General features: G+C 30.5%; 852 protein-coding genes, 8 tRNA genes, 1 other RNA gene and 2 pseudogenes (1 of these 863 only partly in view). 532 read left to right on the top strand and 331 right to left on the bottom strand.

The window, feature by feature from the left end; all coding sequences use genetic code 11:
• Together V7R38_RS04310 and V7R38_RS04305 are read left to right on the top strand one after the other, a co-directional pair.
• Window positions 1-587 carry the 3' portion of a SulP family inorganic anion transporter gene (locus V7R38_RS04310; RefSeq protein WP_334056190.1) on the top strand. Its footprint begins 991 nt before the window's first position, so 587 of the gene's 1,578 nt are visible here — the last part of the coding sequence; its start codon lies off the left edge, out of view; its stop codon occupies window positions 585-587.
• A 7-nt stretch (window positions 588-594) separates the two neighbouring features.
• Window positions 595-1,224 (top strand): carbonic anhydrase family protein, encoded by a 630-nt coding sequence (locus V7R38_RS04305; RefSeq protein ID WP_015481555.1) that lies wholly within the window; start codon window positions 595-597, stop codon window positions 1,222-1,224.
• Window positions 1,225-1,284: 60 nt separating this feature from the next.
• On the opposite strand, the gene V7R38_RS04300 is transcribed toward V7R38_RS04305, so the two are convergent.
• Window positions 1,285-1,803 carry a CvpA family protein gene (locus V7R38_RS04300; protein WP_334056189.1) on the bottom strand — a complete coding sequence of 173 codons (519 nt, stop codon included), beginning with the start codon at window positions 1,801-1,803 and terminating at the stop codon, window positions 1,285-1,287.
• A gap of 80 nt (window positions 1,804-1,883) precedes the next feature.
• Between V7R38_RS04300 and V7R38_RS04295 the strand changes: the two genes are divergently transcribed.
• Window positions 1,884-2,237: a hypothetical protein gene (locus V7R38_RS04295; protein WP_334056188.1), complete on the top strand. Its 354-nt coding sequence runs from the start codon at window positions 1,884-1,886 to the stop codon at window positions 2,235-2,237.
• 3 nt (window positions 2,238-2,240) lie between these two features.
• Here the strand turns inward: V7R38_RS04295 and V7R38_RS04290 are convergent, their stop codons facing one another.
• Window positions 2,241-3,035, bottom strand: coding sequence for an SDR family oxidoreductase (locus tag V7R38_RS04290; RefSeq protein WP_334056187.1), 795 nt, complete (start codon window positions 3,033-3,035; stop codon window positions 2,241-2,243).
• A gap of 98 nt (window positions 3,036-3,133) precedes the next feature.
• Between V7R38_RS04290 and V7R38_RS04285 the strand changes: the two genes are divergently transcribed.
• Window positions 3,134-4,504 carry a TlpA family protein disulfide reductase gene (locus V7R38_RS04285; protein WP_334056186.1) on the top strand — a complete coding sequence of 457 codons (1,371 nt, stop codon included), beginning with the start codon at window positions 3,134-3,136 and terminating at the stop codon, window positions 4,502-4,504.
• Here V7R38_RS04285 and V7R38_RS04280 read toward each other — a convergent pair.
• A complete protein-coding gene (locus V7R38_RS04280; protein WP_334056185.1) occupies window positions 4,501-4,860 on the bottom strand; it encodes a YraN family protein in 360 nt (119 codons plus the stop codon). The genes V7R38_RS04285 and V7R38_RS04280 overlap by 4 nt on opposite strands.
• Window positions 4,861-4,898: 38 nt before the next feature.
• Here V7R38_RS04280 and V7R38_RS04275 point away from each other — a divergent pair, with 38 nt between their 5' ends.
• Together V7R38_RS04275 and V7R38_RS04270 are read left to right on the top strand one after the other, a co-directional pair.
• The gene (locus V7R38_RS04275; protein ID WP_334056184.1) at window positions 4,899-6,074 is read left to right on the top strand and encodes a helix-turn-helix domain-containing protein; all 1,176 of its coding nucleotides are present in this window, start codon (window positions 4,899-4,901) and stop codon (window positions 6,072-6,074) included.
• A 77-nt stretch (window positions 6,075-6,151) separates the two neighbouring features.
• Window positions 6,152-8,266, top strand: coding sequence for a serine hydrolase domain-containing protein (locus tag V7R38_RS04270; RefSeq protein ID WP_334056183.1), 2,115 nt, complete (start codon window positions 6,152-6,154; stop codon window positions 8,264-8,266).
• Here V7R38_RS04270 and V7R38_RS04265 read toward each other — a convergent pair.
• Complete coding sequence (locus tag V7R38_RS04265; protein ID WP_334056182.1) at window positions 8,263-9,249, bottom strand: S66 peptidase family protein; 987 nt, start codon at window positions 9,247-9,249, stop codon at window positions 8,263-8,265. The two genes, V7R38_RS04270 and V7R38_RS04265, sit on opposite strands and share 4 nt — an antisense overlap.
• On the bottom strand, window positions 9,236-9,853 hold the full coding sequence (locus V7R38_RS04260; protein WP_334056181.1) for a hypothetical protein: 618 nt from the start codon (window positions 9,851-9,853) through the stop codon (window positions 9,236-9,238). Before V7R38_RS04260 ends, V7R38_RS04265 begins: the two co-directional genes overlap by 14 nt.
• A 125-nt stretch (window positions 9,854-9,978) precedes the next feature.
• Here V7R38_RS04260 and metG point away from each other — a divergent pair, with 125 nt between their 5' ends.
• From metG to V7R38_RS04225, 7 genes are all read left to right on the top strand, one after another.
• Window positions 9,979-12,048: a methionine--tRNA ligase gene (metG, locus tag V7R38_RS04255; RefSeq protein WP_334057107.1), complete on the top strand. Its 2,070-nt coding sequence runs from the start codon at window positions 9,979-9,981 to the stop codon at window positions 12,046-12,048.
• A 12-nt stretch (window positions 12,049-12,060) separates the two neighbouring features.
• A complete protein-coding gene (locus V7R38_RS04250) occupies window positions 12,061-13,596 on the top strand; it encodes a sugar porter family MFS transporter (protein WP_334056180.1) in 1,536 nt (511 codons plus the stop codon).
• Window positions 13,597-13,666: 70 nt separating this feature from the next.
• Window positions 13,667-16,024, top strand: a complete 2,358-nt coding sequence (locus tag V7R38_RS04245) for a hypothetical protein (protein ID WP_334056179.1) — start codon at window positions 13,667-13,669, stop codon at window positions 16,022-16,024.
• Window positions 16,025-16,076: 52 nt separating this feature from the next.
• Window positions 16,077-16,979, top strand: a complete 903-nt coding sequence (locus tag V7R38_RS04240) for a histone deacetylase family protein (protein WP_334056178.1) — start codon at window positions 16,077-16,079, stop codon at window positions 16,977-16,979.
• Between the two features lie 63 nt (window positions 16,980-17,042).
• On the top strand, window positions 17,043-19,418 hold the full coding sequence (locus tag V7R38_RS04235; protein ID WP_334056177.1) for a hypothetical protein: 2,376 nt from the start codon (window positions 17,043-17,045) through the stop codon (window positions 19,416-19,418).
• A gap of 214 nt (window positions 19,419-19,632) precedes the next feature.
• Window positions 19,633-20,091: a lipocalin family protein gene (locus V7R38_RS04230; RefSeq protein ID WP_334056176.1), complete on the top strand. Its 459-nt coding sequence runs from the start codon at window positions 19,633-19,635 to the stop codon at window positions 20,089-20,091.
• A gap of 3 nt (window positions 20,092-20,094) precedes the next feature.
• Window positions 20,095-20,799 (top strand): OmpA family protein, encoded by a 705-nt coding sequence (locus V7R38_RS04225; protein ID WP_015481571.1) that lies wholly within the window; start codon window positions 20,095-20,097, stop codon window positions 20,797-20,799.
• Between the two features lie 51 nt (window positions 20,800-20,850).
• Here the strand turns inward: V7R38_RS04225 and V7R38_RS04220 are convergent, their stop codons facing one another.
• The 8 genes from V7R38_RS04220 to V7R38_RS04185 all read right to left on the bottom strand — a co-directional run bounded on the left by V7R38_RS04220 (window position 20,851) and on the right by V7R38_RS04185 (window position 28,261).
• Window positions 20,851-21,732, bottom strand: coding sequence for a head GIN domain-containing protein (locus tag V7R38_RS04220; RefSeq protein WP_334056175.1), 882 nt, complete (start codon window positions 21,730-21,732; stop codon window positions 20,851-20,853).
• Window positions 21,733-21,736: 4 nt separating this feature from the next.
• Window positions 21,737-22,120, bottom strand: coding sequence for a hypothetical protein (locus tag V7R38_RS04215; protein WP_334056174.1), 384 nt, complete (start codon window positions 22,118-22,120; stop codon window positions 21,737-21,739).
• A gap of 9 nt (window positions 22,121-22,129) precedes the next feature.
• Entirely contained in the window at window positions 22,130-22,627 is a 498-nt protein-coding gene (locus tag V7R38_RS04210; RefSeq protein ID WP_334056173.1) for a DoxX family protein, read from the bottom strand.
• Window positions 22,628-22,774: 147 nt separating this feature from the next.
• A complete protein-coding gene (locus V7R38_RS04205; protein WP_334056172.1) occupies window positions 22,775-23,959 on the bottom strand; it encodes a helix-turn-helix domain-containing protein in 1,185 nt (394 codons plus the stop codon).
• Between the two features lie 4 nt (window positions 23,960-23,963).
• Window positions 23,964-26,114 (bottom strand): xanthine dehydrogenase family protein molybdopterin-binding subunit, encoded by a 2,151-nt coding sequence (locus V7R38_RS04200; RefSeq protein WP_334056171.1) that lies wholly within the window; start codon window positions 26,112-26,114, stop codon window positions 23,964-23,966.
• Window positions 26,115-26,133: 19 nt separating this feature from the next.
• The gene (locus V7R38_RS04195) at window positions 26,134-26,592 is read right to left on the bottom strand and encodes a (2Fe-2S)-binding protein (RefSeq protein ID WP_334056170.1); all 459 of its coding nucleotides are present in this window, start codon (window positions 26,590-26,592) and stop codon (window positions 26,134-26,136) included.
• Between the two features lie 88 nt (window positions 26,593-26,680).
• Window positions 26,681-27,835 (bottom strand): glycoside hydrolase family 53 protein, encoded by a 1,155-nt coding sequence (locus V7R38_RS04190; protein ID WP_334056169.1) that lies wholly within the window; start codon window positions 27,833-27,835, stop codon window positions 26,681-26,683.
• 90 nt (window positions 27,836-27,925) lie between these two features.
• Window positions 27,926-28,261, bottom strand: a complete 336-nt coding sequence (locus V7R38_RS04185) for a single-stranded DNA-binding protein (protein WP_015481579.1) — start codon at window positions 28,259-28,261, stop codon at window positions 27,926-27,928.
• A gap of 158 nt (window positions 28,262-28,419) precedes the next feature.
• Between V7R38_RS04185 and V7R38_RS04180 the strand changes: the two genes are divergently transcribed.
• The gene (locus V7R38_RS04180) at window positions 28,420-28,773 is read left to right on the top strand and encodes a hypothetical protein (RefSeq protein WP_015481580.1); all 354 of its coding nucleotides are present in this window, start codon (window positions 28,420-28,422) and stop codon (window positions 28,771-28,773) included.
• Between the two features lie 3 nt (window positions 28,774-28,776).
• On the opposite strand, the gene V7R38_RS04175 is transcribed toward V7R38_RS04180, so the two are convergent.
• Window positions 28,777-29,244, bottom strand: a complete 468-nt coding sequence (locus V7R38_RS04175; RefSeq protein WP_015481581.1) for a CBS domain-containing protein — start codon at window positions 29,242-29,244, stop codon at window positions 28,777-28,779.
• Between the two features lie 106 nt (window positions 29,245-29,350).
• Here V7R38_RS04175 and V7R38_RS04170 point away from each other — a divergent pair, with 106 nt between their 5' ends.
• A complete protein-coding gene (locus V7R38_RS04170) occupies window positions 29,351-31,648 on the top strand; it encodes a M20/M25/M40 family metallo-hydrolase (protein ID WP_334056168.1) in 2,298 nt (765 codons plus the stop codon).
• Window positions 31,649-31,689: 41 nt separating this feature from the next.
• On the opposite strand, the gene V7R38_RS04165 is transcribed toward V7R38_RS04170, so the two are convergent.
• Window positions 31,690-32,877 carry a phosphoglycerate kinase gene (locus V7R38_RS04165; RefSeq protein WP_334056167.1) on the bottom strand — a complete coding sequence of 396 codons (1,188 nt, stop codon included), beginning with the start codon at window positions 32,875-32,877 and terminating at the stop codon, window positions 31,690-31,692.
• Between the two features lie 103 nt (window positions 32,878-32,980).
• Window positions 32,981-33,760 (bottom strand): tryptophan-rich sensory protein, encoded by a 780-nt coding sequence (locus tag V7R38_RS04160; RefSeq protein ID WP_334056166.1) that lies wholly within the window; start codon window positions 33,758-33,760, stop codon window positions 32,981-32,983.
• A 77-nt stretch (window positions 33,761-33,837) separates the two neighbouring features.
• Between V7R38_RS04160 and V7R38_RS04155 the strand changes: the two genes are divergently transcribed.
• Window positions 33,838-34,980 (top strand): DNA polymerase III subunit, encoded by a 1,143-nt coding sequence (locus V7R38_RS04155; protein WP_334056165.1) that lies wholly within the window; start codon window positions 33,838-33,840, stop codon window positions 34,978-34,980.
• Between the two features lie 186 nt (window positions 34,981-35,166).
• Here V7R38_RS04155 and V7R38_RS04150 read toward each other — a convergent pair whose 3' ends face one another.
• A complete protein-coding gene (locus tag V7R38_RS04150) occupies window positions 35,167-35,754 on the bottom strand; it encodes a riboflavin synthase (RefSeq protein ID WP_334056164.1) in 588 nt (195 codons plus the stop codon).
• Between the two features lie 58 nt (window positions 35,755-35,812).
• Here V7R38_RS04150 and pdxA point away from each other — a divergent pair, with 58 nt between their 5' ends.
• The 11 genes from pdxA (at window position 35,813) to V7R38_RS04095 (ending at window position 43,946) form a co-directional block, all read left to right on the top strand.
• On the top strand, window positions 35,813-36,847 hold the full coding sequence (gene pdxA, locus V7R38_RS04145; RefSeq protein ID WP_334056163.1) for a 4-hydroxythreonine-4-phosphate dehydrogenase PdxA: 1,035 nt from the start codon (window positions 35,813-35,815) through the stop codon (window positions 36,845-36,847).
• An 83-nt stretch (window positions 36,848-36,930) separates the two neighbouring features.
• Window positions 36,931-37,467, top strand: coding sequence for a YceD family protein (locus tag V7R38_RS04140; RefSeq protein ID WP_015481589.1), 537 nt, complete (start codon window positions 36,931-36,933; stop codon window positions 37,465-37,467).
• 1 nt (window position 37,468) lies between these two features.
• The gene (rpmF, locus tag V7R38_RS04135; RefSeq protein WP_015481590.1) at window positions 37,469-37,663 is read left to right on the top strand and encodes a 50S ribosomal protein L32; all 195 of its coding nucleotides are present in this window, start codon (window positions 37,469-37,471) and stop codon (window positions 37,661-37,663) included.
• Between the two features lie 155 nt (window positions 37,664-37,818).
• A complete protein-coding gene (locus V7R38_RS04130; protein WP_334056162.1) occupies window positions 37,819-38,814 on the top strand; it encodes a beta-ketoacyl-ACP synthase III in 996 nt (331 codons plus the stop codon).
• A 25-nt stretch (window positions 38,815-38,839) separates the two neighbouring features.
• Entirely contained in the window at window positions 38,840-39,322 is a 483-nt protein-coding gene (accB, locus tag V7R38_RS04125) for an acetyl-CoA carboxylase biotin carboxyl carrier protein (RefSeq protein ID WP_015481592.1), read from the top strand.
• Window positions 39,323-39,396: 74 nt separating this feature from the next.
• A complete protein-coding gene (gene accC, locus V7R38_RS04120; RefSeq protein ID WP_015481593.1) occupies window positions 39,397-40,737 on the top strand; it encodes an acetyl-CoA carboxylase biotin carboxylase subunit in 1,341 nt (446 codons plus the stop codon).
• A gap of 79 nt (window positions 40,738-40,816) precedes the next feature.
• Window positions 40,817-41,266, top strand: a complete 450-nt coding sequence (locus V7R38_RS04115; protein ID WP_015481594.1) for an Lrp/AsnC ligand binding domain-containing protein — start codon at window positions 40,817-40,819, stop codon at window positions 41,264-41,266.
• Window positions 41,267-41,385: 119 nt separating this feature from the next.
• The gene (locus V7R38_RS04110; RefSeq protein ID WP_334056161.1) at window positions 41,386-41,787 is read left to right on the top strand and encodes a response regulator; all 402 of its coding nucleotides are present in this window, start codon (window positions 41,386-41,388) and stop codon (window positions 41,785-41,787) included.
• 45 nt (window positions 41,788-41,832) lie between these two features.
• A complete protein-coding gene (locus tag V7R38_RS04105; protein ID WP_015481596.1) occupies window positions 41,833-42,147 on the top strand; it encodes a hypothetical protein in 315 nt (104 codons plus the stop codon).
• Between the two features lie 22 nt (window positions 42,148-42,169).
• Window positions 42,170-42,868 carry a LytR/AlgR family response regulator transcription factor gene (locus V7R38_RS04100; RefSeq protein ID WP_041383554.1) on the top strand — a complete coding sequence of 233 codons (699 nt, stop codon included), beginning with the start codon at window positions 42,170-42,172 and terminating at the stop codon, window positions 42,866-42,868.
• Window positions 42,869-43,127: 259 nt separating this feature from the next.
• A complete protein-coding gene (locus tag V7R38_RS04095; protein ID WP_438825586.1) occupies window positions 43,128-43,946 on the top strand; it encodes a DMT family transporter in 819 nt (272 codons plus the stop codon).
• 37 nt (window positions 43,947-43,983) lie between these two features.
• On the opposite strand, the gene V7R38_RS04090 is transcribed toward V7R38_RS04095, so the two are convergent.
• Window positions 43,984-44,065: transfer RNA gene (locus V7R38_RS04090), tRNA-Leu, on the bottom strand.
• A gap of 124 nt (window positions 44,066-44,189) precedes the next feature.
• Here V7R38_RS04090 and V7R38_RS04085 point away from each other — a divergent pair.
• The 3 genes from V7R38_RS04085 (at window position 44,190) to pth (ending at window position 46,497) form a co-directional block, all read left to right on the top strand.
• Entirely contained in the window at window positions 44,190-45,131 is a 942-nt protein-coding gene (locus tag V7R38_RS04085) for a ribose-phosphate pyrophosphokinase (protein WP_015481599.1), read from the top strand.
• 19 nt (window positions 45,132-45,150) lie between these two features.
• Window positions 45,151-45,771, top strand: coding sequence for a 50S ribosomal protein L25/general stress protein Ctc (locus V7R38_RS04080; protein ID WP_015481600.1), 621 nt, complete (start codon window positions 45,151-45,153; stop codon window positions 45,769-45,771).
• Window positions 45,772-45,930: 159 nt separating this feature from the next.
• Window positions 45,931-46,497, top strand: a complete 567-nt coding sequence (gene pth / locus V7R38_RS04075; RefSeq protein WP_334056159.1) for an aminoacyl-tRNA hydrolase — start codon at window positions 45,931-45,933, stop codon at window positions 46,495-46,497.
• A gap of 69 nt (window positions 46,498-46,566) precedes the next feature.
• On the opposite strand, the gene V7R38_RS04070 is transcribed toward pth, so the two are convergent.
• The 8 genes from V7R38_RS04070 to V7R38_RS04035 all read right to left on the bottom strand — a co-directional run bounded on the left by V7R38_RS04070 (window position 46,567) and on the right by V7R38_RS04035 (window position 53,186).
• Window positions 46,567-47,100 (bottom strand): hypothetical protein, encoded by a 534-nt coding sequence (locus V7R38_RS04070; protein ID WP_334056158.1) that lies wholly within the window; start codon window positions 47,098-47,100, stop codon window positions 46,567-46,569.
• Between the two features lie 76 nt (window positions 47,101-47,176).
• Window positions 47,177-47,626: a 6-pyruvoyl trahydropterin synthase family protein gene (locus V7R38_RS04065; RefSeq protein WP_015481603.1), complete on the bottom strand. Its 450-nt coding sequence runs from the start codon at window positions 47,624-47,626 to the stop codon at window positions 47,177-47,179.
• A gap of 75 nt (window positions 47,627-47,701) precedes the next feature.
• On the bottom strand, window positions 47,702-49,198 hold the full coding sequence (locus V7R38_RS04060) for a GH3 auxin-responsive promoter family protein (protein WP_334056157.1): 1,497 nt from the start codon (window positions 49,196-49,198) through the stop codon (window positions 47,702-47,704).
• Complete coding sequence (locus tag V7R38_RS04055) at window positions 49,198-50,064, bottom strand: M23 family metallopeptidase (RefSeq protein ID WP_015481605.1); 867 nt, start codon at window positions 50,062-50,064, stop codon at window positions 49,198-49,200. Before V7R38_RS04055 ends, V7R38_RS04060 begins: the two co-directional genes overlap by 1 nt.
• Before the next feature lie 46 nt (window positions 50,065-50,110).
• On the bottom strand, window positions 50,111-50,695 hold the full coding sequence (nadD, locus tag V7R38_RS04050) for a nicotinate (nicotinamide) nucleotide adenylyltransferase (protein WP_334056156.1): 585 nt from the start codon (window positions 50,693-50,695) through the stop codon (window positions 50,111-50,113).
• A 45-nt stretch (window positions 50,696-50,740) separates the two neighbouring features.
• Window positions 50,741-51,328, bottom strand: a complete 588-nt coding sequence (gmk, locus tag V7R38_RS04045) for a guanylate kinase (RefSeq protein WP_334056155.1) — start codon at window positions 51,326-51,328, stop codon at window positions 50,741-50,743.
• 57 nt (window positions 51,329-51,385) lie between these two features.
• Entirely contained in the window at window positions 51,386-52,252 is an 867-nt protein-coding gene (locus tag V7R38_RS04040) for a YicC/YloC family endoribonuclease (RefSeq protein WP_334056154.1), read from the bottom strand.
• A gap of 37 nt (window positions 52,253-52,289) precedes the next feature.
• The gene (locus V7R38_RS04035) at window positions 52,290-53,186 is read right to left on the bottom strand and encodes a DMT family transporter (protein WP_334056153.1); all 897 of its coding nucleotides are present in this window, start codon (window positions 53,184-53,186) and stop codon (window positions 52,290-52,292) included.
• A gap of 87 nt (window positions 53,187-53,273) precedes the next feature.
• On the opposite strand from V7R38_RS04035, the gene upp reads away from it, so the two are divergent.
• On the top strand, window positions 53,274-53,927 hold the full coding sequence (gene upp / locus V7R38_RS04030; protein ID WP_334056152.1) for a uracil phosphoribosyltransferase: 654 nt from the start codon (window positions 53,274-53,276) through the stop codon (window positions 53,925-53,927).
• Here upp and V7R38_RS04025 read toward each other — a convergent pair.
• Window positions 53,922-54,851 carry a DUF6427 family protein gene (locus tag V7R38_RS04025; protein ID WP_334056151.1) on the bottom strand — a complete coding sequence of 310 codons (930 nt, stop codon included), beginning with the start codon at window positions 54,849-54,851 and terminating at the stop codon, window positions 53,922-53,924. The two genes, upp and V7R38_RS04025, sit on opposite strands and share 6 nt — an antisense overlap.
• A gap of 41 nt (window positions 54,852-54,892) precedes the next feature.
• Here V7R38_RS04025 and V7R38_RS04020 point away from each other — a divergent pair, with 41 nt between their 5' ends.
• The 16 genes from V7R38_RS04020 to V7R38_RS03945 all read left to right on the top strand — a co-directional run bounded on the left by V7R38_RS04020 (window position 54,893) and on the right by V7R38_RS03945 (window position 71,419).
• Window positions 54,893-55,114, top strand: a complete 222-nt coding sequence (locus V7R38_RS04020) for a DUF6341 family protein (protein WP_015481612.1) — start codon at window positions 54,893-54,895, stop codon at window positions 55,112-55,114.
• Between the two features lie 9 nt (window positions 55,115-55,123).
• Window positions 55,124-55,795 (top strand): tRNA (guanosine(46)-N7)-methyltransferase TrmB, encoded by a 672-nt coding sequence (trmB, locus tag V7R38_RS04015; protein WP_334056150.1) that lies wholly within the window; start codon window positions 55,124-55,126, stop codon window positions 55,793-55,795.
• A gap of 42 nt (window positions 55,796-55,837) precedes the next feature.
• Window positions 55,838-56,173 carry an MGMT family protein gene (locus V7R38_RS04010; protein ID WP_334056149.1) on the top strand — a complete coding sequence of 112 codons (336 nt, stop codon included), beginning with the start codon at window positions 55,838-55,840 and terminating at the stop codon, window positions 56,171-56,173.
• A gap of 136 nt (window positions 56,174-56,309) precedes the next feature.
• A complete protein-coding gene (locus tag V7R38_RS04005) occupies window positions 56,310-57,449 on the top strand; it encodes an Mrp/NBP35 family ATP-binding protein (protein WP_015481615.1) in 1,140 nt (379 codons plus the stop codon).
• Window positions 57,450-57,453: 4 nt separating this feature from the next.
• The gene (locus tag V7R38_RS04000) at window positions 57,454-57,690 is read left to right on the top strand and encodes a NifU family protein (protein ID WP_015481616.1); all 237 of its coding nucleotides are present in this window, start codon (window positions 57,454-57,456) and stop codon (window positions 57,688-57,690) included.
• A gap of 124 nt (window positions 57,691-57,814) precedes the next feature.
• Window positions 57,815-58,870: an NAD(P)/FAD-dependent oxidoreductase gene (locus tag V7R38_RS03995; protein ID WP_334056148.1), complete on the top strand. Its 1,056-nt coding sequence runs from the start codon at window positions 57,815-57,817 to the stop codon at window positions 58,868-58,870.
• A 244-nt stretch (window positions 58,871-59,114) separates the two neighbouring features.
• Window positions 59,115-60,272, top strand: a complete 1,158-nt coding sequence (locus V7R38_RS03990; RefSeq protein ID WP_334056147.1) for a homogentisate 1,2-dioxygenase — start codon at window positions 59,115-59,117, stop codon at window positions 60,270-60,272.
• Between the two features lie 19 nt (window positions 60,273-60,291).
• Window positions 60,292-61,452: a 4-hydroxyphenylpyruvate dioxygenase gene (hppD, locus tag V7R38_RS03985; RefSeq protein WP_015481619.1), complete on the top strand. Its 1,161-nt coding sequence runs from the start codon at window positions 60,292-60,294 to the stop codon at window positions 61,450-61,452.
• 178 nt (window positions 61,453-61,630) lie between these two features.
• Window positions 61,631-62,548: a tryptophan 2,3-dioxygenase family protein gene (locus V7R38_RS03980; RefSeq protein ID WP_334056146.1), complete on the top strand. Its 918-nt coding sequence runs from the start codon at window positions 61,631-61,633 to the stop codon at window positions 62,546-62,548.
• A 102-nt stretch (window positions 62,549-62,650) separates the two neighbouring features.
• Complete coding sequence (locus V7R38_RS03975) at window positions 62,651-63,421, top strand: DUF3108 domain-containing protein (RefSeq protein ID WP_334056145.1); 771 nt, start codon at window positions 62,651-62,653, stop codon at window positions 63,419-63,421.
• Between the two features lie 96 nt (window positions 63,422-63,517).
• On the top strand, window positions 63,518-64,786 hold the full coding sequence (locus V7R38_RS03970; RefSeq protein WP_334056144.1) for a peptidoglycan DD-metalloendopeptidase family protein: 1,269 nt from the start codon (window positions 63,518-63,520) through the stop codon (window positions 64,784-64,786).
• A gap of 3 nt (window positions 64,787-64,789) precedes the next feature.
• A complete protein-coding gene (gene pgi / locus V7R38_RS03965; RefSeq protein ID WP_334056143.1) occupies window positions 64,790-66,358 on the top strand; it encodes a glucose-6-phosphate isomerase in 1,569 nt (522 codons plus the stop codon).
• 214 nt (window positions 66,359-66,572) lie between these two features.
• Window positions 66,573-69,176 carry a TonB-dependent receptor gene (locus tag V7R38_RS03960; RefSeq protein ID WP_334056142.1) on the top strand — a complete coding sequence of 868 codons (2,604 nt, stop codon included), beginning with the start codon at window positions 66,573-66,575 and terminating at the stop codon, window positions 69,174-69,176.
• Between the two features lie 100 nt (window positions 69,177-69,276).
• Window positions 69,277-69,699, top strand: a complete 423-nt coding sequence (locus tag V7R38_RS03955) for a hypothetical protein (RefSeq protein ID WP_334056141.1) — start codon at window positions 69,277-69,279, stop codon at window positions 69,697-69,699.
• Window positions 69,700-69,702: 3 nt separating this feature from the next.
• A complete protein-coding gene (locus V7R38_RS03950; protein ID WP_334056140.1) occupies window positions 69,703-70,431 on the top strand; it encodes a lysophospholipid acyltransferase family protein in 729 nt (242 codons plus the stop codon).
• 4 nt (window positions 70,432-70,435) lie between these two features.
• Complete coding sequence (locus V7R38_RS03945; protein ID WP_334056139.1) at window positions 70,436-71,419, top strand: acyl-ACP desaturase; 984 nt, start codon at window positions 70,436-70,438, stop codon at window positions 71,417-71,419.
• 97 nt (window positions 71,420-71,516) lie between these two features.
• Here the strand turns inward: V7R38_RS03945 and V7R38_RS03940 are convergent, their stop codons facing one another.
• Entirely contained in the window at window positions 71,517-72,299 is a 783-nt protein-coding gene (locus V7R38_RS03940) for an amidohydrolase (protein WP_334056138.1), read from the bottom strand.
• A 69-nt stretch (window positions 72,300-72,368) separates the two neighbouring features.
• Here V7R38_RS03940 and V7R38_RS03935 point away from each other — a divergent pair, with 69 nt between their 5' ends.
• Window positions 72,369-75,107: a PD-(D/E)XK nuclease family protein gene (locus V7R38_RS03935; protein ID WP_334056137.1), complete on the top strand. Its 2,739-nt coding sequence runs from the start codon at window positions 72,369-72,371 to the stop codon at window positions 75,105-75,107.
• A gap of 2 nt (window positions 75,108-75,109) precedes the next feature.
• Here V7R38_RS03935 and V7R38_RS03930 read toward each other — a convergent pair whose 3' ends face one another.
• On the bottom strand, window positions 75,110-75,901 hold the full coding sequence (locus V7R38_RS03930; RefSeq protein WP_015481630.1) for a universal stress protein: 792 nt from the start codon (window positions 75,899-75,901) through the stop codon (window positions 75,110-75,112).
• A gap of 93 nt (window positions 75,902-75,994) precedes the next feature.
• Between V7R38_RS03930 and V7R38_RS03925 the strand changes: the two genes are divergently transcribed.
• From V7R38_RS03925 to V7R38_RS03910, 4 genes are read left to right on the top strand one after another with little or no spacing between them, the layout of a single operon-like run.
• Window positions 75,995-77,326: an MATE family efflux transporter gene (locus V7R38_RS03925; RefSeq protein WP_334056136.1), complete on the top strand. Its 1,332-nt coding sequence runs from the start codon at window positions 75,995-75,997 to the stop codon at window positions 77,324-77,326.
• 40 nt (window positions 77,327-77,366) lie between these two features.
• On the top strand, window positions 77,367-77,831 hold the full coding sequence (locus V7R38_RS03920) for a hypothetical protein (protein WP_334056135.1): 465 nt from the start codon (window positions 77,367-77,369) through the stop codon (window positions 77,829-77,831).
• Between the two features lie 50 nt (window positions 77,832-77,881).
• Window positions 77,882-79,294, top strand: coding sequence for a sensor histidine kinase (locus V7R38_RS03915; RefSeq protein ID WP_334057105.1), 1,413 nt, complete (start codon window positions 77,882-77,884; stop codon window positions 79,292-79,294).
• 33 nt (window positions 79,295-79,327) lie between these two features.
• A complete protein-coding gene (locus V7R38_RS03910) occupies window positions 79,328-80,110 on the top strand; it encodes an enoyl-CoA hydratase/isomerase family protein (RefSeq protein ID WP_334056134.1) in 783 nt (260 codons plus the stop codon).
• 55 nt (window positions 80,111-80,165) lie between these two features.
• Here V7R38_RS03910 and V7R38_RS03905 read toward each other — a convergent pair whose 3' ends face one another.
• On the bottom strand, window positions 80,166-80,747 hold the full coding sequence (locus tag V7R38_RS03905; protein WP_334056133.1) for a hypothetical protein: 582 nt from the start codon (window positions 80,745-80,747) through the stop codon (window positions 80,166-80,168).
• Window positions 80,748-81,044: 297 nt separating this feature from the next.
• Between V7R38_RS03905 and V7R38_RS03900 the strand changes: the two genes are divergently transcribed.
• Window positions 81,045-81,917 (top strand): AraC family transcriptional regulator, encoded by an 873-nt coding sequence (locus V7R38_RS03900; RefSeq protein WP_015481636.1) that lies wholly within the window; start codon window positions 81,045-81,047, stop codon window positions 81,915-81,917.
• A gap of 3 nt (window positions 81,918-81,920) precedes the next feature.
• Window positions 81,921-82,106 carry a hypothetical protein gene (locus V7R38_RS03895; protein WP_334056132.1) on the top strand — a complete coding sequence of 62 codons (186 nt, stop codon included), beginning with the start codon at window positions 81,921-81,923 and terminating at the stop codon, window positions 82,104-82,106.
• Here V7R38_RS03895 and V7R38_RS03890 read toward each other — a convergent pair.
• From V7R38_RS03890 to V7R38_RS03880, 3 genes are all read right to left on the bottom strand, one after another.
• Entirely contained in the window at window positions 82,103-82,768 is a 666-nt protein-coding gene (locus tag V7R38_RS03890) for an HD domain-containing protein (protein WP_015481638.1), read from the bottom strand. The two genes, V7R38_RS03895 and V7R38_RS03890, sit on opposite strands and share 4 nt — an antisense overlap.
• A gap of 2 nt (window positions 82,769-82,770) precedes the next feature.
• Window positions 82,771-83,010: a hypothetical protein gene (locus tag V7R38_RS03885; RefSeq protein ID WP_334056131.1), complete on the bottom strand. Its 240-nt coding sequence runs from the start codon at window positions 83,008-83,010 to the stop codon at window positions 82,771-82,773.
• 72 nt (window positions 83,011-83,082) lie between these two features.
• Window positions 83,083-83,493 (bottom strand): BrxA/BrxB family bacilliredoxin, encoded by a 411-nt coding sequence (locus V7R38_RS03880; RefSeq protein ID WP_015481640.1) that lies wholly within the window; start codon window positions 83,491-83,493, stop codon window positions 83,083-83,085.
• A gap of 158 nt (window positions 83,494-83,651) precedes the next feature.
• Between V7R38_RS03880 and V7R38_RS03875 the strand changes: the two genes are divergently transcribed.
• The 7 genes from V7R38_RS03875 to V7R38_RS03845 all read left to right on the top strand — a co-directional run bounded on the left by V7R38_RS03875 (window position 83,652) and on the right by V7R38_RS03845 (window position 93,939).
• Window positions 83,652-84,416, top strand: a complete 765-nt coding sequence (locus V7R38_RS03875) for a TerB family tellurite resistance protein (RefSeq protein ID WP_334056130.1) — start codon at window positions 83,652-83,654, stop codon at window positions 84,414-84,416.
• Window positions 84,417-84,648: 232 nt separating this feature from the next.
• A complete protein-coding gene (gene ileS, locus V7R38_RS03870) occupies window positions 84,649-88,116 on the top strand; it encodes an isoleucine--tRNA ligase (RefSeq protein ID WP_438825585.1) in 3,468 nt (1,155 codons plus the stop codon).
• Between the two features lie 4 nt (window positions 88,117-88,120).
• Window positions 88,121-88,498, top strand: coding sequence for a TraR/DksA family transcriptional regulator (locus tag V7R38_RS03865; protein WP_015481643.1), 378 nt, complete (start codon window positions 88,121-88,123; stop codon window positions 88,496-88,498).
• A gap of 46 nt (window positions 88,499-88,544) precedes the next feature.
• Window positions 88,545-89,189 carry a hypothetical protein gene (locus V7R38_RS03860; protein ID WP_334056129.1) on the top strand — a complete coding sequence of 215 codons (645 nt, stop codon included), beginning with the start codon at window positions 88,545-88,547 and terminating at the stop codon, window positions 89,187-89,189.
• Window positions 89,190-89,231: 42 nt separating this feature from the next.
• A complete protein-coding gene (locus V7R38_RS03855; protein WP_334056128.1) occupies window positions 89,232-89,861 on the top strand; it encodes a lipoprotein signal peptidase in 630 nt (209 codons plus the stop codon).
• 87 nt (window positions 89,862-89,948) lie between these two features.
• Window positions 89,949-91,754, top strand: a complete 1,806-nt coding sequence (gene uvrC / locus V7R38_RS03850; protein ID WP_334056127.1) for an excinuclease ABC subunit UvrC — start codon at window positions 89,949-89,951, stop codon at window positions 91,752-91,754.
• A complete protein-coding gene (locus V7R38_RS03845) occupies window positions 91,744-93,939 on the top strand; it encodes a patatin-like phospholipase family protein (protein ID WP_334056126.1) in 2,196 nt (731 codons plus the stop codon). Before uvrC ends, V7R38_RS03845 begins: the two co-directional genes overlap by 11 nt.
• A 3-nt stretch (window positions 93,940-93,942) precedes the next feature.
• Here V7R38_RS03845 and V7R38_RS03840 read toward each other — a convergent pair whose 3' ends face one another.
• Window positions 93,943-96,189 carry an inorganic phosphate transporter gene (locus tag V7R38_RS03840; RefSeq protein WP_334056125.1) on the bottom strand — a complete coding sequence of 749 codons (2,247 nt, stop codon included), beginning with the start codon at window positions 96,187-96,189 and terminating at the stop codon, window positions 93,943-93,945.
• Window positions 96,190-96,459: 270 nt separating this feature from the next.
• On the opposite strand from V7R38_RS03840, the gene V7R38_RS03835 reads away from it, so the two are divergent.
• Window positions 96,460-99,264: a TonB-dependent receptor gene (locus V7R38_RS03835; RefSeq protein WP_334056124.1), complete on the top strand. Its 2,805-nt coding sequence runs from the start codon at window positions 96,460-96,462 to the stop codon at window positions 99,262-99,264.
• A gap of 56 nt (window positions 99,265-99,320) precedes the next feature.
• Window positions 99,321-100,529 carry a multidrug transporter gene (locus tag V7R38_RS03830; RefSeq protein ID WP_334056123.1) on the top strand — a complete coding sequence of 403 codons (1,209 nt, stop codon included), beginning with the start codon at window positions 99,321-99,323 and terminating at the stop codon, window positions 100,527-100,529.
• Window positions 100,530-100,594: 65 nt separating this feature from the next.
• Here the strand turns inward: V7R38_RS03830 and V7R38_RS03825 are convergent, their stop codons facing one another.
• Complete coding sequence (locus V7R38_RS03825) at window positions 100,595-101,032, bottom strand: heavy metal-associated domain-containing protein (protein ID WP_334056122.1); 438 nt, start codon at window positions 101,030-101,032, stop codon at window positions 100,595-100,597.
• 94 nt (window positions 101,033-101,126) lie between these two features.
• On the opposite strand from V7R38_RS03825, the gene V7R38_RS03820 reads away from it, so the two are divergent.
• On the top strand, window positions 101,127-101,999 hold the full coding sequence (locus V7R38_RS03820; RefSeq protein ID WP_334056121.1) for a DMT family transporter: 873 nt from the start codon (window positions 101,127-101,129) through the stop codon (window positions 101,997-101,999).
• 53 nt (window positions 102,000-102,052) lie between these two features.
• Here V7R38_RS03820 and V7R38_RS03815 read toward each other — a convergent pair whose 3' ends face one another.
• A complete protein-coding gene (locus tag V7R38_RS03815; protein WP_334056120.1) occupies window positions 102,053-104,101 on the bottom strand; it encodes a M16 family metallopeptidase in 2,049 nt (682 codons plus the stop codon).
• A 36-nt stretch (window positions 104,102-104,137) separates the two neighbouring features.
• Window positions 104,138-105,451, bottom strand: coding sequence for a M16 family metallopeptidase (locus V7R38_RS03810; RefSeq protein WP_015481654.1), 1,314 nt, complete (start codon window positions 105,449-105,451; stop codon window positions 104,138-104,140).
• 255 nt (window positions 105,452-105,706) lie between these two features.
• Between V7R38_RS03810 and rplU the strand changes: the two genes are divergently transcribed.
• From rplU to V7R38_RS03730, 16 genes are all read left to right on the top strand, one after another.
• Window positions 105,707-106,372 (top strand): 50S ribosomal protein L21, encoded by a 666-nt coding sequence (rplU, locus tag V7R38_RS03805; protein ID WP_334056119.1) that lies wholly within the window; start codon window positions 105,707-105,709, stop codon window positions 106,370-106,372.
• A gap of 38 nt (window positions 106,373-106,410) precedes the next feature.
• Window positions 106,411-106,671 (top strand): 50S ribosomal protein L27, encoded by a 261-nt coding sequence (gene rpmA, locus V7R38_RS03800; protein WP_015481656.1) that lies wholly within the window; start codon window positions 106,411-106,413, stop codon window positions 106,669-106,671.
• 115 nt (window positions 106,672-106,786) lie between these two features.
• On the top strand, window positions 106,787-108,694 hold the full coding sequence (locus V7R38_RS03795) for a sensor histidine kinase (RefSeq protein WP_334056118.1): 1,908 nt from the start codon (window positions 106,787-106,789) through the stop codon (window positions 108,692-108,694).
• Window positions 108,695-108,699: 5 nt separating this feature from the next.
• On the top strand, window positions 108,700-109,404 hold the full coding sequence (locus V7R38_RS03790) for a LytR/AlgR family response regulator transcription factor (RefSeq protein ID WP_334056117.1): 705 nt from the start codon (window positions 108,700-108,702) through the stop codon (window positions 109,402-109,404).
• Between the two features lie 220 nt (window positions 109,405-109,624).
• Complete coding sequence (locus V7R38_RS03785) at window positions 109,625-110,857, top strand: 3-deoxy-D-manno-octulosonic acid transferase (RefSeq protein WP_334056116.1); 1,233 nt, start codon at window positions 109,625-109,627, stop codon at window positions 110,855-110,857.
• Entirely contained in the window at window positions 110,858-111,415 is a 558-nt protein-coding gene (locus tag V7R38_RS03780; protein WP_334056115.1) for a YeeE/YedE family protein, read from the top strand. It begins immediately after the preceding gene.
• Between the two features lie 17 nt (window positions 111,416-111,432).
• Window positions 111,433-111,846 (top strand): YeeE/YedE thiosulfate transporter family protein, encoded by a 414-nt coding sequence (locus V7R38_RS03775; RefSeq protein WP_334056114.1) that lies wholly within the window; start codon window positions 111,433-111,435, stop codon window positions 111,844-111,846.
• On the top strand, window positions 111,847-112,839 hold the full coding sequence (moaA, locus tag V7R38_RS03770; RefSeq protein WP_334056113.1) for a GTP 3',8-cyclase MoaA: 993 nt from the start codon (window positions 111,847-111,849) through the stop codon (window positions 112,837-112,839).
• 4 nt (window positions 112,840-112,843) lie between these two features.
• Window positions 112,844-113,140 carry a hypothetical protein gene (locus V7R38_RS03765; protein WP_334056112.1) on the top strand — a complete coding sequence of 99 codons (297 nt, stop codon included), beginning with the start codon at window positions 112,844-112,846 and terminating at the stop codon, window positions 113,138-113,140.
• On the top strand, window positions 113,137-114,324 hold the full coding sequence (locus tag V7R38_RS03760; RefSeq protein WP_334056111.1) for a molybdopterin molybdotransferase MoeA: 1,188 nt from the start codon (window positions 113,137-113,139) through the stop codon (window positions 114,322-114,324). Before V7R38_RS03765 ends, V7R38_RS03760 begins: the two co-directional genes overlap by 4 nt.
• Entirely contained in the window at window positions 114,324-114,800 is a 477-nt protein-coding gene (moaC, locus tag V7R38_RS03755) for a cyclic pyranopterin monophosphate synthase MoaC (protein ID WP_334056110.1), read from the top strand. The genes V7R38_RS03760 and moaC overlap by 1 nt, the downstream gene beginning before the upstream one ends.
• Window positions 114,793-115,899: a molybdenum cofactor guanylyltransferase gene (locus V7R38_RS03750; RefSeq protein WP_334056109.1), complete on the top strand. Its 1,107-nt coding sequence runs from the start codon at window positions 114,793-114,795 to the stop codon at window positions 115,897-115,899. Before moaC ends, V7R38_RS03750 begins: the two co-directional genes overlap by 8 nt.
• Complete coding sequence (locus tag V7R38_RS03745; protein ID WP_334056108.1) at window positions 115,889-116,320, top strand: c-type cytochrome; 432 nt, start codon at window positions 115,889-115,891, stop codon at window positions 116,318-116,320. Before V7R38_RS03750 ends, V7R38_RS03745 begins: the two co-directional genes overlap by 11 nt.
• 1 nt (window position 116,321) lies before the next feature.
• On the top strand, window positions 116,322-117,398 hold the full coding sequence (locus V7R38_RS03740) for a HesA/MoeB/ThiF family protein (protein ID WP_334056107.1): 1,077 nt from the start codon (window positions 116,322-116,324) through the stop codon (window positions 117,396-117,398).
• A 1-nt stretch (window position 117,399) separates the two neighbouring features.
• The gene (locus tag V7R38_RS03735) at window positions 117,400-117,885 is read left to right on the top strand and encodes a hypothetical protein (RefSeq protein ID WP_015481669.1); all 486 of its coding nucleotides are present in this window, start codon (window positions 117,400-117,402) and stop codon (window positions 117,883-117,885) included.
• Between the two features lie 3 nt (window positions 117,886-117,888).
• Window positions 117,889-119,658, top strand: a complete 1,770-nt coding sequence (locus V7R38_RS03730) for a MutS-related protein (RefSeq protein WP_334056106.1) — start codon at window positions 117,889-117,891, stop codon at window positions 119,656-119,658.
• A gap of 5 nt (window positions 119,659-119,663) precedes the next feature.
• Here V7R38_RS03730 and gldD read toward each other — a convergent pair whose 3' ends face one another.
• From gldD to mutY, 4 genes are read right to left on the bottom strand one after another with little or no spacing between them, the layout of a single operon-like run.
• Window positions 119,664-120,230, bottom strand: coding sequence for a gliding motility lipoprotein GldD (gene gldD, locus V7R38_RS03725; protein ID WP_334056105.1), 567 nt, complete (start codon window positions 120,228-120,230; stop codon window positions 119,664-119,666).
• Window positions 120,223-121,551, bottom strand: coding sequence for a gliding motility-associated protein GldE (gldE, locus tag V7R38_RS03720; RefSeq protein WP_334056104.1), 1,329 nt, complete (start codon window positions 121,549-121,551; stop codon window positions 120,223-120,225). The genes gldD and gldE overlap by 8 nt, the downstream gene beginning before the upstream one ends.
• A 19-nt stretch (window positions 121,552-121,570) precedes the next feature.
• On the bottom strand, window positions 121,571-122,005 hold the full coding sequence (locus V7R38_RS03715; RefSeq protein ID WP_334056103.1) for a single-stranded DNA-binding protein: 435 nt from the start codon (window positions 122,003-122,005) through the stop codon (window positions 121,571-121,573).
• A gap of 40 nt (window positions 122,006-122,045) precedes the next feature.
• A complete protein-coding gene (gene mutY, locus V7R38_RS03710; RefSeq protein WP_334056102.1) occupies window positions 122,046-123,089 on the bottom strand; it encodes an A/G-specific adenine glycosylase in 1,044 nt (347 codons plus the stop codon).
• Between the two features lie 141 nt (window positions 123,090-123,230).
• On the opposite strand from mutY, the gene V7R38_RS03705 reads away from it, so the two are divergent.
• Both V7R38_RS03705 and V7R38_RS03700 read left to right on the top strand, forming a co-directional pair.
• Complete coding sequence (locus tag V7R38_RS03705; RefSeq protein ID WP_015481675.1) at window positions 123,231-123,521, top strand: HU family DNA-binding protein; 291 nt, start codon at window positions 123,231-123,233, stop codon at window positions 123,519-123,521.
• 288 nt (window positions 123,522-123,809) lie between these two features.
• Window positions 123,810-125,360: an Rne/Rng family ribonuclease gene (locus V7R38_RS03700; protein ID WP_015481676.1), complete on the top strand. Its 1,551-nt coding sequence runs from the start codon at window positions 123,810-123,812 to the stop codon at window positions 125,358-125,360.
• Between the two features lie 84 nt (window positions 125,361-125,444).
• On the opposite strand, the gene V7R38_RS03695 is transcribed toward V7R38_RS03700, so the two are convergent.
• Window positions 125,445-126,500 carry an endonuclease/exonuclease/phosphatase family protein gene (locus tag V7R38_RS03695; RefSeq protein ID WP_334056101.1) on the bottom strand — a complete coding sequence of 352 codons (1,056 nt, stop codon included), beginning with the start codon at window positions 126,498-126,500 and terminating at the stop codon, window positions 125,445-125,447.
• A 139-nt stretch (window positions 126,501-126,639) separates the two neighbouring features.
• Here V7R38_RS03695 and V7R38_RS03690 point away from each other — a divergent pair, with 139 nt between their 5' ends.
• From V7R38_RS03690 to truB, 7 genes are all read left to right on the top strand, one after another.
• The gene (locus tag V7R38_RS03690; RefSeq protein ID WP_334056100.1) at window positions 126,640-129,393 is read left to right on the top strand and encodes a carboxypeptidase-like regulatory domain-containing protein; all 2,754 of its coding nucleotides are present in this window, start codon (window positions 126,640-126,642) and stop codon (window positions 129,391-129,393) included.
• A 20-nt stretch (window positions 129,394-129,413) separates the two neighbouring features.
• Window positions 129,414-130,835 (top strand): DUF5689 domain-containing protein, encoded by a 1,422-nt coding sequence (locus V7R38_RS03685; RefSeq protein WP_334056099.1) that lies wholly within the window; start codon window positions 129,414-129,416, stop codon window positions 130,833-130,835.
• 66 nt (window positions 130,836-130,901) lie between these two features.
• Window positions 130,902-131,303 (top strand): methylmalonyl-CoA epimerase, encoded by a 402-nt coding sequence (gene mce, locus V7R38_RS03680; RefSeq protein ID WP_334056098.1) that lies wholly within the window; start codon window positions 130,902-130,904, stop codon window positions 131,301-131,303.
• A 73-nt stretch (window positions 131,304-131,376) separates the two neighbouring features.
• Entirely contained in the window at window positions 131,377-132,255 is an 879-nt protein-coding gene (locus V7R38_RS03675; protein WP_015481681.1) for a cell division protein FtsX, read from the top strand.
• A 3-nt stretch (window positions 132,256-132,258) separates the two neighbouring features.
• Entirely contained in the window at window positions 132,259-132,501 is a 243-nt protein-coding gene (locus V7R38_RS03670) for a DUF3098 domain-containing protein (protein WP_015481682.1), read from the top strand.
• A 3-nt stretch (window positions 132,502-132,504) separates the two neighbouring features.
• A complete protein-coding gene (locus V7R38_RS03665) occupies window positions 132,505-133,302 on the top strand; it encodes an undecaprenyl-diphosphate phosphatase (RefSeq protein WP_015481683.1) in 798 nt (265 codons plus the stop codon).
• Window positions 133,303-133,314: 12 nt separating this feature from the next.
• Window positions 133,315-134,010, top strand: a complete 696-nt coding sequence (gene truB, locus V7R38_RS03660) for a tRNA pseudouridine(55) synthase TruB (protein ID WP_334056097.1) — start codon at window positions 133,315-133,317, stop codon at window positions 134,008-134,010.
• Between the two features lie 5 nt (window positions 134,011-134,015).
• Here the strand turns inward: truB and V7R38_RS03655 are convergent, their stop codons facing one another.
• The 4 genes from V7R38_RS03655 to V7R38_RS03640 form a co-directional block, all read right to left on the bottom strand.
• Complete coding sequence (locus V7R38_RS03655; RefSeq protein WP_334056096.1) at window positions 134,016-134,381, bottom strand: hypothetical protein; 366 nt, start codon at window positions 134,379-134,381, stop codon at window positions 134,016-134,018.
• Between the two features lie 89 nt (window positions 134,382-134,470).
• Window positions 134,471-135,757 carry an APC family permease gene (locus V7R38_RS03650; protein WP_334056095.1) on the bottom strand — a complete coding sequence of 429 codons (1,287 nt, stop codon included), beginning with the start codon at window positions 135,755-135,757 and terminating at the stop codon, window positions 134,471-134,473.
• Window positions 135,758-135,957: 200 nt separating this feature from the next.
• Window positions 135,958-136,821: a sigma-70 family RNA polymerase sigma factor gene (locus V7R38_RS03645; protein WP_015481687.1), complete on the bottom strand. Its 864-nt coding sequence runs from the start codon at window positions 136,819-136,821 to the stop codon at window positions 135,958-135,960.
• 24 nt (window positions 136,822-136,845) lie between these two features.
• The gene (locus V7R38_RS03640) at window positions 136,846-137,037 is read right to left on the bottom strand and encodes a hypothetical protein (RefSeq protein WP_015481688.1); all 192 of its coding nucleotides are present in this window, start codon (window positions 137,035-137,037) and stop codon (window positions 136,846-136,848) included.
• A 367-nt stretch (window positions 137,038-137,404) separates the two neighbouring features.
• Between V7R38_RS03640 and V7R38_RS03635 the strand changes: the two genes are divergently transcribed.
• Window positions 137,405-137,872, top strand: coding sequence for a hypothetical protein (locus V7R38_RS03635; RefSeq protein ID WP_015481689.1), 468 nt, complete (start codon window positions 137,405-137,407; stop codon window positions 137,870-137,872).
• 55 nt (window positions 137,873-137,927) lie between these two features.
• Here V7R38_RS03635 and V7R38_RS03630 read toward each other — a convergent pair whose 3' ends face one another.
• A complete protein-coding gene (locus V7R38_RS03630) occupies window positions 137,928-140,279 on the bottom strand; it encodes a TonB-dependent receptor (protein WP_334056094.1) in 2,352 nt (783 codons plus the stop codon).
• A gap of 360 nt (window positions 140,280-140,639) precedes the next feature.
• On the opposite strand from V7R38_RS03630, the gene V7R38_RS03625 reads away from it, so the two are divergent.
• On the top strand, window positions 140,640-141,815 hold the full coding sequence (locus V7R38_RS03625) for a BamA/TamA family outer membrane protein (RefSeq protein ID WP_334056093.1): 1,176 nt from the start codon (window positions 140,640-140,642) through the stop codon (window positions 141,813-141,815).
• On the opposite strand, the gene arfB is transcribed toward V7R38_RS03625, so the two are convergent.
• The 5 genes from arfB to V7R38_RS03600 all read right to left on the bottom strand — a co-directional run bounded on the left by arfB (window position 141,812) and on the right by V7R38_RS03600 (window position 144,477).
• On the bottom strand, window positions 141,812-142,216 hold the full coding sequence (gene arfB / locus V7R38_RS03620; protein WP_334056092.1) for an alternative ribosome rescue aminoacyl-tRNA hydrolase ArfB: 405 nt from the start codon (window positions 142,214-142,216) through the stop codon (window positions 141,812-141,814). The two genes, V7R38_RS03625 and arfB, sit on opposite strands and share 4 nt — an antisense overlap.
• Window positions 142,209-142,805, bottom strand: coding sequence for an ATP-binding protein (locus V7R38_RS03615; RefSeq protein ID WP_334056091.1), 597 nt, complete (start codon window positions 142,803-142,805; stop codon window positions 142,209-142,211). Before V7R38_RS03615 ends, arfB begins: the two co-directional genes overlap by 8 nt.
• Entirely contained in the window at window positions 142,769-143,398 is a 630-nt protein-coding gene (gene pnuC, locus V7R38_RS03610) for a nicotinamide riboside transporter PnuC (RefSeq protein ID WP_334056090.1), read from the bottom strand. The genes V7R38_RS03615 and pnuC overlap by 37 nt, the downstream gene beginning before the upstream one ends.
• Entirely contained in the window at window positions 143,398-143,628 is a 231-nt protein-coding gene (locus tag V7R38_RS03605; RefSeq protein ID WP_334056089.1) for a hypothetical protein, read from the bottom strand. The genes pnuC and V7R38_RS03605 overlap by 1 nt, the downstream gene beginning before the upstream one ends.
• A 222-nt stretch (window positions 143,629-143,850) precedes the next feature.
• Entirely contained in the window at window positions 143,851-144,477 is a 627-nt protein-coding gene (locus V7R38_RS03600) for a 4'-phosphopantetheinyl transferase family protein (RefSeq protein ID WP_334056088.1), read from the bottom strand.
• Between the two features lie 63 nt (window positions 144,478-144,540).
• On the opposite strand from V7R38_RS03600, the gene ahcY reads away from it, so the two are divergent.
• From ahcY to V7R38_RS03490, 22 genes are all read left to right on the top strand, one after another.
• Window positions 144,541-145,848 carry an adenosylhomocysteinase gene (gene ahcY / locus V7R38_RS03595; RefSeq protein ID WP_334056087.1) on the top strand — a complete coding sequence of 436 codons (1,308 nt, stop codon included), beginning with the start codon at window positions 144,541-144,543 and terminating at the stop codon, window positions 145,846-145,848.
• 241 nt (window positions 145,849-146,089) lie between these two features.
• Window positions 146,090-147,229: a PepSY-associated TM helix domain-containing protein gene (locus V7R38_RS03590; protein ID WP_334056086.1), complete on the top strand. Its 1,140-nt coding sequence runs from the start codon at window positions 146,090-146,092 to the stop codon at window positions 147,227-147,229.
• An 81-nt stretch (window positions 147,230-147,310) separates the two neighbouring features.
• Entirely contained in the window at window positions 147,311-148,741 is a 1,431-nt protein-coding gene (locus V7R38_RS03585; protein WP_334056085.1) for an SLC13 family permease, read from the top strand.
• A gap of 204 nt (window positions 148,742-148,945) precedes the next feature.
• The gene (locus tag V7R38_RS03580) at window positions 148,946-151,246 is read left to right on the top strand and encodes a chondroitinase-B domain-containing protein (RefSeq protein WP_334056084.1); all 2,301 of its coding nucleotides are present in this window, start codon (window positions 148,946-148,948) and stop codon (window positions 151,244-151,246) included.
• Between the two features lie 17 nt (window positions 151,247-151,263).
• Window positions 151,264-152,289, top strand: coding sequence for a polysaccharide lyase family 7 protein (locus V7R38_RS03575; protein WP_334056083.1), 1,026 nt, complete (start codon window positions 151,264-151,266; stop codon window positions 152,287-152,289).
• Window position 152,290: 1 nt separating this feature from the next.
• On the top strand, window positions 152,291-152,782 hold the full coding sequence (locus V7R38_RS03570) for a gluconokinase (protein WP_334056082.1): 492 nt from the start codon (window positions 152,291-152,293) through the stop codon (window positions 152,780-152,782).
• Window positions 152,775-154,178 carry an NADP-dependent phosphogluconate dehydrogenase gene (gene gndA, locus V7R38_RS03565; RefSeq protein WP_334056081.1) on the top strand — a complete coding sequence of 468 codons (1,404 nt, stop codon included), beginning with the start codon at window positions 152,775-152,777 and terminating at the stop codon, window positions 154,176-154,178. Before V7R38_RS03570 ends, gndA begins: the two co-directional genes overlap by 8 nt.
• Before the next feature lie 19 nt (window positions 154,179-154,197).
• A complete protein-coding gene (locus V7R38_RS03560) occupies window positions 154,198-155,472 on the top strand; it encodes an Nramp family divalent metal transporter (RefSeq protein ID WP_334056080.1) in 1,275 nt (424 codons plus the stop codon).
• 16 nt (window positions 155,473-155,488) lie between these two features.
• Window positions 155,489-156,589, top strand: coding sequence for a polysaccharide lyase family 7 protein (locus V7R38_RS03555; protein ID WP_334056079.1), 1,101 nt, complete (start codon window positions 155,489-155,491; stop codon window positions 156,587-156,589).
• A gap of 13 nt (window positions 156,590-156,602) precedes the next feature.
• A complete protein-coding gene (locus V7R38_RS03550; protein ID WP_334056078.1) occupies window positions 156,603-157,367 on the top strand; it encodes an SDR family NAD(P)-dependent oxidoreductase in 765 nt (254 codons plus the stop codon).
• Between the two features lie 150 nt (window positions 157,368-157,517).
• Window positions 157,518-159,020 (top strand): T9SS type A sorting domain-containing protein, encoded by a 1,503-nt coding sequence (locus V7R38_RS03545; protein ID WP_334056077.1) that lies wholly within the window; start codon window positions 157,518-157,520, stop codon window positions 159,018-159,020.
• An 86-nt stretch (window positions 159,021-159,106) separates the two neighbouring features.
• Window positions 159,107-161,368 carry an alginate lyase family protein gene (locus V7R38_RS03540; protein ID WP_334056076.1) on the top strand — a complete coding sequence of 754 codons (2,262 nt, stop codon included), beginning with the start codon at window positions 159,107-159,109 and terminating at the stop codon, window positions 161,366-161,368.
• A gap of 15 nt (window positions 161,369-161,383) precedes the next feature.
• On the top strand, window positions 161,384-161,758 hold the full coding sequence (locus V7R38_RS03535; protein ID WP_015481709.1) for a cupin domain-containing protein: 375 nt from the start codon (window positions 161,384-161,386) through the stop codon (window positions 161,756-161,758).
• Between the two features lie 276 nt (window positions 161,759-162,034).
• Window positions 162,035-165,265 (top strand): SusC/RagA family TonB-linked outer membrane protein, encoded by a 3,231-nt coding sequence (locus tag V7R38_RS03530; RefSeq protein ID WP_015481710.1) that lies wholly within the window; start codon window positions 162,035-162,037, stop codon window positions 165,263-165,265.
• A 6-nt stretch (window positions 165,266-165,271) separates the two neighbouring features.
• The gene (locus tag V7R38_RS03525; RefSeq protein ID WP_334056075.1) at window positions 165,272-166,867 is read left to right on the top strand and encodes a RagB/SusD family nutrient uptake outer membrane protein; all 1,596 of its coding nucleotides are present in this window, start codon (window positions 165,272-165,274) and stop codon (window positions 166,865-166,867) included.
• A 13-nt stretch (window positions 166,868-166,880) separates the two neighbouring features.
• Window positions 166,881-168,065 (top strand): hypothetical protein, encoded by a 1,185-nt coding sequence (locus V7R38_RS03520; RefSeq protein ID WP_334056074.1) that lies wholly within the window; start codon window positions 166,881-166,883, stop codon window positions 168,063-168,065.
• A 25-nt stretch (window positions 168,066-168,090) separates the two neighbouring features.
• A complete protein-coding gene (locus V7R38_RS03515; RefSeq protein WP_334056073.1) occupies window positions 168,091-169,569 on the top strand; it encodes a PKD domain-containing protein in 1,479 nt (492 codons plus the stop codon).
• 163 nt (window positions 169,570-169,732) lie between these two features.
• Window positions 169,733-170,434: a FadR/GntR family transcriptional regulator gene (locus V7R38_RS03510; protein ID WP_015481714.1), complete on the top strand. Its 702-nt coding sequence runs from the start codon at window positions 169,733-169,735 to the stop codon at window positions 170,432-170,434.
• A gap of 14 nt (window positions 170,435-170,448) precedes the next feature.
• A complete protein-coding gene (locus V7R38_RS03505) occupies window positions 170,449-171,750 on the top strand; it encodes an MFS transporter (RefSeq protein WP_334056072.1) in 1,302 nt (433 codons plus the stop codon).
• A 39-nt stretch (window positions 171,751-171,789) separates the two neighbouring features.
• A complete protein-coding gene (locus V7R38_RS03500) occupies window positions 171,790-172,554 on the top strand; it encodes an SDR family NAD(P)-dependent oxidoreductase (protein ID WP_334056071.1) in 765 nt (254 codons plus the stop codon).
• 471 nt (window positions 172,555-173,025) lie between these two features.
• Window positions 173,026-176,193: a SusC/RagA family TonB-linked outer membrane protein gene (locus V7R38_RS03495; RefSeq protein ID WP_041383979.1), complete on the top strand. Its 3,168-nt coding sequence runs from the start codon at window positions 173,026-173,028 to the stop codon at window positions 176,191-176,193.
• Window positions 176,194-176,204: 11 nt separating this feature from the next.
• Window positions 176,205-177,527: a RagB/SusD family nutrient uptake outer membrane protein gene (locus tag V7R38_RS03490; RefSeq protein ID WP_334056070.1), complete on the top strand. Its 1,323-nt coding sequence runs from the start codon at window positions 176,205-176,207 to the stop codon at window positions 177,525-177,527.
• A gap of 389 nt (window positions 177,528-177,916) precedes the next feature.
• On the opposite strand, the gene V7R38_RS03485 is transcribed toward V7R38_RS03490, so the two are convergent.
• From V7R38_RS03485 to lpdA, 12 genes are all read right to left on the bottom strand, one after another.
• Complete coding sequence (locus V7R38_RS03485; protein WP_334056069.1) at window positions 177,917-180,310, bottom strand: polysaccharide lyase 6 family protein; 2,394 nt, start codon at window positions 180,308-180,310, stop codon at window positions 177,917-177,919.
• A 49-nt stretch (window positions 180,311-180,359) separates the two neighbouring features.
• Window positions 180,360-183,707, bottom strand: coding sequence for a T9SS type B sorting domain-containing protein (locus V7R38_RS03480; RefSeq protein WP_334056068.1), 3,348 nt, complete (start codon window positions 183,705-183,707; stop codon window positions 180,360-180,362).
• A gap of 20 nt (window positions 183,708-183,727) precedes the next feature.
• Window positions 183,728-185,263 carry a YifB family Mg chelatase-like AAA ATPase gene (locus V7R38_RS03475; RefSeq protein ID WP_334056067.1) on the bottom strand — a complete coding sequence of 512 codons (1,536 nt, stop codon included), beginning with the start codon at window positions 185,261-185,263 and terminating at the stop codon, window positions 183,728-183,730.
• A 91-nt stretch (window positions 185,264-185,354) separates the two neighbouring features.
• Window positions 185,355-187,934 (bottom strand): phosphoenolpyruvate carboxylase, encoded by a 2,580-nt coding sequence (locus tag V7R38_RS03470; protein WP_334056066.1) that lies wholly within the window; start codon window positions 187,932-187,934, stop codon window positions 185,355-185,357.
• A gap of 148 nt (window positions 187,935-188,082) precedes the next feature.
• The gene (locus V7R38_RS03465) at window positions 188,083-188,490 is read right to left on the bottom strand and encodes a hypothetical protein (RefSeq protein ID WP_334056065.1); all 408 of its coding nucleotides are present in this window, start codon (window positions 188,488-188,490) and stop codon (window positions 188,083-188,085) included.
• A gap of 14 nt (window positions 188,491-188,504) precedes the next feature.
• On the bottom strand, window positions 188,505-190,475 hold the full coding sequence (locus V7R38_RS03460) for a protein-disulfide reductase DsbD family protein (RefSeq protein ID WP_334056064.1): 1,971 nt from the start codon (window positions 190,473-190,475) through the stop codon (window positions 188,505-188,507).
• Window positions 190,475-191,785, bottom strand: coding sequence for a tRNA lysidine(34) synthetase TilS (tilS, locus tag V7R38_RS03455; RefSeq protein ID WP_334056063.1), 1,311 nt, complete (start codon window positions 191,783-191,785; stop codon window positions 190,475-190,477). Before tilS ends, V7R38_RS03460 begins: the two co-directional genes overlap by 1 nt.
• Window positions 191,786-191,807: 22 nt before the next feature.
• Window positions 191,808-192,629: an alpha/beta hydrolase gene (locus V7R38_RS03450; RefSeq protein ID WP_334056062.1), complete on the bottom strand. Its 822-nt coding sequence runs from the start codon at window positions 192,627-192,629 to the stop codon at window positions 191,808-191,810.
• 9 nt (window positions 192,630-192,638) lie between these two features.
• Window positions 192,639-193,097: a type II secretion system protein GspG gene (locus V7R38_RS03445; RefSeq protein WP_334056061.1), complete on the bottom strand. Its 459-nt coding sequence runs from the start codon at window positions 193,095-193,097 to the stop codon at window positions 192,639-192,641.
• A 1-nt stretch (window position 193,098) separates the two neighbouring features.
• Window positions 193,099-193,332 (bottom strand): hypothetical protein, encoded by a 234-nt coding sequence (locus V7R38_RS03440; RefSeq protein WP_015481737.1) that lies wholly within the window; start codon window positions 193,330-193,332, stop codon window positions 193,099-193,101.
• A gap of 2 nt (window positions 193,333-193,334) precedes the next feature.
• Entirely contained in the window at window positions 193,335-194,636 is a 1,302-nt protein-coding gene (gene pabB / locus V7R38_RS03435) for an aminodeoxychorismate synthase component I (protein ID WP_334056060.1), read from the bottom strand.
• 80 nt (window positions 194,637-194,716) lie between these two features.
• Window positions 194,717-196,117, bottom strand: a complete 1,401-nt coding sequence (lpdA, locus tag V7R38_RS03430; protein ID WP_334056059.1) for a dihydrolipoyl dehydrogenase — start codon at window positions 196,115-196,117, stop codon at window positions 194,717-194,719.
• A gap of 103 nt (window positions 196,118-196,220) precedes the next feature.
• Here lpdA and V7R38_RS03425 point away from each other — a divergent pair, with 103 nt between their 5' ends.
• Complete coding sequence (locus V7R38_RS03425) at window positions 196,221-196,694, top strand: heme-binding domain-containing protein (RefSeq protein ID WP_015481740.1); 474 nt, start codon at window positions 196,221-196,223, stop codon at window positions 196,692-196,694.
• Entirely contained in the window at window positions 196,695-197,933 is a 1,239-nt protein-coding gene (locus tag V7R38_RS03420) for a glycosyltransferase (RefSeq protein WP_334056058.1), read from the top strand.
• Between the two features lie 4 nt (window positions 197,934-197,937).
• Here V7R38_RS03420 and V7R38_RS03415 read toward each other — a convergent pair whose 3' ends face one another.
• From V7R38_RS03415 to V7R38_RS03390, 6 genes are all read right to left on the bottom strand, one after another.
• Window positions 197,938-199,200: a carboxypeptidase-like regulatory domain-containing protein gene (locus V7R38_RS03415; protein ID WP_334056057.1), complete on the bottom strand. Its 1,263-nt coding sequence runs from the start codon at window positions 199,198-199,200 to the stop codon at window positions 197,938-197,940.
• Between the two features lie 61 nt (window positions 199,201-199,261).
• Window positions 199,262-200,485 (bottom strand): carboxypeptidase-like regulatory domain-containing protein, encoded by a 1,224-nt coding sequence (locus tag V7R38_RS03410; protein WP_334056056.1) that lies wholly within the window; start codon window positions 200,483-200,485, stop codon window positions 199,262-199,264.
• 60 nt (window positions 200,486-200,545) lie between these two features.
• Window positions 200,546-202,561 (bottom strand): M3 family metallopeptidase, encoded by a 2,016-nt coding sequence (locus V7R38_RS03405; protein WP_334056055.1) that lies wholly within the window; start codon window positions 202,559-202,561, stop codon window positions 200,546-200,548.
• A gap of 65 nt (window positions 202,562-202,626) precedes the next feature.
• On the bottom strand, window positions 202,627-203,106 hold the full coding sequence (gene purE / locus V7R38_RS03400; RefSeq protein ID WP_334056054.1) for a 5-(carboxyamino)imidazole ribonucleotide mutase: 480 nt from the start codon (window positions 203,104-203,106) through the stop codon (window positions 202,627-202,629).
• A gap of 2 nt (window positions 203,107-203,108) precedes the next feature.
• On the bottom strand, window positions 203,109-204,266 hold the full coding sequence (locus V7R38_RS03395; RefSeq protein WP_334056053.1) for a 5-(carboxyamino)imidazole ribonucleotide synthase: 1,158 nt from the start codon (window positions 204,264-204,266) through the stop codon (window positions 203,109-203,111).
• A 53-nt stretch (window positions 204,267-204,319) separates the two neighbouring features.
• Entirely contained in the window at window positions 204,320-204,736 is a 417-nt protein-coding gene (locus V7R38_RS03390; protein WP_015481747.1) for a hypothetical protein, read from the bottom strand.
• Between the two features lie 186 nt (window positions 204,737-204,922).
• Here V7R38_RS03390 and greA point away from each other — a divergent pair, with 186 nt between their 5' ends.
• Together greA and V7R38_RS03380 are read left to right on the top strand one after the other, a co-directional pair.
• On the top strand, window positions 204,923-205,396 hold the full coding sequence (gene greA, locus V7R38_RS03385; RefSeq protein WP_015481748.1) for a transcription elongation factor GreA: 474 nt from the start codon (window positions 204,923-204,925) through the stop codon (window positions 205,394-205,396).
• Window positions 205,397-205,501: 105 nt separating this feature from the next.
• Window positions 205,502-205,891: an HIT family protein gene (locus tag V7R38_RS03380; RefSeq protein ID WP_334056052.1), complete on the top strand. Its 390-nt coding sequence runs from the start codon at window positions 205,502-205,504 to the stop codon at window positions 205,889-205,891.
• 29 nt (window positions 205,892-205,920) lie between these two features.
• Here the strand turns inward: V7R38_RS03380 and V7R38_RS03375 are convergent, their stop codons facing one another.
• Window positions 205,921-207,078 (bottom strand): sensor histidine kinase, encoded by a 1,158-nt coding sequence (locus V7R38_RS03375; RefSeq protein WP_334056051.1) that lies wholly within the window; start codon window positions 207,076-207,078, stop codon window positions 205,921-205,923.
• A 78-nt stretch (window positions 207,079-207,156) separates the two neighbouring features.
• On the opposite strand from V7R38_RS03375, the gene V7R38_RS03370 reads away from it, so the two are divergent.
• Together V7R38_RS03370 and V7R38_RS03365 are read left to right on the top strand one after the other, a co-directional pair.
• Window positions 207,157-208,017 carry a flavin reductase family protein gene (locus tag V7R38_RS03370; RefSeq protein WP_334056050.1) on the top strand — a complete coding sequence of 287 codons (861 nt, stop codon included), beginning with the start codon at window positions 207,157-207,159 and terminating at the stop codon, window positions 208,015-208,017.
• 5 nt (window positions 208,018-208,022) lie between these two features.
• Window positions 208,023-208,391, top strand: a complete 369-nt coding sequence (locus V7R38_RS03365; protein WP_015481752.1) for a DUF3127 domain-containing protein — start codon at window positions 208,023-208,025, stop codon at window positions 208,389-208,391.
• A 116-nt stretch (window positions 208,392-208,507) separates the two neighbouring features.
• On the opposite strand, the gene V7R38_RS03360 is transcribed toward V7R38_RS03365, so the two are convergent.
• Window positions 208,508-208,762: a DUF1456 family protein gene (locus V7R38_RS03360; RefSeq protein ID WP_334056049.1), complete on the bottom strand. Its 255-nt coding sequence runs from the start codon at window positions 208,760-208,762 to the stop codon at window positions 208,508-208,510.
• Window positions 208,763-208,779: 17 nt separating this feature from the next.
• Window positions 208,780-209,358, bottom strand: coding sequence for a YqaA family protein (locus tag V7R38_RS03355; RefSeq protein WP_438825584.1), 579 nt, complete (start codon window positions 209,356-209,358; stop codon window positions 208,780-208,782).
• A gap of 172 nt (window positions 209,359-209,530) precedes the next feature.
• On the opposite strand from V7R38_RS03355, the gene aat reads away from it, so the two are divergent.
• Entirely contained in the window at window positions 209,531-210,163 is a 633-nt protein-coding gene (aat, locus tag V7R38_RS03350; protein WP_334056047.1) for a leucyl/phenylalanyl-tRNA--protein transferase, read from the top strand.
• A 59-nt stretch (window positions 210,164-210,222) separates the two neighbouring features.
• The gene (locus tag V7R38_RS03345) at window positions 210,223-210,567 is read left to right on the top strand and encodes a phage holin family protein (RefSeq protein WP_015481756.1); all 345 of its coding nucleotides are present in this window, start codon (window positions 210,223-210,225) and stop codon (window positions 210,565-210,567) included.
• A 2-nt stretch (window positions 210,568-210,569) separates the two neighbouring features.
• Here V7R38_RS03345 and V7R38_RS03340 read toward each other — a convergent pair whose 3' ends face one another.
• Genes V7R38_RS03340 through V7R38_RS03330 form a run of 3 tightly spaced genes read right to left on the bottom strand, consistent with a single transcriptional unit; the run spans window position 210,570 to window position 214,903 of the window.
• The gene (locus tag V7R38_RS03340) at window positions 210,570-212,198 is read right to left on the bottom strand and encodes an FAD-dependent oxidoreductase (RefSeq protein WP_334056046.1); all 1,629 of its coding nucleotides are present in this window, start codon (window positions 212,196-212,198) and stop codon (window positions 210,570-210,572) included.
• Between the two features lie 35 nt (window positions 212,199-212,233).
• On the bottom strand, window positions 212,234-213,190 hold the full coding sequence (locus V7R38_RS03335) for an L-threonylcarbamoyladenylate synthase (protein ID WP_334056045.1): 957 nt from the start codon (window positions 213,188-213,190) through the stop codon (window positions 212,234-212,236).
• Window positions 213,191-213,226: 36 nt separating this feature from the next.
• Window positions 213,227-214,903, bottom strand: coding sequence for an RluA family pseudouridine synthase (locus V7R38_RS03330; RefSeq protein WP_334056044.1), 1,677 nt, complete (start codon window positions 214,901-214,903; stop codon window positions 213,227-213,229).
• Window positions 214,904-215,080: 177 nt separating this feature from the next.
• Between V7R38_RS03330 and V7R38_RS03325 the strand changes: the two genes are divergently transcribed.
• Window positions 215,081-215,764, top strand: coding sequence for a hypothetical protein (locus V7R38_RS03325; RefSeq protein WP_334056043.1), 684 nt, complete (start codon window positions 215,081-215,083; stop codon window positions 215,762-215,764).
• Between the two features lie 71 nt (window positions 215,765-215,835).
• Here the strand turns inward: V7R38_RS03325 and V7R38_RS03320 are convergent, their stop codons facing one another.
• The 3 genes from V7R38_RS03320 to V7R38_RS03310 form a co-directional block, all read right to left on the bottom strand.
• On the bottom strand, window positions 215,836-216,465 hold the full coding sequence (locus V7R38_RS03320; protein ID WP_334056042.1) for a hypothetical protein: 630 nt from the start codon (window positions 216,463-216,465) through the stop codon (window positions 215,836-215,838).
• Window positions 216,466-216,658: 193 nt separating this feature from the next.
• Window positions 216,659-219,496 (bottom strand): DNA polymerase I, encoded by a 2,838-nt coding sequence (gene polA / locus V7R38_RS03315; protein ID WP_334056041.1) that lies wholly within the window; start codon window positions 219,494-219,496, stop codon window positions 216,659-216,661.
• 46 nt (window positions 219,497-219,542) lie between these two features.
• Window positions 219,543-220,370, bottom strand: a complete 828-nt coding sequence (locus V7R38_RS03310; protein ID WP_334056040.1) for a sterol desaturase family protein — start codon at window positions 220,368-220,370, stop codon at window positions 219,543-219,545.
• A gap of 105 nt (window positions 220,371-220,475) precedes the next feature.
• Here V7R38_RS03310 and V7R38_RS03305 point away from each other — a divergent pair, with 105 nt between their 5' ends.
• The gene (locus V7R38_RS03305; RefSeq protein WP_334056039.1) at window positions 220,476-221,699 is read left to right on the top strand and encodes a metallophosphoesterase; all 1,224 of its coding nucleotides are present in this window, start codon (window positions 220,476-220,478) and stop codon (window positions 221,697-221,699) included.
• Window positions 221,700-221,785: 86 nt separating this feature from the next.
• Window positions 221,786-222,079, top strand: a complete 294-nt coding sequence (locus V7R38_RS03300; RefSeq protein ID WP_015481765.1) for a thioredoxin family protein — start codon at window positions 221,786-221,788, stop codon at window positions 222,077-222,079.
• 51 nt (window positions 222,080-222,130) lie between these two features.
• Here the strand turns inward: V7R38_RS03300 and V7R38_RS03295 are convergent, their stop codons facing one another.
• Window positions 222,131-225,250 carry a glycosyltransferase family 117 protein gene (locus V7R38_RS03295; RefSeq protein WP_334056038.1) on the bottom strand — a complete coding sequence of 1,040 codons (3,120 nt, stop codon included), beginning with the start codon at window positions 225,248-225,250 and terminating at the stop codon, window positions 222,131-222,133.
• A 171-nt stretch (window positions 225,251-225,421) separates the two neighbouring features.
• On the opposite strand from V7R38_RS03295, the gene V7R38_RS03290 reads away from it, so the two are divergent.
• Window positions 225,422-225,493, top strand: a tRNA-Gln gene (locus V7R38_RS03290).
• A gap of 49 nt (window positions 225,494-225,542) precedes the next feature.
• Here V7R38_RS03290 and V7R38_RS03285 read toward each other — a convergent pair.
• Window positions 225,543-226,568: a LacI family DNA-binding transcriptional regulator gene (locus V7R38_RS03285; RefSeq protein ID WP_334056037.1), complete on the bottom strand. Its 1,026-nt coding sequence runs from the start codon at window positions 226,566-226,568 to the stop codon at window positions 225,543-225,545.
• Between the two features lie 141 nt (window positions 226,569-226,709).
• On the opposite strand from V7R38_RS03285, the gene V7R38_RS03280 reads away from it, so the two are divergent.
• The 8 genes from V7R38_RS03280 (at window position 226,710) to pdeM (ending at window position 235,344) form a co-directional block, all read left to right on the top strand.
• Window positions 226,710-227,756, top strand: a complete 1,047-nt coding sequence (locus V7R38_RS03280) for a sugar kinase (protein ID WP_015481768.1) — start codon at window positions 226,710-226,712, stop codon at window positions 227,754-227,756.
• A gap of 12 nt (window positions 227,757-227,768) precedes the next feature.
• Window positions 227,769-228,437: a bifunctional 4-hydroxy-2-oxoglutarate aldolase/2-dehydro-3-deoxy-phosphogluconate aldolase gene (locus V7R38_RS03275; protein ID WP_334056036.1), complete on the top strand. Its 669-nt coding sequence runs from the start codon at window positions 227,769-227,771 to the stop codon at window positions 228,435-228,437.
• Window positions 228,438-228,518: 81 nt separating this feature from the next.
• Window positions 228,519-229,040 (top strand): DUF421 domain-containing protein, encoded by a 522-nt coding sequence (locus tag V7R38_RS03270; RefSeq protein ID WP_334056035.1) that lies wholly within the window; start codon window positions 228,519-228,521, stop codon window positions 229,038-229,040.
• Between the two features lie 98 nt (window positions 229,041-229,138).
• Window positions 229,139-229,537, top strand: coding sequence for a VOC family protein (locus V7R38_RS03265; RefSeq protein ID WP_015481771.1), 399 nt, complete (start codon window positions 229,139-229,141; stop codon window positions 229,535-229,537).
• A gap of 70 nt (window positions 229,538-229,607) precedes the next feature.
• Window positions 229,608-230,627: a ligase-associated DNA damage response exonuclease gene (locus V7R38_RS03260; RefSeq protein WP_334056034.1), complete on the top strand. Its 1,020-nt coding sequence runs from the start codon at window positions 229,608-229,610 to the stop codon at window positions 230,625-230,627.
• A 2-nt stretch (window positions 230,628-230,629) separates the two neighbouring features.
• Window positions 230,630-232,216 (top strand): ATP-dependent DNA ligase, encoded by a 1,587-nt coding sequence (locus V7R38_RS03255; protein WP_334056033.1) that lies wholly within the window; start codon window positions 230,630-230,632, stop codon window positions 232,214-232,216.
• Window positions 232,217-232,240: 24 nt separating this feature from the next.
• A complete protein-coding gene (locus tag V7R38_RS03250) occupies window positions 232,241-234,685 on the top strand; it encodes a ligase-associated DNA damage response DEXH box helicase (RefSeq protein ID WP_334056032.1) in 2,445 nt (814 codons plus the stop codon).
• Complete coding sequence (gene pdeM / locus V7R38_RS03245) at window positions 234,682-235,344, top strand: ligase-associated DNA damage response endonuclease PdeM (protein ID WP_334056031.1); 663 nt, start codon at window positions 234,682-234,684, stop codon at window positions 235,342-235,344. Before V7R38_RS03250 ends, pdeM begins: the two co-directional genes overlap by 4 nt.
• 214 nt (window positions 235,345-235,558) lie before the next feature.
• On the opposite strand, the gene thrC is transcribed toward pdeM, so the two are convergent.
• From thrC to V7R38_RS03225, 4 genes are all read right to left on the bottom strand, one after another.
• The gene (gene thrC / locus V7R38_RS03240) at window positions 235,559-236,842 is read right to left on the bottom strand and encodes a threonine synthase (protein ID WP_334056030.1); all 1,284 of its coding nucleotides are present in this window, start codon (window positions 236,840-236,842) and stop codon (window positions 235,559-235,561) included.
• 1 nt (window position 236,843) lies between these two features.
• Window positions 236,844-237,773: a homoserine kinase gene (locus tag V7R38_RS03235; protein ID WP_334056029.1), complete on the bottom strand. Its 930-nt coding sequence runs from the start codon at window positions 237,771-237,773 to the stop codon at window positions 236,844-236,846.
• A gap of 3 nt (window positions 237,774-237,776) precedes the next feature.
• Window positions 237,777-240,215: a bifunctional aspartate kinase/homoserine dehydrogenase I gene (gene thrA, locus V7R38_RS03230; protein ID WP_334056028.1), complete on the bottom strand. Its 2,439-nt coding sequence runs from the start codon at window positions 240,213-240,215 to the stop codon at window positions 237,777-237,779.
• 315 nt (window positions 240,216-240,530) lie between these two features.
• Entirely contained in the window at window positions 240,531-242,093 is a 1,563-nt protein-coding gene (locus V7R38_RS03225; RefSeq protein ID WP_015481780.1) for a hypothetical protein, read from the bottom strand.
• 129 nt (window positions 242,094-242,222) lie between these two features.
• Between V7R38_RS03225 and V7R38_RS03220 the strand changes: the two genes are divergently transcribed.
• The 7 genes from V7R38_RS03220 to V7R38_RS03190 all read left to right on the top strand — a co-directional run bounded on the left by V7R38_RS03220 (window position 242,223) and on the right by V7R38_RS03190 (window position 252,233).
• Entirely contained in the window at window positions 242,223-243,398 is a 1,176-nt protein-coding gene (locus V7R38_RS03220; protein ID WP_334056027.1) for a 2-isopropylmalate synthase, read from the top strand.
• Window positions 243,399-243,410: 12 nt separating this feature from the next.
• The gene (leuB, locus tag V7R38_RS03215; RefSeq protein ID WP_334056026.1) at window positions 243,411-244,532 is read left to right on the top strand and encodes a 3-isopropylmalate dehydrogenase; all 1,122 of its coding nucleotides are present in this window, start codon (window positions 243,411-243,413) and stop codon (window positions 244,530-244,532) included.
• 324 nt (window positions 244,533-244,856) lie between these two features.
• Window positions 244,857-246,533 (top strand): dihydroxy-acid dehydratase, encoded by a 1,677-nt coding sequence (ilvD, locus tag V7R38_RS03210; RefSeq protein ID WP_015481783.1) that lies wholly within the window; start codon window positions 244,857-244,859, stop codon window positions 246,531-246,533.
• A gap of 94 nt (window positions 246,534-246,627) precedes the next feature.
• Window positions 246,628-248,361 (top strand): biosynthetic-type acetolactate synthase large subunit, encoded by a 1,734-nt coding sequence (ilvB, locus tag V7R38_RS03205; RefSeq protein ID WP_334056025.1) that lies wholly within the window; start codon window positions 246,628-246,630, stop codon window positions 248,359-248,361.
• A gap of 1 nt (window position 248,362) precedes the next feature.
• Complete coding sequence (gene ilvN / locus V7R38_RS03200; RefSeq protein ID WP_334056024.1) at window positions 248,363-248,896, top strand: acetolactate synthase small subunit; 534 nt, start codon at window positions 248,363-248,365, stop codon at window positions 248,894-248,896.
• Between the two features lie 88 nt (window positions 248,897-248,984).
• The gene (gene ilvC / locus V7R38_RS03195; protein WP_334056023.1) at window positions 248,985-250,457 is read left to right on the top strand and encodes a ketol-acid reductoisomerase; all 1,473 of its coding nucleotides are present in this window, start codon (window positions 248,985-248,987) and stop codon (window positions 250,455-250,457) included.
• Between the two features lie 183 nt (window positions 250,458-250,640).
• A complete protein-coding gene (locus V7R38_RS03190; protein WP_334056022.1) occupies window positions 250,641-252,233 on the top strand; it encodes an NADP-dependent glyceraldehyde-3-phosphate dehydrogenase in 1,593 nt (530 codons plus the stop codon).
• A gap of 60 nt (window positions 252,234-252,293) precedes the next feature.
• Here V7R38_RS03190 and V7R38_RS03185 read toward each other — a convergent pair whose 3' ends face one another.
• Window positions 252,294-252,662: an SPOR domain-containing protein gene (locus V7R38_RS03185; RefSeq protein WP_334056021.1), complete on the bottom strand. Its 369-nt coding sequence runs from the start codon at window positions 252,660-252,662 to the stop codon at window positions 252,294-252,296.
• Window positions 252,663-252,853: 191 nt separating this feature from the next.
• Here V7R38_RS03185 and V7R38_RS03180 point away from each other — a divergent pair, with 191 nt between their 5' ends.
• The 15 genes from V7R38_RS03180 to V7R38_RS03110 all read left to right on the top strand — a co-directional run bounded on the left by V7R38_RS03180 (window position 252,854) and on the right by V7R38_RS03110 (window position 276,236).
• Complete coding sequence (locus tag V7R38_RS03180; RefSeq protein ID WP_334056020.1) at window positions 252,854-254,161, top strand: c-type cytochrome; 1,308 nt, start codon at window positions 252,854-252,856, stop codon at window positions 254,159-254,161.
• A 72-nt stretch (window positions 254,162-254,233) separates the two neighbouring features.
• On the top strand, window positions 254,234-257,296 hold the full coding sequence (locus tag V7R38_RS03175; RefSeq protein ID WP_334056019.1) for a TAT-variant-translocated molybdopterin oxidoreductase: 3,063 nt from the start codon (window positions 254,234-254,236) through the stop codon (window positions 257,294-257,296).
• A 20-nt stretch (window positions 257,297-257,316) separates the two neighbouring features.
• Window positions 257,317-258,780, top strand: a complete 1,464-nt coding sequence (gene nrfD, locus V7R38_RS03170) for an NrfD/PsrC family molybdoenzyme membrane anchor subunit (RefSeq protein ID WP_334056018.1) — start codon at window positions 257,317-257,319, stop codon at window positions 258,778-258,780.
• Window positions 258,781-258,782: 2 nt separating this feature from the next.
• The gene (locus tag V7R38_RS03165; RefSeq protein WP_334056017.1) at window positions 258,783-259,310 is read left to right on the top strand and encodes a DUF3341 domain-containing protein; all 528 of its coding nucleotides are present in this window, start codon (window positions 258,783-258,785) and stop codon (window positions 259,308-259,310) included.
• 10 nt (window positions 259,311-259,320) lie between these two features.
• The gene (locus V7R38_RS03160) at window positions 259,321-259,869 is read left to right on the top strand and encodes a c-type cytochrome (RefSeq protein ID WP_015481793.1); all 549 of its coding nucleotides are present in this window, start codon (window positions 259,321-259,323) and stop codon (window positions 259,867-259,869) included.
• A gap of 26 nt (window positions 259,870-259,895) precedes the next feature.
• Window positions 259,896-261,386 carry a quinol:cytochrome C oxidoreductase gene (locus V7R38_RS03155; RefSeq protein ID WP_334056016.1) on the top strand — a complete coding sequence of 497 codons (1,491 nt, stop codon included), beginning with the start codon at window positions 259,896-259,898 and terminating at the stop codon, window positions 261,384-261,386.
• 34 nt (window positions 261,387-261,420) lie between these two features.
• Window positions 261,421-262,425 (top strand): cytochrome c oxidase subunit II, encoded by a 1,005-nt coding sequence (locus tag V7R38_RS03150; protein WP_334056015.1) that lies wholly within the window; start codon window positions 261,421-261,423, stop codon window positions 262,423-262,425.
• A gap of 32 nt (window positions 262,426-262,457) precedes the next feature.
• Window positions 262,458-264,239 (top strand): cytochrome c oxidase subunit I, encoded by a 1,782-nt coding sequence (locus V7R38_RS03145; protein WP_334056014.1) that lies wholly within the window; start codon window positions 262,458-262,460, stop codon window positions 264,237-264,239.
• 103 nt (window positions 264,240-264,342) lie between these two features.
• The gene (gene ruvB / locus V7R38_RS03140) at window positions 264,343-265,365 is read left to right on the top strand and encodes a Holliday junction branch migration DNA helicase RuvB (protein ID WP_015481797.1); all 1,023 of its coding nucleotides are present in this window, start codon (window positions 264,343-264,345) and stop codon (window positions 265,363-265,365) included.
• A 26-nt stretch (window positions 265,366-265,391) separates the two neighbouring features.
• A complete protein-coding gene (locus V7R38_RS03135; protein WP_334056013.1) occupies window positions 265,392-267,119 on the top strand; it encodes a SulP family inorganic anion transporter in 1,728 nt (575 codons plus the stop codon).
• A gap of 57 nt (window positions 267,120-267,176) precedes the next feature.
• Window positions 267,177-268,583 (top strand): MBL fold metallo-hydrolase, encoded by a 1,407-nt coding sequence (locus V7R38_RS03130; protein WP_334056012.1) that lies wholly within the window; start codon window positions 267,177-267,179, stop codon window positions 268,581-268,583.
• 1 nt (window position 268,584) lies between these two features.
• Complete coding sequence (locus V7R38_RS03125) at window positions 268,585-268,953, top strand: rhodanese-like domain-containing protein (RefSeq protein WP_334056011.1); 369 nt, start codon at window positions 268,585-268,587, stop codon at window positions 268,951-268,953.
• 119 nt (window positions 268,954-269,072) lie between these two features.
• Window positions 269,073-272,363, top strand: a complete 3,291-nt coding sequence (locus V7R38_RS03120; protein WP_334056010.1) for a tetratricopeptide repeat protein — start codon at window positions 269,073-269,075, stop codon at window positions 272,361-272,363.
• Entirely contained in the window at window positions 272,332-274,269 is a 1,938-nt protein-coding gene (locus V7R38_RS03115; RefSeq protein WP_334056009.1) for a DUF3857 domain-containing protein, read from the top strand. Before V7R38_RS03120 ends, V7R38_RS03115 begins: the two co-directional genes overlap by 32 nt.
• A gap of 5 nt (window positions 274,270-274,274) precedes the next feature.
• Window positions 274,275-276,236, top strand: a complete 1,962-nt coding sequence (locus tag V7R38_RS03110) for a DUF3857 domain-containing protein (RefSeq protein ID WP_334056008.1) — start codon at window positions 274,275-274,277, stop codon at window positions 276,234-276,236.
• 67 nt (window positions 276,237-276,303) lie between these two features.
• On the opposite strand, the gene tsf is transcribed toward V7R38_RS03110, so the two are convergent.
• The 4 genes from tsf to rplM form a co-directional block, all read right to left on the bottom strand.
• Window positions 276,304-277,275, bottom strand: coding sequence for a translation elongation factor Ts (tsf, locus tag V7R38_RS03105; RefSeq protein WP_015481804.1), 972 nt, complete (start codon window positions 277,273-277,275; stop codon window positions 276,304-276,306).
• 26 nt (window positions 277,276-277,301) lie between these two features.
• The gene (gene rpsB, locus V7R38_RS03100) at window positions 277,302-278,162 is read right to left on the bottom strand and encodes a 30S ribosomal protein S2 (protein ID WP_334056007.1); all 861 of its coding nucleotides are present in this window, start codon (window positions 278,160-278,162) and stop codon (window positions 277,302-277,304) included.
• Window positions 278,163-278,315: 153 nt separating this feature from the next.
• The gene (rpsI, locus tag V7R38_RS03095) at window positions 278,316-278,702 is read right to left on the bottom strand and encodes a 30S ribosomal protein S9 (protein ID WP_015481806.1); all 387 of its coding nucleotides are present in this window, start codon (window positions 278,700-278,702) and stop codon (window positions 278,316-278,318) included.
• Window positions 278,702-279,157 carry a 50S ribosomal protein L13 gene (rplM, locus tag V7R38_RS03090; RefSeq protein WP_015481807.1) on the bottom strand — a complete coding sequence of 152 codons (456 nt, stop codon included), beginning with the start codon at window positions 279,155-279,157 and terminating at the stop codon, window positions 278,702-278,704. Before rplM ends, rpsI begins: the two co-directional genes overlap by 1 nt.
• Window positions 279,158-279,394: 237 nt before the next feature.
• Between rplM and V7R38_RS03085 the strand changes: the two genes are divergently transcribed.
• A complete protein-coding gene (locus tag V7R38_RS03085; RefSeq protein ID WP_334056006.1) occupies window positions 279,395-282,019 on the top strand; it encodes a DUF5916 domain-containing protein in 2,625 nt (874 codons plus the stop codon).
• 3 nt (window positions 282,020-282,022) lie between these two features.
• Here V7R38_RS03085 and V7R38_RS03080 read toward each other — a convergent pair whose 3' ends face one another.
• Both V7R38_RS03080 and V7R38_RS03075 read right to left on the bottom strand, forming a co-directional pair.
• Window positions 282,023-282,328 carry a DUF6370 family protein gene (locus tag V7R38_RS03080; protein WP_334056005.1) on the bottom strand — a complete coding sequence of 102 codons (306 nt, stop codon included), beginning with the start codon at window positions 282,326-282,328 and terminating at the stop codon, window positions 282,023-282,025.
• Window positions 282,329-282,351: 23 nt separating this feature from the next.
• A complete protein-coding gene (locus V7R38_RS03075) occupies window positions 282,352-284,037 on the bottom strand; it encodes a glutamine--tRNA ligase/YqeY domain fusion protein (RefSeq protein WP_334056004.1) in 1,686 nt (561 codons plus the stop codon).
• A 113-nt stretch (window positions 284,038-284,150) separates the two neighbouring features.
• Between V7R38_RS03075 and V7R38_RS03070 the strand changes: the two genes are divergently transcribed.
• From V7R38_RS03070 to V7R38_RS03025, 10 genes are all read left to right on the top strand, one after another.
• Complete coding sequence (locus tag V7R38_RS03070) at window positions 284,151-284,366, top strand: zinc ribbon domain-containing protein (RefSeq protein ID WP_015481811.1); 216 nt, start codon at window positions 284,151-284,153, stop codon at window positions 284,364-284,366.
• Between the two features lie 58 nt (window positions 284,367-284,424).
• On the top strand, window positions 284,425-284,808 hold the full coding sequence (locus tag V7R38_RS03065) for a VOC family protein (RefSeq protein WP_334056003.1): 384 nt from the start codon (window positions 284,425-284,427) through the stop codon (window positions 284,806-284,808).
• A 19-nt stretch (window positions 284,809-284,827) separates the two neighbouring features.
• The gene (locus V7R38_RS03060) at window positions 284,828-285,253 is read left to right on the top strand and encodes a DUF2452 domain-containing protein (protein WP_015481813.1); all 426 of its coding nucleotides are present in this window, start codon (window positions 284,828-284,830) and stop codon (window positions 285,251-285,253) included.
• Window positions 285,254-285,610 carry a dihydroneopterin aldolase gene (folB, locus tag V7R38_RS03055; RefSeq protein ID WP_015481814.1) on the top strand — a complete coding sequence of 119 codons (357 nt, stop codon included), beginning with the start codon at window positions 285,254-285,256 and terminating at the stop codon, window positions 285,608-285,610.
• A gap of 5 nt (window positions 285,611-285,615) precedes the next feature.
• A complete protein-coding gene (locus V7R38_RS03050) occupies window positions 285,616-285,996 on the top strand; it encodes a VOC family protein (RefSeq protein ID WP_334056002.1) in 381 nt (126 codons plus the stop codon).
• Between the two features lie 54 nt (window positions 285,997-286,050).
• A tRNA-Cys gene (locus tag V7R38_RS03045) sits at window positions 286,051-286,121 on the top strand.
• A 185-nt stretch (window positions 286,122-286,306) separates the two neighbouring features.
• Window positions 286,307-287,713 (top strand): CotH kinase family protein, encoded by a 1,407-nt coding sequence (locus tag V7R38_RS03040; protein ID WP_334056001.1) that lies wholly within the window; start codon window positions 286,307-286,309, stop codon window positions 287,711-287,713.
• A gap of 99 nt (window positions 287,714-287,812) precedes the next feature.
• Window positions 287,813-288,655 carry an MBL fold metallo-hydrolase gene (locus V7R38_RS03035; RefSeq protein ID WP_334056000.1) on the top strand — a complete coding sequence of 281 codons (843 nt, stop codon included), beginning with the start codon at window positions 287,813-287,815 and terminating at the stop codon, window positions 288,653-288,655.
• Window positions 288,656-288,668: 13 nt separating this feature from the next.
• A complete protein-coding gene (locus V7R38_RS03030; protein ID WP_334055999.1) occupies window positions 288,669-290,381 on the top strand; it encodes a S8 family serine peptidase in 1,713 nt (570 codons plus the stop codon).
• A 67-nt stretch (window positions 290,382-290,448) separates the two neighbouring features.
• Window positions 290,449-292,302: a M1 family metallopeptidase gene (locus tag V7R38_RS03025; protein WP_334055998.1), complete on the top strand. Its 1,854-nt coding sequence runs from the start codon at window positions 290,449-290,451 to the stop codon at window positions 292,300-292,302.
• A gap of 75 nt (window positions 292,303-292,377) precedes the next feature.
• Here V7R38_RS03025 and V7R38_RS03020 read toward each other — a convergent pair whose 3' ends face one another.
• From V7R38_RS03020 to V7R38_RS03010, 3 genes are read right to left on the bottom strand one after another with little or no spacing between them, the layout of a single operon-like run.
• Complete coding sequence (locus V7R38_RS03020) at window positions 292,378-293,046, bottom strand: LysE family translocator (RefSeq protein WP_015481820.1); 669 nt, start codon at window positions 293,044-293,046, stop codon at window positions 292,378-292,380.
• 20 nt (window positions 293,047-293,066) lie between these two features.
• Window positions 293,067-294,113: a ferredoxin--NADP reductase gene (locus tag V7R38_RS03015; protein ID WP_334055997.1), complete on the bottom strand. Its 1,047-nt coding sequence runs from the start codon at window positions 294,111-294,113 to the stop codon at window positions 293,067-293,069.
• 8 nt (window positions 294,114-294,121) lie between these two features.
• Entirely contained in the window at window positions 294,122-295,111 is a 990-nt protein-coding gene (locus V7R38_RS03010; protein WP_334055996.1) for an aspartate-semialdehyde dehydrogenase, read from the bottom strand.
• Window positions 295,112-295,462: 351 nt separating this feature from the next.
• Here V7R38_RS03010 and trhO point away from each other — a divergent pair, with 351 nt between their 5' ends.
• From trhO to V7R38_RS02955, 11 genes are all read left to right on the top strand, one after another.
• On the top strand, window positions 295,463-296,494 hold the full coding sequence (gene trhO / locus V7R38_RS03005; protein ID WP_334055995.1) for an oxygen-dependent tRNA uridine(34) hydroxylase TrhO: 1,032 nt from the start codon (window positions 295,463-295,465) through the stop codon (window positions 296,492-296,494).
• Window positions 296,495-296,851: 357 nt separating this feature from the next.
• Window positions 296,852-298,195 (top strand): PSP1 domain-containing protein, encoded by a 1,344-nt coding sequence (locus V7R38_RS03000; protein WP_334055994.1) that lies wholly within the window; start codon window positions 296,852-296,854, stop codon window positions 298,193-298,195.
• A complete protein-coding gene (locus tag V7R38_RS02995) occupies window positions 298,167-298,667 on the top strand; it encodes a gliding motility lipoprotein GldH (protein ID WP_334055993.1) in 501 nt (166 codons plus the stop codon). The genes V7R38_RS03000 and V7R38_RS02995 overlap by 29 nt, the downstream gene beginning before the upstream one ends.
• A 1-nt stretch (window position 298,668) precedes the next feature.
• Entirely contained in the window at window positions 298,669-300,936 is a 2,268-nt protein-coding gene (locus tag V7R38_RS02990) for a transglycosylase domain-containing protein (RefSeq protein WP_334055992.1), read from the top strand.
• A 36-nt stretch (window positions 300,937-300,972) separates the two neighbouring features.
• Window positions 300,973-301,674, top strand: a complete 702-nt coding sequence (locus V7R38_RS02985) for a CoA transferase subunit A (RefSeq protein ID WP_015481827.1) — start codon at window positions 300,973-300,975, stop codon at window positions 301,672-301,674.
• A gap of 2 nt (window positions 301,675-301,676) precedes the next feature.
• Window positions 301,677-302,333, top strand: a complete 657-nt coding sequence (locus V7R38_RS02980) for a CoA transferase subunit B (protein WP_334055991.1) — start codon at window positions 301,677-301,679, stop codon at window positions 302,331-302,333.
• Window positions 302,334-302,564 carry a hypothetical protein gene (locus tag V7R38_RS02975; protein WP_334055990.1) on the top strand — a complete coding sequence of 77 codons (231 nt, stop codon included), beginning with the start codon at window positions 302,334-302,336 and terminating at the stop codon, window positions 302,562-302,564. It begins immediately after the preceding gene.
• A gap of 34 nt (window positions 302,565-302,598) precedes the next feature.
• Window positions 302,599-303,360, top strand: coding sequence for an exodeoxyribonuclease III (locus V7R38_RS02970; protein ID WP_334055989.1), 762 nt, complete (start codon window positions 302,599-302,601; stop codon window positions 303,358-303,360).
• A 4-nt stretch (window positions 303,361-303,364) separates the two neighbouring features.
• Window positions 303,365-304,675, top strand: coding sequence for a lytic transglycosylase domain-containing protein (locus V7R38_RS02965; protein ID WP_334055988.1), 1,311 nt, complete (start codon window positions 303,365-303,367; stop codon window positions 304,673-304,675).
• A gap of 71 nt (window positions 304,676-304,746) precedes the next feature.
• Window positions 304,747-305,727 carry a DUF4837 family protein gene (locus tag V7R38_RS02960; protein ID WP_015481832.1) on the top strand — a complete coding sequence of 327 codons (981 nt, stop codon included), beginning with the start codon at window positions 304,747-304,749 and terminating at the stop codon, window positions 305,725-305,727.
• Between the two features lie 119 nt (window positions 305,728-305,846).
• On the top strand, window positions 305,847-306,344 hold the full coding sequence (locus V7R38_RS02955; protein ID WP_015481833.1) for a DUF1761 domain-containing protein: 498 nt from the start codon (window positions 305,847-305,849) through the stop codon (window positions 306,342-306,344).
• Window positions 306,345-306,414: 70 nt separating this feature from the next.
• Here V7R38_RS02955 and trpS read toward each other — a convergent pair whose 3' ends face one another.
• Window positions 306,415-307,383, bottom strand: coding sequence for a tryptophan--tRNA ligase (trpS, locus tag V7R38_RS02950; protein ID WP_334055987.1), 969 nt, complete (start codon window positions 307,381-307,383; stop codon window positions 306,415-306,417).
• Between the two features lie 225 nt (window positions 307,384-307,608).
• Here trpS and V7R38_RS02945 point away from each other — a divergent pair, with 225 nt between their 5' ends.
• Window positions 307,609-308,310: a lysophospholipid acyltransferase family protein gene (locus V7R38_RS02945; protein WP_334055986.1), complete on the top strand. Its 702-nt coding sequence runs from the start codon at window positions 307,609-307,611 to the stop codon at window positions 308,308-308,310.
• Window positions 308,282-308,920, top strand: a complete 639-nt coding sequence (trhA, locus tag V7R38_RS02940) for a PAQR family membrane homeostasis protein TrhA (protein ID WP_334055985.1) — start codon at window positions 308,282-308,284, stop codon at window positions 308,918-308,920. The genes V7R38_RS02945 and trhA overlap by 29 nt, the downstream gene beginning before the upstream one ends.
• Here the strand turns inward: trhA and V7R38_RS02935 are convergent.
• Together V7R38_RS02935 and V7R38_RS02930 are read right to left on the bottom strand one after the other, a co-directional pair.
• Window positions 308,915-309,391, bottom strand: coding sequence for a CYTH domain-containing protein (locus V7R38_RS02935; protein ID WP_334055984.1), 477 nt, complete (start codon window positions 309,389-309,391; stop codon window positions 308,915-308,917). The two genes, trhA and V7R38_RS02935, sit on opposite strands and share 6 nt — an antisense overlap.
• Window positions 309,392-309,399: 8 nt before the next feature.
• On the bottom strand, window positions 309,400-310,377 hold the full coding sequence (locus V7R38_RS02930; RefSeq protein ID WP_334055983.1) for a methyltransferase domain-containing protein: 978 nt from the start codon (window positions 310,375-310,377) through the stop codon (window positions 309,400-309,402).
• 102 nt (window positions 310,378-310,479) lie between these two features.
• Here V7R38_RS02930 and porZ point away from each other — a divergent pair, with 102 nt between their 5' ends.
• From porZ to V7R38_RS02915, 3 genes are read left to right on the top strand one after another with little or no spacing between them, the layout of a single operon-like run.
• Window positions 310,480-312,810, top strand: coding sequence for a type IX secretion system anionic LPS delivery protein PorZ (gene porZ / locus V7R38_RS02925; RefSeq protein ID WP_334055982.1), 2,331 nt, complete (start codon window positions 310,480-310,482; stop codon window positions 312,808-312,810).
• Entirely contained in the window at window positions 312,810-313,532 is a 723-nt protein-coding gene (recO, locus tag V7R38_RS02920) for a DNA repair protein RecO (RefSeq protein WP_334055981.1), read from the top strand. Before porZ ends, recO begins: the two co-directional genes overlap by 1 nt.
• Window positions 313,532-316,021 (top strand): TonB-dependent receptor, encoded by a 2,490-nt coding sequence (locus V7R38_RS02915; RefSeq protein WP_334055980.1) that lies wholly within the window; start codon window positions 313,532-313,534, stop codon window positions 316,019-316,021. Before recO ends, V7R38_RS02915 begins: the two co-directional genes overlap by 1 nt.
• Window positions 316,022-316,026: 5 nt before the next feature.
• Here the strand turns inward: V7R38_RS02915 and V7R38_RS02910 are convergent, their stop codons facing one another.
• Genes V7R38_RS02910 through V7R38_RS02900 form a run of 3 tightly spaced genes read right to left on the bottom strand, consistent with a single transcriptional unit; the run spans window position 316,027 to window position 318,442 of the window.
• Window positions 316,027-316,374: an SdpI family protein gene (locus V7R38_RS02910; protein WP_334055979.1), complete on the bottom strand. Its 348-nt coding sequence runs from the start codon at window positions 316,372-316,374 to the stop codon at window positions 316,027-316,029.
• A gap of 23 nt (window positions 316,375-316,397) precedes the next feature.
• Window positions 316,398-317,264: an acyl-CoA thioesterase gene (locus V7R38_RS02905; RefSeq protein WP_334055978.1), complete on the bottom strand. Its 867-nt coding sequence runs from the start codon at window positions 317,262-317,264 to the stop codon at window positions 316,398-316,400.
• A complete protein-coding gene (locus V7R38_RS02900) occupies window positions 317,261-318,442 on the bottom strand; it encodes a peptidogalycan biosysnthesis protein (RefSeq protein ID WP_334055977.1) in 1,182 nt (393 codons plus the stop codon). Before V7R38_RS02900 ends, V7R38_RS02905 begins: the two co-directional genes overlap by 4 nt.
• A gap of 197 nt (window positions 318,443-318,639) precedes the next feature.
• Between V7R38_RS02900 and V7R38_RS02895 the strand changes: the two genes are divergently transcribed.
• From V7R38_RS02895 to V7R38_RS02865, 7 genes are all read left to right on the top strand, one after another.
• On the top strand, window positions 318,640-319,755 hold the full coding sequence (locus V7R38_RS02895; protein WP_334055976.1) for an efflux RND transporter periplasmic adaptor subunit: 1,116 nt from the start codon (window positions 318,640-318,642) through the stop codon (window positions 319,753-319,755).
• A gap of 4 nt (window positions 319,756-319,759) precedes the next feature.
• Window positions 319,760-323,092 carry an efflux RND transporter permease subunit gene (locus V7R38_RS02890; RefSeq protein WP_334055975.1) on the top strand — a complete coding sequence of 1,111 codons (3,333 nt, stop codon included), beginning with the start codon at window positions 319,760-319,762 and terminating at the stop codon, window positions 323,090-323,092.
• Window positions 323,079-324,422, top strand: coding sequence for a TolC family protein (locus tag V7R38_RS02885; protein ID WP_334055974.1), 1,344 nt, complete (start codon window positions 323,079-323,081; stop codon window positions 324,420-324,422). Before V7R38_RS02890 ends, V7R38_RS02885 begins: the two co-directional genes overlap by 14 nt.
• A 66-nt stretch (window positions 324,423-324,488) precedes the next feature.
• On the top strand, window positions 324,489-324,620 hold the full coding sequence (locus V7R38_RS02880; protein WP_334055973.1) for a hypothetical protein: 132 nt from the start codon (window positions 324,489-324,491) through the stop codon (window positions 324,618-324,620).
• 85 nt (window positions 324,621-324,705) lie between these two features.
• Complete coding sequence (locus tag V7R38_RS02875) at window positions 324,706-325,347, top strand: Crp/Fnr family transcriptional regulator (RefSeq protein WP_334055972.1); 642 nt, start codon at window positions 324,706-324,708, stop codon at window positions 325,345-325,347.
• A 56-nt stretch (window positions 325,348-325,403) separates the two neighbouring features.
• Complete coding sequence (gene trxA, locus V7R38_RS02870) at window positions 325,404-325,700, top strand: thioredoxin (RefSeq protein ID WP_334055971.1); 297 nt, start codon at window positions 325,404-325,406, stop codon at window positions 325,698-325,700.
• Between the two features lie 44 nt (window positions 325,701-325,744).
• A complete protein-coding gene (locus V7R38_RS02865; RefSeq protein WP_334055970.1) occupies window positions 325,745-326,332 on the top strand; it encodes a methyltransferase in 588 nt (195 codons plus the stop codon).
• 42 nt (window positions 326,333-326,374) lie between these two features.
• Here the strand turns inward: V7R38_RS02865 and V7R38_RS02860 are convergent, their stop codons facing one another.
• The 3 genes from V7R38_RS02860 to V7R38_RS02850 form a co-directional block, all read right to left on the bottom strand.
• Complete coding sequence (locus V7R38_RS02860; protein WP_334055969.1) at window positions 326,375-327,409, bottom strand: transporter; 1,035 nt, start codon at window positions 327,407-327,409, stop codon at window positions 326,375-326,377.
• A 74-nt stretch (window positions 327,410-327,483) separates the two neighbouring features.
• Window positions 327,484-327,801 carry a hypothetical protein gene (locus V7R38_RS02855; RefSeq protein ID WP_334055968.1) on the bottom strand — a complete coding sequence of 106 codons (318 nt, stop codon included), beginning with the start codon at window positions 327,799-327,801 and terminating at the stop codon, window positions 327,484-327,486.
• 165 nt (window positions 327,802-327,966) lie between these two features.
• Window positions 327,967-329,145 carry an acyl-CoA dehydrogenase family protein gene (locus V7R38_RS02850; RefSeq protein ID WP_334055967.1) on the bottom strand — a complete coding sequence of 393 codons (1,179 nt, stop codon included), beginning with the start codon at window positions 329,143-329,145 and terminating at the stop codon, window positions 327,967-327,969.
• A 177-nt stretch (window positions 329,146-329,322) separates the two neighbouring features.
• Between V7R38_RS02850 and rnpA the strand changes: the two genes are divergently transcribed.
• The 20 genes from rnpA (at window position 329,323) to purD (ending at window position 351,166) form a co-directional block, all read left to right on the top strand.
• Window positions 329,323-329,721, top strand: coding sequence for a ribonuclease P protein component (rnpA, locus tag V7R38_RS02845; protein WP_334055966.1), 399 nt, complete (start codon window positions 329,323-329,325; stop codon window positions 329,719-329,721).
• Window positions 329,705-331,336, top strand: a complete 1,632-nt coding sequence (locus V7R38_RS02840; protein ID WP_334055965.1) for a S41 family peptidase — start codon at window positions 329,705-329,707, stop codon at window positions 331,334-331,336. The genes rnpA and V7R38_RS02840 overlap by 17 nt, the downstream gene beginning before the upstream one ends.
• Window positions 331,337-331,363: 27 nt before the next feature.
• Complete coding sequence (locus V7R38_RS02835; protein ID WP_015481854.1) at window positions 331,364-333,043, top strand: DUF6909 family protein; 1,680 nt, start codon at window positions 331,364-331,366, stop codon at window positions 333,041-333,043.
• 27 nt (window positions 333,044-333,070) lie between these two features.
• Window positions 333,071-334,117, top strand: coding sequence for a hypothetical protein (locus V7R38_RS02830; RefSeq protein WP_334055964.1), 1,047 nt, complete (start codon window positions 333,071-333,073; stop codon window positions 334,115-334,117).
• A 2-nt stretch (window positions 334,118-334,119) separates the two neighbouring features.
• A complete protein-coding gene (gene rfbB, locus V7R38_RS02825) occupies window positions 334,120-335,127 on the top strand; it encodes a dTDP-glucose 4,6-dehydratase (protein WP_334055963.1) in 1,008 nt (335 codons plus the stop codon).
• Between the two features lie 4 nt (window positions 335,128-335,131).
• The gene (gene rfbA / locus V7R38_RS02820) at window positions 335,132-335,986 is read left to right on the top strand and encodes a glucose-1-phosphate thymidylyltransferase RfbA (protein WP_334055962.1); all 855 of its coding nucleotides are present in this window, start codon (window positions 335,132-335,134) and stop codon (window positions 335,984-335,986) included.
• On the top strand, window positions 335,986-336,525 hold the full coding sequence (gene rfbC / locus V7R38_RS02815; protein ID WP_334055961.1) for a dTDP-4-dehydrorhamnose 3,5-epimerase: 540 nt from the start codon (window positions 335,986-335,988) through the stop codon (window positions 336,523-336,525). The genes rfbA and rfbC overlap by 1 nt, the downstream gene beginning before the upstream one ends.
• 15 nt (window positions 336,526-336,540) lie before the next feature.
• Entirely contained in the window at window positions 336,541-338,361 is a 1,821-nt protein-coding gene (asnB, locus tag V7R38_RS02810) for an asparagine synthase (glutamine-hydrolyzing) (protein ID WP_334055960.1), read from the top strand.
• Window positions 338,352-338,789 carry an adenylyltransferase/cytidyltransferase family protein gene (locus tag V7R38_RS02805; protein ID WP_334055959.1) on the top strand — a complete coding sequence of 146 codons (438 nt, stop codon included), beginning with the start codon at window positions 338,352-338,354 and terminating at the stop codon, window positions 338,787-338,789. The genes asnB and V7R38_RS02805 overlap by 10 nt, the downstream gene beginning before the upstream one ends.
• 14 nt (window positions 338,790-338,803) lie before the next feature.
• A complete protein-coding gene (locus V7R38_RS02800) occupies window positions 338,804-339,976 on the top strand; it encodes a CDP-glycerol glycerophosphotransferase family protein (protein ID WP_334055958.1) in 1,173 nt (390 codons plus the stop codon).
• Window positions 339,976-341,220, top strand: a complete 1,245-nt coding sequence (locus tag V7R38_RS02795) for an oligosaccharide flippase family protein (RefSeq protein WP_334055957.1) — start codon at window positions 339,976-339,978, stop codon at window positions 341,218-341,220. Before V7R38_RS02800 ends, V7R38_RS02795 begins: the two co-directional genes overlap by 1 nt.
• A gap of 6 nt (window positions 341,221-341,226) precedes the next feature.
• A complete protein-coding gene (locus V7R38_RS02790; protein ID WP_334055956.1) occupies window positions 341,227-342,642 on the top strand; it encodes an O-antigen polymerase in 1,416 nt (471 codons plus the stop codon).
• Window positions 342,626-343,834, top strand: coding sequence for an O-antigen ligase family protein (locus tag V7R38_RS02785; RefSeq protein WP_334055955.1), 1,209 nt, complete (start codon window positions 342,626-342,628; stop codon window positions 343,832-343,834). The genes V7R38_RS02790 and V7R38_RS02785 overlap by 17 nt, the downstream gene beginning before the upstream one ends.
• Window positions 343,824-344,921, top strand: coding sequence for a glycosyltransferase (locus V7R38_RS02780; protein ID WP_334055954.1), 1,098 nt, complete (start codon window positions 343,824-343,826; stop codon window positions 344,919-344,921). The genes V7R38_RS02785 and V7R38_RS02780 overlap by 11 nt, the downstream gene beginning before the upstream one ends.
• A 64-nt stretch (window positions 344,922-344,985) precedes the next feature.
• Window positions 344,986-345,966, top strand: coding sequence for an NAD-dependent epimerase/dehydratase family protein (locus V7R38_RS02775; protein ID WP_334055953.1), 981 nt, complete (start codon window positions 344,986-344,988; stop codon window positions 345,964-345,966).
• Window positions 345,933-346,520, top strand: a complete 588-nt coding sequence (locus V7R38_RS02770; RefSeq protein WP_334055952.1) for a WcaF family extracellular polysaccharide biosynthesis acetyltransferase — start codon at window positions 345,933-345,935, stop codon at window positions 346,518-346,520. The genes V7R38_RS02775 and V7R38_RS02770 overlap by 34 nt, the downstream gene beginning before the upstream one ends.
• Entirely contained in the window at window positions 346,489-347,709 is a 1,221-nt protein-coding gene (locus V7R38_RS02765) for a WcaI family glycosyltransferase (RefSeq protein WP_334055951.1), read from the top strand. The genes V7R38_RS02770 and V7R38_RS02765 overlap by 32 nt, the downstream gene beginning before the upstream one ends.
• Before the next feature lies 1 nt (window position 347,710).
• Window positions 347,711-349,072 carry an exopolysaccharide biosynthesis polyprenyl glycosylphosphotransferase gene (locus tag V7R38_RS02760; protein WP_334055950.1) on the top strand — a complete coding sequence of 454 codons (1,362 nt, stop codon included), beginning with the start codon at window positions 347,711-347,713 and terminating at the stop codon, window positions 349,070-349,072.
• Window positions 349,073-349,076: 4 nt separating this feature from the next.
• Entirely contained in the window at window positions 349,077-349,847 is a 771-nt protein-coding gene (locus V7R38_RS02755; protein ID WP_334055949.1) for a galactosyltransferase-related protein, read from the top strand.
• 44 nt (window positions 349,848-349,891) lie between these two features.
• A complete protein-coding gene (purD, locus tag V7R38_RS02750) occupies window positions 349,892-351,166 on the top strand; it encodes a phosphoribosylamine--glycine ligase (RefSeq protein WP_334055948.1) in 1,275 nt (424 codons plus the stop codon).
• 3 nt (window positions 351,167-351,169) lie between these two features.
• Here purD and V7R38_RS02745 read toward each other — a convergent pair whose 3' ends face one another.
• On the bottom strand, window positions 351,170-352,210 hold the full coding sequence (locus V7R38_RS02745; RefSeq protein WP_015481869.1) for a sensor histidine kinase: 1,041 nt from the start codon (window positions 352,208-352,210) through the stop codon (window positions 351,170-351,172).
• Window positions 352,211-352,220: 10 nt separating this feature from the next.
• Window positions 352,221-352,910 carry a response regulator transcription factor gene (locus V7R38_RS02740; RefSeq protein ID WP_015481870.1) on the bottom strand — a complete coding sequence of 230 codons (690 nt, stop codon included), beginning with the start codon at window positions 352,908-352,910 and terminating at the stop codon, window positions 352,221-352,223.
• Between the two features lie 188 nt (window positions 352,911-353,098).
• Here V7R38_RS02740 and V7R38_RS02735 point away from each other — a divergent pair, with 188 nt between their 5' ends.
• Window positions 353,099-355,198, top strand: coding sequence for a T9SS type A sorting domain-containing protein (locus tag V7R38_RS02735; protein ID WP_334055947.1), 2,100 nt, complete (start codon window positions 353,099-353,101; stop codon window positions 355,196-355,198).
• An 86-nt stretch (window positions 355,199-355,284) separates the two neighbouring features.
• Window positions 355,285-356,004, top strand: coding sequence for a 3'-5' exonuclease (locus V7R38_RS02730; protein ID WP_334055946.1), 720 nt, complete (start codon window positions 355,285-355,287; stop codon window positions 356,002-356,004).
• On the opposite strand, the gene V7R38_RS02725 is transcribed toward V7R38_RS02730, so the two are convergent.
• Complete coding sequence (locus V7R38_RS02725; RefSeq protein WP_334055945.1) at window positions 356,001-357,869, bottom strand: ABC-F family ATP-binding cassette domain-containing protein; 1,869 nt, start codon at window positions 357,867-357,869, stop codon at window positions 356,001-356,003. The two genes, V7R38_RS02730 and V7R38_RS02725, sit on opposite strands and share 4 nt — an antisense overlap.
• Window positions 357,870-358,177: 308 nt before the next feature.
• On the opposite strand from V7R38_RS02725, the gene V7R38_RS02720 reads away from it, so the two are divergent.
• From V7R38_RS02720 to V7R38_RS02700, 5 genes are all read left to right on the top strand, one after another.
• Entirely contained in the window at window positions 358,178-359,194 is a 1,017-nt protein-coding gene (locus V7R38_RS02720; RefSeq protein WP_334055944.1) for a sugar nucleotidyltransferase, read from the top strand.
• 96 nt (window positions 359,195-359,290) lie between these two features.
• The gene (locus V7R38_RS02715; protein WP_334055943.1) at window positions 359,291-360,175 is read left to right on the top strand and encodes a tetratricopeptide repeat protein; all 885 of its coding nucleotides are present in this window, start codon (window positions 359,291-359,293) and stop codon (window positions 360,173-360,175) included.
• 1 nt (window position 360,176) lies between these two features.
• A complete protein-coding gene (locus tag V7R38_RS02710; protein WP_334055942.1) occupies window positions 360,177-360,947 on the top strand; it encodes a DUF4292 domain-containing protein in 771 nt (256 codons plus the stop codon).
• Entirely contained in the window at window positions 360,947-362,182 is a 1,236-nt protein-coding gene (locus tag V7R38_RS02705) for a murein hydrolase activator EnvC family protein (protein WP_334055941.1), read from the top strand. The genes V7R38_RS02710 and V7R38_RS02705 overlap by 1 nt, the downstream gene beginning before the upstream one ends.
• A gap of 129 nt (window positions 362,183-362,311) precedes the next feature.
• The gene (locus V7R38_RS02700) at window positions 362,312-362,872 is read left to right on the top strand and encodes a type 1 glutamine amidotransferase domain-containing protein (RefSeq protein ID WP_334055940.1); all 561 of its coding nucleotides are present in this window, start codon (window positions 362,312-362,314) and stop codon (window positions 362,870-362,872) included.
• 49 nt (window positions 362,873-362,921) lie between these two features.
• On the opposite strand, the gene V7R38_RS02695 is transcribed toward V7R38_RS02700, so the two are convergent.
• Genes V7R38_RS02695 through V7R38_RS02685 form a run of 3 tightly spaced genes read right to left on the bottom strand, consistent with a single transcriptional unit; the run spans window position 362,922 to window position 364,890 of the window.
• Entirely contained in the window at window positions 362,922-363,425 is a 504-nt protein-coding gene (locus V7R38_RS02695; protein WP_334055939.1) for a mechanosensitive ion channel domain-containing protein, read from the bottom strand.
• Between the two features lie 3 nt (window positions 363,426-363,428).
• Complete coding sequence (locus V7R38_RS02690; RefSeq protein ID WP_334055937.1) at window positions 363,429-363,941, bottom strand: acyl-CoA thioesterase; 513 nt, start codon at window positions 363,939-363,941, stop codon at window positions 363,429-363,431.
• Between the two features lie 43 nt (window positions 363,942-363,984).
• Window positions 363,985-364,890: an SPOR domain-containing protein gene (locus V7R38_RS02685; protein ID WP_334055936.1), complete on the bottom strand. Its 906-nt coding sequence runs from the start codon at window positions 364,888-364,890 to the stop codon at window positions 363,985-363,987.
• Window positions 364,891-364,984: 94 nt separating this feature from the next.
• Between V7R38_RS02685 and dprA the strand changes: the two genes are divergently transcribed.
• Window positions 364,985-366,091 carry a DNA-processing protein DprA gene (gene dprA / locus V7R38_RS02680; protein ID WP_334055935.1) on the top strand — a complete coding sequence of 369 codons (1,107 nt, stop codon included), beginning with the start codon at window positions 364,985-364,987 and terminating at the stop codon, window positions 366,089-366,091.
• A gap of 38 nt (window positions 366,092-366,129) precedes the next feature.
• On the top strand, window positions 366,130-367,188 hold the full coding sequence (locus V7R38_RS02675) for a hypothetical protein (RefSeq protein WP_334055933.1): 1,059 nt from the start codon (window positions 366,130-366,132) through the stop codon (window positions 367,186-367,188).
• 52 nt (window positions 367,189-367,240) lie between these two features.
• Here the strand turns inward: V7R38_RS02675 and V7R38_RS02670 are convergent, their stop codons facing one another.
• The 4 genes from V7R38_RS02670 to mfd all read right to left on the bottom strand — a co-directional run bounded on the left by V7R38_RS02670 (window position 367,241) and on the right by mfd (window position 375,456).
• Complete coding sequence (locus tag V7R38_RS02670) at window positions 367,241-368,608, bottom strand: hypothetical protein (protein WP_334055932.1); 1,368 nt, start codon at window positions 368,606-368,608, stop codon at window positions 367,241-367,243.
• Between the two features lie 12 nt (window positions 368,609-368,620).
• The gene (locus V7R38_RS02665) at window positions 368,621-371,032 is read right to left on the bottom strand and encodes a TonB-dependent receptor (RefSeq protein WP_334055931.1); all 2,412 of its coding nucleotides are present in this window, start codon (window positions 371,030-371,032) and stop codon (window positions 368,621-368,623) included.
• A gap of 234 nt (window positions 371,033-371,266) precedes the next feature.
• Complete coding sequence (locus V7R38_RS02660; RefSeq protein ID WP_015481886.1) at window positions 371,267-372,124, bottom strand: DMT family transporter; 858 nt, start codon at window positions 372,122-372,124, stop codon at window positions 371,267-371,269.
• Complete coding sequence (gene mfd / locus V7R38_RS02655; protein ID WP_334055930.1) at window positions 372,124-375,456, bottom strand: transcription-repair coupling factor; 3,333 nt, start codon at window positions 375,454-375,456, stop codon at window positions 372,124-372,126. Before mfd ends, V7R38_RS02660 begins: the two co-directional genes overlap by 1 nt.
• 118 nt (window positions 375,457-375,574) lie before the next feature.
• Here mfd and V7R38_RS02650 point away from each other — a divergent pair, with 118 nt between their 5' ends.
• Entirely contained in the window at window positions 375,575-376,129 is a 555-nt protein-coding gene (locus V7R38_RS02650) for a hypothetical protein (protein WP_334055929.1), read from the top strand.
• A gap of 1 nt (window position 376,130) precedes the next feature.
• Here the strand turns inward: V7R38_RS02650 and V7R38_RS02645 are convergent, their stop codons facing one another.
• The gene (locus tag V7R38_RS02645; protein ID WP_334055928.1) at window positions 376,131-376,607 is read right to left on the bottom strand and encodes a thioredoxin family protein; all 477 of its coding nucleotides are present in this window, start codon (window positions 376,605-376,607) and stop codon (window positions 376,131-376,133) included.
• 5 nt (window positions 376,608-376,612) lie between these two features.
• Window positions 376,613-378,844, bottom strand: a complete 2,232-nt coding sequence (locus V7R38_RS02640) for a TonB-dependent receptor (protein ID WP_334055927.1) — start codon at window positions 378,842-378,844, stop codon at window positions 376,613-376,615.
• A 96-nt stretch (window positions 378,845-378,940) separates the two neighbouring features.
• Here V7R38_RS02640 and V7R38_RS02635 point away from each other — a divergent pair, with 96 nt between their 5' ends.
• From V7R38_RS02635 to V7R38_RS02565, 15 genes are all read left to right on the top strand, one after another.
• Window positions 378,941-379,597, top strand: a complete 657-nt coding sequence (locus V7R38_RS02635; RefSeq protein ID WP_015481891.1) for a metal-dependent transcriptional regulator — start codon at window positions 378,941-378,943, stop codon at window positions 379,595-379,597.
• Window positions 379,594-380,430, top strand: a complete 837-nt coding sequence (locus V7R38_RS02630) for a ZIP family metal transporter (protein WP_015481892.1) — start codon at window positions 379,594-379,596, stop codon at window positions 380,428-380,430. Before V7R38_RS02635 ends, V7R38_RS02630 begins: the two co-directional genes overlap by 4 nt.
• Before the next feature lie 117 nt (window positions 380,431-380,547).
• Window positions 380,548-383,673, top strand: a complete 3,126-nt coding sequence (locus V7R38_RS02625; protein WP_334055926.1) for a UvrD-helicase domain-containing protein — start codon at window positions 380,548-380,550, stop codon at window positions 383,671-383,673.
• 46 nt (window positions 383,674-383,719) lie between these two features.
• On the top strand, window positions 383,720-384,913 hold the full coding sequence (gene kbl, locus V7R38_RS02620) for a glycine C-acetyltransferase (protein WP_334055925.1): 1,194 nt from the start codon (window positions 383,720-383,722) through the stop codon (window positions 384,911-384,913).
• 115 nt (window positions 384,914-385,028) lie between these two features.
• Window positions 385,029-386,387 carry an OmpA family protein gene (locus V7R38_RS02615; RefSeq protein ID WP_334055924.1) on the top strand — a complete coding sequence of 453 codons (1,359 nt, stop codon included), beginning with the start codon at window positions 385,029-385,031 and terminating at the stop codon, window positions 386,385-386,387.
• 152 nt (window positions 386,388-386,539) lie between these two features.
• A complete protein-coding gene (gene atpD, locus V7R38_RS02610) occupies window positions 386,540-388,051 on the top strand; it encodes a F0F1 ATP synthase subunit beta (RefSeq protein ID WP_015481896.1) in 1,512 nt (503 codons plus the stop codon).
• 100 nt (window positions 388,052-388,151) lie between these two features.
• The gene (locus V7R38_RS02605) at window positions 388,152-388,445 is read left to right on the top strand and encodes a FoF1 ATP synthase subunit delta/epsilon (protein ID WP_334055923.1); all 294 of its coding nucleotides are present in this window, start codon (window positions 388,152-388,154) and stop codon (window positions 388,443-388,445) included.
• A 240-nt stretch (window positions 388,446-388,685) separates the two neighbouring features.
• Window positions 388,686-389,321, top strand: a complete 636-nt coding sequence (locus V7R38_RS02600; protein WP_334055922.1) for a hypothetical protein — start codon at window positions 388,686-388,688, stop codon at window positions 389,319-389,321.
• A 787-nt stretch (window positions 389,322-390,108) separates the two neighbouring features.
• Window positions 390,109-390,747, top strand: coding sequence for a hypothetical protein (locus tag V7R38_RS02595; protein WP_334055921.1), 639 nt, complete (start codon window positions 390,109-390,111; stop codon window positions 390,745-390,747).
• Window positions 390,720-391,469, top strand: coding sequence for a sensor histidine kinase (locus V7R38_RS02590; RefSeq protein WP_334055920.1), 750 nt, complete (start codon window positions 390,720-390,722; stop codon window positions 391,467-391,469). Before V7R38_RS02595 ends, V7R38_RS02590 begins: the two co-directional genes overlap by 28 nt.
• A complete protein-coding gene (locus V7R38_RS02585; protein ID WP_334055919.1) occupies window positions 391,462-392,103 on the top strand; it encodes a response regulator transcription factor in 642 nt (213 codons plus the stop codon). Before V7R38_RS02590 ends, V7R38_RS02585 begins: the two co-directional genes overlap by 8 nt.
• Before the next feature lie 20 nt (window positions 392,104-392,123).
• On the top strand, window positions 392,124-392,519 hold the full coding sequence (gene rbfA / locus V7R38_RS02580) for a 30S ribosome-binding factor RbfA (RefSeq protein ID WP_015481902.1): 396 nt from the start codon (window positions 392,124-392,126) through the stop codon (window positions 392,517-392,519).
• A gap of 15 nt (window positions 392,520-392,534) precedes the next feature.
• A complete protein-coding gene (locus V7R38_RS02575) occupies window positions 392,535-393,737 on the top strand; it encodes an ABC transporter permease (RefSeq protein WP_334055918.1) in 1,203 nt (400 codons plus the stop codon).
• Window positions 393,738-393,789: 52 nt separating this feature from the next.
• Window positions 393,790-394,302: a hypothetical protein gene (locus tag V7R38_RS02570; protein WP_334055917.1), complete on the top strand. Its 513-nt coding sequence runs from the start codon at window positions 393,790-393,792 to the stop codon at window positions 394,300-394,302.
• Window positions 394,302-394,889 carry a hypothetical protein gene (locus tag V7R38_RS02565; protein ID WP_334055916.1) on the top strand — a complete coding sequence of 196 codons (588 nt, stop codon included), beginning with the start codon at window positions 394,302-394,304 and terminating at the stop codon, window positions 394,887-394,889. The genes V7R38_RS02570 and V7R38_RS02565 overlap by 1 nt, the downstream gene beginning before the upstream one ends.
• A gap of 246 nt (window positions 394,890-395,135) precedes the next feature.
• Here V7R38_RS02565 and dusB read toward each other — a convergent pair whose 3' ends face one another.
• From dusB to V7R38_RS02540, 5 genes are all read right to left on the bottom strand, one after another.
• A complete protein-coding gene (gene dusB, locus V7R38_RS02560) occupies window positions 395,136-396,137 on the bottom strand; it encodes a tRNA dihydrouridine synthase DusB (RefSeq protein ID WP_015481906.1) in 1,002 nt (333 codons plus the stop codon).
• A 6-nt stretch (window positions 396,138-396,143) separates the two neighbouring features.
• A complete protein-coding gene (locus V7R38_RS02555) occupies window positions 396,144-396,545 on the bottom strand; it encodes a DUF4345 domain-containing protein (protein ID WP_015481907.1) in 402 nt (133 codons plus the stop codon).
• Between the two features lie 36 nt (window positions 396,546-396,581).
• The gene (locus tag V7R38_RS02550; RefSeq protein ID WP_334055915.1) at window positions 396,582-400,043 is read right to left on the bottom strand and encodes an Ig-like domain-containing protein; all 3,462 of its coding nucleotides are present in this window, start codon (window positions 400,041-400,043) and stop codon (window positions 396,582-396,584) included.
• A gap of 419 nt (window positions 400,044-400,462) precedes the next feature.
• Window positions 400,463-400,846, bottom strand: coding sequence for a hypothetical protein (locus tag V7R38_RS02545; protein WP_334055914.1), 384 nt, complete (start codon window positions 400,844-400,846; stop codon window positions 400,463-400,465).
• Window positions 400,847-400,869: 23 nt separating this feature from the next.
• Window positions 400,870-402,093, bottom strand: coding sequence for a M28 family peptidase (locus V7R38_RS02540; protein WP_334055913.1), 1,224 nt, complete (start codon window positions 402,091-402,093; stop codon window positions 400,870-400,872).
• A gap of 43 nt (window positions 402,094-402,136) precedes the next feature.
• Here V7R38_RS02540 and V7R38_RS02535 point away from each other — a divergent pair, with 43 nt between their 5' ends.
• The 5 genes from V7R38_RS02535 (at window position 402,137) to V7R38_RS02515 (ending at window position 405,888) form a co-directional block, all read left to right on the top strand.
• Complete coding sequence (locus tag V7R38_RS02535; protein ID WP_334055912.1) at window positions 402,137-403,234, top strand: TolB family protein; 1,098 nt, start codon at window positions 402,137-402,139, stop codon at window positions 403,232-403,234.
• Window positions 403,235-403,237: 3 nt separating this feature from the next.
• Window positions 403,238-403,516 carry an EF-hand domain-containing protein gene (locus V7R38_RS02530; protein WP_334055911.1) on the top strand — a complete coding sequence of 93 codons (279 nt, stop codon included), beginning with the start codon at window positions 403,238-403,240 and terminating at the stop codon, window positions 403,514-403,516.
• Between the two features lie 6 nt (window positions 403,517-403,522).
• A complete protein-coding gene (locus V7R38_RS02525; protein ID WP_334055910.1) occupies window positions 403,523-403,798 on the top strand; it encodes an EF-hand domain-containing protein in 276 nt (91 codons plus the stop codon).
• 112 nt (window positions 403,799-403,910) lie between these two features.
• Window positions 403,911-405,707 (top strand): translation elongation factor 4, encoded by a 1,797-nt coding sequence (gene lepA, locus V7R38_RS02520; protein WP_015481914.1) that lies wholly within the window; start codon window positions 403,911-403,913, stop codon window positions 405,705-405,707.
• Window positions 405,708-405,717: 10 nt separating this feature from the next.
• Window positions 405,718-405,888 (top strand): hypothetical protein, encoded by a 171-nt coding sequence (locus V7R38_RS02515; RefSeq protein ID WP_334055909.1) that lies wholly within the window; start codon window positions 405,718-405,720, stop codon window positions 405,886-405,888.
• 84 nt (window positions 405,889-405,972) lie between these two features.
• On the opposite strand, the gene V7R38_RS02510 is transcribed toward V7R38_RS02515, so the two are convergent.
• Window positions 405,973-408,345 carry a TonB-dependent receptor domain-containing protein gene (locus V7R38_RS02510; protein WP_334055908.1) on the bottom strand — a complete coding sequence of 791 codons (2,373 nt, stop codon included), beginning with the start codon at window positions 408,343-408,345 and terminating at the stop codon, window positions 405,973-405,975.
• A 207-nt stretch (window positions 408,346-408,552) separates the two neighbouring features.
• Complete coding sequence (locus V7R38_RS02505) at window positions 408,553-409,251, bottom strand: zinc metallopeptidase (RefSeq protein ID WP_334055907.1); 699 nt, start codon at window positions 409,249-409,251, stop codon at window positions 408,553-408,555.
• A gap of 145 nt (window positions 409,252-409,396) precedes the next feature.
• Between V7R38_RS02505 and V7R38_RS02500 the strand changes: the two genes are divergently transcribed.
• From V7R38_RS02500 to V7R38_RS02475, 6 genes are all read left to right on the top strand, one after another.
• Window positions 409,397-410,428: an asparaginase gene (locus V7R38_RS02500; RefSeq protein ID WP_334055906.1), complete on the top strand. Its 1,032-nt coding sequence runs from the start codon at window positions 409,397-409,399 to the stop codon at window positions 410,426-410,428.
• A gap of 237 nt (window positions 410,429-410,665) precedes the next feature.
• Window positions 410,666-411,388: a MotA/TolQ/ExbB proton channel family protein gene (locus V7R38_RS02495; RefSeq protein WP_015481919.1), complete on the top strand. Its 723-nt coding sequence runs from the start codon at window positions 410,666-410,668 to the stop codon at window positions 411,386-411,388.
• 8 nt (window positions 411,389-411,396) lie between these two features.
• Window positions 411,397-411,858: a hypothetical protein gene (locus tag V7R38_RS02490; RefSeq protein ID WP_334055905.1), complete on the top strand. Its 462-nt coding sequence runs from the start codon at window positions 411,397-411,399 to the stop codon at window positions 411,856-411,858.
• Window positions 411,859-411,861: 3 nt separating this feature from the next.
• Window positions 411,862-412,506, top strand: coding sequence for an ExbD/TolR family protein (locus tag V7R38_RS02485; protein ID WP_015481921.1), 645 nt, complete (start codon window positions 411,862-411,864; stop codon window positions 412,504-412,506).
• 24 nt (window positions 412,507-412,530) lie between these two features.
• Window positions 412,531-413,001: an ExbD/TolR family protein gene (locus V7R38_RS02480; protein WP_015481922.1), complete on the top strand. Its 471-nt coding sequence runs from the start codon at window positions 412,531-412,533 to the stop codon at window positions 412,999-413,001.
• Window positions 413,002-413,114: 113 nt separating this feature from the next.
• On the top strand, window positions 413,115-413,789 hold the full coding sequence (locus V7R38_RS02475) for a porin family protein (protein WP_334055904.1): 675 nt from the start codon (window positions 413,115-413,117) through the stop codon (window positions 413,787-413,789).
• On the opposite strand, the gene V7R38_RS02470 is transcribed toward V7R38_RS02475, so the two are convergent.
• From V7R38_RS02470 to asnS, 3 genes are all read right to left on the bottom strand, one after another.
• Complete coding sequence (locus V7R38_RS02470) at window positions 413,784-414,383, bottom strand: hypothetical protein (protein ID WP_334055903.1); 600 nt, start codon at window positions 414,381-414,383, stop codon at window positions 413,784-413,786. The two genes, V7R38_RS02475 and V7R38_RS02470, sit on opposite strands and share 6 nt — an antisense overlap.
• On the bottom strand, window positions 414,383-415,837 hold the full coding sequence (gene rpoN / locus V7R38_RS02465; RefSeq protein WP_334055902.1) for an RNA polymerase factor sigma-54: 1,455 nt from the start codon (window positions 415,835-415,837) through the stop codon (window positions 414,383-414,385). Before rpoN ends, V7R38_RS02470 begins: the two co-directional genes overlap by 1 nt.
• A gap of 83 nt (window positions 415,838-415,920) precedes the next feature.
• The gene (gene asnS / locus V7R38_RS02460) at window positions 415,921-417,354 is read right to left on the bottom strand and encodes an asparagine--tRNA ligase (protein ID WP_334055901.1); all 1,434 of its coding nucleotides are present in this window, start codon (window positions 417,352-417,354) and stop codon (window positions 415,921-415,923) included.
• A gap of 146 nt (window positions 417,355-417,500) precedes the next feature.
• On the opposite strand from asnS, the gene V7R38_RS02455 reads away from it, so the two are divergent.
• From V7R38_RS02455 to V7R38_RS02435, 5 genes are all read left to right on the top strand, one after another.
• Window positions 417,501-418,478: a hypothetical protein gene (locus tag V7R38_RS02455; protein ID WP_334055900.1), complete on the top strand. Its 978-nt coding sequence runs from the start codon at window positions 417,501-417,503 to the stop codon at window positions 418,476-418,478.
• 10 nt (window positions 418,479-418,488) lie between these two features.
• A complete protein-coding gene (locus V7R38_RS02450) occupies window positions 418,489-419,886 on the top strand; it encodes a LytTR family transcriptional regulator DNA-binding domain-containing protein (RefSeq protein WP_334055899.1) in 1,398 nt (465 codons plus the stop codon).
• Window positions 419,887-420,015: 129 nt separating this feature from the next.
• Complete coding sequence (locus V7R38_RS02445; RefSeq protein ID WP_334055898.1) at window positions 420,016-420,765, top strand: response regulator transcription factor; 750 nt, start codon at window positions 420,016-420,018, stop codon at window positions 420,763-420,765.
• A 79-nt stretch (window positions 420,766-420,844) separates the two neighbouring features.
• Window positions 420,845-428,446: a leucine-rich repeat domain-containing protein gene (locus V7R38_RS02440; protein WP_334055897.1), complete on the top strand. Its 7,602-nt coding sequence runs from the start codon at window positions 420,845-420,847 to the stop codon at window positions 428,444-428,446.
• A gap of 79 nt (window positions 428,447-428,525) precedes the next feature.
• Entirely contained in the window at window positions 428,526-429,557 is a 1,032-nt protein-coding gene (locus V7R38_RS02435) for a hypothetical protein (protein ID WP_334055896.1), read from the top strand.
• Between the two features lie 2 nt (window positions 429,558-429,559).
• Here V7R38_RS02435 and V7R38_RS02430 read toward each other — a convergent pair whose 3' ends face one another.
• The 4 genes from V7R38_RS02430 to pyrH form a co-directional block, all read right to left on the bottom strand.
• Complete coding sequence (locus V7R38_RS02430; RefSeq protein WP_334055895.1) at window positions 429,560-430,288, bottom strand: LuxR C-terminal-related transcriptional regulator; 729 nt, start codon at window positions 430,286-430,288, stop codon at window positions 429,560-429,562.
• A 177-nt stretch (window positions 430,289-430,465) separates the two neighbouring features.
• Window positions 430,466-432,844: an efflux RND transporter permease subunit gene (locus V7R38_RS02425; protein WP_334055894.1), complete on the bottom strand. Its 2,379-nt coding sequence runs from the start codon at window positions 432,842-432,844 to the stop codon at window positions 430,466-430,468.
• Window positions 432,845-432,924: 80 nt separating this feature from the next.
• On the bottom strand, window positions 432,925-433,479 hold the full coding sequence (frr, locus tag V7R38_RS02420) for a ribosome recycling factor (RefSeq protein WP_015481935.1): 555 nt from the start codon (window positions 433,477-433,479) through the stop codon (window positions 432,925-432,927).
• Window positions 433,480-433,505: 26 nt separating this feature from the next.
• Window positions 433,506-434,213: a UMP kinase gene (gene pyrH / locus V7R38_RS02415; RefSeq protein ID WP_015481936.1), complete on the bottom strand. Its 708-nt coding sequence runs from the start codon at window positions 434,211-434,213 to the stop codon at window positions 433,506-433,508.
• 221 nt (window positions 434,214-434,434) lie between these two features.
• Here pyrH and tig point away from each other — a divergent pair, with 221 nt between their 5' ends.
• The 5 genes from tig (at window position 434,435) to V7R38_RS02390 (ending at window position 440,536) form a co-directional block, all read left to right on the top strand.
• Complete coding sequence (tig, locus tag V7R38_RS02410) at window positions 434,435-435,757, top strand: trigger factor (protein ID WP_334055893.1); 1,323 nt, start codon at window positions 434,435-434,437, stop codon at window positions 435,755-435,757.
• Window positions 435,758-435,907: 150 nt separating this feature from the next.
• Entirely contained in the window at window positions 435,908-436,567 is a 660-nt protein-coding gene (clpP, locus tag V7R38_RS02405; RefSeq protein ID WP_015481938.1) for an ATP-dependent Clp endopeptidase proteolytic subunit ClpP, read from the top strand.
• Between the two features lie 42 nt (window positions 436,568-436,609).
• Window positions 436,610-437,848 carry an ATP-dependent Clp protease ATP-binding subunit ClpX gene (gene clpX, locus V7R38_RS02400; protein WP_015481939.1) on the top strand — a complete coding sequence of 413 codons (1,239 nt, stop codon included), beginning with the start codon at window positions 436,610-436,612 and terminating at the stop codon, window positions 437,846-437,848.
• Window positions 437,849-437,966: 118 nt separating this feature from the next.
• Window positions 437,967-439,979 (top strand): DNA primase, encoded by a 2,013-nt coding sequence (dnaG, locus tag V7R38_RS02395; protein ID WP_334055892.1) that lies wholly within the window; start codon window positions 437,967-437,969, stop codon window positions 439,977-439,979.
• A gap of 425 nt (window positions 439,980-440,404) precedes the next feature.
• Complete coding sequence (locus V7R38_RS02390) at window positions 440,405-440,536, top strand: hypothetical protein (protein ID WP_015481941.1); 132 nt, start codon at window positions 440,405-440,407, stop codon at window positions 440,534-440,536.
• A 61-nt stretch (window positions 440,537-440,597) separates the two neighbouring features.
• On the opposite strand, the gene nadE is transcribed toward V7R38_RS02390, so the two are convergent.
• Window positions 440,598-441,386 carry an NAD(+) synthase gene (gene nadE, locus V7R38_RS02385; RefSeq protein WP_334055891.1) on the bottom strand — a complete coding sequence of 263 codons (789 nt, stop codon included), beginning with the start codon at window positions 441,384-441,386 and terminating at the stop codon, window positions 440,598-440,600.
• Window positions 441,387-441,445: 59 nt separating this feature from the next.
• Here nadE and gldB point away from each other — a divergent pair, with 59 nt between their 5' ends.
• Both gldB and gldC read left to right on the top strand, forming a co-directional pair.
• Complete coding sequence (gene gldB / locus V7R38_RS02380; protein WP_334055890.1) at window positions 441,446-442,405, top strand: gliding motility lipoprotein GldB; 960 nt, start codon at window positions 441,446-441,448, stop codon at window positions 442,403-442,405.
• Window positions 442,405-442,740 carry a gliding motility protein GldC gene (gldC, locus tag V7R38_RS02375; protein WP_015481944.1) on the top strand — a complete coding sequence of 112 codons (336 nt, stop codon included), beginning with the start codon at window positions 442,405-442,407 and terminating at the stop codon, window positions 442,738-442,740. Before gldB ends, gldC begins: the two co-directional genes overlap by 1 nt.
• A 3-nt stretch (window positions 442,741-442,743) precedes the next feature.
• Here the strand turns inward: gldC and folK are convergent, their stop codons facing one another.
• The 6 genes from folK to tamL form a co-directional block, all read right to left on the bottom strand.
• Window positions 442,744-443,868: a 2-amino-4-hydroxy-6-hydroxymethyldihydropteridine diphosphokinase gene (gene folK / locus V7R38_RS02370; protein WP_334055889.1), complete on the bottom strand. Its 1,125-nt coding sequence runs from the start codon at window positions 443,866-443,868 to the stop codon at window positions 442,744-442,746.
• A 79-nt stretch (window positions 443,869-443,947) separates the two neighbouring features.
• Window positions 443,948-446,188, bottom strand: a complete 2,241-nt coding sequence (locus V7R38_RS02365; protein ID WP_334055888.1) for a polyribonucleotide nucleotidyltransferase — start codon at window positions 446,186-446,188, stop codon at window positions 443,948-443,950.
• 192 nt (window positions 446,189-446,380) lie between these two features.
• A complete protein-coding gene (gene rpsO / locus V7R38_RS02360) occupies window positions 446,381-446,650 on the bottom strand; it encodes a 30S ribosomal protein S15 (protein WP_015481947.1) in 270 nt (89 codons plus the stop codon).
• 106 nt (window positions 446,651-446,756) lie between these two features.
• A complete protein-coding gene (gene accD, locus V7R38_RS02355) occupies window positions 446,757-447,614 on the bottom strand; it encodes an acetyl-CoA carboxylase, carboxyltransferase subunit beta (RefSeq protein ID WP_015481948.1) in 858 nt (285 codons plus the stop codon).
• Window positions 447,615-447,800: 186 nt separating this feature from the next.
• Entirely contained in the window at window positions 447,801-448,868 is a 1,068-nt protein-coding gene (gene fbaA / locus V7R38_RS02350) for a class II fructose-bisphosphate aldolase (RefSeq protein WP_334055887.1), read from the bottom strand.
• A gap of 92 nt (window positions 448,869-448,960) precedes the next feature.
• Window positions 448,961-451,432, bottom strand: coding sequence for a translocation and assembly module lipoprotein TamL (gene tamL, locus V7R38_RS02345; RefSeq protein ID WP_334055886.1), 2,472 nt, complete (start codon window positions 451,430-451,432; stop codon window positions 448,961-448,963).
• A 69-nt stretch (window positions 451,433-451,501) separates the two neighbouring features.
• Here tamL and V7R38_RS02340 point away from each other — a divergent pair, with 69 nt between their 5' ends.
• Entirely contained in the window at window positions 451,502-452,230 is a 729-nt protein-coding gene (locus V7R38_RS02340; RefSeq protein ID WP_334055885.1) for a TrmH family RNA methyltransferase, read from the top strand.
• A gap of 1 nt (window position 452,231) precedes the next feature.
• On the opposite strand, the gene porT is transcribed toward V7R38_RS02340, so the two are convergent.
• The 5 genes from porT to V7R38_RS02315 all read right to left on the bottom strand — a co-directional run bounded on the left by porT (window position 452,232) and on the right by V7R38_RS02315 (window position 457,203).
• Window positions 452,232-452,930: a type IX secretion/gliding motility protein PorT/SprT gene (porT, locus tag V7R38_RS02335; protein WP_015481952.1), complete on the bottom strand. Its 699-nt coding sequence runs from the start codon at window positions 452,928-452,930 to the stop codon at window positions 452,232-452,234.
• A gap of 2 nt (window positions 452,931-452,932) precedes the next feature.
• Complete coding sequence (gene ubiE / locus V7R38_RS02330; RefSeq protein WP_334055884.1) at window positions 452,933-453,664, bottom strand: bifunctional demethylmenaquinone methyltransferase/2-methoxy-6-polyprenyl-1,4-benzoquinol methylase UbiE; 732 nt, start codon at window positions 453,662-453,664, stop codon at window positions 452,933-452,935.
• A 4-nt stretch (window positions 453,665-453,668) separates the two neighbouring features.
• Window positions 453,669-454,574 carry a NifU family protein gene (locus tag V7R38_RS02325; RefSeq protein WP_334055883.1) on the bottom strand — a complete coding sequence of 302 codons (906 nt, stop codon included), beginning with the start codon at window positions 454,572-454,574 and terminating at the stop codon, window positions 453,669-453,671.
• Window positions 454,575-454,676: 102 nt separating this feature from the next.
• A complete protein-coding gene (locus V7R38_RS02320; RefSeq protein WP_334055882.1) occupies window positions 454,677-456,059 on the bottom strand; it encodes an OmpP1/FadL family transporter in 1,383 nt (460 codons plus the stop codon).
• A 19-nt stretch (window positions 456,060-456,078) separates the two neighbouring features.
• Entirely contained in the window at window positions 456,079-457,203 is a 1,125-nt protein-coding gene (locus V7R38_RS02315; protein WP_334055881.1) for a hypothetical protein, read from the bottom strand.
• A 152-nt stretch (window positions 457,204-457,355) separates the two neighbouring features.
• On the opposite strand from V7R38_RS02315, the gene proS reads away from it, so the two are divergent.
• The 3 genes from proS (at window position 457,356) to rpsT (ending at window position 459,281) form a co-directional block, all read left to right on the top strand.
• The gene (gene proS, locus V7R38_RS02310) at window positions 457,356-458,834 is read left to right on the top strand and encodes a proline--tRNA ligase (RefSeq protein ID WP_334055880.1); all 1,479 of its coding nucleotides are present in this window, start codon (window positions 457,356-457,358) and stop codon (window positions 458,832-458,834) included.
• A gap of 88 nt (window positions 458,835-458,922) precedes the next feature.
• Window positions 458,923-458,994: transfer RNA gene (locus V7R38_RS02305), tRNA-Glu, on the top strand.
• 35 nt (window positions 458,995-459,029) lie between these two features.
• Window positions 459,030-459,281 carry a 30S ribosomal protein S20 gene (gene rpsT / locus V7R38_RS02300; protein WP_015481958.1) on the top strand — a complete coding sequence of 84 codons (252 nt, stop codon included), beginning with the start codon at window positions 459,030-459,032 and terminating at the stop codon, window positions 459,279-459,281.
• 79 nt (window positions 459,282-459,360) lie between these two features.
• Here rpsT and rodA read toward each other — a convergent pair whose 3' ends face one another.
• The 8 genes from rodA to V7R38_RS02260 all read right to left on the bottom strand — a co-directional run bounded on the left by rodA (window position 459,361) and on the right by V7R38_RS02260 (window position 467,250).
• A complete protein-coding gene (gene rodA, locus V7R38_RS02295) occupies window positions 459,361-460,641 on the bottom strand; it encodes a rod shape-determining protein RodA (RefSeq protein WP_334055879.1) in 1,281 nt (426 codons plus the stop codon).
• Window positions 460,622-462,511 carry a penicillin-binding protein 2 gene (gene mrdA / locus V7R38_RS02290; RefSeq protein WP_334055878.1) on the bottom strand — a complete coding sequence of 630 codons (1,890 nt, stop codon included), beginning with the start codon at window positions 462,509-462,511 and terminating at the stop codon, window positions 460,622-460,624. Before mrdA ends, rodA begins: the two co-directional genes overlap by 20 nt.
• Window positions 462,511-463,014 carry a hypothetical protein gene (locus tag V7R38_RS02285; RefSeq protein WP_334055877.1) on the bottom strand — a complete coding sequence of 168 codons (504 nt, stop codon included), beginning with the start codon at window positions 463,012-463,014 and terminating at the stop codon, window positions 462,511-462,513. The genes mrdA and V7R38_RS02285 overlap by 1 nt, the downstream gene beginning before the upstream one ends.
• The gene (gene mreC, locus V7R38_RS02280) at window positions 463,007-463,831 is read right to left on the bottom strand and encodes a rod shape-determining protein MreC (RefSeq protein WP_334055876.1); all 825 of its coding nucleotides are present in this window, start codon (window positions 463,829-463,831) and stop codon (window positions 463,007-463,009) included. The genes V7R38_RS02285 and mreC overlap by 8 nt, the downstream gene beginning before the upstream one ends.
• A gap of 18 nt (window positions 463,832-463,849) precedes the next feature.
• Entirely contained in the window at window positions 463,850-464,878 is a 1,029-nt protein-coding gene (locus V7R38_RS02275; RefSeq protein ID WP_015481963.1) for a rod shape-determining protein, read from the bottom strand.
• A gap of 75 nt (window positions 464,879-464,953) precedes the next feature.
• Window positions 464,954-466,480, bottom strand: coding sequence for a bifunctional phosphoribosylaminoimidazolecarboxamide formyltransferase/IMP cyclohydrolase (purH, locus tag V7R38_RS02270; protein ID WP_334055875.1), 1,527 nt, complete (start codon window positions 466,478-466,480; stop codon window positions 464,954-464,956).
• A 116-nt stretch (window positions 466,481-466,596) separates the two neighbouring features.
• Complete coding sequence (locus V7R38_RS02265) at window positions 466,597-466,725, bottom strand: hypothetical protein (protein WP_302846643.1); 129 nt, start codon at window positions 466,723-466,725, stop codon at window positions 466,597-466,599.
• Window positions 466,726-466,797: 72 nt separating this feature from the next.
• On the bottom strand, window positions 466,798-467,250 hold the full coding sequence (locus tag V7R38_RS02260; RefSeq protein WP_334055874.1) for a GAF domain-containing protein: 453 nt from the start codon (window positions 467,248-467,250) through the stop codon (window positions 466,798-466,800).
• A gap of 110 nt (window positions 467,251-467,360) precedes the next feature.
• Between V7R38_RS02260 and V7R38_RS02255 the strand changes: the two genes are divergently transcribed.
• The 4 genes from V7R38_RS02255 to V7R38_RS02240 all read left to right on the top strand — a co-directional run bounded on the left by V7R38_RS02255 (window position 467,361) and on the right by V7R38_RS02240 (window position 471,235).
• A complete protein-coding gene (locus tag V7R38_RS02255; RefSeq protein WP_334055873.1) occupies window positions 467,361-467,765 on the top strand; it encodes an HYC_CC_PP family protein in 405 nt (134 codons plus the stop codon).
• A gap of 75 nt (window positions 467,766-467,840) precedes the next feature.
• Window positions 467,841-470,084 (top strand): TonB-dependent receptor, encoded by a 2,244-nt coding sequence (locus V7R38_RS02250; protein ID WP_334055872.1) that lies wholly within the window; start codon window positions 467,841-467,843, stop codon window positions 470,082-470,084.
• 15 nt (window positions 470,085-470,099) lie between these two features.
• On the top strand, window positions 470,100-470,513 hold the full coding sequence (locus tag V7R38_RS02245; RefSeq protein WP_334055871.1) for a heavy-metal-associated domain-containing protein: 414 nt from the start codon (window positions 470,100-470,102) through the stop codon (window positions 470,511-470,513).
• Between the two features lie 5 nt (window positions 470,514-470,518).
• On the top strand, window positions 470,519-471,235 hold the full coding sequence (locus tag V7R38_RS02240; RefSeq protein ID WP_334055870.1) for a heavy-metal-associated domain-containing protein: 717 nt from the start codon (window positions 470,519-470,521) through the stop codon (window positions 471,233-471,235).
• A 115-nt stretch (window positions 471,236-471,350) separates the two neighbouring features.
• On the opposite strand, the gene V7R38_RS02235 is transcribed toward V7R38_RS02240, so the two are convergent.
• From V7R38_RS02235 to miaB, 10 genes are all read right to left on the bottom strand, one after another.
• Window positions 471,351-473,723: a hypothetical protein gene (locus V7R38_RS02235; RefSeq protein WP_334055869.1), complete on the bottom strand. Its 2,373-nt coding sequence runs from the start codon at window positions 473,721-473,723 to the stop codon at window positions 471,351-471,353.
• 154 nt (window positions 473,724-473,877) lie between these two features.
• Window positions 473,878-474,321 (bottom strand): hypothetical protein, encoded by a 444-nt coding sequence (locus V7R38_RS02230; RefSeq protein WP_334055868.1) that lies wholly within the window; start codon window positions 474,319-474,321, stop codon window positions 473,878-473,880.
• A gap of 116 nt (window positions 474,322-474,437) precedes the next feature.
• Window positions 474,438-476,723 carry a hypothetical protein gene (locus V7R38_RS02225; RefSeq protein WP_334055867.1) on the bottom strand — a complete coding sequence of 762 codons (2,286 nt, stop codon included), beginning with the start codon at window positions 476,721-476,723 and terminating at the stop codon, window positions 474,438-474,440.
• Between the two features lie 185 nt (window positions 476,724-476,908).
• Window positions 476,909-478,546: a chaperonin GroEL gene (gene groL, locus V7R38_RS02220; RefSeq protein ID WP_015481974.1), complete on the bottom strand. Its 1,638-nt coding sequence runs from the start codon at window positions 478,544-478,546 to the stop codon at window positions 476,909-476,911.
• 113 nt (window positions 478,547-478,659) lie between these two features.
• Window positions 478,660-478,935 (bottom strand): co-chaperone GroES, encoded by a 276-nt coding sequence (locus V7R38_RS02215; protein WP_015481975.1) that lies wholly within the window; start codon window positions 478,933-478,935, stop codon window positions 478,660-478,662.
• A gap of 176 nt (window positions 478,936-479,111) precedes the next feature.
• Window positions 479,112-479,444 carry a preprotein translocase subunit SecG gene (secG, locus tag V7R38_RS02210; protein WP_015481976.1) on the bottom strand — a complete coding sequence of 111 codons (333 nt, stop codon included), beginning with the start codon at window positions 479,442-479,444 and terminating at the stop codon, window positions 479,112-479,114.
• Window positions 479,444-480,199 (bottom strand): hypothetical protein, encoded by a 756-nt coding sequence (locus tag V7R38_RS02205; RefSeq protein WP_334055866.1) that lies wholly within the window; start codon window positions 480,197-480,199, stop codon window positions 479,444-479,446. The genes secG and V7R38_RS02205 overlap by 1 nt, the downstream gene beginning before the upstream one ends.
• Window positions 480,199-480,696: an LptE family protein gene (locus V7R38_RS02200; RefSeq protein WP_015481978.1), complete on the bottom strand. Its 498-nt coding sequence runs from the start codon at window positions 480,694-480,696 to the stop codon at window positions 480,199-480,201. The genes V7R38_RS02205 and V7R38_RS02200 overlap by 1 nt, the downstream gene beginning before the upstream one ends.
• A 9-nt stretch (window positions 480,697-480,705) precedes the next feature.
• Window positions 480,706-481,929: a sigma-54 interaction domain-containing protein gene (locus V7R38_RS02195; RefSeq protein ID WP_015481979.1), complete on the bottom strand. Its 1,224-nt coding sequence runs from the start codon at window positions 481,927-481,929 to the stop codon at window positions 480,706-480,708.
• Window positions 481,930-482,007: 78 nt separating this feature from the next.
• Complete coding sequence (gene miaB, locus V7R38_RS02190) at window positions 482,008-483,462, bottom strand: tRNA (N6-isopentenyl adenosine(37)-C2)-methylthiotransferase MiaB (RefSeq protein WP_015481980.1); 1,455 nt, start codon at window positions 483,460-483,462, stop codon at window positions 482,008-482,010.
• Between the two features lie 201 nt (window positions 483,463-483,663).
• Here miaB and topA point away from each other — a divergent pair, with 201 nt between their 5' ends.
• From topA to V7R38_RS02155, 7 genes are all read left to right on the top strand, one after another.
• Window positions 483,664-486,162, top strand: a complete 2,499-nt coding sequence (topA, locus tag V7R38_RS02185; RefSeq protein WP_334055865.1) for a type I DNA topoisomerase — start codon at window positions 483,664-483,666, stop codon at window positions 486,160-486,162.
• Between the two features lie 34 nt (window positions 486,163-486,196).
• Complete coding sequence (locus tag V7R38_RS02180; protein WP_334055864.1) at window positions 486,197-487,357, top strand: formimidoylglutamase; 1,161 nt, start codon at window positions 486,197-486,199, stop codon at window positions 487,355-487,357.
• 106 nt (window positions 487,358-487,463) lie between these two features.
• Complete coding sequence (gene porK / locus V7R38_RS02175) at window positions 487,464-488,825, top strand: type IX secretion system lipoprotein PorK/GldK (RefSeq protein WP_334055863.1); 1,362 nt, start codon at window positions 487,464-487,466, stop codon at window positions 488,823-488,825.
• A gap of 25 nt (window positions 488,826-488,850) precedes the next feature.
• On the top strand, window positions 488,851-489,486 hold the full coding sequence (porL, locus tag V7R38_RS02170) for a type IX secretion system motor protein PorL/GldL (RefSeq protein ID WP_015481984.1): 636 nt from the start codon (window positions 488,851-488,853) through the stop codon (window positions 489,484-489,486).
• 41 nt (window positions 489,487-489,527) lie between these two features.
• The gene (gene porM, locus V7R38_RS02165; RefSeq protein WP_334055862.1) at window positions 489,528-491,060 is read left to right on the top strand and encodes a type IX secretion system motor protein PorM/GldM; all 1,533 of its coding nucleotides are present in this window, start codon (window positions 489,528-489,530) and stop codon (window positions 491,058-491,060) included.
• Window positions 491,061-491,073: 13 nt separating this feature from the next.
• Window positions 491,074-491,928: a type IX secretion system ring protein PorN/GldN gene (gene porN / locus V7R38_RS02160; RefSeq protein WP_015481986.1), complete on the top strand. Its 855-nt coding sequence runs from the start codon at window positions 491,074-491,076 to the stop codon at window positions 491,926-491,928.
• A gap of 192 nt (window positions 491,929-492,120) precedes the next feature.
• On the top strand, window positions 492,121-493,161 hold the full coding sequence (locus V7R38_RS02155; RefSeq protein WP_334055861.1) for an NAD(P)/FAD-dependent oxidoreductase: 1,041 nt from the start codon (window positions 492,121-492,123) through the stop codon (window positions 493,159-493,161).
• A 3-nt stretch (window positions 493,162-493,164) separates the two neighbouring features.
• On the opposite strand, the gene V7R38_RS02150 is transcribed toward V7R38_RS02155, so the two are convergent.
• Window positions 493,165-493,569 carry a DUF983 domain-containing protein gene (locus V7R38_RS02150; RefSeq protein ID WP_334055860.1) on the bottom strand — a complete coding sequence of 135 codons (405 nt, stop codon included), beginning with the start codon at window positions 493,567-493,569 and terminating at the stop codon, window positions 493,165-493,167.
• A 74-nt stretch (window positions 493,570-493,643) separates the two neighbouring features.
• Here V7R38_RS02150 and V7R38_RS02145 point away from each other — a divergent pair, with 74 nt between their 5' ends.
• The 4 genes from V7R38_RS02145 to V7R38_RS02130 are packed head-to-tail and all read left to right on the top strand — an operon-like array spanning window position 493,644 to window position 497,923.
• The gene (locus V7R38_RS02145) at window positions 493,644-495,563 is read left to right on the top strand and encodes an ABC-F family ATP-binding cassette domain-containing protein (protein WP_334055859.1); all 1,920 of its coding nucleotides are present in this window, start codon (window positions 493,644-493,646) and stop codon (window positions 495,561-495,563) included.
• 36 nt (window positions 495,564-495,599) lie between these two features.
• Window positions 495,600-496,538: a 1-aminocyclopropane-1-carboxylate deaminase/D-cysteine desulfhydrase gene (locus V7R38_RS02140; protein WP_334055858.1), complete on the top strand. Its 939-nt coding sequence runs from the start codon at window positions 495,600-495,602 to the stop codon at window positions 496,536-496,538.
• Window positions 496,538-497,389 (top strand): glucosaminidase domain-containing protein, encoded by an 852-nt coding sequence (locus V7R38_RS02135; protein ID WP_334055857.1) that lies wholly within the window; start codon window positions 496,538-496,540, stop codon window positions 497,387-497,389. Before V7R38_RS02140 ends, V7R38_RS02135 begins: the two co-directional genes overlap by 1 nt.
• Window positions 497,390-497,407: 18 nt before the next feature.
• Window positions 497,408-497,923, top strand: a complete 516-nt coding sequence (locus V7R38_RS02130; RefSeq protein WP_334055856.1) for a gamma carbonic anhydrase family protein — start codon at window positions 497,408-497,410, stop codon at window positions 497,921-497,923.
• Between the two features lie 61 nt (window positions 497,924-497,984).
• On the opposite strand, the gene V7R38_RS02125 is transcribed toward V7R38_RS02130, so the two are convergent.
• Entirely contained in the window at window positions 497,985-498,440 is a 456-nt protein-coding gene (locus V7R38_RS02125; protein ID WP_334055855.1) for a hypothetical protein, read from the bottom strand.
• A gap of 102 nt (window positions 498,441-498,542) precedes the next feature.
• On the opposite strand from V7R38_RS02125, the gene V7R38_RS02120 reads away from it, so the two are divergent.
• Both V7R38_RS02120 and V7R38_RS02115 read left to right on the top strand, forming a co-directional pair.
• Window positions 498,543-500,195: a mechanosensitive ion channel family protein gene (locus tag V7R38_RS02120; RefSeq protein ID WP_334055854.1), complete on the top strand. Its 1,653-nt coding sequence runs from the start codon at window positions 498,543-498,545 to the stop codon at window positions 500,193-500,195.
• Entirely contained in the window at window positions 500,195-501,172 is a 978-nt protein-coding gene (locus tag V7R38_RS02115; protein ID WP_334055853.1) for an endonuclease/exonuclease/phosphatase family protein, read from the top strand. The genes V7R38_RS02120 and V7R38_RS02115 overlap by 1 nt, the downstream gene beginning before the upstream one ends.
• A gap of 7 nt (window positions 501,173-501,179) precedes the next feature.
• On the opposite strand, the gene V7R38_RS02110 is transcribed toward V7R38_RS02115, so the two are convergent.
• The 5 genes from V7R38_RS02110 to V7R38_RS02090 form a co-directional block, all read right to left on the bottom strand.
• The gene (locus V7R38_RS02110; RefSeq protein WP_334055852.1) at window positions 501,180-502,199 is read right to left on the bottom strand and encodes an FUSC family protein; all 1,020 of its coding nucleotides are present in this window, start codon (window positions 502,197-502,199) and stop codon (window positions 501,180-501,182) included.
• A 61-nt stretch (window positions 502,200-502,260) separates the two neighbouring features.
• Complete coding sequence (locus V7R38_RS02105) at window positions 502,261-503,847, bottom strand: glycoside hydrolase family 30 protein (RefSeq protein ID WP_334055851.1); 1,587 nt, start codon at window positions 503,845-503,847, stop codon at window positions 502,261-502,263.
• Window positions 503,848-503,859: 12 nt separating this feature from the next.
• Window positions 503,860-504,093: a hypothetical protein gene (locus V7R38_RS02100; protein WP_334055850.1), complete on the bottom strand. Its 234-nt coding sequence runs from the start codon at window positions 504,091-504,093 to the stop codon at window positions 503,860-503,862.
• Between the two features lie 5 nt (window positions 504,094-504,098).
• Complete coding sequence (locus V7R38_RS02095; RefSeq protein WP_334055849.1) at window positions 504,099-504,704, bottom strand: thiamine diphosphokinase; 606 nt, start codon at window positions 504,702-504,704, stop codon at window positions 504,099-504,101.
• Window positions 504,705-504,781: 77 nt separating this feature from the next.
• A complete protein-coding gene (locus V7R38_RS02090) occupies window positions 504,782-505,117 on the bottom strand; it encodes a MotA/TolQ/ExbB proton channel family protein (protein WP_334055848.1) in 336 nt (111 codons plus the stop codon).
• Window positions 505,118-505,322: 205 nt separating this feature from the next.
• Between V7R38_RS02090 and V7R38_RS02085 the strand changes: the two genes are divergently transcribed.
• Genes V7R38_RS02085 through V7R38_RS02055 form a run of 7 tightly spaced genes read left to right on the top strand, consistent with a single transcriptional unit; the run spans window position 505,323 to window position 511,392 of the window.
• Window positions 505,323-506,378 carry a sensor histidine kinase gene (locus V7R38_RS02085; protein WP_334055847.1) on the top strand — a complete coding sequence of 352 codons (1,056 nt, stop codon included), beginning with the start codon at window positions 505,323-505,325 and terminating at the stop codon, window positions 506,376-506,378.
• Complete coding sequence (locus tag V7R38_RS02080) at window positions 506,371-507,057, top strand: LytR/AlgR family response regulator transcription factor (protein ID WP_334055846.1); 687 nt, start codon at window positions 506,371-506,373, stop codon at window positions 507,055-507,057. Before V7R38_RS02085 ends, V7R38_RS02080 begins: the two co-directional genes overlap by 8 nt.
• Window positions 507,058-507,091: 34 nt before the next feature.
• Window positions 507,092-508,171: a diphosphomevalonate/mevalonate 3,5-bisphosphate decarboxylase family protein gene (locus tag V7R38_RS02075; protein WP_334055845.1), complete on the top strand. Its 1,080-nt coding sequence runs from the start codon at window positions 507,092-507,094 to the stop codon at window positions 508,169-508,171.
• Window positions 508,172-508,196: 25 nt separating this feature from the next.
• Window positions 508,197-508,601, top strand: a complete 405-nt coding sequence (locus V7R38_RS02070; protein WP_334055844.1) for a toxin-antitoxin system YwqK family antitoxin — start codon at window positions 508,197-508,199, stop codon at window positions 508,599-508,601.
• A gap of 51 nt (window positions 508,602-508,652) precedes the next feature.
• Entirely contained in the window at window positions 508,653-509,579 is a 927-nt protein-coding gene (locus V7R38_RS02065) for a mevalonate kinase family protein (RefSeq protein WP_015482005.1), read from the top strand.
• Between the two features lie 10 nt (window positions 509,580-509,589).
• On the top strand, window positions 509,590-510,507 hold the full coding sequence (locus V7R38_RS02060; protein WP_334055843.1) for a geranylgeranylglycerol-phosphate geranylgeranyltransferase: 918 nt from the start codon (window positions 509,590-509,592) through the stop codon (window positions 510,505-510,507).
• Between the two features lie 36 nt (window positions 510,508-510,543).
• Entirely contained in the window at window positions 510,544-511,392 is an 849-nt protein-coding gene (locus tag V7R38_RS02055; protein ID WP_334055842.1) for a pseudouridine synthase, read from the top strand.
• 55 nt (window positions 511,393-511,447) lie between these two features.
• Here the strand turns inward: V7R38_RS02055 and hutG are convergent, their stop codons facing one another.
• The 4 genes from hutG to hutH are packed head-to-tail and all read right to left on the bottom strand — an operon-like array spanning window position 511,448 to window position 517,149.
• A complete protein-coding gene (gene hutG / locus V7R38_RS02050) occupies window positions 511,448-512,413 on the bottom strand; it encodes a formimidoylglutamase (RefSeq protein WP_334055841.1) in 966 nt (321 codons plus the stop codon).
• A gap of 2 nt (window positions 512,414-512,415) precedes the next feature.
• Window positions 512,416-513,654, bottom strand: a complete 1,239-nt coding sequence (gene hutI, locus V7R38_RS02045; RefSeq protein WP_334055840.1) for an imidazolonepropionase — start codon at window positions 513,652-513,654, stop codon at window positions 512,416-512,418.
• The gene (locus tag V7R38_RS02040; protein ID WP_334055839.1) at window positions 513,654-515,651 is read right to left on the bottom strand and encodes a urocanate hydratase; all 1,998 of its coding nucleotides are present in this window, start codon (window positions 515,649-515,651) and stop codon (window positions 513,654-513,656) included. Before V7R38_RS02040 ends, hutI begins: the two co-directional genes overlap by 1 nt.
• 7 nt (window positions 515,652-515,658) lie before the next feature.
• Window positions 515,659-517,149, bottom strand: coding sequence for a histidine ammonia-lyase (hutH, locus tag V7R38_RS02035; RefSeq protein ID WP_334055838.1), 1,491 nt, complete (start codon window positions 517,147-517,149; stop codon window positions 515,659-515,661).
• Window positions 517,150-517,226: 77 nt separating this feature from the next.
• Here hutH and V7R38_RS02030 point away from each other — a divergent pair, with 77 nt between their 5' ends.
• Window positions 517,227-518,111: a LysR substrate-binding domain-containing protein gene (locus V7R38_RS02030; RefSeq protein WP_334055837.1), complete on the top strand. Its 885-nt coding sequence runs from the start codon at window positions 517,227-517,229 to the stop codon at window positions 518,109-518,111.
• Between the two features lie 92 nt (window positions 518,112-518,203).
• On the opposite strand, the gene V7R38_RS02025 is transcribed toward V7R38_RS02030, so the two are convergent.
• Window positions 518,204-518,276, bottom strand: a tRNA-Phe gene (locus V7R38_RS02025).
• A 99-nt stretch (window positions 518,277-518,375) separates the two neighbouring features.
• Between V7R38_RS02025 and V7R38_RS02020 the strand changes: the two genes are divergently transcribed.
• The 6 genes from V7R38_RS02020 (at window position 518,376) to V7R38_RS01995 (ending at window position 525,992) form a co-directional block, all read left to right on the top strand.
• Window positions 518,376-519,104, top strand: coding sequence for a type III pantothenate kinase (locus V7R38_RS02020; protein ID WP_334055836.1), 729 nt, complete (start codon window positions 518,376-518,378; stop codon window positions 519,102-519,104).
• Window positions 519,101-520,387, top strand: a complete 1,287-nt coding sequence (locus V7R38_RS02015) for a TonB-dependent receptor (RefSeq protein ID WP_334055835.1) — start codon at window positions 519,101-519,103, stop codon at window positions 520,385-520,387. The genes V7R38_RS02020 and V7R38_RS02015 overlap by 4 nt, the downstream gene beginning before the upstream one ends.
• Before the next feature lie 15 nt (window positions 520,388-520,402).
• Window positions 520,403-521,728 carry a tetratricopeptide repeat protein gene (locus V7R38_RS02010; protein WP_334055834.1) on the top strand — a complete coding sequence of 442 codons (1,326 nt, stop codon included), beginning with the start codon at window positions 520,403-520,405 and terminating at the stop codon, window positions 521,726-521,728.
• Window positions 521,729-521,730: 2 nt separating this feature from the next.
• Window positions 521,731-522,297 (top strand): LPS export ABC transporter periplasmic protein LptC, encoded by a 567-nt coding sequence (lptC, locus tag V7R38_RS02005; protein WP_015482016.1) that lies wholly within the window; start codon window positions 521,731-521,733, stop codon window positions 522,295-522,297.
• 219 nt (window positions 522,298-522,516) lie between these two features.
• Window positions 522,517-523,782 (top strand): hemolysin family protein, encoded by a 1,266-nt coding sequence (locus V7R38_RS02000; protein ID WP_334055833.1) that lies wholly within the window; start codon window positions 522,517-522,519, stop codon window positions 523,780-523,782.
• A gap of 122 nt (window positions 523,783-523,904) precedes the next feature.
• The gene (locus V7R38_RS01995) at window positions 523,905-525,992 is read left to right on the top strand and encodes a peptidylprolyl isomerase (protein WP_334055832.1); all 2,088 of its coding nucleotides are present in this window, start codon (window positions 523,905-523,907) and stop codon (window positions 525,990-525,992) included.
• 153 nt (window positions 525,993-526,145) lie between these two features.
• Here V7R38_RS01995 and rho read toward each other — a convergent pair whose 3' ends face one another.
• Complete coding sequence (rho, locus tag V7R38_RS01990; RefSeq protein WP_334055831.1) at window positions 526,146-527,819, bottom strand: transcription termination factor Rho; 1,674 nt, start codon at window positions 527,817-527,819, stop codon at window positions 526,146-526,148.
• Between the two features lie 198 nt (window positions 527,820-528,017).
• Here rho and V7R38_RS01985 point away from each other — a divergent pair, with 198 nt between their 5' ends.
• The 4 genes from V7R38_RS01985 (at window position 528,018) to V7R38_RS01970 (ending at window position 532,057) form a co-directional block, all read left to right on the top strand.
• Window positions 528,018-528,449, top strand: coding sequence for a DUF4293 domain-containing protein (locus V7R38_RS01985; RefSeq protein ID WP_334055830.1), 432 nt, complete (start codon window positions 528,018-528,020; stop codon window positions 528,447-528,449).
• Window positions 528,450-528,718: 269 nt separating this feature from the next.
• Window positions 528,719-529,384 (top strand): response regulator, encoded by a 666-nt coding sequence (locus tag V7R38_RS01980; protein WP_015482022.1) that lies wholly within the window; start codon window positions 528,719-528,721, stop codon window positions 529,382-529,384.
• Window positions 529,385-529,534: 150 nt separating this feature from the next.
• Window positions 529,535-530,209 (top strand): hypothetical protein, encoded by a 675-nt coding sequence (locus V7R38_RS01975; RefSeq protein WP_334055829.1) that lies wholly within the window; start codon window positions 529,535-529,537, stop codon window positions 530,207-530,209.
• Window positions 530,210-530,347: 138 nt separating this feature from the next.
• Window positions 530,348-532,057 carry an ATP-binding protein gene (locus V7R38_RS01970; protein WP_334055828.1) on the top strand — a complete coding sequence of 570 codons (1,710 nt, stop codon included), beginning with the start codon at window positions 530,348-530,350 and terminating at the stop codon, window positions 532,055-532,057.
• Here V7R38_RS01970 and V7R38_RS01965 read toward each other — a convergent pair.
• Window positions 532,041-532,541 carry a metallophosphoesterase family protein gene (locus V7R38_RS01965; RefSeq protein WP_334055827.1) on the bottom strand — a complete coding sequence of 167 codons (501 nt, stop codon included), beginning with the start codon at window positions 532,539-532,541 and terminating at the stop codon, window positions 532,041-532,043. The genes V7R38_RS01970 and V7R38_RS01965 overlap by 17 nt on opposite strands.
• Window positions 532,542-532,642: 101 nt before the next feature.
• On the opposite strand from V7R38_RS01965, the gene truA reads away from it, so the two are divergent.
• Window positions 532,643-533,368, top strand: coding sequence for a tRNA pseudouridine(38-40) synthase TruA (gene truA, locus V7R38_RS01960; RefSeq protein WP_334055826.1), 726 nt, complete (start codon window positions 532,643-532,645; stop codon window positions 533,366-533,368).
• 3 nt (window positions 533,369-533,371) lie between these two features.
• The gene (locus V7R38_RS01955) at window positions 533,372-535,138 is read left to right on the top strand and encodes an ABC transporter ATP-binding protein (protein WP_334055825.1); all 1,767 of its coding nucleotides are present in this window, start codon (window positions 533,372-533,374) and stop codon (window positions 535,136-535,138) included.
• Window position 535,139: 1 nt separating this feature from the next.
• On the opposite strand, the gene cdaA is transcribed toward V7R38_RS01955, so the two are convergent.
• The 3 genes from cdaA to V7R38_RS01940 all read right to left on the bottom strand — a co-directional run bounded on the left by cdaA (window position 535,140) and on the right by V7R38_RS01940 (window position 537,152).
• Entirely contained in the window at window positions 535,140-535,916 is a 777-nt protein-coding gene (gene cdaA / locus V7R38_RS01950; protein WP_015482028.1) for a diadenylate cyclase CdaA, read from the bottom strand.
• 57 nt (window positions 535,917-535,973) lie between these two features.
• The gene (locus V7R38_RS01945) at window positions 535,974-536,717 is read right to left on the bottom strand and encodes a DJ-1/PfpI family protein (RefSeq protein ID WP_334055824.1); all 744 of its coding nucleotides are present in this window, start codon (window positions 536,715-536,717) and stop codon (window positions 535,974-535,976) included.
• Between the two features lie 81 nt (window positions 536,718-536,798).
• Entirely contained in the window at window positions 536,799-537,152 is a 354-nt protein-coding gene (locus tag V7R38_RS01940; protein ID WP_334055823.1) for a dihydroorotase, read from the bottom strand.
• Between the two features lie 182 nt (window positions 537,153-537,334).
• Between V7R38_RS01940 and V7R38_RS01935 the strand changes: the two genes are divergently transcribed.
• From V7R38_RS01935 to V7R38_RS01900, 8 genes are all read left to right on the top strand, one after another.
• Window positions 537,335-539,248 carry a CocE/NonD family hydrolase gene (locus V7R38_RS01935; RefSeq protein WP_334055822.1) on the top strand — a complete coding sequence of 638 codons (1,914 nt, stop codon included), beginning with the start codon at window positions 537,335-537,337 and terminating at the stop codon, window positions 539,246-539,248.
• Between the two features lie 3 nt (window positions 539,249-539,251).
• The gene (locus V7R38_RS01930) at window positions 539,252-539,671 is read left to right on the top strand and encodes a DUF4174 domain-containing protein (RefSeq protein ID WP_334055821.1); all 420 of its coding nucleotides are present in this window, start codon (window positions 539,252-539,254) and stop codon (window positions 539,669-539,671) included.
• A 9-nt stretch (window positions 539,672-539,680) separates the two neighbouring features.
• Complete coding sequence (locus tag V7R38_RS01925; protein ID WP_334055820.1) at window positions 539,681-540,748, top strand: VOC family protein; 1,068 nt, start codon at window positions 539,681-539,683, stop codon at window positions 540,746-540,748.
• Window positions 540,749-540,781: 33 nt separating this feature from the next.
• Window positions 540,782-542,221 (top strand): flavin-containing monooxygenase, encoded by a 1,440-nt coding sequence (locus V7R38_RS01920; protein WP_334055819.1) that lies wholly within the window; start codon window positions 540,782-540,784, stop codon window positions 542,219-542,221.
• A gap of 23 nt (window positions 542,222-542,244) precedes the next feature.
• Window positions 542,245-542,409, top strand: coding sequence for a DUF5522 domain-containing protein (locus V7R38_RS01915; RefSeq protein ID WP_334055818.1), 165 nt, complete (start codon window positions 542,245-542,247; stop codon window positions 542,407-542,409).
• Between the two features lie 15 nt (window positions 542,410-542,424).
• Window positions 542,425-543,135: a DUF4197 domain-containing protein gene (locus V7R38_RS01910; protein WP_334055817.1), complete on the top strand. Its 711-nt coding sequence runs from the start codon at window positions 542,425-542,427 to the stop codon at window positions 543,133-543,135.
• 106 nt (window positions 543,136-543,241) lie between these two features.
• Window positions 543,242-544,873 carry a family 16 glycosylhydrolase gene (locus V7R38_RS01905; RefSeq protein WP_334055816.1) on the top strand — a complete coding sequence of 544 codons (1,632 nt, stop codon included), beginning with the start codon at window positions 543,242-543,244 and terminating at the stop codon, window positions 544,871-544,873.
• A 92-nt stretch (window positions 544,874-544,965) separates the two neighbouring features.
• Window positions 544,966-545,154: a hypothetical protein gene (locus tag V7R38_RS01900; RefSeq protein ID WP_015482038.1), complete on the top strand. Its 189-nt coding sequence runs from the start codon at window positions 544,966-544,968 to the stop codon at window positions 545,152-545,154.
• Here the strand turns inward: V7R38_RS01900 and V7R38_RS01895 are convergent.
• Window positions 545,151-545,939, bottom strand: a complete 789-nt coding sequence (locus V7R38_RS01895) for an ABC transporter substrate-binding protein (protein WP_334055815.1) — start codon at window positions 545,937-545,939, stop codon at window positions 545,151-545,153. The genes V7R38_RS01900 and V7R38_RS01895 overlap by 4 nt on opposite strands.
• Before the next feature lie 6 nt (window positions 545,940-545,945).
• Window positions 545,946-546,758, bottom strand: a complete 813-nt coding sequence (gene pyrF, locus V7R38_RS01890; protein ID WP_334055814.1) for an orotidine-5'-phosphate decarboxylase — start codon at window positions 546,756-546,758, stop codon at window positions 545,946-545,948.
• Window positions 546,759-546,842: 84 nt separating this feature from the next.
• Here pyrF and V7R38_RS01885 point away from each other — a divergent pair, with 84 nt between their 5' ends.
• The 5 genes from V7R38_RS01885 to V7R38_RS01865 all read left to right on the top strand — a co-directional run bounded on the left by V7R38_RS01885 (window position 546,843) and on the right by V7R38_RS01865 (window position 549,649).
• Complete coding sequence (locus V7R38_RS01885; RefSeq protein ID WP_334055813.1) at window positions 546,843-547,334, top strand: TlpA family protein disulfide reductase; 492 nt, start codon at window positions 546,843-546,845, stop codon at window positions 547,332-547,334.
• 84 nt (window positions 547,335-547,418) lie between these two features.
• On the top strand, window positions 547,419-548,177 hold the full coding sequence (tpiA, locus tag V7R38_RS01880) for a triose-phosphate isomerase (RefSeq protein ID WP_334055812.1): 759 nt from the start codon (window positions 547,419-547,421) through the stop codon (window positions 548,175-548,177).
• 74 nt (window positions 548,178-548,251) lie between these two features.
• Window positions 548,252-549,088, top strand: coding sequence for a 50S ribosomal protein L11 methyltransferase (gene prmA, locus V7R38_RS01875; RefSeq protein ID WP_334055811.1), 837 nt, complete (start codon window positions 548,252-548,254; stop codon window positions 549,086-549,088).
• 10 nt (window positions 549,089-549,098) lie between these two features.
• The gene (locus tag V7R38_RS01870) at window positions 549,099-549,374 is read left to right on the top strand and encodes an ATP-dependent Clp protease adaptor ClpS (protein ID WP_015482044.1); all 276 of its coding nucleotides are present in this window, start codon (window positions 549,099-549,101) and stop codon (window positions 549,372-549,374) included.
• Between the two features lie 2 nt (window positions 549,375-549,376).
• Window positions 549,377-549,649, top strand: coding sequence for a hypothetical protein (locus V7R38_RS01865; RefSeq protein ID WP_334055810.1), 273 nt, complete (start codon window positions 549,377-549,379; stop codon window positions 549,647-549,649).
• A gap of 50 nt (window positions 549,650-549,699) precedes the next feature.
• On the opposite strand, the gene V7R38_RS01860 is transcribed toward V7R38_RS01865, so the two are convergent.
• From V7R38_RS01860 to V7R38_RS01835, 6 genes are all read right to left on the bottom strand, one after another.
• Window positions 549,700-550,266 carry a hypothetical protein gene (locus tag V7R38_RS01860; protein WP_334055809.1) on the bottom strand — a complete coding sequence of 189 codons (567 nt, stop codon included), beginning with the start codon at window positions 550,264-550,266 and terminating at the stop codon, window positions 549,700-549,702.
• 257 nt (window positions 550,267-550,523) lie between these two features.
• Window positions 550,524-551,090: a hypothetical protein gene (locus V7R38_RS01855; RefSeq protein ID WP_334055808.1), complete on the bottom strand. Its 567-nt coding sequence runs from the start codon at window positions 551,088-551,090 to the stop codon at window positions 550,524-550,526.
• Entirely contained in the window at window positions 551,087-551,260 is a 174-nt protein-coding gene (locus tag V7R38_RS01850) for a hypothetical protein (protein WP_015482048.1), read from the bottom strand. Before V7R38_RS01850 ends, V7R38_RS01855 begins: the two co-directional genes overlap by 4 nt.
• 189 nt (window positions 551,261-551,449) lie before the next feature.
• A tRNA-Arg gene (locus V7R38_RS01845) sits at window positions 551,450-551,523 on the bottom strand.
• A 57-nt stretch (window positions 551,524-551,580) separates the two neighbouring features.
• The gene (locus V7R38_RS01840) at window positions 551,581-551,811 is read right to left on the bottom strand and encodes a putative signal transducing protein (RefSeq protein ID WP_334055807.1); all 231 of its coding nucleotides are present in this window, start codon (window positions 551,809-551,811) and stop codon (window positions 551,581-551,583) included.
• 10 nt (window positions 551,812-551,821) lie between these two features.
• Window positions 551,822-551,974 carry a hypothetical protein gene (locus V7R38_RS01835; protein ID WP_015482050.1) on the bottom strand — a complete coding sequence of 51 codons (153 nt, stop codon included), beginning with the start codon at window positions 551,972-551,974 and terminating at the stop codon, window positions 551,822-551,824.
• A 486-nt stretch (window positions 551,975-552,460) separates the two neighbouring features.
• Here V7R38_RS01835 and V7R38_RS01830 point away from each other — a divergent pair, with 486 nt between their 5' ends.
• A complete protein-coding gene (locus tag V7R38_RS01830; RefSeq protein WP_334055806.1) occupies window positions 552,461-553,393 on the top strand; it encodes a calcium/sodium antiporter in 933 nt (310 codons plus the stop codon).
• Here V7R38_RS01830 and V7R38_RS01825 read toward each other — a convergent pair.
• On the bottom strand, window positions 553,386-554,600 hold the full coding sequence (locus V7R38_RS01825; RefSeq protein ID WP_334055805.1) for an MFS transporter: 1,215 nt from the start codon (window positions 554,598-554,600) through the stop codon (window positions 553,386-553,388). The two genes, V7R38_RS01830 and V7R38_RS01825, sit on opposite strands and share 8 nt — an antisense overlap.
• Before the next feature lie 210 nt (window positions 554,601-554,810).
• Here V7R38_RS01825 and V7R38_RS01820 point away from each other — a divergent pair, with 210 nt between their 5' ends.
• Window positions 554,811-555,431, top strand: a complete 621-nt coding sequence (locus V7R38_RS01820; RefSeq protein ID WP_334055804.1) for a DUF1684 domain-containing protein — start codon at window positions 554,811-554,813, stop codon at window positions 555,429-555,431.
• On the opposite strand, the gene V7R38_RS01815 is transcribed toward V7R38_RS01820, so the two are convergent.
• The 4 genes from V7R38_RS01815 to V7R38_RS01800 are packed head-to-tail and all read right to left on the bottom strand — an operon-like array spanning window position 555,428 to window position 558,043.
• On the bottom strand, window positions 555,428-556,129 hold the full coding sequence (locus V7R38_RS01815) for a crotonase/enoyl-CoA hydratase family protein (RefSeq protein ID WP_334055803.1): 702 nt from the start codon (window positions 556,127-556,129) through the stop codon (window positions 555,428-555,430). The genes V7R38_RS01820 and V7R38_RS01815 overlap by 4 nt on opposite strands.
• Before the next feature lie 8 nt (window positions 556,130-556,137).
• Window positions 556,138-556,509, bottom strand: coding sequence for a fluoride efflux transporter CrcB (gene crcB, locus V7R38_RS01810; RefSeq protein ID WP_015482055.1), 372 nt, complete (start codon window positions 556,507-556,509; stop codon window positions 556,138-556,140).
• Window positions 556,509-557,495: a DoxX family protein gene (locus V7R38_RS01805; protein WP_334055802.1), complete on the bottom strand. Its 987-nt coding sequence runs from the start codon at window positions 557,493-557,495 to the stop codon at window positions 556,509-556,511. Before V7R38_RS01805 ends, crcB begins: the two co-directional genes overlap by 1 nt.
• 11 nt (window positions 557,496-557,506) lie before the next feature.
• Entirely contained in the window at window positions 557,507-558,043 is a 537-nt protein-coding gene (locus V7R38_RS01800; protein WP_015482057.1) for a DUF1599 domain-containing protein, read from the bottom strand.
• Between the two features lie 82 nt (window positions 558,044-558,125).
• Between V7R38_RS01800 and V7R38_RS01795 the strand changes: the two genes are divergently transcribed.
• From V7R38_RS01795 to V7R38_RS01785, 3 genes are all read left to right on the top strand, one after another.
• Complete coding sequence (locus V7R38_RS01795) at window positions 558,126-558,707, top strand: LOG family protein (protein WP_334055801.1); 582 nt, start codon at window positions 558,126-558,128, stop codon at window positions 558,705-558,707.
• A 1-nt stretch (window position 558,708) separates the two neighbouring features.
• A complete protein-coding gene (gene folP, locus V7R38_RS01790; protein ID WP_334055800.1) occupies window positions 558,709-559,530 on the top strand; it encodes a dihydropteroate synthase in 822 nt (273 codons plus the stop codon).
• A 172-nt stretch (window positions 559,531-559,702) separates the two neighbouring features.
• A complete protein-coding gene (locus tag V7R38_RS01785) occupies window positions 559,703-561,667 on the top strand; it encodes a YgiQ family radical SAM protein (protein WP_334055799.1) in 1,965 nt (654 codons plus the stop codon).
• Between the two features lie 2 nt (window positions 561,668-561,669).
• Here the strand turns inward: V7R38_RS01785 and V7R38_RS01780 are convergent, their stop codons facing one another.
• The 5 genes and pseudogenes from V7R38_RS01780 to V7R38_RS01765 all read right to left on the bottom strand — a co-directional run bounded on the left by V7R38_RS01780 (window position 561,670) and on the right by V7R38_RS01765 (window position 565,333).
• Entirely contained in the window at window positions 561,670-562,410 is a 741-nt protein-coding gene (locus tag V7R38_RS01780) for a hypothetical protein (RefSeq protein WP_334055798.1), read from the bottom strand.
• Between the two features lie 100 nt (window positions 562,411-562,510).
• A complete protein-coding gene (locus V7R38_RS01775) occupies window positions 562,511-563,371 on the bottom strand; it encodes a hypothetical protein (protein WP_334055797.1) in 861 nt (286 codons plus the stop codon).
• A 15-nt stretch (window positions 563,372-563,386) separates the two neighbouring features.
• A pseudogene (locus V7R38_RS13140) lies at window positions 563,387-563,542 on the bottom strand (DUF3667 domain-containing protein); the annotation flags it as partial.
• 137 nt (window positions 563,543-563,679) lie between these two features.
• Window positions 563,680-564,066, bottom strand: coding sequence for a Co2+/Mg2+ efflux protein ApaG (gene apaG / locus V7R38_RS01770; protein WP_015482063.1), 387 nt, complete (start codon window positions 564,064-564,066; stop codon window positions 563,680-563,682).
• A 49-nt stretch (window positions 564,067-564,115) separates the two neighbouring features.
• The gene (locus V7R38_RS01765; protein WP_334055796.1) at window positions 564,116-565,333 is read right to left on the bottom strand and encodes a type IX secretion system plug protein; all 1,218 of its coding nucleotides are present in this window, start codon (window positions 565,331-565,333) and stop codon (window positions 564,116-564,118) included.
• Window positions 565,334-565,515: 182 nt separating this feature from the next.
• On the opposite strand from V7R38_RS01765, the gene V7R38_RS01760 reads away from it, so the two are divergent.
• The 6 genes from V7R38_RS01760 to nqrF are packed head-to-tail and all read left to right on the top strand — an operon-like array spanning window position 565,516 to window position 571,619.
• Window positions 565,516-566,859, top strand: a complete 1,344-nt coding sequence (locus tag V7R38_RS01760; RefSeq protein WP_334055795.1) for a Na(+)-translocating NADH-quinone reductase subunit A — start codon at window positions 565,516-565,518, stop codon at window positions 566,857-566,859.
• 4 nt (window positions 566,860-566,863) lie between these two features.
• Entirely contained in the window at window positions 566,864-568,075 is a 1,212-nt protein-coding gene (locus tag V7R38_RS01755) for an NADH:ubiquinone reductase (Na(+)-transporting) subunit B (RefSeq protein WP_334055794.1), read from the top strand.
• A 2-nt stretch (window positions 568,076-568,077) separates the two neighbouring features.
• Window positions 568,078-568,866 (top strand): Na(+)-translocating NADH-quinone reductase subunit C, encoded by a 789-nt coding sequence (locus V7R38_RS01750; RefSeq protein WP_015482067.1) that lies wholly within the window; start codon window positions 568,078-568,080, stop codon window positions 568,864-568,866.
• 3 nt (window positions 568,867-568,869) lie between these two features.
• Entirely contained in the window at window positions 568,870-569,517 is a 648-nt protein-coding gene (locus V7R38_RS01745) for an NADH:ubiquinone reductase (Na(+)-transporting) subunit D (RefSeq protein ID WP_015482068.1), read from the top strand.
• Window positions 569,518-569,575: 58 nt separating this feature from the next.
• The gene (nqrE, locus tag V7R38_RS01740) at window positions 569,576-570,310 is read left to right on the top strand and encodes an NADH:ubiquinone reductase (Na(+)-transporting) subunit E (RefSeq protein ID WP_015482069.1); all 735 of its coding nucleotides are present in this window, start codon (window positions 569,576-569,578) and stop codon (window positions 570,308-570,310) included.
• Between the two features lies 1 nt (window position 570,311).
• Window positions 570,312-571,619 carry an NADH:ubiquinone reductase (Na(+)-transporting) subunit F gene (gene nqrF, locus V7R38_RS01735; RefSeq protein WP_334055793.1) on the top strand — a complete coding sequence of 436 codons (1,308 nt, stop codon included), beginning with the start codon at window positions 570,312-570,314 and terminating at the stop codon, window positions 571,617-571,619.
• Between the two features lie 81 nt (window positions 571,620-571,700).
• On the opposite strand, the gene V7R38_RS01730 is transcribed toward nqrF, so the two are convergent.
• Entirely contained in the window at window positions 571,701-572,177 is a 477-nt protein-coding gene (locus tag V7R38_RS01730) for a Na(+)-translocating NADH-quinone reductase subunit F (RefSeq protein WP_334057101.1), read from the bottom strand.
• 143 nt (window positions 572,178-572,320) lie between these two features.
• On the opposite strand from V7R38_RS01730, the gene V7R38_RS01725 reads away from it, so the two are divergent.
• From V7R38_RS01725 to V7R38_RS01715, 3 genes are all read left to right on the top strand, one after another.
• On the top strand, window positions 572,321-572,767 hold the full coding sequence (locus V7R38_RS01725) for a retropepsin-like aspartic protease (RefSeq protein ID WP_334055792.1): 447 nt from the start codon (window positions 572,321-572,323) through the stop codon (window positions 572,765-572,767).
• 17 nt (window positions 572,768-572,784) lie between these two features.
• Window positions 572,785-573,234 (top strand): GatB/YqeY domain-containing protein, encoded by a 450-nt coding sequence (locus V7R38_RS01720; RefSeq protein WP_334055791.1) that lies wholly within the window; start codon window positions 572,785-572,787, stop codon window positions 573,232-573,234.
• An 11-nt stretch (window positions 573,235-573,245) separates the two neighbouring features.
• Window positions 573,246-573,319 (top strand) — tRNA-Arg (locus V7R38_RS01715).
• A gap of 38 nt (window positions 573,320-573,357) precedes the next feature.
• Here the strand turns inward: V7R38_RS01715 and V7R38_RS01710 are convergent.
• The 7 genes from V7R38_RS01710 to V7R38_RS01680 all read right to left on the bottom strand — a co-directional run bounded on the left by V7R38_RS01710 (window position 573,358) and on the right by V7R38_RS01680 (window position 581,149).
• Entirely contained in the window at window positions 573,358-574,638 is a 1,281-nt protein-coding gene (locus V7R38_RS01710) for an FAD-dependent oxidoreductase (RefSeq protein WP_334055790.1), read from the bottom strand.
• On the bottom strand, window positions 574,619-576,004 hold the full coding sequence (locus tag V7R38_RS01705; RefSeq protein WP_334055789.1) for an exonuclease domain-containing protein: 1,386 nt from the start codon (window positions 576,002-576,004) through the stop codon (window positions 574,619-574,621). The genes V7R38_RS01710 and V7R38_RS01705 overlap by 20 nt, the downstream gene beginning before the upstream one ends.
• The gene (rpe, locus tag V7R38_RS01700; protein ID WP_334055788.1) at window positions 576,005-576,661 is read right to left on the bottom strand and encodes a ribulose-phosphate 3-epimerase; all 657 of its coding nucleotides are present in this window, start codon (window positions 576,659-576,661) and stop codon (window positions 576,005-576,007) included.
• Window positions 576,662-576,890: 229 nt separating this feature from the next.
• The gene (locus V7R38_RS01695) at window positions 576,891-577,754 is read right to left on the bottom strand and encodes a sigma-70 family RNA polymerase sigma factor (RefSeq protein WP_015482077.1); all 864 of its coding nucleotides are present in this window, start codon (window positions 577,752-577,754) and stop codon (window positions 576,891-576,893) included.
• Between the two features lie 442 nt (window positions 577,755-578,196).
• On the bottom strand, window positions 578,197-578,811 hold the full coding sequence (locus V7R38_RS01690) for a deoxynucleoside kinase (RefSeq protein WP_015482078.1): 615 nt from the start codon (window positions 578,809-578,811) through the stop codon (window positions 578,197-578,199).
• A 63-nt stretch (window positions 578,812-578,874) separates the two neighbouring features.
• Window positions 578,875-579,552 carry a response regulator transcription factor gene (locus V7R38_RS01685; protein ID WP_334055787.1) on the bottom strand — a complete coding sequence of 226 codons (678 nt, stop codon included), beginning with the start codon at window positions 579,550-579,552 and terminating at the stop codon, window positions 578,875-578,877.
• Window positions 579,545-581,149, bottom strand: a complete 1,605-nt coding sequence (locus V7R38_RS01680) for a sensor histidine kinase (RefSeq protein WP_334055786.1) — start codon at window positions 581,147-581,149, stop codon at window positions 579,545-579,547. Before V7R38_RS01680 ends, V7R38_RS01685 begins: the two co-directional genes overlap by 8 nt.
• Window positions 581,150-581,270: 121 nt before the next feature.
• Between V7R38_RS01680 and V7R38_RS01675 the strand changes: the two genes are divergently transcribed.
• The 6 genes from V7R38_RS01675 to gldA all read left to right on the top strand — a co-directional run bounded on the left by V7R38_RS01675 (window position 581,271) and on the right by gldA (window position 587,979).
• Entirely contained in the window at window positions 581,271-581,651 is a 381-nt protein-coding gene (locus tag V7R38_RS01675) for a hypothetical protein (protein WP_334055785.1), read from the top strand.
• A 2-nt stretch (window positions 581,652-581,653) separates the two neighbouring features.
• Complete coding sequence (locus V7R38_RS01670) at window positions 581,654-582,496, top strand: GLPGLI family protein (RefSeq protein WP_334055784.1); 843 nt, start codon at window positions 581,654-581,656, stop codon at window positions 582,494-582,496.
• A 98-nt stretch (window positions 582,497-582,594) separates the two neighbouring features.
• A complete protein-coding gene (locus tag V7R38_RS01665; protein ID WP_334055783.1) occupies window positions 582,595-583,425 on the top strand; it encodes a GLPGLI family protein in 831 nt (276 codons plus the stop codon).
• 39 nt (window positions 583,426-583,464) lie between these two features.
• Window positions 583,465-586,215 carry a carboxypeptidase-like regulatory domain-containing protein gene (locus V7R38_RS01660; RefSeq protein WP_334055782.1) on the top strand — a complete coding sequence of 917 codons (2,751 nt, stop codon included), beginning with the start codon at window positions 583,465-583,467 and terminating at the stop codon, window positions 586,213-586,215.
• Between the two features lie 61 nt (window positions 586,216-586,276).
• Window positions 586,277-587,038 carry a hypothetical protein gene (locus tag V7R38_RS01655; RefSeq protein ID WP_334055781.1) on the top strand — a complete coding sequence of 254 codons (762 nt, stop codon included), beginning with the start codon at window positions 586,277-586,279 and terminating at the stop codon, window positions 587,036-587,038.
• 47 nt (window positions 587,039-587,085) lie between these two features.
• A complete protein-coding gene (gene gldA, locus V7R38_RS01650; RefSeq protein ID WP_334055780.1) occupies window positions 587,086-587,979 on the top strand; it encodes a gliding motility-associated ABC transporter ATP-binding subunit GldA in 894 nt (297 codons plus the stop codon).
• On the opposite strand, the gene dnaE is transcribed toward gldA, so the two are convergent.
• Window positions 587,976-592,313 (bottom strand): DNA polymerase III subunit alpha, encoded by a 4,338-nt coding sequence (dnaE, locus tag V7R38_RS01645; protein ID WP_334055779.1) that lies wholly within the window; start codon window positions 592,311-592,313, stop codon window positions 587,976-587,978. The two genes, gldA and dnaE, sit on opposite strands and share 4 nt — an antisense overlap.
• Before the next feature lie 144 nt (window positions 592,314-592,457).
• Window positions 592,458-592,904 carry a ferritin-like domain-containing protein gene (locus V7R38_RS01640; RefSeq protein ID WP_334055778.1) on the bottom strand — a complete coding sequence of 149 codons (447 nt, stop codon included), beginning with the start codon at window positions 592,902-592,904 and terminating at the stop codon, window positions 592,458-592,460.
• Window positions 592,905-593,186: 282 nt separating this feature from the next.
• Between V7R38_RS01640 and V7R38_RS01635 the strand changes: the two genes are divergently transcribed.
• Complete coding sequence (locus V7R38_RS01635; RefSeq protein ID WP_334055777.1) at window positions 593,187-593,750, top strand: 30S ribosomal protein S16; 564 nt, start codon at window positions 593,187-593,189, stop codon at window positions 593,748-593,750.
• A 14-nt stretch (window positions 593,751-593,764) separates the two neighbouring features.
• Complete coding sequence (gene rimM / locus V7R38_RS01630) at window positions 593,765-594,295, top strand: ribosome maturation factor RimM (protein ID WP_334055776.1); 531 nt, start codon at window positions 593,765-593,767, stop codon at window positions 594,293-594,295.
• Between the two features lie 14 nt (window positions 594,296-594,309).
• Here rimM and V7R38_RS01625 read toward each other — a convergent pair whose 3' ends face one another.
• Window positions 594,310-594,738 carry a hypothetical protein gene (locus V7R38_RS01625; RefSeq protein WP_015482091.1) on the bottom strand — a complete coding sequence of 143 codons (429 nt, stop codon included), beginning with the start codon at window positions 594,736-594,738 and terminating at the stop codon, window positions 594,310-594,312.
• Between the two features lie 133 nt (window positions 594,739-594,871).
• On the opposite strand from V7R38_RS01625, the gene V7R38_RS01620 reads away from it, so the two are divergent.
• Entirely contained in the window at window positions 594,872-595,540 is a 669-nt protein-coding gene (locus V7R38_RS01620) for a tRNA1(Val) (adenine(37)-N6)-methyltransferase (protein ID WP_334055775.1), read from the top strand.
• On the opposite strand, the gene V7R38_RS01615 is transcribed toward V7R38_RS01620, so the two are convergent.
• Window positions 595,541-596,908, bottom strand: a complete 1,368-nt coding sequence (locus V7R38_RS01615) for a saccharopine dehydrogenase family protein (RefSeq protein WP_334055774.1) — start codon at window positions 596,906-596,908, stop codon at window positions 595,541-595,543.
• A 72-nt stretch (window positions 596,909-596,980) separates the two neighbouring features.
• Here V7R38_RS01615 and V7R38_RS01610 point away from each other — a divergent pair, with 72 nt between their 5' ends.
• The 10 genes from V7R38_RS01610 (at window position 596,981) to V7R38_RS01565 (ending at window position 604,368) form a co-directional block, all read left to right on the top strand.
• Complete coding sequence (locus V7R38_RS01610; protein WP_334055773.1) at window positions 596,981-597,361, top strand: DUF423 domain-containing protein; 381 nt, start codon at window positions 596,981-596,983, stop codon at window positions 597,359-597,361.
• Between the two features lie 84 nt (window positions 597,362-597,445).
• Window positions 597,446-599,056, top strand: coding sequence for a phosphoenolpyruvate carboxykinase (ATP) (gene pckA / locus V7R38_RS01605; protein WP_334055772.1), 1,611 nt, complete (start codon window positions 597,446-597,448; stop codon window positions 599,054-599,056).
• A 96-nt stretch (window positions 599,057-599,152) separates the two neighbouring features.
• Window positions 599,153-600,379 carry an Nramp family divalent metal transporter gene (locus V7R38_RS01600; protein ID WP_334055771.1) on the top strand — a complete coding sequence of 409 codons (1,227 nt, stop codon included), beginning with the start codon at window positions 599,153-599,155 and terminating at the stop codon, window positions 600,377-600,379.
• The gene (gene pxpA, locus V7R38_RS01595) at window positions 600,380-601,111 is read left to right on the top strand and encodes a 5-oxoprolinase subunit PxpA (RefSeq protein WP_334055770.1); all 732 of its coding nucleotides are present in this window, start codon (window positions 600,380-600,382) and stop codon (window positions 601,109-601,111) included.
• Entirely contained in the window at window positions 601,098-601,835 is a 738-nt protein-coding gene (gene pxpB / locus V7R38_RS01590) for a 5-oxoprolinase subunit PxpB (protein WP_334055769.1), read from the top strand. The genes pxpA and pxpB overlap by 14 nt, the downstream gene beginning before the upstream one ends.
• Window positions 601,828-602,679, top strand: a complete 852-nt coding sequence (locus V7R38_RS01585) for a biotin-dependent carboxyltransferase family protein (protein ID WP_334055768.1) — start codon at window positions 601,828-601,830, stop codon at window positions 602,677-602,679. Before pxpB ends, V7R38_RS01585 begins: the two co-directional genes overlap by 8 nt.
• A gap of 111 nt (window positions 602,680-602,790) precedes the next feature.
• On the top strand, window positions 602,791-603,147 hold the full coding sequence (locus V7R38_RS01580; protein WP_334055767.1) for a YtxH domain-containing protein: 357 nt from the start codon (window positions 602,791-602,793) through the stop codon (window positions 603,145-603,147).
• A 5-nt stretch (window positions 603,148-603,152) separates the two neighbouring features.
• Window positions 603,153-603,548, top strand: a complete 396-nt coding sequence (locus V7R38_RS01575; RefSeq protein ID WP_334055766.1) for a hypothetical protein — start codon at window positions 603,153-603,155, stop codon at window positions 603,546-603,548.
• 10 nt (window positions 603,549-603,558) lie between these two features.
• Entirely contained in the window at window positions 603,559-603,759 is a 201-nt protein-coding gene (locus tag V7R38_RS01570) for a DUF6327 family protein (protein WP_334055765.1), read from the top strand.
• A 24-nt stretch (window positions 603,760-603,783) separates the two neighbouring features.
• Window positions 603,784-604,368 (top strand): hypothetical protein, encoded by a 585-nt coding sequence (locus V7R38_RS01565; RefSeq protein WP_334055764.1) that lies wholly within the window; start codon window positions 603,784-603,786, stop codon window positions 604,366-604,368.
• A gap of 60 nt (window positions 604,369-604,428) precedes the next feature.
• Here V7R38_RS01565 and V7R38_RS01560 read toward each other — a convergent pair whose 3' ends face one another.
• On the bottom strand, window positions 604,429-605,454 hold the full coding sequence (locus tag V7R38_RS01560) for a helix-turn-helix domain-containing protein (RefSeq protein ID WP_334055763.1): 1,026 nt from the start codon (window positions 605,452-605,454) through the stop codon (window positions 604,429-604,431).
• 167 nt (window positions 605,455-605,621) lie between these two features.
• Here V7R38_RS01560 and V7R38_RS01555 point away from each other — a divergent pair, with 167 nt between their 5' ends.
• The 4 genes from V7R38_RS01555 (at window position 605,622) to V7R38_RS01540 (ending at window position 608,101) form a co-directional block, all read left to right on the top strand.
• Window positions 605,622-606,056: a hemerythrin domain-containing protein gene (locus V7R38_RS01555; protein ID WP_334055762.1), complete on the top strand. Its 435-nt coding sequence runs from the start codon at window positions 605,622-605,624 to the stop codon at window positions 606,054-606,056.
• Window positions 606,057-606,059: 3 nt separating this feature from the next.
• The gene (locus V7R38_RS01550) at window positions 606,060-607,145 is read left to right on the top strand and encodes a DNA topoisomerase IB (RefSeq protein WP_334055761.1); all 1,086 of its coding nucleotides are present in this window, start codon (window positions 606,060-606,062) and stop codon (window positions 607,143-607,145) included.
• A 158-nt stretch (window positions 607,146-607,303) separates the two neighbouring features.
• Window positions 607,304-607,753: a ferritin-like domain-containing protein gene (locus V7R38_RS01545; protein WP_015482107.1), complete on the top strand. Its 450-nt coding sequence runs from the start codon at window positions 607,304-607,306 to the stop codon at window positions 607,751-607,753.
• A 186-nt stretch (window positions 607,754-607,939) separates the two neighbouring features.
• Window positions 607,940-608,101 (top strand): DUF1328 family protein, encoded by a 162-nt coding sequence (locus V7R38_RS01540; RefSeq protein WP_015482108.1) that lies wholly within the window; start codon window positions 607,940-607,942, stop codon window positions 608,099-608,101.
• Between the two features lie 61 nt (window positions 608,102-608,162).
• On the opposite strand, the gene V7R38_RS01535 is transcribed toward V7R38_RS01540, so the two are convergent.
• From V7R38_RS01535 to V7R38_RS01520, 4 genes are all read right to left on the bottom strand, one after another.
• Complete coding sequence (locus V7R38_RS01535; RefSeq protein WP_334055760.1) at window positions 608,163-609,164, bottom strand: App1 family protein; 1,002 nt, start codon at window positions 609,162-609,164, stop codon at window positions 608,163-608,165.
• A gap of 79 nt (window positions 609,165-609,243) precedes the next feature.
• Window positions 609,244-611,676, bottom strand: coding sequence for a sodium-translocating pyrophosphatase (locus tag V7R38_RS01530; protein ID WP_334055759.1), 2,433 nt, complete (start codon window positions 611,674-611,676; stop codon window positions 609,244-609,246).
• A 122-nt stretch (window positions 611,677-611,798) separates the two neighbouring features.
• On the bottom strand, window positions 611,799-612,326 hold the full coding sequence (locus V7R38_RS01525) for an inorganic diphosphatase (protein WP_015482111.1): 528 nt from the start codon (window positions 612,324-612,326) through the stop codon (window positions 611,799-611,801).
• Between the two features lie 164 nt (window positions 612,327-612,490).
• On the bottom strand, window positions 612,491-613,468 hold the full coding sequence (locus V7R38_RS01520; protein WP_334055758.1) for a pyruvate dehydrogenase complex E1 component subunit beta: 978 nt from the start codon (window positions 613,466-613,468) through the stop codon (window positions 612,491-612,493).
• A 207-nt stretch (window positions 613,469-613,675) separates the two neighbouring features.
• Here V7R38_RS01520 and V7R38_RS01515 point away from each other — a divergent pair, with 207 nt between their 5' ends.
• From V7R38_RS01515 to V7R38_RS01490, 6 genes are all read left to right on the top strand, one after another.
• Complete coding sequence (locus V7R38_RS01515) at window positions 613,676-614,458, top strand: polysaccharide lyase family 7 protein (protein WP_334055757.1); 783 nt, start codon at window positions 613,676-613,678, stop codon at window positions 614,456-614,458.
• 148 nt (window positions 614,459-614,606) lie between these two features.
• Window positions 614,607-615,353, top strand: a complete 747-nt coding sequence (locus V7R38_RS01510; protein WP_334055756.1) for an electron transfer flavoprotein subunit beta/FixA family protein — start codon at window positions 614,607-614,609, stop codon at window positions 615,351-615,353.
• Window positions 615,354-615,456: 103 nt separating this feature from the next.
• Window positions 615,457-616,416 carry an electron transfer flavoprotein subunit alpha/FixB family protein gene (locus V7R38_RS01505; protein WP_334055755.1) on the top strand — a complete coding sequence of 320 codons (960 nt, stop codon included), beginning with the start codon at window positions 615,457-615,459 and terminating at the stop codon, window positions 616,414-616,416.
• A 162-nt stretch (window positions 616,417-616,578) separates the two neighbouring features.
• Window positions 616,579-617,190: a bifunctional nuclease family protein gene (locus V7R38_RS01500; protein WP_015482116.1), complete on the top strand. Its 612-nt coding sequence runs from the start codon at window positions 616,579-616,581 to the stop codon at window positions 617,188-617,190.
• A gap of 56 nt (window positions 617,191-617,246) precedes the next feature.
• A complete protein-coding gene (locus tag V7R38_RS01495; RefSeq protein WP_438825590.1) occupies window positions 617,247-618,611 on the top strand; it encodes a NupC/NupG family nucleoside CNT transporter in 1,365 nt (454 codons plus the stop codon).
• A 133-nt stretch (window positions 618,612-618,744) separates the two neighbouring features.
• Complete coding sequence (locus tag V7R38_RS01490) at window positions 618,745-619,569, top strand: thymidylate synthase (RefSeq protein WP_334055753.1); 825 nt, start codon at window positions 618,745-618,747, stop codon at window positions 619,567-619,569.
• Window positions 619,570-619,639: 70 nt separating this feature from the next.
• On the opposite strand, the gene V7R38_RS01485 is transcribed toward V7R38_RS01490, so the two are convergent.
• Window positions 619,640-619,936, bottom strand: a complete 297-nt coding sequence (locus tag V7R38_RS01485; RefSeq protein ID WP_334055752.1) for an isoamylase early set domain-containing protein — start codon at window positions 619,934-619,936, stop codon at window positions 619,640-619,642.
• 301 nt (window positions 619,937-620,237) lie between these two features.
• On the opposite strand from V7R38_RS01485, the gene V7R38_RS01480 reads away from it, so the two are divergent.
• On the top strand, window positions 620,238-620,732 hold the full coding sequence (locus V7R38_RS01480; protein ID WP_334055751.1) for a dihydrofolate reductase: 495 nt from the start codon (window positions 620,238-620,240) through the stop codon (window positions 620,730-620,732).
• Here the strand turns inward: V7R38_RS01480 and V7R38_RS01475 are convergent.
• Window positions 620,725-621,156, bottom strand: coding sequence for a DUF6146 family protein (locus V7R38_RS01475; protein ID WP_334055750.1), 432 nt, complete (start codon window positions 621,154-621,156; stop codon window positions 620,725-620,727). The genes V7R38_RS01480 and V7R38_RS01475 overlap by 8 nt on opposite strands.
• Before the next feature lie 102 nt (window positions 621,157-621,258).
• Here V7R38_RS01475 and V7R38_RS01470 point away from each other — a divergent pair, with 102 nt between their 5' ends.
• The 4 genes from V7R38_RS01470 to V7R38_RS01455 all read left to right on the top strand — a co-directional run bounded on the left by V7R38_RS01470 (window position 621,259) and on the right by V7R38_RS01455 (window position 624,663).
• Entirely contained in the window at window positions 621,259-622,608 is a 1,350-nt protein-coding gene (locus tag V7R38_RS01470) for a M24 family metallopeptidase (protein ID WP_334055749.1), read from the top strand.
• Window positions 622,609-623,166: a DNA-3-methyladenine glycosylase I gene (locus tag V7R38_RS01465; RefSeq protein WP_334055748.1), complete on the top strand. Its 558-nt coding sequence runs from the start codon at window positions 622,609-622,611 to the stop codon at window positions 623,164-623,166.
• Entirely contained in the window at window positions 623,166-623,924 is a 759-nt protein-coding gene (locus V7R38_RS01460; RefSeq protein WP_334055747.1) for a hypothetical protein, read from the top strand. Before V7R38_RS01465 ends, V7R38_RS01460 begins: the two co-directional genes overlap by 1 nt.
• Before the next feature lie 352 nt (window positions 623,925-624,276).
• On the top strand, window positions 624,277-624,663 hold the full coding sequence (locus tag V7R38_RS01455) for a nucleoside triphosphate pyrophosphohydrolase family protein (RefSeq protein ID WP_334055746.1): 387 nt from the start codon (window positions 624,277-624,279) through the stop codon (window positions 624,661-624,663).
• Window positions 624,664-624,742: 79 nt separating this feature from the next.
• On the opposite strand, the gene V7R38_RS01450 is transcribed toward V7R38_RS01455, so the two are convergent.
• Window positions 624,743-625,798: a branched-chain amino acid aminotransferase gene (locus V7R38_RS01450; protein WP_015482127.1), complete on the bottom strand. Its 1,056-nt coding sequence runs from the start codon at window positions 625,796-625,798 to the stop codon at window positions 624,743-624,745.
• A 118-nt stretch (window positions 625,799-625,916) separates the two neighbouring features.
• Between V7R38_RS01450 and V7R38_RS01445 the strand changes: the two genes are divergently transcribed.
• The 7 genes from V7R38_RS01445 to V7R38_RS01415 all read left to right on the top strand — a co-directional run bounded on the left by V7R38_RS01445 (window position 625,917) and on the right by V7R38_RS01415 (window position 630,895).
• A complete protein-coding gene (locus V7R38_RS01445; RefSeq protein ID WP_334055745.1) occupies window positions 625,917-626,417 on the top strand; it encodes a DUF4920 domain-containing protein in 501 nt (166 codons plus the stop codon).
• Between the two features lie 6 nt (window positions 626,418-626,423).
• Window positions 626,424-627,095 carry a tRNA (5-methylaminomethyl-2-thiouridine)(34)-methyltransferase MnmD gene (gene mnmD, locus V7R38_RS01440; protein WP_334055744.1) on the top strand — a complete coding sequence of 224 codons (672 nt, stop codon included), beginning with the start codon at window positions 626,424-626,426 and terminating at the stop codon, window positions 627,093-627,095.
• A 146-nt stretch (window positions 627,096-627,241) separates the two neighbouring features.
• A complete protein-coding gene (gene ruvC / locus V7R38_RS01435) occupies window positions 627,242-627,796 on the top strand; it encodes a crossover junction endodeoxyribonuclease RuvC (RefSeq protein WP_334055743.1) in 555 nt (184 codons plus the stop codon).
• Entirely contained in the window at window positions 627,793-628,926 is a 1,134-nt protein-coding gene (hemW, locus tag V7R38_RS01430; RefSeq protein WP_334055742.1) for a radical SAM family heme chaperone HemW, read from the top strand. The genes ruvC and hemW overlap by 4 nt, the downstream gene beginning before the upstream one ends.
• A 36-nt stretch (window positions 628,927-628,962) precedes the next feature.
• Complete coding sequence (locus V7R38_RS01425) at window positions 628,963-629,712, top strand: cyclase family protein (RefSeq protein ID WP_334055741.1); 750 nt, start codon at window positions 628,963-628,965, stop codon at window positions 629,710-629,712.
• The gene (locus V7R38_RS01420) at window positions 629,713-630,657 is read left to right on the top strand and encodes an alpha/beta fold hydrolase (RefSeq protein ID WP_334055740.1); all 945 of its coding nucleotides are present in this window, start codon (window positions 629,713-629,715) and stop codon (window positions 630,655-630,657) included. It begins immediately after the preceding gene.
• On the top strand, window positions 630,650-630,895 hold the full coding sequence (locus V7R38_RS01415; protein ID WP_334055739.1) for a hypothetical protein: 246 nt from the start codon (window positions 630,650-630,652) through the stop codon (window positions 630,893-630,895). Before V7R38_RS01420 ends, V7R38_RS01415 begins: the two co-directional genes overlap by 8 nt.
• A gap of 66 nt (window positions 630,896-630,961) precedes the next feature.
• Here the strand turns inward: V7R38_RS01415 and V7R38_RS01410 are convergent, their stop codons facing one another.
• Window positions 630,962-631,945, bottom strand: a complete 984-nt coding sequence (locus V7R38_RS01410; RefSeq protein ID WP_334055738.1) for a magnesium and cobalt transport protein CorA — start codon at window positions 631,943-631,945, stop codon at window positions 630,962-630,964.
• A gap of 66 nt (window positions 631,946-632,011) precedes the next feature.
• Here V7R38_RS01410 and V7R38_RS01405 point away from each other — a divergent pair, with 66 nt between their 5' ends.
• Together V7R38_RS01405 and V7R38_RS01400 are read left to right on the top strand one after the other, a co-directional pair.
• A complete protein-coding gene (locus V7R38_RS01405; RefSeq protein ID WP_334055737.1) occupies window positions 632,012-632,380 on the top strand; it encodes an MmcQ/YjbR family DNA-binding protein in 369 nt (122 codons plus the stop codon).
• A 1-nt stretch (window position 632,381) separates the two neighbouring features.
• Window positions 632,382-632,933, top strand: coding sequence for a 5-formyltetrahydrofolate cyclo-ligase (locus V7R38_RS01400; RefSeq protein WP_334055736.1), 552 nt, complete (start codon window positions 632,382-632,384; stop codon window positions 632,931-632,933).
• A 2-nt stretch (window positions 632,934-632,935) separates the two neighbouring features.
• On the opposite strand, the gene V7R38_RS01395 is transcribed toward V7R38_RS01400, so the two are convergent.
• The gene (locus V7R38_RS01395; RefSeq protein ID WP_334055735.1) at window positions 632,936-633,652 is read right to left on the bottom strand and encodes a peptidoglycan DD-metalloendopeptidase family protein; all 717 of its coding nucleotides are present in this window, start codon (window positions 633,650-633,652) and stop codon (window positions 632,936-632,938) included.
• Window positions 633,653-633,732: 80 nt separating this feature from the next.
• Between V7R38_RS01395 and ade the strand changes: the two genes are divergently transcribed.
• On the top strand, window positions 633,733-635,355 hold the full coding sequence (gene ade, locus V7R38_RS01390; protein ID WP_334055734.1) for an adenine deaminase: 1,623 nt from the start codon (window positions 633,733-633,735) through the stop codon (window positions 635,353-635,355).
• 3 nt (window positions 635,356-635,358) lie between these two features.
• On the opposite strand, the gene V7R38_RS01385 is transcribed toward ade, so the two are convergent.
• The gene (locus V7R38_RS01385) at window positions 635,359-637,572 is read right to left on the bottom strand and encodes an FUSC family protein (RefSeq protein ID WP_334055733.1); all 2,214 of its coding nucleotides are present in this window, start codon (window positions 637,570-637,572) and stop codon (window positions 635,359-635,361) included.
• Window positions 637,573-637,713: 141 nt separating this feature from the next.
• Between V7R38_RS01385 and V7R38_RS01380 the strand changes: the two genes are divergently transcribed.
• The 5 genes from V7R38_RS01380 to V7R38_RS01360 all read left to right on the top strand — a co-directional run bounded on the left by V7R38_RS01380 (window position 637,714) and on the right by V7R38_RS01360 (window position 642,033).
• A complete protein-coding gene (locus V7R38_RS01380) occupies window positions 637,714-638,304 on the top strand; it encodes a PhnA domain-containing protein (protein WP_334055732.1) in 591 nt (196 codons plus the stop codon).
• A gap of 157 nt (window positions 638,305-638,461) precedes the next feature.
• On the top strand, window positions 638,462-638,821 hold the full coding sequence (locus tag V7R38_RS01375) for a BlaI/MecI/CopY family transcriptional regulator (RefSeq protein WP_334055731.1): 360 nt from the start codon (window positions 638,462-638,464) through the stop codon (window positions 638,819-638,821).
• Between the two features lie 3 nt (window positions 638,822-638,824).
• Entirely contained in the window at window positions 638,825-640,255 is a 1,431-nt protein-coding gene (locus tag V7R38_RS01370; protein ID WP_334055730.1) for a M56 family metallopeptidase, read from the top strand.
• A 9-nt stretch (window positions 640,256-640,264) separates the two neighbouring features.
• The gene (locus tag V7R38_RS01365; protein WP_334055729.1) at window positions 640,265-641,515 is read left to right on the top strand and encodes a tetratricopeptide repeat protein; all 1,251 of its coding nucleotides are present in this window, start codon (window positions 640,265-640,267) and stop codon (window positions 641,513-641,515) included.
• Between the two features lie 65 nt (window positions 641,516-641,580).
• A complete protein-coding gene (locus V7R38_RS01360; protein ID WP_334055728.1) occupies window positions 641,581-642,033 on the top strand; it encodes a hypothetical protein in 453 nt (150 codons plus the stop codon).
• A 1-nt stretch (window position 642,034) separates the two neighbouring features.
• Here V7R38_RS01360 and obgE read toward each other — a convergent pair whose 3' ends face one another.
• From obgE to V7R38_RS01310, 10 genes are all read right to left on the bottom strand, one after another.
• Entirely contained in the window at window positions 642,035-643,024 is a 990-nt protein-coding gene (gene obgE / locus V7R38_RS01355) for a GTPase ObgE (RefSeq protein WP_334055727.1), read from the bottom strand.
• Window positions 643,025-643,089: 65 nt separating this feature from the next.
• A complete protein-coding gene (locus tag V7R38_RS01350; protein ID WP_334055726.1) occupies window positions 643,090-644,208 on the bottom strand; it encodes an adenylate kinase in 1,119 nt (372 codons plus the stop codon).
• A gap of 87 nt (window positions 644,209-644,295) precedes the next feature.
• Window positions 644,296-647,268, bottom strand: a complete 2,973-nt coding sequence (gene secDF / locus V7R38_RS01345) for a protein translocase subunit SecDF (protein ID WP_334055725.1) — start codon at window positions 647,266-647,268, stop codon at window positions 644,296-644,298.
• 158 nt (window positions 647,269-647,426) lie between these two features.
• On the bottom strand, window positions 647,427-648,041 hold the full coding sequence (locus tag V7R38_RS01340) for a hypothetical protein (protein WP_334055724.1): 615 nt from the start codon (window positions 648,039-648,041) through the stop codon (window positions 647,427-647,429).
• A gap of 75 nt (window positions 648,042-648,116) precedes the next feature.
• Window positions 648,117-649,043, bottom strand: coding sequence for a malate dehydrogenase (gene mdh / locus V7R38_RS01335; protein ID WP_334055723.1), 927 nt, complete (start codon window positions 649,041-649,043; stop codon window positions 648,117-648,119).
• A 127-nt stretch (window positions 649,044-649,170) separates the two neighbouring features.
• Window positions 649,171-650,169, bottom strand: coding sequence for a DUF6588 family protein (locus V7R38_RS01330; RefSeq protein WP_334055722.1), 999 nt, complete (start codon window positions 650,167-650,169; stop codon window positions 649,171-649,173).
• Between the two features lie 100 nt (window positions 650,170-650,269).
• A complete protein-coding gene (gene gyrB / locus V7R38_RS01325) occupies window positions 650,270-652,207 on the bottom strand; it encodes a DNA topoisomerase (ATP-hydrolyzing) subunit B (RefSeq protein ID WP_334055721.1) in 1,938 nt (645 codons plus the stop codon).
• A 282-nt stretch (window positions 652,208-652,489) separates the two neighbouring features.
• Window positions 652,490-655,828, bottom strand: a complete 3,339-nt coding sequence (gene gatB/aspS / locus V7R38_RS01320; protein WP_334055720.1) for a bifunctional amidotransferase subunit GatB/aspartate--tRNA ligase AspS — start codon at window positions 655,826-655,828, stop codon at window positions 652,490-652,492.
• On the bottom strand, window positions 655,828-657,228 hold the full coding sequence (locus tag V7R38_RS01315; protein ID WP_334055719.1) for an amidase family protein: 1,401 nt from the start codon (window positions 657,226-657,228) through the stop codon (window positions 655,828-655,830). Before V7R38_RS01315 ends, gatB/aspS begins: the two co-directional genes overlap by 1 nt.
• Before the next feature lie 2 nt (window positions 657,229-657,230).
• Window positions 657,231-657,497 carry a hypothetical protein gene (locus tag V7R38_RS01310; protein WP_334055718.1) on the bottom strand — a complete coding sequence of 89 codons (267 nt, stop codon included), beginning with the start codon at window positions 657,495-657,497 and terminating at the stop codon, window positions 657,231-657,233.
• A 668-nt stretch (window positions 657,498-658,165) separates the two neighbouring features.
• Between V7R38_RS01310 and V7R38_RS01305 the strand changes: the two genes are divergently transcribed.
• The 9 genes from V7R38_RS01305 to trpA all read left to right on the top strand — a co-directional run bounded on the left by V7R38_RS01305 (window position 658,166) and on the right by trpA (window position 665,333).
• On the top strand, window positions 658,166-659,557 hold the full coding sequence (locus tag V7R38_RS01305) for an anthranilate synthase component I family protein (protein ID WP_334055717.1): 1,392 nt from the start codon (window positions 658,166-658,168) through the stop codon (window positions 659,555-659,557).
• Between the two features lie 69 nt (window positions 659,558-659,626).
• Window positions 659,627-660,205: an anthranilate synthase component II gene (locus tag V7R38_RS01300; RefSeq protein ID WP_334055716.1), complete on the top strand. Its 579-nt coding sequence runs from the start codon at window positions 659,627-659,629 to the stop codon at window positions 660,203-660,205.
• A complete protein-coding gene (gene trpD, locus V7R38_RS01295; RefSeq protein ID WP_334055715.1) occupies window positions 660,202-661,191 on the top strand; it encodes an anthranilate phosphoribosyltransferase in 990 nt (329 codons plus the stop codon). Before V7R38_RS01300 ends, trpD begins: the two co-directional genes overlap by 4 nt.
• A complete protein-coding gene (locus V7R38_RS01290; protein ID WP_334055714.1) occupies window positions 661,192-661,362 on the top strand; it encodes a hypothetical protein in 171 nt (56 codons plus the stop codon). It begins immediately after the preceding gene.
• 10 nt (window positions 661,363-661,372) lie between these two features.
• A complete protein-coding gene (trpC, locus tag V7R38_RS01285; protein WP_334055713.1) occupies window positions 661,373-662,161 on the top strand; it encodes an indole-3-glycerol phosphate synthase TrpC in 789 nt (262 codons plus the stop codon).
• On the top strand, window positions 662,161-662,640 hold the full coding sequence (locus tag V7R38_RS01280; RefSeq protein ID WP_334055712.1) for a DNA-deoxyinosine glycosylase: 480 nt from the start codon (window positions 662,161-662,163) through the stop codon (window positions 662,638-662,640). Before trpC ends, V7R38_RS01280 begins: the two co-directional genes overlap by 1 nt.
• 17 nt (window positions 662,641-662,657) lie before the next feature.
• On the top strand, window positions 662,658-663,338 hold the full coding sequence (locus V7R38_RS01275) for a phosphoribosylanthranilate isomerase (protein WP_334055711.1): 681 nt from the start codon (window positions 662,658-662,660) through the stop codon (window positions 663,336-663,338).
• 43 nt (window positions 663,339-663,381) lie between these two features.
• Window positions 663,382-664,566 carry a tryptophan synthase subunit beta gene (gene trpB / locus V7R38_RS01270; protein WP_334055710.1) on the top strand — a complete coding sequence of 395 codons (1,185 nt, stop codon included), beginning with the start codon at window positions 663,382-663,384 and terminating at the stop codon, window positions 664,564-664,566.
• 2 nt (window positions 664,567-664,568) lie between these two features.
• Window positions 664,569-665,333 (top strand): tryptophan synthase subunit alpha, encoded by a 765-nt coding sequence (gene trpA / locus V7R38_RS01265; protein ID WP_334055709.1) that lies wholly within the window; start codon window positions 664,569-664,571, stop codon window positions 665,331-665,333.
• 68 nt (window positions 665,334-665,401) lie between these two features.
• Here the strand turns inward: trpA and V7R38_RS01260 are convergent, their stop codons facing one another.
• The 7 genes from V7R38_RS01260 to V7R38_RS01230 all read right to left on the bottom strand — a co-directional run bounded on the left by V7R38_RS01260 (window position 665,402) and on the right by V7R38_RS01230 (window position 675,254).
• The gene (locus V7R38_RS01260) at window positions 665,402-666,043 is read right to left on the bottom strand and encodes a TonB-dependent receptor plug domain-containing protein (RefSeq protein WP_015482165.1); all 642 of its coding nucleotides are present in this window, start codon (window positions 666,041-666,043) and stop codon (window positions 665,402-665,404) included.
• 110 nt (window positions 666,044-666,153) lie between these two features.
• Window positions 666,154-667,776 (bottom strand): amidohydrolase, encoded by a 1,623-nt coding sequence (locus V7R38_RS01255; RefSeq protein ID WP_334055708.1) that lies wholly within the window; start codon window positions 667,774-667,776, stop codon window positions 666,154-666,156.
• A 9-nt stretch (window positions 667,777-667,785) separates the two neighbouring features.
• Entirely contained in the window at window positions 667,786-668,148 is a 363-nt protein-coding gene (locus V7R38_RS01250; RefSeq protein ID WP_015482167.1) for a DoxX family protein, read from the bottom strand.
• Between the two features lie 4 nt (window positions 668,149-668,152).
• Complete coding sequence (locus V7R38_RS01245; RefSeq protein WP_334055707.1) at window positions 668,153-669,586, bottom strand: M20/M25/M40 family metallo-hydrolase; 1,434 nt, start codon at window positions 669,584-669,586, stop codon at window positions 668,153-668,155.
• Window positions 669,587-669,656: 70 nt separating this feature from the next.
• Window positions 669,657-670,373 (bottom strand): hypothetical protein, encoded by a 717-nt coding sequence (locus V7R38_RS01240; protein WP_334055706.1) that lies wholly within the window; start codon window positions 670,371-670,373, stop codon window positions 669,657-669,659.
• Between the two features lie 85 nt (window positions 670,374-670,458).
• Entirely contained in the window at window positions 670,459-672,234 is a 1,776-nt protein-coding gene (locus V7R38_RS01235; protein WP_334055705.1) for a hypothetical protein, read from the bottom strand.
• The gene (locus V7R38_RS01230; protein WP_334055704.1) at window positions 672,234-675,254 is read right to left on the bottom strand and encodes a tetratricopeptide repeat protein; all 3,021 of its coding nucleotides are present in this window, start codon (window positions 675,252-675,254) and stop codon (window positions 672,234-672,236) included. Before V7R38_RS01230 ends, V7R38_RS01235 begins: the two co-directional genes overlap by 1 nt.
• A gap of 173 nt (window positions 675,255-675,427) precedes the next feature.
• Between V7R38_RS01230 and V7R38_RS01225 the strand changes: the two genes are divergently transcribed.
• From V7R38_RS01225 to V7R38_RS01210, 4 genes are read left to right on the top strand one after another with little or no spacing between them, the layout of a single operon-like run.
• The gene (locus V7R38_RS01225; protein ID WP_334055703.1) at window positions 675,428-676,117 is read left to right on the top strand and encodes a cell division ATP-binding protein FtsE; all 690 of its coding nucleotides are present in this window, start codon (window positions 675,428-675,430) and stop codon (window positions 676,115-676,117) included.
• 10 nt (window positions 676,118-676,127) lie between these two features.
• Entirely contained in the window at window positions 676,128-677,222 is a 1,095-nt protein-coding gene (locus tag V7R38_RS01220; RefSeq protein WP_334055702.1) for a glycosyltransferase, read from the top strand.
• Window positions 677,209-677,979, top strand: coding sequence for a glycosyltransferase family 2 protein (locus V7R38_RS01215; RefSeq protein ID WP_334057099.1), 771 nt, complete (start codon window positions 677,209-677,211; stop codon window positions 677,977-677,979). Before V7R38_RS01220 ends, V7R38_RS01215 begins: the two co-directional genes overlap by 14 nt.
• Complete coding sequence (locus tag V7R38_RS01210; protein ID WP_334055701.1) at window positions 677,972-678,787, top strand: 2OG-Fe(II) oxygenase; 816 nt, start codon at window positions 677,972-677,974, stop codon at window positions 678,785-678,787. Before V7R38_RS01215 ends, V7R38_RS01210 begins: the two co-directional genes overlap by 8 nt.
• Here V7R38_RS01210 and V7R38_RS01205 read toward each other — a convergent pair whose 3' ends face one another.
• Together V7R38_RS01205 and ssrA are read right to left on the bottom strand one after the other, a co-directional pair.
• Window positions 678,788-679,420, bottom strand: a complete 633-nt coding sequence (locus tag V7R38_RS01205) for a metallophosphatase domain-containing protein (RefSeq protein WP_334055700.1) — start codon at window positions 679,418-679,420, stop codon at window positions 678,788-678,790. It lies immediately after the preceding gene.
• 49 nt (window positions 679,421-679,469) lie between these two features.
• Window positions 679,470-679,863, bottom strand: a transfer-messenger RNA (tmRNA) gene (gene ssrA / locus V7R38_RS01200).
• 227 nt (window positions 679,864-680,090) lie between these two features.
• Here ssrA and V7R38_RS01195 point away from each other — a divergent pair.
• The 4 genes from V7R38_RS01195 to V7R38_RS01180 all read left to right on the top strand — a co-directional run bounded on the left by V7R38_RS01195 (window position 680,091) and on the right by V7R38_RS01180 (window position 683,135).
• On the top strand, window positions 680,091-680,300 hold the full coding sequence (locus V7R38_RS01195; RefSeq protein WP_334055699.1) for a DUF2945 domain-containing protein: 210 nt from the start codon (window positions 680,091-680,093) through the stop codon (window positions 680,298-680,300).
• Between the two features lie 77 nt (window positions 680,301-680,377).
• Window positions 680,378-681,583 carry an NAD(P)-dependent oxidoreductase gene (locus V7R38_RS01190; RefSeq protein WP_334055698.1) on the top strand — a complete coding sequence of 402 codons (1,206 nt, stop codon included), beginning with the start codon at window positions 680,378-680,380 and terminating at the stop codon, window positions 681,581-681,583.
• Window positions 681,584-681,611: 28 nt separating this feature from the next.
• Window positions 681,612-681,839: a DUF3820 family protein gene (locus V7R38_RS01185; RefSeq protein ID WP_334055697.1), complete on the top strand. Its 228-nt coding sequence runs from the start codon at window positions 681,612-681,614 to the stop codon at window positions 681,837-681,839.
• A gap of 69 nt (window positions 681,840-681,908) precedes the next feature.
• Window positions 681,909-683,135 carry a mechanosensitive ion channel family protein gene (locus V7R38_RS01180; protein WP_015482180.1) on the top strand — a complete coding sequence of 409 codons (1,227 nt, stop codon included), beginning with the start codon at window positions 681,909-681,911 and terminating at the stop codon, window positions 683,133-683,135.
• Between the two features lie 4 nt (window positions 683,136-683,139).
• Here the strand turns inward: V7R38_RS01180 and V7R38_RS01175 are convergent, their stop codons facing one another.
• Window positions 683,140-683,703, bottom strand: a complete 564-nt coding sequence (locus V7R38_RS01175; protein ID WP_334055696.1) for a hypothetical protein — start codon at window positions 683,701-683,703, stop codon at window positions 683,140-683,142.
• Between the two features lie 29 nt (window positions 683,704-683,732).
• Between V7R38_RS01175 and V7R38_RS01170 the strand changes: the two genes are divergently transcribed.
• Complete coding sequence (locus V7R38_RS01170; protein WP_334055695.1) at window positions 683,733-684,104, top strand: DUF1801 domain-containing protein; 372 nt, start codon at window positions 683,733-683,735, stop codon at window positions 684,102-684,104.
• On the opposite strand, the gene V7R38_RS01165 is transcribed toward V7R38_RS01170, so the two are convergent.
• The gene (locus V7R38_RS01165) at window positions 684,101-685,060 is read right to left on the bottom strand and encodes a transglutaminase domain-containing protein (protein WP_334055694.1); all 960 of its coding nucleotides are present in this window, start codon (window positions 685,058-685,060) and stop codon (window positions 684,101-684,103) included. The genes V7R38_RS01170 and V7R38_RS01165 overlap by 4 nt on opposite strands.
• A 38-nt stretch (window positions 685,061-685,098) precedes the next feature.
• Window positions 685,099-685,917 (bottom strand): 3-deoxy-8-phosphooctulonate synthase, encoded by an 819-nt coding sequence (kdsA, locus tag V7R38_RS01160; RefSeq protein ID WP_334055693.1) that lies wholly within the window; start codon window positions 685,915-685,917, stop codon window positions 685,099-685,101.
• A gap of 146 nt (window positions 685,918-686,063) precedes the next feature.
• Here kdsA and V7R38_RS01155 point away from each other — a divergent pair, with 146 nt between their 5' ends.
• Both V7R38_RS01155 and V7R38_RS01150 read left to right on the top strand, forming a co-directional pair.
• Complete coding sequence (locus V7R38_RS01155; protein WP_334055692.1) at window positions 686,064-687,113, top strand: M28 family peptidase; 1,050 nt, start codon at window positions 686,064-686,066, stop codon at window positions 687,111-687,113.
• Window positions 687,114-687,117: 4 nt separating this feature from the next.
• A complete protein-coding gene (locus V7R38_RS01150) occupies window positions 687,118-687,636 on the top strand; it encodes a DUF4136 domain-containing protein (protein WP_334055691.1) in 519 nt (172 codons plus the stop codon).
• 62 nt (window positions 687,637-687,698) lie between these two features.
• On the opposite strand, the gene V7R38_RS01145 is transcribed toward V7R38_RS01150, so the two are convergent.
• A complete protein-coding gene (locus V7R38_RS01145) occupies window positions 687,699-688,172 on the bottom strand; it encodes a hypothetical protein (RefSeq protein ID WP_334055690.1) in 474 nt (157 codons plus the stop codon).
• 99 nt (window positions 688,173-688,271) lie between these two features.
• Complete coding sequence (locus tag V7R38_RS01140; protein ID WP_334055689.1) at window positions 688,272-694,874, bottom strand: alpha-2-macroglobulin family protein; 6,603 nt, start codon at window positions 694,872-694,874, stop codon at window positions 688,272-688,274.
• 168 nt (window positions 694,875-695,042) lie between these two features.
• On the opposite strand from V7R38_RS01140, the gene V7R38_RS01135 reads away from it, so the two are divergent.
• On the top strand, window positions 695,043-696,395 hold the full coding sequence (locus V7R38_RS01135) for a UDP-N-acetylmuramate--L-alanine ligase (protein WP_334055688.1): 1,353 nt from the start codon (window positions 695,043-695,045) through the stop codon (window positions 696,393-696,395).
• Here V7R38_RS01135 and V7R38_RS01130 read toward each other — a convergent pair.
• The 10 genes from V7R38_RS01130 to trkA form a co-directional block, all read right to left on the bottom strand.
• Window positions 696,392-697,492, bottom strand: coding sequence for a nucleotidyltransferase domain-containing protein (locus V7R38_RS01130; RefSeq protein WP_334055687.1), 1,101 nt, complete (start codon window positions 697,490-697,492; stop codon window positions 696,392-696,394). The two genes, V7R38_RS01135 and V7R38_RS01130, sit on opposite strands and share 4 nt — an antisense overlap.
• On the bottom strand, window positions 697,482-698,618 hold the full coding sequence (locus tag V7R38_RS01125; RefSeq protein ID WP_334055686.1) for a hypothetical protein: 1,137 nt from the start codon (window positions 698,616-698,618) through the stop codon (window positions 697,482-697,484). The genes V7R38_RS01130 and V7R38_RS01125 overlap by 11 nt, the downstream gene beginning before the upstream one ends.
• A gap of 85 nt (window positions 698,619-698,703) precedes the next feature.
• Complete coding sequence (locus tag V7R38_RS01120; protein WP_015482192.1) at window positions 698,704-698,871, bottom strand: hypothetical protein; 168 nt, start codon at window positions 698,869-698,871, stop codon at window positions 698,704-698,706.
• Between the two features lie 24 nt (window positions 698,872-698,895).
• On the bottom strand, window positions 698,896-701,829 hold the full coding sequence (locus V7R38_RS01115) for a lamin tail domain-containing protein (RefSeq protein ID WP_334055685.1): 2,934 nt from the start codon (window positions 701,827-701,829) through the stop codon (window positions 698,896-698,898).
• A gap of 142 nt (window positions 701,830-701,971) precedes the next feature.
• Window positions 701,972-703,114: an acyltransferase family protein gene (locus tag V7R38_RS01110; protein WP_334055684.1), complete on the bottom strand. Its 1,143-nt coding sequence runs from the start codon at window positions 703,112-703,114 to the stop codon at window positions 701,972-701,974.
• Window positions 703,115-703,233: 119 nt separating this feature from the next.
• Window positions 703,234-703,758 (bottom strand): hypothetical protein, encoded by a 525-nt coding sequence (locus tag V7R38_RS01105; protein WP_334055683.1) that lies wholly within the window; start codon window positions 703,756-703,758, stop codon window positions 703,234-703,236.
• Window positions 703,759-703,877: 119 nt separating this feature from the next.
• Window positions 703,878-704,255: a PH domain-containing protein gene (locus tag V7R38_RS01100; protein WP_334055682.1), complete on the bottom strand. Its 378-nt coding sequence runs from the start codon at window positions 704,253-704,255 to the stop codon at window positions 703,878-703,880.
• Between the two features lie 83 nt (window positions 704,256-704,338).
• Complete coding sequence (locus V7R38_RS01095) at window positions 704,339-705,070, bottom strand: carboxypeptidase regulatory-like domain-containing protein (protein WP_334055681.1); 732 nt, start codon at window positions 705,068-705,070, stop codon at window positions 704,339-704,341.
• 389 nt (window positions 705,071-705,459) lie between these two features.
• Window positions 705,460-706,959 carry a TrkH family potassium uptake protein gene (locus tag V7R38_RS01090; protein ID WP_334055680.1) on the bottom strand — a complete coding sequence of 500 codons (1,500 nt, stop codon included), beginning with the start codon at window positions 706,957-706,959 and terminating at the stop codon, window positions 705,460-705,462.
• Window position 706,960: 1 nt separating this feature from the next.
• Window positions 706,961-708,307, bottom strand: coding sequence for a Trk system potassium transporter TrkA (trkA, locus tag V7R38_RS01085; RefSeq protein WP_015482199.1), 1,347 nt, complete (start codon window positions 708,305-708,307; stop codon window positions 706,961-706,963).
• Between the two features lie 111 nt (window positions 708,308-708,418).
• Between trkA and radC the strand changes: the two genes are divergently transcribed.
• From radC to V7R38_RS01070, 3 genes are read left to right on the top strand one after another with little or no spacing between them, the layout of a single operon-like run.
• Window positions 708,419-709,105 carry a RadC family protein gene (gene radC / locus V7R38_RS01080; RefSeq protein WP_334055679.1) on the top strand — a complete coding sequence of 229 codons (687 nt, stop codon included), beginning with the start codon at window positions 708,419-708,421 and terminating at the stop codon, window positions 709,103-709,105.
• A gap of 29 nt (window positions 709,106-709,134) precedes the next feature.
• Window positions 709,135-710,439 carry a polysaccharide deacetylase family protein gene (locus V7R38_RS01075; RefSeq protein WP_334055678.1) on the top strand — a complete coding sequence of 435 codons (1,305 nt, stop codon included), beginning with the start codon at window positions 709,135-709,137 and terminating at the stop codon, window positions 710,437-710,439.
• A complete protein-coding gene (locus tag V7R38_RS01070) occupies window positions 710,440-711,348 on the top strand; it encodes a hypothetical protein (RefSeq protein ID WP_334055677.1) in 909 nt (302 codons plus the stop codon).
• On the opposite strand, the gene V7R38_RS01065 is transcribed toward V7R38_RS01070, so the two are convergent.
• Both V7R38_RS01065 and V7R38_RS01060 read right to left on the bottom strand, forming a co-directional pair.
• On the bottom strand, window positions 711,345-712,949 hold the full coding sequence (locus V7R38_RS01065) for an asparagine synthase-related protein (protein WP_334055676.1): 1,605 nt from the start codon (window positions 712,947-712,949) through the stop codon (window positions 711,345-711,347). The two genes, V7R38_RS01070 and V7R38_RS01065, sit on opposite strands and share 4 nt — an antisense overlap.
• Window positions 712,936-714,168: a lipopolysaccharide biosynthesis protein gene (locus tag V7R38_RS01060; protein WP_334055675.1), complete on the bottom strand. Its 1,233-nt coding sequence runs from the start codon at window positions 714,166-714,168 to the stop codon at window positions 712,936-712,938. The genes V7R38_RS01065 and V7R38_RS01060 overlap by 14 nt, the downstream gene beginning before the upstream one ends.
• 83 nt (window positions 714,169-714,251) lie before the next feature.
• On the opposite strand from V7R38_RS01060, the gene V7R38_RS01055 reads away from it, so the two are divergent.
• The 4 genes from V7R38_RS01055 to V7R38_RS01040 are packed head-to-tail and all read left to right on the top strand — an operon-like array spanning window position 714,252 to window position 717,680.
• Window positions 714,252-714,938, top strand: a complete 687-nt coding sequence (locus V7R38_RS01055; RefSeq protein ID WP_015482205.1) for a YjjG family noncanonical pyrimidine nucleotidase — start codon at window positions 714,252-714,254, stop codon at window positions 714,936-714,938.
• A gap of 31 nt (window positions 714,939-714,969) precedes the next feature.
• Window positions 714,970-715,515 (top strand): hypothetical protein, encoded by a 546-nt coding sequence (locus V7R38_RS01050; RefSeq protein WP_334055674.1) that lies wholly within the window; start codon window positions 714,970-714,972, stop codon window positions 715,513-715,515.
• A 1-nt stretch (window position 715,516) separates the two neighbouring features.
• Entirely contained in the window at window positions 715,517-716,887 is a 1,371-nt protein-coding gene (locus V7R38_RS01045) for a DUF5723 family protein (protein WP_334055673.1), read from the top strand.
• 1 nt (window position 716,888) lies between these two features.
• Entirely contained in the window at window positions 716,889-717,680 is a 792-nt protein-coding gene (locus V7R38_RS01040) for a hypothetical protein (RefSeq protein WP_334055672.1), read from the top strand.
• Here V7R38_RS01040 and V7R38_RS01035 read toward each other — a convergent pair.
• Window positions 717,677-718,948 (bottom strand): replication-associated recombination protein A, encoded by a 1,272-nt coding sequence (locus V7R38_RS01035; protein ID WP_334055671.1) that lies wholly within the window; start codon window positions 718,946-718,948, stop codon window positions 717,677-717,679. The genes V7R38_RS01040 and V7R38_RS01035 overlap by 4 nt on opposite strands.
• Before the next feature lie 74 nt (window positions 718,949-719,022).
• Here V7R38_RS01035 and V7R38_RS01030 point away from each other — a divergent pair, with 74 nt between their 5' ends.
• Window positions 719,023-719,697 (top strand): rhomboid family intramembrane serine protease, encoded by a 675-nt coding sequence (locus V7R38_RS01030; protein WP_334055670.1) that lies wholly within the window; start codon window positions 719,023-719,025, stop codon window positions 719,695-719,697.
• Here V7R38_RS01030 and rlmB read toward each other — a convergent pair.
• The 5 genes from rlmB to V7R38_RS01005 all read right to left on the bottom strand — a co-directional run bounded on the left by rlmB (window position 719,684) and on the right by V7R38_RS01005 (window position 728,092).
• On the bottom strand, window positions 719,684-720,430 hold the full coding sequence (gene rlmB, locus V7R38_RS01025) for a 23S rRNA (guanosine(2251)-2'-O)-methyltransferase RlmB (RefSeq protein WP_334055669.1): 747 nt from the start codon (window positions 720,428-720,430) through the stop codon (window positions 719,684-719,686). The genes V7R38_RS01030 and rlmB overlap by 14 nt on opposite strands.
• 69 nt (window positions 720,431-720,499) lie before the next feature.
• Window positions 720,500-721,234 (bottom strand): hypothetical protein, encoded by a 735-nt coding sequence (locus V7R38_RS01020; RefSeq protein ID WP_334055668.1) that lies wholly within the window; start codon window positions 721,232-721,234, stop codon window positions 720,500-720,502.
• 65 nt (window positions 721,235-721,299) lie between these two features.
• A complete protein-coding gene (locus V7R38_RS01015) occupies window positions 721,300-722,790 on the bottom strand; it encodes a RagB/SusD family nutrient uptake outer membrane protein (protein WP_334055667.1) in 1,491 nt (496 codons plus the stop codon).
• A gap of 25 nt (window positions 722,791-722,815) precedes the next feature.
• Entirely contained in the window at window positions 722,816-726,085 is a 3,270-nt protein-coding gene (locus V7R38_RS01010) for a SusC/RagA family TonB-linked outer membrane protein (RefSeq protein WP_334055666.1), read from the bottom strand.
• Between the two features lie 342 nt (window positions 726,086-726,427).
• On the bottom strand, window positions 726,428-728,092 hold the full coding sequence (locus V7R38_RS01005) for a POTRA domain-containing protein (RefSeq protein ID WP_334055665.1): 1,665 nt from the start codon (window positions 728,090-728,092) through the stop codon (window positions 726,428-726,430).
• A 171-nt stretch (window positions 728,093-728,263) separates the two neighbouring features.
• Here V7R38_RS01005 and rpsL point away from each other — a divergent pair, with 171 nt between their 5' ends.
• The 36 genes from rpsL to V7R38_RS00825 all read left to right on the top strand — a co-directional run bounded on the left by rpsL (window position 728,264) and on the right by V7R38_RS00825 (window position 750,918).
• Window positions 728,264-728,638, top strand: coding sequence for a 30S ribosomal protein S12 (rpsL, locus tag V7R38_RS01000; RefSeq protein WP_015482216.1), 375 nt, complete (start codon window positions 728,264-728,266; stop codon window positions 728,636-728,638).
• Between the two features lie 26 nt (window positions 728,639-728,664).
• Window positions 728,665-729,144, top strand: a complete 480-nt coding sequence (gene rpsG / locus V7R38_RS00995) for a 30S ribosomal protein S7 (protein ID WP_015482217.1) — start codon at window positions 728,665-728,667, stop codon at window positions 729,142-729,144.
• A gap of 5 nt (window positions 729,145-729,149) precedes the next feature.
• Window positions 729,150-731,267: an elongation factor G gene (fusA, locus tag V7R38_RS00990; RefSeq protein ID WP_334055664.1), complete on the top strand. Its 2,118-nt coding sequence runs from the start codon at window positions 729,150-729,152 to the stop codon at window positions 731,265-731,267.
• 18 nt (window positions 731,268-731,285) lie between these two features.
• On the top strand, window positions 731,286-731,591 hold the full coding sequence (gene rpsJ / locus V7R38_RS00985) for a 30S ribosomal protein S10 (RefSeq protein WP_015482219.1): 306 nt from the start codon (window positions 731,286-731,288) through the stop codon (window positions 731,589-731,591).
• 293 nt (window positions 731,592-731,884) lie between these two features.
• Entirely contained in the window at window positions 731,885-732,502 is a 618-nt protein-coding gene (rplC, locus tag V7R38_RS00980) for a 50S ribosomal protein L3 (RefSeq protein WP_015482220.1), read from the top strand.
• Window positions 732,502-733,131 carry a 50S ribosomal protein L4 gene (gene rplD, locus V7R38_RS00975; RefSeq protein WP_015482221.1) on the top strand — a complete coding sequence of 210 codons (630 nt, stop codon included), beginning with the start codon at window positions 732,502-732,504 and terminating at the stop codon, window positions 733,129-733,131. Before rplC ends, rplD begins: the two co-directional genes overlap by 1 nt.
• A gap of 4 nt (window positions 733,132-733,135) precedes the next feature.
• Window positions 733,136-733,426 carry a 50S ribosomal protein L23 gene (gene rplW, locus V7R38_RS00970; protein ID WP_015482222.1) on the top strand — a complete coding sequence of 97 codons (291 nt, stop codon included), beginning with the start codon at window positions 733,136-733,138 and terminating at the stop codon, window positions 733,424-733,426.
• An 11-nt stretch (window positions 733,427-733,437) separates the two neighbouring features.
• Entirely contained in the window at window positions 733,438-734,262 is an 825-nt protein-coding gene (gene rplB / locus V7R38_RS00965; protein ID WP_015482223.1) for a 50S ribosomal protein L2, read from the top strand.
• A 7-nt stretch (window positions 734,263-734,269) separates the two neighbouring features.
• The gene (gene rpsS / locus V7R38_RS00960; protein WP_334055663.1) at window positions 734,270-734,548 is read left to right on the top strand and encodes a 30S ribosomal protein S19; all 279 of its coding nucleotides are present in this window, start codon (window positions 734,270-734,272) and stop codon (window positions 734,546-734,548) included.
• Window positions 734,549-734,554: 6 nt separating this feature from the next.
• Complete coding sequence (rplV, locus tag V7R38_RS00955; protein WP_334055662.1) at window positions 734,555-734,959, top strand: 50S ribosomal protein L22; 405 nt, start codon at window positions 734,555-734,557, stop codon at window positions 734,957-734,959.
• 11 nt (window positions 734,960-734,970) lie between these two features.
• Entirely contained in the window at window positions 734,971-735,687 is a 717-nt protein-coding gene (gene rpsC, locus V7R38_RS00950; protein WP_015482226.1) for a 30S ribosomal protein S3, read from the top strand.
• A gap of 21 nt (window positions 735,688-735,708) precedes the next feature.
• A complete protein-coding gene (rplP, locus tag V7R38_RS00945; RefSeq protein WP_053973147.1) occupies window positions 735,709-736,140 on the top strand; it encodes a 50S ribosomal protein L16 in 432 nt (143 codons plus the stop codon).
• An 11-nt stretch (window positions 736,141-736,151) separates the two neighbouring features.
• A complete protein-coding gene (rpmC, locus tag V7R38_RS00940) occupies window positions 736,152-736,343 on the top strand; it encodes a 50S ribosomal protein L29 (protein WP_015482228.1) in 192 nt (63 codons plus the stop codon).
• Window positions 736,344-736,363: 20 nt separating this feature from the next.
• Window positions 736,364-736,621, top strand: coding sequence for a 30S ribosomal protein S17 (gene rpsQ, locus V7R38_RS00935; RefSeq protein WP_015482229.1), 258 nt, complete (start codon window positions 736,364-736,366; stop codon window positions 736,619-736,621).
• Between the two features lies 1 nt (window position 736,622).
• Entirely contained in the window at window positions 736,623-736,991 is a 369-nt protein-coding gene (gene rplN / locus V7R38_RS00930; RefSeq protein ID WP_015482230.1) for a 50S ribosomal protein L14, read from the top strand.
• Between the two features lie 12 nt (window positions 736,992-737,003).
• The gene (gene rplX, locus V7R38_RS00925; protein WP_334055661.1) at window positions 737,004-737,306 is read left to right on the top strand and encodes a 50S ribosomal protein L24; all 303 of its coding nucleotides are present in this window, start codon (window positions 737,004-737,006) and stop codon (window positions 737,304-737,306) included.
• An 8-nt stretch (window positions 737,307-737,314) separates the two neighbouring features.
• Window positions 737,315-737,866 carry a 50S ribosomal protein L5 gene (rplE, locus tag V7R38_RS00920; protein ID WP_334055660.1) on the top strand — a complete coding sequence of 184 codons (552 nt, stop codon included), beginning with the start codon at window positions 737,315-737,317 and terminating at the stop codon, window positions 737,864-737,866.
• Window positions 737,867-737,869: 3 nt separating this feature from the next.
• Entirely contained in the window at window positions 737,870-738,139 is a 270-nt protein-coding gene (gene rpsN, locus V7R38_RS00915) for a 30S ribosomal protein S14 (protein ID WP_015482233.1), read from the top strand.
• 162 nt (window positions 738,140-738,301) lie between these two features.
• The gene (gene rpsH / locus V7R38_RS00910; RefSeq protein WP_015482234.1) at window positions 738,302-738,700 is read left to right on the top strand and encodes a 30S ribosomal protein S8; all 399 of its coding nucleotides are present in this window, start codon (window positions 738,302-738,304) and stop codon (window positions 738,698-738,700) included.
• A gap of 9 nt (window positions 738,701-738,709) precedes the next feature.
• The gene (gene rplF, locus V7R38_RS00905) at window positions 738,710-739,255 is read left to right on the top strand and encodes a 50S ribosomal protein L6 (protein ID WP_334055659.1); all 546 of its coding nucleotides are present in this window, start codon (window positions 738,710-738,712) and stop codon (window positions 739,253-739,255) included.
• A gap of 11 nt (window positions 739,256-739,266) precedes the next feature.
• A complete protein-coding gene (gene rplR / locus V7R38_RS00900) occupies window positions 739,267-739,617 on the top strand; it encodes a 50S ribosomal protein L18 (protein WP_015482236.1) in 351 nt (116 codons plus the stop codon).
• A gap of 3 nt (window positions 739,618-739,620) precedes the next feature.
• Window positions 739,621-740,145 carry a 30S ribosomal protein S5 gene (rpsE, locus tag V7R38_RS00895; protein WP_041383683.1) on the top strand — a complete coding sequence of 175 codons (525 nt, stop codon included), beginning with the start codon at window positions 739,621-739,623 and terminating at the stop codon, window positions 740,143-740,145.
• 11 nt (window positions 740,146-740,156) lie between these two features.
• Window positions 740,157-740,339 (top strand): 50S ribosomal protein L30, encoded by a 183-nt coding sequence (rpmD, locus tag V7R38_RS00890; protein WP_015482238.1) that lies wholly within the window; start codon window positions 740,157-740,159, stop codon window positions 740,337-740,339.
• Between the two features lie 10 nt (window positions 740,340-740,349).
• On the top strand, window positions 740,350-740,802 hold the full coding sequence (gene rplO, locus V7R38_RS00885; protein WP_015482239.1) for a 50S ribosomal protein L15: 453 nt from the start codon (window positions 740,350-740,352) through the stop codon (window positions 740,800-740,802).
• A gap of 13 nt (window positions 740,803-740,815) precedes the next feature.
• Window positions 740,816-742,138, top strand: coding sequence for a preprotein translocase subunit SecY (gene secY, locus V7R38_RS00880; RefSeq protein ID WP_041383685.1), 1,323 nt, complete (start codon window positions 740,816-740,818; stop codon window positions 742,136-742,138).
• Between the two features lies 1 nt (window position 742,139).
• Window positions 742,140-742,355, top strand: coding sequence for a translation initiation factor IF-1 (gene infA / locus V7R38_RS00875; protein WP_015482241.1), 216 nt, complete (start codon window positions 742,140-742,142; stop codon window positions 742,353-742,355).
• Window positions 742,356-742,366: 11 nt separating this feature from the next.
• Window positions 742,367-742,483 (top strand): type B 50S ribosomal protein L36, encoded by a 117-nt coding sequence (ykgO, locus tag V7R38_RS00870; protein WP_004568720.1) that lies wholly within the window; start codon window positions 742,367-742,369, stop codon window positions 742,481-742,483.
• Complete coding sequence (gene rpsM / locus V7R38_RS00865; protein WP_015482242.1) at window positions 742,483-742,848, top strand: 30S ribosomal protein S13; 366 nt, start codon at window positions 742,483-742,485, stop codon at window positions 742,846-742,848. Before ykgO ends, rpsM begins: the two co-directional genes overlap by 1 nt.
• Window positions 742,849-742,933: 85 nt before the next feature.
• Window positions 742,934-743,317, top strand: coding sequence for a 30S ribosomal protein S11 (rpsK, locus tag V7R38_RS00860; protein ID WP_015482243.1), 384 nt, complete (start codon window positions 742,934-742,936; stop codon window positions 743,315-743,317).
• A 78-nt stretch (window positions 743,318-743,395) separates the two neighbouring features.
• Window positions 743,396-744,001, top strand: coding sequence for a 30S ribosomal protein S4 (gene rpsD, locus V7R38_RS00855; RefSeq protein WP_334055658.1), 606 nt, complete (start codon window positions 743,396-743,398; stop codon window positions 743,999-744,001).
• A gap of 94 nt (window positions 744,002-744,095) precedes the next feature.
• Window positions 744,096-745,088 carry a DNA-directed RNA polymerase subunit alpha gene (locus V7R38_RS00850; RefSeq protein WP_053973135.1) on the top strand — a complete coding sequence of 331 codons (993 nt, stop codon included), beginning with the start codon at window positions 744,096-744,098 and terminating at the stop codon, window positions 745,086-745,088.
• Window positions 745,089-745,147: 59 nt separating this feature from the next.
• On the top strand, window positions 745,148-745,630 hold the full coding sequence (rplQ, locus tag V7R38_RS00845; RefSeq protein WP_015482246.1) for a 50S ribosomal protein L17: 483 nt from the start codon (window positions 745,148-745,150) through the stop codon (window positions 745,628-745,630).
• Between the two features lie 155 nt (window positions 745,631-745,785).
• On the top strand, window positions 745,786-746,910 hold the full coding sequence (carA, locus tag V7R38_RS00840; RefSeq protein ID WP_334055657.1) for a glutamine-hydrolyzing carbamoyl-phosphate synthase small subunit: 1,125 nt from the start codon (window positions 745,786-745,788) through the stop codon (window positions 746,908-746,910).
• A gap of 268 nt (window positions 746,911-747,178) precedes the next feature.
• The gene (eno, locus tag V7R38_RS00835; RefSeq protein WP_334055656.1) at window positions 747,179-748,465 is read left to right on the top strand and encodes a phosphopyruvate hydratase; all 1,287 of its coding nucleotides are present in this window, start codon (window positions 747,179-747,181) and stop codon (window positions 748,463-748,465) included.
• 183 nt (window positions 748,466-748,648) lie between these two features.
• Window positions 748,649-749,935: a citrate synthase gene (locus V7R38_RS00830; RefSeq protein ID WP_334055655.1), complete on the top strand. Its 1,287-nt coding sequence runs from the start codon at window positions 748,649-748,651 to the stop codon at window positions 749,933-749,935.
• Between the two features lie 68 nt (window positions 749,936-750,003).
• On the top strand, window positions 750,004-750,918 hold the full coding sequence (locus V7R38_RS00825; RefSeq protein WP_334055654.1) for a dimethylarginine dimethylaminohydrolase family protein: 915 nt from the start codon (window positions 750,004-750,006) through the stop codon (window positions 750,916-750,918).
• Between the two features lie 51 nt (window positions 750,919-750,969).
• Here the strand turns inward: V7R38_RS00825 and V7R38_RS00820 are convergent, their stop codons facing one another.
• Window positions 750,970-751,923 carry a fasciclin domain-containing protein gene (locus tag V7R38_RS00820; protein WP_334055653.1) on the bottom strand — a complete coding sequence of 318 codons (954 nt, stop codon included), beginning with the start codon at window positions 751,921-751,923 and terminating at the stop codon, window positions 750,970-750,972.
• A 163-nt stretch (window positions 751,924-752,086) separates the two neighbouring features.
• Here V7R38_RS00820 and ctlX point away from each other — a divergent pair, with 163 nt between their 5' ends.
• A complete protein-coding gene (ctlX, locus tag V7R38_RS00815) occupies window positions 752,087-753,019 on the top strand; it encodes a citrulline utilization hydrolase CtlX (RefSeq protein ID WP_334055652.1) in 933 nt (310 codons plus the stop codon).
• A gap of 3 nt (window positions 753,020-753,022) precedes the next feature.
• Window positions 753,023-753,697, top strand: a complete 675-nt coding sequence (locus V7R38_RS00810) for a PrsW family intramembrane metalloprotease (protein WP_334055651.1) — start codon at window positions 753,023-753,025, stop codon at window positions 753,695-753,697.
• On the opposite strand, the gene V7R38_RS00805 is transcribed toward V7R38_RS00810, so the two are convergent.
• Both V7R38_RS00805 and pafA read right to left on the bottom strand, forming a co-directional pair.
• Window positions 753,687-754,820, bottom strand: coding sequence for a T9SS type A sorting domain-containing protein (locus V7R38_RS00805; RefSeq protein ID WP_334055650.1), 1,134 nt, complete (start codon window positions 754,818-754,820; stop codon window positions 753,687-753,689). The genes V7R38_RS00810 and V7R38_RS00805 overlap by 11 nt on opposite strands.
• 3 nt (window positions 754,821-754,823) lie before the next feature.
• Complete coding sequence (gene pafA / locus V7R38_RS00800; RefSeq protein WP_334055649.1) at window positions 754,824-756,461, bottom strand: alkaline phosphatase PafA; 1,638 nt, start codon at window positions 756,459-756,461, stop codon at window positions 754,824-754,826.
• A gap of 106 nt (window positions 756,462-756,567) precedes the next feature.
• Here pafA and V7R38_RS00795 point away from each other — a divergent pair, with 106 nt between their 5' ends.
• The 5 genes from V7R38_RS00795 to V7R38_RS00775 all read left to right on the top strand — a co-directional run bounded on the left by V7R38_RS00795 (window position 756,568) and on the right by V7R38_RS00775 (window position 760,356).
• Entirely contained in the window at window positions 756,568-757,308 is a 741-nt protein-coding gene (locus V7R38_RS00795) for an MlaE family ABC transporter permease (RefSeq protein WP_334055648.1), read from the top strand.
• Window positions 757,309-758,076, top strand: coding sequence for an ABC transporter ATP-binding protein (locus V7R38_RS00790; protein ID WP_015482257.1), 768 nt, complete (start codon window positions 757,309-757,311; stop codon window positions 758,074-758,076).
• Between the two features lie 61 nt (window positions 758,077-758,137).
• Window positions 758,138-758,210, top strand: a tRNA-Lys gene (locus V7R38_RS00785).
• 115 nt (window positions 758,211-758,325) lie between these two features.
• Entirely contained in the window at window positions 758,326-758,823 is a 498-nt protein-coding gene (locus tag V7R38_RS00780; RefSeq protein ID WP_334055647.1) for a CIA30 family protein, read from the top strand.
• A gap of 57 nt (window positions 758,824-758,880) precedes the next feature.
• Window positions 758,881-760,356: a DUF389 domain-containing protein gene (locus V7R38_RS00775; RefSeq protein ID WP_015482259.1), complete on the top strand. Its 1,476-nt coding sequence runs from the start codon at window positions 758,881-758,883 to the stop codon at window positions 760,354-760,356.
• Between the two features lie 5 nt (window positions 760,357-760,361).
• Here the strand turns inward: V7R38_RS00775 and V7R38_RS00770 are convergent, their stop codons facing one another.
• Together V7R38_RS00770 and V7R38_RS00765 are read right to left on the bottom strand one after the other, a co-directional pair.
• Window positions 760,362-760,910, bottom strand: coding sequence for a SprT-like domain-containing protein (locus V7R38_RS00770; protein WP_334055646.1), 549 nt, complete (start codon window positions 760,908-760,910; stop codon window positions 760,362-760,364).
• A 55-nt stretch (window positions 760,911-760,965) separates the two neighbouring features.
• On the bottom strand, window positions 760,966-761,646 hold the full coding sequence (locus tag V7R38_RS00765) for an SDR family NAD(P)-dependent oxidoreductase (protein ID WP_334055645.1): 681 nt from the start codon (window positions 761,644-761,646) through the stop codon (window positions 760,966-760,968).
• A 71-nt stretch (window positions 761,647-761,717) separates the two neighbouring features.
• Between V7R38_RS00765 and V7R38_RS00760 the strand changes: the two genes are divergently transcribed.
• Window positions 761,718-762,992: a metal-dependent hydrolase family protein gene (locus V7R38_RS00760; RefSeq protein ID WP_334055644.1), complete on the top strand. Its 1,275-nt coding sequence runs from the start codon at window positions 761,718-761,720 to the stop codon at window positions 762,990-762,992.
• Window positions 762,993-763,324: 332 nt separating this feature from the next.
• Here V7R38_RS00760 and V7R38_RS00755 read toward each other — a convergent pair whose 3' ends face one another.
• Complete coding sequence (locus tag V7R38_RS00755; RefSeq protein ID WP_334055643.1) at window positions 763,325-764,827, bottom strand: hypothetical protein; 1,503 nt, start codon at window positions 764,825-764,827, stop codon at window positions 763,325-763,327.
• Between the two features lie 44 nt (window positions 764,828-764,871).
• Window positions 764,872-765,906 (bottom strand): glutaminyl-peptide cyclotransferase, encoded by a 1,035-nt coding sequence (locus V7R38_RS00750; protein ID WP_334055642.1) that lies wholly within the window; start codon window positions 765,904-765,906, stop codon window positions 764,872-764,874.
• Between the two features lie 228 nt (window positions 765,907-766,134).
• Here V7R38_RS00750 and V7R38_RS00745 point away from each other — a divergent pair, with 228 nt between their 5' ends.
• The 4 genes from V7R38_RS00745 to V7R38_RS00730 all read left to right on the top strand — a co-directional run bounded on the left by V7R38_RS00745 (window position 766,135) and on the right by V7R38_RS00730 (window position 769,689).
• Window positions 766,135-766,386: a type B 50S ribosomal protein L31 gene (locus V7R38_RS00745; RefSeq protein ID WP_015482265.1), complete on the top strand. Its 252-nt coding sequence runs from the start codon at window positions 766,135-766,137 to the stop codon at window positions 766,384-766,386.
• Between the two features lie 149 nt (window positions 766,387-766,535).
• Complete coding sequence (locus V7R38_RS00740) at window positions 766,536-768,056, top strand: FMN-binding glutamate synthase family protein (protein ID WP_334055641.1); 1,521 nt, start codon at window positions 766,536-766,538, stop codon at window positions 768,054-768,056.
• Entirely contained in the window at window positions 768,037-769,017 is a 981-nt protein-coding gene (locus V7R38_RS00735) for a YpdA family putative bacillithiol disulfide reductase (RefSeq protein WP_334055640.1), read from the top strand. The genes V7R38_RS00740 and V7R38_RS00735 overlap by 20 nt, the downstream gene beginning before the upstream one ends.
• A complete protein-coding gene (locus V7R38_RS00730) occupies window positions 769,018-769,689 on the top strand; it encodes a class I SAM-dependent methyltransferase (RefSeq protein WP_334055639.1) in 672 nt (223 codons plus the stop codon).
• Window positions 769,690-769,763: 74 nt separating this feature from the next.
• On the opposite strand, the gene gcvP is transcribed toward V7R38_RS00730, so the two are convergent.
• Window positions 769,764-772,649, bottom strand: coding sequence for an aminomethyl-transferring glycine dehydrogenase (gene gcvP, locus V7R38_RS00725; protein WP_334055638.1), 2,886 nt, complete (start codon window positions 772,647-772,649; stop codon window positions 769,764-769,766).
• 186 nt (window positions 772,650-772,835) lie between these two features.
• Here gcvP and V7R38_RS00720 point away from each other — a divergent pair, with 186 nt between their 5' ends.
• Both V7R38_RS00720 and serA read left to right on the top strand, forming a co-directional pair.
• Entirely contained in the window at window positions 772,836-773,657 is an 822-nt protein-coding gene (locus tag V7R38_RS00720; protein ID WP_334055637.1) for a hypothetical protein, read from the top strand.
• 140 nt (window positions 773,658-773,797) lie between these two features.
• Window positions 773,798-775,690, top strand: a complete 1,893-nt coding sequence (gene serA, locus V7R38_RS00715) for a phosphoglycerate dehydrogenase (protein ID WP_334055636.1) — start codon at window positions 773,798-773,800, stop codon at window positions 775,688-775,690.
• Between the two features lie 41 nt (window positions 775,691-775,731).
• On the opposite strand, the gene V7R38_RS00710 is transcribed toward serA, so the two are convergent.
• On the bottom strand, window positions 775,732-776,916 hold the full coding sequence (locus V7R38_RS00710; protein ID WP_334055635.1) for a C40 family peptidase: 1,185 nt from the start codon (window positions 776,914-776,916) through the stop codon (window positions 775,732-775,734).
• Between the two features lie 106 nt (window positions 776,917-777,022).
• Between V7R38_RS00710 and kynU the strand changes: the two genes are divergently transcribed.
• The 8 genes from kynU (at window position 777,023) to V7R38_RS00670 (ending at window position 785,151) form a co-directional block, all read left to right on the top strand.
• Window positions 777,023-778,291, top strand: coding sequence for a kynureninase (gene kynU, locus V7R38_RS00705; RefSeq protein WP_334055634.1), 1,269 nt, complete (start codon window positions 777,023-777,025; stop codon window positions 778,289-778,291).
• Between the two features lie 18 nt (window positions 778,292-778,309).
• Window positions 778,310-779,719 (top strand): FAD-dependent oxidoreductase, encoded by a 1,410-nt coding sequence (locus V7R38_RS00700; protein WP_334055633.1) that lies wholly within the window; start codon window positions 778,310-778,312, stop codon window positions 779,717-779,719.
• 2 nt (window positions 779,720-779,721) lie between these two features.
• Complete coding sequence (locus tag V7R38_RS00695) at window positions 779,722-780,126, top strand: RidA family protein (RefSeq protein WP_334055632.1); 405 nt, start codon at window positions 779,722-779,724, stop codon at window positions 780,124-780,126.
• Between the two features lie 10 nt (window positions 780,127-780,136).
• Window positions 780,137-781,579: an aldehyde dehydrogenase gene (locus tag V7R38_RS00690; protein ID WP_334055631.1), complete on the top strand. Its 1,443-nt coding sequence runs from the start codon at window positions 780,137-780,139 to the stop codon at window positions 781,577-781,579.
• Between the two features lie 92 nt (window positions 781,580-781,671).
• Window positions 781,672-782,448, top strand: a complete 777-nt coding sequence (locus tag V7R38_RS00685; RefSeq protein ID WP_334055630.1) for an SDR family oxidoreductase — start codon at window positions 781,672-781,674, stop codon at window positions 782,446-782,448.
• A 203-nt stretch (window positions 782,449-782,651) separates the two neighbouring features.
• Window positions 782,652-783,179, top strand: a complete 528-nt coding sequence (locus V7R38_RS00680; RefSeq protein WP_334055629.1) for a 3-hydroxyanthranilate 3,4-dioxygenase — start codon at window positions 782,652-782,654, stop codon at window positions 783,177-783,179.
• Window positions 783,180-784,022 (top strand): metallophosphoesterase, encoded by an 843-nt coding sequence (locus tag V7R38_RS00675; RefSeq protein WP_334055628.1) that lies wholly within the window; start codon window positions 783,180-783,182, stop codon window positions 784,020-784,022.
• Between the two features lie 43 nt (window positions 784,023-784,065).
• Window positions 784,066-785,151, top strand: coding sequence for an amidohydrolase family protein (locus V7R38_RS00670; RefSeq protein WP_015482280.1), 1,086 nt, complete (start codon window positions 784,066-784,068; stop codon window positions 785,149-785,151).
• 42 nt (window positions 785,152-785,193) lie between these two features.
• Here V7R38_RS00670 and V7R38_RS00665 read toward each other — a convergent pair whose 3' ends face one another.
• From V7R38_RS00665 to dnaK, 8 genes are all read right to left on the bottom strand, one after another.
• The gene (locus tag V7R38_RS00665; protein ID WP_334055627.1) at window positions 785,194-785,817 is read right to left on the bottom strand and encodes a hypothetical protein; all 624 of its coding nucleotides are present in this window, start codon (window positions 785,815-785,817) and stop codon (window positions 785,194-785,196) included.
• Between the two features lie 41 nt (window positions 785,818-785,858).
• Window positions 785,859-786,287 (bottom strand): DUF2141 domain-containing protein, encoded by a 429-nt coding sequence (locus V7R38_RS00660; RefSeq protein WP_015482282.1) that lies wholly within the window; start codon window positions 786,285-786,287, stop codon window positions 785,859-785,861.
• A gap of 96 nt (window positions 786,288-786,383) precedes the next feature.
• Window positions 786,384-788,540, bottom strand: coding sequence for a TonB-dependent receptor (locus V7R38_RS00655; protein ID WP_334055626.1), 2,157 nt, complete (start codon window positions 788,538-788,540; stop codon window positions 786,384-786,386).
• Window positions 788,541-788,994: 454 nt separating this feature from the next.
• Window positions 788,995-789,300, bottom strand: coding sequence for a hypothetical protein (locus V7R38_RS00650; protein WP_334055625.1), 306 nt, complete (start codon window positions 789,298-789,300; stop codon window positions 788,995-788,997).
• Window positions 789,301-789,302: 2 nt separating this feature from the next.
• Entirely contained in the window at window positions 789,303-790,586 is a 1,284-nt protein-coding gene (locus V7R38_RS00645) for an NAD(P)/FAD-dependent oxidoreductase (protein WP_334055624.1), read from the bottom strand.
• Between the two features lie 101 nt (window positions 790,587-790,687).
• Entirely contained in the window at window positions 790,688-791,221 is a 534-nt protein-coding gene (locus tag V7R38_RS00640; RefSeq protein WP_334055623.1) for a hypothetical protein, read from the bottom strand.
• Window positions 791,222-792,109: a metallophosphoesterase gene (locus V7R38_RS00635; protein WP_334055622.1), complete on the bottom strand. Its 888-nt coding sequence runs from the start codon at window positions 792,107-792,109 to the stop codon at window positions 791,222-791,224. It lies immediately after the preceding gene.
• A gap of 110 nt (window positions 792,110-792,219) precedes the next feature.
• Window positions 792,220-794,124 (bottom strand): molecular chaperone DnaK, encoded by a 1,905-nt coding sequence (gene dnaK / locus V7R38_RS00630; RefSeq protein ID WP_334055621.1) that lies wholly within the window; start codon window positions 794,122-794,124, stop codon window positions 792,220-792,222.
• A 247-nt stretch (window positions 794,125-794,371) separates the two neighbouring features.
• Between dnaK and V7R38_RS00625 the strand changes: the two genes are divergently transcribed.
• Window positions 794,372-794,713 carry a DUF2853 family protein gene (locus tag V7R38_RS00625; RefSeq protein ID WP_015482289.1) on the top strand — a complete coding sequence of 114 codons (342 nt, stop codon included), beginning with the start codon at window positions 794,372-794,374 and terminating at the stop codon, window positions 794,711-794,713.
• An 89-nt stretch (window positions 794,714-794,802) separates the two neighbouring features.
• The gene (locus V7R38_RS00620) at window positions 794,803-796,227 is read left to right on the top strand and encodes an L-serine ammonia-lyase (protein ID WP_334055620.1); all 1,425 of its coding nucleotides are present in this window, start codon (window positions 794,803-794,805) and stop codon (window positions 796,225-796,227) included.
• Window positions 796,228-796,332: 105 nt separating this feature from the next.
• On the opposite strand, the gene V7R38_RS00615 is transcribed toward V7R38_RS00620, so the two are convergent.
• On the bottom strand, window positions 796,333-797,064 hold the full coding sequence (locus V7R38_RS00615) for a bacteriorhodopsin-like (RefSeq protein ID WP_015482291.1): 732 nt from the start codon (window positions 797,062-797,064) through the stop codon (window positions 796,333-796,335).
• 88 nt (window positions 797,065-797,152) lie between these two features.
• On the opposite strand from V7R38_RS00615, the gene V7R38_RS00610 reads away from it, so the two are divergent.
• Window positions 797,153-798,037: a Brp/Blh family beta-carotene 15,15'-dioxygenase gene (locus tag V7R38_RS00610; RefSeq protein ID WP_334055619.1), complete on the top strand. Its 885-nt coding sequence runs from the start codon at window positions 797,153-797,155 to the stop codon at window positions 798,035-798,037.
• Here V7R38_RS00610 and yaaA read toward each other — a convergent pair.
• Window positions 798,034-798,792, bottom strand: a complete 759-nt coding sequence (gene yaaA / locus V7R38_RS00605) for a peroxide stress protein YaaA (RefSeq protein ID WP_334055618.1) — start codon at window positions 798,790-798,792, stop codon at window positions 798,034-798,036. The two genes, V7R38_RS00610 and yaaA, sit on opposite strands and share 4 nt — an antisense overlap.
• Before the next feature lie 146 nt (window positions 798,793-798,938).
• Here yaaA and V7R38_RS00600 point away from each other — a divergent pair, with 146 nt between their 5' ends.
• The 4 genes from V7R38_RS00600 (at window position 798,939) to V7R38_RS00585 (ending at window position 801,548) form a co-directional block, all read left to right on the top strand.
• A complete protein-coding gene (locus tag V7R38_RS00600) occupies window positions 798,939-800,054 on the top strand; it encodes a DUF2914 domain-containing protein (protein ID WP_334055617.1) in 1,116 nt (371 codons plus the stop codon).
• A gap of 64 nt (window positions 800,055-800,118) precedes the next feature.
• The gene (locus V7R38_RS00595; protein ID WP_015482295.1) at window positions 800,119-800,445 is read left to right on the top strand and encodes an ArsR/SmtB family transcription factor; all 327 of its coding nucleotides are present in this window, start codon (window positions 800,119-800,121) and stop codon (window positions 800,443-800,445) included.
• An 18-nt stretch (window positions 800,446-800,463) separates the two neighbouring features.
• Window positions 800,464-801,069, top strand: coding sequence for an arsenate-mycothiol transferase ArsC (locus tag V7R38_RS00590; protein ID WP_015482296.1), 606 nt, complete (start codon window positions 800,464-800,466; stop codon window positions 801,067-801,069).
• An 11-nt stretch (window positions 801,070-801,080) separates the two neighbouring features.
• Window positions 801,081-801,548 (top strand): DUF6428 family protein, encoded by a 468-nt coding sequence (locus tag V7R38_RS00585; protein ID WP_334055616.1) that lies wholly within the window; start codon window positions 801,081-801,083, stop codon window positions 801,546-801,548.
• 71 nt (window positions 801,549-801,619) lie between these two features.
• Here the strand turns inward: V7R38_RS00585 and V7R38_RS00580 are convergent, their stop codons facing one another.
• Both V7R38_RS00580 and V7R38_RS00575 read right to left on the bottom strand, forming a co-directional pair.
• Window positions 801,620-802,657 (bottom strand): RluA family pseudouridine synthase, encoded by a 1,038-nt coding sequence (locus V7R38_RS00580; protein ID WP_334055615.1) that lies wholly within the window; start codon window positions 802,655-802,657, stop codon window positions 801,620-801,622.
• 28 nt (window positions 802,658-802,685) lie between these two features.
• On the bottom strand, window positions 802,686-803,240 hold the full coding sequence (locus V7R38_RS00575) for a PASTA domain-containing protein (RefSeq protein WP_015482299.1): 555 nt from the start codon (window positions 803,238-803,240) through the stop codon (window positions 802,686-802,688).
• 93 nt (window positions 803,241-803,333) lie between these two features.
• Here V7R38_RS00575 and V7R38_RS00570 point away from each other — a divergent pair, with 93 nt between their 5' ends.
• The 4 genes from V7R38_RS00570 to V7R38_RS00555 are packed head-to-tail and all read left to right on the top strand — an operon-like array spanning window position 803,334 to window position 807,638.
• Window positions 803,334-804,308 (top strand): D-alanine--D-alanine ligase, encoded by a 975-nt coding sequence (locus V7R38_RS00570; protein ID WP_334055614.1) that lies wholly within the window; start codon window positions 803,334-803,336, stop codon window positions 804,306-804,308.
• 4 nt (window positions 804,309-804,312) lie between these two features.
• Complete coding sequence (gene coaD / locus V7R38_RS00565) at window positions 804,313-804,771, top strand: pantetheine-phosphate adenylyltransferase (protein WP_015482301.1); 459 nt, start codon at window positions 804,313-804,315, stop codon at window positions 804,769-804,771.
• Window positions 804,772-804,774: 3 nt separating this feature from the next.
• Entirely contained in the window at window positions 804,775-806,532 is a 1,758-nt protein-coding gene (locus V7R38_RS00560) for a M14 family metallopeptidase (RefSeq protein WP_334055613.1), read from the top strand.
• Window positions 806,533-806,534: 2 nt separating this feature from the next.
• Complete coding sequence (locus tag V7R38_RS00555) at window positions 806,535-807,638, top strand: lactonase family protein (protein ID WP_334055612.1); 1,104 nt, start codon at window positions 806,535-806,537, stop codon at window positions 807,636-807,638.
• Here the strand turns inward: V7R38_RS00555 and V7R38_RS00550 are convergent, their stop codons facing one another.
• From V7R38_RS00550 to V7R38_RS00540, 3 genes are all read right to left on the bottom strand, one after another.
• A complete protein-coding gene (locus V7R38_RS00550) occupies window positions 807,639-808,703 on the bottom strand; it encodes a T9SS type A sorting domain-containing protein (protein ID WP_334055611.1) in 1,065 nt (354 codons plus the stop codon).
• A 372-nt stretch (window positions 808,704-809,075) separates the two neighbouring features.
• Window positions 809,076-810,737 (bottom strand): SulP family inorganic anion transporter, encoded by a 1,662-nt coding sequence (locus V7R38_RS00545; RefSeq protein ID WP_334055610.1) that lies wholly within the window; start codon window positions 810,735-810,737, stop codon window positions 809,076-809,078.
• A 47-nt stretch (window positions 810,738-810,784) separates the two neighbouring features.
• Window positions 810,785-811,381: an NUDIX hydrolase gene (locus V7R38_RS00540; RefSeq protein ID WP_334055609.1), complete on the bottom strand. Its 597-nt coding sequence runs from the start codon at window positions 811,379-811,381 to the stop codon at window positions 810,785-810,787.
• A 7-nt stretch (window positions 811,382-811,388) separates the two neighbouring features.
• On the opposite strand from V7R38_RS00540, the gene pyrE reads away from it, so the two are divergent.
• Together pyrE and V7R38_RS00530 are read left to right on the top strand one after the other, a co-directional pair.
• Window positions 811,389-812,030: an orotate phosphoribosyltransferase gene (pyrE, locus tag V7R38_RS00535; protein WP_334055608.1), complete on the top strand. Its 642-nt coding sequence runs from the start codon at window positions 811,389-811,391 to the stop codon at window positions 812,028-812,030.
• An 11-nt stretch (window positions 812,031-812,041) separates the two neighbouring features.
• Complete coding sequence (locus V7R38_RS00530; RefSeq protein WP_334055607.1) at window positions 812,042-812,431, top strand: SRPBCC family protein; 390 nt, start codon at window positions 812,042-812,044, stop codon at window positions 812,429-812,431.
• Here V7R38_RS00530 and V7R38_RS00525 read toward each other — a convergent pair.
• Entirely contained in the window at window positions 812,428-813,159 is a 732-nt protein-coding gene (locus tag V7R38_RS00525) for a biotin--[acetyl-CoA-carboxylase] ligase (RefSeq protein WP_334055606.1), read from the bottom strand. The genes V7R38_RS00530 and V7R38_RS00525 overlap by 4 nt on opposite strands.
• Window positions 813,160-813,246: 87 nt before the next feature.
• Between V7R38_RS00525 and rsfS the strand changes: the two genes are divergently transcribed.
• The 7 genes from rsfS to V7R38_RS00490 are packed head-to-tail and all read left to right on the top strand — an operon-like array spanning window position 813,247 to window position 818,567.
• Entirely contained in the window at window positions 813,247-813,615 is a 369-nt protein-coding gene (gene rsfS / locus V7R38_RS00520) for a ribosome silencing factor (RefSeq protein ID WP_015482310.1), read from the top strand.
• A 20-nt stretch (window positions 813,616-813,635) separates the two neighbouring features.
• Complete coding sequence (gene ftsH, locus V7R38_RS00515; protein WP_334055605.1) at window positions 813,636-815,609, top strand: ATP-dependent zinc metalloprotease FtsH; 1,974 nt, start codon at window positions 813,636-813,638, stop codon at window positions 815,607-815,609.
• A gap of 6 nt (window positions 815,610-815,615) precedes the next feature.
• Entirely contained in the window at window positions 815,616-816,200 is a 585-nt protein-coding gene (locus V7R38_RS00510; RefSeq protein ID WP_334055604.1) for a hypothetical protein, read from the top strand.
• Between the two features lies 1 nt (window position 816,201).
• On the top strand, window positions 816,202-816,996 hold the full coding sequence (locus tag V7R38_RS00505; protein ID WP_015482313.1) for a phosphatidate cytidylyltransferase: 795 nt from the start codon (window positions 816,202-816,204) through the stop codon (window positions 816,994-816,996).
• A 3-nt stretch (window positions 816,997-816,999) separates the two neighbouring features.
• On the top strand, window positions 817,000-817,656 hold the full coding sequence (locus V7R38_RS00500) for a phosphatidylserine decarboxylase family protein (RefSeq protein ID WP_015482314.1): 657 nt from the start codon (window positions 817,000-817,002) through the stop codon (window positions 817,654-817,656).
• Complete coding sequence (locus V7R38_RS00495) at window positions 817,653-817,931, top strand: acyl-CoA-binding protein (RefSeq protein WP_148284818.1); 279 nt, start codon at window positions 817,653-817,655, stop codon at window positions 817,929-817,931. The genes V7R38_RS00500 and V7R38_RS00495 overlap by 4 nt, the downstream gene beginning before the upstream one ends.
• Before the next feature lie 3 nt (window positions 817,932-817,934).
• On the top strand, window positions 817,935-818,567 hold the full coding sequence (locus V7R38_RS00490) for a YceI family protein (protein ID WP_334055603.1): 633 nt from the start codon (window positions 817,935-817,937) through the stop codon (window positions 818,565-818,567).
• Here the strand turns inward: V7R38_RS00490 and V7R38_RS00485 are convergent.
• Window positions 818,557-819,441, bottom strand: coding sequence for a TIGR01777 family oxidoreductase (locus V7R38_RS00485; RefSeq protein WP_334055602.1), 885 nt, complete (start codon window positions 819,439-819,441; stop codon window positions 818,557-818,559). The two genes, V7R38_RS00490 and V7R38_RS00485, sit on opposite strands and share 11 nt — an antisense overlap.
• 63 nt (window positions 819,442-819,504) lie before the next feature.
• The gene (locus V7R38_RS00480) at window positions 819,505-822,129 is read right to left on the bottom strand and encodes a zinc-dependent metalloprotease (RefSeq protein WP_334055601.1); all 2,625 of its coding nucleotides are present in this window, start codon (window positions 822,127-822,129) and stop codon (window positions 819,505-819,507) included.
• Between the two features lie 209 nt (window positions 822,130-822,338).
• Here V7R38_RS00480 and V7R38_RS00475 point away from each other — a divergent pair, with 209 nt between their 5' ends.
• Together V7R38_RS00475 and V7R38_RS00470 are read left to right on the top strand one after the other, a co-directional pair.
• Window positions 822,339-823,463: a vWA domain-containing protein gene (locus V7R38_RS00475; RefSeq protein ID WP_334055600.1), complete on the top strand. Its 1,125-nt coding sequence runs from the start codon at window positions 822,339-822,341 to the stop codon at window positions 823,461-823,463.
• The gene (locus V7R38_RS00470; protein WP_334055599.1) at window positions 823,464-824,930 is read left to right on the top strand and encodes a magnesium chelatase; all 1,467 of its coding nucleotides are present in this window, start codon (window positions 823,464-823,466) and stop codon (window positions 824,928-824,930) included. It begins immediately after the preceding gene.
• Between the two features lie 136 nt (window positions 824,931-825,066).
• Here the strand turns inward: V7R38_RS00470 and V7R38_RS00465 are convergent, their stop codons facing one another.
• Window positions 825,067-825,564 carry a YdeI/OmpD-associated family protein gene (locus V7R38_RS00465; RefSeq protein ID WP_334055598.1) on the bottom strand — a complete coding sequence of 166 codons (498 nt, stop codon included), beginning with the start codon at window positions 825,562-825,564 and terminating at the stop codon, window positions 825,067-825,069.
• A gap of 77 nt (window positions 825,565-825,641) precedes the next feature.
• Window positions 825,642-826,250, bottom strand: coding sequence for a hypothetical protein (locus V7R38_RS00460; RefSeq protein WP_334055597.1), 609 nt, complete (start codon window positions 826,248-826,250; stop codon window positions 825,642-825,644).
• Between the two features lie 224 nt (window positions 826,251-826,474).
• On the opposite strand from V7R38_RS00460, the gene V7R38_RS00455 reads away from it, so the two are divergent.
• Window positions 826,475-827,356 (top strand): carbohydrate kinase family protein, encoded by an 882-nt coding sequence (locus V7R38_RS00455; RefSeq protein ID WP_334055596.1) that lies wholly within the window; start codon window positions 826,475-826,477, stop codon window positions 827,354-827,356.
• On the opposite strand, the gene V7R38_RS00450 is transcribed toward V7R38_RS00455, so the two are convergent.
• The 9 genes from V7R38_RS00450 to htpG all read right to left on the bottom strand — a co-directional run bounded on the left by V7R38_RS00450 (window position 827,331) and on the right by htpG (window position 836,207).
• The gene (locus V7R38_RS00450; protein WP_334055595.1) at window positions 827,331-828,098 is read right to left on the bottom strand and encodes a M23 family metallopeptidase; all 768 of its coding nucleotides are present in this window, start codon (window positions 828,096-828,098) and stop codon (window positions 827,331-827,333) included. The two genes, V7R38_RS00455 and V7R38_RS00450, sit on opposite strands and share 26 nt — an antisense overlap.
• Before the next feature lie 59 nt (window positions 828,099-828,157).
• Window positions 828,158-829,483 (bottom strand): M28 family metallopeptidase, encoded by a 1,326-nt coding sequence (locus tag V7R38_RS00445; RefSeq protein ID WP_334055594.1) that lies wholly within the window; start codon window positions 829,481-829,483, stop codon window positions 828,158-828,160.
• A gap of 190 nt (window positions 829,484-829,673) precedes the next feature.
• The gene (locus V7R38_RS00440) at window positions 829,674-830,453 is read right to left on the bottom strand and encodes an SDR family NAD(P)-dependent oxidoreductase (RefSeq protein WP_334055593.1); all 780 of its coding nucleotides are present in this window, start codon (window positions 830,451-830,453) and stop codon (window positions 829,674-829,676) included.
• A 99-nt stretch (window positions 830,454-830,552) separates the two neighbouring features.
• On the bottom strand, window positions 830,553-831,071 hold the full coding sequence (locus V7R38_RS00435; protein WP_334055592.1) for a GNAT family N-acetyltransferase: 519 nt from the start codon (window positions 831,069-831,071) through the stop codon (window positions 830,553-830,555).
• Window positions 831,072-831,079: 8 nt separating this feature from the next.
• The gene (gene ypfJ / locus V7R38_RS00430) at window positions 831,080-831,970 is read right to left on the bottom strand and encodes a KPN_02809 family neutral zinc metallopeptidase (protein WP_334055591.1); all 891 of its coding nucleotides are present in this window, start codon (window positions 831,968-831,970) and stop codon (window positions 831,080-831,082) included.
• Window positions 831,971-832,074: 104 nt separating this feature from the next.
• Complete coding sequence (locus V7R38_RS00425; RefSeq protein WP_334055590.1) at window positions 832,075-832,527, bottom strand: hypothetical protein; 453 nt, start codon at window positions 832,525-832,527, stop codon at window positions 832,075-832,077.
• Window positions 832,528-832,585: 58 nt separating this feature from the next.
• On the bottom strand, window positions 832,586-833,821 hold the full coding sequence (locus V7R38_RS00420; protein ID WP_334055589.1) for a DEAD/DEAH box helicase: 1,236 nt from the start codon (window positions 833,819-833,821) through the stop codon (window positions 832,586-832,588).
• A 37-nt stretch (window positions 833,822-833,858) separates the two neighbouring features.
• Window positions 833,859-834,197: a cupin domain-containing protein gene (locus V7R38_RS00415; RefSeq protein WP_334055588.1), complete on the bottom strand. Its 339-nt coding sequence runs from the start codon at window positions 834,195-834,197 to the stop codon at window positions 833,859-833,861.
• 102 nt (window positions 834,198-834,299) lie between these two features.
• Window positions 834,300-836,207, bottom strand: a complete 1,908-nt coding sequence (gene htpG / locus V7R38_RS00410) for a molecular chaperone HtpG (RefSeq protein WP_334055587.1) — start codon at window positions 836,205-836,207, stop codon at window positions 834,300-834,302.
• Window positions 836,208-836,383: 176 nt separating this feature from the next.
• Here htpG and V7R38_RS00405 point away from each other — a divergent pair, with 176 nt between their 5' ends.
• From V7R38_RS00405 to V7R38_RS00395, 3 genes are all read left to right on the top strand, one after another.
• Window positions 836,384-837,391: a 3-oxoacyl-ACP synthase III family protein gene (locus V7R38_RS00405; RefSeq protein ID WP_015482333.1), complete on the top strand. Its 1,008-nt coding sequence runs from the start codon at window positions 836,384-836,386 to the stop codon at window positions 837,389-837,391.
• A gap of 182 nt (window positions 837,392-837,573) precedes the next feature.
• Window positions 837,574-838,389, top strand: coding sequence for a GLPGLI family protein (locus V7R38_RS00400; RefSeq protein WP_334055586.1), 816 nt, complete (start codon window positions 837,574-837,576; stop codon window positions 838,387-838,389).
• Between the two features lie 47 nt (window positions 838,390-838,436).
• Entirely contained in the window at window positions 838,437-838,802 is a 366-nt protein-coding gene (locus V7R38_RS00395; RefSeq protein ID WP_334055585.1) for a CoA-binding protein, read from the top strand.
• A 136-nt stretch (window positions 838,803-838,938) separates the two neighbouring features.
• Here V7R38_RS00395 and V7R38_RS00390 read toward each other — a convergent pair whose 3' ends face one another.
• Genes V7R38_RS00390 through pyrR form a run of 6 tightly spaced genes read right to left on the bottom strand, consistent with a single transcriptional unit; the run spans window position 838,939 to window position 842,760 of the window.
• A complete protein-coding gene (locus V7R38_RS00390; RefSeq protein WP_334055584.1) occupies window positions 838,939-839,709 on the bottom strand; it encodes a LuxR C-terminal-related transcriptional regulator in 771 nt (256 codons plus the stop codon).
• On the bottom strand, window positions 839,699-840,622 hold the full coding sequence (locus tag V7R38_RS00385; RefSeq protein ID WP_334055583.1) for a ribonuclease Z: 924 nt from the start codon (window positions 840,620-840,622) through the stop codon (window positions 839,699-839,701). The genes V7R38_RS00390 and V7R38_RS00385 overlap by 11 nt, the downstream gene beginning before the upstream one ends.
• A complete protein-coding gene (locus V7R38_RS00380; protein WP_334055582.1) occupies window positions 840,619-840,939 on the bottom strand; it encodes a T9SS type A sorting domain-containing protein in 321 nt (106 codons plus the stop codon). The genes V7R38_RS00385 and V7R38_RS00380 overlap by 4 nt, the downstream gene beginning before the upstream one ends.
• Window positions 840,940-840,952: 13 nt before the next feature.
• Window positions 840,953-841,285, bottom strand: a complete 333-nt coding sequence (locus V7R38_RS00375) for a hypothetical protein (RefSeq protein ID WP_334055581.1) — start codon at window positions 841,283-841,285, stop codon at window positions 840,953-840,955.
• A gap of 4 nt (window positions 841,286-841,289) precedes the next feature.
• Complete coding sequence (locus V7R38_RS00370; RefSeq protein WP_334055580.1) at window positions 841,290-842,219, bottom strand: aspartate carbamoyltransferase catalytic subunit; 930 nt, start codon at window positions 842,217-842,219, stop codon at window positions 841,290-841,292.
• 1 nt (window position 842,220) lies between these two features.
• Complete coding sequence (gene pyrR, locus V7R38_RS00365) at window positions 842,221-842,760, bottom strand: bifunctional pyr operon transcriptional regulator/uracil phosphoribosyltransferase PyrR (RefSeq protein WP_015482341.1); 540 nt, start codon at window positions 842,758-842,760, stop codon at window positions 842,221-842,223.
• A gap of 191 nt (window positions 842,761-842,951) precedes the next feature.
• Between pyrR and V7R38_RS00360 the strand changes: the two genes are divergently transcribed.
• Window positions 842,952-844,322: a tetratricopeptide repeat protein gene (locus V7R38_RS00360; RefSeq protein ID WP_334055579.1), complete on the top strand. Its 1,371-nt coding sequence runs from the start codon at window positions 842,952-842,954 to the stop codon at window positions 844,320-844,322.
• A 54-nt stretch (window positions 844,323-844,376) separates the two neighbouring features.
• Here V7R38_RS00360 and V7R38_RS00355 read toward each other — a convergent pair whose 3' ends face one another.
• Window positions 844,377-845,225 (bottom strand): DUF2911 domain-containing protein, encoded by an 849-nt coding sequence (locus V7R38_RS00355; protein ID WP_334055578.1) that lies wholly within the window; start codon window positions 845,223-845,225, stop codon window positions 844,377-844,379.
• 109 nt (window positions 845,226-845,334) lie between these two features.
• Here V7R38_RS00355 and V7R38_RS00350 point away from each other — a divergent pair, with 109 nt between their 5' ends.
• Window positions 845,335-846,099 (top strand): NAD(P)-binding domain-containing protein, encoded by a 765-nt coding sequence (locus V7R38_RS00350; protein ID WP_334055577.1) that lies wholly within the window; start codon window positions 845,335-845,337, stop codon window positions 846,097-846,099.
• Here V7R38_RS00350 and gldG read toward each other — a convergent pair.
• Genes gldG through V7R38_RS00325 form a run of 5 tightly spaced genes read right to left on the bottom strand, consistent with a single transcriptional unit; the run spans window position 846,096 to window position 850,147 of the window.
• Window positions 846,096-847,736 carry a gliding motility-associated ABC transporter substrate-binding protein GldG gene (gene gldG / locus V7R38_RS00345; protein ID WP_334055576.1) on the bottom strand — a complete coding sequence of 547 codons (1,641 nt, stop codon included), beginning with the start codon at window positions 847,734-847,736 and terminating at the stop codon, window positions 846,096-846,098. The genes V7R38_RS00350 and gldG overlap by 4 nt on opposite strands.
• The gene (gldF, locus tag V7R38_RS00340) at window positions 847,729-848,448 is read right to left on the bottom strand and encodes a gliding motility-associated ABC transporter permease subunit GldF (protein ID WP_334055575.1); all 720 of its coding nucleotides are present in this window, start codon (window positions 848,446-848,448) and stop codon (window positions 847,729-847,731) included. The genes gldG and gldF overlap by 8 nt, the downstream gene beginning before the upstream one ends.
• Window positions 848,448-848,972 carry a GNAT family N-acetyltransferase gene (locus V7R38_RS00335; RefSeq protein WP_334055574.1) on the bottom strand — a complete coding sequence of 175 codons (525 nt, stop codon included), beginning with the start codon at window positions 848,970-848,972 and terminating at the stop codon, window positions 848,448-848,450. Before V7R38_RS00335 ends, gldF begins: the two co-directional genes overlap by 1 nt.
• Before the next feature lie 15 nt (window positions 848,973-848,987).
• Window positions 848,988-849,284, bottom strand: coding sequence for a putative quinol monooxygenase (locus V7R38_RS00330; RefSeq protein WP_334055573.1), 297 nt, complete (start codon window positions 849,282-849,284; stop codon window positions 848,988-848,990).
• 2 nt (window positions 849,285-849,286) lie between these two features.
• Window positions 849,287-850,147: an SAM hydrolase/SAM-dependent halogenase family protein gene (locus V7R38_RS00325; RefSeq protein ID WP_334055572.1), complete on the bottom strand. Its 861-nt coding sequence runs from the start codon at window positions 850,145-850,147 to the stop codon at window positions 849,287-849,289.
• A 127-nt stretch (window positions 850,148-850,274) separates the two neighbouring features.
• Between V7R38_RS00325 and V7R38_RS00320 the strand changes: the two genes are divergently transcribed.
• The 5 genes from V7R38_RS00320 (at window position 850,275) to V7R38_RS00300 (ending at window position 855,802) form a co-directional block, all read left to right on the top strand.
• Window positions 850,275-851,228, top strand: a complete 954-nt coding sequence (locus V7R38_RS00320) for a PhoH family protein (protein WP_015482350.1) — start codon at window positions 850,275-850,277, stop codon at window positions 851,226-851,228.
• 141 nt (window positions 851,229-851,369) lie between these two features.
• Window positions 851,370-853,973 (top strand): T9SS type B sorting domain-containing protein, encoded by a 2,604-nt coding sequence (locus V7R38_RS00315; RefSeq protein WP_334055571.1) that lies wholly within the window; start codon window positions 851,370-851,372, stop codon window positions 853,971-853,973.
• 44 nt (window positions 853,974-854,017) lie between these two features.
• A complete protein-coding gene (locus tag V7R38_RS00310) occupies window positions 854,018-854,962 on the top strand; it encodes a phosphoribosylaminoimidazolesuccinocarboxamide synthase (protein WP_334055570.1) in 945 nt (314 codons plus the stop codon).
• On the top strand, window positions 854,962-855,444 hold the full coding sequence (locus V7R38_RS00305) for a hypothetical protein (RefSeq protein WP_334055569.1): 483 nt from the start codon (window positions 854,962-854,964) through the stop codon (window positions 855,442-855,444). The genes V7R38_RS00310 and V7R38_RS00305 overlap by 1 nt, the downstream gene beginning before the upstream one ends.
• Entirely contained in the window at window positions 855,437-855,802 is a 366-nt protein-coding gene (locus V7R38_RS00300; RefSeq protein ID WP_334055568.1) for a glyoxalase, read from the top strand. The genes V7R38_RS00305 and V7R38_RS00300 overlap by 8 nt, the downstream gene beginning before the upstream one ends.
• 213 nt (window positions 855,803-856,015) lie before the next feature.
• Here the strand turns inward: V7R38_RS00300 and V7R38_RS00295 are convergent, their stop codons facing one another.
• From V7R38_RS00295 to V7R38_RS00285, 3 genes are all read right to left on the bottom strand, one after another.
• Window positions 856,016-856,594, bottom strand: coding sequence for a fasciclin domain-containing protein (locus tag V7R38_RS00295; protein ID WP_334055567.1), 579 nt, complete (start codon window positions 856,592-856,594; stop codon window positions 856,016-856,018).
• Window positions 856,595-856,729: 135 nt separating this feature from the next.
• Complete coding sequence (locus V7R38_RS00290) at window positions 856,730-857,527, bottom strand: TerC family protein (RefSeq protein WP_334055566.1); 798 nt, start codon at window positions 857,525-857,527, stop codon at window positions 856,730-856,732.
• A gap of 88 nt (window positions 857,528-857,615) precedes the next feature.
• On the bottom strand, window positions 857,616-858,395 hold the full coding sequence (locus V7R38_RS00285; protein ID WP_334055565.1) for a sulfite exporter TauE/SafE family protein: 780 nt from the start codon (window positions 858,393-858,395) through the stop codon (window positions 857,616-857,618).
• Between the two features lie 210 nt (window positions 858,396-858,605).
• On the opposite strand from V7R38_RS00285, the pseudogene acs reads away from it, so the two are divergent.
• The 3 genes and pseudogenes from acs to V7R38_RS00270 all read left to right on the top strand — a co-directional run.
• Window positions 858,606-860,522, top strand: a pseudogene (acs, locus tag V7R38_RS00280) (acetate--CoA ligase); the annotation flags it as partial.
• A gap of 381 nt (window positions 860,523-860,903) precedes the next feature.
• Window positions 860,904-862,670 (top strand): ABC transporter ATP-binding protein, encoded by a 1,767-nt coding sequence (locus V7R38_RS00275; RefSeq protein ID WP_334055564.1) that lies wholly within the window; start codon window positions 860,904-860,906, stop codon window positions 862,668-862,670.
• Window positions 862,671-862,733: 63 nt separating this feature from the next.
• Entirely contained in the window at window positions 862,734-863,510 is a 777-nt protein-coding gene (locus V7R38_RS00270; protein WP_334055563.1) for a hypothetical protein, read from the top strand.
• A gap of 2 nt (window positions 863,511-863,512) precedes the next feature.
• Here the strand turns inward: V7R38_RS00270 and V7R38_RS00265 are convergent, their stop codons facing one another.
• Genes V7R38_RS00265 through V7R38_RS00255 form a run of 3 tightly spaced genes read right to left on the bottom strand, consistent with a single transcriptional unit; the run spans window position 863,513 to window position 866,366 of the window.
• Window positions 863,513-864,067 (bottom strand): NUDIX hydrolase, encoded by a 555-nt coding sequence (locus tag V7R38_RS00265; protein ID WP_334055562.1) that lies wholly within the window; start codon window positions 864,065-864,067, stop codon window positions 863,513-863,515.
• Complete coding sequence (locus V7R38_RS00260; RefSeq protein WP_334055561.1) at window positions 864,068-865,225, bottom strand: aminotransferase class V-fold PLP-dependent enzyme; 1,158 nt, start codon at window positions 865,223-865,225, stop codon at window positions 864,068-864,070.
• Between the two features lie 52 nt (window positions 865,226-865,277).
• On the bottom strand, window positions 865,278-866,366 hold the full coding sequence (locus tag V7R38_RS00255) for a M42 family metallopeptidase (RefSeq protein WP_041384042.1): 1,089 nt from the start codon (window positions 866,364-866,366) through the stop codon (window positions 865,278-865,280).
• A 129-nt stretch (window positions 866,367-866,495) separates the two neighbouring features.
• Between V7R38_RS00255 and V7R38_RS00250 the strand changes: the two genes are divergently transcribed.
• From V7R38_RS00250 to V7R38_RS00240, 3 genes are all read left to right on the top strand, one after another.
• On the top strand, window positions 866,496-866,909 hold the full coding sequence (locus V7R38_RS00250) for a hypothetical protein (RefSeq protein ID WP_334055560.1): 414 nt from the start codon (window positions 866,496-866,498) through the stop codon (window positions 866,907-866,909).
• A 14-nt stretch (window positions 866,910-866,923) separates the two neighbouring features.
• Window positions 866,924-867,814 (top strand): ABC transporter ATP-binding protein, encoded by an 891-nt coding sequence (locus tag V7R38_RS00245; RefSeq protein ID WP_334055559.1) that lies wholly within the window; start codon window positions 866,924-866,926, stop codon window positions 867,812-867,814.
• A gap of 95 nt (window positions 867,815-867,909) precedes the next feature.
• The gene (locus tag V7R38_RS00240; RefSeq protein WP_334055558.1) at window positions 867,910-871,560 is read left to right on the top strand and encodes an ABC transporter permease/M1 family aminopeptidase; all 3,651 of its coding nucleotides are present in this window, start codon (window positions 867,910-867,912) and stop codon (window positions 871,558-871,560) included.
• 44 nt (window positions 871,561-871,604) lie between these two features.
• On the opposite strand, the gene V7R38_RS00235 is transcribed toward V7R38_RS00240, so the two are convergent.
• On the bottom strand, window positions 871,605-871,997 hold the full coding sequence (locus V7R38_RS00235) for a DoxX family membrane protein (RefSeq protein WP_334055557.1): 393 nt from the start codon (window positions 871,995-871,997) through the stop codon (window positions 871,605-871,607).
• A 112-nt stretch (window positions 871,998-872,109) separates the two neighbouring features.
• On the opposite strand from V7R38_RS00235, the gene V7R38_RS00230 reads away from it, so the two are divergent.
• The 13 genes from V7R38_RS00230 to V7R38_RS00170 all read left to right on the top strand — a co-directional run bounded on the left by V7R38_RS00230 (window position 872,110) and on the right by V7R38_RS00170 (window position 890,223).
• Complete coding sequence (locus V7R38_RS00230) at window positions 872,110-872,616, top strand: DUF6913 domain-containing protein (RefSeq protein WP_334055556.1); 507 nt, start codon at window positions 872,110-872,112, stop codon at window positions 872,614-872,616.
• A 99-nt stretch (window positions 872,617-872,715) separates the two neighbouring features.
• On the top strand, window positions 872,716-873,591 hold the full coding sequence (gene dapA / locus V7R38_RS00225; protein WP_334055555.1) for a 4-hydroxy-tetrahydrodipicolinate synthase: 876 nt from the start codon (window positions 872,716-872,718) through the stop codon (window positions 873,589-873,591).
• Between the two features lie 193 nt (window positions 873,592-873,784).
• Complete coding sequence (locus V7R38_RS00220) at window positions 873,785-874,654, top strand: outer membrane protein assembly factor BamD (protein ID WP_015482370.1); 870 nt, start codon at window positions 873,785-873,787, stop codon at window positions 874,652-874,654.
• 4 nt (window positions 874,655-874,658) lie between these two features.
• Entirely contained in the window at window positions 874,659-874,979 is a 321-nt protein-coding gene (locus tag V7R38_RS00215; protein WP_015482371.1) for a DNA-directed RNA polymerase subunit omega, read from the top strand.
• Window positions 874,980-874,982: 3 nt separating this feature from the next.
• Window positions 874,983-876,194, top strand: coding sequence for a bifunctional phosphopantothenoylcysteine decarboxylase/phosphopantothenate--cysteine ligase CoaBC (coaBC, locus tag V7R38_RS00210; RefSeq protein WP_334055554.1), 1,212 nt, complete (start codon window positions 874,983-874,985; stop codon window positions 876,192-876,194).
• Window positions 876,187-877,077: a type IX secretion system protein PorD gene (gene porD, locus V7R38_RS00205; protein WP_334055553.1), complete on the top strand. Its 891-nt coding sequence runs from the start codon at window positions 876,187-876,189 to the stop codon at window positions 877,075-877,077. Before coaBC ends, porD begins: the two co-directional genes overlap by 8 nt.
• A gap of 60 nt (window positions 877,078-877,137) precedes the next feature.
• Complete coding sequence (recN, locus tag V7R38_RS00200; protein WP_334055552.1) at window positions 877,138-878,790, top strand: DNA repair protein RecN; 1,653 nt, start codon at window positions 877,138-877,140, stop codon at window positions 878,788-878,790.
• A 53-nt stretch (window positions 878,791-878,843) separates the two neighbouring features.
• A complete protein-coding gene (locus V7R38_RS00195) occupies window positions 878,844-879,659 on the top strand; it encodes an enoyl-ACP reductase FabI (RefSeq protein ID WP_015482375.1) in 816 nt (271 codons plus the stop codon).
• A gap of 188 nt (window positions 879,660-879,847) precedes the next feature.
• Window positions 879,848-880,810 carry a glycosyltransferase gene (locus tag V7R38_RS00190; RefSeq protein ID WP_334055551.1) on the top strand — a complete coding sequence of 321 codons (963 nt, stop codon included), beginning with the start codon at window positions 879,848-879,850 and terminating at the stop codon, window positions 880,808-880,810.
• 25 nt (window positions 880,811-880,835) lie between these two features.
• Window positions 880,836-884,879: an FG-GAP-like repeat-containing protein gene (locus V7R38_RS00185; protein WP_334055550.1), complete on the top strand. Its 4,044-nt coding sequence runs from the start codon at window positions 880,836-880,838 to the stop codon at window positions 884,877-884,879.
• Window positions 884,880-884,973: 94 nt separating this feature from the next.
• On the top strand, window positions 884,974-887,895 hold the full coding sequence (locus tag V7R38_RS00180; RefSeq protein WP_334055549.1) for a GH92 family glycosyl hydrolase: 2,922 nt from the start codon (window positions 884,974-884,976) through the stop codon (window positions 887,893-887,895).
• Window positions 887,896-887,898: 3 nt separating this feature from the next.
• Window positions 887,899-888,888 carry a N(4)-(beta-N-acetylglucosaminyl)-L-asparaginase gene (locus V7R38_RS00175; protein WP_334055548.1) on the top strand — a complete coding sequence of 330 codons (990 nt, stop codon included), beginning with the start codon at window positions 887,899-887,901 and terminating at the stop codon, window positions 888,886-888,888.
• Window positions 888,889-888,897: 9 nt separating this feature from the next.
• On the top strand, window positions 888,898-890,223 hold the full coding sequence (locus V7R38_RS00170) for a sugar MFS transporter (protein ID WP_334055547.1): 1,326 nt from the start codon (window positions 888,898-888,900) through the stop codon (window positions 890,221-890,223).
• A 298-nt stretch (window positions 890,224-890,521) separates the two neighbouring features.
• On the opposite strand, the gene yidC is transcribed toward V7R38_RS00170, so the two are convergent.
• A complete protein-coding gene (gene yidC / locus V7R38_RS00165; RefSeq protein WP_334055546.1) occupies window positions 890,522-892,399 on the bottom strand; it encodes a membrane protein insertase YidC in 1,878 nt (625 codons plus the stop codon).
• 165 nt (window positions 892,400-892,564) lie between these two features.
• Window positions 892,565-894,178, bottom strand: coding sequence for a CTP synthase (locus tag V7R38_RS00160; RefSeq protein ID WP_015482382.1), 1,614 nt, complete (start codon window positions 894,176-894,178; stop codon window positions 892,565-892,567).
• A gap of 106 nt (window positions 894,179-894,284) precedes the next feature.
• On the opposite strand from V7R38_RS00160, the gene V7R38_RS00155 reads away from it, so the two are divergent.
• From V7R38_RS00155 to carB, 3 genes are all read left to right on the top strand, one after another.
• A complete protein-coding gene (locus tag V7R38_RS00155; protein WP_334055545.1) occupies window positions 894,285-894,947 on the top strand; it encodes a hypothetical protein in 663 nt (220 codons plus the stop codon).
• Window positions 894,948-895,075: 128 nt separating this feature from the next.
• Window positions 895,076-895,237 (top strand): 50S ribosomal protein L34, encoded by a 162-nt coding sequence (gene rpmH / locus V7R38_RS00150; protein ID WP_015482384.1) that lies wholly within the window; start codon window positions 895,076-895,078, stop codon window positions 895,235-895,237.
• A gap of 107 nt (window positions 895,238-895,344) precedes the next feature.
• Window positions 895,345-898,200, top strand: coding sequence for a carbamoyl-phosphate synthase large subunit (gene carB, locus V7R38_RS00145; protein WP_334055544.1), 2,856 nt, complete (start codon window positions 895,345-895,347; stop codon window positions 898,198-898,200).
• A 50-nt stretch (window positions 898,201-898,250) separates the two neighbouring features.
• On the opposite strand, the gene V7R38_RS00140 is transcribed toward carB, so the two are convergent.
• Genes V7R38_RS00140 through V7R38_RS00130 form a run of 3 tightly spaced genes read right to left on the bottom strand, consistent with a single transcriptional unit; the run spans window position 898,251 to window position 900,124 of the window.
• On the bottom strand, window positions 898,251-899,156 hold the full coding sequence (locus V7R38_RS00140) for a DUF5777 family beta-barrel protein (RefSeq protein ID WP_334055543.1): 906 nt from the start codon (window positions 899,154-899,156) through the stop codon (window positions 898,251-898,253).
• Window positions 899,146-899,694, bottom strand: a complete 549-nt coding sequence (locus V7R38_RS00135; protein ID WP_334055542.1) for a YceI family protein — start codon at window positions 899,692-899,694, stop codon at window positions 899,146-899,148. The genes V7R38_RS00140 and V7R38_RS00135 overlap by 11 nt, the downstream gene beginning before the upstream one ends.
• Entirely contained in the window at window positions 899,687-900,124 is a 438-nt protein-coding gene (locus V7R38_RS00130; RefSeq protein ID WP_334055541.1) for an OB-fold putative lipoprotein, read from the bottom strand. The genes V7R38_RS00135 and V7R38_RS00130 overlap by 8 nt, the downstream gene beginning before the upstream one ends.
• Before the next feature lie 134 nt (window positions 900,125-900,258).
• Between V7R38_RS00130 and V7R38_RS00125 the strand changes: the two genes are divergently transcribed.
• The 5 genes from V7R38_RS00125 to V7R38_RS00105 all read left to right on the top strand — a co-directional run bounded on the left by V7R38_RS00125 (window position 900,259) and on the right by V7R38_RS00105 (window position 903,679).
• Complete coding sequence (locus tag V7R38_RS00125; RefSeq protein WP_334055540.1) at window positions 900,259-901,341, top strand: LytR/AlgR family response regulator transcription factor; 1,083 nt, start codon at window positions 900,259-900,261, stop codon at window positions 901,339-901,341.
• A 192-nt stretch (window positions 901,342-901,533) separates the two neighbouring features.
• Window positions 901,534-901,830 carry a c-type cytochrome gene (locus tag V7R38_RS00120; protein ID WP_334055539.1) on the top strand — a complete coding sequence of 99 codons (297 nt, stop codon included), beginning with the start codon at window positions 901,534-901,536 and terminating at the stop codon, window positions 901,828-901,830.
• A gap of 8 nt (window positions 901,831-901,838) precedes the next feature.
• A complete protein-coding gene (locus V7R38_RS00115; RefSeq protein ID WP_334055538.1) occupies window positions 901,839-902,258 on the top strand; it encodes an OB-fold putative lipoprotein in 420 nt (139 codons plus the stop codon).
• Between the two features lie 3 nt (window positions 902,259-902,261).
• On the top strand, window positions 902,262-902,807 hold the full coding sequence (locus V7R38_RS00110; RefSeq protein WP_334055537.1) for a YceI family protein: 546 nt from the start codon (window positions 902,262-902,264) through the stop codon (window positions 902,805-902,807).
• Window positions 902,808-902,812: 5 nt separating this feature from the next.
• A complete protein-coding gene (locus V7R38_RS00105) occupies window positions 902,813-903,679 on the top strand; it encodes a DUF5777 family beta-barrel protein (RefSeq protein WP_334055536.1) in 867 nt (288 codons plus the stop codon).
• On the opposite strand, the gene prmC is transcribed toward V7R38_RS00105, so the two are convergent.
• Genes prmC through V7R38_RS00090 form a run of 3 tightly spaced genes read right to left on the bottom strand, consistent with a single transcriptional unit; the run spans window position 903,680 to window position 906,462 of the window.
• Entirely contained in the window at window positions 903,680-904,540 is an 861-nt protein-coding gene (prmC, locus tag V7R38_RS00100) for a peptide chain release factor N(5)-glutamine methyltransferase (RefSeq protein ID WP_334055535.1), read from the bottom strand.
• A 2-nt stretch (window positions 904,541-904,542) separates the two neighbouring features.
• Entirely contained in the window at window positions 904,543-905,967 is a 1,425-nt protein-coding gene (gene cls / locus V7R38_RS00095) for a cardiolipin synthase (RefSeq protein WP_334055534.1), read from the bottom strand.
• A gap of 3 nt (window positions 905,968-905,970) precedes the next feature.
• On the bottom strand, window positions 905,971-906,462 hold the full coding sequence (locus tag V7R38_RS00090; RefSeq protein WP_334055533.1) for a GNAT family N-acetyltransferase: 492 nt from the start codon (window positions 906,460-906,462) through the stop codon (window positions 905,971-905,973).
• A 124-nt stretch (window positions 906,463-906,586) separates the two neighbouring features.
• Here V7R38_RS00090 and ribD point away from each other — a divergent pair, with 124 nt between their 5' ends.
• Genes ribD through V7R38_RS00070 form a run of 4 tightly spaced genes read left to right on the top strand, consistent with a single transcriptional unit; the run spans window position 906,587 to window position 909,702 of the window.
• Window positions 906,587-907,630 carry a bifunctional diaminohydroxyphosphoribosylaminopyrimidine deaminase/5-amino-6-(5-phosphoribosylamino)uracil reductase RibD gene (gene ribD / locus V7R38_RS00085; RefSeq protein WP_334057093.1) on the top strand — a complete coding sequence of 348 codons (1,044 nt, stop codon included), beginning with the start codon at window positions 906,587-906,589 and terminating at the stop codon, window positions 907,628-907,630.
• A complete protein-coding gene (locus V7R38_RS00080) occupies window positions 907,623-908,231 on the top strand; it encodes an HAD-IA family hydrolase (protein WP_334055532.1) in 609 nt (202 codons plus the stop codon). The genes ribD and V7R38_RS00080 overlap by 8 nt, the downstream gene beginning before the upstream one ends.
• Window positions 908,228-909,091, top strand: a complete 864-nt coding sequence (locus V7R38_RS00075) for an EamA family transporter (RefSeq protein WP_334055531.1) — start codon at window positions 908,228-908,230, stop codon at window positions 909,089-909,091. Before V7R38_RS00080 ends, V7R38_RS00075 begins: the two co-directional genes overlap by 4 nt.
• Window positions 909,091-909,702, top strand: a complete 612-nt coding sequence (locus tag V7R38_RS00070; protein WP_334055530.1) for an IMPACT family protein — start codon at window positions 909,091-909,093, stop codon at window positions 909,700-909,702. Before V7R38_RS00075 ends, V7R38_RS00070 begins: the two co-directional genes overlap by 1 nt.
• On the opposite strand, the gene V7R38_RS00065 is transcribed toward V7R38_RS00070, so the two are convergent.
• Window positions 909,691-910,089 (bottom strand): acyl-CoA thioesterase, encoded by a 399-nt coding sequence (locus V7R38_RS00065; RefSeq protein WP_015482401.1) that lies wholly within the window; start codon window positions 910,087-910,089, stop codon window positions 909,691-909,693. The two genes, V7R38_RS00070 and V7R38_RS00065, sit on opposite strands and share 12 nt — an antisense overlap.
• A 156-nt stretch (window positions 910,090-910,245) precedes the next feature.
• Here V7R38_RS00065 and dnaA point away from each other — a divergent pair, with 156 nt between their 5' ends.
• The 3 genes from dnaA to V7R38_RS00050 are packed head-to-tail and all read left to right on the top strand — an operon-like array spanning window position 910,246 to window position 912,857.
• A complete protein-coding gene (dnaA, locus tag V7R38_RS00060; protein WP_334055529.1) occupies window positions 910,246-911,673 on the top strand; it encodes a chromosomal replication initiator protein DnaA in 1,428 nt (475 codons plus the stop codon).
• A 9-nt stretch (window positions 911,674-911,682) separates the two neighbouring features.
• Window positions 911,683-912,132: a low molecular weight protein-tyrosine-phosphatase gene (locus tag V7R38_RS00055; RefSeq protein WP_334055528.1), complete on the top strand. Its 450-nt coding sequence runs from the start codon at window positions 911,683-911,685 to the stop codon at window positions 912,130-912,132.
• Between the two features lie 20 nt (window positions 912,133-912,152).
• Complete coding sequence (locus tag V7R38_RS00050; RefSeq protein ID WP_334055527.1) at window positions 912,153-912,857, top strand: SAM-dependent methyltransferase; 705 nt, start codon at window positions 912,153-912,155, stop codon at window positions 912,855-912,857.
• Here the strand turns inward: V7R38_RS00050 and V7R38_RS00045 are convergent, their stop codons facing one another.
• The 4 genes from V7R38_RS00045 to dapF all read right to left on the bottom strand — a co-directional run bounded on the left by V7R38_RS00045 (window position 912,858) and on the right by dapF (window position 915,979).
• Window positions 912,858-913,439, bottom strand: coding sequence for a hypothetical protein (locus V7R38_RS00045; RefSeq protein WP_015482405.1), 582 nt, complete (start codon window positions 913,437-913,439; stop codon window positions 912,858-912,860).
• A gap of 191 nt (window positions 913,440-913,630) precedes the next feature.
• Window positions 913,631-914,656, bottom strand: coding sequence for an endolytic transglycosylase MltG (gene mltG / locus V7R38_RS00040; RefSeq protein WP_334055526.1), 1,026 nt, complete (start codon window positions 914,654-914,656; stop codon window positions 913,631-913,633).
• A gap of 28 nt (window positions 914,657-914,684) precedes the next feature.
• Window positions 914,685-915,209 (bottom strand): GNAT family N-acetyltransferase, encoded by a 525-nt coding sequence (locus tag V7R38_RS00035; RefSeq protein WP_334055525.1) that lies wholly within the window; start codon window positions 915,207-915,209, stop codon window positions 914,685-914,687.
• The gene (gene dapF / locus V7R38_RS00030; protein ID WP_334055524.1) at window positions 915,209-915,979 is read right to left on the bottom strand and encodes a diaminopimelate epimerase; all 771 of its coding nucleotides are present in this window, start codon (window positions 915,977-915,979) and stop codon (window positions 915,209-915,211) included. The genes V7R38_RS00035 and dapF overlap by 1 nt, the downstream gene beginning before the upstream one ends.
• Before the next feature lie 130 nt (window positions 915,980-916,109).
• Here dapF and V7R38_RS00025 point away from each other — a divergent pair, with 130 nt between their 5' ends.
• Together V7R38_RS00025 and V7R38_RS00020 are read left to right on the top strand one after the other, a co-directional pair.
• Entirely contained in the window at window positions 916,110-917,504 is a 1,395-nt protein-coding gene (locus tag V7R38_RS00025) for a trypsin-like peptidase domain-containing protein (protein WP_334055523.1), read from the top strand.
• A gap of 131 nt (window positions 917,505-917,635) precedes the next feature.
• Window positions 917,636-919,078 (top strand): glyceraldehyde-3-phosphate dehydrogenase, encoded by a 1,443-nt coding sequence (locus tag V7R38_RS00020; RefSeq protein WP_334055522.1) that lies wholly within the window; start codon window positions 917,636-917,638, stop codon window positions 919,076-919,078.
• Window positions 919,079-919,142: 64 nt separating this feature from the next.
• Here V7R38_RS00020 and V7R38_RS00015 read toward each other — a convergent pair whose 3' ends face one another.
• On the bottom strand, window positions 919,143-919,805 hold the full coding sequence (locus tag V7R38_RS00015; RefSeq protein WP_334055521.1) for a hypothetical protein: 663 nt from the start codon (window positions 919,803-919,805) through the stop codon (window positions 919,143-919,145).
• A 65-nt stretch (window positions 919,806-919,870) separates the two neighbouring features.
• On the opposite strand from V7R38_RS00015, the gene ligA reads away from it, so the two are divergent.
• Both ligA and V7R38_RS00005 read left to right on the top strand, forming a co-directional pair.
• Window positions 919,871-921,868: an NAD-dependent DNA ligase LigA gene (gene ligA, locus V7R38_RS00010; RefSeq protein ID WP_334055520.1), complete on the top strand. Its 1,998-nt coding sequence runs from the start codon at window positions 919,871-919,873 to the stop codon at window positions 921,866-921,868.
• Window positions 921,869-921,931: 63 nt separating this feature from the next.
• A complete protein-coding gene (locus V7R38_RS00005; RefSeq protein WP_334057091.1) occupies window positions 921,932-922,627 on the top strand; it encodes a DUF4294 domain-containing protein in 696 nt (231 codons plus the stop codon).
• Window positions 922,628-922,746: the final 119 nt, after the last annotated feature.

The raw sequence follows: 922,746 nt of genomic DNA, 5'->3' as shown, positions 1-922,746 counted from the left end.
CTGCAATATTCCACGGTTTTTTATTATTGATTTCAGTAATATTAATCCCTACTTTATTAAATAAAATTCCACTTTCTGTATTAGCAGCAATTTTATTAGTTGTTGGTTATAAGTTAGCTAAACCAGCATTATTTAAAAAAATGTGGGATTTAGGATGGAAACAATTCATTCCATTTACAGTAACAGTTGTAGGTATTGTGTTTACAGATTTACTGGTAGGTATTGCTTTAGGTTTAGCAGTAGGTATTGTTATCATCTTAATTAAGAGCTTCCAAAACTCACACTTTTTACATATTGAAGATAAAAGTGATGGTAAAAACAGAATTAAAATGACGCTTGCAGAGCAAGTAACTTTCTTTAATAAAGGTGCTATTTTAAACGAGTTAGATAGTTTGCCAGAAAACACCTATTTAGAATTAGATGTTAGAAAAACGATCTACCTAGACAATGATATCGTAGAAATTTTAGAAGATTTTGCAGTAAAAGCAAAAGAAAGACACATAGACATTAAAATCATTTCAGAGAGAGGAATTGTAGAAAACCCAGACAGTTTTATAGAGTTCTTTAAATTGGAAAAAAAATCATAAAAATAGAATGAGAAATACAGCCATTAATAAACAAGTACAAGACAATTTAACGCCTGATGATGTTTTATCTGATTTATTAGCAGGTAATGAACGTTTTATAAATAACGAATTAGATGAGGTTTCTCATTTAGATTTGGTGCAACAAACAACAACGGGTCAATACCCTAAAGCAGTAGTACTTTCGTGTATAGACTCTAGAGTTCCTGTAGAGCAGGTTTTTGATCAAGCAATTGGCGATGTTTTTGTGGCTAGAGTTGCTGGTAATTTCGAAAATGAAGATATTTTAGGTAGTTTAGAATATTCTTGTGCAGTTGCTGGTAGTAAATTGGTGATGGTATTAGGTCATGAAAGTTGTGGTGCTGTAAAGGCTGCATGTGATGATGTTAAATTGGGTAACATAACTCATTTGCTTTCTAATATTATGCCAGCTGTTAAAAAATCGGCAAAAGAAATAGATGGTGATACTACCTCTGCAAACCCAAAGTTTGTAGCCAAAACAGTAGAGAACAATGTACTTTTAACTATTGATAGAATAAGAGAAAGAAGCGAAATTTTAGCGGATTTAGAAAGTTCTGACTCAATTAAAATTGTTGGTGGTGTATACTCGTTGCAAACAGGTAAAGTAACAATGTTGTAGTAAAGAAAAACAACAAAATAATAGAGAAGCTGAGAATAATCTCAGCTTTTTTTATACCTATTATTTACCTTTAATAAACTTTAAGGAAGGATTATCTTCATCCATTATAGATGGTATAAGTGTTGGTATAATTGATTTTATAGGATAAAACATAACAGACTCATCTAACATTTCCTCTTCTACAAAAGGTATGGTTTTGTTAAATTTATCAAACAGTAAAAAGATTACACTTAAAATGAAAGACCATTTTAAGGCACCAAAAATAGCACCAAGTATTTTATTTAATAAACCTAAAGCAGTAATATCTGCTAGCTTTGTAAGCAATTTACCCACAAAAATTACAGCAAGAACTACAGCTAAAAAGGTAACAGCAAAAGCTACAATTTTATTGGTTTGATGAGACCATTCCAAAACAGAATCATTCAAAGCATATTCTATGTAATACGAATAATGTATCGCACAAAAAACACCTGCAATTATAGCCACTAAAGATGCAATTGCAGCAAACAGCCCAGTCATAAAACCTCTTACAGCTGCAAAAAGTAATATTACAATGATTATAATATCAATTATATTCATGGTTTATAATTTATGTAAATCTACAGTATATTTTATCAAATTAAAAATGCGCATTGTATCTTTACATTTTAATTCTATAAATGACAAAAGAGAATACTTTAAAAGAAAAATGGAGTCTTTTAGTAAGCAAATTATCGGCTGATTTTGCAGATGGAGATGAGCTAAATGTAGATGGTATTATCTATTTAATAGGTGTTCAAGAATTAGGGCAAGGACATAGGGCGTTTAAAAAAGACGAGAAAATGAACCTAATGCACATTGCCATTTGTAAATTACTAGAACCTTATGGTTATTATGAATTTGATTATTTTGATGATGATGGCTGGCCTCATTACAAAATACTTACAGATTTACCTAACCTAAAACCAGGTGAGCAAACTGTTTTAATGAAAGAAGCCATTGTAACTTATTTTGAAACTTTAGAATATTTTTAAGTTCTAGGTTACACTCATTTTACGAATCATTACAGAAAATACTTTAGGCATCCAGCGTTTTACGTAAACCCCTAATTTTTCTTTGGCACCAGAAATATAAACTTCTTCTTTTTTCCTTAGTACAGCTTTCGCCATTAATTTTGCAAAACGATCTGGCTGAATACCATTTGCAGTGGCATTATCCATTTTATTTTGTGGAGATCCATCTCCTGTTAGCGCATTTTTAGAAATATTGGTGTTTACAAAACCAGGGCAAACTAAAGTTACAGCAATATTATCGTTAAAATGTTCCGCTCTTAAACTATCGTAAAAACCATGCAAAGCGTGCTTACTTGCTGCATAGCTAGATCTTAATGGTGTACCTATTTTACCAACAATACTCGTTGTAATTACAAATTGCCCACTCTTATTGGCAATAAAATGTGGTAATAAAGCTTTTGCCAATGCTACATTGCCCAGATAATTAATATCCATTATTCTTTTATCTACCTCTATTTCTGAGTCTTTCACTAAAGAACGCTGACTAATACCACCATTATTTACCAAAATATCAATTTTACCAAAAGCTGAAATTGCTGTATTAGTAACCTCTTGTAAATTGGTATAATCTTCCAAATCTAAGGGTATCACTTTTACCTTATTTGGATCTTTACAGGCCATTTTTACCTTCTCTAAATCCTGTTTATTTCTAGAAGATAAAATTAATTGTGCATTCTGTTTTGCTAGTTCAATTGCTAACGCTTTTCCTATTCCAGAAGAGGCTCCAGTTACCCAAATTGTTTTATCAGAAAAACTCATTCTTATATATTTAACGTTACAATATACCTATTTAAAAAGAGAAATGGTATTTTTGGTATGCTTCTTGAAAAAAATTATACAAACGTAAATTAATTAAAATGGTAAAGAGAATTCTTCTATTGCTGCTATTTGTTAGTACTTATATGCATGCTCAACATTCTGTAACAGGAGTTATGAGCCCTAAATTAGAATCAGATTGGCTAATTTTATACAAGTTAGAAGGTACTAAACAAGTGTTTGTAAATAATACAAAAATAAATGCTGATAGTGCTTTAATAGGGGGAAAGCAAGAAGCTATTGGTAGATTTCAAATTCAGTTGCCAGCAAATGCAAAACCAGGAGTTTACAGAGCTACTTACAGATTAGAAGGTGCAGGCTTTGTAGATTTTTATTACAATAATGAAGACGTTACTTTTATTTTTAATCCAGAATATCCTCAAGAATCGATTGCATTTTCTGATAGTGAAGAAAACAAATTGTATCAAGAATATTTAGTTGATATTTCAAAGGCGCAACAAAAATTAGATAGCATTCAAGTTGCTGTTTTGCAAGATTCAACATTAAAAATGGCAGAAGCCTACAAAGCTGCTTTTCAAAATTTAAATAGCATACAAAACAAGTATGAAAACCTTTCAAAAAACAAATACGTAGCCCCAGTAATTAAAGCTAGTTTAAGAGTTAATTCGCCAACAATTTTAAATTCGGTTAATGGATATTTATCAAGTATTAAAAGTACCTTTTTTGATCGTTTAGATTTTTCGAACCAAACCTTAAGAAACTCATCATTTTTAACCAATAGAATTTTAGATTACATTTTTTACATCAATTATTCAGATGATTTGCAAGAGCAAAAAAATCTGTATAAAAAGTCTATAACAACTGTACTTTCTAAAATATCAGATCAAAAATATAAAAGGGATATTATAGTATTTTTAATAGATCAATTTGAATCTTCTAAAAACATAGCTATTATAGATTATCTATTTAAAGAACATTATTATAAGTTGCCAACTGCATTGCAAGATGCTAAGTTTAAAAAAGAAAAAGAAGCTTTATTTGCTACAGAAATAGGTAGAATAGCACCCGATTTTTCATGGACAGAAAATGGAAGATCAACAAAACTTTCTAATTTAAACGATGCAGAGAATTATGTATTGGTATTTTGGAGTACAAGCTGTTCTCATTGTTTAAGAGAAATTCCTCAACTGCATATGTATATGAAAAGTAAACCTGCTGCTAAAGTGGTAGCTTTTGCTTTAGAGAATGATGCTTTTGTTTGGGAGACCTACAAGAAAGCAAATTTACGTGGTTGGCATAATGTGTTAGGCTTAAAAAAGTGGGAAAATAAAGTAGCCAGAACTTACCAAATAAATGCAACCCCTACTTATTTTGTATTAGATAAAAACAAAAAAATTATTGCCAAACCTAATGATATAGATGATGTTAAATCTTTCTTAGAAAAGCTCTAGAAGTGTAAAAATGCATCTTCTATATGCTCTATTTTAGTTTCGTTTTTATTGCAAATTATTGCTATTATATCAAAACGAACCTCAACATCTAAATCAGCATTAGTTACATAGAAATCTATTGCAGAAAGTAATAGTTTTATTTTCTTCGGATTTACAAAATCTTGAGGATTGCCAAAGTAAGCAGAAGTTCTGGTTTTTACTTCAACAGCAATAAGGATGTCATTTTTTTGGGCAATAATATCTACTTCTGCTTTTAAATATCTATAATTTTTTTCAAGAATGGTATACCCATTTTCCCGCAAAAAAGAAGTAGCAAGTTGCTCACCTTTTTTACCCAATTCATTATGTTGTGCCATTGTGTGAATTTACAATTATTTACTTATTTTTAAGCCCTATGGATTTTTCCTTTGCTTTTGGCCAAAAAAGTTCGCTGCTTTTAATTTTCTTTTTTCACGGAATTGTATTTTCTTTTTTATTAGCAAGAAAAGGAATTCTCTATAAAAACAAAGCAAGCAAATGGTTAAGCTTTTTTTTGTTTTTGTGTGCACTTTATATTTCTCCTTACATGTTGGGCTATGCCAATTGGTATTCTAATAAAATAACGAGAGAAATTTTGTTTTTTGTACCTTTTATGCAGGTATTATTAATTGGCCCAGTAATTTATTTTTACACAAAAACGCTATTAAACAATCAATTTAAAATGGCCAAAAAAGATTGGCTTCATTTTATTCCTGCAATTTTGTATTTGCTTTATAGCTTGATTGTTTTTATTACTGATAAACTCATTTTAGACGAATTCTATTTTTATGCAGATGGTAGAGATAAAGATTTGGCAAATTGGTATCAAATAGTAGGCGTAATTTCTATGAGTTTTTACCTGATTTTTAGTTTAAAACACTATGCAAATTACAAAAAACTAATATTTGAAAAGGTAAGTTTTGCTGATTCTATTTTGTTTCAATGGATACAAAACTTCCTCATTGCTTTTTTAAGCATTTTAATTTTACGCGTTCTCTTATTTATATTAAATCCAGAATGGGGCGAATTTGGAAGCCAGTTTTGGCATTATATTGTGTTTTCAATCGTTGTTTTTTACATTTCCATTAATGGATATGCAAATGCAGTTAAAATGTCTTTTTTGGGTGATATAAATTCAGAAAGCGTTGCAATTTTTTCTGAATCAATAATTGAAGAAAAACCAAGACAAGAAACCATTAATCAAAAAGAAATTGAGTTTTGGAAACAGAAAATTTTACAGCTAATTGAAAAAGAAAAGATATACACAAACGCCAAATTAACACTTTCTGATGTATCTAAATTGTTAGAAACAACACCTAAAACTATTTCTAAAAGTATCAATTCAGGATTTGAGATGAATTTTAATGATTTTATCAATAAGTTTAGAATTGAAGCTGTAAAAGAAAAATTAGAAAAAGGAGAACATAAAAAATCAACTTTATTAGGCATCGCTTTTGATTGTGGCTTCAATAGCAAAGCGACTTTTAACAGAGCTTTTAAAAAAAGCACAGGTTTAACACCCAAAGATTATTTACAAAACATAAGCTCGTAAATTGGTCTCAAATCAAGATTTGAAGCGATTCAGCTTGGTATTCATCTCATCTTTGCATCAAAATAAATACCATATCAATGAAAACTAAAATTCTATTTGTTGCACTTTTAATTTCAACATTTTTAAACGCTCAAGAAAATAAAATTACTAAAATTGATTCGATAGTAAATGCTAAAGTGAAACCAAATCATCCTGGAATTGCAGTCGGAATTGTTAAAGATGGAACTATCACCTATGAGAAATATTTGGGTTTAGCCAATTTGCAACATCAAGTAAAATTTGACGAAAAAACAAGATCGAACATTGCATCAACCGCAAAACAATTTACGGCTTTAATGATTTTAGATTTATCTATAAAAGAAAAATTGAGTTTAGAAGATGATATCAGAAAATACCTAACGAAACTATATCCAACAGTAAAAGAGAAAATAAAAATTAGAAACTTATTGAATCATACCAGTGGAATTCGAGATTATGTAGAATTGTTAGATTTAGATGGTGCTGTTTGGTGGCAAAGGTTTGGATATGATAATGATGATGTCTTGGAATTATTGGAAAAACAGGAAGATTTAGGTTTTAAACCAGGAACTATTTATTATTACAGCAATTCCAATTACAATCTATTAACCAAAATAATTGAAAAAATAACTGGGAAAACATTTAATGAATACTCTAAAACTTTCTTTGAAAATTTAGGAATGAATGAAACTTCTTTTGTAGAAAGATATATGAAAGTTATTCCTAACAGAGCGAACCCATATTCTGATTGGGGAAGAGGTGAATGGTGGGAAGTGCCAACTGTTACCAAAACTAATGGCGAAGGTTTTTTATTTACTACATTAAAAGATCAACTGACTTATGAGATTGCTGTTCAAAATGCAAATTATAACAATAATATTTTGCTAATTGAAAGTCAAAAATCAATACCTAATAGTGAAATTAAAACTTATGGTTTTGGATTAGAATTGAAAGATAAAATAGGCAGAAAAGCAGTACATCATTCAGGAGGAACTTATGGGTTTCACTCACAAACATATCGATTTCCAGAAGAAAAACTAACCATTTTTGCAATGAGTAATAATGGTAACATTAGCACCAATTTAATTGCACAAAGTATCGCAAAGTTGTTACTTCCAAAATCAACTCAAAAATCGAAATATGATTCAAAATTTTATGAAGCAAAGAATATAAAAGGTGAGGTTACCATTTTAGGAAAATATATCTATCCAAATGAAAATAAAATCGTTCAAATTTTAGAAAAAGAAAGTAAAATCTATTGGAAAGAGAAAAATTTTACTGTAGAAATGGTTTCTGAAAGTAAAAACACATTTTCTTTCACAAATAATCCAGAACTAAAAGTTGTTTTTTATCAAGATAAAATGACAGAATATTATGCTTCAGGAAAAACGATGCATTATAAAAGAATCAATACTTTACCAGTTTTACTTTATGATTTAGAAGGATTAACAGGTAATTATTATAATAAAGAATTAGCTATAAATTTTGATTTAAAATTGACAAAAGAGAATAAATTAAAATTTAAACTTTCTACCAATAAAGATTCTAATGATGTTGAAATTTACAATAGAAAATATATGCAATCAGATAACTTTTTTCTGAAAATAGTTAAAGATCAATTTGAAAGAGTTGTAGAAGTAAAGCTTACTTATGATAGAGCTAAAAATATAAGATTCAGAAAGAAAACAAATCTAAAATTTCAACCAAAAATTAAAACCGAAAATGGTTCTATAAACGTTACTACAATTGGTTCAAGAAAAGGAAATTCATCCCAAATTTTATTGACAAAAAATTATGAAAATGGAAATGAAATTTGGTTTAAAAAATTTGGTGGAAAAAGTTATGATAAAGCCAATTCAATTTTAGCAACAAACGATGGTTATTTAATTATTGGCTCCACAAGTTCTTATGGAAATGGTAATTATGATATGTATGTAATTAAAACTAATAAAAAAGGGAAGAAAATTTGGCAAAATACATATGGTGATTTTTATAACGAATATGGCTATTCTGCAGAAAAAACTTCAACTGGCTTCTTGATTAAAGGAACCAAACAAAATTGCACATCAAATTCAGATATTAATAGAAAATGCACCACCAATGTTTGGTTTGTTAATATTGATAAAAATGGGAAAGAGGTTTCTAATAAAATTTTAGAGCAAATAAAAGACTAGTTAAAAACTAGGTTTACATCTTCCATATCTTCTTCAACTTTTACTTTTCTCCCAAAAATCAAAGCTCTATTATCTGCTTCATGACCTGCAGGAAAATTGAAAAATACAGGAATATCTTTTGGAATGGCATCTAAAATAAGTTGCTCTATAGAACTTCCCCATTTTGTGGAATTCTTTTTAATCAAACTCATATCACCCACAATAACAGCTTTAACTTTGGTAAAATAATTGGCACGTTTTAAACTTTGTAACATTCTATCAATAGCGTATTTATATTCACCAATTTCTTCTATAAATAGTATTTTATTATCTGTATTCATTTGACTCTTAGAACCCAACATAGAAGCTTGTATAGCCAAATTACCTCCTACCATTTTGCCTTCAATTTTAGATAAACCTAAAGTTCTGTTGTAGCTAGAATTAGGTATGGTGTAAGACAATTTATCACCAAAAAGAGCATTTTTAAAACTAGCAATGGTTTGTTTGATTTCAGTTGGTTTTTCTTCGAGACTGGTAGCCATCATCGCATGTAAGGTTTCTACACCTAGTGCATTTATGTGGTTATGAAAGGCAGTAATATCAGAATACCCAATAATCCATTTAGGATGTTGTTTAAATTTAGTAAAGTCTAATAAATCTAATATTCGAACAGAACCATAACCACCTCTTGCAGCCCAAATTGCTTTTATAGAAGCATTATCTAGGGCATCTTGAAAATCTTGACACCTTTCAATATCCGTGCCAGCAAAATGATTGTTATTATTATAAATATTCTTACCAATAAGCACATGTAAACCCCAACTCTCAGCAAGTTTTTTAGCTTTTAAAATAGTTGCTTGCCTATTTTTTAAAATACCTGCAGGTGCAACAATTGCAATAGTGTCTCCTTTCTGTAAATAAGGTGGACTTACTAATTTTTCTTGAGCTTGAAAAACTGTACAAGCTATTAGAATTAAAAAGGTAATTATTTTATTCTTCATCATTATAAATTTTATGCCAACCTAATCCAAAAGTTAGCCCTAATCCAACATAAGATCTTTTAGCAATATTTGCATGTAGTTTAAAGCCAATGGACCTGCCAAAACTAGTGGGTTTACCAACAGGAATTAAACCATATAAAACTCTAAAACGTCGCTTTTTGTTTTTAAACCAACTTACTCCAACTTCAACTGGAAACCCAAAATAATTTAAAGCTAAATTATCATTTTCAAAGTTTTTATCATAGGTAGCAAAAGAAATTCCTCCAGAAAAATGATATGAAAATCCCTCTTCAATATATCTCTTACCATATAATAAAGAATATTCTGTCATTGTTTCACTTTCTATATTATAAGGGAATATTAGAAAAAAATCTATTTTTTTAATATTAACAATTTGTAATGTTCGAAATGTAAATAGATTGTTTTTTTTCTGATAATTTACAGAACCACCAACAGTAAAACCTTTAACAAAGCCATTTGAATAACCTAAACTGAAATCACCAAAAATAATAGGGTTAGGTTTCGTATTTAAGCTATCTATATTTTCTTGCGCTTTTATTGATGAAATAATTAATAAGAAAATTACGAGAGGTAATTGTTTCATCATTTAAAAGGGTATTCGTTAATTAGATAACTATTTTAAAAAAGTAGACCATTGTAAATGTATTACTTTTCGATGGTTTTTAAAACCATGTTTTCGTACTTTTGTCTCTTCAAAAATGATTCCAAAAAATTAAGAGAAACACTATGAGTGCTCCAAAAAGATATACAATTACAGCAGCTTTACCTTATACAAATGGGCCTATTCACATTGGTCATTTAGCTGGGGTTTATGTACCTGCAGATATTTATGCGCGTTATTTACGTTTAAAAGGTAAAGATGTGGCCTATATTTCTGGTTCAGATGAACATGGAGTAGCTATACCAATGAGAGCTAAAAAAGAAGGTGTTACTCCACAAAATATTATAGATAAGTATCACACAATTATTAAAAAATCTTTTGAAGATTTTGGAATTTCTTTTGATAATTACTCAAGAACATCTGCAGAAATTCACCACAAAACAGCTTCAGACTTTTTTATAAAAATGTATAATGAAGGTGATTTTATAGAAGAAGTTACAGCACAATTGTATGATGCTGAAGCAGATCAATTCTTAGCAGATAGATTTGTGGTAGGTACTTGCCCTAAATGTGGTTTTGAAGAAAGTTATGGAGATCAATGTGAAAATTGTGGTACTAGCCATAATGCAACAGACTTAATCAATCCAAAATCTGCAATTACTGGTAATATACCAACTGTAAAAGAAACAAAACACTGGTTTTTACCTTTAGATAAGCATGAAGATTTTTTAAGAAAATGGATTTTAGAAGGGCATAAAAAAGATTGGAAACCTAACGTATATGGTCAAGTAAAATCTTGGGTAGATGATGGTTTAAGACCAAGAGCAGTAACCAGAGATTTAGATTGGGGTATTCCTGTGCCTGTTGAAGGTGCAGAAGGCAAAGTGCTGTATGTTTGGTTTGATGCACCTATTGGTTACATTTCATCAACCAAAGAATGGGCAGAAAGAGAAGGTAAAAACTGGGAAGATTATTGGAAAAAAGACGATACTAAATTGGTGCACTTTATAGGGAAAGACAATATAGTTTTTCACTGTATTATTTTTCCTAGTATGTTAAAAGCACATGGAGATTATATTTTACCAGATAATGTGCCAGCAAACGAATTTTTAAATTTAGAAGGCAACAAATTATCCACGTCTAAAAATTGGGCAGTTTGGTTGCACGAATATTTAGAAGACTTTCCAAATCAGCAAGATGTTTTGCGTTATACGTTAACAGCAAATGCCCCAGAAAGTAAAGACAACGATTTTACATGGAAAGACTTTCAGGCAAAAAACAATAATGAGTTAGTTGCCATTTTTGGTAACTTTATCAATAGAGTAGTAGTATTAACTAATAAATATTACACAGGTGTTGTACCAACTCCAAATGATTTTACTGAAGTAGATGAAGATGTTTTAGCAGCTGTAAAAGAGTTTCCTAACGTAATTGGTAAATCTGTAGAAAGATATAGATTTAGAGAAGCAAGTCAAGAATTAATGAATTTGGCGAGATTAGGAAATAAATATTTGGCAGATGAAGAACCTTGGAAAGTTATAAAGGTAGATGAAGAGCGTGTAAAAACAATCATGTATGTTGCTTTACAAATTTCAGCGGCGTTAGCTGTGGTTGCAGAGCCATTTTTACCATTTACTGCAACAAAATTAAAAGGTATCTTAAATTTAGAAACTTCTATTTCTTGGGATGATATTTCTGATAAAAACGTATTAATTCCTGCAGAACATCAAATAAATAAAGGTGAACTTTTGTTCTCTAAAATTGAGGATAAAACAATCGATGCGCAATTAGAAAAACTACAAGCTACAAAGTTGGCAAATGAACAAGAAAATAAAGTTGTTGAGCCACAAAAAGAAACAATTGAGTTTGATGATTTTACCAAATTAGACATAAGAATTGGTACAATTCTAGAAGCAGAAAAAGTAGCAAAAACTAAAAAACTACTAAAACTTAAAGTTGATGTTGGTATAGATACAAGAACAATAGTTTCTGGTATTGCAGAAAGCTTTTCTCCTGAAAATATTATTGGCCAACAGGTATCTGTCTTAGTGAATTTAGCTCCAAGAAAAATTAGAGGTGTAGAAAGTCAAGGTATGATTTTAATGACAGATACTCCAGATGGTAAATTGGCTTTTGTAGAACCAGAAAAAACGGTAAAAAACGGGCAACAAATAAGTTAGTATATTTACTTTATGTCAAGAAAGTTAATATTTATTTCATTTGTTGTTTCTATTGGAGGCTTTTTGTTTGGCTTCGATGCTGGTATTATTTCTGGAGTTATGTCTTATGCAGGTCCAGAATTTAATTTAAACGATATACAATCTGGTTGGGTTGTAAGTTCGCCTTCTTTTGCAGCCATGATTGCTATGCTTTTTTCAGGTAGATTAAGCGATATTTTTGGACGAAAAAAAATCCTAATTCTTGTAGCCCTTCTTTATGCTGTTTCAGCACTTTTTTCTGCCATAGCTAATTCTTACGAAATGCTTTACATAGCTAGAATGATTGGTGGCTTAGCCTTTGGTGCAGCTCTAGTTTTAGCGCCTATGTATATTGCAGAAGTTTCTACAGCTAAGAATAGAGGAAAACTTGTGGCAATTCAACAATTGAATATTGTACTTGGGTTTTTTGCTGCTTTTTTAAGTAATTATTTATTTAACAAATACAATCAAGAAGTTTCTTTTTTAAATGATGCTACAGTTTGGAGGTACATGTTAGGGGTAGAATTTTTGCCTGCTATCGTATATTTTTTAATTTTGTTTTTTGTACCAAAAAGTCCAAGGTGGTTATTTTTAAAGAATAAAGCAAAAGAAGCTAAAGATGTTTTAGTAAGTATTCATGGTAAGGTTGTTGGTGAAATAGAGATAAAGGCTATTCAAGAGAGTACGAATACATCAGAAAATGACCAAAAAATTAGTTTAAAAGAACTACTCAAACCATCCCTTCGTTTTCTATTTCTAGTTGGTTTAACTGTTGGTATTTTACAACAAATTACGGGTATTAATGCAGTTTATTTTTATGCAACATCAATATTTAAACAAACAGGTATAGGTACAGATGCTGCTTTTTCATCAGGAATTTTACTTAGTTCTGTAACTGTTGTTTTTACCATTATTGCTATGTATTTAATCGATAAAATGGGTAGAAGGCCTTTATTATTGGTTGGTACATTAGGTATTGCCATTAGTTTATTGGTATGTGCATATGGTTTTAAACAAGTTACATATCAACTCTCTAAAGAAAAAATTGAAGCCTTAAGTTTTAGTGGTTCAGAAAAACTACAAACAATAGCTAATAAACAATATGCTTTTGATGTTGAATTTAAGAATGATTTAAAGTCAATTTTAGGCAATCAAACCTATGCTAAAAATGATGGCGAAATTTTAGAGGCTGCAATTACCATAAATGCAAACTTGGTTTTATTTGGTATACTTGGTTTTATAGCATGTTTTGCCTTTTCTTTAGGGCCTGTAATGTGGGTTTTATTATCAGAATTGTATCCATTAAAATATAGAGGATTAGCTATTGGCGTAATCGCATTTGTAAATTCTTTAATAAGCTCTTTGGTACAACTTGTTTTTCCTTGGGAGCTATCTAATTTGGGTAATGCCATGTCTTTTTTCTTGTTTGGTAGCATTGCTTTAATAGGCTTTTTTATCATGCTAAAAATTGTGCCAGAAACCAAAGGAAAATCTTTAGAAGAAATTGAAAAGGAGTTTGTAAAAGGGTAATTTTTTAGCTCAAGCAATTTTTTTTGGCATTGTTGTTGGTGTTTTTTCAATTCAAAAAAACCAACAAACTATGAAAAAAACTACTATTCTATTTCTTATTTTATGCTGCAGTTATACTTTTTCTCAAAATAAACTCAATGGAAAAGATCTTAAAAATGCTTACGATAAGTATACTAATTCTTACCAAGAAGTTGTATTTGCACATTTAAATAAGGATAAATTAATTCAAGGTGAAGCTTTAGGTTTTACAGCTTACGTTTTGCATAAACAATCTAAAAAGCCTTCTGAGTTAACCAAAAACTTATACTGTGTAATTGAAGATGAAAACAAAAATATTGTTAGGAAGAAGCTCTATAAAGTAGAAAACGGAATAGCTAATGGCATTTTTAACATAGATAGTAAATTTAAGGGAGGGAATTACACCTTTAAGACGTACACCAACTATATGTTAAACTTTACTGATCAACAAAATTATTATTCTTCTAATTTTCAAGTTCTAGATGTAACCTTGGATATAAATATTGCAAAAATTAATAGAAGTAAAAGTTTAGATGTACAGTTGCTTCCAGAAAGTGGGCATTATTTATACAATACAAACAATACAGTAGGTGTAGTGGTTAAAGATAGCTTGGGTTATGGAGTTGCTAATTTAAAAGGACAAATAATAACTAATGAGAATAAAACCGTAAGTAGCTTTGCACTGAACCATTTAGGAATAAGTAGATTTTCATTTACACCAGACATTACAGAAAGCTATACAATAGTTTTAAAGGAGAAAAATAAAATTATTTTAGAAAAGAGCTATAGGCCTAATGTAAAAATTAATGGTATAATTTTAAAAGTGGGTTACAATGGCGAAAATTGTATAGTTTCAGTAAAGACCAATGCAGAAACACTACCTAAAATTACAAATAAGAAATTTGTACTTAGCATACATGATGGAAAACAATTAAACCATTTAGATATTGTTTTTAATGATAAGACAGAGGTGACTAAAAAAATACCTTTTTCTTATATGGCAAAGGGTATAAATGTAATTACACTTTTATCGGATAACAATATACCCATAGCAGAAAGACTTTTTTTTAATTATCACAATCTAAACATTTTAAAAAGTAAGGTTACCCTTGAGCAAAAACGAGATACTGCTAGTTCTATAAGCTTGAATTATAGCAAGTTTAGAGAAAGTCAATTTAATAATGTAAGCATATCAATTTTACCTTCACAAACTAAATCTTACAATAAAAACACAAATATTATATCTCAGACCCTTTTATTACCCTATATAAAAGGGACTATTGAAAAAAGTGGTTATTATTTTAAAGAAATAAATAAAAAAACGAAATACGATTTAGATAATTTGTTAATTACACAAGGATGGAGTAGCTACAATTGGAGCAATATCTTTAATAACAACAATATAAAACGTTTTAATTTTGAAAGAGGAATTTCTTTAAAAATCAATATTCCTAAAAAAGAAAAAGCTACGCGTTTTTACCTACACAATACATCACAAACAAGACCAGAAAGTTTTGAATTAAATAAAGGTGTTAAAACTTTTATTTATGATAATTTTTATCCAAAAGATAAAGAACCCATCTATTTTTCTAAAATAAATAAAAAGGGAGAAGCAAGCACAATTGGTTTATATGTACAATACTTTCCTAGTACTATCCCAACTTTAAATAAAGATGCAAATAGATTAAGACTAAAAAAGGAATACTTTACAATAGAAGAAGACACAGAAAATTTCTCTTACCTTAATCTAAACAGAACACAAATACTAGACGAGATTGAAATAAAAACAAGTTTAGAGGATATGAGAAGAAACTCTATTAAAAACGCAACCAGAGGCGAAGTATTTTTTATAGAAGAAAGAGATAGAGAAACTACATTAGCAGACTATTTGAATGATATTCCTTATGTTTTTGCTGAAGAAGATTTTATAAAAAAAACATTTAGGTCTTTTAATAGAAATAATGGGGAGCCTTATACTATGGTTGTAGATGGAGTGGAAAAAAGACAGAGAGAATTGCATAATTTTTTATTAGATTATATAGACTTTATAGATATAGACCCATATAATCGTTCTTATGGTGATATTATGAGCATGGGTGCAATAAAAATTACAACGCATCCAGAAAGATATAAAGCAACCATAAAACAAACCAAAAGCAAATTTAATGTGCCTTTAGGTTTTACTGCATCTAAAACATTTTATAAACCTTTATACCCTACTTATAAAGATAGTTTTTTTAAAGAATTTGGAGTTATAGATTGGTTGCCCATTAATGAAATTGATTCAAATGGAAATTTGTCTTTTTCTTTCTGGAACAATCAACCCAATTCATATAAACTTTTTATTGAGGGTGTAACAGCAGATGGCGATTTTATCTTCGAAGAAAAAATTATTTCAATGATTAAATAAATATTTAGTTTTTCTAAAATAGAATTTAGATGCAAAATTTCTAAATTTGTTTATGCTAAAAATTGCACACCATCCTATTTATCATCATCCTTTAAAAGAAGGGCATCGTTTTCCGATGATAAAATACGATTTGCTGCCTGAGCAATTAATTTATGAAGGTACTTGTTCTTTAGATAATTTTTTTGAACCAGAAATTCCTGATAATAAGCACTTTTTCACGGTTCATGAACCAGACTATTTTTTCGATTTACTAAATATTACTTTAGATCAAAAAGCAGCTAGAAAAATTGGTTTTCCTCTCTCTGAAGTTCTAATAGAAAGAGAAATGGTTATTGCAGATGGTACAATGAAAGCATCTGAATTTGCACTAAAAAATGGTATTGCAATGAATATTGCAGGGGGCACACATCATGCATTTTCAAATAGAGGAGAAGCGTTTTGCATGTTAAATGATCAAGCAGTTGCAGCAAAATATCTTCAGTATAAAAATTTAGCTAAAAAAGTTTTAATTGTAGATTTAGATGTTCATCAAGGTAATGGAACTGCAGAAATATTTGCAAATGATAATTCTGTTTTTACCTTTTCTATGCATGGTAAAAGCAATTATCCTTTTATTAAAGAATCTTCAGATTTAGATATTGCTTTAGAAAACGATACTAAAGATGATGAGTTTTTATCAATCTTAAAGAAAACTCTTCCAAATTTAATTGAGTCAGAACAACCAGATTTTATTTATTATTTATGTGGTGTAGATGTTTTGGCTGCAGATAAATTAGGAAAATTGGGTATGAGTTTAGAAGGCTGTAAAGAAAGAGATCGATTTGTTTTACAAACGTGTTTTGATACTAAAATTCCAGTAATGTGTTCTATGGGAGGTGGGTATTCAAAAGATGTAAATATAGTTGTAGAGGCACACGCAAACACATTTCGTCTAGCACAAGAGATTTTTTATTAAAAAGTTCAATTTTATGTTAATTTGGCACGATTTATGTTAATTTATTAAAAAATCCTTCAAATTATGAAAAGAACTACAAACCAACCACACATCACATTAGCATTTTTAATTTTTTTCTTTACTACATTTTCAATATTTAGTCAACAATCTTTTCAAGATTTAAATATTGAAGATGAATTTAAAAATTATACCCAACCTTATGAAGAGGTAATGTATGCACATTTAAACAAAACTAAATTTATTGTAGGAGAAAATATCGGGTATACAGTATATGCTTTTAACAAGAAAAATAAAATACTGTCTTCAGTAACCACGAATATTTACTGTGTAATTACAGATAAAAATAACAAGGTTGTGAAAGAACAAATGATAAAGGCTGAAGATGGCATTGCAAGTGGTTCTTTTTTTATAGATGATAAGCTATTTAAAGAAGGGAGTTATAATTTTAGGGCCTACACAAATTGGATGATGAACTTCTCTTACCAAAACATATTTTCGGAAAACTTTGAAGTTTTAGGTACAAATTCAAATCAAAATAAATCAAAATTAAATAGTTTTAAAAATATAGATTTACAGGTTTTACCAGAAAGTGGTCACCTTTTAGGGGGTTTAATTAATACAGTAGGTATAATTGCAAAAGACTCTTTAGGCTTTGGCTTATCTAATGTAGAAGGTAAAATTTTAAATAGTGAAAATAAAGAAATCACCAATTTTAAATTAAATGATTTAGGTATTGGTCGTGCTTCATTTATCCCTAAAAATCTAGAAGCTTATAAAGCTGTTATTAAATATAATGGAACAGAACAAACCATTTTATTAAAAAATAAAGTGGAACCTAAAGGAGTTATTTTAAAGGTTACTTCGAATAATGATTATGCACTATTATCTATAGTTGCCAATGAAAATACAAGAGAATTTATTAAAAACAACAATTACAAACTTGTGTTACATGATGGAAAAAATATAGAAACAATACCTGTAAATTTTAATGATAAACTTACGCATACATTAAAAATACCATTAGAAGAAATATCAAAAGGGGTTAATATTTTTACCCTGTTTAATGAAGAAAACATTCCAGTATCAGAAAGGCTATTTTTTAATTTTAAAGGATTAAACCTTAAAGAGAGCAAATTGGTTTCTTCTAATACAAAAAATGGAAAAACAACTGTAAATTTTCAATTTAACAATTCAAAAATCATTAATAACAATAATGTTAGTGTTTCTGTTTTACCAAAAGGTACAAAATCATACAGAAAGAATACGAATATGATTTCTCAAATTCTTTTAGAACCATATGTAAATGGTTTTATAGAAAATGCCAATTATTATTTTTCGGATATGAACCTAAAAAAACAATTAGAGTTAGATAATTTATTACTTACCCAAGGATGGAGCAGTTACGATTGGCTAAATATCTATAACAATAAACAAAAAATCAATTATACTTTTGATGAGGGAATTGCCATAAAATTTAATGTACCAGCAGAAAAGAAAGAAAGTAAATTTTTAATTCATCCGTTAAAAGAAAACGAACCTCAATTAATTTCCTTTAATGACAAAGTATCCTCTTTTACAGCTAGCAAATATTTTCCAGAAGAGGATGAAAAACTTTATTTATCTAAAATAAATAGAAATGGTAAGGCTATTAAAACACCTGTTTATGCGCAGTTTTCACCTAATCAAATACCAGATTTAAAAGATAAACTTACCTTTTTAAAAGCTAAACCTAACTATTATAGTTATGAGAACTTAGTAGATATTAATAGTTTTATTAAATTAAACAATACAGAAGTTTTAAGTGAAATAGAAATAAAGGCGAAAACAGAAAGAGATAGAATAGAAAGAATAAAAAATACAGCTTTTGGTAAGGTAAAATTTTTAAATGATAATGACAGAGTAAGTACTTTGGCTACATATTTAAATGCACAAGCAGGAATTGCTGCCATAGACGATCATAGAAATTCAACATTCCGAGTTTACTCCAGATCTGCAGATGGTGTACCTTCAATATTTATAAATGATTTTTTTACTAACGATTATTCTATATATTATAATTATTTTCTAGATAATGTAGAGTATGTAGAAATAAACCCACTTGGAATTGGGCCTATGCAATTGGGAACTGGAGGTACAATCAAAGTTTATGAAAATTATAAAAAGTTTAAGAATTATAGACCTGCTTTGTCTAAAATAGATTTTCCTGTAACATTCTCAAAATCAAAACAGTTTTACATACCAAAATATGCTAACTCTAATAATAATTTCTTTAAAAGTTATGGGGTTTTAGATTGGTTGCCAAAAAATAAAATCAATGAATCTGGTAATTTAAATTTATCTTTTAATAGTAATAATGTTAAAGAAATAGTTTTATATATAGAAGGTATCACAGAAAGCGGAGATTTTATTTTAGAAGAGAAATTAATAAAAACAGAGTAACAAATAATTAACCTATTTTTTACAACAGCACCTTTATTTAACCATTGTAAATGGCTAAATTTAAAGGTGCTTTTGCTTTTATAATATTTTAAAGGTTGTTTTTTAAGTTTGTGTTGGTTTTTCATCATAATCTAAATGAAGTAACTTTTATTCTATTTGAGTTAACAAAACACTAGCAATTAGCGTTACTTTGTTTCAAATTAAAAAATCAATTATGAAAAAACTTTTAACATTGATGTTAACCATACTATTATTTTCTTGTGGTGCATCTAAAAATGTAAGAACTCAGCAGAAGGTTATAAAAGGAAATTGGGTATTAACAGATATAGTTTATAGTAAAACTGGAGACTATAAAGTTGTTCTTTTTAATGATGCAAATAAAGAATGTTTAGAGGGCAGTACTTGGAAATTTGTACCAAACAACAATACTGGTACATACACTATTTCTGACCCAAACTGTATTGAAGGAGAAAGAGAGTTTGTTTTTGTAATTCAAGAAACAGATTTAAACACGGGTTATTATGATTTTCTCTTAAAACCTAAAAACAATGAAAACAATATAGGTTTTCGTTTAGACTTAATGCAATTAACCGAAAACACCATGGTTTGGCAACAAAATATTATGGTAAACGGATCTCCGTTTTTAATTAAAATGAACTTTACAAAACAATAAAACATGAAAAATCTTACAAAAAAAATATATACAGTAGCATTAGCATTATCAGTAGCTTTTACTTTTTCTAGTTGTGAAGCAACTAAAAATGCAAATAATAAACAAAAAGGTGCAGCAATAGGTGCAGCTGGTGGTGCCATTCTTGGAGCCATTATTGGTAACAATGTAGGTAGTGGAAAAAACAGTGAGCTAGGAGCTGTTATTGGTGGTGTTATTGGTGGTGGAGCAGGTGTGCTTATTGGTAAGCGAATGGATGAACAGGCTAAGAAAATTGAAACTGAGGTTCCTGGGGCAAAAGTAGAAAGGGTAGACGATGGTATTGTTGTAACTTTTGATGAGAATAGTGGTGTTTATTTTGATACAAATAAATCTAACATCAATACAAAATCTCAGCAAACCTTAGATAGATTGGCAAAAGTATTTTTAGAATTTCCAGATACTAAGATTTTAGTTGTTGGTCATACAGATAACACAGGTAATGCAGATTATAATTTAACGCTATCAGAAAAAAGAGCGAAATCTGTAACAAATTATTTAATTAGTGATGGTATTGCTAGCCCAAGATTTCAAACACTTTGGTATGGTGAAGCACAGCCAAAATATGATAATTCAACTGCAGAAGGTAGAGCAAAAAATAGACGTGTAAACGTTGCTATTGTACCTAATGAAAAAATGAAAAATGAAGCAATTAAAGATGCTCAAAATTAGTAATAAGATGTTATTTGAATAAAAAAAAAGCCGCATTTAGCGGCTTTTTTTTTATTCAAATAATTTAACAGTTTTGTCTTTATCATCTTCTTTAATTTCTACTAATAATTTTCGAAGTCCAAGTCTATTTACTTTGTAAACTTTAGTACCAACACTCCAATTTTCTTTTCTTGTTGTGCCTGGCATCATAGGAAAACCATAACTAAAACTACTACCATCTTTTTTAGGGCCTACAACCACAAAATTGTTTCTATTCCATGAGTTGTTCTTAATCTTAAATGGTATCCAAGTAACCTTTTTATTTCTATATTTCTTTGTTTTTGCTATAGCTTTTGTAGTATCTCCTTTTAATGATTTTGGGATATTTGCCAATACCAATTTTCCATCATTTTTAACAATAGAGTAAATTTCATTGTTAGCAAAAATTGTAGCTTTTCCTCTTCCCCAAATATTTACTCTAGCGTTTTCTGCAATTAATTCAGAAGCTTGAACTTCACCTAATTCTACACCAATATTTAGTTGGTTTACCTTACCATTAACTACTATTTTACCTACAAGAGCCATCAGATTTAGATACTCACTATTCACATTATTTAAGTATAAGGTTTCATGTGTACCAGTTTCAATTCTCTGCAAAAGAGGTGCCCCAATTTTAATGATGATATTTTTTGAAGGTTGTATCCATTCTAATTGATTTAGGTTTAATTTACCATCAACAATTTCTGTATCAATTTTTTCAAAAAGGTTGCTGTCTGCAGTAATTTGCATGCCATTTTTTAGAGATTGATCTACAGTTATTTTTGCATATAAATTCACTTTTAATTCCTTTAAATTAGGAACGTCAAAAGTTCTAGTTTCAATGTTTTTGTTTCCTTTGATCTGCCCAATTAAAGTTGAGCTGGTAAAAACGAGTAGTATTAGTAATTTTTTCATGATATTATTTTTTAATGATTGTAGCTGTTGTATCGTTAAATTTTGTTTGATAGATTAAAGTTTCGGGTTTGTACTCGAATGTTATTTTTCTGTTGTTTTCATTTTTTAATTCGTAGTCAAATCCGTTTTTGACAAATTTAAAGGTGATACTATTTACAGCTGTTTCTTCTTGAAAATTTACTTCATAAATACCATCATTATTTTCATCGGTTAAAGGATAGCTTTCTCGCCATTGATTTGGTAAAAAACTACCTCTAATCCCTAAGGTTTCTATGCCATCTATTCCATTTGTGTCTACAATAAAAGTTACATTTTTTTGATGTTCTTTTTGAACGCAGCTTGTAAATACACTTAAAAGTAGTAGACTTATTGTTATAATTTTTTTCATAATTTTAATTTATTTATTTAATTTTTTTGCGATTATATAGTCAATTCCAAATCTTCCAGATCCTAAATAAAGGTGATACAATGAGACCCATAAAAAGCCCATTGCTGGCAACATAGACCACATTCCTTGGTTCCATTTTTGCAAGAAAATTGCGACTAACATTGTACATAGGATTAAGAAAGATGCAACTCTAGTTTTATAACCAAGAGCCAGCATTAAACCACCAACTGCTTCAGAGAAAGCACCCATCCAAGCAAAAAATACTGGAGCTAAGGCAAAGATTCCACCATATTCTGCAACATCTTTTGGAAACCATGCTACCACTTCAAAAAAGCCTAAATTTTCTGTATTAGACCAAGGCAAGCCAAATTTGTCTGAGCCAAAGCTTAAGGTTAGTAATAAACCACAAATAATTCTTGGTATGCTAAAAAGTAAATCTGCAAGCCAACTTTTTTGAATAATTGGAGTAATAATAAATTTTGATAAACGAATGAATTGTGCTTTCATAATAGAGTTATTGTTCTGTTTGTATTTGGTTACAAAGTTGAACTTAATCTATCTTTTAAAAGACTTAGAAGGTAAAAGCTGGGCTCATTTACAATTTGAGACGTCTTATTTTGGGCTAGAGCCCTATCAAACTCAATTTAAATTTAATTAAGATTTTAAGGTATTTAAAAATTCGGTAGGCGATCTTTGTGTAATTTTTTTAAACACTCTATTAAAGGTTGCTTTGCTGTTAAAACCACAATCGTAAGCAATACCTAAAAGAGAAAGTTGTTGGTGTTCTCCTGATTTTAATTTTGCTTTAAAGGTATTTACTCTGTATTCGTTAATAAAGTCATTAAAGTTTTTGCCAAAACCAGTATTGATGATTTTACTTAATTCAGCCCTTGTAAGATGTAAGGATTTAGACAAGTCAGAAAGATTTAAATCTGGATTTAAATAAGGCTTTTCTGTATTCATAAAAGTGCTAACCCTTTCTAAATCGGATTCTAAAAACTCACTAGAATTGTTTTTTTGTTGAGGTATGCTTTCTGGATTTGGTGAGAAACTAAAGGATAATTTATTCAGTTTTGTGGTATCTGTAAAATAGCCTTTAACACCCACAAATAGCACAACAAGTGCCATAAAAATGTTTAACCACCATCGTTGTTTATAATTTAATTCAATAATAAGGCTACCTACAATATCTTGTAAAGAACTGTAAAGAAAAAGCAGTGTAAACGCAATTAAAAAACTAAGTATCCAATTTAGTTCTAGTTTATAAGTATTAGAAAAATACTCTCTAATTCTTTTTCTGTAATTGTAAAATAGCTGAAAAGTAAATGCCAAATACAATAGCATTTGTGCAAAACTCACAAAAACCCAAAGAGGAGAAATTATGGGTTCATCTACTGAGAGTTTTAAAATTCCATTTTGAGTATCATCAAAACCTGGTTGTAAGCTATCATAAAAATAAATGGTTAAACGAAAGAGAATTAAAGAGAAAGCTAATACAAAGTGAAGCCAATCCTTTTTACGAAATGTAAAATTAGACGTTGTTATTGCTTTCACATAAAAATAAATTAAAGGCGCAATTGCAACTCCCATTGGTATTAAGAAATAGTTGATTTTTGTATTTCTAAAAACGTTATACCAACCCATAAAACCAACTGTATAGCAGGTTTGCTCGTAACAAATGATAAGTAAAATTAAACCCAGAAATAAATCGGATATATTTTTCTTTTTAAAATATCTCGCCAACAATAATGCAACAAAGACTAATCCTTGAAAAACAAGAATTAACAATGGTGTGCTGTACAGATTAAAATCTGGAAAGGATAAGAAAAATGATGGCATTATATTATCCTAAAACAGTGCTCTTTTTTAATTCTTTTACAAAAGGCTGGCTATACAATCTTTGACCTAATGCTGCATGAATAGCATTTGAAACTGCGCCACCTGCAGGTGGTAAACCAGGTTCTCCTAAACCAGTTGGTTTTTGGTCATTTTCTACAAAATAAACATCTACTTTAGGTGTTTCTTGCATTCTAATAAGTCTGTAAGTATCAAAGTTTTTATGCTCTGGTTTACCGTCTTTAAAAGAGAAATCAGAATACATGGCATGACCAATTCCGTCTAAAACTCCACCTTCAACTTGATTTTTTGCTCCTGTAGGATTTACCAATATTCCACAATCTACAGCAACTGTAACCTTTTCAATAATAGGATAACCATCTTTTAAAGTGATGTCTGCAATTTCTGCAACATGAGTATTATGGCTGTAATAAGCTGCAAAACCTTGGTAAACTCCTTCTTTCGTTTTACCCCAATTTGCTTTTTCTCTTACCAATTTTATAGTGTCTTCCATTCTTTGACCAGAATATTCTATATTTTCATCGGTAGTATTTTTTACATTCTGTAACAAGTCTAAGCGTAATTGAATTGTGTCTACACCAAGTTCATTAGCCAATTCATCAAAAAACGATTGTTCTGCAAAGGCTAAAAAATTAGTGTAAGGTGCTCTCCAAGCACCTGTAGTAATATTGCTTTTGTAACTTTCTGTATCTACTTTATAGTTTGGTATACATCCTGCAGGAAAAAAGTTAGGAATTAAACCATACATATTACCATTTATAGCTGCTTCTTTTAAATGATAACCTGATACTGTACCATCTTTTAAAGAGGCTTTTATTCTGTATTTAATTGCTGGTCTGTATGTACCTGCAGTCATATCATCTTCTCTAGAGAACACAACTTTTATAGGTTGTTTTGCGATGTTGGAAATTTCTGCTGCTTCTAAAGCAAAATCCCCATACAAACGTCTTCCAAAACCACCACCCATTCTTGTCATTTCACAATGAATAGTTTCTACTTTTCTATCTAATAATTGAGCAACTCTATTTACTGTCCATTGTGGAGTTTGAATTGGCCCTACTAAATGTACTTTGTCTGCTGTTACATTTGCATAAAAGTTCATTGGTTCTAAACAATTATGAGGTAAAAAAGGTGAATGATACGTTCTCTCAATAACCTTATCTGCATTTTTGAAAGCCTTATTAATATTACCATCTTCTCTTCTGGTATTAAATTTTTTACCATCTAAAATTTTGGTCAAAATCTCATCGTGATTTTTTGTGCTTTCTGGTTTTTCAGATTTCCAATTCGCAGATAATGCTTTTTTACCTTTCATTGCAGCCCAGGTAGAATTGGCTAAAACAGCCACTTTATTACCAAATTTTATAACATCAACTACACCATTCACGGCTTTAGCTTTTGAATCGTCAAAATCTACTAATTGTTGTCCAAAAGCAGGTGGTCTTAAAACAGAAGCAATCATCATATTGTCTGCTTTATAATCTAAACCAAATAATGGTTTACCTGTAATAATTTTATCTATATCTACGTTTACAGCATCTTTACCTATAATAGTAAAATCTTTTTGGTCTTTAAGTTTTACATCTTCAGGTACTTCTAATAAAGCAGCTTCTTTTACTACATCTCCATAATTAAATTCATCGCCATTTGCATTGGTAATAATTCCTTTTGAGGTTGATAATGTAGTTACATCTACATTCCATTTTGTTGCTGCAGCATTTAATAACATTTGTCTAGCAGTTGCTCCTGTTTGTCTAAGAGCATCCCAACCTTGACGAATTGACTGACTTCCTCCTGCAACTTGTCTTGTAAAATTTTTGGTATCTAGAGCACCTTGTGCTACAGTAACTTTGCTCCAATCTGCATCTAATTCTTCTGCAATTATCATTGGCATTGCAGTTTTTACACCTTGACCAATTTCTGGGTTAGGAGAAAAAATGGTTACATAACCTTCATCAGAAATTCTTATAAAGGCGTTAAAATCATTAAAATTAAGGCTAGCAACATCAACAGGCATGGTAGCTTCTGGCTTGCAGGCTGTTAAAAAATTGAATCCTATTAGTAAACCACCACTAGCCAAAGCAGAGGTTTTTAAAAAATTTCTTCGACTAAAATTATTTTTGTTTTGTAGTTTCATGTTGTTCTAATTTTAGTGATTACATTTTACCTGCAGCTACCTTTACTGCTTTTTCAATTCTATTGTAAGAAGCACATCTACAGATATTACCATGCATTGCTTCTCTTATTTCTTCTTCTGATGGATTACTGTTTTCGTTTAAAAAGGCAGATGCTGTCATGATTTGTCCTGCTTGACAGTACCCACATTGTGGTACATCAATTTCTTTCCAAGCTTCTTGCACAGGGTGTTTACCATCTTCAGACAAGCCTTCTATAGTAGTAATTTTTACATCATCTAAAAGCGAAACTTGCATTTGACAACTTCTTACGGCTGTTCCATCTAAATGAACAGTACAAGCACCACATTGTGCAATTCCACAACCAAATTTTGTACCCACTAAATTAAGTTCGTCTCTTAAAATCCATAAAAGAGGAGTGTCTTCATCTGCAGTAACAGATCTATTTTTTCCATTAATATTTAATGTATAGTTTGGCATAGGAAGTATTTTTAGAATTTGATTTGTAAGTTACAAAAAATTCTAATTGAAAATAATGAGCAGAATAATTTAACAATTCTATAATTTATTACTCTGATTTATAGAAATCAAAACCTAAGGTTGGTTTGGCATTGTTATCAAAAAGAGTGGCATTATCCCAATGAGAACCTTGGCCCCATCTTGTAGCACAGTTATTAGAAAGCCAAGCAGGCTCCCAATAAACAAGGCCTGAGCCACCTGCAGTTTTTATGGCTTGTTTTAAATCTAAAAGATATTTTAACTGACCAGCTTGAGTAGCTTCATAACCCGTAATTAGGGCATCTGTACCTAAGATATTATTTGCACTATCTGCATTTAGAAGGCTAAATGGATAAGCGGTTTCTACAATCATTAATTTTTTACTGTAAGTATCTATTAAGTTTTTTAAAACTGGAGCTACATTTTGAATGGTATACTGAGACCAATTTGGGTAATAAGAAAGCCCAATCCAATCAAAATCTGTAACACCATTTTCTTTAGCTTCTTTAAACCACCAAAGACCATTTTCTGGTTGAGCGATGTGAAGCATTACTTCTATGTTTTTATTCTTCTCTTTAGATAAATCCCTAACTGCTTTAATGCCTTTATTTAGTAAAAATGAATTCCTAGGCCAATCCATAGGATTTGCATTGTTGTCTTTTTGTAAAATCATTAAATTGATTTCATTACCAACTTGTACCATTTCTGGTAGCAAATTTTTATCAGATAGTTTTTCTAAAACATTATAGGTGTAATTGTAAATAGAATCTCCTAACACTGGTAAATTATCTATTACTGGTAACCAAGCTTTAGGTATTTTTTGTTTTTCTGGATCTACCCAATCATCAGAATAATGAAAATCTAAGAGTACTTTGGTATTTGTGTTTTTTGCTCTTTGAATGGTTTTTTCTACGTCTTCATAGTTAGAATAATTGGTCCAAGTTGGATTGTGCCATAAACGAACCCGAACTAAATCGCTTCCACCCTCTGCAAAAATTTTAAAAACATCTTCAGTTTTACCTTCCTTGTTTTTGTAGAATACTCCACAATTTTCCATCTCATTTACATAAGACAAATCTGCACCTAGATAAAACTCCTCTGAATTTACATCAACTATAGAACTGCTTGAGTCAGTTTCTTCTTTTTCTGATGAGCATGAGAAAAGTGCAAATATTGATAGGATGAAAAATGAAAATTTTAGTTTTTTTAGTACAACCACTAGCATTAATTTCTTTTATAATTTCTAAGTGAAGTTAGTAAAAGTTTACAGCTCTAAAAAATTAAAGCCTGAGTTTTATACTCAGGCTTTCTAAAACTATTTGTTTCCAAGCATTAGCAACTCATTACAGACTATTTCTGTAATGTATCTTTTTTCTCCTTCTTTAGTTTCATAATTTCTGCTTGTAAGTTTACCTTCAATGGCAACTTCGCTGCCTTTTTGCAGGTATCTTTCTATAATATCTGCTGTTTTATTCCAAGCCACAATATTGTGCCATTGCGTGTCTGTAACTTTATCGCCATTATTATTTTTATAACTCTCGTTTGTAGCAATAGAGAATTTTGCTAATTTTTTACCACTATCTAAAGTGATGATTTCTGGGTTGTTTCCTAAATTTCCAATTAGTTGTACTTTGTTTCTTAACGTACTCATAAGATAAGTTTTTAAATTAATTTATTTGTTTTGCCATTATTGTTAGACACTGCAAAGATGCAATTCAAGGAAAGTTATAATCGGTTATAAAGCGCTTACTTTCGGTTGTAAATATTTGTAGTCGTTTGTAAACGAATAAATAGTTGTACTTTTGTAGCATGGAAAATAGAACTTGTTTGGAGTGTGGAGAACCTGTTAAAGGCAGAGTAGATAAGAAATTTTGCTCTGATTACTGTAGAAATTCTTACAATAATAAAGTAAATAAAGACAGTAAAAACCTTATTAGAAATATTAATAATAGACTCAGAAAAAATTATAAAATTTTATCTGATTTAAACGTTTCAGGTAAAACCAAAGTAACTCGAACCAAATTATATGACAAGGGTTTCGATTTTCAATTTTTTACATCAATCTATAAAACAAAAACAGGTAATACCTATTTTTATGTGTATGATGAAGGTTATTTAGCGCTAGAAAACGAAGTGTTTTTATTAATTAAAAGAGAAGCGTAAAACTTATTTCCAAGTATTGCCTTTTACTTTTATAGCCGCTTTTAAAACATCTTTTTGACTTAATTGCCCTATTAACTTTCCATTATCACATACAGGAAATCTTCTTCTGTGAGAACTTATAAATTTAAAAGCCGCATCAAAAATATTCATGTCTTTATCTATGGTATCTACATCTGTAACCATGTATTTACCAACTGTGTTATTAGTATCAGAAGGCATGTTGTAGTATTTGCTTTCAGAAATATGTTTGATACAGTCCGTTTCAGAAATAATGCCTATTAGTTGATTGTTATCGTTTACAACTGGACCTCCAGAAATTTTGTTTTTTATCAATAATGCAATAACATGATCTAAAGAATCTTCTGCTTTAAATGTTATTAATTTTGTAGTCATGTAATCTGAAACTAAAATTTGTTCTTCACTCTTTGAGTGAGACTCGTCTCTTTTACCTTGAAAGCTCTTAATTCCCATTTTAGTTAGTTTTTAGTTTCTTCTAAAATTACAGATTTTTCTGTTTTATCCAACATTTAACAAAAGTTTTTTTTATTTCATACATTTATAAAAACTTAACAATCAAATGAAAAAGACTTCATCCCTAATATCTTTCTTACTAATTCTTGGTATAGTTTATTGGGGTTTTTACGATTTAAAACCTACTTCATCTACAGAAAAAGCCTTGGAGAAAAAAGGTTTTTACATGAGTAAAGCTTTAAATCATTTACGGAAAATTAGCACAAAAACGCATTTTGTAGGCTCTAAAAATCATAAGGAAGTACAGAATTATATTGTTGATGAATTAACTAAGTTAGGTTTAGAAGTCAGTATTCAAACACAAACTGCAATAAACAAAAAATGGGTTGCTGGCACAACTACAGAGAATATTTTAGCGCGAATTAAAGGTTCTAAAAAAGGCAAGGCATTGCTACTTTTAACTCATTACGATTCTAACCCACATTCAGCTTTAGGAGCAAGTGATGCAGGTTCTGGAGTTGTTACAATTTTAGAAGGAGTTAGAGCTTTTTTGGCCAATGGAGAAACACCCAAAAATGATATTATAATTTTAATTTCTGATGCTGAAGAAATAGGTTTGTTAGGTGCACAAGCTTTTGTAGATGCTCATGACTGGGCTAAAGACGTAGGCTTGGTATTAAATTTTGAGGCTAGAGGTAGTGGAGGTCCAAGCTACATGTTAATGGAAACCAATAGAAAAAACAGTAAGCTTTTAAATGCTTTTTTAGAAGCAGAACCTAACTTTCCTTCTGCAAATTCTTTAATGTATAGCATTTATAAAAAATTACCTAACGATACAGATTTAACCGTTTTTAGAGAAGATGGCGATATTAATGGTTTCAATTTTGCTTTTATAGATGATCATTTTGATTATCATACAGCACAAGATTCTTACGAACGTTTAGACAGAGAAACGTTAATGCATCAAGCAGATTATTTAATGACCTTGTTAAATTATTTTGCTTTTTCAGACATCGAAAATTTAGACTCGGAGGAAGATTCAGTATATGTAAATTTTCCATTTATAAAAATGCTAACCTTTCCTTTTGCTTGGGTAACTGCTTTGCTAGTTGGTGCTATTTTAGTATTTCTAGTTTTACTGTTTTTTGGCTTCTCTTTAAACAGGATAAAAGGAAAAGAAGTGTTGCTGGGCTTTGTTCCGTTTTTGGCTTCTTTACTTTTATGTGGTTTACTTTCTTATTTTGGTTGGGAGTTGTTGAAAGTAATTCATCCACAGTATAATGATATGTTGCATGGTTTTACCTATAATGGTCATGCTTATATTGCAGCATTTACATGCCTAAACTTATTTATTACATTTAAAATTTATAGTTATTTTTCAAAACTTGAAAAGCCAACAAGTTTAATAATTGCACCTATTTTTATATGGTTAATTATTTGTACAATTATCACCTTTACTTTAAAAGGAGCAGGGTTTTTTATTATTCCTGTTTTTATAGGTTTAGTGATATTGGCTTTGGCAATATTTACAAATTTGAATTCTAATTTTAGGTATGTTCTATTTACCATTTTATCTATACCAACAATTTATATTTTTGCGCCTTTTGTAAAAATGTTCCCTGTTGGTTTAGGGTTAAAAATGTTAGTAATTAGTGCCGTTTTTGTTGTACTAATTTTTGGTTTACTTGTGTTGTCATTCAACCATAAAAGAACAGGAATTATCATAAAATTAAGTGGTTTATTTTGTGTGCTATTTTTTGCGTATGCTACTTATAATAGTGGCTTTTCAGTAGACAATAAAAAGCCAAATAGTATTGTGTACATTCAAAATTCTAATGATTCTACAGCATATTATGGTACTTATAATAAAACTTTAGATGCCTACACTTCTCAAATTTTTGATGAAAATTCTGTTAAAGGTAGTATTGAAAGTGCAGAAACAAAAAGTAAATACAATTCACGTTTTACGTATCATAAAAAAACCGACTTTAAAAATATAGCTTCTGCAAATATTACGATTACTACAGATACAATAATGGGTAAAAAGCGTTTTTTAGAAGTAATTGTTTCACCTGAAAGAAATGTAAATAAATTAGAATTTATTACTAAAGATAAAGTAACCTTACACCAGTTTAAAGTAAATGACGCTTTGGTTTTAAAAGGCAAAAATTATACTGTTAATTACGGTACATTTTTAATTTATCATATGGCAAATTCTGATGAAGGTGTTACTTTAACTTTTACTGTAGATAAAAATGAAAAGCTAGATTTTATTCTAAATGAAATTTCTTATGATTTATTAACTAATGATAATTTTAAGATTATACCTAGAACAGATGAAATGATGCCTATGCCATTTGTTACAAATGATGCAATTATTATAACAAAAAAGCTGAAAATATAATTCTATATTTTCAGCCTTTTTCAATAATTTATATTTAAATACTATTTTAAAATAGCTTCTATACCTGGTAAAGATTTACCTTCTAACATTTCTAACATTGCTCCACCACCTGTAGAAACATAGCTTACTTTATCTGCAAAGCCAAATTGTTTTACTGCAGCAACAGAATCACCTCCACCAACTAAAGAAAATGCGCCGTTTTTTGTAGCATTATCAATTGAGTTTCCAAGAGCAATGGTTCCTTTTGCAAAAGATTCCATTTCAAAAACACCTAAAGGCCCATTCCATAAAATGGTTTTACACTTGTTTACAACTGCATCAAAATTTTCTAATGATTTAGGTCCAGCATCTAAACCTTGCCAACCATCAGGAATAACAGTTACATCTATAACTTGTGTATTTGCATCGTTGCTAAAAGCATCTGCAGCAATTACATCTACAGGTATATGCACTTCAACACCTTTTTCTTTAGCTTGTTTTAAAATATCTAAAGCCAACTCCATTTTATCATCTTCACAAATAGAATCTCCAACAGAACCACCTTGCGCTTTTATAAAAGTAAAAGTCATTCCACCACCAATAATTAAATGATCTACTTTGTCTAGAATATTTTCAATCACAGTAATTTTAGAAGATACTTTTGCACCACCTAAAATGGCTAAAACTGGTTTTTCTGAATTGTTTAAAACCTTATCTATACTTTCAATTTCTCTAGCTAATAAGTTTCCAAAACACTTATTTTCTTCAAAAAACTGTGCAATTATTGTAGTAGATGCATGCGCTCTATGAGCTGTACCAAAGGCATCATTTACATAAATGTCTCCAAATTTAGATAACTTTTCTGCAAAGGCTACATCACCATTTTTTTCTTCTTCATAAAAACGTAAATTTTCTAAAAGTAAAATCTCACCAGCATCTAAATTAGCAACAGCTTCTTCTACTTTAGGTCCTATACAATCATCTACAAATTTTACATTACACCCAATTACATCTACAACAGATTTTACTACATGCTTTAGTGAAAACTCTTCTTGCTTACCTTTTGGACGCCCTAAATGCGACATTAAAACACAACTACCTCCATCTTCTAACACCTTAATAATTGTAGATTTTGCAGCCTGAATTCTAGTATTGTCAGTTACTTCAAAATTATCATTTAAAGGCACATTAAAGTCTACTCTAATAATGGCTCTTTTTTTATCGAAATTAAAATCGTTTAAGGTTTTCATGTTTTTTGTGTATCGCTTTTCAACAAAAATACTTTATTATTTAGGTTTACCGAAATTGAAATCTTAAAAATTAAGATATCGTTTTCGCACTTAAACCATTCTTTTAAAACTTAATAAAAGGATTGCTTTTTCTGTTTTTAAATCCATGGTAAGCAGCTAAAACAAACAGTATACCTGCAGCTATAAAGGCATTATTAGCAACAGTTGTGTAATTATCATAATTTGCTACACCAATGGCAATTAAGGCCCAAGTGCCTACAAAAGCAAACTCTCTCATATTTCTTTTAAATATAATAATGATGTTAATAATTGTTGCAATTGCAATCATTATTATAGTCCAAACTTCTGCAGATAATCCAAAGCCATTCCAGTTTATTTTTACCAAATAAGAAGAAACATTGGCAATACTTGCAACTGTTACCCAGCCACTATAGATTACAAATGGCCACCATAAAAATACAATGGTAGATTTTGAGGCATCAAAAAGCTCCATATTATTATTTACTACTATTTTTAAAAGTGATATCAGCAAAACAAAAATGCAAATGCATGATAGACCTGTGTAACCGTAAATCCAGCAGAAAACCCAGGCACTATTTGCAATGCAAGAAATGATAAACCAAAAACCTATTTTTAGTATAAAATCATCGTTTTTAACTTTAACAAACAAACTTCTGCCTTGATAAATAGCAAACCCAAGCAATAATAAATAAATGATACCCCAAATTGAAAATGCATAGCCTGCAGGTGTAAATAAAGATTTTATATTATCTGAAACTCCACCAATTGTTTTGCCATCCATAGCACCTGTATTTGATAAGTAGTTGATAAAAATCACAGATGCAAAGGCAATACCATTTAAAATTTGTAATAATTTCTTCATTATTTATGTTTGATAAGTTCAGTGATTAAAATTACAAAATCTAAATTTAAAATTTTCTAAAGTTCTATATTTGCTATATGCTTTTCAACCAAATTATAGGTCAAGAACATATTAAAAATCACCTTAAAAAGTCTGCAGAAAATGGCAGAATACCTCATGCTCAATTATTTGTTGGTAAAGAAGGTTCAGGTACTTTGCCAATGGCAATTGCTTATGCTCAGTATTTGTTGTGTAATTTTTCTAGTGATGCAGATGCTTGTAATTTAAAGTGTAATAAACTACAACATCCAGATTTACATTTTGCTTTTCCTGTAACTACTAACGATGTTGTAAAAAAGCACCCAGTTAGTAATCTGTTTTTAGAAGATTGGAGAGATTTTGTCGAAAATCAACCTTATGGAAGTTTATTCAATTGGTTGCAACACATAGGTGTAGAAAATAAGCAAGGCCTAATTAATGTTGATGAGGCAGAAGATGTTGTAAAGAAATTAAAACTTAAAAGTTTTGAAGGTGGTTTTAAAGTGATGATAATTTGGATGGCAGAAAAAATGAATATTGCAGCTGCTAATAAATTATTAAAGTTGATAGAGGAACCACCAGAAAAAACGGTGTTTATTTTAATTACAGAAAACGAAGAGCAAATTATAAACACGATTAAATCGCGTTGTCAAGCGCTACATTTTCCTGTTTTGGCAGAACAAGACATTACAAATGCTTTAATTGTAAATCATCAGGTAGAAGACAAAAAAGCTGCAAATATCGCGCATCAAGCAGAAGGTAACTTTAATAAAGCTTTACATTTATTACATAATGATTCTTCTGATTTAGTTTTTGAAGAGTGGTTTATTGCTTGGATAAGAACTGCCTTTAAAGCCAAAGGAAACGCTACAGTTGTTCAGCAATTAATTGCATGGTCTGATACGATTGCAAAAACAGGTAGAGAAACACAAAAGCGATTTTTAGAATATTGCTTACAGTTTTTTAGACAAGCATTGTTAATGAACTATAAGTCTGATCAGTTGGTTTTTATGGAAACAAAAACCAATTTTCAGTTGTCTAAATTTGCACCTTTTGTGCATTCAGGAAACATCTTAGAAATTGAGAAAGAAATTAGCGAAGCTATTTATCATATAGAAAGAAATGGTAATGCAAAAATTATCTTGTTAGATCTTTCTATGAAATTAACACGATTCTTACACAAGAAAGAAGAGAAGGTTTAAAAATTATTTTTTCCAAGTACCTCCATAAACGTAAAGAGGATTATCTTTTTTTACATTTAACAAACACTGTTCACAGGTAAAAACCCATTTTTTAGGCTGCTTATATTGTATTCTATACATGGTAGAAAAATCTTTTTTACAGATTTCGCAATATTTAATTCTAGATTTAGCCACTAGAAATAAAGGTTAAGACAAGTTTGTTAAACGAGCTACATATTTACCAATTACATCAAATTCTAAGTTTACAGTATCACCAATTTGCAACGTTTTAAAGGTTGTATTTTCCCAAGTATAAGGAATTATGGCTACAGAAAAACTAGAATTGGTTGAGTTAACTACAGTTAAACTAACACCATTTATAGTTATAGAACCTTTTTCAATGGTAACATTATTTTTATTAGAGTTGTATTCAAAAGTATACACTGTACTTCCATTTTCATCTTTAATGTTTTTACAAACGCCAGTTTCATCTACATGACCTTGTACTATATGTCCATCTAACCTATCACCCAATTTCATAGCGCGTTCAAGATTTACAATGTCTGTAGGTTTAAGGTTGCCAATATTGGTTTTATCTAAGGTTTCTTTAATGGCTGTTACAGTATACTCGTCATTTTTAATACCAACCACAGTTAAGCAAACACCATTATGAGCTACACTTTGGTCTATTTTTAATTCATTAGTTATAGAACTTTCTATGGTTAAATGAACATTTTCTTGTTCTTTAACTACATTTTTTACGGTACCAAGTGTTTCAATTATTCCTGTAAACATATCATTAAAAATTAGTTACTTTTGTAGTAACAAAAATAAGCATATTACAAGGTTTACTATGGATAAAACTGATAAAATAATTGTTGGTATTTCAATTGGAGATTTAAATGGAATTGGTGTTGAGGTAATTTTGAAAACTTTCGAAGACAAACGAATGCTAGATTTTTGTACCCCTGTACTTTTTGGAGCTACAAAGGCCCTTTCTTATCATAAGAAAGCATTAGGTTTAGAAACTCCTGTTCATGGAATTACATCAATAAACCAAATAAACAACAACAAGATAAATGTTTTAAATATTTGGAAAGAGGAGGTTAAACTAGAATTAGGGAATGCTACTAAAGAATCTGGTAATTATGCCTTTAAATCTTTAGAAGCTGCAGTAGATCATCTCAAAGAAAATAAGATAGATGTTCTTGTAACTGCACCAATTAATAAAGAGAATATTCAGTCAGAATTTTTTAAGACACCTGGTCATACAGAATATTTAGAAGAAAAATTAGATGGGAATAGCCTAATGATTTTAATGACGGATGAATTAAGAATTGGTTTAATTACGGGTCATATTCCTATATCTAAAGTTGCAGAAACAATTACTCCAGAATTAATTAAGAGTAAAGTATCAACCATGCATAACTCCTTACGCAAAGATTTTGGCATCAATAAACCTAAAATTGCGGTTTTATCTTTAAATCCACATTGTGGTGATAATGGAATTATAGGTGAAGAAGATGATGCAATAATAAAACCAACTGTAGCAGAAATTGCAGCATCTGGTATGCTAGTGTTTGGACCCTATGCAGCAGATGGTTTCTTTGGTTCAGAAACCTATAAGCAGTTTGATGGTGTCTTGGCTACTTATCACGATCAAGGTTTAGCACCATTCAAAGCGTTGTCTTTTGGTAAGGGTGTAAACTTTACAGCAGGCTTAAGTCATGTAAGAACTTCTCCAGACCATGGCACAGGTTATGACATTGCAGGTAAAAACCAAGCCAACCCATCTTCTTTTAAAGAAGCATTATTTACTGCAATTCAAGTATATAGATCTAGAGAGGAGTATAAAGAATTAACGCAAAACCCTTTAAAAGTAAGGTAATTTTAAAGTATTTTAATTTTTTAATAAAAATATGGCAGAAATACATTTTTTTGTATCTTTGCACGCTCAATTGATGTTTGACAATGAAAGACTTAAAACAATTCAACATACAGTTTGTAGGATTAAAAGAAGGAAAACATGAGTTCAATTATTCTATTGATAATAAGTTCTTTGAAGCTTTTAATTTTGATGATTTTGAAAGTGCATCTATAAAAGTTTCATTATATTTTGTAAAAAAAAGCACGTTATTCGAGCTTACATTTATAGCAGAAGGTACAGTAGAAGTGCCTTGTGATGTTACAAATGAGTTGTATGACCAAGAAATTGATTCAGAATTACCTTTAGTTGTAAAGTTTGGTCCTGAATATAATGATGATAATGAGGAGATTTTAATTTTACCTCATGAAGCATATGAGTTTAATGTTGCACAATTTATTTATGAAATGATTGTTTTAGCGGTTCCTAATAAAAGAGTACATCCAAAAGTATTAGATGGCACAATGGAATCTGAAGCGTTAAACAAATTAAAAGAACTAGAAATAAAAGAAGAAAAAACTGTAGAAACTACAGACCCAAGATGGGATAAATTAAAGAATTTAATAACAGAAAAAAAGACATAAAATGGCACATCCTAAAAGAAAAATATCTAAAACTAGAAGAGATAAGAGGAGAACACATTATAAAGCATCTGCTCAACAAATAGCTACAGATCCAACAACTGGAGAAGCACATTTATATCATAGAGCTCATTGGCATGAAGGTAAATTATATTACAGAGGCCAAGTTGTTTTAGAATCTGCATCTGCAGAGGCTTAAGAACAAGCTTATCAAAATATCAAAAAACCCTCAATTTTGAGGGTTTTTTTTCGTTATTTATCTAAAAACTGTCTATTTTGATGTTTTTTAGGTAAAACAGTGTTATAATTTTCATTACTTTTGACTATTCTAAATTTTAGAAATAAACCTTAATTATGACAAAAATAACTGCAGCAATTACAGCAGTAGGAAAATATGTTCCTGATTACATTCTAACCAATAAAGAGTTGGAAACCTATGTAGATACGAATGACGAATGGATTACGTCTAGAACAGGAATTAAAGAAAGAAGAATTCTTAAAGGTGAAGGTTTAGGTACATCATATATGGCCATAAAAGCGGCTGAAGATTTACTTCAAAAATCAAATACCAAAGCAGAAGATATAGATTTATTAATTGTAGCAACAGCAACACCAGATTTACCAGTTGCAGCTACAGCAGCATACGTTGCTACTAAAATAGGTGCAAAAAATGCATTTTCTTACGATTTGCAAGCAGCCTGTTCAAGCTTCCTATTTGGTATGTCTACAGCTTCAAGTTACGTTGAATCAGGTAGATACAAAAAAGTACTTTTAATTGGGGCAGATAAAATGTCTTCTATTATAGATTATAAAGATAGAGCTACATGCATCATTTTTGGAGATGGAGCAGGTGCAGCTTTATTTGAGCCAAATGAAGAGGGTTATGGTTTACAAGATGAGTTTTTGAGAAGTGATGGAATTGGAAGAGATTTCTTAAGAATCGAAGCTGGAGGATCAATTTTACCACCTTCTGAAGAAACTGTAAAAAACAAACAACACTTTGTACATCAAGAAGGTAAAACTGTGTTTAAATATGCAGTTTCTAATATGGCAGATGTATCAGAAAAAATGCTTACCAGAAATAATCTTAAAGAAGAAGATATTCAATGGTTAGTGCCACATCAAGCTAATAAAAGAATCATAGAGGCTACAGCCAATAGAGTAGGTGTAGGTTCAGATAAGGTTATGATGAATATCCATAAATATGGAAACACCACATCAGCAACTTTACCTTTATTATTAGCAGATTACGAAAATCAATTAAAAAAAGGAGATAACTTAATTTTTGCCGCTTTTGGTGGTGGTTTCACATGGGGAGCCATTTACTTAAAATGGGCGTATAATTCTTAATAACAAAAACTAAACAGTAAGAAGTATGGACATTAAAGAGATTCAAAATCTTATAAAATTTGTAGCAAAATCTGGCGCAAGCGAGGTAAAGTTAGAAATGGAAGATGTAAAAATTACAATTAAAACTGGTACAGGTAAAACAGAAACTACTATTGTGCAAGCAGCACCAATGGCTGCAATGCCTCAAGCAGCAGCACCTGCTCCTGCAGCAGCACCAGTAGCTGAGCCAGCAGCACCAGCAAAAGCAGCTAGCAATGATGAAGATAAATACATCGTTGTAAAATCTCCAATTATTGGAACATTTTATAGAAAGCCAGCTCCAGACAAACCAAATTTTGTAGAGGTTGGTTCAGACATTAATTCAGGAGATACAGTTTGTGTTATTGAAGCAATGAAATTATTTAATGAAATTGAATCTGAAGTATCAGGAAAAATCGTTAAAGTTTTAGTAGATGATTCATCACCTGTAGAATTCGATCAGCCATTATTTTTAGTTGATCCTTCTTAAGTAATGAGTTTATTTTAGAGTTATAGATTATTTACTAACTCCCCTTAAAACTCATAATTCAAAATTATTATACGATGTTTAAAAAAATATTAATTGCAAACAGAGGAGAAATAGCCTTACGTGTTATTAGAACCTGTAAAGAAATGGGTATTAAAACTGTTGCAGTATACTCTAAGGCAGATTCTGAAAGTTTGCATGTTAGATTTGCAGATGAAGCAGTTTGTATTGGACCAGCTCCAAGTAGCGAATCTTATTTAAAAATGTCTAATATCATAGCAGCTGCAGAAATTACAAATGCAGATGCCATACATCCAGGTTATGGATTCTTATCTGAAAATGCTAAATTCTCTAATTTATGCGAAGAGCATAATATTAAGTTTATTGGAGCCACAGGTAAAATGATAGATCAAATGGGAGATAAGGCAAATGCCAAATCTACCATGATTGCTGCTGGTGTACCTTGTGTGCCAGGATCTGAAGGAGTAATAAAAGACTTTGAAGATTGTGAAAAATTAGCAGTTGAAACAGGTTACCCAGTTATGCTTAAAGCTTCTGCAGGTGGTGGAGGTAAAGGTATGCGTGCTGTATGGAAACCAGAAGACTTAAAAGATGCTTGGGATTCTGCAAGACAAGAAAGTAAAGCAGCTTTTGGTAACGATGATATGTATATGGAAAAGCTTATTGAAGAGCCAAGACATATAGAAATACAAATTGTTGGAGATTCTTTTGGTAAGGCTTGTCATTTATCAGAAAGAGATTGTTCTGTACAAAGACGTCATCAAAAATTAACAGAAGAAACACCTTCTCCATTCATGACAGATGAATTAAGAGATAAAATGGGTGAAGCTGCTGTAAAAGCTGCAGAATACATTGGTTATGAAGGTGCAGGAACCGTAGAATTCTTGGTAGATAAACACAGAAATTTCTACTTTATGGAAATGAATACCAGAATTCAAGTAGAGCACCCAATTACTGAAGAAGTAGTGAATTACGATTTAATTCGTGAGCAAATTTTAGTAGCTGCAGGTGTGCCAATTTCTGGTAAAAATTATTATCCACAATTACACTCTATTGAATGTAGAATAAATGCAGAGGATCCTCATAATAACTTTAGACCTGCTCCAGGTAAAATTACGGTTTTACATACTCCTGGAGGTCATGGAGTAAGAATGGATACTCATGTATATGCTGGTTATATGATACCACCAAATTACGATTCTATGATTGCTAAATTAATTGTAACTGCTCAAACCAGAGAAGAAGCAATTAATAAAATGAAAAGGGCTTTAGATGAGTTCGTAATTGAGGGTGTAAAAACTACAATACCTTTCCATAGACAATTAATGGATCATCCAGATTATGTTTCTGGGAACTATACCACTAAATTTATGGAAGATTTTGAAATGAAAGCTTAATATTCATTTTAGATATATAATAAGAGCATACTTAAAGGTATGCTCTTTTTTTTTATCTTTAAACCAAATAAATTAGAGCATGAAGATTGATGGGATTGACAAAATAATCATCAAAAGATTAGTGAAAGATGCAAGAACACCTATTTTAAGCATTGCAAGAGAAGTAGGTATTTCTGGTGCAGCCATTCATCAACGACTAAAAAAGTTAGAAAAATCTAAACTTATAGATGGTTATAAAATGGTTATAAACCCTAGGTCTTTAGGTTATACAACAACCGCTTTTGTAGGTATATTTCTAGACTCATCTAGTCTTTATTCATCAGCAATAAAAAGGTTAAAAGATATACCAGAAATTGTAGAAAGCCATTACACCACTGGTAATTATGCAGTGTTTATTAAAATTTTGTGTAAGAATAATGAAGATCTTATGCATCTATTAAATAAAGACATACAAAATATAAAAGGTGTCTCTAGAACAGAAACCTTTATTTCATTAGATCAGCAAATTAGCAGGCAAATAAGTATCTAAAGTTATAAGATTAACCTTCAAATTGTACCATTTAAAGGTTTTAGAACACATTTTATCAAATAATAATTGATTATCTAAATATTTTAGTTGATTTTTACATACCCATAAATACGCCTAACATGAAATCTTTATCGATACTTTTTATAGATGATGACGAAATTGAAAGATTGAAGTTTAAAAAGGTATGTAATGAGTTTAATGCCAAAAATACCATTTTAGAAGCAGAAAATGGTAAGAAAGCATTGGCATTGGTAAATGAAAAAAACGCAACTTTTGATTTAATCATTTCCGATTTAAACATGCCTGTAATGGATGGTTTCCAGTTTTTAGCTGAACTTAAAAAGAATTCTAGTCTTAAAAGAATACCAATCGTTATCATTTCTTCTTTAGATGATAAAGAAACCATAGAACAATGTTACGATTTAGGTATCTCTAGTTACTTCAATAAATCAGAAGAATTTTCTAAGCACAAAAGCAATTTACTATCAATTTTAGATTACTGGCAAAAAGTAGTTTTATAATTTCTATAATTTTATTAAATTAGAGGTAGAAATCAAAACACTAAAATGGAGCAACCAAACCTATCCTTAATCAAAGAAATTGCTGGCAATGATGAGGATTTTCAAAACAGTATTTTTAGTATTTTAAAAAAAGAGTTCCCTATAGAAAGAGATTTGTATATGGAAAATTTTGGTGCCCAAGATTTAGAAAAAGCCGCTGATGATGTGCATAAGCTTAAGCACAAAATTAGTTTATTAGGCCTACCTAAAGGATTTGAAATTGCCACAAAATACGAGAAAGAACTAAGAGCAAGCAATACAGAATTGCATGATAATTTTGTTGAGATATTAAACAAAATTCATGTATATTTAAACAATTAACCTTTTTTTTGAGATGAAAAATATGAACTGTATAATAATTGATGATGATGAAACTGCAAGATTAATTATAAAGCAACATTGTATAAACTCAGAAAAGATTAATGTTTTAGATGAATTTTCATCAGCAATAGAAGCTATTAAATATTTAAATACAGCAAAAGTAGATTTGGTGTATTTAGATATTCATATGCCTTCGTTTTCAGGGTTTGATTTTATACAAACACTTAAAAACCCACCAAAAATAGTACTAACTACAAGCGATAAAAATCTTGCAATTGAAGCTTTTGAATTTAAAAGCGTAGTAGATTACTTACTAAAACCAATTACCAAAGAGAGGTTTACTAAATCTTTAGAAAAAATAGAATCATTATCTGTAACTGAAGATCCTCAAAGTGAAATTAAAACAAACGCTGAGTCACTTTTTGTAAGTGTTGATAGACGTTTGGTAAAAATAAATATTGCAGATATTTACTTAATTGAAGCCAAAGGAGATTATATTAATATTAAAACTGATGGTAAAAATTATATTGTTCATTCAACTTTAAAGAAAATAGAAGATAAATTACCTGCAGAAAACTTTTTTAAAGTACATAGATCATTTATTATCAATACTACAGAAATTGTTGATATTGAGGATAATACAGTATTAGTTCGTAAGGATGTTGTACCTGTAAGTAGGTCTAACAAAAGCGAATTAATGAACAAACTTAATCTATTATAATTTACATTTTGTCGACACTTATCTGCCATTCATCGAATGAAAAAGTTCAATAAACGAACGTAAATGAGCATGGCCTTAAATAGCATTAAATTTAAAGGATAGAACAATTATAAGTTGGGGGATTTATAAATTGTATTCAATGGAGCTGATTTTTTAAATCAGCTCTTTTTTTATGTCATTCATTTAAACCTAATTCCACTACATTTGTTTCAAGAAGGTAATTTATAAAGTTGTGAAGTCTAATAAACCCATTTTTTACATGATATTTAGCGTAGTTGCTTTTGCGCTAATGAGTTCTTTTGTAAAGTATTTAAGTGATTTTAATGTATATCAAATTGTGTTTTTTAGATCAATTGGTACCTTATTCTTTACACTTCCATTAATTATAAAAAACCGAATTCCATTTTTTGGTAATAAGAAAAAGTGGTTGTTTTTAAGAGGCCTATTGGGAGTAGTTTCTTTAACTTGTTTTTTTCAATCGTTAAATTATTTACCTATAGGTACTGCAGTATCATTAAGATATGTAGCACCAATCTTTGCTGCTATTTTTGCATACATTTTCTTAAAAGAGAAAATTAAACCCATTCAGTGGTTTTTATTTTTCATTGCTTTTGTTGGTGTTCTAATTATTAAAGGTTTTGGTACAGATGTAAATTATATTGGGTTATTCTTTGTACTCTTATCAGCTATTTTCTTAGGTTTAATTTTCGTCGTAATTCGTAAAATAGGTACTAGTGAAAATCCATTAATTATCATTAATTATTTCATGGTTATGGCTTTTGTTTTTGGAGGGTTAATGAGTATTCCTTATTGGAGAAATCCTACTACCATTGAGTTGTTATTGTTTCTAAGCACAGGAGTTCTAGGTTATATTGGTCAGTTATATATGACCAAAGCTTTTCAAGCTCAAGAAACTAATTTAATTGCACCTATTAAATATTTAGAAGTAGTAATTACAATTATTATAGGAGCATTTTGGTTTGGTGAAGTTTATAATTTATGGACTATATTAGGTATACTATTAATTGTTTCAGGCCTTATCTATAATATTTATGTTAAGCAAAATGATACCAAATAAAAAACCTTTAAAATCGATGGGATTTTAAAGGTTTTTGTACTCAAGGTGGGAATCGAACCCACACTCCCGAAAGAACTGGATTTTGAATCCAGCGCGTCTACCAATTCCGCCACTTGAGCTTTTAATAGAGAATGCAAATCTACTAATAATATTTAGTATTTAAAGTGAAAATTTTAATTTCAAACTCAATAAATAATTTCTACTTTTGTACGCTTACAACAACACAACAAAAATCCTTATTAGATGATTAATAATCAACTTGCTCCAAAACTTTTTGCTTGCAGACAGAGTACTGTTTTAGCTGAAAAAATTGCCAAAGAATACAACACTGAGTTAGGTAACGTACACACAACTTATTTTAGTGATGGTGAATTTCAACCAGCTTTTGAAGAATCTGTTCGTGGAAGAAGAGTGTTTATTATTGGCTCTACATTTCCTAATGCAGATAACTTAATGGAAATGTTACTAATGTGTGATGCTGCAAAAAGAGCGTCTGCAAGACACATTACAGCTGTAATGCCATATTTTGGTTGGGCAAGACAAGATAGAAAAGATAAACCTAGAGTTGCAATTGGTGCAAAATTAGTAGCGAAATTATTAGAATCTGCAGGGGCTACAAGAATTATGACAATGGATCTTCATGCAGATCAAATTCAAGGATTTTTCGAAAAACCAGTAGATCACCTATTTGCTTCTACTATTTTTATGCCTTACATAGAAAGCTTAAAGTTAGATAATCTAACAATAGCTTCACCAGATATGGGAGGATCTAAAAGAGCATATGCATATTCTAAGCACTTATTATCAGATGTAGTTATTTGTTACAAACAAAGAAAAAAAGCCAATGTTATTGGGCATATGGAGTTAATTGGTGATGTTAAAGGTAAGAATGTAATTCTTGTAGATGATATGATAGATACAGGAGGAACACTTGCACATGCTGCTAATTTAATGAAAGAAAGAGGAGCATTAAGTGTAAGAGCTATTTGTACACACCCAATCCTTTCTGGAGGGGCATATGAAAAAATAGAAAACTCAGCCTTAACAGAATTAATAGTTTCAGATACAATTCCTTTAAAAAAGGAGACTTCCAAAATAAAAGTTGTATCTTGCGCGCCCTTATTCGCTGATGTTATGCATAAAGTACAGGATAACACCTCAATAAGTGGACAATTTTTAATGTAAATAATTAACAAAAAAAGTAATGAAATCAATTACAATTAAAGGATCAAAAAGAGAAAGCGTGGGCAAAGCAGCAACCAAAGCCTTACGTAATGCTGGTATGGTTCCTTGCGTTATATACGGAGGAGAAACACCAATACACTTTTCAGCAGAAGAAAAAGCGTTTAAAAATTTGGTATATACTCCAAATGTATATACTGCAAGTCTTGAAGTTGATGGAGAAAAAATTCCTGCTATTTTACAAGACATTCAGTTTCATCCTGTTTCTGATAAAATCTTACATGTAGATTTTTATCAATTATTCGATGATAAAGAAGTTACAATGAACATTCCAGTTCAATTAACAGGTACTTCTCCAGGGGTATTAAATGGTGGTTCATTACGTTTTACAAACCGTAAATTAAAAGTAAAAGCAATACCTGCTAATTTACCAGATTTTATTACTGCAGATATTTCTAAATTAAAAATCGGTCATAAATTAGTGATTACTTCATTATTTAATGATGATTATACTTTTATGCACCCAGATAACACTGTTGTTGTTCAAGTTAGAACTTCACGTAATGCAGCAGCTGGTTCTGATGATGAAGATTTAGAAGATGCAGCAGAAGTTGAAGCAACTGCAGAAGGAGAAACTACATAGTAGTTATCGACAATAAATTTTAAAGAAGCGTTACAATTTTGTAGCGCTTTTTTTTTGTAAAACTTTCAAAGACAATTATCTAATTTCTTTATACTTTTGAAAGCTAATAACGATGTTAAATTTAATTTTAAAGCAATTAAAGTTAGAATAGAGAAGAACATGAAGAAAAAATTAATTGTTGGTTTAGGCAATATTGGCGATAAATACACTTACACGCGTCATAACATTGGGTTTAAGATTTTAGATGAAGTTGCTGAAGAACACAATGTAAGCTTTGAAACAGAAAAGTTAGGTGATATTGCTAGTTTTAGATTTAAGGGCAGAACTTTTATCCTTTTAAAACCTAGTACTTTTATGAATCTAAGTGGTAAAGCTGTAAAGTATTGGATGGATAAAGAAAAAATTTCTATTGAAAATATACTTGTTGTAACTGATGATTTAAATATCGATTTTGGAACTATAAGACTTAAAGCTAAGGGAAGTGATGGTGGTCATAATGGATTAAAAGACATTCAAGAGAAATTAGGTACTAACAAGTATCCAAGATTTAGATTTGGTGTTGGCGCTAACTATTCTAAAGGTCGCCAAGTAGATTATGTTTTAGGAGAATGGAATAAAGAAGAAACAAGCTTACTAATAGAAAGACTCCCTTTATCAGCTAAGGTAGTTACATCTTTTGGTACAGATGGTTTAGCAAATACTATGAATAATTATAATAATAAATAGTTATCTAATAGAACTTAAATAAAAAAGAGCTTGAATTCATCAAGCTCTTTTTTATTTAAATTTATGGATTTAATCTCTTACAAAATCTATGGTAACTGAACTGGTTATAGTATTAGATCCTGAAGTTTCAATATCTTCTTGATTAATACTAAAAATGGTATTATTAAAGTTGATTACATTATAAGTATCCACTAAAAAATCACCATTTATTGCAGTAAATGTAATAGTATTATTTATTCCATTTAATTGATAAGTACCATTAGTATCTGTAGTTAAAATACTCGTAGTTTCTGTTGTAGAACCTCCATTTGGAGTAGTATTTTTAACTTCTCTGTACAACCCAGAAATGGAATATGTACCATTTGCGTTAATTAATAAATCTACTTGAAAAGTATCTCCTACAATAGTTGAAGTTGCTAAATCTACTACAGCACCTGTGCTTGAAGTAGCTGTTTCTTTTTCTTCGCCAGTTAAGTTTCCAATGGTATAAGTACCTGCTAAGTTCGCATTAGAAAGTAGTAAAGGGGTATCGTTATTATCATCTCCACAACTTACCAAAAAGGTTGAAAGAAATAATAGTAGAACGAATTTATAATTTTTCATATCGATGATTTTTTTATCAAATATAACTTCAAAAGAAACAGAAAAGTATATTTTGATGTTACTTTTATGCTAATTTCTAGTTTTCACTAGCAAACCATTCTGCAAAGCTAGAATCTGTTTCTTGTAATTTTATAGAATGTAGTTTAATATTATCTGGCAATCGTTTTTTTATTTTATCAGCAAAATCAATAACCATCATTTCACTGGTGGGTTGATAATCAACTAAGATAACATGATGATCTCTATCCATCAATTCTTTAGCCAATTCTACGTGAGGCGTATTTTTATTAAACACAGTAGCATGATCGAAGACATCTACAATCTCCTCGTTTACAATCTTTTTTAAATCACCAAAATCGATAACCATACCAAACTTTACATGAGAATTGTCTGTAATAGGTTGCCCAGAAACAGTAACAGAAAGTTTGTAAGAATGTCCATGAACATTTTTACATTTACCATCATAACCATATAATGCATGGCCAGTTTCGAATTTAAATTGTTTGGTAATTCTAATAGTACTCATGAAGATTGATTTCTAAATTTGAGGCAAAAATAAGCAATAACAAAGAGTATAGCTAAATCTGTAAAATTTATTTAATTATTGATGTAAAAAATTCTCAAGAACATCTGCAATTTTACGGTTGTCTGACAATTGCGGAATCTTATTTTGACCTCCAAATTTACCTATTGATTTCATGTACTCATGAAAGCCACCTTTTTTAACCTTTCTAATAACAAGTGGTCTTAAAATTTTACCTTCAATCAAATCTAGATAATATATGTTCTGAGCTTGCATAGAAGCATCTATTTTAGATGCAAATTCCTCTAAATTAATTGGTTCGTTTTCAAATTCTATGAACCATTCGTGATAAGGTAAACCCTCTGTAGGATTCACTTGAGGTGCAACAGTAAACTCGCTAATATTTATTTCTGTTCCAAGAATGGCATCATTTAGTGCTTTTTCTACTTCTTTACCAATAACATGTTCTCCAAAAGCAGAAATGAAATGTTTAATTCTACCTGTAACTTTAATTCTATAAGGTTTTGTAGATGTAAATTCTACAGTATCTCCAATATTATAACCCCATAAACCAGCTGTTGTGTTTAAAATGATTACATAATTAACTCCTAATTGTACCTCTTTTAAAGAAATTCTAGTAGGATTTTCATCAAAAAATTCTGTTGCAGGTATAAATTCATAAAAAATACCAGAATCTAATTGCAATAACATCCCTTTTGCTGTCTGTGAATCTTGATAAGCAATAAAACCTTCTGAAGCAGGATATAGCTCTATATAATCTATTTTTTTACCAATAATACTCTCAAATTTATTTTTATAGGGTTCAAAATTGACACCTCCATAAATAAAGAAGTTAAAATTTGGGAAGATCTCAGAGATAGATTTACCCGTTTTTTCAATTAGTTTTTCAAAGTACATTTGCACCCAAGAAGGGATACCACTAATAACAGACATGTCTTCATTAACGGTTTCTTCTACAATGGCATTTACTTTTGTATCCCAATCTTCGATACAATTAGTTTCCCAACTTGGTAGTCTGTTTTTTAACAAATATTGAGGTACATAGTGAGCTACAATACCACTTAATCTTCCAAGTTTAATTCCGTTTTTATCTTGTAGAACAGGGCTACCTTGTAAAAAAATCATTTTACCATTTACAAAACTGGCATCGTTTTTTTCTGCGATATAAAACAACAATGCATTTCTTGCTGCTTTAATATGAGTTGGCATAGAATCTTTGGTAATTGGTATGTATTTTGCACCAGAAGTTGTACCTGAAGTTTTTGCAAAATAAAGAGGTTTACCTGTCCAAAGCACATCAGATTCACCTTTAACAATTCTATCTACGTAAGGCCTTAAACCTTCGTAATCTGTTACTTTTACGCGCTTTTTAAAATCTGCATAGGTAGATATGTTTTTAAAATCATGATCTTTACCAAAAGCAGTTTGATGCCCTTTAGCAATTAAGTTTTTAAAAACTTTATCTTGAGTTTTAAAAGGTTTGTTTGCCCATTTCCAAACTTGCTTAGTAGCAAATTTTGCAAACGGAATTGCGAAAAATGATTTTATACTCATTATTTAAAGTCGATCAAATTTGTTGGATTCACTGCATAACCATCACTCCAAAGTTCAAAATGTAAATGTGGCCCAGTGGTTAGCTCTCCTGTAGAACCTACACTTGCTATAACCTCTCCAGACTTTACAAAATCACCTTGTTGTTTAAGTAAATTACCATTGTGTTTATATACAGAAATATAATTGTAAGCATGTTTTAGAATAATTACATAACCAGTTTCTGTTGTCCAACCAGAGAAAATTACAGTACCATCTGCAGTTGCTTTTACTGGGGCATTTTTACTAGCAGTAATATCTACAGCCAAATGTTTTGTTTTAGCATCAAAAGGTTGAGAAATACTACCAGTTACTGGAGCAAAGAATACAATTTTTACGTTAGAAGAAGTGCTATTTTGTATTGGAAAACGATCTCTACTTTCTATTTTTTCTCTAAACAAAGAATCTTCTCTACTTGCATTTAATAAACTGTCTTTAATTACAACTTTACTAGATTCTATTTTAGTTGTATCTAAAACATCTGCCTTAATTTGTCCTGTTAATATAGGTTGTAAGGCTTTAGTATAATTATTTAAAACATCTAATTTGCGTTTTAAAGAATCTGTTTGAAAAGCCAACTTTGTAGCTTTAATTTTTAAATCGGTTGATGAATAACCAGGAATAAATTCTTTGATTGGCGTAAAAGTGATAAAAAAAGTTGTTATTAAAATTAGTAAGAACGATAAAACGCCCCCCAAAACAAATACATTTAAACGAGATAGTTTTAAAGAAAAACGTTCTTCAAACGTATCTTCATTTAAAACCACTAATCTGTATTTATCAGTTAGTTTTTGTTTTAATTTGCCTTTACTTTTCGGTTTTTTACTCACTATTTTTTTGTGCTTTTACCTTTAGATTAACGTAAAAATAACGAAACTATTTTTTATAAAAATTCATTTCATCTATATATTGCCAAACTTCGTTGGTTAATAGTGGCTTAATGTTTTTTTTATTTTTAATTCCGTTTCTAATCATGGTAGAAGAAAGCTCAATAATTGGAGCATCAACCTTATGGATTTTAGGATGATTTTTAAATTGATGTTCTACAGTTCCATCAGAAATTCTTGGATAGACATAAATGTGATTGTGCTCTAAAATAGTCTCATAATTCTTCCATTTATGAAAACTCTTCAAATTATCTTCGCCCATTATCAAACAAAATTCTTTATTTGGGTAAGTATCTGCAATGTGTGCTAGAGTATGTACAGTATAATTTGGCTGAGGTAATTTAAATTCGATATCTGAAGGTTTAATTTTTTCATAATCTTCAGTTGCTCTATAGACCAACTCAAATCTATGATGATTTTCTAAGAGTGAACTCTTTTTCTTAAAAGGATTATGAGGTGTAACTACCATCCAGATTTCATCTAACTCAGAGTTTTCAACCATATGGTTTGCAATGATTAAATGACCTACATGAATAGGGTTAAAAGTGCCAAAGTATAAACCAACTTTACTCATAATTTTATTATAACTTCTAAAATAGAACTAAACTTGCAGTACGTTTTACTTTTTGTCTAAATTTAAAAAATCACCTACTAAATCTTCAGCTTCTTTTAAAGCCACTTCTAGGTCGTAATTTTTTATAATTCTGTCAAATTGAGGTGCAGTAGCCAATTCTACTGAAGCCTTTGCAATTCTCATATTAATTTTTTCTTCGCTTTCGGTTTTACGCTTTTTCAAGCGAATTTTAAGTTCATCAACACTTGGTGGTTTTACAAAAACCGATAAAGTTCTTTCAGGATATTTCTTTTTAATGCGCAAACCACCAGCAACATCAATATCAAAAATAACGTGTTTTTTCTGAGCCCAAATTCGTTCTACTTCTGTTTTTAAAGTTCCGTAGAAATTATCTCTATACACTTCTTCCCACTCTAAAAAATCATCAGCCTTAATATGTTCTTTAAACTTATCTAAAGAAATAAAATAATAATCTGCACCGTTTTTTTCGAATCCTCTAGGAGCTCTAGATGTAGCCGAAATTGAGAATTCTAAATTAAATTTTTCTTGGGCTAATAAATGACGAACTATGGTAGTTTTACCAGAACCTGAAGGTGCTGAAAAAACAAATAGTTTACCCTTAAAATCAGACATAGTATGTGGTTTTTACTTTTATAAATGTACAGTAACCTTTACTGAAAAAATATCAATTTAAAGTACGTTTAATATTTGTTCTTTTATTTGTTCTAATTCGTTTTTCATTTGAATTACTGCCTTTTGCATTGGTGCAAAATTTGCTTTAGAACCAGTAGTGTTTATTTCTCTACCCATTTCTTGAACAATAAAACCAAGTTTTTTTCCATTAGAATCTGCAGTAGCTAAAGTTTCTAAAAAGTAGTTTAAATGATTTTCTAAACGCACCTTTTCTTCATTAATATCTAATTTTTCTAGATAGTAAATTAGTTCTTGCTCAAAACGATTTTCATCTGCATCTACCTGTAAATCATTAATGGCTTTTTGTAAACGCGTTTTTACGTTTTCTATTCTATCTGCATCTAAAGCTTTTACTTCTTCTAAATACATTCTAATATTGGCAACTCTTTCTTTAAAATCTATTTCTAAAGAAGCAGCTTCATCAATTCTATATTGAGTTATTTTTTCTATGGCTTCATCTATATTTTGATTGATGATTGCCCACTCATTTTCATCTAACTCTTCACGTTCTGTTTTAAGAGCATCAGGCATAGAAATTGCCATTTTTAAAAGCTCCACATCAGAAGCTCTGCCAGTTTCAACAACATTTTTTAGTTGATTAATATAGTCTTTAACCACACCTTTATTAACAGTTGTAGAAGTTTCATCTGCAGTCATCTCAACAAAAATTGAAAAGTCTACTTTACCTCTGACTAAAGCACTTGCTAATTTTTTACGAACAGCTAGTTCTTTTTCTTTGTAATAAGAAGGTATTCTAACGTTTAAATCTAAGTTTTTACTATTTAAAGATTTAATTTCGATAGTTACTTTTTTTGTTGGCAATTGCAATACAGATTTTCCAAAACCTGTCATAGATTGAATCATACAATCAATTTTTTAAATGAGGAGCAAAGATAAGTTTTTATTTTATTGATTTCTTGGTTTGCTTGGTAACTAAGTAAACACCTAAAAAGATAATTAAAGTAGCCGAAATTTTAATGATGTTTAAAGAATCACTGCCTACTAATAATGCATAAGTAGATGCTATAACTGGCTGCAAATAAATAAAGACACTTACAGTGGTTGGTTTTAATTTAGATAGGCCATACAAATTGAATAAATAAGTAATACAAGTTGTAAAAAGAATAACAAAGCCTATTTTTAAGTAGATTGTGGTTGGCATAGCTATCCAATTAATATCGCCCATTTCAGATAACCCAAATGGTATAATAAAAATTAACCCAAATAAGTATAACCATTTTATAAAAATTAAAGGGTTGTATTTAGATATTAAATTTTTAACCAAAACCAAGTATAAACCATAAGAGGTTGCATTTACAAAAACTAAAAAATTACCAAGAGCAACATTACTGGCGTTTTCGTTAGAAGTATTGCCATAAACTATTAAAAGTATGGCACCAATTAAACCAATACCAATTCCTAAAATTTGTCTTGGAATAATTTTACTTTTTAAAAGTAAAAATGAGAATAACAAAACCATTATTGGCGATGTTACCATCATTACAGAGGCGCTTATTGGAGTTGTTAAACTTAGCCCTTTAAAAAAAGATAGCATGTTTAATGCAATACCAAAAAACGATGCCAATGCAATTTTTTTATAATCTTGTTTTTCTATTTTTTGTGATTTTATAAATAAACTTAAAAACCAAAAAATAAGAGTAGCACCAGAAACTCTCAGCAAAATAAAAGCATAAGGTTTAACGTAAGTAGGCATAACATCTTTTGCAATAGTGTAATTAACACCATATATAATAGTAGCAATAGAAACCGCAATTAAGGCTAAAGTTCTTGTTTTCATTGTTAAAATTAGAATTGCAAAGTTGATGATTATTTTTAATTTAATTCAAACAAATTAGTTACTTTAGAACGTATAATAAATAGCATTATGAAAGTACATTACATAGGAGAAAACAATTCTGTTCTTAACTCATTTATTGCCGAAATTAGAGATAAAAACATTCAAAAAGATTCCTTAAGATTTAGAAGAAATATTGAAAGAATTGGAGAGATTTTAAGTTACGAATTAAGCAAAGAATTGTCTTATTCTAGTGTTTATGTAGAAACACCCTTAGGAAAAAAGAAAATGCAACTTTCTTATAACGATTTGGTTTTATGCTCTATCTTAAGAGCAGGCTTACCTTTGCATCAAGGTTTACTTAATTATTTTGATAAAGCAGAAAACGCATTTATTTCGGCTTATAGAAGTCATACTAAAAATAAAGAAAAATTTGATATTGTTGTAGAATATTTTGCATCACCAGAAATTGAGAATAAGACATTGTTATTGGCAGATCCAATGTTGGCTACAGGTAAATCTTTGGTAGCAGTTTATGAAGCAATCAAGAAAAAAAGTACACCCAAAGAAATTCATATAATTGCTGTAATTGGTTCTAAAGAAGGAGTTGATTTCATTGCTGATAATTTTCCAGAAAACACTCATTTATGGATAGCAGCCATAGATTCTGAACTAAATAATAAAGGATATATTATTCCTGGGCTTGGAGATGCAGGCGATTTAGCTTTTGGAAATAAATTATAACATGATATAAAACCCAATTGCACAAAAAATCATGAAGTACAAAGCAATATTTTTAAATAACTTTTTGGTAATCATTTCAATTCCGTTTGCAAGAATTATAGCAATTGTAAACAAAATATAAATGGTTTCAGATCCATTTTTATCAGCAACAAAAAACAAATAAATTATAGCAATTAAGGTGTGTATAATCAATAATACCCAATTTCTTCTAAAGGTATTGTTTATAGTTAACGTTTTTAGAGATTTAAAAATTAAGGAAACAAAACTAAGTACCAATAAAATAGTAATAAGTAATAAGTACTTTGAATTTGTGTAGAAATCAAAATTTAAACTAAAATTAGGTTCAAATAAATTGGTAAACTCCTCTGTTTTATCATACCAAAAATTGTATGTAAAATAGATAAACAATGGAGTTGCAAAACCAACCACAGGCACAAGAGTTGTATGTATGGTTATTTTATGATGAATATAAATAGCAGCATAAATTAGAGGAACAAATATTAAAGTTCTTGAGTCTAAAATAAACAAAATTCCTAACCACAGACCTGCATCAAAAAGCTTTTCTAACACCTTGTTTACAGATCTTAAACTGTATATTTTTCTTACAAACAAAAGGTAAATAACAAATAGTATCAACACCTTATAGTTTGCAATTACAGGTAGCATGCAGAATGTTAAAAGTATAAAAAAGAAAAAAGCATAAGAATTGTCAAATGTTAATCTATTTTTAACCATAATAAAGTTAAAAATAAAGAAGATAACTATGAAGAGCGCCAAAAGTAAGATGCTTTCTAATAAGGTGTTAAAGCTAAATTCTTTAGAAGAAAATAAACGAAACAAATACGATAAGTAACCCAAAAAGAAAAAAACAGTTAAACCAATAAAATTGATTGGTTTAGATTTGTTTAAAAAATTGGCTAGCATTGATTCTTTTGTTATTTTTGCAGTGTAAAGATAAATAAGTTATGATAGCAAGCAATATTTTTAAATGGATTGGTAGTTTATTCACAGATATTTTATTCATCCCTTTTAGATGGTTAAGATTAGAGGTTGCAACTGCAGATTTAGGATGGTGGATATCAAATGCTGTTAACTGGGCATTTTTAGTAGTGCTTTTAGTTTTATTCGCTTATTGGATGAAGCAGTCTAAAAGATTTTTAGACGAAGGAACAGAAGATAGAGCATAATTTAGCAATTTGGGAAGTAAAAATAAACTGAAACGTTTTCAGGAAAATGAAACGTTTAAAAATGTCATTCAGCCAACTAGAGAAGAGGCTATAAACAACTTTTCTCACAAAGGTAAATGGCATTCTTTTTTTGGTAACAATAATCCTATTATTGTAGAATTAGGTTGTGGTAAAGGTGAGTATACAATTGCTTTAGCTCGTAAGAATCCGAATAAAAATTATATTGGTATAGATATTAAAGGAGCTCGTTTTTGGAGAGGAGCAAAAACGGCCCTCGAAGAAAATTTAGAAAACGTAGCTTTTGTAAGAACTCAAATTGAGTTGGTAGATTTTATCTTTGCAGAAAATGAAGTTTCAGAAATCTGGATTACTTTTCCAGATCCACAAATCAAGTACCAAAGAACAAAACATAGAATGACAAATGCTTCTTTCTTAAAGAAGTATAATAAGGTTTTAAAAGACGATGGTATCATTAATCTTAAAACCGATTCTGAGTTTATGCATGGCTATACTTTAGGCTTATTGCAAGGTGAAGGTCATGAAATTTTATATGCAAATCATAATGTATATAACAATGAAGGTGCACCAAAAGAGGTAACAGAAACCCAAACTTTTTACGAAAATCAATACTTAGAAGTAGGTAAATGGATTACCTACATTCAATTTCGTTTAAAGTACTAATCAAATTCTTTATTCTTTTTAGTTATTTCATATCTTCACAACATGAAGAAATCTGATAATTTTTTCGAAAAAGTATATGATGTTGCACGTAAAATTCCTTCAGGAAGAGTTACAAGTTATGGCGCAATTGCAATTTATTTAGGAGCTGCAAGATCTGCAAGAATGGTAGGTTGGGCTATGAATAACTCTCACAATCAAGAGCAAGAAGTACCTGCACATAGAGTTGTAAATAAAAAAGGTTTGCTTACAGGCAAACACCATTTTAATGGTACAAATCTTATGCAACAATTGTTAGAAAACGAAGGTATTGTTGTAGTAGATAATCAAATTCAAAACTTAGAAACTATATTCTGGAATCCATCAGAAGAATTAAAATAAACTCCTCTTATAAAAGCATAAATTTTCACAATTTATTCACTTTATTATCTTGTTGTTAAGACGTATCTTTGTAATCAAGATTAAATAAAAATAAGTCTTTAGAATTTTAATCTATTCTAAGAACTAAATATAAATTATGAGTTTTAAAAAGCAAGATATTTATTCAGCATTAGAAACTATTACAGCACCTGGAGAAGGCAAAAGCCTAATAGAAAACAACAATGTTACAAATGTGGTTATTTTTGGTGATGAGGTTAATGTTGATGTTACTATAAGCAACCCAACATTACAAGCAAAAAAGAAAATTGAATCTGAAATAACCAAAGCAATTAAAACCAATGTTTCAGAAAAAATTGAGGTAAAAATCAATTTAAAGGTAGAAAAACCAGTAGAAAAGAAAGACCCTAATTTAATTAGAGGTAAAGAAATACCAAATATTAAAAATATTATTGCAGTAGCTTCTGGTAAAGGTGGTGTAGGTAAATCTACCATAACTGCAAATACTGCTATTTCTTTAGCAAAAATGGGTTTTAGTGTTGGTGTTTTAGATGCAGATGTATATGGGCCATCACAACATATAATGTTCGATGTAGAAAAAGAAAGACCACTTTCTGTAAACGTAGATGGGCGTTCTAAAATGAAACCTGTAGAAAATTACGGAGTAAAATTATTGTCTTTAGGCTTTTTTACAAATCCAGACCAAGCTGTAATTTGGAGAGGGCCAATGGCATCTAAGGCATTAAATCAATTAATTTTTGATGCAGCTTGGGGTGAATTAGATTTTTTATTGATTGATTTACCTCCAGGAACAGGAGACGTGCATTTATCAATAGTACAAGCCTTGCCAATTAATGGGGCAGTTGTAGTTTCAACGCCACAAAATATTGCTTTAGCAGATGCTAAAAAAGGAGTTGCAATGTTTCAACAAGATAGCATTAAAGTACCAGTTTTAGGTATTATAGAAAATATGGCCTACTTTACACCAGAAGAATTACCAGATAATAAATACTATATCTTTGGTAAAGATGGTGCTAAAAACCTGGCAGAAGATATTAATACTAAGTTCTTAGGAGAAGTTCCTTTAGTACAAAGTATAAGAGAATCTGGAGATGTTGGGCACCCTGTAGCATTGCAAGAAGGTACAGTTTTAGAAACTGCATTTAGCGATATTACCAAAGAAATGGTTGCACAATTATTAGAAAGAAATAAAAATTTACCACCTACAGAAGTTGTAAGAATTACTACAATGAGTGGCTGTAGTTCAGTTAAAAAATAAGATTATGACAGCACAAGAAATACATAATAACGTAGAAAAAGCGTTAGATGAAATTCGTCCTTTTTTAATGAGTGATGGAGGAAACATTAAGTTGCTTTCAATAGAAGATGCCATTGTAAAAGTACAATTGCAAGGTGCATGTACAGGTTGTTCTGTAAACCAAATGACCTTAAAAAATGGTGTAGAAGCTACGATTAAAAAGTATGCTCCACAAATAGAGCAAGTAATAAACGTTGCTTAATTAAATTTTTATTTGAGCGTTACCTAAAGGTCAGGCTTTACGTTATATCTTTTTTGTGAAAAACAAAAAAGGATGTCACTACAATCCTTAACGCGCTCAGCAAACTCAAAATATTTTTATCAAAATGATAAAAACAGATATATTAATAATAGGTGCAGGACCAACAGGTTTATTTACAGTTTTCGAAGCAGGTTTATTAAAACTACGTTGTCATTTAATAGATGCTTTACCACAAGCAGGTGGTCAGTGTTCAGAAATTTATCCTAAAAAACCTATTTATGATATTCCTGCCTATCCAGAAATTTTAGCAGGCGATTTAACAGATAAATTGTTAGAACAATCTAAACAATTTGAGCCAGGTTTTACATTAGGAGAAAGAGCAGAAACTATAGATAAGCAGGAGGATGGTTCCTTTATAATTACTACAAATAAAGGCACAAAACACCATGCACCAGTAGTTGCAATTGCTGGTGGTTTGGGTTCTTTTGAGCCTAGAAAACCTCCTATACCAAACATTGCAGATTTTGAAGACAAAGGTGTAGAGTATATTATTAGAGACCCAGAAGTGTATCGTAACAAAAATGTAGTTATTTCTGGTGGTGGAGATTCTGCTTTAGATTGGTCTATATTTTTAACAGATGTTGCAGCATCTGTAACTTTAATCCATAGAAGAAACGAGTTTAGAGGTGCTTTAGATTCTGTAGATAAAGTGCAAGAATTAAAAGATGCAGGTAAAATTCGTTTGATTACACCTGCAGAAGTTATTGGTATTTCTGGGAAAGAAAAAGTAACAGCTGTTGAGGTGAAACAAAAAGATAAAGAGAATTTTATCATTGAAACAGATCATTTCATTCCATTATTTGGGTTATCACCTAAATTAGGGCCAATAGGCAGTTGGGGCTTGGAGATAGAAAAAAATGCTATTAAAGTAAATAACGCATTAGACTATCAAACCAACATTCCTGGTATTTATGCAATTGGAGATGTAAATACTTATCCAGGTAAATTAAAGTTAATTTTATGTGGTTTTCATGAGGCAACTTTAATGTGTCAAAGTGCATACAAGCGTATTTTTCCAGATAAAAAATATGTTATGAAATACACAACAGTAGGAGGTGTAGATGGTTTTGATGGTACAAGAAAAGAAGCGCCAAAGGCCGTAATTAAAAAAATTGAGTAATTTAATACTTACTTAACAGCCTCAATTTGTATTATATTTAATAAACTTCTTTAGTTTTCATACCTTTGTTAAAACTACGAAATCGATTAAGATGTTTTCAGATTTACTTTCTTATCTAAAATTCTTAATAAAGCGCAATCCAGAATGAGCGTTTAATGTATCAGTTTTGCAAACTAAAGATATAGCAGTTAGTGTTTAACGCTACTTTGTTGTATTATTTATTAACATATAAATACATTAGAAAATGCCTTTTTATCATAAATTAGGAGAAATTCCACCTAAAAGACACACACAATTTCGTAAAAAAGACGGTAGTTTATATTACGAACAATTATTTGGTACTATTGGTTTTGACGGTATGTCTACCAACAGTTATCATGAGCACAGACCAACAATGGTTAAAAAAATAGGGAAACAGTACTCTGTTAAACCTAAAATTGCAAAAGCTAATAACATTCAATCTTACAGATTTAGAGGTTTCCAAGTAAAACCAGAAAATGATTATTTAGATAGTAGAAAAGTGGTGCTTACAAACTCTGATTGTAACATTATATTATCAGCACCAAAAAAATCGACAGATGACTATTTTTATAAAAATACAGATGCTGATGAGGTTATTTTTATTCACAAAGGTTCTGGTAAATTAAGAACACATCTTGGAAATATTGATTTTAAGTATGGAGATTATTTAGTAATTCCTAGAGGAATTATTTACAAGTTAGATTTTGATGACGAAAATAATCGTCTTTTTATAGTTGAATCATATAGTCCTGTTTATACTCCAAAACGTTATAGAAATTGGTTTGGGCAATTGTTAGAGCATTCACCATTTTGCGAGCGTGATTTAAGAAGGCCTTATGAGCTGGAAACCTACAATGAATTAGGAGATTTTTTAATTAAAGTGAAAAAACAAGGCGAAATTATAGAAATGACTTACGCTTCTCATCCTTTTGATGTAGTAGGTTATGATGGTTATAACTTCCCTTATGCTTTTTCTATTCACGATTTTGAACCAATAACAGGTAGAATACATCAACCACCTCCAGTTCATCAAACTTTTGAAACAAATGCTTTTGTAATTTGTAGTTTTGTGCCACGTTTGTATGATTATCATCCAAATTCAATTCCTGCACCTTACAATCATAGTAATATAGATTCAGATGAGGTTTTATATTATGTAGATGGAGATTTTATGAGTAGAAATGATATCGATCAAGGTCATATTTCATTGCATCCAGCAGGAATTCCTCATGGTCCACATCCAGGTGCCACAGAAAGAAGTATTGGTCATACAGAAACTGAAGAATTAGCAGTTATGGTAGATACTTTTAAACCATTACAAGTAACAGAAGAAGCTATGAAAATTGCTGACGAAGATTATTATAAATCTTGGTTAGAATAATCAATCAAAAAATATAAAAATGTCAAAAAAGATAGAATCAGTAAACTACGGTTTAGAAAAAATATTTGAAGGAGCTCAAGACTTCCTTCCATTGTTAGGTACAGATTATGTAGAGTTTTATGTAGGTAATGCAAAACAAGCTGCACACTTCTATAAAACAGCATTTGGTTTTCAATCTTATGCGTATAGAGGTTTAGAAACTGGTGCAACAGACTCTGTTAGTTATGTGCTTACTCAAGATAAAATAAAACTAATTTTAACAACACCATTAAATAGTAAATCACCAATAAACGATCATATTGTAAAACATGGTGATGGAGTTAAAGTTGTTGCACTTTGGGTAGAAGATGCTAGAAAAGCTTATGAAGAAACAACTTCTAGAGGTGCTAAATCTTATATGGAACCAACTGTAGAATCAGATGAATTTGGTGAAGTTGTAAGAGCAGGAATTTATACCTATGGAGAAACTGTGCACATGTTTGTAGAACGTAAAAATTATAATGGTGTATTCTTACCAGGTTTTCAAAAATGGGAATCAGATTATAATCCGCCAACTGCAGGCTTAAAATATATAGATCATATGGTTGGTAATGTAGGCTGGAACCAAATGGATGTTTGGGTAAAATTCTACGAAGACGTAATGGGCTTTGTTAACTTTTTATCTTTTGATGATAAGCAAATTCACACAGAATATTCTGCCTTAATGAGTAAAGTAATGTCTAATGGGAATGGACGAATTAAATTCCCAATAAACGAACCTGCAGAAGGTAAAAAACGCTCGCAAATAGAAGAATATTTAGACTTTTATGAAGGTGCAGGCGTGCAACATATTGCAGTTGCTACTGACGATATTATAAAAACCGTATCTCAACTGCGTGCGAATGGAGTGGAATTTTTATCAATTCCACCTGAAGATTATTATCATCAAGTGCCTGTTAGATTATCTGCTTTTAGTCATGAATTAGCAGAAGATATAGAAAAGTTGAAATCTTTAGGAATTATGATAGATGCAGATGAAGAAGGGTATCTACTTCAAATTTTTACCAAACCTGTAGAAGATAGGCCAACATTATTCTTTGAAATTATTCAAAGAATGGGAGCCAAAGGTTTTGGCGCTGGTAACTTTAAAGCGCTTTTTGAATCAATAGAAAGAGAACAACAAAAAAGAGGAACTCTTTAAAAAAGTAAAAAGAGAGAAAATAAAACCAAGAATCAAGAGTAAGTACTTTTGGTTCTTGGTTTTTTTGTTTTTAAAAATTTCACTCAATTTATAAACCTAACATTTGTATTTCCGCAAATAAATTAGATTTTCAAAAAAAAGTCTTGTTTCTTTGTTCTTATATCTTGATTCTAAAAAAATGAATAGAGAAGAAATTTTAAAAGCCATAGAAGAAAAGTACGATAAATTAGGTGTGCCTGTAGATGCTATGCTAGAGGGTTTATTGCACAGTACTCCAATTACTTATTGGGATTATATTCAAACAGACGCTTTGTTAGGCTTGCAAACACCAAGAACCAATCAGCCAGATGAAATGGTATTTATCATGTACCATCAAATAAATGAGCTTTTGTTTAAAATGATTTTGTGGGAAATTGAGCAAGTTGCCAAAACCAACGAGGTTTCTGCAGACAAGTTTTCGATGCATTTAGATAGAATTAGTAGGTATTTTGATATGCTTTGTAGCTCTTTTGTGGTAATGACAGAAGGAATGGAAAGAGAGCAATATTTAAAATTTAGAAATACATTAACACCTGCAAGTGGTTTTCAATCTGCACAATATAGAAAAGTAGAGTTTGCATCAACAGAATTGATTAATTTAATCGATGCTAGATATAGAGATACCATAGATCAAAATTCATCATTTAAAAATGCCTACAATCATCTGTATTGGCAAGCTGCAGGAAAAAATTATACTACTGGTCAAAAATCAACCTTATTAAATCTTTTTGAGAAAAAGTATAAAGGAGATTTTATTGATTTTATGGAAGATTACAATGACATTAACTTGTCTTTAAAGTTCAAGCAGTTGCCAAAACAGGTTCAGCAAAATAAAGATTTGATAAAAGCAATGCGTCATTATGACTATACTGTTAATGTAAAATGGGTAATGGCTCATTACAATGCAGCTGCAAAATATATTGGAGGAGATGATTCTGAACTTAAAGCAACTGGTGGTAGTAATTGGCGTAAATACATGCATCCAAAATACCAGCGAAGAATCTTTTATCCTTATTTATGGTCTGAAGAAGAACTTAAAAATTGGGGAACGTTTTAAACCAAGATTACAATAATATAAACTCATTTTAACTTTTGTTTTAAATGAGTTTTTTTGTTTTGGAACAGTAATTGTCATTACTTTTTTATAAGTTTGAGAGTTATGAAGAAAAAGACCCTTTTATTAATAGCCATATTTACAACTACGCTTTTTTTAGCGCAAGAAAAAAAACCTGCATTCCAATCTGGTGAATGGTTGCGTTATAAGATGAGTTATAGTGGGTTTTTAAGAGCAGGTTCTGCAATTTTAGAAGTAGACGAATCTGAAATTAATGGTAAAAAAGTGTACCATACTAAAGGTAAAGGCTGGACTTCTGGAATGATAAAATGGTTCTTTCAAGTAGAAGATTTGTATGAATCTTACTTTGATCAGGTAGAAACTAAACCTTATCTATTTAAAAGAAAAATTAACGAAGGTGGCTATAAAAAACATAGAATAACCTCTTTTAATTACCATTCTAATCAAGCCTATATTCAAGATTTTATAGCTCAAAAAGATACCACTGTTGCTTTTAGTAATGTACAAGATGTGTTATCATCATTTTACTTTTTAAGAAATCAAGATGTTAGTAACCTTACAAAAGGTGAAGAAATTAAGTTAGATATGTTTTTAGATTCGCAAGTGTATCCCTTCAAACTTAAATTTTTAGGAGAAGAAGTCATAAAAACAAAATTCGGAAAAGTAAATACGCTTATTTTTAGACCTTTAGTGCAATCAGGTAGAGTGTTTAAAGAGCAAGAAAGTGTTACTATTTGGATTACTGATGATGCCAATAAAATACCAATTAAAATGAAAGCCTCTTTAACAGTAGGGTCTTTAAGAGCAGAATTAGAAGAATACAAAGGATTGGCAAATCCGTTTAAAAAGTTGTAAAACTACAGTTAATTCTTTTTTAGAAGTTCTATTTTTAGATTAAGAATAAATCATTTTTATTTGTATTTTTGAGGTTGATATTAAACTACTCGCTTCTTGAAAAATATAGTAATTCTCTTCGTTTTTATTCTTGCATTTACATCTTGTAAAGAAGAAGATAAAGCACCTGAAAGCCAGAAAATTGTTGAACCAGAGCCAGAAATAAGATTTGGTTACAAAATAGACGATTATAAGGTTATTCAAGATACTATAAAAAGTGGTGAAAGTTTTGGAATCATCTTAGACAGGCATCATGTTTTTTATCCTAAAATAAATCAAATTGCAGCAACTGTAAAAGAAACTTTCGATGTTAGAAAAGTAAGAGCAGGTAAGCCCTACACCATCTTAGCAAGTAAAGATTCTACAGAAAAAGCACAAGTTTTTATTTATAAGCACGATAAAATAAATGCCACAATTGTGGATTTTAAAGACTCTGTAATAACGGCCAAAGTATATAAAAAGCCAATTCGTTTGGTAGAAAAAGTGGCAAGTGGCGTTGTAAATAGCAATTTTACAATCTCTATGGACAGTTTAGGTTTAAGACCAAACCTTACCTATAAAGTTGCAGATATTTATGCTTGGACCTTAGATTTCTTAAGACTTCAAAAAGGGGATTCTTTTAAAATTGTTTATGAAGAAAAATTTATAGACGATTCTACATTTGCAGGCTATGGAAATGTAAAATCTGCAGTATTTAGGCACAAAGGAAAAGATTTATATGCATTTCGTTTTTTAGCAGATTCTACTTTAAACATTCATGAATATTATGATGATGAAGCAAATATGCTTAGAAGTCAATTTTTGAAAGCACCAATAAAATTTCAGTATAGAATATCATCTAGATATAACTTAAGAAGAAGAATAGCTTATTATGGCAATAAAATAAGACCTCATAGAGGTACAGATTTTGCTGCTAAAATAGGTACACCAATTATTGCTACAGCAAGCGGAACTGTTGTAGAATCTACAAGAAGAGGTGGTAATGGTAAATATGTAAAAATTAAACACAACAGTACCTATTCTACCCAATATTTACATATGAGTAGAAGAAAAGTGAATAAAGGTCAATTTGTGAAACAAGGTGATGTGATTGGATATGTTGGCATGACAGGAAATACTGGAGGACCTCATGTGTGTTATCGTTTTTGGAAATATGGAAAACAAGTAGATCCTTTAAAAGAGAAGTTACCTGCAGCAGAACCAATGAAAAATAATGTAAAACCTGCATTTTTCGAGTATATCAAACCTTTAAAGTATCAGCTAGATTACGAAAGAATAGAGGTTCCTGAACCACAAGAAGTTAAAGAAATTATTGCACAAAACTAAACAATGGCTTTACCAAACAACAACCCAACCAAAACAAATGCTTGGCAGCAATTAACAAATCATTTTAATGAAATTAAAGACATTAAAATTCAAGATTTGTATAAAGATGAAAACAGAAAAGAAGATTTTTCTCTTACTTTAAATGATTTATCAGTAGATTTTTCTAAAAATAGAATAACATCAGAAACCATAAAGTTATTGGTAGATTTGGCTGAAGAAGTTGGTTTAAAACAAGCTATAGAAAGTCAGTTTAATGGAGAGGTAATTAATGTAACAGAAGGCAGAGCTGTTTTGCATACTGCTTTAAGAAGTAACTCAGAAGATCCTGTTTTAGTTGATGGTAAAAACATTAAGCCACAAATACAAACCGCTTTACGTAAAATTAGAAGTTTTAGTAATAAAGTGATTTCTGGAAAATGGAAAGGTTATACAGGTAAACCTATTGCAGATATTGTAAATATTGGTATTGGTGGTTCTGACCTTGGGCCAGATATGATTGTAGAATCTTTACAATATTATAAGAATCATTTAAATACACATTTTGTTTCTAATGTAGATGGTGATCATGTTTCTGAAATTATAAAACGTTTAAACCCAGAAACTACTTTATTTGTAATTGTATCAAAAACATTTACAACGCAAGAAACCATTACTAATGCAGAAACCATTAAAAATTGGTTCTTAAAATCTGCTACAATTTTTGATATTCCAAAACACTTTGTTGCAGTTTCTACAAATTTGGAAGCCGTGGATAATTTTGGAATCGATAAAAAGAATGTTTTTCCTATGTGGAATTGGGTTGGTGGTCGTTTTTCTTTATGGTCTGCTGTAGGTTTATCAATTAGTTTATCTGTTGGTTTTGATAATTACAGAGCATTGTTAGATGGTGCAGAAGAAATGGATATCCATTTTAGAAATCAAGATTTTGAAAGTAATATTCCTGTAGTTTTAGCCCTTTTAAGTATTTGGTATAACAACTTTTATATGGCAGAAACAGAAGCTGTTTTACCATACTCACAATATTTAAAGAAGCTTCCAGATTATTTACAACAAGCTATTATGGAAAGTAATGGTAAAGGTGTAGATAGAAATGGAGATATTATAAATTATCAAACAGGAACAATTGTATGGGGTAGTACAGGTACTAATATGCAACATGCATTTATGCAATTGGTACATCAAGGTACAAAGTTAATTCCTGCAGATTTTATTGGCTACAAAGAGTCTTTGTATGGTTTAACAGATCATCATAAAAAATTAATGGCTAATTATTATGGACAAATGGATGCTTTAGCTTTTGGTAAAACAAAAGAAGAAGTTCATTTAGAATTACAATTTTCGGGTAATACAGAGCAAATTAATACTTTACTACCATTTAAAGTTTTTGAAGGTAACAGACCAAGTAACTCAATTTTGTTTGATAAACTTACACCTAAATCATTAGGTAAATTAGTAGCTTTATATGAACATAAGATATTTACACAAGGAATTTTATGGAATATCTATAGCTATGATCAATTTGGAGTTGAGTTAGGAAAAGAATTGGCAAAAAAATTACTGAATAAGCAGTAATTTGCACTTATTTCGAAGCTAATTTTAGTTAATTAACAACTACTTAAAATATATTTTTATTTAAAAACAACCTAAATCACTAGTTATTAGTAGTTTAGGTTATTTTTTTTAATTTGTTGAATCATAATTATATGTTAAACCTTAACATTCAATTAACAATACACTTGTAAAAATTAGAGAGTTTTGCAAAACATTTAATAAACTAAATTCAACAATGAAAAATTTTAAAAACTTATTATTTGTAGCGTTATTCTTTATATCGGCTACAGTTTTAGGACAAACCAAAATTACTGGTGTGATTGTGGATGACACAAATCAACCAATGCCAAGTGCTAGTATTCTTGAAAAAGGTACTACTAATGGTACTCAAACAGATTTTGATGGTAACTTTACGTTAACTACTAAAAGCAACTCAGGTGTTTTAGTAATTTCTTACATTGGTTACAAGTCTAAAGAAGTTAGTTTCAGCAGTTCAAAAACGAACTTAGGAACAATTAAATTATTTATGGATGAAAACTCTTTAGAAGAAGTAGTTATCGTTGGTAAAGGTGTAATTGATTTAGCAGGTGGTAGAAAAACTCCTGTTGCTGTTTCTACAATTAAAGCAGCTGAAATTCAGAAAAAAGTAGGTACACAAGATGTTACTATGACATTAGTAAATACGCCTTCTATCTACGTTGCTGGTCAAGCAGGTGGTTTTGGAGATTCTAGAATTTCTGTTCGTGGTTTTGATCAAACAAACACTGCATTCTTATTAAATGGTCAGCCAATTAACGGAATGGAAGATGGTAGAATGTATTGGTCTAACTGGTCTGGAGTTAATGACATTGCTAGTGCAATTCAAATTCAGAGAGGTTTAGGTGCTTCTAAATTAGCTATTTCTTCAGTTGGTGGTACAATGAACTTTGTAACAAAAACTACAGACAAACAAGAAGGTGGTTATTTCTATGCAGGTACTGCAAACGATAGTTACTTAAAAACTACTGTATCTTACAATACAGGAATGAATGATAATGGATGGGGAACAAGTGTTATGTTATCTCATTGGCAAGGTGAAGGTTACAACAACGGAACAAAAGGTCAAGGTCAAACTTACTTTATTTCTTTTGGTTACAAGCCTAATGACAACCATAACTTTAACTTCTTAATTACAGGAGCTCCACAATGGCATGATCAAAACTTTACAAAAAGTATTTCTACATACTTAGATAATGGTTTTAAATACAACAACAACTTTGGTTTTTACCAAGGACAATACTTAACTGAAAGAAGAAACTTCTATCATAAACCAGTATTAAACTTAAACTGGGATTATACAATCTCTGATGATACTAGTTTATCTACAGTATTATATGCTTCTTTTGGTAGAGGTGGAGGAACTGGAAACAGAGGTAGAAGAGTTAGAACTGCAGATGGTTTAATTGACTATGATGCAATTTATGCGAACAATGCTGCTACAGGTGGTGATGGTAACTTTGGAAACGACGCTTACATTACAAGAGCTTCTATGAACTTACATAGCTGGTATGGTGTTGTATCTAACTTAGAAACTAAAATTTCTGAAAATGTAACTTGGAATGTTGGTACAGACTTAAGAACATACTATGGTACTCACTTTAGACAAGTTGAAAACTTTCACGGTTTAACTTCTTGGACAGAAGACAGAAGCTTAAGAGATGATACAGACAATAGAGTTGGGCCAAGTGTATCTGTTACTGCAACAGAAAGCATGAACGCTAACCCATGGGAAGCAACTTTTAGTACAATGTCTGAAGATCAAAGAATTGATTACGATAACAGCGAAAGAATTTCTTACGGAGGTTTATTTACTCAATTAGAGTATGCTGATGAAACTGTATCTGCATTTTTCCAAGGATCTGTATCTAATCAATCTCACCAAAGATTTGACAGATATGATTATCAAGAAGAATTTGAAGAGTCAGAAAAAATCAACAACTTTGGTTATAACATTAAAGCAGGTTTAGGTTTTAAATTAAGCGATAACAGTAACTACTATTTCAATACTGGTTACTATTCACGTCAGCCTTACCATGATAATATCTTTAACCAATTTACAAATGCAGTTAACCCATCATCTCAAAACGAAAAAATCTTCGGTTTAGAAATGGGATATAACTACAGAAGCGAAAAGTTTAGTGCAAACGTAAACTTATACAGTACTTCTTGGAGAGATAGAGTAGATGGTTTTTCAGATGTAGATCCAACTACAGGTGTAGTTACAATTACTCAAACTACAGGTCAAAACCAATACCATATGGGTGTTGAGGTAGATTTCATTGCTAACATTACAGATAACTTCAGATTAAAAGGATTTACTTCTATTGGAGACTGGAAATATAAAGGTGAATTAACTACTTTAGTTTTTGACGAAGACAGAAACCAAATTGGTGCTGCTTCTACTGTTGATGTAGATGGTATTAATGTTGGAGATGCTGCTCAGTTTACTGCAGGTTTAGGATTTGATTATTCAATCTTAGATAACTTAAGTATTGATGCAGATTACAGATTTTACGATAACTTATTTGCTAACGTAAGTCCAACTCAAGGTCAATTACAGTTACCTTCTTATAACATTACAGATGCAGGGGTATCTTACACTTTCAACTTAAAGAATGATAAGTCATTAGACTTTAGAGCTAACGTAAACAACGTATTCGATGCTAGATATATTTCTGAATTATCTTCAGCAAATCAAGCAACTTCTAACTCAACACTGTATAAAGGAATCGATGTTTCTAACAGAGGTTACTTTGGTTTAGGTAGAACTTGGAATGCAAGTGTTAGATATAACTTCTAATATTTAAGAGTTTATTTATTATATAGAAAACCACCTCATTTGAGGTGGTTTTTTTATACTTAAAATTGTAACTTTACACTATTAAACATCACTATCTATTATGAAAGAAGTACACTCTTATTGGGCCTATTTAGTTTTAGCTATTTTAATTTTTGCAGTAGTAAATGCAATCATTGGTTTAACGCAGAAAAAACAATTTACAGACAAAGATTTAAGAATAGGTTTATTTACTTTAATTGTAACTCATATTCAATTATTAATTGGTTTGGCTTGGTATTTTATGTCTCCTTGGTTTGAGGCATTAACTAATGATGCCAGCACAGTTATGAAAACTAAAGAGGTTAGATTATTAGCAGTAGAACACCCAAGTATGATGATTATTGCAATAATCTTAATTACAATAGGATGGTCTAAGCACAAGAAAAAAACAACAAGTGAAGGTAAATTTAAAACCTTTGCAATCTTTTATGGTTTAGGTTTATTAGTGATACTTTCAAGAATACCTTGGAGCAACTGGATCTAGTGAATGAAGATAATTAGTTATATACTATCACCAATATTTGCAGTTACATTTATATTGCTATTGGTAATATTTCATCCATTACAATGGATTGCCTTTAACGTTTTTGGCAGAAAAGCACACGAAGCTGTTGTTGCAGCACTTAACTTTTTTCTGGTTAAATCTTTGCTGATTTTAGGAGTACCTATGTTCTTAAAAAACGAACACGAACTCCCTAAAAACACTTCGTTAATATTTGTAGCAAATCATCAAAGTACTTTCGATATTCCTCCTATAGGTTGGTATTTTAGAGAGTTTAAACCAAAATTTGTAGCCAAATATGAATTAGGAAAAGGTATACCAAGTGTTTCTTACAACTTAAGACATGGAGGTGCAGCTTTAATCAATAGAAAAGATCCTAAGCAAGCAATTTCTGCATTGGTAGACTTTTCAAAACGAATTAATAAAAATAAATGGGGAGCCATTATTTTTCCTGAAGGAACAAGAAGTAAAACTGGCGAACCTAAAAAATTTGCTTCAAACGGTTTAAAGGTAATTACGAAATACAACAAAGACGGTTATGTTGTACCTTTAACCATTAACAATTCTTGGAAAGTGTTTAAATACGGTAAATTCCCTTTAGGTATTGGAAGCCCAATTACCATTACTACACACAAACCTATTAAAATAGATTCTATGCCTTTTGATGAACTATTGGCACAAACAGAATCAGTAATTAAAGAACATATAAATTAAAAAAATGTCGATAAAAAACATAAGAATTGAAGTTATGCAAACTTTAGAAAAAAAGATGCAGAGCTTCATGGATACTTATTTAATACCTGCTGAAAAAATTTGGCAGCCAACAGATTTTTTACCTAATTCTCAAGAAGATTCATTTATTAGTGAAGTAGAAGAAATTAGAGAAATATCTAAAGAATTACATGATGACTTTTGGGTTGTTTTAGTTGGTGATACCATCACTGAAGAAGCATTACCAACTTACGAATCTTGGTTGTTAGATTTAGATGGGGTAACTCAAGATCCAGATAATAGCTGGGCAAAATGGGTAAGAACATGGACAGCCGAAGAAAACAGACATGGAGATGTTTTAAACAAATATCTTTATTTATCTGGTAGAGTTAATATGCGTGAAGTAGAAATTTCTACCCAGCATTTAATTGCAGATGGTTTTGATATTGGTACTTCCACAGATCCCTACAAGAATTTTGTGTATACAACTTTTCAAGAATTGGCAACGTACATTTCTCATAATAACGTAGCTAAAATTGCACGTAAGAAAGGGCATAAAGCATTGGCAAAAATGTCTAAAATTATTGCTGGAGATGAGATGCGTCATCATCAAGCATATTCACACTTCGTCAAAGAGATATTTAAGATAGATCCTTCAGAAATGATGTTAGCTTTTCAACATATGATGAAACATAAAATTGTAATGCCAGCCATGCATTTAAGAGAATCTTTTGGAGAAAAAGGAAGTCTTTTCGACGACTTTTCTACAGTAGCTCAAAGAATAGGGGTATATACAGGTTTTGATTATGTAGATATCTTAAAGAAATTAAACACAGCTTGGGAAATAGATAAGATTACAAACCTTACACCTGAAGCAGAAAAGGCAAGAGATTTCTTAATGAATTTGCCTAATAGAATGTACAGAATTACAGAGCGTATAAAAGTACCAGATACTGAATTTAAGTTTAAATGGATGTTACAACCAAGTTAGACTTTCTTATTCTTAGAAATGATACAGAAGTATACTTGAGATAGTATAGCCAAAAAAAATCCCATTAGTTTCTAATGGGATTTTTTTGCCATTCCATTTATTTATTGATAGTAAATGAGTCTTTATCCTTTAAAAAACCAAGTTTATTTCTAACCTTATTTTGATGATCTTTCTTTAAAATAGCAGAAATAATTCCAACTTCATTTTCAGCTAAATTAGAAAGTGTTTCACCTAAACAATCTACAATTAAAGAACTTCCAGAATATTGATAGTTATTAGCATCTAGCCCAGTTCTATTTACGCCAATTGTATAACTCATGTTTTCTATTGCACGTGCTTTTAAAAGCGTTCTCCAAGCTTTAATTCTTGTATCAGGCCAATTAGCCATATAAATTAGGATGTCATAATTTTCAGTATTTCTTGCCCAAACAGGAAACCTTAAATCATAACAAATTAGTGGGCATATTTTCCATCCTTTAAAATCTATAATTATCCTTTCAGTTCCTGATGAATACACCTTATGTTCACCTGCCAAAGTAAATGAATGCCTTTTGTCATAAACATCAATTTTACCTGAGGGTTGTATAAAAACTAACCTATTATAAAACTGATTACCATCTTCAATAACCAAACTTCCTGTAATAGCAATATCATATTCATTTGCCATTTTCTTCATCCAAGTAATGCTTAAACCGTTCATAGATTCAGCAACATTTTTTGGTTGCATTGTAAACCCTGTAGTAAACATTTCAGGTAAAACTACTAAATCTGTATTAGTAGATAAGTTTTTAATTTTATCCTCAAAACATTTTAAATTTTCAGCTGGATTTTCCCAAATTAAATCTGCTTGTATTCCAGCTACATGTAATTCGTTTTTCATTAAAATAAAATTAAGGTTTACAGAACTATAAATGTAAGTTTTTGTAATTTAGAAAACCAAAAAAAGGCTATGCAATCTTTTATTTCAGAAACTTTAGACGATATTTTACAAACTACACAAACGTTTGAAGATGTGGTTTTTATTTTGCCATCACAAAGAGCAAAAGTATTTGTAAAACAAGAATTTAAAAATAAAATTTCTGTTGGTTTTTTACCAGAAATTTTAAATATAGAGCAGTTTATTCAGCAAGTTTCTGGGGTGCAAAAAGCAGATAATATTCAGTTATTATTTCATTTTTATAGTATTTATAAAAGTGTAGAGAAAAATGCAGATGCTTTTGATGTTTTTTCTTCTTGGGCACTAACTGTATTGCAAGATTTTAATGAATTAGATCAGCATTTAGTAAATACAAAAGACATCTTTATCTATTTAAGAGATATTGAACGCCTTAGAAAATGGTCTGTAAAAGGTACTTTTAAAGAAACAGATTTAATTAAAGACCATTATTCTTTCTTAGAAAAACTGAATGTTTATTATGATGCGTTTTATGCTTTTTTAGTTGATAAAAATATTGGCTATCAGGGTTTAATGTATAGAGAGGCTGTAAAAAAAATAGACCATTTTTTATCTCAAAACAGGAATAAAAAATTCTTTTTCATTGGCTTTAATGCTCTAAATAAATCAGAAGAAAAACTTTTTCAAAAAGTATTAGAATTAGGTAATTCAGAAATTTATTGGGACATAGATGAGGCTTTTTTTAACAGCAACCATCAAGCAGGAAAGTTTATAAGAAAATATAAAAGTGAATGGAAATATTTTGAGAAAAATCAGTTAAAAACTATAGGTAATTCCTTTTCAAACACAAAAAACATTAAGGTAATAGGCGCAGCTAAAAATACTACTCAAATAAAATATGTAGGAGAAATTTTAGAAGAAATGCCAAGTTTCGCGAATACAGCATTAGTATTGGCAGATGAAACCTTGTTACCAATTACCTTAAATTCCTTACCAAAAGCTATCAATGCAATTAATATAACAATGGGTTATCCTTTAAAAGATGTACCAACTACGAGTTTATTATTTGCAATTTTTCAATTGTACACCTCTCAAGAAAAGTTACAAAAAACAACTTTAAATCAGTTTTACTATAAAGATGTTATACGCTTTTTAAAACATCAATCTATTTATAAATTACTGAGCTCTGTTGACGTTTTTACAACGCAAATAGCCAAGAATAATCAAACTTTTATAACGGAGAGTGATATTGAGCTATTGCTCAAAAATGAAGATGGTTCTATTAAAAATGTAATTCATAATTTATTTAAACCATTTATTTCGGTTGCCGATTTTATAAATCAAATATTAGCATTAATCGATGTTTTAAAAGTAGAGGTAAATACCTTAGAAAAAGAATATTTATTTCGTTTTTATACTGCTTTTACACAACTTAAAACATTACAAACTGAGTTTGAATACTTCACAGATTTAAAAACTTTATCGCAATTTTTTAAACAACTTATAGATTCAGATAGTTTGTCTTTTCAAGGAGAACCTTTAAAAGGCTTACAATTAATGGGGATGTTAGAAACACGTGTTTTAGATTTTGAAAATGTAATTTTAACATCAGCAAACGAAGGTGTTTTACCTGCTAGCAGTCAGCAAAACTCTTTTATTCCTTTTGATGTAAAAATTGAATTTGGTTTGCCAACTTATAGAGAAAAAGATGCCATATTTTCGTATCATTTTTTTAGGTTGATGCAAAGAGCAAAAAACGTCTACATATTATACAATACAGAACATGATGTATTTGGAAGTGGAGAAAAAAGTAGGTTTGTAACCCAATTAGAAATGCTAAGAACAGATATTGTTCATAAAATAGTATCACCAAAAGTAGTTGCACAACACACAGCATTAAAGCAAGTAGCTAAAAATAATGATGTCCTAGAAAGGTTAAAAGAGATTGCAAAATCTGGTTTTTCGCCTTCATCATTAACTAATTACCTATACAATCCAATTGCTTTTTACAAACAGAAAATATTAAAAATTAAAGAGTTTGATGATGTTGAAGAAACTGTTGCTTACAATACATTAGGTACTATTGTGCACGAAACTTTAGACGAGCTTTACAAACCTTTTGTAGGTAAATTTTTGCAAGAAGAAAATGTTGAGGAAATGCAAAAAATAGCCAAAGATTTGATAATAAAGTATTTTAAAATTGAATTTAAAAATGGTGATATTTCTACAGGTAAAAATCGGTTAATTTTTGAGGTTGCAAATCGATTTGTGGCTAATTTTCTAACAAAAGAAAGATTACTATTAAAGGATAAAAATAATCAACTTAAAATTGTGGCAACAGAAGAAAATTTATCTGCACAAATTACAGTAGATGGTTTAGATTTTCTTATAAAATTGCATGGTAATGTAGATAGAGTTGATGAGTTGAATGGAGAATTACGTATCATAGATTACAAATCTGGTATGGTAAAATCGCCTGAATTAAAGGTTTTAGATTTTAATGCCCTTAGAGAAAAAGAACAGTATAAAGCAATTCAGGTTTTATTGTACGCTTTTCTATATACAAAAAGCAAAAATTTCGATTTCACTAAAAATTTAAAAGGCGGAATTTATTCGTTTAAGAATTTAAACGAAGGTTTTTTAAGTATCAATTTTTCATCAAGCTATAAAAATCCAGAAACAAATATCACCCAAGAAAGGTTAGAGGAATTTATTGCCCAATTAAAAGAGTACCTGCTAGAAATTTATAATATGGAGCAAGAGTTTTTAGAACCTGCAGATTTAAAGTACTAAACCTATTTACCTTTAAGAACGAGTAAAGGCACGTTTGTAAAAAACTCTTCTTTTAAAATGGTGCTTTTTTCCCAAAGCTTTTTAAAGAATCCTCTTTTACGTCTAAATACGCAAAGCATATCTGGGTTGTGAGTATTTATGTGTTCTAAAACACCTTGAAAAGTAGTAGCGTTTTCTGTTGTAGTTAACGTACTTTGAAGTTTTGCTAATTCGTCATTTATAACCAAATCTTCTTCTGTATAGTTAGGTGTTTTTACCAATAGTAAATTCACTTTTGCCGAAAATTTATCAGCTATAAACTGTAAAGGTTTTAGTGCGGTTTTACTATTAATATTTCCTGATTTAAAAGCAGTTAATATGTTTTTTACAGGTTTGTATTTGTATCCTTCAGGTACTGTTAATAATGGTAATTCTGTTTGTTTTACCAAGCTACCAGCAGTTTTACCTAAGAATAATTCTTCTTTAATAGAATTACTTTTGGCGCCAACTATTATTAGGTCTATACCTAATTCTTCATTAATACTTTCTACGCTATCTATCAAAGATCCTTTAGCAGAAATTAATTGAATTTTTACATCTTTAGTATCTGAAGCATTAACCATAGTTCTTAAATATAGATTGGTTTCACGCTCTATGATTTTATCAAGATTAATCATAGTACCAGCTTTAGATTGTGAGCTGTAAGCCCTAAAAACAAAAACTTTTGCGTTAATTTCTGAAGCGAAATCTATTGCATATTGTAAAGTGTTTAAAGCATTCTCTGTAAAACCTATGGGTACTAGAATATTTTGCATAATCAATTTAATTTTAAAACAAAGTTACTCATTTTTTAAAAAGTAAAAGCAGTTCTCGTTTTTAGATATGTACCTTTGTGAAAAAGCAACGTTTTGAAGGCAGATATTAGTTTTAAAAACATTAATAGATTGGCAATTCCTGCCTTAATTGCTGGTATTGCCGAACCACTTTTATCGATTACAGATACTGCAATTATTGGTAATATAGATGAAAATGCTACAGAAAGCTTGGCAGCTGTAGGTATTGTTGGTGCTTTTATTTCTATGCTAATTTGGGTTTTTGGACAAATTAGAAGTGCAATATCTTCTATTATTTCACAATATGTAGGTGCTAATAAAATAGATCAAATTCAGAAATTACCCATACAAGCTATTGCTATAATAATAACTGGTAGCTTATGTATTTTGGCTATTAGTTATCCTTTTGCAAAACAAATTTTTCAGTTTTATAATGCATCTGGACAAGTTTTAGAATACTGTATAACTTACTTTAAAATCAGAATTTTTGGATTTCCATTTTCATTATTTGTATTCGCAATTTTCGGAGTTTTTAGAGGTTTACAGAACACTTTTTATCCTATGATTATTGCTATAATTGGTGCTCTTTTAAACATTGTCTTAGATTTAATTTTTGTTTATGGTATAGAAGGTTATGTACCTGCAATGCAAATTCAAGGAGCAGCTTATGCAAGTGTAATAGCTCAAATTACTATGGCTGTAATTGCAGTAGTTTTATTGATAAAAAAGACAACAATTTCGTTAAAATTCTCCTTGCCTTTTCATACAGAAATCCCCAATTTATTAGGGATGATTGGCAATCTTTTTATTAGAACACTTGCCTTAAATACAGCTTTATATTTTGCAACTTCTTATGCTACAGATTATGGCCCAGCTTATATTGCAGCTTATACTATTGGTATAAATATTTGGCTTTTGGGTGCTTTTATGATAGATGGTTATTCGAGTGCAGGTAATATATTATCAGGAAAATTACTTGGTGCAAAAAACTACAAAACTTTAGTAGAATTAAGTACTAAATTGTTCAAATACGGAATTTCAACAGGATCAATAATTGCCTTAGTTGGGTTTGTTTTTTACAATTTTATAGGTGAAATTTTCACAAAAGAACCAGAAGTACTCACTCAGTTTTATAATGTTTTTTGGATAGTTCTATTAACCCAACCCATAAGTGCAATTACATTTATTTTTGATGGAATGTTTAAAGGAATGGGTAAAATGAAATATTTAAGAAATGTATTATTATTCTCTACAGGGCTTGTATTTATACCAACATTACTATTTTTTGATTATCTCGATTTAAAACTTACAGCCATTTGGATTGCTTTTACATTATGGATTATGGCTAGAGGAATACCATTAATTATAAAGTTTAGGCAACTATTTTTACCTTTAGCAAAAGACTAGTTTATTATTTATAATATCTTGTAGCTTAAAACTATTAAACATGAAATTTAAATCTTTATTCTACTTTTTATTTTTTGGAACACTTATTGTTGCTTGTAAAAAAGAAATAACAACAGAAGATTATATGGTTAACTCTTGGCAAACAACGTATATGAAAATAGAAATGCCAACTTATGAGAAATCAGATTCTTTGTATGTTTATGAAGATAAATTTGAAAATAACCCAGAATTAATAGCACAATCTACCTATAATGCAGATGGTACCTTTAAAGCTTGGTTTGTAAATTTAAAAGGAGAAAAAATCTCTGAGTCTTCAGGGAATTGGAGTGTAGAAAACGATTCTCTATTTGTAGATTTTTTTTACAATAATAGAGATATAAAAGTAGGGTATCACATAGAAAAAACAGAAGAAGGTTTTACTGCTAAAAGTAAATTTGATTGGGATAATGATGGCGAATTTGATGATGCTCTTTTAATGAAAACAAAACAAATTAAAATACAATAAGGTTGTTTAAACTAAAAAATATTTCTTTAAAAATACGTATTTTTCTAAGTATGATACTTTTGGTGCTTTTAGCATCAATCTTAATATTAGTAGTTACAGTAATTCAGTATGATGAGCAAACAAAAGACTACAATATAAAGCGTTTTGAGCGTAAAGAGGCTACTACATTAGAAACCATAAATTTAGAACTTACCAACAAAACTACTTACCCAGTTAATACAGAGAACTTAGCAAAGATTTTTCAAGATCGTATTTACGAAATATCTTCTATCAACAAATTAAATGTTTCCATTTTTGATTTGCATGGTAATTTGTTGGTTTCATCAAAAAAGAATGCTTTTGAAACCATCAAAACAAAACCTTTAACTTATGATGTATTAAACAAACTTTCTCAAAATTCTAGTAATAGAATTCTGTTGCCATTAGTAATGGAAGATGGTATGGGTTATGAAACTTCGTATACATACATAAACGACCCAAAATTTAAAAGAATAGGAATTGTAGAACTACAATTTACACAAGACAATACAGAAATAGAAGAAGAATTAGAGGAGTTTATTCAAAGACTGAGTCTAGTTTATATTTTAATGTTTTTTATAGCAATTGCACTGGCTTATTTTTTATCAAGTTACATTACAAGATCTATACAAACCATTTCTGATAAAATGCAGCAGACTCGTTTAAATGAGAGAAACGAAAAAATTATGTTGGGGTCAGCTAGTTCAGAAATTGAGGTTTTGGTAGATGCTTATAATAGTATGATAGATCAGCTAGAGGAAAGTGCAGCTAAATTAGCTAGGAGTGAACGTGAGCAAGCATGGAGAGAAATGGCAAAGCAGGTAGCTCATGAAATAAAAAATCCGTTAACTCCAATGAGACTTTCTGTACAGAGTTTTGAACGTAAGTTTAATCCTGATGATGAAAATATTAAAGAAAAGTTGGCAGAATATAGTCAAACACTTATTCAGCAAATAGATGTTATGAGTTCTATTGCCTCTGCATTTTCGGATTTTGCGAAAATGCCAAGTCAGAAAAGAGAACGAATAAATGTGGTAAGTGTTGTAAAGTTGGCTTTAGATATTTTTAATGAGGATTCTATTAGGTATTTGCCAAGTGAAGATGAAATTTATGCAAACCTAGATAAAACACAGTTAATTAGAATTGTAAATAATCTGGTTAAAAATGCAACACAGGCAACAGATAAAGAAGAAAATCCGTTAATAGAAGTTAAAGTTATTTCTGATAATAAAAATGTAACTATTTTAGTATCTGATAATGGTAAAGGAATTTCTGAAGAGGTAAAAGACCTAATTTTTGAACCAAAATTTACAACAAAAACAAGTGGTATGGGTCTTGGTTTAGGTATGATAAAAAATATCATAGAAGCCTATGATGGTTCAATTTCATTTACTTCGAGAGTTGGGGAAGGTACTGTGTTTACAGTAATTTTGCCTAAAGAATAAAAATAATCAAAAGAATAATTTAAAATATATAAAATGAGTTTCAACAACATTTTAGTAGATAAAAATGATGCTTTAGCACAAGTTACTATCAATAGGCCAAAAAAGTTAAATGCGCTTAATAAAGAAACTATTACAGAATTAAGTAATGCTTTTACAGAATTAGAAAACGACGAAGCTATTAAAGTTATAATTTTAACAGGTTCTGGAGAGAAAGCATTTGTAGCAGGTGCAGATATTTCTGAGTTTGCTAATTTTTCTGTAGAAGAAGGTGGAGTATTAGCAAGAAAGGGTCAAGAAATATTATTCAATTTAGTAGAAAACTTATCAAAACCAGTAATTGCGGCTGTTAATGGTTTTGCTTTAGGAGGTGGTTTAGAATTGGCCATGTCTTGTCATTTTAGAGTAGCTTCAGACAATGCTAAAATGGGTTTACCTGAAGTATCTTTAGGAGTAATTCCTGGTTATGGAGGCACACAACGTTTATCTCAATTAGTGGGTAAAGGTAAAGCTATGGAAATGGTTATGACTGCAGGAATGATTTCTGCTGATGAAGCATTAAGTTTAGGTTTGGTAAACCATGTAACCACTCAAGAAGAATTGTTGCCTTTAGCCAACAAATTAGCCAGCAAAATTTTAAGAAACTCTTCAGTAGCTATTTCAGGAGCTATCAAAGCTATTAACGCCAATTACATAGAAGGTGTAAATGGTTATGATGTAGAAATAGAAGAGTTTGGTAATTGCTTTGGTACCGAAGATTTTAAGGAAGGTACAACTGCATTTTTAGAAAAAAGAAAGCCTAATTTTCCAAACAAATAGATAAAAAAAAACGAGCCTTTTTAGGCTCGTTCTTCTTTTGGCGAAAAGTAGAAAATTAGATTTTAAACTGGTTTGTATAACTTCTATTATTATTTCTAATAATTACTTTATACTCTCCTTTTTGTTCGTTGTCTAATTTGTAAACTCGGTTTAAAATTGTTTCAGAAACAACAGTTTCAGAAAGAATTATTTCATCATTAAAGAACAAAGTAACTTGTAAAGGCTTTTTATCAAAAGCTATTTTGCTAATCATTAAAGTGTTTGCTTCGTTTCTTACAACTGGCTTAAAGATTTTTCTTTCTGATGCTTCATCAAAAATAATTTCAGTTTCTTTTACCTTAACAGACTTAATAATAATTTCAAAATCTTTTTCTAACTCTAAAGTATAATTTCCATTTTCTAATTTAGAAAAATCAAATACTTTTACTAAATCACCTTTCTTTTCAACTTCTTCAGTATGTAAAATTACACCTGCACTGTTTTTAATAATTAATTGATGACCTTTCTTAGCATCTTTAAATGCAACCTTAATTTTCTTTGCATCTAAGTTAGTTTCTAAATTCGTGTTGTTTGCGTAGTTTACCAATGTTCCCAACATAAAAACTACTACTAGTACTCTTGTTTTAATTGACTTCATAACTTATTGTATTTAGTTAAATTGTTTTAATTCTATTTTGTAAACATTTAATTATTAGAGTATTAATATCTAATTTTTGAAATGCTTTTTAATTTTTATAAATACAGTTTTAATTTTTGTTGTATTTATTTTTGTGCAAAGTTACAGGTGAAATACAGTCTGAAAAACAACAGAATTGGCTATTTTATATGCTAAATTAACAAAATTAACTATGTTAATTAGATGTTAAGTTAATTTAGCATAGAATATTGATAATTTTATATAGATAGTCTTATTTATGTGTTGTATTTTTGCATCATGATACAGAAGAAACCAACATTAGAAAAAATTACGCCCAATTTTGGTAGTTCATTGTTGGTAAAAAAACATGAGGAGTTCTTAAAGACCAATGTTCCTTTTTGGCATTTTCATCCAGAGATTGAGCTGGTATATGTTAATAAGGGAAAAGGGAAAAGACATATTGGTAATCACTTAAGTTACTTTAATAATAGTCAGTTAGTATTAATAGGTTCTAATTTGCCACATATTGGGTATATAGATCGTTTAACTACAAATGGTTCAGAAACATTAATTCAGTTTTTACCAGATTTTTTAGGAAAAGATTTTTTTAAAATTCCAGAGATGGCTGCTATTGATGCTCTTTTTGAGCGCGCAAAAAAAGGAATTCGTTTTAACATCGAAATAAAGCAAAGAATTGGTGCTAAAATTGAAAAGCTGGTTGAGTTAGAAGGTGCAACAAGAATTACCTCTTTTATAGAAATCTTAAATGATTTAGCAACCACAGACGATTATACATTGTTAAATGCCAATGGTTATGCTTTTGAAAGCACACATCAAGACAGTGATAAAATAGAAATGGTGTACAAACACATCAACAAAAATTTTAAAGAACACATTAGTTTAGATGAAATTGCAGAACTTGTAAGTATGACAGTACCTGCTTTTTGCAGATATTTTAAAAAGACAACAGGTAAAACTTTTACAAAATTGGTTAACGAGTATAGAGTAGTACATGCAACAAAATTATTAGCAGAAAGTAATATGAGTATTACAGATGTAAGTTTTGAATGTGGTTTTAATAATTTTTCTCATTTCAATAAACTATTTAAAGAGTTTACAGGTAAAAGTGCCTCTATTTATAGAAGTGAAATGAAAGACTTAATACAATAAACAATGGCCTTATCTTCAGAAAAAAATATTAAAAAAGCCTTAGAGTACTATACTTTTAAAAGTAAAGAGCTTAAAGCATTTATTAATGATAACAACAATTTAAGTGTAGAGCAAATTATAGAATCTGGTAAAGAACTAGAAATCTTAGAATATAAAATTACAGCTTTAGAGGTAGTAGAAGAAAATTAAAGTTCTAATTTACCATTCCACTCATTATAGAATTGTTTTAAAAACCCTTCCATATATTGATGTCTGTTTTCTGCAATTTTTTTGCCAGTTTCAGTGTTCATTTCGTCTTTTAAAAGCAATAACTTTTCGTAAAAATGATTGATTGTTGGGGCTTTAGAATTTTTATACTCTTCTTTAGTCATATTTAAATTTGGCTGTATTTGAGGATCATACAATGCTCTATTTTTAAAGCCACCGTAATTAAAACAACGTGCAATACCAATAGCACCAATAGCATCTAGCCTGTCTGCATCTTGCACAACCTGTAATTCTTTAGAATTAAACTGGTTTTTATTGTGCTCTAAAGAATTTTTAAAAGAGATGTTTTTAATAATATTAACTACATGTATACCAATTTCTTTAGGTACTTTTTGTTCAATTAAAAATTTAGTAGCTTTCTTAGGGCCTAGTTTTTCATTTCCATTATGAAACTTAGGATCTGCAATATCATGTAATAAAGCAGCTAAAGAAACTACAAGCACATTTACTTTTTCATCTTGTGCAATTAACAAAGTATTTCTAAAAACGCGCTCTATATGAAACCAATCATGGCCACCTTCTGCATCTTTTAGTTCTTCTTTTACAAATTCGATGGTATTTTGTATAACTTCTTCTTGATTCATTTTTAATTTCTTAAGCGTAGTTCTTTTTTAATTTTTGTAAACTCAAAGTACATTACAAAAAACATTGGAGCAAAAAATAAGGGTAAAAAGGTATGAAAGGTAACGCCTTTTTCTGCAGTAGAAAAAACAGCAAAAATGATCATTAGAAAAACTAAAAAGCCCTGAATAAATAAGATTGCTCTTTGTTTTTTTAATTTCTTTTCTAGTTCAGGTTTTGTGTAAGTAGAATATTGAGAAGCCATAATTTATTTGATAAAAATACAAAATCCACTTTATAGAAAGTGGATTTTGATTTGTTTCTTAATACGTAAAGATTAACAGTGCTCTTCGTAAGCAGCAGCTAAATTTTGTGCAATCATTTGTGCAGAACGTCCTTCAATATGATGTCTTTCTAACATGTGCACCAAATTACCATCTTTAAATAAGGCAATTGCAGGTGATGAAGGTGGAAAAGGAATCATAAATTCTCTTGCTTTTTGAGTAGATTCTTTTTCTACACCAGCAAAAACTGTTGTTAAATTGGTTGGTGTTTTGTCTGCACCTAAAGAAGCAATTGCTCCTGGTCTAGCAGTACCAGCAGCACAACCACAAACAGAGTTTACCATTACTAAAGTAGTACCTTCTTTAGACATTGCGTTTTCAACATCTTCACTTGTATATAATGCTTCAAAACCAGCGTTAATTAACTCATCACGCATTGGTTTTACTAATTCTTCTGGATACATAATTAATTATTTAGGTTGCAAATATAATCAATATTAAAGCAAAATTCAACTTCAAAATAATTCTTCTGACTATGTGTTTATCAATTAAATTGATGCCTAAAATTACCAACAATAATCCTAACGTTTGTTTATATTTGAAGCTAAATTTTAAAAAGAAGATGAGTAATTTTTCTAAGTGGTTAGGAGCAGGTTTAGGTTTTACTTTAGGAGGCCCAATAGGTGCAGCAATAGGTTTTGCAATTGGTAGCTTTGTAGATGGTTTTACATTAGACGAATTTAAGCAAGAACAAATAGATTACAAAAGAGATCGTAAACCAAAAGGTAATTTTAGAAGGGCCAATACACAATCTGGAGATTTTGAAATGAGTCTTTTAGTATTAGCTTCTATTGTTATAAAATCTGATGGAAAAATAGATAAACGCGAATTAGATTTTGTTCGTAGTCAATTTTTAAAAATGTATGGTAAACAAAGAGCAAATAATGCTTTTAAATTGTTCAAAGGAATTGTAAAAAAGCAAATTTCTGCACGTCAGGTTTGTATACAGATTAGAGAACACATGTCTCATTCTGCACGTTTGCAATTGTTACACTTTTTATTTGGTATTGCTAAAGCAGATGAATTTGTAACCGAAAAAGAGGTAGAAGAAATACGTAAAATTGCTGGCTATTTATACATTAATCAAAGTGATTATGAATCTATTAAAGCCATGTTTTATAACGAATCTGATAATGCTTATAAAATTTTAGAAATTACTAAAAGTGCCACAAATGATGAGGTTAAATCTGCCTACAGAAAGATGGTAAAAAAATACCATCCAGATAAAGTACAAGATTTGGGTGAAGAACATATAAAAGGTGCAAAAGAAAAATTTCAAAGCATACAAACAGCCTACGAAAACATTAAAAGTGAACGTGGAATGTAACCTATAATTTATTACGAAAAAGTTAAAGATTTCTCTTAAAACAAGTAAACTTTAATTTTAAGTAACCACACTTAAAAATTACTAGAAAATCCTTAATTTCGCAGTCTCATTAAAAATGAGCCTAAATGAAAGCGAAAACTTTAATTTTTAGAGCTTTATGATGATCACATTGTAAGTTTCTAAAATGATAAAAGTTGAAAGCGCATCATGAATTAAAATAAAAAAAATCCAGATGAAATTTCCTGAATACAAAGGACTAGATTTACCAAAAGTAGCAGAAGAAATCTTAAATTCTTGGCAAGAGAATAATATATTCGAAAAAAGCATTACATCTAGAGAAGGTGCAGAACCTTTTATATTTTTTGAAGGTCCACCATCAGCAAATGGTTTACCAGGAGTTCACCATGTTTTGGCAAGAGCTATTAAAGATATTTTTCCTAGATATAAAACCATGAAAGGTTTTCAGGTAAAAAGAAAAGCTGGTTGGGATACTCATGGTTTACCTATAGAACTTGGTGTAGAAAAAGAATTAGGAATTACTAAAGAAGATATTGGTAAAAAAATATCTGTAGAAGATTATAATGCAGCTTGTAGAAAAGCGGTTATGAGATATACAGATATCTGGAACGATTTAACTCAGAAAATGGGGTATTGGGTAGATATGGAAGACCCATACATTACCTATGAACCAAAATATATGGAATCTGTTTGGTGGTTGTTAAAACAGATTTATAACAAAGAATTAATCTACAAAGGCTATACAATTCAGCCTTATTCACCAAAAGCAGGTACAGGATTAAGTTCTCACGAATTAAATCAGCCAGGTACTTACCAAGATGTTACAGATACAACTGTTGTTGCACAGTTTAAAGCTATAAATGATACTCTACCAGATTTTTTACAAAACGAAGGTGATATCAATTTTATAGCTTGGACAACCACACCTTGGACATTGCCAAGTAACACAGCATTAACTGTTGGCCCAAAAATAGACTATGTTCTTGTAGATACGTTTAATCAATATACATTTGAACCTGTAAAAGTAGTGTTGGCTAAAAATTTAATTAGCAAGCAATTTGGAGGTAAAAATGCATTTGAAGTAGAAAACAGAGAAGCATTACAAGACTACAATAAAGGCGATAAAAAAATACCATATTTTGTTGTAAAAGAATTTATTGGTAAAGATTTAGTAGGCATAAAATACGAGCAATTGCTAGATTATGCTTTGCCAAACGATAATCCTCAAGATGCGTTTAGAGTAATTTCTGGAGATTTTGTTACCACAGAAGATGGTACAGGAATTGTACACACAGCACCAACTTTTGGAGCAGATGATGCTTTAGTTTCTAAGCAAGCATCACCAGAAATTCCACCATTATTGGTGAAAGACGAGAATGATAATTTAGTTCCGTTAGTAGATTTACAAGGTAAATTTAGACCAGAAGTAAAAGATGATGTTTATGGTTTTGCAAATGAATATGTAAAATCTGAATATTTAACAGAAGATGATCTTGCAGAAGAATTAAAAGTACAGCAAGAAAAGTTAAAAGACGTACTAAAAAATCAGAAGCAGTATTTATCTGTAGATGAACGTTTAGGTCTTAAATTAAAGAACGAAAACAAAGCGTTTAAAGTAGAAAAATACAAGCACAGTTACCCAAATTGTTGGAGAACAGACAAGCCAATTTTATATTATCCATTAGATTCTTGGTTCATCAAAATTACTGATGTAAAAGATAGAATGCACGAACTAAATAAAACCATAAACTGGAAACCAGAATCTACAGGAACTGGTCGTTTTGGAAATTGGTTGGCAAACGCAAACGATTGGAATCTATCTAGATCTCGTTATTGGGGAATTCCATTGCCAATTTGGAGAACAGAAGATGGTAAAGAAGAAATCTGTATTGGTTCTGTAGAAGAACTAAAATCAGAAATGGCAAAAGCTATAAAAGCTGGAGTTTTAGATAAAGATATTTTTGAAGATTTCGAGGTAGGTAACATGTCTGATGAAAATTATGCGAAAATAGATTTGCATAAAAATATTGTAGATGATATTACACTAGTTTCATCAACAGGTAAACCAATGAAACGTGAATCTGACTTAATAGATGTTTGGTTCGATTCTGGTTCTATGCCTTATGCTCAATGGCATTATCCTTTTCAGAATAAAGAATTGGTAGATACTACTTGGAGAAAGGCAGATTTTATTGCAGAAGGTGTAGATCAAACACGTGGTTGGTTCTATACTTTACATGCAATAGCCACTATGATTTTTGATGATGTTGCTTATAAAAATGTGGTATCTAATGGTTTAGTGTTAGACAAAAACGGTCATAAAATGTCTAAACGTTTAGGCAATGCAGCAGATCCATTTACAACTCTATCCACTTATGGTGCAGATGCCACAAGATGGTATATGATCTCTAATGCCAATCCTTGGGATAATTTAAAATTCGATTTAGAAGGTATAGAAGAAGTAAAACGTAAGTTTTTTGGAACATTATACAACACCTATTCTTTCTTTAGTTTATATACCAATATTGATGGTTTTGCATATAAAGAAGCAGATATTGCTTTAAATGAAAGACCAGAATTAGACAGATGGATTTTATCTGAATTACATACTTTAATTAATAAAGTAGATAAATTTTATTCAGATTATGAGCCAACAAGAGCTGCAAGAGCAATATCAGATTTTACTCAAGAATACTTAAGTAACTGGTATGTACGTTTAAGTAGAAGACGTTTTTGGAAAGGTACTTACGAAACAGATAAAATTTCTGCTTACCAAACTTTGTATACGTGTATGACGACTGTTGCAAAATTAGCAGCACCAATTGCACCGTTTTTTATGGATCGCTTGTATCAAGATTTAAATTCGGTAACACAAAAAGAGCAATCAGAAAGCATCCATTTATCAGATTTCCCTAAGTTCGATGAAAGCTTTGTCGATAAAAGTTTAGAGCGTAAAATGGAAAACGCACAAACAATATCATCTTTAGTATTATCACTTAGAGCAAAAGAAAAGATAAAAGTTCGTCAGCCATTGCAAAAAATTATGATTCCTGTTGATAGTGCTCAGCAGAAAGAAGAAATTTTAGCAGTAGAAAACTTAATAAAACACGAGGTAAATATTAAAGAAATTCAGTTAATGGAAGACGCTTCAGATATTTTAATCAAACAAATCAAACCTAATTTTAAAGCATTGGGTCCTAAGTTTGGTAAAGACATGCGTTTTATAGCAGCTGAAGTTCAGAAGTTTACTCAAGAAGATATTAACAAAATAGAAAAAGATAAAAACATTACTATAGAACTTAATGGTAAAAATATTATTTTAGATGCCTCAGATGTAGAAATTTCATCTAAGGATATAGAAGGTTGGTTGGTAGCGAATGAAGGTTCATTAACAGTTGCATTAGATGTTACCATAACTGAAGATTTGCGTAAAGAAGGTGTAGCAAGAGAACTGGTAAACAGAATTCAAAATGCACGTAAAGATGCAGGTCTAGAAGTAACAGATAAAATTAAACTAACAGTTTTAAATTTCGATAATTTACAACAATCTATAACTGATAATAAAGACTACATTATGAGTGAAACATTAACCCAAGAATTGGTTTTTGTAGATGAGTTAGAAGAAGGTACAAACATTGAGTTTGATGCCATTGAAAGTAAAATATTAATCGAAAAAATTTAGAAACATGCCAGATGTTAAAGTAAAATATTCTGAAGAAGATCTTAAAGAATTTAAAGCAATCATCGAAAAGAAAATTGCAAGAGCAAATGAAGATTTGGAGTTGTTGAGAGCAGCTTATAAAAATGATGCAAATAATGGTACAGATGATACTTTATCATCATTCAAATCTTTTGATGAAGGTTCTGATGTAATGAATAAAGAAGCAAATGTACAATTGGCAATAAGACAAGAAAAATTTATTAGGGATTTAAAAAACGCGTTGTTAAGAATCGAAAACGGAACCTATGGTGTTTGTAGAGTTACTGGTAAATTAATTCAGAAAGAGCGTTTAAAATTAGTACCACATGCTACTTTAAGTATTGAGGCTAAAAGAGCTCAGTAATAATTACTAAAAAATTTATAAAGCTTCTTTTCAAGAAGCTTTTTTTATGAAAAATACTTTTCTACTCCTTTTAATAAGTTTAACTACTGTGATGTTTTCGCAGAAAAAAGTGATGAAAAAACTGCAAACAAATGCAGCAGAAATTACTGTTTACACAAAAGGATTGGACAATATTATTCTCGAAAATTCATCTACAGAATTTATAGAAGTAATTTTAGAAGCAAAAAGTTACGATGAACAGCTTATTAAAATTACTGCAGATGATAAAAGGGTAGCCGTTAATTTTGATTTTGAAGGCACAGAAACTAGAGAAGTAATCTTTAGAAAGTTTATAACAAAACGCTTGCAAAGAGCTACAGCAATAGTAAAAATACCAAAAGGTAAAAAAGTATACATTTTTGGTGAAAATGTAGATGTAGAAAGCAAAAGTTTACAAAATGATTTAGCAGTTTATTTAGACAATGGTATTGTAAAGCTCAATACTGTAAAAGCTAACTTAATTTTAAAACTGTATTCAGGCAATGTTTATGCCAATTTAAAATACACAAATTATAAGGTATTTTCTAAGTCTGGAAAAATTATGGTTAATGGTGTACAAAAAGAAAAAGAGTATGAAAAGGTTGTAAATACATCTAAAGAAGAAACTACAATAAACTCTTTAAAAGCTAATATTTTCTTAACCACACAATAAACATAATAATATTACTATTTTTGTGACTTTAAAAATAATAAAATGTCTAAAAAAGCACTAGCTATTCTTACTATTCTAATTGCGATTATATTAGATCAAGTTATTAAAATCTACGTAAAAACTAATTTTATTTTAGGAGAAGAGGTTTTAGTTTTCGATTGGTTTCGAATTCATTTTGTAGAGAATAATGGTATGGCAATGGGTTTTGAATTTGGTGGTAAAACAGGTAAGCTGTTTTTAACCTTATTTAGAATTTTTGCTGTAGGTTTAATTATTTATTGGCTATCTAATAATATTAAAAGAAAAGTACACAATGCCGTAATTATTGGTATTGCTTTAATATTTTCAGGTGCTGTAGGTAATATTATAGACTCTATTTTTTACGGTGTTATTTTCGATCATCCAAAGCATAGTGTAGCTACATTATTTCCAGAAACTACAGATGGTGAGTTTTTTTACGGAAAAGTGGTAGATATGTTCTACTTTCCAATTTGGGAGGGTGTTTTACCAGATTGGATTCCTTTTGTTGGTGGAGAAATGTACACCTTCTTTCAATACATTTTTAACCCAGCAGATTCTTACATAACTATTGGAGTTGCTTTATTATTTATTTTTAGCAAACAAGCGTTTCCTAAAGAAGATAAACAAGAAAAGCAAGCTGCAGAAGCATAATATATTTCCTGTTTTTTTATTATTTAGTAGCAATAAATAAAAGCGCAAATTTGCCTGTTTAATTCTACATAAAAGTTATTTTTGTGTATGAATACTTCTTTAAAGCTTCAAATAAAAACACTGCCTTCTTCACCAGGAGTTTATCAATATTTTGATAAAGAAGAAAAACTGATTTACGTTGGTAAAGCAAAAAATTTAAAGAAACGAGTATCTTCTTATTTTACAAAAACACACGATAGTGGAAAAACTAGAGTGCTTGTAAAAAACATTAATACAATAAAACATATTGTAGTTAATACAGAAACAGACGCACTTTTATTAGAAAATAATCTAATTAAAAAATACAAGCCAAAGTACAATGTACTTTTAAAAGATGATAAAACTTACCCTTGGATTTGTATTAAAAAAGAACGTTTTCCTAGAGTTTTTATGACGAGAAGAGTTATTAAAGATGGCTCAGAATATTATGGTCCATATACTTCTGTTAGAACAATTAAAGCACTATTAGAATTAATAAAAGAACTCTACACACTTAGAACATGTAAATACGATTTAAGTAGAGAAAAAATAAATACAGGCAAATACAAAGTTTGTTTAGAATATCATTTAGGCAATTGTTTGGGGCCTTGTGAAGCTTTAGAAACTGAAGCCCATTATAATAATTCCATTAAAGAAATTCGAAATATTATTAAAGGTAATTTTAAAGAAAGTTTAGAAAGACTAAATACTTTGATGATGGGTTTTGCAGAAAAAATGGAGTTCGAAAAAGCCCAAAGAATTAAAGAAAAGTTAGATAGATTAAGCAATTATCAAGCAAAAAGTACCATAGTAAATCCTACTATAAATAACGTAGATGTTTTTTCGATTATTTCAGATAAAACACATGGTTATGCCAATTTTATTAAAATCTCTAATGGTTCTATCATACAATCTCACACTACAGAAATTAAGAAAAAACTAGAAGAGTCAGACAAGGAATTGTTAGAACTGTTTATTTTCGAAATTAGGCAAAGGTACAATTCAACATCACCAGAAATTTATGTTCCATTTCAAGTAAATATTGGTGAGAATGTAAAGGTTACTATACCAAAGGTAGGAGATAAAAAACGCATTGTAGAACTTTCAGAAAGAAATGCCAAATACTATAAATTAGAGCAATTAAAGCAAATTAAAATTGTAGATCCTGATAGGCATGTAAAAAGAATTATGGCTCAAATGAAGGCAGATTTGCGCTTAAAAGAAGAGCCAAGACATATAGAGTGTTTTGATAACTCTAACATACAAGGTACAAACCCTGTTGCAGCTTGTGTTGTTTTTAGAGATGGTAAACCTAGCAAAAAAGAGTATAGACATTATAATATAAAAACAGTAGTTGGCCCAGATGATTTTGCATCTATGGAAGAGGTTGTTTTTAGAAGATACAAAAGGTTGCTTTCTGAAGGTGAATCTTTGCCTCAACTAATTATAATTGATGGTGGTAAAGGTCAATTATCATCTGCAGTTAAAAGTTTAGAAATTTTAGGATTAAGAGGTAAAATAGCCATTATTGGTATTGCAAAACGTTTGGAGGAAATCTATTATCCAGATGACCCAATACCTTTGTATTTAGATAAAAAATCAGAAACCTTAAAAATCACACAGTTTTTAAGAAATGAAGCACATAGATTTGGTATTACCTTTCATAGAAACAAACGTAGTAAAAGCGCTATACAAAGTGAGTTAGAAAGTATACCAGATGTTGGTAAACAGACTATTACAACTTTATTACGTAAATTTAAGTCCGCAAAACGTGTAAAAGAAGCCAGTTTAGATGAGTTAAAAGCGGTTATTGGTAATGCAAGAGCATTAAAAGTGTACAATTTTTATCATTCAAAAAAAGAAAATGAAAAATAAACTGTTTCTAATTTTTTTACTTCCTTGGTTTGTTTTTGCACAACAAAATCAGCCTAAAGTAGGTTTGGTTTTAAGTGGTGGTGGGGCAAAAGGATTTTCACATATTGGCGTTTTAAAAGAAATAGACAAAGCTGGCATTCATTTAGATTATATTGCTGGTACAAGTATGGGTGCTATTATTGGTGGCTTGTATGCTGCTGGGTATTCTGCTGCTCAAATAGAAGATATTGTTATAAACACAGATTTTATGACATTATTGAGAGATAAAATTCCTAGAAGCTCAGAAACCTTTTTCGAAAAAGAATATGGAGAAAAAACCGTAATTACATTACCTGTAAATAAAGGTAAAATCGGTTTTCCAAGAGGAATTTCTAAAGGTCAAAACGTTTTAAATTTACTCTTAGAATTGTTCGATTCTTTAGATGGCAATCAAGATTTTTCAAAATTACCTACGCCTTTCTTTTGTATTGCTACAGATGTAGAAAATGGGAATCCTGTTATTCTAGAAAGCGGTTCGTTACCAATTGCATTAAGAGCAAGTGGTTCTTTTCCTTCTTTATTAAATCCTGTAGAAGTTGGAGATAAACTTTTGGTTGATGGTGGTATTGCCAATAATTTTCCTGTAAGTATTATGAAAGACAAGGGAATAGATATTGTAATTGGTGTAGATGTAGAAGGGAAGCTGTTTGAAAAAGATAAAATAAATTCGGTTGTTGCGCTTTTAAATCAAATTGTTAGCTATCAAATGTATAACAAGTCTGATGAAGAAATTAAAAAGCTAGATGTTTACATTCATCCAGAAATTTATGAATACTCTGTTGTAGATTTTGAAAGAAAAGAAGAAATCTTAGAAAAAGGAGAAATTGCAGCAAAGAAATACATAAAAGTATTTAAAGAAATTGCAGCAAAACAAACTGTAAAAAAGAAAAGACCCGAAATTAAAATGCATACAGAAAAAATGTTAATTTCAGACATTGCATTAAAGGGTAACAACAATTATACAAGATCTTTCGTACTTGGTAAATTGAATATTTTAGAAGGCGATAGCTTGTCTAGACAAGATATTACCAAAAGAATTTACTTGCTTTCAGCTACTAGAAATTATAATAAAATTGAGTATAATTTCATTAAAAAAGTGGATGGTTCTTACCTATTAAATTTCAATTTAACAGAATCTAATGAACGTGCAAACTTGAAATTGGGTGTTCATTACGATTTTTTATACAAATCTGGAGTTTTAGCAAATTACAATCATAAACGCCTTTTTGGAAAGAATGACATGCTTGCTGTTAACCTTATTTTAGGAGATAATTTAAGGTATGATTTAAACTATTTTGTAGATAATGGTTTTTACATTAGTTACGGACTTAGATCTAGGTATGACCATTTTAGAGCGAACTCAAAATTCAATTTGGCTATAGCAAATGATAATGATGTAAATAGTTTAAATATTAAATATACAGATATTACTAATCAGCTCTATTTACAAACTACTTTTGATAGAAAATTTGCAATTGGTATTGGTTTAGAGCACAAATATATTAAGGCAAGTACAGAAACGATTACTTCAAATGCTGGGGAAACCATTATAGATAACAGCGAGTATTTAAATTCTTATGGTTATATTAAACTAGATACATATGATCAGCAATACTTTGTTACAAAAGGATTTTTTGCAGATTTAGGAGCAAGATGGTTTATGAATTCTACAAATCATAACAAAGATTTTAAACCTTTTTTGCAAACACAAGGTACCTTGGGCTTTGCAACTACTTTTTTCGATAAATTAACTTTTCAATTAACCAATGAAGCTGGTTTTACATTTAATAATCCAGAATCTGATATTTTCGATTTTTATTTAGGGGGTTATAATCAAAACTATATTAATAATTTTTCGCGCTTTTATGGTTATGATTTTGCAAACCTTACAGATGATTCTTATGTAAAATCAGAATTAAACTTAAGGTATCGTTTTGCAGATAGGCATTATGCAACTTTTATTGCAAACTATGCAAGGCTAGACTCTAATGTGTTTAAAGACATAGATTTGTTTAGAGACATAAAATCTGGTTATGCAGCAGGTTATAGCTACAATAGCGTTATTGGGCCAATAGAACTCAAGTACGCTTGGTCTCCAGACACAAAACAAAATTTCTGGTTATTTAACTTAGGATTTTGGTTCTAAGAATTACACTTTAGTGCTTAAATAAAACTCTTCGTAAGTTTCAAGTAAGTTCATAAGCGCTTTCATTAAATCTTTTGTTTCTAAAAGTATACTAAAGTAAAGTGTTGTGTTTTTAGGACTCGTTTCGTCTGTTCTAATTCTGGCAACTTGCTTTTCTATAGATAAAGAAACATTGCTTAATAACTCTCTTTTTTGAATTAATAACGGATTTAAATCATCGAAATTACGCTCGTTAAAAATAGTAGAAATGATACCTAAAATGGTACTCAATTCATTATTTATAAGCTTTAAATCTTTAATTTGACCTTTCTTTAAATTCTTGTGGTTGTTATTAACATGCTTAAAACTTGCTCTAGAAATATAACTTATAGATTGTGCTGAATCTTGTAAATATCCTAAGACTGAAATATAGAATTTACTTGCTTGCACAGAAGTTTCATCTAACGATTTAATGAAATAGAAAACATTGTCTTTTAAATCATCAATTTCATCGTTTAACTTTTCTACGTGCTTATCTGTTTTTCTAAGTTTGTTTAAATCGTGATTTGCCAAATCATTTACAACATGTGTATACAATTTTTCAATTCTGGTTGCAACTTCAGAAACGTGTCCAGAACTTTCATCAATAACACCATTAATAGTAATTAATTCAGATCTTTCTATATATGTTTTTCTCTTTATTTCTTGTGCTTTTTTTCTATGTGCTATAGAATTCTTAGTAATTAAAGCAGCTACAACTACCAATAAAATTGGAATGAAAATAATATGTAAATGAATTAAATAAGCAACAATACCTGCAGCTACAAATGCCACTAAAGCAGTTAAAAACCAACCACCAATTACATTTAAAACCCCAGCAACTCTATATACTGCACTTTCACGACCCCAAGCTCTATCTGCTAGAGAAGTACCCATGGCTACCATAAAGGTTACATAAGTGGTAGATAAAGGTAGTTTCATAGAAGTTGCTATAGAAATTAAAACACTAGCCATAACTAAGTTTACAGATGCTCTTACTAAATCAAAAGCAGGCATTTCTATAGTTTTGTCATTTGGCAATTTTACGCTTGGTTTTTCAAATTTTGAGTTGATAAATGTTCTTGTTTTTTCAGGAAGCACATAATTAATACCCACATTTACAAACATAGCAAAACGTACAACTACTCTAGAGACGTTATTAGGTTGAAATTTTTCATGACCTTCACCTTGTCTCGATAAGTTAATGCCTGTTTCAATTACTGATTTTGCTTTAGAAGATGTCCATAAAGTAATAACCATAATTAAACCAGCAAGTAGTAATAACCACACATTAGATTTTACTTTAGCTGCTAAACTTGCCATAGAAAAGGTTTCTGCACTTACGCCAGAAACACTCCAGGTTTCATAAGAATTTAAAGCTGCAATTGGCACTCCAATAAAGTTTACTAAATCATTCCCTGCAAAAGCCATAGCTAGAGAAAATGTACCTATACCTATTATTAAAACAAGAATATTTAATTTAAAAATTTTGGTTAATAAGTAGGATAAAGCTGTCCAAAGTACAAAGCTAATGGCAATAATGCTTATGGTATTACCCTCCATTACATGAGCAATGTTTTCGTAAAAATCTGTACCCTTTAAACCTTTAATTATAATAAAATAGGTAATTGCAGTAATTGCAAAACCACCAAATAAAGAATTAATATAGGTAGGTCTGCTAGCAAAGTTAAAAGAGTATATAAGTCTAGAGAAATATTGTACAATAGCACCAACACTAAACGCAACTACAACAGATAGTAGAATACCTAATATTATATCAGTAGCTGTTTCATAATTAATGTATTTCCAAATAGCGGTTATTCCTTCAGCATCATTTTGAGATATTTTAATAAAGGCAATAACTACAGCAGAACCAAGCAATTCAAATACAATAGAAACTGTAGTAGAAGTTGGCATACCTAAAGAGTTAAAAAGGTCTAAAAGTAGAATGTCTGTAATCATAACTGCCATAAAAATGAACATCACATCTTGAAAAACAAACATACTTGGGTTAAAGATTCCTTTTCTAGCAACCTCCATCATTCCACTAGAAGATACAGCACCAAAGAAAACACCAACACTGGCAATAATCATAATATTTCTTACAGAAATTGCTTTAGAACCAATAGCAGAATTTAAAAAGTTTACAGCATCATTACTAACACCTACAACTAAATCTACAATAGCTAAAGCTGCTAGAGCAACTAGCATTAACACATAAGGATCTCCCATTTTTGGCGATTATTTTTATTCGGCAACAAAGTTAAATACACAGCAAGTTGATAATGTTATCTTAATGTTATGAAATTTATGCCCTATTTGCATAGGTAAATTTATAATTTTTATTTCTAATGCTAAGGTTTTAAGGTGTTTAAAAATTATTTTAAATCAATTTCTTCATTAACGTTTGCTTAACAGGTTTTTAACCCAAGCATAATTTATAGCTAACAATCAATTTACAGATGTGGAGCTACTTTTGCAACGAAAATTTATTTACAAGAAATGAAGAAAATACTATTTATAACTTTATTATGCTTAAGTCAATTTATTAATGCTCAAGAAAAGGGTACATTAAAAGGTTTACTTTCAGATAAAGAATCAAACAATGAGCCTTTGCCATTTGCAAATGTGGTAATTAAAGGTACAACTATAGGTACAACTACAGATTTTGATGGTAATTATACATTATCTGTTCCTGCAGGTAGTCACATTGTAGTGTTTAGTTTTTTAGGGTATAAAGCAGTTGAAAAACCATTTACAATTAAAGCAGGAGAAACTGTAACTATAAATCAAATAATGTCTGCTGAAGAGGGTGTTGCTTTAGATGATGTAGTAATTAAAACAACAACTACTAAAGATAATGCAAACGCACTTTTATTAGAGCAGAAAAAAGCCACTGTAATTAAAGAGAGTATAGGTTCTCAAGAATTAGCGAAGCAAGGTGTAAGTGATGCAGCAGGTGCAGTATCAAAAATATCTGGTGTATCTAAGCAAGAAGGTTCTAGTAATGTTTACGTGCGTGGTTTAGGAGATAGATATTTAAATACAACAATGAACGGTTTATCATTACCTTCTAATGATGTAAACAAAAAGAATATCGATTTAAATTTATTTCAATCAGAAGTAATACAAAGTGTTTCTATTAGTAAAGCATATTCACCAGAATTTTATGGAGACTTTGCTGCAGGTAATGTAAACATTGTTTCTAAAGAATATAAAGGTGATGGTTTCTTTGATGTTGCTGTAGGTACAGGAGTAAATACTAGGGCTGCAGGTAAAGACTTTAAGAAAACTAAAGGTACAGGTCATGTAGGTTTCTTTAGAAGATATGAGCACAACCCATTTGCACAGGTTTTATCTCATGGAATTGATCCAGAAAATGGTGGTGAGCCAATTAACTTAAATATTGGTTTAAGTGGTGGTAAATCTTTTGATTTTGGAGATGATTCACGTTTAAGCTTATATGCTACAGCATCTTTTCAAAACGGATATGAATATAGAGAAGGGCCAGCAGTAGATTTTACAAATGTATTTAAGGTAAGATACCCAACAGCTCAAGAATACGAGTACACTACAGCTACAACTGTAATGGGTAATGCACTATATAAAATTAATGATGATCATAAAGTAAAATACACTTCAATGTTCTTAAACAGTTCATCAGACCAAGTAGGGTATTTTGGTGTGAATGGTTTAGGTGAAAATAGAGATGCTATTTTAAACACAGACGAAGGCTTTTTTCAATTAAATGTACAGTTTAATCAAGATTTAATCTTTGTAAATCAATTAACAGGTGAGCATGACTTTTACAATGTTACAGACGAAGATCCAGAGTTTAAATTAACTTGGGGAATTGGTTTTAACAACGTTTTCTCTCATGAGCCAGACAGAAGAAGAATTAGTTTAGAGAATTATCAATTTTCGTTAGATAATGACCCTACAACAAATGCATCTTTCTACAATAACATTGTATTTGATAACCAAAGATACTTTCAGAAAATTATTGATTCTGAATTGAACAGTAGAATTAATTTAGAGCAAGTAGTTTCTGATAATTTTAGCTTAAACTATGGTTTTAATGGAAGAAGAAAAACGCGTAATTTTGAAAACATACGTTATGGCTACGATTTTTTAACTCCAAATGTTGAAATCGCAGATCCAAATAACATAGATTCTGTTATAAATATTGAAAACTTTCGTAATGTTTATAACACGGAGGTATTTAATTCTGTAGATCCTTCAAGATATCCTACTGCTAATTTTCCTGGAAGAAATGAAAATACATATTTTGGTAAATTAAGTGTATTTGGTGCTTCTTTAGGAGGTGTATTACAAGTAGGAGAAAAATTAACTGTTGTTCCTGGTATTCGTTTAGAGTCTTTTGAGCAGTTTATATCATATGATGTAATTAACATCAATCCAAATGATCCTAAATTTAGAAACGCTAAAGAAACATTTTGGTTACCATCTTTAAATTTAAAATATGCTTTAAATGATGATCAAAACTTACGTTTCACATTTAGTAAAACAGTTTCTGTACCAGAATTTAAAGAAGTAGCGCCATTTGTTTATGAAGGTGTAACACAAAGAATTGGCGGTAACCCAGATTTATTAGATAACCCGTCTTTTTCAGATGTATTTAATATTGATTTAAAATACGAATGGTTTATCAATAGAGGAGAAGTATTGTCTTTAAGTGCTTTTGGTAAACAAATTAACGATCCAGTAAACTTAGTTATTGCAAGTGATGCAACAGGTGTACAACGTTATTTTAGAACAGGAGATAAAGCAACTATTTTAGGAGTAGAAATAGAAGCCAGAAAAAACCTAATCACTGACGAAGATGATAATGCTCAACTTACTGCTGGTTTCAACTTTACATATATGCATACTGAGCAAGACTTATATGCCAATGTATCTGGAAGTGCTTTTACTACATCATTCAACAGAGCTACAGATCAGTTACAAGGTGCGTCACCAATCTTGGTAAATGCAAACATAAACTATAGCCCAACAAAATGGGAAAACTACAAACCAACTGCAACATTAGTATTCTCTTATTTTGCTGATAGAATTGATGCATTAGGATCAGGACAGATTGGTAATATCGTAGAAAAATCTGTACCAACTTTAGATTTTGTTTGGAAAAACAATATTGGAGAAAATATAGAAATCAACTTTAGTGCAAGCAATATTTTAGATCCAAGAATAGAAAGAGTAAGAGAAGGTACGCCTTTAGGAGACATCGTTTTATCTGGATATAATAGAGGTAGTAATATCAGCTTAGGATTCAATTATAAATTTTAATAAAATAAAAACTAATCACGAATTAATTAAAAATGAATAAATTAAACTTTAGAACAATGAGAAATAAATTTTTATTTGCAATGACAATTGCAGCAGCCTTATTCACGTCATGTGGAGAAGATGGTACAGCTGATATCGTAATTAACGATAATAGTGTTACAAACAACACAACAAACAATACGAATGGTGGTGGAAACACAGGAAACCAAGGACAAACAATTGAGTTAAATGGTACTTACACTACTAACTTAACTTTAGATGCTGCAAACACGTATACTATTACTGGACCTACAGTTATCGAAGATGGTGCTACTTTAACAATACCTGCAGGTATGGTTATTACAGCAGCAGCTACTGGTGCAGATGTATATTTAGCAGTAGCTCAAGGAGGTAAAATTATTGCAGAAGGTACTTCTTCTCAGCCAATTATTTTTACTTCTGGTGCAAATACACCTAATTCTGGAGATTGGGGTGGTTTAATCTTATTAGGTAAAGCACCTGTAAATTCAGTAACAGGTAGTGCAACTGCAACATCAGAAATAGGAAACTTACCTTATGGTGGTTCCGAAGCTGATGACAATTCAGGAACTTTACGTTACGTAAGAGTTGAATATTCAGGAGGTAAAGCATCAGGTCAGTCAGAAAACAACGGTTTTTCTTTCTATGGTGTAGGAAATGGAACTATTGTAGAGTACATTCAAATGTTTGAAGGTGCAGATGATGGTATTGAATTTTTCGGAGGTACTGTAAACGTATCTAACTTATCTGTAGTAAACTCTCAAGATGATTCAATTGACTGGACAGAAGGTTACACAGGTACTATTACAGATGCTTATGTAAAGCATGGTGTAAGTCATGATAAAGGTATTGAGGCAGATGGTTATAATACAGATGTAGGTAACAACTCTAACCCAATATACTTCTCTAAGCCAACTGTAACTAACTTAACTATTGTAGGTTTAGGTTCAGGTACTGGTAATGAAGCTATTCGTTTAAGAGCTGGTACTCAAGGTATCTTTTCTAACGTAAAATTAGAAGGTTTTGCTGAAGGATTTGATTTAGATGGAGATTCTGGAGATAACCCAACTGGAGCTGGTGTTTTAAGTGGAGATTTAAATGTAAACTCTGTTATTTTTGTAGACGTTACTGTTAACATGAAAAACGATACAGGAGAAACTTTTACAGAAGCAGATTTCTTAACTGTAGATCCAAATGCTACAGGTACAGATTATGCAACTTGGGGTGCAGGATGGACAAGATCTTAATCACAAATTGATAGATAAAAAAAAGCAGGCTTAAAGCCTGCTTTTTTTATTTTAAGAAATAGGAATTAAGCTTTTTTATCTTTACAACAAGCCATTTTACAATCTTCTTTACATTCCATTTTATTTTCGCTCATTTCGCATTTTTCTTTACAGTCTGCAGTACATTCATGCTTTTTAGCAGAAGGTTCAGATTTGATTGCAGAAGATTCTGAAGCTTTGTATAATTCCCCTCCAGCAATACCATCTACAAAAGCAATAAGCTCATCTTTAGAAGTAGTATTTGCATCAAATTCTATATTTGCAATACTATCTTTAAAAACTACTTTTGCCTCTAAAACACCTTCTTTTTTAGACAATTTAGATTGTATTGTTTTTGCACAACCAATTTCGCATGTCATACCAGAAATGGCTAAGGACACATTTTCTTTTTGTACTTCTTTGGCACATCCTACTAAAATAAAACAAGCAAGTACTATCGTATAAACTATTTTTTGCATTCTCATTAGAAACTATTATTTAATTATTGTACAAATTTATCAATATTTAAAGAGGTTTTTAAATAATTGTTCCACTTTTGCAAAAACTTTAACCAAGCTTATGAATAATCAACAACAGAAATGGTTGTATCTTCTTTTATTATCATTTGTTTGGGGAAGCTCCTTTATATTAATGAAGAAGGCTTTAATAGATTTAACACCTGTTCAAGTAGGGGCTTTACGCATGTTAATTGCTGGAGTTGTTTTATTGGCTTTTGGCTTTAAAAGTTTAAAACAAATAAAGAGAAAACACTACAAGTACATTTTTTATACAGCCTTGTTGGGTACATTTTTTCCTGTGTTTTTGTTTGCTTTTGCAGTAAATGGTATAGACAGTTCTATAGCTTCTATTCTTAATTCATTAACTCCTTTTAATACATTTATTTTTGGAGTTTTAGCTTTCGGATTAAAGTTTAAAAAAGAACAATTAGTAGGTATAGTTATAGGTTTAGTAGGTACAATTGTACTTATTGTTAAAGGTGCAGATCTAAATCCGAATCAAAATTATTGGTTTACATTACTAGTGGTAATAGCCTCTATAGGTTACGCTTTAAATGTAAATTTGGTTAAGAAATACCTAAGTGATGTAAGTGCTCTAAGTATTGTTACAGGTAATTTTTTATTATTAGTGATTCCTGCTTTAATTGTGCTTTATTTTTCTGATTTTTTTCAAACCATGGAGTTTACAGAATCTAAAACTAGTGCTTTAGGTTATGTGGCTGTTTTGGCTATTTTTGGAACAGGAATTGCCAAGGTTTTTTACAATAAAATGGTGCATTTGGCTTCGCCTATTTTTGCATCATCAGTTACTTATTTAATACCTATAGTTGCTGTGTTTTGGGGCATTTTAGATGGGGAAGAATTGAGCTTAATTCAATTATTAGCAGGTTTAATAATTTTGCTTGGAGTGTATTTATTAAATAGGTCAAAATAAAAAAGAGCCAAAGCGTAACACTTTGACTCTTTTAAATAATATTTTAAAAAGATTTATTCAAAATCAGCGTCTGTAACACCTTCATTTACTTTAATCTCTTTAACTTCAAAGTTTAAATCCATTGGTCCTGTTTTAATACCAACTGAATATGGAAATAAAACTCCGTTTACGGCTTTGTAGTTTCCAAACGTAGTTGGCACTTTTACCTCTTTACCATCTGGAGTTTTAGCTGTTTTTACTTCTTTGGCTTTTAATCCAGTTTTCATGTCGTAAAAAACCTCAGTATTATTAAACTTAACTACATAGTAATTTACGCCATCTATTGGCTCAATTCTGTCTAAAGTACCTTTTTTGTAAGCCATATCAGAAAATGGTACTAAAGTAGCTTTAGCTTCATCTATTTGCGCTTGTGGCATATCCATTTTTTGACCTCTTGCTGATTGGTAACCAGTTTCACCATTAAAAACAGATTTCTGCATTACATTACCCATAACAGCAATTTCTTGCAATGTTTTATTTGGTGCAGAAGATTTCATGGTCATAACTAATGGAGTACCTTGTATAGTTGCATTAGATACAATCATAGTAGTTTTAATAGCTTCTACTTTTTCTTTTCCTCCAATGGCTTCAATATACTTGTCAACTACTGTTTCTGCAGTCATACCAGCAGGAATTGGTAATGTCATTGGTGGTTTAACAGTTGGGTTACCTTCTTTGTCGAAATATTTAATTACGTAATCGGTTTTTTCTAAATTCTTAAGAACATCAATACCTTTACCTGTAATTACAATTCTTGCTTTGTTACCTGTAAAATATTTAATTGCAGCATTCTGTACATCATCTAAAGTTACTGCTTTAATATTTTTAATATAGTTTTCATAAAAATCTTCTGGCAAGTTGTAACGCTCAATATTTAATGCAAAGTTAGCTACTGTTCTTGGTTTTTGAACATCCATTACAAAACCTCCAATATATTCTTCTTTAGAGTTTTCTAATTCTTCAGCAGATACTTTTTTGTATCGCATTTTATTAATTTCTTTTTGTAACTCAACAACAGAACTATCTGTTACCATGTTTCTAACACTTGCTGTAGCTCTAAATGTACCTGCATATCTATTTTGTCTTAAACTAGAGTAAGAACCATAGGTATACCCTTTATCTTCTCTTAAGTTCATGAATAAACGAGCAGTACCACCACCACCTAAAATATTATTTGCTAAAAGTGCTGCATAATAATCATCATCACCTAAAGTTAAATCTACATTATTAATAATTGCAATTTCTGACTGAACTGCATTATCCATATTAATAAAATCAATTTCAGTAGTTTCTACGTTTTTAGCTTCTGGAATTTCGTAAGCAGGGATTTCTCCTTTTTCCCAACCAGAAAATAAATCTTTAACTAATTCTTTAGTAGCTTTTGGGTCAATATCACCTTCAATTACTAAATATGCATTGTTAGGCTTGTAGTAAGTGTTGTAGTTATTAATTACATCTTGTAACGTAATTTTTTCTACACTTTCTTTTGATGTAAATTCTCCAAAAGGATGATTTCTTCCGTAAGTTAAAACGTTTTCTACTCTTCTTGCAGCAGCAGTAACGCTTTTTTCGTTAGATTTAATTCCATCTAAAGTAATTTGAACTTCTTTGTCAAATTCTTCTTGAGAAAACACAGGATTCTGCATACCATCTGCCATTAAACCTAAAATTTCTGGAAAGTATTTTGTTAAAGATGAACCAAAAGCACCTGAGCTAAAAAAGCTAATATTTGCTCCGTAAAAATCTACTTTTTCGTTAAACTCATCTTTAGAGATAGATTTTGTTCCTCTACCTAATAAGCTTCCCATCATTCCAGAAACACCAGCAATTTCACCCTCTAAATAAGGTTTGTTATCTATAGTTAAGTTTGCAGAAATTCTTGGTAATTTATGGTTTTCTACCATAATTACTTTTAAACCATTGTCTAGTGTAAACTTAATTGGCTTACCTAATTTTACTACAGGATCTGGTCCTGGTTTAGGCATTGTACTTCTATCTATTTGTGCATTAATAGCCACTGTTGTAAGAAATAGCGCTACTAATGATAATATTTTTGTCTTCATAATTTATATCTTATTTTTAAACGAACTTCGATGTTATTATTTTGCTTCTGGTAAATATTCTAAAAGTAATCTTTGATTCGGATTTAGATATTTTTTAGCAACATCTCTAATTTCTTCTCTAGTAATTGATCTGTAAATATCAATCTCTGTATTGATTAAATTAGTGTCTCCATATAAAACATTGTAACGTGCTAAAGAGTTAGCAATACCTTCTACACTTGAGTTAGAATTTACAAAGTTGTTTTCGAACTGATTTTGTAATTTTTGAAAATCTTTCTCAGAAATTAATTCAGTTTGCATTTTTACAATTTCTGCATCTACTTCTGCTATAATATCTTTTAATTCTGTATCACCTTGTGGTAAACCATATAAGATATAAGTACCATAATCTTCTTGACTTAAGTTAATTGCACCAGCTTGTAAAGCCATTTTCTTATCATCTACTAACTTTTTGTAAAGAACAGAACTTCTACCAGTACTTAAATAAGAAGAAATCATATCTAAAACTCTAGAGTCTCTAGTTTTCATAGATGGTGTTCTATAAGCAGCCATAATTGCAGGTATTTGAATATTTGCATCATAGCCTTTAGCAGTCATTTGCTCAGTAATTGGGTCTTCTTTTGGGAAATTTCTAGTAATTTCTTCACCTCTTGGTATAGGTCCAAAATAATCTTCAATCATTTTCTTTGCAGCATCTTTATCAATATCACCAGCAACCACTAAAGTTGCATTGTTTGGTACATAGAACTTTTTGTTAAATGCTAAAAACTCTTCTAAAGTAGCAGCATCTAAATCTTCCATTTTACCAATAGTTGTTCCTTTATAAGGATGCTTTTTAAAGATGTTTTCTTTTACATATTCTAAGAATTTAGAATAAGGTTGGTTGTCTACACGTAATCTTTTTTCTTCCTTTACAACTTCATTCTGAGTATCTACACCATCTTGACCAATAATTGGATGTAATAAACGCTCAGACTCCATCCATAAACCTAACTCTAATTTATTAGAAGGAAAGATTTCGTAATAATAAGTTCTGTCATCTGTAGTATTGGCATTATTTCTACCACCATTAGAAGAAACCATTTTAAACCACTCACCTTTTTTAATGTTTTCTGTTCCTTCAAATAATAGGTGTTCAAAGAAGTGGGCCATACCTGTTCTTCCTGGTTGCTCATCTTTAGCACCTACATGATACATTACAGAAGTTACAACAACAGGTGCTGAAGAGTCTTGATGTAATATTACATGCATTCCATTACTTAAATCATACTCTTCAAATTCTACCTGTTGAGCATTCATAGAAAACGCAACTAATACAGCAGAAGCAAGAGATAAAATACTTTTCTTCATTGATTTTTTTATTTAATTAATAATTTACATTTGTGTTTGACGCTTCATTTTACAGAATGTTACAGAAAATAAAGTTTTTTGTCAGTTACCAAAAATAACAAAGGTTTGCTAGAAAACATAATGAAATTAAAGGATAAATATTTTTTATTTTTAATATTTAGCTTTATTGCTGATTTCTAAAAATTATGTATATTTGCATCCGCATTTTCAGTAAGTTAAGTGCAATAATAAGTATAAATACGCAAAACAAATAGTATGTACGCAATCGTAGAGATAGCAGGGCAGCAGTTTAAAGTAGCAAAAGACCAAAAAGTATACGTTCATCGTTTACAAGGAGAGGAAGGATCAAAAGTAACTTTTGATAACGTTCTTTTACTTGATGATGCTGGAAACGTAACTTTAGGCGCCCCAGCTATAGAAGGAGCATCAGTAACAGCTCAAATTTTAAGTCACTTAAAAGGTGATAAAGTTATCGTTTTCAAAAAGAAAAGAAGAAAAGGATACAGAAAGAAAAATGGACACAGACAGTCTTTTAGCGAGATTCAAATTGAATCTATTGCAGCTTCTGGTACTAAGAAAACTGCTAAGAAAGCAGCTTCTAAGAAAACAGAAACTACTGCAGGCGCTCCTAAGAAAGCTGCTCCTAAAAAAGCAACTAAGGCTAAAGCTGACGATTTAAAGAAAATTGAAGGTGCAGGTCCTAAGGCTGCAGAAGCATTAGTAAATGCTGGCTTAGATACATTTGCTAAAGTAGCTAAAACAGATGCTGCTAAATTAAGTGAAATTTTATCTGAAGCTAGTTCAAGATTATCTCATATTGTAACAGATACTTGGCCAAAGCAAGCTGGTTTAGCTGCAGAAGGTAAATGGGATGAATTAAAAGAATTACAAGATAGATTAGATGGTGGTATTGAAAAATAACTAACTAATTTAGCTTTAACCTATAAAAACTCAAGAAAATGGCACATAAAAAAGGTGTAGGTAGTTCGAAGAATGGTAGAGAATCAGAATCGAAACGTCTAGGTGTAAAAATTTTTGGAGGACAAGCTGCAATTGCAGGTAACATTATTGTTCGTCAGAGAGGTACAACTCACAATCCAGGAGAAAACGTTTACATGGGTAAAGATCATACTTTACATGCAAAGGTTGACGGAATTGTTGAATTTCAAAAGAAAAGAGATAACAGATCTTATGTATCTGTAACTCCATTTGAAGCTTAAGAAATTAAGTTTAAAACTAAAAAAGCTCAAACATTAATTTGTTTGAGCTTTTTTTATTGCTTACTTTTCACTCATAAAGGTTTCTCATTCAACTTTATAGAAAAATATTTTAGCTATGAAACAGCTTCTTTTTAGCTTCTTTTTGCTTTTTACAGTTACTTTAAAAGCGCAATTGGCAACAGATTTTCAAAAGATTGAAAATTTTATCATCGAAGAAAAATTAGATTCAGCCGTTTTTTACCTAAACAAATTAAAAGATGGTAAAGACAAGGTATTTTTAAAGAAAATGATTCTTAAAGATGAAATTTCTTATAAAGATTATTATCAATTTATTTCAAACCTAGCAAAAAGAGAAAATTTAGATTTTATTGCTGTTGCTAATTATATCAACAAAGAAGTTAAAACGCCTAAAATTAGTAAGGGTTTAAATAGAGATTTTTTTAATATTAAGTGGGTTTTAATAAGCAAACTTAGAAATGAAATCCATTTAGAAGAAGCAAATCAAGAGCAACTTAAATTAGAAAGCTATATATCAAAATTTAAGGATGCAAGTGATAATTACTTATGGGCAAGTACTAAAATACAAACACACCCTCTTGTAATTCATCTTATAGAAAAGAATATAACAGAAGGTAAAGAGTTAATTAAGAAAGGTGTAGCAATTGCAAAAGAGTTAGAAGATGTAGAATTAGAAATTACCTTCTTGAGCCATTCAAAAGGATTTTTAATTTATGAAAATAAACTAGAGGAATATATTGCTACTTGTGAATATATTCTAGAGTTAGAAAAACAGTTAGAGGAAAAGACTAGTTATTATTATGGTACCATTACAGATTTAGTAAATGCCTATATTTATAAAGGTGAAGACGATGAAAAGGTTTTAAAACTGATAGATGAATTGTACAATTCGTATTCTAAACTCTATTCTTATATGCTTTATGCACAACTTATGTCTACAGCAAAAGAAAAGCCAGAAATTAAAAATCTAATTCTAACAAAATTTAACACTTCTAATGTTTTAGAACTTGTAAAAAAGTTTGATGAGTTGGGTAAAGACCTAAATTTAAACGAATATTATCATCTTATAAATAAAAGTTCTGATGCTTTAGCAGAACACGATTATTTTGAGGAAGCTTTACAATACAAACACAAGGCACTTCAAATTACTAGAGATATTTATTCTGAAGATCTTACAAGATCGCTTACTAAATATAAAAACCAAGAAGCTTTAAAAATTAAAGAGGAAGAAATTGGTTTAGAAAAAGAACAAAGGCAATTGTATTTTATTATTGCATTGCTTTGTTTCGCATTGCTTATCATCACTTTTGTAGTGCTTAGAAAAATTAAAGATCAATCAAATGAATTGGCACGTAAGAATAAGTTAATTGAAATATCATTAGAGGAAAAAGAGACGCTAATTAAGGAGATGCATCATAGAGTTAAAAATAATTTTCAAATTATAAATAGCTTGTTAGATCTTCAAACAGATGAAATAAAAGATGTAAAAGCGCTGCAAATATTAGAGAAAGGACGCAATAGAATTAAATCTATGTCTTTAATTCATCAAAAATTATTTAGAAGTAAATCTGGTTTAATCAACTTTAATGAATTTGTAGATTTGTTGGTAAAGGAACTTTCTTACCTGTATAAGTTGGAAGATAATTTAGAGGTAACTGCAAATATTAAAGACATCTTTTTTGATATTGATACAGCCATACCTTTAGCATTGGTGTTGAATGAAATTATAACCAATTCTTTTAAATATGCATTTGAAACAGAGAAAAATAATAAATTAGAAATTACTTTAGATAAGCAAGACAGTCAAAATTACTTATTAACGATCAAAGACAATGGTTCTGGTTTTACAAAAGATTTTGAAATTGAACAAACAACAAGTTCTGGTCTAAAATTGGTAAAAAGATTAGTTAGGCAATTGCATGGTAAATTGACTATTATAAATAACGAAGGTGTTACTTTTGAAATTCAATTTCAAGATACAGAAACTAGAAAAGAGATAAACTAAATTTTATGGGCAAAATTAAAATTTTGGTGGTAGAAGATGAGATTATCATAGCAGATAATATTTGTAAAACGCTAGAGAGCTTAAATTATAAAGTTTTTGAACCTGTAATTAATTTTTCTGAAGCAGTAGCTAGTATAGAAAACCATAAGCCAGATATTTGCATTTTAGATATTCAATTATCAGGTAAAAAAACAGGGATAGACTTAGCTAAAAAAATAAATGCAGAATATAAGTTTCCTATTATTTTTTTAACCGCAAATGCAGATTCTGAGACACTAAATAAAGCTAAAGAAGTATCTCCAAATGCGTATTTGGTAAAGCCTTTTAGTAAAAATGAATTGTACACATCTATAGAATTGGCCATTTCAAATTATGCAAAAAAGGCCTTAAAGTTTGACCAAAAAGCAGTTTTTGTCAAAGAAAAAGGAGGCTTTAGTAAAATAAAATTCGAAGACATTCTTTTTATAAAAAGCGATCATGTGTACGTAGAAATTATACTTACCAATCACAAAAAAATAATATCTAGAATTAGTCTAAATGAAATTTCAGAAAAATTAAATGCAAGTTTTCAAAGAATTCATAGAGGTTATATTATCAATCTCAACTACTTAGAAAAGGTAAATCAAGATGCCGTTTTTGTTGCAGATTTTGATATTCCAATTGGAAAAAAATATAGAGAAGATTTAATGCAAAAGATGAATTTATCTTAGTTTTTTAACTTTCAGAACATTATTAAAGCGTTTAAGAACATTTTTTATTAGATATACTTAAATTAACCTAACTTTAACCAAAGTATAATTTCTATTTAATAATGTTGGGGGATATTATAACTAATTAAAATTATACCTATAAGCCACTCTTTAAGAGTGGCTTTTTTTATGTAATAAATGTTACGTTACTACTTACTACTATTTTGTATTTTTACACCTTATGAGTTTCCTATATAATTTAGTAGTTTACCTAGCTAAATTTTTCTTAGTACTATTCTCAAACTTCAATAAAAAAATAAAGCTTTTTGTTGATGGTAGAAAAGAAACTTTTTCTAAAATAAGCGAGTTAAAAAACCAAAAAACAATTTGGTTTCATGTAGCTTCTTTGGGCGAATTTGAACAAGCTAGACCTATAATAGAAGAATTAAAATACACTCACTCAAACTATAAAATTTTAGTTACTTTTTTTTCTCCTTCAGGATATGAGGTTCGAAAAAACTACAAACTAGCAGATGTAATTTGCTATTTACCTCTAGATTCTAAAAAGAATGCAAAGCAATTTATACAAACTCTAAATCCTGAATTAGCCATTTTTGTAAAGTATGAGTTTTGGCCAAATTTTTTAAATGAATTAAAAAACAAGGAAATACCTACAATTTTAGTATCAGGAATTTTAAGAGAAAAACAACTGTTCTTTAAAAGTTATGGAGGGTTTATGAGAAACTCTTTACACGCGTTTCATCATTTCTTTGTTCAGAATGAAACTTCTAAAGAGTTATTAGCTTCTATTAACTTTAATAATGTAACAGTTTCAGGAGACACTAGGTTTGATCGTGTTTCTAAAATTTTGGAACAAGACAATTCACTCGATTTTATCACTCAATTTAAAGACAATAAATACACTGTTGTAGCAGGTAGCACTTGGCCCGAAGATGAAGCGTTATTAATTAATTATATCAATAACAATGCATCAGAAAATGAGAAATTTATAATTGCACCACATAATATAAATAACGAGGCTATTGTGCAACTTAAAAAAGCTATTGCCAAGAAAACAGTCTTGTATTCGGATAAAGAACATAAAAAATTGAGTAATTATCAAGTGTTCATTATAGATACCATTGGTATTCTAACCAAAGTATATGCATCCGCAAATTTGGCATATGTTGGTGGTGGTTTAAAAACAGGATTGCATAATATTTTAGAACCTGCAACTTTTGGTATTCCAGTATTTATTGGCGATAAATTTAGTAAGTTTAAAGAGGCTGTAGATTTGGTTAAAATTGGTGGATGTATATCTATTCAAAACCAAAAAGAATTTACAGAAAACTTGCTACAATTAAGAGATGATAAAAATTATAGAACCTTAACAGGAACTATCAACAAAAAATATATTGAAGACAATTTAGGAGCAACAAAACAAATTATGAATTATTTAAAAACGCAATTATAAATGGATTTTCTTTTAGAACCTTGGCCTTGGTTTATTGGTGGGCCATTAATAGCTTTATCATTATTCCTTTATTTTTATTTCGGACAAAATTTTGGTGCATCTACCAATTTCGAAACCCTTTGTACAATGGCTGGTGCAGGCAAAGTATCTGACTATTTTAAGAAGGATTGGAAACAAAGAGATTTTGCTTTGTTATTTGTAGTGGGCTTAATTATTGGGGGTTTTATATCTGCTTATTTTTTAGTTCCAAATCCTGCTATTGATTTAAACCCAACAACAGTGCAAGAATTAACAGATATTGGTTTTTCTAATGTTGGAGAAACTTATTTTCCTGCAGAAATTTTTAGTGATGATGTTGTGTTTTCCTTGAAAGGATTTTTAATATTAATACTTTCTGGTGTGTTAATTGGTTTTGGAACACGTTACGCTGGTGGTTGTACTTCTGGTCATGCAATTACAGGTTTAAGTAGTTTACAATTACCATCATTATTAGCTGTAATTGGCTTTTTTATAGGTGGTATTATAGCAACATGGTTTATAATTCCAATATTATTTTAATACAAATTAAATAACAGATGAAAAATATAAAATTTTTAATATTAGGTATCTTTTTTGCAATTGTATTAAGTAAATCTCAAGCAATTTCTTGGTATCGTTTTTACGAAATGTTTAAATTTCAATCATTCCATATGTATGGAATCATTGGTGGGGCAGTAGTGATTTCTGCTATAATTATGCAGCTATTTAAAAGCGGAAAAATAAAAGACATTAATGGTAATAAAATTGTGCCTAAACCTAAAAAGAAAGGTGTTATAAGTACTATTTTTGGCGGAACCTTATTTGGTTTAGGTTGGGGAATTTCTGGTGCCTGTGCAGCTCCTGTATTTGTAATTTTAGGTTTCAAATTTTTACCAGCCTTAATCATTTTAATTGGTGCTTTAATTGGTGCCTTTTTATATGGTTTATTAGCAAAAAAATTACCCAACTAAATGAGTAAATTGGTAGATAATTTTGGTAGACAAATAGAATATGTTCGATTAGCGGTTACTGATCGTTGTAACTTACGTTGCCAATATTGTATGCCTGCTCATGGTATAGATATTGTATCAAGACAAGAACTACTTACTTTTAAAGAAATGTATCGTTTAATTCGTGTACTCACAGAATTAGGTGTAAACAAGGTGCGTTTAACAGGTGGAGAACCTTTTGTTCGTAAAGATTTTGTAGGCTTTTTAGAAATGCTTTCTTATAATGATTTATTAGATGCCATTAATATTACTACAAATGGTGCTTTAATTTCGCATCATATAGGTAAAATTGAGAAGTTAGATAAAGTTAAAAACATCAACTTAAGTATAGATAGTTTGCAAAGAGAAAAATTTGCAAAAATTACAAGAAGAGATGTTTTTGCTGAAGTGTATAAAACGTTTGAATTGCTAGAGAAAAGCAGTTTAAATTTAAAGCTAAATGTAGTAGTACAATCTGGTTTTAATACGGATGAAATTGTAGAATTTGTAAAACTTACAAAAGATAAGAATGTTGCAGTTCGTTTTATAGAAGAAATGCCTTTTAATGGAAAAGGTCAGCGTGAAATGCAAGAGAATTGGACGTTCAAAAAAATTTTAAATGAAGTGAAAACTGAGTTTGAGGTACAAGAAATTCAATCAGAAAAATCATCTACATCACGTAATTACAAAATAGAAAACCACTTAGGAACTTTCGGAATAATTCCTGCATTTACAAGAACTATTTGTAATGATTGTAATAGAATACGAATAACAAGTACAGGTACTTTTAAAAATTGCTTGTTTGATGATGGTGTTTTTAATCTAAGAGATTTTATAAGAAAAGGAGCAAGTAACGATGATTTAAAAGAACTCTTTTTATCTTTAGTAAAAGAAAAACCCGAAAATGGCTTTATTGCAGAAGCAAACCGTAAAAAAGGAAATGTTTCTGAAAGTATGAGTACTATTGGTGGGTAATTATATGATAGAAAATTTTTTAGAAAATATAAATAAAACGAAATTCAATGTTATTTTTACTGTTATTGTAATGGTAATTAGCTTTATAATTGGGCAACTACCTAACTTGCCTGATAGCATAGGTTTTGGTGGGTTTATACCTATAATTATGCCACCAATTTATGCTTTAATAACTTTAGCAATCTACTTTGTCTTTAAAAGTTTGTTAGTAAAAATTAGTTGGCTTATTACATTAATAGGTTCTTTATTTAATTTATATGAAGCCTTTGATTGGTATTTATATTATAAAAACTACAAATGATTTCAGTAAAAGAAGCAAAAGACATAGTTATAAACTCAGTTCAAGAATTTGGAGTTGAAGAAGTTCCGTTTCTAAAATCTGTTGGAAGAATTTTAAAGGAGGATATTGTTGCAGATAGAGATTTTCCGCCATTTAATAGAGTTTCTATGGATGGAATTTGTATAAACTTTAATCAATTCAAAGAGGAGCAAAGAGCATTCAAAATAGAAGGTATTCAAGCAGCAGGTAGTGAACAAATCACACTACAAAATCCTAATAATTGTATTGAAGTGATGACAGGTGCAGTACTACCTAAAAATGCAAATACTGTAATTCGCTATGAAGATGTAAGTATCAAAGAAGGCATTGCAACTATTAATGTAGATGAGATTAAGGAACAACAAAACATTCATAAAAAAGGAAAAGATGGAAAAGCTGGTGCTGTTTTAATTCAGAAAAATAAAATCATTTCTGCTGCAGAAATTGGAGTTTTAGCTACTGTCGGTAAATCAAAAGTGAAAGTGGCAAAGCAACCAAAAGTAATGATCGTTTCTACAGGTGATGAATTGGTTGGTGTAGAAGAAATCCCTTTAGAACATCAAATAAGAAGAAGCAATGTGTTTACGTTAGTTTCGTTGTTAGAAAGAATTCAGATTTCATCAGAAACTGCGCATATTACAGATGATAAACCAATTTTAAAATCAAAAATAGAAAGTTATTTGCAAGAATATGATGTATTGCTTTTTAGTGGTGCAGTAAGTAAAGGAAAGTTTGATTATTTACCAGCAGTTTTTGAGGAATTAGGAGTAGAAAAATTGTTTCATAAAGTAGCTCAGAGACCAGGAAAACCTTTTTTCTACGGAAAAACGAGTGTTTGTAATATCTTCGGTTTTCCAGGAAACCCGATTTCTACATTTGTAAATTGTTTGGCTTATTTTTATCCTTGGTATTACAAATCTGTAGGATTAGAAACCAAAGAAGAAACAGCTATTTTAACCAAAGATGTGGTATTTAAACCAGGTTTAGAATATTTTTTACAAGTTAAGTTAAGCGATAAATATGGTCATTTGTCAGCTACACCAATCACAGGTAATGGCTCAGGAGATTTAGCAAGTTTGGTTCATGCAGATGCTTTTATTCATTTACCAAATGATAAAACTGTTTTTAAAACAGGTGAGAATTACCCAATAATAAGATATAGATAATGAGTGATTTTAGTCATTTAAATTCAAAAGGAAATCCTAAAATGGTAAATGTTTCTGATAAGAAAATTACCAAAAGAACAGCCATTGCAAAGGCAACAATGTTTTTAGGAAAAGAAGTAATTGCTCATTTTTCAAATGACGAGTTAATTACCAAAAAAGGGCCTGTTTTTCAAACGGCTATTATTGCAGGGATTCAGGGTGTTAAAAAGACCTCAGATTTAATTCCTATGTGTCATCCATTATTAATTAATGGGGTAGACGTAGACATAAATATTACAGATGATGAACATGTAGATGTTATTTGTAAAGTTACAATTACAGGCAAAACAGGAGTAGAAATGGAGGCCTTAACAGGTGCAAATATTGCGTGTTTAACTATTTATGATATGTGCAAAAGCATCAGTCAGAAAATGATAATTAAAGAAGTGAAATTGTTAGAAAAAACAGGAGGAAAATCGGATATTAAAAATGGCTAAACATCAAAAACATACCAACTTAGTAAGAAGAAATAATGATAATTTTGCGCCTAATGAAATTGCTATTTTAGGTGCAAAATGTGATATCATTTCAGATTTAGTTTCTAAAGTTTCTCAAAATTTAAACAACTATAAATTAGCGTATTTTGATGCTTCTCACGCAAAAGATGTTATAAAAAACAAGCTTTCTGAATTTGTATTTCATCATGAAGGAAATTTACAAATTACCACAACTGGAGCTATAAATAAATACCAACAACGCATAGATTTTGCTCAGTTTGATTATGTTTTTATTAACGGAAATCATTATCAAGGAGCAAAACAAATTTTAATTCTAGACAAAGCCAAAGAGGCTTCTGTGTTAAAAAGATTAGATCAATTAGATAATATTCAATTTATAATCAAATTAGATTCAGAGACTGAGTTTTTTGACTTTTTAGTGGAAAAATATCCAAATATTAAAAACAAACATTGCTATACAATTGGTGAGATTGATAAAATTACCAATCATGTTCATAATTTAATTCAAGAAAAAATTGCTTCTATAAAAGGTTTGGTTTTAGTTGGCGGAAAAAGTACAAGAATGGGTACAGATAAAGCTGAACTCAATTATTTTGGAAAGCCACAAAAACAAAGAACAAAAGAATTATTAGAACTCAATAATTTAGAAACATTTTATTCGGTTCAAGAAAGTAGTAATGAAAATGAAATTTCAGATAAATTTGTAAATCTTGGTCCTTTTGGTGGTATATGTTCTGCGTTTCAAAAAGATCCAAATTTAGCTTGGTTTGTATTGGCTACAGATTTACCATTTGTGAATGAAGAAATTATTCAATTGCTTTTAAAACATAGAAACCCGTCTAAAGTAGCTACAGCAATAAAAGGTAAAAACAAGGAATTTGTAGAACCCTTAATTACCATTTACGAGCCTAAAGCATATCCTATTTTATTACAATATTTAGCTCAAGGTTATTCTTGTCCACGTAAAATGTTAATCAATTCTGATGTAGAAATTGTAGAAATAGATGATGATTTTATTAGAAACATAAACACTCCAGAAGAATTTAAAGCAGCAAAAGAAGAGATAAATGACAAATAAAAGCAAAATTAAAACCTCTTATTTAATTGTTGTTTTATTAATCACAGTTGTCTTATACTACAATTATTCTTTTGAGAAAAAAACAGCTTACTGTGCAACACCAGTTGCTATAGATTATACAGGAAAAAGTCTTACAGATAAATATAAAGAAGGAAGAAAACTATATAAAATGTTGTGTGCATCTTGTCATAAATTAGATAAAAAGTTAATTGGCCCAGCTTTGGCAAATGAAGATTTAACATTTGATTACTTTTATCAATATTCAATTAACGAAAAGAATCTTTTAGATTCCTTGAATATTCAAGCTTTAGAAATTAACAAAAGTCATATTGATTTTTCTTACGAACATTCATTTAATCAACTTAAAAAAGAAAATGTAAAAATGATTTATGATTATGTAAATATGGCTTATTTAGATTAAAATGAAACCAACAAAAAATCAACTTTTTAAACGTCAAATTACTTTGTCAGAAATTGGTGAAGCTGGGCAAGAAAAGCTTCAGAATGCTTCAGTTTTAGTGGTTGGTTGTGGAGGTTTAGGTAGCCCAATTGCTGTGTATTTGGCTTCAAGTGGCGTTGGTAGAATTCATTTAGTAGATTTTGATACGGTTGATATTAGCAATTTGCACAGACAAGTTTTTTATGCTTTAGATGATGTAGGCAAACCAAAAGCCGAAGTTTTACGTAAGTTTATACAACAAAGAGCACCTTTTACAAAAATAGAAGTTACCAACAAAGCTGTTTCTAAAGACAATATTTTTGAGTTGCTAGAAAACATAGATGTGGTGGTTGATGGCACAGATTCTTTGCCAACAAAATATTTGTTGAATGATGCCTGTGTTCTAAAACAAAAACCTTTAGTGTATGGTTCTTTATATAAATTTGATGGTTATGTTGCCTCGTTTAATATGCTTCAGCAAGATGGAAGTTATTCAGGGAATTTAAGAGATGCGTTTCCTGAAATGGCAACAGATATTCCTAATTGCGAAGAAGCAGGAACTCTAAATGCCATTGTTGGTTTTATTGCAACAGCTCAAGTTAATGAGGTTTTAAAAATAATAACAGGAGTTGGAAAACCGCTAAATAGTGAATTGTTAATTTATAATTCGTTACAAAACACACAATTAAAAATGAAGTTAAAATCTATTTTTACCATAGATAAAATTAGCAAAATCTTCAAAGTACAAACTTATGTAGATGCAGCTTGTGCAAACCAAAATCCTGATTGGCAAATAACACCTGAAGAACTAAAAGAGAAATTAACTGATGATAATATTGAAATTATAGCAGTATTAAATAATTTGAAATTACCTTTTAAGGTGCATCAAACCATACATATTAATCAGTTTGATGCAGAAAAAATAGAGGTAGATCACAACAAAACCTATGTTATGGTTTGTCAACGAGGTTTAAACAGTTACAGAGCTACAGAAAGATTAAAGAAAAAATATCCCAATTTAAAGGTGTTGAATTTAACTGGGGGAATTTCTAGTTATTAAAATGACGAGTAACAAAACTGGTATTGTAAAAATAGTTTCAGGTAAAAGACCTTGGTACGAAAGAATTTTGGCGTCGGTTTTTTATGGTTCAGGATTTTACCTAATTTTTTTGTTCTACAAAAATGTTGAATATACTTTTACAGAAGAGTATTATATAAGTAATTTAGAGGTTCTGTCTGCATTAGTAGTGATTTTTAGTTTTGCAGTGAGATATTCTTATACAGTTAATCATCATTTTGATTTTGATCGAAAAAGATATAGAAAGTATTTTTCAGTAGGTCCAATTGGAATAGGAAAATGGGAAAAGTTAAAAACTCTTATAAGAGTTTCTACTTTTTTAAACGGACAAGGAAATTGTGAAGTTAACATTTGGGATGTTCATAATAAGAAATACAGAATAGCTTATTTTTTTGAAGTAGAAGATGCTGTAACTTATGGTAGAACTTTGGCTGATAAATTAGAAATTAAATTTTTGGAAAGAAGTTAAAGAATGCAAAACCCAACAGAATTTTATAATCAACAAAAGAGTAAGTTAGAAGTTAAATCTACAAACCTTAGAAAAAAATTAATCAATTTAGGAATAATAAGGTTTGCTGTGTTTCTAGTGACAATTATCTCTGTTTATCTTACTTTTAGTGATATTCCTTTAGCGCTAACCCTTGGTTTTCTAGGATTTTCTTTATTTACTTTTTTGGTGGTAAAATTCATTAATGTAAAAAGAGAAAAAGCAATTATTGATCTAAAAATTCAAATTAATTCTTTAGAAATTGAGGTTTTACAAGGTAATTTTCACGATTTAGATACTGGTAAAGAATTTGTAGACGCTACTCACTTTTATAGTAATGATATCGATTTGTTTGGTAAAGGTTCTTTCTTTCAATACACGAACAGAACAACTACTTTAGAAGGTAAGAAAACCTTGGCTAACATTTTAACTTCTAATAATATTGAGGCCATACAAGCAAAGCAAGAGGCTATTGAGGAATTGTCGAACAAAGTAAGTTGGAGACAGCATTTTTCTGCTTTAGCGAGTCTAGTTACAGTTAAAGATACTTCGAATACAATTTTAAGTTGGATTGTAAATTATAAATCTGTTTTCCCTAAATATTTAGCTAAAATTCAAGTAGTTTTTTCTATTATTTCTGTTCTATTGATTGGTTTAATTTCATTCGGAATTTTATCTTTTTCTTTTCTAACTGTTTGGTTTTTTACAGGTCTAATTATAACAAGTAGGTATTTAAAGAAAACAAATAATTTATATGCTGAAGCAGGCAAAGCAAAAGAGACTTTTAAGCAATATCATCAGCTATTAAATGAGATAGAAAAAGAGCAATTTGTAGCCGAAAATTTAATAACTAAACAAACTGTAATTCAATCAGAAAACAAAAAAGCATCAACCATATTTAAAGAGTTTTCTAAAATATTAGATGCTTTTGATAATCGAAACAATATTGTAATTGCAGTTTTAGGAAATGGTCTTTTTCTTTGGGATATTTTAAATGCTTGCAAAGTAGAAAAGTGGATTTCTAGCTACAAACACACAGTAGAAAATTGGTTTCAGGTGGTTGCTTATTTTGATGCACAAAACTCATTGGCCAATTTTAAATTTAATCATCCAGCATTTGTGTTTCCAGAAATTTTGGTAGATAAAGAAATTATAAAGTCTACGAATTTAGGGCACCCTTTATTAAAAGCTCATAAAAGAGTGAATAATGATTTTATAATTAATGATGCCCAATTTTTTATAATAACTGGTGCAAATATGGCTGGTAAAAGTACTTTTTTAAGAACTGTTTCTTTAGCCATAGTAAAGGCAAATTGTGGTTTACCTGTTTGTGCAGAAAGCTTTAAATATCATCCTATAAAATTAATTACTAGTATGCGAACTTCAGATTCTTTAACTGAAGATGAATCGTATTTTTATTCTGAATTAAAGCGCTTAAAATTTATTGTAGATCAAATCCAAAAGGAGAAATACTTTATTATTCTAGACGAGATTTTAAAAGGAACCAATAGTAAAGATAAAGCTACAGGCTCTAAAAAGTTTGTCGAAAAATTATCTAATTCTAAATCAACAGGAATTATAGCTACTCATGATGTGAGCTTGTGTGCTTTAGAATATGAATTTACAGCAATCAAAAATTATTATTTTGATGCAGAAATTAGCAATAATGAATTGCATTTTGATTACACTCTAAAAAACGGAGTTTGTAAAAATATGAATGCCTCTTTCCTTTTAGAAAAAATGGATATTGTGTAGTTGCATTATTCTTTCCACTCCAAGCTTTCCATTAATTTTAGAATATCATTTTTAATATAAGCAACTGCAGGTAAAATAGAATCGTAATTTGGTTTTGCGTAAAAATATAAAGAGCCTTTTATGAAATTTTTTGTACTATCTGTTGCATGAAATTGTAAGTGAGATGCTGCATTTCCTGTAATTTCATATAAACTACCAAATACTTTGTTTTCTTCGTTTACAAAATCTCTAGGTATAATTTGTTCAGCCTTAACAGCATGTTTAAAAACTAATTTTTCTGCTTCTGTTAAGAGTTCTGTTAGATTATTTTCTACAGGTCTGTAGGTAATGTCTATAGATGCTTTTAGGTTAGGATATTTAATTTTTAGCCAATTATTCTTTTCATCTACAGTAATGATTTGTGAAGGTATTTTAAATGAATAAGGGCGTTCTAACTCTAATGCCTTGTATTTATTTTCTGGGTATTCTAAACTCAAATATCCTTTAGGTTTTGGCAATACTTCATCTTTACAAGAAGTAGTAATTACCAATATAAATACAGCTAATAAATACCTTAAAATTCTATTATACATTTCTTGTAGCTTTAACTTGTTTTATGCGTTTTTTATCTAACGCTTCAATAGTAAACGTATAATTCTTAAAGTTTATTTTCTCTCCTTTTTTAGGAAATTTACCTGAGATTTCTAAGATAAAACCAGCTAAAGTTTCACTCTCTCCTTTTTCTTCCTCAAAGATTTCTTCATCTTCATCATCTAAGACTTTACAGAAATCTTTAATAGTAGTTTTGCCTTCAAAAATGTAATTGTTGGCGTCAATCTTAGAATATTGCAAATCATCATCATCAAATTCGTCATTTATATCACCTACAATTTCTTCAATAACATCTTCTAAAGTTACTAAACCACTTGTGCCTCCATATTCATCTACAACAATTGCTAAATGATTTTTACGATCTCTAAAATCGTCTAATAAATCATCTAACTTTTTATTTTCTGGTACAAAAAAGGCTTCTCTTACTAAAGATTGCCATTTAAAATTCTTTTTATTTAAATGTGCCAATAAATCTTTGGCATATAAAACACCTATAATATTGTCTATATTTTCTTTATAAACAGGATTTCGAGAATATCCGTTCTCTAAAATTTTATTAAGAACAACTTCATAATTTTCTTCATCAGAAAGCGCAAAAATGTCTATTCTTGGTTTCATGATTTGCACAGTTTCTGTGTTACCAAAATTTACGATTCCTTCTAAAATCTTTTGCTCGTCTTTGGTTGTTGCGCCTTCAGAAGTAAGTTCTAATGCCTGTGACAAAGTCTCTACAGAAAAGTTAGAGTTTTTATTGCCTAATTTCTTTTCAATAAACTTTGTTAAAGCGATTAATGGTAGTGTAAAAGGAGTTAAAATTACATTTACAACATGTATAAATTTAGACATGTTTTTAGAAAAACGAAGCGCATTTCTAGATGCATATACTTTAGGTAAAACTTCACCAAAAAGTAAAATTAAAAAGGTAACTAATACAATTTCTATTAAAAATCGAATAGGTACTACAAAAAGATATAGGTTAAGTTGATAATCAAAACCACTAAATAAAGTTTCTGCTAAAGAAGCAAATAACAGTACAATAAGAATATTGATAAAATTATTGGTGATAAGAATAGTTGCCAATAACTTTCTGGGTCTTTCTAATAGAGTAACGATTACATTGGTTTCTTTACTTTCATTTGATAGTTCGTTTAAATCTGTTTGAGAAAGAGAGAAAAAAGCAACTTCGGTACCCGAAATTAATGCAGAGCTAATTAAAAGAATAATAAGAGCAATTGCATTTATGCCAGTTATAAAATCAATTGATGAAAGTAGTAAGAATAAAGGTTCAGGATCTGGATCCAATTTTATCGTTTTTGGTTAATTAAAATGGTAAATCGTCATTTTCTTCTTCAACAATAGTGTTTTTTGCTGGTGCTGCAGGTGGTTCTGTTTGTTGAATTGTATTTGAAGGCTCTGCATTTCTTTTTGTAGATAGCATCGTCATTTCATTTACTTGAACTTCTGTAGAGTAACGTTTCACTCCATCTTGTTCCCATTGTCTGTTTTTTAATTTGCCTTCTACGTAAACTTTATCGCCTTTGGTTAAATATTTTTCACAAACCTTAGCTAGCCCATTTCTAACAACAATATTATGCCAATCTGTATTTGTTATTTTTTCTCCAGTTTGTTTATTGGTATAGCTTTCTGAAGTTGCTATAGGAAAACGACCCACACAATTTTGATCATCAAAATAATGCATTTTTACTTCGTCTCCTAAATTTCCTATTAAAATAACTTTGTTAATTGTACCTGCCATAGCTTGTTTGTTTCTTACTCAAATGTACTAAAAAAAATGATTAATTTTTGAGTTTAAAATCTTCTAGGAAATTTGCAATTAGAACTGGTACAGGATAATCTTCTATGCTTTTCCAAGAAATGTTTGCAGAATAAAGCTGTTCTGTTTCTATTACCCAAAACTGTGTGTATAAATGCTGATGGGAGAGTTTGTGTACTATATCTTTTTTGTTAAATAACGATATTGAAACATCATTTGGAAAAAGTTCGTTAAATATATCTGATGCTAGCAGTTCCTCTTTAGTGATCATATGAGTGTCTTCCACTAAAGGAAATTGATACAGTCCTTGCCAAATACCCTTACCTTTTCTTTCGGTAAGAATTGTTTTATCATCTTTAGTTTTTACCACTAAATAGTTAAAGTATCGTTTTTTTACTTTTACTTTTTTCTCTTTTACAGGTAAAACTTCAATTAAATTCTTTTGTAAGGCCACACAACTTTCAGAAAAAGGACAAAACATACACAATGGTTTTTTAGGTTTACATTGTATGGCACCAAAATCCATAATTGCTTGGTTAAAAGTACCTGGTTGTGATTTATCGATTAAACTTTGTGCCAGTTCTTTAAACTCTTTTATTCCTTTAGATGAATTAATAGGTGTGTTAATGCCAAAATACCTAGAGAGTACTCTATATACATTGCCATCTACAACTGCTGTTGGCTCATTAAAGGCAATTGAGGCAATTGCAGATGCTGTGTAATCACCAACACCTTTTAATTTTATGATGTCTTTAAACGTACTTGGAAACTCGCCATTAAAATCTGAAACAATTTGTTTGGCAGAAAAGTGTAAATTTCTAGCCCTAGAGTAATAACCTAAACCTTGCCACATTTTTAAAACCGTGCTTTCATCTGCATTTGCAAGGTCGAAAACTGTTGGAAAATTGGTCGTAAATTTCTGGTAATAGTCTAAACCTTGCGCAACTCTTGTTTGCTGCAACATAATTTCTGACAACCAAATAAAATATGGATTTTTAGTTTTACGCCAAGGTAATTCTCTTTTGTTTTGTAAGTACCAGAAAATTAAAGTGTTAGAAAATTTCATTTTTAAAAAATAGATTTGCAATATTACATTTTAAAATTCACATAATTTTAAGTCTTTAAGTTTTCGGAATTGATTAATTATCATATATTTGCATCCGCATTTTTGAAACAAAATAATTAAGAATATAGTAAAAATAGAAACATGACGAAAGCAGATATCGTATCAAAAATTTCAGATAAATCAGGAATCGAAAAAACAGATGTTTTAGCAACAGTTGAAGCATTTATGACTGAAGTTAAAGATGCATTAGAAAATGGTGATAATGTTTATTTAAGAGGTTTTGGTAGTTTTATTATCAAAACAAGAGCAGAAAAAACTGGTAGAAATATTTCAAAGAATACAACTATTAAGATTCCAGCTCATAATATTCCAGCTTTTAAACCAGCTAAAACTTTTACAGAAGGTGTAAAAAATAAAGTAGCTGTTAAATAACAAAATATTAATCTAAACCGTTAAAGGTTTGCAAAACACTAGAATTTATGCCAAGTGGTAAAAAAAGAAAGAGAGCAAAAATCTCTACGCACAAAAGAAAGAAAAGAGCTAGAGCTAATAGACACAAGAAAAAGTAAGCATTTGCTTACTTTTTCGTTTATTGTTTAGCGAAAAAATTACAAGTTCATTGACATCGAGGTTATTTAAACAAACCTCAAATGGTATTATAAATACCTGACAATATTAATCCATCTGCACAAGTATGTGCAGTGTTAAAACCAGTTCAGTATGAAAACAGAATTAATAATTCGTAGTAATTCATCTGATATTGATTTTGCCTTATTAAGAGATGGAAAACTTATTGAATTAAATAATGAAACAACTGATAACAAATTCTCTGTTGGCGATATTTTTTTGGCCAAAATAGGAAAAGTGTTAACAGGTTTAAACGCTTCGTTTGTAAATGTAGGCTATCCAAAAGATGGTTTTTTACATTATCATGATTTAGGAGCGCAAGTAAACTCATTAAACTCGTTCATTAAGAAAGTAAGCACAGGTAGGTATAAAGAATTCACTTTAAAGAACTTTCGAAAGGAAGCAGACATCAACAAAGACGGTAGTATTAAAGATGTACTAAAAACAGGGCAAAACCTATTAGTACAAATAGTAAAAGAACCAATTTCTACAAAAGGCCCAAGATTAAGTTCTGAGTTGTCTATAGCAGGTAGATTTTTGGTCTTAGTTCCTTTTTCTAACAGAGTATCTGTATCTCAAAAAATTGCAGATCCTAAAGAAAAAGAACGTTTAAAAAGATTAGCGAAAAGCATTAAACCTAAAGGGTTTGGTGTTATTTTAAGAACTGTTGCAGAAGGTAAAAAAGTAGCAGAATTAGATAAAGATTTGCAAAACTCTTTAGAACGCTGGAAAACAATGTGTAAGAGAATACCTAACACAAACACTCCAACTAAAATTTTAAGCGAGCTAAACAGAGCATCTTCTATTCTAAGAGATGTTATGAATGAATCCTTCACAAATATTGTAACAAATGATGAAACTTTGAAAGTAGAAATAAAAGAGTATTTACAGGAAATATATCCTGAAAAGGAAAAGATTGTAAAACTTCATAAATCTACAGTTCCAATTTTTGAAAAATATGGAATAGAAAGACAAATTAAAACATCGTTTGGAAAAACAGTTTCTATGAGCAAAGGTGCCTATTTAGTTATAGAGCATACAGAAGCTTTACACGTTATTGATGTTAATAGCGGAAACAGATCTAACAAAGCAGGTTCTCAAGAAGATACAGCATTAGAAGTAAACTTAATTTCTGCCACAGAAATTGCACGTCAATTACAATTGCGTGATATGGGTGGTATTATTGTAGTTGATTTTATTGATATGCATAAAGCTGAAAACAGAAATAAATTGTTTCAGCATCTTAAAGAGCAAATGGCTTTAGACAGAACAAAACACAAAATTTTACCACCAACTAAATTTGGATTAGTGCAAATTACAAGGCAAAGGGTTAGACCTGAGTTGAGTATAAAAACTACCGAGCCAAATCCGAATAAAGATGGTCAAGTAGAAGCTCCTATTGTTTTATTAGATAAAATAGAAGCTGATTTAGAGAAATTCATTTCTAAATTAGAGAGCAGCAAATCAACCAATAAAAAGATTCAATTACATATTCATCCTTTTATTGCTGCCTATTTAACTAAAGGAGTTAACTCAGTACGTTTTAAGTGGTACTTAAAACACAAAAAGTGGATTACAATTATACCTAGAGACGCTTACACATATTTATATTATAAATTTACTTCTGTTAAAGAAGAAGTTTAAAATGTAATAAGGCAATAATTTATTATCATAAAAAAACCCGAAACTTTTACAGTTTCGGGTTTTTTGTTTTTAGAATATTCGGTTTTATTTCTTTTCTTTAATCAAATACATATATACAGGGTAATGATCTGAATAACCACCTGTATAACCACCATATGAAAAACTTCTAAAAGGGTAGCCTTTAAACTGGCCTTTTCTATTGGTTAAAAAACGCTTGTTAAAAATCATTGCTTTAAACATTTTATAGTCAGAGAAGTCTTTTTCACCTTTATCTAATAAGGGTGATGAGATTAAAATCATATCAAATAAATTGATGTTATCTCTATAGCCTAATGTATTAAAACCTCTTCTATGCAAATCTTCATATGGGTTGTAAATGTCTAAATCACCCACTTCACTTTTATCACTTTTAGTTTTTAGAACTTCTTTAAAACTAGTGTTTGTTGGGTCATCATTAAAATCGCCCATTGTTATAATCTTAGCATTTGGGTCTTTCTCTCTAATTTGTGCTATAATTTTTGTGTTTTGGTAAGCAGCTTTTTCACGTAAAGGCCTGCTTTTTGCTTCACCACCACTTCTAGAAGGCCAGTGGTTTACAATTATATGTATTAATTCATCATCTAAATATCCAGATACTAAAAGCTGATCTCTGGTATAAACCTTATATCCATTTCTGTAAATATTAGGATTAAAAACTTCATGATGCACAGGTTTAAAATATCTTTTTTGATATAAAAGTGCTACATCAATTCCACGTTTGTCTGGAGAATCATAATGTATAATTCCATACCCTTTTTTAGCTAAATTTTTAGACTTCACCAAATCTTCTAAAACACTAAGATTTTCAACTTCGGACACACCTAAAAGAGTAGGAGAAGTGTTTGCTTTATCTGCCCCAATTTGCATAATAACACTACTTAACTTATCAATCTTATCCCAATAAACCTCAGACCTGTTAGACTTAAGCTCCATCATTGGGCTAGCTTCATCGTTTATAGAAGTATCGTTAATAGTATCGAATAAGTTTTCTAAATTATAAAATGCTATAGTTCTAATATTGTATTGCTTACCTTTTTTTTGAGCTTGTACTGAAAAGGCTACTATAAAAAGTAGCACTAAAAAAGATAGTGTTTTTTTCATTTCTTTAAGTTTTTGCAATAATATAAAACATATTGTATGCTAGAAATTATATAATGTTATATTAACATTAGGGTTTCTTAAAATATGTTAATTTTGCGCGAAATTGGTATTGAATATTTAATTAATTTAAAAAATTTTTATGAAACAAACTGTTTTAACAGTATTATTGTTTTGCTTCTTTATAACAGGGCTGCAGGCACAAAATATTGTAAAAGGAATTGTTGTTGATGGCGATTCTGAAAAACCTTTAAACGATGTTTCTGTTACTTTAAGCAAAAATAGTTCTTACATGGTAAAAACAGACCAAAATGGTGTTTTTACATTGCAAAAGTTAAGTAATGGCAGTTACATTTTACAAATTAAATTAAAGGGTTACGAAGTTCAAAATTTTCCTGTAGAGCTTACTGGTAATTCAATTGATTTAGGAACTATTTTATTATATAAAGATTTTTCTATAGATCAAGATTTAAGCTTAATTACAATTACAGATGATGAATTAAATGATGATGCAAGTGCTGCAGATAATATTGCTGGTTTATTACAAGCTACAAGAGATATTTATTTAAGAACAGCCGCTTTTGAATTTAGTTCTTCTTTCTTTAGAATAAAAGGTTTAGATTCTGGTAATGGTAAAGTACTTATTAACGGAATTGAAATGAATAAGTTATATGATGGAAGAGCTCAATGGAGTAACTGGGGTGGTTTGAATGACGTTTTAAGAAATCAGGAATTTAGTAATGGTTTAGCACCATCTAACTATACTTTTGGTGGTATTTTAGGTTCTACAAATATAGATACTAGAGCTTCAGAACAAAGAGCAGGTACTCGTATTTCATATTCTTCATCTAACAGAAGTTATGTACACAGAGTTATGGCTACACATTCTACAGGTACTTTAGAAGGGGGTTGGTCTATGACTTTTTCTGGAAGTAGAAGAACTGGTATAGAGGGTTTTAATGAAGGTACTTCTTACAATGCCTACTCTTTATTTGCGTCTATAGAAAAGAAGATAAATGACAATCACAGCATAAACTTCACCTCTATTTTTACACCTAATAGAAGAGGTAAATCATCTCCAAACACTCAAGAAGTTTTTGACTTAAAAGGTATAGCTTATAATGATTATTGGGGATATTTAAATGACAGAAAAGTAAACTCTAGAATTAAAGAAGTAGAAGAACCAATTCTAATGTTAAATCATTATTGGGATTTGAATGATAAAACTTCTTTACAAACAAATATTGCCTATCAATTTGGTAAAATTGGTAACAGTCGTTTAGATTTTAATGGAGGTGCCAATCCAAGTCCAACTTACTACCAATACTTGCCAAGCTTCTTTGAAAGAAATGATGATTTAGAAGGTGCGTATGAGGCTAGAGACCGTTTTGAGAATGATGGTCAATTAGATTGGAACAGAATTTTTGATGCAAACATTACAAACAGAGCAGCTGGCTTAAACAATGCTTATGTTTTGTATGAAGACAGAAATGATGATAAACAGCTTACTGTAAATTCAATTTTAAATTCAGAATTAACAGAGAATATTACTTTAAATGCAAAATTAGAATACAAAAGATTACGTTCTCATAGTTTTGCAGAAGTAATCGATTTATTAGGTGGTACAGGTTATTTAGATATAAATCCGTTTGCAGATACAATGGATGCTATGCAAAACAACTTGTTAGACCCAAATAGAGTGGTTGGAGTTGGAGAAACATTCAGGTACAACTACAAATTAAATTCAGATGTTGTTGGTGCATTTACTCAAGCACAATTTAAATACAATAAAGTAGATTTTTATGGTGCTGTAAATGTTTCAAGAACCACACATCAAAGAGAAGGGTTATATCAAAATGGACGTTTTGTAAATAATTCCTTAGGCCTATCTGAAAAGTTAGATTTTACAAACTACGGTTTAAAAGCGGGTGCAACTTATAAAATTACTGGGCGTCATTTAATAGATGCAAATGTTGCTTATATGACTCAAGCACCTACAATTAGAAACTCTTTTTCTAACTCAAGAGAAAATAATACAGTTGTAGAAGATTTACAAAGCGAAAAAGTATTTTCTACAGACTTAAGTTACATTGTTAGAAGCCCTATTATTACTTCTAGATTAACAGCTTACTACACAAATGTACAAGATGCAACAGAAATATCTTTCTATTTTGCAGATGGTGTTGGAGGAGATAACACTGCATTTGTACAAGAAGTTTTATCAGGAATAGAAAGAAATCACATTGGTTTAGAATTAGGTATAGAAGCACAAGTAACTTCTACAATTAAATTAAAAGGTGCAGCATCAATTGGGCAATTTACCTATGCTAATAATCCAGATTTATACCTAACATCTGATGTTGCAGATAATGGTGGTTTTGATAGCAACTTTAGATCTAAAAACTACGTAGCTTTATTAGAAAACTACAAATTGGCTTCTGGTCCTCAAAATGCTTATTCAGTAGGTTTTGAATACAGAGATCCAGATTATTGGTGGGTTGGTGCAACAACCAACTTCTTTACTAATACTTATGTAGATGTAGCGCCTTTAACAAGGTCTTCTAATTTCTATGAAGATGCAGATGGTTTACCATTTAGCGATTACGATCCAGAATTAGCCAAAGAATTATTACAACAAGAAAAGTTTGACGATTATATGGTTGTAAACTTAATTGGTGGTAAATCTTGGAAAATAGGAGATAAGTTTATCAGTGTTTTTGCAACTGTGAATAACTTATTTAACAAAGAATACAAATCTGGTGGATTTGAACAAGGAAGAAACGCAAATTTCAGACAATTAAGAGATGATAAAGCGTTAGATACTCCAGTTTTTGGTAACAAATATTGGTATGGTAGAGGTACAACGTACTTTTTAAATGTGAACTTAAGATTTTAATGATATTAAATAAATTAATTATGAAAACAAATAAAACAATCATCTTATTATTAGCTTTTGTTGCTAGTATATCTTTTACATCGTGTGTAGAGGATGGAGATTTTACTGTACCTCAAAGTATAGGCGCAGAAGAAAATGCAGCAGTTGAAACAATAGAGGCAGAACTAGCAGATCCAAATAGCGGTTTAACAGAAATTTCTATTTCAAATTTAGCTGGCTTGGTTGTAAATGGTCAAGCAACAGAAATTACATCAAACATTGTTGTTAAGGGCTATGTAACATCATCAGACGAAACAGGTAATTTTTACAAAGAATTTTTTATTCAAGATAAGCCAGAAAATCCAACAGCTGCAATAAAAGTAGCTTTAGAATTGGTAGATTCTTACAACAAATTTAACATTGGTAGAGAGGTTTATGTAAGGTTAAATGGTTTATATGTTGGTGAAGTTCGTTCAGGAGATGGTGTAGCAACAATTGGTGGTGATAAAAACGATGATGGAGATGAAGTAGAAAACTTATCTCTAAATCAATTAGAAACACAATTATTTAGATCTTCAAACACAGAAACTATTGTACCATTAAACGTAAAATTTTCAGAAATTAATGCCAGTCATATTGGTATGTTTGTTCAAGTAGATAATGCTCAGTTTCCAACAACTTTAGCTGGTAAAACTTACGTTGATGCTAATGATCAGTTCGATACTCAAAGAACGTTACAAAGTTGTGATGGTTTTGGTTTTACCACCTTTATCTTAGAAACTTCTGCATTTGCAAGCTTTAAGTTTGCTACACTTCCTGAAGGTGGTGGTTCTATTTCAGGTGTTGTATCTAAAACTTTTAATGGTAGTGATTTAGTTTTAGCATTAAATAATAATTCTGATGTGGATATGTCTGGAGCTAGATGTACACCTTTAGATATTAATGATTTTAATGTAATTGTAGAAGAAGATTTTGATTCTGGTGTGGATAACACAACATTTAATTTTCCTGGCTGGACAAACTTTGCTGAAGAAGGAAGCGAATTATGGACAGAGCAGGTTTTTAGTGGTAATGGTTATGGAGAATTCAGTACGTTTAGATCTGGAGATGACGTAAATGTTGGTTGGTTAATTTCACCAAGTATAGATATGGATGCTCAAACAAACGAGTTCCTAAACTTTCAAGTAGCTCAGCACCATTTAGATTCTGTAGACAATACTTTAGAGGTATTTGTATCTACAGACTATGATGGTTCTAATGTCACTGCTGCAACTTGGCAACCAGTTTCTGCAAACTTACCTGTACCAAGTGATTCTTGGTATGCATTTAAAGATTCTGGTTTGGTAGATTTATCTACTTACACAGGTACGCTTTACGTAGGTTTTAAAGTTACAGGTTCAGGTAATGACACTACCTTAGATGGTGCTTATATGATAGACGATTTTAAAGTATTAGCTCAATAAGCTTACTTTTTTAAATAAATCTAAAACCAGTAAAGTTTTCTTTACTGGTTTTTTTATTTTTACACTATGAATAAGATAGAACATATAGGTATTGCAGTTAAAGATTTAGAAAAATCAAATAAGGTTTTTGCATCACTTTTTGGTAAAGAACACTACAAAATAGAAGAGGTTTTATCAGAAGGCGTAAAAACATCATTTTTTAAAACAGGCCCCAATAAAATTGAGCTTTTAGAGGCTACTAATGAAGAGAGTCCTATTGCTAAATTCATAGCCAAGAAAGGCGAAGGTATACATCACATTGCCTTTGCTGTAGATGATATTCTTAGCGAAATAAAAAGATTAAAAGAAGAAGGTTTTGTTGTTTTAAACGAAACCCCAAAAAAAGGAGCAGACAATAAATTGGTAGCCTTTGTTCATCCTAAATCTACAAATGGTGTGCTTGTAGAATTGTGCCAAGAAATCAATTAGTTAAAATACTGCAAACTCTTCTTATCAACTGATTTCTAATTATTATCTTGCAATCGATTAAACCTTAAAATCAATGTCCAAAAAATTTGATTCTTATCAAAAAAGACGCTTACAATCTTCTTACATATCTGTTGTAATTAGTATTGCTTTGGTGTTATTTATGGTGGGTGTTTTAAGTTTAATAGTTTTAAAAAGCACAAAAGTTGCTAACTACGTTAAAGAAAAAGTGGCTATTACACTTTTTATAAAAGATAATGTTACTCAGAAGCAAATTAAAACATTTAGAGAATCTTTGTTAGAAGAAGAGTTTACTAAAAAAGCAATTTATACAAGTAAAGCTCAAGCAGCAAAAAGGTTTAGTGAGCAAATAGGTGAAGATTTTTTAGAGTTTTTAGGAGAAAATCCTTTAAAAAACGGAGTTGACATTTACCTAAAAGCAGACTATGTTACTCCAGAAAAAGTAGCTGAGTTAGAACAAAGGTTTCAAAAAAATGCTTTTGTAGCTGATGTTTCTTATGATAAACCATTAATAAATCTACTAACTAAAAATATAAAGCGTATTAGCTTTTGGCTTTTGGTTTTAAGTAGTTTTTTTGGCTTAGTAGCCATGATTTTAATAAACAGTTCTATACGATTATCTATCTACTCTAAACGTTTTAATATTAAAACAATGCAAATGGTTGGAGCTACAAAGAGTTTTATTAGAAGACCATTTATTTTTAGAAGCTTAAAATTAGGTTTGTTAGGTGCATTGATTGCATTAATGGGTATAGCAGTTATTATTTACTATTTAGACAAATACATACCAAGTTTAAACTTTTTAGAAGATTATGTTACCTTAACTTACATATCAGGTATTGTAATTTTATCTTCATTAATCATTACTTGGATTAGCACATTTTTTGCAACACAACGTTTTTTAAACTTGCAAACAGACGAATTATATTATTAAAATATGAAAAATAAGGTACAGCAAAAACCAGAGTTTTTATTTGGTAAAAGAAATTATATCATAATGCTTATAGGCATTGTGTTTATTACTGTTGGATTTATATTTATGTCTGGAGGAGGTAGTGATGACCCAAATGTTTTTAATGAAGAAATCTATAATTGGCAAAGAATTCGTTTGGCACCAACTTTAGTGATTATTGGTTTAGCTATCGAGATTTATGCAATTTTAGCAGATCCTAAAAAATAATATATGGACATTATAGAAGCTATTGTTCTTGGCGTAATTCAAGGTCTAACAGAGTTTTTACCAGTTTCTTCTAGTGGTCATTTAGAATTGGCTAAAGCTATTTTGGGTGATACATCTGTACCTGAAGAAAGTTTAACTTTTACTGTGGTTTTACATTTTGCAACAGCCCTTAGTACATTAGTAATTTTTAGAAAAGAAGTAGCAGAAATCTTAAAAGGTTTATTTCAGTTTAAATGGAATGATCAAACTAAATTTTCTATCAAAATTATTATTTCAATGATACCAGCTGTCATTGTAGGTTTATTGTTTGAAGAACAATTAGAAGCCTTTTTTGGAGGTAAAATACTTTTGGTAGGTATTATGCTTTTAGTTACAGCTGTTTTATTATTATTAGCAGATAAAGCCAAAAACACGAATAAAGAAGTCTCTTTTTCAAACTCAGTAATTATTGGTATTTCACAAGCTATTGCTATGTTACCAGGTATTTCTAGATCTGGAGCAACTATATCTACATCCGTTTTATTGGGTATAGACAGAACCAAAGCTGCTCGTTTTTCCTTTTTAATGGTGGTACCATTAATCTTTGGTAAAATAGGTAAAGATGTTTTAAGTGGAGATTTAAATTTTCAATCTTCAGAGATGTTACCAATAAGTGCAGGTTTTATAGCTGCATTTTTAGCTGGTATTTTGGCTTGCAAATGGATGATTGCTTTAGTGAAAAAAAGCAAACTGTCTTACTTTTCATTATACTGTGCAATTGTAGGATTTATAGCTATTGCTTACAGCTTATTCTCGGCATAAATTCAGTTGTTGATGACAGAAGAAGATTATAAAAACGGACAAGTTTTACTGATTGATAAACCACTTACATGGACCTCTTTTCAAGTGGTAAATAAATTGCGTTGGCATATTAAGCAACGATTTAACATCAAAAAAATTAAAGTGGGTCATGCAGGTACTCTAGATCCGTTAGCTACTGGTTTGTTAATTATTTGTACAGGTAAACAGACTAAAGAAATAAATACTTATCAAGGTCAAATAAAAGAATATACAGGTACTTTTACAATTGGATCTACTACACCTAGTTATGACCTAGAAACTGAAGTAGATGAAACGTTTTCTACAGAACATATTACTTCAGATTTATTAAAAGAAACTACCTTACAGTTTATTGGAGATATTCAACAAAAGCCACCTATTTTCTCTGCAATTAAGAAAGATGGTAAACGCTTGTATGAATTGGCTAGAAAAGGAGAAACAACAGAAATTAAATCGAGAACAGTTACTATATCTGAATTTGAAATTACAAAAGTAGCGCTACCAAATGTTGAATTTAGAGTTGTTTGTTCTAAAGGAACTTACATTAGATCTCTTGCTTACGATTTTGGAAAAGCACTTAACTCTGGTGCTCATTTATCTGTTTTAAGAAGAACAAAAATTGGAGAATTTTCTGTAGAAAATGCAGAATCTATAGAAGGTTTTATAGAAAAGCTAAAATCTGAAGATTAATTTTTTTATTCGTTTTTAATTTCTTCAAAGTCTAGAGTGGCTTTTATTTTATGTTTAGCATTTGTATCTAAATACAATTCTTGGTCTTTTAAAAGCTTAATTTTTTTCTCTTTTCCTTTTAGAATAGTGTACGTCTTTAAGATTTCACCATTTTTTTGAATACGAATACTAAATTTTTTCTTTCCTGTATTTTTTACAATCGCGTAACAATCTTGTCCATAATAAGGGTTTATTGCACCATCTTGACCTTTTCCTTTACCAGTCATGAGCATGTTTACATTTGCATCAAGTTCAAATTTATTTTCTTGAGAGTAAATTTCTAGGTTAGTAAATAATAGACAAACAAATAGCAGAGCAAAAACATTTTTCATAATAAATGAGTTAAGACTGGTAACGATTAAAACTCTAAATTACTGAAAATGAATGTTTAAAATTGTTAATGATTAGCCAAAATAATGGTTTACTTTTTTTGACTAGAAGTTCTTTTATAGAATAGTTCTACCAAAAAACTGAGGAAAATTATACCTAAAGCATTAAAAACGCCAATTTTGTTTTCTTCAAATTGCTGATATAGAAGAGTAAGAAAAGCAATAAAACAGATTATTGTTGCTATTAAGTGTATCAACTTATTTGAATTTAAAGTTTCATGTTTTTTAAAACCAATGAAATTTACAATGGTAAAAATTAGTAAAAAACCAGAACTACCAGCTGTAGATATACTTTTTAAATCAATTGTATTTACCAGAGCAACCGCTAAAATTGCAGTAATTAAAAACCCAATTGGTTTACCCCAAAACTTATGACTGAAATATTTAGGCAGTTCATCATCTTTAGCAATATCAAAATTTACTCTTCCACTTCCTAAAACTGTTGCATTTATTGCAGAAAATGTAGAAATCATAGCTGTTATTGTAATTATGGTAAAGCCTATTTTACCTAAGGTTGGCTCTGCTGCTTTAGCCAAAACATATTCTTCTGCACTTGCAATAGCATCAAAAGGTAGGGCTCCAATAGTTACAATGGCAATTAAAATATAGAGAATAACAACAAATCCAACAGCTCCAAAATAAGCTTTCTCTGTATTTTTTTCTTTGTTTTTTAAGTCTCCAATTGAGTTTGCAATCAATTCAAAACCCTCATAAGCTACAAAAATAACCATACCACCAGAAAGTAAAAGTAGTGGAGCTTCCCAATTTTCGGGAGAAAGTTGATCTAAATTCGATTTGTTTTGAGATATTCCATAAAAACCTACAGCAATAAAAGCAATAAGAATTATTAATTTAACAACTACAGAAACAGATTCTATAGAACTTACAAGTTTTATACTTAAATAGTTAATAAAAAGTGCGAGTAGAATAATGGCTGTTTGAAAAATCTTAACATCAACCTCATTATTATCAGTAATTGAAATAAGTTCTGCACTGTAAGAGCCAAAAGCAGAGGCGTATAAGGCTAACATTACAATGTAACTAATCCATAGCAAATTATTAATACCACCAGCAAATATTCCATTTCCAAATTGATGATGTACAAAGCGAACTGTACCTCCGTTTTCTGGATATTTTTTAGAGAGTTTGGCATAAGAATATGCAGTAAGTAACGCAATAATTCCTGCAAACAAAAAAGCGATTGGTGTACCACCTTTCGCTAGGGAAACTGCCAAACCAAGAACAGCGAAAATACCTCCACCAACCATACCACCAATACCAATAAATATGGCATCTTTAAGCCCTATTTTAGCACTCATATTTTTTTATAAATTAAGTATTTAAAGGTTTATTCGTAAAAATAAGGGAAACTAAAAATACTAACAACTAAAGTTTAATAGAAGTTTTATTTTTAAATATTTTATTTCTGGATTAATGAAAATAAAAAAATGCTAAAATATATAAGTGATATACATTTTAGCATTTTTAATTTTTATTGAAATAAACTAGATCGTTGTTTCTATCCTAAATAATAACGTAAAACTTCGGTTCTAGATTTGTTTTGCAATCGTCTAATAGCTCTTTGTTTTACTTGTCTTACTCGTTCTCGAGTTAAATCGAAAGTTTCACCTATTTCAGACAGGCTTGATGCTGTATGATTGCCTAAACCAAAAAACATTTTTATTACTTTAGCTTCTTTATGAGACAAGGTTTCTAAAGCTCTATCAATTTCTATATCTAATGATTGTTTCATTAAATTTTTATCTGGTCTTGGAGATTCATCAGACTTTAACACATTGTATAAATTAGAATCTTCACCTTCTCTAAAAGGGGCATCCATAGAAACATGTCTACCTGAGTTTTTCATAGATTGAGCTACATTTCTAACTGTAGTATCTAATTCATTTGCAATTTCTACATAAGTTGGTATTCTTTCATTTCTTTGCTCTAACTTAGAATATACTTTGTTGATTTTGCTAATACTACCAATTTTATTTAAAGGTAAACGAACAATTCTTGATTGTTCTGCTAACGATTGCATGATAGATTGTCTAATCCACCAAACTGCATAAGAAATAAACTTGAAACCTCTAGTTTCGTCAAAACGTTTAGCAGCTTTTACCAAACCTAAATTACCTTCATTAATTAAATCAGATAATTTTAAACCTTGATTTTGGTATTGTTTTGCCACAGAAACAACAAATCGTAAGTTAGCTTTTACCAATTTATCTAGAGCTCTTTGATCACCAGCTTTAATTTTAAGTGCCAATTCTACTTCTTCATCAGCAGTAATAAGGTCTATTTTACCTATTTCTTGAAAATATTTTTCTAATGATTTGGTGTCTCTGTTGGTTACTTGCTTTACAATTTTTAATTGTCTCATAAATCGATTTTAATTTTTAAGTTCTTAAATAAATAGGTTACAATCTCCACAGTCTTTTACCTCTCCATAGTAAGTTTCTCTATACTTATGTATGGTTTTCACAGGGAAACCTAATACGTGTTTTTTAATATAAACTACTTTAGAGTTTAAAATACCCATTGCAGATGAGTAGTATTTTTCTTGTTTTGTACTTCGTTTAATTTGAATTAATTTCATAATAGTAATGGTTAGAACGCAAACAATTTGCGTTCATTTATTAATAAGTAATAAATAATAATTTACCAGTTAGCAGAAAAGCTAGAAGGCAGAGGAATAAAATGGTACAGCAGCTTTATAAATAGAAGAATTAATAATCTGTTTGTACGCTTTAATTTTCATAGATGGCAAAATTACAAAAAATAAGCCGTTTTTGCTAAAAATTGACGTTTTTTATTCGTTTTTAATCAAAAATGGACTAAAAATGACCAAAAACGACAAATTTTGATGTTTTATTGAATGAGTCAAACACACTATGTTTTGGGTCAATAGAAACTGTAATGAGGTAGTACATTTGTACCATAATTAAATAGTAAACGAAAAGATTATGAAAACGATAAAAAGATTTACAGCAATTTTAGCCATGGCTTCTATAGTATTTGTGGCTTGTGATGCTAAGAAAGAAAAAGAATATAATTTAGATTTAAATGATGGTACATCAGTATTTTATAATTCTAATGATGAAGATGCTTTAAGAATTAATGGATGGACCTCTTTTAACGCAACTAACGAAACTTTAATTGGTTTAGAAGAAACAGATTATGATTTGCCAATGACTAGTTTAGAAAACTTAAACGATCCTATTGCAAACCTATCTAACTCTATACCAACTTCATTAAAAACAGAAGAGGTTTTAGAAGATATTGAGGATGTGCAAGAAGAGTACACAAAATTGATTAACGAAAAGAACGAACCTTTAGATAACGTTAAACAAAACATGGAAGAACTTGTAGAAAAGTTCGATGATTTAAGAGAAGAATTGAATGAAACAGTAGAAGACTATATTACTGAGTAATATAGCACATAAAGTGAAAGTAAAAAGGGAAGTTATTAACTTCCCTTTTTTTTGTTTAAAATCTTAAGGTTGCCCCAATTAAAAAGTTTCTAGTTGCTTGTGGGTAGTACCCTGCACCATCAACTGTGGTTACTGTACCAGGTACAGAAAAATCATCATCATAAGTATAATAATAACCTCTATCTACATATTCAGTATCAAAAATATTATTAATTAATGCTGTTAATGTAATTGAATCGAAGATTTTATTTGGTGTAATTGTGTACACAATATTGATATCGCTTGTAAAGTAGCTTTCTAAAACATCGTTTGTAGAAATTGCGCTACTTAAGTTGCTTAAAAACTGTTCACCAACATATTTTGATAATAAGGTTAACTGTAAATTATCTGTTGGGTTATAGATAAACATGTTACCCACTATTACATTTGGTGAAAACGAAATATCTGTATTCCCTAATAATTCAGGAGTTGTACTCCCATCTCTTGTAATAAAAAAGTCTCTGTTTTTGTTGGTGCTAAAAGCGGCATTTGGTTTCCAAGAAAATTTATCAGAAAAACGAATATCAGCATCTATTTCTAAACCTAATCTATAACTGCTACCAGATGTTTCTCTTACAGGAGCTCCAACATCATCTAACGCGCCTGTTAAAACTAACTGGTTCTTATAATCCATATAATAAACGTTAGTATTTAATTTAACTTTACCATTATTTAAACGCCAACCTACTTCTAAATCGTTTAAAGTTTCTGGTGTAGAAACTCCATTCTCAAAATCGTTTCTATTAGGTTCTCTATTTGCAACAGCAAACGACGTATATAAATTGTTGTTTGCATTTACATTATAAGTTAAACCAAATTTTGGATTAAAGAAATCGAAATTAGCATCTACATCTATAGGTGCTCTGTCTGAAGTTAAACCTTGTGTTTGATAAGAAACAAAACGCCCTTGTAAATCTGCATAACCAGATAATTTTTCTGAGATGTAAAAATTAGCTTTTGCAAAAAGTGAAAAGTCATTTTTTGTAGCATCAGAAAAATAGTAACGATCTCTAATTTCTGTATTTGGCGCTAAATCAGACCCCCAAATAACTTCACCAAAATGATCTCCAGTATAATTTGAGTAAGAGATTCCTGTAATTAAATTTAATTTTTCGGTTTTGTAATTTGTATTAAAGTTAGCTACATAAAAATCATTATCTAACCAACGTCTTACAATAACATCACTGCCATCTACAATTAAATTATTAAAATCTGCAGCAGATTCTCCTGGTTTGTACTGCTCAAAAAATCCAGATCCTTTAGTATAGTTTAAACCTAAAGTAGTACTCCATTTTTCATTTAACTGCTCATTCCAATGCAATTGATAATGGTTTTGCCCATAATCATCTACTTCATTTTCATAGGTATATGGGTTTTGTCTTCTATCTTGTGCTAACTGAGTAGCATCTAAACCAAACCAAGATTGGTAAGTTCTTTCTTCACCACCAAAAGTTATGGCCTTTATAAGAGTATTATCATCTGAATAACTACCTTGTAAATAGTACGATTTTAAATCTGTAAAAGCTCTATCTACATAACCATCAGAATAAATGTCAGACAAACGTCCTGCAAATTCTATATGGTCGTTAATTTTACCTGTACTAAATTTTACAGTGTGTTTACGTGTGCCAAAAGAACCAAAAGAATTCGAAATTTCTCCATAAGCTTCTTCAGAAACAGCATCTGTTAAAATATTTAAACTTGCACCAAAAGCACCTGAACCATTGGTTGATGTACCTACACCTCTTTGCAGTTGTAAGTTTTCTGTAGACGATGCAAAATCACCTAAATTAACCCAAAAAGTTCCATGACTTTCTGCATCATTATAAGGTATACCATTTACGGTTACGTTAATTCTTTCTCCATTAGAACCACGCACATTCATGTAAGTGTAACCAACACCTGCACCTGCATCTGAAGATGAAATAACAGAAGGTAAATAGTTTAATAAAATAGGAATGTCTTGTCCTAAATTACGCTTTGCGATTTCCTTTTTAGATAAATTAGAAAATGTTACAGGAATATCTGCATTTACCCTTACAGCATTTACAAGAACTTCATCTAATACAGTATTTTCATATTGCAGGGTAAAGTTGACAGTTACATTTTCATTGGTAATTACAATGCCTTGTAAATAGCTTTTGTAACCTAGATAAGTTACTTGAATAAAATGTTCACCTTTTGGCAAATTTAGTAGGTAAGAACCATCTGCTTTAGTAGTGGTACCTCTCTGTAAATTTTTTGCATAAACAGTTGCATTGGCTAAAGGTTCGTTGTTTTGGTCTACTACTTTTCCTGAAAGTTGGTAGGACTGTGCGTTTACAAGTATACTTGCAAACAAGAATAAAAAAATGATAGTTTTTTTCATTTTAAAAAATTTAAAACGAATAAAAAGAGGTAATTATTCTTGTAATTAATAGTGAATAATTAGTGTGTCATTCAAAGATGACTTTGTTAAACATCCCTAAACAGCATTATCTGTTCTAGGTTCATTGGGTATGATCTCAGCTTTTTACAGCACCCCTTTTGAGAACGCTGCAAAATTAAGTGCTAAATATGTATTATGAAATAGAAATATGCTTTTTTTTACTTTTAGTATATGGTGTAGAAAATTACGGAATAGAGCACATCATTGCTATCTGTATTCAATAAATTTGTTACTCACTTAAAAGCGATGTATTTAAATTACTTATTTGAATTCATTTTCTTTTATTTTACACACCAACCCATGAAATTATATAAAAAAGCAGTGCTATTTGTTTTTGTTTTGGCACTAAGTATAACAACTCAATCACAAGAAAAAGAAAACGAAAGTGGCTTAGATAAATTTGTTGAATACTTTACCTTTTATCCTAATAAAAATAAAGTAGCTAAAGACTCAAGTTTATATTTAGCTAAAATTATTACAGCACCAATTGTAAGTTATTCACCAGAAACCAGCCTTGGTTTTGGTGTAGGAGCAAAATATTTATTCAAATTTAAAGGAAGTGGAGAAGAGACAAGAACGTCTAACATGCCAGTTTCTTTATTATATACATTAAACAGTCAGTTTTTTATTTTCTCAGGATTTGAAATCTTTACCAATCAAGAAAAATGGGTAATTTCAGGTAATATTTTATTTCAGAACTATCCAAGATTGTATTATGGAATAGGCCAAAATACACCTGAGGAAAATGAAGAAATTTACGATACATATCAATTTTTATTTGAACCAATTTTATTAAAACAAGCCTTTACACGTTATTTATTTTTAGGTGGTGGAGTTAGGTATAACAAAATTTACGATACCAAAATTGAACCAAATGGATTGTTAGAAAGCACTCAACCTTCTGGTTTTAATGGCTCAACTTCTGTCGGTTTTGAGTTGGCTGCTTTGTATGATAGTAGAGATAATATTTTAAATGCTTCTAAAGGATGGTATTTAGAACTAACCAAAGGTTATTATGGTACAGCTTTAGGAGGTACACATCAATTTGAATTAACACGTTTTGATTTGCGCCATTACTTAAAAATATCACAGAAAAATAATGATGTTTTGGCATTTCAAGCCATTGGTCATTTTGCAAATGGAGACGCACCTTTGTCTGAATTGGCTCTTTTCGGAAACGAAGAAACAATGCGTGGTTATATAGAAGGTAGATATATTGAAGAAAATTTACTAGCAGCTCAAGTAGAATACAGAAAAACGTTTAAAGATAGCAGATTAGGGATGGTGGCTTTTTTAGGAGCTGGAGATGTTTTTAATAAATCTAAAGACTTAAGTTTACGTGATTTAAAATTAAATTACGGAGTTGGTTTACGTTTTATGTTAGACAAGAAAGAAAAATTAAATATTAGATTCGATTTTGGATCTGGAAGTAATACAGATGGTAATTTTTATGTAAATATTGCTGAAGCTTATTAATCTATTCTAGGTTTTTTTCGCAACGCTTTTTTTAAAGAATTACGTTTGTTCTTCTCAACATTTTTTAAAATAGAAGATCTGCTAGGTTTAGTAGGTCTTCTTTTTTTGGGTTTAATTAAATTGGTTTTAAGCAATCGTACAAAACGCTTTATTGCTAATTCTTTGTTCTTGTGTTGCGATCTTGTTTCTTCACAAAATAAAATTAATTGATTTTCCTTGGTTAATTTAGACGCTAATTTCTCTTTCAACAATTCTTTTTCTTTATCAGATAAAGCGAAAGAATTTTCCAAATCGAATGTCAATTCAATTTTTGACGAGGTTTTATTTACATGCTGACCTCCAGCACCAGAGCTTCTAATGGCCTTAAAGTTTAGCTCTTTTACAATTTGCTCTTTATTCATTATTAGCTTTACATTGTAAATTATTAACGCCAACAAGCAGCTCATCTATAGCTTTTGTAGCTGTGTGCAAGCGTGTTTGTTTATCTCCCTTTAATAAAATATAATTACAATTATGAGATTTTAGTGCATCTTCAAAGGCAGAGAACATTTCTTTCCTTAAATCTGGTTTGTCTCTAATTTCATCTGCTTCCCAAGGAATATCAATATAGGTCAGCAAGTATAAATCGTATGAATTATTTTTGGCAGCTTTGTCTAGTTGTTCATCAACAAAACCTCCATAGTAAGCTTCAGAATAAACTTTGGTTTCTAGTAAATCTGTATCGCAAATAAGAATTTTATTGGCTTTTTGGGCTAAGGTATTTTCTAGTTTCATTTGACCTATAGCAATAGGAAGTAAGTCTTTAGCTTCGCAAGTTTTTTGCTCTTTGTTCCATTTTTTTTGTAAATATTCACGTGCAAATTCAGGAGCCCAAACAGTATTGTAGTGCTCTGCTAATTGTTTAGAAAGTGTAGTTTTTCCAGTAGATTCTGGTCCAAATAATACTACTTTAATTAGGTTGTTGGGTTCTTGTGTAAGCTTTTCTTCCATGCTAAATAGCCAAAAATGGCAATAAATGTAAATCCTAAATATTGAAAGCTGGTAAAGGTAAATCCTTTATAGAAATATAAAGGTATAGAAATTAAATCTCCAACAATCCAAAAAATCCAATTTTCTATTTTACGTTTTGCCATTAACCACATACCCACAAAGAAAATTGCAGTTGTAAATGTATCTACATAAGCTACCCAAGAGGTCCATTTATCAAATTTTGTATATACCAAATACACAAAACCAAGTGTAGCAATAAATATAAAAACAGAGGTTGTTTTCTCTTTTTTTGTAGTTCTAGAAATTGGGGTAACATGGGTTTCATCAACTTTGCTTGTCCAAATATACCAACCATAAATGCTCATTATAAAATAGTAGGCATTTATCATCATATCACCTAAAAGTTCCCATTTATAAAGCAAGTAAACAAATATTACTGTACTTACCATACCTGTTGGGAAAACCCAAATTTTGTTTTGCTTAGAATACCAAACAGATAAAAACCCAAAAATTACTGCTATTATTTCTAGTAATGTATCTAGGGTAGAATAGTCTTTGTATTGACCAAAAAGAAAATCGAAAGCTTCCATCATTATTTACTGAACTTAAAAAAAAGTTTTGACACCCAATAGGTGATTAAAATTAAAATCGGGATTATTATAGTACCATAAGTATTTATCCAAAATAGTTTCATAGCTAACTGACCTCCTTGAAAATTATTCGTTTCTGAAAAAGTAAATGAGATATTACCAGCTAAAATATATGAAATAACAATCCAAAGAATAGCCAAAGTTATTGAAGCCTTTGTTAGATTGGCTAACATTTTAGTCATTTTTGTAGATGGATTCTCGAATTCATTTATCCCAAAATATAAAGTTAGGGGTAGTGCGATTATTCCAAACCATGTTATAAAGGTGCCTAATGGTATAGTATTACTATTATTCAAAGACAAAGTTAATAGTGATGAACCTGTGATTAGTAATAGGCTTGTTGTACAAAAGAGAAAGAAAGCACAGAGAAAATAGAGTTTTCTTTTTTTCATAAATTAAAGAGCATAAACACAAGTAAACCCTTCAAACTCGGTAAAAGCAACGTCGTAAGTAGCAGTTTCTCCATTAAAACGAATTTCTCCAGTTGTTTTAGCAGATTCAAATTTGAAGTCTGCTACATAAATATGATGTAAAAAAAGCAACTTTTTCTTCCCATAAATTTTATACAAACTTTCTTTAGCACCCCAAACAATAGTTAATTTTCGAATTAAAGCATCATGGTTTGCAATGGTTTTGTATTCTTCAAAAGGAGTAAATTTATGTGCGATTTTTAAAATTTTATCTCTTTGCTTTTCAATGTCTATACCTACTTCTTTTTCTGTAGAATATATGATTGCTGTAAAATTAAACGAGTGTGTTATAGAAATAAACCTTTCATTCGTTAAATGAGGTTTACCAAATTCATCGTAAATTAAATCAGCATCAGTTAAACCCACTTCTTTTAGTAAATGTCTAATAGATAAAAAACCTTTTTGATGCAATTCAGACTTCATAGATTTCAATCTTGCCTCATTTTTATCGGTTAATGAAATTGTTTCTTTAAGCGTTTCTAAGCTTTCTTCAATCTTCCAAATGAAGACTTTAGTAGTTTGTGAAACTGTTATAGTTTTGTAAAGAGGCATAGGTTTTAGAAAATGATGTTGTATCTTTGCAATCGATAAAATTAGACAATAAATATACATAATATGAGCATAAATACAGCGTATGTACCATTTAAAGTTAAAGATATTTCTTTAGCAGATTGGGGTAGAAAAGAAATTGAATTGGCAGAAGCAGAGATGCCAGGTTTAATGAGTTTAAGAGAAGAGTATGGAGATTCTCAACCTTTAAAAGGTGCAAGAATTGCAGGTTGTTTACATATGACAATTCAGACTGCTGTTTTAATTGAAACTTTACAAGCTTTAGGTGCAGAGGTAACTTGGAGTTCTTGTAATATTTTTTCTACACAGGATCAAGCTGCTGCTGCAATTGCTGCAACAGGCACTCCAGTTTATGCTTGGAAAGGTATGAATGAAGAAGAATTTGACTGGTGTATAGAACAAACTTTATTTTTTGGTGAAGACAAAAAGCCATTAAATATGATTTTAGATGATGGTGGAGATTTAACCAACATGGTTTTAGATAAATATCCAGAATTAGCTGCAGGTATTAATGGTTTATCAGAAGAAACAACTACAGGAGTTCATAGACTTTATGAAAGAGTAAAAAACGGAACATTACCAATGCCAGCTATTAATATTAACGATTCTGTTACAAAATCTAAATTTGATAACAAATACGGTTGTAAAGAATCTGCAGTAGATGCAATTCGTAGAGCAACAGATATTATGTTAGCAGGTAAAAGAGTAGTAGTTTGTGGTTATGGAGATGTTGGTAAAGGTACAGCAGCTTCTTTTAAAGGTGCAGGTTCTATTGTTACTGTTACAGAAATAGACCCTATTTGTGCTTTACAAGCAGCTATGGACGGTTTTGAAGTAAAAAAATTAGAAACAGTTGTGGCTAATGCAGATATTGTAATTACCACTACTGGAAATAAAGGAATAGTAAGAGGTGAGCACTTTGAAGCAATGAAAGACAAAGTTATAGTTTGTAACATTGGGCACTTTGATAATGAAATTGATGTTCCTTATTTAAATAACAATAGCGAAAAAGTAGAAATTAAGCCACAGGTTGATAAATACAACATTAATGGTAAAGATATTATTCTTTTAGCTGAAGGACGTTTAGTAAACTTAGGTTGTGCAACTGGGCACCCAAGTTTTGTAATGTCTAACTCATTTACAAATCAAACTTTAGCGCAAATCGAACTTTGGAATAATGCTGATGCATATGAAAACAAAGTTTATATGTTACCTAAGCATTTAGATGAAAAAGTAGCAAAATTACACTTAGCTAAAATTGGTGTTGAGTTAACAGAGTTAAGCAATGATCAAGCAGATTATATTGGCGTAACTGTAGAAGGGCCATACAAGCCAGAACACTACAGATACTAAAATAGATTTAAAAATAATTTTAGTAAAAGGTTCTTTCTCTCAGAGAAAGAACCTTTTTTTATTGCTAATAAGTAAGAAGATTATATATCTCATTAATATTATTTAAATTTAATCTAAATAAACTTTGTAATTTCAAATCCACGTATTATTTTCGCACTTTATTTAAAATCATTCTAAATGATTAGGCTGTTGCCTTCATTAGAATTGGTAAAAATGGTTCTAAAAATAGCGTTTTATTAAAATGAGTAAGAAAAAATATAGTGCTAAAAAATTTATTAATGATGTTCATCTATGGTTAGGTTTAGCAAGTGGAATTATACTGTTTTTAGTTTGTTTAAGTGGAACAGTTTTAGCTTTTGAACATGAAATAAAAGATGCTTTTTCAGAGGAATTTTATATTGAAAAAAAATCAGAAAAATTGACTGTTGATGAATTGGTTTTAGCTTTAGAAACCAACAATGAAGGCATTGTTTCAAGTGTTAAAATTCCTGAAGATGAAAGCAAACCTTATAGTTTTAGGGTAAAAAAAGATCCGAAGCAAAGAAGAGGTGCTACAGTTTTGGTAAATCCGTTTACAGCAGAAATTAAAAAGGTAGAAAAATCTAGTGCAGATGCATTTTTGTCTACGATGTTTAGACTACATAGATGGTTGTTACTAGACACCAAAATAGGTAGACCAATTGTAGGTACAGCAACAATTATATTTTTATTATTGGCCATTTCTGGTCTGGTTTTATGGTTTCCTAAAAAGCTAAAGTGGAAATATTTAAAACAAGGATTAAAAATTAAAACCAAGGCCAAATGGAAAAGAATTAACTATGATTTACACAATACCTTAGGTTTTTATGCCTGTATTTTCTTAATTATTATGAGTATTACAGGTTTATGTTGGTCTTTTGCAAGCTATAGATCAGGTTTAAGTACTTTAATTGGTGCAAAAGTTTTTAATAGAACTTCACCCAAATTTAACTTAGCTCAAAATAGGTACGGAAAAACCATCTCACTTAACGAAGCTTTAGCAATTACAAACTCAACCTTAAGTTACAAAGGAGATGTTTCTCTGAGTTTTCCTACTAAGAAAAATAATTATTTTAGTATTAGTAAAACCAACAAAGAAAACTGGTCTCCTGTTACTTCAGACAGATTATATTTAAGCAATTCTGGTAACGTATTAGAAGTGCAATATTTTAAAGATAAACCTTTAAACGTTCAATTTGCATCGTTAATAAAACCAATTCATACAGGAGAAATTTTTGGCAATTTTTCTAAAATAATATATTTTTTAGCGTGTTTAATAGCTACAAGTTTGCCTGTAACAGGTACTATTATTTGGCTAAATAAATTAAAGAAAAAGAAGAAGAAAAAAGCCAAAATAGCCTAAGATTTATTTTAATAGGTAGTTTTAAGCTTTCAGGTAGTTTGTAAAAACTTTTACTATTTTGCAAATGCTTAATGCATTAACATGAAAACTATTAAAAAAATAGGATTATTTCTAGGGCCACTTCTATTTTTCCTAATTAAATTTTTACCAATAACTTTGGTTTCCGAAAAAGCAGATGCAGTAATTGCAGTTGCTATTTGGATGGTTATTTGGTGGATAACCGAAAGTGTTCATATTGCTGTTACTGCTTTATTACCACTTATTTTATTTCCGCTTTTAAAAGTGATGCCAATTGCAGACGTTGGCGCCAATTATGGGAGTCCAATTATCTTTCTGTTTTTTGGTGGTTTTGTGTTGGCCCTAGCTTTAGAAAAAGTAAATCTTCATAAAAGAATTGCACTAAATATTGTAAAATTTACGGGTACAACATCAGAAAAAGTTGTTTTAGGCTTTATGCTGGCTACTGCTTTTATGAGCATGTGGATCAGTAATACAGCATCTACAGTGGTTATGCTACCTATTGCAATATCTGTAATTCGTTTATTAATAAATGATGAAGATGGTTTTACAAAGGGCGATAAGAATTTTGCACTAAGCATTATGTTAGGTATTGCATTTGCTGCCAATGCAGGTGGAATTGCTACAGTTATTGGTACGCCTCCAAATTCGGTTTTAATTGGTTTGTTAGAAAATCAATACAATATCCAAATTTCGTTTTTAACATGGATGAGTTTTGGATTACCATTTTCTTTAATAATGATAGCAGTTGTATATTTTGTATTAGTAAAATGGATGTTTCCTTGTAGAGAAATTCAATTTACAGCATCAGCTAATGTTATAGATGATGAGATTAAAAAATTAGGCAAAATTTCGTCCGAAGAAAAAAGAGTGTTAACCATATTTGGTATTACCGTTTTTCTTTGGATTACAAGAACCCTTATTAATGCTATTTTTCCAGAACTAAAACTTTCAGATACAATTATAAGTTTAATAGCGGCTGTTGCATTATTTGCAATACCCATGAGTTTTAAAAGAGGAAACTTTGTTTTGCACTGGGATGATACTAGCAAATTGGCTTGGGGTATTTTACTGCTATTTGGTGGTGGTTTAGCATTAGCAAAAGGCATGGCTTCAAGTGGACTAGTTGCTGTTATTACAGACGCAATTGCTGCAGGTAATTTTAATATTTTACTAACAGCCTCATTACTTATTCTATTAATGTTATTTATGACAGAACTAATGAGCAATGTTGCTTTAGTTGCTGTTTTAGCACCTGTAGTTGCAGGTATTGCAATAGGTTTAAATATACCAATGCTTAATTTACTAATACCAGTAACCATGGCAAGTAGTTGTGCTTTTATGCTACCTATGGCTACACCTCCAAATGCAATTGTTTTTGCCAGTGGTTATGTAAAAGTGAAACAAATGGTAAAAGCAGGTGTTGTTTTAAATATAATTGCTGTAGGTTTATTAATTCTTTATTATCAATTTATAATTCCTTTATTTTTCTAATTGATTTCAATTAGTTTTTGAATTTGTTTAGTATAATTTAATAGCTAACTACAAACGAAATCCACTATAGAATCACTAGGAATAGCTTTATTTTTTTGGTGAGGAACAAAAGCAATACTTTCATTTACATATCTCATTACTTGCATAGTATAAAATAAATATTATATTTGGTAAACCAAACTGGTCAACCAATTTATTTTATTTATGAAACAGTTCTTTAAAATTTTTATTTTATTTCTAGTAATTTCTTCTTGCGAAGAGAAAAAATCGAGCATAATTGTAAGTTCTAATTCAGAATTAGAAGAAGCTTTAAGCAATGTTAAAAAAGGCGATAATATTGTGCTTAAAAATGGAACTTATAAAGATGTAAATATAAAATTTATAGGTGAAGGTACCGAAAATGAACCTATAACTTTAAGTGCAGAAACTGCAGGAGAAGTATTTATAGAAGGTGAATCTAGCTTAGAATTAAGTGGTAATTATTTACAAGTTAGTGGTTTGTTTTTTAGAAAAGGGCACTCACCTAAGAAGAATGTAATCGCTTTTAGAACCAGTCCTAAAGATGTGGCAAATCATAGTTCGGTTACCAATTGTGTAATTTTAGATTTTAATAATTTAGAAAGAGATCAAGACAATCTTTGGGTACAGTTTTATGGTAAACACAATGAATTAAGTAATTGTTATTTGGCAGGTAAAACGAATGGAGGCCCAACTGTTAGAGTAGATTTAAAAGGTAATCAAAGCATTAGAAATTATCATAAAATTGTAAATAATCATTTTGGCCCAAGACCTAGAAAAGGTGGTGCTAGAGGAGAAACTATTCAATTAGGAAGTAGTTTTACATCTATGTCTCCTAGTAATACAACCATAGCAAATAACTTATTTGAAGAATGTAATGGAGAAGTAGAAATTATATCGAGTAAAACCAACTTTAACATCATTAAAAATAATGTGTTCTACAAAAGTGAAGGATCTGTAGTTACAAGACATGGAAACTATGTTTCTGTAGATGGTAATTATTTTATTGGTGATGGTGTAAACGAAAATTATGGAGGAATTCGAATCATAAACACAGGTCACTGGGTAACCAACAACCTTTTTTATAAAATTAAAGGGAAGAACTTTAGAAGTCCGATTGCAATTATGAACGGAATTCCAAAGTCTCCATTAAACAGATACAATCAAGTAACAGATGTAGTTGTTGCTTACAACACTTTTGTAAATTCAGATTCGCCTTTTCAGTTTGGTGTAGGTACAAATATTGCACAGGCAGATGTGTTACCAAAATCTGAAATTAGATCTGCAAGACCTTTAAGAACAGAGGTTGTAAATAACGTCATTTACAATGCAGAAGGTGATACTACACCTATTGTAGAGCATGATAAAGCAGATGGTGTTACTTTTAAAAGTAACGTAATTGATAATAATGGAGTAGCCATTGCAAATGACAAAGGTTTAATTGTTAAAGACTTAACATTAACAGATATTGGTAGCAATTTAGCTGTACCTGTAACTGGTTTTAATGATGTGGAGCCTTATAATGGTTTCGATTTTGAGGTAATTACACATGATTTGTTAGGAAAATCTAGAAAAAACAACAATCAAATTGGTGCTATTTTAAGCGATGAAAACATCAAATTAAATTTATTAGACAAATCTAAATATGGAGCTTCTTGGTTCTCGAATGAAGTTGAAGAAAAAGAACCAACTACGCATGCAGTATCAAATGCATCTGAGTTGGCAGAGAAATTAAAAGCAGCTGCAAGTGGGGATGTTATCAATTTAAATTCTGGTGAATATGTAATTTCATCATCTTTAACTATTGATAAAACAATTACTGTTCAATCTTCAGGAGATGCTAAAATAATGTATAATGGTGCTGCAAATACACCATTATTTCAATTACTGCCTTATGGAAAATTGATCGTTAAAAACATCAATTTAAAAGGCTCAAACACCCAACAAGCTTTTGCTACATTAAAGGAGAACATGTCTAATCATTTTGGCTTAGAAGTTCACAATGCTGAAATCAGTAATTTCAATTATGCTTTAAAAGTGTATAAACAAGCATTTGCAGAAGAAATTACATTTAAAAATACTTCAATTCTTAACTGTGAAAACGGATTAGAATTATCTGAAGAAACCAATGATAGAGGAGATTATAATACAGAATATTTAACAGTTGATGGTTGTACATTTAACAATGTAAAACAAAACGTAATCGATTATTATAGAGGTGGTTATGATGAATCTACAATTGGTGGTAATCTTTTGGTGACCAATAGCACGTTTGTAAATTGTGCTGCTAAAGAAAAAAACAACAGACTTTTAAATCACAATGGAATTCATAACGTAAACATCAACAAGAATACCTTTAAAAATAATCCAGTAAAATTCGTGTCTATTTTATGGGGAGCAAAAAACAATAAAGCATCTGACAATAAATTTATCAATTCTGGAACAATAATTACAGAACAAAATTTAAAGCAAACTTTAATGTACTAATCTATCAACTTAAAAACATGAAAAGATTAATCATACTCTCACTTAGTGTTATTGTATTTGTGGCTTGTAAGCAAAATTTAGCAAAAGAAGAAGCGCAAGATTCTGTTAAAGCAGCTACTATTAAATACCCAAGTGATGTAATACCATTTATGGACAAATGGAAAATTCTTTTGGGTGATGGCACTCGTTCAGATAGTTTAGTGAATTTTCAAAAAGACAATTTCTTTTATGTACAAACAGATTCTGTTGCAGATTGGGTGGTATACAAAACTCCAAATTCAGGGGTTACTTCTAGAACATCAAGCAATACTAGAACAGAGTTAGGAGAGAAAAAACATTGGATTCCAGAAGAAGGAGGTAAATTAACAGGAACGCTAAAAGTTCAACATGTTTCAACAACTGGTCATGCCAATGCAGCCTCATCATTTTCTGTAGTTGTTGGTCAAATTCATAGTGATGAAGGTCATGAAAACGAGCCTTTAAAAATTTACTACAAAAAGTTTCCAAATCATGAAAAAGGTTCTGTTTTTTGGAATTACGAAATAAATACAGAAGGAGATAATATTGGCAGATTTGATTACTCAACTGCAGTTTGGGGACATGATTTTGCCGTAGTTGGTAAAACTCCTACAGACTTTCCTGCTGAACCAGAAGATGGTATTAAGTTGGGTGAGGAATTTAGTTACGAGGTAAATGTTCATGAAGGCATTATGTATTTAACCTTTAAAAGTGAAAACCATAAAACTGTAACTTTTACAAAAAGTTTAATAAAATCAGAATTTTCAACTAGAGCAGCTGTTCCTGATCAAGTAAAAAGGGTTTATGCAAATAGAGAAAAAGGTGGTGGAGTTGAGCGTGAAATAGCGTATGCAGGTGAAATTAATTACTTTAAGCAAGGTGCATACAACCAAGCAAATGCCAAAAGCACCAAATCTGAAGTTTATGGTGGAGATATTGATAAGCAATATGCAAATGGCAGCTATGCAGAAGTTTGGTTTAGAAAAGCAACTGTAGGCCCAAGCACCAAGCCTTTAAACAAGTAAGGTGAATAAGGTATATTATATCATGGGTGTTTCTGGTTCAGGAAAAAGCACCATTGGTAAACTGCTTTCAAAAGAATTAAAAATTCCTTTTTTTGATGGTGATGATTTTCATTCAGCAAACAACATTCAAAAAATGTCTGAAGGAATACCTTTAACTGATGATGATAGGCAAAGTTGGTTACAAACACTTAATGATTTGGCTGTTGAGCAATCAACAAAAAATAGTTGTGTTATTGTATGTTCTGCCTTAAAACAAAAGTATAGAGATATCTTAAATACAAACCTTACAAGTAAAACAATTTGGATTCATTTGGTGGGTTCTTTTGATTTAATTCAAAAAAGAGTGCAAAGAAGAGCAGACCATTTTATGCCAACTGCTTTGTTGCAATCTCAGTTTGATATTTTAGAAAAAGATGCCAATGCAATTGAGATTTCAGTGGATTTATCACCCCAAAAAATTATAGACATTATAAAAAATCAACATCATGATTAAGTCTGATTTTGGACTTTTTGGTCTAGGAGTTATGGGCAAAAGCCTAAGCAGAAATTTAGCTCAAAAAGGATTTAAAATTTCTTTATTTAACAGGCATGTATCAGATGTAGAAGTAGATGTTGCCAAACATTTTAAAGAAGCACATCCTGAACTTAAAACAGCAGAGGCTTTTGATGATATTGAAGCATTTGTAGCTTCTTTAGCATCACCAAAAAAAATTATGCTAATGGTAAATGCTGGTAAAACTATAGATATTGTAATAGATAGTTTACTGCCTTTTTTATCAGAAAATGATATTATAATTGATGGAGGAAACTCTAACTACAAAAGAACAAAAGAACGTTTTACCTATTTACAAGCTAAAGGAATTGAGTTTATAGGTACTGGAGTTTCAGGTGGTGAAGAAGGCGCATTAAAAGGACCTTCAATAATGCCAAGTGGAACCAAAGACGCATATAATAATGTAGCTAAGTATTTAGAAACCATAGCTGCTAAAGACAAAAACAATTTACCTTGTTGTACTTACATAGGACCAGAAGGAAGTGGCCAGTTTATAAAAATGGTACATAATGGAATTGAATATGTAGAAATGCAATTATTGGCAGAAGTTGCTACAATTTTAAAACATAAAGGTAAAAATCCAGAAGAAATTGCAAATACTTTAGATAGTTTTAAAATTACTGCAGATAGTTATTTGTTAGAAATTACATCGAATATTTTAAGAAAAAAGGAAGGCGATTCTTGGTTGGTAGAAAAAATACTAGACAAGGCAGGTAACAAAGGTACAGGTAATTGGGCTACAATAGCATCAGCAGAATTAGGTGTACCAAATACTTTAATTGCATCAGCTTTATTCGCTAGATATATTTCATTTTATAAAGATGAAAGAGTTCAACTTTACAATCAATTCACTAAAAAATCGGTTTCTAGATTAAATGTAGATGATAAAGATTTGCTTAACGCCTATCAATTTGCAAGGACTATAAATCATTATCAAGGTTTTAAATTGATACATGAGGCATCAAAAGAATTAAATTGGAACCTTAATTTAAGTGAAATAGCAAGAATTTGGACCAATGGCTGCATTATTAGATCATCTCTTATGGAAGATTTAGTTGCTGTTTTTAAAGAAACAAATGATGTTTTAACGAGTGCTACTATCGCCAACAATATTATTGGGTGCAAACCAGCTATAAAAAGAGTGGTTTCAGATTGTGTTTTGAGCGATGTTCCAACTCCTGCCTTAAGTGAGGCTCTTCAGTTTTTTAATGGGATAACTACACAAAATTCATCAGCAAATATTATACAAGCACAAAGAGATTACTTTGGTGCACATACTTACCAAAGGATAGATGATGCTTCAGGGAAGTTTCATCACACTAACTGGATTTCATAAATTTTAAATAACCAAACCAATGAGTACAACCAAACCAAAAAAGTCACTATTAAAAAGAATTATTGCAATAGTCTTGGGTTTTGGTCCTGGTATTTTTGCTATTGGTTATACTATTGGTACAGGTAGTGTAACTTCTATGATTGTTGCTGGTAGTAAATTCAACATGCAATTATTATGGGTACTATTTTTAAGTTGTTTATTTTCTGGAGTTTTAATGTTTGCTTATGGTAATTTTGCTTTAATTACTGGAGAAACTGCTCTTTATGGGTTTAAAAAACATTTAAAATTTGGTAAACCTTTAGCCATTGCTATAATTATTGGAATAACCTTTGGACAATGGAATTCACTAATGGGTATTTTAGGAATTTCAGCCAATATTATTTTTGAAATTATATCACTTAATTTTCCAGATATTGTTCCTTATAAATACGAAACAGTTTTAGCAACTGCCATTGTTGTTATTGTTATTTTCTATTTGCTAATGCTTGTTGGTAAATATACTTTCTTCGAAAAAATATTAGTGATTTTTGTAAGCTTAATGGGCTTATCATTCATCTTGTCTTTATTTATGGTACAACCTTTAACAGCAGATGTTATTAAGGGTTTTATACCTACAATTCCTGATGTGCCAGGAGGTAAAATGTTAGTAGCTGCGTTTGTGGGTACAACAATGGCTGCAGCCACTTTTTTATCTAGGCCTTTATTTGTGAAAGGTAAAGGTTGGACTATTAAGAACCTAAATCAACAAAAGAAAGATTCTATTACTGCAGCCGTTTTAATTTTTATAATTAGTGGTACAATAATGGCAGTTGCTGCAGGTGCTTTATTTTATGAAGGTAAAGAAGTTACACACGTTTTAGATATGGCAAATACTTTAGAGCCTGTTGCAGGTAAATGGGCTGTAACTATTTTCTTTTTTGGAGGGTTAAGTGCAGGTTTATCTTCTATTTTTCCTTGCTTGTTAATTGCGCCCTTGTTAATTGCAGATTATCAATCTGGTATTTTAGATACCAATTCAAAACAATTTAGAATCGTTACAGCTATTGCATGTTTGGTAGCTTTAATTGGGCCAGCCTTTGGTGCAAATCCTATAGAAGTTCAAATATTATCGCAAGTATTTAATGTGTTTGTTCTGCCTTTGGTAATTTTAGGAATCATCATTTTGTTAAGTAATAAAAAAGTGATGAAAACCTACAAAACCAATATTGGTGTATACATTGGCATGTTTGCAGCTTTATTCTTCTCGTTAGTAATTTCTTACAATGGTATTCTAGCTTTACTCGATTACTTTTAATGATAAAACTCAAATTATGAATGTACACAAAAAACCTTCTTTAAAACTGATTGCAATAATTTTAGTCACTTTTTCTGTAGCTACAGGTTGCAAAAAATCAGAGGAAAAAAAACAGGAAATAAAAAAACAGGAAACAGTTTATGCAAGTGATGTAATTCCGTTTTTTGAGCATTGGAAACTTATTTTAGGCGATGGTACTAATGTAGGAGTACCATTAAATTTTGAAAACAAAGACTATTTCTACACAGAGAATGATGGCGAAAATAATTGGGTAGTTTTTAAAGCGCCAAATGGTGGTAATACGCATGGAACATCTAACAATACCAGAACAGAATTAGCACAATTAAAAAAATGGTATCCAAAAACGGCGAACGAAAAAATGACAGCCACTTTAAAGGTAATGAATGTTTCTGCTACTGGCGATGAAACAGTTGCAGCAACTCATTCTGTGGTGGTAGGTCAAATTCATAGTGCAGATAAACATGAAAATGAACCTTTAAAAATTTTCTATAAAATTTATCCAGGGCATAAAAAAGGTTCGGTTTTTTGGCATTATGAAATTAATACCAAAGGTGATGATAATTCTGGTAGATGGGATTTTTCTACAGCAGTTTGGGGTCATGATTTTTCAATTGTTGGCCCATCAGCAGATGAAGTTCCAGATGAACCAAAAGACGGAATTGCACTGGGAGAAGAATTCACCTATGAAGTAGAAGTGAAAAACGGAATAATGTCTTTAACTTTTAAAAGTAAAGGGCATGAAACCAAAACTTTTACAAAAAACTTAATTGAATCAGAATACCTTACAAAAGCAGATATTCCAAAACAAACGCAAGAGCTATTTTTTCCTATAGGTCAAGATGGTGTAGAGCGCAAAAATGCTTACGAAGGTGAAGGATGTTTCTTCAAACTAGGTGCTTATAATCAAACAAATGGTAAATCACCAGAAGTAAATAGAAATTGGTGTTCAGGAGCAGAGACCTTTAATGGTGATGTTGCAAAACAATATAAAACTGGAAATTATGTAGAGGTTTGGTTTAAATCTGGCAGTTTAAAAATAAGTGATAAGGTAGTATCTAATGAAGGCTATTTTTCTAAAAATGATAAAGTAAAATAAACTTAAAAAACACATGAATACAAAATTAACAGGTAAAAATGTATTGATTACAGCAGGTGCACAGGGTATTGGAGCAGCAATTACAAAACATTTTATAGCGCAAGGAGCTAATGTTGCTATCCACTATTTCTCTAGTGCAGATACAGCCAATGAATTGGTACAATTAGCAAAAAACAAAAAGGTAAAAGCTGTTGCTATTAAAGGTGATTTAACAAAAGATGAGGATGCAAATAACACCATAAAAGAAACCATTACTGCTTTTGGTGGCTTAGATATTTTAATAAACAATGCAGGTTCATTGGTGGCAAGAAATTTATTAGAAGATATGCAAACCGATTTTTGGCATAAAGTAATGGATATTAATCTAACATCAATGATGTTGGTTACAAGAGCAGCAGAGCCCTATTTATCTAAAAATGAAAATAGTAGTATTGTAAATTTGGCTTCTTTAGCAGGAAGAAAAGGTGGGCATCCAGGTTCATTAGCTTATGCAACTAGTAAAGGTGCTATTTTAACTTTTACAAGAGCTTTGGCAACTGAATATGGTGCAAAAGGCATTCGAGTAAATGCTGTTGCACCAGGATTAATCTTAGGTACACAATTTCATGATACACACACTACTAAGGAATCTGCAGCAAAAACTATAGCTGGTATTCCTATTGAAAGAGCAGGAAATCCAGATGATGTTGCAAGAGCTGTTTTGTATTTAGCTTCAGAATTTGATGGTTTTATTACAGGCGCTACTTTAGATATCAATGGTGGTGTTTATAATATGTAGAAAATGTAATGTTTTAATCGATTATTAATCAAGTTTTTAATTTAACTCAAATAAATTTTTATAATTCATATTTATTTGTATTTTTGAAAGCTAAGTTGGTAAACCAATTTGGTAAACCAATGATCACACTAATTAATTAATACTTATCTTATGAAAAAAACATTACTTTTATTTTGCTTAATTTTAATAAGCGCTTTATCCTATGGGCAAACCAACTTGGTTTTGAACGGGACTTGTGATATTCACACAAATCCTGATAATAAGGATAATGCAGATTCTTGGGATATGACTCCGAATTCAAAAATTATAGATGAATCAGGAGCAGAGATTGATAGTCCATACAGAGCACTTTGGTATAATACAGATCTAGCTGATTGGCTTGAAACAGCAACTGGGGATGGTAATGAACAGCCAGGTTCTTCTAGTGATGGAAATTGGGATTATTCAGCAGGTGCAGATCAAGGTGTAAAAACGGGTGGAGTTAAAATAAGTTCAGTTGGTCGTAGACTATACCAATTGGTAGCAGTTGAGGCAGGAAAGGAGTATACCTTTTCAATAGAATCTCGTTCAGAAGCTGAAAATGTTCCTTCAGAAGTGTTTATGCTAAATACGGAAATTACTTCAGAAGACGGTCTAAGTAGTACTGCTTCAACTGTTGATGGATATATGAATATTACAAATGATTTTAATTCAAGTAAATCTAATGCAACAACTAATAACTTTACAGTTACTACATTCGATTTTACTGCATCAACTAATCAAGTTGTTATTTATGTAAGAGCTTCTGGTGCAGTTGATAGTTCAACTGAGGTTTTTTATGATAACATTAGCTTGGTGGAAAAAGCTGCTTCATCTGCTGGTACAGTAGTAACACCAAGCACAACTACTTTTGATGCTGGTTATATGAATGCATTCAATCTAGATGATACTTTTGCTTTCGGATTTGGTTATCCAGTAGCTAATATGAAAACAACACAAACTGCTACATCTGTAACATTGCAACCAAATTTTGCAATTTGGGATGGAGAGGATGGAAATGCAGCATGGTTTGATGCAGATCCTAAAACACCTAATAAATATGTAGAAGCTAGTTCATATACAGAAAGTAATGCATTTAATGGCGAAGACTTAACTTTTGAAGGTGTAGTTAATGTAGCTAATTTAGATAATGCATATACAGTTACAGCTTTTATAAAGGCATTAGACCCTAGCAATAGTTACGCAACTGTAGTTCTTAAATCAGTTGAATTAACTGCTGCTGGACAGGAATTTTCTGTTTCAGCTACAGCTGCAGAATTAGCTGCTGGCTTAGTTGTGCAATATGGTTTTAGTGTAGTAGGTCCTCCGGCAGACCCAGCTAATGAAAGCTCATTAGGTAGTGTTGTAGTTGGAGAGCCAGGAACTGCTTCTGTAGATGATGTATTTGCATCTAACCTTACAGTTTATCCAAACCCAGCTAATTCTTTTGTTAATATTTCTTCTTCAGAAAACATTTCTGGTGTAGAGGTTTACAACGTAATTGGTAAAAGAGTTTTACAGGTTACTAATGTTGTAAACAATAGCATAGATGTATCTAGCTTATCTAAAGGAATGTATATCCTTAAAATTGCAAGCGGAGATTCTATTGCAACTAAAAAGATTATAAAGAACTAAATTCTTTAAAATATTATAATTACAAGAGCTTCATTATGTAAAAATTTTGAAGTTCTTGTTTTATACAATAACACTAAAATTTTATAATGCTAAAAATTGCCAGACTTTTTCTACTTTCAATTCTAATATATTCATGTTCTAATGATAACAAAGTATTAGTAGACGATTCAGAAGGAAATCATCCAAATTTAATATTAACAAAATTAGCGGTTTCAGAAATCAAATCACAATTGGGTGCTATTCCTATTTTTGATGAAACACTGGCTTTGGCAAAAGAAGAAGTTGATGCAGCAATAGAAAAAGGAATAGATGTGCCAATGCCTAAAGATATGGCTGGTGGATACACACATACACAACATAAATTAAACTATGCTCACATGCAAAAGGCTGGTGTTTTATTTCAACTTTTAGGAGATGAAAAATACGCTGTTTTTATTAGAGATATGCTCTTAGAATACGCAAAAATTTTTCCAACTTTTGATACGCATCCAGAACCTAGAAGTTATGCAACAGGTAAATTTTTCTGGCAATGTTTAAACGATTCTAACTGGTTGGTATATACAAGTCAGGCTTACGATTGTATTTACGATTGGTTACCAAAAGATCAAACTGCGTATTTAAACAAAAACCTGTTTAGACCTTATGCAGATTTTCTATCCGTTAAAAATCCAAAGTATTTTAACAGAGTGCATAACCATTCAACTTGGGGTAATGTAGCTGTTGGTATGATTGGTTTAGTAATGGATGATGAAGAGCTAATCAATAGATCTTTATATGGTTTAGAAAAAGGAAATGTAGACTTGAACGAAAAAGATAATGATGGTGGCTTTATTTATGATAAAGAAGGCAAAGCAGGCTTTTTAGCCAATGTAGATTCGCCATTTTCACCTGATGGATTTTATACAGAAGGTCCTTATTATCAAAGATATGCTATGTATCCTTTTTTAATTTTTGCAGAAGCACTACAAAACAAAAAACCAGATTTAAAAATATTCGATTATAAAGAAGGTGTTTTAATAAAAGCAGTAGATGCTTTATTAAATCTTACAGATTCAGATGGCGAATTTTTCCCTTTAAATGATGGGCAAAAAGGAATGTCTTATTACACATCATCTTTAGTATCTGCAGTAGACATTGCCTACTATTATGGTAATCAAGACCCAAGATTATTGTCTGTTGCTAAAAAGCAAGGTACTGTACAATTAGATGCTACAGGTTTAAAAGTGGCACAAGATTTAAAAGCGGGTAAAGAAGAGCCTTTTGTAAAACAATCAATGATGTTATCAGATGGTTCTAAAGGAGATGAAGGAGGTATAGGTATTTTACGTTATAACAATCAAGATGATACAATGGCTTTGGTATATAAATATGCTGCCCAAGGTTTAAGTCATGGTCATTATGATAAATTGTCTTTCTCTTTGTATGAAAATGGAGATGAGGTTTTACAAGACTATGGTTTATCACGCTTTGTAAATGTTGAGCAGAAAAATGGTGGAGGTTATTTAAAAGAAAATAAAACCTATGCCAAACACACAATTGCACATAATACAGTTGTTCAAAATGGTGTATCTCATTACAAATATGATTTTGAAACTGGGAGTAAAAACCATCCAGAGCAATTTGTTTTTGACGCCTCTGATGCTAACTTTCAAATTGTAAGTGCAAAAGAAAGTAATGCATATCCAGGTACAGAAATGCATAGAACTTTAATTATGATTAAAGATGATACATTAGAGAAACCTTTTATAGTTGATGTTTTTAATCTGCAATCAAATTCAAAAAATCAATACGATTTACCATTTCATTATTTTGGACAAATTATAGCCACAAGCTTTGATTATTCTGTGCCAAAATCGTTAAGCACGTTAGGAGATAAATATGGTTACAATCATATTTGGAATGAAGGTAGTGGAACTGCAAATGCAGAAAGTATTCAATTTACTTGGTTAGATAATAGAAGGTTTTACACCCTAACTTCTGCCACAAGTAAAAATGATGAAATTCTTTTTGCAAGAGTGGGCGCTAATGATCCTAAATTTAATTTAAGAAAAGACCCTTCTATTATTATCAGAAAAAATAATACACAAAACACAACATTTGCTTCTATTATAGAATCTCATGGAACGTACAATCCAGTAAAAGAAGTGGCTGCAAATGCATATAGTAGTTTTTCAAAAATAGAAGTAATTTCTAGTGATGAAGATTACACAGCCATAAAATTAGTATTTAAAAATGAAAAGGAGAAACTGCTAATTTTAGCCAATAAAAATAGCAACCCAAATACAGAACATAATTTTAAACTAAAAGATAAAACCGTAAACTGGAAAGGAGTTTACTATTATAAATAATTAAACAATAATAAAATGAAAAGATTTAGTGACAAGTATATCATAGCCAATAAATTAGAGTGGGAAGAACTTGGTGGAGGTGTATCAAGAAAATTTTTAGGCTATGACAATCAAATAATGATGGTTAGTGTAAAGTTCGAAAAAGGGGCTTTAGGTTCTCCTCATCAACATTTTCATACTCAAGCAACCTACTGTGTATCAGGTAAGTTTGAATTTGAAATTGATGGTGTTAAGCAAATTGTAGAAGCAGGTGATGGTGTTTACATAGAACCAAATTTATTGCACAGTGCAATATGTTTAGAAGAGGGGCAATTAATAGACACATTTAGTCCAGTGAGAGAAGACTTTCTAACAGGAGATGGCCCATCTTATTTTGGAGATAAAGATTAAGTATTAACAAATCAATAAATTATAAAAAATATCGTACTGAATTGTTACTAGTTCAGATACGATATTTTTTTGACTCAAAAATTGCCAAATTAGAATTTTATTAACCTTTTTTTAAGAAATTACTTGGTAAGTAGCAAAAAAAGATATATGTTTGGTAAACCAGTTTGGTAAACCAGTTGTTTAGGTGTGCAAAACTGGGATTCAAAATAAGTTTAGATATTCTGTGAGTCAAATCATTAGAATATATTTTTAATCCAATAATTCAATACATTGACTATGAATTTAAAAATTAAATCAGTCTTATTTACGTTGCTTTTATGTTGTTCTTTCTTGTATGCGCAAGAAGAAGTAACAGTAAAAGGTACAGTAACTTCAGAAGCTGATGGTGAACCAATTTTTGGAGCTAATATTCTAGTTCTAAACACAAAAAAAGGTACAGGTACCGATTTTGATGGAAAATTTCAAATTAAAGTAAAAACTGGTGAGATTATTCAAATTTCTTACCTAGGTTTTAAAACTGTTACTATTCCTTATGTGAATCAAAAACAGTTAAACATTTCTTTAGCAGAAGATGCTAGTACTTTAGATGAAATTGTGATTGTAGGTTATGGAGATCAAAGAAAGAAAACTATAACTAGTGCTTTAACAAAGGTAGATGGAGATGATTTACAAAAACAATCTGTAGCCAGAGTAGAAGACGCCCTTAGAGGTAGAGTTGCTGGTTTAAGAATTCAAACTGTTGCTTCAGAGGCTGGTGGAGATCCTAAAATTACATTAAGGGGTCCAGGTTCTGTTACAGGATCATCATCGCCATTAATTGTGGTAGATGGTATTGTTTTAGGTACAGATCCAGATATCTTAGCTACAATAGATAATAATAACATAGAATCTTTAAGTGTTCTAAAAGATGCTTCTTCTGTAGCAATTTATGGTTCACGTGGAGCAAATGGAGTTATTTTGGTTACGTTAAAAAAGGGAGTTGTTGGTAAAACTTCTTTCTCTTACAATACGTTTACAGGGTATAAATTTTCTACAAACAACGACAACTTTAACACAACAATTGCTCAAGAAAGAGCAAGATTAAATGGTTTACAAAGTGAAGTAGCTGCTATTTTGCCTTCAAGCCCAAATTTTGATAGAATTAATAGCGATTATAACAATGCATTTGCAGAGTTAGAAGCTATGGATTTTATTGCTTCTTTAGGTGGTGGTGAAACAAATTGGCAAGATGCTATTTTTACAGGTGGTTTTATTAAAAACCATTCTTTTGCTGCTAGAGGTGGTACAGATTTAACTACGTATACTGCTTCTTTAGGAGTTTTAGAAGATCAAGGTATTGCTTTAAAAGATAACTTTAATAAATATAATATTCGAGTTAAGATTGATAGCAAATCAAAAAACAAAAAAATTAAATACGGTGCTAACGTTCGTGTTAACTATAATGATCAAGAAAGATTACCTTCTAGATTTACAGATCCATTAAGACAATTAGGGCACTTACCTTTATATTTAAATGAAGATCATTTAGATTATGTTACACAATTCTCTACAGATGTTGGTGTATCTACAGATGCTGGTAAATTATTCGAAAATTTAGGTGTTGGTAGCTATGGTTTCTCAAGAGCTTTTGATCATGTTTTTACAGTAGATCCTAACAATCCAAGATCAATTTTAAGAGATCCTGTAACAGGTTTGCCAATTGCAAGTCCGTTAACATCTGGTGGGTTAACATTATCAACTACTAAGAATGTACATCCTTTAGTTCACTTCTTAGAAAGATCTAGAACTAAGAAAAAATTAGCTTTAAATGCATCGTCTTATATCGATTTTAAATTAGCAAAAGGTTTAAACTTTAGACAAACAGTTTCTGGTGTATTCAGACACAATAAATCCACAGCAGATGACTTTTTCTTTGGTCAAGAAAATAGAGATCAAGAATCTTTTAGATTTGAAAGAAGAGATGAGCTAAATCAATATGCATTTGAGTCTACATTAAAGTATAAGAGAGAAATTAAGAAACATAATTTTAACGGAATTCTTGGTTTTGAATATACACAGAGAGATTTTTACAGACAAGAATCTGAAGCAGTTGGTTACACTAATGATTTTAACAACAATATAGCATTAGCAGATGGTGGAACAACATATACAGATAATGGTACAGATAAATTAGTATCTTATTTTGGTAGAATCGATTATAGCTATGATGATAAATACTTATTCCAAGTTTCAGCACGTGCAGATGGTAGTACAAGATTTGGATCTGATAACAGATTCGGATTTTTCCCTGCAGCTTCTGTGGGTTGGGTAGCTTCTAATGAAAAGTTTTTAGAAAATAACGACTTTATTTCGTTCTTAAAATTCAGAGCAAGTTATGGTGTATCTGGTTCTAACCAAATATCAAATAACGTGTATGAATCTTTATACAGATTCGAAGAATCTTTTAGTACAATTAGTTACGATCAAAATACGGGTGTTAAGGGTATTACTTTAGCAAATCAATCTTTAGGTTGGGAAAAACTAATAGAATTTAACCCAGGTATAGATGTAACTTTTGCAGGTGGTTTATTTAGCTTAACAGCAGATTACTACATTAGAACAAGTGAAGATTTATTATTATTTGCGCCTGTTTCTGCAACTTATGGTACAGACAACTGGTTACAGAATTTAGGTGAAGTAGAAAATAAAGGGGTAGAGTTAGAATTAAGCTCTAGAGTTATTACTAGAGAAAACTTTAGATGGACAGCCTCTGGACAATTTTCTCTAAACAGAAATGAAGTAAAAAGTTTAGGAAGTAATGAGCAAATTATTTCTAGAATTGATCAAGATACAAGACCAACAGAATTTATAGCAAGAGTTGGGCAGCCAATTACTTCTTTTTATGGTTGGGTTTACGATAGAGAAATTCCTTTAGAATGGGTAGATAATCCTTTTAACAGATTTAATAATGATTTTGCAGATGTTTACGTAAAAGATTTAAATGGTGATGGTATTATTGACGGAGATGATAGAACAGAATTAGGTAGCCCTTATCCAGATTTTGAATGGGGTTTCAACTCAGATTTCGCATTCTATGACTTTGATCTTTCATTACAATTACAAGGTTCTCATGGAGCAGAGGTTAGAGTGGCAGATTTAGATCAGCTTTATTATGCAAGTGAATCTGCAGTAAACGAAGTTTCTAACTTTCCAGATAGAGATTTAACAGTGCACAGAAGGTTTACAGATGATCATATTCAAGATGCTTCTTTCATTGCATTAAGAAATGTAACTTTGGGTTATACTTTTCCAACAGATGTTACTGATAAGCTGAATATTAACAGATTAAGATTATATTTAACTGGTGAAAATTTATTATTCTTCACTGCTAAAGGTTATGAAGGTTTTAATCCAGAGGCACAAGGTCAAACATCAAATAATGCAAATACACCTTTAACTGCAGGTTACCAAAGAGGAGATGGTCCTATAGTAAGAACAGTATCAGCAGGTATTAACTTTCAATTTTAATTAATTATGAAAAATATATATAAAAATATAATCGTAGGTTTTTCTTTCTTAGCTTTATTGACAAGTTGTGAAACTGAACTAGATTTAAGCAATCCAACTGCTTTATCTTTAGAAGAGTTACTGCAGACAGATGATGGTTTTGTTGCCCTTTCAAATGGTATTTTAGATGCATACCAAAAAGTGCCTGCAAATGAATTTTACTTAACAGAATTAAGATCAGATAATGTAAGAGCAAATTCAGAGAATGGAAACTTTCCGTTAATTAGTTCTTATAATGTAGATCCTAATAATGGTGATGTTGCAACCTACTACTCAAATAATATGCATACAATTAAGCATGCAAATACTATTATAGATAACAGGTTTTTAGCACCAGAAAGTCAACAATATACAGTTGGTGAAGCTTATTTTATGCGTGCACTATGTCACTTTAATTTAGTAAGAGCTTACCAAAATGTGCCTTACATAGATAAAGTTTTAGATGTAACAAAGAACGAGGCATTAGATTATCCTCAATTACCAGAAGCAGAAGTTTATGAAAAAATTATTGAAGATTTTAAAACTTCTATTGCTTATTTAGATGGTGCAACTGTAGATAGATATCGCCCTTCAAAAGGTGCTGCTATTTGTTTAGCTGCTAAAGCTTATTTAAGTCAGCCAAGTCCTAATTATGGAGAAGCTGAATTATTATTAGCTTCTGTAGTAGAAAACAGTGCTTCTTACAATTACAATCTATTATTTACAGAAAGAAGCAATGCCAGACAGTTTGAGTTTAATGCAGATCCTGCAGATCCTACAAACGATTTACTAACGGATGATGAGTATAATGCAAACTTGGTAATTGACTATGGTAACATTTTTGGAAACGAAATTTCAGATGGTTATACAGATGGTGTTTTAGACGGTTCATGGTCTAACAACCCTGGTTTAGAAATTAACAATGAGGTTATTTTCTCTATTGCTTATGATTTAGTAAGTAGTGATAACTATGTAACTAGTGATAGTGGTTTAGATGATCAAGTAGAAACAGATTCTGAATCTCATAGTTTTGCAATGACTTTACAAGGGCCTTCAAATGGTGTTAATATTGCAACTTTAGAGTTTTTAGAAGTAATTAAACCAGAAGAGCAGCCAGTAAGATTTTATGCGAGTATAGATGCTTTATCTTATAACCCTGCAGATATTACGAACGATACTTTTAATGCTAAATTTCCTACAGATGGTGAAATTGGTGACAATGATTGGATTGTTTTAAGATATGCAGATGTTCTTTTATTATATGCAGAAGCAATTTTAGCTGGTGGAGATTCTACTACAGATACTAGAGCTTTAGCTGCTTTTAACCAAGTTAGAAGTAGAGCAGGTTTAGATGAAGAAGCAATTTTAACAAAACAAGCTTTATTAGACGAAAGACAAGTAGAATTCGTTTATGAAAATCAACGTTTATACGACTTAATAAGATTTAATGAAGCAGATAATGTGTTAGGTACATTCTCAACAAATAATAGTTTGAACTATACAAGTGGTAAGAAATATTTACCATTTCCTCAGAGAGAGATAGATAACTTACCTAACTTTTACAAACAAAATAATGGATACTAAAATTTATATACTTATGAAAAAGCAGATATCTAGATTTACATACATTACATTAACATCACTATTGTTGTTTGTATCTTGTGTAGATGACGATTTACCAGGAGTTGGAGATCTACCAGATTTCACAAATCCTACTCCATTTTACAATTTTTCAGATGTATCATCATCAGAATTTGATTGTAATGATGTAGAAATTTCAGCAAATTATGATTTTCAATTTCAAGCTGGTTCTAACTTAGCAGTAAATGGTACTCAATATGAGTGGTCTGTTACTCCAGATGCAGGTGTAGTTTTAATAAATAAAGACTTACCAGTTTTAGAACAACAAATAGATGCACAATTAGCTACAGTTGTTGCCATTGAAAATGAAATTGCAAAAATTGAGTTTAAATTACCTTGTGAAACAAATCAGGCAAAAATTGATGTTTTAGAAGCGCAGTTGGCAGATTTTAAAGTGCAATTACAAATAGAGCAAGATGCTTTATCAGATGAAACATTAGCAGCAGTTGCAGATTTACAAGCTCAAATAGCAGCTTTACCTGCAGCAACTTTACAAGATCAAGAATTAATTTTCTCTTTTCCTGGACCAGATACTTACACTGTTGGTTTAACAGTTACAGATGATTTAGGAAAATCAGAATATACAGAAAAGTTAATTACAGTAAATCAAGCAGTACCACAAATTCCAGTTCCAGAAATTGGTGAGCCAAGTTTTGAAGACAATAGCTTGTTTGATGGTACAGGAGATGGTAGAGATTCTTGGAGAGCACCTAGTAGTTCAAGATGGGGTAGTGTATTTCAAATCAATACAGACACAAACCCAGTAGATGCTCCAAATTTACCAGATGGTAGGCAAGCAGCTAAGTTTCCTGCAGATGGTACAAGAACAGGTTATCAAGAAATTGAGGTAACTCCAGGTGCAACTTATGTATTAACTTACTTTAGTGCATTTGAAGAAAATTCTTTTGGAGATTTAACAGTTTCTATCATTAACACAAATGCAGATAGTTTAGCAGATGCACAGTTAGATGCTAATATTATCGCACAAAGAACAGACAATAACATTGGTAGAGTAGATAATGTTTTTAAGAAACATGCACTTACTTTTGAGGCAGGTACAAATGAATCAGTAATAATTTTATTAAGAGGTTCTGGTGTAGAAAGTAGATTAGATGCTTTTGATATTTCAGTAAAACAATAAAAAATATTTAAAAAAATTAATAATTATGATAAATAGAAATCACAAAACATTTAAGGCTAGCACTTTAATGCTGTTCTTTATGTTTTTAGGTATTGTCTCATGTTATGATAGTGGTTATGAAGAGTTTACACCTCCTACAGGAAATGTAAACAATATTCAACCAAGCACATTATTTACTACAAGTCCAAAACCAGATGATAACTTATCTGTAATCTTTAGAAGTTATTCTACAGATGCAGTTTCTTACGCTTGGGATTTTGGAGATGGAGGTAGCTCTGCAGAAGCAAACCCAGATTATACATATGCAGAAGGTGGTTTATTCAATGTAAAATTAACAACTACAAGTTCAGATGGTTTACAAGCAGTAGATTCTGCTTTTGTAGATCCTATTTCTGTAGATTTTTCTTTTACTTCTGTAGATTCTCAAGTAACTTTTACAAACACAACTTCAGGTGCACAAAGTTTAACGTGGGATTTTGGAGATGGTGATATAGTAGAATGGAATGCAGATGACACACAAAGCGATCCAGATTTTAGTCCAATACATACGTATGCTACAGCAGAAACATTTGAAGTTACATTAACTGCAACAACATTTTTAGGTAAACAAGTTTCTGTTACAAAAAAAGTAGAAGGTTTAGTATTAGCTGCAATTCCAGATTTTACATTTACTACAAGTTCACTTACAGCAACGTTTACAGATGCTTCTTTATTAGCAGTTTCTCATAGTTGGGATTTTGGTGACGGATCAACATCAACAGAACAAAACCCATCACATACGTATGCACAATTAGGTACTTACGATGTAACTTTAACTATTACAAATAGCGCAGGTGTACCAAGAACAATTACAAAACCAGTACCTGTAGGTGGTGTAAAAGCTACTTTCAAGGCTATTGTGTTAAATGGTACTGCAAATGATTGGACAGCTTCTACAGGTGATAATGCTGATGCTTGGGATATGACTCCAAACTCAACAATTAAAGATAATTCAGGTGCAACTGTAGATAGCCCTTATAGAGCTATTTGGTATAATAAAGATTTAAATGATTATATCGATGCTACTTACTGTACAAGTGAGCAGCCAGGTTCTACTAGTGATGGTAATAAATTCGGACCAAATGCAGGTGGAGGAAGAGGAGTTAAACTAAGTAATAGCTGTAGAAGATTGTATCAAGTTGTAGCAGTAGAGCCAGGAGTAGAATACACGTTTACTATTGATACAAGATCAGAAGCAGCAGGTGTAAACACAGAAGTATTTATTTTAAATAAAGAAATTACAACAGAAGTAAATATTGAAGATCATGCAGATGGTTATTTCGATATTACTAATGATTTTAACTCTAGCAAGAGTTCATCAAGCAATGATACTTTTACAACTACAAGTTTTGTTTTCAAAGCAACATCTAATACAGCCGTAATTTATGTTAGAGCTTTAAAAGCAGTAGATAGCAGTAACGAAGTGTTTATTGATAATATTGATATTATTACCCCAGGTTTTTAATAATATTGGTTTTTGCTGTATGAAATTTTTAAAAAAAGTATAAATTTCATACATTTTAATAAAATGGTACCATATAATGGTAGTTTTCAGTACGTTTGTGCTCTTAAATTAAACTATAATTAGATACCATTTAATAAGCTATTAACCTTAAAAAATTTAGGAAATGAAGTTAGAAACACTCGCAAAATTAGACCAATCTAAGATTCAGAAGAGTATTATTTCACAAATTCGTGATTTAATAAACTTTAAGAATTTAGAACCTGGAGACAAATTACCATCTGAAAGAATGCTTTCAGAAAAGTTTGGAGTTTCTAGAAGTAATATTAGAGAGGCTATAGAAAAGCTTGAGTTTTATGGGCTGTTAAAATCTATTCCACAAAGTGGAACCTTCGTTGCAAATATTGGGGTAATTGCTATGAATGGTATGATAGAAGATATTCTACGTTTAGAAGATCCTGATTTCAAATCATTAGTAGAAACAAGAATTTTATTAGAATTAAAAACAGTTAGGTTAGCAGCTACTAGAAGAACAGAAGAAGATTTAGAAAATATTGAGGAGGCATTATATGCTTATAAAGAAAAAGCAATAAATGGTCAAGATGCTGTACAAGAAGATTTATTATTTCATTTAGCTATTGCAAAAGCAAGTGGAAACAGCACAATGAATACATTTATGTTAATTATAATTCCAGAAATCATAACAAATTTTCAAAAATATCATGTTTGTGATGCTGGCTTAACCAAAAGAGGTATAGATGATCATCAAGCAATTTTTGATGCCATTAAGAATCAAGAACCTCAATTAGCAAAACAAAAAATGAAAGAGCACTTTAGAGAGCTTTATCAATACTGTTATAGCAGTTAAAATAAACAAATAGAATGAAGATAAAAGGATTACGTTGGTGGGTTGTTGGGCTAGTAGCTTTAGCTGCAGTTATAAACTACATAGATAGACAGGCTTTTGGAGCTTTATGGCCAGACATTGCTAAAGAATTATTTCCTGATATGACTTCAGATGAAACTAAGCTTATCTATGGTACTATTTCTGCTGTTTTTATCTTGTCTTATGCTGCAGGTCAAACAATCTTTGGAAAAATATTTGATTGGATTGGTACTAGAATAGGATTTGCACTATCAATAGGAATTTGGTCTCTAGCAACAATGGTTCATGCATTTGCTAAAGGAATGATAAGTTTTTCGATTTTTAGATCTATTTTAGGAATAGCAGAAGCTGGTAACTGGCCAGGTGCTGCAAAAGCGAATGCAGAATGGTTTCCTACTAAAGAACGAGCTTTTGCTCAAGGAATATTTAATTCTGGAGCAGCTATAGGTGGTATCGTAGCTTATCCAATAATAGGTTTACTTTCTGTTTATTTATCATGGCAAGCTATATTTGTTTGTGTAGGTTTGGTTGGTCTTTTATGGTTAGTACCTTGGTTGTTTATCGTTAAATCATCACCAGACAAACATCCTTGGTTATCAGAAGACGAAAAAAAATACATTCTATCTGGTCAAAGAAATGAAGATGCTGATAAAGATGGTAATTTTGAAGAAGGTTATAATCCAAGTACAGGAAAATTATTAAAACATAAAGAAAGTTGGGGCGTAATTATAGCTTCAGCTGCAATAGATCCTATTTGGTGGTTATTCATTGTGTGGATTCCTATCTACCTTAACGAAGTATTTGGTTTAAATGTAAAAGAAATAGCATTTTCTGCATGGGTACCTTATGTTGGTGCTATGCTTGGTGCTTGGTTTGGAGGTCTTTTGGCTCAGAATAGATTAAGTAAAGGATGGTCTGTAGACAAAACACGAAAAATGGTAATTACATTAGGTTGTTTAGTTATGATTCCTTGTTTCTTTTTATTGAAAGCTCCTGGATCTGCTATAAATGCAGTTATTATTATGGCCGTACTTTTATTTGGTTTCCAAATAGCAATTGGTAACGTTCAAACTTTACCAAGTGATATGTTTAGCGGAAAAGTAGTAGGAACATTATCTGGATTTGCTGGAACAGCAGCTAAATTAGGAGCCTTTGGACTTACAATATTAGTACCTATGTTAACTACAGGAGGTAATTATACTTCAGCTTTTTTAATAGGAGGAGCTTTAGCAATAGTGGCGTTATTGGCAGTTTGGGTATTATGTCCTAAAATTGAACCAATCAAAGAATCAAAATAAATTAAAATCAGTTCATAAAATTATATAAATATTAAAAAAATGAGTAAAGCGCAAGGACAATTAGCAATAGTAACTGGAGCCACAGGTGGTATAGGTTTTGCAGTTGCAAAAAGATTAGGAAACGAAGGGTATACAGTTATTTTAAATGGGATAGATGACGATGCTGGTGCTGAAAGATTAAAAGAACTCAAAGCTGATGGTATTGAGGCTGATTATTATGGGTTTGATGTAACTGATGAAAATGCAGTAACTTCTAACATTACTAAAATTGGTGAAAAATACGGTAAAATCGATGTATTAGTTAACAATGCAGGTGGTTTAGGAGGTAGATCTCGTTTTGAAGAGATGACTACAGATTTTTATAGATTTGTGATGGCATTGAACTTAGATTCTACATTTTTTGCTTCTAGAGCAGCCATTCCTTTCTTAAAGAAGAGCGATAATCCATCAATTATTAACTATACTTCTAATGCAGGTTGGAATGCAGGTGGTCCAGGTGCTGGTATCTATGGTACTTCTAAAGCAGCTGTACATGCAATTACAAGAGCTTTAGCAAAAGATTTAGCTGAGTATCAAATTAGAGTAAATGCTGTATCTCCAGGAACAATTGATACAGATTTTCATAAACAAATTAAGTCTACTAAGCCAGAGGTATTTAAATCTTGGGCAAATAACATTATGTTAGGTAGATTAGGTCAGCCAGAAGATGTTGCTGGTGTAGTTGCATTTTTAGCAAGTCAAGATGCTGCTTTCATCACTGCAGAAACTATTCAAGTTGGTGGTGGTCAAGCATTAGGTATCTAAGACCAATAAATTTTTAATTTCAATAAGCGCACTGAGTATTCAGTGCGCTTTTTTTTGTGCTTTGCGTATATGGTCTTGGCTTATGATATAGTAAATAACACCTAATCAGTATTTTATAATAGTGCCATATTTTTAATGATATTACCAAAACGTTGAATTATCGTTACCAAAAATGTTTAAATCGCCTATTTCGTTGAATTAAATTGAATAATTAATAAAAAATTAACATTAAAATTGTGTGAGTCTAAAAAATGCATATATTTGGAAAACCAATTTGGTTTACCAATTTGGTTTACCAAGTTGGTTTTCCAGATTGTTAAGTCAATTGTAAGATTTTATTTAAGATTGAATTTGAATTAATTAAGATTAGAAGGGTAGACCTTTATCTGCCCTTTTTAATTCAAATCTAAATTAACACGTATTACCAGGGTCACACAAGTGATGAATTATATATTAAACATTAACATTATTATGAAACTAAAACTGAAATTGGCATTACTGTTTGTAATGTTGGTAAGCTTTTGCAATTATGCTCAAGAAGCTTACACTCTTAAAGGTAAAGTAACTACAGAAGTAGGTAATGAGATTTTACCAGGAGTTTCTATTGTTGTTCAAGGTAGCACAGTAGGAACTGAAACTGATTTTGATGGTAACTATACTATTAAAGTTAAACAAGGAGATGTGTTAGCATTTTCTTATTTAGGTTATGCTACTAAAACTTTTACAATTACCAATCAACAAACTTTAAATGTAACCTTAGCAGAAGATTCAAGTGCTTTAGATGAAGTAGTAGTTGTAGGTTATGGTAGTAGAAAAAGATCTCAAATAACTGGAGCTGTTGCCAAAATTGGTGGTGGTGAAGTTGCAGCTGTTCAAGCAGTTCGTGTGGACGACGCTTTAGCAGGTAAATTAGCAGGGGTTTTAATTCAGAATCAAGATGGTTCTCCAGGTGCTGCACCAAAAATTCAAATTAGAGCAGCATCTTCAATTTCTGGGGCTTCAAACCCATTAATTGTTGTAGATGGTTATCCTATCTCAGGTGGTTTAGAAACAGTAAACCCAAATGATATTCAAAGTTTAGAAATCTTAAAAGATGCAGCTTCTGCAGCTATTTATGGTTCTAGGGGTGCAAATGGGGTTGTATTAGTAACAACTAAAAAGGGTTCTTCTGGTAAAACTACTTTTAACTATAATGCATACACAAGCATTTCTAACAAATACAGAGAAAATATTTTAATGTCTGGTCCTGAGTGGGCTGCACATTCTAGAGCTCAAATTGCAGCTGGTAACTGGACAAGTACAGTTAACTTAGTAGACCCTGCATTTTTAGAGTACAGATTAAGTGCTTATGAAAATTCACCTGGAGCAATTAGTCCAGAAGACTGGTTATTTCAAACAGGTTCTACTACAGCTCATGATTTTAGTATGAGTGGTGGTAATGAAGGTACTAAGTACTATGCTTCTGTTGGATACCAAAATGCAGAAGGTGTTGTACAAACACAAGGTTTTGAAAGGCTAAATGCACGTTTAAATGTTGATGCAACTTTAGGAGATAAGTTTAAAGCAGGAATTGCTTTTAATGGATTTACTTCTAAAAGAGACATTTTAGGACATGATATGAGAGATTTATTAAGAGCTTATGGTGTTCATTCAATTTATCATACAGCAGAATCAATTGCATTCGTTCAACAATTAGATCAACAAGCACAAGCTTTAGGTTTAGCTGCTTTTGATAATGGTTATAGAGGTTCTACTTACGAAGCAAGTTCTATTTATGATTTAGAGCCAGGAATGGCTGCTCAAGATTGGCATTATGGTAGAGCTAACAATGGTATTGGTGGTTCTGGAGATGCAGGTCCTGCTGCTAAGTTAGACAATGTAGATAGCTGGCAAAAAACGTTTTTCGGAAATGTAAATACTTATTTACAGTACAATATTTTAGAAGGATTAAATATTAAAACCGTATTAGGTGGTGATATGAGAGATACTCAAACCTATGCACACAGATTATTAGGTTACGATTCAAGAGCAAGAGATTCTCAAACATTTATGGATCAAGCAGATTTAAAGGTTTCTACAGTATTAAGTGAAACTACATTAAACTTTGCAAGAACAATTGGTAAACACGATATTTCTGCAGTAGTTGGAATGGAATTCCAAAATACTAGATTTATTGGTACAAGATTAGATGGAGCTAACGTTCCTGATGAAGCTGTATTAAACTACAACTTATTCGATCCTGCAGATATTACTGTTACAGAAAGAGATGAAACAAGAGTTAGAGAAAGTGTATTTGGTAGAGTAAACTACTCTTATGATGATCGTTTCTTATTAACTGCTTCTTTAAGAAGAGATGGTGACTCTAGATTTGGAGCTAACAATAGATATGAAACATTCCCTGCAGTATCTGTAGGTTGGAATTTACATAACGAATCTTTCTTACAAGATAGTGAAACATTAAGTAGATTAAAATTAAGATTTAGTACAGGTTCTTTAGGTACAACATCTTTCTTAGGTTCTTATGATTCTTTAAGTTTATTAGATCCTTCAGCAACTATTTTTGGAACAGGTTATTTAATTCCATCTAACTCTGCTAACCCAGATTTAACATGGCAAACAAATACAGAAACAAACTTTGGAGTAGATTTAGGTTTCTTAAACAACCGTTTTACAGTTGGTTTAGATTACTATACATCTGATATTGAAGATATCTTAATTAACCAAGCACAATCAGAAGTGTTAGGTAACCCAACATCTATTCTTAACGTTGGTGATGTAAGAAGTTCAGGTTTTGAATTTGAATTTTCTGGTAGCATAGTTAGTCAAGAAGACTTCTCTTGGAGTGCAAGTGCAAACTTATCTACAGTAGATACAGAAATTACAGACTTAGGAGGTTTAGATGAATTACCACAACAAATTTTTGGTCAAAGTGGTAGAGGACCAGTATTTAGAAACTACGTTGGTGGTGGAATTGGTGAAATGTGGGGATTAGAAACTATTGGAGAAGTAGAAATGGAATACTTAGCAGATGGTACAAGACACCCAAACAATCAATCTGGTGAATCTTATGTGGTAGATCAAAATGGAGATGGTATTATTGACAGAACAAGAACTGTAGAAGATGGTGGAGATTTAGTAAAAATCGGTCAGAACACACCAGATTTCTACTGGGGTATGTCTCAGAACTTTAGATACAAGAAATTCGATATGTCTTTCCAATTACAAGGTTCTCATGGTGCAGAAGTGTATAATATAGATCCGCTTTACTATGGTTCTCAATGGGGAGGTAGATTAGACTATGCACGTTTAGATGCAAATGGAGATGGTATTGCTGATCATAATGGAGAATATTATGAAAGAAACAGAAACCAAACAGATGCTATGATTCAAGATGCTTCTTATGTAGCATTAAGAAACTTAACTATTGGTTATACCTTAGATGACGTTGCAAGTAGAATTGGTTTAAACTCTATTAGATTATATGGAGCAGCAACTAACTTACTTTACATTATGGCAAGCGATTATACTTCTTATAACCCAGAAGGTGTGAATACTACAGACCCAACAGTTTATGGTGCTCAAGTAGGTGCTAGCCCAGTTGTTAGAAGTTTTACAATTGGTTTAAATGTTAAATTTTAAAAAATAAAAAGATGAGAAAAATATATATATTACTAGCTGCGCTGTTTATTGCAACAGCATGTGACTCAGATTTAGATCAAGCACCACCAAATTTAGCAAGTGCAGATTCTTTAACTGACTTTTCAGGAGTATTAAATGCAGCATACTACTACCAATTAGGAAGTGTAACACCATTAGCAGTAATGGGCGAGTTTAGATCTGATAACGCAGTTATGGACGAAGCTCCATACACAGAGTTTGACGCTTTTACAGCGAACTTAACAACCATGGAAGATCAGTTCTTTGGCCCACTTTATACAGCAATGTATAAGTCAATTTTAAGTGCGAACAATGTAATTGAGAATTCAGAAGATGCTACAGAAATAGCAGAAGCTAAGTTTTTAAGAGCATTATCTTACTACAAATTAGTAAAGTCTTTTGGAGCAGTAACCGTAAATTTAGATGCATCTCCAAGTTTAACAGATACATCTATTTTAGCAAGAGTACCTGCTATGGATGTGTATAGTAATGTAGTAGTTCCAGATTTAAATGATGCAATCTCTGGTTTATCAACTACAATTACAAACGGAAGAGCTTCTAGATATGCTGCACAAGCATTATTAGGTAAAGTATATGCAGCAATGGGTAACTATGCAAGTGCTGCTACTAATTTAGGAGCAGTTGTAAATGGAGCTTCAGGAGCAGGTATTGCTTTAGAAGCAAACTTTAGTGATATTTTCGGATTTGAAAATGAAGGAAATTCTGAAATTATTTATGCTACACAAATTTCTAGTTCTATTGTAGATGAGTATGGTTTTGGTTCTGATTTTTGGAACTGGTTTGTAGGAGATGATTCTAAAGCAGATTTTCCAGTAGATTCAGATTTAGTAGCTGCTTTTGATGCAAGTGATGCAACTGGTGCTACAGATTTAAGAAGAGCTGTTACTTTAGATGCAGCAGGAACAACTGCTATTAAGTTTCCAAAAGATGGTGGAAATGGAGGAGAACATGATTGGATTGAAATCAGATTAGGAGATGTAATTTTATTATATGCAGAGGCATTAAACGAGAATGGAGATCCAACAGGAGCTGCAACTCAACTTAATAAAATTAGAAATAGAGCAGGTTTAGCAAATACTACAGCTTCTACGCAAGCTGAGTTAAGAACAGCTATTTTAAACGAGAGAAGATTAGAGTTAGCCTTTGAAGGTCATAGATGGGATGATTTAGTAAGAACTAATACTGTAGACGCAGAAATGGGTACTACTGTAAATAGTAACTACTACTTGTTTCCAATACCAATTTCTGAAATATTAGCAACTGGTGGTGTTATAACACAAAATGCTGGTTACTAGTCTTTGTTATTAAGTTTTATAAATGTAATAAGCTGGCTTCATGAAAATGAAGCCAGTTTTTTTATATTCTAATGACAAAGTTGTCTAGCTGCTATTTATAAAGTTAATTTTTGTAAATATAGAAGTGGCTAAGAGAGTTTAAAGTTGAACCTCACATCAATCCTTTTATAAGGGCTATAATTCGTGTTCTTAGGTATTAATTAAACAGTTGGGAGCTATAGAATAGCTAGGCATCTTTTCCTCAGCCAAATCAATATTAGAGCAATCTATTTAACTTTGATTGGTTAATAACTAAAAGAATATGCTAGAAAGAAAAAAACACCTCTAGAAGGTGTTTTTTATATACTATAGGTAAATGCAATGTTAAGTTGATTAGAAAGAGCTTTGGCTTAACTTTTAGGCTGAATTAAACCAATATCATCTATATCATTATTCGTTTTTAATAAAGGAGATTTTTTACTTGGTATAAATAGATTCTTATCCTCCCATTTTGGACTTCTGTAAATAAGGTTTGCGCTTTTCGCTCCACTATTCACCTTTACTTTTCCACATAAATTAATAAGACTGTTTTCAATTCTATTATCCTTGCCATTTAAACTTACAGCTGTTTTAATTTTGTAACTATTCTCAAAAACTGAGTTTTTAATAATCACAGTAGGTATCGATTTTAATCGAATAATATTCCCTTTTTCACTATTATTAACATTACTAAATACAGAGTTTGTAACTACTAATTTAGCTGGGCTATCATTCACTAAAGGTCCTGTTTTTACATAGTTGATGGCAAATTCATCAATATTATCAAAAACGGTATTATGTATTAAAATAGTATTGGCATTGTACTTGGCAAAATTGTTCTTTTCGTAAGATAAATTTAAGCCTCGATAACTATCTTTAAAAATTGAGTTTTTTATGCTTATTGTATCTGCTAAAGTACCTATGTATGCTTTGTAAATACTACCTCCATTGGTGTTTGTAAAGTTTTGAAAAGTACAATTGTCTACAAATAAATTGTAGGTTTCACCTAGTTCTTTATCTGGCGAAACTACTGCGTATTTAACTTTTGTGTCATTATCACCATCAATAACTAAATTTTCTAATCTTAATGTTGCATTTTCTTGAACTCTAAAAAAATAATTTAATGGTTTTGGCAAATCATCATTTGCTTTAATAATTGTTTTGGCAGTTCCTCTAACAGTAACATCACCTTTAATTTTTTGAGTTTTATTGATGTAATAAATTCCATCTGATAAAACCATTGTTGTTTTTGCAGTTGCTTTTTTTAGCGCTTTTGCAAAAGTATCTGTACCTGGTGCTACTTTTATTTCTTTTTCTTTTATTACAACCTCTGGCTCTTCAATTATAGGTTTCCAATATGGCCCAGTTCTTATTATTAAAGCTTTTGGAAACCTTTTATTTCCTAAATTAAAAGCACCTACTACAAGCTCTTTTCTTGGGTAACCAACAATATCTTTTTCTGGACTTGAGCTATCTTTATAATTAGAAATCAAAGAAGGATTATTAGCAGTTGGCATAGGTATAGATTGTAGTAATTTCCAGTCTACAGTTTGTTTTTGAAATACATTAGCATCTGCAGATGCACTTGAATCTAATATATTTTTAAAGAATTTGATACCACTAATGTTATCAATAATTTCTAAAACTTCACTACCATCTGTATTGGTTACTAAATTATTTGCAAAAATAGAATTGATAGGAGGTAGCGTTCTTTCTTCGTCTTTACCAGCGCCAAATGCTATAGGACCACAATTGATGATGGTATTATTTTGTACGTTTACATTCTTAACTTGGTTGTATCTATTTAAAGGTGAGTTAGGTACACCATTCATAATAACAATTGCTCCTCTAAAACCATCGCCTCTTAAACCTATTAATAAATTGTTTCTTACAATATGGCCTTCGTTTATAATTCTAATTCCACCTGTTCTTTTAACATTATTACCAATAAAAACATTGTTTTCTACAAGAGCATTATTTCCATGTCTTAATGTTAATGTACCCTGACTTTCAATAAATAGGTTATTTCTAAAGATATTGTCTGCAGATTTATTAGAAATAATTTCTATTTCACCATCACAATTTTGAAAAGTGTTGTTTTCTACGAGTGTTTGAGAAGATTTCATAGAATTTGCACTTGTACCAATTCTAATAGTTTCTCCACCATTTTTGCCTAAATCTGGTCTTTTACCGAAAAAATTATGATCTATTTGATGATTGTTTTCAACATGTTCTTCGCCTTTAAGCCAAACAACTAAAGTAGTACCATCATTTGTTTTTCCAGTAAAATTGTTATGGTCTACTCTGTTATTTTTACCCCAAATATCTACCCAATGAGAGTTGATGCTTGTATCTTCTGGGTTATAATAAGAAATTGTATTGTGCGTAAATCTGCAATTATTTGCAAATTCTTTAGAGTTTTTACGAAACTGCACTATAGATTTTTTTGTAGGATTGCCATCCTTAAACCATAAGCCTTCTACAATAATGTAAGTACCATAAATTTTAATAGAAGAGTTGCCAGCCAAAATAACTTCACCAGCTTTTTCTGCTTTTACTGTAATTGGTTGTGCCTCTGTTCCATTACCATACGCATCTAGGCTAACATCTGTCCAAACTCCATTTTTTAATATAATTGTAGAACCTGCAGTAGCATTTTTAATGGCTTCTTTGTATTCTGTAGTGTTTGAAACTAAAATTTCTTGTTGTGTATAACAGAAAGACGTAAGAAAAATAAGGGCTAAAGTAAAAATTGAATTTCTCATAATCAAGTGGTTTACCAATTTGGTAAACCAAATATACAGTAAATACAGGTTAATTTCTAATCAAACTAAAATTTCCTGTTCTACTCTTTATTTGATCTTGTTGATTGATTAAAGTAGCTTTAAACCAATATGAATTTGATTTTAAGGGTTTACCATTATAAGAGCCATCCCAACCTAAATCGTTAATTGTAAATGTGGTAATTAATTTACCATATCTATTAAATATACTAATAAAGCCCTCTTTATAAAAGCCTTTTTGAATTCCTTTTATTTGCCAAAAATCATTATTATTATCTCCATTTGGAGTAAAAAAGTCTGGAAAACTAATTAGTGATATTTCAAAATTAGAGACTCCACAGTTGTTTTTATCGTTGATTTGTAGAATGTAATTGCCACCTTCTAAATTTTCGAAATTAGAATTGTCTTGATAATCGAAAATAATATTAGAAAAGCTATCTAAAAGCCTAAACTCATAATCGCCCTTACCTATATCGCTAGTATTGATTCTTATAAAATTGTTATCTGAATCATCTTGTACTTGTATATCATTTATGGTAAGATCAGAAACAGAGGATTCTGATATTTCTATTTCTTGTATATCTGAATCACAACCAAATTTAGAGGTAGCAACAACATTATAAATACCTCCTTTAGTTACTTTAGCTAAGTATGTAGTTCCAACAATATTATCATCTTCATCTCTCCAAGTGTAGTTATAATCAGGGTTTGGATTATCAACCATAATCTCTAATTCAGAAAAGTTAGACATACAGATAATGTCTTCAGTTGGTAATGTAACTATTGGTTTTTCTCTTACTATAAATTGAATATTACTATCTACAGCACAAACATCATAAATTGGATTTTCTAAGCGAACAGTAATAGTTTGAGAAGAGGTTAAAAACGGATTTGGTAAAGGGCTAGGTAATACTGTGCCATTCTCATCAAAATACGAAATGATTAATCCTGTTTGACTTCCCATTATGGTACTTTCTATATTAGAAGTATCAAAAGCATAAATACCATCAAAATCTGTATCACATTCTTCTTGAATAGCTACAGGATTAGCTACAGGAACAGAATTTACAACAAAGTCTAGCATGGTTTCATCACTACATTTACCATCAATATCATTTGAACTACTGTTTTCTATTACAGCTCTAACTTCTTGAGAGGCTGTAATAAAAGGATTTGGCAAAGGACTTGGTAATTCAATGTTGTTTTCATCAAAATATCGTACAGAAACATTGGTTTGATTACCAATAATTGTGCTTTGAATATTAGAGGTGTCAAAAGCGAATAAGCCATCTCTATCATTGTCACATTCCGGATTTATGATTACTGAATTTGCAATTGGTATTTGTTCTACATTTAGTGAAATATGTGCACCTAAACCTAAGCAAGAATTATCTACTTGACTATCTACTCTAATAAAAATATCTTGTTGATAAGGTGAATCTGTATTTTGATAGTTGGTAATATCTGATATGGCATTTTCCTCTGCTAATGCATCATCTTCATTTTTGTAATATGTGACTATAAGTTGTTGGTTGATGGGAAATATATCAATGATTTCATCTGTGATATCACTAAAATTAAAGGATGCAATTCCATCAGAATTATCTGTTCCATCATCACATTCATAATAAAATTTGAAAAAATTTGTAGGTATTTCTGTTGTAGAAACCAAGAGATTTACCTCACTAATTTCATAACAATCATTCTTGTTTTCTACTCTAGCCCAAATAGTATCTGAACTTACCTGTTCATTTTGATAGTTAGTAGTATTATTTATTGGTAAAGTGTTGGTTGTTGCTTGTGTTCTTTCTTCAAAAAAGGTGATGTTATAATCATCTGTATTTGAAACAATTTTTTCTTTTACCTCATCTAAATTAAAAAAACTATAACCGTTAATGTCTGAATTGTCACATTGTTTTAAAGAAACTGAAGGGTTGATAATAGGTGCTTCAAAAATTTCAATCTGCTTTGTTATAGTATAACTTGTGTTATCTATATGAACTACATCTGCTGTAACATTGTAAATACCAGAAGCCGTAAATTGATGATTTATTTCTATTGATGTTGATGTATTATTTGTGCCAGAATTCGGGTCGTCGAAATTCCAAATTACAGATTGCAACTCTGTTTGATTAGTTAAGCTAAAGTTATTGCTAACATTAGAACAATTATTATCTGATGTAATTTCGAAAGGAAAAATTGTTTTTACCTGACCATTTACTGTAATGTAAAAATTAATATCTGAACCATAAGTAGTTAAATTGCTCATTTTTTCGAACTTATTGTTCGTATTAAAAGGGCAATTACCTATAAACCAAGAATCATCAGTTTCTTGGTTAGTTCCAGAGACAAAGAGTAACCCATCTCCATACTCTATACCTCTTTCCACCTCTACAAGAATTTTTTTTACATCTGCAGGTACAACTATTGGTTGTTCAAAATCTGTGGTTATAATTTTGGCACTTGTAGAGTTCCATGAAAAGGTGCTAATTATTTTTTTTTGACTACTACCAATTAATTTGTCTTTTGAAAATGAATCTGGAAAGTTATCATCTATTTCATAAATATGATAAGTTACATTAGCTAACCAATCTGCACCTGTAATTCCAATATCTCCAGCATTTATGATAAATTCTTCATTTGTACTTATGCCAAAATCTTCTAAGTTGAAAGTTCGTGCCCAAGACATAATTCCCCCACTACAACTTGGCATGTTTGTTTTAATTAGATCATCACTTACATTATGAGATAGCATTATCTCGTCACCTTCGCTGTCTATTCTTCTTTTTTCTCCTGTTACATTTATAAAAAAATTAGCATTAGGTTTTGGCTTGTCTAAATTTTGTGTTTCAGTAAATGTATAATATTGCCTGCAACCATAAAACCATGAAGTATCTCGATCTTCTTCAGTGCCAGCAATAATGATTTTTTCAACGCCGTTTTGAAGTACATTTTCTTGCTCAACACTTACTAAAATTCTTTTTGTATTACTTGGTACGACAACAGGTGTACTAAAATTAAAAGTTATAATTTCTGGTGTATCACCAATTAAGGGTGTTTCTTCACTAAAATAATAGCTTATAACTCTACCAGTAGAATTTGGGAAATTATCATCAATTGCAGATATGGAAATCGTAACTCGAGCTCCTAATTGAGCATTGCTAATTGCAACTTGTGCAGATCTTATAATAAATTGTTCGTCATTATTTATTCCAAATTCTGAAAGTGTAAAAGTTCTAGCCCATACTTCTTCTTTGTCACAAGATTCCCAATCTGTTCTAATGGGAGTAGTGCCAACATTATGAGATAAAGTGATTTGAGCATGAAAATTTAAAAGGCAACAGAAATAAAAAAATAGGAGAACACAATGTTTTTTCATACCAAACAAAAGTATACAATTTAACCTAACCAACCATCTCTATCCAAGCTTCTATACTGTATAGCTTCAGCAATATGGTCTGGAGTAATGTTTTCTGAATTGGCCAAATCTGCTATAGTTCTAGCCACTTTTAAAATTCGGTCATAAGCTCTAGCAGAAAGGTTCAATTTTTCCATAGCTGTTTTAATTAATAGTAAACTTTCTTCAGATAATTTACAAAACGCTCGAATTTGTTTCACATTCATTTGAGCATTATAATGCAAGTTCTGGTAGTTTTTGAAACGTATAGATTGCAGTTCTCTTGCAGCTGTAACTCTCTTTCTAATTACAACTGAAGATTCTCCTTTTCTTTCTTCGGATAATTTTTCGAAAGGGACAGGTGTAACTTCTATATGTATATCGATTCTATCTAATAATGGGCCAGATATTTTACTTAAATAACGCTGCATTTCTTGAGGAGAGGAGGTCATTGGTGAATTTGGATCATTAAAAAAACCAGAAGGACTAGGATTCATGCTTGCTACCAACATAAAACTACTAGGATAGGTAACTGTGAATCTTGCTCTAGAAATTGTAACTTCTCGATCTTCTAAAGGTTGACGCATTACTTCTAAAACTGTACGTTTAAATTCAGGCAATTCATCTAAAAACAAAACACCATTATGAGAAAGTGATATTTCTCCTGGTTGTGGATATTGGCCTCCACCAACTAGAGCAACATCAGAAATTGTATGATGAGGACTTCTAAAAGGACGTTGAACCATTAAACCATTTTCTTTGGTTTTACCAACTACAGAATGAATTTTAGTAGTTTCTAGAGCCTCATGTAAAGTCATAGGAGGTAAAATACTTGGTAATCTTTTAGCTAACATGGTTTTACCTGAACCTGGAGGGCCAATAAGTATGATGTTATGGCCACCTGCTGCAGCTATTTCCATACAGCGTTTTATAGATTCTTGCCCTTTCACATCAGAAAAATCAAATTCTGGGAAATCTATGTTTTTATAAAATTCTGCTCTTGTATCAATTATAGTGGGCTCAATCTTTGATTCACCATTAAAGTGCAGTATCACTTCTAAAATATTATCAACTCCTAATATTTCTATATCATTTACAATAGCTGCTTCTTTAGCATTTTCTTTGGGAAGTATAAAATATTTAAAACCCTCTTCTCTAGCTTTTATGGCAATTGGTAATGCTCCTTTTATAGGTTGTAAACTCCCATCTAAAGAAAGTTCTCCCATAATAATATAATCTTTTATTCCTTCGGATTTTATTTGATTGGAAGCTGCCAAAATACCTGTAGCTAAGGTTAAATCATATGCAGCACCTTCCTTTCTGATGTCTGCAGGAGCCATGTTTATAATTATTTTTTTTCCAGGAAGTTTAAAATTGTTGTTATCTAAAGCTGCAGAAATCCTGTAGGAACTCTCACTTACAGCTTTATCTGGTAAGCCCACTAAATGGTAACCTATACCTTTATCTATATTTACTTCTACAGTAATTGTAGTAGCCTCAATACCAAAAACGGCAGAGCCAAAAACTTTAACTAGCATTCTTTTTTCTTTAAATGTAAAGAAATTTAGTGCACAAAAAAAATGCAATCAAATAAATTGATTGCATTTCTTTTTTTAGATTAATTAGTTTCTATGCTGAATTTCTACTAGCATTAATATTTCCAAATAAAGAACGCATCACCATTTTTTCATAGACTTCAATCTCTGCTTCATTACCTTCAGATTGTTGTAAATCTTGAATTTTCTTTAAAGCAAATTGCTGTATGGTTAATAATGGTAAAACAATGCTCTCTCTCATTGCTATAGAAGCTTTACCTTCAGGATAATTCTCCATTAATTCTTTATGACCCGTAAGTTTTAGTAACAATCTTTTTGTTGTTTTATACTCCTCATAAATTAATTTCCAGAATTCACCATAAACAGGATCATCAGCCATATATGCTGTTAAACCAAAGAAAGATTTGGTTAAACTCATCATACTATTTTCTAGTAAAGTTTTAAAGAAATCGGAAGCATTATAGAAAGCTACAATTTCATCAAATCGATCTGCATCTTCATATTTTTTTAGTGCAGTTCCTACACCAAAGAATCCTGGTACATTTTGTTTTAATTGGCTCCAACTACCAACAAAAGGTATAGCTCTTAAAGCTGAAAAATCTAACGTATCTGAGTTAGATCTTTTACTTGGTCTACTACCAATATTTGTTTTCGCGTAATATTTTAACGTACTCATTTTTTCTAAGTACGATAAAAATTGTGGATGATTTTTGAAATCTACATACGTTCTATAACTTGTATTTGCCAAGTCATTTATAATTTCTCTATTAGTATCGTTAATTTGATCTTTAGTAAATACCTCATTTTTAATACCAGAACTTATTAATTGTTCTAAATTAAATTGTGACGAATCTAGGGTACCAAAGTTAGAACTAATGGTTTGACCTTGAATAGTTAATTGTATTTCTTTATCCTCTATAGTAGGGCCTAAAGATGCATAGAATTGATGCGTTTTTCCTCCACCTCTTGCTGGTGGTCCACCTCTACCATCAAAGAAAATAACCTCTATATCAAACTCTCTAGATACTTTTGTAAGTGCTTCTTTTGCTTTGAAAATTCCCCAATTTGCCATTAAATAACCACCATCTTTAGTTCCATCAGAGAAGCCCAACATAATAGTTTGTTTGTCTTTTCTTTTAGATAAGTGATATCTGTAGGCTTTATTAGAGTACAGCGTTCTCATAACATCGCTTGCGTTTTCTAAATCTTCTACAGTTTCAAAAAGCGGAATTACATCTACTGGTAATTCATTCTCAAAACCACATAAGTTTAGCATCGCAAAGGTTTGCATTACGTTTAATGCAGTTTGGTTGTTACTAATAATATATCTATTTGCACCACTTTCACCATTTCTTTGTTGTATGGTCTTTAATGCATAAATAGATTCTATAGTTTTTACAGACATTTCATCTGATAAGATAGAAGGATCTATATTGCCTTTTACTAAAGCTAAAACTTCTACTTGTTCTTCTGGTGATAATCTTTGATAATTTTTTGGGAAAGTAGTATCTCCACTTGCCAATAAATCATCAACAATTTGAGTAAACGCTTTATGATGCACTCTACTATCTTGCCTAATGTCTAATGTTGCAAAGTGAAAACCAAAAATTCTTACTTTATTAATTACATCATTAAGTTCATCTATAAATAACGAATCATGATTTTTGATGACAATTTCTCTAGCGTTTTCTAGCTCTTCTAAAAGTATTTCTTTAGAGAAGTTTACTTTAGCATAACTTCTAACAACATGTTTGTATAAACGCTTTTCTACTCTAGATAGTATTTCTTGTACACCATCGAAAGTAAAACGTCTTTTTAAACGTCTTACATCTCTGTAATAGTTTCTTAAGATTGATTGACGCAATCTTTCTGCAACGTCTAAAGTAATTTGAGTAGTTACAAATGGGTTACCATCTCTATCTCCTCCAGGCCAAAATCCTAAATCTATAATTTCATTTTCTGTAGGTTGCCCATCGTAAACATGCTCTTGAATATAGTTGTGAATTTTACTTACTGAATGATAAAATACGTTTTCTAAATACCAAATTAAGCTTACAGCTTCATCAAATGGTGTTGGTTTAGATTTTTTATAAAATGGTGTTTTACCTAATTGAGCTAATAGCTTTTTTATTAAAAGTAAATCATCATTTTGTATGGCTTTATCTAAATCTGTAATGATACCCAAAACTGAACCTGGGTAAAATTGAGTAGGATGAGCAGTTAAAACTACACGTACTTTAAAATCTTCTAAATACTTTTTTAGGGCTTCATCTTTACCACTTAATGTAGCAGATTCTTTAGAGTTTCTAAGTGTTCCAAAACCATCCATATTATTTACTACAGGAAAAGCAGCATCTTCTATAGCATCAAATAAAACTACTTGACGTTCGATGTATTGAATGAATTGAAAGAGTAAATCTTTCTTATCTTTTTCTGATGGTGTATCTTGATATTTTTTAAAGAATTTTTCTACAATTTCTGTAGGATTTTTTCCGTTTTTAAAACCTTTTTCACATACTTTATGAAATAGAGGAAGCAATACACCTGTGTTGTTTATAGTATCAAAAGGTAACGTAATAAAAATACTATTATAAATTTGATACTTAGACAAGACATTGTCATTGAATTTGGTAAGTTTTGGTAAGGTAGACATAAGCTATAATTTACTTTGTGAAATTACAAAAAACCAAAAATAAAGATGCTAGGTATTTGGCAATAATTCCTATTTTCATTACGAATAATGTAGAAATTTAGACCATAAGTTTTCAAATAAACAAAAACTGAAGAAAAGTGTTAAATATTTACTTTTTAGAAATTGTGGGTTGTACAGAAAGCGGACTTGGGCATTGCAAGTTCCAACGAGTAGGATCATTCTCTAATCTAAACCCTTTTAAAAAGTGCTCATCTCTGTAGGCATTATAGTCATCATAAATAAGAGTAGATGGAGTTTTACTAAAGTTAGCAAAATCAATCGAAAATTGATTTAAATCTAAGTCTAACAAATTCACAAACACAAAATCAAAACCTTTTAATTTTAGTTTATTATTTAATGCAAAACTACTGTTTGTAAGAGAAATTGAAGAGTAGGTATAAATACTTTTTGGCTGATTTGCTTTTTGTTGAGCAAAAAATGAGAGTGTAAAAAAGTAGACCAATACAAATAGTGGCAATACTTTCTTTTGAAGCTTTGTTTTTGCTTTATACATCATAAATTATTCTTTAATTATTCTTTGTTATTAAAGTTTATCAATCCGTCTTTTAACCATGCATAATAAGTGTCTCTATCTGTATATTGTTGTGCGGAATTTAAGATTTCTAAATCTGGACTTAATAATACGTAATAAGGTTGAGATGCATTTTTAAAATTAATTACCTGAAAAGTAGACCATTTATCACCTACAGTTTTAATTTGTTTCAATTTACCATTTTCTTTTAAGAAATTAAATTGTTGGTTTTCTGGTAGTTCTTTCTCATTATCATCTACATAAAGAGAAATTAGAACATAATCGTTTTTTAGGAGTCTAAAAATGGCTAATTCACTCCAAACATTTTCTTCCATTTTTCTACAATTTACACAAGCCCAACCTGTAAAATCTAGTAAAATTGGTTTATTCACTGCTTTTGCCTTAGCTAAGCCTTCATCAAAATCTTTATAACAATCTAAGCCTAAAGGACAATTGTTCTCTTGTTCGTAAATGCTATAAAATTGAGGAGGAGGAAAACCGCTTAATAAACTCAAATTCCAAGTTGGATTTTTCATAACTCCTGGAGCTAAATAAACGATAAAAGCAATCACTAAAACACCAAAAGAGACTCTAGAAAAAGAAAGTTTTTTAATTGGAGAATCGTGAGGGAATTTAATTTTAGCGAATAAATACAAGGCTAAACCAATGAATATGATTATCCAAATAGCTATAAAAACTTCACGTTTTAAAAGATCCCAATGTGCAACTAAATCCGCATTCGATAAAAATTTAAATGCCAAAGCAAGTTCTAAAAAGCCAAGTACAACTTTTGTTGTATTCATCCAACCACCAGATTTCGGTAGCGCATTTAACCAATTAGGAAATAACGCAAATAAGGCAAAGGGTAAGGCTAAGGCTAAACCAAAACCTGTCATACCTGCAGTTAGTTGTGTTGCACCACCATCTGCAGTTAAAGAACCTGCTAATAATGACCCCAAAATTGGTCCTGTGCATGAAAAGGATACAATGGCTAAGGTTAAGGCCATAAAAAAGATTCCTAAAATACCACCTACAGAAGATGCAGAATCCATTTTATTACCCCAAGAACTTGGTAAAGTTATTTCGTAAAAGCCAAAAAATGAAAACGCAAAAAATACCAAAACAGCAAAAAAGAAAATGTTTAACCAAACATTGGTAGAAATAGTATTAAAAATTTCTGGGTCTAAATTGTCTAGAAAATGAAAAGGTAAACTCAATAAAATATAGATAAACACGATAAAGAATCCGTAAAGAACGGCTCTAAAAATTCCTTTTCTTTTATTGTTAGTTTGTTTTGTGAAAAATGAAACCGTTAAAGGAATCATAGGAAAAACGCAAGGTGTTAATAAAGCCAAAAGGCCACCTACAAACCCTAGAAAGAAAATACTAAACAATCCATTTGAAGAGGTTGCATCAACATCTGAATCACTTCTTAGAAGCGCTTTGTTTTTTAAATCTAATTTTAAATTTTGAGTCAGTATCTTACTTTTTTCATCTAAAACAATGGTTTCTGTTAATACTGCTCCAGATAGAGAAATAGTAAAATTTTCATCGATATTAATACAAGCTGTTTCACAAACTTGACCAAAAAAGTTAATTTTAATTTGAGTTATATCTTTGTTTGTTAGCTGAATTCGTTGGGTGATTCTTGCTTTATCTTTAAAAACGATTTCTTCTACTTCCCAAACATCAGAATATTTTTTAAAGGTATCTTCTTCTTTCGGATTTCCTATTAATTTATAACCAGTTGCACCTTCAGGAATAGAAACTTCTAAAGGCAAAGATGCATCTTCAGGATTGTATTGTGAGTACAAATACCAGCCCTTAAATAGCTTGGCATTAAAAATTACATCATATTCAGTTTCTGAAATTTTATTGATAGAAGCTTCAATTTTTATGGGGTCACTTTCTGTTTGTGCTTTTGCTAAAAAGACAGTCAAAAAGATAAAAAGTGTGATGAATTTCTTCATTATAATTTGTTGATTTTTAAATAATTTTTGGTTGATGTTGTTGCCATAAATCTACGATCTTGTCTATAACCAATTACCCAAACAATAGCGTTTTCTGCATTGCAAAGTAACCAAGTATTTTCTTTATCTAAAAGCGAAAATTTTTCATCTTTAAAATATTTGCTTAACTTCTTTTTTCCTTGCATTCCTGAAGGATAAATATAGTCTCCATTTTGTTTTTTTCTTAAATAAAGAGGGTAATTTAACAAATCTTTATCAACGTAAATGCTGTGCTTGTTTTGTGGTTTTATTTCTGTAACTTCTTGAAAATTTAAATTTAAAGGTTGAGAAATAAGAACATCGTTCTCTGTAATTCTATAAACCTCGTTAGTATTATTTTCTAATTTAGAAAGTATCAAAAACGATCTATCTTTTAATAAACGATGGGTTTTAGAATATACAGCTTTACCTGATTGTGAATCTAACAAATGGTAAACGTCATTCCACTCAGTAAAATGATATTCTTTTAAAATCTGATATAAGTAGGCTTTAGGATTCGCCAATTCTTTAATTTTCTGAATATCAATTTTTATACTTTCCTTTTCTTTAACAACAGATTGTTTAGTAACATCGACTATTTTATCGTTTACAATTTCTTGAACTTCTTTTAAATGATGTATAGAATTTGAAAAGGATTCTAATAAACTAGGATTAATTTCTTTGAGAACAGGAATTACCTTGTGTCTAATTTTATTACGTACATATTTTATAGATGCATTACTTGCATCTTCTCTCCACTCAATATTATTACTTTTTGCAAAGTTTAGAATTTCAGATCTACTAAAAGGTAAAAGTGTTCTTACAATATTCCCATTAATAGCTGGTATGCCAGTAAAACCATCTAAACCAGAACCTCTAGTTAAGTTAATTAGAAAGGTTTCTAAATTATCATCTGCATGATGTGCTGTTAAAATATAATCTAATTGATGTTCATCTATCAATTCATGAAACCAATTATATCTTAATTCTCTTGCTGTTATTTGAATAGATTTTTTTTGATTTTCTGAAATTTTTTCAGTTTGAAATGATTTTATAAAAATCTGATTAGACGTTATTTGAGATAATTTATGCACAAATTCTTCATCTAAATCACTGGCTTCATTTCGCAATTTAAAATTACAATGTGTTAATGCTATTTCTGCGATATTTAATTGATGAAATAAATGAGTTAAAACAACAGAGTCTAATCCTCCAGAAATAGCTATCAATAGTTTTTTATCCTTTAAAAAAGGAAAATTTTTGTTGATATGATTTTTAAATTTTTGAAGCATTTCTGCCTCAAAAGTAATGAAATTATAGTTGAGAATTTAACCAGTTAACAATATCCTGAAGCATTTCTTCTTGACACAAATCGTTATGCAATTCATGATAACCACCCTTATATAATTTAAGCTCTGCATTCTTGCTATTCTTGGCAAAAGCTTCAGTACCCTTATAATCTATAATACTATCTTCTGTGCCATGAACTAAAAACATTGGTATTGCTAGTTTAGGTGCATTTTCTATAGCCCATTCTCCTGTTTCTATAAATTTTATAGAGTAATTAGGACTTATTTTAGAATGCACTAAAGGATCTTGCACATAACTTTTCACTTCTTTTTCATTTCTAGAAATCGCATTAACATCTAGCTCATTACCCATGGTTAAAGAGGGTACTATATTTTGTAAAAGTTTACCCACAAAAAGTTTTACAGCTGGCGGATCAAAGGCTAGTTTTAAAAATGGACTTGTAGCGATAGCACCTTTTAAATCGTGTTTTTTTCTTAATACATAATTTACAATAGTATTACCACCCATAGAATGGCCATAAAGAAAAATTGGTTTTTTTGGATAAAGTGCTTTTGCTTTTTCAATCACTTTTTCTACGCTCTCTAAAACTGCATCAAAGCTTGGATTGTGACCTCTTTTGCCACCCGTTTTTCCATGTCCAAAATGATCAAAAGCTACAACAGCATAACAATGCTCAGTTAGTTTTTTAGCTACGTGTTCATACCTATTAGAGTGTTCTCCCATTCCATGTGCTAAAACAACAACAGCTTTAGTTTCTTCTCCTTCCCAATATTGGCCATAAAACTCGGTATCGTAAATGCTAAAATTAAATTCTTTATTGATCATGATTGAAAGTTAATTGGTGTTAGTGATATCATCTTCCGTATTAAGTTCTCTATCTCTTCCTAAAGAAATTAATTGGTAATGCAGAGAATCATTAACTAATTTATAATAAAAATTAGTATTCCAACCATCTAGAAGTAAGTTTTTATTTAATGGATTATTTCTAATTAATGTTTTTAAGTCTCTAGGATAATACCCAAATTGTTCCTTCTCCATACTAAGCAAAGACTCAATTTTAGAAATTTTAGCTTTTGTATTTTTTAGAGATCGATCTTTAAAACTATTATAAGATAAAAGAGAGAAACATATAATAAATATTGGAAAAGCAATTAATAGTGGCTTTGTTATTGGGTGCCAGACTATACTTTTAGGAAGATTGTTTTCTTTTTCGAACTTTCTTCTTTTTTTGTGCTTAAACCAATACTTTATATCTAAATACCAACCTAAAATTTCTGCAATAATTTCAGCCAATTTATCTTTTTTTAAGCCAAACCCTAATTTCTTTTTTTAAAGATTGTTCTGGTTTGGGTAATGGAATGGTTTTTCCAAATTGTTTACTTCTGTTAAATTTACTAAAATTTATTTTTAGCTGTTTCCAGTCTTCTGGATACAGTTTCAAAAAACCACTAAACATATTCATTTCGTTTGGCTTTTCTTTAATTGAAGACAAAATAGCTTCAAACTTTTCCTCTTTGTTTTGAATCATAATTAATTAGAATTCAGCAATACATAACGCATTGCTTTTGCTTTTAGTAAACATTCTTCATATTCCTTTTCTGGAATTGATTTTGCTGTTATTGCACTACCTACAGAGTAAGAAATATATTGCTTTTCTTCATTGTACAATATACTTCGAATAACAACATTAAAATCAAAATCGCCTTCAGGTGTAAAATAACCAACAGCTCCAGAATACAAACCACGTTTTGTTTCTTCTAAGTTCTCAATAATTTTCATGGCAGATACTTTAGGTGCTCCTGTCATGCTTCCCATAGGAAAAGTATCTTGAATAACTTCTACTGCATGAATATTCTCTTTTAGTTCAGAAACCACTGTAGATATCATTTGATGTACTTGTTTAAACGAATATACTTTGCATAGTTCTTCTACTTTTACAGAACCTTTTTTTGCAGATTTCGATAAATCATTTCTTACCAAATCTACAATCATTACATTTTCTGATCGTTCTTTAATATCTTTAGATAAATCTGATGCAATTTTCTGATCGTCAATAATACTTCTTAAACGTTTGGCTGTACCTTTAATGGGCTGAGAAACAATTTTTGAACCTTCTTTTCTAATGTATCTTTCAGGAGAAGCAGATAATAAATATTGATGCTCCATTTTAAGAAATACCGCAAATGGTGGTTCAGAAATAGCGTTTAAATCTTGATAAACTTTTAATGGGTTTATGGTTGCATTTTCGGCATAAAATTCTTGACAAAAATTAGCTTCATAAATATCACCTCTTTTTATGTGATTTAGCACTTTTTGAATTTTACTATAATATTCCTCTTTATGAATTCTTAGTTTTATTTTGATATCACTTTCTGCTTTTTCACTTGCTAGATTTTCTGTTTTTTGAATGATTTCAAAATCGCTTTCAATTTCATCATCTACTAGTTGTAAATAATGAAATTCAATTGTGTTTCCTTTTATAAAAAATAGTTTTTGCGGTTGAAAAAAGTACAAATCAGCAAAATCTAAACCATCAAAATTTTGAGAAGAAAGTTGTTCTACATCGTTCTTAACATCATAAGAAATATATCCAAAAATGTAGTCTTTTGTAGAGTTTTGATATTCTTTTAATTTATCAAAAGCGTGGCTATAATCTGTTTTAATAGACGTGAATTCTTCTACAGCTAATGCACAGTCGAAACTTGAATATTGTTGCTTGTATTGGTTTGAGTCTAACCAAACAGCTGTATCAAATTGTTGTGCCCAAATTAGTAATGCATTTTTAAATTCAGCTACATTACTAACAGTAAAAGACTTTGTGGTTCTTAGCATATTTATAACAAAAATACTTGAAAGTTTTGGAAACAAAAAAACCTCACCAAAGAGTGAGGTTTTTATTTTATTTTAAAATTTTATGCGTTTAGAGGTTTACCATCCCAAGCTGCTTTTGCTGCTTCTTTTACAGCTTCTGAATACGTTGGATGACCATGACAAATTCTAGCTAAATCTTCTGCAGATGCTCTATACTCCATAGCTACAGCAGTTTCCATGATTAAATCAGCAACTCTGGCACCAACCATATGTACACCTAAAACTTCGTCTGTTTTTTTATCTGCCAATACTTTTACAAAACCGTCTAAATCTCCACTAGCTCTAGATCTTCCTAAAGCTCTCATAGAAAATTTACCAGATTTGTATTCTATTTTTGCGTCTTTTAATTCTTGCTCAGTTTTACCAACTGCAGCAACTTCTGGCCATGTATACACAATACCAGGAATTAAATTATAATCTATATGAGGTTTTTCGCCAGCTAAATATTCTGCTACAACAACACCTTCTTCTTCTGCTTTATGAGCTAACATTGCACCTTTTACAACATCGCCAATGGCATAAATATTAGAGATGTTTGTTTGTAAATGATCGTTAACTTCTACTTGTCCTCTTTCATTTACTTTAACACCAGCTTTTTCTAAACCTAATCCTTCTGTATATGCTTTTCTACCAACAGCAACTAAACAATAATCTCCAGTAAAAGTAACTTCTTCTCCTTTTTTATTATTTGCTTTAACTATAATTTCATCACCATTTCTTTCTACAGATGTTACACCTGTACTCACATTAAATTTCATTCCTTGTTTCTTTAAAACTTTTTGAAGTTCTTTAGAAACGTCAGCATCCATAGTTGGTGTAATTTTTGGTGCATATTCAATAACAGTAACATCTGCACCTAATCTTTTGTAAACAGAACCTAACTCTAGCCCAATTACTCCACCACCAATTACTAATAAATGTTTTGGAACTTCTTTCAGTTTTAAAGCCTCTGTAGAGGTAATAATTCTGTCTTTATCTACAGTAATAAAAGGCAATGTAGATGGTTTAGAACCAGTTGCTATAATAATATTAGTACCTTCAATTACTTCTGATGAGCCATCATTTTTAGAAACTTTTACATGAGTAGCATTTTCAAAAGATCCTAAGCCCTCGTAAACATCAATGTTGTTTTTATCCATTAAATATTTAATACCACCAGTTGTAGTTTCTACAACTTTAGCTTTACGATCTATCATTTTAGAAAAATCGAAACTTGGTTTTTCTACCGAAATTCCATGCTCTTCAAAATGATGAACAGCATCATAAAAATGATGAGAAGAATCTAATAATGCTTTAGAAGGAATACAACCTACGTTTAAACAAGTTCCTCCTAATGTGCTATATTTTTCTATGATAGCTACCTTTTTACCTAATTGAGATGCTCTAATTGCAGAAATGTATCCTCCAGGTCCAGAACCAATAACTATAATGTCGTATTTCATAATATCTTTTAATGGAAATTTAAAGTACAAAAATACTAATATTTTTAGAGAATACATTCAATTTATGTAGATTTACACTTCTAAAAATATAAAGTTCCATCTAATGAAAATACTAAAAAAAGTAGGTCTTGTTTTATTATTAATATTGATAATTGCGCAATTTTTTGGACCAGAAAAAAATGATGGCGATTTACAATCTGTAGACGCATTTATTGCAGAAACAAATCCGCCAAAAGATGTTTTAGAAATTATGAAGACTACTTGCTTTGATTGTCATTCTTCAAAAACGGTGTATCCTTGGTATGATAAAATTACACCTGTAAATTATTGGTTGGCAGAGCATATAGAAGATGGAAAAAAGCATCTAGATTTTTCAAATTGGAGCGCTTATTCTCTTAAGAAAAAAGAACACAAAATGGATGAGTTGTATGAAGAAGTAGAAGAAGGTGAAATGCCTTTAAACTCATACACCTGGACACATGCAGAGGCAAATTTAACACAAGAACAAATTAATGCTGTAGTAACTTGGGCTAAAAAAGTTCAAGCAGATTACAAGCAACAATTGACAGAAAAGTAATTGACGAAAGAAACAATTTTAATCATTGGTGCAGTTTGGGTAGAGCCAAATTCATCTGCTGCAGGCAGCAGAATGATGCAGTTGATAGAATTGTTTTTAAAAGAAAATTATAGGATAGTTTTTGTTTCAACTGCTCAGAAAAATGAGAATGCTGTAGATTTATCTCAAATTGGTGTTGATGAAATTCAAATAGAATTAAATAATTCCTCTTTTGATGATTTTATAAAAAACTTGCAGCCTACAATTGTTGTTTTTGATCGGTTTATGATAGAAGAACAATTTGGTTGGAGAGTAGCAGAAAATTGCCCAAAAGCATTACGAATTTTAGATACTGAAGATTTACATTTTTTACGCAAAGTAAGACATCAACAATTTAAAAAAGGAGAAGAATTTAGTAACGACGCTTTATTAAAAGCCGATGATACTAAAAGAGAAATTGCAGCTATTTTAAGATGTGACTTGTCTTTAATTATTTCTACTTATGAAATGGATTTATTAACGTCAGTTTTTAAAATTGATGGAAAAATCCTTTATCACTTGCCATTTTTATATCATAGAATTGATAAAGATCATGCAGAAAAATGGAAGGACTTTAGTGAAAGAAGACATTTTCTTTTTATTGGTAATTTCTTCCATAAACCAAATGTTGATGCTGTTATTACCTTAAAAAAAGAAATTTGGCCAATAATAAGAACAGCATTGCCAGAGGCAGAAATTCACATTTATGGAGCTTATGTAAATCAGCAAATACAGGATTTACAAAACAAAAAAGAAGGATTTATTATTAAAGGTTTTGCGAAAAATGCTCAAAAAGTTTTTGAGGATGCAAAAGTTGTTTTAGCACCTTTACGTTTTGGAGCAGGAATTAAAGGGAAGTTAACAGAGGCAATGCTTTGTGGAACGCCAAGTATTACTACAAAAATAGGAGCAGAAGGCATGCATAATAATTTGCCTTGGAATGGCTTTGTGGAAAATGATTTTAAAGAATTTGCTCTAAGAGCTGTTGAGCTTTATTCTAATGAGAAATTGTGGTTATCGTTACAAAAAAATGGAATTGAAATTATCAATGAAATTTATAATAAAGAAAAATTGAGTCAACCGTTTATCAAACAGATAAATACTATTCAAAATCATTTAGAAGTCCACAGAACACAGAATTTTTTGGGTAGTTTGTTGCAACATCAAACAATGCAAGCTACAAAGTATATGAGCAAGTGGATTGAAGCCAAAAATAAATAGCAATCTACCTTAGTTTAACACTAGGAACATAGTCTAAAGGAAGTTCATCTGCAAATTGTTCATAAGACCAATAACCACTCACAAAAACTTTAAAAGGATTGGCAAAAGTTCCATTTTTATTCACCTTAACTTTATTGGCAAGAAGTCTTATATAGTTTTCTTGATACTTTAACTTAGGTCCATTTCTTGGGTAGTTCGCTTCTTCGGATTCAGCCATATATCTTACTCTTAATTCATTAGGAAAACTAAAATAATATTCTTCATTTTCCTTATTAAAAAATTCTTTTTGTTTTAAGTATTTATTAATTATGATATACTCATGAAGAGGAAGGTTGCTACTTTTAACTGCAATAATTGCAGAGTCTAATTTTGTTGAAGGATATTCTATTTCTTTAGAAAAATCTACGAATACATTTTTCATTTTTTGTTCGGTAATATAATTATTTGCCTTAATTATTTCCTCATTAGTTGCTCTTTTGCTGTTTTTTATTTTTTGAACCAACTCAATTTTATATTTCTGTCTTCTATAATCTTTGTTCATTAAAGATTTTAAAAAATGTTGTTTAGAGCCCAAGTAACTGCGTAATCTGTTTTTTTGCCATTTTTTAAGTACTTTTTTCCTTTGACTCTCCATATTTGAATATTTGCTATACCCTAAATAAGCAACTTGTGTTGGAGATAGCTCAAAATACTCTAAATTATAATCTATTAAATAACCTAAAGATTCATTCTTAATCTTTAAAGGTTGGGATGCGTCTACACTTAGTACTTTGGTGTCTTGGTTGTATTGATATTTTAGAACTTCTGGGTTTAATATTTTACATTTTTTAGAAAATAAGGTAGTTCCTATAAATGTCTTTTTGAACCTATTAAAATATTGATTACGTTTAAATCTAGATAATTTAGATTTTTTTCCTGTTTTACTGGTGATTATAATTTCATCTAAAGACTTTGTTTCTGGTTCTAAAGAAAAAATCAATGGTTTTTTATATTCACTCGTCTTTAAATTATAGGTAATGTTTTTGTAGCCTAAATAGGATACAACCAATTGATACCTGCCTTGTTTAACGGGCATCCTAAAGGCACCATTATCGTCTGTGGTAGTACCAACCATAGTGCTGTTTAAATACACAGCAGCATTTTCTATTGGTTTATTATCTATATAAACGTAACCTGTAATTATTATTAAATCTTTATTCTGAGAGTAAGTATTAACTATAAATAGCCAAAAGAATACTGCTATGAGGAAGCAATTTTTATTTTTCATAAAACTAAAACTAACCCTATTTCAGTAGATATGCAAATAAAATATTAACTAGTAGATTACGTTATAATTTGGTATTAGGTACATAGTTTAAAGGTAAAGAATTCGCAAATTTTTCATAGGACCAATATCCTTCATAATATGCACTTAAGGGTTCTTTTAGTATTCCTCTTTTGTCTATAATTATATTTGGTTTTAAAGGAATAAAGCTTGATGTTTGAGCTAGGGGAGTTGTTCTTTTACTAAAGAGTTCTCTTCTTAAAAAACGAAGCTCCTCTTTTTCTTTGGTATATACAATACTTAAATTATCGTCAAAAATTAAGTAATATTGATTCTCTTTTTGGCTAATAATATCCGATTGTTTTAATTGCGATTTGTATAAATAATCTTCAAATTTTGGTAATCTACTTTTTCTTACAATTGCGTAGGCAGAGTCCAATGCTGTTTTAGGATTATCTATATTTCGTTTTACGTTAATACTGCCTATTCTGCTAAATCTTATAAAGGCTCTTGCTTTTTCTAAAGCTTCTTCAGTGGGTCTTTTTTTATTTAATACCCTTTTAAATTGATTTACAATAAATCCTTCTTCTGTAAAAGTATTATTTACCAATGATTTTAAGAAGTGAACTACAGAACCATTATAAGCTATTTTTCTATTTAGCTCCCATCGTTTTTTCTTACGTTTTCCTCCCTTTAAATTCTCATATCTAGAATACCCTAAGTAAGACACGTAATTATTGATTTTTGTAAAATCTTCAAGCTCATATGTAATTAAATAGCCTAAACCATTGTTTTTGATTTTTAATGGTTTACGAGCAAACGCAGTAAATTTATTTTGTGCATAATCAAACTCAAAATGTAAAACTTCTGGATTTAGAATTTCACAATCTTCAGCCAAATTTGTTAGTCCAATAAATTCTTGTTTAAATGATGCTAAATTATGTTTCCAAGTTTCATTGTAAACTGTTTTTTTGATGACAATTTCATTTAATACATTTTCATTTTCAACTAAATCGAAACGTAAAGGCTTTGTATAATTGACAGTATTTAAGCGATAATTAATTTTTTTAAAGCCTAAGTAAGAAACTATTAATTCATACTCACCTTCATTTACTTTTAACTGAAACTCACCTTCTTTATTGGTAGTTGTACCTAACATAGTATTGTTTAAATACACAGCAACATTTTCTATTGGCGAATTAGATTCATAAACATTGCCTTTTATGGTAATTTGGGCTAATATTAAAGAAGGAAAAAGAATACCTAAAAGAAAAAATCGATTTTTCATATGCTAAAAATACACATTGAAAAATCGATTTTATAAAACTAAATGTTAATATCTATTTACCTAAAGCAAACCAGCTCTTTTCAATAAAGCATCTGGTTTAGGTTCGTGTCCTCTAAAACGTTTGTACAATTCCATTGGTTTTACTGTACCTCCTTTAGAAAGTACATTGTCTTTAAATTTAGTAGCTACTTCTTTATTAAAAATACCTTCTTCTAAGAAATATTCAAAAGCATCTGCATCTAATACTTCTGCCCATTTATAAGAATAATATCCAGCAGAATATCCTCCTTGAAAAATATGAGAAAAAGCAGTACTCATACAATTTTCAGCAACATCAGGATATAATCTAGTTTCAGAAAAAGCATCTATTTCAAAATCTTTTACAGAGGTAATTTCTGATGGATTTTCAGAGTGCCATTTCATATCTAAAAGTCCGAAACTTAACTGACGTAAAGTTTGCATACCTTCATGAAAGCTTGCAGATTCTTTAATCTTTTCTACATATTTCATAGGTATAATTTCACCTGTTTCATAGTGTTTTGCAAACAGTTCTAAAGCTTCTTTTTCATAACACCAGTTTTCTAAAACCTGACTTGGTAATTCTACAAAATCCCAAGAAACAGAAGTGCCTGATAAACTATTATATGTAGTGTTGGCTAGCATTCCATGCAAGGCATGACCAAATTCATGAAACAAGGTTGTAACCTCATTAAAAGTTAATAAAGAAGGTTTAGTTGCAGTAGGTTTGGTAAAATTACAAACTATAGAAACGTGTGGTCTTTCATTGATTCCGTTTTTAATTTGTTGAGATTTGTAACTCGTCATCCAAGCACCATTTCTTTTTCCTTTTCTAGGATGATAATCAGCATAAAAAACAGAAATAAAATTACCATCATTATCTGTAACGTTATATGTTTTTACATCTGGATGATATTTTTCTATAGTATCTACTTCTTCAAAATTTAAATCATACAAACGATTTGCAATTTCAAAAACACCATCAATTACGTTATCTAATTTAAAATATGGCTTTAAAATTTCTTGATCTAAATCGAATAATTCTTTCTTTAATTTTTCTGAATAATAAGCACCATCCCATTTTTGTAGTTGATCAATTCCATCTAATTTTTTAGCATATTTTTCTAAATTTTCGAATTCTTTTTTAGCAGCAGGTTTTGCTTTTGCTAATAAGTTGTTAGAAAATTCAATTACCTTTTCTGGAGTTTCTGCCATTCTTTCTTCTAAAACAAAGTGAGCATGGGTTTTATAGCCTAATAAGTTTGCTCTTTGCTGACGCAATTTTACAATCTCTAAAACAATTTTTTCATTATTAAATTCATTGTCTTGAAATGCTTTTTTACCAGCTGCAATTGCCATTTTTTTACGCAACTCTCTATTGTCTGCATACGTTAAAAACGGAATGTAACTTGGGTATTGCAACGTAAAAATATACCCTTGTTTATTTTGCTCTTTAGCCAATTGCTGGGCAGCTTCTTTTACAGATTCTGGCAAACCAGCAACATCTTCTTCATTGGTTAAATGCATTTCAAAAGAATTGGTTTCTGCCAAAACATTTTCGCCAAATTGTAAAGATAATTTAGAAAGTTTTGAATCAATTTCTCTTAATTGAGATTTTTTGACGTCGTTTAAATTGGCGCCATTTCTTGCAAAACTTTTGTATTGTTTTTCTAATAGCATTAGCTGTTCTGCATTTAAATTCAAGTTTTCTCTATCGTCAAAAACAGATTTAACTCTTGTAAAAAGTGCTTCGTTTAAAGTAATATCGTTTCTAAACTCACTTAACCAAGGAGAAACCTCCTGTGCTATTTTTTGAATATCATCATTTGTTTCAGCAGAATTTAAATTAAAGAAAATAGAAGTAATTCTATTTAACTTTTCTCCTGTATAATCTAAAGCCTCTGTAGTGTTTTCAAAAGTTGGAGCTTCACTAGTATTTACAATAGCATCAATTTCTGCTTTTGCAATTTCTATCCCTTTTTTTATGGCAGGTTTATAATCTTCTGATGCTATTTTTGTAAACGGAGCTGTATTAAAATCTTGTAAAAGTGGATTCATGTTCTTATAATTTATAAGCCCTTCAAATACGAATACTTGAAGGGCTTTTTATTATTTGTATTCTTTTATTTTTTTACTCTTTCAGAAGCTTTTTCAACTTTCAGTTTCAAACCTTCTTTATAAGCTATAATTTTGTCTAGTACACATTTATCTGATGCCCCAATTATCTGGGCAGCTAAAATTCCTGCATTTTTTGCACCATCTAAAGCAACAGTTGCAACAGGTACGCCTCCAGGCATTTGTAAAATAGATAAAACAGAATCCCAACCATCTATAGAGTTTCTACTTTTTACAGGAACTCCAATTACTGGTAAAGGACTCATGCTAGCAACCATTCCTGGCAAATGAGCAGCACCTCCAGCACCTGCAATAATTGCTTTTATACCTCTGCTATGTGCGTTCTTAGAATAATCAAAAAGCTTTTCTGGTGTTCTGTGAGCAGAAACAATATCTACCTCTATTTGAATATCAAAACTTTCTAAAATATCTATTGCTTCTTGCATTATTGGAAGATCTGAATCACTTCCCATTATAATTCCTACCATAATTATTTGCTAATTACTCTTATTGTTTCTTTTACTTGTTGTGCTATTTCTCTTGCCTTATCAATATCTGAATTTACAATAGTAACATGCCCCATTTTACGAAAAGGACGAGTTTCTTTCTTACCATAAATATGAGGTGTAACTCCATCAATCTTTAAAATATCATTTAAATTTTCATAGATTACTTCTCCAGAATAACCTTCTTCACCTACTAAGTTTACCATAATTCCTGCAACTTTACTAGCAGTATTTCCTAAAGGAAGATTTAAAATTGATCGTAAATGCTGCTCAAATTGGCTGGTATAACTAGCTTCTATAGAATAATGACCTGAATTATGTGGTCTTGGAGCAACCTCGTTTACTAAGATTTGGTTGTCTACGGTTTGAAACATTTCTACAGCCAATAAACCAACAAAATCTAATTTACTTACTACATCTAAAGCAACTTCTCTAGCTTTTTCAGCAACTTTAAAATCTATTCTTGCTGGGCAAATTACATACTCTACCTGATTTGCTTCTGGATGAAATTCCATTTCCACAACAGGATATGTAGATACTTCACCATCTGCATTTCTTGCTACAATTACAGCCAATTCATTTTTAAACGGAATTAATTTTTCTGTAATACATTCTACCTTTGGTAAACTTTGTAAATCTTCAATATTTCTTACAATCTTTACTCCATTTCCATCATAACCAAAACGTGCAGCTTTCCAAACGAAAGGAAAATCAATAATATCATTTTCGTAAGAATGTATTAATTCTTGCAAATATGCATAATGAGAAAATTCTGCAGTTGGTATTTGATTATCTGCATAGAAATTTTTCTGACGAGCTTTACTTTGAATAATTCTTAAGTCTTTTGGTTTAGGATAAATAGCCAAACCTTCTTCTTCTAATTTATCTAAAGCATCTAAATTAACTTTCTCGATTTCTATGGTTAGTAAATCTACAGTTTTACCAAAATTATAAACTGCATCAAAATCCAATAAATCGCCAACCACAAAAGTGTTGCAAATCTCTGCACATGGTGCGTTTTTGTTACCATCTAAAATAGAAGTATGAATATCGAACTTTTGAGTATCAGCAAGTAACATTCTACCTAATTGACCTCCACCTAAAATTCCTAATTTAAAATCTGAAGAAAAATAATTTTTCACGATACTTTATGTTGAGTTTACGCAAAAATACGCATCTAAAATATAAGAAACTATTAAAAATTACTGATTCGAATTGAAGAGCCATTTTTTGTAACTCTGTATTCAATTGCTGGGCAATCGAAACCATCTTTTTGAGGTGCACCACCAAAATCAACGCTATACGTGCCATCATCACAAGAACATTTAAGTAACCTGTTTTCAAAAATCATTGGAGTTGTACAGTCATTGCTTGGGCAAAAACGATCAAAAGCAACAAAATCGGTACCGTTTTTATTGAATAATAGAATGCCTTTATTACCACCTGCAAGTTCTGCAAAACCACCTGGAGTTTGTGCATTTATTAAGCTTGGGTTGTTTAAATCTGTTACCACACTTACGTTAAAAGATCTAATACAATTGGCTAAATTGGTTGTATCTGAGCAATTTAGAAGTAAACTAAAAAGAAGTAAACAAGCTGTTTTTTTAATCATAATAGATTCCTGTTTCTGTAAAAACGATGACAAGTTACAAATATTTTGTACATTTGTAGTCTAATCTCATTCCTGAAAAGGCAATGAGATTTTTAAATTTACCTAAAAAGGTTTTTTAAATAATTATGTATGGTTTTCATTTGAAGATGTCTGATACAGAAAACGATACACTAAAAATATATTATAATGAGCGATATTTCATATTATTCTCCTGAAGGATTAAAAAAATTAAAGGAAGAATTACACCAATTAGAACAAGTAGAAAGACCTAGAGTTACTCAAGAAATTGCAGATGCAAGAGATAAAGGTGATTTGAGTGAAAATGCAGAATACCATGCAGCAAAAGAAGAGCAATCTCATTTAGAAACTAAAATTGCGAAACTCAAAAATGTAGTTGCTAATGCACGTATTTTAGATGAGAGCCAATTAGACACTTCTAAAATATTGATTCATTCTAACGTGAAAATTAAAAACACAGCTAATGGTATGGAATTTTCTTATAGATTAGTTGCAGATTCTGAAACTGATGTAAGAAATGGTAAATTATCTGTGAATTCTCCTATTGGTAAAGGTTTACTAGGTAAAGAAGTGGGCGAAATTGCAGAAATTCAAGTGCCAAGTGGAATAATGAAATTCGAAATTGTAGAAATTACTAGATAATTAGTAACTATAATGTATTTATAAATTCGGGTTTTGACTGCGTCAAAACCCGAATTCTTTTTTATATTTACTTGACAGCAACACCATCAATATAAACTAAATTGTATGAGCATTTTTACCAAAATTATTAACGGCGAAATACCTAGCTATAAGGTTGCAGAAAATGATGATTTTATTGCTTTTTTAGATATTAATCCTAACGCAAAAGGTCATACGTTAGTAGTTCCTAAAAAAGAGGAAAACAAAATTTTTGACTTGTCTAAGGAAGAATACACTAAGCTTATGGATTTTTCATATAGAGTAGCAAAAGCATTAGAAAAAGCAATAGAATGTAAAAGAATTGGAATGAGTGTTATAGGTTTAGAGGTACCTCATGTACATGTGCATTTAATACCAATAAATGAAATGGCAGATATGCAGTTTCAGCAAAAAACAAATCTTTCTTCAGAACAATTTGTAGAAATTGCAGCGACAATTGCTAGTAATTTTAAATAAAGAGATTTATTTTTAGAGAGGTACTCGTATTATATTTTATCAATAATTATTTGAAAGCTAGTTCCTTTGTTTATTTCAGACTTTTTTACAAAGATTTTTCCTTTATGATAATCTTCTATTATTCTTTTAGATAAAGATAAACCTAAGCCCCAACCTCGTTTTTTGGTGGTAAAACCTGGTTTAAAAATTTGTTTGAATAGCTTTTTAGACATTCCTTTTCCAGTATCTGAAACTGTAATTTTTACTTTCTTCTGCTTGTTTTCTATAGTAAGGTGTAAATCGCCTTTTCCAAGCATAGCATCAATAGCATTTTTAATCAAATTTTCTATAACCCAACCAAATAGCTCTGTATTTAAATTGGCAAAAATTTCTTTTTGAGAAGATGAGAAAGAGAACGAAATTTGCTTAGAACTTCTAGATTCTAAATAATCAAAAGCTTGCTTTGTAACCTCTACTATATTTTCTTTTTTTAGTTCAGGTACAGAACCAATTTTAGAAAATCTGTTAGCAATGGTATTTAATCTGTGAACATCTTTTTCTATTTCAACAATATAAGTTTCATCTACATTTTCCATTTTTAAAATAGAAATCCAACCTAAAAGAGATGATAAAGGTGTACCTATTTGATGCGCTGTTTCTTTAGCCATTCCTGTCCATAATTTGTTGGTTTCAGAAACTTTATTTGTTTTGTAGAACAAGTAAATTATAGCTAGAAAAAGCACAAGAATTAGCAAAAGTGCTAAAGGATAGTAGGTTAGTTTATTTAACAAATCTGAATCTCTATAATAGATATAATCTGTTTTACCCAAATAATCAACCTTAATTGGTTGATTTTGACTTTTCATAATTGCCAATTGTTCCTCTAAATATTCAGGATCATTTTCTTTTTTTGAGTCTAAATTATTAGAGCCTTTAATCTTACCATCATCACCAACTAAAATAAAAGGTATATCTCTTGTTTTGCTAATAATACTTAAAGGAAGGTTAGAAATATTCTGATCAAGGTCTGCCAAACTTTCTGTGTTTAGCTCTTTTATAGCCTCACCATGAATTTCCATTTTTGCTCTTTCAGCCTGTTTAAATTTTTGAAAAAAACGATAGGTATTCCAAAGAATTAAAGTAACAATTACTAAAGATATAAATAGCGTAATTCGTTTAAATAAAAGGGTGTTAGAGAATAATTTCATTAAAAACAAATATAAGGTTTCTACAATATAACTCCTTTCAAGATTAGATAGTATCTTTACAAGACTAAAATTTATATTATGCTTTCTATTGATCCAAAAGAAATTACAACAGGTAAATTACATGGGTATTTATTGGGCGCAATTGCACCAAGACCAATAGCTTTTGCAAGTACTGTAGATGCAGATGGTAACCCTAATTTATCACCTTACAGTTTTTTTAATGTATTTAGTTCTAACCCACCAACTATTATTTTTTCGCCTGCAAGAAGGGTTAGAGATAATACCATAAAACATACCTTAGAAAATGCTGAAGCTACTAGAGAAGTAGTAGTAAATGTAGTAAATTTTGATATTGTGCAGCAAATGTCTTTGAGTAGCACAGAATATGCAAAAGGAGTGAATGAGTTTGATAAAGCTGGTTTTACCATGTTAAAATCGGATGTTGTAAAACCATTTAGAGTAGCAGAATCTCCAGTGCAATTTGAATGTAAAGTAAAGGATATTATTTACACTGGTACAGAAGGTGGTGCAGGTAATTTAATTATTTGTGAAGTGGTTAAATTACATGTTTCTGAAGCGGTTTTGGCAGAAGATGGTTCTATAGATCAACATAAAATAGATTTAGTTGCAAGAGCAGGAGGTAGCTATTATTCTAGAGCTAGAGATGGTTTTTTCGAAATTCCGAAACCAATAGCAACCTTGGGTATTGGTGTAGATGCAATACCTTCTGAAATAAGAAATAGCACAGTATTAACAGGTAATAATTTAGGTATGTTAGGTAATGTAGAGCAATTACCAGATGCTATAACTGTTGATAACTTTAGCAAAGAACATCCAGAATTTATTGGGTTAGAAACTGTAAAAAAACATACATTTGCTCAGGAGTTTTTAAGTAAAAATGATGTAGAAAGTGCTTGGAAAGTGCTTTTATTAAAATAAGTATTATGGAAGTTATTGGTAAAATAAAATTAATTGGAGACGTACAAACATTTGGTGCAAACGGATTTAGAAAAAGAGATGTAGTTGTAACTACAGATGATCAATATCCGCAAATGATTAGTGTAGAATTTCATCAAGATAAAACAGATTTGTTAAACAATTACAATGTTGGGCAAGATGTAAAAATCTCTATTAATTTAAGAGGTAGAGAATGGATTAATCCTCAAGGAGAAGCAAAGTATTTTAATTCTATTGTAGGTTGGAGAATTGAAAACTTATCTTCAGCACCACAAGCAGGTAATTTACCTCCTGTAGATCAATTTGAGCCAGCAAGTAATGTTTCTAACGATGAACCAGATGATTTACCTTTCTAGATAATTAGAGTTTAAGAAAGTTAGATTTTTAGATAAAAATATAAAAGAGAGCATTCATTAAATGAATGCTCTCTTTTTATTTATAGATTCTATAAAAACAGTCTAAATGTCTAAAGCTAAACCTGTTTTTTTTCTTCTTTTTTCTTAGGCATTGGCCCCCTTAAATGAATAATTAATCCGTTTAAAAAATTACGTAAAAATTGATCTCCACATTCTACATACTTAGGATGATCTTCTTTTCTGAAAATTGCACCTAATTCGCCCTTAGTTACTTTAAAATCTACCAAAGCACAAATATCAATAATATCTGTGTCTCTTAATTTATGAGCAACTCTTAGTTTCTTAAAAATATCATTATTTGTTAATCCCATGCAACAAAGGTAAGGTTTTAATGTACCACTTTAAAAATTGCCCAGCCATAAATAGCATATCTAGCTAGCCTAAATAAACCAAAGAAAACAACATTTTTAAAAGGATATTTAATCATCCCAGCTGTTAAACAAGCTATTGCAAAAGGTAAAGGTAATAGTGCACCTACAAGAATTAAAACACCACCCCATTTTTGGATGTTTTGTAAACTTTTAGCCATTTTTACTTCTAAATACAGCCTAACCTTTTCTATTTTAGAAATGTATTTACCAATAAAATAAGAAATTAAACCACCACAATAAGAAAGTACTGCTAAAATAGATAGGTTTAAAATAGGGTCATCTGTTTTTTTTGTCCAAGCAATAAAAATTTCTGGCGGAATTAAACCTAATAAACTCTCAGATAAAAAAAACGTAGCTAAAACACTTCCTCTAGAGAACGTTTCTGTAAAGTGACGTAAACCATCATTTATATTGTAAACATATCTGTTAAACAGAAAAATTAAAAGAATTACACCTATAATAGGAAGAATTGCACTCTTTAAATTTCTACCAACAAAAGAATAAAAACCAGTTCGCTCATAATATTTATGAGTCAACTTAAAAATTTTTCTTTTGGATTTTTGTCTCTTTTTTCTTTTTATCATTTATATCTTTCCTCTCTTCAAAACAGTTTGCAAAAATAATGCAATAATCTCTAAATTTTAAGTTAAAATGAAAATTAAAGCATTCCTTTGTAAATAGTAAATTAGTAATAATTAGATTTTTAAGATGATTTGGCTTTCTGATAAAATTGAATTTCCTGATTATGCATACACTACCAAAGATGGTATTATAGCTTTGGGTGGAGATTTATCTGCTGAACGATTAATTTTCGCCTATGAAAATGGCATTTTTCCTTGGTTTTCTGAAGATGAGCCAATTGTTTGGTACTGCCCTTTAAAAAGAATGGTTTTGTATCCAGACGATTTGCGAATTTCAAAATCGATGCGAAGACTAATTAACAAGGAAACATTTACAATTACTGAAAACAAGAACTTTGAAGAGGTTATTTACAACTGTAAAAATATTGATAGGAATGATGGTTTAGGTACATGGATTACTAACGAAATGGAGCAAGCTTACATCAACTTACATAAAAAAGGTATTGCAAAATCTATAGAAGTTTGGCAAAATGATGTTTTAGTTGGTGGTTTATATGGTTTAGAAATTAATGATATTTTTTGTGGAGAAAGTATGTTTAGTAAAGTATCTAATGCTTCTAAAATAGCCTTTATTCATTTGGTAAAAAAGAGTAGTTATAAGTTAATTGATTGCCAAGTTTACAATTCTCATTTAGCAAGTTTAGGAGCAAAAGAAATTGAAAGAGCCACTTTTTTAAAGGTTTTAAAAAATTTAGACTAATTTTTTAATTTCAATTATTTATTAAAATTAATTACATTGCAATATCAATACGCCTGAAAATGAATACTTTTTTAAAAATCTTGTTAACGGCTTTAGCTGTTATTTTACTGTCTAATATTTTACCTGGAGTATCAATTTCAGGATATTTATCTGCCATTATTGTAGCCATTGTAATTGCCTTGCTAAATATGTTTGTCAGACCTTTATTAGTGTTTTTTACATTACCAGCAACCTTAGTAACTTTTGGGCTCTTCTTGTTTGTGATTAATGCAATTATAATTCTTTTAGCAGATAAGTTGGTAGATGGTTTTTCTGTATCAGGCTTTTTTGCTGCGCTGTTTTTTAGTATTCTGTTATCTATTTTTAGATCGTTCTTATTTTCATTATTTAAAGAGAAACAATAAACTTAAAATTCACTTAAAAAAGTATGAATTTGGCTCACAGCCATAGAACCTTCTCCAACTGCAGAAGCAACTCGTTTTACTGAACCTTTTCTAACATCACCTACAGCAAATATACCAGGAATACTAGCCTCTAAAGATTGTGGTTCACGTTTTTTGTAAATGTCGCAATCTGTCAATTTTTCTTTAATAAGAAGTTCTCCTGTACAGATAAAACCTTTTTTGTCTGTTACAACAATATCATTCAACCAAACTGTATTTGGTGCAGCACCAATAAAAGAAAATAAGTTTGAGGTTTCTAATTCAGATTTCTCGGTTTTATTAGTAGTCAATGTTATTTTTTCTAAATGATGATCTCCAAACAAATTCGTTACTTCTGTATTTATATGCACATCAATAACTTCAGAAGCGTTAATTCTTTGTACTAAATAATCGCTCATTTTAGCACCTAAATCATCACCTCTAATAATTACATGCACTTTTTTTGCTGTTTTAGATAAAAACATGGCTGCTTGTCCTGCAGAATTTCCACCACCAACAATTACAACATCTTGGTTTGCACAGTTTGAAACATCCATACCAGTTGCAGAATAATAAATTCCACAGCCTTCAAAATCTTGAACATTATCTATAGGTAGTTTTCTGTAAGCAGCACCAGTTGCAATAAGTAATGCTTTAGACTTTATAAGTTTACCATTAGTTGCACAAACTGTAAAATGATTTTTATTGTACTCTAAACTTTGGGCTCTGTGAGGAATAGATATATTACAGCCAAATTTTTGAGCTTGTATATATGCTCTATTGGCTAATTCACTGCCAGAAATTCCTGTAGGAAAACCTAAATAGTTCTCAATTTTAGAACTTTTTCCTGCTTGTCCTCCAGGAGCTTCACTGTCAATAGTAACCACACTTAAACCTTCTGAGGCAGCATAAACACTTGCAGCTAAACCAGATGGTCCAGCTCCGATTACTAAAACATCAAAAATTTTATCTTCAAAATCCATTAAAACACCACTATAAGTAGCAAGTTGTTCTATAGACGGATTTTTACATATTTTAGAGTTTCTATTAATTAGAAAAGGCAAATCGCTTTCAGACAAATTAAAATATTCTAGTAAGTCTTTGGCTTCTTCTTTGGTATCGATATCAATAAAATTGTACCAAATATGATTTTTCTCTAAGAAATCTCTAATAGAATAAGTTTCAGTTGAGTTCCCTGAACCAACCAACTTTAAACCACCAGAAATTTCATTTAAAACGGTTTCTTGCCTTAGCAGAAAGGCATCTAACAACACATCACTTAAATCACTATTTTTTCTAATTGCTTCTTTAAGTTGATCAGATTTAATTCGTAAAATTTTAGTGCCTTTTACAGCAATTGTATCAAACTGTGCTGCTCTATGTGAAAGCATTCCACTATCTCCAGTAAATTCATATTTTTTATGAACTACAATATCTTCATCATTATACGCATCGTAAATACGTACTTTACCTTCTAGAATAACAAAAAAATCGTACTGTTTATCACCTGAAGCAAACAAAGTACATTCTTCTTTGCAGGTTTCTTTTGTGCCAAATTGTTCTAATTTCTTAATCTGGTTGTAAATTAATTCTGGAAATCTTGAATCTTTCATATTACCAAATATATAGAATTTGATAATGAATTATGTTAAAATGCAGCACGTTTTAATCTGTCGTTCATCGATTTTCCTAGACCAAATTCTGGCAGTTTTTCTACAATAATTACATCTAAATTTAAATGATCTAATTGATGCATAGAATCGTATAAATTAGAGGCAGCTTCCTGTAGATTATTAGATCTGGATAGCCTAATTTCTGCATCAATAGTATTATCTTTAAACGATGTAGAGAATGATAAAACACCAATTTTTGAAGTTTTGTATTTCTCTATTTCACCTTTTACATTTGTAGTTAAAATAGTTTTGGTTTTGGGTGCATAATGCTTTTGTAGCATTCCTGGGGCATCTGGATTTTTCTCTTTTTCATTCATTACAGATACTGGTCCTACAACATTTTCTATTTCTTCTAAAGCCAAAGCTCCTAATCTATAGATAACTGGCTCATTATTATTAAAGCCAATTATGGTTGATTCAATTCCGTTTTTACAAGTACCACCATCTAAAACCATTTTAAGATTTTCTTTAAAATAACGCGCTACATGTTCTGGTTTTGTGGGGCTAATGTTATTAAAAGGATTTGCACTTGGAGCAGCTAAAGGAAAAGGTAATTTAGACAATAGCTCTAAAGTTGTTTTGTGGTTTGGTATTCTAACAGCAACCGTACTTTTACCAGCCGTAATTAAATCTGGAATATTTGGGTTCTTTTTTAAAACCAAAGTCATTGAACCAGGCCAAAATTTTTCTGCTAGTAATTTTGCTTTTGCAGGAATTTCAGCTACAATTTTATCTAATTGATCGATACCAGAAACATGAACAATTAACGGATTAAATAAAGGTCTTTGTTTGGTCTCAAAAATAGATTTTATGGCTTTTTCACTAAAGATATTACCAGCCAAACCATATACAGTTTCAGTAGGAATAGCCACCAACTCTTCGTTCTCTAAAATTGAAATAGCTTTTTGTATGTCTTTAGAAATAATGCTCATAAACCACAAAATTACACATAAAAAACTTTTATAGCTCTAAAAATCAGCATCAACTTTAAAAGTCATTTTCTCTTTAGTAGTTGGGTGTATAAATGAAATTTGTTCTGCATGTAAATGCAATCTATTCGATTTATTCCCATATAAATCATCACCAATTATAGGTGTATCTAAACCGTTTTTATGTGCTGAATGCACTCTTAATTGATGAGTTCTACCTGTAATAGGATAAAAGTAAACACGTGTTTTACCGTTTTCAATGCTAATTTTGGTCCATTTTGTTTCTGCATTTTTGCCATGAATAAAATCTACCAATTGCTTTGGCCTATCATCTAAATCAACTCTTAAGGGCAATTTAATTTTACCACTTTCTTTGGTTAGCATTCCATCTAACAAGGCTACATATCTTTTTTTAACAGTTCTGTTTATAAACTGACTTTGAACAATTTTATTGGCTTCTTTGGTTTTAGTAAGTACTAAAATGCCAGAGGTAGACATGTCTAATCGATGCACTATTAGTGGGCCAGTAGCATTAGGATATTGATTTTTAATTCTTGTATACACAGAATCTTTAATTGTTTTGCCAGGCACAGATAAAAATTCAGCAGGTTTGTTAACCACAATTAAATCATCGTCTTCAAAAATAATTTCTAAGTTTTTTTCTGATGATAAATTAGTCAATAAAGAATTAGAATCCATTTTTATATTTTGCAACATATGCCCCAAAATTGGTTTGCATCTACTTTGACATGCAGGATAATAATTTTTATGTTTTCTAATAGCCGAGTTTGGCGAAATTCCCCACCAAAATTCAGCCATACATATGGGTTTTAGGTTGTTGGCAAAAGCGTATTGCAATAATTTAGGAGCTGCACACTCACCAGAACCTGCAGAAGGTTGTACTTCTGGGTCATTAAAAATTTCTAATAAGGTTTTTGACTCTTTATCTTTATTTAGAAATGCATATTTGCTAAATAAGGTTTGTTGTAAAAAGTTAGACTTTTCTTTACGTTCTAATTTTAATGCCTCTATTTTATTGGTAAACCTATTTAATTTTGCTCTAAGGTCATTTAGTTTATCATCATAATAAGAGACCAATTCTTTATAGAAAAACTGCTGATTGTAACTTTCTTGCTTAAGCTGTTCTTCTAGTTTTTTAAAATCATTGCTAGTTAAACTAGTTTTGGCATCTTTCTTTTTTTGCTTTCTTAAAGATTTAGCTTTGTTTATTTTTTTACGTTGTTGCTCTAAATCTTTGGCAATAGATAGTTCTAATTCTTTTAAGGTTTTTAGTTGCTCTTTATATTCCGAATTTTCATTTAGTTTGGTTAGCTCTGCGTTTATAGCATCTATTTCTAGCTCTCCTTTAATATAAAAACTACCTTCTGTTCTCATATTAAAAACGGGTGGCACAAATTTATCTGGTAAACTTTTGTCTTGTAATTTACCAGAAAATGCTGCCAAATAACCTATCTCATCTTCTATATTTTTTACCACTAAAACACCGAACATTTTACCAATTGCATCTGTTGTTTCACTTTCGTTTAATCCAAAATTATGATTAAAATCTTTTTGAATAGACAAGTAATCTTGCAATTCTTTAGTCGCAACTTCTGCTAAATGATGAGGTTGATAATAAAAAGGAAAGGTAAATTTTTCGGGTAATTTTATCTTGGAAATATCCCTTTTAAAAAAATGAAAATGTTTTGGTATCATAGTTTTGCAGTGCAAAGATACTTAGTTTACGACTATTAATTGATTAATGAAAATGAGAATTAAGTTCCTTCGAAATTTATTCATAGAGTTAACAATTACATTTATTGCGTTAAATCAAAGTTTGGTATTGCTTTAGTTTTGTATCAAATAAAATCAAGAATTATGAAAACTATAAAAATGAAATCAATAAAATTATTTGCAACTGCATTAACTGTTACCAGTTTTATGATGGTTTCTTGTGATGTAAAGAAAGAGAACGCAGATAATGAGGAAATAATAGAGGTTGTAGAGGTTGAAAAAGATAATGTAGAGGTTGATGCTGATATGAACACTGAAAAAATAGCTGAGGTTGAGGTGAAAACTAGAACTTATAAAATGAAAGAACAAGAACCAATTGTATACGATTTAGATGCAAATGGAATTGCTGGTTTTGATGATTGGAGAGATTATACAGTAGTAAATTATGAGTTGGCAGAAATTAGAAAGGCAAACTATTTGACCACTGCTCAACGTATAAAAAACATGAACTACAGAATTGCAAATCTTGGTAATTCAATTCCTGCTTGGTTAAAAACAGAAGAAGTTATGGAAGATGTTTCAGACGTGCAGAAAGAGTACTTAGAGTTAATAGAAGATGCTGATGCTTCTGAAAATGAAATGAAAGAAAACTTAGAAGAATTATCAGAAAAGTTTGATGATTTAAAAGAGGAATTGGATGAAACTGTGCAAGAATATGTAAGGATTCATGAGAGTGCAATTGAAGAATTCAATGAAGAGTTTAAAAAAGGAAAAATTGAAGCAGCCATTGAAGAGTACAATGAAGAAATTAAAAAGATGGATAAAATTGTAGATAATAAATAATACAGTTTGCTAAGAAAAAGAATTAAAAATTGGAAAAAGAAAAAAAGAGGTAGATGAAAATCTACCTCTTTTTATTTTTGGTATGTAAATGCATCAAAAAGAACTGTGTTTTCTGATTTAGATGGAGTATCTCCCATAAAAAACAAGTTTTCAAGACTACAGTGTACTCTGAATTCAATATTACTTTTAACCTTAGTCTGTAGTTCTTTTACTAGCTTGTCATTAATAAACCATTTTACTAAATAGAAACCTTGAACGTCAATTAATTCCATTCTAAAATTAACATATTCTCCCATCTTAACAGGAAAGTGACTAGAGTTGGAAGGTGAAAATTGAGATACACAATACACTATTGCTTCATCAAGTTTTAAGCCTATTTTCTCTCGATCTTTTTTTTGACCAGAGCCAATTTCAAAATCAAATTCAAATTCTTCTTTATCATTATGATATAAAAACGCGCCAACACTTACTTGTTCAAAAAGTGTGAATTTAGGAACTAGAATTCTCCATGTATAGCTGCCAGTTGTAAATGTTTTCTTACTTCTAATTTTAACTCTATCATTTGTATTTGGTCTGGTTGAAAACTTTAGTTTGCCATCTTCAAGCTTATAAGTAGCAGGGCTTTTCCAAGAATTATTAATCCAATTATTTTTAAAGTCGCTCTTTTTATCAAAAGTCTCCATAAATATAGAATCATTCATAAGCATGGTTTTAGAAGTGCTACAACTTGAAGCAATTAATAGTAGTAAAACAATTAAAATTTTATGAAACTCGAAATTCATCATTGATGATAAAAGTTTGTGAACACTACTTAAAAAGCCAAAAATTGAATTAAACTTGTAATAATCGTGTTTATGGTAAATAATAACGATTTAAATTATGGCAAAAATGAATCTAATGCGCTTCTAACCAATTTTGGCCAATTCCCATTTCTACATCTAATGGTACAGTCATTTTAAATGCATTCTCCATTTCGTGTTTTATAATAGGTTTAATAATTTCTAATTCATCTTTATGAGCATCGAAAACCAATTCATCATGCACCTGCAATAACATTTTAGATTTAAAACCTTCTTGAATGAATCTATTATGAATATTAATCATGGCTAGTTTTATAATATCTGCAGCAGAGCCCTGTATTGGAGCGTTCACGGCATTTCTTTCTGCACCACTTCTCACCATAGCATTTCTAGAATTAATGTCTTTTAAATACCTACGTCTGTTTAAAACGGTTTCTACATAACCATGTTCTCTAGCAAAATCTACTTGAGCAGACATGTATGCTTTTAACTTAGGATATGTTTCATAATACGTATCAATCAATTCTTTGGCTTCACCTCTGCTTAATTCTGTTTGGTTACTTAAACCAAAAGCAGATACTCCATAAACAATACCAAAGTTTACAGTTTTGGCATTACTTCTTTGTTCGCGAGTAACATCATTTATATCAACACCAAAAACTTTAGCAGCAGTAGAAGCATGAATATCTTCGCCATTTTTAAAAGCATTTATCATGGTTTCTTCTTTACTTAAAGCTGCAATAATTCGCAATTCTATTTGGCTGTAATCAGCTGCCAATAAAACATAATTTTCGTCTTTTGGTACAAATGCTTTACGCACTTCACGTCCTCTTTCAGTTCTTATTGGTATGTTTTGTAGGTTAGGATTGTTAGAGCTTAATCTACCAGTTGCAGCAACAGCTTGCATGTATTGTGTGTGAATTCTACCTGTTTTTTTATTTATTTCGTTAGGTAAGGCATCAACATAGGTACTTTGTAGTTTTTTGTATTGCCTATATTCTTGAATGTCTCTAATTATTTTATGGTCTTTAGCTAAGAATGATAAAATATCTTCGCCTGTTTTATATTGACCTGTTTTGGTTTTTTTAGGCTTATCTACCAACTTCATATTTTCGAACAAAACAATTCCTAATTGTTTTGGAGAGGCGATATTAAATTCTTCTCCTGCCTGTTCGTAAATTTCTTTTTCTAATCTATTTATGTCATCAGTTAAAGCCGTAGAAAGTTGTTTTAGAAAGTCTGTATCTACATTGATTCCTTCAATTTCCATAGCTGTTAAAACAGATACTAAAGGCAATTCTACTTTGTTAAAAAGTTCAGTAACATTACCACTATCTAATTCTTTGGTAAAGTGCTGTTTTAGTTGATAGGTAATATCTGCATCCTCAACAGCATATTCTGTTTGATCTTTTATAGGAACAACCCTCATAGAAAGCTGATTTTTACCTTTTTTACCAATTAGTTCTGTGATTGAAACTGGTTGGTAATTCAAATACGTTTCAGCCAAAACATCCATATTATGCCTCATATCAGGGTTGATGAGGTAATGAGCAATCATAGTATCGAACAATTTACCTTTAACAGGCATGTTGTAATTAGATAAAACCTTAATATCATATTTTAAATTATGACCAACCTTCTCTATCGTTTCTGATTCAAAAAATGGTCTAAATTCCTCTAAAATAGCTTTTGTTTCTTCTTGATTTTCTGGAAATGAAACATAGTATCCCTTACCATTTTCATAAGAAAATGCAATACCTATTAACTCAACTTCTAATGCTTTTAATCCTGTAGTTTCTGTATCAAAACAAACAGAAGGTTGTTGTAATAATTTTTTAATTAACAGTTTACGAGATAATGCACTATCTATGTGCTGATAAAAATGATTTGTGTTGTTTATGGTTTTAAAGCCAGATAAACTTTCTTCTTGAGTGATACTGCCAGAACCAGGTGCTGCAAATAAATCAAACTGACCTTCTGCATTTGTTGCCGATTTTTTAGTGTTGCTTTCACTTTTAGTATCTATTTCAGCTGTTTTTGTGGTGGTTTCTGTAGCAAATGTTTTTAAGAAGTTTGTTAAAAGGTTTCTGAATTCTAATTCATTAAAGATTTCTTTTACTTTTTCTACATCTGGCTGATCTAATGTAAAATCTTTGGCATTGAAAGAAACAGGAACATCTAACATAATCGTAGCAAGCTTTTTAGAAAGTAAACCAAGTTCACCATTTGCTTCTACCTTTTCTTTCATTTTACCTTTTAATTGATCTGTGTTAGCCAATAAGCCTTCCATAGAACCAAATTGCGCTAGGAATTTCTTTGCAGTTTTTTCACCAACTCCAGGTAAACCAGGAATGTTATCTGCAGAATCACCCATCATTCCTAAAAAGTCGATTACTTGTAAAGGATCTGTAACTTGAAATTTTTCTAAAACTTCTGGAACACCCCAAATGTCATAACCACCTCCAAAACGTGGCTTGTACATGAAGATATTTTCTGAAACTAATTGTGCAAAATCTTTATCGGGAGTAACCATAAAGGTTTTAAAACCTTCTTTCTCTGCTTGCTTAGAAAGTGTACCTATAACATCATCTGCCTCAAAACCTTCTTTAACCATAATTGGTATGTGCATGGCTTCTAAAATATTGCAGATGTAAGGTATTGCTTGCGTAATTGGTTCTGGAGTAGCATCTCTATTTGCTTTGTATTCTTGAAACATTTCTACTCTATCTGTGCTACCACCTTTATCAAAACATACTGCTAAATGATCTGGTCTTTCACGTTTAATAACATCTAATAGAGAGTTCATAAACCCCATAATAGCAGATGTATCTAGACCCTTAGAGTTTATTCTTGGGTTCTTTATAAATGCGTAATATCCTCTGAAAATTAATGCATAAGCATCAACTAGAAAAAGTCTTTTTTGATCTGCCATTTTATCTTTATTTCTTAAAAGATAAAACTACAAAAACTAAAATAAATTACCCTTTATATTCTGCTGATTTTAGGCCTTTTTGAAAAGGTGCTTTTAGTTGATAAAGTACATCATCTGATTTTTCCGCATCCAAAATATCTACACCATAAATAATATCATTTGTATCTTCATAAATGAAGGTTCCAAAGATTCTATCCCAAAAAGAAAAAATATTTCCAAAATTAGTGTCTGTCCAAGGCATTACATGATGATGATGAAATTTATGAGTATTAGGTGAGATAAAAACGTAACTAATAGCCTTATCTAACCAAGGAGGTAGTTGAATATCTGCGTGTGAAAAATAGGTAAAAAGCACGGTTAAAATTCGGTAAATTAAATAATAGGCTAGAGGTAAACCTGCTATAATAATGCCTAATAGAGCAAAGGTTTCTCTAAATATAAAATCTATTGGATGATGTCTTGTGCCAGAAGTTACATCTACATGCCTATCACTATGATGCACAGTGTGAAAACGCCACATTACTGGTATTTTATGTAGCATAAAATGCACCACATATTGAGACATAAAGTCTAGTATCATTATAGCTAAAATAACCTCTACCCAAACAGGAAAATCAACTAAATTTAACAAGCCAAAATTATTAGTATCTAACCAAAGAAAAATACCTACAGTTAAAAGCCCAAAAACAACATTTATTAATATTGTTGAACCTAATAAAACAAAGTTGGTTTTGGCATGCTTCCATTTGTTGTATTTGTGTTTTTTGAGGGGGTAAATACCTTCTAATATCCAAAAAACAGCCAAACAACTTATAATCCATATTAGTTTTTGTACACTAGTTAGGTTCTCAAAAAAAGCCACAATTGCATCCATATACCTTGAAAATTAATCTTATAAATCTAAGAAAAACTTTAACAAGTTGTTAAAAATCAATCGTTTTTTAACAGTTATCTTTGTGAATTCTAAAAAACAACTTCTATGCCTCGTTGGTTAATTCCTTTAATAATCTTAGTTATTGTAATTGTTGCAGTAGAGATTTATACTTTTCAAGCATTTAAAACATTATCTAAAAATAAGTGGGTTCGCTTTTCATTTTTAGTAGTTAGTATTGCTGTTTATATTAACTTTTTAATTACCATGCTAACCTATGATAGAGGTAATGGGCAAACACCGCAATTTCAAATGGCAATGGGGTTATTGTTAACCTTTTCGATACCAAAATTAGTGGTAATTATTTTTCTCTTTGGAGAAGATGTTTATAGATGGATTGTAAAATTAATATCTGCAGTTTCTAATGGAGAAACACAGCCAATACCTAGTAGAAGAAAATTTATTTCTCAATTGGCTTTAGGTATTGCTGCTATACCATTTGTTTCTTTTATTTACGGTATTATACAAGGTAAATACAACTATAAAGTCATTAAGTATCAATTAACTTTTGATGATTTACCAGCAGCATTCGATGGTTATACCATTACTCAAATTTCAGACATTCACTCAGGTAGTTTTACCAATAGAGAAAAAATACAATATGGGGTAGATTTAATTAATGAGCAGCAATCAGATTTATTATTATTTACAGGTGATATTGTAAATAATAAGGCAGATGAAATGGATGATTGGATTGATGTTTTTGATAAACTTACAGCAAAAGAAGGCAAATACGCAATTCTAGGAAATCATGATTATGGAGATTATATGGATTGGAAAACGCCACAAGATAAAATTGATAATTTCGAGAAAGTAAAGAATATTCACAGAAGAATTGGTTTTGATTTGTTGCTTGATGAACACAGGTATATTGAAAAAGATGGCGAGAAAATTGCTCTTTTGGGTGTAGAAAATTGGGGAAAAGGATTTAACCAAGCAGGAGATTTGGCAAAGGCTTCAGCTGGTGTAAGTAAAGACGATTTTAAAATATTAATGAGTCATGATCCTAGTCATTGGCAAGAAAAAGTAAAGAAAGACGATTTTAATTATCATTTAACGTTAAGTGGTCATACTCATGGTTTACAAATGGGAATTGAGATTCCAGGATTTTTAAAATGGAGTCCTTCTCAATATGTTTACAAACAATGGGCTGGCTTGTATGAAGAGTTTGGTCGATTTATAAATGTAAATAGAGGTTTTGGTTATCATGCTTTTCCTGGTAGAGTTGGTATTTGGCCAGAAATAACAGTTATAGAATTGAAAAAAGCCTGATTATCAGCTTATTTAATTAGAATTGCTATATTTGTAGCAATAGACACAAAAACTATATTATTTTTTTAGTTTAAAAAAATACAGTTATGACAAAATTTGGAGAATTAATTAGTGTTGAGAAACCAGTTTTAATTGACTTTTATCAAGATTGGGATGATGTGCAAGCCACAGTAGATACCTTAAGAGATGTTGCTGCAGCATTGGGTGATAGAGCAAAAGTAATTAAGATTGATATTAAGAAAAATGAAACCTTGGCAGATGCTTTAAGAGTTAAAGGTAATCCTACTTTTATGATTTATAAAAATGGAGAAATGAAATGGCGTCAAACAGGTTTTCAAGATGCAAATACCTTAATTGGTTTGGTTCAGAAATACGTTTAAGAAATTATATTATTAAAAAAAACCGCAAACTTTAAAGTTTGCGGTTTTTTTTTATTCTGTTTCTTCTGGCATGATATGCTGAAAAAGATTTAGCGTTTTGTTAAACTCATCTTGTAATTCTTGTATGAATTCTTGATCTGAATCGTATCGTGAAACTTGATCTATAACACCTCTATATAAATATCTAAAGGTAACATCAAATTCTTCGAAAATGATATCAAAATCATCAGATGAAAAGGTGCTAAACCAAATTAATTTTTCTCTAAATAAACGAATTAAATCTTCTGCTGCTGTTCTCGCTTTTTTAACTTCACCTAATTGATAATACATTTCTGGATAATCCATAGACAAGCTATAGTGGTCAAAATCTTCAATTGGCATTTTCTCTAAAGAAAGGTCTAAAACTTCGATTGCTTTAATAGTATCACCTTCTTCCGCAAATGCTGCAGATAAACGTATTAAACTATTTCTCAAAGAAATAACGTTTCTTTTGGTTTGCTCATCTAAATAGATTTTACCATCGTTAATATTTCTCCATTCCCATTTCTTGACATTGCTGTACATTTTATCAGGATCGATTCTACCAATATCAAAGAGCGTAAGTTCACGAACTACCTGTCCATTTTCATTGTAAACTTTAGTTGGTGTTTTTATTGGTACTAATTTAAAAGCAACACCATCTAATTGTAAATAGTCTTTCAGCCAAATATATTCGCTATTTGTGTTAGAGCCACCTGTAAAATAAATTGGTCTTTCCCAATTAAAATTATTTAAGATGTCTAGCATTAAAATAGTGTTTTTAGCAATGGCTCTATCAATAGTAATATCGATATAAGGCACAATTTTATCGGCATCTTTCTGAGCTACAATTCCGTTTTTTAATACATTTTCTTTGTTTACAGGAATACGAATTTTGTTGGTTGGTAAAATCTTTTCAGGATTACCATCTTCATCTAAATCGTAAAAAGTTCTTTTGCTATCACTTCTAATCCATTTCATGAAATCGTTTAAATCTAAAACAGAATCTTTTAGTTGAGGAAATAATTCTTGAAAATAGTAAGCAACATCTAATGTTCCATATTTGTATTCATCATGTGTTAATTGAGATGGAATAGGTTCTGCATCATAACTCTTTTTCTTCATTTGGTCTATGTACCAATCTGTTTGAAAAAGACTTGTGTTAACCAGTTTCACATCGGTTCTAATGCCTTCTACTTCTTGCATATACCAAAGAGGAAAAGTATCATTATCACCAATGGTAAACATAATAGCATTAGGATCCGTGCTTTCTAAATACGCTTGTGCATTTAAACGAGTGGTGTATCTATTAGACCTATCATGGTCATCCCAGTTTTGAAAAGCCATTAAAGTTGGTACCCCTAATAAACAAAGTACAGTTACTGCAATAGCTACTTTTTTACGGGTTGCGAAATTTTTAAGGTACTCATAAAGTGCTAAGACTCCAAAACCTACCCAAATTGCAAAAATGTAAAAACTACCTACAACTGCATAATCTCTTTCTCTAGGTTCAAAAGGTTTTGGATTTGTGTAAAAAATAATTGCAAAACCAGTGAAGGCAAAGAATAGAAATAGTGCAAAGAAGTTTCGTTTGTCCCACTTTATTTGAAAAAACAAACCAACTAAACCTAATAATAGAGGTAAGAAATAATAGGTGTTTCTACCTTTATTTAATAAAGCTTGCCAAGGCAACATTTCTTGCGATCCTAGTCTTGCTTCATCAATAAAATCAATTCCACTCAACCAGTTTCCATTAAAAATATCTAATCTTCCTTGAATATCATTTTGTCTACCTACAAAATTCCACATAAAATAACGTCCATACATATAGCCAAATTGATAGCTAACCATAAACTTTATATTTTCTGCAAAAGTTGGTCTTCTTTGGCTGTTTTTTGGAATACCAGCAATAGCTTTGTATTTTTCTTCTGAAGCAGGATTTACCATTCTTGGAATAAATCCTTTATGTTTATCTGAATAATTAGGTAATACATCTTTGTAAACATTAACAATTACGTATTTACCATCTTTCTTTTCATACTTAGGTTTATCATCTCTAGTAGGGTTTTCTCTGTCTCTTTCATCACTATACTTGTTAGAGTAATATGTGTCGTAAAAAACATTAGCATCTCCATATTGTTCACGCTCATAGTAAGCTAACAATTCTCTTGCACTAGAAGGGTTATTCTCATTAATAGTTGTATTTGCATTTGCTCGTATAGGTAGCATCATCCAAGATGAAAAACCAATAACTATAAATAATAAGGATAAGATTAAAGTATTTGCAGTTAGCTTGTTTTTCTTTCTGGTAAACTTTAAACCAAAAAAGAAAAGAGCTACTAATATAATTGCAGCAATAATACTACCAGAATTGTAAGGCAAACCAACAGAGTTGATAAAAAATAATTCTGATGCACTAAAGAATTTTAAAGTAAAAGGAAATATAAATTTAAAAACCAAGATCAGAACAAATACTGAGAAAATTGTAGCAATTGCAGAGGTTTTAAGGTTGATGTTTTTGTACGTCTTAAAGAAATATAACATTACAATTGCTGGTATTACCAACAACGAAAGAATGTGCACTCCAAAAGATAAACCTACTACAAAACTTATAAGAACTAACCATTTATTACCTCTTGGTGTATGAATTTCGCTTTCCCATTTTAAACCTAGCCAAAATAAAAGAGCCATTAAAAATGATGACATTGCATAAACTTCGCCTTCAACTGCACTAAACCAAAAGCTATCTGAAAAAGTATAGGTTAAAGAACCAACCAAACTACTACCTAGTACAGCTATTCTTTTACCTTTAGATACATTACCTGTCTTTGCAGATAGTTTTAAAGCCAAATTACTAATAGTCCAAAACATGAATAAAATGGTAAATGCGCTGGCTAGAGCAGACATAAAGTTTACCATTTTTGCAATTTGTGAAACGTCTGTAGTAAACATTGCAAAAAACGCACCTAACATTTGAAATAGAGGTGCTCCTGGAGGATGCCCAACTTCTAATTTTACAGAGGTAGCAATATATTCTCCAACATCCCAAGCACTTACAGTTGGTTCTAAAGTTAAACTATAAGTAATTAAGGCAATTGCAAATGTAACCCACCCTAAAATGATGTTCCATTTTTTATAATTTTCTACTGTCATTTTTCAAGTAATAATATCTTAGCGAATGTACTAATAAATATGAAAAAAAGAAGGTTTTGTGCCATTTTCTAAATGACTAATTCCTCATAAAAGTTTGTTAAAAGTAAAATTTTTAAAAAAATGTTTGTGAATTTAAAACTTTACTTTAAATTTGCACCCTCAATAAAGCATTGGCCTATGGTGTAATTGGTAACACACCGGTTTTTGGTACCGTCATTCAAGGTTCGAGTCCTTGTAGGCCAACAAAAGCAACTAATTTTCGAAAGAAGTTTAGTTGCTTTTTTTATGGACTTTATTTTCTTTTCGAAGATTCTCTAACAATCAACTCTGCTTCTAAAATATTCTTCTTTAAGGTTTGTTTAATTTCCTGCTGACCTTCGTATTCTAAAAATGTTCTAGCAGCTATTCTTCCAATTTCGTAACTATGTTGATTAACACTTGTAATTTTAGGGCTAACAATATCTGTGAAAGGTTCGTTACCAAAACCTACCAATGCAATTTCATTTGGTATTGAAATGTTTTGTTCTTTTAAAAGCTCTAAAACACCCAAAGCAGCATAATCTCCAGCAACATAAACAGCATCTGGTCTGTCTTTCAGATTAAGTAAATCTTGCATTTTTGCTCTACCATCTTCTTTGGTTAAACTACTTTCAATTAAAAGTTCTTTATCGAGAGGTAATTTGTGTTTTTTTAATGCGTCTGTATATCCTCGAATTCTGTTATTATAAATTCGTGTTCTTTTAAAACCACCAATATGTGCAATTCTTTTACAACCTTGTTCTACTAAATGATCTACAATAATATGGCTACTGTTATAATCATCAATACCAATATAATCAACATTCAAATCATTTTCACCTCTATCAAAAGTGATTAACGGAATTCCTGCAGCTTTAATTTTTTCATAATGATCTAAATTTACAGTCTCATTTGCCATAGATGCAATAATACCATCTACTTGGGTAAAAAGAAGTGCATCAATGTTTGCACACTCTTTTTTATAAGATTCGTTAGATTGCGTTATAATAATGTTATACCCTTCTTTATTTAGGCCTTCTTCTATATTATGAATAACAGAGGAAAAGAAGTTACTGTTTGTTTTTGGCACAATAACACCAATAAGTTTACTTTTTCCACTTCGTAAAGCACTGGCTAAATGGTTAGGCTGATAGTTTAAATTTTCGGCAACTTGTCTTACTGCTTTCTTTGTTTTTTCACTAATTCTACTATCATTATGCAGCGCTTTTGAAACAGCTGCTGTAGAAATGTTTAAGACATTTGCAATATCTTTTATGGTAGTTTTGTTTTTTTTAGCCAAATTTATATATATTTGCTTAATCGTTTAAACAAAAGTACGGTTTGAAAGATTAGAATCAAAACAAATTGTAAAATATAGGTTTTGATTTTATTTTAATACAATGGTTAAACGTTTAACCAAATTAATTTTTTATAATATTTCATGGGAAAAGTAGTAACATTTGGAGAAATCATGTTAAGATTAGCTCCACAAGGATTTTTAAGATTTTCACAAGCAAATAACTTTGATGTAGTTTATGGTGGAGGAGAATCTAACGTAGCAGTTTCATTAGCAAATTATGGCGTAGATGTAGATTTTGTAACACGTTTACCAAAGAATGACATTGGTGAATGTGCAATGATGGAGATGAGAAAACGCGGAGTTGGCGTTGATAAAATTGTTTATGGTGGAGATCGTTTAGGAATTTATTTTTTAGAAACAGGAGCTGTATCTAGAGGTTCTAAAGTAGTTTATGATAGAGCACATTCTGCAATTTCAGAAATTGAATCTGGAATGATTGATTGGGATAGTGTTTTTGAAGGTGTAGAATGGTTTCATTGGACAGGTATTACACCTGCAATTTCTCAAGGAGCAGCAGACGTTTGTTTAGAAGCTGTTAAAGCAGCTAGCGCAAAAGGAGTTACTATTTCTACAGATTTAAATTATAGAGCAAAATTATGGACCTATTGTGATGATGCTCATAGAGAAAAAATAATGACAGAAATTACTTCTTACTGTGATATTATTTTAGGTAATGAAGAAGATGCAGAAAAACATTTTGGTATTCATCCTGAAGGTTTAGATGTACATAAACATGGTCATGATGTTAAAGCAGAGGCTTTTTTATCTGTTTGTAAGCAAATGATGGAGAAATTTCCAAGAGCTAAAAAAGTAATTACAACTTTAAGAGGTTCTATTTCTGCTTCTCACAATACTTGGGCTGGTGTTTTGTATGATGGTTCTAAAATGTACGAAACTCGCCAATATCAAATTACAGATATTGTAGATAGAGTTGGTGGAGGAGATTCTTTCATGGGAGGTTTAATTTACGGATTATTAAAATACCCAGAAGATGATCAAAATGCATTAGATTTTGCAGTTGCAGCCTCATGTTTAAAACATACAATTAAAGGAGATGCTAACTTAGTAACTGTATCTGAAGTAGAAAAATTAATGGGAGGTGATGCTTCTGGAAGAGTAGCAAGATAAAACCAATAAATTATGGCACAATATTCAAGATTAGAAGTAGCACAAGTAATGAAAGATACAGGTTTGGTGCCTTTATTTTTTAACAGTGATATAGAAACAAGTAAAAAAGTTTTAAAAGCGTGTTATGATGGTGGAGCAAGATTATTAGAATTTACAGCACGTGGTGATTTTGCTTTAGAAGTTTTTACAGCACTTACCAAATATGCAATTGCAGAATTACCAGGTATGATTATGGGAGTTGGTTCTGTAACAGATGCAGCTGCAGCTTCACTATACATGCAAAATGGTGCTAACTTTATTGTAACTCCAGTTTTAAGAGAAGATATTGCTTTGGTTTGTAATAGACGTAAAGTATTATGGTCTCCAGGTTGTGGTTCTTTAACAGAAATTGCAAGAGCAGAAGAATTAGGATGTGAAATCGTAAAATTATTTCCAGGTGGAATTTACGGTCCAGACTTCGTAAAAGCAATTAAAGGCCCTTGTCAATGGACAAGTATTATGCCAACAGGTGGTGTATCTCCAACCAGAGAAAATTTAGAAGGATGGTTCAATGCAGGTGCTACTTGTGTTGGAATGGGATCAAAATTAATAGCAAAAGATGCTAATGGTAATTTTGATTTAGATAAAATTGAAAGTATGACAAAGCAAGCCTTAGATATTATTAAAGATTTAAGGAGCTAGTCAGTTATTTGATTATTTAAAACGCGAAAAACTCCAACTGAAAGGTTGGAGTTTTTTATTTTTGAAAAAAAAAGGAATCTTATGAAAGAGTGGATCTACACAAATAGTATGAATCTAAAATTTATTTTAATCTCTACAATTGCTGTTTATATCGGTATTATTGTATTAACGAGAATGTTTGGAAAACGCAGTTTTTCTAAAATGTCTAGTTTCGATTTTGCATGTACCATAGCAATTGGTAGTGTTATTGCATCAACACTGTTAAGCAAATCTGTGCCTTTGTTCGATGGCTTGTTTGGGTTAACATGTATCTTCTTACTCCAAGCAATAACTGCATTTTTAAGAAGGTTCGATTTCTTTTGTAAAACAGTAGACAATTCACCTTTACTTCTTATGGATAAAGATAAAATACTTTGGGATAATCTAAAAAAGGCCAAAGTTACAGAAAGTGATTTACAAGGTAAGTTAAGAGAAGCAAACGTAATTAGAATATCAGAAATTAAAGCAGTTGTTTTTGAATCTACAGGAGATATTTCTGTGCTACATTCAAGTGGAGACGAAGAAATTGAAGATTGGTTGTTAGAGGGTGTTTCTAGAAATTAATATCAATAGAGTTATCAATAATTGCAAAGCAGCAAATTTATTTTTCAATCAGTAATTAATTTTGTGAAAACAAGTATTAACAATAAAAAATTTGAAAAATGAAGGTACAAGCTTATTTAGCGTTTGATGGTAATTGTCAGGAAGCATTAAATTTTTATGGAGACTTATTTAATGCAGATATAAAGAACAAAGAAACCTATGAAGATAAAAAGATTGATGTTCCATTAAACTACAGAAAAAAATTGCAACATGCAGAGTTAAAAGGTAAAGGCATTCACTTAATGGCTTATGATGCAGCTCCAGATACACCATTAAACAACGGAAATACAATTAGCATTAGCGTAGATTTAACTGATAAAGATGAAGCAGAAGATGTATTTAATAACTTATCAGCAGAAGGAATAACACATCATAATTTTAGAGAAAGAGAATGGGGTTATTTTGGAAGATGTACAGACAAATACGGAATTAGTTGGATGGTAAATTGCAACTGTTAAAATTAATTAATAATAAAAATGGATTGTAGGGAACTGCAATCCATTTTTTATCTTTACTAAAATCTACAGTTTGAATTTTATAAAGTTTACAAAAAAAGGTATTTATTGCATTCCAGGTAAGTTCTATTTAGATCCATGGTATCCTGTAGACTATGCTATAATTTCACACGGTCATGCAGATCATGCAAGATGGGGTAACAAACACTATTTATGTCATAATGATTCTAAAGCAATTTTAAAACACAGAATTGGGCAAGATATCTCCATAGAAAGTATGGGGTATAACGAACCTAAAACTATTAACGGAGTAAAAGTTTCTTTTTATCCTGCAGGTCATATTATTGGTTCTGCACAAATTCGTTTAGAATATAAAGGTTATGTAATTGTATTTTCTGGTGATTATAAAACCCAACCAGACTTTCTTACAGTACCTTTCGAGCCTGTAAAATGTAATGAGTTCATTACAGAAAGTACTTTTGGTTTGCCTATTTATAAATGGAAAAGTGAATTAGAATTGCAAAACGAACTTCAAAATTGGGTGTTACAAAATCAGCAAAATAATAGAACAAGCGTTTTTATTGGTTACAGTTTAGGTAAAGCTCAAAGAATTATGAAGTTGGTAGAAGGTGTAGATGATATTTTTGTGCATTCTGCCATTAATAATTTAAACAATGCCATTTCTAATTCAGGCATTAATATTCCAGATACTACCCTAATAACATCAGATTTCAATAAAAAAGAGATTCAAAACAAAATTGTAATTCTACCACCAGCTTTATTAGGTTCTAAAATGTTAAAACGTATTCCAAACGCAGCTACTGCTATTTGTTCAGGATGGATGCATATTCGTGGAAACAGAAGATGGAAAGGAGTAGATGCAGGTTTTGCAGTAAGTGATCATGCAGATTGGGATGGTTTGCTAGAAGCTGTAAAAGCTACAGAAGCAGAAAAAGTCTATGTAACTCATGGCTCTCAAGCTGTTTTTTCTAAATATTTGAACGAAATAGGTATTGAAGCACATGAGTTGAAAACAGAATATGGAGAAGATGAATTAGCAAAACAAGACACTTTAAAAACCGAAACTGTTTAGCTATGAAAGACTTTTCTAACCTTATAAGTGCTATTGAAATCACCAATAAAACGAATGCTAAAATTGAAGCACTAGTCAATTATTTTAAAGTAGCTCCAGATAAAGATAAGTTGTGGTTAATCGCTTTATTTACAGGTAAAAGACCAAGCAGACCTGTAAAATCGAACTTAATGAAAGAGTGGTGCATGCAAGTTACTCAATTACCTGAATGGCTTTTTTTAGAAAGTTATTCTTCTGTAGGAGATTTAGGCGAAACTTTAGCCTTGTTATTGCCAAATCCAGAAAATGAAATTGAAAAACCATTACATGTTTGGATTGATGAACTCATCAACCTAAAATCAAAAACAGATGATGAGAAAAGAGAATATGTTTTAAATTCTTGGAATGGCTTAAAAGCCCAAGAACGTTTAATTTTTAATAAATTGATTGGTGGAAGTTTTCGAATTGGCGTTTCTAAAAAAACACTAGTAAATGCCTTGGCAAAATTATCGGATATAGATGCAAATCAATTAATGCACAGTATAATTGGTAATTGGACACCAAACACCATTTCTTTTGATGAATTATTGAGTGGTGAACATATTAATTATGACAATTCAAAACCCTATCCTTTCTGCTTGGCTTATGCTTTAGAAAAAGATTTAGAAGATTTGGGTAGTGAAAATGAATGGCAGGTTGAGTATAAATGGGATGGTATTCGTGGTCAAATCATAAAAAGAGAAGATGAAGTTTTTATTTGGTCTAGAGGAGAGGAATTGGTTACACAACAGTTTCCAGAAATTGTAGAAGCAGTTTCGCAATTACCAGGAAGTTTTGTTATAGATGGAGAAATTTTAGCCATAAAAGACAGTGCAGTATTGTTATTTAACGATTTGCAAAAACGGTTAAACCGTAAAAATGTTACTAGAAAGTTACTAGAAGAAGTGCCAGTTGGTTTGTATGTTTATGATATTCTTGAGATAAATCATATTGATTTAAGGCAAGAATCAATGGCGCAAAGAAGAGATAAATTAGAAGAGCTATTTACACAAAATACAAGTGATATATTAAAACTATCAGAAGTAATTCAATTTAAAAAATGGAATGAATTAGATGATTTAAGAAATGCTGCAAGAAGTTTCAATAGCGAAGGTTTAATGCTAAAAAAGAAATCTTCTAAATATCATGTAGGTCGTAAAAAAGGTGAATGGTGGAAATGGAAAGTAGATCCTTTAACCATAGATGCAGTTATGATTTATGCGCAAAAAGGAAGTGGAAGAAGAAGTTCGAAATACACAGATTACACCTTTGCAGTTCAAAACGAAGAGAAATTAGTTACAGTAGCCAAAGCATATTCTGGTTTAACAGATAAAGAAATTACAGAAATTTCTAGATGGGTAAATAAAAATGCAATTGAAAAATTTGGACCAGTAAGAACTGTAAAACCAGAATTAGTTTTCGAAATTGCTTTTGAAGGTATTGCCTATAGCAAACGTCACAAAAGTGGAGTTGCATTGCGTTTTCCAAGAATGAAACGTTGGCGAAAAGACAAAACTGTAAAAGATATTGACTCCATAGAAAGTGTAAAAGCATTAATTGAAGCCAATTAAAAATCAACTACTAAAAACTATTTTTTGAGCAACTTTAAACAAACCCAAGGTTATCAAATCATTCAAAACTGGATGCAAGAAAAAGGTCATGAACCTTTTAGTTTTCAGTCGCAAACTTGGGAACGTTATCATAACAATTTTAGTGGAATGGTGGTAGCTCCAACTGGATTTGGAAAAACATTTTCGGTTTTTCTAGCAGTTGTTATCGATTATTTAAATCATCCAGGGAAATATAAAAAAGGATTAAAATTAATTTGGATTAGTCCCTTAAGGTCTTTGGCCAAAGATTTGGCAAAAGCAATGAATGATGCTGTAGAAGAAATAGGTTTAGATTGGGCAGTAGAAGTTAGAAATGGAGACACAGCTACTAAAGATAGAAGACGTCAAGAACGTTTAATGCCAGACGTTTTATTGACAACTCCAGAAACCCTACACTTATTATTTTCTCAAAAGAAAAACTCAAGATGGTTTAAAAATGTTACTTGTATTGCTGTAGATGAATGGCATGAATTGTTGGGTTCTAAACGTGGTGTTTTAACAGAAATAGCAATAGCAAGAATTCGAAATTTATCACCCAAGTTAAGAGTTTGGGGAATTTCTGCAACCATAGGCAACTTAGAAGAGGCAAAAGACGTTTTAATTCCTTATGATGTAAAAACTACCATGATTCGTGCTAAAGAAAAGAAGAGAATTAAGATTACTTCTTTGTTGCCAGATCAAGTAGAAGAATTGTCTTGGGCAGGTCATTTGGGTAAACAAATGAGCTCAAAAATAATTCCGATTATCTATGAAAATACCACTACTTTAATATTTACTAATACAAGAAATCAAAGTGAACTTTGGTATCAAATAATTATTGATGAAGAGCCAGATTTAATTGGTCAAATTGCCATACATCATGGTTCTATAGATAAAGTGCAGCGTAATTGGATTGAAGAAGCAATATCTCAAGGATTGTTAAAAGCTGTAGTTTGTACGTCTTCATTAGATTTAGGGGTAGATTTTAAACCAGTAGATTGTGTAATTCAAATTGGTTCAGCAAAAGGAATTGCACGTTTTATGCAAAGAGCTGGTAGAAGTGGGCACTCTCCCTTTGAAACTTCTAAAATGTATGCAGTTCCTACACATTCATTACAATTAATAGAAGTTGCTGCAGTAAAAGAAGCTGTAAAGCAAAATGAAATTGAAGCAAGACAACCTTACGTATTAACCTATGATATTTTAGTGCAATTTTTGGTAACGCTTGCAGTTGGTGAAGGTTTTAAACCAGAGGAGACTTATGCGTTTATCAAACAAATTCATGCCTTTCATTACTTAACAAAAGAAGAATTTGATTGGTGTATTCATTTTATTACTCAAGGTGGAAATACCTTAAATAGTTATGAGGAGTTTCATAAAGTAGTGCTTGAAGATGATGGCTTTTACAGAGTAAAAAGTAGAAGAATTGCCATGAATCATAGAATGAATATTGGGGTAATTGTGGGTGAAGTGATGCTTTTTGTAAAATTCTTTTCTGGGGGATATATAGGTATGGTTGAAGAGTATTTTATTTCTAAATTAAATAAAGGTGATGCTTTTGTTTTAGGAGGAAAAGTTGTAGAAATACAACAAATAAAAGACATGACAGTTTTGGTAAAAAGGAGTAAAAAGAAAAAAGCAATAACACCAAGTTGGATGGGAGGAAGACTGCCTTTAACATCTGGCTTAACTCATTTTTTACGATTAAAACTAAGTGATGCTTTAACACCAAATAACAGAGAAAGAGAACTTAAGTTTCTCTATCCTTTATTAAAAAGACAAGAAACGAATTCGCACATTCCAAGACATGATGAATTTTTAATAGAAATGATAGAAACCAAAGAAGGTTTTCATCTTTTTGTATACCCTTTTGAGGGTAGATTGGTGCATGAAATTATGGCTTCTTTAATTGCATACAGAATTAGTCAAATTAAGAAATTAACGTTTACTATTGCCATGAATGATTATGGTTTTGAGTTGTTAAGTGATCAAGAAATTCCGTTAACTGAAGAAAATATGAATGCTATATTTTCTAAAGAAAATTTAATTAAAGATGTTACAGCAAGCATTAATGCAAGTGAAATGGCTTCACGTAAATTTAGAGATATTGCAGTAGTTGCTGGTTTAGTAATACAAACACAGCCAGGTAAACGCAAAACAAATAAAAGTTTACAATCATCATCTGGTTTAATATTTAGAGTGTTGAATGATTATGAACCTTCTAATCTTTTACTGAAACAAGCCTATAATGAAGTGTTTGATTATGAGCTAGAAAAAGTACGTTTACAAGCTGCTTTTCAACGTATTTCTAAGAGTAAAATTATTTTGAAAAAAGCCAGTAATTTTACACCTTTGAGCTTTCCTTTAAAAGTAGATAGTTTAAGAGGTACAATGAGTAACGAAGACTTAAGCAAACGTATAGAGCGTATACAAAAGCAGGCTTTAAAATGATGCAAAACATTTCTATTATTTCTAAAACTATTCCTTGTAATGATGAAGTTTTAGAACTTACCAATCAACGTGTAATTTACTGGAAGGCTAAAAAAAGTTTAATTCTGAGTGATTTGCATATTGGTAAATCTGCTCACTTTCAAAAGAGTGGAATTCCTATTCCTAAGAATGTTTTAACTACAGATTTAGAAAGATTAAAACAACTCATTTTGCATTTTAAAGCAGAGAATTTAATTATAGTTGGCGATTTATTTCATGCAGAATACAATTCAGATTTAGATGAGTTTAAAACTTGGCTTACCCAATTTTCTAATTTATCTATTCAATTAATAAAAGGAAATCATGATCGGTTTTCTAACTCGATTTACGAACAATTTAAAATCGAAGTTTTCAAGAAGGATTTGGTGTTAAATTGCTTAAAATTTGTGCATGATTTTGTAATACCTTCTACAGATTATTTTACAATTTCTGGGCACACACATCCAGGGGTTTTTATAAAAGGAAAAGGTAAGCAACGCATAAAATTACCTTGTTTTCAGGTAACAAATAACCAACTAATTTTACCTGCATTTAGTTTGTTTACAGGTTTAAATACTAGAAGTGCGCCCAAAAACTGTAAGAATTATTGTTTTACCAATGATGGTATTTTCGAAATATAAGAGCTATGAAAATTTTTGATTTTTTTAACCAAGAGCCAATTCTTCTCAGAATTATTTATGCTATAACTTTTGTATTGTTTTGGTATTACAGCTATTGCTTTTTTACAGACACTCCATTAGTTTACAAATACATTCCAATGATTATGAACTGCGGAATTCTTCTTTTGATTTTTAGAAAGATGAATTACAATTCAAAACAAAGAAAATAGGGTGTTTATTTCATTAAATAAGAATTTAAATCTTCGTAAGTACTAATTTTCAAAGCTACTTTTTCTTTATCAATTACCTTCTTAATTTGATCTGGTATTGCAACTCTAACAGGTAAGGTACTTTCTACAACATCTAAAAATTTAACAGGATGTGCAGTTTCTAAAAAGATACCAATTTCGTTTTCTTGTAAACCATATTTCTCTAGACCTAAATAACCAACAGCTCCATGAGGATCTGAAACATAGCCAGAAATGTCATAAATATCTTGCATTTTTTCTCGAGTTTCATCATCAGAAAAAGAATAAGAAGAAAATGAATTTTTTAATTGTTGTAAATCGTTATCAAACAACTCTCTAATTCTAATAAAGTTACTAGGATTACCAACATCCATAGCATTAGAAATGGTTGCTTTAGATGGTTTAGGCTTATACTCACCACTTTTTAAATAATTAGGCACAGTATCGTTTACATTGGTAGATGCAACAAAATGTTTCACTGGCAAACCTAACTTTTGAGCCATAATTCCTGCGCAAATATTACCAAAATTTCCACTTGGTACAGAAAAAACTAGGTCTTTCTTTTTTTGATGTAGTGCTTTATAAGCAAAGAAAAAGTAGAACATTTGTGGTAACCATCTTGCAATATTTATTGAATTTGCTGAGGTTAATTTCCTTTCAATTTCGTCATCCAAGAACGCAGTTTTTACCATTTCTTGGCAATCGTCAAAGACGCCATCAACTTCTAAAGCTGTAATATTTTTACCTAAAGTTGTAAGTTGCTTTTCTTGAATATCACTCACTTTTCCTGAAGGATATAAGATTACCACATTTACACCTTTTGCGCCTAGAAAGCCATTAGCTACTGCACCTCCAGTATCACCAGAAGTAGCCACTAAAACAGTAACTTCTTCATCATTGTCCTTATTGAAATATTCTAAACATTGAGCCATAAATTTAGCGCCAACATCCTTAAAGGCCATTGTTGGGCCATGAAAAAGTTCTAGTGATGAAATTTGCTCTGTAATTTTTTCGATAGGAAAATCGAAAGTAAGTGTGTTCTTTATAATCTCTTTTAAAACAGGCTCAGGAATATCATTACCTACAAATTGTTTAATTACTTCAAAGGCAATTTCATGATTTGTGTAATCTGAAATATTTTGAATAAATGCAGCATCTAAAGGTGTTATTTCTTCTGGAAAATAGATTCCTCTATCTTTCGCTAAACCTTCTATTACAGCTTTCTTAAAACTTGTTTTGGGTGATTTATGGTGTAAACTATAATATTGCATGTTAATTTGATTCTAAGATTTTAATTCCTTGGTTGTTAATTTTTGAGGTAAATAAAGTGAATTCAATACCTGTGTTTTTGTAGCTTTCATTAGTTGCTGAGTGAACATCATTTGCACTTTTATCACCTTTACATAGCGCAAAAATGGTTGGCCCTGAGCCAGAAATTCCAGCTCCTAAAGCACCAGATTTTAAAGCTGCATTTTTAACATTATCAAAATAAGGAATGAGTTTTTTACGATAAGGCTCTACAATAATATCTACAAGAGAATTGCTAATTAAATTATAATCATTAGCATATAAGCCACTAATTAATCCACCAACATTTGCCCATTGAGTAATAGCATCTTTTAAATCAATTTGTTTGGGTAAAACCTCTCTTGCATCTTTTGTTTTGACTTCTACTTGAGGATGAATGGCGACTAATCTTAATTCTTTGGGTACAGGTAGTTTCACAATTTCTAAAGGGTCATAACTTCTAATTAGTACAAAACCTCCATAAATGGCAGCAGCAACATTATCTGCAATTTGTGAACCACAAGCCACTTCTTCTCCAAACATGGCAAATTTTACCAATTCTAATTCTGAGTAAATATTTCCTAATAATTGATTTGCTCCAAAAGCTGCACCTGCTGCACTTGCTGCAGAACTGCCTAAGCCACTTCCAGGAGAATAACCTTTTGATATGGTTAGTTCTACTCCAAAATCGGCTTTAGCCTCAATCAACATTTTTTGAACTACTGCACTTGCTGCATTTTCATCTACATTATAAGATAAGTTTGCTCCAGTAATATTGGTAATTTTTACACCTTTGCTTGCTGTTTTTGTAAACGTCATTTCATCTCCAACTGTATCAACAGCAAAACCAAGAGAGTCGAAACCGCAAGAAACATTTGCTACAGTAGCAGGAGAAAATACTTTTAAATAGTTCATTTTTTATTGATTTGCAATTCGTATTATATCTGCAAAAATACCAGAAGCTGTTACATCTGCACCTGCACCTGCACCTTTTATGATTAAAGGATTTTCTGGATATCTGTCTGTGAAAAATAATACAATATTATCACTTCCTTCTAAATTATAAAAAGGATGATCTGCAGGAATTTCTTGTAGTCCCACATTTGCTTGTCCATTTGCAAATTCAGCCACATATTTTAAACGTGAATTTTTTTCTTGTGCTTTATTATAAATCTGTTGAAAATGATTTTCATTCTTTATTAAAGTAGCATAGAAATCATCATTATTTGTAGTTTTTAAACTTTCTTCAGGTAAAAAGGCGTTGTTTTTAATTTCTTCTAATTCCAGTTGATAACCACTTTCACGTGCTAAAATCAAAATTTTTCTGGCAACATCAATTCCACTTAAATCTATTTTAGGATCTGGTTCTGTATAGCCTTCTTTTTGAGCTTGCAGAACTATATCATGAAAAGTTGTTTCTGTATTAAAATTATTGAAAACAAAGTTTAAACTGCCAGATAAAACTGCTTGTATTTTATGAATGCGATCTCCTGAATTTACCAAGTTTTTTAAAGTGTCAATAACAGGTAAACCTGCACCAACATTGGTTTCAAATAAAAACGAAGCATTGTATTTTTTAGAAAGGTTTTTTAAATTTTTATAATTACTAAATTCAGAAGCACAGGCAATTTTATTACAAGTTACCACAGAAATACTATCTTTTAAATAGTTGGCATAAACTTCAGATACGCTTTTGTTAGCTGTATTATCTATAAAAACGCTATTCCTTAAATTTAGCTTTTTTACTTGCTCGTGAAAAGCGCTTAATGAAGTTTCTTCACCATTTGCCAATAATTCTTTCCAGTTTTTTAGGTTTATTCCAGATTTATCAAAAAACATTTTTCTTGAGTTAGAAATACCAATTACTCTAATATTTAGTTTAAGATTCTCCTTTAAAAATTTCTTCTGTTGGTGTATTTGTGCTAAAAAGCGCTCACCAACATTTCCAACTCCTGTTACAAATAGGTTGAGTTGTTTGGTGCGTTCTTCAAAAAATTGTTCATGCAAAGCATTCAATGCTTTCTTAGCATCAAAACTATTAATTACTGCAGAAATGTTTTTTTCTGATGAACCTTGGGCAATAGCTCTCACATTTACATTGTTTCTACCCAAAGTACTAAACATTTGTCCACTTAAACCCTGGTAATTTTTCATGCTTTCTCCAACAACAGCTATAATTGCCAAATCGTTTTCAACACTAATAGGTTTAATTTTCTTACGATCTATTTCGATGCTAAAAGTTGCATCTAAAACCTCTTTAGCTTTTACAGCATCAGCTTCATAAATACCTACACATATTGAGTGCTCTGAAGATGCCTGAGTAATGAAAACTACATTTATTTGTGCTAAAGATAAAGCTTCGAATAAACGTTTTGAAAAACCAGGAATACCAATCATTCCTCCACCTTCTAAAGTAATTAAGCTAATTTCATCAATATGCGAAATTCCTTTTACATCACTTTTACTTTGTGGATTTTTACAAATTAAAGTACCCTCATTCTCTGGTGAAAATGTGTTTTTGATTTTTATGGGGATGTCTTTTCTTAAAGCAGGTTGTATTGTTGGTGGATACAAAACTTTTGCTCCAAAATGAGAAAGTTCCATAGCTTCTTCGTAAGAAATTTCTGGAATAGGATGTGCTTGTTTTACTACACTTGGGTTTGCTGTGAACATTCCTGAAACGTCTGTCCAAATTTGTAGTTCAGAGGCATTTAAAGCTGCTGCATAAATAGCAGCAGAAAAATCAGAACCTCCTCTACCTAAAGTAGTTATTTCGTTTTCTAGATTAGAAGAAATAAAACCACCTAAAACCGTTATTTGATGCTGATTGTTTTTAAAATAGCTAGCTATTAATGCATCTGTTTTCTCAAAATTAACCTGTGCATTTAAATAAATATCATTGGTAATAATTAATTCTCTGCTGTCTTTATGAGCTGCATTTAAATTTTCTTTTGCTGCATTTGCAATGATGTAAGAAGATAACCTTTCTCCAAAACTAGAAACTTTAGCCAAGGTTTTGTCAGACAGTTCTTGTAGAAGAAAAATACCTTCGTAAATGGCATTTAATTTGGTAAAAAGTATTTCTACATTTTCTAGAACTTCATCAGTATTAGTTTTAACCAAGTCATTAATTACTGTAAAATGCAATGTTTTAATTTCTGTTAAAATTTGTTTAGCATGCTCCGCATTTTGCAATGCTTTGGTTGCACCTGCCAATAGTTTGTTTGTGGTTTTGCCAAATGCAGAAACTACAACTGCTATTTTATCTTCTTTAGATGTATTTGCAATAATGCTTAATACTTGTTTTATGTTTTCTGAGTTTGCGACTGATGAGCCTCCAAATTTTAATACTTTCATCTTGTAATTTTAAGTATTCAATAAATAATATGTTTTGATTGAATTGCTTTTGCAATGCTTGATAACCTGATATAATATGAATAGAAATAAACCCTTAAAGGGTTGTTGTAGTAGTTGTAGAGCGAATTAAACCACCAAAAGTAGTTGCTACTGTAGCAGTAGTTTGTAGTAATTGATTATGTATTTTAGATAAAATCACACCACAAAAATAGAAGTATTATTTATTCAAGGGTAATGGATTGTCAATTATTTTCTAAAATTGACCAATAAATGAATACTTGATAAAATATGATTGTCAATAAAATGAAAATAGCATTATTTGTGGGTGAAATTTGCTTTTTCTTTAATAACTGAAGAAATGGATTTATTTTGAATTTTACTTTCTAACCAAGAAAGGATGTCTAGGTATAAAAAGGCTCTTTTCTCATAGGGATGATCTTCATAGACCTTTAATTTTGCATGAATTTTTTTAAACTCATTTTTAATTTCATGAGGAAAAACATCACTTAAGTCTCTTATAGATGTCAAGAATACTTTTTGAACTTCCTGCAGATTTTCCATTTTTAATAGAAATTTATAGGTATCTACAAACTGCCTTTCTAAATCGTAATCTAAACCACATTCATAATGCGCAATTAAGTTTAGAACTCTTGCAAAACACTGCAAATCTTCAGCAGAACTTAAGTTTTTAGACTTGATTATTTTTTGCAAATAAGCAATACATAATTCATTTTTGCCCATACCAAAGTACAAACAAGCAATTTTGTAGTATAGCATTACAATATAATGGCTGTCTAATCTATTTTGATATTCTTCTAATTTTTTGTTGATGATATCAACCAAATATTCACCTTCAGAAAAAGTGGCTTCTAAAAAGTGTAAGTGTAATTTATTGGCATATAAATATTGAAAAATCAATAAATCTGTATTCATGTTAGAAGGGATTACCTTCTTATCTACATCATCTTCAAATGCTTTAAGTTCGCTTTTAAAAGTTGAAGCTTTTTTTACAAAAAAAGACGCTTCTAATAAGTAGTTAATTCCTTTTAAATAAAATACAGGATGCTGAGTTATATACTTTTTATCTGCTTTGAATAACGAAACCCATTGGCTTGCATACTTGTAACTATGTAAAAAATCTTGAGTTAGAAAACTAAACCACAAATGACTTTTATACAACCATAACTTTTCTCTAAAACCAAAAGTTTCAAAATTGTATTTAGGTAATTTGCTGTAAAAATATTGATTAATAAATTCTAGTTCCTCGTTATTTTTTACATAGCCATTTTGTAATAGATGACTGTATAATTGTAGTGATAAATTAGATAGTTTACTAGCAATAACATTTTGCTGACTTAAGGTTTTTGCTTGCACAGAAAGTTGATCTGCTCTATTGCTTAAACTTCGGGTAATATATTGTGTTTCAATGACCTTCTCAAGTTCTACTATTTCGTAGGCAATGTTTTTTTCTTCATTGTCTAAGGCCAAGTTTTTTGCTTTATCTAATAATTTTAAACTCTGTTTGTATAATCCTTTTTGATATAAGACAGTAGCAAAGTCTAATTGTTCTCTAATTTGAATTCTAATATTCTTATGAGCAGGATTTAAACGCAAACTAATTAAAATCTGTTTGTATAAATGTGCTTTTAGATTTGATAATTGTTGTTTAGAAACAATGCCACTATTAATAATTTCTTTCTCATCGTAAGCTTTTAGTTTTTCTAAAAACTTAAAAAGCGAGAAAAATTTGGCATCAACATTTCCACCTAATCTACCTACATACAAGTTAAATTGTCTCTTCTCAGATTTGGTTAAAGACTTAATTAAAACGAAAAGAGCATCATTTTGTTGGCTGACTGATGTAAGCTTTTTAATCATAAAAATTTGATTATTAAATACTTATGTTTTTATATAGGATATTAGAAATCGTACAAAGTGGTAAAAGTAACTATTTATTTTAATCTCATTAAATACTTTTGATTAAATATAAAGTCAATTTTTTTAATTATGCAAAACAATCAAGTTCAAATATTTGATACAACTCTTAGAGATGGAGAACAAGTTCCAGGTTGTAAGTTAGATACTACCCAAAAGTTAGTTATTGCAGAAAGATTAGACTTATTAGGTGTAAATGTTATAGAAGCAGGTTTTCCAGTTTCTAGCCCAGGAGATTTTAAATCGGTTTCAGAAATTGCAAAAATTGTTAAAAATGCTACAGTTTGTGGCTTAACAAGAGCCGTAGAAAATGACATTAAAGTTGCTGCAGAGGCATTGAAATATGCCAAATTCCCTAGAATTCATACTGGTATTGGTACAAGTGATTCTCATATAAAATATAAATTCAATTCAACCAGAGAACAAGTTATAGAAAGAGCTGTAAAAGCAGTTGCTTATTCTAAAACCTTTGTTGAAGATGTAGAATTTTATGCAGAAGATGCAGGTAGAACAGACAATGAATTTTTAGCAAGAGTTTGTGAAGAAGTAATTAAAGTAGGGGCTACTGTTTTAAATATTCCAGATACTACAGGATATTGTTTGCCTGAAGAATATGGTGCAAAAATGAAATACTTAAGAGAAAATGTAAAAGGTATAGAAAATGTTACACTTTCTTGTCATTGTCATAACGATTTAGGTTTGGCTACAGCAAATTCAATAGCAGGTGTTATAAATGGTGCTCGTCAAATTGAATGTACTATAAACGGAATTGGTGAAAGAGCAGGAAACACAGCTTTAGAAGAGGTGGTTATGATATTAAATCAGCATCCTTATTTAAATCTAGAAACAAGTATCAATACAAAATTATTGTACGATACAAGTATGATGGTTCGTGAAAAAATGGGAATGCCAGTACAACCAAATAAAGCAATTGTAGGTGCTAATGCATTTGCACACAGTTCAGGAATTCATCAAGATGGAGTCATAAAAAACAGGGAAACTTATGAAATTATGGATCCTGAAGATGTAGGTGTTACAGAAAGTGCTATTGTATTAACAGCTAGAAGTGGTAGAGCAGCTTTGGCTTATAGAGCTAAGAAAGTAGGTTATGAACTAACTAAAGTTCAGTTAGATGAAGCTTACAAAGCCTTTTTAAACATGGCAGATCAGCAAAAAGAAATAAAAGATGAAGACATACATGTCATCATGAAAAAAGTTAGTAATTTAGAGAAGTCAGCTATTGCATAAAATACTAGTACTATGAAATTTAATATAGCAGTAATTCCAGGAGATGGTATAGGTCCAGAGGTTGTAGAGCAAGCAAAAAAAGCTTTAAATGCAGTTGCTGAAGCATATGATCATATATTTATTTATAAAGAAGCGCAATTGGGTGCAAATGCCATTGATGCTACAGGAGGTCCTTTACCAAAAGAAACAATTACTATTTGTAAAAGTGCAGATGCTATATTATTTGGTGCAGTTGGTGATCCTAAGTTCGATAATGATCCATCAGCGAAAATTCGTCCAGAACAAGGTTTGCTAAATTTAAGAAGAGAATTAGATTTATATTGCAATGTTAGGCCAGTAAAGGCTTACGATAATCTAATATCTAACTCTCCATTAAAAAGAGAAGTAATAAAAAATGCAGATTTTGTTATTTATAGAGAATTAACAGGAGGTATTTATTTTGGTGAAAAAACATTAAGCGAAGACAAGCAAACTGCACATGACGTTTCTACTTATACAGTAAAACAAATTTCTAGAGTTGCGCATTTGGCATTTCAAGCAGCACAAAAACGTAAGAAGAAAGTAACTTTGGTAGATAAAGCAAATGTTTTAGAAACTTCTCGTTTATGGAGAAAAACAGTTTCAGAAATAGCCGAGGACTATAAAGATGTAGAACTAGAATATTTATTTGTAGACAATGCAGCTATGAAAATGATTCTAAATCCTACGCATTTCGATGTCATATTAACAGAAAATCTTTTTGGAGACATGATTTCTGATGTGGCAAGCTCACTTTGTGGGTCAATAGGTTTATTGGCATCATCTTCTATTGGTTCAGAAAATGGTTTGTTTGAGCCTATTCACGGTTCGTATTCGCAAGCAAAAGGTAAAGACATTGCAAATCCGTTAGCTTCTATTTTATCAGCAGCAATGATGTTGCAGTATTTAGGCTTACATGAAGAGGCAGATGCTATAGAAAGAGCTGTAGACAAGTCTTTAGCTTTAGGTATCACTACTCAAGATATCAAAAGAAAAATGCAGAAATCAACAACAACTTCTAAGGTTGGCGATTTTGTAGCAGATTATATTACCAATCAAGATGATAGTAATATGAACTTTAGAAACATTCACATGGGTCAAAGCACAATTATTTAGCAGCTATTTCCAGCTTTCAGCACTCGCTTTTTTTGAAATCTGAATTAAATTCAGTTTCAAAAAATAGCTCAAACATATGCCTCAATTTGGGCTAAGCTTGTTTGTGAACTAAAGTCAGTTTTAGAAATATCAAATTCTTATTAAAATAAAAAATTCTTTAAAAATATTATAACTACTGAATATCATTTTAAAATATATTTAAAAATCTGTTATTCAGGATTTTAAATGGTTATTTTTTAACCTGAATTTAAACGAAGTCATTGTAGTATTATTAAAAAAATAACGCAATTATAATATTTTTGTTAACACAGAAACAGTTTGTAAATGGAATTAAATAAACATAGCAAAAGATTAACGCAAGACGAATCTCAACCAGCTTCTCAAGCCATGTTGTATGCAGTAGGTTTATCAGAAGAAGATATGAGCAAAGCCCAAGTTGGTATTGCAAGTACAGGTTATGATGGTAATCCATGTAATATGCATTTAAACAATTTAGCTGCAGAAGTTAAAGTAGAAAGTAAAATTGCTGGTTTAGTTGGGTTAGGTTTTAATACTATTGGTGTTTCAGACGGAATTTCTATGGGAACTTCTGGTATGAATTATTCTTTAGCTTCCAGAGATATAATTGCAGATTCAATAGAAACTGTAATGAATGCTCAAAGCTATGATGCCTTAGTTTCTGTGGTAGGTTGTGATAAAAATATGCCAGGAGCTGTAATTGCAATGTTACGTTTAAATAGGCCATCAATTATGATGTATGGAGGCACAATTGCCTCTGGTAGTTATAAAGGTAAAAAGTTAAATATTGTTTCTGCCTTTGAAGCTTTGGGTCAAAAAGTTGCTGGAGAAATAGATGAGAATGAATACAAAGAAATTATAAAAAGAGCCATTCCAGGAGCAGGTGCTTGTGGTGGTATGTATACAGCAAATACAATGGCTTCTGCAATAGAATGTATGGGGTTTGCTTTGCCTTATAACTCTTCTATTCCAGCAGAAAATCCAAATAAATTATCAGAAGCAGAAAGAACAGCTTTAGCTATTAAAAACTTATTAGAGTTAGATTTAAAACCTTTAGATATCATTTCTAAAAAATCGTTAGAAAATGCTGTTGCTTTAGTAAATGCTTTGGGTGGTTCTACAAATGCAGTTTTACATTTTTTAGCTATAGCACATGCAGCAGAAATAGATTTTACTTTAGAAGATTTTCAAAAAGTATCAGATAGAACACCTTTAATTGCAGATTTAAAACCATCAGGAAAATATTTAATGGAAGATGTTCATGGAGTTGGAGGTACACCTGCAATTATGAAATATTTATTAGATAATGGGTATTTGCATGGAGATTGCTTAACTGTTACAGGTAAAACTTTAGCCGAAAATTTGGCAGATGTTAAAGCAATGGAGTTTGAAGCTCAAGATGTTATTTATCCAAAAGACAAGGCTTTAAAAACATCAGGAAACATCCAAATTATTTATGGAAATCTTGCAACAGAAGGTGCAGTAGCTAAAATTTCTGGAAACGAAGGTTTATTGTTTGAAGGTAAAGCTGTGGTTTACGATGGTGAGCAAGCAGCAAATACAGGTATTTCTAATGGTGAAGTAGAAAAAGGTGATGTGGTTGTTATTAGATATGTGGGGCCAAAAGGTGGGCCAGGAATGCCAGAAATGTTAAAGCCAACCTCTTTAATTATGGGAGCAGGTTTAGGTAAATCTGTAGCTTTAATTACAGATGGACGTTTTTCTGGAGGTACACATGGTTTTGTTGTGGGGCACATTACACCAGAAGCACAATCAGGTGGAGCTATTGGTCTTTTAGAAACAGGTGATAAAATTAGAATTAGTGCAGAAGACAACTCAATAAATGTGCTTATCTCTGATGAAGAGTTAGAGAAAAGAAGAGCAAATTGGGTGGCTCCTGCTTTAAAACATAAAAAAGGAATTTTATACAAGTACGCAAAATCTGTAGCCTCTGCATCTAAAGGATGTGTTACTGATTTATAAATAAATGAATTAAGATTTAAGAGAAAAGAGCAAGTGTCAAATACAAAAAAGTTTTGAGCTAATTTCTTTAAACTCTTATTTAAAAGTAAGAATTATGGAGACAAAAACCATATCAAGTACACAGTCAAAAGCTAAAGCAACAGAGCGTATTTCTGGAAGTGAGGCAATTGTTAGATGTTTAATTGAAGAAGGTGTTGATATTTTATACGGATATCCAGGAGGTGCAATTATGCCTGTCTATGATGAGTTGTATAAATACCAAGGTAAAATTCACCATGTTTTAACACGTCATGAGCAAGGTGCAACACATTCTGCACAAGGTTATGCACGTATTTCTGGTAAAGTAGGTGTGGCAATGGCTACCTCTGGTCCTGGAGCAACAAACCTAATTACAGGAATTGCAGATGCGCAAATAGATTCTACACCAATGGTTTGTATTACTGGGCAAGTTGCGTCTCATTTATTGGGTAGTGATGCTTTTCAAGAAACAGATATTGTTGGTATTTCAACTCCAGTTACGAAATGGAACTGCCAAATTACAAAGGCAGAAGATATTCCAAAAGCAATGGCAAAAGCATTTTACATTGCCAAAAGTGGAAGACCAGGTCCTGTTTTAGTAGATATTACAAAAGATGCTCAGTTTGAAGAGTTTGATTTTGCTTACGAAAAATGTACTCATGTTAGAAGTTACAATCCTGTACCCACAACAGATATAACAAAGGTTAAAGAAGCTGCAGATCTAATAAACGCAGCAAAGAAACCAATGATTGTTTGGGGTCAAGGTGTAATTTTAGGTAAGGCAGAAGAAGAGTTTAAGGCTGTTGTAGAAAAAGCAGGAATACCTGCTGCTTGGACAATATTAGGAGCTTCTGCAATACCAACTTCACATCAATTAAATGTTGGTATGGTTGGTATGCATGGTAATTATGCACCAAATATTTTAACTAATGAGTGTGATGTGCTTATTGCAATAGGTATGCGTTTTGATGATCGAGTTACAGGTAGTTTAAATACTTATGCAAAACAAGCCAAAGTAATTCACTTCGAAATTGATCCTGCAGAGATTGATAAAAATGTAAAATCTGATGTAGCAGTTTTGGGTGATGCAAAAAAGAGTTTAGCAGAACTTTTGCCATTTTTAGAAGAAAAATCTCACTCAGATTGGCATCAGAAATTTAAAGATTTGTATCAAATTGAATATGATAAAGTAATTAAAAACGATTTGTATCCTACAAAAGAAGGCCTAACAATGGGCGAGGTTTTAAAAGAAATCAACATTCAGAGTGAAGGTAAGGCTGCAATTGTAACAGATGTTGGTCAGCATCAAATGGTTGCTTGTAGATATGCAGATTTTAACGTGTCTAAAAGTAATATCACTTCAGGTGGTTTAGGAACAATGGGCTTTGGTTTGCCAGCTGCAATTGGTGCAAAAATGGCAGCTCCAGATCGTGAAGTAGTTTCTATTTCTGGAGATGGTGGTTACCAAATGACAATTCAAGAATTAGGTACTATTTTTCAGCAAAAAGCTGCAGTAAAAGTAGTGGTTTTAAATAATGATTTCTTAGGTATGGTTCGTCAATGGCAACAATTGTTTTTTGATAAAAGATATGCCTCTACAGAAATGGTGAACCCTAATTTTGTGGCTATTGCAGAAGGGTATTATATCAAGGCTAGAAAAGTTACTAAACGTGAAGAATTAGCTGAGGCTGTAGCAGAAATGATGCAAAGTAAAGAAGCTTATTTCTTAGAAGTTTGTGTAGAAAAAGAAGATAATGTATTTCCAATGATACCTTCAGGAGCTAGTGTTTCTGATATAAGATTAGAATAAGATGAGTACAGAAGAAAAACAATTATACACAGTATCTATTTATACTGAAAATAATATTGGATTGTTGAATAGGATTTCTGCAATTTTTCAAAGAAGACATATTAATATAGAAAGTTTAAATACTTCTCCATCTGAAATAGAAGGTGTTTCTAAGTTTACTATTGTTGTAAATATTGATGAAGTAAATATCAAGAAAATTATTGGTCAGATAGAAAAGCAGGTAGAGGTGATTAAAGCTTATTATCATAATCTAGATCAAATTATATATCAAATCTCTGGTTTGTTTAAAATAAAATCAGAATTGTTATTTGAGGAGCCTCAAATACAAAACATTATTAAAGAAAGCAATGCTAGAATTGTAACAGTAAACAAAGCCTTTTTTATTCTTGAGAAGTCTGGGAGAAAAGAGGAAATTGTAGAAATGTATAACCAGTTAAGTGAATTCGGAATTATGCAATACACACGTTCTGGCTTAATTGCAGTTACAAAAGAAGAAATGAAAATTTCATCATTATTAGAATCATACAACAACTAAAAATAGATAAAAGAGTATAATTTTAAACGAAAGAAGTTCTTAAAACTTTCTTTTGCATATACTCTAATCAACAATTAAAAACAAAAAAATGTCAAATTATTTTAACACATTAACATTAAGACAAAAACTAGAGCAATTAGGGAAATGTCGTTTTATGGATGCTTCAGAATTTGAAGATGGAGTAGCTGCCTTAAAAGGGAAAAAAATTGTTATTGTGGGCTGTGGAGCACAAGGGTTAAATCAAGGGTTAAACATGAGAGAATCTGGTTTAGATATCTCATATACCTTAAGGCAAGCAGCAATTGATCAAAAAAGAGAATCATATACAAATGCTATTTCTAATAATTTTGAAGTAGGTACTTATGAAGAGTTATTACCTACTGCAGATTTGGTAATTAACTTAACACCAGACAAGCAACATACAAATGTGGTGAAAGCAGTAATGCCTTTAATGAAAAAAGGAGCAACATTATCATATTCTCATGGATTTAATATTGTTGAAGAAGGAATGCAAATACGTGAAGATTTAACGGTTATTATGGTTGCACCAAAATCTCCTGGATCTGAAGTAAGAGAGGAGTATAAAAGAGGATTTGGAGTGCCAACGTTAATTGCAGTGCATCCAGAAAATGATCCAGAACAAAAAGGTTGGGCACAAGCAAAAGCGTATGCAGTTGCAACAGGTGGTCATAAAGCTGGTGTTTTAGAATCATCTTTTGTTGCAGAGGTAAAGTCAGATTTAATGGGTGAGCAAACCATTTTATGTGGATTGTTACAAACAGGTGCTATTTTATCTTTTGATAAAATGGTTGAAGAAGGTATTAATGCTGGTTATGCAGCGAAGTTAATTCAATATGGTTGGGAAACTGTAACTGAGGCATTAAAGCATGGAGGAATTACAAATATGATGGATAGATTATCTAATCCTGCCAAAGTTGAAGCCTTTAGATTGTCAGAGGAATTAAAAGATATTATGCGTCCATTATTTCAAAAACATATGGATGATATCATGACTGGTCATTTCTCTAAAACAATGATGGAAGACTGGGCTAATGATGATGTAAACCTATTAAAATGGAGACAAGCTACAGGTGAAACTGCATTTGAAAAGCAGCAAATAACAGATCAAGAAATATCTGAGCAAGAATATTTTGATCATGGTACATTGTTAGTTGCTTTTGTTAGAGCAGGTGTAGAGTTGGCTTTTGAAGCAATGACAGAATCTGGAATTATAGATGCCTCTGCGTATTATGAGTCTTTGCATGAAACACCATTAATTGCAAACACTATTGCACGTAAAAAATTATATGAAATGAATCGTGTAATTTCAGATACTGCAGAGTATGGTTGTTATTTATTTGATCATGCATGTAAGCCTTTATTGACCGATTTTATGAAAACTGTTTCTACAAATGTTATTGGTAAATCTTTTAGCAGTGATAATGGTGTAGATAATCAAGAATTAATTAAAATCAACAAAATTATAAGAAATCATCCAGTAGAGGTTGTAGGAGAGCAATTAAGAGCTTCTATGACAGCTATGAAGGTGATTAAGTCATAAATTTAAATTGTTTATTATTTTTAAACCTGCTAATGAAAATTGGTAGGTTTTTTGTTTTTTACTCGTTTTTTTCGAAATCATTTTCGTAGTTAATTGGCAACTTTCATTAATAGGAGTGTTATTTTTGCTAACTTGATTACCCATATTTCGGGTTGTATAAAACAACCAAAAACTAGCATAATTATGATAAAAATAAATCAGAATATACCAGAGGAATTTAAAATTGATACACTTTTACATCAAAAATCATATTTAGTCAATGGTGAGTTAAAAGATTGGAAAGGTGAGTTCACTGAAGTGTATTCTACAATATCTTCTACAGAAGAGTATAAACCTACATTTTTGGGTACAATTCCTAATCTCACAGAAAACGAAGCTATAGAGGCTTTAAATTCGGCTTATAGAGCTTATGATAGAGGCCAAGGTATGTGGCCTACAATGCGTGTTGCAGATAGAATATCTTGTATGGAGGAGTTTGCAGACCAAATGAAAACCAAACGTAAAGAAGTTGTGAAACTTTTAATGTGGGAAATTGGAAAATCGCACGCAGACTCAGAGAAAGAATTTGATAGAACAGTTGAGTATGTTTATGACACCATTGAGGATTATAAACAAATGGACAGAGATTCTGCTAAGTTTGAAAAACATAGTGGAGTACATGCTCATATTAGAAGAGGTCCCTTAGGTGTTGTTTTGTGTTTGGGGCCTTACAATTATCCTTTAAATGAAACTTTTGCGCTGTTAATTCCTGCTTTAATTATGGGTAATACAGCTGTGTTTAAGCCTGCTAAGCATGGGGTTTTATTACTTTCTCCAATAATGGAGGCTTTTCAAAATAGTTTTCCAGAAGGGGTTGTCAATATTATTTATGGTAGAGGTCGTGTTTTAGCTACACCAATCATGAAAACAGGTAAAGTTGATATTTTAGCGCTAATTGGCAATAGTAAATCAGCAAATGCTATACAAGCGAATCATCCTTATAAAAATAGGTTAAGGTTGGTATTGGGTTTAGAGGCTAAAAATCCTGGAATTGTTTTGCCAGATGCTGATCTAGATTTGGCGATCGAAGAATGTTTAACGGGTTCAACTTCTTTTAATGGTCAAAGATGTACAGCACTTAAAATATTGTTTGTGCACGAGCATATTGTAGATAAGTTTAATAAACGTTTTGCAGAAAAGGTAGATGCTTTAAAATTTGGAAATCCTTGGGAAAAGAATGTAAAATTAACTCCATTACCAGAACCAGGCAAGCCAGATTATATACAAGAATTGATAGATGATGCTAAAGAAAAAGGTGCAAAGATTTTGAATGAAAAAGGGGGTGAGCGAACCGAAAACTATATTTTTCCATCAGTATTATATCCTGTATCAAAAAATATGAGGGTTTATGAAGAAGAGCAATTTGGGCCAGTAATTCCTATTGTTTCATTTAAAAATATACAAGAACCTTTAGATGCTATGGCTGATTCTAACTATGGTCAGCAAGTAAGTGTTTTTGGGAGTGATGTAAAAACTTTAGCACCATTAATAGATACATTGGTTAATCTGGTTTGTAGAGTAAACCTAAATAGTGCAGCGCAAAGAGGGCCAGATGTGTATCCGTTTACGGGTAGAAAAGATTCTGCAGTGAGCACTTTAAGCGTGCATGATGCTTTACGATCTTTCTCAATAAGAACCTTTGTAGCTTCTAAAGACGCAGAGTATAACAATAATATATTGCAAGAACTTTTAGATAAAAAAACGTCTAACTTTATTAATACAGATTATATTTTATAGAGCATAAAAAAAATACCAAATCAAATGATTTGGTATTTTTTTTATCCGAACTTGTTTGACTTATTTTCCTAATGGAATCACGATTAAGCCAGAGAATTTTTCAGAAAAATTCATCATTGCTTTATCAGCTTCAAGTTTCGTTTTATAATTACCAACCAATACTTTCCAATAAGGCTGATTGTAATCTAATTTAGTGTAATTTCCTGGAAAAAGTACATTGAATTTACTTTGCGTACTTCTTGCCTTAGTTTCATTTCCATAATATAGTTGAATACGATAGCCATAACCAAATTGCTTATTAAATGCTCTTTTTTTAGCAATTAACTTACGCACACTTTCGCTTGCATTTGTGTTATTTTGGGCATTCGATTCTGTAGAAGTTAATAAACCAAAGGCTAAAAAAATGAATAAAATTATGGAGTTTTTCATAAAAAAAATTTCTACAAAAATAACGACATCTTTTAGATTATATTGAAAAAAACCTTTATTTAGAATTGTTATAAATTAATATTTACCATCCTTTTCCTTTTTTTAAATTTAGCAATATGTAGTACTTTTGTACAACTGTTCAAAAAGTGGTTTTTGGGCTATTTATACAGATATTAAAATAGTTTGTAAATATGAAAAGTGTAGCGTTACACAGTAAAATAATCAAAGTACTTCTTAAGAGTTTTACAATCATTCTGCTTTTTTCAATTAGCTTATCTTCTTATTCTCAAGAAGTTGATGCTGCTCGTCAAGCAGAGGGTAGAAAGCTTTTTAAATCCCTTTGTGCTTCATGTCACAAGTTAGATAGAAAACTTGTTGGGCCAGCTTTAGGTGGTGTAGAAGAGCGTAGAGAGAATGAGTGGTTATTAGCTTGGATTAAGAATAATGCAGAGCTAAGAGCGTCTGGAGATAGACAGGCTATTGCAATTTACGAGGAATACAATGGGTCTCCAATGACGGCTTTTCCTCAGTTAAGTGATGATCAAATCAATAATATTCTTTATTACACTACTGTAGGTGATCCTGTAAAAGCGGATGTTGCAGGAACTGCTGTTGTAGATGCAACTGCAGGTGGAGGTTCAGGTAGTGCTCCTGAATGGATTATTTATTTGTTAGCTGGTGCAATAATTGTTGCTTTTTTAATGATTGCAAGTTTATTAAAGCAGGTTAATGAATTAAAAGGTAATAAGTCTGCGAATAAATCAAACTTGAAAAGAGACTTGCATGAGCTGTGGGAAGGTATCAAAGGAAATACATTCTTACATGTTTTAACTACAATCTTTGTTTTGTTGATGGGTGCTTACATTGTTTTTGGTACTTTATTCAAAGTTGGGGTAAACGAAGGTTATATGCCTTTGCAGCCAATTGCATTTTCTCATAAAATTCACTCTGGTGAAAATAAAATAGAATGTCAATACTGTCATTCTTCTGCAAAACATAGTAAACATTCAGGTATTCCTTCTGTAAATGTTTGTATGAATTGTCATAAAAATATTGCTGAAGTGTCTGAAGGGACTGTAGTTGAGTGGGATGGAATGACTTATGGTAAGGCTGAGTTAGATAAGGAAATCGCTAAGATTTACGATGCTGCTGGTTGGGATCCAGATGAGTTAGAATATACAGGAAATACAAAACCTATTAAATGGGTTAGAATTCATAATTTGCCAGACTTTGCTTACTTTAACCATTCACAACACGTAACTGTTGGTGGTATAGAGTGTCAAAAATGTCATGGGCCTGTTGAGACTTACGATGAAATGCGTCAGTTCTCACCTTTAACTATGGGTTGGTGTATCAATTGTCATAGAGAAACTAATGTAGACTTAAAGGGTACAGAGTATTATGATAATATCCACAAAGAATTAGCAAAAAAGTACAATGTAGATAAGGTTACTATTGCTCAGTTAGGTGGATTAGAATGTGGTAAGTGCCACTATTAATTAAAAAAGAAGAATAGTTTTTGTAATTGGCCTTTAAGTCAAACAAAATCTAAAACTAATAACTATAAGTAAATGGCTTCAAACAAAAAATACTGGAAAAGTGTTGAGGAACTAAAAGGTAGTTCTATTGTTGAAACGTTAAGTAAAAATGAGTTTGTAGATGAAATTGCTACAGATCAGTTTTTAGGTGATAAAGAAACATTAGAGAATAGTTCTACTTCACGTAGAGATTTTTTAAAGTACGTTGGTTTTACAACAGCTGCAGCTTCTTTAGCAGCTTGTGAAGGGCCAGTTAGAAAGTCTATTCCTTATGTAGTTAAACCTAATGATATTATTGCAGGTGTTGCAGATTGGTATGCAACTTCTATGGCTGATGGTTATGACTTTGCAAATGTTTTGGTAAAAACAAGAGAGGGTCGTCCAATTCAAATTATGCCTAATAAAGATGCAAATGGTACAACTACTGCTAGAGTACAAGCAGCTATTTTATCTTTGTATGATGAGAAGTTACGTTTAAAAGAACCAACTAAAGCAGGAGAAGTAATTTCATGGGCAGATGCAGATAAGGAAATTGGTTTAAAATTACTTAGCTTAAAAAATGAAAATAAACCAGTTGTTTTACTAACTGGTACAATGGCTAGCCCATCAACAGATAAAATTATTTCTGAATTTACAACAGCATATCCAAACATTAAACACGTTGTTTATGATGCAGTTTCAGAAGCGGGTGCTACAGAAGCTATGCTTGCAATGTATGGCAAAAGAGCATTACCAAACTATCATTTAGAAAAGGCAAAAACAATAGTTTCTATTGGTGCAGATTTCTTGAGTGATTTTCATGGAGGTTTCGAAAAAGGATATGTAAATGGTAGAAAGCCAGAATCTGGTCAAATGTCTTACCATGTTCAGTTCGAAAGTAACATGTCTTTAACTGGAGCTAATGCAGATAAAAGAGTGGTGTTAAAGCCATCAGATCAAGTATTCGCTTTATTAAATCTTTATAAAGAAGTAACTGGTAATAATGTTTCTTCTAAAGCAACTCCTGTAGATGCTGAGATTAAGAAAATGGCTCTTGAGTTAAGAATGAATGGTTCTAGATCTGTTGTAATGACAGGTTTAAATGATAAAAATGCACAACTTATTGCTTTTGCGATAAATGAAGCTTTAAGCAGTGAAATCTTTGATACTAAGAATACATTAAATATTCGTCAAGGAAATGATGCAGAGGTTACTCAGTTAATTTCAGATATGAAAGCTGGTAGAGTTGCAGGTTTGTTGACGCATAATGTAGATCCTATTTACTCATTAGCAAATTCTGCTGATTTTGTAGAAGGATTAGCGAAATTAGAATTGTCTGTAGCTTTATCTACAGAAAATAGTGCAACAGCTGATGCTTCTAATTATGCATTACCTACTCCACACTTTTTAGAGTCTTGGGGAGATACACAATTTGATAGTGTAACTTATGGGTTAATGCAACCAACGATTCAGCCATTATTTAATACACGTCAATTACAAGATACTTTATTAAAGTGGTCTGGTAATTCAACAAAATATTACGATTATTTAAAAGCCTTTGCTGCAGATTCTGTATTGAATGGTAGTTCTTGGAATACAGCTTTACATAATGGTTTCTTTAAAAGAGAAGCTTTAGTTGAAGAAGTTGAATTTACAAGCACAGTATCTGTTGCTAATGCAGCAGCTGCACTTTCATCTTCGGCGAAAAAAGCAAGTGGTTTTGAATTAAACTTATATACTAAAACTGGTTTAGGTGATGGTAAACAAGCTAACAATCCTTGGTTACAAGAATTCCCTGATCCAATTACTAGAGCTTCTTGGGATAACTATTTAACAATGTCTATTGCTGATGCAAAAGAGTTAGGTTTCTCAAATCCTGTAAAGGATAATGGAGCAATTAATGGTGACTATGCTAAGATTTCAGTAAACGGAAAAGAAGCAGTAGTTCCAGTAATGATTCAGCCAGGTCAAGCTAAAGGATCTATAGGTTTAGCCTTAGGTTTTGGTAAAACGTTTGGTTTAAAAGAAGAAATGCAAGTTGGTGTTAATGCGTATCCATTTTATGCAAATAGCAACAATATTCAATATGGAGTAACTATAGAAAAAGTTGAAGGCTATCATGAGTTTGCTTGTACACAAGTACAAAAAACTATTGCAGGTCGTCATGATATTTTAAAAGTGGCTTCTTTAAAGGAATATAAAAATGTAGATCCTAAAGATCATCATCATGGATGGAATAAGCCTGCTTATGTTTCTTATGATCATCAAGAAGTAGAGGCGAATACCATTGATTTATGGGATGAGCACAATAGAGATTTAGGTCATCACTTTAACTTATCTATAGATTTAACATCTTGTACAGGTTGTGGTGCATGTGTGGTAGCATGTCATGCAGAAAACAATGTGCCAGTTGTTGGTAAGAGAGAGGTAAGAGTTGGTAGAGATATGCACTGGTTGCGTATTGATAGATATTATTCTTCTACAGTAGAAACTAGAGAAGATGCAAAAGAGTTAGGATTAAGTAGAGGAGAAATGTATGAAGCTTTAGAAACTGAAGCTGAAAATCCTGAGGTTACTTTCCAACCAATGATGTGTCAACATTGTAATCATGCACCTTGTGAAACAGTTTGTCCTGTTGCAGCAACAACTCATGGTCGTCAAGGACAAAATCAAATGACTTATAACAGGTGTGTAGGTACTAGATACTGTGCAAACAACTGTCCTTATAGAGTTCGTAGATTTAACTGGTTTGAATACGCAAACAATAATCAGTTCGATTTTAATATGAACAATGAGTATGGTAAAATGGTATTAAATCCTGATGTTGTAGTTAGAGGTAGGGGAGTTATGGAGAAGTGTTCTATGTGTATTCAAATGACACAAGCAACAATCCTTAAAGCTAAAAAAGAAGGTAGAGCAGTAAATACAGATGAATTTGAAACAGCTTGTTCATCAGCATGTACAACTGGTTCATTAGTTTTTGGTGATGTAAATAATAAAGAAGACAAAGTAGCTGCTTTAGCAAAAGACAAAAGAGCTTACAATGTTTTAGATTACTTACAAACTAAACCTAATGTAATCTATCAAGTGAAAATAAAAAATACAAACGAAGCGTAATTAAATTTAAGATATAGAATATGTCTCATTACGAAGCACCCATAAGGGAACCTTTAGTATTAGGTGATAAGAGTTATCACGATATTACCGAAGACATTGCTAAACCTATAGAAGGTAAAGCAAATAAGAATTGGTACATGGCATTTTATATTTCTTTAGCAGCAATGCTTTGGGGATTTGGATGTATCTTCTATACAGTAGGAACTGGTATTGGAGTTTGGGGATTAAGCAAGAACATTGGATGGGCTTGGGATATTACCAACTTTGTATGGTGGGTAGGTATTGGTCATGCAGGAACATTAATTTCTGCAGTACTTTTATTATTCCGTCAGAAATGGAGAATGGCGATAAACCGTTCTGCAGAAGCAATGACAATTTTTGCCGTTTTTCAAGCAGGATTATTTCCTATTATTCACATGGGTAGACCATGGAATGCATATTGGGTTTTACCATTACCAAATCAATTTGGATCATTATGGGTAAACTTTAACTCACCATTATTATGGGATGTATTCGCAATCTCTACTTATTTATCTGTATCATTAGTTTTCTGGTGGACAGGTTTATTACCAGATTTTGCAATGATTCGTGATAGAGCTGTAAAACCATTCCAAAAGAAAATTTACGCATTATTAAGTTTTGGATGGTCTGGTAGAGCAAAAGATTGGCAACGTTTTGAAGAAGTGTCATTGGTACTTGCAGGTTTAGCAACACCATTAGTACTTTCTGTGCATACAATTGTATCTATGGACTTTGCTACATCTATCAACCCAGGTTGGCACTCTACAATTTTCCCTCCATACTTCGTAGCTGGAGCAATCTTTTCAGGATTTGCAATGGTACAGACTTTACTAGGGATTATGAGAAAGGTAACTAATATGGAAGAATATATTACACGTTTGCACGTAGAGTATATGAACATAGTAATTATCTTAACAGGTGGTATTGTGGCTGTAGCTTATGCTACTGAGTTCTTTATTGCATGGTACACAGGGTCACCTTATGAAAATTATACATATTTATCTGTAGGAGCTGCAACAGGTCCTTATTGGTGGGCATTTTGGTCATTATTAATATTCAATATTTTTATTCCACAGTTATTATGGTTTAAGAAAATAAGAAGAAGTTTTATATGGTCATTCATTATTTCAATTGCCATTAATATTGGTATGTGGTTTGAGCGTTTTGATATTATTGCAATTGTATTAAGTAAAGGTCATTTACCTTCTACTTGGTGGAGATTTGAGCCTACGTTTGTAGATGTAGGTATCTTTATCGGAACTATTGGTTTCTTCTTTGTATTATTCTTATTATATGCAAGAACTTTCCCAGTAATTGCACAGGCAGAGGTAAAAACAATATTAAAATCTTCTGGTGAGTTTTACAAGAAGAGAAGAGCACAAGGTATTCCAACAAAACCAACTGTTGTTATAGTTGGTAAAGAAATTAAGGAAGTTAACCCTGATAACAATAAAACAGAATAATTATGGAATCATCAAAAGTTATTCACGCATTTTACAATGATGATGAGGTTTTGTTAGACGCTGTAAAAGCGGTTAAATCAGAGCACCATCATATAGAAGAAGTATTTTGTCCTTTTCCAGTTCATGGTTTAGACAAAGCAATGGGATTAGCTCCTACAAAGTTGGCTATTACAGCTTTCTTTTATGGAATTACAGGTTTAGCATTCGCTATTTGGATGACAAACTACATGATGATTGAAGATTGGCCACAAGATATTGGTGGAAAGCCAAGTTTTTCTTGGTTCGAAAACATGCCAGCTTTTGTGCCAATTATGTTTGAATTAACTGTATTTTTTGCAGCCCACTTAATGGTAATTACTTTTTACATGAGAAGTAGAATTTGGCCGTTTAAAAAAGCAGAAAATCCAGATCCTAGAACTACAGATGACCATTTTTTAATGGAAATTCCAGTTCATAATAATGAAGGTGAGTTAACAGCATTATTAACAAAAACAGGAGCTGTAGAAATTAATATAGTAGATAAGCACTAATAAAGAAATAATGAAAAGTTTAAAATTATTTATTGCTTTAGTTGTATTTGCAAGTATTATATCTTGTAATGACAAAAGAAAACCGCAGTTAGAGTATATGCCAGACATGTATGTCTCTATACCTTATGATACAGATGATGCAGATGGTTTAAATGGAGAGCCTGTGAATAGTAAGCCAGTTGCTGGTACTATTCCAAGAGGTGGTCATCCAGCTTATGATATTCCTGACACAGCAGAAGGTTATGAAAAGGCAAAAACTGAATTGAAGAATCCATTAGAAGCTTCTGAAGCTAATCTAGAAAAAGGTAAAGAATTATACAATATTTACTGTATTTCATGTCATGGTAAAAAAGGAGACGGAAATGGGTATTTATCACAAGCTGAAAAGTTTGAAGGTATACCAAGTTACAAGGATAGAGATATTACTGCAGGTTCAATTTATCATGTTATTATTCATGGTAAGAACTTAATGGGTTCTCATTCTGGACAGTTAACTTATAACGAACGTTGGCAGATAATTCACTACGTAGAACAATTGCGTGCTGATTTATTAAAATAATTACAAAAAGAAAGAATACGAAAGATATGTATCAATTCTCAGGTAAATTAAAAACACTCTCTATTATTCTAACAGTTGTTGGTTTATTAGGTATTGGATGGAGTTTCTTTACAGCACCAAGTACAATTGAAGAGGCAAAAGAAATTATAGCACAACAATCAGCACATGATGATGGTCATGGCACTGCTCATGCAGATGAGCATTCTAATGATCATGCAAATGGTGCACATGGAGATGATCATCATGATAAGGAATTAACAGATAACGATCATAATGCTACTTCAGGAAGTCATACTGGAGAATCTAACATAGATAAAGAAATGAGTGCTCATGGTGCTCATAATGATGATACGCATGCTGAGCATGTTTTACATCAATTACAGAACAAACCTTGGTCTGCACTTTATGTGTCATTATTCTTTTTCTTAGGGATATCATTATTAGTGTTAGCTTTTTATGCTGCACAAAGAGTTGCACAATCAGGTTGGTCTATTGTTCTTTTTAGAGTGATGGAAGCTGTTACAGCGAATCTAGTGCCAACATCTATTATTATGCTATTGGTTATTTTAGCAGCATCTGTTTTACATGTAAACCATATGTTTCCATGGATGGCAGAAGGTACCTTTGATCCTGCAAGTCCTAACTACGATGCAATTGTAGATGGTAAATCTTGGTGGATGAATGTTCCTGGTTGGACAATTAGAGGTATTGTTTACTTAGCTATTTGGAATGCTTACAGATTTTTTATTAGAAAAAATTCAATTGCAGAAGATACAGCAGATGATAATAACAAGACTTATAAGAAAAACTATAATGCGTCAGTTATCTTTTTATTCTTATTCATGATTACTGAGTCTATGATGTCTTGGGATTGGATTATGGGCTTAGATCCTCACTGGTTCTCAACATTGTTTGGCTGGTATGTATTAGCAAGTTTATTAGTAAGTGCTTTAACAGTAGTTGCATTTGTTACAGTATATTTAAGGTCTAAAAATGCTATTCCAGGAATCAATGATAGTCATATTCATGATTTAGCTAAATTTATGTTTGGCTTCTCTGTATTCTGGACGTACTTATGGTTTGCACAATTTATGCTTATTTGGTATGCTGATATTCCTGAGGAAACAACTTACTTCGTAGCAAGATTTAATGAATATAAATTGCCATTTTTAGCAATGTTAGTAATGAACTTTGTATTTCCAGTTTTATTATTAATAAATAGTGATTACAAGAGTATTCCTTGGTTCGTAGTTATTGGAGGTATTGTAATTCTAGGAGGACATTACATTGATATTTTTGTAATGATTATGCCAGCTACAGTTGGTCCTTTCTGGTCATTTGGAATTGCTGAATTAAGTGCTTTATTATTCTTCTTAGGGATATTCATTTATACAGTATTCAGTGCATTTGCCAAAGCGAATCCTATTCCAAAAGGAAATCCTTTCTTAAAAGAGAGCGAGCATTTCCACTATTATAATATTGAACATAGAGGAGAAGGATCAGGAGATCATCATTAATAAATTAAGAATTAAATAAATAAGAAAGATATATATGCTAGCTCTATTTTATATTTTTATAGGTGTTGCAGTAGGTGTAAGTGTTTGGCAAATAACTAGAATTTTAGATTTTAGAGGTGTTATTGCTAACGATGAAGACAATGCTAAACAAGGTAAGAACGCACTTTATTTTATGGTGTTTCTATATGCAATGATGATTTATTGTTTAATTGCAATGAATGTTATTATGTTACCTGAATCTGCTTCTATTGAAGGAGAACATGATGATCGATTATTCAATATCACTTTTTGGTTAATTGGTATAGTACAATTTATAATGCAATTTTTAATTTTCTTCTTTACGTTTAAGTATAGAGGTAATAAAAATAATAAGGCAAAGTTTTATGCTGATAGTCATAAATTAGAGATGATTTGGACAATTATTCCAGCTGTTGTCTTGGTTGTATTAATTGGTTATGGATTATGGCAATGGAACAATGTTATGGACATTGATGATGACGAAGCAGTTGTTATTGAAGTTTATGCTTATCAATGGGGTTGGCATGCACGTTACGCAGGAGATGACAATACTTTAGGTACTGGAAATGTAAACTACATTAAAGGTATCAACACAATTGGTGTAGATATGTCTGATTTAAACTCTCAAGATGACAAGCAGGTTACAGAATTGTATTTACCAAAAGGTAAAAAGGTACATTTCAAGTTCCGTTCACAAGACGTACTTCATTCAGCTTATATGCCACACTTTAGAGCTCAGATGAACTGTGTTCCAGGTATGGTAACTGAGTTTGGCTTTACTCCTAAATATACTACAGAAGAAATGAGAATGCAATCTGAAGTTAGGGAAAAAGTAAAAGGAATTAACAAAATTAGAACTGCTAAAGGAGAAGATTTATACGAATTTGATTACTTATTACTATGTAATAAAATTTGTGGAACCTCTCACTACAGCATGCAAATGAAAATTACGGTTGTAGAGCAAGAAGAATATGATGCTTGGATTTCAGAGCAACCAACGTTAGCAACAGTTATTAAATAATTAATAAAAAAGATACTACAAATTATATTATTATGTCAGATCACCATCATAAAGAAACATTTGTAACAAAATATATTTTTAGTCAAGATCATAAAATGATTTCTAAGCAATTCCTTGTTACAGGTATGTTTATGGGAATCATTGCAGTATTAATGTCGATGCTTTTTCGTTTGCAATTAGCTTGGCCTGATACATCATTTTCTATTATTGAAGCTTTCTTAGGAAGACATCAAACAGATGGAATAATGAGTCCAGATATTTACTTAGCCTTAGTAACAATTCATGGTACTATTATGGTATTCTTTGTACTAACAGCAGGTTTAAGTGGTACATTTTCTAACTTACTAATTCCATTGCAAATTGGGGCTAGAGATATGGCATCAGGATTTTTAAACATGGTGTCTTATTGGTTATTCTTTTTATCTAGTGTTATTATGGTAATTTCACTATTTGTAGAGGCAGGACCAGCATCAGCAGGTTGGACAATTTATCCACCATTAAGTGCTTTACCTCAAGCTATTCCTGGTTCAGGAGCTGGTATGACTTTATGGTTGGTATCTATGGCTATCTTTATTGCTTCTTCTTTAATTGGTGCATTAAATTACATAGTTACTGTACTTAACTTAAGAACGAAAGGAATGAAAATGACAAGATTGCCTTTAACAATTTGGGCTTTCTTTATTACAGCTATTATTGGTGTAGTTTCTTTCCCAGTTTTATTATCAGCAGCTTTATTATTGGTTTTTGATAGAAGCTTTGGAACATCATTCTACTTATCAGACATATTTATATCTGGAGAGGTTTTACACTATCAAGGTGGATCACCAGTATTATTTGAGCACTTATTTTGGTTCTTAGGTCACCCAGAGGTTTATATTGTTTTATTACCAGCATTGGGTATCACATCAGAAATTATATCAACGAACTCTAGAAAACCAATTTTTGGATATAGAGCAATGGTTATGTCAATAATGGCAATTGCATTCTTATCTACAATTGTTTGGGGTCACCATATGTTTATCTCAGGTATGAATCCTTTCTTAGGATCTGTATTTACATTTACAACATTATTAATTGCTATACCATCTGCAGTAAAGGCATTCAATTACGTCACTACATTATGGAAAGGTAATTTGCAGTTAAATCCTGCAATGCTGTTCTCTATTGGTTTGGTTTCAACGTTCGTAACAGGAGGTTTAACAGGATTAGTTTTAGGAGATTCAGCTTTAGATATTAACATTCATGATACTTACTTTGTTGTAGCTCACTTCCACTTAGTAATGGGTGTTTCTGCAATATTTGGTATGTATGCAGGTATTTATCATTGGTTCCCTAAAATGTATGGAAGAATGATGAATAAAACCATGGGTTATTGGCACTTCTGGATTACCATTATTTGTTCTTATGGTGTTTTCTGGCCAATGCACTTTATTGGTTTAGCAGGTTTACCAAGAAGATATTATTCAAACACGGCGTTTCCAATGTTTAACGATTTAGCAGATATCAATGTAGTTATTACAATATTTGCCTTAGTAGGTGGAGCAGCGCAGATTATATTCTTAGCAAATTATTTCATCTCTATTTATAGAGGGGAAAAAGCTACTCAAAACCCTTGGAAATCTAATACATTAGAATGGACAACTCCAGTAGAACATATTCATGGAAACTGGCCAGGTAAATTACCTGAGGTTCATAGATGGGCTTATGACTACAGTAAGAGAGTAGATGCCAATGATGATGATAGTGATTATTTACATGGCCAAGATTATGTGCCACAAACAACACCGTTGTTAGATGGTGAAGAGCCATCATAATTTATATACAATTTTATAAAAAGCCTTTCCAATTTTGGAAAGGCTTTTTTGCTTTGTAACAAAACTTACAAACTGATTTTTTTATTTGCATTATCTTTGTTTTATGAACGAAAACTTGAATCCTGAAAACAGTCATTATTCTAATGAAGAATTAGATGTAGAAAAAAAATTACGTCCACTTTCATTTGATGATTTTACAGGACAAGATCAAGCATTAGAAAATTTAAAAATATTTGTTGAGGCTGCAAACCAAAGAGGAGAAGCATTAGATCATGCTTTGTTTCATGGTCCTCCAGGTTTAGGTAAAACAACATTAGCGCACATTTTAGCGAATGAACTGCAAGTTGGCATTAAGGTAACTTCTGGCCCTGTTTTAGACAAGCCAGGAGACTTGGCAGGCTTGTTAACGAACTTAGATGAAAGAGATGTGTTGTTTATTGATGAAATCCATAGATTAAGTCCAATTGTAGAGGAATATTTATACTCTGCAATGGAAGATTATAAGATTGATATAATGATCGAATCTGGACCTAATGCAAGAACAGTTCAAATCAATTTAGAACCATTTACTTTAATTGGTGCTACAACTCGTTCAGGATTGCTTACAGCACCCATGAGAGCACGTTTTGGAATTAGTAGTAGACTACATTATTATTCCACAGAACTATTAACCACAATTATTCAAAGAAGTGCATCAATTTTGCAAGTGCCAATATCTATGGAAGCTGCAGTTGAAATTGCAGGTAGAAGTAGAGGAACACCAAGAATTGCAAATGCATTGTTAAGAAGAGTTAGAGATTTTGCCCAGATTAAAGGTGATGGAAAAATTACTATAGAAATTGCAAAATATGCCTTGAAAGCACTGCATGTAGATGCTCATGGATTGGATGAAATGGATAATAAAATATTAGCTACCATCATAGATAAATTTAAAGGTGGTCCTGTAGGTATTAGTACAATTGCCACTGCTGTTTCCGAAAATACAGAAACCATAGAAGAAGTGTACGAACCCTTTTTAATTCAACAAGGTTTTATAATGAGAACCCCAAGAGGAAGAGAGGTTACAGAATTAGCCTACAAACATTTGGGAAGAACAAAAGGCAGAAATCAAGGAGAGTTATTTTAAATAATTGCTATAAGTAATTTACAATAATGAATATTAAGAAGATAATACCAATTTTAGAATGGTTACCCAATTACAATACATCGCTTTTTAAAGGTGATTTAGTAGCAGGTATTACTGTAGGTATTATACTAATTCCTCAAGGAATAGCATACGCTTTAATTGCTGGTTTACCACCAATTTATGGTTTGTATTGTGCACTTGTTCCTCAAGTTATGTACGCTATTTTTGGTTCATCTAGACAAGTAGCAATTGGGCCAGTTGCTATGGATTCTTTAATTGTTGCAACAGGTGTTTCTACTTTGGCTTTAGCAGGTTCTGAAAGTTACATTTCAATAGCAATTTTGCTGGCACTAATGGTAGGTACTATTCAATTTATCTTAGGTATTTTTAGCCTTGGGTTTATAGTTAATTTCCTATCAAAGCCTGTAATAACAGGTTTTACATCAGCTGTTGCTTTAATCATTGGTTTAAATCAGTTTAGAAATTTATTTGGAGTTGACTTTTTTCAAAGTGATCAAATTCAATATATAATAATTGATATTTGGGAGCAATTTTCAACCTATAATGCTCATACTACTATTATTGGTTTATTATCTGTAATAACTATTATCATTTTTAGAAGAATTAATAAGAAAATTCCGAATGCATTAATAGTGGTAGTACTTGGAATTTTAACCATGAAATTCTTTGGGCAATCATTTAATGATGTTGCAATTGTAAAAGAAATTCCATCAGGTTTGCCAATTTTTGGAATGCCTGAATTTGAAATAGATCAAATTAAAGAACTATTACCAATAGCGTTAACATTGGTTATGGTTGGCTTTTTAGAAACAATTTCTATAGGTAAATCATTAGAGGCAAAACAAGATGAGTATAGAATAAGACCAAATCAAGAATTAATTGCATTAGGTTTAAGTAATATAGCAGGTTCATTTTTTAAAGCATATCCATCAACATCTAGTTTTTCGAGATCTGCAATTAATCAAGAGAGTGGTGCAAAAACAGGAATGGCAGCTTTAATTTCTGTGGTAATGGTAGTTATTACTTTGCTGTTTTTAACACCTTTATTTTACTTTTTGCCAAAAACAGTTTTGGCTGCAATCATCATAGTAGCAGTGTTCAACTTAATCAATTTTAAAGAAGCATCCTATTTATGGAATGCTAACAAATTAGATTTTTGGTTAATGATGTCTACCTTTCTAGCAACGCTATTATTAGGTATTGAATATGGTATTGTAGTTGGTGTAGGTTTGTCTCTTATCATTCTAATTTATAGAACCTCTAAGCCTTATGTAACTGAATTAGGAAAAGTACCAAATTCTAATTTCTACAGAAATAAAAACAGGTTTGAGGAAGTAATTATTGAAGATGATATTTTAATATTCAGATTTGATGCCCAATTATTCTATGCCAATTCAAGCTATTTTAGAGACAATTTAGATGATATGGCTGCCAAGAAAGGCGATGCTTTAAAACTAATTGTGTTGGATGCAGAAAGTATAAATAGAGTAGACAGTACAGGTGTAGAAATGCTAAAAGAACGAATTCGTTTTTATCAGAAAAAGGATGTGAAATTCTATTTTGCAGGAGTGAAAGGACCTGTAAGAGATGACTTATTCAAATGCGGAATATTAAATATTATAGACATCAATCACTTTTTTATGCGTGCGAATCAAGCTGTAAAATTTTACAAAACTGGCGATCGTAAACATCAAGAGAAATTTGCTAAATACATACATCAATCATACAAATAAAAATAAAGGATGAACCTTAATATCATCCAAAGAGTAATAACTAAATAATCGTAAAAGATGAAAATAGAACAAATTTATACAGGATGCCTTGCACAAGGTGCATATTATATAGAAAGTAATGGTGAAGTAGCTATTATAGATCCATTAAGAGAAGTTCAAAACTATATAGACAAAGCGCAATCAGACAACGCTAAAATTAAATATATTTTTGAAACTCATTTCCATGCAGATTTTGTAAGTGGCCATGTAACTTTAGCAGAAAAAACAGGAGCAAAAATTGTTTATGGGCCAACTGCAAAAACAAACTTCGATGCTATAATTGCAGAAGACAATCAAGTTTTTCAACTGGGTGATATTACAATCACAGCTTTACATACTCCAGGTCATACTATGGAAAGTACTTGTTATCTTTTAAAAGATAAAGAGGGTAAAGATCATGCAATTTTTAGTGGTGACACTTTATTTTTAGGTGATGTTGGTAGGCCAGATTTAGCACAAAAAGGCGATATTACAGAAGCAGATTTAGCAGGATTTTTATATGATAGTTTAAGAACTAAAGTAATGACTTTGGCAGATGATGTAATTGTGTATCCTGCACATGGAGCTGGTTCTGCTTGTGGTAAAAACCTAAGTAAAGAAACTGTTGGTACAATTGGTAATCAAAAAGAAACCAATTATGCTCTAAGAGCAGATATGACCAAAGAAGAATTTATTAAAGAAGTTACAGATGGTTTATTGCCTCCTCCAGCTTATTTTCCATTAAATGTAAAACTAAATAAAGAAGGTTACAAAGATATAGATGATGTTATAGAAACGTCTACAAAGCCCTTATCTGCTAAAGAATTTGAATTTATTGCAAACGAAACTGGAGCAATTATTTTAGATGTTCGTCATCAAACTGAGTTTATAAAAGGTTTTATTCCACAATCTATATTTATTGGTATCGATGGTGGATTTGCACCTTGGGTTGGAGCCTTAATTAAAGATATAAATCAGCCTATATTATTAGTTTCTCCAGAAGGTAGAGAAGAAGAAGTAATTACAAGATTATCTAGAGTTGGTTTTGATAATGTTCTTGGTTATTTAGATGGTAGTTTCGAAACTTGGCAAAAAGCAGGTAACGAAATTGATACTTTAGAATCAATATCTGCAGAGACTTTGTCTGATAAAATTGAAAATAATGAACCTGTTTTTGATGTTAGAAAACCGGGTGAATATGCAAGTGAACATATAAAAGTTGCTGAAAGTACACCTTTAGATTTTTTAAACGATCACATTACTGAATTTCCTAAAAAGGACAAATTTTACATTCATTGTGCAGGTGGTTACAGATCTGTAATTGCAGCTTCAATTCTAAAAGCAAGAGGTTTTCATAATGTTGTTGATGTTGCAGGTGGTTATGGAGCTATTAAAAAAACAGATATTGACAGAACTGCTGCAGTTTGCCCATCAACATTAAAATAAAATGAAAGCTATTTTTAGGTTTTTATTATGTGGTTTACTCTTTATAAGTTGTAGTAATCAAGAAACAACATCGTCAATTTCTACAAAGGAATTAAAGGTGTTGTTAGCGAAAGATTCTATTCAGCTTTTAGATGTTAGAACTCCAGAAGAAATAAAGCAAGGAGCTATAAAAACTGCCAAATTTGCTAATTATTTTGATGATGATTTTGCAGCACAAGTTACAAACAAGTTTGATTCTCAAAGACCAATTTATCTGTATTGCAGATCTGGGAATAGAAGTCTTAAAGCATCAAAACTTTTAAAAGCGAAAGGCTTTACTGTTGTTAATGTCTTAGGAGGTTACAATAGTTGGAAACTGGAAAATGAGTAGAATATTGTACTAATTGATAATTAGTGAGTTATCTTCTTAAGGATTGCAAAAAGTAAAATTAAAGAGAATAAATATGGCATTAAAGGCTGTTTTTATTCTCTTTTTTTTATTTTAGAAAAATGAAAAGAATACTCCTCCTATTAGTTGTTATAACTAGTTTCAGTTATGCACAAGAAAAAATTGCCTTCGTAGATTATGATCAAATTAAAGAAGAAATATCTCAAAGTTCTTCTGAAGGAAATTATGAAAAAATACTAGAGTTAATCAATAGAATTAATGAAAACGACTCTATTTATTACACCTTATTAACTTCGAAATCTTACTATCTATTACAGTTAAAAAAGAATAAAGAAGCAATTGAAGTAACAAATAAAGGTATTAATGATAATCATAATCATTCAAAAGTCTTTTTTTATGTAAACAAGGGTGTAGCCTTAACAAACTTAGAAAAGTATGATGAAGCTATTAATGCATACAATGAAGGTTTAAAGATGTATCCGAATAATTTCCTTTTAAATTTTAATAAAGGAGTTGTTTTAGAAACTCAAGGTAACTTAAATGATGCTGTGGAATCTTACAAGAAAAGTATCATCATAAACCCTTTAAATAGAAAACCACATCTACAGATAGGAAATATATATTACAAACAAGAAAGATTAACACAAGCTTTAATGTGTTTTAATATGTATTTACTTCTAGAACCAGATGCAAATGGTGCCTTTGGTGTTTTAAAATCTTTGAACAATGTAGTGGTTTCAGAGAATTCAAATGTTAGAGATGAAGACATAGAATTAAGTGATTCAGATGATTCATATGATGAAATTGATTTGGTGCTTTCTAGCAAAATAGCAATGAATGATAAATATGAAACTGGAAATCCAATTAATATTGCCTTAACCAAACAAAATCATGCCTTGTTAGAAAAGTTAAAAGATTTTGAGGGGGAGGATAATTTCTGGACAGAGAAGTATGTGCCAATGTACAATTGGGTTTCTAAAAACAATTACTTTAATGAATTTATTTACACTTTGGTATATTCTATAGAGAATGAAGAATACAAGAAAATAGTTGAAAAAAATATTAAGAAAATTAAAGAGTTTTTGCCTGCTTTTCAAACTAAGTGGATAGATTTAGTAGCTAAAAACACCATAAAATTTAATGGTAAGGAGCAAGAAGTGTATTATGAATATAGTAACAATACAGTCAATGCAATTGGTGAAAAAATTAATGGTGTTTCTGTAGGTAGTTGGCAGTTTTTTAATGAATCTGGTAAAATTATTGCTAAAGGGCAGTTTAACAATGAAGAGAAAAAACAAGGAGATTGGGTTTGGTTCAACTATAAGAATAATGTAAAGGAAACAGCTTCATATGTTAATGGAAATTTAGAAGGAGAAAACTTTATGTTTTATGAAAATGGAAGAAAATATATAAACGCCAATTTTAAGAATAATGCATTAGAGGGTGAATACGAATATTTTAATGATAAAGGTGCTTTAATTCAAAGAAAGTATTTTAAAAATGGTGAGTTAGAAGGTGTTTATAAATCTTACTTTCCTGTTGGAGAAGAAATTTTAGAATTTATAGTTCCTTATAAGAATGGCTTAATTGAAGGCGAGGTTCAAGAATTTTATGCCAACAAAGATTTGTATGAGATTTCTAATTATTTAAATGGAGAACTAAATGGTGTTGTAAAACGCTATTATTATGATAATAAAATTTCATCAGAAATTTCTTATTCAAATGGGCAATTAAGTGGCCCTTATAAATCTTATTATACAAATGGGCAAATAAGTGAAGTTGGTCAAAGTGTAGAAGGTTTTTATGATGGAGATTGGAAAACCTATTATTTCGATGGTCAGTTGCAGAGTGAATTTAAATATAATAAGGGTGAATTAGATGATATTTATAAATTCTATGATACAGATGGTAAATTACATTATACATATCAATATAGAAGAGGAGAATTAATTGCCTATTCATTTTTTGATAAAGAAGGTAGTCTTATAAAACAAGGAAGAAAGAAAGGTGGAGAGTTTTATTATGAAGGCTATTCAGCAATTGGCAATAAAATATCAGAAGGTTTATATGACATCTCAGGAGGTAAAATGGGTGAATGGAAATTCTATGATAATAATGGAGTTTTAAATGGTAAAGGAACATTTAAAGAAAATAAAACAAATGGGACTTATTTTACTTATTATAAAAGCGGAATTATTGAATCTGAGAGTACTTATAAAGAAGACCTTTTAGAGGGGTATTATGTAGATTATCATTTAAATAATCAAATGAGATCTCAAGGATGGTACAAAAATAATTTGGCTCATGGTGAGTGGAGGTATTATTATAAAAATGGTACACTAGAATCAATAAACTTTTTTCATAAGGGTCAAATTCATGGCAATCAAGATAATTTTGATGTTGCAGGTAATCATATTTCAAGAACCACCTATAACTTTGGTGACATAGTTTCTGATATTATTTACGATTCAAAGGGTAAAGTAACTCAAACTATAAATTATCAACCAAAAGAAAATACTTTTCAAGTTCAGTTAATGCATTATAATGGAAAAGTAAAAACGGAAGTAGACTATTTAAATGGGTTAAAACATGGTAACTATGCTTACTACTATTTTAGTGGTAATAAAAGAACTTCTGGTGGTTATATCAATGGCAAACAACATGGTCTTTGGACCTGGTATTATGATGATGGCACTATAGAAAGTACCTCTCATTTTCTACTGGGAGAGGTCGATAATAAAACTACCAGATATTATAAAACTAGTAAATTAGAAGCTGTCTATAATTACGAAAATGGTTTCGAGGTAGGTACAGATATGAACTATTATAAAGATGGTAAACTAGAAGTTTCTACAGACTATGCTAATGGTAAAAAACATGGAAAGAAAATTTTATATGATGAGTTTGGAGAACTACAATTAATACGATTTTATAATCATGGTGTATTGGTTGGCTATAGCTATTTAGATAAAAATGGTAAAGAAATGCCTTTAATTAAAATTAAAAATGAAACTGCTAAAATTAAAGCGTTCTATAAATCTGGTAAGCCTTCAATAATAATGGAATATGTGAATGGTGAAACAGTAAATGAATATAAATCCTATCATTCAAATGGAAAAGTCGAGAGTGAATTGTTTTATAAAAACGATTTAAAAAATGGTGAGGCTAATTACTATTACTCAAATGGAAACAAAAGGTTGAGTATTAATTATTTATTAGATCAGAAAAACGGTAGATTTTTAAGTTATTTTGAGAGTGGAAAATTAAAAAAAGAGCTTAACTATATCAATGATGAATTACATGGTCTTGGAAAATATTTTGATGAAAAGGGAAAATTAACAGCACAAAAAGAATTTTTGAATGGAGAGGTTTTTAAGGTTAAAGAGTTATAATGTATTCTTTTTACTAGTTATATCAACGCTAAATCTTAACGCCCAATATTCAGAAGAATTTGTAAAGTATAGCAACGTTTATCCAGAAGCTAATAGAGTTAGATTACAGCAAAATATAGAAATAAGAATAGAGGAAAATGATGGAAAAATCTCCATTAAACAAAACATTCTAGAAGAAGATTTATTTTTAAATGAATCTGCAACCTATAACTCTAAAAACAGGTTGAGCTTCTCATCTTTTTTCGAGTTAGAGAATATAGAAGCTTCTTCTTTTAACTATAATAATGGTAAATATTCAGAAATCGAGGTTACTAATTTCATAGAGAAAGATGAATTAGATGATTCGTTTTATGATGATTCTAAAACATTAAATTTTATATATCCTAATTTAAAAAAAGGGTCTAAAACAAAACTAACGTATACTCAAATAGTAAAAAACCCACGTTTCTTAAGTACATTTTACCTAGCTGATTATTTTGCTATCATTAATAATAAAATTAAAATTATTGTAGATAATAATATAGGTTTAGACTTTAAGAAGTTTTACACAGACAAGGTTGATTTAACTTATTCAACTAAGAAAAGACGAAAAACTACAGAGCATCTTTGGGAAATAAGAAATACCAAAGATTACGATTTTGAAAATGATGCTCCTAGTTTTAAAAACTTTTTACCACATATTGTTCCACTGATTACTACAGTAGAGTTAGAAGATAAAACTATTTCTATTTTAGGCGATGTAAAAGATTTATATGGCTGGTATTATTCGTTAGTTAAAGATATTAATAAAGATGATTCAAGCCCTGAATTAATTGCTTTAGTAAAAGAGCTTACAAAAGACAAGAAGACAGATTTAGAGAAGGTGAAAGCCATTTATTATTGGACCCAGAAAAACATAAAATATATCGCTTTTGAATATGCTTTGGGAGGTTTTATACCAAGAGAATCTAATGATGTTTTTAGAAAAAAATATGGTGATTGTAAAGATAACTCTAGTATTCTTTATAAAATGCTAGAAATTGCAGGTTTAGATGGTAATTTAACTTGGATTGGTACAAGAAGCATTCCATATACTTATGAGCAAGTGCCAACTCCGGTTGTAGATAATCATATGATTTTAACCTACAATTTTGAAGGTAAAAATTACTTTTTAGATGCTACAGGTAGATATATTAAAATGGGTTTACCTACTTCATTTATTCAAGGTAAGGAAGCTTTAGTATCTTATAAAAACGATTTTAAGATTGTAAACGTACCAATTATAGAAGCAAAGGAAAATATTATTTCAGTTGATACTAAACTACAGTTAATAAATGGTCAATTAATAGGTGAAAGCACAACAACACTAAGAGGTTATCCTAAAATAGATATTTACAATAAGTTGGAAAATTTGAACACCAATGCTAAAATTAAAGAGTTTTACAATTTAAATCTTAAAAAAGGTAATAATAAATTTCTTATTACAGATTACAAAGAGATCAATAAATATGACTATGATGAAGCGTTTAGTATTACCTATGATTTTAAAATTGAAAATTATGCAAAAAAATTAGGAGACGAAATTTATATCAACCTTAACTTAAATCAATATGCTTCAGATTATAAGGTTAAGAAAAACAGAAAGCGCCCTTTAGAATATGATTATAAGAGGTTGTATCAAGCTAAAACTACCTTAGAAATTCCCAAAGGTTATGCAGTGGACTATATACCAGAATCAAAAACCTTTAAAAATGATTTGTTAGTGTGTGAAATAAATTACGAAATAATAAATAACACAGTAGTTTATCAGCAAAAATTCACACAAGATTACTTAGTACTAAAATTAGAAGATCAGAAAACCGTTAACGATCTAATTAAAAAAATAGAAAAATTCTACAAAGAAATAATTGTTTTAAAAAAGAAATAAGTAGCATGAAAAGAAAATTATTACTAACCCTATTTATAGTTATTGCACAATTTAGTATCGGTCAAAATGAACCCTTTTATAAAAGTTATGATTGGGAAAAAAGTCCGAATTATAAAGTAGATGAGTCAGAGGAAAATATGGTTTCTTTAAAAGAGAAATTAGTAACAGAATTTTTTTATGATGGAGATAATTTTGTGGAATATTTTTTAGAACACAAAGTACTTTGGTTAAATTCAGATGATGTTATAGAAGACTATAATAAAATTTATTTGCCATTTTCGTCAGATTCTGAACTTCAAATAAATAAAGCTAGGGTTATAGATGTAAAAGGTAAAATAATAGAATTAGATGAATCTAAGATACTTACTGCAGAAGATGAAGAGTCAGGCAGAACATACAAATACTTTGCATTTGAAGGTATCACAAAAGGTAGTTTTATTGAGTTTTTATATGTGGTTAAAAGAAGCCCATTATATATGGGTAAAAGAATTACTGTACAAGCATCATACCCTAAAAGTAATGTTCAATTTGATTTATTTTCACCTAACAATTTAATTTTTGATATAAAAACGTATAATGGGGTACCTAGTATTACTGAAGACACAACAAATGTCAATAAGAATCATTACAAGCTAAGAATTCCTAAAATTGATAAACTAGAAAACGAATATATGTCTGCATATAATGCTTCTAGAGGTTCCTTAATCTATAAATTAGATAAAAACACCGCTAATAATAGCAGTAATATTGTTTCTTATGATAAGGTTTCACAAAATCTGTACGACTATTATTACAAAGATTATTCTAAAAACACAGTACAGGCAATTAACTCGTTTTTAAAAGAATTAAACATTTCTAGCACTACAGAAAAAGAACAAAAAATAAGGGTTATTGATAACTTTATAAAATCGAATGTTTACTCATCAGACATTTATAGTGAGGATTTAGAAAATTTAGATGAAGTATTAAATAAAAAAGTAGCCAATGAAACAGGAGTGCTAAAGTTGTATTTAGCTTTATTAAGAAGTTTAAATATAAAACACGAACTCGTTTTAACGAGTAATCGAAAAGAGTTAAAGTTTGATAGAAAGTTTGAAGCTAATAATTTTCTAACCGAGTTTTTAATCTACTTTCCAAAATACAAAAAGTACCTTTCTCCAAATGCCAACAATACTAGATATGGCTTTCCAGCTCCTTTTTATACAGATAACTATGGGTTGTTTATTAAAGAGGTTACTGTAGGTGATTTTAAATCTGCCCTTGGTAAAATCAAATATATTAAGCCTGTAAAAGCAGCCATGAATTTTGATACTATGGTTGTGGATGTTAGTTTCGATGAGGAAGATTTAACAACTAACAATATTCACTTTGAAAGGGCTTTTAATGGCTATTATGCCATGAACATACAACCATTTACTAATTTAATTATAGGTGAAAAAAGGCAAGAATTAATTGACGGAATTTTTGAAAATATCAGTGAGAACATAGAAATCTCAAAAAGTGAAATGATAAATGACTCGCCTAATTTATTTGGTGTAAAACCTATAACTTTTATATCAGATTTTTCAAGTAATGATTTTGTAGAAAAAGCAGGAAGAAAATATCTTTTTAAACTAGGTAAATTAATTGGTGCACAAATGCAGTTATATCAAGAAAAGAAAAGAGTACTTCCTTTAGAGAATGAGTTTCAAAGAAGTTATTTTAGAACAATCAATATAAAAATTCCTGAAGGGTATAAGATTACGAATTTGGATGAAATAAACATTAGCAACGTTTATAATTTAAAGGGCAAAGAGTTATTTTCTTTCAAGTCTTATTATTCTATAGAAGGCAACGTTCTTAAAATTACTGCAGATGAACATTATAGAACGAATATAGTTGCAGTAGATATTTATGAAGAATATAGAAAGGTTATTAATAGCGCTGCCGATTTTAATAAAATAGTATTGCTTTTAGAGAAAGAATAATGGCAAGTAGAAAAACAAAAAACCTCGCAAATTGCGAGGTTTTTTTATTTGTATTTTAAAATAGAATCTATCCTAAAGTTACTCTTTTAAAAGATGATATTTCAACATCACCATACGTGTTTACGTAGTCAGCAACATTTTTCTTTTCATCTTTAATAAAAGTTTGGTCTAATAAACACTGCTCCATATCTAAAGTAGTATTATCAGCAACGAATCTTTCCATTTTTCCTGGTAAAATTCTATCCCAAATTTGCTCTGGTTTTCCTTCAGCAGCTAATTGTGCTTTTGCATCAGCTTCAGCTTGTGCTAAAACTTCAGGAGTTAATTGAGATCTAGAAATAAATTGAGGTACATTTTTTAATGTTTTACCTAATCTACCTAATTCAATATTATCTTTTTCAATAACTGCAATTCTAGCTTCTGTTTCAGCAGCTACATACGCAGGATCAAAATCTTTGTAAGATAAAGTTGTTGCTCCCATAGATGCTACTTGCATAGCAACGTCTTTTGCTAAAGTTTCAGCATTATCTACAACAGCAGATAAACCTACTAAAGCAGCAATTTTACCAATGTGAGTATAAGCACCAACATAAGCAGCTTTAACTTTTTCAAAAGCAGTAATTTCTAATTTTTCACCAATTACACCAGTTTGTTCAACTAATTTATCAGCAACAGTCATACCACCAAAATCAGCAGCTAAGAAATCTTCTTTGTTGTCATAGTTTAGAGCGATATCTGCGAATTCACCTCCTAAAGCAACAAATTTTTCGTTTTTACCAACAAAGTCAGTTTCACAAGCTAAAACAATGGCAACACCTTCTGTTTTGTCATCGTTTATTCTTGTAACAGCAACTCCTTCTGTAGATTCTCTATCAGCTCTTTTTGCTGCAATTTTCTGTCCTTTCTTACGTAAAACGTCAATTGCTTGATCAAAATCACCACCTGCTTCAACTAATGCCTTTTTACAGTCCATCATTCCAGCTCCAGTAGCTTCTCTTAATTTTTTAACATCAGCAGCACTTACTTTTACTGTTCCCATGTTATGTTATAATTTAAAAGTTAAACTTATTTTTTTTCTTCAGCTTTTTCTTCAGCTTTCGCTTCTTTAGCTGTTGTTGTTCCTTCTGTTGTATTTACTACGGCTTCTTCTAAATTAGGCTTCTCAGCTTTTACAGCTTCCTTTGCAGGTGCTTTTTCTTTTTTAGGAGCTTTAGTTTCTTTACCTTTTTCTTTGTCTGCTTTTCTTTCAGATAATCCTTCAGCAATTGCATCAGTTACAAAACCTAAAACTTTATCAATAGATTTAGAAGCATCGTCATTGGCAGGAATTACATAATCTACTAATCTTGGATCAGAGTTTGTATCTACCATTGCAAAAATTGGAATATTTAATTTTTGAGCTTCTGCTACAGCAATGTGTTCTTTTTTAATATCGATTACAAATAAAGCACCAGGTAAACGAGTCATATCAGAGATAGAACCTAAATTCTTTTCTAATTTTTCTCTTTGACGATTAATTTGTAATTTTTCTCTTTTTGATAATGCATCAAAAGAACCATCTTGCTTCATTCTATCAATAGAAGCCATTTTCTTAACAGCTTTTCTAATAGTAACAAAGTTAGTTAACATACCACCTGGCCATCTTTCTGTGATGTAAGGCATGTTTACTGCTTTTGCTTTTTCAGCAACGATATCTTTTGCTTGCTTTTTTGTAGCAACAAATAAAATTTTACGTCCAGAGTTAGCAATCTTTTTTAAAGCTTCTGAAGTCTCTTCTATTTTAGCTGCAGTTTTATACAAATCAATGATGTGTACACCATTTCTTTCTGTATAAATATAAGGAGCCATGTTAGGGTTCCATTTTCTAGTTAAGTGTCCAAAATGAACACCACTATCTAGTAATTCTTGAATGTTTATGTTTGCCATCTTTTAAAATGTGTTTACTTTCTGTTTTGAAATCAATAACTAAGTAGTCTTTCGAGTCTTAATTATTTAGATACTAAACTGTTTATATTTAAATAATTGTAATAATAACAGTTCTCAAAGAAAATACCTTGCAGAATAAATTCTGCAAAAATATTAACGTTTCGAGAATTGGAATTTTTTACGTGCTTTCTTCTGACCAAATTTCTTACGTTCAACCATTCTTGGGTCTCTCGTTAATAATCCTTCTGGTTTTAAGACAGCTCTATGATCTTCGTTAATAGAAACTAAAGCTCTTGTAATTGCTAAACGAATAGCTTCAGCTTGTCCAGTAACTCCACCACCATAAACATTAACCTTAATATCGTAAGATTCTAAGTTTTCTGTTAACATTAAAGGTTGTTGAACTTTATACTGTAAAGTACCTGTAGTAAAGTAACTTTTATAGTCTTTTTTATTTACAGTGATGTTACCTTTACCTTCTGAAAGATAAATACGAGCAACAGCTGTTTTTCTTCTACCGATTTTGTGTACTATATCCATTATTTGTAATCGTTAAGGTTAATAGCTTTAGGTTCTTGACCTGCGTGTTTGTGCTCACCACCTGCATATACATACAAGTTTCTGTATAAAGCACTACCTAATGTATTTTTAGGTAACATTCCTTTTACTGCTTTCTCGATTAATCTTGTAGGATCTTTCTCGAACATTTCTGTTGCAGTTAACGATCTTTGACCACCTGGATATCCTGTGTGACGAATGTAAGACTTGTCTCTCATCTTGTTTCCAGTTAGTACAATTTTTTCTGCGTTGATAATAACCACGTTATCTCCACAATCTACGTGAGGAGTATAGTTTGGTTTGTATTTACCTCTAATTAGCTTAGCTACTTTAGAAGCTAGACGACCCAACGTTTGCCCGTCCGCATCAACTAAAACCCACTCCTTGTTTACGGTAGCTGCGTTTGCTGATACTGTTTTGTAACTTAATGTGTTCATAATTACACTATTAGTTTTTGTTCAATTAATAATATTTGTTTTCCTTAAAAAAGGAGTGCAAATGTAAGGAGATTTATTTGATTGACAAATAGCACTTTAATATATTTTTTTGCAATTCTTTTTCGATTTGTAAATCTTAAAATAATTAACATAAACTTAAGAAAATAGAGAGGTATTTTTGCACTTGAATTCAAGAGTTTTTTTCATCAGAAATTTTATAAAATTTAAGGCAATTAAATGGGGAAATTTTTACTTTTTTTATCAGTGATAGCTGTTTTTTCAGCAAAGATTAATGCTCAAGATAATTCCACTACTAAAATTCCGAAAAGAATATACACCACCAAAAAACTTATTGAAAAACCAATTATTGATGGTGATGTTTCTGATGTTGCTTGGGATGTTGTAGAGTGGTCTACCGACTTTACAGAAAAAGATCCAGATGAAGGCACAGATCCTGCACATCAAACAATGTTTAAAGTTATGTATGATGATAAATATCTTTACGTTGCTTTGCGTGCTTGGGATGCAAACCCTGAATTAATTCAACAAAGACTTAGTAGAAGAGATGGTTTTGCAGGAGATAGAATTAATGTAATTATTGATAGTTATCATGATAAAAGAACTGCCTTTGTTTTTACAACAACTGCAGCCGGTGTTAAAGGTGAAGAATTTGCCTCTCAAAATGGTGAAAATTGGGATGACAGTTGGAACCCAATTTGGTATACAGATGCCAAAGTAGATGATAAAGGATGGACGGCTGAAATGAAAATTCCTTTTAGTCAATTACGATTTGGGAAAGCAAAAGAACAAATTTGGGGTTTTAACGTTAATAGAACCATTTTTAGGCTGCAAGAAAGATCTTTGTGGCAAAGAATTCCTAACGATCAAGCAGGTTTTATAAGTGAAGCAGGTGAATTGCATGGGTTAAAAGATTTAAAGGCGCAAAAGCAATTAGAGATTCAGCCATTTACGGTCATGCAATACGATACTTATCCTCCAGAAGCTGGCAATCCTTTTCGAACAGGAAGCGATTTTAAATTCAATGCAGGTTTAGATGCAAAAATTGGTATTACTAACGATCTTACCTTAGATTTAACTGTTAATCCTGATTTTGGTCAGGTAGAAGCAGATCCAGGAGCAATTGCTTTAGATGGTTTTCAGATATTTTTTAGAGAGCAAAGACCATTTTTTGTAGAAAACAGCAATATTTTCGATTATGAATTTGCTAATGGTAGAGATAATCTTTTCTATAGTAGAAGAATAGGTAGAAATCCTCATAGAAGTGCAAACCTTGCTTTTGGTGAATATGCAAATGAGCCGCAAAATTCAAGAATATTAGGAGCTGCAAAGTTTTCTGGAAAAACTAGAGATGGCTGGTCTATAGGAGTTTTGGAAAGTGTAACTGGAAATGAGTTTGCAGAGGTTAGAGAAGTTAATGGTGGCACAAGAGAAGAAATTGTAGAACCTTTAACCAATTATTTTGTAACTCGAGTTCAGAAAGATTTTAATGAAAGAAACTCTTTTATTGGAGGTATTTTTACGGCTACAAATAGACATTTAGATGGTGATTTTAATGAGTTGCACAAAGCAGCATATTCAGGAGGAATCGATTTTCAGCACAACTGGCACAATAGAGATTATTATTTAGATGGTAATGTCATAATGAGCCATGTTTTAGGTAGTACAGAAGCTATCACTCAAACCCAAACAACATTAAGACACAATTTTCAGAGAGTAGATGCTACTCATGTTTCTGTAGATCCTAATAAAACTTCATTGACTGGTACAGGGGGTAGAATAGAGTTAGGTAAAAACGGAGGTGGAAATTGGAGGTTTAATGGTGGCGCAATTTGGAGGTCTCCAGAGCTGGAGTTAAACGATGTTGGTTTTTTAAGACGAACAGATGAGATTATTCAGTTTGGAAATCTTAGTTATTTATGGCAAGTGCCAACAGAAACTTACAGAAATATCAATGCCAGATTTGAGCAAGGTGCATTTTATGATTTTCAAGGTAATTTAAATAGAATTCGATTCGAAGTTCAGGGTAATGTAAATTGGATCAACAATTGGTCAACAGAAATTGGTTATGGTTTAAATACTCATTTTTATGATAATTTCTTTTTAAGAGGTGGTCCAAGATTTAGAAGACCAAATACTGGTTTTGCTTATTTATTTTTCAATTCTGATAGGAGCAGAATGTTTAGTTTTACTTTAGGATATTCAAATAGACATAGCCAAGAAGATGTAACTTCTAGAGATCGATTTGTTATCAGAACAAATTATCAGCCTTTTGATGCTTTTAGCATGTCTTTAAATATAGAGTATGCTAATTTATATGATGCTACTCAATATGTTACCGAAACTAATTTTAACACTGATGCAAGATATATTTTAGGAGAAATTCAAAACCAAACATTAACAACTACACTTCGTTTAAATTATAGCTTTACACCAAATATTTCTTTACAATTTTATGGTCAACCTTTTATTTCTAAAGGACGATTTACAGATTTAAATTATGTAGTAAATCCTATTGCAAATAGTATTAATGATAGAATTTCTATTTACGATTCGAATCAAATAAGTACTCAAAATGAGACCTATTTAATTGATGAGAATAGAGATGGAACCACAGACTATAGTTTCGAAAATCCAGATTTTTCTTTTGTACAACTTCAAACTAATTTAGTAGCAAGATGGGAATATATACCAGGCTCAGAGTTGTTTTTTGTTTGGGCAAGAGGATCTGTAGGTAGTGTTGATCCTGCAAATGACTTAGTTGATAGTGTCTCCAATCAAGTTTTTGAAGCGCCAGCTAACGATACTTTTTTAATTAAGGCTACATATAGATTTGCTAGGTAATTGTTAATCTACCATTACAATAGAACTTGCAACAAACCTATCATTTTCTATAACTCCTTCAATTTTGGCGGTTCTAACAACGTTGCAAAATCCAGTGTTTTCATCATGAGCATCACCAAAATCATCAATTCCAAAACCATCAACAAAATAAGGTTTGTCTAAAACTTTAACAGCCAAACTACAGCCTTCTTCTGAGTCTAATTCAAACAGGCATTGGCCACAGGCAATAGGTGCTTCTAAAACACTAACTTTTGATTTTTGATTACAAGCTAATAAAGCTATAAAGCTTAAAATGATTATTTTTTTCATAAAACAAAATGCAATTTAAATACTTATTTCTTAGTCCAGCTATCTCTTAAACCAACAATTTTGTTAAATACCAAAGCTTCTGGTTTTGAGTCATAATCTACGTTAAAATAACCCAACCTTTGAAATTGAAAACGTTCTCCAATTGCAGCAGTTTGTAAACTTGGCTCTAAGTAGGCATCAATAATTTCTAAAGAATTTGGATTCAAAAATTCCATAAAATCTTTGTCTTTATGCGAATCAGGTGCTTCATCTAAAAACAATCTATCATAAGCTCTAACTTCTGCTTTAATAGCGTGTTTAACAGAAACCCAATGTAAGGTTCCTTTCACTTTTCGCATGCTTTCAGGAGTTCCACTGCCAGATTTTGTTAATGGGTCATAAGTACATTGAATTTCTATAACATTTCCATTTTCATCCTTAGTACAGCTATTTGCGGTAATGAAGTAAGCATTTTTTAAACGAACCTCTTTCCCTAATTTTAAACGGAAGAACTTTTTGTTAGCCTCTTCTCTAAAGTCTTCTTTTTCAATATAAATTTCTCTTGAGAAAGGTACTTTTCTACTACCAAAGCCCTCTTCATAGTCATTATAACTTGCGTCTAAAAGCTCTTCTTCTCCTTCAGGATAATTTGTAATAACCACTTTTACTGGGTCTAAAACACCCATAACCCTTTTTGCAGTTTTGTTTAAATCTTCTCTAATTTTAAATTCTAAAAGTGCAACATCAATAACGTTTTCACGTTTAGAAACTCCAACTGTTTCTATAAAGCTTCTAATAGCAGCAGGTGTATATCCTCTTCTTCTTAAGCCAGAAATTGTAGGCATTCTAGGGTCATCCCAACCAGAAACAATTTTCTCTTCTACTAGTTTTAATAACTTACGCTTACTCATAATAGTGTAGCTTAAGTTTAACCTAGAAAACTCACGTTGTTTTGGTGGATTTGGATATTCTGATTCGCTAAATTTATAAACATTTTCTACAAACCAATTGTATAATTCTCTGTGTGGCTTGAATTCTAAAGAACATAAAGAATGAGAAATTTGTTCTATATAATCGCTTTCTCCATGAGTCCAATCATACATAGGGTAAATGCACCAATCTGAACCAGTTCTATGATGAGCTTTGTACATAATTCTATACATTAATGGGTCTCTCATTAACATATTTGGACTAGCCATATCTATTTTAGCACGTAAAACGTGTTCCCCTTCCTTAAACTTACCTTCTTTCATTCCTTGAAATAATTCCAAGTTTTCATCCACAGATCTGTTTCTATAAGGGCTGTTTGTACCTTCTTCAGTTGGTGTGCCTTTTTGAATTCTCATTTCTTCAGAAGTTTGAGAATCTACATAAGCCTTACCATCTTTTATTAATAATATTGCCCAATCATATAATTGTTGAAAATAGTCTGAAGAATAACATTCGTTTGCCCAATTGTAACCCAACCAAGCTATATCTTCCTTAATTGCATCTACATATTCTTGTTCTTCTTTGGCAGGATTTGTATCGTCAAATCTTAAATTTACAGGTGCATTGTATTTTTCACCTAAGCCAAAACTAATACCAATTGCTTTGGTATGACCAATGTGTAAATAGCCATTTGGTTCAGGTGGAAAACGAAAACGTAAATCGTCTTTTGGCATTCCATTAGCCAAATCATCTTCTATAATATGCTCTAAAAAATTCAGTGATTTATTCTCTTCAGACATCCTATATTTATTATATAAATTGAGCTACAAAATTACATAAAATACTTTTCAGCTATTGAGTATTTGTAACAAAATCGTAAATTAATGCTCTAATAAAATAAACAAGATAAACTATGAGTAATCAAATTAGTAATTATACTTGCCCAAAGTGTAATAATAAAACGTATAAATTGGGTCAAATGAGAGCAACAGGTGGTACTTTATCAAAAATTTTTGATATTCAAAACCAGAAATTTACAAGTGTAACTTGTGAGAGATGTACTTATACCGAATTTTATAAAACAAAAACCAGTGCAATTAGCAATGTTTTTGATTTTTTCACGAGCTAGAACCTTCTAATCCGTTGATTTTTATCGTATTTTTGTAATCTTGAAAAAAGTTTTAAAAATGCCTAATTTTTCTTTTGATCATATTGCAATCTCTGTAAAAGATGTAGATGAATCTATTTCATTTTACAAAAAAGTATTTGATTTTAAAGAAATAGCAAATACAGCATCTACATCTAAAACAAGATGGTTATTACTAGATGATAAAATTCAGTTACATGTTATTCCTAGGCCAGATTTTAAGGTAGTTACCAATAAAGCTGTTCATTTTGCCTTATCAACCAAAAATTTAGTTTCCTTTTCAGAACACTTGGAGAGTTTAAACATTGATTTTTCAGATTGGATTGGCTCTGTAAATAAAGATTATGTTAGAGCAGATGGTGTTTTACAAATCTATTTTCAAGACCCAAATGGATATTGGATTGAAGTTAATAATGCAGTATAGAATGTAACCTTTACACTTTATGAAGAAAGAAAGTAAAAAACCAGATTTAGTAGTTTTTAATGAGGAAACTCAACAGTATGATGCTGCTCTAAAGCCTTATGGTACGTCTGCAAGCTCTCCTGTAATTAAACCATTAAATACAGCCAGTTGGAAAAACGATGGTATTCAACGTGTAAACAAACAATTGAAATCTAAGTTTGACGAGGTTAAGAAAGAGTATGAAGCTTTAATGCAAAAGTTTCAGTACAATGATTTAATTTATAATGCCAAATTTAGTTTCGAGCCTATTTTTGGCGAAAATTATCATTTGTACAACAATAAAAATAACGAACCTTTTTTATCAATTATAGCTCCAGAGCAATGTAGCTTTGAATATTTAGGTTCATTTAGATTGAACACAGATAAAATGTGGGAAAAGATAGAAACACCTAATAAAGAAGCATAAATGGGAATTATAAAAGTTAATAATATAAAACTTTATGCTTTTCATGGTTGTCTAGATGAAGAGGCTAAGATAGGTTCTTGGTATAGAGTAGATGTTGAAGTAAAAGCCAATTTAAAGAAATCTTCAAAGACAGATGATTTAGCAGATACAGTAGATTATGTTCATTTAAATCATATTGTTAAAGAAGAAATGCAAATTAGATCTAAATTGTTAGAAGAGGTTGCACAAAGAATTTTAGATCGATTTTTTACAGAGATAAAGATGCTTAAAAAAGCAACTGTTGCTGTTTCTAAAATCAATCCACCTATTGGCGGAAATGTTGAGGAAGTTGTAATCGTTTTGTCTAAAAAAAGATAAATCCAATGAATCTAAATCAAGTAACAATACCTGCTTTAGATTTAGAAAAAGCGGTTGCATTTTATCAAACTTTAGGATTAGATTTAATAGTTGATGCACTGCCAAATTATGTAAGATTTATATGTCCAGATGGTAATTCTACTTTTTCTATTCATAAAGTAGAAGAGTTGCCTCAAAATTCTGGAACTTCTATTTACTTTGAGTGTGATGATTTAGATGAAAAAGTTGCAAATCTAAAGGATAAAGGAATCGTTTTTGATGAATTACCAAATGATAAATCTTGGTTATGGCGTGAAGCACGATTAAAAGATACAGCCAACAATCAGTTGATTTTATATTATGCAGGAGAGAATAGAATAAATCCTCCTTGGAAAATCAAAAAGTAAAAAATGCTTGCAAGCTTTGTAAATTTCCGTAAATTTGCAATCCAATAATTAAAAGGTGTCTTGGCCGAGTGGCTAGGCAATGGTTTGCAAAACCATGTACAGCGGTTCGAATCCGCTAGACACCTCAAAAAAACTCTGATAATTAACTTATCAGAGTTTTTTGTTTTTAGCTATTTTTCTTCTTTCAAAAAGAGCTATTGACCAGTTTATCATAGTTAATTAATTATAATACATTAAATTAGCTTTAGCCAAAAGATTACTTTTTATGAATCGACTTTCTATAACATTACTACTTTTATTTAGTTGTATAATGCCATCAATAAGTTTTGCTCAGATTACAAAAGCAAAACTAAATAGTTTTCAAGTAGATGAACAGCATAAAATTATTTTGTGGCATGTATCAGATTTTAATTCTATAAAAAATAGAAAATCAATAGGTTTTACAGAAAATTTGAAAATTGAAATACCAAATGACTTAGAATGGAATTATAACGAAGTATATTCTATAACTAATGATGGTTCTGATTATAAACTTTATTTAACTAAGCTTCCTATTATTCAAATTGGTTTTGATGAAAATAAAATAAATAGTAAAAATAAAATTGTTGGTAGCTTCTCTTATTATGAAAGTAATTCTTATCAGCAGTCAATTATAGGTCTAAGACATAGAGGTAATTTATCTTTATCATTCAATAAAAAATCTTTCGATTTAGAATTTTGGAAAGATAGTTTAGGTAAGAAAAGTAGAAATATTCAATTTAAGAATTTACGATCTGATGATGATTGGATCTTAGATGCCATGTTTAATGAGCCTTTACGAATAAGATCTGCAATAGCTACAAATTTATGGAATAGCATTAATACACCTTATTACGCTAATCAAGAACCAGAGGCTAAAAGTGGTTTCAATATTCAGTTTGTAGAAGTATTTAAAAACCATGAATATTATGGAGTTTATCAATTATCAGAAAGTATAGATAGAAAACAACTGAATCTAAAAAAGAACAAAGAGGCTGAAATTCGTGGAGAATTATTCAAAGCTGATTCTTATAAAGGTGGTCCTAGTTTTGAGAAAATAGTCGAAAAACCAATTTATATAGATCCTAAATGGAATGGTTGGGAAATTAAATATCCTGTGATAAATGATGAATATTACTGGAATAATCTAGTTAGTTTTTCAAACTTAGTTATCAACAGTTCTTCTCAAGAATTTAAAGATAAAATTGAAAGTAAAATCAACATTTCTAACGCTATAGATTATTACATTTTTGTAAATTTAATGGGTGCAACAGATAATATGGGTAAAAATTATTATTTGGCTAGGTATGACAAGAATGAACCTTATTTTTTTGTTCCTTGGGATTTAGATGGTGTTTGGGGTGTAATACAAGATGGCAAGCCACAATATTTTACCAGCAAAATTGTATTAGAAAACGGACTGCTAAAAAGGTTAATCAACGAAAATCCTAACAATTATAAACAGAAATTAAAAAACCGATGGCAAAAATTAAGGGCTAAAGAGTTTTCTAATGAGTCTCTTTTTAAAGAAATAAATGTACTTTACTCTAAATTTTCGGATGAAAAAATTTATGAAAGAGAGTTTTTAATTTGGCAAAATAAACTTAATAAAACAGCCAATCAAGAGCATTATAATCATTTGCAAAATTGGCTACAAGAAAGACTAGTATATCTAGATGATTCTTTTAGTAATTTATAAATAGAATTGTAGTTATAATAAACTCAATCTTTAGATTTTTCTTAACGATTAACAATCTTTTTTTTAACATCTTTGTAACAAACTTAAGTTACTAAGAAGATGAAAATTTACCCAATAGAAACAGGAAATTTTAAATTAGATGGTGGTGCAATGTTTGGTGTTGTACCTAAAACTATTTGGCAAAAAACAAATCCTGCAGATTCAAATAATTTAATAGAAATGAGCATGCGTTGCTTGTTAATTGAAGATGGAGATCGATTAATTTTGGTTGATACAGGTCTAGGAAATAAGCAGTCAGATAAATTTTTTGGTTACTATTATTTATTTGGTGATTTTTCTTTAGATACTTCCCTTAAAAATTTAGGATTTCATAAAGATGATATCACAGATATTTTTTTAACTCATTTACATTTTGATCATTGTGGAGGTGTTATTGAAAGAAACAAAGATGGGCTATTAATACCTGCATTTAAGAATGCCAAAGTATGGTCTAATGATAAACATTGGTCTTGGGCAACAGAACCAAATCCAAGAGAAAAAGCATCATTTTTAAAAGAAAATATAAATCCTATTAAAGAAAATGGTCAGTTAGAATTTATAAATAGTAATTATCAAGAGCAAATAGGTTTCGATGTTTTATTTATGGATGGTCATACAGAAAAGCAAATGTTGCCAAAACTAAAATACCAAGACAAAACCTTGGTTTTTATGGCAGATTTATTACCAACAATTGGTCATATACCTCTACCATATGTTATGGGTTATGACACTAGACCATTACTTACCATTAAAGAAAAGGCCGACTTTTTAAACCTTGCTGCAGATGAAAATTTCTATCTATTTTTAGAGCACGATGCACATAATGAAATTTGCACTGTAAAGCACACAGAAAAAGGAGTTAGACTTAACACAACACACAAATTTTCAGAAATATTTAGTTAAAAAACATATAGAAATGAGAAATGTAAGAGCGTATTTTTTAAGTGCTTTCATAGCACTTTTTTTGGTTGGCTGTAAAACAACACAAACAGTAGTTGTTCAGCCAAATTTTAATGAAATAAACACAACTCCAGCAAAAAAAACAGATTTATCTGAAAGTGATTTTCAAATTTGGTCGCATTTAGATATTACTCAAGATTCTATTGCTGGTATGAGTTTAGCTAAAGCATATCAATTTTTAGAAGGTAAGAAAAGTAAAGAAGTGATTGTTGCAATTGCAGATTCTGGGGTAGATGTAAAACACGAAGATTTAAAAGATGTACTTTGGATAAACCCATCAGAAATTGATAACAATAATATAGATGATGATAACAACGGTTTTGAAGATGATGTCTTTGGATGGAATTTTCTTGGCAATAAAGCAGGAGATATTGTTACTATAGATCAGTTAGAAATAACAAGATTGGTAAAAAAAGGAAAAACAAAATTTGCTGATGTTGATGTAGCAACTTTATCAGAAGAAGTTAAAAAAGAATATGATGCGTATTTAAAGTTGGTAAAGGAATACGATGCTACAATTATTGAAAAGGAAGCAGAAATCAGTAAAATGGAAGATTACCTAATAACATTAGGTTTAATTCAGCAAGATTTTACTGCAGTTAAAGAATTGGCAAAACAAGAAGATTTAACTTTAGAGTTGGTAAATGGTCTAAAAGCGCCAAACTTAAAAACCTTAGTTAAAATTAAAAATGTAGCCAATATTTTACAGCAAGGCATGAGCGAAGAGAACCTAAATGAAGAACATGAAAAGGTTGTAGAATATTTAACCGAGATTAAAAAAGCAATGAAGGGTTATGATTTAGAAATGAATTATCGTCAAACTTTAGGCGATGATCTGTATGACATTTCAGATAAATTTTATGGTAATAATAATGTGTTGGGTACTGCAGATGCTGCAAAACATGGTACTCATGTTGCAGGTATTGTAGCAGCAAATACTACTAATAATATAGGAGCTGTTGGTGTAGCAAACAACGTAAAAATTATGACTGTTAGAATTGTGCCTGATGGAGATGAGCATGATAAAGACGTAGCTTTAGGTATAAGATATGCTGTAGATAATGGAGCAAAAATTATAAATACAAGTTTTGGTAAACGTTTTTCGCCAAATAAAGACTGGGTTTACGATGCTATAAAATACGCTGCAGACAGTGATGTTTTAATTGTAAATGCAGCTGGTAATGATGGTAAAAATATAGACACTAGAGCATCTTATCCAACAGATTCTAAAGACATGATTACTGAATTTGCAGATAATGTAATAACCATTGGCGCAAGTAGTTTGGCTTACGATAAAAATTTACCAGCAAACTTTTCTAATTACGGTAAAATCAATGTAGATGTTTTTGCACCTGGTGTAGATATTTATTCTTCTGTACCAAATGATAAATACGAGGCTTTAAGTGGTACATCTATGGCAGCACCTTCAACTGCTGGAGTAGCAGCTTTAATAAGAGGTTATTATCCTAATTTATCAGCGAAAGAGGTAAAAGAAATTTTAATGAATTCTGGAGTTAAAATTAACTTTAATGTCATTAAACCTGGTTCTCAATCAGAAAGTAATCCAGAAGGTGAATTAATTCCGTTTTCTGAACTTTCAGTTTCAGGAAGAATTGTAAATGCATACAATGCCTTACAATTGGCAGATTATATATCAAACAAAAAATAATAGCACCAAACAATTAAAGATTGTTGCTATTTTTATACTTTTATAAACACTTAAAAAATCAATTTATATGAGAAAATTATTACTTCTACTAGTATCTGTAGGTATGCTTGTTGCTTGTGCAGAAACTAAAGACGTTCAGTACTCAGACAATACAAAAAATAAAACGTCTTCGAATGCTAATGGTTATTGGCAACAACAGGTAGATTATACTATGGATATTGATATGGATGTAAATAACTATCAATATAAAGGAACACAAAAATTAGTGTACACAAACAATTCTCCAGACGATTTAGACCGTGTTTTTTATCATTTATATTTTAATGCGTTTCAACCTGGTTCTCAAATGGATGTTCGTTCATTAAACATTGCAGATCCAGACAGAAGAGTAGGAGATAGAATCAGCAAATTAAAACCCAATGAGATTGGTTACATAAAAGTAAATTCTTTAAAACAAGATGGTGCTGCAGTAACTTATGAAACTGTAGGTACAATTTTAGAAGTAAAATTGCAAAAGCCTATTAAAGCAGGAGAAACTGTAACTTTTGATATGGTATTTGATGCGCAAGTGCCAGTGCAAATAAGACGTTCAGGAAGAAATAGTAAAGAAAATGTTGCGCTTTCTATGGCTCAATGGTATCCTAAAATGGCTGAGTATGATTTTCAAGGATGGCATACTCCACCATATATAGCACGTGAATTTCATGGTGTTTGGGGAGACTTTGATGTTACCTTACACATAGATAAAAATTATGTAGTTGGTGGTACTGGTTATTTGCAAAATCCGCAAGAAGTTGGTCATAATTATGCAGATAAAAATCAACCATTAAATTTACCTAAAGGTGATAAATTAACATGGCATTTTAAAGCTCCAAACGTACATGATTTTGTTTGGGCTGCAGACCCTGAGTACAATCACGATATTTTAAAAATGCCTTCTGGCCCAACTTTACATTTTTTCTACAAGAAAACTTTAGAAGGTGAATATTTACAAAATTGGAAAAAACTACAACCACAAACTGCAGAGTTAATGGCATATTTTTCTGAGAATGTAGGTAAATATCCTTATGAACAATACTCGGTAATTCAAGGTGGAGATGGAGGTATGGAGTATGCTATGGCTACTTTAATTACAGGTAAGCGTAAATATGGAAGCTTATTTGGTGTTACTGCTCATGAAATGGCTCATACTTGGTTTCAATTTTTGTTAGCTTCTAACGAAAGTTTACATCCTTGGATGGATGAAGGTTTTACAAGTTATATTTCTAACAAAGCAGAAAACGAAATTTTAAACGAGAATAAAGAAAATCCGCATTCTGGTTCTTATAGAGGCTATAGAACAATTGTAAACAGAGGTTATGAAGAATCTCTTTCTACACATGCAGATAGATATAACACAAACTGGGCATATGGTACTGCAAGTTACTCTAAAGGAAATATTTTCTTATCGCAATTAGAATATGTTATTGGTTCAGAAAATGTGGCTAAAGGTTTAAAAAAGTACTTTGACGATTTCAGTTTTAAACATCCAACTCCAAATGATATTAAACGTTCAATGGAGAAAGTTTCTGGAATACATTTAGACTGGTATTTAAACGAATGGACACAAACTACGCACACTATAGATTATGGAGTTAAATCTGTAAATGGCAAAACCATTACTTTAGAAAGAATTGGTAAAATGCCAATGCCAATAGATTTAGAGGTAGAATATACTGATGGATCTACAGAAAATTTTAATATTCCTTTGCGTATTATGAGAGGTGTTAAGCCTACAACTGCAACTGTTTTAGAAGATTGGGCATGGGCTATTCCAACATATTCTTTTGATGCAGCAAAAGCTGTAAAATCTGTAACTATTGATAAAAGTGGATTAATGGCAGATGTTAAATTAGATAACAATGCCTATCTCGCAAAATAGTTATAATCAGTAGATATAATAAAAAAGGTGAAGCTTATAGCTTCACCTTTTTTATTATGTCAATTTGTTTATTTCTTAAGTTAAGAATTCGTTTATTTTTTCTTTAGGAATAAAGCCCATAAGCATTAAATAAATTCCGCAAACAATCAATATGATTCCCATAACACGTTTTACTCTATAAATTACAGCAGGTGTCATTTTACTTTTTAATTGTTTTGCCAATACTATTTTACATAAATCTGTGATAAAATATCCTAAAATGATTGTAGCAAAATATAAAAATATTGCATTTTGATTCATTTTTAAGGCAGGCCCAATTACTAATACAGTACCTAGCCAAAAAGCCAGAACACCAATATTTATGAAATTTAAAAAGAATCCTTTTACAAATAATTTAAGGTAGTTGTTTTCTACAATAGGCACTTCTATAGATTTGGCAGATTCTAATGCTTGCTTTTTATTTTCTCTATCAAAATAGGTAATTAAGCCATAAATGATAAGTACTAAACCACCAATAAAAAACAATCTAGGATCGTCTTTAATTTTTTCTAATAAAGATCTACTTCCATAATAGCCAATTAATATAAAGCAAATATCGCCCAAAATCACGCCTAAATCTAGAGCAATAGCTGCTCTTGCACCTTTTAAAATACTAGTTTGAATCAGCATAAAAAATACAGGCCCAATCATAAAAGCCATGAAAAAGCCAATAAGTAAAGCGTTTTTAAAGTCGTAAATATCCATATTTTACAAAAATAAGGATTTTAAACGTCATCAAAATCAATAGAAATGGTAGATGTTGTTGGGTGTGCTTGGCATGTTAAAATAAATCCTTCTTCTATTTCACCATCTGTTAAAATAGTGTTTTTTACCATAACAGCTTTACCTTCTGTTACTTTAGCTAAACAAGAACTACAAACTCCACCCTGACAAGAATAAGGAGGATCTAAATCATTACGCAATGCAGCTGCTAAAATATCATCTGTTTGTTGCATGCTAAAGGTAGTTTCTTCATCATCTAACAAAACTGTTATTTTGGTGGTACCCTCTTTTACTTCTTCAAGAGCTTCTTCATCTACAGATACTGTAAATAATTCAAAATGAATATTTTCTGTTGTAAAGTAATTTTCTTTAAGAGTACTAGTAACAGCATTAATCATTTCTTCTGGGCCACATAAATAAGCATCATCAAAAGTGGTTTCTTTGTACATATTCTTTACAAAGTAATTTGTAACACTTTTATCGATTCTTCCTCTTAACTGGTTTTTTACTTCTTCTCTACTAAAAATATAATGTAGCTTAAATTGATTTGGATAATTCTCTTTTAATGCATTTAACTCCTCGTAAAAAATGGTGTCTGCAACAGATTTATTACCATAAACTAAAGTAAAGTTTGCAGAAGGTTCATTTTCTAAAACCGATTTTACCATAGATAAAATAGGAGTTATACCAGAACCTGCAGCAAATGCAATGTAATTTTTGTTAGCTTCTGGTTTTAGCTCAAATCTACCTTCTGGAGCCGAAATTTCAATGGAATCACCAGTTTTTAATTCAGTGGTTGCATATTGAGAAAACGTTCCGTTTTCTACAGCTTTAATTGCAACTCTAATTTCGTTACTTTTTGGTGTAGAACAAATGGAATAAGCTCTTCGAACTTCTTCACCATTAATAATGGTTTGTAGTGTTATGTATTGCCCAGAAACAAAATTAAAATCTTGCTTTAATTGTTCAGGTATATCAAATAAAACAGAAACCGCGTTTGCGGTTTCTTGTTTAACTTCTTGTATGTTTACTTTGTGAAAATCTGCCATAAATGTGTTTAAACTAAATTATTTGCAATTAAATATTCAGCTATTTGAACTGTATTTGTTGCAGCACCTTTTCTTAAGTTATCTGCAACTATCCACAAATTTAAGGTATTTTCTTGAGATTCGTCTCTTCTAATTCGTCCAACAAAAACTTCATCTTTGTCATGAGCATTAATTGGCATTGGGTATATATTGTTGTCTAAATCATCTTGTACAATAACACCAGGAAAATCATTTAATAATTGACGTACTTCTGCCAAATCAAAATCATTTTCAAACTGCACATTTACAGCTTCTGAATGACCACCAGCTGTAGGAATACGAACTGCAGTTGCAGTTACAGAAAAAGAATCATCTCTTAAAATTTTCTTTGGTTCGTTCACCAACTTCATTTCTTCTTTGGTGTAACCATTGTCTAAGAAAATATCACAATGAGGTAGTGCATTTCTACCAATTTTATGAGGATAAGCCATTTCTCCATCAATTCCAGCCTCTTCATTATCTAATTGTTGTACAGCTTTTACCCCAGTTCCTGAAACAGATTGATAGGTAGAAACTACTAAACGTTTCATGGTATATTTTTCATGTAAAGGTGCTAACGCCATAACTAACTGAATTGTAGAGCAGTTTGGGTTTGCTATAATTTTATCTTCGGCTGTTAGTACATCACCATTAATTTCTGGTACAACTAATTTTTTATCAGCATCCATTCTCCAAGCAGAAGAATTATCAATAACTGTAGTACCCATTTCTGCAAATTTAGGAGCCCATTCTAAAGAGGTGTCTCCACCTGCAGAAAACAAAGCGATGTCTGGTTTTAAATTTACAGCATCTTCTAAGGTTACGATTGTAAATTCTTTACCCTTATAACTTAACTTTTTTCCTGCAGATCTAGCAGAAGCTACAGGTATAAATTCGGTTATAGGTAAATTACGTTCTTCTAATACTTTTAACATCACTGTGCCAACCATACCAGTTGCACCAACTACTGCTACTTTCATTATTTTAAATTTTGTTTCTAAATTCTTTTACAAAGATGAGAACTAAATACATGTTAGCCATTATTTTAATAAATATTTACTAATATATTTACAGATGTTTAAAATTTAACAGATTGTTGTAAAAATTCCTTTTCTATGATTTCTTTAAGGATGAAAATAGGTTGTTATAACTACTTTTAGTAGCGTTAAACAAAAGCATTATAAATATCTGGTGATTTTTCTTAAGATTATATTTATTCTTTATTTTCTGCTTAAACAAAATAGTTTAGAATGCTAAAATTATTGTAATTTTGTCGAGAATTATTTTACGAACACAAACTGAATAATGTTCAGCTTAAAAAAAGGTATAGCATGCAACTGTACAATAAGTTAAGCGCACAAGAACGCGCAGAATTAATTGATAAAGCTGGTAAAGACAGACTTACCATTTCTTTTTATCAATACCACCAAATTAAAAATCCTCAAATCTTAAGAGATAAGTTATTTCTAGAATGGAATGCTCTAGATGTATTAGGTAGAATTTACGTATCCTATGAAGGTATTAATGCTCAGCTTTCTGTACCATCAGAAAACTTATACGCATTAAAAGAACAACTAGATAGTATAAGCTTTCTTAAAGACATTCGCCTAAATATTGCTATTGAACAATACAATAAATCGTTTCTAAAACTTAAAGTGAAAGTTAGAAACAAAATTGTAGCAGATGGTCTTAATGATGACACTTTTGACGTTACTAATAAAGGTGTGCATTTAAATGCGAAAGAATTTAATGAAATGTTGGCAAATCCTGATACAGTGTGTGTTGATATGCGCAATCATTATGAGAGTGAAATTGGTCATTTTGATGGTGCAATTACTCCAGATGTAGATACGTTTCGTGATTCTTTAGACATTATAGAAGAAGATTTAAAAGACAATAAAGAAGATAAGAACTTATTGATGTATTGTACTGGAGGTATTCGTTGTGAAAAAGCATCTGCTTATTACAAACACAAAGGTTTTAAAAACGTTTTTCAGTTAGAAGGTGGTATTATAGAATATACACGTCAAGTAAATGAAGAAGGCATAGAAAATAAATTTATTGGTAAAAACTTCGTGTTCGATCATAGAAGAGCAGAAAAAATTACAGATGATGTTATTGCCAATTGCCATCAATGTGGAAAACCTTGTGATACCCATACAAACTGCGCAAATGAAGCTTGTCATTTGTTGTTTATACAATGTGATGAATGTTCAGAAAAGATGGAAAATACTTGTTCCACAGATTGTCAAGAAATTATTCATTTACCTTACGAAGAACAAAAAGAACTAAGAAAAGGTAAAGGAAACAGTAACCAAATTTTTAAAAAAGGCAGAAGCGAAGTTTTAAAATTTAAAAACTAAATTTTTTTCGAAAATAAATAATAAGGCCTCTTTTATAGAGGTCTTTTTTGTTTTTAAAACGAATTCTAACTAGATGATAGCGAATTCTAAATGGCACAAATTTTAATTGTCAAAACAGATTAATTTAGTGCAAAGAGTAGCAAAGTTTGTAAAAACTAGATCTTAAAAAAAGCTGTTTTTTCATTCTTTAAGAATACGTATATTTACGAAATAGAGAAGATTGGGTGGAAATTATATAGGAGCCTGATTATCAAATTGTGAATCGTACGTTTTTAAACAAACAAGGCTATAATTGATGCTGTTATTTACTTGGTAAAACAGCTTTAGTTTAAAAACGGATTAAAATATATATTTTACATGGCATGTGGAAGTTGTGGTACAACAGAAAATGGGGTACCTAGAGGTTGTAAAAGTAATGGGAATTGTGGGTCAGGTTCTTGTGGTAGTGGAAGTGAAAAGTTAGCTGTTTTTGATTGGCTTTCGAATATGAAATTACCAAGTGGTCAAGAACGTTATAATATTTTTGAAGTACGTTTTAAAAACGGAAGAAAACATTTTTATAAAAATGTAGATAATTTGCCTTTAACCATGGGTGATATTATTGCTGTAGAAGGTTCTCCAGGTCATGATATAGGTACTATTTCATTAGCAGGAGAATTAGTAAAAGTGCAAATGAAAAAGCGCAAAATTACAGAAGATCATGAAGATGTTAAGAAAATTTATAGAAAAGCTACTCAAAGAGATATAGATGTTTGGCAAGCAGCAAGAGCTAAAGAAGAAGAAACCCAAAGAAGAGGTAGAGAAATTTTAGGAAAGCTTGGCTTACAAATGAAACTTTCTGATGTAGAGTATCAAGGAGATGGAAATAAAGCTACTTTTTATTATACTGCAGATGCAAGAGTCGATTTTAGACAATTAATTAGAGATTTGGCTAGTGCTTTTTCAATTAGAGTAGAAATGAAACAAGTAGGTGCAAGGCAAGAAGCAGCAAGATTAGGAGGGGTAGGTTCTTGTGGTAGAGAGTTATGTTGTTCTACTTGGTTAACAGATTTCAGAAAAGTAACAACATCTGCTGCACGTTATCAGCAATTATCTTTAAATCCTTTAAAATTAGCAGGGCAATGTGGTAAGTTAAAATGTTGTTTAAATTTTGAATTAGATACTTATTTAGATGCTTTAAAATCGTTTCCAAAACAAGATGTTGTTCTAAAAACAGAAAAAGGAGATGCTGTTTTTGTAAAGATGGATATTTTTAAAAAACATCTTTGGTATACATACAAAGAAGAACGTTTTAAATGGTTTCGTTTAACCCTAGATCAGGTTCAAGAAATTATAGAATTAAATAAAAATAATGAAAAATCTATTTCGTTAGAAGAGTATGAATCTGATGTAGAGATTGTAGAAAAAGTAAGTTTTGAGGATGCTGCTGGGCAAGATAGTTTAACACGTTTTGATACACCTAAACCAAGTAAACGAAGAAGAAACAACAGAAACAAAAGAAAGAAAAAACCGGTTGCTGCAACTGTTGCAAAAACTTCAAATCAAAACAAGAACAATCAACAGAAAAGAAAACCAAAAAACAAACCAAATCAAAATCAACCAAAAGCTGAAGGTACAAAGCCAAATAAGCCAAGGAGAAATAATAGAAATAGAAAAAACAACAAAAACCAAAATGGGAATAGTGCTAAAGAAAAGTCATAAATTCTTTATTTTATTTCTAGTAGCTATTTTGTACAGTTGCAACTCTAATATAGAGTTTACAGAATATAAAACAATGCAAGATAGCAGTTGGAAATCTCATGAGAAAATCTCATTTATTTTTGATGTATCAGATACTATTCAACCAAAAAACTTGTTTATCAATATCAGAAATAATAACAATTACCAATTTAGTAATTTGTATGTTATTACTGAATTAAAAGCTCCAAATGGAGATAAAGTGATAGACACTTTACAATATGCAATGACAGATGCTAAAGGAAAATTTTTAGGCGATGGTTTTGCAGATGTAATAGAAAATAAACTCTTTTACAAAGAACAAATAAAATTTGCAAAAGGTGGTGAATATCAATTTAATATTCGACACGCAATGCGCAAAAACGGACAGGTTAACCCTATTTCAAATTTAGAAGGTATACAAGATATTGGTTTCAGTATCGAAAATAATAATTAAAATGGCAGAGAAAAAAACAAGCTTTAAAAAGTTTATCATTTGGTTTTGGGCACTTATCCTTGGTGGAGTTTTAATTTTAGCTGGCTTATTTTTTACAGCTTCTGTTGGTGGTTTTGGAGCGTTACCCACTTTTGAAGAGTTAGAAAATCCGCAAACCAATATAGCTACAGAAGTAATTTCTTCAGATGGTGTTACCATTGGTAAATATGCAACCGAAAATAGAACTCCTGTTCATTTTAATGAGCTACCTCAAAATTTAGTTAATGCTTTAGTAGCTACAGAAGATGAGCGTTTTTACGAACATTCAGGTATCGATTTTAGAGGTACAGCAAGAGCTGTTCTAAAACCAGGTAGTGGAGGTGCAAGTACCATATCTCAGCAATTAGCAAAAATGCTGTTTACAGGTAGAGCCTCTAGCAATATTTTTAAAAGAGTATTGCAAAAAATGAAAGAATGGGTTGTTGCTACTAAACTAGAAAAACAATATACAAAGCAAGAGATTATTGCCATGTATTTAAACAAATATGACTTTTTAAATCAGGCAGTTGGTATACGCTCTGCAGCAAGAATTTATTTTGGAAAAGAACCAAAAGATTTAGAAATTCAAGAATCTGCAATGTTAGTAGGTATGCTTAAAAACTCCTCTTATTTTAATCCTTTAAGAAGAGAGGCTATTGTAAAACAAAGAAGAAATGTCGTTTTATTACAAATGTCTAAAAACAATTACATTTCTGAAGATGAAAAAATTAAATTGCAGCAATTGCCATTAGATTTAGATTATACTCCAGAAAGCCATGATGAAGGTTATGCAACTTATTTTAGAGCACATTTACAAAAAGTAATGCGCACATGGGTTAGAAATAACCCAAAACCAAATGGTGAAGAATATGATATTTTTAGAGATGGCTTAAAAATATATGTAACTATAGATTCTAGAATGCAAAAGTATGCAGAAGAAGCTGTAAAAGAGCATATGGCTAATCTACAATCGTATTTTTTTAAGGAGCAAGCAAGAAACAGAACTGCACCTTTTTACGATTTAGAAAAAAGTCAAATTAGAAGTATTTATGAAAGAGCTAAAAAGAATTCAAATAGATACAAAAGATTGATTGCAGCAGGCAAACCTGTTAAAGAAATAGATAAGATTTTTAATACTAAAACAGAAATGAAAGTATTCTCTTGGAAAGGTGTTAAAGATACTGTGATGTCGCCAAATGACTCAATTAAATATTACAAACATTTTTTACGATCAGGTTTATTATCAATAGAGCCACAAACAGGTCATATAAAAGCTTGGGTGGGTGGTATCAATAATAAATTTTTTAAGTACGATGCTGTTGCCCAACAAAAAAGACAAGTTGGTTCTACATTTAAACCATTTGTTTATGCAACTGCTATTAACCAATTAAGAATGTCTCCTTGTGATGAGCTGCCAAATATTCGTTATACAATTCCTAAAGGTAAATATGGAATTCCTGAAGCTTGGACTCCAGACAATGCTACACAAAATTATGGAGGAATGCTTACGTTAAAAGATGGTTTAGCAGGTTCAGTAAATACAATATCAGCAAATTTAATCGATAAAGTAGCTCCAGAAAATGTGGTACGTTTGGCTAAAGCATCTGGTATTGAAACAGAAATAAAGGCAAATCCTGCAATCGCTTTAGGTGCAGTCGATTTATCTTTATTAGAAATGGTAAGTGCATACTCTACATTTGCAAACAGAGGTTTACGAGTAAAACCAATGATCATTACCAGAATTGAAGATAAAAACGGTACTGTTTTAAAAGATTTTGTGCCAGAAACACAAGAGGTTCTAAGTGAAGAATCTGCCTATGTAATTTTAAATTTATTAGAAGGGGTAACCCAATCAGGTTCAGGTGTTCGTTTAAGATCTTCATGGTCTTCAGGTGGTGGTGCTGTAACTGGTTTTCCTTACGGATTTAAAAATGCAATTGCAGGTAAAACAGGTACAACACAAAATCAGTCAGATGGTTGGTTTATGGGAATCGTACCAAATTTAGCAACAGGTGTTTGGACAGGTGGAGAAGATAGAGCAACTCATTTTGCGGGTATTGCAAAAGGGCAAGGTGCAACAATGGCATTACCAACTTGGGCTTTGTTTATGCAAAAATGTTATGCAGATAAATCTTTAAATATTTCTAAAGATGATTTTGAAAAACCAGAAGAATTAAGCATAAATATCAATTGCGATAAGAAAGAGGAGGAAAATATAGATATAGTTCCTAAAGGAGATACAGATTTTTAAATTCTATCTTTTTAAAAATCATTAAATTTTAAAAGAATGATAAACAAAAAAGTAAATAGTGTTCAAGAAGCTTTAAGTGGCGTAAAAGATGGTATGACTCTTATGTTAGGTGGTTTTGGACTTTGTGGAATTCCTGAAAATGCTATTTCAGAATTAGTAAAATTAGATGTTAGAGATGTTACTTGCATTTCTAACAATGCAGGTGTAGACGATTTTGGTTTGGGTTTATTATTACAGAATAAGCAAATCAAAAAAATGATATCATCTTATGTTGGCGAAAATGATGAGTTTGAACGCCAAATGTTATCAGGTGAATTAGAAGTAGAATTAACACCACAAGGTACTTTAGCTGAGAAATGTAGAGCAGCACAAGCAGGTTTTCCTGCATTTTATACGCCTGCAGGTTTTGGTACAGAAGTAGCAGAAGGCAAAGAAACTAGAGAGTTTGATGGTAAAATGTATGTTTTAGAACCAGCTTTTAAAGCAGATTTTGCCTTTGTAAAAGCTTGGAAAGGTGATGCTGCAGGTAATTTAGTTTTTAAAGGAACTTCAAGAAATTTTAATCCAAATATGTGTGGTGCAGCAACGATTACTGTTGTTGAGGTAGAAGAGTTAGTAGAAGTAGGTGAGTTAGATCCTAATCATATTCATATTCCAGGAATTTTTGTACAAAGAATTTTTGAAGGTACCAATTATGAGAAAAGGATTGAGCAAAGAACTGTAAGACAAAAACAATAAGTATGGCTTTAGATAAAAATGGAATCGCTAAAAGAATTGCACAAGAAGTGCAAGATGGTTTTTATGTAAACCTAGGTATTGGTATACCAACTTTGGTAGCTAATTACGTAAGAGAAGATATAGAGGTTGAGTTTCAATCTGAGAATGGTGTTTTAGGTATGGGGCCTTTTCCTTTTGAAGGTGAAGAAGATGCAGACATTATAAATGCTGGGAAGCAAACCATAACAACAATGCCTGGAGCAAGTTTTTTCGATTCTGCAACTAGCTTTGCCATGATTCGTGGTAAGCATGTAGATTTAACCATTTTAGGAGCAATGGAAGTTGCAGAAAATGGAGATATTGCCAACTGGAAAATTCCTGGAAAAATGGTGAAAGGTATGGGTGGAGCTATGGATTTAGTGGCATCTGCAGAAAACATTATTGTAGCTATGATGCATACCAATAAAAGAGGCGAATCAAAAATATTAAAGCAATGTTCTTTACCATTAACAGGTGTAGGTTGTGTAACAAAAGTAGTTACCAATTTAGCAGTTTTAGAGGTAAGAGACAATGCATTTCACTTGTTAGAAAGAGCTCCAGGAGTTTCTGTTGAAGAAATTCAGGAAGCAACAGAAGGTACTTTAGTAGTTAAAGGTGATATTCCAGAAATGAGTTTGTAAATGAAAAATTTAAAACATATTATTCCTTTTATTTTCCCACTTCTAATTATTGTTTTTGGCCTAGTTATTTATAAGATTTTAGAATATGAGCCTAATATTTATACAATTCTGATTAATGTAGGAGGTGCTTATATTTTATCTCCTAAATTTAAAACTGTAGAAAAACAGCATGGTGCAGAAGAGCAAATGAAGTGGTTGTTTTTTAAAAAAGTAATTAATAAAAAAGTATAAGAATTGTCCTGTTAAAGTAAACTAATAGCATTGAATGAAAATTATCTCATATAACGTAAACGGAATTAGAGCTGCCTTAAAAAAAGGGTTTTTAGATTGGTTGAAAGCCGCAAATCCAGATGTAATTTGTATTCAAGAAACTAAAGCACACAAAGAACAATTAGATTTATCTTTGTTCGAAGATGCTGGTTATCCTTACCATTATTGGTTTTCTGCACAAAAAAAAGGCTATTCTTCAGTAGCAATTTTGTGTAAAGAAAAACCAAATCATATTGAGTATGGTACAGGAATAGAATCTATGGATTTTGAAGGTAGAAACCTAAGAGTAGATTTTGATGATGTATCAATCATGAGTTTGTATTTACCTTCTGGAACTAATGCTTTACGCTTGGATTACAAGTTTAATTATATGGATGAGTTTCAAGAATACATTACTAATCTAAGAAAAGAAATTCCGAATTTGGTCATCTGTGGAGATTATAATATTTGCCACGAAGAGATAGATATTCATAACCCAAAAATGAAAGGTGTATCTGGGTTTTTACCAGAAGAAAGAACTTGGATTGGCAATTTTATCAACAGTGGTTTTATAGATAGTTTTCGTTATTTAAATAAAGAACTACAACAATATTCTTGGTGGAGTTACAGAGCAAATGCAAGAGCAAACAATAAAGGTTGGAGGTTAGATTATGCAATGGTTTCTGAACCTTTAAAAGATAAAATAAGCAGAGCATACATTTTACCAGAAGCAAAACATTCAGATCATTGCCCAATAGCATTAGAACTAGACATTTAAATTTATGAGGTTTCTTTTATCCTTTTTACTTATCAGTATTTCAACCTTTGCACAACAAGAAATAGATACACTACCAATTGTTAAAATTGATACTATTAGCAATACAAATATAAAGCTAGCAGATATTAAAAATGATGACTTGTTTTCTGATGACGATTTGAAAATGATTGATAGTTTATTGGTAGGACATAAATTCAATTCACCTTTAATAGACACTTTAGAATATGTAATTGATGATAAAGATATTATTGGCAACTCTAAGAAAGCAGTTACTACAGATTTGCTTAAGCAACGTTTATCTCATTTAAACGATCAAACACCATTTGATTTGGCTTACAATCCTGCTTTAGAAAAAGTAATTAATAGTTATCTTTTATATAGAGGAAAATATTACCCAGCATTGATGGCAAAAGCCAAATATTACTTTCCAATGTTTGAGCAATATTTAGATCAATATGATATTCCTTTAGAAATGAAATACCTTTCTATTGTAGAATCTGCTCTAAGACCTAAGGCAAGATCTGGAGTTGGAGCCTCTGGTTTATGGCAGTTTATGTATGGTACAGGAAAACAGTTCGATTTAAAGGTGAGTTCATATGTAGATGAAAGGTATGATCCTGTTAAAGCAACAATTGCAGCCTGTAAATATCTAAGTCAATTATATAATGTTTTCGGTGATTGGGATTTAGCGCTTGCAGCCTATAATTCAGGTCCAGGTAATGTTTCTAAAGCGATTAAACGATCTGGAGGTTTTAAAAATTATTGGAATATAAGGCCCTATTTACCAAGAGAAACTGCAGGTTATGTGCCTGCATTTTATGCTACTATGTATATTTTTGAACATGCAAATGATCACAATATATACTCTGAGTTACCAAAGTTTTTCGAATTTCAAACAGATACAGTTCGCGTAAAAAGAACAGTTTCTTTTGATCAAATTTCAGAAACAATAAATGTTGATGAAGAGGTGCTTACTTTTTTAAATCCTTCTTATAAGCTAGATATTATTCCGTTTATTAAGGATAGAAATTATGCCTTAAGACTGCCAAGCAGTAAAATTATCGATTTTCTAGACAAAGAAAAACAGCTTTATGCATTAGCTGATGAAGACGATGCTAAAAGAGAAAAACCATTGCCTAAGTATTTCGAAATGGATAAACGCATTCGTTACAAAGTAAAAAGTGGCGATTATTTGGGTAAAATTGCAAATAAATTCGGGGTACGAGTAAGCAGTATAAAACGCTGGAATAGTTTAAAAACGAGTAACCTTAAAATTGGTCAGCGTTTATATATTTATCCAAAACGTTTAAGATAATAAGAATTAAATTTCAATTTGGAATAGTCTTTGAGGACATACAATTGAATCAAATTTTATAAAAGAAAACCATGAAAAAAATATTTTCAGTATTTGTATTATCCATTTTATTAGTTTCTTGTGTTGGTAATGATAAAATGATTTTAAAAGAATCTATTGGTAGAATTAACAAGGTAATGGTTGTTGCTAAAATTAGTGATTGGACAGGAGATGTTGGCCAAGAGGTAAGAAATTCTTTTGGAGAATTAATGGTAGGTTTACCACAAGCAGAACCAATTTTATCTGTTTCTCAAGTAGCACCTAGTGGTTTTAGTTCTATGATGAAAGCTAGTAGAAATATATTAGTGATATCTGAAGGAGAAAAATCTAACTTTTCTGTTAAACGAAATGTTTACGCTAAACCGCAAACCATTATTTATGTTCAGGGTAAAGATGATAAAGAAATCATAGAAATTCTTCAAAACAGAAAAGAAGAAATTAGAAAAACCTTCTTAGATTCAGATATTGCATTTACACAAGGTATCTTCAAAAAAGATGCTTCAAAGCAAAAATACAAGACCTTAGAACAATTGGGCCTTTCAATGACAATTCCTAATAAATTTAATACAGTAGATGATACAGGAGAGTTCTTATGGCTTCGTAATCATTTAACAAGTGGTATTGCTAAAACCGGTAGCAATAATATTTTGGTGTACTCTGTGCCTTTAGTAGATAAAACAACAGTTGCAGACAGTATAGTTTCGGTTAGAAATGCAATAGGTAAAAAATACATACCTGGTTCAGACCCAGAAAAAATGTATATGATTACAGAAGAAGCCTACACTCCTTTTACTTTTGATGCAACTATAGATGGTAAAAAAGCCTATGAAACAAGAGGTAAATGGGAGGTTAAAAATGATTTTATGGCAGGTCCTTTTTTGAATTATACAGTATTAGATGAGGCAAACAATAGATTAATTGTGGTAGAAGGGTTTACTTATGCACCATCAGTCAATAAAAGAGCCTTTGTGTTCGAGTTAGAAGCCATTGCAAAATCTTTAAAAATAAATTAAAGGAATTCTACAAAATACATAAAGGCCTCAGAAGTGATTCTGAGGCCTTTTTTTGTAAATAACTAATTATCAAATTGGTATTTGTTATATTTGAATATCAACCAAAAAACTTTTTTATCATGGAAATGAATTTCTACATCTTTTTTTTAGCAGCCTTAGTCCCAATGATTATTGGCTTTGTATGGTATGGTCCTCTTTTTGGAAAAGCTTGGATGAACCAAATGGGTTTTACAGAAGAGTCTTTAAAAGACACGAACATGGTTAAAACTTTACTCATTTCTTATGTGTTAAGCCTTTTAATTGCGTTTGCATTAATGCCAATGGTTATACATCAAATGGGTGTTTATTCTACTTTAGCAGGCGAGCCTGGATTTGCAGAGCAAACAGGAGAGGCTTATTCGTATTTCGAAAATTTTGTAGCCACTTATAGCGATAGATTTAGAACGTTTAAACACGGAGCTTTTCATGGAGTTTTGTTTGGCTTTTTCTTAATAATGCCAATTTTAGGAATCATTGCCGTTTTTGAGAAAAAATCTTTTAAATATGTGGCTATTAATGCAGGATATTGGATAGTTACACTTGCAGTTATGGGTGGTATTATTTGTCAGTGGATGTAAATCTTCACCCTAATATAAAAATAAAAAAGCCGCTAAAAGCGGCTTTTTCTATATTGTATTTACAATTAGTTTAATAACCTATTTTGGCACGAACTCTTTGTAAAACTTCGTTAGCTGTTTCAGTTGCTTTTTCAGCTCCTAATTTTAAGGCTTCATCAATTTCATGCTGATTGTTCATGTAATGATGATAACGTTCTCTTATTGTTGCAAATTTCTCTACAATTACCTCATATAATGCTTGTTTTGCATGACCATAACCATAATTTCCACCTTCATAATTTGCTCTCATTTCTGCAATTTGAGTATCAGTAGCTAACAATTTGTATAGCGCAAAAACGTTATCAGTATCTGGATTTTTAGGTTCTTCTAAAGGTGTACTATCTGTCTTAATACCCATAATTTGTTTCCTTAACTTTTTATCCGTTAAAAAAATGTTGATGGTATTCTCTCTAGATTTACTCATTTTTTCACCATCAGTTCCAGGAACTAATTTGGTGTTCTCTTGTATTTTTGCTTTTGGCGCTACTAAAGTTTCACCCACTACATGATTAAATCTGTTTGCAACATCTCTAGTCATTTCTAAATGTTGCAATTGATCTTTACCCACAGGCACAATTTCTGCATCATACAATAAAATATCTGCAGCCATTAACATTGGGTAAGTAAATAAACCAGAATTTACATCAGACAAACGATCTGCTTTGTCTTTAAAACTATGAGCCAAGGTTAGTCTTTGATAAGGAAAATAACAACTCAAATACCAACTTAGTTCAGTTACTTGAGGTATATCACTCTGTCTGTAAAATACTGTTTTATTAATGTCTAAACCACAAGCAAGCCAAGTTGCAGCAGTGCTGTAGGTGTTTTCTCTTAGCTGTTTACCATCTTTAATTTGAGTTAAAGAATGCATATCTGCTATAAAAAGAAAAGCTTCGTTTTTAGGATCATTAGCCATTTCTATAGCTGGTAAAATTGCTCCTAATAAATTACCTAAATGTGGTGTTCCTGTACTTTGTACTCCTGTTAAAATTCTAGACATTTATTTAATTTTAAAATCGAAAATTAATTTTAGAAGGCAAAAATAAGGTTTTGAGCACAAAAAATATCAAAGAAAAGAAATTAGTATTTTTGCCATAGTTTTAAATGTTTAAAACTACTCATTAACCTTGCTACTTTGAAATTTATCAAAATTCCGTTTTTATTTATTTGGCGCATTTGGTTCTACCTACTTTTAATAGTCACCATTTTAATTATGGTGCCATTTATGCTGGTATTAACGGCTAAGGAATCTTATTATCCTACCTTTTGGAAAATGGTAAGATTATGGTCTTTTATCTTGATTTATGGAATGGGTTTTCGACTTAAGGTAGATAGAGAAATGAAAATAGAAAGAGACAAAAGTTATATGTTTTGTCCTAATCATGGCTCGTTGATGGATCCTTTTGTAATGATTGCCCTTAGTAAAAACCCTATTGTTTTTATTGGAAAGAAAGAGTTGGTAAAAATTCCAATTTTTGGCTTTTTCTATAAGAGAGTTGTGATTATGGTTGATAGAAGCAGCCCAAAAAGTAGAAAAAGAGTTTTTAAAATGGCAAAAGAAAAACTTAGAAATGGTACTAATATGGCTATTTTTCCTGAAGGTTTGGTTCCTGCAGAAAACGTAATTTTAGGGCCTTTTAAAGATGGTGCTTTTAGTTTAGCAATAGAATTTGAAATGCCAATTGTGCCCCAAGTTTACTATGATTGCAAACGACTTTTTTCTTGGGATTTTTTTAAAGGTGGCCCAGGACTTTTTAGAATTCATCAGCATAGATTTATTGAGACTAAAAACTTAGAATTAAGTGATGTTGATCAACTTAAAAAGCAGACCTTTGATTTAATTTATCAAGATTTGATAAATGATAAAAAGTACATGAAAGATACTAACAGACCTAATAATGAGCGAGAGTTTAAATCACCTTTATAGCACAAAAGAAGAGAAATTAAATATTCTTTCTCATGGCCTAGGCTTGGTTCTAAGTGTTGTAGCTTTTCCTTTTTTAATATATAAATCTTTTGATTTTGATGGTTTTTGGCAACCCTTAAGTTTTATTATTTACGGTTTAAGTATGATTGTATTGTATGCAGCATCAACTTTTTATCATGCAGCAACAGAGCCTAAAAAAAGAAGAAAATTAAATATTTTCGATCATGCAGCCATTTACGTTTTAATTGCTGGCAGTTACTCACCTTTTTGTTTGGTTGGTTTAAATTCAGATTTAGGTTGGTATATGTTTTTGTTTGTGTGGCTTTTTGCACTAACAGGTATTGTTTTAAAATTGTTTTTTACAGGTAGATTTGATAAAGTTTCTACTGCAATGTACTTGCTTATGGGTTGGCAAGTTATGTTTTTTATAAAACCGCTAATGGAGAGTATTTCTTCTGAAAACTTTTATTATTTGCTAGCTGGTGGTGTTTTTTATTCTATTGGAGCTGTTTTGTACTCGATTAAGAAAATGCCATATAATCATGCAATTTTTCACGTTTTTGTGTTGTTAGGTAGCTTTTCTCACTTCTTAGGTATTTATAATTTATAATTTCCAAGATGTAAAAGGTTTTTTACTAATATAAGAGTTGTAATATCTAATATCGCCTGTAACTTCTTTCCCTAGCCAATTGGGTTTTAAAAACGTTTCCTGCTCAGAATTCAGCTCTATTTCAGCCAATACTAAGCCATCATTTGCTCCTTTAAATTCATCTACTTCAAAGGTTAAATGCTCATTTTTTATCAAAAATCGAGTCTTATCTATTATAGAAGGTTCACATAAAAGCAGCAACTGTTCAGCTTCTTTTTTATCAATTTCTATCTCCCATTCAAACCTGGTGGTACCTGCAGCATTAGATTTGCCTTTAATGGTTAAGAAGGCTTTATTATCTTGAATACGAACTCTTACTGTTCTGCTTTTATCGGTATTTAAATAACCTTGCTTTATTTTTTTTGTGAGGTAAGCTTGCTGTTTATAATCGTTGTTTTTTACCAAAAACTTTCTTTCTATTTCTAAAGCCATAAAATATGCTACTTCTTATTTTTATATACACCAAAAACGTAGTCTGATGCATGGTTTTTTAAAAAATTATCTTCTAATTGAAAAAGTTCATTTAGTACTTTCTCTTTTTCATCATTTAACTCATAGAAATGATGAGAAATGTCTCTAAGTGCACTAAGCAATAGGTTTCCTCCATAAGGTTTTTCTGTAATGGTACTAAAGTTTTTATGAATGCTTGGCATTATGCTAGATGAGTCTACACATTCTGATGGATCTGCAATAATCATTCTTAGGGTACCAACACCTCTATATTTGTTTTTATGGAATTTACTTTTAAAACGAATTCTATATTTCTTAGGAATCATTTTAATGGCTTTATTAATTTCAGAAATTTGCTTTTTTGAAAATTGATGTCTTGTTGCCCCAACAAACTCATTGATAATTAATAAACCTTCTTTTTTTAGAGTAGTTCTTATTTTGGTGGTTAAGAATTTATCAATTTCATTAAAATGATGTAGTGATGATTTAAAGAAAACAATGTCATATTCACTTTCTTTAAAATCAAATTCATAAATGTTTTGAGCTATAAATTTAATATTAGTAAGTCCTTTTTTTGCTGCATCCTCTTTAGCAAAATTTAGCAGATTATCAGCAATATCTACACATACAACTTCTTTAAAAATCGTTCTGTTTTCAGCCAATTCAATTTCTCTGTTGCTTATTCCAGAACCAATAGAAAGCAGTTTTAAACCCTTTTTATCTTTAAGTAAATCCTCTAAAATATAATCTATATAATTTTTGTTTTCATCGCCAGAAATTAAGGTGTTCCATCGTTTTTGAACTTTAGGAATATTCCAAAAATAAGAGGAGATAAAAGAGGTATTATCAAAAGCACTTTTTGTTCTTTTCTCTTGATTAAAAGTAAATTTAGATAAAATGAAAGTACTACCTCTTTGAACTATTTTAAAATAGGTGTCTATAAAGTCATCTAAAGTAATTAGTCTCATTAATTGTTATTTAAGACAATATCAATATATTTAAGTACTAATGTACTTATTTATTACGTTAATTTACAGTATTTAAAATATATTTGAACTCTAATATGTATTATGAAGAAATCAATTTTTATATTTTTTTCCTTTTTATCTTTTATTACTTTTTCTCAAATAGATTATAGCAATTCTTGGGAAGATTTTTATTCTTACAACAATGTAAAAGATTTTGTAAAAGTAGATAATATAATTTATGCATTGGTAGATAATGCTGTATTTACCTTTAATGAAAGCACATTAGAAACAGAAAAATTTTCTTCAATTCAAGGTTTGTCTGGCGAAACTACATCTGCCATATTTTACAGTACAGCCTACAAAAGATTGGTTGTTGGTTATGAGAATGGCTTAGTTGAAGTAATTGATGAAAATGGAGAAATTACGATATCTTCTGATATTACCAACTTTAATCAGACTGGTTTTAAAAGTATAAACCATATAGCAGAGTTCGAAAACACATTATACCTAGCAACCCCATTTGCTACTGTAGAATATAACATAGAAAAATTAGAGTTTGGTGATACTTTTTTCATTGGAAACAATTCTACTTCTTTAGTAATTAATGAAACTTTGGTGTTAGACAATACTATTTATGCTGCAACTGAAGATGGTATATTTAAAGCAGATGCAACAAGCAATTTGTTGATAGATTTTAATAGTTGGCAACAAAGTTTTCCAAATAGAGAATTTAGTAGAATTGTAAATTTTAATGATACTATTTATGTTGCAGAAAACAATACTTTATATCAGCTAGTAAATAATAATTTAACCGAAATTAGAAGTTTTGCTGAACCAATTGTCAATTTAAATTCTTCTGATTCTAATCTAATTATTGCTTTAAATAATCAGGCAATAGCATTAGATTCTAGCCTAAATGTTCAGCAAGAAATAAACACTACAACAGATTTTAATTTTACACTTTCTGATGCTTTGTTTGTAAATAACACGATTTATTTAGCCACGAATCAATTTGGAGTGTTATCTAGAAATTTGGGGCAAGCTGCAGATTTTACAGAGATTCATCCAGAAGGGCCTTTGTCTAACGATGTGTTTTCAATAGCAGCAAAAGACAACGACCTTTGGGTGGTTTATGGAGGTTATAATTTGTTTTACGGTTCGTTATTTAAAAGACAAGGATTTAGTCATTATAATGGAGAAGAATGGTTTAATACACCTTTTGATCCTAATTTTCCAGTGATTGATTTGAATCATGTTTCTATAGATCCAAATGCAGAAAATAGAGTCTACATAAGTTCTTTTGGTGATACAAGTGATATTAATTCGGTTTCAACAGGAGGACTTTTAGTAGTAGAGAATAATGAAATAAGCACATTTTACAATCACTTAAATAGTGGTTTAGAAGATTTAGAACCCACACAACCTAATAGAGTAACTTTACGAATAAGCGGTTCTAAATTTGATAGAGAAGGCAATCTTTGGGTAGCCAATATTAATAGAACAGATGAGCTTAAAAGGTTGTCACCCTCTGGAGTTTGGAGTAGTTATGATTTAAGTGGATTAAAAACCAATCCAACCTTTTTTGGTTTAAGTGAAATTGCAATAGATAACAACCAAACCATTTGGATGGGTACTAGAAGAAATGGTATTTATGCCTTTAATGAAAATGGCAATAGAACTAGAGCATTAGTAACCACGCCAAATCTTGGTAATTTGCCAGATACAGATGTGTTAACAGTGGCAGTAGACAGATCTAATAGAATTTGGATGGGTACCAGAACAGGAATGGTTGTATTTAGAAATGCATCTACCGTTTTTGATGCAGAAGTTTTAAACGCACAACCTGTAATCATAGAAGAAAATGGTGTAGGTGAACGCTTGTTAGGAGACCAAAGAGTAAATACAATAAAGGTTGATGGTGCAGACAACAAATGGTTTGGAACAGAAAATGGTGGAGTTTTATATACGAATCCTTCAGGAACAACTACCCTGAATAATTTTAGCACTCAAAATTCGCCTTTACCATCTAACAAAATTTTGAAAATTGCTATAGATGATTCAAGTGGAAAAGTGTTCTTTGCTACTGAAAAAGGAATTGTTGCCTACAATAGTAACGTAGCTCCTTTTGGTGAAGTTTTAGATGAAGTTTATGCCTACCCAAATCCTGTTTTAAAAAATCATAATACTGTTACAATAACTGGTAGAAATGGAAATAATTTGCCTAAAGGTACTAATGTAAAAATTCTTGATGTTGCAGGCTATTTAGTTTATGAAACCAATGTTGTAGAGGGGCAAGAAGTTCAAGGAGGTAAAGTAGTTTGGGATAAACGAAACCTTGCAGGTACTAAAGTTTCATCTGGTGTGTATATTGTTTTGTTGTCTAATGATGATGCCTCTGAAACTGCAACAGCTAAAATTGCAATTGTAAATTAATGGCAATTGTAACTACAAAAGCTATTGTGCTTAGTGCCATTAAATATGGTGATACCAGTTTAATTGTAAAATGCTATACACAAGAAGAAGGTATTAAAACTTATATGGTTAGAGGTGTTTTAAAACCTAAAAAGAAAGGTATAACAGCTGCTTATTTTCAGCCACTAACCCAATTGAAAATTGTAGCCAATCACAATTCGAAAAATACATTAAACTCGCTTAAAGAAGTACAGGTTCATCAGCCTTATAAAACAGTATATAGCAATATTGTAAAGCAGTCTGTAGTTTTATTTTTATCTGAAGTTTTGAGTAATGCCATACAAGAAGAAGAGCAAAATACCACTCTTTATGAGTATTTAGAAACAGCATTACAATGGTTAGATTTGCATGATAATGTTGCCAACTTTCACTTGTTGTTTTTACTAAATTTAACTGGTTTTCTAGGTTTTTATCCAGACTTGTCTGATGATACTAAAAATGGTTTTGATCTGTTAGAAGGTGTTTATTCAGATAATTTTTCCAATAAAAATGTAATTCATAAAAACAATTTTTATCAATTTAAAAAGCTGTTAGGCATAAATTTTGATGCAATACAAGAAGTGTCTTTTAGTAAAGAAGAAAGGCAGGTAGTTTTGCAGATAATAATTCAGTATTTTAAACTACATTTGGGCAATTTTAGAAATCCTAAATCTTTACAAGTTTTAGAAACCGTTTTTAGTTGATGATGAAGAATATTTTTATTTATTTTATTTTTTTGGTTTGTGGCTCATCTATAGCGCAAACTGTTAAAGTTTTAGATAAAGAAACAGGCAGAGGAGTTAAAAATGTTAGTATTTTTAATGAGGATAATACTGTAAGTTTATCTACAGATAAAGAAGGGTTTGCAGATGTATCTTTAATTAAGGATAATGAGGTAATTATATTTTCTCACATCTCATATGCAGTTTATCGCATAAAAAAATCAAACTTAAAAAATCGAAATTTTGTAATTCAACTCATCAAAGAATCTGAACAACTAGATGAGGTTGTAATTTCTGCATTTAAAAAAGATGTAAAAACCAAACGAATTGCAGAACGAATAGCTGTAGTTTCTAAAAAAGATATCCGTAAAATTTCGCCACAAACTTCTGCAGATTTATTAGCAGCAATTCCTGGTATTAAAGTTCAAAAATCTCAATTTGGTGGTGGTAGTCCTGTAATTAGAGGAATGGAATCTAACCGTGTTTTATTGGTGGTAGATGGTGTTAGAATGAACAATGCAATTTATAGAAAAGGGCACTTACAAAATTCAATAACACTGTCTCCTAATTTACTAGAGAAAACCGAGGTTGTTTTTGGGCCATCTTCTGTTATATATGGTTCAGATGCTTTGGGTGGTGTTATTCATTATTACACAAAAACGCCTCAATTATCAGAAAATAACGAAGTAAAAAGTCAGCTTTTTTCTAGATTTTCAACAGTAAATCAAGAAATAACCACAAGTGTTTCTGCTGAGTTAAGTTTCGAAAAATGGGCATCTTTTACAAGTATTTCTTATTCTGATTTTGGCGATTTAAGAGCAGGTAAAAATAGAATTCATGGTTTTGAAGATTGGGGTAAAGTATTCTATTATTCCGAAAATGTTAATGGGAATTACGCTGCAAATCCTACACTGAATTCAAATCCTAATTTATTAAGAAATACTGGATACAATCAAACAGATTTCTTACAAAAGTTTTTCGTGCCTTTGTCAAAAGACACCGATCTTAAAGTAAATTTACAGTATTCTACGTCTTCAGATATTCAAAGGTTTGATAGGTTAACAGAGTTAACAGACCTTACAGATGTATCTTCTTTAAAGTTTGCAGAATGGTATTATGGGCCTCAAGAAAGATTTTTATTATCCTCTCAATTAGATGTTCATCCGCATAAAAATTGGCTAGAAACAGGAACAATTACAGCTGCTTATCAAAATATAAAAGAGAGTAGAATCCAAAGAAAATTTGGTAGTTTAGATAGATCTTATAGAGAGGAAACTGTGAATGTTTTTAGTTTAAATGGCGATTTTTCTGTGCCTTTAGCAAATAATAATTCACGAATTTTATCTTACGGATTTGAGTTCGCATATAATGATGTTGCATCGAATTCATTTGGAAAAACCTTAAATATAGAAAATGGTCAAATCAATGGTTTTTCTAATGATTTTAAGGTACAGTCAAGATATCCAGATGGTGGTAGCAACTTTTTAACTTCTGCAGTTTATATAGGTTACAGGCAAGATTTGAATAGAAAATCTACTTTAAATTCTGGTATTCGATTTACAAATATTCAGAAAAATGCAACTTGGATCGATGAGACATTTTTAACCTTCGATGATAAAGATATATCTAGAAATAATTCAGCTGTAACTGCTACTTTAGGGTATGTTTATAAACCAAATACAAATTGGCAATTAAACAGTGTTTTATCTTCTGGTTTTAGATCTCCAAATATTGATGATGTAGGTCGTGTTAGAGAAAAATCTGGTAATGTAACTATCCCTAATATTAATGTAAATCCTGAATTTGCATACAATGCAGAGGTTGGTTTACAGAAGTATTTTAATAATAAAAAATTTAGGCTAGGAGCTAATTTCTATTACACTCTTTTAGATAATTATATTCAAAGAGATTTTGTGTACAATGCAGATGGTTCTATTCAGCAAGTAGAATTTGATGGCGAATTCGGAAATGCAGTTAATAATCAAAATAAAGGTACAGCTTATATTTTGGGGTATACAATTAATTATTTGGGTAAAATTTCTAAGACGATTAATACATCAGGATTTGTAACCTATACAAAGGGTAGAACTTATGATACTGAAGAACCAATGTCATCTATTCCGCCATTATTTGGTCAGTTTGAGATAAATTATAATAAAGAAAAATTGGCTTTAGGAGCAGAGTTTAGATTTAATAGTAAAAAAGATATCAAAGAATTTAATTTTACAGAAGGTATAGACAATCACGATTTAACTCCGATTGTAAATGCTAATGCTACCAGTGATGAAGATATATACTTTGGTTCTCCTAGTTGGATGACTTTTGGATTAAATGGATCTTATGATGTGAGTACAAATTTTTCTGTGCAAGCCAGATTAGACAATATTTTTGACGAGCACTATATTGAATTTGCTTCTGGTGTATCTTCTCCAGGAAGAAACTTATCTGTTTCTTTTGTGGCTAACTTTTAACTAGATTATTTAATACGTTTTCCTTCATCATCGAAATTTTCATTTATTGCACGTTCTGTTTTAATTAAGCTAACCAAAATTGCTAATGCTACAAAAACCATAGGTTGCCAAGTTAATTGTTCAACACTAATACTTGTTAAAACCAAAGCTGCTAATAAAGAAATACCACTATATTTTAAAAAAGCCACATTAAAAGTCGCGTTGGCAAAATGCCAAATATCTTCATTTTGCATGGCTTTTGGAGTTCTGTAACCATATAAACCATTGATTTTTTTTGGTGGAAATTTCCAGAAAATAATGCTAATTAAAAACAATACTCCATTTGTAGTTAATACATAAATATAAGATTCCATTTAAAATCTGTTTTTGTTATATTTTATTTTTTTATAGGTCTCATTAATCCTTCTTGAGCAAAAGAGGCTACCAATTTACCATCTCTTGTAAAAATGTTTCCTCTGCATAAACCTCTTGCACCATAAGCATTTGGTGAGTCTGCAGAAAAGAGCATCCAATCATTAAAATCAAAATCTCTAAAAAACCACATAGAATGATCTAAACTTGCAGTCATTGTATTTGCAAAACTATAGTTTTTTGCATTAGGATTAAAGGCTGCATTTAGAACATTATAATCAGAAATATAGGTTAGTATTTGGTGCTTTAATTTTAAGTCCATTTTAGGAATAGTACCTTTTAATTTAAACCAAATTTCTTCTTTAGCTTCTTTGTTTTCTGGCTTTAAAGGATTTGGTACAACAACAGGCTTAAATTCAATTGGCCTTTCTATACTTAAAAAAGACTTGACACCTTTTGGTAAAAAGTCGCCAAATTTTACAGCCATTTCTTCCCAACTCAATAATTCTTCTGGCTGTTTTACATCAAAATTCATTTTTGTTTGATGCTCAAAACCTTCCTCCTTTTTATGGAAAGATGCAGCAAGAATAAAAATGGTTTTTCCATTTTGGCTAGCAGTTACTCTTCTTGTGGCAAAACTACCTCCATCTCTCATAATAGCAACATCATAAGAAATAGGAACCTTCAAATCTCCTGCCTCTAAGAAATAAGAATGCAAAGAATGCAAAAATCGATTTTCTGGAATGGTTCTATATGCTGCATTTACGGCTTGTGCTAAAACTTGACCACCAAAAACAATAGCACTACCTATGGTTACACTTTCTCCTAAAAAAGTATGTTCATTTACTTCTTCTAAGTTTAATAAGTTTACTAATTCTGCACTTGTTTTCATTGGGGTTTATTTTTAAAAGGTAAATTTTGACGAAATGGAGTGGGTTGCACTCTCATTAAAAATAACTTTATTAATTTATTGGTTATACTTTTTTTATGACGAAGGTACATGGTTAAATCTTGTGGTTCTGCACCTACAGAGCTTTTAATTTCGCTTGCTGTTCGTCCAAAGTTCAAGGTTTTTAAATTATGATCAATAGCAATTTTAATATAATCGTAAAGCATTCTTTGATAGATGGCCAATTGTTTATTTAAATTATAATCTATGCCTACAAAATGTGCATCCAGACTTTTGTTATTTATAACACCAGTCATAAAACCAACCATTTTATCTTCTAAATAATACGTTTTAATAATGTAATTGCTATTTAATTGATTGATAAAATCTTTGTACGTGCTTAAATTAAAATCACTCAAATTAAAAGAAGCATTTTTTGCCACCTTTTTATAAAGCTCTTCCATTTTAGGAAGCTGTTCTTCTATAGAGTTTTTGGTTACCGTTTTTACAGTTAAACTTGCACTTAATTTAAAGGCTTTTTTTGCTTTAACTCTAAATTTGGTTTTAAGGGCTTGTAAATAATCATCAAAATTTTGCCAACTTTCATCTATATGCAATACCATATTAGGCTCAACAGAAAAAGGGTGATAGTTATAATCTTTTAATTCATTAGTTATTGAAAGAGATTCGTTTACAAAATCTTTTAAAAGAAAAGCATCAATTTGCAATTTATCGTTTTTGTTAACGTAATTAAGAATGGCCTTTGCCAATTCTTTAATAGTTTGCTTTTTATCAAAACCATTTGCTATTAAAACTCCATGTTCTCCACTTACAAATGTATTACCACAAATTAAAAGTTTAAAAGGTTTTTTCTTAGGAAATAAGTTTAATTTTTGCCCAAATTCTTTTACTCGTTTCGCAAATGATTCTAAATCATTCTTTACGGTTTCAAAGTAAAAATCTACTATTTGTATAGAGCCAAAACACTTGGCATTTTGCGCTTCATCTAATAAAACCACATAGAAAAAATCTAAATTTTCATGATTATCTTCTATTGATTTTAAAAAGGCCTTTTTGAAATATACATTATCATTAGCATTTAAAGAGCTCCAAACTTTACTAGGTATTTCATCAACAGAGGAGTAATAATTAGCAATGAGATTTTTAGTAGAACAATTCAAAGAATGTATGGTGTTTTTTTGGTTTTGCAAAGTTCTTAAAAATAAATCAGTTTAAAAATTTTGCCATAGAAATAAACAATTATAACGTTTCTTTAACATAGATTAATGAGCTCAAATGCACTCTGTTCAATCAAAAAAGTATCTTTGTAGCCTATTTTAAAAAGCTTGTTTACAAGTTCACTTCAACTAACTAAGTAATGAGAAAAGTAATTTTGGCCATTTTAGGTGTAGCATTTATTGCTGGCGCTGTTTTATTAGGTAATTATTTTATCGATAAAAATCAAAAACCAAGACCAACCTTTAAAAAAAGTGTAAAAACTGTTTTTGTTAAGGAAGTTATCAACGAAGAAGTTCCTATAATTTTAACGGCAAATGGTAACCTACAAGCAAAGAATAAAATAGATGTTTTTTCTGAAGTACAGGGTGTCTTAAATGCGGGTTATAAAGCATTTAAGCCAGGAACAAAATATAATAAAGGCGAAATATTATTAAGCATAAATAGTGATGAGTTTAATGCAAGTTTAAAATCACAAAAAAGTAATTTATTCAATTTAATTACTTCAATACTTCCAGATATACGTTTAGATTATACATCAGAATTTAAAAAATGGGAAACGTATTTGCAGAATTTTGATATCAATAAAACCATAGCAAAATTACCTGAGTTTGCTACAGATAAAGAAAAGTACTTTATTTCTGGTAGAGGAATTTTAACAGCGTATTACAATGTAAAAAACTTAGAAGTTCGTTTGTACAAACATCAAATTAGAGCCCCATTTACAGGTGTTTTAACTGAGGCTTTAGTTACCCCAGGAACTTTAATTAGATCAGGTCAAAAGTTGGGTGAGTTTATAGATACAGATATTTACGAAATGGAAGTTTCTGTAAGTGCGGAGTTTGCAGATTTATTAAAAGTAGGTAATACTGTAAAGTTGAATAACCTAAACAAGTCTAAAAATTACGAGGGTAAGGTAATTCGTGTTAATGGTAGAATTGATCAAGTTTCTCAAACCATTACTGCGTATATTGATGTTAAGCATCCAGATTTAAAAGAAGGTATGTTTTTAGAGGCAAATTTAGAGGCAAAATCAGAGTCTGATGCCATTGAGATTTCTAGAAAATTATTGGTAGATAATAGCGCAGTTTATACTGTCAAAAATGATAGTGTATTAACATTATCAATGATAGAACCAGTTTATTTTGGTGCAGAAAAGGTGATTGTAAAAGGTTTAGAAAATGGCGATAAGATTTTAACGCAAAATTTACCTGGTGCTTTTGATGGAATGATTGTAAAAACAGAAACTAAAAAGTAATTACATGAAAAAAATAATTACTTATTTCATAAAGTATCCTGTTGCTGTAAACGTAATGATTTTTGCGTTTATCATCTTTGGTGCAGTTGGTGCAATTAGTATGAAATCTTCCTTTTTTCCTTTGGTAGATTCACAGTTAATAAGAATCAATTTAACGTATCCTGGAGCTTCACCTGCAGAAATGGAAGAGGGTGTTGTGCTTAAAATTGAAGATAATTTAAAAGGAATTGTTGGTGTAGAAAGAGTAACTTCTGTATCTAACGAAAATGCTGCAGTTGTAAATGTAGAGGTAGAAAAAGGCAAAAATATAGATGTTGTTTTATCGGATGTAAAAAATGCGGTAGATAGAGTACCTTCTTTCCCTTCAGGGATGGAACCTGCAGTAATTGCTAAAGTAGAAAGTATTAGACCAACAATTAGTTTTACAGTTAGTGGTGAGAATGTATCGTTAAAATCTTTAAAACAGTATGCTAGAAATATTGAAAATGATATTAGAGGTATAGAAGGCATTTCTCAAGTTGCCATATCTGGTTTTCCTGCAGAAGAAATAGAAATTGCAGTTCGTGAAAATGATTTGTTGGCTTACAATATGTCTTTTACAGAAGTTGCAAACGCTGTAAGAAATTCAAATATTTTAATAACGGGTGGTAATATTAAAACTGCAGAAGAAGATTATTTAATACGTGCAAGTAATCGATCTTATTATGGTGTTGAATTACAGAATCTTATTGTTAGAACAGAAACTAGTGGTAATATTATTCGCTTAAAAGATGTTGCAGAAGTAAGGGATACTTGGTCAGAAAATCCAGATCGATTGTTCTATAATGGAAATTTAGCAATCGATATTACAGTAAGTAATACAAATAACGAAGACCTTATTTCATCTGCAGAAAAAATTAAAGAATACATTTATGAGTACAATCAAAAACAACAGAATGTTCAGTTAAATGTTTCTAGTGATGCTTCTATTACTTTAAATGGTAGAACAAAATTATTGATAGAAAATGGTGTTGTTGGTATATTATTAGTGCTTTTCTTTTTAGCATTATTTTTAAACTTACGTTTAGCAATTTGGGTAGCTTTTGGCTTGCCTGTTGCCTTTTTTGGTATGTTTATTTTTGCAGCGCAATTTAGTGTTACCATTAACGTGCTTTCACTTTTCGGAATGATTATCGTTATTGGTATTCTGGTTGATGATGGTATTGTAATAGGTGAAAATATTTACCATCATTATTACGATTTAGGAAAATCTAAAATACAAGCTGCAATAGATGGAACAATGGAAGTGATTCCGCCAATTGTTTCTGCAATTCTAACCACTATTATTGCATTTTCTACCTTCTTTTTTGTTGATGGTAGAATAGGTAGTTTCTTTGGTGAAGTATCTACAATTGTATTATTAACACTATCTGTTAGTTTAATTGAAGCGCTTATTATTTTACCTGCGCATATAGCACATTCTAAAGCGTTAAAGAGAAGAAAAGAAGAGAATTTAGCAGCCAATTTTAATTTTGATCACTCAGAAATTGAATCTATAGAACACAAAAAGAATCAAGTAATTGTTGTAAAAAATGGTGAAACTATAATTCTTGAAAAAGAAAGTAAAGTAGATGCCTTTTTTGCAAAGGTGAATGGTTTTGCAGATAAATATCTAACTCTTTTTAGAGATAAATACTATGTGCCTTTATTACGTTTTTCTCTTAAAAATAAGTTTTTTGCATTTAGTGTACCTATTGCTATTTTGATTTTTAGTTTTATGGCTATTGGTGGTGGAATTGTAAAAACATCATTCTTTCCAAGAATTGCAAGTGATAGAGTTCAGATTTCTTTAAATATGCCTCAAGGTACAAACGAGCAAATTACAGATTCTATTATCTCTTTTATAGAAACAAAAGTTTGGGAAGTCAATGAAGAATATACAGCCAAACAAACAGGTAATATTCAGGTTGTAGAAAATGTAATTAAAAGAGTTGGGCCAGGTTCTGCAAACGGCACTTTAACTGTAAACCTTTTGCCTGGAGAAGCTAGAGATGTTTCATCACCAGAAATTACAAATGCTATTAGTGATAGAGTAGGTAAAGTATATGGTGTAGAAAGTTTGGTGTTTGGTTCTGGAGGTAATTTTGGAGGTAGCCCAGTTGCAGTATCACTTTTGGGTAATAATATAGAAGAACTTAAAGCAGCAAAAGAAGAGTTAAAGTTTGAGTTAGAAAATAATTCGCTTTTAAAAGATGTTTCAGATAACGATCCTGCAGGAATTAAAGAGGTTAAAATTACTTTAAAAGACAATGCCTATTTACTTGGTTTGAATCTGCAATCTATTATGACACAAGTTCGTTATGGTTTTTTTGGTTTTCAAGCTCAGCGTTTTCAAAGAGGCCAAGATGAAATAAAAGTTTGGGTGCGTTATGATAAGCAAGATAGATCTTCTATAAAAGACTTAGATGATATGCGAATCATAACTCCTACAGGTAATAGAATTCCGTTTTCAGAAATTGCTAATTATGAAATTGAAAGAGGTGATATTGCTATCAATCACTTAGAAGGGAAACGTGAAATTCAGATTACAGCAGATTTAAAAAATTTAGAAACTAGTGCAACAGAAATATTAGATGATATTAAGGCGAACATTATGCCAAAGATTTTATCTAAATACCCAACTGTTTCACCACTATTTGAAGGTCAGAATAGAGAGGCTAAAAAAACTACAGATTCTGTAAATGTTGTTGGGCCAATTATTTTGTTATTAATTTATATTGTAATAGCATTTACATTTCGTTCTTACAGTCAGCCAATTTTATTACTTATTATGATACCTTTTAGTATGATTGGTGTTGTTTGGGGGCACTATTTCCATAATTTTCCAATCGGAATTTTATCATGGTTAGGTATTATTGCATTAATAGGAATCATGGTAAATGATGGTTTGGTTTTAATAGGTAAATTCAACAGTTACCTCAAAGAAGGTATGAAATATGATGATGCTTTAATAGCAGCAGGTCAATCAAGATTTAGAGCTATTTTTCTAACTTCATTAACTACAATTGCAGGTTTAGCACCACTTTTATTAGAAAAAAGTAGGCAAGCACAATTTTTAATACCAATGGCTATTTCTATTGCTTATGGTATAGCAATTGCAACGCTTTTAACTTTAGTTATGTTACCACTTTTACTCTCTGTATCTAACTCAATAAAAGTAAATATTAAGTGGTTAAAAACAAATGAAAGGGTTAGTAAAGAAGAAGTAGAAAGAGCCATTATAGAATCTAAGGTTGATGAAGATGATGATGAGGATAAAAGTTTAAACCCTAAAAATGTAGTTTATGAAATTGAATAGATACAGCACACTTATAGGTTTATTCATATTGAGTTTTAACGGATTTGCTCAAGACGTTTTAACCAAAGAAAGAGCATTAGAAATTACATTAGAAAATAATTTCGGAATTAAAATTGCGAAGAATAATTTAGCAATAGCAGAGAATAATACAAGTATTTATAATTCAGGAAAATTACCAACTGCTACCATAAATTCTGGTGCTAATTATAGCAGAAATAATCAAAGTTTAACCTTTACAGATAGAGATACAGGAGATGATTCTGAGATTTCAGGAAATGGAGTTGTTGCTAAAACTTACAACGCATCTTTAGCTTTAAACTATACCATTTTTGATGGTTTTGGTCGTAAGTACAATGTAGAGCAGCTAAAACAAACGTATAATTTAACTGAGCTACAAGCTAGAGAAACTATAGAAAATACTTATTTACAGTTGTTTACTACGTATTTTCAAATAGCACGTTTATCAGAAAATACAGACAATTTAGCAGAAGCACTTACCATTTCTAAACAGCGTTTACAACGTGCACAGTATCAGTATGATTATGGGCAATCTACCAAATTAGAATTTTTAAATGCACAAGTAGATGTAAATAATGATAGCATAGCATTAATTGCTGCCAAACAACAATTAAACAATGCAAAACGTGGTTTAAACATAATTTTAGGTAAAGAAACTAATGCTAATTTCTTAGTAGAAACAGAAGTAGAATATAACAATATGCTAAGTTTTGAGGAGTTAAAAACAAAAACTTTGCAAAACAATTCTTTACTAAAACAAAACGAACAGAATATTGCAATTAGTGAGTTTAACGTTAAAATTAATAAAGCTAGTTATATGCCATCTTTAAATTTCAATGCTTCTTATGGCTACAATAGAACTAGAAATGAAAATTTAATAAATCCTTTTGGAGCAAAGTTAATTACTTCAGATGGTTTAAATGCAGGTCTTAATTTAACCTGGAATATTTTTGATGGAGGCTCAACAAAAACTAGAGTAGCGAATGCTAAAATTGCTTTAGATAATCAACAAATTTTATTAGAACAGCAGAAAGTTAATATAGAGAACAACTTAAAAAATACGTGGGAGAACTATAAAAATCAACTATTTATTTTGAGTGCACAAGAACAGAATGTACAGAGTAATCAAAATAATTTCGATAGAACTCAAGAGCGTTTCAAATTAGGTCAAATTACATCTGTTGAATTTAGGCAAGCTCAAATCAACTTAATTAATGCAAAAACGGCTTTAAATAATGCAAAGTTCGATGCAAAGTTGATAGAACTGCAGCTATTGCAATTAAGTGGAGATATTCTAAACGTGAAATTGTAGAAACCTGATATTTATCATTTCTCATTATTTATATATCATCTAATTTTATATTAAAATTAGAATCTTATGAATATGCTTAACTTTCCTTTAGTTTCTTGGGTAAATGGTACTGTTATGATTGGTGTTTTTGTACTAGTTGTTCTAAGCTTAGTACTTGCAGTTTATCTTTTAATGAAAACAGATCAAAAAGCAAAATAGCACAATAAACTCTTTATAATTGGTGCTTAAATAGTTTTTCTATGTGTCTATGAATTCTTAAATTTATACATAGAAAAAATTATACATGTCTGATTTTAATTCAAAACTAAATTCCAATTTTGGCTATTTATTTGAAACCGAACTTTTAGAAGAAATCGAAAAAGTTGGTACCTATAAAACTGTATCTAAAAATGAGATTATTATAGATATAGAAGATTATATAAATGCAATGCCACTTCTGTTAAATGGTGCTATAAAAATTTTAAGAGAAGACGAAAAAAGAGATGAGTTGGTTTTGTATTACTTAGAAAAAGGAGATACATGTGCAATAACGTTATCTTGTTGTATGGGCCAAACCAAAAGTAAGATTAGAGCAGTTGCAGAAACTGATGTGTCTTTAATTATGTTACCAAAAGAAAAAATGACAGCTTGGCTTAGTACTTATAAAAGCTGGCAATCTTTTATACTACAAAGTTACCATAACAGGGTAGAAGAACTTTTACAAGCTGTAGATACTATTGCCTTTTTAAAAATGGATGAACGTTTGTTTAAATATTTAAAAGACAAGGCTATGGTAAATAGTAATGATGAGTTAACAACAACCCATAAACAAATATCCGATGATTTACACACCTCTAGAGTTGTAGTTTCTCGTCTTTTAAAAAAGTTAGAGAATGATGGAAAAATAAAGCTTTTTAGAAACAGTATAAAAGTTTTAGAATTGTAACAAACGTTACTAAAAATGGCGCTATTAAAATTTACCTTTGAGAAAAATATTGAAATATGACTAGTTTTACAGAAATAATAAATCAGAAGAAACCTGTTTTAGTCGATTTTTTTGCAGAGTGGTGTGGTCCATGTAAAATGATGAGTTCAATTTTAAAAGAGGTAAAAGCAGAATTGAATGATGAGGTTTCAATAATTAAAATTGATGTTGATAAAAACCAAAGTTTAGCTGCAAAATTTCAAGTAAGAGGCGTACCAACATTTATGCTTTTTAAAGATGGAAAGCAAGTTTGGAGACAATCTGCAATGTTGCAAAAAAACGATTTAATTTCAGTGATTAAACAGTACAGTTAATATTAATTCAAACACCTTTTTTTAGGTGTTTTTTTATTTTTAAGATGATTTTTGACGAACAATTTTGGGATAATAAATACATAACGAATAAAACTGGTTGGGATTTAGGGCAAGTGTCACCACCCTTAAAAGCCTATTTTGATCAACTCACAAACAAAGATTTAAAAATATTAATCCCTGGAGGAGGCAATTCTCATGAAGCAGAATATTTATTGGAAAATGATTTTACCAATGTTTATGTAATTGATATTTCTAAGTTAGCATTAACTAATCTAAAGAAAAGAGTACCAGGTTTTCCATCATCGAATTTAATTCATCAAAACTTTTTCAAATTAAACCAAACATTTGATCTTGTTATTGAACAAACCTTCTTTTGTGCTTTAAATCCCAATTTAAGAGAGGAATATGTTTCTAAGATGCATAGTGTTTTAAATGACAATGGCAAATTGGTAGGCTTACTTTTTGATGCGAAATTAAATGAAGATCATCCACCTTTTGGAGGAGACAAAAAAGAGTATGCATCTTTATTTCGAAACCTATTTACAATTGAACTTTTGGAAGAATGTTATAATTCTATTCAAAATAGAAAAGGAATGGAGTTGTTCTGTAAGTTTATAAAAAATAAAGGTTAATAGAAACCTATTAACCTTTATATTTATTGTTTGGTACAAAGCTTATAACGCATATTGTAAGCCAATTGTAATGGTTTCTTTTCGTTCCAATTGTATTCCATTTGGTTTTTGATATAATGGAATTGCAAATTCAAAGCCCAATCGTAAATCTTTTAAAGTACCTTTATTTGCATACAAGTTAAATCCTAATCCTGCATTTATATTAGTTCCCCCAGAATTTTTAGTATCTGCAGTAGTAACCATTGTTGAGTTTAAGTTAGGGTTTTCGCCTCTTATTTTATCTATAAATAAACTTTGTAACCTGGCAGAAAAGCTAATCCAGTTAGTAGCTTTAAGGGCGAACCAATTGTTAAAACTTATTTGGTTTCCAAAGGCATATTCATCAGAGTTTGTACCAAATCTAAGAGTAGTATTTAATTGACTTCCCCAAGAAATTGATTCTGTTTGACCTAAATAAGTAATACCTAAATTAGTGTCTAAAGTTCCTGAACCAATTTGCATAGGATAAGGTAACAAAATTTTATTTGGAGCACTCATAGGAGTTTCGTCCATTTCACCAATGCTACCTGTTGGCAGGGAAATAGTAAGATTACCATGAAAGGATTGCTGATTTTTATTTATGAATTTATAAATCATACCTAATTTTATGTCACCAAAACCTGAAGAGGAGGTAGAGAAAGGTGAATTCATACCCATCATTCTCATTTGTAAATCCATATCATTTGAAATAAAACTGGCCATTGTCAACAGAGTGATTTTATTTGAAGGTGCAAACATTGTCCCCAACATGTGCATTTGCATTGGCATTTTTAAAGGAGTTACCATATAGCCAACATCATGGGCTTCATTGTTGGTTATTTTCTCAGAACCTAAAAGTAAGCCTTCCATATTCATATTCATAAATCTATAAGAAAACATCCATCCTCCTTTGCTGTGATAATGATCTGCCATAACAGTTATTGGTGCATGTCCATCTGGTCTTGAGCTAGACCAATTATTATTTTCGGTTTGTTGTGCTACTATTTGTTGAGTTAAGAATATGAAGATTCCTAAACCAATTGTTTTTATTGATTTCATCAAATTGATTTTTTTTAATAATTTATAAGTTGATACATCAGAATAAAATCTGATAGATATTTTTAAAAAATTAGTTAACCAATTGGTGGGTGAAATATGTTGTAAGAATTTAAAAACTTATACTGGTTTTTGTAGATATATTTTCCCTTTATTAAGTTCCTTTTGAGGTTTTTAGGGTTAATATTTAGAATTTTTACAAAACCTATAGGATATTCATCCATTTGAATTCTACGAGATTGATAATCTTTTTCTTGTTGTTCTTCTAGCTTTTGCATTAGTTGACATTTACCATTACAACTAAGCTCTGGTTTGTCAGTATTGATACATAGTACCTTAGAGATATAATCATAATTTATAGCATATTCTACAAATGGTGCAATTGGCTTTAGCATAGCTACCAAGTATAAAAATACTAAAAAAAACGATGAAATTCTATGAATCAAACCTTAAGTAAAATGGACTGCAAATTTACAATACAACCATTTAATAAGAAAGATTTCGTGCATAAAAAAACACCAAATTATTTGGTGTTTTTTGTCTTTAAAGAATAGGTTATTTTATTTAAATCCGTTTAAACCTGTAATGTCTAAACCTGTAATTAGTAAATGAATATCGTGTGTACCTTCATAGGTAACTACACTCTCTAAATTCATCATATGACGCATTATAGAGTAATCTCCAGAAATACCCATTCCTCCCAACATTTGCCTTGCTTCTCTTGCAACTTTTAAAGCCATTTCTACATTATTACGCTTTGCCATAGAAATTTGTGCTGAGGTTGCTTTACCTTCGTTTTTCAAAGTTCCCAATCGCCAAGCTAATAATTGTGCTTTGGTAATTTCTGTAATCATTTCAGCAAGTTTCTTTTGTTGTAGTTGAAATTGACCAATTGGTTTGCCAAACTGTTCACGTTCTTTCGCATAACGTAGAGCAGTATCATAACAATCCATAGCTGCACCAATGGCACCCCAAGAAATTCCATATCTAGCTGAATCTAAACAACCTAAAGGCGCTCCTAATCCAGATTTATTTGGTAATAAATTTTCTTTTGGCACTTGTACATTATCAAAAATAAGTTCTCCAGTTGCAGAAGCACGTAAAGACCATTTATTATGTGTTTCAGGTGTAGAGAATCCTTCCATGCCACGTTCTACAATTAAACCATGAATTCTGCCTTCTTCATTTTTAGCCCAAACCACAGCAACATCGCAAAAAGGTGCATTTGAAATCCACATTTTAGCACCATTTAAAAGATAATGATCTCCTTTGTCTTTAAAATTGGTTTCCATTCCACCAGGATTAGAACCATGATTTGGCTCAGTTAAACCGAAAGAACCCATCCATTCACCAGAAGCTAGTTTTGGTAAATATTTTTTTCGTTGTTCATCATTTCCATAGGTAAATATAGGGTACATCACTAAAGAAGATTGCACTGAAGCAGTAGATCTTACACCAGAGTCACCTCTTTCAATTTCCTGCATGATTAATCCGTAAGAAATTTGATCTAAACCAGCACCACCAAATTCTTCTGGTATGTAAGGACCAAAAGCGCCTATTTCTGCTAAACCACTAATTATTTGTTTTGGAAATTCCGCCTTTTGAGCATAATCTTCAATAATTGGTGATACATCACGTTTAACCCAATCTCTTGCAGAGTCACGAATTAATTTATGCTCTTCTGTAAGTAAATCATCTATGTTATAATAATCTGGTGCTTGAAATAAATCTGGCTTCATCTATGAATCTTATTTTTCTATTTGTGTAATATTTAACAAAAATATCAATATTTGTTTTATTTACAACAATTTATATTGTAAATGCTGTAATTTTTGCGTATATAAAAATACGTAAAATTTGAAAGTTACTTCAAAGAAACGTTTTAAAAGTTATTGTTTTCTGTTAAGTTTGTAATGATGAAGTATACCCTTGGAAAACAAGAGAGATTAAAAAGTAAAAAACTCATAGAAAAGCTATATAAAGAAGGCAGTTCTGTAAAAGCATTTCCGTTAAGAATGGTTTTTTTACAAACGGAACATACTTCAGAGTATCCTGCACAAATGGGCGTTTCTGTAGCCAAAAGAAATTTTAAAAAAGCACCAGATAGAAATAGACTTAAAAGGTTAATGCGTGAAAGTTATCGTTTACAAAAAGAAATTGTTTACGATAATGCAGATAAGCCTTATGTTTTTATGATTTCGTATCTTGGTAAAGAAGAAAAAGAGTATCATGAAATCTATACTAAAATGAACAAATTGTTGCATTTGTTTGTAAGTGAGATAAAAAACAAAAAAAACGATGAACATCAATCATAAAAAGAAAATAGGCATTGTTGTATTTGTGGCAGTGCTTTTTTTATCATTTTCATTTAAATCTAAATTTTTTGAAGTAGCAAAACAGATTGAGATCTACAATTCTTTATTCAAGGAATTAAATATGTATTATGTAGATGAAATTAATCCTGCAGATTTAACAGATAGGGTCATTAAAAACACCTTAAAGGATTTAGATCCTTACACTAATTTTTATAACGAACAAGATGTTGAAGATGCTAAAATTAGAAGAGAAGGTGAGTATGCAGGAATTGGTGTTTCTGTGTATTACACAAATCAAGGAATTCAAATTAAAGAAATTTACAAAGGGTTTTCTGCTGATAAATCTGGTTTAAAAGCTGGTGATATAGTTGTTTCTGTTGATGGACAATCATTAAAAAATATGGAGAGAGATGAACTTTCTATGTTTTTAAAAGGTACACCAAACACAAAGGTGAATGCCAAAATTTTAAGGCAAGCTCAAATTCTAGATAAAGTTTTGGTGAGAGAAAAGGTTGTTGTAAACCCTGTGCCTTTCTATCAAATGATAAACGAAGAGACTGGATATATAACCTTAACTCGATTTAATAATAAAGCTTCCTCTGAAGTAAAAAAGGCTTTTATTGATTTGAAAGCCAAAGGAATGAAAAAATTGGTTTTTGATTTGCGTTCAAATCCTGGTGGATCGCTTTTAGAGGCTATAAATATTTCTAACTTTTTTGTACCAAAAGGCAAAACCATTGTAACAACAAAAGCAAAAATTAAAAAATGGAGTAATAATTATAAGGGTTCTAATGATCCTTTAGATTTAGAAATTCCGATTGTAATTTTAGTAAACGGAAGTTCTGCTTCAGCATCAGAAATTGTAAGCGGTTCTCTGCAAGATTATGACAGAGCAGTTATTATGGGTCAGCGTTCTTTTGGTAAAGGTTTAGTTCAACGTCAAAAAGAACTTACCTATGGTACACAATTAAAACTAACTATTTCTAAATATTACACCCCTAGTGGAAGGTGTATACAAGAATTAGATTACACCAATAGAGATACTAAAACAGGTATTGTACCTAAGTTTTCTGATAGAGGTATTAACGCTTTTAAAACGGCTAATGGAAGAACGGTTTATGATGGAGGAGGAATTATGCCAGATGTGGAAATTAAATTATCAGCTAAAACAGAGGCTACAGATGCATTAATAGGCTCTAAAGCAATTTTTAATTTTGCCACAGACTACTATTATGAAAACACAAATATTGCAGATCCAGAAAACTATGTTTTTACAAAAACTGATTTTAAAAAGTTTACGAATTATTTAGTTAACGATACTACGTTTGTAACTCCACAAGAAAAAATGTTCGAAAAAGCATATTTGGCTGCCGAAAACAATGCTATTGCTAAAGAATACCAAACCTTAAAAAATAGTTTAGTTGAACAAAAATTAAGTGCAATTAAGAAGAATGAACATATACTTACAAATTTGTTGCAAGAAGAAATCTTGTTAAAATATTATTTTAAAGAAGGGGTTTATCAAAATAGAATTAAGAAGGATGAGGTTATTTCTCAGGCAGTTAATTTGCTTAATAATCAGCCAAAGTATAATCAAATATTATCAGGCAAATAACTATATATTTGCAAGACAAAATTTAGAATGTTACATACCAAAAATATAGAGAGAACAAGGGCACAAGAGTCTACAAATGCCATTGAAAAATTATACATTTCAATGCGACACCTATTTACAAGGGGTTTTTATAAACCAATGGGTGTTTCTGGAGAAACTTTACGAAAATCGTTATTGTTATTACGTCCAGAAATTTACGGTTCTATTGCAGAAGAAAAAATTGAATTAGATGGTTTAGTTTATGTGATTGAAAGGTTGCCAGAAGGAATTGAGCAATGTCAATTTATTAATTTAACTGCAGATGAAGGTTATAAAAACTCTCATTTTAAGGCAATAATTCCACCAAAAAGAAGAAGAAATTGCTACAGAATTGATAAAGATCAAATGAATATTGAAATTACCAGAGGTAGATCTGAGATTTATGATATTCTAACCCACTTAACATTTTTATTTATAGAGTCTCATAAAATTCAAGAGCGAGTTTCTATTAATGAAGGTGAAGATTTTACCAGAGAATGGCTTCATTTAGAGGATGTTGTTTTACATCAAAAAGAAATATCTGAAGAAGAAAAAGAAGTAATTATTGTTCATTTGGGTAATATTTTAGGTAGAACTTTTGATGAAGTTTCTGCCACTTACAAGATTTTTTCAACAGAAGAAAATCCACATAAATTTTTCGGATTAATTTATTGGTTAGGAAAATTAGCCATTAAAGAAGTGCTTGAAAGTAAAAAAAGAACAGTAACCTTTAGCTCACTATTGATAGAAGAAATTGGGCATCATATTTATGGTGAAATTTGGGCAAATGACATCAAACATATTTTAAAAGAATATCAATTATTAGAAAGACCTTTGCATATTATAAGTGCAAATATGCACAGTGTTCTTAATTCTATTTATGCAAAAGGAGCTTTGCCAAAAGAAGCAGAAAGTCATAAAGAATTTGAACTTTATCAACTTTTAAGTAATTCAGATAGTAAACCATTGCAAAAGAAAGTGATGGATTATGCTTCAAAAAATGGTTTGATTTACGTTAAAGATACTTCAGGTACCAATATTAATGTACAAATTATTGATACAGATAAAATAAATTTTAATGATTCTCCGTTTCAAAAACAGCATTCTTTAGAAGAGAAACCTGTAATTATTGTTATGGATTATGCTTTTGGTGAACAAGCTTATGAAACGATGGACGAATTGTTAAAGCCATATGAAGCAGATGCAGAAAAAGTTCACTTAGATGTTAAATCTATTTCAATTATGGGTAAAGCTGGTATTTTAGAAGGTGGTAAAGGGGATATAATGATTCCTTCTGCCCATATTTTTGAAGGTACAGCAGATAATTATCCTTTTAAAAATGAACTTAAGAAAGAAGATTTAGAGGGTTTTGGAGTAAAAGTTTTTGATGGTTCTATGATTTCTGTTTTAGGTACGTCTTTACAGAATAAAGATTTATTAAAATTTTTTCATGATTCTACATGGAATGTAATTGGTTTAGAGATGGAGGGTGCACATTACCAAAAAGCAATTCAGTCTGCATCTAAAATTAGAGGTAATATTTCTGAAGATGTAAAAGTAAGATATGCTTACTATGCCTCAGATAACCCTCTAGAAACAGGAGCAACATTGGCTTCTGGAGGATTGGGAATGACAGGTGTTACACCAACATATGCCATAACACAGAGAATTCTCGAACAAATATTTTAAATTAAACTAGCTTTAATATATAGTAATATGTCAACAAATCAACCAAACAATAAAAACGAAGAAGAAGTAGACTTAGGATCATTATTTGTAATTATTGGTAAAGGATTCAAAAACTTTTTCAATTTTATTGGTAATATCTTTAAAGGGATTTTCGACTTTTTTATCGTTATTCTTTTATTTCTAAGATCTAATTTTATCAAAATTTCTGGGGCTTTACTTCTAGGAATTATTGTTGGTTTCATTTTTGAGACCTCAAAACCAGATTCTTTTGGTTCAGAAATGATACTTCAGCCAAACTTTAAAAGTTCTAGACAGCTTTACAATAACATTAATTTTTATAATGATCTTGTAAAACAGAAAGATACAGCAGCACTTCAAAAAGTATTTAATTTAGATAAAGCTGAGGCAGCTTCATTACAAAAATTTACCATTGAGCCAATTAGGGTTGAGAACGATATTATAAATGCTTACGATCAATTAGTTTTAGAGGTAGACACTTTAACCATTAAAAGTTACGAATTTGAAACTTTTAAAAATTCGTTTACAGACTATGATTATAATTTTCACAAGATTAATGTAGTCGCTCAAAAAAATGATGTTTTTGATAAGTTAGATGAGGTTATAATTTCATCCGTAGTAAATAATAAATATTTCAAAAGATTTAAAGAACTAACCAATGAAAATCTAAACAGAAAAGATTCCCTATATCGTAAAAATTTAGTTCAGTTAGATTCTTTGAGAATGGTCTATATGCAGGTAATGCTAGAAGAAGCTAAAAACCCAAATTCAGGAACAAGTATAGATTTAGGTTCAACTGCAACTAAAACCACAAATGAATTAGAGCTTTTTAATACGAATAGAAGGCTTAATTCAGATCTAGAAGAAATATCAGAAGAGAAATCAAAAAATTACGAAGTAATCAATGTAATTTCTAATTTTCAACCTATTGGTCATGAATTTAAAGAGGTTACCAAAAATTATGCATTTTTAGTAGGTATTGCATTTGCAGGTCTAATGATTGTAATACTTCTGTTAATTAAATTAAATAGGTATTTAGAAAACTATAGTAAATAGCTATGAAATCACTTTTAATTACTGGTGGAGCAGGCTTTATTGGCTCTAATTTTATACCCTATTTTTTAGAAAATAATGAAGATGTAAAGGTTGTAAATTTAGACTTGTTAACTTACGCTGGTAATTTAGAGAATTTAAAGGAAATTGAAGATCACGATAATTATGATTTTGTAGAAGGTGATATTTGCGATAGAAAATTAGTAAAAGCACTTTTTAATAAACATAAGTTTGATGGAGTAATTCATTTTGCAGCAGAATCTCATGTAGATAATTCCATTGAAAACCCAGATGCATTTGTAAGAACCAATGTCTTTGGAACATTTAACTTAATTGATGTTGCAAAGAACTTTTGGATGCATTCTCCATTTCAATTTAATGAAGGTTTTGAAAATTCTAGGTTCCATCATATTTCTACAGACGAAGTTTATGGTACATTAGGAGATTCAGGCTTATTTACAGAAAAAACGCCTTATTCACCCAATAGTCCTTATAGTGCTTCAAAAGCATCTTCAGATTTTTTGGTGAGAAGCTATTTTCATACGTATGGTATGAATGTAATTACAACAAATTGTTCTAACAATTATGGTCCTAAACAGCATAATGAAAAGTTAATACCAACCATTATTAGAAAAGCTTTATCAAATGATAAAATCCCCATTTATGGAGATGGAAAAAATATTAGAGATTGGCTGTATGTTTTAGATCATTGCAGAGGTATTGATTTGGTGTATAAAAACGGTAAGTTGGGTGATACCTATAATATTGGGGGTAGAAATGAAAGAGACAACTTATATATTGCCAATAAAATTTGTGAAATTTTAGATGAAGTTCAACCTAAGAATGAATCTTATAAAAATCAAATTAGTTTTGTAAAAGATAGACCTGGTCATGATTTTAGATATGCTATAGATGCTGATAAAATAGAGCGTGAATTAGGCTGGAAAGCTCAAGAAAATTTTGAATCAGGAATCAAAAAAACTATTAAGTGGTATTTAAAAAAATATCAATAAAATTATGAAAGGAATAGTATTAGCAGGAGGTTCAGGTACAAGATTGCATCCACTTACGTTGGCCATAAGCAAGCAATTAATGCCTGTTTATGACAAACCTATGATATATTACCCAATTTCTACCTTAATTTCAGCAGGTATCAATCAAATATTAATTATATCTACACCAAAAGATCTTCCACTTTTTAAAGATCTTCTTGGAGATGGAAGTAAAATTGGATGTCAATTTGAGTACGCAGTTCAGGAAAGTCCAAATGGTTTAGCAGAGGCATTTATTATTGGAGAAAAATTTATTGGCGATGATGCTGTAGCTTTAATTTTAGGCGATAATATTTTCTATGGATCTGGTTTGGCAAAACTGCTCAAAGAAAATACAAATCCTAAAGGAGGAGTTGTATATGCTTATCATGTAAACGATCCAGAAAGATATGGTGTTGTTGAATTTGATGATAATAACAAGGCTATTTCCATTGAAGAAAAGCTAGATCAGCCAAAATCTAATTACGCAGTTCCTGGAATCTATTTTTATGATAACGATGTTGTTGCAATTGCAAAAAATATACAACCAAGTAAAAGAGGCGAATTAGAAATTATAGAAGTAAATAATGTATATCTAAAAAAAGGAAAACTTTCTGAAGAAATCTTAGATAGAGGTACAGCATGGTTAGATACAGGAACGTTTAACTCTTTAATGCAAGCAGGTCAATTTGTGCAGGTTATAGAAGAGAGGCAAGGCTTAAAAGTAGGTTCTATAGAAGAAGCAGCTTATAACAGTGGCTTTATAAATAAAGATCAATTTAGAAAATTGGCTCAACCTCTTTTAAAGAGTGGTTATGCTATTAATTTATTAAAACTGTAATGAAGGTAACCGAAACCAATTTGAAAGGATGTTTTGTGATTGAACCACAGATTTTTGGAGATTCTAGAGGGAGCTTTCTACTAGAATTTAATAAAGAAGAATTTAAAAAGAAAACAGGATTCAATAATGAGTTTGTATTAGGTAATCAATCAATCTCTCAATATGGAACGATAAGAGGCTTACATTTACAAAAAGGTAAGTTTGCTCAAGCAAAATTAGTTAGAGTAGTAAAAGGTAAAATTTTAGATGTTGTGGTTGATGTAAGAAAAGATTCTGAAACATATGGTAAAGTCTTTACTATAGAATTATCAGGAATAAATAACAAACAAGTTTTTGTACCAAAAGGTTTTTTACATGGCTTTTCAGTTTTAGAAGACCATACAATAGTTTATTATAAGTGCGATAATTATTACAATCCAGATTCAGAGGCTGGCGTAATTTTTAATGACAAAGATTTAAATATTGACTGGAAATTAGGAAGTGATGAGATAATATTGTCAGAGAAAGATGCGATACTAAAAACATTTAAAGAGTTTTAAAATATAAGAATATATATGTGTGGTATTAACGGTTTTTATTCAAAAACTAGAATATTAAAAGCAGATAAGAGAATCTCTAAGATGAATTTAGCAATAAATCATAGAGGACCAGATGCTCAGTGCTTTTCTGAATATGAAAAAAATATTATGCTAGGGCATGTTAGGCTTAGTATTATAGATGTTAGAAGTCTAGCAAATCAACCAATGTTTACAAATTCAAAAAAATGGGGTATTGTATTTAATGGTGAGATATATAACTTTAAAGAAATTAAAAAAGAACTTAAATATTCATTTAAAACCAATTCAGATACCGAAGTTATTATTGCTGCTGTAGAAGAATATGGTGTAGATTGGTTTATATCCAAAGCAAATGGAATGTTTGCAATTGCTCTTTTTAATTATGATGAAGAAAAGCTCTTTTTAATAAGAGATAGAATGGGTATAAAACCATTATATTATTTCAATGATGATGAAAAAATTATTTTTTCTTCTGAGATAAAAGGGGTTTTATCAAGTGGTTTGCTAAACCCTGTTTTTAATGAAGCCGCGATTGATGAGTATCTAGGAAATAGATACATTAGAGCTCCTTATACTTTTTTTAAAAATATCTATCAAGTTAAACCTGGATTTTATCTAGAAATAGGAAAAGATTTATCTATTAAAGAAAATAAATATTGGGATCTGCCTGAAGCATTTAATACCTCAAACTCTTATAAAGAGGATAAAATTATAGCCGATTTTGACCAAGAACTTAATAAGGCTGTTAACTATCGTTTGATTTCTGATGTGCCTTTAGGTACCTACTTAAGTGGAGGAGTAGATTCAAGTATTATAACAGCTATTACAGTAATAAATTCAGAGAAAAAAATCAATACATATACTATTGGTTTTAAAGAATTGAATGAGTTCAAATATTCAAAAATTATTGCTAATAAATACAATACGAATCATCATGAAATTTTAATGGATAAAGATGAGTATATTGATAAGTGGAAAGAACTTATTAGATATAAAGATGCTCCATTAGGTGTTCCAAACGAAATTCCTTTAGCTTTAATGTCTACAAAACTGAAAGAAAAAATAACGGTAGTATTATCGGGTGAAGGTGCAGATGAACTTCTTGGTGGTTATGGAAGAATATTTAGACTACCATTCGACTATGAAAATCATAAAAAAGAAAAATCTTTTTATGATACTTTTATAAATGCTTATGAGTATGTGCCAAGAGCAATTAGAGATAAAGTTTTAAATTCATCTACAGAATACAGAAAAGTTTTTGATGAAGTAAACACAAAAGCTTTTTCTAATCATTCTAATGAGGAAAATGTTTTTCGATTTTTTCATAAATATCATGTAAAAGGTTTGTTGCAAAGGGTAGATATGACTACAATGCAAACCTCTGTAGAAGCAAGAGTTCCTTTTTTAGATCATAATTTAATCGAATTTTCATATAAAAACATTCCTTATGATCTTAAGTTAAAGTGGTTAAATAATACTGGAAAAGAAGAGGCAAAGTTTAAATTGGCAAAAGACTATAGTGAGGTTTTAGATATTCCTAAATACATTTTAAGAAAGATATCTTATAAATATCTACCAAAAGAAATTATAGAAAGAAAAAAGGTTGGTTTTCCAGTACCTCTAAATAATTGGTTTACTAATCTAGAGAATCTTGCAAAAGAAAATCTATCAAATTCTAAATGGTTAAAAAAAGAAGCTTTAGAAGAGCTCATACTTAAAATTAAAGATGAAGAAAGAGCAGGTCAAATTTTATGGATGTTTTTAAACATAGAATTTTTTAAAAATAATTATTTTGAAAAAACTTGGAAATGGGATTAGAAAATAAAAAAATAATAGGATATACTTCTGGGGTCTATGATCTTTTTCATGTGGGCCATTTAAATCTTTTAAAAAATGCGAAAGGTTTATGCGATCACTTGATTGTAGGGGTTACTTCAGATGAGTTGGTTGCTTATAAAAACAAAAAAGCAGTTATAAATCATTCAGAAAGAATGGAAATCATTAGAAGTATCAAATACGTAGATGCTGTTGTACCACAAAATGATATGGATAAATTTAAAATGTGGGAAAGACTAAAGTTTGATATTATGTTTGTTGGAGATGATTGGTTTAAAAGTGAAAAATGGAAAAAATTAGACAAACAATTCAAAGATGTAGGGGTAAAAATTGTTTATTTCCCTTATACAGAGGGTACTTCATCTACCTTAATTAATCAGACTCTTTTGAATTTAAGAAAAGATAAATAGTTTTAGTGTTAGGAATGATTAAAAATAAACTTAGAGGTTATTTAGTAAATTTATTAAAACGAATTATTACAAATAAACGTAAAATAGTTTATCACAGTTTTCCAGATTTTACAGATAATAGCTTTGCAACTTTTGTTTTTGTATCAAATAATCTTCCAAAATATAAAAATATTTGGCTTGTAGATAGTTTAGAAAAAAAAGACTTTTTTTTAAAACTTATAGCTAATTATACAGCATCAGAAAATTATATAATTTTAAAAAAGAAATCTGTTAAAGGTTTTTTTCATTATTTAACTGCGGAGCTAGTTTTTCATACGCATGGTTTATTTAACGAATTAGGTTTAATTAAAGGTCAAAGAAAAATTAATCTTTGGCATGGAATGCCAATTAAGAAAATTGGTTTATATGAAGGTTCTGAAAGTAAAATACCTATTTCTAACATTCATTTATCCACATCACAGTTTTATCAAAAAATATTGATGAAAGCATTTGGTTCTAAAATAAATCAAGTTCAAATTGTTGGTCAAACACGAAATGATTTACTTCTAAATGATAATATATCAATTCATCGTTTATTTAATGATCGCGAAAATTATGCTAAAACAATTCTATGGATGCCTACTTTTAGAAAATCTGTAGTTCGAGATTTAAGAACCGATGGAAGTATTGAAAAAGAAAAAGATTTTATAAATCCAGAATACTTAAAAAAACTTAATAGCTTTTTAAAAGAAAGTAATTCAATAGTATACGTTAAACTACATCCTATGGATTATAGGGGGTTAGAAGATTTTATAAATTATACAAATATTAAATTCTTAAATAATAATTCTTTTATAGAAAAAGGTGTAAATATGTATTCCACATTTAGTTCTTTCGATATTCTTTTAACAGATTTCTCCTCTATTTACATAGATTTTCTTTTATTAGATATACCAATCGGATTTGTTTTTTCAGATTTACAAGAATTTAAAGAATCTAGAGGGTTTGTTTTTGAAGACCCTATAAAATATATGCCAGGAGAAATTATTTCTAATGAAAAAGAATTAGAACTATTTTTATCTGAAACTATTCTTAAAGAAAAAGATTCTTATATAGAACAAAGGAGTCAAATGAAAAATTTATTTCATAAGTATCATAAAAATTTTAATGAGCAATTGTTCAATAATCTTTCAAAATTCGAATATTAATGAATCTTTTTAAAAATAAAGATTACATAATTATTTTAAAAAACTTTTCTTTTTTAAGCCTATTAAAATTTTTTAATATTGGCTTTAAATTTGTGTTAGTAGCTTATTTAATTCGAATTTTTGGTACTAAGATTTATGGCTTATTAACATGGGCTGATTCAGTAATACAGTTTTTTTTGATATTCATAAATTTTGGTTTTAATGTTTATGCAGCAAAATATATTGTAGATAATAGAAACGATACAAAGAAAATAGATGAAGTGGTTTCTTCTATTTACATTATAAAATTTGTGCTTTTTATTTTCTCATTTCTAGTATTATTTGGAATTTCATTTTTCAATCCTTTCTCAGAAAATATTGATTTATTATTTCTATTATTACTTTTAGGTCTTGGAGAAGTTTTTTTTCCAATTTGGTTCTATCAGGGAGTAGAGAAGTTAAAGACGGCTACTATAATTATTTTTATATCTAGGCTATTTGTAATTATAAGTACATTTTTATTTGTAAAATCTCAAAACGATCTTTTTATTTATGTATGGTTATTAATTAGTTCTAATATAATTATGGGGTTTTTAGGACTTCGTTCTTTAAAAGTAGATTATAAAATTCAATTTTATTTAGTGCCCATTAAAAAAATGCTAGAGTATTTTAGGGCAGCAATTATGTTCTTTTTAGGAAGATTTTTGTCGCTAGTTTTCAATTACGGAACTATTTTTTTAATAGGTATATATTCCTCTATGGATGATGTTTCTGGTTTTGATACTGCATCTAAAATTGTGTTTTTTTGTGTAATACCTTTCGAAATGATTCAGCAAGCTGTTTTTCCTACAATCTCTAGAACTTTAGATAAAAAATTACTAATTAAGCTTATTGGCCTGAGTCTTTTTTTTGGTTTAATTATGTATTTACTAATAAATTATTTTTCAGAAGAACTCATGAGCTTTTTAGGAGGTTACGAATTAATAGAATACGCTTCTGTTCTTAAAACACTTGCCTTATTAATACCTTTAATTTCCTTAACCTATATATTAGGTACCTGTGCATTGGTTGCATTTGGCTTTTTTAAACAATATAATAACTCACTAATAATCAGTTCTATACTGTATATTATATTCGTTTTAATTTTATTTGTTTTAAACAAAATTACGTTCTGGAATTTAATTTACCTACGTATTCTATCTGATTTTGTATTAGTTTTTACAAGAGGCTTTTATGTTGTAAAAAATAAAGTATTAAGTTTATAAGTGCTTATGAAGTTAAAATCTATTTTTTTTACATTATTTATTGCCACTTATTTGCCATTAATTTTATTCACTAAAATTCCGTTTTTTATAAAAACACTTTTTACGTTAAATTTTTTGGTTTTAGCAGTAATGACCTATTACTATTTATACAGGGATAAGAAATTTGCTCCTATACTTTCATCTTACATAGTATTTAATTTTTTGTTTTTTCTTATTGCTCCCATGTTGCAAGTGCATAATGTCTATGTAACAGAAAATCTAAATTTACCAACAAAGCTGGTTTACAACGATTATCTTATTATTAAAACCAATATTCTAGTATTACTATTCAATATTGTCTTTTTTGTTTTTTACAGATATTTTAACGCAATTAAAAACAAAGTGGTAAGCTACAAGAAAAATAAAAATTTACCATTTCACATTATTGTATTCTTTTTCTTAAGTATAGTAATTTTCATTTTAAATTTTAGTCATATACAAAGTGAGTACTTAAATAGTAATTATTTTGATTTGGAAGGAACTTCGAAATCTAGTTTATTAATAAGAGAAAAAATAATATTAATGGTTCCTTTTATGGCTTTTATAATGGCTATAGGTTACTTACGCATCACTAAAAAATCAAAAAATTACTATTACATTTTATTTGTAACTATTCTATTGTTGGTTTTGGTATTGTTAATAAAAAATCCATTAACAGAAAAAAGAAATGCTTTAGGACCAATATACATCACTCTTATTTTTTTACTATTACCAAGACTATTAAATACCAATTTTAAAATTTTAGTATTTTTATTTATGTCTATGATTATTGTGTTTCCTACAATATCATTAATTACCCATTCAGGTTATTCCTTAGAGCAGCTAGTAAACAATCCAAAACTTTTTCTTAAAAAAGCGAATGAACATGGAATTACAAATACTTTTACTTCATTAAATTACGATGCATTTATAAATTTTTCTGCATCAATAGAATATGCAGAAAAGAACTCTTTATCTTATGGTAGGCAACTTTCTGGAGGTTTGTTCTTTTTTGTTCCAAGAAAAGTATGGGAAAATAAACCCATTTCAAGTGGTGAGTTTATTGGGAATTATCTAAGAGATAATTATGGAGATAAATATAGTTTTACAAATTTATCTAATCCCTATGTATCAGAAGGATATTTAAATTTCGGAATTTTGGGCATTATAATGTTCGCAATTTTACTTGCTTTTTTCATGTCGAGAATGACGAATTGGGTAAATGGCAATGACCCCTTAAAAAAAGCGGCATCTTTTTATGCTGCCATTCATTTAATTTTCTTTTTGAGAGGAGATTTTACAAATGGCTTTGCCTTTTTGTTTGCTACTTTTATAGTAATATTGGTAATTCCAAAGCTTTATTTTTCACTATTTAAAAGAGTTGATTATGAAAATTATAAATAACATAACTCTTCTTTTAATTTATTTAAACGCTAGCCTTCTTGTTTTTCCAGATAAAGTAAAACCATACCTTATATTTAGTTTACTATTAAGTATTGTTTTTCGTAAATTAAAATTAAAAACCAAACAAAAACATTCAAATCAAAAACTATTAATTAGTCTCGGTTTCTTTGGGTTTTTATTAGTCAGTTGTTTTTTTTCTGACAACTTCTATGTTGGATATAAAAAATTAGAATCGAGTGCCTCATTAATAATTTTTCCTTTAATCTTTTATTTATTAGCTGGCGATACTCAAATTCTTAATACCAAATCTTTAGAGGTAATAAAGAAAATGGTAATTTTTTCTACTCTGTTATTTTTGATTTTTTCTTTTAGTTATTTTTATATCACAGAGCCATATTACACATTTAAAAGCACATTAGTCCACTATTCAAATTTAATTAATATTAGAAATACTGGATATTTAATTCACCCAATTTATCTATCAATTTATGTAGGAGTATCAATAGTTTTTTCTTTAGAACTATTTATTAAAAATAAAAAATATGTCTTTTTTATTTTGTCACTAGTCTTATTGATTTTTATGGGTATCTTGAATAAGAAGGGCCCAATATTATCACTTTTAGTGATAGGAGCTTTTTATTTATTTAGAAATAAGCTTAATTTAAAAAAGAGTATTTATCTAGTACCAGTTTTTCTTCTTTTAATACTTTTGATTATTTATTTGCCTAAGTATAATAATATAAATACGTTTTCTGAGCTAAAAGATTTAATTGCGCAGAAAAGTAATGAAGATTCATCTACAGGAATTAGGTTACAAATTTATGATTGTACAATTCGTAATATATCTAAATCACCAATTTTAGGCTATGGTATTGGAGATGTTAATGTGGTTCTAAATAATTGCTATTTAAACTCGAATTCTTTAGAAATTCAAAAAAATTATAATACACACAATCAGTATTTCAGTATTTGGTTGTCTGCAGGAATTTTTGGTTTAATGGCTTTTTTATTTTACTTATTTACCGTGTTTAAAATTGCAAGAAAACAAGATTTAAAAATGCTTTATCTTTTAAACTTATATTTTATATTAAATATGCTAACAGAAAATATATTGGAAAGAGAAGATGGGGTGATATTTTTTTCATTTCTTATTAATTTGTATTTCTTTAAAAATGATTTAAATGACGACTAATGTAGTTCATGTATTAGAAGATTTTTCTTTATCAAGTGGGGGGTTGAGAACTGTTGTAAAGGAGTTGAATGAAAGACTTTTAGAAAATGGCATAAACTCTGTTATTATATCAACAAGATGTGAAGAAGAAGACGATATTATTTTAGTTAAAGGAGGTTCAGTTCCTTGGCGATATTCATCAAATTTAGTTGATGAAATAAAACGATTACATACAAATAAAAAAATTGATTTAATTCATATTCATGGTGTTTGGATGTATCCTCAGTATATTTCTGCTAAATATGCTTTTAATAATAATATCCCTTATATCATAACTTGTCATGGCATGTTAGAACCTTGGTTATGGACTAAAGGTAAATTTAAAAAGGAACAGTACTTTAAACGTATAGTTTATCAATACTTTAATAGTGCAAATTACTTGCATGCAATAACGCCATTAGAAGCAAAGGAATTAAAAAAATTATTCCCAAAGAGTAAAATTAAAGTTATACCAAATTTAATATCTATTGAATCTCCTTTTAAAGCTAATCTTAGTTTTGAAAATAAATATATATTATACCTAGGTAGGCTAGATGAAAAAAAAGGAATCGATATCTTAATAAAGGCATTTTCCAATTTAGAAGATAAAAATATAAGACTAAAAATAGCTGGAGAATTTAATGAGTATAAGAATGAGCTTGCTAAAATTGCTGATGACTTAAACATTTTAGAAAGAGTAGATTTTGTAGGATTGGTAAAAGGAAAGGAAAAAGAAAAACTTTATAGAGAAGCTTTTGTATTTGTAGCTCCATCACATTCAGAGGTTATTGGTATGGTTAATTTAGAAGCAGCTAAAAACCAGACGCCTGTAATAACTACCTATCAAACTGGTTTGTTAAAGGATTGGAATAAAAATGGAGGCGTATTGATTAACCCTTCAGAAAATAATCTATTTTCTGAATTGTCAAAAGCTGTAAGTTGGTCTAGGTCAGAACGAAATCTAAGAGGACAAAAATTAAGAGATTTTGTAGAAAAGGAGTACTCTTGGGACACAAAGATTAAAGATTGGATTGGTTTTTATAAAACTACAGCTAACGAAATAAAATAGTTTTAAAAAGTGGTAGTTCATTTTTTAAATTATTACGTATTTTTGATGCTTATTCTAATTGTACATGTCAGATAAAAAGAAAATTCTAATCACTGGTGGTTCTGGTTTTATAGGAACTAACTTGGTAGAATTTTATAAAAATACTTGTAAAGTATTAAACCTGGATATTAAAAAACCTAGAAATCCCAAACACGAGGAATATTGGGAAAAAATAGATATTTTAAATCTTGAATCTTTAAATAACGCAATTTCAAGTTTTCAGCCAGATTATATATTTCATATGGCTGCTAGAACAGATTTAGATGGTGTAAATCTAGAGGAATATAAGGCAAATATTAAAGGAGTAGAAAATATAATTATTTCTTTAAAAAGTGTCCTAAATTTAAAGAAGGTGATTTTTGCATCTAGCAGATTGGTTTGTGAAATTGGATATGAGCCAAAAGATGAATTTGATTATAGGCCTTCTACCATTTATGGAGAAAGTAAGATAATAGGAGAAAAAATTGTTAGAGAATCTAAATTATTGACAGATAATTGGATTATTGTTAGACCAACATCTTTATGGGGACCTTGGTTTGATGTTCCTTATAAAAACTTTTTTGATACTATAGAAAAAGGCTTTTATTTTCATCCTAAGGGTGTTAAAATTCATAAGAAATTTGGCTTTGTTTTAAACTGTGTTCATATATTAGATAAATTAATATATAGTAATAAGTTAAATAGAAAAACGGTTTATCTTTCAGACTTTTATGAATTAGAGGTCAAATCTTGGGCTAATTTAATTTCTCAGCATTATCATAAAAAAGATGTTAAAGAAATACCTATTTTTATATTAAGATTTATTGCTATTGCTGGAGACTTGGTCAAAAAATTAGGAGTGAAGAATCCTCCATTAACAAATTTTAGACTCAACAATTTAACAACAAATATGTTTTTTAATACGAAAGATGTAGAAAGAGTAGTAGGTAAATTACCTTATAATTTAAAAGAATCAACTCAAATTACTTATAAGTGGTTAATAGAGAACAGAAATACCAAGATTTAAGCAAATTTAAAGTGCCTCAAGGTTTTAGAGGCAGGTCTAAATTTATTGTTCAAATTTGGTGGATTACAGAGAAAACTCTTTTCGCTATGTCTCCTCAATTTTTTTATGGTTGGAGAAGATTTTTGTTAAGAGCTTTTGGAGCAAAAATTGGCAAAAATGTTTTAATTAGGTCGTCTGCTAAGTTTACTTATCCTTGGAAAGTTACAATAGGAAACGATACTTGGATAGGTGAGGAAACTATCTTATATAGCCTAGGAGATATTAATATAGGTAGTAATGTTGCTGTAGCTCATGGCGTATACTTTAACACTGGATTACATGATTATACAAAACCAAATTTTCCAATATTAAGTGACAAAATAATTATTGAAGATGAATGCTGGATCACTAATGATGTTTATATTGCACCAGGAGTAACAATTGGCAAAGGTGCTGTAATTGGTGCAAGAAGTAGTGTGTATAAAGATATTTCTAGTGGTTGGGTATGTTATGGTAATCCAGCTAAACCAGTAAAACAAAGAGTTGAGAAAAAAAATAACAATAATAGGGATTAACTACTTTCCAGAAGATACTGCAATAGGCCTTTATACAACCCAATTAGCACAATATTTAGTAGAAAACAATTTTGATGTTGATGTTATCACTGGTTTTCCTTATTATCCTGCTTGGAGAATCAATGAATCTTATAAATCCAAAGGTAAATTTTACCAAGAAACTATAAATGGAGTTAACATTTTTAGATACAAACAGTACGTTCCAAAAAAACCAAACTTTATAAAAAGGATATTGCACTTATTAGATTTTTCAATAGGTACCTTTTTTAACACATTCAAAATAAAAGAAACAGATTTAGTTTTATGTGTAGTGCCATTTATAGGTTCAGTATTTATAGGTAAAATTTTAGCAAAATTTAAAAAGGCCAAACTTTGGATTCATGTTCAAGATTTTGAATTTGACGCTGCTACAGATTCAAACTTGGTTGGAAATAAAAATATAATTTTTAATACGTTGTTTTTTATTGAAAAAAAACTCTTAAAATCTGCAGATTTTATTAGTACCATTAGTACTTCTATGGTTAAAAAGTTAGAGAATAAGGTTCCAGAAACTAGAAATAAACTACTTTCTAATTGGGTAGATGCAAACTTTATTCAACCAAATAATTATAAAACTCACACTTATTTAAAGTCTTCAAAATTTAAAATTTTATATTCTGGAAATATAGGAGAAAAACAAGATTGGGATTTGTTTATAAAATTTGCAAAGGAAATTGAAAAATTAAATGATGTTGAGATTGTTGTAGTTGGTAATGGTAGCAAAAGAATTTGGCTAGAAGAATCGTTACTAGATTTAGATAATATTAGGTTTTATAGTCCAGTACCATATAATGAGTTGTCTTATTTGTTATGTAGTGCAGATTTACATATATTGTTTCAAAAAGTAGATGTTATAGATACTGTTATGCCATCTAAAATTTTAGCGATGATGTCTAGTGCTAAACCTTCTTTAATTACTGGAAATATTCAATCTGAAGTTTCTTCTATAATCAAAGAGTCTAAATCTGGGATGTATTTCGATTCACAAGATTGTAAACCTTTGTTAGATTTTGTTTTCGAATTAAAATCAGAAAAAAACTTGCAAAAGCAGTTTGGAGAAAGTGCTAGAAGTTATGTTATAGAGAATTATAGCAAATCTAAAATATTAGAACAGTTTAAGATAGAGTCTTTAAAATTAATCGACAATTAAATTGAGAACTAAAATTAAGAAATATTCTAGATTTATTAGACCGCTAATTGTTCTATTTGATATAATAATCATTAATAGTGTTTTATATTACTTTGCGGATCAAGGCTATTTGAATGCCGAGTTTTTAGTATATATAAATTTTGTTTGGTTGTTTATAGCTTACTTTACTAAATTTTATAGTGTTTATAGATATACACATATTGCTAGATTAGTTACTTATCTACTTTCTCAATTTTCTGTTTTTATATTAGCGTTTTTTGCATTTTTTTCGATTTTTAGAGAAGGTGAAATTATAAATGAACAATTCAATATAATAATATCATTTACAGTTTTAATTACCTTTTTTAAACTATTCTTCTTTTTTCTTTTAAAAACCTATAGGTTAAGTGGTAAAAATTATAGAAATGTTATTGTTTTTGGTAGTTCAAAATCAGCTAAAAATGTAATTCAATTATTTAAAAGTAAGCAAGACCTTGGCTATCGTTTTTACGGTTTTTTTGCTGATAAGAAAGATTATTCTGATATGTATTTAGGTAACATTACTGAAGGTTTAAATTACACCACAGAAGAAAACATAGATGAAGTTTATTGTGAATCAGATTCTATAAGCAAGCAACAATTAAGAGTTATTCGAAATTATTGCAGTAAAAACAATATAGATTTTAATTTAATTCCAGAGGAGAAAGATATTTATAGCAAAGATTTAAAACTTACTCATTATGGTACAATACCTATCTTAAAACCTAAAAAATTACCTTTTGAAAAAATTGAAACTCATATTCTAAAAAGAACTTTCGATATTTTATTTTCTTTTATTGTTTGTGTTTTTATTCTTTCTTGGCTATTACCAATTCTATGGATTGTTGTAAAAATTAATTCTAAAGGAGATTTTTTATTTAAACAATTAAGAGATGGTGCAGATGGTAATCAGTTCTATTGTTATAAAATTAGATCTATGAAGGTAAATACATTAGCAGATAAAATATCAACAACCAAAAACGATGATAGAATAACTTCGGTTGGTTCATTTTTAAGGAAAACGAGTTTAGATGAATTGCCACAATTTTTTAATGTTCTCAAAGGAGATATGAGTATTGTTGGCCCAAGACCTCATATGAATGTTCAAACTAAAAAATATTTAGTAGAGATTGAAAATTATTTGTTCAGAAATTCTGTGAAGCCAGGTATTACAGGCTTAGCTCAGGTTTCTGGCTATAGAGGAGAAATCAAAAGAAAATCAGATATAGATCACAGAGTAAAACTTGATGTATTTTATATAGAGAATTGGTCGTTTTTTCTTGATATTAAGATTATAGCACAAACGATTTTAAACATTTTTAAAGGCCAAGATAAAGCTTACTAAAATCATGGGTAAATTAGAAATAACAGCATCAATAGTTTTATACCATGAAAATATAGAAGAACTTTCTAATACAATTGAGTGCTTTTTAAGAGTAAACCTTTCAAAGAAGCTATACCTTATAGATAATACAGATGATGAAAGGTATAAAGGTTTATTTATAAATGATGATATTTTTTATATTTCAAATGGTGAAAATTTGGGTTTTGGAGCTGGCCACAATGTTATCTTGAGTAATATTACAAACCATTCTAAATTTCATTTAATACTAAATCCAGATGTTAATTTTGAGTCAGAAGTTATTCCTAATTTAATCAATAAGCTTAAAAAACACGAAATGGTTTCTATGATAGCCCCAAAGGTGTTATTTCCTGATGGAACCTTTCAAAATTCTTGTAGGAGATACCCGAAGGTTTCTGAACTTTTAGCAAGACGTTTTAATTTCTTACAATCTATCTTTAAACGAAATATAAATAAAGGTAAATACTCAGATAAAGACTTGCGTTCTTCATTTTTTGCAGATTATATTACAGGGTGTTTTCATCTATACAGAACAGAAGATTTTGTAAAATTAAATGGTTTTGATGAGCGCTATTTTTTATATATGGAAGATGTTGATATTTGTAAAAAAATCGAAAAAATGGATAAATTAAAGCTTTATTATCCCAAAGAAGAAATCAGACATGTTTTAAAACAAGGTTCTTCAAAAAGCACAAAATTATTTTTTATACATACATTTTCGGCAATTAAATATTTTTTAAAGTGGGGTTTTAGGTAGCCAATTTTATTTAAAATATATTTGCAATCCATAAATTAATTACCATGAATATTTTAATATTAGGTTCTGGAGGAAGAGAACATGCATTTACATTAAAGTTAGTTGAAAGTCCAAAAGTTAACTCGGTTTTTGTTGCACCTGGAAACGCAGGTACAAATGAAATTGCAACAAATGTAAATATCAATCCTACAGATTTTGATGCTGTAAAAAAACTAGTGTTAGAAAATAATATTAAAATTGTAGTTGTTGGGCCTGAAGCACCTTTAGTAAATGGTGTTCATGATTTCTTTTTGGCAGATGATAAGCTAAAAAATATTCCTGTTATTGGTCCTAAAAAAGACGGAGCTTTGTTAGAGGGTTCTAAAGATTTTTCTAAGAAATTCATGGAAAAATATAATGTGCCTACTGCAAAATATAAATCTTTTACAAGTGATAATTTAGAAGATGGTTTTGCTTTCTTAGAAACCTTAGAACCACCTTATGTTTTAAAAGCAGATGGTTTAGCAGCAGGTAAAGGAGTTTTAATTTTAAACTCTTTAGAAGAGGCTAAAATAGAGTTAAAAGAAATGGTTTCTAATCAGAAGTTTGGTGAAGCCTCATCAACTGTGGTTATCGAAGAATTCTTAAAAGGAATAGAGCTGTCTGTATTTGTTTTAACTGATGGGAAAAATTATAAGATTTTACCTTCAGCAAAAGATTACAAACGAATAGGTGAAGGTGATGTAGGTTTAAATACTGGAGGAATGGGTGCAATTTCACCTGTGCCTTTTGCAGATGATAATTTTTTAAATAAGGTAGAAGAATTAGTTGTAAAACCTACTATTGACGGTCTTCAGAAAGAAGGTATAGATTATAAAGGTTTTATTTTTATAGGTTTAATGAATGATAATGGAAATCCGTCTGTTGTAGAATACAATGTAAGAATGGGAGATCCAGAAACAGAGGTGGTTTTACCAAGAATTGAATCTGATTTATTCGAGTTGTTTGATGGTGTTGCAAATCAGACGTTGAATGAAAAGTCTTTTGTTGTAACTAAACAAACAGCAACTACTGTTATGTTGGTTTCTGGAGGTTATCCTGAAGCTTATGATAAAAACAAAGAAATTAGTGGTCTAGAAGATGTTGCAGATTCAACCATATTTCATGCAGGTACAGCTTTAAAAAATGGTAAAGTAGTAACAAGTGGAGGTAGAGTAATGGCTATAACTTCTTTTGGTGATTCTATTCAAGAGGCTTTAGATAAGTCTTATGAAAGCATTAGCAAAATATCATTTGATAAAATGAACTACAGAAAAGATATCGGATTCGATTTAGTTTAAGAATTAACTTGCTTTTTCTAATGTAAATGAAAATTCAGAGCCTTCACCAAACGTGCTTTTTAATAAGATATTTTCATTATGTGCTTCAACAATATGCTTTACAATAGAAAGGCCTAAACCAGAGCCTCCTTGTTCACGAGATCTACTTTGGTCTACTCTGTAAAAACGTTCGAATAAACGAGATATGTGTTCTTTTTTAATACCTTCTCCATTATCGGTTACCTTAATAATAAATTTTTTGTCTGAGTAACTCTCAACACCAACATACGTGGTTCCATTAGGATTTCCGTATTTGATTGAATTTACAATAAGGTTAATTAAAACCTGCTCAATTTTTTCGATATCACCTTTAACAAAAACTGGGAATTCGTAAACCTTATCAAACTTTAAAGAGATGTTTCTTTTCTTTGCTTTCATCTCAAATAAATCAAACACGTTCTGAATTAGTTCTAGAATATTAAAAACTTCAATATCTAAATTAGTTCCTTCATTTTCAAGTTTAGCAATCATGTCTAAATCCTTAATTACAGCAACCAACCTTTCAACGCCTTTATTAGCTCTATTAAGGTATTTCATTCTAATCTCCTTATCATTTACGGCTCCTTCAAGTAATGTTAATATATAACCCTGAACCGTAAATAGTGGAGTTTTTAACTCATGAGCAACGTTACCTAAAAAGTCACGCCTAAAAGAATCTCTTTCAGTCAAACTCTTTATTTCTAAACGTTTTCCTTCAACAAATTTTTGCATACTTTTAGAAAGTTTGTCAATATCTGTTGTAGCAGATTCTCTTTTTAAATCATTTACATTTAAAATAGAAACTTCTTGATAAATTTTACGTAATCTTCTGTAGATAAAGTGTTCAGCTCTATATTGAATGATGAAAAATGAAATTATAAAAAGAGCGATAATAGATGCTATGATACTTCCAAATCCTAAGTTTTTACTTATCATAAAATAGGAAATAGAAGAGATAACAACAGCCAATAGCGTTAAATATACAGCTGATGAAAGAGCATAAGAATATGTTTTTTTAATTCTCAATAAATTATATTTAATCTTTTAATACAAACTTATAACCAACACCTTTTACAGTTTTAAAATGGTCATCACCAATTTTTTCTCTAAGTTTTCTTATGTGTACATCTATTGTTCTACCACCAACAACTACTTCATTACCCCAAACTGTATCTAAAATAACTTCTCTTTTAAATACCTTACTTGGTTTAGAGGTTAATAGCGAGAAAAGTTCGAATTCTTTTCTAGGCAAAGCTATTTTTTTACCAGCTTTGTATACCACATATTCATCTCTATCAATTACAATATCACCTAATTTAAGAGTCTCTTCACTTTCCTCTTCACTCTTTAATCTGCGTAAAAGAGATTTAATTTTACTAACTAATACTTTTGGTTTAATTGGTTTTGTAATATAGTCATCTGCACCAGCTTCAAAACCAGCTACTTGAGAGTAATCTTCACCTCTAGCAGTTAAAAAAGCAATAATTACATTATCTAGATTTTTAATTTTTCTAATTTTTTCACAAGCTTCAATACCATCCATCTCTGGCATCATGATATCTAGTAAAATAAGATGTGGTGTATTTTTTTTAGCAGATTTTATGGCTTCTTGGCCATTTTCGGCAGTAAAAACTTGATAACCTTCATTTCTTAAATTGTAACCAACAATTTCTAAAATATCTGGTTCATCATCTACTAGTAAAATTTTTATATCACTTTTATTCATAATTGTGCTGTTTATTCCTCTTCAAAAATAGCGATTAATATTTTATGATGATTACTACTTAACAATCATTTAATCTTAACTAGGTCTTTTAGGGTAAATAACTTAACAATTACTTAATCTATCTGTTTGATAGAAACACGCTTATAATTTTCTACTTTTATAGCTCTTAATTAAAAAATTAATCAAACATGAAAAAAAATTACTTATTTACTTTATTATTAACCTTATTCTTTAGTGCCATTTCTTTTGGTCAGGTACTTATAACAGAATTAGCAGATCCAAATAATGATGCAACAGCAAGGTATGTAGAGATATATAATGCTGGAACTTCTGCACAAGACATGACTGGCTGGACTTTACAGAGATACACAAATGGGAATTCTGAATTATCTACAAACGTAGTAGATTTAGCGCCTATTGGTAGTTTAGCTGCTGGCTCTTTTGCTATTATTGCATCTAATGCTACAAATTTTCAAACTGTTTATGGTATGGCTGCAGATATAGATGCTGGGACAGGTGGTCCAGGAGATAGTAATGGTGATGATCAAATTGTTTTATATAATGGATCTACTGTGGTAGATATTTTTGGAGTTCCAGGTGAAGATGGTTCAGGAACTTGCCACGAGTTTGAAGATGGAAGAGCAGAAAGAAAAGCTACAGTAACTTCAGCAAATCCAACTTGGAGTAGTTCTGAGTGGAATGTATGGGCAGATAGTACAATAAGTGGCTGTACAACACACACAAACTCTCCAAGAGAAGCCCCTACTGATTTTGACCCAAAAGCTTGGATTGGTACAAGTGTTTCTTCAGATCCAAATTTGTTAATTTCTTCTCCAACAGAAGCTAACGTTTACACTTCAACAATGGTAGATGTTACAATAGATATTTTTAACTTTTCTTTATCTGCGGATAATGGTTCTGGAGCAAGTGATAATTCTGGAGATGGGTATATAAAATCAACTTTAGTAACAGTTGGTGGTTCTACAGAAAATGCAGATTTTTTTACAACAACATTACCACAAATAGAAGTTGTACCTGGTTCTTCTTATACTTTAACCTTAGAATTAGTAGATAATGATGGGGCTTCTTTGTCTCCAGCAGTGTCTAAAAGTGTTTCTTTTTCATCAGACTTTCCTTGTGAACTTGCTTTAGGAGCGATTACAACTACTTGTGAAGCAGTCACATCAGCTTCTGACACTTACTCTGGAACTATCGCATTTACAGGCGGAAATACAAGTGCCACTTATACAATTACAGCACCTTCTGGTGTTACAGTTGGTGGGGATAATCCAAATTCAGTTGCAGAGGGTACAATTACTTTTTCTGGAATGACAGAGGGCACTGATACAGAAATTACAATTGCTGGAGCAACAAATAGTTCGTGTGACTTAACAAGAACATTATTCAGTCCATCTTGCATTGGCTTGCCAATATCTGATGATTTTTCTTATGCAGATGGTAGTTTAGTAGATAATCCATTATGGGATAATTTTAGTGGAACATCAGGAGATTTAATGGTTACAGCTGGGCAAGCATTAGTACAGCATGGAACACCTAGTGAAGATGCGCAAATACAGTTTGCAGCAGTTACTGGCAGTGTTTATTATGCATTTGATTTTACAGTTGTAGATCCAGGTGGCCCAATATCAGGTACTGATAATGAATACTTTGCTATGTTTAAGGATGCTTCATTTACATATAGAGCTAAACTTGATATTGTTCCTCCTGCTTCTTCTGGAGATTTTACTGTTGGAATTGCTACAATAGGTAATACTGCAGATGCAGTTTGGGCAACAGATTTAACTTATGGGGTTTCTTATAGAGTTACTGTTATGTTTAATCAAGATGATAATATTGCCAAACTTTGGGTAGACGCAACTTCAGAATCAGATACCTCAATTTTAGGCGCTGATGAACAAGATCCAGGAATTTCAATTGAAGGTTTCGGATTAAGACAATCAGACTCAGATTTAAATGAAGGAATTCTTGTTGACAACCTGAGAATAGGATCTACTTTTGCTGACACTACTTTATCTGTAAGTAATTTAGAAATCGATGGTTTTGCACTTTATCCAAATCCTGTAACTAATAATAACTTAACAATTACTAGTAACAGTGCAGAGGTTAAAAACATTTCAATCTTTAATGTTTTAGGTAAAAATGTATTAAGTACAACTGTTGCTGGGAATAAAGCAGAAATAAATACTGCATTATTATCATCAGGAATTTACATTATTAAAGTTCAAGAAGGTGCAAATACTGCAACTTCTAAATTAGTAATTAAGTAAATTACAATATTCATATTTTGATAAAGCTCTGAATTTTCAGAGCTTTTTCTTTTTTACTATATTTATAAAAAAGAAATTGTATTGCTATGAACTTAACTTATCAGTTAAATGATATCCTCTTTTTGGATATCGAAACTGTACCTCAGGAAGAATATTGGTCAAACTTATCAATAGAAACCCAACAATTATTTGATGCAAAAACCAAATATCAAAGAAAAGAAGAATTTACTGCAGAAGAATTTTATGAAAGAGCAGGTATTTGGGCAGAGTTTGGTAAAATTGTTTGTATTTCAGTAGGGTATTTTAATAATACAGATACTAATAGACAATTAAGAATTCGTTCTTTTTTTGGTGATGATGAACATCAAATACTTACTGATTTCAAAACTTTATTAGATAAGCATTTTGCTAAAAAATCGAAGATTTTGTGTGCGCATAATGGAAAGGAATTTGATTTTCCGTTTATAGCTAGACGAATGATTGTACATCAAATAGAGTTACCAAAAAAATTAAACTTATTTGGTAAAAAGCCATGGGAAGTACCACATTTAGACACCTTAGAACTTTGGAAGTTTGGTGATTTTAAGCACTATACTTCTCTAAAATTATTAACGTCTATTTTAGGAATACCTTCACCTAAAGATGATATTGATGGTAGTGAAGTAGCAGAGGTGTATTACAAGAAAAAAGACATTGATTGTATTGTAACTTACTGTGAAAAAGATACTGTTGCAGTTGCGCAAATACTTTTAAAATTTAATAATGAGGCTATTTTAAACGACCAAGAAATTATAAACGTGAATTAATCTTCTAGCTTTAAAGACAATTCTAACCAGCGTTCTTCTTTTTGCTCTAAATCATTAATAATCTGTTGTAATTCCTCAGATTTTTTGGCAATATTTTCTTCTGCAATTTCTACGTTCAGAAACTGTTTTTCAATGCGTTCTTTTTGATTTTGCAAACGCTGAATTTCATCTTCTAGAGCACCAAATTCTCGTTTTTCATTATAACTTAAAGTACTTTTGCTAGATTTAGTTGTATTCGTTTTTGAAACTGCTTTAGTATTTTCAGATACTTCTTGTTCGTAAGGATTAGAGTTTTCGTAAGCTCTAAAATCGGAATAGTTTCCAGGAAAATTTTCTACAATTCCATCTCCTCTAAACACAAATAAAGCATCTACAATTTTATCCATAAAATACCTGTCATGTGAAACCACCATAAGATTTCCTGGGTAATCTAATAGAAAATTTTCTAATACATTCAGCGTAACTACATCTAAATCATTAGTAGGTTCATCCAATATTAAAAAATTAGGATTTTGTATTAAAACAGCACATAAATACAAACGTTTTTGCTCACCACCAGAAAGTTTTTCTACAAAGTCGTACTGTTTTTTCTTATCGAATAAAAAACGCTCTAATAATTGAGAAGCAGATATTTTTCTTCCTTTTGTTAACGGTATAAACTCACCAAACTCTTTTATAACTTCAATAACTTTCTGGCCTTCTTTAATGTTTATTCCAGATTGTGTGTAATAACCAAACTTTACAGTTTCACCAACTACCACTTTACCACCGTCAACAGGGTTTTTCTGGGTAATTATGTTTAAGAAAGAAGATTTTCCTGTTCCGTTTTTACCAATAATTCCAATTCGTTCTCCACGTTTAAAAACATAATCAAAACCATCTAGAATTACCTTATCTCCATAAGACTTTTTTAATTTATGAAGTTCAAGAATTTTACTTCCTAAACGTTCCATATTAATCTCTAATTGAACTTTATGATCTTTTCTACGTTGATGTGCTTTTTCTTTTATTTGATAAAAATCATCAATTCTAGACTTCGATTTTGTGGTTCTAGCTTTTGGCTGTTTACGCATCCAATCTAGCTCTTTTTTAAAGAGGTTTTTAGCCTTTTCTGTGGTAACCTTTTCAAGCTGAATGCGTTCTTCTTTCTTTTCTAAATAGTAAGAGTAGTTTCCTTTATACTTGTATATTTTACCATGGTCTAATTCTAAAATTTCATCACATACACGTTCAAGAAAATACCTGTCATGTGTAACCATGAATAGTGTAATTTTTTCTTTCGCGAAAAAATCTTCTAACCACTCAATCATTTCTAAATCTAAGTGGTTTGTTGGCTCATCTAGAATTAATAAATCTGGTTTGCTTATTAAAACAATAGCTAAAGATAGGCGTTTTCTTTGTCCACCTGATAAAGAAGAAATCTTCTGACTTAAATCTTCAAGTTTAAGTTTAGATAATATTTGTGTGTACTGCGTTTCAAAATCCCAAGCATTGTATTGATCCATTAAATCGAAAGCAGCTTGATAAGCTTCTGCATCATCAGGGTTTTTTAAAGCGCTTTCATATTGTTTTATTATAGAAAGTATTTTATTGTCTGTATCAAATATGGTTTCTTCAATAGTTAAATCAGGATTTAAATCGTCATTCTGAGCAAGGTAAGCAATAGAAATACCTTTTCTACTTACAATTTGCCCTGTATCAGAACTGTCTATACCAGCTATAATATTTAAGATTGATGTTTTACCTGTTCCGTTTTTGGCAACAAATGCTATTTTTTGATCTTTATTAATACCAAATGAAATGTCTTGAAACAAAACACGCTCACCATAAGATTTAGATATATTTTCAACAGAAAGATAATTCACAAATACAAAATTTAGTTTGTACAAAGAAACAAAAAACCCAAGAGTTAACTTGGGTTTTTTACATCATTTGCAAACGAAATCTTTGTGGGGGAATTGGGGGATTTTTTGGGGGATTAATTTCTTGATGTAAAATTACTTCAAATAAGAGTGCTTGTCAATCCCTATAAATAGTGAAATTTTTTAGTCCCCATAAATAGGGAGACCTCTCCCTATTTATGGGGAGAAAATATATTTTTTAGCCTTTAAACAATTTTACATTTCTACTATTTAATACTATCTTGCAACTATATATAGATAAAAAATATTTTATGAAGATTATAGTGCCAATGGCAGGTATAGGTTCTCGTTTAAGACCTCATACATTAACAGTTCCAAAACCGCTTACAGTAATTGCGGGTAAGCCAATTGTACAACGTTTAGTAGAAGACATTGCTTCTGTAATAGATGAAGAGATAGATGAAATAGCTTTTGTAATTGGTAGTAGAGCAAAAGGTTTTCCTGCAGATACAGAAGAAAAACTATTAAAAATAGCTGAGGAGCTGGGTGCAAAAGGTTCAGTTTATATTCAAGATGTTGCCTTAGGTACTGCTCATGCAATTTACTGTGCAAAAGAATCCTTAAGGGGGCCATGTGTTGTTGCTTATGCAGACACACTATTTAAAGCAGATTTTACATTAGATGTAAATGCAGATGGTGCAATTTGGGTAAGTAAAGTAGAAAACCCAAGTGCTTTTGGAGTGGTAAAACTAGAAGATGGTATTATTACTGATTTTATAGAAAAACCAAAAGACTTTGTTTCAGATTTAGCAATTATTGGTATTTATTACTTTAAAAGTGGAGAAAAACTTCTTGAAGAAATTCAATATTTAATTGATAATGATTTAAAAGAAAATGATGAGTATCAATTAACCAATGTCTTAGAATCTTTAAAACAACAAGGAGCTAAATTTATACCAGGAACAGTAAGTACTTGGATGGATTGTGGTAAAAAAGATCCTACAGTAGATACTAATAAACAAACTTTACATTTCGAACACGAAGCTGGTAATAACTTAGTTGCTGATGATGTAGTGCTAGAAAATTCAGAGATAATTCAACCTTGTTTTGTGGGTAAAAACGTTGTGCTTAAAAACACAAAAATTGGGCCTTATGTTTCCATAGGTGAAAATAGTGTTGTTGAAAACTCAACAATCAAAAATTCATTAATTCAAACAAATGTATCTATTTCAAACGCAACATTAGATAATGCAATGATTGGAAATCATGCAAAATATAATGGTGAATATACCTCTGTAAGTATTGGCGATTATACAGAATTAACATAGATGACAAACATCGAAAATACAAGAATATATAAGCAAGAGAGGCAATTTAATTATTTTAAATTGGCTCTTTTGTCTTTAGCTTTTTGTCTACTTTCGATGACTAATTTTGCACAAGACAGTATTCCAGAAAAAGAAGATTTAACGGAAGAAGCAGAGTTGAAATTTCAAGCCTACTTTTTTAAAGCATTATCAGATAAGTCAATTGGTAATCATCAAAAAGCAATAGAAAATTTAGAGAGTTGTAATCAGCTTTTAGCGAGTAATACAGCAGTGTATTTTGAGTTTTCTAAAAACTATTTAGCACTTAACAATGTTAATTTGGCTAAAGAATACATTACTAGAGCATTAGAGCAAGAGCCAAATAATGTTTGGATGTTAAAGCATTTGGTAAAAGTATATCAGAAAGAAAATAATTTGAATGATGCAATTCTTACGCAAAAAAAACTGGTAGCTATAAATCCTAAAGAAAAGCCTTTTTTAGTTAGACTTTATCTTTATAACAGAGCTTATGATAAAGCCATTTTATTAATGGAATTGTTAGAAAACGAGAATGCATTAACTGCTGATTTAAAGAGAATAAAACAACGTTTAAACACCAGAAAAGTTCCAGAACAAAAAGCAGTAAAATTGAATGATATTTCTGTTTTAGAAAAAAAATTCCAGCAAGTCAAATCTTACGAAACCTTAAAACAGATTTTAAAAATTTCTGAATCTAATACCATCAACTTATTAAAGTATAGTGAAGAAGGTATAAGTTTGTTTCCTGCACAACCTTTGGTTTATTTAATGAAGGCAAGAGCATTAAATAATCAGAAAATGTATAAAAAAGCGTTATCTACTTTAAATAATGGTATCGATTTTGTAATAGAAGAAGAAATGGAGGTAGATTTTTATATAGAAATGGCGAATTCATATAAGGGTTTAGGTAACAAAAATGAAGAAAACAAGTATTTGCAAAAGGCGAAACAATTAAAAAGTTAACATGAAGTTTTTTAAATATTTAGTACTTTTTACCATAGTATTTACATCATGTAAATCCAACAAAAATATGATTGATGCAACAGCTGTAGCTAAAAATTTTTCTGCTAAGAAAGTAGCAAGAAAACATATGGCTGCTAATTTTGATAAGCAAACCATAGATGCAAAACTTAAAGTAAATTTTGATAATGGTAAAACGAATCAAAATTTAACGGTAAGCATGAAGATGAAAAAAGATGAAGTAATTTGGTTAAGAGGTACTAAGTTTATAACAGTTTTTAAAGCAGAAATCACACCTACCAAAGTGCGTTATTATTCATCAGTTTTTAAACATTCATTTGAGGGCGATTTTTCTATGCTTAAAGAATTACTGGGAGTAGAGATTAATTTTGAACAATTACAGAATTTATTTTTAGGGCAAGCCTTACAAGACGTTACTGCTGAAAAACAAGATGTAAACGTTCTAAACAATAGATATGTTTTAAACCCAGAGCAACAAGCTTTGCTATACAATATTTTCTATACTATAAATCCTGCACATTTTAAGTTAGATAATCAAAGTATTGTAAATGATGAAAAAGGTTTACGTTTAGATATTAAATACCCAAACTATAACTTAATAAATTCGGTAGTTTTTCCTACTGCTATTGAAATTAAAGCGAAAGACAAAAAAAGAATAACTGCAATTAATTTAGAATATAAAACAGTAGAATTTGATACTGACGTTAATATGTCTTTTAATATGCCTGCAGGTTATAAGCAATTAACTTTTTAATGAGGTTTATTAGAATTTACATATTATTTTTCATTATACTTTTTGCAAGTAGTACTCTCTTTTCTCAAACCAGAAAAGAGTTAGAAAACCAACGTAAAAAATACAAATCTGAAATTAAACAATTAAATAATTTACTCTTTAAAGAAGTTAAAAAAGAGCGCAATGTTTTAGAAGAATTAAAAGATATTCAGCAAAAAATAGAAGTTAGAAATAAGCTAATAAATACCATCAATTTAGAAGCAAAACTATTGAGTAATGAAATTCGTGAAAACGAAAAACAGATTGCAAAACTCAATAAAAATTTAGCCGATCTTAAAAAAGATTATGGCAATATGATTTACAAATCTTATAAAAGTAAATCACAGCAGAGTAGGGCCATGTTTTTATTGTCTTCAGAAAATTTTTATCAGGCATATAAAAGGTTAGAGTATATGAAACAATATACATCTTTCAGAAAAAAACAAGGGGAAGAAATCGTTAGTCAGACTGTTTTTATTGGTAAGATGAATGATTCTTTGTTGTATCAAAAACAAATAAAAGATACGCTAATTTTATCTGAAATTAATCAGAAAAAAGCTATAGAATCCGATAAAAATAAGCAAGAAAACTTATTGTCTTTAATTAAAAAGAAAGAGAATAAATATAAAAAGGATTTAAAGAAAACCATTCAAGATGAGAAAAGAGTTGCTGCTAAGATTGATAAAATTATCAAAGAGGAAATAGAAAGGGCTAATAGATTAGCACTTGCTAAGCTTAAAAATAAACCAAAAACGGTAAAGAAAAATGAGTTTATTTTAAGTCCAGAAGCAAAAGCATTGGCAGCAAGGTTCGATTTAAATAAAGGTAAATTGCCTTGGCCAGTTTCTGAAGGTATTATTGTTAGAAGGTTTGGTGTGCAGCCACATCCAATTTTTCCTGGAATTACCATTAATAGTACAGGTGTACATTTTGTAACTTCAGAAGGTGGTGAAGCAAAATCAATTTTTGATGGTGAAGTATTTAATGTTCTAATTGGTTCTGGAGGTAAAAAGAACGTTTTAGTTAGGCATGGTAATTACATTACATCTTATAACAACCTTGAAAACTCTTATGTTAAAAAGGGAGATAAAGTAAAAGTTGGGCAGAGCTTAGGTAAAATTTTTACTGATAAAATTAACGGCAAAACTACTTTAGTTTTTGTGTTACTTAAAAACACTGTAAAGCTTAATCCTGCTTCTTGGATGCTAAAAAGATAAAATTATCTTAAAATATTTTCTGTGTTAATTTCTAAACGAATTGCGTTAAAAAATATTGAGTTCTATTTATAATTTTGGGTAGTTGATTAATAGTAATCAGCAGAATTAAAAACTATAAAAAAGAACAAAATGGAAAATTTAAACAAAAAACGTGTAGCAATTTTAGCTACAAACGGATTTGAAGAAAGTGAGTTAAGAGAACCTAAAAAAGCTTTATTAGAAGCTGGTGCAGATGTAGATATTGTTTCTTTAGAATCAGGTGAAATTAAATCTTGGAATGATGGTGATTGGTCTGAATCTTATAAAGTAGATAAAACTTTAAGCGAAGTTTCTCAAGAAGATTATAATGCCTTGGTTTTACCTGGTGGAGTTATAAATCCTGATTTATTAAGAAGAGAAGAAAGTGCCATTGATTTTATTAGATCTTTTTTTAAAAATCATAAACCTGTTGCAGCAATTTGCCATGCACCATGGTTATTGGCAGAAGCAGGTGTTTTAGAAGGTAGAGAAGTAACTTCTTTTAGCTCAATTAAAACAGATATTATAAATGCAGGTGCAATTTGGTCTGATAAAGAAGTGGTTGTAGATGCTGGGTTAGTAACTAGTAGAAACCCTGATGATTTACCAGCATTCAATGCTAAAATTGTAGAAGAAATTTACGAAGGTAAACATGAAGAACAAACTGTATAATAGATAATAATATTCATAAAAAAAGGTGCAACTAAAGTTGCACCTTTTTTTATTTATGAGGTTTAAACCGAATGTTTTTCTGTAAAATCACTGTGTTTGGTAAAGTAATTAAATCTCCATTTTCTACAGTTAACGTTATAAAAAAGGCGCCAATGTCATTTATAATTCCAGTTATATTATTGTCTTTTTCAAGTATGGTAATTGTATCACCTATTTTAACAGGATAATTAATATATAAAATTAAACCAGCTGTAATATTTGATAAAATAGACCATTGAGCAAAAAAAGCAATACCTAAAATGGTTAAGAAAGATGATACATAAACCATCAATTGCTTTTCATCTACACCCCAAATAAAAGCTATTAGAACTATTACTGCAGCATAAACTAAGAAAGTTATAATTCGGTTTACAATTAAAACTCTGGTTTTTTGAAACCCGAATTTAACTCGAATTTTTTTCAAAGAATTCGTAATCATTATTCTAATTATAGAACCTACAACAATAATTATTAGCGATTCAATAATTTTAAAATGATCTAAATATTCTAACATAATTTAAGACTTAAAGAGTGCTTTTAACTCAGTAGCTTCATCTGGTTTCATTTTACCTGCTAAAACCAAACTTAGTTGTTTTCTTCTAAGAGCGCCATCAAAACGAATTTTTTCTAATTCAGTCTTTGGTACTATTTGTGGTATTTGCACAGGCTTACCAGTTTCATCTACAGCTACAAAAGTATAAATACCTTCGTTAACCTTAGTACGCATACCAGATTGTCTATCTTCAATCCAAACATCAACATAAATTTCCATAGAAGATTTAAAGGCTCTAGAAACTTTTGCTTCTAAGGTTACTACACTTCCAACAGGAACAGATTTATTAAATGCCACATGGTTTACAGAAGCAGTAACTACAATTCTAGAAGAATGACGTCTTGCAGCAATACTACAAGCTCTGTCCATTCTTGCTAACAATTCACCTCCAAAAAGATTATCTAGGTAATTTGTGTCTCCAGGTAAAACTAAATCTGTAAGTATTGTTAAAGATTCTCTAGGCGTTTTTGCTTCCATTTTAAAAATTTCTGCAAAGATAAGGATAGCCCTTAAATAAACGTTATTTTTTTACTAATAACCAAGCGTCTTTAGATACAGAATCTTGAATTTTATAAAGCTCATTTATGGCTTCGTTTCTATCAGTAAAACTATTAAAAACTACTTCTGTTAAGCCCCATTTATTTACACCAATAATTCTAGCTTCATACCCTTCTTTTTGAAGTTGCTTTACCTTTTTTTCTGCATTTGCAGGAAATTGAAATGCACCAGCTACAATATGAAATTGTTTTGCCTTTTCTTTTACAGCATTTAATTCAATAGTTGGTAAAGGATTTGTAATGGTAAACGTAGCAGATTGAATCTTTTTTTCTAATGCCTTTTCTTGAGAGGCTAAAATAGTATTTTGCTTATTTTGTTGATAAAGTTTATTTCCAACAAAACCTAATGTTAATAAAATAGCAGCTGTTGCAGCATACTTTAAAAGTGTAGGTAAAACTTTATTATTTGCTGTATTGGTAACAGGCACTAAAGGTTTTACAATTGCTTGTTTTCTTTCAATTTCTGATGTAACAACAGTAGCCAATCCAAAAGATTCAGCCAAATAGTTTACTTCAGTATTTGGTTCAAAAATTATTTGCTGATTTTCATTTAAACTTAATGTACCAACTTGTGCTAATTCTATTGCATCTTTTTGTAATTGAACCTTCCAATTATTTACTACTGTAGCTAAAGTTTTATTTGCATCTTCAAAAGAAATACCTTCTACAGAAGCTATATAATTTGCCAATAAACCATCATTCTCATTTAAATTGTTATTAAAAGCAATTTGCTTGAATGGTGGTAAGAAATTAGAAGTATTTGCATTGTATGTAGCACTCATTCTGTTGGTAATGAAACCACCAAAATTAGGTACAATTACACAGTCATATCTATAAAGTAAGTCTTTGATGTGGTTGGCTAAAATCATATAAACAAATATATAAATTCTACTGAGTTTTAAGAATTAGAGCTGCAAATTTTATCAACAATTATTTTATATATTGGTTCTCAAATTGTTATTGATGAAAGATGAAAAATTACTTGCGGTTTTGCGCTTGCAAAAAAGTAAGGCAATAGGAGATATTCTCTCTAAAAAGTTAATTGCAACTACTGGAGATGTGGAAAAAATATTCGCAGAAAAACCCTCTACTTTAGAAAAAATAAACGGAATTGGTACACATGCTCTAAAGCATTTACTAGATAAAAAGAACTTAATTGCTGCAGAGAATGAACTTAAGTACCTAAGAGATAATAATATTGCTTACACCTATTTTTTAGAAGATGATTATCCTAAGAATTTAACGAATTGTATTGATAGTCCTATTTTAATTTTTAAGGATGGTAACATCGATTTTTCTAATAATTCTAAATTTATTTCTATTGTTGGTACTCGAAATATGAGTTCTTATGGAAGTCAGTTTTGCAATCAAATCATTAAAGATTTGAAAGAATATAACCCTGTAATTGTTAGCGGTTTTGCTTATGGTGTAGATATTTGTGCTCATAAAGCAGCAATAGATAATGATTTACAGACCATTGCTGTTTTAGCTCATGGTTTTGAACAGATTTACCCTAAAGTTCATAAAAAATACATTCATCAAGTAAATGAAAAAGGTGGGTTTTTAACCGAATTTTGGAGTGAAGAACAACCTTTACGTGAAAACTTTTTAAGGCGAAATAGAATAGTAGCAGGTATTTCTAAAGCTACCATTATAATTGAATCAGCAGAAAAAGGTGGCTCTTTAGTAACAGCAGATATTGCCAATTCTTACAATAGAGATATTTTTGCATTATCAGGCAGAGCAACTGATGTGTACAGTAAAGGATGCAACAGTTTAATTAAAAATAATAAAGCAAATTTACTTACTTCTGCAGAGGATATTGTTAAAATGTTAAACTGGGATTTATCATCAACAGAAACAAAACCCATTCAAAAACAACTGTTTGTTGATTTAAATGAAAACGAACAAAAAATATACGATTTGCTTTTTGAAAAAGGTCAGCAACTATTAGATGTTATTGCTCTCGAATGTAATATTCCTATTTTTCAATTATCATCTATTCTATTGCAGATGGAATTAAAAGGTGTGTTAAGGCCTTTACCAGGCAAAATGTTCGAAATTATTTAAACATTATCTGTATTTTTGAGCTCAATCAATAATTTAAGATGGCAGTAGAGAAGAAGTTGATGTCCAAGAAAAAGCCAGCATTTCCTGTAAATGAAATGCTGAATGCCTATTTAAAAAATTATAAAAGAGATATTAAAATCTCTATCTACTACGAAGATTTATTGCGCTTTCAAGGTTCTGTAACTGTGTATGACAAGAATGATGAAGACACACTTTGGATTCGAACTTATTATTCCGATTCTGATAGAGCAGAAATTGATATGAGTCTAAAAAAAGTATACACTATGTTACATTCTGATGGTAATGAAGAAACCATTCCGTTTTTAAATGTAGATGCTGTAGACTATTGTACGTTTGGTAATTCGAAACCTTTTCGTATTAAAATTAGAAACATTCTTAATGATAACTTTACCTATTTTTATGTAAAAAAGGCAGATGCTTCACGAATTTACGGCTTAGAATTAGAGCATATTTTATCTCCCTACAGTATGAACTTTTTGGTACACGGAAATACACTTATAGAAGAACATATTGCAGGTATTCCTGGTGATGATTTTATTAGAGATATTTTGCCAACGTGTACAGAATCTGAAAAATCGCAAATTGCCAAAGAATTTGTAAAATTTAAAGAACGTTGTTTGGTAAGGCTTTTAGGAGATATGCGATCTTACAATTACGTAATTACACCTACTCACGATTTTGATCATATCATTTATAAGATTAGAGCTATTGATTTTGATCAGCAGTCTTTTGAAGGGAATTTAAAAGTGTACAACCTGCAGTTCATGAAAGAGAATTTTAAAATGGTAGAAATGGTTAGTAAGAAATTGCAAAACGATTCTATTAGACAATATAAGATTGAAGAAAGATCTTACATGGCTAAAAGGATGATTACTACACCAAGAAGAACTTTAAGGCTGATAAAATGTATGAAAAATGATTCTATTTCATATCCAGAAAATGTAACTCTTCTTAAAAAACATTTAATACAATATGTTGGAGATGTAAAGTTCAAAGATTGTACAAATATGGGTGAAATTTTAGAAACCATTTTAGCTTTTGTTAAGCGTAATTACTTGGATATAAGTACAAAATAAATAAAGCACAAACCAATGTCTGTGCTTTAAAACATTTAAAGTTTTTTAGGTTTTAAAAAGCTCCAATAAAATGACTTCCTTCAACATTTACTAATTCAGCTCCCTTTGTAACTGCACCAGTTTCTGTGTTGATAACATATATGTTTCCATTTTGGCCAACAGGAGCTTGGGTTACATAAACCTCATTACCATCAATAACAAAACCTTGATATTGAAATAAATAAAAATCAACATCATAAGGTATAGCCGTAATTTTTTGGGCAGTTTTTGCATTTAAATCGGCTAAAGCAAAGAAACCTTGAGCACCAGCAATACCATCTGCAGAATCATTATGTCTGTATGCAATTACTGCTTTACCATCTGCAGTTGGTCTCCAAGCCAAAATATATGCCCCTTCAATACCTAAAGCATCATCTAAATTAAAATCATAAGTATTATCATATTCATTGTTTGCATCAATCTTTAAAATATGAGAACCTTCAGGATCATTTTGATTAGCCTGATACACACTACCATTATATTCAAAAGCATTAATACTTCTGTAGCCATTGGTGTCTCCAAAACCAACTGTTGATGTAATAATAGTAGGATTAAGTAATGAAGGATAATCTAAGACAATTGTTTTTGAACCTAGTATTTCATAATCACTCTCTCTTTCTGCTGTTGCAGGATCTACTTTACTTAAACGTGCACCAATATATAATTTGTTACCTGCTGCATTTAAAGTTGGCATATCTATTCTAGAAACATAATAACCCAAAGCTTCTTCTTCTTCTGCAGATAAGGGTATACTAGCTTCTTGAAAGTTTTTAATTATAGAATTCTCTAGGTCTAATGTAACAATTCCCATTGTTGCTTCTGTTCTTAAATATACATCATCAGTATCGTCATTTGGTGTTCCTTTGTCATCAAATTGATTTTCAGTTGAAACGTAAACTGCAGCACCAGTTTTATCTCCATCAAACAATTTAATCCATCTAGGAGCAGTTCCTACATAAGGAGCTATGCTTACTTCAGAACCAGTTGGAGCAAAATCCTGACCACCATTTACAGTGTATTTAGTGTAATTTCCTCCTGTATCACCTGCATAACTAATGTTAAAAATAGTTGATCCATCCTCTGATGATTGTAGTCTTGCAGTTCTGTTAGAAGGTACAATAAATCCATTATCAAAAGGAGCTACAGTTTTTGTGGGATCTTTGGCATCTGATGCACTTACAGCATAAATTAAGGTACCACCATTTCCATCTCCAGGATTATCTCCCATTTTTGCAGCAGCAATTGTAATCCATCTACCATCTTCTACAGGATCTGTTTCTGGATCTAAGCTTTCATTTACCTCATTATTACATGATAGTAAAACACCTGTTAACAGGGGTATTGATACTAGTGTTCTAAGATTTAAAAAATTACGTCTCATTTTTAGTTGTATTTATAGTTTATTTATTGAATAATTAAGTTTGAGGTAAAAAGCTCTACCTGGTTTTTGAATGGATAAATTGTCGTAAACAGGTTTGTCGAAAATATTTTTAATGTCTAAACTCATTACGAGTTTTTGATTCGGAAAAGCGTAGCTGAAACCTAAGTCTTGTGCAAGTTGCTGAGGTATTTTAAAAAAATCGTCACCTACAGTATTTGAGCCTTGAGGAACCAAATACGAAAATTTATCTGTAAAGTATACGTTGTAAAAAAGGTTTAGTCTTGCTTTTTTGCGAATGACATCTTTAAATGAATAGCGTAAGCTACCATTCATAGTAAAAAAAGGAGTATTGGGCACATCTATTTCTACACCATTGTTAATCAGTTTTAAATCGAAACGAGATATATTAAAATTTAAACCAAAGTTGTTTTTATAATTGTAGTTTAATTGTGCATCAAAACCTTTAGATGTTCCACTACCTTGATTTACATAAACAATTAATTCATCATTAATATTGGTTGAGTTTTCTATGGGTAGGCCAATTCTATCTTTTAAATTTCTAGTAAATAAATTGGTAGATAGGGTGAAATTGTGATTATTAAAATGGTAGGTTCCTAACCTGAAACCTAAGTTAAAATTATTACTTTGTTCTGGATTAATACTTGGGTTTGCAACCACATTATCTCCATCATTACCAAAAACCTCAGCTTCATTTGGCAAACGAATGGCTTTCTCTGCAGAGGCCAGTAAAGTTATTCTTGGGTGAACTGTATAAGAAATTGCAAAACCATAACCATTAAGAGTTTTGTTGCTGCTTATAATTTCATCTATAATTTTATCATTGCCATTTTCATCTTCTGCAATTGCAGGATCTATGTTTACTGTTTTCTGTTGATAATGTTTACCAAATAAATTGGCTTTAAGTCTATTTTTGAATGCATTGATTTCATAGGTAATGGTATAAATATTTTTTCTTAACTCTCTTGACCCTATAAATGTGTTTTCTAATACAGATCTTAAGGCATCACTATCTTGTCTATCAATTCCACTATACAAATGGTTAGCCAAAACTTTATGGTTTTTATTAAATGTGTAAGAAATTCCTGTTCGAAAAGAAGCTACATCTCTATTTATTTTAGCCAAAGTTGGTCCTCCTTCTTGCTGAGATCCCCAAGAATATTCAAATTCATTTCCTCTAAAATCAATAGCTCTATTGCCATTCCAGCTATAGGCAGCAGCAACAGTGTCGTTAAGCATTCTATTTCGCTTACCATATAAACCATGAATGTTTACCTCTAAACCTCTAGTAAGAAAATTTTTCTTTTGATAGGTTATGTTGGCGAGTATTGCATCAGACTCAAAAAATCTACCTTTATATGGTGTTATTGTCATAAATGCACCATGTTGTACTTCTTTATAATCTTCAGAACCAGTAACACCAATAAAAAATTGATCTGCCCATTTTACATCAGTATAACCAGCTTGAATCATACCTCCTGTAGAACTGTAAGCATCATGAAATCGTTTTGAGATAATTGGAGTTTGTGCACCACCTATACCTGTAACTACCACACTTCTTCCTGATACCTTATAATTGTTATCTGAGTAATTATGAAAAAGGGAGGTTTTAAAGGTTATGCCAGTTTTTTTAAATCGATACAAGCCATTTGCACTTGTTTGTAGCGTATTAAATGATCCATAAGAAATGGAACCATTTAGATTGCTTTTCGCATTTTTATGAAGTACAATATTAATGGCACCTCCTAAAGCATCGTCTGCAAGATGACCAGGAACCACGCCTTTATACACTTCAATATTTTTAATCATTGAAGGTGGAATACTATTTAAATTAAAGGAAGAACCATAAACTGAAATAGGAATTCCGTCTATAAAAATGCGAACTGCATTTCCAGCCAAACCATTTAAGCTATAACTAACTTCAGAACCTAAACCACCATTTTGTCTGATTTTTACACCTACAGTGGTATTTAGCAATTCGTTAGTTTGTATGTTTCTAAGACTGGCTTCTTTGGTTTCTATTACATTAACGGAAAAACCTTTTGTTTCGGTTTTTGTTTTTTTAGTTTTAGTAGTAACTAAAACTTCATCTAACTGATTTTCAAAATAACCTAGAACTACATCAATTTCTTTTCGCTTTGTATTTAATTGTATACTTATATTTTTTGGTTGCGAGTTTAAAGATCTAATTTGTATTTCATAAGTGCCAAATGGTATGTTTTTGAAAGAGAAACTACCATTAAAATCGGTTGATGTTTCTCTTATGTAATTTTTAGAGGTTAATATCAAATATGCATCAATAACGGGGTCATTATTGTTAAATTTCACCTTTCCATAAATGCCCCCTTTTTGTGCCAAAAGTGAACAAGAAATCAGTAGAAAAATACTTGTATTTAAAAATTTCATGGAATATATTTCTGGCAAATATACCTTTATTTTTAATTAATCTAAATAAAATTAACTGAATTATGAATATTTAGTTAGTTACCTTTTTTTATTTAGAAAGGCGAAAAGATGGTCTTAAATAATTATAGAATTATAGGTTTTTCTAATGAAAAGTTATAAATATTTATATTGAAGTGAATCTTATGCAATTGTTAAAAGCCTTTAAATTACTAGTGAAAAAGCAAGTTGAAAATTTTACTTTTTACTTCTTAAACTTTCAATAATCACTGTAGCCAAAATTAAAGAACCTCCCCAAAAGGTATGTACAGTAGGAATTTCTTCTAAGAATAAGTACGCTAAACCAATGCCGAAAATAGGTTGAAGGCTACTAATAATACTTGCAGTTGCTGCAGAGAAAAATTTTAAAGAATGCAACATTAAGCTATGACCAATAGCTGTTGTGATTAAAGCGAGTAATAAAATATAGGGTAGTTGACTTTCTAAGCCAGACAAATCCATAAAAAATAAAACAGGAAATAAAAGAATGGTAATAATTACTGTTTGATAAAACATAAGCATAGTACCATTATAGTTGGCAACATGTTTTTTCATTATCAAAATTCGTATGGCATAACAAAATGCCGAAAATACCCCAAACAAAACACCTTTTAGTTGTGAACTTTCTAAATCAAATTCTGGTGTTAAAATGAATAAACCTAAGAGCACCATAAAGCCCAATAAAATATAAATGGGGTTAAATTTAATCTTGAAAAACAAAGGTTCTAATAAGGCGATTATTATTGGGAATGTATACAAAGTTAAAATTCCAATAGCTACATTAGAAAGCTTTAGCGCATAAAAATACGTTACCCAATGTGCAGCCATTAAAACACCCCCAATTATAAAAGTTTTATAATCTTTAGTAGATTTTATGGTTAAATTTATTTGTTTGTATCTGCAAAAAACAAATAAAAAAACCATTGCCAATATTGAGCGAAACCAAATAATCACTTCTGAAGGCATAGCAATGTGCTTACCTAAAACACCAGAAGTACTTATAAAAAATGAAGCTAATAATAAACCAGAAAGTTGTTTGATATAAGATTTATCCATTAAATTTTCTGAAGCGTTTCTAAGGCAACTTTTACAGAGGTTATTTTTATAAATGTAATCATTAAACGTAAACCATTTTTAGTTTGTTTTTCTTTCATAACTACACTTTTAGGATTGTGCTGCACGTATTTTAAAGTTCTAGTAAATGCTTCTGTCTGATAAAAATCACTTTGCTGATCTGATACAAAGTAACCCACCAATCTTTTTTGCTTTAAAATCACTTTCTCTAAACCTAATTCTTTTGCCAACCATTTAATTCGCACAGAATTTAACAAATCTTCAACTTGAGTTGGTATTTCTCCAAATCTATCTATAATTTCAGATTCAAATACTTGTAATTCTTCTTCTTTTTCTAGTGTACCTAATTTGTTATATAGCGCTAATCTTTCTGTAATTGAATTAATGTAATCGTCAGGAAATAAAATCTCAAAATCAGTATCAATTTGTACCTCTTTTACATATTCTTTAGGCTTAGAATTGTCTGTTGGATACAGCTCTGCAAATTCATTTTCTTTTAATTCTTCAATGGCTTCTTTTAGTATTTTTTGATACGTATCAAATCCAATGTCGTTTATAAAACCACTTTGTTCACCACCTAATAAATCTCCTGCTCCACGAATTTCTAAATCTTTCATGGCAATATTTATTCCACTTCCTAAATCAGAAAATAAAACTAAAGCTTCAATTCGTTTTCTGGCATCATCTGTCATCATATGATAAGGAGGAGTAATAAAATAGCAAAATGCTTTTTTATTACTTCTACCCACTCTACCTCGCATTTGATGTAAATCACTCAAACCAAAATTATTGGCATTATTAATAAAAATGGTGTTTGCATTTGGCACATCTAAACCACTTTCGATAATCGTTGTTGAAACAAGTACATCAAAATCTCCATTCATAAAACCGAACATCAATTCTTCTAGTTTTTTACCCTCCATTTGTCCATGACCAATACCAATTTTTGCTGATGGCACTAGTCTTTGTAATAAACCAGCTACTTCTTTAATATTGTCTATTCTATTGTGAATAAAGAAGACTTGGCCACCTCTAGAAATTTCATAAGAAATAGCATCTCTAATAGTTTCCTCAGAAAATCGAATTACATTACTCTCTATTGGATGTCTGTTTGGAGGTGGTGTTTTTATAACTGATAAATCTCTTGCAGCCATTAAACTAAACTGTAAGGTTCTAGGAATTGGTGTTGCAGTTAAGGTTAAAGTATCTACGTTTTCTTTAAGTGTTTTTAATTTATCTTTTACAGCAACTCCAAATTTTTGTTCTTCATCAATTATTAAAAGCCCTAAGTCTTTAAATTTTATTCGTTGATTCGTTAATTGATGTGTACCAATTATAATATCTACAGAACCATCATTTACACCATTAATTGCAGCTGTTTTTTGTTTTGCTGTTCTAAACCTGTTTAAATAATCAATCTTGATAGGAAAATCTTTTAAACGTTCAGAAAAAGTTTGATAGTGCTGAAAGGCCAATATTGTAGTTGGTACTAAAACTGCAACTTGTTTACCATTATCAACAGCTTTAAAAGCGGCTCTAACTGCAACTTCGGTTTTACCAAAACCAACATCTCCACAAACCAATCTATCCATAGGTTGGTCTTTTTCCATATCGCGTTTTACATCTTGTGTAGCCGAATATTGATCTGGTGTATCTTCGTACATAAAACTACCTTCCAACTCGTGCTGAATGTGCGTGTCTGGACCAAAAGCAAACCCTTTTTGTAGTTTACGTTTTGCATACAATTGAATTAAATTAAAGGCAATATGTTTAACTCTAGCTTTGGTTTTTTGTTTGATTTTTTTCCAAGCTCCAGAGCCTAATTTATATATTTTTGGAGGTTTACCGTCTTTACCATTAAATTTAGAAATTTTGTGTAAAGAGTGAATGCTCACATATAAAATATCACGCTCTCCGTAAATTAATTTTATAGCTTCTTGCTTTTTACCTTGTACGTCTATTTTCTGTAAACCACCAAATTTTCCAATTCCATGATCCATATGCGTAACATAATCTCCAATCTCAAGTTTGTTAAGCTCTTGAAGTGTTATGGCTTGCTTTTTTGCATATCCGTTTTTTAAACGGAATTTATGATAACGTTCAAAAATTTGATGATCTGTATAACAAACCAATTTTTGATCTACATCTATAAAACCTTGGTATAAAGGAAAAACAATAGTTTCATAATGTACTTCTTGATCTGCGTCATCAAAAATGTCATGAAAACGTTGTGCTTGTTGCTCATTTGCACAAAAGATGTAGTTGGTAAAACCTCCTTTTTGATACTCGTTTAAATTATCTATTAATAAATTAAATTGCTTGTTAAAGGATGGTTGAGGATTTGTATTGAACGATATCTCTTGCCCTTCAACTTTAGAGGTGTTTCCAAAATGGACAGTTGTAAAATTATTTAGTTCGTTTTTAATAAAACTACCATCGCAAAATAATTCTGAAGGTTTAAGGTGATTTATTTCTTTAGATAAATCATTAAAAGCATCTTCTGCCTTTTTAAAGAATTTATCTAATTTTTGAGACATTAAGTCTACATTTTTAGAAAACACAACAGTATTAGCAGCAATATATTTTAAAAAACTTTGCCTGTTCTCTTGCAATGTTTTGTTTTCTACATTTGGCATAATTGAAACTTTTTTCAGTTTCTCTTTAGACAATTGCGTTTCTACATCAAAGGTTCTAATACTATCAATATCATCGCCAAAAAACTCAATTCTATAAGGTTCATCATTAGAGAAAGAAAACACGTCTATAATTCCACCTCTTACAGAAAAATCACCTGGTTCTGTTACAAAATCTACGCGTTTAAATTTGTATTCAAACAATACTTCGTTTACAAAATCGAGCGATAACTCTTCACCTACAGTTATTTTTAAGGTGTTTTTTTCTAATTCTTTTTTAGTAACTACTTTTTCGAAAAGTGCAGTTGGGTAAGTAACAATTATTGCTGGTTTTTTTCTAGAATTAATTCTATTTAAAACTTCAGAACGTAAAAGTACATTGGCATTATCTGTATCTTCTATTTGATAAGGTCTTCTGTAAGAACCAGGATAAAAAAGTACATTCTTATCTCCTAAAAGTTGTTCTAAATCGTTCAAATAATAAGCAGCTTCTTCTTTATCATTAAATACTAAAAGATAAGGTTTATCTACTTTTTTAAAACTTTCGGAAATAACAAAAGACAATGAAGAGCCAGCCAAATTCGATATTTGAAATTGGTTTTTCTCTTGTTGAAGGGCTGTAATTACCTGCGAAACTTTCGCAGATTGTTGGTATTGATTAACAATGTTCTGCTTGCTCAACTGTAAATTTTTTTACAAATGTACTGTGATAATTTATAATAAACCAAAAACCAAATTCTTTTCTAGGCGAAAGCAATATATTTGTGATGAAGCAGTTAAAAACCTATAATCAATCAATATGTTATCAAAAATTTCTACTTGTTTTTTGTTTTTCTTAATTATGCTCTTTATTAATCCTATTAATGCACAGAATAAAAAAAGTGAATGGACGATTGGGCTAAGTTTAGCCTCTGCAAAGTATACAGATAATCAAGGTAAAGTTTTGGGTGGTTCTTTTGTAAATCAATCACCAAGAATTAATATTTCTAAATACTTGTTTAAGAATTTTACAGCTGATGTTGGTTTTTCTACAGCCATCTTTGATACACAGAAATACACCACTTTTGATGGTGTTTTGCGTTATGATTTTGGAACATCTATAGATAATGCAGTGCCTTATATTTTAATTGGAGGTAGTTTTATTAGTGCCGTTAAAACTACACCAACTTTAAATTTGGGTGCTGGAAATACATTCTGGATTAAGGAAAATTACGGAATTAATGTTCAAGTAATTTACAAGTATTCTGAAGATCGATTTGAGAGTCAGTATTCACATTTTTACCCAACAATTGGCTTGGTATATAGTTTTAAACCTAGGAATTTGAATCCTAGATTATGGCATATGAATAACTAAATTAGTGCTTCAGATATTTGTTTAAAATTGAAGTTAATTTTTTAGCATTTAGGTAACCATCCATAAGTAAATCAATTTCGTAATTCGTATTTAAAATAATGGTTGTTGGATAACTAGTTCTTTTTTCTGAAATGGTAAGTTGTTTTGCCAATTCATGCATGCCAGAATTTCCTGAAGGTTGGTATGAGAAGGTTTTACCTAAAAATGTAATGTTTTCTTTTTCTTCGCCATTAAATAGAATAAGATGGTAGTCTTCGTTTAATTTCTGAATTACCTCCGGATTTTGAAATGTGTTTTTTTTCATTCCAAAACAAATTTTACACCAATCTGTATATAAAAAAATCACAACTGGTTTTGGTGCTTTTTTTTGCAATTGTTCAATTTCTTGAAAGTTGTAAGAATTTAAATCAACCTTAGTTTTTTGAGCATAGTTAATTATGCTAACCATAAAAGCGCCTATAAATAACCAATGCTTCATAATTTTTAAAATAATGTAAATCTAACTCCTAAAAAAGCTCGTATACCTTGATTTGATGCGTACACATAACTAGGGTCAAAAGTTAAAGCATCAGGGTCATTGGGGTCTACTTGTTCATCAAAAGGATCAAAAGGTCTAGATATACTGTTGGCTGCAGGTGTAAAATTTAATAGATTTTTTACTCCTCCATAAATTTCCCAAGAGTTGGTAAATTTTTTAGTTAATTGAATATTCTGAATACTAAACCAAGGTGAAAATTCTGCTCTATCATCTTTAGGGCCTAATAAAGGCAAACGCATTGGTCCATATAAGTTTCCAGTATAATCAATTGTAAAATCTTTAGCAAACCTGTAAGAAACAGACCAAACTCCACTAAAACTTTCGGTTAATAATTGTCTTCTCTTTATGTTGTTTTCTGTTACTGAAACATCCATTAAAGTAGCTCCTGCATTAATGGCTAAACCATTGGTAAATAAAATATCTGCATTTAGAGAAACTCCTTTAGACACAGAAAAACCTTCTAAATTTGCGTAAATAATTTTATTAGGATCTGTTTCATAATCAGGCAATATTCTGTTGTTAAAATAGGTGTAAAATGCACTAGCATCTAAAGTGATGAAAGAATTTTCAGTATTGATTTTTTTAACAAAATTGATGTTGGCATTCCAAGAAGTTTCTGGGTCTAAATTACCATCAAATTCAACTTCTCGTGCACCTGTTAATGCTGCATGATCTTCTGTAAAAACATTAGCAACTCTAAAGCCATTACCAGCACTAATTCTAAAAATATTCGATTTATCTCTAGAACTCCACTTGTAATTTATTCTTGGAGATACAATATTTCCATGAACACTATTGTAATCCCATCTAACACCTAAGAGTAATTTTTTTCTATCAGAAATACTAATTTCATCTTGTATAAAGATTCCAGGTAAATGAATTTTTGATGGCTGATTAAACGTGCCAGTTTCATCTAAAGTTGCAAACGTATTATCATCATAATAAGTATATCTATAAGCCAAACCTACTAGTAAATCTTGGGTATCGTTTATTTTGGTGTCATAAACCAGTTGGGCAAAACCAATAAGTTGAGTAGCATCATAAGCATCTGTGCCATAAAATGAATCTTGATAATGCCCATTTGCACTAAATTGAAAGTTTATATTTTCTGTTGTTGGTAATTGGTATGTTCCAAAAGTTTCCCATCTATTGGTATAAATGCTTTCACCATAAACGATGTTACTACCTCTAAATTTTCGCTCCCAATCCAATTCTCCTCCCCATCTATCTTCATAAACATATCTACCAGCAATGGTAAAAACTTTGTTGCTTTTGCGCTTAAAATTAATTTTATTAAAGATTGATATTCTATTTTGTAAAGTAAGGTCTGTAAAATTATCATTGTTGTTATCTACCCTATTTTGAAAATTAAAATAATTTACACCTAACAGACCTTCTGCTTTTTCAGAGATTTGATAGCGCAAACCAATATCTGTATTTACTTCTCCCCAAGAACTGGCAAAAACATCTGTAGATAATTTTGGTGCATTTGTTGGCTTTTTGGTGATGATGTTAATAATACCACCAACAGCTTCAGAACCATATAAAGTAGAGGCTGGCCCTTTTACAACTTCAACTCTTTCAATTAAAGCCTGTGGAATTCCAGTTAAACCATATACTGTAGATAAGCCACTAACAATTGGCATACCATCTATTAAAACAAAAGTGTAAGGGCCTTCTAAACCATTAATGTGAATGTCTCCTGTATTACAAACATTACAATTTAGTTGAGGTCTAATTCCGTTTACATTTTGCAAAGATTCAAATACAGAAGGTGTAGGATTTTTCTTAAAAAACGTTTTGCTATATACTTCTACAGGAACAGGACTTGCAGTTTTAGATACAGGCCTCAAAGTGCCAGAAACTACTATTTCATCTAAAGTATTATCGTCTTCTAGAACAACATTTCTTGTAAGATTATTACCATTTAAAACCAAAGGAAATGTTTTTGTCTTAAAACCAATGCTACTTACCACTAAAGTATAACTACCATTTAAACTATAATTTAATTGATAGCTACCATCTTCTGCAGAGGTGGTTCCAAGTTTGGTGTTTTTGATATAAATATTAGCAAAAGGAATAGCATCACCATTTTTAGAAGTGATTTTACCCTTTATATTTTGACCAATTCCAAAAGTAGAAATAAGTATAAACACTAAAATTATATAATTTTTCAAACTTAAAATTTATGCAAATATAAAATAAAGTTTAGACTTGTCTAAAAAATTATTTATATAATTAAAAAGTTTATATTTGCCTCATATAAAAGTTATATGTTTTCACAAGCAGAAGAAAATTATTTAAAAGCCATTTATCATTTAGAATCAGATTCTAAAGTAGGTATAAGTACCAATGCAATTGCTAAAAGTTTGGCAACAAAAGCATCATCTGTTTCTGATATGATTAAAAAATTATCAGATAAAGAGGTTGTGCTTTATAAGAAATACAAAGGCGTTACTTTAACGAAATTAGGCAAAAAAACAGCCGCAAATATTGTTCGAAAACATCGGCTTTGGGAGGTTTTTTTGGTTGAAAAACTAAATTTTTCATGGGATGAAGTACATGATGTGGCAGAACAGTTAGAGCATATTAAATCGCAAAAGTTAATTAATCAATTAGATGCATTATTGGGTTTTCCAACTCACGATCCTCATGGAGATCCTATTCCAGATGAAGATGGTGTAATTAACTCAATAGATAAAAGTTTACTTTCTACTTTAAATGTAAATGAAACAGGCGTTTGTGTTGGTGTTAATGACTCTTCTTCAGACTTTTTACAGTTTTTAGATAAAAAAGGAATAACATTAGGCAAGAAAATTAAGGTTACAGAAAAAGAAGATTTTGATGATTCTTTATCCATTTTAATAGGAGATAAAAAGTTGTCAATCTCAAATAAAATTGCAAACAATTTATACATTAAAAAATCATGAATACATTTGAACAATTAGTAGCTTTTGGCAAAGAACACCCAATACAAGCTGCTTTATATGCTTCACTTTTTACCTGGGGTTTAACAGCCTTAGGGGCTGCTTTGGTTTTCTTTTTTAAGAAAATGAATAGAGCAGTTTTGGATGGAATGTTAGGTTTTACTGGTGGTGTTATGGTTGCAGCAAGTTTTTGGAGTTTGTTGGCACCAGCTATAGAAAATAGTCCTGGAGAAGGTTTTATGAAAGTTTTTCCTTCAGCTATTGGTTTTGCATTAGGGGCTTTAGCTTTATTTGGTATGGATAAAATTTTACCTCATTTACACATCAATTTTAAAGAAAATGAAGCTGAAGGTGTAAAAACAGAATGGCATAAAACTACTTTATTGGTTTTGGCAATTACATTGCATAATATTCCAGAAGGTTTAGCTGTTGGTGTTTTATTTGGGGCTGCTTCAACCTTAGTGGGTGTTGAGCAGACAGAAATGATAATTGCAGCAATTTCATTAGCAATTGGTATTGGTATACAAAACTTTCCTGAAGGATTTGCAGTAGCAATGCCATTGAGAAGGCAAGGTGTAAGTAGGTTTAAAAGTTTTTGGTACGGACAACTCTCTGCAATTGTAGAACCTTTTGCAGCAGTTTTAGGGGCTTTAGCTGTTTCTTTCTTTACCCCAATTTTACCTTATGCTTTAGCATTTGCAGCTGGTGCAATGATTTTTGTTGTAGTGGAAGAGGTAATACCAGAAACACAAAGAGATAAGTATACAGATATTGCAACACTAGGTTTTATAGCTGGCTTTATTGTTATGATGTCTTTAGATGTAGGTTTAGGTTAAAATGATGTTTCTAGATAAAATTTAAAAGCAGAATTTCTTGAAAAGAAATTCTGCTTTTCTTTTTAAGGATGTTTTGCTTTTGATTGCAAATAGATTAATTTGCATAAAAAATTAGTTGTGCAAAAACCTGCAATTTTCGAAGTTTATAATGCCTCTGCTGGAAGTGGAAAAACTTTTACGCTTGTAAAAGAATACCTAAAAGTTTTACTGAGTGCAGATGATATTTTTACTTTTCAAAAAATATTAGCCATTACTTTTACCAATAAAGCTGCAGGTGAAATGAAAGAGCGTGTACTTTCCAATTTAGAAAGTTTCGCTGAAGGAGAAGAGAATGATTTATTTACAATAATAAGTAATGAAATTGCTGTAGATAAAGAAACTATTCAAGTAAGAAGCAAGAAAATTATCGAGGTTATTCTGCAGAATTACTCTGCATTTTCTATAACAACTATTGATAGCTTTACTCATAAAATCATAAAGAGTTTTGCTTATGATTTAGGTCTGTCTTTAAATTTTGAGGTGGAAATGGATGCAGTTTCTTTACTTAATGAAGCTGTAGATGTATTAATTTCTAAAATTGGTACAGATAAAAAATTAACAAAATTACTTATTGATTATTCGTTAGATAAAATAGATGATGATAAATCTTGGGATATTTCTCGAGACTTAAATGAGTTTGCCAAAGTACTTTTGAATGAAGATGATATTCATCACTTTAGAGAATTGTCTAAAAGAAAATTAGAAGATTTTACAGATTTAAAATCTAAATTATATGCACATCAACAAGAGCTTAAAACATCATTTTCAAAAATAGGTGAATCTTGCTTAGAATTAATTTATGAAAAAGGATTAGAGCAAAAAGATTTTATGCGAGGAACCATACCAAAATTCTTTGCAGATATTAAAGAAAAATCGGTTAATTTTAGTTTTCTAACTAGGTCAGAAACCATTGCAAAAGCTATAGATAATCATCAATATTATTCAAAATCTACCACAGATGCTATTGCTCAAGATATAGAAAGCATTGTTCCACAAATTATAACTTTTTATAAGCAAGCAATAGAAATTTACAGTCAGTTTTTGTTAAATAAACTAGCCTTAAAAAACCTAATTCCTTTAGCGGTTTTAAATAATATCAATCAAGAATTAGAGAGCATAAAAGATGAAAGTAATATTCGATTAAATTCAGAATTTAACCAATTAATTTCAGACAATATCAAGGAGCAGCCTGCCCCTTTTATTTATGAAAGAATTGGGCAACGTTTTCAACATTATTTTATAGATGAAATGCAAGACACTTCTGTTTTGCAATGGCAAAATCTAATTCCGTTAATCGATAATGCATTAGCGCAAGAAAATAGTAATTTACTTTTGGTTGGCGATGGTAAACAGGCTATTTATAGATGGAGAGGAGGTAAGGCTGAACAGTTTATTAGTTTAGGAGCTTCAGAAGAAAATCCGTTTTCAATTTCTAAAGAAGTAAAACATTTAGAAACCAATTATAGAAGTTTTTCTGAGGTTATTAATTTTAACAATTCGTTCTTTCAGCATACAGCAAATTTTTTACAAAATGAATCTTACAAAAGTCTTTTTCTTGAAGGAAATACCCAGTTAGAAAATAAGAAAAAGGGTGGTTATGTTTCTTTAGATTTTTTAGAGAAGGAAGAAGTAAAAGAGGATGAGGACATAAAATATCCGAAGAAAGTTTTAGCACATATTCTAGCACTCAAAAATGAGTTTTCATTGGGTGAAATTTGTGTTTTAACGAGAACAAAAAAAGACGGAATTGCAGTTGCGAATTATTTATCTGAAAACGAAGTGCCTATTGTATCTTCAGAAACGTTGCTGCTAAATACGAGTACAAAAGTCAATTTTATTGTTGATGTTTTAAAGGTAATTCAAAATCCTGGTGATCAAGAAACTCGTTTTGAAATGTTGTATTTCTTACATCAACATTTAAATATTTCTGCTGATAAAACATCATTTTTAAAAAAATATGTGGCTTTAGAAAATCATGAGATTTTTAAAGAATTAGAGCAATACAATGTTGCATTTGATATTGGTAGGTTTAATCAATTTCCATTTTATGAAAAAATAGAAGAAATAGTTAGAGGGTTTCAATTACTAGATACTTCAGATGCTTATGTTCAGTTCTTTTTAGACATTGTTTTAGAGCAACAAAGAAAATCTACAGATATCAATGCGTTTTTAGATTTCTGGGAAAACAAGAAAGACAAACTTAGTATTGTAGCTCCAGAAAGTGCAAATGCTGTGCAAGTAATGACCATTCATAAATCGAAAGGTTTAGAGTTTCCTGTAGTTATTTTTCCTTGTGATGTTGAGATTTACAGAGAAATTAAACCAAAGGCTTGGTTGAATGATTTGCCAGAAAGTTTTGGCGAGTTTAAAGAGTTATTGCTGCCTTTTAATAAAGAACTAGGGCAAGTAAATGCTAGAGGTTTACAAATCTATGAGCAAAGAAGAGAGGAGTTAGAGTTAGATAATTTTAACCTTTTATATGTTGCGTTAACCAGAGCTATAGAACAATTGTATGTAATTACAGAAAAAAGAATATCTGCAAAGGGTGTTGAGAACACTAAATATTATTCGGGTGTTTTTATCAATTATTTAATACAACAAAATCTTTGGAAAGACGATTCTTTACATTATTCTTTTGGCGATAAAAATAGAGTAAGTCATTTGGTAGAATCTGAAAGTGTTGCAGAAACGCATCAAAAATTTATTTCTACTTCTTGGCAAGAGCATAATGTAGTTTTGTTAGCAAGTGCCTCTAAGCTATGGAATACAGCTCAGGGTGAAGCCATAGATTATGGAAACTTATTTCATGAAATATTGTCTAAAATCTTCACAAAAAGTGATGTTGCTCCAATTTTGAATAAGTATCATCAACAGGGTTTTATAGATGATGAACAAAAAAAATACATGTTTCAAAAAATTATTGAGATTGTAGCGCATCCAGAATTGAGATCTTTTTATGCAAAAGATGTCATTATATATAATGAAAGAGAAATTGTAGATGTAGACAATCAAATTGTAATTCCTGATAGATTAGTTTTTAAAGATGATAAAGTGACTATTATCGATTATAAAACAGGAGCTGCTTCTAACAATCACAAGCAACAATTGCTGAAATACGCGCAAGTTTTACAGTCTATGAATTTTTCTGTGCATCATAAATTACTCGTTTATATTAATGACAATATAGAAGTAGTAAAGGTGTAATCTATTAAAATAACTTTGTAAATTTGTATTTCTAAATTCATAAAAAATGTACGGTAAAATTAAGGATACTTTAAAAAAAGAAATTCAGGAGATAAAAGACGAAGGATTATATAAATCTGAGCGAATTATAACATCTTCACAAGATGCTGTAATTAAATTATCTACAGGAGATGAGGTGTTAAATTTTTGTGCAAACAATTACTTAGGGTTGTCAAATCATCCAGAAGTTATTCAGGCAGCCAAAGATGTAATGGATACTCATGGATTTGGAATGAGCTCAGTACGTTTTATCTGTGGTACACAAGATATTCATAAACAATTAGAAGATAAAATTGCTGAATTTTATAAAACTGAAGACACCATTTTATATGCAGCTTGTTTCGATGCAAATGGTGGTGTATTTGAACCATTACTAACTAAAGACGATGCTATCATATCAGATAGTTTAAATCACGCTTCTATAATTGATGGTGTGCGTTTGTGTAAAGCTGCACGTTACAGATATCAGAATAATGACATGGCTGCTTTAGAAGAGCAGTTGATTGAAGCAAACAAACACAATCATCGTTTTAAAATAATTGTTACAGATGGTGTTTTCTCTATGGATGGTATTGTTGCCAAACTAGATGAAATTTGTGACTTGGCAGATAAATACGATGCAATGGTTATGGTGGATGAATGTCATGCAACAGGTTTTATTGGTAAAACTGGTAGAGGTACAGTAGAACTTAAAAACGTTATGGATAGAGTAGATATTGTTACTGGAACTTTAGGAAAAGCGTTAGGGGGAGCAATGGGTGGTTACACTACAGGTAAAAAAGAAATTATAGATATTTTACGTCAGCGTTCAAGACCTTATTTATTTTCAAACTCTTTAGCACCTTCTATAGTAGGTGGTGCCTTAAAGGTTTTTGATTTAATTGCAGAAGACACTACTTTAAGAGATCAATTAGAGTGGAATACCAATTACTTTAGAACAGAAATGGAAAAAGCTGGCTTTGATTTAGTAGGGGCAGATGCAGCAATAGTGCCAGTAATGTTATACGATGCAAAGTTATCGCAAACAATGGCGAATAAACTTTTAGAAGAAGGTATATATGTGATAGGTTTCTTTTTTCCAGTGGTTCCTAAAGGCAAAGCAAGAATAAGAGTGCAGCTTTCTGCGGCTCATAATAAAGAACATTTAGACAAAGCAATAGCAGCATTTACCAAGGTTGGTAAAGAGTTGGGTGTTATTTAAAATCAATAAAAACACATATTTTTTTTAATATTTTATTGAATTATCTTTGTAAATAAGTTTGAACAACTTACTTTTGTGTATTATAATAATGAACTTTTAATTTAAAAATTTGATAATGAAACGATTAAAAATAGCTGTGATAGCTTTATTTGCGTTAGTAGCGGTTAGCAACGTTAACGCACAAGATGAAAACAATCCTTGGGTTGTAGGGTTTGGTGTTAATATTATAGATTTCTATAATACAGATGATTTCTCTGAGCAAATTAAAGATGCTTTAGGGAATGGGGACTGGAACTTTTTACCTTCTATCTCAAGAATTTCTGGAGAAAAGTATTTAGACAAAGGTTTTACTTTACAGTTAGCTGGGTCATTAAATCAAATTGATTTTTTACAATCTGAAGATGATGTAGATTTCTTATACTACTCTATTGATGCTATCGTAAAATATGACTTAAACATGTTATTTGGAGAAACTGGATGGTTTGATCCTTATGTGTATTTAGGTGGAGGATACGTTTCTGTTGATGGTAATGGAGAAGGTATGATCAACGCTGGTTTTGGTTTCAACACTTGGTTTAACGATAACTTAGGTTTAAACTTCCAAACTGGAACTAAAAAAGGATTTGCTGATGAAGTTCGTGCACACTACCAAAGTACTTTAGGTGTTGTTGTTAAATTTGGAGGTAAAGATACTGATGGAGATGGAGTATATGACAAAAATGACGCTTGTCCAGAAGTTGCTGGTTTAGCTGAATTTAATGGTTGTCCTGATGCTGATGGTGATGGAATCAAAGATTCTGATGATGCTTGTCCTAACACACCAGGTTTAGCTTCTATGAACGGTTGTCCTGATGCTGATGGTGATGGTGTAGCTGATAAAGATGATATGTGTCCTGATGTTAAAGGAACTAAAGCTAACAAAGGTTGTCCTGATACTGATGGTGATGGTGTAGTTGATAAAGATGATAAATGTCCTACTGTTGCTGGTCCAGCTGCAAACGCAGGTTGTCCTTGGCCAGATACTGATGGTGATGGTGTTTTAGATAAAGATGACAAATGTATTAACGAAGTAGGTCCTGCATCTAACAATGGATGTCCTGAAGAAGTTATTACTAAAGAAGCTACAGAAGTAATTAACTTTACAGCTAAGTCTATCTTATTTAACTCTGGTAGAGCTACATTTAAAGCAGGAGTAACTAAGCAATTAGATGCTATTGTAGATGTAATGGCTAAATATCCAAAAGCAACTTTCTCAATTGGAGGTCATACAGATAGTAGTGGATCATCTTCTTTAAACTTAAGATTATCTGAAAAAAGAGCTATCGCTGTAAGAGACTACTTAGTGAAAAACGGAGTAGAGACTACAAGATTAGAAGCTATTGGTTATGGTGAAGGTTTCCCAATCGACACTAACAAAACTAGAGCTGGTAGAGCTAACAACAGAAGAGTTGAAATTAAAGTTACTAACGAGTAATTTCTACTTAACAATATTTAAAAGCCTCATCATTTTGATGAGGCTTTTTTAGTGAAAAAAGTTTTTTTAATTGTAATCAAAAAATTACCTTTGCACCTTGAAAAAGGGTCAAGAATCCTATTTAAAAAATAATAACTTAATTAGATATAAAAATGTCTACAACTACAGGTAAAGTTTCTCAAATTATTGGGCCAGTTATTGATGTTGAATTCAATACTGAAAATAACGAACTTCCTAAAATTTACGATTCATTAGAAATTACAAAAGCTGATGGTTCTATTTTAGTATTAGAAGTTCAACAACATATAGGTGAAGATACAGTTAGAACTATTTCTATGGATGCTACAGATGGTTTGCAGAGAGGTGCAGAAGTTGTAGCTACTGGAAACCCAATCCAAATGCCTATTGGAAATGATATTTATGGTCGTTTATTTAATGTTACTGGAGATGCTATTGATGGTCTTGGTAATTTAAGTAAAGTAGGCAAAGATGGTTTATCTATACATAGATCAGCACCTAAGTTCGAAGACTTATCTGTATCTACAGAAGTTTTATTTACGGGTATTAAAGTAATCGATTTAATTGAGCCTTATGCAAAAGGTGGTAAAATTGGTTTATTTGGTGGTGCAGGTGTAGGTAAAACTGTATTAATTCAAGAATTAATTAACAACATTGCAAAAGGACATGGTGGTTTATCTGTGTTTGCAGGTGTTGGTGAAAGAACTCGTGAAGGAAATGACTTACTTCGTGAAATGTTAGAGTCTGGTATTATTAAATACGGAGATGACTTTATGCATTCTATGGAAGAAGGTGGTTGGGACCTTTCTAAAGTAGACAAAGCAGGAATGAGAGATTCTAAAGCTACTTTCGTATTTGGTCAAATGAACGAGCCACCAGGAGCACGTGCAAGAGTTGCATTATCTGGTTTAACTATCGCTGAATATTTTAGAGATGGTGCAGGTGAAGCACAAGGTAAAGATGTACTTTTCTTTGTAGACAATATATTTAGATTTACACAAGCAGGTTCTGAGGTGTCAGCACTTTTAGGACGTATGCCATCAGCAGTAGGTTACCAGCCAACATTAGCAACAGAAATGGGTGCAATGCAAGAGCGTATTACATCTACTAAAAAAGGTTCTATTACTTCTGTACAAGCAGTATATGTACCTGCAGATGATTTAACAGATCCAGCACCAGCAACAACGTTTGCTCACTTAGATGCTACAACTGTATTATCTCGTAAAATTGCTGAGTTAGGTATTTATCCAGCAGTAGATCCTTTAGATTCTACTTCCAGAATTTTAACGGCTGACATTTTAGGTGATGAGCACTATAATTGTGCACAAAGAGTAAAAGAAATTTTACAACGTTATAAAGAATTACAAGATATTATTGCCATTTTAGGTATGGAGGAATTATCTGAAGAAGATAAATTAGTAGTTCACAGAGCAAGACGTGTACAACGTTTCTTATCTCAACCTTTCCATGTAGCAGAACAATTTACTGGTATACCAGGAGTTTTAGTAGATATTAAAGACACTATTAAAGGATTTAATATGATTATGGATGGTGAGTTAGACAAGTACCCAGAAGCGGCATTTAACTTAAGAGGATCAATTCAAGATGCAATTGATGCTGGAGAAAAAATGTTAGCAGAGGCGTAAGCTAAAGCCATTGCCGAATTTATTTTTGGTAGTAATTAAATTATATATTTATATTAAATAAATCCTGAAACAAGATCAGGATAGTAAAATAAATTTTACTATGTATTTAGAAATTGTAAGTCCAGAGGCTATTTTGTTTTCATCAGAGGTAGATGCTATTGCAGTGCCAGGTGAACATGGTGAGTTTCAAATGTTAAATAATCACGCACCAATTGTTGCTAACTTAAAAGAAGGTATGGTTAAAATACACGTACATTCTCAGCAACATTTAGAGTTGAATGATTTAAATGGTTTGTTAGTACCACATGTAGATGATGATAAAATATTAACATTACAAATTAATTCTGGTACTTTAGAATTTAACGATAATAAAGCAATTGTATTGGCAGACTAAAACCAATTGTTTTCAAATAAAAAAAAATCTCAAAATTTAATTTTGAGATTTTTTTTTGTGCAATTTTCCCTTTCGAGACTTTTTGTTTTTCAAGTGTAAAGATGTTGCTTTTTGTAAAAGTACAGCTAGGGTTTAAACCTAAAGCACTTAGGGAAAAACCCCTTTTTTAGATTCGAGTAGAACGTATCTTAAATTTAATTGTATTTTAGATTTTCAACTAACCTTAAAAACTTCATACTAATGAAAATCAAAGCTTTTAATTATTTACTAATTTGTGGTATTGCACTAAGTATTATTTCTTGTAAAACTGATATTAAATCAGTTGACTCTCAATCTAAAGAAGATAATTGTTATCCAAATAATGATAGACCAAGCCAAGCAATTACTTACCCAGAAATGGCAAGTATGTTTAAAGAGTATGATAATGGACAGAAAATAGTTTTAGATGAATATATTGCTAAAAAAACTAAAGGGAGAGATTCTATTGCTACAATTTCGCAATTTTTTAGTATAGATGAATTAAAACAATATATCGCTTATATAGAAAAATTATCAGAAGAAAAAGAAATTGCATTAACGGGAGTAAAGATTTTTACTGCAGCTTATCCTTCAGATTATAAAATAGAGGAATATCAAAATAGAGTTTCTTTTATTTTAATGCCTACAGCTAATATAGGTGATCAAAAAAATGTAGCCTATGAACCTTTAAAATCGGGTAAAGGTAAGCCAGTCTCTATGCAAAGTATTTTAAATAAATATGCAGATGAAACTACAAGAAATATTAATAGAGCTTCTGTGTTTTCAATAAATTTAAGGCAAGATGAACCAAGTTCTGGTTTAAATAGAGGTACTGTTTTTCCTCCACATGATGATTAATAAATATGGGAGAAGATTTTTTTTATAATCTATTAAACAATACATATGAATATTTTGAATTTGGGTCTTTAATAGTAGCTACACTATTTTATAAAAAATATAAGAACTATTCTTGGTTCAAGTTTTTTATAATTTATCTATTAAACATTATTCTGTTTAAAGCCATTGATTATTTTTTAGGATATGGAACAAATGGCGTAGATTCCAATTTTAATTTGTATAATATTTACACCTTTTTTGAATTTAACTTTTTTTCTTTAATATATTTCTGTTTAATTAAAAATAGGCAAAGATTAAGGCTAGTTATAGGGCTAATATTAATTTTTAATAGCATTTATTTCTTAAGTTTTTATTTTACTGCTTTAAGTTCTTATACAGTACAAATAGAAGGTTTGTTTAATAGTCTTTTAGTTATTATCTATTTTATAGAATTGTTAAACTCAGATGAAGTTTTAAATTATAAAAAACTATTTCCTTTTTGGATGTCAGTAGGTTTTTTATTGTTTTACTTAACTTCAATTCCGTTTTTTACGCTTCTTTATTTAAATCTTTTTGATTCTAGATCAATGTTTAGTTTATTATATATTCTTATTATTTTATTTCATAGCTGTTTTATCTATGGTCTAATAAGTTGCAAAAAAAGCTAAAGATTCACATTGGAACTAAAAATGGTTCAATAGAATTGCTTTAAAAGGATTTATAAGGAAGCTCTATAAATTAAAAATTAGAATTATTGAAAAAGTGTATTTGCGAATAGAATAATATCAACCACAATATATACTGAATTATGGAAGTAGCTCATGATACAACGTTTATGGAAGAGTTAGGTGTAAACCTCCATTTTGTTACGTTGTTTTTAGCTATTATTTTTTATAATAAATTTAAAACGTATTCTTTTTATAAATTCTTTGTTGGTTATTTTTTAGTAATTGTAATTGTAGAAATTTTAAGAAGAAACTTCTTTTCTAATTACAGTATAGACTTATATAACGTTTATACCTTTTTCGAATTTAATTCAATAGTTTTAATTTACTATCACTTAATTCAACAAAAAAAAAGACTTAAAATAGTTAAAATTTTAGCTGTTAGTTTTAATGTAGTGTATATATTAAGTTTTATATTCGATTATTACATACTATATACAATCCCTCTAGAAGGGGTTGTAAATAGTATTTTTGTTATTCTGTATTTTGTAGAATTACTTAATTCAGATAATATTTTAAATTACAAAAAGTTGTTTCCTTTTTGGATGTCTGTAGGCTTTCTAATTTTCTATTTAACCTCAGTACCCTTTTGGTCTCTGTACTATACAAGTATTTTTAATACTAGAGCTATGTTTCCTATAATTTACTATCTTGGTGCTATATATCAGTTAATATTTATATACGCTTTAATTACATGCAAGAAAATGGGGAAATTGTATTAATAGTATCTACTTTACTTATTCTAATTATTGTTATCTCTCTTATTATTTTATTTACTGTTTTTCAACGTAAGAAAAATTTTTTGGTGATAAAGCAGAAAGAAGAACAAGAGCGTTTTGAAAAAGAAATTGCAGAAACCCAAATAGAAATTAGAGAAGAAACACTAAGAAACATTAGTTGGGAGCTGCATGATAATATTGGGCAACTACTTACTTTAGCAAAAATACAATTGCAATCTGCCACAGAACAAAATATTGCAGAAGTAAGAGATACCATTACAAAAGGGCTAACAGAGGTTAGAGCATTGTCTAAATTAATTAATCCAGAAGCATTAGATAACATCAACCTAAAAGAAGCAATTCAATTAGAAGTAGATCGTTTTAATCGTTTAGATTTCATTAAAGCCACCTTAGAAATTGTTGGTGAAGAAAAAGAAATCAACCAAAAGGCAACTGTTATTTTATTTAGAATTCTACAAGAGTTTTTTTCGAATACCATTAAACATGCAAGAGCTTCAGATTTAGTAATTAGGCTAAATTACTCAGATACAGATTTACATATACTTACAAAAGATAATGGGGTTGGTTTTAAATCGTCTACCAAAAAAGAAGGTATAGGTTTGTTAAACATTAAAGCTAGAGCCAAATTAATTGGGGCAGAAGCCAACTTAACATCAAAAGAAAACAAGGGTACTAATTTAGAAATAAGATATAATTATGAGTAAATTTTCGGTAGTGGTTGTAGATGATCATACATTGTTGTCTCAAGCCATACAAACTATGGTAAATACTTTTAAAGATTTTACAGTGTTGTATACTTGCAAGAATGGGCAAGAGTTGGTAGACCGTTTTTCTGAGAATGGTAAAAAGCCAGATGTTGTTTTAATGGATATTAATATGCCAGTAATGAATGGTATAAAAGCTACAGCATACATTGCAGAACATCATCCTAAAGTAAATGTTATGGCACTTTCTGTAGAAGATGATGACAAAACCATTTTAAAAATGATAAAAGCTGGTGCTGTAGGTTATTTGCTTAAAGACACAGAAAAAACAGTTTTAGAAAAAGCATTAAGAGAAATTGTAGAAAACGGATTTTATCACACTAAAAACGTAACCAATTTACTTATGAAATCTGTAAATGGTGTTCTTAAAGACGATGTTGTTTTAAAGCCAAGAGAAATAGAATTTTTAAAACTTGCTTGCACAGAAATGACGTATAAAGAAGTTGCAGATAAAATGTGTTTAAGCCCTAAAACTATAGATGGCTATAGAGAGGCTTTGTTTGCAAAATTAAATGTTAGAAACAGGGTAGGTATGGTAATATATGCAGTAAGAAATAAAATTTACACTGTGTAAAAATATTGTAAATTTGCAGCATGGAAGAAACGAATAGACAAAGAAAAATTGCAGGTGTGCTGCAAAAAGATTTAGTAGATGTGTTGCAAAAAGCGGCACAAGATGGTATGAAGGGTGTAATTATTTCTGTTTCTAAAGTGCATGTTACATCAGATTTGGGTGTTGCAAAAGTATACCTAAGTGTTTTTCCTTCAGAAAAGAGAGATGAGTTGGTTAAAGGTGTGCAATCTAACACTGTTTTAATTCGTCATGAAATGGCAAAAAGAACTAAAAATCAATTACGTAGAATGCCAGAATTGTTATTTTTTGGTGATGATACCTTAGATTATTTAGAAGAGATAGATAAATCTTTAAGTGGGCAAGATGAAGACCCAATTAAAAATCCTGATGTATTACCAAGAAGAAAGAAATTATAAATTCAAACCAACTCTTTGAATTTTTCTTACTACATAGCCAAAAGATACTTATTTACAAAAACTAGCAATAATGCTATAAACATCATTACTATAATTGCTTCATTTGGAGTAATAGTAAGTTCTTTAGCCTTGTTTATTATTTTGTCTGGTTTTTCTGGCTTAAGAACTTTTAGCTACAGTTTATTAGATGCATCAGATCCAGATTTAAAAATAACTTCGGTAAAAGGTAAATCGTTTTTAATAGAAGATGATTTTACCCAAATCTTAAACGATAATTCAGCTATTGTTACTTATTCTAAAATAATAGAAGAACGTGTTTTTTTAGAATATGGAGATAAAAATGAAGTTGCTTTTATAAAAGGTGTAGATACCAATTATGCCAATGTTACTAAAATAAACGAATCTATTTACATTGGTGATTGGTTAGATACTGCATATACAAATACTGCAGTTATTGGCAGAGCCATTGCCATAAAATTATCTTTGGGTGTTAATAGTTATGGTAGGCCATTAACAGTTATGATACCAAAACCAGGCAAAGGTTTTATAAACCCTAACAATGCATTTTATAAAATAGATGTGCAAATTTTGGGCTTGTATACAGGTACAGAAGAATTCGAAAATAAGTTTGTGTACGTAACTTTAAATCAGGCAAAAAACCTTTTAAGATTTAAAGATAATCAAGTAACAGGCATAGAGCTTAAATTAGCTGATGTTACACAATCTAACACTGTAGCAGAAGAATTGCAAACCTTATTGGGTAGTGCTTATAAAGTGCAAACTAAAGAGCAATTGAATGAGGTTTTTTACAAGGTAATAAACACAGAAAACTTTGTGTCTTACCTAATTTTTACTCTAATTATAATTATTGCTTTATTTAATGTTATTGGAGCCATAATTATGATGATTATCGATAAAAAACAAAACTTACAAACCCTTTATAATTTAGGTACTACCATTCAAGAAATTAAAAAGATATTTGTCTATCAAGGCTTTTTACTTACCTTTTTTGGTATGTTGATAGGTTTATTTTTGGGCATCATTCTTGTGTTTTTACAAGATGCTTTTGGTTTATTTATGATTACTGAAAACTTGGCTTACCCAGTAGAATTTCAGTTTTATAATGTATTAATTGTTATATTTACGATAACAGTATTAGGTTTTGTTGCAGCCAAAATAGCCAGCAGTAGAATCAACCAAAAATTCATTGAAAAATAATATGCTTAAACTTTTTAAAATGACTTATGCAATAGGGTTCTGCCTATTTTTTATGAGTTGCGTTAGTACAAATCGTAATAGATATCTTAAAAATGGAAAGGTTTTAACAGGAGATTATACTAATTATGAAAAAGGCTATACTTTAAAAATACCAGATACTTGGGTTGGTTTTTTAGATACCCATAGTCAGTTTGCTTACAAACCAAAAATATCTATAAATCAGAAACCTTATATAGTAGTTCGTGTAATGAACGAAAGTAATTTAAAGGTAGATGATAACATTACAAACTTAGAGGAATTTACAAATGCATATGTGAAAAATATAGTTGCGAAAAATGTAAATCCTAATTTAAATGTAAGTTATCAAGAGCATAATTTATACAAAAAGTATTCTGTTGTAAGTTATAAAACCTCTTTTTTAGGTAACAATTATACGAGTTTAGCTATTAATTTTTATTACAATTCAAAACCTTTCAGAATCAGTTATTTTGCTCAAAAAGATGAGTTTGCTAATTATGTAGAGGATTTTACTAGCATGCTAGAAACTTTTAGAATTACGGAATAATGATAAAAAAGGTCCTAATTTTCAGCCTATTAGCAGCAATACTTTCTTGTTCATCTGTTAAGAGAATAGAAAAATCTTGTAGAGAAAATCCTTTTGAAAAATTAGATAGTTTGCAAAAATCAAATCAAAAATTAAATTACAAGATATATAAACCTAAAGACTGGAAAAATGGCAAAACTAGTTATGGAGATTGGTATTCTTTGCAAGGAGAATTTACAGACTCTTTAAATTACTATAATAAAGCTAATGTGTATATAGGTTTGCATAAAATAGCTAATGAATGCAATTCAACTGCTTATACAATAGATGATTATTTGTCCTATTTTATTGATTATACCAGCAAACATTTTCCAAAAGATAAATTCAAGTATTTATTATTAAAAGGCAAGCATAAAATTTATGGTTCTATTTATATTGTAAAATACACAGAAAAAATAAATACGAATAAAAATTATACTAGAAGTTTTTTTCTCTTTTTTGAAGCCAATATAGGGTATAACATACAATATGTTACAGAGCCCAAATACTATGACACCTATCTTCCTGAAGTACAAAAGATGGTAAATTCCTTTAGAATTTTAGAATAATTAAAGTTTAAAATAATCTAGCTAGATTGTTTTTTGATGTTAACTATTAATGTTTCTTTTTAGTGATCTCGTTTTACTTTGTATTGAGATTTACTTTATGTTTCATTAATATTTAGCGTATAAAAGTTGTTTGTAAAACCTTTACTATACCCTAAAGATAAAATTTATTTAAGTTATAAAACATTTAATCAGATACTTAACTATTAACTGTCGTTTAAATTCTGATAAATGTAGATTATTGGTTTGTTAACGAATATCTGGTATTAATGCATTCCCAAACTTAGCTTCAACTTCATCAAACGTTTTAAAAACATCTGCAGGATCATCTGAAGTAACCATTTTTAAACGATAATCTTTAAAATGAGGAATGCCTTTAAAATAGTTGGTATAATGCCTTCTAGTTTCTACAACTCCTAAACGTTCACCTTTCCAATCTATAGCCATTTGCAAATGTCTTCTAGCCACTTTTGTTCTTTCTGCAATAGAAGGTTTTGCTAAATGCTCTCCTGTTTTAAAGAAGTGTTTTACTTCGTTAAAAAACCAAGGATAACCAATAGATGCTCTACCAATCATAGCACCATCTAAACCGTATTTATCTCGCATTTCCATGGCTCTTTCTGGTGTAGTTACATCACCATTACCAAAAACAGGAATATGCATTCTTGGGTTATTTTTTACAGCTGCAATAGGCACCCAATCTGCATTACCTTTATACATTTGGGCACGAGTTCTACCATGAATAGAAATTGCCTTACAACCAACATCTTGCAAACGTTCTGCAACTTCTACAATTCGTATTGAGTCATGATCCCAACCCAATCTTGTTTTTACAGTAATAGGTAAATTTGTATGCTTAACCATGGCTTCTGTAAGAGAAACCATTAAATCGATATCTTTTAAAATACCTGCACCAGCACCTTTAGAAACCACTTTTTTTACTGGGCAACCAAAGTTAATATCAATAATATCTGGATTCGATTTTTCTACAATTTCTATTGTTTTTAACATCGAATCTAAATTCGCACCAAAAATCTGAATTCCTACAGGTCTTTCTTTCTCGTAAATATCTAGTTTAATTACACTTTTAGCAGCATCTCTTATTAAACCTTCTGATGATATAAATTCGGTATACACTACATCTGCACCATTTTCTTTACACAAAGCTCTAAAAGGTGGGTCAGACACGTCTTCCATTGGTGCAAGTAGCAATGGAAAGTCAGGAAGTTCTATTTGATCAATTTTTACCAAAACGAATTAATTTTTTGCAAAATTACTGTTTTTATATGTTAAAACCCAAAGACCGTAAAAACCTAGAAATAGTTCTGCATACATACCAAATAAAAAGCCGAAGGTTGGTGAACCATCTAATACAAAACTTAGCACTCTACCAAAACCTAAACCCAACATAAATATCATATTGGTTACTAAAGCAGTTTTTAAAAATTTTGGTTTTATGATGCCTAAAAGCCAAAGTAGGGCAAATCCCAAATACAAACCCATAATAGCTTTAAATGCATTTTGCTCATCTAACGTTTCTGGGTAGATTTCGAATTCTGAACTAGGGTTGAAGCCATAAACAAACGCAACAGGAATTACAATACATACAGAAATAATAAGATGTATTTTTTGTATAAATTCCTGTTTCGTTTTTAGCATCTACTTACCTTTAAGCTTTTCTTTTGTAAAGATAGCTTATTTGATAATTAGTTTTTTAATTCCAAAATCTACTTGACTACTCACAATACGAACAAATTTAACTCCTGAACTTAAATCTAAATTAAAATCGAACTCATTTTTACCTTTTTGAATAGTAACCGCTGATGAAAACAAGGTTTTACCAGTAATATCTGATATCATTAAGTTGGCTTTTGTGTTCACATCACTAAATAAAATACTTTTAAAGTTTCCAATAGAAGGATTTGGGTATACATCAAATTCGTTAAATACTAAGTTGCTATCTGTTTCTATTGATGTATTTAAACTACCATTTTTAGAGGCAGCTTCACCAACTATAGTAATAGTAACAATTGCAGAATCTGCAAAACCATTTCCATCTGTAATTGTGTAAGTAAACGTATCTGTACCCACAAAATTGGCAGGAGTAGAATAATTAATTTGTCCGTCAATAACACGAATATCACCTCCATTATCGCTAGCTGTAACCATTTTACCATTGGTTAACGTTAAAGGATGAGAAGAGTTTTTACCATTTGCACCATAATTGTCATTTGCAGTAACATCTATAAGTATATCTTCACTTTTTTCGGTTACTGTTATTTCGTCATCTAAAGCATCTACAGTTCCTGTTTGAACCACTTCTTCTTCAACTGTTAAGAAAACAGTGGCAGTAGATTGTACCCCTTCATTATCTTCTATGGTATAGGTAAAAGAGTCTTCACCTTCAAAATCTCCTGTTGGTGCATATACCATTAAATGATTATCCCTAGAAATAGTAAAACCTTCAGTACTTAAAGCATCATAAGCAATGATAGTACCATCGTTTGTAATGTCGTTCTCTAAAACATCTAAGGCTGTTGCTGAATTTATGTGAATTGTAAAAGTATCATCATTGGCCTTTGTTTCTAAAGGTTCTGAGGTTACTGTAATTCTTACATTGGCTTTAGAGGCAAATCCTTTTTTATCTGTAATTGTATATTCAAAAGTATCTATACCTGTAAAACCTGTTGGTGTATTATATTCAATATTGCCATTTAAAACTTTAATGGAACCACCATTAGTACTCTCTGTAGTTAATTTACCATTGGTTAAGGTTAATGGATGATTTTCATTAGGTCCAAAAGTTCCAAAACTATCATTGGCTAAAACATCAATACTAATATTACTGCTATCAGCAAGTAGCGCTAAAGTATCATTTACGGCTGTTATTGGTCCACTTTCTATAATTTCTTCTTCTACAATTAGGGTGACTGTGGCAGTAGATTGCACTCCATTTGCATCTTCTATGGTATAGCTAAAACTATCATTGCCTTCAAAACCGTTTATAGGTTCATAAACAAGTTCTGTATTTACCAAAGAAATGGTAAAACCTTGTTCACTGGAATTATCAAAATTTACAATTGTAGCAGTTGTTGGAAAATCATTTTCAAGCACGTCTAAACTTGTACTTTCGTCTATTTTTATGGTATAATTATCATCTTTAGCATCCGCAGGCAAATCTCCACCAACAGTAATATTTACAGTGGCATAATCTGCAAAACCTTTTGCATCTGTAATGGTATAGGTAAATGAATCTGAGCCCACAAAATTTAAGGGAGTTGTGTAAATTACTGTACCATTAGCAACAGTTATAGTTCCACCATTATTGCTGGCAGTAACTAATTTACCATTGGTTAATGTTAATGGGTGAGAGCTGTTCATACCATTTACTCCATAATTGTCATTGGCTAAGACTTCTATCACATTATTTTCACTACCAATATTTACACTTATGGTATCGTCTATAGCTTCTAATGAACTTGAATTTACCGTTTTTGGTTCAACCGTTAATGATACTATTGCACTAGATTGATTGCCATCAGCATCTTCTATGGTATACGTAAACTCATCCATACCTATAAAACCATTAGTTGGGGTATATAAAATTGCTGAGTTCTCTATAGATAATGTGAAACCTTGATTACTATTCGCATCTACAGATACTATACTTACATTTTCTGGTAAGTCGTTAACCAAAACATCTAAACTAGTTGCAGAATCTACATCTATCGAAAAATTGTCATTTGCAGCTTCTGCAGGATAATCGCCTCCAATAGTTATGGTAACTGTTGCAGTATCTGCATAACCATTGGCATCTGTAATTGTGTACACAAACGTATCTATACCTGCAAAATTTGCTGGAGCAGTGTAATACACTTTTCCATTGTAAACACTGATAGGTGCACCATTATCGCTGGCAGTTGCAATTTTACCACCTGGAAGTGTTAAAGGATGTGTTGGGTTTTCGCCAAATTCACCATAAAAATCATTTGCTAAAACATCAATAGCAATATCAGAGCTACCAACATTTATGGTAATAGCATCATCTGCTGCTTCTAAAGGTCTTTCGTTTACTTTTACAGTAACTGTTGCTGTTGCTTGCACCCCTTCTGAATCTTCTAAAGTATAGGTAAAACTATCGTTTCCAGAAAATCCGCTTGCAGGTGTAAAGGTTAGTACGTTATTACTTTCTGTTATTAAATTTCCGTTTACAGAATTGTTATCAAAAGAAATTATTGAAGTGTTTTTTGTATCGTTTTCTAAAACATCTAAATCAATTGGCGTATTAAATTCGGTGATAAAGTTATCATCTGCAGCAAAAGTTTCCACCTCAATTGGTTCTATTTTTAAATAGTCGATAACCATAGTCTGAGTTCCACTCCAATTAAAATCATTAGCCCAAGGTAATTGTCTAAAGCCAAAAATAACTTCAGATTTTCCTGTGGCAATATTTGTAGTAATGGTTTCTTGTAAAACGTTGTCTATAAAGAAATCAATTCTATCTGCTCTCCAATCAATAGTATAGGTATGAAACTGATCGTCTATCAATGAAATCTTTTCATTATTATCATTAAGAATAGCTTTCTTAGTTCCTGTAAAAGGGCGTGCAGAATTTTCGTTTGCATTTCTCCATGTGTTGAATCTAGCATCTGTCCAGCCATTATTTTCTGGTAAAGTTTCATGAGAAGGAGTGGCACTATCATTAGCAACAACCTCTATATCTACTTCATTAAATATTGAGCCTTCTTGATTGTAGGTAAATAAAAAACCTACTAATCCACCATCTACAACTGCACCTTTCATTCTCACTTCAAGACGATGATTTTCTGCAACACCACCAAAAATTAAAGTTTGAAAAGGATGAATCCAATCTAAATCGTTAGTAATATCTGCATCTACTTGTATGTAGGCATTACCATCTCCAGGAATAAATTTATTCCAAGAATCTTGATTGGGATGAATTTCGTTGTAAAAAGACCAATAGGCACCTGTAGGTGTATTTGCTGGATAACCAGGATTGTCAAAATCTTCAAAATAAGTTAAACTTTCAGGGTTAAATTGTGCTAAAGAGTTAACAGTCGTTAGAAGAATGCAGGTTATAAGTATATATTTTTTATATACGTATAACTTACAAGCATTGGGTAATGTTGTAGTCATTAGGTTAGGGGTTAAAAAGTTGGAAAAGGGGTTAGTTTGTAGTTAAGGGGTTAGTAGGTTTTAAGGGGTTTAGTAATTTGTTTAGCTGTATAAAAAACACATAAAGTGTTCATTTATTCGAAATCAAATCTAATAATAAAAATTTAAGTAATCACTAAAAAATGATATTTTTTTAATGATTTAAATTTAATAAACAATTGACAGTCAAGTGGTGCACCAGTTTTAATTCTCCTTTTTTGGACTGAGAAATAGCTTTAGATCTTAGAAATTAACTTCCTTTTCAGCTTTTTAAACTCTTCTTGTGCTAAGTGCTTTAGTTGTGTTGCCTTTTTCAAAAATAGATTATACACGCCTATTGCTCATTGTATTTGGAACAACACAAACAGCTTAGTAAATCATAAAATATATTTGAAACTGATTTAATCAATGCTTAGAATAACACATTGTTCTAAAAACAAATCACCCATCAAACTGTCATATTTAGCCACTTTACCTTTAATGGTAACTTTTTGATTTAGTTTTATAAGTTTATCTAGTTTTTGATATTTACAAAAAGCCTGGCTATTTAGCGTAAAACTTGTTGCAGTTATAAAAGTAACTCTACCTTTTAAAGAAACAGTTTTATTTGTCCAACTTAAGGGGTCTTTATGAATTTCTGCATAAAATTCTTCTGTTGTACCCGTAAATTGTATTGTTTGTGTATTTGTGCTTGATGAATTTTTAAAATATGTATAACTACCAAAACCAATACATAATGTAGCTAATACAAAAATAATAATGATTTTATTTTTTCGTGCTTGCATAACTTTACTAATTATATTCCTCTTTAAAAATTAATTTCTTTCTCTACTTTTTCTTCTCCTCTTTTAACAACAACTTTTGTTTTGCTGCCTTTATCAAAAACAGATAGTGCACGCATGTAGCTCATCATATTTGTAACAGTGCTGTCACCTAATTGAATTACAATATCACCTTTTTGTAAACCTGCTTTTTGTGCTGGTTTATCTTCAGAAATACCATCAATTCTCATGCCTACACCATCAAATAAATAATCTGGAATTACACCTAAACCTACTTTAAAACGAGGAGTGCTATCACTTTCGTTTTTTGTTTTTCTAAAAGCCAACTTTCCATTGTCATCTAAATCAGAAATAATAGCATAGATGTAATCAGAAATTAAATACATACCCTCATAATTTAATTTTTCTGAGTCATCACCTGGTTTATGATAGTCTTCATGTTGCCCCGTAAAAAAATGTAATACAGGCATATCTGCCAAGTAAAAGCTTGTGTGATCACTTGGGCCAACACCAGATTCTTGCTGAACTAGTTTAAAATTATCATTATGAGATTTTAAAACTTGTTTAAAAATTGGCGAAGTTCCTGTACCATAAACAGCTAACGTAGAATCTTTTTTCATTCGGCCAACCATATCCATATTTATCATATAAGATACTTTTTTGGTATCAATAGTTGGGTTTTTTACAAAGTAATTCGAACCTAAAAGGCCCATTTCTTCTCCAGAAAATGCCATGAATAAATAATTATTGTTGGTATTTTTGTCTTTAAGCTTGGCAGCCAAATTTAAAAGAATGGCAACACCAGAAGCATTATCATCTGCTCCATTATGAATAGCTTTTATAGAATCTCTGTACAAAGAACCTTCACCTCCAAAACCTAAATGATCGTAATGTGCGCCAATAATAATGGTATTTTCTGCTTGGTTGTCTAAATAACCTATTACATTGTTTCCTGTAATAGTTCCATCACCATTTACATCGAACTTTACTTCATCATGAGGATTGGTTTTTGGTTTAAATGTAAAGGGTTGTAAATAGTTGGTAGTGCCTTTTTCTAATAAACCCAACTCTGCAAATCTTTCTGAAATGTATTTAGCAGCTTTTTTCTCACCTTCAGTGCCTGTTTGCCTGCCTTCTAAGGCATCAGAAGCTAAAAAAGCTACATCTTCTTTTATTCGGTTTTCTTGGTTAATTTCTGGTTTACAAGAAACTAAAATGCTCAAAAAGATTAGAATTATACTGTATTTCATAATGATAATATTATTTTTGTAAAGTTAATTAATAAAATAGAAAATGAGAATTATTTCCTTTGTAGTATTAGCTTTATTGATGTTTTCTTGCAAAAAAGAACAAAAACCAAAAGTAGTTTCAAATTCAGAAGTAGAGGTTGCTAAAGATTCTTTAATATATCCTGAAGAAAAACACTTTAAAAGTTTAAGACAAGTAACCTTTGGTGGAGATAATGCAGAAGCTTATTGGAGTTTTGATGACAAGCAATTGGTTTTTCAATCTAATTATACAAAGTGGAATGTTGGTTGTGACCAAATGTTTTTAATGAATGCAGATGAGAATTTTAAGAACAACATGCCACCAATGATTTCTACAGGAAAAGGACGTACAACTTGTGCTTATTTTTTACCTGATAACAAACATATTATTTACGCTTCTACACATTTGGTAGATGAAGAGTGCCCAGAAGTTCCTCTTCGTAAAAACGGAAAATACATTTGGCCTGTTTATGATAGTTTCGACATTTTTGTGGCAGATTTAGAAGGTAATATTGTAAAACAACTTACTAATGAAGTGGGTTATGATGCAGAACCAACTGTGTCCCCTAAAGGCGATAAAATTGTTTTTACATCAACAAGAAGTGGAGATCTAGAATTGTATACCATGAATATTGATGGTTCTGATGTAAAACAAATTACAAACGAATTGGGTTATGATGGTGGTGCTTTCTTTTCACCTGATGGTACAAAAATTATCTTTAGATCTTCTAGACCAAAAACAGAAGAGGAAATTAAAGCCTACAAAGATTTGTTGGCAGAGGGCTTAGTAGAGCCTACAGAAATGGAGCTTTATATTTGTAATGCTGATGGTTCTGATTTAAGACAATTAACAGATCTTGGAAACGCAAATTGGAGTCCGTTTTTTCATCCTTCAGGAAAAAAGATTCTTTTTTCATCGAATTTTGAGGCAGAAAGAGGCTTCCCATTTAATTTATATTTAATAGATATAGATGGTAAAAATTTAGAAAGGGTTACACATGGTGAAACTTTTGATGCATTTCCTGTTTTTTCTAACGATGGTAAAAAACTAGCCTTTTCTTCAAATAGAAATAATGGAGGAGGTAGAGACACGAATCTGTTTATTGCAGAATGGCAAGACTAAATTATGGCTTGGACAAAAGAAAAAATCTTAATGAATATAGAAGCTTTAATGCGAAGTAAATTTACGAACCCTAAACAGGCCTTCGATTTTTATGATGCAGATAAAGATGGTTTTTTAACTAAAAGTGATTTTAAAGTACTTTTAAAAGAAGCCAAAGTAAGTAGCTTAATTAGAGGTTTGGTTGCAGAATTTATGATGCAAAGTTTCGATCAAAATAAAGATGATTTAGTAAGTTGGGATGAATTTCAAGAAGCCATTAAAGAATCTGGAATTAAAGAATAAATAAAAATGGGAGCAAAAGAAAATATTTTAAGAGATATACATACATTAATTACCACCAAATTTGCGACTTCAGAAGAAGCTTTTTTAAATTTTGATAAGGATAAAGATGGTGCTTTAAACAAAGATGAAATTAAGGATTTGCTAAAAGAAGCAGGTGTAAATGGTTTTATTAGAGGTATGGTTGCAGGAGAAATGCTCAAAGGTTATGATAAGTCTGGAGATGATACCATCAATAAAGAAGAGTTTAACATAGCTATTTCAGAACTAAAAAGAGACTATTAATTTCAACTCAAAATTAAAGTTAAAGTACAATGATTTTCGTTGTACTTTTTTTGTTTGAGAAGGTGTGTAAATAGCATATCTTTGTAGATTGAAAGTAGTTAGAAAACGAAGTATGAAGAACATTAGAAACTTTTGTATAATTGCGCACATAGATCATGGTAAAAGTACTTTAGCAGATCGATTGTTAGATTATACTGGCTCTGTAACTGAACGTGAAAAACAAAATCAGTTATTAGACAATATGGATTTGGAGCGTGAACGTGGAATTACCATAAAATCACATGCAATTCAAATGGATTTTATTCATAATGGAGAGCCTTATATTTTAAATTTAATTGATACTCCAGGTCACGTAGATTTTTCATACGAAGTTTCAAGATCAATTGCTGCTTGTGAAGGTGCTTTATTAATTGTAGATGCTGCACAGAGTATACAAGCACAAACCATATCTAACCTATACTTGGCTTTAGAGAACGATTTAGAGATTATTCCAATTTTAAATAAAGTAGATTTACCTTCTGCAAATCCAGAAGAAGTAACAGATGATATTGTAGATTTATTAGGTTGTGACCCAGAAGAAGTAATACACGCAAGTGGTAAAACTGGTTTTGGTGTAGACAATATTTTAGAGGCAATTATAGATAGAATTCCTGCACCAAAAGGTGAGCCAGATGCTCCTTTACAGGCGCTAATTTTCGATTCAGTTTACAACTCTTATAGAGGAATTGAAACGTATTTTAGAGTAATTAATGGCGAAATAAAAAAGGGTCAAGAAATTAAATTCATGGCTACAGGCAAAAATTATTTTGCAGATGAGGTAGGAACTTTAAAATTAAGTCAGGTTGTAAAAAAATCTGTAAAAACAGGAGATGTTGGGTATTTGATTACAGGTATCAAAACAGCAAAAGAAGTAAAGGTAGGTGATACTATTACAGATGCACATAAACCAACTACAGAAATTATTGATGGTTTTGAAGATGTAAAACCAATGGTTTTTGCTGGTATTTATCCTGTAGATACAGAAGATTATGAAGAGTTGCGTTATTCTATGGAAAAACTGCAATTAAATGATGCTTCTTTGGTGTTTCAACCAGAAAGTTCTGCAGCATTAGGTTTTGGTTTTCGATGCGGATTCTTAGGAATGTTGCATATGGAGATTATTCAAGAACGTTTAGAACGTGAGTTTAACATGACAGTAATTACTACTGTACCAAACGTGTCTTACCATGCATTTACAAACAAAGAGCCAAACGAAATATTAATTGTTAATAATCCTTCAGATTTACCAGAACCTTCTAAACTGAATAGAGTAGAAGAGCCTTTTATTAAAGCTTCTATTGTAACTAAATCAGATTTTGTAGGGCAAGTAATGTCTCTTTGTATCGAAAAAAGAGGGCAAATTGTAAATCAAACGTATTTAACTACCCAAAGAGTAGAACTTATTTTCGAAATGCCTTTGGCAGAAATTGTTTTCGATTTTTACGATCGTTTAAAAACTGTTTCTAAAGGTTATGCTTCTTTCGATTATCATCCAATAGGTATGAAAGAATCGAAATTAGTAAGAGTAGATATTCTATTAAATGGGGATACTGTAGATGCACTTTCTGCTTTATTACATGCAGACAATGCTTACACTATTGGTAAAAAAATAGTAGAAAAATTAAAAACGTTAATTCCTAGACAACAGTTTGATATTCCTATTCAGGCTGCAATTGGTGCCAAGATTATTGCTAGAGAAACCACAAAAGCTTTGCGTAAAGATGTAACTGCAAAATGTTATGGAGGAGATATTTCTAGAAAACGTAAGTTATTAGAAAAGCAGAAGAAAGGTAAGAAAAGAATGCGTCAAGTAGGTAATGTGGAAATTCCACAAGAAGCATTTATGGCAGTTTTAAAACTGAACGATTAACAAAAGCTAAATGAATAAATTTAGAATTATTGGTGTTTTAATTTTAGCAGTAAGTACTCTTTACTTAATTGTTTTTAATTTTAGTAACGATGTTTTAGATTTCATTGCAGGTATGCTAATGGCTGTTGGAATTGCATTTACGTTTGGTATTTTACCAAAGAAAAAGCAACAAAAGAAATAGTCTAAAACTAAATATAAAATACAGAAAACCTCTTTAAGAAATTAAAGAGGTTTTTTATTTGTAGCTACTTGTTGTTTGTAAAGTTTAATTATCTGTGTTTATTCTATTTTCTTCGTCTCTATTTCTATTTCTGCTTGCTTTTTTCTTACCAAATTGATCTCCAAAACTGTAGGTTAATCTAAATTGAATATTTTGTCTAGAGCCATTACTTTCAACAGCTGCAGTTCCATTTCCATAATCTATGTTACCTACAAAGCCTCTGTTTAGCATTTTATTGAATCCTAAATTTGCTTTTAATTTTTTGTTTAAGAAAGATTTACCAAAAGAGAAGTTTAATTCGGCTAACCAATCTACTTCTATTTGACCTTCTAAAGCTCCTGTTCCATAATTACCATTTACTTCAAAACTAACATCCCAAGGTAATTCATAGCTTGCTTGTACAAACCAAATTAGGTTCCATTTGTTTAAATCTACTCCATAAGTAGAAGATTGAAAATCTGTATTTGTAACGATTATACCTGTGTACCCTTCTAAACCATCAGTTAAATTTAAAGGGGCAAATAATCTAAAATTCCAATTGGTGTTGTTTTCTACATTTACTTCTTGTTGGCGAATTTGTGCTGTGTCATTATCTTGACGAATTAATTGAAAAATTACGTCATCTGTTTTACTATAGCCAATGGTAAAAAATGGTTGCCCTTCATAGGTTAAGTTAAATTGATAATTGTTGGTATAAGAAGGAGTTAAAAATGGGTTTCCTTCACCTGCAGAAAAAGGATCTAAAAAAGTCGCGAAAGAGTTTAAACTATTGTAAGAAGGTCTTTGTATTCTGTAACTATAAGAAATACTAGCTCCTAAAACATCAGTAATTTTTCTACTGATAGAGGCACTTGGAAAAAGTTTTTTTATGGGTCTTTCTAAAATCTCTGTTCTCAAATTTCCATTGTCCATAAAAATAGAAGTACCATCTGTATTACTATCTTCATAACGTAAACCTCCAGAGAAAGACCATTTGCCAGATGTTGCATTAATTTTAGAATATATGGCAAATATGGTTTCATCAATTAAAAACTGGCTACTTTCATCTTCAACAAAGTCAAAACCGCCAGAATTGTTTGCAATTAATGACTGTAAATCATTATTAGTGGCAACATCTGCAAATCGTGATCCTACACTTAATTTAAAGTTATCTGTAAATTGCTTGCTATAATCTATACTGTAGGTTTTTATATTATAGGTACCATCTTGTATGTATCTTCTATCTGTAAAAGGAATTGTACTGCCTGCAACATCATATAAAGTATTGGTGTTGTCATTTACAAAATCTAAATAATTAAAATCAATTAATAGTCGATCTGTATCTGTTTTGTATTCATAATATGGATTTATTGAATAGTTTTTACGCTCTCTATCAAAACTATTCTCCGAAAATAGTGTGTTGGTATTATTGGCATTAGAAATAATGGTTTCACTAGATGCAATTCTGGTTGAATTTCTAGTATTAAAGCTTGTACCTAAACCAATAGAATTTTTGTCATTTATGTAATAATCTAAACTACCACTTATTCTAAAATTATCTGGATCATAAGGTTCTCTTGTAGTTTGATCATAGGTTTCGTTACCTACAGTTCTTACCAAGAATAAATCTTCTCTAAATGTTGGTTGCGAGTAGCCTACACTTGTTTGCCAATTTAATTTGTTTTTGTAGCTGGCAATAGAAAAACCTGAACCCCACTCAAAACCTTGGTCTTCACCAATCCAAGAATTTACGCTTCCATGAGTGCCTAATTTTACATTTTTCTTTAAAATGATATTAATTATGGCAGCAGAACCAGATGCCTGATATTCTGCTCCTGGTTGTTCTACAACTTCTATTTTAGAAATATTATCTGCAGGAAAATCTCTCAATAGTGTCTCAACATCCATGTACTCAGTAGTTTTTCCGTTTATTAAAATTCGAACACCACTATTTCCAGCAATGGTAATTCCATTATTGGTTACTAAAACACCTGGCACTTTGCGCATTACATCCTGCAAAGAGGTATTAATCATTTCAGATTGTTCTAAATCTACAATTAATTTTTCTGCAGTTTGCTTAATTACAGGTCGTTTGCTTTTAACGATAACTTCATTTAAAGATTGACTTGTTTCTTTTAAAGTGATGTTAAATGTTTTGTTTGATGATAAACTGAATTTATCAATTTTCTCAGTTTCGAAACCTAACATAGAAACTTCTAAAATATAGTTTCCATCAGCAATGTTCTCAATAATGTAAGTACCATCATCTTTAGATACAGTTCCTTTAGGATTTTCGGCTTTATCAGCATTATACAAAACAACGTTTGCAAATGGTAATGGTTGATTTTGTTCGTCTACGATTTTACCATTGATATTATTTTGTGCAATACAGGTTAAAATTCCGAAGAAAAATAGCGTTGAGGTTAAAAGAAGTTTCATTTTTGGTTGGATTGTTTTTATTATAACACTGAAAAAGTGATATTTTGTTACACAAGAAATATGAAAATCTGATAAAGTGCCTTTAATTTTTTACCAGAGATTAAATTTCTATAAAACATAGACGCCAAAAATGTGCAAATAGTTTCCTAGCAAAAAAAAGCACTCTTAAAAAAGAGTGCTTTTTTTAGAATACTTATGTAATAAAGTTTAATCTCTACCTCCAAGAACTCTTAATGCCCAATATAAAAGCAATGCTAAAGAACTTAATGCAGCAACTAAATAAGTTCTTGCTGCCCATTTTAAAGCATCTTTAGACCCTGCATATTCATCTGGAGTTACCATATTTTTATTTTTTAACCAAGCTAAAGCTCTGTTACTTGCATCGTACTCTACAGGTAAGGTTATAAAGCTAAAAATAGTTGCAAGAGCCATCATTGCTAAACCAGCAACAGCAACATAAAAACCAATGCCAGAAGATCCAGATGCAGCTCCTAAAATTAAACCACCAATTACTAGCCATTGAGAAAATCTTGAAGAAACACTAACAACAGGCACTAATTTAGAACGCATTGTAAGCCAGTCATAAGCAGTAGCATGTTGTACTGCATGCCCAACTTCATGTGCTGCAACTGCAGCAGCAGCAGCATTTCTTTGGTTGTAAACAGCCTCGCTTAAATTTACAGTTTTATCTTTTGGGTTGTAGTGATCTGTTAATCTACCAGGAGTAGAAATTACTTTTACATCATAAATGCCATTATCTGCCAACATTTTCTCAGCAATCTCAGCACCACTCATTCCATTTCTTAAAGCAACTTTAGAGTATTTTTTAAATTTACTCTTTAAAGTGTTGCCTACAAGCCAGCTTATTAGAGAAATAACTCCAATAAGTATATAAAATCCCATCATAATTTATAATTTTTAAAATTGTATATCATATTTGTTTGATAAATTTACAACATAAATTATTCCATTTTATTTTTTATCAATAAAAATGTAGAATAATCACAAATAGGCAGATTATACAAGAAGTAGCTAATTTAGAAATGACAATATGACAAATAAACCTAATATTCTTATTGTTTATACAGGTGGAACCATTGGAATGATTAAAGATTATAAAACCAATGCATTAAAGGCGTTTGATTTTAGTCAGATAACCAAAAACATTCCAGAATTACATCAACTAAATTGTAATATAGAAAGCATCTCTTTTGATGAACCTATAGATTCATCGAACATGAATATCGACTATTATCGAAAAATTGTAGATATCATAGAAGAAAATTATAAAAAATACGATGGATTTGTAGTGCTTTCAGGTTCAGATACCATGTCTTATGTATCTTCTGCAATTAGTTTTATGCTAGAAAATCTTCAAAAGCCAATCATTTTTACAGGATCGCAATTGCCAATTGGAGATTTAAGAACAGATGCTAAAGAAAACTTAATTACTTCTATAGAAATTGCATGTGCTAGAAAAGAGAATAAGCCAATTATTGCAGAGGTTTGCTTGTATTTTGAGTATAAACTATACAGGGCAAATAGAACTACAAAGATTAACGCTGAACAATTTGAGGCATTTACTTCCATGAATTATCCGCCTTTAGCAGAAAGTGGTGTGCACTTAAACTTTAATGAATATTATATTCATAAACCAGATTCCAATAAAGATTTAGTGGTTAGAAAAAATCTAGTAAATGATATTGCTATTCTAAAACTCTTTCCAGGAATTACAAAAAATGTAGTAGAAAGTATTTTAAATGCTAAAGGTTTAAAAGGGGTGGTTTTAGAAACTTATGGTGCAGGTAATGCCCCAGATCAAGAATGGTTTTTAAATTTACTTAAAGGTGCTGTGCAAAAGAATATTAAAATAATTAATGTAACACAGTGTGTAGCAGGTTCTGTTTCTCAAGGGCATTATGAAACAAGTGTGGTCTTAAAGGAGCTGGGTGTAATTAGCGGAAAAGACATAACAACTGAAACTGCAATTGCAAAATTGATGTATTTATTGCATGAAGATTTGAGTAATGAAGAATTTAGCCACTATTTTGAAAAACCATTAAGAGGAGAATTAACGATTTAATGCATTTTTCATAAGAATTAGATAATATTATCAAATTATTAATAAATGTGCTTAGAAAACAGAAAAGCATAAAAAAAAATTTTTTTATGCATAACATTTTTTGTTACTTGGCACTCTCTTAAAAGAAAAGGTTATGTTTTAAGCGCAAAAAAAGATAAAGTGCTACATAATTTCTATTTTTGAGATGAAAATTTATATCTTTAACCCGTTAACTATTAAAATTAATTTATAACTAAGATGAAAAAAGTAGTAAATGTCTTATCTGTAACAGGATTTATGTTTTTTGGAGCTGTACAATCTACATTCGCTCAAGAAGCAGCAACTGAATCGCAAACATTTCACCAAATATTAAAGCAAAACTTTATTGATGGTGGACCAGGATTTATGGGAATTGTATTAGTAGCTTTAATTTTAGGTTTAGCTATTGCCATTGAAAGAATTATTTATTTAAACATGGCAACTACAAACACTAAAAAATTATTAGCAAATGTAGATGATGCATTAAGTTCAGGAGGAGTAGAAGCAGCAAAAGAAGTTTGTAGAAATACAAAAGGACCTGTAGCATCTATTTTTTATCAAGGTTTAGATAGAGTTGATGAAGGTATTGAAGAAGCTGAGAAAGCCGTTGTTTCTTATGGAGGAGTTCAAATGGGACAATTAGAGAAAAACGTATCTTGGATTTCTTTATTTATTGCATTAGCACCAATGCTTGGTTTCATGGGTACTGTAATTGGTATGATTGGAGCATTTAACGACATTGCTGTAGCAAACGATATTTCTCCAGCAGTAGTAGCAGGAGGTATTAAAGTAGCCTTATTAACAACCGTATTTGGTTTAATTGTGGCTATTATTCTTCAAATTTTTTACAACTACATCGTTGCAAAAATCGATAGTATTGTAAACAATATGGAAGACGCGTCTATCTCATTGATAGATTTATTAGTAAAGTATAAAAAATAAAACTTAGTATGAAAAGTAATAAAATTTTAAGTATTTTAATTGCTGCAATTGCTCTAATTGGAGGTTTCCTTTTCATAAGAATATTTATGGAAGATGCTGAAGTGATTGAGACTGACGTAGACGTAGCTAATAGCGTGGTTAGCCCATTAATCTATTATTCAACATATTTATTTTATGCTGCAGTAATAATTACTATTGGTTTATCGTTAATTAGTTTAGTAAGAAACCCTGAAAATCTAAAGAAAACTTTAGGTGGTTTGGCTATCTTAGGAGTACTATTACTTGTAGCTTATTTCTTATCAGACAGTGAAGCAGTTTATAATGCAGCTGGTGGTATAGAAGAAGGAGGAGAAGAAGGCTCTGCAGTAAACAAATGGGTTGGAACAGGAATTTGGTATAGCGTTATCTTAGGAGGTATAGCTAGTTTATTCTTTGTTTGGGACTTATTAAAAGGATTAGTAAAATCATAATATATGGCAAGAAGAGATAACCCAGAAATTAACGCAGGTTCTATGGCAGATATCGCTTTTCTGCTATTAATTTTCTTTTTAGTTACTACTACAATGAACGTAGATTCAGGTATCTCTAAGAAGTTATCAGAAAAGCCACCTATTGATTATGTACCACCTGTAATTAAGAAAAAGAACATTTTTGAAGTAAATATTAACAGAAATAACGAGTTACTTGTAGAAGGTGAACGTATGGATGTTAAAGATCTTAAAGATGAAGCTGTAAAGTTTATTGATAATGGTGGAGGTGTAGGAAATCCTGGAGAGGATGGTACACCTGGAAAAGCATGTGATTATTGTAAAGGGGAAAGAAGCGATGCTTCTTCAGATCATCCTAACAAAGCAATTATTTCTGTTCAAAGTGATAGAGGTACAGATTATGGTACTTATATTGTAGTTCAAAATGAGCTTTTAAAAGCTTATACTGAGTTAAGAAACAGATTAGCTAGAGAACGTTATGGAATGTCTTATCAAGAATTAGAACAAGCTTTTTCTGATGCTAAGAAAAGTGCAGATCTATCTAGTGAAGTAGATAAATTGAGAAAAAAGGTTGAAGATATTAAAACATCTTATCCTCAAATTATTTCTGATGCAGAACCAACTTCATAATTAATTTAAATTTAAAACAAAAGTATGTCTAAATTTAGAAAAAAGAAAAAAGGAATGCCAGCTGTGAATACAGCTGCTCTGCCAGATATTGTATTTATGTTACTATTTTTCTTCATGGTTACAACTACTATGAGAGAAACAAATTTAGTAATAGAAAATCCAAGACTTCCTGGAGCTACAGAGATTAAGAAGTTAGAAGATAAAAGTTTAGTAAGTACTATTTATATTGGTAAATCTAAAGATCCTAATAGAGATGGTGTTGGTTACAACAAGATTCAGTTGAATGATAAGATATCATCAGCAGATCAAGTACCAGCTTTTATTTTTAGCAAGAGAGATAAGATAGCAGAGGCTTTACACCCTTTTATGACAACGTCAATAAAAGCAGATAAAGAATCTAATGTAGGTACTATTATAGATGTTAGATTAAAATTAAGAGATGTTAATGCTCTTAAAATTAACTACTCTACAACAGCAGCTGCACAGAATAATTAAAGACATTTAGTTATATATATAAAGGGTTAATTCATTAGAATTAACCCTTTTTTATTGAACCTATTTTATTTATTATATCGAATCTTGTATCTTTAAAATCGATTAATGCATTCATGAAAAATATCTTATTTCTTATTATTTTCTTAATCTTTTCTCAGTTAAGTAACGCCCAAAAAGATTCGTTACAACTTGGAGATAGATATTCTGAAGATCATTTGTATGCATCTATTTCTTATGCACAATTAATGAATCAGCCTACAGGAATTACTAGAAGTGGCTTTTCTTATGGTATTTCTTTTGGGTTTATAAAAGATTTTACGCTAAATAAACAAGGTAATATCGCTGTTGCAGTTGGTCTAGGTTATGGCTATAATTTCTTTAACCATGAGTTAAAAGTAGAAGATGTAAATGGTAATACAACCTTTGATTCAGGTATAGATTTAGAGTCCAACAAATTCTCAGCACATAATTTAGAAATTCCTATTGAATTTAGATGGAGAACATCTACAGCTAAAAAGTATGATTTCTGGAGAATTTATCCTGGTATTAAGTTGTTATATAACTTCTCTAATAATTTTAATTTTATTGATAACAATACATCTTTTTCTTTTGATGATGTTGCTAGTTATCGAAAATTACAATATGGTTTAACGCTATCTACAGGATTTGATGAATTCAATTTTCATGTTTATTATAGCTTAACACCTCTTTTTGAAAATGCTACTTTAAATGGAGAAGAGATTAATAGTTCTATCATAAAGTTCGGTTTGATATTTTATATCTTATAGCAACCAATACAAGCCAAATACAGCACTTATTCCTATTAAAAAGCCCAAGTATACTTCTTTTGGAGTATGCGCTTTTAAATGTAATCTAGCACTTGCTAATAGGCCTGCAATCAAAATAATAATAATTATAATTGGCAAATAAGATCTATTATCTACATAGCTTAACAGCATAAAAAATCCGCAGGAAATACCAATAGATAGTAAGTGAATACTAGATTTTATATTAAAATAAAGTAATATATAGGTAATTATTAATCCAATTGAGGTTGCATAAAAAAGTAAAGATAAATCTTGAAGGGCATCTACATAACTGAATAAATTACCAAGGCCATAAAATAACAAAACCATTAAGCCTAATGGAATTCTCCTTTCCTTCTTGCTTTTGAGTTGGTAACTATTTATCAAATTAAATTTCTTTAAAAGAATTAATAGTAAAAGAGGTAAAATATAAGTAGCTCCAAAAATTAGAATTAGTGTGACTAATTTTTGATTACGTTCTATTGCTAATGGTGAAATTAAGAAATAAATGATGACACCAACTGTAGGAATTACAATTGGGTGAAATACAGTTGATATAATTTTGTGAAACCTCACTAAATTTCTTTACGTAAACGAGCAACAGGTAAATCTAATTGTTCTCTATATTTAGCCACAGTTCTTCGAGCAATTGGGTATCCTTTTTCTTTTAATATACCTGATAATTTTTCGTCAGTTAAAGGCTTCTTTTTGTTTTCTTCTGCAATAACTGTTTCTAAAATTTTCTTTATTTCTCTTGTTGAAACATCTTCTCCCTGATCGTTTTTCATAGATTCAGAAAAGAATTCTTTTATTAATTTAGTTCCATAAGGTGTAGAAACATATTTGCTATTGGCAACTCTAGAAACCGTAGAAACATCCATGTTTATTTTATCTGCAATGTCTTTTAATATCATTGGTTTTAACTTGCGTTCATCACCAGTTAAAAAATAATCATATTGATAATGCATAATGGTGTTCATAGTAACCAATAACGTCTGCTGACGTTGTTTTATAGCATCTATAAACCATTTAGCAGCATCTAGTTTCTGTTTGATAAAAAACACTGCATCTTTTTGCGATTTACTTTTTGTACTAGATTCTTGATACCCTTTTAACATGTTATTGTACTCTCTAGAAACATGAAGTTCAGGCGCATTTCTTGCATTTAGGGTTAGGTCTAATTCTCCATCTATAATTTTAATAGAAAAATCGGGTACAATTTGTTCTGCAATTTTATTATTACCTGCATAAGAACTTCCAGGTTTAGGGTTTAACTTAGAAATTTCGGTGTTTATTTCTTTTAATTCATCTTCAGAAATATTGAACTTTTCTTGAAGTTTTTTGTAATGTTTTTTTACAAAATGATCAAAAGCATTTTCTAGAATTTCTATAGCTAAGCTTCTAACTATATTAGATTCTTTGGTTTTTAATTGAATGATTAAACACTCTTTTAAATCTCTGGCTCCAACTCCTGTTGGATCTAAAGTGTGGATTACCTTTTTTAAAACTTCAACAACCTTTTCTTCTGTGGTAAAAACATTTGCAGTAAAAGCAAGGTCATCTACTAGATCTATAATTTCTCTTCTAATATAACCACTATCATCTATGCTACCTACTAAAAAATCTGCAATAGCTCTTTCTTCCTCATCTAAATTAAATGTGTTTAGTTGATTTACTAATGATTGATGAAAAGAGGTGCCAGCTGCATAAGGCACATTTTTTTCTTCATCATCAGAAGAGTAATTGTTGGCCTGAGTTTTATAGTTTGGTATTTCATCATCACTCAAATACTCATCTATATTTATATCTTCAGCTTCAATTTTTTCTGTACCAGCATCTTCATATTCATTAGAAAAATCATCGTCTGTATCTGAGGTATCTTTACCTGTATCTAAAGCAGGATTTTCTTCTATTTCTTGTTTCAATCTTTCTTCAAAAGCTTGTGTTGGCAATTGAATCAATTTCATTAATTGAATTTGCTGAGGAGATAACTTTTGTAAGAGTTTATATTGTAAACTTTGTTTTAGCATATACACAAATATAACAAAACGTATAAAATAAAATCGCCATTCTTGTAGGAATGACGATTGAATATTTTATAGAATTTAGTTTCTTAAAATTCTGCATTTTGTGGTGTTCTTGGAAAAGGAATTACATCTCTAATATTACCCATTCCTGTTGCAAATTGTACTAATCTTTCAAATCCAAGACCAAATCCTGAGTGAACTGCTGTACCAAATTTACGAAGGTCTAAATACCACCATAATTCTTTCTCCTCTATATCTAAGGCTTTCATTTTTTCTACCAAAACATCAAAACGTTCTTCTCTTTGAGAACCACCAACAATTTCTCCTATTCCCGGAAAAAGAACATCCATGGCTCTTACTGTTTTTCCATCGTCATTTAAACGCATGTAAAATGCTTTGATATTTGCAGGATAATCAAATAAAATAACAGGACATTTAAAGTGCTTTTCTACTAAAAAACGTTCGTGCTCAGATTGTAAATCTGCACCCCATTCATTAATTGGGAATTGAAACTTTTTCTTTTTGTTTGGTTTTGAGTTTCTTAAAATATCAATGGCTTCTGTATAAGAAACACGCTTAAAATTATTGTCTACCACAAACTTAAGTTTTTCAATTAAACTCATTTCGCTTCTTTGTGCTTGTGGCTTGCTTTTTTCTTCTTGGGTTAATCTTTGATCTAAAAATTCTAAATCGTCTTTACAGGTTTCTAATACATCTTTTAAAACCGATTTTATAAAGTCTTCAGCTAAGTCCATATTACCATCTAAATCCATAAAGGCAACTTCTGGCTCAATCATCCAAAATTCTGCTAAATGACGAGTGGTATTAGAGTTTTCTGCTCTAAATGTTGGGCCAAAAGTGTAGGCTTTACCCAAAGACATTGCAAAGGTTTCTGCTTCTAGCTGCCCAGAAACAGTTAAGTTAGTTTCCTTACCAAAAAAGTCTTTACTATAATCTATTTTGCCATCTTCTGTTACTGGTGCTTTATTATCTTCAAAATTGGTTACCCTAAACATTTCTCCTGCTCCTTCTGCATCAGAACCAGTAATTATAGGCGTGTTTACATAGTTAAAACCATTTTCTTGAAAGTATTTATGAACCGCAAAAGAAAGTTTAGAACGTACACGCATAACAGCGCTAAACGTATTTGTTCTCATGCGTAAGTGTGCATTTTCTCTCAAAAATTCAAAGCTATGTTTTTTAGGCTGAATTGGGTATTCATCTGGATTTGAATCTCCTAATATTTCAATATCTGCAACCTGAATTTCTACTCTTTGTCCTCTTCCTTGACTCTCTACAATTGTACCTTTAATAGCAATTGCAGCACCTGTAGTAATTCTTTTTAGTGTTTCTTCTGCAGTGTTTTCAAAATCGATAACACATTGTATATTTTTTATGGTTGAGCCATCATTTAAAGCAATAAATCGATTACTTCTAAATGTTCTAACCCATCCCTTTACATGAACTTCTTGTAAAATTGTACTCGATTCCAATAATTCTGCAACGTTGCTCACTTTCATCTTTACTTTTTTCTTTGATTAATACAATATCATTTTACTAAAGTGTAAAGATACTTTTTTGAGGTTATTCTGGCAATTGAATGTTTAAACTTAGTATTCCTAAAAAAATAATGTATTTTAGTGTTCTAAATCCCTGTAAGTAAGCTATGAAACTTAAATTTACATTGGCAATTCTATTGATTGTTTCTAGTGTTTATGCTCAGTCAGAATTATATCCTATTGGAGAAGATGCAAGTGTTAACTTTAATTTTACCAATAAATCTGCCATTGACGAAGCCATACTTTTTGAGGCTAAACCTATAGTTCGTTATAGTTTTTACAACAACATTAAAGATAGATTATTGGTAGACAAGCCTAAAAATGCGTCTACAACTTATGCCATATTTTCTCCTCATTTAAGAATGTATAATGAAAATTCTGCACCTGTAAGAATGCCTTCATATAAAGTTGCTTTGGGTTTTCAGCAAGTGTGGAAACTTAAAGAAAGTAAGCGACTTACAGCTAATATGATTTCTTTTTTAATTGAAAATGGTCATTATTCAAATGGTCAATCTGGCTGTGCGTTTTCTAGTGATTACAGTGATGGTTCTGTGCCTTGTAATTCTATCTATCAAACAATAAATAATAATCAAAATATTAATTTATCTGATTTGGTAAATAGGGAAAATGGTCATTTTCAAACTAATTTTACAACACTCTACCTTAATCATAGAATTAACACAAAATCTAATAAGTCTATTTCATACTCTTTTGGATACACACTTTATCATAAAAACATGTTTTTATTGTTTGATTTAGGTGGTTATAGTGATAATGATATTCAAGTTTATGGCAAACACAGATTTTATTTTGATGCAGAATTTTCGTTCAAATTTTGTAATAATACTTATGGCGTTTTACAGCAAAAACTGGCTCTTATAAATGGTTCGCATCAAAGTATTACCAATTACAGATCAAATACTTCGTTTTCTGTGTTTCCTTTTGATATTACCAAAAACTTCGGATTTAAAATAGCTTATATAAGAGGTTTTGATGATTATAATTTACGTTTTGTAGATAATGTAGATCAATTAACAGTTGGCGTAGTTTTTAGTCCTTTTGGTATTTTTTCATTTGATAATTAATTAAATAAATATGATTAAAAATAAACACTTTGTACTTTTTATTCTTTTATTTTTTTCTTTCGTTCTTAGAGCTCAAGAAAATTCTGATGTAGAAACTAAAATTAATCAACTTTTTCAAAAAGTATATGAAGCTGGTAAGGATACAGAAAAAGCTACTGGATATGGAAAAGAAATTTTAGAATTAGCTGAAAAGCATAAGTTGCCAGAATTCCAAATTAGAGGGTATTTACTTTTAGGTTCTGTAAGTAGTAGAAACCAAAAGTTTGAAGAAAGCATAGGGTATTATTATAAAGCAAAATCATTAGCAAAAAGAACAGGTAATGAAGAATGGTTTTTTAAATCTAATCAAAATATAGGTAACCTTCACTTAAGAACATCTTACTTAGATTCAGCTTTATATTACTTCAATAAATCTGTTGATTATTCAGAAAAGATTGCAGATAATTTTCAGATTGCAACATCAAGAGTAGGTTTGGCAAATACATATTTTAGACTAAATGAACTAGATTCTGCAATGCTGAATTTTGAAAGAGCCAATGTGAGCATTAATGCGATTAAAGATCAGAGATTTAAAAATCAATCAGGCAGATTATTTGGAAATAACTATATAAGAATGGGCGAAATCTGCTTTCTTAAAAAGGACTATGATTGTGCCATAAATTATGCAGAAAATTCGTTAGAAATTGCAGAGAAATATAACATACCACACATTTTTAAAAGTAGCTTTAGTCTTTTAGGTAGAAGTTACACGAAGTTGGGCAAAACAGCTAAAGCTGAAGAATATTTTGACAAGCAATTAAACTTAGACGTTCGTAAAATTGACCCTAAAAGAATTACAGTAACCGAACCAAGAAATTCAACTGTAATTTCTGAACGTAATTTTGCTTTAGATAAAACTATTAAAAAAACTGTAGAAAAAAGAAAATTTTATCAATCTGGTTTGTTTATTAGTTTAATTATAGTCATTATTTTGTTACTTGGTCTTATTTATTACATTAACAAAAAAAGAACTATTGAAAAAGAATTTTTAGTTATTCAAGAAGAGCTAGATCTTCTAAAAAGTAATAAAGAAGACGTTGTTAAAGAGCAAAAATTTCTTAAGCTAAAAAGCAATGCCATTATTAATATAGCAGATATTTTATATGTAAAGTCAGATGGTCATTATGTAGAATATTATTTGGTTAATAAAGAAAGGCCTGAGATAGATAGAAACACTTTAACTGAGGTTACTAAAGAACTGCCATCAGACACGTTTGTAAGAATGCATAGGTCTTACATTGTAAATATTTACAAAATTAAAATCATCAATTCTACAAAGCTGATGTTAGATAATGGAGTTTGGCTAAATTTATCTAGAACGTATAAGCAACATTTAAAAGATTTACTACAACAACAGGTTAATTACTAAAAACTTTAATTTAAAGGATCTGTTATTCGTGAATAATATCTTGTCATTCACGACATAAATTTAAAAGGTAGCTTTTTTTAGTATTCATTTGTATTGACTTAGAAAAAAAATGAAAAGTCAATTCAAACTATGGAAACTATTTATTCGAGTAATTATTTACAAACCTTTTACGATGTAGAAAGTAATTTAATCATCCAAAAGTGGCTTTCATCTCCAAATTCTTTAGAAATTTTTAAAAGTGAAATGTTAGCATTCGTTTATTTGTATAAAAAATATCGAGCTAAAAATTTACTTTGGTTGCAAAAGAATTTTAGTCTAGAACTTAATTCAGATACACAAATTTGGTTAGAGGAAAATGTAAATATTCCTCTATTAAAAAATGGTAATAAAAAATGTGCTTTTGTAATTGGTAGCGATTTATATGCTCATTTGACCATTTTAGAATCTTTTGATAAATGTCACTCATGCATTGCACCAAAACATTTTGCTACAGAAAAATTAGCTCGCAAATGGCTAGAAGAAGAATTGTTAATTTCTCAAACTAGTAGTAAGAAAAGGTTCTTTTTTGATGGTTTAGATGATGAAGATAACTTGATAATTAGGCTGCCATCAAAAGATATAAAGCATACTTTAAAATCTTTAAATATTTTGTTGGAAAAAGAAAATTTCAAAACTAATAATCAGAAGAAATTTAATTTGCTTACCAATAGAGAAAAAGAAATAATGATGTATATCTCAAAAAGAGAAAATCATCAAACCATTGCAGAAAAGCTATTTATCTCTGTGCATACTGTAAGAACCCACTATAAAAATATAAAAGCCAAACTAAACTTTGAAAGCAATAAAGAGTTATTGAGGTTTATGAATTCTTACGGCTAAATATTATCTAAATATACCTAAAAGTAGGTATTGCTTTCAGTACCATTTTTAATGAATTTTGAACATAAAATAAATAGCTATGAAAACAAAATTATTTTTATTCTTAACTTTTTTCTCATTTTTTGTAAACGCTCAAGTCTCTCAGCAAGAAAGACAAGCATTAATCGATTTTTATAACGCTACAGATGGCGATAATTGGACCAATAATACCAATTGGGATACAGACCCAAACTCTACTTCTGATGTTTCTACTTGGTTTGGGGTTACAACAGTAAATAGTAATGGGCAAGAATATGTTGCTAGATTATTTCTAAATAGTAATAACCTTGTTGGCAATTTACCAGATTTTAAAAATTTAACAAAATTATTGCGTTTGGAAATTGCTAATAATACTATCTCTGGTGAGATTGATATTAACAAATTACCATTAACACTAAATGTTTTACAGTTATCTAGTAACCAAATAACTGGAAGCATCCCAGATTTAACATCCTTTACTAATTTACTTCATATACAATTAACTCGAAATAAATTTGTAGGAAATGTGTCTGAAAAACTGTTTCCTTCATCAATTCAAACTATTTCAATTGGTTATAATGATATTTCAGGAACATTAGATTTTAGTTCTTTTCCAGATTTAAGAACCATAATACCAGCAGAATCCAATATTAGTTTTTTAAAATTTCCAAGTAATGGAATAATATCATCAGTATTTAATTCAACAACTTCTTTTTCTGTAAAAAATATGCCAAACTTGGCTTTTATTGAAGTACCTAATGTTTCAGTTTTTACAAATTTAAGAGAAGATTATTTCGATTTAGGTTTACGAATTGTGGATTATGACCAAGCAGATCAAACAGCAACTCCAAATGCAAATGAGCGAGAAGCTTTAAAAAAATTATACGATAACAAATCTTACACGTATGCAAGTACTATTAAATCTGGTATAAATGACACAGAGTGGCTAGAAATCGAAGTAATAAATGGAGAAACTAGAGTTACAGAAATTCATACAACCAATTTAGCCGTAAATGGAGAAATGCCAACAGAAATAGGTGTTTTTACAGAGTTAACACATTTGCATATTCCAAGTTCTGGGATTAATACTATAGCTACAGAACTAAAAAATGTTACAAAATTAGAAGAATTGTATTTGAATAATAATTCTATTACTGAAATTCCTAGTGATTTTTATGATTTGGTAAAATTAAGAATACTAAACCTTAATAACAACCAAATACATTCAATAGCAAATGGTTTAGGTAATTTTATAGATTTAGAAGAACTCTATTTTAGCAATACACAAGTAGATGTAATACCCACAACAATTGGTAATTTAAAAAAATTACAAATTTTAGAGTTTGCCAATACAAGAATTACCTTATTACCTCCAGAAATTGGTGGTTTAATAGAGCTTACAAGGTTGGTAGCAGCACCCAATAACATTGCAAGTATTCCTAGTGAATTTGGGCAATTAACCAAACTACAGTTTTTAGATTTTGCCAATTGTGAGCTATCAAATACACCTGCTGCTTTTGCCAATTTAACAGAACTACAAACCTTATTTTTAAATGATAATGAGCTGCAAGTAGTTGCTGGTTTAGGTGGTTTTACTAAACTAAAGTTTTTACGTTTACACAATAATAGACTAGGAGAAGACAACCCAAACTTTAATACAGATTTACCAGAAGATTTAGGAGATTTAATTGATTTGGAAGAACTGACTTTATATAATAATCAATTGACAAAGTTGCCTAATTCTATTGGGAATTTGAATAAGTTGACAGAATTGCGCTTGGAAAATAATGATTTAACCACTTTACCGAGTTCGATAGGGAATTTAAGTAGTTTAGAGCACCTATTGTTACGTAATAATGCTATTGAGACTCTACCAAGTTCTATAGGGAATTTATCCAATTTAAAAGTTTTAGACTTATACACTAATAGATTAACAGGTTTACCAGATGAAATAGGGAATTTATCAAATTTAGAGGGATTATTTTTAACACGTCAAGGGTTCACGGAAAACAACATTTTCACTTATACTTTAACAAGTTTACCAGCTACAGTTAATAATTTAACTTCATTAAAAGGTTTAGCAGCCTCAGATAATAAGATTACAGGAGATATAGACGTAAGTGCTATTACTACATTTAGTAGTGTAAGTACAATTTTAGGTCATTCTATTTCTGGATTAGAATTGCAAAGCAATTTAATAACGGGTTTAAAGATAGGTTTTGCACCAACTTTTAGTGTTAATGTAACAAGGAATCCAAATTTGAGTTGTATTGAAGTTCCAACAGATCAAGTTACGGCTTGGGAGAATACATCGCAGTTACAAACAGATAATGGAGTTGCTATTAGCGATAATTGTACAGGTTTTAGAATTCCACAAAATGAAAGGCAAGCATTAATTGATTTTTATTTAGCAACAGGAGGTGGAGAAAATACAGCAGATGAAAACACCACTTGGACAGGAGAGTTTTGGGATACAGACCCAAATAGTTTAAGCAATGTTGGTGCTTGGAGAGGAGTAACCACAGCAATTGTAGATGGGCAAAAGCATGTAACAGAACTATATCTAATAGGTAGTGGAATTACAGGAAATATACCAGAGTCTTTTGGAGATTTAAAAGAATTAATAAAAATAGAGTTTAATAGAATTAGAATAGGTAGTGCAAATATTACAGGATTGCCAACAAGCATAGGAGAATTAGACAAGTTAGAATACTTAGATTTAGCGAACAATAACCTTACAAGCTTACCAGAAGAATTTGGTGGTATGGAAAAGGTAACGTTTATAAATCTAGAGAGAAATCAGTTGGAAAGTATTACAACAGGTATTGGAGATTTTACAAGTTTAGAGAACTTGAATTTATCGAATCAACAAAATCCACAAACAGGAGCAAAGATGTTAACTACATTACCAAATGAAATAGGAAATATAGCAACATTAAAGTTTTTATACTTAAATGATAATGGATTGACTGCTTTACCTGATGGAATTGGAAATTTAAATAGTTTAGAGCAATTGGTAATTCTTAATAATAATGATTTAACCACTTTACCGAGTTCGATAGGGAATTTAAGTAGTTTAGAGCACCTATTGTTACGTAATAATGCTATTGAGACTCTACCAAGTTCTATAGGGAATTTATCCAATTTAAAAGTTTTAGACTTATACACTAATAGATTAACAGGTTTACCAGATGAAATAGGGAATTTATCAAATTTAGAGGGATTATTTTTAACACGTCAAGGGTTCACGGAAAACAACATTTTCACTTATACTTTAACAAGTTTACCAGCTACAGTTAATAATTTAACTTCATTAAAAGGTTTAGCAGCCTCAGATAATAAGATTACAGGAGATATAGACGTAAGTGCTATTACTACATTTAGTAGTGTAAGTACAATTTTAGGTCATTCTATTTCTGGATTAGAATTGCAAAGCAATTTAATAACGGGTTTAAAGATAGGTTTTGCACCAACTTTTAGTGTTAATGTAACAAGGAATCCAAATTTGAGTTGTATTGAAGTTCCAACAGATCAAGTTACGGCTTGGGAGAATACATCGCAGTTACAAACAGATAATGGAGTTGCTATTAGCGATAATTGTACAGGTTTTAGAATTCCACAAAATGAAAGGCAAGCATTAATTGATTTTTATTTAGCAACAGGAGGTGGAGAAAATACAGCAGATGAAAACACCACTTGGACAGGAGAGTTTTGGGATACAGACCCAAATAGTTTAAGCAATGTTGGTGCTTGGAGAGGAGTAACCACAGCAATTGTAGATGGGCAAAAGCATGTAACAGAACTATATCTAATAGGTAGTGGAATTACAGGAAATATACCAGAGTCTTTTGGAGATTTAAAAGAATTAATAAAAATAGAGTTTAATAGAATTAGAATAGGTAGTGCAAATATTACAGGATTGCCAACAAGCATAGGAGAATTAGACAAGTTAGAATACTTAGATTTAGCGAACAATAACCTTACAAGCTTACCAGAAGAATTTGGTGGTATGGAAAAGGTAACGTTTATAAATCTAGAGAGAAATCAGTTGGAAAGTATTACAACAGGTATTGGAGATTTTACAAGTTTAGAGAACTTGAATTTATCGAATCAACAAAATCCACAAACAGGAGCAAAGATGTTAACTACATTACCAAATGAAATAGGAAATATAGCAACATTAAAGTTTTTATACTTAAATGATAATGGATTGACTGCTTTACCTGATGGAATTGGAAATTTAAATAGTTTAGAGCAATTGGTAATTCTTAATAATAATGATTTAACCACTTTACCGAGTTCGATAGGGAATTTAAGTAGTTTAGAGCACCTATTGTTACGTAATAATGCTATTGAGACTCTACCAAGTTCTATAGGGAATTTATCCAATTTAAAAGTTTTAGACTTATACACTAATAGATTAACAGGTTTACCAGATGAAATAGGGAATTTATCAAATTTAGAGGGATTATTTTTAACACGTCAAGGGTTCACGGAAAACAACATTTTCACTTATACTTTAACAAGTTTACCAGCTACAGTTAATAATTTAACTTCATTAAAAGGTTTAGCAGCCTCAGATAATAAGATTACAGGAGATATAGACGTAAGTGCTATTACTACATTTAGTAGTGTAAGTACAATTTTAGGTCATTCTATTTCTGGATTAGAATTGCAAAGCAATTTAATAACGGGTTTAAAGATAGGTTTTGCACCAACTTTTAGTGTTAATGTAACAAGGAATCCAAATTTGAGTTGTATTGAAGTTCCAACAGATCAAGTTACGGCTTGGGAGAATACATCGCAGTTACAAACAGATAATGGAGTTGCTATTAGCGATAATTGTACAGGTTTTAGAATTCCACAAAATGAAAGGCAAGCATTAATTGATTTTTATTTAGCAACAGGAGGTGGAGAAAATACAGCAGATGAAAACACCACTTGGACAGGAGAGTTTTGGGATACAGACCCAAATAGTTTAAGCAATGTTGGTGCTTGGAGAGGAGTAACCACAGCAATTGTAGATGGGCAGAAGCATGTAACAGAACTATATCTAATAGGTAGTGGAATTACAGGAAATATACCAGAGTCTTTTGGAGATTTAAAAGAATTAATAAAAATAGAGTTTAATAGAATTAGAATAGGTAGTGCAAATATTACAGGATTGCCAGCAAGTATAGGAGAATTAGATAAGCTAGAATACTTAGATTTAGCGAACAATAACCTTACAAGCTTACCAGAAGAATTTGGTGGTATGGAAAAGGTAACGTTTATAAATCTAGAGAGAAATCAGTTGGAAAGTATTACAACAGGTATTGGAGATTTTACAAGTTTAGAGAACTTGAATTTATCGAATCAACAAAATCCACAAACAGGAGCAAAGGTGTTAACTACATTACCAAATGAAATAGGAAATATAGCAACATTAAAGTTTTTATACTTAAATGATAATGGATTGACTGCTTTACCAAGTTCAATAGGGAATTTAATTAATTTGGAACAGCTTTTAATAAAAAGAAATGTATTAGAATCGCTACCTATAACAATAAATAATCTAACAAATATTGAAACCCTTGAATTAGATTATAATGAAAACCTTTCAGGAAGTATAGATATAAGTGCATTAACAGCTTTAAGTAGATTACAGCTACAATATAATAATATTGTAAACTTAAAAATAGGCGTTTCTCCAACAATTTTTGGAGCTAATTCAGTGACGAATTTTACAGCAAAAAGAAACGCTCTAGGTTGTATAGAAGTACCAACAGATGAGTTAGTGGCTTGGCAATTGTCTGAAGCAAATGATGCAAATAATAAAATAGATAATGGTGTAGTCTATTCAGACAATTGTGCAACAGTTACCAACAATTCTATTCCAGATACAGAAAGAGGCGCTTTAATAGCAATCTATAACAATACAAAAGGCGATGGTTGGAGAAACGATTTATCTGGTTCTTATAATGGGGTAACTTGGGTAAATGATGCCACTCAAAAAAGAAATGTAGGTGCTTGGTTTGGGGTAACTACTGCAATAATTAACGGTCAAAAACATGTTACCAAAGTTGAGTTGAATAGCAATCTATTAGATGGTACCATTCCATCAGTAATTAAAAATTTAACGCAATTAAAGGAACTAGAATTCAATAGTAATGCTATTTCAGAAATTCCGTCTGAAATAGGTGAATTGGCTAATTTGGAACAATTAACGTTTACGAATCAATATAATTCTGAGAACCAAGAATATGTTTTAAAGAGCATTCCAACAGAAATTAATAACATTGTCTCTTTAAAAAGATTAGAATTAAGCTCTAATCAATTAGAAGGAAATTTAGATTTTTCAAATTTGGTTAATTTAGACAATTTATCAGTTTCATCTAATCAAATAACAGGTTTAAGAATAGGCACTTCGCCATCAGTTTTTGATAATGGCTATGATTCTGAAAGACAGTATCGTAGAAGTTTTGATTTTTCTAATCAATATTTAAATTGTGTTGCTGTGCCTCAAAATACAGTTGCAGATTGGGAAGCAAGTTCTTTTGCAACAAGTGCACCAAGTATTGTTTGGGGGCAAGATTGTACGCTTTATAACAATGTGCCTGAGAAAGAAATTCAAGCCTTAGTAGATTTGTATAATAATTTAGATGGTGCAAATTGGGTTAATAAAACCAATTGGGATGGTAATTTAGCAAGAGCCATGATAAACAACCCATTTAACGCTACGAAATGGCAAGGTATAACTACTAAAATAGTAAATGGAGAAAAACATATAACAGATATATCGCTTAGCAGTAATGGCTTGAAGGGTGAACTACCAGAAAGTTTTGGAGATTTAACTAAGCTAGTAAACTTACAACTAAGTTCTAATGAAATTTCAGGTAATCTTCCAGCAAGTTTTGGTAATCTAACTTCATTAAAAGCAATTTATTTAAATAGTAATTCTATAGAAGGTTTACCTGCAGAGTTAGGCAATTTGTCAACCTTAGAGACTGTTTATCTTCAAAATAACGAAATCTTTGGTCAATTACCAGACTTGACAAATAATGCAAACTTGGCACAATTATTTATTAATGGTAATAAACTGCAATTTGGAGATTTTGAAAATGAATTCAATTCATATCAAAATTTACAGGCATTTAGTTACACAAATCAAGCTAAGGTTGGTGAAGAACAAGTTATAGATTTTGGCGAGGGTTATAGTACAACCTTTACAGCAGAAGTGTCAGGTGTAAATAATACATATCAATGGTATAAGAACTTTTCACCAATTACAAATGAAACAAATAAAACTTTAGTAATAAATAACGCTAATCTGCAAAATGCAGGTTCTTATTATTGTAAAGTCTCTAATACAGTAATAACTAATTTAGATATTGACACAGAAACAATTACATTAAATTTTGATGCTGCTCTTTCTACAGAGGATAATAGTCTAATAAATAAGGTTTCTTTATATCCAAACCCAGTAAGTGGAATATTACAGATCAAAATTAGTAATGACATTTCAATAGAAGAAATAGAAGTATTTAACGCTATTGGAAAAAAAGTTAGAGTATTTCATAAACCAAAAGATAAAATTAATCTTACCAGTTTATCTAAAGGTATTTACATAATTAATATGATTACAGAAAAAGGAAAAGTTACAAAAAGAATAGTGAAAAAGTAAAAAGTGTTTTTTAATTATGTTAGTAAACCAGATGCTTGTAAAGTGTCTGGTTTTTTTATATTTATAAAAAATTAGGCGGATGAAAAATCATATATCAGTAAAACGAATTTTTCAACAAATTAAGGCAGATGCTATAGGTAAAGATTCACATAGGGGAATTACGTTAACCTATGCTTGGGTGGCCAATCAATTTGGACATATATCTTTGGGTTTCATTCCATCATTTCTAGTATATCAATTGTTTAATGTAACTCCGTTAAAATCTGCATTGTACGTAAGTTTATTTTGGCTTTGTTTTGAAGCTTATAATTTTTTAGGTCCGTTATTACTTAAAAAAGAATCGAAATCGGATGCTGTTTATATACCTAAAAAATCCAATTATAAGTTTAAACCCAAATGGCTTAATGTTGCTTTTGACACCTTTACTGATGTTTGTTTTTTTGCTTTAGGAGCTTGTTTATTTTACATTAGTATGATTGGTTTTGAGAATAAAACAATAAACATAGTTCTCATAGTGCTTTTCATTTATTTGTTAATTGCTGGCAGGTATTGGTTCATTACTAAAATGTATCAATTTTATGCACGTTTCCCTTTTCAGTTTAGATTAAGTCAGTGGGATTTTAACATCAGTAAAGATCAAAAAGATATTGTTGATGACTTTTTGAGTGCTACAGATGTTGGAAATCATTTGTTAATTTATGGTAATTTAAATACGGGGAAAACTAGTTTGGGAGTAGGTATTTTAAATGAATTAAGTATTAAAAATTATGCCTGTTTGTATGTAAATGCCATTAAATTGTACAATTATCTTTTTAAAGATGAGAATGACGTGTTAGAAGCTCATGAAATTTGGGATTGGAGAGGAGCCGAGTTTTTAATGATTGATGATATAAACCCAACAGATCCTATAAAGGAAGAACTTATAAAACCTGAAAAGTTATTGTCTTTTATAGATAATTTTGGAAAACCAAATTGTAACAATAGAAAAACGTTGCAAAATAAAAACGTAATATGGGTTTTAGGCAATAGAGAAATTGCTACAGATTCTTGGGCAGCAATGCTTATTTCAATGGGAATTCAACAAGATAAAATTAGCACGATAAATCTGTAAGATTATAGAATATAATTATCGTAAGAAAAACTAATTAAATGTGGTAAACTGTTTACTTTAAATCTTTTATATAATGGTATGATGCGCTTTTCTATCGCAGACTGACTCACATTTAGCTTTTTAGCAATCTCTTTAAAGGCAAATCCTTTTGCAGCTAGTTCTAATGCTTCTTTTTCTCTATTAGAAATACGAAATTCACTAAAAAGTTCTTGGTCTAGACTTTCTTCAAAATTAGAAGTTTCCGGTCCAAAAACTGCATATTGCATAATGTTTCCTAAATTTCTAGAATGTAATTTTTCTGATATTCCAATAACTTCAAGAATTTGTCCATTATGAGATTTGTATATACCTACTCTTGAGAATAAAGGAACTATGGTTCCGTTTTTATGTATTTTTTCTACTTCTATTGTAAAACTATATTTATCTAAATCCTTGTCTAAAGTGTTTAAGTATTGCAGAGCTTTGTCATTCAATTCATTAGAAAAATTAAAGTGTCTTTTAGAGGTAGAGTTTACAATTTTATAGAGGGTAATTTCATCATTTTTATAACCCAACAATTCTTCCCATCCATTAGCAAATACCATTCTTTGTTTTACAAAAGAATAGATATAAACAGCTTGCCCCATAAATAGTGGAACTTTCTCTTTATATTCAGTATACAAAGGGTCTTCAATGTCAAAAGGAACATCAGAAACTCTATCTCTAGTATATTTACCAAACTCACTTTTCATAAGTCTAAGATACAAAAACTGCGTAAAAACACAGTTGTAAATTATAGAATACTAGCTTATTTTTGATATAAATCTATTGAACAAGAAATAAAAATTGCTATGAAAAGAAATGTTTGATATATTTATTATAATCCTCCAAGATAAGCCTTTACTAATGAGTTAATTAGTAAAGGTTTTTTATTTAGAAGACTCTTCTAAATCTTTGGGTGGTATAATTTTCATTGCGGGTTCTCTGAACACTTTTTTGTTTGCAATCTTCTTTTCGAATGTTAAAAGTAAAGATGGTAAAAGCAGTAGGTTAGATACCATTGCTAATAATAGTGTTACAGAAACCAAACCACCAAGTGCAATTGTACCTCCAAAGCTAGAAAGTGTAAACACTAAAAAGCCAAAAAATAATACAATTGATGTATAGAACATACTCACTCCAGTTTCACGCAAAGCAGCATAAACAGAGGGTTTAATTTTCCATTTATTTGAGATCAATTCCTGTCTGTATTTTGCTAGGAAATGTATAGTATCGTCAACAGAAATTCCAAATGCTATACTAAATACTAATATAGTTGATGGTTTTATTGGAATATCTAAAAAGCCCATAAGACCTGCTGTGATTAACAAAGGTAATATGTTAGGAATTAGCGAAATTAGTATCATTTGTGGTGATCTAAACATCCAAGCCATAAACAATGCAATTAGTAAAATGGCTAAGGATAAAGAGAAAACCAAATTGGTTATTAAATAATTTGTTCCTTTAATAAAAACTAAGGCTTTACCTGTAATAGAAACAGCATATTTTTCAGAAGGAAACTCCTTATCAATTACAGCTTGTAAACGTTCTTGAATAACATCCATTTTATCTGTACCAATGTCTTTCATAAACGTGGTAATTCTTGCATAACGTCCTGTAGAATCTACAAAAGTATTCAGCATTCCAGCATCAGAATTAGAGTTTTTGGTATAAGAAAATATATAACTTTGCTCTTGACTTGTGGGCAATTGATAGTATTTTGGATTGCCCTTATAATAGGCTTGCTTAGAATATTTAACCAAATTAACTATTGATATTGGCTTAGATAATTCAGGAAAAGATTCAATAGTTTCATTGAGTTCATCCATCTTTTTTAAGGTAGATAATTTCATAACACCTTTGTCCTTTTTAGTATCTATAAAAATTTCTAAAGGCATAATACCACCAAACTCTTTTTCGAAAAACTTAATGTCTTTATAGAAGCCCATACTTTTAGGCATGTCTTCTATTAAGCTACCAGAAACTCTAATTTTATAAACACCAATAATACCTAAAACAATAACAATAACTGTGGCAAAATAAATGGCAATTCTTTGTTCTTTTACGGTTTTTTCCATCCAATTTACCACATTTTCAATCCATCTTCTTTCTAAATGATTTAAATGCTTCTTTTTAGGTAAAGGCATAAAACTGTATATGATTGGAATAATCAATAAAGCAAGAATAAATATACTTACAATATTTACTGAAGCTAGAATTCCAAATTCACGTAAAAGCGAACTTTTTACAAAAACAAAGGTTGCAAAACCAGATGCAGTTGTAATATTGGTCATTAAAGTAGCATTCCCAATTTTAGAAATTACTCTTTGTAATGCCTTAGCTTGCTGACCGTGTTTTTTTATTTCTTGTTGGTATTTATTAATTAAGAATACAGCATTTGGCACACCAATAACAATTATTAAAGGTGGTATTAAGGCTGATAATACTGTTATTTCAAATCGAAATAAACCAATAAATCCAAAAGCCCAAGTTACACCAACCATTACTACTAAAAGAGTGATGAATGTGGCTCTGTAAGACCTAAAGAAGAAGAAAAATATTACTGCTGTTATTAAAAGGGCACCACCAACAAATAAAATTATCTCATCTTGAATGTTTTGGGCGTTTAATGTTCTAATATATGGCATACCAGAAATTCGAACATCTACATTGTAATCCTTTTCAAATTTTTCAATAATGGGAATTAATGTATTGAACATGAAATCTCTCCTTTTCGGAGTATTTATAATTTCTCTTTTAATGTAAATGGCAGTCTGTAAAGTACCAGTCTCCTTATTAAATAGAAGATTGTCGTAGAAAGGTAGCTTTTCAAAAAGTTGATCTTTTATAGTTTCAACTTCTGCTTTAGTAGAAGGCTCTTTATCATATAAAGGCTCTAAAATAAATTTTCGTTGTTTACGGTCTGCTTTTAATTTTTGAACATCAGCAATAGAAAGTGTAAAGTCAATTTCATCTAAATCATTAAATTGATCAACTAAACTATTCCAAGCATTAAATTTGGCTGGTGTAAATACTGTAGAATCTTTAATACCTAGAATTACAAGGTTGCCTTCTTCACCAAAAATTTCTAAAAATTTGTTGTATTCTAAATTAGCTTCATGATTTTCTGGTAATAAATTAGCTTCTGTATATGAAAATTTCATATACTTCATTTGAGAAGCCAACAAAGCTGTAATTATTGCAATGCCTATTAAAACCAAATAACGGTTTCTTAAGATGATACCTGCAACTTTAGTCCAAAAATTCATTCACTATTTTTATAAAGGGTAATTGTATTGATAAAAAAAGAGTGTTTGTAAAACACTCTTTTAATTTTGCTTTCGAAATCTTAGATTGTCATGATCTCTTTTTCTTTGACAGCTAATTTTTCATCTATATTTTTAACGTAGGTATCTGTTAGCTTTTGAACATCATCTTCAGCTATTTTTTTCATATCATCAGAAATCTCTACTTTTTTAATATCGTTATTTGCATCTTTTCTAGCATTTCTAACACCAACCTTAGCATGTTCTGCTTCTGCTTTTGCTTGTTTTGCCAATCCTTTTCTGCGTTCTTCAGTTAATGGTGGTACATTAATCATAATTAAATCACCATTATTCATTGGGTTTAAACCAAGGTTTGCAATTTGAATTGCTTTTTCTATTGGCTGTAACATGTTTTTCTCCCAAGGTTGTATGCTTAAAGTTCTAGCATCTGGTGTATTTACATTTGCTACTTGGCTTAATGGAGTTTGAGAACCATAATAATCTACCATAACTGTACTTAGCATAGCAGGTGTTGCTTTACCAGCTCTGATAGATACCAATTCTTTTTCTAAATGCGTAATTGCATTACCCATTGCTTCTTTAGCAGTATCTAAAATAAATTCAATTTCTTCGTTCATCTTTTTAAAATTTAAAAAGTTAGATTTTAATTTTCTACAATTGTACCAACCTTTTCTCCAGAAACTAATCGAATTAAGTTTCCTTGTTTATTCATATCAAAAATAATGATTGGTAATTTATTTTCTTCACTTAATGTAAAAGCAGTCATATCCATAACTTTTAAACCTTTATTAATTACATCTTTAAATGTAATAGATTCAAATTTTACAGCGTCTTTTACTTTTTCTGGGTCTGCATTATACACACCATCAACTCTAGTACCTTTTAAAATAGCATCTGCTTGTATTTCTATTGCTCTTAAAACAGCTGCTGTATCTGTCGTAAAATATGGATTACCTGTACCAGCACCAAAAATAACAACTCTCCCTTTTTCTAAATGGCGAATTGCTTTTCGTTTAATGTAAGGTTCAGCAACTTCTTTTATTTCTAAAGCAGTTTGCAAACGGGTGTGTACATCTTCATCTTCTAAAGCACTTTGCAATGCTAAACCATTTATACATGTAGCTAACATACCCATATGATCACCTTGAACACGATCCATACCATTTGCGGCACCTGCAACACCTCTAAAAATATTTCCACCACCAATTACAATAGCAACTTCAATACCTTTTTCTACCACCTCTTTAATTTCTTTAGCATATTCTGCAAGGCGTTTAGGGTCTATTCCATATTGACGTTCACCCATTAACGCTTCTCCACTTAATTTTAAAAGGACTCTTTTGTATTGCATTTTATATTGCTGTTTGATATTCTTTCTTAAAAAATAAGAAATTTTGAGTTGTGCAAAATTAATGTTTTTTTTTATTTATAATGAAATGTGTCTTATAGTTTTAGTTTTTAAATATTTAACTAAAACGAAATAACTGAAATTGAACTATTTAAACTTTTGTGGGCTTAATTAAATTGACTAATTTTGCACTCGATTTTTTAAGAACTAGAGATTAATAAGAAATGAATATTACAAAAGAAAACGTAGATGCATTAAATGCAGTTGTAAAAGTTGATATTGTTGCAGATGACTATCAAGCTAAAGTAACAGAGGTTTTAACAGATTATCGTAAAAAAGCAGACATTCCAGGTTTTAGAAAAGGGCATGTGCCAATGGGAATGATTAAAAAGCAATATGGTAAGTCTGTAATGATTGATGAAGTTAACAAACTTATACAAGATTCATTAAATAAATTTTTAACTGAAGAAAAGTTAGATATTTTAGGTAATCCATTACCAAGAGTAAACGAAGACTTTAATTGGGATGCAGATACTTTTACATTTGAATTTGAATTAGGTTTAGCACCAGAATTTGATGTTGATTTATCAGCAAAAAATAAAGTTAAACAGTACAATATTGTTGCAACTGAAGAATTGATTGATGAAGAAGTGAAAAATATTCAGACTCGTTATGGAAAAATGAGTGCCATAGAAGAAGCAACTGAGCATTCTAATGTAACTGGTACTTTTGTAAATGAAGAAGCAGGTATCAATAAAAAATCTACTTTCTTAGTAAATGATTTAAAGGGTAAAAAGAACGAGAAAAAAGTAATTGGCGCTAAAGTAGGCGATGTTATAGAATTAGGTACTAAGAAACTTTTTGAAGACGATCATAAATTACAACACATTTTAGGTGTAGAACATGATATAATTCATGATTTAGATGTAACAGTTACTTTAACTGTAGAAGATATTACCAAAACAGAACCAGCTGATTTAGATAAAGAATTGTTTGATAAACTTTTTGTAGATGGTAGTGTTTCTACTGTAACCGAATTAAGAGAAAAAATTAAGGAAGATGCAGAAATACAATTCGCACAACAAGGAGATCAGCAATTGTTAAATGCTGTACAAGAGTATTTAATTGAAAATACAAAGTTTGATTTACCTGCAGAATTTCTTAAAAAATGGTTAGCAACTGCTGGCGAAAAAGAATTAACAGCTGAAGAGGCTGCTGCTGAATATGAAAAATCAGAAAAAGGATTACGTTATCAATTAATCGAAGGTAAGATTATGAAAGATAATGATATCAAATTAGATTATAAAGAATTGGTAGATTATGCTAAAGGATTTATCCGTCAGCAAATGGCTCAATTTGGTAACATGAATCCAGAAGAAAAAGAGTTAGATGATATTGCTGGTAGAATCTTACAAAACCAAGATGAGGCTCAAAAATTGCAAGGGCAATTAATTAGCCAGAAATTGTTAGCTTTCTTTAAAGAAAACATGAACTTTAAAACAAAAGAAGTTACTTACGAAGAGTTTATTAAAGAAGTTTATAAATAGGTTTAAGTAGCAATCTAAAAGTTGTTTTAGAATGCAATAAATATTAAAAACCTGAGCTTTTGAGCTCAGGTTTTTCGTTTTAAAATGTAACACAATATTAAGAGAATAGTTCTTATCTTTACACAACCAATAATTTAAAGACTTTAAGACATGAATTACGGAAAAGAGTTCGAAAAATACGCTACTAAACATCATGGTATTAGTAGTACTAGCTATACAAAAATCACAAGTAGTTTAACTCCATATATTATGGAAGAACGCCAAATGAATATTACTCAAATGGATGTTTTTTCGCGTTTAATGATGGATAGAATTATATTTCTAGGAACAGGAATTAATGATCAAGTAGCAAATATTATACAAGCACAGTTATTGTTTTTAGAAAGTGTAGATGCCAATAAAGACATATCAATATACATTAATTCTCCAGGAGGAGGTGTATATGCAGGTTTAGGTATTTATGATACCATGCAATTCATAAAGCCAGATGTTGCTACAATTTGTACAGGTATGGCTGCATCCATGGGTGCTGTTTTAATGTGTGCAGGAGAAAAAGGTAAACGTTCTGCTTTACCTCATTCAAGAATTATGATTCATCAACCTTTAGGAGGTGCTCAAGGTCAGGCTTCAGATATCGAAATTACTGCAAGAGAAATCTTAAAATTAAAAGATGAGTTGTATGCAATTATTGCAAATCATTCAGGTCAAACTGTAGAAAAAGTACATAACGATTCTGATAGAGATTATTGGATGAAAGCAGATGAAGCTAAAGAATATGGAATGATTGATGAAGTTTTAGCTAGAAAATAAAGCCCAAACATCAATTAAAGCAAAAGTAAAAAGCAGATTATAATGTCGAAAGAAGAAAACTTAGAATGTTCATTTTGTGGACGGAAAAAAGCCGAAACAGATTTACTAATTGCTGGTATGGATGCCCATATTTGCGATAAATGTATAGAGCAAGCACATGGTATTGTAGAAGAGGAAATTTCGGAAGCAAAAACATCTAGTTTATCTAAAGATTTAACGCTAAAAAAACCATTGCAAATAAAAGAGTTTTTAGATCAATATATTATTGGTCAAGATGAAACTAAAAGAGCAATGGCTGTTGCAGTTTACAATCATTACAAGAGATTGTTACAAGATAAAAATACAGAGGATGATGTAGAGATTGAAAAATCTAACATTGTTTTAGTGGGGGAAACTGGTACAGGTAAAACCTTGGTTGCAAAAACAATTGCAAAAATGTTAAATGTACCTTTTTCTATTGTAGATGCTACAGTTTTAACACAAGCAGGTTATGTTGGTGAAGATGTTGAAAGCATTTTAAGTAGGTTGTTGCAGGTTGCAGATTATGATGTAGAAAAGGCAGAAAGAGGTATTGTTTTTATAGATGAAATTGATAAAATTGCAAGAAAAGGTGATAATCCATCAATTACAAGAGACGTTTCTGGTGAAGGTGTACAACAAGCATTATTAAAACTACTAGAAGGTTCTGTGGTAAATGTTGCGCCTAAAGGAGGTAGAAAACATCCAGAGCAAAAATTTATAGAAGTAAATACCAAAGATATTTTATTTATTGCTGGTGGGGCATTTTCTGGTATAGATAAAATTATTAGCAAACGTTTAAACAGGCAAGCTGTTGGTTTTGGTGCATCTTTAGAAGAAGACAAGTTAGATGAAGATAATTTACTACAATACATAACACCTTTAGATTTAAAATCTTTTGGATTAATTCCAGAGATTATAGGGCGTTTACCAGTATTAAGTTACATGAATCCTTTAGATGCAAAAACGTTAAGAGCTATTTTAACTGAGCCAAAAAATTCTATTATAAAACAATATGCTAAGCTGTTTGTAATGGATGATGTTAACTTTACTATAGATGAAGAAGCTTTAAATTATATTGTAGAAAAGGCGGTTGAGTATAAATTAGGTGCAAGAGGATTACGTTCTTTATGTGAAGCTATTTTTACAGATGCTATGTTCGATTTACCAAGTTCAGAAGAAAAAGAATTCAATGTAACCAAAGATTACGCAGAAGCTAAATTATCTAATACAACCTTAAAAAAGTTAAGAGCAGCTTCATAAATTATCAAATTATTAAATACTAAACCTCGCTATTTAATTTTAGTGAGGTTTTTGTTTTTATACAATTTCGTTTTGTAAACAAAGTTTATATTTGTTTACTGTTTTACAAAATTAAATCATGATTTCTAGAAGTACCATAGACCGAGTTTTTGAATCTGCAAGAGTAGAGGAGGTTATTGGTGAGTTTGTTCAGCTTAAAAAAGCAGGAAGTAATTTTAAGGGATTAAGTCCTTTTACAGATGAAAAATCGCCATCATTCATGGTATCTCCTGTTAAACAAATTTGGAAAGATTTTTCTACAGGAAAAGGAGGTAATGCTATTTCTTTCTTAATGGAGCATGAGCATTATTCGTACCCAGAAGCCATAAAGTGGTTGGCAAAAAGGTACAATATAGAAATAGAAGAAACTGAGCAAACAGATGAGCAAAAAGCGCAAATGAATGAGCGTGAAAGCATGTTTCTAGTTTCAAAATTTGCTAAAGATTATTTTCACGATTTAATGCTAAACACGAACCAAGGTAAAGCCATTGGTTTAAGTTATTTTAAAGAGCGTGGTTTTACAGATGAAACTATTAAAAAGTTTGATTTAGGCTATTGTTTAGATGAATGGGATAATTTTACAAATGCAGCTTTAGCCAAAGGTTACGATTTAAAATATTTAGCTTCTACAGGTTTAACCATTGTAAAAGAAAACAAACAATTCGATCGTTTTAAAGGCAGAGTGATGTTTCCTATACATTCCATGTCTGGTAGAATTTTAGGTTTTGGAGGTAGAATTTTAAAAGCCGATAAAAAAGCCGCAAAATATCTTAATTCTCCTGAAAGCGATATTTATCATAAGAGTAAAATTCTTTACGGAATTTATCAGGCCAAAAAAGAAATTGCCAAACAAGATAATTGTTATTTGGTAGAAGGTTATACAGATGTAATTTCATTTAATCAATCTAATGTAGAAAATGTAGTAGCCTCTTCAGGTACAGCATTAACTTCAGATCAAATTCGTTTGGTAAACAGGTTAACCAAAAATATTACAGTTCTTTTTGATGGTGATGCAGCAGGAATTAGAGCTTCAATTCGTGGTATAGACTTAATTTTAGAGCAAGGAATGAACGTTAAAGTGGTTCAATTTCCTGATGGTGAAGATCCTGATAGTTTTGCAAAAGCGCATACCAATTCTGAGCTTAAAGCTTATCTAGAAGATTCTGCTCAAGATTTCATCAACTTTAAAGTTTCACTTTTATTAAAAGATTCTAATAATGATCCTGTAAAAAAGGCAGGTGTAATTAGAGATATTGTAACTAGTATTTCTAAAATTCCAGATTCTATTCAACGTGAAGTTTACATACAAGAATGTTCTAGAATTATGGAAATTTCTGAACGTGTTTTGTTTAGTGAATTGGCACAACTTTTAAAGAAAGAGGTTACTAATAAAGCTAGAAAAAGTAAACCGCAAGCACCTTCTAATCAAGATCCGAACCAACCACCTCCTGAGTATTTTGCAGAACTAGAACAGGCACAAATGGGTGTAGTAAAAGGTGGTGCAGTTGCTTTTAAAAAGGTAGATGAATTATCTATATTAGAAAGAGAAATTATTAGAATTTTGTTGCTTTATGGTAATGAGCAAGTAGATTTTATAGAAGAAATTATAAATGTTGATGAAGATGGTAAAGAAACCATAACAACAAGAACATATCAAAACACGGTTTCTGCAGAAATATATGTGCATTTGCATGATGATGAAATCGAATTTTCGAATGATATTTTTCAAGAAATATATACAGAAGTTATTCATCAAATAAATCAATCAGACAAATTAAATATTGATAGTTTAGTCAATCATCCTAACCCTTCTATTGCAAATACAGTAACTTCTATTTTAATGGATGAAGAAAAACATCAATTAAGTAATTGGGAAGGTCAAAACATTTTTGTAACCAAAGCAACAGAAGTGCTATACAAAGCTGTAAATGATTCTGTTTTTAACCTAAGAAGGATTTTAATTGGTAAAAAAATAGAGGAGTTAATGAATGAAGCTAAAGACAATGAAGCTCCTGTTTTAGATTTAGAGATGATTAAAGACTATACTTCACTAAAAATGAAGCTATTTAATAAACTTAATAGAGTAGTTTAATTAAGAGTTTACCATATTTCAATACCTTATTTTAGGATAACAATAAATTATAGATATTGATATTTACATTTCCATAAAACTTTCCAAAAAGGGTGTATATCCTTTGTTTCAACTAGTGTTTCGTAGTATTTTTGAACAGAAAAAGTTAAGCTACAGTGAAACGAATAGTAAGTATTATAAAGATTGCCCACTTGTTTTTAAAACTGCCTTTTGATATCTCAAATGGTTCAAAAAAGAAGTCATCAATTAGAATAAAAAAGTTAATGATATCTGCACGTTTGTTGTAAAAGCAAAATGTAAAGTGAATTGATTCAGAATGTTATCTTAATATTAACATTCATTCTAAAACTTTAAATAAAACCTTCTAATAATACCTGTTAATTGTTTTTTTGTATATTTGGCGCAAGAAAAAGAAATCGCACATTATGAAAAGAGTATTACAAATTTTAAAAATTATTCAACTATTTATTTTCTTACCATTCGAAATTTCAAATGGTTCTAAGAGAAGAGCTTACATGAGAATTAAGAAAATGATGGTTGCAGCTAACCTTTTATAAAAAGGAAAGTAACAAAATAAAAAACGGGCTAGTAAAATTTACTAGCCCGTTTTTTATGCTTTTATTTTAAATCTTCAGGAATTTCGCAAACAGGTATTGGTTGCATTTTATGCTGATTAATTCTATTTAGTCTTGTATAGATTTTATAGACTTCTAGTTCTCTTCCAGAAAAGTCATTTTCACTTTTTCCTTCATCTTGCATATTCATTGCCCATTCTAATTCATCGTAAGAAGCACCTATTTGTTCTTCATCAGTTCTGCTATCCCCAAATAAACCATCTGTGGGTTGTGCAATTTGTATAGAATTTGGCACACCTAAATGTGCTGCTAATGCATAAACTTCAGATTTCATTAAATCTGCAATCGGACTTAAATCTACACCACCATCACCATATTTTGTATAGAAACCTACACCAAAATCTTCAACTTTATTTCCTGTACCTGCAACTAAAGAACTGTTAATACCTGCTAAGTAATACAAAGTTGTCATTCTAAGTCTTGCTCTTGTATTAGCTAAAGATAAATCTACTTTTGCTTGATCATCTATTGTAGGTACAGCACTTTTAAAATCTTCAAAAGTAGAGGTTAAATCAACGCGAACTTCATTTACATTATCAAAACGTTCTTTTAATTGTGCAATATGTTCTTCTGCTCTAGAAACTTGACTAGCTGCTTGATGAATTGGCATTTCTACACATAAGGTTGGTAAGCCTGTTTTTGCACATAAAGTAGAAGTTAATGCAGAGTCTATACCTCCAGATACACCAACAACAAAACCTTTTACACCAGCATTAGTTGCATAATCTTTTAACCAATTTATAATATATTCTGCTACTTTTTCGGTATTCATTGATAAACTATTTTAGTATTTTTATCGTTCTTTATTTCAATCACTAAGATACAAAGATTATGAGATTTTACTTTGCGCTATTCATGGTTTTGATGTTATTTTTTTCTTGTTCTGATAAAAATAAGTCGCAAATAGATGTTTCTAACATAAATGTCGATTTTTTAATAGAACGATTTGAAGAAGATTTTTATAATGCGAACAAAGAATCTCTGAGTGATGTGAAACAAAAATATCCATATTTATTTCCTTATTCACTTACAGATAGTATAGCGCTTTCTAAAATTAATGATGCACAAGAAAGAGAATTGTATAATGAAACGAAGAAGGTTTATGAGAATGTAACTAATTTAAATAAAGATCTAACTTCGTTATTTAAACACGTAAAATATTATTATCCTTCTTTTGAATCACCTAAAGTGATTACCATGCTTAGTAATATCGACTATGATAATCGAGTGATTTATGCAGATAGTTTATTGCTAATTTCATTAGACGCTTATTTGGGTAAAACTCATCGATTTTATAGCGATTTTCCTAACTATATTAAAGAAACCAATACCGAAAACCATATTGTAGTAGATGTAGCAAATGCTATTATTGATAGCCAAATGCCAACATCAATGCAAAGACGCTTTGTAGATAAAATAGTTTATGAGGGTAAGAAAGCATATTTATTAAACAGCTATTTGCCTTATGTTTCAGAAGCGATTAAAATGGGTTATTCATTAGAGAAATTGAATTGGGCAAAAATGCACGAAGAACAAATTTGGATGTATTTTATAGAAAAAAACTTATTGTTTGATACGAATTCAAAATTGAGTCAGAGGTTTATAGATAATGCACCTTTTTCAAAATTCTATACTGCAGAAGATAAGGCTACACCAGGCAGAATTGGAGTTTGGTTAGGTTGGCAAATTGTTACTTCTTATATGCAACATAATGATGTATCTTTGCAAGAATTATTGAAAAAAGATTCAGAAGAAATCTTTAATAAATCAAAATACAAACCCAAAAAATAATGGCTGTTCTACATAATTCTGAGGTAAAATTTAATATAGGTTTAGACGAAAATAAAGTTCCTGAAGAAATTTCATGGACTGCAGAAGATGGTGGCATTCAAGATGATTCATCAAAAGCAGTAATGATTTCTGTTTGGGATCATAAGAAAAAAGATACTTTACGTATGGATTTGTGGACCAAAGACATGCCTGTTGATGAAATGAAACAATTTTATCATCAAACCTTAGTGTCTATGGCAGATACTTTTGAAAGAGCTACAGACGATCAAAAAATGAGTGCAACAATGCGTGATTTTTGCGATTATTTTGCAGAAAAGCTAGAGCTTAAAAAGTAAGGTTTATCCTTTTTTTATTTGGTTGATGATGTTAATGTAATCTTCAGGATTATTTACAAAATCAAGTTCGGAAACATCAATAACTAAGGTGTTCAAATTTTGTTGGGTGCTTATAAAGCTCTTATAACCATCGTGTATTTTTTGTAGGTAAGAAGCTTCTATATTTTGCTCATACTCTCTACCTCTTTTTTTGATATTTTCTAAAAGACGAGTGGTGTTCTGATATAGGTATACATACAAATCAGGTTTTGTAATTTCTTTATACATTAAATCGAACATTTTTCGATACAACAAGTACTCATCTTTTTGCAAAGTGATTTGAGCAAATATTAAAGATTTAAAGATGTAGTAATCTGAAACCACAAAGTTTTTAAACAGATCTAGTTGGGCCAAATCATCTGATAATTGTTGATATCTATCTGCCAAAAAACTCATTTCTAAAGGAAATGCAAAACGCTCTTTATCTTCATAAAATTTTGGTAGAAAAGGGTTGTCTGCAAAGCGTTCTAAAACAATTTTTGCATTAAACTCATCAGACATCATTTTAGAAAGTGATGTTTTACCTGCACCAATGTTACCTTCAATTGCAATGTAATTATACTTCTCAGAAATAGGTATTGGTCTAATCAAATTTTCGTTTACTACTGAGATCTCAGAAGAATCATTACAATTTTGTAAACAAACTCCTATTTTTTGTTTGGCTATAGGATGTATAACAGAACCTGCAATTTCGGCTAATGGTACCAGAACAAATTTACGTTCTAGCATCTTAGAATGAGGTACAATTAAGGTTTTAGAAAAGATGATTTCATCATCAAACAATAAAATATCAATATCTATATTTCTATCTGCATAGCCATCAGAATTATTACGCTCTCTACCCAATGAATTTTCTATATCTAGCAGAATTTGCATTAATTTTTCTGGTGGATGGTAAGTGCTAATTTTAAGGCAAATGTTATAAAAATCATTACTATCAAAACCCCAAGATGTAGTATTGTAGATAGAAGAAATACTTAGAACAGCTCCTGCTTTATCAGCAATAAGTTCTATTGCTTTTTGTAGGTGATGTAATCTGTTTCCTTGGTTTGTACCTAAGGATAAATAGGTAATTCTTTGAATTTTCATAAGAATCACAAAGAAACAAAAAAGCATAAAAAAATCGCCAATTAATATTGGCGATTTTTACGATCTATTTAAAAAGAATTTAATCTTCTTTTCTTTCTCTAGGTTTACGATCATCACGTCTGTTGTCACGTCCACGATTATCTCTTCCTCTGTTGTTGTCTCTTCCACGATTGTTATCTCTTGGTGCTCTTTCTTTATAACCTTCTGGTTTTGGTAAAAGTGCTTTTCTAGATACCTTTTCCTTACGTGTTCTTGGGTCTATACCAAAGTATTTAACATCTAAAACATCACCTAAATTAACAACGTCAGTAACATTGTCTGTGCGTTCCCAAGCTAATTCACTAACGTGTAATAGAACCTCGTTTCCTGGAGCTTCTGTATATTCTACAACTGCACCAAAATCTAACATTTTAATTACTTTAACTTCGTATACAGAACCTTTTTCTGGTTTGAATAACATTGATTCAATCTTAGCAATTACAGCATCCATTCCTGCTGGTTTTGTACCTAAAATTTCAATAATACCTTCTTCTGTTACTGGGTCTTCTGTAATTACAATTGTAGTTTCAGTTTCTTTTTGTAACTCTTGAATGTGTTTACCTCCTGGACCAATAAACGCACCAATTAAATCGTTTGGAATACGTCTAGTAATCATTTTAGGAGCATGTGCTTTTACATCGTTGTTAGGAGTTTCAATGGTATCTGTTAACTTCCCTAAGATATGTAAACGTCCATCTCTTGCTTGTTTTAATGCTTTTACTAAAATCTCATAACTTAATCCTTTGATTTTAATATCCATTTGACAAGCTGTGATACCATCTGCAGTACCTGTAACTTTAAAGTCCATATCTCCTAAGTGATCTTCATCACCTAAAATATCAGATAAAACAGCATGATTTGTACCATCAGAAATTAACCCCATTGCAATACCAGAAACAGGTTTCTTTAATTGTACACCAGCATCCATCAATGCCATAGTTCCAGAACAAACAGTTGCCATAGAAGAAGAACCATTAGATTCTAATACTTCTGATACTACTCTTACTGTATATGGGCAATCAGCAGGAATCATTCCTTTTAATGCTCTTTGTGCTAAATTTCCATGACCAACTTCTCTTCTAGACGTTCCTCTTATTGGACGTGCTTCACCAGTTGAAAAAGGAGGGAAGTTATAGTGTAAATAGAAAGTTTCTTCACCTTCATAAGATGGCATATCTATTTGGTTAGCTTCTCTACTTGTACCTAAAGTAACTGTTGCTAAAGCTTGAGTTTCTCCACGTGTAAAGATTGATGAACCATGAGTTGATGGTAAGTAATCTACCTCACACCAAATTGGTCTAATATCTGTAGTTTTACGTCCATCTAAACGTAAACCTTCTTTTAAAGTTAAATCGCGAATTGCATTTTTTTGAGCTTTCGCAACATATTTAGAAATTAAATTTCCATATTCAGCTTGCTCTTCTTCAGAAAATGAACTTTTAACCTCTTCTTTAATTTCACTAAAAGCTGCACTTCTTTCGTGTTTAGCAGAACCTGCTTTCGCAATTTCGTATGTTTTATCATATACTAAATCATGAATCTTTTTCTCTAAATCTTCATCATTAGTTTCTGGTGTGTATTCACGAGTTTCTTTTTTACCAAAAGCTTCAGCTAAGGCTACTTGTGCAGCACACTGTACTTTAATAGCTTCATGAGCAAACTTAATTGCTTCAGCCATTTCTTCTTCAGAACACTCATCCATTTCACCTTCTACCATCATTACAGAATCTGCAGAGGCACCAATCATCATATCAATATCAGCTTCTGCTAATTGTGCTCTTGTTGGATTGATGATAAATTCACCATTTACTCTACCAACTCTTACTTCAGAAATTGGGCATTCGAATGGTAAATCTGATAACTGAATAGCAGCAGAAGCAGCTAAACCAGCCATTGCATCTGGCATAACATCATCATCATGAGACATCATCTGAATCATAACCTGAGTTTCTGAATGATAATCTTTTGGGAATAATGGACGTAAAACACGGTCTACTAAACGCATTGTTAATACTTCACCATCACTTGGTCTTGCTTCTCTCTTAAAGAAACCTCCAGGATAACGTCCTGCAGCAGCAAATTTTTCTCTATAATCTACAGTTAATGGTAAGAAATCTACATCTTTCTGTTCGTAGTTAGAAACTACTGTACATAATAACATACATTTACCTGACTGAACAACAACTGAACCATGGGCTTGTTTTGCAAGCTTACCAGTTTCTAATGAGATGGTTCTTCCATCTCCAAGGTCTATGACCTCTCTAAATACTTTTGGAATCATAAATGAATTCTAAATTTTTAATTACTAATTTTTTGTTGTTGTGTTGTAGTTGTTGTGTGTTTTCTCCAATGGAAATACAAAAGGGTTGTTACTTCTTTTGATTTTTTTATAAAGTGTCTGTTTTCATCAACAGAAATTAAGTACTTTAAATAAAAAAGAGGCACGTTTATAGAGCCTCTTTTTTGTAAGAAATTATTTTCTAATTCCTAATTCTTTAATAATTGCACGATATCTTGCAATATCTTTTTTCTTTAGATAATCTAATAAACTTCTACGCTTACCAACCATCATTACTAAAGAACGCTCTGTATTAAAATCTTTACGATTGTTTTTTAAGTGCTCAGTTAAGTGGTTAATTCTGTGCGTGAATAACGCAATTTGACCTTCTGAAGAACCAGTATCGTTTTTTCCTTTACCGTGTTTTTCGAAGATGCTTTCTTTTACTTCTTTAGTTAAGTACATGCCAATATTATTTAAATGATTTTTATGTATATCAATGATGTATTCATTGAAGGTGCAAATATAGTCTTATTTTTTAGAATAACTAATTGAACTTAAACCTTTTTATTTAGGCTCTTACAGGTATATTCTGAATTAAATCTATATATAAGTTTACTTGTTTTTTTAATTCTTTACGCTCGTAAATAGCATCTAAAAATCCATGTTCTAAAACAAATTCTGATTTTTGAAAACCTTCTGGTAATTCTTTACCTGTAGTATCTTTTACTACTCTTGGTCCTGCAAATGCAATTAAAGCATTTGGTTCTGCTATATTGATATCACCTAACATTGCATAAGATGCAGTTGTACCACCTGTTGTTGGGTCTGTACATAAAGAAATGTAAGGTATTTTAGCTTCTGCCAATTGTGCTAATTTTGCAGAGGTTTTTACCAATTGCATTAAAGAAAGCGAAGCTTCCATCATTCTAGCTCCTCCAGATTTTGAGACCATTAAAAACGGAATCTTATTTTCTATAGAGTAGTTAATAGCTCTTGCAATTTTTTCTCCAACAACAGATCCCATAGAACCTCCAATAAAAGCAAAATCCATAGCAGCAATTACCAAATCTTTACCTAAAGATTTACCAACTGCAGTTCTTACAGCATCTTTTAGCTTTGTTTTTTCTTGAGCCGCTTTTAATCTGTCTGGATATTTTTTTGTGTCCTCAAATTTTAGAGGATCTTTTGATGTTAGTGATTCGTTTAATTCTTCAAACTTATTATCGTCAAAAAATAATTCGAAGTATTCTTTACTACCAATTCTTACGTGATAACCATCTTCTGGACTCACATAAAGATTTTTCTTTAATTCTTCTGTATCTATAATTTTACCACTAGGTGTCTTATACCAAAGACCTTTAGGAGTATCTTTTTTTTCTTCTGTTGGTGTTTGTATTCCTTTATCAGTTCTTTTAAACCAAGCCATATAGTTTACTTTTAATTTACTTTTTTACAATTTAATATTTCTTTTTCATCCTAAAGCAAGTGTACAAATATAAGTGTTTTTGTGAACTATCAATATTTCTTTAATTGTTTATTTTTGAGTGTTTTGCATAAAAAAAGCATTTTGATTTTTACATCAAAATGCTTGTATTATTATAATTACTTCTGTTTATAAAGTATCTACATTATTTAAATCTGCAAATGCTTGTTTTAAACGCGCTTTAAACGTTTCTTCTCCTAAACGTAACCATTTTCTTGGATCGTAATATTTTTTGTTAGGTTGGTCTGCACCATCAGGATTACCAATTTGAGTAGCTAAATAATCTGCTTTACCTTGCATGTAATCTCTAATTCCTTCTGTAAATGCAAATTGTAAATCTGTATCGATGTTCATTTTTATAACTCCATAACCTATAGCCTCTCTAATTTCCTCTAAAGTAGAACCAGAACCACCATGAAAAACAAAGTCGATATGATTTTCTTCCACACCATATTTTTTGGTGATGAATTCTTGAGAATTCTTTAAAATTTTCGGTGTTAATTTTACATTACCTGGTTTGTAAACTCCATGCACATTACCAAAAGCTGCTGCAATTGTAAACTGTGGAGAAACTTTCATTAACTCTTCGTAAGCATAAGCTACTTCTTCTGGTTGTGTGTATAATTTAGAAGCATCTACATCTGAATTATCTACACCATCTTCTTCACCACCTGTAATACCTAATTCTATTTCTAAAGTCATACCCATTTTGCTCATTCTAGCTAAGTATTCTTTACAAATCTCTATGTTTTCTTCAATTGGTTCTTCAGATAAATCAATCATATGAGAACTGTATAAAGGTTTTCCAGTTTCTTCGAAGTGTTTTTCTGATGCATCTAATAAACCATCAATCCATGGTAATAATTTTTTTGCACAGTGATCTGTGTGTAAAATTACAGGCACTCCATACGCTTCTGCTAATTCATTTACATGTTTTGCACCAGCTATACCACCAGCAATTGCAGATTTTTGATTTTCGTTAGATAAACCTTTACCTGCATTAAACTGAGAACCACCATTTGAAAACTGAATAATTACAGGAGCATTTAATTCTTTTGCAGTTTCTAAAACAGCATTAATAGTATTAGAACCAACAACATTTACTGCTGGTAATGCAAAGCCTTTTTCTTTAGCGTAGTTAAATATTTCTTGAACTTCTTTACCTGTTGCAACACCAGGTTTTATGTTGTGACTCATTTTTTTTATTTTAATTGATAGATTCCAAAAATACTAAAAATTAACATGTTAATTTTAAATAGCTCCTGATAAAATAACGAAAACGTTTCCTTTTAAAAAGGATAATTGATACCTATATTGTATACTGCATTGCTAAAATTGTAGTTTTTAAACCATTTATTTTCGTTCAAATACGGTTCGTAGGTTTTGAAACCAACATCAAACCTTAAGATTAAAAAATTAAAATCTAATCTTGCTCCAACTCCAGAACCTATAGCAATATTTTGTAAAGAGGAGAAACTGTTTAGTTTTTCATTGTCATTTACAAAACTAGAGCCAGAGATATCCCAAATGTTTCCTGCATCTACAAATAGTGCTCCTTTTAATCTACCAACTACATCAAATCTGTATTCTAAACTTGTTAAAAATTTGAAACTACCTATATTAAATTCTAAACCATTATCTCTTGCTCCAGGTCCTAATTCATATGTCTGCCAAGCTCTAATATCATTTGATCCTCCAGCAAAATAGGCTTTCACAAACGGAATGTTAGAATTATCGTAAGTAAAAATTGCTCCTACAAAAGTTCTAAACGCAAAAACAGAATTGTTACCCATATCCCAAAACTTTTTGTACTCAATATCTGTTTTGAAGTATTGAGCTAAAGGAATATTTAAAAACGTCTTTTTGTTATTAGCGTTTCTTTTATTTGATAATAAACCTAAGAAATTACCCGAGTTTGCAACTCTCGCTCTAAAAAAAGAAAAGTTATTATCTTTAAAACTGGTCTGGTTGTTATAGGTAAATGAATAGGCTAAAATCGGGATTAAAAAATCGGAAGTAATAATATTATATCTGTTTAAAATATTTAAACTTGTATTGTATTCATCTGGATTTGACGCTTGGAAATTAGCGTCATTAACAACAGTATTCATAAAAGAAACAGCACCATCAGGTAACTGTAAATCTGCGTTATTGTTGTTGTAAATTTTAGCAATATCATTTAAAGTTTCGTACTCAGAATTATAGATATTAAAGAAACTGCCTACATTTAAATTCTTAATATATTGCGTGTTTAAAATCTCTAATTGAATAGTTTTAGTTGGTGTATATTGCCATTTATAATCGGTTAAAAAAGTAAAGGTTTGCCTATCTAAACCAATGTTTTTTTGAAAACTAGAACCTAAAGAAAATAAGGTTCTTGGAGACATTTCTTTTGGTACGAATTTGCTTAGACCGAAAGGAGCAATAAACCTTGGAATTTCTAGAGATAAGTCTGAACCAATTTCCCAACCAGGACCATTTTGTGAATTAAACCACGAGCCTAAAAAAGACATTTTAGCCAATTCTGCACCTTTAAATGTATTTCTATTGGTAAGTGAAAATTTACCTGATACTCCAATATTTCTAATATTAGAATGGGTTAATTCAGTTTCAAAACCTAATGTGTATTTTTCTAAAGGCGATAAAAAAACATCCATTATTAATTCATCTTCAGAACCTGGAGTTGAAGAGAATTTAATATTTGTTGATTTAAAATTTTTAAGTGATTTTAAGTTTATTCTTGTTAAATTATTTAAGGTGTCTTTATAAATTTCTCCCTTTTTTAAAAAGATATTTTCTGATAAATATTTTGGGTTATATAAGATCTTATCATAAGCAAAAAAGTTAATGCCCTTATAGTTTGTAGAATCTGAAAACGTCTCTGAGTTATTATCAAAAGAGTAATCTGTAATAACATTTATTTCTTTAATGTTATGAACTCTGTAAGGTTTTTCTAAGTATCTACCATTATCTTCTATAAGTCTGTTTGCAGATATTAAGAAGTCTACGTTTGTTTTGTAATCTGTTCTAGTAGAGTCTACATAAAACCCAAGAGCAGATTCAGTAAAATTATAAATTCCGTTATTTCTAAATAATTTTACGACTTCACTAGCTTCGTTTCTAAAGGTTTGATCTATGTACTGATCTCCTTTTTTTAGTAAACTAACTCTACCAGATTTTTGATAAATAGAATCTAAGATTGGCGATTTTATTTTAATGTTTATGGTGTCAAAAAGGGTAGGTCTACCTTTTTTAATTTCATAAGTTACTTCTGCCTTTTTGTTAATCGTATCAATTTTACTGCTAACAGTAGATTTAAAGTAACCTTGCGTTTTGTAAAATGCCGCTAAATTTTCTGTGGTTTGTTTTACTTTTTTTTCGTTTAATAGCTTAGGTTCATCAAAATTTAAAAACCATTGATTTAAATTAATAAAAGAATTGGCATAAGCTATACTTTGTTTTTCAGAAAAAACACTTTTTACAAATTTGTAAGAGGTAGGATGCTCTAAGGCCCAATTAGATGGTGTTTTTGGTTTTGCATGGTTTCCTAAATTGTGTACATACAATCCAAAAGGCATTCCTAAAAAACGAGGATTTGGTTTTTGAAGTATGTATCTCTGTAACTCAGTACCATTTGTTTTTGTACTGTCAATTATAATTAAATTTTTTGTAAGTAGGTATTGCCCATCAATAACATGTTCTGTAGAATTACATGAAATTAAAAAGAGAATTAATAAAAAATAAAACGTAAGTTTTTTCATTATTTTAGCAATCCAAAGAAAATCAAAAATAGTATTTTCTTATGGTTTATTTTTATTTACATCCAATTAATGAGCATCTCCAAAAATCAACTTAAAGTTATAACTAGTTTGTCTCAAAAAAAGTATAGAGAAAAACATGGTTTATTTATTGCAGAAGGCGTAAAAGTAGTAGAAGAGCTTTTGCAATCTTCGTTAAAAGTGATGCAATTGTTTGCTTTAGATGATTATAATGTGAAAGGTTATGAGGATGTAGTAACTCGAATTTCTGAAGCAGAGTTGAAAAAGATAAGCAAACTAAAATCACCTAACAAAGTAGTGGGGCTTTTTAAAATTCCTGATGAACAACAGTTACAACATAAAGGGTTTATTTTAGCATTAGATGAAATAAATGATCCTGGAAATTTGGGTACTATAATTCGTCTGTGTGATTGGTTTGGAGTACAACAATTGGTTTGTTCTAAGAACACTGTAGATTGTTACAATCAAAAAGTTGTGCAGGCTAGTATGGGTTCTTTAACTCGTGTTTCTATTAAATATATAGATTTAGAAGAATATTTGAATTCAACTAAAACTCCTATTTATATTGCTGATATGCAAGGTTCAAATGTTTATAGTTCTCAATTACCTGAGGAAGCAATTTTAGTTATGGGTAATGAAGCAAATGGAATATCTGATGCAGTTAGAGCAATTGTACAAAATAAAATATCCATTCCTAGATTTGGAGATACCCAAGAAACAGAGAGTTTAAATGTTGCAACTGCAACAGCTATTTTGTTAAGCGAATTTAAAAGAAGGTAGTTTACTCGAAAGCAAAGTTTAGAAAAATACCACGAGTTCCCATAAAGTTTACAGGAGCTGTCCACTGACTGTTTGGGTTGTCATCGTATTTAATTTCGTTGTTAAATGCAAAAACGCCACGAATGGAAGGTGAAAACTTGAAGAAGTTCAAATAAATATCTATACCCATACCAACTTCGTACATAAAATTATGTGATTGCATTCTAAACTGTCCAGCTGAATTATCATCTTGATTTTCTGCGTTACTAGAAAAATTATAATCGTAAGAAACTCCAGCTAGAACATAAGGCCTTATATTTTTGTATCTATCTGTGCTAAATTTTAAGATAACAGGCACATGTAAGTATGTAGAGCCAATTTCTCTAACGCTGTCTTGAGCAGTATCAATATGATTAAAATAGATGTTTTTTGAATTTGTAACCAAGCCTGGTTCAAAGCGTAAGTTCAGGTTTTTGTGTAAACGTAAATCTGCAATTAACCCAACATTAAAACCTAAAGATGGCTCTACTGTAATATTGGCATTACTAATATTACTATTTCTTAAGTTTAGTTTAAAATCGTTTTGGTTTACTCCTAAATAAAAACCATAATGTAATTTTCTTTTATCGAACGTTGGTAAATTTTCAACACGATCTCTTTGCGCAAATATTGATGCTGATATAAATAAACAAATAGTTAGAAGAAATACTTTTTTGGCCATACTTATTTTCTTGCAGTATAAATTGTTGCTACCCCAAAAGTAACAGGATCTGCTTTTGTATGAGTAAACCCATTTTTTTGCAAAATATTGTTGAACGCTTCTCCAAAAGGAAAAGAATTGGCTGATTCAGACAAATAAGAATAAGCACTTTTATCTTTAGAGAATAATTTACCTACGGTTGGTAAAAATAAATTGGTGTATAATTTATATCCTTGTTTAAAAGGAAATTTTACTGGATTTGAAGTTTCTAAAATAACCAATACTCCTGTTGGTTTTAAAACCCTAGCTATTTCTTTTAAACCTTTATTTAGGTTGGCAAAATTACGCACCCCAAAAGAAACTGTAATAGCATCAAAAGTAGCATCATCAAAAGGCATTGCTTCAGAATCACCAACAATCATTTCTATTTTATCAGATAAATTTGCTTTTGCAATTTTTTGTTTACCTACTTCTAACATTCCCGCAGAAATATCTAAACCTACAATTCTATCAGGATTTAAATCTGACATCATTAATGCTAAATCTCCTGTACCAGTTGCAATATCTAAAATTTGCTTTGGGTTGTTCTGGCCAACAATTTCTACAACTTTTTTACGCCATTTAATATCAATACCTAAAGATATTACTCTGTTTAAACCATCGTAATTTTCAGAAATATTATCAAACATTTGGGCAACTTGTTCTTTCTTGCCTAGTTTTGAATCTTTATATGGATTGATTTTTTCTGCTGACATTTGGTTATCCGTTAATTGCTACAACTTCGTTAATTTGATTTGGTAACATCTCTTTTAAAAGAGATTCTATACCGTTTTTTAAAGTGGCTGTAGAAGATGGACATCCACTACAAGCTCCTTGTAAAATTACGCTTACTACCTTGTTTTGCTCATCATAAGAACGAAAAGCAATATTTCCTCCATCACCAGCTACAGCAGGTTTTATATATTCATCTAAAATATCAGAAATTTGAGCAGGTATACCTTCTAACTTAACTACTGGTGCAACCACTTCTGGAGTTTTGCTAGTTTCTACAGTTGGCAAATCTTTAATAATGGTTTTGCCATCTACTAAATATTCACGAATAAAACTTCTTACTTCTGCAAAAACTTCATTCCACTCAACCATATCATATTTAGTAACAGATATATAATTGTCTGAAATAAAAACTTCTTTTACAAATGGAAAATTAAAAATTGCTTGTGCTAAAGGAGATGATTTACTAGCTTCCTCAATATTTTTATATTCAACATCAGTTTGAGTTAAAGCTTTATTAGTACCAAACTTCATTACTGCAGGATTTGGTGTAACCTCTGCATAAACTTCTATAGCTTCTTTTTTTGATGATGTTGTTTCTTCGTTCACAACAATATTTCCATCAGAAATATATGCTTCTATTTGTTCTGCAACCTCATCTTGTACATCTGCCCATTCTACAATATCAAAACGTTGTATGGCAATAAAATTTGCAGTAATAAATACCTTTTTTACAAATGGTAAATAGAATAGTTGTTGTGCTAAAGGTGAGTTTTTAGCTTCATCTATATTTGAAAATTCATAACTACCACCATTAATTAAAACCTTTGTACTATTAAATTTTAATATGGTTTCGTTGGTAGTTTCTTGAATGGTAATTTTTGTCTCTTGCATGTGCTTGTCGTAAGTTGCAAAATTAAGGTAAAAAACTCAATTTAAATAAAAAAGACCTTGTATTTATTTAAAAATACAAGGCCTATTTAGGGATAATTTTTCTTACAAACTAAGTGATACTGAAGCTGTAAAAACTTTATTATCTAAAGTTAAGTTGGCAGGATCCACGTTAAAGCCTGAGTAAAAGTTATACGCTGCAGTTCTATTACTATCACTGTATGATAAGTCTACTTTAAAGTTACCAAAATTATAACCAGCTCCTAATGAATAACCCTTTAAATCGTCTGATTCTAGGGCATTGATATCTGGACTCTGCTCAAAACGATAACCACCTCTTAAACTTAATCTATCTAACCTCCATTCTGCACCTACGTTAAAATTGTGTGTATTTTGATAATCATCTTGAAAAGACTGGTTTTCTTGTGAAAAGTCTGCACCAGACAATGTAATATTTTTAAAGTTTTTGTTGGTGTAGTCGAAACTTAAAAGACCATTTTTACCAAAAATTAATGCACCACTAGCTGTTAATTTACTTGGTGTTCTTAATCTGTACACCAATGCTTGAGATGGAAAAAATCCGCCAGCTGTATTGTCATAAATTGCGCTGTCATTACTTACAAAAATTTCAGTATCTCCAAGATAGCCATCGTTATCTAAAATATTACTTTCTTCAAGAACTTCTGAAAACCAGGTAGGTGTTTGGTAAGATAAACCAAATCTAAAATATTGATTTGCTTTGTAGATAAAACCTAAGTTAGCAGAAAAACCTTGTCCAGAAGTAAAATTTTCTTGGTACAAAAAGGCATCTAACTCGTTACCATTAGAATCGCTATTAAATTCTGATAATGTAGATCGTTGACTGAAATTTAAATCATAAAAATTTAGACCCAAACCAACATGTAATTTGTTTTGATGTACTGCAGAGAAACCAATGTTAAATTCACTTAAATCACCTCCATAGGTGTTGTTAAAAGCTTGTTCATCTGCAATGTTATAGTTAATTGGAGGATTATTATTATCTAAAGGAAATTCAGTAAAAGTTGCTACACCACTATTACCTCTCGCATTAAAATCATCTGAAAAATCTTTTGTAAGTCTGTAGTTAAAACCAACCGCGAATTTATCCCAGCCAGAATTGCTAAACTCTCTAAATACCAAAACAGCACCTGCTTGTGAAAGATTAATAAATTGATTGTCATTCATTAATGAATTTCCATAATAGTCAGATGTAATTTGTGAGTTTCTAGAATTAAAAGTACCAGTAAAACTACTGTTATTAAATACAGATAAACCTGCAGGATTGATATTTATTGATGAAATGTCTCCACCAAGAGCACCAAATGCTCCACTCATAGCTGTAAAACGTGCTGTACCTATATTGTCATCTTTAGAGAATAAAAGACCTAAATCTTGGTATCCTAAAGATTGAGAAAAAGACACAGTTGTAAACGCGCTTAAAATCGCTAGTATTAATAATTTCTTCATAATGTATGCTATCTATTTTTTAATTTCTTCTTCTACTAGATGATGATCCTCTACTAGATGTTCCTCTACTTGAAGAAGAACTAGATGAACTTCTTGATGCAGATGATCTAGACGAACTTCTTGAATTTGTAGAAGAAGACCTATAAGATCTATTTGATGAACTAGAGGCTCTATTATTTCTACTTGAACTACTTCTTCTTGAAGTAGAGCTTCCTCTTCTAGAGGTTGTTCCACTTCTTCTATTCGTAGTTGTAGTACCTCTTCTACTGGTGGTTGTGGTACCTCTTCTATTTGTAGTTGTAGTACTTCTTCTATTAGTAGTTGTAGTACCTCTTCTTCTAGTAGGAGTTGTGGTAGTATTTCTTCTAATAGTATTTGTAGTTCTTCTGCCTGTAGTTGTATTTCTTACAGTATTGTTATTTCTATTTCTATTGTAGGCATTATTTCTTCTATTATTTGCAATTACAGTATTTCTTCTACCATATCTATAAACACTATTGTTATTATAATATCTATTATTTCTAAACCCTGTTATTCCAAAATTTGGTAAAAATGGATGTAAATACCCACCATTCCAAAATCCTGAATATGGGTTTATGAATCCCCAGTTTGCATAAGAGGCATCCCAAGTATTGAATCCCCAAGGTCTTCCAAATCCTCTTCTCCATCTCCAAGGGTTATTGAAACCCCAATTATTCCAGCCGCCAACAGCCCAAACATTAAAACCCCAATTTCTACCAAATCCGCCCCAATAAGGATTGTTTCTAAAGTTTAAATTCACAATCACATTATTATCTTCATAACCCCAAGGTTGTGCTCCATTATAGCTCGTGTTTTCTCCAGCAAATTCTCCGTTATTTAAGCCATCATCGTAATAATAGTCATCTACATCTGTAAATATTTCGTTATTATCAATATTTTGTAAATCCTCTAGTTTTTTAGTAAAATAATCCTCCTCATAATCATTATATTCCTGTTCATTTACAACAATAATTTTCTTTTCTTGATTTTGAGGATTAGTATCACCATAGATACCATCGTCATTATAAACACTCTGATATGTACCACATGAAACTAAAAATAAATTAGCCGTAACAAATAGTACAAGTTGGGTAAGCTTTACGTTCTTATAATGTAGTTTCATAATTGTTTGTTTTTTAATGTTATGCTTTATTTCTAAAATCATTACTAAAAACTCCTAAATTATAGTAATTTTGCTACTATTAATGTTAAAAGTGATTTTAATTAAATAATATTTACTTTAAAGGTAACAACATTTGTGCCAAAGTTTTAAATATGAGTAAGAAGTTAACAAAAAGAGCCGAAGATTATTCTAAATGGTATAACGAATTAGTGGTGAAAGCAGATCTTGCAGAAAATTCTGCGGTAAGGGGTTGTATGGTTATAAAGCCTTACGGATTTGCAATTTGGGAAAAAATGCAAGCAGAATTAGATAGGATGTTTAAAGAAACTGGGCATGAGAATGCATATTTTCCTTTATTTGTTCCTAAAAGTTTGTTTGAAGCCGAAGAAAAAAATGCAGAAGGTTTTGCTAAAGAATGTGCAGTAGTTACTCATTATAGATTACAGAATGATCCTGATAATGAAGGTAAGTTAAGAGTTGATCCAGAAGCAAAGTTAGAAGAAGAGTTAGTGGTAAGACCAACCTCTGAGGCTATTATTTGGAATACCTATAAAGGATGGATACAATCTTACAGAGATTTACCCTTGTTAATTAATCAATGGGCCAATGTTGTTCGATGGGAAATGAGAACACGTTTGTTTTTAAGAACAGCAGAGTTTTTATGGCAAGAGGGGCATACTGCTCATGCTACTAAAGCTGAGGCAGTAGCCGAAGCAAAACAAATGCAAGATGTTTATGCAGAGTTTGCTGAAAACTTTATGGCAATGCCAGTTATCAAAGGAGTAAAATCAGATAGTGAGCGTTTTGCTGGAGCTGAAGATACCTATACTATAGAAGCATTAATGCAAGATGGTAAGGCATTACAAGCAGGTACTTCTCATTTTTTAGGTCAGAACTTTGCAAAAGCTTTTGACGTAAAGTATACCTCTAAAGAAGGTAAGCAAGAACATGTTTGGGCTACATCTTGGGGAGTTTCAACTCGTTTAATTGGAGGTTTAATTATGACACATTCAGATGATAATGGATTAGTACTACCTCCTAAACTAGCTCCTATACAAGTAGTAATAGTTCCTATTTACAAAAATGATGAACAATTAGAAGCAATTACTGATAAAGTAAACGCTATAAGTATTGGGTTAAGAAAAAAAGGAATCTCTGTGAAATATGATAATAGAGATACTTTTAGACCAGGAGCAAAATTTGCGGAGTATGAACTTAAAGGAGTTCCTGTAAGGATTGCATTAGGCGCACGTGATTTAAAAAATGGAACACTAGAAGTTGCAAGAAGAGACACTTTAGAAAAAAATACAATTGATATTAATGATGCTGTGAGTTGTATTGATGGTTTATTAAAAGACATTCAAAATAATTTATTTGATAAAGCTATAAACTTTAGAAAAGAGCATACTACAGAGGTTAACGATTTTAAAGAATTCAAAAAAGCCTTAAAAAATACTGGAGGATTTATTTCTGCACACTGGGATGGTACAGAAGAAACAGAAGATCGAATAAAAGAATACACTAAAGCTACTATTAGGTGTATACCAAATGATGCTGAAAATGAGCCTGGAGTATGTGTTTTAACAGGTAATCCTTCTGCCAAAAGAGTGCTTTTTGCAAAGGCGTATTAATTTTTTTGAAAAAAAAATAAAAAAAGGTTGCAGAATTTCAAAAACGTTGTATATTTGCATCCGCAATTGAGAGATAATTGATTGTTATGGTCCGTTCGTCTAGGGGTTAGGACGCATGGTTTTCATCCATGTAACACGGGTTCGATTCCCGTACGGACTACAAAAGTTTTAAATAAAAAACGAGAAAACAAAGTTATGGCAAATCACAAGTCAGCATTAAAAAGAATTAGAAGTAACGAATCTAAAAGATTACGTAACAAATATCAGCACAAGACTACTAGAAATGCTGTTAGAGATTTACGTACAGTTGAAGATAAGAAAGAAGCTGAAGGTAAATTAAGTAACGTTATTTCTATGTTAGACAAATTAGCAAAGAATAATATTATTCATAAGAATAAAGCTGCAAATTTAAAATCTAAATTAACGAAGCACGTTGCTGCGTTATAGATTTTAATTCTAGAATATAAAACGAAACTCTGATATGAATCAGAGTTTTTTTTTGCTCTAAAATTACGTAAGGTATTTTTTAGAAATCGTAGTTTTTGTGAGCGTCTAATCTAATAAAGATAAATAGTAGGATTGTAAAACCCCATAAAGATGATCCTCCATAACTAAAAAAGGGCAGAGGAATGCCAACAGTTGGCAGTATGCCTATTACCATACCTATATTTACAATTACATGAAAAAATAGAATTGAAGCTAATCCATAGCCATAAATTCGACCAAATTTATTGGTGTGTGTTTCTGCTTGATAAATAATTCGAAACATAAGTAGCATAAAAAAGATGATTACTAAACTACTTCCTATAAATCCCCATTCTTCACCTACAGTACTAAAAATATAATCTGTATGTTGTTCTGGAACAAAATCTCCTTGTGTTAAGTTTCCATTTAAAAACCCTTTACCATACAATCCTCCAGAGCTTATTGTTAGTTCAGATTGATAAGAATTATAACCAATACCTTTATTATCTATTTTTTTGCCTAAAAGTATATCAAAACGATCTTTTTGATGCGAAGGCAATACATTCTCGTAGATATAACCAGTACCAAAAATAAAACCACCTAAAATAAAGTAAAGGCCGAAAATTTTATACCAGTTAAATCTGAAAAATCTTTTTCCTCCTTTATAGATAAGATAGATGGCAAGTATGCTCAAAAGTGCAAAAGCAGATAACAAAACTATTTTGAATCCGAAATAAATGGTTAAGATAAATAGAGCTATTATAACTGCACCAAGCAAAATGTAATTTAGAGTTAAGCCTTCTCTATGTAGCACAAAGAAAAAGGATACATATATTAAGGCAGATCCTGCATCAGGTTGTAAGAAAATAAGAAATGCTGGAAAAAATACTATGATAAACGATTTGATTTGATTTTTTATCAACTTAAAGTTATACTGTCTATCACTTAAAAGTTTGGCAATTGCTAAGGCTGTAAAAGCTTTAACAAATTCTGAAGGTTGTAAGCTCATTGCTCCAAAATTAAACCAAGATTTTGCCCCATTTATTTCTTTTCCTAAGGGAAAAAGTAGAATTAAACTTACTAGCGACAAGACATAAAATAGAGGTGCATATCGTTCGTAAAACTTGGAATTAAAAAATAAAACACCAATGGCTAGTGGAATACAGAGTACTATCCAAATTAATTGTTTGCCATATTTTGTTGAGAAATCGAAAATTTGATTGTTTTCTTCGGAAGATGAAGCTGCATAGATATTTAACCAGCCAAAGCCAACTAAAATAGCATAAAGCAAAACCATTAGCCAATCAACACCTGCAAAAATATTATTTCGTTCTTGACGCAATTTCTTCTGGGTTTTCTATTTGTTTGGCATAAATGTGTTCTAAGCTCATATTAAACATAGAATTTTCTCTGTATTTATTTTTATCAGAAATAGATCCGTTAATATATTTTTCTATGATGAGACTGCTAATTGGAGCTGCGATTGTAGAGCCATAACCACCATTTTCTACAAAAACGGCTAAAGCTATTTTTGGATTATCTTTAGGAGCAAATGCAACCAAAATCGAATGGTCATCTAACTGAACCTTATTTCCGTTTTTAATTACAAAGTTTTCTGCAGTTCCAGTTTTACCACATATTTCAATACCTTTTACTTGACTGTATTTACCAGTTCCGCTTTTAAAAACTTCATGCATTGCTTCAATTACAGGAGAAAAATGCTCTTTGTCAATTGTAGTTTGTTTTGGTTTAACGTAATTAGGATCATCAATAAACTCGTTATTAATTTTTTTAACAATATGAGGTGTGTAAAAGAAACCTCTATTGGCAATAGCTGCAGTAAAATTAGCCAATTGAATGGGCGTAGTTAGCACTTCTCCTTGGCCAATGGCATTAGAAATATTTGTAGATGCGTTCCAGGTGTATTTATAGCGACTATCATAATATTTGCCATCAGGAATTAATCCAGGAACTCCAGCAGGTAAGTCATATCCTAAATAATTTCCTAATCCAAAACTACTTACATGTCTGTTCCAATTATCTAAACCTTCAGAAGCATTTTTATCTTTCTCCACAATTCTTCTGTAGGTATTAGAAAAATAGCTATTACATGATCTTGCAATGGCCGTTTTTAACTTGATGGGTCTATTGTAAATTCCACAGTGGCAACCCATAAATTCATTTGGTCTATTACCATATCTATACCCATGATAACATCTAAAAGTAGTTTGTTTATTAATCACGTTTTCCTGAAGACCAATTAAAGCATTCATCATTTTAAAAGGTGAACCTGGAGGATATGCTGCCAGTAAACCTCTATCAAAAGTGGGTTTCTCGATGCTATCTAAATTAAAAAGTTTGTAGGAGTTAGGAGATCTTTTTCTACCAACTAACATGTTAGGATCGTAAGAAGGTGCTGTTACTAATGCCAAAATTTCACCTGTAGAAGGTTCTATAGCCACAATTCCACCACGTTTACCTTTCATTAATTTTTGAGCATACATTTGTAACTCAATATCTAAGGTTAACATCAAATCTTTACCATTAACAGGCAAGGTGTCTTTGGATCCGTTTTGGTAAGAACCAGTAACTTTATTAAAGCGATTTCTATGTAAATACTTTTTGCCTTTTCTGCCTCTTAAAACATCTTCATATTGCCTCTCAATACCATCTTTACCCTCTAACTCTCCTTGTTGATAATAGCTATTGGTTCTAGCCTTTTGCTCATTAACTTCACCAATATAACCTAAAACATTGGCTGCTGCTGATAATGGATAATCTCTTATTATTCTTTTTTGGATGTAAAACCCCGAATATTTATGCAATTTTTCTTGTAAAAAGGCAAAATCTTCTTTAGCTAATTGTTTCAAAAATACTGAAGGTAGATAAGAAGCATACCTTTCTGCTCTTTTAAACCTTTTTAAAAAATCTTGTTTATCAATTTTTAAAAGATTGCAAAACTCTAAAGTATCTAATGGTTTTACCTGGTTTGGCTGAACCATAACATCATAAGATAATTGGTTGGCTACCAATAATTCTCCATTTCTATCATATACATAGCCACGTTCTGGATAATCGTAAACAACTTTTACAGCAGCATTGTGTATAGGATCGTAATTTTTACTTTTAATTATTTGCAGCTGAAATAATCGTCCAATAAAAACTAAACCTGTAATGGTAATTAAAAAATAGAGTAAAAAACTTTTTTGCATTATTCAATTTTAGTAAAAATATAACTCCCTAAAAAGTATAAAACTAACGTAAAAATACTAGAAAATAGTGTGTCTAAAATGACACCAGAAATATTCTGCAGGCTAAAATTAGCAAAAGAAAAGTAAATAAGGTGATGTATTAAAGTTAAAGTTACAACATAGTTAAATCTTTTACCAAAAGGTTCTGATTTTAACTTGAAAAAAGCATAGTCTGTTGCTACTTTTCTAAAATATAATTTCACAAAAAACAATCTGGCATAAGCTATAATTAAGATTGAAAAAGCGTGTATACCTCCTGAATCTGAAAAGAAATCTACTCCTAAACCCAACAAAAATGTATAAAATAAAAAAGGAATTCTGTTTTCTTTTAAAGGATATAGAAAAACAAAAACAATATATAAATAAGGATTAATATGCCCTAAAAACAAAATATTGTTCAAGATGAATACCTGTAAAAACAGCAAACCAAAGAATAATAAAATAAGACGTACACTACTATTCATTCTGAGTCTCTAGTTTTTTAATTTCCAGTTTATCAAAGTTCTTAATAATGTAAACATATCCTAAATTACTCATATCATTAAAAAGAGTAACATTTACTTTATTATCGGCACTATTACCCTTGTTAATTTCAGAAATTGTTCCAATTAAAATCCCTTCAGGAAAAATAGTAGATTTACCTCCAGTTTCAATAGTGTCTCCTATTTTTAAAGGGGCTTGTCTTGGTATATCAGAAAGTTGAACAGTATTATAGTCTTTACCATCCCAACCTAAAGAGCCAAAGTAATTGCTGTTTTTTAAACGTGCATTTATTTTGCTATTCTTATTTAAGATAGATTGTACTCTAGCATAATTATTTGTAGCATTATCTGTAATACCAATAACTCCTCTGCTATTTACAACTGCCATTTCTTTTTGCACTCCTTGCTTTTCACCCTTGTTTATAGTAATAAAATTAAAATCTTTAGAGTAGTTGTTGTTTATAATTTTTGCTGTTGTAAAAGTATATTTTTGATTAAAGTTTAAAGTGTCCAAAATAGTAGAGTCTTTACTTACTAAATTAGAGTTGCTTTTAGCTAGCAAATTTCTCAATCGAGTATTTTCTTCTGCTAAAAGTTTATTTTCTTTTTTTAATCCAAAATATTCTGAAATATTAGAAGATTGCGAGTATAAGCCACCAGTTATGGTATTTGCTGAATTGACAAACTTACTTTTATGAAAACTAAGATTATTAAAAATAAGAAAAAGGGCAATAAATTCTAATACAAGAAAAAATAAGAAGTACTTAAACTTCTGAAAAAAGTATATAATTTGTTGCATTCTTAAAAATTAATAATGCTAGTTCATTAAAACATTCTTGTATTTGTTTAATTCTTTTAAAGCTATTCCTGTTCCACGAACAACAGCTCTTAAAGGATCTTCTGTAACATAAACTGGCAAATCAGTTTTTCGAGATAAACGTTTGTCTAAACCTCTTAACATAGATCCACCTCCTGCTAAATAAATACCAGTATTGTAAATATCTGCAGCCAGTTCTGGTGGAGTTTTAGATAACGTTTCCATCACAGCATCTTCAATTCTTAGAATAGATTTGTCTAAAGCTTTGGCAATCTCTCTAAAAGAAACCTGAACTTGCTTTGGTTTACCACTCAATAAATCTCTACCTTGAACTAACATTTCATCTGGTGGAGTGTCTAAATCTTCAGTTGCTGCACCTATTTGAATTTTTATTTTCTCAGCAGTTGTTTCACCAACGTGCAAGTTATGCTGAGTTCTCATGTAGTACATTATATCACTAGTAAATAAATCACCAGCTACTTTTACAGATTGATCACATACAATACCACCTAAAGCTATAACTGCAATTTCTGTAGTACCACCACCTATATCTATAATCATGTTACCTTTAGGTTCCATGATATCTATACCAACACCAATTGCAGCAGCCATTGGTTCATAGATTAAATATATTTCTTTGGCATTCATGTGTTTTGCAGAATCTCTAACCGCTCTTTTTTCTACCTCTGTAATTCCTGAAGGAATACAAATTACCATACGTAAAGCAGGTGGAAATAATTTCTTTTTAATAGACGGAATCTGTTTTACAAATTCCTTAATCATTTCTTCAGAAGCTTGAAAGTCTGCAATTACACCGTCTTTTAAAGGACGGATTGTTTTTATATTTTCATGGGTTTTTCCTTGCATTAAGTTGGCTTCTTGACCAATAGCAATGATTTTACCAGAAACTCTATTTCTGGCAACTATAGAAGGGCTATCAATAACAACCTTTCCATTATGTATGATAAGCGTATTCGCGGTTCCTAAATCAATCGCAATATCTTCTGTCATAAAATCAAAAAAACCCATAGAAATTATTTCTTATTTGAAAGTGTGTATTCTTACAAATTTACAAAAATTAATCTTGTAAATATGAATATTAATTTAATGTTTAAAATGTCTTGTACCTGTCATTACCATAGATAAATTGTTGTCATTACAGTAATCTATACTTAGTTGATCTTTAATAGATCCTCCAGGTTGAATAACACTTGTTATACCAGCTTTATCAGCTATTTCTACACAATCAGGGAATGGGAAAAAGGCGTCACTTGCCATTACTGCTCCTTTTAAATCGAATCCAAAACTTGTAGCTTTTTCAATAGCTTGTCTTAATGCGTCAACTCTAGAAGTTTGTCCTGTTCCGCTTGCTAAAAGTTGATTGTTTTTTGTAAAAACAATAGTATTAGATTTAGTGTGCTTGCAAATTTTTGAAGCAAACAATAAATCTTTTAACTCGCTTTCAGATGGTTTTGTATTAGTAACGTAAGTTAAATCTTCTAAAGTATCTGTCTTAGCATCTTTATCTTGAACTAACAACCCATTTAAGGCAGTTCTAACGTTTTGTGAAGGTAAATCTGTGGTTTTTTGAATTAATAAAACTCTATTTTTCTTTCCTTTTAAAATTTCTAAAGCTTCATCTGTAAAAGAAGGTGCAATTACAACCTCACAAAATAATTTATGAATTTCCTCTGCAGTTTCAGCATCTATTTCTGTGTTAGAAATTAAAACGCCTCCAAAAGCAGAAACAGGGTCTCCTGCTAAAGCATCTAAATAAGCTTGTTTAATGGTGTTTCTTTGAGCAAAACCACAAGCATTGTTATGTTTTAAAACCGCAAAAGTTGGATCTTCACCAACAAACTCATTCATTAAATTTACTGCAGCATCAACATCTAAAAGATTGTTGTAACTTAATTCTTTACCATGTAATTTATCGAACATTCCATCTAAATCTCCAAAGAAATATCCCTTTTGATGAGGGTTTTCTCCATATCTTAAAGTTTTAGAAGTGGTTTCACTGGCTTTGTAAACGATTTCATCTTCATTAAAATAGTTGAAAATAGCAGTGTCATAGTGAGAAGAAATATTGAATGATTTTGCAGCGAATTTCTTACGTTGTTCAATTGTAGTTTCTCCATTGTTCTCAGATAAAATTTCTAAAAACTCATCATATTGCTCCATTGAAGAAACTGTAAAAGTGTCTTTAAAGTTTTTTGCAGATGCTCTAATTAAAGAAATACCACCAATATCAATTTTTTCTACAATATCTTGTTCAGGTGCTCCTGAAGCAACTGTTTTTTCAAAAGGATAAAGATCAACAATAACCAAATCTATTTGAGGAATATTATATTCTTGCATTTCTGTAATATCTCCTTCATGATCTTGTCTGTTTAAAATTCCTCCAAAAACTTTAGGGTGAAGCGTTTTTACACGACCTCCTAAGATAGAAGGATAAGAAGTTACATCTTCTACAGGTACTACATCAATACCTAATTCTTTAATAAATTTTTCTGTACCTCCAGTAGAATAAATGGTAACATTTAGTTCATTTAATTTTTGAACAATAGGTGCTAAACCATCTTTGTGAAATACCGAAATTAATGCTGATTTAATTGTTTTTGAAGTGCTCATTACAAGTTGTGTTGTTAAGCGAGCAAATCTAAGCAATCATTAAAGAAATCGCAATGAAAAGATAGTAACAAAACTACTAAGTAATTAACATTTTGATTTCTTTAATTTGCTAGTAATTATTCTGCACTGTCTAGAAAATCTCTAAACCAATAAACAAATTGGTCATAAACAGTGTCTTCTTCTTTTAAATTGAATTTTTTGCTAGATTTAGCGTACGAGGTAAAGTATTCTTTAGTTCTCATCATGTGGGGGTATTAATGATTATCTAATGTGTTTCAGCGAACTAATTTATAGAATATTTTTATAAAAACAAATTTTTATAAAATATTAGCCACTTTTTCGCAAACATATTCCAAGAGTTCTTCGTCTTTTTCTGTAAAAGTATTGGCAGTATGAGAGTCTATATCTATTTGACCAATATTTTCGTTATTCACAAAAATCGGAATTACAATTTCTGACTTCACCTTCCAACCACAAGAAATGTAATTATCTTGTTCAGAAACATCTTGCACTACAAAATTTTCATTACTAACCGCAACTTGTCCACAAATTCCTTTTCCAAAAGGTATAATAGTATGCTCTGTTTCTTCTCCTGTATATTGTGCTAATTTAAGTTCGTTTTTGTCTCCGTTTTTGAAATAAAAACCAACCCAATCATAGTAAGAAATTTCATTTTCTAAATAATCACAAATGGCTTGTAATTTTTCATCTTTAGAATTATCTGTGGTAATTATATTATTTATGTTCTCTTTTAAAACTGCTATATTCATAACTTAATTATGTAAATTTTATCAAATTAAATTCCCTTTCTTATATAAAATTAAGGGTTACAAATTTAACACAAAGTTAGAATATCTTTTCTTAAATTTGCAGTTCTAAAATGAAACATTTTTTTAATAAAATATCATCTGTTGCACTATCATTTTTAGTGCTGTTTTCAACATTATCTTTTACTGTTGATGCACATTATTGTGGAGATTTTTTAGTGGATGTTTCTCTTACAGGTAAAACCGATAATTGTGGTATGCAAATGGATTCTGATGCCACAGAAACTATGAAAGGTTGTTGTAAGGACGAAGTTCAAAAAGTAGAGGGTCAAGAAGAGTTGCAGAATCAAAAAGTAGAGGAGTTTACATTTGCGCAACAACAATTTGTAGCTTCTTTTTTTATCACTTACAAAGATCTTTTTAGTGATCAGAGCTTAAATATTTTCTTTTCTAAAGATTTTTCTCCACCTGATATTCCTATAAATTACCAGGTACAATACCAAACTTTCTTAATCTGATTTTTTTTAATTGCCCACAGTTCACTGCTTTAATAGCAGTATAAAAACACGTGTACTTAATTAAAAAATAAACAAATGAAAAAATATTTTATAAGTAGTATTTTACTATTTATTCCGTTCTTAATCTTTTCTCAAAATACTTTTACAGGAATGATTATGGATAAAAACAACCCTAAAGATAATTTAGGAGTAGAAGGTGTTAGTGTGCATTGGCTAAATACAAATGTTGGTACAATAACAAATGAAAAAGGTTGGTTTACAATCAAATATAAACCAGAATACAAAAAATTAGTAGTTAGTTATTTAGGTTATAAAACAGATACTTTAACTATAGATAACTTAAAACCAATTCATCATTTTTTATCTTTAGAAAGTGAGCTAGAAGAAATTACCATTAATAGTAAACGAAATGCTGTTCAGAAGTCATTCTTGTCTACTAAAAATATGTTTACGGTAAATGCAGAAGAATTGCTGAAGGCAGCCTGCTGTAATTTGGCAGAAAGTTTTGAAACGAATCCGTCAATAGATTTAAGTTTTTCTGATGCATTAACAGGTACAAAACAAATTCAAATGCTGGGTTTAACTAGTCCTTATTTGCTAATTACGCAAGAAAATATTCCTTCTGTAAGAGGTGCAAGTCAGGTTTTTGGACTCACATTTACACCAGGAACTTGGGTAGAAAGTATACAAATAACCAAAGGTGCAGGTTCTGTTGTAAATGGTTTTGAAAGTATTTCTGGCCAAATAAATGCAGAATTGGTGAAACCACTAACAGATAATAAATTCTTTTTAAATGCCTATGCTTCTCAAATGGGTCGTTTTGAATTAAACACGCATTTCAATCAGAAAGTATCAGATAAATGGAATACAGGTTTATATGTTCATGGTAATTACAGAGGTCAAAAGTTTGATAGAAATAATGATAACTTTTTAGATATGCCATTGGCAAATCAAATAAATGTAATGAACAGATGGCAGTTTACAGATGCTGAAAAAGGTTGGGTAAGTTTTATAAATGTTCGTTTTTTAAATGATGAAAAACAAACTGGAGAATTAAATTATAATCCAGACATAGATAAAGGAACAACCAATAATTGGGGAAGTGAAATAGACACCAAACGTTTTGATACTTCTTTTAAACTAGGTTATGTTTTTCCTGAATTGCCTTTTCAAAGTATTGGTTTTCAAATGGCATATAGTAACCATCAACAAGATTCTTATTTTGGGCTAAATGTTTATGATATACAACATCAAAGTATGTATTCTAATCTTATTTTTAATTCTATAATAGGGGATACTCGTAATAAATTTAAAACAGGGTTAAGTTTTACCTATGATAAATTTGATGAGTTGGTAAACACCACAAATTTTGATAGAAGAGAAAATTCGTTTGGCGGCTTTTTTGAATATGCTTTTGATAATTTAAACGATTTTAGTTTAACAGCTGGTATTAGATTAGATGCTCATAATTTACTAGGTACATTTGTTACACCAAGATTGCATTTAAGATACGTGCCTTGGGACAAAGGTGTTCTTAGAGCATCTGTTGGTAGAGGTAAAAGAAGCGCAAACATTTTTGCAGAAAATCAGCAATTATTTGCCAGTTCAAGACAAATAAATATCGATGATGTTGGTGGTAATATTTATGGATTAAATCCAGAAATTGCATGGAATTATGGAGTTTCTTATCTACAGAAATTTAATTTATTTGATCAGAAAGGAGATGTAACTTTAGATTTTTATCAAACAAAATTTGACAATCAAGTGGTTGTAGATTGGGAAAATCCACAGGAAATTGCTTTCTATAATTTAGATGGTAATAGTGTTGCGAATAGTTTTCAAATAGAAGTAAATTATACTTTAGCAGAAAGATTGAATTTAAGAACGGCTTACAAGTATTTTGATATTTCTACAGATTATAAGTCTGGGAATTTACAAAAGCCTATTCAGCCAAGAAATCGATTTTTTGCAAATTTATCATATGAAACAGAACTTAGTGCTACTAATGGGCAATGGAAGTTCGATGCAACATTTAACAATATTGGTAAGCAACGTTTGCCTAATACAAGCACTAAACCAGCACAATACCAATTACCAGATATGGTAGATGCTTATCAGTTATTAAATGCACAAATAACAAAGGTATTTTCTAAAAGGTTTGAGGTGTATATAGGAGCAGAAAATTTAACAAACGTGCAACAAAATAATCCTGTTTTGGCAAGCGATGATCCTTTTGGAGCACATTTTGATACAACAATTGTATACGCGCCAATATTTGGAAGGTCTGTATACACAGGTTTAAGATTTAACATTAATTAAAAACAGATATAAAAAATGAATAAAATAATTTTAACTTTAGGTATAATTTTGATTGGTTTTACAGCACAATCTCAAGAAATTAAAAAAAACAAAAACGCAAAAGAGGTGATAAAGGTTGATGGCATTTGTGGTATGTGTAAAAAACGAATTGAATCTGCAGCTTTAAAAACTAAAGGAGTAAAGTTTGCTATTTGGAGCCCAGAAACACATCAATTAAATGTAATTTTAGATGAACGTAAAACAGAAGTGGCAACCATACAACAGAATATTTTGAATGTTGGGCATGATATTTTATTAGATGATAATAAGAAGTTAATTGCTAAAGAAGAAGCTTACAATTCTGTTCATCCTTGTTGTAAATATAGAAGTGATGAGATTGTGAAAGATCATAAAGGAGAATTAAAGAAACAAAAGAAGAACAATAAATAGTTAGCATGAAACATACATATTCAGTTTCTGGAATGACTTGCAATGGATGTAAAAATTCAGTTGAAAAAGCATTATTAGCGCTATCTGATATAAATACAGCAGAGGTTAACTTAGAAGAAAATGAGGTTGAAATTAACTTTGCTAATAAAGTTTCCTTGCCAAAATTACAAGCTGCTTTACCCGAAAAATTTACCCTTACAAAACAAAAGGAAATTCCTGATGTAGCATTTAGTGAAGATGGAAAATCAGAAATTCAGCAACTTTATCCATTATTTTTAATTTTTGCATTCATAACAACAGCTTCAATACTTATAAATAGAAATCCTTGGCAAACCTCTGAGTTTATGTTTACGTTTATGGGGCTATTTTATGTGGTATTTAGTTTTTTCAAGTTTTTAGATGTAAAAGGATTTTCTACCAGTTTTGCAATGTACGATCCTATAGCTAAACGTATACCAAATTATGGGTTGATATACCCTTTTATAGAATTGCTTTTGGGTTTCTTTTTTCTAATGCGATTTCAAATAGTACCAGCATTAATAATTACAATTATAATTTTGGGCATAACTACAATTGGTGTAACAAAATCATTACTTAGTAAGCAAAGTATTAAATGTGCTTGTTTGGGTTCAGTTTTAAATTTGCCGATGACAAAAGCAACATTTATAGAAAACTCTATAATGATTTGTATGGCAGTTTATATGTTAATTGTAATGATTTAATTAGTTGATATTAAAAATAAAACCCGCTAATTTAGTTAGCGGGTTTTCCATTTAAAGTAGTTTTTGTGTTAACTCATACTGTATTTGTTGTAACTAAGAATCTATCGTAAAATAATTAAATAGGTTTCTTAGAACTTAACTTCACTTCTTTTGTGATAAGCTTACCTGATGAAGAAATACCTTCCAAATAAACTTTAATATTTTTTTGTTGATTAATTGGAACTTTAAAATCATACATAGAGTTTTTATCAATAGAAATTAAAGGTTTCCAAAAAATTGCACCATAATTAATATAAGTTTGATCTAAAAAACTAGGGTATTTAGGGCTATAATATTCTATTTCTTTCGAGAAACCAACAGGGAGAAAGAATTCTTTAAATTCAGAATTTTTTCTGCTATATTCTTTTGCAGATAGTGAATACATGTAAATAACTTCGTTAAATTGACTTGGGTCTTGACCAAAAGAAATACTCTTAATTGTGTTTAAGTAAAGACCGTCTAAAATCCATAAACTTTGAGTTATTTCAGATCCATCTAAATAAACCCTAACATTTCTTAATTGCCTTGTGTAGTTATCACTGTTTCCAGACATACTATGATTTCTGTCTGGTCTTCTCTTACCAATAAAAATATCACCATTATTCACTTGCACATCAAATCTTTTTTGTGATAAAAAATTTAAGACCAAATCTCCACTGGTAACAAGCATGTCATCCATTCTAAAAGTGGTAAGCATGGTTGCTATTCCAAATGCATTGGCTTCATTCTTAACTCTTTTGGTTTTTACAATAACTTCATCTAAAGTGCTAATACCATCTGTTAAACTTTTAAAGTTAGAAATTTCAAGTTCAGCTATATTTGACTCATTTTCTAGAGTTTTGTTTAAAATATCTGTGATAGAACTTTTTGAATAGGTTAAACTCGGGCCAATTTTAGTAACAGTATTATTATTTGTTTTTAAGCCGAAGTTAAATTTAGAATCTTTAATAAGAAATGAATTATCTATAAATAACTCTTTATTATCTGGTTTCATTTCTACAATCAAATCGTTTTCATCTGAATAAACAATAACAGTCTGATTTTTCTTTGGAGCATTATTGAGTGTAAATTTCACATCAATACCTTGTTCAAAATCATATTTTGTTTTTTCAATTTCTTCAAATATATTTTTCCAGCTGTATTTACCCCATCCTTGAGTAATTAATAATAAATCTAATTCTTGTAATCTATTGGTATTATTTTGATTGAAATAATATTCAGGATTTTCGATTTGGCCTCTCACAAAAGGGTTCAATATAAAAGCGCTTTTAATAGTATTTTGTGGTTTGTAGGCTTTTGTGTTATTAGGCAAAAATGAAGTACTTAAATAAACCTTTTCATTTAAGTCATTAACAATTCTAATAGTGATAGAATCTTTAGAAGATGCTAATTGATTTAGTTTAACATCAAAAAATAAATTAGGATTTTCATTGTAAAAAACACGTTCGCATATTGCGTTTTTCTCTTCATTAAAAAGAGTAATAACATTCATACCGATTTCTATATTCTCTTTTTTTAATGCCACTAAATACCTTGTGTTTTCTGCATTAAATTCAATGTTATATTTCTTGTAAGATCTAGTATTGTGTACAAATAGGGTGTAGGCTTTATCTTTTAATAATGCAGCAGTTATGGGGTTAGTTTCAATAAGTATTTCAACACCATTTAGGGTTTGAGTAGTTTTTAAAAGAACACCAACCGTTCTTGGTTCTATAATTTTATTTTCAATTTTTAAACCATTAGAAAATTCTACTTCAAATGTATAAATATCATCTTCTGGTAAATAGAAAGATACTTTACCTAAACCAAATTTATTGGTAGAAAAGGTGTCTATAAATTCACCATCACTATTCTTAATAATTCCTTCTTTAATTTCTAAACCCTTATTATTTGCGTCTTTTAATAAAATGCCAACTGTATTTTCAGCATTCACTAAATAGTGCCCACCTTCAGGAAATAATTGAAATTCGAAATAGTCTTCTTCATTATAAGTAGAAACTATTTCTTCTTTATTTTTTTCTGATGTTAAAACACTAATTTTTTGCTGATAAGAATTGTTTTCTTTAAAGTTGAGCATCCAATTGGTGGTTGCTTTTACATAATAATTCTTGTTTATAAACGTAGAATCTATGTCAATAGAACCTCTACCAATTCCGTTTTTTATTTTTATAAGTTGTTGACTTTTCTTCTTACCTGTTTCTTCAAAAACGGTTACATATAAATTTGTTGTGTTCGGATGAAGTTTACTCGTGTTTTGTTCGTTTACATATGCCTGAAACCATAGTTTCTCGCCCAATAAAAAAGTGGTTTTATTTAAATGCAAATACGGAATTTCACGTGTATTTTCGAAGTAATTCTTAAAGGAGTTTTCGATGTTTTTCTCTTGGCTATAAATATTTAAGCCAATAGAAAATAAAAGTAGATAAAGTAAAAACGGTTTTATTTTCATAGCTAGAGGATTAATTTTTTTAAAGATAATGAAATTAAATATTAATACTAGCTTATGAGATTTAATGCGTTGAATTTAAAGTGCTTGAGTTTTATTTTTTCTTAAGTAATCATATAAAAAAATCCGTTAAAAAATTTTAACGGATTTATATTTTTTATTTTAAGCTTTTTATGTATTTCTTGGAGAAAATCTGAATATTCTTATCATAACCAACACTAGATCTACTTATGCTATAAATTTCATCTGTTCTCGTAAATTCAATCACGTAAAGTCTATTTATACCTTCACCAAAAATTTGTTTTCCATCATAAAAGATATTAGTCAAACTTGTGGTACCATTACCAAATTGTTTAGAATCTCTTAAGGCATATTCTCCATCACTATAAATATTTGGTTTTAATAGTATGTTTTTTATCTTTCTGCTTAAGTTTAATCTATTATGATTTCTTAAATATCGAGTTAGAAATTGTGAAGGTCTACCATTTTCATCGGGTATAAAAGTATCAAAAGATTCAGACGTATCTATTACCTCTGGATTATTTTGTGCATTAAAAGTAAAAGAAAGTAAAATTGCGAAGACAAATATTATTTTTTTCATAGTATTTAGGGTTTTATGTTAGTTATTCAATAAATAAATATCAAAAAATATGCCAATATTGTAACTGTTTACATTGTTTTGACGGGTTATTTTAGTTTATGAACTTTAGGTTGATTTTATTTTAGTACTATTTTACTAACAGGTATTTTAAGATTGCTTTCTAGTAATAGTCCTTCTTCATTAATACCTTCTAAAAACAGGTTAAGAATAGTGTTATTAGTATTTGCAATTTTGAATTCTATGTAATCTTTAGATGATATTTTTATATTAGGTTCCCACCAAATTGCACCATGTTTGGTAAATGCTTCTGTTTGTAAAGAAGGATATTTAGGGCTATAATATTCTTTAGCTTTTGCAAAGCCAACAGGCAATGTTACTTCTTGTAAATCGACATATATATCTTGTAAACCGACAGATTTATCTGGCTCTATTCCATAGTCAAAAGATGCTGATCCACTATATGAGCTATCATTCCATGCAAAAACTTGTGATCCAGTATAGCTTTCCCACTCACCTGCACTTCCTGTGAAATTATTAAAACCAAAAGGGTTTGGGATACCTGCGTTATTCCAATTGCTATAATTATCACCCCATCCTACTCTGTTATTAATTGAACCTCTATTCCCATTAGACCAATTGATTAAATCGTTTCTTTCATTAGAATTCTTTTCATTAGAATTCTTTTCATTACTCTTACTAGCAATGAATATTTCTTCTAGAAGTATATAGTTTTCTTCTAAAAATGGAAATAAAGTATATTCTGGGATTGTTTTTTTTAATTCTTTAAGGTGATTTGGCTTTACCTCTTCAAAAAGATACGTATTTGAATAAGTAATACTTGGCCCAATTTTGAAATAGTTATCACCGTCTTTTATTGCGAAATTTAAGGTAGAATTTTTTGTAAAGTAGCTATTTTCAATTTTGTAAAGCATGTTTTCTTTAAAAGTGGTTTCACCCTTAAACTCATTGTCTTCAGATTCTATGAAAAAAGTTTTTCTAGTATTTACATTCTGATTTATTCTCATCAGAATATCAATTCCCTTTTCAAATTTAAAATTGTCTTTTGGTGGCGATTTATAAATATTATTCCAATCGTATTTACTCCAACCTTGCGTAAGTAGTAGTAAATCTAAATTCTTTAATCTGTCTTTTACATTTGAATTAAAGTATAATGATGCTTCTTCAATATCACCTTTTACAAATGGTTTTAATAAAAATGATGATTTAATAGAATTTGTAGGATTGTATGCCTTTGTTTCTTCTGGTAAAAATGAAGCGCTTAGCATAACATTGTTATTGTTGTTATTTTTTAAACGAATCGTTAATGAATCACTTTCGTAACCAATTATTTCAGTTTTTATTCCATCAAATGCTGTTTTTTTTAAATCATTATAAATCATTCTTTCTAAAACAGGCTGATTCTTTTCATTGAATACAGTAATAATGTTTATACCTTTAAAAAGTATTTCTTTGTTTAAATCGAATGAATATTGAGTTGTTTTTGAAGTGAAACTAAATTGGTTTTTCAAAAACCTTCTGCTATTATGCACAAAAATTGAATATTTTTGACCAACTAGATTTGGCAATGAATTGGTGTTTGTGTTTATTTTTAAAATAAACTTTTTATTTAACTCATCGTTAAGGATATTCAGTGCCACTCCGTATTTTTTTACGGCTGGTGTTTTTACTATAATTTTAATATTGTCTTTTGTAGTTGCATAAAAAGTATAATCTTCATTTTCTTTAATTAATAAAAGTGTTTCTCCAATTCCAAATGAATTGGTCGTAAAAGTTTCTAAAATAGTACCATATTTATCTTTTACTACACCCTTCTTTATTTGTATACCTTTATTATTGGCGTCTTTGAGTAAAATGCCAACTCTATTATAGGTATTTGCTAGTAGGTGACCACCTTCTGGTAAGATTTGAAAATCGTAAAAATTCTCTTTTTCAACAATTTCAGGCTTGTTTTCTGAGTTTTTTAAAATGATAATCTTCTGTGAAAATGATTGGTCCTCCTTAAAGTTTTTCATCCATTTTGTAGATGCTCTAATGTAGTATGCTTTTTCTGTAAAGGTGGAGTCAATTTTGATATTACCTTTTCCTAAGCCATCTTGAATTCTTATTAAATGTTGATCTTTTAAAACACCACTTTCATCATATAATGAAACATATAAATTAGAAGTTTCTGGATGTAACTTTTCTGTATTTTGTTCTTGAATGTAGGCTTGAAACCAAAGATTTTCACCTGTTAAAAAAGTGGTTTTGTTTAAATGTAGGTGAACATTTTCTCTGGTTTTTTTAAAGTACTCTCCATATTTTATTTCAGGATTTTCTTTTTGACTAAAAATTATACTTGTGATAAATAGAAAAGCAAGGGGTATTAATGTAATCTTTTTCATAACAATTATTTTGCAAAATATTAACAAGGTTTGTGCCAAAGTGTTAATTTTTGCAAAAAAATGCAATGAATAATTGAATAAAGTTAGAGTTATATTCATAAAAAAAAGTTCGATAGAAAGAGATCTATCGAACTTTTAATAAGTATAAACAAGTTAAGTTACAGATTAAAACTTGCTTTTTAAATTTACATCATTCCTGGCATTCCACCACCCATTGGAGGCATTCCACCACCTGCAGGAGCATCTTCTTTAATATCAACTAAAGCACATTCAGTAGTTAAAATCATACCAGCAACAGAGGCTGCATTTTCTAAAGCAACTCTAGTTACCTTTTTAGGATCGATTATACCAGCTTCTAACATATCTACATATGTTTCAGTTTTAGCATCGTAACCAAAATCTTTTTTACCTTCTAATACTTTGTTAATTACAACTGAACCTTCACCACCAGCATTTTCTACTATTGTTCTTAAAGGCGCTTCAATTGCTTTGTTAACAATTTGTACACCTGTGGTCTCATCTAAATTATCTGTAGTTAAAGCTTCTAAAACTTTTTTAGCTCTTACTAAAGCAACTCCACCACCAGCAACAATACCTTCTTCTACAGCAGCTCTAGTTGCATGTAAAGCATCATCAACTCTATCTTTCTTTTCTTTCATTTCTACTTCAGACGCAGCACCAACATATAAAACAGCAACACCACCAGCTAACTTAGCCAAACGTTCTTGAAGTTTTTCTTTATCATAATCAGAAGTGGTAGTTTCTATTTGCGCTTTAATTTGGTTTACTCTTGCTTTAATAGCTTCTGCATCTCCAGAACCATTTACAATTGTAGTATTGTCTTTATCAATTGTAATACCTTCTGCAGTACCTAATAAATCTAAAGTTGCATTTTCTAGTGAGAAACCTCTTTCTTCAGAAATTACAGTACCACCAGTTAAAATTGCAATATCTTCTAACATTGCCTTTCTTCTGTCTCCGAATCCAGGTGCTTTTACAGCAGCAATTTTTAAACCACCTCTTAATTTATTAACTACTAAAGTAGCTAATGCTTGGCCATCTACATCTTCTGCAATGATTAATAAAGGTCTACCAGATTGAGAAACTGGTTCTAATATTGGTAAAATTTCTTGTAAGTTAGAAATCTTCTTATCAAATAATAATACGTAAGGATTTTCTAAATCTGCAATCATTTTGTCTGCATCAGTAACAAAGTAAGGAGATAAATATCCTCTATCAAACTGCATACCTTCCACAACATCTACATAAGTATCTGTACCTTTTGCTTCTTCTACAGTAATTACACCCTCTTTACCAACTTTATCAAAAGCTTTCGCAATTAAATCTCCAATAACAGAATCGTTATTTGCAGAAATAGATGCTACTTGTTGAATTTTATCTGATGAATTACCAACTTTTTGAGTTTGTTTTTCTAAGTCCGAAACAATTGCTTCTACAGCTTTATCAATTCCTCTTTTTAAATCCATCGGATTTGCACCTGCAGCAACATTTTTTAATCCTTCTTTTACAATTGCTTGTGCTAAAACAGTAGCAGTTGTTGTACCATCACCAGCTAAATCGTTGGTTTTAGAGGCAACTTCTTTTACCATTTGAGCTCCCATGTTTTCAAGCTCGTTTTCTAATTCTACTTCTTTTGCAACAGAAACACCATCTTTAGTTACAGTTGGTGCACCAAATGCTTTAGAGATAATTACGTTTCTACCTTTAGGTCCTAAAGTTACTTTTACTGCATTTGCTAATGCATCAACTCCACGTTTTAAACCATCTCTTGCTTCAATATCAAATTTAATATCTTTTGCCATTTTGTTTTTATTTTTTGCTTTTAGCTGTCAGCTCTTGGCTTTTGGCTAAAATAATTTTCATTAATTTTTTATTGTTTTTGCTAAAGGCAAATAGCCCAAAGCAAATAGCTTTATTATATAATTGCTAGAATATCAGATTCACGCATCATTAAATAATCTTTACCCTCTAATTTTAAGTCAGTTCCACCATATTTACCATATAAAACAGTGTCACCCACTTTTACAGTTAAAGGCTCATCAACTTTACCATTACCAACTGCAACTACAGTTCCTTTTTGTGGTTTTTCTTTTGCATTATCTGGAATAATTAAGCCAGATGCTGTTTTTGTTTCTGCTGGTGCAGGTTCTACAAGAACTCTGTCTGCTAAAGGTTTAATGTTTAATCCCATTGTTTTATAAATTTTGATTAATAAAATTATTTTTTATGCTACTATATAGTCAGAAATTATGCCATCGCTTAAAAACTGACAATTTTTCTTTGAATGATTTTTAATCGTAAAATTGAAGCAAAAAAAAATGCCAACGTGTCATTTTCGTTGGCATTTTAAATTGTTTAAGATGGTATTTAGTTAATACTATCGTTTGATGATGGTAATGTGTTTTCTACAGGTGCTGTAGTTTCTACACCATCTAAAGTATTGTTTAAGTTTACATCATTTTCTCCACCTCTAGGAATGGCTACATTTGATAATAAAATTAATGCAAACATTGCTATAGCTAACGTCCAAGTAGTTCTGTCTAAGAAATTGTTTGTGTTTTGCACACCTCCTAAAGATTGTGCACCTCCACCACCAAATGAAGAAGATAACCCTCCTCCTTTAGGATTTTGAACCATTACTATTAATACTAAAGCTACTGCTACAATTAAGATTAATATGATAAAAGCTGTATAACTCATTATTTATGTTTTTGTAAAATTTGTATTCTTTTAATTTGGTCTGCAAAGAAACCACTTTTTTCTGGATATTTCAAACTTAAAATTCGATAGGCCTGAATTGCATTTTCGTACTTCTTTTGCTCTAAATAAACCTTGGCTAAAGTTTCTGTCATTAACATAGAATCTTGTTGGTTCTCGGCTATAGAAATGTTTACATTTTTATCTTTGGCTAAAGGTTCTATTTTAGGATTGCTTTGTATAAATTTTTCTATAATTTCTTCTTTCTTTGCAACTTTTTCATTCTTTTTTTCAATCCTAATAATTGGTTTTTTAGAAGATAATTGCAACCATTGATTAAAGGAGTAATTTTCTGAATTGGTAAATGCAATGGGTTTACCAACCTCTAAATCTTTTTCAGTTTGTGAAACCACATCTTTTGATGGATCACTGGTTTTAGATTCAGAAATTTTAGGTTCTTTTGTTTGGTGATCATCAATAGCATCTACTTCAACTTCAATGTTTTTATGGAAATCTGTAGAAGTAATGTATTCAAAAAGTATGGCTCTATCTCTTGTTACAGAGGCTGTATTTTTTAATTCTTTATTGTATTTGAAGCTGTTAGCTTGTTTTAATTTGTTTAAATAAAGAACTCTTGCTGCTTGAAAGTATGGATACTTATCTACTATAGATTTTAAATCAGAAGTATTTAAATTTTCCAATTCTTGTCTATTGTTCAATGCTTTTATGAATGATGATGTTTTCAAATTTATAGGCATTACCATTTTGCTACAGAAGCATTAAAGATGTCTTGAATTATTCTTTCTAAAATTTCATCTAGAGCAGTTTCTAGAACACTCCCTGAAAGTTGAGCATTTGCATCGAAATCTGAGTAGAAAGAAAATGTTTTTTCAAAATCATCTTTTTCTTCTAATTTATTTACGAAACGAACATTTACTGAAACCGTTAGTCTGTTTTGGGCAGCAGTTTGATTAGATGTTCCACTCATAGGTGTAATTCTATATCCTGTGATTTCTCCACTAAAATATAAATCACCATTAGAATTCGTAAGGGTTAAATTAGTTTGACGTGTAAATAGGTCTTGTAGATCATTGGTAAAACGTTGTGTTAAAACAGGTTCTACTAATGGTGCTTGATTCGGAAAAAAATCAATTTGAATGGTTTTTGCATCACCTGTGTTACCACCTGTAAATGAATAAGGCCCACAACCTATAAAAGTGATTACTATAAACGCGGATAAGATAAATTTCTTCATGTTGTAATATTATAAATCGTACTGCTTAATTTTTCTGTATAAGGTTCTTTCAGAAATCCCTAACTCTTTAGCTGCCAATTTACGTTTGTTGTTATTTTTTTCTAGAGATTTTTTAATCATCTCTATTTCCTTGTCTTGTAAAGATAAAGATTCGTCTTCCTCAATAGTCTCAATAAAATCATAATCTTTTTCAGAAGGCGTGTTTTGAGGCACATTTAAAACTTCAATATCTAATTCTTCTAAATCTTTATTATTATAAATTTTTTCTAACAATCTATGGTTTTCTTCTTGTACTTCTTCTACATTACCATTCTTCATTAAATCAAGCGTTAACTTCTTTAAATCGTTGATGTCATTACGCATGTCAAAAAGAATTTTGTACATAATATCACGTTCAGTAGAAAAATCATTTTCTTTTTTACCACCTACAATCGCTGGTAAATTACCTGAATTATTTGGTAAATATTGTTGTAATTTTTGACCACTAATACTTCTTTCTTCTTCTATAACAGAAATTTGTTCTGCAAGGTTTTTTAACTGACGAATATTACCTGGAAATCTATAATTCAATAGTACATTTACAGCGCTTTCATCTAATCGAATGGAAGGCATTCTGTATTTTTGAGCAAAATCTGCAGCAAATTTTCGAAACAATAAATGAATGTCTTCGTTTCTTTCTCTTAATGGAGGTAAATTGATTTCTACAGTACTAAGTCTGTAGTACAAATCTTCTCTAAATTTTTCTTTTTCAATCGCAGATTGCATATTAACATTGGTAGCAGCTACAATTCTAACATTTGTTTTTAAGACTTTAGAAGACCCTACTTTTATGAATTCACCATTTTCTAAAACACGTAATAAACGTACTTGGGTGGTTAAAGGTAATTCACCAACTTCGTCTAAAAAAATAGTACCACCATCTGCAACTTCAAAATACCCTTTTCTATCTTGTGTTGCCCCTGTAAAAGCTCCTTTTTCATGACCAAAAAGTTCACTATCAATTGTTCCTTCAGGAATTGCGCCACAGTTTACTGCAATATACTTGGCGTGTTTTCTGTGTGATAAAGAATGAATAATTTTCGGAACACTCTCTTTACCAACACCACTTTCTCCAGTTACTAGCACAGAAATATCAGTAGGTGCAACTCTAAGTGCTTTTTCTAAAGCCCTATTAAGTTGAACATCATTACCAATAATTCCAAAGCGTTGTTTTAAAGCTTGTAAGTTTTCCATTTTCTTTTCTTAGAATCGATAAAAAAGAATTGAGAGAAAAGTAGGTATACTTTAACTCTTGCTTCTCTTTTCTAAAAATTAATTATTATCTGAGTATCCAACTGCAGTACCTTTTAAGGTTGCAGAAGTACAATCTTCTACTTTAACGTTTACAAAATCACCTAATTTATAGTGCTCTTTAGGAAACACAATCACTGTATTTTGTGTATTTCTTCCTTTCCATTCATTAGGATTTTTCTTAGATGTGCCTTCAATTAAAACCTCTTCAACTTTACCCAAATGTTGTTGAGTTCTATATAAAGCATGTTTTTGCTGCAAATCGATTACCTCTGTCAATCTTCTTTTTTTAACAGCTTCTGGTACATCATCTTCCATTTTTTTACCAGCTAAAGTTCCTGGTCTTTCAGAGTAGGCAAACATAAATCCAAAATCATACTTCACATACTCCATCAAATCTAAAGTATCTTGATGATCTTGCTCTGTTTCTCCACAAAAACCAACAATCATATCCTGAGATAGTGCCATTTCTGGAACTATTTTAAAAATATTATCAACCAATTCCATATACTCTTCACGAGTATGTTGTCTATTCATGGCTTTTAACATAGCATTACTTCCACTTTGTACAGGCAAGTGAATGTATTTACAAATATTTCTATGTTTTGCCATTACATGAATAACATCTAAACTCATATCTTGAGGATTAGAAGTAGAAAAACGAAAACGTGTTTTTGGAAATTGAGTGGCACACATATCTAATAACTGAGCAAAATCAACAGCAGTTGCCTGAGCCATTTCAGAAGCTTTTTTGAAATCCTTTTTTAAGCCTCCTCCATACCACAAAAAGCTATCTACATTTTGACCTAAAAGCGTAATTTCTTTATAGTTTTTATCCACCATTTGCTGTATTTCCTCTAAAATACTTTTAGGATCTCTACTACGCTCTCGTCCACGAGTAAAAGGAACAACACAAAAAGTACACATATTGTCACAACCTCTAGTAATCGAAACAAATGCAGATACTCCATTAGAATTTAAACGAACAGGAGAAATATCTCCATAGGTTTCTTCTTTAGATAAAATTACGTTTACAGCATCTCTACCCTCATAAACTTCTTCTAATAAGTTTGGCAAATCTTTATAAGCATCTGGCCCAACTACTAGGTCAACAATTTTTTCTTCTTCTAAGAATTTTTCTTTCAAACGTTCAGCCATGCAACCTAAAACGCCAACTTTCATTTTTTTGTTAACCTGTTTTACTGCATTGTATTTTTGCAATCTTCTACGAACTGTAGTTTCAGCTTTTTCACGAATAGAACATGTGTTTACCAAAACTAAATCTGCCTCTTCTAAAATTTGAGTAGTGTTATAGCCTTCTTTGTCTAAAATTGCTGCTACAATTTCACTATCATTCATATTCATTTGACAGCCATAACTTTCTATGAATAATTTTTTAGTATTCTCTTTCTTATTTTCTGTAACAAGGGCTTTTCCTTGTATTTTTTCGTCAATAATTTTCTCTACTTGTTGCATCTTTCAATTTGTAATTTGAAGGTGGGCAAAGATACAACCAATTTTATATTTTTATGACAAATTGGCAGAAAATTAATGTTGTTTTTCTGTTAATAATTGATCTAATATTCGTGAAAAAATTTTTTTTAATAAAAAACTAACTACTTTTGCACTTTAAAATAGCCCTTGTTTAATGGGTTTTGAGTGATAAATGAGAGATATATGGCAAAGAATTTAGTAATAGTAGAGTCACCAGCAAAAGCTAAAACTATCGAAAAATTTCTTGGAAAAGATTTTCAAGTAGAGTCTAGTTATGGGCACATTGCAGATTTACCATCAAAAGAATTGGGGATTGATGTAGATGGTGATTTTAGTCCTAAATATATAGTTTCCGATGATAAAAAACCAGTTGTTAAAAAATTAAAAAGTTTAGCAAAGAAAGCAGAAACGGTTTGGTTAGCAAGTGATGAAGATAGAGAAGGAGAGGCTATTGCTTGGCATTTAAAAGAACAACTAGATTTAAAAGAGAATAATACCAAACGTATTGTTTTTCACGAAATTACTAAGAAAGCTATTCTTAAGGCTGTAGAAAATCCTAGAGATATAGACTATCACATGGTAAACGCTCAGCAAGCACGTAGAGTTTTAGATAGACTAGTGGGTTATGAGTTATCTCCAGTTTTATGGCGAAAAGTAAAAGGAGGTTTGTCTGCAGGTAGAGTACAATCTGTAGCTGTGCGTTTAATTGTAGAGAGAGAAAGAAGTATACAAGAATTTAAGCCAGAAACACATTATAAGGTTGTTGCTGAATTTTCGAACAATGAAGGAAAGAAGTTTAAAGCAACGATTCCTAAAAATTTTGATTCTAAAAAAGAAGCAGAAAGTTTCTTAGAATCTTGTGCAAATGCCGATTTTAAAATTGCAGATTTAACCAAAAAGCCAGCAAAAAAATCGCCAGCAGCACCTTTTACAACATCAACCTTACAACAAGAAGCATCTCGTAAATTAGGTTTTGCAGTGGGTAGAACAATGCAAGTTGCACAACGTTTGTATGAAGCTGGTTTAATTACCTATATGAGAACAGATAGTGTAAATTTATCTGTTGATGCAAGAAATGAAGCTGAAGAAGAGATTATAGCTTCTTATGGTAAAGAATATAGTAAGCAAAGAGTGTTTAAATCTAAAGCTAAAGGTGCTCAAGAAGCGCATGAAGCAATTAGGCCTACTAACATGAAAATGCATTCTATAGATACTGAATATGATCAAAATAGATTGTACGATTTAATCTGGAAAAGAACATTAGCCTCTCAAATGAGTGATGCTCAATTAGAGAGAACTAACATTAAAATAGAGAATTCAGAAAACGAAAAAATCTTTACTGCAAATGGTGAGATGATTAAGTTTGAAGGTTTCTTAAAAGTGTATTTAGAAGGTAAAGATGATGATGAGGAAGAACAAGCAGGTATGTTGCCTAATCTTAAAGTTAATGAAAGTTTAGATTATATTTTTATTAATGCTACTCAGCGTTTTACAAGTCCACCTTATCGTTTTACGGAAGCATCTTTGGTTAAACAATTAGAAGAATTGGGTATTGGTCGTCCATCAACCTATGCACCAACAATTTCTACTGTTCAAAGAAGAGGTTATGTAGAAAAAGGGCAGAATGAAGGAGTAGAAAGGGCTTATGAGCAAATGATTTTGACTAGTGGTGCTGTAAAAACGCAACAATTAACCGAAAAAACAGGTTCAGATAAAAATAAACTTGTACCAACAGATATAGGAAACATTGTGAATGACTTTTTAGTAGCAAATTTCTCAAACATACTAGACTTCGGATTTACTGCAAAAGTGGAAAATTCTTTTGATGATATTTCTGAAGGAGAAGAAGATTGGACAGAAATGATTAAAGATTTCTACACCAAATTTCATGACAATGTAGAGGATGTTAAAGAAAATGCAGAAAGAGAAAGTGGAGAACGCATTTTAGGGAAACATCCAAAATCTGGTAAAACAGTTTTAGTTAGATTAGGTAAATTTGGACCTATTGCTCAAATTGGTGCTCCAGATGATGAAGAAAAGCAATTTGCAAGTTTAAATAAAGACCAGAATTTAGGAACAATAACTTTAGAAGAGGCTTTAGAGTTGTTTTTATTGCCTAAAACCTTAGGAACTTACGAAGATGAAGAAGTTGTAGTTTCTAACGGACGATTTGGACCTTACATTCGTTTTGGAAAAATGTTTGTTTCTTTAGATAAAGGTGAAAATCCTATGGAAGTTGATTTACCAAGAGCTGAAGAATTGATTAGAGCAAAACAAAAGGCAGATGCTCCTATTTACCATTATGAAGATTTACCAGTGCAAAAAGGTGTAGGTAGGTTTGGGCCATTTATAAAATGGAATGGTATGTTTATCAACGTAAATAAAAAATACGATTTTGATAATCTTTCTGATGATGATATTGTAGAATTAATCGAAGTTAAGAAACAGAAAGAAATAGATAAGGTTATTCATAATTGGGAAGATGTTGGTATTCGTGTAGAAAAAGCAAGATGGGGGAGATTTAATGTTTTAAAAGGCAAAATAAAAATTGAGCTTCCTAAAACTACAGATATTGAGAAACTATCTAAAGAAGAGGCTGTTAAGATGGTTGAAGCAAAAACACCCAAGAAAAAAACAGCAAAGAAAAAAACGACTAAGAGAAAAACAGTAAAAAAGAAATAGTATTTTTGGTATATTGCATACACAATTATAATTAATGAATAAAGACTTCTTATCCCCTATAAAAGAAACTGCGCTTGCTCATTTGGTGTTACACTCACCTTTATGTTTAGGGAATAAAATTAAAATTCATTCTAACCAAAATGGTTTTCCAGAATTAGACGATGTTAAGATTGCCATTTTTGGTGTTCAAGAAGACAGAAACTCGGAAAACAACTTTGGTTGTGGAGAAGATTTACATTTTGTAAGAAGAAAAATTTACGAACTTTTTCCTGGAGATTGGCATACAGAAATCGCAGATATTGGCAATATCGCTAAAGGTGATAAAGTTTCTGATACATATTTTGCAGTTTCTGAGGTAATTACTTCTTTGCTTAAAAAAAATATCATTCCTATTATCATTGGAGGTGGTCAAGACATAACCTACGTAAACTATAGAGCCTACGATACTTTAGAGCAATCAGTAAATATTACAGCTGTAGACAGCAGGTTTGATTTAGGAAATATAGATGATGAGTTAACCTCACAATCTTATTTGAGCAAAATTATTATGCAAGAGCCTAATAATTTATTCAATTACTGTAATGTTGGTTACCAAACGTATTTTAATTCTCAAGAAGCAATTCAACTTATAGATAGCTTATTTTTTGACGCATACAGACTTGGTAATGCTAAAGAATTAGAAAATATAGAGCCTGCTTTTAGAAATGCAGATATTGTGTCTATAGATTTAGGAGCTGTAAGACAAAGTGAAGCTCCTGCTAATAATAATGCCTCTCCAAACGGATTTTATGGTGAAGAAATTTGTGCAATTTCAAGATATGCTGGTTTAAGTGATAAAGTGTCTTCATTCGGAATTTACGAGTACAATTCTAAGTTAGACAACAACCACCAAACTGCAAATCTTATTGCTCAAATGATTTGGTATTTTATTGAAGGTGTGAATTATAGGGTGAAAGATTATCCGTTTTCGGGTAAAGAAAACTATCAAAAATTCACAGTAATGTTAGAAGATGACGACCCTTTAGTTTTTTATAAAAGTAACAAAACAGGTCGTTGGTGGATAGAGATAAATATTTTATCAGATAATAAATACAAAAGACATGCGTTAATACCATGTACATTTAAAGATTATACAGAGGCTACCAAACAAATTATACCAGAAAGGTGGTATAAGGCCATGCAAAAAATGATGTAACTAAATAATAATATAAATTTCAATACGTTAAAATGCAGTTTCAACATTGTATTTTAGCAAAAAAAATAATAGGTTTACGAACTTTTAGTAAAGACAAAAATAAAATATGAAGAAAGCAGCAATATTTGCACTTTTAATAGCCGTTTTTTACAGTTGTGGTTCTAATGATAGAGGGGAATTAGTAGGAGTCAAGTCTAAAAAGAAGTGGTTTTCAGAAAAACCATTTGGTATGGTGTTAATTCCAGGAGGCTCATTTACAATGGGTAAGCAAGATGAGGACATTATTGGTACAATGAACTCACCAACAAAAACAGTAACTGTTAGGCCATATTTTATGGATGAAACAGAAATTACAAATAACGAATACAAAGAATTTGTTTATTGGGTTAGAGATTCTGTAGTAAGAACAAAATTGGCCTATCAAGCAGAGTTTGCAGCTTTAGGTTCTGAGCCAGATCCTACAGGTAATAATAACAGAGCTACAGGTATTCAGTTATACAAGTTTAAAGATACAGTAGAAAACTCTACACCTTACCAAAGATATATGTATGAAAACTATTATCAGTTTGATACGATACAACCTTTGAATTGGGAAGAAGATTTAATCTGGAAAAAAGAAGAATATCCAGATATGGATTATGTAGAGGTTATGGATTCTTTATACATCAGTAGAGAAGATGCAGTAGATGGTGTTAGAACCTTTAACACTAAATTTTTAAAGTACAAATATTCTTGGTTTGATAGAGATAATGCAGCAAGAAAAGGTGGTGATAGAAAAGATTTTGTACAAACAGAAATTTTAAATATCTACCCAGATACAACAGTATGGGTTAAAGACTTTAATTATTCTTATAATGATCCAATGCACCAAGATTATTTTTCTCACCAATCTTATGGAGATTATCCTGTAGTAGGTGTAACTTGGGGGCAAGCCAATGCTTTCTGTAATTGGAGAACTAAAAAGAAGAACGATTATTTAAAGAATAAAAAGAATGCAGCTCAAGTGCCTGCATTTAGATTACCAACAGAAGCTGAATGGGAATATGCAGCAAGAGGTGGTCTAGAATTTGCAACTTATCCTTGGGGTACAGGAAGTACAACTAGTGATAGAGGTTGTTTCTTAGCAAACTTTAAACCAGTTAGAGGTAATTACGCTGTAGATGGCGCTCTTTATACAATGGAGGCTGAATCATACAATGCAAATGATTACGGTTTATACAACATGGCTGGTAATGTTTCAGAGTGGACAAACACAGCATATAATTTATCATCTTACTACATGGCTTCAACTATGAACCCGAATGTAGAAGATAGAAAAAATAAAAGAAAAATTGTAAGAGGAGGTTCTTGGAAAGATGTAGCATATTATTTAGAAGTGGGGTCTAGAGATTATGAGTATGCAGATACAGCTAGAAGCTATATTGGCTTTAGAACCGTTCAAAATTACATTGGTACAACTAATAACTAAAACTTTAAAAAAAACAAGAAGAATCATGGCACAGTCAAGAACTTATAAGAAAACAATGAATTTCGTTTACGGAATGGGAGCAGCAGTTGTAATTATTGGAGCTCTATTTAAAATTCAACATATTTCAATTGGTCCTATTACAGGAGGTGTAATGCTAACTATTGGTTTATTAGTGGAAGCAGGTGTATTCGCCATTTCAGCTTTCGATACTCCAGAAGATGAATTCGATTGGTCTAAAGTGTATCCTGAATTGGGTGAAGATAGTGTAACAGTAGAAGAAAAAGTAGGTGCAGAAGGTATGTTATCTCAAAAATTAGATAATTTATTGCACGAAGCTAAGATTGATGCTGAATTGATGCAAAATTTAGGAAGCAGCATGAAAAACTTTCAAGGAGCAGCAGAAGGTTTATCTGCAGCATCAGAAACAATTTCATCTACAAACAAATACAATGAGCAAGTGTCTATGGCAGCTGTTCAAATGGAAACATTAAATAATTTATACAAAGTTCAAGTAGAAAACTCTAGCAAGCAAACTGAATTAAATTCAGCAGTTGTTGAAAATACAGAAAGGTTAAAAGAGCAAATGGATTCTTTAGCGAAAAACCTATCTTCTTTAAACGGAGTTTATGGTAATATGTTATCTGCAATGTCAAGCAAATAATTAGTTCAATTTAAATATTAACAAAAAAAACTAATTAAGATATGGCAGGAGGAAAAATGTCTGCAAGGCAGAAGATGATTAACTTAATGTACTTAGTATTTATTGCAATGTTAGCAATGAATATGAGTAAAGAGGTTTTATCAGCTTTTGGCTTCATGAACGAAAAATTGGTAGAGAATAATATTTCTACAATTGAGAAAAATCAAGAGGCTTATGCAAATTTAGATTTGAAAGCGTCAGAACAGAAAGAAAAGTTTGGACCGTTAAAAGTTCAAGCAGATAAAATTAAAACGTATTCAAATGATTTCTATGATTATCTAGCTGCATTAAAGTCTAAAATGTTGACTGAAATTGAAGATAAAGATGATTATGAAGCAATGGATAAAACAGACTGGTTAGATACATATTTCTTTAAAGGAGATACATATACTGCAGAAGGTCAAGAGTTTTTAGATAGAATAAATGCTTACAGAACTAACGTAATTGACGTTTTGGGTAGTGATAGTAAATTTGCACCTGTCTTAAAGAAAAGATTTTCTACAGATCCAGTAATAGATTCTGAAACAGAAAAAGAAGTTCCGTTTTTAAAAGCAAGATATGAAGGTTTTCCAATGGTGGCTTCATTAACGAACTTTACACAAATGCAAGCAGATATCAGAAACACAGAATCTGATATTGTTACAGATCTTTTAGGGGGTAAATTAGAAGAAGCTTTATCACTAAACAATTATACAGGTATTGTACGTTTAAATAAAAGTGCATATTTCGCAGGCGAGAAAGTTACAGGTGAAGTTGTATTAGGTAGATATGATGCCTCTTTAGTGCCAGATAAAGTTATTTTAAATGGTAAAGATGCAACAGATGCTGTACAAAATGGACAAGTAATTTTAAATCTGCCAGCAGGTAATGTTGGTGAGAAAACAATAAAAGGTACTATTTTCTTTAGAGAAAATGGAGAGGAAGTTCCAGTACCATTTGAAAGTAAATATTCTGTAATTGCAGAACCAAGTTCTGCAGTAGTATCTGCAGATAAAATGAATGTGGTATATAGAGGTTTAGATAACCCTATTTCAGTATCATTACCAGGTGTAGGAGCAAGCAATTTAAAAGTTTCTGCAACAGGAGGTAAATTAACAAAAGCAGGAGCAGGTTATGTGGTTAGACCTGGTAGTGGAAACATTGCTACTATAAATGTAAGTGCTAAATTAAGTAGTGGTAAAACTGTAAACTCTAAAGCAACATTTAGAATTAAAGATGTACCAGCAGCACAGGGTTCTGTTCGTAATCAATTTGGTACTGTAAGAATGCCAAAATCAGGTTTAAACAATTCACCAATAAGTGCAGGTTTACCAGATTTTGAATTCGATTTAAAAATTCAAGTACAGAGCTTTAAAATTAAAGTTCCTGGTGAATTAACTATTATAGTTAAGGGTACAAAATTAAGTGCAGCTGCTAAAAAAGTATTATCAAAAGCAAGAAGAGGAGATATCATCAATATTTACGATATAAAAGCAACCTATAATGGTACTCCGTTTAAAAAAGTATTGCCAGTTAATATAGAGCTGACTAATTAGAAAAATATAAATTATGGTTAGAAATTGCATACTAGTATTTCTTTTCTGTCTATCAGCAAGTTTTGTAAACGCACAAGCTAATGTGTTAAATGCAAAATCTGCAGGTGAAATAGGAAAAAGAAGTACAGAAAGATTAGAGGCAGATAATGATGGCCCGATACCTTATGGGTATGTAGATGATAGAGATATCATGTGGTCTAAAGTGGTTTGGGAGTTTGTAGATTTAAATCAAAAGATAAACTTACCTTATTATTTTCCAATAGATACAACAAGTATTTCTTCAGATAGAAGATCATTGTTCGATACTTTAATTAAAGGTATCAGACAAGGTAAAATTAAAGAAGCCTACACAGATTCTTTCTTCACTTCTAAAATTACTCAAGATGAAATTGAAACTCGTTTGGTAAATATTAGAGATGAAAATGGATATGTAGACACTTTTAACCTTCAAACAGAAGACGTTGCTGGTTACATGCTAAAAGGTATGTGGTATTTTGATAAACGTCAAGGAGAAATGAAATATCGTTTATTGGCTTTGGCACCTATGGGTAAAGATGTACAAACATTAGGAGTAGAAAATATAGAAGACGATAATCTATACGAGTTATTTTGGATTTTCTTTCCAGATGCAAGAGAGGTATTGCACGATTCTAAGGTTTTCAATCCTATGAATGCAGCACAACCAATTTCTTATGATCACCTTTTAAATGCTAGACGATTTAACTCAGTCATTGTTAGAGAAGAAAATATTTATGGTAATCGAGCCATAGAAGATTATATACGAGGCAATTCTTTATTTCAATTGTTAGAAGCTAACAAAATTAAAGAAGACATCAGAAATCGAGAAATAGACATGTGGAACTACTAAAGTACACTAGTTGAAATATTAAAAACGTTTGCGAAAGCAAGCGTTTTTTATTTGAAGCCATTTCCTGCTTTTCGCACTCGCTTTTTTTCGTACCTCAAAAAGAGCTCAAACAATTGCTGCAATCAGGGCTAAACTAATTTAAAAGCGTTAGTTAGGCTTTAAATTAAAAGAAAACTTAACTACTTTTACAGCGTGAAATTAGATTACATAATAGTTGGTTTAGGTTTGGCTGGTTTGGCGTTTGCAGAGCAGCTAATAAAGGCTAATAAAAGCTTTATAGTCTTTGAAGATAGTTCTCAAACATCGTCTTTAGTAGCTGGTGGAGTCTACAATCCTGTAATTCTAAAAAGATTTACTCCAGTTTGGAATGCAAAACAGCAATTAGAGCTAGCATTGCCTTTTTACGAATCCTTAGAAGAGAAATTCCAAACAACTTTCGATTATAAATTCCAAACAAAGAAAGTATTTAAATCTATAGAAGATCAAAACAATTGGTTTACGGCTTTAGATAATCCAAAATTAGTAGAGTTTTTAGAACCTAATTTAGATCATGAGCAAAAGCAAGGTGTGATTTCAAGTTTTGGTTTTGGTAATGTGAAACAAACAGGTAGAATTGACACTAAAAAACTTGTAGATACCTACAGAGCTTATCTAGAAAAAAGAGATATGATCAGGTTTGAGCAATTCAAACATCAGCAAATAAAATTTCATCCAAACCACGTGCAATATCAAGATATAGACTCAAGTACCATTGTTTTCTGTGAAGGTTTTGGTATGAGAGAAAATATATTTTTTAACTATTTACCCTTGAATGAAGTAAAAGGTGAGTTAATTACAATTCATGCCCCAAATTTAAAGATTGATTTTCAATTAAAATCAACCTTATTTGTACTTCCTTTAGGAGAAGATAATTACAAAGTAGGCGCAACTTTTAACTGGTCAGATAAAACATCTAAACCATCTAAAGAAGGTAGAGAAGAGTTGATTGAAAAGCTTAACAAAGTAATTGATGTTCCTTACACCATACTTTCACAAACTGCAGGTATTAGACCAACTATAAAAGATAGAAGACCTTTGGTTGGCAGGCAACCAGCTTTTCCTAATTTGGCAATTTTAAATGGTTTGGGTACAAGAGGTGTAATGATTGCACCAACCATGGCAGATGCGCTTTTTAATTATCTAGAAAAAGGAAAAGAACTAGATCCAGAAATAAATATTAAACGTTTTGAGTAGTAATTATTCTAGTTTTTCTGATGTGTTTTTTGCTGCATTGGCATCATAACTTACAAACATATTTATCCATAGAATTCTAGATAACCGTAAATTTAAAGGTGCAGTAATTATAAGGGTACCTAAAACAGTTAAAAAAGAGTTTAATAAATCTAATTGAAAACCAAGTTTTGCAATTAAAAATACAGTAACAGAAATGGCTACTGTAATTCCATAATTTATATACATAGCACCATAAAAGAAAGAAGGCTCTATCATATATTTTAAATTACAATGAGAACAAGTATCGTGAATTTGAGTAATTTTTGTAGGATTGAAGGTAATACCATGAGCAAAGAAATCTCCTTCATGACATTTGGGGCACTTTCCGTTTGCAATACTATAGATTTTTGTTCCTTTTTTAAACATCATAACTTTAAAATTTCTCTACTTTTGCCAAAGGTAAAATTTTTACCACTTTTATTTAGTAACAATTATCACATTTCATGTTAAACGTACACAACTTAACTGTTTCTTTTATGGGAACAGACCTATTTTCTGGTATCACTTTTAAATTAAATAAAGGAGACAGAATTGGTTTAATAGGTAAAAATGGTGCAGGTAAATCTACACTACTAAAAGTACTTTCTAAAGATATAGAGAGTAGTGGAGGTACAATGGCTTTTGACAAAGATGTACAAATTGGTTTTTTAAGACAAGACATAGATTTTGTAGAAGGAAGAACAATTTTAGAAGAAGCCTATCAAGCTTTTGAAGAAATAAAAAAAATAGAAGCAGAGTTAGAAGAAATTAACAATCAGCTAACTACAAGAACTGATTATGAAAGTGATTCTTACACACAATTAATTCAAGATCTTACAGACAAACAAGAACGTTATGAACTTCTTGGAGGTTATAATTATCAAGGAGATACAGAAAAAATATTACAAGGTTTAGGTTTTCAGAGAGAGGATTTTAATAAGCTTACAGATACCTTTTCTGGTGGATGGAGAATGAGAATTGAACTCGCAAAATTGTTATTACAAAATAATGATATTCTGTTGTTAGATGAGCCAACTAACCACTTAGATATAGAATCTATTATATGGTTAGAGAACTTTTTAAAGGGCTATTCAGGTGCAATTGTTTTGGTTTCTCACGATAAAATGTTTTTGGATAATGTTACTAACAGAACTATAGAAATTTCTTTAGGGCAGATCTATGATTACAAAAAGCCTTATTCTCAGTTCTTAGAATTAAGAGGAGAAATCAAAGAAAAACAACTGCAAGCGCAAAAGAATCAAGAAAAAGAAATTAAGCAGAAACAACAATTAATAGATAAATTCAAAGCAAAAGCAAGTAAGGCTTCTATGGCTCAATCTTTAATGAAACAACTAGACAAAGTAGAGTTGATTGAAGTAGATCAAGATGATAATCAAGCCATGAATGTGCGTTTTGCAATTTCTAGAGAACCAGGTAAAATTATTGTTGAAGCAGAAAATTTGTCTAAAAGTTATGGAGATAAACACGTTTTAGAAGGTGTTGATTTATTGATAGAAAGAAATAGTAAAATTGCTTTTGTTGGTCAAAATGGACAAGGAAAATCAACTTTAGCAAAAATGATGGTTGGCGAAATTCCATTTGAAGGGCATTTAAAATTAGGGCATAATGTAGAAGTAGGTTATTTTGCTCAGAATCAATCTGAATACTTACCACCAGAAAAAACAGTATTAGAAATTATGGAAGATGCTGCAACAGATTCTAACAGAATGCGAGTTAGAGATATGTTAGGTTCTTTCTTATTTGGTGGAGATGCTGTAGATAAAAAAGCCAAAGTACTTTCTGGAGGTGAAAGAAACAGGTTGGCATTATGTAAATTATTATTACAACCTTTTAATGTTTTAATAATGGATGAGCCTACAAACCATTTAGATATTGCCTCTAAAACTGTACTTAAAGAAGCTTTAAATAATTTTAATGGTACCTTAATTGTAGTTTCTCATGACAGAGAGTTTTTACAAGGCTTAACCTCTACTGTTTACGGATTTAGAGATAAAGAGATTAAAGAATATTTAGGTGATATTGATTATTTCTTAGAGCAACACAAAATGGAAAGTTTACGTGAAGCAGAAAAGAAAACGGTTGTAAAAGTAGAAAAAGATACTACTAAAAAAGAAGCACATCAATTATCTAGAGAGCAAGAAAAAGAGTTGAAAAAACTAAACAATAAGCTGTCTAAAATTGAAACTGAAATCGCAGATTTAGAAACAGAGATTGAAAAGATAGATTTAGAGCTTGCTAATAATTATGATGAAGTTTCTGCAAGACCTAACTTCTTTAAAAACTACAAAGCAAAAAAGGCAAAAGTAGATACCTTAATGGAAGATTGGGAAAAAGTAGAAGAGCAAATCTCTAATTTTTCTTAATTATAAAGTTTACTTCATCTTTGGAAATTAATTTTTATGGACTTTAATAAACCCTATATTTCCGAGAATCATAAAATAGAGCTACCTATTTTAACACAGAAAAATGTGGAGCTCTATATAAAAAGAGAAGACGAAATTCACCCATTTGTTTCAGGTAATAAATTCAGAAAATTAAAATACAACTTAGCCGAAGCTAAAAAGCAAAATAAAACAACATTATTAACTTTTGGAGGCGCATTTTCAAACCATATAGTAGCAACAGCTGTTGCAGGTAGCCTAAATGGTTTTAAAACTATTGGTATTATTAGAGGCGAAGAATTGGCTAACGATTTAGAAAAAACACTAGCTGAAAATGCTACTTTAAGAGAGGCTCATCAAAATGGAATGACTTTTAAATTTATTTCTAGAGCTGATTATAGAAATAAAGAACAAACGTATTTTATAGCAGATTTAAGTAAAGAATTTGGCGATTTTTATTTGATTCCTGAAGGAGGTACAAACCAATTGGCTATAAAAGGTTGTGAAGAGATTTTAACAAATCAAGACGCAATTTTCGATTATATTTGTTCGGCTGTTGGAACTGGAGGTACTATTTCTGGAGTTATAAATTCATTGCAAAATCATCAAAAATGTTTGGGTTTTCCTGCTTTAAAAGGGAGTTTTTTAGAAGAGGAAATCAAAAAATATGTAAAATCAAAAGAGAATTGGAGTTTACAAAACGATTATCATTTTGGAGGTTATGCAAAATATAATGATGATTTAATTCGTTTCATAAACACCTTTAAAAACCAATCAGACATTTTATTAGACCCTGTCTATACAGCAAAAATGGTTTACGGTGTTTTAGATTTAATAGGTAAAAATCATTTTCCGTCTAAAACTAAAATACTTGCAATTCATACAGGAGGTTTACAAGGTATAGTAGGTTTTAATAAAAAGTTAGCAGCAAAAAATCAATCTTTAATACAACAATAATGCGCATTCGGTTTTTACTTTTTTTATCAATTATATTTCTTTTACAAAGCTGTGGGTCAAAAAGAAAAATTGTAAATAAAAAAAATCCTGGAGTAGTAATTATTGAGCCGGAGCCTGTAGAACTGCCTTCTGTTAATCAAAAAGAAATCGTTAAAAAATTAGAAAAAAGAAATCCTAATTTAAACAAATACACATTAGCTTATATTAAAAAGTATGCCCCTATTGCAGTTAAAGAAATGCACGAATATAAAATACCTGCAAGTATAACATTGGCTCAAGGAATTTTAGAATCTGGTAAGGGTAGGAGTGAGTTGGCTTTGAAATCTAACAATCATTTTGGCATTAAATGTCATACAGGTTGGGAAGGTGAAAGAGTGTATCATGATGATGATGAGAAAGGTGAGTGTTTTAGAAAATATTTATATCCAGAAACTTCGTACAATGATCATTCGTTATTTTTAACCAGAAGAAAACGTTATGCATTTTTATTTGATTATAATATTAAAGATTATAAAAAATGGGCTTTTGGTTTAAGAAAAGCAGGTTATGCAACAGATAAAAAGTACCCAGTTAAACTTTTAAAATTGATAAAAGATTATCATTTGTATGAGTTTGATAAAATCAAAAGAGGTAAATACACCAAAGAAATAAAAAAGCTAAATGATAGCGAAACGTTTACAAAACCGATTGTAATAGAAAAGAAATCATCCAATATTCACGAAGTTAAAAAAGGGGAAACCTTATATTCAATCAGTAGAAAATACGGAATTTCGGTTCAATTGCTAAAAAAAATCAATAATTTATCTAGCAATACCATAGCTATAGGACAGCAATTAATTATTAAAAGATAAAAAAATCAAAGTTGAATTATGCCAATTATTAAAGCTGTAAGAGGATTTACACCACAAATTCCTGAAGATTGTTTTGTGGCTGAAAATGCCACAATTTTGGGTGAAGTGTCTTTAGGTAAAGATTGTTCTGTTTGGTACAATGCTGTAATTAGAGGAGATGTGCATTATATTAAAATAGGGAATAAGGTGAATATTCAAGATGGTGCAGTAATACATGCAACGTATCAAAAATCGCCAACTACAATAGGTAATAATGTTTCTGTAGGTCATAATGCAATTGTACATGGTTGTACAATTCATGACAATGTTTTGGTAGGTATGGGTTCTATTATTATGGATGATTGTATTGTAGAATCTAATTCAATTATAGCTGCAGGTGCTGTTGTAACCAAAAACACTAGAGTAGAAAGTGGTAGTATTTATGCAGGTGTACCGGCTAAAAAGGTTAAGGATATTTCTAAAGAATTAATTTCTGGAGAAATTGATAGAATTGCCAATAACTATGTAAAATATTCAAGTTGGTTTAAAGAATAAAAAACCCGATTTCCTATTCGAAATCGGGCATCAATTCAACTAATCAACCAAAACTAGTTTTCTATCTCTCTCTTCTGTTTTCCATTCTTTTTTTCATTCTTTTTCGTTTCATCATCTTTTTTCCTTTTTGTTTTCTCTCTTCATTCATTTTTTCAAACTTCTCAAACTGCTCTGCTTTTAAAATATCCTTCATTTTATTTTTGAATTCAATTTTAGCTTCTAATTGCTGACTTCTCATTGCAAAAAGTTCATCTGCAGATGGCTTTTTATCTTCAACACGTAAAGCTTTTCTTTTTTCCATTGCAGCTTTTCTTTCTGCTGCTTGGTTCATTAATAATGGTTTAATTTCATCTTGTTGCTTTTTTGATAAATCTAAATCTAAAGTCATTTTTTTAACTGCCAATTCTGTACGTTGTTCAACAGAAAGATTAGGTCTTTTATCTTTTCTTTTTTTCTGTGCTTGAGTAGTAAAAGTAAATGCGAATACTAAAACTAAAATGCTTGCTATTTTTTTCATAATTATAATTTGTTTAATGTTTTATTTATACTTCTTTGACCCTAGAAATTAGAAAAGGTTTAAATTTGTTTTCTGTTTAACAAGTATTTAACAATATTGAGAATGAAGAAATTACTGTGCATTTTATTATTTCTACCATCAATAATAATGGCTCAAGACATTGCGTCTGATAGCGTTTTTGTAGATTTAAGTAACCCAAGAGCTACACTAAATACACACTTAAATTTTTTACAGGATAATAATTATCAACCTAAGAAATCTGCAAAAACCATTAGAGGTTTAGAGCAGAAAAAAGCAGTAAGAAAGGCCATTAAAATAAAGCAGGTTTTAGATGGTAAAGGTCTTTATATTGATTTAAATTCAATACCAACAGACGAAGATTATAAAGATTCTGTAGGGATTAATGCATATTCTAGGTATATCATTTTCCCAAACAGATTGCCAGAAATTTATTTGGAAAAAAAAGGGAACAATTGGTATTATTCAGAAGAAACTGTACTGAAAATAGATGCAATCTACAACAATGTTTTTCCTTGGTATATAAATTGGTTGCAAGAAATAGTGCCTGAATATGGCCATAAAGGATTTTTTGGTATCGAAATTTGGCAATTAGTTGCGCTATTAATTCTACTGAGTTTAGTAATTGTATTATATTATTTCTTTAGAAAAATTGCCTTTTGGTTATTGAAGAAAATTCAACATTATATTACTAAAAGTAATGCTGATTTAGAGGTAGATAAGGTGCTAAAAAAATTGGCACACCCAATTAGCTTGTTGCTTTCTATTAATTTGATAGATGTAGTTTTTCCTTCTTTACAATTCACTTTAGAGGTAAATAGATGGGTTTTTCTTGGATTGAGTATCGTTGAAACTGTTTTTTGGATTTATGTTTTCTTAAAGCTGATTAAAGTAGTAATGAAAATTTATGCTGAGTTTACAGAAAATACACATAGCAGGTTAGATGATCAATTAGTGCCAATTCTAAATAACTTTTTTACAGGTTTAGTACTTGTTTTAGGGTTCTTTAGATTATTAACCATATTTGGTGTAGATACTACAACTTTAATAGCAGGTGCTACCATTGGTGGTTTGGCTTTTGCTTTAGCATCGCAAGACACTGTTAAGAATTTGATTGGCACCATAATGATTTTCTTAGATAAACCCTTTCATATAGACGATTGGATAGAAGCAGGTGAAGTTGTAGGAACTGTTGAAAGAGTAGGGTTTAGATCTACTAGAGTTAGAGCTGCAGATACTTCAATTTATCAAATACCAAATAGTAAACTTTCTGAAATTGTAATCAATAATAAGGGCTTACGTTTATACAGAAGGTATAATACCAATCTTGGTTTAAGGTATGATACTCCTCCAGAATTAATAGAGGCTTTTGTAAATGGTGTTCGCCAAATAATTATAGAACATCCAGAAACCAGATCTGATTCTTACAATGTAGAGTTTACAGGTTTTGGAGATTCTGCTTTATTAATAATGGTAAACGTATATTTTAAAAGTTTAGCTTGGAGCGAAGAACAAACCTCTAAACACAGGCTGCATATTGCTATTATAAAATTAGCGGCTGCTTTGGGTGTAGAGTTTGCATTCCCATCTACAACCGTAACTATAGAGCAATTTCCAGATAAAAGTAATTTATCGCCAAAATACAATACCAGTAAAGAAAGTATTAATGCTACAATACAAAATATTCTTACTGAGTTTAAAAATGATGTTCCACCAGAAAACACACCTGAAAGTTAATGAAGAATTTATTTAAAATAATTTTACGTCTTTTAGGGTTGCTAATTATAGCATTGGTTGTTTTTTATTTTTGGGCATCATCACCCAGTTTAGAGGAAAGTGAGTATTCAAGTATAACTCATAATTCGAGTATGGCAACAGGTGAAAATGATTCCGTTTTTAGCATAGCCACCTATAATATTGGTTATTTAAGTGGAATGACGAATAACAGACCTGTACCAAAACCAAAAAGTTTATTTGAGAACAATTTACAAAAGGTAAAAAAAGAAACACAAGCCGTAAATCCAGATATTATTGCTTTTCAAGAAATTGATTATAACGCATCACGCTCTTACCATATAAATCAGGAAGAAGAAATTGCAAGTTTAGGCTACAATTACAGTGCAAGAACTGTGAATTGGGATGAAAACTATTTACCTTTTCCTTATTGGCCCATTAGTATGCATTTTGGTAAGGTAATTTCTGGGCAATCTATTCTTAGCAAATATCCTTTAGCAAATCAAGAAAGAGTGGTGCTTTCTAGAGTAGAAGATTCTCCTTTTTATAGAGATGCTTTTTATTTAGAAAGGCTAGCTCAAATTGTAAAATCTAATATTAATGGTAAAGAAATTGTAATTATAAACATTCATTTAGAAGCTTTTGATAAACCAACAAGAGCAAAACAATTTCAAGAAGTAGAGGCTATTTTTAATAAATATAAAAACGATTATCCAACTTTACTTTTAGGTGATTTTAACGCTAGAGCTAGAGATAAATCATCTGTAGTACAAACGTTTTTTAAGGATGATAGCATAGGAAATGCGGCTTTCAATTATGATGAAATTGCCAATACTTTTGATACAAAAGAACCTTATGAAAGAATTGATTACATTTTTTACACAAAAGAAACTATAGAATATGTTTCAGGTCGTGTATTGAATGAATTTGAACAGGCTTCAGATCACCTACCAGTTTTTATGAAGTTTAAGTTAAAATAAATGTGAATTATTGCTCTTTAAAATTTTTATAGAGCTGTTGAATGGAATCTTCAATTTCAATTAAACCAAACATAAAAGTATTTCTTAAAAGACTTAGTTCTTTATCATCTACCTTAATCTGAATATTAGATTTAGTAGTATCTATTAACTCAGAAAATTTAGATAAATCTTTTTCTGTAACTTTTTCTTTTTTAGAAAAAGACTCAATTATTTCCCATGCTTTTTCAGTTACTTTCTCAGAATTTTTTTCGATTCCTGCTTCACCATTTGTAATATTAGAGTTCGATTTATCTGCAACTCTTTGAATTATAGTAATAGAATTATACAACCTTTCTGTACTTTCTATGAGCTGTAAAATTGATTTTTTATCATTAAAAGTAATTGATTCTGCAGTGTTTTTAGCCTGATTTATATTTGTGCTAAAGTTGTTATTTACCTTAGTGGTTTTCTCATTTTTTTCATCTCTGGTATTGCCAAATTCAATTCTAAAACGATCGCAAGTATTTTTTAAAGCTTTACGAATGTATCTAATTGTTCTGTTTTCTGAGGTGTCTGGCCAAACGATTAGCGAAATTAAAATTCCGACTGCTACACCAAATCCTATAGAAAGTAATCTGTTTAAGGCCAAATCGTAAGCATCACCTTCAGAACCCAAGGCTAATGCAACTGCAGCAACAACTCCATACCTCCATTCAGGTCTAAAACTTGCAATTCCGTTAATGATAAAAAGCGAAAGAAGTAAAGATAGAATTACACCCAAGTCCCAAGGAATTAAGGCTACAAAAACAAAACCAATTATAATACCTACAATTGTAGAAAGAATTCGACCTTTTGCCTGCTGAAAGGTGTTGCCAATACTAGGCTCGATTACTAAAATAGCAGATAAAACTCCAACAAAACGTTCAGAAATACCCAAAAGAACCATTAAATAATAGCAAATGGCACCAGCCAAAGCAGATTGAATTGCCAATCGAAAAGCATCTTTTGCTTCCCCTTTACTTATGTCTTTTATAAAATTAATATTCATTTTTAAGACCGTATACTTTTAGTTATGAGAATTTTATCAATCAAAATTATGGGTAATATTGCTACTTTAAAACAATGGTTTGTATCGCTTTTGCCTCGATTATTAAACTATAATTATTATTTTCTATATCCAAAGAAATTTCAAATGAATCTTTGTTATTGTTGTAAACTACAAGTACTAAACTGCCATCTTTATTCTTAGCAGTAGTGTAAATAATACCATCAATTTTTGAACTTTTTGCATCAATTCTAACTGCATTAGGCCTAATAAATTTACTAAAATGACCCAATAAATAATATAAAGGAGTGTATATGACTTCATCTGTATTTGGATTTATCAAAACAGGAGCGCTATTAAAATTGTCATAAGGATTTGGTTTGCCTTCATTACTTAAAATCATGCACCACTCAATATAGCCTTGTGTGCCATGATTTAAATCTGTAATAATATCATAGGCATAAGTTTCAAAAGGAATAAATTTACCTGCATAATCTGTACTTTCTCTCCAATACTGCCCAATAGGATCTTTAACATCTAAATCAATACTAGATTCAGTATGAATCATGGCTTTTTTAGGCCAGTTTTTATGCAGTTTGTCTAGTTCGTCAGCATAATAATTATTTGCTTTCAACTCAGAATTTGCATACCAATGAAACCCAGTTCCCCAAGCATATTTATTCGCTTCAGCATCATTATAGATGGTGTTTGCATAATTATTCATAACAGATTTGTTATGGTCGTAGATTATAATTTTAACACCTTCAATTAAATTGGATGTATTTAAATGACCATCTTTTACAAATTGAGGGCCTAAATGATTTTTTAAAAAATCTCTACCTTGTTCTGGTGTAAAACCATTACTATCCCATCTAGCATCATGATAATGAAGGGGTTCATTTTGTGGAGTTAAACCCCAAATATCAATTCCTTCTTCTTTATAGGCGCTTACATATTTAGATAAATATTCTGCCCAAATAGGATAGTATTTTGGGAGTAAACTACCATTTGTCATTGGGCTAGTTTCATTACTTTTCATCCAAGAAGGAGGGCTCCAGGGTGAAGCAATCAATTTAAAATCTGCACCTTCAACATCTAAAGCCTCTTTAATCATTGGTATTAAATCGTAACTAGGTTCTTCTAGAGCAATGTTTTTTACTTGATCGTTTTCATTCCCTGTGAATCCTTTTAAATCTTCGTTAATACTAAAGGTTGATAAACTCAAATCGTTTTCCTCTACATACGTATAGTGATTGTTGGAATAGTCGCTACTATTTATATGAGTTCTGGTTAATGAAAAGCCAACGCCCTTTGTTGGGCTAAAAAGTTTGTTCAATACATCTTTACGAAGATTTGCAGGAATTGTTGCCAAATTCCAAGCTGAAGATTCTGTAAATGATGCTCCAAATCCATAATATTTTTGAAATTCAATTTCAGGATGAATTGAAATATTAACTTTTTTTGTGGCTTTTTTATCTTCTGAATTATTATCTGTTGTGACTAGTTTGAGGTTATCACCAGAAAAAGAAGTTTGGTAAACTTCTAGTTTGTATTTCTTAGACTCTTTTTGCGTTTTACAACTACCAATTAAAAAGAAACTAAATAATATTAATGATTTTACTATAAATTGATTGATACTTTTTTTTGGCATTGTATTTCTAATTTATGCTATTTCTCCTCTATGTGGTTTTAAGGCATCTCTATACGTTTTCAAGTCTTTTTCATCAACAATTATGTAGGCAGAAACCAACATAGGATTGTTTTCTTTGATATCAGTTTCATGAAACGCTAGTTTTTCTGAAACAGCAAATTCTTTTAAATGTATGGTATGATGTTTTGCAGTTTCTTTTGCATCAGGGCCTCTAAAATCCCACAATAATTTAATTTTTCTATCCATTCTATTTAATGATTGATGAAGATAAATAAATTTCCTTCTGTAAAGGAAATGCTAACTTCATTTTTAACGGCTCTATTTCTAGTGCCTATTCTTTCTCCAAAAGTCAAGTTTTCCTTTTTTAAAGGATATTGTAACCCTTGAGTGGAAATTTGCTTTGCTTCAGGAAAAGGTATTAGTGAAACAATTTTTTCTTTGCAGTTTTTAATTGATGTAACCTTATCAGCTAAATAATACGTGCTGTAATTATCATAAAAGGTAAGTTTTAATTTGTATTGCCATTGAATAGCTGTGTGTAAATTACCTAAAAAATGATCTTGTTCTGAACCACTTGCACCATAAACATCAACATGATAAAATCCTTTATCAAATAGAATTTGAAGTATTTTATCAAAATCTGTAAAATCTTGATCTGGAGTTTCTATGAATTCTATGTCTTTTGGAAAATTGGTTAAAGAATCAAAATCGCCAGTAACAAAATTAGGAGAAACGTTGTTTTCTTCTAAGTATTTGTAAGCACCATCAGTAGCACAAATTAGTTTATACTCATCTAAATTTGGTAAATGCTTTGGTTTATCACCATTTAATAATAAGAAAACTTTGTCTTTATTCATCTATACAAAAATACAAACAAAAAAAACATCAACTCTTTATTAGAGTTGATGTTTTTAAAAGCGAATAATTGTAGTGGTTAGCTTTTTTTAGAAATCAAAATAATAGAAAAAAGTTTCCCAATTAGAAAGATTACTAAACCAAAAGTGGGGGACAATAAGCCAACTTTAAAACCGCCAGCCAAAACTTGTGAAGAAATATCTGCTGCTTGTGAAATGGCTTCTAAAGCACCTAGCATTCCAATAATAAAACCTAAAACTCCAAACACAAAAGAAAATAAACTAAGTTCTTTTAATAAATTTCTAGTTTTTTCGGAATTGTCTTTTAATCCTTTTACAAATAAAACAATAATTGCAATTAATAGTAGTAATAAAGGAACCATAAATATTGGTCCACCTTCCATAATAAAGTTCATAATGTATCTTTTTTAATTATAGTGTAAATGTATCTTTAAATAGTAGTTTGTAATTTTATTTGCGACGAACTTCTAAATTTCAACTGCTTTTAACCTAAATGTTAGTCTTAGTACTATTTTACACAAAACAAGTAGAATCGACTATTAAAACTGTAATTCGTCTCTAGTTTACTTTTGCAAGATAAAAAAAACCTTATTTTGTAGTATGAATAAGAATGTACTTCATAAAATAAAAAAAGTGCCTTTACACCTCTTGTTTTGGGTAGGTGTTTGGTTTTTCTTTTTTACTTTTTTTAGTGTGGGTTCTGCCAACAAGAGTTTTATTTTTTGGTTTTCTACCATTTTAAGTGCAGTATCCATTGTAGCTTCTTACAGTTTTATGTATCAAATTATTCCAGATTATTTAATACAAAAAAAGTACAGCAAGTTTGTGTTATATACCATTTATGCTTTCTTATTTAGCATGAGTGTGGTTTTAATGACTATGGTTTTTGGTTTTGTGTTTTTCTATAATTTAGATTATCAAACAATGCCAAGTTTAACCAAAAACCCTAGTGTTATTTTAGTTTGTGTATTCTTTATTGTGGCTATTATGAGTAGTTATAAAGTAGTAAAATATAATCTAAAAACTATTGATGATAAACGAGTTTTAGAAACCAAAATTTTAAAAACAGAACTGCAATTAAAAGAGCAAGAATTAAGGTTTTTAAAAATGCAAATTCATCCTCATTTTTTATTCAATACCTTAAATACTATTTACGGTTTTGCCTTAAAAAAATCTGAACATACTTCAGAAATGATACTTAAACTCTCTAATTTATTAGACTATATTTTATATCAAATAGAAGAGCCCTATGTATCTTTAAATGACGAAATAAAACACATTAATAATTATATCTCTCTAGAAAAACTGCGCTTTCAGGATGGTTTAGACGTGGATTTTGTTGCAGAAGGTATTAATGATGATATAGAAATACCACCTATGCTATTTTTGCCTTTTGTGGAGAATGCTTTTAAACATGGACATCAAATAAAAAACGTATTAAAAGTTAATATTCATTTAGAGCTAATAGAGCATAGTTTGATTTTTAAAATGACCAATTCTACTAACTTAAAGAGCCAAACAAAAGAAGGTATTGGCCTGGTTAATATAAAAAAGCGATTAGAAATGATTTATAATGATACTTTTGATTTAAATATTAAGAGTAACTCAGATTTGTATTCAGTTCAATTGTCAATCCCAATAAAAAAGCATGAATAAGTACAGTTGTGTTATTGTAGATGATGAGCCAATGGCGAGAGAAATTTTAGAATCCTATATTCTAAAAACACCTTTTTTAGTCTTGAAAAAGGTATGTAAAAATGCATCAGAAGCTATTTTGTTCATGCAGTCTAATACAGTTGATCTTTATTTTTTAGACATAAACATGCCAGAAATAAGTGGTTTGAGTTTGGCAAAAATCATTAAAAACAACTCAAAAATTATTTTCACAACTGCTTATAGAGATTATGCTGTGGAAGGTTTTAATTTAAATATTGTAGATTATTTATTAAAACCATTCTCTTTTGATCGATTTATAGAAGCAGTAGAAAAAGCGACAAGTGTTGAAGATAAAGTTGAGGTGAAACATGATTTTATGTTTGTAAGATCAGATCGAAAAATGATAAAGATAGATTTCGATTCTATCTTATATATAGAGAGCTTAAGTGATTACCTAAAAATTTACTTGGAAGATAAAACTGTGGTTTGCAGAGAAACCATAAGCGGATTTGAAGAAAAATTACCAAAACAACTGTTTATTAGAACTCATAGATCTTTTATAGCAGCCATAAAAAAGATAAATTCTTACACAAATGAGTTCTTAGAAATTAAAGATAAAGCTGTGCCTATTAGTAGAAGTTATAAAGAATCGGTTTTAGATAAATTAGCAGAATTATAGTTATAGGTTTATATTTGTAGTAAATTTTTATACTTTGAATACAGATCAGTTTTTAGTAAAATCAGACATAAATTTAATAGAAAACACAAAGTTTACGTGGAAAACTCCAAGTAACATTGCATTGGTTAAATATTGGGGTAAGAGCAATCCTCAAATACCAAAAAACGCTTCTATTAGCTTTACTTTAAATAACTGCCATACAATAACCACTATTGATTTTGAGAAGGTAGAAAAAACCACTGAGGTTACTTTCGATTTGTTTTTTGAGGGTAAAAAGAAAGAAGAATTTAAGCCTAAAATTGCAGAGTTTTTTAAAAGAATTCAAGACTATTGTCCTTACATTTTTAATTATAAAATGACGATAAACTCAGAAAACTCATTTCCTCATTCCAGTGGAATTGCTTCTTCAGCAAGTGGATTAAGTGCAATTGCAATGTGCTTAATGAGCTTAGAAAATGAATTGGTACAAGATTTATCTCAAGATTTCATAAATAAAAAAGCATCTTTTTTGGCTAGGCTAGGTTCTGGAAGTGCAAGTAGAAGTATAGAAGGGCCTTTAGTTGTTTGGGGAGAACATCCTGCAATTGTAGAAAGTTCAGATTTGTATGGTGTGCAATTTCCTTTTAAAGTAGATCCTATTTTTCAAAATTACCAGGATGTAATTTTACTGGTAGATAAAGGAGAAAAACAAGTTTCGAGTACTGTTGGGCATAACTTAATGCACAATCATCCTTATGCAACAAATAGGTTTCAACAAGCGAATGACAATCTTGAAAAAATTACTACCATTTTACAAGAAGGTAAAATTAAAGAATTTATTCATTTGGTAGAAAGTGAGGCGCTTACACTGCATGCAATGATGCTTACAAGTTCTCCTTATTTTATTTTGATGAAGCCAAATACGCTAGAGATCATTAACAGCATTTGGGAGTACAGAAATAAGACCAATAGTAATATTTGTTTTACTCTAGATGCAGGTGCAAACGTACATGTGTTGTTTCCTGAAAATGAGAAAGATGAAGTGCTACAATTCATTGATAAAGAGTTGTCTAAGTACTGTCAGAAAAATCATTATATTTGTGATACAGTGGGTTTAGGTGCTACAAAAATGTAACTTACTTGCTGTTAATAAGCCCTTTATGAATATCAAAATAATATCACCTTTACTTTTTTTACTTTTTATTTCTTTTACATCTCAAGCTCAAAGCAAGGTTTATTTTGATGCCAATTGGAATGTAGTTACCAAAGAAAAAGCGGTTTATTACAGAACAATTGCTACAGAAAAATCTAAAAAGCAATGGATTATTGACTACTATATCTCTGGAAAAAAAGCACAAGAAGCCAACTATATTAAAGGAAAACCAGATGGTAAGTTTTTAATGTATTACGATTCTGGAGAATTAAAAAGTATTGGTTTTTATGAAGATGGATTAAAGGAAGGTGTTTGGAAAACCTATGATAAAAACGGAAAAATTATAAAAAAAGGGAAATACAAGAATGGTGAAAAAGTGGGAGTTTGGAAAACTTTTTACAAAAACCTGTAAATCCTATTAACATAAATATTCGTATTTTTGTAAAACAATTGTAAAAGAGAAATGAAAGGTCCATTATTTTATGCTAAAATTCTTCTTTTTGGAGAATATGGAATCATTAAAGATTCAAAAGGTTTAGCTATTCCATTTAACGCTTATAGAGGTGCTTTAAAATCATCTAAAGTGTTAGAAGGTGCAGCTAAAGAATCTAATGCTAATTTACTTCGTTTTTACAATCACTTATCTCAGTTAAATTCAGATAAAGTAACTTTTAATTTAGAAGCTTTTAAAAATGATATCGAAAACGGAATGTATTTCGATTCTTCTATTCCTCAGGGTTATGGAGTAGGAAGTTCAGGAGCTTTAGTAGCCTCTATTTATGATAAATATGCTACAGATAAAATTACGGTTTTAGAAAATTTAACCAGAGAAAAACTACTTAAATTAAAGGAAATATTTTCTTTAATGGAATCTTTCTTTCATGGTAAAAGTTCTGGATTAGATCCTTTAAACTCTTATTTAAGTTTACCAATTTTAATCAACTCAAAAGAAAATATTGAACCTGCAGGAATTCCTTCGCAAAAAGAGGGGAAAGGAGCAGTGTTTTTGTTAGATTCTGAGCAAATAGGAGAAACTGAACCTATGGTTAACATTTTTATGAATAAAATGAAAAACGAAGGGTTTAGAAAAATGATAAGCGAAGAATTTGCAATGCATACAGATGCTTGTATAGAAGACTTCTTATCTGGTAATGTTTCTTCTCTTTTTGGTAATGTTAAAAAATTATCTAAAGTTGTATTAAAGAACTTTAAGCCAATGATACCTGTTGCTTTTCATAAAATTTGGGCACAAGGTATAAATTCTAACGATTACTACTTGAAACTATGTGGTTCAGGAGGTGGTGGTTACATCTTAGGTTTTACAGAAGATTATAAAAAAGCGCAAGAAAGCCTTAAAGATTACAAGTTAGAATTAGTATACAGATTCTAAATCATCTCTTATGAGTTCTTCAAAAATGAAGACTTTCCTTAAAAAAATTTTTAGTTTACTATCTGTTGTAAGAGGCTATAACATTTTGGTGTTAATTGCTGCTCAATATTTAGCGGCTATCTTTATTTTTTCGCCCCAAAATTCTATTAGAGCTGTTGTTTTTGATTTACACTTATTATTTACTGTAATTGCAACTGTTTGTGTTGTAGCAGCTGGTTATATCATCAATAATTTTTACGATGTTAAGGTAGATAGAATTAATAGACCAGTAAAAACAGGGATTGATAATTACGTAAAGCAAGAGACTAAATTAAGTCTCTATTTTCTATTAAATTTTATTGGGTTTGTATTTTCTTGGCTTGTTAGTTGGAAAGCTGCTCTTTTCTTTTCGGTTTATATTTTCGGAATTTGGTTTTATTCGCACAAACTAAAAAAATATCCTTTTACAGGATTAATATCAGCCACTGTTTTAACCATCTTACCCTTTTTTGTCATTTTTGTGTATTTCAAAAACTTCTCAGAAATTATCTTTGTGCATGCCATTTTTCTATTTTTAGTAATTATGGTTAGAGAGTTAATTAAAGATTTAGAAAATATGAAAGGTGCTCTAGCCAATAATTATAATACTTTTTCTGTGGCTTATGGTGAGCGAAAAACGAAAGAATTATCTATTGTTTTATTAATTTCTACCATATTTCCAATTGCTATTCTATTTCGTTTTCCTGAATTGAGTTACATGAAATATTATTTTTACTTAGCCTTGGTTACCTTAATTGCTGTTGGTATTTTACTTTGGGTGTCACACCAGAAAAATCAATATAGATTGTTACATAATACTCTGAAGATCTTACTCTTAATAGGTGTTTTTTGTTTGGTTTTTATAGATACTTCATTGCTCTTAGAAAAAGTAATAGATAGCTTAAATTAGAAATCTAATTTAAGTACCTTTGCAAAAATTTATAAAATGAATTCAAATAAAAACTCGTCGAGAAGACGACTTGAAGGCAAAAATAGTAAGCCTCTAAGTAGAAAACCCTCTAACAAGAGAACTTCAAAAAAAGATTCTAACAAATCTTCGCAATCAAGCCAAACCAACACATCAACAGGAATACGTTTAAACAAATACATTGCCAATTCTGGAGTATGTTCTAGAAGAGAGGCAGATACGTATATAGAACATGGAAGTGTAAAGGTTAATGGTAAGTTGGTTACAGAAATGGGCTATAAAGTACAACCAGATGATGTAGTACAATTTGATGGTACATCTATTACACCAGAGCAAAAAAGGTATATTTTATTAAATAAACCTAAAAATTACATTACTACCATGGATGATGATCGTGGACGTAAAACAGTAATGGATTTGGTCTCTAATGCATCAAAAGAGAGAATTTATCCTGTTGGACGTTTAGATAGAAACACAACTGGTCTACTATTATTTACCAATGATGGTGATTTGGCTAAAAAATTAACGCATCCAAAGCACAATGTGCGTAAATTATATCATGCTTCTTTAGATAGAAAACTAGATTTAAAGGATTTAGAGAAGTTAAGAGGTGAGGTAATTATTGAAGGTAGAAAAGTATTTATAGACGCTGTTTCTTATGTGGATGGGCAACCTAAAACAGAAATTGGTATCGAAATTCATTCTGGTAGAAATAGAATTGTAAGAAAGATTTTTGAACACGTAGGCTATAAAGTAAACAAACTAGATAGAGTTATTTTTGCTGAGTTAACTAAGAAAAATTTACCAAGAGGTAGGTGGAGAGCTTTAACTAATCAAGAAGTAAGCAATTTGCAAATGATGAAATAATTGCTATTTGCAAAACAATTTAATAAACCTTTTAAGTTCTTCTTAAAAGGTTTTTTTATGCGTTAACTACAATGCAGTCTATCAACTTTGCAGCAAGTTGAGCTGTAATGTCATCTTGATCAAAAATTGGGTTAAGTTCTGCAATATCACAAGCAATGATTTTCTTACTTTTTAATAAATAAACTAAAGTTTGATGAACAAAATTGGGGGACAATCCAAAAGGAGAAGGTGCACTAACTCCAGGAGCATATGCAGATGATAATCCATCTAAATCTATGGTGATGTAAAGCAAATCGATTTTAGTTAAAAAGGAGGTTAACTTAGATTTAATTTCTTCAGAAAAGGTCTCACATTCTAAATTGGTAATGAATGAAACGTTTTTTTCTCTTGCAGTATTGAATAATTCTTTGGTATTAGATCGTTGTTGAATCCCAATTGCCAAATAGGTTACATTATCATTTTCTGATAATATTTGATGAAAGGGCGTGCCAGAATTTGGTTGAAAAGTTGTTGTTCTTAAGTCAAAATGAGCATCAAAATTTATAATTCCGATTTTCTGTTCCTTACTATTTTTTACTCCATTTTTGATTCCATTAAATGTAGCATAAGCAATATCATGTCCTCCACCAATTCCTATTGGAAAATGGTTGTTGGAAATCAATTGAGATATTGTTTTAGAGAAAGCAATTTGGCAATCTTCTAAATTGTTTTCAGTGCAAATAATATCACCAAAATCTGTGATTTTTTTATCGTTAAAATGGATGGGCAATTTTCCTAATTTACGTCTAACAGAATCTGGTCCATTTTTTGCACCAATTCTACCTAAATTTCTTTTTATACCTTCATCGCAAGCATAGCCAATAATTCCAAATTGATTTTTTGATTTTTTATCAATGTCTGAAATATTGGAGATAGAGATTTTTTCATGCCAATATTGATCATTATGTTCAGATATTCTTCCTGAATATAATTTCTTATTTGCTTCTTGATATTTAACTTTTAAATTCTTGAGAAACTCCATTTTTACGATTTAATTTCTTGCCCTTTTAAATATACTTTGGCTACACTAAGATTACCAAAAGAATAAGGGATGTAGTTGTATGAATTTATTTCTTTGGTAAGAATTAGGTTTGCTAATTTACCTTTAGTTATAGAGCCCACTTGCTCTTGAAGATTCATAGCATAAGCACCATTAATTGTGGCTGCATTTATGGCTTCTTCAGGCGTCATTTTCATTTTAATGCAAGCTGTAGAAACTACAAAATTCATGTTTCCTGAAGGAGTAGAGCCTGGATTATAATCTGTAGCTAAGGCTAATGGCAATCCAGAATCAATCATTTTTCTAGCAGGTGCATAAGGTATTCCTAAAAAGTAGGAACAACTTGGCAAGGCAACTGGCATTGTTTGCGTATTTTTTAAATCGGCTATATCATGATCTCTCATTACCTCTAAATGATCTACAGATAAAACATTATGATTTAAACCTTCCTGTACGCCACCAAATGCATTAAATTGATTTACATGAATTTTACCTTGTAAGCCATATTTTGAGCCTGCTTTTAAAATCATTTTAGTATCCTCTAAAGAAAAGTAACCTTGTTCACAGAAAACATCAATGAAGTCAGCTAAATTTTCTTTTTCAATTATTGGTAAAACTTCATTAACTAAAAGGTTTAAATAGCCTGTTTTATTATTTTTAAATTCTTTTGGAACTGCATGTGTACCTAAAAAAGTTGCTTTAATTTCTATAGGATAATTTTCCTTTAAACGTTTAATGACACGTAACATTTTCAGTTCTGCATCTTTAGTAAGACCATAACCGGATTTAATTTCAACAGCACCTGTACCTAACTGAATGATTTCTTCTAAGCGCTTTTTACTTTGATAATAAAGTTCATCTTCTGAAGTGATTTGTAATTTCTTGGCCGAGTTTAATATGCCACCACCATTTTCTGCAATTTGTGCATAGGTTAAGCCTTTTATTCTATCTACAAATTCGTCTTCTCTATTACCAGCATAAACCAAGTGCGTATGGGAATCACACCAAGAAGGTAAAATCATTCTACCACTAGCGTCAATGACTTTACAATGGATTTTTGGACAAATTTTCATAGGTCCAAAATCTTTTATGAGACCATTTTCTATAAGTAAGAATGCATTTTTTATGGTGGGTAGTATGTTCATTTCTTCTCCTGAAAGAAATTGGATGCTACCTTCTCTTACTTGCAGTAATTCTTTAATATTTTTGAATAGTATTTGCATTAGAAGAGGTTTTTTAAATGGGTTTCATCTACTAAGTTAGGTAAAGTTACTTTTAGATTTGGAGTTCTTTCTATTTCTCTTTTAATAGCAAAAATGGCTTCGTCATTTCTAGCCCAACTTCTTCTAGCTATACCGTTATTTACATCATAAAAGAGCATGTTTTTAAGTTTTTGTTCGGCTTTAGAAGTACCATCTAGAAGCATTCCAAAGCCACCATTAATAACTTCTCCCCAGCCAACACCACCTCCATTATGAATAGATACCCAAGTTGCACCTCGAAAACTATCTCCAATTACATTATGTATAGCCATATCTGCAGTAAATTTACTACCATCGTAAATGTTAGATGTTTCTCTAAATGGTGAATCTGTGCCACTTACATCATGATGATCTCTCCCCAAAATTACAGGACCAATCTCTTTATTTTTTATAGCTTTATTAAAAGCTTTAGCAATTTCTATTCTACCTTCTGCATCTGCGTATAAAATTCTAGCTTTAGAGCCAACCACCATTTTGTTGGATTTTGCATTCTCTATCCAAGTGATGTTATCTTGCATTTGAAGTTGAATTTCTTGGGGTGATTTTTTCATCAATTTCCGTAAAACCTTCGCAGCAATTTCATCGGTTTTATCCAAATCATCATCATTACCTGATGCACAAACCCATCTAAAAGGGCCAAAACCGTAATCGAAACACATTGGGCCTAATATATCCTGTACGTAAGATGGGTATTTAAAATCGATATTATTATCAGCCATAATATCTGCACCTGCTCTTGAAGCTTCCAATAAAAAGGCATTTCCATAATCGAAAAAATAGGTTCCTTTTTCAGTATGTTTATTAATTGTATTTGCATGCCTAATCAACGATTGCTTAACCTTTTCTTTAAATAATTCAGGATTTTCTTTGATTAACGTATTGGCTTCTTCATAGTTTAAATCTGCTGGATAATATCCTCCTGTCCAAGGAATATGAAGCGAGGTTTGATCTGAACCAAGGTGTATAAAAATATCTTCTTCATCAAATTTTTCCCAAACTTCAATTACATTTCCTATGTAAGCAATAGATACAATTTCGTTATTTTTTTGTGCTTTTTTGGTGATTTCAACTAGGATGTTTATATCATCAATTAAAACATCTACCCAACCTTGTTGATGCCTTTTTATAGCAGCATTTTTATTTACTTCAGCACAAATAGTAATGCAACCTGCAATGTTGCCAGCTTTTGGTTGTGCACCACTCATACCACCTAAACCAGCAGTTAAGAAAATTTTTCCATTCGGATTTTCATCGGGTTTCAAAATTTTACGAAAGGCATTCATTACAGTAATTGTTGTGCCATGAACAATTCCTTGTGGCCCAATGTACATAAAAGAACCTGCTGTCATTTGTCCATATTGAGATACGCCTAAAGCATTAAATTTTTCCCAATCATTAGGTTTAGAATAATTAGGAATCATCATTCCGTTTGTAACCACTACTCTTGGAGCGTTTTTACTAGAAGGAAATAATCCCATTGGATGACCAGAATACAAATGCAAAGTTTGTTCATCTGTCATTAAAGCCAAATATTGCATAACCAATAAGTATTGAGACCAATTTTGGAAAACAGCTCCATTACCACCATACGTAATTAGCTCTTCTGGATGTTGTGCAACATCAGGATTCAGGTTATTTTGAATCATTAACATTAGAGCAGCTGCTTCTTGCGTTTTTGCAGGGTATTGAGAAATTGGCCTAGCATAAATTTTATGTTTTGGTTTAAAACGAAACATATATATTCTTCCATATTCAATTAGCTCTGCAGCAAATTCTGGTGCTAATTCTTCATGCCATTTTTTTGGAAAGTAGCGTAAAGCATTTTCTATTGCCAATTTCTTTTCAGAAATCGACAAAATATCTTTTCTTTTAGGAGCCCTATTTGCACTTTCTAAATCTCTATTTTTAGAAGGTAATTTGTTGGGAATTCCTTGTAGTATTTCTTCCTTAAAAGTCATAGTATATTTATTTTACAATTACTTTTTTGTTCTTTACGAGCTGAATTAGAGCATTTATATCGTCTTTCAACAAACGATCTTCTTCTAGTTTTTTAACTTTAGCTCTTATAATTTTATGATTCTTCTCTATAATTTCAGAAAAAGTATTAGGTCTTCTAAATTCTAAAGCTTGTGCAGCATAGAGTAATTCAATGGCTAGTATCTTTTCTAAATTTTCTAAAATCTGATTTAGTTTTCTACCAGAAATACTTCCCATAGAAACATGGTCTTCTTGACCTAGAGAAGTTGGAATGCTATCTGCAGAAGGAGGAAAGCAAAGCGATTTGTTTTCTGTAACCAATGCTGCAGTTGTGTATTGAGGAATCATAAAGCCAGAATTTAGTCCTCCACTTTTGGTAAGTAATCTTGGCAGCCCATATTTACCTTCCAATAATAAATAGCAACGTCTGTCTGCAATATTACCTAACTCAGAGGCTGCAATAGAGCAATAATCTAAAGCCATAGCTAAAGGCTGACCATGAAAATTCCCTCCAGAAATAGCTTCAGTTTCACTAAGCACAATTGGGTTGTCTGTAACAGAATTCATTTCTATTTCTGCTAATTCTAGTAAATGATTAAATGCATTTCTAGAGGCACCATGAACCTGTGGAATACACCTCATAGAATATGGGTCTTGAACACGTTCGCAATTTTCATGAGAGGCGATGTTCTGAGAATCTTTAAACAAATTTCTCATTCTTTTAGCTACATCAATAGCACCTTTAAAAGGTCTTATTTCATGCAATTCAGCTTTGAAAGGAGATGAACTACCTTTATAACCTTCTATACTCATAGCTCCAGAAACATCAGCCAAATCAAGTAGGTATTCCATTTTTGCAAGGCCAGTTATGGTGTGTGCTAAAATAAATTGCGTTCCGTTAATTAAACCTAAACCTTCTTTAGCTTCAAGTTCTATAGGATCTAAATTGTAGATTTCTAAAATTTCTTTGGCAGTATATATTTCATCATTTACCCAAAAATCGCCTTCACCAATTAAGGGTAAAAATAAATGAGAAAGTGGAGCTAAATCGCCAGAAGCACCCACAGAACCTTGCTTAGGAACAGTTGGTAGTAAATCATTTTCTATAAAAAAAACGATACGTTCTATAAGCTTTAATCGAACACCAGAAAAACCTTGACAAAGAGCATGAACTTTGCAAATCATCATTAATTTAGATAAGCGTTTGTTTATGTTTTCACCTACACCAACTGCATGCGTAATCAATAGATTTCTTTGAAGTAGGTTGGTTTCTTCTTTAGAGATTTTTACATCACAAAGAGGTCCAAAACCAGTGTTTATTCCATAAACCACTTTATCACTTTCTGTAATTGCAGTAACTTTTGCTCTACAACTATTAATATTAATTTTTGCTTCGGTTGTAATTACTGCTTTTAAAGTTCCGTTAGCTATTTTGTTTACTTTTTCAAGTGTAAGAGTATCTATTCCGTATTTAAACATTGTGTTCTATTGTGTTGTATTGCTACAAAGTTATAATTACTTTTGATGCTTTATAATATCATTTATATCGTTAAATAATGCTTACAGGTTATCAAATAGAATTACGTCATATCAAATATTTTTTAGCAGTTGCTGAAGAATTGCATTTTAGAAAAGCCGCAGAAAAGCTATTTATTTCTCAGCCAGGATTAAGCAGACAGATTAAAATTTTAGAGGAGGAATTAGGTGTAGTTTTATTTGAAAGAAATAATAGAAACGTAGTATTAACTGCAGTTGGTGAGTATTTAAAAGTAGAATTTACGAATCAATTAAAAATGTTAACAAATACATTGGATAGTGCAAAACTGCTTCAAGATGGTAAAAAGGGAGATTTAAAAATTGGGTATGTAGGTTCTGCTATGCAGGATGTAATTCCTAAATTATTAATCAATTTTGAAAAGCAAAACCCTAATGTTTTGTTTGATTTAAAAGAGTTGGATAACAAAAAGCAAATTGACGATTTATTGGCGTTGTCTATCGATGTTGGTTTTGTAAGGTTAAGAAGAATTCCTAGAGATTTAGAAATTAGAACAGTTTTGAATGAGCATTTCTGTTTGGTTTTACCAAAAAATCATCCTGTAGATAAAACCAATTTTAAAAGTATATCCGACTTTAAAGAAGCTTCTTTTATTTTGTTTGATTGGAAATACAGTGCGTCTTATCATGAAAAAGTGATGCAAATTTTTGATGATTGTGGATTTACTCCAATAGTTTCTCACAATACCATTCACTCAAGTTCTATTTTTAAATTGGTAGAAAATAATTTCGGAATTTCTATAGTGCCAAAATCTTTAGCTAAAAAAGAAGGTTATAAGATTAAGTTTATAGATTTAGATATGATACCTCAAAGAACCAAGCTTTCTGTGGTTTGGAATAAGAAAAATACCAACCCTATTTTACAGGAATTTCTAAATCTTATTTAAATTTAGGGTTTCTAGAGTCATATCATTTTGACTTTATACGTATTTTACTAAAAGCAAAAACCCTGTAAACGAATGTTTACAGGGTTATAATGTGGTACCTCCAGGAATCGAACCAGGGACACAAGGATTTTCAGTCCTTTGCTCTACCAACTGAGCTAAGGTACCATTACCATTAGCGGATGCAAATATAAAATGTTTTTTTACATCTCCTACATAAATTTGAAAAAAATGTGTTGTATTTTTGAAATTCCTTAAATTTAAAGAATGAATTTAACAATTGATGTTGGTAATACAAGAGTAAAAGCTGCTGTATTTGAGGATGATAAGCTTCTTTTATTTGAAGTTTTTATGCTAGACGAAATTATTACTGAAATAAAAAAAATAGTAGAATCATATGCAGTTCAAGAAGCAATAATTGCAAATGTTTCCTCAATTTCAGAGAAATTGCTCAATAATATCAATAAAATTGTGCCATTAACTAGAGTTAGTTCTACAATGCAACTGCCATTTACAAACAATTATGCTACACCTCATACTTTAGGTTTAGATAGGTTAGCACTTGTTTTTGGAGCTGTTTTGGAACATGAAAATCAAAATACACTTATCATAGACGCTGGTACTTGCATAACTTATGATTTTGTAAGCAAGGATAAAGAGTATTTTGGAGGCGCTATTTCTCCAGGAATTCAAATGAGATACAAATCATTAAATCATTATACTTCTAAATTACCTTTGTTAGATTCTCAAATTCCTAATTATTTTATTGGTGATAGTACAGAAGAAAGTATTCATTCAGGTGTTGTTAATGGGGTTGTTCAAGAAATTGAAGGCATCATTTCTCAATACAAAAACAAATATTCAGATTTAACAGTTGTTTTAACAGGAGGAGATACAAATTTCTTGTCAAAACAATTAAAAAGTAGCATATTTGCCAATCAAAATTTTCTCCTAGAAGGATTAAATAGAATACTTATTTTTAACAATAACAAATGATTAGAAAGATTATAGTAATTGTTTTACTATTTGCTTCTGTAAGCTTTATGGCCCAAAGATCTAATTCATCTCCTTATTCATATTTTGGAGTAGGTGAAGAATTTAATACGAATACAGTAATTCAAAATTCTATGGGAGGTATTGGTGTTGCATTTAACCATTACAAATATTTAAACTTTACAAACCCAGCAGCTTACGCAAATTTACGTTACACGACTTATGGTTTTGGGTTGTTGAATAACGATTTAACAGTAAAAACGGCCAATACAAGTCAGAATAGTACATCAACAAGTATTACATATGTTGCTTTAGCTGTTCCAATTGGTAAAAAAGCTGGATTTTCTATTGGTTTACAACCTTTTTCTTCTGTAGGATATTCTTTAAATAATGCAGTTTTAAATTCAGATGGTAGTACTTCAGAAATTACACTTTATTCTGGAAATGGTGGTATTAATAAAATATATGGAAGCTTTGGTATTAAATTATTCAAAGAATTTTCTTTAGGATTAGAGGCAGATTTTAGCTTTGGTAATGTAGAAAATAGTATTATCAACCAGAGAGACAATGTTTCTTTAGCAACAAAGTATAATGAGAATACAGATATTAGAGGAGGTGCTTTAAAAATAGGTGCTCAATATAAAAAGGAACTAAAAAATAATTTAGTATTAGATTTAGGAGCTACTGTAAAATTAGAGCATGAATTGAATGTTACAGGAAGAGATTATTTATATTCATTAACTTTTGCCAATGGTGGTTCAGAATCTCCTAGAGATACTTTATCTACATCAACCATAGATGGTAGTTTTAACATACCAATCAAATCTACATTTGGTGCTGGTATTGGTAAACTAGACAAATGGTATGCAGGAGTTGAGTACGAAAGTCAAGATGCTTTTACTACAAATGGGCTTTTAGCCAATTCGAATGACGCATACAGATATGGAAAATCGAATAGATTTTCTTTAGGAGGATATTACTTACCTAAAATAAATTCAATTTCAAGCTATTGGAATAGAGTTACTTATAGAGCTGGTTTACGATTTGAGAACACTGGTTTACTGGTAGATGGTACAGGAACTAACACAAATTTTACAGAAATTAAGGACTTTGGCATATCTTTTGGTTTAGGTTTACCACTAAAGAGATTATCTACCATTAATGCTGGATTTGAATTTGGTAAAAGAGGAACTACAGAAAATAATTTAATTCAAGAAAATTATTTTAATTTTAGATTAAGCTTATCTTTGTCTGAGACTTGGTTCGTAAAAAGAAAAATAGATTAAAATAAAACTATCAAAATGAAGAAAATAACGTTTTTACTAGCAGCAACCCTTTTATTTATTTCTGCTAAAACTAATGGGCAAGATGATGCAAAAATAGAGTGTCAAAAAAACTATAACTTATTTAAAGGTGATTATACCTCTAAAAAGAACGATGATGCTTTAGTTAATTTGAATTATTTGTTAGATAACTGCCAAGATTTATCTGTAAGTATCTATCAATTGGGTTCTACATTGGCTGAAAAACGTCTTAAAGATCCTGCATTAGCTAAAAGAATTTACGAACAAAGATTGCAGTATTTTCCGAAGAAAAACCCAGCAAAGGTTCATAGTGATTATGCAACTTATTTGTTAAAAAATAAATTAGGTTCAGAAGAAGAGGTTTTTGCTTTACTAGAAAAGGCTTATAGTATAGACCCTACAAAAATGGGTGTAAAAAACTTATATGTTTATTTTCAAGGAGTAACTGATAGAAATAAAGATGCAAATCCTCAAAAAGTATTCGATACTTATGATGATGTTTTAGAAAATGTAAACAAGAAATTAGATAATTACGCAGCTCAATTAAGAAAATTAAGTGTAGATACTGTAAAGAATAAAAAGAAAATTTATGCTTACACTGTGAACTCTAAAGCTTTAGGTCAAATTGAAGGAGGTTTAGATAATATGATTTCTGAAATTGCAACTTGTGAGAGATTAGTTCCTTTATATGAAAGAGACTTTGAAGCAAATAAAACCAATTCTGTTTGGTTAAGAAGAGCAGTATCTAGAATGTTCCAAAAAGAATGTCAAGATGAACCAATGTATGAGAGGTTAGCTCAAGCATATGCAGAGGCAGCACCATCACCAGATTCATATACATTTTATGCAGGAATTTTAGAAAAGAATGGCGATGATAGTGGAGCTGCAGCAATGAGAGAAAAAGCTTTTCAATTAGAGACAGATCCTTTAAAGAAAGCAAAGTACAAATTAAAATTTGCTCAAGCAGCTAAGTCTAAAGGACAGTTGTCTAAGGCAAGAAGTTTAGCTAGAGAAGCAATTAGTTTTAACCCTAACTATGGTAGAGCTTATTTATTAATTGGTAGCTTATATCAATCAAGTGTAAACAGTTGTGGAGATGATGAATTCGAAAAAAGAATGGTTTATGCAGTTGCATTAAGACAAGCGCAAATTGCTGCAAGAGTAGACCCAAGTATTTCATCTACTGCTTCTAGATATATTAGAAGTTACAAAGCAAACTTACCAAGTAAAAAAGTAATTTTTACCAAAGGTGCACAAGTTGGAGCTTCACATACAATTAAATGTTGGATAGGTGAAACTGTTAAGGTTGCTTCAAGCGACTAAGGATGAAAAACATTTTTAAAATATTTATAAAAAGTACTGCTGTTTGTTTATTAACAGTAGTACTTTTTTCATGTTCTAATAACACTCAAAAAGCTAGAGATTTCTTAGCTGATAAAAATTTACCTGTAGGTACAGCCAAAAATATTTATCATATTTATAAAGATTCTGGTAGAATTACTTCTAAGCTTATTACCAATAAAATGTTAGATTTTAGTAATAGGCAAGCTCATCCTTACAGTGAGTTTCCAAATGGAATTAAAATCATAAATTTTGAGAATAAAGGTGTAGATTCTGTAACCATAATTGGAGATTATGCTATAACCTATTCTAAAACATCCATTTCTGAAATTAGAGGTAATGTAGTTGTAAAGAATCATACAGATAAATCTAAACTAGTAACAGAACAATTATTTTGGGATGAAAAAACAAAGTATTTCGTGTCAGAAAAACCATTTACCCTAACCAAAGAAAACGATACCATATTTGGTATTGGCTTTGAATCTAAAGATGATTTGTCTAAACATCTCGCAAAAAAGACAACAGGAAAATTAGAAACTTCAGAAAATTAAACTATGACTAAAATTTGGAAATTTTTTCAATATGGATATTTAATGGTCGCTTTTATTTGTTTGGTAGAAGGTATAGTTCGTTTTAATACAGAAAGAACTAGAGCTTATTTGTTTCTTGGCTTTTCAATTTTTATTACATTAGTGTTTTTCTTTAAAAGACATTTTAGAAAAAAAGTTGAAAAAAGAAATAACCAAAATAAGTAATACGTATCTTTTTTAATGGAGGTCGAACTCATTATTATCATTATATCTATTCTATTATCTGCATTCTTTTCAGGTATGGAAATTGCATTTGTTTCTGCAAATAAAATGCATATTGAGTTAGAGAAAAAAAGAGCTGGTTTTATACCTAAAATCCTAACGATTATTACCCAAAAATCTTCTAAGTTTATTACTACAATGCTTGTTGGTAATAATATTTCTTTGGTAATCTACAGTTATTATATGGGTAGTTTACTTATAAGACTTTTTCCTTTAGAAGGTTATAATGATTTTTCTATTTTACTAATTCAAACAGTAATATCTACTATAATTATTTTAATAACTGCTGAGTTTTTACCAAAGGCTATTTTTAGAATTTACGCCAATGAAGTTTTAAAAATTTTTGCAATACCTGCTTATATATTTTATTACTTGTTTCATTTTTTCTCAGAGTTCATCACCCTAATTTCTGATTTTTTTCTGCGTGTTTTTTTCAAAACAAATTCAGATGAACAGCAAACAGAGTTTAGTAAAGAAGAATTAGGGAATTACATTAATGAACAATTAGAAATAGGAAATGATGATGAAGAAGTAGATTCAGAAATACAAATTTTTCAGAATGCCTTAATTTTTCAGAATGTGAAAGCAAGAGAAGTGATGGTGCCAAGAACAGAAATTATTTCTGTAGAAATTCATGAAACGGTTACCAATCTTAAAAAGCTTTTCATAGAAACAGGTTTGTCTAAAGTATTAGTTTACAAAACTTCTTTAGATGATGTTTTGGGTTATGTAAATGCATTTGAATTATTCAAAAAGCCAAAGACTATAAAGTCTATTTTGCTGCCTTTAGAAATCGTTCCAGAATCTATGATGATTAACGATATTCTAAACACTCTAATGAAAAAAAGAAAAAGTGTTGCAGTGGTAGTGGATGAATATGGAGGTACTTCTGGTATGATTACAGTAGAAGATATTGTAGAAGAATTGTTTGGAGAGATTGAAGATGAACATGATTCTCAAGAGTTTTTAGAAGAGAAATTAAAAGATGATCACTTTAATTTTTCTGCAAGACTAGAAGTAGATTATTTGAATGAAGAGTATGACCTAAATATACCAAAATCTGAAGCCTATGAAACTCTAGGGGGTTTTATTATAGAGCACACAGAAAATATTCCTGAAGAAAAAGAGGTGTTAGAAATAGATAATTTTGAGATAACCATCCTTAAAATAAGTGGGGCAAAAATAGACGAGGTTTCACTTAAAATTTCTAATCTAGAAGACTAAATTATAGTTCCCTCATACACACTTCTTAAAATCACTTAACAAGCTACTAATAAGTAGAAATTGGGTTGCAATATTAAAAGCAAAAATGTATATTCGCCCACTGAAATTAATTTAAAAATCATATGGCAGTTTTATCAAAAATTAGAGAACGTTCAATGTTCTTAATCATCATTATTGGATTAGCACTTTTTGCTTTTGTATTAGATCCATCAACACTTGGTGATTTTTTCAATTCTAGTAAAGTAAATGAAGTTGGTGAGGTAGATGGAGAAGCTATTTCTAGACAAGAATTTGCTAATGAATTAGAAAGTTATAAACAACAAACTGGAGGTAGAGCTTCTGAGATGCAAGCAGCAAAAACAGTTTGGGATAATATCGTAAGAAAAAAAATCTACAAAAATCAATTAAACGAAGCTGGTATTACAATTGGTGAGGCTGATGTTTGGAACGAAGTTGTAAATGCACCTTTTGTACAAAACAACCCTCAGTATCAAAACGAAGTTGGTTTATTTGATGAAAATAAATTCAAGCAATTTTTAGCAGATACTAAAGAAAACAATGAGCAATTATGGGCTCAATGGTCTTCTTATATGAATCAAGTTAGAGACAATGCAGAAACAAATACATTTAACAATTTAGTAACTGCAGGTTTAGGAGCTTCTTTAAAAGAAGGCGAAATACAATATTTAATAGATAATACTAAATTAAATGGTCAGTTTGTATATGTACCTTATACTTCAATAGCAGATAGTTTAGTAAAATTAAAAAAATCTGAAGTAGAAGCATATATTCAAAGCCATAAAGATCAATTTCAAGTTGAGGCATCAAGAGATATTTCTTATGTAAAATTTGATATTGTTGCAACTCCAGAAGATGAGCAAGCAATAATGTTAGATGTAGCTGGTTTAAAAGAAGATTTTAAAACTACAGATAACGATGTGTTATTTTTATCTGAAAATGATTCTGATACTGGTTTAAATACAGGTTATGTATTTAAAAGTAATGTAAACGCAATTATTGCTGATGATTTATTTGCAGCAAATGAAGGTGACATTGTTGGTCCTTATAAAGATTTAAATGCAATTAAATTATCTAAAATTACAGAAGTAACTCAATTACCAGATTCTGTAAAAGCAAGTCATATTTTAATTCCTTTTGTTGGTGCTCAAAGAGTAGCTGCAGATGTTACTAGAACAGAAGAGGAAGCAAAGCAATTGGCAGATAGTTTATTGGCAGTAGTTAAAAGAAGAAAAAGCAAGTTTGCTGATTTAGCAAAAGAATTTTCTTCAGATCAAGCTTCAGCAGTTAAAGGTGGAGAATATGATTGGTATAATTACAATAGAATGACTCCAGCTTTTAGAGATTTTACCTTTGAAGGTAAAAAAGGAGATATGGATGTTGTTAAAACTCCTTTCGGATTTCACGTAATTAAAATAGACGATCAAAAAAATAAGCAGAAGGTAATTAAAATGGCAACATTTAGTAAAGATATTGTGCCTTCTGAAGAAACTGAAAATGCTGTTTTTAGACAAGCAGAAGAGTTTGCTTTAGCCGTTTCTAAAGAAAATAATTTCTTTGATGCTGCAAAAGAATTGAACTACAAGCCAAAGCCAGCAGTAGGTTTAAAAGTTTTAGATGAAAGTGTACCAGGAATTGGTAACCAAAGACAAATAGTTAGTTGGGCGTTTAATAATGAAACAGATGTAAATGCTTTTAAGCGTTTTGATTTAGAAGGTAGTCATGTAGTTGCTTTTGTTACAGGTATAGAAGAAGAAGGTTTAATGTCTGTGAATAAAGCTACAAGTAAAGTTAGACCAATCTTAATGAATGAAAAGAAAGCTGCTTTAATTGCTGAAAAATTCAATGGATCTGATTTACCAGAAATTGCAAAAGCAAACAATACAAGTTTAAGAACTGCAAGTAACATTACATTAAAAAGTCCTACTTTATCTGGTGTTGGTGTAGAGCCTAAAATTGTAGGTGCAATGTATAATGCAGAAATTGGAAAATTATATAACAAAGTAGAAGGTAATAGAGGAGTATTTGCTTTTAAATTAACAAGCATAGAAGAACCAACTGCTTTACCAAATTACGATGCTAACAGAAAACGTATTGCAGAAGCTAGAAAAAGACAAACATTTAAAATGTATGAAGCTATTAAAAAGGCTTCAGATGTAGAAGATAATAGAGCTTTTATGTACAGTAATTAGTACAGGCTTTAATAACTAAAAAAAATCCGTTCAATTGTATTGAACGGATTTTTTTATACCCAATAATTTAAGAAGATAGATACTAAGATTAACCACATAAAAAAAGCCTTTTTGAGTAATCAAAAAGGCTTTTTAGATATTGTTTAAATGGCTTTAACCATTCATTGAGATTAAGAACTCATCATTATTCTTAGAGAACTTAATTCTTTCATTTATAAATTCCATAGCTTCAATAGGATTCATATCAGCTAAATACTTACGTAAAACCCACATTCTTTGCACTGTTTTATCATCTAATAATAAATCATCACGTCTTGTAGAGGATTTAATTAAATCAATTGCAGGATAAATACGTCTGTTAGAAATATTTCTATCTAACTGAAGCTCCATGTTTCCTGTACCTTTAAATTCTTCAAAGATTACTTCATCCATTTTAGAACCAGTTTCTGTAAGAGCAGTAGCAATAATGGTTAAAGAACCACCATTTTCTATGTTTCTTGCAGCTCCAAAGAAACGTTTTGGTTTGTGTAATGCATTTGCATCTATACCTCCAGAAAGAATTTTACCAGATGCAGGTGCAACTGTGTTATAAGCTCTTGCCAAACGTGTAATAGAATCTAATAGAATTACAACATCATGCCCACATTCAACTAAACGTTTTGCTTTTTCTAAAACAATGTTTGCTACACGTACATGTTTATCTGCTGGTTCATCAAAAGTAGAAGCAACTACTTCTCCACGAACACTTCTTTGCATATCTGTTACTTCTTCTGGTCTTTCATCTATCAATAAAACAATCTGATATACTTCTGGATGATTGGCAGCAATTGCATTAGCAACATCTTTAAGTAGCATAGTTTTACCTGTTTTAGGCTGTGCTACAATCATACCTCTTTGCCCTTTTCCAATAGGAGAGAATAAATCGATAATTCTTGTTGATAACGAAGAACCTTTCTCTGCTAAATTAAATTTCTCTTGAGGAAATAATGGAGTTAAATGTTCGAAAGAAACTCTATCTCTTACAACATTTGGGTTTAAACCATTAATCTTAGAAACTCTAATTAAAGGAAAATATTTTTCACCTTCTTTTGGTGGCCTTACATTACCTCTAACAGTATCTCCAGTTTTTAAACCAAATAATTTAATTTGACTTTGAGATACATAAATATCATCAGGAGAAGAAAGGTAATTGTAATCTGAAGAACGCAAGAAACCATAACCATCAGGCATCATTTCTAGCACACCTTCACTTTCAATAATTCCATCAAATTCAAAATCAGGATCTCTATATCTGTTGCCAGATTTATGATTTCTGTTAGAGTTGTTTTTATCTCTATTCTGATTTTTATTATTTTTTTGATTGCTGTTATTTCTCTGCTGATTATTATTGTTATTGCGTTGTTGATTCTTATGAACAGGTTTTTGGTCCTTATCTTTAGCGTCTACTTTTTTATCTGCAGGATTGTTTTTTACTGATGTAGTTTTAGCAGCATTAGAATCTGTCTTCTTAACTTCTTTTACAGGTTCTTTAAAAGTTTCTTTTCTAGCCTCAGTAGTATTTTTAACTTCAGGAGTTTCCTTTTTTTCTGGAGTTGGTTTAGTAGGTGCTTTTTTTACCACTCTTTTTCTCTTAGGCTTTTCTGCTTTAGTAGGTTCTTCTGTATTTTCTACTTTTTTAGCTGAAGCAGGATTTGCTGCTTGAGTGTCTAGTATTTGGTATACTAAATCTAATTTTTTAAGTTGACTTGTTTTGGTAAGACCAATAGTCTTTGCAATTTTCTGCAGATCTGCAAGAGTTTTTGCTTTCAGTTCAGAAATTTCGAACATTTATATGATAATTAAGTTATAATAGATCTTAAAATTTTAAGATATTTTAAAAATATTTTTTGATTGTCTTTAATTGTATATAGTACTATACAATTTAATTTGTGCGGTTATTATGTTACAAATATATGCTTTTTTTTTCACTTTTAAGTTTTTCTTTTTTTAAAAAGAAATTCTATTTTTGCAACTCAATAAAAAAGAATGATTCAAAGAATTCAAAGCATATATTTACTTTTAGCCTCAATCGTTTCTGGAGGTTTAATTTTTGTATTTAATTTATGGAATACAATTAAAGAAAAAATATTTGTTGTAGATTTGTTTTCAAGAGAGGCAATAACTGTTAAAGTAATTCCTTTTATGTTCTTAGCGTCTGCAATTCTATCTTTAATGGCAATATTTTTGTTTAAAAATAGAAAATTACAGTTTGTAATTGGGCGTGTTATAATTTTGATAAACCTTTTTTTATTAGGGTTATTGATTTATTTATCTCTAAATTTATCTGGAGAAACAAATGTTTCTGAGAAAGGTATTGGGATGTTCTTACCGATTTTAGTTGTTTTGCTTATTGTTTTGGCAAATAAAGCTATTAAAAAGGATGAAGATCTTGTGAAATCTGTAGATAGATTACGATAATTCAAATAGATAGTATATTTAGTGCGAAAAAAACCGAGATTAGTTTCTCGGTTTTTTGCATTTTATACGAAATCTTATTTTATAGATTTAAAATATCATTCTATCTTTATCGAAAATTATGATAAATATAAAATATTGATTATCAATATTTTGTAAATTAAGTATCCCCATAAATAGGGATGCCTATCCCCATAAATGGGGAGGGTAAAATTTCCCTATAAATAGGGATTGTGGTAAACTAATAAGTACTTTAAATTTGTAATGTAACAATGAAACAAAAAATATACGTTCATGTAGCTGATGATCACAAAATTTTAATTGAAGGGATTATAGCTGTAATAAATACTGATGAAGATATAGAGATAAATGGATATTCTCTAACAGGCAAAGAGGTAACAAATTGGTTCGATGATAAAAATAACAAAGCCGACGTTCTAATTTTAGACATTACAATGCCAATCTTAGATGGTTTTGAAGTTCTTAAACATTTTAATAGTAATAAGATAGATCAAAGGGTAATTATCCTTTCTAGTTACGATGATATAAAAATTGTACAAGAAATGCTGAGCCTAGGTTGTAAAGGATATATCACTAAAAATTATGCTGGCGAACATATTGTGAAAGCAATAAGGGCAGTAGCGAATGGAGAGCAATATTTTAGTGATGACATACAGAAAATATTATTACAATCACTATCTAAAGAACAAATGCCTCAAGGCGATTTACCTAATAAATTTTTATTAGAAACGCTTACAGAGAGAGAATTAGACGTGTTAAGGTTAATAACAAAGCAACTTAGCACACCAGAAATAGCAGATAAATTAAACGTGAGTGCTAGTACAATTGACTCACACAGAAAAAAATTATTAAAAAAACTAAAAGTTAAAAATGCAGTAGGTTTAGCAATGTATGCCGTAAAAAATAAAATAGTGTAGCCCCCACATATTAAAATTTTCTTTAATCAATAGTAATTGATTACCCCTATAAAGATTGTTTTAATTCCCTACACTTGTTACTAACCATGGTTACATTGCAATGCCTACCTTTTTTAAATAAAAAAAATAAATCCAAATTAAATAAATACCATGAAAACGATTAAATTAATTGCACTCTTTGTTACAGGATCTTTAACATTGGCATCTTGTTCATCTGATGAAACTTCTTTAGAAGCTAATCAAAAAACTAGTTTATTAAAAACTTACAAAATTCAAAGAGATGCTTCTGGTGCTTATTCTTTAGATTTAAACTTATCTGATAATACAAAAGTTGATAACTTTTTAGATATTGATAGTAATACCAAGCAGTATTTTTTATCAGAAAGCGACCAACAAACTAAAAGCTCTTTATCTGATAATTTAACTATTAGCGATACAAATATGAAGATTGCGTTTGTTGATGCAGCAACTAACAAAGATGAGTATTTATATGTTGAGGATGATAATATTACTTTAAGTGCTAAGTCTAATAAAGTAAGAAGGTTAAAAGATTATAGTATTGTAGCTGAAAGTGATGGTACTTATACTTTAGATTTTAAAGTAAAGAATAAAACTAATGTTTCTTTCGTATTTAATTCTGAATTGCAGGCTTACGAAGTTCATTTAGAAAAAGATAAAAAAGCAACAACAACAGATTTTTCTAGAACTTTAGAAAAGAATGAGGGTGAGCCACTAACTATTCATTTCGTAAATCATAAAGAAGGTAGTTCAAATAAGGGTATGGCTGTTTTAATTAGAAAGCCAATTATTATTATTGACTATTAATAATTACTTTTGAACTAAATTCAATTCTTTTTTTAATTGAAAACAAAAAAATATATTTTATTGATAATAACTTTATGCTTCAGCTTTAAAGTTTTATCAATAAGTCATAAAGAGCCTTTGATTTCAAAGGTCTCTTTTTTGTTATATACTACACAAGACTCAACCTATTTAGAAAAATATAATACTTTAGAAAAGTTGCTGGATAAGCAAGAGTATGAAGTTGCTTTAAAAAATGCATTAGATCTTCTAAATCAGGATATTGATAATAAAACTAGGTATAAAACATCATTAATAATATCACAAATATTTGCAAATAATAATAGTGTTGAAAAGTCCATAAGTTATGCTAAAAGATCTCTAAAATATATTAAAGAAGATTCTATTATCTCAGAAGGTAAAACTTCTTTATTACGGAATAATTTTTATTTAAGTAAGGCATATTTAAATATCGGAAATGGATTTTTGAATTTAAGTTTGAAGGACTCTATTAGTGGATTAATATATCGTGATTCTGCAAAAAATTATTATGATAAAGTTATAAATATTGATGGTTTAGATAAAAATATACAGTCAATTAAAGCAAAAGCTTCTTCTAATTTATCTGGTATATACATGCAAGATTCAGCATTTAAAATGTCTGAGAAATATGCTAAATACGCGATTTCAATTCATGAAAATTTAAATAATAAAATTTCTCAATCAGCAGCATTAGGTAATTTGGCTAGTAATTATTTAAATCAAGAAGATTATGTACAAGCTAAAGCTACCTATAAAAAGGCATTAGATTTAATTAAATTTGATACAAGCTTAAGAGCAACAAGAATAAGAGAACAACTATATTTCAATTTAGCTTATAACCTTTACGTATTAAAAGATTACAAAGCATATGAAACTCAAGAGAAATCGTATAATATAAAGGATAGTTTAAGAGATATAGAATATCGAGCAATGCTTGAAGATCTTGATTTTAAATATGATTTTGATTCTCAGAAAAAGATTCTTTTAGAAAAAGCCAAAGTAAAACGATTAGAAGATCAACAGATTTTTTTAGGAATAGGTATTGCCTGCCTTCTTGTAATATTTTCTTTAATCTATAAGATTAAGTTGAATAATTTAAAGCAAAATAATCTCGCTTTAAAATTATCAGAAACCAAACTTTTACAGAATCAACAAATAGACAAATTAAGATCTGAAACTCAAGTTAGGATTTTAAATGCTACTATTGATGGGAAAGAATCAGAAAGAAAGCAAATTGCTGAAACTTTACACGATAGTGTAAGTGCATTATTATCTTCTGCTAATCTGCATTTGCAAGCAACTAGAAAACAGTTTAATGGTTCTACACCATTAGAAATAGATAAAACTCAAGAAATTATTGCAGAGGCATCTCATAAAATTAGAGATCTTTCACACACACTAGTTTCTTCTGTTTTGCTAAAGTTTGGTTTAAATTTTGCAATTAAAGAAATCGCTACAAAATATTCAAATTCTGAACTCATCATAGAAACAGAGATTGAGAAAGTAGCCAGATATCATCAAAATTTCGAAATTAAAGTTTACAATATTATCAATGAGCTTATTAATAATATTCTAAAGCATAGTATGGCTAAAAAGGCTTTAATTACCCTAAAAGAAGAAGAAGGTAAGCTATACATTACCATAAAAGATAATGGAGTTGGTTTTGATAAAACAAAAATTAACGAAAATCATGGTTTAGGTATCAATCAAATAGATGCTAGAATTCAAATGATGAAAGGCTATTTTAATATTGATTCTTCAAAGAAAAAAGGCACTAAAATCACTATTGAATTGCCTATTGTTGAACGTGAAATTATGAGCCACGTTTAGCCAATTCAATAACTTCCATATTTTCAATTTTCCCTTTATTTAATTCAAAACGAAGCATGGTTCTAATTTTATGAAACCCATGATTGCCTGCTGCACCAGGATTTAAATGAAGTAAATTAAGTTTTTTATCATATACAACTTTTAATATGTGAGAATGCCCAGCAATAAAAATATTTGGTGGTTTCTCGTTAATTTCTTCTCTAATTCTTTGGTTGTATTTATTAGGATATCCACCTATATGTGTCATCCAAACTTGCACTTGCTCCAAACTAAATTTAGCATCTAAAGGAAACTCTGCTCTTGCATCTTTATCATCTATATTGCCATACACTGCACGCAAAGGTTTTAGCTTTTTAATTGCGTCAGTCACTTCTAATTTCCCAATATCTCCTGCATGCCAAACTTCATCTGCTTGTTTTACAAATTTTAATATTTGATCATCTATATAGCTATGGGTATCAGATAATAAAAGTATTTTTTTCATAAATGTATAATCTTAAGAAAAATTTAAGTGGGCAATACCTATCAAAAGTAAGTATAACAAAATAAATTCCGTAATTTTGAACGTTTGAAAATCAAAGATTCTTGAGGTATTTTATAGAGCTTTCTTATAATGGAAAAAACTATCATGGTTGGCAAATTCAACCAGATGTTATCTCAGTACAAGAAAAGTTAAATTCTGCTTTAAGCACAATTTTTCAGCAAGATATTCAGGTAGTAGGGGCAGGAAGAACAGACACAGGAGTTCATGCCTCACAAATGTTTGCTCATTTTGATGTTGATAAAAACCTTAAGGGTGATTTTGCATTTAAATTGAATTCCATTTTGCCCAAAGACATTGTAGTTTATAAGGTTTTTTTAGTAAATGATGAAAAGCATGCAAGGTTTGATGCAGTTTCTAGAAGTTATGAATACAAAATATGGTTGGGTAGAAACCCATTTTTATTAGATTTTTCATGGCAAATTCATTCTCAGAAACCAGATTTAAAGTTAATGAACGAAGCTGCAAATTTGCTAACAGAATATACAGATTTTCAGACTTTTTCTAAGGTAAAGACAGAGGTTTATACCTTTAATTGTGATGTTACAGAAGCTTTTTGGGAACAAAAAGGTGAGGAGTTAACTTTTCACATATCAGCAAATAGATTTCTAAGAAATATGGTTAGGGCTATAGTTGGCACGTTGTTAGATGTTGGTTTTGGTAAAATATCTATAGAGGATTTCAGAAATATTATAGAGAGTAAGAATAGAGGTAATGCAGGATTGTCAGTTCCTGCAAAAGGATTATTTTTAACACAGATAAAATATTAAGGTTTGGCAGAGAATTCAGGTAATGCTTTTGATATGAAAATTTTTAAAAGACTAATGTCTTTTGCAAAACGTTACAAGTTATATTTTTTTATTGCTTCATCTTCAACCATATTATTAGCCTTATTTTCAGTTTTATCACCTTATATTTTAATCAATACTGTAGATGATTATATCCTAACTAAAGATAAAGAAGGTTTATTGAATTATACCATGCTTATGCTTGGTGTTTTACTAATAGAGGTATTGTTACAGTTCACTTTTATTTACTTTGCAAACTGGGTTGGTCAGCATATTATTAGAGATATTAGAGCTAAAATATTTAGACATATTTTACAGTTTAAAATGTCTTATTTCGATAAAAATTCGGTGGGTAAACTGGTAACCAGAGTAGTGTCAGACATAGAAACAATAGCTGCTTTTTTTAGCAATGGAGTGTTTACAATTTTAAGTGATATTCTAAAAATGTTTGCAGTAACAGTAATCATGTTAATTCTAAACTGGAAACTGGCTTTAATTACTTTATTAATTCTACCAATTTTAATTTATGCTACTAAATTATTTCAAGTGGCTATTAAAGTAACTTTCCAAGAAGTAAGAAATCAGGTAGCGAATTTAAATGGTTTTGTGCAAGAGCGAGTTACAGGAATGAAAATTGTACAGCTATTTAATAGAGAAAAAATAGAATATCAAAACTTTAAAGAAATCAATCAGAAGCATAAAAAAGCTTATATAAAAGCCATTTGGTATTATTCTGTGTTTTTTCCTATTGCCGAAATTTTATCATCAATAGGTATTGGTTTAATTGTTTGGTTTGGTGGTGGTCAGGCCATACAAGATACTGGCATTACTGTAGGTATGATTATGGGTTTCATACAATTTGCTCAAATGTTGTTTAGACCTTTGCGTCAAATTGCAGATAAGTTTAACCAATTGCAAATGGGTATTGTTGCTGGTGAAAGAGTTTTTAAAGTAATAGATACTGAAAGCACTATCGATAAAAACGGAACAGTCGTCGCAGAAAATTTAGAAGGTAATATTTCTTTTGATAAAGTTAGATTCAGTTATGTTGAAAATGAAGAAGTGTTAAAGGGCATTTCTTTAGAGGTGAAAAGTGGTCAAACGATTGCCATAGTTGGTGCAACAGGCGCAGGTAAATCTACAATTATCAATCTAATCAATCGTTTTTATGAAATAGATTCTGGTACAATTTCGGTTGATGGTGTATCTGTGGCTAATTACGATTTAGAGAGTTTAAGAGATCAAGTTGCAATTGTCTTACAAGATGTGTTTCTATTTTCGGATTCAATCTTAAATAACATCACTCTAAAAAATAATAGTATAACAGAAGAAGAGGTAGAGGAAGCTGCCAAGCAAATAGGAATTCACGATTTTATAAAATCGCTTCCTGGTGGTTATCATTACAATGTTAAAGAAAGAGGAGCCATGTTATCTTCTGGTCAAAGACAATTAATTGCGTTTTTGAGAGCATATGTTAGTAAACCTAGTATTTTAATTTTAGATGAAGCAACTTCTTCTGTCGATTCTCATTCAGAACAAATGATTCAGTATGCTACAGAAACAATTACTAAAGGTCGTACTTCTATTGTAATTGCTCATAGATTGGCAACTATTAAGCAAGCTGATAAAATTATTGTAATGGATAAAGGTTTAATTGTGGAAGAAGGTTCGCATTCTGAATTGCTACAGAAACGAGATGGATATTATAAGAACTTATATGATAAACAATTTAGTTTAGATAAAGCTTCATAGTTTAAGTTAGGTCGTTTCTTAATTTCTCATTCAGTTCTTCTTGTGTTGCATACAAAACAAATTCACCATCTTTAATATACGAAATTTCACCAGTTTCTTCAGAAACAAGAATACAAACAGCATCGGTTTTTTCACTTACACCAATAGCTGCTCTATGTCTTAAACCAAACCTTGCAGGTATTTTTGTACTGTCTGAAATAGGTAAAACTACCCTAGTTGCAACAACATAATTATCTCTAATTATGGTAGCACCATCATGTAAAGGGCTGTTTTTATAAAAAATACTTTCTAAGATAACTTCGTTTACAAGGGCATTCATAGAATCTCCAGTATTAATTAAAAAATCTAGACTATTTGTTCTCTCAATAACAATAAGAGCCCCTGTTTTAGATTTAGACATGTTACTACATGCTTTTAAAATCTTTTCTGTATCTATTTCAGATGTAATTTCCGACTGTAAAAATTTTAATTGCTTAAAAAAACTTCTTTTGTTAGAGAAATTGGTGGTACCTATCATTAATAAAAATTTCCTAATCTCTTGCTGAAAAACAATGATTAACGCAATAACTCCGCCAGAAAGTAAATAGCCAAGAATACCACTAAGCATCTCCATTCTTAAAGCCTGGGTAATTTTCCAAATTAAAAATATAAGAGCAATTCCTATAAAAATATTAATAGCAACTGTACCTTTTAATAACTTGTAAATATAATAGAGTAAGATGGCTACCAGTAAAATATCTAGCACATCTAAAAAAGAGAAATCTACAAAATCTAACATGTAAAACAATTCATTTGAAGTAAAAGTACTAATTAATTTTAGGAGTTCAATATGACTTTATTTATCAGTGTTATTTGGTGTAACTACTAAATGAGGAACATCATCTACATTCCAATCAATTACCAAACCTTTGGCTAAAGATTTTGCTATTTCTTTACCATAAAGTACTTCCGATAAATACAAAGCAGCTTCAAAAGATTTTGCACCTCCAGCAGAAGTGATGTATTTCTTATCGTGCACAAATAACACCTCTTTTCTAATATCTAAATTAGGAAACATAGCTCTCATCTTATCAATATCTGAAGGAAAAGTGGTGGAAACAGTATTTTCTAATAAACCTGCCTTAGCCAAAACAAATGCACCATCACAATGTGAAGTTACGTAGAGCGCATCTTTTGCTACTTTTTTTAAAAAGTCAATCATGGGTTTATCTTCCAAATCAGTATCTAGATGATGTTCTGCAGAAGGCACTACCAAAATGTCTATTTTAGGCAATGAATCTATTAGGTAATTATAATCTGGTAAAATACGTACACCTTCAAAAGTTGTAATTGGTTGGTTAGTATTAGCTACTATAAAAACATTCATAGCTTTAATGTTTTCCCTGTACTTTGTGTGTTGAAAAATATCAAAAGGAGCAGTAAATTCGGTATTAAACGTACCATCCATAATTAGAAAAGCAACATTATATCTGCCTTCTACTAATTCAGGCAGTTGACTTTTAATTTTTGATGTAGTACTTTCTTTATGATTACAATTTATAAAGAGAATGGCAGCAAAAAGCAAGCTTAAAAATTTCATATTCTAATGATTAGACGCACAATATAAAGCAAAAAAAAACTTTCTGTAAAGAAAGTTTTTAAATAGGATTTTGTTCAAGAATTAAATGAGCTCTTTTTCTTTCAGAGCTTCATCTAAATTCACTTTTATGTACTTATGACTTTTAAAGAAATATTTTCCGTTTTTTAATTGAATGGTTGCTTCAATTTTGCCGTCTTTTTTCTCTTCTAAAGAGGTGATTTCAACTTTTTGATTTACAATATTTTGATAAGTTGCAATTCCTCCTCTTTTAATGATAAAATTTTTTCTTGGAAATTTAATATGCTCATAATTATCCATTTTAACTTTAGCAATAGTAAAGGTGTCACCAACTTTTACTTGATCACTTGCTGTTTGAGAATAGTTAGAAAATGATAAAAAACAACACATTAATAGGGTAAAAATTGTAGTTTTCATAATTTTAAGTTTATTAATTTATAGATACAAAAATATAGTAAATTGTTATGAATGTAAAATTTTAAGCCAATTTCAGCGCTCATTTAGTAAAAATTTAACCAAAGTAATAAGGAGAATATTAATTTATAGGAGAATTTTAATTTATCTTTTTGTAGATTTAAGGACAATAAATAATCAGAATTATGAAAGCGAAATTATTTTTATTATTAGTAGGGTTTTTTACAATACTATCATGCACAAACGAAACAGCTGAAGTTGAAAAAAAAGATACTTATGTAATTGATAATTACACAAAACAAGAAGTAGATATTACCATGAGAGATGGTGTAAAATTGCATACCACAATTTATACGCCTAAAGATGTTTCTAAAGAATATCCCATTTTAATGCAGAGAACTCCTTATAGTTCTGCTCCATATGGAGAAGGTAAAATGAAATCTAAAATTGGGCCAAATTTACATCTAATGAAACAAGGTAATATCATAGTATATCAAGATGTTAGAGGAAGATGGATGAGTGAAGGTGTATATGATAATATGCGTGCTTATATACCTAATAAAAAAGAAAATCAATCAGATGAGGTTTCAGATACCTATGATACTATAGATTGGTTAGTTAAAAATGTAGAGAATAATAATGGCAAAGTAGGTACTTGGGGTATTTCGTATCCTGGGCATTATGCAACAATTTCTACAATAGATGCACACCCTGCTTTAAAAGCAGCTTCTCCACAAGCTTGTATAGGTGATTTTTTCTTTGATGATTTTCATCATAATGGAGCTTTTTTATTAAGCTATTTTAGAGCTATTTCTCTTTTTGGTACATATAAAGATACGCCAACAGATTCTGCTTGGTATTCGTTTCCAAAAATGAATACTCAAGACCAGTATCAATTTTTCTTAGACAAAGGGCCTTTAAAAAACTTAAACGAATATTTTCAATATGATAAATTAGATGTAAACGCAACAGCATCAAAAGATAAAATAGATGATTTTTTCTGGAAAGAAATTGTAGAACACCCTAATTACGATTCTGTTTGGCAAAGTAAAGGTATCATTCAACATATGGATAAAGTTCCAAGCACAGTAGCAACAATGATTGTTGGTGGTTGGTTTGATGCAGAAGATTTATATGGACCATTAGAAACTTATAAAGGAATAGAAAAAAACGGAAAGAACAATTACAATACTATGGTTTTTGGACCTTGGGATCATGGTAAATGGGCTAGAAATACGGTTAGAAATACGGTAGGTAATTACTATTTTGGAGATTCTATTTCGCTAAAATTCCAATCAGAAATAGAAACTAAATTCTTTAATCATTTCTTAAAAGGACCTGGAGATGGAAATACAGGTTTGCCTGAAGCTTATGTTTTTGATTCGGGTAAAAAAGAATGGAATTCGTTTGACAGTTGGCCACCTAAAAATGTGGTAAAACAAGATTGGTTTTTATCAGAAAATCAAGAGTTAACAACCAGTAAAAAATCAACAAAAGCAGTAGAGTTTATTAGTGATATAAAACGTCCTGTGCCTTATTCAGAAGATATTAAAACAGTTTTTACGCCAAGAAAATACATGACAGATGACCAACGTTTTGCAGCTAGAAGACCAGACGTTTTGGTTTTTGAAACCGATGTTTTAACTGAAGATTATACACTTGCAGGTGATATTCTAGCAAAATTAAAAGTGGCAACTACAGGAACTGCAGCAGATTGGATTGTTAAGGTAATTGATGTACATCCTTCAGATATTGAAGAAGATAATGAGACTTTACAAGATCATCTTAAAATGAGTAATTACCATTTAATGGTAAGAAGCGAAGTGTTAAGAGGTAGATTTAGAAATAGTTTTGAAAATCCAGAACCTTTTACACCAAACAAAAAGACCAATGTAGATATCAAATTGCAAGATGTTTTTCACACTTTTAAAAAAGGACATAAACTTCAAATTCAGGTTCAAAGTACTTGGTTTCCACTAATAGATTTAAATCCGCAAACGTATGTAGATAATATTTACAAAGCTGATAAAGCTGATTTTAAAACCCAAAAACATACTGTATTTACAGATTCTAGTATTGAATTTTCGGTTTTAAAATAGGTTATGAAATCACTTGTTGTTGTCGTATTTGTATTTATAATGTTTCAAGGCTTTTCTCAAGATTTTAAAAAGCATCAATGGAAAAATAGAGTGCTTATTGTTTCTACGATAGATAATACATCTTCCGATTTTTTAAAACAAATAGATCTATTAAAAAACTTAAATCAAGAATTAAAAGAGAGGAAACTTATCATTTATCAAATAGTTAATGATAAATATAAAGTAGGTTTTTCATCTAATTTTAAAAGCTCAAACTCCACCTCCAAAAAATACGTAAATACTAAAAAGGGCCTACAAATTACTCTGATTGGTTTAGATGGTGGAGTTAAATTAAAGCAGAATTCTGTTTTAACAGCGGAAAAATTGTTTGCAATCATAGATGGTATGCCCATGAGAAAACGTGAACTTAGAAAAAACAAGTAATCCTTATACATGGCTAAGAAATTTATTTATGGAATTCAGCAAATAGGTATTGGTGTAAAAAATGCTGAAATTGCTTTTAAATGGTATGCACAAACTTTGGGTGCAGATGCATTAATTTTTGATGATAGTAATGAAGCTACATATATGGCCAAATATATGGGTGGCAAATCTAGAAGTAAAAGAGCACTTTTGGCTCTTAATATGCAAGGTGGAGGAGGTTATGAAATTTGGCAATATAAAAATAGAGAGCCCAAAGCACCAGAAAATTTATTTCAAATAGGTGATTTAGGTATAAATTTTCCTGTTGTAAAATCTAGAGATATTGCTAAAACCTTTGCTGTTTTAAAAGCTAAAAACGTTACAATTTTATCTGGCATTGTAACAGAACCAGATTCAGTTAAAGCCTTTTACATTAAAGATCCTTTTGATAATATTTTAAAGATAAAAGAAAATAACCAATTTTATAGTAATCAAAATACTTCTATAGCAGGTGTTTGTGCTGCTGTAATCGGAGTTTCTAATATTGATGAATCTTTACAATTGTACTCAACAGTTTTAGGATATGATCAAGTGATTTATGATGAAACAGCTGTTTTTAAAGATTTAAAAGCCTTGAATAATGGTGGCAAAAAATTTAGAAGAATACTGCTAGGTCATTCAGAAAATAGAACAGGAGGTTTTGCAAAACTGTTTGGAGCAACTCAAATTGAATTAATTCAAGCTTTAGACAGTAAGCAAAATAAAATTTTTGAAAATCGCTTTTGGGGAGATTTAGGCTACATTCATCTATGTTTTGATGTTAAAAACATTAACCAATTGACCAAAGAATGTAATGCAATAGGTTTGCCATTTCAAGTAATGAGTGCAGCATCTTTTGACATGGGAGATGCCAATGGACATTGGGGCTACATAGAAGATTCAGATGGAACTTTAATAGAGTTTATAGAAACCAATAAAGTACCTTTAATTAAAAAGTTGGGCTTAAATATCAACCTAAAAAATAGAGACCCAGAAAAGCCCTTGCCAAATTGGATGATAAAAGCCATGAATTTTAAAAGAGTGAAAAAGTTTAAATAATAATTTACCTTGTAAATAAATATAGTTTAGTTTATGGATTTTGATATTATAATTATTGGTGCAGGTTTATCTGGTATAGGTGCTGCATGTCACTTAGAAAGAAAAAATCCGAACAAAACGTATAAAATTTTAGAAGCTCGAGAAGAACTTGGAGGTACTTGGAGTTTATTTAAATATCCAGGTATACGTTCTGATTCTGATATGTATACTTTCGGTTATTCTTTTAAAACTTGGGATGATGATAAATCATTTGCAGATGCACCTTCTATTTTAAAGTATTTGAATGAGGCAGCAGAAGAGTATCAGGTAAATAAACATATCTCATTCAATCAAAAAGTAATTCATTACAATTTTGATGCAGCAAGTAGTTTATGGACGGTAACTGCCATAAACCCATCTACCAAAGAGGAAACCAAATTTACGTCTCAATACATATTTAATGCCAGTGGTTATTATAATTATGATACTGGTTATACACCTAATTATGAAGGTTTAGAGAATTTTAGAGGTCAATTTTTACATCCTCAAAAATGGGATGCTAACTTAGATTACACAAACAAAAAAGTGGTGGTTATTGGTAGTGGAGCAACTGCTGTAACAATAGTACCAAAAATTGCAGATAACGTAGATAAGGTAACCATGTTGCAAAGATCTCCAACATACATTGCAGCTTTACCCAATAAAGATAAAATTGCCAAGTTTATAAAACGAATTTTACCAAGTAAGGTAGCACATACAACTGTAAGAGCTAAAAATATTTTAGCAGATATGCTATTCTATAATTTGTGCAGAAAATTTCCAAAAACTATGAAAAAGGTGGTGCTAAAGGGAATTAAAAAAGAGTTAGGTGATTTTCCTTTAGAGCCACATTTTTCTCCAGATTACAAACCTTGGGATCAGCGTTTTTGCCTAGTTCCTGATGGTGATTTTTTTAAAGCAATTAAAAAGGGTAAAGCCACTATTGAAACAGATAGTATAGCATCTTTTATAGAAAACGGAATTTTATTGAAATCAGGAAAAATATTAGAAGCTGATATTATAATAAGTGCAACAGGGTTAAAATTATTACCTTTTGGAGGTGCAAAAATATCGCTCAATAATAATCCTTTCGATATTACAAAACAGTTTATTTATAAAGGATTAATGTTAAGTGAATTGCCTAACTTCTTTGTGTTTGCAGGTTATACAAACGCTTCTTGGACGTTAAAAAGCGATTTGACAAGTGAGTATATCTCTAGAATGTTAAAATATTTAGATAAGAATAATTATACTTCAGTGCATGCTAAGGTAATAGAAGAAAATTTGGGTGAACTACCTTTAATCAATTTAGATTCTGGTTATATTCATAGAGCCAAAGACATACTTCCTAAACAAGGAGATCAATTTCCTTGGAGATTGTATCAAAATTATATTTTAGATTATAAAGTTTTACGATTAAATGCCATAAAAGACAAAAGGTTATTCTTCAATTAATAGCAATAAGTTACTTTTGCAGTATGTTTAAACAAAGAATACCCTTAGAAGAAGATGATTTTTATTTAAATGAAAAAGGTTATAAAGTGTTTACCGAAAAATTTCATTTAAAAAGAGGCTATTGCTGCAAAAGTGGTTGCAAACATTGTCCTTATGGTTATGATAAAAAAACAGATAGTTTTAAATAATTCAATTTACGAAACATGAAAAAATTTTTAGTGGTAGTATTAGTCGCATTTCTATTTTCTGGATGTGCAGAATTGCAGCAAGTGGTTAACAATTTACCAAACAATGTAGGGTTAAGTCAGGAGCAAATAGGCAATGGTTTAAGACAAGCATTAGATAATGGTATAGAACATCAAGTTGCAAAACTTACTTCTAAAGACGGCTTTTATAGAAATGAATTAGTAAAAATTTTATTACCAGAAGAATTACAAGCCGTAGACAAAGGTTTGCGTAAAATTGGCTTAGGCAATTTGGCAGATGAAGGTATTAAAGTTTTAAATAGAGCAGCAGAAGATGCAGTGAAAACAGCAACTCCAATATTTGTAAATGCTGTAAAAGAAATCACATTTAATGATGCAAAAAATATACTTTTAGGCGATAAAAATGCTGCAACGAACTATTTACAGTTAAAAACAAGTCAAAGTTTATACAATAGTTTCAGTCCAGTTATCGATAATTCTTTTTCTAAAGTTGGTGCAGATAAAGTTTGGAGTAATTTAATTACAAAATACAATTCTATTCCGTTTGTTAAAAAAGTAAATCCAGATTTAACTGGCTATGTTACTAATGAGGCATTAAAAGGAGTTTTTACTATGATTGAAATAGAAGAGAAAGGAATCAGAGAGAAAGTTGGGTTAAGAAATACAGCTCTTTTAAGACAAGTGTTTGCTTTACAGGATAATAGGTAATCTAAAAATTTAACCTGTATAGTTTTTATATAGGTATTGTTAACATAAATTTTGTAATTCAAGTTGTAAATTTACGACTAGATATAAGAACTGTTAATAATTATCTATGAAAAATTTATTACTTGCTATTCTCATTTTATTTGGTTTTAATGTTAACGCTCAGCAAACTGTAGAAGATGATTTTGAAGGAAATGGAACAATTTCTACTTGGTTTGGAGATGATGCAAACATAAATGCACAATTCAATAATCCTTATAAGGAAACTATAAATACGTCAAATACTGTTTTACAGTATGAAGATGTAGGTGGGCAGTATGCCAATATTAGATTCGAATTAGATGAAAAGTTTGATTTATCAGAAGATTATACTTTTTCGTTTAAAATATATGTGCCTGCAGTAACTATAACAGGTTCACAGAATAATCAAGTTTCACTTAAACTTCAAAATGGCGATTTAAATGAGCCTTGGAGTACTCAAACTGAAATTGTAAAAGATGTTACTTTAAATCAGTGGCAAACAGTTACGTTTAATTTTAAAGACGACAACTATATCAATTTAAATGCAGGTTCTGCTGCTCCAATTACTAGAACTGATTTTAACAGAGTTGTTATTCAAGTAAATGGAGAAAATAATACTGATAGAGTTACAGCTTATATAGATGACTTTTTATACGATGGTACAATTGCTGGTAGCTCAGATGATGAACCAGTGTTTGATAATTTAGTTTGGTCTGATGAATTTGATGGCCAAACAGGTTTTGTAACTGATTTAGATAATTCAAAATGGTTCAAACAAATTTATCCAATAATTGGTGGTAATTCTTGGGCTAATGGAGAAATTCAGCATTATACAGACAGATTAGACAATTCATACGTAAGTAATGGAACTTTAAAAATTCTAGCTAAAAAAGAAACCTACTCATACAATGGTACTTCAAAAAACTATACATCTGCTAGATTAAACTCAAAGTATGCCTTTACTTATGGAAAAGTGGAAATTAGAGCAAAAATGCCAACAGGTGTAGGTACTTTTCCTGCATTATGGATGCTAGGTCAAAACATTACAGAAACTGGTGGTTACTGGGCAGCAACAAAAGGTACAACTCCTTGGCCAGATTGTGGAGAGATAGATATTATAGAACATTGGGGAGATAATCAAGATTTTGTGCAAAGCGCTTTACATAACAGATCTAGTTTTGGAGGTACAGTTAATAAAGGAGGTAGAACTATTAGTAATGCATCTTCAGAATTTCACGTTTATACTTTAGAATGGACAGCTACAAAAATGACATTTAGTGTAGATGGCATAGTACATTATGTTTACAATCCTGAAAATAAAAATGCGGAGAATTGGCCTTATGATGCACCACAATATCTTTTATTAAACGTAGCTATTTTACCAAATATCACAGCAGGTTTTTCAGAAAGTGCTATGGAAGTAGATTATGTAAGGGTTTATCAAGAATCAGCAAGTCTAAGTACAGAAGATAATACTATTAAAAACCAGGCCTTAAATGTATATCCTAATCCTTCAAACAGCAGAGTTACAGTTAACTTGGGAAACGTAGAAGGAGAAAGTGAATTAATCTTGTATAGCATTACAGGTAAAAAAGTTCATACCTTTTCTCAAGACACCCCATCTGAAACCCATGATATCTCATTTTTAAAAAGAGGTGTATATTTTTTACAAGTGGCCTCTTCTAAAAACTCGAAAGTAGTAAAGCTGATTAAAAACTAATAGATAATCTAAATTATTTATTATAAGATAATTAGCGGTTGCAGGGTTAATAAATTTTTCATAGATTTATAAAAACTAATCCTCCATTCGCCATGTATTACCAAAATCAATTCCAGAATTATAAACGGCATCTAAAAGATAGATACGTAAACTTAGTTGAGAAATCGAATAACTATAGATTTGTAGACGAAGCTAAAAGTGATTTGGCAGCCTTTAAAGCGATGAAGCTATTAGAGAAAATTAATCAAGTAAACTATTTAGATAGAGATTTGGTTATTTAGGCTAAAGATTCTCTTAAGGTTTTAAAATAATTGAAAGCTTTTAGAAGTCTAGAACCATACCAAGAAAAATACTCACCATTCACCAACTGTATTTGTAATTCTTTATCCTTGTTTGTAAACGATATAAAATCTTTCTCCTTAAAAGGATAAGGTTCAGAAGAAAGTAAAATCAATTCCACGTTTTTATCTAATTGATCAATATCAACCTCAGGATATCTTTCTTTAGTTCTGAAGGTATTTTTAAACTTATTGATAGTGAGCATGTGGTTTATAAAGGTTCCATTTCCAGCTGCCATCCATGGATTTTTCCAAATGAAATAAGCCACATTTAAAGTTTCTTTATTTGCAATAAATAATTCGAACTTTCTAAATTCAGTGCGTATATTTTTGACTAAAATTGTCGCTTTTTCTGTGCAAGAAAATATAGTTCCATATTGTAATATTAAATCTAGAGTGTCTTGTAGTGTAGCAATGTCTGATACATGAACAACAGCAATTTCTTGGCATTTTTTTACAATATCTTTGGTGTTCTCTTCCTTATTACAAAGTATGATGTCTGGCTTTAATTCTCGAATTTTATCAAAATGAACATTTTTAGTTCCACCAACAATAGTTTTTGATTTTCTTAAGTGAACAGGATGTACACAAAATTTGGTGACCCCTACAATTGAAGTTTCTAAACCTAAATCTACTAAAAGTTCGGTTAAGCTTGGTACTAAAGAAACAATTCTAGAAGGTGTTTTTTGCAATTCAAAAATGGTATTCATTTGATCTTTGAACTGCATAGGTTTCTATTTTAAAATAGCTTCCATTTCTGTTTGCAATTCCTTTGCTTGTAGAGCAGCAGCATTTGCAAAATCTTCATTTTTAGAAGCGTATATTATTCCTCTAGAAGAGTTTACTAATAACCCAATATTTTCAGTTAAACCGTATTTACAGACATCTTGTAAATTTCCTCCTTGAGCACCAACTCCAGGTACTAATAAAAAAGCTTCAGGTACAATTTTACGAATTTCAGCAAAATACTCAGCTTTTGTAGCACCAACAACATACATCAAATTTTGAGAGTTTTCCCATGTTTTAGAAGTTTCTAAAACCAATTTGTAAAGCTCTTTATTATCTACTTTTTGAGTTTGAAAATCAAATGCACCTTCATTAGACGTTAATGCAAGCATAATAGTGTGCTTATCTTTTATGGCTAAAAAAGGCTCTACAGAATCTTTACCCATATATGGGGCTACAGTTACAGAATCAAAACCTAAATCTTCTAAGAAAGCCCTTGCATACATATTAGATGTATTACCAATATCACCTCTTTTTGCATCAGCTATAGTATAGATTTCTGGGTAATTTTCATTCAGATAATTGATTGTTTTCTCTAAACATTGCCAACCTTTTAAACCATAAACTTCATAAAAAGCAATATTAGGTTTGTAGGCAACACATAAATGATGAGTTGCATCAATAATAGCTTTGTTAAACTCGAAAATTGGATTTTCTGATGCTAATAAATGTGTTGGTAGTTTATCTAAATCAGGATCTAAACCAATACATAAAAATGATTTTTTTTGATTTATTTGTGATATAAGTTCGGCTGTTGTCATTAGTTTTGCTTAAAGTGATACAAAAATACTATTTTTAACGGGTAACATTTGTAAGATCTTAATTTTTTAAAAGACAATTTTTAGATGAAAAGATTAATCTTATTACTTTTTATAGTTTTAGTGAGCTGTAATAAAGAACAGCCAACTACATTTTCTGAGCCTGCAAATTTAGAAATGCTGGTCGATGTAGATGGCACTAAAATTACCTTTAGAGAGGTGCTTTACAAACATAAAGGCAAAAAAATATTGATTGATTTTTGGGCCTCTTGGTGCAAAGATTGTATTGTAGGTTTTCCAAAATTAAATCAACTGCAAAAAGAATTTCCAGATGTAGAATATGTATTTTTATCTACAGACTTTAGTCAACCTTCTTGGAAAAAAGGAATAAAAAAATATAAAATTAAAGGTGAGCACTATAATTTGCCAAAAGGCATGAATGATGGCGATCTTGTAGAGTTTATAAACCTTTCTTGGATACCAACTTATATGGTTATTGATGAAGAAGGAGAAATTGCCTTATTTAAAGCTACGAATATTACAGATAAAGCTATCAGAGAAGCACTTGAAGATAATTAAGGAAACGTTTTAGTAACTATTTAGTATTTAAAAGAATATTTACAGATCATTTCTTAATTTTACCATAGATTTAAATACATCCTTATGAGAAAAAAAATAGTAGCAGGTAACTGGAAAATGAATAATGATTTAGCAGAGACAAAATCATTAATTAACGGTATTCAGAGTGAAATAGAAAACCTTGAATTAAATAATGCAAGAGTTATTGTTTCTCCTTCTTATGTAAATTTATCATTAGCTTTAGAGTTAACTTCTTCAAATAAAATAGAAGTTGCTTCACAAAATATGCACCAAGCAAAAAGTGGAGCTTTTACAGGTGAAGTATCTGCAGATATGTTAAAGTCATTGGGTATTAAATCTGTTATTATTGGCCATTCTGAAAGAAGGCAATATTTTAATGAAACTGATGCTTTATTGGCGGAAAAAATGGATGCTATTATTGCCAACAACTTAGAAGCTATCTTTTGTTTTGGAGAGCTTTTAGAAGATAGAAAATCCAACAACCATTTTAATGTGGTAGAAAGTCAGTTAAAAAATGCTTTATTTCATTTAAAAGCAGAAGATTTTTCTAGTATTGTTTTAGCTTATGAACCTGTTTGGGCTATTGGTACTGGCGAAACTGCAAGTCCTGAGCAAGCACAAGAAATGCATGCATTTATTAGAAAAACAATTGCAGAAAAATACAATCAAGAAGTAGCAGACAGTATTTCTATTTTATATGGTGGTAGTGTTAAGCCTGCAAATGCAGTAGAAATATTTTCTAAAGAAGATGTTGATGGTGGTTTAATTGGTGGTGCATCTTTAAAACATGCCGATTTTGCAGCTATTATAAAAGCAATTTAACTTAAGTAAAACATATACTTTGGTATAAAACCAATAAATTTGCATCAAGATTGAATCTTGATGCATTTTTTATTATGGATAATATATATATCGAATATACTTTTACAATAACACCTAAAGAGCCAGCTTCAGAAATTTTAATAGCTGAGTTAGGTTCTGTAGGTTTTGAAAGTTTTGTTGAAACAGAAAATGGTGTAATTGCCTACATTCAAAAAGACGATCACTCTTCAACTGTTTTAGAAGATATTTATATTCTAAGTTCTAATGAATTTTCAATTTCATATACTCAAAAAGAGGTTGCACAGACCAATTGGAATGCAGAATGGGAGAAAAACTTCACCCCAATTCAGGTGAACGATTTGGTAAGTATTAGAGCGCCTTTTCATGAGAATCCTAATTTGCAATATGATATTGTAATAGAGCCAAAAATGAGTTTTGGAACTGGGCATCATGAAACTACGCACATGATGATTCAGCATTTGTTGGAGTTAGATTTAAAGGATAAAAAGACTTTAGATATGGGTTGTGGAACTGGAATTTTAGCAATTTTCGCTGAAATGAAAGGTGCAAAACCCATAGATGCTATAGATATTGATAATTGGTGTTACGAAAACTCAATAGAAAATGTAAAACGTAATAATTGTTCAGAAATAAGCGTTTATGAAGGTGATTCTTCTTTGTTACATGATAAAAAGTACGATGTTATTATTGCGAACATCAATAGGAATATTTTGTTGGCAGATATGGAAATCTACACAAATTGTTTAAACGAGAAAGGTGTTTTATTATTAAGTGGTTTTTATAAAGAAGATATTTCTATCATAGATGATGAGGTTTCTAAGTATAACTTAAAGTTAGAAAAAACGATAGAAAGAAATAATTGGGTTGCTTTAAAATACAATAAATTGTAATTTTGAAAATATGAGTACTAAAGAAAAAATTCAAGAGGAAGTAGACGTCTTAGAAAAAGAGGTTTTTCAGCATGAAATTGTTTTGCATAATGATGATGTAAATACATTCGATTTTGTAATTGAATCTTTAATCAATGTTTGCGATCATACTTTAGAACAAGCTGAGCAGTGTACTATTTTAGTACACTATAAAGGTAAATGCACTGTTAAGTCTGGTGAATTTAAAGATTTAGAGCCAAGGTGCTCTAAATTATTGCAATTAGGTTTATCTGCAGAACTCGTTTAATTATGGAAAACGTATTAAAGTATTACGAGTTTTCGGATTTTAAGAAAGACAGTTCTGAAGCATTTTCTAATAACGATATTGCATATACTGAGCTAAATGATACTCATTTTTTAATTTTTGAAAAAGAGGAAAATCAATTTAATTTGTATGTATCTAAATACAATTCAAGAAGCGAAATTGGTAAAAAGAAACCGCTTATTTTAGAATTGTTAGTTTCTAATTACGATAAAAGTAAGCCTGAGCATAGGTTAGCTATAAAACGATATCTTAATTAAAAATAAATTAAAAAGCCCATAAAATTTTCTTTTATGGGCTTTGTATTTAATTATTCTTTCTCTTCCAAAAACTCTTTAACCATACCATAAATAATGGTGTCTTTGTCGTTGTTTATTTCTCTCCATTTTAAAACTTTAACGTAAGCTTTTTTGCCATCTTTATCAAAAATCTCATCAATAGAGTTTAAATCGTTACCAGTTATTGCAACCACCAAATCTTTCTCATAATACGCTTGCGCATATTTATCTCCAAAAAGATCGAAGTTGTCTTTACCTATATGCGAATAAATATCATATGAAAATAAGTGTCCCAAATGTTTTACGTAAGCAGGATTTACATATTGTATGATAAATCGATTACCACGTTTTACCTTTTGCCAAACTGGTAAAGGAAAACTTTGATAAGTTCTATTAAAAATAATCATGTTCTTTTTAAGCGAAATGCTTTTTTCCTTCAGTTTTACAACTTCAATTTTTACATTTTGATTTTCAGTTCTTAAAAAGTACGTTGATGTTGTTAAAAACAACAAAGAGATATAGGTAATAATTTTATGTTTCTTTTCTAAATTAGAAACAGTAAATAATAGAGACTGAGCCTTAAGTCCTAATTTTTTCATAAATAACGGGTATCAGATTATTTAAAAAATTTTCGAGGGTTGGTAAATGAATGTTAAAAGATCTTTTTTACAATGTTCGATGGTATAAATAAGAACTGTAACTTAAATGGGGAATTACATAACCATTATTAGGGCAAATGGAGTAGTGGAGCATAATTGTAGGGGTTAAAAGTGAAAATCAAATATAGTCAAAAAAAGCATATAAGAACGATACCCTTGTTCTTTTCATGCTAAATTGTTAATAAAGTAAAGGTGAGTTATTTTTTTATTTTGGTAATTCTTTGCACCATTCCATACACTAAAGTATCCTTGTTATCTCTAATACTTCTCCATTTTAAAACGTGCCCATTAATTGGCGCTCCAGATTTATCTACAAATTCTTCAGTAGTAGTTAAAGTTGTTCCTGTTATAGAAACAGCAATGTCATTTTCATAAAATATTTGTGCAGATTTTTTTGGCCAAAGCTCAAAATTATTTTTTCCAATAACTAGGTATTGATCATTATTAAAAAAATGCCCAAATTCTTTAACAAAAGCTGGGTTAGTATACTGCATGATAAACTCGTTACCTCTTTTTACTTTCTGCCAAACAGGTAAAGGAAATTCTTCATAACTTCTGTTGAAGATTACCATATTCTGTTTCAAGTTTAAATTACGCTCTTTTACAATTGCGTAATCTACCTTTACTCTTTGATTTTCTGTTCTTAAGAAATAAGTAGATATGGTTAAAAATAGCAACGAAGCATAAGTAATTACTTTATGTTTACGTTCTATATTAGAAACTGCAAAGAGTAATTTACGAGAATTAAAACTTAATTTCTTCATTTACCTCCTTGTTTAAATAAGTGCAAAGATTCTGAATTTACAGTGTAGATGTTGTTAAACCATAAATTATAAATCCAATAAAATAAACGTATAGGGGTTATATATGAGGTATTATCACCTGTAAGCAAAGGCGATTGAATATAGAAAGCATTAGTTTTTATATTATCCATAGTTGAGGGAATTGTAGGGATTATTTAAAATACTAATTATTTGTTTCAACAAATAATAAGGCAAATATAAAAATATAAGATATATAGCCAATATTAATACTCTAATATACAAAGTAAAATTATATATATAGACTAATTATAAATTAAAATAAAAAAAAACTCATTTTAATTAAAAAATGAGTTTTTCTGTGACCATGCTAGGATTCAAACCTAGAACCTCTTGAGCCGTAATCAAGTGCGCTATTCAGTTGCGCCACATGGCCTTTTTGCGGGTGCAAATATAATATCATTTTTTTAATATAGAAAGCCTTATGAGGTTTTTATGAATTTATTTCATTCTTAAAATTTTCTACAACTGCGTTTGCTTTATCCAAATCTGTATCGGCAGCATACAGCTCTATAGAATTACCTAAGGCACCAAAGCCAGCTAAATTTCCTGAGTTTACTCTGTCTTTTATAATGGTTTTAATATTTGCTTCTTCTAACAAAGAATTTAGTCTATTAACTAAAATAGAGCTTCCTGTAAATACTTTAATATATTCTATTTCCATAATGTTTGTTTTAATCTAAAGATTTCATAGTAACAAATGCTCGCCAACCAATAATGGCAAGTTGTATTTTTGATGCTTTAGAGATGTCTAATTCTTTTTTGGTGTAAGAAGGTAAAATTACCTTATTTACTTTAGCTAATGTTTTAAATAATTTTTTCTTCATTACTGTTTGGTTGGTCGTAAAAGGTAGCAAAAATGTACAACTTTATTTTGGTTATAGCAAGTTGTACTTAATTTCTTAGAATAGAATTATATAAATGATTTCTGCAACAAGTGTAATAAATTTAACCAGTAGTAAGATCATAATTTCTGTAAATTTTAAGTTGAATATTAGTTTTCTGATTTCAATATAAAATCTTAAAATACTATCAACCTAAAGTTTATAATACTATTAATTAAATTTGTTTTATAATAATAATGAAATAAATAGTTTTAGTTATAATATTTTAAATATTTACTAGATGTTAGTTTATTTTTATAATTAGTTTACATTAAAAATGCTTAAATGTGTTATCAAGTAAAGGGCTGTTTTAGTTGGTTTTAAAATTGCAAAGGAAATTTCATCATTAATTGGTTGTTTTTTGCACTTTTCATCTTTATCGAATTTAACTAATTGTATAATCTTGTATCTTTGACAAAAAGATTTTAGATGAATTTTTTACTAATTATAGTTGGTATAGTATTGTTAATTTTAGGTGGAGACTGGTTGTTAAAATCGGCAGTAGCACTATCGCTTAAATTAAAAATTTCTAAAGTTGTAATAGGGATGACAGTAGTTTCTTTTGCTACTTCTGCTCCTGAACTTATTGTTAGTATAAACGCAGCTTTAACTGGCTCATCAGATTTGGCTTTAGGTAATGTTATTGGCTCTAATGTTGCCAATTTAGGTTTGGTGCTAGGTATTACTTTGTTATTAGGTTCTATGGGGGTTAGTAAAGACTTTTACAAGTTGAATTGGCCTGTAATGATGATAGCTTCATTGTTACTATATTTCTTTCTTTTGAGTGATTCTGTAATTGTTTGGTGGGAAGGTTTGTTTCTGTTTGTATTCTTAATCTGTTTTATTGTCTATTTACTGCGCTCCCAAAAAGAGTTTGATCTTGATGATATTATAGAAGAAGAAATTCTATTACCTAATCATAAAACATTCTTTTACTTTTTAATAGGTGGTTTAGGCCTTTGGGGTGGATCAGAATTATTGATTAAAGGAGCAACTTCGTTAGCATTAGAATTTGGAGTAACTGAGAGAGTAATAGGAGTTACCTTAGTTTCTATAGGAACAAGTGTGCCTGAGTTAGCAGCTTCTGTAATTGCAGTTCTTAAGAAGGAAAAAGCCATTTCACTAGGAAATTTAATAGGCTCTAACATATTTAATATACTTGCTGTAATTGGTATTACCTCAATAATAACTCCTGTATCATTATCAGATCAAAGATTGTTGTCTAGTGATATTTTATGGATGTTAGCTATTTCATTTAGTATTTTGCTAATGGTTCTACTGCCAAAGAAATTCAAACTCAATTGGGTAAATGGTGTTCTTTTGTTGGGTGCGTATTGTGCTTTTATTTACGTAATTATATAGTTGATTGTTCTTTCTTTAAAACAAAGTGTTTTAATGCAATTAGAATAGCAACACCTAAAAAAGCAAATACTGTCATAAATAACCAAGTTAATTCATAGCCTATAAAATTAATCATTTGCATTCCTGAGTTATGGCTAAAAATACTGGCTAGCGAAAAAGATATTGCATACATAGCCATATATTCTCCTTGATTGCCTTTTTTACCTCTTTCCATTGCAAAAGCATTTGAGAAAGGAAAAGCAATCATTTCTCCAATGGTCATCAATAAAATACCTACAAATAAAACTCCTATCCAAGATGTAGTTAAAAGGATAACAAAACTTAATGAGACTAAAAATAGACCTAAAGCAACAAGTTTTATCTTATCTTTTTTCAAATTTTCTAACCAATGAATAAGTGGCATTTCAAAAACGAAAATGAAAAAACCATTAAAACCCATAAGTAGGCCAATTTCTAATTCGCTTAAATTTCTAATGTCTTTGTAATATAATGGCATTGTAGAAAAGTATTGCATAAAAGTAAATCCGAAGATGAACATTCCAATAAAAAAGATCCAAAATGCTTTGTCTTTATAAACTGATACTGGTTTTTCTACAATAACATTATCTAATTCTTTTACTTTTTTAGGATGTAAAACAAATACTAATACCAATGATGCTAAAATGCAAGTAATACCATCAACCCAAAAAAGTGCATAATAACCAATACCTGTAATAATCATTCCACCAATTGCAGGTCCTGCAGAAAAACCAAGATTGATGGCCAAACGAATCAAAGTTACAGATCTGGTTTTGTTTTCAGGTTTACTGTAGGCATTTAAAGCAACAAACATTGCAGGTCTAAAAGCATCTGCTGCTAGCATTGTTAATAGTATTCCAAGACAAAAAGACTCAAAAGTAGATAGGGTTTGTAATAAGATAAAGAATATTCCAGAGATTAGTAAACTGCTAAACATTACTTTATAATAGCCTATTTTGTCAGTCAGTTTTCCTCCAAGCCATGTGCCTAAAACAGAACCTAATCCCCAAAAAGATAATATCCAACCTACATTGGCTAAGCTAAACCCTAAATTCTTATTAAGGTATAAAGATAAAAACGGAATTACCATTGTTCCTGCTCTATTCACCAAAGTAATTAATGAAAGCCACCAAACCTCTTTAGAAAGGCCTTTAAAGGTGTTTACATAATTGGTTAGAATATTTTTCATCTGGATTATTAGTGTGATAAAATCAAAAAGCCCAATTTCTAGATTGGGCTTTTAATTAATATATTTATTGAATAGAATTAAAAGTGCAACCTCAAATTTGTATAATTGGTAAGTTAGATTTATAAATTCTATTTTTCATTTGCATTAATTACAGGGTAAACGTACGTAAAATTATTGAATATCGTATTTTTGAAAGATAAACATGCTCTAATGAAAAGACTATTTCTACCTAGTTTAATTGTTTTAATATTGATAATATCTTGCAATTCTAAAGATAAAAGACCTTTGTTAGGTGATACTCCATATCAACAAAAATTGAATGCAAGTTTTAAAGATGTTACATCATCACCTTTAAAAAAGAAAGATATTAAGGTTTTTAAGGGCTTAGATTTTTTTCCTGTAGATTCAAACTTTATTGTCACAGCAAAACTTACTAAAATCGAAAATGCGCCTATTTTTAAAATGGCAACTACTACAGATAGAACTCCTTTATATAGAGAATATGGAGTTTTAGATTTTACGATTAATAATAAGGCATTACAGCTTACAGTATATCAAAGTCAAGAGGATTTAGAAGATGAGCAGTACAAAGATTATCTGTTTATTCCTTTTACAGATGAAACTTCTGGCAATGAATCTTATGGAGGAGGTCGATATATGGATGTTATGTTAACTGATATTAAAAATGATCAAACAATTCAACTTAATTTTAACAATACCTATAACCCTTATTGTGCTTATAATGAAAAGTTTTCTTGCCCAATTACACCAAGAAAAAATCATTTAGATATAGAAATAAAAGCGGGTGTTAAAGATTTTAAAAAGCATTAAGCGTCTAAAGAAATACTATTTTTAGCGTCTTCAAGAATTGCGTTTTCTAAGTTCTTTAAGTGATGTTGTCTTACTTTTAGTTTTGTTTCAGCATGTGCTTTCTTGTTTAGTTTTGTAAACATTTCAGCAACCTTTTTTGCAGTAGGCATTAAGTGAGTTTCAGGCACAATCATGTCTAAAAAACCTGCTTTTACAGCGTCTTTAGGATTAAAGATTTCAGCATTATTAACACTTCTATTTAAATATACTTCAGATAGTCTTGCATTAGCAATAGCAATACCAGCATTATGCATGGTCATTCCAATTAGCACTTCATTTAGTCCAATTTTAAAATCGCCTTCTACACCAATTCTATAATCTACAGATAATAATAAAAATGCTCCTTTAGCAATGGCATGACCATTACAAGCTAAAATTATTGGTTTAGGAAAAGACAACATTTTTAAAGATAGTTTAGAACCTTTGGTTACTAATTCTATGGCAGATTCAGGTGATTTTGTCATCACTTTTAAATCGAAACCTCCAGAAAAAATACCATCTGTACCTGTTAGAATAACTACCTTATCTTCTTTTTCAGCTTTATCCAAGCCTTCGTTTAAACCTGCAATAACTTCGTGAGAAATCGCATTCGCTTTTCCGTTATTAATAGTAATTATTGCGTAGTTTTCTTCTGATTGATAAGTTACAAATTCGTTCATTTTCTGAGTTATATTAATTTAATAAGGTACATTCCTGCAAAAACAGCTAAGAAACCTGTGATAAAACTGACAATTGTATAGAATGCAAATGAGGTAAAATCTCCTGATTTTAAAAATACATGATTCTCGTAAGCAAAAGTAGAGAAGGTAGTAAAACCGCCACAAAAACCAGTTGCTAATAATAATGTGTGATTTTCTGAAATAGCATCGTTTTTTGCTGCATATCCTAAGATTAAGCCTATTAAAAGACTGCCTAAAATATTTGCAGCAAAAGTGCCATAAGGCACTCCTGTTTCAGTGTTGTTTAGCCATTTGCCAATGATGTATCGCAAAACGCTTCCAAATCCTCCACCAATAAAAACAAGAAATAAGCTCTTCATTACAAATCTAATTGATCAATGTTTCTCCAATTTTTCTTGTCTACTATAGTACCTTTATTTAAAATCATAATTCCAGGATTAGATCTTATCATGGTTTTTAAAGTAGTTTCATCACAAAATAAAAATTCAAAATCTAGTTGATAACGCTCTTTGGTTAAATCTATGATATCAGAAAAAGAGGCAGAAACACCGTAAATGCTGTAGCCTTTTGCTTTAGCATCTGTAGCTAACTTTTTAATTTCTGGAAATGCACTGTAATTCGACTTTTCCAAACTAGGCATAATTACTAAAATAACTTTTTCTTTTGCTAAAATTTGTGGAGCCAAATCGTTTTGGGAATCTTCTAAAAAGAAATCATGAATTGGTGGAATTTTACCATCATTTTTATACTCCATTCCTTCAGGAATATTTTTACCAATAGCATAAGCTCTAAAGTCAATAATTGGTAAATTAACCAAAACATACCAAGTAATTGCTGCTGATATTAATAATAATAAAAATACAATTAAGCCATTGTTATTCCTCGGTAAAATAGGGTTGATAAATTTTATTTTAAAACCAATAAAGAATATTAAAATGGTTAGTATTACATCTTTCCAAAAGGTTTCCCAAGGCGTAAGTTTAATAGCATCACCAAAGCAGCCACAATCTGTAACTTTATCAAAATAAGCAGAGTACCAAGTTAAAAATAGAAAGAATAGAATAATTAGTTTTAAGCTGTTTACGGTAAATTTTCGTTTCCAACCTACTAAAAGAGCAACACCTAAAACTATTTCTAAAATAATTAAAAATATTGCAAAAGGTAAGGCATAAGGTATCAGAAACTCTAAATTTAGTACACCTTCAGAAAAATATTCTTCAAATTTGTATTGAGAACCAATAGGATCTACCAACTTCACAAATCCAGAGAAAATAAATAATCCTCCAACTATAATTCTAGAAATTTGGACTAAAATATTGATGAATGTATCTTTTTGTTTTACCATAAAATTTAAATTTAATTCTGCAAATGAATCATTGCAAAAACAGCATAATTGATCATGTCTTGGTAGTTGGCATCAATACCTTCAGATACAATTGTTTTTCCTTTATTATCTTCTATTTGTTTTACACGAAGTAATTTTTGAAGAATTAAATCGGTTAAACTAGAAACACGCATATCTCTCCAAGCTTCTCCATAATCATGATTTTTATTCATCATTAATTCTTTGGTAATTTTCACGTGCTTATCATAAAGTAAAGTAGCTTCTTCAGTAGACAAATCTGGATTTTCAACCACACCTTTTTCTAGTTGAATTAAAGCCATTACAGAATAGTTGATAATACCAATAAATTCAGACTTTTCACCTTCATCTACTTTACGAACATCATTCTCTTGTAATTGTCTAATTCGTTGTGCTTTAATAAATATTTGATCTGTTAATGAAGGCAAACGTAAAATACGCCAAGCACTTCCATAATCTGTCATTTTTTTTATGAATAAACTTCTGCATTCTTCAACTACAGCATCATATTGTTTTGAGGTGTCTTGCATTTTTTAATAAAAAGAATTTATCAAATGTAGTAAATCTTATATCCAATTCATTTATTTTTACAATGAAATTAACAATGATTTTATGAAAAGAGTAGTTGTGTTTTGTGGTTCTAGTATAGGTTTTAATCCTGTTTACAAAAAAGCCGCAAAATCTTTGGGGCACTATTTTGCAACTCATAATATTGGGTTAGTTTATGGTGGAGGTAAAATAGGAATGATGGGTGTTTTAGCAGATACCATTTTAGAAAATGAAGGTGAAGTTATTGGAGTAATACCTAAACTTTTAGAAAAGGTTGAAGTGATTCATGCAGGTGTAGAAGAAATGATTGTTTGTAAAAACATGAGTGAGCGTAAAGTAATCATGAGTAAATTGGTAGATGGTTACATTACACTTCCTGGTGGTTTTGGTACTTTAGATGAGCTTTTTGAAGCACTTACCTTAAACCAATTGCATATAGAACAAAAGCCTGTAGGTTTGCTGAATATTAACGGATTTTTTGATGCCATTTTAATGCAAATTGATAAAATGGTAGAGGAAGGTTATGTAAGGTCAGAAAATAGAAAGCTCTTAATTGTTGCAAATACTGTAGATGATTTAATGATAAAAATGCAGCAATATGTTGCTCCAGAATTAGGACATGTAATTCAAAAAGTGGTAAAATAGAATGACGATTAACTGCAAAGGCAATTTGATAGATTTAGCTTCTCCAAAAGTTATGGGGATTTTAAACATAACTCCAGATTCTTTTTATGATGGTGGAAAGTACAAAGACAAAAATGCCATTTTAAGACAAGTAGATAAAATGTTAGAAGAAGGTGCAACATTTATAGATGTTGGTGCGTATTCTTCTAGGCCAGGAGCAGCTCATATTTCTGAAGAAGAAGAGTTGAAGAGAATTTTACCTGTAGTTGATTTGTTAGTAAAAAACTTTCCAGACATTATTCTTTCTATAGATACATTTAGAAGCGCTGTTGCTAGAGCCACAATAGGTTCTGGTGCAGCGCTAATTAATGATATTTCAGGTGGTAATATGGATGACAAAATGTTTGCAACTGTTGCAGAATTGCAAGTTCCATATGTTTTAATGCATATGTTAGGTACACCACAAAACATGCAGAAAAATCCTGTTTATGAAGATGTAACAAAAGAGATAATTTCCTTTTTTGCAGCACAGATTTTTAAATTACATCAATTAAAATTAAATGATGTAATCATTGATGTTGGTTTTGGTTTTGGTAAAACTTTAGAGCATAACTTTGAGATTTTAAAAAACTTATCACTTTTCAAAAGTTTAGATGCACCTATTTTGGCAGGTGTTTCTAGAAAATCGATGTTGTACAAAACTTTAGATATTTCTGCCAAAGAAGCCTTAAATGCAACCACATCTGCAAACACTATTGCTTTGTTAAATGGTGCAAATATTCTACGAGTGCATGATGTAAAAGAAGCTGTAGAGGCTGTAAAAATTGTACAGCAAATAAAATAAATTAATTCAAATTCTTTATTTTTAGTCTAGCCCTGATTGAACGATTTGTTTGAGCTCTTTTGAAGCATGAAAAAAGCGAGTAGTGAAAGCAGGAATTAGCTTCAAAAAAATAGCAAAAAGACCTTGGTAAATTAATTTTACTTCACAAATTTTCTATGTATTTTTGCAAACTATGCAAGAAACAAAAAAACATCAATTAACAGATTGGTTACCAACTACAAACAGGGAAGTTAAAATCCGTGGATGGGATCAATTAGATGTTATTTTATTTAGTGGAGATGCTTATGTAGATCATCCTTCTTTTGGGCCAGCAGTAATTGGTCGAATTTTAGAAAGCTATGGTTTACGAGTTGCTATTGTGCCTCAGCCAAATGTAAATGATAATTTACAAGATTTCGAAAAACTGGGTAAGCCAAGACTATTCTTTGGTTGTACAGGTGGCTGTATGGATCCTATGGTTTCCAACTATACAGCTAGCAAAAAAAGAAGAGATAAAGATGCATACACACCAAATGGTGATAAAGGTTTTAGACCAGACTATGCAACATCTGTGTATTCTAAAATATTAAAAGATAAATTTCCTGATGTACCAGTTTTAATTGGTGGTATAGAAGCTTCTTTAAGAAGAGTAACTCATTATGATTATTGGTCTGATAAATTGTTACCTACTATTTTAGAAACCTCGAAAGCAGATATGCTTGTTTACGGAATGGGTGAACAGCCTTTGCGTGAAATTGTAACTTTATTGCAAAAAGGAGTGCCTTTTTCTAGTTTAAAAAACATCAAACAGACTGCAGTTTTAATTGATCAGAAAGAAGAGAAATTACCTGTTATAAATGATTGGGAAGATGTAACTATCAATTCTCATGAAGCTTGTTTAAAAGACAAAAAGACGTTTGCCTCTAATTTTAAAGTGATAGAGCAAGAGTCTAATAAATTAAAAGCAAGAAGAATTTTACAGGATGTTAAGGGTAAAACCTTAGTTATTAATCCGCCTTTTCCTACAATGACAGAAAAGGAGATTGATGGTTCTTTTGATTTGCCTTACACAAGATTACCACATCCAAAATATGATAAGCGTGGACCTATACCTGCGTTTGAAATGATTAAATTTTCTATTAATATTCATAGAGGATGTTTTGGTGGATGTAGCTTTTGTACAATTTCTGCACATCAAGGAAAATTTATTGCAAGTAGGAGCCAAGAATCTGTTTTAAGAGAAGTAGATAAGGTTGCAAACATGCCAGATTTTAAAGGTTATTTGTCTGATATTGGTGGGCCTTCTGCAAACATGTATCAAATGAAAGGTAAAGTGCAATCTATCTGTGATAAGTGTGTTGCTCCAAGTTGTATTTCGCCTGTAATTTGTTCTAATTTAGATACATCTCATAAACCGTTAACAGATTTATATCAAGCAGTAGATAAACATCCAAAGATTAAAAAATCTTTTATAGGTAGTGGAATTAGACATGATATGTTGGTACCTGAATTTAATAAGAATGCAGATCCTAAAGAATTAGATGCTTATACAGAAGAGGTGATGACCAAGCATGTTTCTGGTCGTTTAAAAGTAGCTCCAGAACACACTTCAGATCCTGTTTTAAAATTAATGCGTAAACCATCTTTTACATATTTTCATAAGTTTAAAGAACGTTTTGATAGAATTAATATCAAGAAGAAATTGAACTTACAATTAATTCCGTATTTCATTTCTAGTCATCCTGCAAGTGAGGTGGAAGACATGGCTAACTTGGCTGCTGAAACTAAAAACATGGGCTTTCAACTAGAACAAGTTCAAGGTTTTACGCCAACTCCAATGACGGTTGCTACAGTAATTTATTATTCAGGTTATCATCCTTATACATTAAAACCAACTAGAACTCCTAAGACTAAAAAGGAGAAAGAAGATCAGCATAAATTTTTCTTTTGGTATAAAAAGGAAAATAAAGATTGGATTAGAAATACCTTAAATAAAGTAGGAAGACAAGATTTATTAAATGTTTTGTTGCCAGAAAATAAATCGTGGCAAAAGAATAAAAAGGCAAAGCCTGCTAAAAACACTTTTGATGATGCTGTGCCTTTTAATAGAAGAAAAAAGAAAGTAACTCGTAGTTCTTCTAAAAAAAGAAGAAGATAAATTTACTCTGGTAAAACTGTAATGTGAACTTTTAAAATACATTCATTTTTATAATCAGTGTCAGCAGTAAAAGCTTTAATAACTAACATGTTGCTTTGACCAACCAAGGTTTTGTCTATTGTAAATTGAAAACGATTTGAATCTTGATTAATTCTTAGTTTACCAGCAAAATGATATAACTGATATTCAATTTTTCGGTCTTTTGGATCGTTAGCTTCTACCAAAAGCTCATATTCATCGCCAACTTTTAAAATTGGTTTTTGCTTATTTTCTTCAGGATTGGTATTCCAAGTATTGCCAAGATTATCAGAAATTTTAGAAATAGAAATAAAATAATCGTCGATCTTATTTTTCTTATTGTTAAATATGGTAATGGCATTTTTTAGATCTTGAACAATACCAGAAAGCAAATGTTCTTGACTCTGAATTAAATCCTGACCATTATTTTGTGTTTTTTGGAACTGAAGAACTTCATTAAAGAAAGCTTCAAACCTTTTTTTATCAAACAGAACAGGTAAAAAGTGATCCCAATTTTTATCTATAATTTCTTTTAAGTCTTCTAGCTCACTGTAAAAGATTATTCTTTTTTCAAATAGAAAGCCATCATTTTGCTTTTTTGCATTGGCTCTTTTTGCGATCCATTTATCAGAAATTTCTTTAGAAACTTGGTAGTGACTGCTGTCTGCATTGCCAAGAATATCAATAATTAATTGTCTTAATGTGGTGATGTATTGTTGTATCATTAATAAAACTGAGTTAAAAGAAATCTATTACAAGAGTTAGCGAAGTTAAATTTTTAAATTTTGAGAACCAAGTCTCTAATAGATTCTCTTAATTTTTTACCTAAAAGATGGCAAAAGATATTAAGAATAAAATTCCCATTCCAAATGAGGCTATAAAGCCAAAACTAATATTTAACAATATAAATTTTAAGAATGTTTTAAAATAACCTTGCTGATAAAATTTTTTCATAGCCAAGTATAGATAAATTAAAAAGAGGCCTAGAAAAACCCAAACTGCTGGAGTTACATGGAAAATTAGAAATATAAAGTATATGGAGAACAGCATAAAGAATACTGTTTGCACATGAAATACAAAAATAAGATGATCTACATACGTATATTTTCTTCTAATAAAATAGAATTTTAAGAATAGTGTGAAAAATGGTAGAAATATAAATAAGGCAATAGAACCATAAGACAATAATTGATTAAAAAACTGTTCTCTTGTTTCTTCGTTTTTAGAGAAAGAATGCAAACTTTTGGCTCTTGTAAATAGAAATCTATTGGTAAAGTTTTTTTCATAACCCAAAGAATCTAGAGCATTATTAATATCAGGATTCGGATTTTCCTTTACATAATCCATAAAGGCATTAAGTTTAGAATCAAAATCTAGATTAATGCTGTCATCAGTTGAGTCTTTTTGGCTCTCTATTTTGATTGCTTCTAAATCTTTCATGAAAGTAGAATCTTTTGCTTGTTTGTCTACTTCTTCTAAAATTATTTTTCTTGTTTTCTCAGGAACAGGAATAATGAAGTTTTTCATTTCAGTATCAACCTCTTTTTTTAAAGAGTCAATTTCTTTTTCCGTGAGTTTTTTAGACTTTACCTCAGTTGAATCTTTTTGTTTGATGTCGATTATTTTTTCGGTAACATTAGTAGCAAGCGCTTCATACTTTTGTACTGTTTTGTATAAACCAATCAATAAAAAGAAGATGATGGAAACCGTTAAATAGAAACGAAAAGGATTTGTGTAACGTTGTCTTTTACCACTAATATAGTCTCTTGAAACTTTACCAGGTTTTGTAAGTAGAGGTATTAGGGTATTCCAAAATTTAGCTTCAAAATTGAATAAGCCATTAAAAACTTCATGAATAAAACTTAAAAAGGTAATTCTGTAGCCTTTATTGGCTTGGCCACATTCAGGGCAAAAATTTTCTGATCCACTAAAAGGATGCCCACAATTTAAGCAGGCAGGATCTTTAATTTTGGCTACTTTATTTTTACCTTTAGTTAGTTTGATAATATGGTTGTTGCAAGTTGAAACGTAGGTATATAAACTTTAAATTCTTCTAAAGTATTGGTGTTTATCATTTTGTAATATCCGTTCATGGCACCAATATTAGATTCTAAAAAGCAGCCAGAACTGTAAGAGTAATGATCATTAGGTTGTAATACAGGGCTTTGACCAACAACACCTTCACCTTCTACAATTTCGGTTTTATTTAAACTGTCGTAAATTTTCCAAAATCGGTCTGTAAGTTGCACTGTTTCTAAAGAATGATTTTCTATAGTAATAAAGTAGGCAAAAACGTAATACAATCTATTGTTTCTATAGCTTGTACCATTAAATTTAGTTTTTACAGAAATTCGTATGCCTTTCGTTACTTGCTCAATCATTAAGGTAAATGTAGTTTTTTTGATTAAAAAACACAAATACTAACTGTAATTATCTATTTTGATTAAAAGTAGCGGTTCCAACACCTATAACTCTGTCATATAAACTGCCAAAAGGTTTGAAGTAAACAATGACTGTGTATTCATTTTCGGTCTGAAAAAAGGTACCATTAATTTCGTTAGTGTTTACGTTTCCAGATTCATCAACTGTGGCAAATGTATAATTATAAAAGCCTTGTTTCAGCAGTACACTTCCAGTATACATGCTATTGTTAAAATCATATTCTAGTTGAGTTTCATCTTCAATTTCAAAATTATTGAAAGCACCATATACGTGCACCTGTTTGTCTGCAAAAGGCTCGTCTGCATTTATGGTAAAATGCATTCTTGCATAATCTGCTTCAGTTCTGGCATCATTTCCTTCTAAAGTTCTAAAAACGAATTGCCCATTAATATCTGGGTTATATCTATAGGTTAAATAAGGATCATAAGTAAAAGGATATACGTAATGCTGAAATACATCACCTTTTTCAATTCTAACAATATTGATGCTTTTGTTTCTTAAGAACTTGCTGTCAAAATTTAAGTACTCATTACCACCCCAAAAGTTAGTTTTGTTTGAGTAAGTATATTTTAATTGATTAGGTTTAAAAAATGTAGGTTGTAAATCAGTAATTTTTTCATTCCAATTTTCATTTTTTAAAATAGCTACATTAATTTCTTGTTGTGGATTGTTGATTCTTAAATTAGGATAATTAACACTAAATTCAAGAGTCTGTTGTGTATTTAATGTTTTAGCATTTCTACTTCTAGACACTTGAATACCTATTGTTGCTGCACTTTCGTATAACACGAATTTACGCGTAAAAACAACGTCATCATCATCGTCTAAAACAGATAAAAGGTAATTACCACTTTTTGTAATTGCTGTATTTGCATTCGGAATTCTAACTTCATAATGCGAATAACTTTGTAAAGTATTAAAAGAATTGGTGACATTAATAATAGTGTTTTCGTCAAATCCATCTATAAACTGACTCGAAAGCAATCTGCTTTTTTGCCAATCGTGTGTCATGTGTTCAATTCTATATTGATAATCTTTTCCATCAGCCTCTAAATCATCAAAAGAAAGTTCTAAGGTAGTTCCTAATGGTACAATTGAAGTGTAAACATCATTACCCAAAGCTCTTAATTGAATAGATTTTATTTCTTGATTGTAGCCCTGAATGCTAGATAATAGCGTGATAATAATGAATATAAATTTCTTCATTTTACAAAAATATCAAAAGATTTCTAAGGATATTACAAAATTCAAGCCAAAAATGAATATCAATTTAAATTATTTAGAATAAATATAAATAACAAATTTAAGCCGTTTTTTATGTTTAAAATAATGCTTAAAAGCCGTAAATTTGCATGATTTTTTTAGTTAAATAAAATTCCACAATTACTATGTCAAAAGACATTCGTATTAAAAAAGGCTTAGATATTAAGCTTGTTGGTATTGCAGAAAAAACAACTACAAATAGTTCTTTAAGTAGTGTTTATGCAATAAAACCAGAAGATTTTCATGGAATTACACCAAAACTTGTTGCCAAAGAAGGGGCTGAGGTAAAAGCAGGAGATACACTTTTTTATTCTAAAAGTGACGAACGCATTTTATTTCCAAGTCCTGTTTCTGGTAAAGTTACTGAGGTAATTCGTGGAGCAAGAAGAAGAGTTATGGCTGTTAAAATAGCAGCAGATGCAACTCAAGTACATACAGATTTTGGTGTTAAAGATGCCGCAAAAATGTCTGCGGAAGAAGTAAAGAATCATTTGTTTACTTCTGGATGTTGGCCATTTATAAAGCAACGTCCTTATGATGTTGTTGCGAATCCTAATCAGGCTCCAAAAGCAATCTTTATTTCTGCTTACGCAAGTGCGCCTTTGGCTGCAGATTTAGAATATACTTTAGCAGGTAAAGAAGCTGAATTACAGGCTGCAATTACTGCTGTTTCTAAATTAACAGAGGGTAAAGTGCACATGTCTGTTGGTGCTAATTCTATGTTTGCAAATTTGTCTGGTGTAGAAATTCATAAGGTATCTGGTCCTCATCCTTCAGGAAATGTTGGTACACAGATTGCAATGATAGACCCAATTAACAAGGGTGAAGTTGTATGGGTTGTAACTCCACAAGATTTAGTGGTTATTGGTGAATTGCTTTTAACTGGTAAATTAAACTTACAAAGAACAATCGCTTTAACAGGTTCTCAATTTGAGAAGCCTCAATACATTACAGCAATTGCTGGTGCATCTATTTCTGATGTAACTGCCAATAATTTGAATAACGATAATACTAGAATTATTAGTGGAAACGTGCTTTCTGGAAAGCAAGTAGAAATTGATGGTTTCTTAGGGTATTATGACAATCAAATTACAGCAATACCAGAAGGTGATGATTATGAGTTTTTTGGTTGGAATAAGCCAGTTTTTGATAAAATTTCTGCATCAAGAGCATTAACATTCTCTTGGTTAACTCCAAACAAAAAATACGATTTAGATACCAATACAAATGGCGAACATAGAGCATTTGTAGTTACTGGTTCTTATGAAAATGTATTTCCACTAGATATTTATCCAATGCAATTGTTAAAAGCATTTATGATAAAAGATTTAGATGAAATGGAAGCTTTAGGTGGCTATGAAGTAGCCCCAGAAGATTTTGCTTTAACAGAATTTATTTGTGTGTCTAAACAGCCACACCAAAAAATAATTCGTGAAGGTTTAGATTTAATGAGACAAGAATTAGGATAGAGTTATGAGCTTAAAACAAAACTTACATAATTTAAAAGAGAAATATAAGGGCACAAAAATGGCACCTGCATTTAATGCAATCCATACGTTTTTATATTTACCAAATGAGGTTACTCATGGAGGAACTCATATTAAAGCAGCAGATGATTTAAAGCGTACAATGAATATTGTAATTATGGCTTTAATTCCTTGTTTGCTATTTGGAATGTTTAATGCAGGTTATCAGCATTATGCAGCTATAGACGGTTCTTTAAGAGACAATGTGTTAGCTAACTTTTTTACTTGGGACAATTTTTGGATCGGTATTATTAAGGTATTACCATTAGTAATTGTTTCTTACGGAGTTGGTTTAATTGTAGAATTTATTTTTGCAGTAATTAAAGGGCATGAAGTAGAAGAAGGTTATTTAGTAACTGGTATGTTAGTGCCATTAATTGTGCCTGTAGATACTCCACTTTGGATGTTAGCAGTAGCAGTTGTTTTTGGTGTTGTAATTGGTAAAGAAGTTTTTGGAGGTACAGGTATGAATATCTTAAACCCTGCATTAACAATTAGAGCATTTTTATTCTTTGCATATCCAACTTGGATGTCTGGAGATAAAGTATGGGTTTACGATGCTGTTGAAAGAACAGGAACTGCAGATGCAATATCAGGAGAAACAATCTTAGGTAGTTATGCACAAAACAATATGGCATTAGTTGAAACGACCTACTCAAACTGGGATAAGTTCTTTGGTTTTATTCCAGGTTCAGTTGGTGAAACTTCTACTTTCTTAATATTATTAGGAGCAGCTTTCTTGATTTTTACTAAAATAGGAAGTTGGAGAATTATCGTATCAACATTTGTTGGTGCAGCAGTGATGGGCTTAATTTTTAACGGAATTGTAAATGCAGATATCATTACTGAATCAAGTAAATTTTACGGTTTAATGAGCACTAATTGGTGGGAACACTTAATGATTGGTGGTTTAGCATTTGGAGCTGTTTATATGGCTACAGATCCTGTAACTGGTTCTCAAACTAATAAAGGAAAATGGATTTATGGTTTCTTAATAGGTTTCATTTCAATAATGATACGTGTATTTAACCCTGCATATCCAGAAGGTGTTTTCTTAGCCATTCTATTAATGAATGTGTTTGCACCAACTATAGATCATTATGTAGTGCAAGGAAATGTAAAAAAGAGATTAAAACGTGCTAAAGTTAAAACTGCCTAATTATGAGTAAGAGAACAGATGGTAATGGTTATACAATGATTTTCGCTGTTGTAATGGTGTTAATTGTTGGTTCTTTATTGGCTTTTATGGCATCATCTTTAAAGCCAAACATTAAAGAAAATCAAAGAATAGAAAAACAACAAAACATCCTTTATGCAATGGATGTTAATGAGAATGACGAATCTAGTGCAACTTTTGTTTCTACAGCTGTGGCAGGAGAAGAGTTTTCTAAATACATCACAGAGCAACTTGTTTTAGAGAGTAAAGACGGTAAAATCGTTAAAACACAAACTAGGCAAGAATACATGGATGAAAATGCTGGTCAAGAGCCATATTTAATCGATGTAAAAAAGCAACAAGCCAATGCTAAAGTTGGTAAGGCTAGAAAATTGCCTTTATTTGTTGGTGAAAAAGATGGTAAGAAATATTATGTAGCTCCAATTTATGGTAAGGGATTATGGGATGCTATTTGGGGTTATGTTTCTATGGATGAGAATATGGTTGTTCAAGGCGCATATTTTGATCACAAAGGAGAAACTCCAGGATTAGGAGCAAACATTAAACAACGCTATTTTATGGATGATTTCTATGGAGAGCACTTACTTACAGAAGCAGGTGTTTTTAAAGGAATTACAGTTGCCAAAGGTAACAACGATCCAAAAAATGACGATAAAACAGATTATGAGGTAGATGCTATTGCTGGTGCAACAATTACTGGAGATGGTGTTACTGCAATGATAAAATCAGATTTATCATTATACGTACCTTATTTTAAATCATTAAAACAATAATTTATGGCACTTATATCAAAAAAAGACGCAGCCTTAATTAAAGATCCTTTTTTAGACAATAACCCAATTACTATTCAAGTATTAGGTATTTGTTCTGCATTAGCAATTACAGCTGAGCTTAAGGCTTCTATTGTAATGTCTGTATCAGTATTATTTGTATTAGGTTTAGGTAATGTAGTAATCTCATTAATGAGAAACATTATCCCTTCTAAAATTAGAATTATAGTTCAGTTAATTGTAGTTGCAACTTTAGTAATTATTGTTGATTTAGTGCTAAAAGCATTTGCATACGAATTAAGTAAAACACTATCCGTATTTGTTGGTTTAATTATTACCAACTGTATTATTATGGGGCGTTTTGAAGCTTTTGCCTTAGGTAATGGTCCATGGAGATCTTTCTTAGATGGTATTGGAAACGCAGTAGGTTATGCTGTAATTCTAATTGCTGTAGGTTTCTTTAGAGAGTTATTAGGTTCAGGAACTTTATTAGGTTATAAAGTTTTAGGAGATCCAATAGAAAAGACAGGTTTATACGCAATTGGCTATGAGAATAACGGATTTATGTTATTATCTCCAATGGCTTTAATTGTAGTTGGTATCATTATTTGGGTTCAGAGAACTAAGAACAAATCATTAATAGAAGAACATTAAATACAATAATCATTAATTAATAGTAATTGATTTTTGATAATTGATAATTGAAAAAAATATGGAACATATAGAATTATTTTTCAAATCGATTTTTATAGATAACATGGTTTTTGCAACATTCTTAGGGATGTGTTCTTACCTAGCTGTATCTAAAAAAGTATCTACTGCTGTTGGTTTAGGAGCTGCTGTTATATTTGTATTAGCAGTAACTGTGCCTTTAAACTGGTTATTAGATCAATATATTTTACAAGAAGGAGCACTTTCTTGGTTGGGTGAAGAATATGCACAATACGATTTAAGTTTTTTATCATTCATCATGTTTATTGCAACAATTGCAACCATGGTGCAGTTGGTAGAAATTATCGTTGAGAAATTCTCACCATCTTTATACAATTCGTTAGGTATATTTTTACCATTAATTGCTGTAAACTGTGCAATTTTAGGAGGTAGTTTATTCATGCAATCTAGAGAAATACCTACTTTAGGTTTGGCTTTAACTTATGGTGTGGGTTCAGGAATTGGATGGTTTTTAGCAATTCTAGCTATTGCTGCAATTCGTGAAAAAATTAGATATTCTAGTGTTCCTCCAGCCTTGAGAGGATTAGGAATTACTTTTATAATTACTGGTTTAATGGCAATTGGTTTTATGAGCTTTGGTGGTATGTTAACTGGAGGTGATGAAAAGAAAGATGAGCCAAAGAATGAGGAAGCTAAGATTGAAGTTCAAAAAGAACTAAAGAAAGAAGAAGATGCTAAAATAGTAGCAGAAAACACAAACTTAAATAACAATTAGAATGATATTAGCAGCAGGTACAACAGGTACAGTTATTGCAACAGTAGCAGCTTTTTTACTAATTACTTTAATATTAGTTGCTTTATTGTTGTTTGTGAAGCAGAAGTTATCTCCTTCTGGTCCAGTAACCATTACAATTAATGGTGAAAAGACGTTAGAAGTAGGTTCAGGAAGTACGTTATTAACAACATTAGGTAACGAAAAAATCTTTTTACCATCAGCTTGTGGTGGTGGAGGTTCTTGTATACAATGTGAGTGTCATGTTTTAGAAGGTGGAGGAGAAGCTTTACCAACTGAAGTACCTCACTTTACTAAGAAAGAATTAAAGGCAGGAGCACGTTTAGCATGTCAGGTTAAAGTAAAACAGGACATGAATATTACAATTCCAGAAGAAGTATTCGGAATTAAAAAATGGGATGCTGTAGTTGTAAGAAATTACAACGTAGCTTCATTTATTAAGGAGTTTGTAGTAGAAATTCCTGAAGATATGGGCTATAAAGCAGGTGGTTATATTCAGATCGAAATACCTCCTTGTGAAGTTAAGTTTTCTGATATGGACATTACAGCTCACCCAGAAGAGCATGAAACTCCAGATAAATTTCAAGCTGAATGGGACAAGTTTAAACTTTGGCCATTAGTAATGAAGAATACAGAAACTGTAGAAAGAGCGTATTCTATGGCCTCTTACCCTGCAGAAGGTAGAGAAATCATGTTAAATGTACGTATTGCAACTCCACCTTTTGATAGAGCTAAAGGTGATTGGATGGATGTTAATCCTGGTGTTGCATCTTCTTACATCTTTAACTTAAAGAAAGGTGATAAGTGTGTAATTTCTGGTCCTTATGGAGAATTCTTCATCAACGAATCAGATTCCGAAATGTTATATGTTGGTGGTGGTGCTGGTATGGCTCCAATGCGTTCTCACTTATATCACTTATTCAAAACCTTAAAAACAGGTAGAAAAGTGACTTATTGGTATGGAGGTCGTTCTAAGAGAGAACTATTTTACTTAGATCACTTTAGAGATTTAGAGAAGGAATTTCCAAACTTTAAATTTTACTTAGCGTTATCAGAACCAATGGAAGAGGATAATTGGAAAGTAAAAGAGAATATAGACGCTGAAGGTGATGGGTTTGTAGGTTTCATACACAACTGTGTAATCGATAATTACCTAAGCCATCATGAATCTCCAGAAGATATTGAATTGTATTTCTGTGGACCACCGTTAATGAACAAAGCTGTTCAGAAAATGGGTGAAGATTTTGGTATACCAGATGAACACATCAGATTTGACGATTTTGGAGGATAGAAATCCTTCCTATAGATAAAAAAAAGACCAACATAATTGTTGGTCTTTTTTTTGTTTATGCTTAAAATAATTAAGCAATAATTATGCAAAAATAGCTTCATTTAAAAATGTTTCTAAGTGATAAATAGGTTCTCCATTTTCTTGTTCAAATAACTTAGATAAATCCATTACATCCTCAACTTGATCTAATTCACACAATAGAGAAATCACAGCACAAAGTCCGTTAAAAAGCACATCATTTGCTGTTGGATTTTTTGGCTTTGTATTGTAATGGCATAAAGGAGTTTCAAATCCGCAAGCCTCTAAAAACACTTTCTCTATTTTTAAAATTTCTAAAGGCGTATATCCATTAAATTTACGTCCCAAATTTTGATGCACCCTACCTACATAACTTAATTCTAAAGAACCATGATCATTAGATAAATGTTTCCAACTATCATGATTGTCCAATATATTACCTACTGCACATGCAGCACAATCTTCTGGATTTAGTTGCTTGTTATGATACGCATTGTATAATTTAGTTAAGGCTTGTTCCAGTCGTTTAGAAGTCTTCATCATCATTTAATTTTGCTTTTTAAAGATAAGAAATCTTTAAAACTATTAAAAAAATTGAAAGTTAAATTATTGGTCTAAATTGTTTTCAATCTATTTTTATCTACTTTTTATAAATTGTACTTTTGAAAAACTAAAGCCACTGCATGAAAAGTATTGACAAGATTCTTTCTAGGAAGAATTATGTAAAAATCAAACTGAAAAAAATTGCAACAAATCACTTAGAATTAAAAGCCAAAATTAACGGAGTTAAAGGTAGGTTTATTCTAGATACTGGTGCATCTAATTCATGTGTTGGTTTAGACCTGATTAGTTTTTTTAAGTTGGACGCAGAAGAGAGTGAAACTAAGGCTGCAGGAGCAGGAGCCACAGGAATGGAGACACAACAATCTAAAGGAAATAATTTAAAAATTGGCGACTGGAAAACAAATAAAAGTCATTTAGTATTATTTAACCTTGAGCATGTAAATACTGCCTTAGAACAACACAATGCTAAGAAAGTACATGGTATTATAGGTGCTGATATTCTAGAGAAAGGAAAAGCATTTATAGACTACAAACAACACGTTTTATATTTAAAGAAGAAAAAATAAAATTTAATACAAAGAATATGAGTTTACAAAAACAGGTAATGACAAAAATGAAAGAGGCAATGAAAGCAAAGGATACTGTTGCTTTACAAGCGTTAAGAGCTGTAAAATCTGCTTTTTTATTGGCTAAAACTGAGTCTGGAGCTCAAGAAGAAATTTCTGAAGAACAAGAATTGAAAATTATTCAGAAGCAAGTTAAACAACGAAAAGACAGTGCTGCTATTTTCTTAAAGCAAGGTAGAGAAGATTTAGCTGCACCTGAATTGGCAGAAATAGCTGTTTTAGAGCAGTTCTTACCTGAAGCCATATCTGAAGAGGAAATTAAAAAAGTAGTTAAAGCAACCATTGCCGACTTAAATGCTGAAGGTATGAAAGACATGGGTAAGGTTATGGGAGTTGTATCTAAGAAACTTTCAGGTCAAGCAGATGGTAAAACAATTTCTACGCTTGTAAAAAAGAATTTAGCATAAATTCAAAAAAGGGCTACATAGTTCAACTGAATAGAATATCAGATTTCGGCTCTGAGGGTTGCAGGTTTGAATCCTGCTATAGTCACAGAAAAACTCAAAGTAAATTTAATTGCTTTGAGTTTTTTATTGATATTCAGAAGTCAGTTCATCTACAATTAAGCCATCTTCTAAAGTTTGTATAACACCCAAAGCAGCTCTTTCACCAGAAATCATAGCAGCATTTAAAGAACCATTTAACAATTGATCTCCTGCTAAAAATATGGTTGATTTTAATTTGGTTTCTGTACTTGAAATTTCATATTGAATATTAGTAAGATTAGGCAATGCGTTTTTAATTTGATATCTCTTTAAAAATTTAGCATTGGTTATTTTACAATAATCATTTAATTCTTTCTGAACCTTTTCAATTAAATGTTCTTCTGATAATTGATGATTTTTTACAACTGTAACCGATAATAGTTCTTTTGTGCTTTTAGCATCCGTGGCAACACTTGTATGATAGAAAATATTGTTTACTAATGCTTCATTATTCGCTAATAATCCAATTAGCGGTTTTTGAATCACTCTTTGTTCGGTTTCAAAGTATAGTGTATCACAACTTTTCCAAGCTGTTTCTTGATTTTTTAGATTCGAAATTAGAGAACTTGCTTCTGTTGCAATTATGGTGATGTGACTTTTTATTTCTTTACCCTCCTCTAATAAAACTGCATTGTTTTTTACCTCTTGAACTTTAGAGTTGAATAAAAAATTGGTGTTTTTTAATTTACTTTTTAATTGATTTGATATCTCTTGAATTCCCTTTTTTGGTAAAACAGCTAATCCATCTCCAAACATTTTATATACAAATTCAAACATTCTACTAGAAGTGTCCAAATTTGGTTCTAAAAATATACCAGAGAAAAATGGTTTGAAAAAATCATTTATAATTTCTTCAGAAAAACCAAAATCTTCTAAATATTGTATTGTTGTTTTTTCATCTTCTTTGAATATAGTAGCAATCTCTTTTTTCTTTAAAAGTGTGTTTAATTTTAATACTTTCACTTTATCAGAAAGTGTACCAATATTCGAAAGTAACGTAGGTAATAAAAGTGATATGTTTCTTAAAGGATCTCCAATAGTTTGTTGTTTACCATTTTTAAAAATGGTTGCTCCAGGTAAAAATTCTTGCAAGTCTAATGCTTTGTAATCTAAATACTTTTTTGCTGCAGGATAAGAGGTTAGTAAAACTTGAAAACCGTGGTCTAAAGTATAGCCTTGAAAATGGTCAGATTTTACACGACCACCCACTTTTTCTGTAGCTTCTATAATGGTTGGATTATATCCGTAGTTTTCTAAGATTTGAGCCGCAATTAAACCACTAACTCCTGCACCAATTATATTTATTTTATAAGCTGATTTCTCCATTTTCTTCCTGTTTTTCTTTAGAATTCTTTTTCAAATATGCAGTTAAAATTCTTTGTACATCTCTATTGTCTCTCTTTGGTTGTAAAAAGAATTGATAATCTTCTGGCTGATCTAATTCTTCAGCTTGACTTTTATCAATATACCCAAAACCTTTGTAAGAGCCATCTAAAATTAGTGTAAAACCTATTTCGTGCTCATTTCTTCCTGTTTCTTTAATAACCAAATTTTTAGCTTCAAAACCTACAGAAGCAATTGCTTTTTGTACACGTAAATTATAGGTAGCTACATCTTCTTTGTCTATACAAACACCATTACAATTTTGCAAGTGATAACTAAAGCAGCTTTTAACATTGGTTTGTAAATGACAATATTTAGGACATAATTGAAACTCGGTACATAAACTCTCTAAAAAAGCTCTGCATTCAGGAACTGAATAGAAAGTCATTATTGGGTTTGGTGTCAATTTTAGCTTATTAAACGCCAAGTGTAAAATTCCCTTTTGATCTTCATAAGAAAATAGGCCAATGGCAGAATTACTATTTTTCTGTGATCTGTTATATTTAGGAAATTTTGTTTTAATTTCTGATGATTCTAATAAAAGAGCCAAAAGTTCACTTCCAGTTTCTGTGTAAGATAAGTGTGCAGTTTCTAAGCACATTTCTCTTTCTTTTTTCTTTTTATCGTAAAAATGACTGATTACTCTTTGCTTTATATTATTTGCTTTACCAACGTAAATAATTTCTTTAGCACTATTTTTAAAATAGTATACTCCAAAAGTCTCTGGTAAATTATCTACCACCTTTTTATCTAATAAAGGAGGTAAGATTGCTTGGCGTGAACGTGGATTCAAAAATGAATTGATGATAAAATTATCATCTCTTTCAATTAGTCTTCTAAATAATTCTGTTGTGGCTTCTGCATCACCTTTAGCTCTGTGTCTGCCATTAATAGGTATATTTTCATCAATACAAATTTTACCCAAACTATAAGAACGTAAACCAGGCATTATTTTTCTCGATAAACGAACAGTACAAAGTTTTTTACGTTTAAAATCAAATCCTAAACTTTTAAACTCATCTCTAATAATATTGTAATCGAAATTTACGTTATGTGCTACAAAAATAGTATCTCTTGTAAGCTCTTCTACTTTTTTAGCAATTTCATGAAATTTAGGTGCATACCTAACCATGGCATTTGTAATACCAGTTAGATTTGTAATAAATGGAGGTATATTTTGCTCAGGATTTACTAAGGATGTAAACTCATCAATTATTTTTTTACCATCAAAAACAAAAATAGAAATCTCAGTAATTTTTTGACCCTTAAAGCCATTACCTGTGGTTTCTATGTCTATTACTGTATACAATTAGGCAATAATATTTTTTAAATCTGCAATGGTTTCTGTTGGGTTATCGCTCTTAAAAACATAACTACCTGCAACTAATACATTAGCACCAGCCTCTATTAAACCATTTGCATTTTTATTGGTAACTCCACCATCAATTTCTATTTGACAGTTAGATTCTGTAAACTCAATTAAATGTTTTAATTGACTTACTTTTTTGTAGGTATTTTCTATAAATGATTGCCCACCAAAACCAGGGTTAACACTCATTAAACAAACCATGTCTAAATCTTCTATAATATCTTCTAAAACTGCAATTGGTGTGTGAGGATTTAAAGCAACTCCTGCTTTCATTCCTGCTGCTTTAATAGCTTGTATTGTTCTATGTAAGTGAGTACACGCTTCATAATGTACTGTTAAAATATCTGCACCCAAATCTGCAAAAGTTTGTATGTATTGATCTGGATTTACAATCATTAAATGAACGTCAATCGTTTTCTTTGCATGTTGTGTAATTGCTTTTAATACAGGCATACCAAAAGAGATGTTTGGCACAAAAACGCCATCCATAATATCTATGTGAAACCAATCTGCTTCACTATTATTTACCATTTCTATATCTCTTTGTAAGTTGGCAAAATCTGCTGCTAGTATTGAAGGTGCTATTAAATTACTCATTAGTGTGTTGTTATTTTTTGCAAAGATAATTAATTAGGTAAAGAACTTAGTTTGAATTAATTTAAATTCTTTGGCAAATAGTTTAGCCCTGATTGTAATGGCATCCTTTTTAGGTAAACAGATGAAAATCTGATTTATCTAAAAAGATAAAATGAAAAGCAGGAAATTGCTTCAAAAAAAAACTCTCAAAAATTAATTTGAGAGTTTTAAGTTGTATGAATTTGAATGCTTACCCTAAGTAAGTCATTAAAATCTTAGATCTAGAAGTATGTTTTAATCTTCTTATTGCTTTTTCTTTAATTTGACGAACACGTTCACGAGTTAAATCGAAAGTTTCACCAATTTCTTCTAAAGTCATTGGTTGGTGCTCACCTAAACCAAAGTATAATTTAACAACATCTGCTTCTCTAGGTGTAAGCGTTTCTAATGCTCTGTTAATTTCTATACGTAAAGATTCGTGTAATAAAACACGGTCTGGATTTGGAGATTCACCAGAATTTAAAACGTCGTATAAATTTGAATCTTCACCCTCAATTAAAGGTGCATCCATAGATACGTGACGTCCTGAATTTTTCATAGATTCTTTAACGTCATTAACTGTCATATCTAGTTTTTTAGCAATTTCTTCAGGACTTGGAGGTCTTTCGTTTTCTTGCTCTAAAAACGCATACATTTTGTTAATTTTATTAATAGAACCAATTTTATTTAATGGTAAACGTACAATTCTAGATTGTTCTGCTAATGCTTGTAAGATTGATTGACGAATCCACCATACTGCATAAGATATAAATTTAAATCCACGAGTTTCATCAAAACGTTTTGCAGCTTTGATTAAACCTAAGTTACCCTCGTTAATTAAATCTGGTAACGTTAACCCTTGATTTTGATATTGCTTTGCTACAGAAACCACAAAACGTAAATTAGCTTTTGTTAGTTTCTCTAATGCTCTCTGGTCTCCAGCTTTAATAAGCTGAGCCAATTCTACTTCTTCATCTGCAGTAATTAGGTCTACTTTACCAATTTCTTGTAAGTATTTGTCTAGGGATGCAGTTTCTCTGTTAGTAACCTGCTTTGTAATCTTAAGTTGTCTCATCTAATTCTTTCTACTTTTAAAAGAGGTGATAATCATCCTCAAATACTTATACGTTGAATTTTAAGTAAATGTTACAAAATATTTTTATTTTTTTTAATTATTCTTTTTCTGATGCTGTAAAAAGCAGAAAAACAAAGACTTTTGAAGTTCAAAAAAATAGTTATGGATTCTAAAATATTATTTGAAATTTAAGAATTTAAAAGTATCTTTGGCTTTGATTAAAAATAAAACTACTTATCATTTCTGTAAGTATCATAATATTAGGTTTTTAGACTTATTTCTGAAAAAATTTAATTTTTTTAAATGTCAAGCATTGATCTAATTCAATAAAAGCTTGATAGAAAGTTGGGGGACTATCTATCATGAGTGATGTTAATCACAAAAAAAGAGACCGTTTTTACGGTCTCTTTAATTTTCTATATCGATTTCGTTTTTTTTCTATTTAGAAAAGTCCATTGATCTGAGAATCAATTCTATCTATAATATATCCTAAATCTTCTTGGTTTTGTACAAAGTCTAAATTATCTACATCTATTACTAATAATTTACCTTTTGTGTAGGTAGAAATCCAGGCTTCATATCGTTCATTCAATCTACTTAAATAGTCTATACTAATAGAGTTTTCATATTCTCTACCTCTTTTGTGTATTTGACCTACCAATGTTGAAATGTCTGCTCTTAAATAAATTAATAAATCTGGAGGTGAAACTAAGTTTTCCATCAACTCAAAAAGAGAACTATAATTGCTATAATCTCTATTTGTCATTAAGCCCATTGCATGTAAGTTAGGTGCAAAAATATGTGCATCTTCATAAATGGTTCTATCTTGTATGATATTTTTACCTGTTTCTCTTAGTTCTAAAATCTGACGAAAACGACTGTTTAAAAAATAAACTTGAAGGTTAAAAGACCAACGTTCCATTTCTCCATAAAAATCATCTAAATACGGATTTTCATCTACAGATTCAAAATGAGGTTTCCATTTGTAATGTTTGGCTAATAATTTGGTTAGCGTAGTTTTACCTGCGCCTATATTTCCTGCTATTGCAACGTGCATTGTATATTGTTGTATAAGTTATAAAGGTGTGCTAAATTACTAAAAATAATAGAGTAAAAAAGCTTAACAGATTAATTTATAACCAAAACCTCTAATATTTAAAATTTGAATATTATCGTCTTTTTTAAGCTTTTTTCTAAGCTTACTTATAAAAACATCCATGCTTCTTGCATTAAAGAAATCATCATTTCCCCAAAGTTTATTTAAGATAAAAGTTCTATCTAAAACCTGGTTTTTTTTGTTGTTAAGATTTAATAGTAATTCTGCTTCTCTATGTGTTAGGTTTACTTTTACATCATCGAACTCTAAAGTTTGTTTGGTGAAGTTGAAAATGTAATTACCTATTTTTATAAGTTCTAAATTGGTTTTAACTTCTATTCTACTTAGCAAGGCTTTTATTCTCACAATTAGTTCTTCCATAGAAAAAGGCTTTTTAAGGTAATCATTACCACCTAAGTTAAAACCTTCTAAAACATCTGCTGTTTGAGATTTTGCAGTTAAGAATATTATAGGAATACTTTTGTTAGTTTCTCTTATTTCTTTAGCTAAAGTAAAACCATCTTTTTTAGGCATCATAACATCTAACACCAAAATGTCCGGTTCATTTTTGGTATAAATTTCTAAAGCTTCTTCACCATTTTCTGCATGATATACTACAAAGTCTCTACTTTCTAAACTTTCTTTAACAATCATACCTAAGCTAGTCTCGTCTTCTGCCAAAAGCACTTTTATTTTATCCATTTGGTATCAAAATTTTAAAAGAAGTTTGTTCTTTGTTTGATTGCAATGTAAGTTGACCAAGATGCTTTTCTACTATTTTTTTGCAATAGTATAAACCAATTCCAAAACCTTTAACATCGTGTGTATTTCCTTTAGGTATTCTATAAAATTTGTCGAATATCTTTTCTTGCTGACTTTTATCTATACCAATTCCATTATCATTAATACTAATTTCTGTAGATTTTAAAATAGAACTGATATTAATTTCTATTTCATTTCCTCCATACTTTACTGCATTATCAATTAGATTTGAAATAACATTTTCAAAATGAAAAACATCTACGTGCAAATAAACAGGCTGTTTATTTGTTGCAAAAGTTATTTGCTTATTATTAGAGAGTAGTTTGTGCTTTTGAACAATTTTTTCGGTCATTTCTACAATATCTACATTTTCTTTTTTAAGCACTAGTTGCTCACTATCTAAGGTTGCAGTTTCTAACAATTTTTCTACCATTTGATGTAGTTTTTTTAATTGAATGCTAGACATTGCCAAATATCTTTGCGTTTTTTCTTTGTCATCTAAAACATTAAAATTAGAAATAGCTTCTAAAGCTGTGGATACAGTTGCAATTGGAGTTTTAAATTCGTGAGTAATATTGCTGATTAAATCGTTTTTAATGCTCGCTAATTGTTTTTGTTTTGTAATGATTTTTAAAAGATAAAAAAGACAAGAAATAATTAGCAAAGACAAAATTAAGGATATAAAAATTCCGCCAAAACTTCTTTTTAAAGCTTCTATGTTTGGATTGGTATAAAGTAACTCAAAACTTTGATTTTCTTTTACATAGGTTGATTTTGATACAGCTACAAAAGTTTCTGATGTAAGTAAAGAATCTCTAGTTTGATGAAAAATTGTATCTTTCTTTATATGATGAAAACTAGTTGTTAAATCAATGCCTTTTTGACTCAATTGATTGTCAATTAAAGAGTCTATTTTTTTATAGTCTAAAGAATTGTCGAAAAAAGAAATGAACATTGGTTTTAAGTTTTTAATTAACTTTAAACTGTCTGCAGATTTTTTACCTTTAAAATATTGTATTTCTGATTTCTTACCATTTTTATCTACAGAAAATCCATTTTTCTCGTCTGTAAATTGTGTAAATAAAATTGAGGTGTCAGTTTTTCTTTTAGCATCCTTTAACTTATCACTTTGCAGTTCATTGGCAAAATCTTTCATGTCATTCATCATAGAATCTAACTGCTGTTGAGAAAGATCGTCATCCGAAGTTATTTTTATATTGCTAATGGTAAATTTCGGTTTTATTTCTTTTTCCTTTTTTGTCCATATGTTTTTAATAATTGAATCATAAGAACCTTCTGTAGAGAATTTAATATCTACTTTATCTTCTCCTGGTCTTAAAATGGTTAAAAAATCTTTTTTGGCTAAATTGGAATAATAGATTTCAACAGCAGAATCTAAACTTAATTGAATTTCATTTTTTACGCGTTGTTTGTTTTCTTGGTAGTTTTTATAGTTCCAAAAGATTTGTACAGCAATAGTTGTTAATATCGTTGCTGCAATAAAATAAAAGATCCAAGTGTATTTTTTGGTGTTCATGTAGCAAATATAAGAGGTAAAAACTATAAAAACAGTCGGTTAACACTCGTTAACATTCGTTAACTTTAAAATATAAGAATACTTCACATCTTTGTAGTGTAACCAAATAAAACTAAAAATTATGAAAAAAATGATCACCATATGCATAGCCTTAATATCATGTATCGGTTTTGCACAATCAAAGAATATAGCATTAAAAGAAAATTACAATTACAATTCACAAGTTAAATTAACCTCTTTATCTTTTGATGTAAATTCTGTAGATGAATTGAAAGATATTGATTGGAAAGAAATTAAGAGTATTTTTGAAACTAATGGTGAAGAAGATGTGATTAAAATGAGTTTTGCCATTAATATGAATAAACAAAAAAGTAAGAACGTGAAAATTGCAGGTAAGTTTTCAGTTGAAGGCAAAACTGAAGATATTGATAGTCTGATTAAAAAATCGAAAAAAGGAATAAAAGGTTTAATTAAAGTATACAATAAATATCAAAATAAATAATTATGAAAGCAATACTAACAGGTTTAATGCTACTTTTTGTAGCTACAATTTCAGCTCAAGATTTTAGTGGTAGAGCTACGTATAAAACTAGTAGAAAATCGACTATTAAATTTGGTAAAAATCAAAAAGGAATAACCGATAAAATGCAAGAGGAGCTTAAGAAAAGAATGCAAAAAATGAATCAGAAAACGTTTATTCTTGAGTTTGATAAAACTACATCTACCTACAAAGAAGACGTGAAATTAGATAACCCAAATCCTCAAGCAAATAGAAGTGGAGTAATGGTAATGTCTTTTGGTGGTTCAGGTAGTACAGATATTTATTATAAAAATATAAAAGATCAAAAGTTTGCAAATAAAACAGCTATTATGGGTAAGCCCTTTTTAGTAAAAGATAAACTTAAGCAATACAATTGGGAGCTTTCTTCTGAAACTAAAAATATTGGAATGTATACTTGTTATAAAGCAACATCTACAGAGGAAGTAGAAAATGTTAAAATAAGTATGATTAATGGTGAATCTAAAGAAACTAAAACTACAGAAACTGTAACAACAACTGCTTGGTATACAACTCAAGTTCCAATAAGTAATGGCCCTAAAAACTACCAAGGTTTACCAGGTTTAATCTTAGAAATTAATGATGGTAAAAATTTAATTGTTTGTACAGAAATTGTGCTTAATCCAGAAAAAACGGTTGTAATAGAAGAACCAACTAAAGGTAAAGTTGTAAGTAAAAAGAAGTTCGATAAAATTCAAAAACAGAAATCAGACGAAATGATGGAGAAGTTTAAGAGCAGAAAGGGAGTAGATTTAGGTAATGGGATTAATATTAAAATGGGAGGTTAAGTGTTAAAGTTTTCCTAATGACTTTAAACTTTTAAGGTTTTTTTAAGTCTTAGCACATATTATACAAGTATTTTTGGTTAAAATTTAAAAAAATAAACATGAAATCATTACTAACACTCTTTTTGGCATTTGTAACAGTTGCAACTTTTGCGCAGAAAGATTTTCAGGGTAAAGCAACCTATATGTCTAAAACTACTATGGATATGAGTAGGTTTGGAGATCAAATGAGCGAGCAACAGAAAAAGCAAATAATGGCTCGTATGAAGAATTTTTTAGAAAAAACTTACACATTAAGTTTTAATAAAAATGAATCATCTTTTAAAGAAGAAGTAAAATTAGATGCTCCAGGAACTTCGGGTCCAAGATGGGGTGCAAGTAATGGTCAAGGTTCTATTTACAAAAACCTTCAAGATCGTGAAATGATTGAAGACGTAGAGCAGTTTAGCAAACGTTTTTTAGTTGTTGAGCCAATGGAGCAACCAAAATGGGAGCTAGGTACAGAAAGCAAAAAGATTGGTCAGTACACAGTATACAAAGCAACAATGACCACTGTAGATACAAAAATTGATTGGGGAGGTATTTTTAGAAGAGGTAGAAGAAACCAGCCAAAAGATTCTACAAAAACGGAAGATAAAGAAGCACCAAAAGTGCTAAATGTTACTGCATGGTATACACCTCAAATTCCTGTAAGTTCAGGTCCTGAATCTTATTGGGGTTTACCTGGTTTAATTTTAGAATTAAATGCAGATAGAACTACAATGTTATGTACAGAGATTGTAATCAATCCGTCTGAACCTGTAGAAATAGAAAAACCTAAAAAGGGTAAAAAAGTTTCTAGAGAAGAGTACAATAAAATTATCAAAGTAAAAACAGAAGAACTTAAAGAGCGTTTCCAAAACAGACGTAGAGGAGGAGGAAGAGGATTTTAAATAAAACTTAAACTCTATCTAACTTAAACACATTTACACATGAAAAAACTACTACTTATCGCCATTTTTATGGTGTCTTGGGCAACTAGTGCCCAAATTAAATTCTCTGGAGTTGTAAAAGATTCTATTGGAGAGCCATTAGAAATGGCAAACGTTATTGCTTTAGATACTGTAGCTAAAAGAATTGCATCATATGGTTTTACAGACTCGAAAGGTGTTTTTAAACTAGACTTAGCTAAAAACACGGTTTACAATATTAAAATTAGTTATGTTGGTTTTAAAGAAATTAGCCAGAACATAAAAACAGGAACTATTGACATGTCTAAAAATTACACAATGTATGAAGACAACATGTTAGAGGGCATAAATATTGTAGCAAAAATGCCGGTAACTGTTAAAGGTGATACCATTATTTACAATGCAGATTCCTTTAAAAATGGTTCAGAAAGAAAACTAAAAGATGTATTAGAAAAACTACCAGGTGTAGAAATTAATGATGCAGGGCAAATAGAAGTAGAAGGTAAAGCCGTAGAAAAAATTATGGTTGATGGTAAAGAGTTTTTTAGTGGAGACACTAAATTAGCTACAGAAAATATACCTTCTAATGCAGTTGATAAAATTCAGGTTTTAAGAAATTATTCGAATGTAAGCCAGTTAAGTGGTGTACAAAATAACCAAGACAGAGTTGCCATAAATATTAAACTAAAAGAAGGTAAAAAGAACTTTTGGTTTGGGGATGTTTCAGCTGGTGGAGGTCAATCTCAAGATGAAACTTTATACTTATTTCAGCCTAAATTATTTTACTATACCCCAAAATATACCATTAATATTATTGGAGATATCAATAATTTGGGTGATGTTGTTATCAGTAGAAGAGATGCTAGAAGTTTTGGAGGTAGTTTCCAAAGTCAGAGTCCTTCTAATGGTACAAATATTAGTTTAGGAGATGCAGGTATTAGCTTTTTAAATGCTGGTGCAAGAAATGCAAACAGAATTGAAACAAAGTTAACCGCTTTAAATTTTAGTTATTCTCCAAATCCAAAATTAGATTTAAGCGGATTTTTAATTTGGTCTGGAAATAGCAATGGACAAAGAAATATTTCTGATATCGATTATGTAGATCCTACAATTCCAGATGAATTTAGAGATACCCAAACAAATCAAACAAGTAACACTGGTTTGTTTAGATTTAGTACAGTATATAAGAAAGATTTTAACAATCAATTAAATTATAACATTTCTGGTCGTTTTTCAAACGAGTTTAGTAATGAAGCTGTAGATTCTAGAGTTTTGAGTGATATATCTCAATATGAGAAAGCAACACCATACACCATAAATCAAGATTTTAGTTATTTCTATACAGCAAGTGAGAAAAGTATTTTTGCCTTAGAAGTAAAACACTTATTGCAAGATGAAGATCCTTTTTATATAGCTTCATTAGAGAATGATCCTAACAATAATGATGATGTGGATAATGATGGTTTTGATGATGCTGCAGAAACTCTAGGTTTAGATAGGTCTAATGCGTTCTATACTTTAGAGCAAGATAGAAGAGTAAAATCGAATCAACTAGATGCAAAATTAGATTATTACTATATTTTAAATCAGAAAAGTAATTTAAACTTTGTAGCTGGTACTATTTTAAGTAAGCAAAATTTTGATTCTCGATTTTTTCAAATTTTAGATAATGGTGCAGAGTTAGATCCTAATCCAACTATTCCAGGTATTGTAGATCCACAAACTACAAATGATACTGAGTATAATTTTACTGATATTTATGCAGGATTAAGATATAGATTAAGAACAGGAATCTTTACAGTTACTCCTGGTTTTACATTACACTCTTACAATTCTAACAACACACAATATGGTTTAGAAACATTTGAAGATAAATTCTTTAAACTATTACCAGAATTTGAAGCAATTGCCCAGTTTAAACAAAGTGAAAGCCTAAGATTTAGTTATAGACAACAGGTTAATTTTACAGATGTGAACCAAATAGCAAGAGGTATTGTTGCCAATAGTTATGATTCTTTCTTTTCTGGAAATGCAGAATTGTTAAATGCTAGTTTTCATAATGTGAGTTTAAATTATAGCAGTTTTAACTTATTCAATAATAGTAATGTTTTTTCTAGAATTAACTATACTAAAACGATGAATCAAGTGAACAGAAATACAATTTTTGAACCAGGTTCAGTAGTTTCTAGTAGTAATTCTATAAACTCGCCATTAGATAATGAAAGTTTTACAGGCCTTTTATTTGCTGGGAAAACATTTGGTAAAATTCAAACACGTTTAGGAGGTACTTATAACTATAGCAAGAGTTACCAGTTTATAAATAATTTAGACAACACAAATATTAACAATAATTACAGTTTTAGTGCTAGAGTAGGTACTAATTTTAGAAAGGCACCAAATGTAACTATACGTTATAATATTGGGTTCAATAATCAAGAAAACAGTGCAAGACCTGATATCATTAAAACAGTAAGACATACCCCATCTATAGATTTTGATGCATATATCTGGAAATCTGTTACGTTAACTTCAGACTTTTCGTACACAGACCAAAGACAAGATGGTGTTTCTACCAACTCATTTAGCTTATGGAATGCTAAATTGGCATACAGAAAAGATAGTGATGCAAAATGGGAGTATGAAATTGTTGGAAACAACCTATTAGCAACTGGTTCAGAAGCATCAGTTAGTCAAAGTGTATTTGCATTTACGTTAAATGAACGTTTTATCTTACCAAGATTTGTCAGTTTTAGAGTGCGTTATCAATTATAACAACCAAAATCTTTAATTGTAAAAATGGCTCAATCTTGAGCCATTTTTTTATTTTAGCCAAATGAGTTTATTAGCATCAAAATCGCCTTTATATGCAACCTTTAAAACATTGGGTTTACTCTATTTGTTTTTTGTGGTAGGTTTATTTTTAGATAGTTTTTACATGGTAAGAATTACTGAAAATGCTCAGTTTTATGCAAATGCTTTAATGCTCATTGTATTTTTTATCACATTTTTTAAAGTAACACCAAGGTTAAAAGAACAAATGATTTCTGCTGTTCTTATTGGTTTTTTTGGAGAGTATTTGTTTTCTGTTTTATTGGGTATGTATACATATAGGTTAGAAAATGTTCCTCATTATATTCCTTTTGGTCATGCTTTTGTATACATAGCAGTTTTGTGTTTTTCAAAAGCAGCCTCAATAAAAGTTAGAAGAAAACAAATTGAAACTTTTTTAATAATAGCCATAAGTATTTACGCAACATTATTTTTAATATTTAAGAATGATGTTTTTGGTTTTGTAATGACAGTTGCAACATTATTAATTCTGAGAAATAAATCAAAAGAGCGACTTTTTTATCTTACTATGTATGCATCTGTTGTGGTTTTAGAGTTGGTAGGTACTTACTATAAATGTTGGTTTTGGCCAACAACTGCCTGGAATGTAGTGCCGTTTTTGCCAAGTGCAAATCCGCCAAGTGGTATTAGTTTGTTTTATTTTTTATTAGATTTAGGTACGCTTTGGTTGTATAAACAAAGGCACAGAGAAGCTTGGCAAAGAATGAAAAATATTCGTAAAATAAAAGCAATTGCCAAAAACTAAAGTCTATTATCTTTCGTTTACAATTTAGTGGTTACAAAACTTAACACATGTCTATACAAATAACATCGGTTTCTAAACTTTATAAAGATCAAAAAGCGTTAAATGATATTTCTTTTTCAGCGAAAAAGGGTCAAATCATTGGGTTTTTAGGTCCTAATGGAGCTGGAAAATCAACAATGATGAAAATCTTAACAGGATTTATTAAACCAAATTCTGGTACTGTTCTGGTTGATGAAATTGATGTGCTAGAAAAGCCTATAGAAAGTCAGAAAAATATAGGTTACTTGCCAGAACATAATCCTTTATATGCAGAAATGTATGTAAGAGAATATTTACAATTTAGAGCACAAATATATAAAGTTGATAAAAGCCAAATTGAAAGTTGCATAGAAAAAGTAGGTTTAACAGCAGAGGCTCACAAAAAAATAAATCAACTTTCTAAAGGATATCAACAAAGAGTGGGCATTGCAGCTGCTATTTTGCATAATCCATCAGTACTAATTTTAGATGAGCCAACTACTGGTTTAGATCCAAACCAATTGGTAGAAATTAGAGCATTAATCAAAGAATTGGGTAAAGAAAAAACAGTTCTATTATCTACACATATTATGCAAGAAGTAGAAGCTGTTTGCGATAAAGTGGTTATCATTAAGAAGGGTGAAATATTGCTGGAAGAAGATTTAAAAAATTTAAATCAAAAAAAGCAACAAATCATAGAAGTTACATTTAGCACTATATTAGACAAACAATTATTTAGCCAATTAACTCATTTAAGTACTTCAAAAAAGGTAAACGATACAACTTGGCAATTATCTTTTTCATCGGAAGAAGATATGCGACCTAAAGTGTTCGATTTTGCTAAACAACACGATTTGCAAATACTAGAATTGAGTTCCAAGAACAAAAATTTAGAAACACTTTTTAGAGAAGTTACAGCTTAATTAAGCTTATAATTAATTTGCTGCTTGTCTAAGGTTGCCAAAAGTTCAGAAGAAATTTTAATTTTAGTATTTCTGCTTGGTAAACTCAATTCAATCTTTTCTTTAGCGTCCCAAATTGTAAAATTTAAACTTTGTGTACCATTCACATTTCTTAAAATACTTTCCAAATTTAAAATGCGTTCTTCACTAAGTTCATCTACAGACATTTTAATGGTAATCTTTTTACACAAAGTATCCATAATATCATGAAGCAATTTAAACTCTGTAAACTTAATTCTTGGTTCACCTTGTACGCCATCTTTGTTGGTCCAACCAGCTTGAATTGTTGCACGCACAAATAAGAAAGAATTAGGAACTAGAAAATGCTTAAACTTTAAGTAATCTTCTCCGAAAACACGAAATTCATTACTATCACCATAATCCTCAATAAAGAATGAAGCCCAACCTTTACCTGCTTTAGATACTCTGTGTTGTACTTCTGTTATAATACCTGCAAAAGATAAGTTCATACCAACGTATTTGTTCAAATCGCCTTTAAAATATTTTAAAGAGGCGTTACAGAATATCATTTCATTTTTAAAATCATCTAAAGGATGTGCAGAAATGTAAATTCCGATTACTTCTTTCTCTTGTGATAAAAGTTCCATGGTTCCCCAAGTTTCACACTCAGGAATATCTGGTTCAGGAAATTGGACAGTAGAGGTTTCACCAAACATAGAAACTTGAGCTGAATTTTCATTTTCTTGGTACTTACTACCAAATTTCATTGCTCTTTCTAAGAAGGTAATTCCTTTTTCATCGGTAGCAAAATATTGAGCTCTATGTGTGTCTGAAAAAGAATCAAAAGCACCTGCTTTTATTAAACTATCAAAAGATTTTTTATTGGCAGCTCTTAAATCTACACGTTTTGCTAAATCAAAAATAGAGGAGTAATTTCCGTTTTCTTTACGCTCAGCAATTATTGCTCTTACAGCTGCAGCACCAACACCTTTTACAGCTGCCATTCCAAAACGAACAGCACCTTCTTGATTTACAGAAAATTTTAAATAAGATTCATTAATATCTGGTCCTAGAACCTCTAACCCCATACGTTTACACTCTTCCATAAAGAAGGAAACAGCTTTAATATCTTTCATGTTGTTAGAAAGTACAGAAGCCATATATTCTGCAGGATAATGTGCTTTTAAATATGCAGTTTGATAAGCAATCCAAGCATAACAAGTAGAGTGAGATTTATTGAAGGCATAACTTGCAAAGGCTTCCCAATCTTTCCAGATTTTTTCTAGCTTTTCTTCATCATGACCATTTTTACCTGCCTGCTCAATGAATTTTGGTTTCATTTTATCAAGTACAGCAATTTGCTTTTTACCCATGGCTTTACGTAAAACATCGGCTTCACCTTTCGTAAAATCTGCCAGTTTTTGCGAGAGTAACATTACTTGCTCTTGGTAAACTGTAATTCCGTAAGTTTCTGCCAAATACTCTTCCATTGCTGGTAAATCGTACTCAATATCTTCTGTTCCGTGTTTTCTGTTGATAAAACTCGGAATGTATTCCATTGGTCCAGGTCTGTACAATGCATTCATTGCAATTAAATCTGCAAAAACAGTTGGCTTTAATGAACGCATGTGTTTTTGCATTCCTGGAGATTCATATTGAAAAATACCTACTGTTTCTCCTCTTTGGAATAACTCGTATGTTTTTTCATCATCTAAAGGAAAGTTCTCTGGATCTAATTCTACACCGTGTTTTGCTTTTACAATTTTTACGGTGTCTTTAATTAATGTTAGTGTCTTTAACCCTAAGAAGTCCATTTTTAACAAACCTGCAGATTCTACTACAGAGTTGTCAAATTGGGTTACATACATATCTGAATCTTTAGCCAAAGCAACAGGAACGTAATTTGTAATATCACCAGGTGTAATAATTACACCACAAGCATGAATACCTGTATTTCTTACAGAACCTTCTAAAATTGTAGCTTTATTTATAGTTTCTGAAACTAAATCAGAACCAGAAGACATGGTTCTTAATTCTTCTACTAATTGTTTTTCTTCTGCACGTAAACCATCTACTTTACCCTTACTTTTAGGGTCATCACCAAATATATTTTTAAGTTTTATTCCTGGAATTAATTTGGCAATTCTATCAGCTTCAAATAGTGGTAAATCTAAAACTCTGGCTGTATCTCTAATCGAAGATTTTGCAGCCATTGTTCCGTAAGTTATAATTTGCGCAACTTGGTTGGCACCATATTTATCAATTACATAATCCATTACACGTCCTCGACCTTCATCATCAAAATCGATATCGATATCTGGCATAGAAACACGTTCAGGATTTAAGAAACGCTCAAAAAGTAAATCGTATTTAATAGGATCAATATTGGTAATCCAAAGACAATAAGCAACTACAGAACCAGCTGCAGAACCACGACCTGGGCCTACTGCAACATCCATTTTTCTGGCTTCGCGAATAAAATCTTCAACAATTAAAAAGTAACCAGGATAACCTGTTTTTTCGATTACTTCTAATTCAAAATCTAAACGTTCTTTAATTTCTGGCGTTATTTCTCCATAACGTATTTTAGCACCTTCAAAAGTTAGGTGTTTCAAAAAATTGTTTTCACCACGTTTTCCTCCATCTTCAATATCTCTTGCATCTTTAAATTCTTCAGGAATATCAAAAGCAGGCAAAAGTACATCTCTTGCTAATGTGAATATTTCAATTTTATCTACAATTTCTTGAATATTGATAATAGCCTCAGGCAAATCTGCAAAAAGCGTTTTCATTTCATCTGAAGACTTGAAATAGTATTCTTCATTAGGCAAACCATATCTGTAACCACGACCTTTACCTTTTGGTGTAGCTTGCTTTTCGCCATCTTTTACACACAGTAAAATGTCGTGTGCATTAGCATCTTTTTTCTCTAAATAGAAAGTATTGTTCGTAGCAACAATTTTAATATCATGATTTTTAGAGAATTTTAATAAAGTTTCGTTTACTATATTTTCATCTTGTTGATTATGACGCATCAACTCAATGTAAAAGTCATCTTGAAATTGCTCTTTCCACCAAAGTAAGGCTTCTTCAGCTTGTTTTTCTCCAAGATTTAAAATCTTACTTGGTACTTCTCCATATAAATTACCAGTTAACACAATGATATCATCTTTGTATTTTTTAATGATTTCTTTGTCAATTCTTGGTACGTAGTAAAATCCATCAACAAAAGCAATCGAAGACATTTTTGCTAAATTGTGATAACCATTTTTGTTTTTGGCTAGTAATACAACTTGATAACCATTGTCTTTTTGAGATTTATTTTTATGATCTTCACAAATATTGAACTCACAACCAATTATTGGTTTCATTGGTGTTTCTGCAGTTTTGTTATGGTTTAATACTGCACTCACAAAATGGAAGGAAGCCATCATGTTTGCAGTATCTGTCATTGCAACTGCAGGCATATTGTCTTTAGCTGCTGCTTTTACAATGTTACCAATTTGCATGGTAGATTGTAGCACAGAAAACTGAGTATGATTGTGTAAATGCGCAAATTGAACGTCTTTTAATTCTGCTAAACCTTCTGACGTAGATCTGGTTTCTTCAGTATCTTTTAGCTTTTCTAAACGCTTACGTATTTTATCGCTCTCTTTTTTAAGGTTGATGTGTTTTAAACCAATTAATTGAATTGGTTTAGGATTCTCTTCTGAAAAGTTCTTAAAATATTCTTGATCTACATCTAGCTCTTCTTTGGTAAACTCTCTAATTCGAATTAGTTCTAAGAAACAGCGAGTTGTAGCTTCAACATCTGCTGTTGCATTGTGAGCTTCAGCAAAATCGATTCCAAATAAATGCTTGTGTAATTCTGTAAGTGTGGGTAGTTTAAATTTACCTCCTCTACCACCAGGAATTTGACATAAAAGGGCTGTTTTTTCTGTACAAGTATCTAAAACTGGTAATTGATTAAGATTTGTTTCTGTAGCTAGTCTGTGAAATTCACAGCCCATAATATTTAAATCGAACTCTACATTTTGACCAACAACAAATTTTGTTTTTTGTAAAACTTCGTTAAATAAAGCCAAGCCTTCTTCTAATGTAATACCTTCTTGTTGGGCTAGCTCAGTAGAAATACCATGAATTCTTTCTGCATCATAAGGAATGTTAAATCCTTCAGGTTGAATTAAAAAATCATTGTGTTCTATAACTCTACCCATTTCATCATGCAATTGCCAGGCAATTTGTATGCATCTTGGCCAATTGTCTGTGTCTGTAATTGGGGCATTCCAGCTTTTTGGTAAACCTGTAGTTTCAGTATCAAAAATTAAGTACATAGAAGATTTTGTCTGATAAATTTGGAAGGTTAAAAGTACAAAATCAACACAGATTTAGAACTAATAAGTTGTCTAGACTTATCAACAAAAAAAGTCAACCCAATTAAGGATTGACTTTCTTAAACTAATTCAAATAATTTATTTTTATGCTAACTCTTCTTCTACCATTAATGAGTTAATTGCAGACTGAATTTTAATTTTCTGTCTATCTAACAATTTCTCTGTACTTGGTGCAAATTCGTTGTCTTTTAATATTTCGGAATATTCATCAAAACTAGCTTTTTCACCCCTAAGAGCTTCTTCTAAAATAGCTTCTTCATCGTTTGATGTGAATAAAGACTTTAAAGACATCCAGTTTCTGTGCATGGCTCCTGTAAAGGTTCCATTATCTTCTGGAATTTGCCCATAAGATAAAATCTCTGTTCTTAAATTTTTTGCAAACTCACTTCTTTCAGATGCTCTATTTTTAAAAAAGATTTTTAGTCTTGTACTATCTACATTTTCAGCAGCATTTAAATATCCTTTTTCGGCATCATAATTCTTCTCTAACAATTCATTTAATTGATTCGAAACTTTTTCACTATACTTCATAATATCATTTTCATTTTAAATTTCAACAATTTATTTTAAGATGCTTATTGTTTAACATCTGATACAAAAGTAATTAAGATTCAAACCCTACATTTGTTCAAACGAATTGATTGTTAACTCAATCGCTATTTTTATATTTTTTTAATAAATACTGATACTGAATATTTTATAGTTCTTTTTATTAGTTTTTATTAAAAAGAAAATTGTAAATTTGCGCTCGCTTATTACGAGATAATAAGAGTTTTAATAACCAAGGTCGAGAACCTTAAAAAATTAATAAGTATGCCAGTAAAGATTAGATTACAAAGACATGGTAAAAAAGGCAAGCCATTTTATTGGATTGTTGCTGCAGATGCACGTGCAAAGAGAGATGGGCGCTATTTAGAAAAAATAGGTACCTACAACCCAAATGTAAACCCAGCTGAAATTAACTTAGATGTTGATGGTGCTGTAAAATGGTTACAAAATGGTGCTCAGCCAACTGATACTGCAAAAGCAATTTTATCTTACAAAGGAGCTATGCTAAAAAATCATTTAGTAGGTGGTGTAAGAAAAGGAGCTTTAACTGAAGAGCAAGCAGAAGAGAAATTTAATGCTTGGTTAGCAGAGAAAGAAGGTAAAGTTTCTTCTAAAGAAGAAAAATTAGCAAAAGCTGAAGCAGATGCTAAAGCAAAAGCTTTAGAAGCTGAAAAGGCTGTAAATGAAGCTAGAATTGCTGCAAACTTACCAGAAGTAGAAGAATCTGGTGATGCTACTGAAGAAGTAGAAGCATTAGAAGTTGCTGCTGAAGAAGGAGCTGCTGCTGCAGATTCTGAAGTTGCAGAAGAAGAAAAATCAGCTGAGTAAAACTTTTATACGATATGCGTAAAGAAGAGTGTTTTTACTTAGGCAGAATCGTAAGAAAATATAGTTTTAAGGGTGAAGTTGTTATCAAATTAGATACAGACGAACCTGAGTTGTATAAAAATATGGAATCAGTTTATGTCGAGTTTGGCAGTAATCTGGTTCCATTTTTTATTGAAAAAAGTTCACTACACAAAGGAAATCAATTGCGAGTTCAGTTTGAAGATGTTTATTCTGAAGAAGAAGCAGATTCTATTTTAAAATGTGGTATTTATTTGCCTTTGGATTTGTTACCTAAATTATCTGGAGATAAATTTTATTTTCACGAAGTAATTGGTTTTAAAGTTATGGATGCCAATTATGGTGAAGTTGGTTCTATTGTGCATATTAATGATAAGGCTGCACAACCATTGTTTGAAATAGATAGTAATGGAAAAGAGGTCTTTATACCTATGATAGATGATTTCATCAAAAAAGTAGACAGAGCAAACAAGACTATTGAAGTCGAAACTCCAGAAGGCTTAATAGAATTGTACTTAAATAGTTAGAAAGCTATTTGCTTTTAAGGAATATCAAAACTAAAGTTTACTCTCGCAAATTCATTTGCATTACCATTGCTAGCTCTCTCTAACAATAATTCACCTTCTACAAATACTTGTACTTTTAATTCAGAGGTGCTAAAGTTATTTCTAAAAGCTTCACCATCTAAAAAATCGTATTTATAGTTATCAAAAATTAGTTTTAAAGGTAAAGGGTTACCATCTGTATCGTATTTAAATACGTAAGCTTCTGCAACATCTGTAGCCAAATCAATATCATAATAAGTAATCATAGCCTCATCATAATTAGGTTCAGTTGTTGTAAATATAATTTCAATATCGTTTGTAGTTGCTTCTTCTTGAGCAGCAATATCAGCAGCAGTTAATTCATCACAAGTACAACTGCAAGAATATAAAATGGCTAACATAAAAACGGCTACTATTTTCTTCATAATTGTGATGTTTACTTTTATAAAAATTTAATTTTAATACTACAATATTAGTTAATTTTGCGCTAACTAAAAACTTACAGTTATTAAACCTTTTAAATTTAAACAATTTACAATTCACCAAGACAAGACTGCTATGAAAGTGGGCACAGATGGTGTGCTTCTTGGAGCTTGGTGTACCATTAAAGATGATGTAGATTCTATACTCGATATTGGCTCTGGTACAGGAATTCTCGGTTTAATGATGGCTCAACGTTCTGAAGCATTTACAATTGACGCTGTAGAAATGGATGAAGCTGCATACGAACAAACCGTAGAGAATTTTGAAGGTTCAGATTGGGGAGACCGATTGTTTTGTTATCACTCTAACTTTATAGATTTTGCAGATGAAATTGCAGAAGAAGAGGAAAGCTATGATCTCGTAATTTCTAACCCTCCTTTTTATTCTGATGAATTTGAAACGGAGAATGATTCTAGAAATAAAGCAAGATTTACCTCATCATTATCTTTTAATGATTTATTAAAAAATGTTGCCAAAATTTTAAGTGATGATGGCCAATTTTCAACCATAATACCAAGAAAAGAAGAAGCAATGTTTATTGATTTGGCAAAGAGATATGACTTATATGTTAATCGAATTTGTCATGTTAGAGGCAATGAAAGCTCAGAGGTCAAAAGGAGTTTACTTGAGTTTTCTTTTCAAGAGAAAGATGTAGATTATCAAGAATTAACAATTGAAACAGAAAGACATAAATATACAGAGCCTTACATTGCCTTAACCAAAGCGTTTTATTTAAAAATGTAATTATCCTCTTACATGATTAGGATTGTACCCTAAATAAGGCACTTCCTTTTCTTTAAAAGCAATTCCATAAGTTTCTAGTTCTTTTAAAATTGGGTCATAGACTTCTTTAGAAAGTGGTAGTTGAACTCCAGGTGTTTTTATTTCTCCTTTTAAAATTTTTAGTGCTGCAATTGCAACAGGTAATCCAACAGTTTTAGCCATTGCTGTATAAGTTTGATTTTCTCCTTTTACTACCAAACTACTTTCTAATTGTTTTTTCTCTCCATTTTTTTCAAAACCAAATAAATGCTGCATTACAATCATGTCTTTGTCCTCGCTTTTTAAAGTCCATGAATCTTCTAATATTTTTTGAAGAATTTGTGCAGGAGTAGCATTTTTTAGTTTTATTTTTTTATTCGGATTAAAAAGGTCTAGTTCTAGCAATTTTTCCCACATAATATCATCTTGATCAATCTTTAAATAAGAACGTAATTTTAATTCTACAGAATCTGAGGGTGAGTAAGCTAAAAATAAGTTGACAAAATCACGATAACTCATATTTTCAGAATCCTCAATTTGATAGGAATCATCTGTCATGCCCAACTGTACAAAAATATTCCAAGCCCTAGAAAAACCAATTCTTCTAATGGTACCCCTATACATTGTTGGTATGTTGTCTAAACCGTAAACGCTTCTATATTTTAACGAGTCTCTATTTGCATAAGCCTCATACCTCTCATCTTCTATTTTTAAAAACTCTGTTCTTCGAAATAATCTATGGTAAGGAATGTATTTATATGTGCTTTCTTGAATAAACATGGCAGCTCCTCCTTGGCCAGCCAAAACCACATTTCTAGGATTCCAAGTAAATTTATAATTCCATAAATTAGTATCACTTTCAGGGGCAACCAATCCACCACAGAAAGATTCAAAAAGCAACATATTCCCATTTTGCTCTCTGATAGAATCGATAACTTTCATTGCACTCATATGATCAAGACCTGGGTCTAAACCAATTTCATTCATAAAGATGAGGTTGTTCTTAATTACATCAGCATTTAAACTTTGCATCTCTTTAGAAATGTAGGATGCAGTTACCATATGTTTTTTGTAAAAAACACAATCTTTGGCCACTTCTATATGAAATCTTGCAGGTAACATAGAAATTACCAAATTCGATTTTTTAATTTCAGCTTTTCTTTGCTGATCATTAAATACGTCAAATTCTAAGACTGCTGTATTTTTATAATTATTAACTAATTCAGACGCATTTTTAATATCTAGATCTCCAATAGTTAGAAAGAGATTTTCTTCTTCAGCTTTATCTAATAAGTACTTTATTAAAGAAGAACTCGATTTACCGGCACCAATAATTAGAATATTTTTCATGAAATAAAACGTATTTTTGATCTAGAAACGAAGATACTATAATCGTTTAAAATTTAACAAAAACATAAATAAATGTTTAAAAATTTAATTTTTACTGCTATTTTAGGAATGTCAGCAGTAATTTTAGGTGCTTTTGGAGCACATGCTTTAAAAGATGCTTTATCGCCTGAAGCTTTACAAAGTTTTGAAACTGCTGTTGGTTACCAAATGTATCATGTGTTAGTACTACTATTTATAAATATATATGAAGGATTTACAGATAAACAAAAAAATACCATAAGTTATCTTTTATTTTTAGGCATCCTTTTCTTTTCTGGTTCTATCTATTGCATTCAATTAACCTCTATCACAGCAAAATCTATTTGGTTTGTTACACCTTTAGGAGGGTTGTTTTTTATAATAGCTTGGCTTTCAATGATTGTAATATTCGTAAAAAAAACAAGGAACAATTAAATAATTCATAAATCTTTTCTGATAATCACGTTGTTTTAAAATATTCATTAGTTTTGTTACTTATAAAATCAAAAAAATATTGATATGGTAGATACAAATACGAAATCGATTTCGTTAAATAGTCTAGGAATCAAAAATGCTACAGTTCGTTACCAATTAACTTCGAACCAATTACACAAAGAAACTTTAGAAAAAGAACAAGGAGTAGAATCATCTTTAGGCGCAATTGCTGTAAATACAGGTGAGTTTACAGGACGTTCACCTATGGATCGTTTTATTGTAAAAGATGATATTACAAAAGACGAGGTTTGGTGGAGTAACATCAATTTACCTTTTGATGAAAATAAATTTGACAGTCTTTACAATAAGGTTGTAGATTATTTATCTGATAAAGAAATTTATGTTAGAGATAGTTATGCTTGTGCAGATGAAAATTATAAATTAAATATTAGAGTTGTTAATCAATATCCTTGGAGCAATATGTTTGCTTACAATATGTTCTTAAGACCAACAGAAGAAGAGTTGGTAGATTTTAGTCCTGAATGGACCGTTATAAATGCACCAGGTTTTATGGCAGATGCTGCTGTAGATGGAACGCGACAGCACAACTTTGCAATTTTAAATTTTTCTAAGAAAATTGCATTAATTGGTGGTACAGGTTATACAGGTGAAATTAAAAAAGGAATTTTCTCTGCTTTAAACTTTATTTTACCAGTTTATAAAAATACGTTGCCTATGCACTGTTCTGCCAATGTTGGTAAAGATGGGGATACAGCTATTTTCTTTGGTTTATCAGGTACAGGTAAAACAACTTTATCTACAGATCCAAACAGAAGTTTAATTGGTGATGATGAACATGGTTGGACAGCAGAAAACACTGTTTTTAATTTTGAAGGTGGTTGTTATGCTAAAGTAATTAACCTATCTCAAGAACAAGAGCCAGAAATTTTCTCGGCAATTAAAAAAGGTGCCATTTTAGAAAATGTTATTATGGATGACAATGGAGTTGTTGATTTTGCAGACACTTCAATTACTCAAAATACAAGAGTAAGTTACCCTATTTATCATATAGATAATATTCAGGAACCATCTATTGGTAAAAATCCAAAGAATATTTTCTTTTTAACGGCAGATGCTTTTGGTGTCTTGCCTCCAATATCTAAATTAACACCAAGTCAAGCTGCATATCACTTTATATCTGGTTATACAGCTAAAGTTGCAGGTACAGAAGCAGGTGTTACAGAGCCAGTACCAAGTTTTTCGGCGTGTTTTGGTGCACCATTTATGCCTTTGCATCCAACAAGGTATGCAGAGATGCTAAGTAAGAAAATGACAGAAGCAGGTGTAAACGTTTGGTTGGTAAACACAGGTTGGTCTGGAGGTAAATATGGTGTTGGAAGAAGAATGCCATTGAAATACACAAGAGCAATGATTACTGCTGTTTTAAACGGAGATTTAAAAGATTATACTTACGAAGATTATCATATTCACTCAGTATTTGGTGTAGCACAACCAAGAACTTGTCCAGGTGTGCCAACAGAATTATTAAGTCCGAGAGCAACTTGGAATAATGATGACGCATACTATGAAACTGCCTTTAAATTATCGAATGCATTTAGAAATAATTTTAAGCAATTCGAAGAATTTGCAAGCGAAGAAATTCGAAGAGGTGGACCTCAAAGATATGCTTACTAGTGAACATTGTTTTTAGTTTAAATCAGAAACGCCTCATTTTTATGAGGTGTTTTTTGTTTTAAAAAAGTATCTTTAGTTCATAAAATTTTAAATGGAATGATTAAAAAATGGTTTCAGAATATTGGCCCAGGTACTTTGGTAGCTGCTGCTTTCATTGGGCCAGGAACCGTAACTTTATGCACAATAGCAGGTGTAAACTTTGGGTTTAATCTGCTTTGGGCAATGTTACTATCGATAATTGCAACTATAGTTTTACAAGAAATGGCTGCAAGATTGGGCGTCATTTCTCAAAAAGGCTTATCTGAAGTTATTAGAGAAGAAATTAAAGTTCCGTTTTTAAAACAATTCATTACACTATTAATTTTAGGAGCTATTGTAATTGGAAATGCCTCTTATGAAGCAGGAAATATTAGTGGTGGAATTCTAGGTTTAGAAACTGTTTTTGGTGAATTTATTTATAGTCTTGGGGAGCTCAATATCAATTTAATGAGTTACGTAATTGGTAGTATTGCCTTTCTATTATTATACATTGGTAATTATAAATTTTTAGAAAAGGCATTGGTTACTTTAGTGTTATTGATGAGTTTTTCCTTTGTGCTCACTGCTATTATCACAAGGCCAAATATCATGGCTATTTTACAAGGATTATTTATTCCTAAATTTCCTGATCAGAGTTTACTAACTGTAATTGGTTTAATAGGTACAACTGTAGTGCCCTATAATTTGTTTTTACATGCTTCTTTAGTTAAAGAAAAATGGCATAAAAAAAAGGATTTTAAACTCGCTAAAAAAGATACAATTGTTTCTATCACATTAGGAGGTTTAGTTTCTATTGCCATTATTATTTCTGCAGCCTCTATACCTTCTAAAGATATTTTAAATGCAGCTGATTTAGCTATAGGATTATCACCTTTGTATGGAGAATTTGCCAAATACTTTTTAGCACTTGGTTTATTTGCAGCAGGCATTACATCAGCAATTACAGCTCCTTTAGCAGCAGCTTATGTAGCCAAAGGTTGTTTGGGCTTCAAAGGTGGTTTGCAGTCTAGATGGTTCAGGTTAGTTTGGATGATTATATTAGTTTTGGGTGTTTTATTTTCCTCTATAGGTATTAAACCAATTGAAATTATCAAGTTTGCCCAAATTGCAAATGGAATGTTATTGCCGATAATAGCAGGTATTTTATTATGGATTATGAATAAAAGGAATGTTTTAGGTAATTATGTAAATACCAAAACTCAGAATTTTATCGGTTTTATAATTTTGCTAATTTCGATTTTCTTAGGAGTAAAAGGAATTTTAAAAGTTTTTAATTTTATCTAAATGAAAGTTGATATTAATTGTGATGTTGGAGAAGGAGTAGCCAATGAGCATTTGATAATGCCTTATATATCATCTTGTAATATTGCTTGTGGAGGTCATTTTGGCGATAAACAAACCATTGATAAAACAATACAATTGGCTGTTGAAAATGGAGTTAAAATTGGTGCACATCCTTCTTTTCCTGATAAAGAAAATTTTGGGAGAAGATTTATGGAGCTATCAAAAACTAAGCTGAAGGAAAGTATTACCCATCAATTAGATCTTTTTTTAGAAAGATTGTCTTTGGTGCAGAAAGAGTTACATCATATAAAACCTCATGGAGCTTTGTATAATGCCATAGCAGTTGATGAGCACTTGGCAAAAACCATTGTAGAGATTTTAAAACCCTATTTAAATAGTGCTTTTTTATACGTGCCTTACAATTCTGTAATTGAAAAAATTGCGTTACAAAGTGATATTAAAATAAAATACGAGGCCTTTGCAGATAGAAATTATAATGATGATTTAACTCTAGTCTCTAGAATCGAAAAAAATGCATTGCTTGTAGATAAATCAGACGTGCTTAATCATGTTATTTTTATTTTAAAGCATAATAAAGTAAAAACAATATCGGGGTTAAAGGTGCCAATTAAAGCTGATACTTTTTGTGTTCATGGAGATTCTGAAAATATTTTAGAAATAGTACGCCATTTACATAGACAACTTCAAAAAGAAGGTTTTGTTATCAGATAAAAATATAACATACAAGCAGTTTGGTTCTCAAGCAATTCTTATAGAATGGCCTGCAATTATTAATGATGAAATTTTTGAGGATATTTTAGTATTCAAAACGAAACTATTAAAAAGACATAGTTCAAAAATTGTTGATGTAATTCAAGGTTATAATTCGTTAACTTTAGTATATACTTCACTCGTTAGTAATTTTAATGAAGAGGTGGAAGCTTTACAAACTATTTACAAAACAAATTCAGAACCTTTAAAACAAGTAAATCTTGTATGGGAAATACCTGTATGTTATGATTTGCAGTTTGGTATAGATTTACAGGAAATTGCCTTACAATCAAGCTTAAAAGTTGAGGAGGTAATTGAGTTACATACCAATAGTATTTATAAAGTTTACTTCATTGGTTTTCTACCTGGCTTTTTATATTTAGGAGGTTTGAATGAGCAACTATATTTTGACAGAAAACCAAATCCTAGGTTAAGAGTTCCTAAAGGAGCTGTGGCTATTGGTGGTAAACAAACAGGAATTTATCCTAATATTTCTTCTGGAGGTTGGAATATTATTGGTAATACTCCAATTGATTTTTTTGATATTGAAAAAGAGAATCCTTGCTTTGCAAAACCTGGTGATATTATAAGATTTAAGGCAGTTACTGTTAAAGAATACCATGAAATTGTAGTGCAAATCAAACAAAATAAATACGAATTGATTAATACTTTACATCATGCTTAAAGTTTTAAAAGCAGGTTTTTTAAGTAGTATTCAAGATAAAGGTAGGTTTGGTTTTGCTGCTTTAGGAGTGCCAAATTCAGGAGCTATGGATTCGTATTCTGCAGATTTGGCAAATGCTATTTTAAACAATGAAGTTCATGAAGCAGTTTTAGAAATAACCTTAGGGAATTGTGAATTTCAATTCTTAACTGATACTGTAATTTGTATTACAGGTGCAGATGTAAATGCAACTATAAACCGTTTGCCAATTTCTCTCAATAAAAAGATATCAATAGTTAAAAATGACATCCTTAGTTTTGGGAAGGTAAACTATGGAGCTCGTTCTTACTTAGCCTTAAAAGGCGGATTTTTAACAGAGAAGCAATTAAATAGCAGAAGTTTTTATCCTAATATTACTAAACAAGCACTTTTTAAAAAAGGAGACTTTTTACCTTTTCAAGAATATAAAGAGAAAAGTTTTGAAAATCAATCATCTATAAAAACCATTAGAAATCATTTTACGAATACAGAATTAACTTGTTATGAAGGGCCTGAGTTTGGTTTGTTGAATGATCATCAGAAAGAATTTTTGCAAAACAACACATTTACAATTTCTAGAGACAATTCTAGAATGGGTTATAAATTGAAAGAAGAAATGCAAAATGCTTTGCCACAAATACTAACGTCATCTGTTTTGCCAGGCACAGTGCAGCTTACACCTTCTGGAGTTTTAATTGTATTAATGAGAGATTGTCAAACAACTGGTGGTTACCCAAGAATACTGCAACTAACAGAAAAATCAATAAATCAATTAGCGCAAAAAACTAGTTTAGATTTTTTTAAATTTGTAGTGAAACTCATTTGAGTTAAAGTTTCATTTTTATGAGTTAAGTTAAAGTTTGGCTCTAAGATATCTTTGTAGTGTGTTTAATTAAGCACAAAAACTAAGTTGAACAATTAAAAAAAATCAAAAACCATGAGTAATTTATCAAATTTTGTATTAGGTGCTGCAGTAGGTAGTATTTTAGGTATTTTATATGCTCCAGATAAAGGAGAAGAAACTAGAAAGAAATTAATGGCTGAAGCTTTAGTGGCTAAAGATAAACTTGCAGAAACTGCAGAAGAAGTTAAGAGCCAAGTGAGTTCTACAGTATCTAATCAAAAACAAAATTTAGAAACTCAGTTAGAAAGTGTAATGTCTAATGTTAGCTATAAAGCTGAAGATGTAATTACTACACTAGAAAGAAAGTTGAGTGAATTAAAAGAGAAAAACAAGCATCTACAAAAAAATACGGTAGAGGATTTAGAAGATAAATTTAATCAAACTGTATAATATAGATGTTCAATCAAGAAACTAAAAATAGCACTTCAGATAGTACTATAGATATAGCAAAAAGATATTCAGAAACTTCATACAAGTATATAAAACTTAAGACTTTTCATTTGCTTACCTCTAATATAGCTTTATTGGCTAAGGTGTTTGTTATTGGAATCTTGTTTTTAATCTCAATATTATTTTTATCTATTTCAGGAGCTTTAGCAATAGGTAACGCTTTAAATAGCATGCCTTTAGGATTTTTAAGTATTTTCTTAATATTCTTAATATTTGCATTTATTGCTTTTCTTTTAAGAAAGAAAATAAACAAAGCTGTAATTACCACTTTTGCAGATAAGTTCTTTAGTACAGAAGATAGCTTGACACCTAAAGAAATAGTTAAAAACAAATCAAACTAAAACATTAATAATGAAATCATACCAAAACTTCGAGCAAATAGAATATGACCTGAAGGTTTTAAACTTAGAAAGGCAAATTGCTTATCAAGAATTAAAAGGGGTAAAACAAGATTTTGAAGAAACCTTAAAACCCATGAATATTTTGGGTGGTGCTTTAAAATTTTTAGGAAAGTATGGAGCTTTATTATTAGTTAAGAAATTTTTTAAATAAAATTAATTAAACAAAAAAAAAATTATGAAAAAAGTAATTATGACAATCATGACAGCTGCTCTATTAGTAAGTTGTGATGTAGACCAAACTAAGAAAACCAAATTACCAGAAGTAGATGTAGATATTGATACAGAAGCTGGACAATTACCAGCTTTTGATGTAGACTGGGCAGAAGTTAATGTAGGTACAACAACAAAAATGGTAACAGTACCAAAAGTAGTTGTAGTAATGGAAGAGGTAGAAGTAGAAGTACCTTATGTAGATGTAGAAATGCCAGATGATGTAGATGGCGAAAAAGAAGAACAGACTTTAATGGTAGAAGCAGAGGTTTCAGATAAGGAACATGCTATTGAAATTAAAGAAATTAGAGCAATGAATAACAACCTAATTGTAATTTCTGAATTAGAAGAAATGACTACAACTTTAGGCGATAAAAAAATTAGGGTATCTGACCAAGTTACTTTAAATGCTCCAGATATGAATGTAAAATACTATGTTATTGGTGAAAGACCAGATAGAGTATTTAACACAAAATACAAGTACTATTCAGACATGAACACCTTAAACGAAAAATTAGGAAATGATTATAAAGTTATCTATACCAAATAATTTTATAATGGTTGGTTGATTTTAAAGCCTTGATATTTTTATAATATCAAGGCTTTTTTATTACGCTACTTTTTTTAATTTTTTTTTAAAACTGTTGGGTGTAATATTATATTTTTCTTTAAAAATTTTAGAAAAATAACTTCGGCTACTAAACCCTATACTATAAACGATTTGAGAAATATTTAAATCAGAATTTTTAAGCATATCTCTGGCACTCTCTAAACGCACATGTCTAATATATTCTGTAACTGTTCGTTTATATAAATACTTAAATCCTTCTTGCAATTTGGCTTGAGTTAAACCAGATTTAAATGAAAGTTGATTTAAAGAATATTCCTTGGCAGGATGTTTTAAAATAGCATTACCAATTTTTCGCACAATTTTCAAATCACTCTTGTTAATACCTTCTGGTAATTTTGTACCAGATAAAATTCTATTGTGTTGTTGAATATGCATAGACAAAATCTCATAAATCCTAGCTTCAATTTTTAGAATTCGCAACATGCCTTTGGCTTTTATTTTATGCATTCCATTAATCAAATCTGCCATTTTAAGATTTAATGTTCCATAACTAGAAAATCTGTTTTCATGATCTGTATCTACAAAAACTTCATAAAGTTGTGTGTTTAGTGTTGATACATTTGTAGTTCTTTTTTTTAAAAATTGTTTTCTAACAATCTGTATGATATTGATTTCTAACTTTTCATCTTTGGGAAAAATAATATCATTATAACCACCATCTGTATTGGTGAAAATTAAAGATTGAAATTGCCCAACTTCTTTGATGGTATTATGAATGCCGAATTTATGTTTTAAACTTCCAAGAGAAGGATAAATAAATCGAATAGGATTAAAATCTTCTTGAGATTGAATATGAAGAAATAATTCTTTGTGAAATTTTATATTAAAATCTAAAAGATTCACACCCCAGTCAAAGGGTATATATCTAATAGATCCTATCGCATTTTCATTATTTATGGTAAGTACAAATTCGCTCCATCTTTCAGTGATTTCGCCACCAATTGCCTCTTGTAATTGCTCTAAAAAGTCTATAGGACCATCAGCATTAATTTCAACATTTATCATAATATATATGTCTAGTGTTTGTCTAAATTTAAATGATAAACAAATATCAGTAAAGGTAGTTTAAAATTAAATGCACCTGCCTGATTCGATTAATATTTAGTTGAAATGCGTTAATAAAAACCTACTGAAGAATTTATTTTTGAGTAAATCAATAAAAAAAAACAACTATGAATATTTTTGAACAAATTAGAAAAGATCATGACACTCAAAGAGATCTTTTAGACAAATTAGTAGATACTTCAGGCGATTCTAAAAAGAGAGATGAAATTTATAAGGCTTTAAAAAAGGAATTAGAAATACATGCAGATGCAGAAGAAAGACATTTTTACAAGCCCTTAATTAGTAATGATATGATGCAAGAAAAAGCGAGACATGGAATTGCAGAACATCATGAAATTGATGAGTTGATAGAAAAGTTAGATGAAACAGAGTATGATTCATCTGCTTGGCTAAAATTTGCCAAACAATTAAAAGAAAAAGTAGAACATCACTTAGAAGATGAAGAACATGTGTTTTTTCAATTGGCAGGTAAAGTATTTACAGAAAAAGAGAAAACATCATTAGCAAAAGACTACACAAATTATATGGAGCAAAATTTATAGTACATGATAAAAGTTATAGATAAATCTCTTGTTAAAAATATTTTTACCAAGCCAGAAGACTCTTTAGAGTACTTTGATTTGGTTTATGTAAATGATTTTAATTTATCTATAAATCGTGTTAAGAAAGGCAAAACCTTTGCTTATCAAAAAGCGGGCAGTTTAGTATCAGATCAAAACGTACTGAAAAGAATTCAAACTTTGGTGATACCTCCAATGTGGAAAAAAGTTAGAATTTCTGATTTAGATAATGGGCATTTACAAGCTGTGGGTAGAGATGCAAGAGGGAGAAAACAATATAGGTATCATTCTAAATGGAATGCTGTAAGAAACAAAACCAAGTTTATTAAAATGATAGATTTTGGAAAGAATCTACCAAAAATTAGAAGTAAAGTAAATAAGGATTTAGAACAACCTACTTGGACTAAAACCAAAGTTTTGGCTTTAATTGTAAAATTACTTGAAGAAACTCACATAAGAATTGGTAATACGCAATACGCAAAGCGAAATAAAACCTATGGCATTACTACTTTAAGAACAAAACATCTTACCAAAGAGAATAACAAAATAAGGTTTGAATTTGTTGGTAAAAGAGGTAAGGAACATAAAATTACATTAAGGAATAAGAAGCTAATTAAGTTGGTGAATCAATGTCAAGAAATTCCTGGCTGGAAGCTCTTTCAGTATTATGATGAAGATGGTATCAAAAAGGAAATAGACAGCAGTTCTGTTAATGAATACATTCACAATTTATGTGGAGAATTATTTACGGCCAAAGATTTTAGAACGTGGTCTGCATCTTTAATTGCTTTTAATACCCTAATGGATTTTGGAATTGAGAAAGATGAAAATCAAAATAAGAAAAATAGGCTACAAGCAATAGATGTTACAGCTAAGGAATTAGGAAACACCAGAAATGTTTCTCGTAAATATTACATACATCCTCATATTCTAAAAACCTATAAGGATTCTAGCATCAACACTTATTTTAAACAAGTAGAAGATTTTAAGAAAAGTTATACCAATTTTTCACATTCAGAAAAAGCAATGATGACTTTATTAGAAGATTATAATCCTGTAATTGATATGTAACTAATATCATATGAGTCAAGTTCAATTTCGAATGAACAAAGACAAACCCTTTAAAGCCCATATCTTTGTAGTGTAAGAAAAAGAAAGCAAAAAATTGCAAGATGTAAACTGTTCAACATCTTTAAACAAGTTGAACAATCACGTAAAATTTAAATGAAATGAGTACTTATACAGAAGAAGTTGGAAAAAAATTAAACGGATTATTAGAAAGAACATATGATGCTGAAAAAGGTTTTAAAAACGCAGCAGATAATATTAGTAACCCAGCATTAAAAAACTATTTTACTTCAAAAGCCAAAGAGAGATATAATTTTGGACATGAGTTAAAAGAAGAAATTAAATCGTTTAATCAAGAAGTAGATAAAGGTGGTAGTTTAACAGGAACTGCACACAGAGCTTGGATGGATATTAAAGCAATGTTGTCATTAGATAACGAAGAATCTATGTTAGAAGAATCAATTAGAGGTGAAAAAACTGCTATTGATGATTATGATGAAGTTTTAAATGAAACTACACTACCAAGTAGTACAAAAACAGTATTAGAAGCACAGAAAAATAAAATCCAAATAGGATTGGAAAATATTAAATCTTTAGAAGATTTACACTAGAGATTTAAGGTTGGTTGATTGATTTAGGTTGCCTGAAAAGGCAACCTTTTTCTTGTTTTATACCCACCTTATTTGAGTTAAAATTAGCTTTATAAGAGTTAAAGATCTCTGTATAAAAGAGTTAATTTTACTGTAAGAGAGATAGTTATAGTAACTATTTAATATTAACTAAAAAAACTTTAAACTATGTTACGTTGGGCAATCATTTTTATAATAATCGCATTAATTGCTGGAGTCTTGGGCTTTGGTGGAATAGCAGGTGCAGCAGCTGGAATAGCTAAAATTGTATTTGTTGTGTTTATTATTCTTTTCTTAATATCATTAATTACTGGAAGAAAAAAAGTATAGATAAATATATAAAGAAAAAGAAAAAGTATAAACTACTTAATCATTAGATTAAGTAGTTTTTTTATGCTATAAAATGGTGTTTTTTAGCATGGGCTATGGCTTCATTACTATCATTTACTAGTAAAAAAGTAGTGTCTGTATAATTTTTTACCAAGTTCTTAATACGCTCATTGTTTTTATTTTTACTAACGTTTCTTATATAAATGGCCTTAATTCTGTTTGGAAATTGTGTAACCGTTTCCATATAAATATCTGCATCATGCTCGCCAGCATCACCAATTAAAATGAATGGTAAATCTGTATAAGTTTTTAAAATATTTATTATCTCCTTTTGCTTTTGAGGTTTATCATCTTTTTTCTTAGAAAAAATATTTCTCATTGTACGCAATAAAATAGCTCCCTTAGGAAAATTGTTTTTCGTTAAAAAATATTCTAAATAACGATACATATTCCAAGGACTGTGGCTTACATAAAAAAACGGATTGGCATCATTACCCGATTTTCCTGAATGTAGTAAACTATAAAATTCTGAAGAGCCTTCTAAGGCTCTTCTATTATAAGGCGATTTAAATAATGTGTTAATTAATAATCTCCACTTTAGTTTAGAAACAACACCTGTATGCAGAATGGTGTCATCAATATCGCTAATAACTCCAAAACTTGCTTTGGCAGATGGTATTAAAACTTCACCCTCAAAAATATTGTTATTGTTAATCTTATGTTTGATGTTGATGTCTGTAAATGAAATAGTATATTTCAACCAGCCTTCTGTAGTAGTTAATTCATTAAGGTTATCAATTTTTTCATCTACTAAAAAATAGCCATCATTATCTGTTTTGGTTTTGATTTCTTGATGATTTGGTAAAGTAAGGGTAAGAGATGTGTTTTTTATTTCATCGCTTTCAAAACGTTTATACGAGTTTACCAGAAGCCCTAGAACACCTTTTCTTTCTAACGAAATATTCTCATCTTCTAAAGCCCTGCCTCTAGCATAAAAGTGATTATGAGTTCCATAGCTTTGAAACACTGTAATTTGTAATGGATCTTTCGAAAATATTGACATTTTTTGTTTTAAAGGTACATATACCGCATAAAAAAAGCCACATCTAAATGTGGCTTTTTTTAACTCAATAACGCAAGAATTATTCTTTATCGTTAATAATAATTTTAACTTCTTTTGTTTTTGTTTCTTTATTTTTTTTAACATCCATAGAAACAATTTTACCAGCTTCTTCAGCTTTAGCCTCAATTTCTTCTAAAGTTCCATTAAATTTCTCTGAAGTTGTAACGCTTTTACCATCAACTGTTTTTGTAGTAACAATTGTTGCAGCTACTAAATCATCAACACTAGAAGAAGTAATCTCTACTTTAACTTCTTTTCTAATTTCGTTTGCATTTGCATCGTCTGAATGTCCACCTAAAATTGGTGCAATAACCAAACCAATTAAACAGGTAAGTTTAATTAAAATATTCATTGATGGACCTGAAGTATCCTTAAAAGGATCTCCAACAGTATCTCCAGTTACAGCTGCTTTGTGAGCATCTGAACCTTTATACGTCATTTCTCCATTGATTTCTACACCAGCTTCGAAAGATTTTTTAGCATTGTCCCAAGCACCACCTGCATTATTTTGGAATATTGCCCAAAGTACACCAGAAACAGTAACTCCAGCCATATAACCACCAAGCATTTCAGCTATCCCTAAATTATCCATACCAAATAAAAGTGGTACAAATGCAATAATTAAAGGAAAACCTATAGTCAATAAACCAGGTAACATCATTTCTTTTAATGAGGCTTGTGTTGAAATAGCAACACATTTATCGTATTCAGGTTTTCCTGTACCTTCCATAATACCAGGAATAGCCTTGAATTGTCTTCTTACCTCTTGTACCATTTCCATTGCAGCTTTACCTACAGCATTCATTGCTAATGCAGAAAATACAACAGGCACCATACCACCAACAAATAACATTGCTAAAACAGGTGCTTTAAAAATGTTAATTCCGTCAATTCCTGTAAAGGTTACGTAAGCAGCAAAAAGTGCTAATGAAGTTAATGCAGCAGATGCAATAGCAAATCCTTTACCAGTTGCAGCAGTTGTATTACCTACAGAATCTAAAATATCTGTTCTTTCTCTTACAATAGGTTCTTGTTCGCTCATTTCTGCAATACCACCTGCATTATCAGAAATTGGTCCAAAAGCATCAATAGCTAATTGCATAGCTGTTGTAGCCATCATTGCTGAAGCTGCTAAAGCAACTCCGTAAAAACCAGCAAAAGCATAAGAAGCCCAAATTGCCCCAGCAAACAATAATACTGATGGAAAAGTAGAAATCATACCTGTAGCTAAACCAGCAATAATGTTAGTTCCTGCTCCTGTAGAAGATTGTTGTACTATTTTTAATATTGGAGATTTACCCAACCCTGTATAATATTCAGTTACAGATGATATTACAGCACCTACAACTAAACCAACTAAGGTTGAAGCAAATACTCTCATCGAAGAAATTTCTTGTAAACCTTCACCAAAAAATTCCATTTGCATTGTTTCTGGTAACATCCAAGTAACTAAACCAAAACAAGATAAACCAACTAGTACTATAGATGTCCAGTTTCCTTTATTTAAAGCACCCATTACTTGAGATTCTTTGGCATCGTTATTATTGATTTTTACTAACATTGTACCAATAATAGAGATTATAATTCCTGCTCCTGCAATTGCCATTGGTAATAAAATTGGACCTATACCACCAAAAGCGTCAGTAATAGAACCGCCCATATCTTTTATAACATAGTTCCCTAAAACCATGGCTGCTAATACTGTTGCAACGTAAGAACCAAATAAATCTGCACCCATACCTGCTACATCACCAACATTATCACCTACATTATCTGCAATAGTTGCTGGGTTTCTTGGATCATCTTCTGGAATTCCAGCTTCAACTTTACCAACTAAATCAGCTCCAACATCTGCAGCTTTTGTATAAATACCACCACCAACTCTTGCAAATAACGCAATTGATTCAGCTCCAAGAGAAAAACCAGCTAGTGTTTCTAATACAATAGTCATATCAGCTGTGGAAGTCCAGCTTCCTCCCATAAATTTTTGATAGAAAACAATGAAAAAAGCAGTTAATCCTAAAACAGCCAAACCAGCAACTCCTAAGCCCATAACTGTACCTCCACCAAAAGATATTTTTAAAGCATTTGGCAAGCTAGTTCTTGCTGCTTGTGTAGTTCTAACATTAGTTTTTGTTGCAATTTTCATACCTATATTACCTGCAAACGCAGAGAAAATAGCTCCAAAAATAAAAGCAACTACAATTAGAATGTGTGTTGTTGGTACTATAAATGAAACTGCTGCAAGTGCTAAACTCACTACAAAAACAAAAATGGCTAATAGTTTATACTCAGCACTTAAAAACGCCAAAGCTCCTTCATAAATGTAATCTGAAATTTCTTTCATTTTACCATCTCCTGCATCTTGTTTCATTACCCAAGATTGTTTAATCCACATGTAGATTAAACCTAAAATAGCCAATACAATTGGCATCCAAATCATTAATTCCATATACTATTTAAATTTGATTAGTTTAAAACGGTGGCTAAAATAGGAAAATCAATGTGATAAAAAAAACCACCTTTAATTAAAAGATGGTTTATAATTTATAAGATATTTTATCAATATGATAATTATATGGTAAAAGTGCGTTTCTTTTTGTGTTCACTATTGTCATAACGCTCTATACACTCATGGTAAATTCTAATAGCATCTTCTGCATTACCCCAACCACCTGTGTCTACTTTTTTCTCTTCTAAGTCTTTGTAGACTTGAAAAAAGTGTTCAATTTCTTTTAGTCTGTGAGGGTTTATATCAGAAATATCTCTTTTCTTACTCCATATAGGATCTGATACAGGAACACAAATAATTTTTTCATCTGGTCCTTTTTCATCAGTCATATAAAATACTCCAATTGGTCTTACTTCCATAACAACCATTGGGTAAGTTGGTTGATGACCTAAAACTAATATATCTAATGGGTCTGAATCTAAAGCTAAAGTTTCTGGAATAAATCCATAATCTCCGGGATACATCATAGATGAGAATAACATTCTATCAAAACGTATTTTATTCAGGGTAAAGTCGTATTCATATTTATTCCTACTTCCTTTAGGAATCTCAATTAAAACATCAAAAGTTAATGATTTATTTTCGCTCATAATTATTCTTCAATATATATTATAATTAATGCAAAAGTAGTGAAAGTACTAGTTTAAAGGAAGTATTTGCAGTGTTAATTTTACGCAAAGGTTTTCGGTTTAGGGCAGAAAAAAACCTTTTTGAAAAAATCAAAAAGGTTTTAAATATTGAGATGTTATTAAAGTTAAATATACATAACTTCTTTAACCGCTTTTATTACATCTTCGTGATTAGGAATCCATTTTTCTAATAACACAGGAGAATAAGGAGCAGGAGTATCTGCAGTTGTAATTCTCTTGATAGGTGCATCTAAATAATCGAAAGCTTCATCTTGAATTCTATATGTTATTTCTGAAGCAACACTTGCAAATGGCCATGCTTCTTCTAAAACAACTAGTCTATTTGTCTTTTTAACCGATGCTAAAATTGCTGCATGATCCATGGGTCTAACAGTTCTTAAATCGATTATTTCTACAGAAATATTTTCTTTTGCTAACTCATCAGCAGCTTTATAAGCTTCCTTAATAATTTTACCAAAAGATACAATAGTTACATCTGTACCTTCTCTTTTAATGTCTGCAACTCCAATAGGAATAATGTATTCTCCTTCAGGAATTTCCATTTTATCACCATACATCTGTTCAGACTCCATAAAAATTACTGGATCATCATCTCTAATTGCAGCTTTTAATAAACCTTTTGCATCATAAGGATTAGATGGTACAATTACTTTTAAACCAGGTGTATTTGCAAACCAGTTTTCAAAAGCTTGAGAGTGTGTTGCTCCTAATTGACCAGCAGAAGCTGTAGGTCCTCTAAAAACAATAGGGCAATTGAATTGACCACCAGACATTTGTCTAATTTTGGCAGCATTATTTATAATTTGATCAATTCCAACCAAAGAGAAATTAAATGTCATGTATTCCACAATAGGTCTATTACCATTCATGGCAGAACCAATTGCAACACCTGCAAAACCAAGTTCAGCAATAGGAGTATCAATAACTCTTTTTGCACCAAACTCATCTAGCATACCTTTACTTGCTTTATAGGCACCATTATATTCAGCAACTTCTTCACCCATTAAATAAATGCTCTCATCTCTGCGCATTTCTTCGCTCATTGCTTCGCAAATAGCTTCTCTAAATTGAACTGTTTTCATTTGTTTTTAGCGTATATTAAAATCAAAAACAAAAGTAAGAAATTTTGATGTAAACAAACTACAACTTTTGTTGATATCTATAGAATTATAGAGAACGCAACAAATTGATAAGAATGCCTGCAAACTTTATTAATTATGGAATAATTCTTTAGAAAATATGGTATCTTTAAATTGAGAAAAAAATTAAGCCAGCTAATAAAATATAAAATGAAGTTTTTAAATATTATTTTGAATCAGAAAAAAATGGGTTTGTTAATTGTTTTATCCATTTTTAATTTCATTCAAATTTCAGGTCAGAGTGATAAAGATTTGGATTGCAAAATAAAACCTGGTGATCTTCCAAAATTTCAAGCTGCTTTAAATGATGCAAAACTGCATTATTATACAAATCAAGGAAAAACGAAACTAGATTTGAAAAAAGCAGAAGAACAATGCAATACAGATTACTTTTTTGTAGAAAAAGGTAAAATGATATTAATCTCTCCAGGACAAAAAAGCGACAGAACCGAAATTAGACAAGAGAAAGATCTAGATTTAAGTTCTAAAAGTGCAATGCACCTTATAGCCACTTTTGAGAATGTGCCAGATGCTAGAATGAATAAAGGAGTAACTATTGGTCAAATACATAATGACACAAAGGGAGTTAAAAGGCCATTGTTAAGAGTAGAAATTGCTGGAGGTAGTGAAATTAGAGTAGTGTTTACAGAGAGCTATTTAAAAAATGAAGGTGATGTAGAAAATGATTTCTTTACTTCTTTTAGTGAAAAAGATAAAATTGAATGTATTATTGAAATTCTTGGAAATGGAGATGAAGTAGCTGTAGCTATTAAAAATCTCGCAAAAAATAAAACAAGAGTTATTACATATAGTGTAAGTGATTTATGGAAAACCATGGATGGTAATTTCTATTTTAAGGCTGGAGCATACACCCAAGTTGCTGGGCCTAGAACTAAAGTCTCTTATGATCAGTTTGCGTTTATTTATAAATAATCCTCCTCTTATTTAAGAAATCGCTAAAATTTATATTAGAAACTTAACAGATTTATTTTTTTAACAAAAAATTTATTATGCATGCATAGTATTTTTTAAAAAAAAGCCTTAATTTTGTTGAAGTTAATAATGATAAATAATAGATTTTATGAAAATATTGGTTTGTATTAGTCACGTTCCTGATACTACTTCTAAGATTAATTTTACAGAAGGAGATACAAAATTCGATACGAATGGAGTACAATTTGTAATCAATCCTTATGATGAGTTCAGTTTAACAAGAGCAATGTGGTTTAAAGAGAAGCAAGGCGCAAGTGTAACTGTTGTTAATGTTGGTAATGCAACTACAGAGCCTACTTTACGTAAAGCTTTAGCAATTGGTGCAGATGATGCTATCCGTGTAAATGCAGAAGCTACAGATGGTTTATCTGTTGCTAAAGAATTGGCAGAAGTTGTTAAATCTGGAGGATATGATTTAGTTTTAGCAGGTAGAGAATCAATTGATTATAATGGAGGTATGGTTCCTGGGATGTTAGCTGCTTTAGTAGATTTTAATTTCGTTAATGGTTGTGTTGGTATGGAAGTAGAAGGTACGTCTGTAACTGCAGTGAGAGAAATTGATGGTGGTAATGAAACGTTAAGTACATCTTTACCTTTAGTAGTTGGTGGTCAAAAAGGAATTGTAGAAGAGAAAGATTTACGTATACCTAATATGCGTGGAATTATGATGGCTCGTAAAAAACCTTTAAATGTAGTAGAGCCTGTATCTGCAGAAGCTGCAACATCTATTCAATCTTTTGAAAAGCCAGCGCCAAAAGGCGCAGTTAAATTAATTGATGCAGACAATGTAGATGAGTTAATTAACTTATTGCATAATGAAGCTAAAGTAATTTAATCATAAAATTATCCGAAGTTTTAAAATCGGAAAAAATAAAAATTAATCTTGTTGATTTTTTATCCTTTGAAATAAAGAATTCAACATACAAAACTTAAAATATATGTCAGTTTTAGTTTTCGCAGATTCAACAGAAGGAAAATTTAAGAAAAGTGCATTTGAAGTAGTTTCTTATGCCAAAAAAGTTGCTGAACAATTAGGTACTAATGTTGTTGCTGTAACAATAAACGCTAATAACAACGAAGAGTTATACACTTATGGAGCAGAAAAAGTACTCTCTGTAACTAATGATGCTCTAAACACATTTAATGCAAAACAATATGCATCTGTAATTGAGCAAGCTGCTTCTTCTACAGGAGCTTCTGTGGTAGTATTAGATTCAAGTATTGATACTTTGAGTGCTGCACCATTATTAGCAGTTGCATTAAATGCAGGTTATGCATCTAATGTTGTGGAAGTACCAAGTTCAACAGCACCATTTACTGTAAAAAGAAAAGCTTTTTCGAATAAAGGTTTCAGTAATACAGTAATTGCAACCGATCATAAAATAATAGGGGTTGCAAAAAATTCTTACGGAGTTCATGAGAATACAGTTTCTGGTTCAACAGAAAGTTTCGATGCTACAATTGCAGAAACAGGTGTTACTTCAGAGAAATTAGAAAGAGTTACAGGTAAGGTAACCATAGCAGATGCAGAGGTTGTGGTTTCTGCAGGTAGAGGATTGAAAGGACCAGAAAATTGGGGAATGGTAGAGGAGTTAGCTGATGTTTTAGGCGCAGCAACTGCATGTTCTAAACCAGTTTCAGATTTAGGATGGAGACCTCATGGAGAACACGTAGGTCAAACAGGTAAACCAGTTGCTTCTAACTTGTATATCGCTATTGGTATTTCTGGAGCAATTCAGCATTTAGCAGGTATTAACGCTTCTAAAGTAAAAGTGGTTATCAATACAGACCCAGAAGCTCCTTTCTTTAAAGCAGCAGATTATGGTATTGTTGGTGATGCTTTTGAAGTTGTACCAACTTTAATAGAGAAATTAAAAGCTTTTAAACAAGCATCTTAATTTATTATAGTATAAAGTTCATTCAAAAACCTACTATATTTTTAGTAGGTTTTTACTTTTTATAAAAACTCATAAAATAAAAGTTCTCAATCTATTATTTTTATTAAATTGTGCCCTCTTAAAAAGGGCTTTAAAGCTTTTTTTATTTATGTTGATTGATATATGAGTTTAATACTACTTACTATTAAAGGAATTTCTTACAGTCAAACACAAAGTGGTGCTTATGCATTGGTTTTGAGTGAGATAGAAGGAACAAGAACTTTACCTATTATTATTGGTGCCTTTGAAGCACAATCTATAGCTATAGCTTTAGAAACAGAAATTAGACCACCAAGACCACTAACTCACGATTTATTTAAGACCTTTTCAGACACTTTTGATATTACTATAAAAGAAGTTATTATTCACAAACTTGTAGATGGTGTTTTCTTTTCTAGTTTAATCTGTGTTAGAGATGGTAAAGAAGAAGTTATAGATACACGTACTTCAGATGCAATTGCAATTGCAGTTCGTTTTGATGCACCTATTTATACTTACGAAAATATTTTAGATAAAGCTGGTATCTATTTAAAGGTAGAAGAAGAACTTGCTATTGAAAATAATTTAGAGCCAAAGCAAGAAAGTTCAACTACATTTGAGTTAGAGGAGGAAGATAAAGTGAATTATGCAGACTTATCTTTAAAAGAATTAAACCAGCAATTAGATACTGCAGTTGCAGATGAAAATTACGAATTAGCTGCAACCATTAGAGACGAAATTAGCAAGCGCTCTTAAAACCTTAGATTTATATTATGAAAAAAATACTTATTGTATTTTTCTGTATTTTCTCAATGTCAACTTTTTCGCAGAATACAGAAGCTGTGGTTGCAACCGCTGAAATTGTTCCAAGTCAAGGTTTTTCTTTTAACAGTCTTTGGAGAGGAGTTTTAGGAATGTTTTCTTTAATAGTAATTGCTTTCTTATTTAGTAGTAATAAAAAAGCAATCGATTGGAAAAAAGTAGGGATTGGTTTATCAATTCAGTTACTTATTGCAATTGGGGTTTTAAAAGTTGTGTTTATTCAAAAGGTTTTTGAATTTATTGGCGGAATTTTTATCGAGATTTTAGAATATACAAAAGCAGGTAGTGAATTCTTGTTTTCAGGAATGGTGGGTGATGTTAATACCTTTGGTTATATTTTTGCTTTTCAAGTTTTACCTACAATCATTTTCTTTTCAGCCTTAACATCATTGTTATTTTACTTAGGTATTATTCAGAAGGTGGTAAAATTGTTAGCCTTGGCTTTGAGTAAAATATTAGGTATTTCTGGAATGGAAAGTTTATCTGTAGCAGGAAATATATTTTTAGGACAAACAGAGGCTCCATTATTAATTAAGGCGTATTTAGATAAAATGAATAGGTCTGAAATGTTGTTGGTAATGATTGGAGGAATGGCTACAGTTGCTGGTGCAGTTTTAGCAGCTTACATAGGCTTTTTAGGAGGTGGAGATAAGACTTTAGAGTTAATATTTGCAAAGCATTTATTAGCAGCTTCAGTAATGGCAGCTCCTGGTGCAATTGTAATTTCTAAAATTTTATATCCGCAAACAGAGGCAGTGAATACAGATGTTACAGTATCTCAAGAAAAAATAGGGTCTAATATTTTAGATGCTATTGCCAACGGTACAACAGAAGGTTTACGATTAGCTGTAAATGTTGGAGCAATGCTTTTAGTATTTGTTGCTGTAATTGCAATGATAAACGGAATTTTAGGTTGGGTAGGTGATATTACAACTTTAAATTCTTGGATGGCAGCAAACACAGCTTATGACAGTTTTTCTCTAGAAGCAATTTTAGGATATTTGTTTGCGCCTTTAATGTGGATGATAGGTGTGGCTTCTGAAGACATGGCTTTAATGGGCCAACTTTTAGGCATAAAATTAGCAGCAAGTGAATTTGTAGGATACATTCAATTAGCGGAGTTAAAAGACGTTGCAAGTGCTACACATTTAACCTTTAATAAATCTATAATTATGGCTACTTACATGCTTTGTGGCTTTGCAAATTTTGCTTCAATTGGTATTCAAATTGGTGGTATAGGTTCTTTAGCACCAAGCCAAAGAAAAACCTTATCAGAATTTGGTGTAAAAGCACTAATAGGTGGTACAATAGCATCTTTAATGTCTGCAACTATTGCAGGTATGATTATTGGTTAAATTAAAATTTATCATTTACTAATAAGTTGATTTTTTATCTTCAATTAGTTAATAACTTTTATACATTTTTTAAAAAGCTTCAACCTTTATAGTTGAAGCTTTTTATATTTTTACACAAAGTCGATAAAAGAATATGAAGCAGTATCATGATTTAGTAAAGCACGTTTTAGAAAACGGAAATGAAAAAGGAGATAGAACAGGAACAGGTACTAAAAGTGTTTTTGGGTATCAAATGCGTTTTGATTTAAGTGAAGGTTTTCCAATGGTTACCACCAAAAAGCTGCATTTAAAAAGTATTGTTTATGAATTATTATGGTTTATTAAAGGAGACACTAATGTAAAATATTTGCAAGAAAATGGTGTTAGAATTTGGAATGAATGGGCAGATGAAAATGGAGATCTAGGACCTGTTTATGGGCATCAATGGCGTAATTGGAATAGTGATGAAGTAGACCAATTAAAAGAAGTTATTGCTACCTTAAAATCAAATCCAAACTCAAGAAGAATGTTAGTTTCTGCATGGAATCCATCAGTATTGCCAGATACTTCTAAATCATTTTCAGAAAATGTAGCGAATGGTAAAGCTGCTTTACCTCCTTGTCATGCATTTTTTCAATTTTATGTTTCAGATGGTAAATTATCTTGTCAATTATACCAAAGAAGTGCAGATATATTTTTAGGTGTGCCTTTTAATATAGCTTCATACGCATTGTTTACAATGATGATGGCACAGGTATGTGGTTATGAGGCAGGTGAATTTATTCACACTTTTGGAGATGCTCATATTTACAATAATCATGTAGAGCAATTAGAGCTGCAATTGTCTAGAGATATTAGACCTTTACCAAAAATGAAATTAAATGCTGCAATTACAAATATCGAAGATTTTACTTTTGATGATTTTGAATTGCAAGACTATAATCCTCATCCTCATATTAAGGGTAAGGTTGCAGTATAATAAACATTTAAAACAAAAAGAGCCTTCAATTAAATTTGAAGGCTCTTTTTGTTTTTCATAGTGATATATATTATAAGCTTAAAACGCTGTTCTCTGCATTAGCATAATCGTTCCAAGCAAAAGCATCTGCTTCTTGATCATTTAAATACTCACCATCAACTAGATACCTAAATTCGTAAGAATTACCAGCCTCTAAATCTACAGTTCCTTTAAAAGAACCGTTTTTTAATTTCTTTAATGGCGTTGCTTCTGTATTCCATTCGTTAAAGTTACCTACAACTGCTGCAGTTTTTGCATCTTCAGCTGGTAAAGTAAATGTTACCTTACATACTGGTTTTGTTTTCAAAAATTTCTTTTTAATAGACATAATTATCAGATTAAATTATGTGGTAAATTTATACAAGTAGTTTTTAAGTACAAATTAAATTTACGTTAAGTCCAAAGTTTTATCACTTTAATAAAATGAGAGTTAATAAAATTAATATTTAGGAAATATATGACCTTAATATTAAAAGAGTCTTAAAATAAAAATACTTTCTTAAGTACTGATAATCAGTAATTTTACTTCGAAAACGTATTCGTGCTTTTGCAATTCTCTTGAAAAAACTACAAAAACGGCAGTTTAAACTGTCTTTTTAGATTATTTTTGTTTTAAACCATTCTAGTATATGATTACAATTATAGCAGCAATTGCAAAGAATAATGCACTTGGTAAAAACAACGATTTAATTTGGCATTTACCTGCAGATTTAAAACGATTTAAAAAAGTTACAACTGGGCATCATATATTAATGGGTAGAAATACTTTTGAATCTATAGGTAGACCTTTACCAAATAGAACAACCATAATTATCACTAAAAACGAAGAATATGTGCAAGAGGGTTGTTTGATTGCAAATAGTGTAGAGCAAGCCTTAGAATTGGCACATGATGATGATCAAATCTTTATTATTGGTGGTGCTCAAGTCTATGAATATGCGATGAAACACGATTTTGCTGATGCTTTAGATATTACTTTAGTACATCATGAATTTGAAGCAGATGTTTATTTCCCTGAAATTGATCCTACAGTTTGGAGAAGGGTAGAAAGAGAAGATTTTATTGCTGATGAAAAAAATAAGTTCGATTACAGTTTTATTAGATATAAAAAAATAGCTAATTAATTCTAGCTCTAAATCCGCCTCCTAAACTCATTTTATATTTTCGTTGTGCAAATATAAAGTAGTTGAAAAGCTTATAATTTACTTCATAACCATAGTCTATTGTTTGTTGATAGTCTATAATATTTTCGTAAATATTAGGGTTAAACTGAAACGAGTTTTGCGCTCTTTGATTCCAAGTAAGTACCCAAGCTCTATTTCTAGCTTCCATATATTTCTGAGAATAAAATCCTTCTGGTTGTGCTATTGAGTTTAAAAAGGTTGTAAAACCTGGATCTATAATGATAATCTCATATTCTAAACTATCATTGGCAATTATTACAGGTTCTTCCTTCTCTACTTCAGTATTATTTAAAGGCGATGAACCACAAGCATAGATTAGAGTGCTAATAATGGCAAATAAGAAAAGGTTTTTTATAAACTTCATAGTTCTTAAAGATACCATTTTTTAATCTCAATTAAAAATATCTAATAAAATCAGTTCAAATTACAGCTTTAAATATTAATTTTAAGAAAATAAATTTACCTTATGAAACACTGTCTAATTTTAGCATCAATTTTTATATTCTTTAGTTCGTGTAAGCAAAATATAGTAGTTGAAAAAACTGATTACAATATTTTAAATGAGCAAGATAGGGCTAGCTTAAAAGATGAATTATTAGAAGATAGGTTTACCAATTTATTACCAGAATTAATGGACAAGGCTGATTTAGATATGTGGCTGTTAATTTCTAGAGAGTATAATGAAGACCCAGTTTTAAAAACCATGCTGCCGGCAACTTGGTTAAATGCTAGAAGAAGAACCATCATTGTGTTTTATAGAGATAAAGAAAATAATACTTTAGAAAGATTGGCAGTTGCAAGGTACAGTATAGGAAAAAGTATAAAATCGGCCTGGAATAAAGAAGAGGAGCCAAACCAATGGAAAGCTTTAGAAAAAATTATTTCAGAAAGAAATCCTAATAAAATAGGATTGAATTATTCTACACATTTTGCCTTAGCAGATGGTTTGGTAAAAACCGATTTTGATGAATTGAACGCAGCAATGCCAACTTCGATTACTTCTAAATTCGTTTCTGCAGAAAAATTGGGTATTGCTTGGATTGAGACAAGAACCAAAAAAGAAATGGAACTGTTTCAAAAACTTGTAAAAATAACACATGACATTATTGATGAAGCTTTTTCTAACAAAACCATTCAGCCAGGTAAAACGTCTACTGAAGATGTAGTTTGGTTTCTAAGACAGAAAGTAACAGATTTGGGCTTAGAGACCTGGTTTCATCCAACCATAGATGTGCAAAGAAATAATGAAGCTCTAAAGTCACATATTGAATCTTTTTCTAAAGCTAAAGATGAAAAAATAATTCAGAATGGAGATTTATTGCATTGCGATTTTGGTATTACTTATATTGGTTTAAACACAGATTGTCAGCAACATGCCTATGTTTTAAAAGATGAGGAAACAGAAGTACCTGACTTTTTAAAAGAAGCCTTTGTGCAAGGAAATAGAGTGCAAGATATTTTGACAGCTAATATGAAATCTGGCCTTACAGGAAATCAAATTTTAGCAAACTCGCTAAAACAAAGTAAAGCAGAAGGTTTAAGACCATCAATTTATACACATCCTTTAGGTAAATATGGGCACAGTGCTGGAACTACAATTGGTATGTGGGACTCTCAAAATGGTGTGCCTTTTAATGGAGATTACCCTCTTCAAAAAAATACAGCTTATGCAATTGAATTAAACACTACTGTTTTTATTAAAGAGTGGAATAAAGACATTAGAATAATGTTAGAAGAAGCAGGTTTTTTTGGTGATGATGTTTTTAGATATGTGAACGAAAGGCAAACAGCAATTAAGCCAATTAAAATCGACTAAATGAAGCAACGCTGTTTTTGGGTAACTGATAGTAAATTATATCAAGATTATCATGATTTTGAATGGGGCGTTCCTGTTTATGATGATGAAACTTTGTTTGAATTTCTGCTTTTAGAAACTTTTCAGGCTGGTTTAAGTTGGATAACCATTTTAAACAAAAGAGAGAATTTTAGAGCAGCTTTTGATAATTTCGATTATCATAAAATTGCGAAATATCCAGAATCTAAATACAATGAGCTACTTCAAAATTCGGGTATTATAAGAAATAAGCTTAAAATTAGAAGTGCCATAACCAATGCTCAATTATTTATAGTTGTTCAAAAAGAATATGGCTCTTTCTCTAGTTATATATGGAGTTTTGTTAACCATCAGCCTATAATTAATAAATTTCATAATAAACAAGATGTACCTGCAACTACAGAATTATCAGATCAAATTTCTAAAGCTTTAAAGAAAAAAGGTTTTAAATTTGTAGGTTCAACAGTGGTTTATGCATTTATGCAAGCAATAGGTATGGTTAATGATCATACTAAGCACTGTTTTAAATATCCTAATTAATGCAAATTTTACAGGTTCCTAAGCAAGATTTAAAAGAGATCATTTCAATTTTTAATAGAGAAATTGGTCGATTTGTGTTTTTCGTATTTGTGCTATTTTTTGACAGTACCTATTTTGCAGAACATGTTTCAGATTCACAAATTTGGATAAACATCTTAATGCTTGCTGGGTTTTTTAAAATGTATTTTAGATCTACACCTAGAGTAAAAGAATTAATGATTTATGCTGTAATTCTGGGTTTTTTAGGTGAATATTTTTTCTCTAGACTCTTAGGAATGTATACATACAGGCTAGAGAATGTACCATTATATGTACCTATTGGCCATGCTGCTTTGTATGGTAGAATTTTTATGTTTAGTAAGGCTTCTGTGGTTAGAAAACATCATAAAGCTATAGAGCAATTGTTTGCAATTGCAATTGGTGTTTTTGCAACTATTTACTTGGCTTTTTTTACAGATTTCTTTGGTTTTGTAATGACCGTTTGTGTGTTTCTTTTACTTTTAAAAAGACCTAAAGACAGGTTGTTTTTTTACTCAATGTATATTTTAGTAGCCATTTTAGAAATAGGGGGTACTGCTTTTGGCTGTTGGAAATGGCCAGAAACTGCATTTGGTGTTTTCGATTTTTTACCAAGTAATAATCCTCCAAGTGGAATAAGTTTATTTTATTTCTTGTTAGATATTAGTTGTTTCTTTATTTACATTCAAGTAAATAACAAAGCTTGGAAACGTTTAAAAAGAAGATTTAGAAAAGATTAATTACCAAAAATTAACCTTATTGCTGTAAAAATAGCAATGATAAGTCCACCATAAATTAATACTTTTTTTCCAGCACCTTTATAATAACGATTATGGTTACCTGTATCTTTTTTGTAGCTTAAGTAAATTAATATCCCAAAAGCTAACACAAAAAATATCATAAACATAATTCTGCCAGTTGTAAAGTAAGCATTAAAAATCATGAGGTTTATCTTTATAAGTTTTATAAATAATACACAATTTAGCTCTTCTTATCTGAATTAGAATTTCTATATTGTTACTTGCAAAATTACAAAATTATATACCAATTCTTAACCTTTAAAGGTATAGAACTTTAAAACAATCTTTTAAAATGAAAAATAAAATAGCGGCTGTACATGCATTTCACGGTGCATTTAAATTAAACATTCAAAATTCACCTACTGTAGATATTTCTGAGGATAGAAAACAACTACGTTATGAATTAATGAAAGAGGAAAATGAAGAATATTTAGAAGCTGCCAAAAATAATGATTTAATAGAGGTTGCAGATGCTTTAGGAGATATGTTGTACATTTTATGTGGTACCATAATTGAGCATGGAATGCAAGATAAAATAGAAGAAGTCTTTAACGAAATTCAAAATTCTAATATGAGTAAATTGGGTGAAGATGGAGAACCGATTTATAGAGAAGATGGTAAAGTTTTAAAAGGCCCAAATTATTTTAGACCTAATATAAAAGCCATTCTAGAAAAGTAAAAATTAGATTTTCACTTTATATAAACAAAAAAGCATCAATAAAAATTGATGCTTTTTTTGATATTTAAAAAATTATAGATTAAACCATAACCCTCCATCCATAAGGATCTTCTGTTTTATTAGTTTGAATATCTGTAATCAATTTTTTCAATTTTTGAGCATAAGGGTTTTCCAGTTCTGGTAAATCAAAATCATTTTCTTGATATCCAAAACCAGCAATTGGTGAGATAACTGCAGCTGTTCCAGCTCCGAACATTTCTTTTAAACTACCGTTTTTTGCAGCTTCAACAACTTCGCCAACAGAAATTTTTCTAACTTCTGTTTGTATGCCATTGTCTTCAGCAATCTGCAAAATGCTTTTACGAGTAATTCCGTCTAAAATTCTATCACTTGTAGGGCTGGTAATTAAAGTATCGTTAATTCTAACAAAGATGTTCATTGCACCAGCTTCCTCTATATATTGGTGAGTATTATCATCTGTCCAAATTACCTGATTGTATCCCTTTTCTATAGCTAGTTGTGTTGGGTAAAACTGTGCAGCATAATTACCCCCAGCTTTAGCATAACCTACACCACCATTTGCAGCTCTAGCATATTTTTCTTCAATTAATACTTTTACTTTACCAGCAAAGTATGCACCTGAAGGCGCAGTACAAATTACAAACTTGTAAGCATCTGCAGGAGAAGCATGAAAACCATTTCCTGTTGCAAACATAAATGGTCTTATGTATAAAGAACTACCTTCGTTAGTAGGTATCCAAGCACTATCTATTTCTAAAAGTTTCTTTAAACCATCCATAAAAATATCCTCTGGTATTTGAGGTATTACCAAACGTTCAGCAGATTTATTCAAACGCTTGCAGTTTTCTAATGGTCTAAAAAGCATCATGTTTCCTTCAGCATCTTTGTAGGCTTTCATACCCTCAAAAATAGACTGTCCATAATGAAAAATCTTTGCAGAAGGATCTAATGAAATTGGTGCAAAAGGCTCAACTTTTGGAGTTTGCCATTTACCATCTACAAAATCACAAGTTAACATATGATCAGAATATACACTTCCAAAAGGTAAATTGTTAAAATCAACAGAATCAATCTTTGATTTTTCTACACGTTGAATTTCTATATTTGATGTCATTTTAAGTTAATTTTTAGACTGCAAATGTACATAATTTATTTATCCAATTCTTATACAAAGACCTAGTTTTGTTGTTAAATTTATTACTTTTGTAACGAATATGTTAAATAATTATAAGATGAAAAATGTAATCCAATTATGTGTTGTTCTTTTATTAGTAGCAACTGCTTGTAAGACTGAAAAAACTGAAACAAAAAATGTAGAGGTAGTTGCTGATAATTACAATTCTTTTGGAGATAAAATAAATGATGAAGCTGTGATGACTTCAGAAGAAATGTTGGCCAAGTTCGAAAACATGAATGTTGGTGATACTATCAATGCAAAATTTACATCTACAATTAATGAGGTTTGTTCTAAAAAAGGTTGTTGGATGAAATTACCTTTAGATGCTGAAACCGAAACTATGGTTCGTTTTAAAGATTACGGATTTTTTATGCCTTTAGATGCTGCAGAAAAAGAAGTGATTGTAGCTGGTAAAGCCTTTGTTAAAGAAACTTCTGTAGATGAATTGAGACACTATGCAGAAGATGCAGGTAAAACTGAAGAGGAAATAGCTTTAATCACTGAGCCTAAGAAGGAATTTGCTTTTGAAGCTAATGGTGTTTTAATGAAGAAATAATTTTTATTGAAAAGAGAAATATTTATAACCTCAGACGGTTCTACTAGTATTCATCTTCCAGATTGGGATGAGCAATATCATTCTAAACATGGTGCAATACAAGAGGCAAAACACGTTTTTATAAAAACAGGTTTGCACAAATACCTAGAAAAAAACACAAATCAATTGGCTATTTTAGAAATTGGTTTTGGTACTGGGTTAAATGCATTTATTACCTATTTAGAAACAAAAAGTAAAAATATTTCTATTTCATATGTGGGTGCAGAAGCTTACCCAATTGCAAAAGATGAGGTGATAAGTTTAAATTATGTTTCTGAGTTAAAAGCAGAAGAATTTAAAGATGATTTTAATTTGATGCATAACATCTCTTGGGAAGAAAATCATAAAATATCAGATTCTTTTAGTTTACTAAAAAGAAAACAGTTTTTTCAAGGCATAGATGATGTAGCTTCTTTTGATTTGATTTATTTTGATGCTTTTGGAGCAAAGAATCAACCAGAATTATGGACAGAAGCTATTTTTAAGAAAATGTATACTGCTTTAAAACAAGGTGGAATTTTAACTACCTATTCAGCAAAAGGTAGCGTTAGAAGAGCAATGCAGGCTGTAGGATTTATAGTAGAAAGATTAGAAGGCCCACCAGGAAAAAGAGAAATGTTAAGAGCAACTAAAAGCTAAATAAAACAATGGAGTTTAAAAGAAAATTTGGTAGAAAAAAAGAGTCAAAACCTAAAAAGGGTTTATTTCTAATACTATTATTAGCCATTATTTTGTTTTTGTGGTTTAATGCAGAATCACTTTTAAATTCTTTATTCAATTAATATTTGGCAACTGAAAAAATAATTTTAGGTATAGATCCAGGTACTACAATTATGGGGTTTGGTCTCATAAAAATTGTAGGTAAAAAGATGGAGTTTATTCAAATGAATGAATTGATTCTAAAAAAATACGATGATCATTATTTAAAACTTAAATTGATTTTTGAAAGAACTATAGAACTTATTGATACCTATCATCCAGATGAGATTGCAATTGAAGCGCCCTTTTTTGGTAAGAATGTACAATCTATGTTAAAGTTAGGTAGAGCACAAGGTGTAGCTATGGCTGCAGGTTTGTCTAGAGAAATACCGATTACGGAATACCTTCCAAAAAAAATAAAAATGGCAATTACAGGAAATGGAAATGCCAGTAAAGAGCAAGTAGCTTTAATGCTAAAATCGTTACTTAATTTAAAAACGCTTCCTAAAAATCTAGATGCTACAGATGGTTTAGCAGCAGCAGTTTGTCACTATTTCAATTCAGGTAAAGTGGTTGGTGGTAAAAATTATTCTGGTTGGGCAAGTTTTGTGAAGCAGAACGAAAAACGAGTAAAAAAATGAGTGGAATATACATACATATCCCATTTTGTAAACAAGCTTGTTATTACTGCAACTTTTATTTTTCTACATCTTTAAGAAAGAAAACAGAACTTTTAGATTGTTTAGCTAAAGAAATTGTTTTACGTAAAGATGAATTAAATAATGATGTTGTAGAAACCATTTATTTTGGTGGTGGTACACCAAGCATTTTATCTACTCAAGAAATCAATAATTTAATTGAAACGGTTTATGAAAACTTTAAAGTTGTTGATAATCCAGAAATTACGCTAGAAGCAAATCCTGATGATTTATCAGAAGAAAAAATAATAGAATTAGCAGCTTCTAAAATAAACAGATTGAGTATTGGTGTGCAGTCTTTTTTTGAAAGAGATTTAAAATTAATGAATAGAGCACATAATGCAGAAGAATCTAAAAAATGTTTAGAAATTGCAGCACAATATTTCTCTAATATTTCTGTAGATTTAATCTATGGTATTCCTGATTGTTCTAATGAACAATGGACAGAAAATATACATACAGCATTAAGTTATGGAGTTCCACACATTTCTAGTTACGCTTTAACAGTAGAACCAGATACAGCTTTAGAGCGTTTTATAGATAAAGGTGTTATTAAAAATGTTGATGATGATAAAGCAGAAGAACAATTTCTGATACTTACAGATGAGCTAAATGCAGCTGGTTTTATTCATTATGAACTTTCCAATTTTGGTAAAGAAGATTTTTTCAGCAAAAATAATTCGGCTTATTGGTTAGGCAAATCTTATTTGGGGATTGGGCCTGCAGCACATTCTTTTGATGGTGTTCAACGTAGTTGGAATGTGCAGAACAATACCAAATACATTAAAAATATTCTAGAAAACGAATTACCAATACAAAGAGAAGTTTTATCTGTAACAGACAGGTATAATGAATATGTAATGACTGGTTTACGAACAATTTGGGGTGTTTCATTACAAAGAGTTGAATCGCAATTCGGAAAAAATTACGCCAAATATTTACAAATGCAAGCACAGAAATATATAGATCAAGAATTACTTTTCATTGCAGATGAAGTGCTAAAAACTACTAGAAAAGGAAAATTTTTATCTGATGGTTTGGCCTCTGACTTGTTTATGCTAAATTTAAAATAATCAATAATTAAAATTACTCAATCACAATTTTTATAGATGAAAGCAACCATTGAATATAACTCAAGAAAAATAGAAATTGATGTTTCAAAACCTATAGATATTTCAATTGCTATAGATGTTAGCAAGCGAAATGTAAACGCTTGGTATTTAGACGATCCAAAAATTTTTCCAGAAGAAGTTGATGGTGAAAATATCTCTGTAGAAAATGGTGCAGTAGTAAACTTTAATTCAATTCATTTTAATCCTCATTCGCATATTACGCATACAGAATGTGTTGGTCATATCACAGAAAAAGTACATTCAGTAAATCAGAATTTAAAGCATTATTTTCATTTAGCAGAGCTTATTACCATTGCTCCAATAGAGGTTGATGGAGATTTAGTTATTGCAACTAAGCAATTAAAAATGGCTTTAAGAAATAAAAAGAGAGATGCTGTTATAATACGAACCTTACCCAATCTTACAGACAAAAAGAGCATGAAGTATTCGAACACAAATCCTACCTATTTGTTAGAAGAAACAGCTGTGTTTTTAAAAGAAAAAGGAATAAAGCATTTGTTGGTAGATTTACCTTCTGTAGATAAAGAAAAAGATGAAGGTAAATTGTTAGCACATAATGCATTTTGGAACACAGATGGGCCTTTACGAATGGATGCAACCATCACAGAGTTTATTTATGTACCAAATGAAGTAACTGATGGTGAATATTTGTTAAACCTAATGGTTGCACCCTTTGAGAATGATGCTACACCAAGTAAACCAATTTTGTATAAAATTAACAAGTAAATGAAACCCAAATCATCTAAGAGAAAATATTGGTTATATATACCTTTAATAGCTTTAATTCTTGCAATCAATAGTGTAGTATATTCAGATATTTTTGTTGATGATTTAAAGGTTGAATATGCCAATCAATACTCTAAATTTATAGAGATTGATGGTATGCAAGTACATTACAGAATTGAAGGAGAAGGTTTTCCAATCGTTTTAATTCATGGTACAGCCTCTTCTTTGCATACTTGGGATGCTTGGACTAAAGAATTAAAGAAAACCAATACCATAATTAGAATGGATTTGCCTGCTTTTGGTTTAACAGGTCCAAATAAAACCGCAGATTATTCTATAAAATCATACACCACCTTTTTAGATCAATTTTTAAACGAAATAGCAATCCATAGTTTTCATTTGGCAGGTAATTCTTTAGGAGGAAATATTGCTTGGAATTATGCAGCAGAACATCCTAATAAAGTCGATAAACTAATTTTGGTAGACGCTAGTGGATTGCCAACCAATAAACCACAACCAGCTGTGTTTAAAATGGCAAAAACACCAGTTGTAAGCAATTTGTTTTTATATGTAACTCCAAAGTTTTTCATCAATAAAAACATGCAAGAGGTTTATGCTGATGATACAAAAATTACAGATGATTTAGTTAGTAGATATCATAAAATGGCATTAAGAGAAGGCAACAGACAAGCCTTTATAGATAGAGCAAGAATGGATTTTAAATTGGGCTCTAAAGCAAATATTGATAAGCTAAAGAGCATACAAAATTCAACCTTATTAATTTGGGGAGCACAAGATAATTGGATTCCATTAGACAATGGAAAACGTATGGATAGTGTTATGCATAACTCTAAATTGGTAGTTTTAGAAAATTCTGGGCATGTTCCTATGGAAGAAAATCCTGAAGAGAGTTTAGCGATATTTAAGCAGTATATTAATGATTAAAAGATCGTTTAAAAACTTTAGATTATTAGTAATAAGTATTAGTGCAGGTTCTGTATTCTCTTATATGGAATTTTCTCAAAGAGTCAATGATACAGTTGCATTGTTGGCAGATAGTAATTCTAGTAAGGGATTAGGTTTTTATATTACAATACATATTGCTAAATATGTAGCATTAATTTTTAGTCTTGTTGCTTTTACTATTTTTTTAAAAGTAATTTTCAAAAAGGATAAAAACTGACCTTTATTCGAAGTGTACATCTATTAAAAAGGCATTTTAAGTCTATCCTAATTACTGTTTTTTTATTTAAAACCATTTCTTCTTCCTAAAGTACCAAACACAAAGAATGGTAACCAATAGCATTATTCCTAATAAAATAAAATAGCCGTATTTAAATTTGAGTTCTGGCATATACTCAAAGTTCATTCCGTAAATTCCTGCTAAAAATGTTAAAGGAATAAAAATAACAGAAAGAATAGTAAGCGTTTTCATTACTTCATTTAAACGATGACCTTGAATACTAAAAATTAAATTGATTTTACTTTCTAGTTCTTGCAATTCAAAATCGATATTCGAAATTAAATTATTCGTTTGTTCTTTTAGTTCACCAAAATACCTAGTGTTAAAACCTTCAATTTTTACACTTTCTAATTTAATAATAGTATCTCTTAAACTTAGAGTTGCTTTTTTAAAATTAAACAATTCTTGTTTTCTTTTTTCTACTAAAGACGTAAATTCTGGTGTAGGCTTTATATTACTTGCATCTAAGATATCACTACTTATTTCTTCGTGTTTTTGATAGGTTTCTAGGTAATTGTCAATGATAGATTCTATCAACAAAAACAATAAATAGGCTATTTTTTTCTTTCTAACAATACCTTTATTACCTTCTAAACGCTTGCGAATCCAATCAAAATAATCACCTTTTTTTTCTTGTATACTCCATAAAAAATCGGTGTTTAAAATAAAGATCATTTGTTCAGAATCTAAATTAGAATCTTCGGTTTTTAAAACTCTAATGGAAACAAAAAGCATGTTTTCTAAAGTAATTACTTTGTTAGAATGTTCTTTGTCCATCAATAATTTAATCAAAAAATCATCCAATTTATTTTTTAGAATAACTTCTTTAAAACAACCTAAAAACTCAAGTCCGTATGTATTTACCCAAACATTTTCTACTGGTTTTTGATGCAAGTCTACACTAGAAAGTGTATCGAACTCACTTTTTCTATATGTGCTTTCTGTATAGCTTATAAAATTGGTGTTTTTAAGAAATTCGTTTTCTTGCATTATTTTGTTTTTTGATAGTTAAAGATACTTTTTTAAATTGTATTTTCAACTTAACAAAATAGTTTTATGAACATAGAACAATTAAGAGATTATTGCATTTCAAAAAAAGGTGTCACAGAGCATTTTCCTTTTGATGAGGTTACTTTGGTGTTTAAAGTAATGCACAAAATGTTTGCTTTGGTAGGCTTAAATCATTGTGAAAATGGTGATCAGAAAATTAACTTAAAATGTAATCCTGAAAAAGCATTAGAATTAAGAGCTGAGTTTGATGGAGTTTCTGCTGGCTTTCATATGAATAAAAAGCATTGGAACACTGTACTTATAAATGATTCGGATGTTTCAGATCAATTGGTTTTTCAATTAATCGACCATTCTTATGATTTGGTTGTTCAAGGACTAACCAAAAAAGCGAAAGCTGAATTAGAAAATTTGTAATATGACAAAAAGTGAGCTTAGAAAAATATATAAAGAAAAAAGACAACAATTGTCTGCTAATATAATTCAGCAATTTACCTCTAATATTTATGAGCAAGTATATAATTTAGATATTTCTCAAGTAAAAACTGCTCATATTTTCTTGACTTTAAAAAAGTTTAAAGAGATTGATACAACACCAATTATCGATTATTTAAGAAGTAAAAATATTAAAATTGTAGTTTCGAAAAGTGATTTCACCAACAATACATTGTCTCATTTTTATTTAGAAAAAGACACACAAATTGAACTGAATAAATACGAAATTCCTGAACCCAAAAATGCAATTCAGGCAAAAGAAACAGATTTAGATTTAGTATTTGTGCCTCTTTTAATTTCTGATGAAAATAACTTCAGAGTTGGATATGGAAAAGGTTTTTACGATCGATTTTTAGCGAAATGTAGAAAAGATGTAATCACAGTTGGTCTTAATTTTTTTAAACCTGTTGATGAAATTACTGATAAAAATGAGTTCGATATTCCACTAGATAAAGTCATTTATCCTAAAAACTAGTCCTACCAATTATTTAGCACATCACTTTTCAATAAATAGTTTGGGTTAGGGCAAATTTCTTTCCAAAAATCAATTTCGCTTTCTAAAGCAACACCAGGAAAATCATTTTTGTAATCTAATAAAGTTAGCATTACTTGAAAATGCAAATGAGGAACCCATGCACCATTTTCATCATAGTTACCTAAATCACCTATTTTATCACCTTTTTTGAGCTTACTTCCCACACTATATTTTTTCAAACTTTCTTCAGACAAATGCCCATATAAAGTATAAAAAGTAAAATCATCTAACTTGTGTTTTAAGATTACAAAACCTCCATAGCCTTTGTGCGATTTTTGATGCACAGCACAAATTATTTCTCCATCTAAAAACGCATGAACAGAAGTGCCAGCAGCCAACCAAAAATCAACACCTAAATGTATGTTTCTTTTGGCTGTAGAATTTTCTGCATTATAAATATCTGATGTGTATAAAGATCGTTTTTCTAAATAACCGCCAGTAATTATGGCTTTATTGTTTTCTGCTTGAATTTCAGCTAGTTTTCCTTCAAAATAAGTAGGGTTATTAAATTCAGCTTCTGTTCTTACAATGGTATTTTCTTTGCTTAAATCTATATGACAAATTTCTGTTTTACCAATTGTCGGAAACAAATCTGTTAATGAAAAATTATAATTTTTAGCCCAATTTTTGAACTTTTCATGCTGTACTTTTCTATCCATATTCAAAAATATAATATTCTATTTACATTTTAATATATCCTCTTTCTATTATTTGTAATTTTGTGTAAAAGCACTCAAAGATGATCATTCAAGGGAACATAGTCGATATTCAAAATCGTAATATTTTTAAAGGAGAAATAGAGGTAAAAGGCGATAAGATTATAGCTATTTGTGAATCAAATCATACCAATGAAAACTATATTATTCCTGGCTTTGTAGATGCACATATTCATATTGAAAGCTCTATGCTTGTGCCTTCTGAATTTGCAAAAATTGCGGTTGTTCATGGTACAGTAGCCACAGTTTCAGATCCTCACGAAATTGCAAATGTATTAGGTGTAAAGGGTGTAGATTTTATGATTGAAAATGGAAAAAAAGTTCCGTTAAAATTCAATTTTGGAGCACCAAGTTGTGTGCCAGCAACTTCCTTTGAAAGTGCAGGAGCTATTATTAATGCTGATGACATCAAAATAATGATGGAAAATTCAGACATTAAATATTTAGCAGAGATGATGAATTATCCAGGTGTTTTATTTGATGATGAAGAAGTTTTGGCTAAAATTCAACACGCAAAAAACAACCAAAAGCCTATAGATGGGCATGGACCTGGTTTACGAGGTGAAGATGTTAGTAAATATATTGCAGCTGGTATTTCTACAGATCACGAATGTTTTTCTTTTGAGGAAGCAAAAGAGAAGCTAGAAAAAGGAATGAAAGTGATTATTAGAGAAGGTTCTGCTGCCAAAAACTTTGAAGCTTTAATTGAGCTACTGCCAGACAATTTTGAAAATATGATGTTTTGTTCTGATGATAAACATCCAGATGATTTATTATTAGGTCACATTAATCAGTTGTGCGAAAGAGCAGTAGCTAAGGGGGTTGACGTTTTTAAAGTTCTGCAGGCTGCATGTGTGAATCCTGTTAAGCATTATAATTTAGACGTTGGTTTACTTCAGAAAAATGATTTTGCCGATTTTATAGTGGTGGATGATTTAAAGCATTTTAATGTATTAGAAACGTATATTAATGGTGAATTAGTAGCCAAAAACGGAGCTTCTTTTGTAAAACATGTACCTTTTGAAGTGTTAAACAATTTTAATACTAACTTAAAGAAAGTGGAAGATTTTATGTTTGAATCTTCATCATCAAAAATTAGGGTAATTGAAGCTTTGGATGGAGAATTGGTGACTAATAAAATTGAAGTAGCATCTTTAATAGAAAATGGAAACTTAGTTTCCAATACAGCTACTGATGTTTTAAAAATGACAGTTGTAAACCGTTATAAAAATGCTGATCCTTCAATTGCATTTATTAAAAATTTCGGTTTAAAAGAAGGGGCAATAGCAAGTTCTGTTGGGCATGATTCTCATAACATAATCGCTGTTGGAGTTTCAGATGAAATGATTTGTAAAGCTGTAAATTTAATCATTAAAAATAGAGGTGGAGTTTGTGCAGTTACTGCATCTAAAGAAAAAATAGTCTCTTTACCTTTTGCAGGAATTATGTCAGACAAACCAGCCAAAGAAATTGGAGAAGCCTATGCAGCTTTAGACAAAATGGCAAAAGAATTAGGTAGCCAATTAAAGGCACCTTATATGAGTTTGTCTTTTATGGCACTTTTGGTGATACCTTCTTTAAAATTGTCAGATAAAGGTTTGTTTGATGGCACTAGCTTCAAGTTTACCTCTCTTGAAGTAAATTAAAGATTAAAGTTTACCAATCTTTTGTACTAAATTAGTAGATAAACTATACAACCATTGTACTTGACCAAACACTAATTGTGTTTCATGCAAGGCAATTTTTAGTTCGTCAGAAATGGGTATGCCCTCTTTAATCTCCAGATCTCTAGTAACCGATAAATCTTTGTAATAATTAGAATAATTTCTTTCTGCAGTTTTCAACTCTTGGTTATCTAAAGAATCAATTTTTTTAGAAGAATTCGAAGAAATTACGTGTTGTAAATTGGTTAAAATATGTTTTACATAAATTTCAAATTGTTCTGGAGCTAAACCTCTTTCGTTATTTTTAATAAACATACTTAAAGCAGAAAGAGAAGATAAGAAAGTGTTGCTAATGGTAACAACATCATAAATTAAAGCACTATTCTCTTTTTTAGATTTTGGCTCTTGCATTAACCTTTGATAGGCTGCATTTAAATTACCAACTTTCAAGAATGCCTGTTTTCTAGCTAAGTTGTAACTCGTTGCAGTTTCTCCTTTTTCATGATAAAAATTGTTGATTTCATTCAAGTAAGTTTCAAAACCTTTTACAGTATCTATTAAAAACTCTTTCATGTTCTTCGCTTCCCAAACAGGCCATAATAGATAGTTTCCAACAAAAGCTAAAACTGCACCAATTAAGGTATCAAATACTCTAAACTGTATAACTTCTAATACATTAGATGAAATAAGCGCATACATAAAAATTACGTAAAGCGTTATAAATGCAGCTCCATTTCTGTAGTTCTGTTTAATTAAAGAAAAACCAATAATCAAAGAAATTAAAGCAATAACAGCATAAATAATGGTGTTCTGCGTAACTAAAACTATAGCAACACCAACCAATGCACCTAAAATTGTACCAATAACCCTACTTTTAACTCTGTCTTTTGTTAAACTGTAACTTGGCCTCATAATTACAATTATGGTTAATAAGATCCAGTAAGACTGTTGCAATTCCAAGAGATTACCAATAAAGAAACCAACAATTGTGGTAATTGTTAATCTTAAAGAATGTCTAAATATGGGCGATTTAATATTAAAATTATCCTTTAACTTTTTAATGTCGTAATCTATAGGAGTAATGAATTGCTCAGCATCTTTTATGCCTCTAATTTTATCGTTTTTATAGTATTTGGTAAGTATTCTACCAATATCAATTAAATTCTGAATTTGCTTTTCTTGATACGTTTTGTAGTTCAATAATAAAATTACTTCTTCTCTAGATTCAGGCAAACCAACTTGTAGCTCATACAATTCAATTTGATTTTCTATTTTTTTTAGAAGGATGTCAAAACTATTGGTAAAATTTAATTTCTCTTCTTTTAAAATTACTTTAGATAGATGTTTTAAATGATTCGAAATTTCATAAATCAGTACTTTAAATTCATCAATTTTTTCAGGATGATTTTCAAATAAATCATCAAACTTTTTATAATCTATAGCATTAGAAATGGCCAATTCATAAATCTCCATAATTCTAGAAAATACTAATTGCTGACGTCGAATTCTATTGCTAAAACCAGCATTAGCTCTTTTTTCTAAAATAACTTCTCTTAAGGTTTCGTGCAATTCGTTAATTTCTGTTTGAAGCACAAAATTCTTTTCTAAAAGAATAGTTCTATCATCCTTTGCAATTAATAAATCACCTCTAGATTTTATAAAATCGGTTGTTTTTTCTAATAAGTTTACAAATAGATAATCTGTTTGAACTTGAGGAAATAAAATTTGGGTTGAAATGGTTAAAGTTAAATACCAAATACCACCAATTGCAATACAAATAGAATGTTGTAATATCGAAATTTCTGAACTGTCATACGCAAATGCTAAAACCAAAGCCAATAATCCCGATAATGAAATTAAAGAAGCTCTAAATCCGAAAACAGAAATATAGGAAACCGTGAAAATCAGAAATACTAAAAGCGGAACTAATATTGGTAAAAAGTGACTGAAGTAGCCAACTAAAAGCGTAATTGTAAAGGTTAGTACAATAGAAGATAAAATACCATAAAATTTATGGTTTAAACTACCATTTGTATCTGCAGGTACACACAAGATAGATCCTAAAGCAATACCAAAACCAATGTCTATACTATCAAAAAAATATACAGATACAAAAACAGGAATAGCCATCGCTATTGCAATTAATAGTGCCTTTAAAAATTGCAGACTTTTTATGTATCGTAAAAATGCGTTAATCATAGAATTAGTGATACTGCAAATCTACTAAGTTAATTTACTTAGAGGTTTACTTTGTGTTATTTAAAAATAAAACTTTAAAGTTACACAGGTAAGCCTTTAACTAATTAGGTTTGTTTATTTTTATCCCCTTAAATAGTTAATATGAGTTTACAACAAGATTTAGAAAAGAGAAGTGGTAATCAGTGTGAATTATGTGCTGCAAAAGAAAATTTATCGATTTATGAAGTAAAACCAGTTTCTACAGGCGGTTTTGATGGTAGTATTTTAGCTTGTGATACTTGTACTAAACAAATAGAGGGCGATGAAGAATTAAATGCAAATCATTGGAGATGTTTAAATGATGCAATGTGGTCTGAGTTTACGCCAGTAAAAGTCGTTGTTTGGCGAATGTTACATCGCCTAAAAGACGAAGGCTGGCCAACAGAATTATTGGGTATGATGTATATGGAAGATGCTGAATTGGCTTATGCAAAAGAAACAGGAGATCATTTAGCAGAGAGTGAAAAAATAATTCATAGAGATGCAAATGGCGCTATTTTACAAGCAGGGGATTCTGTAGTGCTTATTAAAGATTTAAAAGTAAAAGGATCTAGTATGGTTGCTAAACAAGGCACTGCAGTAAGAAGAATTTCTTTAGATCATGAAAATGCGAAGTATATAGAAGGCAAAGTAGGGCCTACCCAAATTGTAATTGTAACAGATTATGTAAAAAAAATGGCAGATAAAGAATAGCCACACTTTAATAATATTTAAAAGCCTTTAATTCTATCGAGTTAAAGGCTTTTTTGTTTTTAAAAGATAAATAAAACTATTTTTTCAACTAAAAAATTAGTTTAAACTAAATATTTAGTTATATTTGTTTCAATAAACTAAAACTTTAGTTGAAAATATGTCAAAACAATTAACAAAAGCAGAAGAGCAAATCATGCAAGTGCTGTGGGATTTACAAGAATCTTCAGTAAAAGATATTATAACTCGATTGCCAGAACCAAAACCAGCATATAATACTGTTTCAACAATTATAAGAATTTTAGAAACGAAAGAATTTGTTGGTCATAAAACAGAGGGTAGAGGGTATTTGTATTATCCGCTTATAGATAAAGATACCTATAGTAATCAAAGTTTACACAAATTAATGAATGGTTATTTTCAAGGTTCATTTAAGAGTATGGTTTCTTTTTTCGTGAAAGAAAACAAAATGGATGTAAAGGAATTAGAGTCTATTTTAAAAGAAGTAAATAAAAAATAAGCTATGATAAATTATATAATACAAGTAATCTTATTTCAGATTTTATTTTTGGCGATTTATGATTTTTTCTTAAGTAGAGAAACCTTTTTCACTAAGAATAGGTGGTACTTATTGGTTACACCAATAATTTCTTTCTTTATTCCGTTAATAAAAATCTCAACATTAGAACAGTCTGTTCCAGAAGAGTTTATAGTAAATCTTCCAGAAATTATGCTGTCTCCAGAAAAGGTGATTACAGAAGCAATACCAACTGAAAGCTTTACCAATTCTATAAATTATATAAGTATTTTCTTTTGGGTAGGTGTTGTAATTTTTACCCTTCTATTTTTAATAAAGTTAATAAAGATTGCAAGTATTATTAAAAAATACGATGCAGGGTCTTTGGTTTTAGCAGATGTGAAACTAATAATTATACCTTCTAGTAGTAAGGCGTTTTCTTTTTTTAATTACATTTTTTTAGGTGGTAAAATTAAAGAAGCAAATAGAGAAAACATTATTCAGCATGAGTTGGTGCACACACAACAAAAACATACGTATGATTTGGTTGTCTTTGAGATTTTGAAAATTGCCATGTGGTTTAACCCAGTAATTTATTTCTATCAAAAGAGAATCACTTTAGTACATGAATATATTTCTGATGCTATTGTAGCAAAATCAGAAACCAAAGAAAACTATATCAACAATTTACTATCCAACTTTTTTCAAGTAGAGAATATTGCATTTATTAATCAATTTTATAAACCCTCATTAATTAAAAAAAGAATTATTATGATGAAAAAGAAACAATCTAAAAAAATGAATCAACTTAAGTATTTACTCCTAATTCCTGTTTTGGCAAGCATGCTTTTTTATAGCTCTTGTGCAACAAAACCATTAAAGAATGAAATTAGTAATTTAGAAAATGCATTAAAAGAGCAAAAAGAAGCCAATGAGAAACAAAAAGTTTTATTAGAGCAGCAACAGCAGGTTTTGCGTGATTCTATAACGCTTTTAAATAATCTAAAAGAAGCTAAAGAAAATGAAATAACATTATTAAAGTTAAAGACTATCATAAATAAAATAGACGAGAGAACTGTTGTAGAAACAGAATCTGTATCTTTTATGACCATTGATAAAACACCCGTTTTTCCTGGATGTGAAGATGGAGACAGAGCTTGTTTTTCAAAAATGGTACAAAAGCATTTTGTAACTAATTTTGATTCTAAAATGCCCAAAACTTTAGGTTTAAGTTCAGGAAAAAAACGAGTATTTATTGGTTTTATGATTAATAAACAAGGAGATATAGTTGATGTAAAAGCAAGAGCTCCGCATCCAAAAATTGAAGAAGAAGTAATCAGAGTAATGGAAACTTTGCCTAAAATGGTTCCTGGTGAAAATAAAGGAAAAAAGGTTAACGTGAAATATTCAATACCATTTACCTTATTTGTTGAATAAAAATTAGTTATGAAAAAGATTATTGTACTACTGTTGTTAGCAACAATAGTAAAAGTTGAAGCACAAACTTCAACTTTTGCTGTTTCAGATAGTTTATTTGCCAAGGGCAGATACAAAATGGCTTTAAAAGTTTTAGATGAAGGTGAATCCTCATTCTTATCTAACTATAAAAAAGCCATCATTTATGAATCTATAGATAATTTTAAAAAGGCTAGTTTCTACTTAGAAAAGGCAATAACATTTAAAGATGATGAAAAAGCCAACTTAAAACTTGCTAAAAATTATAGGGCTTTAGGCCAGTCTGCAAAAGCAATACCTATTTATGAAAAACTAATAGCTAAAGATACCTTGAATTTGGTTTTAAAATATCAATTGGGTAAAATGTATGTCATCAACAGAAAACCTAAAAAAGCTATTTCTACATTTTCTTATTTGGTTGAACAAGATGTAAATAATGCGAATTATACGTATTACCTAGGTTTAGCTTATGCTTTAAATGGCCAAAGAGATCCTATGATTAATAGTTTTATAGCTACTTATAAAAAAGATTCTACACATTTAAAAGCCATTAAAAGGTTAGCAAAGAGTTTTCATAAATTACAAGATAAAGATTCAACACAATTATTTGTAGATAAGGGTTTAGCTCTTAATAAAAATGATATCGAATTAAATAAGCTAAAAATTAATAGACTTTATAAAGACAAGAATTATTTAGAGGCAGTTCCTCTTCTTAAAAATTTAGACACTATAGATAAAAAAGAAACGTATAGTAAAGTAATGTTAGGCAGGGTTTTTTATAATTTAGACAGTTTAGACCAAGCAAAAAAAGTGTTTACTAAATTATCTTTTATAGATAGAGAAGATTACACAGCCCTAACTTATTTAGGTGATATTTACTTTAAAGAGAAAAACTACAATAAGGCTATGATGAATTATATGATGGCCACAACTAGAGGTAAAAAAGCTAGAGATGCTGAATATTATGGTTTAGCTCGTGTTTTTTATGAATTGGAAAAGCCCAAAATGGCTATAAAATTTTTTAAGAAGGCTTACGAAGAGAATATTTCTAATTACAGAGCCTTGTATCAATTAGCTACAATGTCTGATGATTATTATAAGGATAAAAAAATAGCTTATAGACTTTACAATGAGTATACAGAAAAGTTTTGGAGGAAAGATGAAGGCATGAATAATTTTGTTAGAAATAGAATTAATGAGATTAAGAAAGACTATTTTATGAGAGGAGAAACTTTAAAATAAAGTTCAGTAATTTTTAGTAAATTCACGCTATATTTTTAGAGCTCTCTATGCGTGTTTTTTCTTTCTTGATACTAATAATCTGTATTACTTCTTGTGATAATTTATCACTAGTAAAAAATACAAATGGGCAAGTTTTAGATACCATAGTAGATTTTACTTCTGTAGATACCTATCCTTCTTTTAAAGTTTGCGATTCTTTAATTGATAAGATTGAAAAACAAAACTGTTTTAGAGCTACTATTCACAAAAAAGTGGGAGAGGAGCTACAGCAACATATATTTACAATAACAGATTCTTTAAATGAAATTGTTCTAGTAGATTTAGTTATTGCTAAAGATGGTGTTATAAACTTTAAAGGAATACAAACATCTAAATTGCTAAAAAAGGAGTTGCCAAAATTTGATAGTTTGGTAAAATCTTCTGTAGATAAATTAGACAAGGTATATCCTGCAATCAAAAGAGGAATCCCTGTTACTACCAAGTATCAATTACCCATAAAAATTCAATTGAAAAACTAAATTAGTTTAGCATTTTCCAAAGTTTATCTTTTAATTCTTGCAAACCTTTTTGTGCCACAGAAGAAATAAATAAAGCATTTACACCTTTAGGTAATTCAGCTTTAATTTCAGCTTGCAATTCATCATCTAACATATCAGATTTTGAAATGGCCAATAACCGATCTTTATCTAGCAATTCTGGATTATGCTTTTTCAGTTCGTTTAGTAAAATTTCGTATTCTTTGTTAATATCATCAGCATCTGCAGGAATTAGAAATAACAAAGCAGAATTACGTTCAATATGCCTTAAAAATCGATGCCCTAAACCTTTACCTTCTGCAGCACCTTCTATAATTCCAGGTATATCTGCCATTACAAAAGTTTGATGATTTCTATGCTCTACAATACCTAAATTAGGTTTTAATGTAGTAAATGCATAATCTGCAATTTTAGGTTTAGCAGCTGTTAATACAGATAATAATGTAGATTTCCCTGCATTTGGGAAACCAACCAAACCAACATCTGCCAATAATTTTAATTCAATTCTAAACCATCCTTCTGCACCATCCATACCAGGTTGTGCATATCTTGGAGTTTGATTTGTAGAAGATTTAAAGTTCCAGTTACCTAAGCCACCTTTACCACCTCTAAGTAAAATAACTTCTTTTTTATCTTCAGTTATTTCTACAATTACTTCATCTGTATCAGCATCTTTTATGATTGTACCTAAAGGAACATCAACATAAATATCTTCACCATCAGAACCAGTACTTCTACTTTTGCTTCCTGCACCTCCACCTTCAGCTCTAAAATGACGTTTAAATTTTAGGTGAAATAAAGTCCACATATTTTTATCTCCACGTAAAATAATGTGTCCTCCACGTCCTCCATCTCCACCATCAGGTCCTCCTTTGGTAATATATTTTTCTCTATGTAAATGTGCAGAACCTTGTCCACCTTTACCAGAAGAAGCGTATATTTTTATGTAATCTACAAAGTTGCCTTCAGTCATTTTTGTTTATTTCTTTAATCCTTGAATAATCAAGTTTAGTATTGGAAGTTTTTTAAGAATTTGATTTATAAAGTATCAAATACTTCAGAAATTCTTTTGGTAATATCTTCTATAGAACCTACACCATTAATTCCATAGTATTTATTTTGAGCCTCAAAATAATCTTTTAGAATTGCAGTTTTGGTGTTGTATTCGTTAAAACGATTTCTAATTTTTGCTTCGTCTGTATCATCTGTTCTACCACTAGTTTTACCTCTTTCTAATAAACGAGTAACTAAAACATCTTCTGGTACTTCTAAAGCTATCATAGCATTTATTTGTTCGCCTTTATCACCTAAAAAGGTATCTAAGGCATCTGCTTGAGATTGTGTTCTTGGAAAACCGTCAAAGATAAATCCATTCGCATCTGGATTTTTTTCAACTTCTGCTTTTAGCATATTTATGGTTACTTCATCAGGTACTAAATCACCTTCATCCATATATTTTTTTGCTAGTAAGCCTAATTCAGTTTGATTTTTGATGTTAAATCGAAAAACGTCTCCAGTAGAAATATGTACCAATTGATACATTTCTTTTAAAAAGTTTGCTTGTGTTCCTTTTCCTGCTCCTGGAGGGCCAAATAATACGATGTTTTTCATTTTAGGTGCTATTGATAATTGATATATTTCTGGATAATTTCTTCCTAAACCATTGTAGTCTAAACCATAACCTACAATAAATTTATCTTCGATGCTTTTACCAATATAATCTATTGGTAACTCTTTTCTAAACACATCTGGTTTAAAAAATAAGGATACAATTTTTAATTTTTTTACATTCTGATTTCTAAATATATTATAAATTTCTTGAAGTGTGTTTCCTGTATCTATAATATCTTCTAGAATAATTACTGTTCTATTGGTTAAATCTTCATTAATACCTACTAATTCTTTAACGTTCTCAGTAGATGAGGTGCCTTCATAAGAGGCTAATTTTACAAATGACACTTCACAATCTCCATCAAACTCTCTAATAAAGTCTGCTGCAAATAGAAAGCAGCCATTTAAAATACCCACAAATATTGGTACTTCATCTTTAGGTAAATCTGCTTTTACTTGCTGTGCTAAATGTTTTACAATTGCATTAATTTCTGCCTTAGAAATAAAAGGCTTAAAATATAAATCATGAAGTTTTAAAATGCTCATAAAGATGCAAATATAAGGGCTGTAAATGGAATGAAAAAACCGTTTTGATTTTAGTTCAAAACGGTTTTTTTATATTTAAAAATAAAATTATTTTTTCTTTAACTCTTTCTTAGAAGAATCATACATAATTGGTGTTGCCACAAATAATGATGAGTACGTACCTACTACAACACCCACAATTAAAGCAAACATAAATCCTTTAATAGAATCTCCACCAAATAAGAAGATAGCTAACATTACTAATAATGTTGTTAAAGATGTGTTTATTGTTCTACCCAAGGTTGAACTTAAGGCAGAATCCACAACTTTACTGTATTTCCAATTTGGATAAGAACCAGCAAACTCTCTAATTCTATCGAAAATAACCACTGTATCATTTAAGGAGTAACCTACCACTGTAAGTATAGCTGCTATAAATGATTGGCCTATTTCCATATCGAAAGGCATAAAACTGTAAGTAATAGAGAATACACCTAATACAATTAATACATCATGAAAAACAGCAATTACTGCACCTAATGAGAACGATACTTTTCTAAAACGTAGTAAGATGTATAAGAAAACTACAATTAATGAACCAAATACTGCATATAAAGCAGATGTTTTAATATCATCAGCAATTGTAGGTTCTACTTTCATAAAACTCATAACACCTGCACCTTGCTTTTCAAAACCAGGCTTGAAGTTTTCGTAAGTAGTATCACCTAAATAAGGTTTTAAACCTGTAAATAAAGTATTTTGTACTTCTTCATCTACTTCTGTACCTTCTTCTTCAATCTTGTAAACAGTTGTAATTTTTAATTGATTTGCTTGTCCGTAAGTTTTTACTTCAGGAGCAGAACCAAAGGCATCTTTTAAAGTACCTGCTACTTCTGTAGCATTCATATCTTGATCAAAACGTACAACATAAGATCTACCTCCTTTAAAATCTACACCTTGTTTTAAACCAATAGAGAATATAGAGATTAAACCACCAATAATAATTGTACCAGAAATGATGTAAGCAACCTTACGTTTCTTTAAGAATTCTACATTAATATTTTGGAACCATCCTTTAGAAACAGAGGTGTTAAAGGTAAGGTTAGATCCTTTATTAACTGAACTATCAATTAATAAACGCGTAATAAATACAGCTGTAAATAATGAAGTTGCAATACCAATCATTAAAGTTAAAGCAAAACCTTTAATTGGTCCTGTACCAAAAACATAAAGAATTATACCTGTTAATAATGTTGTAATGTTTGCATCTATAATTGCAGATAAAGCTCCTTTAATAGAGAAACCTTCTTCTACAGATTGTTTTAAACCTTTTTTCTTGAATAGGCCTTCTTTAATTCTTTCGAAAATAATTACGTTGGCATCTACAGACATACCTATGGTTAAGATAATACCAGCTATACCAGGTAAAGTTAACACTGCATTGAACGAAGCTAATACACCAAAGATGAATAAAATATTTACTATTAATGCAACATTAGCAAATGCACCTGCTTTACCATAGTATAAAATCATCCATAATAAAACTAAAATAATTGCCAAACCAAATGATAGGAAACTTGCATCAATTGCTTCTTGACCTAAAGATGGCCCAACTACTTCAATTTGAATTATTCTTGCAGTTGCAGGTAATTTACCCGCTTTTAATACTGTAGAAATATCTTCTGCTTCAGCAACTGTCATACTTCCACCAGAAATAGAAGTTCTACCACCACTAATTACTTGGTTTACAGAAGGAGCTGTATATACATAATCATCTAAAACTACAGCAACAAAATTACCTACGTTATCAGCAGTCATTTTAGCCCATTGTTTTGTTCCTGAACTATTCATTGTCATAGAAACTTCAGGCTTATTTAGTTGGTCAAAAACTTGAGCAGCATCTAAAATAACATCACCTTCAATAGTAGGTTTGTCATTTCTGTTCCCTTTAATGGCATATAAACTAATAATTTCTGCACCATCAGCACCTTCTACAGCTTTATAATCCCATAAAAATTTAGCATATTTAATTTCATTTGGTAATAATGCTCTTACTTCTTTCTTAGAAAGTAAATCATTAACCATTGCAGTATCTAAAACTCTAGCACTTGCTACAACCGAACTTAATTGTTGTTGAGATTGTGCAACGTTTGGATATAAGTAAGTAAATAAGCTTTTCTGAACTTTAGTAGAATCTGCTTCTTCACCTAATAAATCATCAATATCATCTTGTTTTGCAGAGTCTTGTTCTTGCTCTAAAACAGAATCATCTTTTAACATTTCTGCTACTTTAGAGTTTGCAGCGAAGAAAAAGTTCTGAATTTCTGCATTTGTGTAAACACCCCAAAATTGTAACTCAGCTTTACTGGTAATTAACTTTGTAACACGCTCTATATCTTTAGCTCCTGGTAATTCAATTTGAATTCTACCAGAATTACCAATTCTTTGAATGTTTGGTTGTGTAACACCAAATTTATCAATTCTACTTCTTAAAACTTCAAAAGCAGTACCAATAGAACTATTAATTTCTTCTTGTAAAGTTTCTCTTACTGTAATGTTAGCTTCATCAAAAGATATTTTTTCACTTAACGCTTTTGTACCAAAAATTGAAGGATCGCTCAATTTAGTATCACCAGCTACTTTTTGAAATTCTTCAAAAAATAAGTCTAAATAATTTAAGTTACTTTCTTTTTGTCTTTCGTCTGCATTTTCTAAAGCAGTATTAAAAGCCACGTTTTTAGAATCGTTAGATAAGCTTTTTAAAACTTCTTTTACAGATACTTGTAAAATTGCATTAATACCACCTTTTAAGTCAAGACCAAGATTCATTTCTTTGTCTTTTACATCATTATAGGTGTATTGTGCAATACCTAAATCTATAATTTCTTTACTTGCTACACTATCTAAATACGTTCTTTCGAATTTAGCTTTTGCTCTAGCATCACTATTTGCACCTCTTTCATTTGAGTATTCAACAGCATCATCTTCTACTTTATTTGCTAAAAAAGTGAATGATAATTGGTATAAACTCACCAATCCAAAAAGAATAGCGAATAATTTTATTAATCCTTTGTTTTGCATTTTATATGGTTTTAGTCAAAAATTTTAAAAACGAGCAAATATAGATAACTTCTCGAACTTTCTTGACATTTAATTTTGTTTAATAGGTTGTTTTCAGAACTTTGGGTTTATCTCTAGTTCTGATTATGTTTTTCTGTTATAAGAATAACAGTTTAGTCTTATGATAAGAAGAAGTTTGGACCAGCTCTAACCTCTGGAATATTATGAGAAGTACTGTTTTTTACAATTTGTTTTGAATTGTAAAACTTAGATTTTAGTTTTTTTGATATTTTAGAATCGGGTAAATTCGATTTTAAAGACGATGCATAATTCTGATTGTTTGTAAATCTGTCTGAATCGTATTTAATTTCTAAAATAGATTTACCATCAAGATTAGACGAATATGAACCTGAATCTATTTCATAAACATCAATGTTAAATTTTGAAGTTTCTTCTGATGGATATTTGTTGTCTTCTAAAGGATTAGAAGATATGTTGTTGGATGCAGAATTGTTTAGTGCAAGTGCATCTTTAATAATAGATACATGGTCTTTACTAAAATAGACTATTTTTAGTTTACCATTTTTAGCTTCTTGAATTTGAATATTAGAAGCACCAGCAATCTGTAATCGATTTTTTAAATCGATAATGGTAAGTTCCTTTTCAGCATCATTTATAGCAGCATGAGTAAACTCTAAAACAATTTCTTGATTAGGAGAAGGATTATTTTCTTGTATAGTGCCAAGAAAAATTAATAAAACTAAAAGTGTACTTAAGTACCATTTTGTGTTCATGGCTCAAATATAAAAAAATAGATTGCTTTTAACAGATGTAAAAGCAATCTATTTTAATATCAATAAATTGAGTTACTATAGTTCTAGTAATCCGTTTGTTTTAGAAACTCCTGCTGCAGATTCTTTTAAATGATCTTTTTCAGCATCACTTAAATTAATTTCTACTATACTTTCTATACCGTTTTTTCCTAATACTACAGGAACTCCAATACATAAGTCATTTAAACCATATTCACCTTCTAATAAAGTTGAACAAGGATATATTTTCTTTTGATCGCAAGCAATTGCTTGTACTAAACCAGATACTGCAGCTCCTGGTGCATACCAAGCAGAAGTACCTAATAAACCAGTTAAGGTTGCTCCACCAACTTTAGTGTCTTGTTTTACTTGCTCTAATCTTTCTTCTGAGATAAATTCTGAAACTGGTACAGAGTTACGAGTAGCTAATCTTGTTAAAGGAACCATACCTTTATCTGAATGACCACCAATAACCATTCCATCAACATCAGAAATAGGTGCTTCTAATGCTTCAGCCAATCTGTATTTAAAACGAGCAGAATCTAATGCACCACCCATACCAATAATTCTATTTTTTGGTAAACCTGTAGTTTTGTGGACTAAGTAGGTCATAGTATCCATTGGGTTAGATACAACAATGATAATTGTTTCTGGTGAATGCTCAATTAAACTAGCTGAAACTGTTTTAACAATACCTGCATTAATACCAATTAATTCTTCACGAGTCATACCCGGTTTTCTAGGGATACCAGAAGTAATTACACAAATATTAGAGTTTGCAGTTTTAGAATAATCGCTAGTGCTACCAGTAATTTTAGTGTCAAAGCCATTAAGAGAAGCTGTTTGCATTAAGTCCATTGCTTTACCTTCTGCATAACCTTCTTTAATGTCTAATAATACAACTTCTGAAGCAAAATTTTTAATTGCTATATATTCTGCACAACTTGCACCAACTGCTCCTGCACCAACTACTGTAATTTTCATTTTTATCTAATTTTATTTATTAATTATTGAAAGTTGTAAAAATACAAATTTTGATTGTGTAATGTCTTAATAATAAGCAAAAAAAAGTCCGTAAAATTACAGACTTTTAATAATTTACTTTGATATTTTATCTAAAGCTAAAAGCAACTCCAAGATTGGCTGTATTGTATTCTTGCAAAGTGTAACTACCAAATATTTTGAAGAAGCCTAAACTTAATCTTAAACCTGCAGTTGTTCTAAATCCACCAGCATCAAACTCTGAAGTAATAGGGTCAGAAACTGTTCTGCTTGCTGCACCATAACTTAAGGTATAATCTCCTAACATGTTTAACGTAGAATTACCAGCACCATAACCAATACCTCCATATACATTGATTATAGGGAAGTTTAAAGAGGCAATTGCCTGCACAGTATATGCGTTAAGTTTAAACTCAGCCAAACCATCTGTCACATTTAAATCGCCACTGCTTTCTATATTGTAATCTACAGTCATTGTAGTGTATGCAGCTAAAAGTGATACATGCAAAGGTGTTTTGTCTAATGGGCCAAACCAATCTGTAATTTCTTTTTTAAGACCAATACCAAATAGATTTCCTTTTACATCATCATCTCCAACCTTAGGTACTAATCTTAAGTTAACTTCAAATTTTGCGGGTAAACCTAAACTTACTTGAACAGCAGGAGCAGGCACTGCACTTAAAGGTAAACTTTCTTTAATACCTCCAGGAGCATTAAATGTGGTGCTGTAGGCTGTACCATTTTCCACAAAATTTACTGTGGTTAAAGGTGTGTTCTCTTCTGAGCCAGCTACTGTTGCAGCTGTGATAGATCCAGTATTTATTGATGTTAAACCAGATAGGCTAAAAATTTCATCCTCATCTGGAACAAGAGATGCATTTAAGCCAATCGAAATGTCAAAACCTAACGTTTTATGAACCTTAGCTGTATGATACCAGCCATTATTCATACCGAAGATTAAACCTTTCATTGCAGGATTTACGTATGCTTCTATTAATTTACTTCTGTCATTGTTGTCAGCTAAAAGATAGCCTTCAAAACCATCTTGAGCTTTCGTTTGAAACGAAAAGACAAAAAGGCCTAATAAGATTAATGTATACTTTTTCATTTTTTTGGGTTTTGATTGATGAATTTCTTTGAAGCTAAGATAAAAAAAAATACACACTTCAATTATTGAAGTGTGTATAAAGTATTTCATATAGAGTATCTTAAACGTCTATATTGGCATATTTTGCATTTCTTTCTATAAAGTCTCTTCTTGGTGGTACTTCATCACCCATAAGCATAGAAAATACTCTATCTGCTTCTGTTGGGCTATCAATAACTACCTTTCTTAAAGTTCTAAATTCAGGATTCATAGTAGTATCCCATAATTGCTCTGCATTCATCTCTCCAAGACCCTTGTAACGTTGTATGGTTACAGAACCACCCATTTGTTGGGCAATTAAATCTCGTTGATCATCATCCCAGGCATATTGTCTCTTTTGACCTTTTTTTACTAAATATAATGGAGGAGTAGCGATATAAATGTAGCCTTGCTCAACCATTTCTTTCATATATCTAAAGAAGAATGTTAAAATTAAAGTAGCAATGTGAGAACCATCAACATCGGCATCACACATAATAACTACTTTATGGTATCTTATTTTTGATAAGTTTAATGCTCTTGGATCTTCTTCTGTACCAATTGAAACCCCTAAAGCTGTAAACATGTTTTTGATTTCTTCGTTTTCAAAAACTTTATGTTGCATTGCTTTTTCTACATTCAAGATTTTACCACGAAGTGGAAGTATGGCCTGAAAGTTTCTATCTCTACCTTGTTTAGCTGTTCCACCTGCAGAATCTCCCTCAACTAAGAAAATTTCACATTGAGCAGGATCAGTTTCTGAACAGTCAGATAATTTACCAGGTAAACCACCAATAGACATTACGCTTTTACGTTGCACCATGTCTCTTGCTTTTCTAGCTGCATGTCTTGCAGTGGCTGCTAAAATTACTTTTTGTACAATGGTTTTTGCATCATTAGGATTTTCTTCTAAATAATCTGTAAGCATTTCAGATACAGCCTGAGATACTGCAGAAGTTACTTCTCTATTTCCTAATTTGGTTTTTGTTTGTCCTTCAAATTGCGGTTCTGCTACTTTTACAGAAACAATTGCAGTTAAACCTTCTCTAAAATCATCACCAGCAATATCAAATTTTACATTTTTAAGTAAACCTGATTCGTCTGCATATTTCTTTAAAGTTCCTGTTAAACCACGTCTAAAACCTGATAGGTGAGTACCACCTTCATGCGTATTAATGTTGTTTACATAAGAATGCAAATTTTCTGCGTATGAAGTGTTGTAAACCATAGCAACTTCTACAGGAATTCCGTTTTTCTCACCTTCCATAGAAATTACGTTTGCAATTAATTGCTCACGAGTAGAATCTAAATACTCAATAAATTCTGGTAAACCTTTGTTTGAGTGAAAAGTTTCTGAAATTAAGTTTCCTTCATCATCTTTGTTTCTTTTATCAGTTAAGGTGATTGTTATTCCTTTATTTAAATACGCTAATTCACGCATTCTTGTAGCAAGAGTCTCGTAATTGTACTCTGTACTTTGTGTAAATATAGATTTGTCTGGTAAAAAAGTAACAATTGTACCTGTAAAATCTGTGTCTCCAATAGTTTTAACAGGATATAAAGTTTTTCCTCGTTCATACTCTTGCTGCCAAATTTTACCTTCTTTATGTACTGTAGCTGTTAAGTGATCTGATAATGCATTAACACAAGAAACACCAACACCATGTAAACCTCCAGAAACCTTATAAGAATCTTTATCGAATTTACCACCAGCACCAATTTTTGTCATTACAACTTGTAATGCAGAAACGCCTTCTTTTTTATGTAAACCAACAGGAATTCCACGTCCATTATCTTTGGTAGTAATAGAATTATCTTCGTTAATTGTAACCTCTATAGTATCACAATAACCACCCATTGCTTCATCAATAGAGTTATCTACAACTTCATAAACTAAATGATGTAAACCTCTAATACCAACATCTCCAATATACATAGAAGGGCGCATTCTAACATGCTCCATACCTTCTAATGCCTGAATACTGGACGCATCATAACTATGTTTTTTTTCTTCGCTCATTATAAAAGTGAATTTTATTTTAGGTTGATAATTATTGTCAAGAATGACAAAAGTGTAAAATCAAATTTACAATTTTTAAACTGATTTTAAAGCTTTTTTAGCAATCTTGTCTTTAAATTATCAACATTTGTTAAAAAACAAGAAAGTGGCTTAAAAGGTCTAAAAAGTCGATTTAGGCTTATTTTGAAATTTTTATTTTTCATTGAAAAATGAATTCATAAAAAAAACCTCGCAAATGCGAGGTTTTAAACAATCGAATTGTTTAAGGTTGGAGGATTGGTTTTACTTTATGATTTTCACATTCATTTCCTCAACTTTTTTATCGGATAAAATAGAAGGAGCATTAAACAGCAAATCTTCTGATGTTCCTGTTTTTGGGAAAGCCATTACTTCTCTAATAGAAGCTTTTTTCTCTAAAATCATCATTAGCCTATCTACACCCCAAGCAATACCTCCATGAGGAGGTGCCCCATATTGAAACGCTTTATACATGGTTCCAACACTCTTTAGCATTTCCTCTTTATTATAACCCATATTTTTATAGGTTGCTTCTAAAATTTCTGATTTATGTGCACGAACAGATCCACCACCAATTTCATAACCATTTAAAATTAAATCGTATTGTTGTGCGATGATTGTTCCTATTTCGTCCTCTTTACCATTCATGTGTTTTTCTAAATCGTAAACAGCTGGCATTGAGAATGGATTGTGTGTAAACGTCCATCTGCCTTCATCTGTTTTTTCGAACATTGGAAAATCTACCACCCAAGCAGGTCTTAATTCCTTCGGATTTATCAATTTTAAAATACGTCCCATTTCTTGACGAACAGCATCTAAAGCTTTGTTTGCTGTAGCATAATCTGCAGCAGAGAAAAATACGATATCTCCAATTTGAGCATCAGTTGCTTTTATAATATTGGCTGCAATTTCTTCGCCTAAAAACTTAATAATTGGCGATTGCAAATCATTTTCATTTACAATGATATACGCTAATCCTCCTAAACCATGTTGTTGCGCAATGGTAGTCAAGTTTTCTATTTGTCCTTTAGACATACGTTTGTTGCCTTGTTCACCAGCAGAAACTTTAATACATTTTACAATTCCACCATCATCAATAGGTTTACTAAAAACTTGAAAAGTGGTGTCTTTTACAATGTCAGTAATATCTTGCATTTCTAAACCATAACGTAAATCTGGTCTATCACAACCATATTTATCCATGGCTTCTTTGTAGGTGATTACTTCAAAAGGACGTAAAATCCATTTTTTACCATAAATTTTCTTTACAATTTCGTTAAACATTTTGGTGTTTAAATCGATAATCTGTTGCATACTTGCGTATGCCATTTCAATATCTAACTGTGTAAATTCTGGTTGTCTATCACCTCTGGAATCTTCATCTCTAAAACAACGTGCAATTTGGAAGTATTTTTCAAAACCACCTACCATTAACATTTGTTTAAATTGCTGAGGCGCTTGTGGTAATGTGTAAAAAGAGCCTGCTTGTTTTCTGGTTGGTACAATAAATTCTCTTGCACCTTCATCTGTACCTGCTGTTAAAATTGGCGTTTCTATTTCTAAAAACTCTTCTTCATCTAAAATATCACGTAGTAACTTAATTACCCTATGTCTGTTTACAATTGCTTTGCGAACTTCATCATTTCTATGATCTAAAAATTTATATTGAAAACGAGTAGTTTCATTTGTTTTCATTGCTCTTTTTATTTCAAAAGGCAATGTTTTAGATAGATTTAAAATTTCTAAAGCAGCTGTTTCAAGCTCAATTTTACCAGTTCTTAAACCTGAATTGTAATCGTCTTCTCTTCTCTGAACTACAACTCCAGTAACCATAATTACAGTTTCTGGTTTCAGTTTTACCAATTCATCTAAATTCGGAAAAGTTTCTCTACTTAAACGAACTTGAAAAACTTGATTGCTAGAATCTCTTAAATCGATAAAAATTAACTCTCCATGATCTCGAACACTAGAAACCCAACCAGATAATGTTACTTCTATATTGATAGAATCATCAGATAAATCTGATATTTTATGGGTTCTGTAGTTATCCTTGATTATTATGGGAGTTTGTTGCAACTCTTGGTTATCAGTACTTTTTTGTTGCTTTTCGTTATTTGCTTTTTGCTTTTGGTCTTTAGCTTTTGGTTCTTGACCAACAGCTAAAGGAGAATCACTTACAGCGTTAAGAATCTCTTCACGAATCACTTTTCCAGAAGCACCTTTTCCAATAATTTTAATAACCTTACCAACTAAAATTCCGGCTTTACCTTGGTTTCCAGCTTTAATATCGTTAGCAATAGCTTCGTTTTCAGAAATTACTTTAGATACTGCATCTTTAATTTTATCTTCAGAAATGGTATTATCTTCAAAATATTTATTGTAATCGAAAGTTCTATCTTTTAAATATCTTGTAATTCCATTTTGTACTAAAACAGAAGTAATTTTATCGGCTTTAAATAAATGAAAAATTTCAACCAACTGATCTACATTATGAATATTGGCATATTCATCAGCAGCAATATTATTTACCAAAGTTTTAGCCACAAAAGAAGGATCTTTTATCACGTTATTAATTGCAATAAAAGTTTCTGAACGTAGAGAATCTGCCGTAAAAAACTTAGCATCTTGAGGTAAAACTCCTCCTTTTATCAAAATAGATTCTACAGCAAAAGGCAAAGAACTAATATCAACATCAATGGTTTCTACAACATTTTTGATGTTAACAAAAGGCAAATCTGGCTCAGAAATAAAACGATAATCTGCTTCAAACTCCTTTTTACGCATTGTTTTGGTTTGCTTTAAATCTGCATCAAACAAAACTGTGGTTTGGTCTGGTCTAAATTCTTTATGATCTATATAGTAATTCAGTTGTTTTTCAACTTCTTCTTTTAAAGCCTCAATCATAAACTTAAAAGAATTCAAGTTTTTGATTTCTGTACGTGGATTTAAATTATAGCTGTGTTTTTTTCTAAGTGATACAGAAACATCAGATTTAAATTCCCCTTTCTCCAAATTTGCTTCAGAGATTTTTAAATTCTGAACGATTCTCTGAATATACTGTGCATAAGTAGATGCGTCTTCTATATGACGAATACAAGGCTCTGTAACAATCTCAATTAAAGGAACACCTGCTTTGTTAAAATCGACCAAAGAAACTTTCTTTTCGTGCATTAATTTTGCAGCATCTTCTTCAATATGAACTTGCGTTAAGTTTACCGTAAATTGCGATCCATCATTTCTAAAACAAGAAACTTGTCCATCAGGAATTACAGGATTATGAAATTGAGTAATTTGTATATTTTTAGGATTATCTGGGTATTCGTAATGTTTACGATCCCAAGAAATCACCTCATTTTCGAAAGTAGATTTCACAGCTTTTCCAAAGTAAATTGCTTTGGTAATTGCTTCTTTGTTTATAGATGGTAAAACGCCCATTTGTCCTGTACAAACAGAGCAAATATTGGTATTTGGTTGCGTTGTTTCTTGGTTTGCACAAGAACAAAACAACTTCGATTTTGTGTTTAAACGTACGTGGGTTTCTAAACCGATTACGAGTTCAAGCTCGTATTTTTTTAATAAATCATTTAATTTCTCTAGCTCCATTATATCAAATCATTTAAGAAATTAGCAAATTGTAGTACAAGTTCATCGTTTTTTTTAGCTGCTGAAATTTGCAACCCAGTTGATGTTCCTTTTGGTATGGTTAACGTTGGTAATTGTCCTAGGCTAAAACCAACAGTATAGGCATCAGATAAATACATAGCCAAAGGATCTTTTAAGCTGTCTCCAATTTTTGGTGGAGTAGAAGGTGTAACAGGTGATAATATGATATCTACTTCTTTGAAATCTTTTTCGAAATTATCAGCAATTTGATTTCTTAAATTCAATCCTTTTAAATAAATTTCATCAGAAAAACCTTGAGATAATACTTGATTTCCACCTACAATTCTTCTTTTAGATTCCTCAGAAAAGTTTTCTGAACGTGTAATAGCATAAGTGTCTTTTAAATTTTCGCCTTCAATTCTAACACCATAATTTGTGCCATCTAATCTTGATAAATTAGAAGCGGTTTCTGCCATTGCCAAAGTATAATAGGTAGAAACTAAGGTGTGAGATTCAAAGAAATCTAGTTCTTTTACTTTTATACCTTTGGATTTTATTTTTTCTATTGATGCTAAAAAATCAGTTTTTACTTGAACATCAATAGCATCACTATCTACAAAGTTTTTAAAATAACCAATGGTTTTGATGCCATCAGTTTTTAGAGTACTTTCTTTAGATATACTTTCTGAATGAAATGTAGTTTGGTCTTTTACATCTTTACCACTCATAACATTTAAAACAATTCTGATATCTTCAGTAGATTTTGCGATTGGACCAACACAATCTGTAGAAGATGCATAGGCCATTAATCCAAATCTTGAAATTCTACCATAAGTTGGTTTAAATCCGTATACATTATTATAACCTGCAGGCTGACGAATAGAACCACCAGTATCTCCTCCAATTGAAAAAACAGTATGCTCTTTTGCAACGTTAACTGCAGATCCTCCACTAGAACCACCGCCAACTAAATCTGGATTTAGAGCATTTTTAACAGCACCAAAAATGGTGTTTTCAGAGGATGAACCATGACCAAAAGAATCACAGTTTTCTTTTACTAATGGGATTGCACCTGCATCTAATAATTTTTGAATGGCTGTTGCTGTATAGGCAGATTTATAATTTTTTAGTAAATCAGAACTAGCAGTTGTTAAGGTTCCTTGAACCATATAAACATCCTTAATTCCAAAAGGAATCCCTTCTAATAAACCAATGGATTCTCCTTTTGCAATTTTAGCATCTACTTTATTGGCTAAATCCAAAGCTTTTTCCTCTAAAAGTGAATTTACAGTGTTGTAAGTATTTGCTTTTAGTAAGTCTAATCGATCTTGAACCAATTTGGTACAAGTTATTTCTTTGTTCATCAGTTGTTGATGAATTTTATGTATTTGCGACTCCATAATTATTCTTCAATTACTTTAGAAACTACTAAATAGCCATTCTTTTCTTTAGGAAAATTTTCAATAATAATGGCTTTTTCTATACTTGAGCTATCAATTACTACATCACTTCTTAAATCATCTATAGAAACTGCATTATTATGATTTGTATTAATTGAGTTATTATTTGAATTGGCATTTTTAATTACATCAAATAATTTATTGACAGCCTCTGAAGGCTGAGCTCCTTTAATACTAGACAAAATGTCTACAGTCATAATTTTACTCATTTCTTTAATTTTAGTTCATAAAAAAACCTTCCAATTAGGAAGGTTATATTTATATCTGAATTAACAACAACCTTCCAGTCCTAATAATTAGGATTGATGAAATTAAGATTGTTATTAATAATTTTCATTTTTGTTTGTTACTTTATATTGGCAAATATATATAGAATGAATGCTACAAAAATCGATTTTCATTGATTTTATTTAAGACTTATTGTTTTAATAATTATCTTAATGATTACTATTAATTTGGCAATAATTTTAAGAAAATGCACTAAAAATTTATAGTAAAATTAATAGCGCATTCTTTTAATTCATTAAATTCAAATCCAACATAAGTTCGGAGCTGTAAATAAACAAACTATACTATTACTTTTAAACCTTTATATATAAATCGGTTTCATATTTTTAGTTATTTTAAAATTATAGTTATAATATGTAATTAAATGTTCTAAAATCTTTAGTTCTGTTTTAAAATTCTTAAATTCTTAAAATATATCCTATATAATTTGCGCAAATAAAAAACCATTTTTACCTTTGTAACATAATGAAAAACAGTATAAACATATCTTGGTGGTGGAACTCTCTTAACTAATAAGTGAGACTATACCTGTATGTAAAAATATATTAAAAAGGCTTATCTCACGATAAGCCTTTTTCAATTCAATACAATGAAGAATATAAAATTTAAAACAATTCATAAAACTAAAATTGCAGATACCATAACTCCTGTTGTTTTGTATTTACGATTTAGAGATAAGTATGCGAATACGCTTTTACTAGAGAGTTCAGACTATCATAGTAAAGACGAAAGTTTCACGTTTATTGCTATTGAACCTATTGTGTCTATTAAAGCTGAAAATCATCATTTGAGTTTTTCTCATAAAGGTTTAGAGATTGCAAATGAAGAAATTGGTAGAAATTTCAATGAAATATTCCAAAAGTATAGTAAAACCATAGAGCTAGACTGTCCTTCAGAATTGAAATCGTTTAATGGATTGTATGGTTACACTACCTATGATTCAGTTCAGTATTTTGAAAACATCGAATTAACAGTACATGAGGCTCCTTCTGCAATACCTTTAATGCAGTACAGTTTTTACAGATTTATTATTGCCATTAATCATTTTAATGATGAAATGACCTTAATCGAGAATATTGAAGAAGGTACAAAATCTAGAATCAAAGAAATTCAAACTCTGATAGATGCACAAGCATTTAATACACATTCTTTTGATATTGTGGGTGATGAAACCTCTAATGTTAAAGGAGATGAGTTTATTGAATATGTAAGGAAGGCAAAAGCTCATTGTAAAAGAGGCGATGTTTTTCAGCTGGTTTTATCGCGCCAATTTCAACAAAAATTTAAAGGAGATGAGTTTAATGTATATAGAGCTTTACGTTCTATCAATCCTTCTCCTTATTTGTTTTATTTTGATTACGGTTCTTTTAAATTAATGGGTTCTTCACCAGAAGCACAGATAAAAATTTCTGCAGGTAAAGCAACTATAAATCCTATTGCTGGTACTTTTAGAAGAACAGGAGATATGGCTAAAGATATTCAGTTAGGTAAAAAGTTATCTGAAGATCAAAAAGAAACAGCAGAGCATGTAATGTTGGTAGATTTGGCAAGAAATGATTTAAGCAAACATGCAGACCAAGTGGAGGTAGAGGTATTTAAAGAAGTGCAATATTTTAGTCATGTTATACATTTAGTATCTACTGTAACTGGTCAATTAAAAGGCAATCCTATAGAAATTGTTGGAGATACTTTTCCTGCAGGAACTTTAAGTGGTGCTCCAAAATATAAAGCCATGCAATTAATAGATAGGTACGAAAATCAATCTAGAGGTTTTTATGGTGGTGCAGTTGGTATTATTGGTTTAGATGGTTCTGTAAACTTGGCAATTGCAATTCGTTCTTTCGTAAGTAAAAATAAAACTTTGTATTACCAAGCAGGAGCAGGAATCGTAATTCATTCTGATGAAGAAAAAGAATTACAAGAAGTAAATAACAAATTGGCTGCTTTGAAAAAGGCGCTAATTTTAGCAGAAAATATATAAAACAGCTTTTCGTTTTCGACTTTTAGCAATTTGTTAAAAGTCAAGAGCAAAAGTCAAGAGCTTTTAAAAATGAAAATATTAATAATAGATAATTACGATTCATTCACCTATAATTTGGTGCACATGGTTGAAGAAATTACAGGTACTTATCCTGCAGTTTTTAGAAATGATGAAATCAGTATAGCAGATGTAGACAACTACGATCTCATTATGTTATCTCCTGGTCCTGGTATTCCTGAAGAAGCCGGAATTTTAAAAGAGGTAATTAAAACCTATGCTGGTGTAAAACCAATATTTGGAGTGTGTCTTGGGCTACAGGCAATTACGGAAGTTTTTGGTGGTACAATTATCAATTTAAATGATGTGTATCATGGTGTAGCTACAGAGATGGAGGTTTCAGATGAAAATGCAGTTATTTTTAAAGATATTCCTAAAACTTTTCTTGCTGCACGTTACCATTCTTGGGCAGCTACAGATGAAGGTTTTCCTGCTGAATTAAAAGTAACAGCAAGAGATGAGGAAGGTCTAATACAAGCAATTGAGCATGTTGCCTACCCAATATCTGCAGTACAATTTCATCCTGAATCAATCTTAACAGAAGTGGGTGAGCAATTAGTAACAAACTTTATCAATGCAAATTCTAAATGAAAGCAATCTTAAATAAGTTATACAACCATCAACGATTAACAAAATCTGAAGCCAAACAAATTTTAAAAGATATTGCTTCAGAAAAATATAATGACGCCCATTTGGCTTCATTTATGACTGTTTTTATGATGAGACCAATAACGGTTGACGAACTTTCTGGTTTTAGAGATGCCTTAAAAGAATTGGCCATTAAAGTCGATTTTTCAGATTATAACACCATTGATATTGTTGGTACTGGAGGTGATGGAAAAGATACATTCAATATTTCTACATTAACTTCTTTTATTGTAGCAGGAACAGGACAAAAAGTAGCAAAACATGGTAATTATTCTGTTTCTTCTCAATCTGGTTCTTCAGACATGTTAGAGAGTTTTGGTTATCAATTTACAAATGATGAAAACATTTTAAAAGAGCATTTAGAGAAAGCTAATATTTGCTTTTTGCATGCACCAAAATTTCATCCAGCTATGAAAGCTGTAGGTCCAACAAGAAAAGCTTTAAAGTTAAAAACGTTTTTTAATATGCTTGGGCCATTAGTTAACCCAAGTTCTCCTAAGAATCATATGTTAGGAACCTTTAATTTAGAAGTTGCACGTTTGTACAATTATATTTTGCAAGATGAAGATATTAATTACGGAATTATTCATGCTTTAGATGGTTATGATGAAATTTCATTAACAAGCGGATTTAAGTTCTTTTCGAAGAAAGGCGAGTCTTTAATTAATCCTGAAGATTTAGGACAAAAGAGAATTCAACAATCAGAAATTTTTGGAGGTAATTCAGTTGCGGATGCAGCAAAAATTTTCAAAACTATTCTAGAAGGTGAAGGTACAGAAGCGCAAAATAATGTGGTGCTTACGAATGCTGCTTTTGCCTTACAAATTGTAGATGATACAAAAGGTTTTAACCAGGCTTTTGAAGAAGCAAAAAACGCTCTATTTGGAGGTAAAGCAAAAGCTTGTTTAACCAAATTAATACAGTTATAAATGTCTAAGAAAAACAATAATTTGTATTTAATTATTCCAGCTTTTTTATTTGTTGGTATGGCCATTGGCATTCAAACAGGTGGTATTCTTAAACAAGGAATTATTGGTTTAATAGTAGGTTTTATAGCTTTTCTTATATTAAGATTTCGAAATAATAAAATGAATAAATAAAGTCGATATAATGACAATTTTAGATAAAATAATCGCATTTAAAAAGAAGGAAATTGCTAAAATAAAGGCAGATGTTCCTGTTAAAAAATTAGTAGAAAGTCCGAAGTTTAAAAGAACACCAATTTCTCTAAAAAAATCTTTATTAGAAGTTGGTTCTACAGGAATTATAGCTGAGTTTAAGCGTCAATCGCCTTCTAAAGGTATTATTAATGATAAAGCAACTATTGCAGAAGTAACCAATGGTTACTTAGATGCAAATGTAGCAGCCCAATCTATTTTAACAGATACTTCTTTTTTTGGAGGAACGATGGCAGATTTAATGGAGGCCAGAGTAATCAACCAAGTTAAGCCGATTTTAAGAAAAGATTTTGTAGTTGATGGATTTCAGATTGTAGAAGCTAAAGCTATTGGTGCAGATGTAATTTTATTAATTGCAGCGTGCTTAACATCAGCAGAGCTAAAGAATTATGGAAATTTAGCAACAGATTTAGGTTTAGAGGTCTTGTATGAAGTGCATACTCAAGAAGACTTAGATAAAATATCGGATTTAGATAATAAAATTATTGGTATTAACAATCGTAATTTAAAAACTTTTGAAGTTGATTTAGATCATTCTATAAAATTAGCAAATCAAATTCCAGATACTTGTATAAAGGTATCAGAAAGTGGAATATCTGATCCTAGAATTATTACAGGATTAAAAGAATACGGCTTTCAAGGGTTTTTGATAGGAGAGAATTTTATGAAAACTGATAACCCAGGAGAAGCTTGTCAAGACTTTATTAATCAGATTAAATAATGGAACGAGTTTCTTTAGATCCTGTTTTACCTCATAATCCTACTATTTTTATTTTAGGAACAAAACCAGGGAATCTAGAGTTAAGGAAACAAGAGTATTATGCTAATAATGGAAATTCATTTTGGAAGATTATTTACGAGCTAACAGAAGAAGTTTTTAGCAATAACTACGCTGAAAGAATGGATTTGTTGAAACGAAATCATATTGCAGTTTGGGATATTATTGAATCTGGAGAACGTGTAAAACCAGGAGCTCAAAATGTGAAAAATGAAGTTCCAAATCCTGTAAATGAAATTGTTGAAATGTTTCCGTCAGTAAAACAAATAATTTTCAACGGACAAAAAGCGCATGATTTATATTTTAAACATTTTAGTAAAATTGAAGGCATTATTTACGAGGTAGTTTTATCTACAAGTCCTGCAAACACAAGGTTTTCGTTTAGAGAAAAATTAAATAATTGGAAAGAAACAATCATATGAAATTAAAAGTGTGTGGAATGAAATATGTAGAAAATATTCAGCAAGTGGCTGAATTACAACCTGATTATTTGGGTTTTATTTTCTATGAAAAATCAAAAAGAAATTTTGAAGGTATCATTCCAGACGTTTCAAATACAATTAAAAAAACAGGTGTTTTTGTTAATGAACATTTAGAAATTGTAATTTCATTAATAGAAGAATATAGGCTAGACGCCATTCAATTGCATGGAGATGAATCTGTGGCTTATGTTGCTGAATTAAAAAAGCATTTAGCAGAAAGAAGAGCCTTGTTTATTGAAGAAAATAAAACTATTAAAAAAAGAAAAAATCAACATTATATATCTAAAAATAAGATTGAAATAATAAAGGTTTTCGGAATTAAAGATTCTTTTAATTTCGAGGATTTACAACCTTATTTAGAAGTGGTAGATTATTTTTTATTTGATACAAAAGGGAAAGAAAGAGGAGGAAATGGAACCAAATTTAATTGGTCCGTTTTAAAGGATTATCCTTTTGATAAGCCCTTCTTTTTAAGTGGAGGCATAGGTTTGGAAGATGTAGATGAAGTTAAAAAAATAATAGGCTCTAATTTGCCAATTTATGCTTTGGATGTAAACAGTAAATTTGAAAGTAAACCAGGAGCTAAAAAAATAGAGGAGTTAAAAAAGTTTAAAAAAGAATTATTTGTGGAATCATAATAATCTTGATTTTATACAATAATTCATAACAAAATATAGAGATATGAAATCAAAATTTCAGCCAGATAAGAATGGTTATTTTGGGCAATTTGGAGGCGCATTTATCCCTGAACTTTTACATCCGAATGTAAAAGAATTAGAAGATAATTATATTCAAATTATCGAATCTAAAGAATTTCAAGACGAATATAAATCGCTTTTAAAAGATTTTGTAGGCAGACCTACACCTCTTTATTTAGCCAAAACTTTGTCAGAAAAATATGGTGCGCATATTTATTTGAAAAGGGAAGATTTATGTCATACAGGAGCTCATAAAGTAAACAACACAGTGGGTCAAATTCTAATTGCTAAAAAATTAGGTAAAACCAAAATTATAGCAGAAACTGGTGCAGGTCAGCATGGAGTTGCAACAGCTACTGTTTGTGCATTAATGGGCTTAGATTGTACTGTTTTTATGGGCGAAAAAGATATTGTACGTCAAGCACCCAATGTTGCACGAATGAAAATGTTAGGTGCTAAAATTGTACCTGCAACTTCGGGTTCTAAAACTTTAAAGGATGCTACAAATGAAGCCATTCGTTATTGGATTCAGAATCCAGAAACATTTTATTTAATTGGGTCTGTTGTAGGGCCACATCCACATCCAGACATGGTTGCACGTTTACAAGCAATTATTTCTGAAGAGATGAAATGGCAATTAAAGGAAAAAACGGGTAAAGAAAATCCTGATACTATTATAGCTTGTGTTGGTGGTGGTTCTAATGCTGCTGGTGCTTTTTATCATTATTTTGATGATGAAGATGTAGAGTTAATAGCTGTAGAAGCTGCTGGTTTGGGTGTTAATTCTGGTGAAAGTGCTGCAACTTCTCAATTAGGGGAAGTTGGTATTATACATGGTGCTAAAACTATTTTAATGCAAGATGAATATGGGCAAATTGTAGAGCCTTATTCTATTTCTGCAGGGTTAGATTATCCTGGTGTTGGCCCATTACACGCTTATTTATATGAAAGTGGGAGAGCCAAGTTTATGAACGCCACAGATAAAGAAGCGTTAGCTGCAGGTTACGAATTAACCAAATTAGAAGGTATTATTCCTGCTTTAGAAACAGCACATGCTTTAGCGGTTTTACCTAAAATTGATTTTAAGAAAGATCAAGTAGTGGTTATAAATTTATCTGGCAGAGGAGATAAAGACTTAGAAACATTTATCAAACATTTAGAAGATTAAACATGAACTCAATTCAAAAGATATTTCAAGAGAAAGATCAAAACTTATTATCTATATATTTTACTTGTGGTTATCCAGAATTGAACGATACAAGTAAAGTTATAAAAGCTTTAGAAAATAATAATGTAGATTTTATTGAAGTTGGTTTGCCTTATTCAGATCCGTTGGCAGATGGACCAACCATACAAGATAGCAGTCAGCAAGCATTAAAAAATGGTATTAATTTAGATGTTGTTTTTGATCAGTTGATGGAAATTAAAGTTTCTAACAACACACCATTAGTTTTAATGGGATATTTGAATCAAATGTTAAAGTATGGAGAAGATAAATTCTGCAAGAAAGTTGTAGAATGTGGTATTGATACTTTGATAATACCAGATTTACCTATGGTGGAGTTTGAAAACCATTATCAAAAATTGTTTGAGAAATACGGTTTAACAAATGTATTTTTAATTACACCTCATACTTCTGAAGAGCGTATTCAAAAAATTGATAATTATACAAATGCGTTCATTTATGTGGTTGCTTCAGCATCGATTACAGGTGCAAAAGGAGAAATATCAGATCAGCAAATAGCCTATTTCGAAAGAATTAAATCGATGAACTTAAAGAGTAAATTAATAATTGGTTTTGGTATTTCTGATAACAAAACATTTACTACAGCATGTAATTATGCAAATGGGGCGATTATTGGTTCTGCCTTTATCAAAAGTTTAAAAACTAACGGAGTTTCTGGAATTGAGAATTTCATCTCTGGAATTAGATAATAGTTTCAAATAACAAATAAAAAAAGCGATGTTTTAAACATCGCTTTTTTTATTTTTCTAGTTATGTATTAATTGATAGTTGTAGTAACTTCAATAACACCATTGGCACCTCTTAAACCATAAATTGAAGTTTCTGGGCCTTTTAAAACTTTAACCTTTCTAATAGTTGTAGGTACAATATCTCCAAACGAATCAACGTCTACTGGTACACCATTTAAAATTAATAAAGGAGCTCTACCACCACCCCAAGAAGCTGTTCCTCTAATTCGAATTTGATTCGTTGTAGAAACATTAACTCCTGCAACTTTTCCTCTTAAATAGTCATAAATATCTCTAAACTGAATAGGATCTGCTACTTTTGTATCACGACTTCCTGAAACATAATTTTCATCATTGCTGTCACTAACTATGTTAATTATCATAGAAGATTGCCCTTTATAAGCTACTTTTTTTACACCTACTAAAGGTGAAAAAGCAGTAATTTCTTTTGGAGCTTTGTCTAGTTTTACTTTAAAGTAACCTGCTTTATTGGCTACTCTTCTTTGTTTTACATTATCAATTAAAATAACTGCTCCAGGAACTGCCTGGTTATTTGCATCTTTAACTAATATTGTTAATTTAATTTTTTCTTTAGACTTTTTTTCTTGTGCTGTACTATTAGTAGCAAAAGTAAAAGCCACTAAAAGCATTAGAGTTTTTATTATTTTCATATCGTTTGAATTTTTAATAATACATCAAGAATAATGCCAATGTATTTAGCATAATTCGCAATAAAAATACTGAAAATAAACTAAATTTTCAATGTATTGTCTTTTTTTAACTACTCTGATTGATATACTTTCTCGCCATTTAAATAGGTAGCTAAAGCTATTGTTTTAGGTAATTTAGCCTCTTCTACAGTCATAATATCTTGATTTAAAATTACAAAATCTGCAAATTTACCAATCTCAATACTACCTTTTTCATCTTCTTCAAAATTAGAATATGCAGCCCAAAGCGTCATTCCTTTTAATGTTTCTTCTCTAGAAAGTGCATTTTCCATTTGAAATCCTTTTTCAGGATAATTGTTTAAATCTTTTCGGGCTACAGCAGCATAGAAGGTATAAAAGGGATTTACCTTTTCTACAGGAAAATCTGTACCTAAGGCAACTTTTCCATAATTATCTAAAAGGTCTTTAAATGCATAGGCGCCTTTCATTCTTTCAGAACCTACTCTGTCTTCTGCCCAATACATATCTGATGTTGCATGGGTTGGCTGAACAGATGGTAGAATATTATCGAAATTCTTAAAGTCTTCTGGACTTATGATTTGAGCATGCTCAATTCTCCAACGTCTATTTTGTTTATTTTTAAGAACATTATTATAAGTTTTTACCAACCAAGTATTAGCAGAATCTCCAATAGCATGTGTATTCATTTGAAATTCAGAAGCTGCAATTTGTTTAGCCAATTCTTGATATCTTTCTGGAGAATAAATTAAAGCACCAAAATGGTTGTCTCTATCTGTGTACGATTTTCTCATTGCTGCTCCTCTAGAGCCTAAAGCTCCATCACCATAAACTTTAAAAGATCTTACATTTAAATAGTCGGTTTTGTAAATTCCCTTGTCTAAATAGTAATCTATTTGTTCTTGTTTATCGCCAGAAATCATGGCGTAAATTCTCATTTTTAAACTATTGTTATTTTGTAAATCATCAATAAGTTCAATAGTATTTCTATCTAAACCAGCATCATCTACAGTTGTTAATCCGTACGAAAAACAAATGTCTTGAGCGTCTAATAAAGCCTGAACTGCTTCTTCTTTAGAAACTGTAGGTATCTTGATAAAATCCATAGCAGAGTCAATTAACACCCCAGTTATCTTACCATTTTTTTTAATGATTTCTCCACCAGTAACTTTAGTTTCATTTGTAATTTCGGTTAAGTCTAATGCAGCTTGGTTTACTAAAAGGGCATGCCCATCAACTCGAGTTACTGCAACTGGTGTGTTTGGAAATAATTCATCTAATTTTTCTTTGGTAGGAAACTCTTTTATGTCCCAGTCATTTTGGTCCCATCCACGACCTGTAATATAATTGGTATTCTTTTCTTTTTGAAATTCTACTAATCTTTCAAGTACATCATCATAACTTGTTGTGCCCTCCAAATCTACTTTTTGTTGTTGTAAACCCATTCTATAAAAATGGCAATGTGCATCTATTAAACCTGGAACAATCGTTTGGTTTTTTGCATCAACAATATTATCTGATTGGTATTTTTCTTTAATATCTGAGGTAGATCCTACTGCAACAAACATTCCATCGTTAATTGCAAATGCTTCTACATTATCAAAGTTTGAATTTACAGTGTATGCATTTGCATTAATTACAATTAAATCTGCCTGTTCTTTTTGACAAGATGTGATTAAAATTAGAGATAGAAAAAGTGGGTATAATTTTTTCATTTTTAGAATTTAAGCATTTATATAAATTAAATAAGCACCGTAAATCAAAACAAATTGAAATGGTATTCTTACAATAGCTATTGTTTTAGAACCAATGGCAGGTCTTTTTTTGGTAACATCCCATATATGAATTGGCAAAAGAAATATTAGTAAAAATATGATACCTAATGCAGCCATTTTTTGCGTTTGAGGAACAAAGACCCCAATACCTAGTACTAATTCTATTAAGCCAATAACATAATTAACTAGTTTTTTTGGAAAAATTTCAGGGATAAAATGTTTAAAAACATTTGGTTTTATTATGTGCATAATTCCTGCAAAAGAGAAAAACCCTCCAAATATTATTTTTAATACGATAATTAGAATATCCATAAAATTATAATTTTACAGGGGTATCTCCATAAAGATATTTATCCATTAAATATACAATGCTAGCCATAGATGCACTACCTAATTCTAACTCACGTTTGTTTACTTTATCAAAGGTATCTCTGCTTGTATGATGGTAATCGAAATAACGCTGTGAATCTGGTCTGTAACCCACCAAGGTTACATTCTCATCTTTTAAAGGACTAATATCTGCACCAGAACCACCTTTGTCTATATCATGTAAACCATATGGAGCTAAAAGTTTTTTCCAACTTTGCAGTAGGCTGGTGTTTGCATTATTTGCATCAATAGAAAAACCTCTTGGAGTATGTCCTCCAGAATCTGATTCTAACCCACCAATATGATTTTCTTTATTTAAAGTCGCTAATTCAGCATATTTCTTTGCACCTCTAGTACCATTTTCTTCGTTCATAAAGAAAACGATGCGAAGCGTGTTTTTTGGTTTGATGTTATTTTTCTTAAATAAATAGGCTACTTCTAAAGATTGTACAACACCTGTACCATCATCATGAGCACCTTCACCTAAATCCCATGAGTCTAAGTGACCACCAACCACAAATATATTTTCTGGAGTTTCAGACCCTCTAATTTCGCCAACAACGTTAAACGAAGGCGCATCTGGTAAAGTTTCGCAACTTTGTTTGAAATAGAATTTTAAATTTGGATTCGTGTCTAAGTCTTTACTTAAATTTTCTGCAGCTAAAGAGCTAATTGCAGCAGCAGGTATGTGCTGTTCAACTGGTAAATCTCCATAACTCATAGTTCCTGTATGAGGATAATCATCTATAGCATTGGTCATAGATCTTACAATTACACCTTTAGCTCCGTATTTACCACAAACTGCAGCACCTCTAACTCTTTGATCTACACAGCCTCCATATGCTTTAAAGGTGTGAATTAATGTATTGTCAAAAGGTCTATTAAAGAACACAATTTTATCTTTCATTTTATCTCCTAAAGCTTCTGCTTCTTCAAGACTTTTAACTTCTATTACTTCTGCTAATACTCCAGATTTTGGTGTAGCTACAGAAAAACCTAATGCGCAAATAGCAACATTCTTTTGCTCACCATTTGTAGTGTATGTAGCTATTTCTTTCTCGCCTCTAACCCAATGAGGAACCATTACTGGTTGTAACCAAATTGAATCTAAACCAACTTCTTTCATTACTTTTTCTCCCCATTCAACAGCCATTTGTGCCTCTGCAGATCCAGATAATCTACCACCAACATTTTTGGTTAAATCTCTTAACCATTCATACGATTTACCATCTGTAAGAGCAGCATTGAATAGCGATTTAATTTGTGTAGAATCGGTTTTTTCTTCTGTAGTTAGCTGAGTATCGTCTATAGTTTTTTCTTGTTTTTGATTACAAGAAATCATGAAAAGAATTAGTGAAAGAAAGAGTAGTGTTTTTTTCATTTTGTAGTTTTTTATTAAGTTTATAAAACTACGAAAATCATAATAGATTATGAATACAAATTAAAAGGATTTAAACCTGTTCTAATAGCTTGATAGACTCTTTATATACATATTTGTATTTCTTTTTATTACTTTCAATCATATTATCAATTTCAGAAATGATAACATCTAGCGTTTTTTTTGCATCAATACCGTTATTTTGTCTCACTAAAAAACGAGCATATTCTAACCTTTCTGGGTAATTCGAATATCTAATATTGGTTTTCTTAAATTCACTTTCCGCTTTTTCATTAAAGCCACATTGTTCTAATGATATAGCATAAATGCAAATGGTGCCTTTAAAAAACTTATCTAAATCTATTTCACCTACACATTCCACTACCTTTTTATAATTCTTTAGTTCAAAATGGCATTTAGCCAATTTATTTAAGGTGTGTTTATCTTCGTAAGAGATAGATTCTAAAGCTTTTTCGTAATAAAGTATAGCCTCAGGAAAGTTTTTGTTTTCTCTGTATGCATCTGCCAAGTTAGATTTATTTTGAAAAGAATCTGCAAGATGTAGCTTTTCTTTAAGATCTTTAATCTTTTTACCAGGATTTAGAGAGTTTCTAATTTTATGGTTTGTATTCGAAATATTTTTGCTGCTCACAATTTCTAAAAAGAAGTAAACAATAGCACCAATTACAGGTACAAAAAATACTATGAAATACCAGTAGTAATCATTTCTGCTTTTATAAATATGAAAGATACAAAACGCTTGGAAAGCGATTAATAGGTAATAAATCATAGAAGCACAAATATAATTAAAAACTAGGCTGTTACTCTATGCTTTTTAGATAAGTTGCTCTTTTTGGTTGTTAAACGCTAATTTGTTAGAAATCAAACTTATAAGTTAGCCCTCCAAGAACTTGAAAACCTTGCACATTAAAGTTGGAAAATCTCTGATAATTATTATTTAAAACGTTATTTAATTTTACAAACGCAGAGAACTTATCAGAAAAATGATAACCTCCATTTAAATTAACATCAACAAAAGAATCAAGGGTTTGAGCACCACTAATATTGAATGAAGAACCAGAATATAAAATATCTTTTCTTTCTCCTACAAAAAATATGTTGGTGTTGGCATACCATGTATTGGTTTTGTATTTCGCGCTAAAGGACGCTTCTAAATTGGGTAAATTCCAAGCCTCTGTTTCTGTGGTAGATTCGTAATGGTTAAATTGAAATTGTGATGATAGTGAGAGTTGTTTAGAAAGGTCATATTCTAATTCTGCAGCTAAAGAAATGGTTTGTACATCATCATAAACTATTGAAAAAGAATTACCATATTCATATCCCCTAAATAAAATACCATTATTACCATTATTTGCTCCATTTGATTTTGAATAGTTTTTTACAAATAATGCTTTGTCTTCTTCATCTTTAAAAGTAGCTGATAAATTATAGCTCAAACTTTTATTTAGAATTCCGTTAAAACCTAAAAAAGCGTTGTATTTTTCATTTGTTTGGGTAATAAATTGAGTAGGACTAATAAATGGATTTTCGCTTGAGAAATCCTTATAAGTATTGGTTTTTAAATTTCCTAAAACACCTGCATACACTGTAAGATTATCTTTCAGTATTGGTTTCTGAATTTGAATATCAGGATAAACTAAAAAATGATTCACCTCATTTTCTGTATCAAAAGCAGCAAAGAATTTAAAACCAAGTTTTAAAGAAAAATCTCCAAATTTAGTGTTATACTCAGGATTTATTTTTGCTGTAAAAATCGAATAATCTATAGCAATTGCGTTGGTGAATTCACGTTCAAAAGAACCTCCTAAATATTCAAGACCTGTTTTTATTTGAATATTATTGAAACTAGAATTTAAAAAATCAAGAGGTAAATCTAAATTTGTATTTAAGTTGAATTTATATTCAGCGCTGTTGTAGTCATCTTTAAAATACTCTAATGATAATTGACTATTGGTAATGTAAGCATCAATAAAATCAATATCACCTACCAAATTAAAATAATTGTAAGTTTGGTTTTCGTTAATATTTCCTATAGCTGTTTCAGTAAAGGTTGGTTCATCTATTCCATACCAATTATAGGTATTCCTTTCTCCTTTTAATGTGATGGTCCAATCAAAATAACGCTCTTCTTTTTTGTAAAAAATAGATGCGTTTAAATTGCTGAAATCGCTATTTAATTTGGTGTTTTCAATATTATCTAATGATCCAGTGTACTTAGCAGATAGCCCAAATTCGCTTTGAAAACGTGTATAATTATGTAGATAAGTTTCAACATAAGGCGAATTAAAATTACCATAACCTAAAGCTGAAAAATTTTTATATATGCGTTCTTTTACACCAACATCAATACTTTTTGCAACGCCACTTTTAGGTATAAATGTTGAAGCAACAGGAGCTGAATAAATGGTGTACTTCAATTTCTTCTTTTTACTTTTTGCTAATAGCTTTATAGTAGGGTTTTGCTTAATTTTATTAGCATCTGCAATTTCAGGATTGTAGGTAGTAACTACCTCAATAACTTCTGTTTTAACAGTATCTATTTTACTGTTTTTTTTAGCCGGTTTTGTGCTTTGTGCGTGAGAAAATAACGTTCCTAAAAACAACACGAAAATTGTTAAATACTTTTTCATTATTTTTTATTTTTAGAAGTTACTGAGTTATTGGTTTTAGCTTCACTTTCTTTAATCACTTTTAATTCTTGTTTTGCTTCTGTTACAATATCTTCAAACTGACCGAAATTTTTAATAATGTTTTCTAAAATAAATGTGGCTTGATAAGCGTCTTCTAAGCTGTAATAATTTTTAGCCATAATTATATAACTTTTCACACCCCAATATTTGTAATTACTATAATCTGCAATTAAGCCTTGTACTACTTTTGTGGAATTTTCATACTCGTTTTCTTTGTTTAAAAAGTACGCTTTATAGTATAAGGTTTCTGCTTTCAATTCGCCATCTGCTGTTTTCTCTATTGTAGTAAAATACTCTTTTGCAGTATCAAAATCTTCGGTTTTAAAAGCGGTTCTAGCTATAATTACTTTTGCATCTAAAATAACTTCGTTATCTAATTTATCTTTTGATAATACTTTTTTTGCATAGTTTAAAGCAGCATCATTTTCATTTAAAGTTGAGTAGCCTTTCATTAAATTGCTCTGTGCAAACAATATATTTTCTGCACTATATGCTTCTTGCTCTAGCCTTAATAAATAAGGTTCAGCTTCTTTAAAGTTATTCTCTTGCAAATAGATTTGAGATAATTTTGCTAAAGCATCTTCACTAAATTCTGTTTGACCTGCCTCTAAAACAACTATATATTTATCTATAGCTTGTTTGTAAAGGGCTTCTTTAAATAAAATATCTGCCAAATAATAATTGGCTTTTAAACTATTTTTACCATTAGGAAAACTTCGTAAATATTTTTTTAAACTAAGAATGCTACCATTATTTTTACCTTCAAAATATTTACGTTCTGCAATTGCGAAACTTGAATTTTCTAACTCAGAATCTGATACTTCAACAAAATTTAAAGTTTTTGTCCAAGTTACATATTCATTTAGTCGATCTTCATCTACATAAATGTTTTTTGCATTTTTTACGGCTTCTAAAGCTTCTGATGAATTAGGGTAGGTTTGTGCTACTTTCTTAAAGTTATTTAAGGCAAGTGAGTTTTTATTTTGATTGTAATACAACAACCCTTCACGAACTAAAGCAGTAGGAATAAACACGCTTTTAACGTGTTTTTCTTGCAAACGATTATAAGCTTGATGCGCTTTTTCGTAATCTTTTAGCTTTGTGTAAGTTGCTGCAAGTTGAAATAAAGCATCATCTTTTAATGAAGAAATTTGGTAATTATTTATCACTTTTGTTAAGGCATTTACTTTAGCTTCATTTTTATTTTGAAATCCATAACTCATACCAGTTTGATACATTGCATAATCTGCATCTAAACCTGAATTATCTACAATTACTTTATAAGCTCTAATGGCTTTCTCGTAATTTCTAATGGCAAAATAGCTGTCTCCCAAACGCAAAAAACTATCGTCTTTACTATTTTGATCAATATTACCTTTACCTGAAAATTGATTGAATGTTAACGCTGCTTTTTCATAATCTTTTAATTTAAAATGGCAATATGCAATATTGTACTCTAATAAAGGAAAATCTTTATTATTAGCACTTCTTAAACTATTGTTGAGTGCAATAAATTTAGAAAGAGCTTCTTCATAATTCTCTAATCTATATAACGTTTCTGCTTCCCAATACTTGGCTTTTCTGCTAATTTCAATAGTGTTTGATGTTTTTGCTGAAGTGAAAAAAGCTAAAACTTCAGAGATTTTTTTCTCATTAAATAATTGAATTCCTCTGTATAAAGAAACCTCTAAACTTAAATTTAAATTTTCGGTAGATTTCTTCTTTTTAAGGTATTCTAAAGCACCCTGATAATCATTTTCATGAATAAAAGAGGACACAATTAATTCGTTTATTTCTTTATAAGAAGTAGAATTAGGATATGTTTTTAAATAGTTTTGCAGCACATCAGATACATTCTCAAAAGGATTGCCTTCTTCATAACTTAACTTGGCATAATTTAACGCGGCATCCTCTTTTATGCTTGAGTTGTAGCTCATTTCACTAGCAGTTTTAAAAGCATTTAGTGCCTCATTTTTCTTTTCTATGTTCAAATAACATTCAGCTAAATGATAGTAGGCATTTTGTGCAACTGCATTTTCTTGATCAATAATTTTATTAAAATAACTTATGGCGTTTTCAAAATCATTTTGTTTAAAATAGGCGTAACCTAATTGATAATAATCTGTGTTATTCCATTTGCCATTTTTACCTTTATATCCTTTTAGGTAAGGAATTGCTTCTTCGTATTTGTTCAGATTAAAATAACTTTCACCAATAATTTTTGATATTTCAGAAGCTTCCTTTCTTTTGGCAGTTTTTAAAAGTTCTTTACCAACAGAAATACATCTTTCAAAGCTACCTGCCTTAAAGCTAATGTCTAATAAGTAATAAGAAATTTCGGCTTTGTAAGAATCGTTGTCTGCAATTTCTTTTAAGGTAGATTCTGCTAAGCCATAATCTTCTAATTTGTAAGAAATATAACCATAATAATACCTAGAATCATTACCATATTTGGCATCATTTATTAGAGGTAAAAATTTATCTTTCGCCAAATCTAAACGTTTTGCAACTAGCAAACCATAACCCATTTTAAAGTTGATTTCTTTTTGGTTTTCTTTAGATAAACCGTCCAAATTTACTTTTTGATACCATTTTAAAGCATGAGCTGCTTTCTTATTAGCAAAGTAATAGTTACCAACCTTAAAAAATGCTTTATTTTTTTTATTGCTTGCAGGATAATTTTCTACAAAACTCAACACTTTTTTATCTGCATCTGTTTGATTTAATTTAATGCCACACATTGCATTGTAATAACTTGCATCAGCCATTAAAGTGCTTTTTGGTGAAGCACTATTTTCTACAATTGCAAACGTTTTTTGTGCAGCTGCATACGCTTTATTGTTATACAGCTTTAAAGCATCGTTAAAATTAGCTTCTGCATTTACATCTATAATAGACTGTTGAGAAAATACTACAGAGGTAATCGTAAAAAAGAATAGGAATAAAACTTGTTTTGCCATAAAACGAATTTTCATACAAATGTTTTAGTTATAAATTCACTAACGAAGATTTCTACAAATTGTTGGATTATTATTGAAAAAATCACGAAAAAAATAATTCAAAAATAAGAATAGTTGTAAAATCTTGTGCTAAAATCAATAGAAACTTATAAGTTTGTATAAACTACTATTTTATGGAAAAAACAGTTTTACATTTAGAAAATGCTGATATTTATCAGAGAGATAATCTGGTACTATCTAAAGTAAATTTAACCATTAATAAAGGTGAATTTTATTATTTAATTGGAAAAACTGGAAGTGGAAAAAGTAGTTTAATGAAAACGCTTTATGGCGATTTAAAATTACAAAGAGGTACAGGAACCATTGTAGACTTTGATTTAAAAAAATTAAAGGAGAAAGAAATTCCGTTTTTAAGAAGAAAAATAGGAATTGTATTTCAAGATTTTAAATTGTTAAGTGATAGAACTGTTTTTGAGAATTTAGAATTCGTTTTAAAAGCTACTGGTTGGAAAAACAAAGAGGAAATGAAATCTAAAATTAACGAAGTTCTAGATAAAGTTGGTATGCAATCTCAATACTACAAGAAAACTTTTGAACTTTCTGGAGGTGAGCAACAAAGAGTGGCAATAGCTAGAGCACTTTTAAACGATCCAGAATTAATTTTAGCAGATGAGCCAACAGGTAATTTAGACCCAAAGACCTCTTTAGAGGTTATGGATTTGTTGAATAAAATTCACACAAGTGGTAAAACTATTTTGATGGCCACTCATGATTATCAGCTAATTGTAAAGTTTAAACACAATACTTTAAAGGTTGAGGCTGGAGAACTTTTTGAAGTTACACAGCAAACTACGGTTTCTTAATAATAGATTTTTGAGTAAAAAGAAAATTTTTGTTGCAGTTACAAACGATATTTCTACAGATTATCGAGTGCACAAAATTTGCAATTATTTAATTTCTAAAAATTATGAAGTAACTATGTATGGTAGAGTTTTACCAAATACAATAAACGTAGATCGATCTTATAAAATAGTACGCAAAAAACATTTTTTTAATCATAATTTTTTGTTTTATGCTGAATTCAATTTAAGGTTATTATTCACATTACTATTTACAAAAACCGATGTTATTCTTTCTAATGATTTAGATACATTACCAGCATGTTTTTTTGCGAGTCGATTTAAAAAAGTAGAATTGGTTTACGACAGTCATGAGCTTTTTTCTGAAGGACCAGAATTACAAGGTAGACGATTTGTTCAAAATTTTTGGAGAACCTTAGAAAATTACTTTTTACCTCGCGTTAAAAAAGCCTATACTGTTAGCCAATCTATAGTCGAGTTTTATCATTCAAAATATCAGAACAATATGGGGTTAATAAGAAATATTCCGTTAAAAAAAGATGTTTTAGAGGTAGAAGAGGTATCATTTCCCACAGAAAATAAAACCATATTGTATCAAGGAGTTTTAAACCCTGGTAGAGGTCTAAAACCGATGATTAAAGCACTTCATCATATACATAATTTAGATTTAATTATTATTGGTTATGGTAAAGTAGAAGAGGAGCTAAAAGAGTTTGTAGTAAAGCAAAATATGCAACATAGAGTTCATTTTATGGGCAGAGTTGCTAGAGAAAAGCTATTTAATTATACTAAAAAAGCTACTTTAGGAATGGTTTTAGAAGAACCTTTAGGGTTAAGTTTTAAGTATGCTTTACCCAATAAATTGTTTGATTATATCCATGCAGAAATTCCAATTATTTCAGGTAGACTGCCTGAAGTAGAAAGAATTATAAATGATTTTAATGTTGGAGTGTTGGTAGATGATTATCAACCGATAACCATTGCCAAAACTATAAATGATTTATTAGCTAACAAGGAGTTACTCACAGAAATTAAAAGCAACCAGCAAAAAGCGAAAGAAATACTTTGTTGGGAAATTGAGCAAAAGAAATTAGATCAATATTTTTAAAAGTAAAATTATCAAAACTAAATTATCCATAATAATTCCTGTATTTAATAATCTTTCTGGATTGCAGAAATGCGTAGAAAGTATCAAGCAGCAAACGTTTAAGAATTATGAAGTTTGGATAATTGATGGTGGCTCATCTATAGAAACTCAAAATTATTTAGGTAGTTTAGAAAAACCATTTTACTATCAATCTAGAGTTGATAAAGGTATTTATGATGCCATGAATAAAGGTATAGTTTTATCTAAAGGAGAGTATCTTCATTTTTTAGGTTCAGATGATGAATTGTTTAATGAAAATACCTTGGCTACTGTTTTTGCAGAAGAATCTAGCACAGAAAATACGCTGATTGCTGGTAAGGTTATTTATGAAGGAAATAAAAGTGCTTTTATTTACAATACAAAGAAAAAGGTGAAAGATGTATATTGGTCTAAATTTATGTGGGTCAGAAATGGATTGCATCATCAAAGTACATTTTACAAAAGAGAAATTTTTGATACCATTAAGTACGATTTAAAATATCCAGTTTTAGCAGATTATTGGTTGAATTTATATCTGTTTAAAAATGATTTTACTTGTAAAATTTTAGATTTGCCTATTGCTAAGTGTAGTTCAGATGGGGTTTCAAAATCAGGAGATTGGACTATTTATCAAGAAGAGATAAATCTAAAAATTGATTTAAGTAATAAATTTTTTAAACCATTATTTTATATCATTGCCAAGACCAAATATCTTTTTCGCAAACAATTAAATGATTAACAGAAAAGAAATAGCAAATTTCATAGTAGAAAAATTAAAGACTGATAAAGAACAGTTGGTTTGTGCATACAAGAAATCAAAAGATACAATTGGTTATTTTTTTGTAGATGATTTGCTTCCTGAAGAATTGGTTGAAAAAATTCATCTAAATTTTCCTGACTTAGAAGCTACCAAAAAACGAAAAAGTATTAGAGAGCATAAATATGTTGCTTATCAAATGAATAAGTATGCTCCCATTTTAGAGGAAGTTATTTATGCTTTTCAAGATCTTCGAGTGGTAAAGTTAATCTCAGAGATAACAAGTATACCCCATATTTTGCCCGATGAAAAGTTATATGCAGGTGGTTTATCATTGATGGCAAAAGGTAATTATTTAAGTCCGCATTTAGACAATTCACATGACAAAGACAGGCAACTTTGGCGTGTGTTAAATTTACTTTATTACGTAACTCCCAATTGGAAGTTAGAAAATGGTGGCAATTTAGAGTTATGGCCTAAAGGTTTAAAAGATAAACCTGTTGCTATAGAAAGTAAGAGTAACAGATTGGTTATTATGGCTACACATCAAAAATCTTGGCATTCCGTAAATAATGTTTTGGTAGATGATGTAAGATGTTGTGTTTCTAATTATTACTTTTCTAAACAGCCATTACTCGAAGATGACGATTTTCATGTTACCACATTTAGAGGAAGACCTTCACAGAAAATGAAAGATGCAGTCTTAAAATTAGACAATAGTTTAAGAAGTTCTGTTCGTAAAATTTTTAAAAAAGGAATTAGAGAAAATCCTCATCAATATAAGAAATAGTTATAGCTCAAAAATGACTGGCTTATTCTTACGAACGTAATATTCATCAACCAAACTAGCGTTAACAAACTGAGTTTTATTAAATAACTTTTGGCCATAAGCTTCGTGTATATGTCCAAAAACATGCAATTTAGGTTTTACCTGTTTTACTCTTTCACGCAAAACTTTACAACCAACATCTTCACCATCTTTTGTTTCGTCTAAAATTCGAAATGGTGGGCAATGTGTAATTAATACATCTGTACTTTCAGGTATTTTATCAAAACTAATTTTTCGTTGAGAAGTAGTCTTATTAAACGCCCATTGATAAAAAGCAGGTTGATCTGGACTTCCCCAAAATTGAATGCCATCTATTACAACTCCTGAATTTTCTAAATAAGTTACGTTGTTAGGTATAAGTTTAGCAATCTCTTCTTTTTTCTTTCTTTCAAAAAGAAAATCATGATTACCAGCTATAAATATTTTGTGTTTATGAGGTAAGTTAGCAAACCAGCTTAAAAATGAAGACGTTTCAATACTATTTCCTTTATTAGTAATATCACCTGCATGAATAATAACATCGCCAATTGGCAATTCATTATCCTTAATAAACTGGTGTTTATTATGTGTGTCAGAAATTAAAACAATCTTCATAAATTTATATAAAAAAACCTCAATTAAATAAATTAGTTGAGGTTTTAAATTGTGGAGACGCCGAGAATCGAACTCGGGTCCAAACAAGCAGCCAAAAAGCTTTCTACATATTTAGTTCTTTCTTAATTTTCGATCAAAAGCTGATTAAGAACAATCCACTTTTAACTTAGCTTTTTTAGTTTCGAAAACCTGCCAAAGCTACAAGTTTTCTATGTTTATTTTTACGATGCCCATAAATGAAACGCCATAAACCAAGGCTTTTCGTGGACATAAAGCTTGCTCACCTTGTGAGCCGAGGCTTAATCCTACTATAATTCAGATTAGGCAGCTAAAGCGTAGTTATCTTCGCCGTTTAAAAAGTTGAAATAAGTTTTACAAGAATCATTTCACTCCTTGATATGCTTACAAATTCACTGTCCTTGCTGTCAAAACCAGTCGTCCCCAAAATAATTTGGGCGTTACTTTATTTTAAAAGCATTTAAAATTAAAGTCAGGCTTTCACTACTCGTTTTTTATTCTATTACATTTCATAAAAGAACTCAAACAAATCGTTCAATCCTTAACGCAGTCTGCAAAAATACAAAAAACATTTGCATTAGGTTTACAATTTTTATCATATTGTTAAGACAGTTTTTGTACTCAAATTTTTAAATTTGAGCAAACAAAAATTATGATTAAGAGAGGAACACAAGTAAAATGGAAATGGGGAAATGGCACTGCAGAAGGCAAAGTAGAAGAAACCTATACAGAAAAAGTCACCAAAACAATTAAAGGTAACGAAGTAACTAGAGATGGTGAAGAAGGTAATAAAGCCTTATACATTAAGCAAGAAGATGGCAGTGCAGTACTAAAATCAGAAAGTGAAGTAGAGAGGGCATAATCTCTAAAAGAAATTTTTTTAACGCTTTTTTCAGTCTATCTTTATACACTGAAAAAAGCATTTTTATTTTAAGTCATATGAAATTCGGAATTATAAAAGAACGTAAAAATCCACCAGATAAAAGAGTGGTTTTTTCACCAAGCAAACTGGCATTATTAAAAGAAAAGTTTCTTAAAGCAGAAGTAGTTGTAGAAAGTTCAGACATCCGAATTTTTAGAGATGAGGCTTATCAAAATAAAAATATAGAGGTCACTACAGATGTTTCTGACTGTGATGTACTTTTAGGAGTTAAAGAAGTGCCAATAGAAGCTTTAATACCAAATAAAAAATATTTTTTCTTTAGTCATACTATAAAAAAGCAGCCTTATAATACAAAGTTGTTAAGGGCCATTTTAGAAAAAAATATAGAGTTGTACGACCATGAAACCATCATCAAAGAAAATGGGGCAAGACTAATTGGTTTTGGAAGGTATGCAGGAATTGTAGGTGCCTACAATGGTTTTAGAGCAATTGGCTTGGCTACAGAAAAGTTTAGTTTACCAAAAGCAGAAACATTAGACAGTCAAAAAGAATTAATATCAAATTTGAATAGTATCAATCTTTCTCCGATTAAAATTTTACTTACTGGAAATGGTAAAGTAGCTTATGGAGCTAAAGAAATGTTAGATGCTATGAATATAAAAGAAGTATCTGTAGACGATTATTTAAATAAGTCTTTTAATGAAGTTGTGTATTGCTTAGCAGATGTACTAGATTACAATAAGCGTAAAGATGGCAAGGTTATAGATAATTTTGATTTTTATAATCACCCAGAAAAATACGAATCGGATTTTATGCGATTTGCAGCAGTGACCGACTTTTTTATAGCAGGTCATTTTTATGGAGATGGAGCACCTTTTTTATTTACTAGAGAAGATGCTAAACAAGTAAACTTCAAAATTAAATATGTTGCAGATATCTCTTGTGATATTGATGGGCCTGTAGCTTCAACTATAAAAGCATCAACTATTGCAGAACCTGTGTATGGGTATGATCCTTTAGAAGAAAAAGAAGTCGACTACAAAAACGATAATGCTATTGTGGTTATGGCTGTAGATAATTTACCTTGTGAATTGCCAAAAGATGCTAGTGAAGGATTTGGAGAAATGTTTCTCGAAAATGTAATTCCAGCTTTTTTTAATAATGATAAAGATGGTGTTTTAGCTAGAGCTAAAATGACAGCAAATGGCAAACTAACAGACAGATTTTCTTATCTACAAGATTATGTAGATGGTTTAGAGTAGCATTGTAATTCATAAATAACGATTTCATTTGTTAAATAGCAACCAACAATACCTTTTAGATTTGGCTAAAATGAAGATGCCATTTGGTAAATACAAAGGCATGTTTTTAATTGATTTGCCTGAACATTATATTGTTTGGTACAACAATAAAGGTTTTCCTAAAGGTAAGTTAGGAGATCAGCTAAAGTTAGTTTACGAGCTTAAACTAAATGGTTTAGAGGATATTATACGTAAAATAAAAAAAGACCACCACTAAATATAAATTGCATTTCAAATAAAAAATAATTTACATTTGTTATCTTATGCCATCAATTAAAAATTATAAATGGTTTTAAATTACGTTTATTTTGGTGTTTCTATTTTAGGAATATTTCTATTTTTCTTTCTGCTGAAAAAATTTTTTAAGTGGTTGCAAACCAAGCTAGATAAATTAGACAGGAATGTTTTATTTAAAAAAGCAGAAGTAGAACATTTCTTTAAATTTATTACACCTAGAAGAGAAAAACACATTCTAAAGTTTACCATAAGAGCATTAAGAATTGGTATAAGTATTGTTTTTCTAATATTTTATTTACCCTTCGTTTTTCACTTTATTCCAGAAACTCAAGAAATTGCAGATCAAATATTGGGTTATGTCATGAAGCCTGTAGATATTGTTATTGATGGCTTTTTAGACTTTATACCGGGTTTCTTTTTTATTCTAGTTATCTTTTTTGGAACAAAATATTTATTAAAATTCTTAAAGTATGTTACTAGCGAATTGGAAAAAGAAGCAGTTCGTTTGGATGGTTTTCATGCAGATTGGGCCAAACCTACCTTTAATTTAGTTAGGGTAGTAATTATTGCTTTTTCTGTTATTATTTGTTGGCCATACATACCTGGCTCACAATCTGAAGGATTTAAAGGGGTTTCTATTTTTTTAGGAGTATTATTTTCTTTAGGTTCTACTGCTGCCATTTCTAATATAGTTGCAGGTATTGTTATTACCTATATGCGCCCTTTTAAAGTAGGAGATCGTGTAGAAATAGGGAATACTATTGGTGATGTAACAGAAAGAAGTTTACTGGTAACTCGTTTAAAAACAATCAAAAATTTAGATGTTACCATTCCAAATTCATCTATTTTGGGTAACCATATTGTAAATTTCACCAAAAATGCAGCAGAAGATGTAGGGGTTATTTTACATACTTCTGTAACAATAGGTTATGATGTTCCTAGTGGAGATGTTATTCAGGCTTTAGTAAAAGGAGCCAAAAACACAGATTTAATTCTTCAAAAGCCAGAACCTTTTGTACTTGTAAAAAGTTTGGATGATTTTTATATCAATTATGAGATTAATTGTCATACCAAAAATCCTGAGAAAGGTGCATTAATTTATTCGTATTTACACGAAAGCATTAAAAATGAATTACACAATGCAGGTATAGAAATCTTATCTCCACATTACAGTGCTGTTAGAGATGGTGGAGCACTAACCGTACCTCCAGAAAATATTCCTAAAGATTACCAACAACCTGGCTTTAAGATTGGAGGCTTTAAAATTGGTAGTTAGTTTCTTATTGCTGTTTGCTTATTCCATAAGTTAAGTGTGCAACTCCGAGTATAAAGAGTGAGTAATACCAATAAGAAGGTATAATTAAGCAGATTACACTAAGTAACGCACAAACTCCTGAAATGATAAGAACATTTTTGTATTCTTTACGTTCAAAAACAAATATAATTACACCATAAATCAATAAAAAACATGGCACTAAGTAATTATATAATTCTTGTTGGCCAACAAAAAATAGAATTACAAACAAAGTGATAAGGGTTAAACTGTATCTAATTAAAACCCTTTTCGTTATTGGATTTAAACATTGATAACCTAGCTTTTTTGCCTTTCTGTTTTCTGTAAATAATATAGAGGATGGGAAAAGTAAAAAGGCTATTATTACAATAATAATAACATAGGTTTCTGTAAGAGAAGAGTAATTGTAATTTAAGCCTTCTCCTCGAAGTTTTGCGCCATCAATAATACTTTTAATGATAAAAGCTGCAATTAAAAGATGCGAGCCTAAAAAAATACTAGTTAAACCAGTAAAAGAAAAATTAATGTGTGGGGAATCTTGATTTTTCATAATTTTATAACTTGTGCTAATATACAAAAATGAAACCAGCAGAAAGATATATTTTAGATCAACCAGAACCCTTTAAGTCTATTTTGTTGCACCTTCAAATTTTAATAGAAAGTACGTTTCCAGAGGTAGATTTGCAGTTTAAATGGAAAATTCCTTTTTATTATTTAGATAACAAGCCCTTTTGTTATTTGAATCCATCCAAGAAAAAAGGCTTTGTAGATGTTGCTTTTTGGGCGTCTGCACATCTTACAAAGTATAATGAATTTCTAATATCTGAAAATAGAAAAGTGGTTAAATCTTTAAGATACTACAACATAGAAGATATTAGCGAAGAAGTTTTATTAACCGTTTTACAAGAAGCACATCAATTAAAAGACAAAGGTTTTTATAAGAAAAATTAACGTTGTTTAATCTTAAAATGAAGCGTATCAATCTTATTAATAAATAACACCAAATCTGTATTTCTTTTAGGGTTTGGTATTTTTACTAGCGAAATTTTTTCTTCTTTAATGATAGCTGGTTTTAAAGCGCGATTAGAACCTTTAAAAACATAAAAAAGTAAAAGCGAATCTTTTAAGTTTTTAAATTTTAGTTCAATAGAATCTTCGCTATTTAATGAAATAATTCCTTTTGTTGGTGCGATTAATTCTGCTTCTAAACCCAGAAAATTATTACTATAAATTGGTTGATTGTAAAATTCTTCTTTTCTCATTCTTCCAAATCGTAAAACCCAAAGTGCATCTTCTGGATAATGAGATTTCAAAATTTTATCTTTTGAAATGTCATAGAAATAGTCATTAAAATCACGTATCCACTTGCCATTAAATTCATAACCTGCAGCCCAAGTAGCATCTAAGATGAGCCACTTTTCATCAATTTTTACTGCATTCCAAGCATGATTTGTAGCAGCTGTAACATTACCTATTTCTGCAATAGTATTTCTAACATTACCCTTTATAACTTCAGACTCTATATCAAGTAAGTCGCAAATTTTCTTAAAAGACTGGGCATATTCTTCACAAACACCAGTTTTATTTTTAAAGGTTTTATTAACTAAATCGTCTACCAACAGCTGGTATTTCTGTTCCTTTTCCAACTCTGTTGCATAGCTGATTCTATAACTTCTTTTTTGAGGTTTGTAATACTCTTTTAAATTGTATCTAATATTTTTAGCCAACCAAAAAAAAGCAGCTCTTGCTTTATCTTTCTCTGTAGAAAAATCTTTCTGGATTTGAGTTGCTAAATTTTCTACACTAGAATATCTAGGATAGTTTAAAACCTTAGCATCAACATCATCATAAGATTGAGCAGAAATAGTTAGCGAACTAAATACCAATAAAAATACAAGTTGTTTCATTCAAATAAATTAACAACTTAAGAGATCAAATATTGTGCCTATAAATTATTTATGGTTTTTCTAATAGCCACTAAATTGGTAAGTAAATTTTCTAAATTATCTAAATGCAACATGTTTGCTCCATCAGACTTTGCATTAGAAGGGTCAAAATGAGTTTCTATAAACAAACCATCAACATTATTTACAACACCAGCTCTTGCAATGGTTTCAATCATTTCAGGTCTTCCTCCTGTAACTCCAACTGTTTGATTTGGTTGTTGTAAAGAGTGTGTTACATCTAAAACTGTAGGTGCAAATTCACGCATTTCTGGTATACCTCTAAAATCTACAATCATGTCTTGGTAACCGAACATTGTTCCTCTATCCGTAATCCAAGCTTTTTCATTACCTGCATCTTTTACTTTTTGAACAGCGTGTTTCATAGCTCCAGGACTCATAAATTGGCCTTTCTTCAAGTTAACTACTTTACCTGTTTTAGCTGCAGCAACCACTAAATCTGTTTGACGAACCAAGAATGCAGGTATTTGTAAAACATCTACATACTCAGCAGCTTTAGCAGCATCAGAAACTTCATGAATGTCGGTTACAGTTGGTACATTAAATGTTTCAGAAACTTTGCGTAAAATTTTTAATGCTTTTTCATCTCCAATTCCAGTAAAACTATCAATTCTGCTTCTGTTTGCCTTTTTAAAACTTCCTTTAAAAACATAAGGAATTTCTAATTTGTCAGTAATTGTAATTACTTTTTCTGCAATTCTTAAAGCCATATCCTCTCCTTCAATAGCACAAGGCCCACAAAGCAAAAAGAAATTATTAGAATTTACGTGTTTTATATTTGGAATTTCAGATAAAATCATGTGTATAAATTTTACGCAAAAGTACAGAAATTATAATTTCTATTCTTGTTAATAATTGGTTCGCTAATTTGTTTTGCAATTCCTAATGTATAAATCTGTTGGTGGTAAAAAATGGCTATATTTATCGAATAAATTATCTTTTAATTATGACAAATACAATAAAAATACTTGCAGTTGGCCTCTTATTTAGTTTTACAAGTTGTAAAATAAGCCAAAAAGCGAATGATGGCAAAGATGGTAAGGATGGAGCATCTGCAGTAAAAAGAACAGATGTGTTAAATGCTAAAACCATAGAATCATCTTTTTTTATAGATTCTACGATGGTAAAGAAACATCTGTACACCTTAGCTTCGGATGAAATGCAAGGAAGAAAATCAGGTACAGAAGGGATAGAAAAAGCTGCAAAATATATAGAAAACGAATTTAAAAGAATAGGTTTAACCACTTTTGATGGATTAGAAACTTACAGACAGACCTTTAATTTTACACCTAGAAGAAGCAAAGAAGAAATTACAAGCGCTAACATTATTGGGGTTTTAGAAGGTAAATCAAAGAAAAATGAATATGTAATTATTTCTGCACATTATGATCATTTAGGAATGAAGAAAAATGGAGAAGGTGATATTATTTACAATGGTGCAAATGATGATGCTTCTGGAGTTACAGGAGTTTTAGCCTTGGCAGAATATTTTAAAAAGATGGGTAATGAAAGAACAATTGTTTTCGCTGCTTTTACAGCAGAAGAAATGGGTTTAATTGGTTCTACACATTTTGGTAAAGTTATAGATGCTAGTAAGTTTGTGGCAGGTATTAATTTAGAGATGATTGGTAAAACTCCAAGTTTTGGGCCAAATACTGCTTGGTTAACAGGTTTTGAAAGATCTGATTTTGGTAAAATTGTTCAGAAGAATTTAGAAGGTTCAGGGTATCAATTATTTCCTGATCCGTATAAAAACTTTAATTTATTTTTTAGGTCAGACAATGCATCTTTGGCAAGGTTAGGTGTCCCTTCTCATACATTTTCTACAACTGCCATAGATGTAGATAAAGATTATCATAAAGTTTCTGATGAAGCTGAAACCTTAAACATGACAGTGATTACACAAACCATTCAGGCTGTTGCAAAAGGCACTGAAAGTATAATTAATGGTAGAGATACACCCACTAGAGTTGTTTTAGAAGAACGAAAGAAATAAGTGAATGAAGAAGTTTTTATACATTTTTATAGTCTTTTTAATTACAGCTTGTTCTGGGTCTAAGGTTATGGTTGATTATGATTCTGAACTTGATTTTGCATCATTCAAATCATTCAATTTTTATGAGGATGTTGGAGCAGGATTAAATGAACTAGATGTAAAAAGAGTTACGACTATCATTCAAACTGAATTGAGCGCAAAAGGCCTAGTACTCAATGAAAATCCAAGTATTTTAATTAATGTTTATGTTAAGACTTCTGAAGCTGTAAATAGAAAAAGAATTGGAGTAGGAATAGGTTCTGGAGGTAGAAATGGTAGTTTTGGTATTTCTGGTGGAATACCAATTGGAGGTAAAAAATTAAATGAAACTTTTAAAATAGAATTTGTTAATGCGAAAACCAATAATTTAATATGGGAAGGAGTTTTGAATTCAACTGTCAAAGAGAAACGAACTCCAGAAGAAAAGGAATTGCATTATAATTCTATTATAAATGAAATACTAAAACAATATCCACCAAAATAAATTTTGGATATAAAAAAACCTCTAAATTAATTTAGAGGTTTTTTATGGGCTATACTTTGTTTCTAAAACTGATATCTTATACCAAAAGCGACATCATTTCCAAAATCATTAAAACGATCTCCGAAACTAAATTCTGGTCTATAATCTAAAGAAAGTAAAATTGGTGTATTTGGAAAGTTGTATTCAATACCAATATCTCCTGCTGCAAAAACAAAAGTCTCAGACTCATCTGTACTTTTACTGTCATAATTTGCTAAACCAGCACCCAAACCTGCATACCAATTAAAATTACCATCTAATTGCCAAACCCATTGATAAATACCTGTGGCTTTAAAACCATCAAAATTACTGTTATCTCTAATACCTAAATCAATTTCTACTCTATTGTTATCGCCCAAAGCTCTTTGATAAGAAATTTCTCCTCCAAAACCATCATCATCTCCTAATCTAATACCCAAAGCATTTTCAGAAATAGACTGTGCATTCATTGATAAAGCTCCTAATATAAAAGCAAATCCTAAAACTAATTTTTTCATAATTTTTACTATTTATTTTAATTAATTACAGAGCAAATCTACTTGTAACTTAAGAAATAGATTAGCTCATTTAGATTATTATTAACTAATTAAAGATATTTAATTTTTTATGTTTATTCTAATTCCAGAAGAATGGCTACTAAATTCTGGGGCATACATGCTTTGTATTGTAGAAATTCCGTTACTAAAATTACCAGCATTATTTACACGAACATCGTATTCAAATACATAAACTCCTTTGGGTAACCTGCTAAAGAAAAAGTTTGTTGCAGCATCTTTAGTGCTTTCATAATAGCCTAAACCATCTTGCCATTTGTATTTAGAAATTACATTAACAGGTTCTACACCAGAAGCTCTCATATCTTTTAAATGAATAAATTCCATATTTCTATCAGTAGAAAGTTCTATTCTTACCGTTATTAAATCACCCACTTTTACTGTGGAATTATTCGTAATTTCTGTTAGCTTTTTGCCAGTATCTGAATTGGTTTTTAAGAATAATTTCTTAGAAAGTTTAAGAGGTGTTTCTGCACTTGTAATTTGATCTAAATCTTCAAAATATTGCCAATACATACCTCCCCAAGCAATTCCATTTCCTTTTTTAGAAATTGTAACATTTGCCATATTCTGTTCAATTTCTTCTTTGTTCCAAGAAGTTTTAAAATAGCCTGTACCAGCTTCTACTTTTACATCTGGCATTTGTGTGGGCTGTATTTTTTGATCTCCAATAGTTACATCAACCATTTCTGTAACAGATAACCAATCTGAGCCATTTAACAACAAAGCATATACAGCTTCAGAGGTAGCTTTCGTAGTTTTCCAACTATTGGTTTGTTTATTTTTAAGCAGCCAAATTTTTAAATTATCTATGGTTGCCATATCATTTTCAATTTCAGAAAAAGCTTCAATCAATAAAGCTTGGGTTTCTATAGGCGCTTGATAATAATAGTATCCAGCTGTATTGCTTTTCCAGTACATGCCCATTTCCTCTGATGTAATTGCGTTCTCTTTTAAAGATTTAAGAATTGCATTTGCAGTTCCTTTTTTATCGTTTCGAAACAATGCTAATGCAATTTGCCCTATCGCATAAAGATTATAGTCTTGCCAATATTGCTGAGCTTGATTTAGGTAATAGTTAAAACTATCTGCGTTTTTTTCAGGCATAGAGATATCACTATAAAAACTGCGCATATACAAATATTGTATTGTAAAATAGTTTAAGTGATTTGCCTTTAAATAATTACTATAATCTTCTTTACCTAACTTTTCTATCTTCGCTTCTTCTTTAATTTTACTAGCATTTTCTAATAGCTTTTTAAATTGCTCAGCTATTTCATTATCTAAATACTGAACAGTTTTAGACATCATATTTGTGATAGAGGTATCAAATTCAGATACACCTAATTGTTTCAAATGACCAAAACCAGAAGCAATGTATTGAGTGATAAAATTACTTTCATACCTACTACCTTTAAACCAAGGAAAACCACCTGAACTCATTTGCATATCTTTTAATTTTTCTATGCTCTTTTGTTGTTCATTTTTCATTCGGTTTAAATCGAATAAAATTGCAATTCTTTTCTTTTGTTCACTTTCTGATTGTGCACTTCTTAACCAAGGTGTTTCTTGAATTATTAACGATTTTAGTTCTTGATTTTTTTCTAAATTCGATAAAAGTGCATCAGATGTTTTCCACGCATTAAAAACTTCTTGAATTCTTGGGTTCGAATTGGCTACATAACTTCCTATTGTATTGGCATAATACCTAGAAAATGTTTGCTCAGAACATTCATAAGGATACTCCATTAAATAAGGTAAAGCTTGCAAGGCATACCAAGCAGGATTAGAAGTGATTTCTAAAGTTAATTTATGATTTTTAAGCGTTGATGAGGTATTGTTTTTTAATTTATCTAGTGTAAATGTTTTAGTTTGATTTGTTTTTACATACATAGATAATGTTTCTGTAACCAACATTCTATTGGTTAATACAGGCAATACATTTTGTTCACCATCAGAAAAATCTCCAGCTTTTGCAACAATTTTATATTGAACTGCAGTAATGTTTTCCGGAATTACCAATTGCCAAGAAACAGAGGTATTACCATCCTTATCTACTGTAAAGTTTTTGTTAGAGGCAATATTTTGTAATTCTGAATTTATTTCTTTACCAGAAATAGCATCCGTTAAAATTAATTTAGCAAAACCACTCAATTGATTATTAGTTAAATTGGTAATTTTGGCACTTAAATGTATCGTGTCTTTTTCTCTCAAAAATCGAGGAGCATTAGGTACAACCATTAATTCTTTTTGAGTTACGGTTTGTAACGTTTTTGTTGTCGATTTTAACGATTTGCTATGAGCCAACAATTGTAACTTCCATCTTGTTAAAGCTTCTGGCATTGTAAAAGTAAATGAGACTTGGCCACTTTTATCGGTTATTAACTGGGGATAAAAGAAAGCTGTTTCTTTAAAGTTTTTACGAGCTTGTACCTGAGACAATTCCTTATCTAATTTTGCTTGCCCAGTTTTGGTCGTAATAATTACAACACCATTTGCACCCTTAGCACCATAAAGTGCAGTTGCTTCAGCGTTCTTAAGAACGTTCATGGAAATAATTTCAGCGGGTTCTAAATTAAACTCGGTTACTACTTTTCCATCAACAATGTACAAAGGGTTTTTAGTGCCACTAACTGAAGCATTACCTCTTATTCTCAATTCACTATTTGCTCCTGGTTGACCTGTATCATTTAAAATAGTAACTCCTGCAACTTCTCCTTGTAGTGCTTTTCTCATACTTGCATTTCTGCTTGCAGAGCCAACCATAGCTGTTTTTGTAGAGGTACCATAACCAACTACTACAACTTCGTCTAATGTACTGGCATCTTCTTCTAGGCTTAGATTAAAAGTATTATTGTCTGTTATTGTTTTTGAAACTATTTTATAGCCTAAATATGCAAATTTAAGTTCTTCCCCCTTTTTTACTTTTAAGGTATAGTTACCATCAAAATCAGTCTCAGCACCATAAGTTGTACCAACTACTCTTATAGAAACTCCAGGTAAAACTCCACTCTCATCAGAAATTGTTCCTCTAATAATAAAATCATAATCATCTCTATCTTCTATGATTTTAGCTTTTGCTTCTGCTCTTAGATTTCTTAAATATTGCTGATTCAAATAGTTGTTTGCAGAAATATTAAAACCAAACCAATTGTAATAAGTTGCACCAATCTTTGGATAGGTATAATATTGAACAGGTAAGTTTTTTATGGAAAACCTCACATTATCAAAACTGTTAGATGAGCTTCTGCTATAACTATAATATTTAGATTTAGATGTTGTAGGGTTAAATTGCCAATTATGTGCTTTAAACTCATCTAAAGAAGCATCGTACATAGAGGCTAAAACTTCTGCAGCAATAGCATCATTTGTATCATTGTTTATAGAAAAACTCCAAGTTTCTGTTTGACCTGGCTGTAATTTATCTCTAAAAACATTTGTGATAAAACTGATGTTATTACTTTTTTCAGTAACATTAATTGATAGATTTCCGCTTTCAAAATAATTAAAATTCACATAATGCCATTTTATAGCAAAACCACCAATATCGTTTTTATCAACAGGAATTTTAATGGTTTTAGTTTCATTATTTAAAGTAATTAACTGTGTGCTTAAAATTTTGTGATTTTTTTCTACTTGAAGTACAACCGTTATATTTTTAGAGGCAGAGCCTACTGTAACCAAAACATCATCACCAGTTGCATATAAAATTTTATCTGTATTTATTGTAAATAATTTCTGGTCTGCAACTTTCTTATCATTTTTAGAGAAAACTGTAACTCTTTGTTGATCTTTAACTTCTTGGCCAAATTTATCTTTACTTTCTAATACAACTATGTATTTTCCAGAGAGCCATTTACTAGTCTTTTCTAGCTGAATTTCTTTAGATTTTTCGGTGTCAAATTTAGTGGAGAATACAAGTTTACCTTTAGTCCAGTTTTTTTCATCGCTCTCATTATTGAAATAAGGATCATGAGGAAATAAACTTCTAAATTCCCTTTCAGAAATTTGTTGATAATCAGGTGCAGCCCATGGTCTTGGCCTCAAAGCAGTTTTAGGTGCATTTAATTTATATATTTTAAGAGTTCCTTTAGCAGCAACAAATTCATCGTTTAGATTTTTAGTATTAATGGTAAGGCTTGCAGGGTTGTTTTTATCAATTCTATTAGGTGCATTGATTTTAGCTACCAAACTATGATACCCAACTTTTACAATTTGAGTTGCGCTTCTGGTCTCTCCATTTACATCTGTTACATCTGCAGTAATTTCATAACTAAAAATAGGCAAACTTTCCTTATCTGTTTTAGAATCTGGAATTGCTTTAAAAACAATGGTAAACTCACCATTTTCATTTGTAGTTGTTTCTCCATTCGTAATTTCTTGAGATTCAGAGCTTGGTCTTGGTCTGTACCAATAATACCAACTTGGGTATTGTACCATTCTTTTTACACGATAAACTACAGTTGCATCTGTAATACTAGCACCCGAAAAAGCTTTAGACAAGCCAGTAACTGAAATTGAATCATTTACTTTAAAGGTTTCTTTAACAGCGTTAAAAGTTGTTTCGAACTTTGGTCTTTTGTATTCTTCTACTGCAATTTTTTTAAAGGTGGGATATTCAAAGTAAAAATCAGCATTATCATAAAATTTACTATCATACTCATAACTTTCATCTATTTCTATGCTATACTCACCAGTTAAACCATTGTCAGGTAATGTAAATTCACCAGCAACAGAACCATATTCATTTAGTTTTAGGTCTAGTTGTTTTACTACTTGACCATTAACATCTTTTAATGTAATTTCTACAAATTCATTGGTTAATAGCTCAGATTTTTCACCAATCTTTTTAATTAGAATCGCTTTAAAATATACTTTTTGGCCTGGTCTATAAATGCTTCTATCTGCAAAAATAAAAGGCTTAATACGTATTTCATCCTCTTCAGAAGAATTGAATTTTTGTGATTTCTCGTATATGGTATTCGATGCTAATAAAAGCGTATCCTTTTTAGTGGTAACTTTTATGTCTACATTGCTGTAGTAGTTACGACTGTTGTAAGAGGCAAAACCTTTTTTGTCTGTTTTTAATGTTTTCATTATAGAAGCACCTCTATACCTGTATTTATTGGTTAATCTAATTTCAGCTTTTTTTATTGGTTCTCCAGAAACACGATCTACAACTTGAAAGTTATTTGTACCATTAAAAGAATTCTTTACCAAAGTTAAATTCGTAGCTTGAATGGTTGCTGTTCCATAAATGCTTTTAATGCTTGGTTTTTGTTCTTCTGATGCTATAATTAAATACATTCCGTTTTTAAATTCAGGAACAATTATTTCTGTACTATGCTGTATATAATCTTTTTCATCTCTTAAGGCTTGTTGCCAAGAAGTTACTTCATTTAATACATTAATTAATTTTAGTCTAGCTTCTAAATTATGTGTCTTGTTAAAAACTCTTAATTGATTATTATTTATTCGATACGCTTTAAAATAAAGTTTGGATATATTTTTATAGGTTACTAATAATCGTGATTTTTGATTTATAGGGATAAACTCTTCAGTAGTTATAGCAAGGGTTTTGGCTGTAATGTTCTTTTGAAGTATCTGGCATTTTTGTGCTCCTAGACTTTCTGGAAACTTTTTAAGAACTTCATTACAGATGGCTAAAGCTGCTTTCTTATTGGCTTGATTATTTAAAATCTCTGCCATTTTAAACGCATACATACCAGATGATGGTGTGTTTTTTAATGTTTGTTTAGCTATTTTTAAAGTTTGATATAGATGCTTCTCTTTATCATTAAAAGTGGCATTAGCATTTACAAATTCTAGCCTTTTAATATCAATAAAAGCTAAGGCATCATAATTTTCTGCTGTTGCATGAAAATCAATAATTTTTTGATAAATTTTCAATGCATTTAATTGTAAAGAAAGTGAGTCTTTGGCATTGATATTTAGCTTCTTATATTTGGTGTAATCAGCAATATATTTGGCATCATCAATTACAAATTGATAACTTGGTTTTGTAATTGCGCTTTCATTGGTTTTGTAAAAGTTTAAAGCATTGTTTGCTAAAAAATCAAATAGGGTAGGAGTATATGTTCTAGCCTCTTTATCTAACAATAAAATATCTTGAAATAAGGTAATATCAATACCCTGTAGAATTTCACTTTCTAGTAATGACTTGTCAAAATAAGCATGAACTTCTTTAAATAAGGTATTTAAATCCCAAGTTCTAAAATCGTTGCTATTAACTTTACTCTTTGTTTCTGTTCTATTGTAAAATTTATATCTATTCTGATTAAAATATTGCCAGTATAAGTTGGCTAAAACATTTTGCAAAATATTTTTTGTAGGATAATTGGATGCTTTAATTTCCAGTTTTAACTGGTTAATAACCTTTAATTGAGCATCTTCTTCTAAGATTAAAGCAAACTTACTTTTATAGAATAAAGACTTAATAATTTGTGGAGATTCTTGTTCACTTTTAGCTTTTGCATAAATGCTATCAACTACTTTTAAGGCAGATTTAGGTAAGCCATCAATCTCAAAAACTTCTACTTTTTTCCATAGATTTTTATAGTTGTTTTGAGCGTTGGTTGCTGCACAAATTAAAATTATTAGTACAATACTTATTCTTTTTATCATCGTTAATCAATTTAATTTTTAATGATATGTATATCAGGCATTAAATAACTACAAGTGTTTCTATTAAGATTTATTGCAACATAAATCTAATATTTATAGTCAGTTTCGTTCTAAAGGTAATTAATATTGCAGAAAGCTTTTGTATTTTTACTCTTTATAATTTTTGATATGAACATACATTTTATTGCTATTGGAGGTAGTGCAATGCACAACCTAGCCATTGCTTTACACCAAAAAGGATACCAAGTTTCAGGAAGTGATGATACAATTCATGATCCTTCTAAATCTAGGTTAGAAAAATATGGATTATTACCTGAAGCATTTGGCTGGTTTCCTGAGAAAATTAGTCAAGATTTAGATGTGATTATTTTAGGAATGCACGCTAAAATTGATAATCCAGAATTGGTAAAAGCACAAGAAATGGGTTTAAAAATATATTCATATCCTGAGTTTTTATACGAACAATCTAAAGATAAAACTAGGGTGGTAATTGGTGGTTCTCATGGTAAAACTACCATAACTTCAATGATTTTACATGTTTTAAATTATCATGATAGAGAAGTAGATTACATGGTTGGTGCGCAACTAGATGGTTTTGAAACTATGGTGCATTTAACAGAAGAGAATGATTTTATTGTTTTAGAGGGCGATGAATATTTGAGTTCACCTATAGATATGCGCCCTAAATTCCATTTGTACAAACCAAACATTGCCTTGTTAAGTGGTATTGCTTGGGATCATATAAATGTTTTTCCAACCTTTGAAAACTATAAAGAGCAGTTCAAAATTTTTACAGACTCTATGATTAATGGGGGAAGTATGGTATACAATTCTGAGGATGAAAATGTAGCTGAAATAGTAGAGTCATCAGAAAATCATATCAAAAAATACCCTTACGAAACGCCTAGTCATTTTATTGATAATGGCATCACCTATTTAGAAACAGAAGAAGGTGATTTACCATTAGAAATTTTCGGAAAACACAATTTGCAAAATTTAGCAGGGGCAAAATGGATTTGTCAACATATGGGAATTGATGAAGACGATTTCTATGAGGCCATTGCAAGTTTTAGTGGCGCTAGTAAACGTTTAGAAAAAATTGCAGAGAATTCAGAAACAGTATTATTTAAAGATTTCGCACACAGCCCAAGTAAAGTAGCTGCCACCACAAAAGCGGTTAAAGAACAATACAAGGAGAGAACACTTATTGCTTGTTTAGAACTGCATACGTATTCTAGTTTAAATGTGGAATTTCTATCTGAATATAAAGGTGCATTAGATGCAGCAGACAAAGCTGTGGTATTTTATTCACCACATGCAGTTGAGATTAAGCAATTAGAAGAGGTGTCTAAAGAGCAAATAGCAAACGCATTTCAAAGAGATGACTTAGTAATCTATACCAACCCAAAAGAATTTAAAGACTTTTTATTTTCTGAGAATTTAGAAAAATCAGCTGTAGTTTTAATGAGTTCTGGTAATTATGGAGGCTTATATTTTGAAGAGGTAAAGCAATTGGTTTAGTTTTTTTTGAAACCAAGTTGAACTAATTTTTCTTGTTGCCAATTTTTATCAGTAACTCTTTTAGAGAGCCATTTTCTGTATTCTTTGTCAAAAATAGATTTGTAAAGGATGTTAGCACGCGACTTTATAAATAATTTTCGTTCTGCAGCTTTAAAGTTTTTAGTTCTTAAAGAACTGTTATTCAATTGTGCTTCGAAAATTGACAAATACTCTTCTATTTCTAAAGTTGATTTGTATGCCAGACATTCAGGTTTATTGAAAGCACTATAGCAACTTGCGAGAAAGCAATTTAAAGGATTTTTTAAAGCGTTAAAATGATCAAAAGCAGATAATGCTTTGGTTTTTTGTGATAATAAAAAAACATCATAAGCATTTCTTAATGCTAAGTCTTTATAATAAAAACCAGCATCGTTAATCTGTTTGGCAATTATAGATAGTGCAAGTTGATTCTTGTAACTCATTACTTTAAATCCATTAATTTCTTGGACATCTTTTGCGATAAGCTCGTAATTAAATTCATCTGCATATTTTTCAATTAATAATTCCTTATGAATTTCTACAGCAGCAATTGTTCCTTCTTTCTGTAATCTAGGATGATGTTTAAATGAGGGAAAATCATATTCAGTTTGATGAACCTTTTTATATCCATTTGTCTCTAAAATTGAGATAACTTTAGGATAATCTTCTTTCGAAAAAATAAAATCGATATCACCTACCATTCGTTTTGCAATATCTTCATACAATCCTTCTAATAAATTACCTGTACCTTTAAGAAAAACAGGTTGTATTTGGTTTGCTATCAATAGGTTATTTAGCTCTTTAGCTTGGTCTATAATTCCCTGATTTCTCTCTCTATTTAAGTTTGTAATATGTTGCATGTAGGCAACTAAATCTTCAGGTAAATACGCTAAAAACTTAGCTTTTTTAAGATTACAAAATAATGCAGGAAATACATAATGAGCGGTACTAAGTTTTACAATATCATCCCAATTCACGGCATTGATTTTTAACTGATTTTCTATTCTTTTCTTATTTTTGGATATCGTGTTAATGGTTAAACATTCCGCAATAAAAAAAAGTGTTTCTCTATAATTCATTCTCAAAAAGTTGTTTTACAGCTTTAATCATCTCATCATTGTTTGAGTAGGTTAACTGATAGCAGTTTAATCCTTCAAACCAATTCAAGAACTTTTCTGCATTCTCTTTTTTGGGAGATAACCAAGAATCTGGTACTAATTGTTGAAATGCATCTAGTTTAGAAATTTTATCGAATTCTAGCTTACTCGATTTTTCATATTTAATAAAGACTAAATCATTGCAAGGCAGATAACTTTTATAATTGGTATTATTAGGTTTTAAATAGCGTACAATTTTATTCAATCGTTCATACTCATATTCCTTTGCATCAGCCAGTTCAGCATAAAAGGGTAGCAGGGTATCTAGACTATTCTTTTTGATAGAAATGGCTGCAGGAAAACTAAACACTTCCAATTCATTTGCTGCTATAGGTACAAAATCATCAGCCAAACAGGTAAAACCATTTGCTTGAAGTAAGGCCAAAGAAGTACTTTTTCCATTACCAGAATCACCTAAAAATAATATGGATTTTTCTCCATTTCCAATGGCAGATGCATGGAAAACCCCTAACCATTCTTCCTCTTCTTTCTGATGAATTTTCTGAATCAGTTCCATAGAAAATTTTCCTTGAAAAAAATGAATTTCTTTACTTCCCCAAGCACCAATAAATTCGTTGTCTAGATAAAGAAAAATATAGTTGGTGTCTATAAAAATTTCATAGAAGTAGTTTACTTTTTTAGTTTCTGCTATTTCTAAATGTGCAAATTTTGGATGAATGTAAGACAACTCTAAATCATTTAAATAAGCCACATGAAATATAATATCATTTATTTGGTAATATTTAATGTACTTATATTTCTTAGGTTTTTTAATATCTCTATAATCGTTAATTAATTCAGGGCTAAGTTTTGTTAACGATTTGTTTATTTGATTCTCTAAATCAATAATAAAGTCGATACTTTTTTCTAATGGGACACTCAATTTTTTAGCAACAGCTTCTGCAATAACTTTAATCGGAATTCCTTTATGAATTCGTTTTAAAATGTCTGCGGTTGTATTTTCAAAAATGATATACTCATTGCTGTTTTTAAACCAAGTAATGGTTTTGTCTTCAATAACTTTATAAAGTAATTCGTTTTTTTTCATTGTTCTAAATGTAAAAAATAATATTGAGTATAACTAGAAAACGCCTCAATGATTGAGGCGTTTTGGGTTGTATTTTAAAGTTAAGTTAAAAACCAAATCCTGGAGCTTCAGGGCTTTGAGCTTGGGCTTTTTTAGGGTTTAATATCATATAAGTACCTAAAGCAGTTAATGCTGCATATTTACCATAGTTGCCTATTTTTTTTATCGCTTCTTTACGAGTGATATCTTTTTGTTTGTTGTTTTTGTTTTCCATCTTCTTTATCTTTTTAAACTCGTATTATTCTAAAGTGATTTTTTTATTCAATTTTCCTGATTCAGTTTCTAACTGAACAATATAAATTCCGCTAGCTAAATTTGGTAGAACAATCTCTTTATTTCCACTGCTTGAAAATGAATTATTCAATATCTCTTTACCTAATAGATTAAATAATTTAAAGGTTGATTTACCTTGTGGTAAACCTGCTATCATCAAGTTAGAATTGCTAGTTTGGTAAATACGAATTGAATTCAGATCTACTTCTTTTAAATCAAGTGCACTAGATGTAGTGTGGAGGTAAAAACGACCTATTCCATCTAATTTTTCGGTTAGCGTTATTTTGTATTCAGAGTTTACTTCATCTAATTGGGTAAATGTATTTGCAGTTCTATCTTCTAAGTACACATTTAGGCCTTCAGGCAAATTTGCAACTTCAGTAGAAAAAGTAATTTCTTTGTTTGCATCTGCTATTACTCCAATTGGTATAACCATATTTTCGTAATTTGAGTTAGGTAGTGATTGTATCCCTAATTTCTGTTCATCAACATTATTGTTAGTCACATGTTTCGTATAAACTTGAAAATCATTTGTAATACCTCCAAAAATTGAACTATCGTAACCATTATCAAAATTGGTTGTAGTACCATTTATATAATAAATTTCCGATTTTCTTATTTTTGATTCATCTGAAAGAAATAATTTAATTTCTGTTCTACTGTTTTTTTGAAATGATTCTCCTGAGCCATGTGATTGCATAACCTCTGTAATATTAAAAGTTGTACTAGCACCATCTGCATTAACAAAGAAACCTTGTCCAGGCGCTATAAATGCATTCGCACCTGTAGTTGCTGAATTTCTCTGATCGTAAGTGCTTGTTCCTTCATTCCAAATCCAAATTGTTGATTCTGTTAACAAATTATTTCCACCAGAATCGTTAGCACTTAATAAGGAAGAAATAGAAATAAATGAAGGGTAAGGATTACCCAATAAGTTAAAAGCGTTTCCACTACCACCACTATTATCTGATAGGTTTATTGATGTGAAATCACTAACATTCATTGATCCAGAAAAAGTAATATTACCTGCAGATGCCAATTTTGTAGAGTAACCTTTTCCGTCAACTAAAGCAGTTGTTGCTGTATTTGCAAAGTAATCCCATCTATCATTGCTGCTAGCTTGAGAATTGTCATAAGGGGCAAAACCAATGTTAGACGCTGTTCCGCTTGCAAAGTCATTGTTAGCTCTCATATCCGTCATATTTTCCCCACCAACAGGACTTGAAACTAAGTACCAATTTGTAGTTCCTAAATTTCTTTGGTAATAAATTGTACCTGAATAAGTACTTTGAGCTATTAAAGAAGCTCCTGATCCAACAAAAGTAGCGTTAACGGTAACTGCAGAACTAGTTGTTGGATAATTTGTTAAACCACTTGGGATGTATATATTATCTGATGCAGCTGACGGATTATCACTATCAAGCCAGTTAGTAGCTGTACTCCAAACATTATTAGTTGTTCCAGACCATGTATTATAAAAACCAGTATTGTCTGTATTGTCTCTTCCTGGAGAAAATAAAACCCCTCCATTTCCAGTTACATTATCATGTGTTACAAAACTACCAGTTAAATCTGGATTTCTTGCTAATGAAATATTATTACCTCCTTCACTACTATAGCTGTACGAAGTTACAACTGTTCCACCAGCATCTTTTATAGTTATTGTATCTCCTCCATTATTTAAACCTAAGAAGCCAACAGAAGATACTTGAGTTAATGAAGGGATATTTGTTGGTGTACCACCACCAAATACAACAATAGTTCCAGCTGTAGGCAATATAGTTCCTTTTGGGAATGTATGTCTTAATCCACTACTATCTTCAATAGTATACCCACCAATATTCAATTCACTGCCAGAAGCATTATAAATTTCAATAAATTCATCTTGACTTGTATCTACAGAACCATCACCATTAGCATCACCATTAGTTGCATCTGGATCTGCCATGAATTCATTAATAACCAAATTTGGTAATTCGTCATCTTCATTAGTTACAGTAGTGGTTACATCAGCTATTGGATCATATGCGTCATCGGATAATGCATCATTTACAGAAATAGTAATGGTAACATCTACGCTACCATCTTGATTAGCATCATTAACACCAGTAGCTGTAACAGTTTGTGGCGTATTCCAATTTCCATTAGTAAAAGTTAAGGTTGAAGGAGATACTGTAACCTCTCCAGTATCGCCACTTGAAACATTTAAAACAACATCATTTGTAGGTTGTACATCCAAAACCAATGTAAATGTTGCTGTTGATCCATCTTCATTCGTATTTCCAGATACAGCGCTTAATGATACACCTGGAGTAGCAGCAGCAGATTCAGATACTGTGAATGATGAAGTAGTGTAACCATCACCACCTCCATTTTCATCAAATTCAAATCCAACAACTATTGAATTTACACCAGAAACATCTACTGTTATAGTGTAATTTACATTATCTCCATTACTAGATGAGATATTGGCAGTTTCAACTCTTGAACCTCCATCTAGGATGTAAAAATATTTAAAATCATTATCATTCGCACCAGTGTTTTGAGATAATGCTGAAATATCTACTGAATTAATTGCTGATACATCGATACTTTGACTTTGAAATATTCCCTGGCCTCCCCAATCATCTGAGATTAATGCTCCATCTACAACCTTAAAAGAATTGGCTGAGCCGTCAGTTGCAGGTAAAGATGTATATGATAATGACCATTGATTTCCTGAACTACCAAAAGGACCAACTTCAGCAGGCGCAGCTGCAGGAGCTGATGTGGTTGTGTGATCAGTAAAGCCATCACCATTATTTGAAAAGTCAGCATTGTAAATTTGAGAAAATGTAATATTTACATTGAAAAGCAGGAAAAGTAAAAAGAATAAAATAAATAAGTTTTTTTGTTTCATAGTTATAATTTTAAGCCCTGAAACTACAACAAATACTAAGTAATTGATAATCCATTTTGGGCAGATTTAAAGAATTAATCATTTCTTAAAATTTGAAATAAAACGTAAGGTTTTGTTAATGATAAGTTTAAGTTGAGGTGTTTTACTTTATGCCAAACAGTGTTTTTAAAACTGCATTACGCTTTAAAAATTTGTATAATAACAAACAAGTAAGAATAGTGGTAATTAAAATGATTAGAAATTCAATGAGACTTCCTAAATTTAATTGAACTACGTAATAACCAACTGCTACTATAATGCTTTGGTGTAGCACATATATGGGTAAGATGCTGTTATTGGCTTCTGGTAAAATGGAGCTTTTAAAATTCATTTTTTCTGAAAATAAGTCCACAAAATACATGATCCAAGAAAACGCAATTAAAGCACTTAAAGTAGTAATTAACACATGATACCAGTCAAATTTAGGATGCAAATATGCACTTACCAAGTTTTCATTACTTGAACCAATTATTAATGATAAAGAGCATAGTACACCTACTATTAAAAGTTTATTTTTATTTCTTTTGATAATAACCATCCAGTAATCTATATCATTTATTAAAACAAAACCATATAAAAATGACCATAAATAGGTGAAGAAATCAGCCCAATCTGTATAAGCTGGAAAAATGGGTTTTAATATGAGTCTACATATAAAAATGGGTAAAGCCAATACAAAAATACCATAGGGTTTATTCATGACATTTTTTATCCAATCAAATTTAATTTCCTTGTTTTTGATTTTTGTAAAAATAGGATACAACACAAAAGTCATTACTAGTAAATATGGCAAATACCAAAGATGAATACCAATTTCTTTGAACCATAGCAAAAAGCTAAATGAAAAATCATGGTCTAAAATTCTTGAAGGATAGCTTTCTAAAAAATAGAGATAATTTTGAAATGCTTCTTTATCTTGCATTGCCTGGAAAAATCGTTGTGAAGGTGTAATGAGTATTGAAGCAAAAGCAAATGGAATGATTAACCTTTTAAATCGATCTTTAAAAAACTGTTTTTTGCTTGTTTTCATAGCAAACCACGTACCTAATCCTGAAACCAAAAAAATGAGATGTAACCTCCATCCGTGTGTAAAAACGGTTAATATGTCAGCAATAATGGAGGTGTTGTTACTTTCTATAAGCCAATGGAAGTTATTAAAAGGTTGCCAAGAATGGAAAAAAATAAGTAACCAAAAAGCAAGTACTCTCAACCAATCAAAATAATATAGTCTTTCGTTTTTACGCATTTAAACCCTTTCGTTTTTTTATTTTAATTTATATGTTAAGGTAAGAGAAGAGTAATTGTTTACTATAGGCTATAAAATTTATGATGGGTAATATACTTAATTTTCCTTTGTAATTATTTTTATTTATTAAGGTTGTTTAACATTTTTTTAGCTCGGTTTGAAACCGATTTTCTTTTATCGTTTGTAAGTTGTTCTAAATGAGGTTTCAACCAGTTTTTTAAATTGGTATCGTTTTTAGACCATTTTATAAGGGTATCCATAGTTTGATTCAGTACAATCCAATCTTGGTGATTTGCGAGATTATTTTTCATAATCTCCTTTGCTTTATCGATTTGAATAGCACTCATATCCTTTTCTAACATTCCGAAAAGTTGTGATAATGTCCATTGGGTAGAGGCTTGATTGATGTTTTTAATATTCGTTAAAAACTCATCTAGATAAGGAATTAAAAGGCTTTTGTTTGCTTTGCACAAGCGCTTCATTGCGTTTGAAGTTCGCAGTCTTACTACTTCATCATCACTAAAATAACAATTAAATAATTCATGAAAATAATGAGTATTAACTAAGACTTCATTCACTATTTCAATAGTATTTCCTAAAGAATTTGGATGGCCACCTTTCAGTCTTTCTTCAAAATTATTCACTTTTAAATGTATTGATTCATTGTTTTACTTTGAGAACTAATGTAAAAAATACAAACTGTATTATCAAAAAAATGAATTACGTATGTTTTTATTACACTGGAAAAGTAGTCTTTCTTGAATTACATGATTTTAGCTGCTAAGTATTTCTGTACTTCATAAACGTCTATACTTTTATTGAACTTTTTACTTATTGAGGGCATATCTTCACTTGAAATCCAAATTTTTAGTTCAGCATCCAAATCAAATGTGCCAGAAGTTTCTAAAGAAAACCTTGAAATACTTTTATAAGGCAACGTTTTATATTCTATTTTGCTTCCTGTAATTCCTTGAATTTCAATTAGAATTAGACGTTTATCTGTAAACATAAAAGTATCTCTTAAGAGTTTGAATCCTAACTCAATACTTTCATTTTGAATTAGTAATCTACCGTATTTTTCAGTTAACTTTTCTGAAGATACTTCACTTGCGTTCCCTAAAATTTTATTGAATAATCCCATAGTATTTTAAATTTTTATTTGCAATTTACTCCTTTTTAATTGCTTTGTACTTTGTTATTTTGCAATACTACATTTCTATTGTATTAAGGCATTACAAATGAAACTGCTGCAGCTGAATTTAAATTTAAATTCGGAAAAACCTGTCTTCCTAAGTTAGGATCATCATATTGATTTCCCCAAAATGATTCTCCATAACTTTTCACATAAACCGTAGTTCCACTAGCAAAACCTAAAGCATCTAATGAGGCCTGACTTATATTTAGATTGTGAGGAGTATCGTTTATTGGGTAAGTTTCAAGTACAGAATCGAAATTTTCACTACTAACGTTTGCATCTGTAGAAAAGAAAAATCGAATATATCTTGTATCTGCTTGATTTGCAACAGGGTTTGTGGTTGTAGTAATGATGACAGGAAAACTACTGCTTGAATTAATACTTAAGTTTGTTACTGAGGTTGTCGATTTCTGTCCTAATGATGGTGCATCTGCTATAAAAGTATTTCCATTATTATGATCAACATCAAACCTTTTAAATGTACCATAACCCGATTTTTCATATGTCAAAGTATATGTGCCAAAAGGTACGTCTGTCAATGTAAATTTTCCATCTATATCAGTAGTCGTTGAAATAGAGGTTCCTTCTACTTTAACAGTCATCCCATTATTATCAATTTGTGTTACTGACTCATCGTACAAATTTACAGAACCACTAATGTTTCCGGAAGTAATAGGGTTTGTCATTGAATCATCACTTCCACCACAAGAAGTAAATCCTACAAGAATTGCTAACGTGAGAACCAAATAATTTACTTTCATAATTTCTAAATTTTAATGAGGACAGCTTACTTGCTAGGAGCTAATTTAATAAATTGAGTTTACCCTTAAAAATTTACGAGCATATGTTATAACTTCCATGTATTAAAAAAGGCTTAGGTTCTATTTAACCTTTAGGATTCTTAGATGCTTTTTATCAATTTCTAAGGTGTAAGTTTATCACTGCTGCTATACTTTTTTATCATTACACTTGTGTTTTTTAAAAAATATACTAGTATATTTTTTAAAATATTGTACAATAAATTGGTAAAACTTTCTAAGCTTTCAATAAAAAGTTAGTGAGCTAATGATCATTTTAAGGTGAACAATTACTAAAAACTAACGCACTATATTTTTAAACTATGAAACTTTTAAAAGAATGGTTATTTAGATTAGTTTTTTCTCCAAAAGAAAGGTGTAAATAATATTAATACCGTAAACAATTCTAATCTACCAATTAACATTAAGAAAGAACAAAACCATTTTGCAGGCGCAGTTAAATGAGCAAAGTTATCTACTGGGCTTACAGAGCCAATTGCAGGACCAATATTACCTAAAGAAGAGGCTGCAGCACCTAAAGCAGACAAAAAGTCTAAACCTAAAAGCGTTAAGGTTACAGAGGCCATAATAAAAATAAGCATGTAAATTATGAAGAAAGAAATGATATTAAATACAATGGTTTGATTCACGGATTTACCATCATATCTTACAGGTATAATTGCATTAGGGTGTAGCGCTTTTTTAAATTCTAAAAAGCTATTCTTTAACATCACAATGTGCCTAACAACTTTTACACCACCACTCGTAGAACCAGCAGAACCACCAGTAAAGAATAATGCAAAGAAAATTCCGGTTGCAAAGAAATTCCACATAGTAAAATCAGCAGAAACAAAACCTGTGGTTGTAACAACAGATGTTACCATAAATAAAGAATGTCTTATGGCGCTTTCAGTTTTACCTAATACCTCAGGATGTGCAAGTGTAGTAACCATTGTTTCATCTTTAAAAAAGATGATGATTACAGAAATTATCATAGAAATACCTAAAATTCCGAAGAAATAGTATCTAAATTCTTCACTTTCATATACTTTTTTAACCTTACCTTTTAATGCAAAATAAGTCAGTACAAAGTTAGTACCAGCAATGAACATAAAGAATATAATGATGTATTGTATAATAGGTGAACCATTATAAAAGGCAATACTATCTGTTTTCGTAGAGAAACCTCCTGTACTTACTGTGGCCATTGCATGATTAATAGCATCAAACCATGTCATACCAGCCGCTTTTAACAAAAAGAATTCAGCAAAGGTTAATACCACATAAATAAGGTACAAACGCTTTGCAGTATCTGTAATTCTAGGATGCAGTTTGTCTGCAGATGGTCCAGGAGCTTCTGCCATAAACAATTGCATACCTCCAATTCCTAAGAGTGGCAAAATGGCAATGGTTAATACAATAATACCCATTCCTCCAATCCAATGAGTGGCACTTCTCCAAAAGAGAATACCTTTGGGCATAGCTTCTATATTTGTTAATATAGAAGAGCCTGTTGTGGAATAACCAGATATCGTTTCGAAAAAAGCATCTGAAATAGTAGGTATTGCACCAGATAATAAATAGGGTAACATTCCTGTGATGGAAAGTATCAACCAACCAAAAGTTACAATTAAGTATCCTTCTTTTTTCTGAATATTTTTATGTGTGGGTTTGTTGAAAAAGAAAAGTAATAAGCCAATAAAGACAGTTATAATACCAGCATTTAAGATTCCCCAAGCTTCTTTTTCTTCAGAGAAGAAACTAAAAGGAAATGCAATAAACATAAAGCAACCATTAAGAATAGCAGTGATTCCTAAAAAACGATATATAATCTTAAGGTTCAAGTTGTTCATTTTAATTAAAAAAACGCTCTACTGTACCAATAGCTTCTGGTAAACAAAATACAATTACTTTATCTCCACTTTGAATTTGCATATCTCCAAAAGACATTAAAGCATTACCATCTCTAATAACACCTCCAAAAACGGCTTCTCTAGGAAAGCGTAAATCTCTAATTGGGTGTTTGGTTACTTTTGCATTTGGTCTTACTTCAAATTCAAATACCTCTGCATCTATGTTGTGCAAATTGGCCAACTCTAAAATTTCACCTTTTCTAATGTGCTTAAAAATATTACTGGCAGCAATTAGCTTTTTATTAATTAAGGATTGTATACCAATAGTTTGTGAAATATCAATATAATCCATGTTTTCAACTAAGGCTATGGTTTTCTTAACCCCTTTTGATTTTGCTACCAAGCAAGACATGATGTTGGTTTCAGAATTACCTGTAACCGCAATAAAGGCATCAGTTTCTCTAATATTTTCTTCTTCTAATAATTCTAAATCACGTCCATCACCATTAATGACTAAAGTATCACAAAGGGTTTCTGCAAGCATTTCTGCTTTTTCCCTGTTTTTCTCAATCAACTTTACTTTAAAATTATCTTCGCAAAGGCTTCTGGCAGTTTTTTCTCCAATACTACTTCCACCTAAAATAAGTACATTTTTAATATCAAATTGCTTCTTACCAATAATAGGGTAAAGGTCTTCCATACTGTAATTTGGTACAGAAAAATACACTTGATCATCTATTCTATACGTGGTATCCCCTCTAGGAATAATGGTTTGAGCAACGTTTTCACGTTTAATAGCAATTGTAATAAAATCTACATTCGAAAACTTCTGTTTGGCCTCTTTTACGGTTAAATCTACCAAAGGCGATTTGTAAGAAAGCTCAGTACCCATAACATTAAACAATCCACTTTCAAAAGCAACAGTATCGTTAAATGAAGATTGATTTAACAATAATTTTATTTCATTCGCTGCCAATTCTTGAGGCGATATCATAAAATCTAAACCAAACTTAGAAAAGTCAACCTCGCAATCATTTAAAAATTCAGGATTGTCAATTCTTGCAATAGTTTTTTTAGCGCCTAACGATTTACCAATTACCGAAATTGTAAAATTTGTGTTTTGGCTATCTGTTACAGCAATAAGAAGGTCTGCAGAATCGATACCAATTTCCTTTAATAATTTTATAGAAGTGGCATCACCCTTTTGTGTTATTACATCTAAATGATTATTAATATAGTTTAATTTTTCACCATCAAAGTCGATGATGTAAGTATCTTGAGATTCGTAAGAAAGTAATTTTGCTAAATGAAAACCTACATCTCCAGCACCTGCTATTATAATCTTCATATAAAAAAAATAGAAATCTGGCACAAAGATACAAAAGTCTATAAAGACTTCTTTTAAAAAGAATTTTCTTTTTTAAACCGCAATTTTGGTATTTTTAGAAAAAATTGATTGATGGAAAAGTTAACCATAAAAACCTGGGCTATTGATGATAGACCTCGAGAAAAGTTACTGGCTAAAGGAAAAAGTGCATTGTCTGATGCAGAATTAATAGCCATTTTAATTGGATCTGGAAATAGGCAAGAAAGTGCAGTAGCATTATCTCAACGAATTTTAAAATCGGTAGAAGGTAATATTAATCAGTTAGCAAAGCTTACTGTAGAAAAGCTTTCTACATTTAAAGGTATAGGAGAAGCAAAAGCAATTGCAATAATTACTGCTTTAGAATTAGGTAAAAGAAGGCAATTAGAAACAGCTTTAGAAAAACCAAAAATTACAAGTAGTAAAGCTGTGTTTAATTTGATGCAACCGATAATTGGAGATTTAGAACACGAAGAGTTTTGGGTACTTTTTTTAAATAATTCAAACAAAGTATTGGCCAAAAACCAAATTAGTAAAGGTGGCCTAACTGCAACTGTTGTAGATATAAGGCTGCTTTTTAAACGAGCTATAGAGTTGGCTTCAGTAGGCATGATTGTGTGTCATAATCATCCTTCAGGAAAATTAGAACCTAGCCAAGCAGATAAACAACTCACAGAAAAAGTAAAAAGAGCAGGAGCAACTTTAGATATAAAACTGTTAGATCATCTAATAATTACTGAAAAATGGTATTTTAGCTTTGCAGATGAAGGCATCTTATAAAATGTTTTTGCTAAATTTTAACCATTTACATGATATTAATTTACTCACACAAAGTTACACCAAGAGTTCGCTATATTTTTAAGCATATAGTTACAAGAACCCTTTTGATACCTGTGAGTTTTACTAGTAAGGTAGAAGAGTTTGTAGCACACAATGGACCTAAAATTAGCTACACAAAAACACCCTTAGGTAACGAGTTTTTTATAAAAAGTAATGATTTGCTTTTTGAACAAGGTGTAAATGATTTAGAAATTATAATTAATAAATGGGATGCTGTTCCTTGCTTTTTTGCCACTAACGTAAAGTCATCTGTTCCCTTTGATATTTTTGCAGCTAGTTTTTACCTAATTACACGTTATGAAGAATATTTACCACATGTAAAAGATGTTCATGGTAGATTTACTGCAGAGCAGAGTTTGGCGTTTAAAAAAGGGTTTTTAGAAAAACCCGTTGTTGACATTTGGGCTTTTAAATTTTTAGAAGTCTTAAAAGAAAAGTTTCCAGATTACAAGTACCCTATAAGAAAGTTCAAATTTATTTCTACTGTAGATATAGACAATGCTTTTGCTTATAAAAACAAAAGTTTTGTTAGAAGTGTAGGCGGATTTTTGAATGATATTTTTACGTTTAGAATTTTGAATGTTATTAACAGACTTGCTGTTAATTTGAACTTAAAAGCAGATCCTTACAACACCTTTGATACTATTCTAGCACTAAAGAAAAAGTACAATGTAAACACCATTTTCTTTTTTCTAGTAGGCGATTATACCACTTTTGATACTAATGTTTCTGTTTCTAAAAGCAAATACAGATTGCTTATTAAAGAAATGGTAGATTATGCAAGAGTTGGTTTGCACCCTTCCTATTTTTCAATGCAAAATTCGGCTTTAATCAAAAAAGAAAAAGAACGTTTAGAGAATATTACCAATACTCCTTTAAAAAGTTCTAGACAGCATTATTTACGATTTAGTTTGCCAGAAACCTATCAACTTTTAATAGATTTAGAAATAGAAGAAGATTATTCTATGGGCTATGCTAGCAATGTTGGTTTTAGGGCTGGTACTTGCACACCTTTCTATTTTTACGATTTAGATTTTGAAATTCAAACACCATTAAAAGTGTTCCCTTTTGCATTGATGGATACTACTTTGAATGATTATATGAAACTAACTCCAAAACAATCTTTAGGAAAAATTAGAGATTTAAAGAATGAGGTAAAAGCCGTAAATGGAACATTTATTACGTTATTTCATAATGAGACGTTAAGTGATTATTTGCGTTGGAAAGGTTGGAAGCGTTTGTATGAATCTATGTTAAAAATTGTTACTTCTTAAATGATTACCTACATAGAAAGAGCTGCATTACATGAAGAAAAATACAACAATTGTATTACCAATTCACTACAAAATAAAGTTTATGCTTACTCTTGGTATCTAGATATTGTTGCAGACAATTGGTCTGTTTTGGTTTTAGATGATTATGAAGCTGTAATGCCTATTTGTTGGAGAAAGAAGAACTTTATAAAGTATGTGTACCCACCTTTTTGGTTGTTAGAATTGGGTGTTTTTTCTATAGATAATACTGTTGATGTTGAACAGTTTTATAAACTATTATTTACAAAGTTCAGGTTTGTAGAGAGTAAATTAAATACGGCAAATCCGATAAAAATAGAGGCTTCGTATCTTGTAGAAAAGCAAATTCAAGTGTTGCCTTTAAACTCAAATTACGATACTATTATTAGTGGTTTTAGAAAAGATCGGAAAAAGGATTTAAAGAAAGCTACAAAAGCAGGTTTGAGTGCTAAATGGAATGATGATCCAAAAAAAATAATCCAGTTATTTCGAAATAATGTAGGTAAAAGAACACCTTTTATTACAGATAAAGATTATGATAATCTATCGAAATTAATTACCATTTGCATAGAAAAAGAAGTAGGAGAGGTGTTGTCTATTTATAATGAACACCATCAATTAGTAGCTTCTGGTTTTTTCTTAAAACACAAAAATACCATTACTATATTGGTGTCTTCTACAGATTTTAATTTTAGAAAAAATGGCGAAAATACCTTTCTTATAAATACTGCCATTCAAAAATACCATAATGATTTTGAACTGTTTAATTTTGGAGGCTCATCTATGAAAAGTATTGCCGAGTATTTTTTAAGTTTTGGGGCTAATACATTAAATTATCAAGAAATTAAATACAACCAATTGCCTGCTTTAGTAAAATTATTTAAAAGCTAGTTGTTCAGTTTGTTTTCGCATAAATAGATGTACCATTGAGAAATGATCTCATTATAGTCTTTGTAAACTCTTTTTACAGGTAGTCCGTATTTTTTCATCTGTAAAAGCATTTGTTTTGTAATTGACTCATAATTGTTCCAATCGTGCTTTTTTAAAATACTTTCTTTTAACGTATCAGATAATCTTGGTTTGATTTTATCCTTGATTTTTTGTTTGATTAAATCAGATTTTTTGGGTTGAATTTCATTCTTAAAATTCACATTATAATCATTAAAATAAGCTGTAGTTAAAACATCATCATATAAAATTTTCATTTGTTTATAGGTGATGGGTACATTTTTAAAAAATGCTAATAACTCCATATCCCAATAAGGAAATCTAAATTCAAAATCAAAAAACAAATAATAACTAGCTGAATTGAAGATGTATTTAGCAAGTCTTTCTCTAAAATTATAGTCTTCAAAAACCGTACTTGCAATTTTTGATTGATAATCTTGGTCTACCTTATTTAAACTAGAATTGATTTCGTGTTTTAACTCAATTTTTTCTTGTTCGGAAAGATGCGTATTATTCAATTTAAGATTTAGTATAGCATCTGCAATAGTATGACTCTTTATGTTCTTTGGAATTTTATTGTACTCAGTTCCACCTAAAAAATCACCTGCAAATCCAGGTATAAAAACTGAGTTTTTTGGTATTTTAAGTTCTTCTTTTAAATATTTTATGGCAAAATATTCCTGCAAATAGGGCATAGAAGAGTGTTTGCCTGCAAAATGCGCATAACTTAAGAACTCTTTAGTTTCAAGATAATTTGAAATTAATGCTGGAGTATATTCTATAAAATACCAAGGATAGCCTAGGGCTTCAGCAGTTTTCTTGGAGTTTTCAATTTCAAAATTTTCTTTTCTACCATAGGTAAAGCAAATTACATTTTTGTAATTGTGTTTTTTTAGTAGTGCAGCAATCAACCTAGAGTCATAACCACCACTTAAAGGAAGCAGAACTGTTTTGTTTTGCAAAGATTTTATCAATCTAATAAAAGCTTTTTCAAAAATAACGATTGCTTCATCTTTTAAGTCTGTATAAGATGCTTTGCTTTCAGTTTTAATAGCGTAAGAAAATAAAACAACTTTTTCTACTAACCTTTGATTTTTAAAACGCAGGTAAGTGCTTGGTTCTAATTGAAAAACGGAATCTAAAAGAGTTTTGTTTGAGTGCGTATGATTAGAGGCTTTAAATTCTAATTTAGCTATTTCATCAAACGTATTGATTTTGAACTTGTTTTTTAGTATTAAAATATCATCACTAATAGATAAACTATCATTTTGAATGGTATAAAATAAAGGGAAAGCTCTAGTATTATCACAAACAATTTCTACACTATTTTCACTTGAAATAATAATGGTAAAAACCCCATTTAAGTTTTTTAAAATCGATTTACTATTTTCATTAGGTAGTAGGTTGGTTAAAAATGCAAGCGCATTTTCTTTTTCATAAAAAACATCATCACAATAAAAATATCCTTTTAAGGCAATAGTACTATTGCAAAACCATTGAAAACCATGGTTAAATTTTAAAGTGATATTTTTATTGGTAAGCACTATTTTTTTCTTTAGATGTTTGAAGCAGATATATAAATATAAGGATATTAAAAATCATACCTACCATAGAAAATAAAGCGAGCGCTATTATAATGTCATTGTAAAAATAGTAGCCACAAAATAAGGCAAGGAATCTAAAAATAAGCAAGGCTATATCTAATACAACCATAGTTTTTTGCTTATTCAAAATGAGTATTAACGAATTTAAAGGATTGCTGAAAAAAGCAAAAAATAACCAAGGAATTAGAATTCGAGCATATAACCCAACATCTGTCCAACCTTCACCAAACAAAAATTCTAAGTAATAAGATAAGATGAATAAAGGCGTAAAAATAAGTAAACTAATGATTAATAAATGCTTTGCTGTTTTTAGAACTAAGGCATACAGGCTACCTTGATCATTATACAATTTTGTAGCTTTATTAAAAAATACTTGATTCACAGATTGTTGCACAACTCCTATTGGTGCCCTCATAAATTTTACAGCCAAGCCATAAATACCAGAACTTGCCAAGCCAAAATACTTTGTTATTAATAATACTGGCAACTCATTAGAAAGATTGTTGGTAAGGTTAATAATAGAGTTGAAAATAGGAATGTCTTTATATTTCTTTGCTAGAAATAGCATTCTATTTAAACTGACATCTTTACAAAAAGGTTGCAATTTGTTGTAAGTTAATTGAAGCAAATAAAAAATTTGCAATACATAGCCTATTAGCATCCCAGGAATTAAACCTATGGAGTTATAAGAAGAAAACCCTGTTGCAATTTGAGTAGCACTCATGCTAGAAGACTTTAAAAACAAGCCTTTAGAAATGGCTTTAAAATTATCGTTTCTATTATTCCAATAATCAAAATTAGCAATTAAGCCAAATAAGAAAACATTTAAAGGCAGTAGATAAATAAAATTAGAAAGTACTGTGATATTGAAAAAATCTAATATTTCTGTTTTAAAAAGACTTACAATAAGCAGTAATAAAAGGCAATAGAGTATTAGGATTAAAGTTGAAAAGGCAAATAGGTTTATAGCATCTTTATCTTTTTTAGGTAATACTATAGCAAACTCAAATTGCAAGGTGGCTAACGGTTTTAAAATAATTGTAGCAGATGAAAATAGTATATAAATACCAAAAAGTTCTGCAGAGAATAATCTTGTAAGTAATAAAATAGATGCATAAACTACTACTTGACTTAAAGCAGAACCTGTAATTAATGTCAAAACATTTTTTACAAACTCTTTTTTTAAAAAAGAAAATAGTTGCATATTACTTACCTAAATAGTGTATTCAAATATAAAGGAAAATGGCAAAGATAGAGCACGTATTTTTTGATTTAGATCACACACTTTGGGATTTTGAGAAAAATTCTGATTTGGCTTTTCAAAAAGTATTTGAAAAACAGAAAATAGAAATTGATTTACATAAGTTTTTAGAAGTTTATAAACCTTTAAATTTAGAATTTTGGAGGCTATATAGAGAAGAAAAAATTACAAAGAGCGAACTTAGATATAGCCGATTAAAAAATACTTTTGACGCCATTAATTTCGAAATTTCGGATGATTTAATAGATACTATTGCTATAGAGTACATTGATTTTCTTCCACATTTTAATCACTTATTTCAAGGAACTTTTGAAATTTTAGATTATTTAAAAGATAAATACAACCTGCACATCATAACAAATGGGTTTGAAGAAATTCAGGCTAAGAAGATGCAGTCTTCTAAAATCTTAGATTATTTTGATGTTATTGTAACCTCAGAATCTGTTGGAGTTAAGAAACCAAATCCGAGGGTTTTTGAATTTGCTCTAGATAAAGCAAAAGCAAATGCCAACAATTCAATTATGATTGGTGATAGTATTGAGGCCGATATTTATGGAGCAATAAACTCTGGTATTAAAGCAATTCATTGTAATTTTGAAAATGATGTAATAGACAATACAGATTTTGAAAGCATTACAGCACTTCACGAATTAAAGCAATATCTGTAATCAGAATTACGTTAAAAACTAAACTCATTTTATGAAAAGTGTACTTCAATTAAGTGTCATTTGCTGTTTATTATTATTTAATTCCTGCTATGAAGAGTTGGATTTCGATCAAATTAATGATTATGTCTACAAGCCAGTAGTTACTTCTTCTCTTACTTTTTTCTCTGTAGTACCAGGTCAATTTTTTAATGATTTGGGTGTTCAAGAAACAAGTGTAACATCAGTTTCTGACTTTAGAGTATTTGAAGATTCTTTTGTTAATGAAGATATTGTAAGAATCGATTTTAGTACGTTAATTAAAAATGAATTTGATAGAGAGGTAACTATTGATGTATCCTTTTTAGATGATAACAATACAGTACTATATCAATTTGCTTCCATAGTAATTCCTGCTGAAGATTTAGAAAACACGTATACAGAAGAGGTTTTTGTTAGCGCAAATCCTGCCATTATAAATACTACTAAGGTAAGAATTAGAGCAGAGCTAGAAGATACAGGTGCAAGTATGAACCCAAATGATACTAGTGAGTTTGAATTAAAATCATCAGTAACGCTTTATATAGAATCAGAAATTTAAGATGAGAAAAATTTTTAACCTGATACTGTGTTTAGTGCTTTTTCAAATTTCGGCACAGAACAAACAAATTCTGTATAATTTTGCTGAATTGCCACAAACCTTATTGTTAAATCCTGCTTCAGAAGTAAATTATAAATTTCATGTGGGTTTACCTTTATTGTCTGGAGTTTCCTCAGATTTTGGATCAAAAGGAGTTGTACTTTCGGATATTTTTGCCAATGATAATCGCTCTATAAATGATAAGATTGCAGAGGCCATTCAAAATTTATCGTATCGAGATTTTACAAAGATAAATACCCAGATAGAAATTCTAAGTGGAGGTTTTCGTTTTAAAGACGATTATTATATCAGCTTTGGATTTTATCAAGAGTTAGATGCTATTGGGTATTATCCTAAAGATGCATTAGACTTTATAAGTGAAGGAAATGCACCTCATATCAATAGAGCATTTAGTGCAGCAGGCATTAGATACAAAGCAGATTTTTTAGGCGTTTTGCATGCAGGTATTTCTAAAAAAGTAAATGAGAATTTAACCATAGGAGGTAGGTTTAAAATTTATTCATCTGCGTTAAATGCAGAGTCAAATAACAATACTGGCTTATTTACAACAACTGGTGGTACTAATAATATTTATACACACTATTTAACAGATGTAAATTTAAAATTTAGAACCTCTGGTTTAATTGAAAACAACGAATACATTACAGATGCAAGTACTTATTTAAAAAACACCTTTTTTGGTAGTAATATCGGTATTGGTTTCGATGTTGGTTTAACATATAGAATAACTCCTCAATTAGAGTTTTCAGGTAGTATTTTAGATTTGGGTTTTATCAATCATAAAACGAATACTAAAAATACGAGTGTAACAGGTAATTTTGTTTTTGAAGGTGTTGCACTAGAGTTTAATAATGATGATAATTTTGAAAATTGGAATGAAATAGATCAACGTTTTCAAGATGAAATTCCGGTTACAGATGATTTTGAATCTTATATTTCATGGAGGCCAACAAAATTAAATTTGGCCTTAAAATATAGTTTTGGAGATTACAGAAGTAAAGTATGTTATGATAATACCTATAAAAACTTTTATACAGATGCAATAGGCGTTCAATTGTATAATGTATTTAGGCCTTTAAGTTCGCAATTGGCCTTAACTGGCTTTTACGAAAAAGCAATTACGAACAAAATTCATACTAAAGTAACCTATACTATAGATGATTTTTCATATACAAATATTGGTGCAGGTTTATCTTTACAATTGGGTAGTTTTAATATTTATGGTTTGGCAGACAATTTATTAGAATATGGTGATTTATCGTCTACAAATAGTGCCTCTTTTCAATTAGGTTTCAATTTTTTATTTAATTAATATGTTTAGAAAAATACTTTTAATACTTGTATTATGTTTTGCAGGTTTATCATATGGTCAATCTGTAAGTTTAGAGAAGTACCAATACATTATTGTACCCAATCAATTTGATTTTGTAAATTCAGTAGATGCTTATCAAACTAGTTCATTAACTAAGTTCTTATTGCAAAAGAAAGGCTTTCCTGTTTTCTTGAGCAATGAAAACATTCCTGATGCTTTGTCAAAAAATAAATGTGCAGCTTTAATTGTTTCTGTAAAAGACGATTCTTCAATGCTCCAAACTAAAAATTATTTAGAAGCAAAAGATTGTTTTGGTAAAGTAATTTATACTTCTAAAATTGGTAAAAGTAAATTTAAAGATTACAAGAAAGCATATCATGCAAGCATAAGAGAAGCAGTAAAAAGTATGACAAACTTTAGGTATAGTTATGTAGATGTAAATAGCATCAAAGCAAAAGATAAAGAAGTTGTGGCTGCAGTAATATCTGATGATGTTTATGAGAAAGTTTTAAAAGAAGTAAAACAAAATAAGCAACTTAAAGAAGGTAAAATAGAAGAGAACACTATAAAATTGAACAATAATACTCTTTTATATGCGCAGGAAATTCCTGAAGGATTTCAACTGGTAAATGCAACGCCTAAAATTGTGTATACTTTATTAAAAACGAACAATGACTCAATATTTATTCTAAAAAATTTAAAAGGAATTGTTTACAAAAAAGGGGATAAGTGGCAGCTAGAGTATTACATATACAATAGATTAATTCAAGAAGAATTACGCATTAAATTTTAGTAATTGTATTTCTTTTTCCATCGCTTTTTAAGAATTTCATTAAACTGATTTTCTCTTGCGTTATTTCCTGGTTCATATAATTTAGTACCTGCTATTTCTTCTGGTAAAAATTCTTGTTCTGCAAAATTATCAGGAAAATCATGAGCATATTTATAACTCTTTCCATAATCTAAATCTCTCATTAACTTTGTTGGAGCGTTTCTTAAATGCAGAGGAACAGATAAATCACCAGTTTGTTTTACCAAACTCTGTGCTTTATTAATAGCTAGGTATGAAGCATTGCTTTTGGCAGAATTAGCTAAATAAACCACACATTGGCTCAGTATTATTCTACTTTCTGGATTACCAATTACAGCAACTGCTTGAAACGTATTGTTAGCCAAAATTAATGCGGTTGGATTTGCATTACCAATGTCTTCAGAAGCAAGAATCAATAATCTTCTCGCAATAAATTTTACATCTTCACCACCTTCAATCATTCTAGCTAAATAATAAACTGCAGCATTTGGATCACTACCTCTTATAGATTTTATAAAAGCTGAAATAATGTCATAATGTTGTTCTCCAGTTTTATCATATCTGGTGGTGTTCTGCTGAATTTTATCTAAAACATAATCGTTGGTGATTTCTACATGATCTTCTGTTGAGACTAAAAGCTCAAAAATGTTTAATAATTTTCGAGCATCTCCTCCAGAAACACGCAATAAGGCATCAGTTTCCGTGAGTTTTATAGTTTTACCAGCAAGAATATCATCTTTTTGAATTGCGCGTTCTAAAAGTGCTATTAAATCGTTTTTATCAAATGAATTTAAAATATAAACTTGACATCTAGATAAAAGTGCAGGTATTACTTCAAAACTTGGGTTTTCTGTAGTTGCACCTATAAGTGTTACCCAACCTTTTTCTACAGCACCAAGTAATGAGTCTTGCTGCGATTTGCTAAACCTATGAATTTCATCGATAAATAATATTGGGTTTTTGGCCGTAAATAAACCACCACTTTTTTTTGCTTTTTCAATAACTTCTCTAACATCTTTTACTCCAGAACTTATTGCACTTAGCGTGTAAAATGGTCTGTTAGACTCTGTAGCAATAATGTTCGCTAAGGTAGTTTTTCCAATTCCTGGTGGTCCCCAAAGAATTAAAGAAGGTATAATTCCCTGCTTAATCAAATTTGTCAAAACTCCTTTAGGTCCAACTAAATGCTGCTGACTTATATAGTCTTCTAAAGTTTTGGGTCTAATTCTTTCTGCCAAAGGTTCATTCATAGTACAAAAATACAAAGATTTCTGACAGAATTTGTCAATTTAGGCTTTGGTTAGGTTTTTGTATATTTTGGTACATGCAAGATGATGGATTACAAAATAAAACGTCACCATTTTTAGTGCCTTCCTTATTTATCGTAATAATTTGGGGTATTTATATTGTGGAAATAAAGTATGGTTTTAATCTAAATAAATACGGTGTTTTTCCAAGAACACTTAAAGGATTAAGAGGTATATTATTTACTCATTTTTTACATAGCAATACAAGTCATTTATTTAATAATTCAATTCCTTTATTTGTATTATTGAGTAGTCTGTTTTATTTCTACAGAAATATTGCTTTCAAAATTTTACTTATTGGAGGATTGTTAACAGGATTTACAACTTGGGCTATAGCAAGAGATTCTTATCATATTGGAGCAAGTGGTATTGTATACCTGGTTTTTAGTTTTGTGTTTTTTAGTGGAATAATCAGAAAGCACTATAGATTAGTGGCGCTATCTTTAATAGTGATTTTCCTTTATGGTAGTATGATTTGGTATGTGTTTCCCATTAAAGACGGTATGTCTTGGGAAGGTCATTTATCAGGATTTGTTGTGGGATTAATCCTAGCTTTTATTTATCGTAAAAACGGATTGGTTAAAAAAGAATACGAATTCAGTAAAACAGATTTCGATCTTCTGTTTGATGAGCAAGGAAATTTGATTCAACCTGAGTACCCAGAAGAAAGTGACGCAACTATGAAAGAATAGATCTTTGTCTAACAGTTTCATAAAGAAAAACACCACAAGCTACAGAAACATTTAATGATTCAATGTTTCCTAATAAAGGTAACTTTGCTTTATAATCAACCATTTTTAGAACAGACGGATTTACTCCTCTATGTTCAGAGCCCATAATAATAGCTATAGGTTGATTAAAATTGACATCGTAAATTGAGCTATCTGTCTTTTCAGTAGCAGCCACTGTTTTTATATTTGAGGCTTGAAGTATAAACAACGCGTCTTTAATATGGTCCACTTTACAAATTGGCATTTTGAATGCTGCTCCAGCTGATGTTTTTATAGTTTCTGCATTAACAGGTGCACTTCCATTTTTTTGAATGATAATACCATTTACTCCTGAACATTCTGCAGTTCTAATGATGGCACCAAAATTCCTTACATCAGATAATTGATCTAAAATTAAAAAGAAAGGTACTTTATCTGCTTCTAAAGTATCATCCAATAGTGTTTCTAAATCATAAAAATCTATTGGTGAAATTTGTGCAACTGCACCTTGATGATTACTGTTTTTAGATAGTCTATTTAATTTTTCTACTGGTACAGTACTTGTAGCAATTTTAGAATCTTTAATTAATTTGTCTAGTTCATAATACAAACTACCCCTTAAGCCTTTTTGTAGATAAATTTTGTTGATAGTAGATCCGCTTTCTATTGCCTCAATGATTGCTCTTAATCCGAAAATGTTTGTAGTTTCTTTCAATGTATTTTATTTAAATAAAAAAATCGTAATCAGATTGATTACGATTTTTAAAATATTGTAATTTTTTATTTAGTTTACAACAAATGTACTAGATGTACCACCACCATAAGCACCATTAGTAGCAAATACTTGCACTCCGTTTACAGTGATTTCAAATGCACCAGCTCCATCTCCATATTGATCGAAGATATCAACTCTATAGTTACCATTTGCTAAACAAGCAGCATCTCTTTGAGTACCACTTAAGCCAGCATATCCTCCATAAGCAGGACTAGCTGCGTTAGCCATAACTGTTGCTCCAGTATCTGTATTTACAATTCTCCAGTAAACTTCTTCTGGATATGCATCTAAAGTTACAGCAACTTTAGCTTTACCTTGTCCTGAAGGACAACCTTTAGCTACGTTTAAAGAAATTCCATCACCAACGATAATATCTCCGCCAGCAACCATGTCTATATTTAATGTTTTATCTACAATAATGTCTAGATCATTTTCATTAAAAGTAATGTCTAATACTGCCTCATTCGAGTTTGCAGGAATAGTAATTGAAGTAGGCATTGTATAAGATGCAGCTGAAATAGTTCCAGAAGTAGTTAAATCGATTGTTCTGTCTGCTCCAGTAATGTTTGCAGAAAATACGCTAATTGATTTTGTTAAACTCTCTCCAGGAGTTACAGTTACATCGCTAGAGAAGTAAGTTTCGAAAGAAGCATATGGAGTTCCAGGTGCTTCAACGTCTTCTTCACAACCTGTGAATAATGCAATGCTTAAAAATAGTAATGTGTAAAGTTTTATTTGTTTCATTTTTTTGGCGTTTAAAATGAGAATAGGAGACTTTTACATCTCCTATTCAATTAAATAATTAAATATTAGTTGTTCTGAGTAGAGATAAAAGGATTAAATTGAATCTCTCCTTCAGGAATTTCGAAAGTCATTCTCTCGTCATTGTAAGGAATTGAAGCACCTACAAAAGATAAGTGATTAGAACCTCTAGTAACAGTTGCTTTATTACGCTTCATAGCTAAGTAACTTTTACCTTCTCCCCATAGTTCTATTCTAGTTTGTAAGTAAATTTCATTCTTTAAACCTTGACCTGATAAACCATCTATGTAAGATGCATCTGGAACTCTTTGGCTAACTAAAGCTTTTAATTCAGTTCTAGCTTGAGCATCGTTTCCAGAGAAAGCAGCATATTCTGCAGCTAATAAGTGCATTTCAGCAACTCTCATGTAAACATAATCATCTTGTACAATTCTAGTTACACCATAACGTGTTCTAGCTGCATTGTAAAATTTGTTTAATGGCATTAAGTGAGTATAAGCTCCTGGGTTATCTACATACTGATCTTTTCTGAAGTCATTTGCTGGAATTGCATCAAATAAATCTTGATCCATTGATTTAGCATCTCCAAATGCAGGGTAACTGTATGCGAAGTAATCCATTTGACCCCACCAAGAAACTAATCCAAGACCAATTTCATCGTTTAAGTCAACACCCCACATCCATCCTGGAGTATTTACATTGTTAAAACCACCTGTAATTTCAGAAGAACTCATTAAAGAATATCCGCTGATAGCAGCTTTAGCCATGTTATATGCTTTCGCATAGTCTGTTCCTCTAGCACCTAATACATAAGCATAAATACCTTGAGCAACTGACTTGTTGATCTCAGTTTTGTTAGATCTTGTAAAACCGTCTAATAAAGAGATAGCTTCAGTCAAATCTTGCTCCATTAAGTCATAGATTTCAGAAGCAGCTACTTTAGGACCATTTAAGTCTGTAGCACTTCTGTAGATAGGTAGAATTTCTTCTGCACCATCATACTCTTTTTGATAGAACTGTGTTAAATAAAAGTAAGAATGAGCACGTAAAGCTTTTGCTTGACCCATAATTGCTTTATTTGCAGCACTCTCTGGAGTAATATCTGTACCTCCTAAACCATCAATTACTTCGTTACAACCTCTTACAATTCTGTAGTAGTATCTCCAAACTTGTCTGTTGTCTCCAAATGTAAAATCTTGTGGTGCTTGGTACTCAGTAATAGATGCTCTATACCATCCATAAGTACTTGTACTTAAAGCCATGTCACTTGATAACATATCACTAAAGATATCATAAGACTTGTGACCAAAGTCATCATGCCCTGATGTACCTCCTGAACCGAAGGTAAATGTTAATGAATATACACCACCCATTAATGCCCCTGTAACCTCAGGGTCAATCGTAGATGCCTGCTCTAACTGAGCAGAGGTTAAAGAAGCTGACCCTTCAAGGGCTGGCTTCTCTAGAAAATCGTCTCCACAACTTACTGTTGATATCGCTAATGCAGAGAGTAATCCGAATTTAATTAATTTATTCATGTTTTTTTAAATTTAAATTTTATTATTAAAATTTCACTCTAACACCTAATGTCATTGTACTCATTGGTGCATATAATCTTCGTCCTGAATTTCCTGACTCACTTGTGTTTGGTAAGAAACCTTGACGTGCAGTAGCATTAAATAAGTTATCTGCTGAGAACCAAATGTTCACTGTTTGTACAGATATTTTATCTAAATATTGTTTTGGTATGTTATATCCGATATTAACGTTGTTTAATGCAATGAAATCTGTTGATGTAATAAATCTAGTTGAAGTAGAAGTACCATTTACAATCGCGTTATCTGTTAATGCAGGTACATCAGTGATGTCTCCTGGATTTTGCCATCTGTTAGCGATATCTTTGTGGTAGTTGTTACCTACTGCTCCAAAACGATCAGACATTAATTCTGCGTATTGAGCATCGTAAGCGTATCCTCCTAAACTATATGTAAACTGAGTACCAAAGTTGAAGTTACCAACTTTACCAGATAAACGGAAAGCACCTCTTACATCTGCAATTGCTGATTTATCTGCGTATACATCAGATGCATCAGAATAAGTTTTAGTTACGGTTTTCTGGATATTAGCACCAGGAACTTTAATTTGGTATTCTACAATAGAACCAGTGTTGTTAACTACTGCAGGATCTGTAGGAACCCAAGAACCACTAGAGTATGAAGATGGTTCACCAGCATCTAAAACACCATTGTTATTCACATCATCATAATACTGGTACCACATTGGAGCACCATCAGCAGGATCTACACCAGCCCATTCTCTCATATAGAAGTCAAAAATAGATCTTCCTTCTGATCTTGCATAAAATCCACTTGGAGTCAATAATTGAGGCTCACCTGTTGCAGGATCTAATGGCATAGTAAGTATTTCATTAGTTACAATTTCACCATTTACAGATAAATCTAATGTAAAGTCTTTACTATCTACTAAGTGTCCAGTAACATCAAATTCTAAACCTTTGTTCACTAATTCACCATCATTTACAGTAATAGAAGAGATACCTTGAGATGGCCCTACAAAACGGTTAAAGATTAAGTTATCAGTTAATTTGTTATAGTAATCTAAGTTTACATCTAAATACTTTCCAAAACTCATTTCAGCACCAACTTGGAATTGATTAGTAGTTTCCCAAGTTAAATCTGGGTTACCATTTGCTCCAGGAGCTAATGAAATACTACCACCTAAGTTACCACCGTTAAACGTGTTATATCCTGAGAAGAATCCAACACCAGCTTGATCTCCAGTAATACCGTAAGAAGCTTTTAATTTTAAGTAGCTAATAAAGCTGTCTTGTAAGAAATCTTCATTACTAGCAATCCAAGAGGCACCAACAGAACCAAATGTTCCCCATTTGTCATTTACGAATCTTGAAGAACCATCTGCTCTTACAGAAGCAGAGAAGTAATATTTCTGATCGAAGTTATAGTTAAACTGACTAAAGTAAGATTCAATTGTAAATCCACTTGTAGAACCAGAAGGTAAACCTAAACTTGATTGAAAGTTATCTAAATCGAATAAGAATGGGCTAATTTGTAATCCTTTAGAAGCAGAAGCAAAATTTTGCTCAAAGTCATTACTTTCATGTGCTACTAAAGCATCGAAAGAATGGTTACCCCAAGAATTGTTATACTTAACAATCTGTAAAATGTTTTGTGTTAAACTAGAGAAGTCATTAATAGTAATGTCTCCACTTGTTGCTTGACCTCCACCATAAAATTTATTAGTGTAGTCTCTATTCTTTTGTGTTGCATACTGCACACCATATCTTATCTCTGCCGATAAGTTTTCTGTGAATTTGAATGTAGCTGAGAAGTTACCATTCATTTCATGACGATCAGTTCCGTTAAAGTCATACTTAGCAGAACCAATTGGGTTTAATCCATTCGCATTTGGTCTATCTCTTAATCCTGATAAAGAACCATAATCATATTGGAAACCTCCATAAAATAAATCTGGTACTAATTGTGCATTATCGTCTCTTAAGAAAACTGGGAAGATAGGTGCCATTTTATCAGCAAATTCGAATACGTTTTCAGAACCAGCAATTTGACCGTTAGCAATATTCTCTGAATATGCATAACCAATGTTGCTGTTTAATTTTAACCAAGGCTTAACATCACTAGTTAAGTTTAAACGAGTTGTGTATCTTTTATAACCTGTGTTAATAGAATAACCATTATCATCTAAGTAACCGAAAGAAGCAAAATATCTAGTATCTTGATTACCACCACCCATTCTTAAGTTAGTTTCAGTTCTAATCGCTGAATCAAATGCAACATCTGCATATCTTAATGGAGTATATTTTCTAGTAACTCCTGGACGAACTGTACCAGTTGTTGGGTCTATTAAATCTGCTCCACTAGTTACATTCCACATGTTGTATCCTGGTGCAACATAGTTGTTTGTAAATAAGTTTGCGTTAGCGAATGCTACTGGATCTGGGTTACCAGTTACAACACCTCTGTTTTTAATACCTTCCCAAACGTAACCAATGTACTCTTCTGGGTCAGTTACTACGTCATATCTTGGAATTAACTGGTCGTTAACACCTGTTTTCACATCAATTTCGATGTAAGAGTTAGAAGCACTACCACCTTTAGTTGTAATTAATACAACACCGTTTGCACCTCTAGAACCATAAATTGCAGTTGCAGTTGCATCCTTTAAGATAGTTGTACTAGCAATATCACTTGGGTTAATAGAGTTGATACTACCAGAAAAAGGTACACCATCTACTACATATAATGGAGCTCTGTTACCATTTACAGATCCATAACCTCTAATTCTAATTGCACCAACAGTACCTGGCTGACCAGAACTATTAATTACAGTAACCCCTGCAACCTCACCTGTTAAAGCTTGAGAAACGTTAGAGAAGTTTTTTACCTCTAATTGTTCTTGCTTTACTACAGCCGCTGTTCCAACGAATGCCTGTTTTGTTGAAGTACCATAACCTACAACAACAATCTCATCTAAAACATTTGCATCTTCTGCTAACTTTACGTTAATAACGTTAGAAGATCCAACTGTTCTTTCACTTGCTTTGTACCCTAAGTATCTAAATACTAAAACATCTCCAGTTTTAGCTTGAATAGAATACTTACCGTCAAAATCAGTTTCTGTACCTTTAGTACTTCCTTTAATTATAACACTAACTCCTGGTAGACTTCCTGATTCATCAGAAACCGTACCTGAAATAGTCTTTTCTTGTGCAAAGGATATTTGCACGACAAACGCTAGTAATAGCGTTAAAATTCCATTAAACTTTGTCTTCATTGTATAATTATTTGAATTAATTAATGCCAAAAGTCTTAAATAAAACTTAAAAAAACAATTTTTTAACAATAATTTCTTTAAAATAATTTCATTATCTCACTAATAGACGAAAAGTATTCAATATCCTTTCAGACAAAGTATGGATTAATATTTTAACAGTCTTTTTTTAAGATGAATTAAGGTATGTAAGCCGTTGAAAAACAGAGTTTAAGAGGTTGTCTTTATTGGGTTAGTTGGAAAGGTTTTTTTATAGGTTATTGTTGGTAAGTGTGTTTGTTAAGTTAATTTTGTAGGTGCCTATTGGAGGGAATTTTTGTTTGGAACAGAAAATTTAACACATTGTTAAAAATAATTTATCCAACTTATCAAAAATTTTGTGTTTTCAACGTCGAATTTCTTTGAGTTGAATTTTCCTGCAGCCAGTGCTAAATTAATGGTGTATTTATCGTTCCCAAATAAGTATCCAAGACCTAAGCTCAATAAGGAGTTGTTTTTGTTGTCTTGAACATAGCCTCCTAGATCTGTGATACTATAAAGATAAGACTGTGTACTTGTTTTTAAACGATATTCTACATTAAAATAGGTGTATTGTTCTGCAAATATACTTTGCTCGTTGAAACCTCTTATGGAATTTGCTCCTCCTATTCTATATAATTCGTTAATTAAATAGTTTTTAGATTCTAAGATTCCAATTTCATTTCTTAGATAAATGTTATTCCTACTATTTAGTTCTAATAAATAAGAACTTATACTTTTTATTTGATATTGCTGTTTGGTTTCCGAATTGCTTTTTCGCTGTCCAGCTCCGAATGAAAGATTGAGGTTGAACTTGTTTGACTTAATATATTCATTTTGGTCATTTTTATATTCATAGCTTAAACCAATAAAATAGTTGCGAAAATCTAAAATGTCATTATTTTCTGTTTCTAGGTTTTCAGAATTTTCGAAACTGAAGAAAGTAGATATCTTGTTTTTGTAATTGATGTTGTAAAATAAATTTGTTTTAAATGCTACGTTTGTAAATGAGCTATCCTGTCTATAGAGTGAAAAATTGAGTTCAGGTGTAATTTTACTTTTAAAAATGTAAGGTATTTTGGTTGAAAGTTCAAACTCTTGCCTTTCTTCTCCAATTCTGTTCCAAAATAATTTGAATTGCTCTCCAGAATTGAGAATATTATTTAGTTCTAAGTTTATATTCCCATTGAGCAGAAAATCTCCATTTTCTTTTGTAGCAAAATTTACAAGCGCATCTAAACTGTTGTTTTGTTTCTTCTTTATATATAAATAAAGTTTTGTTGAGTCTTCTGTGAATAAAACTTCAGGTTCCTTTATTTCTTGAATAAAGTTTAGTTTGTTGAGTAAGTTTGATGATTTTTCTACAACATCTTCATTGAAAATAATCCCTTTTTTAATCTTAAGGTACTTGCTAATGTAGTTTTTAGAGAAATTGTCATAACCTTTAATTTCAATAGCATCAATTGTTCTTTTCTTAGATTCATTAATTATAAGTGATGCATAAATGTTTTGATTTATAATTGTTATGTTTTGTAATTGAATCGTTGAGAAAGATTTACCTTCCTGATCTAGTTTTTTAGAAATTGTTGCCAAGAGATCTTGAAGTTTGTCAACTGCTATTACTAGTTCATTATTGTTAAGGCTCTTTTTTTCGAAAAGGTGCGAGTACTTTGAATCTATTTTTAATGTAACAGTTGTTATTTTCTTTTTTAAGGAGAAATATACAGTTGCTTTACGCTCTTTATAATTTATACTATCTATGGTATTTAAAAAGTAGCCTTTGTTTTTTAAATATTCAGAAACCTTTAAAGCTTCCTTTTTTACGGAAGTTGAATCTTGGTGCTTGGTTTGATAGTTTAGTTTAGAAAGTATTTCATTTTCTAACTTGTTTACAGAACGCATTGTAAGTTCAACCTTTTGACCATAAATATTATTTAAGTTTAAAAGATTGATTAGGAATAGAAAAAGAATAAAACTTTTTTTTTGCTTCATTATTAAGAGGATACTTTTCAAAAGTAATTGTTTTGATGAAAAACAGGTCGAAAAAATCATTTTTAAAAAATAACTTGCTGATATTTGAATAATTAGAAATTAATCGTACATTTGCGGACTCTTAAAAAAGAGCAGAGTTTAATTATAAACGAAAAACAGTAATAATTTAGTATGCCAACTATTCAACAATTAGTTCGTAAAGGAAGAACCAAAATAACTAAGAAGAGTAAATCGGCTGCTTTGCAGGGAAGTCCTCAAAGACGTGGAGTTTGTACACGTGTTTACACTACAACACCAAAGAAACCTAATTCAGCAATGCGTAAAGTTGCCAGAGTTAGATTAACAAATGGTAATGAGATAAACGCATACATTCCAGGTGAGGGTCATAACTTACAAGAGCACTCGATAGTATTAGTTAGAGGTGGAAGGGTAAAAGATTTACCAGGTGTTAAATATCACGTGGTACGTGGAGCATTAGATACAGCAGGTGTTGAGGGTAGAACCCAACGTAGATCTAAGTATGGTGCAAAACGCCCAAAAAAGTAAAAATAGTAACTTTTTTAATGTAAAACATGAGAAAAAGAGCAGCAAAAAAAAGAGTCTTATTACCAGATCCAAAATTTAATGATCAGTTAGTAACACGTTTTGTGAATAACTTAATGTGGAGTGGTAAGAAGTCAGTAGCATTCAAAGTATTTTATGATGCGTTAGATATCGTAGAAGAAAGAAAAGGAGAAGGTGAAGAAAAATCAGCTTTAGAGATTTGGAAAGATGGTTTATCTAATGTAATGCCTCACGTAGAAGTTCGTTCAAGACGAGTTGGTGGTGCAACATTTCAAATACCAATGCAAATTAGACCAGACAGAAAAGTGTCTATGGCAATTAAATGGATGATTTTATATACTCGTAAGAGAAATGAAAAAACCATGGCACAGCGTTTAGCAGCTGAAATTTTAGCTGCGGCTAAAGAAGAAGGTGCTGCTGTTAAGAAAAGAGTAGATACTCATAAAATGGCAGAAGCAAATAAAGCATTCTCACACTTTAGATTTTAATAGAAATGGCTAGAAATTTAAAATATACAAGAAATATTGGTATTGCAGCACATATTGATGCTGGTAAGACAACAACTACAGAGCGTGTATTGTATTACACAGGAGTTTCTCATAAAATTGGAGAGGTTCATGATGGTGCAGCTACAATGGACTGGATGGAGCAAGAGCAAGAAAGAGGTATTACAATTACTTCTGCTGCAACTACTTGTACTTGGCAGTTTCCATTAGAGAACGCGCAACCAACACCAGAAACTAAAGGATATCACTTTAATATTATTGATACTCCTGGGCACGTAGATTTTACTGTTGAAGTAAATAGATCTTTACGTGTATTAGATGGTTTGGTTTTTTTGTTTTCTGCTGTTGATGGTGTAGAGCCGCAATCAGAAACAAACTGGAGATTGGCTGATAACTATAAAGTACCGAGAATTGGATTCGTTAACAAAATGGATCGTCAAGGTTCTGACTTTTTAGGAGTTTGTCAGCAAGTAAAAGATATGTTAAAATCTAATGCTGTACCAATCGTTTTAAATATTGGTGAAGAGGATGGTTTTAAAGGAATTATCGATTTAGTGAAGAATCGTGCTATTGTATGGCATGATCAAACACAAGGGGCAACTTTTGATGTAATTGAAATTCCAGAAGATTTAAAAGAAGAAGCAAGAAAATATAGAGCTTTATTAATAGAAGAAGTAGCAAGTTACGATGAGAACTTACTAGAAAAATTCATGGAAGATGAAGATTCTATTACTGAAGAAGAAGTACATGCTGCTTTAAGAGCTGCTGTTATGGATATGGCTATCATACCTATGATTTGTGGTTCTGCATTTAAAAATAAAGGTGTTCAGTTCTTATTAGATGCTGTATGTCGTTATTTACCTTCTCCTATTGATAAGGAAGGTATTGTGGGTGTTAACCCAGATACAGACGAAGAAGAATTACGTAAGCCAGATGTTAAGGAGCCATTCGCTGCTTTAGCATTTAAAATTGCAACAGATCCTTTTGTAGGTCGTTTAGCATTTTTTAGAGCTTATTCAGGTCGTTTAGATGCGGGTTCTTATGTTTTAAATAACAGATCAAATAAAAAAGAGCGTATATCACGTATCTATCAAATGCATGCGAACAAGCAAAATGCAATTGATTTTATTGAGGCTGGAGATATTGGTGCTGCTGTAGGTTTTAAATCAATTAAAACTGGTGATACTTTATCGGACGAAAAACATCCAATTGTTTTAGAATCTATGGATTTTCCAGATCCAGTAATTGGTATCGCTGTTGAGCCAAAAACAAAAGCTGACGTTGATAAGTTAGGTATTGGTTTAGGTAAATTAGCAGAAGAAGATCCTACATTCACAGTTAGAACAGATGAAGCTTCAGGTCAGACTATTATTTCTGGTATGGGTGAATTACACTTAGATGTAATTGTAGATCGTTTAAAGCGTGAATTTAAAGTAGAAGTTAACCAAGGGCAACCTCAGGTTGAGTATAAAGAAGCTATTACTGCATCTGCAGATCATAGAGAAGTTTATAAGAAACAGTCTGGTGGTCGTGGTAAATTTGCAGACATCGTGTTTACTATGGAGCCTGCAGATGAAGGTGTTCAAGGTTTACAGTTTGAATCTATAATTAAGGGTGGTAACGTTCCTAAAGAATTTGTACCTTCTGTAGAGAAAGGATTCAAAGAAGCAATGAGAAACGGACCTTTAGCTGGTTATGAGATGGATTCTATGAAGGTTACTTTAAAGGATGGATCTTTCCACGCAGTGGATTCTGATCAATTGTCTTTTGAGTTGGCTGCAAAATTAGGTTTTAAAGCCGCTGCTAAAGCTGCTAAAGCTAAGATCATGGAGCCTTTAATGAAGTTAGAAGTTTTAACTCCAGAAGAAAACATGGGAGATATCGTTGGTGACTTAAACAGAAGAAGAGGTCAAGTAAACGATATGTCAGACAGAGCTGGAGCTAAAGTTGTAAAAGCTATAGTTCCATTATCAGAAATGTTTGGTTATGTTACTGCCTTAAGAACAATGTCTTCTGGTAGAGCAACATCAACAATGGAATTTTCTCACTATGCAGAAACTCCTTCTAATATTTCAGAAGAAGTAATTGCTGCTGCTAAAGGTTAATCTACTAAAACAAATAAGATGAGTCAAAAAATTAGAATAAAATTAAAGTCTTACGATTATAATTTAGTAGATAAATCTGCTGAAAAGATTGTAAAGACAGTTAAAAGTACTGGAGCCATTGTTAATGGTCCAATACCTTTACCAACACACAAAAAGATTTTTACTGTTTTACGTTCTCCACACGTAAATAAAAAATCTAGAGAGCAATTTCAATTAGCTGCTTACAAAAGATTATTAGACATTTATAGTTCTTCTTCGAAAACTATTGATGCTTTAATGAAGCTTGAGTTACCAAGTGGTGTTGAAGTTGAAATTAAGGTATAAGTATTACTAAAAAAACTTTTGATTTAATGATTTTGTTAAATCAAAAGTTTTTTATACTTTTGCAACCCGAAATAGAGTAGGGTAAAGTTTTGCATTTGTGATAAATAAATCAAAACTACATGTCCAGAGCGTTTCGCGAAGGAAAAACGGAAAAACAAAATCAGCGTTGAATTTGTTTTGACGCTTTTTTTTTTAGAGAAATGTAAAAGGACTAGATTAGAAACATTTGTTTCAAACAATTAATAGAAATAGACGCGCTGGAAAATAATCTATCGTCTTAAAATTTAAAATTAATGTCTGGGTTAATAGGTAGAAAAATTGGAATGACCAGCTTATTTGATGAAAATGGGAAGAATATTCCTTGTACAGTAATCGAAGCAGGTCCTTGCGTTGTTACCCAAGTCAGAACCGAAGAGGTTGACGGCTACAATGCGTTGCAACTTGGTTTCGATGACAAAAAAGCAAAGAGTTCTAACAAAGCGTTAGATGGTCACTTTAAAAAAGCTGGCACAACTGCTAAGAAAAAAGTTGTTGAATTTCAAGGGTTTGAAGAAGAGTATAAATTAGGAGATGCTATTACTGTAGAGCATTTTACTGAGGGAGAATTTGTTGATGTTTCAGGTACTTCTAAAGGTAAAGGTTTTCAGGGTGTTGTTAAGCGTCATGGTTTTGGTGGTGTAGGTCAAGCTACTCACGGTCAACATAACCGTTTAAGAGCTCCTGGTTCTATTGGTGCTGCATCTTATCCTGCAAGAGTATTCAAAGGGATGCGCATGGCAGGAAGAATGGGAGGAGAGAAAGTGAAAGTACAAAACTTAAGAGTGTTAAAAGTAGTTGCTGAAAAGAACTTACTTGTTGTTAAAGGAGCTGTTCCTGGACATAAAAACGCTTTTGTAACTATTCAGAAATAATGAAAGTAGCAGTTTTAGATATTACAGGTAAAGATACAGGTAGAAAGGTTGAGCTTTCTAAAGATGTATTTGGTATAGAGCCTAACGATCATGCAATTTATTTAGATGTTAAACAGTATTTGGCAAATCAACGTCAAGGTACTCATAAGTCTAAAGAAAGAGCTGAAATAGTGGGTTCAACAAGAAAGATTAAAAAACAAAAAGGAACTGGTACTGCAAGAGCAGGATCTATCAAGTCTGGTGTTTTTAGAGGTGGTGGACGTATGTTCGGACCAAGACCTAGAAATTATTCTTTCAAGTTAAATAAAAATTTAAAGCGTTTGGCTAGAAAGTCTGCTTTAAGTATTCAAGCAAATGATAAGAATTTAGTAGTTGTTGAAGATTTTAACTTTGACACTCCAAAGACAAAAAACTTCGTAGATGTTTTAAAGTCTTTAGAGTTAGATGCTAAAAAATCATTATTTGTTTTAGATGGTGAAAATGCAAATGTTTATTTGTCTTCACGTAATTTAAAAAATTCTAAAGTTATTAAAGCTTCAGAAATTAATACTTATGGTGTTTTAAATGCTAATAAGATAGTAATAACAGAAGGTTCTTTAGAAGGAATTAATTCAAATTTAAGCAAATAGGGAAATGAGTATTTTAATTAAACCTATTATCACGGAAAAAGCAACAAACGATAGTGAATTATTTAATCGTTATGCATTTGTTGTAGATAAAAACGCTAACAAATTAGAAATTAAAAGTGCAGTTGAGTCTGCATATGGAGTTTCTATTTCAAGTGTAAAAACTTTAAATTATCCAATTCAGAGAAATACTAAGTATACTAAGAAAGGTTTAGTAACTGGAATTAAAAGTGGGTATAAGAAAGCTATTGTACAGTTAGCAGAAGGAGAAAGTATTGATTTTTATAACAATCTTTAAGAAAAGACACAATGTCAGTTAGAAAATTAAAACCAATAACACCAGGTCAGCGTTTTAGAGTTGTAAATGGGTTCGACGCCATAACAACTGATAAGCCGGAAAAGTCATTATTGGCACCGAAAAAAAGATCTGGAGGTCGAAACAGTCAAGGTAGAATGACTACACGTAATATAGGTGGAGGTCATAAGCAGAAATATCGTATTATCGACTTTAAAAGAGATAAGAAAGATGTTCCTGCAACAGTTAAAACTATAGAGTACGATCCTAATCGTACTGCATTTATTGCTTTACTTAGTTATGCTGATGGTGAAAAGAGATATGTAATTGCTCAAAACGGTTTAACTGTAGGTCAGACTGTAGTTTCAGGAAGTGGTATTACTCCAGAAATTGGTAATGCAATGCCTTTAAGTGAAATTCCATTAGGAACAACTATTTCATGTATTGAGTTACGTCCTGGTCAGGGTGCTGTTATGGCAAGATCTGCTGGATCTTTTGCACAGTTAATGGCAAGAGATGGTAAGTATGCTACTGTTAAATTACCTTCAGGTGAAACTAGATTAATTCTACTTACTTGTATGGCTACAATTGGAGTTGTATCTAATTCAGATCATCAATTATTAGTTTCTGGTAAGGCTGGTAGAAGAAGATGGTTAGGTAGAAGACCAAGAGTTAACGCTGTTAGAATGAACCCTGTAGATCACCCAATGGGAGGTGGTGAAGGACGTTCTTCTGGAGGTCATCCAAGATCAAGAAATGGTATACCTGCTAAAGGTTACAAAACTAGATCTAAGACTAAGGCTAGTAATAAGTATATCATAGAACGTAGAAAGAAATAATTAAGTTATGGCAAGATCATTAAAAAAAGGACCTTACGTTCACTATAAGTTAGAGAAAAAAGTGTTAGCTAATGTAGAAGCTGGAAATAAAACAGTTATTAAGACTTGGTCTAGAGCAAGTATGATAACTCCAGATTTCGTTGGTCAAACTATTGCAGTTCACAATGGACGTCAGTTTGTACCAGTTTACATTACTGAAAACATGGTAGGGCATAAATTAGGCGAATTTTCACCAACACGTTCTTTTAGAGGACATGCAGGTGCAAAAAATAAAGGTAAAAAATAGTAGGAAATGGGAGTTCGTAAAAAAAATATGGCAGATCAGTTAAAAGCAGATAGAAAGCAACGTGCTTTCGCTAAGCTTACTAACTGTCCTACATCACCAAGAAAAATGCGTTTAGTTGCTGATCAAGTAAGAGGTGTTGAAGTGGAAAAAGCTTTGCAAATCTTAAAATTCAGTCCTAAAGAGGCATCTATTAATTTAGAAAAATTATTGTTATCTGCAATTGCAAATTGGCAAGCTAAGAATGAAGATTCATCTATAGAAGATGCTGGTTTATTCGTAAAGTCTATTTGTGTAGATAGCGCAGGTATGTTAAAAAGATTAAGACCTGCTCCACAAGGTCGTGCTCATAGAATTCGTAAGCGTTCTAATCACGTTACTTTAGAGTTAGGTAGTAAAAGTTTAAGTAATTAATCAAAGTAGAAATGGGACAAAAAACAAATCCAATTGGGAATCGTTTAGGAATCATCAGAGGTTGGGAGTCTAACTGGTATGGTGGAAATGACTACGGAGATAAAATTGCTGAAGATGATAAGATAAGAAAGTATATTCATGCTAGATTATCTAAAGCAAGTGTTTCTAGAGTAATTATAGAGCGTACTTTAAAACTTGTAACCGTTACTATTACTACTGCACGTCCAGGTATCATTATTGGTAAAGGAGGTCAGGAAGTAGACAAGTTAAAAGAGGAGCTTAAGAAAATTACTGGTAAAGAAGTTCAAATTAATATTTTTGAAATTAAGCGTCCAGAATTAGATGCAAGATTAGTTGCAACTAGTGTTGCACGTCAAATTGAAAATAGAATTTCTTACAAGAGAGCTATAAAAATGGCAATTGCTGCTACAATGCGTATGAATGCTGAAGGTATTAAAATTCAGATTTCAGGACGTCTAAATGGTGCAGAAATGGCTAGATCAGAACATTTTAAAGAAGGTAGAATTCCTCTTTCTACTTTTAGAGCTGACATTGATTATGCTTTAGTTGAAGCGCATACAACCTATGGTAGATTAGGTGTAAAAGTATGGATAATGAAAGGTGAGGTTTATGGAAAAAGAGAGTTATCTCCTTTAGTTGGTTTGTCTAAAAAGCAAGGTGGTAAAGGTGGTGATAGATCTAAACGTCAACCACGTAGAAGAAAATAATTTTTAAACTAGAAATTAAAAATGTTACAGCCAAAAAGAGTAAAATATCGTAAGGTACAGAAAGGCAAAGGAAATATGTCTGGAAACTCTCAAAGAGGTAATCAACTTTCTAACGGAATGTTTGGTATTAAATCTTTGGACCAGAATTTATTAACTTCACGTCAGATTGAAGCAGCTCGTATTGCAGCTACTCGTCATATGAAAAGAGAAGGTCAGTTATGGATTAAAATCTTTCCAGATAAACCTATTACAAAGAAGCCTTTAGAGGTACGTATGGGTAAAGGTAAAGGTGCTCCAGATCATTTCGTAGCAGTAATCAAACCAGGTAGAATTTTGTTTGAAGTTGGTGGTGTACCAATGGACGTAGCAAAAGAAGCTCTTCGTTTAGCTGCTCAGAAACTTCCAGTAAGAACGAAGTTTGTAATCGCAAGAGATTTTGATATTAACGCATAATTCTAAAGAAAATGAAACAGTCAGAAATTAAAGAATTATCTACAGCTGATCTTAATGAAAAGTTGGTAGCGTTGCAAAAAAATTATACCGATCTTAAAATGGCTCACGCAATTACTCCTATGGAGAATCCTTTGCAGTTGAGAAGTTTAAGAAGAACTGTAGCAAGAATTGCAACAGAATTAACAAAAAGAGAATTACAATAATTCTATAGTCAGTTTTAAAGATGGAAAAAAGAAATCTTAGAAAAGAGAGAATTGGTGTTGTTTCTAGTAGCAAAATGGAGAAATCTATTGTTGTTTCTGAAACGAAAAGAGTAAAACACCCAATGTACGGTAAATTCGTTTTAAAGACGAAAAAGTACGTTGCACACGACGAACAGAATGATTGCAACGAAGGAGATACTGTTAGGATCATGGAAACTAGACCTATGAGTAAATCTAAGCGTTGGAGATTAGTAGAAATCCTAGAAAGAGCTAAATAATATGTTACAGACAGAATCAAGATTAAAAGTAGCAGACAATACTGGAGCAAAAGAAGTTTTAGTAATTAGAGTTTTAGGAGGAACAAAAAAACGTTACGCAAGTATTGGAGACAAAATTGTTGTATCGGTAAAATCTGCAACTCCTAACGGAACTGTAAAAAAAGGTCAAGTATCTAGAGCAGTTGTTGTAAGAACTAAAAAAGAAGTTAGACGTAAAGACGGGTCTTATATTAGATTTGACGATAACGCTTGTGTACTATTAAATCCTACAGAGGAAATGAGAGGAACACGTGTTTTTGGACCAGTTGCTCGTGAGCTTCGTGAGAAACAATTTATGAAAATTGTATCATTAGCACCTGAAGTGCTTTAAACTATTACACAAATGAAGAAGTTCAAATTAAAATCAGGAGATACTGTAAAAGTTATTGCAGGTGATCATAAAGGATCTGAAGGTAAAGTTTTACAAATTATCAAAGACAAGGATAGAGTATTGGTAGAAGGTGTGAATTTAGTTTCTAAACACACTAAACCAAGTGCACAAAGTCCTCAAGGTGGTATTGTAAAAAAAGAAGCATCACTGCATATATCTAACGTTATGTTGGTAGAAGATGGTGTAGCTGTAAGAGTTGGTTATAATGTTGATGGAGATACTAAAACTAGAATCTCTAAAAAAACGAATAAATAGAATTAATCATGAGTTACGTACCAAGATTAAAAGCAGAATACAAAGAAAGAGTTATAAAAAGTCTTACTGAAGAATTCAGCTATAAGAATGTTATGCAAGTACCAAAATTAGAAAAGATTGTTGTTTCTAAAGGTGTTGGTGCTGCTATTGCAGATAAGAAATTAATAGATTATGCTGTAGAAGAGTTGACTAAGATTACTGGTCAAAAAGCAATTTCTACGATGTCTAAGAAAGATGTTGCATCTTTTAAATTACGTAAAGGAATGCCAATTGGTGTAAAAGTTACGTTAAGAGGAGATAAAATGTACGAGTTTTTAGACAGATTAGTTACTGCTTCTTTACCACGTGTAAGAGACTTTAACGGTATTAAAGCTAATGGATTTGATGGGAGAGGTAATTATAACTTAGGTATTACTGAGCAAATTATTTACCCAGAAATTAATATAGACCAAGTTAAGAAAATCAATGGAATGGATATTACATTTGTAACATCTGCTCAAACTGATAAAGAAGCAAAGTCATTATTAGGAGAATTAGGTTTACCATTCAAAAAAAATTAAGAAATGGCTAAAGAATCAATGAAAGCGCGTGAGCGCAAAAGAGAACGTACAGTTGCAAAGTATGCTGAGAAAAGAAAAGCTTTAAAAGAGGCTGGAGATTATGAAGCATTGCAAAAGTTACCAAAAAATGCATCACCAGTAAGATTACATAATAGATGTAAATTAACTGGACGTCCAAAAGGATATATGAGACAGTTTGGTATTTCTCGTGTAACTTTTCGTGAAATGGCTAATCAAGGATTGATACCAGGAGTTAAAAAAGCTAGTTGGTAGAAATTTCATTATAAGTCTATAAATAAAAATAGAATGTGTATCTTTGCACGCTCTATTTTTTTTGAGTATTAGAATTTTAACTGATTAAAGGTTCAATTTTCACAGAGAAATCTGTAGCATAAATAGAGGAAATTGAAAACCATAGTCGCAAATTAAATAAATATGTATACAGATCCAATTGCGGATTTTCTTACAAGAGTAAGAAATGCTATTGCAGCAGGACACAGAGTAGTGGAAATTCCAGCTTCAAACTTGAAGAAGGAAATGACTAAGATTTTGTTTGATCAAGGTTATATTTTAAGCTATCAGTTCAATGACGATAAAGTTCAGGGGACTATTAAGATCGCTTTAAAGTATGACAAGGAAACAAAAGAGTCAGTAATTAGAAAAATTCAACGTATCAGTACACCTGGTTTACGTAAATACGTAGGGTCTTCAGAGATGCCTAGAGTATTAAACGGTCTTGGTATTGCTATTGTTTCAACATCAAAAGGTGTTATGACAAACAAAAAAGCAAAACAAGAAAATGTTGGAGGAGAAGTTTTATGTTACGTTTATTAAACCTAAGAGATGAGTAGAATTGGAAAAAACCCAGTTAGCATCGCACAAGGTGTAGATGTAAGCATTAAAGACAACGTTATTACTGTAAAAGGAAAGTTAGGTGAATTATCACAAACTATTTCTGAAGGAATTACGGTAAGTATTGAAGATAACACTATCACTTTAGATAGAGCTTCAGAAAGTAAAGACCATAAAGCACAACATGGTTTAATGAGAGCATTGATCAATAACATGATCGAAGGTGTTTCTAAAGGATGGACTAAAGATTTAGAATTGGTAGGTGTTGGTTATAGAGCATCGAATCAAGGACAAAAGTTAGATTTAGCTTTAGGTTTCTCACATAATATTGTTTTAAACTTGGCTCCAGAGGTTAAGGTTGAAACTATTTCAGAGAAAGGGAAAAACCCAATCATTAAATTAACTTCGTTTGATAAACAATTAGTTGGTCAAGTAGCTGCAAAGATTCGTTCTTTCAGAGCTCCAGAGCCTTATAAAGGTAAAGGTGTTAAGTTTGTTGGTGAAGTATTAAGAAGAAAAGCAGGTAAGTCTGCATAATATATAGCATTATGGCATTATCAAAGCTACAAAGAAGAGCTAGAATTAAGCGTAGAATTAGAAAGATCGTTTCTGGTACTGCTACTAAACCAAGATTATCGGTTTATAGAAGTAACAAAGAGATTTATGCGCAACTAGTAGACGATGTAAACGGAGTTACTTTAGCTTCTGTTTCATCTAGAGATAAAGAAATAAAAGCAAGTTCAAAAGCTGAGGCAGCTACTGCAGTAGGGAAATCAATTGCAGAAAAAGCTACCAAATCAGGTATTGAAACAGTTGCTTTCGATAGAAATGGTTATTTATACCATGGTAGAGTTAAAGTATTAGCAGAAGCTGCAAGAGAAGCTGGTTTAAAATTTTAAGAAATTATGCAAGGTTATAAAAACGTAGAAAGAGTTAAACCAAGCGGATTAGAGCTTGTAGATAGATTAGTTGGTGTACAACGTGTAACTAAAGTAACAAAAGGGGGTAGAGCATTTGGTTTCTCTGCAATCGTTGTTGTTGGTGATGGTAATGGTGTTGTAGGTCATGGTTTAGGAAAATCTAAGGATGTTTCTTCTGCTATTGCAAAAGCAGTAGAAGACGCAAAGAAAAATTTAGTAAGAATACCTATTTTAGAAGGTACTTTACCTCATGAGCAAAAAGGTAAGTTTGGAGGTGCAAAAGTATTCATCAAGCCTGCTTCTCCTGGTACAGGGGTTATTGCTGGTGGTGCAGTTCGTGCAGTATTAGAATCTGTTGGTGTACATGATGTATTATCAAAATCTCAGGGTTCTTCAAATCCTCACAATGCAGTAAAGGCAACTTTTGATGCTTTACTTCAATTAAGAAGTGCAGCAGCAATTGCTAAGCAAAGAGGTATATCTTTAGAAAAAGTATTTAACGGATAAATCTAGAAGAGATGGCAAAAATTAAAGTTACACAAGTAAAAAGTCAAATCGGGCGTTTAAAGAATCAAAAAAGAACTTTAGAGGCATTAGGTTTACGTAGATTAAACCAAACTGTTGAGCATGAGGCAACTCCATCAATCGTTGGTATGGTAAATAAAGTTTCACATTTGGTTTCTGTAGAGGAATCAAAATAAGATATTTAAAATGAGTAGTTTACACAATTTAACACCAGCAGAAGGATCTGTTAAAAAAGGGAAAAGAATCGCACGTGGTGAAGGTTCTGGTCATGGAGGAACTTCTACAAGAGGTCACAAAGGGGCTAAATCTCGTTCAGGTTATTCTAGAAAAATAGGTTTTGAGGGTGGTCAAATGCCACTTCAAAGACGTGTACCAAAGTTTGGTTTCACGAATATAAACCGTAAAGAATATCAAGGTATCAATTTAGATAAATTACAATCTTTAGTTGATGCAGGGAAAATAAAAGATACAGTAGATTTAGATACTTTAGTAGCTAATAGATTGGCAGGTAAGAATGACTTGGTTAAGATATTAGGTAATGGAGAATTAAAAGCTAAATTAAATATAACTGTACATAAATTTACAGCATCAGCAAAAGCGGCAATTGAAGCTGCTGGAGGAGAAGCTGTTACTTTATAAGATCTCGTAAATGATGAATTTTATTAATAGATTAAAAGACATTTTCAGTATTGAAGAATTAAAAAACAAAATTCTTCTAACAATTGGTTTAATTGCTGTGTATCGTTTTATGGCTGCTGTTCCTTTACCAGGGGTAGATCCATTACAACTTGCAGCTTTAAAAGAAAGTACAGATGGTGGTCTTTTAGGTTTATTGAATGCATTTACAGGAGGGGCATTTGCTAGAGCGTCAGTAATGGCACTTGGTATTATGCCATATATTTCTGCATCTATTGTAGTTCAGTTAATGGGAATAGCCGTTCCTTATTTACAGAAGTTACAGAAAGATGGAGAAAGTGGACGTAAAAAAATTACACAAATAACTAGATGGTTGACGATAGCCATTACTTTGGTGCAAGCACCAACGTATATTACAGCTATTAAAACTCAATTTGGTCTTGGTCCTGAAGCCTTTTTGGTGAGTGGAGCAACATTTTGGGTTTCATCGATAATCATTTTAACTGCAGGTACTATTTTTGCAATGTGGTTAGGAGAGCGTATTACAGATAAAGGAGTTGGTAATGGTATATCATTATTAATTACTGTTGGTATTATTGCTAATTTTCCTGCTGCATTTTTACAAGAATTTGTTGCTAAAACAACAAATGCTGGTGCAGGTGGAGTAATGATGATCTTAATTGAAATCATTGTTTGGTTCGTAGTAATTTTACTTACTGTTTTATTAGTTACTGCTGTAAGAAAGATTGCAGTTCAATATGCTAGAAGAACAGTTGCAGGAAACGTACAAAATGTTGCAGGGAGTAGAGATTATATTCCTTTAAAATTAAATGCAGCTGGTGTAATGCCTATTATTTTTGCACAAGCAATAATGTTTATTCCTATGGCTTTAGCTCAGAGGTTTCCATTTATGGCAAGTTTGCAAGATATTAATGGGTTAGGTTACAATGTTATTTTTGCATTGTTAATTATCATTTTTAGTTTTTTCTATACAGCAATTACTATTCCTACGAATAAAATGGCTGAAGATTTAAAAAGAAGTGGTGGTTTTATACCAGGAATAAGACCAGGTAAAGATACTGCAGAACGTTTAGATTCTGTTTTATCTAGAATTACATTTCCGGGTTCTTTATTTTTAGCGGCTTTATCAATTTTGCCAGCAATTGTAGTTCAGTTTGGAGTACAACAAAGTTGGGCAATGTTTTACGGAGGTACATCACTAATCATTATGGTTGGTGTTGCTATAGATACATTACAACAAATTAATTCCTATTTATTAAATCGTCATTATGATGGTTTAATGAAAACAGGAAACAGCAATAGAAAATCGAATAAATAGTATGGCTAAACAATCAGCAATTCAACAAGATGGGACTATTACAGAAGCATTATCAAATGCAATGTTTCGTGTAGAATTAGAAAACGGTCATATTGTTACGGCTCATATATCAGGTAAAATGCGAATGCATTATATTAAACTTTTACCAGGAGATAAGGTAAAGTTAGAAATGAGTCCATACGATTTAACGAAAGCAAGAATTACTTACAGATACTAAAAACAAAACAGATGAAAGTTAGAGCATCAGTTAAAAAGAGAAGTGCCGACTGCAAAATAGTGCGCAGAAAAGGTAGATTATACGTGATTAATAAACAAAATCCTAGATTTAAACAAAGACAAGGGTAATGGCAAGAATAGCAGGTATTGATATTCCAAAGAATAAAAGAGGAGTTATTGCTTTAACTTACATCTTTGGTATAGGAAACAGCAGAGCTAAAAAAGTTTTAGCAGAAGCTAAGGTTGACGAAAGCATTAAAGTTCAAGATTGGACTGATGAGCAAATCGCAGCAATTAGAGAGCAAGTAGGATCTTTCACAATTGAAGGTGAGTTACGTTCTGAGGTACAAATAAACATCAAACGTTTGATGGATATTGGATGTCAAAGAGGTATTCGTCATAGATTAGGTCTTCCTTTAAGAGGTCAAAGAACCAAAAACAATTCTCGTACTAGAAAAGGTAAGAGAAAAACAGTAGCTAACAAGAAGAAATAAGTTAGAGATTAAACTAGTTGTTAACTGGTAGTGTGCCGTATTTAGATACAATTTACTATTAAGTGATGACTGAACAACAAATATTATGGCAAAAGCAAGTTCAAAAAAACGTAAGGTTATAATTGATGCGATTGGAGAAGCTCACGTAAGTGCAACTTTTAACAACATCATTATTTCTTTAACAAATAAAAAAGGTGATGTTATATCTTGGTCATCTGCAGGTAAAATGGGTTTTAGAGGTTCTAAAAAGAATACTCCATATGCAGCTCAATTAGCAGCAGAAGATTGTGCAAATGTAGCAAAAGAAGCAGGTTTACGTAAAGTAAAAGTTTATGTAAAAGGGCCAGGTAATGGTAGAGAATCTGCAATTAGATCTATCCACAATGCAGGTATTGAAGTAACAGAAATTATTGATGTTACACCAATTCCACATAATGGATGTCGTCCACCAAAAAGAAGAAGAGTATAATTATATTTTAATCGATTAGGAAAAAGATTTTCGAAGGATAAGCCTTAATTCATAATCCCTAATCATAACAAAAAAGAAATGGCAAGATATACAGGACCAAAAACTAAAATTGCTCGTAAATTTGGCGAGGCAATTTTCGGAGAAGATAAGAACTTCGAAAAAAGAAATTTTCCTCCAGGACAACATGGAAATGCGAGAAGAAGAGGAAAGAAATCTGAATATGCAACTCAGTTAATGGAGAAGCAAAAAGCGAAATATACTTATGGTATTTTAGAGCGTCAATTCAGTAACTTGTTTAAAAAAGCATCTGCATCTCAAGGAATTACAGGTGAAATCTTATTACAATTATGTGAATCTCGTTTAGATAACGTTGTTTACAGAATGGGTATTTCAAATTCTAGAAGTGGAGCTCGTCAATTAGTATCTCACAGACATATTACTGTAAATGGTGAAATCGTTAACATTCCATCATACAGTTTAAAAGAAGGAGATGTTGTTGCAGTTAGAGAAAAATCTAAATCTTTAGTGGCTATCGAGGAGGCATTAGCATCTAACAATAATGTATTCGAATGGTTAACTTGGAATAATGATACTAAATCAGGAACTTTTGTTAAGGTACCAGAAAGATTACAAATTCCAGAAAACATTAAAGAGCAATTAATCGTAGAATTATATTCTAAGTAATAAATTAATCATATTGGTATTTGGCCAAAGGGTTTTTAGTATTTCTTCACACTCAAAAACCGCGCAACTAAATAACAATTAAAAAGAAGAACAAATGGCAATTTTAAATTTTCAGAAACCTGATAAAGTAATAATGATTGAATCTACAGATTTTTCTGGAAGATTTGAGTTTAGACCTTTAGAGCCAGGTTTTGGATTAACAGTAGGTAATGCTTTAAGAAGAGTATTATTATCTTCATTAGAAGGTTTTGCAATTACATCATTAAGAATTGATGGTGTAGAGCACGAATTTTCAACGGTTTCAGGAATCGTAGAAGATGTTACTGAAATTATATTAAACTTAAAACAAGTTCGTTTTAAGAAGCAGATTGATGAAACAGATAGAGAAACTGTATCAGTTTCAGTATCTGGTCAAGAGCAATTTACAGCAGGAGATTTACAGAAGTTTATTTCTGGTTTTCAAGTATTGAACCCAGATTTAGTAATCTGTAATATGGATAAATCTGTAAAATTAAATGCAGAAATCACAATTGAAAAAGGTAGAGGATTTGTACCTGCAGAAGAAAACAAAAAAGCTTCTGCACCTATAGGAACAATCTTTACAGATTCTATTTACACTCCAATAAAGAATGTAAAATATGCAATTGAGAACTTTCGTGTAGAGCAAAAGACAGATTATGAAAAATTAGTTTTCGATATCGATACTGATGGATCAATCAATCCTAAAGATGCTTTAACAGAAGCTGCTAAAATTTTAATTCACCACTTTATGTTATTCTCTGATGAGCGTATCACTTTAGAGGCTGATGAAATTGCACAGACTGAAACATATGATGAAGAATCTTTACATATGCGTCAGTTATTGAAAACTAGATTAATCGATATGGATTTATCTGTAAGAGCTTTAAATTGTTTAAAAGCTGCAGAAGTAGATACATTAGGAGATTTAGTTTCATTTAACAAGAGTGATTTAATGAAGTTTAGAAACTTTGGTAAAAAATCATTAACAGAACTAGAGGAATTAGTTATAGTTAAAGGTTTAAGTTTTGGAATGGATTTAACAAAATATAAATTAGATAGAGATTAACCTTTCATAGTTTGCTCCTCAAAATGGGTAGATGCAAGATGAAAGAATAAACAAAGGTCATGAGACACGGAAAAAAACACAATCATTTAGGTAGAAAGACAGCGCATAGAAAAGCGATGTTAGCAAATATGGCTTGTTCATTAATTGAACACAAACGTATTAATACTACAGTAGCAAAAGCAAAAGCATTAAGAGTTTTTGTAGAGCCATTAATTACTAAATCTAAATCAGATACAACTCACAACAGACGTATAGTATTTTCATACTTACGTGACAAGTATGCAGTAACTGAACTTTTTAGAGAAGTATCTGTAAAGGTAGCTGATAGACCAGGTGGTTATATTCGTATCATTAAATTAGGAAATCGTCAAGGAGATAATGCTCCTATGGCTATGGTTGAGTTAGTTGATTACAACGAACTTTATAATCCTAAAGGTGCGAAAGCTAAAAAATCTACACGTAGAAGTAGAAGAGGAGGTTCTAAGAAAACTGAAACTGCTCAAGTAGAAAATACTTCAACTGAAGAGAAATCAGAGGAATAAAAAATGAAGATTTTTTAAAATATATAAAGGGATAAGCGTTTACGTTTATCCCTTTTTTTGTAAATAAAAAGTAATAACTCTTTTAGCTAAAAATAAGCTTATATCTTATTTTTGTAAAACTTTTTCTGTATGGCAGAAAATAAACAGAATAAAAAATGAAATATCAACAAAGAAAAAAAGCGTTAGTATTATTAGCAGATGGTACTATCTTTTATGGTAAGTCTGTAGGAATAGAAGGTTCAGCAACTGGTGAAATTTGTTTTAATACTGGAATGACTGGTTATCAAGAAATCTTTACAGATCCTTCTTACTTTGGTCAGCTAATGGTAACTACCAATGCCCATATAGGTAATTACGGAGTGAATGATAATGAAGTAGAATCAGATTCAATTAAAATATCAGGTTTAATTTGTAGAAACTTTAGTTTTACACATTCTAGAGTAGATTCTAATGGCAATTTATTAGACTGGTTTAAAAAACATAATCTTGTTGCTATTTCAGATGTTGATACTAGAGCACTTGTTTCTTATATTAGAGACAATGGAGCAATGAATGCCATAATTTCTACGGATGTAGATAATATTGAAGGCCTTAAAAAGCAATTAGCAGCTGTACCAAGTATGGAAGGTTTAGAATTGGCTTCTAAAGTATCTACTAAAGAACCTTATTTTATTGGTGAAAAAGATTCACCTATAAAAATATCAGCATTAGATATTGGTATCAAAAAAAATATATTAAGAAACTTAGCAAAAAGAGGAGCATATATAAAAGTGTTTCAATATAATTCTAAATTTGAAGATTTAGAAAGTTTTAATCCTGATGGTTATTTTATTTCCAACGGACCTGGTGACCCAGAGCCTTTAACAGAGGCAATTGAAGTAGCTAAAGAGATTATCAAAAGAGATTTACCTCTTTTTGGAATTTGTTTAGGGCATCAAGTTATTGCATTGGCAAACGGAATTTCTACTTACAAAATGCATAATGGTCATAGAGGAATTAATCATCCTATTAAAAACCTTTTAACGGGTAAAGGAGAAATTACTTCTCAAAACCATGGTTTTGCAATTAATAGAGAAGAAACAGAAGCTAATCCAGATGTAGAAATTACACATATTCATTTAAATGATAATACTGTTGCAGGTATTAGAATGAAAGACAAAAAAGTGTTTTCTGTGCAATATCACCCAGAAGCTAGTCCAGGACCAAACGATTCTGTGTATTTATTCGATCAATTTATAAATAGTTTGAGCAAGAATAAAGAAGTTTCGTCTACACTTTAAGGTTATTAATCGAAATTTACCTGTTTTTCAGGTGGTATTAATTCCTGATTTATAATATAATAGTATATTTGAAGTGTGATGTAAAAATCACATTTCTTTTTCATAGCAATTTTCCCACTCAATTTTATTGAGTGGGTTTTTTGATTTTAGGATACTCAGTAAACGTTTTCGTAATTATTCAAAATCAAATTATTAATTCTATACAACATTTTGTAATTTAGCAATGACTAATCAAAGCTCTGTATAATTGAGCTTTAAATCTATAAAAATGAGTATAATTATAAGTGTACACGCACGTCAAATATTTGATTCAAGAGGTAATCCAACTGTAGAAGTAGATGTTACTACAGAAAACGGAATTGTAGGTAGAGCTGCTGTTCCTTCAGGTGCCTCTACAGGAGAACATGAAGCTGTAGAACTTAGAGATGGTGGTAAAGATTACATGGGTAAAGGAGTTTTAAAAGCTGTAGAAAATGTAAACAATACTATTGCAGAAGAACTTTTAGGAGTTTCTGTTTTTGAGCAAAACGCAATAGATCAATTAATGATTGATTTAGATGGCACTAGCAACAAATCAAAATTAGGTGCAAATGCAATTTTAGGTGTATCATTAGCAGCAGCTAAAGCAGCAGCTAATGAATTAGGAATGCCTTTGTATAGATATGTTGGTGGTGTTTCTGCAAACACGTTACCATTACCAATGATGAATATCATTAATGGTGGTTCACATTCAGATGCTCCAATTGCATTTCAAGAATTTATGGTTATGCCTGTAAAAGCAAATAACTTTTCTGAAGCAATGAAAATGGGTTCTGAAATTTTTCATAACCTGAAGAAAGTTTTACACGATAGAAATTTATCTACAGCAGTAGGTGATGAAGGTGGTTTTGCACCAACTTTAGAAGGTACAGAAGATGCTTTAGATACCATTGCTTTAGCTGTTAAAAATGCGGGTTATTCTTTTGGTGATGAAATTATGATTGCCTTAGACTGTGCAGCAGCAGAGTTTTATGTTGATGGTGCATACGATTACACTAAATTTGAGGGTAGTAAAGGTAAAGTAAGAACAAGCCAAGAGCAAGCAGATTATTTAGCTGAGTTAGCAGCTAATTATCCTATTATATCTATTGAAGATGGTATGGATGAAAATGATTGGGATGGTTGGAAATACCTTACAGAAAAAATTGGAGATAAAGTTCAGTTAGTGGGTGATGATTTATTTGTTACTAATGTAGAGAGATTATCAAAAGGTATTGACAATGGAATCGCAAATTCAATCTTAATCAAAGTAAATCAAATTGGTACTTTAACAGAAACCATAGCTGCAGTAAATATGGCTAAAAATGCAGGGTATACTTCTGTAATGTCTCACAGATCTGGAGAAACAGAAGACAATACTATTGCAGATTTAGCAGTAGCTTTAAACTGTGGTCAAATTAAAACTGGTTCTGCTTCACGTTCAGACAGAATGGCTAAGTATAATCAATTATTAAGAATTGAAGAAGCTTTAGGAGCAACTGCTTACTTTCCAAAAGAGAAAGCTTTTAAGATATAATACAATTATCATATTTTATATAAAAACCTTGCAATATTCTTGCAAGGTTTTCTTGTTTATTAAGGTATTGTTAAATAAATCAATTTTATGTTTTAATACTAAAAATCTATATCTGTATCCTTTTAAAATATTTTAAAATATGGTATCTTCGTGCAAGGAAAAATTTTATTAAAAAATACATAAATGCCAGATATAGCTAAATTACATATTGGAGATAATTCTTACGAATTTCCTCTAGTAAAAGGAACAGAAGATGAAGTTGCAATTGATATAAAATCATTAAGAGGTGCAACAAATGGAGTGATTACAATTGATCCTGGTTTTAAAAATACAGGTTCTTGTGAAAGTGCCATTACATTTTTAGATGGTGAAAAAGGTATTTTAAGATATAGAGGTTACCCAATAGAACAATTGGCAGAGAAAGCAGACTTTTTAGAAGTTGCTTATGCTTTAATTTTTGGTGATTTACCAACTACTGAGCAATTAGAAAAATTTCATTCAGATATTAAATCTAAATCTGTTGTTGATGATGATGTTAAAAAGATTTTAGATGCTTTTCCAAAGACAGCTCACCCAATGGGTATTTTGTCTTCATTAACAAGTGCGCTTACTGCTTTTAATCCTTCTTCTGTAAATGTAGATTCAGAGGAAGATATGTATAGAGCAATTGTTAAAATATTAGGGAAGTTTCCTGTTTTAGTAGCATGGACAATGCGTAAAAAACAAGGATTGCCTTTAAATTACGGTTCTAAGTCTTTAGGGTATGTAGAAAATATTATGCAAATGATGTTTGAGCAGCCAAATGAAGCTTATGAAATGAATACCATTGTAAAAGATGCTTTAGATAAATTATTAATTTTACATGCAGATCATGAGCAAAACTGTTCTACATCTACAGTAAGAATAGTTGGTTCTTCTCATGCTGGTTTATTTGCTTCTTTATCTGCAGGTATTTCTGCACTTTGGGGGCCATTACATGGTGGTGCTAACCAGGCAGTATTAGAAATGCTAGAAGCTATTAAAGAAGATGGTGGAGATACTAAAAAGTACATGGCTAAAGCAAAAGATAAGAACGATCCATTTAGATTAATGGGCTTTGGTCACAGAGTTTATAAAAACTTCGATCCAAGAGCAAAAATCATTAAGAAAGCTGCAGATGAAGTATTAAATAGTTTAGGTGTTAATGATCCTATTTTAGAGATAGCAAAAGGATTAGAGGAAGAAGCTTTAAACGATCCTTACTTTGTAGACCGTAAACTATATCCAAATGTAGATTTCTATTCAGGTATTATTTACAGAGCAATGGGTATTCCTGTAGAAATGTTTACAGTAATGTTTGCTTTAGGGCGTTTGCCAGGTTGGATTGCACAATGGAAAGAAATGAGATTAAACAAAGAGCCAATAGGTAGACCACGTCAAATCTATACTGGTGAAACAGAAAGATCTTTTACATCTATAGAAAACAGATAATAAACTATTATTTTTACTATAAAATTAAAAGCTTCATAAATTATGAGGCTTTTTTTATAATCAATAAAATGATAAAACTAAATATTACTAACGAAACTTCTAAGTTAAAGGCTGTAGTTTTAGGAACAGCAAAAAGTGTTGGGCCAATACCTAAACCAGAAGATTGTTATGATCCAAAAAGTTTAGAGCATGTTTTAGCTGGCACTTATCCTAAAGAACAAGATATGGTTCAAGAAATGGAGGAAGTAGCTGCTGTATTAAAGAAATACAATGTAGAGGTTTATAGGCCAGAAATCATAGAAGACTATAATCAAATATTCTCTAGAGATATTGCTTTTGTAATTGATGATAAATTGGTAAAAGCAAATATTCTTCCAGATAGGGAAAAAGAATATTTGGCTATTCAACATGTTTTAGATTTAATTGGTTCTGAAAATATAATTCAACTTCCTGAAGAATGCCATGTTGAAGGTGGTGATGTTATGCCTTGGAATGACTATTTATTTGTAGGTACGTATTCAGGAGAAGATTACCCAGATTTTATTACGGCAAGAACAAATTCAGCAGCAGTAAATGAGTTGCAAAAACAGTTTCCAGATAAAATTGTAAAACCTTTTGAATTAAGAAAGTCAAATACCAATGCTAAAGAAAATGCGTTGCATTTAGATTGCTGTTTTCAACCAATTGGTAAAAACAAGGCAATTTTACATAAAAACGGATTCTTAATAGAGGATGAATATAATTGGTTAAAAAATTACTTTGGTGAAGAAAATATCTTTGAAATAACCAAAGAAGAAATGTACAATATGAATAGTAATGTATTTTCTATTTCAGAAGATGTAGTAATATCTGAAGTCAACTTTAAAAGATTAAATACTTGGTTAAGAGAAAATGGTTTTACGGTTGAAGAAGTGCATTATTCAGAGATTGCCAAGCAAGAAGGTTTGTTAAGGTGTTCTACAATGCCTTTAATTAGAGAATAAAAAAAACGCTGCATAAAGCAGCGTTTTTGTTTTGTAAAAATCGAAATAATATTAAGGTAATAATACTGTGTCTATGGCATGTACAACACCATTTGTAGCTTGTACATCGTTGGTTGCAGGACTTACAATTATATTTACAGTTTGATTGCTTGAAGTTTTTATTTGTGCTCCAGAAGTTAAATCAATTGTAATACTTCCTCCTATAACTGGCACATTTCCATTAGATAATTGCTTGGCTTGAACATTTAAACCATTCACAACATGGTATTTTAAAACAGCATCTAACGTTGCAATTGGTACATCTGTCAAGCTATTCCAATTTTGATTTGAATCTAATAAATCTTGAAAGGCATCATTTGTAGGTGCAAAAACTGTAAAAGGTCCATCACCATTTAAGATTGACACAAAATCTGTAGTGTGTCTAGAGTCAGTTAAAGCAGCCACTAAGCTTGTAAAACCACTGTTATTAAGTGCGATAGTAACCACATTTGGAGGTAACATCACTTTATCAATAACATGTACAATTCCATTAGATGCATTTACATCTGTTGTTAATGGTGTTGCAGTACCATTAAATGAAACACCTCCAGTTACTTCTACTTGTAAAGAAATTGCTTCGTTATTTGGCCCAGTTGACAATGTGTTTACATAAGTGTCAGATAATTCACTAGACATAACTTCGCTATCTAAAACATGAAACAATAAGACCGCTCTTAAAGTTTCTACAGGAATATCATTTATTGTATTCCAGTCAGCATTTGAATCTAATAATTCTTGAAAAGCATCATTTGTAGGTGCAAATACTGTAAAATTACCATCACTAGATAGAGTACCAGCAAGATCTGCTCTTGTTACTGCTGCTGCTAATTCTGTTAAATTATTATTTAAAGCAACATCGACAATTGTGTTTGTTTGAGGAGTAACATTATTATCATCATCATCATTACAAGATGAGAATAAAATTAGCACTACTAAAACCGATAAAAATTTTGAAATTGTTTTCATTTGAATTGAGGTATTAATTATTGTTTAATTATTTAACGATAAAATTAAACAGAATTAACTTTTGAAACTGTTAAACAAATGATAAAATTTGCTGCATAATATTGAACATTCTTATTCTTACTGTAAAATAAAAAGCATAATTTTACATTTTAATTAGAAATTAATGCAACAAACTACGAATTCAATATTGATGATTCGTCCTGTAAACTTTAGGATGAATGAGCAAACAGCGGTTAATAATTACTATCAAGAAGATTTAAGTATTAAAAATGTAGAGATTAATAAAAAGGCGCAATTAGAATTTGATAATTATGTTAACAAGCTAAAATCTTTTGGAATTGAGGTAATTGTAATTTCAGATAATTTAGAAAATGATACTCCAGATTCTATCTTTCCAAATAACTGGATTTCTTTTCATGCAAATGGTACAGTTGCAGTTTACCCAATGTTTGCAGAGAATAGAAGGTTAGAACGAAGAGAAGATGTTTTAGAAAAGCTTGAAGAAAATGGTTTTGTAATTGAGAATGTTGTTGATTATACGTCTGCAGAAGAACAAAACATTTTTTTAGAGGGTACAGGAAGCATGATTTTAGATAGACAAAATCAAAAGGCATATTGTGCATTATCTCCAAGAGCAGACGAAGAACTGTTTATTGAGTTTTGTGAAGATTTTGAGTATACTCCCGTTATTTTTACTGCAAATCAAACTGTAAATGGAGCTAGAGAAGCCATTTATCATACTAATGTTATGATGTGTGTTGCAGAAACTTTTGCTGTAATCTGCTTGTCTTGCATAGATGATAAAAAAGAACTCAAACACGTTCTAAAATCTTTAAAAGAAGATAAAAAAGAGGTGATAGATATTTCTGAAGAGCAAGTAACTAATTTTGCAGGGAATATGTTGCAAGTGCAAGGTGCCAATAATGAACGTTTCTTAATCATGAGTCAATCTGCTTATGATTGTTTAACCAAAGACCAAATAAATAGAATTCAAAAGCATTGTAAGATAATTTCTAGTTCTTTATCTACAATTGAAACTTGTGGAGGAGGAAGTGCAAGATGTATGATGGCCGAAGTTTTTTTACCAAAACAATAAAAAATGGGGTTACTTTTATTAGCATTAGCTCCTGTTGTAGTTATATTGATTTATATTTATGTAAAAGATAAATATGAGAAAGAACCCATAGGCCTTCTAGTTAAAAACTTTTTTTTAGGTGCTATAGTAAGTATAATAATAACTGTTGTGTTAGGGTTTGCAGCAAACATTATTTTCCCTGTAACAGATGAAAAAGATATTTTTCAACAATTTGTAAAAGCGTTCTTTGTAGTAGCGTTAGTGGAAGAATTTTCAAAATATATTATTGTAAAATACTACTCACAGAAAAAAACTGATTTTAATGAGCCTTTTGATGGTATAGTGTATGCAGTTGTTGTTTCAATGGGTTTTGCAGCCTTAGAAAATGTTCTTTACGTTTATCAATATGGAGTAGCAACAGGTTTAACCAGAGCTTTTACTGCAGTGCCTGCACATGCAACTTTCGGAATTTTAATGGGTTACTTTATGGGCAAGGCTAAGTTTTCTGACAATCGTGTTAAATACAATTTATTAGGATTGTTAATTGCCACACTTTTTCATGGAGCCTATGACTTTTTTCTATTTATAAACTTTATTCCAGGTATTGCTATTGGTGCGTTTGTTTCTTTAATAATCGGAATTGTATTGTCTAGAAAAGCAATAAAAAAACACCAATTAATTTCTCATTTTAAAGCTTAATCAGTTTTTTGGTTATTGCAGACTCATTCTCAAAATTTACTTTTACCAAATACATTCCTTTTGGTAAATTACTAATATTTACTTGAGAACTCATATTAGTCAATTTAAAAACTTCCTTACCTAAAGTACTGTAAATAGAAAGACTTTTAACGTGGTCATAATTAGAAAAATTAATAAAGTCAGAGGCAGGATTAGGAGTAATTGTAAAATTTTTAAATTCTTGGTTTTTAGTGCTTAAGGTTTTTAATCGATCGTCTTTAAACTCATATAATTTTTGAGTCAAACTTATTCCATTGCTATCTACTTTTTCTCTAGAAATATAGAATTTTCCGTTATCAAAAGAGGTAATTGCTTCTACTTGGCTAAATTGTTCTAATTGAGAAGAGGATAAGGTAGTTTTATCAAAACCAGCAAAAAAAATGTCCTCACTAAATATTGGGCTTCTTCTTATGTATATTATAAAGGGATTTGCTGCAGAATCAGAACCACAAAGCAAGTATGCTTCACTATTAACAGTTGCTCCAGTTATTAAGCCTTCTACATCACCAGTACTAATTTTTTCAGCAGTATAATTCCCTATAGCCTTTGGTATTTTATATAAGTTACTTTTTAAATCGGCCCAGTTTTTAGAAAAGATGTATAATGAATTGTCAATAACCACAAATGCTTCTGCATCAAAATTATGCATGTTAGTTCTTACAGTAAAATCAGTTTGATCTTCGTACGCAAAACTTATTGTTTCTGCAGTTACAGTATCATTTGTTAGGTAATCAGATTTTGCAATTCTATATATTTTTAAATCGGTTCTATCTCCATTATTATTTCCAAAATCACCAATATAAATGTAAGTTTCATCTTCTGTAATATCTTCCCAATCTACATTTGTGGCATTTGAAATTGTTACAGTTCTTAATAAATTACCAGTTAAACTATCTAATTCATACAAATTGGCAGCATCACCACTATCATTATGCGTAATTATTTTTCCATCAAGAAATAGCAGTCCAGAAGTTTCTGAAACATCGCTAGGCAATTCAAATCTATCTTTAAAGTTTTCAATTTGAGAAAAACCTAAATTGATAGAAAGAATTAACAGCAGAAAAAGAAAGATTTTTTTAATCATAAGTTAGTTTTTTAATGCTTCAACTACAATTTTTCCTGTTGAAGAATTTGGAGCTTCTATGCCTAGCAAGTTAGCCATTGTTGGTGCAATATCAGTAATTTCATAGCGCTTTTTAGAAACTCCCCTTTTAATTCCTTTTCCATAAAAGATTATAGGAATGTGTGTGTCATAAGAATAACCAGAACCGTGTGAAGTTCCTGTTTTTGATCTTGACAATGTTGCAGGATAAGGAATTAGCATTACATCTCCAGACAATTTTTGATTATATCCATTCTGTAATGAATTCATAATACCCTCTGTAAAATGAGTGGTTTGAAGAGTTTTGGCAGTAACTGCTTTGTAAATGCCTTCTAAATTTTCCAATTCACTTACAATTTTATCTGCGACTTGGTTTTTTGTAAAACCTAAAGCTTCAATCTTATTTTTATTTAAGAAAATTTGATAGTTAGAAATATTGTTTACAAATTCATTCGAGTTAAAATACTTTTTAGTAATTGATGAAATAGAATCTCTAAGCTGATTAATCTTTAAATAGTGAGCAGGTATTTTTAGCGATTGTAAATAAGAAGGTACATGAACAGCAGCATGATCTGCAGTTAAGAAAAGCGTATAATTATCTTTACCAACCTTATTGTCTAAAAATTTAAAAAAATCTGCTAAATCTCTATCTAGCTTTAAATAAGTATCCTCTATTTCTACAGAGGCTGGCCCATATTGATGGCCAATATAATCTGTAGATGAAAAACTGATGGCTAAAAAATCGGTATGCTTGCTTTTGCCAAGCTTTTCACCCAGAATTGCAGCTTTTGCAAAATCTACAGTTAATGTATTTCCTTCAGGTATTGCCTTTAGTATATTGTAATTGCCATTCTGATTTCTAAGTTGAGGGATTTTATGAGGAAAAGTAGGTGTAGTTTCACCTCTGAATAAACCTTCAAAATTATTGTTATCAGCAATACTTTTAGTGTATGTATCTATATCAAAAAGGGTAGTCCAAGGCTCTATTAAATACCTATTTGCTTTTCCAGATAAATTAAAATCTGTAACCCATTTTGGTAATGCATTCATGTAAAATGAACTTGAAATAAATTTACCCTCATTACCACCATCAAACCAATAAGCACCATTGGCAGTGTGGCCTGCAGGCAAAATTGCAGATCTGTCTTTTATAGCAATACCTATTGATTTTCCTTTTGAAACTTGATGTAATTTTAACTGATCAGCTAAAGTCGAAGTAAATAATCTTTGGGGCGATTTTTTACCAGCTTTCCCACTGTTACCAACAGTTTCATAATTAGCATCATCTACGCAATAAATAGTTTTATTCAAAAATTTATCATACCAATTATTAGAAATAATTCCATGACTATTAGGTGTTGTTCCACTATAAATTGTTGCATGACCAACTGCAGTATAAGTTGGAATTAAATTGTAATGTGCGTTTTCTAGTGAAAATCCATCATTTAATAATCGCTTAAATCCGTCATCTGAAAAACGATCTGAAAAACGTGTTAAGTAATCATATCGCATTTGATCAATCACGATTCCAATTACTAATTTAGGATTGTTTTTTTTAGTTTCATTTGCTGTAAAACTTAAAAAAAATAGAGAGGTGAAAATATATACTATGTATTTCTTCATGAGTTGTTAAATCTAATTCATAACAAAAGTAAATATTTTTTATTTTGAATACGCGAATTAGATATTGTCTAAATGTTATTTCTTAATTTAGCGTAAAAATAAATCTGTGAATTACATAGAACACATTGGTAAATATTATTTAATGCTAAAGCAGGTTTTTAAAAGACCCCAAAAAGCTAGGGTGTTTTATGATGCTTTACTAAAAGAAATTGAAGAATTAGGTCTAAAATCTTTGGGCATTATTCTATTCATTTCTTTCTTTATAGGTGGTGTAATTGCATTACAAACTGCCTTAAATTTAGATAGTGCTTTTATACCCAGATCTTTAATTGGTTTTGCAACCAAAAGATCAATAATTTTGGAATTTGCACCTACTTTCTGCTCTATAATTTTAGCAGGTAAGGTTGGGTCTTATATAACTTCTAGTATTGGTACTATGAGAGTTACAGAACAGATTGATGCTTTAGAAGTAATGGGTATCAATTCATTGAATCACTTAGTTTTACCAAAGGTAATTGCTACAGTTCTCTTTTATCCTTTTTTAATTACTTTAGGAATGGTTTTAGGCATGTTTGGTGGTTGGTTAGCAGGTGTGCTTTCTGGGCTTTTTAGTGGTGTAAATTATATAGAAGGTTTACAAACAGACTTTCAACCGTTTTTAATAGTTTATGCGCTTATCAAAACCTTAGTATTTGCTTTTCTGATAGCTACAGTGCCTTCATATCATGGTTATTATGTAAAAGGAGGCTCAATAGCAGTAGGTAAAGCAAGTACACAATCTGTAGTTTGGACAACCATTTTAATAGTGATAGCAAATTACTTTCTAACACAAATGCTACTTACATAAATGATAGAAGTTAAAGATTTAAGAAAAGGCTTTGGAGATGTAGAGGTATTAAAAGGTATTTCTACCACATTTCATCCAGGAAAAACAAGTTTGATTATTGGTCAAAGTGGTGCAGGTAAAACTGTTTTCCTAAAATCATTAATTGGGTTGCACACACCAGAAGGAGGTACCATTTCTTTTGATGGTAGAATAAATACAAATTTCAGTATCGAAGAGAAAAGACAATGGAGACAAGAAATTGGTATGGTTTTTCAAGGAAGTGCTCTTTTTGATTCACAAACAGTTGAAGAAAATGTGATGTTTCCATTAAAAATGTTCACAAAACAATCTCAGGCTGAAATGTTAGAGCGAGTTAATTTTGTATTAGATAGAGTTAACCTTAAAGATTCTAATGATAGATTTCCTGCTGAACTTTCTGGGGGAATGCAAAAAAGAGTTGCCATTGCAAGAGCTATTGTAATGAAACCTAAATATTTATTTTGTGATGAACCTAATTCAGGTTTAGACCCACAAACAGCTACAGTAATTGATAATTTAATTCAAGAAATTACAGAAGAATATCAAATAACAACGGTTATAAATACTCATGATATGAATTCTGTAATGGAAATTGGAGAAAAAATTATTTTTTTAAAGGATGGTAAAAAAGAGTGGGAAGGAAGTAGTGAAGAGATGTTTAAAACTGATAATGAGGCAGTTGTAGGTTTCGTATATTCTTCTAATTTATTTAAAAAAGTAAGAGAGGCATATTTAAACGAAACAAATTAATGAAAACGTTTGTTTTTTGTAAAATAACTTATATATTTGCACCCGCTTAAACGAAAGGAATGACCTGGTAGCTCAGTTGGTAGAGCATCTCCCTTTTAAGGAGAGGGTCCTGGGTTCGAGCCCCAGCCCGGTCACTAAAAACTCTGCAAGAAATTGCAGAGTTTTTTTTATTGCTAGCGAATTATGCATTTAAAGTGTTATTTTTAGTACATGATAAAATCACTTTTAATATATTTTACTTTTTTCTTTATGGTTAATTCTACTCACTTGCTATTTGATTTTTCAAAGGAATCTAAGTTGTCTTCTTGGAGAATTGTAGACGATGTGGTTATGGGAGGTAGGTCTAATGGTTCTTTTAAAATAAATGAAGCTGGCAATGGACTTTTTTATGGAGATATATCATTAAAAAACAACGGTGGTTTTTCTTCATTGAGGTACTCTTTTGATAAACTATCAATTTCTAATTATACTAAAATTGTATTGAGAATAAAAGGTGATGGTAAGCAGTATCAATTTAGAATTAAAGATGATAATGATAACTTCTATTCTTATATAAAACAATTTAAAACTAGTGGGAGGTGGGAAACCGTTGAAATTCCATTAAGTGAAATGTATCCAGCATTTAGAGGAAGAAAATTAGACATCCAAAATTTTAATTCAGATACCTTAGCCCAAATTGCTTTTTTAATAGGTAATAAAAAAGAAGAGTCTTTTCAGCTTGAAATTGACAAAATCTATCTTAAATAACAATCTACATTTCAGATACTTTTTTTTGTATCTTTCCGAAGCTATTTTAACGATTTCATGGAAGAAGACATTCAAAAAAATATAAAACCACATCCTCCAACAGAAGAGAATACCTCTCAAAATATAAAGGATGATGCCAAAGGCTTATTTGTAAATATTAAACAGTTTCTAATAGAGCTCTTTGATTTTAGAGATGATACAGATCATGAGGCAACTTTAGAGGCAATTAAAGCCGATATTCCCTTTAAAGGTGCAACTGCATGGATTTTAATTTTTGCAGTATTTGTAGCTTCTATTGGCTTAAATGCAGATTCAACAGCTGTTGTTATTGGAGCTATGCTTATATCACCTTTAATGGGGCCAATTTTAGGTATTGGGATGTCTTTTGCATTAAATGATATAGAAACCTTTAAAAAGTCTTTAATCAATCTTGGTATTATGATTGGTTTGAGTTTGTTTGCTTCATTTTTATTTTTCTATTTTTTTCCACTTAGTGAAGATAATTCTGAATTGCTAGGTAGGGTTAGTCCAGATATTAGAGATGTCTTAATTGCCTTTTTTGGTGGTTTGGCATTAATGGTTGCTAGAACAAAAAGAGGTACAATTGCTTCAGTAATTTTCGGTGTTGCAATTGCAACTGCTTTAATGCCACCTTTATGTACTGCAGGTTATGGTTTGGCCAAAGCTAATTTTTCTTACTTCTTTGGTGCAATGTATTTATTTACTATAAATACTATTTTTATTGCTTTAGCAACATTTTTAGTGATGAAATTGTTGCGTTTTCCTATGCATAAATATGCAAACGCTGCTAAAAGAAAACGTTACTCGACTATTGCTACAGTAGTTGGAGTAGCTGTAATGATACCTGCTATTTTCACTTTTTTAAGAGTTTTTGAAGACAGTCAAATTACCAATCAATTTGATAATTTCGTTAAGAATGAAATAAAAGAAATTGACGGTTTTCAACTTATTGGAGATCCAGAACTAAGTATAAAAGATAAAGAAATCAAGATGAGCTTCTTTAATGAAGTGAGTGATGGCGAAAGAAATTTGATAAAAAATCAATTAAATAATAAAGAATATATTAAGATTAAAGATTTTGATATTAAAATAAAAGGTAGTGATACTAAGAGTTTTGAACTCATTACAACTGCATACAAAGAGAAAAGAGAAGAGTTGCAAGAAAGCGAAAATATTATTGATGGATTGCACAAACAAATCACTGAGCTGAAACAAACTATTTCTTCTTTAAATACAAGAATTGAACAAGATGCTTTAAATAAAAATCAACAGGCTATTGCTTTTAGTTCAGTTATAAAAGAAGCAAAAATTAGATATAATAATATTGAGTCTATAGCCTTTTCTAGAGAGTTATATTCCAAAGATTTTATCAAAATTGATACAATTCCTGTAGCAACAATTAATTGGAATGATAAATTAAAAGATTCTGTTTTAATTAATAAGGAGTTAGAATTAAGGGCTTGGTTGCAAAAAGAAATGAAATTAGATACCTTGTTTATTAAGCGAGAATAGAGTGTTTAATTATCAATAATTTCTACTTCAACATTTTGATTGAACAAATATACTTTTCCGTTTATTGTGTTTAGGCATTCAAAACGAGTTCTCCTTTTATTGCCTTTTTTGTAAGTGGTGTTTTTAAATAAAAAGGCTTGTCCAAAGGGTAGTTCAAAAACAAATATCTTTCCAGAACTAGGCTTAAACTCTCTTAAAGCTAACGATAATTTTGCATCAGAATCAGTACTGGCTTTGGGATTCTTTAAATAATTGGCTAAATGAGGTAACATTTCATATTTAAAAATATCTGGCTTTAAGAAAGGTAACATTAAATGTTGAAAAACCTTTTTCCACTCTTTTCCATGAGGTTGAACTCTACCAAATTTCTGATGCGTTATATGATGTGCAATTTCGTGAACAAGCGTTAATAAAAATTGATATTGATTTAAGTTGTTGTTAACCGTGATTTGAAAACTGCCATCTGGCATTTTTCTGAAATCTCCATGTTTAGTTTCTCTTTGGTTTACAATTTTTAGGCTAAAGTTATTCTGTTCAATTAAATATTGAACCATTAACACTGCTTTGTCCGGTATGTACTTAGAAAGAATGGAGTTCAATTTTTTAAAATTATGGAGTAGAGCTAGAAACTTCTAATATTTTTCCATTGTAAAATTTATTTCCAGTCAATGAGAAATTGTAGATATAATCTGCCATTTCTTTTGCAGATAGAGGAGCCTTGTAATCAGGGAAAGCTTCATCTAGCATTTCTGTCTGTACTGCTCCAAGAGCTAAAACATTAAAAGCAATTCCTGCTTCCTTATATTCTTCAGCTAATAATTCAGATAACGTAATTACTGCGCCTTTTGCAGAACTATATGCAGCTAAGCCAGGAAATTTCATACTTCCTTGTACACCACCCATTGAGCTGATAGTAACCACATGGCTGTTTTTTTGTAAAAACGGAATTAATGTTTTTGTTAATTCAGCAACACCAAATACATTTACTTTGTAAACATCTATAAAATCATTAGACGTAAGCTCTGTAAATGGTTTGTTGATTAGTTTACCAGCGTTGTTTATTAAAATATCAACAGTTTTCCAATTATCTTCTATGAATGATTTTACTTTATGAATGTCAGAATCAACAGCTAAATCAACAGAAAGTGTATGTATATTTTTATGATTTACGGCTTTTAATGGCTTATCATTTCTAGATAAAGCAAGTACATTATGGCTATTGTTCGCAAATTGTTGGGCTAATTCAAAACCAATTCCTCTACTTGTACCTGTTATAACAACATTTTTCATTAACATTCAAAATTTATAATTAATAGCAAATTACTTATTTTTTCATACATTTAAGAATTAAATCAAGATAAATGAAGAAATTATTTTTAGTTCTTTTTGCAATACTAATTGCCCAAAATATTTCAGCACAAACTAGCTACATTTTATGTGGAAAATTGGTAGATACCAAATTAGGTAAAATCTATAAAGAAAAAACTATTGTTGTTAAAGGCAATAAAATTGCTGAGGTTAAAGACGGCTACATTATGCCTAAAAGTGCAAACTTTATAGATTTACGGGATAAAGTTGTAATGCCGGGTTTAATAGATATGCATGTGCATTTAGAAATGGAGTATGATGATAAAACAAGAATTAATAAATACATTTTAGATGAGGCAGATGTTGCATATAACTCTGTAAAATTTGCAGAAACTACCTTAAAAAATGGATTTACAACAGTTAGAGATTTAGGGGGTACAGGTGTAAATATTTCGCTTAGAAATGCCATCAACGCAGATAAAATTCCTGGTCCTAGAGTTTTTACAGCAGGTAAATCTTTAGCTACAACTGGTGGCCATGCAGATCCTACAAATGGAAGTAGCAGAAAATTAATTGGTAATCCAGGGCCAAAAGAAGGTGTTGTAAACTCGGTAGAAGATGGTAGAAAGGCGGTTAGACAACGCTACAAAAATGGGGCTGATTGTATTAAAATTACTGCAACTGGAGGTGTTTTAAGTGTTGCTAAATCTGGAGATAATCCTCAATTTACTATAGAAGAAATTAAGGCAATTTGTGAAATGGCTAAAGATTATGGTATGCATGTGGCTGCTCATGCTCATGGAGATGAAGGTATGCAAAGAGCAATAATTGGAGGTGTAAAAACCATTGAACATGGTACATATATGAGTGATGAAACTATGGATTTAATGAAAAAATACGATGCTTATTTAGTACCTACAATTACTGCTGGAAAAGAAGTTGCAGAAAAAGCAAAAATAGCTGGATTTTATCCAGATATAGTAGTGCCAAAAGCATTAGCAGTTGGTCCACAAATTCAAGGTACATTTGGTAGAGCATATAAAAAAGGAGTAGGTATTGCATTTGGTACAGATGCAGGTGTTTTTAAACATGGAGTTAATGGTAAGGAATTTGGCTTTATGGTAGAAGCTGGTATGCCTGTTATGGAAACCCTTCAAGCAGCAACTATAACGAATGCAATGATTTTAAAAATGTCTGATGAAATTGGGCAGATTGATAAAGGCTTTTTTGCAGATATTATAGCAGTAAATGATGATCCAACAGAGAACATTGCAACTATGGAAAATGTAGTGTTTGTTATGAAAAACGGTATTGTATACAAACAATAAGGTATTATTAGATAAATAATTAAATTATTAATAATAAATATTTATCTTTGAGGTAAATAGCTAAGTCCCCCAAGAAGTATTTATTTTAATAAAATGAATAGAAAATATTTAAACATTTTCTGGGCTTTACTAGGGATTATAATCATATTAAACGAATTCGTGGTTGGTAAAATCGAATTCGTGGCTTTGAGTAAGATAAATTTTGGGACTTGGATATTTATACTTCTGTGGTTTACTATAGCCATTAAAAATTTATACTCATACTTTTCTAGTAAAACTTCTATTACTACAAAGAAGTAAATTTTCTTCCTTTAAAATAAACCATATTTAATTTAAAAGATAATGTGCTGATAAGCACCTATTGCTGGGTTAGCGGTTCTATCTACACCTAATAAGTCTGATGTAAAAGGTGTGCTAATTGCATTATTAATGGCACTTGAATTCTCTCCAATGATAAAATCTTCATTTTGAGTATTTCTAAAGTTAGAGGTACCATTTAAGATGATATTCTCATAATTTGAGCTGGTAAAATCCATTTCTTGATTACCATCAAAAGCATTGTTAGAATCATTAAATGAAATTAAACAGTTCTTAACACTATAATTAAAAGTACTACCATCTACTTTATCTAAAAGAAATTCAATGTTGTTATTACCATCAAAAATACAGTTGGTAAAATTGGCTGCATTTAAATCTCTGGTTGCTGTAACTTCATTACCATTTGCATCAATAAAAACAAAAAAGTTATTTACTAGCACTGCAGGTAATTGTCTAATTCCATTATTCCAAAAATTTGCAAAAGTAGAATGTGTAAAGTTGTAAGTGCCACCAACAGTAGCCGCTAATGAAGCTTGTCCTGCAGAGCCAACAACAACATTGTATGCTTCAATATTTGTTTCTCTTGCTAAAATACCAAAGTTTGAGTTGTTGTATATTTCAGAGTTTTCTAATTTAAGAGTAGGTGTGGTGTTAGACCCAATACTGTCTATTAAAATACCTATAACTCCATTTCTAATTTGTGCATGTTTAATTTCATTGTTTTTACTTCCTGCACGCATCCAAATAGTTCCCCATTGACCAGGAATTTTGCTAAAACTATTTTCTAATCGATCTCCTTGAAAGGTTACTTTTTCATCTAAGGTTCCATTTACTCGCAAACTAGCTTCTTTATCGATAATTAAGCCAGAATTTGAATGGAAATATATTTGTGAACCTGCGTTTATGGTAAGTGTTTTGTTAGCAGCAACAGCAGCATAACCGTAAATAACTGTGGGTTTTGTATTGTTAATTGTAAGTTCTGAATCTTCTAAAAATCTGCCTTTTATTGTAGTTGGTTGTCCATCAAGAGTTAAACTATCAATTTTCATGGTAATAGGATCTTTACCAGGAAAAATAAAGTTGGCATCTTGCACTAAGGTTACCAAATCTACATCTTGCTGATTAGCTCCTGTATCAAACAAAATACGATCTGTATATAAAGGATTTGTTATTGAGCTTGCATCAATAGTAGTTTCTACAAAAACAAAAATACTGTCTTCAGCAAGAATATCTATATTGTTAAATTCTTTACCAGGAATGCCATCTACATTTAATCTATAATTAGATGATGTTCCATTTTCTAAAGCAATTCTAGGAATTGTAATTGCATTACCACCTCTATTGTAAACTTTTAAGTTATAAGTTGCAGAACCAATATTTGTAAATACAGTATCTAAAAAAACAGTGTCTTTAGAAAACTCTAAACTTCCAAAATTTGGTATTGTAGAAAAATCTTTTCTACAAGAGCTCATTGTAATTAAACCAACACAAATTAGTAAGGCAACTAAATAACGCATAAATCAGTTTTGTATAAAAATAGAACTTTTAAATGATTGATTTATTATTTTTTAATCAATTTGATTTCAAATAAGTTGCCCCAGTTTTTTCCGGTTACAAATAATCTATCATTTTTGGCATCATAAGCAATACCATTTAATACTTCATCATCTTCCACAAGCTTTTGCGATTTTTTCATTTCAGCTTCTAAACCCTTTAGATTGATAAGTCCTTCAACTACACCATTTGCAGGATTGATAACAGCTATAATAGGTTTTTGATAATAATTGGCATATAATTTACCATTAATTAATTCTAACTCATTTAGTTGACTTAGAGCTCTATCATGGGTATAGGTTTGTAAAGCTCTCTTTTCTTCTTGAGTGCTCTTGTCTAAAAACCAAATTTTATTTGTACCATCAGATTTAATTAGTTCAGTTTCATTTTGAGTAAGACCCCAACCTTCTTTACTTTGGTTGTATTTAAACTCACCTATTTGATCAAAACTATTTAAATCATACACAAAGCCCTTGTTATTTTGCCAAGTTAGCCAGATGATTTTATCATCTACAATGGTCATGCCTTCACCAAAGTATTTTTTATCTAAGTCTATTTTTTGTAAAACCTTTCCTGATTTAATTTCTACTTTTCTTAAAGATGATTGTCCTCTTCTTCCAGTAGTTTCATAAAGAAAGCCATTATAATATTCTAATCCTTGAGTGTAGGCTTTTTTGTCATGAGGATAGGTATTAATTATTTCATACCCATAGATCGTTGGTTCAATATTGGCAAATACTTCAAAAGAGTTATTTACCTTCTTAGTTTTACCTGGTATAAAAACTAAAGCAGAAACTTGATGTTTTCCTAAACCAAAATCAGCAGTATTTATTTCTAAACTATTTCCATTTGCTGCAACTTCTTTACCATCTATAAAAAACTGAACCTTATCTAAAGGTTTGTTATTTTCCTCTTCTAGATTAATGGTAATGTTTTTATCTAAAGTTGTTTTATTTTCTACCCTTAATTTTAATTTATAAGTATCATCACAGCTTGTGAATAATAAGATAATTAAAGAGGTAATAATGCTTAACTTTTTCATTTTTTATAAATTGTAATTCTTGCTTTAATCGTTTTTATGCACTTAATTTGCAAAGGTTTAAAGGTAAATTGATAGATCTCATAAATAAAAGTAATTTATTTATTTGTATATTAAAAAATATCATTAAATTTGCATCCTCAAAATAGTAAAATCTGTTTTGATATTTAGAATAAAACTTTACCAACTTTATTCTGCAAACATAACATTTAAGAATTAAAATATTATAAAATGAAAAAAGGAATTCATCCAGAAAATTATAGAATGGTAGCTTTTAAAGACATGTCTAATGAAGATGTTTTTTTAACACGTTCTACTGTAGACACTAAAGAAACTTTAGAAGTTGATGGTGTTGAGTATCCTTTAGTAAAATTAGAGATCTCTAGAACATCTCACCCATTTTACACTGGTAAATCTAAACTTATTGATGCTGCAGGACGTATTGATAAATTTAAAAACAAATACAAGAAATTCAAGAAGTAAGCTTTTTAGGATTTTTAAAAATATAGAAACTCCAACATTTATTTGTTGGAGTTTTTTTGTGCTCTAAAACATAAATTATTAATCCACATCAGATTCGGGTTTCCTTTTAAGTTTGTAAAGTCTTATTTTTACTAATCTAAATTTTAGCCATGAAAAAAACTATACTTACCACATTTGCATTACTTACAATTTCTACTGGAATTCTATTGTATTATGTTAGAGAAGCAGGTAGTGTAATATTATTTTCTATTTTCCTCTTGTTATTCATAATGGCAATCTATGACTCTTTGCAGCGTAAACATTCGTTATTGAGGTCTTTTCCATTGGTGGCCAGATTACGTTGGGTTTTTGAAGAAGAAAGAGAAAAAATTAGACAATATTTTATTGAGAATGACTTAAATGGTACACCCTTAAGCAGAGAGCAAAGGAGTTTGGTATACCAAAGATCAAAAAAGCAAACAGAAACCATACCTTTTGGTACACAACATAATTTGTATAATGATGGTTACGAATTTGTAAAACATTCTTTATTTCCTAAAGATCATCATAATGTAACAGGAGATAGAATAGTTTATGGCTCAGATAAATGTTCGCAAAAATTAGAAACTTCAATTTTGGGAATTTCAGCCATGTCTTTTGGTTCATTAAGCAAAAATGCAATCTTAGCTTTAAACCAAGGAGCAAAAATGGGCAATTTTACACACAATACAGGAGAAGGAGGTGTATCTCCTTATCATTTACAAGGTGGTGATTTGGTGTTTCAAGTAGGTACAGGTTATTTTGGAGCAGGTAAAACCGATGATGAAGGAAAAAGAGTTTTTGATGCTGGCATTTTTAAAGAAAATGCATTAAAACCTGAGGTAAAAATGATAGAAATTAAATTATCTCAAGGAGCAAAACCAGGTCATGGAGGAATTTTACCAGCAAAGAAAAACACAAAAGAAATTGCAGAAATTCGTGTGGTAGAAGAGGGGACAGATGTTTTATCTCCTCCTTCACATTCAGCTTTTTCAAATTTTGAAGAAATGGTTGCTTTTATTCAAGAGGTGAGAGATTTGTCTGGAGGTAAACCTGTAGGTATAAAATTGTGTGTAGGTAATAATGAAGAAATTGAAGAGATGATAAAGACGTTTTCTACACTTAATAATTACCCAGATTATATTGCTGTTGATGGTGGTGAAGGTGGTACAGGTGCAGCTCCTTTAGAATTTACAAATTACATGGGAACTCCGTTAATTGAAGGGTTGTTGTTTATTCACAAAATACTTGAAAATAACAACTTAAGAAAACAAATTAAAATTATTGCAAGTGGTAAGGCAATGAATGCTTTTGATGTTATTCGTTTATTAGCACTTGGAGCAGATGCAGTTGGTATGGCTCGTAGTTTTATGCTTAGTTTAGGCTGCATCCAAGCAAGAGAATGTAATATGGATACCTGTCCTGTTGGAGTTGCCACTCAAGATGAAGATTTGAATGAGGCCTTGGTAGTTGCTAAGAAAAATATAAGAGTAAAAAATTATCATAATGAAACTATAAAAGCCATAAAAGAAGTTGCAGGAGCAATGGGTATAGATAATTTAGGTAATCTGAATCCAACTCATATTTTTAGGAGAATGGAAGATGATAGTATTGTGAATTTAGAAAAAGTATATGAAAGACAATTGGTTTGATGTATTAATTATTGGAGGAGGACCAATAGGAATTGCTTGTGGTTTAGAGGCTAAGAAAAAAGGTTTGTCATATGTAATTATTGAGAAAGGCCCAATTGTAAATTCACTCTACAATTATCCTGTAAACATGCAGTTTTTTTCATCATCAGAAAAGTTAGAGATTGATGATATTCCATTTATAAGTAAAGCAGCAAAACCAGATAGAGCAGAAGCTTTAGAGTATTATAGAAGGATAACTACATCTAATAATATAAATATTAATTTATTTGAAAAGGTAAATGCAGTAACTAAGAATTATTCTGATTTTACGGTTATTACAACTAAAAATAAATACCAAGCCAAGCATATAATTGTAGCAACAGGTTTTTATGATTTACCCAAAAAACTTAAAATTGAGGGAGAAGATTTAAACAAAGTTTCTCATTATTACAAAGAGCCGCATTTTTATGCTGGTCAAAAGTTAGCAATTATTGGTGCAAGTAATTCAGCAATCGATGCAGCTTTAGAATGTTATAGAAAAGGAGCTGAGGTTTCTTTAATAATTAGAGGATCTGAGGTTGGACAACGTGTAAAATATTGGGTTCGTCCAGATATTATTAATCGAATAAAGGAAGGAAGTATTAAAGCTTATTTTAATGCTGAGGTTACAGAAATTCAAGAGCATTCAATAAAGGTAAACACTCCAGATGGAAATATTAAATTAGAAAATGATTTTGTGCTAGCGCTTACAGGTTATCAACCTAATTTTGAATTCTTAGTAAATATGGGAATCAAGCTTTCTGATGATGAGAAAAAAATACCAGAGTATGATAAAGAAACCATGCAAACCAATGTAAAAGGAATTTATTTAGCTGGAGTAATTTGTGGAGGAATGGAAACCCATAAATGGTTTATAGAAAACTCGAGAGTACATGCTAAAATGATAATTAAAAGTATTTTAAGTAAGGCTACTCTAGTTTAGATGCAAGATTCTAAAAACAACCAAAAGAAAAAACCTTGGCCAACCAAAAAGGCTATGGAGCAAATTTATGAGCAAAATCTTTGGGGAGGCAATTCCAAATCATACTATTCTGGTTCAGGTTCTCATGATATGCAGATTAGAGTTCCTTATATTAACTGTGTTTTAGATTTCTTAAAATCGCTACCAAAATCTGTTTCAATTCTAGATTTAGGCTGTGGTGATTTTAACATTGGTCAACAAATTCTTCCATATGCAAAAAAATACATAGCTGTAGATATTGCAGAAAATGTAATCAATTATAACAAGTCAAAATTTATACAGGAAAATTTAGAGTTTTTATGTCTCGATATTGCTAAGGATGCTTTGCCTAAAGCAGATGTTGTCATCATAAGGCAAGTTTTACAACATCTTTCAAATAAAGAAGTTAAAATGATTTTAAGTAAGTTGAATGCTTATAAATACATAGTACTAACAGAACACTTGCCATCAAGCAAATTTGAGCCAAATAAAGATATCATCTCTGGTCAAGGAATCCGATTGAAAAAACAAAGTGGATTATGCATAACAAAAGAGCCTTTTAATTTTAAATGTGAAAAAAAAGTTGAATTGCTGTCTATTGAATTAGGTGATAAAAAAGGCGTTATAAAAACTTGGTTATATCAACAATTCTAAATAAACATCACAATTTTCAACCATAAAAAAACCACCTTTAAAAGGTGGTTTTTTTAATCTATTTTATTTATTGTTTACATATAATCCTCAATAGGGTTACAAGAACAAATTAAATTTCGATCACCATAAGCATCATCAACTCTTCTCACAGTTGGCCAAAATTTATTGTCAGCAATATATTCTAAAGGAAAAGCTGCTTGTTTTCTAGAATATGGGAAATCCCATTCATCACTAGTTAACATTTCTTGAGTGTGAGGAGCATTCTTTAGTGTGTTATTTGCATCTTCTTTTGTAGCATTTTTAATCTCTTCACGAATTGCAATCATTGCATCACAAAAACGATCTAATTCAGCTAAACTTTCAGATTCTGTAGGCTCAATCATCATAGTTCCATTTACAGGAAAAGAAACTGTAGGTGCATGAAATCCATAATCCATTAAACGTTTAGCAATATCAACTACTTCAATTCCATTTTGTTTAAAATCTCTACAATCAATAATCATTTCGTGTGCAGCTCTACCTTTTTCTCCAGTATATAAAGTATCATAATGCCCATCTAAACGTTCTTTGATGTAGTTTGCATTTAAAATGGCATTTTTTGTTGAGTTCGTTAATCCTCTAAAACCTAACATAGTTATGTACCCATAAGAGATTAAACAAGCAAGTGCAGAACCCCAAGGAGCAGCAGAAATTGCTGTGATTGATTTTTCTCCTCCAGTTTCAATGATTGGATTGGTTGGTAGAAATGGTACTAATTGTGGAGCAACACAAATTGGGCCAACTCCAGGACCACCTCCACCATGTGGAATTGCAAATGTTTTATGTAAGTTTAAATGACAAACATCAGCACCAATTGTAGCCGGATTTGTTAAACCTACTTGAGCGTTCATATTGGCACCATCCATATAAACCTGACCTCCATGATCGTGAATAATTTTAGTGATTTCTTGAATTTCACTTTCAAAAACTCCATGAGTAGATGGGTAAGTTACCATCAATGCAGCTAGATTATCTGAGTGCTTTTCTGCCTTTTCTCTTAAATCATCCACATCAATGTTTCCATTTTCTGCAGTTTTGGTAACAATAACTTTCATTCCAGCCATTACAGCAGAAGCAGGGTTTGTACCATGAGCAGAGGCAGGAATAATACAAATATTTCTATGAGAATCTCCTCTAGATTGATGATAAGCTCTAATTGTCATTAAGCCAGCAAATTCACCTTGAGCACCAGAATTAGGTTGTAAAGATGTACCTGCAAAACCTGTAATAATATTTAATTGATGCTCTAATTTCTTTAAAACCTCTTGATACCCTCTAGCTTGGTATAAAGGCACAAATGGATGGATATTACCCCATTGAGGATTGCTTAAAGGCAACATTTCAGAAGCAGCATTTAATTTCATTGTACAAGAGCCTAAAGAAATCATAGAGTGATTTAAAGCCAAATCTTTACGTTCTAATTTTTTAATATAACGCATCATATCTGTTTCTGATTGATACGTATTAAAAATCTCGTTTTCTAAAAATGATGTTTTTCTAGCTACATTATCTGCAATTACATCAAAATCTGAATGAAAAGGTTCTTGCGTTAAAATTCTAGAAAAGCTATCGTAATTTTCTTCTTTTACAGGATTTGGACGTTTTTTTAACTGTCCAAATAAAGTAAATAAGTTCATTAAATCTTTTTCTGTAGTTGCTTCATTCAATGAAAGTGAAACTAAATTATCAGAAACATAATTAAAATTCACTTTAAACGATTCTGCTACAGGCTTTAATCTTGCCTCTTCTATTTCTATTAAAAGAGTATCGAAGTAAGACGTGTTTAGTTGCTTAAAGCCAGCTTTTTCTAAATAATCTGCAACTAATTTAGTTTTGTTATGTACAGTATCTGCAATGTATTGTATACCATCTTTTCCATGATAAACAGCATACATACCAGCCATAACAGCTAACAATACTTGAGCAGTACAAATGTTAGATGTTGCTCTTTCACGTTTTATGTGTTGTTCTCTAGTTTGCAATGCCATTCTTAAAGCACGCTTACCATTCATGTCTTTAGTAACGCCAATAATTCTTCCAGGAATACTTCTTTTGTAAGCTTCTTTTGTAGCAAAAAATGCAGCATGAGGTCCTCCATAACCTAAAGGTATTCCAAAACGTTGTGTTGTACCAACTACCACAGATGCACCAAATTCACCTGGTGCTTTTAATTTTACTAATGATAAAATATCTGCAGCAACTGCAACTTTAATATCATTATCGTTTGCTTTTGCAACAAACTCTTCATAATCAAAAATCTGACCTAATTTACCTGGATATTGTAAAATGGCACCAAAAAAATCATCATCAAACGTAAAATCTTCATGATTACCAACAACCAATTCAATTCCAATAGGAGTAGATCTTGTTTGTAAAAGCGATAGTGTTTGAGGTAAAATTTCTTCAGAAACAAAGAATTTATTTGCGCCTGCTTTTTTCTTTGCACGTTCTCTAACATCAAAAAGTAAAGCCATAGCTTCTGCAGCTGCTGTACTTTCATCTAATAAAGATGCATTTGCTAATTCCATTCCAGTTAAATCACAAACCATAGTTTGGTAATTTAATAGGGCTTCTAAACGACCTTGAGCAATTTCTGCTTGGTAAGGTGTGTAAGCTGTATACCAACCTGGATTTTCTAAAATGTTACGTTGAATTACACTTGGCACAATTGCTTCATGATAACCTAAACCTATGTAGCTTTTAAAAACTTTATTTTTTTCAGAAAGTTCTTTAATATGAGCCAAATACTCATATTCACTCATGGCTGGTGCTAAATCTAAATCGTCTTTTAAACGAATATTATCTGGCACAGTTTCATTAATTAACTGTTCTAAACTATCTGCTTTAATAGCTTGTAACATTTTTTCTTGCTCCTTTTGGTTAGGACCAATGTGTCTTAATTGAAACGAATTAGTATTCATTAAATAAAGTTTTATTTAGATAATTTTCAATCAAATTTATTGTCAATTACATCATGAAAATTATGTCGATTTTTAATGTTACAAAAATAAGGATTCTAGAGGGTTTAAATTTGATAATTTAACAACAAATATTGTTAATTATTAACTAAATCTTAATGTTATTAACAGATGCACTATTTTTGTAAAATGAAGGGTCTTAAAATTATTTTAGAGTTTTACTTAAATGCTAGTTTTCATGTGGCTTTAGCTGTATTTGCTTTTTTAAGAATAACCGAAATTTATTTTGAGTTACCTTTTAATCAAAGTCTAGATTATTTTATTTTTTTTGGTACTATTACAGGCTATAACTTTGTAAAATATGCAGGAGTTGCAAAACTGCACCATAGAAGTTTAACGAGTAGTTTAAAAGTGATACAAGTTTTCTCTTTAGGTTGCTTTTTAATCATGTGTTATTATGCAACCCAAATTAAGTTAAGCACGCTAATTGTTTCTATACCATTTAATATTCTTACAGTTTTGTATGCAGTACCATTTTTAAGCGGATTTGCAAAAAATTTAAGACAAATTAGTTACTTGAAAATTATAATAGTTGCTTTTGTTTGGGCTGGTTTTACAGTGCTTTTACCATTAGTTGATGCTGGTTTATCTTTAAATGTAAGTGCAGTAATTCTATTTATTCAAAGATTTTTATTAGTAGTGGTTTTAATTTTACCTTTTGATATTAGAGATGTAAAATACGATGCTATTTCATTACAAACCATACCCAAAAAAATAGGGCTAATACAAACAAAAAGGCTTGGGTTATTACTACTAATTTTAGCTCTAATTTTAGAGTATTTATTTGAGGCATCTGCAACTTTAAATACGCCATTTATGTTGTTCTTTTTTATGGTTGTTTTATTTCTAATGAGATCTAAAATAGAACAAAGTAAATACTACAGTTCATTCTATGTAGAGGCATTACCAATAATTTGGTGGCTGTTTCTTTTAGGATTTCTCAATTTTTAATTCGTTAAATGTATATTTTTCATTTTTTGATTAAAATACCATTCATTTAAAATTGATATCATAAAACTATAAAATCGCCAAATAATTCTTGGTTTAATTTGTAGATTTACCATTTAAATTTCAATCAAGAATTAACCATAATGGGCACTACAAAAAGAAACTATATTTTCGATTTTGATAGCACTTTAACCAGAGTAGAAGCTTTAGATGTTTTAGCAGAAATTACCTTAGAAAATAATCCTAAGAAAGATGAGATTATTCAAGAAATCATAGATATTACAAATCTTGGTATTGATGGTGAAATTTCCTTCACAGAATCTTTAGAAAGAAGAATTAAGTTGTTAGAAGCGAATGAAGCAGATTTGTCTCAATTAATTGCAGATTTAAAGAAGCAAGTATCTACTTCAATTGAAAGAAATAAAGAGTTTTTTGAGTTGTATTCAGATGATATTTATGTAATTTCTTGTGGTTTTAAAGAATTTATAGATCCTATTGTAAAAGAATACAACATACCATCAGAAAGAGTTTACGCTAATACTTTTAAATTTGCGAATGATGGTAAAATTATTGGCTTTGATGCTAATAATCCATTATCACAACATAATGGAAAAATTCAATGTTTAAAAGACATGAATTTAGATGGAGAAATACAGGTTATTGGTGATGGTTACAGTGATTATGTGACGCGTGAAGCAGGAGTTGCAGATAAGTTTTTTGCCTATACAGAAAACGTTTCTAGAGATAAAACAACCGAAAATGCAGATTATATTGCACCTAATTTAGATGAATTTTTATACGTAAACGATTTGACACGAAACATATCTTACCCAAAAAATAGAATTAAAATATTACTACTAGAAAACGTACATGCAGATGCTTTTAAGAAATTATCTACAGATGGTTTTTCTGTAGAAACTATCTCTAAAAGTTTGTCTGAAGACGAATTGATTGAAAAAATTAAAGATGTTCATGTTTTAGGTATAAGATCTAAGACCAATGTTACTCAGAAAGTAGTAGATGCTGCAGAAAAGTTAATGGTAGTAAGTGCATTTTGTATTGGTACCAAACAGATTAATTTAGAAGCGTGTAAAGAAAAAGGTGTTGTGGTTTTCAATGCACCTTACAGCAATACACGATCTGTGGTAGAATTGGCGATTGGTGAAATTATAATGCTAATGCGTTCTGTTTTTCAAAGAAGTACAGAAATTCATAATGGTCAGTGGAGAAAAACAGCAGAAGGTTCTAGAGAGGTTCGTGGTAAGAAACTAGGTATTGTTGGGTATGGAAATATTGGTTCTCAACTTTCAATCTTGGCAGAAGCTTTGGGTATGGATGTTTATTACTATGATGTTGAAGACAAACTAGCCTTAGGTAATGCAACTAAATTAGATACCTTAGAAGAGTTGTTATCAATTTCTGATGCAGTTAGTTTGCATGTAGATGATAATGCTGCAAACAAGAATTTCTTCGGAGAAAAAGAAATCTCTTTAATGAAAGATGGTGCACATTTAGTAAATTTATCTAGAGGATTTGTTGTAGATATTCCAGCTTTAGTTGCTGCTTTAAAAAGCGGAAAACTAGCAGGTGCTGCAGTTGATGTATATCCTGAAGAGCCAAGAAAAAATGGTGACTTCTATACTGAATTAAAAGGTTTAGATAATGTAATTTTAACACCACATGTTGGTGGTAGTACAGAAGAAGCACAGAGAGATATTGCCGATTTTGTACCTAATAAAATTATGGCTTATATCAATTCTGGTAATACAGTAGATGCTGTGAACTTTCCAAATATTAGATTGCCAAGACAAACAGATGCCCATAGATTTTTACACATCCATAAAAATAAATCTGGAGTTATGGCTAAGATAAATGAAATTTTGGCGCAATACGATTTAAACATTACTGGTCAGTACTTATCTACAGATCCAAAAGTTGGTTATGTAATTACAGATTTAGATAAAGAATACAATAAAGAGGTGATTGATAAATTACGAAATGTAGATGGTACCATTAAGTTTAGAGTACTTTATTAGATATATAAAAAAAAAGCCTCTCAATTTTGAGAGGCTTTTTTTTAATTCAATTCATCTTTTAAATCGATGATGTTTTTATCTTTTTCACCCAAATAACGTCTGCTTCCTAAATATCTATTTTTATTAAACTCATCATATAATGGATTTTTTTCATCCATAGAGCTTATATGTACATTTCCAGAAGAGTGAATAAACTCCATATTATCATTACCTAACCAAATACCAACATGTACAACTCTTTGTTTTTTATCTTCAGTAGCTTTGGTTCCAAAAAACAACAAATCTCCTTTTTGTAAATCAGAGAAATTCAAATCGTTATCTACTATTTTACCAGCATTAATTTGTTGCGAAGCGTCTCTAGGAATTACAAATCCGTTTAATAAGTAAGTCATTTTTGTAAACCCACTGCAATCCATTCCTTTACTAGAAGTTCCTCCCCATAAATAAGGGAAACCTAACATTGATTTTGCAGTTTTTTCTATACTTTCTTGTGTGGCAACTAAATTTTTTAGCCACTCATTTAAAATTTGAGCTTCCTCTTTTTTAATGAATCCTTTTCGTTTATCAGGATATTCTACTTCATAGGTGTTTTTATCTTCAGAAAGATACTTTAAAACTCCACCAAGTGTAATGTCTGAAACAATACTTTTGTTTAGATCTATATTATCATAAACAAAACCTGCTGAATTTGTATAAATGATTTTTTTAGCATTTGACCAATTGTCAAATTCGCCTTTGTTCATTCTGTAAATTCCACCTTTATCAACCCAAGAAATATAACCATCTGGAGTTTGTATTCTAAAAAAATCACCTTCTTTATCTAATACTTTTAAAGACATCCCTAAAAGACCTTGTGTGCCTAATTCAGCAGAATGCTTGGGTGCCGATCTTATATTTAGTACAGAGTTATTACCAATAGCATACATTTCATTACCAACCACAGAATCTGGCAAAACCCTAATTTTATTTAAAAAATCAATGTCTAAACTTTTTAAACTATCCAGCAATTTTTGATATCCTATTTTAGAATCAGTTTCTCCACTAACAATAATTTTATCATTGTCATAATCTACTTGAATATCATAAATAGCTACTCTTTTATCTGGTGCATATTGTTCTTTAATACTTTCATTTACCCCTTGTAAACCAGTAACTAATAAAGAATTGTTATTGCAAGAAACAAATAAGATTGCTAAGAAATAAAAGATTTTTTTACCAAAATTCATAAGCGTTTTTTTACTTTTTGATAGTATAAAGATAGTAATTTATACTATCAAAAATAACTTTATAAAGTAGATTGTTTATCTTTGAGAACAATCATTTTACAATTAAATGGAATATAAAAATACACTAGAATTCGCTAGAAAATTAGATAGTGAAGATCAATTGGCTACTTATAGAAACCAATTTCATATGCCTCAAGATAAAGCTGGAAATGACTGGTTATATTTTACAGGGAACTCGTTAGGCTTACAACCTAAAAAAGCAAAAGAATACATTAATATAGAATTACAAGATTGGGCAGAAAAAGGTGTTGAAGGCCATTTTGATGGCGAAAATCCTTGGGTGACTTACCCTGAGTCTTTATCTGAAATGATGGCAAAAGTTGTAGGAGCAAAACCTATAGAAGTCATAATTATGGATACACTTACAGCCAATCTTCATTTTTTAATGGTTTCTTTTTATAGGCCAACAAAAAAGAGGTATAAAATTCTTATTGAAAGTGATTCCTTTCCTTCAGATAGATATGCTGTGCAATCTCAATTAAAGTTTCATGGTTATTCAGAAGGAGATTTAATTTATTGGTCTCCACCAAAAGGTAAAGATCTTTTAGAAATAAAAGACTTAGAAAATATCTTGGAAGAACAAGGTGATGAAATAGCGTTGGTATTAATAGGAGGTGTAAATTATTACACAGGCCAAAGATTCGATTTTAAAAAAATAGCAGAACTTGGTCATGCAAAAGGTTGTGTAGTTGGGATAGATTTAGCTCATGGAGCAGGAAATATTCAGGCTAATTTACATGAATCTGGAGTAGATTTTGCTGCTTGGTGTACATATAAATATCTAAATTCTGGGCCAGGAAGTTTATCAGGAATTTTTGTTCATGAAAAACACGCTCATAATACTGAGTTACCACGTTTTGCAGGTTGGTGGAATCATAACAAAGACACACGTTTTAATATGAGGTTGCCTTTTGATGTAATGCCTGGAGCTGAAGGTTGGCAGTTGAGTAACCCTCCAATTTTAGCAATGGCACCAATTAAGGCGTCTTTAGAAATGTTTGAAGAAGTTGGTATGGATGCTTTAAGAGAAAAATCTATAAAATTAACAGGTTTTATGGAGTTTCTTTTTGAAGAATTAGGTTCAGATGCAGTGTCTATTATTACTCCTAAGAATCCTGCTGAAAGAGGTTGTCAATTATCAATTCAAGTGAAAAATGCTGATAAAAGTTTACATCAAAAGTTGATGGACAAACATATAATTACAGATTGGAGAGAACCTAATGTAATTAGATGTGCACCTGCACCAATGTATAATAGCTTTGAAGATGTTTACAAAATGGTGTCAATTTTAAAAGAAATTCTAAAAGATTATTAAAACCTTATATCGAATTCTATGAATAAAGACGATAAAATATTAATTATTGGAGCTGGTTTATGTGGAAGCCTTTTGGCACTTCGTTTAGCGCAAAGAGGTTTTAAAATAGAATTATTTGAAAGTAGACCAGATTTGCGTAAAGTAGATATTTCTGCTGGTAGATCTATAAACTTAGCATTGTCAGATAGAGGTTTGAAAGGGCTGAATTTATGTGGTGTTGCAGATAAGGCAAAAGAAATCTGCATACCAATGTTAGGTAGGCAAATGCATGATGTAAATGGTAATACTTTCGATTCTAAATATTCAGGTAGAGAAGGTGAATATATCAATTCTATTTCTAGAGGAGATTTAAATGCAATTTTATTAGATGAGGTAGATTCACATAAAAACGTAAACATACATTTTAATAAAAAATGTATTCATGTAGATTTAGATGAAACCAGTATTGAGTTTTACGATTATGAAACGAAAGAGGAGTTTACAGTTACTGGTGATCTTATTTTTGGCGCAGATGGTGCAGGGTCTGTATTAAGAAAGCACTACATTTCAGAGCGAAAATTTTTATTTAGTTATTCTCAAAATTACTTAACTCATGGTTATAAAGAGTTAGAGATTTCTGCAGATGAAAACGGAAAACATCAATTAAGTAAGGGGCATTTGCACATTTGGCCTAGAGGAGATTTTATGCTTATTGCCCTACCAAATATGGATGGTAGTTTTACAGTAACTTTATTTTTAAGTTACGATGAAGGTGAATATAGTTTCGCTAATTTAACATCCGAAGAAAATATTACAGCATTTTTTGAAAAAGAATTTCCAGATGCTTTAGCTCTAATTCCGAATATAAAAGAAGAATTTTTGAATAATCCAACAGGCTTTTTAGGTACCGTAAAATGTTCTCCTTGGAGCTATCAAAACAAAACCCTGTTAATTGGTGATGCCTCACACGCAATTGTGCCTTTTTATGGTCAAGGTATGAATGCTTCTTTTGAAGACGTTTTTGTGTTTGATGAAGTATTAAATAAAGGATTTAAAACATGGCAAGAGGTCTTTAAAGCCTTTGAAAAAGAACGTAAACAAGATACAGATGCTATAGCAGATTTGGCAGTAGATAATTTTCATGAAATGAAAGATCATGTAGCTAATCCTTTATTTAAAGAGAAAAGAAAAATTGAGATGGATTTAGAGGAGCAATTCCCAGATGAATATTTTTCTAAATATGCTATGGTTACTTTTAAAGAGGATATACCTTACAGTGAAGCTATGAAAAAAGGTAGGGCTCAAGACAAAGCGTTATTGAATTTAATTGCAGACGATGAAATTAACACGCATTTAAATATGTCTAAAGAGGAATTACATCAAATTTTAAAAACGATAAAGGAGGAAACAAACGAAATTTTACAAGAAGATAAAATAGCAGGTTTATAATTATGGATAAAAAAGTTACACCTAGAGGCGCTTATCCACATGTAAAAGTGGTTGGTGATTTTATTTTTGTATCAGGAACAAGTTCTAGAAGACTGGATAATTCTATAGCTGGTGTTGATATTATTGATGAAATGGGTACAAAAAGATTAAATGCTGAAACGCAAACTAGGGAGGTTTTAAAAAATATAGATAGCAACTTACGGACTGTTGGAGCTAGCTTGAAAGATGTTGTAGATGTTTCTTCTTTTCTGGTAAATATGAATGATTTTGCTGGCTATAATAAGGCCTATGCAGAGTTTTTTGATAAAGAAACAGGGCCAACTAGAACAACTGTAGCTGTACATCAATTACCACATCCAGATTTGGTGGTAGAAATTAAAGTTACAGCTTATAAAAAACAGGACTAGACTTACATTTATGCAAATACAGAACTACATCAATGGCCAATTTGTAAATCCAATTTCAGATAGTTGGTTAGATAACTATAACCCAGCAAATGGAGAGGTTTATGGGAAAATTCCAAACTCGGATATTGCTGATGTAGAAAAAGCAATTGAAGCAGCTGAGCTCGCTTTTAAGAATTGGTCTAAAATTACCTTAGAAGAAAGAGGACAGATATTATTAAAAATCTCAGAACTTATTTTAGCTAATCTGCAGTCATTGGCAGAAGCAGAATCTAAAGATAATGGTAAGCCAGTTTCTTTGGCTAAAGAAGTAGACATACCAAGAGCTGCAAGTAATTTTAAATATTTTGCAAATGCCATTACTCAATTTTCATCAGAAGCTCACGAAAGTATAGGTCATAATGCAGTAAATTTTACGCTTAGAGAACCTTTAGGAGTGGTAGGTTGTATTTCTCCTTGGAATTTACCTCTCTATCTTTTTACATGGAAAATAGCACCAGCAATTGCAGCAGGTAATTGTGTAATTGCAAAACCAAGTGAGGTTACTCCTGCAACAGCTTTTTTATTGGCAGAAATTTGCAAGGAAGCAGGTTTGCCAAATGGAGTATTAAATATAATTCATGGTTTAGGTTCTACTACAGGTCAAGCAATTGTTGCTCACCAAAAAATAAAGGCCATTTCTTTTACAGGTGGCACAAAAACAGGAGCACATATTGCAAAAGTTGCTGCACCAATGTTTAAAAAATTATCTTTAGAATTAGGTGGTAAGAATCCTAATATCATTTTTGCAGATTGCGACTATGATAAAATGTTAGCAACTACAGTTCGTTCTTCATTTGCAAATCAAGGTCAAATATGTTTATGTGGCAGTCGAATATTTGTAGAGCATAAAATTTACGAAAAGTTTAAAACAGATTTTATTCAGAAAGTATCAGAATTAAAAGTCGGTCATCCCTCTAAAGAGGAAACACAAATAGGTGCCTTAGTATCTCAACAACATTTAGAAAAAGTAAAATCTTATATTGATATTGCTGAAAAAGAAGGGGGTAAAATACTTTATGGAGGAAATAAGGTTGAGGTTGCTAATTTCGAAAACGGATACTATTTACAACCAACCATTATTGAGGTTAATAGTAACCAATGCAAATTAAACCAAGAAGAAATATTTGGGCCAGTTGTAACAATTATGCGTTTTGAAACTGATAAACAGGCTATAGAGCTAGCAAATGATACAAAATATGGATTATCAGCTACCTTATGGACGAATAACTTAAACAGAACTATGCAATTTTCGAAACAATTAAAAACAGGAATTGTTTGGGTTAATACGTGGATGTTACGTGATTTAAGAACGCCTTTTGGTGGTCAAAAAGAAAGTGGAGTAGGCAGAGAAGGAGGTTTTGAAGCACTTCGATTTTTTACAGAACAAAAAAACCTTTGTATTAAATATAACTAGCATTATTTAAAACAAAATTGAAAAATTAAAAACGAGTTAAAGAATATAATATAGAAAAGTGTTTGAAAAAATCTTTTCTAGAAATACTGAATATGAATTTAGAATTAAAAAATAAGAATGCTTTGGTTTGTGGTAGCACACAAGGTATAGGTAAAGCAACAGCAATTATTTTAGCGGAAGAAGGTGCAAATGTTACATTGTTAGCCAGAAAAGAAGAAAAGCTAAAAAAGGTATTAGAGGCATTGCCAAATAATAATCAGCAACATAATTATTTAGTGGCAGATTTTTCTAATCCAGAAGAGTTAGAATCTGTATTAGAACAAAACTCTACAGAATACCATATTTTAATTAACAACACTGGTGGTCCTAGAAGTGGTGCCATTTTAGAGGCGACTTTAGAGCAATTTCAAAATGCATTTTCGCAACATTTGTTATGTAATCATATACTTGTACAGCACCTTGTACCTTTTATGAAAAAAGAAGCATTTGGTAGAATTATTAATGTAATATCTACCTCTGTTAAAGAGCCAATTCCTGGTTTAGGTGTATCTAACACCATTAGAAATGCTGTAGGCAATTGGGCAAAAACCTTATCAGAAGAAATTGGTAGCTTTGGTATTACCGTAAATAACGTTTTACCTGGTTTTACAGAAACAGAACGTTTGAATGAAATTATTAAAATTAAAGCGCAAAAGTCAGATACCAGTATAGAAAATATGACAGCAATCATGAAAAATTATACGCCAGCAAAGCGTTTTGCGAAACCGGAGGAAACAGCATCAGCAATTGCATTTTTAGCAAGTAACAAGGCAAGTTATATTAATGGTATTAATTTGCCAGTAGATGGGGGCAGAACAAAAAGTCTTTAATTTTTTTAGAAGCTATTTCCTGCTTTCACTACTCGCTTTTTTATACTGAAAGCTTTCAGTATAAAAAGAGCTCAAACAAAACGTTCAATCAGGGCTAAACTTGTTTGTTAGCTTTTAGAAAAAATCAGACTAAAAGTTGTCTTATTTAAGTATAAAAAACTAATTTTAACCAACAATATCAACGTTAATAAATAACAATTTATATGAATTTAGTACAACCTTTAAACTTTAAAAAATGGATAGACGAACATCGTCATTTATTAAAACCACCAGTTGGTAATAAACAAGTTTGGGATAATGGAGAGTATATTGTTATGGTTGTTGGTGGCCCAAATAACCGAAAAGATTATCATTATAATGAAACTCCAGAGTTTTTCTATCAATTAGAAGGTGATATGGTTTTAAAAATTATAGATGATAAAGGCAAACAAATTGATGTTGAAATAAATGAAGGAGATATTTATTTGTTACCTGGTAAAGTACCACATTCACCACAAAGAAAGGCCAATACAGTTGGTTTAGTAATAGAATATCCTCGTTCAGAAGGTATGTTAGATGCATTAGAGTGGTATTGTGAAAACTGCGAGAATCAATTGTATAGAGAAGAGTTTCCTCTAGACAATATAGAAACAGATATGCCAATTATTTTTGACAAGTTTTATTCTGATAAAGAAAAATGTACTTGTAATAACTGTGGTACTGAAATGCAGCCACCCAACAAAATAAAGTAAATGAATAGAAAAACTTTTTTAAAGAAAAGTTTGTACTCTGCAGTGGGTTTAGGCTTAGCTACAGGTCTTTATTCATGGCAAATTGAGCCTTTTTGGTTAGAGTTTGTTAAGCATAAAATGCCAATTAGAAATTTGCCAAACAATTTGGTTGGTAAAACTTTAATGCAAATTAGCGATATTCATGTTGGTAATAAATTCGATTACAATTACTTAATTGAATCCTTTAAAAAAGCCAAAGAATTCAACCCAGATTTTGTAATGTATACTGGAGATTTTGTAGATTACGAAAACGAAGAACAATTTGCACAATTAGAAACGGTTTTAAAACATACAGTAACTGGTACATTAGGCACAGTTGGTGTTTTAGGAAATCATGATTATGGTAAAGATTGGGTAGAACCAGAAGTGGCCAATAAAATCGTTTCAATTTTAGAGGCAAATAATATTACTATTCTTAGAAATCAGGAAACAGAACTGAATGGATTAAATATTATTGGTATTGATGATTATTGGGGTTTGAATTTCGATCCTAAAAAGGCCACACAAAATTTTAAAAAAGATCAGCCTTACATTGCTTTATGTCATAATCCTGATGTTTGCGACTTGGATGTTTGGAACAATTACGATAGTTGGATTTTAAGTGGACATACGCATGGAGGTCAAGTAAAGCCACCATTTTTAAAACCACCAATTTTACCCGTAAAAAACAAAAGATATTCATCAGGTAAAATAACCTTAGACAATAATAGAACTTTATATATCAATAGAGCTTTAGGTTGTTTGTGGCAAGTTCGATTTAATGTTCGCCCAGAAATCACCATATTTACCTTAGAAAAAGCATAAAAATAAAAGTATAATTGCATCAATTTAATTTTTAAGATACAACATGCCAAACAGAAAACTAAGAATTAACGGCCATTCGCACTTATTACCTTATCCAGAAGAAATTCCGCAATTTATGAAAGATAAAGAAATTTTTTGGGTAGATGATGAGCGTAAACATATGTTGCAAAAAGGATGGAAAAGACCTGTAACACATTCTAGTTTCTTTCTTGATGAAAAATTACTTTGGATGGAGAAAAACAAGATAGATCATGCAGTCGTTTTAAATCTCTCTCAATTGTATGGAAATGGTTTGCGTTTAGAGGAAATGAAAAAAGCCTTACGATTTCAGAATGATTTTAACGCAAAGGTTCAAAAAAATCATCCAGATAAATTTACTTGTGGTTTTGTGGTGCATCCTGGTTTTATTTATGGAGCACTTTACGAAATGGAAAGATGTATTGAAGAATTAGATTTAAAAGTGTTGTGTTTGCCTACCCATTTTATGGATTCTATTGGACAATGGAGATGCGTGTTCGACGAAGAAAATGAACGAATTTTTGAACTAGCAGATAAATACAAATTGGCCATAGAAATTCATCCTTATGATGGAGATAAAATGATAAAACTAGAAAATACCAATTGGCGTTTTCACTTAATTTGGATGTTAGCTCAGTGTGGAGATGCTTATCATTTTTATACATTGAATGGTATGCAAGAGCGTTTTCCAAATATTAGAACGTGTTTTGCACATGGAGGTCAATTGGCTCAAATGAATCTAGGAAGAAGAATACAGGGTTTTGATGGTAGGCCAGATTTGTTTGAAGGTAAACATCACCCAAGAAAAGCGGTAGGTCATAAAAACATCTTTTTTGATACGCTTGTGCATGATACAGACTCTTTAAAATTAATGTTTCAAAGACAAGGAACGAGTCAGGTATTAATGGGCTTAGATGATCCTTATCCTTTAGGAGAAATGGAAAGTGATAAGCAATCTTCTTATCCTGGTAAAATTTTAGATTTGGCTATAGAGAAAGATTTAATTTCTGAGCAAGAAAAAAATGAAATTTGGGAAGATAATGTGCTTCAATGGATTTTTGGAGATGATGACGCAGCCAAACAGAAGTTGATCAATAAGATTATAAATTAAAAAAAAAAGCTTTCAGAACATCTCTGAAAGCTTTTTTATTATTTATTCACTACATTTTTTAAGAACATCTTCTGCTCTTTCTACCATAAATTTTGGGTAAAATTCTACAGTAATTTCTTCTGCTTTTCCCAGCTCAATTGCTTTTTTAATTTGCTCACAATAAGGTTTTGTAGATTTCCCAAAATATTGTGCAAAGCCCATATCCCATTCAGCTTTTCCTAAAATAACTCTTGGATTATTTGGTGCAATAGCCAAAGCTTGTTCATATAACTGACTGTTTCTACCAGATAAAGTCATGCCGTATTTTTGTCCGTCAAAAGATATGTAGGCTAAGTTTAGTAAAGCTTGTGTTATTATAATTTCAGGATTATTTTCAGAATTAGCTTTAGCAGCATCTAAAAACGATTGTGCTTTTTTAAGTTTTGCAGTTAATTTGGTTTCATCTTTCATGCCAAAACTACTTAAAATTTCTAATTGAGCAGCATAATACGCAGGTAACCAATTCTCTGATTCCGCTTTAGAAATTCTTTCAAATAATTGAGAAGCTTCTGTCATTTTTCCTTGTTCCCAAAGAGCAAAACCTTGTTGCATTCCTTTTTGGTATTTTGTTTGTCCAGTTACATTTAGAGCAAAGGCTAGCCCTATGAATAAAAATAAATTTTTCATAATTTGTTGTTATTAAGTTAGTTGTATGTTTTTTTGTTAAATTATTTAACGGTGATAGAAATGGTTTTATGATCGTCTAAAACAAATTTTGCTTCGTCAAAAGAAGGTGGCCCCATAAACCCTTTTGCATTATTAGAGAAACCATAAGGTTCTTTAGGAATACCAAACATTTTGGTATCCATAATATTATTGTCATTTGCATCATGAAAAACAGAAGCTGCATAAGCACCTTTTTTTAGCCCTTTAAAATAGATGATTGCTTTACCATCTTTTACAATGGCATTTGCGCCTTTTGTGCCATCGCCTTTTTTTAGAAAACTTTCGGCTCTATCTGAAAGAGCTAAGAAAACTTTTCCACTATCTACTTCCATGCCTGATACTTCAATAGTTAAGTCGTAGGTTTCTTCTTGTGCTTGTAGCGAAAAAATTCCTGTTAAAGTTAAAAGGCAAATAAATATTAAGTTTTTCATGATCTTATTTTTTGATGATTCAAATATCTGATGTTTTTGTGAAAATAAAACAATAATGATACCGAATTGTAAATTTAAACAGATGAATTGTAAATTTTATAAATTATCTAATTGATTTGATTTGTTATCGTCACTAATTGTCCAGAAAAAACCAATAAAGAAAAATCGATCTGCATTTGGCAAAATGGCTTGCCTATCAAAGTTTCCATTTATATCTGCTGTGTTTTTGTAATTATAACCAAATACATTTTTAGTGCCTAAAACATTGTTTACAGAAAGATATAATATTTTCTGAGTATCTATTAAATAAGCCCAATTTAAACTAACAGAATTGTAATTTTTGGTTTTATTATTTAAAAAACCTGCTTCATTTGGGTTGGTATAAGTTCTACCAGATGCAAAATTATAGGTAATGCCAACTTGACTTTTCCAATCCTCTATCCAATGTTTTGCAACAAAGGAAAAGTTATGTTGAGATGCAAAGTTAGGTGTCGCTTTTATGGGGTAATTTCTATACTCTCTTTCAGTATCTAAAAATGAATAAGATACCCAATAATCTGTATTTTTAATTTTTTGATTTTGTCTCCAAAATACATCAATACCTTTGGCATAACCATTTCCATTATTATTAAAGTTGGTGTTAAAATTGGGCATGTTTGTGTCGAATTTTATTAAATCTTTATAATTCTTAAGATAGGCTTCAACTCTAAAAATCTGATTTTTTTTAGTATGCTGATAATTTGCAATTAAATGAGAGGTGTTTTCTGATGAAAATTCTTGAGAAAACTTTAGATAATCATTTTTTGGATTTTGATAAAACATTCCATAAGCCAATGAAAATTGCGAATTCTTACTTGCCTTTAATGATAAAGACATTCGTGGGGCAATCGTAAATTCATTTAAAACATTTGTGTATTCACCTCTAACACCTATTTGCGCTGCTAAGTTTTTCGAAAAGAAAATATCTGTTTCAGCAAAACTTGCAAAAATGGATTTGTTAAATCCGTAATTAAATTCTGGTTGATTTGTAGGAGTGTAACTTTCATCAAAATTGGTAATAAAATACTCAGAACCAAAACTTACTCTAAATCTGCTTGTAAATTGCTTTCTTAACTTTACTTTAAAATGAGCCGAATTTTCATTGCTATTAATAACATCATCAAATATTTTAATTGTAGAATTGTCGTTAGTAAAACTTAATCCTCCTTGTATTCTCCAATTATTACCAATCTTATTTTTGTAAGAACTATTTATATAAACGTTTCTATTTTCTAAGCCAAAACGAAATCCGTCATCAAAATTGATGTCCTCTTGAATAATATCTAAATCAGAATAACTATAAGCACCATAAATTTTAAGCATAGAATCATCTTTAAAACTATGTCTGTACACCATTTCTCCATTTAAAGATTGTACTGGTTTTAGCCATTCGTTTCTATCAGGAAAAGCTTCTAAATAGGGTGCTAAATTTATGTAAGAAGCATTTACACTTAACGAATTGTTTTCCCAAATTTGAGTATTTCCAACACCTAAACCTAAGGTCATAAAAGAGATGTCTGTTTTTTCCTGGTCTGGTTTATCTATAGTAGTTAAGTCTAGAACACTAGACAACGCTTGGCCATATTCAGCAGAATAGCCTCCTGTAGAAAAGGTAATTCCTTGAAACAAAAAAGGTGAGTAACGTCCACGAGTTGGAGTGTTATTGGGTGTAGGACTGTATGGAGTAAATACGCGAATACCATCTATAAAAATCTGAGTTTCTTCAGCTTCTCCACCTCTTACAAACAAGCGTCCATCTTCATCTACAGTTGAGGTTCCAGGTAGGGTTTGTATGGCACCAAAAACATCTCCTAATGCACTAGCTGTAGTTACAATATCTAATGGTTTTAAAACAGTTACTTTGGCTTTTTCCCCAGCTTTAAAAGTACCAGCATTAATGGTAACTGCATCTAAAGAATTTACATCATCTTTAAGTTTTATGGTTAGATTTTGTAATAAGCTAACTTCTGCAGTTTTGGTAAAGGTTTCAAAAGAAATAAAGGATACAACAATAGTTTGTGATTTATTTTCTTCGGTTTTGAAGGTAAATATTCCTTTTTCGTCAGTAGAAGTACCATCATAAGTGCCATCTAAATAAACACTTGCCCCGAATATTGGGTTACCTTTGCTGTCTAAAACTTTACCTGAAATGGTAGTTTGTGAATAGATAGATAATGAATAAAATAGGATAAGTAGATATAAAAATCGTTTCATGCTTTTGGTTTTTGATAGTACAAAAGTGAATCGATTTTAAAAGATAAAATAATTAGAAATACTGAGTTGTTATTTTTGATTGACGAATTGTAATTACGCTTTACTAGGTTTGTTTTGTAGTAAATAAAAAACTAAACCACCAAAAAAATAGAGCAATACATCTATAGGGTCTGAGGTATAACGAACTAGTTGATTGGGTAATAGGTACTCAAATATAAAAGCATAAAGTGCGGAAACATATAAAATGATTGGTAGCTTTAAAACAAAGTTAGCATCATTTCTAGACCATCTTAAAAATAGCAAACACACATAGAGCACTATTGGTATGATAAGGAAATCATTAAGATAATTATTTAATAATCTTGGTAGCGATAATTTTAAAGATTGAAAAATATAGACACTTGTGCCTAGAGTTAAAGATAAAATACAAAAAATACTTAGCCTTAAATTCATATTAACCAGCAGCAACCATTGTTATTAACCAAGCTAAACCAGCACCAATTGCACTTACCACAGTAACAACAGAATAAATAAGCCAACCAATAATTCTATAAAATAAATTATTGCTTTTTTTCAAACGCTCTGCAAGGTTCGGATTTTCTAATTCTTCAATTGCTTCATCTATTTGTTCTTGCTTAACTTCTGCAGCCTTTATTTCTCTCTTTTTTTCATGAGATATGAGTGTATTACAGTTTTTGCAATACTCTCTATTGGTATTAAATACGCCACAATTTGGACATTTTACAATTCTAGTGCTCATAGTTAAACAATATTTTTCTTTTTAAAAGGACGAATTATGAGGCGTGTTTCTCTATCAAATCGAACGTAATTATACACCCAGTTTAAAAATACAATGGCTTTGTTTCTAAAGCCAATTAATGAAAATAAGTGAACAAACATCCATACAAACCAAGCGAAAACCCCTTGAAATTTCCATTTTGGCAAGTCTACTACAGCTTTATTTCTTCCTATTGTAGCCATAGATCCTTTATCATTATAAACAAAAGCTTTTGTTTTTTTATGAAACAATTTTGCAATAATATTTTTGGCAACAAGTTTACCTTGCTGAATAGCTGGTTGAGCCATCATTGGGTGCCCAAAAGGATTTTTTTCTGATTTCATACAAGCAACATCACCAATTGCGTAAATGTTATCATAGTTTTCAACTTGATTAAACTCGTTTACTTTATACCTTTCAGCTCTTTCAATAATACAGCTAGAGTTTAATCCGTTAACAATTTCACCTTTTACACCTGCAGCCCAAATTACGGTTTCAGCTCTAAAATGGTCTTCGCCATTTGTGGTTACAATTTTACCATCATAATTTAAAACACGAAGATTTTTCCAAACATTAACACCTAAACCAATCAAGAAATCTTCGGCTTTTTCAGAAGCTTCAGCACTCATACCCTTTAAAATTTCAGCAGAACTTTGTATGAGGTTTATTTGCATTTTTCTAATATCTAAATCTGGGTAATCTTTAGGTAAAATTCCCTTTTTCATTTCAGCTAAAGCACCAGCCAATTCTACTCCTGTTGGCCCTCCACCAACAATTACAAAATTCATTAAGGCATTGCGTTCTTCTAAATTATCGGTTAGTAATGCTTCTTCAAAATTTTCTAAAACCAAACTTCTAATGTCTAAAGCCTGTGGTACAGACTTCATTTCCATGGTGTTTTTTTGGATGTTTTTGTTCCCAAAAAAATTTGTTGTAGAACCAGTAGCAATGATTAATTCGTCGTAATCTAAATTTCCAATAGAAGTTTCTATGATTTTTTTATCAGGATGAATTTCTACAACCTCAGCCAATCTAAAAAAGAAATTTTTTACATCATTAAACCTTTTTCTAAGCGGAAAAGCAATAGAATCTGGCTCTAAACCACCTGTTGCTACTTGATATAATAATGGTTGAAATGTATGATAGTTATGTTTGTCTACCAAAACAACTTGCAATTCTTGATTCTCTAACCCTTTTGCAGCAGCTAAACCTGCAAAACCTCCACCAATAATTACAACTCTTGGAAAACTTGACTGTGGTAAATTCATATCAATTTTTAATAAATCTAACACAAATTTACTGAAAAGAAAAGTGAATTATAATTCCTTCTAAGATTATCTTTAAAATGATAATTATATTGTTGAAACGATTATTTAAAGCTAGATTTAATTTGCACTAAGCTTTTATTGGTAGTTATAAATTCATCTACAATTTTGCGCTTTAAAATTGACGATTTTTCATTGTAATAGGCTGTCCAGTTATCATTTTTAAGTAAATGATTTATTTGTTTTACTTTTTTTTGCGCTTTACAATAAGAAAATAACGCTTCTATTGTTGAAGAGTTTTTAGGTTTTATTTCTGCAGAATTGTTAGTGTAATCAACTGAAATTGTAAAAAGTTTTTGGTTCGATAAAATAGGGTAGAAGTCTACCCAATTTGCATAGCCAATTACTTCAAGTTGATTTTTATAAGATTGTTTAGAAATTAATTTCCACCTGCAATTGGCTACTTTTCCCCAATGATTAGATTTTCTAAAAACACCTTCTTCTGTATAGTAATATTTACTTTCAGATTTGCTTTTAAAGAATTTGTTGTCGGGAAAATTAAAATCATCTACTTCTTTAAATTCGCAAAAGGTGTGTTTAAAAAAGTTAGTTGAATTGTAGGTTTTTAAGTTCGACATTTATTTAATTACTAATTTGCGAGAAGGTTCACGCTCATAACCTTGAATAAAAATGGTGTCTTTTGTAAACTTGGCTTTTGCAAAGGCTGAGGTGTTTTCTGTATCAACCATACCTTTAAAAGTTAGATAATGAATGTTGTTTACCTTTTCGTAAGCACCTGCATGATTATGACCATTAAAGAAGAATTTTACATTTTTATAAGGTTTTATAACTTGTAAGAATTGTTCTCTATTCCAAATATTATGCTGATCTATTGGATAAATAGGAAAGTGGCAATAAAAGCCCACATTTTGGTTTTTTGCTTTGGCTTCTTCTAATTCAGTTTTCACCCAATTTAATTGAGCCTTACTTAAGCCACCATTGTATTTTTTGACATAAGGTAGGTTTTTATCTTTTAGAAGATTATAGAGAGAATCCGTTTGTTGCTTCTTAGTTTTAGTTGTTGTGCCATAAAAGCTTAAATCATTTCCATCTAAGACAATAAACCTCCAATCATTTTTTGAAAAACTGTAGTATCTGTTTTTTAAATCTAGCTTAGAAATAATTTTTTCTTTATTAGTTTCACCAACATCAAAATCATGATTTCCTAAAACATGATAAGTATTAGATTTTAAATTGTGCCAAGTTGGTAAAATACTATCCAAACTAGCCATTTTTTGATCTATAAAATCACCCAAGTGAATGGTATAATTTAAAGAATCTTTATTTAGTTCTGCAACAGCGTCTTTTAGTCTTTGAGGAGATTTCTTGTAATAACGATCCCATTTAATTTCGCAATCACAATATTGACAATCAGCAATAATACCAATTTTAAAATCGGTTGTTTTATGAGTTGAGCAAGAGGTTATCAATACTAATATTGATAAAAAGAACAGTATGTTTTTCATGAGATCAAAAATATATAAAATGATTAGTTTATAAATAAAAAACGCAATCAACTTAATGATTGCGTTTAACATTTATATAGACTCTAAATGATTACATTTAGAAGGACTGCCTATTTTACTTCTTCAAAATCTACATCCTCTACATTATCTCCTTGATCTGCACTTGCATCTGGCTGACCTTGAGCTTGAGCTCCTTCAGCTCCTGCAGCACCACCTTGAGCAGCATACATTTCTTCAGAGGCAACTTTCCAAGCTTCATTAATCTTTTCCATTGCAGCATCAATCTGTGCAAGATCTTTAGATTCATGAGCAGCTTTTAATTCAACTAAAGCAGCTTCAATTGGGTCTTTTTTATCCGCAGATAATTTATCACCAAATTCTTTTAATTGCTTTTCTGTTTGAAAAATCATAGAATCTGCAGCATTAATTTTTTCAGCAGTTTCTTTTGCAGCTTTATCAGCATCAGCATTTGCTTCTGCTTCTTGTCTCATCTTTTCAATTTCTTCTTCAGATAATCCTGATGAAGCTTCGATCCTAATTTCGTGAGACTTGTTAGTTCCTTTATCTAAAGCAGATACTTTAATAATACCATTTGCATCAATATCGAAAGTTACTTCAATTTGAGGTACACCTCTTTGTGCTGGTGGTAAACCATCTAAGTGAAAACGACCAATTGTATTATTATCTGCAGCCATTGCTCTTTCTCCTTGTAGAACGTGAATTTCTACAGAAGGTTGATTATCTACAGCCGTAGAAAATACTTGAGATTTTTTAGTTGGAATGGTTGTGTTTGCATCAATTAATTTTGTGAAAACATTACCCATTGTTTCAATACCTAAAGATAAAGGTGTAACATCTAATAATAATACATCTTTTACATCTCCAGATAAAACTCCACCTTGAATAGCAGCTCCTAAAGATACAACCTCATCTGGGTTAACTCCTTTACTTGGTGCTTTTCCAAAGAATTTTTCTACAGCTTCTTGAATAGCTGGTATTCTTGTAGAACCACCTACTAAAATAATTTCATCTATTTCAGAAGTTGATAAATCAGCATTTTTTAATGCAGTTTTACATGGCTCGATAGTTCTTTTTACTAAATCATCTATTAATTGCTCAAATTTAGATCTAGACAAAGTTCTTACTAAGTGTTTTGGTCCGCTAGCTGTAGCAGTAACATATGGTAAGTTAATTTCTGTAGAAGAAGAACTAGATAACTCAATCTTAGCTTTTTCTGCAGCTTCTTTTAAACGTTGTAAAGCCATTGGGTCTTTACGTAAGTCCATATTTTCATCTGCTTCAAACTCATCTGCTAACCAGTTAATGATTTTTTCATCAACATCATCACCACCTAAATGTGTATCACCATCAGTAGCTAATACTTCAAATACTCCATCTCCTAACTCTAAGATAGATACATCATGTGTACCACCTCCAAAGTCAAAAACAACAATTTTCTTATCGTCATTTGCTTTATCCATACCATAAGCTAATGCTGCTGCAGTTGGCTCATTGATAATTCTTTCTACTTTTAAACCAGCAATTTCACCAGCTTCTTTAGTAGCTTGTCTTTGTGCATCGTTAAAATATGCAGGTACTGTAATTACAGCTTGAGTAACATCTGCACCTAAATAATCTTCTGCAGTTTTTTTCATTTTCTGTAATACCATTGCAGAAATTTCTTGAGGTGTATATAAACGACCATCAATATCTACTCTTGGTGTATCATTATCTCCCTTAACAACTTTGTAAGGTACTCTTTGAACTTCTTTAGAAGACTCAGAGAATTTGTTACCCATAAAACGTTTAATAGAATAAACAGTTTTAGTTGGGTTTGTTACTGCTTGTCTTTTAGCAGGGTCACCAATCTTACGTTCTCCACCTTCAACAAAGGCAACAATAGATGGTGTAGTTCTTTTTCCTTCAGCATTAGGAATTACAACTGGCTCATTACCTTCCATAACAGAAACACATGAGTTGGTAGTTCCTAAATCTATTCCTATAATTTTACTCATAATTTTTATTTATATTAAATTTTATTTTTCAATTTTACAGTTACTATTAGTCAAAGGCTATGCCAACTGGTTTTTGATAAGAAAATGTCAGTTTTTTAAGTTTTGCCATTTAAAAATTATGACAAGATGACATAAATGCACATTTTTTGATGCTCTAAAAAAGTGTTTCCTTTTCTGTTTTTAATTTCCTATATTTGGATAATACAATAAGAATTAAATCTTTAAACCAATAAATTAATTAGACACCATGAGTAAATTTGACGAAAAAGTTGCTTTGTACAAAAAATTTATGGACGATAGAAATCTACGTTCAAATACAGAATTATTAGCTGCTGTAACTAAAGGATTAGGTCCATCAATATATAAAGCAGATGCAGAAACAGTATCTGGTTCTGATGCAAAAGAGTTGGCAACTGTAAAAAATAATTTTTTAATTAAAAAGTTAGGTTTAGCAGATAGTGCTGAGTTAGATGCTGGTATAGAGGAAGTAATGGAAAGAATAGGTAAATCTGAAAGAAAAAAATATAGAGCAGTTGTTTATTATATGCTTGTTAAAAAGTTCGATAAAGAATCTGTTTACGGAATGTAACTAAAATACATTTTAATAAATTCAAAAAAATCCAGCTCATTGAGTTGGATTTTTTACATTTACACCAGAATTTATTTAAATTTTTAGGAATGTCTCAATTTATCAGCGTTTTTGATATGCTAAAGATTGGTGTTGGCCCATCAAGTTCTCATACATTAGGCCCTTGGAGAGCAGCACAAACTTGGATTCAAAAAGTAAAAGAAAATAAACAATTCGATCTTTTTGATGAGCTGAAAGTAGATTTATATGGTTCACTTTCATTAACAGGTAAAGGCCATGCAACAGACTTGGCCATTCTTCTCGGTTTAAGTGAAGCAGACCCAGAGTATATACCTATAGAAGATGTTTTTATTATTGTAGAAAGAATAAATACACAAGAAGAAATTCTTTTTAAAGGTGGCAAACGCATTACGTTTTCTAAAAACTCCATAAAATTTAATAGAGAATTTTTACCCTTTCATGCCAATGGAATGACTTTTAGAGGATTTGCAAATGGTAAAGAAATTTCTACAGAAACCTATTATTCTATTGGAGGTGGTTTTATTGTACAAGAAAATGACAATCTTGAAGATGAAATAGAAATCAACAAAAAGAACTTTCCTTATCCTGTAAATAGAGCAATACAAATAGAAGAATATTGTGAAAGAGACAATATCCATATTTCAGATATAGTTTTAAAGAATGAATTAGAGTTAAAATCGGCCAAAGAAATAGATTTTGAATTAAATCGTATTTGGGAAACGATGTTAGAATGTATGTACATTGGTTGTCATACAGAAGGAAGATTACCAGGAGGACTTAATGTGAAAAGACGTGCTTTTGACACGCATCAAAAATTAATAAAGGAAGCGAAATATTCGAATCCTACAGAATGGATTTCAGCCATTAGAGGTTCTGAAGTTAAATTTAGAGAAATTTTAAAATGGGTTAGTTGCTTTGCCTTATCTGTAAATGAGGTAAATGCATCTTTAGGTCGAGTAGTAACTGCACCAACTAATGGTAGTGCAGGTGTTATTCCAGCTGTACTGATGTATTATTTAGTTATCGAAAATCACGCAGCCGATTTTGAACATATTAAAAAATTCTTATTAGTTGCAGGAGAAATAGGAAGTATCTTTAAAAAGAACGCAACAATATCTGCAGCAATGGGTGGTTGTCAAGCAGAAATCGGAGTTTCATCTGCAATGGCTGCAGCAGCTTTAACTGAATTGTTAGGAGGAACCCCAGCACAATGTTTATCAGCAGCAGAAATTGCAATGGAGCATCATTTGGGTTTAACTTGTGATCCTATAGCAGGTTTAGTACAAGTGCCTTGTATAGAAAGAAACTCTATGGGTGCAATAAAGGCTATTCACGCTGCAGAAATTGCTTTAGAAACAGATCCTAAAGATTCATTGGTCCATTTAGATAAGGTAATAGACACCATGTGGGAAACTGCAAAAGACATGAATAAAAACTACAAAGAAACCTCAGAAGGAGGTTTAGCTGTTACAGTAAGAATGGCAGATTGTTAAATACGATTTATTTTTAATCTTATTTTTAAAAAAAAGCCCAAAAACTTTGTGAAGTTTTTGGGCTTATAAATAATATTGTTTTTAATTTATTCGGATAACAAACTATTATTTCTTTATTTCGTCTGAACTTTGAACAGCTAAATTATAAATAACCAATCCAAAACCAATTTTGTTAATGGCATCTCCAATATTGTAAATAACATCTAAGTTCCATCCTCCAAAAATACTTTCGTACCAACCTGGAGTTCCAGCCATATATCCAATTGGGTAAATTGCCCAACCAACTAAAACGAACCAACATAGAGTTTTGTGCGCTTTTAATACAGAACCACCAGCAGCTACTGCTAATTTTTTAGCTTTACCTAACCAAATATCATAAACAATTACAAAATATGCAATACCAGAAACTAATCCCCAGAACCAAGCTTGCTCTCTAAATAGTACTTCTCCCATATATCCAGTAACTAACATTACTACAGATAAGAAGATTAATCGCCACATTAAAGACTTCTTTGCCCCTGCAACTTTTAATATTAAAAAGAACTCAACACACATTAATGGTACTGTTAAAACCCAGTCAACATATCTAAAGAATGTTGGTGATTCTGCATTTGCAGCCCAATAATCTCTCATATACCAATAGTGCACTGCTGCAATAAAAGTAATTAAACCAGACACTAAAATTGATGTCCTCCATTTTTTATCAAAACTACTCATTGATAAAAAGAAAAATACTGAAGCAGCCATCATTGCCATGCAGCCTACAAAGAATGTAAAACCTACATAATCATCTGGTGCCATTTTTGCTACAGCTAAAAAATTTGTAATTAAACTCATGATATAATAAATTAAGTTAGTAAATAATGTTTAGCTTTTTTACCAAAAGCTTAAACAAAAATACAAAATAAAATAATACATTTGTAAAATGGATATGGATATTTTAAAAAATTATCAAAATTTTAAGATTTATTTTACATTTTTCTTGATTTGGATTAGTATTCAATTTGGTGACATTGTTGAGGATTATATTGGTTATGTATTAGTAATATCAATAGGAATTCTTCACGGAGCAAATGATTTATTGATCTTATCAATTAGACAAAAAGTTAAAATTCTTGATAAGGAAAATTTAATAACCTATTTGGGTATTGTCTTTATTTGTTTTCTACTCTTTTATATTCAGCCATTTTTTTCAATTTGTCTTTTTATTTTAATTAGTTCTTATCATTTTGGTGAAGAACATTTTAGCAGAAATATTAGTGTAAATTGGTGGTTTGATATATTTTATTATTCAACTTACGGACTCCTTCTTTTTGCAATACTTTTCACATTCGCTTTAGACAATGTTAAAGAGATCATGGTTGAGTTAACAGGTAATTATTTTAACAATAATGAAGTTACTATCACCTTAATTACAAGCGGAGTTTTTTTTTTATTATTAAATGTATTTTTAATAATAAAGAAGAAGATAAATTTATCAAATTTTTTAAAGGAGCTTTTTTACCTTGCTTTAATAGCGGTAGTATTTAATACGTCTTCTTTAATTTTAGGATTTGCAATTTATTTTATTTTGTGGCATTCTATTCCTTCAATTTTGGGACAAATTGAATTTATTTCTGGAGATTTTAACAAAAAAAATATAATATTTTACTTAAAAAAAGGAGCTATATTTTGGGGTTTTAGTATCCTTGGTCTTTTACTTTTGTATGTTATTTTTATAGATGTAGAAATACTAAATTCGCTTATTTTTATGATACTTTTTGCAGTAACAGCCCCCCATATTTGGGTTATGAATAAGATGAAAAATTAACGTGTAAACACAATTTCATGTTCTGATGACATCGCTTCAGAAAAACGATAATTCTCTACATCAAAGTTTTTAAGTTCTTCAATCGTTTTAACATTATGGTCTATAATATAACGTACCATTAAGCCTCTTGCTTTCTTAGCATAAGTCATGATTGTTTTATATTGCCCATTTTTAAAATCTTTAAAAACAGGGGTAACCATTGGTACTTTCAATACCTTTTTAGGAATCACTTTAAAGTATTCTGAGCTGGCTAAGTTTATTAGTAATTCATCATCTTGCAACTCTTCATTTAATGCTTTTGCTACAGTGTCATCCCAAAACTTATAAAGATTGTCTTTTCTACCTACTTTTAATTTTGTTCCCATTTCTAAACGATAAGGCTGAATTAAATCTAAAGGTTTTAATAAGCCATATAACCCAGACAAGATTCTTAAATTCTCTTGTAAAAGTGGTAATTTTTCTTCTGGTAAAGTGGTTACATCAATTCCTTGAAAAACAGCGCCAGTAAACGCATAAATTGCTTGTTTTGCATTATCTGTAGTAAATGGCGTTTGCCATTCTTGATTTCTCTCATAATTTAAAGAAGCTAAATCATTAGAAATAGACATTAAACTAGAAAGTTTGTTTTTTGATAATGTTTTTAGTTTTTTATTCAACTTTTCAGATTGCTCTAAAAATTGTGGTTGTGTGTGTAAACTAGTTTCAACTTTACTCTCAAAATCCAAAGATTTTGCAGGCGATATTATAATTTTCATATATAATTAGAATTAAATAGAAAGGGCTACTTTTATAAATGGAAAGATACAAACGATTCAAAAAATAGTTGATGATTACACTTGAATTATATTGATATTTGTATTGAAATAATTTATACTATTTAAGGTTAAATAGTTTTTTGTTAATGAAAAAGATATATTTAAAATACAAGGAAAGCAAGTTGTATAAATACGTAAGAACACATAAAAAATATGCTCCTCTCTTATTTTTTATAGCTGGTTTTACATGGGATTCTTTAACCTTGGGTAGAATAGACAGAATGTATGATTTGGTTGTACTTTCATCTCATATGGTTTTGCTAACACTCTCTCTTTATTTATATAACTTATCAGAAAACGAAAAACCTTTGCTGAAAATTACGGCTAAATATGCCGTTTATTTGCCATTGGCTATTCAGTTTTTTTTAGGAGGATTATCTAGTGCCTACGTAATTTATTTTGCCAGAAGTGTTTCTTTATCTAAAACTGCTGTATTCTTCTTTTTATTACTACTCTTATTTATTGCGAATGAATTTTTAAGAAAAAGAATATCGAATAAGTATTTACAATTTGGATTTTACTTTTTCGTAAATTTTATATTTCTAAGTTGTTTTATACCTATTATTTTAAAAAAAATGAATTCCGAAATATTTTATTTATCAGGATTTATAAGTTTAGTGTTTACACTAGTTTTAGTGTATTTGGTGTACAAATCAAGTCAAACTGCAAGAGTAGAAATAGTAAGATATAAAATGATAACGCTCATTTTAAGTATTTACTTTTTAATTAATACCTGTTATTATTTTAAATTAATTCCACCTGTGCCATTGGCATTAGATAAAGGACTAATTGCTTATGATATAAAAATTAAAAACGATAAATATTTGGTGACTTATGAAATAGATGATTGGTTCTATTTTTGGAGAGATCATAAAACCGATTTTAATAAATCTAAAAGAGAGCCTGTTTATGTTTTTACATCAGTTTTTGCACCAACAGATTTAGAGAAAAAAATATTTCATAGATGGATGTGGTTTAATAAAACTGCAGATGATTGGCAAGTGATGGATGAAATTGGTTTTAATATTACAGGGGGCAGAGACAATGGGTATAGAGGTTACAGTTATAAAAATAATGTTCTAGATGGTAAGTGGAAAGTAGAGGTGGTTACCGAAGAAAATCTAGTATTAGGTGTTGTAGATTTTAATATTAATCTTCAAAAAAATAATGATAACTCTAAATTAGTGACTAAAGAGTTTTAAAAAATAGAGGTGAAATTTATCATTTTAAATTAATTAATCGTAATATTGCAATATATAAATAATCATGGGTTTAACTAAGACAGAAATATTTACAGAACAGCAAAATAGAATTGCTACAATAGCTAAAGTACTAGGTCATCCTGCAAGAATAGCCATTTTAGAATTTTTAATAAAATTAGAAAGTTGTGTTTGTGGAGACCTTGTAAAAGATATTGGTTTAGCACAACCAACAATTTCGCAACACCTAAAAGAACTTAAAAAAGTAGGTTTAATTAAAGGTACTATAGAGGGTACCAGCGTTTGCTATTGTATTCATGAGGAAAACTGGGAAGAAATTAGTGTTTTATTAGGCGCATTTTTAAATAAAAAATCAAAAGGCACTTGCTGCTAACCAATCAAATTATAAAAAATGAATGCTCAAATTGAAAATGTAATCCAAAACCTAAATACTGATACTCTATCATCAGAAAGAAAAGCCGTTTTACAACCTCTAATTGATTTTATATCAGAAAAGAAATCAGAGAACAAACCAATTCGAATCAATTTTATTTGTACTCACAATTCTAGACGAAGTCATTTAGGGCAAATCTGGGCGCAAACTATGGCAAACTATTTTACGATAGATAATGTTACTACATATTCAGGAGGAACAGAAACTACTGCCATGTTTCCAAAAGTGGGTGAAACTTTAGTAAATCAAGGGTTTAAGTTGCAGAAATTGTCTGAAACAGAAAATCCTGTATACGCTATTCAGTTTGATGATAATTCACATCCTGTAATTGCTTTTTCTAAAAAATATAGTGATGATTTTAATCCTTCATCTGAGTTTGCTGCAATAATGACTTGTTCACATGCAGATGGAAATTGCCCATTTATTGCTGGTGCAGAAAAGAGAATTCCTATAACTTATGAAGATCCGAAATTGTTTGACAATACAGATCAGCAGGATGAAAAATATGCTGAAAGAAGTTTGCAAATTGCAACAGAAATGAAATATGTTTTTTCTAACATTTAAAATATTTTGTCATGAAACTATCAGAAATTAAAACACATTTAAAACAATTAAAAACAATTGGTTTTCAATTACCAAATGGTGAATTGGTAGCTCCTCATTTCCACGTAACCGAAGTTGGTAGAGTTAAAAAAGACTTTATAGATTGTGGAGGAAAAGTAAGAAGCGAAGCTGTAATTAATTTTCAATTATGGGAAGAGCAAGATTATGATCATAGATTACATCCAGATAAATTATTAAATATTATCGAACTTTCTGAAAAGATTTTTGAATTTGATGATTTAGAAATCGAAGTAGAATATCAAGGTAAAGATACTATTGGCAAATATAATTTAGATTTTGATGGGACTAACTTTTTACTAACTTCTAAATTAACGGCTTGTTTAGCATTAGATGCCTGTGGTATTCCTGCAGAAAAGCCAAGAATTAAAATATCTGATTTACAGAACAATTCCTGTGCTCCAGGCTCTGGTTGTTGTTAAGAAAATATGCGTCAAATATAAAAATCCATTCTATTTTTAGAATGGATTTTATATTTATAACAAAAAGAAAATTACTCAATTTCCTCTTTAGAATGTTCACTGTATGTTCTCCACTTTTCTAAACATTCACTAATATCATCAGGAATTTCAGAATTGAACCTCAAAAATTCTCCAGTTGTTGGGTGTGTAAAGCCCAATGTTTTGGCATGCAAGGCTTGTCTTGGTAAAACTTTAAAACAGTTTTGAACAAATTGCTTGTATTTTGTAAACGTTGTACCTTTTAAAATTTCATCTCCTCCATATCTTTCATCATTAAATAATGTATGACCAATATGCTTAAAATGCGCTCTAATTTGATGTGTTCTTCCAGTTTCTAACTTACATTGCACTAAAGTTACATAGGTTAAGCGCTCCAAAACCTTAAAGTGAGTTACTGCATGCTTGCCAAAATCTCCATCAGGAAAAACAGCCATTTGTAAACGGTTTTTTAAGCTTCTGCCAATATTACCCTCAATTCTACCTTCATCTTCTTCAATATTTCCCCAAACTAAAGCATAATACAAACGCTCTGTAGTTCTGTCAAAAAATTGTTTCGATAAATGAGCCATTGCAAATTCAGTTTTTGCAACAACTAATAACCCACTAGTATCTTTGTCTATTCTGTGCACCAAACCAGGTCTTTCATTAGAATTGGTTGGTAAATTTTCTATATGATGAATTAAACCATTTACTAAAGTTCCAGAATAATTCCCATGCCCTGGATGCACAACCATACCTGCAGGTTTATTAACCACAATTACAGCATCATCTTCATAAATAATATTTAAAGGAATATCTTCTGCAACCAACAAGTTTTCTGCAGGAGGATAAGCCAAAACTACACGAACAACATCTTTTGGCTTCACCTTATGATTTGATTTTACAGCAATATCATTCACCAAAACATTACCTGCTTTTGCAGCCTGTTGCACCTTATTACGAGTAGCATTTTCAATAAAATTCATTAAAAATTTATCTACTCTTAAAGGCTCTTGACCATCTGCTGCAACAAATTTATAATGTTCGTATAAATCGTCGTTTTCTGATTCTAAATTTTGGTTTTCTTCCAAATCTCTTTTAATTATCTATCTTAATAATCTATCTATTTCCATCACCTAAAACCAACTCAATTAAAGAGTTTTTTGGCAATTTATCATTCGGATTTATAATTTTACCATTATGTCTTAATCCTCTAACCACATCTTTACCAATATCTTTTACGTAGGTGTATTCTGTACCTACAACAAAACCAATTGCTCGTAGTTCAGAAATTGCCTGTCTTTTGGTTCTTCCATTTAAATCAGGAATGGTAATATCTCTGTATTTAGAAGGATTTAACGTTAAGTATATTTTTCTATTTTCTTTTACAAAATCACCTCCTGAAGGGCTTTGTTCAATTACCGATCTTTTTGGATATTCAGGGTTATAACTAGCACTATCAATTACCTTGTAATCTAAATTTAGCTCATTTAACTTTCTTTCAGCTTCACTGATTGTCATTTTATGCAAATCTGGAACTTGAATTTTTTGATCGTGATTTGTAGTTACATTCAACCAAAATTTAAGGATAAAAAAAAGCAATACAAAACTAACGATAGCAATTGCTAATTGTTTAAAAAACGATTTACTTTTAAGAAACTGAAAAATACCCATAGAATGTTTTTTGATTGGTGCACAAATATATAAAATCTAAACGTTGCAGTTTCTATTTATATTTTGATAAATTTGTTTAAATAATAGAATTTGATGAAAAAAAATATTGCCATAATTATGGGTGGTTATTCATCTGAAGCAGATATTTCCATAAAAAGCGGGAATGTTGTATTTCAAAATTTAGATACAAATAAATACAATGTTTTTAGAGTACATATTTTAAAAGATAAATGGGTAGTTTTAGATGAATCTAATGCAGAATACCAGATTAATAAAGATGACTTTTCTTGCGTTATAAATCAGAATCACATAAAATTTGATTGTGTGTTTAATGCAATACATGGTAATCCTGGCGAAAATGGAATGATTTTAAGCTACTTAGAATTGCTTAACATTCCTCATACATCAGCTCCTTTTTATCAAATGGCGCTCACGTTTAACAAAAGAGATACCTTAAGTGTTGTAAAAGAATATGGTATTAAAACTGCAAAATCTATCTATTTAAATAAGGGTGATGTTATTAATACCAAAGAAATAAAAGATAAAGTTGGCTTACCTTGTTTTATAAAACCTAACAATGCAGGTTCTAGTTATGGTATATCTAAGGCATATTCAGAAGAAGAGATTTTTCATGGAATTATAAAGGCGTATAATGAGGATTCAGCTATTTTAATTGAATCATTTTTAGAGGGTACAGAGGTTTCAGTAGGTGTTATTGAGTATGAAAATGAAATAAAAGTTTTACCTATTACTGAAATAGTTTCTGAAAATGATTTCTTTGATTACGAAGCTAAATATGAAGGTAAATCAAAAGAAATTACACCTGCAAGAATTACAGAACAACAACAAAAAACGGTAGAAGACGTAGCCCAAAATGTGTATAAATGTTTAAATATGTCTGGTTTTTCTAGAGCAGAATATATCTTTGTTAATAATGAGCCATATTTCTTAGAAATAAATACAGTGCCAGGTTTAACCGAAGAAAGTATATTGCCTCAACAAGCTAAAGAGGCTGGCATTTCTTTAGCACAACTTTTTGATAACGCTATTCAGATGGCATTAAATTAAAATTATGAAAAAAGCAGTTTTTCCAGGTTCTTTTGATCCTATAACACTTGGTCATTTTGATATTATTGAAAGGGGTGTAAAACTTTTTGATGAGCTAATTATTGCTATTGGTATAAATGCCGATAAAAAATACATGTTCAGTTTAGAAGAGCGTAAAAGTTTTATTGAAGAGACATTTAAGAATGAACCAAAAATTAAAGTAGTTACCTATCAAGGTTTAACAGTAAACTTTTGTAAAGAACAAAATGCCGAATTTATCTTAAGAGGATTAAGAAATCCTGCTGATTTTGAGTTTGAAAAAGCCATAGCACACACTAATAGAAAATTATCGGAAATAGAAACTGTATTCTTACTAACTTCTTCAGGTAAGAGTTATATATCATCATCTATTGTAAGAGATGTTATCAGAAATAATGGAGATTATACAGGTTTAGTTCCTGATGCAGTTAGAGTTAAAAAATAATTTATGAATAAATTTTTACTGAAAACCCTATTGGTTTCTGCCTTTATTTTTATTGTTTCTTGCAATAAATCAACTAAAGAAACTACAGATTTTACCACACTTTTCGAAAAATCTAAAGGTACAGAAACACCAGAGTACAAAGATGTAATTGCGTATTATACCAATTTAGCAGATGCTTACGAACAAATTTCATTGTTCAGTTTTGGACAAACAGATTCTGGAGGACCATTGCATTTAGTAGTTTATGATAGAAATGGAATTTATAATGTTGATGAAATTAAAAGTTCATCAAAAAATAGAATTTTAATTAATAATGGAATTCATCCTGGAGAATCAGATGGCATTGATGCTTCTATGATGTTGTTAAGAGATATTGTTCAAAACGATTCTTTACAGAAAAAGTATCAAAATTCTATCATTTGTGTAATCCCTGTTTATAATGTAGGTGGTTCTTTAAATAGAAATTCGCACACTAGAGCCAATCAAAATGGACCTGTAGAATATGGTTTTAGAGGAAATGCTAGAAACTACGATTTAAATCGTGATTTTATTAAGCAAGACACAAAAAATGCTGCAGCTTTCGCTGAAATTTTTCACACGGTAAATCCAGATGTTTTTATAGATAATCATGTTAGTAATGGTGCAGACTATCAATATGCAATAACGCATTTATTTACGCAGCACAATAAATTAGGGGGTAGTTTAGGTTCTTTTTTACAGAATGAAATGAGGCCTGGTTTAGAACAATCACTGGCACAAAAAGATATTATCATAACACCTTATGTAAATGTTTGGGGCAATACTCCAGAAGTTGGTTTTTCTCAGTTTTTTGATTCACCTAGATATTCTACAGGTTATACAACCCTGTTTAATACTTTAGGATTAATGGTAGAAACACACATGCTAAAACCTTATAAAATTAGAGTGGAGCAAACGTATGAATTACTATTTTCTGCTTTTGATTTTACAGAAGAGAATTCAGCTAAAATTAAGGAGTTAAGAGCAAAAGCAACCGAAGAAATTTTAACAAAAAAAACATATCCTATTCAATATGCTGTAGATAGAGAAAAATACAGAACTTTAAAGTTTAAAGGATATGAAGGTAGTTATATAGAAAGTAAAGTTACCATTGGCAAAAGATTGTTTTATGACAAAAACAAGCCATTTGAAAAAGACACCAAGTATTTTGATGAATTTAAAGTAACCAAAGAAATAGAAATTCCTGTTGCTTATATTTTACCTAAAGGATGGCATGACATTGTTGCTAGACTAGATAATAATTTAATTGAATATACTAGGTTTAGTAAGGACACTACAATTTCAGTAACCGTAAATCATGTAAAAGATTTTAAATCTAGAAATGCGCCCTATGAAGGGCATTATTTACATTACAATACAGAAGTTTTTAGTTCATCAGAAGAAGTTACCTTTAAAAAAGGAGATTTATACATACCAACCAATCAAAATGGAGTGCGTTATTTGCTGGAAACTATGGAGGCTGAAGCTACAGATTCATTCTTCAATTGGAATTTCTTTGATACAGTTTTACAAAAAAAAGAGGGCTATTCTGCTTATGTTTTTGAAGATGTTGCAGAACAAATTTTAAAAGACAATGAATTTTTGAAAAATGAGTTTGAAAATAAGTTAAAAGAGGATAAGGATTTTGAGAAAAGCCCTAGAAAACAGTTGGATTTTATTTACAAAAATTCTCCTTATTACGAAAAAGCGCATTTAATGTTACCTGTATTCAAAGTTTATTAATTATGAAAAAAATAGTGCTGTTCGCTTTAATATTAGTTTGTATAAATTGTAAAACTACCAATATAGAATCTTCAGAATTAACCACCTTTTTTGTGGGTACATATACTTCAGGAGAAAGTGAGGGTATTTATAAATATGCCATTAACAAAGATGGAATTTTACAAAAAATAGGTTTAGCTACAGAAACCAACAATCCATCTTATTTGGCAAAATCTAATGATGGTAAAACCTTAGTTTCAGTAGATGAAACAGATGATGAAGGTACAGGTTTTGTAAAATCATATCGTATTGAAAACGATTCATTAATTTATTTAAGTACTTCAAAAACAGGTGGTGCACATCCTTGTTTTATAACTATAAATTCAGATAATGAAGTTCTTGTAGCTAATTATACAGGTGGTAATATTGCAGCTTATAAAATTGATAATCAAAATGGATTAACTAATTTGTTGGCAGTACAACAACATTTTGGCAAAGGAACCACTGCAAGACAAGAAGCACCTCATGCACATTCAGCATATTTTCATCCTTCTAGGAATGAAATTATTACTGCAGATTTAGGAACCAATGAATTGTGGTTTTCTACCTACAATGACTCCGAAAAATCCTTTGAATTTACAAAACAGGAAAAAATTAAAATGGCAGATGGAGCAGGTCCAAGGCATATTGCTTTTCATCCAAGCAAAAATTGGTTTTATACCATAAACGAACTGAACAACAAAGTTTCTTTAATTGTAGAAAATGAAAATAAGTATAGTTTAAAAAATACTTTTTCAATATTGCCTGAAGATTTTAAAGGAAATAGCTATGCTGCAGATATTCATATCTCTGCTGATGGTAAATTTTTGTATGCTTCAAATCGTGGACATAATTCAATTGCTATTTTTGAAATTGATCCTCTAAATGGAAATTTACAAATTCTGGATTTTGAGAGTACAAAAGGTAATTGGCCTAGAAATTTTGCTCTTTCTCCAGATGGAGATTTTCTTCTTGTAGCCAATGAAAAATCGAGTAATATAGTTTCATTCAAACGAAATAAAAAGAATGGTAAATTAAGTTTTATTTCTGAAATTAAAGCACCAAACCCAGTTTGTATTTTGTTCTAATTAATGTATTAAAACATTATTTCTGCTTACAACTTTACCTTCTTTCTTAAACATAATAAAGTAATTCCCTTTTGGAAGTGAAGAAATATCTATCTTATTAGAAGTATAGTTTTGCTTTTCTAGAATTGTTTTTCCTAGAGCAGAGTAAATGGTGAATCCATCAAAATTAATGTTACTGTTTTCAATAGTTATAAAATTATCTGAAGGATTTGGGTATATACTGATTGCATTATTTACTAGATTAACATCATTTATAGATAGAGGTGAAGTTTCCTCAATACTAAAGTCGGCAAAAAGAACAGCCTCATCTTTTAAATCTTGCGCATTATTCAAACTTCTATAAATACCCCATTTTGGTCTTGCAAATTCAGCTCCTTCCTGCCAATTGTCTAAGTTAGAGTTTTGGTAGTATAGAATAACAGCATCAGTTGCTGTGTTTTTAATCTCAATTTCGTAGTTGCTATTTGTGCCATAAGTTAAATCAACTGTTATTGATACCCAGTTGCCACGCAACAAATCAAGATCAGCTGTTTTTATGGTATTTTGGTCGTTGGTACTTGTATATCTTAATTCCAATCGATCTGGAGTAGCTTTCCTTGCAGTTAACGTAAAAATAGGGATTGATGCGAAATCACCTCCAACCGATTTTATTTGATGTAAATGGGTAAAATTAGGTGAAACTTGAAAATCAGAACTAATCTTCATTTTCCATTTATAGATGACACGTTCTCCTTCTAAGCCTATTAGATTATCAGGACTTTTATCATAAGATTTAATTTCAGTTCGTTGCCTGTCAAAGGTTTTACACCTATCATTATCTTCTGAAGTATGTGCAAAAAAGCGAAAAACATGCTTGTTTAATTCTGAATCAAAAATTTCATCAATATGTCTTCCAAAGGAGGTGTGACCACAATCTGGAACTTCAACAACATTGTAATTTGGAGCCATAACTGAGTTAATCAACTCATAAGTATTTCCTGCACCATCTGCATTTAAAACCACTTGTGCTTTTAAATTTGGAGTTGTAGCAGTAAAAAGAAGTAGTAAAAAAAGGACTCTAAACATAAATCAATAATTGGTTAACCAATTTGGTTATCCAAATATACTAATTTTTAAATAGAAATAAATATTAATAGGTTATTGGATTCTAGGAAAGTATTGTTTGTAATTTATTGCAAGTTGTAACCAAAAGAATAAATTATTTTAATACATTTCAAGTAAGCAGAGCTTTCAATTTTGAGCTCACAAACTTCCTATTTCTTTTAAAACACTACACTATTTATAAAATTATAGTAGTATAAATTAAAAAATATACTTGAATATTTATAAAATTATACTAGTATATTTTAAATTAACCTTCTGTGTGATTAACTAAAAGAAGCTTTACTAATTATAATTTTGTTACCTTCTTTTAATCAAAAGTTATAAGGTTTAAGTCTAAAACTTGTATTCACTTAAAGGTTTTGGAAACTTCTCAGGATTTGCAGCTAGGTGATACCTTGGGTCGTCAATATTTTCTACAATAACATCTTTAAAAATTGGTGAAGCTTTGTATAATAAAACTTTACAATCTTCACTTAAATGTTTTAAAGTAACCTTTTTATTTAGTGCTTGGTATTTTTCTACTAGAGCAAATATTGCTTCAATTGCTGAATGATCGGATATTCTAGCTTCAACAAAATCTATTTCTACTTGATCTGGATCATTTTTCACATCAAATTTTTCATTAAAAGCAGAAATACTACCAAAGAATAAAGGACCCCAAATTTCATATATTTTAGTTCCATCTTCTTTAAAACGTTTTCTAGCTCTAATTCTTCTTGCATTTTCCCAAGCAAAAACCAAAGCAGAAATAATAACACCTACAAATACTGCAATTGCTAAATCAAAAATTACGGTTACAGCAGATACAGTAATTAAAACAAAAGCATCAGATTTAGGAATCTTCTTAATAATTCTAAAACTAGACCAAGCAAAGGTTTCAATAACCATCATAAACATAACACCTACTAAAGCTGCAATTGGCACTTGCTCTATTAATTTGTCTGTAAATAGTATAAAAGTTAATAAGGTAACAGCCATCATTATTCCAGATAATCTTCCTCTACCACCAGCGTTGATGTTAATAACAGTTTGGCCAATCATTCCACAACCACCTGTTCCACCAAATAAACCACTTACTATATTTCCTGCTCCTTGAGCTACACACTCTTTATTACCATTTCCTCTAGTTTCCGTTAATTCATCAACTAAATTCATTGTCATTAACGATTCAATTAAACCTACAGATGCTGCTAAAACAGCAAAAGGTAAGATAAAAGTTAAGGTGTCTAAATTTAAGGGTAAGTTTTGCCATAGTTCTAAATTCGGAGTTGGAAACTCGCCTTTTAATCCTGTTCCTCCACCTTCTATAATATAAGAACCTACTGTAGAAACTTCCAATCCAGAAAAAACAACGATTAGAGTAGTAATTAAAATAGCAGTTAATGATGCTGGAATTTTTTTAGTAATTTTAGGTAATACCCAAATAATACCCATTGTTAAAGCAACTAAACCAATCATAATATAAAGTTCAGTGCCTTGCATAAATGTGCTTGTATATTCTTTTACACCTTCTGCAGAAACACTTAAAGATTTGTGCGAAAACATTTTTACTTGCGCCCAAAAAATAACGATAGCTAAACCGTTTACAAAGCCCATCATCACTGGGTGAGGAATTAATCGAACAAATTTTCCTAATTTAAAAACTCCTGCTAGAATTTGAATTACACCCATTAAAATTACACAACCCAAAAGGTAGAAGTAACCCATGTTATCTATTGGCGTGTCAAAAAGCATTCCTTTCGTATGCCCTTCAGCAATCATAGAAACAAAAATAACAGCAACAGCACCTGCAGCACCAGAAATTAAACCTGGTCTACCACCAAAAATAGCTGTGATTAAACCTATAATGAATGCTCCAGAAAGTGCTACTAAAGGGTCTATTTGTGCAACAAACGCAAAAGCAACTACTTCAGGAATCATTGCTAAAGAAACAGTGATACCTGCTAAAACATCGTCTTTAACATTTGGGGTAATTTTTTTTATGAATTCTGTCATAACTTATAGGCTTTTAAAAGTCGGCAAATATAGTATGTTTTTTAGATTTAAGCCTGTTTATAAGCATCATAAACCAATTTAATATTGGCATATGTGTTAGAAAGTGCTTCTTTTATTTCTATAGTATTTAAGAAAGTTACTTTTGTAATGCCTTCTTCTACTTGTGGTGTTAAGGGTGATGCATCATTAGAATGCATTAAAAACCAATGTGTTTCTTTAAGTTTTAGGCCTTTATGTTTATAAATGTGATAAGTTGTAGGCAATGGTTTTAAGATAGAAAGATTGGTTATACCACATTCTTCTTCTACTTCTCTAACAGCTGCTAACTCTTTAGATTCCCCTTTTTCTATCCATCCTTTAGGTAAATCCCATGTTCCGTTTCTAAAAATAAATAGCACTGATTGCTGATTATTTACAACTAAACCACCTGCAGCAGGAATTACTTTTAAATTTTTAGTGAATATTTGCCAATCAAGTTCTAAATTTGCACTGACTAAAATGACGCCAAAAATAGTTTCCTCTTCTAATTTAAGAAGTACATCATCAAATTCAAGTTCAGAGAATGAATAAATTGGAAAATTTTTTTCATTTTTTGATGAAGATGTGATAATTATTGGTTTATCATTTACAAAAACTTTATACATTTGTGACATGGTTATGAACAAAGATACTTCAAAAAAAACAGCTGAACTTTTATTGCAAATAAAAGCGATTAAACTAAGTCCTAACGAACCTTTTCAGTGGGCTTCAGGGTGGAAATCACCTATTTATTGTGACAATAGAGTTACCTTATCTTATCCTCCAGTACGTGTTTTTTTAAAGGAGGAAATTGCTAAAATTGCTGAGTTAGAATATGGTAAACCAGATGTAATTGCTGGGGTCGCAACAGGTGCTATAGCAATAGGGATTTTAGTTGCTCAAGAACTAGGTGTGCCTTTTGTTTATGTTAGGCCAGAACCTAAAAAACATGGTAGAAAAAACCAAATTGAGGGGCATTTAGAAAGTGGTCAGAATGTTGTGGTTATAGAAGATTTAATAAGTACAGGTAATAGTAGTTTAAATGCAGTTGCAGCATTAAAAGAGGCTGGAGCAGTAGTTAAAGGTATGGTTGCCATATTTTCTTATGGTTTTGATGTAGCAACAGAAAACTTTAAAGAAAAAAACGTAAACTTAAAAACATTAAGTAATTACGAGAATCTTTTAGAGCAAGCATTAGACAGTAATTATATTTCTCAAAAAGAATTAGCAACTCTACAAGAATGGAGAGCTAACCCTAGTGAGTGGAAACAATAAAATAAGTAAGCATGAATATACAAGGTACTAGAGTAGTAGTTGAGAAATCTCAAAAAGAAACATTCGAATTTTTATCTGATTTAAAGAACTTTGAGCAGTTAATGCCAGAATCTATTCAGAAATTTGAAGTAGATGGCGATTCATTTATTTTTGGTTTAAAAGGAATGCCAGAAATCAGATTAGTTTTGAAAGAGAATACTCCTTATTCTAATGTAACTCTTGGAGCCGCAAGTAGTAAATTAGATTTTCAACTAGTGGCAGATATTCAGCCTGTAGATGAAAATTCATCTGAAGTACAATTAGAATTTCAGGGAAAGTTTAATGCAATGATGGCAATGATGGTTAAAAAACCATTAACGAGTTTTATTGAAACACTAACAGATAACTTAGAAACAATTTAAGCAAAAGAAATTTCCTTAATTCCGAATTCTTTTATAGTCTCATCTCCGAGTTCTACTTTAAGATTTCCAGAATTAGAAATACCTATAATTTTACCCATAAATAAAGCATTCTCTGCTGTTTTAAACATGCTAGGAATGTTTTTTTTGTATAATACTTTCAGGTAGTCATTTTCTAAGGTATCGTACTCTTTATCTAGCAATTGTTTTATTCTAAGTTTTATTGCAGTTACAACTTCTACAAGTAATTCATCTAAGTTGTAAGATTTGCCTGTAATATTTTTTAAAGATGATGCTTTAGATAGGTTCTCGTAAAATGTTTCTTGATTTACATTAATACCAATTCCAACCACAGCATATTTCATAGCACCTTTAGAAATTGAATTTTCAATTAAAATGCCACAAATTTTTTGATTAGCTGACAGAATGTCGTTTGGCCATTTTATAAATAACTGTCTATTAATGTACTTAGAAATAGCATCATACACACCCAAACTAATGGCAAAATTAAAATATTTATAATGGTTTAATTCTAAATTTAAATCATTGATAAAAGCACTGAACGTAAGGTTTTTAAAAGGTTCTGAGGCCCAAGTATTTTCTTGTTGACCACGCCCATTTGTTTGATCTTTAGCTACAACCACAGTATAGTTTTCTAAAGAAGAATTTTTCGCCATTTCTTTTAAAAAAGAATTTGTAGAATCAATGGCATTAAGTTTGATTAAATTCAATTGTTAAATATTGTGTAAACTAGTTCAATAATACACAAAATACTCGCAAAAAAATAATAACTTTGCATTAAATTAGAGAAGAGATTAATGACAAAAAAACAAGTAAGCACAGATGATTTAATCGCTGTAATTATTAAAGGAATTGATGATGTTAAAGGAGAAGACATCCAATTATTAGATTTAAGAGATATAGAAAATACCGTATGCGATTATTTCGTAATTTGCTCTGGTAATTCAAATACACAAGTGAACGCTATTTCTAGTTCAGTTCAAAAAGTAGTAAGTAAAGAGGTTAAAGATAAACCTTGGCATGTAGAAGGTCAAGGAAACTCTGAATGGGTTTTAATGGATTATGTAAACGTAGTTGTGCACATTTTTCAAAAGCATGTTAGAGATTATTATGATATTGAAAGCCTTTGGGGTGATGCAAAAATCACCGAAATTAACCCAGTATAATCCTATTGATTTTATAACACATGAGTGATTCAAATAAAGACAATAAGTCAAATATGCCTAAATTAAAATTCAGTTCTTATTGGATTTATGGAGGTATATTTTTAGCCATTATAGCTATTCAGTTTTTCAGCAGTGGAGATTTAGCATCTAAAAGTATTTCAAGAAATAAGTTCGAAGAAATATTGAATGATAATGATATCAAGAAAATTGTTGTGATTAACAAAGATGTAGCTCAAATATTCTTAACACAAGAAGCGCTAAAAAAAGAGGAACATAAAAAATTTACAACCTCTACATTTTACAGACCTGGATCTGCAGTGTATGAATACAATTTTGGAGATCAAAGAACCTTTGAGCAAAGTGTTATAGAGGCTAAGGAAGAAAAAAACTTAGTTGTAGATATTGATAACAAAGAAAAAACGAGCATTTTTGAAGCTATAGTTGGTTTCTTACCATTCATCATTTTAATAGCGATTTGGTTATTTTTTATGAAGAGAATGTCTGGTGGAGGAGCAGGTTCTGGTGGAGGAGGTCAAATATTTAGTATTGGGAAATCTAAAGCTAAACTTTTTGACAAAGACACTAAAGTAAAAACAACTTTTGAGAATGTAGCAGGTTTAGAAGGCGCAAAAGAAGAAGTACAAGAAATTGTAGATTTCTTAAAAAGCCCTGAAAAATATACTTCTTTAGGAGGTAAAATTCCAAAGGGAGCGTTATTAGTAGGTCCTCCAGGAACTGGTAAAACATTATTAGCAAAGGCAGTTGCAGGTGAAGCTGGTGTACCTTTTTTCTCACTTTCTGGTTCAGATTTTGTAGAGATGTTTGTTGGGGTAGGTGCTTCTAGAGTGCGTGATTTGTTTAAACAAGCACAGCAAAAATCGCCTTCTATTATTTTTATAGATGAGATTGATGCAATTGGTAGAGCACGTGGTAAAAACTCAATGACAGGTGGTAATGATGAGCGTGAAAATACGTTAAATCAATTATTAACTGAAATGGACGGTTTTGGTACAGATACTAACGTAATTGTAATTGCTGCAACCAACAGAGCAGACGTTTTAGATAAAGCTTTAATGCGTGCAGGACGTTTTGATAGACAGATTTATGTAGACTTACCAGATATTAGAGAAAGACAAGAAATCTTTGAAGTACATATTAAACCTTTAAAGTTGGCAGATGATGTTGATGTTGAGTTTTTAGCACAGCAAACACCAGGTTTTTCTGGAGCAGATATTGCTAATATGTGTAATGAAGCTGCTTTAATTGCTGCTAGAAATGGTAAGAAAGCTATTCATCATCAAGCATTTTTAGATGCTGTAGACAGAATCGTTGGTGGTTTAGAGAAAAAGAAAAAACGTATTACACCAAAAGAGAAAAAAGTAATTGCATTTCATGAAGCTGGTCATGCCACTGTAAGTTGGATGTTAGAACATGCTGCACCTTTAGTAAAAGTAACTATTGTACCTAGAGGTCAATCTTTAGGAGCTGCTTGGTACTTGCCTGCAGAACGTTTAATTGTGCAAACAGAGCAAATGTTAGACGAAATGTGTGCTACTTTAGGAGGAAGAGCTGCTGAAAAAATTATTTTTAATAAAATTTCTACAGGAGCATTAAGCGACTTAGAAAAGGTAACCAAACAAGCAAGAGCTATGGTTACAGTATATGGTTTAAATGATGAAGTTGGTAATATTACTTATTACGATTCTTCAGGTAATGATGCCTTTGTAAAACCTTATAGTGAGGAAACTGGTAAAATGATTGATAAAGAAATTTCTAAAATGATAGAAATTCAGTATCAAAGAGCCATTGAATTGCTTTCTAAACACAAAGAAAAACTTACAGTTTTAGCGGAATTGCTTTTAGAAAAAGAAGTAATATTCAAAGACGATTTAGAGAAAATTTTTGGTAAAAGACCATTTGAGGCTTTAGATACAGAAGTAAAGTCAAAAGATGAAAAAGACTTGCCAACAGAGAGTACTACAACAGAATCGTAATTTTTAATGGATTTTTTAAAGAAACTTTTTAATATCCCAATTAAAGAGGATAAACAAATACAAAATCAAGAGGTAAATTTATCTCTTGATGATTTGTTTGTACACAACTTTGTGAATAAAGGGGGTAAGTTTCTTTACTGCACAAGTGAGGCAGATGTAAAAACTAATTTTGCCAACATTCTATCAGAAAATAATTGGAATGCTGTACAGTTGTTAAATCCAAAATTAAAGTCTATTGTAAACCAAAAAGAGGTTAGAATAGCCACAAATACCAATTCAGACCTACCTGCTTTTACAACTTGTGAACATTTAATAGCAGATAATGGTGATGTTTTATTCTCATCGAAACAATTAAAAAGCACAAAACTTAAAGATTATACCAATAATTTTATTGTTTACGCAACTACCAGTCAATTAGTTAAAGATACTGGACAAGGCCTTACAGGAATCAAAACAAAATATGCAAATAACTTGCCTACAAACATATCTTCAATAAAAAATTACAGCACTCAGAATGTTGATGATAATTTTTTAAACTATGGCAACAATAACTCAAAAAACCTATATTTGCTGTTGTTTGAAGATTTATAATATGCGCAACCTTTTAAGAAGGAGTTTTTCTGGAATTATTTATGTCCTTATTTTTATTTCTGCTATTCTCTTTTCTAAAGAGTCTTATATTGTTTTAATTACACTTTTTGGTTTTTTATGCATTTGGGAGTTTTCTAAACTCATCGCCCTAAAAAACTACGCTGCATATATTTTATTTCCTTTAACCTTATACCTTTTAATTAGTAGGCAATATAGCTACGCTTCAATAGGTATTCTTACTATAACGTTGCTATCATCTACCTACTTAGTTTATCAATTATTTGTAAAAAAAGAAATCAATTATAAAGATAACAGGCAAAAACTTGGGTTAACTTACAGGTATGTTATTTTCTCAATGTGTTTTTTGGTCTTGTTACCATTTTACGAGAACAGTTTTCATCCATATTTAATGATCAGTATTTTATCATTAATTTGGGTAAACGATTCTTTTGCATTTTTAATCGGTAAAAATTTTGGGAAACATAAACTTTTTCCATCAGTATCTCCTAAAAAAACAATAGAAGGTTTTGTTGGAGGATTGGTTTTTTCACTATTAGCGGCATTACTAATTAGTAAGTTTAATTTAGATTTCTCTATGCTGCATTGGCTAATTATAGGTGTTTTGGTTTCTGTATTAGGTACAACTGGCGATCTAGTAGAATCTAAATTTAAAAGACAGGCAGGTCTTAAAGATAGTGGAAACATTATGCCTGGTCATGGAGGAATTTTAGACAGGCTAGATAGTTTACTATTTGCTGCACCCTTTGTATATTTGTTTATTAATTATATAATTTAAAGCATGATTCGTTTTCATAAAGAAGGTTACAAAATTATTGTAATTACATTCATCATTGTAATTGCTGCTATTTTATTGGCAGAAAAATTTATTGATATTGTATGGGTTACAAAGTCAATTCAAATATTGGCAGTAGCGTTTCTTATTATCGTTTTGCAGTTTTTTAGAAATCCTAAAAGAATAGCACAATTAAATGAAAATACTATTGTTGCGCCTGTAGATGGTAAAGTTGTAGTGATAGAAGAGGTAGAAGAACCAGAATATTTTAAAGACAAAAGATTACAGGTATCAATATTTATGTCTCCAATTAATGTGCATGTTACAAGATACGCCATGAGTGGTAAGATTAAATACAGCAAATATCATCCAGGAAAATACTTGGTAGCTTGGCATCCTAAAGCTTCTACAGATAATGAAAGAACCACTATTGTAATTCATAATGATAGTTTTGGAGATGTTTTATATAGACAAATTGCAGGTGCTCTAGCCAAAAGAATTGTAAATTATGCCATTGAAGGTGAAGAAGTGGTTCAAGGTACAGATGCAGGTTTTATTAAATTTGGTTCACGAGTAGATTTGTATTTTCCTTTAGGAACTAAACTAAATGTTAGTTTAGGAGATAAGGTAAAAGGAGGTACACAAGTGATTGCAGAAAAATAGAAGTTATTAAAGATTTAGATCAAAATTTTAATGATGCTTTTCAAAAACTGTCTAAGCTCAAAAAAACGATTGCACCAGATTTAATGTTGCAACTGTACGCTTATCATAAGCAAGCAAACTTTGGAAATAACTTCTCGTTTAACAGTGGTTTAGATGTAAGAAGTGGCTTTAAATTTAATGCATGGATGCAGTTGAAAGGTATGTCTTCAGATGAAGCTAAAGAGAAGTATATAGAATTAGCAAATCAAATTTTACAAAAAAATAAAGATAGTTAGATTATGAAAAAAGTATTAGTTACAATTTTTGCATGTGTATTAGTATTCAATTTAACATCTTGCAAATCAGAGAGTGAGTCCACTACTAAAACTACTCCTACAACAACTGAACCTAAGAAAAGTACAGCAGCATTTAGTGTAGCTAACGCTAAAACTAATATAAAATTCACAGCATATAAAACCACAGAGAAAATTGGAGTTGCTGGTTCTTTTAAGAAAATTGATATTACTCATGGAGGTGAAGGAGCTAACATAAAAGAAGCAATTAACAATACTGAGTTTTCAATACCAGTTAGTGGCTTAATTACAAAAGATTCTAGTAGAGATTACAAGATAAAGAAATTCTTTTTTGGTGTAATGAACAATACTAAGCTTCTTTCTGGAGATTTAAAATTGGTTGATGATAGCAATGGAATTGCAAACATTACCATGAATGGAGAAACTAAGGCAGTACCTTTTACATATACTATTCATAGAAATGAATTCAATATGAAAGCTATTATAGACATAAATACTTGGAATGCTGGTAAAGCATTGGCCTCTTTAAATAAGGTTTGTCAAGATTTACACAAAGGTTCAGATGGTATCTCTAAAACTTGGAGTGAAGTAGATTTAAATATTTCTACTACTTTTTAAATAAATTATCTAGGGCTTCAGCTAATTCTGGAAATTGAAAGCTAAACTTATGTTTTCTAATTTTATCTGATGCTAGTCTGCTGCCTTCTAGTAAAATTTTAGCCATATCTCCAAAAGCTAGTTTCAGAATAAAACTGGGTACATTAATTCCAACATAAGGTCTAGAAACACTTTTTGCTAGTTCTTTAGAAAATGTTGTGCTTGTATGATGCTCAGGAGCCACAGCATTAAAAACCCCGTTTACATTTTCTTCAATTTGATGTATATACATTTGGCATAAGTCATCAAGATGTATCCATGGCATATATTGTTTACCAGAACCTAAAGCTGCAATTACAGGTGTTTTCATTTTTTCTAAAGCACCACCAGTTTTAGATAATACAATTCCTGTTCTTAAAATTGAAACAGGAATATTTATACTTTCAAATTGAAATGCAGCTGCTTCCCATTTTTCACAAACCTCACCCAAAAAATCATTTCCTGCAGCGTCATTTTCTTCAAAAATTTTAGCGCTAGTTATCGCTCCATAATATCCACTTCCTGAAGCTGATATAAAACCTTTTAAAGGCAAGTTCAATTCTTTTACTTTGTTAAACAGTAGGTTTGCAGAATCTACTCTACTATCAATAATTACCTTTTTTCTTTTATCTGACCATCTTTCATCAGCAATACCTGCGCCTGCCAAATGAATAATATAATCAACATCCTTAAAAGCATCAACATCTATAGTTTGCTTAGATATATCCCATTTATATTCGTTAGAAGCATCAGGTGTTCTTGTAAGAATGTTTACTGAATGTTCTTTTTCTAAGAGTAATTTTGTTAATTGTGTACCTACTAAACCTGTACCACCAGAAATTAAAATTTTTGCCATATGTAAAGATAAAAAAAACCGTAATCGAAAAGATTACGGTTTCTAATAAATAATTCTTAAAAATTATTTTATTTCTTTCATTGCGTTTGTAATTAACGTTTTTAAATGATTTTTGTGTGCTTTTGTTGCTACATCACCTTTACCATTGCTAACCCAACTTTTAATGGCATTTAAATTATAAATGGCCATAGACTTAGAAGCTACCGAAAAACGAGAGCTAGTTCTACCAGTAACCATAGCAATTAAACGTTTGGTATACACTGCTTGTAAATTTTGACGGAAAGAATTCACACTACCGTAAATGTCTGGCTTAAACATCATATTGTTTAAATCTGTCATGAATGTTGATAGCTTGTATTCGTTTCCATAAAGCTCAGAATTCGATAACCTTTGTAGTGTGTTTGGATGCATGATATGTGCTAAAACACTTGTTTGATAGCCTAGTACTTGCTCATGAATTTTTGGATCTTCTGGACCTCCAAAGAAATTATATCCTCTTCTTTGTCTTGCTAGATAATTATATACTTCATTTGGAGTGCTGAATGCATCTGGGGCAAATATGTATTTGTCTAAAGCATCCATAGCTCTTTTTTGATCTTCTTTGGATACAGGTGTGTAAGGTTGCGTACCACCTTCTTGTCCATAAGTAGATCTGTCTACGTAAACTCCACCAATGAATCTAGAAACTACGCCACCTGCAATTCTGGTTTGGTTATGCAAAGTATAGTAAGCTCTTCTTAAATCTTCATAAGTTTCACCTTTTTTAGTAAACTGATTTTTAAGATTTTTCATCATATCATTTACAAGCTCAAATCTGTTGATAGAGTATGTAATTTGATCATTAGATAAATCACCAATCATTACTCGAGGGTCAATTGCTTTACCTGGAGAACGCATATCATCTGCATCATTACCAAAAATTAATTCTGGTTCTGTAGATCTTTCTAATAAAGCTTCTCTTTCTGATGTATTTTTAAAAGGAGTATACCCAAACTGAATAGCCCAAATATCATAAGGGCCAACAGCCATATCATAGTATTGTCCTTGTTTGCTTCTGTCATTAGTAATGTTAATTCCTGCATAATCCATTACAGAACCTGTAAGTGCTTTTCCTTTAATAAAGTTAGCATCTGCCAATTGTTCAGGAGAATACACTTGACTCGCTTTCATATTATGATTTAAACCTAAAGTGTGCCCAACTTCGTGCATAATTAAAGATTTCATCCCTTCTTTTCTGATACCTTCCATATCCAACTCAGAAGCACCTGTAGCTTGTAAAACAGCAGTACCTAATTGTAAGTTTTCATGCATGATATGACCTGCAGAACACAATAATAAGTTGTTTTTAGCTAAATATTTCTTAGCTCTTAATTCAGCAGATGTTTCTAAATGCATATTGGCAGCAGCATTATTATATAATTCATCAGCGAAAACTCTATTTGTAAAATGCACATATTCTAGCATAATATCTGCTCCTAAAATTTCACCAGTTCTTGGGTTTACGAAACTAGGTCCATAACCTCCAAAAGGTGGATTAGGAGAAGATGTCCAACGTAAAACATTGTATCTTACATCTCCAGCATCCCAAGTAGCATCATCTGGTTGCATTTTAACAACCATAGCATTATTAAAGCCAGCTTTTTCAAAAGCTTCGTTCCAAGCTAAAACACCTTCTTTAATGGTTTCTCTCCATTCTACAGGTGTCGATTTTTCCATCCACCAAGTAATAGGCGTTACAGGTTCAGAAATAGCTGCTTCCGGATTTTTCTTTACCAATCTCCATCTGTGAATCATATCTCTATAATTTACAGTTTCTGTAGTAGTCATATCATTTGTTTGCGTTAAGAAATACCCAACTCTAGCATCATCCATTCTTGGTTTATAGCCATCTTCTGGCATATTCATAAATGTGTGAAATACTTTAATAGAAACATTTCTACCATCTGTAACTGCTGCAGAACCACCATTAATTACGTTTGGATTGCTGTAAACGTATTCTGTTTTAATATTTGTGTTTTCTGGATAGTTTTTAATCTCGTTAATTTTAGATTTCGATTTGTCAAATCTACCTAAGCTAAACGCAAAAGGAGATTGACCAGGAAATCTTGGTTGCTTTATTCTTGTAAATGTTTCAGATAAAAACAATCCATTTGCATCAATTAAATACTCACCTTTTTCTTCATCAGAAGCCAATAGTTTTCCACTTGCAATTACAGCATCGCTAATATTTGCTTCCGAAGATTTAGAAATTGCATTATCCTTATCGAAATAGAAGGCAGTATTTGGCGCCATAAATTCTAAACGATTAAAATATTTAGTAACATGAAATACGCTAGAACCATTGTAAGAACCTCTATATGCATTAGCTTCTGTTACACCATCTGCAATTTGAGAGAAATAAATAAAGTCTTTATTTAACTGGTCTTTTTTAACTAATAGTTTTACAGAACCTGTTACAGTATCTTGATAAATGGTAAATAAACCATCTATTTTTTTACTACTTTTTGTAAGTGATTTAATGGTTTTACCTTTCTTTTTAGGTGGTGTTTTTTTGGCAGGAGCCTCTTTTTTAACTTCCTTTTTTTTCTTTTTCCAAAACTGTGCATTTGTGTTTGGGACTCCTAGAATTCCGAACACCATTAAAAATGAACACAGAATTTTAAACTTCTGTAAATGGTTTGATTTCATTGTAATGTCGATTTAATTTTAATTATGTGTCAAGTTAGGATAGAAATACAACATAAATGTTAATTATATACTAAAATTAACATGTTTAAATTTCTGATATTATTGAATTTAGTGACTTATTTAATGGTATCAATTAAACTAATTGATACATATGCTAAAGCAATGTTAATATTTTTTATCAGCTTAATTAAAGGCGTATTTTTATAGTGATGAAAGAAAATATAAAAAGAAAAGGATTTGTTTTTAAAACTTATGAAGCAGACAAGCAGTCTCCCTTCGAAAAATTGTTCGAAATTTTTAAGGAACTAATTACCCATACTTCAGGTGATTTTGATGAGGCTATAGACTGGTTACGATCTTTAGATAAAGAATACAAACTAACTGATGAGAATTATACTATAGATGATTTCATAGAAGACTTAAAGAAAAAAGGATATATAAAAGAAGAGATTAAAGCAGATGGTACAGGAGGTACAGCAATAACCTCTAAAACAGAAAGAGCAATTCGTCAACAGGCCTTAAACCACATTTTTGGTAAAATTAAAAGAAGTGGTTCTGGTAATCATAAAAGTAAATCATCAGGAATTGGAGATGAGCATACTGGAGATTTTAGAGCTTATCAATTTGGAGACAATTTAGATAAGGTTTCTATGACAGAGAGTATTAGAAATGCTCAAATTAATAATGGCATAGGCGATTTTACATTGTCAGAAAATGATTTGGTGGTAGAAGAAACACTACATAAAAGCCAAATGAGTACTGTTTTAATGATAGATATTAGTCACTCTATGATCTTATATGGTGAAGATAGAATAACACCTGCCAAAAAAGTAGCTATGGCTTTGGCTGAATTAATTACAACTAGATATCCAAAAGACACTTTAGATATTTTAGTATTTGGAAATGATGCTTGGACTATAAAAATTAAAGATTTACCTTATTTACAAGTAGGGCCTTATCATACCAATACTGTTGCTGGTTTGCAATTAGCTATGGATTTGTTGCGCAGAAAGAAAAACACCAATAAACAAATTTTTATGATAACAGATGGTAAACCAAGTTGTTTGCGTTTGCCTGATGGTCAATACTATAAAAACAGTAATGGCTTAGATAAATACATTGTAAATAAATGTTATGCAATGGCTCAACAGGCTAGAAAATTGCACATACCAATTACCACTTTTATGATTGCTCAAGATCCTTACTTAATGCAATTTGTAAAGGCATTTACGCAAGCAAATCAAGGAAAAGCATTTTATACAGGCTTAAGAGGTTTAGGAGAGATGATATTTGAAGATTATGAAACAAACAGAAAAAAAAGAATTAGAGGATAGATGAATTTAGAGAATATAAAAACATTAGGAGAATTAAGAAAAACAGGTTACGAATCAAAATCGATCAAAGACGAGCTGAGAGAAAATCTAATCAGTAAGATGATGAATAACGAAACTGTTTTTAAAGGAGTACATGGTTATGAAAACACAGTTATTCCAGAACTAGAAAGAGCTATTTTAAGTAAACATAATATAAATTTATTAGGTTTAAGAGGTCAAGCCAAAACACGTTTGGCAAGACTTATGGTAGATTTATTAGATGAATACATACCTGTTGTAGAAGGTTCAGAAATTAATGATGATCCTTTAAAGCCTATATCTAGATTTGCAATTGAGTTAATCAATGAGAAAGGAGATGACACACCAATTTATTGGTTGCATAGAAACGATCGTTTTGCAGAAAAATTAGCAACACCAGATGTAACTGTAGCAGATATTATAGGAGATGTAGATCCTATAAAAGCAGCTAATTTAAAGTTGAGTTATGCAGATGATAGAGTAATTCATTATGGAATGATTCCAAGAGCAAACAGATGTATTTTTGTGATTAATGAATTACCAGATTTACAGGCTAGAATTCAAGTTGCATTGTTTAATATTTTACAAGAGGGGGATATTCAAATTCGTGGATTCAAACTAAGATTGCCTTTAGATATGCAATTTGTTTTTACAGCAAATCCTGAGGATTATACCAATAGAGGTAGTATTGTAACTCCTTTAAAAGATAGAATTGGTTCGCAAATATTGACACATTATCCAGAGGATATTGAAACTGCTAAAACCATTACTCAGCAAGAAGCAAATAAAGTAGCTTCTCAGAAAGAATTTATACAAGTACCAGAGTTAGCAAAAGATTTGCTAGAGCAAGTTGTATTTGAAGCTAGAGATAGTGAGTACATAGATGCTAAAAGTGGTGTAAGTGCACGATTAAGTATTTCTGCTTTTGAGAACTTATTAAGTACTGCAGAAAGAAGAGCAATTTTAGCAGGAGATTCAGAAACCATGATTCGTTTAAATGATTTTGATGGAATTATTCCTGCAATTACAGGTAAAGTAGAATTGGTTTACGAAGGTGAACAAGAAGGTGCTCAAGTAGTTGCAGAGACTTTAATAAAAAGAGCAATTAAAACATTGTTCCCAACTTATTTTCCAGAAATTAAAAAGTTAGAAAGGCAAGATGCAGAAACACCTTATGATGATATTGTTTCTTGGTTCTTTAATGCTGAAGAAGATTTTGAATTGTTAGATGATTATTATGAAGAAGCATACAAAAAAGAATTAGATAAAATTAAACCTTTAGATGATTTTCTAAAAGAACATCAACCAAATATGAATAAAGCTGATGCTTATTTTGTAAAAGAGTTTGTGTTATGGGCATTAGTTGAATTTAAGAAACTAAGCAAATATCGTTTTGCTGAAGGAACTCAATTTAAAGATCCTTATGGTAATTTCATAAACGGATTGTAATTTTAGAATTAAACCCTTCAGTTTTTTAACTGAAGGGTTTTTTATTGGTAATCGTTTTATTTTGTTTCGTTTGTTTTATTTCTAGCTAGGTTCATTTTATTGCCAAAGAAACTGAAAATTTTAGAAGATGAACGTATTATTCTAATTTAAAAATTTTCATAGGATCAAAATTTCTTCTTTTTAAATTTTCACAAAGAATAAGAGCTTTATCTATTTTTTGCTGACTGGTTTTAAATCTTTTCACTCCATAAATAATACTTCTTTGTTTACCTTTCGTTAAAGTTTCAAAAATTGTGAAAGCTTCAAAATCAGTTAAGAAAACTTCTTCTAATTCTTCTGGTACATCTACACCATATTTAGAGGTGTCCTCAAAGAGTTGTATGGTAAAAGAATCACCTAAATTTATTTGAAGTTCTTTTTGCTTTTGTTTGCTAAACATCATTTTAAAATCTCCAGAACTTTTATCTCTTTTTACAGCTGCGTAAAATTTTAGATGATAATTTTCATGAGTAATTTCTACTTGAACCCTACCCATTTTTTGTTCCCAAAAAGGTCTAAATATGTCATTTGGAATATAAATATTGTAAGTATCTATTAGTGTAACTGTAAATGGGGCCGTTTTTAATTCCTTCATGCTGCAAAATAAAAAAAAGACACTTTATAATTAGCAAGCTAAGAATAAAATGTCTCACTTAGTGAACTATCTATCAATTAGAAGTTAATCACAAATAAGTTTAAACTATTTCTTAAGGTTTTATCTAGTTCTGTTTTTAAAATTTTATTTAGATATGGGTACACACTTTTTCCAATTTGAAACTCAACATCCTTACTAATTTCGTAAGTTTTAATTAACTTATTTCTCAATTGGTTATATTCTATATACAGTTCTGTATTTTTATCTCCATAAGTTAGTGCTTCATTAGTATTCAAATTTTTAAGTAATTCTAAAGCTAATTTTTCTTCGATAATTGTATTTACAAAATTACTTTTAACATCTGTAGTTAAGCTATTATCATCATTTACACTTCTCTTACTTTTTGTAACCACAATACTTTTATTACTTAAATTATTAGCAAGCAAACTCTCTTTTTCTATAGATTTAATTAAAAACTTTCTTTCGGTATTCATATTAGAATTTACATCTAAAAAGTTTACGTCTGTAAAAAGATTTAGCAGTTTATCGTTTTCACCTAAAAAGTAATTTTCTTTAATATCCGTTTCAAAATTTACGGTATTAATGGTTGTTGATAATTCATTATTTGTCTGAGCAAACAATGTGTTTGTTAATAAAAATGCGGCTAGTATAAATATATTCTTCATGTTGTTTATTTTTATCTCTAATATAATAGTAATACTTTTAAAATGGAAATAAAAACTCTTATTTAACATTTTGATTAACAAAATTTTAACGATATTGGGTACAATAAAGTAGTTTTTCAAAATTTAGGTAATGATTTCAATATTTTACTGGTAATCAAAAGTTTACAAAAAATTGAGATTTAAATTATTTTAAGATCTTTATTACGTTTAATTGGTTTAAAATTATGGCTGAAATAGTTTGTTTTGGGGAGGTTTTGTGGGATGTTTTTCCTAATATTAAAAAAATTGGAGGAGCGCCTTTAAATGTTGCCTATCGCCTAAAGTCCTTTCAGCATAATATAATTTTAATTAGTGCTATAGGCAATGATCAATTAGGAAAAGAAATCATAGATTTTTTGGGAAACTCTTCTATAGATGGTGATTCTATCCAAATTCTAAACGAGTATAAAACTGGAAAAGTGTCTGTAAAACTAGACAAGCAAGGTGTTGCAACTTATACAATAGATTACCCAAAAGCTTGGGATAAAATTGAAATTACAACAGAAAATCTAAAAGCTACAGCAAAGGCTGATGCTTTTATTTTTGGGAGTTTAGCAACAAGAGATCAAATTTCTAAGACTACCTTGTTTCAATTGCTAGAAGTTGCAAACTACAAAGTTTTTGATGTGAATTTAAGAACTCCTTTCTATGATTATGAAATTATTATAGAACTCATGCATAAAGCAGATTTTATCAAATTGAACGAAGAAGAATTGATAGAAATTGCAAATGCAATGCAATCTACTTTTAAAAAATTAGAAGATAATTTACGTTTTATTGCTCACGAAACAAATACTAGACATGTATGTGTTACCAAAGGTGCTTCTGGTGCAGTGTTGTTTTATGATAATCAAATGTATTATCATAAAGGTTATAAAGTAAAAGTAGCAGATACAATAGGTGCAGGCGATTCTTTTTTAGCGGGATTAATTCATAAAATTTTAAATAATGAAAAACCTCAACATGCTTTAGATTTTGCTTCTGCAGTTGGTGCATTAGTGGCTAGTAAAAAAGGGGCTAATCCTAAATTAGATGCTAGTTCTATTCAGCAATTGCTTCGTATGTAATTTTGTTCTTTGCATACCTACCTTTTTTGTATTTAGAAGATGGATGCGTATTTAAAATAAAAGGGATAGATACAAAACCATTTGTTGTCGGTTTGTAAACTGCAAAATGCAAATGTGGCTCTGTACTCATACCTGTATTTCCAGAATATGCAATAGGCTGTCCTTTTTTTACAGTATCTCCTATTGCCACAATTGCACCCTCTTTTTTTAGATGTACATATTGCGAAAATGTACCATCTTTATGAGCAATTACAAGATAATTACCATCCTTAAGGTATTTTTTATTTCTACCACCTTTGTTTGAATCCTCTTTTACATTCACCACCAATCCATCTCTTATAGCACATATAGTTTGGCCTACATTCATTTTAAAATCTATAGCATACTTAGAAAAACTACCTTTATGTGTAAAATTGGTATTCTGCCCTTGAAGAATTTTATAGCGTTTTCCTTTTAAAAATGGTAAGCCATAATTATACAAGGTGTCATAGCTTTTAAGATTTGATTCTCCATAGTATAAATTGAACTTGTATTTTTTAAGAATTGCTAGTGTATCTATTTCAGTTGTTGAGAATTTCAACACACGAATAGAATCTTTTTTTTGAAAATCAATATAACGTTCTGTTTGCTTTTCTATATTCCTGATTTTTAGAAAAGAATTGCCTAAAACAGGTGTTTTTACCACAACAGCTATAGAATCATTATTTGCTACAAATTTTATGTACTTAGGCTTTTTGTTCAATTGACTCTGAGCACAAGATGAGCACAAAATAATCAGTAAGAAAAAACGAATACGCACTTTTATCTCATTATCTTATTTGGAAAGACAACCATACTTTCATGCCCATTTTCACCGACTGCAGCAACTCCAAAGAAAAAATTATCTATAACAATACCTTCTAAAGTAAACTCAGTTGTTTCTACATATCTAGCATTATCCCAAGTAGGAGAGGTGGTGTCTCTCCAATAAATTTTATAACCTTTTGCGCCTTCTACTGGAGACCATTTTAGTTTAGCAGAAGCTTCAACTATTCCACCAATTCCAACTACTTCAGGTGTTGCAGGTGCCGAAGCTAAACTAGCCAAGTTGATTGCGTTTACAGCTGTTAATTTTTTTGCATATGGAAAATTAACATGTTCAAAAGTATCTCCATACTTAATGCCATTTTCAGTTCTAATATCTTGATGTTGCTGTGTGTAATTTTCATGAGCCTCCATAATTCGAATTCCTGCAAATCCTAAATCATTAAAAGGTCTGTGATGACCTCCTCTACCAAATCTATCTAATCTATAAATCATCATAGGATTCATTTCTGGCATGTACGTTTTTGTAGTTTTATGCACATATCTAGCCAATTGACGAGAAATCCCATCTACTTCACCACCATAGAACCTACGCATTCTTCTTTGTCTTTCAGTTTCATTAGCAGGTACTGGTTCAGAAAAAATTCGAAATGCTCTATTATCTGTAACACCATCTACACCTGTGATATTACCTATCATATCGTTGTTTAGAATACCAATAATATCCCAACCTTTATCTTTTGCATATTTAGCTAAGCCTGCACCACCAAAAAGACCTTGTTCTTCTCCAGATAAACCTACATAAATTATACTACTTTCAAATTTGTATTTACTTAAAACTCTAGCAGCTTCAATAGTACCAGCCATACCTGATGCATTATCATTAGCACCTGGAGCATCTTTGGTAAAGTTAGAGCCATCGCTATTTCTAGAGTCAATATCTCCACTCATAATAATATATCTGTTTGGATATTTTGTACCTTTTTGTATTGCAACTACATTTACAACATACGCATCATGTGGTACTCTTTTACTCATATCTGTAGTTACTAAATCTTTTTGATAAAAGACATTTAAACAGTTGTTACAATTGTTTGATATTTTATTGAATTCATCTTTAATCCATCTTCTTGCAGCTCCTATTCCACGAGTATCAGAAATGGTGTCAGAAAAAGTGTTTCTCGTTCCAAATTCAGTTAGTGTTTTTACATCTGCTTTAATTCTGTCTTCAGAAACAGCATCAATAATATCATAAATTTTTAAATCGGTTTGCGCAGTTACAACTGTGGTAAAAAGTAGTACTAAGAATGTAATATTTTTCATGTGAAATCGTAAATTTTAATTTTTTGAGATATAAAGGATACAATATACATCATCTTTTTTTCTTCTTCATTTTTCATTAATTTTTTAACATATATTAATCTGTTTTTTAGATTTTACTTTATGATTTAGTGAAAAGAAAAATCCCTTTTCTCAAGAGAAAAGGGATGTATACAAGTGGTGAAAATTCTAACTATTTTGGTTCTTGCATTTTTCTAATTTGTTTTAATAATATACTTTTTGGTGTTATTGGTATTGCTTTCATCATTACTTTTTGTGGAAAACTTACTCCTGAAATTATATCTAAAGCTCCTTCTAACATTGCATCATAACCTTCTTGGGCAACAACTTTTGAATCTGCAGCATTTTCGAATAAGGCTGTTTTGTCCATCCCTGAAGTTTTACCAAAATCGGTTTTCGTTGCTCCTGGCATTAAGGTAGTTACTGTAACTTTGGTATCATGTAATTCTTCTGCTATGGCATTACTAAATGAGGTTACAAATGCTTTTGTAGCAAAATATACTGCTTGCATGGGCCCAGCCATTAAACTTGCTGTAGATGAAACATTTAAAATTTTACCTTGATTTCTTTCAACAAAATCGGGTAAAAACTTTCTTGTTAAATCAGTTAGTGCAATAATATTTAATTGAATCATTGCCAAATCTTGTGCCCAAGCACGTTCATAAAATTTACCAATTCCGCCAAAACCAGCGTTATTGATTAAGTAATCAATTTCAATTTTGCTAAACTTCACAAAATTGTAAACTTCTTGTGCTGCATTTGGTTCAGTTAAATCTTTTTCTATTATGCTAACATGTACACCATGTTTTTTCTCTAATTTTTCTTTTAGCTTTTGTAGTTTGTCTTTGCTCCTTGCAACAATAACCAAGTCTCCACCATTTTTTGCGTGAATTTTTGCAAACTCTTTTCCTAAACCACTACTTGCTCCTGTAATTAATGCTGTCTTTTTCATATCTACTTTCTTTATAACGAAAGTAGTTACATATCTATTATTTGATTAACTGAATAACAAAAAAAATTAACTGAAAAAGAGAGCGTAGTAATTGGAGATTTAGGTTAGATCTAAATAGAGAACATCATTAGGTCTTGTTTCTTTATCTGAAATAGGAAAATCATATAAAGCAATTTTTTGGAAACCAACTTTTTCATAAAACTTTAATGCTCGATAATTTTTAACCCAAACATAGAGCCATATTCCTTTCTGATTATTTCTTTTAACGAGATTTACATTAAAATCAAATAGTTTTTTGCCTAAACCTAAACCGTAAAATTCTTTTAGTAAATACAAGCGCTCCATTTTAGTTACATTTTTATGAGGAATATGCTCATTTTCTGTATTCAGAATTATTTTAGAAAAACCAGCTAATTCATCCTTATAGAAAATTAAATGATATTCATAATTATCTTGAGTAACTTCTTTAGCTAAGGTTTCTTCATTAAAACTTTTCTTAAGATAATTGTCCATTATATCTTTAGGAATTGCATGCTGATGAGGTATAAAAAAAGCTTTTTTAGAAACTATGGCTAGTTGTTTAACATCATTTACAGTAGCTTTTCTAATTGAAATCATTGCAATATTTATAAAGTTGTTGCATTAAACGTATCACCTTGATTGATGTCTCCAGTGTCAAATCCTTTTTTAAACCATCTCATTCTCTGAGCAGAAGTTCCATGAGTAAAAGAATCTGGGACAACTCTTCCAGATGATTGTTTTTGTAATCTATCATCTCCGATTGCATGAGCTGCATTTAGAGCTTCTTGCAAATCTCTTTGGTCTAAAATCAAATCCATATTTTTTGCATGATGCGCCCAAACACCAGCTAAGAAATCTGCCTGTAATTCTAATTTTACAGAGAATTTATTGTATTCTTTTTGGCTAACTCTACCTCTTAATTGTTGCATCTTGTCTGTTGTGCCCATTAAATTTTGAATGTGATGACCCACTTCATGTGCAATTACATAAGCTTGTGCAAAATCTCCAGGTGCATTTAAACGAGATTCCATTTCTTGAAAAAAGCTTAAATCTATATATAATTGATTGTCTCCTGGACAATAGAAAGGTCCTGTGGCACTAGATGCTGAGCCACAAGCAGAAGATACTGAATTTGTAAATAAGACTAACGTAGGTTCTTGATAATTGTTTAAAATGGAGTTCCAAACATCTTCTGTGCTTCTTAAAACACGATTACTGAATTCCGCTAATTTATTTTCTTCAGCAGTACCTTTATATGTTGTATTTGTAACTTGATTTGTGGTTCCTCCAGATAAAAACTGTAACGGATTTAGACCTGTAAAATACATTAGCAAACCAACAACCACTACTATTAGCAATCCTTTTTTGGTGCTAACTAATTTTAGAAGTAAAGGAATTAGCATTCCTCCTAAACCACCACCACTAAAGCCTCTTCCAGAACTTGCACCTCTTCTGTCGTTAACATTAGAACTTCTTTTATTACTTCTCCATTTCATAACTTTTTGGTTTTGTATTGAGGTTTAAAAGTACAAATAATATGGAAAAATGGGAGAGAATTGACTTACTAACATTAGCTCATAAAAATTGAATTTTAACTCAATTAATCAATCTTTGTAAAGATTTCGATGTTTTTAAATACGGTATCATTTCTATAATAAGTATTTACTTGTTTATAAGAATCTGTATAGAAATCAATAGGAATTACGTAAGTATTTACATCACTTTTCATTGATTTAGAAGTTGAGGTAAGTGTTTCTGTGATGGTATCATTTTTAAAAGTATAGGTGCCATAGCCACTCCAATCTACGTCATTGGCATCAGTGTCTGCATTCCATAATACGTGACCATTTAAATATATTTTATGCTGCACTTTGCTGTAGTCTTTAACAATAGTGTCTGCATTTGCTAAGGTGTAGAAAGCATTTAATTTCCAAACACCTTGTAAAGGATCTTCATTTTTCTTCTCTAACTTTGTATTCGAGTTACATGATGCTAAGAATACAAGAAATAGGCTAGCTATAATTGTTTTTAAAACGTTTAATTTGATTTCCATTTTTGTATTGTTTTGGTTGATTTAAATTTAGTTTTTTAGTTTTAACGCACAATTAAATCTAATACCAGCGTTTTTTCTTCTTCTTAGAAGCTGCAGATTTTCTGCTTTTTTTATGTTTACTAACAGTGTTTGCTTGCTTTTTGGTATGTTTTGGTTTGTTGATTGGGTAAGGATGATCTTCTATAACCTTAATCGATTTTTCGATCAAATTTTCTATAGAAGCAATGTAATTATTTTCATCTGGCGAACAGAAAGAAAATGCAATTCCAGATTTACCAGCTCTACCAGTTCTACCAATTCTATGCACGTAAGTTTCTGGTACATTTGGAATGTCAAAATTTATAATAGCATCTACATTTGTAATATCAATACCTCTTGCAGCAACATCTGTAGCTATTAAAATTGAAGCTTTTTTACTTTTAAAATCTTCAATGGCTTTGTTTCTAACTCCTTGAGTTTTATCACCATGAATACTGGCAACATTATAGCCGTTTTTTATTAAAGTTTGCTCAAGTTTATCTACGCCAAATTTAGTTCGTCTAAAAATGATAATTTTACCATTGATTGTATTTCTAAGAAGATGTAAACATAAATCTGTTTTATTCTTTTTTGGTAAATAATACAATAACTGACCAATATTTTTTGCTGTGGTTTCCTCAGGATTTATATCAACTTTTGTAGCATTTTTTACAATACTTTTTGATAATTCATCAATCTTTTCAGGAATAGTTGCCGAAAATAAAAGTGTTTGTTTTTTTCTAGGACAAAGTTTTTCAATCTTTTTTATATCGTTGATAAACCCCATGTCTAGCATTAAATCAGCTTCATCTAACACAAAGATTTCTAATTGGCTCAAATCAATGTTTCCTTGCATTTGCAAATCAATCAATCTACCTGGTGTTGCTACTAAAATATCTACACCTTTAGCTAAAATCTCTTTTTGTGGTTCTAATGAAACACCACCAAAAACAGCAGTACTTCTTAAGTTTGAATATTTACTGTAGGATTTAAAGTTTTCTAAAATTTGAATTGCTAATTCACGAGTAGGTGTAATTACTAGTGCTTTTATTTTTTTTTCGCCTTTCTCTGCATCTTGCTTATCAAATAGTAAATTTATAATTGGTAATGCAAAAGCAGCTGTTTTTCCTGTACCAGTTTGCGCAGCAACAATTACATTTTTTTTATCTAAAACTAATGGAATTGTTTTTTCTTGTACTAAAGTTGGTTTGTGAAAACGAGCTTCAGCTATTGCTTTTTGTATGGATTTGTTTAATGGAATATCAGAAAACTGCATGAATTATTTTTTAGCAAAGGTATATTAAATAGAATTGTTAGTCTGTGGCAATACCAAAATAAACCCAAGTAACATCTTCCAAAAATGGATTTCGCATAGAATGCAACTCACCTTGCTCAATAGTAATACAATCACCAGCAATTACATTATGTTTTTTACTATTCACAATAAACTCAGCTTTACCAGATAAAATGTAGAAAACCTCATACATGGTATCATGTTTATGAGTGCCTACTTCTTGACCTGGAGTAAATGTAGCAGAACCAAACATCATTAATTTTGGTATTTCATCTTTTTTAATGAATACTTTTTTCTTGATTGCTTCATTATGAGTTGTGCCTATTTCTGGTAGTTGATTTGTATGTATTAATTTCATAATAACTTAATTATAGACTCTAATGTACCAAAAATAGAATAGGCTAAAAATAAAAAGCCTCTTTGCTTTCGCAAAGAGGCTCTGTAATTCTTAAAGTATTAACTATTTAATTAGCTCATAAGAACGTTTGATAAAATTAGTTAACTCTTCACCATGTAAAAGGTTTTGAGATAATTTTGCTAAATCAAAAGCTTGAGAAATTAAATTTTTCTGCTTGTCTTCATCAGCTGCTAAAATTTCAGAAACTAATGGGTTGTTAGTGTTTACAACTAAGTTGTACATATCTGGGAAATTACCCATTCCCATCATTCCTCCACCCCCAGAAGCTTGCATTTCTTTCATTCTACGCATAAATTCTGGTACAGTAATTATAAAAGGAGATGAGTTAGAATCCATAGCTTCTAATTGAACTGTATACGTCTCTTTTGGAACTGCAGCTTCAATAATTGGCTTTAATTTATCTTTCTCTTCATCAGATAATTTAGAAATTACGTTTTCGTCTTTCTTAATTAGGTTATCTATAAAATCTGCATCTACTCTTGTAAATTTTACTTTAGCATCTCCACCCTCTAATTTCTGCATTAAGTGCGAGATAATTGGTGAATCTAAAAGTAAAACTTCGTAACCTTTAGCTGTAGCTTCTTGTATGTAACTGTGTTGCGCATCTTTATTAGAAGCATATAAAATTACATGGTTACCATCTTTATCAGTTTGAGCATCTTTTGTTTTTTCAATTAATTCATCAAACGTAAAGTAAGTATCTGCAACTGTTGGATATAGAGCAAACTTTTTAGCTTTATCAAAGAATTTGTCTTCAGACAACATTCCATACTCAATAATTACTTTAATGTCATTCCATTTTTTCTCAAAATCTTCACGATCTTTTTTGAATAATGAAGCTAATTTATCTGCCACTTTTTTAGTTATATAACCAGAAATCTTTTTTACTGCTCCATCTGCTTGTAAATAAGAACGAGAAACGTTTAAAGGAATGTCTGGTGAATCAATTACACCTTTTAACATCTGTAAAAAGTCTGGTACAATGCCTTCTACATTATCCGTTACAAAAACTTGGTTTTGGTACAATTGGATTTTATCCTTTTGCAGATCTAAGTTTTGAGACAACTTAGGGAAGAATAAAATACCTGTTAAATTAAAAGGATAATCTACATTTAAATGTATGTGGAATAATGACTCCTCAAATTGCATTGGATACAATTCTCTGTAGAAATTATCATAATCTTCTTTTTCCAAATCAGCCGGTTTTTTAGTCCAAGCTGGGTCTGTATTATTGATAATATCATCAACTTCAATTTGTCTGTGAGGTTCAGTAGTTTCTTTACCTTCAGCATCTTTAGTTGTTTTTGGTTCGTGAGTTGGATCGTTTACTTTTTTAGTTCCAAATTTAATTGGTACTTGGTTAAAACGATTGTATTTTGTTAATAAACCTCTAATTTTACCTTCTTCTAAAAATTCAGTGGAATCTTCTGCAATGTGTAAAACGATTTCTGTTCCTCTGTCAGACTTGTCATGCTCAACTAAAGTATATTCAGGAGATCCATCACATGTCCAATGTGCAGCTGGTTCGTCTTTAAAAGATTTTGTAAAGATTTCAACCTTATCAGCCACCATAAATGCAGAGTAAAAACCTAAACCAAAATGCCCAATTACACCAGTTTCGTTTTTATCGTCTTTGTATTTATCTAAAAATTCTTCAGCACCAGAAAAGGCAATTTGGTTAATGTATTTCTCAACTTCATCAGCAGTCATCCCTAAACCTTGGTCTTTAATGGTTAAGGTTTTGGCATCTTTATCAATGCTGATTTCAATTTTAGCATCACCCAATTCAGTTTGTGCTTCACCTATAGAAATAAGGTGTTTTAATTTTGTGGTAGCATCAGTTCCGTTTGAAATCAATTCTCTTAAAAAGATTTCATGATCAGAATACAAGAATTTTTTAATCAGCGGAAAAATATTATCTACTGATACATTAATGTTTCCTTTACTCATAATTTTATAGTTATTTAATATTATTTTCTGATGTACAAGTGGTCAAAAAAAATACCAAATTTGTAATTATGACAAGATGACAGAGTAATCTAATTTTAAGGAATAGTTTATAAATTGAAAATTCACTATTTTTGTTGGTTACAAATAGTAAATAATTAAAATTAGCGCTTTATAATATGTATAATTCAAAAATTACTGGTTTAGGATATTACGTTCCAGAAAATGTTGTTACCAATAATGACTTAAAGGAATTTATGGAAACTTCTGATGAATGGATTCAAGAAAGAACAGGTATTAAGGAACGTAGATGGATAGACCCAAAAACAGATGACAATACTTCATCTATGGGAGTTAAAGCAGCTAAAATTGCTATTGAGAGAGCAGGTTTAACAAAAGACGATATCGACTTTATAATTTTTGCAACATTAAGTCCAGACATGTATTTTCCTGGTGGTGGAGTTCGTGTGCAAGATATGTTAGATATGCCCACAATTGGTGCTTTAGATGTAAGAAACCAATGTTCTGGTTTTATCTACTCAATGTCGGTGGCAGATCAATTTATAAAAACAGGAATGTATAAAAACATTTTGGTGATTGGTTCAGAAAATCATTCAGGAGGTTTAGAGCGTTCTACTAGAGGTAGAGGAGTTACTGTAATTTTTGGAGATGGAGCAGGAGCTGCAGTTTTATCTAGATGTGAGGAGGAAGGAAAAGGTATTTTATCTTCTCATTTACATTCTGAAGGGAAATATGCAAGAGAATTAATGTTAGATGGCCCAGCTACAGGTAGATGGGTTCCTGAAATTATTGCAGAGAATGATCCAGATGATCAATCTTACTTTCCTTACATGAATGGACAATTTGTATTTAAACATGCTGTTGTGCGTTTTTCTGAAGCCATTGTAGAAGGTTTACAAGCCAATAATTTGCAAAAAGAGGATATAGATATGTTAATTCCTCATCAAGCGAATTTAAGAATAGCACAGTTTATTCAAAAGAAGTTTCAATTGGCAGATGATAAAGTGCATAATAACATTCAGAAATATGGTAATACAACTGCTGCTTCTGTGATTATTGCATTAACAGAAGCTTGGGAGCAAGGGAAAATAAAAGATAATGATTTAGTAGTTTTGGCTGCTTTTGGTAGTGGTTTTACTTGGGGTTCTGTAGTAATTCGTTGGTAAAATATTTAATTCATAACATAGAAGGCTTGTATAACTACAAGCCTTTTTTTTTATTGCTTATTTTTAAAAACAGTGTATTTAAAATTATAGATAGCCTTAAAATATTGTTAATAAATTGATTAATCTTAAATAATGTTTAATATTTTATTAGATTTGTTAAACAAAATTTAAATTAACCAACTATGAAAGTTTTTAAATCAATAGCTACAAGTCTTGTATTATCACTGTTTTTTGTAACTGGAGGTTATACTCAAAAATTAAGCGGTAAAGCAACTTACATTTCCAAATCTAAAATGGAATTGGGTAATTGGGGAGCTAGAATGAGTGAAGCACAGAAAAAACAAATTGCAAATCGACTTAAAAATAGATTAGAAAAAACATATAAACTAACGTTTAATAAAACAGAATCATCATTTAAAGAAGAAGAAAAAATTGATGCTATTTCTGGAGCAACAGATTCTTGGGGTGCTTATTTTACTAGGGGAGATCATTATAAAAATATTTCTAGTAATGAATTGGTACAAAGTCAGGAATTTTATGGGAAGCGTTTTCTAATTAAAGATAGTCTTTATAAGATTGATTGGACAATAGGCAGTGAGTCTAAGAAAATTGGAAATTACACTTGTTATAAAGCCAAAGCATTTGTGCCATATTCTGAGTTAAATTGGTATAATTTTTCATGGGGAGATCTAAGAAAACCTGAAGCCAAAGAGGGTGAACAAGAAGAAAATTTAGTGGTTGTAGAAGCTTGGTATACACCACAGATTCCAATGGCACAGGGTCCTGCAGAATTTTGGGGTTTGCCTGGGTTTATTTTAGAAGTTAGTGCACAAAATACTACCTTATTATGTACAGAAATAGTTCTAGACAATGATGTACAACTAGAAATTGACGCTCCTGATAATGGAAAAGAAATCACCAAAGTAGACTATACAAAAACCATTAGAGAGAAAATGGTAGAGATGAGAAATAATAGAATGGGTAGAAGAAGAGGTTAAAATTTTGTTATTCTACAAAAAAGTTGTTTCTTAAGAAAAAGAAGATTATGAAAGGAAAGAAAACATTGGTTGTAGGAGCATCATTAAATCCTAATAGATATTCTAACATTGCTATTAAAAGATTAATAGATAAAGGTGTAGAAACTGCAGCTATAGGTTTGCGAGAGGGCAAAGTTTTAAATGTGGTTATTGATACTGAGCGTAAACATTTTACACATATCAATACAGTTACATTATACTTAAATCCAAAAAGACAAGAGGATTATTATCAATACATTATAGATTTAAAACCAGAAAGGGTAATCTTTAATCCTGGTACAGAAAATAAGGAGTTTGTAAAGTTGTTGAAAGACAATAATATAGATTCTGAAATAGCTTGTACATTGGTGTTACTTTCTACAAATCAATATTAATAGGCAAAACAAACAGGATTTAATTTGGGGGAATGATTTCTTACAGAAGAAATATAATATGTTGTAATCCCATTATTTTGCCTACGAGACAAAAGTAAAACCAATGTTTAAAACCGACAATACTCATTATGAGTATTTATATAAGTTTAGGATTGTTTTTAAAGTAATTTACCAATTCAAAAGTAGAATCGATATTCAGTTTTTTAAGGATGTTTCTTCTGTGTGTATTTACAGTGTGCACACTAATATTTAATTTGTCTGCAATTACTTCACTTGTATTTTTAGTTATTATTAAACGAATTATATCTCTTTCTCTATTAGAAATAACACCTAGTAAATTTGCGCTAGACATATTTTCGTAATACAAGGTTTCATACTCTTTATGTTCATTTAAAATTTTAGCACTAGCACAAATATCCATTTGAATTTCCCCATTTAAAACGGTGTAATGAGCCATGCCAATTATTGGTTTATTGGTTTCATCAAATTGCAGTGGAGTAGTGTTTTGTATAATGTTTACATACAATCCATTTCCATTTTTTATACGATAATTCCAAGTGTAATTCATTCTTTTACGCTGATCGTCATCTAATTCATTCATTGTAAAAGCCATTAGATTTTGCAAACTTTTAAGCCAAAGTTTTATGTCTTCAGGATGAAATAAAGACCAATAAAAATCCATACCGTCAGCAATCATTTTATTACGAGATAAACCTGTACAGGCTGTAAAATTTCTGCTTACATAGTCAAACCTTTTGTTAGCAGTATTTGTAAGGCAATAAAATGTAGAATTGTAAGGAAAGAAATGATCAAGTTCTATTAATTTCTTAATATGATCTTCTAGTTCAACTTTAGGGTAAGTTTCAAAGATTTCATTATAAACAGATTTAATTTGATTATTCTGCATCTATATTGAATTTTTTACCTGGTTCAGCTAATTCAGTATTTTTAAATATTTCTTGAGCTTCTTTTTGAAACAAAGAGATGTCTTTATATCGCCCAGAATAATGACCAACTACCAATTGCTTCGCATTTGCCTCTTTAGCTATTAGTGCAGCTTGTTTAGAAGTTGCATGTTTTGTTTTTTTCGCTAAATCTTCTCTATCTGCTAAAAAGGTAGCTTCATGATATAATAAATCTACTTCTTTTATAATTGGGACAATATCTGGCTTAAACATTGTATCACTGCAAAAAGCATAACTTAAAGCTTTCTTTGGAGGCAGAGTTAACTCGTCATTAGGTACAATTTCACCAGTAGTTAAAGTAATGTCTTTACCAGCTTTAATATTTAAATAGTCTGCTCTACCAATCTCATCATAATTAGAAATATTACCCATGTGCAGTTTTTTAGGTTTTTCTTTCTCTTTAAATAGATAGCCATTGGTATACACTCTATGATTTAAAGGAATTGTAGTTACAGAAACTTTATCATCTTCAAAAATTAGTTCACTTTTTTTATAAGATAGTTCATGAAAAATAATGTCATATTTTGCATGTGATTGAGAGATTTTTAATTGCAATAACGTAACTTCTTTAATTCCTTTTGGGCCATATACATGCAATTCTTTTTCTCTGCTTAATATGCCATAAGTAGACAATAAGCCTACCAAACCATAAAAATGATCACCATGTAAATGTGAAATAAAAATGTGGTCTATTTTAGAAAAACCCACTTTATACTTTCGCATTTGACGCTGAGTGCCTTCTCCACAATCAATTAAAAAGTGACGATTATTAATTTCTAAATACTGAGATGTTGGGTATGCGTTTACACGCGGAGTTGCTGAATGACAACCTAAAATAGTTAGGTTTATACTCATTTAATAACAAAACGTTTAGATATGATTTCTTTTTTATCTCTAATACTATAAATATAAATACCAGTTGCCAAATCATCTTTATAAAAAGCAATACTATTTTTACCAATCTTGGTAGTGTATTCTTTCTTAAACACAATTTTTCCTAAAACATTTCTAACGTTTAATGTAATTTTTGACACATTATTAGCGTTAAAGGTTATTTTGGTAGAAGTGGTAAATGGATTTGGTGCAGCAGATAATTTCTCAAGTGTTTTAGTTTGAGAAAAACTCATTGCTGAAATGGTTAAAAATAAAGTTAAAAGTAGTTTTTTTATCATAATTATGGGGGGATTAAAAACCTAATTCTCGTTCCATGGCTTCCATATCTAAAATATCTTCGGCCTCTATTAAAGTCGGCACAATATTAAAATCCTCTGGATAATCATCTGCGTTTACATCCTTATAAACTAGTACAAATGATGTGCCAAGCTCTTTTTTTTGTGCTGCTATACCCAAAAATAATAAAAAATCTTCTTTTTTCCTCTTAAAATCGTCAGAAAAAGTAACAATAATATTTTCTTTCTTTAATTTATCTAGCTCAGTATTAAGATTTTCTAAAAAAGATGAAGTTGATTTTTCAGAAGAATGGATTAAGGTATATTTATGATTCTTAGTTATTTTCATCTACCTATCTTTTAATTTGTTGCGCTAACAAGTAAATAACTGCCATTCTAACAGCAACACCATTTTCAACTTGATTTAAAATTATAGATTGATCAGAATCTGCAACATCACTAGTAATTTCAACACCTCTATTAATAGGTCCAGGATGCATGATTACAATCTTCTTACCAAGGTTGTCTAAAATCTCTTTGTTAATACCAAATAGCTGTGTGTATTCTCTAGTAGATGGAAAATATTTAATATCCATTCTTTCATGTTGCACTCTAAGTACATTGGCTACATCACACCATTCTAAAGCTTTTTTAAGATTGGTTTCTACTTCTACACCTAAGCTTGATATGTGCTTAGGTATTAAAGTGGTTGGTCCACATACTTTTACCTGTGCACCTTGTAATTGTAAAGCAAAAATGTTTGAAAGCGCTACTCTAGAGTGTAAAATATCACCAACGATTACTATTTTTTTTCCTTTAACAGAACCTAATTTTTCTTTAATAGAATACGAATCTAATAAGGCTTGAGTTGGGTGTTCATGAGTACCATCTCCTGCGTTAATTATTTTAGCATCTACATGTTTTGATAAGAATACACCTGCACCTACATTTCCATGACGCATTACAACGATATCTACTTTCATAGAAAGGATGTTGTTTACTGTGTCTATTAAAGTTTCTCCCTTTTTTACAGATGATTGCCCTGCAGAAAAGTTAATAACATCTGCAGAAAGTCTTTTCTCAGCAAGTTCAAAAGACAATTTTGTTCTGGTACTATTTTCGAAAAATAAATTGGCAATAGTAATGTCTCTTAAAGAAGGTACTTTTTTAATTGGTCTATTAATAACTTCTTTAAAATGGTCTGCAGTTTTAAAAATCAAATCAATGTCATTGGCATTTAAATATTTGATTCCTAATAAATGTTCTACGCTTAATTGATCCATATTACCTTTGTTCTATATAAACTGCATCTTTTTTATGTGTCTCTTTCCAAGTCACTAAAACTTTTTCTTCATTTATAGCATCTACTTGTCTACCTCTGTAATTAGGTTGTATTGGTAAGTGTCTGCTAAATCTTCTATCAATTAACACTAAAAGCTCTATATTTTTTGGCCTTCCATAAGATTGTAAAGCTGTTAAAGCAGAACGTACACTTCTACCAGAATACAAAACATCGTCTATAATAACCACTTTTTTATCTTCAATTAAAAAGTTGATTTCTGTTGATGTTGCTGCTAACGGTTCATCTCTTCTTCTAAAATCATCTCTATAAAAAGTAATATCTAATAAACCAGATTCTAGATTTTTAATATTGTAATCTGTTTGCAATAAACTAGTTAATCTGTTTGCTAAATAAGAGCCTCTTGGTTGTAAACCAATTAAAACTGTATTAGAAAAATCGTTATGGTTTTCAATTAGCTGACAAGCTAACCTGTGCAGTATAATTTCAATATCTTTTGAGTTAAGTAGCGTTTTTTTGCTCATAAGAAGGCTATCAAATTTTAGTTGATAGTTATTGAAAATCAAAATTAATGTAAATAAATGTATGTGCAAAATTTATAGTATGTAAATGCAATATTGAATTTGTTAATTAAATTGTTGAAAACAATCGTTACATTTTTAATTGCGACTAAAGACTTATAGTACATTTAAGTAATAATTCAAATCTCATAGCTATGTCTTTAGTAAAATTTGAATCGATGCTCAAAACCAACAATATTTATTTCTTTGATTTGGTTGAATTTGAGGAGATTATCATTCATTATTTAGATGCAGGTAAACATTCTTTGGCCAAAAAAGCGGTAAAGTTAGGTTTAGAACAACACCCAGAATCTGTAGATTTAAAGTTACTTCAAGTAGAATTATTCATTTTTGATAATGATTTAGACAATGCAAGTCTTCTTTTAAGAAAGATAGAGTTGTTAGAGCCAAATAACGATGAGGTTTTTATTCAAAAAGCTACAATACAATCAAAATCGGGTAAGCACAAGGAGGCTATTGAGAATTTAAATAAAGCACTTTTACACACGGAAGATAAAGTAGATGTTTGGTCTTTAATGGGTATGGAATATCTGTATTTAGACGATTTTGAGAACGCAAGATTAAGTTTTGCAAAATGTATAGATGTTGATTATGAAGATTATTCTGCACTCTATAATATTGTGTATTGCTTTGATATGGAGAAAGAACATGAGCAAGCCATAAAATATCTTACGAGTTATATCAATGTAAATCCGTATTGCGAAGTTGCTTGGCATCAATTAGGTAGGCAACATTTTGTGTTAGACCAATTTAAAGAAGCCTTAAGAGCATTTGATTACGCAGTTTTAATTGATGAATCATTTATTGGTGGATATTTAGAAAAAGCCAAAACTTTAGAGGAGTTAGGAGAGTATCAAGAGGCTATTGACAATTATTTAATTACACTAGAATTAGATGATCCTACAGCATTTGCCTATGTTCGAATTGGTGAGTGTTATGAACGATTAGAAAAATATGAAGCTGCAATTTCTTACTATAAGAAAGCAGTACATGAAGATCCACTTTTAGATAGAGGTTGGATTTTATTAACGAATCTTTTTTACAACGAAGGGAATTACGAAAAAGCATCTTATTATATTGCAAAAGCTTTAAAAATTGATGAGAACAATACTTTATATTGGAGAAGATATTCAGAAATAAAAATCAAAATGAACTTCTACGAAGAAGCTGTAATTGGTTTTGAAAAGTGTTTAGAGTTAAGAGATGAAGCTATAGAAATTTATGTTTCTTTGGCAGATGTGCAGTCTTTTTTAGGCGATTTTAATGATGCTTTAACTACATTGTTTCAAGCGCAGAAAATCTACAAAAACTTTGCAGAAATAGAATATAGATTGGCTGGATTATTTTTTATACTTAATAAAAATAAATATGGGTTTAATCATTTAATACAAGGCTTGCAGATAGACTATGATTATCATGTAATCTTAAAAGAATTGTATCCAGCTGTGTTAGAAGATGATCAAATAAAATCGCTATTAGTCAATTATAAAAAGGCATTAGAATAAAGCAAAAAAAATCTCAAGAATAACTTGAGATTTTTTTTTGAAAGTAATTTAAAACTACATTGCTCCCCATTCTTTTAAAGAAGCTTTGTTCATCTTAACATAACCAGCATTACCTGCTTCTTCTGCATACTTTAAAGACATTTTTGCAGCAGCAATTGCGCTTTTAGTTTTACCTGCTTTTGCATGAATCAAAGATTGCTGACGTAAATACCAAAAACGAGGTTTAGCAGATGTCATTTCAACAGCTTTATCTATCCAAGCTTGAGCTTGATTGATATCTTTATCTGCCTGTAAGTAGTATACAGCAGCTGCATACATATCATTTGCAGATGGTCCAGCCATAATTTTTTCTATACTATTTGAAACCATTTTGTCTGTAGGAGTTTCAAATTTAAAAGGCACATAAACGTTTTCCCATAAAATTCCTAAAACTGCAGAGTTGTTTGTTAAATCATCAAAAGTAATGGTAAACGTTTCTACATTCATTGGCATTTCAATAGCATCTACTGTAACCTTTGCAGCAACTTTACTTTCATCCCATTTTGCAGGATTTCCCCAGTTTGTAGCATCTGTATACAACATTACATCCCAAGATTTTTCACCAGGAATTGTGTATAAAGCATACGTTCCTTTCTTTAGCATTTTTCCGTCAACCATAAAGTCTGTAGAAAATGTTAGTTTGGTATTTGCGTTTGCGCCAGTTCTCCAAACTTTTCCATAATCTTCTAAACCTCCAAATATTTTTCTTCCTTTCATACTTGGTCTAGAATACTCTAAAGTAACATCTGTTAAACCTACTTTTTGTTCAACTTTTTGAAAAGGACTAGGAGCAGGAGTTTCAATTTGTGCATTTATAGCCATTGTCATTGCAGCTACGAATAGTGTTAATATAATTTTTCTCATAATAAATTTGAATTGTTTTATACTTTCAAAATTACGACTTCAAAAAACGCTTAATGTTAACAAAACCTTAAAAGAGCATTGTATCTTTGTAGTATATAGTTTAAAAGCGATGAAGAATATTAGTATTTTAGGTTGTGGTTGGTTAGGTAAGCCTTTGGCAGTTTCATTTATAGAGGATGGCTATTTTGTAAAAGGCTCTACAACATCCGAAGAGAGAATAGAAGAATTAGAAGATTTAAATATTGAAACTCATTTGGTAGATATTTCAGAAAATGAAGAGTTTGATAGTTTTTTAGATGCTGATATTTTAATTGTAGCCATAACTTCGAAAGATATTGATGGTTTTGAAAATCTTATTTCACAAATAACAAACTCATCCATTCAAAAAGTTATTTTTATTAGTTCTACTTCTGTTTATGGACGTGTAAATAAGGTTATGACAGAAGAGGATGAGGTTCTAAAGAGCAACCCATTAGTAGAAATAGAAAATTTATTTTTGCAGAACGATTTTTTTGAAACTACTATAATTCGTTTTGCTGGTTTGTTTGGTGGTGATAGGCATCCTGCAAATTGGTTTAAAGGAGGTAGAAAAATTCCTCAGCCAAAAGGCTATGTGAATATGATTCATAGAGAGGATTGTATCGAAATTATTCATGAAATTATAGCACAAAATGCATGGAATACAATTTTTAATGCATGCGCAGACCATCATCCTATAAGAAGAGAATTCTATACTTTAGCAAAATTGAGCAAAGGTTTTGATGTACCAGAATTTGAAAATAATGAACAATTTGAATGGAAAATAATTTCTTCTAAAAAAGTGCAAGAAGTTTTAAATTATGAATTTATTCATAATGATTTGCTAGCCATTTAAGTATATTTTCTTTTTCTTAAATAGTGAAAAGACAATCCAAAAACTCCAAGTATAATTAAAGGTAAAATTACATTTAAGAATTGCCAAAAAGTTCTTTCTTTATAGGCTTTTTGCTTGTCAAGTGTATTTATTTTTAGCGTTTTATTTCTGAGGTTAATTAAACCAGAATCGTCTAATAAATAATCTACGGTATTTATTAAAAAATCTTTGTTTCCAAATTCTTGGTTCGTCCATTTATCTCTAGATAAATCTGTAGGTTTACCTTTTAAAATTTGATTTCTTGCAACATCACCATCAGCAATTACAATCATTTTATTGTTGCTTGCCTTCTCTTTAAACAAACTTGAGTTGTAAGGTTTTATTCTGTTTTTGTATGCTGAGTTAAAATCGCCTTCTAATAAAACTGCAAAAAGCTGATTACCTGCTGTATAGTCTTCTTCAATAGGTTCTTCTGCAATAGATTGCAATTCAATAATTGTAGGTGTACCCACTTTTCTTGTAAGTGGAGAACTTACTAAAAGCGGTGTTTTTTTTAAGTTGTTCTTTAAAGTGTCTATTTGGTTGGCAAATTGCAAACGAACATTGCCCACATTTTTAGTTATTGGATGATAAGGATTGCCTGAAACTAAAGGATGATAAAACCAATCTAAATTTTGAAATTGTGTTTGATTGCCAACAGTACCAGTTGCAAGCGCAATTTGAGCTGCATACAAATCTTTAATTATGGTTGCGTTTATTCTTACGCCATAAGAAAACAATAAGTCTGTTAAATTTAAATCTCTTGGGTAAGCCAACATTTTTCCAGTAGCTAATAAACTATCTTGGTCTGCTTGCACATTATCTAACATCCAAAGAGTTTTACCTCCATTTGTAATGTATTGATCTAGCGTAAATTTTTCTTGTTCTGTAAATTTCTCTGTCGGTTTTGTAATTATAGCTAAATCTACCGAAGTTAAATCTTTTAAAGTTTGCTGAGGATTTGAAGCTACTGAGTCTAAAGGAAACTTGGTTAATCTGTATTTTTTTGAAACCTCGCTTAAAAAACTATACTGATAAATGTCTTGCAATTCGCCATTTCCTGTAAGAAGAACTACATTTTTTTGATTTTTTTCTAGAATTCCATTTATGGCAGATAAAAAACTATATTCTAAATTTTCAATAGCTTTTTGTAATTGCTCTTCTTGACTGGCAACAATTGCAGTAGGCAATAGAGAAACTATTTTAAATTTATCATTATTACTTATTTCTGCCCAAGGAAAAATGATAGCCTCAGATAGTTTACCATCTTCTTCTACAGTGAGTTGATTTGGCATCATTCCTTTTTTGATAAGAGCTTCTCTCTGATCATCAGGATTTTCAAAATTGATTTTAATGTTGTTGTTTTCTGCAGCTAACTCTTCTAAAAATTGCCTAGTTTCTATTTGCAGTCTTTTAAATTCTGATGGAAAATCACCTTCAAGATACACAGTGATAAAAAGAGGTTTATTTATTTCTGATAAGATAGATTTTGTAGTCTCAGAAAGCGTATAACGTTTGTCTGCAGTTAAATCAAATCTTTTATAAATGCTTTGATTGATAAAGTTTAAAAATAGTAAAGCAACAAAAAGACCTATAATGTAGAGTGATTTTTTACTCATTGTCTAAACGTGTTTTAGTAATGAATAAAAAGAAAAACGTGACACTTAAAAAATAAATAACATCTCTAGTGTCTATAACTCCTCTAGAAATACTTTTGAAATGTTCGTTGATGCCTAATTGTTGAATTGTAAAACCATTGCTGCCAAAAGAATTTGCAATAGCATCAAAACCATAAAAAAGAATAAAGGTTATGAAAACACTTAGAATAAAGGCTACAATTTGATTTTTTGACAAGGTAGAGGTAAACAAACCAACTGCTGTATATGTTGAAGCTAAGAATAGTAAACCCAAATAAGAGCCTATGGTACTCCCAAAATCCATATTACCAACAGGATTTCCTAATTCGTAAACTGTAAAAATATAAGTAAATGTTGGTACAATTGCGATGATTACTAAAAGGAGTGAAGCAAAAAATTTACCCAAAACAATTTTCCAATCAGAAATAGGATTTGTTTTTAATAATTCTATAGTTCCTGTATTGTATTCATCCGCAAAACTTTTCATAGTAATTGCAGGAATAAGAAATAAAAATACCCAAGGAGCTAGGTAAAAAAACGGAGTTACATCTGCAAAACCAGCATTTAGTATGTTAAAATCATCATTAAAAACAAATAAGAATAAACCATTTATAAGCAAGAAAACTCCAATTACTAAATACGCAATTGGGCTTGCAAAAAATGAGGTAAATTCTTTTTTTAATATTGGGTACATTAATTGATTTCTAATTTATAAATTCGATTAAAATCATAGGTATTACATTTTCTATCTGCTTGAAATTTAAAGTTAAATTTCTTTAACAACGCAATTGATGCTAAATTATTTTTATGAGTATAGGCTTCTATTACTTTTAAATTCAACGATGTTTTTGAAAATGCGATGACACCTTCTAAAACCTCTGTCATTATTCCTTTTTGTTGATATTCAGGCTTTAGTTTATAACCGATTTCTGCATAATGCATAGCTACATCAATTTTATGTAAAACTACACTGCCTATTACTTTATTTTTAAATTCAATAAGCCAAAAAATACGTTTTTCTTCTTTAAAAAGGTTTTTACAATCAAGAATAAATTCTTCAGCTTCTGTTAATGTTTTAGTCTTTTTTGTGCCTACAAATTTATTAATTTCTTGGCTAGAACGTAATTCAAAAACAGAATTTATATCTTCTAAGGTTGCTTCTCTAAGCGTTATTCTATTTGTTTGTAAAATTGGAATTTCCTGAAAATTGTAAGTCATTTATTTTCAGTTTTATTAAGGTAAACTAACGTTTTTGTTTACACTCCAAGCTTCTGGTTTATCGTTAAAATAACCTTTTGTTTGTGTCCAAGTTTCTTTAAAGAAATCAGAGTTTCTGTAATTCTCTAAATCGCTTTCTTTATTCCAATAAGAGTAGGTAAAAAAGATTTCTGGGTTATTTTTATCTTGATATAATTCTAATAGTTTACAACCAGGTGAATTTCTTATTTTAGATTTTTTCTCATCGAACATCGCCTTAAAATCAGCAATAAATTTAGAGTGTAAACTCATTTTTACAATTCGTACAAACATAATTAGTTTAATGGTGTAAATTCTGGTTTAGATTCATTGAAAAATTCAATAATTATTGGATCTCTGTAGGCCAAACCTAATAAAGTACAAGCACCACCAACTGTATTTAAATTACTCTTGTAAATAGCTATTTCTAAAAAGCCTGCAGAGTTAAATATAGTCAATTTTGTGCCATCAAATTGGCTGGGGTTATTGGTGTTTTTAGCAGCAACCTCATTATACCTGCTAAATATTTTATCGAAAGAATATCTAGAAGCATTTATTTTAAAAGCTCTTCCTTTACCAACGTCGTTAAACATTTTTTTGCTGATATTTGTAATTACGTTTCCATAATTATCAATATATAAAACACCACCAATAATTTGTGTCTGATTTTGGTTTACTTTCGGCTGAATTTCGATTAACTTCTTATATTCTTTAATTTCTCTTCCTATTACTGTTAAGTTTCCACCTCTAGCAATAAAACAAGCTACTTTTACAAATACGTCTAATACTGGAAAACTACTTTCAATACGATCGTGAATGTTAATTTCTACAATTTTAGTTGGTTGAATTTCTGAGGCTATCATAGAAATAATGCCATTATCTGGACAAACAAAGTAATGATTATCTAATTCAATGGCAATGTGTTTATTCTCTGCACTTAGTTCAGAATCTACACCAACAATGTGTATTGTGCCTTCAGGAAAACTCTTGTAAGAATTTTTTAAAATATAGGCAGTTTCTGTAATATTAAAAGGAGAAATTTCGTGAGTAATGTCTACAATTCTAGCTTCAGCTAATTCTGTATAAATAGCTCCTTTAACAGCACCTACAAAGTGGTCTTTAGTTCCAAAATCTGTTGTTAATGTTATAAAAGACATTAATTATAGGTGTTAATTAAATGTGTAAAAGTTGTTAATTACTTAACGCAAATCTAATGAATTTAGTACTTTTAATTACTACATTTAGTTTAATAATTCTTACTAACACACTAATAAATATAATCATTTGAACGAACGCATTATAGAGTTATCAGAAATAGATCCTAAAGAATTTTTTGGTACACAAAATAGCACTGTAGAACAATTAAAAAGGTATTTTCCAAAGATTAAGATTGTGGCTAGAGGTGCAAAGTTAAAAATATATGGAGAATCAGAAATTTTAGATGAATTTGAAATTCGATTTGAACGATTAGTCAAATATTTCAACAGGTATAATAAGTTAGATGAAAATAGTATTGAACGCATTTTAACATCTACAGGTAATGAAGAAAAAACAGCTGCAGCTAAAAATAGTAAAGATGTTTTGGTGCATGGTGTTAATGGTAAATTGATTAAAGCACAAACCCAAAATCAGCGTAAAATGGTTTCGTTGATGGAAAAGAATGATATGCTTTTTGCTGTAGGCCCTGCAGGTACAGGTAAAACATATACAGCAGTTGCATTGGCAGTGAAAGCTTTAAAAGAAAAAGAAGTTCGAAGAATTATACTTACAAGACCAGCTGTAGAGTCTGGAGAAAATTTAGGTTTTTTACCTGGAGATTTAAAAGAAAAACTAGATCCGTACATGCAACCTTTGTATGATGGGTTAAGAGATATGATTCCTCATGAAAAACTAGAATCTTACATAGAAAAAGGAATTATTCAAATAGCGCCTTTGGCTTTTATGAGAGGTAGAACTTTAGATAATGCATTTGTAATCTTAGATGAAGCTCAAAATACAACTCATAGTCAAATGAAAATGTTTTTAACTAGAATGGGTAAAAGTGCTAAATTCATTATTACTGGAGATCCAGGTCAAATAGACTTGCCTAGAAAACAAGTTTCTGGTTTAAAAGAATCTTTATTGGCGTTAAAAGATATAGAAGGCATTGCGCATGTTTATTTAGATGATAAAGATGTTGTAAGGCATAGGCTTGTAAAACGTATCATAAAGGCTTACAAGAGTATCGAAACTGAATAGCCTTAGCTATTTAAACTTATTTATTTTATTTCGTAAGGAAGTTTTAAAGTAATAGACTATCAAATATGATAGTTGTATTTTTATGGTATAATTTTTGATTCAACTCAGATATAGTTTATTTTTACTATTAGGTTATTTCATATGAGGTTATTAGTACTCTTTTTACTTTTATTTTCTTCGTTTGCTTTTGCACAATGTCCACCTGCAGGTCAAGATCATTTTTTATCTTCTCAAGAAAAAATAGATGCTTTTGTAGATCAATATAGTGGTTGTGAAAGAATTGAAGGTAATGTAGATATTGTAGCTGGTTTAGTTGGTTTTGCAGATGTAGGAGAAAACCCAACACCTATAAATGATATTACCGGTCTTTATTTTTTAAAAGTAATTAATGGAGATTTTACAATTTCTCTAGACATTGCAGAGTTAGATGGTTTTAATAATCTAACTGATGTAAATGGTCACTTCGAAATTACAAGCTCAAATACATTAACAAAGATAAGTGGTTTTAATAATCTTGTGAACGCTAAAAGTGTAACCATTGCTCTAAACCCAATTTTAACAGATGTAGGTGGTTTTAGAAAGTTAAAACGTGTTTTCGAGAGTTTAGAAATTGGGAATAGCCCAGGTATACAAACTATTACTGGTTTTGAAAATCTACAAATTATTGGAGACGAATTAAATATTAGTAAAAACCCTGTACTTACAAGTATGCCCTCTTTTAATCAGGTAGAAAGTATTGGAGATGATTTAAACATTACGCTTAACCCAATTTTAGAAGAGGCTATTGGTTTTGAAAAACTTGAAACTATTGGTAACGATTTAAATATAGAGAATGTTAAAATTATTAAGGGGTTCAGTAAGCTAAGAACTATTGAGCGTTTTTTTGATATTAGAGGAGAAGGTGTAGAGGAAGTGCCAAGCTTTCCCTTACTTGAAACTGTTGGTGCTGCATTCAGGATAGAAAATACCAGTGTTAGAAGTATGCAGGGTTATAATTCTTTAAAAAGAGTTGGAGAAAAATACTTTTTAGAAGATTGGTTTATTGTAAGTAATAATAAACTGTTAAGCAGTGTTGTTGGTTTTGGTCAGTTAGAAAAAGTAGAAGGTAATGTTGAGGTTCAAAAAAATCCTTTATTAAGCGATTGTTCTTGGCTTTGTAATATTATTAATAATGGAGAAATTACAGGCTCATTAATCATTCAAGAAAATATTGGAGATTGCATCTCAGCTATTGCAGTAATTCTAATTTGTGATGATGATTTTGATGACGATACTATTGCAAATGTAGTAGATTTAGATGATGATAATGACGGAATTTTAGATACTCTAGAAGGAAATGCAACTAGAGATACAGATAAAGATGGGTATCCAGATTCAATGGATTTAGATAGTGACAATGATGGTTGTTTTGATGTGTTAGAATCTGGTTTTGAAGACCCTAATAATGATGGCGTTTTAGGAGATTTACCAGATGATGTAGATTTTAATGGCTTAATTATTAACGAAACTACAGGTTATACAGATCCTGCAGATAGAAATAATAATCGATTGTATGATTTTCAAGAATTAAATATTCCTAATCCTGGTAAAAATAATATTATACAATTGTGCAAAAACTCTAATGATATTGATCTTTTTGATGTGCTTTTGGGCTCACCAGATCGTGGAGGAACATGGTCACCAGCCTTAAAATCGGGTACAGGTGTTTTTAATGTTTTAGAAGATAAAGAAGGCATTTACACTTACACACATTCAGATCCTATTTGTGGCGATTTAAGTGCAGAAGTTAAGGTTGAATTTTCATCGGAATTAAGTCCAGGTATAAATACAGAGGTTGTTATTTGCGATGATTTGGTAGAAATAGATTTATTTAGAGCTATAGAAGGTGAACCTTCTCCAAATGGTTTTTGGTCTCCAGAACTAGCAAGTGGTACCAATATTTATAATAAAAACTTAGATTTTGAATCAAGTTATAACTACGTGATTGTAGATAGAGAATGTGGAACTTTACAAGCCACAGTATCTCTAGTAAAATCAGAAGAACCTAACACTGGTTCAAATGGAGAATTACAAATTTGTGAATTTGCAGACTCAGTAAATTTATTCGATTATTTAAATGGTGAACCAGATGAAGATGGTATTTGGAGTCCTGCACTACCAAATGGAGTTTTTAATCCAAGTCAGAATCCTTCAGGAATATATTCTTATACGATAGATAATGGTGTTTGTGGTAGAGCAACATCAACTGTAAACGTAGAAGTAGTTAGAAATTCACAATTAAATAATGTAAGAATTGAGGTGAACGATTTTTCGTCTACGAACAATTCTATAGAAGTATTTGTGTTTTCTAAAAGAGCTTATGAATATTCGTTAGATGGTTTAAACTATCAATTAGATCCTTTTTTCAATAATGTAGATGGTGGTTTGCAAACTGTATATGTTAGAGGTATTGATGGTTGTGAGTTTTATAGTGAAGAGGTTTTTGTAAAAACCTATCCGCCCTTTTTTACACCAAATAATGATGGCCAAAACGATTTTTGGCGATTGAAAGATTTTCCAGACATTGGTTATACAATTTATATTTATTCAAGGTTTGGTAGGCTCATAAAAAGTGTAAGCAGTACAACAGGCTTTTGGGATGGTAAAGAAAATGGTAAAGAAATACAATCGTCAGATTATTGGTTTAAAGTAGTAACTGAAACTGGTGAAGTATTGCATGGTAATTTTTCTTTATTAAGAAAATGATATCCTAAAAATTAAACTTATTTTTGTAGAAATATCAACACTCTATGAACACAATTAACGAAACTAACTTCGAGTTTCCAGGTCAAAAATCAATATATAAAGGTAAAGTAAGAGAAGTTTATAACATAAATGATGACCTTTTGTTTATGATTGCTACTGACAGACTTTCTGCTTTTGATGTTATTTTACCACGTCAAATTCCATTTAAAGGTCAAATTTTAAATCAGATTGCCACCAAAATGATGAATGAGACCTCAGACATAGTGCCTAATTGGTTAATTGCAAATCCAGATGAGAATGTTGCAGTGGGTCATTTATGCGAGCCTTTTAAGGTAGAAATGGTAATTAGAGGATATTTATCTGGGCATGCAGCTCGTGAATATAAGTTGGGCAAGCGCTTGTTGTGTGGAGTAGAGATGCCAGAGAGCTTAAAGGAGAATGATAAATTTCCAACTCCTATTATTACACCATCAACCAAAGCAGATAATGGTGAGCATGATGAAGATATTTCAAGAGAAGATATTTTAGCAAACGGAATTGTATCTGAAGAAGACTACTTAATCTTAGAGGACTATACTAGAAAATTATTTCAAAGAGGATCTGAAATTGCTGCGAAAAGAGGGTTAATTTTGGTAGATACTAAATATGAATTTGGTAAAACAAAAGAAGGTAAGATTGTTTTAATTGATGAAATTCATACTCCAGATTCATCTCGATATTTTTACGCAGAAGGTTATCAAGAAAGACAAGATAACAATGAAGCTCAGAAACAACTTTCTAAAGAGTTTGTGCGTCAATGGTTAATAGAAAACGGTTTTCAGGGCAAAGAAGGGCAAACTATTCCAGAAATGTCTGATGAGAAGATTGTAGAAATTTCTAACAGGTACATAGAGTTATATGAACAAATTACTGGAGAGCAATTTGTAAAAGCACAAACTGAAAATGTTTTAAATAGAATAGAGAAAAATGTTTTAGATTTTCTTTCTTAATGAAGGCAAGTACTATAAAACAACTTAAAGACGAATTATCTCATAAAACTGCACAAGAGCTAAAAGAATTATGCCTACAATTGGCAAGGTTTAAGGTAGAGAATAAAGAATTACTTACCTATCTTTTATTTGAAGCACATGATGAAGATCAATACATTACAAACTGTAAAATCTTTATTGATGTACAATTTGATGAAATAGACACTAAGAATGCCTATTATGTGCGCAAGAAGATTCGTAAAATTTTAACTTCAACTAAAAAGCTTATTCGATTTTCTAAGAAAAAAGATACAGAAGCAGAAATTCTCCTTCACTTCTGTAAGAAGTTAAAGAATTACAATCCTTATTTTAAAAGAAGTAATCGATTACAAAACATTTTTCAAACGCAATTACGAATGGCTAGTAATGCTATTTTAAAACTTCATGAAGATTTGCAGTTTGATTATCAACAAGAACTAGATAATTTATTAGACAATGGCTAAAGAAAGACCTGAATTACCTGGTTTAATAAAACCAAATATTACACCTATAGAAGAGTTTCAGAATTCAGTTATTAGGCCAATTATTAAGATGCAGCATGAATTAATCATAGCATTTTTTAAGCAGAACTTGGTAAAAAGAAAAGTTGATTTTTCTTCGATAAAAGTAGAAAAGAAAAAAAGCACTATAAAAAATGCTTTGCAGAAAGATATTAGTTTTAAGAAATTACTTCTTGGTAGTATTCTAGGTCATTTTTCTTTGGATGAGTATACAGTTTATTTGGGCAATTCTTCTGAATACAATAGAAGAATAATTAATATTATAACCAAGAGACTACAAGATAGTATACCTGAACTATAAAATAAAAACCGCTACTAAAAGTAGCGGTTTCAATCAATCAACCAAAAAACTTCCTTTATCAATATTTCGTATGAGATACGAATTAATACGAGAAGTAATTTTTATATGTTTTACCAAAACAATACACTACAAAGATAACTATATTTTGTTCAATAAAATGTTAAAATAAATAAACAATATATTAAATTTAGTAATGACTGTTATAAGTAAAACTTATTTAGGCATTACTACTGAGTCAATTGCATGGATAACTCCATTAGATGCGTCAACATCTGTCATAACTACTGTAGAAGTACCTCCTTTTTCGTCTGTTAAAATAACTTTACCATCATTTAAAGATGCAGTAACCATTCCTCCTTGAACTGTTTTAATCATGAATTTACCATTGTTGTTGTTAATTGCATCAATAACATCTTTTGCAACGAATTTTCCTGCAATAACATGGTAAGTTAAAATAGAAGTTAACATTTCTTTGTTCTCTGGCTTTAACAATGTAGCCACTGTTCCTTCTGGTAATTTGTCAAAAGCTCCATTAACTGGTGCAAATACTGTAAATGGTCCATCACTGTTTAAAGTGCCAACTAAATCAGCAGCTTTTACTGCAGCTACTAAAGTTGTAAAATTGTCATTTGATGCAGCAATAGTTACAATAGTTTCTTTTTGCTCAACAACTTCTTTTTTAGTTTCTACCTCAACTTCAGCTACCTTTGCTTCTTCCTTTTTGGTAGATACACAAGAGAAAGATAATAATGTTACTAATACAAGTGATGTAAGTTTAAACGCTAGTTTCATAATATGTTTTTTAGATTTATTACAAAGGTATAGCATTGAAGAATTAAATATGTTTAATAAAATGTTAAATAAATTAAACAAAAAAAAGTTAATCACAAAAAAAAGCATTTCTATTGAAATGCTTTTTACTCTTTTTTATTTTTTAGATTCTAGTAGAAGTTTCTTTTGATATCTACCTTGTACAATATCTACAATAACCAAAATTGCAATAACAAAATAGAATGTAGTTTTACTCATAGGTACAATTTCATTTTCGAATAATTTTATATGAGCCAAGTGACCACCTTCTGTTACTAACATAATACCGACTATAAATAGAATAAATAAACCTAATACTTCGTACATTCTGTTTTTAGCTAAGAAAGTAGATACTCTATCTGCTAAAAATAACATTAACAAGCCACTTGCAACAATAGCAATAGCCATTATAATAAATGCGGTTGTAGGATTTTGAATTTCACTAGTTAAACCGATAGCTGCTAGAATAGAATCGAAAGAAAAAACTAAGTTCATTATTACAATACTTACAATAGCACCATTTGCAGTTTTTTTAGATTTTTGATCTACCATTTCTGAATTTTCCAAATCACTTGTACCAATCATGTGCCAAATTTCTTTAATAGCAGTATAAATAATAAAGCCACCACCAATAAGAACAATGATGCTGTGACCATTAAATGCAAATTCGGCAACATCTTCAATACCTCCTGTTAAAAAAGAGAAGGGGTCTTGAAAATAATCAATAATAGAAACTAATAAAAATAGTAAACCTATTCGTAAAGCTATAGCAACAAGAATACCTACTTTACGTACACGTTTTTGTTCGGCTATTGGTGCTTTTTTAGATTCTAGAGAAATGTAAAGTAAATTGTCAAACCCTAGCACAGCCTGTAGCATCACTAGCATTAGTAAAGTAAAGATATTTTCTAACATATTTATTTTTTTAGTTGATGTTTCAAATATATTTCTTCAACAGGTATAAAACAATCGTTATCCAAATTAATTTGCGCTCAAATTAAATTTAAAATAGAAAATCGTAAAGAATTTTAATACCTACAAAGGCTATAAGAATTGCTGTTGCCTTTTTAAGTTGAATAGGTGTAAAGAAATTATTGCTAATTCTGTTTCCAATTTGGCCACCAATAAATACGGTTACCAAAAGAATAGAAGTTAAGCTCCAGTTTATTTGAAAATCAGGATTTGTACTTTGGCCGAAAAAACCTGCTGTAGAATTTACAAGAATAAACATGCTTGCAGTGGCTGCAATTTTTTTTGGAGTATCCCAATTTGTTAAATGTAGAATGGGTGCAAGGAATATTCCTCCACCAATTCCAACCATTCCAGATATAAAACCTATAATACTTCCAGTAGCAGCATTTTGACCTAATTTATTTTCTTGATTTGCATTTGAGTTCGAAACTATTTTTTTTGAAAGCCACATTGTGACTGAGGCAAATACTAGTGTAGAGCCAAGAAGAATAAAAAATAAGTTTTCGCTAATTTTTAGATATCCGCCTAAATATGCAAAGGGGATACTAAGTAGTACTAATGGGGTTATTTTTTTATAGTTTAATTGCTTATTTCTATGAAAAATGATTACGTTGCCAAGTACTACAACAATATTACAAAGTAGGGCAGTTGCCCTAATTTGAGTAAAGGTAAGACTAGTTAAAGCCAAGATTGCTAAGTAACTAGAGCCACCACCAAAACCCACTGAAGAATATAATAAAGCCACCACAAAAAATAGCAGAATTATAAACCAATGACTATTGATTAACTCCAAAATTAAATCTAAGTTCATGTTCAACAAATATATTATTCTCATTCTTATAAGATCATAAATGCAAATAAAAAAATGCTATTTAGAGATAATTTGTGGTTGTAGGTAGAATTTTTTTTTATAAAAATTAATGACTTATTACTTTACGGTTTTAACTTATCATTTAAATATTAATCGTTACAACTTAAAAAAGAAAATTAATTTCTATTTTTAGAAAAGTTTAAAACCTTTAACAGTATTATGAGTAATTATCACATCAAAAATTTTCCAGAATATTATCACGTCTATAGAAATTCGGTAAGAGAACCTGAAACATTTTGGGAAGAAATTGCAGAAGAACATTTTGTTTGGAAAAAGAAATGGGACAATGTATTAAGTTGGGACTTTTCAAAGCCAGAGATTAAATGGTTTGAAGGTGCCAAACTAAACATAACAGAAAACTGTATAGATAGGCACTTGGCAACAAGAGGAGATAAAACCGCTATTTTATTTGAGCCTAATAATCCAGATGAAGAAGCTGAGCACATTACTTACAAACAGCTTTCAGAAAGAGTAAATCAGTTTGCGAATGTTTTAAAAGAAAATGGTATTCAAAAAGGAGATCGTGTTTGTATTTATGTACCTATGATTCCAGAATTAGCAATAGCTACATTAGCGTGTGCTAGAATTGGAGCTATACATTCTGTAGTTTTTGCAGGTTTTTCTGCAACAGCATTATCAACAAGAATAAACGATGCAGACTGTAAAATGGTGATTACTTCTGATGGTTCATTTCGAGGTTCTAAAACAATCGATTTAAAAGGAATTGTAGATGAAGCTTTAGAAACTTGGTCTTCTGTAGAAACTGTTTTGGTTGCTAAAAGAATCAACTCAGACATAAATATGAAAGAAGGTAGAGACAAATGGTTACAACCATTATTAGACAAAGCATCTACGGTTTGCGAAGCAGAAGTGATGGATGCAGAAGATCCTCTATTTATTCTATACACTTCAGGTTCTACAGGAATGCCAAAAGGTATGGTTCATACTACAGCAGGTTATATGATTTACACAGCATATACGTTTAAAAATGCGTTTCAATATCGAGAAAATGATGTGTATTGGTGTACTGCAGATATTGGTTGGATTACTGGGCATTCTTATATTGTGTATGGTCCTTTAGCAAACGGAGCTACAACTTTAATGTTTGAAGGTGTACCAAGTTATCCAGATTTTGGACGATTTTGGGATATTGTACAAAAACATAAAGTCAATCAGTTTTATACTGCACCAACAGCCATTAGAGCATTGGCAAAACATGGAACAGAATTGGTAGATCAATACGATTTATCATCATTAAAAGTTCTGGGTTCTGTAGGAGAGCCAATAAACGAAGAAGCTTGGCATTGGTATAATGATACTATTGGTAAAAAGAACAGTCCAATTATAGATACTTGGTGGCAAACCGAAACTGGTGGAATGATGATTACTCCAATTCCGTTTGTAACACCTACAAAACCAACCTATGCAACATTGCCATTTATTGGTATTCAACCTTGTTTGATGGATGAAAATGGAAACGAATTAAAAGGCAATCAAGTAGAAGGTAGGTTATGTATAAAATATCCTTGGCCAAGTATGGCAAGAACCATTTGGGGCAATCATCAGCGCTATAAAGAAACCTATTTCTCTGCTTATGAGAATAAATATTTTACAGGAGATGGTGCTTTACGTGATGAAGTTGGTTATTACAGAATTACGGGTAGAGTAGATGATGTAATTATAGTTTCTGGTCATAATTTAGGAACTGCACCAATAGAAGATGCTATAAACGAGCATCCTGCAGTTGCAGAATCAGCAATTGTTGGTTTTCCACATGATATAAAAGGTAGTGCTTTATATGGTTACATAACCCTTAAAGATTTGGGTGAAAGTAGAGATCATAACAATTTAAGAAAAGAAATAAATCAGTTAATTTCTGATAAAATAGGGCCAATTGCTAAGCTCGATAAAATTCAATTTTCAGAAGGTTTACCAAAAACACGTTCAGGAAAAATCATGAGACGAATTTTGCGTAAAATAGCCTCGAACGAAATGGATAATTTAGGAGATACAAGTACACTGTTAAATCCTGAAGTTGTGCAAAGTATTATAGACCATAGATTGTAACGAATGTTAAACTGAACTTGATTCAGTTTCTCAACCAATTTAAAATTTATCAATATTTAGAATGGTGTGTTTTTGCGAAAAGCAAAAACTGCGCTATTCACTGTATCTTTTTATTTATGCAGAACTTGTATCAGTATCTGGTTTTTTATAAGATTAAAGCTGTCTAAAAAAAGTTTAGAACCAATTTATACATAAAAAAGATGTCGTTTCTATCGCTCACGCAAGCTAGTTTGCCAACGAAATAAATCATTAAAAATAAGACCTGTTCAGTTTCTAAAACCTGACAGGTCTTTTGTTAACTTTGCATATCTGTCAGCAAACATTTTATGGCATGTAAATTGACAATAATTGGTCAATTCCTAACACAAACAAACTTACTTTATGCAGCATTTAAAAGAACCAATTACAAAAGATAAAAAGGGTAAAGTTTCTATTGGTAAAGCATTTAAAACTATTATTTGGCCTAGAAGAAATTTAGTTTTTGTTGGTTTAATTTTAATTGTAATTCGAAGTTTGGCTGGCTTAATTTTGCCTTGGCAAAGTAAGGTTTTGTTAGATGAAGTTGTGCCTAACAATAATTTCGATCAGCTTAAAATATTAATTATTGTAGTTTTATGTGCAATTTTAGTTCAAGCTGTAACTTCATTTTTACTTACCAGAATTTTAAGTGTACAAGCTCAATATTTAATATCAGAATTAAGAGCACAAGTGCAAAAGAAAGTTTTATCCTTACCAATAAGTTTTTTTGACAACACAAAATCTGGTGCTTTAGTTTCTAGAATTATGAGTGATGTTGAAGGCGTTCGAAATTTAATTGGTACAGGTTTAGTGCAATTGGTGGGTGGTACAATTACTGCAATTGTTTCTTTGGTTATTTTAATCAATCTAAATCCTTGGATGACACTATTCGTGTTTTTACCAATTTCAATTTTTGGATTCGTAGCATTAAAAGCATTCAAATTCATTCGTCCTATTTTTAGAACAAGAGGTAAAATAAATGCTGAGGTAAAAGGTAGGTTAACAGAAACTTTAGCAGGAGTTAGAGTAATTAAAGCCTTTAATGCAGAAGAACAAGAAAATATAGTTTTTGAGAAAGGTGTAGATAAACTGTATCAAAACGTAAAAAAGAGTTTAACTGCAACTGCTTTAATGACAAGCTCATCTACCTTCTTAATTGGGGTAGCAACTACAGGAATTATGGGAATTGGAGGTTATTATATGATGCAAGGAGAAATGACTACAGGAGAATTTTTATTCTTTACCTTAATTCTTGGTTTTATGATTGCGCCTATAGTTCAAATGAGTAACATTGGTAGTCAATTAACAGAGGCTTTAGCAGGTTTAGATAGAACAGAAGAGCTTATGAACAAAGCTGCAGAAGAAGATAATGAAGAAAGAAATATTGAATTAGAAAACGTAAAGGGAGAAATTAATTTTACGGATGTTTCCTTTTCTTATGAGGAGGGTAAAGAAGTATTGCATGATATTAATTTTAAAGTTCCTGCAGGTTCTGTAACAGCATTAGTAGGTAGTTCTGGTTCTGGTAAATCCACAATTGCTGGTTTGTCTGCCACATTTTTAAATCCGAAATCTGGTTTAATAACTATAGATAATCAAGACATGTCTAAAGTTAAATTGGCTAGTTATCGTAAAAATTTAGGGGTTGTTTTACAAGACGAATTTTTGTTTGAAGGCACTATTAGAGAAAACATTCTTTTTCCTAGACCTAATGCCTCTGAAGAAGAATTACAAAATGCTGTAAAAGCAGCTTATGTAAATGAATTTACAGATAGATTTGATAAAGGTTTAGATACCTTAATTGGTGAAAGAGGTGTTAAATTATCTGGTGGTCAAAGACAAAGATTGGCTATTGCTAGAGCTATTTTGGCAAATCCTAGAATATTAATATTAGATGAAGCTACCTCTAGTTTAGATACAGAAAGTGAGGCTCTAATTCAGAAAAGTTTATCAGAATTAATCAAAGACAGAACTACAATAGTTATCGCTCATAGATTAAGTACTATTAAAAAAGCAGATCAAATTTTAGTAATAGAATCAGGTAAAATTGCAGAAAGAGGTACTCATGAAGAATTGATTCAAGCAAAAGGCAGGTATTTTGATTTGTATACCTATCAATCAAAAATTTAGGATTAATTTGTAATCTATTGCTAAATTATCGACTTAAAAATAAAATATTCAAAAAACCAAATCATGAAAAAAATAGCATTTGTATTCATTTTAGGTTTAGTAGTAGTTTCTTGTAAAAAGGTAATTAAAAAAGAAACTAAAACTAATGCGAAAACAGAAATTGTGGAAAAAGTAAATACTGATATTCCTGAAGAATTAAACAAGGTTTTTAAAACACATGGTGGCTTAACTGTTTGGAACAGTATTCAGATATTATCTTTTAATAAAGGCGAAGAAGCTCATACTGCAGACTTAAAGACTCGAAAAACAGTTATAAATTCACCTAAATATTCATTAGGCTTTGATGGTACTGAAGTTTGGCTAGATGAAGAAAATAAAGGGGATTATAGGGGTAATCCAGAGTTTTACTATAATTTATATTTTTACTTTTATGCAATGCCTTTTGTGTTGGCAGATGATGGCATTAATTACGAAAAAGCAGAAGCTATTACTTTTGAAGGTGTAAATTATCCAGGGTATAAAATTTCGTACGAAGCAAACGTTGGTACCTCTCCAGATGATAATTATATCATTTATTACAATCCAGAAAATCATCAAATGGAATGGCTGGCATACACTGTTACATTCAATTCAAAAGCGCCAAGTGAAAAATACAATTTGATTAGATATAACAAGTGGGAAAATGTAAACGGATTGATATTACCAAAAGAAATTACTTGGTATAAAAAAGATGATAATGGAATGCCAACTGAACCTGCAAGACCTGCAACCGAATTTACTTTGCCTTTAGCTAGTAAAGCTAAATTAGCAGATTCGTTTTTTGAGAAACCTAAAAAGTAACTTTATTTCGGTTTGTTATCAAGATTTTCTTTAATTTGATCATAAACAAAAACATAGTAATCATGAAACCTTGAAAGCAAAACGTTTTCGAGGTTTTTGGTTGATTTTAATACGGATAAATCAAAGAGTTTAATGGCATCAACTTCTTCTTCTTGAATTTTTAATTCGGAAATCGGTTTTTGTAATTCAGCTATAAATACATGATGATGTTCATTATCTATAATACCATTTGCATGCGAAACTTGATGAATTCTGGTGCCTATTTTAATTAGATCTTTTTCATCTATAGCTAAACCAATTTCTTCAAAAATTTCTCTTTTAGCAGAAGATAAAATTGTTTCACCTGCAGTTATATGTCCTGCCACAGAAATATCCCACAAACCAGGAAATACCTTTTTAGTTAATGCGCGTTTTTGAAGCAGTATTTTTTTATCCTTGGTAAACAACCAAATATGAACTGTTGCATGAAACCAGCCATTTTTATGTGCTTCGGACTTCAAAGCAGTTTTACCAGTCGGTTTTCCATCAGCCGTTAAAATATCTATAAGTTCATCCATTTATAAACAAGCTAAAATACAGTTGGTTAGTTTTGTAAAATCTTCTTTTGTATTGTATAAATGACAAGAAAGACGGATATAGTTTCCACGAAAAGAAATAAAAATATTTTCTGCCTTCAGTTTTGCTTTTAGTTCGTCTAAATTTAATTGTTTTGGTAATTCAACACCAAATAAATGATGACTTCTGTAATCTTCATCTTCAATAGTACAGCCCATTTTTTTTAGAGAGATAACAGCATCTTTTGTGATTTCTTTACAGTAATCTTGTATAGCTTTTGGTGTCCAGTCTAACACTTGTTGCAAACCAGCTGTTTGCATTTTTACGTGAATAAAGCTAGCATGTTCGCCAACAGAATATCTGTTAGCCAAAGGTTTGTATTTGCTTTCATAATTGGTTAATCCACTCATTTTATCGCTATTTAAACGATTAGACCAATTTTCTTCAAGTGGTTCTCCATCATCAAAATAAGAACCATAATACCCCAAAGCACATCCATAAGGTCCAAACAACCATTTGTAACCTGCACAAATCAATGCATCTGGCTGAATTTCTTTTACAGAAAAAGGCAAAGCACCTATAGATTGACTTCCATCAATAACTAATAACGCATCAACTAAAGATGTTTTTTTTCTAATAGCTTTTAAGTCAAATAAAGTTCCATTAGCCCAATGAATATTACCTATAGAAACCAAAGCAGTTTTGTCTGAGATTGAGTTTAGAATAGCATCATTCCAATTTTTACCTCGATTTTCTGCATTTTCAGGCATAGAAACTAGGGTTAGTTTTGCCTCAAATTTTTGCACTAACTTTTCCCAAACATAATAGTTACTAGGAAACTGACTCTCTACTAATAATATTTCATCACCTTTATTCAGTTGAACGTTATTGGCTACTGTAGACAAGCCATAAGATGCTGATGGTATGTTTGCAATTCTATTATAATCTTCAACTTCAATTAATTTTGCGAATAATTTTTTGAGAGTTATAACAGGATCAAAGTAGCTGTTAGTGGTAATTTTATAAGGATGACTTTTTTCTAAAACTCCAGTAATTCCTGCTTCTTCTATAGCTTTAAAAGAAGGTGATTGACTTGCAATATTTAAGTAAGTAATATTTTCAGGTAAACTAAAAAGGTGTTTTTGATTTGATAAGCTCATAGCTAAAAATAAAAAAAGCGAAGCTTGCACTTCGCTTTGTAATTATAATTTATTAATCGAAATAAGAGAAAGTATCTCCATCTTTAATTTGTAGTAATGCTTCATAGATCATTTTAATCACATTTTCTACATCACTTCTATGTACCATTTCAACTGTGGTATGCATATATCTTAAAGGTAAAGATATTAATGCAGAAGCAACACCACCATTACTATAAGCAAAAGCATCTGTATCTGTACCTGTTGCTCTAGAAAGTGCAGATCTCTGAAAAGGAATATCTTTAGCTTCTGCTGCATCAATAATTAAATCTCTTAATTTTTGTTGTACTGCTGGTGCATAAGCTACAACAGGACCTTTACCAATTTCTAAATGACCAGCTTTTTTCATTTCGATCATTGGTGTAGTTGTATCGTGAGTAACATCTGTAACTATGGCAACATTAGGTTTAATGGTTTGTGTAATCATTTCTGCACCTCGCAAACCAATTTCTTCTTGCACAGAGTTGGTAATATATAAACCAAAAGGCAACTCAATGTTATTTTCTTTTAATAACCTACCTACTTCAGCAATCATAAAACCACCCATTCTATTATCTAAAGCTCTACAAACAAATTTATCACCATTTAATACGTGAAATTCATCTGGATACGTAATTACACAACCTACATGAATGCCTAAGGCTAAAACTTCTTCTTTATTTGCACAACCTACATCTATTGTAATGTTATCTGGTTTTGGTGCTTGCTCATTCGATTTATCTCTGGTATGAATTGCTGGCCAACCAAACACACCTTTTACAATACCATTTTTAGTGTGAATATTTACAATTTTACTTGGTGCAATTTGATGATCTGAACCTCCATTTCTAATTACATAAATTAAACCATTATCTGTAATGTAATTTACATACCAAGAAATTTCATCTGCATGCCCTTCTATAACCACTTTATATTTTGCATCTGGATTTATAACACCCACTGCAGAACCGTAAGTATCTGTAATAAATTCATCTACATAGGGTTTTAAGTAATTCATCCAAATTTTTTGACCTTCCCATTCATAACCAGTTGGAGATGCATTATTTAAATATTCTTCTAAAAACGCTAGCGATTCTTTATTTAATATTGATTTATCTGACATAATATATATTCTGTTTTTTGTAAAAATAAAACGTTTTTTTAAACTTTTCTTACATTTTAATCTTAAATATTGTAACATTATACCTAATAATTGCTCTAATAACAGAATCTAAAATCAAACTGTAAAAACATGAAATTTTTAAAAACCACTTTAGTGCTTGCTCTATTATTTTTAACAACAAATTGTTCAACCAAAGTTGAGGGTTCATCAGAATTTCATCCTGTTTTTAAAATAGCCAAAAGCGGATTTAAAAAAGAGCTTAAAAAAGAGATTGATTTTGAGGATTTGTCAATTGGAACTTATTACACTAAAAAGAATAATATTACAGAAGAAAGAGGTTTGAATTTAACCTTTAAAAATGCTAATCCAGAAGTGTATAACACTAATGAAGCAAATAAAAAAGCAGATTTTATAGCAACACAAGTAAATAAGTATTTACTGAATTTAGATAATTATGATTATGTAAATATTATCTTCGAAAATGAGAATGAAGAAGGTAATGTGAAAAAATCTTCTAGAATTACAATTAAAAGAGAATTATAACCAACCAACATAGCATGAAACTTAGCATACAAAACTTAACAAAAACGTACAAAAACGGAGTAAAAGCAATTGATAATTTAAGTATCGAAATTGGTACAGGAATGTTTGGTCTTTTAGGGCCAAATGGTGCAGGTAAATCTTCCTTAATGAGAACAATTGCTACATTGCAAAGCCCAGATTCTGGGAGTATTATGTTTGGTGATATTAATGTGTTAGAAGATAACATGGCTTTGAGAAAAGTGTTAGGTTATTTACCACAATCTTTTGGTGTATATCCAAAAATGTCTGCAGAAGATTTGTTAGATTATTTTGCGACGTTAAAAGGGGTTGCTAAAAAATCGGATAGAGAAAAATTAGTAAAAGAAGTATTAGAAATTACTAATTTATACGATGTAAGACACAAACATGTTGCAGGTTATTCAGGTGGTATGAAACAACGTTTTGGAATTGCACAGCTGCTATTGAATAATCCTAAATTAATAATTGTAGATGAGCCAACTGCAGGTTTAGATCCAGCAGAAAGACATCGTTTTTTAAATGTTTTAAGAGAGGTTGGTACCAATTGTACAGTTATATTTTCAACTCATATTGTAGAGGATGTAAAAGAATTATGTAATGAAATGGCTATTTTAAATGGTGGTAAAATTTTAAAGCATACTACTCCTCAACAAGCAACAAATGAATTACAAGGTAAAATTTGGACAAAAGTTATTGAGAGAGATGATTTAGAAAGCAATGAAAAATTGTATTCGATTTTATCTTCTAATTACAATCAAGATAATACCTTAAATATAAGAGTGCATTCAGCAGAGAAACCATCAGAAGATTTTGTGGCTTCAAATCCGCAATTAGATGATGTTTATTTTATTGCATTACAACAAGATGAACCAGTTTTAAAAGTATAAGTAGATGATTATATTTTTGAATTTCTAGAATGTTAGAAATTTAAAAATCAAACATGCTATAAATCTAACAATCCAAACAATTTAAACATCAAAAAATGTTTTCTACAATATATAAACAAGAATTAAAATACTGGTTTGGTAGGCCAGCTTTCTATATTTACTTAGCTATATTTATATTTTTAGCTTTCTTTTTCTCAGCTACTTCTGCTGGAATTTGGGATTTTCTAACAGTAACTACTGGTTCTTCTCGAATTGTAAATTCACCTATAGGCGTAAATGGTTTATTTAATGGTTTAACCACATTTATATTCTTTTTATTTCCATCTATAATTGGCGTTTCTGTCTATAGAGATTATAAAAGTGAAATGCATACCATATTGTATTCTTACCCTTTTACCAAAGCAAATTATTTATTTGCTAAGTTTTTAAGTGGTATAACAGTAGTTTCAATTATTGTTTTAGGTATTGGTTTAGGTATGATTATTGGTTTTAGGTTTCCAGGCACAAATCCAGATATTGTTGGGCCTTTTAACTTCTTAACGTATGTAAAAACCTATTTACTTTTTATTTTACCAAATGTTGTTTTCTTTGGTGCTATTGTTTTTGCAATTGTAACTTTTACAAGAAATATTGCAGCTGGTTTTATAACAGTTATAATTTTAATGTTTGCGCAGGCTGTAGTTGTTAGTAATTTAGTAGAAGCAGATTATAAAATGCTAGCAGCTATTTTAGATCCTTTTGGCTCTGCATCCATTACTTACTACACAGAATATTGGACCATGTCTGAGCAAAATAGCATGCAAATTCCAGTAGAATCTATGATTATTTACAATCGTGTTTTATGGTTGGTAATTTCAGCATTAGTTTTTGGTCTGGTCTATAAGTTCTTTTCTTTTAGTCAAAACGCATTTTCATTATCCTTTAAAAAAGTAAAAGGAGAACGTATTATAAAAAGAAATTACAGTGGAATTACAAAAATTAACTTGCCAAAAGTCACTCATGATTATTCTTTTACTCAAAACTTAAAAGCTACTTGGAAACTTTCTAATATCGATTTTAAGTACATTATTAAAAGTTGGCCTTTTATATCAATAGTTTTAGTTGGTGTTCTTTTAATTGTAGTAGGTCTTTTTACAGTTGGTAATATTTTTGGAACCCAAACCTTACCTGTTACTTGGCAAATGTTAAATGGTGGAGGTGTCTTTGTGTTATCGATAAATATCTGTACGTTTTTATATGCAGGTTTATTGGTGCAAAGAGCGCAAATTGCAAGAGTAAATCATTTGGTGGATGCAACCACAATTCCTAATTGGTCTTTATTATTTTCTAAGTTAATTGCTTTGTTAAAAATGCAATTGGTATTGGTAACTGTAGTTTTAGTATCAGGAATCATTTTTCAAATTTACAAAGGGTATTACAATTTCGAAATTGGGCATTATATTTATGAACTTTATGTTTTAGATTTTATAAATTATGTTGTTTGGGCCTTGTTAGCCTTATTTATTCAAACGCTAATTAGAAATCCATATTTAGGCCTTTTTGCTTTGTTAATCATAGCAATAGGAATGCCATTATTATCTTTTATTGGTGTAGATGAAGCAATATTTAAATATAATGAAGGGCCAGGTTTTAGTTATTCAGATATGAATGGTTATGGCTTTTCTTTAGGACCTTACTTATGGTATAAAACGTATTGGATTCTTGGAGGTATTACTTTAATTATTGTAGCCCTTACGTTTTGGGTTCGTGGAATTCCTTTTTCTTTTGCAGAAAGATTATCAATTGCTAAAAACCGATTTACAGGTAAAATTGCAACTACTTTTATCGTTTTTTTGGTAGCTTTCTTAGGTTTAGGTTTTACCATTTTTAAAGAAAATAATATTGATAATGAAAGGATATCATCTAAAGAAATCGAAAAACGGAGAGTTGAATGGGAAAAGAAATATAAAAAATACGAAAACTACAAACAACCAAGAATAATAGCTGTAAAAACAGATGTAGATATATTTCCAAAAGAAAGAGTCTTTAATGCTTCTGCAGTATTAAAAATGGTAAACAAAACAGACAAGGCTATAGATAGTGTGTTTTTAAATCATAATTCATTAAAAAGTACTTTCGAGTTTACAAAACCAAATCAATTGGTTTTAGAAGACACCATTCATAATTTTGATATTTATAAGTTTGATACTCCAATACTTCCTGGAGACACGTTGGCACTAAAAGTTACTGTAGAAAGTGATAAGAATACCATGTTTAGAAAAAACTCTCCTATTAATGAAAACGGAACTTTTATTAATAATGGTATGTTTCCTTCTTTAGGATATTCTTCTGCAGGAGAATTAACAGACAATCAAACTCGTAAAAAGTACGATTTACCTAGAAATGATTTACGTCCTTATCCTTCAGATTCGACAGCTTTAGGTAATACATATATTTCTAAAGATTCAGATTGGATTGATTTTGAAGCAACGGTTTCTACCTCAGAAGATCAAATTGCAATTGCTCCTGGTTATTTGCAAAAAGAATGGACAGAAGATGGCCGAAGATATTTCCATTACAAGATGGATAGTAAAATACTTAATTTTTATGCCTTTAACTCTGCTAGATACGAAGTGAAAAAAGAAATGTATAAAGGCATTAGCCTTGAGATATATTATCATAAAGGGCATGAATTTAATTTAGATAGAATGATGAAAGGTATGAAAGCGTCATTAGATTATAATTCAGAAAACTTTAGTCCTTATCAACACAAACAAGTAAGAATTATCGAGTTTCCAAAAACGTCAGGAACCTTTGCACAATCTTTTCCAAACACAATTCCATTTTCAGAAAGCATTGGTTTTATTGCAGATGTAGATGATGAAAGTGATGATGGTGTAGATTATCCTTATGCAGTAACAGTACATGAAGTTGCACATCAATGGTGGGCTCATCAAGTAATAGGTGCAGATGTTTTAGGTGCAACCATGTTGTCTGAAAGTATGTCTGAGTACGTTGCATTAAAAGTGCTTGAACAAGAATTGGGTAAATCTAAAATGAGAACCTTTTTAAAAGAAGCTTTAGATGGTTATTTACAGCAAAGAACCTTTGAGAGTAAACGTGAAAAGCCTTTAATGTATAATGATGGTCAAGGTTATATACGTTATCAAAAAGGGTCATTAGTTTTTTATGCTTTAAGTGATTATATAGGTGATGAAAATTTAAATTGTGCTTTAAAAAGATACGTGGAGAAAGTAAAATTTCAAGAACCACCTTACACAACATCAGTAGAAATGGTAAATTATATAAGAGAAGTTACCCCAGATTCTTTACAATATATCATTAAAGACATGTTCGAAACCATTACACTATATAAAAATAGAATTGTAGAGGTAGAAACAACAGCGCTTGATAATGGTAAATTTCAGTTAGATATAGAGTTTGAAGTTGCCAAGTATAGAAATGATGAAAAAGGTAAAAAATACTTTGGAGAAAAAGAGGGTGATACTTTAGTTTATAAAAATCCTAAGACAGATAAGGATGTACTTTCCACCAAATTAAATGATTATATAGATATAGGTGTTTTCGCTGAAGAAGAAATTGTTGGTGTTAAAAAAGAAAAGGAAATCTATCTAAAAAAGCATAAGATTACAGCAATAAATAATAAAATTACCATAATTGTAGATGAAAAACCCACAGAGGTAGGTGTAGATCCTTACAATAAGTTAATAGACACAAAGTCAGATGATAATCGAAAGAAAGTTTAAATAGCAATAATAAAAAATCTCTAAATTAATTTTAGAGATTTTTTTTATACTGATTGATTACTAAAATATGGAATTTGTTTTCTCTCTTTAAATAGAATAATAGCTGATATTATAAAAATGTAAACAGCTGCTCCAAACAATAAACCATGGTCGTTATTATGGTTGATGCCAATTTTAGTAATGTGCCCTAAAATTGCACCTGTCATAACTCCCATAGTTAAAAGCGCTCCTAACCAAGTAGTTTTTGGTATATATAATAGTATGGATGCTATAAGTTCAATTATGCCTGTTCCAACTCTTAAGTAAGCTTCATGTTTACCAGCTAATTTGCTAAACAATTCTACACTTTGGTCTGCAGCAGAAAATTTAAAAAGTAATGTCTGCAGCATTATAATTACAGCAATCATTTTTAAAATGATTAGTATGTATTTTTTCATTTATGGTTGATTTTCTATTTAGACGAAAAGGTCTAAAAACCCTTACAATATTGGTTTTATCAACAGAAAAAAGTAGTACTTTTACAATCAAATAACTAACAATTACAATCGTTTGAAAAAGAAGTTTATCAAAAGAAACTTTCAAAAACTACTCTTAGAAAAAGAACAGAATAGGGTAGTGTCTACAGATATTATTAAAACTGTAGGTATCATTTCTACAGATGAAATTTCTAATTGGATAGATGTTAAAACTGCTGTAGAAGACCATTTCAAAGTTCATAATACAAAGATTTATAGCTTTAGGCCTTATAGTAGAAAAGAAGAAGTGTCTTTCAAACATTTTTCAGAAAAAGATTTTAACTGGAAAGGTCAAGTATCACAACCAAATTTTAAGGTATTTATAGAGCAACCTTTCGATTTATTAATTGGTTTTTTTAATAAGAGAAACCTATATGTAGAAAATGCTGTTTTACGATCTAATGCCAAATTTAAAGTAGGTATTTCTAATGTGAATCAGGATTTGTATGACATGGAGATTGCAGTATTACCAAAAAATACCGATCAATTTTTAGAAGAATTAAAAAAATACTTGTTAATTCTTAAAAAAGTAGAAATTTAAACTTCAACCTAAAAGTTGTGAATTCTTTATATTCTAAATGAATTATACAATTTCATATTTGTAAATATTGTAATTTTACCGAGTTAAAAAATGAGACTGATGCAAAAATTTGTTGGTACTGGTGTAGCGTTAATTACGCCCTTTAAAGAAGATTTATCTGTAGATCTAGAAGCACTTAAAAAATTAGTGAACTTCAACATAGAAAATGGTACAAATTACTTGGTTATAAATGGCACAACAGGTGAAAGTGCAACTATTACTAAAGAAGAAAAACAACTTATTATAGATGTAATTATTAAAGAGAATAATAATAGAGTTCCTTTAGTATTAGGTGTTGGAGGTAATAATACAAGAGAGGTTGTAAAAGAGCTTAAAACAAGAGATTTTACTGGTATAGATGGTATTTTATCTGTAGCTCCTTATTACAGCAAACCAACTCAAGATGGTTTTTATCAGCATTATAAAGCATTGGCAGAAGCAACAGAATTGCCAATCATTTTATACAACGTTCCTGGCAGAACTGCCAAAAATATGGAGCCTGCAACAACAATAAGATTAGCAAACGATTTTGAAAATATTGTAGGAGTTAAAGAAGCTGGTAATATTCAACAACAATATAACAGTCTCTTAAAAGATAAACCAGAAGATTTCTTAATTATTTCTGGAGATGATGATTTAGCGTTAGGAGTGGCCTTAGCAGGCGGTTCAGGAGTTATCTCTGTAATTGGTCAGGCTTTTCCAGCTGAATTTTCAAAAATGATTCAATTAGGTTTAGAAGGTAAAAATAAAGAGGCTTATAAAATACACTTTAAGCTTATGGATATTATCGACTATATTTTTGAAGAAAATAATCCAGCAGGAATTAAAACAGTACTACAAGAATTAAATATTTGTGGCAATGATGTGCGTTTGCCATTGGTAAAAGCAAGTAATCAACTGTCAGAAAAGATAGCAAACTACGTAGCTAATTTTTAATTCTTAACAAACTTTTAGTATCTTCTTATTAAAATTTTAAGGCTTTTTAATGCATTATTGCAAGGTAAATTAATACAAGAAATTGTGATTGGCTACAATCTGTAATTTTATGTAATAATTTAACTAAGGTTAAGTTTTATTTTGTTAAAAATAAATGCTTTTATTATCCATAATTAATTACTAATTTTGCAGGATGCAAAAAATTAAAAATTTAGCGTATTTATTGGCTTTAAGTCTTTTATTATACTCTTGTGGTGAATACCAAAAAGTGTTAAATAAAGGTAGTGTAGAAGAAAAATACAAGATGGCCGTAAAAATGTACGAAACAAAAAAGTTTAGCAAGGCATTGCGTTTGTTCGAAAAAGTTACACCAGCTTACAGAGGTAAACCACAAATGGAGCGTATTCAGTTTATGGTTGCACAATCTAATTTTAATGTAAAAAATTACACAACTGCTGGTTATTATTTTGATCGTTTTACAAAAAACTATCCAAGTAGCTCAAAAAACGAAGAGGCTGCTTTTTTATCTGCCTATAGTTACAAACTAGCTTCACCAGTTTCAAGTAAAGACCCTACAGATACAAGAAAAGCATTAGAATCTTTTCAAATGTTTATCAATAATTATCCAGATTCTGACAAAATAGAAGAAGCAAATCAACACTATAAAGAGTTAAGATATAAGCTACAGAAAAAATATTTTGATATTGCAAAGGTGTATTACACTACTGCAGATTATGATATGAGAAACTATAAAGCAGCTATACAAGCTTTCGATAATTTATTAGCAGATTATTTAGGTTCTGAATTTAAAGAAGAAGCTTTGTTTTATAGATTAAAGGCAGCACATGATTTTGTATTAAAGAGTACAGAAAGAAGAAAACCAGAAAGAATTAAAGATGCTATTGAAGCATATGATAAATTAGTAAGAAATTACCCAGAATCTCAGTACTTAGAAGAGGCTAATGAAATGTTAACTACCTTGCAAAAAGAAGATGTAAGAGTGGCTGCATTAATGGCTAAAGTAAAAGAAATAGAAAAAGGTAAGGTTTTAAATAATAATTAATATTATGGATTATAAAGACACAAAAGCAGCTATAAGTACTATTACTTATAACAAGAACGAGATTGAAGCACCTACTGAAAATATCTACGAAGCAATTTCTATAATTGCAAAAAGAGCAAATCAAATCAATTCTGATTTAAAGAAAGAGTTAGTAGATAAATTAGATGAGTTTGCTACTTATAATGATAGTTTAGAAGAGGTTTTTGAAAACAAAGAACAAATAGAAGTTTCTAAATTTTACGAGCGTTTGCCAAAGCCAACTGCAATTGCAGTAGAGGAGTGGTTAAATGATAAAGTATATTACAGAACTCCAGAAGCAGAATAAACCATGTCTGTTTTAAGTGGTAAAAAAATTCTTTTAGGTATTACTGCAGGAATTGCTGCTTACAAAACAGCCAGTTTAGTTCGCTTACTTATAAAATTAGACGCAGATGTTAAAGTAATTATGACACCTGCGTCTAAAGATTTTATAACACCTCTTACACTTTCCACACTTTCTAAAAACCCTGTTAATTCTGCCTTTTATGATAAAGAAGATGAAAATGAGGTTTGGAATAATCACGTAGATTTAGGCCTTTGGGCCGATTATTTTTTAATTGCACCTGCAACTGCAAACACACTTTCCAAAATGGCAAATGGTGTTTGCGATAATTTGTTGTTAGCCACATATTTATCGGCTAAATGTCCTGTATATTTTGCACCAGCAATGGATTTGGACATGTATAAACATCCTTCTACAAAAGAAAGTTTGTCAAAACTTCAATCGTATCAAAATGTAATGATTCCTGCTACTTCAGGTGAACTAGCAAGTGGTTTGGTTGGAGAAGGTAGAATGGCTGAGCCAAAAGATATTGTCTCATTCATAGAAAATGATGTACTTTCTAAATTACCATTAAAAGGTAAAAAAGTATTGATTACTGCAGGGCCAACTTACGAGGCTATAGATCCTGTTCGATTTATAGGGAATCACTCTTCAGGTAAAATGGGTTTTTCAATTGCTAAAACTGCTGCTAATTTAGGAGCTGAGGTTTACTTAATTTCAGGGCCAAGTCATCAGAAAATAAAACATTCTTTGGTACAGAGAATAGATGTGGTTTCTGCTGAAGATATGTATATTGAAGCACATAAGCATTTTGAGGAGGTTGATATTGCTATCTTATCTGCAGCAGTTGCAGATTATAAGCCAAAAAATATAGCAGATCAGAAAATAAAAAAGAAAGATACTTCGTTAACTATTGAGCTAGCACCTACAAAAGATATTTTAGCCTCATTAGGCGCTATTAAAAAAGATCAATTTTTAGTTGGCTTTGCATTAGAAACAAATAATGAAGTTGAGAATGCTATTGGCAAAATAAAAAGAAAAAACTTAGATGCCATAGTTTTAAACTCGCTAAAAGATAAAGGTGCTGGGTTTGCAACGAATACAAATAAAATTACTATTATTGATAAAGATTTTAATCAGAAACCATTCGATTTAAAGTCTAAAGATGAGGTTGCTAAAGACATCATCAATGAAATTATACTAAAGTTACATGCGTAAATTAATTCTTCTATTAACCTTGTTTTTTGTGGCATTCAATAGCAATTCGCAAGAATTGAATTGTTTGGTGAAAATAAATTATGAGCAAATTGCAGGTTCAAATAGACAGGTTTTTGTAACCTTAGAAAATGCACTTTCAGAATTTATCAATAAAACAAAATGGACAGAAAGGGTTGTTCAGGCTGAAGAACGTGTAGATTGTACAATGAATATTATCATCACTTCTAGAAATGATAATACGTTTAATGCAACAATTCAAGTGCAATCATCAAGACCAATTTATGGTTCTAGCTATTTAACACCAATTTTAAATATTAAGGATAACGATTTTACATTTCGCTACAATGAGTTTGATCCTCTAAATTATAACAGAAACGCTTTCGATAGTAATTTAATATCTACCATTGTTTTTTATGTTTACACAATTTTAGGAGTAGATGCAGATACCTTTTCTAAATTTGGTGGCGATTATGAGTTAAAAGAAGCTCAAAATGTGATGTTGCAAGCACAGCAAAGTGGTATTGCTTCTTGGCAAAATGTAGTTGGTAAACAAAATAGATATTTATTGATTGATAATTTGTTAGCTCCTAAACTTAAAAAGTATAGAGAGGTGATGTACGATTACCATATAAAAGGAATGGATAATTTTGTATCGAATAAAGAATTTGCCAAGCAAACCATAGAAACTAGTGTGCTTTCTATGGAGCAGTTGTTCAATAAAACAGTGGGTAATTACTTAATTCGAATCTTTTTTGATGCAAAAGCCAATGAAATTGTAAATATATATTCAGATGGCCCACGAACTAAAAACAGTTCTAATGTTAGTACTACATTAAAAAGAATTTCTCCAAATAATAACGCAAAGTGGAGAAATATTGAATAATATTTTCTTTTAATTTTCTGATATTATTTCACTAATTTTAACCTACAAAAATTAGTAAACTTGCTTACACAACTTTCTATAAATAACTACGCTTTAATCAATCAATTAGCTATTGATTTTTCTTCTGGTTTGTCTATTATCACAGGAGAAACTGGTGCAGGAAAATCTATCTTGTTAGGTGCTTTAGGTTTGGTTTTGGGTAACAGAGCAGATTTATCTTCTCTAAAAGATACTTCTAGAAAATGTGTAGTAGAAGCTAAGGTTGCTATAGAGAATTACAATTTAATAAACTTTTTTAACGAAGTCGATTTAGATTACGAAGCAGAAACTATTATAAGAAGGGAAATTTTGCCTTCTGGTAAATCGAGGGCTTTTGTTAACGACACACCAGTTAAGTTAAGTGTGTTAAATGAGTTAAGGGTAAAGTTGATTGATGTTCATTCTCAACATCAAACCATGCAATTATCAGATAATGGTTTTCAATTTACTATTCTTGATGCACTTGCTAAAAATAAGACTGATTTAGAAAAATATGCTGTTCAATACAAGAAGCTAAATCAATTAAAGAAAGAACTTCAGGAGCTAGAGCAATCTCAAAAAGAGGCCAATCAAAAACATGATTATAATTTGCATTTGTTTAACGAATTAGATGAAGCAAATTTAAAAGCCGATGAACAAGAAGGTTTAGAGGAAAAATTAGAAAAGCTTAATAATATTGAAGATATTAAACTTAATATTTCTGAGGCTTTAGAAATTTCTGAGAATGATGAAATTGGTATTCAAAATTTACTAAACACTTTAGAAAATAGGTTGTCTAAAATCGCTAGTTTCTCTAAAGAATATCAAAACTTATCAGAAAGAGTAACTTCTGTAAAAATTGAGTTTGATGATATTGTTTCTGAATTAGAAAATGCAAATGAAAATGTAGATTTTAATCCGAATGAAATAGAAGAACTAAATGATAGATTGCAGTTAATTTACAACTTGCAGAAAAAGCACTATGTAAATTCTAATCAAGAATTATTAGCTATTTTAGAAGAATTAGCTACAAAACTTTCTCAAGTCGAAAATGCTGAAGAAACTATTAATAATAAAAAGAAAGAAATTGAAGAAGTCTCTAAAAAGTTAGATGCTATTGCTTCAATAATTTCAAAAAATAGAACCAAAGCTATACCTAATTTAACCAAAGAGTTAGAGGCTCTTTTGGCAGATTTAGGTATGGAAAATGCACGTTTTTCAATAAAAGTAAATTCTGGCAAAACTTATTTCGCAAATGGTAAAGATGAACTTTCATTTTTATTTTCGGCAAATAAAGGAGGGAATTTTGGAGAATTAAAAAAAGTAGCTTCTGGTGGTGAATTGTCAAGAATAATGCTTTCTGTGAAGAAAGTGCTGTCTGCTAACGCACAGTTACCAACCATTATTTTCGATGAAATAGACACAGGAGTTTCAGGTGAAGTTTCTAACAAAATAGCAGCTATTATGCAGCAGATGAGTAATAATATGCAAGTAATTGCTATTACCCATTTACCACAAATTGCAGCTAAAGGTGTTAATCATTACAAAGTATTTAAGAAAGACGAGAATGGGGTTACCACAACAAATTTAAAACAACTTTCTAATGAAGAAAGAGTTGTAGAAATTGCAGAAATGTTAAGTGGTAAAGACATTTCAGATTCAGCTTTAACACATGCCAAAGAGTTATTAAATTAAGTATCTTTGTCTTATCAACTAAAAAATAACCAGTAAATAGAATATTTAGTATTATGTATAATTTATTAAAAGGAAAAAGAGGAATTATTTTTGGAGCTTTAAATGAGCAATCAATTGCTTGGAAAGTTGCTGAAAGAGCACATGAAGAAGGTGCAACTTTCGTTTTAACAAATGCACCAATTGCTTTAAGAATGGGCGAGTTAAATGCTTTAGCAGAAAAAACAAATTCTCAGGTTATAGGAGCAGATGCAACATCTATGGATGATTTAAACAATCTAGTAGAAAAGTCTATGGAGATTCTTGGAGGTAAAATAGACTTTGTTTTACATTCAATTGGTATGTCTGTAAACGTGCGTAAAGGAAAACATTATACAGATCCTAAATACGATTTCACTACAAAAGGTTGGGATATTTCAGCAGTATCTTTTCATAAAGTAATGAATGTTTTATACAACAAAAATGCCATGAGTGAGTGGGGTTCTATTGTTGCTTTAACATATATGGCAGCTCAAAGAGTATTTCCAGATTATAATGATATGGCAGATAATAAAGCATATTTAGAGAGTATTGCACGTAGTTTTGGGTACTTCTTTGGTAGAGATCACAAAGTTCGTGTAAACACAATTTCTCAATCACCAACACCTACTACTGCAGGAAGTGGAGTAAAAGGTTTTGATGGTTTTATAGAGTATGCAGAAAAAATGAGTCCATTAGGTAATGCAACTGCTTTAGAATGTGCAGACTATACTATTACTATGTTCTCAGATTTAACCAAAAAAGTAACTTTACAAAACTTATTTCATGATGGAGGTTTCTCTAACATGGGTGTAAGCGATCCTGTAATGGATAAATTTGTAGGCGAAGAATAAGGGTTTTGTAAGAAGCAATTTCCTGCTTTCACTACTCGCTTTTTTCGTACCTCAAAAGAGCTCAAACAAAACGTTCAATCAGGGCTAAACCTGTTTGTCAACAATTGTAAAATATTAAAATGCAAATCTTATTTAGGTTTGCATTTTTTGTATTTTTACAAGAACTACAAAAGTAAAACCAGTTATCATTGCAGCATTCTAATATTAACTTTTCTATTATTATTCCAGTTTACAATCGTCCAAACGAAATAGAAGAATTGTTAGCGAGTTTGGCAAAGCAAAATTTTAATCAAGATTTTCAAGTGCTAATTATCGAAGATGGTTCAGATCAAAAAAGCGATGTAATTGTAGAAAGTTATCAGACAAAACTTAACATAGAATATTTTTACAAAGAAAACACAGGAGCAGGAGCTAGCAGAAACTTTGGTATGCAAAAAGCATCAGGAAATTATTTTATCATCCTAGATTCAGATGTTATTTTACCTGAGCAATATTTAACTGAGGTTCATACAGCTTTACTCAAAAATTATACAGATGCTTTTGGAGGGCCAGATGCTGCTCATAAAAGTTTTACCTATTTACAAAAGGCAATCAATTACTCTATGACTTCTTTATTAACTACAGGTGGAATTCGTGGTAAAAAACAGGCTGTTGGTAAATTTCAGCCTAGAAGTTTTAATTTTGGGATATCAAAATTAGCATTCATTAAAACAGCTGGTTTTTCTAAAATGAAGAATGGAGAAGATATCGATTTAACCTTTAGGCTTTGGGAAAATGGTTTTAAAACTCAACTTATAGAAAGCGCATACGTATTTCATAAAAGAAGAAGTTCTTTACAACAATTCTTTAAACAAACCTTTGGTTTTGGAACAGCAAGACCAATTTTAAATGCTAAGTTTCCTTCTACTTCAAAAATAACCTACTGGTTTCCTAGCCTATTTATTTTAGGCTTTGCTTTTAGTATTGTTTTAGTCTTATTTGGTAATCTGTATTTATTTAGTTTTTACTATTTATACTTCATAGCACTCTTGCTAGACGCCACTTTTAAAAACGGATTTATAGTTGGTTTTTTAGCTATATTTACTTCACTAACTCAGTTTATGGGTTATGGTTTAGGATTTTTAAAGTCTAAATTTTTTATCAGTAACTAACATTTAATCAAATTAATAAGTGGCAATGCAATTTCATAAAAATATCATTTTTATTTTAGTGCTTGTACATTTTCTGGTTTATCAAAATGCGCAAACTCAAAAGCCTTTTAAACATGTAGAAAGTAATATTGGTTTTCAAAATTTAAAAGAAAATAATGGAGTTTCTGTGGCCGATTTTGATGGTGATTATGATTTAGATGTTTTTGTTGTTTCTGTTTGGAAAGATGAAACAGGTAATCAAACCACCCAAAGTAAACTATTTCGAAATAATGGTAATGGTTCTTTTACAGATGTTACTTTTGGGTCTGGCTTGGAGAATTTGTTGCCAACCGAAGATTTAGACGCTACTTATGATAATTTTCTTGGTTTAAAAGGTTATAAATTTGGGGCTTTTTGGGGAGATTATGATAATGATGGTGATCCTGATATTTTCTTCACGTATTTATCTAAAGTGCAGTTATTTGAAAATATAGGCGATGGAAAATTCCAAGAGGTTACAGATAAAGCAGGAATCACTAAAATAAACGATTGTGAGAATACAGGCGCAGTTTGGTTTGACTATGATAATGATAGCTTTCTAGATTTATATGTAGTAGACTGGAAAGGTTGCAATACCAATACTTTATATCATAACAATGGTAATGGAACCTTTACAAATGTAACTGCATCAACCAATATCATCACACAAATAGATTTACCTGGTTATACACCCTTTCCTTTCGATTTTAATAACGATGGTTTTATGGATCTTTACATCACGAACGATCTTCGAAAACAGAATCAGTTATTTATCAATAATAATGGACAATCTTTTACAGAAGCTGCTAAAAATTATGGTTTAGAAGCTAATTTTAATGATATGGGCATTGCTATTGGCGATTATGATAAAGATGGTTATTTTGATTTTTACGTCACAACTATTGCAAATAATTCGCTTTTAAAAGGTAATGAAAACAACACTTATTCGAATGTTGCAGAAGATTTATTAATAAACAATACTAACTTTTCTTGGGGGACAAAATTTGGCGACTTTGATTTAGATGGTGATGAAGATTTAATCGTTGTTAATGGATTTAAAAATTCGAGCGAAGTAGAATATAACAACCTGTTTTTTGAAAATAAAACAGAAGATAATGAGGTGGTTTTCTCTACTACTCAAATAACAGGAATTGAAGATTTAACTGTAAGTGTAGAAGTATTAGATTTTGATTATGATTTTGATGGTGATTTAGATTTAATCGTAACCAACTCAGATCGAAATACTTATTTCTACGAAAACACAACTAGAGATGCTTCTAACTTTAACTTAACAAAATGGTTTCAGTTAAGTTTAGAAGGTACCATATCAAATAGAGATGCAATAGGTACAAAAATCACCTTAATTACAGATGAAGATACTTATGTTAGATATTATTCAGGAGTTGGTTTTCTGGGTCAAAGTTTAAAACCTGTTCATTTTGGTTTAGATGATGCAACAAAAATTAATCAGCTAATTATAAACTGGCCTTCAGGTCATGTTGACACTTATTCTAATTTAGAACTAAATACTTTTGGTAAGGCTATAGAGAATGATTCTTATGCAAAACTTAACATACAACCAGCGATTAAAGTTTCTGGTTGTACAGATGTAAATTCTTGTAATTATAATCCTCAGGCAACCATAGATGATGGCTCTTGCAAATATTTGGAAGTAGCAGATGAAATTAGTGGAAATACTACACCAGCTTATTTTAGCAAAGAAACCTATAGTTTTAGCACCTCTAATGGTGCAGATATTTCTTGGCAAGTTGATGGAGGAGAAATACTAAGTGGTCAAGGAACTTCAGAAATAGTAGTTCAATGGCAATTTCAAACCGAAGGAAAAGTAAGTTTAGTATTAGCTTCAGAATCTTGTAAAAGTCAAGAGGTAACTAAAGCAATCACTTTAAGTTTACAAAACCTTGCAGAAAATAAATCAATAGCACGTATTTGGAACGAAGCTTTGTTAGAGGCAATTAGAGTAGATTTTGCAAGGCCAACAATACATGCTCGTAATTTGTTTCATGTAAGTGTTGCTATGTTTGATGCCTGGGCAATTTATAGTGACAAAGCAACTCCATATTTAATGGGCAATAATGTAAATGATTTTACTAGTAATTTAAATGATTTTACACCAAATGAATCCATTGAAGCTTCAAGAAAAAAAGCAATAAGTTATGCAGCTTATCGCGTATTAAGTTATCGCTTTAAAAATTCTCCAAGCCATAATACAACTCAACAAAAGTTAAATGATTTGATGAGTCAACTTAATTTTGATATTAATTATACCGATATTAATTATGAAGATGGTAATGCAGCTGCATTAGGTAATTACATTGCAGAAACTATTATTAGTTATGGCAATCAAGATGGTTCTAATGAGTTGGCAAATTTTGAAAATCAATTTTATGAGACTGTGAATAATCCTTTGGTTCCTGAAATTCCTGGAAATTTACAAATATCAGATCCTAACAGATGGCAAACATTAAGTTTAGATACTTATATAGATCAAAGTGGGAATTTAATTGAGGGTGATGTCATAGATTTCTTGAGTCCTGAATGGGGTGTAGTTGCGCCATTTTCTTTAGAGAATGAAGATAAAAAAATGATATCTAAAAACAATAATAATTATACTTTGTATCATGATATTTCTGCTCCACCATTATTAGATGAGAATGATTTGGTTTCTTCCAGTCACTATAAAAAAGGATTTATGCAAGTCGCAATTTGGGGAAGTCATCTAGACCCAAATGATAATGTAATGTGGGATATTTCTCCAAAATCGATTGGTAATCTATCTTCAAATAATTTTCCAGATTCTTATTCGAATTACGATAATTTTTACAAACGATTTTTAGGTGGTGATATTAGTGAAGGTCATAATACAAATCCAATTACGAACGAAATTTACGAGTCTCAAATTGTGCCTAGAGGAGATTACACAAGAGTTTTGGCTGAATTTTGGGCAGATGGTCCTGATTCAGAAACACCTCCTGGACATTGGTTTACCATTTTAAACGAAGTTAATGATCATGATTTATTAGTTAAAAAAATAGCAGGTGAAGGAGAAGAATTGTCCCATTTAGAATGGGATGTAAAATCGTACTTTGTATTAGGAGGTGCAATGCATGATGCAGCAATTGCAGCTTGGAGTTTAAAAGGTTTTTATGATTATATAAGACCAATTTCTGCGATAAGATATTTGGCAGATTTAGGTCAAAGCTCTGATGAGAACTTGCCAAATTATAATCCACAAGGAATTTTATTAGAACCAGGATTTATTGAGCTGGTTAAAGAAGATGAGGCATTGGCTTTGCGTAATCCAGAAAATATTAATAAAATTAAATTATATACTTGGAGAGGTCATGATGAAATTACGAACACCAATACAGACGAAGCTGGGGTTGGTTGGATTTTAGCTGAAAATTGGTGGCCTTATCAAAGACCAAGCTTTGTAACTCCGCCTTTCTCAGGTTTTGTTTCTGGGCATTCTACATTTTCTAGAGCTGCTGCAGAAGTGCTAACTCTTTTTACTGGAGATGCTTTTTTTCCAGGAGGAATAGCCGAATTTACAGCAAAAAAGAATGAATTCTTAGTATTTGAGCAAGGCCCTTCTGTTGATGTAAAATTGCAATGGGCCACTTATAGAGATGCTTCAGATCAATGTAGTTTATCTCGTATTTGGGGAGGAATTCATCCTCCTGCAGATGATATTCCTGGCAGATTAATAGGTGAAAAAGTAGGTGTACAAGCATTTAATTTTGCTTTGCCTTATTTTGATAAAAACGTTCTGGCATTAGATGATAATTTTATTGATTTGGTAAGTAAGGTTTTTCCTAATCCAGCAAATAAACAGCAAGAATTAATAGTTACAAATACTTCAAATGAAGACAAGTTTTATTTAGTTGATGTAAGTGGTAGAGTTATTAATATTCAACAAAATTTTATTGTGATGAATAATCAAACTAAAATCAATTTGTCTAAAATTGCTACTGGTATTTATATGCTTACAAATGCCAAAGGTAAATCGTTCAAAATTATCGTTCAATAAATCTCAAAAAAATCACTATTTAAGTTTTTTTAGAGTATAAATTTTAAGATTCATTTTTGTTATCTTTTGAGAATCTTAAAAATCATTTCTTAGAATGAAACTACAATCGGTATTTTATTTTATTCTGATAGCGTTATTATCTTGCCAGAATAAAAATTCTAACGCTACAATCTCCCAAGATAAATCACTCATATCTTATGTAAATCCGTTTATTGGAACAGGTGGTCATGGACATACATATCCAGGAGCTACATTACCTTTTGGAATGATGCAATTATCTCCAGATACCAGATTAGATGGTTGGGATGGTTGTTCTGGTTACCATTATTCAGATGATGAAATTTATGGTTTTTCACATACACATTTAAGTGGAACAGGTGTTTCTGATTATGGAGATGTTTTGTTAATGCCAACAAATGAAATGATTTTTAATAATGGCGCAGATGGTAATAAAGGTTATAAATCAAAATTTTCTCACGAAAATGAAATTGCTGAGCCAGGTTTTTACAAAGTGCTATTAGAAGATACTAATATTAGTGTGGAGCTAACTACTTCTAGACGAAGTGGAGTGCATAAATACCAATTTCCGGATTCAAGCAATAACTATATAATACTCGATTTAGAACACAGAGATGAATTATTAGCACATAATATCACTCAAGTTACACCGAAAGTAATTCAGGGTTTTAGGCACTCTAAAGCATGGGCTAGCAATCAAAAGTTATTCTATTATGTAGAGTTGTCTCATGAGTTTGAGTTAGTATATGAAGACAATCAAAAACAGTCAAAAGCTGCATTAAAAATAAACAACCCTAAGAATGAAACTGTTTTTGTAAAAATCGGAATTTCTGCAGTTGATAGTAAAGGTGCTAAGCAGAATTTAGAGGCTGAAATAGGAAATAAAAATTTTGAACAAGTTAAAAAAGAAGCTCAAGATATTTGGGAGCAGCAATTGCAGAAAATTGAAGTGATAGATAATAATGAAGATAATAAAACAAATTTTTATACTTCTATGTATCATGTGGCTTTAGCTCCAAATTTATATCAAGACATAGATGGGAGGTATAGAGGAATGGATTTAAATATTCACAAAACAAATGACTTTGAGTATTATACCGTATTTTCTTTGTGGGATACTTACAGAGCAGCACATCCTTTATATACTATCATAGAACAAGAAAAAACCAATCATTTTATAAATACTTTTTTAGCAAAATATGATGAAGGTGGCATTATGCCAATTTGGGATTTATCCGCAAATTATACAGGTTGTATGATAGGTTATCATGCAGTACCTGTTATAGCAGATGCTTATTTAAAAGGCATCAGAAATTATGATTTAGATAAAGCGTTTACTGCAATGAAACATTCTGCAAATCAAAATAAATTTGGGTTGCAATACTATAAAGAATTTGGTTTTATCCCTGTAGAAAATGAGTCAGAGTCAGTTTCTAAAACCTTAGAATATGCTTATGATGATTGGTCTATTGCAAAAATGGCTGAAAGTATGGGTAAGGATAAAGATTACCAAACATTTTTAGAAAGAGCTCAATACTACAAAAATGTTTTCGATCCAGAATCGCAATTTATGCGTGGTCGATTTAGAAACTCATGGTTTTCTCCTTTTGATCCTTATGAAGTAAATTTTAATTATACAGAAGCTAATGCATGGCAATATAGTTTTTATGTTCCTCAAGATATTACTGGTTTTATAAAATTGCTTGGAGGTAAAAACCAGCTAGAAAATAATTTAGATAAATTATTTTCTGCTAGCCAAAATACATCTGGTAGTCATCAAGCAGACATTACAGGTTTAATTGGGCAATATGCACATGGTAATGAACCCAGTCATCACATGGCTTACTTATATAATTTTGTAAATAAACCTTCTAAAACTCAAGAGAAAGTCAATCAAATTTTAACGGAATTATACACAAATTCTCCTGATGGAATTTCTGGTAATGAGGATTGTGGACAAATGAGTGCTTGGTATATTTTTTCATCTATGGGCTTTTATCCTGTAACTCCAGGAGCTAACGAATATATTATTGGTACACCACTATTTGAAAAATCCACAATACATTTAGAAAATGGAAAATCGTTTGCGATTGAAGCAAAAAATAAATCCGAAGAAAATATTTATATTCAATCTGCTACTTTAAATGGAGAAGATTATATTTATTCATATCTAAATCATCAAGATATTATAAACGGAGGTAAATTAGTGTTTACCATGACAAATACGCCTTCTGATTGGGCTACAAATGATAACCACATTCCTTCTACAGCTATCAATGATCATTTAATAGTAACTGCACCTTTTATTGAAAAAGGAGATATTGCTTTTAAGGAAAGTACTAGTGTTACTTTGGCAAATGTAGATAAAGAAGCTTCTATTTTTTATAGAGTAGGTTACAAAGGAGGTTATAAAAAATATAAGAACCCAATTTTGATTGATAAAGGAATTCCATTGTACGTTTATGCTGAAAAAAATGGAGTAAAAAGTGCCACAGTTAGAACCGATTTTTACAAAATAGATCCGAATATTAAAATTGATTTAAAATCAGAATATGCAAATCAATACAATGCAGGTGGAGATAATGCTTTAATTGATGGTGTGATGGGTGCAGAAGATTTTAGAACTGGAACTTGGCAAGGTTATTTTGATACGGATTTAGTTGCTGTGGTTGATCTTGGCAAAGTAAAAAATAATGATGGTAGAATTAAAGTACAGTTTTTAGAAGATCAAAAAAGTTGGATTTTCCTACCAACTAAAATTACTTGTTTCGTCTCAGAAGATGGTATAAATTATGCTTCTTTGGGTGAATTTGATATTGATGTTGAAGAACAAAAAGATAGAAGTATAAAAGGATATACATTTTATTATCCAAAGAATTCAAAAGTTAGATACGTAAAGTTAGTTGCAAATAAGTTAGGAGCACTTCCAAAATGGCATTTAGGAGCAAAACATAATGGAAAAAGTTGGTTGTTTGTGGATGAAATTCAATTTAAATAAAAAATGAAAAGAAGAAATTTTATAAAAAAAGCATCTGCTACAGGCTTAGGTTTGGCTACTGTTTCATCATCAATCTTAAATTTTGATAGGAAAGAGATTAGAAAAAATAAATCTTTAGCAATAAAACCTTTGGTAATTGCAACTTGGAGAACTGATTTGGCTGTAGAAACTGCAGCTGCAGTTTTAGAAAAAGGGGGTTCTGCTTTAGATGCTGTTGAGCAAGGTTGTAGAATAGAAGAGGCTAATGAAAAAAATCAAACAGTTGGTTTGGGAGGTTTACCTGATAGAGATGGAAATGTAACTTTAGATGCCTGTATTATGGATGCTAAAGGAGATTATGGGTCTGTTTTGGGCGTAAAAAATATAAAGCATGTAATTTCTGTAGCTAGAAAAGTTATGGAGGAAACACCACATGTTATGCTGGTTGGAGAAGGAGCAGAGCAATTCGCAGTAAGTCAGGGTTTTAAAAGAGAAAATTTGCTAACTGAAAAATCTAAAAAAGATTGGGAGAAATGGAAAGAAAAATCAGAATACAAACCAATTATTAATATTGAAAATCACGATACAATAGGGATGTTAGCTTTAGATAAAGAAGGTGATATTTCTGGAGCCTGTACTACAAGTGGTTTGGCTTATAAAATGGCAGGTAGAGTAGGAGACTCGCCAATAATTGGTGGTGGTTTGTTTGTAGATAATGAAGTTGGTGGAGCTGCTGCTACTGGTTTAGGTGAAGAGGTTTTAAAAACTGTTGGAAGCTTTCTTATTGTAGAATTAATGAGGCAAGGTAAAACGCCTCAAGAAGCTTGTGAAGAAGCTATAGGTAGAATTGTAAATAAGCCTGGTAAAAACTATAAAGATTTTCAAGTTGGTTATATTGCAGTAAATAAAATGGGAGAAACAGGTGCTTTTTCAATTCATGAATGGTTTAGTTACAATGTTTATAAAGACAAATTAAACCAAAATATAAAGTCAGATTTTTTCAATAAAGTTTAAAACTATTCTATGTCAACCACAACTAAATCCTATAAAAGTGCATTTATCTTTTTAACTACCTTGTTTTTTCTTTGGGGCTTTATCACGGTTTTGGTAGATAGTTTAGTGCCAAGATTAAAGGATGTTTTTGAAATTTCATATGCAAAAACAGTTTTAATTCAGTTTGCTTTTTTTACAGCCTTCTTCGTTTTTTCATTACCTGCAGGTTTTATTTTATCTAAAATTGGTTACAAAAAAGGAATTGTTTTTGGTTTACTTACAATGGCCTTGGGTTGTTTGTTATTTTATCCTGCTTCAGAATATAGAAATTTTACTATTTTTTTAATTGGTTATTTTACATTGGCTGGTGGTATTACAGTATTGCAAGTAGCAGCAAATCCTTATGTAGCTTTACTGGGTAATGAAAAAGGAGCAAGTAGTAGGCTAAATTTATCGCAAGCATTTAATTCTTTAGGAACCACAATTGCACCCATTATTGGTGCACTGTTTTTATTAAGTGATTCTGTAAAATCATCTGCAGAGATAGCCATTTTAAGCGATTTAGAGAAGAGTAACTATTATATTGCTGAAGCTGAAACTGTGCAAACACCATTTTTTATAATAGCGCTAGCTATAATCGTTTTGGCTTTAATATTTGCATTTATAAAACTGCCTAAAGTTATGCAAGAGTCACCTAAAGGTGGTTATTTTACTTTGCTAAAAAATAAAATGATGTTAATGGGGGCATTAGGCATATTTGTTTATGTGGGTGCTGAAGTTGCGATTGGTAGTTTTTTAGTAAATTATTTTGATACTATGAATTTGGCAACAGTTGTTTCTCAGAATGAAACAATGATGGGCATTGCAAATACAATTGCGAGTGTTTTTAATAAATCGTTTTCTGAAGCAGATCCAAAATCATTATTAGGAATTTTTGTGATTTTTTATTGGGGAGGAGCAATGATTGGTAGATTCATAGGGGCTTATTTAACTAAAATTTTAGCTCCTGGTAAAGTATTAGCCATTTTTGCAGGCTTTGCAATTACCCTGATTTTTATTTCAATAAACACAGTAGGCTTACTTTCTATGTGGTCTATTTTGGCTGTTGGGTTATTTAATTCGATAATGTTTCCAACTATATTTACGTTAAGTTTAGAAGGTTTAGGAGATTTAAAAGCCCAAGCATCTGGTTTGTTATGTATGGCAATTGTGGGTGGTGCAATTATTCCTTTTACCTTTGGTAGCTTAATAGATAATTATGGTTTTAAAACAGCGTTTATTTTGGCTATTATCTGTTATGCTTACATTTTATTCTATGGTAGATTTAAGAGTAAAAACTTAGTTCAAAATTCTTAGATACTAAAAATTTATAAATGCGATACATGCAGTTGCAATTAAAGCTAAAATGAACATAATAATTCTAGATTTCTTTAAATTTCTTTTTTTAGATAAAACATAAATACTAATTAAAACTGCAAGAAATAGATAAATCATTTGTTGATTAAAACTACTAAAAGGGATTAAAAAATAGTAGATTCCTAAAAGGACGAATGGCAATAAGTTGAAGATTTTCTTATTCATATTTTAAATATAATAAGAAAAACTCAAAACGTAATCGTTTTGGGTTTTTCTATTTAATTACAAGTACTACTTGCTATTTTTTCTGTTGTCTTGCTTGCTGCTCTTGTGCTTGTTTCATTGCAGCATCAATTCTTTGTCTGAATTTGCTTTTTGCTTTTTCAGGACGTTTTTTATTCTCTTCTATTTGAGCATGAATCTTTTCTTCATCAATTACATAGTTCTTAATTACTAACATAATAGAGATAGTTAATAAGTTAGAAATAAAGTAATACAAACTTAATCCACTTGCATATCTATTAAAGAAAATTAACATCATAATAGGTGAGAAGTAAATCATGTATTTCATCATTTTACTCATATCTGGCATCCCTTCTTGAGTAGGTGCTTGCATATTAGCTTGCTGACTTTGGTTCATTCTCATATAAAAGAATATAGCAATAGAAGCTAAAATTGGAAATAAACTTACATGATCTCCATAAAACGGAATTTCGAAAGGAAGATTAAATATTACATCATAAGATGATAAATCTGGCGCCCATAAAAAGCTTTCTTGACGTAAAGCAATGTTTGTTGGGAAAAACTTAAATAATGCAAAGAATATCGGCATTTGTAATAATGCAGGTATACAACCAGACATCATATTTACTCCTGCTTTTCTTTGAATCGCCATGGTTTCTTGCTGACGTTTCATAGCATTTTCTTTACCAGGATATTTTTTATTTAGCTCTTGTAATTCAGGTCTTATCACCTTCATTTTTGCACTAGATAAATAAGATTTATAAACTAATGGGGACATTAAAATACGAACAACAATAGTCATCAGAATAATAATTAAACCGTAGTTACTTAAGAAACCTTCTAATAAATTAAATACAGGATAAAATACGTTTCTGTTTAAGAATCCAAAAATTCCCCAACCTAAATCTGCAGTTTCATCTAAATCTGTGCCTTCAAAAGTTTTTAATAAATTATAATCACTTGGTCCATAGAACCATTTCATGTTATAATTTAATTCCCCACCTGTTAAAGCTAAAGGAGTTTTTAATTCATATCTTTTTGTAAAAACGGTATCTAATTTTTCGTCTTCAACTAAATCTGAAGAGGTTACAGTTGCATTGTTAAAAGGTGTGTCTGTTAACAAGTTAGACATGAAAAAGTGCTGTTTATAAGCAACCCAATCTATATCATTGGCAATTTCTGTATTACCTGCATTTAAATACTCAACTTCATCTTCACTTTTATAATAGTAGTAAGAATACATGGTATTCTCTGTCTTTAAACTTCTTTCGTGTCTAAAACCATCTAAAGTCCAATCTAAGTTGATAGGATTAGATGAATTAAATACGCCATCTAAACCTTGTGATCTTATAGAAAAATCAACAAAATAATCATCTGGTTTTACTTCGTATCTGTATTCTAAATATTGACTATCAGAAACCTTTAATTTCATAGATAGCACTGTGTTTTCTCCACTATTTGTTAAAGAAGGTTCAAAGAATAAATCTTTAGTATTTAAAATTCTATTGTCTGTAGTTCCAAAATTGATATTGAAAGAGGCATTATTATCCTTAATCATATATAATGGAAGTGAATCATAAGTTTGGTAATTTTTTACCAAAGCTTTTACAATTTGTCCACCTTTGTTATCAATAGTTAATTTTACCAAACTATTTTCAATTACAGTAGTGCCTTCTTTACCATTTAATGCACTTTGTGCAAAAGCACCTAATTTATTTTGTAAAGCAATTTGTTTTAAAGAATCATTTTCAAAAACTGGTGCTGCAATGTTTTTGGTGTTTTCCTTGTCATTATTTGAAGTAGTTTCTACAATTTCTTGTGGTTGTTGCTCTTCCAATTCTTCTGGCTTGTTGGTATTAAAGTACCACAACAAAATTCCTGCAAGAAGAATCATTCCTATAAAAGAATTGTAATCGAATTTTTTTTGTTCCATGTGTAAATTAAAATGTCAGTTTGTCACTTTAGCAAGATATATTCTTGTATTAAACGCGACAAATGTAGTTAAAAAGCAGATTTTTGATTGATTTTCTACTCTTAAATAATATACTTTTTAATAGTTCAATTAGTGTTCCACTTTAAAATGAAGTTTATAAAAACCCTATTTTTTAGATTGTTTTAAAGCAGCTTTAATGAAATCTACAAATAAAGGATGAGGTTTCAATACTGTACTTTTGTATTCAGGGTGATATTGAACACCTACAAACCAAGGATGATTTTCTAATTCAACAACTTCTACCAAACCTGTTTTAGGGTTAATACCAGTAGCCTTTAAACCAGCACTTTCCATTTGTTCTAAATAGGTGTTGTTAAACTCATATCTATGTCTGTGTCTTTCGCTAATCAATTCAGATTGATAAGCATCGTAAACCTTAGATCCTTTCTTAATTTCACAATCCCAAGCTCCCAAACGCATTGTGCCACCTTTGTTGGTTACATTTTTTTGGCTATCCATTAAGTTAATAACAGGATGCTTTGCACTTTTATTCATTTCAGATGAACTAGCACCTTCTAAATTAAGTACGTTTCTTGCAAATTCAATGACAGACATTTGCATACCTAAGCAAATACCAAAAAACGGAATGTTATTTTCTCTAGCGTATTTAACCGCTTTTATTTTACCTTCAATTCCTCTATCTCCAAAACCAGGAGCAACTAAAATTCCATTTAAACCTGCTAATTTTTTTTCAACAGATTTAGGAGATAAACTTTCTGAATGAATCCATCTTACTTTAACCTTAGTTTCGTTAGATGAGCCAGCATGTATAAATGCTTCTGTAATCGATTTATAAGAATCTTGTAATTCTATATATTTCCCTATTAAACCTATTTCTACTTCAGACTTTGGGTTTTTATGTTTCTGTAAAAAGCTATTCCAAGTTTTTAAAGCAGGTTTCTTTTTAGATTCTAATTGTAGTTTATTTAAAACCACTTCATCTAATCCTTCATTCAGCATTAAATTAGGAACATCATAAATTGTTTCTGCATCAATAGACTGTATAACGTCTTCTTTTTTAACATTACAGAATAAAGCTAGTTTACGTTTAATGTCATCAGAAATTTCATGTTCTGTTCTACATACTAAAATATCTGGGCTAACTCCACTTTGCATTAACATTTTAACAGAATGCTGTGTAGGTTTTGTTTTTAACTCACCTGCAGCAGCTAAATAAGGTACTAAGGTTAAGTGAATTACAATTGCGTTTTCTTCACCTTTTTCCCAAAGCATTTGTCTTACAGACTCTACATAAGGTAAAGATTCTATATCACCTACAGTTCCACCAATTTCTGTAATAACAATATCATACTCACCAGTTTCGCCTAAAAGTTGAATTCTACGTTTAATTTCATCAGTTATATGTGGAATTACCTGTACTGTTTTTCCTAAAAACTCTCCTTTTCGCTCTTTGTTAATTACAGATTGATAAATTCTACCTGTAGTTACATTATTGGCTTGAGAAGTTGGTATGTTTAAATAACGCTCATAATGACCTAAGTCTAAGTCAGTTTCAGCACCATCATCAGTAACATAACATTCTCCATGTTCATATGGGTTTAATGTTCCTGGATCAATATTAATATAAGGGTCTAATTTTTGAATCGTTACAGAAAAGCCTCTTTCTTGCAATAGTTTTGCTAATGAAGCAGCTATAATTCCTTTTCCAAGTGATGAAGTTACGCCTCCTGTTACAAAAACGTATTTAGTATTGTGCATGGTTCTTTTAGGTTTGGGCAAAAGTACTAACTCTGCTTTTTATCTCAAATAAAAAGATGCATAATTGTAAAAAATAATTTGGAATAACTTTTGATGCTTTATGAGCATGAAAAAAATACTATTATTTTGTCTTATTACAATATTTAGTGGCTGTTCAATCTTATTTCCCAATCACTTTGAAAGAAAATCTGCAAATTATATTTTAGAAGATCTTTGGGTAACATCAACCTTAGATTATAATAAAAATGTAAAATATCTCATAAATAGCACTCAACAAAATTATTTGGCAAAAAGCACTGATGGCTATAATGATTATGTAATAGATTTCTTTAAAGAAGAGTTTAAAAATCAATCTTACCTGAAACGAAAGTATAAAGATGCCAATGGCAAAATTGTCATTCCTTTAAAACTTGACTATCATCCGACTCAAGAATATTTAGATATTATAAAGCAAACTACAGATATAGATTATTTAGTTTTAACAAAAATATTAAGTGCACAGCAAATCAATAAAACTAATGATTCTAGATATAATGGTTTAAAATTTCAAAGTAATTTATTAGCTGGTTCTGTTGTGTTTTTAAAAATTATAGATCTAAAAAACAATACAACACCTATAGAAATACAATGTCAAGGTTCTGTTTATGATAGCGCAAATTTTAATTTTGATACAAATTCTTATGAAGATGATGGTAAAATTGCCACATACAAAAGCGAAGAACAGCTGATTAAGAAGTGTTTTAAGCGAATTTTTAGAAGGATTAAATAATTTTCTATTTTTTTTCAAATAGTATTTGTCAAAAATAAAAACAGTTGTATATTTGCACACGCTTTTAATAAGGTGATAATCTTATAGCGAAAAGAAAATAATTAAGAAGATTTTTAAAAATACAGATAATGCCAAAAAGAACGTATCAACCATCAAAGAGAAAGAGAAGAAACAAACACGGTTTCATGGAAAGAATGGCTTCTGCTAATGGTAGAAAGGTATTAGCACGTAGAAGAGCTAAAGGAAGAAAGAAATTATCTGTTTCATCTGAAGCTAGACCAAAAAGATAAATGATTAACAATTGTTAATATATTAGGTGTTACTTTTTTAAGTAACACCTTTTTTTATACCCAAACCCTAACTATTTTTGTAAAACTAATAAATACAACAACTTACAATGCCAAAAAGAAAAGACCTCAAATCAATTTTAATTATAGGATCTGGACCTATTGTTATTGGTCAAGCTTGTGAATTCGATTATTCTGGTTCACAATCTTTACGTTCTTTAAGAGAAGATGGTATAGAAACCATTTTAATTAACTCGAATCCTGCAACAATCATGACAGACCCATCTATGGCTGATCATGTGTATTTGTTGCCACTAACTACTAAGTCTATTATCCAAATTTTAAAAGAGCATCCTCAAATTGATGCTGTTTTACCAACAATGGGTGGACAAACTGCATTAAACTTATGTATTGAAGCAGATGACAAAGGTATTTGGTCAGATTTTAACGTAAAAATGATTGGTGTTGATATTAATGCCATTAATGTTACAGAAGATAGAGAGCAGTTTAGAGAATTAATGGGAAAAATTGGGGTAGACATGGCTCCTCAAGAAACAGCAACATCTTTCTTAAAAGGTAAAGAAATTGCACAACGTTTTGGTTTTCCTTTAGTAATACGTTCTTCATATACCCTAGGAGGTGCAGGTGCATCTATTGTATATAATCCAGAAGATTTTGATGAGTTATTAAGTAGAGGTTTAGAAGCATCACCAATACATGAGGTGATGATTGACAAAGCCATGATGGGTTGGAAAGAGTATGAATTAGAGCTGTTAAGGGATAAGAATGATAACGTTGTTATTATTTGTTCTATAGAAAATATGGATCCTATGGGTATTCATACAGGAGATTCTATTACAGTTGCTCCTGCTATGACTTTATCAGACAAAACTTATCAAAAAATGCGTGATATGGCAATTCATATGATGCGTTCTATTGGTGATTTTGAAGGTGGTTGTAATGTACAATTTGCAGTTTCTCCAGATGAGAAAGAAGAAATTATTGCTATTGAAATTAACCCTAGGGTTTCTCGTTCATCTGCATTAGCTTCTAAAGCAACAGGTTACCCTATTGCAAAAGTAGCTACTAAATTAGCTATAGGTTATACTTTAGATGAATTAGAAAACGGAATTACAAAATCTACATCAGCATTATTTGAGCCTACTTTAGATTATGTAATCGTAAAAATTCCACGTTGGAACTTTGATAAATTTGAAGGTTCAGACAGAACTTTAGGTTTACAGATGAAAGCTGTAGGTGAAGTTATGGGTATTGGACGCTCTTTTCAAGAAGCATTGCACAAGGCCACTCAATCTTTAGAAATAAAAAGAAATGGTTTAGGAGCAGATGGTAAAGGGTATACCAACTACAATCAAATTATAGAAAAATTAACCAACGCAAGTTGGGATAGAGTTTTTGCAATTTACGACGCAATTGCAATGGGAATTCCTCTAAGTAAAATTTACGATATCACTAAAATAGACATGTGGTATTTAAAACAATATGAAGAGTTATTTCAGCTACAAAAAGAAATTTCTACTTATACAATAGATACTATAGAGAGAGATTTATTATTAGAGGCAAAGCAAAAAGGATATGGAGATAGACAAATAGCACATATGCTAGAATGTCTAGAAAGTGAAGTGTATAGCAAAAGAGAAGAACTTAAAATTCAAAGAGTTTATAAGTTAGTAGATACTTGTGCTGCCGAATTTACTGCAAAAACACCTTACTACTATTCAACTTTTGAAAATGAAATTGAAACTGCAGAAGGTGATATTACTATTGCCAATGAAAGTATTGTTTCAGACAGAAAAAAGGTAATTGTTTTAGGTTCAGGACCAAATAGAATTGGGCAAGGTATTGAGTTTGATTACTGTTGTGTACATGGGGTTTTAGCAGCAGCAGAATGTGGTTATGAAACAATTATGATTAATTGTAATCCAGAAACTGTTTCTACAGATTTTGATACTGCAGATAAATTATATTTTGAGCCTGTTTTCTGGGAACATATTTATGATATTATTCGTCATGAAAAACCAGAAGGTGTTATTGTTCAGTTAGGAGGACAAACTGCTTTAAAGTTAGCTGAGAAGTTAACAAAATACGGAATTAAAATTATTGGTACTTCTTTTGAAGCGTTAGATATTGCAGAAGATAGAGGACGTTTTTCATCAATGTTAAAAGAGAATAACATTCCTTATCCACAATTCGGAATTGCAGAAACTGCAGATGAGGCTTTAACTTTAGCAGATGAATTAGACTTTCCTATTTTAGTAAGACCTTCTTATGTATTAGGTGGTCAAGGAATGAAAATTGTCATCAATAAAGAAGAATTGGTAGAGCATGTAGTAGATTTATTAGGTAGAATGCCAAATAACAAACTATTGTTAGACCATTATTTAGATGGAGCAATTGAAGCAGAAGCAGATGCAATTTGTGATGCTGATGGTAATGTTTACATTATAGGAATTATGGAGCACATAGAACCTTGTGGAATACATTCAGGAGATTCTAATGCAACCTTACCAGCATTTAACTTAGGTGAGTTTGTAATGCAACAAATTAAAGATCATACACATACAATTGCTAGAGCTCTAAAAACTGTTGGTTTAATAAACATACAGTTTGCTATAAAGGATGATACAGTTTATATTATTGAAGCAAATCCTAGAGCTTCTAGAACAGTACCTTTTATTGCAAAAGCTTACAAAGAGCCTTATGTGAATTATGCAACTAAAGTAATGTTAGGCGCTAAGAAAGTAACAGATTTCGATTTTAATCCTCAATTAGATGGTTTTGCAATTAAGCAACCAGTATTCTCTTTCAACAAGTTTCCAAATGTGAATAAGAAACTAGGTCCAGAGATGAAATCTACAGGAGAAAGTATCTTATTTATAGATAGTTTAAAAGACGATGACTTTTACGATTTATATTCAAGACGTAAAATGTATTTAAATAAGTAATATTTAAATTAAGTATACAAAAAAGCCAATGAATAATTCATTGGCTTTTTTTATTTGAGCTTATTCTTTTTAGTGTGGAGCACAAAAGTTGTATTAAACCCGAAATGAAAATTACCATCTTTGGCATTAAAATTATTTCTAGTTTGGGTGATAAAAGTATCCTCAGCAAAGTTTCTGGCATTAGTCATTTGAAATTGTAGTAATAAATCACCCAATTCCCAATTTACTCCAACCATAAAAGTATTATAAGTTTCTATTGATTTTAAAGTATTAGCAACCAAGTAATATTCAGAAACTATAGAAGCATGATTGCTAATTTTATGTCTTCCTCCAAAACCTAGCGCAAATTGATTATTAGGATCGTTTGTAGTTTCGTTGTTTTCTCTTCTAATATAAGTAGGCGTAATTTGTAAAGACAAATTCGAGTTTAACTTTCTCGCAATTAAAACCTGACTTGTAAACGCATATTTATTATCAGAACTGCTAGGTGCATACAAATTTGTATTAGTGTTTTCCAAAGTTCTGTGAGAAATAGTTTGTAATAAGGTAACAGAAACCCAATTTTTTTTATTGTTCTTCTGCTGTAGTAACTTGTATTTTAAGAAACCATCTGCAATTTTATCATGATCTTCATAGCCAATTCCAAAGGTTAAATGATCTGTAAAAGAATAGCTTAAGCCATATCTTCTGCTTGCAACGTCTGCTAAAAATCGCTGTCCTTCAAAATTAGGAATATTCCAGTACCTGTTGTAAAGTGATATTTCTAGAGCACCCTTTTTTCTTGTTTCAATAGAATGCCCTAAGCCAATTCTTGTGGTTTTAAAAGTGGCAATTGTATTTGTGTTTTCAGAAGGAAACTCATTGTTTAGTTTATTTAATAAATCTTGAGCGTTTAAGGTGCAATTGGTTGATATGAAAAACAAAAAACCAAGCAAAATTATTTTGTTATTCTTCATAAGGTTGGTATTTAAAATCAAAATTTACTAAAATGGTTTTTGCAATATTACTTGCTAAAATTTGCGGAATTTGGATTTGAAAATCATTTACATTTACTTTAAAATCTCCGTAAATTCTATAATTTCCATTAGTTTTTTCGATGTTTGCCTTTATCTCAGTTGGTTTTGTAATTCCATGAATGGTTAAATTACCTCGAATTATTTTAGTTTGATTTTCTGTTGTACTAGCATCAAAATCAATTATAGTTCCTGTAAAGTTTGCCTTTGGATAAATGTCTGACTCAATATAACTCTCATTAAAATGCTCGTACATTAAATCTTTTTTAAAGACAAAGGCACGCATTAACATGCTAATAGCAATTTCTTTTTTTTCAACATCAAAAATACTTAGTACTTGGTTGTTCTTAGCTTCAATATTTTCTGCAGAAGTGTAAGAGAAAAAAGTAACCTGACCTTGTCTAGCAATAAATTGGTTGTCTTCAGAATCAGAGTTGCCAATGGCAAAAAAGATTAATAGAAACAGTAATAGTTTATTCATTTGGTTTTAGTTCTATTGAGCAATTTAATAGTATTACATCTTTTAAAAATCCTTTACAAATGCCTTTTACTTGTATTTTTTGATTTTTTTGTATCTGATTAAATTCAGTTGTGAAATTAGGATTTATATCGCAAATAACACCAAAAGAATTATGTTCACTTGCTAAAATAATGGTATTTCTGTTATTTAATGTAGTTGTTTCTTCAACTATACCTATCACTTCAATAATTTTACCAGCGTATAATTTGTTTGAATTTTCTTCATTTTTTACATATGCATTTGTAAGATCATTTGCATTTAAAATGAGTTCTGGTGTTTTGTCAAACAAATTCTCTGTCTGCTTATAATCTTCAGATACAAAAGCATATTTGATCACAAACATTAAAATTAGTAATATGAGAATTACTAAAATGTATTTTTTTCTCTTCATTATATTGCTAATTTAGTAAGATTGTTAGTTTCTGTTCTAAAAAACTAACTGAAAAGGAAAATTGAGCTTTAAAGACGAACATATTTTTCAGTAATAACTTAGAATAATCTTATCTTGTTCAATTTTAGTATCATATGAAAAAAGACAAACTTTATTTATTTACTTTTTTATCTATAGCTCTAATATTTTTATTGGGTGCTATTTTTATTTCGCAATTCTTAATTAAAGCAAGTGCTAAGCAACTAATAGAAGTTCAAGTAGAGTCTGCAAAAAGAGAGACTAATGAAATTGCAGATTTTTTGAGTTTTCAGTTAGATAATAACATTTCTAAACAAGAAAGTTTAGAACGTATTCAAGAAAATTTGTCTATAAATGCAACAGATACTTGGTTTATTAGTGTTTTTAATTGGAGTGGAAATGAAGTTGCAAATCCGAATAAATTAAAGGTAGGCCAACCTTTAAATTCTAATGAAAAATTATTGGCATCATTAATTGGCAAAAACTATTCAGATGAGTTTTATGATATTTTAAAGAGTAGTAAGGAAATAGAATCAGGGGTTATTTATATTTCTCCTGTTAAAAATTCTGATTTAATTGTAGCAGCCAATGTGAATATCAAAAATGTTAGAGCACAGTTTTCTGGTTTAAAATCAGATTTCTACCTCACGTTTTTTATAATGGGTATCTTAATTACCTTACTTACTTTTATAGTAGTTCGTTATTTAGGTAGTGCTTACGAAAAGCAATTAGAAACAAAGTACGCCTCTTTAACCTCAGAGGTTATCAACTTATCTAAGTTGAATGCAGATTTAATTTCTTACAAAGAGAGAGTAGTAGAAGAACCTGTAGAAATAACTTCTGATGACAATACTGAGCAAGAAAAGAAAAGAATACTTACCTATATTAGAAATGAGTTAGTACCAATAGCAATTTCAGATATTGCTTACGTTTACACCGAAAATACTATTACCTATGTTGTTTGTTTTGATGGTAAAAAATCTACAACAAATATGAGTTTGGATGATATGTACAACAATTTTGATGCTACTTTATTTTTTAGAGCAAACAGGCAATTTATAATTAGTATAGCAGCCATAGATAAGATTATTAAGTATGGTAAAAGTCAGTTAAAAATACTTTTACAATCTAAAACATCAGAAGAAATTATTATTAGTAAAAATAAAGCTGCCGAGTTTAAACAGTGGTTAAATATGTAAGGCTTTCAAATTTTTGTTGATTTTTTGATCGCTGATTTTTCCTTTTTAAGCATAAATTTTCCTGTTGAATGAATCTAATAGTATCATTTTAAATATAATATGTTTACTTTACTATCAAATAAAACAAATCCAATGAAATTATCTTACAACCTAAAATTTACTTTTCCTATAGTTTGTATATCGCTTTTTTTTATGTCTTGTTTAACAAACGTAGAAGAACCTATAGTTGATGAAAATCCAGATGTTGATCCTTGTTCAACCATAACCTATTCATCAAATATAAAATCTATTATTGATGTAAATTGTGTTCAATGTCATGGAAATGGAGGTAATTTTCCAGATTTAACCACGTATGAAAATACCAGAGCAAATGCAGATTTGGTTAAATCAGAAACGCAAAGTAGAAGAATGCCCCAAGGAAGTTCTTTAACAAATTCAGAAATTGAAGCCATAGCTTGTTGGGTAGATGCAGGGGCTTTAAACAATTAAGCGAAAATATGAAATTCAAAAAAATTGTACTACCAATAATATTACTTTCTATAGTTATAGCAGTTGTGGCTTATAATGTGTACAACAAACCACATGTAGATGTTGCTGATGCGAAAGCTGATGTAACAGTAACTGCAGAGAATTTGTTCTCAGAATTTTCTAATGATGAAATAAAGGCAAACACACAATATTTAGATAAAATTATTCAAGTTCAAGGTCTTATTCAAAATTTGAAAGTAGAAAATGAATTAGGAGTTGTTACGTTAAAAACAGAAGATGATTTTGGAACTGTACAATGTAATTTGTCTAGAGAAGCTACTAGTAATTTTAAGTTGCTGAAAAAAAACGATTTGGTTACCATTAAAGGCATATGTACAGGTTATTTAATGGATGTTGTTTTAGTTAAATCCGAAATTGTAAATCAATAAATTATGAAATCAATTATTACCATTTTCTGTATTTGCTTTTGTTTAGCAACAGTAAATTCACAAGAACGTTATTTTACAAAAAGCGGTTCAATTAACTTTTTCTCAAAAGCTCCTTTAGAAGATATTACTGCAGATAATAATCAGGTTTTAAGCATTATAGATGCTAGTAATTCTAAAATGGCCATTTCTATTTTAATGAAGTCCTTTTTGTTTGATAAAGCATTAATGCAAGAACATTTTAATGAAAATTATGTAGAATCAGATAAATACCCAAAAGCAACTTTTAAAGGGGAAATATTAGAATTTAATGAGCTTTCAGAAAATCCAAATGAATTTAAAGTAAAAGGTATTTTAAATATTCATGGAGTGGCTAAAGAAATTATTGTTATTGCTACCATGAATAAAAAAGATGATACCATTTTTGCTACAGGAAATTTCTTAATCAATTTAGAAGATTTTAATATTAAAATACCTGCTGTTGTTGCTAAAAATATTGCTAAAAATATTAAAGTAACTTTTAACTTTAAGCACACTCCATTCAAAAAATAATACCAATGAAAAACCTACTAACCACAATTTTCCTATTCTTTTTAAGTACATTCATGTATGCTCAAGATGATTTATTAGATATTTTAGACGATGAAAATGTACAAACAGATCAATCTATAGTTACATCTACGTTTAAAGGAACTCGAATTATTAATGGGCACTCAGTAGAAAATAGAAAAGACAGAGAGTTAGAATTTATTATTTCTCATAGATTTGGACGTATAAATTCTGGTTTTTACGATTTGTTTGGTTTAGACAATTCAAACATTCGTTTTTCTTTAGAATATGGATTAACAGACAACTTAACAATTGGTGCAGGTAGAAGTAGTTTCGAAAAAACTTACGATGGGTTTTTAAAGTACAGTTTGTTTAAACAAAAAACAGGAGCAAAGCCTTTTCCTTTTGCTATATCTTTATTTGGTAGTGTTGCAGTAAAAACACTAAAAGACTACGACCCTGATGATAAAAGAACCTTTGCAGAAAGTTTATCTTATGTTTCACAGGTTTTAATTGCAAGAAAAGTAAGCCCTTCTTTTTCATATCAATTAACACCTACCTACATTCATAGAAATACAGTGAGTATAGCAGCAGATCCTCACGATATTTTTGCATTAGGTTTTGGCTCTAGAGTTAAAGTAAGTAAAAGGGTTTCTATTAATGGTGAGTATTTTTATGCCTTTGATAAATCAACCTCTATAAATGCAAGAAATTCTTTAGCTTTTGGTGTAGATATAGAAACAGGAGGTCATGTATTTCAGCTCATTTTATCTAATGCTATTACCATGATTGAAAAAAGTTTTATAGCAGAAACTACAGGCGATTTTTTTGGAGGAGACATCCATTTTGGATTTAATATTTCAAGAACATTTTAATTATAGATTTGCTTTAAGGATTCTGTCATTTTTGAAAATGTCTTTTCTTAATTCAATGGTTTTATAATGTTTGCTTTTAAGTAAAGCAATGGTTTCTTTGCCTAAATATTGATTGATTTCAAAAAATAAGGAGCCGTTATTTGTAAGATGATGTAGAGCTAAATCAGCAATTTTATTATAAAAAATTAGAGGATTATTGTCTTCTACAAACAAGGCAAGATGAGGTTCATTCTCTAAAACATTATTGTTGATTTCAACTTTTTCTAAATTTCTAACATAAGGAGGATTTGAAATTATGATATCGTAATTATCATCTAAATTCGATGTATTTAAAATATCTCTTTCTATAAAATTGATGTTTACTTTATTAGCTAATGCATTTTTTTTAGCAATTTTTAATGCTTCTTCAGAAACATCAATAGCAGAAATAGTAGCATTTGGCAATTCTTTAGCTAAACTAATGGGTATACAACCTGTGCCTGTACCAATATCTAAAATTGAAATATTTTTGTTCTTATAAGTATTGTTGTTATTTATTTCCTCAATAATCCAGGCAACCAATTCTTCAGTTTCAGGTCTTGGAATAAGTGTGTTTTTATTTACTAGAAAAGAATAGCCAAAAAACTCTGTATGCCCAATAATATATTGAATAGGTTCTTCTTTCTTTAATCTATCTAAGGCATTATTTAAATCAGTTAGGTTTTGTTGGTTGATTTTAAAATCAGACTTTACAACTAAATCTACTGGTTTTAAATCCAAGAATTCATCAATCAATATCACTAAAAATGTATTTATTTCTGTATTAGGATACAATTGTGAAAGAGAAGTGGTAAAAATGTTTCTGTATTCTTTTAAAGTCATACTTATAATAATGGGCTAAAAAAACGACAGATTCTTTCTAATGTTTTCTGTTTGTTAGATCGTTTTCTAAAAGTTTCTAAATCTAATTTATTAGCTTTTTGTTTTCGCTCTTCAAACTCATGTTTTATTTCGGATGTAATGGTTTTGCAGTAAATAATTGCGTTTAGTTCGTAGTTATGCTCAAAACTTCTGCAATCAAAATTCGTTGAGCCAACAGAAGCTACATCATCATCAATAAAAATTACTTTACTATGAGAAAAGTCTTCTCTCAAATAAATTTCTACACCAGCTTTTAATAAAGTTTCAAAATAAGAATACATGCTGTAAGTGGCTACTTTAGAATCACTTTTTTTAGGTAATAAAAGGGTAACCTGAATGCCACTTAAAGCAGCAATTTTAAAAGCTTCTAAAATTGCGAAAGTAGGCACAAAATATGGGTTTAACACGCATATACTTTTCTCTGCTAAGTTGATAAAACTCAAGTATTGTTGCATAACCACAGATTGATCATAATCTGGTCCACTAGAAACAATTTGTATGGTGGTATCACCTTCATCCTTGCATAATTCTGTATATTTTTCTGTAGTTGTTAAATCTTTTTCTGTTGCGTAATAAAAATCTCGTAAAAAAGATTTATGAATGCTATTTACAGCACAACCATTTATGCGTAAATGGGTGTCTTGCCAAATACCAAGATCATTATCATGTATATACTCATCAGTAACATTTACACCACCAGTAAAACCTATTTCATTATCAATTATGGCTATTTTTCTGTGATTTCTAAAGTTTAAAGAGAAAATAAAACTACCAAATTTAAACGGTGTTTCTGGGTAGATTTCTACGCCAATTTCTTTTAATCGTTTTTTAGTTTTATTTTTTAAATAGTAGCTACCAATAGTATCATACAAAATTCTAACTTCTACACCCTCTTTTCTTTTCTCTTCAATAATCTTAAGCATTTTAGACAACACTTCACCATTTTCTATAATATAGTATTGAAGGTGTATAAACTTCTTTGCATTTCTTAAAGCTTCGTAAAGTGCTTCAAAGGTTTCCTTTCCATTTTTTAGAAGGGTTACATTGTTTTTTTCTTCTGCACTTATGTTGGTAGTATTATATATAAGTTGCGATATTTTTTTTTGTTTGATGTTTTTTAAAACATCCAGGTTGGCATCATCTTTTGTTTCAAAAGACTTTGCAATAAAATTCTTTCTCTTTTTAGTTTCTTTTAGTTCAAAAAACTTGATTTTTCTTCGATTTATACCAAATAGAATAAATGCAAATACACCAAGAAAAGGAAAAAAGAAAGTGATTAAAATCCAACTTAAAGATTTGGAAGGCTTAACACCAAAATATAAGATATTATAGAAAGCCCAAAAGAACAGTAGTAAATGTGCACCTCCTAAAATGTAATATGTTATCATAACTTATATTTCTTTAATCATCCACACATTACAATTGTAATGAGCAGTATTTCCCATTGGTTTTTCTAAATTTATAAAACCATTTCTTTTGTAAAGTTTTACAGCTGCTTGCATGTAAGGTAGGGTTTCTAAATAACAATTGGTAAACCCCAAATCTTTAGCTTTGTCTAAACATAGCTTAATTAATTTAGAACCAAGACCTTTACCTCTAGCAATTGGTAAAAAGTACATTTTTTGTAATTCGCAAGTGCTGTCTTCAAAATTATCTAACTGTGCAATACCAGCACCACCAACTACTTTATTGTTATGAGTAACAACATAGTAAACACTTGTAGGTTTTTGATATTGTTGATACATGTTATCTGTGGCTTTATCTTCATAGGCTGTACCAACTTTTGGTGCACCCATTTCTAAAATTACTTCACGAATAACTTTAGCTAAAGCAGCATCATCCTTAGGTTGAATTTCTCTAATGATAAAATCTTCACTTGTCATTTAATACTGTATTTTTGCTGCAGCAAGTTACCTAAATTTTTAAAGAAATATAAGATAAATTAGAAGCTATCTTTATAAGTTTGTTTGCTAATTTAGCATGATTTTATAAAAAATATAATACACTATTAATCACGAAGTTTACATAGAACGTTGTTTGCAAATTGCTAAAAATGGCATTGGAGTTACAAGTCCAAATCCTAGTGTGGGTGCTGTAATTGTGCATCAAAACAAAATTATTGCGGAAGGTTTTACTTCTAATTATGGAGGAAATCATGCAGAAGTAAATGCAATAAATGCTGTAAAAGATAAAAGTTTGTTGAAAGAAGCAACAATTTATGTGACTTTAGAGCCTTGTTCTCACTATGGAAAAACTCCACCTTGTGCAGACCTAATCATCAAACATAAATTGAAAAAGGTGGTAATTGGTACTTTAGATACCAATAGTTTAGTAGCTGGTAAAGGGGTAAAAAGGTTAGAAAAAGCAGGAATTGATGTTAAAGTTGGTGTTTTAGAAGAGAAATGTAAAAAACATCATAAAAGATTTTTTACCAGTCAAAATAAGAAAAGACCATATGTTATTTTAAAATGGGCAACCTCTCAAGATGGTTTTATTGCTCCGTTAAAAAAAGAAGTTCAAAAACCAATTTGGATTTCTAATCAATATTCTCAACAATTGGTGCATAAATTAAGAAGCAAAGAGCATGCAATATTGGTAGGCACTAATACTGCAATAGCAGATAATCCTAAATTAAATGTTAGGTCTTGGTCTGGGAATAATCCTATTCGCGTTGTTCTCGATAAAAGTTTAAGAATTGAAAATAATTTAAACATATATGATGATAGTGTAAAAACTATTTTCATTACAGAAAAAGAGGTTCATAATTGTGGCGATGAAAGTAATATTATTTTTGAAAAAATAGATTTCAAACAAAAAATCGCTGAGCAAGTACTAGCTGTTTTACAGAAACACAACATACAATCTGTAATTATTGAAGGTGGTACACAAACCTTACAAACTTTCATAGACGAAAATTTGTGGGATGAAGCCTTTGTTTTTACTGGTGATGTTTGCTTAAATGATGGTATAAAAGCACCTGTTTTCGGGGGTCAAATTATTCATCAACAAGAAATAAAAAATGATACTTTAAAGATATATAAGAATGATTAAAAATATAATTTTTGACTTTGGTGATATTTTTATCAACCTAGATAAACAAGGCACATATAAAGCTATGGCTGAGTTAGGAGTTACAGAAATTTCTCAAGAAATGATTCTGGTATATCATAACTATGAAAAAGGATTAATTTCTACGGATGAATTTATTCAGTTTTACGAAAACAAGGTAAATTTAAAAAGAGAAGATTTGGTTAATGCTTGGAATGCTGTTTTGTTAGACTTTCCAGAAAGTAGATTAAAGTTTATTCTGGAATTAGCGCAAAGTAAAAAGTACAGACTATTCTTGCTTAGTAATACCAATGATTTGCATATTAAATGGATTCAAGATTCAGTAGGTGCAGCATTTTACAATCAATTTAAAAGTAGTTTCGAGCAATTTTATTTGTCTCATGAAATACATTTTAGAAAGCCAGATACTGAGATTTATGAATTTGTATTGCAACAGAATAATCTAGTAGCAGAAGAAACACTATTTGTAGATGATTTAAAAGAAAACACAGACTCAGCAAAACAATTAGGTATTCATGTTTGGAATTTAGATCCTAGTAAAGAAGAGGTTTCTGAGCTATTCACCAAAAACACTATTCTTTGATCTACCTATTACTTAGCATATTAATTTCTACTGGTTTATTTGTCATTTTTAAATATTTTGGCATTTATAAGATTGATGTTTTAAAGGCTATTTTCATCAACTATATTGTAGCTTTTATTTTGGGGTTCACTTTTGCAGAAAGAGATTTTTCTGTAGTTGAAATTCCTAGCCAACCCTGGTTTTATGGCGCTTTATTTTTGGGTGCGCTATTTGTGTCAATCTTTTTTGTTATGGCAATGACAGCGCAAAAAAATGGAGTTTCAGTAGCTTCTGTTGCAGGTAAAATGTCTGTTGTAATTCCTGTTTTTTTTGGTGTTTTCTTGTATAATGAATCAGTAACCGTACTTAAAATTTTAGGTATAATTATAGCTTTAGTGGCAGTTTATTTGGCTTCTGTTAAAGACGATAAAGCAGCATCAAAAAATGCAGGACTTTTGTTTCCTGTGTTACTTTTTTTAGGATCAGGTGCCATTGATACTACCTTAAAATATGTAGAAACTAATTATGTAGATAAAGCTGATGTATCTTTGTTTTCTGGAAGCTTATTTGCAATTGCTGCTTTTTTTGCAGGGACAATTTTACTAATTAAAGCTGTAAAAAATAAGTCAAAATTCGGAATTAAAAATGTTATAGCAGGTTTAGTTTTAGGTGTGCCTAACTATTTTTCTATCGTTTTTTTAATCAAAGCATTGCAAACAGAAGGGTTTGAAAGTTCTACGCTTTTTACTATAAATAATGTAGGTATTGTTATTGTTTCTACTTTGGTAGGAATCTTAATTTTTAAAGAGCAGTTTAGTTTAAAAAATAAGTTAGGTGTTGCTTTAGCAATTGTTGGAATAGTAATTGTAGCAATTGCCTAATGAGTTTAGATAGCTATAAAACTATTGATGAGCCTACTAAGGAAACACTATTTAAAGATAGAAATAGTAAGTTTTTTGGTTTTGCATTTCCTGTGAAAAGTGAAGATGATGTTAAGATCTGCTTGGAGAAAGTTAGAAAAATACATTATGCTGCACGTCATTTTTGCTATGCATATCAAATAGGCGTAGAAGACATTAAATACAGGGCAAATGATGATGGTGAACCTAATAACTCTGCAGGAATGCCTATCTATGGTCAAATACAATCTTTTGAGGTAACAAATATTTTAATAGTTGTTGTTAGATATTTTGGCGGAACTAAGTTAGGGGTAGGTGGTTTAATTAATGCCTATAAAACATCTGCTCAAATTACTTTAGAAGCATCAAACATAATCGAGAAAACAATTGATGTATTTTTTCAATTGAATTTTGAATATGACATGATGAATAAAGTAATGCGAATTATAAAAGAGAAAAACATCAATTTAGAAAGTCAAAAAATGGAGCTGGCTTGTGAATATGTGATTTCTATCAGAAAAAAAGAAGCGAAAACCGTATTTGAAATTTTCGATAATCTGTATAAAGTTAGCATCAAAAAACTAGAAGCCTAATTTTTCTAATAAATAGTCAGGGCATTTTATTGGCTTTTCTGTTTTCATATTTATAAAAGCTAAAGTTGATTTTCCTGTACAAATCATTTCATTTTGTTCATTAACTATTTCATAATTAAAATCAATTTTAACCATTGGCTTTTTAACGAGAAAAGTAGTGATAGTTAGTACATCATCATACAAAGCCGACTTTTTAAAATTGCAGGTTAATGATATTACAGGCAACATAATGCCATTATTTTCCATACCTTTGTAGGTAATACCCAGATTTCGAAGCCATTCAGTTCTTCCAAGTTCAAAATATTGTGCATAATTACCATGGTATACTACACCCATTTGATCTGTTTCTGAATAACGAACTCTAGTTTTTGTTGATGATTTTTTCAATTATAATAAACATTTTCTATGATGCATTTTACGTAAAAAAAAGTTAATAATCAATAGTAAAATCGTTTTTTTATACTGTTTTTTATTCACATTTTTGTAATGCTTAAGAAAAGAACCAACCAACAAAATTTTAACCAAAAAACAAGTTAGTCATTAATGAGTTATACTGCTGAATCCGTTTGGACAGACTGTTTATCTTTTATAAAAGATAATATTAAGCCACAAGCCTATAAAACATGGTTTGAACCTATAAAACCGGTTAAACTTTCTGGAGAAGCATTGACAATTCAAGTACCTAGTAAGTTTTTTTATGAATGGTTAGAAGAGCACTACATTAAATTATTGCGTGTTGCATTGGTAAGACAATTGGGTAATGATGCCAAATTGATTTACGATGTAAAAATGGAAAACAATTATAGCAGTAATAGACCGCAAATTGTTAAAATTCCTAGTTCTAACAGAGATCCTCTAAAACCACAGAGAGTTACTGTACCTTTAGAATCTAGTAAAAGAGAATTAAGAAATCCGTTTATTATTCCTGGTTTACAGAAAGTAAAAATTGAATCGCAATTAAATCCTAATTATAGTTTTGCAAATTTTGTAGAAGGAGATTCTAACAGATTAGCACGTTCAGCAGGTATGGCTGTTGCCAACAAACCTGGTGGAACATCTTTTAATCCATTATTAATTTATGGTGGAGTTGGTTTAGGTAAAACGCATTTATCGCATGCAATTGGTGTTGATATTAAAGACAAATATCCAGACAAAACTGTTTTGTATATTTCTTCAGAGAAATTTACGCAGCAATTTATAGACTCTGTAAAGTCTAATACTAGAAATGATTTTATTCATTTTTATCAGATGATTGATGTTTTAATTATAGATGACGTTCAATTCTTATCAGGTAAAGCTGGTACACAAGATGTATTCTTTCATATTTTTAATCATTTGCATCAAAATGGTAAACAAGTAATTTTAACTTCGGATAAAGCGCCTGTAGATATGCAAGATATAGAACAGCGTTTATTATCTAGATTTAAATGGGGTTTATCAGCAGAATTACAGGCACCAGATTACGAAACTCGAATTTCTATTCTTCAAAACAAGTTGTTTAGAGATGGTGTAGAAATGCCAGAAGAAATTATAGAATATATTGCTAAGAACATAAAATCTAATGTTAGAGAATTAGAAGGGGTTATTATCTCTATGATTGCTCAGGCTTCTTTTAACAGGAGAGAATTCTCTATTGAGTTAGCAAAGCAAATTGTAGATAAGTTTGTAAAAAATACTAAGAAAGAAGTTTCTATAGATTACATTCAGAAAGAAGTATCTAAATATTTTGATATGGATGTAGCTACTTTACAGTCTAAAACAAGAAAACGTCATATTGTTCAAGCACGTCAATTAGCTATGTTTTTTGCAAAAAGATTAACTAAAACTTCATTGGCAAGTATTGGTAATCAAATTGGGCAAAGAGATCATGCCACTGTTTTACATGCTTGTAAAACTGTAGATAATCTTACAGAAACAGACAAGCAATTTAAAAAATACGTAGACGATCTTACAAAGAAGTTAACCTTCTAAATCTTTATCATGACTAAAGTACTTATGGTTTGCTTGGGGAATATTTGTCGTTCACCATTAGCAGAAGGTATTTTGCAATCTAAAGTTAATACAGATACAATTTTTGTTGATTCTGCAGGAACAGCAGCTTATCATGTGGGTAATTTGCCTGATGAACGTTCAATAGCAGTTGCTCAGAAATATGGAATTGATATTACGAATCAAAGAGCAAGAAAATTTACTAGCAAAGACTTTGATGAGTTTGATTTCATTTACGCTATGGATGAAAGTAATTATCAAAATATTTTAAGTCTTGCAAGAAATAGCGAAGATGAAAAAAAAGTACATTTGATTTTAAACGAATCTCAATCTGATCAAAATTTATCTGTTCCAGATCCTTATTATGGTGGAAAAGATGGTTTTGAAAATGTTTATCAAATGTTAGATGAAGCCTGCACTGTAATCGCTTCTAAATTATAATTAATTAAAACTTTATTACAATGATTGGTAAGCTCTATTTAATTCCAACTACTTTAGGAGAAACAGAACCTTTAGAGGTAATGCCACTATCAGTAAAAAAAGTGGTAGAACAAATAGATTACTACATTGTAGAAAATGAAAAATCTGCAAGACGATTTATTAAGAAAATATCTCCAAAAAAATCGCAACCTTCCCTTACTATTAAGTTATTAGACAAATATGCAGTAGAAGAAGAAACACAAACCTATTTAGATGTTTGTGCTCAAGGATTTAATGTAGGTTTGCTTTCAGAAGCAGGTGTGCCTGCAATTGCAGATCCAGGTGCAAGTATTGTAAAGTTAGCACATGAAAAAAATATTCAAGTGGTTCCTTTAGTTGGGCCTAGTTCAATTTTAATGGCTATGATGAGTTCTGGAATGAATGGTCAGAACTTTGCTTTTAATGGTTATTTGCCTATAGATAAAGGTGAGCGTAAAAGAGCTATTAAAGATTTAGAAAGGCTTTCTTTAGATAAAAATCAAGCTCAAATTTTTATAGAAACACCTTATAGAAACGAAAAAATGTTGGCAGATTTAAAATCGATTTTATCGCCAAATACCAATTTATGTATTGCAGCAGATATTACATTGCCAAGTGAATACATAAAAACGTTTGCTATAAAAGATTGGAAACATCAACAGCCAGATTTACATAAGAAACCAGCCATATTTATAATTCAGAAATAATTATACTTTAGCTTTTCTATCGGCTTTAATAACGCTTACATCATAATTCGCAAACTTTTTCATATACATTTGAATAGTTGCGCCATAAGCATCTTTAAAACGTTCTGTACCATTACTTCTTAGAAACTTTTTTACGTTTCCTGCTCCACTTAAATGAGCTGAGGCCAAAATACCAGATTCCGTAATTTTAATTCCGTTAATGGTTTTACCCACTGAACGTTCTATATCTTTTCTTAAAATCCATTTGTTTACGCTACATAAAGCAATAAATGCTTTTTCTTGTTGCTCAGGATTATTTAAAAAAGCTTTGGTGTCATAAATTCTAAATCGTTCTAAAGTTGTTCTACCAAATTGATATTTACCTAAGTAACCTAAAGTATTAATTACTCTGTATTTACCTTGAGATTCTTTAAAAGCAACAGCTTCTTTGAAAGCAACAAAGTTTTTTTGTAAATAAGGAATGTTGTAGTCTACGTAAACAGGATTTGTATCTGCTTTTACTGGGGATTTCTTTTCAGTAACCTCAGTAGCTGCAGTTAGCACTAAAGTTAAAGCTATAAGAAATAAAAACTTTTTGATCATAATAATCTTTGTTTTACGGGTGCAAATTTAAGATTATTTTTGAAAACACTGATAATCAGAAGATTAATTTCGTCGAAATTATGTATTTGAACGTTTATAGGTGTTTTTATTAAGATTTTAGGCTTACTATATCGTTTGCTTTTAGGAATTACATAACAAAAAGAGAGAATTAGGCTTTATTTGATAAATACTTACCTATTTACGCCTTGTTTATTAAGCCAGGCTTGATATTCTCTTGCATTTCTAGCGTGTTCAGCCAAGCTATTTGCAAACTTATGATAGCCAAAATTGTCTATATCAACACACATATAATAATAGTTATGTTCTTTATAATTCAATACACCATCTATAGAAGAAATGTCTGGCATGCTAATTAAAGAAGGTGGTAAGCCTCTATATTTATAGGTATTGTAAGGTGAGTTTATTTCTAAGTCAACATTCAAAACTCGTTTTACAACAAAGTCTTGACCTTTAACTTCTTTAATGGCATAAATTACAGTAGGATCTGCCTGTAAAGGCCAACCATTTTTTAGACGATTTAAGTATAAACCAGCTACAATTGGTTTTTCTGTTTTCTTTGCAGTTTCTTTTTGTACAATAGAGGCCAGTGTAATTACTTCAGATTTTGTCATCCCTAAAGCTTTGGCTTTAGCCAATCTACTTTTATTCCAGAAACGCTTATATTCTAACAATAGCTTATCTCTAAACTGATCTGCAGAAACTGTCCAATAAAATTGATAACTATTAGGAATGCAAATTTGCAATACTGATTTAGGAGTTAGATTATTTGCTTTAAGAAATTCTTCATTTTTAAAAGAAGTTATTATAGAAGTGGAATCTGTTGCAATTTGTTCTGCAATTCTACCTGCAAATTTTTCTAAAGTATCTTGATTGTTAAAGGAAACTTTAACTGCAGATTGATTTCCAATTCTAAGCATGTTTACCAAATCGTTGTTAGACATGCCTTCTTTTAAAATATATCTACCAGGTTTAACTTTTGAAAAGCTTTTTTTAGAGGCCACCCAAAGAAAATAGTCTGGTTTGTCAGAAAAAGGAGCAATCTTATTGTTGATGTCATTCAAATCATCTGTATCATATACAAAGAGCTCAGTTTCTTTATTTATTGCAGAACCAAAAATGTTTTGATAGTAAGTATACGTAATTACAGATAAAATAATAATTACAATAACCGCTAATATGCCTAGTTTCTTCTTCAAAATGGAAAACTCTTAAATTTTAGCAAAACTAATCATTTATCAATTGGTAAAGAATTTCATCCTTAAATTTTCCTTGAGATAAAATCCAATCTTTTTTAACGCCTACAACTTTAAAATTTTTACTTTCAAATAATTTGATGCTCTTTAAGTTGTCACTAGTAATATTCGCATACAATTGATGTAAATTTAAGTGAGTAAAACTGTAATCTATCAAAATAGATAAAGCCTCAGTTGCAAATCCATTTTTCTGATAATTTGGTGCTATTAAAATGCCAACCCCAGCTCTTTTGTGCTGAGGATTAAAATCGAACAAATCAATTAAGCCTATCTTTTCATGAGAATTTGCATCAACAATCATAAGTCTTAATTGTTTTGCTTCAAAAATATCTAAATGAGCGTTTTCTAAATACTGTTTTAATACATATTTAGAAAACGGAGTTTGTGTATGGCTAACCTCCCAAAACGATTCATTGTTTTCTATTTGAAATAAAAATTCTAAATCTTCTGGCTCTAAAGCTCGTAAATAAACAGTTTTACCTTTAAGTGTTGCCATTAAATTTTAATTTCTCCTTTAAAAACAAAAGTGGCTGGTCCTTTTAAAAACACATTAGTGTAAACACCATTTTCTTCATTAAAAGAAACCTCTAAAAGACCACCTTCTACAGGAAGTGAAATATTATTACTTTCTGTTTTTCCAGTTTTATGCATGGCTAAGGCTACTGCAGTTACACCTGTTCCACAAGCTAAAGTTTCGTTTTCTACTCCCTTTTCATAGGTTCTAACCCTAAAGGTAGTATCATTTAATTGCTGTGCAAAATTTACATTACTACCTGGATTTTCATAAGAGTTTCTTATTTTTCTACCATTTTCGTAAACAGGATATTCCTCTAGGTCATTCACCATTTCTACATGATGCTGTGTACCTGTAAATGTAAAAATTGAATTTTCTTTAACTTGAAACTCTGAGACATCTATCATTTGTAAAGAGATGATACCATCATTTACAGATGCAAAATGAGAGCCATCAACTGCAGTAAATGTGGTTTCTTGGTCAATCATTTTTAAGTGTTTTGCAAAAGCGACTGCGCATCTTGCTCCATTACCACAAAAAGTTTCACTTCCATCTGCATTGTAATAAATCATTTTAAAATCATAATCAGCACCTTCTTCAATAAGAATAATACCATCTGCACCTATACCAAAATGTCTATCACAAATTTCTGAAATTTTGTCAGTATTTTTTTTTGGAAAGATTTTTGTTCTGTTATCAATCATCACAAAATCGTTTCCTGTTCCTTGATATTTTAAAAAAGGTAAATTCATGCAACAAAGGTAATGATTTACGTGTACAATTAGTTCTGTTAAAACACGGTTAAAAGTAGTTAAAACCAAGTTAAACAGATTTTTTGAAAATGTTAAAATTGTATATTTACTTAATTAAAAATTTAGATTTATGAAGAAATTTTTTAGTTTTTTAGGAATGGCATTTTTAGGAGGAGCTCTAACTTTAGGAGGGTATAAAATGCTTTTTGATGAGCCAGTTGCTCAAAATAATTTACAAAACGCTACATTACCTACAATTCAGGCAAATTACAATCCAGCTTTTAATGAGGCAGCACCTGCATTAAATGCTGAATCTGTAGATTTTACATTGGCAGCAGAAAGAACAGTAAATTCTGTGGTTCACGTTAAAAATACATCTACAAGAACACAGCAGAGTCCTTTAGATATTTTCTTTGGTACAGGAAATGGTATTAGAAAGTTTGAGCAAGTAGGTACAGGAAGTGGTGTAATTATTTCTGCAGATGGTTATATTGTAACAAATAATCATGTTATTGATAATGCAACTTCAATTGAAATTACGTTAAATAACAAGAAAAAATACGAAGCAGAGTTAATTGGGGCAGATGCTACAAATGACATTGCATTGTTAAAAATTGATGCTGATATAGATTTACCATATACTACTTTCACCAACTCAGATAATGTAAAAATAGGTGAGTGGGTATTGGCAGTTGGTAATCCTTACAACTTAACATCTACAGTAACTGCAGGTATTGTAAGTGCAAAAGGTAGAGATTTAGAAGGTAATGGAAACATCGAATCTTTTATACAGACAGATGCAGCTGTAAATCCTGGAAATAGTGGAGGAGCCTTAGTAAACACTAGAGGAGAATTGGTGGGTATAAATACTGCAATATCTTCTAAAACAGGTTCATTTATTGGGTACTCTTTTGCTGTACCCTCTAATATCGCAAAGAAAATTGTAGATGACTTATTAGAATTTGGTGCTGTACAAGAGGCAATTTTAGGTATTGGTATTGATAATACTTATGAAGATGAAGGTGTTAGAGTAGGAAAAGTGTATTATGATGAAGGCGCAAACAACAATCAATTTAAAGAAGGAGATGTTATAAAAAGCATCAATAACGTTAAAATTTCTAAATTCTCTGAATTAAAAGGGCAGTTAACTGCAAAAAGACCTGGAGATTATGTTGATGTAACTTTAGAAAGAGAAGGTGAATTAATAACTAAAAAGATTATTTTAAATAAAAGGGACAGTTACGTTTCTAATGCTCTAAGAATTTCTGTGAAGGATTTAACTAAGAAGGAAAAGAAGAAATTCGACATAAAAGGTGGGGCCAAAATTATTCAAAATGCAAACAGAACCTTAACTTATTACGGTATCACAGAAGGCTATATTATAACAAAAGTAAATAAGAAGCCTGTGTTAACTGCTGCTGAAGCCATAAAGAATATACAGAGCAGTAATTTCGGAAATGGTAACCCTTTATTCTTGGAATTAATAAATCCGAAAGGAGAAGTGGAAAAGTTTGTAATTAGATAATTAATGATTTTCTAAAATTTAATCCTGATGATTTCATCAGGATTTTTTTATTTTAAACTTTTCACGAAATCGATTTCGTGTTTTAAAAAAAAGAAATACTTTTGCAAAAATTTTAAAATAGCAACACAACTATGTCATCAATTTTAGATTACGAAAAAGAAGTTTTTTCGCAAGCACAAACAAGAAGAGCTACTGTAGAGTTTATTAATATTGTAAATGATTTATGGTATGATAAATCTATTGAACTTGTACTTTTTAGAAATCCGTTAGTAGATAAAAGAGCTAGTGAGGTTTTAAATTTAATTGATTATGCAAAAGAATTTGTAAATAAACCAATTACAATTCAAGATGCGTTAAGTATTGCAAAAGCAATACAACAAATAGATTTACCATCATCAAAATTAGATATTGGTAAATTGGCTTACGAATGTCATTTAAATCCTAAAAGTTGCGAAGACAAAATTGCTTTTGTAAAAAAACAATTAAAAGATGTAACCGAAGCAAAAAATATAACACCTAAAGATGTTGTATTGTATGGTTTTGGTAGAATTGGACGTTTATTGGCAAGAGAGTTAATGACAAAAATGGGTAAAGGCTCTCAATTAAGATTAAGAGCAGTTGTTACTCGTGGTGAAATTACGCAAGCTGTTTTAGATAAAAGAGCTTCTTTATTAAGTATAGATTCTGTTCATGGAGATTTTTTGGGTACTGTACAAACAGATATCGAAAACAAAGCTTTAATTATTAATGGTACAACTGTACATATGATTTCTGCCAAAAACCCAGAAGATATAGATTATACAGCATATAATATTAACGATGCTTTAATTATAGATAACACTGGTGCTTTTAGAGATGATGTTGCCTTAGCTAGACATTTAAAAGCAAAAGGTGCAAGTAAGGTTTTATTAACTGCACCAGGTAAAGGAATACCAAATATTGTACATGGAGTTAATCATAAACAAAACGATCCTGATAAGGTAGATATCTTTTCTGCTGCTTCTTGTACTACAAATGCAATTACGCCAGTTTTAAAAGTTTTAGAAGATAATTTCGGAATTAAAAAAGGACATTTAGAAACCATTCATGCGTATACTAATGATCAAAACTTAGTAGATAACATGCACTCTAAATATAGAAGAGGTAGAGCTGCTGCCTTAAATATGGTAATTACAGAAACTGGTGCAGGTAAAGCTGTTTCTAAAGCATTGCCAGCATTAGAGGGTAAATTAACTTCAAATGCAATTCGTGTTCCTGTTCCAAATGGTTCTTTAGCTATTTTAAGTTTACAATTAAGAACAGAAGTTACTACAGATGTTATAAATGCAATAGTAAAACAAAATGCTTTAGAGGGTGATTTGGTAGAGCAAATTAAATATTCTTTAGATAACGAACTGGTTTCTTCAGATATTATTGGATCTACAGCTCCATCAATTTTTGATAGCAAAGCAACAATTACAGATGGCGATTCTATAGTGATTTATGTTTGGTATGATAATGAATATGGATATTCACATCAAGTAATGCGTTTGGCAAAACACATTGCAAAAGTTAGAAGGTATACCTATTATTAGTATCCTTTTACATTATATAATAGAAAACCCAAAACTTTTGTTTTGGGTTTTCTGTTTTATCGTATTATTCCTCTTCATAAAAAGAGATGTTTGCTTCAAATTCTTCGTTAATAAATTCTTGACTACTCATAAAATAGTCAGAGGTAATTAATTGATACTGATTTTCTGTTTTGTTCAAAAACCAAATAATGTCATTTGCTTCTTCAAAAGCTTCTTCAGCATCTAATTGTTTGTGAAATAATCTTTTAATTACATTGTGGCTATCTAAATTTTGAGCAAAACATTTTAACACAATTTCTTTAGTGATGTCTTTATCAGCATTCATTTTAGGAGTAATATCAAAATCAATAATAGTTGCTTTTGCATTAGGGAATTTACCATTAAACGCTTTGTACAATAATTGATTAATAATAAATAGTGTTTTATGCAATTCAATTCTAGGGTATTCTTCAGATATTTTATCAACCAACATCTCATATGAAACAGAATCAATTTGATGTTCATTCATTTCGTCAGATAATTTATAATCTAGAACAATTCTGGCTGCTTCACTAGGGTCTTTATCTGCAATTGCCATAAAAAGCAATTCCCTTACTTCTTTTAAATCAGTACTTTCCACATCAGGTAATTCAAAACGCTCTAAAAGCACTTTAAAATCTTCTAAATTCCATGCATTATCTAAGTCGTCAACTGTAGAAAATTTATGTATTTTTATAGCGTATTTCATTTCTTTATCATTTTAGATTTATAGAAATATACAGTTAAAAACGCCGTAAACAAAGTTTTATTAATATGAATGTTCAAGAAAGAATCATAGAATTACGTAACGAACTAAATAAACACAATTACAATTACTATGTTCTAGATAATGCTACGATTTCTGATTTTGAATTTGATATTAAGTTGAAGGAGTTAGAGAAGTTAGAGCAGGAGAATCCTCTTTTTTTCGATGCCAATTCACCAACGCAAAGAGTAGGAGGTACTATCACCAAAAACTTTAATACTGTAGTTCATAAAAATAGAATGTATTCTTTAGATAATTCTTATTCTAAGGACGATCTGTTAGATTGGGAAAAACGAATTCAAAAAATATTAGGGACTACCGAAATTTTATACACTTGCGAACTAAAATACGATGGTGCATCTATTAACCTAACTTATGAAAATGGTCAGTTTATAAAAGCAGTAACTAGAGGTGATGGTTTTCAAGGAGATGAAGTAACTAATAATATAAAAACCATTTTATCTATTCCTTTAAGTATTCAAGATGACTTTGTAAGTAATTTTGAAATGAGAGGAGAAATCATTTTACCTTTGGATGGTTTCAATAAAATGAACCAAGAAAGAGTTGCGAATAGAGAAGAAGAATACAGAAACCCAAGAAATACAGCAAGTGGGAGTTTAAAATTACAAGACAGTGCAGAAGTTGCAAAAAGACCTTTAGATTGTTTGTTATATCAAGTTGTTACAGAAGAGCGTAAATATAAAACGCATTTTGAAAGTTTAGAACAAGCAAGAAAAGTCGGTTTTAAAGTACCTAAAACCATAAAACTTGTAAATTCTATAGATGAAGTTTTTGAATTTGTTAATCTTTGGGATACTAAAAGACAAGATTTACCATATGAAACAGATGGTATTGTTATTAAAGTAAATAATTTGCAGCAGCAAGAAGAGTTGGGCTATACTTCTAAAGCTCCAAGATGGGCTATTGCTTATAAATTTAAAGCAGAACAAGAAGCTACCTTACTAAACGAAATTACATATCAAGTTGGTAGAACAGGTGCAATTACTCCAGTTGCCAATTTAGATCCAGTGCAATTGGCAGGTACAACTGTTAAAAGAGCATCTTTGCACAATGCAGATCAAATTGAAAAGTTAGATATCAGAATAAATGATACTGTTTTTGTAGAAAAAGGTGGAGAAATAATTCCAAAAATTGTTGGTGTTGATTTTTCTAAACGTCCAGAAAATTCTGAGCCAACAGTATATGCAACCAATTGCCCTGAATGTGGTACAGAATTGGTTAGAACTGCAGGTGATGCAAAACATTATTGCCCAAATGAATTTGGTTGTGCTCCACAAATTACAGGCAGAATTCAACATTTTATTTCTAGAAAAGCAATGGATATTGATGGTTTAGGAGGTGAAACTGTAGATTTACTTAGAAAAGAAGGCTTAATTCAGAATTATGCAGATCTTTATGATTTAACTGTAGAGAAAGTATTACCATTAGAAAGAATTGCAGAAAAGTCTGCCAAGAATCTAATTAACGGTATTGAAAAATCAAAAGAAATTCCGTTTGAAAAAGTATTATTTGCTTTAGGAATTCGTTTTGTAGGAGAAACTGTAGCTAAAAAGTTAGCCAAGCATTTTAAATCTATAGACAATTTAATGGCTGCAGATTTCGAAACTTTGGTAGCTGTAGACGAGATTGGATATCGAATTGCACAGAGTATTATCGATTTTTCATCAAACTTAACTAGTATACAGCTTGTAAATCGCTTAAAAGAGGCAGGATTACAATTGTCGGTTTCAGCTGAGAGTTTAGAAAATCAAACAGATAAACTTAAAGGACAAATATTTGTGGTTTCTGGAGTATTTCATCAAATGAGTAGAACAGAATTGAAAAAGGCTATAGAAGATAATGGAGGTAAAGTAAGCTCGTCTATTTCTAAAAAGACCAATTTTATTGTGGCTGGTGATAATATGGGGCCATCGAAACTAGCAAAAGCCGAAACTCTAGGCATACAAATAATATCGGAGCAGGATTTTATTGATAGAATTGCTTAGATACTTTGGCTTAATTTATGATAATCATATAAAGATTTGAAAAAAATACTATGCATATATATAATGTGTGTTTCTATTGCTGCTTTTTGTCAGAAAAAAGAGGTGTTAGATTCGCTAACTAATAATATAGACGATTATATTTTTGTTAAACCAGGAGATAGTATAACCATTAATTTAAATGAGATTACATTATTACCAAAACAAAAATTTAAGTCTAAAGATGATATTCGATATTACTTATGGTTTAGAAGAAAAGTATTTAAGGCTTATCCTTATGCAATTTTAGCATCGAAAAGACTAGACTCTTTAAATGTTAGGTTAAGTAAAATAAAATCAAAACCTAAAAAAAGAAAATACACTAGGCAAGTTCAAAAATATATTGAAGGTGAATTTACAGATCAAATTAAAAAAATGACAAAAACTGAAGGTCGTATTTTAATTAAATTGATTCATCGTCAAACAGGAGAAACCGCTTTTAACAATATAAAAGAGTTAAGAAGTGGGTGGAAAGCATTTTGGTACAACACAACAGCCAACCTTTTTAAACTTTCTTTAAAGGATGAATATGATCCAGAAAATGTAAATGAAGATTATTTAATTGAAGATATCTTGCAAAGAGCATTTAGAGATGGAACCTTAGAAAGTCAAAAAACAAAACTTGAGTTTGATTTTTCTGACATTATTTTAAAAAATAAAGCAGAAATTGATGTCGAAAAGTATAGGGTGATGTTTTCAAAAATGAAAAAGAAGAAAAAATAAATCCAATTTTTGATATTTTCCGGTCTTCAAAACGAATGTTTTCTACACTAAAACTTAGAACCAATAAGTCTTCAAATACTCATTTAATTCTATATGATCATAATTGATTAAAAATTCAA

Origin of the sequence: Polaribacter sp. P097 (assembly GCF_036864555.1) — a bacterium.
GTDB lineage: Bacteria > Bacteroidota > Bacteroidia > Flavobacteriales > Flavobacteriaceae > Polaribacter.
This window is presented reverse-complemented; position numbering and strand designations above follow the sequence as displayed.

What these genes read in the sequence shown, in the direction of transcription:
- trhA (WP_334055985.1), top strand. Translation starts at nt 308,282, where the DNA reads ATGAGCGAGAGTTTAAATCACCTTTATAGCACAAAAGAAGAGAAATTA.
- V7R38_RS01805 (WP_334055802.1), bottom strand. Translation starts at nt 557,495, where the DNA reads ATGGTAAAACAAAAAGATACATTCATCAATATTTTAGTCCAAATTTCT.
- nadD (WP_334056156.1), bottom strand. Translation starts at nt 50,695, where the DNA reads ATGAGTAAAGTTGGTTTATACTTTGGCACTTTTAACCCTATTCATGTA.
- V7R38_RS02945 (WP_334055986.1), top strand. Translation starts at nt 307,609, where the DNA reads ATGCTGGTATTAACGGCTAAGGAATCTTATTATCCTACCTTTTGGAAA.
- V7R38_RS02445 (WP_334055898.1), top strand. Translation starts at nt 420,016, where the DNA reads ATGGAAACTATTTATTCGAGTAATTATTTACAAACCTTTTACGATGTA.
- V7R38_RS00235 (WP_334055557.1), bottom strand. Translation starts at nt 871,997, where the DNA reads ATGAAAAAATACATACTAATCATTTTAAAAATGATTGCTGTAATTATA.
- V7R38_RS03135 (WP_334056013.1), top strand. Translation starts at nt 265,392, where the DNA reads ATGAATATTAAGAAGATAATACCAATTTTAGAATGGTTACCCAATTAC.
- pdxA (WP_334056163.1), top strand. Translation starts at nt 35,813, where the DNA reads ATGGATAAAACTGATAAAATAATTGTTGGTATTTCAATTGGAGATTTA.
- V7R38_RS03640 (WP_015481688.1), bottom strand. Translation starts at nt 137,037, where the DNA reads ATGAAATTAATTCAAATTAAACGAAGTACAAAACAAGAAAAATACTAC.
- V7R38_RS01785 (WP_334055799.1), top strand. Translation starts at nt 559,703, where the DNA reads ATGCAAGAAACAAAAAAACATCAATTAACAGATTGGTTACCAACTACA.
- V7R38_RS01005 (WP_334055665.1), bottom strand. Translation starts at nt 728,092, where the DNA reads ATGAAGCAAAAAAAAAGTTTTATTCTTTTTCTATTCCTAATCAATCTT.
- V7R38_RS01050 (WP_334055674.1), top strand. Translation starts at nt 714,970, where the DNA reads ATGAAAAGTGTACTTCAATTAAGTGTCATTTGCTGTTTATTATTATTT.
- V7R38_RS02915 (WP_334055980.1), top strand. Translation starts at nt 313,532, where the DNA reads ATGATGAAGAATATTTTTATTTATTTTATTTTTTTGGTTTGTGGCTCA.
- thrA (WP_334056028.1), bottom strand. Translation starts at nt 240,215, where the DNA reads ATGAAAGTATTAAAATTTGGAGGCTCATCAGTCGCAAACTCAGAAAAC.
- V7R38_RS00180 (WP_334055549.1), top strand. Translation starts at nt 884,974, where the DNA reads ATGAAACTACAATCGGTATTTTATTTTATTCTGATAGCGTTATTATCT.
- V7R38_RS01585 (WP_334055768.1), top strand. Translation starts at nt 601,828, where the DNA reads ATGCTTAAAGTTTTAAAAGCAGGTTTTTTAAGTAGTATTCAAGATAAA.
- V7R38_RS00405 (WP_015482333.1), top strand. Translation starts at nt 836,384, where the DNA reads ATGTATAATTCAAAAATTACTGGTTTAGGATATTACGTTCCAGAAAAT.
- V7R38_RS03425 (WP_015481740.1), top strand. Translation starts at nt 196,221, where the DNA reads ATGAAAATACTAAAAAAAGTAGGTCTTGTTTTATTATTAATATTGATA.
- V7R38_RS00730 (WP_334055639.1), top strand. Translation starts at nt 769,018, where the DNA reads ATGCAAGATTCTAAAAACAACCAAAAGAAAAAACCTTGGCCAACCAAA.
- V7R38_RS00390 (WP_334055584.1), bottom strand. Translation starts at nt 839,709, where the DNA reads ATGCAGAATAATCAAATTAAATCTGTTTATAATGAAATCTTTGAAACT.
- V7R38_RS03335 (WP_334056045.1), bottom strand. Translation starts at nt 213,190, where the DNA reads ATGAGCATTATTTCTAAAGACATACAAAAAGCTATTTCAATTTTAGAG.
- V7R38_RS03590 (WP_334056086.1), top strand. Translation starts at nt 146,090, where the DNA reads ATGAGTAAGAAAAAATATAGTGCTAAAAAATTTATTAATGATGTTCAT.
- mreC (WP_334055876.1), bottom strand. Translation starts at nt 463,831, where the DNA reads ATGCAACAAATTATATACTTTTTTCAGAAGTTTAAGTACTTCTTATTT.
- V7R38_RS02530 (WP_334055911.1), top strand. Translation starts at nt 403,238, where the DNA reads ATGGCTTGGACAAAAGAAAAAATCTTAATGAATATAGAAGCTTTAATG.
- obgE (WP_334055727.1), bottom strand. Translation starts at nt 643,024, where the DNA reads ATGACTGAAGGCAACTTTGTAGATTACATAAAAATATACGCTTCTTCT.
- kynU (WP_334055634.1), top strand. Translation starts at nt 777,023, where the DNA reads ATGGAATATAAAAATACACTAGAATTCGCTAGAAAATTAGATAGTGAA.
- V7R38_RS04260 (WP_334056181.1), bottom strand. Translation starts at nt 9,853, where the DNA reads ATGATGAAACAATTACCTCTCGTAATTTTCTTATTAATTATTTCATCA.
- V7R38_RS01600 (WP_334055771.1), top strand. Translation starts at nt 599,153, where the DNA reads ATGATTAAAAAATGGTTTCAGAATATTGGCCCAGGTACTTTGGTAGCT.
- V7R38_RS01720 (WP_334055791.1), top strand. Translation starts at nt 572,785, where the DNA reads ATGAGTTTACAAAAACAGGTAATGACAAAAATGAAAGAGGCAATGAAA.
- V7R38_RS01350 (WP_334055726.1), bottom strand. Translation starts at nt 644,208, where the DNA reads ATGAGCATTTTAAAACTTCATGATTTATATTTTAAGCCTTTTATTTCT.
- V7R38_RS04205 (WP_334056172.1), bottom strand. Translation starts at nt 23,959, where the DNA reads ATGCCATCATTTTTCTTATCCTTTCCAGATTTTAATCTGTACAGCACA.
- V7R38_RS02090 (WP_334055848.1), bottom strand. Translation starts at nt 505,117, where the DNA reads ATGAACTTTATTATGGAAGGTGGACCAATATTTATGGTTCCTTTATTA.
- rpsC (WP_015482226.1), top strand. Translation starts at nt 734,971, where the DNA reads ATGGGACAAAAAACAAATCCAATTGGGAATCGTTTAGGAATCATCAGA.
- V7R38_RS01115 (WP_334055685.1), bottom strand. Translation starts at nt 701,829, where the DNA reads ATGAAACAAAAAAACTTATTTATTTTATTCTTTTTACTTTTCCTGCTT.
- V7R38_RS01165 (WP_334055694.1), bottom strand. Translation starts at nt 685,060, where the DNA reads ATGAAACAACTTGTATTTTTATTGGTATTTAGTTCGCTAACTATTTCT.
- V7R38_RS00305 (WP_334055569.1), top strand. Translation starts at nt 854,962, where the DNA reads ATGAAGGCAAGTACTATAAAACAACTTAAAGACGAATTATCTCATAAA.
- V7R38_RS02550 (WP_334055915.1), bottom strand. Translation starts at nt 400,043, where the DNA reads ATGACTACAACATTACCCAATGCTTGTAAGTTATACGTATATAAAAAA.
- rfbC (WP_334055961.1), top strand. Translation starts at nt 335,986, where the DNA reads ATGAAGGTAACCGAAACCAATTTGAAAGGATGTTTTGTGATTGAACCA.
- V7R38_RS01565 (WP_334055764.1), top strand. Translation starts at nt 603,784, where the DNA reads ATGAAAAAAGTAATTATGACAATCATGACAGCTGCTCTATTAGTAAGT.
- V7R38_RS01145 (WP_334055690.1), bottom strand. Translation starts at nt 688,172, where the DNA reads ATGAAAAAATTAGTTTTAGGATTTGCTTTTATATTAGGAGCTTTATCA.
- V7R38_RS01250 (WP_015482167.1), bottom strand. Translation starts at nt 668,148, where the DNA reads ATGGATATTCTAATTATCGTATTAAAAATAATATTTGGAGGGTTTTTC.
- V7R38_RS00115 (WP_334055538.1), top strand. Translation starts at nt 901,839, where the DNA reads ATGAAATTCAAAAAAATTGTACTACCAATAATATTACTTTCTATAGTT.
- rbfA (WP_015481902.1), top strand. Translation starts at nt 392,124, where the DNA reads ATGGAAGAAACGAATAGACAAAGAAAAATTGCAGGTGTGCTGCAAAAA.
- V7R38_RS03160 (WP_015481793.1), top strand. Translation starts at nt 259,321, where the DNA reads ATGAAAAGTTTAAAATTATTTATTGCTTTAGTTGTATTTGCAAGTATT.
- V7R38_RS00285 (WP_334055565.1), bottom strand. Translation starts at nt 858,395, where the DNA reads ATGAACTTAGATTTAATTTTGGAGTTAATCAATAGTCATTGGTTTATA.
- gldB (WP_334055890.1), top strand. Translation starts at nt 441,446, where the DNA reads ATGAGATTTTACTTTGCGCTATTCATGGTTTTGATGTTATTTTTTTCT.
- pyrE (WP_334055608.1), top strand. Translation starts at nt 811,389, where the DNA reads ATGGTTATGAACAAAGATACTTCAAAAAAAACAGCTGAACTTTTATTG.
- V7R38_RS01660 (WP_334055782.1), top strand. Translation starts at nt 583,465, where the DNA reads ATGAAAAAACTACTACTTATCGCCATTTTTATGGTGTCTTGGGCAACT.
- ilvC (WP_334056023.1), top strand. Translation starts at nt 248,985, where the DNA reads ATGTCAAATTATTTTAACACATTAACATTAAGACAAAAACTAGAGCAA.
- V7R38_RS02985 (WP_015481827.1), top strand. Translation starts at nt 300,973, where the DNA reads ATGATAAACAAAAAAGTAAATAGTGTTCAAGAAGCTTTAAGTGGCGTA.
- V7R38_RS03905 (WP_334056133.1), bottom strand. Translation starts at nt 80,747, where the DNA reads ATGAAGTCAATTAAAACAAGAGTACTAGTAGTAGTTTTTATGTTGGGA.
- V7R38_RS01235 (WP_334055705.1), bottom strand. Translation starts at nt 672,234, where the DNA reads ATGAAAAAGTATTTAACAATTTTCGTGTTGTTTTTAGGAACGTTATTT.
- V7R38_RS02905 (WP_334055978.1), bottom strand. Translation starts at nt 317,264, where the DNA reads ATGAAAACAAGTGCAGAATTAGTAAACTTATTAAACTTAGAAGAAGTA.
- V7R38_RS02830 (WP_334055964.1), top strand. Translation starts at nt 333,071, where the DNA reads ATGTCAACAAATCAACCAAACAATAAAAACGAAGAAGAAGTAGACTTA.
- V7R38_RS02600 (WP_334055922.1), top strand. Translation starts at nt 388,686, where the DNA reads ATGAAAATCAAAGCTTTTAATTATTTACTAATTTGTGGTATTGCACTA.
- V7R38_RS01515 (WP_334055757.1), top strand. Translation starts at nt 613,676, where the DNA reads ATGAAGTTTTTAAATATTATTTTGAATCAGAAAAAAATGGGTTTGTTA.
- V7R38_RS01995 (WP_334055832.1), top strand. Translation starts at nt 523,905, where the DNA reads ATGGCAGTTTTATCAAAAATTAGAGAACGTTCAATGTTCTTAATCATC.
- V7R38_RS02255 (WP_334055873.1), top strand. Translation starts at nt 467,361, where the DNA reads ATGAAACATTTTTTTAATAAAATATCATCTGTTGCACTATCATTTTTA.
- V7R38_RS03655 (WP_334056096.1), bottom strand. Translation starts at nt 134,381, where the DNA reads ATGAAAAATGTTTTTGCTCTGCTATTTGTTTGTCTATTATTTACTAAC.
- V7R38_RS02110 (WP_334055852.1), bottom strand. Translation starts at nt 502,199, where the DNA reads ATGAATATTAATTTTATAAAAGACATAAGTAAAGGGGAAGCAAAAGAT.
- V7R38_RS00640 (WP_334055623.1), bottom strand. Translation starts at nt 791,221, where the DNA reads ATGTCGAACTTAAAAACCTACAATTCAACTAACTTTTTTAAACACACC.
- V7R38_RS00590 (WP_015482296.1), top strand. Translation starts at nt 800,464, where the DNA reads ATGAATGCTCAAATTGAAAATGTAATCCAAAACCTAAATACTGATACT.
- V7R38_RS02215 (WP_015481975.1), bottom strand. Translation starts at nt 478,935, where the DNA reads ATGGGATTAAACATTAAACCTTTAGCAGACAGAGTTCTTGTAGAACCT.
- V7R38_RS02315 (WP_334055881.1), bottom strand. Translation starts at nt 457,203, where the DNA reads ATGAAACTACATTATAAGAACGTAAAGCTTACCCAACTTGTACTATTT.
- gldC (WP_015481944.1), top strand. Translation starts at nt 442,405, where the DNA reads ATGGCTGTTCTACATAATTCTGAGGTAAAATTTAATATAGGTTTAGAC.
- V7R38_RS01245 (WP_334055707.1), bottom strand. Translation starts at nt 669,586, where the DNA reads ATGAAAAAAACACTACTCTTTCTTTCACTAATTCTTTTCATGATTTCT.
- V7R38_RS03650 (WP_334056095.1), bottom strand. Translation starts at nt 135,757, where the DNA reads ATGAGTGCTAAAATAGGGCTTAAAGATGCCATATTTATTGGTATTGGT.
- V7R38_RS00650 (WP_334055625.1), bottom strand. Translation starts at nt 789,300, where the DNA reads ATGAGCACTAGAATTGTAAAATGTCCAAATTGTGGCGTATTTAATACC.
- V7R38_RS03190 (WP_334056022.1), top strand. Translation starts at nt 250,641, where the DNA reads ATGATAAAAATAAATCAGAATATACCAGAGGAATTTAAAATTGATACA.
- folK (WP_334055889.1), bottom strand. Translation starts at nt 443,868, where the DNA reads ATGAAAATTCAAAGAATTACCTATTTATCCTTAGGTACAAACCAAGGA.
- V7R38_RS01420 (WP_334055740.1), top strand. Translation starts at nt 629,713, where the DNA reads ATGAAACCCAAATCATCTAAGAGAAAATATTGGTTATATATACCTTTA.
- V7R38_RS02695 (WP_334055939.1), bottom strand. Translation starts at nt 363,425, where the DNA reads ATGTTAGAATATTTAGATCATTTTAAAATTATTGAATCGCTAATAATT.
- V7R38_RS02100 (WP_334055850.1), bottom strand. Translation starts at nt 504,093, where the DNA reads ATGGATAGAAAAATTAAATTATTGTGGGATTTTAGAGGCCCTGATGCA.
- V7R38_RS04275 (WP_334056184.1), top strand. Translation starts at nt 4,899, where the DNA reads ATGGATTTTTCCTTTGCTTTTGGCCAAAAAAGTTCGCTGCTTTTAATT.
- trkA (WP_015482199.1), bottom strand. Translation starts at nt 708,307, where the DNA reads ATGAAGATTATAATAGCAGGTGCTGGAGATGTAGGTTTTCATTTAGCA.
- V7R38_RS01965 (WP_334055827.1), bottom strand. Translation starts at nt 532,541, where the DNA reads ATGAAAAAAATACTTTTATTATCTGATACCCATAGCTATATAGATGAT.
- V7R38_RS00850 (WP_053973135.1), top strand. Translation starts at nt 744,096, where the DNA reads ATGGCAATTTTAAATTTTCAGAAACCTGATAAAGTAATAATGATTGAA.
- V7R38_RS00695 (WP_334055632.1), top strand. Translation starts at nt 779,722, where the DNA reads ATGGATAAAAAAGTTACACCTAGAGGCGCTTATCCACATGTAAAAGTG.
- pckA (WP_334055772.1), top strand. Translation starts at nt 597,446, where the DNA reads ATGGTAGATACAAATACGAAATCGATTTCGTTAAATAGTCTAGGAATC.
- V7R38_RS03000 (WP_334055994.1), top strand. Translation starts at nt 296,852, where the DNA reads ATGGCATGTGGAAGTTGTGGTACAACAGAAAATGGGGTACCTAGAGGT.
- V7R38_RS02425 (WP_334055894.1), bottom strand. Translation starts at nt 432,844, where the DNA reads ATGAATTTTTGGACTAAAGTTGCAGGTATCATCTTAAGAAACCGTTAT.
- V7R38_RS03560 (WP_334056080.1), top strand. Translation starts at nt 154,198, where the DNA reads ATGAGTACAACCAAACCAAAAAAGTCACTATTAAAAAGAATTATTGCA.
- rpe (WP_334055788.1), bottom strand. Translation starts at nt 576,661, where the DNA reads ATGAGTAATTTAATAGCACCTTCAATACTAGCAGCAGATTTTGCCAAC.
- V7R38_RS01340 (WP_334055724.1), bottom strand. Translation starts at nt 648,041, where the DNA reads ATGAACACAAAATGGTACTTAAGTACACTTTTAGTTTTATTAATTTTT.
- V7R38_RS01860 (WP_334055809.1), bottom strand. Translation starts at nt 550,266, where the DNA reads ATGAAAAAATTAGGACTTAAGGCTCAGTCTCTATTATTTACTGTTTCT.
- fusA (WP_334055664.1), top strand. Translation starts at nt 729,150, where the DNA reads ATGGCTAGAAATTTAAAATATACAAGAAATATTGGTATTGCAGCACAT.
- V7R38_RS04040 (WP_334056154.1), bottom strand. Translation starts at nt 52,252, where the DNA reads ATGATTCAATCTATGACAGGTTTTGGAAAATCTGTATTGCAATTGCCA.
- V7R38_RS02875 (WP_334055972.1), top strand. Translation starts at nt 324,706, where the DNA reads ATGTCTGATTTTAATTCAAAACTAAATTCCAATTTTGGCTATTTATTT.
- trpD (WP_334055715.1), top strand. Translation starts at nt 660,202, where the DNA reads ATGAAAGCAATCTTAAATAAGTTATACAACCATCAACGATTAACAAAA.
- V7R38_RS04005 (WP_015481615.1), top strand. Translation starts at nt 56,310, where the DNA reads ATGAGTTTTAAAAAGCAAGATATTTATTCAGCATTAGAAACTATTACA.
- V7R38_RS00110 (WP_334055537.1), top strand. Translation starts at nt 902,262, where the DNA reads ATGAAATCAATTATTACCATTTTCTGTATTTGCTTTTGTTTAGCAACA.
- V7R38_RS01745 (WP_015482068.1), top strand. Translation starts at nt 568,870, where the DNA reads ATGGCACTTATATCAAAAAAAGACGCAGCCTTAATTAAAGATCCTTTT.
- V7R38_RS01570 (WP_334055765.1), top strand. Translation starts at nt 603,559, where the DNA reads ATGAAATCATACCAAAACTTCGAGCAAATAGAATATGACCTGAAGGTT.
- V7R38_RS00270 (WP_334055563.1), top strand. Translation starts at nt 862,734, where the DNA reads ATGAAAAAAATAGCATTTGTATTCATTTTAGGTTTAGTAGTAGTTTCT.
- V7R38_RS01760 (WP_334055795.1), top strand. Translation starts at nt 565,516, where the DNA reads ATGTCAAAAGACATTCGTATTAAAAAAGGCTTAGATATTAAGCTTGTT.
- V7R38_RS02605 (WP_334055923.1), top strand. Translation starts at nt 388,152, where the DNA reads ATGTATTTAGAAATTGTAAGTCCAGAGGCTATTTTGTTTTCATCAGAG.
- rplB (WP_015482223.1), top strand. Translation starts at nt 733,438, where the DNA reads ATGTCAGTTAGAAAATTAAAACCAATAACACCAGGTCAGCGTTTTAGA.
- V7R38_RS01315 (WP_334055719.1), bottom strand. Translation starts at nt 657,228, where the DNA reads ATGGAGTCGCAAATACATAAAATTCATCAACAACTGATGAACAAAGAA.
- prmC (WP_334055535.1), bottom strand. Translation starts at nt 904,540, where the DNA reads ATGACTTTAAAAGAATACAGAAACATTTTTACCACTTCTCTTTCACAA.
- V7R38_RS03990 (WP_334056147.1), top strand. Translation starts at nt 59,115, where the DNA reads ATGCCTTTTTATCATAAATTAGGAGAAATTCCACCTAAAAGACACACA.
- V7R38_RS01495 (WP_438825590.1), top strand. Translation starts at nt 617,247, where the DNA reads ATGTCAACTTTTTCGCAGAATACAGAAGCTGTGGTTGCAACCGCTGAA.
- V7R38_RS00260 (WP_334055561.1), bottom strand. Translation starts at nt 865,225, where the DNA reads ATGAGCTTATCAAATCAAAAACACCTTTTTAGTTTACCTGAAAATATT.
- V7R38_RS02245 (WP_334055871.1), top strand. Translation starts at nt 470,100, where the DNA reads ATGAATAAAATAATTTTAACTTTAGGTATAATTTTGATTGGTTTTACA.
- V7R38_RS04165 (WP_334056167.1), bottom strand. Translation starts at nt 32,877, where the DNA reads ATGAAAACCTTAAACGATTTTAATTTCGATAAAAAAAGAGCCATTATT.
- infA (WP_015482241.1), top strand. Translation starts at nt 742,140, where the DNA reads ATGGCTAAACAATCAGCAATTCAACAAGATGGGACTATTACAGAAGCA.
- V7R38_RS02785 (WP_334055955.1), top strand. Translation starts at nt 342,626, where the DNA reads ATGAAAATTATAAATAACATAACTCTTCTTTTAATTTATTTAAACGCT.
- V7R38_RS00470 (WP_334055599.1), top strand. Translation starts at nt 823,464, where the DNA reads ATGAATTTAGAGAATATAAAAACATTAGGAGAATTAAGAAAAACAGGT.
- V7R38_RS02670 (WP_334055932.1), bottom strand. Translation starts at nt 368,608, where the DNA reads ATGAGACGTAATTTTTTAAATCTTAGAACACTAGTATCAATACCCCTG.
- V7R38_RS01385 (WP_334055733.1), bottom strand. Translation starts at nt 637,572, where the DNA reads ATGATTAACGCATTTTTACGATACATAAAAAGTCTGCAATTTTTAAAG.
- V7R38_RS04095 (WP_438825586.1), top strand. Translation starts at nt 43,128, where the DNA reads ATGATATTTAGCGTAGTTGCTTTTGCGCTAATGAGTTCTTTTGTAAAG.
- V7R38_RS03460 (WP_334056064.1), bottom strand. Translation starts at nt 190,475, where the DNA reads ATGAAGAAATTCATCACACTTTTTATCTTTTTGACTGTCTTTTTAGCA.
- V7R38_RS02650 (WP_334055929.1), top strand. Translation starts at nt 375,575, where the DNA reads ATGTTATCAAAAATTTCTACTTGTTTTTTGTTTTTCTTAATTATGCTC.
- trpC (WP_334055713.1), top strand. Translation starts at nt 661,373, where the DNA reads ATGACAATTTTAGATAAAATAATCGCATTTAAAAAGAAGGAAATTGCT.
- radC (WP_334055679.1), top strand. Translation starts at nt 708,419, where the DNA reads ATGGAAAAGTTAACCATAAAAACCTGGGCTATTGATGATAGACCTCGA.
- V7R38_RS00700 (WP_334055633.1), top strand. Translation starts at nt 778,310, where the DNA reads ATGAATAAAGACGATAAAATATTAATTATTGGAGCTGGTTTATGTGGA.
- V7R38_RS03645 (WP_015481687.1), bottom strand. Translation starts at nt 136,821, where the DNA reads ATGAGACAATTAAAAATTGTAAAGCAAGTAACCAACAGAGACACCAAA.
- ubiE (WP_334055884.1), bottom strand. Translation starts at nt 453,664, where the DNA reads ATGTCAGCAGAAAAAATCAATCCATATAAAGATTCAAAACTAGGCAAG.
- V7R38_RS04270 (WP_334056183.1), top strand. Translation starts at nt 6,152, where the DNA reads ATGAAAACTAAAATTCTATTTGTTGCACTTTTAATTTCAACATTTTTA.
- V7R38_RS01835 (WP_015482050.1), bottom strand. Translation starts at nt 551,974, where the DNA reads ATGAAGAAAAAATTATTTAAAACATTAGCTAAAGTAAATAAGGTAATT.
- V7R38_RS01035 (WP_334055671.1), bottom strand. Translation starts at nt 718,948, where the DNA reads ATGAATGAACCTTTGGCAGAAAGAATTAGACCCAAAACTTTAGAAGAC.
- V7R38_RS03535 (WP_015481709.1), top strand. Translation starts at nt 161,384, where the DNA reads ATGAAAAGATTTAGTGACAAGTATATCATAGCCAATAAATTAGAGTGG.
- rpsB (WP_334056007.1), bottom strand. Translation starts at nt 278,162, where the DNA reads ATGGCAAACATAAACATTCAAGAATTACTAGATAGTGGTGTTCATTTT.
- V7R38_RS03695 (WP_334056101.1), bottom strand. Translation starts at nt 126,500, where the DNA reads ATGAAAAAAACACTATCTTTTTTAGTGCTACTTTTTATAGTAGCCTTT.
- V7R38_RS02040 (WP_334055839.1), bottom strand. Translation starts at nt 515,651, where the DNA reads ATGACTTTTAAGGAAGAAATACTACAAGGAATTCCCAACAAATTACCT.
- V7R38_RS01240 (WP_334055706.1), bottom strand. Translation starts at nt 670,373, where the DNA reads ATGATTTATTACCTATTAATCGCTTTCCAAGCGTTTTGTATCTTTCAT.
- V7R38_RS02800 (WP_334055958.1), top strand. Translation starts at nt 338,804, where the DNA reads ATGATTAAAAATAAACTTAGAGGTTATTTAGTAAATTTATTAAAACGA.
- moaC (WP_334056110.1), top strand. Translation starts at nt 114,324, where the DNA reads ATGAGTGATTTTAGTCATTTAAATTCAAAAGGAAATCCTAAAATGGTA.
- accB (WP_015481592.1), top strand. Translation starts at nt 38,840, where the DNA reads ATGGACATTAAAGAGATTCAAAATCTTATAAAATTTGTAGCAAAATCT.
- pafA (WP_334055649.1), bottom strand. Translation starts at nt 756,461, where the DNA reads ATGAAGAAATACATAGTATATATTTTCACCTCTCTATTTTTTTTAAGT.
- rplD (WP_015482221.1), top strand. Translation starts at nt 732,502, where the DNA reads ATGAAAGTAGCAGTTTTAGATATTACAGGTAAAGATACAGGTAGAAAG.
- V7R38_RS01530 (WP_334055759.1), bottom strand. Translation starts at nt 611,676, where the DNA reads ATGGAATTAATGATTTGGATGCCAATTGTATTGGCTATTTTAGGTTTA.
- V7R38_RS04160 (WP_334056166.1), bottom strand. Translation starts at nt 33,760, where the DNA reads ATGAAGAAATTATTACAAATTTTAAATGGTATTGCCTTTGCATCTGTG.
- V7R38_RS02510 (WP_334055908.1), bottom strand. Translation starts at nt 408,345, where the DNA reads ATGAAACTTCTTTTAACCTCAACGCTATTTTTCTTCGGAATTTTAACC.
- tamL (WP_334055886.1), bottom strand. Translation starts at nt 451,432, where the DNA reads ATGAAAAAACTTACGTTTTATTTTTTATTAATTCTCTTTTTAATTTCA.
- V7R38_RS02485 (WP_015481921.1), top strand. Translation starts at nt 411,862, where the DNA reads ATGGCAAGAAGAGATAACCCAGAAATTAACGCAGGTTCTATGGCAGAT.
- V7R38_RS00135 (WP_334055542.1), bottom strand. Translation starts at nt 899,694, where the DNA reads ATGAATAAACTATTACTGTTTCTATTAATCTTTTTTGCCATTGGCAAC.
- V7R38_RS01690 (WP_015482078.1), bottom strand. Translation starts at nt 578,811, where the DNA reads ATGCACGTTGCAATAGCAGGAAATATAGGCGCAGGTAAAACTACGCTA.
- rpsD (WP_334055658.1), top strand. Translation starts at nt 743,396, where the DNA reads ATGGCAAGATATACAGGACCAAAAACTAAAATTGCTCGTAAATTTGGC.
- V7R38_RS03255 (WP_334056033.1), top strand. Translation starts at nt 230,630, where the DNA reads ATGAAAGACTTTTCTAACCTTATAAGTGCTATTGAAATCACCAATAAA.
- V7R38_RS01675 (WP_334055785.1), top strand. Translation starts at nt 581,271, where the DNA reads ATGAAAAAAATGATCACCATATGCATAGCCTTAATATCATGTATCGGT.
- V7R38_RS03540 (WP_334056076.1), top strand. Translation starts at nt 159,107, where the DNA reads ATGCTAAAAATTGCCAGACTTTTTCTACTTTCAATTCTAATATATTCA.
- V7R38_RS01375 (WP_334055731.1), top strand. Translation starts at nt 638,462, where the DNA reads ATGTCAAAACAATTAACAAAAGCAGAAGAGCAAATCATGCAAGTGCTG.
- V7R38_RS02205 (WP_334055866.1), bottom strand. Translation starts at nt 480,199, where the DNA reads ATGCCTATAAATTTGAAAACATCATCATTCATAAAAGCATTGAACAAT.
- V7R38_RS03895 (WP_334056132.1), top strand. Translation starts at nt 81,921, where the DNA reads ATGGCCTTATCTTCAGAAAAAAATATTAAAAAAGCCTTAGAGTACTAT.
- V7R38_RS01905 (WP_334055816.1), top strand. Translation starts at nt 543,242, where the DNA reads ATGAAAAATTTATTACTTGCTATTCTCATTTTATTTGGTTTTAATGTT.
- V7R38_RS01780 (WP_334055798.1), bottom strand. Translation starts at nt 562,410, where the DNA reads ATGATACAACAATACATCACCACATTAAGACAATTAATTATTGATATT.
- V7R38_RS00050 (WP_334055527.1), top strand. Translation starts at nt 912,153, where the DNA reads ATGATTGGTAAGCTCTATTTAATTCCAACTACTTTAGGAGAAACAGAA.
- rpmH (WP_015482384.1), top strand. Translation starts at nt 895,076, where the DNA reads ATGCCAAAAAGAACGTATCAACCATCAAAGAGAAAGAGAAGAAACAAA.
- V7R38_RS02015 (WP_334055835.1), top strand. Translation starts at nt 519,101, where the DNA reads ATGATTAGAAAGATTATAGTAATTGTTTTACTATTTGCTTCTGTAAGC.
- V7R38_RS02980 (WP_334055991.1), top strand. Translation starts at nt 301,677, where the DNA reads ATGGCTTTAGATAAAAATGGAATCGCTAAAAGAATTGCACAAGAAGTG.
- V7R38_RS01130 (WP_334055687.1), bottom strand. Translation starts at nt 697,492, where the DNA reads ATGAATTATAGAGAAACACTTTTTTTTATTGCGGAATGTTTAACCATT.
- V7R38_RS01120 (WP_015482192.1), bottom strand. Translation starts at nt 698,871, where the DNA reads ATGGAAAACAAAAACAACAAACAAAAAGATATCACTCGTAAAGAAGCG.
- V7R38_RS03325 (WP_334056043.1), top strand. Translation starts at nt 215,081, where the DNA reads ATGAAATCAATAAAATTATTTGCAACTGCATTAACTGTTACCAGTTTT.
- V7R38_RS01210 (WP_334055701.1), top strand. Translation starts at nt 677,972, where the DNA reads ATGATTAACAGAAAAGAAATAGCAAATTTCATAGTAGAAAAATTAAAG.
- pabB (WP_334056060.1), bottom strand. Translation starts at nt 194,636, where the DNA reads ATGCTAAGAACCACAAAGTCTTTTACTGTTAGTAATGTAGCTGAATTT.
- V7R38_RS03370 (WP_334056050.1), top strand. Translation starts at nt 207,157, where the DNA reads ATGCTTTCTATTGATCCAAAAGAAATTACAACAGGTAAATTACATGGG.
- V7R38_RS01975 (WP_334055829.1), top strand. Translation starts at nt 529,535, where the DNA reads ATGAAAACGATTAAATTAATTGCACTCTTTGTTACAGGATCTTTAACA.
- V7R38_RS02935 (WP_334055984.1), bottom strand. Translation starts at nt 309,391, where the DNA reads ATGGCTTTAGAAATAGAAAGAAAGTTTTTGGTAAAAAACAACGATTAT.
- V7R38_RS00770 (WP_334055646.1), bottom strand. Translation starts at nt 760,910, where the DNA reads ATGGTTCAATATTTAATTGAACAGAATAACTTTAGCCTAAAAATTGTA.
- V7R38_RS01180 (WP_015482180.1), top strand. Translation starts at nt 681,909, where the DNA reads ATGGTTTTAAATTACGTTTATTTTGGTGTTTCTATTTTAGGAATATTT.
- V7R38_RS02490 (WP_334055905.1), top strand. Translation starts at nt 411,397, where the DNA reads ATGAAAAGTAATAAAATTTTAAGTATTTTAATTGCTGCAATTGCTCTA.
- V7R38_RS00045 (WP_015482405.1), bottom strand. Translation starts at nt 913,439, where the DNA reads ATGATCAAAAAGTTTTTATTTCTTATAGCTTTAACTTTAGTGCTAACT.
- V7R38_RS00350 (WP_334055577.1), top strand. Translation starts at nt 845,335, where the DNA reads ATGAAGAATATTAGTATTTTAGGTTGTGGTTGGTTAGGTAAGCCTTTG.
- V7R38_RS03150 (WP_334056015.1), top strand. Translation starts at nt 261,421, where the DNA reads ATGCTAGCTCTATTTTATATTTTTATAGGTGTTGCAGTAGGTGTAAGT.
- porZ (WP_334055982.1), top strand. Translation starts at nt 310,480, where the DNA reads ATGAAGAAATCAATTTTTATATTTTTTTCCTTTTTATCTTTTATTACT.
- V7R38_RS03070 (WP_015481811.1), top strand. Translation starts at nt 284,151, where the DNA reads ATGAGTAATCAAATTAGTAATTATACTTGCCCAAAGTGTAATAATAAA.
- ykgO (WP_004568720.1), top strand. Translation starts at nt 742,367, where the DNA reads ATGAAAGTTAGAGCATCAGTTAAAAAGAGAAGTGCCGACTGCAAAATA.
- rho (WP_334055831.1), bottom strand. Translation starts at nt 527,819, where the DNA reads ATGTTCGAAATTTCTGAACTGAAAGCAAAAACTCTTGCAGATCTGCAG.
- V7R38_RS00080 (WP_334055532.1), top strand. Translation starts at nt 907,623, where the DNA reads ATGATTAAAAATATAATTTTTGACTTTGGTGATATTTTTATCAACCTA.
- V7R38_RS01230 (WP_334055704.1), bottom strand. Translation starts at nt 675,254, where the DNA reads ATGGCAAAACAAGTTTTATTCCTATTCTTTTTTACGATTACCTCTGTA.
- V7R38_RS02880 (WP_334055973.1), top strand. Translation starts at nt 324,489, where the DNA reads ATGAATATGCTTAACTTTCCTTTAGTTTCTTGGGTAAATGGTACTGTT.
- V7R38_RS02235 (WP_334055869.1), bottom strand. Translation starts at nt 473,723, where the DNA reads ATGAAAATAAAACCGTTTTTACTTTATCTACTTTTATTTTCTATTGGC.
- V7R38_RS02095 (WP_334055849.1), bottom strand. Translation starts at nt 504,704, where the DNA reads ATGAATAAAGACAAAGTTTTCTTATTATTAAATGGTGATAAACCAAAG.
- V7R38_RS04000 (WP_015481616.1), top strand. Translation starts at nt 57,454, where the DNA reads ATGACAGCACAAGAAATACATAATAACGTAGAAAAAGCGTTAGATGAA.
- V7R38_RS02975 (WP_334055990.1), top strand. Translation starts at nt 302,334, where the DNA reads ATGAAAAATTTAAAACATATTATTCCTTTTATTTTCCCACTTCTAATT.
- V7R38_RS03270 (WP_334056035.1), top strand. Translation starts at nt 228,519, where the DNA reads ATGAAAGAGTGGATCTACACAAATAGTATGAATCTAAAATTTATTTTA.
- rimM (WP_334055776.1), top strand. Translation starts at nt 593,765, where the DNA reads ATGCGTAAAGAAGAGTGTTTTTACTTAGGCAGAATCGTAAGAAAATAT.
- V7R38_RS04280 (WP_334056185.1), bottom strand. Translation starts at nt 4,860, where the DNA reads ATGGCACAACATAATGAATTGGGTAAAAAAGGTGAGCAACTTGCTACT.
- V7R38_RS03670 (WP_015481682.1), top strand. Translation starts at nt 132,259, where the DNA reads ATGAAAAATAAGGTACAGCAAAAACCAGAGTTTTTATTTGGTAAAAGA.
- V7R38_RS00295 (WP_334055567.1), bottom strand. Translation starts at nt 856,594, where the DNA reads ATGAAACTAGCGTTTAAACTTACATCACTTGTATTAGTAACATTATTA.
- V7R38_RS01680 (WP_334055786.1), bottom strand. Translation starts at nt 581,149, where the DNA reads ATGAACACCAAAAAATACACTTGGATCTTTTATTTTATTGCAGCAACG.
- rpoN (WP_334055902.1), bottom strand. Translation starts at nt 415,837, where the DNA reads ATGCTAAAACAAAGTTTACAATATAAACTCTTACAAAAGTTATCTCCT.
- V7R38_RS02440 (WP_334055897.1), top strand. Translation starts at nt 420,845, where the DNA reads ATGAAAACAAAATTATTTTTATTCTTAACTTTTTTCTCATTTTTTGTA.
- yidC (WP_334055546.1), bottom strand. Translation starts at nt 892,399, where the DNA reads ATGGAACAAAAAAAATTCGATTACAATTCTTTTATAGGAATGATTCTT.
- V7R38_RS02480 (WP_015481922.1), top strand. Translation starts at nt 412,531, where the DNA reads ATGTCTAAATTTAGAAAAAAGAAAAAAGGAATGCCAGCTGTGAATACA.
- V7R38_RS02685 (WP_334055936.1), bottom strand. Translation starts at nt 364,890, where the DNA reads ATGATTTTAGCCAACCACATCAAAGACTTACTTTATAGATATGACTGT.
- V7R38_RS04215 (WP_334056174.1), bottom strand. Translation starts at nt 22,120, where the DNA reads ATGAAAAAAATTATAACAATAAGTCTACTACTTTTAAGTGTATTTACA.
- V7R38_RS01030 (WP_334055670.1), top strand. Translation starts at nt 719,023, where the DNA reads ATGCAAGATGATGGATTACAAAATAAAACGTCACCATTTTTAGTGCCT.
- V7R38_RS03030 (WP_334055999.1), top strand. Translation starts at nt 288,669, where the DNA reads ATGAGAAATGTAAGAGCGTATTTTTTAAGTGCTTTCATAGCACTTTTT.
- V7R38_RS03980 (WP_334056146.1), top strand. Translation starts at nt 61,631, where the DNA reads ATGAATAGAGAAGAAATTTTAAAAGCCATAGAAGAAAAGTACGATAAA.
- V7R38_RS01555 (WP_334055762.1), top strand. Translation starts at nt 605,622, where the DNA reads ATGAATATTTTTGAACAAATTAGAAAAGATCATGACACTCAAAGAGAT.
- V7R38_RS01255 (WP_334055708.1), bottom strand. Translation starts at nt 667,776, where the DNA reads ATGAAAAAATTATACCCACTTTTTCTATCTCTAATTTTAATCACATCT.
- V7R38_RS04065 (WP_015481603.1), bottom strand. Translation starts at nt 47,626, where the DNA reads ATGAGTACTATTAGAATTACCAAACAATTTAAATTCGAAACTGGCCAT.
- V7R38_RS01640 (WP_334055778.1), bottom strand. Translation starts at nt 592,904, where the DNA reads ATGAAGTATAGTGAAAAAGTTTCGAATCAATTAAATGAATTGTTAGAG.
- V7R38_RS02135 (WP_334055857.1), top strand. Translation starts at nt 496,538, where the DNA reads ATGCGCATTCGGTTTTTACTTTTTTTATCAATTATATTTCTTTTACAA.
- rpsN (WP_015482233.1), top strand. Translation starts at nt 737,870, where the DNA reads ATGGCTAAAGAATCAATGAAAGCGCGTGAGCGCAAAAGAGAACGTACA.
- V7R38_RS01175 (WP_334055696.1), bottom strand. Translation starts at nt 683,703, where the DNA reads ATGAAAAATCAAGATTCCCCACACATTAATTTTTCTTTTACTGGTTTA.
- ftsH (WP_334055605.1), top strand. Translation starts at nt 813,636, where the DNA reads ATGAGTGATTCAAATAAAGACAATAAGTCAAATATGCCTAAATTAAAA.
- V7R38_RS04140 (WP_015481589.1), top strand. Translation starts at nt 36,931, where the DNA reads ATGAAAGACTTAAAACAATTCAACATACAGTTTGTAGGATTAAAAGAA.
- V7R38_RS00290 (WP_334055566.1), bottom strand. Translation starts at nt 857,527, where the DNA reads ATGTTAGAAAATATCTTTACTTTACTAATGCTAGTGATGCTACAGGCT.
- folP (WP_334055800.1), top strand. Translation starts at nt 558,709, where the DNA reads ATGACGATTAACTGCAAAGGCAATTTGATAGATTTAGCTTCTCCAAAA.
- mrdA (WP_334055878.1), bottom strand. Translation starts at nt 462,511, where the DNA reads ATGCAAAAAAGTTTTTTACTCTATTTTTTAATTACCATTACAGGTTTA.
- V7R38_RS03015 (WP_334055997.1), bottom strand. Translation starts at nt 294,113, where the DNA reads ATGGCAGATTTTCACAAAGTAAACATACAAGAAGTTAAACAAGAAACC.
- V7R38_RS00130 (WP_334055541.1), bottom strand. Translation starts at nt 900,124, where the DNA reads ATGAAGAGAAAAAAATACATTTTAGTAATTCTCATATTACTAATTTTA.
- V7R38_RS02145 (WP_334055859.1), top strand. Translation starts at nt 493,644, where the DNA reads ATGTTAAACGTACACAACTTAACTGTTTCTTTTATGGGAACAGACCTA.
- V7R38_RS02740 (WP_015481870.1), bottom strand. Translation starts at nt 352,910, where the DNA reads ATGAATAAAAGTGATATAAAAATTTTACTAGTAGATGATGAACCAGAT.
- V7R38_RS01545 (WP_015482107.1), top strand. Translation starts at nt 607,304, where the DNA reads ATGAGTACTTATACAGAAGAAGTTGGAAAAAAATTAAACGGATTATTA.
- V7R38_RS01535 (WP_334055760.1), bottom strand. Translation starts at nt 609,164, where the DNA reads ATGTCAATATTTTCGAAAGATCCATTACAAATTACAGTGTTTCAAAGC.
- V7R38_RS00775 (WP_015482259.1), top strand. Translation starts at nt 758,881, where the DNA reads ATGGAAGAAGACATTCAAAAAAATATAAAACCACATCCTCCAACAGAA.
- porM (WP_334055862.1), top strand. Translation starts at nt 489,528, where the DNA reads ATGGCAGGAGGAAAAATGTCTGCAAGGCAGAAGATGATTAACTTAATG.
- V7R38_RS01815 (WP_334055803.1), bottom strand. Translation starts at nt 556,129, where the DNA reads ATGAACGAATTTGTAACTTATCAATCAGAAGAAAACTACGCAATAATT.
- arfB (WP_334056092.1), bottom strand. Translation starts at nt 142,216, where the DNA reads ATGAATAAAGAGCAAATTGTAAAAGAGCTAAACTTTAAGGCCATTAGA.
- V7R38_RS01670 (WP_334055784.1), top strand. Translation starts at nt 581,654, where the DNA reads ATGAAAGCAATACTAACAGGTTTAATGCTACTTTTTGTAGCTACAATT.
- V7R38_RS03765 (WP_334056112.1), top strand. Translation starts at nt 112,844, where the DNA reads ATGATAGAAAATTTTTTAGAAAATATAAATAAAACGAAATTCAATGTT.
- V7R38_RS04195 (WP_334056170.1), bottom strand. Translation starts at nt 26,592, where the DNA reads ATGCCAAACTATACATTAAATATTAATGGAAAAAATAGATCTGTTACT.
- nrfD (WP_334056018.1), top strand. Translation starts at nt 257,317, where the DNA reads ATGTCTCATTACGAAGCACCCATAAGGGAACCTTTAGTATTAGGTGAT.
- V7R38_RS03345 (WP_015481756.1), top strand. Translation starts at nt 210,223, where the DNA reads ATGAATACTTTTTTAAAAATCTTGTTAACGGCTTTAGCTGTTATTTTA.
- V7R38_RS01095 (WP_334055681.1), bottom strand. Translation starts at nt 705,070, where the DNA reads ATGAAAGTAAATTATTTGGTTCTCACGTTAGCAATTCTTGTAGGATTT.
- dnaE (WP_334055779.1), bottom strand. Translation starts at nt 592,313, where the DNA reads ATGTACTTAATTTTTGATACTGAAACTACAGGTTTACCAAAAAGCTGG.
- gldA (WP_334055780.1), top strand. Translation starts at nt 587,086, where the DNA reads ATGTCTATACAAATAACATCGGTTTCTAAACTTTATAAAGATCAAAAA.
- V7R38_RS01900 (WP_015482038.1), top strand. Translation starts at nt 544,966, where the DNA reads ATGTATTACCAAAATCAATTCCAGAATTATAAACGGCATCTAAAAGAT.
- V7R38_RS03390 (WP_015481747.1), bottom strand. Translation starts at nt 204,736, where the DNA reads ATGATTAAAAAAACAGCTTGTTTACTTCTTTTTAGTTTACTTCTAAAT.
- V7R38_RS00530 (WP_334055607.1), top strand. Translation starts at nt 812,042, where the DNA reads ATGAATATACAAGGTACTAGAGTAGTAGTTGAGAAATCTCAAAAAGAA.
- V7R38_RS01415 (WP_334055739.1), top strand. Translation starts at nt 630,650, where the DNA reads ATGATTAAAAGATCGTTTAAAAACTTTAGATTATTAGTAATAAGTATT.
- rpmA (WP_015481656.1), top strand. Translation starts at nt 106,411, where the DNA reads ATGGCACATAAAAAAGGTGTAGGTAGTTCGAAGAATGGTAGAGAATCA.
- V7R38_RS01575 (WP_334055766.1), top strand. Translation starts at nt 603,153, where the DNA reads ATGTTCAATCAAGAAACTAAAAATAGCACTTCAGATAGTACTATAGAT.
- purH (WP_334055875.1), bottom strand. Translation starts at nt 466,480, where the DNA reads ATGAGCACTTCAAAAACAATTAAATCAGCATTAATTTCGGTATTTCAC.
- V7R38_RS03785 (WP_334056116.1), top strand. Translation starts at nt 109,625, where the DNA reads ATGAGTTTCCTATATAATTTAGTAGTTTACCTAGCTAAATTTTTCTTA.
- V7R38_RS03415 (WP_334056057.1), bottom strand. Translation starts at nt 199,200, where the DNA reads ATGAAAAATAAAAATTGCTTCCTCATAGCAGTATTCTTTTGGCTATTT.
- V7R38_RS01140 (WP_334055689.1), bottom strand. Translation starts at nt 694,874, where the DNA reads ATGATAAAAAGAATAAGTATTGTACTAATAATTTTAATTTGTGCAGCA.
- V7R38_RS00105 (WP_334055536.1), top strand. Translation starts at nt 902,813, where the DNA reads ATGAAAAACCTACTAACCACAATTTTCCTATTCTTTTTAAGTACATTC.
- V7R38_RS03625 (WP_334056093.1), top strand. Translation starts at nt 140,640, where the DNA reads ATGAAATTATATAAAAAAGCAGTGCTATTTGTTTTTGTTTTGGCACTA.
- V7R38_RS01820 (WP_334055804.1), top strand. Translation starts at nt 554,811, where the DNA reads ATGAAAAGACTATTTCTACCTAGTTTAATTGTTTTAATATTGATAATA.
- V7R38_RS03715 (WP_334056103.1), bottom strand. Translation starts at nt 122,005, where the DNA reads ATGGCAGGTACAATTAACAAAGTTATTTTAATAGGAAATTTAGGAGAC.
- V7R38_RS01840 (WP_334055807.1), bottom strand. Translation starts at nt 551,811, where the DNA reads ATGGAAATAGAATATATTAAAGTATTTACAGGAAGCTCTATTTTAGTT.
- rplP (WP_053973147.1), top strand. Translation starts at nt 735,709, where the DNA reads ATGTTACAGCCAAAAAGAGTAAAATATCGTAAGGTACAGAAAGGCAAA.
- V7R38_RS03575 (WP_334056083.1), top strand. Translation starts at nt 151,264, where the DNA reads ATGAAAAGATTAATCATACTCTCACTTAGTGTTATTGTATTTGTGGCT.
- V7R38_RS03945 (WP_334056139.1), top strand. Translation starts at nt 70,436, where the DNA reads ATGTCGATAAAAAACATAAGAATTGAAGTTATGCAAACTTTAGAAAAA.
- V7R38_RS01490 (WP_334055753.1), top strand. Translation starts at nt 618,745, where the DNA reads ATGAAGCAGTATCATGATTTAGTAAAGCACGTTTTAGAAAACGGAAAT.
- V7R38_RS03820 (WP_334056121.1), top strand. Translation starts at nt 101,127, where the DNA reads ATGAATAATCAACAACAGAAATGGTTGTATCTTCTTTTATTATCATTT.
- rplR (WP_015482236.1), top strand. Translation starts at nt 739,267, where the DNA reads ATGGCATTATCAAAGCTACAAAGAAGAGCTAGAATTAAGCGTAGAATT.
- V7R38_RS02555 (WP_015481907.1), bottom strand. Translation starts at nt 396,545, where the DNA reads ATGCTAAAAACGAAACAGGAATTTATACAAAAAATACATCTTATTATT.
- V7R38_RS00750 (WP_334055642.1), bottom strand. Translation starts at nt 765,906, where the DNA reads ATGAAAAAGTTAAGCATTATTACCTCTTTAATTATCTTATTATTCACA.
- dnaG (WP_334055892.1), top strand. Translation starts at nt 437,967, where the DNA reads ATGATTTCTAGAAGTACCATAGACCGAGTTTTTGAATCTGCAAGAGTA.
- V7R38_RS03410 (WP_334056056.1), bottom strand. Translation starts at nt 200,485, where the DNA reads ATGAAAAATCGATTTTTTCTTTTAGGTATTCTTTTTCCTTCTTTAATA.
- recO (WP_334055981.1), top strand. Translation starts at nt 312,810, where the DNA reads ATGGCAATTGTAACTACAAAAGCTATTGTGCTTAGTGCCATTAAATAT.
- V7R38_RS03475 (WP_334056067.1), bottom strand. Translation starts at nt 185,263, where the DNA reads ATGCTAGTTAAAGTTTTTGGCTCTGCCGTTTTTGGTATTGAGGCTACT.
- V7R38_RS00440 (WP_334055593.1), bottom strand. Translation starts at nt 830,453, where the DNA reads ATGAAAAAGACAGCATTAATTACAGGAGCAAGTAGTGGTTTAGGAAAA.
- V7R38_RS01850 (WP_015482048.1), bottom strand. Translation starts at nt 551,260, where the DNA reads ATGGATAATATAAAAACTAATGCTTTCTATATTCAATCGCCTTTGCTT.
- V7R38_RS01485 (WP_334055752.1), bottom strand. Translation starts at nt 619,936, where the DNA reads ATGTCTATTAAAAAGAAATTTTTGAAAACAAAACCAGTATGTAAGGTA.
- V7R38_RS03790 (WP_334056117.1), top strand. Translation starts at nt 108,700, where the DNA reads ATGGGCAAAATTAAAATTTTGGTGGTAGAAGATGAGATTATCATAGCA.
- V7R38_RS00125 (WP_334055540.1), top strand. Translation starts at nt 900,259, where the DNA reads ATGAAAAAAGACAAACTTTATTTATTTACTTTTTTATCTATAGCTCTA.
- V7R38_RS03515 (WP_334056073.1), top strand. Translation starts at nt 168,091, where the DNA reads ATGATAAATAGAAATCACAAAACATTTAAGGCTAGCACTTTAATGCTG.
- upp (WP_334056152.1), top strand. Translation starts at nt 53,274, where the DNA reads ATGAAAGTACATTACATAGGAGAAAACAATTCTGTTCTTAACTCATTT.
- V7R38_RS02525 (WP_334055910.1), top strand. Translation starts at nt 403,523, where the DNA reads ATGGGAGCAAAAGAAAATATTTTAAGAGATATACATACATTAATTACC.
- V7R38_RS00310 (WP_334055570.1), top strand. Translation starts at nt 854,018, where the DNA reads ATGAACACAATTAACGAAACTAACTTCGAGTTTCCAGGTCAAAAATCA.
- V7R38_RS01075 (WP_334055678.1), top strand. Translation starts at nt 709,135, where the DNA reads ATGATATTAATTTACTCACACAAAGTTACACCAAGAGTTCGCTATATT.
- lepA (WP_015481914.1), top strand. Translation starts at nt 403,911, where the DNA reads ATGAAGAACATTAGAAACTTTTGTATAATTGCGCACATAGATCATGGT.
- V7R38_RS01985 (WP_334055830.1), top strand. Translation starts at nt 528,018, where the DNA reads ATGATTCAAAGAATTCAAAGCATATATTTACTTTTAGCCTCAATCGTT.
- V7R38_RS02140 (WP_334055858.1), top strand. Translation starts at nt 495,600, where the DNA reads ATGGACTTTAATAAACCCTATATTTCCGAGAATCATAAAATAGAGCTA.
- V7R38_RS00315 (WP_334055571.1), top strand. Translation starts at nt 851,370, where the DNA reads ATGAGGTTATTAGTACTCTTTTTACTTTTATTTTCTTCGTTTGCTTTT.
- V7R38_RS00475 (WP_334055600.1), top strand. Translation starts at nt 822,339, where the DNA reads ATGAAAGAAAATATAAAAAGAAAAGGATTTGTTTTTAAAACTTATGAA.
- V7R38_RS00670 (WP_015482280.1), top strand. Translation starts at nt 784,066, where the DNA reads ATGCCAAACAGAAAACTAAGAATTAACGGCCATTCGCACTTATTACCT.
- ctlX (WP_334055652.1), top strand. Translation starts at nt 752,087, where the DNA reads ATGCAACAAACTACGAATTCAATATTGATGATTCGTCCTGTAAACTTT.
- V7R38_RS02885 (WP_334055974.1), top strand. Translation starts at nt 323,079, where the DNA reads ATGAAATTGAATAGATACAGCACACTTATAGGTTTATTCATATTGAGT.
- V7R38_RS03685 (WP_334056099.1), top strand. Translation starts at nt 129,414, where the DNA reads ATGAAAACAAATAAAACAATCATCTTATTATTAGCTTTTGTTGCTAGT.
- V7R38_RS03900 (WP_015481636.1), top strand. Translation starts at nt 81,045, where the DNA reads ATGATACAGAAGAAACCAACATTAGAAAAAATTACGCCCAATTTTGGT.
- V7R38_RS01915 (WP_334055818.1), top strand. Translation starts at nt 542,245, where the DNA reads ATGTTTAAACAAAGAATACCCTTAGAAGAAGATGATTTTTATTTAAAT.
- V7R38_RS03375 (WP_334056051.1), bottom strand. Translation starts at nt 207,078, where the DNA reads ATGAAATTATTCTCTAACACCCTTTTATTTAAACGAATTACGCTATTT.
- V7R38_RS00155 (WP_334055545.1), top strand. Translation starts at nt 894,285, where the DNA reads ATGAAAAAAATACTATTATTTTGTCTTATTACAATATTTAGTGGCTGT.
- V7R38_RS02225 (WP_334055867.1), bottom strand. Translation starts at nt 476,723, where the DNA reads ATGAAAAAGATTACATTAATACCCCTTGCTTTTCTATTTATCACAAGT.
- V7R38_RS03840 (WP_334056125.1), bottom strand. Translation starts at nt 96,189, where the DNA reads ATGGGAGATCCTTATGTGTTAATGCTAGTTGCTCTAGCAGCTTTAGCT.
- V7R38_RS01855 (WP_334055808.1), bottom strand. Translation starts at nt 551,090, where the DNA reads ATGAAGAAATTAAGTTTTAATTCTCGTAAATTACTCTTTGCAGTTTCT.
- V7R38_RS02055 (WP_334055842.1), top strand. Translation starts at nt 510,544, where the DNA reads ATGAATTCAAATAAAAACTCGTCGAGAAGACGACTTGAAGGCAAAAAT.
- V7R38_RS03235 (WP_334056029.1), bottom strand. Translation starts at nt 237,773, where the DNA reads ATGAACTATTTAAAAGTATTTTCTCCTGCTACTGTAGCAAATGTTTCT.
- V7R38_RS02500 (WP_334055906.1), top strand. Translation starts at nt 409,397, where the DNA reads ATGACAAATAAACCTAATATTCTTATTGTTTATACAGGTGGAACCATT.
- V7R38_RS03360 (WP_334056049.1), bottom strand. Translation starts at nt 208,762, where the DNA reads ATGGGATTAACAAATAATGATATTTTTAAGAAACTAAGAGTTGCTCAT.
- V7R38_RS02475 (WP_334055904.1), top strand. Translation starts at nt 413,115, where the DNA reads ATGAAAAATATCTTATTTCTTATTATTTTCTTAATCTTTTCTCAGTTA.
- V7R38_RS03180 (WP_334056020.1), top strand. Translation starts at nt 252,854, where the DNA reads ATGAAAAGTGTAGCGTTACACAGTAAAATAATCAAAGTACTTCTTAAG.
- V7R38_RS01940 (WP_334055823.1), bottom strand. Translation starts at nt 537,152, where the DNA reads ATGAAAACTACAATTTTTACCCTATTAATGTGTTGTTTTTTATCATTT.
- atpD (WP_015481896.1), top strand. Translation starts at nt 386,540, where the DNA reads ATGTCTACAACTACAGGTAAAGTTTCTCAAATTATTGGGCCAGTTATT.
- V7R38_RS01310 (WP_334055718.1), bottom strand. Translation starts at nt 657,497, where the DNA reads ATGAGTAAAATTATGACTGTAGACATTTTGTCTAGTATTAAAGGAGCT.
- porK (WP_334055863.1), top strand. Translation starts at nt 487,464, where the DNA reads ATGAAGAAAGCAGCAATATTTGCACTTTTAATAGCCGTTTTTTACAGT.
- rpsT (WP_015481958.1), top strand. Translation starts at nt 459,030, where the DNA reads ATGGCAAATCACAAGTCAGCATTAAAAAGAATTAGAAGTAACGAATCT.
- ilvB (WP_334056025.1), top strand. Translation starts at nt 246,628, where the DNA reads ATGGAGACAAAAACCATATCAAGTACACAGTCAAAAGCTAAAGCAACA.
- V7R38_RS02890 (WP_334055975.1), top strand. Translation starts at nt 319,760, where the DNA reads ATGAAAAAAATAATTACTTATTTCATAAAGTATCCTGTTGCTGTAAAC.
- V7R38_RS03300 (WP_015481765.1), top strand. Translation starts at nt 221,786, where the DNA reads ATGACAAAATTTGGAGAATTAATTAGTGTTGAGAAACCAGTTTTAATT.
- purE (WP_334056054.1), bottom strand. Translation starts at nt 203,106, where the DNA reads ATGGTAGGAATTATAATGGGAAGTGATTCAGATCTTCCAATAATGCAA.
- V7R38_RS03520 (WP_334056074.1), top strand. Translation starts at nt 166,881, where the DNA reads ATGAAAAAGCAGATATCTAGATTTACATACATTACATTAACATCACTA.
- V7R38_RS04305 (WP_015481555.1), top strand. Translation starts at nt 595, where the DNA reads ATGAGAAATACAGCCATTAATAAACAAGTACAAGACAATTTAACGCCT.
- V7R38_RS02545 (WP_334055914.1), bottom strand. Translation starts at nt 400,846, where the DNA reads ATGCAAGCACGAAAAAATAAAATCATTATTATTTTTGTATTAGCTACA.
- secG (WP_015481976.1), bottom strand. Translation starts at nt 479,444, where the DNA reads ATGAGTTATACAGCTTTTATCATATTAATCTTAATTGTAGCAGTAGCT.
- V7R38_RS03145 (WP_334056014.1), top strand. Translation starts at nt 262,458, where the DNA reads ATGTCAGATCACCATCATAAAGAAACATTTGTAACAAAATATATTTTT.
- clpX (WP_015481939.1), top strand. Translation starts at nt 436,610, where the DNA reads ATGTCGAAAGAAGAAAACTTAGAATGTTCATTTTGTGGACGGAAAAAA.
- V7R38_RS00460 (WP_334055597.1), bottom strand. Translation starts at nt 826,250, where the DNA reads ATGAAGAATATATTTATACTAGCCGCATTTTTATTAACAAACACATTG.
- rfbA (WP_334055962.1), top strand. Translation starts at nt 335,132, where the DNA reads ATGAAAGGAATAGTATTAGCAGGAGGTTCAGGTACAAGATTGCATCCA.
- V7R38_RS02850 (WP_334055967.1), bottom strand. Translation starts at nt 329,145, where the DNA reads ATGAAGCCAGATTTATTTCAAGCACCAGATTATTATAACATAGATGAT.
- V7R38_RS01225 (WP_334055703.1), top strand. Translation starts at nt 675,428, where the DNA reads ATGGAAAAAACAGTTTTACATTTAGAAAATGCTGATATTTATCAGAGA.
- rpsK (WP_015482243.1), top strand. Translation starts at nt 742,934, where the DNA reads ATGGCAAAAGCAAGTTCAAAAAAACGTAAGGTTATAATTGATGCGATT.
- V7R38_RS02495 (WP_015481919.1), top strand. Translation starts at nt 410,666, where the DNA reads ATGAAAAAAGTAGTAAATGTCTTATCTGTAACAGGATTTATGTTTTTT.
- V7R38_RS04085 (WP_015481599.1), top strand. Translation starts at nt 44,190, where the DNA reads ATGATTAATAATCAACTTGCTCCAAAACTTTTTGCTTGCAGACAGAGT.
- V7R38_RS04245 (WP_334056179.1), top strand. Translation starts at nt 13,667, where the DNA reads ATGAAAAAAACTACTATTCTATTTCTTATTTTATGCTGCAGTTATACT.
- V7R38_RS00830 (WP_334055655.1), top strand. Translation starts at nt 748,649, where the DNA reads ATGCCAGATATAGCTAAATTACATATTGGAGATAATTCTTACGAATTT.
- V7R38_RS02835 (WP_015481854.1), top strand. Translation starts at nt 331,364, where the DNA reads ATGTTACATACCAAAAATATAGAGAGAACAAGGGCACAAGAGTCTACA.
- V7R38_RS02970 (WP_334055989.1), top strand. Translation starts at nt 302,599, where the DNA reads ATGAAAATTATCTCATATAACGTAAACGGAATTAGAGCTGCCTTAAAA.
- V7R38_RS02710 (WP_334055942.1), top strand. Translation starts at nt 360,177, where the DNA reads ATGAAGTTTTTTAAATATTTAGTACTTTTTACCATAGTATTTACATCA.
- V7R38_RS01425 (WP_334055741.1), top strand. Translation starts at nt 628,963, where the DNA reads ATGAAAGCAACCATTGAATATAACTCAAGAAAAATAGAAATTGATGTT.
- nadE (WP_334055891.1), bottom strand. Translation starts at nt 441,386, where the DNA reads ATGAATACCGAAAAAGTAGCAGAATATATTATAAATTGGTTAAAAGAT.
- V7R38_RS00490 (WP_334055603.1), top strand. Translation starts at nt 817,935, where the DNA reads ATGAAAAAAGTATTAGTTACAATTTTTGCATGTGTATTAGTATTCAAT.
- rplW (WP_015482222.1), top strand. Translation starts at nt 733,136, where the DNA reads ATGAGTATTTTAATTAAACCTATTATCACGGAAAAAGCAACAAACGAT.
- V7R38_RS01655 (WP_334055781.1), top strand. Translation starts at nt 586,277, where the DNA reads ATGAGTTTATTAGCATCAAAATCGCCTTTATATGCAACCTTTAAAACA.
- V7R38_RS04150 (WP_334056164.1), bottom strand. Translation starts at nt 35,754, where the DNA reads ATGTTTACAGGAATAATTGAAACACTTGGTACCGTAAAAAATGTAGTT.
- V7R38_RS01550 (WP_334055761.1), top strand. Translation starts at nt 606,060, where the DNA reads ATGATAAAAGTTATAGATAAATCTCTTGTTAAAAATATTTTTACCAAG.
- V7R38_RS03020 (WP_015481820.1), bottom strand. Translation starts at nt 293,046, where the DNA reads ATGGATATTTACGACTTTAAAAACGCTTTACTTATTGGCTTTTTCATG.
- greA (WP_015481748.1), top strand. Translation starts at nt 204,923, where the DNA reads ATGAGCGATATTTCATATTATTCTCCTGAAGGATTAAAAAAATTAAAG.
- V7R38_RS00620 (WP_334055620.1), top strand. Translation starts at nt 794,803, where the DNA reads ATGTCTCAATTTATCAGCGTTTTTGATATGCTAAAGATTGGTGTTGGC.
- V7R38_RS00735 (WP_334055640.1), top strand. Translation starts at nt 768,037, where the DNA reads ATGAAAGACAATTGGTTTGATGTATTAATTATTGGAGGAGGACCAATA.
- ilvD (WP_015481783.1), top strand. Translation starts at nt 244,857, where the DNA reads ATGGAATTAAATAAACATAGCAAAAGATTAACGCAAGACGAATCTCAA.
- clpP (WP_015481938.1), top strand. Translation starts at nt 435,908, where the DNA reads ATGAATTACGGAAAAGAGTTCGAAAAATACGCTACTAAACATCATGGT.
- rplM (WP_015481807.1), bottom strand. Translation starts at nt 279,157, where the DNA reads ATGAACACATTAAGTTACAAAACAGTATCAGCAAACGCAGCTACCGTA.
- V7R38_RS00360 (WP_334055579.1), top strand. Translation starts at nt 842,952, where the DNA reads ATGTCTTTAGTAAAATTTGAATCGATGCTCAAAACCAACAATATTTAT.
- V7R38_RS02720 (WP_334055944.1), top strand. Translation starts at nt 358,178, where the DNA reads ATGAAGATTATAGTGCCAATGGCAGGTATAGGTTCTCGTTTAAGACCT.
- V7R38_RS00445 (WP_334055594.1), bottom strand. Translation starts at nt 829,483, where the DNA reads ATGAAAAATATTACATTCTTAGTACTACTTTTTACCACAGTTGTAACT.
- frr (WP_015481935.1), bottom strand. Translation starts at nt 433,479, where the DNA reads ATGAACGAAGAAATTGAATTTATTTTAGATACTGCTAAAGAAGCAATG.
- ruvB (WP_015481797.1), top strand. Translation starts at nt 264,343, where the DNA reads ATGAACGAAAACTTGAATCCTGAAAACAGTCATTATTCTAATGAAGAA.
- V7R38_RS02060 (WP_334055843.1), top strand. Translation starts at nt 509,590, where the DNA reads ATGAGTTCTTCAAAAATGAAGACTTTCCTTAAAAAAATTTTTAGTTTA.
- V7R38_RS01540 (WP_015482108.1), top strand. Translation starts at nt 607,940, where the DNA reads ATGTTACGTTGGGCAATCATTTTTATAATAATCGCATTAATTGCTGGA.
- V7R38_RS00215 (WP_015482371.1), top strand. Translation starts at nt 874,659, where the DNA reads ATGGATTATAAAGACACAAAAGCAGCTATAAGTACTATTACTTATAAC.
- V7R38_RS01885 (WP_334055813.1), top strand. Translation starts at nt 546,843, where the DNA reads ATGAAAAGATTAATCTTATTACTTTTTATAGTTTTAGTGAGCTGTAAT.
- V7R38_RS03975 (WP_334056145.1), top strand. Translation starts at nt 62,651, where the DNA reads ATGAAGAAAAAGACCCTTTTATTAATAGCCATATTTACAACTACGCTT.
- V7R38_RS03735 (WP_015481669.1), top strand. Translation starts at nt 117,400, where the DNA reads ATGACGAGTAACAAAACTGGTATTGTAAAAATAGTTTCAGGTAAAAGA.
- V7R38_RS00185 (WP_334055550.1), top strand. Translation starts at nt 880,836, where the DNA reads ATGCAATTTCATAAAAATATCATTTTTATTTTAGTGCTTGTACATTTT.
- V7R38_RS02010 (WP_334055834.1), top strand. Translation starts at nt 520,403, where the DNA reads ATGAAGAAAATAACGTTTTTACTAGCAGCAACCCTTTTATTTATTTCT.
- V7R38_RS02795 (WP_334055957.1), top strand. Translation starts at nt 339,976, where the DNA reads ATGAATCTTTTTAAAAATAAAGATTACATAATTATTTTAAAAAACTTT.
- V7R38_RS00025 (WP_334055523.1), top strand. Translation starts at nt 916,110, where the DNA reads ATGAAGAAATTTTTTAGTTTTTTAGGAATGGCATTTTTAGGAGGAGCT.
- V7R38_RS00425 (WP_334055590.1), bottom strand. Translation starts at nt 832,527, where the DNA reads ATGGAAATCAAATTAAACGTTTTAAAAACAATTATAGCTAGCCTATTT.
- cdaA (WP_015482028.1), bottom strand. Translation starts at nt 535,916, where the DNA reads ATGTTAGATTTTGTAGATTTCTCTTTTTTAGATGTGCTAGATATTTTA.
- pyrF (WP_334055814.1), bottom strand. Translation starts at nt 546,758, where the DNA reads ATGACAACAGCCGAACTTATATCACAAATAAATCAAAAAAAATCATTT.
- V7R38_RS01460 (WP_334055747.1), top strand. Translation starts at nt 623,166, where the DNA reads ATGCAAATTTTACAGGTTCCTAAGCAAGATTTAAAAGAGATCATTTCA.
- V7R38_RS04295 (WP_334056188.1), top strand. Translation starts at nt 1,884, where the DNA reads ATGACAAAAGAGAATACTTTAAAAGAAAAATGGAGTCTTTTAGTAAGC.
- V7R38_RS03165 (WP_334056017.1), top strand. Translation starts at nt 258,783, where the DNA reads ATGGAATCATCAAAAGTTATTCACGCATTTTACAATGATGATGAGGTT.
- V7R38_RS03995 (WP_334056148.1), top strand. Translation starts at nt 57,815, where the DNA reads ATGATAAAAACAGATATATTAATAATAGGTGCAGGACCAACAGGTTTA.
- V7R38_RS02455 (WP_334055900.1), top strand. Translation starts at nt 417,501, where the DNA reads ATGAAACTTAAATTTACATTGGCAATTCTATTGATTGTTTCTAGTGTT.
- V7R38_RS03690 (WP_334056100.1), top strand. Translation starts at nt 126,640, where the DNA reads ATGAAACAAACTGTTTTAACAGTATTATTGTTTTGCTTCTTTATAACA.
- V7R38_RS03775 (WP_334056114.1), top strand. Translation starts at nt 111,433, where the DNA reads ATGAAAAATATAAAATTTTTAATATTAGGTATCTTTTTTGCAATTGTA.
- trhO (WP_334055995.1), top strand. Translation starts at nt 295,463, where the DNA reads ATGCAACTGTACAATAAGTTAAGCGCACAAGAACGCGCAGAATTAATT.
- V7R38_RS00595 (WP_015482295.1), top strand. Translation starts at nt 800,119, where the DNA reads ATGGGTTTAACTAAGACAGAAATATTTACAGAACAGCAAAATAGAATT.
- V7R38_RS02960 (WP_015481832.1), top strand. Translation starts at nt 304,747, where the DNA reads ATGAAAAAAATATTTTCAGTATTTGTATTATCCATTTTATTAGTTTCT.
- V7R38_RS00435 (WP_334055592.1), bottom strand. Translation starts at nt 831,071, where the DNA reads ATGATTTCAATTAGAAAAGCTACTGTAAATGATGTTAAACAACTAGCC.
- V7R38_RS02125 (WP_334055855.1), bottom strand. Translation starts at nt 498,440, where the DNA reads ATGAAAAAAATAGCAAGCATTTTAGTTTTAGTATTCGCATTTACTTTT.
- rpsG (WP_015482217.1), top strand. Translation starts at nt 728,665, where the DNA reads ATGAGAAAAAGAGCAGCAAAAAAAAGAGTCTTATTACCAGATCCAAAA.
- V7R38_RS00420 (WP_334055589.1), bottom strand. Translation starts at nt 833,821, where the DNA reads ATGCAGTTTTCTGATATTCCATTAAACAAATCCATACAAAAAGCAATA.
- V7R38_RS02615 (WP_334055924.1), top strand. Translation starts at nt 385,029, where the DNA reads ATGAAACGATTAAAAATAGCTGTGATAGCTTTATTTGCGTTAGTAGCG.
- V7R38_RS01330 (WP_334055722.1), bottom strand. Translation starts at nt 650,169, where the DNA reads ATGAAAAAGTATACATTAATCTTATTAGGCCTTTTTGTCTTTTCGTTT.
- V7R38_RS00265 (WP_334055562.1), bottom strand. Translation starts at nt 864,067, where the DNA reads ATGGATGAACTTATAGATATTTTAACGGCTGATGGAAAACCGACTGGT.
- trpS (WP_334055987.1), bottom strand. Translation starts at nt 307,383, where the DNA reads ATGTCTAGAATTTTAACAGGAGTACAAAGTACAGGAACACCACATTTA.
- V7R38_RS04225 (WP_015481571.1), top strand. Translation starts at nt 20,095, where the DNA reads ATGAAAAATCTTACAAAAAAAATATATACAGTAGCATTAGCATTATCA.
- V7R38_RS01020 (WP_334055668.1), bottom strand. Translation starts at nt 721,234, where the DNA reads ATGAAACAAATAAAACTTTACACATTACTATTTTTAAGCATTGCATTA.
- V7R38_RS02130 (WP_334055856.1), top strand. Translation starts at nt 497,408, where the DNA reads ATGCCAATTATTAAAGCTGTAAGAGGATTTACACCACAAATTCCTGAA.
- V7R38_RS02930 (WP_334055983.1), bottom strand. Translation starts at nt 310,377, where the DNA reads ATGAGACTAATTACTTTAGATGACTTTATAGACACCTATTTTAAAATA.
- V7R38_RS03480 (WP_334056068.1), bottom strand. Translation starts at nt 183,707, where the DNA reads ATGAAAAAACATTGTGTTCTCCTATTTTTTTATTTCTGTTGCCTTTTA.
- coaD (WP_015482301.1), top strand. Translation starts at nt 804,313, where the DNA reads ATGAAAAAAGCAGTTTTTCCAGGTTCTTTTGATCCTATAACACTTGGT.
- V7R38_RS01070 (WP_334055677.1), top strand. Translation starts at nt 710,440, where the DNA reads ATGATTACCTACATAGAAAGAGCTGCATTACATGAAGAAAAATACAAC.
- V7R38_RS01580 (WP_334055767.1), top strand. Translation starts at nt 602,791, where the DNA reads ATGAGTAATTTATCAAATTTTGTATTAGGTGCTGCAGTAGGTAGTATT.
- V7R38_RS01910 (WP_334055817.1), top strand. Translation starts at nt 542,425, where the DNA reads ATGAAAAAATTTTTAGTGGTAGTATTAGTCGCATTTCTATTTTCTGGA.
- carB (WP_334055544.1), top strand. Translation starts at nt 895,345, where the DNA reads ATGCCAAAAAGAAAAGACCTCAAATCAATTTTAATTATAGGATCTGGA.
- V7R38_RS00245 (WP_334055559.1), top strand. Translation starts at nt 866,924, where the DNA reads ATGAAACTTAGCATACAAAACTTAACAAAAACGTACAAAAACGGAGTA.
- rpsL (WP_015482216.1), top strand. Translation starts at nt 728,264, where the DNA reads ATGCCAACTATTCAACAATTAGTTCGTAAAGGAAGAACCAAAATAACT.
- V7R38_RS02285 (WP_334055877.1), bottom strand. Translation starts at nt 463,014, where the DNA reads ATGAATAGTAGTGTACGTCTTATTTTATTATTCTTTGGTTTGCTGTTT.
- V7R38_RS00395 (WP_334055585.1), top strand. Translation starts at nt 838,437, where the DNA reads ATGAAAGGAAAGAAAACATTGGTTGTAGGAGCATCATTAAATCCTAAT.
- V7R38_RS00140 (WP_334055543.1), bottom strand. Translation starts at nt 899,156, where the DNA reads ATGAAGAATAACAAAATAATTTTGCTTGGTTTTTTGTTTTTCATATCA.
- V7R38_RS03265 (WP_015481771.1), top strand. Translation starts at nt 229,139, where the DNA reads ATGAAGGTACAAGCTTATTTAGCGTTTGATGGTAATTGTCAGGAAGCA.
- V7R38_RS03750 (WP_334056109.1), top strand. Translation starts at nt 114,793, where the DNA reads ATGGCTAAACATCAAAAACATACCAACTTAGTAAGAAGAAATAATGAT.
- V7R38_RS01635 (WP_334055777.1), top strand. Translation starts at nt 593,187, where the DNA reads ATGCCAGTAAAGATTAGATTACAAAGACATGGTAAAAAAGGCAAGCCA.
- V7R38_RS04180 (WP_015481580.1), top strand. Translation starts at nt 28,420, where the DNA reads ATGGAAAATAGAACTTGTTTGGAGTGTGGAGAACCTGTTAAAGGCAGA.
- rplQ (WP_015482246.1), top strand. Translation starts at nt 745,148, where the DNA reads ATGAGACACGGAAAAAAACACAATCATTTAGGTAGAAAGACAGCGCAT.
- fbaA (WP_334055887.1), bottom strand. Translation starts at nt 448,868, where the DNA reads ATGAGTCACAACATAAAACCTGGTGTTGCAACAGGTAAAGAAGTTCAA.
- V7R38_RS01685 (WP_334055787.1), bottom strand. Translation starts at nt 579,552, where the DNA reads ATGGATAAAATAAAAGTGCTTTTGGCAGAAGACGAGACTAGCTTAGGT.
- V7R38_RS00615 (WP_015482291.1), bottom strand. Translation starts at nt 797,064, where the DNA reads ATGAGTTTAATTACAAATTTTTTAGCTGTAGCAAAAATGGCACCAGAT.
- V7R38_RS03035 (WP_334056000.1), top strand. Translation starts at nt 287,813, where the DNA reads ATGAAAATTTACCCAATAGAAACAGGAAATTTTAAATTAGATGGTGGT.
- V7R38_RS02585 (WP_334055919.1), top strand. Translation starts at nt 391,462, where the DNA reads ATGAGTAAATTTTCGGTAGTGGTTGTAGATGATCATACATTGTTGTCT.
- gndA (WP_334056081.1), top strand. Translation starts at nt 152,775, where the DNA reads ATGATTAAGTCTGATTTTGGACTTTTTGGTCTAGGAGTTATGGGCAAA.
- V7R38_RS02955 (WP_015481833.1), top strand. Translation starts at nt 305,847, where the DNA reads ATGGAAATGAATTTCTACATCTTTTTTTTAGCAGCCTTAGTCCCAATG.
- V7R38_RS04240 (WP_334056178.1), top strand. Translation starts at nt 16,077, where the DNA reads ATGCTAAAAATTGCACACCATCCTATTTATCATCATCCTTTAAAAGAA.
- V7R38_RS02780 (WP_334055954.1), top strand. Translation starts at nt 343,824, where the DNA reads ATGACGACTAATGTAGTTCATGTATTAGAAGATTTTTCTTTATCAAGT.
- proS (WP_334055880.1), top strand. Translation starts at nt 457,356, where the DNA reads ATGAGTAAGAAGTTAACAAAAAGAGCCGAAGATTATTCTAAATGGTAT.
- dnaA (WP_334055529.1), top strand. Translation starts at nt 910,246, where the DNA reads ATGAGTTATACTGCTGAATCCGTTTGGACAGACTGTTTATCTTTTATA.
- porN (WP_015481986.1), top strand. Translation starts at nt 491,074, where the DNA reads ATGGTTAGAAATTGCATACTAGTATTTCTTTTCTGTCTATCAGCAAGT.
- trpA (WP_334055709.1), top strand. Translation starts at nt 664,569, where the DNA reads ATGAACTCAATTCAAAAGATATTTCAAGAGAAAGATCAAAACTTATTA.
- V7R38_RS02115 (WP_334055853.1), top strand. Translation starts at nt 500,195, where the DNA reads ATGAAGAATTTATTTAAAATAATTTTACGTCTTTTAGGGTTGCTAATT.
- V7R38_RS03555 (WP_334056079.1), top strand. Translation starts at nt 155,489, where the DNA reads ATGAATGTACACAAAAAACCTTCTTTAAAACTGATTGCAATAATTTTA.
- V7R38_RS00585 (WP_334055616.1), top strand. Translation starts at nt 801,081, where the DNA reads ATGAAACTATCAGAAATTAAAACACATTTAAAACAATTAAAAACAATT.
- dprA (WP_334055935.1), top strand. Translation starts at nt 364,985, where the DNA reads ATGAAAGATGAAAAATTACTTGCGGTTTTGCGCTTGCAAAAAAGTAAG.
- rpsJ (WP_015482219.1), top strand. Translation starts at nt 731,286, where the DNA reads ATGAGTCAAAAAATTAGAATAAAATTAAAGTCTTACGATTATAATTTA.
- V7R38_RS04060 (WP_334056157.1), bottom strand. Translation starts at nt 49,198, where the DNA reads ATGAGTATAAAATCATTTTTCGCAATTCCGTTTGCAAAATTTGCTACT.
- V7R38_RS01260 (WP_015482165.1), bottom strand. Translation starts at nt 666,043, where the DNA reads ATGAAAATAATAAAAACTCTAATGCTTTTAGTGGCTTTTACTTTTGCT.
- V7R38_RS01380 (WP_334055732.1), top strand. Translation starts at nt 637,714, where the DNA reads ATGAGTTTACAACAAGATTTAGAAAAGAGAAGTGGTAATCAGTGTGAA.
- nqrE (WP_015482069.1), top strand. Translation starts at nt 569,576, where the DNA reads ATGGAACATATAGAATTATTTTTCAAATCGATTTTTATAGATAACATG.
- V7R38_RS00600 (WP_334055617.1), top strand. Translation starts at nt 798,939, where the DNA reads ATGAAAAAGATATATTTAAAATACAAGGAAAGCAAGTTGTATAAATAC.
- V7R38_RS04285 (WP_334056186.1), top strand. Translation starts at nt 3,134, where the DNA reads ATGGTAAAGAGAATTCTTCTATTGCTGCTATTTGTTAGTACTTATATG.
- V7R38_RS00575 (WP_015482299.1), bottom strand. Translation starts at nt 803,240, where the DNA reads ATGGGTATTTTTCAGTTTCTTAAAAGTAAATCGTTTTTTAAACAATTA.
- V7R38_RS03885 (WP_334056131.1), bottom strand. Translation starts at nt 83,010, where the DNA reads ATGGCTTCTCAATATTCTACTTACACAAAACCTGAACTAGAAAAGAAA.
- V7R38_RS00195 (WP_015482375.1), top strand. Translation starts at nt 878,844, where the DNA reads ATGTATAATTTATTAAAAGGAAAAAGAGGAATTATTTTTGGAGCTTTA.
- V7R38_RS00540 (WP_334055609.1), bottom strand. Translation starts at nt 811,381, where the DNA reads ATGTATAAAGTTTTTGTAAATGATAAACCAATAATTATCACATCTTCA.
- V7R38_RS04185 (WP_015481579.1), bottom strand. Translation starts at nt 28,261, where the DNA reads ATGAGTACGTTAAGAAACAAAGTACAACTAATTGGAAATTTAGGAAAC.
- V7R38_RS00645 (WP_334055624.1), bottom strand. Translation starts at nt 790,586, where the DNA reads ATGAATTTACCACAGTCAAGTTTTCCAAGAGTTGTAATTATTGGTGGA.
- V7R38_RS01480 (WP_334055751.1), top strand. Translation starts at nt 620,238, where the DNA reads ATGATTACAATTATAGCAGCAATTGCAAAGAATAATGCACTTGGTAAA.
- V7R38_RS00555 (WP_334055612.1), top strand. Translation starts at nt 806,535, where the DNA reads ATGAAAAAAATAGTGCTGTTCGCTTTAATATTAGTTTGTATAAATTGT.
- V7R38_RS01400 (WP_334055736.1), top strand. Translation starts at nt 632,382, where the DNA reads ATGACAAAAAGTGAGCTTAGAAAAATATATAAAGAAAAAAGACAACAA.
- V7R38_RS02325 (WP_334055883.1), bottom strand. Translation starts at nt 454,574, where the DNA reads ATGCAAGAGACAAAAATTACCATTCAAGAAACTACCAACGAAACCATA.
- V7R38_RS00675 (WP_334055628.1), top strand. Translation starts at nt 783,180, where the DNA reads ATGAATAGAAAAACTTTTTTAAAGAAAAGTTTGTACTCTGCAGTGGGT.
- V7R38_RS03875 (WP_334056130.1), top strand. Translation starts at nt 83,652, where the DNA reads ATGAGTAATTTTTCTAAGTGGTTAGGAGCAGGTTTAGGTTTTACTTTA.
- V7R38_RS01765 (WP_334055796.1), bottom strand. Translation starts at nt 565,333, where the DNA reads ATGAAGAAATTTATATTCATTATTATCACGCTATTATCTAGCATTCAG.
- leuB (WP_334056026.1), top strand. Translation starts at nt 243,411, where the DNA reads ATGAAATTTAATATAGCAGTAATTCCAGGAGATGGTATAGGTCCAGAG.
- V7R38_RS02150 (WP_334055860.1), bottom strand. Translation starts at nt 493,569, where the DNA reads ATGATGTTTAAAAAAGGAACAAAAATCTATAGTATTGCAAACGGAAAG.
- V7R38_RS03630 (WP_334056094.1), bottom strand. Translation starts at nt 140,279, where the DNA reads ATGAAAAAAACTATCATTTTTTTATTCTTGTTTGCAAGTATACTTGTA.
- V7R38_RS03585 (WP_334056085.1), top strand. Translation starts at nt 147,311, where the DNA reads ATGAAAACTATTAAAAAAATAGGATTATTTCTAGGGCCACTTCTATTT.
- V7R38_RS01830 (WP_334055806.1), top strand. Translation starts at nt 552,461, where the DNA reads ATGAATTTTTTACTAATTATAGTTGGTATAGTATTGTTAATTTTAGGT.
- V7R38_RS02675 (WP_334055933.1), top strand. Translation starts at nt 366,130, where the DNA reads ATGGCAGTAGAGAAGAAGTTGATGTCCAAGAAAAAGCCAGCATTTCCT.
- rpmF (WP_015481590.1), top strand. Translation starts at nt 37,469, where the DNA reads ATGGCACATCCTAAAAGAAAAATATCTAAAACTAGAAGAGATAAGAGG.
- hppD (WP_015481619.1), top strand. Translation starts at nt 60,292, where the DNA reads ATGTCAAAAAAGATAGAATCAGTAAACTACGGTTTAGAAAAAATATTT.
- V7R38_RS03960 (WP_334056142.1), top strand. Translation starts at nt 66,573, where the DNA reads ATGAAAAATTTTAAAAACTTATTATTTGTAGCGTTATTCTTTATATCG.
- V7R38_RS01870 (WP_015482044.1), top strand. Translation starts at nt 549,099, where the DNA reads ATGAGTACTAAAGAAAAAATTCAAGAGGAAGTAGACGTCTTAGAAAAA.
- nqrF (WP_334055793.1), top strand. Translation starts at nt 570,312, where the DNA reads ATGATATTAGCAGCAGGTACAACAGGTACAGTTATTGCAACAGTAGCA.
- tpiA (WP_334055812.1), top strand. Translation starts at nt 547,419, where the DNA reads ATGAGAAAAAAAATAGTAGCAGGTAACTGGAAAATGAATAATGATTTA.
- V7R38_RS03675 (WP_015481681.1), top strand. Translation starts at nt 131,377, where the DNA reads ATGTCCAAAAAATTTGATTCTTATCAAAAAAGACGCTTACAATCTTCT.
- V7R38_RS02105 (WP_334055851.1), bottom strand. Translation starts at nt 503,847, where the DNA reads ATGCCAAAAAAAAGTATCAATCAATTTATAGTAAAATCATTAATATTA.
- V7R38_RS00755 (WP_334055643.1), bottom strand. Translation starts at nt 764,827, where the DNA reads ATGCGTTATTTAGTTGCCTTACTAATTTGTGTTGGTTTAATTACAATG.
- V7R38_RS01750 (WP_015482067.1), top strand. Translation starts at nt 568,078, where the DNA reads ATGAGTAAGAGAACAGATGGTAATGGTTATACAATGATTTTCGCTGTT.
- V7R38_RS00465 (WP_334055598.1), bottom strand. Translation starts at nt 825,564, where the DNA reads ATGAAGGAATTAAAAACGGCCCCATTTACAGTTACACTAATAGATACT.
- rsfS (WP_015482310.1), top strand. Translation starts at nt 813,247, where the DNA reads ATGACAAAAAAACAAGTAAGCACAGATGATTTAATCGCTGTAATTATT.
- V7R38_RS03525 (WP_334056075.1), top strand. Translation starts at nt 165,272, where the DNA reads ATGAAAAATATATATAAAAATATAATCGTAGGTTTTTCTTTCTTAGCT.
- V7R38_RS03110 (WP_334056008.1), top strand. Translation starts at nt 274,275, where the DNA reads ATGAAAAGAAAATTATTACTAACCCTATTTATAGTTATTGCACAATTT.
- V7R38_RS03305 (WP_334056039.1), top strand. Translation starts at nt 220,476, where the DNA reads ATGCCTCGTTGGTTAATTCCTTTAATAATCTTAGTTATTGTAATTGTT.
- V7R38_RS00560 (WP_334055613.1), top strand. Translation starts at nt 804,775, where the DNA reads ATGAATAAATTTTTACTGAAAACCCTATTGGTTTCTGCCTTTATTTTT.
- V7R38_RS02715 (WP_334055943.1), top strand. Translation starts at nt 359,291, where the DNA reads ATGACTAATTTTGCACAAGACAGTATTCCAGAAAAAGAAGATTTAACG.
- aat (WP_334056047.1), top strand. Translation starts at nt 209,531, where the DNA reads ATGATTTGGCTTTCTGATAAAATTGAATTTCCTGATTATGCATACACT.
- V7R38_RS02690 (WP_334055937.1), bottom strand. Translation starts at nt 363,941, where the DNA reads ATGGAAGCAAAAACGCCTAGAGAATCTTTAACAATACTTACAGATTTA.
- pyrH (WP_015481936.1), bottom strand. Translation starts at nt 434,213, where the DNA reads ATGCAATACAAAAGAGTCCTTTTAAAATTAAGTGGAGAAGCGTTAATG.
- V7R38_RS03225 (WP_015481780.1), bottom strand. Translation starts at nt 242,093, where the DNA reads ATGATTAAAAAGCTTACATCAGTCAGCCAACAAAATGATGCTCTTTTC.
- groL (WP_015481974.1), bottom strand. Translation starts at nt 478,546, where the DNA reads ATGGCAAAAGATATTAAATTTGATATTGAAGCAAGAGATGGTTTAAAA.
- V7R38_RS03075 (WP_334056004.1), bottom strand. Translation starts at nt 284,037, where the DNA reads ATGTCTGAAGAGAATAAATCACTGAATTTTTTAGAGCATATTATAGAA.
- V7R38_RS00570 (WP_334055614.1), top strand. Translation starts at nt 803,334, where the DNA reads ATGAAAAAAAATATTGCCATAATTATGGGTGGTTATTCATCTGAAGCA.
- V7R38_RS00685 (WP_334055630.1), top strand. Translation starts at nt 781,672, where the DNA reads ATGAATTTAGAATTAAAAAATAAGAATGCTTTGGTTTGTGGTAGCACA.
- hutG (WP_334055841.1), bottom strand. Translation starts at nt 512,413, where the DNA reads ATGGAGTTTCTCAAGAATTTAAAAGTTAAATATCAAGAAGCAAATAAG.
- V7R38_RS03485 (WP_334056069.1), bottom strand. Translation starts at nt 180,310, where the DNA reads ATGAGAAATTCAATTTTTACTTTAGCCCTTATTTTTCTTACGTCTTTC.
- V7R38_RS04010 (WP_334056149.1), top strand. Translation starts at nt 55,838, where the DNA reads ATGAAGAAATCTGATAATTTTTTCGAAAAAGTATATGATGTTGCACGT.
- V7R38_RS00170 (WP_334055547.1), top strand. Translation starts at nt 888,898, where the DNA reads ATGTCAACCACAACTAAATCCTATAAAAGTGCATTTATCTTTTTAACT.
- V7R38_RS01275 (WP_334055711.1), top strand. Translation starts at nt 662,658, where the DNA reads ATGAAATATGTAGAAAATATTCAGCAAGTGGCTGAATTACAACCTGAT.
- V7R38_RS02320 (WP_334055882.1), bottom strand. Translation starts at nt 456,059, where the DNA reads ATGAAGAAATTATTAATACTAGCGATTTTAAGCGCGTTTACAACTGTG.
- V7R38_RS02435 (WP_334055896.1), top strand. Translation starts at nt 428,526, where the DNA reads ATGAAAAATCATATATCAGTAAAACGAATTTTTCAACAAATTAAGGCA.
- V7R38_RS01170 (WP_334055695.1), top strand. Translation starts at nt 683,733, where the DNA reads ATGAAACCAGCAGAAAGATATATTTTAGATCAACCAGAACCCTTTAAG.
- V7R38_RS02230 (WP_334055868.1), bottom strand. Translation starts at nt 474,321, where the DNA reads ATGAAAAAAATAATATTTGTCTTCGCAATTTTACTTTCTTTTACTTTT.
- V7R38_RS01365 (WP_334055729.1), top strand. Translation starts at nt 640,265, where the DNA reads ATGAAAAAGATTATTGTACTACTGTTGTTAGCAACAATAGTAAAAGTT.
- V7R38_RS03505 (WP_334056072.1), top strand. Translation starts at nt 170,449, where the DNA reads ATGAAGATAAAAGGATTACGTTGGTGGGTTGTTGGGCTAGTAGCTTTA.
- V7R38_RS03760 (WP_334056111.1), top strand. Translation starts at nt 113,137, where the DNA reads ATGATTTCAGTAAAAGAAGCAAAAGACATAGTTATAAACTCAGTTCAA.
- gldD (WP_334056105.1), bottom strand. Translation starts at nt 120,230, where the DNA reads ATGTATAATAGAATTTTAAGGTATTTATTAGCTGTATTTATATTGGTA.
- lpdA (WP_334056059.1), bottom strand. Translation starts at nt 196,117, where the DNA reads ATGAAATACGACATTATAGTTATTGGTTCTGGACCTGGAGGATACATT.
- rplX (WP_334055661.1), top strand. Translation starts at nt 737,004, where the DNA reads ATGAAGAAGTTCAAATTAAAATCAGGAGATACTGTAAAAGTTATTGCA.
- V7R38_RS01110 (WP_334055684.1), bottom strand. Translation starts at nt 703,114, where the DNA reads ATGCGTAAAAACGAAAGACTATATTATTTTGATTGGTTGAGAGTACTT.
- V7R38_RS00055 (WP_334055528.1), top strand. Translation starts at nt 911,683, where the DNA reads ATGACTAAAGTACTTATGGTTTGCTTGGGGAATATTTGTCGTTCACCA.
- V7R38_RS03700 (WP_015481676.1), top strand. Translation starts at nt 123,810, where the DNA reads ATGAAAACAGAATTAATAATTCGTAGTAATTCATCTGATATTGATTTT.
- V7R38_RS03120 (WP_334056010.1), top strand. Translation starts at nt 269,073, where the DNA reads ATGAAAAGAATACTCCTCCTATTAGTTGTTATAACTAGTTTCAGTTAT.
- V7R38_RS00505 (WP_015482313.1), top strand. Translation starts at nt 816,202, where the DNA reads ATGCGCAACCTTTTAAGAAGGAGTTTTTCTGGAATTATTTATGTCCTT.
- V7R38_RS02540 (WP_334055913.1), bottom strand. Translation starts at nt 402,093, where the DNA reads ATGAAATACAGTATAATTCTAATCTTTTTGAGCATTTTAGTTTCTTGT.
- V7R38_RS02805 (WP_334055959.1), top strand. Translation starts at nt 338,352, where the DNA reads ATGGGATTAGAAAATAAAAAAATAATAGGATATACTTCTGGGGTCTAT.
- gatB/aspS (WP_334055720.1), bottom strand. Translation starts at nt 655,828, where the DNA reads ATGGAGCTAGAGAAATTAAATGATTTATTAAAAAAATACGAGCTTGAA.
- trpB (WP_334055710.1), top strand. Translation starts at nt 663,382, where the DNA reads ATGAAATCAAAATTTCAGCCAGATAAGAATGGTTATTTTGGGCAATTT.
- mdh (WP_334055723.1), bottom strand. Translation starts at nt 649,043, where the DNA reads ATGAAAATTACAGTAGTTGGTGCAGGAGCAGTTGGTGCAAGTTGTGCA.
- V7R38_RS04115 (WP_015481594.1), top strand. Translation starts at nt 40,817, where the DNA reads ATGAAGATTGATGGGATTGACAAAATAATCATCAAAAGATTAGTGAAA.
- topA (WP_334055865.1), top strand. Translation starts at nt 483,664, where the DNA reads ATGGCAAAGAATTTAGTAATAGTAGAGTCACCAGCAAAAGCTAAAACT.
- prmA (WP_334055811.1), top strand. Translation starts at nt 548,252, where the DNA reads ATGGATAATATATATATCGAATATACTTTTACAATAACACCTAAAGAG.
- V7R38_RS02790 (WP_334055956.1), top strand. Translation starts at nt 341,227, where the DNA reads ATGAAGTTAAAATCTATTTTTTTTACATTATTTATTGCCACTTATTTG.
- V7R38_RS01475 (WP_334055750.1), bottom strand. Translation starts at nt 621,156, where the DNA reads ATGAAGTTTATAAAAAACCTTTTCTTATTTGCCATTATTAGCACTCTA.
- V7R38_RS03275 (WP_334056036.1), top strand. Translation starts at nt 227,769, where the DNA reads ATGGCACAATATTCAAGATTAGAAGTAGCACAAGTAATGAAAGATACA.
- accD (WP_015481948.1), bottom strand. Translation starts at nt 447,614, where the DNA reads ATGGCTTGGTTTAAAAGAACTGATAAAGGAATACAAACACCAACAGAA.
- V7R38_RS01015 (WP_334055667.1), bottom strand. Translation starts at nt 722,790, where the DNA reads ATGAATAAATTAATTAAATTCGGATTACTCTCTGCATTAGCGATATCA.
- V7R38_RS00655 (WP_334055626.1), bottom strand. Translation starts at nt 788,540, where the DNA reads ATGAAACGATTTTTATATCTACTTATCCTATTTTATTCATTATCTATC.
- V7R38_RS00400 (WP_334055586.1), top strand. Translation starts at nt 837,574, where the DNA reads ATGAAAGTTTTTAAATCAATAGCTACAAGTCTTGTATTATCACTGTTT.
- V7R38_RS03880 (WP_015481640.1), bottom strand. Translation starts at nt 83,493, where the DNA reads ATGTATCCAGAAGAATTAGTAAAACCAATGCGTGATGAGTTAATTAAC.
- asnB (WP_334055960.1), top strand. Translation starts at nt 336,541, where the DNA reads ATGTGTGGTATTAACGGTTTTTATTCAAAAACTAGAATATTAAAAGCA.
- V7R38_RS01280 (WP_334055712.1), top strand. Translation starts at nt 662,161, where the DNA reads ATGGAACGAGTTTCTTTAGATCCTGTTTTACCTCATAATCCTACTATT.
- V7R38_RS00240 (WP_334055558.1), top strand. Translation starts at nt 867,910, where the DNA reads ATGTTTTCTACAATATATAAACAAGAATTAAAATACTGGTTTGGTAGG.
- V7R38_RS03935 (WP_334056137.1), top strand. Translation starts at nt 72,369, where the DNA reads ATGCAATCTTTTATTTCAGAAACTTTAGACGATATTTTACAAACTACA.
- V7R38_RS03155 (WP_334056016.1), top strand. Translation starts at nt 259,896, where the DNA reads ATGTATCAATTCTCAGGTAAATTAAAAACACTCTCTATTATTCTAACA.
- V7R38_RS02565 (WP_334055916.1), top strand. Translation starts at nt 394,302, where the DNA reads ATGATAAAAAAGGTCCTAATTTTCAGCCTATTAGCAGCAATACTTTCT.
- pxpA (WP_334055770.1), top strand. Translation starts at nt 600,380, where the DNA reads ATGAAAGTTGATATTAATTGTGATGTTGGAGAAGGAGTAGCCAATGAG.
- secDF (WP_334055725.1), bottom strand. Translation starts at nt 647,268, where the DNA reads ATGCAAAACAAAGGATTAATAAAATTATTCGCTATTCTTTTTGGATTG.
- yaaA (WP_334055618.1), bottom strand. Translation starts at nt 798,792, where the DNA reads ATGAAAATTATAATATCGCCTGCAAAATCTTTGGATTTTGAGAGTAAA.
- V7R38_RS01725 (WP_334055792.1), top strand. Translation starts at nt 572,321, where the DNA reads ATGAAAAGTATTGACAAGATTCTTTCTAGGAAGAATTATGTAAAAATC.
- V7R38_RS01010 (WP_334055666.1), bottom strand. Translation starts at nt 726,085, where the DNA reads ATGAAGACAAAGTTTAATGGAATTTTAACGCTATTACTAGCGTTTGTC.
- V7R38_RS02865 (WP_334055970.1), top strand. Translation starts at nt 325,745, where the DNA reads ATGATTTTTGACGAACAATTTTGGGATAATAAATACATAACGAATAAA.
- V7R38_RS03830 (WP_334056123.1), top strand. Translation starts at nt 99,321, where the DNA reads ATGAGAAATAAATTTTTATTTGCAATGACAATTGCAGCAGCCTTATTC.
- V7R38_RS00035 (WP_334055525.1), bottom strand. Translation starts at nt 915,209, where the DNA reads ATGGCAACACTTAAAGGTAAAACTGTTTATTTACGAGCTTTAGAGCCA.
- folB (WP_015481814.1), top strand. Translation starts at nt 285,254, where the DNA reads ATGGGAATTATAAAAGTTAATAATATAAAACTTTATGCTTTTCATGGT.
- V7R38_RS00810 (WP_334055651.1), top strand. Translation starts at nt 753,023, where the DNA reads ATGGGGTTACTTTTATTAGCATTAGCTCCTGTTGTAGTTATATTGATT.
- truB (WP_334056097.1), top strand. Translation starts at nt 133,315, where the DNA reads ATGACAGAAGAAGATTATAAAAACGGACAAGTTTTACTGATTGATAAA.
- V7R38_RS03665 (WP_015481683.1), top strand. Translation starts at nt 132,505, where the DNA reads ATGGACATTATAGAAGCTATTGTTCTTGGCGTAATTCAAGGTCTAACA.
- V7R38_RS03280 (WP_015481768.1), top strand. Translation starts at nt 226,710, where the DNA reads ATGGGAAAAGTAGTAACATTTGGAGAAATCATGTTAAGATTAGCTCCA.
- V7R38_RS02990 (WP_334055992.1), top strand. Translation starts at nt 298,669, where the DNA reads ATGGCAGAGAAAAAAACAAGCTTTAAAAAGTTTATCATTTGGTTTTGG.
- ypfJ (WP_334055591.1), bottom strand. Translation starts at nt 831,970, where the DNA reads ATGAAATGGAGAAGTAATAAAAGAAGTTCTAATGTTAACGACAGAAGA.
- V7R38_RS04230 (WP_334056176.1), top strand. Translation starts at nt 19,633, where the DNA reads ATGAAAAAACTTTTAACATTGATGTTAACCATACTATTATTTTCTTGT.
- V7R38_RS00330 (WP_334055573.1), bottom strand. Translation starts at nt 849,284, where the DNA reads ATGTTTGTACGAATTGTAAAAATGAGTTTACACTCTAAATTTATTGCT.
- V7R38_RS01370 (WP_334055730.1), top strand. Translation starts at nt 638,825, where the DNA reads ATGATAAATTATATAATACAAGTAATCTTATTTCAGATTTTATTTTTG.
- V7R38_RS04235 (WP_334056177.1), top strand. Translation starts at nt 17,043, where the DNA reads ATGAAAAGAACTACAAACCAACCACACATCACATTAGCATTTTTAATT.
- V7R38_RS03340 (WP_334056046.1), bottom strand. Translation starts at nt 212,198, where the DNA reads ATGAAAGATTCAAGATTTCCAGAATTAATTTACAACCAGATTAAGAAA.
- V7R38_RS00415 (WP_334055588.1), bottom strand. Translation starts at nt 834,197, where the DNA reads ATGAAATTAATACATACAAATCAACTACCAGAAATAGGCACAACTCAT.
- V7R38_RS00610 (WP_334055619.1), top strand. Translation starts at nt 797,153, where the DNA reads ATGGATATGGATATTTTAAAAAATTATCAAAATTTTAAGATTTATTTT.
- V7R38_RS03920 (WP_334056135.1), top strand. Translation starts at nt 77,367, where the DNA reads ATGAAATTTAAATCTTTATTCTACTTTTTATTTTTTGGAACACTTATT.
- V7R38_RS00740 (WP_334055641.1), top strand. Translation starts at nt 766,536, where the DNA reads ATGAAAAAAACTATACTTACCACATTTGCATTACTTACAATTTCTACT.
- V7R38_RS02070 (WP_334055844.1), top strand. Translation starts at nt 508,197, where the DNA reads ATGAATATCAAAATAATATCACCTTTACTTTTTTTACTTTTTATTTCT.
- gcvP (WP_334055638.1), bottom strand. Translation starts at nt 772,649, where the DNA reads ATGAATACTAATTCGTTTCAATTAAGACACATTGGTCCTAACCAAAAG.
- ade (WP_334055734.1), top strand. Translation starts at nt 633,733, where the DNA reads ATGATCATTCAAGGGAACATAGTCGATATTCAAAATCGTAATATTTTT.
- rplN (WP_015482230.1), top strand. Translation starts at nt 736,623, where the DNA reads ATGTTACAGACAGAATCAAGATTAAAAGTAGCAGACAATACTGGAGCA.
- rplV (WP_334055662.1), top strand. Translation starts at nt 734,555, where the DNA reads ATGGGAGTTCGTAAAAAAAATATGGCAGATCAGTTAAAAGCAGATAGA.
- V7R38_RS02860 (WP_334055969.1), bottom strand. Translation starts at nt 327,409, where the DNA reads ATGAAATCAATAAAAACAATTGGTTTAGGAATCTTCATATTCTTAACT.
- V7R38_RS03745 (WP_334056108.1), top strand. Translation starts at nt 115,889, where the DNA reads ATGACAAATAAAAGCAAAATTAAAACCTCTTATTTAATTGTTGTTTTA.
- V7R38_RS00005 (WP_334057091.1), top strand. Translation starts at nt 921,932, where the DNA reads ATGTGTGTTTCTATTGCTGCTTTTTGTCAGAAAAAAGAGGTGTTAGAT.
- V7R38_RS00485 (WP_334055602.1), bottom strand. Translation starts at nt 819,441, where the DNA reads ATGGCAAAAATTTTAATTTCTGGTGGTACAGGTTTAGTAGGTACACAA.
- kdsA (WP_334055693.1), bottom strand. Translation starts at nt 685,917, where the DNA reads ATGATTTTATCTGAAATTCCAAATATAAAACACGTAAATTCTAATAAT.
- V7R38_RS01665 (WP_334055783.1), top strand. Translation starts at nt 582,595, where the DNA reads ATGAAATCATTACTAACACTCTTTTTGGCATTTGTAACAGTTGCAACT.
- V7R38_RS01190 (WP_334055698.1), top strand. Translation starts at nt 680,378, where the DNA reads ATGAAATTCGGAATTATAAAAGAACGTAAAAATCCACCAGATAAAAGA.
- V7R38_RS03405 (WP_334056055.1), bottom strand. Translation starts at nt 202,561, where the DNA reads ATGAATCCACTTTTACAAGATTTTAATACAGCTCCGTTTACAAAAATA.
- V7R38_RS01625 (WP_015482091.1), bottom strand. Translation starts at nt 594,738, where the DNA reads ATGAAGAAAATAGTAGCCGTTTTTATGTTAGCCATTTTATATTCTTGC.
- tsf (WP_015481804.1), bottom strand. Translation starts at nt 277,275, where the DNA reads ATGGGAACAGTAAAAGTAAGTGCTGCTGATGTTAAAAAATTAAGAGAA.
- V7R38_RS00710 (WP_334055635.1), bottom strand. Translation starts at nt 776,916, where the DNA reads ATGAATTTTGGTAAAAAAATCTTTTATTTCTTAGCAATCTTATTTGTT.
- V7R38_RS01560 (WP_334055763.1), bottom strand. Translation starts at nt 605,454, where the DNA reads ATGATAAATGTTGAAATTAATGCTGATGGTCCTATAGACTTTTTAGAG.
- V7R38_RS02995 (WP_334055993.1), top strand. Translation starts at nt 298,167, where the DNA reads ATGGGAATAGTGCTAAAGAAAAGTCATAAATTCTTTATTTTATTTCTA.
- ahcY (WP_334056087.1), top strand. Translation starts at nt 144,541, where the DNA reads ATGAGCATAAATACAGCGTATGTACCATTTAAAGTTAAAGATATTTCT.
- V7R38_RS00500 (WP_015482314.1), top strand. Translation starts at nt 817,000, where the DNA reads ATGATTCGTTTTCATAAAGAAGGTTACAAAATTATTGTAATTACATTC.
- V7R38_RS03025 (WP_334055998.1), top strand. Translation starts at nt 290,449, where the DNA reads ATGAGAAAATTATTACTTCTACTAGTATCTGTAGGTATGCTTGTTGCT.
- V7R38_RS03635 (WP_015481689.1), top strand. Translation starts at nt 137,405, where the DNA reads ATGAAAACGATAAAAAGATTTACAGCAATTTTAGCCATGGCTTCTATA.
- V7R38_RS03605 (WP_334056089.1), bottom strand. Translation starts at nt 143,628, where the DNA reads ATGTTAGCCAATCTAACAAAGGCTTCAATAACTTTGGCTATTCTTTGG.
- V7R38_RS03955 (WP_334056141.1), top strand. Translation starts at nt 69,277, where the DNA reads ATGAAAGAAGTACACTCTTATTGGGCCTATTTAGTTTTAGCTATTTTA.
- V7R38_RS01865 (WP_334055810.1), top strand. Translation starts at nt 549,377, where the DNA reads ATGGAAAACGTATTAAAGTATTACGAGTTTTCGGATTTTAAGAAAGAC.
- V7R38_RS04190 (WP_334056169.1), bottom strand. Translation starts at nt 27,835, where the DNA reads ATGCTAGTGGTTGTACTAAAAAAACTAAAATTTTCATTTTTCATCCTA.
- V7R38_RS00625 (WP_015482289.1), top strand. Translation starts at nt 794,372, where the DNA reads ATGAGTAAATTTGACGAAAAAGTTGCTTTGTACAAAAAATTTATGGAC.
- V7R38_RS00545 (WP_334055610.1), bottom strand. Translation starts at nt 810,737, where the DNA reads ATGACAGAATTCATAAAAAAAATTACCCCAAATGTTAAAGACGATGTT.
- V7R38_RS02080 (WP_334055846.1), top strand. Translation starts at nt 506,371, where the DNA reads ATGAATAAGTACAGTTGTGTTATTGTAGATGATGAGCCAATGGCGAGA.
- V7R38_RS00300 (WP_334055568.1), top strand. Translation starts at nt 855,437, where the DNA reads ATGGCTAAAGAAAGACCTGAATTACCTGGTTTAATAAAACCAAATATT.
- rpsM (WP_015482242.1), top strand. Translation starts at nt 742,483, where the DNA reads ATGGCAAGAATAGCAGGTATTGATATTCCAAAGAATAAAAGAGGAGTT.
- pgi (WP_334056143.1), top strand. Translation starts at nt 64,790, where the DNA reads ATGGCTTTACCAAACAACAACCCAACCAAAACAAATGCTTGGCAGCAA.
- V7R38_RS03465 (WP_334056065.1), bottom strand. Translation starts at nt 188,490, where the DNA reads ATGATGTATAAAGCAAAAACAAAGCTTCAAAAGAAAGTATTGCCACTA.
- V7R38_RS02000 (WP_334055833.1), top strand. Translation starts at nt 522,517, where the DNA reads ATGGAGGTCGAACTCATTATTATCATTATATCTATTCTATTATCTGCA.
- V7R38_RS00090 (WP_334055533.1), bottom strand. Translation starts at nt 906,462, where the DNA reads ATGACAAGTGAAGATTTTATCATTAGAGAAATTCAACCTAAGGATGAT.
- V7R38_RS04155 (WP_334056165.1), top strand. Translation starts at nt 33,838, where the DNA reads ATGCTTTTCAACCAAATTATAGGTCAAGAACATATTAAAAATCACCTT.
- V7R38_RS04020 (WP_015481612.1), top strand. Translation starts at nt 54,893, where the DNA reads ATGATAGCAAGCAATATTTTTAAATGGATTGGTAGTTTATTCACAGAT.
- V7R38_RS02700 (WP_334055940.1), top strand. Translation starts at nt 362,312, where the DNA reads ATGGAAAATTTAAACAAAAAACGTGTAGCAATTTTAGCTACAAACGGA.
- V7R38_RS02515 (WP_334055909.1), top strand. Translation starts at nt 405,718, where the DNA reads ATGAATAAATTTAGAATTATTGGTGTTTTAATTTTAGCAGTAAGTACT.
- V7R38_RS02240 (WP_334055870.1), top strand. Translation starts at nt 470,519, where the DNA reads ATGAAACATACATATTCAGTTTCTGGAATGACTTGCAATGGATGTAAA.
- V7R38_RS01445 (WP_334055745.1), top strand. Translation starts at nt 625,917, where the DNA reads ATGAAAAATGTAATCCAATTATGTGTTGTTCTTTTATTAGTAGCAACT.
- V7R38_RS01405 (WP_334055737.1), top strand. Translation starts at nt 632,012, where the DNA reads ATGAACATAGAACAATTAAGAGATTATTGCATTTCAAAAAAAGGTGTC.
- V7R38_RS01305 (WP_334055717.1), top strand. Translation starts at nt 658,166, where the DNA reads ATGAAGAATATAAAATTTAAAACAATTCATAAAACTAAAATTGCAGAT.
- V7R38_RS03130 (WP_334056012.1), top strand. Translation starts at nt 267,177, where the DNA reads ATGAAAATAGAACAAATTTATACAGGATGCCTTGCACAAGGTGCATAT.
- V7R38_RS03940 (WP_334056138.1), bottom strand. Translation starts at nt 72,299, where the DNA reads ATGAAAAACGAATTACATGTAGCTGGAATACAAGCAGATTTAATTTGG.
- V7R38_RS02775 (WP_334055953.1), top strand. Translation starts at nt 344,986, where the DNA reads ATGTCAGATAAAAAGAAAATTCTAATCACTGGTGGTTCTGGTTTTATA.
- V7R38_RS03930 (WP_015481630.1), bottom strand. Translation starts at nt 75,901, where the DNA reads ATGCAAAATATTCTAGTACCCATAGGTTTTACAGAGAATGCTTTAAAC.
- V7R38_RS02265 (WP_302846643.1), bottom strand. Translation starts at nt 466,725, where the DNA reads ATGATGAGAACTAAAGAATACTTTACCTCGTACGCTAAATCTAGCAAA.
- V7R38_RS03060 (WP_015481813.1), top strand. Translation starts at nt 284,828, where the DNA reads ATGAAGAAAGAAAGTAAAAAACCAGATTTAGTAGTTTTTAATGAGGAA.
- gmk (WP_334056155.1), bottom strand. Translation starts at nt 51,328, where the DNA reads ATGTCTGATTTTAAGGGTAAACTATTTGTTTTTTCAGCACCTTCAGGT.
- pyrR (WP_015482341.1), bottom strand. Translation starts at nt 842,760, where the DNA reads ATGAGCAAAAAAACGCTACTTAACTCAAAAGATATTGAAATTATACTG.
- V7R38_RS01155 (WP_334055692.1), top strand. Translation starts at nt 686,064, where the DNA reads ATGACAAATACAATAAAAATACTTGCAGTTGGCCTCTTATTTAGTTTT.
- V7R38_RS00375 (WP_334055581.1), bottom strand. Translation starts at nt 841,285, where the DNA reads ATGAAAATAACTAAGAATCATAAATATACCTTAATCCATTCTTCTGAA.
- V7R38_RS02200 (WP_015481978.1), bottom strand. Translation starts at nt 480,696, where the DNA reads ATGAAGAAATTTATCTTATCCGCGTTTATAGTAATCACTTTTATAGGT.
- V7R38_RS00380 (WP_334055582.1), bottom strand. Translation starts at nt 840,939, where the DNA reads ATGATAAAAAAACTACTTTTAACTTTATTTTTAACCATTTCAGCAATG.
- V7R38_RS00370 (WP_334055580.1), bottom strand. Translation starts at nt 842,219, where the DNA reads ATGGATCAATTAAGCGTAGAACATTTATTAGGAATCAAATATTTAAAT.
- thrC (WP_334056030.1), bottom strand. Translation starts at nt 236,842, where the DNA reads ATGCAATATTATAGTTTACACCATAAATCACCCAAAACAAGTTTTAAG.
- V7R38_RS01510 (WP_334055756.1), top strand. Translation starts at nt 614,607, where the DNA reads ATGAAAATATTGGTTTGTATTAGTCACGTTCCTGATACTACTTCTAAG.
- rpmD (WP_015482238.1), top strand. Translation starts at nt 740,157, where the DNA reads ATGGCAAAAATTAAAGTTACACAAGTAAAAAGTCAAATCGGGCGTTTA.
- V7R38_RS00745 (WP_015482265.1), top strand. Translation starts at nt 766,135, where the DNA reads ATGAAAAAAGGAATTCATCCAGAAAATTATAGAATGGTAGCTTTTAAA.
- V7R38_RS01795 (WP_334055801.1), top strand. Translation starts at nt 558,126, where the DNA reads ATGAAAAGAGTAGTTGTGTTTTGTGGTTCTAGTATAGGTTTTAATCCT.
- V7R38_RS00550 (WP_334055611.1), bottom strand. Translation starts at nt 808,703, where the DNA reads ATGTTTAGAGTCCTTTTTTTACTACTTCTTTTTACTGCTACAACTCCA.
- V7R38_RS03815 (WP_334056120.1), bottom strand. Translation starts at nt 104,101, where the DNA reads ATGAAGACAAAAATATTATCATTAGTAGCGCTATTTCTTACAACAGTG.
- V7R38_RS04080 (WP_015481600.1), top strand. Translation starts at nt 45,151, where the DNA reads ATGAAATCAATTACAATTAAAGGATCAAAAAGAGAAAGCGTGGGCAAA.
- V7R38_RS02895 (WP_334055976.1), top strand. Translation starts at nt 318,640, where the DNA reads ATGAGAAAAGTAATTTTGGCCATTTTAGGTGTAGCATTTATTGCTGGC.
- V7R38_RS03050 (WP_334056002.1), top strand. Translation starts at nt 285,616, where the DNA reads ATGAATCTAAATCAAGTAACAATACCTGCTTTAGATTTAGAAAAAGCG.
- rplU (WP_334056119.1), top strand. Translation starts at nt 105,707, where the DNA reads ATGTACGCAATCGTAGAGATAGCAGGGCAGCAGTTTAAAGTAGCAAAA.
- V7R38_RS04100 (WP_041383554.1), top strand. Translation starts at nt 42,170, where the DNA reads ATGAACTGTATAATAATTGATGATGATGAAACTGCAAGATTAATTATA.
- V7R38_RS03495 (WP_041383979.1), top strand. Translation starts at nt 173,026, where the DNA reads ATGAAACTAAAACTGAAATTGGCATTACTGTTTGTAATGTTGGTAAGC.
- carA (WP_334055657.1), top strand. Translation starts at nt 745,786, where the DNA reads ATGAAATATCAACAAAGAAAAAAAGCGTTAGTATTATTAGCAGATGGT.
- V7R38_RS02910 (WP_334055979.1), bottom strand. Translation starts at nt 316,374, where the DNA reads ATGGAATCTTATATTTATGTATTAACTACAAATGGAGTATTGTTTTTA.
- V7R38_RS00480 (WP_334055601.1), bottom strand. Translation starts at nt 822,129, where the DNA reads ATGAAATCAAACCATTTACAGAAGTTTAAAATTCTGTGTTCATTTTTA.
- uvrC (WP_334056127.1), top strand. Translation starts at nt 89,949, where the DNA reads ATGAATACTTCTTTAAAGCTTCAAATAAAAACACTGCCTTCTTCACCA.
- V7R38_RS01410 (WP_334055738.1), bottom strand. Translation starts at nt 631,945, where the DNA reads ATGCAAGAAAACGAATTTCTTAAAAACACCAATTTTATAAGCTATACA.
- V7R38_RS03175 (WP_334056019.1), top strand. Translation starts at nt 254,234, where the DNA reads ATGGCTTCAAACAAAAAATACTGGAAAAGTGTTGAGGAACTAAAAGGT.
- V7R38_RS00020 (WP_334055522.1), top strand. Translation starts at nt 917,636, where the DNA reads ATGTCATCAATTTTAGATTACGAAAAAGAAGTTTTTTCGCAAGCACAA.
- crcB (WP_015482055.1), bottom strand. Translation starts at nt 556,509, where the DNA reads ATGAAGAGCTTATTTCTTGTTTTTATTGGTGGAGGATTTGGAAGCGTT.
- V7R38_RS03780 (WP_334056115.1), top strand. Translation starts at nt 110,858, where the DNA reads ATGGATTTTCTTTTAGAACCTTGGCCTTGGTTTATTGGTGGGCCATTA.
- V7R38_RS03490 (WP_334056070.1), top strand. Translation starts at nt 176,205, where the DNA reads ATGAGAAAAATATATATATTACTAGCTGCGCTGTTTATTGCAACAGCA.
- V7R38_RS00760 (WP_334055644.1), top strand. Translation starts at nt 761,718, where the DNA reads ATGAAGAAATTATTTTTAGTTCTTTTTGCAATACTAATTGCCCAAAAT.
- V7R38_RS03705 (WP_015481675.1), top strand. Translation starts at nt 123,231, where the DNA reads ATGACGAAAGCAGATATCGTATCAAAAATTTCAGATAAATCAGGAATC.
- V7R38_RS01755 (WP_334055794.1), top strand. Translation starts at nt 566,864, where the DNA reads ATGAGCTTAAAACAAAACTTACATAATTTAAAAGAGAAATATAAGGGC.
- miaB (WP_015481980.1), bottom strand. Translation starts at nt 483,462, where the DNA reads ATGCAACAAGTAGAGAAAATTATTGACGAAAAAATACAAGGAAAAGCC.
- moaA (WP_334056113.1), top strand. Translation starts at nt 111,847, where the DNA reads ATGAGTAAATTGGTAGATAATTTTGGTAGACAAATAGAATATGTTCGA.
- V7R38_RS02535 (WP_334055912.1), top strand. Translation starts at nt 402,137, where the DNA reads ATGAGAATTATTTCCTTTGTAGTATTAGCTTTATTGATGTTTTCTTGC.
- V7R38_RS03510 (WP_015481714.1), top strand. Translation starts at nt 169,733, where the DNA reads ATGAAGTTAGAAACACTCGCAAAATTAGACCAATCTAAGATTCAGAAG.
- V7R38_RS03810 (WP_015481654.1), bottom strand. Translation starts at nt 105,451, where the DNA reads ATGAAGAAAAGTATTTTATCTCTTGCTTCTGCTGTATTAGTTGCGTTT.
- V7R38_RS03890 (WP_015481638.1), bottom strand. Translation starts at nt 82,768, where the DNA reads ATGAATCAAGAAGAAGTTATACAAAATACCATCGAATTTGTAAAAGAA.
- rpsO (WP_015481947.1), bottom strand. Translation starts at nt 446,650, where the DNA reads ATGTACTTAACTAAAGAAGTAAAAGAAAGCATCTTCGAAAAACACGGT.
- V7R38_RS02595 (WP_334055921.1), top strand. Translation starts at nt 390,109, where the DNA reads ATGGAAGTAGCTCATGATACAACGTTTATGGAAGAGTTAGGTGTAAAC.
- V7R38_RS03550 (WP_334056078.1), top strand. Translation starts at nt 156,603, where the DNA reads ATGAATACAAAATTAACAGGTAAAAATGTATTGATTACAGCAGGTGCA.
- V7R38_RS02505 (WP_334055907.1), bottom strand. Translation starts at nt 409,251, where the DNA reads ATGATGGGATTTTATATACTTATTGGAGTTATTTCTCTAATAAGCTGG.
- V7R38_RS00680 (WP_334055629.1), top strand. Translation starts at nt 782,652, where the DNA reads ATGAATTTAGTACAACCTTTAAACTTTAAAAAATGGATAGACGAACAT.
- V7R38_RS03500 (WP_334056071.1), top strand. Translation starts at nt 171,790, where the DNA reads ATGAGTAAAGCGCAAGGACAATTAGCAATAGTAACTGGAGCCACAGGT.
- V7R38_RS00175 (WP_334055548.1), top strand. Translation starts at nt 887,899, where the DNA reads ATGAAAAGAAGAAATTTTATAAAAAAAGCATCTGCTACAGGCTTAGGT.
- polA (WP_334056041.1), bottom strand. Translation starts at nt 219,496, where the DNA reads ATGGCAGATCAAAAAAGACTTTTTCTAGTTGATGCTTATGCATTAATT.
- V7R38_RS03835 (WP_334056124.1), top strand. Translation starts at nt 96,460, where the DNA reads ATGAAGAAAATACTATTTATAACTTTATTATGCTTAAGTCAATTTATT.
- ligA (WP_334055520.1), top strand. Translation starts at nt 919,871, where the DNA reads ATGAATGTTCAAGAAAGAATCATAGAATTACGTAACGAACTAAATAAA.
- V7R38_RS01090 (WP_334055680.1), bottom strand. Translation starts at nt 706,959, where the DNA reads ATGAACAACTTGAACCTTAAGATTATATATCGTTTTTTAGGAATCACT.
- V7R38_RS01290 (WP_334055714.1), top strand. Translation starts at nt 661,192, where the DNA reads ATGTCTAAGAAAAACAATAATTTGTATTTAATTATTCCAGCTTTTTTA.
- pnuC (WP_334056090.1), bottom strand. Translation starts at nt 143,398, where the DNA reads ATGATGGAAGCTTTCGATTTTCTTTTTGGTCAATACAAAGACTATTCT.
- V7R38_RS02120 (WP_334055854.1), top strand. Translation starts at nt 498,543, where the DNA reads ATGAAGAAATTACTGTGCATTTTATTATTTCTACCATCAATAATAATG.
- V7R38_RS02965 (WP_334055988.1), top strand. Translation starts at nt 303,365, where the DNA reads ATGAGGTTTCTTTTATCCTTTTTACTTATCAGTATTTCAACCTTTGCA.
- tig (WP_334055893.1), top strand. Translation starts at nt 434,435, where the DNA reads ATGAATATTACAAAAGAAAACGTAGATGCATTAAATGCAGTTGTAAAA.
- V7R38_RS02340 (WP_334055885.1), top strand. Translation starts at nt 451,502, where the DNA reads ATGAGCATCTCCAAAAATCAACTTAAAGTTATAACTAGTTTGTCTCAA.
- V7R38_RS03740 (WP_334056107.1), top strand. Translation starts at nt 116,322, where the DNA reads ATGAAACCAACAAAAAATCAACTTTTTAAACGTCAAATTACTTTGTCA.
- V7R38_RS01500 (WP_015482116.1), top strand. Translation starts at nt 616,579, where the DNA reads ATGAGTTTAATACTACTTACTATTAAAGGAATTTCTTACAGTCAAACA.
- V7R38_RS02755 (WP_334055949.1), top strand. Translation starts at nt 349,077, where the DNA reads ATGGGTAAATTAGAAATAACAGCATCAATAGTTTTATACCATGAAAAT.
- rplF (WP_334055659.1), top strand. Translation starts at nt 738,710, where the DNA reads ATGAGTAGAATTGGAAAAAACCCAGTTAGCATCGCACAAGGTGTAGAT.
- V7R38_RS02855 (WP_334055968.1), bottom strand. Translation starts at nt 327,801, where the DNA reads ATGCTAAAGCCAATTGCACCATTTGTAGAATATGCTATAAATTATGAT.
- secY (WP_041383685.1), top strand. Translation starts at nt 740,816, where the DNA reads ATGAATTTTATTAATAGATTAAAAGACATTTTCAGTATTGAAGAATTA.
- rpsQ (WP_015482229.1), top strand. Translation starts at nt 736,364, where the DNA reads ATGGAAAAAAGAAATCTTAGAAAAGAGAGAATTGGTGTTGTTTCTAGT.
- V7R38_RS04105 (WP_015481596.1), top strand. Translation starts at nt 41,833, where the DNA reads ATGGAGCAACCAAACCTATCCTTAATCAAAGAAATTGCTGGCAATGAT.
- V7R38_RS04175 (WP_015481581.1), bottom strand. Translation starts at nt 29,244, where the DNA reads ATGGGAATTAAGAGCTTTCAAGGTAAAAGAGACGAGTCTCACTCAAAG.
- V7R38_RS01300 (WP_334055716.1), top strand. Translation starts at nt 659,627, where the DNA reads ATGAAAATATTAATAATAGATAATTACGATTCATTCACCTATAATTTG.
- gyrB (WP_334055721.1), bottom strand. Translation starts at nt 652,207, where the DNA reads ATGAGCGAAGAAAAAAAACATAGTTATGATGCGTCCAGTATTCAGGCA.
- V7R38_RS03795 (WP_334056118.1), top strand. Translation starts at nt 106,787, where the DNA reads ATGAAACAGCTTCTTTTTAGCTTCTTTTTGCTTTTTACAGTTACTTTA.
- V7R38_RS04265 (WP_334056182.1), bottom strand. Translation starts at nt 9,249, where the DNA reads ATGATGAAGAATAAAATAATTACCTTTTTAATTCTAATAGCTTGTACA.
- V7R38_RS03185 (WP_334056021.1), bottom strand. Translation starts at nt 252,662, where the DNA reads ATGAAAAACTCCATAATTTTATTCATTTTTTTAGCCTTTGGTTTATTA.
- V7R38_RS02365 (WP_334055888.1), bottom strand. Translation starts at nt 446,188, where the DNA reads ATGATTCCAAAAGTATTTAGAGAGGTCATAGACCTTGGAGATGGAAGA.
- V7R38_RS01450 (WP_015482127.1), bottom strand. Translation starts at nt 625,798, where the DNA reads ATGACATCAAATATAGAAATTCAACGTGTAGAAAAATCAAAGATTGAT.
- V7R38_RS00510 (WP_334055604.1), top strand. Translation starts at nt 815,616, where the DNA reads ATGGATTTTTTAAAGAAACTTTTTAATATCCCAATTAAAGAGGATAAA.
- V7R38_RS01925 (WP_334055820.1), top strand. Translation starts at nt 539,681, where the DNA reads ATGGCTAAGAAATTTATTTATGGAATTCAGCAAATAGGTATTGGTGTA.
- V7R38_RS00325 (WP_334055572.1), bottom strand. Translation starts at nt 850,147, where the DNA reads ATGTCTTTTATAACATTAACAACAGATTTTGGAACTAAAGACCACTTT.
- V7R38_RS00825 (WP_334055654.1), top strand. Translation starts at nt 750,004, where the DNA reads ATGATAAAACTAAATATTACTAACGAAACTTCTAAGTTAAAGGCTGTA.
- V7R38_RS00070 (WP_334055530.1), top strand. Translation starts at nt 909,091, where the DNA reads ATGAGTTTAGATAGCTATAAAACTATTGATGAGCCTACTAAGGAAACA.
- V7R38_RS04025 (WP_334056151.1), bottom strand. Translation starts at nt 54,851, where the DNA reads ATGCTAGCCAATTTTTTAAACAAATCTAAACCAATCAATTTTATTGGT.
- V7R38_RS02250 (WP_334055872.1), top strand. Translation starts at nt 467,841, where the DNA reads ATGAAAAAATATTTTATAAGTAGTATTTTACTATTTATTCCGTTCTTA.
- V7R38_RS01710 (WP_334055790.1), bottom strand. Translation starts at nt 574,638, where the DNA reads ATGGAGAAATCAGCTTATAAAATAAATATAATTGGTGCAGGAGTTAGT.
- ileS (WP_438825585.1), top strand. Translation starts at nt 84,649, where the DNA reads ATGAAATTTCCTGAATACAAAGGACTAGATTTACCAAAAGTAGCAGAA.
- tilS (WP_334056063.1), bottom strand. Translation starts at nt 191,785, where the DNA reads ATGCTTCAAAAATTTAAAAATCATATCAACAAAAATTTTCCTTTTTTA.
- V7R38_RS04130 (WP_334056162.1), top strand. Translation starts at nt 37,819, where the DNA reads ATGACAAAAATAACTGCAGCAATTACAGCAGTAGGAAAATATGTTCCT.
- dnaK (WP_334055621.1), bottom strand. Translation starts at nt 794,124, where the DNA reads ATGAGTAAAATTATAGGAATAGATTTAGGAACTACCAACTCATGTGTT.
- V7R38_RS01040 (WP_334055672.1), top strand. Translation starts at nt 716,889, where the DNA reads ATGTTTAGAAAAATACTTTTAATACTTGTATTATGTTTTGCAGGTTTA.
- V7R38_RS04070 (WP_334056158.1), bottom strand. Translation starts at nt 47,100, where the DNA reads ATGAAAAATTATAAATTCGTTCTACTATTATTTCTTTCAACCTTTTTG.
- hutH (WP_334055838.1), bottom strand. Translation starts at nt 517,149, where the DNA reads ATGTTTAAATACGGAATAGATACTCTTACACTTGAAAAAGTAAACAAA.
- V7R38_RS02840 (WP_334055965.1), top strand. Translation starts at nt 329,705, where the DNA reads ATGAACATCAATCATAAAAAGAAAATAGGCATTGTTGTATTTGTGGCA.
- V7R38_RS01610 (WP_334055773.1), top strand. Translation starts at nt 596,981, where the DNA reads ATGTTTAAAAATTTAATTTTTACTGCTATTTTAGGAATGTCAGCAGTA.
- V7R38_RS01920 (WP_334055819.1), top strand. Translation starts at nt 540,782, where the DNA reads ATGGATTTTGATATTATAATTATTGGTGCAGGTTTATCTGGTATAGGT.
- V7R38_RS03915 (WP_334057105.1), top strand. Translation starts at nt 77,882, where the DNA reads ATGATACTTTTGGTGCTTTTAGCATCAATCTTAATATTAGTAGTTACA.
- V7R38_RS02665 (WP_334055931.1), bottom strand. Translation starts at nt 371,032, where the DNA reads ATGAAATTTTTAAATACAAGTATTTTTCTACTGATTTCTTGTTCACTT.
- V7R38_RS02430 (WP_334055895.1), bottom strand. Translation starts at nt 430,288, where the DNA reads ATGAAAAGTGAGTTTGGTAAATATACTAGAGATAGAGTTTCTGATGTT.
- rnpA (WP_334055966.1), top strand. Translation starts at nt 329,323, where the DNA reads ATGAAGTATACCCTTGGAAAACAAGAGAGATTAAAAAGTAAAAAACTC.
- lptC (WP_015482016.1), top strand. Translation starts at nt 521,731, where the DNA reads ATGAAAAACATTTTTAAAATATTTATAAAAAGTACTGCTGTTTGTTTA.
- V7R38_RS00255 (WP_041384042.1), bottom strand. Translation starts at nt 866,366, where the DNA reads ATGTCAGATAAATCAATATTAAATAAAGAATCGCTAGCGTTTTTAGAA.
- V7R38_RS03065 (WP_334056003.1), top strand. Translation starts at nt 284,425, where the DNA reads ATGCCTAATTTTTCTTTTGATCATATTGCAATCTCTGTAAAAGATGTA.
- V7R38_RS01615 (WP_334055774.1), bottom strand. Translation starts at nt 596,908, where the DNA reads ATGAAAAATATTCTAATTATTGGTGCCGGTAAATCGAGTTCTTCTTTA.
- V7R38_RS03580 (WP_334056084.1), top strand. Translation starts at nt 148,946, where the DNA reads ATGAAACAGTTCTTTAAAATTTTTATTTTATTTCTAGTAATTTCTTCT.
- V7R38_RS02180 (WP_334055864.1), top strand. Translation starts at nt 486,197, where the DNA reads ATGAATAAAGACTTCTTATCCCCTATAAAAGAAACTGCGCTTGCTCAT.
- V7R38_RS01195 (WP_334055699.1), top strand. Translation starts at nt 680,091, where the DNA reads ATGATTAAGAGAGGAACACAAGTAAAATGGAAATGGGGAAATGGCACT.
- V7R38_RS01100 (WP_334055682.1), bottom strand. Translation starts at nt 704,255, where the DNA reads ATGGGATTATTCAATAAAATTTTAGGGAACGCAAGTGAAGTATCTTCA.
- V7R38_RS03615 (WP_334056091.1), bottom strand. Translation starts at nt 142,805, where the DNA reads ATGGAAGAAAAGCTTACACAAGAACCCAACAACCTAATTAAAGTAGTA.
- V7R38_RS04220 (WP_334056175.1), bottom strand. Translation starts at nt 21,732, where the DNA reads ATGAAAAAATTACTAATACTACTCGTTTTTACCAGCTCAACTTTAATT.
- V7R38_RS03085 (WP_334056006.1), top strand. Translation starts at nt 279,395, where the DNA reads ATGGGGAAATTTTTACTTTTTTTATCAGTGATAGCTGTTTTTTCAGCA.
- V7R38_RS03910 (WP_334056134.1), top strand. Translation starts at nt 79,328, where the DNA reads ATGAGTTTCAACAACATTTTAGTAGATAAAAATGATGCTTTAGCACAA.
- V7R38_RS00720 (WP_334055637.1), top strand. Translation starts at nt 772,836, where the DNA reads ATGAAGGGTCTTAAAATTATTTTAGAGTTTTACTTAAATGCTAGTTTT.
- V7R38_RS03470 (WP_334056066.1), bottom strand. Translation starts at nt 187,934, where the DNA reads ATGTCTACCTTACCAAAACTTACCAAATTCAATGACAATGTCTTGTCT.
- V7R38_RS02590 (WP_334055920.1), top strand. Translation starts at nt 390,720, where the DNA reads ATGCAAGAAAATGGGGAAATTGTATTAATAGTATCTACTTTACTTATT.
- V7R38_RS03855 (WP_334056128.1), top strand. Translation starts at nt 89,232, where the DNA reads ATGTCTAAAAAAGCACTAGCTATTCTTACTATTCTAATTGCGATTATA.
- V7R38_RS03125 (WP_334056011.1), top strand. Translation starts at nt 268,585, where the DNA reads ATGAAAGCTATTTTTAGGTTTTTATTATGTGGTTTACTCTTTATAAGT.
- V7R38_RS03295 (WP_334056038.1), bottom strand. Translation starts at nt 225,250, where the DNA reads ATGACAGTAGAAAATTATAAAAAATGGAACATCATTTTAGGGTGGGTT.
- V7R38_RS02735 (WP_334055947.1), top strand. Translation starts at nt 353,099, where the DNA reads ATGAAAAAAAATTACTTATTTACTTTATTATTAACCTTATTCTTTAGT.
- mce (WP_334056098.1), top strand. Translation starts at nt 130,902, where the DNA reads ATGAATAAGATAGAACATATAGGTATTGCAGTTAAAGATTTAGAAAAA.
- V7R38_RS02705 (WP_334055941.1), top strand. Translation starts at nt 360,947, where the DNA reads ATGAGGTTTATTAGAATTTACATATTATTTTTCATTATACTTTTTGCA.
- serA (WP_334055636.1), top strand. Translation starts at nt 773,798, where the DNA reads ATGGGCACTACAAAAAGAAACTATATTTTCGATTTTGATAGCACTTTA.
- V7R38_RS04110 (WP_334056161.1), top strand. Translation starts at nt 41,386, where the DNA reads ATGAAATCTTTATCGATACTTTTTATAGATGATGACGAAATTGAAAGA.
- cls (WP_334055534.1), bottom strand. Translation starts at nt 905,967, where the DNA reads ATGATAACATATTACATTTTAGGAGGTGCACATTTACTACTGTTCTTT.
- V7R38_RS01525 (WP_015482111.1), bottom strand. Translation starts at nt 612,326, where the DNA reads ATGAGCGAAAATAAATCATTAACTTTTGATGTTTTAATTGAGATTCCT.
- V7R38_RS02660 (WP_015481886.1), bottom strand. Translation starts at nt 372,124, where the DNA reads ATGGATAAATCTTATATCAAACAACTTTCTGGTTTATTATTAGCTTCA.
- apaG (WP_015482063.1), bottom strand. Translation starts at nt 564,066, where the DNA reads ATGATTGAGCAAGTAACGAAAGGCATACGAATTTCTGTAAAAACTAAA.
- pth (WP_334056159.1), top strand. Translation starts at nt 45,931, where the DNA reads ATGAAGAAAAAATTAATTGTTGGTTTAGGCAATATTGGCGATAAATAC.
- V7R38_RS04200 (WP_334056171.1), bottom strand. Translation starts at nt 26,114, where the DNA reads ATGAAACTACAAAACAAAAATAATTTTAGTCGAAGAAATTTTTTAAAA.
- V7R38_RS04290 (WP_334056187.1), bottom strand. Translation starts at nt 3,035, where the DNA reads ATGAGTTTTTCTGATAAAACAATTTGGGTAACTGGAGCCTCTTCTGGA.
- V7R38_RS00220 (WP_015482370.1), top strand. Translation starts at nt 873,785, where the DNA reads ATGCAAAAAATTAAAAATTTAGCGTATTTATTGGCTTTAAGTCTTTTA.
- V7R38_RS03220 (WP_334056027.1), top strand. Translation starts at nt 242,223, where the DNA reads ATGCAAAACAATCAAGTTCAAATATTTGATACAACTCTTAGAGATGGA.
- accC (WP_015481593.1), top strand. Translation starts at nt 39,397, where the DNA reads ATGTTTAAAAAAATATTAATTGCAAACAGAGGAGAAATAGCCTTACGT.
- dapF (WP_334055524.1), bottom strand. Translation starts at nt 915,979, where the DNA reads ATGAATTTACCTTTTTTAAAATATCAAGGAACAGGAAACGATTTTGTG.
- V7R38_RS01395 (WP_334055735.1), bottom strand. Translation starts at nt 633,652, where the DNA reads ATGGATAGAAAAGTACAGCATGAAAAGTTCAAAAATTGGGCTAAAAAT.
- V7R38_RS01935 (WP_334055822.1), top strand. Translation starts at nt 537,335, where the DNA reads ATGAAAGCGAAATTATTTTTATTATTAGTAGGGTTTTTTACAATACTA.
- rfbB (WP_334055963.1), top strand. Translation starts at nt 334,120, where the DNA reads ATGAAATCACTTTTAATTACTGGTGGAGCAGGCTTTATTGGCTCTAAT.
- asnS (WP_334055901.1), bottom strand. Translation starts at nt 417,354, where the DNA reads ATGAAAGTGAGCAACGTTGCAGAATTATTGGAATCGAGTACAATTTTA.
- V7R38_RS03440 (WP_015481737.1), bottom strand. Translation starts at nt 193,332, where the DNA reads ATGATTCAAAACAAAGAGGAAAAGTTTGAAGCTATTTTGTCTTCAATT.
- V7R38_RS03865 (WP_015481643.1), top strand. Translation starts at nt 88,121, where the DNA reads ATGCCAGATGTTAAAGTAAAATATTCTGAAGAAGATCTTAAAGAATTT.
- V7R38_RS03365 (WP_015481752.1), top strand. Translation starts at nt 208,023, where the DNA reads ATGGAAGTTATTGGTAAAATAAAATTAATTGGAGACGTACAAACATTT.
- V7R38_RS03330 (WP_334056044.1), bottom strand. Translation starts at nt 214,903, where the DNA reads ATGATACCAAAACATTTTCATTTTTTTAAAAGGGATATTTCCAAGATA.
- V7R38_RS01730 (WP_334057101.1), bottom strand. Translation starts at nt 572,177, where the DNA reads ATGAAGACTTCTAAACGACTGGAACAAGCCTTAACTAAATTATACAAT.
- V7R38_RS02635 (WP_015481891.1), top strand. Translation starts at nt 378,941, where the DNA reads ATGTTTTCACAAGCAGAAGAAAATTATTTAAAAGCCATTTATCATTTA.
- V7R38_RS03450 (WP_334056062.1), bottom strand. Translation starts at nt 192,629, where the DNA reads ATGATCAATAAAGAATTTAATTTTAGCATTTACGATACCGAGTTTTAT.
- V7R38_RS00690 (WP_334055631.1), top strand. Translation starts at nt 780,137, where the DNA reads ATGCAAATACAGAACTACATCAATGGCCAATTTGTAAATCCAATTTCA.
- V7R38_RS02020 (WP_334055836.1), top strand. Translation starts at nt 518,376, where the DNA reads ATGAATTTAACAATTGATGTTGGTAATACAAGAGTAAAAGCTGCTGTA.
- V7R38_RS00665 (WP_334055627.1), bottom strand. Translation starts at nt 785,817, where the DNA reads ATGAAAAATTTATTTTTATTCATAGGGCTAGCCTTTGCTCTAAATGTA.
- V7R38_RS02630 (WP_015481892.1), top strand. Translation starts at nt 379,594, where the DNA reads ATGAATACATTTGAACAATTAGTAGCTTTTGGCAAAGAACACCCAATA.
- porD (WP_334055553.1), top strand. Translation starts at nt 876,187, where the DNA reads ATGCGTAAATTAATTCTTCTATTAACCTTGTTTTTTGTGGCATTCAAT.
- V7R38_RS03545 (WP_334056077.1), top strand. Translation starts at nt 157,518, where the DNA reads ATGAAAAAAACATTACTTTTATTTTGCTTAATTTTAATAAGCGCTTTA.
- porT (WP_015481952.1), bottom strand. Translation starts at nt 452,930, where the DNA reads ATGGCCAAAAAAGTATTTCTTCTAACTATTTGTTTATTTATATCAGCA.
- V7R38_RS00250 (WP_334055560.1), top strand. Translation starts at nt 866,496, where the DNA reads ATGAAATTTTTAAAAACCACTTTAGTGCTTGCTCTATTATTTTTAACA.
- purD (WP_334055948.1), top strand. Translation starts at nt 349,892, where the DNA reads ATGAATATTTTAATATTAGGTTCTGGAGGAAGAGAACATGCATTTACA.
- rpsI (WP_015481806.1), bottom strand. Translation starts at nt 278,702, where the DNA reads ATGGATATAGTACACAAAATCGGTAGAAGAAAAACAGCTGTTGCTCGT.
- V7R38_RS00765 (WP_334055645.1), bottom strand. Translation starts at nt 761,646, where the DNA reads ATGAAAAATGTTGTTATAACAGGTACAAGTAGAGGAATTGGTTTTGAA.
- V7R38_RS00120 (WP_334055539.1), top strand. Translation starts at nt 901,534, where the DNA reads ATGTCTTGTTTAACAAACGTAGAAGAACCTATAGTTGATGAAAATCCA.
- V7R38_RS03530 (WP_015481710.1), top strand. Translation starts at nt 162,035, where the DNA reads ATGAATTTAAAAATTAAATCAGTCTTATTTACGTTGCTTTTATGTTGT.
- V7R38_RS00355 (WP_334055578.1), bottom strand. Translation starts at nt 845,225, where the DNA reads ATGAGAAAAATTATATTAACACTATTCGTAGCTGCAATGACAATGGCT.
- V7R38_RS01980 (WP_015482022.1), top strand. Translation starts at nt 528,719, where the DNA reads ATGAAACAAAAAATATACGTTCATGTAGCTGATGATCACAAAATTTTA.
- V7R38_RS00335 (WP_334055574.1), bottom strand. Translation starts at nt 848,972, where the DNA reads ATGACTTACAATTTTCAGGAAATTCCAATTTTACAAACAAATAGAATA.
- V7R38_RS03310 (WP_334056040.1), bottom strand. Translation starts at nt 220,370, where the DNA reads ATGGATGCAATTGTGGCTTTTTTTGAGAACCTAACTAGTGTACAAAAA.
- V7R38_RS01520 (WP_334055758.1), bottom strand. Translation starts at nt 613,468, where the DNA reads ATGAAAACAGTTCAATTTAGAGAAGCTATTTGCGAAGCAATGAGCGAA.
- trxA (WP_334055971.1), top strand. Translation starts at nt 325,404, where the DNA reads ATGACTAGTTTTACAGAAATAATAAATCAGAAGAAACCTGTTTTAGTC.
- V7R38_RS03010 (WP_334055996.1), bottom strand. Translation starts at nt 295,111, where the DNA reads ATGAAAGTAGCAGTAGTTGGTGCAACTGGTATGGTTGGCACAGTGATG.
- kbl (WP_334055925.1), top strand. Translation starts at nt 383,720, where the DNA reads ATGTACGGTAAAATTAAGGATACTTTAAAAAAAGAAATTCAGGAGATA.
- V7R38_RS02730 (WP_334055946.1), top strand. Translation starts at nt 355,285, where the DNA reads ATGAACTTAACTTATCAGTTAAATGATATCCTCTTTTTGGATATCGAA.
- V7R38_RS04210 (WP_334056173.1), bottom strand. Translation starts at nt 22,627, where the DNA reads ATGAAAGCACAATTCATTCGTTTATCAAAATTTATTATTACTCCAATT.
- V7R38_RS00780 (WP_334055647.1), top strand. Translation starts at nt 758,326, where the DNA reads ATGGTTAATTCTACTCACTTGCTATTTGATTTTTCAAAGGAATCTAAG.
- ilvN (WP_334056024.1), top strand. Translation starts at nt 248,363, where the DNA reads ATGAGTACAGAAGAAAAACAATTATACACAGTATCTATTTATACTGAA.
- V7R38_RS00385 (WP_334055583.1), bottom strand. Translation starts at nt 840,622, where the DNA reads ATGAGTATAAACCTAACTATTTTAGGTTGTCATTCAGCAACTCCGCGT.
- V7R38_RS01455 (WP_334055746.1), top strand. Translation starts at nt 624,277, where the DNA reads ATGAAAAATAAAATAGCGGCTGTACATGCATTTCACGGTGCATTTAAA.
- V7R38_RS01055 (WP_015482205.1), top strand. Translation starts at nt 714,252, where the DNA reads ATGGCAAAGATAGAGCACGTATTTTTTGATTTAGATCACACACTTTGG.
- V7R38_RS03600 (WP_334056088.1), bottom strand. Translation starts at nt 144,477, where the DNA reads ATGCCTCTTTACAAAACTATAACAGTTTCACAAACTACTAAAGTCTTC.
- V7R38_RS04300 (WP_334056189.1), bottom strand. Translation starts at nt 1,803, where the DNA reads ATGAATATAATTGATATTATAATCATTGTAATATTACTTTTTGCAGCT.
- V7R38_RS00635 (WP_334055622.1), bottom strand. Translation starts at nt 792,109, where the DNA reads ATGAAAAACATACTGTTCTTTTTATCAATATTAGTATTGATAACCTCT.
- V7R38_RS01470 (WP_334055749.1), top strand. Translation starts at nt 621,259, where the DNA reads ATGAAACACTGTCTAATTTTAGCATCAATTTTTATATTCTTTAGTTCG.
- gldF (WP_334055575.1), bottom strand. Translation starts at nt 848,448, where the DNA reads ATGTACCCAATATTAAAAAAAGAATTTACCTCATTTTTTGCAAGCCCA.
- V7R38_RS00455 (WP_334055596.1), top strand. Translation starts at nt 826,475, where the DNA reads ATGGCTGAAATAGTTTGTTTTGGGGAGGTTTTGTGGGATGTTTTTCCT.
- V7R38_RS03950 (WP_334056140.1), top strand. Translation starts at nt 69,703, where the DNA reads ATGAAGATAATTAGTTATATACTATCACCAATATTTGCAGTTACATTT.
- hemW (WP_334055742.1), top strand. Translation starts at nt 627,793, where the DNA reads ATGAGTGGAATATACATACATATCCCATTTTGTAAACAAGCTTGTTAT.
- rplC (WP_015482220.1), top strand. Translation starts at nt 731,885, where the DNA reads ATGTCTGGGTTAATAGGTAGAAAAATTGGAATGACCAGCTTATTTGAT.
- V7R38_RS00805 (WP_334055650.1), bottom strand. Translation starts at nt 754,820, where the DNA reads ATGATTAAAAAAATCTTTCTTTTTCTGCTGTTAATTCTTTCTATCAAT.
- V7R38_RS01800 (WP_015482057.1), bottom strand. Translation starts at nt 558,043, where the DNA reads ATGCAAGACACCTCAAAACAATATGATGCTGTAGTTGAAGAATGCAGA.
- V7R38_RS03845 (WP_334056126.1), top strand. Translation starts at nt 91,744, where the DNA reads ATGAAAAATAAACTGTTTCTAATTTTTTTACTTCCTTGGTTTGTTTTT.
- V7R38_RS02030 (WP_334055837.1), top strand. Translation starts at nt 517,227, where the DNA reads ATGCTTACAGGTTATCAAATAGAATTACGTCATATCAAATATTTTTTA.
- V7R38_RS01505 (WP_334055755.1), top strand. Translation starts at nt 615,457, where the DNA reads ATGTCAGTTTTAGTTTTCGCAGATTCAACAGAAGGAAAATTTAAGAAA.
- V7R38_RS03730 (WP_334056106.1), top strand. Translation starts at nt 117,889, where the DNA reads ATGCAAAACCCAACAGAATTTTATAATCAACAAAAGAGTAAGTTAGAA.
- V7R38_RS02570 (WP_334055917.1), top strand. Translation starts at nt 393,790, where the DNA reads ATGAGTTGCGTTAGTACAAATCGTAATAGATATCTTAAAAATGGAAAG.
- rplO (WP_015482239.1), top strand. Translation starts at nt 740,350, where the DNA reads ATGAGTAGTTTACACAATTTAACACCAGCAGAAGGATCTGTTAAAAAA.
- V7R38_RS01125 (WP_334055686.1), bottom strand. Translation starts at nt 698,618, where the DNA reads ATGAAAAAAAACGAATTACTTTATAAAGTTATTGAAGACAAAACCATT.
- V7R38_RS04170 (WP_334056168.1), top strand. Translation starts at nt 29,351, where the DNA reads ATGAAAAAGACTTCATCCCTAATATCTTTCTTACTAATTCTTGGTATA.
- V7R38_RS02085 (WP_334055847.1), top strand. Translation starts at nt 505,323, where the DNA reads ATGAATAAGAATGTACTTCATAAAATAAAAAAAGTGCCTTTACACCTC.
- V7R38_RS00660 (WP_015482282.1), bottom strand. Translation starts at nt 786,287, where the DNA reads ATGAAAAACTTAATATTTATTTGCCTTTTAACTTTAACAGGAATTTTT.
- gldG (WP_334055576.1), bottom strand. Translation starts at nt 847,736, where the DNA reads ATGAGTAAAAAATCACTCTACATTATAGGTCTTTTTGTTGCTTTACTA.
- coaBC (WP_334055554.1), top strand. Translation starts at nt 874,983, where the DNA reads ATGTCTGTTTTAAGTGGTAAAAAAATTCTTTTAGGTATTACTGCAGGA.
- rpmC (WP_015482228.1), top strand. Translation starts at nt 736,152, where the DNA reads ATGAAACAGTCAGAAATTAAAGAATTATCTACAGCTGATCTTAATGAA.
- V7R38_RS01695 (WP_015482077.1), bottom strand. Translation starts at nt 577,754, where the DNA reads ATGAGACAACTTAAGATTACAAAGCAGGTTACTAACAGAGAAACTGCA.
- V7R38_RS01135 (WP_334055688.1), top strand. Translation starts at nt 695,043, where the DNA reads ATGAACATACATTTTATTGCTATTGGAGGTAGTGCAATGCACAACCTA.
- V7R38_RS01205 (WP_334055700.1), bottom strand. Translation starts at nt 679,420, where the DNA reads ATGAAGATTGTTTTAATTTCTGACACACATAATAAACACCAGTTTATT.
- V7R38_RS02390 (WP_015481941.1), top strand. Translation starts at nt 440,405, where the DNA reads ATGAAAAGAGTATTACAAATTTTAAAAATTATTCAACTATTTATTTTC.
- pdeM (WP_334056031.1), top strand. Translation starts at nt 234,682, where the DNA reads ATGATGCAAAACATTTCTATTATTTCTAAAACTATTCCTTGTAATGAT.
- V7R38_RS01465 (WP_334055748.1), top strand. Translation starts at nt 622,609, where the DNA reads ATGAAGCAACGCTGTTTTTGGGTAACTGATAGTAAATTATATCAAGAT.
- mutY (WP_334056102.1), bottom strand. Translation starts at nt 123,089, where the DNA reads ATGAAATTTTCTAACACTTTAATTTTCTGGTACTTACAAAACAAAAGA.
- V7R38_RS04035 (WP_334056153.1), bottom strand. Translation starts at nt 53,186, where the DNA reads ATGAAAACAAGAACTTTAGCCTTAATTGCGGTTTCTATTGCTACTATT.
- V7R38_RS03380 (WP_334056052.1), top strand. Translation starts at nt 205,502, where the DNA reads ATGAGCATTTTTACCAAAATTATTAACGGCGAAATACCTAGCTATAAG.
- V7R38_RS01620 (WP_334055775.1), top strand. Translation starts at nt 594,872, where the DNA reads ATGAAAGTGGGCACAGATGGTGTGCTTCTTGGAGCTTGGTGTACCATT.
- hutI (WP_334055840.1), bottom strand. Translation starts at nt 513,654, where the DNA reads ATGCAAATACTATTCAAAAATATTAAAGAATTACTGCAAGTAAGAGAA.
- V7R38_RS01945 (WP_334055824.1), bottom strand. Translation starts at nt 536,717, where the DNA reads ATGAAATTTTTAAGCTTGCTTTTTGCTGCCATTCTCTTTATAAATTGT.
- V7R38_RS03320 (WP_334056042.1), bottom strand. Translation starts at nt 216,465, where the DNA reads ATGAATGATTCTATATTTATGGAGACTTTTGATAAAAAGAGCGACTTT.
- V7R38_RS02195 (WP_015481979.1), bottom strand. Translation starts at nt 481,929, where the DNA reads ATGGAAAACTTACAAGCTTTAAAACAACGCTTTGGAATTATTGGTAAT.
- V7R38_RS04250 (WP_334056180.1), top strand. Translation starts at nt 12,061, where the DNA reads ATGTCAAGAAAGTTAATATTTATTTCATTTGTTGTTTCTATTGGAGGC.
- V7R38_RS00790 (WP_015482257.1), top strand. Translation starts at nt 757,309, where the DNA reads ATGATAGAAGTTAAAGATTTAAGAAAAGGCTTTGGAGATGTAGAGGTA.
- V7R38_RS01045 (WP_334055673.1), top strand. Translation starts at nt 715,517, where the DNA reads ATGAGAAAAATTTTTAACCTGATACTGTGTTTAGTGCTTTTTCAAATT.
- V7R38_RS00160 (WP_015482382.1), bottom strand. Translation starts at nt 894,178, where the DNA reads ATGCACAATACTAAATACGTTTTTGTAACAGGAGGCGTAACTTCATCA.
- porL (WP_015481984.1), top strand. Translation starts at nt 488,851, where the DNA reads ATGGCACAGTCAAGAACTTATAAGAAAACAATGAATTTCGTTTACGGA.
- V7R38_RS00015 (WP_334055521.1), bottom strand. Translation starts at nt 919,805, where the DNA reads ATGAAATACGCTATAAAAATACATAAATTTTCTACAGTTGACGACTTA.
- V7R38_RS01825 (WP_334055805.1), bottom strand. Translation starts at nt 554,600, where the DNA reads ATGAAAAATATTCTAACCAATTATGTAAACACCTTTAAAGGCCTTTCT.
- htpG (WP_334055587.1), bottom strand. Translation starts at nt 836,207, where the DNA reads ATGAGTAAAGGAAACATTAATGTATCAGTAGATAATATTTTTCCGCTG.
- V7R38_RS00275 (WP_334055564.1), top strand. Translation starts at nt 860,904, where the DNA reads ATGCAGCATTTAAAAGAACCAATTACAAAAGATAAAAAGGGTAAAGTT.
- dapA (WP_334055555.1), top strand. Translation starts at nt 872,716, where the DNA reads ATGCAAAAATTTGTTGGTACTGGTGTAGCGTTAATTACGCCCTTTAAA.
- rpsH (WP_015482234.1), top strand. Translation starts at nt 738,302, where the DNA reads ATGTATACAGATCCAATTGCGGATTTTCTTACAAGAGTAAGAAATGCT.
- V7R38_RS00820 (WP_334055653.1), bottom strand. Translation starts at nt 751,923, where the DNA reads ATGAAAACAATTTCAAAATTTTTATCGGTTTTAGTAGTGCTAATTTTA.
- rplE (WP_334055660.1), top strand. Translation starts at nt 737,315, where the DNA reads ATGAGTTACGTACCAAGATTAAAAGCAGAATACAAAGAAAGAGTTATA.
- V7R38_RS03860 (WP_334056129.1), top strand. Translation starts at nt 88,545, where the DNA reads ATGAAAAATACTTTTCTACTCCTTTTAATAAGTTTAACTACTGTGATG.
- V7R38_RS03825 (WP_334056122.1), bottom strand. Translation starts at nt 101,032, where the DNA reads ATGAGAATGCAAAAAATAGTTTATACGATAGTACTTGCTTGTTTTATT.
- V7R38_RS02275 (WP_015481963.1), bottom strand. Translation starts at nt 464,878, where the DNA reads ATGGGTTTTTTTGATTTTATGACAGAAGATATTGCGATTGATTTAGGA.
- V7R38_RS03040 (WP_334056001.1), top strand. Translation starts at nt 286,307, where the DNA reads ATGCCATCAATAAGTTTTGCTCAGATTACAAAAGCAAAACTAAATAGT.
- eno (WP_334055656.1), top strand. Translation starts at nt 747,179, where the DNA reads ATGAGTATAATTATAAGTGTACACGCACGTCAAATATTTGATTCAAGA.
- V7R38_RS01895 (WP_334055815.1), bottom strand. Translation starts at nt 545,939, where the DNA reads ATGCAGTTCAAAGATCAAATGAATACCATTTTTGAATTGCAAAAAACA.
- V7R38_RS03080 (WP_334056005.1), bottom strand. Translation starts at nt 282,328, where the DNA reads ATGAAAAAAATAATCATTTTAAGCTTTATAGCTTTATTAGCTTGTAAT.
- V7R38_RS01150 (WP_334055691.1), top strand. Translation starts at nt 687,118, where the DNA reads ATGAAGAAGTTTTTATACATTTTTATAGTCTTTTTAATTACAGCTTGT.
- V7R38_RS02450 (WP_334055899.1), top strand. Translation starts at nt 418,489, where the DNA reads ATGATTAAAAATAAACACTTTGTACTTTTTATTCTTTTATTTTTTTCT.
- V7R38_RS03115 (WP_334056009.1), top strand. Translation starts at nt 272,332, where the DNA reads ATGGAGAGGTTTTTAAGGTTAAAGAGTTATAATGTATTCTTTTTACTA.
- V7R38_RS02645 (WP_334055928.1), bottom strand. Translation starts at nt 376,607, where the DNA reads ATGAAGCATTGGTTATTTATAGGCGCTTTTATGGTTAGCATAATTAAC.
- V7R38_RS02065 (WP_015482005.1), top strand. Translation starts at nt 508,653, where the DNA reads ATGAAAGGTCCATTATTTTATGCTAAAATTCTTCTTTTTGGAGAATAT.
- V7R38_RS02260 (WP_334055874.1), bottom strand. Translation starts at nt 467,250, where the DNA reads ATGAATATAGCAGTTTTAAAAGAGAACATAAATAATATAATTACCACA.
- V7R38_RS01930 (WP_334055821.1), top strand. Translation starts at nt 539,252, where the DNA reads ATGAAATCACTTGTTGTTGTCGTATTTGTATTTATAATGTTTCAAGGC.
- rpsS (WP_334055663.1), top strand. Translation starts at nt 734,270, where the DNA reads ATGGCAAGATCATTAAAAAAAGGACCTTACGTTCACTATAAGTTAGAG.